This is a genomic window from Rahnella sp. 2050, from assembly GCF_040544515.1.
In the GTDB taxonomy this organism is placed as follows: Bacteria; Pseudomonadota; Gammaproteobacteria; order Enterobacterales; family Enterobacteriaceae; genus Rahnella; species Rahnella aceris.
In genome coordinates this window covers 1-922,746 of the sequence record NZ_JBEPKE010000002.1, presented here as the reverse complement: position 1 = coordinate 922,746, position 922,746 = coordinate 1, and the positions used below count along the sequence as shown (strand labels likewise).

At 51.8% G+C, this 922,746-nt stretch carries 844 protein-coding genes, 5 tRNA genes, 1 rRNA gene, 4 other RNA genes, 4 pseudogenes, 2 riboswitches and 1 other annotated feature (1 of these 861 only partly in view); of the genes and pseudogenes, 368 read left to right on the top strand and 490 right to left on the bottom strand.

Annotated elements, in window-relative coordinates:
• Together ABIC79_RS11525 and ABIC79_RS11520 are read left to right on the top strand one after the other, a co-directional pair.
• A protein-coding gene (locus tag ABIC79_RS11525) for an adenine deaminase (protein WP_121019776.1) crosses the window boundary here: on the top strand, positions 1–1,318 show its 3' portion. 470 nt of this gene lie to the left of the window's left edge; the window shows 1,318 of its 1,788 coding nt (coding positions 471–1,788); its start codon lies off the left edge, out of view; the stop codon is at positions 1,316–1,318.
• A 76-nt stretch (positions 1,319–1,394) separates the two neighbouring features.
• Positions 1,395–2,744 carry an NCS2 family permease gene (locus ABIC79_RS11520; RefSeq protein WP_354567182.1) on the top strand — a complete coding sequence of 450 codons (1,350 nt, stop codon included), beginning with the start codon at positions 1,395–1,397 and terminating at the stop codon, positions 2,742–2,744.
• Between the two features lie 127 nt (positions 2,745–2,871).
• Here the strand turns inward: ABIC79_RS11520 and ffs are convergent.
• An RNA gene (gene ffs, locus ABIC79_RS11515) (signal recognition particle sRNA small type) lies at positions 2,872–2,968 on the bottom strand.
• 192 nt (positions 2,969–3,160) lie between these two features.
• Here ffs and ABIC79_RS11510 point away from each other — a divergent pair.
• The gene (locus ABIC79_RS11510; protein ID WP_013576621.1) at positions 3,161–3,469 is read left to right on the top strand and encodes an MGMT family protein; all 309 of its coding nucleotides are present in this window, start codon (positions 3,161–3,163) and stop codon (positions 3,467–3,469) included.
• A gap of 68 nt (positions 3,470–3,537) precedes the next feature.
• Here the strand turns inward: ABIC79_RS11510 and ABIC79_RS11505 are convergent, their stop codons facing one another.
• The gene (locus ABIC79_RS11505) at positions 3,538–4,119 is read right to left on the bottom strand and encodes a YbaY family lipoprotein (RefSeq protein ID WP_037036825.1); all 582 of its coding nucleotides are present in this window, start codon (positions 4,117–4,119) and stop codon (positions 3,538–3,540) included.
• 271 nt (positions 4,120–4,390) lie between these two features.
• On the opposite strand from ABIC79_RS11505, the gene tesB reads away from it, so the two are divergent.
• Positions 4,391–5,257 carry an acyl-CoA thioesterase II gene (gene tesB, locus ABIC79_RS11500; protein WP_013576623.1) on the top strand — a complete coding sequence of 289 codons (867 nt, stop codon included), beginning with the start codon at positions 4,391–4,393 and terminating at the stop codon, positions 5,255–5,257.
• A gap of 140 nt (positions 5,258–5,397) precedes the next feature.
• On the opposite strand, the gene amtB is transcribed toward tesB, so the two are convergent.
• Positions 5,398–6,687 carry an ammonium transporter AmtB gene (gene amtB, locus ABIC79_RS11495; RefSeq protein ID WP_013576624.1) on the bottom strand — a complete coding sequence of 430 codons (1,290 nt, stop codon included), beginning with the start codon at positions 6,685–6,687 and terminating at the stop codon, positions 5,398–5,400.
• 85 nt (positions 6,688–6,772) lie between these two features.
• Positions 6,773–7,111, bottom strand: a complete 339-nt coding sequence (glnK, locus tag ABIC79_RS11490) for a P-II family nitrogen regulator (protein ID WP_009639071.1) — start codon at positions 7,109–7,111, stop codon at positions 6,773–6,775.
• Between the two features lies 1 nt (position 7,112).
• Here glnK and ABIC79_RS11485 point away from each other — a divergent pair, with 1 nt between their 5' ends.
• Positions 7,113–7,478, top strand: coding sequence for a hypothetical protein (locus tag ABIC79_RS11485; protein WP_354567177.1), 366 nt, complete (start codon positions 7,113–7,115; stop codon positions 7,476–7,478).
• Here ABIC79_RS11485 and ABIC79_RS11480 read toward each other — a convergent pair.
• The 3 genes from ABIC79_RS11480 to ABIC79_RS11470 form a co-directional block, all read right to left on the bottom strand.
• A complete protein-coding gene (locus ABIC79_RS11480; protein ID WP_370447488.1) occupies positions 7,453–9,285 on the bottom strand; it encodes a SmdB family multidrug efflux ABC transporter permease/ATP-binding protein in 1,833 nt (610 codons plus the stop codon). The genes ABIC79_RS11485 and ABIC79_RS11480 overlap by 26 nt on opposite strands.
• The gene (locus ABIC79_RS11475; protein ID WP_131638182.1) at positions 9,245–11,017 is read right to left on the bottom strand and encodes a SmdA family multidrug ABC transporter permease/ATP-binding protein; all 1,773 of its coding nucleotides are present in this window, start codon (positions 11,015–11,017) and stop codon (positions 9,245–9,247) included. The genes ABIC79_RS11480 and ABIC79_RS11475 overlap by 41 nt, the downstream gene beginning before the upstream one ends.
• Before the next feature lie 136 nt (positions 11,018–11,153).
• Positions 11,154–11,609 (bottom strand): Lrp/AsnC family transcriptional regulator, encoded by a 456-nt coding sequence (locus ABIC79_RS11470; RefSeq protein WP_134706541.1) that lies wholly within the window; start codon positions 11,607–11,609, stop codon positions 11,154–11,156.
• A gap of 120 nt (positions 11,610–11,729) precedes the next feature.
• Between ABIC79_RS11470 and ABIC79_RS11465 the strand changes: the two genes are divergently transcribed.
• Positions 11,730–12,773, top strand: a complete 1,044-nt coding sequence (locus tag ABIC79_RS11465) for a PLP-dependent cysteine synthase family protein (RefSeq protein ID WP_013576630.1) — start codon at positions 11,730–11,732, stop codon at positions 12,771–12,773.
• Between the two features lie 170 nt (positions 12,774–12,943).
• On the opposite strand, the gene cof is transcribed toward ABIC79_RS11465, so the two are convergent.
• On the bottom strand, positions 12,944–13,765 hold the full coding sequence (gene cof, locus ABIC79_RS11460) for an HMP-PP phosphatase (RefSeq protein WP_013576631.1): 822 nt from the start codon (positions 13,763–13,765) through the stop codon (positions 12,944–12,946).
• Positions 13,766–13,957: 192 nt separating this feature from the next.
• Between cof and ABIC79_RS11455 the strand changes: the two genes are divergently transcribed.
• Positions 13,958–15,670 (top strand): SgrR family transcriptional regulator, encoded by a 1,713-nt coding sequence (locus ABIC79_RS11455; protein WP_166860611.1) that lies wholly within the window; start codon positions 13,958–13,960, stop codon positions 15,668–15,670.
• Positions 15,671–15,780: 110 nt separating this feature from the next.
• The gene (queC, locus tag ABIC79_RS11450; RefSeq protein ID WP_013576633.1) at positions 15,781–16,479 is read left to right on the top strand and encodes a 7-cyano-7-deazaguanine synthase QueC; all 699 of its coding nucleotides are present in this window, start codon (positions 15,781–15,783) and stop codon (positions 16,477–16,479) included.
• Positions 16,480–16,576: 97 nt separating this feature from the next.
• On the opposite strand, the gene ABIC79_RS11445 is transcribed toward queC, so the two are convergent.
• The 9 genes from ABIC79_RS11445 to bolA form a co-directional block, all read right to left on the bottom strand.
• Positions 16,577–16,978 carry a YbgC/FadM family acyl-CoA thioesterase gene (locus ABIC79_RS11445; protein WP_013576634.1) on the bottom strand — a complete coding sequence of 134 codons (402 nt, stop codon included), beginning with the start codon at positions 16,976–16,978 and terminating at the stop codon, positions 16,577–16,579.
• Positions 16,979–17,096: 118 nt separating this feature from the next.
• A complete protein-coding gene (locus ABIC79_RS11440; protein ID WP_013576635.1) occupies positions 17,097–17,480 on the bottom strand; it encodes a ComEA family DNA-binding protein in 384 nt (127 codons plus the stop codon).
• Between the two features lie 139 nt (positions 17,481–17,619).
• Complete coding sequence (gene ppiD, locus ABIC79_RS11435; RefSeq protein WP_013576636.1) at positions 17,620–19,500, bottom strand: peptidylprolyl isomerase; 1,881 nt, start codon at positions 19,498–19,500, stop codon at positions 17,620–17,622.
• A 164-nt stretch (positions 19,501–19,664) separates the two neighbouring features.
• Positions 19,665–19,940, bottom strand: a complete 276-nt coding sequence (gene hupB, locus ABIC79_RS11430; protein WP_013576637.1) for a nucleoid-associated protein HU-beta — start codon at positions 19,938–19,940, stop codon at positions 19,665–19,667.
• 216 nt (positions 19,941–20,156) lie between these two features.
• Positions 20,157–22,511, bottom strand: a complete 2,355-nt coding sequence (gene lon, locus ABIC79_RS11425) for an endopeptidase La (protein ID WP_013576638.1) — start codon at positions 22,509–22,511, stop codon at positions 20,157–20,159.
• A 191-nt stretch (positions 22,512–22,702) separates the two neighbouring features.
• Positions 22,703–23,977: an ATP-dependent protease ATP-binding subunit ClpX gene (clpX, locus tag ABIC79_RS11420; RefSeq protein ID WP_013576639.1), complete on the bottom strand. Its 1,275-nt coding sequence runs from the start codon at positions 23,975–23,977 to the stop codon at positions 22,703–22,705.
• Positions 23,978–24,182: 205 nt separating this feature from the next.
• Positions 24,183–24,806 (bottom strand): ATP-dependent Clp endopeptidase proteolytic subunit ClpP, encoded by a 624-nt coding sequence (clpP, locus tag ABIC79_RS11415; protein WP_013576640.1) that lies wholly within the window; start codon positions 24,804–24,806, stop codon positions 24,183–24,185.
• A 413-nt stretch (positions 24,807–25,219) separates the two neighbouring features.
• A complete protein-coding gene (gene tig, locus ABIC79_RS11410; RefSeq protein ID WP_013576641.1) occupies positions 25,220–26,524 on the bottom strand; it encodes a trigger factor in 1,305 nt (434 codons plus the stop codon).
• A gap of 432 nt (positions 26,525–26,956) precedes the next feature.
• Complete coding sequence (bolA, locus tag ABIC79_RS11405; RefSeq protein ID WP_112151718.1) at positions 26,957–27,271, bottom strand: transcriptional regulator BolA; 315 nt, start codon at positions 27,269–27,271, stop codon at positions 26,957–26,959.
• A gap of 328 nt (positions 27,272–27,599) precedes the next feature.
• Between bolA and ABIC79_RS11400 the strand changes: the two genes are divergently transcribed.
• From ABIC79_RS11400 to ABIC79_RS11360, 9 genes are all read left to right on the top strand, one after another.
• The gene (locus tag ABIC79_RS11400) at positions 27,600–28,178 is read left to right on the top strand and encodes a lipoprotein (RefSeq protein ID WP_013576643.1); all 579 of its coding nucleotides are present in this window, start codon (positions 27,600–27,602) and stop codon (positions 28,176–28,178) included.
• Positions 28,179–28,326: 148 nt separating this feature from the next.
• A complete protein-coding gene (ampG, locus tag ABIC79_RS11395; RefSeq protein WP_354567169.1) occupies positions 28,327–29,805 on the top strand; it encodes a muropeptide MFS transporter AmpG in 1,479 nt (492 codons plus the stop codon).
• 433 nt (positions 29,806–30,238) lie between these two features.
• The gene (gene cyoA / locus ABIC79_RS11390) at positions 30,239–31,198 is read left to right on the top strand and encodes a cytochrome o ubiquinol oxidase subunit II (protein WP_013576645.1); all 960 of its coding nucleotides are present in this window, start codon (positions 30,239–30,241) and stop codon (positions 31,196–31,198) included.
• Positions 31,199–31,201: 3 nt separating this feature from the next.
• Positions 31,202–33,193, top strand: a complete 1,992-nt coding sequence (gene cyoB / locus ABIC79_RS11385; protein ID WP_013576646.1) for a cytochrome o ubiquinol oxidase subunit I — start codon at positions 31,202–31,204, stop codon at positions 33,191–33,193.
• Positions 33,183–33,797 (top strand): cytochrome o ubiquinol oxidase subunit III, encoded by a 615-nt coding sequence (locus tag ABIC79_RS11380; RefSeq protein ID WP_121019772.1) that lies wholly within the window; start codon positions 33,183–33,185, stop codon positions 33,795–33,797. The genes cyoB and ABIC79_RS11380 overlap by 11 nt, the downstream gene beginning before the upstream one ends.
• Positions 33,797–34,129: a cytochrome o ubiquinol oxidase subunit IV gene (locus tag ABIC79_RS11375; protein ID WP_013576648.1), complete on the top strand. Its 333-nt coding sequence runs from the start codon at positions 33,797–33,799 to the stop codon at positions 34,127–34,129. Before ABIC79_RS11380 ends, ABIC79_RS11375 begins: the two co-directional genes overlap by 1 nt.
• An 18-nt stretch (positions 34,130–34,147) precedes the next feature.
• A complete protein-coding gene (gene cyoE, locus ABIC79_RS11370) occupies positions 34,148–35,032 on the top strand; it encodes a heme o synthase (RefSeq protein WP_013576649.1) in 885 nt (294 codons plus the stop codon).
• Positions 35,033–35,204: 172 nt separating this feature from the next.
• Positions 35,205–36,569, top strand: a complete 1,365-nt coding sequence (locus tag ABIC79_RS11365) for an MFS transporter (RefSeq protein WP_119261888.1) — start codon at positions 35,205–35,207, stop codon at positions 36,567–36,569.
• Positions 36,570–36,738: 169 nt separating this feature from the next.
• Positions 36,739–38,037: a Gfo/Idh/MocA family protein gene (locus ABIC79_RS11360; protein WP_013576651.1), complete on the top strand. Its 1,299-nt coding sequence runs from the start codon at positions 36,739–36,741 to the stop codon at positions 38,035–38,037.
• A gap of 58 nt (positions 38,038–38,095) precedes the next feature.
• Here ABIC79_RS11360 and ABIC79_RS11355 read toward each other — a convergent pair whose 3' ends face one another.
• Complete coding sequence (locus tag ABIC79_RS11355; protein WP_013576652.1) at positions 38,096–38,587, bottom strand: YajQ family cyclic di-GMP-binding protein; 492 nt, start codon at positions 38,585–38,587, stop codon at positions 38,096–38,098.
• Between the two features lie 240 nt (positions 38,588–38,827).
• Between ABIC79_RS11355 and panE the strand changes: the two genes are divergently transcribed.
• Both panE and yajL read left to right on the top strand, forming a co-directional pair.
• Complete coding sequence (panE, locus tag ABIC79_RS11350; RefSeq protein WP_037036811.1) at positions 38,828–39,739, top strand: 2-dehydropantoate 2-reductase; 912 nt, start codon at positions 38,828–38,830, stop codon at positions 39,737–39,739.
• Positions 39,702–40,310 (top strand): protein deglycase YajL, encoded by a 609-nt coding sequence (yajL, locus tag ABIC79_RS11345; RefSeq protein ID WP_119261889.1) that lies wholly within the window; start codon positions 39,702–39,704, stop codon positions 40,308–40,310. The genes panE and yajL overlap by 38 nt, the downstream gene beginning before the upstream one ends.
• Before the next feature lie 66 nt (positions 40,311–40,376).
• On the opposite strand, the gene thiI is transcribed toward yajL, so the two are convergent.
• Entirely contained in the window at positions 40,377–41,825 is a 1,449-nt protein-coding gene (gene thiI / locus ABIC79_RS11340) for a tRNA uracil 4-sulfurtransferase ThiI (RefSeq protein ID WP_037036809.1), read from the bottom strand.
• Positions 41,826–42,101: 276 nt separating this feature from the next.
• On the opposite strand from thiI, the gene xseB reads away from it, so the two are divergent.
• The 4 genes from xseB (at position 42,102) to ABIC79_RS11320 (ending at position 46,287) form a co-directional block, all read left to right on the top strand.
• The gene (gene xseB, locus ABIC79_RS11335; protein WP_013576657.1) at positions 42,102–42,344 is read left to right on the top strand and encodes an exodeoxyribonuclease VII small subunit; all 243 of its coding nucleotides are present in this window, start codon (positions 42,102–42,104) and stop codon (positions 42,342–42,344) included.
• Between the two features lie 5 nt (positions 42,345–42,349).
• Positions 42,350–43,279: a (2E,6E)-farnesyl diphosphate synthase gene (gene ispA, locus ABIC79_RS11330; RefSeq protein WP_112151723.1), complete on the top strand. Its 930-nt coding sequence runs from the start codon at positions 42,350–42,352 to the stop codon at positions 43,277–43,279.
• Positions 43,280–43,297: 18 nt separating this feature from the next.
• Positions 43,298–45,160, top strand: coding sequence for a 1-deoxy-D-xylulose-5-phosphate synthase (gene dxs / locus ABIC79_RS11325; RefSeq protein WP_013576659.1), 1,863 nt, complete (start codon positions 43,298–43,300; stop codon positions 45,158–45,160).
• A 152-nt stretch (positions 45,161–45,312) separates the two neighbouring features.
• Positions 45,313–46,287: an aldo/keto reductase gene (locus ABIC79_RS11320; protein WP_013576660.1), complete on the top strand. Its 975-nt coding sequence runs from the start codon at positions 45,313–45,315 to the stop codon at positions 46,285–46,287.
• Between the two features lie 69 nt (positions 46,288–46,356).
• Here ABIC79_RS11320 and pgpA read toward each other — a convergent pair whose 3' ends face one another.
• From pgpA to nrdR, 6 genes are all read right to left on the bottom strand, one after another.
• The gene (gene pgpA / locus ABIC79_RS11315) at positions 46,357–46,851 is read right to left on the bottom strand and encodes a phosphatidylglycerophosphatase A (protein ID WP_015690311.1); all 495 of its coding nucleotides are present in this window, start codon (positions 46,849–46,851) and stop codon (positions 46,357–46,359) included.
• A gap of 62 nt (positions 46,852–46,913) precedes the next feature.
• The gene (thiL, locus tag ABIC79_RS11310; RefSeq protein WP_013576662.1) at positions 46,914–47,900 is read right to left on the bottom strand and encodes a thiamine-phosphate kinase; all 987 of its coding nucleotides are present in this window, start codon (positions 47,898–47,900) and stop codon (positions 46,914–46,916) included.
• A gap of 165 nt (positions 47,901–48,065) precedes the next feature.
• Positions 48,066–48,479, bottom strand: coding sequence for a transcription antitermination factor NusB (gene nusB / locus ABIC79_RS11305; protein WP_013576663.1), 414 nt, complete (start codon positions 48,477–48,479; stop codon positions 48,066–48,068).
• Positions 48,480–48,499: 20 nt separating this feature from the next.
• Positions 48,500–48,970, bottom strand: a complete 471-nt coding sequence (ribH, locus tag ABIC79_RS11300; RefSeq protein ID WP_013576664.1) for a 6,7-dimethyl-8-ribityllumazine synthase — start codon at positions 48,968–48,970, stop codon at positions 48,500–48,502.
• A 123-nt stretch (positions 48,971–49,093) separates the two neighbouring features.
• Entirely contained in the window at positions 49,094–50,230 is a 1,137-nt protein-coding gene (ribD, locus tag ABIC79_RS11295) for a bifunctional diaminohydroxyphosphoribosylaminopyrimidine deaminase/5-amino-6-(5-phosphoribosylamino)uracil reductase RibD (RefSeq protein WP_013576665.1), read from the bottom strand.
• A gap of 9 nt (positions 50,231–50,239) precedes the next feature.
• Positions 50,240–50,689 (bottom strand): transcriptional regulator NrdR, encoded by a 450-nt coding sequence (gene nrdR / locus ABIC79_RS11290; RefSeq protein WP_013576666.1) that lies wholly within the window; start codon positions 50,687–50,689, stop codon positions 50,240–50,242.
• A 160-nt stretch (positions 50,690–50,849) separates the two neighbouring features.
• Here nrdR and ABIC79_RS11285 point away from each other — a divergent pair, with 160 nt between their 5' ends.
• Entirely contained in the window at positions 50,850–51,413 is a 564-nt protein-coding gene (locus ABIC79_RS11285) for a DUF3251 domain-containing protein (protein WP_013576667.1), read from the top strand.
• Between the two features lie 81 nt (positions 51,414–51,494).
• Here the strand turns inward: ABIC79_RS11285 and secF are convergent, their stop codons facing one another.
• The 5 genes from secF to queA form a co-directional block, all read right to left on the bottom strand.
• Positions 51,495–52,406: a protein translocase subunit SecF gene (gene secF, locus ABIC79_RS11280; protein ID WP_049804364.1), complete on the bottom strand. Its 912-nt coding sequence runs from the start codon at positions 52,404–52,406 to the stop codon at positions 51,495–51,497.
• Positions 52,407–52,479: 73 nt separating this feature from the next.
• Positions 52,480–54,327, bottom strand: coding sequence for a protein translocase subunit SecD (secD, locus tag ABIC79_RS11275; protein WP_015690312.1), 1,848 nt, complete (start codon positions 54,325–54,327; stop codon positions 52,480–52,482).
• A 27-nt stretch (positions 54,328–54,354) separates the two neighbouring features.
• Positions 54,355–54,687 carry a preprotein translocase subunit YajC gene (yajC, locus tag ABIC79_RS11270; protein WP_013576670.1) on the bottom strand — a complete coding sequence of 111 codons (333 nt, stop codon included), beginning with the start codon at positions 54,685–54,687 and terminating at the stop codon, positions 54,355–54,357.
• Positions 54,688–54,848: 161 nt separating this feature from the next.
• Positions 54,849–55,973, bottom strand: coding sequence for a tRNA guanosine(34) transglycosylase Tgt (gene tgt, locus ABIC79_RS11265; protein ID WP_013576671.1), 1,125 nt, complete (start codon positions 55,971–55,973; stop codon positions 54,849–54,851).
• Between the two features lie 114 nt (positions 55,974–56,087).
• Positions 56,088–57,158 (bottom strand): tRNA preQ1(34) S-adenosylmethionine ribosyltransferase-isomerase QueA, encoded by a 1,071-nt coding sequence (queA, locus tag ABIC79_RS11260; RefSeq protein WP_112198140.1) that lies wholly within the window; start codon positions 57,156–57,158, stop codon positions 56,088–56,090.
• A gap of 134 nt (positions 57,159–57,292) precedes the next feature.
• On the opposite strand from queA, the gene ABIC79_RS11255 reads away from it, so the two are divergent.
• The 3 genes from ABIC79_RS11255 (at position 57,293) to ggt (ending at position 60,710) form a co-directional block, all read left to right on the top strand.
• Positions 57,293–57,874: an ACP phosphodiesterase gene (locus ABIC79_RS11255; RefSeq protein ID WP_013576673.1), complete on the top strand. Its 582-nt coding sequence runs from the start codon at positions 57,293–57,295 to the stop codon at positions 57,872–57,874.
• A gap of 224 nt (positions 57,875–58,098) precedes the next feature.
• Positions 58,099–58,701, top strand: coding sequence for a peroxiredoxin C (locus ABIC79_RS11250; RefSeq protein ID WP_013576674.1), 603 nt, complete (start codon positions 58,099–58,101; stop codon positions 58,699–58,701).
• A gap of 257 nt (positions 58,702–58,958) precedes the next feature.
• Positions 58,959–60,710: a gamma-glutamyltransferase gene (gene ggt / locus ABIC79_RS11245; RefSeq protein ID WP_354567157.1), complete on the top strand. Its 1,752-nt coding sequence runs from the start codon at positions 58,959–58,961 to the stop codon at positions 60,708–60,710.
• Between the two features lie 127 nt (positions 60,711–60,837).
• Here ggt and proY read toward each other — a convergent pair whose 3' ends face one another.
• The 3 genes from proY to ABIC79_RS11230 form a co-directional block, all read right to left on the bottom strand.
• Positions 60,838–62,262, bottom strand: a complete 1,425-nt coding sequence (gene proY / locus ABIC79_RS11240; protein WP_015690313.1) for a proline-specific permease ProY — start codon at positions 62,260–62,262, stop codon at positions 60,838–60,840.
• A 162-nt stretch (positions 62,263–62,424) separates the two neighbouring features.
• Entirely contained in the window at positions 62,425–63,744 is a 1,320-nt protein-coding gene (gene brnQ / locus ABIC79_RS11235) for a branched-chain amino acid transport system II carrier protein (RefSeq protein ID WP_013576677.1), read from the bottom strand.
• A 444-nt stretch (positions 63,745–64,188) separates the two neighbouring features.
• Positions 64,189–65,292, bottom strand: a complete 1,104-nt coding sequence (locus ABIC79_RS11230) for a cobalamin-independent methionine synthase II family protein (RefSeq protein ID WP_013576678.1) — start codon at positions 65,290–65,292, stop codon at positions 64,189–64,191.
• 270 nt (positions 65,293–65,562) lie between these two features.
• On the opposite strand from ABIC79_RS11230, the gene ABIC79_RS11225 reads away from it, so the two are divergent.
• Positions 65,563–65,958, top strand: coding sequence for a type II toxin-antitoxin system RelE/ParE family toxin (locus ABIC79_RS11225; RefSeq protein ID WP_037036797.1), 396 nt, complete (start codon positions 65,563–65,565; stop codon positions 65,956–65,958).
• Complete coding sequence (locus ABIC79_RS11220; protein ID WP_013576680.1) at positions 65,951–66,283, top strand: helix-turn-helix domain-containing protein; 333 nt, start codon at positions 65,951–65,953, stop codon at positions 66,281–66,283. The genes ABIC79_RS11225 and ABIC79_RS11220 overlap by 8 nt, the downstream gene beginning before the upstream one ends.
• Before the next feature lie 33 nt (positions 66,284–66,316).
• On the opposite strand, the gene phoR is transcribed toward ABIC79_RS11220, so the two are convergent.
• Positions 66,317–67,636 carry a phosphate regulon sensor histidine kinase PhoR gene (gene phoR, locus ABIC79_RS11215; protein ID WP_112151727.1) on the bottom strand — a complete coding sequence of 440 codons (1,320 nt, stop codon included), beginning with the start codon at positions 67,634–67,636 and terminating at the stop codon, positions 66,317–66,319.
• Between the two features lie 22 nt (positions 67,637–67,658).
• Complete coding sequence (gene phoB / locus ABIC79_RS11210) at positions 67,659–68,348, bottom strand: phosphate response regulator transcription factor PhoB (protein ID WP_013576682.1); 690 nt, start codon at positions 68,346–68,348, stop codon at positions 67,659–67,661.
• Positions 68,349–68,575: 227 nt separating this feature from the next.
• Here phoB and sbcD point away from each other — a divergent pair, with 227 nt between their 5' ends.
• From sbcD to ABIC79_RS11185, 5 genes are all read left to right on the top strand, one after another.
• Complete coding sequence (sbcD, locus tag ABIC79_RS11205; protein ID WP_112198142.1) at positions 68,576–69,814, top strand: exonuclease subunit SbcD; 1,239 nt, start codon at positions 68,576–68,578, stop codon at positions 69,812–69,814.
• A complete protein-coding gene (gene sbcC / locus ABIC79_RS11200) occupies positions 69,811–73,059 on the top strand; it encodes an exonuclease subunit SbcC (RefSeq protein ID WP_354567151.1) in 3,249 nt (1,082 codons plus the stop codon). Before sbcD ends, sbcC begins: the two co-directional genes overlap by 4 nt.
• A 239-nt stretch (positions 73,060–73,298) precedes the next feature.
• Complete coding sequence (locus ABIC79_RS11195; RefSeq protein WP_037036793.1) at positions 73,299–74,312, top strand: ABC transporter substrate-binding protein; 1,014 nt, start codon at positions 73,299–73,301, stop codon at positions 74,310–74,312.
• A gap of 11 nt (positions 74,313–74,323) precedes the next feature.
• On the top strand, positions 74,324–75,088 hold the full coding sequence (locus tag ABIC79_RS11190) for an ABC transporter permease (protein WP_037036792.1): 765 nt from the start codon (positions 74,324–74,326) through the stop codon (positions 75,086–75,088).
• Entirely contained in the window at positions 75,085–75,906 is an 822-nt protein-coding gene (locus ABIC79_RS11185; RefSeq protein ID WP_037036791.1) for an ABC transporter ATP-binding protein, read from the top strand. Before ABIC79_RS11190 ends, ABIC79_RS11185 begins: the two co-directional genes overlap by 4 nt.
• On the opposite strand, the gene qhpR is transcribed toward ABIC79_RS11185, so the two are convergent.
• Both qhpR and ABIC79_RS11175 read right to left on the bottom strand, forming a co-directional pair.
• Positions 75,903–76,988 carry an AraC-like transcriptional regulator QhpR gene (qhpR, locus tag ABIC79_RS11180; RefSeq protein WP_119261899.1) on the bottom strand — a complete coding sequence of 362 codons (1,086 nt, stop codon included), beginning with the start codon at positions 76,986–76,988 and terminating at the stop codon, positions 75,903–75,905. The two genes, ABIC79_RS11185 and qhpR, sit on opposite strands and share 4 nt — an antisense overlap.
• A 184-nt stretch (positions 76,989–77,172) precedes the next feature.
• A complete protein-coding gene (locus ABIC79_RS11175; RefSeq protein ID WP_354567148.1) occupies positions 77,173–78,183 on the bottom strand; it encodes a phosphotransferase enzyme family protein in 1,011 nt (336 codons plus the stop codon).
• A gap of 278 nt (positions 78,184–78,461) precedes the next feature.
• Between ABIC79_RS11175 and ABIC79_RS11170 the strand changes: the two genes are divergently transcribed.
• A complete protein-coding gene (locus tag ABIC79_RS11170) occupies positions 78,462–79,775 on the top strand; it encodes an aspartate aminotransferase family protein (protein ID WP_354567146.1) in 1,314 nt (437 codons plus the stop codon).
• Positions 79,776–79,842: 67 nt separating this feature from the next.
• Here the strand turns inward: ABIC79_RS11170 and mak are convergent, their stop codons facing one another.
• Positions 79,843–80,763: a fructokinase gene (mak, locus tag ABIC79_RS11165; RefSeq protein ID WP_013576686.1), complete on the bottom strand. Its 921-nt coding sequence runs from the start codon at positions 80,761–80,763 to the stop codon at positions 79,843–79,845.
• 209 nt (positions 80,764–80,972) lie between these two features.
• Here mak and rdgC point away from each other — a divergent pair, with 209 nt between their 5' ends.
• Positions 80,973–81,887, top strand: coding sequence for a recombination-associated protein RdgC (rdgC, locus tag ABIC79_RS11160; RefSeq protein ID WP_112151734.1), 915 nt, complete (start codon positions 80,973–80,975; stop codon positions 81,885–81,887).
• A gap of 58 nt (positions 81,888–81,945) precedes the next feature.
• Here the strand turns inward: rdgC and ppnP are convergent, their stop codons facing one another.
• The 8 genes from ppnP to ABIC79_RS11120 form a co-directional block, all read right to left on the bottom strand.
• On the bottom strand, positions 81,946–82,236 hold the full coding sequence (gene ppnP, locus ABIC79_RS11155; protein WP_013576688.1) for a pyrimidine/purine nucleoside phosphorylase: 291 nt from the start codon (positions 82,234–82,236) through the stop codon (positions 81,946–81,948).
• Between the two features lie 179 nt (positions 82,237–82,415).
• Complete coding sequence (locus ABIC79_RS11150; RefSeq protein ID WP_037036786.1) at positions 82,416–83,093, bottom strand: AroM family protein; 678 nt, start codon at positions 83,091–83,093, stop codon at positions 82,416–82,418.
• A 4-nt stretch (positions 83,094–83,097) separates the two neighbouring features.
• Positions 83,098–84,027: a DUF1177 domain-containing protein gene (locus ABIC79_RS11145; RefSeq protein ID WP_112151735.1), complete on the bottom strand. Its 930-nt coding sequence runs from the start codon at positions 84,025–84,027 to the stop codon at positions 83,098–83,100.
• A 135-nt stretch (positions 84,028–84,162) separates the two neighbouring features.
• Entirely contained in the window at positions 84,163–85,740 is a 1,578-nt protein-coding gene (locus ABIC79_RS11140) for an OPT/YSL family transporter (protein ID WP_241916988.1), read from the bottom strand.
• Positions 85,741–85,816: 76 nt separating this feature from the next.
• Positions 85,817–86,599 (bottom strand): IclR family transcriptional regulator, encoded by a 783-nt coding sequence (locus tag ABIC79_RS11135; protein ID WP_037036780.1) that lies wholly within the window; start codon positions 86,597–86,599, stop codon positions 85,817–85,819.
• Between the two features lie 548 nt (positions 86,600–87,147).
• Complete coding sequence (aroL, locus tag ABIC79_RS11130; protein WP_013576694.1) at positions 87,148–87,672, bottom strand: shikimate kinase AroL; 525 nt, start codon at positions 87,670–87,672, stop codon at positions 87,148–87,150.
• Positions 87,673–87,947: 275 nt separating this feature from the next.
• Complete coding sequence (locus ABIC79_RS11125; RefSeq protein ID WP_013576695.1) at positions 87,948–88,526, bottom strand: class I SAM-dependent methyltransferase; 579 nt, start codon at positions 88,524–88,526, stop codon at positions 87,948–87,950.
• 260 nt (positions 88,527–88,786) lie between these two features.
• Positions 88,787–89,062, bottom strand: a complete 276-nt coding sequence (locus tag ABIC79_RS11120) for a YdgH/BhsA/McbA family protein (RefSeq protein ID WP_013576696.1) — start codon at positions 89,060–89,062, stop codon at positions 88,787–88,789.
• Between the two features lie 394 nt (positions 89,063–89,456).
• Between ABIC79_RS11120 and ABIC79_RS11115 the strand changes: the two genes are divergently transcribed.
• Entirely contained in the window at positions 89,457–90,377 is a 921-nt protein-coding gene (locus tag ABIC79_RS11115) for a DUF808 domain-containing protein (RefSeq protein ID WP_013576697.1), read from the top strand.
• Positions 90,378–90,433: 56 nt separating this feature from the next.
• Here ABIC79_RS11115 and ABIC79_RS11110 read toward each other — a convergent pair whose 3' ends face one another.
• Positions 90,434–91,204 carry a class I SAM-dependent methyltransferase gene (locus ABIC79_RS11110; RefSeq protein ID WP_013576698.1) on the bottom strand — a complete coding sequence of 257 codons (771 nt, stop codon included), beginning with the start codon at positions 91,202–91,204 and terminating at the stop codon, positions 90,434–90,436.
• Between the two features lie 138 nt (positions 91,205–91,342).
• On the opposite strand from ABIC79_RS11110, the gene ABIC79_RS11105 reads away from it, so the two are divergent.
• From ABIC79_RS11105 to sseA, 3 genes are all read left to right on the top strand, one after another.
• Positions 91,343–92,134: a helix-turn-helix transcriptional regulator gene (locus ABIC79_RS11105; RefSeq protein ID WP_119261903.1), complete on the top strand. Its 792-nt coding sequence runs from the start codon at positions 91,343–91,345 to the stop codon at positions 92,132–92,134.
• A 138-nt stretch (positions 92,135–92,272) separates the two neighbouring features.
• Entirely contained in the window at positions 92,273–92,821 is a 549-nt protein-coding gene (locus ABIC79_RS11100; RefSeq protein ID WP_112151736.1) for a GNAT family N-acetyltransferase, read from the top strand.
• A 33-nt stretch (positions 92,822–92,854) separates the two neighbouring features.
• Entirely contained in the window at positions 92,855–93,700 is an 846-nt protein-coding gene (gene sseA, locus ABIC79_RS11095) for a 3-mercaptopyruvate sulfurtransferase (protein ID WP_119261904.1), read from the top strand.
• A gap of 46 nt (positions 93,701–93,746) precedes the next feature.
• On the opposite strand, the gene ABIC79_RS11090 is transcribed toward sseA, so the two are convergent.
• The 6 genes from ABIC79_RS11090 to purL all read right to left on the bottom strand — a co-directional run bounded on the left by ABIC79_RS11090 (position 93,747) and on the right by purL (position 102,755).
• A complete protein-coding gene (locus tag ABIC79_RS11090) occupies positions 93,747–94,553 on the bottom strand; it encodes a phosphate/phosphite/phosphonate ABC transporter substrate-binding protein (protein WP_223510300.1) in 807 nt (268 codons plus the stop codon).
• Positions 94,554–94,565: 12 nt separating this feature from the next.
• Complete coding sequence (locus ABIC79_RS11085; protein ID WP_354567140.1) at positions 94,566–95,573, bottom strand: fatty acid desaturase; 1,008 nt, start codon at positions 95,571–95,573, stop codon at positions 94,566–94,568.
• A gap of 100 nt (positions 95,574–95,673) precedes the next feature.
• Positions 95,674–96,975 carry a bifunctional glucose-1-phosphatase/inositol phosphatase gene (gene agp, locus ABIC79_RS11080; RefSeq protein WP_015690317.1) on the bottom strand — a complete coding sequence of 434 codons (1,302 nt, stop codon included), beginning with the start codon at positions 96,973–96,975 and terminating at the stop codon, positions 95,674–95,676.
• A 170-nt stretch (positions 96,976–97,145) separates the two neighbouring features.
• Complete coding sequence (gene pagP, locus ABIC79_RS11075) at positions 97,146–97,766, bottom strand: lipid IV(A) palmitoyltransferase PagP (protein WP_013576705.1); 621 nt, start codon at positions 97,764–97,766, stop codon at positions 97,146–97,148.
• A gap of 196 nt (positions 97,767–97,962) precedes the next feature.
• Entirely contained in the window at positions 97,963–98,586 is a 624-nt protein-coding gene (gene pagP / locus ABIC79_RS11070; RefSeq protein WP_037036764.1) for a lipid IV(A) palmitoyltransferase PagP, read from the bottom strand.
• A 275-nt stretch (positions 98,587–98,861) separates the two neighbouring features.
• Positions 98,862–102,755, bottom strand: coding sequence for a phosphoribosylformylglycinamidine synthase (purL, locus tag ABIC79_RS11065; RefSeq protein ID WP_183065365.1), 3,894 nt, complete (start codon positions 102,753–102,755; stop codon positions 98,862–98,864).
• A 275-nt stretch (positions 102,756–103,030) separates the two neighbouring features.
• On the opposite strand from purL, the gene mltF reads away from it, so the two are divergent.
• Positions 103,031–104,491, top strand: coding sequence for a membrane-bound lytic murein transglycosylase MltF (mltF, locus tag ABIC79_RS11060; protein WP_013576708.1), 1,461 nt, complete (start codon positions 103,031–103,033; stop codon positions 104,489–104,491).
• Positions 104,492–104,509: 18 nt separating this feature from the next.
• On the opposite strand, the gene tadA is transcribed toward mltF, so the two are convergent.
• The 4 genes from tadA to murQ are packed head-to-tail and all read right to left on the bottom strand — an operon-like array spanning position 104,510 to position 108,059.
• Positions 104,510–105,067, bottom strand: a complete 558-nt coding sequence (gene tadA / locus ABIC79_RS11055; RefSeq protein WP_112197066.1) for a tRNA adenosine(34) deaminase TadA — start codon at positions 105,065–105,067, stop codon at positions 104,510–104,512.
• 41 nt (positions 105,068–105,108) lie between these two features.
• The gene (gene yfhb, locus ABIC79_RS11050; protein WP_119261907.1) at positions 105,109–105,747 is read right to left on the bottom strand and encodes a phosphatidylglycerophosphatase C; all 639 of its coding nucleotides are present in this window, start codon (positions 105,745–105,747) and stop codon (positions 105,109–105,111) included.
• Positions 105,748–105,751: 4 nt separating this feature from the next.
• Positions 105,752–107,125 carry a PTS transporter subunit EIIC gene (locus ABIC79_RS11045; protein WP_121019804.1) on the bottom strand — a complete coding sequence of 458 codons (1,374 nt, stop codon included), beginning with the start codon at positions 107,123–107,125 and terminating at the stop codon, positions 105,752–105,754.
• Positions 107,126–107,153: 28 nt separating this feature from the next.
• Complete coding sequence (gene murQ / locus ABIC79_RS11040) at positions 107,154–108,059, bottom strand: N-acetylmuramic acid 6-phosphate etherase (protein WP_013576712.1); 906 nt, start codon at positions 108,057–108,059, stop codon at positions 107,154–107,156.
• Positions 108,060–108,202: 143 nt separating this feature from the next.
• Here murQ and ABIC79_RS11035 point away from each other — a divergent pair, with 143 nt between their 5' ends.
• A complete protein-coding gene (locus tag ABIC79_RS11035; RefSeq protein ID WP_037036757.1) occupies positions 108,203–109,051 on the top strand; it encodes a MurR/RpiR family transcriptional regulator in 849 nt (282 codons plus the stop codon).
• A 113-nt stretch (positions 109,052–109,164) separates the two neighbouring features.
• Positions 109,165–109,419, top strand: coding sequence for a YfhL family 4Fe-4S dicluster ferredoxin (locus ABIC79_RS11030; RefSeq protein ID WP_013576714.1), 255 nt, complete (start codon positions 109,165–109,167; stop codon positions 109,417–109,419).
• Between the two features lie 34 nt (positions 109,420–109,453).
• On the opposite strand, the gene acpS is transcribed toward ABIC79_RS11030, so the two are convergent.
• The 7 genes from acpS to lepA all read right to left on the bottom strand — a co-directional run bounded on the left by acpS (position 109,454) and on the right by lepA (position 116,017).
• Positions 109,454–109,834, bottom strand: coding sequence for a holo-ACP synthase (acpS, locus tag ABIC79_RS11025; protein ID WP_013576715.1), 381 nt, complete (start codon positions 109,832–109,834; stop codon positions 109,454–109,456).
• Complete coding sequence (gene pdxJ / locus ABIC79_RS11020) at positions 109,834–110,565, bottom strand: pyridoxine 5'-phosphate synthase (protein WP_013576716.1); 732 nt, start codon at positions 110,563–110,565, stop codon at positions 109,834–109,836. Before pdxJ ends, acpS begins: the two co-directional genes overlap by 1 nt.
• Positions 110,566–110,668: 103 nt before the next feature.
• A complete protein-coding gene (gene recO / locus ABIC79_RS11015; RefSeq protein ID WP_013576717.1) occupies positions 110,669–111,406 on the bottom strand; it encodes a DNA repair protein RecO in 738 nt (245 codons plus the stop codon).
• Positions 111,407–111,417: 11 nt separating this feature from the next.
• On the bottom strand, positions 111,418–112,323 hold the full coding sequence (era, locus tag ABIC79_RS11010; RefSeq protein WP_013576718.1) for a GTPase Era: 906 nt from the start codon (positions 112,321–112,323) through the stop codon (positions 111,418–111,420).
• Positions 112,320–113,000, bottom strand: coding sequence for a ribonuclease III (gene rnc, locus ABIC79_RS11005; RefSeq protein ID WP_015698392.1), 681 nt, complete (start codon positions 112,998–113,000; stop codon positions 112,320–112,322). Before rnc ends, era begins: the two co-directional genes overlap by 4 nt.
• Before the next feature lie 211 nt (positions 113,001–113,211).
• The gene (lepB, locus tag ABIC79_RS11000) at positions 113,212–114,189 is read right to left on the bottom strand and encodes a signal peptidase I (protein WP_354567133.1); all 978 of its coding nucleotides are present in this window, start codon (positions 114,187–114,189) and stop codon (positions 113,212–113,214) included.
• Positions 114,190–114,217: 28 nt separating this feature from the next.
• The gene (gene lepA / locus ABIC79_RS10995; RefSeq protein WP_037036754.1) at positions 114,218–116,017 is read right to left on the bottom strand and encodes a translation elongation factor 4; all 1,800 of its coding nucleotides are present in this window, start codon (positions 116,015–116,017) and stop codon (positions 114,218–114,220) included.
• Between the two features lie 424 nt (positions 116,018–116,441).
• Here lepA and ABIC79_RS10990 point away from each other — a divergent pair, with 424 nt between their 5' ends.
• Positions 116,442–117,260, top strand: a complete 819-nt coding sequence (locus ABIC79_RS10990; RefSeq protein ID WP_013576722.1) for a hypothetical protein — start codon at positions 116,442–116,444, stop codon at positions 117,258–117,260.
• A 60-nt stretch (positions 117,261–117,320) separates the two neighbouring features.
• Here the strand turns inward: ABIC79_RS10990 and rseC are convergent, their stop codons facing one another.
• From rseC to rpoE, 4 genes are read right to left on the bottom strand one after another with little or no spacing between them, the layout of a single operon-like run.
• Positions 117,321–117,797: a SoxR-reducing system protein RseC gene (rseC, locus tag ABIC79_RS10985; RefSeq protein ID WP_037036752.1), complete on the bottom strand. Its 477-nt coding sequence runs from the start codon at positions 117,795–117,797 to the stop codon at positions 117,321–117,323.
• Between the two features lie 48 nt (positions 117,798–117,845).
• Positions 117,846–118,796 carry a sigma-E factor regulatory protein RseB gene (gene rseB / locus ABIC79_RS10980; RefSeq protein WP_013576724.1) on the bottom strand — a complete coding sequence of 317 codons (951 nt, stop codon included), beginning with the start codon at positions 118,794–118,796 and terminating at the stop codon, positions 117,846–117,848.
• Complete coding sequence (rseA, locus tag ABIC79_RS10975) at positions 118,796–119,443, bottom strand: anti-sigma-E factor RseA (protein ID WP_013576725.1); 648 nt, start codon at positions 119,441–119,443, stop codon at positions 118,796–118,798. The genes rseB and rseA overlap by 1 nt, the downstream gene beginning before the upstream one ends.
• A gap of 30 nt (positions 119,444–119,473) precedes the next feature.
• Positions 119,474–120,049 carry an RNA polymerase sigma factor RpoE gene (rpoE, locus tag ABIC79_RS10970; RefSeq protein WP_013576726.1) on the bottom strand — a complete coding sequence of 192 codons (576 nt, stop codon included), beginning with the start codon at positions 120,047–120,049 and terminating at the stop codon, positions 119,474–119,476.
• 214 nt (positions 120,050–120,263) lie between these two features.
• On the opposite strand from rpoE, the gene nadB reads away from it, so the two are divergent.
• Positions 120,264–121,865, top strand: a complete 1,602-nt coding sequence (gene nadB, locus ABIC79_RS10965; protein ID WP_187514451.1) for an L-aspartate oxidase — start codon at positions 120,264–120,266, stop codon at positions 121,863–121,865.
• A 63-nt stretch (positions 121,866–121,928) separates the two neighbouring features.
• Here nadB and trmN read toward each other — a convergent pair whose 3' ends face one another.
• Positions 121,929–122,732 (bottom strand): tRNA(1)(Val) (adenine(37)-N(6))-methyltransferase TrmN, encoded by an 804-nt coding sequence (gene trmN / locus ABIC79_RS10960; RefSeq protein ID WP_411829829.1) that lies wholly within the window; start codon positions 122,730–122,732, stop codon positions 121,929–121,931.
• A gap of 99 nt (positions 122,733–122,831) precedes the next feature.
• On the opposite strand from trmN, the gene srmB reads away from it, so the two are divergent.
• A complete protein-coding gene (gene srmB / locus ABIC79_RS10955; protein ID WP_119261911.1) occupies positions 122,832–124,160 on the top strand; it encodes an ATP-dependent RNA helicase SrmB in 1,329 nt (442 codons plus the stop codon).
• 92 nt (positions 124,161–124,252) lie between these two features.
• On the opposite strand, the gene grcA is transcribed toward srmB, so the two are convergent.
• Positions 124,253–124,636 carry an autonomous glycyl radical cofactor GrcA gene (grcA, locus tag ABIC79_RS10950; protein ID WP_013576730.1) on the bottom strand — a complete coding sequence of 128 codons (384 nt, stop codon included), beginning with the start codon at positions 124,634–124,636 and terminating at the stop codon, positions 124,253–124,255.
• A 339-nt stretch (positions 124,637–124,975) separates the two neighbouring features.
• Here grcA and ung point away from each other — a divergent pair, with 339 nt between their 5' ends.
• Positions 124,976–125,656 carry a uracil-DNA glycosylase gene (ung, locus tag ABIC79_RS10945; RefSeq protein ID WP_037036748.1) on the top strand — a complete coding sequence of 227 codons (681 nt, stop codon included), beginning with the start codon at positions 124,976–124,978 and terminating at the stop codon, positions 125,654–125,656.
• Positions 125,657–125,716: 60 nt separating this feature from the next.
• Here ung and grpE read toward each other — a convergent pair whose 3' ends face one another.
• On the bottom strand, positions 125,717–126,304 hold the full coding sequence (gene grpE, locus ABIC79_RS10940) for a nucleotide exchange factor GrpE (protein ID WP_013576732.1): 588 nt from the start codon (positions 126,302–126,304) through the stop codon (positions 125,717–125,719).
• A gap of 137 nt (positions 126,305–126,441) precedes the next feature.
• Here grpE and nadK point away from each other — a divergent pair, with 137 nt between their 5' ends.
• From nadK to bamE, 3 genes are all read left to right on the top strand, one after another.
• Positions 126,442–127,320, top strand: coding sequence for an NAD(+) kinase (gene nadK, locus ABIC79_RS10935; RefSeq protein WP_013576733.1), 879 nt, complete (start codon positions 126,442–126,444; stop codon positions 127,318–127,320).
• 96 nt (positions 127,321–127,416) lie between these two features.
• Entirely contained in the window at positions 127,417–129,078 is a 1,662-nt protein-coding gene (gene recN / locus ABIC79_RS10930) for a DNA repair protein RecN (RefSeq protein WP_013576734.1), read from the top strand.
• A gap of 112 nt (positions 129,079–129,190) precedes the next feature.
• Positions 129,191–129,535: an outer membrane protein assembly factor BamE gene (gene bamE / locus ABIC79_RS10925; protein WP_015690323.1), complete on the top strand. Its 345-nt coding sequence runs from the start codon at positions 129,191–129,193 to the stop codon at positions 129,533–129,535.
• A gap of 76 nt (positions 129,536–129,611) precedes the next feature.
• Here the strand turns inward: bamE and ABIC79_RS10920 are convergent, their stop codons facing one another.
• The gene (locus ABIC79_RS10920) at positions 129,612–129,896 is read right to left on the bottom strand and encodes an RnfH family protein (RefSeq protein ID WP_013576737.1); all 285 of its coding nucleotides are present in this window, start codon (positions 129,894–129,896) and stop codon (positions 129,612–129,614) included.
• Entirely contained in the window at positions 129,889–130,323 is a 435-nt protein-coding gene (locus ABIC79_RS10915) for a type II toxin-antitoxin system RatA family toxin (protein ID WP_013576738.1), read from the bottom strand. Before ABIC79_RS10915 ends, ABIC79_RS10920 begins: the two co-directional genes overlap by 8 nt.
• A gap of 156 nt (positions 130,324–130,479) precedes the next feature.
• Between ABIC79_RS10915 and smpB the strand changes: the two genes are divergently transcribed.
• From smpB to ABIC79_RS10900, 3 genes are all read left to right on the top strand, one after another.
• Positions 130,480–130,962, top strand: coding sequence for an SsrA-binding protein SmpB (gene smpB, locus ABIC79_RS10910; RefSeq protein WP_013576739.1), 483 nt, complete (start codon positions 130,480–130,482; stop codon positions 130,960–130,962).
• Positions 130,963–131,011: 49 nt separating this feature from the next.
• Positions 131,012–131,375: a transfer-messenger RNA gene (gene ssrA / locus ABIC79_RS10905) on the top strand.
• Between the two features lie 82 nt (positions 131,376–131,457).
• A complete protein-coding gene (locus tag ABIC79_RS10900; protein ID WP_354567125.1) occupies positions 131,458–132,120 on the top strand; it encodes a hypothetical protein in 663 nt (220 codons plus the stop codon).
• An 18-nt stretch (positions 132,121–132,138) separates the two neighbouring features.
• Here the strand turns inward: ABIC79_RS10900 and ABIC79_RS10895 are convergent, their stop codons facing one another.
• The 25 genes from ABIC79_RS10895 to ABIC79_RS10785 form a co-directional block, all read right to left on the bottom strand.
• Positions 132,139–132,378: a hypothetical protein gene (locus ABIC79_RS10895; protein ID WP_354567123.1), complete on the bottom strand. Its 240-nt coding sequence runs from the start codon at positions 132,376–132,378 to the stop codon at positions 132,139–132,141.
• A gap of 971 nt (positions 132,379–133,349) precedes the next feature.
• Positions 133,350–135,005 (bottom strand): hypothetical protein, encoded by a 1,656-nt coding sequence (locus ABIC79_RS10890; RefSeq protein WP_354567121.1) that lies wholly within the window; start codon positions 135,003–135,005, stop codon positions 133,350–133,352.
• Positions 135,006–135,008: 3 nt separating this feature from the next.
• Positions 135,009–135,548 (bottom strand): baseplate complex protein, encoded by a 540-nt coding sequence (locus ABIC79_RS10885; RefSeq protein WP_013575826.1) that lies wholly within the window; start codon positions 135,546–135,548, stop codon positions 135,009–135,011.
• A complete protein-coding gene (locus ABIC79_RS10880; RefSeq protein WP_354567118.1) occupies positions 135,523–136,245 on the bottom strand; it encodes a hypothetical protein in 723 nt (240 codons plus the stop codon). The genes ABIC79_RS10885 and ABIC79_RS10880 overlap by 26 nt, the downstream gene beginning before the upstream one ends.
• A complete protein-coding gene (locus ABIC79_RS10875; RefSeq protein WP_354567116.1) occupies positions 136,235–136,669 on the bottom strand; it encodes a tail fiber assembly protein in 435 nt (144 codons plus the stop codon). The genes ABIC79_RS10880 and ABIC79_RS10875 overlap by 11 nt, the downstream gene beginning before the upstream one ends.
• 12 nt (positions 136,670–136,681) lie before the next feature.
• The gene (locus tag ABIC79_RS10870; RefSeq protein ID WP_354567114.1) at positions 136,682–139,354 is read right to left on the bottom strand and encodes a phage tail-collar fiber domain-containing protein; all 2,673 of its coding nucleotides are present in this window, start codon (positions 139,352–139,354) and stop codon (positions 136,682–136,684) included.
• Positions 139,355–139,363: 9 nt separating this feature from the next.
• On the bottom strand, positions 139,364–139,930 hold the full coding sequence (locus ABIC79_RS10865; RefSeq protein WP_502947773.1) for a hypothetical protein: 567 nt from the start codon (positions 139,928–139,930) through the stop codon (positions 139,364–139,366).
• 13 nt (positions 139,931–139,943) lie between these two features.
• On the bottom strand, positions 139,944–141,128 hold the full coding sequence (locus ABIC79_RS10860; protein WP_354567110.1) for a baseplate J/gp47 family protein: 1,185 nt from the start codon (positions 141,126–141,128) through the stop codon (positions 139,944–139,946).
• Complete coding sequence (locus ABIC79_RS10855) at positions 141,121–141,453, bottom strand: DUF2590 family protein (RefSeq protein WP_013575832.1); 333 nt, start codon at positions 141,451–141,453, stop codon at positions 141,121–141,123. Before ABIC79_RS10855 ends, ABIC79_RS10860 begins: the two co-directional genes overlap by 8 nt.
• The gene (locus ABIC79_RS10850) at positions 141,453–143,762 is read right to left on the bottom strand and encodes a phage tail tape measure protein (protein ID WP_354567108.1); all 2,310 of its coding nucleotides are present in this window, start codon (positions 143,760–143,762) and stop codon (positions 141,453–141,455) included. The genes ABIC79_RS10855 and ABIC79_RS10850 overlap by 1 nt, the downstream gene beginning before the upstream one ends.
• Positions 143,762–143,899 (bottom strand): DUF6890 family protein, encoded by a 138-nt coding sequence (locus ABIC79_RS25640; protein ID WP_414153064.1) that lies wholly within the window; start codon positions 143,897–143,899, stop codon positions 143,762–143,764. Before ABIC79_RS25640 ends, ABIC79_RS10850 begins: the two co-directional genes overlap by 1 nt.
• Positions 143,900–143,949: 50 nt before the next feature.
• Complete coding sequence (locus tag ABIC79_RS10845) at positions 143,950–144,207, bottom strand: putative phage tail assembly chaperone (RefSeq protein WP_112152093.1); 258 nt, start codon at positions 144,205–144,207, stop codon at positions 143,950–143,952.
• Positions 144,204–144,383 (bottom strand): hypothetical protein, encoded by a 180-nt coding sequence (locus tag ABIC79_RS25635; protein ID WP_112152092.1) that lies wholly within the window; start codon positions 144,381–144,383, stop codon positions 144,204–144,206. The genes ABIC79_RS10845 and ABIC79_RS25635 overlap by 4 nt, the downstream gene beginning before the upstream one ends.
• Positions 144,328–144,702 (bottom strand): hypothetical protein, encoded by a 375-nt coding sequence (locus tag ABIC79_RS10840; protein WP_354567106.1) that lies wholly within the window; start codon positions 144,700–144,702, stop codon positions 144,328–144,330. Before ABIC79_RS10840 ends, ABIC79_RS25635 begins: the two co-directional genes overlap by 56 nt.
• Entirely contained in the window at positions 144,699–145,040 is a 342-nt protein-coding gene (locus tag ABIC79_RS10835; RefSeq protein ID WP_112152090.1) for a M15 family metallopeptidase, read from the bottom strand. The genes ABIC79_RS10840 and ABIC79_RS10835 overlap by 4 nt, the downstream gene beginning before the upstream one ends.
• Positions 145,037–145,333, bottom strand: coding sequence for a phage holin family protein (locus tag ABIC79_RS10830; RefSeq protein ID WP_013575837.1), 297 nt, complete (start codon positions 145,331–145,333; stop codon positions 145,037–145,039). Before ABIC79_RS10830 ends, ABIC79_RS10835 begins: the two co-directional genes overlap by 4 nt.
• A 13-nt stretch (positions 145,334–145,346) precedes the next feature.
• Entirely contained in the window at positions 145,347–145,799 is a 453-nt protein-coding gene (locus tag ABIC79_RS10825; RefSeq protein ID WP_013575838.1) for a phage protein, read from the bottom strand.
• Between the two features lie 2 nt (positions 145,800–145,801).
• Positions 145,802–146,929: a DUF2586 domain-containing protein gene (locus ABIC79_RS10820; protein WP_354567103.1), complete on the bottom strand. Its 1,128-nt coding sequence runs from the start codon at positions 146,927–146,929 to the stop codon at positions 145,802–145,804.
• A 9-nt stretch (positions 146,930–146,938) separates the two neighbouring features.
• Complete coding sequence (locus ABIC79_RS10815) at positions 146,939–147,628, bottom strand: phage virion morphogenesis family protein (RefSeq protein WP_354567101.1); 690 nt, start codon at positions 147,626–147,628, stop codon at positions 146,939–146,941.
• Positions 147,625–148,131 (bottom strand): phage tail protein, encoded by a 507-nt coding sequence (locus ABIC79_RS10810; protein WP_354567099.1) that lies wholly within the window; start codon positions 148,129–148,131, stop codon positions 147,625–147,627. The genes ABIC79_RS10815 and ABIC79_RS10810 overlap by 4 nt, the downstream gene beginning before the upstream one ends.
• Entirely contained in the window at positions 148,128–148,580 is a 453-nt protein-coding gene (locus ABIC79_RS10805; RefSeq protein WP_354567097.1) for a head completion/stabilization protein, read from the bottom strand. Before ABIC79_RS10805 ends, ABIC79_RS10810 begins: the two co-directional genes overlap by 4 nt.
• Before the next feature lie 93 nt (positions 148,581–148,673).
• A complete protein-coding gene (locus ABIC79_RS10800; RefSeq protein WP_013575843.1) occupies positions 148,674–148,865 on the bottom strand; it encodes a hypothetical protein in 192 nt (63 codons plus the stop codon).
• Positions 148,862–149,575 (bottom strand): phage terminase small subunit, encoded by a 714-nt coding sequence (gene gpM / locus ABIC79_RS10795; protein ID WP_354567094.1) that lies wholly within the window; start codon positions 149,573–149,575, stop codon positions 148,862–148,864. The genes ABIC79_RS10800 and gpM (ABIC79_RS10795) overlap by 4 nt, the downstream gene beginning before the upstream one ends.
• A gap of 2 nt (positions 149,576–149,577) precedes the next feature.
• The gene (locus ABIC79_RS10790; RefSeq protein ID WP_354567092.1) at positions 149,578–150,615 is read right to left on the bottom strand and encodes a phage major capsid protein, P2 family; all 1,038 of its coding nucleotides are present in this window, start codon (positions 150,613–150,615) and stop codon (positions 149,578–149,580) included.
• 66 nt (positions 150,616–150,681) lie between these two features.
• Positions 150,682–151,521 (bottom strand): GPO family capsid scaffolding protein, encoded by an 840-nt coding sequence (locus ABIC79_RS10785; RefSeq protein ID WP_354567090.1) that lies wholly within the window; start codon positions 151,519–151,521, stop codon positions 150,682–150,684.
• Positions 151,522–151,661: 140 nt separating this feature from the next.
• Here ABIC79_RS10785 and ABIC79_RS10780 point away from each other — a divergent pair, with 140 nt between their 5' ends.
• The 3 genes from ABIC79_RS10780 to ABIC79_RS10770 are packed head-to-tail and all read left to right on the top strand — an operon-like array spanning position 151,662 to position 154,788.
• The gene (locus ABIC79_RS10780) at positions 151,662–153,449 is read left to right on the top strand and encodes a terminase large subunit domain-containing protein (protein ID WP_354567088.1); all 1,788 of its coding nucleotides are present in this window, start codon (positions 151,662–151,664) and stop codon (positions 153,447–153,449) included.
• Complete coding sequence (locus tag ABIC79_RS10775) at positions 153,446–154,477, top strand: phage portal protein (protein WP_217243857.1); 1,032 nt, start codon at positions 153,446–153,448, stop codon at positions 154,475–154,477. Before ABIC79_RS10780 ends, ABIC79_RS10775 begins: the two co-directional genes overlap by 4 nt.
• Complete coding sequence (locus ABIC79_RS10770; RefSeq protein ID WP_354567086.1) at positions 154,474–154,788, top strand: ogr/Delta-like zinc finger family protein; 315 nt, start codon at positions 154,474–154,476, stop codon at positions 154,786–154,788. Before ABIC79_RS10775 ends, ABIC79_RS10770 begins: the two co-directional genes overlap by 4 nt.
• Here ABIC79_RS10770 and ABIC79_RS10765 read toward each other — a convergent pair.
• The 9 genes from ABIC79_RS10765 to ABIC79_RS10725 all read right to left on the bottom strand — a co-directional run bounded on the left by ABIC79_RS10765 (position 154,771) and on the right by ABIC79_RS10725 (position 160,188).
• Positions 154,771–154,977 (bottom strand): hypothetical protein, encoded by a 207-nt coding sequence (locus ABIC79_RS10765; RefSeq protein ID WP_013575850.1) that lies wholly within the window; start codon positions 154,975–154,977, stop codon positions 154,771–154,773. The two genes, ABIC79_RS10770 and ABIC79_RS10765, sit on opposite strands and share 18 nt — an antisense overlap.
• Positions 154,978–155,079: 102 nt before the next feature.
• Entirely contained in the window at positions 155,080–157,233 is a 2,154-nt protein-coding gene (locus ABIC79_RS10760) for a replication endonuclease (RefSeq protein WP_354567083.1), read from the bottom strand.
• Entirely contained in the window at positions 157,234–158,037 is an 804-nt protein-coding gene (locus ABIC79_RS10755; RefSeq protein WP_354567081.1) for a Dam family site-specific DNA-(adenine-N6)-methyltransferase, read from the bottom strand.
• The gene (locus tag ABIC79_RS10750) at positions 158,034–158,300 is read right to left on the bottom strand and encodes a DUF2732 family protein (RefSeq protein ID WP_354567079.1); all 267 of its coding nucleotides are present in this window, start codon (positions 158,298–158,300) and stop codon (positions 158,034–158,036) included. Before ABIC79_RS10750 ends, ABIC79_RS10755 begins: the two co-directional genes overlap by 4 nt.
• A 74-nt stretch (positions 158,301–158,374) precedes the next feature.
• Positions 158,375–158,806: a hypothetical protein gene (locus ABIC79_RS10745; protein ID WP_354567077.1), complete on the bottom strand. Its 432-nt coding sequence runs from the start codon at positions 158,804–158,806 to the stop codon at positions 158,375–158,377.
• A gap of 7 nt (positions 158,807–158,813) precedes the next feature.
• A complete protein-coding gene (locus ABIC79_RS10740; protein WP_354567075.1) occupies positions 158,814–159,179 on the bottom strand; it encodes a hypothetical protein in 366 nt (121 codons plus the stop codon).
• Positions 159,180–159,181: 2 nt separating this feature from the next.
• Positions 159,182–159,385: a phage filamentation protein Fil family protein gene (locus ABIC79_RS10735; RefSeq protein ID WP_354567073.1), complete on the bottom strand. Its 204-nt coding sequence runs from the start codon at positions 159,383–159,385 to the stop codon at positions 159,182–159,184.
• Between the two features lie 9 nt (positions 159,386–159,394).
• Positions 159,395–159,904 (bottom strand): phage regulatory CII family protein, encoded by a 510-nt coding sequence (locus ABIC79_RS10730; RefSeq protein ID WP_129952949.1) that lies wholly within the window; start codon positions 159,902–159,904, stop codon positions 159,395–159,397.
• A 2-nt stretch (positions 159,905–159,906) separates the two neighbouring features.
• Positions 159,907–160,188 (bottom strand): hypothetical protein, encoded by a 282-nt coding sequence (locus ABIC79_RS10725; RefSeq protein WP_129952950.1) that lies wholly within the window; start codon positions 160,186–160,188, stop codon positions 159,907–159,909.
• 148 nt (positions 160,189–160,336) lie between these two features.
• Between ABIC79_RS10725 and ABIC79_RS10720 the strand changes: the two genes are divergently transcribed.
• From ABIC79_RS10720 to ABIC79_RS10710, 3 genes and pseudogenes are all read left to right on the top strand, one after another.
• The gene (locus ABIC79_RS10720; RefSeq protein WP_129952951.1) at positions 160,337–160,897 is read left to right on the top strand and encodes a phage repressor protein CI; all 561 of its coding nucleotides are present in this window, start codon (positions 160,337–160,339) and stop codon (positions 160,895–160,897) included.
• A gap of 3 nt (positions 160,898–160,900) precedes the next feature.
• Positions 160,901–161,992 (top strand): site-specific integrase, encoded by a 1,092-nt coding sequence (locus tag ABIC79_RS10715; RefSeq protein ID WP_129952952.1) that lies wholly within the window; start codon positions 160,901–160,903, stop codon positions 161,990–161,992.
• A gap of 191 nt (positions 161,993–162,183) precedes the next feature.
• A pseudogene (locus tag ABIC79_RS10710) lies at positions 162,184–162,588 on the top strand (phage integrase central domain-containing protein); the annotation flags it as partial.
• 332 nt (positions 162,589–162,920) lie between these two features.
• Here the strand turns inward: ABIC79_RS10710 and ABIC79_RS10705 are convergent.
• Positions 162,921–163,268 (bottom strand): DUF6404 family protein, encoded by a 348-nt coding sequence (locus ABIC79_RS10705; protein WP_013576740.1) that lies wholly within the window; start codon positions 163,266–163,268, stop codon positions 162,921–162,923.
• 352 nt (positions 163,269–163,620) lie between these two features.
• Between ABIC79_RS10705 and ABIC79_RS10700 the strand changes: the two genes are divergently transcribed.
• The 5 genes from ABIC79_RS10700 to ABIC79_RS10680 all read left to right on the top strand — a co-directional run bounded on the left by ABIC79_RS10700 (position 163,621) and on the right by ABIC79_RS10680 (position 169,289).
• Positions 163,621–163,938, top strand: a complete 318-nt coding sequence (locus ABIC79_RS10700) for an ArsR/SmtB family transcription factor (RefSeq protein ID WP_015690325.1) — start codon at positions 163,621–163,623, stop codon at positions 163,936–163,938.
• The gene (locus tag ABIC79_RS10695) at positions 163,935–164,465 is read left to right on the top strand and encodes a rhodanese family protein (protein ID WP_119261914.1); all 531 of its coding nucleotides are present in this window, start codon (positions 163,935–163,937) and stop codon (positions 164,463–164,465) included. The genes ABIC79_RS10700 and ABIC79_RS10695 overlap by 4 nt, the downstream gene beginning before the upstream one ends.
• A gap of 416 nt (positions 164,466–164,881) precedes the next feature.
• The gene (locus tag ABIC79_RS10690) at positions 164,882–165,019 is read left to right on the top strand and encodes an AlpA family phage regulatory protein (RefSeq protein ID WP_081481102.1); all 138 of its coding nucleotides are present in this window, start codon (positions 164,882–164,884) and stop codon (positions 165,017–165,019) included.
• Positions 165,020–165,286: 267 nt separating this feature from the next.
• Positions 165,287–168,154 carry a glycosyl hydrolase family 18 protein gene (locus tag ABIC79_RS10685; RefSeq protein ID WP_013576743.1) on the top strand — a complete coding sequence of 956 codons (2,868 nt, stop codon included), beginning with the start codon at positions 165,287–165,289 and terminating at the stop codon, positions 168,152–168,154.
• Between the two features lie 355 nt (positions 168,155–168,509).
• Positions 168,510–169,289, top strand: a complete 780-nt coding sequence (locus tag ABIC79_RS10680; protein WP_013576744.1) for an ABC transporter substrate-binding protein — start codon at positions 168,510–168,512, stop codon at positions 169,287–169,289.
• 190 nt (positions 169,290–169,479) lie between these two features.
• On the opposite strand, the gene ABIC79_RS10675 is transcribed toward ABIC79_RS10680, so the two are convergent.
• Positions 169,480–170,262, bottom strand: a complete 783-nt coding sequence (locus ABIC79_RS10675) for a DeoR/GlpR family DNA-binding transcription regulator (RefSeq protein ID WP_013576745.1) — start codon at positions 170,260–170,262, stop codon at positions 169,480–169,482.
• Positions 170,263–170,540: 278 nt separating this feature from the next.
• On the opposite strand from ABIC79_RS10675, the gene gatZ reads away from it, so the two are divergent.
• The 7 genes from gatZ to ABIC79_RS10640 all read left to right on the top strand — a co-directional run bounded on the left by gatZ (position 170,541) and on the right by ABIC79_RS10640 (position 176,823).
• Complete coding sequence (gene gatZ, locus ABIC79_RS10670) at positions 170,541–171,836, top strand: tagatose-bisphosphate aldolase subunit GatZ (protein ID WP_119261916.1); 1,296 nt, start codon at positions 170,541–170,543, stop codon at positions 171,834–171,836.
• Positions 171,829–172,311: a PTS galactitol transporter subunit IIA gene (gene gatA, locus ABIC79_RS10665; RefSeq protein WP_013576747.1), complete on the top strand. Its 483-nt coding sequence runs from the start codon at positions 171,829–171,831 to the stop codon at positions 172,309–172,311. Before gatZ ends, gatA begins: the two co-directional genes overlap by 8 nt.
• A gap of 75 nt (positions 172,312–172,386) precedes the next feature.
• Positions 172,387–172,671: a PTS galactitol transporter subunit IIB gene (gene gatB, locus ABIC79_RS10660; protein ID WP_013576748.1), complete on the top strand. Its 285-nt coding sequence runs from the start codon at positions 172,387–172,389 to the stop codon at positions 172,669–172,671.
• Positions 172,672–172,674: 3 nt separating this feature from the next.
• Complete coding sequence (locus tag ABIC79_RS10655; RefSeq protein WP_119261917.1) at positions 172,675–174,042, top strand: galactitol-specific PTS transporter subunit IIC; 1,368 nt, start codon at positions 172,675–172,677, stop codon at positions 174,040–174,042.
• Positions 174,043–174,088: 46 nt separating this feature from the next.
• Positions 174,089–175,138: an alcohol dehydrogenase catalytic domain-containing protein gene (locus ABIC79_RS10650; protein ID WP_013576750.1), complete on the top strand. Its 1,050-nt coding sequence runs from the start codon at positions 174,089–174,091 to the stop codon at positions 175,136–175,138.
• A gap of 4 nt (positions 175,139–175,142) precedes the next feature.
• Positions 175,143–175,997, top strand: a complete 855-nt coding sequence (locus ABIC79_RS10645; protein ID WP_119261918.1) for a tagatose bisphosphate family class II aldolase — start codon at positions 175,143–175,145, stop codon at positions 175,995–175,997.
• Positions 175,998–176,118: 121 nt separating this feature from the next.
• Complete coding sequence (locus ABIC79_RS10640) at positions 176,119–176,823, top strand: GNAT family N-acetyltransferase (RefSeq protein ID WP_112150852.1); 705 nt, start codon at positions 176,119–176,121, stop codon at positions 176,821–176,823.
• 53 nt (positions 176,824–176,876) lie between these two features.
• Here ABIC79_RS10640 and ABIC79_RS10635 read toward each other — a convergent pair whose 3' ends face one another.
• The 3 genes from ABIC79_RS10635 to ABIC79_RS10625 all read right to left on the bottom strand — a co-directional run bounded on the left by ABIC79_RS10635 (position 176,877) and on the right by ABIC79_RS10625 (position 179,179).
• Positions 176,877–177,410, bottom strand: coding sequence for a GNAT family N-acetyltransferase (locus tag ABIC79_RS10635; protein ID WP_013576753.1), 534 nt, complete (start codon positions 177,408–177,410; stop codon positions 176,877–176,879).
• Positions 177,411–177,463: 53 nt separating this feature from the next.
• Positions 177,464–178,561 (bottom strand): bifunctional DNA-binding transcriptional regulator/O6-methylguanine-DNA methyltransferase Ada, encoded by a 1,098-nt coding sequence (gene ada, locus ABIC79_RS10630; protein ID WP_013576754.1) that lies wholly within the window; start codon positions 178,559–178,561, stop codon positions 177,464–177,466.
• 96 nt (positions 178,562–178,657) lie between these two features.
• Entirely contained in the window at positions 178,658–179,179 is a 522-nt protein-coding gene (locus ABIC79_RS10625; RefSeq protein ID WP_013576755.1) for a GNAT family N-acetyltransferase, read from the bottom strand.
• Positions 179,180–179,265: 86 nt separating this feature from the next.
• Here ABIC79_RS10625 and ABIC79_RS10620 point away from each other — a divergent pair, with 86 nt between their 5' ends.
• Positions 179,266–179,820, top strand: a complete 555-nt coding sequence (locus ABIC79_RS10620; protein WP_013576756.1) for a helix-turn-helix domain-containing protein — start codon at positions 179,266–179,268, stop codon at positions 179,818–179,820.
• Here ABIC79_RS10620 and ABIC79_RS10615 read toward each other — a convergent pair.
• Genes ABIC79_RS10615 through ABIC79_RS10605 form a run of 3 tightly spaced genes read right to left on the bottom strand, consistent with a single transcriptional unit; the run spans position 179,804 to position 183,531 of the window.
• On the bottom strand, positions 179,804–181,489 hold the full coding sequence (locus ABIC79_RS10615; RefSeq protein WP_314520769.1) for a M28 family peptidase: 1,686 nt from the start codon (positions 181,487–181,489) through the stop codon (positions 179,804–179,806). The genes ABIC79_RS10620 and ABIC79_RS10615 overlap by 17 nt on opposite strands.
• A gap of 2 nt (positions 181,490–181,491) precedes the next feature.
• Positions 181,492–182,286: a transporter substrate-binding domain-containing protein gene (locus ABIC79_RS10610; RefSeq protein WP_013576758.1), complete on the bottom strand. Its 795-nt coding sequence runs from the start codon at positions 182,284–182,286 to the stop codon at positions 181,492–181,494.
• A gap of 42 nt (positions 182,287–182,328) precedes the next feature.
• Entirely contained in the window at positions 182,329–183,531 is a 1,203-nt protein-coding gene (locus tag ABIC79_RS10605) for a M20 family metallopeptidase (protein ID WP_134706653.1), read from the bottom strand.
• 196 nt (positions 183,532–183,727) lie between these two features.
• On the opposite strand from ABIC79_RS10605, the gene ABIC79_RS10600 reads away from it, so the two are divergent.
• Positions 183,728–184,597, top strand: coding sequence for a LysR family transcriptional regulator (locus ABIC79_RS10600; protein WP_112151093.1), 870 nt, complete (start codon positions 183,728–183,730; stop codon positions 184,595–184,597).
• Here the strand turns inward: ABIC79_RS10600 and ABIC79_RS10595 are convergent, their stop codons facing one another.
• Positions 184,598–185,479 (bottom strand): PhzF family phenazine biosynthesis protein, encoded by an 882-nt coding sequence (locus ABIC79_RS10595; protein ID WP_354567062.1) that lies wholly within the window; start codon positions 185,477–185,479, stop codon positions 184,598–184,600.
• Positions 185,480–185,634: 155 nt separating this feature from the next.
• Between ABIC79_RS10595 and ABIC79_RS10590 the strand changes: the two genes are divergently transcribed.
• Positions 185,635–186,927, top strand: a complete 1,293-nt coding sequence (locus ABIC79_RS10590; protein ID WP_013576762.1) for a lysine N(6)-hydroxylase/L-ornithine N(5)-oxygenase family protein — start codon at positions 185,635–185,637, stop codon at positions 186,925–186,927.
• Positions 186,928–186,988: 61 nt separating this feature from the next.
• Here the strand turns inward: ABIC79_RS10590 and trhA are convergent, their stop codons facing one another.
• Positions 186,989–187,639 carry a PAQR family membrane homeostasis protein TrhA gene (trhA, locus tag ABIC79_RS10585; RefSeq protein WP_354567060.1) on the bottom strand — a complete coding sequence of 217 codons (651 nt, stop codon included), beginning with the start codon at positions 187,637–187,639 and terminating at the stop codon, positions 186,989–186,991.
• Positions 187,640–187,977: 338 nt separating this feature from the next.
• Here trhA and ABIC79_RS10580 point away from each other — a divergent pair, with 338 nt between their 5' ends.
• The gene (locus tag ABIC79_RS10580; protein ID WP_013576764.1) at positions 187,978–188,586 is read left to right on the top strand and encodes an HD domain-containing protein; all 609 of its coding nucleotides are present in this window, start codon (positions 187,978–187,980) and stop codon (positions 188,584–188,586) included.
• A gap of 44 nt (positions 188,587–188,630) precedes the next feature.
• On the opposite strand, the gene ABIC79_RS10575 is transcribed toward ABIC79_RS10580, so the two are convergent.
• The 23 genes from ABIC79_RS10575 to ABIC79_RS10465 all read right to left on the bottom strand — a co-directional run bounded on the left by ABIC79_RS10575 (position 188,631) and on the right by ABIC79_RS10465 (position 214,026).
• Positions 188,631–189,938 (bottom strand): ABC transporter substrate-binding protein, encoded by a 1,308-nt coding sequence (locus tag ABIC79_RS10575; RefSeq protein WP_112150857.1) that lies wholly within the window; start codon positions 189,936–189,938, stop codon positions 188,631–188,633.
• The gene (locus ABIC79_RS10570) at positions 189,931–191,037 is read right to left on the bottom strand and encodes an ABC transporter ATP-binding protein (protein ID WP_015690330.1); all 1,107 of its coding nucleotides are present in this window, start codon (positions 191,035–191,037) and stop codon (positions 189,931–189,933) included. The genes ABIC79_RS10575 and ABIC79_RS10570 overlap by 8 nt, the downstream gene beginning before the upstream one ends.
• Entirely contained in the window at positions 191,037–191,864 is an 828-nt protein-coding gene (gene gpdQ, locus ABIC79_RS10565; RefSeq protein WP_013576767.1) for a glycerophosphodiester phosphodiesterase GpdQ, read from the bottom strand. The genes ABIC79_RS10570 and gpdQ overlap by 1 nt, the downstream gene beginning before the upstream one ends.
• A gap of 11 nt (positions 191,865–191,875) precedes the next feature.
• A complete protein-coding gene (locus ABIC79_RS10560; protein ID WP_013576768.1) occupies positions 191,876–192,775 on the bottom strand; it encodes a carbohydrate ABC transporter permease in 900 nt (299 codons plus the stop codon).
• Positions 192,765–193,637, bottom strand: coding sequence for a carbohydrate ABC transporter permease (locus tag ABIC79_RS10555; protein WP_013576769.1), 873 nt, complete (start codon positions 193,635–193,637; stop codon positions 192,765–192,767). Before ABIC79_RS10555 ends, ABIC79_RS10560 begins: the two co-directional genes overlap by 11 nt.
• Positions 193,638–193,799: 162 nt before the next feature.
• Positions 193,800–194,201 (bottom strand): hypothetical protein, encoded by a 402-nt coding sequence (locus tag ABIC79_RS10550; protein ID WP_112150859.1) that lies wholly within the window; start codon positions 194,199–194,201, stop codon positions 193,800–193,802.
• Positions 194,202–194,464: 263 nt separating this feature from the next.
• Complete coding sequence (locus ABIC79_RS10545; RefSeq protein ID WP_121019756.1) at positions 194,465–194,785, bottom strand: hypothetical protein; 321 nt, start codon at positions 194,783–194,785, stop codon at positions 194,465–194,467.
• Between the two features lie 506 nt (positions 194,786–195,291).
• Positions 195,292–196,224 (bottom strand): ribokinase, encoded by a 933-nt coding sequence (gene rbsK / locus ABIC79_RS10540; RefSeq protein ID WP_112198228.1) that lies wholly within the window; start codon positions 196,222–196,224, stop codon positions 195,292–195,294.
• Positions 196,221–197,165, bottom strand: coding sequence for an allose kinase (alsK, locus tag ABIC79_RS10535; protein ID WP_013576773.1), 945 nt, complete (start codon positions 197,163–197,165; stop codon positions 196,221–196,223). Before alsK ends, rbsK (ABIC79_RS10540) begins: the two co-directional genes overlap by 4 nt.
• Before the next feature lie 15 nt (positions 197,166–197,180).
• Positions 197,181–197,861, bottom strand: a complete 681-nt coding sequence (gene alsE, locus ABIC79_RS10530; RefSeq protein WP_013576774.1) for a D-allulose 6-phosphate 3-epimerase — start codon at positions 197,859–197,861, stop codon at positions 197,181–197,183.
• Positions 197,862–197,899: 38 nt separating this feature from the next.
• A complete protein-coding gene (locus ABIC79_RS10525; RefSeq protein ID WP_013576775.1) occupies positions 197,900–198,985 on the bottom strand; it encodes an ABC transporter permease in 1,086 nt (361 codons plus the stop codon).
• 11 nt (positions 198,986–198,996) lie between these two features.
• On the bottom strand, positions 198,997–199,986 hold the full coding sequence (locus ABIC79_RS10520; RefSeq protein WP_112150866.1) for an ABC transporter permease: 990 nt from the start codon (positions 199,984–199,986) through the stop codon (positions 198,997–198,999).
• Positions 199,979–201,511 carry a sugar ABC transporter ATP-binding protein gene (locus ABIC79_RS10515; protein ID WP_013576777.1) on the bottom strand — a complete coding sequence of 511 codons (1,533 nt, stop codon included), beginning with the start codon at positions 201,509–201,511 and terminating at the stop codon, positions 199,979–199,981. The genes ABIC79_RS10520 and ABIC79_RS10515 overlap by 8 nt, the downstream gene beginning before the upstream one ends.
• A gap of 2 nt (positions 201,512–201,513) precedes the next feature.
• Positions 201,514–202,500, bottom strand: coding sequence for a substrate-binding domain-containing protein (locus ABIC79_RS10510; protein ID WP_013576778.1), 987 nt, complete (start codon positions 202,498–202,500; stop codon positions 201,514–201,516).
• Between the two features lie 18 nt (positions 202,501–202,518).
• Positions 202,519–203,376, bottom strand: a complete 858-nt coding sequence (locus ABIC79_RS10505) for a DeoR/GlpR family DNA-binding transcription regulator (RefSeq protein WP_013576779.1) — start codon at positions 203,374–203,376, stop codon at positions 202,519–202,521.
• Between the two features lie 331 nt (positions 203,377–203,707).
• Entirely contained in the window at positions 203,708–204,451 is a 744-nt protein-coding gene (locus ABIC79_RS10500; protein ID WP_119261921.1) for an SDR family oxidoreductase, read from the bottom strand.
• A gap of 220 nt (positions 204,452–204,671) precedes the next feature.
• The gene (gene gcvP / locus ABIC79_RS10495; RefSeq protein WP_013576781.1) at positions 204,672–207,545 is read right to left on the bottom strand and encodes an aminomethyl-transferring glycine dehydrogenase; all 2,874 of its coding nucleotides are present in this window, start codon (positions 207,543–207,545) and stop codon (positions 204,672–204,674) included.
• A 109-nt stretch (positions 207,546–207,654) separates the two neighbouring features.
• Positions 207,655–208,041: a glycine cleavage system protein GcvH gene (gene gcvH / locus ABIC79_RS10490; protein ID WP_112150869.1), complete on the bottom strand. Its 387-nt coding sequence runs from the start codon at positions 208,039–208,041 to the stop codon at positions 207,655–207,657.
• 63 nt (positions 208,042–208,104) lie between these two features.
• Positions 208,105–209,202, bottom strand: coding sequence for a glycine cleavage system aminomethyltransferase GcvT (gcvT, locus tag ABIC79_RS10485; RefSeq protein ID WP_119261922.1), 1,098 nt, complete (start codon positions 209,200–209,202; stop codon positions 208,105–208,107).
• Positions 209,203–209,654: 452 nt separating this feature from the next.
• Positions 209,655–210,881: an FAD-dependent 2-octaprenylphenol hydroxylase gene (gene ubiI / locus ABIC79_RS10480; protein WP_112150871.1), complete on the bottom strand. Its 1,227-nt coding sequence runs from the start codon at positions 210,879–210,881 to the stop codon at positions 209,655–209,657.
• Between the two features lie 17 nt (positions 210,882–210,898).
• Positions 210,899–212,077, bottom strand: a complete 1,179-nt coding sequence (ubiH, locus tag ABIC79_RS10475; protein WP_013576785.1) for a 2-octaprenyl-6-methoxyphenyl hydroxylase — start codon at positions 212,075–212,077, stop codon at positions 210,899–210,901.
• 1 nt (position 212,078) lies between these two features.
• The gene (gene pepP, locus ABIC79_RS10470; protein ID WP_013576786.1) at positions 212,079–213,395 is read right to left on the bottom strand and encodes a Xaa-Pro aminopeptidase; all 1,317 of its coding nucleotides are present in this window, start codon (positions 213,393–213,395) and stop codon (positions 212,079–212,081) included.
• Positions 213,396–213,453: 58 nt separating this feature from the next.
• The gene (locus tag ABIC79_RS10465) at positions 213,454–214,026 is read right to left on the bottom strand and encodes a YecA/YgfB family protein (protein WP_354567051.1); all 573 of its coding nucleotides are present in this window, start codon (positions 214,024–214,026) and stop codon (positions 213,454–213,456) included.
• Positions 214,027–214,279: 253 nt separating this feature from the next.
• On the opposite strand from ABIC79_RS10465, the gene zapA reads away from it, so the two are divergent.
• From zapA to ydgU, 5 genes are all read left to right on the top strand, one after another.
• Positions 214,280–214,609 carry a cell division protein ZapA gene (gene zapA, locus ABIC79_RS10460; RefSeq protein WP_013576788.1) on the top strand — a complete coding sequence of 110 codons (330 nt, stop codon included), beginning with the start codon at positions 214,280–214,282 and terminating at the stop codon, positions 214,607–214,609.
• 47 nt (positions 214,610–214,656) lie between these two features.
• A non-coding RNA gene (gene ssrS, locus ABIC79_RS10455) (6S RNA) lies at positions 214,657–214,840 on the top strand.
• Between the two features lie 39 nt (positions 214,841–214,879).
• Entirely contained in the window at positions 214,880–215,476 is a 597-nt protein-coding gene (locus tag ABIC79_RS10450) for a 5-formyltetrahydrofolate cyclo-ligase (RefSeq protein ID WP_119261923.1), read from the top strand.
• Positions 215,477–215,747: 271 nt separating this feature from the next.
• The gene (gene asr, locus ABIC79_RS10445; RefSeq protein ID WP_013576790.1) at positions 215,748–216,158 is read left to right on the top strand and encodes an acid resistance repetitive basic protein Asr; all 411 of its coding nucleotides are present in this window, start codon (positions 215,748–215,750) and stop codon (positions 216,156–216,158) included.
• 116 nt (positions 216,159–216,274) lie between these two features.
• On the top strand, positions 216,275–216,358 hold the full coding sequence (gene ydgU / locus ABIC79_RS25630; protein WP_455567026.1) for a small membrane protein YdgU: 84 nt from the start codon (positions 216,275–216,277) through the stop codon (positions 216,356–216,358).
• Positions 216,359–216,469: 111 nt separating this feature from the next.
• On the opposite strand, the gene serA is transcribed toward ydgU, so the two are convergent.
• Positions 216,470–217,708: a phosphoglycerate dehydrogenase gene (serA, locus tag ABIC79_RS10440; protein ID WP_013576791.1), complete on the bottom strand. Its 1,239-nt coding sequence runs from the start codon at positions 217,706–217,708 to the stop codon at positions 216,470–216,472.
• Positions 217,709–218,058: 350 nt separating this feature from the next.
• Positions 218,059–218,721, bottom strand: coding sequence for a ribose-5-phosphate isomerase RpiA (gene rpiA / locus ABIC79_RS10435; RefSeq protein ID WP_013576792.1), 663 nt, complete (start codon positions 218,719–218,721; stop codon positions 218,059–218,061).
• Positions 218,722–218,948: 227 nt separating this feature from the next.
• Between rpiA and ABIC79_RS10430 the strand changes: the two genes are divergently transcribed.
• Positions 218,949–219,851, top strand: a complete 903-nt coding sequence (locus ABIC79_RS10430; protein ID WP_013576793.1) for a LysR family transcriptional regulator ArgP — start codon at positions 218,949–218,951, stop codon at positions 219,849–219,851.
• 28 nt (positions 219,852–219,879) lie between these two features.
• On the opposite strand, the gene ABIC79_RS10425 is transcribed toward ABIC79_RS10430, so the two are convergent.
• Positions 219,880–220,788 (bottom strand): LysR family transcriptional regulator, encoded by a 909-nt coding sequence (locus tag ABIC79_RS10425; RefSeq protein WP_015690335.1) that lies wholly within the window; start codon positions 220,786–220,788, stop codon positions 219,880–219,882.
• Between the two features lie 106 nt (positions 220,789–220,894).
• Here ABIC79_RS10425 and ABIC79_RS10420 point away from each other — a divergent pair, with 106 nt between their 5' ends.
• A complete protein-coding gene (locus tag ABIC79_RS10420) occupies positions 220,895–221,737 on the top strand; it encodes an SDR family oxidoreductase (RefSeq protein ID WP_015690336.1) in 843 nt (280 codons plus the stop codon).
• Between the two features lie 57 nt (positions 221,738–221,794).
• Here the strand turns inward: ABIC79_RS10420 and ABIC79_RS10415 are convergent, their stop codons facing one another.
• The 10 genes from ABIC79_RS10415 to tkt all read right to left on the bottom strand — a co-directional run bounded on the left by ABIC79_RS10415 (position 221,795) and on the right by tkt (position 236,217).
• A complete protein-coding gene (locus ABIC79_RS10415; protein ID WP_112150874.1) occupies positions 221,795–222,553 on the bottom strand; it encodes an oxidative stress defense protein in 759 nt (252 codons plus the stop codon).
• A 103-nt stretch (positions 222,554–222,656) separates the two neighbouring features.
• Positions 222,657–223,274: an arginine exporter ArgO gene (gene argO / locus ABIC79_RS10410; RefSeq protein ID WP_015690338.1), complete on the bottom strand. Its 618-nt coding sequence runs from the start codon at positions 223,272–223,274 to the stop codon at positions 222,657–222,659.
• Between the two features lie 181 nt (positions 223,275–223,455).
• On the bottom strand, positions 223,456–224,343 hold the full coding sequence (gene mscS, locus ABIC79_RS10405) for a small-conductance mechanosensitive channel MscS (RefSeq protein ID WP_013576798.1): 888 nt from the start codon (positions 224,341–224,343) through the stop codon (positions 223,456–223,458).
• A gap of 136 nt (positions 224,344–224,479) precedes the next feature.
• On the bottom strand, positions 224,480–225,748 hold the full coding sequence (locus tag ABIC79_RS10400) for an MFS transporter (protein ID WP_013576799.1): 1,269 nt from the start codon (positions 225,746–225,748) through the stop codon (positions 224,480–224,482).
• Positions 225,749–225,808: 60 nt separating this feature from the next.
• Positions 225,809–228,907 carry a beta-galactosidase gene (locus ABIC79_RS10395; protein ID WP_126125101.1) on the bottom strand — a complete coding sequence of 1,033 codons (3,099 nt, stop codon included), beginning with the start codon at positions 228,905–228,907 and terminating at the stop codon, positions 225,809–225,811.
• A gap of 134 nt (positions 228,908–229,041) precedes the next feature.
• Complete coding sequence (locus ABIC79_RS10390) at positions 229,042–230,124, bottom strand: LacI family DNA-binding transcriptional regulator (RefSeq protein ID WP_037036665.1); 1,083 nt, start codon at positions 230,122–230,124, stop codon at positions 229,042–229,044.
• A gap of 136 nt (positions 230,125–230,260) precedes the next feature.
• Positions 230,261–231,340 (bottom strand): class II fructose-bisphosphate aldolase, encoded by a 1,080-nt coding sequence (gene fbaA, locus ABIC79_RS10385; protein WP_013576802.1) that lies wholly within the window; start codon positions 231,338–231,340, stop codon positions 230,261–230,263.
• Between the two features lie 129 nt (positions 231,341–231,469).
• The gene (pgk, locus tag ABIC79_RS10380) at positions 231,470–232,633 is read right to left on the bottom strand and encodes a phosphoglycerate kinase (protein WP_013576803.1); all 1,164 of its coding nucleotides are present in this window, start codon (positions 232,631–232,633) and stop codon (positions 231,470–231,472) included.
• A 72-nt stretch (positions 232,634–232,705) separates the two neighbouring features.
• Positions 232,706–233,722 (bottom strand): erythrose-4-phosphate dehydrogenase, encoded by a 1,017-nt coding sequence (epd, locus tag ABIC79_RS10375; RefSeq protein WP_013576804.1) that lies wholly within the window; start codon positions 233,720–233,722, stop codon positions 232,706–232,708.
• Between the two features lie 500 nt (positions 233,723–234,222).
• Positions 234,223–236,217 carry a transketolase gene (tkt, locus tag ABIC79_RS10370; protein WP_013576805.1) on the bottom strand — a complete coding sequence of 665 codons (1,995 nt, stop codon included), beginning with the start codon at positions 236,215–236,217 and terminating at the stop codon, positions 234,223–234,225.
• Between the two features lie 248 nt (positions 236,218–236,465).
• Between tkt and loiP the strand changes: the two genes are divergently transcribed.
• The 8 genes from loiP to ABIC79_RS10330 all read left to right on the top strand — a co-directional run bounded on the left by loiP (position 236,466) and on the right by ABIC79_RS10330 (position 244,830).
• Positions 236,466–237,218, top strand: a complete 753-nt coding sequence (gene loiP / locus ABIC79_RS10365; protein ID WP_013576806.1) for a metalloprotease LoiP — start codon at positions 236,466–236,468, stop codon at positions 237,216–237,218.
• 554 nt (positions 237,219–237,772) lie between these two features.
• Positions 237,773–238,360, top strand: coding sequence for a fimbrial protein (locus ABIC79_RS10360; protein ID WP_013576807.1), 588 nt, complete (start codon positions 237,773–237,775; stop codon positions 238,358–238,360).
• 80 nt (positions 238,361–238,440) lie between these two features.
• A complete protein-coding gene (locus ABIC79_RS10355) occupies positions 238,441–239,175 on the top strand; it encodes a fimbrial chaperone (protein WP_013576808.1) in 735 nt (244 codons plus the stop codon).
• 41 nt (positions 239,176–239,216) lie between these two features.
• Positions 239,217–241,853: an outer membrane usher protein gene (locus ABIC79_RS10350; protein WP_354567040.1), complete on the top strand. Its 2,637-nt coding sequence runs from the start codon at positions 239,217–239,219 to the stop codon at positions 241,851–241,853.
• Positions 241,854–241,887: 34 nt separating this feature from the next.
• On the top strand, positions 241,888–242,466 hold the full coding sequence (locus ABIC79_RS10345) for a fimbrial protein (protein ID WP_013576810.1): 579 nt from the start codon (positions 241,888–241,890) through the stop codon (positions 242,464–242,466).
• A 30-nt stretch (positions 242,467–242,496) separates the two neighbouring features.
• Positions 242,497–243,081, top strand: coding sequence for a fimbrial protein (locus ABIC79_RS10340; RefSeq protein WP_112150881.1), 585 nt, complete (start codon positions 242,497–242,499; stop codon positions 243,079–243,081).
• 29 nt (positions 243,082–243,110) lie between these two features.
• Positions 243,111–243,713 (top strand): fimbrial-like protein, encoded by a 603-nt coding sequence (locus ABIC79_RS10335; RefSeq protein ID WP_013576812.1) that lies wholly within the window; start codon positions 243,111–243,113, stop codon positions 243,711–243,713.
• Positions 243,706–244,830, top strand: coding sequence for a fimbrial protein (locus tag ABIC79_RS10330; RefSeq protein ID WP_013576813.1), 1,125 nt, complete (start codon positions 243,706–243,708; stop codon positions 244,828–244,830). The genes ABIC79_RS10335 and ABIC79_RS10330 overlap by 8 nt, the downstream gene beginning before the upstream one ends.
• Positions 244,831–244,901: 71 nt before the next feature.
• Here the strand turns inward: ABIC79_RS10330 and speA are convergent, their stop codons facing one another.
• On the bottom strand, positions 244,902–246,884 hold the full coding sequence (gene speA / locus ABIC79_RS10325; protein WP_013576814.1) for a biosynthetic arginine decarboxylase: 1,983 nt from the start codon (positions 246,882–246,884) through the stop codon (positions 244,902–244,904).
• A gap of 880 nt (positions 246,885–247,764) precedes the next feature.
• On the opposite strand from speA, the gene metK reads away from it, so the two are divergent.
• The 15 genes from metK to ruvX all read left to right on the top strand — a co-directional run bounded on the left by metK (position 247,765) and on the right by ruvX (position 262,617).
• The gene (metK, locus tag ABIC79_RS10320; RefSeq protein ID WP_112150883.1) at positions 247,765–248,916 is read left to right on the top strand and encodes a methionine adenosyltransferase; all 1,152 of its coding nucleotides are present in this window, start codon (positions 247,765–247,767) and stop codon (positions 248,914–248,916) included.
• 623 nt (positions 248,917–249,539) lie between these two features.
• Positions 249,540–250,175 carry a fimbria/pilus periplasmic chaperone gene (locus ABIC79_RS10315; protein ID WP_223509085.1) on the top strand — a complete coding sequence of 212 codons (636 nt, stop codon included), beginning with the start codon at positions 249,540–249,542 and terminating at the stop codon, positions 250,173–250,175.
• 80 nt (positions 250,176–250,255) lie between these two features.
• Positions 250,256–250,759, top strand: coding sequence for a fimbrial protein (locus ABIC79_RS10310; protein ID WP_013576817.1), 504 nt, complete (start codon positions 250,256–250,258; stop codon positions 250,757–250,759).
• Between the two features lie 88 nt (positions 250,760–250,847).
• Positions 250,848–253,541 (top strand): TcfC E-set like domain-containing protein, encoded by a 2,694-nt coding sequence (locus ABIC79_RS10305; RefSeq protein WP_013576818.1) that lies wholly within the window; start codon positions 250,848–250,850, stop codon positions 253,539–253,541.
• On the top strand, positions 253,538–254,116 hold the full coding sequence (locus tag ABIC79_RS25625) for a hypothetical protein (RefSeq protein ID WP_502947768.1): 579 nt from the start codon (positions 253,538–253,540) through the stop codon (positions 254,114–254,116). Before ABIC79_RS10305 ends, ABIC79_RS25625 begins: the two co-directional genes overlap by 4 nt.
• Positions 254,117–254,125: 9 nt before the next feature.
• Positions 254,126–254,662 carry a CblD like pilus biogenesis initiator family protein gene (locus ABIC79_RS25620; RefSeq protein ID WP_502947772.1) on the top strand — a complete coding sequence of 179 codons (537 nt, stop codon included), beginning with the start codon at positions 254,126–254,128 and terminating at the stop codon, positions 254,660–254,662.
• An 11-nt stretch (positions 254,663–254,673) separates the two neighbouring features.
• Complete coding sequence (locus ABIC79_RS10295) at positions 254,674–255,789, top strand: CblD like pilus biogenesis initiator family protein (protein WP_112197168.1); 1,116 nt, start codon at positions 254,674–254,676, stop codon at positions 255,787–255,789.
• 55 nt (positions 255,790–255,844) lie between these two features.
• The gene (locus ABIC79_RS10290; protein ID WP_354567035.1) at positions 255,845–256,594 is read left to right on the top strand and encodes a fimbrial protein; all 750 of its coding nucleotides are present in this window, start codon (positions 255,845–255,847) and stop codon (positions 256,592–256,594) included.
• A 308-nt stretch (positions 256,595–256,902) separates the two neighbouring features.
• Positions 256,903–258,297, top strand: a complete 1,395-nt coding sequence (locus ABIC79_RS10285) for a sugar porter family MFS transporter (RefSeq protein ID WP_013576822.1) — start codon at positions 256,903–256,905, stop codon at positions 258,295–258,297.
• 90 nt (positions 258,298–258,387) lie between these two features.
• Positions 258,388–258,909: a SprT family zinc-dependent metalloprotease gene (locus ABIC79_RS10280; RefSeq protein WP_037033267.1), complete on the top strand. Its 522-nt coding sequence runs from the start codon at positions 258,388–258,390 to the stop codon at positions 258,907–258,909.
• Positions 258,910–259,002: 93 nt separating this feature from the next.
• On the top strand, positions 259,003–259,716 hold the full coding sequence (gene endA, locus ABIC79_RS10275) for a deoxyribonuclease I (RefSeq protein ID WP_241916957.1): 714 nt from the start codon (positions 259,003–259,005) through the stop codon (positions 259,714–259,716).
• An 87-nt stretch (positions 259,717–259,803) separates the two neighbouring features.
• A complete protein-coding gene (gene rsmE / locus ABIC79_RS10270; protein ID WP_112150887.1) occupies positions 259,804–260,535 on the top strand; it encodes a 16S rRNA (uracil(1498)-N(3))-methyltransferase in 732 nt (243 codons plus the stop codon).
• A gap of 11 nt (positions 260,536–260,546) precedes the next feature.
• On the top strand, positions 260,547–261,497 hold the full coding sequence (gene gshB / locus ABIC79_RS10265; protein ID WP_354567032.1) for a glutathione synthase: 951 nt from the start codon (positions 260,547–260,549) through the stop codon (positions 261,495–261,497).
• A 128-nt stretch (positions 261,498–261,625) separates the two neighbouring features.
• On the top strand, positions 261,626–262,189 hold the full coding sequence (locus ABIC79_RS10260) for a YqgE/AlgH family protein (protein ID WP_013576827.1): 564 nt from the start codon (positions 261,626–261,628) through the stop codon (positions 262,187–262,189).
• Positions 262,189–262,617: a Holliday junction resolvase RuvX gene (ruvX, locus tag ABIC79_RS10255; protein WP_354567029.1), complete on the top strand. Its 429-nt coding sequence runs from the start codon at positions 262,189–262,191 to the stop codon at positions 262,615–262,617. The genes ABIC79_RS10260 and ruvX overlap by 1 nt, the downstream gene beginning before the upstream one ends.
• Here ruvX and ABIC79_RS10250 read toward each other — a convergent pair.
• On the bottom strand, positions 262,608–263,630 hold the full coding sequence (locus tag ABIC79_RS10250; protein ID WP_354567027.1) for a type IV pilus twitching motility protein PilT: 1,023 nt from the start codon (positions 263,628–263,630) through the stop codon (positions 262,608–262,610). The genes ruvX and ABIC79_RS10250 overlap by 10 nt on opposite strands.
• 22 nt (positions 263,631–263,652) lie before the next feature.
• On the opposite strand from ABIC79_RS10250, the gene ABIC79_RS10245 reads away from it, so the two are divergent.
• The 6 genes from ABIC79_RS10245 (at position 263,653) to hemW (ending at position 267,956) form a co-directional block, all read left to right on the top strand.
• Positions 263,653–264,372 carry a YggS family pyridoxal phosphate-dependent enzyme gene (locus ABIC79_RS10245; protein WP_013576830.1) on the top strand — a complete coding sequence of 240 codons (720 nt, stop codon included), beginning with the start codon at positions 263,653–263,655 and terminating at the stop codon, positions 264,370–264,372.
• 72 nt (positions 264,373–264,444) lie between these two features.
• A complete protein-coding gene (gene proC / locus ABIC79_RS10240) occupies positions 264,445–265,266 on the top strand; it encodes a pyrroline-5-carboxylate reductase (protein ID WP_013576831.1) in 822 nt (273 codons plus the stop codon).
• A gap of 86 nt (positions 265,267–265,352) precedes the next feature.
• The gene (locus ABIC79_RS10235; RefSeq protein ID WP_013576832.1) at positions 265,353–265,907 is read left to right on the top strand and encodes a YggT family protein; all 555 of its coding nucleotides are present in this window, start codon (positions 265,353–265,355) and stop codon (positions 265,905–265,907) included.
• The gene (yggU, locus tag ABIC79_RS10230) at positions 265,892–266,197 is read left to right on the top strand and encodes a DUF167 family protein YggU (protein WP_013576833.1); all 306 of its coding nucleotides are present in this window, start codon (positions 265,892–265,894) and stop codon (positions 266,195–266,197) included. Before ABIC79_RS10235 ends, yggU begins: the two co-directional genes overlap by 16 nt.
• A gap of 21 nt (positions 266,198–266,218) precedes the next feature.
• On the top strand, positions 266,219–266,827 hold the full coding sequence (locus ABIC79_RS10225) for an XTP/dITP diphosphatase (protein ID WP_013576834.1): 609 nt from the start codon (positions 266,219–266,221) through the stop codon (positions 266,825–266,827).
• Positions 266,820–267,956: a radical SAM family heme chaperone HemW gene (hemW, locus tag ABIC79_RS10220; RefSeq protein ID WP_013576835.1), complete on the top strand. Its 1,137-nt coding sequence runs from the start codon at positions 266,820–266,822 to the stop codon at positions 267,954–267,956. The genes ABIC79_RS10225 and hemW overlap by 8 nt, the downstream gene beginning before the upstream one ends.
• An 81-nt stretch (positions 267,957–268,037) precedes the next feature.
• Here the strand turns inward: hemW and ABIC79_RS10215 are convergent, their stop codons facing one another.
• From ABIC79_RS10215 to trmB, 4 genes are all read right to left on the bottom strand, one after another.
• Positions 268,038–268,772: a YggN family protein gene (locus tag ABIC79_RS10215; RefSeq protein WP_013576836.1), complete on the bottom strand. Its 735-nt coding sequence runs from the start codon at positions 268,770–268,772 to the stop codon at positions 268,038–268,040.
• A 24-nt stretch (positions 268,773–268,796) separates the two neighbouring features.
• A complete protein-coding gene (gene glsB / locus ABIC79_RS10210) occupies positions 268,797–269,723 on the bottom strand; it encodes a glutaminase B (protein WP_013576837.1) in 927 nt (308 codons plus the stop codon).
• A gap of 192 nt (positions 269,724–269,915) precedes the next feature.
• Positions 269,916–270,242, bottom strand: a complete 327-nt coding sequence (locus ABIC79_RS10205; protein ID WP_013576838.1) for a YggL family protein — start codon at positions 270,240–270,242, stop codon at positions 269,916–269,918.
• A complete protein-coding gene (gene trmB / locus ABIC79_RS10200; RefSeq protein ID WP_013576839.1) occupies positions 270,242–270,961 on the bottom strand; it encodes a tRNA (guanosine(46)-N7)-methyltransferase TrmB in 720 nt (239 codons plus the stop codon). Before trmB ends, ABIC79_RS10205 begins: the two co-directional genes overlap by 1 nt.
• 223 nt (positions 270,962–271,184) lie before the next feature.
• Here trmB and mutY point away from each other — a divergent pair, with 223 nt between their 5' ends.
• From mutY to mltC, 3 genes are all read left to right on the top strand, one after another.
• Positions 271,185–272,261 (top strand): A/G-specific adenine glycosylase, encoded by a 1,077-nt coding sequence (gene mutY, locus ABIC79_RS10195; RefSeq protein WP_013576840.1) that lies wholly within the window; start codon positions 271,185–271,187, stop codon positions 272,259–272,261.
• A gap of 33 nt (positions 272,262–272,294) precedes the next feature.
• Positions 272,295–272,567 carry an oxidative damage protection protein gene (locus ABIC79_RS10190; RefSeq protein WP_013576841.1) on the top strand — a complete coding sequence of 91 codons (273 nt, stop codon included), beginning with the start codon at positions 272,295–272,297 and terminating at the stop codon, positions 272,565–272,567.
• A gap of 76 nt (positions 272,568–272,643) precedes the next feature.
• Positions 272,644–273,723 (top strand): membrane-bound lytic murein transglycosylase MltC, encoded by a 1,080-nt coding sequence (mltC, locus tag ABIC79_RS10185; protein ID WP_013576842.1) that lies wholly within the window; start codon positions 272,644–272,646, stop codon positions 273,721–273,723.
• Positions 273,724–273,771: 48 nt separating this feature from the next.
• Here the strand turns inward: mltC and ABIC79_RS10180 are convergent, their stop codons facing one another.
• The 12 genes from ABIC79_RS10180 to speF all read right to left on the bottom strand — a co-directional run bounded on the left by ABIC79_RS10180 (position 273,772) and on the right by speF (position 288,972).
• A complete protein-coding gene (locus tag ABIC79_RS10180; RefSeq protein WP_013576843.1) occupies positions 273,772–274,905 on the bottom strand; it encodes a glycosyltransferase family 4 protein in 1,134 nt (377 codons plus the stop codon).
• Positions 274,906–274,946: 41 nt separating this feature from the next.
• Positions 274,947–275,906: a right-handed parallel beta-helix repeat-containing protein gene (locus tag ABIC79_RS10175; protein ID WP_285427234.1), complete on the bottom strand. Its 960-nt coding sequence runs from the start codon at positions 275,904–275,906 to the stop codon at positions 274,947–274,949.
• A 46-nt stretch (positions 275,907–275,952) separates the two neighbouring features.
• Complete coding sequence (locus ABIC79_RS10170) at positions 275,953–277,137, bottom strand: glycosyltransferase (RefSeq protein ID WP_354567019.1); 1,185 nt, start codon at positions 277,135–277,137, stop codon at positions 275,953–275,955.
• Positions 277,134–277,715, bottom strand: a complete 582-nt coding sequence (locus ABIC79_RS10165) for an acyltransferase (protein ID WP_013576846.1) — start codon at positions 277,713–277,715, stop codon at positions 277,134–277,136. The genes ABIC79_RS10170 and ABIC79_RS10165 overlap by 4 nt, the downstream gene beginning before the upstream one ends.
• Entirely contained in the window at positions 277,708–278,793 is a 1,086-nt protein-coding gene (locus tag ABIC79_RS10160) for a glycosyltransferase (protein WP_354567016.1), read from the bottom strand. The genes ABIC79_RS10165 and ABIC79_RS10160 overlap by 8 nt, the downstream gene beginning before the upstream one ends.
• Positions 278,780–280,003 carry a hypothetical protein gene (locus tag ABIC79_RS10155; RefSeq protein WP_013576848.1) on the bottom strand — a complete coding sequence of 408 codons (1,224 nt, stop codon included), beginning with the start codon at positions 280,001–280,003 and terminating at the stop codon, positions 278,780–278,782. The genes ABIC79_RS10160 and ABIC79_RS10155 overlap by 14 nt, the downstream gene beginning before the upstream one ends.
• 108 nt (positions 280,004–280,111) lie before the next feature.
• Positions 280,112–281,227, bottom strand: coding sequence for an oligosaccharide flippase family protein (locus ABIC79_RS10150; RefSeq protein WP_354567014.1), 1,116 nt, complete (start codon positions 281,225–281,227; stop codon positions 280,112–280,114).
• Between the two features lie 103 nt (positions 281,228–281,330).
• Positions 281,331–283,481, bottom strand: coding sequence for a polysaccharide biosynthesis tyrosine autokinase (locus tag ABIC79_RS10145; RefSeq protein ID WP_015690352.1), 2,151 nt, complete (start codon positions 283,479–283,481; stop codon positions 281,331–281,333).
• Positions 283,478–283,927, bottom strand: a complete 450-nt coding sequence (locus tag ABIC79_RS10140) for a low molecular weight protein-tyrosine-phosphatase (protein ID WP_081481103.1) — start codon at positions 283,925–283,927, stop codon at positions 283,478–283,480. Before ABIC79_RS10140 ends, ABIC79_RS10145 begins: the two co-directional genes overlap by 4 nt.
• A gap of 6 nt (positions 283,928–283,933) precedes the next feature.
• The gene (locus tag ABIC79_RS10135; protein WP_354567011.1) at positions 283,934–285,064 is read right to left on the bottom strand and encodes a polysaccharide export protein; all 1,131 of its coding nucleotides are present in this window, start codon (positions 285,062–285,064) and stop codon (positions 283,934–283,936) included.
• Between the two features lie 310 nt (positions 285,065–285,374).
• The gene (gene wecA, locus ABIC79_RS10130; protein ID WP_223509105.1) at positions 285,375–286,469 is read right to left on the bottom strand and encodes a UDP-N-acetylglucosamine--undecaprenyl-phosphate N-acetylglucosaminephosphotransferase; all 1,095 of its coding nucleotides are present in this window, start codon (positions 286,467–286,469) and stop codon (positions 285,375–285,377) included.
• Between the two features lie 340 nt (positions 286,470–286,809).
• The gene (gene speF, locus ABIC79_RS10125) at positions 286,810–288,972 is read right to left on the bottom strand and encodes an ornithine decarboxylase SpeF (protein ID WP_037033294.1); all 2,163 of its coding nucleotides are present in this window, start codon (positions 288,970–288,972) and stop codon (positions 286,810–286,812) included.
• A gap of 706 nt (positions 288,973–289,678) precedes the next feature.
• Here speF and ABIC79_RS10120 point away from each other — a divergent pair.
• Positions 289,679–289,754: transfer RNA gene (locus tag ABIC79_RS10120), tRNA-Phe, on the top strand.
• A 286-nt stretch (positions 289,755–290,040) separates the two neighbouring features.
• Here ABIC79_RS10120 and ABIC79_RS10115 read toward each other — a convergent pair.
• The 4 genes from ABIC79_RS10115 to rbsK (ABIC79_RS10100) form a co-directional block, all read right to left on the bottom strand.
• Positions 290,041–291,354 carry an MFS transporter gene (locus ABIC79_RS10115; protein ID WP_173362116.1) on the bottom strand — a complete coding sequence of 438 codons (1,314 nt, stop codon included), beginning with the start codon at positions 291,352–291,354 and terminating at the stop codon, positions 290,041–290,043.
• A 15-nt stretch (positions 291,355–291,369) separates the two neighbouring features.
• Positions 291,370–291,867, bottom strand: a complete 498-nt coding sequence (locus ABIC79_RS10110) for a NanQ anomerase/TabA/YiaL family protein (RefSeq protein WP_183065363.1) — start codon at positions 291,865–291,867, stop codon at positions 291,370–291,372.
• A 172-nt stretch (positions 291,868–292,039) separates the two neighbouring features.
• On the bottom strand, positions 292,040–292,969 hold the full coding sequence (locus ABIC79_RS10105) for a dihydrodipicolinate synthase family protein (protein ID WP_112150903.1): 930 nt from the start codon (positions 292,967–292,969) through the stop codon (positions 292,040–292,042).
• Between the two features lie 94 nt (positions 292,970–293,063).
• Entirely contained in the window at positions 293,064–294,278 is a 1,215-nt protein-coding gene (gene rbsK / locus ABIC79_RS10100; protein ID WP_112197496.1) for a ribokinase, read from the bottom strand.
• A 285-nt stretch (positions 294,279–294,563) separates the two neighbouring features.
• Here rbsK (ABIC79_RS10100) and ABIC79_RS10095 point away from each other — a divergent pair, with 285 nt between their 5' ends.
• From ABIC79_RS10095 to ABIC79_RS10085, 3 genes are read left to right on the top strand one after another with little or no spacing between them, the layout of a single operon-like run.
• The gene (locus ABIC79_RS10095; protein WP_013576859.1) at positions 294,564–295,325 is read left to right on the top strand and encodes an endonuclease/exonuclease/phosphatase family protein; all 762 of its coding nucleotides are present in this window, start codon (positions 294,564–294,566) and stop codon (positions 295,323–295,325) included.
• Positions 295,322–296,569, top strand: a complete 1,248-nt coding sequence (clsB, locus tag ABIC79_RS10090) for a cardiolipin synthase ClsB (RefSeq protein ID WP_015690357.1) — start codon at positions 295,322–295,324, stop codon at positions 296,567–296,569. Before ABIC79_RS10095 ends, clsB begins: the two co-directional genes overlap by 4 nt.
• Positions 296,569–297,531: a lysylphosphatidylglycerol synthase domain-containing protein gene (locus tag ABIC79_RS10085; protein WP_015690358.1), complete on the top strand. Its 963-nt coding sequence runs from the start codon at positions 296,569–296,571 to the stop codon at positions 297,529–297,531. Before clsB ends, ABIC79_RS10085 begins: the two co-directional genes overlap by 1 nt.
• An 11-nt stretch (positions 297,532–297,542) precedes the next feature.
• Here the strand turns inward: ABIC79_RS10085 and ABIC79_RS10080 are convergent, their stop codons facing one another.
• Entirely contained in the window at positions 297,543–298,847 is a 1,305-nt protein-coding gene (locus ABIC79_RS10080; RefSeq protein WP_013576862.1) for an Nramp family divalent metal transporter, read from the bottom strand.
• 542 nt (positions 298,848–299,389) lie between these two features.
• Between ABIC79_RS10080 and ABIC79_RS10075 the strand changes: the two genes are divergently transcribed.
• Entirely contained in the window at positions 299,390–300,997 is a 1,608-nt protein-coding gene (locus tag ABIC79_RS10075) for a methyl-accepting chemotaxis protein (protein WP_013576863.1), read from the top strand.
• Positions 300,998–301,006: 9 nt separating this feature from the next.
• Complete coding sequence (locus ABIC79_RS10070; RefSeq protein WP_354567006.1) at positions 301,007–302,020, top strand: substrate-binding domain-containing protein; 1,014 nt, start codon at positions 301,007–301,009, stop codon at positions 302,018–302,020.
• 87 nt (positions 302,021–302,107) lie between these two features.
• Here ABIC79_RS10070 and ABIC79_RS10065 read toward each other — a convergent pair whose 3' ends face one another.
• The 21 genes from ABIC79_RS10065 to ABIC79_RS09965 form a co-directional block, all read right to left on the bottom strand.
• Positions 302,108–303,178 carry a GDP-mannose 4,6-dehydratase gene (locus ABIC79_RS10065; RefSeq protein ID WP_015690360.1) on the bottom strand — a complete coding sequence of 357 codons (1,071 nt, stop codon included), beginning with the start codon at positions 303,176–303,178 and terminating at the stop codon, positions 302,108–302,110.
• A gap of 138 nt (positions 303,179–303,316) precedes the next feature.
• Positions 303,317–304,471, bottom strand: coding sequence for a glycosyltransferase family 4 protein (locus tag ABIC79_RS10060; RefSeq protein WP_015690361.1), 1,155 nt, complete (start codon positions 304,469–304,471; stop codon positions 303,317–303,319).
• Positions 304,472–304,556: 85 nt separating this feature from the next.
• Complete coding sequence (gene cpsG, locus ABIC79_RS10055) at positions 304,557–305,936, bottom strand: phosphomannomutase CpsG (protein WP_015690362.1); 1,380 nt, start codon at positions 305,934–305,936, stop codon at positions 304,557–304,559.
• Positions 305,937–305,950: 14 nt separating this feature from the next.
• Positions 305,951–307,372: a mannose-1-phosphate guanylyltransferase/mannose-6-phosphate isomerase gene (locus tag ABIC79_RS10050; RefSeq protein WP_015690363.1), complete on the bottom strand. Its 1,422-nt coding sequence runs from the start codon at positions 307,370–307,372 to the stop codon at positions 305,951–305,953.
• An 85-nt stretch (positions 307,373–307,457) separates the two neighbouring features.
• On the bottom strand, positions 307,458–308,999 hold the full coding sequence (locus tag ABIC79_RS10045; RefSeq protein ID WP_166860740.1) for a right-handed parallel beta-helix repeat-containing protein: 1,542 nt from the start codon (positions 308,997–308,999) through the stop codon (positions 307,458–307,460).
• 62 nt (positions 309,000–309,061) lie between these two features.
• A complete protein-coding gene (locus ABIC79_RS10040) occupies positions 309,062–310,225 on the bottom strand; it encodes a glycosyltransferase (protein WP_166860742.1) in 1,164 nt (387 codons plus the stop codon).
• Entirely contained in the window at positions 310,215–310,700 is a 486-nt protein-coding gene (locus ABIC79_RS10035) for an acyltransferase (protein ID WP_166860744.1), read from the bottom strand. The genes ABIC79_RS10040 and ABIC79_RS10035 overlap by 11 nt, the downstream gene beginning before the upstream one ends.
• Positions 310,701–310,783: 83 nt before the next feature.
• Entirely contained in the window at positions 310,784–312,259 is a 1,476-nt protein-coding gene (gene murJ, locus ABIC79_RS10030; protein WP_166860746.1) for a murein biosynthesis integral membrane protein MurJ, read from the bottom strand.
• A 16-nt stretch (positions 312,260–312,275) separates the two neighbouring features.
• Positions 312,276–313,436, bottom strand: a complete 1,161-nt coding sequence (locus ABIC79_RS10025) for a glycosyltransferase (protein WP_225444935.1) — start codon at positions 313,434–313,436, stop codon at positions 312,276–312,278.
• A 45-nt stretch (positions 313,437–313,481) separates the two neighbouring features.
• A complete protein-coding gene (locus ABIC79_RS10020) occupies positions 313,482–314,750 on the bottom strand; it encodes an O-antigen polymerase (RefSeq protein ID WP_166860748.1) in 1,269 nt (422 codons plus the stop codon).
• A gap of 210 nt (positions 314,751–314,960) precedes the next feature.
• Positions 314,961–317,123, bottom strand: a complete 2,163-nt coding sequence (locus ABIC79_RS10015) for a polysaccharide biosynthesis tyrosine autokinase (protein WP_166860750.1) — start codon at positions 317,121–317,123, stop codon at positions 314,961–314,963.
• A 19-nt stretch (positions 317,124–317,142) separates the two neighbouring features.
• Positions 317,143–317,577 carry an arsenate reductase/protein-tyrosine-phosphatase family protein gene (locus ABIC79_RS10010; protein WP_318645249.1) on the bottom strand — a complete coding sequence of 145 codons (435 nt, stop codon included), beginning with the start codon at positions 317,575–317,577 and terminating at the stop codon, positions 317,143–317,145.
• Positions 317,577–318,713, bottom strand: coding sequence for a polysaccharide export protein (locus ABIC79_RS10005; protein ID WP_166860755.1), 1,137 nt, complete (start codon positions 318,711–318,713; stop codon positions 317,577–317,579). Before ABIC79_RS10005 ends, ABIC79_RS10010 begins: the two co-directional genes overlap by 1 nt.
• Before the next feature lie 97 nt (positions 318,714–318,810).
• On the bottom strand, positions 318,811–320,241 hold the full coding sequence (gene wbaP / locus ABIC79_RS10000) for an undecaprenyl-phosphate galactose phosphotransferase WbaP (protein ID WP_223509119.1): 1,431 nt from the start codon (positions 320,239–320,241) through the stop codon (positions 318,811–318,813).
• Positions 320,242–320,412: 171 nt separating this feature from the next.
• On the bottom strand, positions 320,413–322,503 hold the full coding sequence (locus tag ABIC79_RS09995; protein ID WP_250981396.1) for a YjbH domain-containing protein: 2,091 nt from the start codon (positions 322,501–322,503) through the stop codon (positions 320,413–320,415).
• Complete coding sequence (locus ABIC79_RS09990) at positions 322,503–323,246, bottom strand: capsule biosynthesis GfcC family protein (RefSeq protein WP_166860757.1); 744 nt, start codon at positions 323,244–323,246, stop codon at positions 322,503–322,505. The genes ABIC79_RS09995 and ABIC79_RS09990 overlap by 1 nt, the downstream gene beginning before the upstream one ends.
• Complete coding sequence (locus ABIC79_RS09985) at positions 323,243–323,899, bottom strand: YjbF family lipoprotein (protein ID WP_126125123.1); 657 nt, start codon at positions 323,897–323,899, stop codon at positions 323,243–323,245. Before ABIC79_RS09985 ends, ABIC79_RS09990 begins: the two co-directional genes overlap by 4 nt.
• 74 nt (positions 323,900–323,973) lie before the next feature.
• Positions 323,974–324,189, bottom strand: a complete 216-nt coding sequence (locus ABIC79_RS09980; protein WP_126124277.1) for a hypothetical protein — start codon at positions 324,187–324,189, stop codon at positions 323,974–323,976.
• A gap of 287 nt (positions 324,190–324,476) precedes the next feature.
• Entirely contained in the window at positions 324,477–325,163 is a 687-nt protein-coding gene (locus ABIC79_RS09975; protein ID WP_166860759.1) for an EAL domain-containing protein, read from the bottom strand.
• A gap of 74 nt (positions 325,164–325,237) precedes the next feature.
• Positions 325,238–325,711: a helix-turn-helix transcriptional regulator gene (locus ABIC79_RS09970; protein WP_241916936.1), complete on the bottom strand. Its 474-nt coding sequence runs from the start codon at positions 325,709–325,711 to the stop codon at positions 325,238–325,240.
• 1,112 nt (positions 325,712–326,823) lie between these two features.
• Positions 326,824–329,535, bottom strand: coding sequence for a cation-transporting P-type ATPase (locus ABIC79_RS09965; protein ID WP_354566998.1), 2,712 nt, complete (start codon positions 329,533–329,535; stop codon positions 326,824–326,826).
• 290 nt (positions 329,536–329,825) lie between these two features.
• Between ABIC79_RS09965 and ABIC79_RS09960 the strand changes: the two genes are divergently transcribed.
• The 3 genes from ABIC79_RS09960 to ABIC79_RS09950 are packed head-to-tail and all read left to right on the top strand — an operon-like array spanning position 329,826 to position 334,938.
• Positions 329,826–330,911: an efflux RND transporter periplasmic adaptor subunit gene (locus ABIC79_RS09960; RefSeq protein ID WP_354566996.1), complete on the top strand. Its 1,086-nt coding sequence runs from the start codon at positions 329,826–329,828 to the stop codon at positions 330,909–330,911.
• Positions 330,911–333,976: an efflux RND transporter permease subunit gene (locus ABIC79_RS09955; RefSeq protein WP_013576890.1), complete on the top strand. Its 3,066-nt coding sequence runs from the start codon at positions 330,911–330,913 to the stop codon at positions 333,974–333,976. The genes ABIC79_RS09960 and ABIC79_RS09955 overlap by 1 nt, the downstream gene beginning before the upstream one ends.
• On the top strand, positions 333,973–334,938 hold the full coding sequence (locus ABIC79_RS09950) for an acyltransferase (RefSeq protein WP_013576891.1): 966 nt from the start codon (positions 333,973–333,975) through the stop codon (positions 334,936–334,938). The genes ABIC79_RS09955 and ABIC79_RS09950 overlap by 4 nt, the downstream gene beginning before the upstream one ends.
• A 64-nt stretch (positions 334,939–335,002) precedes the next feature.
• Here the strand turns inward: ABIC79_RS09950 and ABIC79_RS09945 are convergent, their stop codons facing one another.
• The 4 genes from ABIC79_RS09945 to ABIC79_RS09930 all read right to left on the bottom strand — a co-directional run bounded on the left by ABIC79_RS09945 (position 335,003) and on the right by ABIC79_RS09930 (position 336,960).
• On the bottom strand, positions 335,003–335,257 hold the full coding sequence (locus tag ABIC79_RS09945; RefSeq protein ID WP_354566993.1) for a hypothetical protein: 255 nt from the start codon (positions 335,255–335,257) through the stop codon (positions 335,003–335,005).
• A 105-nt stretch (positions 335,258–335,362) separates the two neighbouring features.
• Positions 335,363–335,635 (bottom strand): hypothetical protein, encoded by a 273-nt coding sequence (locus ABIC79_RS09940; protein ID WP_354566991.1) that lies wholly within the window; start codon positions 335,633–335,635, stop codon positions 335,363–335,365.
• Complete coding sequence (locus ABIC79_RS09935) at positions 335,625–336,281, bottom strand: Ssp6 family T6SS pore-forming effector (RefSeq protein WP_354566989.1); 657 nt, start codon at positions 336,279–336,281, stop codon at positions 335,625–335,627. The genes ABIC79_RS09940 and ABIC79_RS09935 overlap by 11 nt, the downstream gene beginning before the upstream one ends.
• A 130-nt stretch (positions 336,282–336,411) precedes the next feature.
• Positions 336,412–336,960, bottom strand: coding sequence for a helix-turn-helix domain-containing protein (locus ABIC79_RS09930; protein WP_013576895.1), 549 nt, complete (start codon positions 336,958–336,960; stop codon positions 336,412–336,414).
• A gap of 98 nt (positions 336,961–337,058) precedes the next feature.
• Here ABIC79_RS09930 and ABIC79_RS09925 point away from each other — a divergent pair, with 98 nt between their 5' ends.
• Together ABIC79_RS09925 and ABIC79_RS09920 are read left to right on the top strand one after the other, a co-directional pair.
• The gene (locus ABIC79_RS09925; RefSeq protein ID WP_013576896.1) at positions 337,059–337,727 is read left to right on the top strand and encodes an AzlC family ABC transporter permease; all 669 of its coding nucleotides are present in this window, start codon (positions 337,059–337,061) and stop codon (positions 337,725–337,727) included.
• Positions 337,724–338,047, top strand: coding sequence for an AzlD domain-containing protein (locus ABIC79_RS09920; protein ID WP_013576897.1), 324 nt, complete (start codon positions 337,724–337,726; stop codon positions 338,045–338,047). The genes ABIC79_RS09925 and ABIC79_RS09920 overlap by 4 nt, the downstream gene beginning before the upstream one ends.
• 50 nt (positions 338,048–338,097) lie before the next feature.
• On the opposite strand, the gene ABIC79_RS09915 is transcribed toward ABIC79_RS09920, so the two are convergent.
• Positions 338,098–339,459, bottom strand: a complete 1,362-nt coding sequence (locus ABIC79_RS09915; protein WP_013576898.1) for an APC family permease — start codon at positions 339,457–339,459, stop codon at positions 338,098–338,100.
• A gap of 607 nt (positions 339,460–340,066) precedes the next feature.
• Between ABIC79_RS09915 and ABIC79_RS09910 the strand changes: the two genes are divergently transcribed.
• Positions 340,067–340,873 carry a helix-turn-helix transcriptional regulator gene (locus ABIC79_RS09910; protein WP_013576899.1) on the top strand — a complete coding sequence of 269 codons (807 nt, stop codon included), beginning with the start codon at positions 340,067–340,069 and terminating at the stop codon, positions 340,871–340,873.
• On the opposite strand, the gene ABIC79_RS09905 is transcribed toward ABIC79_RS09910, so the two are convergent.
• Positions 340,860–341,498: a LysE family translocator gene (locus ABIC79_RS09905; RefSeq protein WP_013576900.1), complete on the bottom strand. Its 639-nt coding sequence runs from the start codon at positions 341,496–341,498 to the stop codon at positions 340,860–340,862. The genes ABIC79_RS09910 and ABIC79_RS09905 overlap by 14 nt on opposite strands.
• A complete protein-coding gene (locus ABIC79_RS09900; protein ID WP_119262076.1) occupies positions 341,495–342,787 on the bottom strand; it encodes a DUF8614 domain-containing protein in 1,293 nt (430 codons plus the stop codon). The genes ABIC79_RS09905 and ABIC79_RS09900 overlap by 4 nt, the downstream gene beginning before the upstream one ends.
• A gap of 155 nt (positions 342,788–342,942) precedes the next feature.
• Between ABIC79_RS09900 and ABIC79_RS09895 the strand changes: the two genes are divergently transcribed.
• The 4 genes from ABIC79_RS09895 to ABIC79_RS09880 all read left to right on the top strand — a co-directional run bounded on the left by ABIC79_RS09895 (position 342,943) and on the right by ABIC79_RS09880 (position 346,586).
• Positions 342,943–343,602, top strand: a complete 660-nt coding sequence (locus ABIC79_RS09895; RefSeq protein ID WP_013576902.1) for a DUF1345 domain-containing protein — start codon at positions 342,943–342,945, stop codon at positions 343,600–343,602.
• 154 nt (positions 343,603–343,756) lie between these two features.
• Complete coding sequence (locus ABIC79_RS09890) at positions 343,757–344,575, top strand: transporter substrate-binding domain-containing protein (protein WP_013576903.1); 819 nt, start codon at positions 343,757–343,759, stop codon at positions 344,573–344,575.
• Positions 344,575–345,399, top strand: a complete 825-nt coding sequence (locus ABIC79_RS09885) for an amino acid ABC transporter permease (protein ID WP_354566984.1) — start codon at positions 344,575–344,577, stop codon at positions 345,397–345,399. The genes ABIC79_RS09890 and ABIC79_RS09885 overlap by 1 nt, the downstream gene beginning before the upstream one ends.
• Before the next feature lie 44 nt (positions 345,400–345,443).
• A complete protein-coding gene (locus ABIC79_RS09880) occupies positions 345,444–346,586 on the top strand; it encodes an aminotransferase class I/II-fold pyridoxal phosphate-dependent enzyme (protein WP_013576905.1) in 1,143 nt (380 codons plus the stop codon).
• An 88-nt stretch (positions 346,587–346,674) separates the two neighbouring features.
• Here ABIC79_RS09880 and ABIC79_RS09875 read toward each other — a convergent pair whose 3' ends face one another.
• The 5 genes from ABIC79_RS09875 to ABIC79_RS09855 form a co-directional block, all read right to left on the bottom strand.
• Entirely contained in the window at positions 346,675–348,459 is a 1,785-nt protein-coding gene (locus tag ABIC79_RS09875) for a chitinase (protein ID WP_013576906.1), read from the bottom strand.
• A 289-nt stretch (positions 348,460–348,748) separates the two neighbouring features.
• Positions 348,749–349,015, bottom strand: a complete 267-nt coding sequence (locus ABIC79_RS09870; RefSeq protein WP_013576907.1) for a phage holin family protein — start codon at positions 349,013–349,015, stop codon at positions 348,749–348,751.
• Between the two features lie 265 nt (positions 349,016–349,280).
• Complete coding sequence (locus tag ABIC79_RS09865; RefSeq protein WP_013576908.1) at positions 349,281–350,222, bottom strand: LysR family transcriptional regulator; 942 nt, start codon at positions 350,220–350,222, stop codon at positions 349,281–349,283.
• 142 nt (positions 350,223–350,364) lie between these two features.
• Positions 350,365–350,907, bottom strand: coding sequence for a glycoside hydrolase family 108 protein (locus ABIC79_RS09860; protein ID WP_015690389.1), 543 nt, complete (start codon positions 350,905–350,907; stop codon positions 350,365–350,367).
• Between the two features lie 22 nt (positions 350,908–350,929).
• Positions 350,930–351,277, bottom strand: a complete 348-nt coding sequence (locus ABIC79_RS09855) for a winged helix-turn-helix domain-containing protein (protein WP_354566980.1) — start codon at positions 351,275–351,277, stop codon at positions 350,930–350,932.
• A 545-nt stretch (positions 351,278–351,822) separates the two neighbouring features.
• Here ABIC79_RS09855 and ABIC79_RS09850 point away from each other — a divergent pair.
• Entirely contained in the window at positions 351,823–353,916 is a 2,094-nt protein-coding gene (locus tag ABIC79_RS09850) for a glycoside hydrolase family 18 protein (RefSeq protein WP_354566978.1), read from the top strand.
• A 62-nt stretch (positions 353,917–353,978) separates the two neighbouring features.
• Here ABIC79_RS09850 and ABIC79_RS09845 read toward each other — a convergent pair whose 3' ends face one another.
• Positions 353,979–354,875: a LysR substrate-binding domain-containing protein gene (locus tag ABIC79_RS09845; protein ID WP_112150928.1), complete on the bottom strand. Its 897-nt coding sequence runs from the start codon at positions 354,873–354,875 to the stop codon at positions 353,979–353,981.
• A gap of 117 nt (positions 354,876–354,992) precedes the next feature.
• Here ABIC79_RS09845 and ABIC79_RS09840 point away from each other — a divergent pair, with 117 nt between their 5' ends.
• The 7 genes from ABIC79_RS09840 (at position 354,993) to ABIC79_RS09810 (ending at position 362,832) form a co-directional block, all read left to right on the top strand.
• Positions 354,993–356,489, top strand: a complete 1,497-nt coding sequence (locus ABIC79_RS09840; protein ID WP_015690393.1) for an MFS transporter — start codon at positions 354,993–354,995, stop codon at positions 356,487–356,489.
• A 414-nt stretch (positions 356,490–356,903) separates the two neighbouring features.
• Positions 356,904–357,449, top strand: coding sequence for a Csu type fimbrial protein (locus tag ABIC79_RS09835; RefSeq protein WP_119262079.1), 546 nt, complete (start codon positions 356,904–356,906; stop codon positions 357,447–357,449).
• Between the two features lie 62 nt (positions 357,450–357,511).
• Positions 357,512–358,030, top strand: a complete 519-nt coding sequence (locus ABIC79_RS09830; RefSeq protein WP_013576915.1) for a Csu type fimbrial protein — start codon at positions 357,512–357,514, stop codon at positions 358,028–358,030.
• Between the two features lie 8 nt (positions 358,031–358,038).
• Positions 358,039–358,584, top strand: coding sequence for a Csu type fimbrial protein (locus tag ABIC79_RS09825; protein WP_013576916.1), 546 nt, complete (start codon positions 358,039–358,041; stop codon positions 358,582–358,584).
• A gap of 19 nt (positions 358,585–358,603) precedes the next feature.
• The gene (locus ABIC79_RS09820; RefSeq protein ID WP_013576917.1) at positions 358,604–359,401 is read left to right on the top strand and encodes a fimbrial biogenesis chaperone; all 798 of its coding nucleotides are present in this window, start codon (positions 358,604–358,606) and stop codon (positions 359,399–359,401) included.
• 18 nt (positions 359,402–359,419) lie between these two features.
• A complete protein-coding gene (locus ABIC79_RS09815; protein WP_121019722.1) occupies positions 359,420–361,867 on the top strand; it encodes a fimbria/pilus outer membrane usher protein in 2,448 nt (815 codons plus the stop codon).
• Positions 361,864–362,832 carry a Csu type fimbrial protein gene (locus ABIC79_RS09810; protein WP_013576919.1) on the top strand — a complete coding sequence of 323 codons (969 nt, stop codon included), beginning with the start codon at positions 361,864–361,866 and terminating at the stop codon, positions 362,830–362,832. The genes ABIC79_RS09815 and ABIC79_RS09810 overlap by 4 nt, the downstream gene beginning before the upstream one ends.
• A gap of 56 nt (positions 362,833–362,888) precedes the next feature.
• Here the strand turns inward: ABIC79_RS09810 and ABIC79_RS09805 are convergent, their stop codons facing one another.
• Together ABIC79_RS09805 and alkB are read right to left on the bottom strand one after the other, a co-directional pair.
• On the bottom strand, positions 362,889–363,368 hold the full coding sequence (locus ABIC79_RS09805; RefSeq protein ID WP_013576920.1) for a cold-shock protein: 480 nt from the start codon (positions 363,366–363,368) through the stop codon (positions 362,889–362,891).
• A gap of 109 nt (positions 363,369–363,477) precedes the next feature.
• Positions 363,478–364,131 carry a DNA oxidative demethylase AlkB gene (gene alkB, locus ABIC79_RS09800; protein ID WP_119262082.1) on the bottom strand — a complete coding sequence of 218 codons (654 nt, stop codon included), beginning with the start codon at positions 364,129–364,131 and terminating at the stop codon, positions 363,478–363,480.
• Between the two features lie 137 nt (positions 364,132–364,268).
• Here alkB and ABIC79_RS09795 point away from each other — a divergent pair, with 137 nt between their 5' ends.
• A complete protein-coding gene (locus ABIC79_RS09795; protein WP_013576922.1) occupies positions 364,269–365,087 on the top strand; it encodes a shikimate 5-dehydrogenase in 819 nt (272 codons plus the stop codon).
• Between the two features lie 61 nt (positions 365,088–365,148).
• Here the strand turns inward: ABIC79_RS09795 and gudD are convergent, their stop codons facing one another.
• From gudD to dgt, 6 genes are all read right to left on the bottom strand, one after another.
• Positions 365,149–366,486 carry a glucarate dehydratase gene (gudD, locus tag ABIC79_RS09790; RefSeq protein WP_013576923.1) on the bottom strand — a complete coding sequence of 446 codons (1,338 nt, stop codon included), beginning with the start codon at positions 366,484–366,486 and terminating at the stop codon, positions 365,149–365,151.
• Between the two features lie 28 nt (positions 366,487–366,514).
• On the bottom strand, positions 366,515–367,858 hold the full coding sequence (locus ABIC79_RS09785; RefSeq protein ID WP_013576924.1) for an enolase C-terminal domain-like protein: 1,344 nt from the start codon (positions 367,856–367,858) through the stop codon (positions 366,515–366,517).
• Entirely contained in the window at positions 367,855–369,228 is a 1,374-nt protein-coding gene (locus ABIC79_RS09780; protein ID WP_013576925.1) for an MFS transporter, read from the bottom strand. Before ABIC79_RS09780 ends, ABIC79_RS09785 begins: the two co-directional genes overlap by 4 nt.
• A gap of 226 nt (positions 369,229–369,454) precedes the next feature.
• On the bottom strand, positions 369,455–370,615 hold the full coding sequence (locus tag ABIC79_RS09775; protein ID WP_013576926.1) for a CdaR family transcriptional regulator: 1,161 nt from the start codon (positions 370,613–370,615) through the stop codon (positions 369,455–369,457).
• A 238-nt stretch (positions 370,616–370,853) separates the two neighbouring features.
• Positions 370,854–372,305, bottom strand: a complete 1,452-nt coding sequence (gene degP / locus ABIC79_RS09770; RefSeq protein ID WP_013576927.1) for a serine endoprotease DegP — start codon at positions 372,303–372,305, stop codon at positions 370,854–370,856.
• Between the two features lie 207 nt (positions 372,306–372,512).
• Positions 372,513–374,027 carry a dGTPase gene (dgt, locus tag ABIC79_RS09765; protein WP_015690399.1) on the bottom strand — a complete coding sequence of 505 codons (1,515 nt, stop codon included), beginning with the start codon at positions 374,025–374,027 and terminating at the stop codon, positions 372,513–372,515.
• Between the two features lie 183 nt (positions 374,028–374,210).
• Between dgt and mtnN the strand changes: the two genes are divergently transcribed.
• From mtnN to ABIC79_RS09750, 3 genes are all read left to right on the top strand, one after another.
• A complete protein-coding gene (gene mtnN, locus ABIC79_RS09760; RefSeq protein ID WP_013576929.1) occupies positions 374,211–374,915 on the top strand; it encodes a 5'-methylthioadenosine/S-adenosylhomocysteine nucleosidase in 705 nt (234 codons plus the stop codon).
• Positions 374,915–375,727 carry a vitamin B12 ABC transporter substrate-binding protein BtuF gene (gene btuF, locus ABIC79_RS09755; RefSeq protein ID WP_131638344.1) on the top strand — a complete coding sequence of 271 codons (813 nt, stop codon included), beginning with the start codon at positions 374,915–374,917 and terminating at the stop codon, positions 375,725–375,727. Before mtnN ends, btuF begins: the two co-directional genes overlap by 1 nt.
• A 325-nt stretch (positions 375,728–376,052) precedes the next feature.
• Positions 376,053–376,298, top strand: a complete 246-nt coding sequence (locus ABIC79_RS09750; RefSeq protein ID WP_015690401.1) for a hypothetical protein — start codon at positions 376,053–376,055, stop codon at positions 376,296–376,298.
• 107 nt (positions 376,299–376,405) lie between these two features.
• On the opposite strand, the gene erpA is transcribed toward ABIC79_RS09750, so the two are convergent.
• Both erpA and clcA read right to left on the bottom strand, forming a co-directional pair.
• Entirely contained in the window at positions 376,406–376,765 is a 360-nt protein-coding gene (gene erpA / locus ABIC79_RS09745) for an iron-sulfur cluster insertion protein ErpA (protein WP_013576932.1), read from the bottom strand.
• A gap of 88 nt (positions 376,766–376,853) precedes the next feature.
• Positions 376,854–378,317 carry a H(+)/Cl(-) exchange transporter ClcA gene (clcA, locus tag ABIC79_RS09740; protein WP_041673167.1) on the bottom strand — a complete coding sequence of 488 codons (1,464 nt, stop codon included), beginning with the start codon at positions 378,315–378,317 and terminating at the stop codon, positions 376,854–376,856.
• A 186-nt stretch (positions 378,318–378,503) separates the two neighbouring features.
• Here clcA and hemL point away from each other — a divergent pair, with 186 nt between their 5' ends.
• Positions 378,504–379,784: a glutamate-1-semialdehyde 2,1-aminomutase gene (gene hemL / locus ABIC79_RS09735; RefSeq protein WP_013576934.1), complete on the top strand. Its 1,281-nt coding sequence runs from the start codon at positions 378,504–378,506 to the stop codon at positions 379,782–379,784.
• Positions 379,785–379,887: 103 nt separating this feature from the next.
• Here the strand turns inward: hemL and fhuB are convergent, their stop codons facing one another.
• From fhuB to hrpB, 6 genes are all read right to left on the bottom strand, one after another.
• Positions 379,888–381,876: a Fe(3+)-hydroxamate ABC transporter permease FhuB gene (gene fhuB / locus ABIC79_RS09730; RefSeq protein ID WP_126124281.1), complete on the bottom strand. Its 1,989-nt coding sequence runs from the start codon at positions 381,874–381,876 to the stop codon at positions 379,888–379,890.
• A complete protein-coding gene (gene fhuD / locus ABIC79_RS09725; RefSeq protein ID WP_013576936.1) occupies positions 381,873–382,775 on the bottom strand; it encodes a Fe(3+)-hydroxamate ABC transporter substrate-binding protein FhuD in 903 nt (300 codons plus the stop codon). Before fhuD ends, fhuB begins: the two co-directional genes overlap by 4 nt.
• A gap of 1 nt (position 382,776) precedes the next feature.
• A complete protein-coding gene (fhuC, locus tag ABIC79_RS09720; protein ID WP_119262085.1) occupies positions 382,777–383,589 on the bottom strand; it encodes a Fe3+-hydroxamate ABC transporter ATP-binding protein FhuC in 813 nt (270 codons plus the stop codon).
• A 95-nt stretch (positions 383,590–383,684) separates the two neighbouring features.
• Positions 383,685–385,907, bottom strand: coding sequence for a ferrichrome porin FhuA (gene fhuA / locus ABIC79_RS09715; RefSeq protein ID WP_121019719.1), 2,223 nt, complete (start codon positions 385,905–385,907; stop codon positions 383,685–383,687).
• A gap of 296 nt (positions 385,908–386,203) precedes the next feature.
• On the bottom strand, positions 386,204–388,843 hold the full coding sequence (mrcB, locus tag ABIC79_RS09710; protein ID WP_126125135.1) for a bifunctional glycosyl transferase/transpeptidase: 2,640 nt from the start codon (positions 388,841–388,843) through the stop codon (positions 386,204–386,206).
• Between the two features lie 190 nt (positions 388,844–389,033).
• Positions 389,034–391,478 carry an ATP-dependent helicase HrpB gene (hrpB, locus tag ABIC79_RS09705; RefSeq protein ID WP_217244617.1) on the bottom strand — a complete coding sequence of 815 codons (2,445 nt, stop codon included), beginning with the start codon at positions 391,476–391,478 and terminating at the stop codon, positions 389,034–389,036.
• Between the two features lie 96 nt (positions 391,479–391,574).
• Between hrpB and thpR the strand changes: the two genes are divergently transcribed.
• From thpR to folK, 6 genes are all read left to right on the top strand, one after another.
• A complete protein-coding gene (thpR, locus tag ABIC79_RS09700) occupies positions 391,575–392,117 on the top strand; it encodes an RNA 2',3'-cyclic phosphodiesterase (RefSeq protein WP_112150941.1) in 543 nt (180 codons plus the stop codon).
• A 48-nt stretch (positions 392,118–392,165) separates the two neighbouring features.
• On the top strand, positions 392,166–392,900 hold the full coding sequence (gene sfsA, locus ABIC79_RS09695; protein WP_013576942.1) for a DNA/RNA nuclease SfsA: 735 nt from the start codon (positions 392,166–392,168) through the stop codon (positions 392,898–392,900).
• 230 nt (positions 392,901–393,130) lie between these two features.
• Positions 393,131–393,586, top strand: a complete 456-nt coding sequence (gene dksA / locus ABIC79_RS09690; RefSeq protein WP_013576943.1) for an RNA polymerase-binding protein DksA — start codon at positions 393,131–393,133, stop codon at positions 393,584–393,586.
• Between the two features lie 62 nt (positions 393,587–393,648).
• The gene (gene gluQRS, locus ABIC79_RS09685; RefSeq protein WP_112197467.1) at positions 393,649–394,524 is read left to right on the top strand and encodes a tRNA glutamyl-Q(34) synthetase GluQRS; all 876 of its coding nucleotides are present in this window, start codon (positions 393,649–393,651) and stop codon (positions 394,522–394,524) included.
• 513 nt (positions 394,525–395,037) lie between these two features.
• A complete protein-coding gene (pcnB, locus tag ABIC79_RS09680) occupies positions 395,038–396,363 on the top strand; it encodes a polynucleotide adenylyltransferase PcnB (RefSeq protein ID WP_037033568.1) in 1,326 nt (441 codons plus the stop codon).
• Positions 396,360–396,839: a 2-amino-4-hydroxy-6-hydroxymethyldihydropteridine diphosphokinase gene (gene folK, locus ABIC79_RS09675; RefSeq protein WP_037033383.1), complete on the top strand. Its 480-nt coding sequence runs from the start codon at positions 396,360–396,362 to the stop codon at positions 396,837–396,839. The genes pcnB and folK overlap by 4 nt, the downstream gene beginning before the upstream one ends.
• A gap of 5 nt (positions 396,840–396,844) precedes the next feature.
• On the opposite strand, the gene qseC is transcribed toward folK, so the two are convergent.
• Positions 396,845–398,203, bottom strand: a complete 1,359-nt coding sequence (gene qseC, locus ABIC79_RS09670) for a quorum sensing histidine kinase QseC (protein ID WP_153375660.1) — start codon at positions 398,201–398,203, stop codon at positions 396,845–396,847.
• A gap of 23 nt (positions 398,204–398,226) precedes the next feature.
• Complete coding sequence (gene qseB / locus ABIC79_RS09665; RefSeq protein ID WP_121019716.1) at positions 398,227–398,913, bottom strand: quorum sensing response regulator transcription factor QseB; 687 nt, start codon at positions 398,911–398,913, stop codon at positions 398,227–398,229.
• A gap of 158 nt (positions 398,914–399,071) precedes the next feature.
• On the opposite strand from qseB, the gene panB reads away from it, so the two are divergent.
• The 3 genes from panB to panD all read left to right on the top strand — a co-directional run bounded on the left by panB (position 399,072) and on the right by panD (position 401,224).
• A complete protein-coding gene (panB, locus tag ABIC79_RS09660; RefSeq protein ID WP_013576949.1) occupies positions 399,072–399,866 on the top strand; it encodes a 3-methyl-2-oxobutanoate hydroxymethyltransferase in 795 nt (264 codons plus the stop codon).
• 14 nt (positions 399,867–399,880) lie between these two features.
• Entirely contained in the window at positions 399,881–400,735 is an 855-nt protein-coding gene (panC, locus tag ABIC79_RS09655) for a pantoate--beta-alanine ligase (protein ID WP_119262089.1), read from the top strand.
• Positions 400,736–400,843: 108 nt separating this feature from the next.
• On the top strand, positions 400,844–401,224 hold the full coding sequence (gene panD, locus ABIC79_RS09650; RefSeq protein ID WP_013576951.1) for an aspartate 1-decarboxylase: 381 nt from the start codon (positions 400,844–400,846) through the stop codon (positions 401,222–401,224).
• A gap of 143 nt (positions 401,225–401,367) precedes the next feature.
• On the opposite strand, the gene ABIC79_RS09645 is transcribed toward panD, so the two are convergent.
• Complete coding sequence (locus tag ABIC79_RS09645) at positions 401,368–402,138, bottom strand: ABC transporter permease (protein WP_013576952.1); 771 nt, start codon at positions 402,136–402,138, stop codon at positions 401,368–401,370.
• Entirely contained in the window at positions 402,138–403,061 is a 924-nt protein-coding gene (locus ABIC79_RS09640; RefSeq protein WP_013576953.1) for an ABC transporter ATP-binding protein, read from the bottom strand. The genes ABIC79_RS09645 and ABIC79_RS09640 overlap by 1 nt, the downstream gene beginning before the upstream one ends.
• 135 nt (positions 403,062–403,196) lie before the next feature.
• Here ABIC79_RS09640 and can point away from each other — a divergent pair, with 135 nt between their 5' ends.
• A complete protein-coding gene (gene can / locus ABIC79_RS09635) occupies positions 403,197–403,853 on the top strand; it encodes a carbonate dehydratase (RefSeq protein WP_013576954.1) in 657 nt (218 codons plus the stop codon).
• A 148-nt stretch (positions 403,854–404,001) separates the two neighbouring features.
• Here the strand turns inward: can and ABIC79_RS09630 are convergent, their stop codons facing one another.
• Both ABIC79_RS09630 and ABIC79_RS09625 read right to left on the bottom strand, forming a co-directional pair.
• On the bottom strand, positions 404,002–405,009 hold the full coding sequence (locus tag ABIC79_RS09630) for a phage integrase (RefSeq protein ID WP_015690409.1): 1,008 nt from the start codon (positions 405,007–405,009) through the stop codon (positions 404,002–404,004).
• Between the two features lie 75 nt (positions 405,010–405,084).
• Positions 405,085–405,384 (bottom strand): helix-turn-helix domain-containing protein, encoded by a 300-nt coding sequence (locus ABIC79_RS09625; RefSeq protein ID WP_354566961.1) that lies wholly within the window; start codon positions 405,382–405,384, stop codon positions 405,085–405,087.
• Between the two features lie 114 nt (positions 405,385–405,498).
• On the opposite strand from ABIC79_RS09625, the gene ABIC79_RS09620 reads away from it, so the two are divergent.
• Genes ABIC79_RS09620 through ABIC79_RS09600 form a run of 5 tightly spaced genes read left to right on the top strand, consistent with a single transcriptional unit; the run spans position 405,499 to position 406,751 of the window.
• A complete protein-coding gene (locus ABIC79_RS09620; protein ID WP_217217634.1) occupies positions 405,499–405,771 on the top strand; it encodes a Cox family DNA-binding protein in 273 nt (90 codons plus the stop codon).
• A gap of 11 nt (positions 405,772–405,782) precedes the next feature.
• The gene (locus ABIC79_RS09615; RefSeq protein ID WP_354566958.1) at positions 405,783–405,947 is read left to right on the top strand and encodes a phage filamentation protein Fil family protein; all 165 of its coding nucleotides are present in this window, start codon (positions 405,783–405,785) and stop codon (positions 405,945–405,947) included.
• A 7-nt stretch (positions 405,948–405,954) separates the two neighbouring features.
• Positions 405,955–406,281 (top strand): phage replication protein B, encoded by a 327-nt coding sequence (gene repB, locus ABIC79_RS09610; RefSeq protein WP_354566956.1) that lies wholly within the window; start codon positions 405,955–405,957, stop codon positions 406,279–406,281.
• 15 nt (positions 406,282–406,296) lie between these two features.
• A complete protein-coding gene (locus tag ABIC79_RS09605) occupies positions 406,297–406,530 on the top strand; it encodes a DUF2732 family protein (protein WP_502947771.1) in 234 nt (77 codons plus the stop codon).
• Positions 406,530–406,751, top strand: a complete 222-nt coding sequence (locus ABIC79_RS09600; protein ID WP_354566953.1) for a TraR/DksA C4-type zinc finger protein — start codon at positions 406,530–406,532, stop codon at positions 406,749–406,751. The genes ABIC79_RS09605 and ABIC79_RS09600 overlap by 1 nt, the downstream gene beginning before the upstream one ends.
• A 118-nt stretch (positions 406,752–406,869) precedes the next feature.
• Here the strand turns inward: ABIC79_RS09600 and ABIC79_RS09595 are convergent, their stop codons facing one another.
• Positions 406,870–407,556 (bottom strand): hypothetical protein, encoded by a 687-nt coding sequence (locus ABIC79_RS09595; protein WP_354567425.1) that lies wholly within the window; start codon positions 407,554–407,556, stop codon positions 406,870–406,872.
• Here ABIC79_RS09595 and ABIC79_RS09590 point away from each other — a divergent pair.
• The 6 genes and pseudogenes from ABIC79_RS09590 (at position 407,499) to ABIC79_RS09565 (ending at position 414,978) form a co-directional block, all read left to right on the top strand.
• A pseudogene (locus tag ABIC79_RS09590) lies at positions 407,499–409,747 on the top strand (replication endonuclease). The gene ABIC79_RS09595 and the pseudogene ABIC79_RS09590 overlap by 58 nt on opposite strands.
• A gap of 378 nt (positions 409,748–410,125) precedes the next feature.
• Positions 410,126–411,700: a hypothetical protein gene (locus ABIC79_RS09585; RefSeq protein ID WP_354566951.1), complete on the top strand. Its 1,575-nt coding sequence runs from the start codon at positions 410,126–410,128 to the stop codon at positions 411,698–411,700.
• Between the two features lie 1,015 nt (positions 411,701–412,715).
• Positions 412,716–412,871, top strand: a complete 156-nt coding sequence (locus tag ABIC79_RS09580; RefSeq protein WP_354566949.1) for a hypothetical protein — start codon at positions 412,716–412,718, stop codon at positions 412,869–412,871.
• Between the two features lie 37 nt (positions 412,872–412,908).
• Positions 412,909–413,217 carry a helix-turn-helix domain-containing protein gene (locus ABIC79_RS09575; RefSeq protein ID WP_354566947.1) on the top strand — a complete coding sequence of 103 codons (309 nt, stop codon included), beginning with the start codon at positions 412,909–412,911 and terminating at the stop codon, positions 413,215–413,217.
• Positions 413,195–414,145, top strand: a complete 951-nt coding sequence (locus ABIC79_RS09570; RefSeq protein WP_354566945.1) for a reverse transcriptase family protein — start codon at positions 413,195–413,197, stop codon at positions 414,143–414,145. Before ABIC79_RS09575 ends, ABIC79_RS09570 begins: the two co-directional genes overlap by 23 nt.
• 191 nt (positions 414,146–414,336) lie before the next feature.
• Complete coding sequence (locus tag ABIC79_RS09565) at positions 414,337–414,978, top strand: DUF2971 domain-containing protein (protein ID WP_354566943.1); 642 nt, start codon at positions 414,337–414,339, stop codon at positions 414,976–414,978.
• A 200-nt stretch (positions 414,979–415,178) separates the two neighbouring features.
• Here ABIC79_RS09565 and ABIC79_RS09560 read toward each other — a convergent pair whose 3' ends face one another.
• On the bottom strand, positions 415,179–416,210 hold the full coding sequence (locus ABIC79_RS09560; RefSeq protein ID WP_354566941.1) for a phage portal protein: 1,032 nt from the start codon (positions 416,208–416,210) through the stop codon (positions 415,179–415,181).
• Position 416,211: 1 nt separating this feature from the next.
• A complete protein-coding gene (locus ABIC79_RS09555) occupies positions 416,212–417,978 on the bottom strand; it encodes a terminase ATPase subunit family protein (protein WP_354566939.1) in 1,767 nt (588 codons plus the stop codon).
• Between the two features lie 149 nt (positions 417,979–418,127).
• On the opposite strand from ABIC79_RS09555, the gene ABIC79_RS09550 reads away from it, so the two are divergent.
• The 11 genes from ABIC79_RS09550 (at position 418,128) to ABIC79_RS09500 (ending at position 423,670) form a co-directional block, all read left to right on the top strand.
• Positions 418,128–418,979, top strand: a complete 852-nt coding sequence (locus tag ABIC79_RS09550) for a GPO family capsid scaffolding protein (RefSeq protein ID WP_354567400.1) — start codon at positions 418,128–418,130, stop codon at positions 418,977–418,979.
• Between the two features lie 45 nt (positions 418,980–419,024).
• A complete protein-coding gene (locus ABIC79_RS09545) occupies positions 419,025–420,089 on the top strand; it encodes a phage major capsid protein, P2 family (protein ID WP_354566937.1) in 1,065 nt (354 codons plus the stop codon).
• Between the two features lie 11 nt (positions 420,090–420,100).
• Positions 420,101–420,757 (top strand): phage terminase small subunit, encoded by a 657-nt coding sequence (gpM, locus tag ABIC79_RS09540; RefSeq protein WP_354566935.1) that lies wholly within the window; start codon positions 420,101–420,103, stop codon positions 420,755–420,757.
• 95 nt (positions 420,758–420,852) lie between these two features.
• Complete coding sequence (locus ABIC79_RS09535; RefSeq protein WP_354566933.1) at positions 420,853–421,323, top strand: head completion/stabilization protein; 471 nt, start codon at positions 420,853–420,855, stop codon at positions 421,321–421,323.
• On the top strand, positions 421,323–421,526 hold the full coding sequence (locus ABIC79_RS09530) for a tail protein X (protein ID WP_354566931.1): 204 nt from the start codon (positions 421,323–421,325) through the stop codon (positions 421,524–421,526). Before ABIC79_RS09535 ends, ABIC79_RS09530 begins: the two co-directional genes overlap by 1 nt.
• 5 nt (positions 421,527–421,531) lie before the next feature.
• On the top strand, positions 421,532–421,741 hold the full coding sequence (locus tag ABIC79_RS09525; protein WP_354566929.1) for a phage holin: 210 nt from the start codon (positions 421,532–421,534) through the stop codon (positions 421,739–421,741).
• On the top strand, positions 421,722–422,231 hold the full coding sequence (locus ABIC79_RS09520; protein ID WP_354566927.1) for a lysozyme: 510 nt from the start codon (positions 421,722–421,724) through the stop codon (positions 422,229–422,231). Before ABIC79_RS09525 ends, ABIC79_RS09520 begins: the two co-directional genes overlap by 20 nt.
• Positions 422,231–422,656 carry an Rz-like lysis system protein LysB gene (lysB, locus tag ABIC79_RS09515; RefSeq protein WP_354566925.1) on the top strand — a complete coding sequence of 142 codons (426 nt, stop codon included), beginning with the start codon at positions 422,231–422,233 and terminating at the stop codon, positions 422,654–422,656. Before ABIC79_RS09520 ends, lysB begins: the two co-directional genes overlap by 1 nt.
• Positions 422,550–422,789 carry an Rz1-like lysis system protein LysC gene (gene lysC, locus ABIC79_RS09510; RefSeq protein WP_354566923.1) on the top strand — a complete coding sequence of 80 codons (240 nt, stop codon included), beginning with the start codon at positions 422,550–422,552 and terminating at the stop codon, positions 422,787–422,789. Before lysB ends, lysC (ABIC79_RS09510) begins: the two co-directional genes overlap by 107 nt.
• Positions 422,752–423,219: a phage tail protein gene (locus tag ABIC79_RS09505; protein WP_119826385.1), complete on the top strand. Its 468-nt coding sequence runs from the start codon at positions 422,752–422,754 to the stop codon at positions 423,217–423,219. Before lysC (ABIC79_RS09510) ends, ABIC79_RS09505 begins: the two co-directional genes overlap by 38 nt.
• Positions 423,212–423,670, top strand: coding sequence for a phage virion morphogenesis protein (locus tag ABIC79_RS09500; RefSeq protein ID WP_354566920.1), 459 nt, complete (start codon positions 423,212–423,214; stop codon positions 423,668–423,670). The genes ABIC79_RS09505 and ABIC79_RS09500 overlap by 8 nt, the downstream gene beginning before the upstream one ends.
• 276 nt (positions 423,671–423,946) lie before the next feature.
• Here the strand turns inward: ABIC79_RS09500 and ABIC79_RS09495 are convergent, their stop codons facing one another.
• From ABIC79_RS09495 to ABIC79_RS09480, 4 genes are all read right to left on the bottom strand, one after another.
• Entirely contained in the window at positions 423,947–424,258 is a 312-nt protein-coding gene (locus ABIC79_RS09495) for a hypothetical protein (RefSeq protein WP_354566918.1), read from the bottom strand.
• Between the two features lie 8 nt (positions 424,259–424,266).
• Complete coding sequence (locus ABIC79_RS09490) at positions 424,267–424,872, bottom strand: hypothetical protein (protein WP_354566916.1); 606 nt, start codon at positions 424,870–424,872, stop codon at positions 424,267–424,269.
• 24 nt (positions 424,873–424,896) lie between these two features.
• On the bottom strand, positions 424,897–425,160 hold the full coding sequence (locus ABIC79_RS09485; RefSeq protein WP_354566914.1) for a protein L: 264 nt from the start codon (positions 425,158–425,160) through the stop codon (positions 424,897–424,899).
• A gap of 337 nt (positions 425,161–425,497) precedes the next feature.
• Positions 425,498–425,686, bottom strand: a complete 189-nt coding sequence (locus ABIC79_RS09480) for a hypothetical protein (RefSeq protein WP_187514411.1) — start codon at positions 425,684–425,686, stop codon at positions 425,498–425,500.
• Positions 425,687–425,829: 143 nt separating this feature from the next.
• Between ABIC79_RS09480 and ABIC79_RS09475 the strand changes: the two genes are divergently transcribed.
• From ABIC79_RS09475 to ABIC79_RS09405, 15 genes are all read left to right on the top strand, one after another.
• A complete protein-coding gene (locus ABIC79_RS09475) occupies positions 425,830–426,069 on the top strand; it encodes a hypothetical protein (RefSeq protein WP_354566912.1) in 240 nt (79 codons plus the stop codon).
• A gap of 295 nt (positions 426,070–426,364) precedes the next feature.
• Positions 426,365–427,006 carry a phage baseplate assembly protein V gene (locus ABIC79_RS09470; RefSeq protein WP_354566910.1) on the top strand — a complete coding sequence of 214 codons (642 nt, stop codon included), beginning with the start codon at positions 426,365–426,367 and terminating at the stop codon, positions 427,004–427,006.
• Positions 427,003–427,353 (top strand): GPW/gp25 family protein, encoded by a 351-nt coding sequence (locus tag ABIC79_RS09465; protein ID WP_354566908.1) that lies wholly within the window; start codon positions 427,003–427,005, stop codon positions 427,351–427,353. Before ABIC79_RS09470 ends, ABIC79_RS09465 begins: the two co-directional genes overlap by 4 nt.
• A 3-nt stretch (positions 427,354–427,356) precedes the next feature.
• Positions 427,357–428,265 carry a baseplate assembly protein gene (locus ABIC79_RS09460; RefSeq protein ID WP_354566906.1) on the top strand — a complete coding sequence of 303 codons (909 nt, stop codon included), beginning with the start codon at positions 427,357–427,359 and terminating at the stop codon, positions 428,263–428,265.
• Positions 428,258–428,785: a phage tail protein I gene (locus ABIC79_RS09455; protein ID WP_354566904.1), complete on the top strand. Its 528-nt coding sequence runs from the start codon at positions 428,258–428,260 to the stop codon at positions 428,783–428,785. Before ABIC79_RS09460 ends, ABIC79_RS09455 begins: the two co-directional genes overlap by 8 nt.
• A 9-nt stretch (positions 428,786–428,794) precedes the next feature.
• Positions 428,795–431,290, top strand: coding sequence for a phage tail-collar fiber domain-containing protein (locus ABIC79_RS09450; protein WP_354566902.1), 2,496 nt, complete (start codon positions 428,795–428,797; stop codon positions 431,288–431,290).
• Positions 431,291–431,299: 9 nt separating this feature from the next.
• On the top strand, positions 431,300–431,755 hold the full coding sequence (locus tag ABIC79_RS09445; protein ID WP_354566900.1) for a tail fiber assembly protein: 456 nt from the start codon (positions 431,300–431,302) through the stop codon (positions 431,753–431,755).
• A gap of 130 nt (positions 431,756–431,885) precedes the next feature.
• The gene (locus ABIC79_RS09440) at positions 431,886–433,055 is read left to right on the top strand and encodes a phage tail sheath protein (protein WP_354566898.1); all 1,170 of its coding nucleotides are present in this window, start codon (positions 431,886–431,888) and stop codon (positions 433,053–433,055) included.
• Positions 433,056–433,068: 13 nt separating this feature from the next.
• Positions 433,069–433,578 (top strand): phage major tail tube protein, encoded by a 510-nt coding sequence (locus tag ABIC79_RS09435; RefSeq protein WP_223509149.1) that lies wholly within the window; start codon positions 433,069–433,071, stop codon positions 433,576–433,578.
• A 59-nt stretch (positions 433,579–433,637) separates the two neighbouring features.
• Positions 433,638–433,919 (top strand): phage tail assembly protein, encoded by a 282-nt coding sequence (locus ABIC79_RS09430; protein ID WP_354566895.1) that lies wholly within the window; start codon positions 433,638–433,640, stop codon positions 433,917–433,919.
• A 32-nt stretch (positions 433,920–433,951) separates the two neighbouring features.
• Positions 433,952–434,071, top strand: a complete 120-nt coding sequence (locus ABIC79_RS09425) for a GpE family phage tail protein (RefSeq protein WP_112197894.1) — start codon at positions 433,952–433,954, stop codon at positions 434,069–434,071.
• Entirely contained in the window at positions 434,064–436,538 is a 2,475-nt protein-coding gene (locus tag ABIC79_RS09420) for a phage tail tape measure protein (protein ID WP_354566893.1), read from the top strand. The genes ABIC79_RS09425 and ABIC79_RS09420 overlap by 8 nt, the downstream gene beginning before the upstream one ends.
• Before the next feature lie 12 nt (positions 436,539–436,550).
• Positions 436,551–437,021, top strand: a complete 471-nt coding sequence (locus ABIC79_RS09415) for a phage tail protein (protein WP_112150976.1) — start codon at positions 436,551–436,553, stop codon at positions 437,019–437,021.
• An 8-nt stretch (positions 437,022–437,029) separates the two neighbouring features.
• Complete coding sequence (locus ABIC79_RS09410) at positions 437,030–438,178, top strand: phage late control D family protein (RefSeq protein ID WP_502947770.1); 1,149 nt, start codon at positions 437,030–437,032, stop codon at positions 438,176–438,178.
• Between the two features lie 319 nt (positions 438,179–438,497).
• Complete coding sequence (locus ABIC79_RS09405; RefSeq protein ID WP_112151099.1) at positions 438,498–438,719, top strand: DNA-binding transcriptional regulator; 222 nt, start codon at positions 438,498–438,500, stop codon at positions 438,717–438,719.
• Positions 438,720–440,389: 1,670 nt separating this feature from the next.
• On the opposite strand, the gene tssD is transcribed toward ABIC79_RS09405, so the two are convergent.
• The 13 genes from tssD to cueO form a co-directional block, all read right to left on the bottom strand.
• Complete coding sequence (gene tssD / locus ABIC79_RS09400; protein WP_013576956.1) at positions 440,390–440,881, bottom strand: type VI secretion system tube protein TssD; 492 nt, start codon at positions 440,879–440,881, stop codon at positions 440,390–440,392.
• Position 440,882: 1 nt separating this feature from the next.
• A complete protein-coding gene (locus ABIC79_RS09395) occupies positions 440,883–441,383 on the bottom strand; it encodes a hypothetical protein (protein ID WP_013576957.1) in 501 nt (166 codons plus the stop codon).
• Positions 441,380–441,739: a tlde1 domain-containing protein gene (locus ABIC79_RS09390; RefSeq protein WP_013576958.1), complete on the bottom strand. Its 360-nt coding sequence runs from the start codon at positions 441,737–441,739 to the stop codon at positions 441,380–441,382. Before ABIC79_RS09390 ends, ABIC79_RS09395 begins: the two co-directional genes overlap by 4 nt.
• 411 nt (positions 441,740–442,150) lie before the next feature.
• Positions 442,151–442,687: a hypoxanthine phosphoribosyltransferase gene (gene hpt, locus ABIC79_RS09385; protein ID WP_013576959.1), complete on the bottom strand. Its 537-nt coding sequence runs from the start codon at positions 442,685–442,687 to the stop codon at positions 442,151–442,153.
• 142 nt (positions 442,688–442,829) lie between these two features.
• On the bottom strand, positions 442,830–443,429 hold the full coding sequence (locus ABIC79_RS09380) for a hypothetical protein (RefSeq protein WP_112197887.1): 600 nt from the start codon (positions 443,427–443,429) through the stop codon (positions 442,830–442,832).
• Positions 443,430–443,433: 4 nt separating this feature from the next.
• Positions 443,434–443,586 (bottom strand): hypothetical protein, encoded by a 153-nt coding sequence (locus ABIC79_RS09375; protein WP_157962109.1) that lies wholly within the window; start codon positions 443,584–443,586, stop codon positions 443,434–443,436.
• The gene (gene srlR / locus ABIC79_RS09370; RefSeq protein ID WP_013576960.1) at positions 443,579–444,352 is read right to left on the bottom strand and encodes a glucitol operon DNA-binding transcriptional repressor SrlR; all 774 of its coding nucleotides are present in this window, start codon (positions 444,350–444,352) and stop codon (positions 443,579–443,581) included. Before srlR ends, ABIC79_RS09375 begins: the two co-directional genes overlap by 8 nt.
• Positions 444,353–444,431: 79 nt before the next feature.
• Positions 444,432–444,794, bottom strand: a complete 363-nt coding sequence (gene gutM, locus ABIC79_RS09365; RefSeq protein ID WP_013576961.1) for a transcriptional regulator GutM — start codon at positions 444,792–444,794, stop codon at positions 444,432–444,434.
• Between the two features lie 86 nt (positions 444,795–444,880).
• On the bottom strand, positions 444,881–445,660 hold the full coding sequence (srlD, locus tag ABIC79_RS09360; RefSeq protein ID WP_013576962.1) for a sorbitol-6-phosphate dehydrogenase: 780 nt from the start codon (positions 445,658–445,660) through the stop codon (positions 444,881–444,883).
• A gap of 22 nt (positions 445,661–445,682) precedes the next feature.
• On the bottom strand, positions 445,683–446,045 hold the full coding sequence (gene srlB / locus ABIC79_RS09355) for a PTS glucitol/sorbitol transporter subunit IIA (RefSeq protein ID WP_013576963.1): 363 nt from the start codon (positions 446,043–446,045) through the stop codon (positions 445,683–445,685).
• Between the two features lie 9 nt (positions 446,046–446,054).
• Positions 446,055–447,020 (bottom strand): PTS glucitol/sorbitol transporter subunit IIB, encoded by a 966-nt coding sequence (gene srlE, locus ABIC79_RS09350; protein ID WP_354566885.1) that lies wholly within the window; start codon positions 447,018–447,020, stop codon positions 446,055–446,057.
• 47 nt (positions 447,021–447,067) lie between these two features.
• Positions 447,068–447,616: a PTS glucitol/sorbitol transporter subunit IIC gene (srlA, locus tag ABIC79_RS09345; protein WP_013576965.1), complete on the bottom strand. Its 549-nt coding sequence runs from the start codon at positions 447,614–447,616 to the stop codon at positions 447,068–447,070.
• Between the two features lie 258 nt (positions 447,617–447,874).
• The gene (cueO, locus tag ABIC79_RS09340) at positions 447,875–449,479 is read right to left on the bottom strand and encodes a multicopper oxidase CueO (protein WP_121019712.1); all 1,605 of its coding nucleotides are present in this window, start codon (positions 449,477–449,479) and stop codon (positions 447,875–447,877) included.
• A 210-nt stretch (positions 449,480–449,689) separates the two neighbouring features.
• Here cueO and ABIC79_RS09335 point away from each other — a divergent pair, with 210 nt between their 5' ends.
• The 5 genes from ABIC79_RS09335 to yddG all read left to right on the top strand — a co-directional run bounded on the left by ABIC79_RS09335 (position 449,690) and on the right by yddG (position 454,250).
• On the top strand, positions 449,690–450,037 hold the full coding sequence (locus ABIC79_RS09335; RefSeq protein WP_013576967.1) for a YacC family pilotin-like protein: 348 nt from the start codon (positions 449,690–449,692) through the stop codon (positions 450,035–450,037).
• A gap of 214 nt (positions 450,038–450,251) precedes the next feature.
• A complete protein-coding gene (speE, locus tag ABIC79_RS09330) occupies positions 450,252–451,127 on the top strand; it encodes a polyamine aminopropyltransferase (protein ID WP_013576968.1) in 876 nt (291 codons plus the stop codon).
• Positions 451,128–451,155: 28 nt separating this feature from the next.
• Complete coding sequence (gene speD, locus ABIC79_RS09325; RefSeq protein ID WP_013576969.1) at positions 451,156–451,950, top strand: adenosylmethionine decarboxylase; 795 nt, start codon at positions 451,156–451,158, stop codon at positions 451,948–451,950.
• Between the two features lie 430 nt (positions 451,951–452,380).
• Positions 452,381–453,256, top strand: coding sequence for a hypothetical protein (locus ABIC79_RS09320; RefSeq protein ID WP_015690452.1), 876 nt, complete (start codon positions 452,381–452,383; stop codon positions 453,254–453,256).
• Positions 453,257–453,359: 103 nt separating this feature from the next.
• Complete coding sequence (yddG, locus tag ABIC79_RS09315; protein ID WP_013576971.1) at positions 453,360–454,250, top strand: aromatic amino acid DMT transporter YddG; 891 nt, start codon at positions 453,360–453,362, stop codon at positions 454,248–454,250.
• Here yddG and yacL read toward each other — a convergent pair.
• Both yacL and acnB read right to left on the bottom strand, forming a co-directional pair.
• Entirely contained in the window at positions 454,240–454,605 is a 366-nt protein-coding gene (yacL, locus tag ABIC79_RS09310; protein WP_013576972.1) for a protein YacL, read from the bottom strand. The genes yddG and yacL overlap by 11 nt on opposite strands.
• Before the next feature lie 75 nt (positions 454,606–454,680).
• Entirely contained in the window at positions 454,681–457,278 is a 2,598-nt protein-coding gene (gene acnB, locus ABIC79_RS09305; protein WP_013576973.1) for a bifunctional aconitate hydratase 2/2-methylisocitrate dehydratase, read from the bottom strand.
• Positions 457,279–457,934: 656 nt separating this feature from the next.
• Here acnB and ABIC79_RS09300 point away from each other — a divergent pair.
• Both ABIC79_RS09300 and ABIC79_RS09295 read left to right on the top strand, forming a co-directional pair.
• On the top strand, positions 457,935–458,261 hold the full coding sequence (locus ABIC79_RS09300) for a hypothetical protein (RefSeq protein WP_112150979.1): 327 nt from the start codon (positions 457,935–457,937) through the stop codon (positions 458,259–458,261).
• Between the two features lie 15 nt (positions 458,262–458,276).
• Positions 458,277–458,792: a hypothetical protein gene (locus ABIC79_RS09295; RefSeq protein WP_013576974.1), complete on the top strand. Its 516-nt coding sequence runs from the start codon at positions 458,277–458,279 to the stop codon at positions 458,790–458,792.
• Between the two features lie 105 nt (positions 458,793–458,897).
• Here the strand turns inward: ABIC79_RS09295 and ABIC79_RS09290 are convergent, their stop codons facing one another.
• The 8 genes from ABIC79_RS09290 to ABIC79_RS09255 form a co-directional block, all read right to left on the bottom strand.
• A complete protein-coding gene (locus ABIC79_RS09290) occupies positions 458,898–459,881 on the bottom strand; it encodes a fimbrial protein (RefSeq protein ID WP_228388992.1) in 984 nt (327 codons plus the stop codon).
• A 7-nt stretch (positions 459,882–459,888) separates the two neighbouring features.
• Entirely contained in the window at positions 459,889–462,330 is a 2,442-nt protein-coding gene (locus ABIC79_RS09285; RefSeq protein WP_168444242.1) for a fimbria/pilus outer membrane usher protein, read from the bottom strand.
• Positions 462,331–462,410: 80 nt separating this feature from the next.
• Positions 462,411–463,052, bottom strand: coding sequence for a fimbrial biogenesis chaperone (locus ABIC79_RS09280; RefSeq protein WP_321195013.1), 642 nt, complete (start codon positions 463,050–463,052; stop codon positions 462,411–462,413).
• 166 nt (positions 463,053–463,218) lie between these two features.
• Positions 463,219–463,743 (bottom strand): fimbrial protein, encoded by a 525-nt coding sequence (locus tag ABIC79_RS09275; protein WP_354566878.1) that lies wholly within the window; start codon positions 463,741–463,743, stop codon positions 463,219–463,221.
• Between the two features lie 262 nt (positions 463,744–464,005).
• Positions 464,006–465,061 carry an extracellular solute-binding protein gene (locus ABIC79_RS09270; protein ID WP_369794759.1) on the bottom strand — a complete coding sequence of 352 codons (1,056 nt, stop codon included), beginning with the start codon at positions 465,059–465,061 and terminating at the stop codon, positions 464,006–464,008.
• A 57-nt stretch (positions 465,062–465,118) separates the two neighbouring features.
• Positions 465,119–465,955: an ABC transporter permease gene (locus tag ABIC79_RS09265; protein WP_013576978.1), complete on the bottom strand. Its 837-nt coding sequence runs from the start codon at positions 465,953–465,955 to the stop codon at positions 465,119–465,121.
• Positions 465,952–466,815 carry an ABC transporter permease gene (locus ABIC79_RS09260; RefSeq protein ID WP_013576979.1) on the bottom strand — a complete coding sequence of 288 codons (864 nt, stop codon included), beginning with the start codon at positions 466,813–466,815 and terminating at the stop codon, positions 465,952–465,954. The genes ABIC79_RS09265 and ABIC79_RS09260 overlap by 4 nt, the downstream gene beginning before the upstream one ends.
• Positions 466,802–467,893, bottom strand: a complete 1,092-nt coding sequence (locus ABIC79_RS09255) for an ABC transporter ATP-binding protein (RefSeq protein ID WP_013576980.1) — start codon at positions 467,891–467,893, stop codon at positions 466,802–466,804. Before ABIC79_RS09255 ends, ABIC79_RS09260 begins: the two co-directional genes overlap by 14 nt.
• 228 nt (positions 467,894–468,121) lie before the next feature.
• Here ABIC79_RS09255 and ABIC79_RS09250 point away from each other — a divergent pair, with 228 nt between their 5' ends.
• Complete coding sequence (locus ABIC79_RS09250; protein WP_013576981.1) at positions 468,122–468,952, top strand: glycerophosphodiester phosphodiesterase; 831 nt, start codon at positions 468,122–468,124, stop codon at positions 468,950–468,952.
• A 22-nt stretch (positions 468,953–468,974) separates the two neighbouring features.
• Positions 468,975–470,087, top strand: a complete 1,113-nt coding sequence (locus tag ABIC79_RS09245; protein WP_354566875.1) for an ROK family transcriptional regulator — start codon at positions 468,975–468,977, stop codon at positions 470,085–470,087.
• A gap of 24 nt (positions 470,088–470,111) precedes the next feature.
• Here the strand turns inward: ABIC79_RS09245 and ABIC79_RS09240 are convergent, their stop codons facing one another.
• From ABIC79_RS09240 to pdhR, 5 genes are all read right to left on the bottom strand, one after another.
• Positions 470,112–472,523 carry a glycerophosphodiester phosphodiesterase family protein gene (locus tag ABIC79_RS09240; protein ID WP_354566873.1) on the bottom strand — a complete coding sequence of 804 codons (2,412 nt, stop codon included), beginning with the start codon at positions 472,521–472,523 and terminating at the stop codon, positions 470,112–470,114.
• A 249-nt stretch (positions 472,524–472,772) separates the two neighbouring features.
• Positions 472,773–474,197, bottom strand: coding sequence for a dihydrolipoyl dehydrogenase (gene lpdA, locus ABIC79_RS09235; protein WP_013576983.1), 1,425 nt, complete (start codon positions 474,195–474,197; stop codon positions 472,773–472,775).
• A gap of 211 nt (positions 474,198–474,408) precedes the next feature.
• A complete protein-coding gene (aceF, locus tag ABIC79_RS09230; RefSeq protein ID WP_015690459.1) occupies positions 474,409–476,307 on the bottom strand; it encodes a pyruvate dehydrogenase complex dihydrolipoyllysine-residue acetyltransferase in 1,899 nt (632 codons plus the stop codon).
• 13 nt (positions 476,308–476,320) lie between these two features.
• Positions 476,321–478,984 carry a pyruvate dehydrogenase (acetyl-transferring), homodimeric type gene (aceE, locus tag ABIC79_RS09225; protein WP_013576985.1) on the bottom strand — a complete coding sequence of 888 codons (2,664 nt, stop codon included), beginning with the start codon at positions 478,982–478,984 and terminating at the stop codon, positions 476,321–476,323.
• 163 nt (positions 478,985–479,147) lie between these two features.
• Positions 479,148–479,918 carry a pyruvate dehydrogenase complex transcriptional repressor PdhR gene (pdhR, locus tag ABIC79_RS09220; RefSeq protein WP_013576986.1) on the bottom strand — a complete coding sequence of 257 codons (771 nt, stop codon included), beginning with the start codon at positions 479,916–479,918 and terminating at the stop codon, positions 479,148–479,150.
• A gap of 429 nt (positions 479,919–480,347) precedes the next feature.
• Here pdhR and aroP point away from each other — a divergent pair, with 429 nt between their 5' ends.
• The 3 genes from aroP (at position 480,348) to ABIC79_RS09205 (ending at position 484,344) form a co-directional block, all read left to right on the top strand.
• Entirely contained in the window at positions 480,348–481,718 is a 1,371-nt protein-coding gene (gene aroP, locus ABIC79_RS09215; RefSeq protein ID WP_015690460.1) for an aromatic amino acid transporter AroP, read from the top strand.
• A 216-nt stretch (positions 481,719–481,934) separates the two neighbouring features.
• The gene (locus ABIC79_RS09210; RefSeq protein WP_013576988.1) at positions 481,935–483,377 is read left to right on the top strand and encodes a glycoside-pentoside-hexuronide (GPH):cation symporter; all 1,443 of its coding nucleotides are present in this window, start codon (positions 481,935–481,937) and stop codon (positions 483,375–483,377) included.
• Entirely contained in the window at positions 483,370–484,344 is a 975-nt protein-coding gene (locus ABIC79_RS09205) for a glycoside hydrolase family 43 protein (RefSeq protein WP_354566868.1), read from the top strand. The genes ABIC79_RS09210 and ABIC79_RS09205 overlap by 8 nt, the downstream gene beginning before the upstream one ends.
• A 71-nt stretch (positions 484,345–484,415) precedes the next feature.
• Here ABIC79_RS09205 and ampE read toward each other — a convergent pair whose 3' ends face one another.
• Together ampE and ampD are read right to left on the bottom strand one after the other, a co-directional pair.
• Positions 484,416–485,270, bottom strand: a complete 855-nt coding sequence (ampE, locus tag ABIC79_RS09200) for a beta-lactamase regulator AmpE (protein ID WP_013576990.1) — start codon at positions 485,268–485,270, stop codon at positions 484,416–484,418.
• Positions 485,271–485,329: 59 nt separating this feature from the next.
• Positions 485,330–485,902 (bottom strand): 1,6-anhydro-N-acetylmuramyl-L-alanine amidase AmpD, encoded by a 573-nt coding sequence (ampD, locus tag ABIC79_RS09195; RefSeq protein ID WP_015690461.1) that lies wholly within the window; start codon positions 485,900–485,902, stop codon positions 485,330–485,332.
• Positions 485,903–485,996: 94 nt separating this feature from the next.
• On the opposite strand from ampD, the gene nadC reads away from it, so the two are divergent.
• The 4 genes from nadC to hofC all read left to right on the top strand — a co-directional run bounded on the left by nadC (position 485,997) and on the right by hofC (position 490,341).
• Positions 485,997–486,890, top strand: a complete 894-nt coding sequence (gene nadC / locus ABIC79_RS09190; RefSeq protein WP_013576992.1) for a carboxylating nicotinate-nucleotide diphosphorylase — start codon at positions 485,997–485,999, stop codon at positions 486,888–486,890.
• A 291-nt stretch (positions 486,891–487,181) separates the two neighbouring features.
• A complete protein-coding gene (gene ppdD / locus ABIC79_RS09185; RefSeq protein WP_112150986.1) occupies positions 487,182–487,628 on the top strand; it encodes a prepilin peptidase-dependent pilin in 447 nt (148 codons plus the stop codon).
• Positions 487,628–489,124, top strand: coding sequence for a type II secretion system protein GspE (gene gspE / locus ABIC79_RS09180; protein WP_112150987.1), 1,497 nt, complete (start codon positions 487,628–487,630; stop codon positions 489,122–489,124). The genes ppdD and gspE overlap by 1 nt, the downstream gene beginning before the upstream one ends.
• Complete coding sequence (hofC, locus tag ABIC79_RS09175) at positions 489,121–490,341, top strand: protein transport protein HofC (RefSeq protein WP_354566864.1); 1,221 nt, start codon at positions 489,121–489,123, stop codon at positions 490,339–490,341. Before gspE ends, hofC begins: the two co-directional genes overlap by 4 nt.
• A 53-nt stretch (positions 490,342–490,394) precedes the next feature.
• Here hofC and ABIC79_RS09170 read toward each other — a convergent pair whose 3' ends face one another.
• The gene (locus ABIC79_RS09170) at positions 490,395–491,438 is read right to left on the bottom strand and encodes a GMP reductase (RefSeq protein ID WP_126125175.1); all 1,044 of its coding nucleotides are present in this window, start codon (positions 491,436–491,438) and stop codon (positions 490,395–490,397) included.
• A gap of 242 nt (positions 491,439–491,680) precedes the next feature.
• Between ABIC79_RS09170 and coaE the strand changes: the two genes are divergently transcribed.
• The 3 genes from coaE to yacG are packed head-to-tail and all read left to right on the top strand — an operon-like array spanning position 491,681 to position 493,262.
• On the top strand, positions 491,681–492,277 hold the full coding sequence (coaE, locus tag ABIC79_RS09165; protein WP_354566862.1) for a dephospho-CoA kinase: 597 nt from the start codon (positions 491,681–491,683) through the stop codon (positions 492,275–492,277).
• 25 nt (positions 492,278–492,302) lie between these two features.
• Positions 492,303–493,055: a cell division protein ZapD gene (gene zapD / locus ABIC79_RS09160; protein WP_013576998.1), complete on the top strand. Its 753-nt coding sequence runs from the start codon at positions 492,303–492,305 to the stop codon at positions 493,053–493,055.
• A 9-nt stretch (positions 493,056–493,064) separates the two neighbouring features.
• A complete protein-coding gene (yacG, locus tag ABIC79_RS09155) occupies positions 493,065–493,262 on the top strand; it encodes a DNA gyrase inhibitor YacG (protein ID WP_013576999.1) in 198 nt (65 codons plus the stop codon).
• Positions 493,263–493,348: 86 nt separating this feature from the next.
• Here the strand turns inward: yacG and mutT are convergent, their stop codons facing one another.
• The 3 genes from mutT to secM all read right to left on the bottom strand — a co-directional run bounded on the left by mutT (position 493,349) and on the right by secM (position 497,189).
• A complete protein-coding gene (gene mutT / locus ABIC79_RS09150; protein ID WP_217217340.1) occupies positions 493,349–493,750 on the bottom strand; it encodes an 8-oxo-dGTP diphosphatase MutT in 402 nt (133 codons plus the stop codon).
• Positions 493,751–493,863: 113 nt separating this feature from the next.
• Positions 493,864–496,581, bottom strand: a complete 2,718-nt coding sequence (gene secA, locus ABIC79_RS09145; RefSeq protein ID WP_119262102.1) for a preprotein translocase subunit SecA — start codon at positions 496,579–496,581, stop codon at positions 493,864–493,866.
• Positions 496,582–496,661: 80 nt separating this feature from the next.
• A complete protein-coding gene (gene secM, locus ABIC79_RS09140) occupies positions 496,662–497,189 on the bottom strand; it encodes a secA translation cis-regulator SecM (RefSeq protein WP_037033422.1) in 528 nt (175 codons plus the stop codon).
• Positions 497,190–497,215: 26 nt separating this feature from the next.
• On the opposite strand from secM, the gene ABIC79_RS09135 reads away from it, so the two are divergent.
• Positions 497,216–497,740 (top strand): DUF721 domain-containing protein, encoded by a 525-nt coding sequence (locus tag ABIC79_RS09135; RefSeq protein ID WP_119262103.1) that lies wholly within the window; start codon positions 497,216–497,218, stop codon positions 497,738–497,740.
• A gap of 15 nt (positions 497,741–497,755) precedes the next feature.
• On the opposite strand, the gene lpxC is transcribed toward ABIC79_RS09135, so the two are convergent.
• The 21 genes from lpxC to leuO all read right to left on the bottom strand — a co-directional run bounded on the left by lpxC (position 497,756) and on the right by leuO (position 523,113).
• The gene (gene lpxC, locus ABIC79_RS09130) at positions 497,756–498,673 is read right to left on the bottom strand and encodes a UDP-3-O-acyl-N-acetylglucosamine deacetylase (RefSeq protein ID WP_015690467.1); all 918 of its coding nucleotides are present in this window, start codon (positions 498,671–498,673) and stop codon (positions 497,756–497,758) included.
• A 99-nt stretch (positions 498,674–498,772) separates the two neighbouring features.
• Positions 498,773–499,927, bottom strand: a complete 1,155-nt coding sequence (gene ftsZ, locus ABIC79_RS09125; RefSeq protein WP_013577005.1) for a cell division protein FtsZ — start codon at positions 499,925–499,927, stop codon at positions 498,773–498,775.
• 71 nt (positions 499,928–499,998) lie between these two features.
• Positions 499,999–501,255 carry a cell division protein FtsA gene (ftsA, locus tag ABIC79_RS09120; RefSeq protein ID WP_009634688.1) on the bottom strand — a complete coding sequence of 419 codons (1,257 nt, stop codon included), beginning with the start codon at positions 501,253–501,255 and terminating at the stop codon, positions 499,999–500,001.
• The gene (gene ftsQ, locus ABIC79_RS09115) at positions 501,252–502,088 is read right to left on the bottom strand and encodes a cell division protein FtsQ (RefSeq protein WP_013577006.1); all 837 of its coding nucleotides are present in this window, start codon (positions 502,086–502,088) and stop codon (positions 501,252–501,254) included. The genes ftsA and ftsQ overlap by 4 nt, the downstream gene beginning before the upstream one ends.
• Before the next feature lies 1 nt (position 502,089).
• A complete protein-coding gene (locus ABIC79_RS09110; protein ID WP_153375623.1) occupies positions 502,090–503,010 on the bottom strand; it encodes a D-alanine--D-alanine ligase in 921 nt (306 codons plus the stop codon).
• Entirely contained in the window at positions 503,003–504,478 is a 1,476-nt protein-coding gene (murC, locus tag ABIC79_RS09105) for a UDP-N-acetylmuramate--L-alanine ligase (protein ID WP_015690468.1), read from the bottom strand. The genes ABIC79_RS09110 and murC overlap by 8 nt, the downstream gene beginning before the upstream one ends.
• Positions 504,479–504,556: 78 nt before the next feature.
• Positions 504,557–505,624, bottom strand: coding sequence for an undecaprenyldiphospho-muramoylpentapeptide beta-N-acetylglucosaminyltransferase (murG, locus tag ABIC79_RS09100; protein WP_013577009.1), 1,068 nt, complete (start codon positions 505,622–505,624; stop codon positions 504,557–504,559).
• Positions 505,621–506,823 carry a cell division protein FtsW gene (gene ftsW, locus ABIC79_RS09095; protein ID WP_013577010.1) on the bottom strand — a complete coding sequence of 401 codons (1,203 nt, stop codon included), beginning with the start codon at positions 506,821–506,823 and terminating at the stop codon, positions 505,621–505,623. Before ftsW ends, murG begins: the two co-directional genes overlap by 4 nt.
• Entirely contained in the window at positions 506,823–508,139 is a 1,317-nt protein-coding gene (murD, locus tag ABIC79_RS09090) for a UDP-N-acetylmuramoyl-L-alanine--D-glutamate ligase (RefSeq protein WP_354566855.1), read from the bottom strand. Before murD ends, ftsW begins: the two co-directional genes overlap by 1 nt.
• A 2-nt stretch (positions 508,140–508,141) precedes the next feature.
• Complete coding sequence (gene mraY / locus ABIC79_RS09085) at positions 508,142–509,224, bottom strand: phospho-N-acetylmuramoyl-pentapeptide-transferase (protein WP_013577012.1); 1,083 nt, start codon at positions 509,222–509,224, stop codon at positions 508,142–508,144.
• Positions 509,218–510,579 carry a UDP-N-acetylmuramoyl-tripeptide--D-alanyl-D-alanine ligase gene (murF, locus tag ABIC79_RS09080; protein WP_112150992.1) on the bottom strand — a complete coding sequence of 454 codons (1,362 nt, stop codon included), beginning with the start codon at positions 510,577–510,579 and terminating at the stop codon, positions 509,218–509,220. The genes mraY and murF overlap by 7 nt, the downstream gene beginning before the upstream one ends.
• A complete protein-coding gene (murE, locus tag ABIC79_RS09075; RefSeq protein WP_013577014.1) occupies positions 510,576–512,063 on the bottom strand; it encodes a UDP-N-acetylmuramoyl-L-alanyl-D-glutamate--2,6-diaminopimelate ligase in 1,488 nt (495 codons plus the stop codon). Before murE ends, murF begins: the two co-directional genes overlap by 4 nt.
• Positions 512,050–513,813 (bottom strand): peptidoglycan DD-transpeptidase PBP3, encoded by a 1,764-nt coding sequence (gene ftsI / locus ABIC79_RS09070; protein WP_119262108.1) that lies wholly within the window; start codon positions 513,811–513,813, stop codon positions 512,050–512,052. The genes murE and ftsI overlap by 14 nt, the downstream gene beginning before the upstream one ends.
• 27 nt (positions 513,814–513,840) lie before the next feature.
• The gene (gene ftsL, locus ABIC79_RS09065) at positions 513,841–514,161 is read right to left on the bottom strand and encodes a cell division protein FtsL (RefSeq protein ID WP_013577016.1); all 321 of its coding nucleotides are present in this window, start codon (positions 514,159–514,161) and stop codon (positions 513,841–513,843) included.
• Entirely contained in the window at positions 514,158–515,099 is a 942-nt protein-coding gene (gene rsmH / locus ABIC79_RS09060; protein ID WP_037033435.1) for a 16S rRNA (cytosine(1402)-N(4))-methyltransferase RsmH, read from the bottom strand. The genes ftsL and rsmH overlap by 4 nt, the downstream gene beginning before the upstream one ends.
• A gap of 2 nt (positions 515,100–515,101) precedes the next feature.
• Positions 515,102–515,560 (bottom strand): division/cell wall cluster transcriptional repressor MraZ, encoded by a 459-nt coding sequence (mraZ, locus tag ABIC79_RS09055; RefSeq protein ID WP_013577018.1) that lies wholly within the window; start codon positions 515,558–515,560, stop codon positions 515,102–515,104.
• A gap of 708 nt (positions 515,561–516,268) precedes the next feature.
• Positions 516,269–517,273 carry a catabolite repressor/activator gene (cra, locus tag ABIC79_RS09050; protein ID WP_119262109.1) on the bottom strand — a complete coding sequence of 335 codons (1,005 nt, stop codon included), beginning with the start codon at positions 517,271–517,273 and terminating at the stop codon, positions 516,269–516,271.
• A 166-nt stretch (positions 517,274–517,439) separates the two neighbouring features.
• Entirely contained in the window at positions 517,440–517,931 is a 492-nt protein-coding gene (ilvN, locus tag ABIC79_RS09045; RefSeq protein ID WP_013577020.1) for an acetolactate synthase small subunit, read from the bottom strand.
• 2 nt (positions 517,932–517,933) lie between these two features.
• Positions 517,934–519,652: an acetolactate synthase 3 large subunit gene (gene ilvI, locus ABIC79_RS09040; RefSeq protein ID WP_013577021.1), complete on the bottom strand. Its 1,719-nt coding sequence runs from the start codon at positions 519,650–519,652 to the stop codon at positions 517,934–517,936.
• Positions 519,653–520,079: 427 nt separating this feature from the next.
• Positions 520,080–521,876: an AMP-dependent synthetase/ligase gene (locus tag ABIC79_RS09035; RefSeq protein WP_119262110.1), complete on the bottom strand. Its 1,797-nt coding sequence runs from the start codon at positions 521,874–521,876 to the stop codon at positions 520,080–520,082.
• 289 nt (positions 521,877–522,165) lie between these two features.
• Entirely contained in the window at positions 522,166–523,113 is a 948-nt protein-coding gene (leuO, locus tag ABIC79_RS09030; RefSeq protein WP_112197244.1) for a transcriptional regulator LeuO, read from the bottom strand.
• Positions 523,114–523,852: 739 nt separating this feature from the next.
• On the opposite strand from leuO, the gene leuA reads away from it, so the two are divergent.
• From leuA to leuD, 4 genes are read left to right on the top strand one after another with little or no spacing between them, the layout of a single operon-like run.
• On the top strand, positions 523,853–525,442 hold the full coding sequence (gene leuA, locus ABIC79_RS09025) for a 2-isopropylmalate synthase (protein ID WP_119262111.1): 1,590 nt from the start codon (positions 523,853–523,855) through the stop codon (positions 525,440–525,442).
• A 2-nt stretch (positions 525,443–525,444) separates the two neighbouring features.
• Entirely contained in the window at positions 525,445–526,536 is a 1,092-nt protein-coding gene (leuB, locus tag ABIC79_RS09020; protein WP_013577025.1) for a 3-isopropylmalate dehydrogenase, read from the top strand.
• 1 nt (position 526,537) lies between these two features.
• Positions 526,538–527,938, top strand: a complete 1,401-nt coding sequence (leuC, locus tag ABIC79_RS09015) for a 3-isopropylmalate dehydratase large subunit (protein WP_013577026.1) — start codon at positions 526,538–526,540, stop codon at positions 527,936–527,938.
• A gap of 10 nt (positions 527,939–527,948) precedes the next feature.
• Complete coding sequence (gene leuD, locus ABIC79_RS09010) at positions 527,949–528,551, top strand: 3-isopropylmalate dehydratase small subunit (protein WP_013577027.1); 603 nt, start codon at positions 527,949–527,951, stop codon at positions 528,549–528,551.
• Between the two features lie 283 nt (positions 528,552–528,834).
• Here the strand turns inward: leuD and ABIC79_RS09005 are convergent, their stop codons facing one another.
• The 3 genes from ABIC79_RS09005 to sgrT form a co-directional block, all read right to left on the bottom strand.
• Positions 528,835–529,527, bottom strand: a complete 693-nt coding sequence (locus tag ABIC79_RS09005; RefSeq protein ID WP_013577028.1) for a hypothetical protein — start codon at positions 529,525–529,527, stop codon at positions 528,835–528,837.
• Positions 529,528–529,754: 227 nt separating this feature from the next.
• Positions 529,755–530,918, bottom strand: a complete 1,164-nt coding sequence (locus ABIC79_RS09000; protein WP_037033441.1) for an MFS transporter — start codon at positions 530,916–530,918, stop codon at positions 529,755–529,757.
• A gap of 160 nt (positions 530,919–531,078) precedes the next feature.
• Entirely contained in the window at positions 531,079–531,264 is a 186-nt protein-coding gene (sgrT, locus tag ABIC79_RS08995) for a glucose uptake inhibitor SgrT (RefSeq protein WP_037033442.1), read from the bottom strand.
• A gap of 102 nt (positions 531,265–531,366) precedes the next feature.
• Here sgrT and sgrR point away from each other — a divergent pair, with 102 nt between their 5' ends.
• From sgrR to thiQ, 4 genes are all read left to right on the top strand, one after another.
• Positions 531,367–533,028 (top strand): HTH-type transcriptional regulator SgrR, encoded by a 1,662-nt coding sequence (gene sgrR, locus ABIC79_RS08990; RefSeq protein ID WP_112197245.1) that lies wholly within the window; start codon positions 531,367–531,369, stop codon positions 533,026–533,028.
• Between the two features lie 40 nt (positions 533,029–533,068).
• Positions 533,069–533,198: riboswitch (TPP riboswitch) on the top strand.
• Between the two features lie 43 nt (positions 533,199–533,241).
• A complete protein-coding gene (gene thiB, locus ABIC79_RS08985) occupies positions 533,242–534,225 on the top strand; it encodes a thiamine ABC transporter substrate binding subunit (protein WP_013577032.1) in 984 nt (327 codons plus the stop codon).
• Positions 534,201–535,811, top strand: a complete 1,611-nt coding sequence (thiP, locus tag ABIC79_RS08980; protein WP_015690472.1) for a thiamine/thiamine pyrophosphate ABC transporter permease ThiP — start codon at positions 534,201–534,203, stop codon at positions 535,809–535,811. Before thiB ends, thiP begins: the two co-directional genes overlap by 25 nt.
• Positions 535,795–536,505 carry a thiamine ABC transporter ATP-binding protein ThiQ gene (thiQ, locus tag ABIC79_RS08975; protein ID WP_013577034.1) on the top strand — a complete coding sequence of 237 codons (711 nt, stop codon included), beginning with the start codon at positions 535,795–535,797 and terminating at the stop codon, positions 536,503–536,505. The genes thiP and thiQ overlap by 17 nt, the downstream gene beginning before the upstream one ends.
• Here the strand turns inward: thiQ and ABIC79_RS08970 are convergent.
• On the bottom strand, positions 536,495–537,262 hold the full coding sequence (locus ABIC79_RS08970) for a DedA family protein (RefSeq protein WP_112150996.1): 768 nt from the start codon (positions 537,260–537,262) through the stop codon (positions 536,495–536,497). The genes thiQ and ABIC79_RS08970 overlap by 11 nt on opposite strands.
• Positions 537,263–537,500: 238 nt before the next feature.
• On the opposite strand from ABIC79_RS08970, the gene ABIC79_RS08965 reads away from it, so the two are divergent.
• The 4 genes from ABIC79_RS08965 to ABIC79_RS08950 all read left to right on the top strand — a co-directional run bounded on the left by ABIC79_RS08965 (position 537,501) and on the right by ABIC79_RS08950 (position 547,764).
• Positions 537,501–539,906: a DNA polymerase II gene (locus ABIC79_RS08965; RefSeq protein ID WP_277351353.1), complete on the top strand. Its 2,406-nt coding sequence runs from the start codon at positions 537,501–537,503 to the stop codon at positions 539,904–539,906.
• 209 nt (positions 539,907–540,115) lie between these two features.
• Entirely contained in the window at positions 540,116–543,013 is a 2,898-nt protein-coding gene (gene rapA / locus ABIC79_RS08960; protein WP_354566845.1) for an RNA polymerase-associated protein RapA, read from the top strand.
• Positions 543,014–543,079: 66 nt separating this feature from the next.
• Positions 543,080–543,781: a bifunctional tRNA pseudouridine(32) synthase/23S rRNA pseudouridine(746) synthase RluA gene (gene rluA / locus ABIC79_RS08955; RefSeq protein WP_015690474.1), complete on the top strand. Its 702-nt coding sequence runs from the start codon at positions 543,080–543,082 to the stop codon at positions 543,779–543,781.
• Between the two features lie 206 nt (positions 543,782–543,987).
• On the top strand, positions 543,988–547,764 hold the full coding sequence (locus tag ABIC79_RS08950; protein WP_013577039.1) for a S6 family peptidase: 3,777 nt from the start codon (positions 543,988–543,990) through the stop codon (positions 547,762–547,764).
• A 69-nt stretch (positions 547,765–547,833) separates the two neighbouring features.
• Here the strand turns inward: ABIC79_RS08950 and djlA are convergent, their stop codons facing one another.
• The gene (gene djlA, locus ABIC79_RS08945) at positions 547,834–548,655 is read right to left on the bottom strand and encodes a co-chaperone DjlA (protein ID WP_013577040.1); all 822 of its coding nucleotides are present in this window, start codon (positions 548,653–548,655) and stop codon (positions 547,834–547,836) included.
• A 181-nt stretch (positions 548,656–548,836) separates the two neighbouring features.
• Between djlA and lptD the strand changes: the two genes are divergently transcribed.
• The 6 genes from lptD (at position 548,837) to apaH (ending at position 555,666) form a co-directional block, all read left to right on the top strand.
• The gene (lptD, locus tag ABIC79_RS08940; protein ID WP_013577041.1) at positions 548,837–551,212 is read left to right on the top strand and encodes an LPS assembly protein LptD; all 2,376 of its coding nucleotides are present in this window, start codon (positions 548,837–548,839) and stop codon (positions 551,210–551,212) included.
• Between the two features lie 86 nt (positions 551,213–551,298).
• Positions 551,299–552,594 carry a peptidylprolyl isomerase SurA gene (surA, locus tag ABIC79_RS08935; protein ID WP_013577042.1) on the top strand — a complete coding sequence of 432 codons (1,296 nt, stop codon included), beginning with the start codon at positions 551,299–551,301 and terminating at the stop codon, positions 552,592–552,594.
• Complete coding sequence (pdxA, locus tag ABIC79_RS08930) at positions 552,584–553,591, top strand: 4-hydroxythreonine-4-phosphate dehydrogenase PdxA (protein WP_119262258.1); 1,008 nt, start codon at positions 552,584–552,586, stop codon at positions 553,589–553,591. Before surA ends, pdxA begins: the two co-directional genes overlap by 11 nt.
• Positions 553,592–553,596: 5 nt before the next feature.
• The gene (gene rsmA, locus ABIC79_RS08925; protein ID WP_112197249.1) at positions 553,597–554,424 is read left to right on the top strand and encodes a 16S rRNA (adenine(1518)-N(6)/adenine(1519)-N(6))-dimethyltransferase RsmA; all 828 of its coding nucleotides are present in this window, start codon (positions 553,597–553,599) and stop codon (positions 554,422–554,424) included.
• A gap of 4 nt (positions 554,425–554,428) precedes the next feature.
• Entirely contained in the window at positions 554,429–554,806 is a 378-nt protein-coding gene (apaG, locus tag ABIC79_RS08920) for a Co2+/Mg2+ efflux facilitator ApaG/CorD (RefSeq protein ID WP_013577045.1), read from the top strand.
• 5 nt (positions 554,807–554,811) lie between these two features.
• Complete coding sequence (apaH, locus tag ABIC79_RS08915; protein WP_013577046.1) at positions 554,812–555,666, top strand: bis(5'-nucleosyl)-tetraphosphatase (symmetrical) ApaH; 855 nt, start codon at positions 554,812–554,814, stop codon at positions 555,664–555,666.
• 82 nt (positions 555,667–555,748) lie between these two features.
• On the opposite strand, the gene folA is transcribed toward apaH, so the two are convergent.
• The 3 genes from folA to ABIC79_RS08900 form a co-directional block, all read right to left on the bottom strand.
• Positions 555,749–556,234: a type 3 dihydrofolate reductase gene (gene folA / locus ABIC79_RS08910; RefSeq protein WP_013577047.1), complete on the bottom strand. Its 486-nt coding sequence runs from the start codon at positions 556,232–556,234 to the stop codon at positions 555,749–555,751.
• 269 nt (positions 556,235–556,503) lie between these two features.
• Entirely contained in the window at positions 556,504–556,968 is a 465-nt protein-coding gene (locus tag ABIC79_RS08905) for a threonine/serine exporter (protein WP_037033453.1), read from the bottom strand.
• Positions 556,965–557,774, bottom strand: a complete 810-nt coding sequence (locus tag ABIC79_RS08900; RefSeq protein ID WP_037033454.1) for a threonine/serine exporter family protein — start codon at positions 557,772–557,774, stop codon at positions 556,965–556,967. The genes ABIC79_RS08905 and ABIC79_RS08900 overlap by 4 nt, the downstream gene beginning before the upstream one ends.
• A 104-nt stretch (positions 557,775–557,878) precedes the next feature.
• Here ABIC79_RS08900 and ABIC79_RS08895 point away from each other — a divergent pair, with 104 nt between their 5' ends.
• Positions 557,879–558,493, top strand: a complete 615-nt coding sequence (locus tag ABIC79_RS08895; protein WP_013577050.1) for a LysE family translocator — start codon at positions 557,879–557,881, stop codon at positions 558,491–558,493.
• Positions 558,494–558,548: 55 nt separating this feature from the next.
• Here ABIC79_RS08895 and kefC read toward each other — a convergent pair whose 3' ends face one another.
• The 6 genes and pseudogenes from kefC to dapB all read right to left on the bottom strand — a co-directional run bounded on the left by kefC (position 558,549) and on the right by dapB (position 569,685).
• Entirely contained in the window at positions 558,549–560,402 is a 1,854-nt protein-coding gene (kefC, locus tag ABIC79_RS08890) for a glutathione-regulated potassium-efflux system protein KefC (RefSeq protein ID WP_037033455.1), read from the bottom strand.
• Complete coding sequence (gene kefF / locus ABIC79_RS08885; RefSeq protein ID WP_013577052.1) at positions 560,395–560,949, bottom strand: glutathione-regulated potassium-efflux system oxidoreductase KefF; 555 nt, start codon at positions 560,947–560,949, stop codon at positions 560,395–560,397. Before kefF ends, kefC begins: the two co-directional genes overlap by 8 nt.
• Before the next feature lie 118 nt (positions 560,950–561,067).
• A pseudogene (locus ABIC79_RS08880) lies at positions 561,068–563,658 on the bottom strand (glycosyl hydrolase family 18 protein).
• Between the two features lie 335 nt (positions 563,659–563,993).
• Positions 563,994–567,218: a carbamoyl-phosphate synthase large subunit gene (gene carB, locus ABIC79_RS08875; RefSeq protein ID WP_037033457.1), complete on the bottom strand. Its 3,225-nt coding sequence runs from the start codon at positions 567,216–567,218 to the stop codon at positions 563,994–563,996.
• A 16-nt stretch (positions 567,219–567,234) separates the two neighbouring features.
• A complete protein-coding gene (gene carA, locus ABIC79_RS08870) occupies positions 567,235–568,386 on the bottom strand; it encodes a glutamine-hydrolyzing carbamoyl-phosphate synthase small subunit (protein ID WP_013577055.1) in 1,152 nt (383 codons plus the stop codon).
• Between the two features lie 477 nt (positions 568,387–568,863).
• Entirely contained in the window at positions 568,864–569,685 is an 822-nt protein-coding gene (gene dapB, locus ABIC79_RS08865) for a 4-hydroxy-tetrahydrodipicolinate reductase (RefSeq protein ID WP_112151003.1), read from the bottom strand.
• A 689-nt stretch (positions 569,686–570,374) separates the two neighbouring features.
• Between dapB and ABIC79_RS08860 the strand changes: the two genes are divergently transcribed.
• Together ABIC79_RS08860 and ABIC79_RS08855 are read left to right on the top strand one after the other, a co-directional pair.
• Complete coding sequence (locus tag ABIC79_RS08860) at positions 570,375–571,520, top strand: porin (RefSeq protein WP_112151004.1); 1,146 nt, start codon at positions 570,375–570,377, stop codon at positions 571,518–571,520.
• A 160-nt stretch (positions 571,521–571,680) separates the two neighbouring features.
• On the top strand, positions 571,681–572,556 hold the full coding sequence (locus tag ABIC79_RS08855) for an SMP-30/gluconolactonase/LRE family protein (RefSeq protein ID WP_013577058.1): 876 nt from the start codon (positions 571,681–571,683) through the stop codon (positions 572,554–572,556).
• 65 nt (positions 572,557–572,621) lie between these two features.
• On the opposite strand, the gene ispH is transcribed toward ABIC79_RS08855, so the two are convergent.
• The 5 genes from ispH to ribF all read right to left on the bottom strand — a co-directional run bounded on the left by ispH (position 572,622) and on the right by ribF (position 578,354).
• Complete coding sequence (gene ispH, locus ABIC79_RS08850; RefSeq protein ID WP_013577059.1) at positions 572,622–573,575, bottom strand: 4-hydroxy-3-methylbut-2-enyl diphosphate reductase; 954 nt, start codon at positions 573,573–573,575, stop codon at positions 572,622–572,624.
• Entirely contained in the window at positions 573,556–574,026 is a 471-nt protein-coding gene (gene fkpB / locus ABIC79_RS08845) for an FKBP-type peptidyl-prolyl cis-trans isomerase (protein ID WP_013577060.1), read from the bottom strand. Before fkpB ends, ispH begins: the two co-directional genes overlap by 20 nt.
• Positions 574,027–574,031: 5 nt before the next feature.
• A complete protein-coding gene (lspA, locus tag ABIC79_RS08840; protein WP_013577061.1) occupies positions 574,032–574,538 on the bottom strand; it encodes a signal peptidase II in 507 nt (168 codons plus the stop codon).
• Positions 574,538–577,354 carry an isoleucine--tRNA ligase gene (gene ileS / locus ABIC79_RS08835; protein ID WP_112197251.1) on the bottom strand — a complete coding sequence of 939 codons (2,817 nt, stop codon included), beginning with the start codon at positions 577,352–577,354 and terminating at the stop codon, positions 574,538–574,540. The genes lspA and ileS overlap by 1 nt, the downstream gene beginning before the upstream one ends.
• A gap of 61 nt (positions 577,355–577,415) precedes the next feature.
• Positions 577,416–578,354, bottom strand: a complete 939-nt coding sequence (gene ribF / locus ABIC79_RS08830; RefSeq protein WP_013577063.1) for a bifunctional riboflavin kinase/FAD synthetase — start codon at positions 578,352–578,354, stop codon at positions 577,416–577,418.
• A gap of 178 nt (positions 578,355–578,532) precedes the next feature.
• Between ribF and ABIC79_RS08825 the strand changes: the two genes are divergently transcribed.
• Positions 578,533–578,676: a hypothetical protein gene (locus ABIC79_RS08825; RefSeq protein WP_197063140.1), complete on the top strand. Its 144-nt coding sequence runs from the start codon at positions 578,533–578,535 to the stop codon at positions 578,674–578,676.
• Positions 578,677–578,793: 117 nt separating this feature from the next.
• Positions 578,794–579,057 carry a 30S ribosomal protein S20 gene (rpsT, locus tag ABIC79_RS08820; RefSeq protein ID WP_013577064.1) on the top strand — a complete coding sequence of 88 codons (264 nt, stop codon included), beginning with the start codon at positions 578,794–578,796 and terminating at the stop codon, positions 579,055–579,057.
• 82 nt (positions 579,058–579,139) lie between these two features.
• Here the strand turns inward: rpsT and nhaR are convergent, their stop codons facing one another.
• The 4 genes from nhaR to dnaK form a co-directional block, all read right to left on the bottom strand.
• Positions 579,140–580,027 carry a transcriptional activator NhaR gene (gene nhaR / locus ABIC79_RS08815; protein ID WP_354566833.1) on the bottom strand — a complete coding sequence of 296 codons (888 nt, stop codon included), beginning with the start codon at positions 580,025–580,027 and terminating at the stop codon, positions 579,140–579,142.
• A gap of 39 nt (positions 580,028–580,066) precedes the next feature.
• A complete protein-coding gene (gene nhaA, locus ABIC79_RS08810) occupies positions 580,067–581,242 on the bottom strand; it encodes a Na+/H+ antiporter NhaA (RefSeq protein WP_121019692.1) in 1,176 nt (391 codons plus the stop codon).
• A 229-nt stretch (positions 581,243–581,471) separates the two neighbouring features.
• Complete coding sequence (gene dnaJ / locus ABIC79_RS08805; RefSeq protein ID WP_013577067.1) at positions 581,472–582,605, bottom strand: molecular chaperone DnaJ; 1,134 nt, start codon at positions 582,603–582,605, stop codon at positions 581,472–581,474.
• Positions 582,606–582,704: 99 nt separating this feature from the next.
• A complete protein-coding gene (dnaK, locus tag ABIC79_RS08800) occupies positions 582,705–584,606 on the bottom strand; it encodes a molecular chaperone DnaK (protein ID WP_013577068.1) in 1,902 nt (633 codons plus the stop codon).
• Positions 584,607–584,925: 319 nt separating this feature from the next.
• Between dnaK and satP the strand changes: the two genes are divergently transcribed.
• Positions 584,926–585,525 carry an acetate uptake transporter gene (gene satP, locus ABIC79_RS08795; RefSeq protein ID WP_013577069.1) on the top strand — a complete coding sequence of 200 codons (600 nt, stop codon included), beginning with the start codon at positions 584,926–584,928 and terminating at the stop codon, positions 585,523–585,525.
• Positions 585,526–585,586: 61 nt separating this feature from the next.
• On the opposite strand, the gene ABIC79_RS08790 is transcribed toward satP, so the two are convergent.
• The 3 genes from ABIC79_RS08790 to tal all read right to left on the bottom strand — a co-directional run bounded on the left by ABIC79_RS08790 (position 585,587) and on the right by tal (position 588,719).
• The gene (locus ABIC79_RS08790; RefSeq protein WP_112151005.1) at positions 585,587–586,909 is read right to left on the bottom strand and encodes an MFS transporter; all 1,323 of its coding nucleotides are present in this window, start codon (positions 586,907–586,909) and stop codon (positions 585,587–585,589) included.
• A gap of 142 nt (positions 586,910–587,051) precedes the next feature.
• A complete protein-coding gene (gene mog / locus ABIC79_RS08785; RefSeq protein WP_112197253.1) occupies positions 587,052–587,639 on the bottom strand; it encodes a molybdopterin adenylyltransferase in 588 nt (195 codons plus the stop codon).
• Between the two features lie 126 nt (positions 587,640–587,765).
• Positions 587,766–588,719 (bottom strand): transaldolase, encoded by a 954-nt coding sequence (tal, locus tag ABIC79_RS08780; protein WP_037033577.1) that lies wholly within the window; start codon positions 588,717–588,719, stop codon positions 587,766–587,768.
• Between the two features lie 275 nt (positions 588,720–588,994).
• On the opposite strand from tal, the gene ABIC79_RS08775 reads away from it, so the two are divergent.
• Positions 588,995–590,422 carry an alanine/glycine:cation symporter family protein gene (locus ABIC79_RS08775; protein ID WP_354566829.1) on the top strand — a complete coding sequence of 476 codons (1,428 nt, stop codon included), beginning with the start codon at positions 588,995–588,997 and terminating at the stop codon, positions 590,420–590,422.
• A gap of 111 nt (positions 590,423–590,533) precedes the next feature.
• Positions 590,534–591,307, top strand: coding sequence for a peroxide stress protein YaaA (gene yaaA / locus ABIC79_RS08770; RefSeq protein WP_037033470.1), 774 nt, complete (start codon positions 590,534–590,536; stop codon positions 591,305–591,307).
• A gap of 67 nt (positions 591,308–591,374) precedes the next feature.
• On the opposite strand, the gene thrC is transcribed toward yaaA, so the two are convergent.
• The 5 genes from thrC to ABIC79_RS08745 all read right to left on the bottom strand — a co-directional run bounded on the left by thrC (position 591,375) and on the right by ABIC79_RS08745 (position 597,140).
• Positions 591,375–592,664: a threonine synthase gene (gene thrC, locus ABIC79_RS08765; protein WP_119262119.1), complete on the bottom strand. Its 1,290-nt coding sequence runs from the start codon at positions 592,662–592,664 to the stop codon at positions 591,375–591,377.
• Positions 592,665–592,688: 24 nt separating this feature from the next.
• Positions 592,689–593,618 carry a homoserine kinase gene (gene thrB / locus ABIC79_RS08760; protein WP_354566826.1) on the bottom strand — a complete coding sequence of 310 codons (930 nt, stop codon included), beginning with the start codon at positions 593,616–593,618 and terminating at the stop codon, positions 592,689–592,691.
• Between the two features lies 1 nt (position 593,619).
• On the bottom strand, positions 593,620–596,079 hold the full coding sequence (thrA, locus tag ABIC79_RS08755) for a bifunctional aspartate kinase/homoserine dehydrogenase I (RefSeq protein WP_013577077.1): 2,460 nt from the start codon (positions 596,077–596,079) through the stop codon (positions 593,620–593,622).
• A gap of 34 nt (positions 596,080–596,113) precedes the next feature.
• Positions 596,114–596,230: a sequence feature (Thr leader region), on the bottom strand.
• Complete coding sequence (gene thrL / locus ABIC79_RS08750; RefSeq protein ID WP_071823645.1) at positions 596,169–596,237, bottom strand: thr operon leader peptide; 69 nt, start codon at positions 596,235–596,237, stop codon at positions 596,169–596,171. (Overlaps the previous feature by 62 nt.)
• Before the next feature lie 216 nt (positions 596,238–596,453).
• Positions 596,454–597,140 carry a tRNA/rRNA methyltransferase gene (locus ABIC79_RS08745; RefSeq protein ID WP_314520540.1) on the bottom strand — a complete coding sequence of 229 codons (687 nt, stop codon included), beginning with the start codon at positions 597,138–597,140 and terminating at the stop codon, positions 596,454–596,456.
• A 666-nt stretch (positions 597,141–597,806) separates the two neighbouring features.
• Here ABIC79_RS08745 and arcA (ABIC79_RS08735) point away from each other — a divergent pair.
• Complete coding sequence (arcA, locus tag ABIC79_RS08735) at positions 597,807–598,523, top strand: two-component system response regulator ArcA (RefSeq protein WP_013577079.1); 717 nt, start codon at positions 597,807–597,809, stop codon at positions 598,521–598,523.
• A gap of 91 nt (positions 598,524–598,614) precedes the next feature.
• On the opposite strand, the gene creA is transcribed toward arcA (ABIC79_RS08735), so the two are convergent.
• Positions 598,615–599,097: a protein CreA gene (gene creA / locus ABIC79_RS08730; RefSeq protein WP_013577080.1), complete on the bottom strand. Its 483-nt coding sequence runs from the start codon at positions 599,095–599,097 to the stop codon at positions 598,615–598,617.
• 208 nt (positions 599,098–599,305) lie between these two features.
• Here creA and robA point away from each other — a divergent pair, with 208 nt between their 5' ends.
• Complete coding sequence (robA, locus tag ABIC79_RS08725; protein WP_013577081.1) at positions 599,306–600,169, top strand: MDR efflux pump AcrAB transcriptional activator RobA; 864 nt, start codon at positions 599,306–599,308, stop codon at positions 600,167–600,169.
• Positions 600,170–600,181: 12 nt separating this feature from the next.
• On the opposite strand, the gene gpmB is transcribed toward robA, so the two are convergent.
• Complete coding sequence (gpmB, locus tag ABIC79_RS08720; protein ID WP_013577082.1) at positions 600,182–600,829, bottom strand: 2,3-diphosphoglycerate-dependent phosphoglycerate mutase GpmB; 648 nt, start codon at positions 600,827–600,829, stop codon at positions 600,182–600,184.
• A gap of 51 nt (positions 600,830–600,880) precedes the next feature.
• Between gpmB and yjjX the strand changes: the two genes are divergently transcribed.
• A complete protein-coding gene (yjjX, locus tag ABIC79_RS08715; protein ID WP_013577083.1) occupies positions 600,881–601,414 on the top strand; it encodes an inosine/xanthosine triphosphatase in 534 nt (177 codons plus the stop codon).
• A gap of 23 nt (positions 601,415–601,437) precedes the next feature.
• Here yjjX and trpR read toward each other — a convergent pair whose 3' ends face one another.
• Together trpR and sltY are read right to left on the bottom strand one after the other, a co-directional pair.
• Positions 601,438–601,773, bottom strand: a complete 336-nt coding sequence (trpR, locus tag ABIC79_RS08710; protein ID WP_013577084.1) for a trp operon repressor — start codon at positions 601,771–601,773, stop codon at positions 601,438–601,440.
• A 56-nt stretch (positions 601,774–601,829) separates the two neighbouring features.
• On the bottom strand, positions 601,830–603,749 hold the full coding sequence (gene sltY / locus ABIC79_RS08705; protein ID WP_173362118.1) for a murein transglycosylase: 1,920 nt from the start codon (positions 603,747–603,749) through the stop codon (positions 601,830–601,832).
• Between the two features lie 597 nt (positions 603,750–604,346).
• Here sltY and ABIC79_RS08700 point away from each other — a divergent pair.
• The 3 genes from ABIC79_RS08700 (at position 604,347) to ettA (ending at position 609,960) form a co-directional block, all read left to right on the top strand.
• Positions 604,347–607,085, top strand: a complete 2,739-nt coding sequence (locus ABIC79_RS08700; protein ID WP_126125181.1) for a cation-transporting P-type ATPase — start codon at positions 604,347–604,349, stop codon at positions 607,083–607,085.
• Between the two features lie 323 nt (positions 607,086–607,408).
• Positions 607,409–608,089 (top strand): transcriptional regulator RcsA, encoded by a 681-nt coding sequence (rcsA, locus tag ABIC79_RS08695; RefSeq protein ID WP_013577087.1) that lies wholly within the window; start codon positions 607,409–607,411, stop codon positions 608,087–608,089.
• Positions 608,090–608,292: 203 nt separating this feature from the next.
• Positions 608,293–609,960 carry an energy-dependent translational throttle protein EttA gene (gene ettA, locus ABIC79_RS08690; RefSeq protein WP_015690481.1) on the top strand — a complete coding sequence of 556 codons (1,668 nt, stop codon included), beginning with the start codon at positions 608,293–608,295 and terminating at the stop codon, positions 609,958–609,960.
• Between the two features lie 64 nt (positions 609,961–610,024).
• Here ettA and ABIC79_RS08685 read toward each other — a convergent pair whose 3' ends face one another.
• Positions 610,025–610,933, bottom strand: a complete 909-nt coding sequence (locus tag ABIC79_RS08685; RefSeq protein ID WP_354566819.1) for a LysR family transcriptional regulator — start codon at positions 610,931–610,933, stop codon at positions 610,025–610,027.
• Positions 610,934–611,033: 100 nt separating this feature from the next.
• Between ABIC79_RS08685 and ABIC79_RS08680 the strand changes: the two genes are divergently transcribed.
• Positions 611,034–612,035 carry a zinc-binding alcohol dehydrogenase family protein gene (locus ABIC79_RS08680; RefSeq protein WP_013577090.1) on the top strand — a complete coding sequence of 334 codons (1,002 nt, stop codon included), beginning with the start codon at positions 611,034–611,036 and terminating at the stop codon, positions 612,033–612,035.
• Positions 612,036–612,104: 69 nt separating this feature from the next.
• Here the strand turns inward: ABIC79_RS08680 and ABIC79_RS08675 are convergent, their stop codons facing one another.
• The 5 genes from ABIC79_RS08675 to serB all read right to left on the bottom strand — a co-directional run bounded on the left by ABIC79_RS08675 (position 612,105) and on the right by serB (position 618,565).
• Positions 612,105–612,962, bottom strand: coding sequence for a DUF2950 domain-containing protein (locus tag ABIC79_RS08675; RefSeq protein ID WP_013577091.1), 858 nt, complete (start codon positions 612,960–612,962; stop codon positions 612,105–612,107).
• Between the two features lie 17 nt (positions 612,963–612,979).
• Complete coding sequence (locus ABIC79_RS08670; RefSeq protein WP_015690482.1) at positions 612,980–614,518, bottom strand: DUF3300 domain-containing protein; 1,539 nt, start codon at positions 614,516–614,518, stop codon at positions 612,980–612,982.
• A 346-nt stretch (positions 614,519–614,864) separates the two neighbouring features.
• Complete coding sequence (nadR, locus tag ABIC79_RS08665; protein ID WP_013577093.1) at positions 614,865–616,124, bottom strand: multifunctional transcriptional regulator/nicotinamide-nucleotide adenylyltransferase/ribosylnicotinamide kinase NadR; 1,260 nt, start codon at positions 616,122–616,124, stop codon at positions 614,865–614,867.
• Between the two features lie 72 nt (positions 616,125–616,196).
• The gene (gene radA / locus ABIC79_RS08660; RefSeq protein ID WP_013577094.1) at positions 616,197–617,579 is read right to left on the bottom strand and encodes a DNA repair protein RadA; all 1,383 of its coding nucleotides are present in this window, start codon (positions 617,577–617,579) and stop codon (positions 616,197–616,199) included.
• Positions 617,580–617,599: 20 nt separating this feature from the next.
• On the bottom strand, positions 617,600–618,565 hold the full coding sequence (gene serB / locus ABIC79_RS08655) for a phosphoserine phosphatase (protein ID WP_013577095.1): 966 nt from the start codon (positions 618,563–618,565) through the stop codon (positions 617,600–617,602).
• 234 nt (positions 618,566–618,799) lie between these two features.
• Here serB and ABIC79_RS08650 point away from each other — a divergent pair, with 234 nt between their 5' ends.
• Positions 618,800–619,588, top strand: a complete 789-nt coding sequence (locus tag ABIC79_RS08650; RefSeq protein ID WP_013577096.1) for a YtjB family periplasmic protein — start codon at positions 618,800–618,802, stop codon at positions 619,586–619,588.
• Position 619,589: 1 nt separating this feature from the next.
• Here ABIC79_RS08650 and yjjJ read toward each other — a convergent pair whose 3' ends face one another.
• The 15 genes from yjjJ to ABIC79_RS08575 form a co-directional block, all read right to left on the bottom strand.
• Positions 619,590–620,936, bottom strand: coding sequence for a type II toxin-antitoxin system HipA family toxin YjjJ (yjjJ, locus tag ABIC79_RS08645; protein ID WP_013577097.1), 1,347 nt, complete (start codon positions 620,934–620,936; stop codon positions 619,590–619,592).
• 173 nt (positions 620,937–621,109) lie between these two features.
• The gene (deoD, locus tag ABIC79_RS08640) at positions 621,110–621,829 is read right to left on the bottom strand and encodes a purine-nucleoside phosphorylase (protein WP_013577098.1); all 720 of its coding nucleotides are present in this window, start codon (positions 621,827–621,829) and stop codon (positions 621,110–621,112) included.
• An 83-nt stretch (positions 621,830–621,912) separates the two neighbouring features.
• Entirely contained in the window at positions 621,913–623,136 is a 1,224-nt protein-coding gene (gene deoB, locus ABIC79_RS08635; protein WP_013577099.1) for a phosphopentomutase, read from the bottom strand.
• An 88-nt stretch (positions 623,137–623,224) separates the two neighbouring features.
• Positions 623,225–624,553 (bottom strand): thymidine phosphorylase, encoded by a 1,329-nt coding sequence (gene deoA / locus ABIC79_RS08630; RefSeq protein WP_013577100.1) that lies wholly within the window; start codon positions 624,551–624,553, stop codon positions 623,225–623,227.
• Positions 624,554–624,643: 90 nt separating this feature from the next.
• Entirely contained in the window at positions 624,644–625,423 is a 780-nt protein-coding gene (deoC, locus tag ABIC79_RS08625; RefSeq protein ID WP_013577101.1) for a deoxyribose-phosphate aldolase, read from the bottom strand.
• Between the two features lie 548 nt (positions 625,424–625,971).
• Positions 625,972–626,757: a metal-dependent hydrolase gene (locus ABIC79_RS08620; protein ID WP_013577103.1), complete on the bottom strand. Its 786-nt coding sequence runs from the start codon at positions 626,755–626,757 to the stop codon at positions 625,972–625,974.
• The gene (locus ABIC79_RS08615) at positions 626,754–627,926 is read right to left on the bottom strand and encodes a patatin-like phospholipase family protein (protein WP_379670700.1); all 1,173 of its coding nucleotides are present in this window, start codon (positions 627,924–627,926) and stop codon (positions 626,754–626,756) included. The genes ABIC79_RS08620 and ABIC79_RS08615 overlap by 4 nt, the downstream gene beginning before the upstream one ends.
• A gap of 273 nt (positions 627,927–628,199) precedes the next feature.
• Positions 628,200–628,361: a DUF1328 domain-containing protein gene (locus ABIC79_RS08610; protein ID WP_013577105.1), complete on the bottom strand. Its 162-nt coding sequence runs from the start codon at positions 628,359–628,361 to the stop codon at positions 628,200–628,202.
• A gap of 319 nt (positions 628,362–628,680) precedes the next feature.
• Entirely contained in the window at positions 628,681–629,274 is a 594-nt protein-coding gene (gene osmY, locus ABIC79_RS08605) for a molecular chaperone OsmY (RefSeq protein WP_013577106.1), read from the bottom strand.
• Positions 629,275–629,697: 423 nt separating this feature from the next.
• Complete coding sequence (locus ABIC79_RS08600; protein WP_013577107.1) at positions 629,698–632,253, bottom strand: PKD domain-containing protein; 2,556 nt, start codon at positions 632,251–632,253, stop codon at positions 629,698–629,700.
• 412 nt (positions 632,254–632,665) lie between these two features.
• Complete coding sequence (gene prfC / locus ABIC79_RS08595; RefSeq protein WP_013577108.1) at positions 632,666–634,255, bottom strand: peptide chain release factor 3; 1,590 nt, start codon at positions 634,253–634,255, stop codon at positions 632,666–632,668.
• A 164-nt stretch (positions 634,256–634,419) separates the two neighbouring features.
• A complete protein-coding gene (locus ABIC79_RS08590; protein ID WP_013577109.1) occupies positions 634,420–635,679 on the bottom strand; it encodes a type II toxin-antitoxin system HipA family toxin in 1,260 nt (419 codons plus the stop codon).
• 2 nt (positions 635,680–635,681) lie between these two features.
• Complete coding sequence (locus ABIC79_RS08585) at positions 635,682–636,005, bottom strand: helix-turn-helix domain-containing protein (protein WP_013577110.1); 324 nt, start codon at positions 636,003–636,005, stop codon at positions 635,682–635,684.
• 231 nt (positions 636,006–636,236) lie between these two features.
• Positions 636,237–636,680, bottom strand: coding sequence for a ribosomal protein S18-alanine N-acetyltransferase (gene rimI, locus ABIC79_RS08580; RefSeq protein ID WP_013577111.1), 444 nt, complete (start codon positions 636,678–636,680; stop codon positions 636,237–636,239).
• Positions 636,649–637,062, bottom strand: a complete 414-nt coding sequence (locus ABIC79_RS08575) for a DNA polymerase III subunit psi (RefSeq protein WP_013577112.1) — start codon at positions 637,060–637,062, stop codon at positions 636,649–636,651. The genes rimI and ABIC79_RS08575 overlap by 32 nt, the downstream gene beginning before the upstream one ends.
• A gap of 139 nt (positions 637,063–637,201) precedes the next feature.
• On the opposite strand from ABIC79_RS08575, the gene rsmC reads away from it, so the two are divergent.
• Positions 637,202–638,248: a 16S rRNA (guanine(1207)-N(2))-methyltransferase RsmC gene (gene rsmC / locus ABIC79_RS08570; protein WP_013577113.1), complete on the top strand. Its 1,047-nt coding sequence runs from the start codon at positions 637,202–637,204 to the stop codon at positions 638,246–638,248.
• A gap of 4 nt (positions 638,249–638,252) precedes the next feature.
• Here rsmC and ABIC79_RS08565 read toward each other — a convergent pair whose 3' ends face one another.
• Positions 638,253–639,245, bottom strand: coding sequence for an aldo/keto reductase (locus tag ABIC79_RS08565; protein ID WP_013577114.1), 993 nt, complete (start codon positions 639,243–639,245; stop codon positions 638,253–638,255).
• Positions 639,246–639,370: 125 nt separating this feature from the next.
• Here ABIC79_RS08565 and ABIC79_RS08560 point away from each other — a divergent pair, with 125 nt between their 5' ends.
• The 4 genes from ABIC79_RS08560 to ABIC79_RS08545 all read left to right on the top strand — a co-directional run bounded on the left by ABIC79_RS08560 (position 639,371) and on the right by ABIC79_RS08545 (position 640,844).
• Complete coding sequence (locus tag ABIC79_RS08560; RefSeq protein ID WP_013577115.1) at positions 639,371–640,309, top strand: LysR family transcriptional regulator; 939 nt, start codon at positions 639,371–639,373, stop codon at positions 640,307–640,309.
• A gap of 194 nt (positions 640,310–640,503) precedes the next feature.
• Positions 640,504–640,589 (top strand) — tRNA-Leu (locus tag ABIC79_RS08555).
• A gap of 36 nt (positions 640,590–640,625) precedes the next feature.
• Positions 640,626–640,711 (top strand) — tRNA-Leu (locus ABIC79_RS08550).
• Positions 640,712–640,757: 46 nt separating this feature from the next.
• Positions 640,758–640,844 (top strand) — tRNA-Leu (locus ABIC79_RS08545).
• A 114-nt stretch (positions 640,845–640,958) separates the two neighbouring features.
• Here the strand turns inward: ABIC79_RS08545 and ABIC79_RS08540 are convergent.
• Positions 640,959–641,243 carry a DUF1435 domain-containing protein gene (locus ABIC79_RS08540; protein WP_013577116.1) on the bottom strand — a complete coding sequence of 95 codons (285 nt, stop codon included), beginning with the start codon at positions 641,241–641,243 and terminating at the stop codon, positions 640,959–640,961.
• Between the two features lie 303 nt (positions 641,244–641,546).
• On the opposite strand from ABIC79_RS08540, the gene ABIC79_RS08535 reads away from it, so the two are divergent.
• Both ABIC79_RS08535 and rhaT read left to right on the top strand, forming a co-directional pair.
• Positions 641,547–642,641, top strand: a complete 1,095-nt coding sequence (locus ABIC79_RS08535) for a GGDEF domain-containing protein (RefSeq protein WP_013577117.1) — start codon at positions 641,547–641,549, stop codon at positions 642,639–642,641.
• 600 nt (positions 642,642–643,241) lie between these two features.
• Entirely contained in the window at positions 643,242–644,276 is a 1,035-nt protein-coding gene (gene rhaT / locus ABIC79_RS08530) for an L-rhamnose/proton symporter RhaT (RefSeq protein WP_013577118.1), read from the top strand.
• A gap of 28 nt (positions 644,277–644,304) precedes the next feature.
• Here rhaT and rhaR read toward each other — a convergent pair whose 3' ends face one another.
• Together rhaR and rhaS are read right to left on the bottom strand one after the other, a co-directional pair.
• Entirely contained in the window at positions 644,305–645,177 is an 873-nt protein-coding gene (gene rhaR / locus ABIC79_RS08525) for an HTH-type transcriptional activator RhaR (protein ID WP_013577119.1), read from the bottom strand.
• Positions 645,178–645,261: 84 nt separating this feature from the next.
• Positions 645,262–646,089 carry an HTH-type transcriptional activator RhaS gene (gene rhaS / locus ABIC79_RS08520; RefSeq protein WP_013577120.1) on the bottom strand — a complete coding sequence of 276 codons (828 nt, stop codon included), beginning with the start codon at positions 646,087–646,089 and terminating at the stop codon, positions 645,262–645,264.
• Between the two features lie 340 nt (positions 646,090–646,429).
• Between rhaS and rhaB the strand changes: the two genes are divergently transcribed.
• The 5 genes from rhaB (at position 646,430) to rhaM (ending at position 651,867) form a co-directional block, all read left to right on the top strand.
• A complete protein-coding gene (rhaB, locus tag ABIC79_RS08515) occupies positions 646,430–647,914 on the top strand; it encodes a rhamnulokinase (RefSeq protein WP_013577121.1) in 1,485 nt (494 codons plus the stop codon).
• A complete protein-coding gene (locus ABIC79_RS08510; protein ID WP_013577122.1) occupies positions 647,911–649,167 on the top strand; it encodes an L-rhamnose isomerase in 1,257 nt (418 codons plus the stop codon). The genes rhaB and ABIC79_RS08510 overlap by 4 nt, the downstream gene beginning before the upstream one ends.
• A 52-nt stretch (positions 649,168–649,219) precedes the next feature.
• The gene (rhaD, locus tag ABIC79_RS08505; RefSeq protein ID WP_013577123.1) at positions 649,220–650,044 is read left to right on the top strand and encodes a rhamnulose-1-phosphate aldolase; all 825 of its coding nucleotides are present in this window, start codon (positions 649,220–649,222) and stop codon (positions 650,042–650,044) included.
• A 136-nt stretch (positions 650,045–650,180) separates the two neighbouring features.
• Positions 650,181–651,329, top strand: a complete 1,149-nt coding sequence (fucO, locus tag ABIC79_RS08500; protein WP_013577124.1) for a lactaldehyde reductase — start codon at positions 650,181–650,183, stop codon at positions 651,327–651,329.
• A 223-nt stretch (positions 651,330–651,552) separates the two neighbouring features.
• Positions 651,553–651,867: an L-rhamnose mutarotase gene (rhaM, locus tag ABIC79_RS08495; RefSeq protein ID WP_013577125.1), complete on the top strand. Its 315-nt coding sequence runs from the start codon at positions 651,553–651,555 to the stop codon at positions 651,865–651,867.
• Here rhaM and ABIC79_RS08490 read toward each other — a convergent pair.
• Positions 651,842–654,016, bottom strand: a complete 2,175-nt coding sequence (locus ABIC79_RS08490; RefSeq protein WP_013577126.1) for a YgiQ family radical SAM protein — start codon at positions 654,014–654,016, stop codon at positions 651,842–651,844. The two genes, rhaM and ABIC79_RS08490, sit on opposite strands and share 26 nt — an antisense overlap.
• A 259-nt stretch (positions 654,017–654,275) precedes the next feature.
• On the opposite strand from ABIC79_RS08490, the gene ABIC79_RS08485 reads away from it, so the two are divergent.
• Positions 654,276–655,007, top strand: coding sequence for a hypothetical protein (locus ABIC79_RS08485; protein WP_354566805.1), 732 nt, complete (start codon positions 654,276–654,278; stop codon positions 655,005–655,007).
• 67 nt (positions 655,008–655,074) lie between these two features.
• On the opposite strand, the gene ABIC79_RS08480 is transcribed toward ABIC79_RS08485, so the two are convergent.
• From ABIC79_RS08480 to ABIC79_RS08470, 3 genes are all read right to left on the bottom strand, one after another.
• Positions 655,075–656,727: a dihydroxyacetone kinase subunit DhaK gene (locus tag ABIC79_RS08480; protein WP_112197406.1), complete on the bottom strand. Its 1,653-nt coding sequence runs from the start codon at positions 656,725–656,727 to the stop codon at positions 655,075–655,077.
• A gap of 145 nt (positions 656,728–656,872) precedes the next feature.
• A complete protein-coding gene (locus tag ABIC79_RS08475; protein WP_013577129.1) occupies positions 656,873–658,240 on the bottom strand; it encodes an L-serine ammonia-lyase in 1,368 nt (455 codons plus the stop codon).
• 103 nt (positions 658,241–658,343) lie between these two features.
• A complete protein-coding gene (locus tag ABIC79_RS08470) occupies positions 658,344–659,627 on the bottom strand; it encodes an HAAAP family serine/threonine permease (protein ID WP_013577130.1) in 1,284 nt (427 codons plus the stop codon).
• Between the two features lie 587 nt (positions 659,628–660,214).
• Here ABIC79_RS08470 and yfiR point away from each other — a divergent pair.
• Genes yfiR through yfiB form a run of 3 tightly spaced genes read left to right on the top strand, consistent with a single transcriptional unit; the run spans position 660,215 to position 662,598 of the window.
• Complete coding sequence (gene yfiR, locus ABIC79_RS08465) at positions 660,215–660,802, top strand: regulatory sequestration protein YfiR (protein WP_013577131.1); 588 nt, start codon at positions 660,215–660,217, stop codon at positions 660,800–660,802.
• 2 nt (positions 660,803–660,804) lie between these two features.
• Entirely contained in the window at positions 660,805–662,085 is a 1,281-nt protein-coding gene (gene dgcN / locus ABIC79_RS08460; protein WP_013577132.1) for a diguanylate cyclase DgcN/YfiN, read from the top strand.
• Between the two features lie 15 nt (positions 662,086–662,100).
• Positions 662,101–662,598: an outer membrane lipoprotein YfiB gene (gene yfiB / locus ABIC79_RS08455; RefSeq protein ID WP_013577133.1), complete on the top strand. Its 498-nt coding sequence runs from the start codon at positions 662,101–662,103 to the stop codon at positions 662,596–662,598.
• 1 nt (position 662,599) lies between these two features.
• Here the strand turns inward: yfiB and ABIC79_RS08450 are convergent, their stop codons facing one another.
• Positions 662,600–663,472 carry a LysR family transcriptional regulator gene (locus ABIC79_RS08450; protein WP_013577134.1) on the bottom strand — a complete coding sequence of 291 codons (873 nt, stop codon included), beginning with the start codon at positions 663,470–663,472 and terminating at the stop codon, positions 662,600–662,602.
• Between the two features lie 104 nt (positions 663,473–663,576).
• On the opposite strand from ABIC79_RS08450, the gene budA reads away from it, so the two are divergent.
• The 5 genes from budA (at position 663,577) to ABIC79_RS08425 (ending at position 669,595) form a co-directional block, all read left to right on the top strand.
• Entirely contained in the window at positions 663,577–664,359 is a 783-nt protein-coding gene (budA, locus tag ABIC79_RS08445; RefSeq protein ID WP_013577135.1) for an acetolactate decarboxylase, read from the top strand.
• Between the two features lie 27 nt (positions 664,360–664,386).
• The gene (gene alsS / locus ABIC79_RS08440; protein WP_013577136.1) at positions 664,387–666,063 is read left to right on the top strand and encodes an acetolactate synthase AlsS; all 1,677 of its coding nucleotides are present in this window, start codon (positions 664,387–664,389) and stop codon (positions 666,061–666,063) included.
• 130 nt (positions 666,064–666,193) lie between these two features.
• The gene (locus ABIC79_RS08435; protein ID WP_013577137.1) at positions 666,194–667,765 is read left to right on the top strand and encodes an MrcB family domain-containing protein; all 1,572 of its coding nucleotides are present in this window, start codon (positions 666,194–666,196) and stop codon (positions 667,763–667,765) included.
• Positions 667,765–669,039 carry an McrC family protein gene (locus tag ABIC79_RS08430; protein ID WP_126125188.1) on the top strand — a complete coding sequence of 425 codons (1,275 nt, stop codon included), beginning with the start codon at positions 667,765–667,767 and terminating at the stop codon, positions 669,037–669,039. The genes ABIC79_RS08435 and ABIC79_RS08430 overlap by 1 nt, the downstream gene beginning before the upstream one ends.
• A gap of 334 nt (positions 669,040–669,373) precedes the next feature.
• Complete coding sequence (locus ABIC79_RS08425; RefSeq protein WP_013577139.1) at positions 669,374–669,595, top strand: hypothetical protein; 222 nt, start codon at positions 669,374–669,376, stop codon at positions 669,593–669,595.
• A gap of 66 nt (positions 669,596–669,661) precedes the next feature.
• Here the strand turns inward: ABIC79_RS08425 and ABIC79_RS08420 are convergent, their stop codons facing one another.
• Positions 669,662–670,798, bottom strand: coding sequence for a porin (locus ABIC79_RS08420; protein ID WP_013577140.1), 1,137 nt, complete (start codon positions 670,796–670,798; stop codon positions 669,662–669,664).
• A gap of 628 nt (positions 670,799–671,426) precedes the next feature.
• Here ABIC79_RS08420 and ABIC79_RS08415 point away from each other — a divergent pair.
• Positions 671,427–671,762: a hypothetical protein gene (locus ABIC79_RS08415; protein WP_013577141.1), complete on the top strand. Its 336-nt coding sequence runs from the start codon at positions 671,427–671,429 to the stop codon at positions 671,760–671,762.
• Here ABIC79_RS08415 and ABIC79_RS08410 read toward each other — a convergent pair.
• Both ABIC79_RS08410 and ABIC79_RS08405 read right to left on the bottom strand, forming a co-directional pair.
• Positions 671,740–672,660 (bottom strand): alpha/beta hydrolase, encoded by a 921-nt coding sequence (locus ABIC79_RS08410; RefSeq protein WP_013577142.1) that lies wholly within the window; start codon positions 672,658–672,660, stop codon positions 671,740–671,742. The genes ABIC79_RS08415 and ABIC79_RS08410 overlap by 23 nt on opposite strands.
• A 145-nt stretch (positions 672,661–672,805) precedes the next feature.
• Positions 672,806–672,890, bottom strand: a tRNA-Leu gene (locus ABIC79_RS08405).
• A 219-nt stretch (positions 672,891–673,109) separates the two neighbouring features.
• Between ABIC79_RS08405 and ampH the strand changes: the two genes are divergently transcribed.
• Entirely contained in the window at positions 673,110–674,249 is a 1,140-nt protein-coding gene (gene ampH / locus ABIC79_RS08400; RefSeq protein WP_013577143.1) for a D-alanyl-D-alanine-carboxypeptidase/endopeptidase AmpH, read from the top strand.
• Between the two features lie 93 nt (positions 674,250–674,342).
• Here ampH and lptG read toward each other — a convergent pair whose 3' ends face one another.
• Positions 674,343–675,413, bottom strand: a complete 1,071-nt coding sequence (lptG, locus tag ABIC79_RS08395) for an LPS export ABC transporter permease LptG (protein WP_013577144.1) — start codon at positions 675,411–675,413, stop codon at positions 674,343–674,345.
• Positions 675,413–676,507, bottom strand: a complete 1,095-nt coding sequence (gene lptF / locus ABIC79_RS08390; protein WP_013577145.1) for an LPS export ABC transporter permease LptF — start codon at positions 676,505–676,507, stop codon at positions 675,413–675,415. Before lptF ends, lptG begins: the two co-directional genes overlap by 1 nt.
• Positions 676,508–676,785: 278 nt before the next feature.
• Here lptF and pepA point away from each other — a divergent pair, with 278 nt between their 5' ends.
• The 3 genes from pepA to ABIC79_RS08375 all read left to right on the top strand — a co-directional run bounded on the left by pepA (position 676,786) and on the right by ABIC79_RS08375 (position 681,746).
• Positions 676,786–678,297: a leucyl aminopeptidase gene (pepA, locus tag ABIC79_RS08385; RefSeq protein WP_013577146.1), complete on the top strand. Its 1,512-nt coding sequence runs from the start codon at positions 676,786–676,788 to the stop codon at positions 678,295–678,297.
• A gap of 115 nt (positions 678,298–678,412) precedes the next feature.
• Positions 678,413–678,898 carry a DNA polymerase III subunit chi gene (locus ABIC79_RS08380; protein WP_013577147.1) on the top strand — a complete coding sequence of 162 codons (486 nt, stop codon included), beginning with the start codon at positions 678,413–678,415 and terminating at the stop codon, positions 678,896–678,898.
• A complete protein-coding gene (locus tag ABIC79_RS08375) occupies positions 678,891–681,746 on the top strand; it encodes a valine--tRNA ligase (protein WP_013577148.1) in 2,856 nt (951 codons plus the stop codon). The genes ABIC79_RS08380 and ABIC79_RS08375 overlap by 8 nt, the downstream gene beginning before the upstream one ends.
• Before the next feature lie 89 nt (positions 681,747–681,835).
• Here the strand turns inward: ABIC79_RS08375 and ABIC79_RS08370 are convergent, their stop codons facing one another.
• From ABIC79_RS08370 to ABIC79_RS08335, 8 genes are all read right to left on the bottom strand, one after another.
• Entirely contained in the window at positions 681,836–682,867 is a 1,032-nt protein-coding gene (locus tag ABIC79_RS08370; protein ID WP_205569701.1) for a LysR family transcriptional regulator, read from the bottom strand.
• A 495-nt stretch (positions 682,868–683,362) separates the two neighbouring features.
• A complete protein-coding gene (locus ABIC79_RS08365; RefSeq protein WP_013577150.1) occupies positions 683,363–684,319 on the bottom strand; it encodes a fimbrial protein in 957 nt (318 codons plus the stop codon).
• 14 nt (positions 684,320–684,333) lie between these two features.
• The gene (locus tag ABIC79_RS08360; RefSeq protein WP_013577151.1) at positions 684,334–686,949 is read right to left on the bottom strand and encodes a fimbria/pilus outer membrane usher protein; all 2,616 of its coding nucleotides are present in this window, start codon (positions 686,947–686,949) and stop codon (positions 684,334–684,336) included.
• A 47-nt stretch (positions 686,950–686,996) separates the two neighbouring features.
• Positions 686,997–687,686, bottom strand: coding sequence for a fimbrial biogenesis chaperone (locus tag ABIC79_RS08355; protein ID WP_013577152.1), 690 nt, complete (start codon positions 687,684–687,686; stop codon positions 686,997–686,999).
• A gap of 62 nt (positions 687,687–687,748) precedes the next feature.
• Positions 687,749–688,258, bottom strand: coding sequence for a fimbrial protein (locus ABIC79_RS08350; protein WP_013577153.1), 510 nt, complete (start codon positions 688,256–688,258; stop codon positions 687,749–687,751).
• A gap of 54 nt (positions 688,259–688,312) precedes the next feature.
• Positions 688,313–688,828 carry a fimbrial protein gene (locus ABIC79_RS08345; RefSeq protein ID WP_015690498.1) on the bottom strand — a complete coding sequence of 172 codons (516 nt, stop codon included), beginning with the start codon at positions 688,826–688,828 and terminating at the stop codon, positions 688,313–688,315.
• Positions 688,829–689,582: 754 nt separating this feature from the next.
• Positions 689,583–690,608 (bottom strand): M48 family metallopeptidase, encoded by a 1,026-nt coding sequence (locus ABIC79_RS08340; RefSeq protein WP_013577155.1) that lies wholly within the window; start codon positions 690,606–690,608, stop codon positions 689,583–689,585.
• A 3-nt stretch (positions 690,609–690,611) separates the two neighbouring features.
• A complete protein-coding gene (locus tag ABIC79_RS08335) occupies positions 690,612–691,802 on the bottom strand; it encodes a YjgN family protein (RefSeq protein ID WP_013577156.1) in 1,191 nt (396 codons plus the stop codon).
• Positions 691,803–692,062: 260 nt separating this feature from the next.
• Here ABIC79_RS08335 and ABIC79_RS08330 point away from each other — a divergent pair, with 260 nt between their 5' ends.
• The 4 genes from ABIC79_RS08330 (at position 692,063) to ABIC79_RS08315 (ending at position 696,529) form a co-directional block, all read left to right on the top strand.
• Positions 692,063–692,566, top strand: a complete 504-nt coding sequence (locus ABIC79_RS08330) for a GNAT family N-acetyltransferase (RefSeq protein WP_013577157.1) — start codon at positions 692,063–692,065, stop codon at positions 692,564–692,566.
• 44 nt (positions 692,567–692,610) lie between these two features.
• Positions 692,611–693,351: a MurR/RpiR family transcriptional regulator gene (locus tag ABIC79_RS08325; RefSeq protein WP_013577158.1), complete on the top strand. Its 741-nt coding sequence runs from the start codon at positions 692,611–692,613 to the stop codon at positions 693,349–693,351.
• Between the two features lie 147 nt (positions 693,352–693,498).
• Complete coding sequence (locus ABIC79_RS08320; RefSeq protein ID WP_013577159.1) at positions 693,499–695,031, top strand: PTS transporter subunit EIIC; 1,533 nt, start codon at positions 693,499–693,501, stop codon at positions 695,029–695,031.
• A gap of 64 nt (positions 695,032–695,095) precedes the next feature.
• Complete coding sequence (locus ABIC79_RS08315) at positions 695,096–696,529, top strand: 6-phospho-beta-glucosidase (protein ID WP_013577160.1); 1,434 nt, start codon at positions 695,096–695,098, stop codon at positions 696,527–696,529.
• Positions 696,530–696,565: 36 nt separating this feature from the next.
• On the opposite strand, the gene rraB is transcribed toward ABIC79_RS08315, so the two are convergent.
• A complete protein-coding gene (gene rraB, locus ABIC79_RS08310; protein ID WP_013577161.1) occupies positions 696,566–696,991 on the bottom strand; it encodes a ribonuclease E inhibitor RraB in 426 nt (141 codons plus the stop codon).
• Positions 696,992–697,159: 168 nt separating this feature from the next.
• Here rraB and argF (ABIC79_RS08305) point away from each other — a divergent pair, with 168 nt between their 5' ends.
• Both argF (ABIC79_RS08305) and ABIC79_RS08300 read left to right on the top strand, forming a co-directional pair.
• Positions 697,160–698,167, top strand: a complete 1,008-nt coding sequence (argF, locus tag ABIC79_RS08305; protein WP_354566791.1) for an ornithine carbamoyltransferase — start codon at positions 697,160–697,162, stop codon at positions 698,165–698,167.
• A 160-nt stretch (positions 698,168–698,327) separates the two neighbouring features.
• The gene (locus tag ABIC79_RS08300) at positions 698,328–700,130 is read left to right on the top strand and encodes a sugar phosphorylase (RefSeq protein ID WP_013577163.1); all 1,803 of its coding nucleotides are present in this window, start codon (positions 698,328–698,330) and stop codon (positions 700,128–700,130) included.
• On the opposite strand, the gene ABIC79_RS08295 is transcribed toward ABIC79_RS08300, so the two are convergent.
• Positions 700,111–700,581, bottom strand: coding sequence for a NanQ anomerase/TabA/YiaL family protein (locus ABIC79_RS08295; protein ID WP_013577164.1), 471 nt, complete (start codon positions 700,579–700,581; stop codon positions 700,111–700,113). The two genes, ABIC79_RS08300 and ABIC79_RS08295, sit on opposite strands and share 20 nt — an antisense overlap.
• Before the next feature lie 688 nt (positions 700,582–701,269).
• Here ABIC79_RS08295 and arcA (ABIC79_RS08290) point away from each other — a divergent pair.
• The 13 genes from arcA (ABIC79_RS08290) to ABIC79_RS08230 all read left to right on the top strand — a co-directional run bounded on the left by arcA (ABIC79_RS08290) (position 701,270) and on the right by ABIC79_RS08230 (position 713,878).
• On the top strand, positions 701,270–702,490 hold the full coding sequence (arcA, locus tag ABIC79_RS08290) for an arginine deiminase (RefSeq protein WP_013577165.1): 1,221 nt from the start codon (positions 701,270–701,272) through the stop codon (positions 702,488–702,490).
• Between the two features lie 22 nt (positions 702,491–702,512).
• Positions 702,513–703,424 (top strand): carbamate kinase, encoded by a 912-nt coding sequence (gene arcC, locus ABIC79_RS08285; RefSeq protein WP_013577166.1) that lies wholly within the window; start codon positions 702,513–702,515, stop codon positions 703,422–703,424.
• Between the two features lie 33 nt (positions 703,425–703,457).
• Positions 703,458–704,465 carry an ornithine carbamoyltransferase gene (argF, locus tag ABIC79_RS08280; RefSeq protein WP_112151034.1) on the top strand — a complete coding sequence of 336 codons (1,008 nt, stop codon included), beginning with the start codon at positions 703,458–703,460 and terminating at the stop codon, positions 704,463–704,465.
• 52 nt (positions 704,466–704,517) lie between these two features.
• Complete coding sequence (locus tag ABIC79_RS08275) at positions 704,518–705,921, top strand: YfcC family protein (protein WP_013577168.1); 1,404 nt, start codon at positions 704,518–704,520, stop codon at positions 705,919–705,921.
• A gap of 61 nt (positions 705,922–705,982) precedes the next feature.
• A complete protein-coding gene (locus tag ABIC79_RS08270; RefSeq protein ID WP_013577169.1) occupies positions 705,983–706,489 on the top strand; it encodes an arginine repressor in 507 nt (168 codons plus the stop codon).
• A 249-nt stretch (positions 706,490–706,738) separates the two neighbouring features.
• Positions 706,739–707,674: an aspartate carbamoyltransferase gene (gene pyrB / locus ABIC79_RS08265; protein WP_013577171.1), complete on the top strand. Its 936-nt coding sequence runs from the start codon at positions 706,739–706,741 to the stop codon at positions 707,672–707,674.
• 19 nt (positions 707,675–707,693) lie between these two features.
• Entirely contained in the window at positions 707,694–708,158 is a 465-nt protein-coding gene (pyrI, locus tag ABIC79_RS08260; protein WP_013577172.1) for an aspartate carbamoyltransferase regulatory subunit, read from the top strand.
• A 55-nt stretch (positions 708,159–708,213) separates the two neighbouring features.
• Positions 708,214–708,600 carry a 2-iminobutanoate/2-iminopropanoate deaminase gene (ridA, locus tag ABIC79_RS08255; protein WP_126125223.1) on the top strand — a complete coding sequence of 129 codons (387 nt, stop codon included), beginning with the start codon at positions 708,214–708,216 and terminating at the stop codon, positions 708,598–708,600.
• A 208-nt stretch (positions 708,601–708,808) separates the two neighbouring features.
• Positions 708,809–710,260: a circularly permuted type 2 ATP-grasp protein gene (locus ABIC79_RS08250; RefSeq protein ID WP_013577183.1), complete on the top strand. Its 1,452-nt coding sequence runs from the start codon at positions 708,809–708,811 to the stop codon at positions 710,258–710,260.
• Positions 710,254–711,195, top strand: coding sequence for an alpha-E domain-containing protein (locus ABIC79_RS08245; protein WP_013577184.1), 942 nt, complete (start codon positions 710,254–710,256; stop codon positions 711,193–711,195). The genes ABIC79_RS08250 and ABIC79_RS08245 overlap by 7 nt, the downstream gene beginning before the upstream one ends.
• The gene (locus tag ABIC79_RS08240; protein ID WP_013577185.1) at positions 711,195–711,989 is read left to right on the top strand and encodes a transglutaminase family protein; all 795 of its coding nucleotides are present in this window, start codon (positions 711,195–711,197) and stop codon (positions 711,987–711,989) included. The genes ABIC79_RS08245 and ABIC79_RS08240 overlap by 1 nt, the downstream gene beginning before the upstream one ends.
• A gap of 26 nt (positions 711,990–712,015) precedes the next feature.
• Positions 712,016–712,747: a proteasome-type protease gene (locus ABIC79_RS08235; protein ID WP_013577186.1), complete on the top strand. Its 732-nt coding sequence runs from the start codon at positions 712,016–712,018 to the stop codon at positions 712,745–712,747.
• A 99-nt stretch (positions 712,748–712,846) separates the two neighbouring features.
• Entirely contained in the window at positions 712,847–713,878 is a 1,032-nt protein-coding gene (locus tag ABIC79_RS08230) for a LacI family DNA-binding transcriptional regulator (protein WP_013577187.1), read from the top strand.
• 45 nt (positions 713,879–713,923) lie between these two features.
• On the opposite strand, the gene ABIC79_RS08225 is transcribed toward ABIC79_RS08230, so the two are convergent.
• From ABIC79_RS08225 to uxaC, 15 genes are all read right to left on the bottom strand, one after another.
• Positions 713,924–714,934 (bottom strand): OmpG family monomeric porin, encoded by a 1,011-nt coding sequence (locus tag ABIC79_RS08225; RefSeq protein ID WP_013577188.1) that lies wholly within the window; start codon positions 714,932–714,934, stop codon positions 713,924–713,926.
• Positions 714,935–715,033: 99 nt separating this feature from the next.
• The gene (locus ABIC79_RS08220) at positions 715,034–716,122 is read right to left on the bottom strand and encodes an ABC transporter ATP-binding protein (protein WP_037035089.1); all 1,089 of its coding nucleotides are present in this window, start codon (positions 716,120–716,122) and stop codon (positions 715,034–715,036) included.
• A gap of 9 nt (positions 716,123–716,131) precedes the next feature.
• Positions 716,132–716,815, bottom strand: a complete 684-nt coding sequence (gene pgmB / locus ABIC79_RS08215; protein WP_119262128.1) for a beta-phosphoglucomutase — start codon at positions 716,813–716,815, stop codon at positions 716,132–716,134.
• Complete coding sequence (locus ABIC79_RS08210) at positions 716,805–719,051, bottom strand: glycoside hydrolase family 65 protein (protein WP_166860875.1); 2,247 nt, start codon at positions 719,049–719,051, stop codon at positions 716,805–716,807. Before ABIC79_RS08210 ends, pgmB begins: the two co-directional genes overlap by 11 nt.
• Positions 719,048–720,106 carry a Gfo/Idh/MocA family protein gene (locus ABIC79_RS08205; protein ID WP_119262130.1) on the bottom strand — a complete coding sequence of 353 codons (1,059 nt, stop codon included), beginning with the start codon at positions 720,104–720,106 and terminating at the stop codon, positions 719,048–719,050. Before ABIC79_RS08205 ends, ABIC79_RS08210 begins: the two co-directional genes overlap by 4 nt.
• A gap of 15 nt (positions 720,107–720,121) precedes the next feature.
• The gene (locus ABIC79_RS08200; RefSeq protein WP_121019674.1) at positions 720,122–720,913 is read right to left on the bottom strand and encodes a sugar phosphate isomerase/epimerase family protein; all 792 of its coding nucleotides are present in this window, start codon (positions 720,911–720,913) and stop codon (positions 720,122–720,124) included.
• 12 nt (positions 720,914–720,925) lie between these two features.
• Complete coding sequence (ycjQ, locus tag ABIC79_RS08195; protein WP_013577194.1) at positions 720,926–721,978, bottom strand: D-guloside 3-dehydrogenase; 1,053 nt, start codon at positions 721,976–721,978, stop codon at positions 720,926–720,928.
• A gap of 43 nt (positions 721,979–722,021) precedes the next feature.
• Positions 722,022–722,867 carry a carbohydrate ABC transporter permease gene (locus ABIC79_RS08190; RefSeq protein WP_013577195.1) on the bottom strand — a complete coding sequence of 282 codons (846 nt, stop codon included), beginning with the start codon at positions 722,865–722,867 and terminating at the stop codon, positions 722,022–722,024.
• Positions 722,854–723,735: a carbohydrate ABC transporter permease gene (locus tag ABIC79_RS08185; RefSeq protein ID WP_013577196.1), complete on the bottom strand. Its 882-nt coding sequence runs from the start codon at positions 723,733–723,735 to the stop codon at positions 722,854–722,856. The genes ABIC79_RS08190 and ABIC79_RS08185 overlap by 14 nt, the downstream gene beginning before the upstream one ends.
• Positions 723,736–723,765: 30 nt before the next feature.
• Positions 723,766–725,058 carry an ABC transporter substrate-binding protein gene (locus tag ABIC79_RS08180; RefSeq protein WP_194286520.1) on the bottom strand — a complete coding sequence of 431 codons (1,293 nt, stop codon included), beginning with the start codon at positions 725,056–725,058 and terminating at the stop codon, positions 723,766–723,768.
• A gap of 105 nt (positions 725,059–725,163) precedes the next feature.
• Positions 725,164–726,843: an alpha-amylase family glycosyl hydrolase gene (locus ABIC79_RS08175; RefSeq protein ID WP_121019672.1), complete on the bottom strand. Its 1,680-nt coding sequence runs from the start codon at positions 726,841–726,843 to the stop codon at positions 725,164–725,166.
• Between the two features lie 194 nt (positions 726,844–727,037).
• Complete coding sequence (locus tag ABIC79_RS08170) at positions 727,038–727,592, bottom strand: YgjV family protein (RefSeq protein ID WP_013577199.1); 555 nt, start codon at positions 727,590–727,592, stop codon at positions 727,038–727,040.
• 96 nt (positions 727,593–727,688) lie between these two features.
• Complete coding sequence (locus tag ABIC79_RS08165; RefSeq protein ID WP_037035079.1) at positions 727,689–729,179, bottom strand: UxaA family hydrolase; 1,491 nt, start codon at positions 729,177–729,179, stop codon at positions 727,689–727,691.
• Between the two features lie 10 nt (positions 729,180–729,189).
• On the bottom strand, positions 729,190–730,641 hold the full coding sequence (locus ABIC79_RS08160; RefSeq protein WP_354566781.1) for a tagaturonate reductase: 1,452 nt from the start codon (positions 730,639–730,641) through the stop codon (positions 729,190–729,192).
• Between the two features lie 156 nt (positions 730,642–730,797).
• Complete coding sequence (gene uxaC, locus ABIC79_RS08155; RefSeq protein ID WP_112197450.1) at positions 730,798–732,210, bottom strand: glucuronate isomerase; 1,413 nt, start codon at positions 732,208–732,210, stop codon at positions 730,798–730,800.
• A gap of 969 nt (positions 732,211–733,179) precedes the next feature.
• On the opposite strand from uxaC, the gene ABIC79_RS08150 reads away from it, so the two are divergent.
• From ABIC79_RS08150 to ABIC79_RS08105, 10 genes are all read left to right on the top strand, one after another.
• Positions 733,180–734,472, top strand: a complete 1,293-nt coding sequence (locus ABIC79_RS08150) for an MFS transporter (RefSeq protein WP_013577203.1) — start codon at positions 733,180–733,182, stop codon at positions 734,470–734,472.
• A 190-nt stretch (positions 734,473–734,662) separates the two neighbouring features.
• Complete coding sequence (gene exuR / locus ABIC79_RS08145; protein WP_013577204.1) at positions 734,663–735,439, top strand: transcriptional regulator ExuR; 777 nt, start codon at positions 734,663–734,665, stop codon at positions 735,437–735,439.
• A 383-nt stretch (positions 735,440–735,822) separates the two neighbouring features.
• Complete coding sequence (locus tag ABIC79_RS08140; protein WP_013577205.1) at positions 735,823–736,503, top strand: DedA family protein; 681 nt, start codon at positions 735,823–735,825, stop codon at positions 736,501–736,503.
• Positions 736,503–736,886: an EnvZ/OmpR regulon moderator MzrA gene (gene mzrA / locus ABIC79_RS08135; RefSeq protein ID WP_015690506.1), complete on the top strand. Its 384-nt coding sequence runs from the start codon at positions 736,503–736,505 to the stop codon at positions 736,884–736,886. The genes ABIC79_RS08140 and mzrA overlap by 1 nt, the downstream gene beginning before the upstream one ends.
• A gap of 132 nt (positions 736,887–737,018) precedes the next feature.
• Positions 737,019–737,396, top strand: coding sequence for a DUF1090 domain-containing protein (locus ABIC79_RS08130; protein WP_015690507.1), 378 nt, complete (start codon positions 737,019–737,021; stop codon positions 737,394–737,396).
• Positions 737,397–737,543: 147 nt separating this feature from the next.
• Positions 737,544–737,846, top strand: coding sequence for an ElaB/YgaM/YqjD family protein (locus tag ABIC79_RS08125; protein WP_013577208.1), 303 nt, complete (start codon positions 737,544–737,546; stop codon positions 737,844–737,846).
• Between the two features lie 2 nt (positions 737,847–737,848).
• Positions 737,849–738,256 (top strand): phage holin family protein, encoded by a 408-nt coding sequence (locus ABIC79_RS08120; RefSeq protein ID WP_013577209.1) that lies wholly within the window; start codon positions 737,849–737,851, stop codon positions 738,254–738,256.
• Entirely contained in the window at positions 738,253–738,537 is a 285-nt protein-coding gene (locus tag ABIC79_RS08115; RefSeq protein ID WP_015690508.1) for a YqjK-like family protein, read from the top strand. Before ABIC79_RS08120 ends, ABIC79_RS08115 begins: the two co-directional genes overlap by 4 nt.
• 239 nt (positions 738,538–738,776) lie before the next feature.
• Positions 738,777–739,169, top strand: coding sequence for a DoxX family protein (locus ABIC79_RS08110; RefSeq protein WP_013577211.1), 393 nt, complete (start codon positions 738,777–738,779; stop codon positions 739,167–739,169).
• A gap of 174 nt (positions 739,170–739,343) precedes the next feature.
• Positions 739,344–740,327 carry a glutathione S-transferase family protein gene (locus tag ABIC79_RS08105; protein WP_013577212.1) on the top strand — a complete coding sequence of 328 codons (984 nt, stop codon included), beginning with the start codon at positions 739,344–739,346 and terminating at the stop codon, positions 740,325–740,327.
• Between the two features lie 41 nt (positions 740,328–740,368).
• Here ABIC79_RS08105 and ABIC79_RS08100 read toward each other — a convergent pair whose 3' ends face one another.
• Positions 740,369–741,274, bottom strand: coding sequence for a LysR family transcriptional regulator (locus ABIC79_RS08100; protein ID WP_013577213.1), 906 nt, complete (start codon positions 741,272–741,274; stop codon positions 740,369–740,371).
• Between the two features lie 110 nt (positions 741,275–741,384).
• Between ABIC79_RS08100 and ABIC79_RS08095 the strand changes: the two genes are divergently transcribed.
• Positions 741,385–742,089, top strand: a complete 705-nt coding sequence (locus ABIC79_RS08095) for a pirin family protein (RefSeq protein ID WP_166860884.1) — start codon at positions 741,385–741,387, stop codon at positions 742,087–742,089.
• Positions 742,090–742,262: 173 nt separating this feature from the next.
• Here the strand turns inward: ABIC79_RS08095 and rnpB are convergent.
• Positions 742,263–742,641, bottom strand: an RNA gene (rnpB, locus tag ABIC79_RS08090) — RNase P RNA component class A.
• A gap of 25 nt (positions 742,642–742,666) precedes the next feature.
• On the bottom strand, positions 742,667–743,536 hold the full coding sequence (gene rsmI / locus ABIC79_RS08085; protein WP_013577227.1) for a 16S rRNA (cytidine(1402)-2'-O)-methyltransferase: 870 nt from the start codon (positions 743,534–743,536) through the stop codon (positions 742,667–742,669).
• Between the two features lie 61 nt (positions 743,537–743,597).
• On the opposite strand from rsmI, the gene ABIC79_RS08080 reads away from it, so the two are divergent.
• The 4 genes from ABIC79_RS08080 (at position 743,598) to dolP (ending at position 747,274) form a co-directional block, all read left to right on the top strand.
• A complete protein-coding gene (locus ABIC79_RS08080; protein WP_354566774.1) occupies positions 743,598–745,634 on the top strand; it encodes a penicillin-binding protein activator in 2,037 nt (678 codons plus the stop codon).
• Positions 745,635–745,699: 65 nt separating this feature from the next.
• Positions 745,700–746,068, top strand: coding sequence for a YraN family protein (locus ABIC79_RS08075; RefSeq protein WP_013577229.1), 369 nt, complete (start codon positions 745,700–745,702; stop codon positions 746,066–746,068).
• A 30-nt stretch (positions 746,069–746,098) separates the two neighbouring features.
• Positions 746,099–746,689: a DnaA initiator-associating protein DiaA gene (gene diaA / locus ABIC79_RS08070; protein WP_013577230.1), complete on the top strand. Its 591-nt coding sequence runs from the start codon at positions 746,099–746,101 to the stop codon at positions 746,687–746,689.
• Between the two features lie 9 nt (positions 746,690–746,698).
• Positions 746,699–747,274, top strand: a complete 576-nt coding sequence (gene dolP, locus ABIC79_RS08065; protein WP_013577231.1) for a division/outer membrane stress-associated lipid-binding lipoprotein — start codon at positions 746,699–746,701, stop codon at positions 747,272–747,274.
• A gap of 80 nt (positions 747,275–747,354) precedes the next feature.
• On the opposite strand, the gene mtgA is transcribed toward dolP, so the two are convergent.
• Both mtgA and arcB read right to left on the bottom strand, forming a co-directional pair.
• The gene (mtgA, locus tag ABIC79_RS08060; protein ID WP_013577232.1) at positions 747,355–748,077 is read right to left on the bottom strand and encodes a monofunctional biosynthetic peptidoglycan transglycosylase; all 723 of its coding nucleotides are present in this window, start codon (positions 748,075–748,077) and stop codon (positions 747,355–747,357) included.
• Between the two features lie 896 nt (positions 748,078–748,973).
• Positions 748,974–751,313 carry an aerobic respiration two-component sensor histidine kinase ArcB gene (arcB, locus tag ABIC79_RS08055; RefSeq protein WP_112198094.1) on the bottom strand — a complete coding sequence of 780 codons (2,340 nt, stop codon included), beginning with the start codon at positions 751,311–751,313 and terminating at the stop codon, positions 748,974–748,976.
• Positions 751,314–752,185: 872 nt separating this feature from the next.
• Between arcB and gltB the strand changes: the two genes are divergently transcribed.
• Both gltB and ABIC79_RS08045 read left to right on the top strand, forming a co-directional pair.
• The gene (gene gltB, locus ABIC79_RS08050; RefSeq protein ID WP_112151045.1) at positions 752,186–756,643 is read left to right on the top strand and encodes a glutamate synthase large subunit; all 4,458 of its coding nucleotides are present in this window, start codon (positions 752,186–752,188) and stop codon (positions 756,641–756,643) included.
• A 9-nt stretch (positions 756,644–756,652) separates the two neighbouring features.
• Entirely contained in the window at positions 756,653–758,071 is a 1,419-nt protein-coding gene (locus ABIC79_RS08045) for a glutamate synthase small subunit (RefSeq protein WP_013577235.1), read from the top strand.
• A 163-nt stretch (positions 758,072–758,234) separates the two neighbouring features.
• On the opposite strand, the gene sspB is transcribed toward ABIC79_RS08045, so the two are convergent.
• From sspB to zapE, 5 genes are all read right to left on the bottom strand, one after another.
• Positions 758,235–758,729: a ClpXP protease specificity-enhancing factor gene (gene sspB / locus ABIC79_RS08040; protein WP_013577236.1), complete on the bottom strand. Its 495-nt coding sequence runs from the start codon at positions 758,727–758,729 to the stop codon at positions 758,235–758,237.
• Between the two features lie 3 nt (positions 758,730–758,732).
• On the bottom strand, positions 758,733–759,374 hold the full coding sequence (sspA, locus tag ABIC79_RS08035) for a stringent starvation protein SspA (RefSeq protein WP_013577237.1): 642 nt from the start codon (positions 759,372–759,374) through the stop codon (positions 758,733–758,735).
• A gap of 334 nt (positions 759,375–759,708) precedes the next feature.
• Positions 759,709–760,101, bottom strand: coding sequence for a 30S ribosomal protein S9 (gene rpsI, locus ABIC79_RS08030; protein ID WP_013577238.1), 393 nt, complete (start codon positions 760,099–760,101; stop codon positions 759,709–759,711).
• A gap of 16 nt (positions 760,102–760,117) precedes the next feature.
• A complete protein-coding gene (rplM, locus tag ABIC79_RS08025; protein ID WP_013577239.1) occupies positions 760,118–760,546 on the bottom strand; it encodes a 50S ribosomal protein L13 in 429 nt (142 codons plus the stop codon).
• Positions 760,547–760,864: 318 nt separating this feature from the next.
• A complete protein-coding gene (gene zapE, locus ABIC79_RS08020) occupies positions 760,865–762,004 on the bottom strand; it encodes a cell division protein ZapE (RefSeq protein WP_013577241.1) in 1,140 nt (379 codons plus the stop codon).
• Between the two features lie 285 nt (positions 762,005–762,289).
• On the opposite strand from zapE, the gene zapG reads away from it, so the two are divergent.
• The 3 genes from zapG (at position 762,290) to degS (ending at position 765,368) form a co-directional block, all read left to right on the top strand.
• Complete coding sequence (gene zapG / locus ABIC79_RS08015) at positions 762,290–762,691, top strand: Z-ring associated protein ZapG (RefSeq protein ID WP_013577242.1); 402 nt, start codon at positions 762,290–762,292, stop codon at positions 762,689–762,691.
• A 154-nt stretch (positions 762,692–762,845) separates the two neighbouring features.
• On the top strand, positions 762,846–764,213 hold the full coding sequence (gene degQ, locus ABIC79_RS08010; RefSeq protein WP_013577243.1) for a serine endoprotease DegQ: 1,368 nt from the start codon (positions 762,846–762,848) through the stop codon (positions 764,211–764,213).
• 87 nt (positions 764,214–764,300) lie between these two features.
• A complete protein-coding gene (gene degS, locus ABIC79_RS08005) occupies positions 764,301–765,368 on the top strand; it encodes an outer membrane-stress sensor serine endopeptidase DegS (RefSeq protein WP_037035040.1) in 1,068 nt (355 codons plus the stop codon).
• Positions 765,369–765,444: 76 nt separating this feature from the next.
• On the opposite strand, the gene murA is transcribed toward degS, so the two are convergent.
• The 7 genes from murA to mlaF form a co-directional block, all read right to left on the bottom strand.
• The gene (murA, locus tag ABIC79_RS08000; RefSeq protein WP_013577245.1) at positions 765,445–766,704 is read right to left on the bottom strand and encodes a UDP-N-acetylglucosamine 1-carboxyvinyltransferase; all 1,260 of its coding nucleotides are present in this window, start codon (positions 766,702–766,704) and stop codon (positions 765,445–765,447) included.
• A gap of 67 nt (positions 766,705–766,771) precedes the next feature.
• Positions 766,772–767,026: a BolA family iron metabolism protein IbaG gene (gene ibaG / locus ABIC79_RS07995; RefSeq protein WP_013577246.1), complete on the bottom strand. Its 255-nt coding sequence runs from the start codon at positions 767,024–767,026 to the stop codon at positions 766,772–766,774.
• 168 nt (positions 767,027–767,194) lie between these two features.
• Complete coding sequence (gene mlaB / locus ABIC79_RS07990; RefSeq protein ID WP_013577247.1) at positions 767,195–767,509, bottom strand: lipid asymmetry maintenance protein MlaB; 315 nt, start codon at positions 767,507–767,509, stop codon at positions 767,195–767,197.
• Complete coding sequence (gene mlaC, locus ABIC79_RS07985) at positions 767,506–768,141, bottom strand: phospholipid-binding protein MlaC (RefSeq protein WP_013577248.1); 636 nt, start codon at positions 768,139–768,141, stop codon at positions 767,506–767,508. Before mlaC ends, mlaB begins: the two co-directional genes overlap by 4 nt.
• Positions 768,142–768,182: 41 nt before the next feature.
• A complete protein-coding gene (gene mlaD, locus ABIC79_RS07980; protein ID WP_314522898.1) occupies positions 768,183–768,743 on the bottom strand; it encodes an outer membrane lipid asymmetry maintenance protein MlaD in 561 nt (186 codons plus the stop codon).
• A 3-nt stretch (positions 768,744–768,746) separates the two neighbouring features.
• Positions 768,747–769,529, bottom strand: coding sequence for a lipid asymmetry maintenance ABC transporter permease subunit MlaE (mlaE, locus tag ABIC79_RS07975; RefSeq protein WP_013577250.1), 783 nt, complete (start codon positions 769,527–769,529; stop codon positions 768,747–768,749).
• A 15-nt stretch (positions 769,530–769,544) separates the two neighbouring features.
• A complete protein-coding gene (gene mlaF / locus ABIC79_RS07970; RefSeq protein ID WP_013577251.1) occupies positions 769,545–770,348 on the bottom strand; it encodes a phospholipid ABC transporter ATP-binding protein MlaF in 804 nt (267 codons plus the stop codon).
• 307 nt (positions 770,349–770,655) lie between these two features.
• On the opposite strand from mlaF, the gene ABIC79_RS07965 reads away from it, so the two are divergent.
• The 11 genes from ABIC79_RS07965 to npr all read left to right on the top strand — a co-directional run bounded on the left by ABIC79_RS07965 (position 770,656) and on the right by npr (position 778,673).
• Positions 770,656–771,633 (top strand): calcium/sodium antiporter, encoded by a 978-nt coding sequence (locus ABIC79_RS07965; protein ID WP_015690523.1) that lies wholly within the window; start codon positions 770,656–770,658, stop codon positions 771,631–771,633.
• A 19-nt stretch (positions 771,634–771,652) separates the two neighbouring features.
• Entirely contained in the window at positions 771,653–772,639 is a 987-nt protein-coding gene (gene kdsD / locus ABIC79_RS07960; protein ID WP_037035037.1) for an arabinose-5-phosphate isomerase KdsD, read from the top strand.
• Between the two features lie 16 nt (positions 772,640–772,655).
• On the top strand, positions 772,656–773,222 hold the full coding sequence (gene kdsC / locus ABIC79_RS07955; protein WP_013577254.1) for a 3-deoxy-manno-octulosonate-8-phosphatase KdsC: 567 nt from the start codon (positions 772,656–772,658) through the stop codon (positions 773,220–773,222).
• On the top strand, positions 773,219–773,788 hold the full coding sequence (gene lptC / locus ABIC79_RS07950; RefSeq protein WP_013577255.1) for an LPS export ABC transporter periplasmic protein LptC: 570 nt from the start codon (positions 773,219–773,221) through the stop codon (positions 773,786–773,788). The genes kdsC and lptC overlap by 4 nt, the downstream gene beginning before the upstream one ends.
• Positions 773,766–774,323: a lipopolysaccharide ABC transporter substrate-binding protein LptA gene (lptA, locus tag ABIC79_RS07945; protein ID WP_013577256.1), complete on the top strand. Its 558-nt coding sequence runs from the start codon at positions 773,766–773,768 to the stop codon at positions 774,321–774,323. The genes lptC and lptA overlap by 23 nt, the downstream gene beginning before the upstream one ends.
• A gap of 6 nt (positions 774,324–774,329) precedes the next feature.
• Positions 774,330–775,055: an LPS export ABC transporter ATP-binding protein gene (lptB, locus tag ABIC79_RS07940; protein WP_013577257.1), complete on the top strand. Its 726-nt coding sequence runs from the start codon at positions 774,330–774,332 to the stop codon at positions 775,053–775,055.
• Positions 775,056–775,156: 101 nt separating this feature from the next.
• Complete coding sequence (gene rpoN, locus ABIC79_RS07935) at positions 775,157–776,590, top strand: RNA polymerase factor sigma-54 (protein WP_013577258.1); 1,434 nt, start codon at positions 775,157–775,159, stop codon at positions 776,588–776,590.
• A gap of 23 nt (positions 776,591–776,613) precedes the next feature.
• Complete coding sequence (hpf, locus tag ABIC79_RS07930) at positions 776,614–776,901, top strand: ribosome hibernation promoting factor (RefSeq protein ID WP_013577259.1); 288 nt, start codon at positions 776,614–776,616, stop codon at positions 776,899–776,901.
• A 98-nt stretch (positions 776,902–776,999) separates the two neighbouring features.
• On the top strand, positions 777,000–777,482 hold the full coding sequence (gene ptsN / locus ABIC79_RS07925) for a PTS IIA-like nitrogen regulatory protein PtsN (RefSeq protein ID WP_173362074.1): 483 nt from the start codon (positions 777,000–777,002) through the stop codon (positions 777,480–777,482).
• 67 nt (positions 777,483–777,549) lie between these two features.
• Positions 777,550–778,404, top strand: coding sequence for an RNase adapter RapZ (gene rapZ / locus ABIC79_RS07920; protein ID WP_013577261.1), 855 nt, complete (start codon positions 777,550–777,552; stop codon positions 778,402–778,404).
• On the top strand, positions 778,401–778,673 hold the full coding sequence (gene npr, locus ABIC79_RS07915; protein WP_013577262.1) for a PTS phosphocarrier protein NPr: 273 nt from the start codon (positions 778,401–778,403) through the stop codon (positions 778,671–778,673). The genes rapZ and npr overlap by 4 nt, the downstream gene beginning before the upstream one ends.
• A 25-nt stretch (positions 778,674–778,698) precedes the next feature.
• Here the strand turns inward: npr and ABIC79_RS07910 are convergent, their stop codons facing one another.
• The 9 genes from ABIC79_RS07910 to ABIC79_RS07870 form a co-directional block, all read right to left on the bottom strand.
• The gene (locus tag ABIC79_RS07910) at positions 778,699–780,618 is read right to left on the bottom strand and encodes a BglG family transcription antiterminator (RefSeq protein ID WP_013577263.1); all 1,920 of its coding nucleotides are present in this window, start codon (positions 780,616–780,618) and stop codon (positions 778,699–778,701) included.
• A 216-nt stretch (positions 780,619–780,834) separates the two neighbouring features.
• Entirely contained in the window at positions 780,835–781,575 is a 741-nt protein-coding gene (dagF, locus tag ABIC79_RS07905; protein ID WP_013577264.1) for a 2-dehydro-3-deoxy-phosphogluconate aldolase, read from the bottom strand.
• Positions 781,572–782,699 (bottom strand): DgaE family pyridoxal phosphate-dependent ammonia lyase, encoded by a 1,128-nt coding sequence (locus tag ABIC79_RS07900; protein WP_013577265.1) that lies wholly within the window; start codon positions 782,697–782,699, stop codon positions 781,572–781,574. Before ABIC79_RS07900 ends, dagF begins: the two co-directional genes overlap by 4 nt.
• Positions 782,689–783,822 carry an amidohydrolase/deacetylase family metallohydrolase gene (locus tag ABIC79_RS07895; protein WP_354566764.1) on the bottom strand — a complete coding sequence of 378 codons (1,134 nt, stop codon included), beginning with the start codon at positions 783,820–783,822 and terminating at the stop codon, positions 782,689–782,691. Before ABIC79_RS07895 ends, ABIC79_RS07900 begins: the two co-directional genes overlap by 11 nt.
• A gap of 69 nt (positions 783,823–783,891) precedes the next feature.
• Positions 783,892–784,539, bottom strand: coding sequence for a DUF4310 family protein (locus ABIC79_RS07890; RefSeq protein WP_047605604.1), 648 nt, complete (start codon positions 784,537–784,539; stop codon positions 783,892–783,894).
• Between the two features lie 13 nt (positions 784,540–784,552).
• Positions 784,553–785,329 (bottom strand): DUF4311 domain-containing protein, encoded by a 777-nt coding sequence (locus ABIC79_RS07885; protein WP_013577268.1) that lies wholly within the window; start codon positions 785,327–785,329, stop codon positions 784,553–784,555.
• Positions 785,330–785,361: 32 nt separating this feature from the next.
• Entirely contained in the window at positions 785,362–785,661 is a 300-nt protein-coding gene (locus tag ABIC79_RS07880; protein WP_037035025.1) for a DUF4312 family protein, read from the bottom strand.
• Positions 785,661–786,026, bottom strand: a complete 366-nt coding sequence (locus ABIC79_RS07875; protein ID WP_013577270.1) for an SFCGS family glycine-rich protein — start codon at positions 786,024–786,026, stop codon at positions 785,661–785,663. Before ABIC79_RS07875 ends, ABIC79_RS07880 begins: the two co-directional genes overlap by 1 nt.
• A 46-nt stretch (positions 786,027–786,072) precedes the next feature.
• Complete coding sequence (locus tag ABIC79_RS07870; RefSeq protein ID WP_013577271.1) at positions 786,073–786,423, bottom strand: PRD domain-containing protein; 351 nt, start codon at positions 786,421–786,423, stop codon at positions 786,073–786,075.
• Positions 786,424–786,822: 399 nt separating this feature from the next.
• On the opposite strand from ABIC79_RS07870, the gene rnk reads away from it, so the two are divergent.
• Entirely contained in the window at positions 786,823–787,233 is a 411-nt protein-coding gene (gene rnk / locus ABIC79_RS07865) for a nucleoside diphosphate kinase regulator (RefSeq protein ID WP_013577272.1), read from the top strand.
• A gap of 695 nt (positions 787,234–787,928) precedes the next feature.
• Here the strand turns inward: rnk and cybC are convergent.
• Both cybC and pmbA read right to left on the bottom strand, forming a co-directional pair.
• A complete protein-coding gene (gene cybC / locus ABIC79_RS07860) occupies positions 787,929–788,315 on the bottom strand; it encodes a cytochrome b562 (RefSeq protein WP_013577274.1) in 387 nt (128 codons plus the stop codon).
• Between the two features lie 147 nt (positions 788,316–788,462).
• Positions 788,463–789,803 carry a metalloprotease PmbA gene (pmbA, locus tag ABIC79_RS07855; protein ID WP_015690526.1) on the bottom strand — a complete coding sequence of 447 codons (1,341 nt, stop codon included), beginning with the start codon at positions 789,801–789,803 and terminating at the stop codon, positions 788,463–788,465.
• 227 nt (positions 789,804–790,030) lie between these two features.
• Between pmbA and yjgA the strand changes: the two genes are divergently transcribed.
• Positions 790,031–790,582, top strand: coding sequence for a ribosome biogenesis factor YjgA (yjgA, locus tag ABIC79_RS07850; protein ID WP_013577276.1), 552 nt, complete (start codon positions 790,031–790,033; stop codon positions 790,580–790,582).
• A 52-nt stretch (positions 790,583–790,634) separates the two neighbouring features.
• Here the strand turns inward: yjgA and ABIC79_RS07845 are convergent, their stop codons facing one another.
• The 3 genes from ABIC79_RS07845 to ABIC79_RS07835 form a co-directional block, all read right to left on the bottom strand.
• A complete protein-coding gene (locus ABIC79_RS07845) occupies positions 790,635–790,928 on the bottom strand; it encodes a barstar family protein (protein ID WP_013577277.1) in 294 nt (97 codons plus the stop codon).
• Positions 790,929–790,933: 5 nt separating this feature from the next.
• Positions 790,934–791,380: a ribonuclease domain-containing protein gene (locus ABIC79_RS07840; protein ID WP_013577278.1), complete on the bottom strand. Its 447-nt coding sequence runs from the start codon at positions 791,378–791,380 to the stop codon at positions 790,934–790,936.
• Positions 791,381–791,457: 77 nt separating this feature from the next.
• Positions 791,458–792,918 (bottom strand): NAD-dependent succinate-semialdehyde dehydrogenase, encoded by a 1,461-nt coding sequence (locus ABIC79_RS07835; RefSeq protein WP_013577279.1) that lies wholly within the window; start codon positions 792,916–792,918, stop codon positions 791,458–791,460.
• A gap of 185 nt (positions 792,919–793,103) precedes the next feature.
• On the opposite strand from ABIC79_RS07835, the gene ABIC79_RS07830 reads away from it, so the two are divergent.
• Positions 793,104–793,685, top strand: coding sequence for a maltose acetyltransferase domain-containing protein (locus ABIC79_RS07830; RefSeq protein WP_354566758.1), 582 nt, complete (start codon positions 793,104–793,106; stop codon positions 793,683–793,685).
• 7 nt (positions 793,686–793,692) lie between these two features.
• Here the strand turns inward: ABIC79_RS07830 and aaeB are convergent, their stop codons facing one another.
• The 3 genes from aaeB to aaeX are packed head-to-tail and all read right to left on the bottom strand — an operon-like array spanning position 793,693 to position 796,808.
• Positions 793,693–795,651 (bottom strand): p-hydroxybenzoic acid efflux pump subunit AaeB, encoded by a 1,959-nt coding sequence (gene aaeB, locus ABIC79_RS07825; protein ID WP_354566756.1) that lies wholly within the window; start codon positions 795,649–795,651, stop codon positions 793,693–793,695.
• A 10-nt stretch (positions 795,652–795,661) separates the two neighbouring features.
• Positions 795,662–796,597 carry a p-hydroxybenzoic acid efflux pump subunit AaeA gene (gene aaeA / locus ABIC79_RS07820; protein ID WP_013577282.1) on the bottom strand — a complete coding sequence of 312 codons (936 nt, stop codon included), beginning with the start codon at positions 796,595–796,597 and terminating at the stop codon, positions 795,662–795,664.
• A gap of 7 nt (positions 796,598–796,604) precedes the next feature.
• Complete coding sequence (gene aaeX / locus ABIC79_RS07815) at positions 796,605–796,808, bottom strand: p-hydroxybenzoic acid efflux pump operon protein AaeX (protein ID WP_013577283.1); 204 nt, start codon at positions 796,806–796,808, stop codon at positions 796,605–796,607.
• 273 nt (positions 796,809–797,081) lie between these two features.
• On the opposite strand from aaeX, the gene aaeR reads away from it, so the two are divergent.
• Positions 797,082–798,020: an HTH-type transcriptional activator AaeR gene (gene aaeR, locus ABIC79_RS07810; RefSeq protein ID WP_013577284.1), complete on the top strand. Its 939-nt coding sequence runs from the start codon at positions 797,082–797,084 to the stop codon at positions 798,018–798,020.
• A 73-nt stretch (positions 798,021–798,093) separates the two neighbouring features.
• On the opposite strand, the gene tldD is transcribed toward aaeR, so the two are convergent.
• From tldD to csrD, 8 genes are all read right to left on the bottom strand, one after another.
• The gene (gene tldD, locus ABIC79_RS07805) at positions 798,094–799,539 is read right to left on the bottom strand and encodes a metalloprotease TldD (RefSeq protein WP_013577285.1); all 1,446 of its coding nucleotides are present in this window, start codon (positions 799,537–799,539) and stop codon (positions 798,094–798,096) included.
• A 141-nt stretch (positions 799,540–799,680) separates the two neighbouring features.
• Positions 799,681–803,508 carry an AsmA2 domain-containing protein YhdP gene (gene yhdP, locus ABIC79_RS07800; protein ID WP_354566753.1) on the bottom strand — a complete coding sequence of 1,276 codons (3,828 nt, stop codon included), beginning with the start codon at positions 803,506–803,508 and terminating at the stop codon, positions 799,681–799,683.
• Between the two features lie 98 nt (positions 803,509–803,606).
• Positions 803,607–805,076 (bottom strand): ribonuclease G, encoded by a 1,470-nt coding sequence (rng, locus tag ABIC79_RS07795; RefSeq protein ID WP_013577287.1) that lies wholly within the window; start codon positions 805,074–805,076, stop codon positions 803,607–803,609.
• The gene (locus ABIC79_RS07790; protein WP_013577288.1) at positions 805,066–805,659 is read right to left on the bottom strand and encodes a Maf family protein; all 594 of its coding nucleotides are present in this window, start codon (positions 805,657–805,659) and stop codon (positions 805,066–805,068) included. Before ABIC79_RS07790 ends, rng begins: the two co-directional genes overlap by 11 nt.
• Before the next feature lie 7 nt (positions 805,660–805,666).
• Positions 805,667–806,155 (bottom strand): rod shape-determining protein MreD, encoded by a 489-nt coding sequence (gene mreD / locus ABIC79_RS07785; protein ID WP_013577289.1) that lies wholly within the window; start codon positions 806,153–806,155, stop codon positions 805,667–805,669.
• Complete coding sequence (mreC, locus tag ABIC79_RS07780; protein WP_013577290.1) at positions 806,152–807,159, bottom strand: rod shape-determining protein MreC; 1,008 nt, start codon at positions 807,157–807,159, stop codon at positions 806,152–806,154. Before mreC ends, mreD begins: the two co-directional genes overlap by 4 nt.
• A gap of 255 nt (positions 807,160–807,414) precedes the next feature.
• Positions 807,415–808,458: a rod shape-determining protein MreB gene (mreB, locus tag ABIC79_RS07775; RefSeq protein ID WP_013577291.1), complete on the bottom strand. Its 1,044-nt coding sequence runs from the start codon at positions 808,456–808,458 to the stop codon at positions 807,415–807,417.
• A gap of 355 nt (positions 808,459–808,813) precedes the next feature.
• Positions 808,814–810,748: an RNase E specificity factor CsrD gene (csrD, locus tag ABIC79_RS07770; protein WP_112151056.1), complete on the bottom strand. Its 1,935-nt coding sequence runs from the start codon at positions 810,746–810,748 to the stop codon at positions 808,814–808,816.
• A 316-nt stretch (positions 810,749–811,064) separates the two neighbouring features.
• Here csrD and msrP point away from each other — a divergent pair, with 316 nt between their 5' ends.
• The 18 genes from msrP to ABIC79_RS07680 all read left to right on the top strand — a co-directional run bounded on the left by msrP (position 811,065) and on the right by ABIC79_RS07680 (position 827,356).
• Positions 811,065–812,066: a protein-methionine-sulfoxide reductase catalytic subunit MsrP gene (msrP, locus tag ABIC79_RS07765; RefSeq protein ID WP_013577293.1), complete on the top strand. Its 1,002-nt coding sequence runs from the start codon at positions 811,065–811,067 to the stop codon at positions 812,064–812,066.
• An 18-nt stretch (positions 812,067–812,084) separates the two neighbouring features.
• Positions 812,085–812,687, top strand: coding sequence for a protein-methionine-sulfoxide reductase heme-binding subunit MsrQ (gene msrQ, locus ABIC79_RS07760; protein ID WP_126125232.1), 603 nt, complete (start codon positions 812,085–812,087; stop codon positions 812,685–812,687).
• Between the two features lie 241 nt (positions 812,688–812,928).
• Positions 812,929–813,381 (top strand): type II 3-dehydroquinate dehydratase, encoded by a 453-nt coding sequence (gene aroQ, locus ABIC79_RS07755; protein ID WP_013577295.1) that lies wholly within the window; start codon positions 812,929–812,931, stop codon positions 813,379–813,381.
• 32 nt (positions 813,382–813,413) lie between these two features.
• Positions 813,414–813,878 (top strand): acetyl-CoA carboxylase biotin carboxyl carrier protein, encoded by a 465-nt coding sequence (accB, locus tag ABIC79_RS07750; protein ID WP_013577296.1) that lies wholly within the window; start codon positions 813,414–813,416, stop codon positions 813,876–813,878.
• An 11-nt stretch (positions 813,879–813,889) separates the two neighbouring features.
• Positions 813,890–815,239 carry an acetyl-CoA carboxylase biotin carboxylase subunit gene (gene accC / locus ABIC79_RS07745; protein ID WP_013577297.1) on the top strand — a complete coding sequence of 450 codons (1,350 nt, stop codon included), beginning with the start codon at positions 813,890–813,892 and terminating at the stop codon, positions 815,237–815,239.
• Positions 815,240–815,324: 85 nt separating this feature from the next.
• Positions 815,325–815,567: a YhdT family protein gene (locus tag ABIC79_RS07740; protein WP_015690529.1), complete on the top strand. Its 243-nt coding sequence runs from the start codon at positions 815,325–815,327 to the stop codon at positions 815,565–815,567.
• Positions 815,557–817,002: a sodium/pantothenate symporter gene (panF, locus tag ABIC79_RS07735; RefSeq protein WP_015690530.1), complete on the top strand. Its 1,446-nt coding sequence runs from the start codon at positions 815,557–815,559 to the stop codon at positions 817,000–817,002. Before ABIC79_RS07740 ends, panF begins: the two co-directional genes overlap by 11 nt.
• Before the next feature lie 43 nt (positions 817,003–817,045).
• Positions 817,046–817,930: a 50S ribosomal protein L11 methyltransferase gene (prmA, locus tag ABIC79_RS07730; protein WP_013577300.1), complete on the top strand. Its 885-nt coding sequence runs from the start codon at positions 817,046–817,048 to the stop codon at positions 817,928–817,930.
• Positions 817,931–818,075: 145 nt separating this feature from the next.
• The gene (locus ABIC79_RS07725) at positions 818,076–818,828 is read left to right on the top strand and encodes a carbonic anhydrase (RefSeq protein ID WP_223510135.1); all 753 of its coding nucleotides are present in this window, start codon (positions 818,076–818,078) and stop codon (positions 818,826–818,828) included.
• 389 nt (positions 818,829–819,217) lie between these two features.
• Positions 819,218–820,183, top strand: a complete 966-nt coding sequence (gene dusB, locus ABIC79_RS07720) for a tRNA dihydrouridine synthase DusB (protein WP_013577302.1) — start codon at positions 819,218–819,220, stop codon at positions 820,181–820,183.
• A gap of 21 nt (positions 820,184–820,204) precedes the next feature.
• Positions 820,205–820,501: a DNA-binding transcriptional regulator Fis gene (gene fis / locus ABIC79_RS07715; protein ID WP_004097144.1), complete on the top strand. Its 297-nt coding sequence runs from the start codon at positions 820,205–820,207 to the stop codon at positions 820,499–820,501.
• A 197-nt stretch (positions 820,502–820,698) separates the two neighbouring features.
• Positions 820,699–821,130, top strand: coding sequence for a DoxX family protein (locus ABIC79_RS07710; RefSeq protein ID WP_370447499.1), 432 nt, complete (start codon positions 820,699–820,701; stop codon positions 821,128–821,130).
• A gap of 420 nt (positions 821,131–821,550) precedes the next feature.
• On the top strand, positions 821,551–822,471 hold the full coding sequence (gene lpxP, locus ABIC79_RS07705) for a kdo(2)-lipid IV(A) palmitoleoyltransferase (RefSeq protein ID WP_013577304.1): 921 nt from the start codon (positions 821,551–821,553) through the stop codon (positions 822,469–822,471).
• An 86-nt stretch (positions 822,472–822,557) separates the two neighbouring features.
• Positions 822,558–822,743, top strand: coding sequence for a hypothetical protein (locus ABIC79_RS07700; RefSeq protein WP_013577305.1), 186 nt, complete (start codon positions 822,558–822,560; stop codon positions 822,741–822,743).
• Positions 822,744–823,159: 416 nt separating this feature from the next.
• Positions 823,160–824,185 carry an amino acid ABC transporter substrate-binding protein gene (locus ABIC79_RS07695; protein WP_013577306.1) on the top strand — a complete coding sequence of 342 codons (1,026 nt, stop codon included), beginning with the start codon at positions 823,160–823,162 and terminating at the stop codon, positions 824,183–824,185.
• Between the two features lie 103 nt (positions 824,186–824,288).
• On the top strand, positions 824,289–825,467 hold the full coding sequence (locus ABIC79_RS07690) for an amino acid ABC transporter permease (protein WP_013577307.1): 1,179 nt from the start codon (positions 824,289–824,291) through the stop codon (positions 825,465–825,467).
• Positions 825,468–825,476: 9 nt separating this feature from the next.
• Positions 825,477–826,586 carry an amino acid ABC transporter permease gene (locus tag ABIC79_RS07685; RefSeq protein ID WP_041673173.1) on the top strand — a complete coding sequence of 370 codons (1,110 nt, stop codon included), beginning with the start codon at positions 825,477–825,479 and terminating at the stop codon, positions 826,584–826,586.
• Between the two features lie 8 nt (positions 826,587–826,594).
• On the top strand, positions 826,595–827,356 hold the full coding sequence (locus tag ABIC79_RS07680; RefSeq protein WP_013577309.1) for an amino acid ABC transporter ATP-binding protein: 762 nt from the start codon (positions 826,595–826,597) through the stop codon (positions 827,354–827,356).
• A gap of 590 nt (positions 827,357–827,946) precedes the next feature.
• Here ABIC79_RS07680 and ABIC79_RS07675 read toward each other — a convergent pair.
• Positions 827,947–828,636, bottom strand: coding sequence for an LrgB family protein (locus tag ABIC79_RS07675; protein WP_112151062.1), 690 nt, complete (start codon positions 828,634–828,636; stop codon positions 827,947–827,949).
• Positions 828,629–829,051 (bottom strand): CidA/LrgA family protein, encoded by a 423-nt coding sequence (locus ABIC79_RS07670; protein ID WP_013577311.1) that lies wholly within the window; start codon positions 829,049–829,051, stop codon positions 828,629–828,631. The genes ABIC79_RS07675 and ABIC79_RS07670 overlap by 8 nt, the downstream gene beginning before the upstream one ends.
• A gap of 144 nt (positions 829,052–829,195) precedes the next feature.
• On the opposite strand from ABIC79_RS07670, the gene ABIC79_RS07665 reads away from it, so the two are divergent.
• On the top strand, positions 829,196–830,074 hold the full coding sequence (locus ABIC79_RS07665) for a LysR family transcriptional regulator (RefSeq protein ID WP_013577312.1): 879 nt from the start codon (positions 829,196–829,198) through the stop codon (positions 830,072–830,074).
• Positions 830,075–830,132: 58 nt separating this feature from the next.
• Here ABIC79_RS07665 and ABIC79_RS07660 read toward each other — a convergent pair whose 3' ends face one another.
• From ABIC79_RS07660 to ABIC79_RS07650, 3 genes are all read right to left on the bottom strand, one after another.
• Positions 830,133–831,782 carry a Na+/H+ antiporter gene (locus ABIC79_RS07660; protein ID WP_013577313.1) on the bottom strand — a complete coding sequence of 550 codons (1,650 nt, stop codon included), beginning with the start codon at positions 831,780–831,782 and terminating at the stop codon, positions 830,133–830,135.
• A 268-nt stretch (positions 831,783–832,050) separates the two neighbouring features.
• Positions 832,051–833,418, bottom strand: coding sequence for an NCS2 family permease (locus ABIC79_RS07655; protein ID WP_354566739.1), 1,368 nt, complete (start codon positions 833,416–833,418; stop codon positions 832,051–832,053).
• A gap of 409 nt (positions 833,419–833,827) precedes the next feature.
• Positions 833,828–834,496, bottom strand: a complete 669-nt coding sequence (locus ABIC79_RS07650) for a glutathione S-transferase family protein (RefSeq protein ID WP_037034997.1) — start codon at positions 834,494–834,496, stop codon at positions 833,828–833,830.
• Between the two features lie 268 nt (positions 834,497–834,764).
• Here ABIC79_RS07650 and ABIC79_RS07645 point away from each other — a divergent pair, with 268 nt between their 5' ends.
• On the top strand, positions 834,765–836,858 hold the full coding sequence (locus ABIC79_RS07645; RefSeq protein WP_015690534.1) for a putative bifunctional diguanylate cyclase/phosphodiesterase: 2,094 nt from the start codon (positions 834,765–834,767) through the stop codon (positions 836,856–836,858).
• A 10-nt stretch (positions 836,859–836,868) separates the two neighbouring features.
• On the opposite strand, the gene ABIC79_RS07640 is transcribed toward ABIC79_RS07645, so the two are convergent.
• A complete protein-coding gene (locus ABIC79_RS07640) occupies positions 836,869–838,431 on the bottom strand; it encodes a methyl-accepting chemotaxis protein (protein WP_013577317.1) in 1,563 nt (520 codons plus the stop codon).
• Between the two features lie 237 nt (positions 838,432–838,668).
• Positions 838,669–839,472 (bottom strand): inositol monophosphatase family protein, encoded by an 804-nt coding sequence (locus tag ABIC79_RS07635; protein ID WP_037034993.1) that lies wholly within the window; start codon positions 839,470–839,472, stop codon positions 838,669–838,671.
• A 157-nt stretch (positions 839,473–839,629) separates the two neighbouring features.
• On the opposite strand from ABIC79_RS07635, the gene ABIC79_RS07630 reads away from it, so the two are divergent.
• The 3 genes from ABIC79_RS07630 to ABIC79_RS07620 all read left to right on the top strand — a co-directional run bounded on the left by ABIC79_RS07630 (position 839,630) and on the right by ABIC79_RS07620 (position 842,220).
• On the top strand, positions 839,630–840,262 hold the full coding sequence (locus ABIC79_RS07630; RefSeq protein ID WP_013577319.1) for a LysE family translocator: 633 nt from the start codon (positions 839,630–839,632) through the stop codon (positions 840,260–840,262).
• 81 nt (positions 840,263–840,343) lie between these two features.
• The gene (locus ABIC79_RS07625) at positions 840,344–841,432 is read left to right on the top strand and encodes an ABC transporter substrate-binding protein (RefSeq protein WP_112151065.1); all 1,089 of its coding nucleotides are present in this window, start codon (positions 840,344–840,346) and stop codon (positions 841,430–841,432) included.
• Positions 841,433–841,479: 47 nt separating this feature from the next.
• Positions 841,480–842,220 (top strand): substrate-binding domain-containing protein, encoded by a 741-nt coding sequence (locus tag ABIC79_RS07620; RefSeq protein WP_112197667.1) that lies wholly within the window; start codon positions 841,480–841,482, stop codon positions 842,218–842,220.
• 28 nt (positions 842,221–842,248) lie between these two features.
• Here the strand turns inward: ABIC79_RS07620 and ABIC79_RS07615 are convergent, their stop codons facing one another.
• Positions 842,249–843,106: a PA4780 family RIO1-like protein kinase gene (locus ABIC79_RS07615; RefSeq protein ID WP_013577322.1), complete on the bottom strand. Its 858-nt coding sequence runs from the start codon at positions 843,104–843,106 to the stop codon at positions 842,249–842,251.
• Positions 843,107–843,553: 447 nt separating this feature from the next.
• Between ABIC79_RS07615 and ABIC79_RS07610 the strand changes: the two genes are divergently transcribed.
• A complete protein-coding gene (locus ABIC79_RS07610) occupies positions 843,554–844,669 on the top strand; it encodes an SDR family oxidoreductase (RefSeq protein ID WP_013577323.1) in 1,116 nt (371 codons plus the stop codon).
• 225 nt (positions 844,670–844,894) lie between these two features.
• Here the strand turns inward: ABIC79_RS07610 and ABIC79_RS07605 are convergent, their stop codons facing one another.
• The 3 genes from ABIC79_RS07605 to ABIC79_RS07595 all read right to left on the bottom strand — a co-directional run bounded on the left by ABIC79_RS07605 (position 844,895) and on the right by ABIC79_RS07595 (position 847,051).
• Entirely contained in the window at positions 844,895–845,518 is a 624-nt protein-coding gene (locus ABIC79_RS07605) for a glutathione S-transferase family protein (RefSeq protein ID WP_354566733.1), read from the bottom strand.
• 35 nt (positions 845,519–845,553) lie between these two features.
• Complete coding sequence (locus tag ABIC79_RS07600; protein ID WP_013577325.1) at positions 845,554–846,087, bottom strand: GNAT family N-acetyltransferase; 534 nt, start codon at positions 846,085–846,087, stop codon at positions 845,554–845,556.
• 85 nt (positions 846,088–846,172) lie between these two features.
• Positions 846,173–847,051 (bottom strand): AraC family transcriptional regulator, encoded by an 879-nt coding sequence (locus ABIC79_RS07595; RefSeq protein ID WP_162906083.1) that lies wholly within the window; start codon positions 847,049–847,051, stop codon positions 846,173–846,175.
• Positions 847,052–847,239: 188 nt separating this feature from the next.
• Here ABIC79_RS07595 and ABIC79_RS07590 point away from each other — a divergent pair, with 188 nt between their 5' ends.
• Both ABIC79_RS07590 and ABIC79_RS07585 read left to right on the top strand, forming a co-directional pair.
• Positions 847,240–848,145 carry a DMT family transporter gene (locus tag ABIC79_RS07590; RefSeq protein ID WP_013577327.1) on the top strand — a complete coding sequence of 302 codons (906 nt, stop codon included), beginning with the start codon at positions 847,240–847,242 and terminating at the stop codon, positions 848,143–848,145.
• 116 nt (positions 848,146–848,261) lie between these two features.
• Positions 848,262–848,642 (top strand): tautomerase family protein, encoded by a 381-nt coding sequence (locus ABIC79_RS07585; protein ID WP_013577328.1) that lies wholly within the window; start codon positions 848,262–848,264, stop codon positions 848,640–848,642.
• A gap of 21 nt (positions 848,643–848,663) precedes the next feature.
• Here the strand turns inward: ABIC79_RS07585 and ABIC79_RS07580 are convergent, their stop codons facing one another.
• The 3 genes from ABIC79_RS07580 to ABIC79_RS07570 all read right to left on the bottom strand — a co-directional run bounded on the left by ABIC79_RS07580 (position 848,664) and on the right by ABIC79_RS07570 (position 850,120).
• On the bottom strand, positions 848,664–849,008 hold the full coding sequence (locus tag ABIC79_RS07580; protein ID WP_013577329.1) for a type II toxin-antitoxin system PemK/MazF family toxin: 345 nt from the start codon (positions 849,006–849,008) through the stop codon (positions 848,664–848,666).
• Positions 849,008–849,262 carry an AbrB/MazE/SpoVT family DNA-binding domain-containing protein gene (locus tag ABIC79_RS07575; RefSeq protein ID WP_223510138.1) on the bottom strand — a complete coding sequence of 85 codons (255 nt, stop codon included), beginning with the start codon at positions 849,260–849,262 and terminating at the stop codon, positions 849,008–849,010. The genes ABIC79_RS07580 and ABIC79_RS07575 overlap by 1 nt, the downstream gene beginning before the upstream one ends.
• 117 nt (positions 849,263–849,379) lie before the next feature.
• Positions 849,380–850,120, bottom strand: a complete 741-nt coding sequence (locus ABIC79_RS07570) for an SDR family oxidoreductase (RefSeq protein ID WP_112151070.1) — start codon at positions 850,118–850,120, stop codon at positions 849,380–849,382.
• A gap of 121 nt (positions 850,121–850,241) precedes the next feature.
• Between ABIC79_RS07570 and ABIC79_RS07565 the strand changes: the two genes are divergently transcribed.
• Both ABIC79_RS07565 and ABIC79_RS07560 read left to right on the top strand, forming a co-directional pair.
• Positions 850,242–851,144, top strand: a complete 903-nt coding sequence (locus ABIC79_RS07565; RefSeq protein WP_013577332.1) for a LysR family transcriptional regulator — start codon at positions 850,242–850,244, stop codon at positions 851,142–851,144.
• A gap of 54 nt (positions 851,145–851,198) precedes the next feature.
• Entirely contained in the window at positions 851,199–851,684 is a 486-nt protein-coding gene (locus ABIC79_RS07560; RefSeq protein ID WP_354566728.1) for a hypothetical protein, read from the top strand.
• A gap of 37 nt (positions 851,685–851,721) precedes the next feature.
• On the opposite strand, the gene ABIC79_RS07555 is transcribed toward ABIC79_RS07560, so the two are convergent.
• The 5 genes from ABIC79_RS07555 to ABIC79_RS07535 form a co-directional block, all read right to left on the bottom strand.
• Positions 851,722–853,308 carry a hypothetical protein gene (locus ABIC79_RS07555; protein ID WP_354566726.1) on the bottom strand — a complete coding sequence of 529 codons (1,587 nt, stop codon included), beginning with the start codon at positions 853,306–853,308 and terminating at the stop codon, positions 851,722–851,724.
• Positions 853,309–853,433: 125 nt separating this feature from the next.
• Positions 853,434–854,591: an FAD-dependent urate hydroxylase HpxO gene (hpxO, locus tag ABIC79_RS07550; RefSeq protein WP_013577335.1), complete on the bottom strand. Its 1,158-nt coding sequence runs from the start codon at positions 854,589–854,591 to the stop codon at positions 853,434–853,436.
• A 300-nt stretch (positions 854,592–854,891) separates the two neighbouring features.
• Positions 854,892–855,452 (bottom strand): hypothetical protein, encoded by a 561-nt coding sequence (locus ABIC79_RS07545; protein WP_354566723.1) that lies wholly within the window; start codon positions 855,450–855,452, stop codon positions 854,892–854,894.
• A gap of 39 nt (positions 855,453–855,491) precedes the next feature.
• Positions 855,492–856,829 (bottom strand): metallophosphoesterase, encoded by a 1,338-nt coding sequence (locus ABIC79_RS07540; protein WP_354566721.1) that lies wholly within the window; start codon positions 856,827–856,829, stop codon positions 855,492–855,494.
• A 255-nt stretch (positions 856,830–857,084) separates the two neighbouring features.
• Positions 857,085–857,774 (bottom strand): YopT-type cysteine protease domain-containing protein, encoded by a 690-nt coding sequence (locus tag ABIC79_RS07535; RefSeq protein WP_354566719.1) that lies wholly within the window; start codon positions 857,772–857,774, stop codon positions 857,085–857,087.
• Positions 857,775–857,980: 206 nt separating this feature from the next.
• Between ABIC79_RS07535 and ABIC79_RS07530 the strand changes: the two genes are divergently transcribed.
• Positions 857,981–858,835 (top strand): LysR family transcriptional regulator, encoded by an 855-nt coding sequence (locus ABIC79_RS07530; RefSeq protein ID WP_013577338.1) that lies wholly within the window; start codon positions 857,981–857,983, stop codon positions 858,833–858,835.
• A gap of 95 nt (positions 858,836–858,930) precedes the next feature.
• On the top strand, positions 858,931–860,349 hold the full coding sequence (locus ABIC79_RS07525) for an amidohydrolase family protein (RefSeq protein WP_013577339.1): 1,419 nt from the start codon (positions 858,931–858,933) through the stop codon (positions 860,347–860,349).
• 87 nt (positions 860,350–860,436) lie between these two features.
• On the opposite strand, the gene ABIC79_RS07520 is transcribed toward ABIC79_RS07525, so the two are convergent.
• A complete protein-coding gene (locus tag ABIC79_RS07520; RefSeq protein WP_013577340.1) occupies positions 860,437–860,979 on the bottom strand; it encodes a single-stranded DNA-binding protein in 543 nt (180 codons plus the stop codon).
• 326 nt (positions 860,980–861,305) lie between these two features.
• Between ABIC79_RS07520 and uvrA the strand changes: the two genes are divergently transcribed.
• Positions 861,306–864,161 (top strand): excinuclease ABC subunit UvrA, encoded by a 2,856-nt coding sequence (gene uvrA / locus ABIC79_RS07515; protein WP_013577341.1) that lies wholly within the window; start codon positions 861,306–861,308, stop codon positions 864,159–864,161.
• A gap of 49 nt (positions 864,162–864,210) precedes the next feature.
• On the opposite strand, the gene ABIC79_RS07510 is transcribed toward uvrA, so the two are convergent.
• From ABIC79_RS07510 to ABIC79_RS07495, 4 genes are all read right to left on the bottom strand, one after another.
• Complete coding sequence (locus tag ABIC79_RS07510; protein ID WP_013577342.1) at positions 864,211–864,966, bottom strand: hypothetical protein; 756 nt, start codon at positions 864,964–864,966, stop codon at positions 864,211–864,213.
• Positions 864,945–865,985, bottom strand: coding sequence for a hypothetical protein (locus ABIC79_RS07505; protein ID WP_013577343.1), 1,041 nt, complete (start codon positions 865,983–865,985; stop codon positions 864,945–864,947). The genes ABIC79_RS07510 and ABIC79_RS07505 overlap by 22 nt, the downstream gene beginning before the upstream one ends.
• Positions 865,986–866,066: 81 nt before the next feature.
• A complete protein-coding gene (locus tag ABIC79_RS07500) occupies positions 866,067–867,248 on the bottom strand; it encodes an esterase (RefSeq protein ID WP_013577344.1) in 1,182 nt (393 codons plus the stop codon).
• A gap of 115 nt (positions 867,249–867,363) precedes the next feature.
• Complete coding sequence (locus ABIC79_RS07495; protein WP_013577345.1) at positions 867,364–868,281, bottom strand: LysR family transcriptional regulator; 918 nt, start codon at positions 868,279–868,281, stop codon at positions 867,364–867,366.
• Between the two features lie 101 nt (positions 868,282–868,382).
• On the opposite strand from ABIC79_RS07495, the gene ABIC79_RS07490 reads away from it, so the two are divergent.
• On the top strand, positions 868,383–869,003 hold the full coding sequence (locus ABIC79_RS07490; protein WP_354566714.1) for a glutathione S-transferase: 621 nt from the start codon (positions 868,383–868,385) through the stop codon (positions 869,001–869,003).
• A gap of 6 nt (positions 869,004–869,009) precedes the next feature.
• Complete coding sequence (locus ABIC79_RS07485) at positions 869,010–869,930, top strand: pyridoxamine 5'-phosphate oxidase family protein (protein WP_119262154.1); 921 nt, start codon at positions 869,010–869,012, stop codon at positions 869,928–869,930.
• Here the strand turns inward: ABIC79_RS07485 and ABIC79_RS07480 are convergent.
• The 7 genes from ABIC79_RS07480 to yihU all read right to left on the bottom strand — a co-directional run bounded on the left by ABIC79_RS07480 (position 869,912) and on the right by yihU (position 878,354).
• On the bottom strand, positions 869,912–870,265 hold the full coding sequence (locus ABIC79_RS07480; RefSeq protein ID WP_013577348.1) for an MmcQ/YjbR family DNA-binding protein: 354 nt from the start codon (positions 870,263–870,265) through the stop codon (positions 869,912–869,914). The two genes, ABIC79_RS07485 and ABIC79_RS07480, sit on opposite strands and share 19 nt — an antisense overlap.
• 77 nt (positions 870,266–870,342) lie before the next feature.
• On the bottom strand, positions 870,343–871,758 hold the full coding sequence (locus ABIC79_RS07475) for an MFS transporter (protein ID WP_223510382.1): 1,416 nt from the start codon (positions 871,756–871,758) through the stop codon (positions 870,343–870,345).
• A gap of 46 nt (positions 871,759–871,804) precedes the next feature.
• Positions 871,805–873,190: an MFS transporter gene (locus tag ABIC79_RS07470; RefSeq protein WP_119262155.1), complete on the bottom strand. Its 1,386-nt coding sequence runs from the start codon at positions 873,188–873,190 to the stop codon at positions 871,805–871,807.
• Positions 873,191–873,245: 55 nt separating this feature from the next.
• Positions 873,246–875,282, bottom strand: a complete 2,037-nt coding sequence (locus ABIC79_RS07465; protein WP_119262156.1) for an alpha-glucosidase — start codon at positions 875,280–875,282, stop codon at positions 873,246–873,248.
• A gap of 17 nt (positions 875,283–875,299) precedes the next feature.
• Positions 875,300–876,541: a sulfoquinovose isomerase gene (yihS, locus tag ABIC79_RS07460; RefSeq protein WP_119262157.1), complete on the bottom strand. Its 1,242-nt coding sequence runs from the start codon at positions 876,539–876,541 to the stop codon at positions 875,300–875,302.
• Positions 876,542–876,556: 15 nt separating this feature from the next.
• A complete protein-coding gene (yihT, locus tag ABIC79_RS07455) occupies positions 876,557–877,435 on the bottom strand; it encodes a sulfofructosephosphate aldolase (RefSeq protein WP_112151080.1) in 879 nt (292 codons plus the stop codon).
• 22 nt (positions 877,436–877,457) lie between these two features.
• Positions 877,458–878,354, bottom strand: coding sequence for a sulfolactaldehyde 3-reductase (gene yihU, locus ABIC79_RS07450; protein WP_013577354.1), 897 nt, complete (start codon positions 878,352–878,354; stop codon positions 877,458–877,460).
• A gap of 172 nt (positions 878,355–878,526) precedes the next feature.
• On the opposite strand from yihU, the gene ABIC79_RS07445 reads away from it, so the two are divergent.
• Complete coding sequence (locus ABIC79_RS07445; RefSeq protein WP_126125246.1) at positions 878,527–879,423, top strand: sugar kinase; 897 nt, start codon at positions 878,527–878,529, stop codon at positions 879,421–879,423.
• 36 nt (positions 879,424–879,459) lie between these two features.
• A complete protein-coding gene (locus tag ABIC79_RS07440) occupies positions 879,460–880,245 on the top strand; it encodes a DeoR/GlpR family DNA-binding transcription regulator (protein ID WP_112197680.1) in 786 nt (261 codons plus the stop codon).
• A gap of 103 nt (positions 880,246–880,348) precedes the next feature.
• On the opposite strand, the gene ABIC79_RS07435 is transcribed toward ABIC79_RS07440, so the two are convergent.
• Positions 880,349–881,542: an amino acid aminotransferase gene (locus ABIC79_RS07435; RefSeq protein ID WP_112151104.1), complete on the bottom strand. Its 1,194-nt coding sequence runs from the start codon at positions 881,540–881,542 to the stop codon at positions 880,349–880,351.
• Between the two features lie 225 nt (positions 881,543–881,767).
• On the opposite strand from ABIC79_RS07435, the pseudogene ABIC79_RS07430 reads away from it, so the two are divergent.
• Positions 881,768–881,938, top strand: a pseudogene (locus tag ABIC79_RS07430) (SDR family NAD(P)-dependent oxidoreductase); the annotation flags it as partial.
• A gap of 94 nt (positions 881,939–882,032) precedes the next feature.
• On the opposite strand, the gene ABIC79_RS07425 reads toward ABIC79_RS07430, so the two are convergent.
• Positions 882,033–882,665, bottom strand: coding sequence for a YitT family protein (locus ABIC79_RS07425; RefSeq protein ID WP_013577359.1), 633 nt, complete (start codon positions 882,663–882,665; stop codon positions 882,033–882,035).
• 245 nt (positions 882,666–882,910) lie between these two features.
• Complete coding sequence (locus ABIC79_RS07420; RefSeq protein ID WP_013577360.1) at positions 882,911–883,375, bottom strand: Lrp/AsnC family transcriptional regulator; 465 nt, start codon at positions 883,373–883,375, stop codon at positions 882,911–882,913.
• 134 nt (positions 883,376–883,509) lie between these two features.
• Here ABIC79_RS07420 and ABIC79_RS07415 point away from each other — a divergent pair, with 134 nt between their 5' ends.
• The gene (locus ABIC79_RS07415) at positions 883,510–884,289 is read left to right on the top strand and encodes a transporter substrate-binding domain-containing protein (RefSeq protein ID WP_013577361.1); all 780 of its coding nucleotides are present in this window, start codon (positions 883,510–883,512) and stop codon (positions 884,287–884,289) included.
• A gap of 3 nt (positions 884,290–884,292) precedes the next feature.
• On the opposite strand, the gene alr is transcribed toward ABIC79_RS07415, so the two are convergent.
• Positions 884,293–885,372, bottom strand: coding sequence for an alanine racemase (alr, locus tag ABIC79_RS07410; RefSeq protein ID WP_126125247.1), 1,080 nt, complete (start codon positions 885,370–885,372; stop codon positions 884,293–884,295).
• A 108-nt stretch (positions 885,373–885,480) separates the two neighbouring features.
• Positions 885,481–886,887 (bottom strand): replicative DNA helicase, encoded by a 1,407-nt coding sequence (gene dnaB, locus ABIC79_RS07405; RefSeq protein ID WP_013577363.1) that lies wholly within the window; start codon positions 886,885–886,887, stop codon positions 885,481–885,483.
• Positions 886,888–887,069: 182 nt separating this feature from the next.
• Between dnaB and ABIC79_RS07400 the strand changes: the two genes are divergently transcribed.
• Positions 887,070–888,053, top strand: a complete 984-nt coding sequence (locus ABIC79_RS07400) for a quinone oxidoreductase (RefSeq protein ID WP_126125248.1) — start codon at positions 887,070–887,072, stop codon at positions 888,051–888,053.
• 396 nt (positions 888,054–888,449) lie between these two features.
• On the opposite strand, the gene pspG is transcribed toward ABIC79_RS07400, so the two are convergent.
• Together pspG and dusA are read right to left on the bottom strand one after the other, a co-directional pair.
• Positions 888,450–888,686: an envelope stress response protein PspG gene (gene pspG / locus ABIC79_RS07395; protein WP_013577365.1), complete on the bottom strand. Its 237-nt coding sequence runs from the start codon at positions 888,684–888,686 to the stop codon at positions 888,450–888,452.
• A gap of 192 nt (positions 888,687–888,878) precedes the next feature.
• On the bottom strand, positions 888,879–889,886 hold the full coding sequence (gene dusA, locus ABIC79_RS07390; protein ID WP_119262159.1) for a tRNA dihydrouridine(20/20a) synthase DusA: 1,008 nt from the start codon (positions 889,884–889,886) through the stop codon (positions 888,879–888,881).
• A gap of 262 nt (positions 889,887–890,148) precedes the next feature.
• Here dusA and zur point away from each other — a divergent pair, with 262 nt between their 5' ends.
• Complete coding sequence (gene zur, locus ABIC79_RS07385) at positions 890,149–890,658, top strand: zinc uptake transcriptional repressor Zur (protein WP_037035116.1); 510 nt, start codon at positions 890,149–890,151, stop codon at positions 890,656–890,658.
• Positions 890,659–890,816: 158 nt separating this feature from the next.
• Here zur and ABIC79_RS07380 read toward each other — a convergent pair whose 3' ends face one another.
• From ABIC79_RS07380 to ABIC79_RS07365, 4 genes are all read right to left on the bottom strand, one after another.
• Positions 890,817–891,026 carry a CsbD family protein gene (locus ABIC79_RS07380; RefSeq protein ID WP_013577368.1) on the bottom strand — a complete coding sequence of 70 codons (210 nt, stop codon included), beginning with the start codon at positions 891,024–891,026 and terminating at the stop codon, positions 890,817–890,819.
• A gap of 189 nt (positions 891,027–891,215) precedes the next feature.
• Positions 891,216–892,580 (bottom strand): MATE family efflux transporter DinF, encoded by a 1,365-nt coding sequence (gene dinF / locus ABIC79_RS07375; RefSeq protein WP_119262160.1) that lies wholly within the window; start codon positions 892,578–892,580, stop codon positions 891,216–891,218.
• 298 nt (positions 892,581–892,878) lie between these two features.
• The gene (gene lexA / locus ABIC79_RS07370) at positions 892,879–893,487 is read right to left on the bottom strand and encodes a transcriptional repressor LexA (RefSeq protein ID WP_013577370.1); all 609 of its coding nucleotides are present in this window, start codon (positions 893,485–893,487) and stop codon (positions 892,879–892,881) included.
• Positions 893,488–893,606: 119 nt separating this feature from the next.
• Complete coding sequence (locus tag ABIC79_RS07365; RefSeq protein WP_013577371.1) at positions 893,607–893,975, bottom strand: diacylglycerol kinase; 369 nt, start codon at positions 893,973–893,975, stop codon at positions 893,607–893,609.
• Between the two features lie 117 nt (positions 893,976–894,092).
• Here ABIC79_RS07365 and plsB point away from each other — a divergent pair, with 117 nt between their 5' ends.
• Positions 894,093–896,576 carry a glycerol-3-phosphate 1-O-acyltransferase PlsB gene (gene plsB, locus ABIC79_RS07360; protein WP_126125249.1) on the top strand — a complete coding sequence of 828 codons (2,484 nt, stop codon included), beginning with the start codon at positions 894,093–894,095 and terminating at the stop codon, positions 896,574–896,576.
• A gap of 97 nt (positions 896,577–896,673) precedes the next feature.
• Here plsB and ubiA read toward each other — a convergent pair whose 3' ends face one another.
• The 4 genes from ubiA to pgi all read right to left on the bottom strand — a co-directional run bounded on the left by ubiA (position 896,674) and on the right by pgi (position 900,516).
• Positions 896,674–897,540: a 4-hydroxybenzoate octaprenyltransferase gene (ubiA, locus tag ABIC79_RS07355; protein WP_041673175.1), complete on the bottom strand. Its 867-nt coding sequence runs from the start codon at positions 897,538–897,540 to the stop codon at positions 896,674–896,676.
• Between the two features lie 41 nt (positions 897,541–897,581).
• Positions 897,582–898,121, bottom strand: coding sequence for a chorismate lyase (gene ubiC, locus ABIC79_RS07350; RefSeq protein ID WP_121019641.1), 540 nt, complete (start codon positions 898,119–898,121; stop codon positions 897,582–897,584).
• Positions 898,122–898,210: 89 nt separating this feature from the next.
• A complete protein-coding gene (gene psiE / locus ABIC79_RS07345) occupies positions 898,211–898,618 on the bottom strand; it encodes a phosphate-starvation-inducible protein PsiE (protein ID WP_013577375.1) in 408 nt (135 codons plus the stop codon).
• Between the two features lie 251 nt (positions 898,619–898,869).
• On the bottom strand, positions 898,870–900,516 hold the full coding sequence (gene pgi, locus ABIC79_RS07340; RefSeq protein ID WP_013577376.1) for a glucose-6-phosphate isomerase: 1,647 nt from the start codon (positions 900,514–900,516) through the stop codon (positions 898,870–898,872).
• Positions 900,517–900,744: 228 nt separating this feature from the next.
• Positions 900,745–900,934: riboswitch (Lysine riboswitch) on the top strand.
• A gap of 106 nt (positions 900,935–901,040) precedes the next feature.
• On the opposite strand from pgi, the gene lysC (ABIC79_RS07335) reads away from it, so the two are divergent.
• Together lysC (ABIC79_RS07335) and panS are read left to right on the top strand one after the other, a co-directional pair.
• Positions 901,041–902,429, top strand: coding sequence for a lysine-sensitive aspartokinase 3 (gene lysC / locus ABIC79_RS07335; RefSeq protein WP_013577377.1), 1,389 nt, complete (start codon positions 901,041–901,043; stop codon positions 902,427–902,429).
• Positions 902,430–902,519: 90 nt separating this feature from the next.
• Positions 902,520–903,437, top strand: a complete 918-nt coding sequence (gene panS, locus ABIC79_RS07330) for a ketopantoate/pantoate/pantothenate transporter PanS (protein ID WP_037034948.1) — start codon at positions 902,520–902,522, stop codon at positions 903,435–903,437.
• A 64-nt stretch (positions 903,438–903,501) separates the two neighbouring features.
• On the opposite strand, the gene ABIC79_RS07325 is transcribed toward panS, so the two are convergent.
• The 7 genes from ABIC79_RS07325 to ABIC79_RS07295 form a co-directional block, all read right to left on the bottom strand.
• Complete coding sequence (locus tag ABIC79_RS07325; RefSeq protein WP_013577379.1) at positions 903,502–905,154, bottom strand: Na/Pi cotransporter family protein; 1,653 nt, start codon at positions 905,152–905,154, stop codon at positions 903,502–903,504.
• 15 nt (positions 905,155–905,169) lie between these two features.
• Complete coding sequence (locus ABIC79_RS07320) at positions 905,170–905,826, bottom strand: HAD family hydrolase (protein ID WP_112197686.1); 657 nt, start codon at positions 905,824–905,826, stop codon at positions 905,170–905,172.
• Positions 905,823–906,815 carry an ABC transporter ATP-binding protein gene (locus tag ABIC79_RS07315; protein WP_013577381.1) on the bottom strand — a complete coding sequence of 331 codons (993 nt, stop codon included), beginning with the start codon at positions 906,813–906,815 and terminating at the stop codon, positions 905,823–905,825. Before ABIC79_RS07315 ends, ABIC79_RS07320 begins: the two co-directional genes overlap by 4 nt.
• 2 nt (positions 906,816–906,817) lie before the next feature.
• Entirely contained in the window at positions 906,818–907,603 is a 786-nt protein-coding gene (locus tag ABIC79_RS07310) for an ABC transporter permease (protein ID WP_013577382.1), read from the bottom strand.
• 22 nt (positions 907,604–907,625) lie between these two features.
• Complete coding sequence (locus ABIC79_RS07305) at positions 907,626–908,468, bottom strand: ABC transporter permease (protein WP_037034946.1); 843 nt, start codon at positions 908,466–908,468, stop codon at positions 907,626–907,628.
• A 26-nt stretch (positions 908,469–908,494) separates the two neighbouring features.
• Complete coding sequence (locus ABIC79_RS07300) at positions 908,495–909,292, bottom strand: alkaline phosphatase family protein (protein WP_013577384.1); 798 nt, start codon at positions 909,290–909,292, stop codon at positions 908,495–908,497.
• A gap of 81 nt (positions 909,293–909,373) precedes the next feature.
• Positions 909,374–910,432, bottom strand: coding sequence for an ABC transporter substrate-binding protein (locus ABIC79_RS07295; RefSeq protein WP_013577385.1), 1,059 nt, complete (start codon positions 910,430–910,432; stop codon positions 909,374–909,376).
• Between the two features lie 204 nt (positions 910,433–910,636).
• On the opposite strand from ABIC79_RS07295, the gene ABIC79_RS07290 reads away from it, so the two are divergent.
• A complete protein-coding gene (locus tag ABIC79_RS07290; protein ID WP_153376136.1) occupies positions 910,637–911,347 on the top strand; it encodes a UTRA domain-containing protein in 711 nt (236 codons plus the stop codon).
• 149 nt (positions 911,348–911,496) lie between these two features.
• On the opposite strand, the gene metH is transcribed toward ABIC79_RS07290, so the two are convergent.
• The gene (gene metH / locus ABIC79_RS07285) at positions 911,497–915,198 is read right to left on the bottom strand and encodes a methionine synthase (protein WP_354566696.1); all 3,702 of its coding nucleotides are present in this window, start codon (positions 915,196–915,198) and stop codon (positions 911,497–911,499) included.
• A 247-nt stretch (positions 915,199–915,445) separates the two neighbouring features.
• On the opposite strand from metH, the gene iclR reads away from it, so the two are divergent.
• On the top strand, positions 915,446–916,288 hold the full coding sequence (gene iclR / locus ABIC79_RS07280; protein WP_013577388.1) for a glyoxylate bypass operon transcriptional repressor IclR: 843 nt from the start codon (positions 915,446–915,448) through the stop codon (positions 916,286–916,288).
• A gap of 45 nt (positions 916,289–916,333) precedes the next feature.
• Here iclR and aceK read toward each other — a convergent pair whose 3' ends face one another.
• The 5 genes from aceK to rrf form a co-directional block, all read right to left on the bottom strand.
• Entirely contained in the window at positions 916,334–918,046 is a 1,713-nt protein-coding gene (gene aceK / locus ABIC79_RS07275; RefSeq protein ID WP_126125251.1) for a bifunctional isocitrate dehydrogenase kinase/phosphatase, read from the bottom strand.
• 52 nt (positions 918,047–918,098) lie between these two features.
• On the bottom strand, positions 918,099–919,421 hold the full coding sequence (gene aceA / locus ABIC79_RS07270) for an isocitrate lyase (protein WP_013577390.1): 1,323 nt from the start codon (positions 919,419–919,421) through the stop codon (positions 918,099–918,101).
• Positions 919,422–919,461: 40 nt separating this feature from the next.
• Entirely contained in the window at positions 919,462–921,060 is a 1,599-nt protein-coding gene (aceB, locus tag ABIC79_RS07265) for a malate synthase A (protein WP_119262163.1), read from the bottom strand.
• A 374-nt stretch (positions 921,061–921,434) separates the two neighbouring features.
• Positions 921,435–922,364, bottom strand: coding sequence for a homoserine O-acetyltransferase MetA (metA, locus tag ABIC79_RS07260; RefSeq protein ID WP_013577392.1), 930 nt, complete (start codon positions 922,362–922,364; stop codon positions 921,435–921,437).
• 292 nt (positions 922,365–922,656) lie between these two features.
• Positions 922,657–922,746, bottom strand: a 5S ribosomal RNA gene (rrf, locus tag ABIC79_RS07255); the annotation flags it as partial.

The following is a 922,746-nucleotide window of genomic DNA, read 5'->3' as shown; positions in this document are numbered from 1 at the left end:
TGCGGATTTCACAGGCCAGGAAATGCAGACAATGCTTAGCTGGCCGGAAATTGCAGGTGTCGCCGAAGTGATGGATATGCATGGCGTGCTCAATGGCAGCGGGCGAATGCTGGAAATCCTCGAAGCCGGACTAAACAGCGGAAAGCTGATTGAAGGCCACGCACGCGGCCTCAAAGATGAACAATTGCAGGCGTATCTTGCCGCAGGTGTGACATCAGATCACGAACTGACCTCGGCTGATGATGCCCTGGAAAAGCTGCGTGCCGGTCTGACGCTGCAAATTCGCGGCTCACATCCTTATCTTCTGCCCGATATCGCAGCCGCTTTGCTCGCACTTCCCCATCTTTCATCACAAATAACATTGTGTACTGACGACGTACCGCCCGATCATCTGCTGGAAAAAGGCGGGCTGATCGCCTTAATCAAACTCCTGATTTCCTACGGATTACGTGCAGAAGATGTACTACGCATGGCGACGTTGAATGCCGCTATTCGCATGCAACGTTCTGATTTAGGGCTGATTGCCGCAGGCCGCACGGCTGATCTTATCGCGTTTGACTCGCTGGAAAATCTTCTTCCGCGTGCAGTATATGTCGGCGGAACCTGTGTAGCTCAGCAAGGCAAGCTCCTATTTACACCTGCCGCCGCGCGCGGAGTGGTTCCACCACGAGACACCATGCGCTTAACGCCGCTTAATGCCACTGATTTCAGGCTAAAAATTCCGGGGCTGAACAACGGCAAAGCGCGTCTGCGCAATATTAAAGGCGCACGCTTTACACAATGGAGTGAAGTAACCGTGAATGTGCGGGATGGCGCCGTACAGATACCCGACGGCTTCAGCCTGATTTGGGTTCAGCATCGCCATGGCCGCCACGACGCCACACCGAAAATGGCATTACTTGAAGGCTGGGGAGCATTGCGCGGTGCCATCGCGACCTCTTACTCTCACGACGCCCATAATCTGGTGATTATCGGCCGGGATCCTGTCGACATGATGATAGCGGCCAATCAGCTGATCGCCAGCGGCGGCGGTATGGCGTTGAGCCAGCATGGCAAGTTGCTGGCCAATATCGATATGCCGATTGCCGGAATGCTGTCTGATTTACCGGCCACGGAACTGGCGAAGCAGTTTAAAAACCTGCGCGACCTCAGTGCACAGGTCGCAGACTGGGAACCGCCTTATCGCGTTTTCAAAGCTATCGAAGGAACGTGCTTAGCCTGTAATGCAGGCCCACATCTGACTGATTTAGGGCTGACAGATGGCGGTTCACGGGAAATCGTCAACCCGGTTCTGGAAATCTGGCCAGAAGAAATCTGAAGCATTCTCAAAACCACCAGACGTAAAAAGATAGCAAACACAACATTATAAAAATTATTTTCAGGGGAATTTAAGCATGTCCGAAAGTTCTGTGAAAAATGTTACCGTCTCAGCAGACGAAAGCTGGTTACAACGCCGCTTCCATCTGCACCAGCGCCAGACCAAGATTAAAACGGAATGTCTGGCTGGCATCACCGGGTTTCTGGCGGCAGCGTATTTACTGGTGGTGATCCCGGGCTTACTGGCCGTCAGTGGTATAGATAAAGGCGCAGCCACCACCGGCGTGATCCTGGTGTTTGTACTGGGCTCTCTGCTGATGGCTTTTTACGCCAACCTGCCCTTTATGGTCGGGCCTGGCATTGGCGGCTCGGTACTGGTCGGTATTACGCTGGCGGGCGACGGAGTTACCTGGCCCGTCGCGCTGGGGATTGCATGCTGGTCGGGGATTTTATTTTTCGTGATGACAGTGTTTGGCTTACGCGAAGTAGTCACCCGTTCTGTTCCGCAGTCGATCAAGCTTGGGCTGACCGCTTCTATTGGCATTTTTGTCGCCCTGCTCGGCTTCCGCAATGCCGGGCTGGTAATGGCAAATACCAAAACACATGCGCTGGCTCTGGGAGATTTTACTGCGCCGGGTGCGTTAATTGCGCTTCTTGGTCTGCTGGTCGCCGTGGGGTTACAGGCTCGTAAAGTACCGGGTGCCATTTTATGGGCCATTTTGCTGGCGACGGTGGCGGGTATACCGTTTGGCGTAACGCATTTACCTGAGCAATGGATCTCGCTGCCTCACTCGGTTGCTCCGTTATTGGGCAAAGTCGATCTTATCGGTGCTATCAACATCGCCTTTCTGCCATTCCTGTTTATCTTCTTCGCCTCGGAGTTCTTCTCTACGATGGGCACCACACTGGCTGTCGGTGGTGAGGCTGGATTGCTCGATGAACACGGCGATATGAAAAACATCAACCGGCCTTTCATGGTGGATTCCATTGCAGCAGCGCTGGGCCCGATCGTCGGTATCCCTGCCGCCACTGCGCTGATAGAATCCTCCGCGGCTGCCGAAGCAGGTGGGAAAACTGGCCTGACGGCGCTGGCTGCGGCCATAATGTTTCTGCTGATGCTATTATTTACCCCGATTGCGCTGATGATCCCGAAAGAGGCGACCGCGCCGGCACTGATTCTGATTGGCCTGAACATGTTCAGTAATTTGCGAAAAGTGGACTTAGCGAATTTTACCGACGCGCTGCCGGTACTGATGATGGTAATGATTACGCTGATTTCCAACAGCTTCGGCACCGGTATCGCCGGCGGGCTGCTGTTTTACGTCATCATTAAAGTGGTCGCAGGAAAAGCACGTGAAGTGCCTGTAGGCCTTTATATTCTGGCAATCCCGCTGGTGTATTATTTTGCGACGCTGGTTCATCACTGAAACTTTCGGGTTAACAGAGGGCGCGTGAAAACGTGCCCTTTTTTATGGGCGCAGCCTGGCTTTGAAGATATTTTTTAGGGGGAAATCAAAGAGAAGAGATAATTCCGGAGGCCTGAAATGGTGGAGGCCCTGCCAGCTACATCCCGGCACACACGACACCTGCCATGGCTGCTTCCTTCCGGACCTGACCAAGTTGACAAGTTAGCGTTGCGGGAGAACCAACAGGGCCCCCATTGACGTTGTCGGCTTCATTTCTCTGCTAAGAGAATCGAAGCGGTGGGCATTATCTGTGATGGCCGAAACAAAAGCAAGTTAACTGCCGACAACCGTTGTTTTCTTAAACAATACGCCTGAATCAGAGCCTACAAAACCTTAATTTTTGCGTCATACTGGCGCAAATCACTGAGGAGGATGTCATGTCGGAACCCGATAACTTTCGCCAGCGCGTATTTCAGATTATCGCCGCCATCCCGGTCGGGCAGGTCACAACTTACGGTAACGTCGCGCAACTGGCCGGTTCACCCCGCGCGGCACGCCAGGTCGGTGGCGTACTCAAGAAATTGCCGGAAGGCAGCACCCTTCCCTGGCACCGGGTGATAAACCGGCACGGTGAAATCTCTTTGCAGGGCGAAGACTTTAAACGTCAGCGTCAGGCACTGCTGGCAGAGGGCATCACGTTTAAGAAAGGCAAAGTCGATTTGGAGAAATACGGCTGGAAATGGTGAGTGCCTGCCTTCAAAACGCCCATAAAAAAGCACCGCGAGAGCGGTGCTTAGCCATCATAAGTGATGAATTAATAGGTCGTTGGTTGTGCAGGTACCATACTAACCGGTGCAGGCGAAGTGCCCAGTCCTGGATTTGACGGGTTAGTCATTGGTCCCAGGGCACTGGGTTTGGTCGCTACAGGGACGGCGACAACCGGGACAAGTTGCAGATCGGCACGTGTACCCTGACCGTGATTAATCACTTCTTTAATGGAGTCAGTGATGAAGGTCATCTGACCATTGATGGTTACCGCCGCACTCAGCAGAATACGCGCGTTAGGAGCAATTTCCTGCGGGTTATACGGCAGGATGAAGGTAAACGGTGCCTGTTTACCCTGAGTTCTCGCCACTTTTTGCGAAATCACGCGGGATGGCGCATCCGCCACCGAAGCATCAGACAATGTCACCGTCAGGACAGCATCCGGTGGCAAGGCTACACGCTGATTGATAAACACGCTACCCGATACATTCGGGCCGGTGATCGCAGGTCCGGTGTCCGGGCTAGCCGCCGTATTCACAGGAGGTTGCTGCGCTGGTGCCTCATGATGCTGTGCGCACCCGGCAAGAGTCAGAGACAGCGCGGTTCCACCTACTATCTGCCAAAGTTTCATTGATCGTACTCCCTTTTTTATTAGTCGCTTGTCGACAAGCTGTAATAAACGCCGACGATGAATTTAGTGACTTTAACCAGCTTACCTACTAATCATGGCACAAAAGTCTGAGGTTTTCCTGTCAGCGGCCAAACAGATCTTCTGACAAAACGTAAGATCCACTATGATTAACAGGTTAGACCTGTCGGTTAAGGCGTATTTCAGAAAATTCCTGCCTGCATTACCCCGAACAACTTAGGTCGATTTCTCCGGTAACTTTCATGAGGCCACTATGAGTCAGGCATTAAAAAATCTGCTGGATCTGCTTGATCTGGAAAAAATTGAAGAAGGGCTGTTTCGTGGTCAAAGTGAAGACTTGGGTTTACGTCAGGTCTTTGGCGGTCAGGTCGTAGGCCAGGCATTATATGCCGCCAAACAGACTGTCCCGGCGGAACGTGGTATCCATTCTTTCCACAGCTACTTTTTGCGCCCGGGTGACAGCAGCAAGCCGATTATCTATGACGTGGAAATCCTGCGCGATGGCAACAGTTTCAGCGCCCGCCGCGTAAAAGCGGTGCAGCATGGCAAGCCGATTTTCTATATGACGGCGTCGTTCCAAAGCCAGGAAAGTGGTTTTGAGCATCAGAACACCATGCCGGATGTGCCGCCGCCGGAAACACTGGTATCAGAATCAGATATTGCTAAAAATCTGGCGCATCTGATACCGGAAAAATTCCGCGAAAAATTTATTGGTCATAAGCCTATTGAAATGCGTCCGGTGAAGTTTCATAACCCGATGAAAGGGAGTGTCGAAGAGCCTAACCGTGCAGTGTGGTTCAGGGCCAACGGTGAAATGCCAGATGATTTGCGAATTCATCAGTATTTACTGGGCTATGCGTCTGACTTCAATTTCCTGCCTACGGCGCTGCAACCCCATGGCATTGGCTTCCTTGAACCGGGAATGCAGGTCGCGACCATCGACCATTCGATGTGGTTCCACCGCCCGTTCCGCATGGATGACTGGTTGCTGTATGCCGTCGAAAGTACCTCTGCATCCGGTGCGCGTGGTTTTGTGCGTGGACAGTTTTATACCCGCGATGGCGTGCTGGTCGCCTCCACGGTACAGGAAGGGGTTATTCGTCAGCGAAAGCCTGAATAATCATCATTAAAGAGCGCCCTGTAAAAATGGCGCATTAAAAAGGGGCGATAACATTATCGCCCCTTTTGCATATCATCATTATTTTATTATTTTTAACTCATTAATGAGAGAGTTAGCGCACTACTTTCTCTGAAATCTCATTATTGGTTGTAAGCGTTTTCGCCGTGGCTATTAACATCCAGCCCTTCGCGTTCTTGTTCTTCAGGAACACGCAGACCTACGATCATGTCCGCCACTTTGTAACCGATGAAAGCAACAACACCAGACCAGACCAATGTCACGCACACGCTGAAGAACTGAACCCAAACCTGATGGCCCATGGTCACACCTTCTGCATAACCTACGCCGCCGAGTGAGCTGGAAGTGAATACGCCAGTCAGCAGACAACCTACGATACCGCACACACCATGAACACCGAACACGTCACAGGTGTCATCAACACGCAGCCATTTTTTCAGGGTAACCACACCCCACAGGCCAGTGATACCGCCTACGAGACCGATGATGAGAGCACCACCCACGCCGACCGTACCACATGCAGGTGTGATAGCGACCAGACCTGCGATAGCACCGGAGCTTGCGCCCAGCAGTGAAGGTTTACCACGCACCATCCATTCAACCAGTGTCCAGGACAGGATTGCACCAGCCGTTGCAATCACCGTGTTCAGGAAAGCCAACGCGGCAACAGGGCTTGCTGCACTTGCAGAACCTGCGTTGAAGCCGAACCAACCCACATACAGGATTGATGCACCAGTGAAGACCATTGGCAGGTTGTGTGGTTTGAAAGCTTCTTTACCGAAACCGGCACGTTTACCCAGCAGATAAGCCCCCACCAGACCTGCGATAGCGGCGTTGATGTGAACAACGGTACCACCGGCAAAGTCCAGCGCACCATCAGCAGCCAGGAAACCGCCTGCCCACACCATGTGAGCCATCGGGATGTAAGAGAAAGTCAGCCAGATCACAGTGAAAATCAGAACCGCTGAGAAACGTACACGTTCAGCGATACCGCCCACGATCAGCGCCACAGTGATACAGGCAAATGAGCACTGGAAGGCAACGTGGATCATCTGGGAGAAGGTGCCTGTCACGGAGTCCAGGCCGATGCCTTTCATCATGACGTTACTGAAACCACCGAAGAACGCGTTACCTTCGCTGAAGGCCAGACTGTAGCCGTAGAGGATCCACAACACGCAGACCAGAGCAAAGGTGACAATAACCTGAGTCAGCATGGACAAAACGTTTTTAGAACGCAGTAAGCCACCGTAGAACAACGCCACGCCCGGTACGGTCATGAACAATACCAGCGCGGTACAAATCATCATAAAGGCGTTATCAGCACCGTTTGCCGCTGCTGGCGCTGCTGCCATGGCAAGCGAAGGCAGCAAAGCCACGGCACCAAGCCCCATCATGGATAAAAGTTTTTTCATTATTAACCCACCCCTGTTTCTCAAAACTGTTTTTTCTAATCTGATTTATCTCAAACCGATTGGTATGAGAGATAAAAGCCTGAAATTACAGTGCTGCTTCGTCGGTTTCACCAGTACGAATACGGATAACACGTTGCAATTCAGCAACGAAAATTTTGCCATCACCGATCTTGCCGGTATAGGCCGCTTTGCTGATCACATCGATCACTTCATCAAGCTGATCGTCTGCAATAGCAATGTCGATTTTTACTTTTGGCAGAAAGTTCACGCTGTATTCCGCGCCACGGTAAAGTTCGGCATGACCTTTCTGACGGCCAAAACCTTTAACTTCCGTTACGGTCAGCCCCTGAATTCCAACAGCAGACAGCGCTTCACGCACGTCTTCCAGCTTAAAAGGTTTGATCACCACAGTAACCAGCTTCATTATGCCACTCCTCGAATTAAGGGCTTGCCGCGAGAGGATTCGCGCCCGATACGGATTGGATAAAGCAAAGGATGTGCCAGAGTTGAAATTGGGCGCAGATTCATGCAATTCCCGCGTAATACGGCATTTTCAGAATAATCGTGACCAGGCGCACAGTTGTCATGCCATATGCAGCACAGCAGCACACGCACCATTTAAGTGCTCACCGCTGCTTTTTAGTGCACCCGAATTGAAAAAGGGTTCTGCCTGCATGAATACAGTGCGGGGAAAAGAAAAACAGGAAATGAAAAACGGAGAAAGAAGAAAGCCGGTGCCGCAGGGATACGGCACCGATGCAAAGATTATGCGTTTTCTGTTGCAGGCATAATCTGTCCGGCAGAAGCCAATTGCTGTCCGGCAAGTTGCAACTGATACATCTGATAATACCGGCCTTTTTCTGCCAGCAGTTGCAAGTGATTACCCTGCTCAACAGCCTGGCCACGGTGCAATACCAAAATATTATCGGCATCCACAATCGTCGAAAGCCGATGTGCGATAACCACAAGCGTAGTCTGCTGCCTGATAGCCCGTAATGCACGCTGAATAGCCTGCTCGGTGCCGGAATCAATATTGGCCGTTGCCTCGTCAAGGATCAGAATTTCCGGTGCCTGCACCAAAACGCGCGCCATCGCCAGTAATTGTTTCTGCCCGACAGAAAGATTATTGCCCTGCTCTCCCAGACGCGTATTCAAACCTTCGGGCATTTCGCGTACCAGCGGTGAGAGCTGCACAATGTCCAGCGCGTGCCACACCTGCGCTTCATCAATATCACGGCCTAACGTGACATTAGCGAACACGGATTCTGCCAGAACCACCGGATCCTGCTGAACCATTGCAATACCTTTGCGCAGGCTGGTGTGCGATAAGTCGGCGAGGTTACGTCCGTCAACCCTGACCTCACCTTTGTTTAACGGGTAATAACCCATCAGCAGATTTGCCAGCGTACTTTTACCACTGCCGGTATGTCCAACCAACGCCACAAAACCGCGCGAAGGCACGTGCAGGGAAATGTTTTCCAGCACCCATTTATCCGGGAGGTAAGCAAAGCTGACGTCTTTGATGTCAATCTCGCCGCTGGTGAGCAACTTTTCGTCTGGCCCGTATTGCTGTTGCGTCCTGTCCATCAAATCAAAGATACGTTCACCGGCAACGACTGCCTGCTGCATAATCGATTGTTGTGAGGTCAGTTCAATCAGAGGCTCGTTGAGCCGTCCGAGATAATTGATGAAGGCGTACAGAACCCCAACGCCCACAGAACCTTCGGCACTGAATCCAAAGAGAATGAGCAGACCGCATAAAATCAACGACGAGAATAAGCTGAGCAAAGGACGCAACAGAAATCCTTCCAGTCGCAGCGTTTGCATGCGGGCCAGGTAGTGCGACTGGCTGGCGCGGGCAAGCCGTTCGCCAAACCTTTTCTGCTGACGGAATTGCTGAATCACATTCATACCGTTGATGACTTCATTGAAGCCATCATTAATATCCGCCAGATAAGCGCGTACTTTGCGCACCACCGGCGTACTGTAAATCTGGTACAGCCCCATCACGACAAATACGGCCGGGAAGATACAAATTGCCACCGATGCCAGTCGCCAGTCGAGGCTGAACATCGCCACCAGCATCGCACCAATCAGGGCGATGCTGCGTAAGACTGTCGATACCACGGTCACATACAGATCACGGATAACTTCCGTGTCATTAGTCACGCGGGAAATCAGCTGACCTACAGGCTGTGTATCAAATGCGCTCAACGGTTGCCGTAATGCCGCATCCATGACTTCGGTGCGCAGGCATTGGACGACCCCCACCGCAGCACGGTTGAACAACAGTGCCTGAAAATAGTGCAGGCTTGCTGCCAGGAATTGCAGGAAGATAAAACTCAGCGCGAGCAAACTGACTTTCCCCCAAGGCATTTCACCTTTAGCCACGTAGTGATCGATAAAGAAGCTGATTAATATAGGGCCGGTCACTTCCGCTGCCGCTGCAATCCACAACATCAGAACCGCATAAGACAACGGCTTGCGGTAAGGTTTCCCGTATTTCAACAGGCGCTTTAGCGTTGGCCAAAGCTTCTGAATTTTAATTTTTTTGGGTTCAGCCACGGTGTTCCGGCTCCTTTTCCTGTGACACATCATCCAGCGCAGCTTCTAATTGCTGATAACGGAACATATCGCGGTACCAGCCGGCTTCGGCAGCAAGCTGGTCATGATTGCCACGCTGCGAAATACTCCCCTGGCTGAAGACCAGAATCTCACTGGCTTCGGTCAGTGCAGAGAGACGATGTGCGCTGATGATCACCGTACGGTCATTTCCCCACTGACGCAGATTGTGCAGAATCTGGTGCTCCGTCCGGCCATCAACGGCGGATAAAGCATCATCCAGGATCAGAATTTCGGCTTTGAGGAGCAATGCGCGCGCAATCGAAATACGCTGCTTCTGACCACCCGATAACATGACGCCGCGCTCGCCGACTTCAGTTTCATATCCCTGAGGCAATCGCAGAATGTCATCATGAACGCTGGCGAGACGCGCGGCTTCTTCAATCTCTTCCTGCGTGGCATCAGGCCTTCCGAGCGCAATGTTCTGCGCGACAGTGTCTGAGAACAAGAAAGGCGTCTGACTGACAACTGCCAGCCGGGCACGCCAGTCATCAAGCTGGATTTCTTTAAGGGATAACCCGTGATAGCACACGTCACCGTCAGTGACATCGAACTGGCGCTGAAGGAGTGAAAGCAGCGTACTTTTGCCGGAACCTGTCGGACCGCATAACCCCAGCATTTGCCCTGGTTGCAGGGAAAAAGTAACGGTCGTTAAAGCAGCGTGGCTATTTTCCGGATAATGGAAATCGTTGATGTGAGCCTCAAGCGTCGCGCGGCCTGCCGGTAACGGTGTTGTGCCATCAACAACAGCCGGGGCTTCCTGTAACAGGCTACGGATACGGCTGTAAGCCGCGCTGCCACGTTCGACAATGTTAAACATCCAGGCGAGCGCGAGCATCGGCCAGATCATCAGGCCAAGGTACATCACAAAGCTGGTGAGTTCACCCAGCGTCAGGTGGCCATTGACTACCATCCAGCTACCGCCGCCGATGGCCAGCAGGTTCGCCATGCCGATAGAGACATAGATGGTCGGATCAAAGCGGGCATCAACACGGGCGACACGCATATTTTTTGCACCGGTATCCGCAGCCACATCAGCAAACTGCGATGACTGATGATTCTCCAGGCCAAAAGCTTTGATCATACGGATACTGGTCAGGCTTTCCTGCGCCTGATCGTTAAGCGAGGAAAACGCCGCCTGTGCGGTTTTGAAACGGGAATGAAGTTGATCACCATATCGCTTGATAATGATCGCCATTACCGGCATCGGCACCAGCGACAATAACGTCAGTTCCCAGCTGATCTGCGTTGCCATAACGATGAGTACCGCCAGCCCCATGACCAGCGAATCGACCAGCGTCAGCACGCCCTCTCCCGCAGCGAACACCACCCGGTCGACGTCATTAGTCGCACGGGCAATCAAATCACCGGTGCGATGGCGCAGATAAAAAGCGGGATGCTGGCGGCTCAGCTGACGGAAAAAATCCTGTCGTAGTTCAACAGCAAGCTGATAAGACGCACCGAACAGCAGCACGCGCCAGACATAACGCAGCAGATACACCACAACAGCCGTGCCGAGCATCAGGCCAAGCCACGCAAAAAGCACGCCGTAAGACATTTGTTTTGACGTAACACCATCGATAATTACGCCCACCAGTTTTGGCGGCAGTAATTGCAGAACGGCGATAATGACCAGTAAGGCGACGGCACCCAAATACCGGCGCCATTCACGTCGGAAGTACCAGCCTAATTGTGCAAACAATCTCACGCAGTGTTTTCCATACAAATAATAATAATTTTATTGAGTTAAACCGGCGACAGAAAGACCAATTTTCTCTTCAGGCCGACAAGGATACCAGAGTTAACAGGGGTTTCTGATGAAACTTTTTACTGCAACTTTTGCATTAAATCGGCAATGCGGTGGTCGATTTTATGCGCTCCATCGCAAAACTTGAGGTCACGTCGTTCAGTCCTGGAATGCCATTCACAAGTCGCTTGTAAAAGTTATCGTAGCTTTTCATATCGGAGACCTGAACTTGCAGCAAATAATCGTACTCGCCCGCCATCCGGTAAAAACCCAGCACCTCTGGAAACGCTTCGACTTGCTGAACAAATCGCTGATACCACTCACTGTTGTGATGCTGGGTCTTAATCAGCACAAATGCTGTCAGGCTAAGTCCCAGTTTCTCAGCGTCAAGTAACGCCACTTTTCCGCAAATAATCCCGTCATCTTCAAGGCGCTTTATTCTTTTCCAGCAGGGGGTGGTGGTGAGGTTGACGGCCTCAGCCAGCTCGTTCAGAGAAAGGGTGCAATCCCGCTGTAGCAGCGATAAAAGCGTGAGGTCAATTTTATCTACCATACCGCACTCCAGGAGAAAATATTTCTCCAAATAAGATGATCTATGGGTCAAAGAGTAACTTATTTCTCTGGTGATTACGTTATTCTTTATCTCATCAAAACACTTAAATGAGCCTGCAACATGCGCAATTCCTGGGTCACTCACGCCATTAAAGAAATCGACGCCGATTATCAACGTTCAGCCGACACACATTTAATTCGTCTCACGCTGAACGACTTTCCTGGAATTTCGTTGTATCTCAAAGATGAAAGCACGCATCCTTCCGGCAGCCTGAAACATCGTCTGGCACGCTCATTGTTTTTATATGGCCTGTGCAATGGCTGGATCCGCGAAAATACGCCGATTATTGAGGCGTCTTCGGGCAGTACCGCTGTCTCCGAAGCCTATTTCGCGCGTCTGCTGGGCCTGCCCTTTATTGCCGTAATGCCCGCCTGTACAGCCCCGCGCAAAATTCAGCAAATTGAGTTTTATGGTGGTCGCTGCCACTTTGTCGAAAACTCAGGTCAGATTTATGCTGCCTCAGAGCAGCTCGCTAAAGAGCTGAACGGCCATTATATGGATCAGTTCACCTACGCAGAACGGGCCACCGACTGGCGCGGAAACAACAACATTGCAGACAGCATTTTCCGTCAGATGTCCCGCGAACCGTATCCGGTGCCGCGTTATCTGGTGATGAGTGCGGGTACCGGCGGAACGTCCGCAACGCTTGGCCGCTACATCCGCTATCAGGGGCACGATACCGAACTGGTCGTGGTGGATCCGGAAAACTCTGTCTTTTACGATTACTTTCAGCAACGTGATGCCAGCGTTACCGCTCAATGCAGCAGCCGCATTGAAGGCATTGGCCGCCCGCGCGCCGAACCCTCATTTATCCCCGACGTCATTGACAGCATGATGCAAGTACCTGATGCTGCAAGCATTGCTACCGTTCGCTGGCTTGAACAGGTACTGGGGAGAAAAGTCGGCGGCTCGACGGGAACCAATATGTGGGGGGCATTGCAACTGGCAAAACAAATGCGCGAGAAAGGTGAAACCGGCTCGATCGTTACCCTGCTTTGCGACAGCGGTGAACGTTATCTGAATACCTACTTTGATGACAACTGGGTAGCGAAGAATATCGGGGATATTTCCGTTTACGCTGCACAACTGGAAGGTCTCAACTGAATATCCTCGAAATCATTCGAACTACAACAAGGCAGCAAATGAATGAATCCCGATGAGCTTACAAGAGTAAGTGATTCGGGTGAAAGAATGCAGCTAACGCAGTTGCAGTTCGAAGGATGAAGGGGAAAAAAGCCGGGACAGTTAAAGTGAACCCGGCTTGCTGCAATACCTTAATATTCGGGGGAATAGGTGAGGTGTGGAGTGTGCAGCCAGTGTTGCAAAAAGTGAGACACAGCCTGATTACGGCAATGTCCGATGATTTGTAAATGAGAGGCCTGTTCTTTCAGCACCGGCAAAGCGTTGCCCATAATCAGCCCCATCCCGACACTTTCCAGCATTTCCTTGTCGTTCATGGCATCGCCGAATGCCATGCATTCAGACATATCGATCCCCAGACCTGCAGTGAGAAGCGCCAGAGCACTGCCTTTATTACTGCCTGCGGGCTGCACATCCAGACAATCTGCCGCTGAAAAACACAGGTCAAGACGCGGGCCGAAATGCGCTTCCAGTTGGGGTACCAGCGCCAGCAAGGTTTCATGCGGTGCGCAGAAACACACTTTGCTGTTACCAGAATCAGGCAATAAACGCAGATCCTGTAACTGATAGCGGAAGCCGCTGAACTGATGCGGGATCAGCAAATCCGGATCGTCCAGAGACGTAAACCAGCCATCATCACGGAATACATGCTGGCTGGCAGGTGTATCCCATTGTGTGTGCAAAAGCTCGTGTGCACAATCTTCGGACAAGTCACTGGCATGCAACCGGTGCCCGGACAAGTCATGAATTCGCGTGCCGTTTCCGGTGATCAGAAAACCGTCCAGTCCGATGTTCGCCAGAATATCTTTCATTTCGAGATAATGACGGCCGGTGGCAAACGTCAGTTTTACCGGCTTTTCAGCCAGCTGACGCAATGTTGCCAGTGTTTTTTCGCCCAGCGTGTGATCGGGTAAAAGCAGAGTGCCATCCATATCAAATGCAGCTAAACGGAACATATTTTCTCTCAGAAAAGGAATGATTTTCACCCTCAAAGTATGGACTGCGATTTGCGGAACTAATAGTGAACAGTTTGTGAATACTGTTCCGGTTTTAGCTCACACTCTGGCTCTTCGCTGCAAGCCAGCGCACCATACGCACGATATGATGAACAGGTTAATTCACAGCAAAAATAAGGTTCCGTATTTACCGTGCGCCTGCAAAACCGGCTTAATCAATTTCAGCGTTTATACCTGAAGACCGGACAAGTTCCGGTTCAATTTACCGTGGCCGAACTGGCTGAGATTTTCTGTTGCAGTGAACGTCATACCCGAACGTTGCTGAAACACTTTCAGGATGCGGGCTGGATTGACTGGCAATCCCAAGCAGGTCGCGGGAAGCGTGCGTCACTTTGCTGCCTGAAAACCCCCGAAGAATTGCGGGGAGCCTGTTTGCAGGAGTTGCTGAAAAATGGCGAACATTCGGCCGCGTTGCAGCTAAGCCAGCTGGATCCGAGCCATCTCAATGCACTGCTGGCGCCGCATTTGGGCGGGCAATGGCAGGAAGATGCGCCCACGCTGCGTATACCCTATTATCGCCCTCTCCAGCCTTTAGATCCGCTGACGTTGACCGGCCGTGCCGAGCAACATCTTGCCCATACTATTCATGCAGGACTGACGCGTTTTATTCCGGGAAATTCAGCCCCCCAGCCCGATCTGGCCCATCACTGGCAAATCAGTAATAACGGCAAAACCTGGCAATTTTTCCTGCGTAGTCAGTTGTTCTGGCATAACGGAGAACCACTGAAGACCGCGCAATTAATGGCGCGCTTTGAACAACTGCAAAACTCACCGCGCAGTAAACATAATCTGGCTTGCGTGAGCAGATTGTCTCAGCCGCACGCACTTTGTCTGCAGTTTGATCTCGATAAACCCGATTACTGGCTGGCGCACCGGTTTGCCGACCTTAACTGCCTGTTATCCCATCCCGATAATCCACATATCGGCGCGGGTCCTTTTCGCCTGACTACCTTTTCACCTGAACTGATCAGGCTTGAACAACATACGTTGTACGCCTTACAGCATCCTTATCTGGCGGCTATTGAATTTTGGATCACACCGCAACTCTTTGCACAAAAAAGCAATGTCAGTTGCCAGCATCCGGTCAGGATCATTTTGGGTGAACAGGATGAATTATCGCGCGTGAAACCGGTCAGACGCAGCACCAGCTTGGGATTTTGCTACATCGCCGCCAATCTGAAACGTGGCGTATTGAATGAGGCTCAGGCGCGTAAAATCGTCCGTCTGATCCAGCGCAGCGGCATGCTGGATAATTTGCCTATCGATCATGATCTGGTGAAAGCCAGCAAAGAAATGCTGCCTGGCTGGCCAATACCTTTGCATGACGATGCTGATGTTCCATTGCCTGAAAAGCTGACATTGCTGTTTCACCCGCCGGTTGAATTTGAGCTGGTGGCGCAGGCACTAAAGGAAAAGCTGGCGGAAGAAGATTGTGCACTGGAGGTTAAATATCATGCCGGGCGACTTTGGGAAGATGATGCGCTGCTGGGCTGGGCCGATCTGCTTCTCGGTGATCGTTTGATTGGCGAATCTCCCGATGCCTCCCTGGAGAACTGGTTACAGCAAGATCCGCTCTGGCCGGGGATCCTGCGCGAAAAAGATTATGTTTGCCAGCAACAGCGCCTGGCCGCTATTCAGCAAATCCCGCTGGAGAACCATCGCTCGGACGAACTGCGCGATCATTTATTTCAGTGGATGCAGTCGGCCATCGTCACACCGTTGTTTAATTATCAGTATCAGGTCAGCGCACCACCACGCATCAGCGGTGTGCAACTCACCGCATGGGGCTGGTTCGATTTCTGTCAGGCATGGGTTCCGCCGCCGCTGCCAACGGAAAGTGCCTGAAGGAGCTGTTTCACTACACTCCGGGGGTAAAGGAAAGTAACATTAGGGCACTTTTACTGCCCGATGCGCAGTGAATTTCAGATAATGGTTTCAAACAACAGGTAATCAGAATGAAAAGAGCAGTGGTAGTTTTTAGCGGCGGACAAGATTCAACAACCTGTCTGATTCAGGCTCTGAAGCAATATGACGAAGTCCACTGCGTTACTTTCGATTATGGTCAGCGTCATCGTGCAGAAATCGAGATTGCACAAAAACTGTCTGTGGAACTGGGCGCACGTGCCCATAAAGTGCTGGATGTCGGGTTGTTAAACGAACTGGCTGTCAGCAGCCTGACCCGCGATAACATTCCGGTGCCTAATTTTGGTGATGAAAACAACGGGGGCTTGCCGAGTACGTTCGTTCCCGGTCGTAATATTCTTTTCCTGACGCTGGCGGCCATTTATGCCTATCAGATCCAGGCAGAAGCCGTCATCACCGGCGTGTGTGAAACTGACTTCTCCGGTTATCCGGATTGCCGTGATGAATTCGTCAAGGCGCTGAATACGGCTGTGTCGCTGGGTCTGGCGCGAGATGTGCGTTTCGAAACGCCGCTGATGTGGCTCAATAAAGCCGAAACCTGGGCGCTGGCCGATTATTACCAGCAGTTGGATCTGGTTCGTCATAAAACGCTGACCTGCTACAACGGCATTGCTGGTGATGGTTGTGGTGAATGTGCCGCCTGTCATTTACGCGCTAATGGTTTGCAGCAATACCAGCAGGATAAAGCGGGCGTGATGACCAGCCTGAAGAACAAAACCGGACTGCGTTAATTTTTCAGTTTTAATGTTTTGCCGGTAACGGGCGGCTTTCAACCGCCCGTTGGCGTATTCTTTTGACGGGAAAGTGATCTTGCGTAAGGGGAAACGATTAATCGTTTTCCAGTTCCAGTTCACGTAACCGCTCGAGCAATTCCCCTTCCAGCGGCAGCGCTTTTTGCGTACGCAAATCGATACACACGAACGTCAGCGTCGCATCCGCAACCACATCACCTTCACACGTGACAACCTGCTCGAGAACACCACTGCGCCCGTTCAGTTGCTGCAAACTGCTGTCAATGCGCAATACATCCCCCAATACCGCAGGCTTGCGGTAATTGATGTTGATATTCACCACGATGAAGGCAATCTTGTTCTGGCTCATCCACTGGAAACCTGACTGATTGTCGAGCCATTCCCAGCGCGCTGTTTCAAGAAATTCCAGATAACGCGCGTTGTTTACGTGCTGATAAACGTCAATGTGGAAACCGCGAACTTTAATGAACGTATGCATAATCGTTAAGAAACTCCTGATAGTCGTCTGAGGCTTACAACCAAACTGGTCAGATGTCTCTAGAGATTAGCAGAAGAAAACGGCGGCAACCGTTAAGGGATCACCGCCGCGACATCCGTCACAATTTCAGACGGTCCTTGTTACGTTCAAACAATGCAGCACCAATTCCCGGAACTTCACGCAATTGTTCGATATCCGTAAATTGCCCAAGATCTTCGCGGTAACTGACGATGGCTTGCGCTTTTTTCATCCCTACTCCGTTCATCACATTGGCAAATTCTTCCGCAGTCGCCGTGTTGATGCTTACGGTACTTTCATCGGTCACTGCCACTTGTTCCTTTTTCACTTGCGGGCCAGTGACTTTGCTGGCTGCCGTCGCTGGCGCCGCCGTCGTGGTCGCCACGCTGCTGGCCGCATTGGGCGCGGCCTGCAACATGACCGGTAGTGTGGAAAGTCCCAGAGCGAGAGCTAACGAAAGTGAGGTGATGCCTAATTTTTTCATGCTGTATCCTCCATGTGTTTGACAGCACGGAGAGAATGCATCAGGCAGAGAAAGCGGACAACGGGCAACATTCAAATGTGGAAAAGGCCGCGGAAGCGGCCTTTTGTTTGTTGCAACGCGTTGCAAAACTTTGCGGCGTTTACTGGTTTTGTGCAGCAGAACCGTATTTGATTTTCGCTTCCTGACGCAGGTTGGTCAGCAGCGAATCAAAGGCCACATTCGAGGACGTCTGTTGCATTTCCTGATTGAAACGTGCTGTATCAGCGGCAGGAATGGTACCCGGCGTCACCGCATTCAGTTTGACCAGTACACTGTTGCCTTTATCGTCCTGAGTCAGCCCATAAACCGGTTGGTCTTTCTGAGGATGAGGCAGTGCGTAAACGTTTTCTTCGAATGCAGAAGGCTGCTGGCTACGCTGTACTTTCTGGACGGCACCAAATGTCAGGCCGGCAGCTTTCATGGCGTCATCGCCTTTGCCTTCTTTCAACGCGGTCAGCAGTTTCTCACCTTCCATACGCGCCTGATCCTGTGCTTTCTGCCGTTTCACCAGCGTCGTCACCTGATCTTTCACGTCAGCGAAAGGTTTAACCCCTTCAGCTTTGTGCGCATCCACGCGAACTACAAAGGCGCGGTCACCATCAACGGTAATAATGTCTGAGTTACTGCCAGGAGAACCGTCCTGACCAATCAGGCCACCGTCGAAAATCGCCTGTACGACAGGTTTGAAATTGATACCTGCCGGGATTTGATTCTGAGTGAACCAATCTGTGTGAACCGCTTTCGTACCGGCAACATCTTCAGCTGAAGCCAGAGATTCGTTGTCATTGGTTGCCGCTTCGCTGACTTTCTGTTGCAGCGCGTAGTAGGCATCCAATGATTTCTCTTGTTTAAGCTTGTCGGCAATCGTGTTGCGAACGTCAGCTAACGGTTTGACCTGCTCAGGCGTCACGTCATCAAGGCGCAAAATGAAGAAACCGCTGTCCGATTTAATCACACCAGACACCTGACCTTTGGTGGTCAGATTGGCATTTTTAAATTCTGGTAACGTCGTTTCAGGCTCCATCCAGCCGAGGTCACCACCTTGTCTGGCACTCAGCGCATCGGTCGATTTGGTCTTAGCCAGTTCCGCGAAATCGGTGCCTTTTTTCAGCTCGGCAGCCACTGCGTCAGCATCGGCCTGAGATTTCAGAACAATGACACTGTAGCGACGGCGTTCAGGCTGACCAAATTCGCTTTTATGCTGGTCGTAATAGGCGCTGATATCCGCATCCGTCACGTTAGTTTTCCCCTGCATGGCCGCTGCATCCATTTCGATGTAGCTGACTTTCACCTGTTCAGGCGAGAGGAAACTGTTTTTATTCTGGTCGTAGAATGCCTGCAATTCAGCGTCAGTGACCTGCTGTTTAGCTGCCAGCGCATCGGTATCCAATGTGGCAGTCTGCACATCACGACTTTGCAGAATCAACCCACCTAGAGATTTACTTTCCACTGGCAAAACGAAATCGGACTGACCGTAGGCTTGCTCAAGTTGCTGACTGATTAACTGTTGTTTCATCAACTGCGCAAAGTTATCCGCGGTGTATCCCATACCCTGGATGCTTTGCAGATATTTAGCATTGTCGAAACGGCCATCAGTCTGGAATTGCGGGGTCGCAAAAATCGCATCTTTGATCTGCTGATCGCTGACGGTAATGCCTAATTTTTTGGAATACTGATCCAGCAACGTGACGTCAATCAGGTTGCTCAGGGATTCCTGGCGTAATTGCTGCATATAACCGTCGCTGCCCGCAAGCGCAGAGAATTGATCTCCAAGCTGCTGTTGCAAGCGGCTACGCTGGTTTTGAACTGCCTGTTCCAGCTGAGCACGTCCTATTTCCTGACCATTCACTTTCGCTGCATAGTCGCCTGAACCGCCGATCAGGTAGTTGCCTACCCCTGTCAAAATAAAGGACAGAATAATCAGGGCCAGAATGATTTTGAGCACGACGTGATTGGCGGCCGCGCGTAAATTGTCCATCATAGTGTGGCAACACTCCGCTGTAATAAAAAAAGCGCACCGTTTTCGATGCGCCTTGTATCTTACCTTACCAGCCCGATGACGTCAGGTTATTGTTTAACAACCAGACCTGAATGAAAAGCATCAGTGATGCGCCTCACACAGTTTCAACGTCAGTCTGCGGGTAATTAACCGTTAACGGCATCTTTCAGCGCTTTACCTGCACGGAAGCCCGGCACTTTAGCGGCTGCAATGCTGATTTCTTTACCGGTCTGTGGGTTACGACCAGTACGTGCTGAACGCTCGCGAACGGAGAAAGTACCAAAACCAACCAGAGCTACTTCATCCCCAGCTTTCAGGGTGTCAGTGACAGATGCAAGAACAGCATCTAAAACACGTCCCGCTGCGGCTTTAGAAATATCAGCACCGGCAGCAATTTTGTCGATCAATTGTGACTTATTCACTCTTATCATCCCCTCTTAAAATTCGTTCATCACGGCGCATTTTCCCTGCAGACGTGACCGCGCTGCTGTTATATCAATCTTGTCAGAGTGATGCAAGCGACTGAAAGCAGCCTGAAACCCTTTGACCGTTCACTAAGTTAACGGCACAAAAAAAAGCTGGCAAGTGAGATTTCACCTGCCAGCCTGAGTTTTATTCAACTGTGTAAGCTGAGGTCACTATTTTGCTGCCACCGGCAATGCTCCGTAAGCCGGATTTTGCAGTGCGATGTTGAGAACATCATCAATGCGTTTTACCGGATGGATCTCAAGATCTGCCAGCACGTTCGCCGGAATTTCTTCCAGATCACGTTTGTTGTCGTCCGGGATCAGAACCACTTTGATGCCACCACGATGGGCCGCCAGCAGCTTTTCTTTCAGACCACCGATTGGCAGAACCAGACCACGCAGTGTGATCTCACCGGTCATCGCAACATCCGCACGAACCGGGTTACCCGTCAGACAAGACACCAGCGCGGTACACATGGCAATACCGGCACTCGGGCCATCTTTCGGCGTTGCCCCTTCGGGTACGTGAACGTGAATATCACGTTTTTCGTAGAAGTCAGGGTTGATACCCAGTTTGTCTGCGCGTGAACGGACAACCGTCAGTGCAGCCTGAATGGATTCCTGCATGACTTCACCGAGAGAACCGGTGTAAGTCAGCTTACCTTTGCCCGGTACGCAGGCCGTTTCGATGGTCAGCAATTCACCGCCCACTTCGGTCCACGCCAGACCAGTAACCTGGCCCACCCGGTTTTCGGTATCAGCACGGCCATAATCGACCTTCTGCACGCCGAGGAAATCTTTCAGGTTGTCGCCGTTAATTTCAATGTGCTTGATGTCTTTATCCATCAGCAATTGCTTAACCGCTTTACGGCACAGTTTCGACAACTCACGTTCCAGACTACGTACACCCGCTTCACGGGTATAGAAACGGATGATGCCAGTTATTGCGCTGTCATCCACAGTCAGTTCGTTCTTCTTAAGCGCATTACGTTCAAGCTGTTTCGGCAACAGGTGCTGTTTGGCGATGTTCAGTTTTTCGTCTTCGGTATAACCGGAAAGACGGATCACTTCCATACGGTCCAGCAGCGGAGCCGGGATGTTCATCGAGTTCGAGGTCGCCACAAACATCACATCTGACAGGTCGTAATCGACTTCCAGATAGTGATCGTTGAACGCCACGTTCTGTTCCGGATCCAATACTTCCAGCAAGGCAGAAGCCGGATCGCCACGCATATCCGATGACATCTTGTCGATTTCATCAAGCAGGAACAGCGGGTTTTTAACCCCCACTTTCGCCATTTTCTGGATCAGTTTGCCCGGCATGGAACCGATATAGGTACGACGGTGACCACGGATTTCCGCTTCATCACGTACGCCACCCAACGCCATACGAACATACTGACGGCCAGTCGCGCGTGCGATTGACTGACCCAGTGAGGTTTTACCCACACCCGGAGGCCCGACCAGACACAGGATTGGGCCTTTGATTTTGCTGACGCGACTCTGCACGGCGAGGTATTCCAGAATGCGGTCTTTGACACGCTCCAGACCATAATGGTCAGTATCCAGAACTTCCTGTGCTTTGATCAGGTCCTTTTTCACTTTGCTGCGGGCATTCCATGGCACCTGAAGCATCCAGTCGATATATCCACGGACAACCGTAGCTTCGGCGGACATCGGCGACATCATTTTCAGTTTTTGCAGCTCAGCTTCGGTTTTCTCACGCGCATCTTTCGGCATTTTGGCCGCTTCGATTTTGCGTTTCAGCGCCTCGTGCTCGTCAGGCGTGTCATCCATTTCGCCCAGTTCTTTCTGAATCGCTTTCATTTGCTCATTCAGATAGTACTCGCGCTGACTTTTCTCCATCTGTTTTTTGACACGATTGCGAATGCGTTTCTCAACCTGCAACAGGTCAATTTCCGATTCCATCATCGCCATCAAATATTCCAGACGCTCGGTGATATCAAACATTTCCAGTACAGATTGTTTGTCAGCGAGTTTCAGTGGCATATGTGCCGCGATGGTGTCAGCCAGACGTGCAGCATCTTCAATGCTGTTCAGCGAAGTCAGCACTTCCGGCGGGATCTTTTTGTTCAGCTTGATGTAGCCTTCAAACTGATTAATCGCAGTACGCACCAGAACTTCCTGCTCGCGTTCATCCACGGCCGGAGATTCCAGGTACTCCGCCTGGGCAGCAAAATGCTCGCCACTGTCAGAAAGTGTCGTAATACGCGCGCGTTGTAACCCTTCCACCAGCACTTTTACCGTGCCATCCGGGAGCTTCAGCATTTGTAATATTGAGGCAACCGTACCCACGGAGAAGAGATCATTAACGCCCGGCTCATCTGTTGAGGCTTCTTTCTGCGCCACCAGCATGATTTTTTTGTCGTGATCCATCGCAGCTTCGAGGCATCGAATCGATTTTTCCCTGCCAACAAACAACGGGATCACCATGTGCGGATAAACCACCACATCGCGCAGAGGCAATACGGGGATTTCTATGCGTTCAGAACGCTCAGGGTTCATAGAGCTCTCTCTTAGTTTAGCTTCCGCCAGGTTAAGGAAATCTCGTGAAACACGAGTCAGACGGGTTTCAGCAAGTCGTTAACTGAGTATATGGGGATGAATGTCCGACATTCAACGATAAGAATGTGCGAAAAAAAAATGGGGGACAAAATCCCCCATTTCGTGGCTAACTCTCTGGATAGATTGGCTAATTATTCGCCAGATGCTTGTTGTGCTTCCGGCTTGCCATAAATCATCAGAGGCTCTGACTGACCCGCAATCACGGATTCATCAATAACCACTTTCTCGACATCTTCGAGAGACGGCAGATCATACATGGTATCCAGCAATGCCGCTTCCACAATGGAACGCAGGCCACGCGCACCGGTTTTACGGATCATGGCTTTTTTGGCAATGGCCGTCAGCGCTTCATCCCGGAATTCCAGTTCAACGCCTTCGAGATTAAACAATGCCTGATATTGCTTAGTCAGGGCATTTTTCGGCTCTTTCAGGATTTGAATCAGGGCTTCTTCATTGAGCTCACTCAGAGTCGCCACCACTGGCAGACGACCTATGAACTCTGGGATCAGACCAAATTTAATCAAATCTTCGGGTTCAGCCTGAGCCAGTAACTGACCTTCAGTCGCTTTCTGCTCTTTGCCTTTCACTTCAGCGCCGAAACCGATACCGGTATTCGTATTGATACGCTGTCCAATCACTTTATCCAGGCCGGCAAAAGCACCGCCACAGATAAACAGGATTTTCGAAGTATCAACCTGCAAGAATTCCTGCTGCGGATGCTTACGTCCGCCTTGCGGTGGAACAGCAGCCACGGTGCCTTCAATAAGTTTCAGCAGTGCCTGCTGTACACCTTCACCGGACACATCACGCGTGATCGATGGGTTGTCAGACTTGCGAGAAATCTTGTCAATTTCATCAATGTAAACAATGCCGCGTTGCGCTTTCTGTACGTCGTAGTCACATTTCTGCAGCAGTTTCTGAATGATATTTTCGACGTCCTCACCCACATAACCGGCCTCGGTCAGCGTGGTGGCATCGGCCATGGTAAATGGCACATCCAGGAAACGCGCCAGGGTTTCAGCCAGCAGCGTTTTGCCGCTACCGGTCGGCCCGATCAGCAGGATGTTACTCTTGCCTAATTCTATACCGTTGCTGGTATCGCCATTACGCAGGCGCTTATAGTGGTTGTAGACCGCCACTGCCAGCACTTTTTTTGCAGGTTCCTGGCCGATAACATAATCGTCAAGGTGCTGACGGATTTCATGCGGCGTCGGTAATGCACTGCGTTCACGGTGTGGCGCGACTTCTTTGATCTCTTCGCGAATAATGTCATTACATAAATCGACACATTCATCGCAGATATACACTGACGGCCCGGCAATCAGCTTACGAACTTCATGCTGGCTTTTGCCGCAAAAAGAGCAGTACAGCAGCTTTCCTGAACCGTCTTTGCGCTTATCTGTCATCAGTAAACCTCTTCTCTGGTATCAGTCCCGCAGCGTAACAATAACACCACGACACGACTATATTACACAACAGCCGCATGATTGGCTGATGTCTGTTCATTCCTGTTATGACTCATTGCTTGCAGAACTTCAGTAACTCAAGCCCTGCCTTTGAGACGTCCGTATGAGTATAACTATAGACCATCAGCCCGGCAGAAATAAGCCGTCAGGCGCGATGGGTAAATACGGAGTCTACTAACCCGTACTGTACAGCCTCATCAGCGGACAGGAAACGGTCACGCTCAGTGTCACGCTCTATTTCTTCAAGAGATTTGCCCGTATGTTTCGCCATCAGCTCATTCATACGAGATTTCACTTTCAGAATTTCTTTAGCGTGGATCTCAATATCCGTCGCCTGGCCCTGGAAACCGCCCAGTGGCTGGTGGATCATCACACGGGAATTTGGCAGGCAGAAGCGTTTGCCTTCGGCACCGGCTGTTAACAGGAATGCGCCCATTGAACAGGCTTGTCCCATACAAATCGTGCTGACATCCGGTTTGATGAACTGCATGGTGTCATAAATCGACATACCGGCAGTGATCACGCCGCCCGGTGAGTTGATATACAAATAAATGTCTTTTTCCGGACTTTCTGCTTCCAGGAACAGCATCTGGGCAACAATCAGGTTAGCCATATGGTCTTCAACCTGACCGGTCAGGAAGATGATACGTTCCTTAAGCAGACGGGAGAAAATATCGTATGAACGCTCGCCCCGTGAAGTTTGCTCAACCACCATGGGTACCAACGCCATGTTTGGTGCAAATTGCTCTCTTTCACCACTGTATGACATAACCGTCTCCTAATAGATTCTGTTTGGCGCTATTTAAAATCGATTCTACTTGAGATAGGCACACATGACTATGCTCAAGCGGCCAAGTCGCCATTTACACGCCTGACGGTGTTTATCAGTCAGATTTTAACTACAAATTTACCTGGGTTAGCTCTTATCAATTGGGGGAATTGCCCCCTTTTTCAAGCCTGCAGTGATATTTCTTTTTTGGCGTGCCCCCTGAGCCAGTAAAAAGCCATCCTGAGGGTGTCAGTCAACAGTTTCTACGTGGGCTGTGCTTTATATTGATAAATATAGTGCAAAAACAACAGCCAAAACAAAAATACCTGATTTTCAGGAAATAAAAAGCCCGCAGTAAAAACCGCGGGCTTTGGAAGCAAACCTGTAAACAGGTTCAGCAACGTGCATTACAATTATGCAGGTTGAGTCTGGTTCATCAGTTCAGTAAAGGTAGTGGCTTTTTCAGTCACTTTCGCTTTAGACAACAGAGTTTCGACCGCTTGTTCTTCCAGTGCGACGTTACGCATGTTGTTCATCAGCTCTTTGTTTTTGCTGTAGAACTCAACAACTTCCTGTGGATCTTCGTACGCAGAAGCCATTTCTTCGATCAGTGCTTTAACGCGATCTTCATCAGCTTTCAGTTCGTGCTGGCTGATGACCTCGCCCAGCAACAAACCAACAACGACGCGACGTTTAGCTTGCTCTTCAAACAATTCGCGTGGCAGTTCCAGCGCTTGTTTTTCGTTGCCGCCAAAACGTTGTGCAGCCTGACGACGCAGAACATCCACTTCGCCGTCGATCAGTGCAGATGGCACGTCGATTTCGTTAGCGCTGACCAGACCGTCGATTGCCTGAGTTTTGATGCGGTTACGAACAGCACCTTTCAGCTCGCGTTCCATGTTTTTACGCACTTCAGCACGCAGACCTTCAACAGAACCATCAGCCACGCCGAAACGTTTGATGAATTCAGGGGTCAGTTCTGGCAACTCACGCTCTTCTACTTTCTTCAAAGTAATCGCGAACTTAGCCGCTTTACCTTTCAGGTTTTCAGCATGGTAATCTTCCGGGAAGTTCACGTCGATGGTGAATTCTTCACCGGCTTTGTGACCCACCAGACCGTCTTCGAAGCCTGGGATCATGCGGCCCTGGCCCATAGCCAGTACGAAATCAGAAGCTTTGCCGCCTTCGAATTCTTCACCGTCGATGGAACCGGAGAAATCTACAGTCACGCGGTCTTCAGCAGTGGCCGCAGCATCAGTTTCCTTCCAGTCCGCTTGTTGCTTACGCAGAGTTTCCAGCATGGTATCAACATCAGCGTCGTTAACTTCAACAACCGGTTTTTCAACTTCGATGTTTTCCAGATCTTTCAGCTCAACTTCCGGGTACACTTCAAATTCTACGGAGAAGTTAAAGTCTTCACCCTGCTTGTACTCACCCGGGATGTAGTTAGGTGCGCCAGCTGGATTGATTTTTTCTTTGATGATCGCATCAACGAAATTGCGTTGCATCAGATCACCCAGTACGTCCTGACGTACTGACGCGCCGTAACGCTGTTCAATGATGTGGCTTGGTACTTTGCCTTTACGGAAGCCGTCAATACGTACTTTTTTAGAGACGTTGATCAGTTCACTGCTCACTGCTTTTTCAATGCTTTCAGCAGGAACAGTAATCGTTACGCGGCGCCCAAGGCCTTGAGTGGTTTCAACAGAAACTTGCATCTTGTTACCTCAAAAAAAAATCACAGTGCTCGGTCAACTCCAGAAGTCGTTCTCAAGATGAGCGCAAACTTACCTTGAAAACGACTTCTAAGAACCGGGACAGTTCTGTATCAGAACGTAGCCCTGTATTCGAGAGCGTCCGAAACCATTCCGGAAAAATTAGACGCGACATTATAGCGGCGCATACGCATTGAGTCGAGGACGGTCTCTGTTGCGCGGGAGGGAAACTCACACGGGACTCGATCCTTCGAAAAATGCGGTCATTCAGAGGCATAAACCTCGTGCCGTCAGTCCGTCAGAAGAAAAACAAAAACGGCCCGCAGGCCGTTTCTTGAAATTCGCATCTACTAATACCGCATCTGGCAAGGAAAGTTCCAGTGTTACCGCGTCAAATGCCGATATTTATGCCTTTTGTGAATCAGATCGCGACTGTCAGGCCATGGTGCCCGCGCCGCGACACGGCGGTGAAGCTGGCACCGTATCCTGTAAGCCTTCCCATTCTTTCAGGGTATACGTGTGCAAAGCCAGCGCATGCACGCTGCCTGCCAGCTCCTCCGTTAATTTCCCATAGATGGCACGATGACGCGCCAGGAAACGCTCCCCGATAAACTTATCCGACACCATGACCACTTTAAAATGGCTCTCGGAGCCTGCCGGGACATTATGACGATAGCTTTCGTCAGTCACTTCCAGAAACGCAGGTTCAAATGCTTCAACTAATTTTGCTTCTATTTGCTCACGAATCATAGCAATCTCCTTACACCGCATCAGCAGAGAACTGCGCCTGTCTGGTACACCTATCTCTTTATAATGATAGGCGGCTTTCCAGATTCTACGCACGCCAGAACAATAAATTTCTGCTGCAGATTGATAAAAATGGCGCTCAGTCTGTCAAAGAAACTGCCGCTTCGCTACGGATGGCGTCAGCAGCCCGCAGCTTTACTGCGACTTTGCTGAAAAAAAACGCGAAAAACACGCTTTTCCGGATTGTTGGGACTTCCCCCGGCAAATGGCAATGTTATGATGTCGGCAAATTTTTGAGCACTATTCCCTTATTAATATTGAGAAAATACACATGCTAAAGAAAATTATTTTCCCTGTTCTGGCACTGTTCATGCTGGCCGGTTGCGCCACCAGCACTAACACCCTGGACGTTTCACCGAAAATTGTTCTGCCTTCACAAGATCCAACGCTTCAGGGCATCACTATCAGCATCAACGGTGCTGACCAGCGTCAGGATCAGGCACTGGCAAAAGTGAACCGCGATGGGCAGTTGATTTCCCTGACACCGTCACGCGATCTGCGTTTCCTGTTGCAGGAATCACTGGAGAAACAAATGACCGCCAGAGGTTACATGGTCGGGGCTGACGGCGCGGTTGATTTGCAAATTGTAGTGAACAACCTGTATGCAGATGTTCAGGAAGGTAACCTGCGTTATAACATCACCACTAAAGCCGACATCTCCATCATCGCGACGGCGAAGAACGGCAGCAAGCAGGTGAAAAACTACCGCTCGACATATAACGTTCAGGGCGCACTGTCTGCGACTAACGCAAAAATTACCAACGCAGTTAACACCACACTGGGCGATGTCATCAGTGACATGGCGTCAGACACCAGCATCAGTGACTTCATCAAAGCGAATGCCCGTTAAGTTCAGCTGAAGTTTGCGTGATGAATTCTGCCCGGCTCGTCCGGGCAGAATGCTTTTTAAGGCCAGTGATTATCTTTCCTGAAATGCATCCCTTCCTTTATTATGCGTATGCGCCACTCTCTCAACGGTTCGCAGGAACACAATTTTCATGATCAGTCAGTACTTTAAAATTTTCACGCAACGCAATACGGTCATTTTACTGCTTCTGGGCTTCGCTTCCGGTTTACCCCTGGCGCTGACGTCCGGCACGTTGCAGGCGTGGATGACGGTCGAAAATGTTGACCTGAAAACCATCGGCATTTTTTCGCTGGTAGGTCAGGCCTACGTGTTCAAGTTCTTATGGTCACCGATGATGGACCGTTACACGCCTTCTTTTCTCGGGCGCAGACGCGGATGGCTGATCCTGACGCAGTTGTTGCTGGTCGTGGCGATTTTCGCGATGGGTTTTATGGACCCTTCAAAAGATTTATTCTGGCTCGCCGCGCTGGCCGTACTGATTGCATTCGCCTCGGCGTCGCAGGACATCGTTTTCGACGCGTATAAAACCGATTTACTGCCACCGGAAGAACGCGGAAATGGTGCCGCCGTGTCAGTTCTGGGTTACCGCCTGGCAATGCTGGTCTCCGGCGGACTGGCATTATGGCTGGCTGATCGGTATCTCGGCTGGCAGCATATGTACTGGCTGATGGCAGGTATGATGCTCATCGGCGTTCTCGCCACCCTGTTGTCGCCGGAGCCTGAAAACACCCAACCAGCTCCGCGTACCATGGAGATGGCCGTCGTCGCACCGCTGAAAGACTTTTTTGGCCGCAACAATGCCTGGCTGATTTTGCTGCTCATCGTGATGTACAAGATGGGCGATGCGTTTGCAGGAAGCCTGAGTACAACATTTTTGATCCGTGGCGTCGGTTTTGATGCGGGGGAGGTCGGGCTGGTAAATAAAACGCTCGGGCTAATGGCAACCATCATCGGTGCATTGTTGGGCGGAATGTTAATGCAGCGTCTGAGCTTGTTCCGCGCCCTGATGTTATTCGGGATTTTGCAGGCTGTTTCTAATGCCGGTTACTGGATCCTCGCCATCACCGATAAAGATTTAACCACTATGGGCGCGGCGATTTTCTTTGAAAACCTGTGTGGCGGTATGGGGACGGCAGCGTTCGTGGCACTCCTGATGACGCTGTGTAATCGCTCATTCTCTGCCACCCAGTTTGCGCTGCTTTCAGCATTGTCTGCCGTGGGCCGCGTGTATGTCGGGCCGATTGCCGGATGGTTCGTTGAAGCTTATGGCTGGCCGTGGTTTTATCTTTTCTCGATTGTAGCAGCGCTGCCCGGTTTACTGCTGCTGGCAGTTTGCCGGCAGACCCTCGAATACACCCAAAATACAGACAGTTTCCTGCCGCGCATTCACTTTGCCGCCCCGTATCGCTGGGCATTACGTTGCATGCTGACGGGAAGCTTGTTATTGATACTCTGGCTGATCACGCTGATTGTCGACAGTATGGGCTGGGCATCCTGGCAAAGGCTGGCGACAACCTTGTTAGAAACGGGAGCAGTTATTTGCCTGACTGGCGTTATTTTAGGCAGTCTGCTCGATTTTTTATCTCTGCGCCGTACTGCACGTTCCTGATTTACCGCCATTCATTCGAAATGAATGGCGCGTTTCATTTAACAAATGATCTATAAATAGGACGCAATAAATTAAATTCAGAAAAAATAATATTTTCCGGGATAGTTTTTCTTTCGGGCTTTTCATGCATTTTATTTCACCTGCTTTATACATTAATTTAACATTAATTAAACGTATCGATGAGATATCGCACGACAATTATAATGTCAAAATCTGTCACCCCTTGTTTTTCATCACTATAGAAAAAAATCCATACGCAACATATTGTTGCCCACTGTAAATTGTCACGATCCGTGACATGTGTGACTGCGTTAACATAAAGTGTCAACAGCGCTTTGACACTTGTTTAAGCGTGTTTACAGTCCTGCAACCTTCCCGTAAAATGCCCGCACACCTGAAGCGACAATAGAGCCCTAGTTATTGAGGTCGTTAGATGAGACTTAAGAAATACAATAAAAGTATTGGGATGTTGTCCTTATTTGCCTCCGCGGTAATGTTGAGCGGTTGCAATACGGCATTGATGGATCCCAAGGGAGCAATTGGACTTGAGCAGAGAACGCTGATTTTAACCGCTATCGGTTTAATGCTGATCGTTGTTATACCAGTTATTATCATGGCGTTTGCCTTTGCCTGGAAGTATCGCGCTTCCAATACAAAAGCAAAATACAGTCCTGATTGGTCCCACTCCAACAAAATTGAAGCCGTCGTCTGGACAGTTCCAATTATTATCATTGCCATCCTGGCAACGATTACCTGGAAAACCACCCACTCGCTTGATCCGTTCAAGCCAATCGTGACTGACCAAAAACCGATGACGGTTGAAGTCGTTTCTCTGGACTGGAAATGGTTGTTCATTTATCCAGAACAAGGCATCGCGACCGTTAACGAACTGGTTATTCCTAAAGATGTGCCTGTTCAGTTCAAAGTCACTTCAGACTCTGTGATGAACTCGTTCTTCATTCCTCAGTTAGGCGGGCAGATTTATGCGATGGCCGGTATGCAAACTCAGCTGCATTTGATTGCAAATGAAGCGGGTACGTATAAAGGCATTTCAGCAAGCTTCAGCGGCCGCGGCTTCTCAGGTATGAAGTTCAACACAATTGCGACTCCAACCCGTGCCGATTTCGACACCTGGGTAGCAAAAGTGAAAAGTGCACCGAACCAGCTGGCTACCACTGATGACTTCAACAAACTGGCTGCACAGAGCATCGACAACCCGGTCGAATACTTCTCTGTTGCAAAACCTGGTTTGTTTAAAGAAATCATTGGCAAATACTCCATGCATGACATGAAGGCAGCGCCAGAAGGTCACACCATGCCAATGCCGGCAGGCGCTGACATGAAAGGCATGGATATGGGTGGACAGTCTCACGCAGCCGGAGCCGAGGAATAAACGATGTTCGGAAAATTAACGCTTGATTCGGTTCCGTATCATGAACCGATTATCATGGTCACAGTTGCCGCGATTATTATCGGTGGCCTGGCAGTAGTTGCCGGCATCACCTATTTCGGTAAGTGGAAATATCTGTGGACCGAGTGGCTGACCTCCGTCGACCACAAAAAATTAGGTATCATGTATATCATTCTGGCCTTCGTCATGCTTCTGCGTGGCTTTGCCGATGCCATCATGATGCGTAGCCAGCAGGTGCTTGCCTCTGCGGGCGAGCCGGGCTTCCTTCCTCCTCATCACTACGACCAAATCTTTACCGCGCACGGCGTGATCATGATCTTCTTCATGGCGATGCCTTTCGTAATCGGTCTGATGAACGTGGTTGTTCCTTTGCAAATCGGTGCGCGCGACGTTGCGTTCCCGTTCCTGAACAACGTGAGCTTCTGGTTTACCGCCGCGGCTGTTGTGCTGATCAACATCTCTTTGGGTGTGGGTGAGTTCGCACAGACCGGCTGGTTAGCTTATCCGCCACTGTCAGGTAAGGAATACAGTCCGGGGGTCGGGGTAGATTACTGGATCTGGAGTCTCCAGATATCCGGTGTCGGGACCTTGCTGACCGGTGTTAACTTCTTTGCGACCATCCTGAAGATGCGCGCACCCGGTATGCCGCTGATGAAAATGCCGGTATTTACCTGGGCCGCACTGTGCACCAACGTGTTGATTATCGTGTCCTTCCCGATTCTGACCGTGACTGTTGCACTGCTGACTTTAGACCGTTATCTGGGCACCCATTTCTTCACGAATGATATGGGCGGCAACATGATGATGTACATCAACCTGATTTGGGCCTGGGGCCATCCGGAAGTGTACATTTTGGTTCTGCCAGTATTCGGTGTGTTCTCAGAAGTTACCGCAACCTTCTCCAAAAAACGTCTGTTCGGTTACACCTCGCTGGTATGGGCAACCATCGCCATCACGGTGCTGTCGTTCATCGTTTGGTTGCACCACTTCTTCACCATGGGTTCTGGCGCCAACGTCAATGCCTTCTTCGGCATCATGACGATGATCATTTCTATCCCGACCGGGGTAAAAATCTTCAACTGGCTGTTCACCATGTATCAGGGCCGTATCACGCTCAACGCAGCGATGCTGTGGACTGTTGGCTTCATCATCACCTTCTCTGTGGGTGGTATGACCGGTGTTCTGCTGGCGGTTCCGGGTGCTGACTTCGTGCTGCACAACAGCCTGTTCCTGATTGCCCACTTCCATAACGTTATTATCGGTGGTGTGGTCTTCGGTTGCTTCGCAGGTCTGACTTACTGGTTCCCTAAATCCTTCGGCTTCACGCTGAACGAAAAATGGGGTGTGCGTTCATTCTGGTTCTGGATCATCGGCTTCTTCGTTGCGTTCATGCCACTGTACGTCCTGGGCTTCATGGGTATGACCCGTCGTGTCAGCCAGAACATCGATCCTGAGTTCCACCCGCTGCTGGTTGTTGCAGCGTGCGGTGCTGCACTGATTGCCTGCGGTATCCTCTGCCAGCTGATCATGATCTTCGTTTCCGTTCGCGACCGCGACCAGAACCGTGATCTGACCGGTGACCCATGGGGCGCACGTACTCTGGAGTGGTCAACCTCTTCTCCTCCTCCGTTCTACAACTTCGCTATCGTGCCGCAAATTCACGACCGTGATGAGTTCTGGGACATGAAAGAGAAAGGCACCGCTTACAAGCAGCCTGCTAAATATGAACCGATTCATATGCCACGTAACAGCGGCGCCGGTTTCATCATCGCTATGCTGAGTCTGGTTTGTGGTTTCGCGTTAATCTGGGATATCTGGTGGCTGGCCGCGGTGAGCTTCATTGCACTGGCTGCGACCTGGATTGCGAAAAGCTTCGACGAAGATGTTGATTACTACGTGCCAGTTGAAGAAGTGGAACGTATTGAAAACCAACATTATGAACAAATCCGTAAAGCAGGTGTGAAACATGGCAACTGATACTCTGACTCACTACGATGAGGCCCATGCTGAGCATGGGCACCACGATGCAGGTGCAACCAAAGTCTTCGGCTTCTGGATCTACCTGATGAGTGACTGCATATTGTTTGCGAGCCTGTTCGCAACTTATGCAGTACTGGTAAACGGGACCGCTGGCGGTCCCTCTGGTAAAGACATTTTTGAACTGCCGTTCGTACTGGTAGAAACCTTCTGCCTGTTGTTCAGTAGTATCACTTACGGCTTTGCGATGCTGGGCATGAACAAAGGTAACAAAGCAGCGGTTAACGGCTGGTTGTTCCTGACTTTCCTGTTCGGTTTAGGCTTCATCGGGATGGAACTCTATGAATTCCATCACCTGATTGCTGAAGGCTATGGTCCGCAGCGCAGTGGTTTCCTGTCTGGCTTCTTTGCGCTGGTCGCCACCCACGGTCTGCACGTGACCTGTGGTCTGATTTGGATCCTGACCATGATGGTTCAGGTTTCACGTCGCGGTCTGACTGAAGTCAACAAAACCCGTCTGATGTGTCTGAGCCTGTTCTGGCACTTCCTGGACGTGGTGTGGATCTGCGTGTTTACCGTTGTTTATCTGATGGGAGCAATGTAATGAGTCATTCTGCTACTTCCCATGGTGGCGCAAGCCACGGCAGCCTGAAGTCATACGCTATTGGCTTCATCTTGTCGGTTATCCTGACGGTGATCCCGTTTGCCATGGTCATGACCGACACGGCGTCACATTCACTGATTCTGGGTACTGTGGTTGCTTCCGCGATCATCCAGATCGTTGTCCATCTGGTGTTCTTCCTGCACATGAATACGTCGTCGGAAGAGCGCTGGAACCTGGTGGCACTTCTGTTCACCGCTGTGATTATCTTTATCGTCGTTGTGGGCTCATTGTGGATTATGTATAACCTCAACCTCAATATGATGGTCAGTTAAAGAGCCGAGCTGCACGTGATGATTAAGCAATACCTGCAAGTAACGAAACCAGGAATTATTTTCGGCAACTTAATTTCTGTCATCGGGGGATTTCTCCTTGCTGCCAAAGGCAGCATCGACTTCCCACTCTTTCTCGCCACACTGGTGGGTGTTTCGCTGGTTGTCGCATCGGGTTGTGTCTTTAACAACTTTATCGACCGCGACATCGACCGGATCATGGAAAGAACGAAGAACCGGGTCCTGGTGAAAGGGCTTATTCCGCCGAAAACAAGCCTGGTTTACGCGACCATTCTGGGTATTGCGGGCTTTGCGTTGTTGTATATCGGAGCAAATCCGCTGGCCATGTGGCTGGCAGTGATGGGCTTTGTGGTTTATGTCGGCGTTTACAGCCTGTACATGAAACGCAACTCGGTATACGGCACGTTGATCGGCAGCTTGTCTGGCGCAGCGCCACCGGTTATCGGTTACTGTGCCGTTTCTGGCCAGTTTGATACCGGTGCCCTGATCCTGCTTCTGATTTTCAGCCTGTGGCAGATGCCGCATTCGTACGCGATTGCCATCTTCCGCTTCAAAGATTATCAGGCAGCAGGTATCCCGGTTCTGCCAGTAGTGAAAGGCATCTCCGTCGCCAAGCATCATATTATCGTCTACATTCTGGCGTTTATGATTGCGACGCTGATGCTGACCCTGAGCGGTTATGCAGGTTATAAATACCTGATTGTCGCCGCCGCTGTCAGTATCTGGTGGCTGGGCATGGCACTGAAGGGGTATAAAACGGAAAATGACGTGGTGTGGGCGAGAAAACTGTTTGGTTTCTCCATCATCACCATCATGTCGCTGAGCTTCATGATGTCCGTGGATTTTAATTCTGCACCGACATCCTTGCTGACCTACGTTTGGTAACACGCACCTTCAGTGTAACCCGCTGAAATCACAGCTAAAGGCCAGTAGCAATACTGGCCTTTTCTTTTTCTCAGTCTGACAGGCAAACATCGTAATATCTGCTAAAGATCCATCGTTTTACCCAGGCCGGCTTAATCATTAAAATGTCGGATTGTTATTTTGAGGTAGTAATGTGAACGATAACCAGATGACCCCGCAGGAAAGTCGGGCTACATGGGGACTAGGGACAGTATTTTCTTTGCGCATGCTCGGCATGTTCATGGTTCTGCCGGTGCTGACCACCTACGGCATGAAATTATCCGGCGCCAGCGAAACACTGATCGGCATCGCCATCGGCATTTACGGCCTGGCACAGGCTGTTTTCCAGATCCCATTCGGACTGCTTTCTGACCGCGTTGGCCGCAAGCCACTGATCGTCTTTGGTCTGGTCATCTTCTGCATCGGCAGCATTGTGGCTGCTTCCACCGAATCTATCTGGGGCGTGATCATTGGTCGTGCCCTGCAAGGCTCTGGCGCGATTGCTGCCGCCGTGATGGCCCTGCTGTCTGACCTGACCCGTGAGCAAAACCGCACCAAAGCGATGGCGTTTATCGGCATCAGTTTCGGTATTACCTTTGCTATTGCGATGGTGCTCGGCCCGATCATCACCCACGCCTGGGGTTTACACGCCCTGTTCTGGGCGATCGCAGTACTGACCGTTCTCGGCATCATCATTACCGTGGCCGTGGTGCCCTCCACTGCTACGCACATTCTTAATCGCGAATCGAGCATGGTAAAAGGCAGCTTCGGCAAAGTGATGGGCAACGCCAAACTGCTGAAACTGAACTTCGGCATTCTGTGTCTTCACGTGTTACTGATGTCGAGCTTCGTGGTGTTGCCGCAAGTGATGGAACATGCGGGCTTCCCGCCAAGTGAACACTGGCGGGTGTATCTGATCACCATGCTGACGTCTTTCGTCGCTGTCATTCCGGTGATTGTCTACGCTGAGAAAAAGCGCCACATGAAACAGGTGTTCATGGGTTGCGTGGTTGTGTTGCTGCTGGCTGAAATCGTACTGTGGGCAGCGGGGCTACATTTATGGGCGGTCATCGCCGGTATCCAACTGTTCTTCCTGGCCTTCAACGTGATGGAAGCGATTCTGCCTTCGCTTATCAGTAAAGAATCACCCGCGGGCTACAAAGGCACGGCGATGGGGCTTTATTCCACCAGCCAGTTCATCGGCGTGGCGATTGGCGGCAGCTTAGGCGGTTATGTTTACGGACACGTCGGGGCCGGTGCCGTATTCCTGGTTTGTGCGGCCATTGCCGTCGTCTGGTTGCTGGTCAGTTCTACCATGACCGAACCCCCGTATGTCAGCAGCCTGCGTATTACGCTGTCTGAACTGGCGGTGAAAGATTCCGCCCTGCAGGCACGGATCCTCGCACAACCGGGCGTGGCCGAAGCCGTTGTCGTTCCGGAAGAATTCAGCGCCTACGTAAAAGTCGACACCAAACAGACCAACCGTAAAGCGCTCGAACAACTGGTCAGCGCTGCCTGACGCCTTCTGACATAAGTAATCAGCTGTGTCTGGAAACTGGCACAGCGTTTCATTTTTATCCCCACTGCGTGACACCCTTCACTTAAAAAATTCCCTCAATCGTTATCCTCAAGAATTCCTTAACAAAATTTTGTCAGTGATGACGGCTCTCGGGCCTTTTGGGGATCTCATGAAAACATATGCTCTCGTTGGCACCGGCGGACGCTCAGGTTTATACATTGAAGCGATCACCGGTAAATACCGCCACAACGCAAAATTTGTGGCCTTCTGTGATACAAATCAGACGCGAATGGATTATGCGAACCGCCAGCTTGAGCAGAGCGGCATCGCACGGGTATCTACCTGGAAATCTGCTGATTTCAATACGATGCTCGACGAAACCAAACCGGATATCGTGATTGTCACCAGCATGGATCGCACACATGACGATTATATCGTCCGCGCCCTGCATGCCGGTTGTGACGTCATTACTGAAAAGCCGATGACCATCGATGAACAGCGCGCGCTGCGCATTCTGGATGCCGTCGATGCAACTGGCTATCAGGTGCGTGTGGCGTTCAATTACCGCTACGCGCCGCATCACAGCAAAATGCGTGAACTGCTGATGCAGGAAACCATCGGTGAAGTACTTTCGGTACACTTTGAATGGCTGCTGAATACCGAACACGGGGCTGATTATTTTCGTCGCTGGCACCGTGAAAAACGCAATTCCGGCGGCCTGCTGGTGCACAAATCGACCCACCATTTTGACCTGATGAACTTCTGGCTCAACAGCACGCCGGAGAAAGTTTATGCGCAGGGCGACCTGCGTTTTTACGGTAAAGAGAATGCAGAAAAGCGTGGCGTGACAGAGTTTTATCCGCGTACACATGGCTATCCGCAGGCACAGAATGATCCGTTTGCACTGCATATGGGCGATAACGCCCAGCTCAAAGCGCTGTATCTGGATGCGGAACATGAAGATAACTATTTCCGTGACCAGAGTGTCTTCAGTGACGGCATCAGCATTGAAGATACGTTGTCGGTGCTGGTGAAATATCAAAACAAAGTACAGCTAACCTATTCGCTCAATGCGTATCTGCCGTGGGAGGGTTTGAACGTGGTGTTCAACGGCACCAAAGGCCGCATTGAAATGAAAATCGTCGAGATGTCGTACGTCAACGCAGGCGGAAAACGCGAGAACGAAGGCAGCATTGAGAAAGCAGAAATTACTGTTTATCCGTTATTTGCCGAACCCTGGAAGGCGGAGTTCCAGATGGGAGAAGGCGGCCATGGCGGCGGTGATAATGCCATGCTGGAAGACCTGTTCGGCGAGCGCAAAGACGACCCGTTAAAACGCGCCGCCGATCACCGCGCCGGCGCGATGTCGATCCTGACAGGAATTGCCGGAAATCTCTCGATGCAGTACGACAAACCGATTTACTTTAAAGACTTCGAACTGGTGAAAAGGCTGCGCCAGCGGAAGTAATCGCCATAAAAAAGGGGACGCAATGCGTCCCTTTAAAATAACCGTAGTACGAAGGCTATCAGTCGCGGAAATTCTTAAACTGGAACGGCTGTCCCAGATCACCGTTGCGGATCAATGCCATTACGGCCTGCAAATCATCACGCGCTTTGCCGGTAACACGGACTTCGTCGCCCTGAACCTGTGCCTGCACTTTAATTTTACTGTCTTTGATCAGCTTGACGATTTTCTTCGCCAGGGCGGATTCAATGCCGGAATGCAGTTTGGCATCAACGCTGTAGGTTTTACCGCTGTGCTCCATCTGCTCAGGAATTTCCAGCGCCCCGCCTTCAATGCCACGTTTGGCTAACTTCTCACGCAGAATATCGACCAGCTGATTTACCTGAAAATCTGATTCGCTGGCCACTTTGATACTCTCGTTTTTTTCATTGAGATCGAAGCTGGCAGGAATGTTGCGGAAATCCCAGCGGGTTTGCAGTTCACGGCTGGCATTTTCCACGGCATTGCGCACTTCCTGCATGTCGATTTCGGAAACAATGTCAAAAGACGGCATAATCGCTTCTCCCTGTAGTTTTTGTGTTGCACGTTATATGGCGTGCATAATACCGCCTTCAACCCCCGATGCCAAACGACAGCAAAGTACCGGACATAAAATGCTCAGAGGGTCAAAAAGTGCAGGTGAAAATGTGATCTACAGCACAAATGTCTATACTAATAAGATAACCGGACAGCAGAATATTCTTTCAACAAACTATTTCATGGCCCTGTTTCGCCACAATTCCCGGGAGGCACAATGAAAATAACAGTATTGGGTTGCGGTGCGCTGGGACAACTTTGGCTTTCGGCCCTCTATCAGCAAGGCCACGACGTTCAGGGCTGGATCCGCATTGCGCAGCCATTTTGTGCCGTTAACGTTATTTCGCCGGAAGGCATTGCTTTTAATCGCAATATGCCTACTAACGACCCGGAACATCTGGCACAAAGCGAATTACTGCTGGTCACGTTGAAAGCGTGGCAGGTTTCCGGCGCAATAAGCACGCTGATGCCGATGCTTAATGATAATTGCGCGATATTACTGCTGCATAATGGCATGGGCACTGTTGATGAATTACCCCCTAACCGTCTGGCGATTTTGCAGGGCGCAACGACCCATGCGGCGCGTCATGAAGGCAACGCAATTGTCCATGTGGCTGCCGGAGCGACGCACATCGGTCCGGTGACTCCGCGCGGTGCGGCGCTGAGTTCACTGGCGGATACGCTGCATAATGCCTTACCGGACGTGGCTTGGCATGACAACATCAAGCCGTCGCTGTGGAATAAGCTGGCGGTGAACTGCGTGATTAATCCGCTGACAGCTTTGTATGATTGCACCAACGGCGACCTGCTGGCGTATGCCGATCAGATTGAGCAAATCAGTCAGGAGGTCGCGCAGGTGATGGCGATTGAAGGCGTCGAAATTCACAGAGAATCTTTGCTCAGCTTCGTCTATCAGGTGATTGAATCCACCTCCGCTAACCATTCGTCGATGCTGCAGGATATCCGCAATCAACGTCATACCGAAATCGATTACATTACCGGCTATGTCCTGCGCCGCGGGCGTAAGTTCGGCCTGACCCTGCCGGTTAATAACCGCTTATTTGAACAGATTAAGAGAAAGGAAAACGATTATGAGCGCGTCAGTTCTGGTCTGCCTGGCACCTGGTAGCGAAGAAATAGAAGCCGTTACCGCAATTGACTTGCTGGTACGGGCGGGCATTAACGTCACGACAGCCAGTGTCGCAGGCGATGGCAACCTGGAAATCCGCTGCTCGCGCGGCGTGCGTATTCTGGCCGATGTCGCACTGGTAGATGTTGCAGATGATGAGCATGACGTGATCGTTCTGCCCGGTGGCCTCGGTGGCGCAACCTGTTTCAGCGAAAGCCCGCTGCTGGTAGAGAAAGTGCGCCAGATGCATGTCAGCGGTAAAATTGTTGCGGCTATCTGCGCCGCACCTGCGCTGGTGCTGGAGTATCACGATTTATTCCCGGTCGGGAATATGACCGGTTTTCCGGGCTTAAAGGATAAGATTGACCCGAATAAATGGTCCGATCGTCGGGTGATTTTCGATCCGCGTGTTAATCTTCTGACCAGTCAGGGGCCGGGCACGTCAATGGAATTTGCCCTGAAAATTATCGATCTGTTGCTGGGCAAAGCCAAAGCAGCGGAAATTGCCGCGCAACTGGTTCTGGCTCCGGGGATTTATAACTACACCGATGAAGGTACCCGGGAGTCGTGATCCGATTACCGCCAGTAAAAAGGGGCTCAGCGATGCTGAACCCCTTTTTTACATCCGGAATATCGTTTACGGACGATAGACTTTCACGTTGTTAAAGCCCTGTTCTTTCAGATACAGCGCCTGTAAACGACTCATCACGCCACGGTCGCAATACAACAGATAGGTTTTGTTCTGATCCAGATCGCCAAACTGAGTGGCCAGTTTGTAGAACGCCAGCGGCTTCACTTCAACGTTTTCCAGTGCCAGCGGCTGGGCTTCCACTTCATCCGGTGCCCGGACATCCAGAACGACGTCTGTTGACACGAACTCAGCCACAGTTTCCACTTCCGGTACCACTTCCGCCGCCTGTGTAGCAATTTCGCGAATATCGACATTGCGCGCTTCGCTGACTACTTTATCCAGCACCTCAAAATCGAACATCGCTTCTTCGGCTTCGATTTTTGCTTTCACCGCTTTCACCGTCGGGCTTTTCGAAATCACACCGCAGTATTCCGGCATGGTTTTCGCAAAATCTTCCGTACCGATTTCACGGGCAATCTTGATGATGTGCTCTTTATCGTGAGAAATCAGCGGACGCAAAATAAGCGTGTCAGAAACATTGTCGATTAAACGCAAATTGGTCAGCGTCTGGCTGGAAACCTGCCCCAGCGCTTCACCGGTGACCAGTGCCTGCACGCCATAGCGCTCAGCAATGGAAGACGCCGCACGCACCATCATACGTTTCAGGACAACGCCCATCTGGCCGTCTTCAACTTTTTCGAGGATTTCACCGACGACCGGTTCGAAATCAACCGCGATAAAACGCACCCGGTGCGAGCTGCCGAAACGGTTCCACAAATAATGCGCCACCTGTTTCACACCGATTTCATGCGCTGCGCCGCCGAGATTAAAGAAGCAATAATGCACACGACAGCCGCGACGCATCAGCATATAACTGGATACACCGGAGTCGAAACCACCAGAAATCAGTGACAGCACATCTTCCTGCGTGCCAATCGGGTAACCGCCCTGACCCTCGAGGCGGCTTTTCACCAGCACCAGCTTATCGTCGTTAATTTCCAGTTTCACCGTGACCTGCGGATCTTTCAGGCTGACCTTCGCTGATTCAATGTGCTGATTCAGGCCACCGCCGACATAGCGTTCAACCTCGGTAGACGTAAAATCATGTTTACCACGACGTTTAACACGCACACAGAAAGTTTTGCCTGCCACTTCATCACGGTAAGCTTCCAGCGCTTGCTCGAAGATGTTGTGGACATCGGTGTAAGGACGGTCTTCAACTTCTTCAACATAACGGATACCTGGAATGCGGCAGAGCAATTCCTGAATCAGGTCGTGTTTGCTTTCGTCTTTGCTGCGAACTTCGATATGATCCCAGTGGCGGACCACCGCCAGCGTCTCATCATGCGGTCGCACGATATTGCGAATGCTGCTCGAGAGGATCTTAATGAAGCGCAAACGCACAGATTGGCTCTTGATGGTGATTTCAGGGAACAATTTAATGATAAACTTCATGGCAGTCTTTTGTTAGCAGGTGAAAAAACGGGGTAGTAAGTCGCTGAATAAGGATCTAGGATCCTATTATTGCTAAGCCAAATGTTCATTTTGTGTCACATTGGGCTTAGCAATAATATCTGCGGCGCAGAGTATATCACTTAAAATGGGTACTCTGTGCACAAAACCCTGCAGCAGATGTCATGCTGGACAGGAATGTCTCTTGAGGCTGAGCGCTGACTCTGCCGCCTCAGTACTTCGATCATCCATTCTGATCAACGATATTAAAAGAGAATTATGCCAAAAAAATCTGCACCACCTGCCAATTTTGAAACGGCTCTGGCCGAACTGGAACAGATCGTTTCCCGCCTCGAATCAGGCGAGTTGCCTTTAGAAGACGCACTCAACGAATTTGAGCAAGGCGTCCAGCTGGCGCGTCAGGGGCAGCAAAAGCTGCAACAGGCAGAACAGCGCGTTCAAATCCTGCTCGACAGCGACAACGACGCTCCGCTGACCCCGTTCACCCCGGAAGCCGAGTAACTGTCATGTCTGAAGCGATCTCCCTTTCCAGCGCTGACGGATTTACGCATGAACTGCGCGCAATGCAACAGCGAGTCGATGAGGTATTAACAGCCTATATCAGCGCACTGCCGCTGGCCGACTTACCGCTGGTTGAAGCCATGCGTTACGGTGCGTTGCTGGGCGGTAAACGTCTGCGTCCGTATCTGGTTTACGCCAGCGGCCAGTTGTTCAGTCTGGATCTGAAAAATCTCGATGCGCCTGCGGCTGCCGTGGAATGCATCCATGCATATTCGCTGATACACGATGATTTACCGGCCATGGACGACGACGATTTGCGCCGTGGTCAGCCGACCTGCCACATTAAATTTGGCGAAGCCAATGCGATTCTGGCGGGCGATGCTCTGCAAACACTGGCATTCTCGATTCTGGCTGACAGTGAAATGCCGGATGTTGCGGTAAAAGATCGTCTGGCGATGATTTCCGAACTGGCCCTCGCCAGCGGATCCAGCGGGATGTGTGGCGGTCAGGCCCTGGATTTAGCCGCTGAAGGTCAGCAGGTTGGCCTCGACGCACTGGAACAAATTCATCGCCATAAAACCGGTGCGCTGATCCGCGCCGCCGTACGCATGGGCGCGCTGGCTGCCGGTGAAACCGGACGTGCTGTTTTACCGATACTGGATAACTACGCGCAGGCTATTGGTTTAGCATTTCAGGTTCAGGACGATATCCTGGACGTGGTTGGCGATACCGCTACGCTCGGCAAACGCCAGGGCGCTGACCAGCAACTCGGAAAAAGTACCTATCCTGCCCTGTTGGGGCTGGACGGCGCAAAGGCTAAGGCCATGGACCTGTATCAGGAAGCCGTTTCCGCACTGGATCAGTTGGCGGCACTTTCTTACAACACAGCGCCACTTCTCGCGTTAGCCAGCTTTATCATTGAACGCGATAATTAAACTTACTATGAGCAACTGATGAGCCTTGAATTAGCCAAATACCCGACACTGGCGCTGGCGGAGAATCCTGAAGATCTCCGTTCACTTCCTAAAGAGAGCTTGCCTAAGCTCTGCGATGAGCTGCGCCAATATTTATTGGCCAGCGTCAGTCAGTCCAGCGGACACTTTGCGTCCGGTCTGGGGACGGTTGAACTGACCGTGGCGATGCATTATGTCTATAACACGCCGTTCGACCACGTTGTCTGGGATGTCGGCCATCAGGCCTATCCGCACAAAATTCTGACCGGTCGTCGTGATCGTATTTCCACCATTCGTCAGAAAGGCGGTCTGCACCCATTCCCCTGGCGTGGTGAAAGCGAATACGACACCTTATCCGTTGGTCACTCATCGACCTCCATCAGCGCAGGCCTCGGCATGGCGGTGGCTGCTGAACGTGAAGGTAAAGGTCGTCGTACCGTTTGTGTAATTGGCGATGGCGCGATCACCGCAGGTATGGCGTTTGAAGCGATGAACCACGCAGGCGACATCAAACCTGACATGCTGGTTATCCTCAACGACAATGAGATGTCGATTTCCGAAAACGTCGGCGCGCTGAATAATCATCTGGCACAGTTGCTCTCCGGCAAGCTGTATTCGCGTCTGCGTGAAGGCGGCAAGAAAGTCCTGTCTGGCCTGCCACCGATTAAAGAACTGGTGCGCCGTACCGAAGAACATCTGAAAGGCATGATGGTGCCGGGCACGCTGTTTGAAGAGCTGGGCTTTAACTATATCGGGCCGGTCGATGGTCACGACGTGGTGGCGCTGGCGCAAACGCTGAAAAACATGCGTGACCTGAAAGGCCCGCAGCTACTGCATATCATGACGAAAAAAGGCAAAGGCTACGCCCCAGCCGAAAAAGATCCGATCAGCTTCCATGCCGTGCCTAAATTCGATCCGGCTTCCGGCACGTTGCCGAAAAGCAAAGAAGGTCTGCCAACCTATTCGAAGATTTTCGGCGACTGGTTGTGCGAAACCGCGGCCAAAGACAGCAAGCTGATGGCTGTCACGCCAGCGATGCGTGAAGGATCCGGTATGGTGCGTTTCTCGCGTGAATACCCGCAGCAGTATTTCGACGTGGCCATTGCCGAACAGCATGCGGTCACCTTTGCGGCAGGCCTTGCGATTGGCGGATACAAGCCGATTGTGGCGATCTACTCGACGTTTCTGCAACGCGCCTATGATCAGGTGATCCACGATGTGGCGATCCAGAATCTTCCGGTACTGTTTGCTATCGACCGCGGTGGTATCGTCGGAGCGGATGGTCAGACACATCAGGGCGCGTTCGATCTCTCCTTCCTGCGCTGCATCCCAAACATGACCATCATGACGCCGAGCGACGAAAACGAATGTCGTCAGATGCTGCACACCGGTTATCACCATAACAGCGGGCCGGTTGCCGTGCGTTATCCACGTGGTAATGGTACCGGCGCCACCAGTGAACCGCTGGCTTCACTGCCAATCGGTAAAGGCGTCGTGCGTCGTGAAGGCGAGAAAGTTGCGATTCTTAACTTCGGTACATTGTTGCCTGAAGCGCTGGCCGCAGCGGAAAAACGCAACGCGACCGTCGTGGATATGCGCTTTGTGAAACCACTCGATGAAGCACTGATTCAGGAACTGGCGTCAAGCCATGAAGTGCTGGTCACACTGGAAGAAAACGCCATCATGGGGGGGGCGGGCAGTGGCGTGAATGAACTGCTGATGTCCAGACGTATTCTGGTGCCGGTGCTGAATATCGGTCTGGCGGACAGTTTTGTGCCACAAGGCACGCAGGACGAAATTCGTCACGATTTAGGACTGGATGCCGAAGGCATTGACCGTCAGATAACCGACTGGCTGGCCTGATTCCCCTCCCCTCTTTCTACCTGAAAGAGGGGATTTTCCTCTCCATTTTCCCCTTCAGTCACACGAGCTCCCCCTGCTTTAAGCTACAGTTATAGCGTGCTAATCATTTTCAATGATTTTCTGTTATCACTTCATGATTACCAGGAGATGTCATGCAATACACCACATTAGGAAAAACCGGACTAAAAGTATCGAAACTGTGTCTCGGTTGTATGACTTTTGGCGAACCAGATCGCGGCACTCATGCGTGGACGTTACCGGAAGAGAGCAGTCGCCCGATCATCCAGCAGGCCTTGGATGCCGGCATTAACTTCTTTGACACCGCCAACAGCTATTCCGACGGTAGCAGCGAGGAAATCGTTGGCCGCGCCCTGAAGGATTTCGCCAGACGCGATGAGATTGTCGTGGCGACCAAAGTGTACAACGCCGTCACCGGCTTAAAACCGGGGCTTTCACGGGCTTCGATTATGCAATCCATCGATGACAGCCTGCGCCGTCTCGGCATGGAGTATGTCGACCTGCTGCAAATCCATCGCTGGGATTACGAAACACCCATTGAAGAAACCCTTGAAGCGCTGAATGACGTCGTCAAAGCCGGTAAGGCGCGATTTATCGGCGCGTCATCGATGCATGCGCATCAATTCAAACACGCGCTGGATGTCTCTGCGCAAAACGGCTGGGCGAGTTTTGTGTCGATGCAGGATCAGTACAATCTGATCCAGCGTGAAGAAGAAAACGAGATGTACCCGCTGTGTCTGGAAAAGAACATTGCAGTATTGCCGTGGAGTCCGCTGGCTCGCGGCAAACTGACGCGTCCGTGGGGAGAAACCACCGTACGTTCAGTTTCCGATAATTTTGCCAAAACGCTGTATGACGCCACCGATGAAGCTGATGGTAAAATTGCTGAACGTGTCGGGAAAATAGCGGAAGATCACGGCGTGCCACGCGCACAGATCGCACTGGCGTGGATCCTGAGTAAACACGTCGTGACCGCGCCAATTATCGGCGCTTCGCGCCCCGCTCATCTGGAAGATGCCATTGCCGCGCTGGAGGTGAAACTTTCGATTGAAGAGATCGCCGAGCTGGAAATGGCTTATGTGCCGCATCAGGCGACCGGCTTTCAGTAATATAAACGTGTAAAAAAAGCGTTGTCAGGGAAAACCCGGCAACGCTTTTTTATTACTATCTGAAACGGATCAAAACAGGCCCAGCGGCCAGTGATGCCCGACCAGATAGATAATGGCCGCGCCAAGCACACCGGCGACCACATCATCGATCATGATACCCATTCCGCCCTGCACGTTGCGGTCAAACCAGCGGATCGGCCACGGCTTCCAGATATCCAGCACGCGGAAAACGATAAAGCCAATCAATACCCAGCGCCAGTCGTTGACCGGGATCGCCATCAGGGTGATCCACATGCCAACAAATTCATCCCATACAATACTGCCGTGGTCATGAACCCGCATGTCGCGCGCGGTCTGTCGGCAAAGATAAACCCCGATACAAATACTGAACATGACGATCATGGAATACACCTGCCACGGCAGGTAGGTCATGACAATCCAAAACGGGATCGCAGCGATGGAGCCCGCAGTGCCCGGACCAACAGGGAATAAACCGCTGCCAAAACCGGTCGCCAGTAAATGCCACGGATTACGCAAATCAAGACGCTTTTTAGCCGCAGCCATGTCCTGAACCGGATCACCGGTTTTTCCCTTGTACCCCGCCGGGCGTTTTTTACGGCCAATATTCACAACAATTCCTCTCCGGCAAAGTGGTCAAAACCTTGCCATTCAAGTTCTACCGGTACGCCAGAACGCATAAACTTAATACCTTCTGAAAGCGGCGCAATCTGGCCAACACAGGTAAAGTTGACACCCAGATGGCTCAGTGCCACATCCAGCGCACCGCGGTTAATTTCCGGCACAGTGAAGCAAAGTTCATAATCTTCGCCTCCGGTCAGCGCCCATTTCAGCGCCTGCTCAGGATCGGCAACTTTATTCAATGCAACCGATAATGGGATCGCATCAAGATCGAGCCGCGCGCCACATTCACTGGCAGTCAGTATATGTTTAAGATCCGACATCAACCCGTCAGAAAGATCGATAGCAGATGTTGCTAAATCGCGCAGCGCCTGCCCTTGCAGAACGCGTGGCGAAGGCCGCAGATGGCGTTTGAGCAGAAATTCGCGGTTATCGGTATCAGTCACATTCAGCTGTTCCAGCAGAATAGCGAGCCCCGCAGCACTGTCACCGAGGGTACCGGTGACGAAGATCCAGTCACCAATGCCTGCACCGGAACGGGTTAATGCACGCCCCACAGGCACCAGCCCCTGAATGGTTAACGTCATGCTCAGCGGGCCACGCGTGGTGTCGCCGCCAATCAACTGCATACCGTAATAATTGAGTTGTTCAAACAGACTGTCGCTGAATGCCTGCAACCAGTCGGTGTTCACTTCCGGCAGCGTCAGGGCCAGCGAAACCCAGGCAGGATCGGCGCCCATCGCGGCCAGATCGCTCAGGTTGACCGCCAGCGCTTTATAGCCCAGGTCGGAAGGTGAAATAGTTTTTAGAAAATGGATACCTTCGACCAGCGTATCGGTACTGACTGCTAATAGCTGCTTCTCGCCAACCGTCAGTAAGGCACAATCATCACCAATGCCTAAATGCACATCCTGCCGGGCAGTTCTGAACCGGTTAAAGTAGCGAGTGATGACATCAAATTCGCCGCATGCCATAGTACATTTCCAAATCGTTAGAATGACTTAAGGCCGGAAATCCGGCCTTAAGAAGGGTGTCACACAAAGGATAAACGCAGTGACATCACCAGATTATCAACAGAGCCAGAAATCAACCGAAAATGACTGTCGCCATTTGTGAACGAGGCTGACCCTTTTTGACGATCACTTTTTACGAATATGTGGGCCTGCTTTATCCAGCACACCATTGACGAACTTATGACTGTCTTCAGCCCCAAAAGTTTTGGCCAGTTCGATAGCTTCGTTGATCGCCACTTTATAAGGAACGTCCTGGCGTTTGCTCAGCTCAAACAGAGCCAGACGCAAAATAGCTCTTTCCACCTGGCCCAGTTCATCCAACTGGCGGGACAGGTATGGCGCCATCAGTGCATCGAGTTTCTCAGCACTGTTTGCTACACCAGCCAGCAGTTCGCGGAAATAGGCAATGTCTACGTCTTTGACATCCTGCTCGGTCAGGAATTCTAATTCAACATCGGCGATGTCATTTTTCGACAACTGCCAGGAGTAAAGCGCCTGAACGGCACATTCACGGGCGCGGCGACGAGCAGCAGGTTTCACGGATTTCCCCTTAACTAGATTCAGGCCTTAATAGCCTTGATAACATTAATCATTTCAAGCGCGGTCAGTGCAGCTTCTGCACCCTTGTTACCGGCTTTTGTCCCTGCGCGTTCGATGGCTTGTTCAATGCTTTCTGTCGTCAGCACACCAAAGGCCACCGGGATTTCGCTGTTCATGGCAACGCTGGACAGGCCAGAGCTGCATTCGCCCGCTACAAATTCAAAGTGGGCAGTGCCCCCGCGGATCACGGTGCCAAGTGCAACAACCGCATCATACTTACCGCTTTCAGCCAGTGCGCGGGTTGCCAGAGGCAATTCGTATGCGCCCGGGACCCAGACTACGGTGATGTTGTCATCGCTGACCTGACCAATACGTTTCAACGCATCAACAGCGCCAGAGAGCAGGCTGTCGTTGATAAAATTGTTAAAACGAGCAATCGCGATCGCTACGCGCGCGTTAGGCGTGGCTACAACACCTTCGATAACGTTCATAGTTTTCCTTAAAGTGGGTTCAGGAGTTTCTCAACCCCAGCCGCAGGGGGGCGGATTCTATCATAAAATTACCCTGTCTGGACATGCGCTTTTAAAGTCATTCCGCAGGGAGGAGTAAAATTCTCAATACACCGGTTTCAGGCGCAAACGTAAGTCAGAGCCGACCTGACGGATATCATTGAAAACAAATTCAGGGGCATCCGCCAAATGCTGCAATCCTGGCAGTTCACACAGTGCGCGGCCATTATCGCCCAATAACTTAGGCGCCATATAAACGATTAATTCATCAACCAGACCGGCTTGTAATAAGGCACCGGCCAGTTGTGCACCGGCTTCCACCCAGATGGAATTTATCTGCCGTTTCGCCAGTTGCATCATCAGCAGAACCAGATCAATACGGTTGTCGCGCCCGGCCACACGCCATTGCTCGACGGATCCCGGCCAGACTTGCGTGTCAGCTTCCAGCCGCGCCAGCCAGACTTCACCGGGTAAATTCACCACCTGATGCTGTGGCGTCACGCGATTCTGACTGTCGAGAATAACCCGCAGCGGTTGACGCAGATTTTCCTCGGGATAAATCGCCTGCACCTCACTGCCCAGTTCGCTCCAGCGTACATTCAGCGAGGGATTATCCGCGAGAACAGTGGCACTGGTGCTCAGAATCGCCGAGCTTTCAGCGCGAAAACGCTGAACATCAGCACGGGCGGCAGCCGAGGTGATCCACTGGCTTTCGCCCGAGGCCATCGCAGTTCTGCCATCTAAAGACGCGCCCATTTTGAGCTGAACATACGGGAAACCGGTCCGCATTCGTTTCAGGAACCCCAGATTCACGGCTTCAGCCTGCGGATGCATCAGCCCGTGACTGACATCCACGCCGTTTTGTTTGAGGCGGTATAAACCACGCCCCGCGACTTCTGGGTTAGGATCCTGCATCGCGGCGACAACACGGGCAACACCTGCTGCCAGTAATGCATCGGCACACGGCGGCGTGCGACCATGATGACTGCACGGCTCCAGCGTCACGTAGGCTGTCGCCCCTTTCGCTTTCTCACCTGCCATGCGTAATGCGTGGACTTCAGCATGCGGTTCACCGGCACGCAAATGATAGCCCTCACCGACGATTTCGCCATTTAATACAATGACACAACCGACGTTGGGATTAGGTGTCGTGGTGAAACGCCCGCGACGCGCCAGCTCGAAAGCCCGCGCCATGTAGTGTTCATCGGTAGGGTTTTCGGCAACTTGTTGGTCAGGCGACATCAGCTTTCCTTAATCCTGAAGACGGGCGATTTCTTCACCAAACTCACGAATATCTTCGAAACTGCGATACACCGATGCAAAGCGGATATAGGCGACTTTATCCAGCCCTTTCAGGGCGTCCATTACCAGATTGCCGATCATTTTGGCCGGAATTTCACGCTCACCGGTCGCGCGCAATTGCGACTTAATGTGGCTGATGGCCGTTTCGACGTCATCGGAACTGACCGGGCGTTTTTCCAGTGCTTTCAGAAAGCCACTGCGAAGTTTGTCTTCGTTGAACGGTTCACGAACTTCATTGCTTTTAATGACGCGAGGCATCACCAGTTCCGCCACTTCAAACGTGGTGAAACGTTCATGGCACACCAGACACTGACGGCGACGGCGAACCTGCGATCCATCGCCTACCAGACGGGAATCGATGACTTTAGTATCAACAGCGGCACAAAATGGGCAATGCATAGCACTTCCTGATCGCGAACTCAATTGGACATTAGTTTAACCCGAAGTTTGCCGACAACAAAGGCTGTCGCTACTTTCATCGACATCGGGTTAAACTTAACTATCAATATTGGTGCCCGGACGGAATGTTTCAACGGGCAGATGAAAGGAAGTCTCTGATATGACAAAACACCCACGCCTTTTGCTGGTCTGCGCCGCATTGTTCAGCCTGACGGGTTGCGCGACGCAAAATTCACAAATCCCGGAGCTGAAAACAGAAGTCGGTCAGCTCAATCAAAAACTGCAACACCTGACGGATCTGGCCATCGCGCTGGAGCAGCAAACCACGCTCAACCGCCAGTCAAATAATGGTGTCTATTTGTTACCTGCAGCCAAAAGTGCCGCCTTGCTGAAAAGTAATATTGGTGAATTAAGTGTTCAGTTGATCCGCGTCGCCCCGGATGCCAGCGGCGTACAGGCCGTGCTGGAAATCAAAAACACTGCGGGCCAGCCATTGCCGCCGTTTACGGCTTCCCTGAGCTGGGGGCAGCTCGACCCGGTCACGGGCAAACCGCTGACTGTTGATATGCAAACCCAGACCATTAGCGTCGAGCCAGATCTCTTGCCAGGCCCGGTGAAAACGGTCGATGTGAAATTTAATCAGGTCACTGTCGAAACTCTGGGATTTGTTCACCTGCATAATATTGTGGCGACACCGCAGGCACAGCCCGTCGTTACCAGGTAAAGACAACGAGTTGCAGATGAAAAAAAACCCCGCATTGCGGGGTTTTTGTTTTCTTTTCCGAACGGGACAACCATCGGCAACTTACGGAAGAATGGAAGGCTGATCAGCGCCCTCTTTTTCCACTTTCTGCTGCAGCATGTGTTCACGCTTCATGCCCAGTTTCAGAGCCAGCGCGGACGCCACGTAGATGGACGAAACCGTACCAATCGACACACCAATCAGCATGGTCAGTGAGAAGCCTTCCAGCAACGCACCGCCAAAGATATAGAGCATCAGTACCACCATCAGCGTGGTCGCTGAAGTCATAATGGTACGGCTTAACGTCTGGGTCAGGGACACGTTCATGATTTCGTAAGAGTTCCCGCGACGAATTTTGCGGAAGTTTTCACGAATACGGTCCGATACCACGATGGAGTCATTCAGCGAGTAGCCGATAACTGACATCAGGGACGCGATGATGGTCAGATCAATTTCGATCCTGAACAGTGACAATACGCCCATGGTGATGATCACGTCGTGCGCCAGTGCGATTACCGCCCCCAGCGCCAGTCGCCATTCAAAACGGAAACCGACGTAAATCAGGATACAGATCAACGCCATCAGCAGGGCCATGCCACCAGCCTGCGCCAGATCACTCCCCACGCTCGGGCCGACAAACTCGACACGTTTCACGGTCGCGTCTTTATCGATATCCGCGTTCACCAGGCTAAGGACTTTATTTCCCAGTTCCTGACCGGCATTACCCGATACAGGTGGAAGACGAACCATCACATCACGGCTGCTACCGAAGTTCTGAACCACAGGATCCTTGAATCCTGCTTTTTCCAGATCGGCACGCATTACGTCCAGGTTAGCGGGCTGGCTAAGGCTGATTTCAATGACGGTACCGCCGGTGAAATCCAGACCCCAGTTGAACCCGCGAACACCCATAATCGCAACGGATGCGATAAACAACAGGCCTGAAATACAGAAGGCCACGTTGTCCCAGCGCATAAAGTCGATGACTTTACGGCCGTAGTTCAGTTGTTCAACAGTATATGGTTGTTGCTGTGCCACAACGCACTCCTCAGATAGACAGCTTTTTAATGCGTTTGCCGCCGTAAACCAGGTTCACGATGGCACGGGTCCCCACGATCGACGTAAACATCGAGGTTGCCACACCGATAGCGGTGGTGATAGCAAAGCCTTTAATCGAACCGGTACCCACTGCATAAAGAATAATTGCCGTGATCAGGGTCGTAATGTTGGCATCAACGATACTTGAGAACGCGCCTTTATAGCCTTCATGAATCGCCTGCTGAACGGAACGTCCGTTCTTCAGCTCTTCCTTGATACGTTCGTTTATCAGTACGTTGGCGTCGACGGCCACCGCCAGCGTCAGGACGATACCGGCAATACCCGGCATGGTCAGCGTCGCACCAGGCAGCAGAGACATGATCCCGACAATCAGGATCAGGTTAGCAACCAGCGCTGTCGTAGCGATAATGCCGAACTTACGGTACCAAACCACCATGAACAGAATGGATGCCACCAGACCCCACAAGCACGCTTCCAGACCCTGAGTGATGTTTTGCATCCCTAAGGTCGGGCCGATAGTACGCTCTTCAACTATCTGAATTGGCGCGATCAACGCACCGGCGCGCAACAGAAGGGACAACTGGCGGGCTTCATTCGGATCGTTCACCCCGGTGATACGGAAGCTGTTACCCAGGCGTGACTGAATGGTCGCCACGTTGATAACTTCTTCCTGCTTCGCCAGAATCGCACGGCCATTGGCATCTTTCTTACCGCTGTCTTTGTACTCCACGAACAAGGTTGCCATCGGTTTACCGATGTTATCCTTAGTGAAGTTAGACATGGCGTTACCACCAGCGCTGTCGAGAGAGATGTTAACCTGCGGCTGATTGTACTCATCCATGCTGGATGTGGAATCAGTGATGTGGTCACCGGTCAGGATCACGCGTTTGTACAGAACAACCGGACGGCCATCACGCATGTTTTTGACTTCGCTGTCGCCCGGCACACGACCGGTTGAAGCAGCAGAAGCATCTACATTGGTGTTAACCAGACGGAATTCCAGTGTCGCGGTCGCGCCCAAAATTTCTTTAGCGCGCGCAGTATCCTGAATACCCGGTAACTCAACCACGATACGGTCAGCACCCTGGCGCTGTACCAGCGGCTCGGCGACACCCAATTGGTTTACACGGTTACGCAGGATGGTGATGTTTTGCTGAACGGCATACTCGCGGGCTTCACTCAGGCGAGCATCAGTCATCACTACACGGATAGCATTGTCGCCACTGTTAGTGATCACTAAATCGCGGTGACGTGGGCTCAGGTAGCTGACCGCAGAATCACGGGTAGCAGCATCGCGGAAACGCACTTCAACGCCATAGTTGTCGAGCTTACGCACCGTGGCATAAGGAATATTCTTGTCGCGCAGGTCGCTGCGCATATTGTCCATCGTCTGCTCTTGCAGCTTACTCAGCGCGGTATCCATATCCACTTCCATCAGGAAGTGAACACCCCCACGCAAGTCGAGGCCCAGCTTCATCGGCTCAGCGCCCAGCATGCTCAACCAGCGCGGCGTTGCCGGCGCGAGGTTCAGTGCAATAACAAACTTGTCGCCCAACGCTTCAGTCAGCGCTTCACGTGCACGAAGCTGTACATCCGTGTCGTTAAAACGGGCAAGAATAGCGCCATTCTCCAGAGCAACTGATTTGATCTGGATTTTGCTTTGATCTAATACGTTACGGACTTGGTCCAGCGTTGCTTCACTGGCGTCGGAACCCCGAGCACCAGTGATTTGAACAGCCGGATCCTCACCATAAAGGTTGGGAAGTGCATAAAGCAGCCCGACGATGACCACAACGATCAACATCAGATACTTCCACGCAGGATAACGGTTTAACACGGCAGTTCCCTTCGGGAAAATCGAAAATTAGATAGACTTCATCGTGCCTTTTGGCAGAACTGCTGCCACGAAGTCACGTTTGATCATCACTTCGTTAGTGTCGTTCAGTGCGATAACCACATAACCGGTTTCGGCTACTTTGGTTACGCGACCAATCAGGCCACCCGTGGTCATGACTTCGTCACCTTTACCGATAGAGTCCATCAGTTTTTTGTGTTCTTTAGAACGTTTCTGCTGCGGGCGCAGGATCATGAAATAGAAAATCAGACCAAAAACCACCAGCATGATAACCAGAGAGTAAGGACTTCCCTGTGACGGTGCGCCGGTCGCTGCGACTGCATCGGAAATGAAAAGACTCATTTAAATTCCCTCATTGTTGTTGTGAAGCAAATTGATGTAAAACAAACCGAGAATCCGACCCGGAGTCTGCGATGAAACGTCTCGCACAATACCCCATAATGCCGGTCCAAGAAATTATAAAATCGGCACCCTCTTTCGAAGATGCCGACACGAGAAAGAAATCAGAAGTTTAAAGGCGGAACAGGCTTGCCTTTACGCTCGTAGAAGTCTGTCACAAACGCTTCTAATTTACCCTCTTCGATAGCCTGGCGTAAACCGGCCATCAGACGCTGGTAATAGCGCAGATTATGGATCGTGTTTAGCCGCGCACCGAGAATTTCGTTGCAACGGTCAAGATGATGCAAGTAGGCACGGCTATAATTGCGACATGTGTAACAATCACAATGTTCATCCAGCGTCGACGTATCATCTTTATGCTTGGCATTACGGATTTTTACGATGCCGTCAGTGACAAACAGGTGACCGTTACGCGCGTTACGCGTTGGCATCACGCAGTCAAACATATCGATACCGCGACGCACGCCTTCAACCAGATCTTCCGGTTTACCGACACCCATCAGATAGCGAGGTTTGTCTTCCGGAATTTGCGGACAAACGTGCTCCAGAATACGGTGCATGTCTTCCTTCGGCTCGCCCACTGCCAGGCCGCCCACAGCGTAACCATCAAAGCCGATATCTACCAGCCCTTTTAATGATACATCTCGTAAATCTTCGTAAACGCTGCCCTGAATAATCCCGAACAAAGCATTCTTATTATTCAACTCGTTGAAGCGATCGCGACTGCGTTTTGCCCAACGCAAAGACATCTCCATCGAGCGTTTTGCATAATCCCAGTCAGCAGGATATGGCGTACATTCATCGAAGATCATTACGATGTCGGAACCCAGATCGTTTTGGATTTCCATGGATTTTTCCGGACTAAGGAACACCGGGTCACCGTTGATCGGGTTACGGAAATGCACACCCTCTTCTTTGATTTTACGCATCGCGCCCAGGCTGAACACCTGGAAGCCACCTGAATCGGTGAGGATCGGGCCATGCCAGTTCATAAAATCATGCAGATCGCCATGCAGTTTCATGATTTCCTGCCCCGGACGCAGCCACAGGTGGAAAGTGTTGCCCAGCAAAATCTGTGCACCGGTGTCTTTGACTTCTTCCGGGGTCATGCCTTTTACGGTGCCGTAAGTGCCCACTGGCATAAATGCCGGGGTTTCGACCACGCCACGTTCAAAGATCAGACGCCCGCGACGTGCGCGGCCATCGGTCGTGCTTAATTCGTACTTCACATTGCCTCCAGCATCAGAGAAACAGTCTGATGAGGTTAAATCCGTGGCATGACGCCCGGAAGAGAAAGCCCGGATGCACCGGGTGCGACCAGGCCGGTAATTATTAACTCAAGGTTACTGGCCGACCACTTCCTGCGGCGCCAGCGGGTTACGGTTGATGAACATCGCATCACCATAACTGAAGAAACGGTACTGCTCAGCCACCGCCTGATGGTAAGCATTCATGGTATTTTTATACCCGGCAAACGCCGACACCAGCATGATCAGCGTCGATTCCGGCAGATGGAAATTCGTGATCAGGGAATCAATTACCTGATAGTGATAGCCCGGATAAATGAAAATCTTGGTATCGCCGAAGAATGGCGCAATCAGTGCATCTTCACTGGCCTTCGCTGCACTTTCCAGCGAACGCACAGAGGTTGTTCCCACGGCCACCACGTTATTGCCACGCGCTTTGCAGGCCAGCACCGCATCCACAACGTCCTGAGGCACTTCGGCATACTCAGCATGCATGATGTGGTCTTCAATGGTGTCCACACGAACCGGCTGGAAGGTGCCTGCCCCCACATGCAGCGTCACAAAAGCGAACTCCACGCCTTTGGCTTTCAACGCATCCATCAGCGGCTCATCGAAATGCAAGCCAGCGGTGGGCGCAGCTACCGCACCCGGGCGTTCGCTGTAGACGGTCTGATACAGTTCACGGTCGGCATCTTCATCAGGACGGTCAATATACGGCGGCAGCGGCATATGGCCGATTTCGTTGAGCAGAGTAAAGACATCACGATCTTCATTAAATTCCAGCTCAAACAGCGTATCGTGGCGCGCCACCATCGTCGCTTTAATATCTTCTTTATCACCGAGCAGCAGTTCTGCGCCCGGTTTTGGCGATTTGGACGCACGCACATGGGCCAGAACGCGGTGTGAATCCAGCACGCGCTCAACCAGCACTTCAATTTTACCGCCGCTGACCTTGCGGCCAAACACACGAGCCGGGATCACGCGGGTATTGTTAAATACCAGCAAATCGCCGGGATGAATTTTATCGAGAATATCAGTGAACACGCCGTGCGTTAACTCACCGCTTGGCCCGTCCAGAGACAACAAACGACAGCCGCTGCGCTGGGTCTGCGGATAGCGGGCAATCAGGGATTCAGGGAGTTCAAAAGAAAAATCGGCAACACGCATGGTTTTTCACTTCACTTAACGACAAAAACAGGCGGCTTAGTCTAGTGGGACGGGGCATCCCCTGCAAGCTTCTGCGCGAATAAAGGCATCCGCTGCCCTGTCGGAGATCAACTTTCCTGCGTTATACTTCGCGAATGAATTTTTTAGCCCACCTCCATCTGGCCTCACTGGCCAAAAGTTCACTGACCGGAAATCTGCTGGCAGACTTCGTTCGCGGCAATCCTGACGGTCAGTTCTCTGATGAGATCGTCAGCGGCATCCGCATGCACCGCCGCGTGGATGTCATGACCGATTCACTGCCGGAAGTGAAAATTGCCCGCAGTTATTTCCGTGAAGATTTTCGCCGCGTCGCACCGATAACGCTCGATGTCGTCTGGGATCACTTCCTTTCCCGTCACTGGGCCAGCATTCATCCGCAGCAATCACTGGAAGATTTTCTTGACGGCTGTCAGCAGGAAATTGAACCTCAGTTACCTGAAATGCCGGAACGTTTCCAAAATCTGAACGCTTATCTCTGGCCTGAACGCTGGATGGAACGTTACGCGGTGCTGCCTTTTATTGGCGACGTATTGCGCGGTATGGCTAACCGGCGGCCAAAACTTGCCGCCCTGACCGGCTCTTTCCATGATATCGAACTCAATTACGACGCCCTCGAGCAACTGTTCTGGCAGTTTTATCCGGTGATGATGCAACAGGCGAGAGACCGGCAAATCTGACAAATACCCTTCATTTTGTGGATTACCCCGCAATTCTCTGCAAGACAAGAAGTAGTTGTTAAAAAGTTTGAGACTTACTTCAAAGACTGATAGCCGGATGCTATCTGATTGATTGGTGCGATGGGGTTTATTCACCCGAAGGTTGCCCCTATACTGGCAGTCGTTTTGTTCACCCTTTCCTTCTCACCTACGACGCCCGGAAGGGTTTCATAAGGAGTAATAATATGGTTCTGGTAACTCGTCCAGCCCCTGACTTCACCGCAGCAGCAGTACTGGGCAGCGGCGAAGTAGTTGAAAACTTCAACTTCAAAAAACACACTGCAGGCAAACCTACTGTTATCTTCTTCTGGCCAATGGACTTCACTTTCGTCTGTCCTTCTGAACTGATCGCTTTCGATCACCGTTACGAAGAATTCCAGAATCGTGGCGTAGAAGTGGTAGGCGTCTCCTTCGATTCCGAGTTCGTTCACAACGCATGGCGTAACACCCCTGTAGAGAAAGGCGGCATCGGTCCTGTTAAGTACGCGATGGTTGCTGACATCAAACGCGAAATCCAGAAAGCCTACGGTATCGAACATCCGGACGCTGGCGTTGCACTGCGCGGCTCTTTCCTGATCGACAAAGAAGGCGTTGTTCGTCACCAGGTCGTTAACGATCTGCCACTGGGTCGTAACATCGACGAAATGCTGCGTATGGTTGACGCGCTGCAATTCCACGAAGAGCACGGCGAAGTGTGCCCGGCTCAGTGGGAAAAAGGCAAAAAAGGCATGGGCGCATCCCCGGATGGCGTGGCTAAGTATTTGTCTGAAAACGCATCAAACCTGTAATCCTTCAGCGGATTTCACGGTCAATAACGGTCAGCCTCGCTGGCCGTTTTTTTTTGCCTGCTATCCGGCACGATCACATTTTCCCGCCTTCCCTTCCCGCTCCCGGTCATTTACGTCTACGCTGAAAAATAGTCTGACCGTCTCATTATGGCGTGCCGTTTGCATAAAGAGTGTCAGACTGAAAAAACAAAAAAGCGTTATCACACAATAACCTGAAGGTTATGACTCAAAAGACAGGGTAATAGACAGGAGCCCCTATGTTACGGAAATCACTCATCGCGCTGGCCATGCTGACCAGCCTGCCGTTGTACGCCGCATCGAATCCCGCGGTGGAAGCCAAAAATGGCATGGTCGTCACCTCGCAATATCTGGCGTCTCAGGTCGGCGTCGATATTCTGAAAATGGGCGGCAACGCCATCGATGCTGCCGTGGCTGTCGGCTACGCGCAGGCCGTCGTCAACCCATGCTGTGGCAATATCGGTGGCGGAGGCTTCATGACGGTGCATCTTGCCGACGGTAAAGACACCTTCATCAACTTCCGCGAAACCGCCCCGGCCGCCGCCAGTGCCAATATGTATCTGGATGCCGACGGCAACGTGAAGAAAGGGACCAGTCTGTATGGCTATCTCGCCGCAGGCGTGCCAGGTACGGTATTGGGCATGGATACCGTGCAGAAAGAATACGGCAAACTGACGCGCCAGCAGGTAATGGCGCCGGCGATTAAACTCGCCCGTCAGGGATTTGTACTGACCCGTGCTGATACCGATATTCTTGATACCACCGTCAAACGCTTCAAAGAAGATCCCGAAGCCGCGCGCATTTTCCTGCGCAAAGACAGCAGCCCGCTGCAACCCGGCGACAAACTGGTACAAACCGATTTAGCCAACACGCTGGAGTCCATATCGAAACATGGCCCGGATGCGTTCTACAAAGGCAAAATCCCGGCAGCGGTCGAAGCGGCCTCTAAAAAAGGTGGCGGCATCCTGACCGCAGCGGATTTCGCGAATTATAAAGTCACCGAAGACGCCCCGATCACCTGCAGCTATCGCGGTTATAAATTTGTCTCAGCGCCACCGCCAAGCTCCGGCGGTGTCACGATGTGTGAAATCCTTAACATCGTTGAAGGCTATGACCTGAAGAGCATGGGCTTCAATTCAGCGGCATCGATTCACATCCTCACCGAAGCCATGCGCCATGCGTATATGGACCGCAATACCTATCTCGGCGATCCGGAATTCGTGAAAAATCCGATCGACCGGCTGGTCAGTAAAAGCTATGCCGAAGAAATCCGTAAGAAAATAGAAGCGGACAAAGCCACGCCGTCCACTGCCGTTCAGCCGGGTATGGAACCGCACGAGAAACCGGAAACCACGCATTATTCCATCGTCGATAAAATGGGTAACGCGGTGTCCACCACCTACACAGTGAATGGCCGCTTTGGTTCTGTCGTGATTGCACCGGGCACCGGCTTCTTCCTGAATGACGAAATGGATGACTTCACCACCAAAGTCGGCGAGAAAAACCTGTACGGTCTGGTACAGGGAACCAAAAATGCCATCGCCCCCGGTAAGCGCCCACTATCCTCTATGAGCCCGAGTCTGGTGACCAAAGACGGTAAAATCTTCATGGTTCTGGGATCGCCTGGCGGTTCGCGCATCATCACCATTACCCTGCAGGCGGCGCTGAATGTCATCGATTACGGCATGGCACCACAGGAAGCCGTGGATGCGCCACGTATTCATCATCAGTGGTTGCCGGATGAAGTGTATTACGAGCAGCGCGGCGTTTCTCAGGACAGCCTGAATATCCTGCAGAAGATGGGTTACAAAATGGTGGAACAGACGCCATGGGGTGCGACGGAGCTGATTATGGTGGGGTTACCGGGTGCGGCCGGTGTGACATCGGCGAACTCAGGTAATGACTCGGCGGTGTCAGGCAAGGTTCGCGAAGGTTATCTGTATGGCGCGAATGATGTGCGACGTCCCGCAGGAGCCGCCATCGGTTATTAACTGGCATCCTTCAAGCTATCTCTGCATTGGCTGCCTTCATTCACCCCGATCACTTACCTGTAGTAAAAAGCCCCCGATATCATCTGATATCGGGGGCGTTAAAATTTACCGAAAGGTAAGTGCTTGCTTACGCTTTATTGCTCAGCGCCAGTGCTTCTTTCTTACGGTCGTTGCGGCGTTTAAAGGCATAACCGACCAGTAGCGCCACCACCCAAACCATCCCCACATACAACGAAATACGGGTATCCGGGAAGTAACCAATCAGGCCGATGATGAACACCAGGAAAATAATACCGAACACCGAGGTATAAACGCCGCCACGCAGCGGAAACTCCAGCTCTTTCACCTGTTGTTTGCTCAGTTTGCGACGGAAACCAATCTGCGAGAACAGGATCATAATCCACACCCAGACCGTTGCGAAGGTCGCCAGAGACGCAATCACCAGAAACACAGCCGATGGCATGACGTAGTTCAGATAAACCGCCACCAGCAGTGCCGCCATCATCACCAGAACGGTGACCCACGGCGTGCCCAGACGCGACACCTTGCTGAACATTTTCGGTGCCTGCCCCTGCTCTGCCATTCCGTGCAGCATACGGCCCACGCCGAACACATCACTGTTAATGGCAGAAAGCGACGCGGTAATCACCACAAAATTCAGGATCGTCGCCGCAGCAGTAATGCCCATGTGCTGGAAAGTCAGCACGAACGGACTGCCCTGCGTCCCCACCTGATTCCACGGGAAAATAGACATGATCACAAACAGCGTACCCACATAAAATACCAGAATACGCAGCGGTACTGAGTTGATGGCTTTCGGAATAGATTTCTTTGGGTCTTCCGCTTCACCGGCCGTGATCCCGATGATCTCGATGCCGCCGTAAGCAAACATCACCAGTTGTAAGGACAAAATCGTCCCCATGATGCCCTGACTGAAGAAGCCACCATGACTCCACAGATTGTGGATACCGGTCGCCTGCCCGCCATTGCCGATACCCCAGAAGATAATCCCAAAGCCTGCCACGATCATGATGATGATGGTCAGCACTTTAAAGAAAGAGAACCAGAACTCCAGCTCGCCGAAGACTTTCACGCTGACCAGATTGATCGCGCCGATGATCAACACCACGCTGAGCACCCAGGTCCATTGCGGCACATCAGGGAACCAGACACCCATATAAATGCCGAACGCGGTTACATCAGCGATGGCGACGATCAGGATTTCGAAACAGTACGTCCAGCCGGTGATGTAACCCGCCATCGGCCCGAGGTAATCTTGCGCATAACGCGAAAATGAACCGCTCTGCGGGTTGTTAACCGACATCTCACCGAGAGCACGCATGATGATAAACGCGATAATCCCACCGACCAGATACGCCAGCAATACGCTCGGTCCGGCCATTTTAATCGCATCTGCCGAGCCATAAAACAGACCAGTTCCGATGGCTGAGCCCAGTGCCATAAAGCGGATATGGCGCGTTGTCAGGCCACGTTTTAACTTCGTGCCCGGCGCTTCGTTCTGCGCTATTGGTTGTTCAGCTTCTTGCTGCATGTGCATTAACCCGTGTTGTTTTTTTAAATATCAAAAATCGTATTCTAAAAAATGACTTTTAGCCTGCCAATGAAAAAGCCACGGAAAGGGTTTCCGTGGCCTGATTGGCGAAACATTCGTCAGACGATCATGCTTTTATGTCTTCGGACATTCACCCGATGATCATTGGTGCGCGGTTACGCTGCGCGGGCCGCTGATTTTGTCATAAATCCCGACCAGTACCAGCATTAATAATGACGGGGGTAACCAGGCAAGACCTTGTGCAGCCAGGGGCAGGTTTGCGGTCCAGGCTGGCATCAGGTCAACAAAAGCAGACGCCTTGATACCATCAACAATGCCGAACACCAGGCTTACCAGCATGACCGGCGCCACGATACGCGTGGTGCTGTTCCACCAGCGCAGGGTGAAACTCAGCACAACCAGCGCGATACAAGGCGGATAAATCGCCGTCAGTACCGGTACTGAAATCGCAATCAGATGGCTCAGACCCAGGTTGGACACCAGCATGGAGAACAGACCCAGAATGAAGACCAGTGTTTTGTAAGACAGTGGCAGATACTGAGCAAAGAATTCCGCACAGGCACAGGTCAGGCCAACCGCCGTCACCATGCAGGCGATGAAAATCAGCGCACCGAGGAAGAAGCTGCCCACACCGCCGAAGGTATGTGCCACATAGGCATGCAGAATAATCGCACCATTGGTCGCATCAGGCACCAGTGAAGCGCTGTTTTCGCCGAGCTTGAACAGGCTCAGGTAAACCAGCATCAGACCCAGACCGGCAATCAGCCCTGCCAGCACGGTATAACGGGTCAGCAGTTTGGCATCAGATACACCACGGGAACGCGCGGCATTGACGATAACAATACCGAACACCAGCGCGCCCAGCGTATCCATGGTCAGATAGCCGTTAACGAAACCGCTGGAGAACGGCACTGTCTGGTAAGCATCCACCGCTGGCATCGGAGAACCGGCTGGCCAAAGTACGGCAGCAATACCCAGTGCAGCCAGCGCCACCATTTTCAGCGGCGCGAGGAAATGGCCGACAGTATCAAGCAAACGTCCCGGATACAGGGAAATGCCGATGACCAGGGAGAAATAGATCACGCTATAAATCAGCAGAGGCAGCGGGCCGTCACCGGTCATCGGTGCGATACCCACCTCAAAAGAAACGGTTGCCGTGCGTGGCGTGGCAAACAGCGGGCCAACAGCCAGATAACACACAGTGGCCAGAAGAATACCGGCACCACGACCAATTGGCGTACTCAGGGCATCCACACCGCCGCCAACGCGTGCGAGTGCAATTACCGTCATCACCGGAAGTCCGACTGCGGTGATCATAAAGCCGGCAGCAGCCCACCAGACGTCATGACCTGCCTGCAAACCAACCATTGGCGGGAAAATAATATTCCCCGCCCCGACGAATAAGGCGAAGGTCATGAAACCCAGCGCCAGAATATCTTTATTTGTTAAACGAGTACTCATGATGGGTGTCGTGTTGCCTGTTCAAATGAATAAAGTGTCCGATGCTGCCGTCGTGCCACGTCGTCAGAAAGATGAATGGCATATAACAGCCAGAGAGCACCCATGTGAGGAGCGAAGTGAGCAAAAACGCCTGATGATATGCAGATGATTACGTTGTTATGCAGGGAGTATCGAGCGACAGCGGGGGCTAAGGTAATCTTTTATAGCGTATAAAGGCAAGCCGGGATCCAAAAAGCAGAGTGTTTAACCAAATTAATGTTACAAGGCAGGTATATTCACTAAATACTGCGATAAACACACCATATGATATGTATGATTTTTGAACTAATGAAGCACAAGATATGCTCCGATAAGATTAAAAATGCGTGAAATCACCACTTTCAGGTTATTTCACGCACAGTTTACAGCATATTTACAAGGTCATCATTTGACCTCTTTCAGGGGTTACCAGACGCGGGCAGCAATATCGACCACCAGTTTTAGTTTTTCCCACTGCTGCGCTTCGGTCAGGCTGTTGCCCTCTTCCGTTGACGCAAAACCACATTGCGGGCTGAGGCAAATCTGGTTGATATCCAGATATTCCGCCGCCTCGGCCAGACGTGATTCCACGGTTTTTGCCAGTTCAAGCTCACCGGACTTGGTGGTGATCAATCCCAGAACCGCCTGCTGATGGCCTTTCTTAATGAAACGCAGCGGTTCGAAGCCACCGGAGCGCTCGTTGTCATATTCCAGGAAGAAGGCATCGATGTTCACGCCACCAAACAGGATCTCCGCGACAGGTTCATAGCCGCCTTCAGAAATCCAGGTGGAACGGAAGTTCCCGCGACAAACATGCAGACCAATCACCAGATCGTCAGGTTTACCTGCAATCGCTTTATTCAGCACGTCAGCGTAAGTACGTGCTAACTCTTCCGGAGAATCGCCACGCTCGCGGATCTGCTTCTTCTGATCTTCAGAACACAGATAAGCCCAGACGGTGTCATCGAGTTGCAGATAACGGCAACCGGCATCGTAAAACGCTTTAATCGCATCCCGGTAAACCTGCGCCAGATCGTCAAAATACGCTTTCAGATCCGGATACACTTCTTTGCTGATGGCGTTACGGCCACCGCGGAAATGCATCACACTCGGGCTTGGAATGGTCATTTTCGGCACAGCACTTCCGCTGATGCTTTTCAGGAAACGGAAATCTTCCAGCATTGGGTGCGAGCCGAAACCGAGCTTGCTGACCACTTTAATGCTGCGCGCTTTAGTCTGTACGCCGTTGAACTGGATCCCCTGCACCGCATCGTAACCTTCCACACCTTCCAGACCTTCGAAGAAATCGAAGTGCCACCATGCACGGCGGAATTCACCGTCAGTGACCACTTGCAGACCCGCTTCGCGCTGCAAGTCCACCACGCGGCGAATTTCGGTGTCTTCCACGGCTCGCAGTTGCGCGGCATCAATCTCACCGGCCTGAAACTGCTTACGGGCTTCTTTAATCGCCGCCGGACGCAGGAAACTGCCAACGACGTCTGCACGGAATGGAGGGGTTGTACGTTGCATGAAGAACTCCTTAATAACATCCCGCCGGTGGCGAAATGCGAATGATTCACAAAGTAAATAATTACGCTGCGTTATATTTAGACATCTGGATGTCTAAACGTCTTTAAGAAGATACTGTCATGCAGGGTGTTAACGGGCAACAGAGGAATTTTCATGGGACATGAATAAAGTTCATGATCGCTTCATCATTTTTCATGATGCTGGACAATATTCGCCCCATTGCGATCTGTAGTAATAAATACTATAGTTTATTTTACCAGGGACGATGACATGAACTGTTTACGTATTTTTGTTACAGAGGATTTTCACGACTTCATGACCGCCAGCAAACTGTCGGAAAAGGATATCCTCAAGTCAGCACATGAACTGGCAAACGGACTTTTTGATGCGGATTTGTCCGGCAACGTTTACAAGAAGAGAATTGCACCGTCAGGGAGATCGAAGTCAGGGTTTGGCCGGGCAGTCATCGCTTTTCGTTTTGAAGATAAGATCTTTTATATCGACGGGTGGCTGAAAAATAGTGTCCGCAAGAAAGGCAATGAAATTCCCGACAAACTTCTGTCTTTATATAAAGCAATTGCTAAAGATTTGCTCAACTTCACAGAGCTTCAACTCGAAACAGAACTTCGAAATGGATTAATTAAAGAGGTGATTTCTAATGGTTGATGAACGTTTGCTAAAAATGCAGCGGATGGCTCAACGCTTCCATGATTCATCTGGCGTGGTAACACAAACCACGATGCGTGAAATTAACAAAATAGTTGATGAAGCCGTTCAGGAGGAAAGACTGAAAGCCTTCGCAGAAAGCTCTGCTGAACGCATTCGCGCTTTGCGTGAGAAAGAAAAAATCAGTCAGGGCGTACTGGCAAGACTCATCAATATGTCCGCCAACAGCATTCAAAAATGGGAGCGGGATGAAACCAAACCCACCGGAGCGGCGCTGATCTTACTGATGCTAATTGAAGAAAAAGGTTTACAGATCATCTGCTAAAAGAAGCCACAGCTTGTTGCTGTGGCTTGATTTTTATCCCTTTACGCCGCTTTGGCTGGCCTGTTCCTGAGGAACAATCAACTTCGGCGCCAGCATAAACATAAACCGGGTACCGACGCCGACTTCACTCATGACTTCAAGTTTCGTGTGGTGATGGCTGAGCGCATGTTTGACGATTGCCAGTCCCAGTCCGCTGCCGCCGGTCTGACGTGAACGGGCTTTATCGACGCGGTAGAAACGTTCGGTCAGGCGCGGCAGGTGCTGCGGCGCAATGCCCGGTCCGTTGTCGCTGATCTGGAACTGTGCGCCATGCGGCGTTTGTTGCCAGCTGACTTCAATCCGTGTCCCCGCTGGCGTGTGGTTAACCGCGTTATACACCAGGTTCGACACCGCGCTGCGCAGTTGATCTTCATTACCAAAGACCTTCAGCTTGTCGTTTACGCGAAACACCACTTCATGCCTGCCGTTGCTTAACGTTTGCACTTCACGTTCGAGCATGCCGAGCATCACCGGAATATCCACTTTTTCGTGCAAATCAATATTCGCTGAGGCTTCGATTTTCGACAGCGTCAGCAGCTGTTTCACCAGCCCGTCCATCCGCCGCGTCTGTTCCTGCATGGTATCCAGCGCTTTAGTGCGGAAAGGCTCTTCCAGCTTGGCGTCTTCCATCATTTCCAGATACCCCTGCAATACCGTCAATGGGGTTCTCAGTTCATGACTGACGTTAGCGAAGAAGTTACGCCGTGCGCCTTCAAGCTGACGCATCTGGGTCACGTCGCGTGCCACCATCAGCAGTTGTCCTTCGGAATAAGGCATGACGCGAAATTCGACATAATGCTCATTATTGAGTTGTAAATTCAGCGCCCGGCTGAAATCGCGGGTCTGGATCCACAGCCGGAATTCCGGATAACGCAGCAGGTTGAAGATATGTTGCCCGTTATCTTCCGGCCAGCGGAAACCGAGCAAATCCTGCGCCAGTCCGTTACACCAGAAAATATTGCCATCTTCAGTGGTCAGCACCACGGCATCCGGCAGCGATTCGGCACCGCTGCGAAAACGTTTGATGAGCTGACCTAATTCCCGACGGCGACGCCGGTTGCGTATCTGCATCTGGTTCAGCCCGTAAAACAGCGGCTCCCAGCTCCAGCGCCCATTCGGTGGCGTAATGCTGCGGTCGAGCCACAGCCAGTGAGAGAGTTTAAGCTGGTTGTAATAATTCCAGCCCAGTGCCGCCATCAGCGACACCAGGAGGAGCCAGCCGAAATGGCCGACGAAGATACCGAGAATTAACGCTGGCAGGCAAAAGAGAAACAATTCACCCGCCAGTCGTTTCCATGACAAACGTTCTAGCACACAGATTCTCCGCTGTGAGGGCTCAATAACGCGTTGAAAAACGGTATCCGGTACCACGAACAGTCTGGATCATTCTGTCATGTCCACTGGTTTCCAGCGCCTTACGTAAACGACGAATATGCACGTCAACCGTGCGATCTTCCACATAAACGTTAGTGCCCCAGACGTTATTGAGCAACTGTTCGCGGCTGTATACACGTTCGGAATGGGTCATAAAGAAGTGTAATAACTTAAATTCGGTCGGCCCCATATCGAGCGCCTGCTCGTTGGCCATTACCCGGTGAGACGACGGATCCAGGCTTAAACCCTGCATGTCGATCACTTCTTCCACCGCCATTGGCGAGATGCGACGCATCACGGCTTTAATGCGGGCAACCAGTTCTTTCGGAGAAAACGGTTTAGTGATGTAATCATCGGCACCCACTTCAAGGCCGCGCACCCGATCTTCTTCTTCACCGCGTGCGGTCAGCATCATCACCGGAATTTCGCGGGTCAGTGCCTCACGTTTAAGATGCTTAATAAACTGAATACCGGAACCGCCAGGTAACATCCAGTCAAGCAGGATCAGTTCAGGGTAAGGTTCAACAAGCTGCCCAATCGCTGAATCAAAATCCTCAGCTTCTACGGCCTGATAGCCATTTTGTTCCAGTACAAAACACACCATTTCACGGATTGGAGCTTCGTCTTCAACCACCAATATACGTCTAGCCATCGTAGGTCCTGCCAATAGGTTAGCGATCTTTTATTTGATTGCGGGCGCCATTATGCGTCAGTTTTGTGACAGATTTATGAATGAAAAGAATGGTTCATTACAGTCAACTATGACAGATAATTTCCGGCCATCTTGCTGAAATTGGTCTGATTTATCGGGGACAGCTTCCCCTGCCGACGTTTATACTTTACCCCATTGTCGTCATCCAGGGTTCATACGGGAGTCTCATGCGCCTGATCCACACCTCAGACTGGCACCTCGGCCAGTACTTTTTCACTAAAAGCCGTGCAGCCGAACATCAGGCATTTTTGCGCTGGCTGACCGGTCAGGTGCAACAACATCAGGTCGACGCCGTGATTGTCGCGGGCGATATTTTCGACACGGGATCCCCACCCAGTTATGCCCGCGAATTGTATAACCGCTTCGTGGTGGAATTACAGCAAACCGGCTGCCAGCTGGTGGTGCTGGCTGGTAACCACGATTCTGTCGCCACGCTCAATGAATCGCGCGAGCTCCTTTCCTGCCTGAATACGCGGGTGATTGCCACCGTCGGTGAAAACCTTTCTGAACAGATTTTAGTGCTCAGTCAGCGTGACGGGAAACCCGGCGCGATACTGTGCGCTATCCCGTTTTTACGCCCGCGTGATCTGCTCGCCAGCCAGGCGGGACAGTCCGGCAGCGACAAGCAACTGGCATTGCAGGAAGCCATCGCCGCGCATTATGACGCGCTCTGGCAGGCTGCGCAGGCCAGACGTGACGAACTGGGCATGCCGCTGCCTATTATTGCGACCGGCCATCTGACGACTGTCGGCGTCAGTACCTCTGATTCCGTGCGCGACATCTATATAGGTACGCTCGATGCGTTTCCGGCGCAGGCCTTTCCGCCGGTCGATTATGTGGCACTGGGTCATATTCACCGTGCACAATGCGTCGCCAAAACCGAACATATCCGTTACAGCGGTTCGCCGATTGCCCTGAGTTTTGACGAACTGAGCAAAGCTAAAAGTGTGTACTTACTTGATTTTGATGGTGCGACGCTCAACGCCATCGACACACTGGAAATCCCGGTTTTCCAGCCGATGCAGGTAATCAAAGGCTCGCTGGTGGAGATTGAACACCAACTGGCACAGTTCGAAGGCGGTGATCCGGCCAAACCGGTGTGGCTCGATATTGAAGTCTCCACCCAGGATTATCTCAGCGACATCCAGCGACGCATTCAGGCGCTGACGGAAGATCTCCCGGTAGAAGTCGTGCTGTTACGCCGCAGCAAAGAACAGCGAATCAACAGTATTGAGCAGCAGGAAAAAGAAACCCTCAGCGAACTGAGCGTCAGCGACGTGTTTGAACGACGGCTGGCGCTGGAACCGGACCCTGACGAGCCGCGTCAGGCACGGATGCGCACGTTGTTTGCGCAGGTGGTTGAACAGGTTACCAACGGTCAGAACGCGGAGGACAGCGCACAATGAAAATTCTCAGCCTGCGTTTAAAAAACCTGAACTCGCTGGAAGGCGAATGGAAAATTGATTTCACCGCCGAGCCGTTTGCCAGCAACGGATTATTCGCCATCACCGGCCCGACCGGTGCGGGGAAAACCACCCTGCTCGATGCCATTTGTCTGGCGCTTTATCATCAGACGCCACGGCTGAACATTACACCAAGCCAGAATGAACTGATGACCCGCCACACCGCAGAATCGCTGGCCGAAGTGGAGTTTGAAGTCAAAGGTGTGGGTTACCGCGCTTTCTGGAGCCAGCGCCGCGCCAAAAATTCCCCTGACGGCAATCTGCAGGCACCGAAAGTCGAGCTGGCGTTACTGGCCGACGGCAAAATTCTGGCGGATAAAGTGCGCGATAAACTCGATGCCATCGCCACACTGACCGGGCTGGATTTCGGCCGTTTCACCAAATCCATGATGCTTTCACAGGGGCAGTTCGCCGCGTTTCTGAATGCCGATGCCAACGACCGCGCCGAATTGCTGGAAGAACTGACCGGCACCGAGATTTACGGTCTGCTTTCTCAACGCGTGTTTGAGCAACATAAAGAAGCGCGCATTGCGCTGGACGGTCTGCATCAGCGCATGGCCGGAATCGAACTGCTCAGCGAAGAACAGCGCCAGACGCTGGAAGCACAACGTGCTGAACTGAACACGCAGGAAATCAGCCTCAGTCAGCAGGCGCAGCAGCGCCAGCAGGATCTGAACTGGCTGCAACAGTGGCAGCAGGTGCAGCAAAAACAGCAGCAGTCTCAGCAACAACTGACCGCCGCAGAGCAGGAAAATCTGGCCGCCGCGCCGCAGTTACAGCAACTGGCGCGCAGCGAACCGGCAGAAAAACTGCGTCCGTTACTCAATGATCGCCAGCGCTGTCAGGATGACGCGCAGCGCCTTCAGCAATTACTGATACAACTGACGCAGCAGCAGGAGCAGCAGATTGCACAGATGACGCCGCTGAGTCTGGCGGTGGAACAGGCGCACACTGCACGGCAGAAACAGGCGGAAGAACAGCGTCAGATGCAGACGCTGATCGAAGAAAAAATCCTGCCACTGGATAGCGAAATCGCGCAATGGCGCAAATCGCTGGTGGAAACACAACAGGCGGTCAGCGAGTCGCAGAAACAGGCTGGTGAACATAGCGCGACGCTGCAGCAAATCACGGCGGAACGTCAGAAACTGGATGAGGAAAGCCGCCAGCATCACACCCGTCAGGCCGCGCTGACTGAAGCCCTTAACGTTGCACAACAACGTCAGGCTGAACTGGAAAAACAGTACCCGCAGGTAGTGTTACAAAAACGTCAAACCGAACTCATGCAGCTCCGGCCGGTGCGGCAGCAGCTGTTTTCACTCTCGCAAATCTTCCCGCAACTGAACCAGCGCGTGCAGCAACAACATAAAGATTTTGCGCAGTACCAGATGCTGCTGGCCGAAGAAGAACTGCGTCTGGGCGCGATCCGTCTGCAATGTCAGAAACAACTGGAACATCTGAACGACGTCAAGGCGCTGCATAAACAGGAAATGCTGATCGTCAGCCTTGAAGCCGAACGTGCGAATTTGCAAAGCGGCAAAGCCTGTCCGCTGTGCGGCTCAACATCACATCCGGCGATTGAACATTATCAGGAGGTTAAACCTTCTGAAACCGCGCAGCGCGTCGAGAAAATGCAACTGGAATTCGATGCAGCAAAAGCCAGCGGTATCGAACTGGCGGCGAAAATTAAAGGCCTGAAAGAGCAACAAACACGGCTGCAAACTCAGCTTGAGCAGGATCAGCAACAACTGAATGCGCATACCCTGAACTGGCAACAACTCAGTGCGCCGCTGAATCTGACGTTTACGCTGCATGATACCGCCGACATCACGCAATGGCTGACCGCCCGCGATGAGGAAGAGCAGCAGTCGCAGGCGCGACTGAGCCAGCACGAACAGCTGGCGCGGGCCCTGCAACAGGCCAAAGATGCCCTGAACGACGCACTGAATGCACAGCAGAAAGTGCAGCAGCAAAGCGCCTTGCTGACAGAGCGCGTTACCCGGCTGGAAGAGATGCAGGCAAAATCTCAGCAAGACCTCGTGCGGTTGCAAAAGCAACTGGCGGAAGGTGAAAAATCCCTTTCTGAGCTGAATGCCCGACGCCTCGAACTGTTCGGAGAGCGTCAGGTTGCTCAGGTTCGCGAGCACTTACATCAGCAACAACAGGCGACAGAACAAGCGCTGAGTGATGTCCAGACCGCGCTGCATAAGGCGCAGGAACAGCGCGACCAGTTGGCCGGTCAGTTGGCCAGTACTCAGCAGCAACAGTTACAGACCGCCGCACAACTGACGCAGGTGGAACAGGCGTGGCAGCAGGCATTGAGCGCCAGTGGATTTTCGGATGAAGCCGCAGTGAAACTGGCGCTGCTCGACGACGCGTTGCGCCAGCAGCTTCAGCAACGCAAAGAACATCTGCAACAACAACTGGCACAGGCGCAGGCATTACTGGCGGATGCCCGTCAGCAGCTCGAAAAACATCAGCTTGCCCGTCCTGCACATCTGAGTGAAACCGACAGTGATCTTAACGCCCTGACGGTGCAACAGGCGGAGCTGGCACAACAACTGAAAGTCCTGCAACAACGTCTGGGCGAAGTGAAAAATCAGCTGGAAAGCGACAAGCAACGCCACCATGGTCAGCAGACGCTGATTGCGCAGATTGCGCAGGCGCAGCGGACCTGTGATGACTGGGGTTATCTCAACCAGATGATTGGCTCCAGCGACGGTGCGAAATTCCGTAAATTCGCGCAGGGTCTGACGCTCGATCATCTGGTGTATCTGGCCAACCGCCAGCTGGAAAAATTGCACGGACGTTATCTGTTGCAGCGCAAAACCAGCGATGCGCTGGAACTGCAGGTGGTCGATACCTGGCAGGCCGATGCCGTGCGCGATACCCGCACGCTATCCGGCGGCGAAAGCTTCCTGGTCAGCCTGGCACTGGCCCTGGCGCTGTCCGATCTGGTCAGCGATAAAACCCGCATCGACTCGCTGTTCCTTGACGAAGGTTTCGGTACGCTCGATGCCGACACGCTGGATACCGCGCTGGATGCGCTCGACAGCCTGAATGCCTCGGGTAAAACCATCGGCGTGATCAGCCATGTCGAGGCGATGAAAGACCGTATTCCGGTGCAGATCAAAGTCACCAAAGTGAACGGTCTGGGCGTCAGCCGCCTGAGCAGTGAATTTAAAGTCTGATCCCTCGCCACTGCCGGGCAGGTTGCTAGATAAATTGCTAGCCACATGCCCTGCGGTGGATCCTTTTTGTGAAAGCGTGCACAAAAATCGCACCAGTTCAGTGCGCGCTTTTTCCTCAACCTGCTGAATTTACGTTTATTCCCGCTGCCGGAACGAACTGGCACGCCCTGTGCTTAACGTTATGTATACAAGTTGCAGTACAAGTTGCAACGTCCTCATAACCGCTTAGGGAACCGCCAATGAAAAACATCAAACCTGAAGTTGATAAAAAACGTCGCCAGCTGATGAAATGGCTCGCCATTACCGGCGGAGTGTCCACCCTTGGCGGAATGATCCCGACGTCAGTTTTTGCAGCCGACGACGATGAAATTCGTATTGGTTACTGGCCGATTGTCGGTGGTTTGCCGCTGTATGTGGCACTGGAGCAGGGCTTTTTTAAACAAGCCGGGCTGAATGTGAAAGGCGTTAAATTCGCCAGCGCCCAGCAAATTGTCGAAGGGATGATCACCGGCAGGATCCACGGCTGCGCCAACGGCACGGCAACCGGCGCGCTGGGACTCGGGGCGATCACCTCGCCGGGTCTGTTCAAAATTATCTGTTCTAACCCGTCAAACCATACGCTGGTGTTAGATGAATTTCTGGTGCCGCTCAACAGCCCGGCAAAAGCTATCAGTGACCTGAAAGGCAAGAAAATCGCCTGCGGTCCGGGGATCCAGAACGTCACGATGGCGAAAATTATTCTGGAGAAAAATGGCTTCACTAATCCGTCAGTCATTGAACTGCCGGTCGGACAACACGCGCCTGCTCTGGCCGCCGGGCAAATTGACGGCGTATATACGCTCGAACCGACCGGCACTGTCGGACGCATGAAAAACCTTTCGCGCACACTCGAAACCGGCGTTATTTCTAAATACGTGCTTGGCAACGCCGACGCCCCGTGGTTCGGCGGCGCAGCGGCACTGAACGCCAGTTTTATCGCCAGCAAGCCGGAAGAAACCAAAAAGTTTATTGCCGCTTATCAGAAAGCGGTGGAATTCATTGCGGCTCACCCTGATAAAGCGCGCGAAAACGTCGCCGGTTACACCAGCATTGAACCGGCGCTGGTCAAAGAAGTGCCGCTGCCGGGCTTCGTGATGTATCCCGATTTGAAAGGCGACAACCTGCAATGGTTCCAGAAGTTTTATGACGTCTTTACGGAAAGAAAAATCTTCAGCAAGCCGGTGGATGTCGCTTCGCTGATCTATCAGGGATAAGGAGAAACAGGATGACTTCACGCTGGTCTTCAAGGTTACTGCCGCTGGTCGGCCCGGTACTGCTGTTTTTATTCTGGCAACTGGCCGTCAGCGCAAAATGGCTGAATCCCGTGCTTCTGCCCTCGCCGGTCGAGACAATCGGCTACATGTTCCAGTCATTTTCCGACGCGTCCATGCGCACCGACATCGGCGCAACCCTTTACCGCACGCTGGTGTCTTTTGCCTTTGCCGCCGTAATTGGCGTGCCGCTGGGCGTAATTTTGGGCAGCAATGAAAAGGTTTACCGCAGCCTGGAATTTTTGATCGACTTCTTCCGCTCCACACCGTCGTCAGCGCTGATCCCGCTGTTTATGCTGATTTTCGGGATTACTGACGCCAACAAAATCGCCATTGCTGCCTTTGCCGCCGTGCTGGTCATCCTGTTCAACAGCGCATACGGCGTGATGAATGCCAAAAAAACGCGCCTGATGGCCGCCAAAGTAATGGGAATTTCCCGCTGGCATATTTTCAAAGACATCATGCTGATGGAAAGCCTGGCACAAACCTTTGTCGGCCTGCGCACCGGCGTGTCGATCGCGCTGGTGATCGTGATCGTCGCCGAAATGTTTATCGGATCAGAAACCGGCCTCGGCCACCGGATCATCGATGCCCAGCAGGTGTTTAACATCAAAGACATGTACGCCTCGATCCTGATCACCGGCGCGCTGGGTTATCTGCTCAATCTGGCTTTTTTGCTGATCGAGAAAAAAACCGTCCACTGGAGTAGCAAAGCATGACGCACCCTCTCTCGCTGAACCCTGATTATAAAGGCCCGCAGTTGCCGCAATATGCCACGCGCCCGGACACCCATGTGACGATCCGCGGACTGAGCAAGGCGTTTGCCGGACAGCCGCTGTATACCGACCTGAATCTCGACTTACCGCGTGGAAAAATCGTGTCGATCTTCGGGCCGAACGGCTGTGGTAAATCGACCTTAATGAACATGATCGCCGGTCTGATCCCGGTAGATAAAGGCGACATTCTGTTCGACGGCAAAACGCTGGCGCAAACCACCATCGGCTATGTGTTTCAGAACTACCGCGACGCGCTGTTTCCATGGATGAGCGCCCGCGCCAACATCGCCTATCCGCTGATACGCCACGGCATGAGCAAAGCGGATGTGAATGCGCGGGTCGAAGAACTGACGCAGATGTTTGATATCCGTTTCGACCTGAAACGCTATCCGTATGAGCTTTCCGGCGGACAACAGCAAACTGTGTGCATCATGCGGGCGCTGGCGACGCGTCCGGAAGTGATGTTCCTCGATGAGCCTTTCTCGGCGCTGGATTTCGAGATGACGCTGTTTATCCGCGATAAATTACAGGAAGTGCAACTGGCGACCGGCGTCACTATGCTGATTGTTTCGCATGACCTGGAAGATGCGGTATTTCTGGCGGATGAGATTTTACTGCTGACGCGGCGGCCGACGCAGATTGCGGAAATCGTGCCGTTCGACCTGCCGCGCCCGCGAGGGTCGGAAATCATGAGCCACCCGGAATTTATCCGCGTGAAGGCGCACACGCTGGAAGTCTTTAAACGGGAGATGGCGCTTTAGCTGGCGGCAGTCTGCCGCCACTGACGCGGGCTGACGCCAAACCAGCGGCGGAAAGCCCGCGAAAAGGCACTGACTTCGGAATACCCTAGCAGCAACGCCATTTCGGAAATCGGCAGTTGTTGCTGTTGCAGATAATGCGTCGCCAGTTCGCAACGGACGTTATCCACCAGTTGGGTAAACGTCAGGTTCTGTTCGCGCAGGCGGCGTTGCAGCGAACTCGGCGACATACCCATTTTTTCGGCCACTTCATCAAGCACCGGCTCGCCGCGTAATAACGCCTGACGTACCCGCGATCGCACGCTGTCGGTGAGCGACTGCTGCGACGGCGCATCCGCATTCAGACGGCGGATCGCATCCTGCATGACCAGCAACAGCGTCTGATCCCGTTCCGGCATCGCCCGCTGTAAATCGCGTTTGACGATCAGCAGGGAATTGTACGGCTGATCGAAATACACCGGCGCATCAAATACTTTGCAGTGTTCATGCCATTGCTGCGGACGCGGATGCTCAAAATGCACCTCACGCGGCGCCCAGTTTTTCCCCAGCCCGTGACGCAATAAATTGAGGATCATCCCCAGCGTCAGTTCCGCATCCTGCCGTCTGCACAGAATGCTGCCGTGCCGCACCTGATAATCGAACCGGTAATGATCCCCCTTATCCACCAGCCGCGTCAGCGTATTGTGCTGATGAAAGGGAAAGGCATTCACTACGTTTTGCAGCGCGGTTTCTGCCGAAGAAGAACATAAACCGATGTAGCCAATCAGCCCTAATGACTGCGGTTTGAACTGTTTCCCGTAATGCAAACCGAAGTTATCACAACCTGACTGCGCCGCCGCTTCTTCCAGAACCTGACAGTAATTAGTCAGCCCGAGACTCAGCGTAGGTTGTTGCAGCAATTCAGGATTGATGTGGCAGATGCCTAGCACACGATCGACATCTGCCCCTTTGGCCTGAATAAAATCGCTCAGGCCGCTGGCGGCTGCGGCCAGCACCCCCCGGTGGCTGTCATTGCTGCGCGTCAGCGCGTTCAGCGCATTGCTGAAACCGGCTCCGGAAGCCGTTGAAGAAAGGCCTGTCTGCATCGTCTTTTACTCCCTTTATGTCGGCAATAAAAAGTGTCGGTGATAAAAGAGAATTGCAAGTTCCGTACCAGCACCTTGCTTCACATCTCCGGGTGATAAACCAATGCAATACAATGAGATAAATTTTCGGCAGTTTTGCCAGCCGCGCCTGCGCCCTGCTACGGCGCCCGCTTTTCGTGCAGCTTCATCCGATCACAAAGGGATGATGCGCCTTCGCCAGATACTCACGGCACAGGCGCAGGCTCTCTTGTTCCCATTCATTGCCAAGGCTTTGCGCCATTTCCGTGGTGGCATGCGATCCGCGCCAGGCCAGCAACTGAATCCGCCGCTGAATAATCAGTGTCGGGATCACCGCCAGATCGGCATCACTCACGTGACAAATACGTGCGTAACCTTCCAGCCAGTGGCGGACCCACGCCTGCGCCCGCGGATGATGTTCAACAAAACTGATCGCCGCCGCCGCATCATGCAGATACCAGCCCATACCGCAGTCATCAAAATCGATCACCCGGGTTTCACCTTTGTGCAACAGTAAATTCGTCAGGCGCAGATCGGCGTGGATCAGCCCGTAGCGCTGTGCACTCTTGCCGTAACTTTTCAGCACGCTGCCGGTGTGCGCCAGCGTCTCTTCAATCAGCGGGATCCCGGCCGCCGTCATGCCCGGCGCATCCTGCCAGCGGCCCCAGTGACCGTGCGGGCCGACCATGGTATCGCTGTCCCAGATAATACGGCGAAACCCGGCCGGATGCGGCCACTGACGGCTGTGCTGATGCAGGCGCGCAGTCACTTCCCCCAACTGAGCAAACGCCTGCGGATCCACATCCGTGGTTGGCATTTCGCCCTCAATCCAGCGAAAAATCACCACATTGCGGTTTTCAGTTTCGCTCACCGCGACAGTTTGCACAGCGGTACCATCCCGCCCTTTTACTGCCTCAGGCACCTGAATCTCGCTTTCACGCAGCGCATCCAGCCACGCCAGTTCACTCTCTATTTCATCCCGCTGGTGATAGCCCCCGCGGTGAACACGCAGTGCATAACGTTCGCCGTCGGGGCAGCGCAGTAAAAAAGTGGCATTTTCCGACCGGCAGATCAGCGAAAGATGCCCTTGCAGATCAGGGGAATAGCGGCGCAATGCTTCTGTTGCCAGCAGATTCAGGCTGGTGTCATCGAGCGTGTCAGATTGTTTTGCAGTCATCAGGTTCCACTCCGTACCGGTTAAATCAAATCGATATTGCGGATAGCCAGAATGGAAGGGGCGCGTTTTCGTCGCTTGACTCAGGAACAGCAAATGTTGACCGCAAAACACGCGTGACGCGCTGACGGCGAAAAGTTGACTGCAACGCACAGCAGTCAGCGCGCTGAGGTCAAGTTTTACCGCTTTCCCCGGCGCATTATCAAATCACCTTCCGCCGTCATGGCATTTTTTTGCACACCGGCAGTGACGTTGAAACCGCCTGTCAGGAGATGACTCTCATGTTGAAAACCAATGCGTTTGATGCCGCCAGCAGCGGCAATATTTCAGCCGACAATATGGCGATGATAGAACGCCGCCGTCGTTTGCTGGGCCCGGCTTACCAGTTGTTCTACAAGAATCCAGTGCATCTGGTGCGCGGCGAAGGCGTGTGGGTGTATGACGCTGATGGCCGCCGTTATCTCGACGTCTACAACAACGTGCCTTCCGTTGGCCATTGCCATCCTCATGTGCTGGAAGCGCTGGTGCGTCAGGCATCCACGCTGAACACGCACACCCGTTATCTGCATGAAAATGTCCTGAACTTCGCCGAAAAACTGGTGGGCACCATGCCCGCTGAGCTGAGCCAGGTAATGTTCACCTGCACGGGCAGCGAATCTAACGATCTGGCGCTGCGTATCGCCGAAGATTTTACCGGCGGCACCGGCGTTATCGTCACCGAATTCAGTTATCACGGCATGACCAAAGCGATTGCCGGGCTATCGGCCTCGATGGGGCCATACGTTAAAGTGAACGGTGATGCGCGGGTGATTCCGGCACCGGTTCACCACCCGGCTAACCCGGCTGAAGTTGGCAAGCGCTTTGCCAACGACATCCGTGCCGCACTGGCGGATATGGATCGCCATGGCATCAAACCGGCTGCCCTGATGATCGACACCTTCTTCACCAGCGACGGCGGTTTCTTCGATCCGGCCGGTTTTCTGAAAGAAGCCATCGACGTTATTCACGAAGCCGGGGCGTTGTATATCGCCGACGAAGTCCAGCCGGGCTATGGCCGTTCCGGCGAACATATGTGGGGCTTCCAGCGCCACGGCGTGTTGCCAGATATCGTGACGCTCGGCAAACCGATGGGTAACGGACACCCGATGGCGGGCATCACTATTCAGCCGCACATCCTGGAACGCTTCGGCAGTGAATCGAGCTATTTCAATACCTTCGGCGGCAATACCGTGTCTTCTGCGGTCGGGCTGGCGGTGCTGGAAGTCATCGAGCAGGAAAATCTGATTGCCAGTGTCGGGCTGGCGGGTAAAGCCATTCTTGACGGCATCAACGCACTCTCTCAACGCTTCCCGGCGATTGGCAGCGTGCGTGGCGCAGGACTGTTCGTCAGCGTCGATTTCGTCAACGAAAACGGCGGGCCGGATTCCGTTACCGCGCTGGCGGTGGTCAACGCACTGCGCGAAGAAGGCGTGCTGATTGGCGCCTCCGGCCCGCATGCCAACATTTTGAAGATCCGCCCGCCGCTGGTCTTTACCGCAGAACACAGCCAGATCCTGGTCAATGCACTGGAAAACGTTCTGAGCAAGATGTTCTGACTGAAGCGGGTTACAAACGGAAAGGGCGCAAAATCTGCGCCCTTGAAGTTGATAAACGGATAATGGCTTACAACGCGAAACGTGATTGCGGCCAAAGCCAGGCAGCGCCGCGTACGCCGCTCGAATCACCGTGTACGGCTTTGAGGATCGGCGTTTCACATTCCCCGCCAAACACCCATTGTTTAATCAGCAGCGGCACCGTCTGATACAAACGATCCACGTTACTCATGCCGCCCCCAAAAACAATCACGTCCGGGTCGAGGATATTCACCACGTTCGCCAGCGCCTTGGCCAGACGACGCTCATAACGCCCGAGCGCCTGTTCTGCAGTTTCATCGCCCTGCTCCACCAGCGCAATAATCTCTGCGCCTTTGAGCCGCTGACCGGACAAACGAAAATAGTCTTCTGCAAAACCGGTGCCGGAAACAAAGGTCTCGACGCAGCCTGATTTCCCGCAGTAACACGGGACTTCACGGGCAAACTGCATTTCTTCTTCATCCTGCCACGGCAGCGGGTTATGCCCCCATTCCCCCGCATTGCCGTTGCCGCCCGCATGCGCCGCACCGTGAAGCGCCACACCGGAACCGCAACCGGTACCGATTATCACGGCAAATACGGTGTGACGGCCCGCGCCCGCGCCGTCAGTGGCTTCTGACACCGCCAGGCAATTGGCATCGTTGGCAATATGCACTTCGCGTTTTAACAGCAGCGCCAGATCCTCATCCAGCTGTTGTCCGTTCAGCCAGACCGAGTTGGAATTTTTCACCTTACCGGTAAATGGCGACAAGGTGCCGGGGATCCCCAGCCCCACGCTGCCACGTTGACCTGTGGCTTTTTCGGCGTCCAGCACCAGCCCTTCAATCGCTTTGAGCGTACGTTCGTAGTCATTTCTCGGCGTATCGACCCGTTTGCGAAACAGCTCTTTACCTTCATCAGATAACGCAATGACTTCTATTTTTGTGCCGCCTAAATCAATGCCAATTCGCACGTGTTGCTCTCCTTTTACACTTTGCAGGGTCAGTTTTTTTGAGTTTATTCAGTTTAGAAGCCAGACGCGACTGTCACCAGAATAAGCTGTTATGCAATGTTACAGGGTGCGGCGATTTCTTAACGACGGCTGACGCTCAATTGGTTATCATGCCGCCCTGCATTCATTTATTCAGCGTACCACGAGTGCGCCGGGACAGGGATAACGCCATGTTATGGTTTAAAAATTTGTTAGTTTACCGTTTGAGCCGTGAAGTTTCGTTATCTGCTGACGAAATGGAAAAACAGCTCAGTGCTTTCACCTTTACCCCGTGCGGCAGCCAGGACATGTCGAAAACCGGCTGGGTCTCACCGATGGGTTCCCACGGCGGCGACGCGCTGACGCATGTCAACGGTGGTCAGATCCTGATCTGCGCCCGTAAAGAAGAAAAAATCCTGCCTTCTCCGGTGATTAAACAGGAGTTACAGGCCAAAATTGAGCAGCTCGAAGGTGAACAACACCGCAAGCTGAAAAAGACTGAAAAAGATTCCCTGAAAGATGAAGTGCTGCACAGCCTGATGCCACGCGCCTTCAGCCGGTTCAGCCAGACATTCATGTGGATTGATACCGTTAACGGCCTGATCATGGTTGACGCCGCCAGCGCCAAGAAAGCCGAAGACATGCTGGCGCTGCTGCGTAAAAGCCTCGGTTCGCTGCCAGTGGTGCCGCTGACCATGGAAAGCCCGATCGAACTGACGCTGACCGAATGGGTGCGTTCCGGCGATACCCCCGCCGGTTTTACGCTGCAGGACGAAGCCGAGCTGAAAGCGATCCTGGAGGAAGGCGGCGTGATCCGCTGTAAGAAACAGGTGCTGGTCAGCGATGAAATCGCCACGCATATCGAGAACGGCAAACTGGTGACTAAGCTGGCGGTTGACTGGCAGGAACGTATCGCCGTGGTGCTGGCGGACGACGGCAGCATTAAGCGCCTGAAATTCAGCGACGTCATTCGTGATCAAAACGAAGATATCGACCGCGAAGACTTCGCTGGGCGTTTCGATGCAGATTTCGTGCTGATGACCGGTGAACTGGCAGCGCTGATCCAGAACCTGATCGAGGCATTAGGCGGCGAAGCGCAACGCTAAGACCGGATGCAAAACGTAAAAAAGGCGCTCATGAGCGCCTTTTCTGTGTCTGAAGAAGTTATTTAGTCAGATACTTACAGAGGTATGAGGTGGTTTCGCCGACCTGTAAGTTGAATTCACTTTTACCCGGAATGTAGAACGTCTCGCCTGGCTTAAATACCTGCCAGTCCGGTGATCCCGGGATCAACACTTTCAGTGAACCGCTGATCACCGTCATTTCTTCCGGCTTTGCAGTGCCGAAAGTATATTCACCGACGGCCATCACGCCAACACTGGCTGAACCCGTGCTTTCGCTGTCAAAACCAATCGACTTTACTTTCCCGTCAAAATACTCATTATTTTTCAACATAGATTGGCCCTTTGCGATAAATTTCAGAGCCTTCATATTAGGGGCAGAAAGCGCCTTCTGTCACTGATTATTACCGCTTTATCCGCACGAGACGACACCGCCCGCAAAGCGGTAGCGCTGATTTGATTTTACGGCCGCACAGTGCCATTGTGGGTAGCTGTTCGCCCCTCAGTCATACCTCAAACCACCAGTTCCGCCGCCAGTTTTGCCATCAGTACATTCGGTAACAGCACCGGAATATTCAGATATTTTTTCAGCACATCGAGGTGATGGCGGTTAAAACCGATGCAATCAAGCACCACGACTTCCGCACCCTGTTCAGCCAGATGCATCGCCGCGTCCGTCAGCGCCTGATCGTCAGAAAGATAAGGGCTGGCAACAGCAAAACAGGGCGCTTTGGCTAATTTTCGCCATTTGTTCGCCTGCTCAACCACCTGTGATTCAACCGGCACCACAATCCCCGCACGATGCTGACCGACTATTGAGGCGATCAACGGTGGAATAATGCGGTCAGGCTCCAGCAGCAGCGCATTGTTAGCATGCAGATGATGAAATTCGCCGGTGCAAAGCAGCAGAATGGTCATGCAACCCAGGGCTTCCAGTACGTCGATTTTTTCCTGTAATCCGCTTTCCACGCGGTGCGCAGCCATCGTAACCTGCGAACCATCCAGCAGGCGGGTGACCAGTACAGCGTCGCCCTCAGCAGCCGCATAACGCTGCTCTATTTGCTCCCTGCTTAACCCGTCGAGTAAGCCCACATGGGTGACTGACCCGGCCGGCAGATGTTCCATCAGCAGCGGCATAATGTCGCTGCGTGGTGCCTGTCCGATTGTTAACGTCGCAAGGGATGTCATCATCGTGTTACTTCCGGTTTTGCAGGTGACGCAAGCTTCCGTACAGCGACAACAGGAGTTGATATTCATCGGCATCAAAGAACTGACAAGTGCCGCGGCCAAACTCTTTCGCCACTTCAACAGCAAATTTTGCCGCCAGTGCGATATCCACTTCATGACTTGCCCCGGTGCCACAGCCCGGCACAACAGATTCCGCCGTAATAGCCACACCGACCACCGGCACGGTCGTCGCCGTTGACGGTTGCAGAATACTGTTCAGATGATGCACACCGTTGCCGTAAGGCGTGATGTCCTGCGTGGTAATCGGAAAAGTGACCGCCGGTTTGCCGCTGGTCATTTCCATGATGCGCAGCAAATCTTCAGAAACACGCAGGATGTAACCCTCTTTCACCGTCGGTGAAATGGCATAACCCTTGTGATTGATGATGCGGTTGCCTTTGGTGGTGTCGATAGACAGGATCGCGTCCACGCCGTCCACCACTTCGTTGTCGTTCATGGTCACGTCATCAATCGGCGAATCCATAAAATCGACCGGATCATGCGGACGGGTCGGTGCGTTCGGGCAAATGTGGGTGGTGATAATCACATCACCGTCGAGCACATCGCCCTTGCGCTGCATATCAGCCAGTTTAAGTGCGCTGGTGACAGCGGCAATCGCACCATCGCCATCAGAGACCAGACCGATACGCGTCGGACGCGCGCCAATCCCGCCCAGACGACCGATAATCCCAAGCGTGGGTGCCGTGCCACCACTGCTTTTACCCTGACTGCCCGGCACAGTGATACGCACAAAATCAGTGCCACCTTTCGGGCCGTCAGCGCGGTGTGTGCTGGCGGTAATCCCCGGATAACGGGCGAACAAGTCCACAATGTCCTGACCGCTGACGTGGGCGCTGTCAATCAGTTCGAATACCGTTAATGTCTGTTGCAAACTCATCACTCAGTCCTCTTAAAACATCGCGACCGGCGTATTTCACGCAGTAGCCAAAACGGTCGCGGGTGCTGTTCATCGTGGAACAGTCAGGTGTTTAATGCTGGCTGAACATCAGCCCTGGTGTTGGTGCGGTACTCACTACTTTTTGGCACTGAAGATCGACGTGAAGAAACTGTAAAGCGCGTCACCGGCAATAAAACCTGCCGCCAGCACTTCCATTGGCGTACGCCCTTTTTCACCCCAGATCCGGATAATGATAATGCGCAGCACGATGCCGCAGACCACGGCCCATCCGGCCATCACGCTGTTGATCAGCAAACCGGTCGCCAGCAGTACGCCAAGCTGGCGTTTCGGTCCGCCAATCAGCTGAATCAATGCGCCCGGAATCGCCCAGATCAGCAGGCTGTGTGCAATGCCCGGCTGAGCACCGGCCTGAATGGTTTTGGCATAAACCCGCGCCACCGGCGGCACTAAATCCTGGGAGAAGTAACCGTAATGGGCGTACCACACCACCGGAATGGCGATGACAAATGCCAGCAATGCGGCGAATAACTGGATGCGGCGGCCGTAAAGTTCAGCCTGCAAATCTTTGCCATAACCGCGCAAAATAAATCCGGCTTTCAGATCAAAACCCATATCAGCAAATGCCGGACCGGTAGCGGCGGTAAAGCCCGTCAGGACGCATAACGCCAGGGGTGGGAAACCAATCAGAATACCGATAATTAAGGTAATCAGCGCCACGGCAAAGGCAGGGAACCAGCCGGAGTGCATCGCGGCAATCCCGACAATCAGCTCGTGAAAGAAGGCGGCAAAGGCGGCGTAAATCACGAACGCAATCAGCATGCTGACTGACATTTCACTGTACAGGCCGCCCGCCAGCGCCAGCAGTGCCGCGATGGCGATATAACCGAATGCGCCCAGCCCGAGTGCTTTACGCACCTCTTTCGCCGGTTGGGTAAAGGTCGTTTTGGCGTCGGCATGTTTAGCACGCACCACCTGAATCACCTGCAGCAGCGACACCAGCCCCGCGCCGACCATCATGCCGTGAGGAATATACAGCGCGTTGAGGTCCAGCCCGGCGACCGGCTGCGCATAAGCGCGGATCAGCAAGCCAATACCAAACATGCTGAGCGCCCAGATATTGCCGATAAACGCCGTGCCGAAAGCCGCCATCGGGATTTTCAGCATCGCTCCAGCCACACCAACAACTACACCCGCGACCAGCAGCCAGGCCTGACGCCCGCCGTTATCACCGGCTTTAATCGCTTCAGCCGCCGCAACACCGGGTGGCCAGGCATTGCTGGCAGGAAACACTTTGGTGTCGAACAGGCGATAAAGCAGGTAGGCATCGAGCAACATCGCTGCGGCCACACCGGTAAACATCGGCATGATCAGTTGCGGCTGGCCCATGACATAAGGAATAGCGATCGGCATCAGCAAACTGTTTGCCGCACCAAAGGTCGCAGATGAAATGACGGTTTGCGCCAGATTCTGCGTATGAACAGAACGGTAGCGGTAAAAAGCCTGCATCGGAATGCGTGCCAGTAACATGGCAAACAGCGCGCCTATAATCGAGGTATTCGGCGTAACGCCTAAAGTAGTAATCAGCTGGACACCGATGATTGCGCCTAAAACAGACAACAGAATCATCACGATGAGAGTGCCAATATCCTTTAGCGGATTCTCCTTATTATTCTTTGCAGGTTGATCTGACATAAGGCCCCTGGTGTTGAGCAAGTATTTCACATAGCAAATAATCCGGGTCCGTTATTCGTCATTATCCTGACGGCTGCTACATGGCCGTTTTAGATAAATGCCAATACTCATCACCCAATTTTTCGGCAATTTGCCGGGTTACGGCAATCAGCCCTTCTTTTATTCCTTCCGGAATTTCTTTCCCCTGCGCCGGCGAAGGGAAAGATAAACATAATCCAACGGTTTCATTACGGTGCTTATTAAAAATACTGGTGGCTAAGGTACTTATTCCCAGCAACGTTTCGTTGTTGGCAAATGACACCCCCGTCAGGCGGACATCGGCCAGCCTGGCTAACAAAACCTCCTTGCTCTCAGGCGAATTAGCAGAATTCGCCTGATATTTTCCGCTAAACCGCGCCAGAACCTGATCATCGGTATAGCGCGAAAGGATCGCGCGCCCGATAGCCGTTTCGTGCGCGGGCAAAAGGCTTCCGGCCGGAGTAACCACTTGCAGATACGTTCTGCCGGGAAACATGCGCATCACCATAATGTCGCGCCCTTCCAGCATCGAGATATAACCCGTGCATTGCGTCAGCTGACTGAGTTGCGTCATATACGGCGACGCTAAATCCACCAGCGGGGCCGACAAATAATGGCTGGAGACGGCCAGTAATAATTTTCCGATGCGGTACAGACGGCTGTCCGGGTCACGTTCCAGCAGCCCTTGCGTTTCCATCGTCATCAGCAGACGGGACACCGTACTTTTCGGTAATTTTAAATTTTCGACCACATCACTGAATGACAAACCGGGATGCCCCTGACTAATCCCCTGTTTTGAAAATAATTTCAGTACCGCAGCCGCATTTTCTAATGTGGTCATAAAGGAGTGAGTTCCGGTATATGGAACAAGGTTCCTGTTAAGTTAAATAAAAACTAAAGCTGATACGTGTCAGCGTCAAGTCGTTTATTTTTCACGCACAACACGTCAGGCAAATGAATATGCTTAAAGGAATTCTTAAATAGATGAAATTAAGAGTCAGGCAAGTTAAATGCCGAGTATTAATGAGGTGACGGACGTAAAACTCAGCAGATTATCGTGATTAAATATTGCGCAAAATATACAGGGCGATGGAGGCTTCAATGAGGATGATGGTGATCGACAGGAGGGCAGGCATCACCTTGGCATGCTGATTAAAAAACGACATCAGGGACTTCATCATGGGTTCCATTGTTAGAGGTTAAAGTAATCACCTGAGTTATTATGTTACGCCCACATATACATCAGTACAATACTTAAGCATACGTGATCCCCCTCACATGACATGGCCCGTTTTGTTTACACCGGTTCCTGATTCAAGCTTGAGTCACAACGTGCTGACATAAAAAAACGAGCCACCCGGGCTCGTTTTGTCAGGAGATGAGCGGAATTCAGCGCGCCATCGGCAACGCCAGTGCATCCAAAATCAGATTCACGACAGTCTGCGGCTCCTGAGTTCCGTCGACCACATGATGGGCGGACTCCTGATAAAGCGCTTCGCGCTCATTCAGGACTTCTGTCATTTCTTCAGCGATCGGCTTGCCCGTCAGCGTCGGGCGCTGATCTTCCAGTGGTGCATCTTCCAGACGGTTTGCCAGGGTAGATGCAGGGGAACGCAGATAAATGACCGTACCATTTTCACCCATAAAATCGCGATTTTCCTGGGACAGCACCACGCCTCCCCCTGTGGCAACCACGGTCAGTGGCGAGGAAATGGCTTTTAGTGTCTCAGTTTCACGACGGCGGAAACCTTCCCAGCCTTCGCGCTCAACAATATCTGCCACGCTGAGACCAGAAGCGCACAGTAACGCCAGATCGGTATCGACAAATTTGTAGCCCAGTGCTTTCGCCAGAGCGCTGCCAACCGTCGTTTTACCTGCACCGCGTGCGCCGACCATGAAAATGGTTTGTGTCATTACCGCTATCCTTTATTCCCCGGGAGCCGTTAGCCCGCCTGATGAAAATCCATCATCAATATGAAGTGTGAGTGTCAGAAGTGGGTCATTGCACTGCCCTGCCGATGTACTCGCCAGATAGTACAACAAAAAAGCCTCACTGGCAGATTTTTGTCACCTGCCGGTGAAGCTTCTGTAGCGTTTTATTTACGCCGTTCAGGGCATCATACTGAAAAATCCTTGCTGCGCAATGGCCTGCAATAAGCTTTGCGAGCTCTATCCCCTAAGTGGCTGTATCAGCGAGGTTTACAGATATACACGAGTGCGGGCGGAAAATTCTTCACTACCCGGATTTTTTTCCAGGTGAAGTAACGTGATAACAATTTCTCTGACAGCTGGCTGTACTGGAATAAAACCAGCACGCCGTCTTTATCTTTCAGCTGTTGCCGTGTGGTCTGCAGAATCCTGATGCTGGTACGCAAAGGCATCGACAGCAGCGGCAGGCAGGAAAACACGGCGTCATACTGCGTGCTCATGTGCTCGGCAGAATGCGCCATCACCTGCAAACGACTATCTTTCATCTGATTAAGCTTACGCACAAACGCGGGCTGTATTTCAAAAGCCTCAAGCCTGGCATCTGCCCGCATACGGCTCAGGATGCGGCGGGTCAGAACACCGTCGGCCGCGCCCAGTTCGGCGATAGCCAGCGATGTTGTCCAGTCAATCTGGCTGAGCATCGCATGGCACAACCACGGCGACGAGGGCATCAGCGTCCCCATCGTGCGTGGTGAACTAATAAAATTCTGCAAATAAAAAAACTGATTCTGAATCGAAATCCCGGTGTTCTTAATCGTCATTCTTGCGGCATTTAACATTCAAACGTCCTCCTGGGGATATAGACCCTTATATCATCTTTAAATTCTTAAGAAATGATTAATAAGGGAATAAATCGCCTGAAAGGTTCATATAAAATAAATTACATGGGATGATTCTCAAAATAAATGTGATAAGAAGCGTGATACAGGGAATAGAAAAGGCCAATGTCAGGTGACATTGGCCTTCTCAACTTCATATAACGTCATTGAAACTAATAAGAATCAGACGAATTAAACGACTCGTTTAAAACACCAGATTTTTATTTATACAATTCAACGCTTGCCCGGGTCAGACTTGAATCCCCCGGTGTGTCTGCACCGATCACACGGTAGTGATTTGCACCTTTATCTGAGGCAATCTGGTTCAGCTGGTCATGCAAGCTGCCCGGAACCGTATTCGGCGCGCTCACAGACACAGTGCCCAATGACTGGTAATTACCACTTTGCGCCTGCATTTCTGTAATAGGCGTTGCAGCCAGGGCTGAGAATGAAGCAACAGTAATAGCAACAGCTGTAATTGCAGGTAACAGTTTCATATTACGCACCTTTCTTTCGTTAGTTTCGTTAATTAATGGGGCGGAAGCAATCCGTTGAATTAATTATCGGCGAATCAATGAAAGCGGACGTAATCGAATGTAAAGAAATTCAACCATTGTGGTAAAAATAAGGAGACAACGAAAGTAATCTTTTCAGTCACTCTAACTGCCGCAGAAATAGAGATATTTAATGGAGAAAGTATGGAGAGTTTTCAAAGTTATTTATAACCCGCACAACTTTTGCACAAATCGACGCCGGCATGCAATCACTGTTATGATTATTTTGTATGAATTTTCTGTTGCTGTGATCGCCTGCACTGTCAGGGCTACAGAGTTCGGTTTCCCGCGCGCGCGGAGAACCTTTGCATAATCATAATGATGAAAGGGAGTATTTATGGCGGGTGGTAGTCTTCTGGCCTTAATCGATGATATCGCATCGATTCTTGATGATGTGGCGGCAATGAGTAAAGTCGCTGCAAAAAAAACAGCCAGCGTGCTGGGTGATGATCTGGCGCTGAATGCACAACAGGTCACGGGAGTGAAAGCCGATCGCGAATTGCCGATCGTCTGGGCCGTTGCCAAAGGCTCGATGATCAACAAAGCCATTCTGGTTCCGCTGGCCTTACTGATCAGTGCGTTTATTCCCTGGGCCATCACCCCGTTGCTGATGATTGGCGGTGCCTATCTGTGCTACGAGGGTTTCGAAAAAATCGCCCATAAACTGATGCCGGGCGGGCATCATGAAGAAGAAAAACCGGCAGCCGCCGAAATAAAAAATGAAACAGAGGCTAAAACGCACGAAAAAGATAAGGTCAAAGGCGCGGTGCGCACCGACTTTATTCTTTCGGCTGAAATCATCGTAATCTCGCTGGGTATTGTTTCATCGGCGCCGTTCCTTAATCAGGTTACCGTGATGGTGCTGATTGCGGTGGCAATGACTATCGGGGTTTACGGGCTGGTCGGTGCGATAGTCAAAATTGACGACGCAGGTTTGTACCTGAGCAAGCTTGCCGGTGAAAGCAGCATCATGAAAGGTGTACGCGCCTTTGGCCGCGGCATCGTGAATCTCGCCCCCTGGCTGATGAAAATGCTTTCTGTCGTCGGCACCATCGCCATGTTCCTGGTCGGCGGCAGTATCATCAGCCACGGTCTGCCATTTATGCACAGCCTGATTGAGCCTCTGACGCACGGGCACGAAAGCTGGGTGAATACACTGATTACCGGTGCCACTGATTTAGTGGTGGGCCTGATTGTCGGTGCCGCCGTGCTGGCGCTGGTGATGACTGGACAGAAGGTGTTCGGTAAAAAATCATAATGCAGAAACATTGCGCCCTTCCTTATGCCGGAGGGCGCAATTCACCGCTATTCCCTTCAGTTCTTCGACGCCACCAGCATCATGATATCGCTGGTGAATGTGCCGTCAGGCTGGATCTCAAAATGTTTTACCACGTCGTCAGACATCTTTTTTTGCAGCTCGCGGATAGCGACGGCGAAATGTTCAGGCGTGCGCATGCGGGCGATCCAACTGGTGAACTCCAGCGGCAAACGATCTGTCGTCACTTCACGCGCAACCAGCCCGGCTTCAGCCACCATGTTCAGCCATTCGCCTGGTGAATAGTTGCAAACATGCGAGGTGTCGCGCAGCACTTCCACGGTTTGCAGATAAATATTCAGCAACGGATGCCCCGGCGACACCACATCCATCATGATAAATTTCCCGCCCGGCTTCAGCACACGCGCCACTTCACGCAGCGCCTGCCCGACATCATGCCAGTGGTGCGCGGAATAGCGGCTGATAATCACATCCGCGCTGCGGTCGTCGAACGGCAGCGATTCCGCCACGCCCTGTTGCACGGTGATATTCGTCAGTTGCTTATCCCGCGCAGCCTGTGCAACCACGTCCAGCATCTGTGACGACAAATCGTAAGCAATCACATTTTTAACCACACCTGCTGCGACAAAGCTGGCGTGCCCTGCCCCACAACCCAGATCAATGACCCGCGCCTCGTTATAGGGTGCCAGCAACCCCGCCAGACGGTGTAAATCAGCGCCCTGCGAGTGAACCGCACTGGTCAGATAATCCTGAGCCTGTGAACCAAACTGCTTATCTACGGCCTGACTGTGAGTATTTTTTGTGTTCATCATTGCTCCTGTCTGTCTTGTTTTTGTAATAAGAATGCGGGTTTCAAATGACCTCAAAATCACTATAGGCATTGTTCTATACGGGTACAATATGAGCGTTTATACTGGTATCAATTACACCCTGTTTAAGTGAATATTATGATTGATAACGCAGAGTCGCTCAGCGGACCGAAAGCGCTGGGCACGTTTTTACGGACTCACCGCGAACGCGTGACGCCGGAAATGGTCGGGCTTCCCGGTTCACCACGCCGCAGAACCAGCGGTTTGCGCCGCGAAGAACTGGCACAAATCAGCGGGATCAGCGCAACGTGGTATACGTGGATTGAACAGGGGCGCGATGTGTCCATTTCCGCTGCGACCCTTGACAGCCTGGCCAAAGCGCTGCGCATGGAACCTGCGGCACGAGAGTATTTATTCAGTCTGGCGTCGGTGAAAGATCCGCAGGTATTACCCTCTTCCGGCGCACCGGACGCCAGCCTGAAAGAGTGTGTCAGTCAGTTCGCCTGCCCCGGTTATCTGCTCGACAGTAGCTGGAATGTACTGGCGTGGAATCCGCAAGCGGAGGCGTTGTTCAGTGGCTGGCTGGGGGTTGATGAACACCCTAATTTGCTGGATTTTATGTTCCTGCATCCGCTGGCACGCCAGTTGGTCACAAACTGGCCGGAACGCGCCAAACGTGTAGTGGCGGAGTTTCGTGCCGAGACCAGCCATTACGCCCATTCTGAAACAGTCCGTCAGTCGGTAATCAGCCTGCGCGATCGCAGTCACGAGTTCAATCAGTGGTGGTCGCAGCAGGAAGTGCTGGCGCGTGAAGGCGGTGAACGCCGTTTTCATCATCCGCTTCAGGGCGAAATCTGTTACCGGCAACAGACATTTTTCCCTGCCGGATATGCAGAATGTAAGCTGGTGATTCTGGTGCCGGAAGCGTAAAAAACGAGGGTGGCCAGCTTGCTGTTTTTTCTCGTTTAACTGGCGTTTTCACCAATTGACATACAGATGCCGGATATGTGAGGCTGATTTTTTTGGTTTCCTAAAATAATTGGTTTCCTCCATGACAGGATAATGCCCATGATGACTCGCCAGATCTATCAGGATGAAGAATTCGAAATTCGTGTAGCGACCGAACTTGAGGCCGTCACGCATTTAGCGGCGGTTAAAGCCTCCGTGAAGGAAATTGGCGCATGGGAATCCTGGTGTACGGATAAATATTCGCTTGAAGACAGCCGGAAATATCTGGCCGACAGCGAGCAGAAACGCCATCGCGGCGCAGAATTCAATTTCTGTGTATTTGAGCGCTCAGGCGGTAATCTGATTGGCAGTGTGGGCATCAACCGCATCACGCCGGAGTATAAATTCGCCAATCTCGGTTACTGGATCCGCACCGGTTATACCGGCCGCGGACTGGCGACGCTGGCAGCCAGATCGGCGGCGCGCTTTGCGTTTACCGAGCTGGAGCTGACCCGTCTGGAAATCGTGGTAATGGAAGGCAATGACCACAGCCGACGGGTGGCGGAAAAAACGGGCGCGATATCAGAAGGTCTGCACCGCAACCGGCTTTATTATCACGGCCAGCCGCGTGACGCCTGGATGTATTCCCTGATCCCGGGCGATCTCTGAGACTGGTTTCACAAAAAGATAAGGCAACAGAACATGACTTTTTCTACCCATACCGTATCTACCGACTGGCTGGCGAAGAATCTGAACTCACCGGACGTGGTCATTATCGATTGTCGTAAATCCAAACCGGGCATTACACCGCCCCTAGATTTCCACGCAAAATATCTCGAAGCGCATATTCCCAATGCGATTTATGTGGAAGTCGACAGCATCTCTGATTGCACGACCGGCCTGCCACACATGATGCCGACAGCGGAAGAATTCGCTGCGTCGATGAGCCGTTTAGGCGTGGCCGATACGCAAACCATCGTCCTTTATGACGAAGGCGATTTATTCTCCGCGCCACGCGTGTGGTGGATGCTGACCAGTTTCGGAGCCAAAAGCGTACGCGTGCTGGATGGCGGTCTGAACGCATGGATTGCCGAAGGTAAGCCGGCGCAAAGTGGCGAGCACACCCGCGTGCCCACGACGTTCAACGCCGGACTGGTGCGTCCGGTGGTCGTGAGCGCAGAACAGGTCAAAGATGCCATCGGTAACGTGCAGATTATCGACGCCCGTTCACTGGCGCGTTTCAAAGCCGAGGCACCGGAACCGCGTCCCGGGCTGCACGGCGGTCATATTCCCGGCAGCCTGAGTGTTCCGTTTACCGAATTGACGCAGGACGGACACCTGAAATCGCCGCAGGATCTGAAGGCAACGTTTGAGCGTCTGGGTGTGGATCTGAATAAACCGGTGATCACCAGTTGCGGATCCGGCGTGACGGCCGCCGCACTGGCATTTGGGCTGGATTCTCTGGGTGTTAAAGACGTGCTGCTGTATGACGGTTCGTGGGCTGAATGGGGCGATATTAACGAAGATTTTCCGATCGAAACGCACTGATCCCATGATGCAGGAAAACGACAACCGGGCACCGTGCCCGGTTTTTTTATGTCGTTTTTTGCAATGCAGGCATCAGCTCACTGACGCCAAACGCCTGAGCTAATGCTTTCATCTGGCTGATGACGCGGTAAGCCTGCCGCGGCACTTCGGTAAATCCTTCAATAAGTAAGGGATGACTGATCGGTTCATCCACGATGTCATGTAACGCCTGCCGCAAAATTGCCAGATCCTCCGCAGAGGTCTCCCGAGAAGTAATCAACGGTAAACCCGGTACAGCGGCCGTTTGTCCGATCACCGCCAGCCCGCTGAGGGAGCGGGGTTCGCTACGGCGCAGGAGTTCCAGCGTCACGCAGTCAATTGCCGCGAGGTCGGCGAGATTCTGCTGAACGTAATGAAGCGATTCACGGTGGCTGCCGGTCGCCGTCGCCCGCGAGAAAAATGCTCCGTCTTGGGCCAGCGGCGCGACCAGTGCACGCAGGCTGTTATAACCTGACTGGGAGTCGGTGCTGTTAAACGCCAGCCGCCGGTGACGGAAACCGGCCAGATGCAATCCGGCATCCTCCTCACGCGCCAGCAAAAAACTACGGTAACGGAAACCGTCGCAACCGGGGGCGTGATAACTGAATGTGCCTACCAGCTGAACCTGCGGCAAGCTTTCCATCAGCGGGAAACCGCAGGTCTGGCTGAGCAGTAAATCCGGCGCCTGCCAGTGTGAGAATAAATCCTGCGGCCAGTTAAGCCTGTCCGGCGTGGAGGCGAGGCCAAGTTGCCTGAGTTTTTGGCGTAACACTCCGGCGAACGCTTCCACATCAGCGGGAGAAACCGCGTACATCGGCAAAGACATCAGCATCATCTGGCCACTCCGTCAGGGGGTATCCTGCTGATAATCATAGTCGCCTGGCACGGATTGCGCCGGAGATTTCCCGGCGGCAAAAGGATGAGCTTCGACGTCAACGGGTGTCTGCGTATGGTCACGGAACCACTGGCGATAGCCGTGCACCACAAAACCCCCGCTGCGCTGAATATAGGCTTCGCGGTCAGAGACATAGATCTGGCGCAGCGCATACCATGGCACGCCGGGTAAATCGTGATGCACCAGATGATAATTCAGATTCAGAAACAGTAAACGCCACAAAAAACCGGCTTCATTCAGCGTTGATCTGGCCTGCGGCGCATGCTCTGCGCGATGCTCAAAGAAAGAACGAACTTTGGTCAGACTGAGTGCCGGATAACTTACTGCGAAAATAAAATACAGCGGCGACAGCCCGCATTGCGCCATCCCGCTGAACACAACCACCAGCAATGCGCCATGTATCAGCCACATCCCCACTGTGCGCCACTCACCGCGCAACACGGCTATCAGCGCACCGGTCAGCGTACTGACGATATCCAGTAACGGGCCAATGAGCATTCTTCCCGGCAAGGTATTGCGCAGACGGACAACGGCCTTCATGGCGGGCGACAGACTTTCCCAACTGGCGCGGCTGAAATAATAGGCTTCAGGATCATCGCCGGGCAGCGTCAGATGTTCATTGCGGTGATGTTGCAGATGCGTGTCGCGATACAGGCCATAGGGATACCAGACCGCCAGCGGCAGCGTGCCAATCAGCTGATTCAGCCAGGGTTTGCGGGTCGGATGCCCGTGGATGAGTTCATGTTGCAGCGACATATACCAGGTCGTGAACCAGATAAGCACAGGCGTTGCGAGCCATGGCCCGAGATTATTCCAGAAATACACTGCCGCAAACCAGCCGCTGTAAACCGAGACAATCAGTAGCCAGGTGGGGATTTCCCGCCGCCACCAGAAATGGTGCGAACGGAGGGTGATTTTGGCCCGCTGACGGGCGCTGAGGTAAAACGAAGAGGATGCCATAATGTGCCAGAGTCAGGGAACCTGACACATTATCGGGTAACGAATGGATGCCGCTAACTAACTTAAATCACTATCTATTGCCAGCTAGCGGCTAACAGACTCAGCCCTTCATATCTTTTTGCAGTGCCTGAGTAAATTGTTCCATCGGGCAGAAGCCCTGTTTGTCGGCGGTACATCCTTCAATGTGCAGCGTCACACGTTCCGGCGGATTTTTCAGACTCAGCGCCACATTGTTGCGGATCTGACGGGCGGTCGGATAAACGTATTCAATTTTCATCAGATCCTTATCCGCTTTCTTGTCATGCCAGCGCTGGAAGACCACCGTGCCGCTGATAGGCGTCCGCTCGTACTGCCCCGGCAACTGATAATCCTGCGTTTTCAGTGCGGCCAGCAAGGAAGCGATATTCGAATCGTGCCCGACCAGCACCGCCAGTTTTGCCTGTTGCGCGGCTTTCTGATCGGCGGTTGACGCCAGTTTCGGGTCCAGCGCACCGGCAATAAAGGTCAGCAATGGTTTAGCCGCGTTGGCAGCAATCGCCGGCGAGCCGAAAAGTGTTTCGTGATACAGATTTTTGATGGTTTCCAGCTTTGTCCATTGGTCTGGCGTATCAATTTTACCCCAGGCAACATCTTTCATCGGGAAACCTTCGTAGTACTGCAACATGAACGCATCGGTCGCCCCGGTGGCCATACGCAGCGGCCCGGTAATGCCCGGTTCTTTGCCCTGTGTCAGCACCACGTCTGACGGCTGCGAAGCCAGATCGCACTGCTGTTTCTCTTTACAGATTTTACTGTTTTTATAATCGAGGATGCTTTCCAGCAACTGATAGTTCGGCTTGAGACGCTGATTCAATCCCGTCAGACCGCCCTCACCCGCGTGCTGATTAATGGAATTCAGGGCGCTGGTTTTGAAGGTATCGTTCACTTCTGCGGTAATAATCGGGTTAAACACCGGATCCATCTTGCCGATTTCTACGCGGTTAAGCACCGCGACATCGCAGCCGGGAAAAGCGCCGGTGGTGAAGTGTTTCGCGGTATCAATGGTGCGCGGCAAACTGTTGGCGTAGGTAAAGACCTGCGCATTTTCAGGGCATCCGGCGGCAGGCAGCAGTTTGTCTTTCGCCAGCCAGGCACGGAAATAATGCCCCATATGTTCGGAAACCTGACCGCCTTTCGGTGTCAGCAAACCGCCTTCGGTTTTCCATACCGGCCAGGTGTGTGTTGTCGATTCGGCCAGCACATCGCCATAATTGACCAACGGGGCGCGGATACCGTGCCGGCTAAGCACCAGAACCTGTTGCAGTTCTAAATTATCGGACTGGGCGGCCTGAGCGACGGGCAACGTGAGAGGTAAAACGCAGGCAAGTGCAGACAATGCAAAATAACGGGATGCTTTTTTCACGAGTGATCCTCTTGATGAAGTGTTTTGTAGATTCCCTGAAAACAAAAAACACCGCAGAAGCCAACAGATTGATTCCTGCGGTGAATTTTTAGCATAGTGGAATATTCATCAGAAGTGGGGGATCAGGTTCACAACCTGTGTCCGGGCTTTGTACAGTCACAAAAAACGCATCAGAACTGATAACGCAGCCACGCAAAGAACACATTGCCGTTATTGTAGGTTCCCGGAATATACGTCGCCTGGAAGGTCAGTTTGTTATAGCCGACAGAAGCCAGCGGTAAAACAATCGGGATAGGAATATATTCATAATCGTCACGCGCCGTCACCGCCGCGGTATACCCCAGCCCTAAGCGAAAGTTTTTATCTTCTGCTGGCGTCCATATTTTTTCCCAGCCGTAACCGCCGATGGGTTCCCATTTATTGTGGGAATCTTTAAACGCCATAAAATAAATGCCATTCCAGTTACCCTTTTCATCATATCTGGAAATACCATAGCCTCCCCCCCACGGACGTTCGTTGTATTTATCGGTTTTCTCTTTATCGTAGGTCAGACGGTTATGCCAGGTGATTACCGGCAGATACAAATCCTGTGCATCAGAATCATTCCAGGTCGTTGATACTTTATCGGTGAAGTCTGACCACACGTTCGCAGCCAGCGATTTGTACTGAATGGTATCGGGATCGCTGACGGGGTTAGTACCACTATTATTAGCTGATGCTGACGCACTCACACTGATGGCGCCAAAAAAAATGATTTCCCTGATAACGTTTCTAATATTAACGATATGCATTTATTGTTTTAACTCCATGTTGAAGCTCTATCATAACTCCATCATGAATGAAGAATATAAACACGGATAAAACAAAAATACTGTAAATCGTTAATCATCTGAATTTTAAGAAAATGGTTTTCCAATTATCAGATTTTTCCTGAAACCAATACAACATTTCTTACACTCACAAACATTACTTTAAAGACTATTCCTATTAAATTTGCAAACGCAGCCAGCCAAAAAGTACATTCCCCTTAGAATTTGTACCGGGAATATAGGTAGCCTGGAAAGTCAGTCTCGAGTACCCGACAGACACCAGCGGCAGGACTAACGGGAAGGGGACGTAATCATAATTATCCCGCGCCGAAACAGCGGTTATATACCCTGCCCCCAGACGAAATTCTTTATCATCCAGTGGCTGCCATATTTTTTCATAAGCGTAACCGGCCACAGGCTCCCATTTATTAAAGGAGTCTTTAAAGGCCATTGCATAAATCCCGTGCCAGTTTCCTTTTTCATCATAACGTGAAATACCATAACCGCCGCCCCACGGATGTTCATTATACCCATCAATTTGTTTTTGACTGTGTGTATGTCGGTTATGACGCGTTAATACAGGCAGAAAGAGATCCTGCTGCTGAGGTGCCATCCATGTTTCAGCAACATTATTTTTATAGGAATCCCATAAGCCTTTATCATTTTCTTGCGAGGAAACATTCTGCTGCTGAGAATTAATAACATTATCTTGCGCCTTAACATTAATTGAAAGCAATAATGAAAAGGTTAAAAATGCAAAAGCGAATGCTGCGCGATAATTCACGGAATATAAATTTTTCATTGGCGTTAAAGCCCTGTTGAGTTGACCGGGGCAGTATATAACGACAAACACATATAAATAGTTAATCATTAATTAAGCAATGATAAACCACATGAATATAATAAAGTTATTTCATTATAAAACAATGCATTAGAAATTTATGGTCGCGTGTAAACTGAAATTTTCTTTTACACAGAGCCGCTTTGGCTGAAGTTTACTTCTTTGCCGGATACCCGGATACAAAAAATCCGCAGGCTTTCGCACTGCGGATTTTTATTACTGAGGCTTATTAAGCATCAACCAAGCTGTTTACGCGCATTACGGAACATGCGCATCCACGGGCTGTCTTCGCCCCACTCTTCCGGATGCCAGGAGTTGCTGACCGTGCGGAAAACACGCTCCGGGTGCGGCATCATTACAGTGACGCGGCCTGACAGGTTAGTGACCGCGGTTATCCCGTTCGGGGAGCCGTTAGGGTTCGCCGGATAGTTTTCGGTCGCATGACCGTTATTATCCACAAAGCGCAGCGCCACCAGATTGCTGTGCTCGATTTGCGCCAGATGCGCGGCGTCACGGACTTCCACGTGTCCTTCGCCGTGGGAAACCGCGATTGGCATACGTGAACCGGCCATGCCCTGCATAAACATCGACGGGCTGGCCGTCACTTCCACCAGGCTGAAACGCGCTTCGAAGCGGTCAGACAGGTTACGCACGAAGCGTGGCCAATGCTCTGCGCCCGGGATCAGCTCTTTGAGGTTAGACATCATCTGACAACCGTTACACACGCCCAGTGCCAGCGTCTGCGGACGGTGGAAGAATTCTTCAAACTCTTCGCGCACGCGGTCGTTGAACAGGACGGATTTCGCCCAGCCTTCACCCGCACCCAGCACGTCACCGTAAGAGAATCCACCGCACGCTACCAGCGTGTGGAAATCCTGTAAATCACGGCGACCGGCCAGCAGGTCACTCATATGCACGTCAACCGCATCGAAACCGGCACGGTGGAAAGCAGCAGCCATTTCAACGTGTGAGTTCACACCCTGCTCGCGAAGAACGGCGACTTTCGGACGCGCACCTTTGGCGATGTATGGCGCGGCTACGTCTTCATCCGGAGCGAAAGTCAGTTTGACGTTCAGACCCGGATCGAGATCGTTGGTTTTCGCCTGATGTTCCTGATCGGCACATTCAGGGTTATCGCGCAGGCGCTGCATCTGCCAGGTGGTTTCTGCCCACCAGGTGCGCAGCGTGGTACGGCTTTCGCTGTACACCGGCTTACTGCCGGAAGTGATGATGAAGCGATCGCCGGTTTCCACGGTACCGAGGTAATGCGTGCAATCCGCCAGACCAAAATCAGCCAGGGTTTTTTCCACCGCTTCACGGTCTGATGCACGAACCTGGATCACGGCGCCCAGTTCTTCGTTGAACAACGCAGCCAGCACATCGTTGCCCAGCGCAGCAATATCTGCAGTCAGGCCGCAATGCCCGGCAAAGGCCATTTCAGCCAGCGTCACCAGCAAACCACCGTCGGAACGGTCATGGTAGGCCAGCAATTTCTGTTCAGATACCAGCGCCTGCATGGCGTTGAAGAAGCCACCCAGTTGCTCTGCGCTGCGAACGTCAGCAGGCGTGTTACCGAGCTGGCGGTAAACCTGTGCCAGCGCTGTCGCGCCCAGTGCGTTATGACCTGCCCCCAGATCCACCAACAGCAATGCGGTGTCACCCTGGTCGGTGCGCAGTTGCGGCGTCACGGTATGGCGGACGTCTTCGACACGGGCAAACGCGGTGATTACCAGCGACAGCGGAGACGTCATCTCGCGTTGTTCGTTACCTTCCTGCCAGCGGGTTTTCATCGACATGGAGTCTTTGCCCACCGGAATAGTAATACCCAGCGCCGGACACAGTTCTTCGCCCACCGCTTTTACAGCCGCGTATAAACCGGCATCTTCGCCCGGGTGACCGGCCGCAGACATCCAGTTAGCAGAAAGCTTAACGCGTTTCAGGCTGCCGATTTCCACCGCAGCAATATTCGTGAGCGCTTCACCAACGGCCATGCGACCAGAGGCAGCGAAGTCCAGCAAGGCAACCGGAGCGCGTTCGCCCAGTGACATCGCTTCGCCGTGGTAGCTGTCGAGGCTGGCGGTGGTGACTGCGCAGTCGGCTACCGGGATCTGCCACGGGCCGACCATCTGGTCGCGCGCGACCATGCCGGTGACGGTGCGGTCGCCGATGGTGATCAGGAAGGTTTTCTCAGCAACAGCTGGCAAATGCAGAACGCGATTTACCGCTTCCGCAATCTGGATGTTTTCCGCATTCAGGTCGTCACCTTTCGCTTTCAATGTGGTGACGTCGCGGGTCATTTTTGGCGTTTTACCCAGCAGGACATCCAGCGGCATATCAATTGGCTGGTTGTCGAAATGGCTGTCTTTCAGAGAAAGATGCATTTCTTCGGTGGCTTCACCGATGACCGCGTAAGGTGCTCGTTCACGCTGGCAAATCGCATCGAACTGTTCAAGCTGCGCCGGAGACACCGCCAGCACATAACGTTCCTGTGATTCGTTACACCAGACTTCCAGCGGGCTCATGCCCGGTTCGTCGTTCAGGATGTCACGAAGCTGGAAACGCCCGCCACGGTTGCCATCGCTGACCAGTTCCGGCATGGCGTTAGATAAACCGCCGGCACCGACATCATGGATAAATAAAATCGGGTTGGCTTCGCCCAGTTGCCAGCAGCGGTCGATCACTTCCTGACAACGGCGTTCCATTTCCGGGTTGTCGCGCTGTACGGAAGCAAAATCCAGATCGGCATCAGACTGGCCGGAAGCCATAGAAGACGCCGCGCCGCCACCCAGACCGATATTCATCGCCGGGCCGCCAAGTACAATCAGTTTCGCGCCAACCGTGATTTCACCTTTCTGCACGTGATCGGCACGGATGTTGCCGATACCGCCCGCCAGCATGATCGGTTTGTGATAACCGCGCAGTTCAGGGCCGTTGTGACTATTGACGTTTTCTTCGTAAGTACGGAAGTAGCCCAGCAACGCCGGACGACCGAATTCGTTGTTAAATGCTGCGCCGCCCAGCGGGCCATCGGTCATGATATCCAGCGCGGTAACGATACGATCCGGCTTACCAAAATCTTCTTCCCACGGCTGTTCAAAACCAGGAATACGCAGGTTTGACACGGAGAAACCGACCAGACCGGCTTTCGGTTTCGCGCCGCGACCGGTTGCACCTTCGTCACGGATTTCACCGCCGGAACCTGTGGCCGCACCTGGCCACGGAGAGATCGCCGTCGGGTGGTTATGGGTTTCGACCTTCATCAGGATATGCGCCTGCTCCTGATGGAAATCGTACAGACCGTCTTTCGCATCGGCGTAGAAGCGACCGACCTGCGAACCTTCCATCACGGCGGCGTTATCTTTATACGCGGACAGCACGTGATCGGGAGTGTGTTCGAACGTGTTCTTGATCATCTTAAACAGGGATTTCGGCTGCGTTTCGCCGTCGATAATCCAGTCTGCGTTGAAGATTTTGTGACGGCAGTGTTCTGAGTTTGCCTGTGCGAACATATACAGTTCGATGTCCGTCGGGTTGCGCCCCAACGACGTAAAGGCATCCATCAGATAATCAATTTCGTCCTGAGCCAGTGCCAGACCTAATTTGGTGTTGGCGGCTTCCAGAGCGCCACGGCCAACGCCCAGGATATCCACATGCTGCACCGGGGCCGGCTGATGCTGCGCAAACAGCGCGCTGGCGTCTTCCAGATGACCAAAGACAGTTTCCATCATGCGGTCATGCAGTAATGCGCCCAGTTCATTCCACTGTGGTTCGGTCAGTTGCGGCGCCTGTACATAAAATGCCAGACCGCGTTCCAGACGCACAACCTGCGACAAGCCGCAATTGTGTGCAATATCGGTAGCTTTGGAAGACCACGGAGAAATGGTGCCAGGGCGCGGGGTAACCAGCAGTAAACGACCAGAAGGAGCGTGTTCAGCGAGAGAAGGACCGTATTTCAGGAGGCGTTGTAACTTGGTTTGTTCGTCCGAACTCAGCGGCGCGCTGACATCGGCAAAATGTACATATTCGGCGTAGATATCGCTGACCGGAAGACGGGCTTCCTGACAACGGGACAACAATTTGTTAATGCGAAAAGCCGACAAAGCGGGCGAACCACGCAGTATTTCCATAATCACAGATCTCTCGTCTTCGAAGACACTGACCACAGTGCTTCTTTGGGCGCAACAGGGGGAAAACGCGGGCTATTATAAAGAAAGCTGACGCCCGACGAAACCGTTTGCGCAGGGAAACTTGATATTCATTTATAGCCCCACATATTTTACGGATATCATGAATAAAGTTGCAGACTGCCGTTTTGTTGAGCAAAATGCGTCAGCACTGGGGATATAGCCATACTAACTGCACAGCATAGCGTAAAAAAACAAGAGCGCCGCAGCGAGATAACTATTTGACGCGACTAAAAATTAATTATGTTCTGATGGGGATCGCCGCCCTGTTACTGGCGCTGGCTTTATGGCCGGCAGTCCCGTGGCACAGAGGTGAAGGCGACCAACTGGATCAAATAAAATCCCGTGGAGAATTGCGCGTAAGCACGCTCAATTCTCCACTGACTTTTATGAACTCCCCGGAAGGCAATCTCGGTTTCGATTACGAACTGGCTAAACGCTTTGCAGATTATCTGGGCGTGCAGCTGGTCGTGACACAGCACACCACGATTGAGAGCATGTTCGACGATCTGGATCATGATAATACTGACATGCTGGCTTCCGGTCTGGTGTACAACAATGAGCGGCTGAAAAACTACCGTGCTGGCCCGGAATACTATTCCGTTTCCCAGCAACTGGTTTACCGGCAGGGATCAGTGCGCCCGAAAAGCTTCGCAGACATCAAAGGCTCGCTGGTGGTGTCTGCTGGCAGCGCGCATATCGCCACACTGGAAGCCGCCAGCAAAAAGTATCCCGACCTCGCATGGACCACGACCGATAAGATGTCACCACGCGATCTGTTGCAGCAAGTCGAGAACGGTAAACTTGATTATACGCTGGGCGATTCGGTGACCATCGCCCTGATGCAGCGTGTTTATCCGCGTCTTGCGGTGGCTTTTGATGCGACTGACGACGAACCTGTGACCTGGTACTACCGCAAACAACCTGATGACGATAGCCTTTCTGCCGCCATGCTGGACTTTTTCAGCCAGATTTCAGAAGACGGCACCCTGGAAAAGCTGGAAGAGAAATATCTCGGGCACGTGGGCGATTTTGATTACGTTGATACCCGGACTTTCCTCAATGCCATCGACAGTACGCTGCCGGATTTACAGCCGCTGTTCGAAAAGTATGCCGGGAATATTGACTGGCGTTTACTGGCGGCTATCGCCTATCAGGAGTCCCACTGGGATCCGCAGGCAAAATCCCCGACCGGTGTACGGGGTGTGATGATGCTGACCCGCGCTACCGCTGGCGGATTGAATGTCGACGACCGCACGGATGCCGAACAAAGCATCCGTGGCGGTGCCCAGTATCTGTCGCATCTGATGGATAAAATGCCGGAATCTGTTCCGCAGGATGAACGGATCTGGTTTGCGCTGGCAGCCTATAACATGGGTTACGGCCATATGCTGGATGCCCGCAAACTGACGGCGCAACAGAAAGCCAATCCGGACAGCTGGGCAGATGTGAAACAGCGTCTGCCGATGCTGAATCAGAAACGCTTCTTTAGCCGGACGACTTACGGTTATGCACGCGGTACACAGGCATATAACTATGTGGAGAATATCCGTCGTTATCAGCTGAGTCTGGTGGGATATCTGATGGAAAAGGAAAAACAGCAGGCACAGAAAGCGGCCTTGCAGGCTCAGTTAGGTCAGGGATATCCGGTGGTGAATGCGCAGGAAGCGCTGGCACCGTAAGACTGGCAGGCCTGTTTCTCAGGCCTGATCATCTGCCGCATCACCGGCCTGCGCGGCACGCTCTGCCAGTCGCAGCGCTTTTTTCTGGCTGCGGCGAAAACGAAAAAATGCACTCAGTTGTTCCGAACACGCTTCTGCCAGCACACCCGCCGTAATCTCCACCTGATGATTCATGCCCGGATGGCGCAATACATCGAGCAAAGAGCCCGCTGCGCCGGTTTTGGCATCAGCGGCACCATACACCACGCGACGGATCCGGCTGTGGATCATCGCCCCCGCGCACATAACACAAGGTTCCAGCGTAACGTACAATGTGGCATTGAGCAGACGATAATTTTGCACGGCGTTGCCGCCCTGACGTAATGCCATGATTTCGGCATGCGCTGTCGGATCATGATGGCCGATAGACCGGTTCCAGCCTTCACCAATCACCTGATTGTCTAAAACCAGTACCGCCCCCACAGGCACTTCACCCTCATCCTGCGCTTTCAGCGCCAGATTCATAGCATGTCGCATCCAGTGTTCATCATCATTTATTACTGCCAACTCTGCGTCTGCCACTTCAACCTCAATCATTTTTTACCGGCAGACATTTTATCTGAATTTTGCGCTGGCGGTTATTCCAGTTGCTGTAACTCGCCCTGTTTACTGACGCGAAAACGATGCTCACAAAAGAACAACAACGGATTGTCCTGTTTGCTGTCGCTGTATCCGCTGTAAAGTTTAAGCGGTGAGCCAATGCGGCTTTCGAGTTGCACGACTTTCTCTTCACCCAGACAACGCAAGGGCAGCACCCATCCGCCTTTGCCACGGGCGATCCGGCTGCCGACCAGACGAACCTGCGGCAAAAACAGGGACGTATTATAGACCTGCTGCACCAGATTTTCCGGCGACCCGGTGATCAGCCAAACTTCGGTATCCTCGCTGTCGAGATATTCACGCAGCCTGCGCTGCACCACCGGAAACTCCACCACTTTCTCGCGAAACGCAGCGACAAATTGCAGCTCCAGTGCTTTCAGACGCGCTTCACCGTGGCCGAAAGTAATCGACCACAGTAACAGGCTCATGGGCCAGCGCGCGGCGCGCCCGTGAATAAACAGTCCGATTCCCACCAGCGGCAGAACCGGCACGACTAAAATCAGATTCTGCGGCATCCGCCTGAGCAAAAACCGCAGAAAGCTACCGAACATATCCTGCTGGTGCAGGGTGCCATCAAGATCAAAAAAGACCACCCGCCGATCAGGCTTCTTACTCAATCCGCTACTCCTCGGGATCGTTGAACCCCATCAACCAGGTAAAAATAAAACCAGCCAATACCGTAATGACTAAACCCGTCAGATACAACATCACTTTGCCGGAAATAATGGTCAGCGCCAGCGGCAGCCCGGAAATACCAAACGTGATAACTGTCGCGACTTTCCAGTAACAGATTAGCGCACCACCGACGGCTCCGCCCAGACACGCACCAATAAAAGGGCGGCCGAGCGGCAGCGTAACACCGAATATCAGCGGTTCACCGATGCCGAGAATGCCCACCGGTAGCGCCCCTTTAATCACTTTTTTCAGCCGCGGGTTTCGGGTTTTAATATAAACTGCGATTGCCGCTCCCACCTGCCCCACACCGGCCATGGCTAAAATCGGCAGCAGCGGATTAGAACCATGTGCCTGGATCAGCTCAACGTGGATCGGCACCAGCCCCTGATGCAGACCGGATAACACCAGCGGCAGAAATGTCCCTGCCAGCACCGCGCCCACCAGTAATCCGCCTTTATCAATAGCGATATTAACGCCATGCGCGATGCCGTCAGAGATATAGCCACCGATCGGCTGAAGGATGACAATCGCCAGTGTCGCAGTGATAAGTGTAGTAATCAGTGGATTGAGGATCAGTTCGACCGACTCCGGCAGCCACTGACGCAACCTTTTCTCCAGCCAGCACATCAGCGCAACGACCAGCAATACTGCGATCACACCGCCGCGACCGGGCTGTAAAGCTTCACCAAACAGGGTAATTTGCGCCAGTGCAGGGCTGGAGAGAATCCCCGCCATTACGCCGCCCATGGCCTGAGAACCGCCGAAAACGCGCGCCGCATTCACGCCAACTAAAATATTCATGATGGCAAACACAGCGCCACCAAAAATCGCCAGCAAGCCAAGCACATTAGGATAATCAAGGGCAATGGAACCGGCGATATCCGGCCGCTTGAGCAGATTGATAATGCCCATAATCAACCCCGAGGCGATAAATGCCGGGATCAGCGGGATAAATACATCAGCCAGTTTGCGCAGCGCCTCACTCATCGGCGCAGAGTATTTTGTTTTGGCGCTGGCTTTATTGCGGGCAATCTCGCTTTCATCACCTGGCGAACTCACCGTCCCGGCAGGATTAAGCAACAGACGCATCGCATCCACCACTTTTGCCGCCGCGCCAGGGCCGACAATGAACTGATGCTGGTCACCCTGCTTCAGGTAACCTTTGATACCTTCAAGCGTTTTCAGGCTGGTCAGATCCAGCCGATTATCGTCGTGCACTTCCACACGCACGCGGGTCATGCAGTTTTCCAGTTTGCTGATATTCCGTTCGCCGCCGACACCCTGCAGAATCTGGGAAGCCAGCCGCTGCGTTTTATCCATTGCCATCGCCATGCTCAACTCCTTGAGGTTAATCAGCCAGTGCGGCGCGCAGGAATCCGTTATGTTGCACCAGTCGTGCTTTCGCCTGTGATGCATCAATACCAGCCAGTAGCATGAGAATAGCCGGTTTAACGTCAAAATCAGTCTGAGACAGCGCCAGCTCAGCATCATGGCGTGCCGCGCCCGTGGCCTCGACAACGATCCGGCAGGCACGATCGACCAGTTTGACGTTGGTCGCTTTCACGTCGACCATCAGGTTCTGATAAACCTTGCCACTTTTGACCATCGCCCCGGTTGAAATCATATTCAGCACCAGCTTCTGCGCCGTGCCGGATTTCAAACGCGTTGAACCGGTCAGTGCTTCCGGCCCTACAACCGGAGAAATCGCGATGCTGGCTTCGCGCGCAATCGGAGAATCCGGGTTACAGGAAATCGCTACTGTGGCGCAGCCCATTTCTGTGGCATAGCGCAAAGCGCCAATGACATAAGGCGTACGTCCGCTCGCAGCTAATCCGACAACGGTGTCCTGAGCCTTCAGATTCAGATTCTTTAAATCTTCAACACCCAGCGCTTCGCTGTCTTCTGCCCCTTCCACCGCTTTAAGCAGCGCGCCCGGCCCACCGGCAATTAACCCGACAACCATGCCGTGCGGAACGCCAAACGTCGGCGGGCATTCAGACGCATCAAGAACGCCGAGGCGGCCACTGGTACCGGCACCGAGATAAATCAGACGCCCGCCAGCCTGAAATGACGCAGCGGCTTTATCGATAGCCAAGGCAATCTGCGGCAGAACCTTGTTGATGGCTTCCGGCACTTTGCGGTCTTCCTGATTAAAACAGGCCACCAGTTCCAGCGTAGACATCTCATCTAAATTCATCGTATCCGGATTTCGGCTTTCTGAAACCAGTGCCCCTAAATTAAGATCTGTGTTCATGCTTCTCTCCTGAATTTTTAATTCAAATTTATTACTCAATATTTGAATATATTATTCATCAATGCGAGGAATATTTGCTATTTTAGATAACATAATCCGTAAAATGTGATGCAAGTATTCAGACACACCGGGATAAATCCTCCATGAGTTGTATGATCCGTATCCGCCAGCTTTATCCGACGCTGGCGCAAAATGACCGAAAACTGGCTGATTTTCTACTGGCTCAGCCGGAGAAAGCGCGTCATATGAGTTCGCAGAAACTGGCTGAAATAGCGGGTGTCAGCCAGTCTGGCGTGGTGAAATTTGCCCAAAAACTTGGCTATAAAGGCTTCCCCGCGCTGAAACTCGCAATGAGTGAATCCCTGGCATCACCGGAAAACAGTGAGCCGGTGACGGTGCATAATCAGATTTTAAGCACCGACAGCCTGCATGTTGTGGGGGAGAAATTACTGGCAGAGAAACAGTCGGCGCTTCGCGCAACACTGGATATTAACAGCGAACCGCGTCTGCAAATTGCGTTGTCGATGCTCACCGGTGCCCGAAAAATTGTGCTGAGCGGTATTGGCGCATCCGGATTAGTGGCGAAGGATCTGGCGTATAAGTTGCTGAAAATCGGGGTCACGGCCATTGCCGAATCCGATACTCATGTCCTGGTTGCTACCGTGCAGGCGCTGTCGAAAGAAGATTTATTGCTGGCGATTTCCTTCAGCGGTGAACGGAACGAAATCAATCTCGCGGCAAAAGTCGCCCGCGAGAGTGGTGCAAAGGTCCTGGCCATTACCGGTTTTTCACCCAATACCCTGCAACAACAGGCAGACCATTGTTTGTATACAGTGGCAGAATTACCTGCGACCCGCGGCGCAGCGCTCTCGGCCACCACGGCGCAATATTCCCTGACTGATTTGCTGTTTGTCGCGCTGGTTCAACAGGATACAGCGCACGCGCCGGAGAGGATCCGCCACAGCGAAGAACTGGTGAAAAAGCTGATTTGATCAGGATCATTGGGGGCGTGGAAAGGCATGAATGCAGAACCTACACCAGCGCAATTCTGCTATACTGCGCGCCCTGATTATTGACCTGTTTATTGAACATAAGAGAAAACGTCATGGCCCTGCTGATCACACACAAATGCATTAATTGCGATATGTGCGAACCGGAGTGCCCGAATCAGGCGATCTCGATGGGCAATGAGATTTACGAAATTGACAGCGATCGGTGTACGGAATGCGTCGGACATTATGATAAACCAACCTGTCAGAGCGTCTGCCCGATCGACAATACCATCATCATCAATCCGCAACACACCGAAACCAACGAACAGCTTTGGGATAAATTTGTGGCATTGCATCACACGCTGTAATCACGCCGTGATGCAATGCCAAAAATAAGTAGTATTAGTTTTCTATGATTACAGTGGCACAGGCATAACGCCTTTCATCCGCCAGGGTAACATGAACCGATTTCACACCCATCTCGGCCGCCATTTCCGCCGCGCGGGCATGGAAAACCAGACCTGGTTTCCCCAGCACATCATTGACGACTTCAAATTGCTCAAACGCCAGACCGTTGCGGATACCGGTTCCCAGCGCTTTAGCCGCGGCTTCCTTGACAGCAAACCGCTTCGCCAGAAATCGGACCGGTTGCTGATGTTGCTCATAAACCGCCCATTCATTCGCGCACAAAATACGCTTCGCCAGACGGTCGCCACTGCGTTCAATCACCGCTTCGATACGGGAAATTTCAACGATATCCGTACCTAAACCTAAAATACTCATTACCGGCGCGCTTCCCGCATCAGGTTTTTCATTTCACGTACTGCACAAGATAATCCGTCGATAACAGCCTGACCGATAATCGCATGGCCGATATTCAGCTCATGCATTTCAGGCAATGCGGCGATCGGCTGCACGTTGTGGTATGTCAGACCGTGGCCGGCATTCACTTTCAGACCTTTACCGGCTGCATATGCCGCGCCCTGTTTAATGCGCTCCAGCTCGGCCTGACGTTCAAGGTCAGTTTTCGCTTCAGCATAAGCACCGGTATGAATTTCGATATAAGGCGCCCCCACAGCAACAGCAGCATCAATCTGGCGCATATCCGGGTCGATAAACAGGGAAACCAGTATGCCCGCTTCGCTGAGACGGCTGACTGCAACGGTCATTTTATCCAACTGACCAGCCACATCCAGCCCCCCTTCGGTCGTCACTTCTTCGCGTTTTTCCGGCACCAGACAGCAGAAATGCGGTAAAACTTCACAGGCAATACCGACCATTTCATCGGTGACAGCCATTTCGAGGTTCATGCGGGTTTGGATAGTCTGACGCAGGAGGCGTACGTCGCGATCGGTGATATGACGGCGATCTTCACGCAGGTGGACGGTGATCCCATCAGCACCAGCCTGCTCAGCGATAAATGCCGCCTGAACCGGATCAGGGTAAGCCGTACCGCGTGCATTACGCAGTGTCGCAATGTGATCAATATTAACGCCCAACAGCAACTCAGCCATAACAGCTCCAGATTTAAGAATGAATTGATTTATGAATGGAACAAAAAGCTAATTTCTGCAGTTTACACCCTTGAGAGTGGCGGCGTGTAGCCCGGAGTCCGAATTAGCTGGAAGAATTGTCAGAAGGTGAGACAGGTTTTTTGACCTGAAACTGGCGGAAGAGCTCGCGGCTTTTCAGGGGTTTGCCGCCAAGATAAGGTTTCAGCGCCATACGGGTAAAACGCTTGGCAGCCCGCAGCGTTGAGACATCCGGGAATTCACGGCTGGCCAGTGCTTTCAAATCTCTGCCGGTGAAACTGGAATTATCAATCACCAGACTGGCGATAAAACCTTTTTCTTCACGGTAACGGTACGTCATGGTGTCACTGACTTCTTCACCGCTGCCTGCGCAATGCAGGAAATCCACGCCGTAACCCAGATGATGTAAAAGAGAGAGTTCGAACTGACGCAACGCATACTCAGGAGAACCGCTGGCACTGGCGAGATTTTGCAGACAATTGAGATAATCGAAGAACAACGAAGAGTAATTAGCTTCCTGCTCAAGCACCCGAGAAACGAGTTCATTGACGTACAGACCGCTGTAAAGCATCAGACCAGAAAGGGGAAGTGCCAGGGAGACCGGTTCAGCATTACGCAAGGTTTTCACTTCGCCCCGCCCGCTCCAGCGAACCAGTAAAGGCGTAAAAGGCTGCAGGCAGCCTTTTAAATTGGACCGGCGACCACGCGCACCTTTAGCCAGTATGCGAACCCGCCCTTGTCCCTCAGTGAACAGATCCAGCATTAAGCTGGTTTCACTGTAAGGTCGCCCATGCAAAACAAATGCGCGTTGCCAGCCTTCCATAGGCGCGGACCTTATAAGTCGTCTACATAACCCAGACTGCGCAACGCACGTTCGTCGTCTGCCCAGCCGGATTTGACCTTAACCCACAACTCAAGATGGACTTTCGCTTCAAACATGTTTTCCATGTCATGGCGGGCTTCAATACCAATCGTCTTGATTTTAGAGCCTTTATTGCCGATAACCATTTTCTTCTGGCCTTCACGTTCTACCAGAATCAGGCCATTGATGTCGTACCCACCCCGTTCATTGCTGACAAAGCGTTCGATTTCAACGGTCACAGAATACGGCAGCTCTTCGCCCAGGAAACGCATCAGTTTTTCACGGATGATTTCAGAAGCCATAAAGCGCTGTGAACGATCAGTAATGTAATCTTCCGGGAAGTGATGAACCGCTTCCGGCAGACGTTTACGCACCAGAGCCGCGATAGTATCAACATTCGTTCCTTTCTCTGCAGAGATAGGCACGATATCGACGAAGTTCATCTGCTCACTAAGGAATTGCAAATGTGGCAACAGCTTAGATTTGTCGGTGACGTTATCAATCTTGTTGATCGCCAGCAGAACCGGTGATTTCAAATCACGCAGTTTGTTAACCACCATTTCGTCATCCGGAGTCCAGTGAGTGCCTTCAACAACGAAGATCACCAGTTCAACATCACCGATTGAGCTGCTTGCAGCACGGTTCATCAGACGGTTGATGGCCCGTTTTTCTTCAATATGCAGCCCCGGGGTATCCACGTAAATGGCCTGATAGGGCCCTTCGGTATGGATACCCATGATACGGTGACGCGTGGTTTGCGGTTTGCGGGAAGTAATGGAGATTTTTTGCCCCAATAATTCATTCAGCAAGGTAGATTTGCCGACGTTAGGACGGCCTACGATTGCAACAAAACCACAGTAATTCTTTTCTTCGCTCATTCAAGCTCCAGCTGTATCAGCGCTTGTTCCGCTGCCGCCTGCTCGGCTTTACGGCGACTTGAACCGGTTCCTACAACCGGCTGGCTCAAGCCACTGACCTGGCAGTGGATGGTAAACTCCTGATCGTGCGCTTCACCGCGAACCTGCACAACCAGATAAGAAGGCAACGGCAGATGGCGACCTTGCAAAAACTCCTGTAAACGGGTTTTTGGGTCTTTCTGCTTATCACCGGGACTGATTTCGTCTAAACGACTACGGTACCAATCGAGAATCAGCTTTTCGACGGTCTGGATATCACTGTCCAGAAACACGCCGCCAATGAGTGCCTCCACCGTATCCGCAAGAATCGACTCGCGGCGGAAACCACCACTTTTCAATTCGCCCGGCCCTAAGCGTAAGCATTCGCCGAGATCGAATTCACGCGCCATTTCCGCCAGCGTATTTCCACGTACTAACGTGGCACGCATGCGACTCATATCGCCCTCGTCTACGCGAGGAAAACGATGATACAGCGCGTTAGCAATGACATAACTAAGAATTGAGTCACCCAGGAACTCTAAACGCTCATTGTGTTTACTGCTTGCGCTGCGGTGAGTCAGTGCCTGCAATAAAAGCTCCTGCTGTTGAAAAGTGTAGCCCAGCTTCCGCTGAAGCCTGTTTATTACGATGGGATTCATGAGTTACCAATAGACTAAGAATGCGTCAAAAACTTCAGCATACGGAACAGGCCTGCTTCGCCCTAAGCCAATCCAAAGCTGTTTCGTTTGCAGTGGCTCCCTCTGTTCGTCTTAAATTAAAATTTAAAATCAGGGGAGCCAACTTTTATCGCCCGAAAGGATATTCTACAACGAGTGGAAATATAATGCTGCGCTAATAGGCATCATTAAATTAATGAATTCCACCAATACGGCTTAAACGAACACCGGTAGGCCATTCACCTTCCTGTTTTTTAAAGCTCATCCAAATTGCAGAAGCTCTACCCACTAAATTCTGTTCCGGCACAAAACCCCAATAACGGCTGTCAGCGCTATTATCACGGTTATCACCCATCATGAAATAATGGCCAGCCGGCACCACCCATGTCCCCAGTGGCTGACCCGGTTGCTGATAATAAGCCCCCAGTTGGTCACGTGCACCTGGCACGGTCAGAATACGATGCGTCACATTGCCCAGCGTTTCATTGCGCTGTACAAGACGGATACCGTCTTGTGGCACGTTAGCGGACGGCGGCGTTTCAAAGAAACCACTGCTCGCTTCGCCGCCCGAAGACTGACCAAAAGTCTGCACGAAATCACTGGCAACACCGGAATCATATGTCACAGCCAGCGCGGTGCTGCAATTTTTGCCCGTTTCGCAAGCAGGCTGCACGGTCACCTGCTTGCTGAACAGATCGTAAGTCACCCGGTCACCGGGCAAGCCTACCAGGCGTTTAATATAGTCCACGCTCGGGTTTTGCGGATATTTAAATACCACCACATCACCACGTTTCGGTTCACCGGTTGAGATCAGCTTGGTTTGAGTAATGGGATCTTTCAGGCCGTAGGCATATTTCTCAACCACGATGAAATCACCAATAAGCAGCGTCGGCATCATCGAGCCAGACGGGATCTGGAAAGGTTCATAAATAAATGAACGCACCACAAACACAACTAACAAGACAGGGAATACCGAAGCACAGGTTTCCACCCAGCCCGGTTGCTTCGCCACTTTGTTCAGCGTTGAATCGTCAACAGCACCACCCGTTTCAGCCTTAATTTTAGCAACTTTAGCCCGGCGTGCGGGTGCCAGCTTGAAACGATCAAGGCACCAGATAATCCCTGACACCAGCGTTGCAACCGCCAGAATCAGGGCAAACATGTTAGCCATGCATACTCCCTACGACTCAATAAAGGATTTACTTGCTGTCTTTGCCCACGTGAAGAATGGCCAGGAACGCTTCTTGTGGTAACTCAACATTACCCACTTGTTTCATGCGTTTCTTACCATCTTTCTGTTTCTGCAAGAGTTTCTTCTTACGGCTGACGTCGCCGCCATAACATTTGGCGAGAACGTTTTTACGTAATTGCTTCACGGTTGAACGGGCAATGATGTGAGCACCAATCGCCGCCTGGATAGCAATATCGAACTGCTGACGCGGGATCAGTTCCTGCATCTTCTCAACCAGCTGGCGTCCACGGAACTGGGAATTGCCACGGTGAGTAATCAGCGCCAGTGCATCCACACGGTCGCCGTTGATTAGAACATCAACACGTACCATGTCAGAAGTCTGAAAACGTTTGAAATTGTAATCAAGCGACGCATAACCGCGTGACGTTGACTTCAGACGGTCGAAGAAATCGAGTACCACTTCCGCCATCGGGATTTCATAAGTCAGTGCGACCTGATTACCGTGGTAAACCATGTTGGTCTGGACACCACGTTTCTCAATACACAAAGTAATCACGCTACCCAGATATTCCTGTGGCATCAGCATGTGACACTCAGCGATAGGCTCACGCAGTTCCAGAATGTTATTCAGTGCAGGCAGTTTAGACGGACTGTCCACATAGACAGTTTCATTGCCGGTCGTCAGAACTTCATAAACAACAGTCGGTGCTGTGGTGATCAGATCCAGATCGTATTCACGTTCCAGACGTTCCTGAATGATTTCCATGTGCAGCAGCCCCAGGAAGCCACAACGGAAACCGAAGCCCAGCGCGGTAGAACTTTCTGGTTCGTAGAACAGGGATGCATCGTTAAGGCTAAGCTTGCCTAACGCATCACGGAAGTTTTCATAATCATCGGAGCTGACCGGGAACAGGCCGGCGTAAACCTGAGGTTTCACTTTCTTGAAACCCGGCAGCGCTTTGTCAGCAGGCTGACGAGCCAGAGTCAGGGTGTCCCCCACTGGTGCGCCGAGGATATCTTTAATCGCGCATACCAGCCAGCCGACCTCACCGCAGTTCAGAATGTCTTTATCGACACGTTTAGGCGTGAAAATACCCAGGCGATCGGCGTTATAAACCTGCCCGGTACTCATCACTTTAATTTTGTCGCCCTTTCTCATGGTGCCATTTTTGATACGCACCAGAGAAACAACGCCGAGATAGTTATCGAACCATGAATCGATGATCAACGCCTGAAGTGGCGCCTCAGGATCACCTTCCGGCGGTGGTACATCACGCACCAGACGCTCCAGCACTTCTGGCACACCGACACCGGTTTTCGCTGAACAACGAACAGCATCCGTGGCATCGATACCCACGATGTCTTCGATTTCCTGCGCTGCACGATCAGGATCGGCGGCCGGTAAGTCGATTTTGTTCAGAACCGGCACGACCTCCAGATCCATTTCCATCGCGGTATAGCAGTTTGCCAGCGTCTGGGCTTCAACACCCTGACCAGCATCCACCACTAATAATGCGCCTTCGCAGGCAGCGAGAGAGCGGGATACTTCATAGGAAAAGTCAACGTGCCCCGGCGTGTCGATAAAGTTCAGGTGATAAACCTGACCATCTTTTGCTTTGTAGTCGAGCGTCACGCTTTGCGCTTTGATGGTAATGCCGCGTTCACGCTCAAGATCCATTGAGTCGAGGACCTGAGCTTCCATTTCACGGTCGGCTAAGCCACCGCAAATTTGAATAATACGGTCTGACAGCGTCGACTTACCGTGGTCAATGTGGGCAATAATGGAGAAATTTCGTATATGCTTCATTATAAAAGTTTTTCTACCTTGGTATTTCTGAATCATTCGCCATGAACATACAGCGACGGTTTGTAGGTTGGCTGTCTTTCGCCTAAGTCGCAGCATTCTACATGCCAGCACCATGAAAACCTAGTCTCCGCACACCCTAACTCCAGATTATGCGAGCTTTCTCAGGATGAAATCCCCACATTTTCATTTGTTTTCATTACCGGAGCGTCTGTGTGCTTCATAGGTTTGTCTCAGTCCGGTATTCCACGTATGGGCTTCCTGCCTTTCGGTTTTAGGAAAATCCCCATATACAGAAATGCGTATTGAAACTTAATATGTTGTTATAAAAGAAATTACATAATTTCTAACTCATAAAGTTCTCATTCAACTTCTTCCACAAATATCTTTTTTATTTTTAATTCAATCCGATCACAAGGTTATCAATATGATCAATGAAGGGCGGCTGCTCAGTCAGCATGGCTTTGCCAAAGCCAACTCTTGGATCACTCTGGTCCTGTCTGTGTTGTTGTTGATCGGCGGCGCAGTGCAAATTGCATTTTTGCTGGCCTTTGGCCACACCGCTGAGGGGCTGCATACCGTAATTTTGTCCGCTCTCCTCAGTATTGCCCTGGGGGTGGTGCTCATTCTGCTGCGACGTCTGATACGACCCAATCAATTCTATCAGCTTCATGAAAATGGAATTTTAGTTATAAGCCAAACGGATAAAAAAAATCGTTTTATTCCTTTTGACCGCATCATGGATATATATCGATTCAGAACCGGAAAATACACCCGTCGTATTTTAAATACGATGATCTTCCGTGAGGGAAATAGCAAAACCTGGCATCGTATTACGCCAAACATTGCCAATTCTGAAAGATTAATTGAAGTCATTAAAAACGAACACCTGATGTATCGCGGCCCATGGGCCCTAAACAGGCTGGCTCAGGGGGGAGATATTCTTTTTACATATCTGGTGAATCCACATTGCGGGTGGAAAAGATTTATCGGCGCTAACCTTCTGGCGCTGAACGAAAAAAAGATACATCTGAGCGCGTTGGTGTTAACCACCGACGAAGGGAAAATAGTGCCTGTTGAGGATATTCAGTTTATCAGTGGCGGCAGCAACAGCCCGTTAATACGTCTGCTCGATAAACACGGCCGCATCCTTTTCTCTGTAGAGTATACATCGCTTTCTAGCGCAGATCTTTTCATCGCATTGATCGAGCATATGATCCAAAACCGTATACCGGTCAGAAACTAAAAAAATGCCACAGGGTTAGCGAACACTGTGGCATTTTTAAGCACTGTAGGATGCAGAAAGTTAAGAAGGGAGTTTGCTTTCAACCGAATAACGGAAAGCATCAGGAGGCAAACCCACCTGCAAGATGACTGGCTGGTAACCTGCTTTTCCATCGACTTTCGCAGCCAGTGCTTTAGCAATCAGGAAACCTAATCCACCACCCAACACCGCACCAATAACCGCGTATACATCTGCTTTCAGCAAGGCCTGCAACGCACCACCACCCGCAATCACACCAAAGAGCGGCGTCATATAAACCAGCAACGCCGAGCGCAACAGGCTTCCTTCCGGTATCCCCAGTTCAACTTTCTGACCAGGTGCAAGAGGCTCGTTAACGCTGACCTGAAGATTATGTTCAGTCTGCGGCCCTAACTCATTCAATACGCGAGCGCCACACCCTGAACGTGAATGGCAACTACTGCAACCCGCCTGTGTTTCACAACGCAACGTCGCAATACCGTCTTTCCACGACACCACCGTGGCCCATTCTTTCATCATGTAATCACCCTGTATTTCTATTGCGAAGGCAGTTTTTCTGATTAAAAGCTACTTTTCTGAGAAAACGATGCTATCGGCAACACGTTTGGCAGTCGAAGGAGGAAGCTCACCGACGACCGTAATTTCATTGCCATTGCGTATTTCAGTCTGCACAGTTCTGCGCCCTTGCCTGATCAACTGCTCAGAAGGGCCATTAGTTGTTGCACTGACATTGACAGAGAAACTGAACAATCCGTCAGTGTACAGCCGCGATTCTATCGATACGGGCATATTGGGCAAGTTTCGGCGGCTACTTGCCACCTCTGTCACGCCAGCTGGCAGCCATTTTATTTGCCAGTCAAACTTCACCTGCTCAGACGCAGGTAAAGACAGCACAGGCGGTAAACTGGCTTTTTCGAGATCAGAAAGCGTTCCAACAACTTGTTCTCCCTCATCAAAACTGATCACACGGAACTGCTCAAGCGTTTCACCGTCACGATCCAGTAAATCGACACGCATCGGCAATTTCGTCTGCTCATCGATCCATATGACATAACTGAATCGGGTACCATCGCGGGATACAACTCTGATCACCTGACTCAGGCGATCCGCTGTGCGTGCGCGGCCTACGGCGATAAAATCGTAGTATTTGGTCAGAAGAGAAAAATCGCTGAACACGATGGAAGGCAGGGAATCAACGATATGATCGCCATCCAACGTAAAGGGCTGTAAACCGGTCTCAAAGTAGCTGACGTCTTTTCCACGCTGGACAATTTCACGGCGCGGACCATCCATCAGAACCAGTTGAGCGAGGGAAGTTTGATGAGAGACAGCATGACGATAGCGAAAGGAATCAATCCCTTGCTTCGTAATGTTGATAAAACCCATTTCATAATTCAGCGTCTGGGAAGCTTTGCCCATCTCTTGCAGTAACGCCTCGGAAGAAGAATCTGCCGAGGCGATACTTGGAGTAAGCAGGCTGCCCGCAGCTAAACAAACGGCAAACCAAATTTGCTTCATTACTGCGTTTGCGTTCCTAAAGACTGAGTTCCTGGGACCTGAACAGCGGCTTGCTGAGGAGTAACTGGTTCGAGTTGAAGCTGCTCTGAATGCAAGCGACGCTGCAATTCGTAATCCTGCAACATCGCATTAATGCGCTTACGTTGCTCCTGAACATTCTGTTGCCCGCTGGTGGTATTGCCTTCATTTGGCACGCCGAAGCTCACCGGGGAGGCTTTACCCATCATAGGCAACGTATTGAACGCTGGGGTTTCCGGAGAAGCACCCGATGCGTCAGGCTGGTTATAATGCTGAACGCCAACAATCACAGCAAGTGATACACAAGCAGCCACGCCGACCTGAGTCAACTGACTCGCCCAAGGGCGCACCTTCTGCCAGAATGGCATTTTTTGCCAGGTATGAGGCTGAGGTTGTGATTCGGTTGCTGAACCCGGCACCAGTTTTACCGGCTCATTAGCCAGCGCTGCGGCCACACGGTCTGCGATATCCAGATGCACAACGTTCCCAATATCACCACGTAAGGTATCGCGGATCAAATGATAACTCTGCCAGTCTTGCTGAAGCCTGGTATCTGTTGATAACGAACTTAACAGTTCGGTATCAATGGCTTCACCATCCATCAGAGCGGAAAGCTTTTCTTTCTGCATGCCTAAGTATCCTTCCTGTGTCCGTCATCTCTAACGCTGGATGAGCGGTTGAACTTTGTTATCAATTGCTTCCCGGGCACGGAATATACGGGATCTCACCGTACCCACCGGACAATCCATGATGGCGGCTATTTCTTCGTAGCTCAATCCATCCAACTCCCTCAAGGTAATCGCCATACGAAGATCTTCAGGAAGTGCTTCAATAGTACGGAAAACAATCTTCCGTAACTCTTCAGACAACATCAAGTTCTCAGGGTTCGAAATTTCTTTCAGTGCACCGCCACTTTCGAAATTTTCGGCTTCATTCGCGTCGACATCACTGGATGGCGGGCGTCGCCCCTGAGCAACTAAATAGTTTTTCGCTGTGTTGACTGCAATACGATACAGCCAGGTATAAAAAGCACTGTCGCCGCGGAAAGATTCCAGCGCACGATATGCTTTGATAAAAGATTCCTGAACCACATCAGGCACATCACCTTGTGGCACATAGCGGGATACAAGGCTCGCTACCTTATGCTGGTAACGAATAACCAGTAAATTGAACGATTTTTGATCACCCTTCTGGACCCGCTCAACCAGAACCTGATCGGCTAACTGCTCGCTCATCCGAGGTAAAATCTCCCCAAAATCTTCTCCGCGCTTAAAGTCGTACTGCCAGCTTTCATCATTATATTCCTGAGCAAGTACTGCTTGGAGTTCACATGAAACATTAAGTTCCACATCGCCGTTGTTTTTTCTATTGAAGTCTCAAGCCCGTGGCTTTTGCACGGGAGTTTAGGCTAACATGAATTTCCCTCTTCTTCTGCAAACATCATACGTTATGCAACCTTCATCTGAATTTCTTAGCGATGTATTGATAATCGGAAGTGGCGCTGCAGGCCTTTCTTTGGCTTTGCGACTTGCAGACCACTGTCATGTCACTGTTCTCAGTAAAGGCCCGCTCAACGAAGGCTCAACATTTTACGCCCAGGGCGGGATTGCCGCCGTTTTCGACGAAGCAGACAGCATTGCCTCACATGTTGATGACACATTAATTGCCGGTGCGGGCTTATGCGATAAAGAAGCTGTTGAATTTATCGCGAGCAACGCACGTCATTGTGTCCAGTGGTTGATCGACCAGGGCGTACTGTTTGATACCGAAACCAACACAAGCTCAGAAGAGCGTTATCATCTGACACGTGAAGGCGGCCACAGCCACCGTAGGATCCTGCATGCTGCTGATGCTACAGGTAAAGAAGTAGAGACTACGCTGGTTGGGAAAGCAAGGGCGCACGCCAATATTTGCGTGAAAGAACGCTATAATGCCGTTGATTTAATTACCTCAAGCAAGCTTGGATTGCCGGGGACACAACGCGTCGTTGGCGCGTATGTCTGGAACCGCGATAAAGAGCACGTTGAAACGCTCCGTGCCAAGGCCGTTGTACTGGCCACAGGGGGCGCAGCCAAGGTCTATCAGTACACGACCAATCCGGATATCTCTTCCGGCGATGGCGTCGCCATGGCGTGGCGCGCAGGCTGCCGTGTTGCCAATCTTGAATTCAACCAGTTTCACCCGACGTGCCTCTATCACCCTCAGGCACGTAACTTTCTGCTGACGGAAGCACTGCGCGGCGAAGGTGCCCTGCTCAAACGCCCGGATGGCACCCGTTTTATGCCGGATTTCGATGAACGTGGAGAACTGGCACCGCGCGATGTGGTGGCACGGGCCATCGACCATGAAATGAAGCGTCTTGGCGCCGACTGCATGTATCTCGATATCAGCCATCGCCCGCCGGAATTCATTAAGCATCATTTCCCGATGATTGATGAAAAGCTGCAATCACTGGGTATTGATCTGACCAAAGAGGCCATCCCGATTGTTCCGGCTGCGCATTACACCTGCGGCGGCGTAATGGTTGATCAGCACGGGCGCACCGATCTCGATGGTTTGTATGCGATTGGCGAAGTCAGTTATACCGGCCTGCATGGCGCTAACCGTCTGGCCTCTAACTCACTGCTGGAATGCGTGGTTTATGGCTGGTCGGCAGCAGAAGATATAATTAAACGTCTGCCGCATGCAAAACTGGCGACAAATATTCCGCAATGGGATGAAAGCCGGGTGGATAATTCCGATGAGCAGGTGGTCATTCAGCATAACTGGCATGAATTGCGGCTGTTTATGTGGGATTACGTAGGGATTGTACGCACGACAAAACGTCTTGAGCGTGCGTTGCGCCGCATCATGACGCTGCAACAGGAAATTGACGAGTATTATGCCAACTTCCGTATTTCCAATAATTTGCTGGAATTGAGAAATCTGGTGCTGGTTGCCGAGTTGATCGTCCGCAGTGCCCTGGAACGCAAAGAGAGTCGAGGACTGCATTTCACGCTGGACTATCCTGATCTACAGGAAAATCCGCAGCCGACCATTTTGCAGCCGTAATATTTGCAGCAATGGTATCGGGAAAGTGCGAAGGAACGCACTTTTTGAAAGCCCAGCCATCCGCTAATAATTCAGATAAAAATCAGTAATCAGCGCACAGAATGCTTCGCTGTAAACGCCTTCCGATTTCCGCAGTGCCAGTTCCTCGTCAACCCTTTCAACTGATTGCCTTGATAAGGTCAGCACTAGCCGGTTAAGCGGTTTTCCCGGTCGGTCGCGTACGGCCATCCGCCGTGCACTGAACCAGCCTTTTCGATGAGCCAGAGTTTCAAACGCCAGCCCGATGTCGTACGGCAAGACAACACTAAACAATCCCTCTGGCGTAAGCAGCTTATTTGCGCATTCAAGCAATGCATCGTGCGTCAGAGTTTCGGTGTAACGGGCGGCATTTCGGGCTTCATCGCGACAGGCAACAGCCGATTCAAAGTAAGGCGGATTACTCACAATCAGATCGTATTCAGCCTGATGTTCGCCGGCATAAACATTAATGTCCTGCGCATACACCGCCAGCCTTTGCGCCCAAACTGAGTTGCGGAAATTCTCCTCAGCCTGCGCCGCTGCGGAAGGTTCGAGTTCGACGGCATCAATAACAGTTTGAGCATTACTGCGTTGCGCCAGCATCATGGCAATCAGGCCGCTGCCGCAGCCAATATCAAGAACACGTCGTGCATGGCTAACCGGCGCCGTGGCACCGAGCAGGACACCATCGGTACCGACTTTCATCGCGCATCGGTCATGCGCAACGAAAAACTGCTTAAAGGTAAATCCATTACGCCGTAAAGGGTTTGCGGAACTGACTACTTTTGTCACTAATTTCACCGTAATTACGCCAGCCAACAGGCCTGTAAACGAAAACTGTCGTAGCATAGGGCAAAGAGAAGCAGAGTAAAAGCCACGCAAACCGCTTAAATAGGTGAAGATCGCGTCTAACACGTCTATAATCGGCGCCCCAAGTAGAGGTAGACCATGACTGTAACCACTTTTTCCGAACTCGAACTCGATGAACGCCTGATTGAAGCCCTTGGCGACAAAGGCTATAGCCGTCCTACTGTCATTCAGGCAGAGGCCATTCCGCCAGCAATGGACGGACGCGATGTGTTGGGTTCGGCTCCTACCGGCACCGGCAAAACAGCGGCATTCCTGCTGCCTGCATTGCAGCATTTGCTGGATTTCCCGCGTAAGAAATCTGGTCCGCCACGAATTCTGATCCTCACGCCAACCCGTGAACTTGCTATGCAGGTTGCTGAGCAGGCGCGTGAGTTAGCCAAACATACCGAACTGGATATCGCCACCATCACCGGCGGTGTGGCTTATATGAACCACGCCGAAGTGTTCAGCGAAAACCAGGACATCGTTGTTGCGACCACCGGTCGTTTGCTGCAATACATTAAAGAAGAAAACTTTGACTGCCGCGCAATCGAAACGCTGATCCTCGACGAAGCCGACCGCATGCTGGACATGGGTTTTGCTCAGGACATCGAAACGATTTCCGCCGAAGCACGCTGGCGCAAACAGACGTTGCTGTTCTCCGCAACGCTGGAAGGGGAAGCCATCCGTGAATTCGCAGAACGCATCCTGACTGAGCCGGTGGAAATCGAAGCTGACCCGTCACGCCGCGAACGCAAAAAAATCCTGCAATGGTATTATCGTGCCGACGATCTGGCGCATAAAGCCCGGATGCTCATCCATTTGCTGAAACAGGAAGATGTCACTAAATCCGTGATCTTTGTGCGTAAACGCGAGCGTGTGCATGAGCTGGTTGCGTGGTTGCGCGAAGCAGGGATTAACTCCTGTTATCTTGAAGGCGAAATGGTGCAGGTGAAACGTACCGAAGCCGTCAAACGTATGGTTGAAGACCGCGTTAACGTCCTCGTTGCGACCGACATTGCTGCCCGTGGCCTGGATATCAACGACATCAGCCATGTCTTCAACTTTGACCTGCCGCTGACCGCTGATATCTATCTGCACCGTATCGGCCGTACCGGTCGTGCTGGTCGTAAAGGGACCGCGATTTCTTTCGTGGAAGCGCATGACCATCTGCTGCTCGGTAAGATCGGCCGTTACCTTAACGAGCCGTTGAAAGCACGCGTATTGGACGAGTTCCGTCCAAAAACGAAAGCACCGAGCGAGAAAGTCACCGGTAAGCCGTCGAAGAAAGTGCTGGCGAAACGCAAAGAGAAGCAGAAAGCGGATCAGGAAAAATCGAAGGTGAAAGTTAAAGTTCGCCATCGTGACAGCAAAAACGTCGGCAAACGCCGTGTTAAACCTGACGCTGTAAAAGACGCTGCTAAATAAACATCAGCCTGATTTGGTGCAAAGAAAAACCGCCCTGAAGGCGGTTTTTTTATATCCATGAAACTGCTGGAATCTTAAAAGCTCGGAAGCGATTACAGACTTTCGGTGAAAGTACGGGTAATCACGTCACGCTGCTGCTCAGCAGTCAGTGAGTTAAAGCGCACCGCATAACCAGACACACGAATGGTCAGCTGCGGGTATTTTTCAGGATGCTTAACCGCATCTTCCAGAGTTTCACGGCGCAATACGTTAACGTTCAGGTGCTGACCCCCTTCCACACGTACAGTCGGTTGAATTTCCATTGGTACTTCACGGTATTCAAACTGGCCAAGCTCGCTGACAGCAACGATCTGGTCTTCCGCAAAACCCGCTTTTGCACACACGCAGCGCGCTTCCGCTTTTTCATCATCCAGCAGCCAGAAAGAGTTTTTCAGCGCTTCGTTGTTGCTTTTAGTAATTTGGATCCCGGTGATCATATGTTGCCTCCATTGTTGGCTACGATACTGTTAATTGATTGGTGTAAGGTTGAACGACAACCTGTTTTCCTGTTGTCAGATATAACAGCAGAACACCCCGCATTCTTTGATAAATATCAATCTTTTCCTTGTGGGTATTTCTTACCCTCAGCATATTTATGTTTTATATCAATTTTTCCAAGGCACTGGATTAAATTATTTTTGTAAATTATCAACAAATTTTTGCATAGAACGTTAAGTCGCAGATAAACATCAGCAAAAGCGCGTGCGGGTTTCACTCATCGGAATGAGCAGGTAAGCTACTGCCAGTTTAAAATTATCATCAAAAGGAGAGCGTCAATGTCCACCACTCTCACCTGGCATGACGTCATTGGTCAGGAAAAAGAACAACCTTACTTCGTTGATACGCTGAAGTTTGTCGCGGCTGAACGCGCTGCGGGCAAAACAATTTATCCACCGCAGCAGGATGTGTTTAATGCATTCCGCTCTACCGAACTGGCAGACGTCAAAGTCGTGATTTTGGGGCAGGACCCTTATCATGGCCCCAATCAGGCTCATGGATTATCGTTCTCCGTTCGCCCGGGCATTCCGGCACCACCTTCATTAGTGAATATGTATAAAGAGCTGGCCGCCGATATTCCAGGCTTCGAACGACCCACTCACGGCTATTTGCAGAGTTGGGCAGATCAGGGTGTCCTGTTGCTCAATACCGTGCTGACTGTCGAAGGTGGTCAGGCGCATTCACATGCCAAACTGGGCTGGGAGACGTTTACTGATAAGGTCATCGCAGCGTTGAATGAAAATCGTGAAGGGATCGTCTTTTTACTCTGGGGCTCCCATGCGCAGAAAAAAGGCAATATTATCGATCGTAATCGTCATCATGTATTGAAAGCACCGCACCCTTCTCCGCTTTCCGCCCACCGGGGTTTCCTGGGGTGTAAGCACTTCTCGCAGGCGAATGCCTTACTGGTGCAGCAAGGTCTGGCACCGATTGACTGGGTGCCCAGATTGCCGGAATAACAAAAAAAGAGGCACCCGCAAAGGTGCCTCTTCCATTATGTCAGTCTGCTTAAAACAGAATCAGGCTTTGGCTTTAGAAACCGCAACCATTGCCGGGCGCAAAAGACGGCCGTTCAGCGTATAACCCTTCTGCATCACCATCATTACGTGATTAGGTTCCAGCTCGTCGGATTCCATCATAGTCATCGCCTGGTGCAGTTCAGGGTTGAATGGCACGTGGATATCAGCCACCACTTCCATACCGAACTTGCGAACAGCATCCAGCAGGGATTTCAGGGTCAGCTCGACGCCTTCAATCAGACCCGCCAGTTCTGAATTCGATTTATCAGCCAGATCCAGCGCACGTTCCAGATTATCGATTACCGGCAACAATTCGCCAGAGAATTTCTCCAGAGCGAATTTATGCGCTTTCTCTATATCCTGCTCGGTACGACGGCGGATATTTTCCACTTCCGCTTTCGCACGCAGCAAGCTGTCACGCTCACGCTGCTGGAGTTCTTTCAGCTGCGCTTCCAGTTCAGCAATACGTTCATCGCGCGGGTCAACGACATCTGCCGCCTGAGTTTCCGCTTCCGTATGCAGCTCTTGTTCCTGATTCAGTTCTTCAGAGACTTGCTCGTCAGGTGTCTTATGTTCTTTACTACTCATGAATCTCTCCGCGTTTTAGCATTAATCTTGCTAGTTGGCTTATTATGGGGATCAAAACCGGGGTTTCAAGGTTTGGTTTTTAATGAAACCGGTCATAATGCAGGAGTCATCACACCCTGCTGAGGATAACCACAGCGATGAATAAAAAATTTGAGTGCATTGGGATTGTCGGACACCCTCGCCATCCTTCCGCACTTGCCACCCATGAAATGCTTTACCACTGGTTAATCTCAAAAGGTTATCAGGTGATCGTCGAACGTCAGGTGGCACAAGATTTAGCCCTGGAAGGCGCACAAACGGGCAGTCTGGCTGAGATCGGCAAGCTGGCGGATTTAGCCGTGGTCGTCGGCGGTGACGGCAATATGCTGGGTGCGGCGCGCGTTCTGGCCCGCTATGACATAAAAGTCATCGGCATCAACCGGGGTAATCTTGGCTTTCTTACCGATCTGGATCCGGATAACGCTTTGCAGCAACTCGATGACGTTCTGCAGGGTGAATACATCAGCGAGCAACGCTTCCTGCTGGAAGCCATGGTGCGCTGCAAGGACCAGCAATGTCGCGTCAGTACCGCCATCAATGAAGTCGTCCTTCATCCGGGAAAAGTCGCGCACATGATTGAATTTGAAGTCTATATTGATGACAAATTCGCTTTTTCCCAGCGCTCCGATGGTCTGATTATTTCGACACCAACCGGTTCTACCGCATATTCACTCTCAGGCGGCGGTCCGATCCTGACGCCGACGTTAGAAGCTATCGCACTGGTGCCGATGTTCCCACATACCCTTTCGGCGCGCCCGCTGGTTATCAACAGTAGCAGCACGATTTGTCTGCGGTTTTCGCATATGAGCAATGACCTTGAAATCAGCTGCGACAGCCAGATCGCCCTGCCGATTCAGCCGGGCGAAGAAGTGGTTATCCGTCGCAGTGAGTTTCATCTGAATCTGATCCATCCGAAAGACTACAGTTATTTCAATACATTAAGCACAAAACTTGGATGGTCAAAAAAACTCTTCTGATCTGATAAAAATAATTCGCCAGCCCCTTTACTGTATATAAAACCAGTTTATACTGTATGTAATTACAGGTCTGTTGTTATGTACAGGAAGGTGATCATGCTGGCGCAATTAACTATCAGTAACTTTGCCATTGTCCGTGAATTAGAAATCGATTTTCATGCAGGTATGACGGCCATCACCGGTGAAACCGGTGCCGGTAAGTCCATCGCGATTGATGCGCTTGGGCTTTGTCTGGGCAATCGTGCCGATGGCAGCATGGTGCGTCTCGGTGCCAGCCGTGCAGATATCTGCGCGCGATTCACCTTAGCGGATACCCCTTCGGCGAAACACTGGCTGGCTGAAAATCAGCTTGATGAAGGGCTGGATTGCCTGTTGCGCCGGACGATCAGCAACGATGGCCGTTCGCGTGGCTTTATAAACGGCACGCCCGTTCCCCTGTCACAGCTCCGTGAACTGGGCCAGCATTTGATCCAAATTCACGGACAACACGCCCATCAGCTTCTGCTCAAACCTGAGCATCAGAAAGCTTTACTCGATGCTTATTCGGATCAGCCCTTACTGCTGTCTGAAATGCGCAAAGCTTACCAAAACTGGCATCAGAGCTGCCGCCAGCTGGCACAATATCAACAGCAGATGAGTGAGCGAGAATCACGCCGCCAGTTGTTACAATACCAGTTGAAAGAGCTGAATGAATTTGCTCCTCAGGCAGGTGAGTACGAGCAAATTGATGAAGAATACAAACGTCTGGCTAACAGCGGACAACTGCTTTCACTGAGCCAAAATGCGCTCTATTTGCTGGCTGATGGTGAAGAACAGAATATTGTCAGTCTGCTTTATAGCGCCCGCAATCAGCTAACTGAACTCGCAGAACTCGACAGCAAAATGAATGATCTTATCGTCATGCTTGATGACGCGTCCATTCAGGTCAGCGAGGCCAGCGATGAATTACGCCATTACAGCGAACGCCTGGACATGGATCCAAACCGTCTGTTCGAGCTGGAGCAGCGTTTGTCGCGCCAGATGAATCTGGCCCGTAAACATCACGTCAGCGCTGAAGATCTTCCTGAACTGCATCGTCAGTTGCTTGAGGAACAGCAGGAACTGGATGATCAGGAAACCAATCAGGCAGAGCTGAGTGAAGCGGTGCAACGCCATTACCAACAAGCCGTCGCGGTTGCTGAACAACTGCACGAAAAACGTCAGTATTTTGCTGATGAGCTAACGCATCTGATCACCCAAAGTATGCAGGCACTTTCCATGCCACACGGTAAATTTAAAATTCAGGTTCAGTTCGAACCAGAACATTTAAATATGGAAGGCGCAGACCGTCTCGAATTCCAGGTCACCACCAACCCGGGGCAGCCGCTTCAGGCTCTCGCAAAAGTAGCTTCCGGTGGCGAATTATCGCGTATTGCGCTGGCTATCCAGGTTATCACGGCACAGAAAATGGAAACTCCGGCGCTGATCTTTGATGAAGTGGATGTCGGTATCAGTGGCCCGACGGCTGCGATCGTTGGCCGCCTGTTGCGTCAGTTAGGCGAATCAACGCAAGTTATGTGCGTCACTCACTTACCTCAGGTTGCAGGTTGTGGTCATCAGCATTATTTTGTCAGCAAAGAAACTGATGGTGAAGTGACTGAAACCCAAATGAATCGCCTTGATAAAAAGGCGCGTTTGCAGGAACTGGCACGTCTGCTGGGCGGAAGTGAAGTGACCCGAAACACGCTGGCCAACGCAAAAGAGTTACTCGCAGCGTAAAAAGCTCAACTTTTTTACAGTTCAGCGGTCATACAGGTGCCCCGCAAAGGTTTCAAACTGATGAAAGGTCTATTATCATCGGCATCTTATGCCCTAAAGGAATGTAATGACTATGCGCTGTAAAACGCTAACTGCCGCCGCTGTAGCTCTTGTAATGCTTACTGCGGGCTGTTCCACTCTGGAAAAGGTGGTTTATCGGCCTGACATCAATCAGGGGAACTACTTGTCTCCTGCTGATGTTCAAAAAATTCATACCGGTATGACTAAACAACAAGTTGCTTATGTTCTCGGCACGCCGATGCTACACGACCCGTTTGGCAGTAATGTTTGGTATTACGTGTTCCGTCAGGAACCAGGCCATGAAGGTATCACTCAGCAGACTTTAACGCTGACCTTCAACGAGTCTGATACGCTGACCAACATCGACAACAAACCTAAGTTGAGCGATCAAAAGTAAATCGCCCGGTGTGATGGTCTCTGGTTACCGCCAAAAATCATCTTTCAGGGTAAAAAAATAAGGCGCCTGAGGCGCCTTATTTTTTAGAACGTTCGGCGCGTATACGCCGTAACTCTTTCGGATCTGCAATCAGGGGCCGGTAGATTTCAATGCGATCACCGTCGCTGACCACGTCGGCAAGCTTCACCGGCCGGCTATAGATACCTAATTTATTCTGTTTTAAATCGATATCCTGACGCAACTCAAGTAAACCGGAAGCCTTCACTGCCTGTTCGACACTGCTCCCCTCCGCCAGTTTTACCGTTCGCAGATACTGACGTTCCGGCAACGCGTAGACCACTTCAACGCGGATCTCAGACACTGTAGACCTCTTTCGCGCGTAGAGTGAATGCCTGAACCATGCTGCCAGCCAGTTCTTTGAAGATTTTACCGAATGCTAATTCAATCAATTTATTTGTAAATTCAAAATCAAGACTGAGCTGAACTTTACAGGCATCCGGGCTAAGTTCGATGAAATCCCATCCTCCGGTCAGCTTACGGAACGGACCATCCACCAGCTGCATATCAATGCGTTTGTTGCTGATTAACGTATTTTTGGTGGTAAAAGTTTTACTGATGCCCGCTTTGGAAACATCAACCGCTGCGGTCATCGACGTATCGCTGTTTTCCAGGATACGGCTGCCGGTACAACCAGGCAGAAATTGCGGGTAGGCGTCGACATCATTCACTAAGGTGTACATCTGCTCCACGCTGAACGGCACAAGCGCAGAACGACTTATCTGTGGCATATCATTTTCCAGGTGTCATAAAACGTACAGATAATACCATTTATCCGCGCGGTAATAAAAACAACGAAGCACAGGCTGCCACAAACAGGAAAAACTCCCGACTCTCACTGCGTGGGGATTTCAATCGGCATCGCTTACAGTATAATAAGTATCACTATGACAAAGAAAAAAGCACATAAACCCGGTTCCGCGACTATCGCGATGAACAAACGCGCTCGCCACGAATATATCATCGAAGATGAATTTGAGGCGGGGCTTGCTTTGCAGGGATGGGAAGTCAAATCGATGCGCGCTGGTAAAGCAAACATCACTGACAGCTACGTCACATTCCGCGACGGTGAAGCCTTTTTGTTTGGCGCAACCATTCAACCTCTTAACGTGGCGTCCACTCATATTGTGTGTGATCCGACCCGTACAAGAAAATTACTGCTCAACAAGCGTGAGTTAGAAACGCTGTTCGGTAAAGTCAGTCGCGATGGTTACACCGTCGTCGCGCTTTCCATGTACTGGAAAAATGCCTGGTCAAAAGTGAAGATCGGTCTGGCTAAAGGTAAGAAAGAGCACGACAAGCGCGATGACATTAAAGATCGCGAATGGAAAGTAGACAAGGCACGTATCATGAAGCACGCAAATCGCTAAGCCTCTGGCGTAGCTTGGTGTTTTGCTGGTATACTACGAAATAGTACTTGGGGCTGATTCTGGATTCGACAGGATTTGCGAAGCCCAAGGAGCATGCCGAGGGGCGGTTGGCCTCGTAAAAAGCCGCAAAAAAATAGTCGCAAACGACGAAAACTACGCCCTAGCAGCTTAATACCCTGCTTAGAGCCCTCTCTCCCTAGCCTCCGCTCTTAGGACGGGGATCAAGAGAGGTCAAACCCAAAAGAGATCGCGTGGACACCTTGCCTGGGGTGAAAGCGTTAAACCCAATCAGGATAGTTTGTTAGTGGCGTGTCCATCCGCAGCTAACCGGCGAATGTAAAGATTGGACTAAGCATGTAGTGCCGACGGTGTAGTAATTCTGGACGGGGGTTCAAATCCCCCCAGCTCCACCAATTAAATCAAGGGGTTACGTGAAAGCGTGACCCCTTTTTTCTTTCAGTGGCGACAAAATGGCGACAGCCAAAGATGGTGTACATGGAAGATATCAAAGCAGCTAGCACACGATTATTCATCTGCTCTCTCTCCGTTCTGTTTTTCTTTGGCGGCTGGGCAAGTTTTGTTGATAGTTTTTCTATTGGTAACTTCGGCCTTAAAATCACGGCTATCTACATTCTGCCTTACTTGTTGATCGGCTTATGGCTGTATAGCTGGCAACGTTTTTATGTATTGTCCCGCCAATCCAACAAACCAATCATTGACGCCCTAATCCTTGAAAGAATCAATTCTACAAATTTTATTTCCAAGGTATTCCCTCACAAGGAATATGGGTTATCGGGTGCTGTAACTTTAGGGAAATGGGGCTGGCCTGACGAAAGAATTCCACGCAACTCAGCGCCAAGTTTCGTGTTTTATGGTCGTGATACCTTGAAGCGCCTTTTTATGTTCAATTACTTAGGGAGTGACCTCAATGGAGACGCTCTTTATGTACATTTTGGAGATTCGGCCACCAACATTAAAAACGGGTGTCTCACCCCATTCAAAAAAGGCTATTGGAAATGCCTTTGGTTCGAATTCAAGTTTATGTTAAGGAAATTCTTTGACACCCCAACCGTTGGGGCACACTACACTCCTCATTTAGTCTCATGGGCAGTGTTAATATTCCTTTTTGTTAAACTAGTGGTAAGCAACGCGCTTTAACCTTTTAGCTACATGGTTTTAAAAATGGCGGTAGTAATGGCCAGTGACATAATCGTAAGCATCACTCTCAGAACGCACAGGTAACGAGGTTAATAAATCCCATCTCTCACCATTGTGATATGCCGCGCACCATGCCCGGCCAAATGGCCAGATCGCGTAAACCGGATTATCTTGATTCCCGAAAACCTGTTCCCTGGTTAACTTTTCCCCCTTCGCCATGAAATAAATCACCGCGCTGCAAATTTTCAACGAACGCATAAAATCCACCTTTTGCCGCTTTTGCTCTGTCGTCTGAGATTTATTTTTACTGTATATATTCACAGTATATCAATTTCACAAATTTCAGTTTTACAAAATGTCTGTAAATCTCTTACAGGCAGCGCCCCGTCTGGACTCCCTGCCTTTCTACGGCTCACAGATTTGATCTTCCTAACGATCCGCCAATCTGACAAAAAGCAGATAAAACCCTTTATTTACAATCAGATATGATTTTTCTTCGTTCCTTGGGAGATCCAGAAAACTGAAATTTACTGAAATTCTTTTCAATCTTTTCAGTTTGGGAATGACGGCAGAACCCCAGACACGGCGCGGCCTGGCGGTGTGGTTTGTAGAATTTCAAAACTGAAAAAAAATACTGACGCAAAAAGCGCAGGCGGGTGCGGTGTAGTGCAATTTCCGTCTGGTCTTGCTTTGTTTTGTGGGCACACGGCCGCGCGGGTAAACTCAGGCGGCTTGATCGTCTTGAAAGGGTTCAGGGCATTGAATGCGCTACTGCACGGCACTGCGTGCGATTGAGGCGGGTTATCTGCGAGCAATAAAAAACCCGCACGCGGCGGGCTTTGCTAACTATCTGGAGGCACTTAGGTATTGGTAACTTAACTCCCCTCTACCGTCTATAGCATCAATCGAGAATTCCCCGCTATTGCTATAAGAACCTTTGACTTCGCCTCTCAATAGCATGTCGTGCATCATGCGATTCAACTCTGAAGCATCTTCAGTGCTAAATATATGGGGTAAAAGAGGCTTCGGAATTTGGGAGTCCTGTAAAAGTGATAAGCATCTGAATAAAGCCTGTTTTGCACTTTCAGTATCTAAAGTTTCGGCCAAACACATAGAAGTTCTTACTTTAGTATTCATTTTGAAACCTCGATAAGTTAGAGGCTCAATTTTAACACACCTGAATTTTTCGCGTTGGAACGCAGACCATTGAAAATTATGCGCTTGTTAAATTAACCAATAACCGGATCGTATTTCTCTTTTAGCGTGGTGGCCTTGGTGCCGGTGTCGGTAATCGCCAGGGCATTCAGTGGTGTGCCGGTATTGTTGTGAGTGTGCGCGGCCGTCAGCTGTGCCAGCTGCTTCACCACATCCAGGGTATCAAGCATCAGTTGGCAGACGTTGACAGACTGGCTACCAATCCACACCACCGGCGCAATCATTTCCTGACGCACACCGGCTACGCTGCTGCGTAACATACCGACCTTTTCAATCAGTTGGCCGATCACGTTGGTTTCCGCATTGCCCTGGATACTGGCCACATAATTGGCCTGCGTGGCCAGGCTGTAATCCCCCTGGGCAATCTGCACAATTGCACCGGCCAGCAAGGTGGCTTTGCCCAATACAGTGGTTTTGTCCGTGGCCTGCACGGTTGTTTCCCTGGCCACCAACGTGCGCGTTTCATCATCGGCTGTGACAACCCGGCTCATGGACGTTTCACGGATAACCTGATCCGTCTGGCGTTCCCAATCGCCCGCCACCGTCACCCGCTGCGATACGCCATCCCGTTGCTGTTGCAGCTGTTCGCCATACTTCACGGCGGGCAGGCTGTTGCCCTGGGCAAGGGTTTGACGCACAAACGGCTTATCGGCGCGACCACCATTAAACCCGACTTCTACCAGCGTGCCGGGCGGTGGGAATTGGAACATCCCGGACTCACCGCCCGCCATCGGCAATGGCAGCGGCACGGCCGGATAAAGCGGCGTGTCTTTTGCCGGATTGCCGTCTGCGTCTAACAGTTGCAAGTCCACGGCATAACGCGGCCTGAAAGGATCGGCAATGTTGCCGTTGCTGACGTCTTCGCTGGGCGCTTCCACCCTGGCGAACTGCGGCAGGTGCAAGCCGCTGGCCAGCTCTGGATAATTGCTTTCAACCTGACGTTGAAACGGCGTTTTCTGCAATGCCTGGCCGGTGGCTTTGTTGCGCGGCGTCCAGGTGATTTCCATATCATCATTATGCAATCTGACCTTAGTCAAACGCTGACCGTTCACCTCTACACCGGGGCGCAAAGACTGGATCAGCGGCACGGTCATAGCATTGCCACCGGCCACGCTTTGGTTAAATTCGGCGGGAATTTCCACCGGCTTACCGGCAAACAGCGCATCAGCGGCCGCCCCGACAAAAACGCCACCGTCGGGCAGCTGATACCACACGTAATCGGTAATGCTGAACGCTTTCCCCAGGTTGGCTAACAGCTGATAGCCGGTGCCGGAATGGGTGAAATGGGGGATCGGCGTGTCGTTATACGCGGCACTTTCAGCCAGGGAAAACTCTAATCCGCTTTCCTCGGTCAGCCAGCCGGTGATTTGTCGCAGCGTGGGATGCTGAAAAGAGCACGGCCATAGACGCTCAAACACCCCGACCAGTTCCCGCACAAAAAGCCGCTGATAGCCATTTTCCGCAGGCTGCGAACGCTCCACAAAACCGGTAAACCAGCGCAACACCAGATCGTGATAACCCACGTCCAGGCGCACCAGTTTGCCGGTGTAATCTTCATCCGTCTGCGCGGTGATAAATCCCCGACCGCAGGCGCTTAACTCTAACGCCAGATTGGCGTCCACCAGGTGCGTGGCCGCGTTCGATAAATACAACCGCTTAATGGGTTTCATCCCTTACCCCAATGCATCATTGACCGGTTTCAGCACTTTGCGCTCAAACCATGTCAGTTTTTCGTCACTCTCGGCCGCCGCGTTGCCACTTCCATTGGCACCGCCCGCCCCCTGTTTTGTTGCCGCCGTTTTGCTGCCTGCGCGGGCTTCTTTTTTCTCTGCCACGCTGATTTTTTCACGCAGGGTGAACGTGACCAGCCAGGCCATTTTATTATCCTGTTGCGGCGCATCAATCGCCCCGGTGAACGTCCCTTCACGAAAGTTGATCGCCTGGGCGGTCAGATTGGCAACCCGGTAAACCTGCAACGAACCGCTGGCAGATTTGGCCTCCGCTAGCTCAAACAGCCGCTTTAACGTGGCCACATTACGAAAGGATACCGTCCCGGATACGCGCAGTTCTTTGGCCTTAATCCCCTGTTCTGCATTGGCCGTGCTCGATGACTGCCCGGACTGATCTTTTTCCGCAAACTGCATGGTTGGCGTGACTTTCAGATTCATCAGCGGGATGGCTTCGCCATTAAGTGCCAGTGTGGTTATCGTCATGGATCATCGCCTCCAACGTAGATAAATCCGCCCCGCTAAATAACGTAGCCAGCGTATACACCGAATCCTGGTTCGGAATGTTTTTGCGCAGCTCTCCGGCCAGATACGCACCGTTTCCTTTGGCCGTAAACACCCACGCCGGGGACGTTTTGCCTTTCAGGGCGGATAACGCATCGGCCGCCGCCGTCAGGGCAGATCCCCGCGCCGCGGTGAAGTCTTTCAGCGCAGACAACAATCCGGCAGCACTGGCACCGGCCGCCGCTTCCACCTTAGCGGCCGCAATACGCTGGGCATTCACCGCCAGGCGATGGGTGGCCGTGGAAAGCGGCAGCGCCGCAGGCAAACCGCCAGATAACTTGGCGGGAATTTGCATTTTAGTGATGGCCAGTGCGGCCGCTTCCTCTGCCCGGCGTTTTACCTGGGCAATCACCGGCAGCGGCAGCACGCTGGAATAATCAGACAGCAATCCCATAAATTCCGTGTGCGTGGGGGCATTGAGCATATGCACCACAATGCTGGTTTCGTCATTGACGTTTTCCAGCTTTTTGGCCAGGTATTCCGTGGCGTTAACCGGGCTTAAATAACTGCTATCCCCCGCCTCCTGGCCAACGCCGTAAACCCACGGATGAACCGGCAGCACCGAACAGGTTAATGCGCGCATATCTGCCGGGATGCTTAACGTTGCCTTACGCCACATTTTCCGGCACCTCCGGCCAGGTGATTTCCGGCGCAGCCGTTGTATCAACCCGGTTCAGTAAAACCCTGTATGTCTTCCATGCCGTCAGACTGGCGGTTTCCGCCTCGGTGGCAATGCCCAGATCAACAGCATCCTGCATAACAGAAAGCGTATTAACCGCAACCTGCATCCGCCTTTGCTTTTCACTTAACGCCAAATCTTGCAATTCGGCGGCCGTCGCTTCTGGAGCGTTCGCCCAATAAGGCATCCCTGCCTTATTGGGCATTCTGATTTTTCCATCGGGGATCGGGTTAACACCAAATTTTTGATAGGTTGCATCCGTGACGGCTTTTGCATCCTCCGGCCATGTTCCTGCCTCCTCATAAACCGCTTTCAGAGGTTCCGGGTAAAACGCATTAGTGACTGCACTGTAGAAATAATTCATCTTGATAGTCCCTTACCAGCCGGTGGCTTCCCAGTAACTGCCGCCGCTGTCCTGGCCGCAGGTGAAACCGATGTTATTAATAATTTGCGCCGTACCAAAGTTGTCATTGAACGTCCCGCCGCCGCCATTGATGGCGGTCACCTGAACGTTGACGCAGGCGCTCGGGAAGGGAATGGGAAAATTCACCGTTGACCATCCACGACTCCCTTTGTTGACAACGCCCCACTGCTTAATCATTCCCGTGTCACCACACCGCCACCAGCCGCCGCCGAGATTGGCGGTATTGGAATTGACCGGCTGCCGGTTATTGGGGCTGAAAACGCGCTGCCCCATCTCACTCACGGTGCCGGACGTATTGCTGTCGCCGTTGCCGGACAGGGTCATCTCGCCGGTTTGTACCGTATTGTCCTGGTTGACGATGCGGAATTTGAACCCACCTACGCCGCCGCCCCGGTTATTCACAAAGTTAGATTCGCCCTGGCCGCCGCTTTCGTTCCAGCCTAAATAGGTCCCTTGCCCGTCGCCAGGGTGCGGGATGGTTATCGCCCGGAGATAATTCGCCGTGACGCGACCGTTCACATCACCGCCCACGCGGGGAAACGCACCCACATTATCGGCATTCAGCCCGATATCCTGGGAGCCATCAAACGCCACACCGGCAATCTTGCGGGCGGTGGCGAGTTTGGTCGCGGCAACGGCGGTGCCACCTGCGGGTAATGCGCCCACGTCTGCCGGTGTCGGTTTGTTCGCCTGGCAGTAAATTTCATTCCAGGCCGTCCAGGGACCATCGACGCCGTTCCACGCCCCCGACGCGCCACGGGTAAACTGTCGTCCGTTGTTGTTAAAGGCAATCTGCTGCGTCGCATTCGGCCCCCAGGTCACGAAAATCACGCCAACAAATCCGTTCATCGGATAGCCTTTGTCCGTGGTCGCGGCAGCGGCACCGGGCACGCCGTAATGCCCGAACATGGCCGTACCATGTAGCGCGTTTGGCGAGTCCGTCGCGGTTAAATTGGCGCGAATTTTAAACGCCGTCGCAATTTCATCAGACAGCGCCTTTTCACTGGCGGCGCTTTGCGCGGCCGTCCATGCGCCCACGTCGGCGGCGGTGGGTTTGTTATTCGCGCTGTACGTCGGCACCCACTCTTTCCAGGGACCATCCACGCCGTTCCAGTCACTGGACAACCCGCGATTCCAGATATTGCCCGTGAACGTGATGTACATCTGCTGGCACCCGTAGGCGCTCGGCGTGACATACAACGTGCCTGCGATGCCCTGCGGATAGTGCAACGCCGCCGTGGCGTTGGCATTTTTAGGCTGCGCGTACAAGGCTGCATTTCCGGTTCCGCTGGCAAAGCCCAGGGTATTGATATCCGTGGTGGTCAGGATGGCCGACGGCACCGTGACGGAATTCACCGCGCTGGCCTGCACCCAGTCACGCCACGGACCATCGGTGCCATTCCAGGACGCATTGAGCGCACGCGTCCACACCATGCCGGTGTTTTGCACGGTGTAACGCTGCAACACGCCGCCCGTCCAGGACGCGGGGATAACCTCAAGCACGCCCGCCGCCTGTGAACCGGCGGGATAGCCATTGGCTACCGTGGCATTCGCGCCGGTGCTCTGCACGTAAACCCCGATTTTTGCCAGATTCAGCGTGTTGATATTGATTGTGCCGAGCACGCCAGGAATAACGGGTAAAGCCCCCACGTCTGCGGCTGTCAGGTCGAAATCATCAGACAAGGCTTTTTTGTTGATTTTGCGTGTTTTCGGCACACCGTTCAGCGTGTTGAGCGCGGCCTCTGGATCAGAAATATCGGTGAGATTTTTATCTCTGCGCAGATACAGGCTACTGCCCTGCGGGCGTAAATCCGTGATCACGCCGTTCGCGTCAATGCTGGCCAGGGCAAATACGTAGTGCGTAATCCCGCTCTGGACGTAGTCTTTCAGCGTCGTGGCCAGGGTAAATTTGATATCCGTTTTATATTCGCTGGTCAGCGTGCCGTGATAGCTCACGTCTGCCCACACCTTCATTGGCTTGGTGGTCACGGTGATATTGGTTTTCGCCGCGAGGTTGGCACGCAGCCCGCCCACGTAGCCCAGCCCCGCCGTCACGTAATATTGCGTGCCGGTTTTTGCCACTAAAAAGCCGTTATCGAAAAATGCCCCGGTGCCGTAAATATCCAGATTAGCCAGGCGCAGAGATTCATCCATGCCCGCCAGGCGTGCCGTGAAATCAATCTGCCAGGTTTCGGCCGGTGTGCTGATCAACGTCTGGGCTTCCGCGCCGTTGTACTCCATCAGGAAAGAACGGGTTAACACGTTGCCCTGCTGACCGTTGGCATTCTTCACTTTGCTCTGTAGCGGCGCATGTACCACCATGGCCAACTTGCCGGTGGCCTTATTGATAAGCCCGATCCAGTTAAACGCGAAATCGCCCACATCTGCGCCCAGCGTCACCGAATACACCACGGCGTTCTGATTGACCAGACCGGTTTTTTCAACCGCCTGGCGATACACAATCTGCGCCGCTGGCGGGACAACTTCGGCGCGGTTAATCGGCGCGTTGACGTCCAGCCCTGGCACGTTGGCAAAAACAAATTCATCCAGGACAACCGCCTGGCCATTGGCGGCCTGTGCGGCTTTCCATTGCTCAAAGGCTGTCGTAATCACGGTTTGTGACATGTTATTTCCTTATAACGTTGCGCCAAAAGTGGCGGTTCCTGTTTCACTCACGCCCAGGGTGGCGGGATAGCACACGTATTCGCCCTGGTTCCATCCGGCGCGGATACGCATCCCGGACGTGGTGATCACTTCAAACTGATAACGGCGGCAGGTGCGGCCGTACTGACGGATAATCTGCAACAGTAAATCTGCGTTGTCTGAAATCTGGCTATCGGACACACGGACAATGATCACATCCCAATCAATGCCCGCCTGGCGTTCCAGCAATTCAACGTAGCCAATCCCCAGGCGATCAAAGATGGCAATAAACCCGGAAACTGAACCCGCGTCCTGCGCATTCACGAATGCATAAGCCACGCGCTTGCGAAACAGTGACAGCGGTTCACCGTTAAACCGGGCAATGTCACGGTCATAGGCCAGAAGATTTAACAGCGGCTCGGCACAAGTCAGTGGATCAAACTGCTGTAGTGGCCAGGTCACCCACGCCACAATCCCCGTCCAGAACCTGACCGCAGCTTTCAGTAATTTGGCCGGTTCGCCCCGGTTCATCCAGGACGGCAATTTCAGGCTTTTCATTTTTGAAGCGAAATCAGGCACCTTTCACCTCCACTTTCAGGCTGGCCAGACGCGGCACACTCAGTTCGCTGACGATATCGCCTGAGGAAAACACCAGGGATTCGACCGCATCAAACTGTTTATGCAGCTCCCTGGCCAGGTTCGAAAATGAGAAACGCGAATATGGCCAGGTGCGCTTTACGTCGTATTCTGCGTTTTGCCGGAAGGCGCTGCGGATCAGATTGCTGACGCCGGAAATCAGCGCGGCTTTTTCCTCCGCCGTCATGTTGTCCGGGTTATTCACATACAGCGTGACCGTTAAATTGTGCTGCGTCTCCGGCATGGCCATGCACTGCAAATCATCGCCGTGGCCGTGATGCCCCTGCGTACTGATGTAGTCATTCACCGCATCAATAAACGGCTGGGACGTTTCGCCACTGTCTAACAGCAAATAGGCATTGGCCGTACCGGCACCACGCGGGGCGTCATGCACAAAGAAAATGCGATCAACGCTTAACCCCACCACGCCCGCAATCATGCTGCGATACACCGCATCGGTGTGGTAGTTACCTACCAGGTTGAACTGATTGCGGCACCTGTCCCGTAAATCATCGTCGGATTCTTCATCCGCGCCGGGCGTTAACAGCCAGTCATCCTCGTTAACGGCTTTACTGATGCCCGTCACCGCTACCGGCAAAATGCGGTAATAACCCGGTGCCAGGTTGTAGGCGTTCCCGGCCGCCATCGCCGTGACCGGGATCAGCGCACTGGCCGCGCCCGCCGCCAGCGTCGTATCTACATCCACCACCACCGCATACGTCACGCCGTTAATGCGTTCCGTCTGGATAACAGTTCCGGCCGGGACGGTCACCGGCTGACTGGCGTTCTCCTTGTAAAAACGGATCACCCCTTTTGCCGCGCTGGCCGGTTTCGCCGTGAGGTTCACCCCCCAGGCCAGCATCCGCAGCATGGCACCGCTGGCCGTGGCCAGGTACATATTGGCCAGCACCGTATTGATCAGCACGTCTTTGATCCACAGCACCGGCGTGGTCACAATGGCGGTAATGAGCCGCCAGAACGGTGACATGCGGGAAGTGTTTGTGATCATCCCTTCCGCTTTCACAATCGCCGTAAACTGCTGACCGATTTCCTCTTGAGTGACCGGCATCCCGCTTTCTTTGAGTACCGCCTCAAAATCAATGGTAGGTTTTTCACTCATAATTCACCCCGGCGTCAATCTTGCCGAAATCATAGGTTTCCGCCGTTGCCCACAGGCGTTTTGCGGATTCCTCCGTAATATTCACCGTGCCAGGAATAATGCGTTCATCACTTTCAATTAATAAAACCATTTGGGTGATCACATCGGCGCGTAATGTCGGGCTGCGCTCTGCCACTAATAACGTGGTTAACCCGCTTTCAATAATGGCGTGGACAATATCCTGTGCAATGCTGATACGGTTATTACACAAGCCCGGTTCATTACCTGTGTTCAGCGTGAAATCACGCCCGGTAATAAGGAGATCGACATACAGCAAATCCGTCATTAATTTAATTCCTGCCATTCCATTAGCTCGGCCGGTGTTAATCCTTTCGAAGGATGAATATTCACGGTGCCGATTTTTTTACTGTTATCAATTGTGGTTTCCGTATTGGTATTGATTTCCTTTTTCAATCCGCCACGCTCCACGCCTTTTACCGTTCCCCCCGTCAGAATATCGCTACCGATTGGCTGCGGCGGTTGCAGCACCGGGTTTTTATTTCCCGCCCCACTGATTTGATTCGTCACGCCGTTGAAACCTGGCGGCATGGCCGCAGAGGCATTGGCCACAGAATTTGGCATCGTATTCGTGGGTGGCATACCTTTAGGCGTAACCGTCACGGGGACTTCTTTCAGCTCAATATTGACGCCGGGAATGTTATTTAACTTCTCAACAATCCAGTTGTACGTCCCGGTAAACGAGGCTTTCAGCGAATCCCACAGCTTACCGAATACGTTTCCGATCACGCTGGCAATCTTTTCAAAAGACTCCACCGGCGAATTGATATCAAAGGATTTCACGACATCAATCCAACCGTCACGCACGATCTTGAACATATCCACCATCCCGCCGATCGCCCGAAACACCAGCTCAAGCGGGATCAGGATGATGTTGATAGCCGCTGCCACCAGCCGCCCGAACGTTTCGCCCGCGCTGGTGACGTTCGTCAGTTGCCCCTGCGTCATTTGGATCGGGGTCAGCAGGTCACCGAACCAGCCCACTAACGTTTTTACGCCGTCCCACACCCAGCCAATTGCCGTGCCAATCCCGGAAAACAGCCCGCTGAAAGGGGTCAGCGCACCGGCCGCCTGGCCGAACCCGCTGATAAATCCACTCACAAAGGCTTTGATAGGCTGCCAGAACTTGATCACCGCAATGACCACCGCCGCAATAGCGAGCGCAATCGCCGCCACCGGTGCAATCATCAGCAAGAATGACGCGGAACCTATGCGGGCGGCCATACCGGCGGCCAGCAAGGTGACGCGCAAGCCACGTAACCCGGCGCTAAACAACTGCGTCACAGCATTACTGGCCACCATCGCCACGCGGTTAAGCCCTAACAGCCTGGCCATCGGTGCCAGCAGGCGCGTGACGCCCATCATCACGAACCCGTGAACGCCCATCACAATATTGGCGATAGCCCCCACGGCCGCAAAACTCAGCAACGCTACGGTGGCATAACCGATCACGCGGGCAATATTGGGGAATAACCGCATCCAGCGCGTCAGCTGTTCGCCACCGTCCGCGATTTTATTGACCAGTGGATACAACACCGGCAACAGCGTGGAACCGATCGCGGCACGCATGGCAAACCAGATCGCCGTCAGCCTGTCCCAGGGGCGCGTCATTTTCTCGGCCATCTCCGTGGCGCGTTTCATGCCGTCATTGCTGCCCAGCTCGGTGATATTGCGTTTCAGCAGATCAACGTTACCGTACAGCTGTTTAATCACCGCCGCGCTGTCACCAAAGGCAGCGTCTAATTCTCCCTGTGCCTTGAGATTGCCCTCGATGCTCTGACCGTATTTACCCTGGAGTTTTTCCAGCATGGCGGGCATGGACAGCATTTTTCCCTGGGCATCCTGAAAACTTAGCCCCAACTTTTGCGCACCGGCGGCGGCACCGCTTAAGAACCCTTCATAAGAGCCGCTCGCTTCCGTGCCTAATGAGCGTTGCAGCTCACCCAATACGGCCAGCTGTTCATCCATCCCCACGCCATAGTTGGAACCGACACCCCGCGCCCCTTCCATCAGGTCTTTAATGGTGGCCATGTCCGTGCCGAACTGGTTTTTCATGTAGGCCATTTTGCCCGCCAGTTCTTCCGCGAACTGCACTTTGCCCACCTCGGCCGCATAGCCGCTGAACTGGGTAAACATCTGCCCCATGAATTCCGACGCTTCCCCGGCCGTGCTTTTCAGCGCCTTGGCGGCGGTATTGGCCACCACCGTGACGCGGGGCAGTTCGGCGTTTGTCAGCCCGGCCACGGCAGCGTTGATATCGGCGGAGGATTTGACAAACTCCACCGCCGATTCCCCGTATCGCACGCTGAATTTCAGGGCGTCATCCGTGACTTTGGCCAGCGCATCATCATTAATGCCGCGTGCGCTGGCTTCCTGCATGGCGTCAAACATCTGAATGGCCGGATCCAATGCAGCTGTAATTGACGCGCCCACGCCCCACAACGCAGCCGCACCGATGGCCACTTTGCCAAAGGCGGCCGCACTTTCCTGGGCGAACCCGCTCACAGAGGATTGCACCTGGCGAAGGGGGCGCGTCATGTTGTCAATTAAACTGAGTGTAAAATCTAAATCAGCCATTATTCGCCTTTAAATGCCAGGGCAATGCCATTTGCTACAGCTATGCGTTGATTCTCCCAATGCCGGTTATCCAGCCACACGGCACGGGCTAAGTTTTCGGGGTCGTCATTTTCATGCGGTAAATAATGGCGGCGCAAAATCAGATATTGTTCCAGCCCATTATTTTCAATTGCGCGTACCCGCGCCGTTAGTTTTTTAGTTCAATCTCTAATTTCGGCGCGAACTGATCATTCACGAAGCTGCAAATTTGCAGGGCAGAACCGGGAATATCTAAAATGGTATCCAGCGCTTCTTTGCACTCAACGTGAACAATACGACGCAAATAGTTATTTGCCGGTGCCACTTTATTATCCATCGACATTTCGTTAATGAATTTATTGTAGGCGGTGGCGTTAGGTTCAAAGGTCAGTGCGGTGCCGTTTACAGCCATCGTAATTTTGCTCATTGTTTTATTTCCTTCCGTTGGTTTATTTCATCGACTAATTGATTATGACGTGCCGCACAGTCTGAATATTGCGGCGTCAGTATTAATAAAGGTTCGGTAATGTCTTTGCCCGTTATCCCATTAATGCGCGGGAGTTTTACCGGGCATTTGGTTAACAGATTTTCCTGATAAGGCACGTTCGGCTTTGTCGGCAGCGGCGTTGTACATGCTGACAAGCTCAGGAGACAAACACTCGTTAGTAAAAACCGGTTTAAGTATTTCCGTGCGGATTTCCACAGGTTGCGCATTTCGCAGTGCCTCCAATGTATTTTCCAGCTTGCGGCCGGATTCACTGGCCACCTTCTCACCGGCCACGCGGGAGGCTTCCCCCGCCGCGTGTGCGGCATTGGTGATCATCAATTCCACGCTATCGCTGTACCAGGCATTAACCTTCCAGCCCGCTGCGAACGCAGCCAACAACGCCAGGACGGCAATCACCAGCGGCTTGCCCATCATTTCACCCCGTTGTGTTCCAGGCTGAAATGGTTGCCGTCCGGGCGGGTTTTGAATCGCCCGCCCCACACGCCGCCCAGGGATTCCCAATATTCCCCGAGCGGTTTATAGGCTTCGGTCTGGGTCTGGTATTGGCCGTTGATGAACAAATTAAAATCCATCGCCAGACGCTGCGTGTGTAAGCTATTGGCAATGCCCGCGCCGCTTTTGGCATTGAGTTTGGCCTGTTCCGGCGTGCGGTAGGCTTCACCAAAGGTCAGCCGGTAACCATGATTGCCTGCCCACTCGATCAGCTGGCCAATCAGCTGCACAAACAATTGCTGCTTTTCGCTTAATGTCATTTCAGTTTTCCTTTCCCTGATAAATAACGACTTCCCTTTTTGCGTAGCCAGATTTCAACGGCCTGGTGGCCAATAATCCCCAGCGCGGCGCCCAATCCGGCAATGGCCACCGGCGAAATATCCGGGATCCAAATCAGCGCCGCCGCTGCCACCATTGAGGTGGCCGAACCCAGGATAATGCGGCCAAAAAACAGCTTTCCGGTCATGGGTTCACTGCTCACTAACATCTGTCCCAGGGCGATAAGTGCGCCCAGCAGGATCAGGCTTAAAATACTTTTTTCGTGCTCTTGCATCCGTGCAATGTCCTTATCCGATCAGGTTGCGCGTATCTTCATCTTCCAGATACGGCACGCCGTTAATGCGCACAAACTGCGGGCTTGTGACCATGTACTTAATTTTATGGCTCAGCGTGCTGCCACCCTTCGGATCGTTATCCAGCAGGTTGCTTACTACTAACTTGCAGCCAAAGGCTTCAATCTTCAGTTCTTCATTACCGGCCTTGGCATAGAACATCAGATCCACCGGGTCGATACCGCGCCACGAACCGGCACGGCGTGCAATGGCGGTCAGTTGCGTGAGCACTTTTGTAGAGATTTCAATCTCACCCTCGGCCGCCACATCCCCGGACACATGGCCATCAGGCACGCCCTGAGTGGACGCCGCCGCCGTGTTATCCGTGATATCCAAACTGACCTTTTCAATGTGGATCAGGTCACCGTCAATGCGCACATCGGTGGACTGGCCTGAAATACGTTTCATCGTTAATTACTCCCTGTCAGGCTGGTATCCAGCAACAAGCTCACCGTGATGCCTTTCGGGCATTCATACGGACGGATCACGATGTAAATCGCCACTTTGGTGGCTGACTGCCAGGTGATCGTCACATCATCATCCTTCGGCGGCTTCACTTCGCCGGGGAAGGTGATGCCGTTAATCTGACTGGCCACCGACATTTCACGCAGCACCTTGGCAAAAAGTGCCTGGTGGGCGGCAATGCTGGACGGCGTACTGTTTAACGAGCGGTCTGCGATTTTGGCAATCGCCTGCAAACGCACGCGGCGGGCGGCCTTATCGGCAATACGCAGGTACTCAATCGCCTGGTAATCACCGCCTTCCGCGTCCAGCGTCAGCCCATCCGCCCAGTAATACCCGTCATAATCGGGATACCACATCGGCACGCTGAAACGCTGCGCCTGCAAGGCTTGCAGGGTGGCCAGATCCAGCGCCGCCCCGGTGCCATCTACCGGCATTTCATCCCTGCCCAGGGAGACCAGCGCACCGGTTTTCACCCGCGCCGGGCTGTCAGCCACGGTCACCGCACGACTGCACAGGCGGCCAGCCAGCACGCCAGGCTCATTGCCAAACAAACGCGGCACCAACTGCACGGACGGGGCAGAAATCTGCGCCTGTAAGGCCACCATGCGAACCAAATATTCCGCCCAATCTTCCTCGGCCTGCGGTGCCTGCACGGAAAGAATGAACCAGTTCCAGCGTGAGAAGCTGGCCAGCAATTTGGCGCGCAGCTCCGCCGCCTTGTTGATAGGCGTTTTCGTGGCGATATCATCCAGTAACACCACACCTTCAACAGAGCAAAGGGACTGTGCGGCCAGCACCGCATCCGCCCAGGCATTTTCCCCGGCATCATCCGCCAGCACATGCACGTAACCGCTCCAGTTGGATCCGGCGTTGAGCATGGCGGCAAGAACATTACTTTTTAAAACGCTGTCTTCTGCGCCCAGCAGCGCATCAAAATTACTTTGGGTATTCACCGCCAGCGTTTTACCGGCGTTGATTGTCCCCGTACCGACATAGAGCACCACGCGCTCAATCTCGTTTGTTTCACCCTGTAGCTGATTGACCTGATTTACATCGACCGTTGGCCACCCCATAACTTCCCCTTAGTGTCCTGCGTCTGCGCCAAATCCGATGCCCTGGAGTTGCCGCGCTAACGCTTTATTAAAATCGTCTTCCGTGATACCCAGGAAAGGACGTGATGGAACATCGACCGACCAGGACGCTTTTGCCGCTTTCCCCGATAATTTCCGGATCAACAGTCCGGCTTTGGCCATCGTCATTCCTTCCTGAATTTCTTTAAACGGCGGCTTTCGCCAGCGCTTACCCTTTTTGACTTTGTACCCCAGCGCCCGCAGGCGTTTGGCCTGCCGCTGAGTGGCGGGCAAACTTTCCGCCCTCCCTTTTCGCTCCACCTGGCGACGACTGATCGTGACACTCATGCCGTTTTGATGGGCATAACCCACCGTTCCGGCAGTCACAGCCTTTTTTCCGTTATGGTATCCGCCGCCGCTCAGGTAAATACGTACCCCGTCGATTTCCGGCATTTCCCGGATATGCAGCAGCTTTGGCATGTTGCGCAGCATCTTGCCTTTGCGCTTCGTCTGGCGTCCCTGCCATTTCTGGCCATCCGGGCTGGCTTGGTTTCGAATGTTGCGTTTAGCCGCAGGTATTAATCCATATTTTCCCAGCCGCCACAGCAGCCGCTTTCGTTTCGCCGGGGGCAACTCCAGGCTGGCCAGCTTTTTGCGCACCGCCTTAAGCTGCGCCCGGTCTAACTCACCCCGGATAATCATTTTTCACTGCCAAGCTTTGCACCCTGTTCATCAACGCCATACACCACGGCCTCACTGGCAAACCAGATGGTGGGATCAGCAAGCCGCCATCGCGCCCCGTCCAGGGGAATATTGCCCTTGTCGTCCTTTACCAGGTTTAACGCTTCGACCATCGGTAACGTGATCACCACCACGGCGGTTTCCTCATCCACCAGATCAATATCAAAATCAGGCAACTCGGTGTCTATGCCGAATTCTTCAAACAGTTCCCGGTCAGATTCCATCAACCACACCAGCAGCAGCGCCGCCAGGTTGCGCGGGTCATACAGCCGGTACGGGAATCTGTCCCAGGCCAATACGGCGTTGTAACGGATCACCGCCAGGCGGTACTGTTCCAGCCCTAAATCCCGTTGCGCGGGGATAAAACTCAGTTCATCCATATAGCTGGAAAAACCCGCCCCCTTGAACGTCCTGGCGGGCATACTTTGGGTGACGAACGTACTCAGCGCATCTAACTGGCTCATATCTTCCTTACCGTCACGCGGCGCAATCCCTTGATTGCCCGGATGATGATCGAACCCTCAGCCAATAACCCGGCGCGGGTTTCTTCACTTTCCTGCCCTGGGTGCGACTCCCTGCGCCCCTGGCTTGCGAACTCTGCGATCAAATCGGCCTTTGCGCGGGCAAACACTGCTTTTTTATAACGAGCACAAAGCAGGTTTTCGCCAGGGCGACCGATACCCGGCACCACGCTGGCCTGGCCAAATCCCTTGGCCAAGTAACCATCCTTGACGGTCTGCAACAGGTCATTCACTTCCCCGGCCGCCGTCAGCAGCGCCGTGGCTACTGTCCCGGCGTCTACATCGGCGGGGATGCTGCGCTGTTCCTGGAAATCCGCCAGATTCAAATCTGGCCAAAATCCGTCATTCGTTAACGGTTCATCCTGGTAATCAATCGGCGTTCCGCTAAACATAAAATTCTCCGTAAGAAACGGGCAGACCGGGATCCACGGTACATAACCCAAGGGTATTACCTTCCCCGCGCCCGTTCCGGCTTGCGGTAGTCTTTACTGAACCGGCGTTACAGGCTGAACTTCAGATTCATCAAACCAGCGATCAACGGCGCGGCCGTCAGCTGCCTGGTAATGAATCAAATAAGCAGGGCAATTGTTAAGGTATTCGGCACGGCCTTTAACGTGCCCCGTTTCACCGCTGACAGAAATCTTTACCGCCTGGCCTAAACCGTGTTTAAAACTCATTTTTTAGCTCCTGATTGCTTTTCCAAATAGCGGACGCGGGCGGCAATTTGTTTACGCATCGTTCCCACGCCACACTGTGAATGCAGCTTTTCAGCTCTGGCCAGCAGGGCGTCCACGCTCTGCAACAGCTCCACATCCTCGGTGGCCGTGGCACGCGGTACGCCGTGTTCGTCAAACAGCTGACGCATACCGGCGAACTTGAACCACTTGGCCTGGATCACTTCATACAGCTCCCACTTTTCCGCCACATCGGTAAACGTGCGGGAAAAATAAGGCTCAATAGGGTGGCCTTCCCTGGCCTGTACTTCCGCCCATTTCAGGACGGTATCCGCCACAAAGGTGGGGAAATTGCTTTTCAACTCTGGCGGGGTTTCCTGTCCCTGCTCGATGGCGATATCCGCCAAGTTAAGCGCGGCGTCCATGTCGCCCACGTCAAAAAGCCAAATCACACACCATGCCAGGATCGGATTGCGGTACACCTCGCCGCCATTCAGGTACTTTTCAACGGTGGGCATCCATTTAGGTAATAATTCATCCCGCTTTAACGCCACCTTTTGTGCCAATGTCAGCCCGTGCAACATGTCCACATCGTTGGCCAGCGCCGCGCTCAGAACGTGCAAACTCTCTGCCCCTTCAAGTGCCTGGCGTTGCTTTAACTTCGTTTGCGCCGCAATGCGGGCACTGTGTCGCTGCGCGGGTGACAGGCTCATGTTTACTCTCCGCCTACGGGTTCGGATGGTTCGGCTACGGTGCCGATGGTCACGGCGGATTCATCAATCGCCGCATACAGCTCCATTTCTTCCACGGCGTAACCTTCATTGCGCAGGTACTTGTTTTCGTACTGCTTACGGTCTTCAACAAACTCCGCTTTGCGCTGACGGGTATTGCGCTGTGTATAGATATGCAGGTTTGAGAGCGTAGTCACCACCATGCGTTTGCCCGGCATAAATGGCGGGATAATGGCCTGACGCCCGGCAATGGAGTCCTGCAACATCTGCGCGGCGATTTTCTCGCTTGGACGGTCAGCGGCCTGATACAGGCGATACTGCTCGGCCGCGACCAGATCAGAACCGACCAAGACAACCAGACGCGGGTCATTACGGAATTGCTGCGGAATCTTGGTGTTGATAAGGTCTGACGCCATCGCATCCAGTGACTTGTAATCACCGTTCTGATCGAGCGTGACCGCATCGGTCATGATTTGTTTGCCTTCCTCGTACTTGCGAACAATTTCATGCCAGCCAATATTCACATCTTCGCCGTTCGGGTTCTTTTCGTAGTCGGTATCTTTCGCCACGCTTTTACCGTTAAAGCCGATACGCAGCATATCCAGCGCAAAAGTCTGCGTGGTAAACGCTGTCACCATCTGAAAGAATTCTTCCTCGGATCCAGCATTTGCCCACATTGAAAGCAAATCCCAACGCAGCGCCGCGCATGAATCTGTTTCGACCAGCTTGTACTCATTACCTGAAACGCCGACGTTACGACGGAAACGCCCGTCAGCAATACGGCCGGTATGCAGACCAGACGCGCCTACGCTCACCACCTGGCCAGAAAGCTGGTCAACATCAGCCACGGTGATCCAGTTCAGGAAATCCGAACTTTCCAGCAGCGCTTCACGTAGCTGCGTTTCCTTCGGATCAGACAGCGAGAAGTAATTTTTTTCCTCGCCACCGTCCAGACCGTTAGCCGCCGCAAGTCCCGCGCCGAATTGCTTTAAAAAGCCGCGCGCTTTTGCATTTAAAATCATTATTTACTCATCCTTAATCGCTACTCAGCGGTTAATGTTTTTCCCTGGCGAAAGCCTGATAAATGCTTATAAGAACTGGAACGGTTTACGTGAACCTTTCGGATTCTTATTCGGCAACGTGGTTACCTTTTTATCCAGCTTGCTAAATTTGCTGACGATATTCGGCAACTCTTCACGCAGGCGGGCGAATTCTTCCGTATCCACCACGTCTTTCACGGTTTCAACATCGGTCTGAATATCTTCAACGGTTGAATCCGTTGCTTCCGTTTTTGTTTCCAGCGCAGCAATGCGACTTTCCAACGAAGCTACAACCTCGGCCAGCGCCTGTAATTTATCGCCGTCCTGGGGAGTTTCTTCCTGTGCCGGTGTTTCGTCTTCAATACTGAAAAGGCTGCGCCATTTCGATTTACTTTTGTCCTTCCCTGCCATGTTAATTTCCTTAACTTCGTTAATTACCAGCGGATTACTATTTCCGATAAAGTAATTGTCTTTCCGCTTATTAAATCGCATTCGCGTAGTGCCTACGCTTGCGGGTTCATCTGTAACGCCCAGCCCTTCAAGATAATAACGGCCAGTTCCGCGAAAGTTGCCATCAGGCGTTAACTCCACTGACGTGAATAAAAGCTTTCCGTTCCGATTCGCCTGTACCAGTTCAGTGGAAGGACACAACCGTGCATAGAGCTTTACTAATCCTGAGTCATCTTCACTTGCCGCAACTTCCAGAACTTCACCGGCATTACCGCACCAGCGCTCATGCTCTGGCCAAAGCAGTGCGGTATACATATTTTTTGGGTCATATGTTTCCGCCGCGTCAATTAACATATCCCTGGTTAAAAAACGCTTATCAACCGTTTCCCCTTCGGTTGCGATACAAAGCCAATTCGTCATTAAATGTGAATCTGACATACCGGAATTAACCTCCGTTTTTTCCGTGGAATGCAGTATCGCTAATTTATAATGAATTCGCAGCAAGTGAGATTCGGATATAACTCGATATCCGAATGTACTAGAAAGAAATATCACCCCATGCCACGCATAATGATTGCATGGCTAAATACACAGACGAACTAAAAGACGTTGCCCGCGCATTATATTTGCGCCGTGCCACGCCAAAGGAAATTGCCCAAGATTTAAATCTGCCAAATGCGCGGATAATTTACTATTGGGCGCAAAAAGGGAATTGGGCTGATTTACTCAGCCACGAATCAACAGAGGAAGCCATTGAACGCCGTTACCAATTATTAGTTGGCCGGGATAAAAAAACAGAGCTGGAATTAAAAGAAATAGATGTGCTGATTGCTCACGCCGTGAAACTGCGTGCGCAGACAAATAAGCATAAAGAGAAAATGGCCGCCGCCAAATCTGGCAACCAGGGAGGATATGACAGCCAGGGCGGGAACGGTGACGGCGCAGAGCCGGTGAAGAAACGCAAATATAAGAAAAACGATATCTCCGGCATGACGCAGGATGATTTTGACGCTTTCGCAGAGGAACATTTATTCGGCTATCAGAAGCACCTGCGTAATAACCTGGCACAGCAGATCAGGAACATCCTGAAAAGCCGCCAGATTGGTGCCACCTGGTACTTTGCGATTGAGGCATTCGAAAATGCGGTCATGACCGGCGACCCGCAAATTTTCCTTTCCGCCTCCAAAGCCCAGGCGGAAGTATTCCGCTCTTATATCGTCAACATCGCAGAGCAGTATTTCGGCATCACGCTGACCGGCAACCCGATCAGACTAAGCAACGGCGCAGAGCTGCGCTTTCTGTCCACCAACAAAAACACCGCGCAGTCATACAGCGGCCATTTGTACTGCGACGAATATTTTTGGGTGCCGAACTTCGCCAAGCTTAACGAGGTGGCCAGCGCAATGGCCACGCATGACCATTGGCGAACCACCTACTTTTCAACGCCCAGCGCCAAAACGCACCAGGCTTATCCCTTCTGGACGGGGGAAGAATGGAAACAGGGAGACAAAGAACGTCAAAACGCCGTTTTCCCAACCTTTGATGAAATGCGCGACGGCGGCCGACTCTGCCCGGATGGACAGTGGCGGTATGTCATCACGATGGAGGACGCAGTTAAAGGCGGGTTTAACCGTGCCAGCATCGACAAGCTGCGCAACCGCTACAACCGTGACACGTTCAACATGCTGTATATGTGCGTGTTTGTGGACAGTAAAGACAGCGTTTTCAAATTCAGTGATCTGGAAATCTGCGGCGTGGACGTGGCCGACTGGCAAGACCATGACCCCAACGCCGAGCGGCCGTTTGGTAACCGTGAGGTATGGGGAGGCTTTGACCCGGCGCGTTCTGGCGATACCTCCACATTTGCCATCGTTGCCCCGCCGCTTTATGCCGTGGAGAAATTCCGCGTGCTCTGCCTTTTTCACTGGAAAGGGATGAATTTTGCCTATCAGGCAGCGCAGATCAAAAAGCTGTTCGGGAAGTACAACATGACTTACATCGGCGTAGACGTCACCGGCATTGGCCGGGGCGTATTTGAGCTGATTGAACATTTTGCCCTACGTGAAGCGGTGGCCATTCACTACGGCATGGAAACCAAAACCAGGCTGGTGTTGAAGATGATCGACGTAATCGGCGCAAAACGCCTGGAATGGAACAAAGACAACCGTGAAATTGCCGCGTCTTTCCTGTCCATCCGACACACCAGCACGGCCAGCGGCAACGCCATGACGTTCAAAGCCGATCGCACGGTGGAAACCGGCCACGCCGATGCCTTTTGGGCAATCGCGCACGCCGTTATTAACGAGCCGATCAACTTTGAGCACAAGCGTAAATCTAAATGGAAATTAGGAAAAAAAGCAGCATGAGCAAACGCAAACCATCCCGCCAGGCTAAGAAGGAACAGCCTGACCGTAGCAAAAAAATGAGCATCATCAGCATGGGACGCCCGGAACCCATCCTGACCACCGGCACAAATTACCGGGATATCTGGTATGACAATGAATTCGATCACTACACCCTGCCGATTGACCGCCTGGCACTGGTTCAACTGACGAACTTAAACAGTCAGCACGGCGGCGTGATTTATGCCCGTCACAACATGGTGGCATCGGATTATCTGGGCGGCGGTTTAACGCATGAGCAGCTGCGCGGCGGCGTCTTTGATTACTTATCCTGCGGCGACCTGGCCATTCTGAAAGTGCGTTCGGGTTGGGGTGACGTGGTGGATTTGCTGCCGCTGCCGTCGCTGTATCTGCGCGTGCGTAAAACCGGGGAATTTGTAGTTCTGCAGGACGGCGAACCGTTGGTATACAGCCCGGATGATGTGATTTTCCTCAAACAGTACGACCCGCAGCAACAGATTTACGGCCTGCCGGATTACATCAGCGGCATTCACTCGGCATTACTCAACAGTGAAGCCACCATTTTCCGCCGCCGCTACTATCACAACGGGGCGCACACCGGGGGGATCATCTACACCAATGACGCGAATCTGACGGATGAAGTAGAGGATGAAATCACCGAACGCCTGGAAAGCAGCAAAGGGATCGGGAACTTCTCCACCATCTTTGTGAACATTCCAGGCGGGAACGAAAAAGCGATCCAGTTCATTCCTGTGGGAGATATCGGCGCGAACGACGAATTCAACAACGTGAAGAACATCAGCGCGCAGGATGTGCTGAACGCCCACCGTTTCCCGGCTGGCCTGGCGGGTATTATTCCGCAAAATACGGCGGGTTTACCTGATCCGGAAAAGTCACGCGCTACGTATCGAAAGGATGAAGTGATTCCGTTGCAGCGCATGATCATGAATGCGGTCAACAGTGACCCTGAAATTCCGATTCATCTGCGGCTTAACTTCGCCTTTGACACAACATCAGAGGGTGAAAAATGAGCCGCAAAAGGCTAAAATCACGGGGTAATCAATTCCCTGGAGCCTACAATATGCGCGTGTCGAAAGTGATTTGTACCGCATGTAATTCAAACGCCGTGATTAAGAAAACGGTACGCAAGCATAGGGAACTTTCAGACCTGTATTGCAGTTGCACAAATATTGAATGCGGCCATACGTTTAAAATGCATCTGTCATTTGCCAGCACCATCAGCCCAAGCGCGATATCTCAGGAAGAGATGGTTAAAAGCGTCGCCAATGCACTTACTGACGATGGCCGCCAAATGATGCTTTCGCTACTGCAACAAGCCTGAATCACTGCCCCCGTTTTGGGGGTTTTTCTTTTCTGTCTGTCGCAGATTTTCCAGCAATTGTGCATTCAACTCAGCTAACCAGCCCAAAGCTAACGTTTTTTCTTCCTGGTCACAGTCCCCAATAGCTACCAACCGAGAAAATAAAGCCATCCGTTGCACAGCGATTTCCTCAAAAAATAAATCCCGCATTCCCCAACCTCCTTAACTTATTCACTGTATGAATATACAGTATCTCAAATTGTTACAGAATAAAAGCAAACTGAACGTGCTTTTGCGAGTTTTTACCTTGCATTAAATGCCTAACACCTCAAACGCACGGTTAACCGCATCCACCTGATTGGACTGGAATTCATGTCCATCCGCGCACCCCCAGCAGTTGCCGGGTGAATCAAATGACTCATTTTCGGGCGTGATAACCTCCCCACACTCCTTGCAATATGCTTTCCGTCGCCTGACCACCAGCCGGTTGCCCTCTAATTGCATTTCGGTTTCCCGATCCAGCGGCACGATATTGCCCCTGGCCAACGCTTTGGCCATCTGGCCAGCATCCTGGGACTGAATACCGATGCCTTTTTTCAACTCGCTGATCGTACTTTGAGTACAGTTATTGACAGAACTCCAAGGGGCGGCGATGCCGCCAGAAAAAGCAGCCTCCGCTGCGCTGTCGGCCAACTTCGGAACAATCGCCCACTTAACCAGGCGCGTTAATACCTCTGATTCCTGACCCGATAACGGCGAATAAACCCCCTGAATACGCTGAACGGCTTCCCCGTATTCATTGCCGCATTCAGTGATTTCATACATCAGGCGCACAACCAGATCACGACGCGCCACCAACGCACCGCCCTGCGCCTGGGTGTAGGATGCCCAACACCCCACATCCGCAGCAGCCAGCACAGCATCCATAGATTTGTTTTCCAGGGTGATATCACGCATACGGCGCAGCTCACGCCAGACCGTTACCGGCGCGCCACCGATTTGCTGAAACTGACGGATCCGCCAGCGGCTTGCCCAGGCAGATACCGCCTTGGACATGTCTTTCAGGTTTTCGCCGGTTTCTTCATCCGTTTCACCATCCAGGGCGTAACCGTCGATATTTTTAGAAATGTATTTAGCGATATAGCCCGTAGCACTGCCCTTTTCTTCATCGATAGGCTCAACGTGAAAACGCGCCTTAAGCGCGTGTGCGGATTGCAGTTCTTCGGAATCTTCACGACGGGCGTAATAACAGAGAATATCCCGCACCTCGGCCACATCAGACGGGCGCATAAACAGCAACATATGCCAGTGCGGCGTCCCGTCGTGGTGCGGTTCGACTACGCGAAAACCAAAGACATGGATCCCGGCTCGAGAAAACGCAGCGCGGGCTTTTGCCCATACTCCGCAAAGGTATTTTTGTGTTTGCTGCGGGCTGGCCGCGTTCCACTGAGACACGAACCCGCCCTTGCTGTGCACGGCGTGATATTTTGACGGCGCAGTGATCGTATAAAACTCTCCGGCCATGCCCATTTCAGTGGCCAAATCTTCAAACCCGCGCATACGAACCATCAGTTCGCAGCGACGTTTTGCCGGGTTAGCGTTGCTGCCGTCTACCATGTCGGCCAGGGAAAGACGCTCACCCGTCTCCTGATTCTGCAGATCACACGATTTAAAAAACTCCCGGTTACGTTTCTTTTGCTCCACCCATTCCCCTTGCGTGGAACGACTAACGTAAGCCGATGCCGCCTTTTGCACCTGGCCAACGGCAATGGCCATATGTTCACGCAGCAGATCACGGCTTCGTTTCAACTTACCGCGCCACCATTCCGGTGCCATCATCCGCAACAAACCCGACTCAGCATTACGCGCCGTGAAATTGTTGCCCGCTTTGAAGGTATGCCAATAAGGCGGCGTGATACTGAACTGGTTCACCAGCTCAGCCAAATGACGGTAAGCAGCTGTTGCACGCCATTCTAATTCTTCGGGTGATTTGGAATCTTCCAGGAAAACCGTGCGAATGAAATCATTGAAGCATTCGGCCATAAAATCTGCGATACGGTGCGCCAGGTTGCGCACGTCGTCACGATCATAACCTGGGAGTTTTTCCATATCCTTGGCAAACGGGATATGCACCCCGCCCGCGCCCTGGAAATTCGTTGAATATTGTTGGCGAACTTTGCGCAGACGTGGCAATACATTTTTGCCCAATGTTGTGCGTAAAAATGTATTGGCACGGCGGCGGCCATTCTGGCCACCCTCCATTAATTTGCTGTAACGATCGCCAAAATAACGCGCTAAGAAATTTGGCATTTCTGCCAAATACTCAGCACGCCATGCGTGATCGTCTTTGTTGATATGCCATAACTGGCGTTCGGTCAGACTAATCCCAGAAGGGGCACCAGGGGCAAATTGCTCTTGCTGCCACTGGCGGGTTTCATGATGCTGCCCGTTAACGAAAGATGCCATTTAGCAATCCCACGCCACGGTTGCAATCACCTCCTGGGCAGATTTGATGCTGCCGGCCGCCGCTCCTATACTGCGCGGCGCGGTGATTTTATTGATGGCAAAATCTTTATAGAGATAACGCACCATATCTGTATCACTGTTAGAAATGACCACCGGCACGCCACGGCCAGCCAAACGGCGTGCGCTCCTGGCTAACCTGCCATGTTCTTCGTGCCCGAATCCGTCAGAGTGATAAGCGGTGAAATTAGCTGTTTCTGTGAGGTACGGCGGATCACAATAAACCACGTCCCCAGATTGCGCGGCTTTCAATGCCTCGCTGTAGTTCCCACAAAGGAACGTGGCCAGCTTGGCTTTTTCAGCGAATGCCAGAATTTCAGCTCTTGGAAAGTACGGCTTTTTGTATTTGCCGAAAGGAACGTTGAATTCGCCCCTTTTGTTGTACCGGCATAACCCGTTAAAACAGTGACGGTTGAGGTAGAGAAAAAGCGGGGCGCGGTCTTTATCACCGGCCGGTTTTGAATTGAATGCAAAGCGTAAACGGTAATATTCCGCCTCAGTATTTCCCGTTTTAAAAAGCGCCTCAGCCGCCTGGATAAACGCGGCCGGTTGCCCTGCAATCAGCTTGTACATATCGATCAGATCGCGGTTTGCATCAGCAATAAAGTAAGCCGGGTAATCCGTATTCATCATCACTGCGCAGGAACCTGCAAACGGCTCAACGAGTCGCTGACCAGCGGGTAAATGACGCTTCAATACTTCTATGATGCGAACCTTGGATCCCGCCCATTTCAAGACAGTTTTCATAAAGCACCGCCCTGGCCAGCACGGGCAAATTGTTCTGACTCCTGGCGTAACAGTTCAACGATTTCAGCAGCACTGAACCCTTCATTCACAATATGAGACGCCAGCCGATCCAGACGGCCGGAATATTTCACGGCGGCATCAGCCATTGCCTCAGCGCGTGCGCCTTTAATCAATATTACGGTTTGGTCACCGGCAGCTTTTGCGGCATCCCATCCACACCAAAGGGCTGGAAGTTGGTTGCGATCATTACGTTTCATCTGCATGGCATAACTCCAAATTTAGGCAGCAAGAAACCCCGGCAACCAGATGGAAGCCGTGGGTGTTCGATGTGTTTTATTTAGTGAAAATTGGCCGGGCGGTACTCTGTGGCCGTCTTTTTATGAAGAGGCGCTAATGGAGAAATATTCAGAGCGCCGATGCAATGCACTTCTTTGGTTTGATTAAACCAGGTGCGGATCATTTCGTGGATTTGGCCTTGACCAAGTGAACCAGACAAAAAATACAGAGCGCGGATACTGGCCATTGTCTCGACTTGTTCAACTAAGCTTTCAGACTCACGATAAGCCCGAACCCAAAACGCAGCATTGGCCGCAAACCATTGGTGTGGGTTATCAAGGTGAACAGTGTCATTAAACATAAAAGGAGTCAGTGCAACACGTCCGCCAGTCACATGGCATTTACCCAGGAAAAAGCGGCTGTAGTTGTACTTCACGCCGAAAGTGGCGAACGATTCCATTAAACCTTTTTCGTCTACGGTGATAATTTTCATACGTCCCTCAGTGCATTGAATTTTGTGTTTCACTGTCAATTCTTTGGGCAAGTAGTTCCGCCCGTTCTGCAAGCTTGATAGCCCGATCACTCAGATTGAAAACTGCCACCCCCTTAAATTCGTGCGGCATAAAGAGGCTGGTTTGCTGATGCAACTCCCTGACAGCTAAGATGCCTCGCCACAAAGCTATCTTGTCTTTCTCTTTTAATTGCGCCCAAGAAAGTGAGAGATGTTGCTTCGTGAGATTGGCAAAAAGACACAAACGGCGCTTTTGCGTTTCCGGCAAACTATCCCAAAAATCTTTAACCCTATCTTCACTGCCTGAAATCATCTTCCGGGCTTCGTGAATCCATTTTGGTACTTGCTGATCCACGTTTACCCCCTTAACCACATCAGGCGGAACCACCAAGGGCGGCGCTTAATCTTCACCATCGGGTGACGGCAACCACTTAGAAACGCTACTTTGCTTGCGGCCGGTTGCCAGCGCTGGCCGTTTGGCAGTTCAAGCCAACCGTGGCCATAGCTTTGCAGCTGGATGGTTGGCGATTGCTGCTTTAATAGTTGTGCGAAAACTTTCATCGAATAGCCTCAGTTCAGGCCAGGCATGACGCCGCATGAACTGATTACGTCCATTGCAGATGCCAGCACAGGCGTGGTGTGAAAACGCGACTCAACAGACACAACGAGCAAGGACAGATCGCGGATCGCCTGATTGGCTCGGTCTAAAATGGCGTTTCTACGTGATTGCGTCATAGGCGCGGGGGAAATGGCCTCACCGGCAATAACACCGATTGCGGCCGTAGCACTCAGAGCGTGCATCGGTAAATTATTTGGTTTCGCTTCATTCACTGGCACAGCAGGTAAACATTTCAGTTGTGCCAACAAACCATCCAGAACCGCCGAATCATCAGTGATATCCGTCAGCATGATCAGCTCGTTTACTGTTAAACGGTGCGGCTGGTCTGGATTCAGTTTGTTGCGTAACACCTGGGCAGAAATACCCATAACGGCAGCAACCTCGGTTAGGTTGTGCGCCAGTGAGAAGCGGCGGCAAGCTGTATCCAAATGGGGATGTATGGATGTTTGATAATCAAACATAGTTATGCCTCTTTTTTGGCGGCAAACTTGTCCCATCCAACAACATTGACAACGATGTCGGAGAATCCCATCGCCTTAAGTTGCTGATATTTATATTCGTAATATTTGATTTGAATCTTTCCGCCTGCCTTGGTTTTACCTTTGGCGATTTTTTTAGGGATGATTTTCAGCTTCCCAAATTCTTTCCACTTATAAACAGTATGTTTTGACATGTTTTCTAAAGCGGCAAATTGGTCTGGATAAACCCAAAGGCTCGGAATCTCGATTGAAATAGATTCATTCATCGTGCAATATCCCTTGTTTTCTTCGTATCAGTTCGTATCTGTTCGCGTTTCTTGGCATAGATTCGCATTTACTCGTATCTGAGAGCATTCACTTTATAATGTTTCAAATACGAACAGTCAATCATTTTATTCGTATATGAGAGCAATTATGTTTGAAACAGGTGGAGTAGAAGCCATTGACCGAATGATGGATGCTTATGGATTTCGCTTCAAAAATGACCTTTGTCGGCATGTTGAAATTGCATCTAGCACATTGGCAACCTGGTTGAAGCGGGATTATTTCCCTGCACATCTAGTTATTCGATGCGCCCTTGAAACAGGTGTTTCTTTGCAATGGCTAGCAACAGGTGAAGGCGTCAAATACGAACACTCAAAATCCGATATCGTTCGGCTGGAGAGTTACGTACTGGAAGGGGGGGAGTTAAAACAATCAGGTTACATGATGTTTGATAAGGTTTTTCTTCCCAACAATCTTGCCGCGCCTCATGTAATTAGAAGCGAAACGAAAACCTACATTGTTGATAAAAAGGAATCAGAATTTTCAGACGGTGAATGGTTAGTCAACATTGAAGGGAAATATAGTATTCGGGAATTGGCTTTCATCCCTGTGAAAAAGGTGCGCGTCCAAGGTGGTGGAGTTCCCTTTGACTGCAATTTAGACGAAATAAAAATCATTGCCAAAGTGGCAGGCACGTTTAGTAAGGCTTAAGTTATGGCGATCAGAAAGCAACCAGATGGGCAATGGCTGTGTGAATGCTATCCCAACGGACGTAAAGGGAAGCGCGTTAGGAGATTATTTGCTACTAAAGGCGAGGCGGCCGCTTTCGAAACCTTCACAATGGAAGAAGCGAGTAGTAAACCGTGGATGGGAGAAAAAGCGGATAGAAGAAAGCTTTCTGATCTGATCAAACTCTGGGATTCACTTTACGGGCAAACCCTTGCCGCCCCTAAGAAGATGAACGCTAAGCTTAAAGTCATATGTGACGGACTCGGTGACCCCTTGGCCACAGAAGTAACGGCGGCTGATTTCTCAAAGTACCGTGAAAAAAGGTTAAATGGAGAACTTGTAACAAGTGAAGGAAAGCTACTGCCAAAAGTAAAACCGCGGACGGTTAACCTTGAGCAGTTAAACCTATCTGCGGTTTTTGGCACTCTGCGTAAACTCGGCCACTGGACTGCGCCGAACCCGTTAACCGGGCTACCGCTTTTCCGAATTCATGAGACAGAGCTTACTTTTCTGGAAGACCTTGAAATAAAGCGTTTGTTAGATGCCTGTGAGGAGTCTTTGAATCCAGACCTTATAAAGGTGGCGAAGATATGCCTATCAACTGGGGCACGATGGAGTGAAGCGGAAAAGTTAGAAGGGCAGCAGATTTCAAAGTATCGGATCACCTTCATCAAAACCAAAGGCAAAAAAAACCGAACTGTTCCCATTACCAAAGAGCTATACGACGAAATACCTAAAAAACGTGGTGCAATTTTCTCACCCTGCCGGAAAGCGTTTGAGAGAGCCGTTAGGAGAGCAGGCATCATTCTGCCGGAAGGGCAATGTACTCATGTGCTGCGTCACACCTTTGCGAGCCACTTTATGATGAATGGCGGAAACATCTTAGTCCTTAGAGATATCTTAGGGCATGCGGACATTAAAATGACCATGGTATACGCACATTTCGCCCTGGAACACCTGGAAGACGCAACAACAAAAAACCCTCTTGCAAACCTAAATTGGCACAGCAAAAATGGCGACAAAATGGCGGCAGAGGATACAAAAAGCAACCAAGAGATACTAACAGATACTAACTAAATCAATGAATAATAAAGAATTATGTTATATATCAAAAGCAGATTAAAAATGTAGTAATTCTGGACGGGGGTTCAAATCCCCCCAGCTCCACCAAATAATGATCCGGTTATTACCAGATAAGTCCGGAGAAGTCCTGAAAGCCCGCATCCCTTCTAGGTTTGCGGGCTTTTTTGTGTCTGTAGAAGTCCGAGATCGAGAACATTCCTGTTCAGGAGCTGAAAGCATGCACACTTATTCAGGTGTTAGAGCCAATCAAAGCGCGTGGAGCGTTAGAAGCTGTCGGAAGGTTAGTTCAGCGCATCAATGAGATAATGATTTATGCGGTGAATGTGGGATTGATTGAGGCGAATCCAGCTTCAGGTATAGATAATGCTTTCGAACGCCCGAAGAAGCAGCACATGCCTACAATACGCCCTGCAGAAGCCTCAGCAACAGCTTGGTCAGAGACCGATATCAAGAACAAGCAGTAGTGTATTCCGGCAGAACGTATGAAGGCAAAACGTGATCATATAGTCCCTCTCTCAGAACAAGCTTTAGAACTATTGGAAATCATGCCTCCAATTAGCGGGAATCGTCAGCACGTTTTCCCTAGCCGAAAGGTCGGGCTGTGCCGCAAACGTTGAAAGAGTATGAGATTGAATTCTTGAAGAAAAAGACCAATCCGGGTCTGCAAACCAATCTGATCTTAAGTGAAGACTGCGAGACAGACTGGTTGCCAATGTGCGACATCAAGAATGCTTAAAAAGAAACCGGCTCAGGCCGGTTTTTTTCATTGAGAAGTAGTAACTGGTCACTTGAAGTGATGAGTTATAGACAGTTCAGGGCAAACCAATTACCACATAACATAAATGAAATTAAACAAAAAAAAGTGAAAGCTGTGAACAGTTTTTATATAAATCTTTTTTCTGATGTTCAAATTGTTGCCTTCTTAGAGGCTCTTCCAGTCAGGCAACTTGTTGGACCGCTTGCGCCAATAGTGGAATAACGCCATGAATAAACCAAACAGCAAACCGGCAAAGAGGGCGATGAATACCGCATGCAATACGCTGAAGCCTTGATTTTTCCAGATAGTGAACCACATGAAAATGCCCCATATAGGGCTGTACCAGGCGGCGAAGAACATCGTATTAAGCCAGAAAGGGGCAAACGGAGGCGGTGGCATTTTACTCCCCATTTTCCAAAACAAGCGTAAGATGGGGGGCGCATAATTGCTCCGCCACATCTTTTTATTTTCCATCAGGTCTATTGCCTTTTTCTTCTTTTCTTCAAATACCATCATCCGACTCCTTTCATTAGATACCAATAAAGACTTTCTAATAATATGCCTTATTCAACGTAAGCCATTAGAGTGAAATAAACTAAACACTCAGCCTCCTATATCAGAATCAGAGCAGCCGACATCATCGTGAAAAGCACCTCAATAATCGGTTCAAACCGGAATTTTGCATTTTTTGGCCAACGGTTCATTGTAAGTGACCAGTTAGGGCAATCTCATCACCATTTAACCATTTGAAAAATAAAGTAAACACATAGTGGACAGTTTGAGCATTTTATTCATAAATCTTTTTTTGCTCTACGCCTGCATTTGATTTAGACTTTACTTAAATTAGATAAACCTGAAATAACATATGAAAAATACTGACCTTGAATTTTTGCAAGATAGCGCGGCTCAGGCGACCAGGCTTCTCAAGTCCATGAGTAACGTTAACCGACTATTGATTCTTTGTACTCTCATTGACTCACCGGGAACTTCAGCAGGTAATCTAAGTAAACTGACAGGATTAAGTCCTTCAGCCACATCGCAGCACCTGGCGAGAATGAAGGAAGAGGATTTGATTGAATGTTCCATAGATGAGCAACGAAGAAATTATTTCATTAAAAATGAATCGATTAGAAAAGTTATCGCAACGTTAAAGGACATTTACTGCCCTGAGGATTTGAAATGAGCACAAGAACTGTAAGTCCTGCAGAAGCACATGAACTCATGAAAAATGGCAGCACTCTGATCGACATTCGGGAGCCTGCTGAATTTCTTCGAGAGCACGTTCCTGGAGCTATCTCTTTTCCACTATCCGATATTTTGTTGGGGAAAAAAATCAAGGACCTGCCTGTAAATCATCCTGTTATTTTTCACTGTTTGGCGGGTTCACGCACAGCTCAAAATGAAGATGCACTGGTCAGAACAGCAGACCCGGCAACGGTTTTATTGTTGTCTGGCGGCATTAATGCCTGGAAAAGTGCAAATCTTCCGACGATTAAAGACAAGAAGTATCCTCTTCCAATCATGAGGCAAGTTCAGATTGTAGCTGGAATACTTATCCTCGCAGGGGTATTGATGGGATACGCAATAGATGAAAGCTTCTTTCTATTGTCGGGATTCGTCGGTGCAGGCCTGCTTTTTGCTGGTGTAAGTGGTTGGTGCGGAATGGCAGTTTTGCTTTCCAAAATGCCATGGAACAAGCTTAAAAATTAAAGATTGGGTATACGTTTAGGTATACAAACAAAAATTGAATTCAATTTTTTACGGAAACCCGGCAATGACTGGACAAGCTGGAGTGAATGAAAGTTACACGCTGAAAAAAGGTCCGTCGGGGTGAATTCATCAGTGAGCTGTTCTGATAAAAGCTGAATATCAGTATTTTCATAGTCCAACATGGACCTCACTGATTCCCATGGCGTATTTTGTACCCAATCTGGTATGATCCCACGTACATCGTCGAAGCTTTTAATCAAAAAACCGTAAGTTCCTTTGAAATTAATTTTCATTAAAATAAAAAATTAAGTACTTGCGGCTTTCAATAAAAAAATGAGAAAGCAAAAATATTTTTAAAAACCACCACATCCCTAATCTTCCTGCATCCAAACCAATATGATTCAGGAGAATAAGCCATGACATCATCTAATGTTAAGGTTCTCCGCTTACCCGCTGTCGCGCTCAAAATGGGTCTTTCCAGATCCACAATTTATGACCGGATGAACCCAAAACCTCCCCGCTTTGGCCCAACGTTTCCAAAAACAAGGTCTTGAGGGAGTCAGTTGGTGGGATGGCGAGAGGCTGATCGTGAGTTCAGCCCCCCCCCAATAATCACATTTATTTATAATTGGCAGCCAAAACATTTATTTAAATGATGCGAGTACCTTTATTATTTAAATACACATGATTAAGGGTAAGTTTAATTTACTCATTCTTAATATATAATTAAATACTATGCAAATAATGCAAATGATATAAAGGCGCGTATTTCTTGTATCCTTGTTAATAAACGAGTTTATAGACAAATTAGGAAGTCACCTATGCGCTTAAATAAATTAACTAAAGCAATCCTGTTTTCTGCTATTGGATTCCCAATAATTTCGTCTGCCGCCACTGTGACGGCAAGCGATCAGACTAACACCTTCTCCGGCCTCGATTACTCAATGATGATCACCAAAGATGGTGGTCACACCTGGACTGCGTATACCAACGCATCGCAAAACAACTTCCCAGGTACTGTCTTAGCGCAAGTCGCGCCAAAACAGGAACTGGCTATTATTTCTGAGGATTACGATCCAAACCGCACCTATAAAGGCGGCGATACCGTTCGCTTCCTGGGATACTACTGGACTGCACAATGGTGGGTTGACCAGGGTATTAGCCCGGGAACCGATCCAGTATGGGTATCCGGTGATGCTATTAACATCAAGCCTTACATCAGCTTCCAGTTCACGCCGTATACCGGCCAGGACGCTATCGATCTGCAGAACCGTGAAAAAGCCAACGTAGCTGCACAGCGTAAAGTGATTGGTTACTTCCCGGAATGGGGCGTGTATGAAGCCCATAACTTCTTTACCCCTGATAAAGTGGACTACTCTGGTCTGACCCACCTGAACTACGGTTTTGCGGTGGTGAAAAACGGTGTGGTGACCATGCATGACACCGATAAAGCCCCAGGACTGATTAAAGACCTGGATAAACGGACTGAAGCGGCCAACGTGGCGCATATGATTTCTGTCGGTGGCTGGAATAACTCCCAGGAAGGTGTCTTCGAAGCGGCAACCGCCACGGATGCAGGTATTGAGAAACTGGCCAACAGCATGGTCAGCTACATGGCACAATGGCATTTCGACGGCCTCGACATTGACTGGGAATATCCGAATACCGAAGCTGAGAAAAACCAGTTCACTAAACTAATCCAGTCGCTGCGTACCAAACTGGATGCGCAAGGTCTGAAAGATGATAAGTATTATCAACTTTCTGCGGCGGTCACCACTAATCACAACAACATTCAGTTCATCAACCCGGCGGTAACCACGCCATTGCTGGATAGCGTGAACGTGATGGCGTATGACATCCACGGTGCCTTCGATCCGCTAACCGGTCATAACGCACCGCTGTATGAAAACAGCCATGATGAAGATAAAGATCTGAACGTGGCTGACACCATGACGGCCTATGTCGAAACCTGGAATGTGCCGAAAACCAAGCTGATGATGGGAATCCCATATTATGGTCGTGGCTGGGGCCATGTGCCGGGTACAGAACTCATTCCTGGTTTGCCGGGCATGTTTAACACCGGCGCGGCAACCGTAAAAGGTGCATGGGATGATGCGGATCAGTTTACAGGTACCAACCCGTGGTATGTGCTCAAGCAAAAACTGGCCAGTGGCGAATACACGCGCTATTGGGACCCAGAGTCACACGTTCCGTATCTCTACAGCAAAACCAAGCAAGAATTCCTGACCTATGACGATCCGCAGTCCATTGATGAAAAAGTAGATTACATTCTCGATCAGGGCTTCGGTGGTGCGATCCTGTGGGATATCAGTGGCGATACTCCGGAACACGAACTGGGTAATATCGTTAAAGAAGTGAAAAACACGCCGCTTCCGGATGATTCCGATGTCCCAGTACCAGATGAAGATCCGGTTATCGATAAGACCGATCTGAAAGCTATTCTGGTCAGCGTGGATGATGGTCAAACACGTGTTTACATGAATCTCGATTCCAGCAAAATTACGAGTGGCACGGCATATACAGCCTATGTTGACGGGAAATATCTTTTCGGCACAGAAGGCACTCACTATTACTACAGCAACAAGAAAAGTTTAGGTAAAGAAGCTTCATTCCGTACAGGGGATGTTGAAAGCCGCCTGGCAGTAGGTTCTGTCATTTCGGTCAAACGTGAGTACCCGAATCAGGCTGTTCTTGGTCAGATTACGGTCACGCAGGATATGCTCGACGGTAATAACCCGGTGATCTCTGATGGCAGCGTGAAGTCGATGAGTGTGTCGAAAATCAATAACGTGCCGTATATTTTCGTTGATTTTGATAAAGAAAAACTCCACAGCGCAGATGGTTCTTCTTATGTTGCTAAAATCGTTAATGATAGCAAGAGAGGCAACTATATTTTCAACTGCGATAATGGCAAATGTGATTACAGTACCGAGACTGTAGATGGCGCTATTTCACACGTTAAGTCGGATGAAAAAGACATTTCTATCGGTGAAACCATTGTCATTCAGCGTGTGTCACCTAATCCGGCAGTTGTGGCCCAAATGGTGGTCACCAGCTTTGAGCCAGAACCGCAGCCAGAACCGCAGCCAGAGCCTGTGACCGGTCTTAAAGTCACCCTGTTCCAGAACGCTGGTTATACTGGCGATAGCCTGGAAGTCACTGGGGACATCGATTGCTTAAACGGTGTTAAGATGAAAAACGGTACTGACGCCAATGATCAAGTGTCGTCCTTTACGATACCAGAAAGTTCGTTGGGGGTGCGTTTATTCACAGAATGTCAATTCAAAGGAACTTCGAACCTATTTCCATCTTCATCTCAATATGATCTGACCAGGTATCTCAGCGAAATGAACAAAGCAGTCTCCTCTGTTCAGGTCGTTAAAGCAGAAGCTCGTGAAGCAAGCTATGATCGTGGCGGGTTCTTACAGATTTACGGGGATATTCCACGGCTCAGCGCCGAAAAAAGGGGCGATTATAGAGATACTTACGATAATGTCATCTCCCAAATAGAGGTTGCTGAGGGTTATACCGTCCGCCTGTATTCTGAGCGTGACTATCAAGGGTCTTATGTTGATGTGAAATCAGGTCAAAAGATTCCCGACCTTAGCGCAGTGTCATTTGATAACAAAGCCTCTTCATTAAAAGTCTTCATCGATAAAGCCAAGTAATCTTCCATGAACGGTCTTTGACAATGTCATCTTAAGTCAAATGCAGACCTTCAATCGCCTTTACTCCTGTGGGTAAAGGCGATTTTTTTGCCTGATATCTTCAGACATTGGAATATTTATCCTGTTGTTTTTAAGAATAAACGCAGCCCCTCTGCCGCTATAGACCCGGTAAAACCCTCACTTACTCTGCCCAAAAACCAATACCCCCTATGTCACGCTAATGACCATTTTGACGATAAGATTGGCGCTTGACCCTAGATATCGCAATCGTCATATTCAAAATATGAATAATTCCTTTACCCTCGCCGCAGCCGGGCGGGGGTTTGTTTTTATTGGGCACCACCGGAGAACAATTGTGAATAAAATCCCCTTGCTGATCATCGCGGCATTATCGGCCACCAGCGGGCTGGCACATGCGGAGACGACATTGCGTTTCGGTGTGGATCCGTCATTTCCACCTTTTGAATCAAAAGCGCCAGATGGCAAGCTGGTCGGTTTTGATATCGATTTAGGTAACGCCATTTGTCAGCAGGCAAAAGTGAAATGTGAGTGGGTCGAAACCGCCTATGACGGCATTATCCCAGCGCTGAATGCTAAAAAGTTTGATGCGGTACTTTCTGCAATGTCCATGACACCAAAACGTAAAACGCAGGTCACTTTCTCCGACATGCTTTACCACGTGCCAAGTGTGCTGATCGCGAAGAAAGGGAGCGGCCTGCAACCCACAGCCGATTCACTGAAAGGAAAAACGGTGGGTGTTGCTCAGGGCACTACACAGGAAGCCTACGCCCAGGGCGAATGGCAGAAAAAAGGCGTGGATGTGGTTTCCTATCAGAATCAGGATTTCGTGAATCAGGATCTGGCATCAGGTCGCATAGACGTGACGCTGACCAATGCCGCCGCCGCAGAAACGGGCTTCCTGAAAACCCCGGAAGGCACAGGTTATGCCTTCGCCGGGGAGCCATTAAACGACACCCGTTATTTGGGTGAAGGCACGGCCATCGGACTGCGTAAGGATGATCAGGCACATCTGACACTGATCAATAATGCACTGGCAGAAATACACAAAAACGGCACTTATAAGACGCTGGAAAAGAAATACTTCACCTTTGAAGTTTATAACAAAAAATCCTGATTACTTTTCCGTCGCCGCAGGGATCTTGCTCTGCGGCCTTTTTTGAATACCGCTTCCACTTATCAATAGCTGTTACTGAAACAGATAAAAATTTTCTTGCGCGTCTGCGCAACCCTCTGTTCTGCCAGTATCTTTTAATCATCATCGGCCATAAAGTCAGCACAGGTTGAAGCCAGAAACCGGATAAAGATTAAACAACAATAATCTCTGTCGATGTTTGTTGGAGCGCCTGCTGCACATCATCGCTGATAGCGGAGTCAGTAATGATGGTGTCGATTTTTTCCATAGGCAGCACCAGGTTATATCCGCGTCGGCCAAATTTAGTGGAATCAGTCACCACGACAACACGCTGAGCGGCATCAGCCATAATACCGCTGATACTATAGCCTTCATTAAATGTGGTGATCCCTGTGGCCGCGTCGAGGCCATCAGCGCCGACAAACATGAGGTTAGCGACGATGCCCTGCAACGCATATTCCGTGATGTTGCCATGTAGCGAGCGCGTTTTGTGGCGTAGTGTTCCGCCGCAAACGACCAGAGTGATATCCGGGTTTTCTGATAATACAAACGCAGCCGGTAAGTTGTTAGTAATGACAGTGATATCACCCGCTTTCACTAACTCCTCAGCCAGCAGCATGGTCGTGCTGCCACTGTCGAGGATCACGGTATCCCCCGGTTTAACCAACCCCGCGGCGGTCTGAGCAATGCGTTTTTTCGGGTCGCTGGCGTGAAGATAACGCTCTTCCAGAACCATTTCATCCAGTGGTTTTTCGTGACCAGGCGTTTCCTTTGCGATCCACTTTGCCGCCCCTCCGTGAAAACGACTGAGCGCACCTTTTTGTTCCAGCAAACTCAAGTCTGACCGAATTGTCACCTCTGAAACTTCGAAAGCAGTCGAAAGGTCAGTGACCAGAACACTGCCATTTTCATTCACTAAATCAATGATTTTATTGCGACGTTCATAAGTATTCATTATGAGTAATCCGAAAGGTCATATTCCTCACAGTGTAAACAAAAGGCACCTTAATGAGGAGTAAAAATTCCCTGCGCTGTGAAGCATAGCAACTCCGCATGTGCCTTTGCTGCATTCTCAGACGTTATCTTTTCAATCCCCGAGACGCCCCTAAAACGAAAGAAAACGAATGCAATAAACTTACGAAACATTTCGATCGCCATCACATAATGCAGAAAACGCTATTGTTTGCCTTTCGGAAAGGTATGATCCTCTTCGGAAATAAACGGAGGCATAAAATGAAAGACATTATTGCTAAACACAAGACAGGCGAAAGGATCGGGATCTGCTCAGTATGCTCTGCGCACCCGCTGGTGATTGAAGCTGCATTACGGGAAGACTTACACACTGGCCGAAAAGTGCTCATCGAGGCAACCTCCAACCAGGTAAATCAGTTTGGCGGCTATACCGGCATGCTGCCAATTGATTTTCGGGATTTCGTTCTCGCCATTGCCGAGAAAATCGGATTTCCATTACAACGTCTGATCTTAGGGGGCGATCATCTGGGGCCAAACTGCTGGCAGCACGAAAACGCCGAAACAGCGATGGCAAAAGCACAAGAGCTTATCGCGCGTTATGTCGAAGCCGGATTCAGCAAAATTCATCTGGATGCATCCATGTCCTGTGCAGACGATCCTGTTCCTCTGGATCCTTTCGTCGTGGCTCAGCGCGCGGCGCGTTTATGTCAGGTCGCAGAAGAAGTGGCAACTGCACAGCAGAAAGCGTTGCTGACCTATGTGATCGGTACTGAAGTTCCGGTTCCAGGCGGTGAGTCATCGGCGATTCAGCACGTTCATGTCACTGAAGCCAAAGATGCAAAAGCGACTCTGGATATGCACCATCAGGCATTTCGTGAACTCGGGCTCAATGATGCCATAGATCGGATCGTCGCCATCGTGGTTCAGCCCGGCGTTGAATTCGATCACAGCCGCGTGATTCACTATCAGTCTGATCTTGCTCAGGATCTGTCAGCTTATATTGCGACTACACCGCTGGTTTATGAGGCACATTCCACCGATTACCAGACCCGTGATTCCTACCGCAACCTGGTGAAAGATCACTTCGCTATCCTGAAAGTGGGTCCCGCGCTGACTTTCGCTTTGCGGGAAGCCGTCTTTGCCCTGGCCAACATTGAACAGGTATTGATTGCGCCAGAATGCCGCAGCCAGATCCTGACGGTCATTGATGGCGTCATGCTGGATGAACCCGGTTACTGGAAAAAGTATTACAACCCAACATTCAGCCTTTCGCTTATCGATCTGCATTTCAGCTTATCCGATCGAATTCGCTACTACTGGCCTCATACACGCATCAACCGGGCGATGGACGTTTTAATGGCCAACCTGCGTTCAACAGATATCCCGCTTGGTCTGCTGAGCCAATATCTTCCTGCTCAGTTTGAACGGGTGATGAACGGCGAACTCGCCAGCGATCCGCATGAACTTATCATCGATAAAATTCAGGACGTTTTACGCGCATATCACTTCGGCTGCACGCCGTTGCAAACGACATGCGAAGGAGCCTGCCATGCATAATTGCGAAATCTTCGTCAAAACAGGTATCAGCTTTGCGGATTATCACGAAGCACTCATGCATATCGGTGAGCGCATGGTGCAGGAGGGCGTGGTGGAATCGACGTATCCGCAGGCGCTGGTCAATCGCGAGGCTGAATATCCCACCGGCATTCAGCTTGAACACCACGCCGTCGCCATTCCTCATTGCGAAGCCACCCATGCCCGCAGCCCGGCCATTTATCTGATCAGGCCAGATACAGCGGTGGAATTCTTTCAGGCTGATGATGAGGGAACGATTCCCGCGACACTCATTATTGCCCTGATTGTCACTCATCCTTCTGAACAGCTGATGTTGTTACGTCAGTTATTCAGCCAGCTACAGGATCCTGTTTTTTTCGAAAGCTTACTGACAGCGCCTGAAGAACAGTTATCCGCGCTTTTTGAACGGCACATTTTTATCCCGGCACCTGAGAAACGATCCGCCGTTTGTACCTGAAAATGTTCTCAGCAATAAACCCGACGTCTTACCTAAAAAAATAATATTTAAAACAATCTGTTAAGGAGCCTTACCGTGAAGCGAAAAATTATAGTCGCCTGTGGCGGAGCCGTTGCCACCTCTACGCTGGCAGCGGAGGAAATCAAAGAATTGTGTGAGGCGCATGGCATACATGTGGATCTCGTTCAGTGCCGGGTAACGGAAATCGAAACCTATATGGACGGTGCCCATCTGATTTGTACCACCGCCAAAGTTGACCGGACATTTGGCAACATTCCGGTGGTGCACGGCATGCCGTTTATCTCCGGCGTGGGTATGGATACGTTACGTCAGCAAATACTGACCCTGTTACAGGAGTAAGTCATGTTTACCGACATCATGCGCTACATCCTCGATCTCGGCCCGACAGTCATGCTGCCTGGGGTGATCATCGTTTTCTCTCTGATATTAGGGATGAAACTGGGGGATTCATTTAAATCTGCGATTCATATTGGTATTGGCTTTGTCGGGATCGGTCTGGTCATTGGCCTGATGCTCGACTCCATCGGCCCTGCGGCAAAAGCCATGGCAGAGCATTTCGAAATTAACCTGCAGGTCGTCGATATTGGCTGGCCGGGCTCGTCGCCAATGACCTGGGCATCACAAATCGCGCTGGTCGCTATTCCGATTGCGATCGGTGTGAACATCGTCATGTTGCTGACGCGTATGACACGTGTCGTCAATGTGGATATCTGGAATATCTGGCACATGACTTTCACCGGTGCCATGTTGCACCTCGCCACCGGTTCTTACTGGCTGGGGATCATGGGGGTCGTTTTGCATGCGGCATTCATCTACAAGCTGGGCGACTGGTTTGCAAAGGATACGCGTGACTTCTTTAATCTGGACGGTATTGCCATCCCCCATGGTTCCTCGGCGTATCTCGGCCCGATTGCGGTACTGGTTGATACCCTCATTGAGAAGATTCCAGGGCTGAACAAAATTCACTTCAGCGCTGATGATGTGCAAAAGCGTTTCGGTCCGTTCGGTGAACCCGTCACCGTCGGTTTCGTGATGGGGCTGATTATTGGTTACCTCGCGGGATACGACGTCAAAGGCGTATTGCAGCTGGCCGTTAAAACCGCTGCGGTTATGCTTCTGATGCCACGAGTCATCAAACCGATAATGGACGGTTTAACGCCCATTGCCCGCCATGCCCGTACACGTCTGCAAGCCCGCTTTGGTGGACAGGAGTTCCTGATTGGTCTGGATCCGGCTTTATTACTCGGTCATACCGCCGTTGTTTCAGCCAGCCTGATTTTTATTCCTCTGACAATCCTTATCGCCGTGCTTGTCCCGGGAAATCAGGTCTTGCCATTTGGTGACCTCGCCACTATCGGCTTCTTCGTTGCCATCGCGGTGGCCGTGCATCAGGGCAACCTGTTCCGCACGCTGATTTCGGGTTGCATCATCATGAGCATCACACTGTGGATAGCGACGCAGACCATTGATTTACATACCCAACTGGCTGCAAATGCGGGTGCACTCACGGCTGGAGGAAGAGTAGCTTCAATGGATCAGGGCGGCTCGCCGATCACGTATTTACTCATCCAACTTTGCACGCTCAAAAACATCGCCGGGCTCAGCATCATCGGCATTATTTACGCCATCGGTGTATTCCTGACATGGCGTCGCGCCCGTCAATTCACACAAACAGAAAAGCGGGCAGCCGCTTCACTGGCTAACTCTTAACTTTTCATCCCGGCGGGGGGAAATCCCCCGCTTAAGGAATCTGACTATGAAATCAGTTGTTGTACATGCTGACAGCAGAATAACTATTGAAGAGCAACCGGCTCCCACGCTGAGTGCACCCGATGAGGTTCTGGTTCGCATTGCCTACTCCGGGCTTTGCGGATCCGATATCCCGCGTATTTTCGCCAGCAGTTCACATTTTTATCCCATCACATTAGGCCACGAATTCAGTGGTCACGTCGTTAGCACCGGAGAAGAAGTCAGCGATTTATATGAGGGGGATGCCGTGGCCTGCGTACCTTTATTGCCATGCTTTCAGTGCGAAGAGTGCCGCAAAACAGCGTATTCCCAATGTAAGCATTATCAATTTATTGGCTCCCGACGGAGTGGCGGCCATGCTGAATTTATCGTGGTTTCGCGTAAAAACTTATTTAAATTGCCGGAGAATTTTTCACTTCTGCAAGGCGCTTTTTTGGAACCGCTCACCGTTGGCTTGCATGCCCTGAAGCTGGCAGGAGGCTGTGAGGGTAAAGAAGTGATAGTCATTGGAGCCGGCACCATCGGGCAGTTGCTTATTCAGGCAGCCAGCGCCCTGGGGGCTAAATCGGTGACAGCGATCGATATCAATCCGCAGCGCCTTTCCCTGGCGCAGGAAACAGGTGCCAGCCACGTTTATAACAGCGCAATATGCAACGCCGATGAAATCCGCCAGCAAACTCATGAACGGCGCTTTAATCAGCTGATTATTGAAACAGCAGGCACAGCGCAAACCGTGGCCTTGTCTCTCAATATCGCAGGCCCCAAAGCGCAAATCGCGCTGGTCGGCACCTTACACAAAGACCTGACTTTAGACGTCACTACTTTCGGCCATATCCTGCGCAAAGAGCTGACCTTGCTCGGCAGTTGGATGAACTATTCCTCTCCGTGGCCGGGCAGTGAGTGGCGACTTGCCATACAGCTTTTTGCTGAGAATAAACTAAACCTGGCCCCCCTGATCGCCAGTGTTGCCCGTCCCGCAGAGTTTGTCAGGGACGTCACGGCACTGGCTGGCAAGCCGATGACGGGAAAGATTTTGCTGGATATGACGGGAGGCTAAGAAAATGTATCTGATTTCAAACAGGGAAATGCTGCTCGCAGCTCAGCGCGGAGGTTACGCCGTCCCGGCTTTCAACGTTCACAACCTCGAGACGGTACAAGTCGTGGCAGAAACGGCGGCAGCCATGAGTTCTCCGGTGATCCTTGCCGGAACGCCGGGGACATTCAGTTATGCAGGTACAGACTACCTGATCTCGATATGCCATGAGGCTGCGCGGAAGTATCGCATTCCACTGGCGCTGCATCTGGACCACCATGAAGATCAGGGCGATATCGAAAACAAAGTCCGGTCGGGGATCCGCTCCGTAATGATTGATGCTTCACATTTCCCGCTGGCAGAAAACATCCAACACGTGTGTGAAACTGTACGGTTGTGTCATGCCTTTGATGCCAGTGTCGAAGCAGAACTCGGCCGTCTTGGCGGGCAGGAAGACGATCTGGTGGTAGACGAAAGCGACAGTTTTTTCACCGATCCCGTTGTGGCCAGGCACTTTGTTGAATCCACACGCATTGACTCGCTGGCCGTTGCGATTGGCTCCGCGCATGGTCTGTATCAGGGCGAACCGAAACTGGACTTCTGCCGCCTTGGGCAAATCCGTCAGCAGGTCGATGTCCCGCTGGTCCTGCATGGTGCGTCCGGTATTCCTGAAAGCATGATCCGTGAGGCAATAGAACTTGGGATTTGCAAAGTCAATATTGCGACCGAGCTGAAAATCGCATTTGCTGGCGCGGTAAAAGAGTATTTTGCACAACATCCGGATGCTAATGATCCCCGCAAATACATCGTGCCTGGAAAACTGGCGATGCAAAAAGTTGTTGAGGAAAAAATCAGGATCTGTGGTAGTGCCGGATGCTTATAACTGGCCTGTATTAACGAAGCGGGCTAAGCGCCCGCTTTCCGGATTTTTATTAAAGCGCCGGTTGCAGGCGTCATTCCATTCTGATTTTATGGAAGTTCATTGAGAGTAAAATGGAAACGCTATGACCACCCTTAACCACTTCGGCCAACCCATTGGTGATGCCCTTCCCGACTGGCAACCCCGCGAACGACCTTCTCATGTTCAGCTTGACGGCCTCTGGTGTCGTCTGGAGCCTCTGAACGCTGAACGCCATAGTCAGGATCTCTTCAGGGCCTGGCACAGCATTGATGATAATCGCGACTGGACATATCTCTCCGTCGATCGTCCTGCGACCCAGGCTGATTGCGATCTGTTTATTTCTCAACAGGCCAGAAGTGAGGATCCCCTGTTCTTTGCGGTTGTCGATATGCAGACACAACGCGCAGTCGGCAGTGTTTCTCTGATGCGCATTGATGCGGTGAATGGCGTTGCCGAAATTGGCTGGGTGAACTGGTCTCCGCTGATGAAACGCACGCGTTTTGGCACTGAAGCAATTTATCTGCTGCAACGCTATCTGTTCGATACGCTGAAATATCGCCGCTGCGAATGGAAATGCCACAGCCTGAATGAGCCATCAAAACTGGCCGCACAGCGTTTTGGTTTCCACTATGAAGGTATGTTCCGTCAGGCCATCATCAATAAAGGCCACAACCGTGACACCTGCTGGTATTCCGTTCTCGACTATGAATGGCCAGCGTCGAAAGCCGCGTTTGAACGCTGGTTAAGCGCAGATAATTTCACGCCGGAAGGTCAGCAAAAACAACGGCTGGAAACACTGCGTGGGTGAATATTGCCTGCGCTATTCACTGACGCAGGCGGGGGTTTGACCGCCAGGGGGATTTACAGTGCAGTCAGCACGGTAATATCAGGCCACGCATAGATTATGTTAGGCGAGCGCCAGAGTGGCCCGGCATCGGTATATCGTCCGGCTTCGCGGCCACCTAAAGCCTGGTAAAAACGAATGGCCGGTTCGTTTCCTTCGACAACGCCCAACCCTGCGCTGCGAAAACCTTCAGCGGAAAGATGCTTTGCGGCTTTGGCGATCAACAGTCGGCCAATTCCCCGACGTTTAAATGCCGGAGAAACATACAGAAATTTGATTTCTGCCATGTCGCCAAATTCCGGGTTTGAGGAAGCCGAAGCCAGACAAAATCCGGCGAATGCTCCATCAGTTTCCGCAATAAAAATGCCCTGACCGTCAGCAGGATGTGCAAATTTATCCTGCCAGAACGCTTGCCGACGCGGTACATCGAGAGCCACAAAAGCCTCCGGAGGAGCAAGCTCACGATAAGTATCACGCCAGATGGCAACATGTAATTGAGCAAGAGCATCGATATCTTTGGGTTCAGCAATCCGTAAAGTGCAGGCTGGCACGGCATCCCTCGTTATAAAAAAGTTCATGAGATCATAAAGTCTGCTCAGTATAGTCAGCCCTTCTCTTCCCGCGCCAGCAAACTGCGTTTTCGTTCTACCCCCCAGCGGTAACCGGAAATATTGCCACCGGTTTTCACCACCCGATGGCAGGGGATGGCGACCGCCAGCAGGTTCGCGGCGCAGGCCCCGGCCACTGCGCGGACGGATTTCGGCGAGCCAATTTTGTTGGCGATCTCGGCATAGCTGGCTGTTGTTCCCGGCGGAATATCACGCAATGCCTGCCAGACACGCTGCTGGAAAGCCGTGCCGCGAATATCCAGCGGCAAATCCAGACCAATATCTGGCGCTTCCACAAAGCCGACGACCAGGGCAATACGCTGCTCGAAAGCCGGATCACCGCCCAGTAATTCTGCCTGCGGAAAACTGTTTTGCAGTTCGTTAATCAGCTTTTCAGGGTCATCTCCCAGCAAAATGGCGCAGATCCCCCGCTGACTTTCGGCGACCAGTATATCGCCGAGAGAAGATTTACCGATGGCAAACCAGACGCGTACATCACGGCCGCCGGAGCGGAAATTTTGCGGCGTCATACCCAGTGTCGCCACGGAGGTTTCGTAAAACCGGCCATCAGAAGGATAGCCCGCCGCGTGGATCGCCTCGGTGACCGTCGCAGAATCTGCCAGTTTTTCACGTACCCGGCGTGCTCGCTGCGCCTGTTGGTACTCTTTAGGTGTCACGCCGGTTTGTGCTTTAAACAGGCGATGAAAATGATATGCACTGATGCCCACTTTGGCAGCCAGCTGATTCAGCGTCAGCATGTCGGCTGATTGTTCCAGCAACCGGCAGGCCTGAGCCACACGCTGAGCATGGAACTGCGCCAGTGAAATCAGCCCCTGACGGCAACGCTTGCAGGGACGGAATCCTGCCTGTTCTGCGGCTTCGGCATCATCAAAGTAGATAACATTTTCCGGATTAGGCTGCCGCGACGGACACGACGGTGCGCAGTAAATTCCGGTGGTTTTTACCGCATAAACAAATTTACCATCCGCATTCGCATCACAGTTGACGACCGCCTGCCAGCGAGGATCCTGGCTCTGCACACAGGCAATATTTCCCCATGCCTTATCTTTGATGACTTCTGTTTTACCTGACATTTTATGCCTCACGTTTGCGACTGGATAACTGCCAGCATAAATCGCCGTGAACACCCGCGCCCTCCGGCTCTTGCTTTCTCATTCAGCGCGGCGCCCTCAGCCTGCAACCGGTTTTAAGGGCGTTTCGAGGATCATCTGATAAAAAGCCAGATCCAGCCAGCGATCAAATTTGAAAGCCGCCTGTTTAATTGTGCCGGTATGGATGAATCCATTTTTTTCGTGCAGGGCAATACTGCCACTGTTAGCCGCATCAATGGCGCCAATCAGCGTGTGCACGCCCCGTTCACGGGCAGCTTCCACCAGTGCGCTTAGCAGGATTTTGCCCAACCCTTTTCCACGATGATCTTTATGGATATAAATCGAATGCTCGACCGAATATTTATACGCAGGCCAGGCGCGGAACGTGCCATAACTGGCAAAACCCAGTAACGTCCCCTGCGCGTCTTCCAGCCCAATCACCGGAAAGTTATGGGTCAGTTTAGTGGCAAACCACGATGTCATGCTGTCGATATGGCGTGGCTTATAATCATAAAGCGCCGTAGATGTCAGAATCGCATCATTAAAGATATCCAAAATTGCGACAGCATGCTGGCGTTCAGTGCAGGTAATCATTTTCATCAGTCGTTCCCCGGTGGCTTCCGTTATGCGTTCAATTCCACTATAGTAGAATTATTTCCACAAAAGTAAACAACGGAACTTACCTCATGTCAATCGACCAATTGATCGCCACGCGCCTGCAGGCTTTGCGAAAATCTCAGGGTTTAAGCCTCGAACAACTGGCCAGCAGTTCGGGCGTCAGTAAGGCAATGATTTCGAAAATTGAGCGGCAGGACAGCAGCCCGAGCGCCAGTCTGTTAGGCCGCCTCGCGGCCAGTCTGGGCGTGTCGCTGGCGCAGTTGCTGTCAGAAGATAACGAGCAGCCTGCACCCTTGCGCCCGCTGGCGCAGCAGGAAGTCTGGCAGGATCCGGATATCGGTTATCTGCGCCGTCAGGTGACGGCGCATGAGGAAAACGGCGGCGCGGAACTGGTCGAAATTACGCTGCCAGCGGCGGCTCGCGTCAGTTATCCGGGCTGGAGCCATCAGGCCTATAAACAACGTTTATGGATGGTGGAGGGGTCGCTGACGATTGATTATGGTGATGAAAAATATGCGTTAACCGCGGGTGATGCGCTGACGTTCGGCGTTGATTTGCCCATCACATTCAGTAATCCCGGCACCAAGCCCTGCCGGTATCTGCTGGTCATGAGCGACAAATAGCCTCCACGCTGTCCAGCAGCGCCAGCGCACGGTCACGCTGACGGCGAAAGCGCGTTGCCATCATCAGCCACATTTCCGGCGAGGTATCTTCCCGCCGTGCAGCCAGTTCCTGAAAACCGGGGAACGCACCGCCGCGATAACTCAGATCGTAATGGAAGTCATCCACGGAGCTGTAACGCAGGCGATGTAAACCGGCGATCGCCTGTTTCAGTTGCCGCTGCCAGGTCTGCGGATCCGCCTGCCAGTTCGTGGTCAGTTCGCTCAAAACAGGCTGTAATTGTTGTAATTTTTCAGCCACGGTAAAGAGATCAAATTCAGGTGAAATTGTGGCGGCGAGTTCTGCCAGCGATTGCTGCAAACCGTTCAGGTAAGCCAGCGGATCAAGCGGCAGCGCGGGTTGTGTCAGCAGGCCTTCCAGCCAGTGCGCGTGGATTTGCGTATCGCGCCAGAGAATATTCAGATCCACTTTATCGTAAGTGTCGTCTTGCGTGTGCCACCACCAGCCGCCGCCGCTGCCCGGCGACTGACTGTTTTTTTCCAGCGGGACTTCACGAAAGGCAAAATGCAGTGGCAGACCGCACCCCCAGAATGACTGATCGCCGCCTTTGCCCAGGGGGGTAATGCGCTGCGCCGGTTCACCGGTCACGGCTTTCACCGCCGCATTTAAAAAGGTCTGTGATTCCGCACCACTGGCATTGAGCACAACATTCACCGCATCCTTACACCCCGGTGAATCGACGTTAATATGTGCCACGCAATGCTGTTTCAGTTGCTGGCGGTAGTTGTCAGCGTACCAGGTCGAGCCACCATAACGGGCATTGGAATGCCCGGGCCACCAGATAATCCGCAGTCCGCGCAGCAACGTTTGTGGTTGCTGATGAATATGAATTGCCATCGCCAGACAAAGCGCATTACCGGTCGCGTTATCCGTGACGCCTTCGTGCCAGGAATCATAATGTGAGGAAAGGAGAACGAACTCCGGCGAACGGCCGGGAATTTCCACCACCGGCATGCTGCATTCAGCAACGTGAAAATTCAGTTCCGTGGCGATTTCCAGCGTCATCAGCGGGTGTTGCTGATACTGCGCCAGCAAACGCTGACCATCCTGATGATTAACGGAAATCACCGGCAAGCGCGGATAACGCAGAAAATCATCCGGTTCCGGCGTCCCCCAGACCGGCCCGACGGTTTCTTCATGCAGTGCGGTTTCAGCCGACCCCCAGATATGGATAAGTCCGGCGGCACCTGCAGCGCACAGGCGTTGCACGTAATCTTCAAAGCCCTGCCCCGCAATCACAATTTTGCCTTTTACGTCCTGCGCCCAACGTTGCCATTCAAGATCGGTACGCGGCTGACAGGCGCCGTCATCGTGATAACCCTGTGCTTCCACGCCCTGCGGAAAATGGGCCGAGAACGAACGGGTTTTGGCGTCGCACTGCCATTGCGGAAATTCAGGCAGCCGCAATCTTCCGGCCAGGGGATCGCTGAGATACAGCGGGCACTGCATCAGCCGCGCATCCAGTCCGTGATCCTGCAACACAGACACCATGTGCTGCGCCGCCCGTTGTGCATCATCGCAGCCGGAAAGCCGGTGCAACCCGGAAAACTCGCGCAACAGGTCATCCATCAGCGGTAACAAATGCTCACGAACAGGCGGGCGCAAACTCATGATTATTTAGCCTTTTCCTGATGAACGGATATATCCAGCGGACCGAAGTATTGCGTTTTAATCTTTTCCCAGGTGCCGTCGGCAATGATTTTCGCCAGCCCGTCATTGAGCAGTTTTTTGATATGGTCGTCGCCTTTACGCAGACCGTACGACGAACCGATACTGAACAGTTTGTCGTCGCGCACTTCCGGGCCGGTCAGGGTAAAATTCTTGCCTTCCGGTTTGTTGAGGAAACCAAAGGTCACCGCCACCGCCGGGCTGAGCGCGCCGTCTAAACGACCGGCCACCAGATCCTGATAAATGGTGTCCTGATCGGCATATGCCACCACATCCACCCCTTTCGGCTGCCAGAAAGTATTGGCATACATTTCCTGAATCGACCCCTGCTGAACTGCGATACGTTTGCCCTGCAACGATTCCGGCGTCGGCAACAGCGGACTGCCTTTTTGCACCACCAGTTTGGTCGGAATGTGATACACAAAATCGCTGAAGTCGATCACTTTGCGACGTTTTTCGGTCGCACCCTGCGGCGAAATGAAATCCACTTTTTTGGCGATCAGCGAAGGAATTTCAGCGTCAAAGCTGCTGACCACATAGTCACATTTCACTTTCATCTCTTTGCAGATGGCATTGGTGACGTCAATTTCAAAGCCGGTCGGCGTGCCCGCCGCATCACGGAACTGGAATGGCGGATAACTTAAATCTGCGCCGACACGCAAAGTTTCGCCTTCGGCATGTGCCAGCGCACTGCCAAACGTCAGGGCCATAACGGCAGCCGCCAGTGTTTTTTTCATCATTATCCTGTCCTCTTACCCAAGGTTATTATTTTGATTGTTAAGTTAAAAATGAGACTTCCAGTTTAAAAACTCTTCCCGCACGGCCTGAAGTTTTGCGCCGTCCTGACATAAATCCACTGTCGTCATCGCCAGCGCTTTTGCCGCCTGCAACATGGCCTGCAAACCGGCCCCGGAACCGGCCGCTTTGGCAAATTCCGGTGTATGCGGCAGCACATCACCGATACGGATATACGGGTGGATCGCCGCTGTTATCTGACTGACATTGCCGATATCCGAAGAACCGATCCCGCCACTGAGCGGCGGCGGAACCACTTCCACACCCAGAATGTCCAGATTCTGTTTAAAGTATTCCGCCAGCGTCAGATTGTTATTGCGCTCGGCGTAGGTCAGCCCTTCTTCAATTTCCAGCCGCGCACCGGCCATCAGCGCCGCGCCCTGTGCCGCATCAAACACTTTTTGTTTAACAATGCTCAGCCCTCTGACCGTACTGGCCCGCATCAGGAACTTCGCCTCCGCATAAGCCGGAACAATATTGGTCGCGCTGCCGCCGTCGGAAATGATGCCGTGCACGCGCACATCGTCGGTGAACATCTGACGCAGGGCGTTAATGCCGTTGAAAGTGTGGATCACCGCATCGAGTGCGCTGATGCCGTTTTGGGGTGCCGACGCCGCATGCGCCGCTTTGCCATAGAACTTAAACACCGCATCGACACACGCCAGCCCGCCGCGCACCACCATGGTTTTGTCGCGCGGATGGAACATCATTACGGCGTCCACATGGTCGAAAATGCCTTTCTCGCTGAGAATAATTTTGCCGCCGCCCTCTTCTTCTGCCGGTGTGCCGATCACTTCCAGCCTGCCGGTCAGCAGATGCGATTGCTGTTTCAGCGCCAGCGCGGCCGTCACGGATGCCGTGCCAATCAGGTTATGTCCGCAGGCATGCCCCAGATCCTTCAGCGCATCGTATTCCGCCAGCAACGCGACCACCGGACCCGGCTTGCCACTGTCATAGGTTGCGCGAAACGCCGTCGCCAGGCCGCCAGGTTGTTCCTCAATCTCAAACCCCGCCGCGCGCAGTGGTGCAATCAGTGCCGCTGCGGATTCGACTTCCTCAAAGCTGAGTTCAGGGTTGGCATGAATATTCATCGCCAGCGCGCTGGCCTGCGCGGCGAGTGAATCCACAGCCGCAATAATCTGAGTTTTCTGTTCCCCGGCGTGATGAACTGATGTAGTGCAATTCGACATGTTTATTCCCTGCGATGGTGCAAAAAACCAAAAATTATTTTCGGATGAATACAATCTGACACTGCGATAAGTCGTCTCTGTGCCTTACAGAAATAGGGCTTTTGACGTTTTCGGTCAAATTGAGCCTTTTTATCTGTTGCGTCTTTTACGCAAAAATTATTTTATGGATGAGGGATTTTACTGGCGGCGGAGAACGATGAACGAGAAAGACTGGCTGATATTGCGGGCGGTATATCAGCATAAAAACATTACCCGGGCGGCAGAGCAGCTTTATACCTCTCAGCCCGCACTCAGTTACCGTTTGCGCCAGATTGAACGCAAGCTGGCGATCCGTCTGTTTGAAGAAGGACAAAAAGGACTGGTTTTCAGCGCGCAAGGGGAATATCTCGCGCAACACGCGTTGACCGTGCTCAACGATTTACAGCAACTGAAACTCAATCTGCACAGTCTGGATCAGGAACAGCAGGGAGAGATTTCGCTGGGCGTGTCGAGCAACTATGCAGCGTACCGTCTGCCACCATTACTCAGCCAGTTCCGGCAGACGCATCCGGGGATCCGCGTGAATCTGATGAGTGGTTTTAGCGAGGAAATCATTCAGAAACTGTTGCGCGGGGAAATTGATATGGCGCTGGTCAAGGACGATTTTAACTGGAAGGAAGGCAAGCATCTGATTGAGGAAGATGATTACGTGCTGATCAACAGTCAGGATTTTGATTTCGCCCTGCTGCCGCACATGCCGCAGATAAAAATTCATCACGGCCCGCACGTGACACAACTGATTGAGCGCTGGTGGAATGCCAACTTTTCCCATGCGCCGACTGTCACGATGGAAGTCGACAAACTGGAAGTGTGCATGGCGATGGTGGAACACGGGCTGGGTTACGCGATTGTCGCCACTTATTTACCGCTGCCGGAGCATTTTTACCGCCGCCCGATTAACGTGGACGGCGCGACGGTAAAAAACCGCACCTGGCTGCTGCACCGCCATAACCTGAACGCCACGCCGTACATGCAGGCATTTATTCATCTGTTACAGACAGCACAGCACGGGCTGACGCCCCGCTGATCAGAGATCTAACGTGCCGTCGATCAGCGTACAGGTATCGCCACCGATCCAGGGTTCGCCATCCACGAACGTGACCGTCACGCGGCCATCGCGCTGGAGTTTGGTGCCCTGCCGCACGCGGTAAGTTTGTGCCATCTGAGCGCCATCCGGGAAATTCGCCGCTTTCAGCACCCGGGCCAGACAGGCATTGGCGCTGCCAGTGACCGGATCTTCTTTCAGCACACCGTCCTCATCGATAATCGCCCGCACTTCATAATCCGCCGAGCCATTTTTATCGTGTAAACCGTACACCGCGATACCGTTAATCCCGAGTTGTTTTTGTAGCTGGCTGACTGCCGCGGCATCGGCGGTGATGTTCAGGCAATCCTGCGCACTTTCCATCCGTACGACCAGCCAGATGATGCCCATATCAACCGCAACCGGCATGACATCAGCCTGAATATTACCGCCGCGCAGCGCGGTTTCCAGCAAGGTGTGATGTTCAGCCGCCAGCGGTTTCATCTGCGCAGGCGGCGCGGAAAATGCCTGACCGCCATCTGCCAGTTGCTTCACCTGCACCAGCCCGACACCGCATTCCTGCACCAGATATCCCGCGTTTTTTGGCTTCAGCCCGCTTTGCAACAGCGCGTACGCCGTGCCCAGCGTCGGATGTCCGGCGAACGGCAGCTCTTTGTCGGTCGTAAAAATCCGCACACGGTAATCCGCTTCGGGTGAAACCGGTTTGAGCACAAACGCCGTTTCCGCCAGATTGGTCCAGCGGGCCATCGCAAACATTTCGGCATCCGTCAGTCCTTCCGAATCCAATATCACGGCCAATGCATTGCCTTTGAGTGGCTCAGCGGTGAACACATCAACTTGTTTAAAACGGCGCAGGCGGGTCATAGCAAATCCTTTTAAATCATTAAGAAAGAGAGGGCGAACTGACTGAGTTTAGGAATATTTCGATAAGTTATCGAGAAAAATGTCAGCCGCTGTCGGCTGACCTATGCTTAATAACGTCGTTTCCAAAATATCCTAAAAACATAAGGAACAGAAAGATGCCCGTGAAGGATTTAATTGGTATTGGTATCGGCCCTTTTAATTTAAGTCTCGCCGCCATGGCAAAAGACACAGAAAAACTCAACGCCGCTTTCTTTGATGCTAACCCGGAATTCAGCTGGCATCCCGGTATGTTATTACCCACGGCGACCATGCAGACCTACGTCCTGCAGGATCTGGTCACTACCGTTGCGCCGCGCAGCGAATTTTCGTTTATTAATTATCTGGTTGATCAGAAGAAGATTTACCGTTTTCTGGCCACGGAACAGCTGATCATCAGCCGCGATGAGTTTTCCGACTATCTGCGCTGGGCGTGTGACCGCATTGCGGGTTTGCATTTTTCCGAACCGGTTGAGCGTATTGATTTCGACGATAAGCGACAGGAATTTATCGTACAGAGTGAAAAAGGCGAGCACCGCGCGCGCAATATTTGCCTCGGCACCGGCCATGCGCCGTGGATCCCAAAACCGGCACGGGCGGCGCTGGGTGATAACTGTTTTCACGCCGCAGAAATAGAACTACGTGAGCCAGATTTCACCGGTAAACGTGTGGTCGTTGTCGGCGGCGGACAAAGCGGTGCCGACATCGTTCTCAACGCGCTGAGCGGCCACTGGGGCGAGTTCACCGAACTGAGCTGGATATCACGCCGCCCTAATTTTCAGCCGCTGGATGAATCCATTTTCACCAATGAGTATTTCACGCCGGAGTATGTGAATTACTTTTATACGCTGCCGGAAGAGGTGCGCGAGCAGGAAATCGAAACACAAAAACTGCCCTCTGATGGCATCAGTTATCACACGCTCGAAGACATCTACAAGCAGCTTTATCACCGTTTCGACGTGCTGCATCAGCGGCGTAATGTACGTTTGTTGCCGCACCGTGCACTGGATCATATCGTGCGTAATGCGGCTGGCGATTTCAGTTTGCAGGCAAAACACGGGCTGGAAAAATGCGAGGAACATTTCAGTGCCGATATTGTGATCCTGGCAACCGGCTACCGTCCCGGTTTGCCGGATTATCTCGAGCCATTGCTGGATCGTATTCCTTATGACCGCGAGCAGCATCTGCCGCTGCAGCCGAATTTCAATCTGCGCTGGGACGGCCCGGAGCAGAACCGCATTTACGCGGTGAATGCCGGTATTCACAGCCACGGCAGCGCCGAGGGGCAACTGACACTGACTGCGTGGCGATCGGCGAAAATTCTCAATCATCTGCTGGGCGAAGCGCATTACGATCTGCGGCCGGTGCCTTCACTGGTGCAATGGTGGTCGGACGACGCGGGTAAGAAATAGCAGGCACAAAAAAGCGGAGCATCAGGCTCCGCTTTTCCTTTACTGAATTGAATTAAGCACATCAGACGTAAAAATAGATGGCTAAAAAGTGGCAGGCACTGCCGCCGAGCACAAATCCGTGCCAGATCGCGTGGCCGAACCGAAAGCGTTTCGAGGCGTAGAAAATAACGCCCAGCGTGTATATCACGCCGCCCAGCGCCAGCAATATCACACCGCCAAGAGAAAGTGTGGTCGCAAGCTGGTAAATCACAATCAGTGACAGCCAGCCCATCGTCAGATAGGTGACCAGCGAAAGCACCTCAAAACGGTGCGCGAATGCCAGTTTAAAAATCACGCCGAACAGTGCCAGCCCCCAGATCACCGCCATTAATCCTTTTGCCAGCGGGGAGTTAAGCCCGATCAGCAGGAACGGCGTGTAGGTTCCGGCGATCAGCAAATAAATCGCGCAGTGATCAAGTTTTTTCAGCCAGTATTTGGCTTTCTGATGCGGTATCGCGTGATACAGCGTGGAGGCCAGATACAGCAAAATCATGCTGCCGCCGTACAAACTATAACTGGTGATCGCCATGGCGCTGGCGTTATCGCCAACTGCCTGAACCAGCAACAGCACCAGCCCGACAATCCCGAAAACCAGACCAACGCCGTGACTCAGGCTGTTGGCAATTTCTTCGGCCCACGGATATCCCTGTGGGGATGGAGACAACTTACCCATACGTTGAGAATCCTCAAGACAAAAAAGGGAAAATGATTGTTAATAAAACGGTCCAGCAGAATCAGATTAACTGAGAACCATTCCAGTGTACATCTGTAAGCTTAAAATGAGTATTATCTGATGTAACAGTCTCTTAGGCAGATCATCATTTCATTCACCCCGTTGTGTGAAGCCCTTCAATTCATTCAATTTGTTTATAATTTATTCAGATTACATTTTTGAGACACATGCATTTTCCGCACCCAAAAACATGATTTTTTTATATCAAGCGACTAAGGTGTAGCGGAAAAGTGAAATAACGCCGTTTACCATGCCGTCAATATGACTAAGGTTTTAGTATGTCTGCAGCCACTACCCCGCTGAATTTCGGCGCAATGACCGAAGTTTTTCAGTTCCTGATGGAAATCGACAAACTGAAAAGCGTGCAACGTCGCACCAAAGTGTTAGGCACTGAGCGTCAGGAAAACTCCGCAGAACATAGCTGGCATTTCGCCGTGGCAGCAATGTCCCTGGCCCCTTTCGCACCGGAAGGCGTTGATATCAATAAAGTCATCCGTATGGCTTTGATCCACGACATCGTCGAAATCGATGCCGGTGATGTGCTGGTTTACGATCTCGCTGCCCGCGCAGCAGTTCACGATCAGGAAATCATTGCCGCGAAACGCCTGTTCGGCCTGCTGCCTGCACCGCTGAACACACAATTCCTGGATTTGTGGAATGAATACGAAGCGGGTGAAACCCCGGAAGCGCGCTTTGCGCTGGTGATCGACCGCGTGATGCCGATGATCATGAACCTGAATAATCAGGGGCAGAGCTGGGTGGAGAACAATATCCGTCTGGAGCAGGTGTTAGCCCGTAATGCCTTTATCGCCGATATCCATCCTGAACTGTGGCTGCATATCCGCAGCCATCTGGACAACGCCCACCAGCAGGGCTGGCTGAAGTAATTTTTTTGCTCCTTCCCCTCGTAAAGGGGAAGGAGCGAGATCACCTACTTTGGAACAGTCAGTGCCGTTGATTCCACATAAGGTTTCATGATGGTGTCGGCGTCTTTCTGTGCCTGTGCCGCCGCCGCTTCCGGCGTGACTTTCTCATCATTAACCAGCGCCGCCAGCTGATTTTCCATCGCCTGACGCACCGCCACGGTTTCATACGTCGCATACCACGGATAGGCGTACTTCAGCTGCTCCAGCGCAATCGCCGCACGCGGATCTTTCGCCAGATATTCTTTCATTTCCGGTGTGTCATAAGACGCCATACGCGGTGAAAAATAGCCGGTAAAGCGGCTCCAGGCACCGTTCACTTTCGGGCTGACCAGATATTGCAGGAAGGTGTAAGCCGCTTTTTTCTGGTCATCGGAAATGCCTTTAAAACTCACCAGACTCGCCCCGCCGATGGTGACACCGTTACGCACTTTGGCAGGCATCATCGCCACGCCCAGCTCAAAATCTTTGGTATTTTCACGCATAAAGCCCAGTGCACCGGTGCTCAGCATCGCCATGCCGAGTTTGCCGGAAAAGAACGCCGCGCTGATTTGCTTGGAGTTCAGCACACCCGACGGCATCACTTTGTCGCGGTACACCAGATTCTGCCAGAAGCGCAGCGCGCCCAGGGTGGATGGTTTGTCGTAATACACTTCACCCGGATAATCGGCGTTGTAATACTGGCCGCCATTGGCGCGGGTCAGTGCCGACAAAATCCAGCCGCCGTAGTCATCGTTGGTCGATGGCAACATGATCCCCCACTGACCTTTCGCCGAATCCGTCAGCTTTTTCGAGTCTTCCAGCAATTCATCCCAGTCTTTCGGCGGCGCGGTAATGCCCGCTTTGGCGAACATGTCTTTGTTGTAATAGAGAATAGGCGTCGAATTATGGAATGGGATCGCGTAAGTGACGCCGTTAAGCTGAGCGTTCTGGCGCATGGCGGGCCAGAAGTTTTGCGTCAGGAACGGCGTGGCTTTCTGGTCGCCGAATTTGAACAGTTCGTCCATCGGCAGAATTTCGTTTTTGATCGCCAGATCCGCCGTGAAGTTAGCGGACATGATCACCAGCGCCGGTGGCTGGCCAGATTTCGCTGCCGCTTCAGCTTTCACTTTGGTGGTGTCATAGCTGCCGGTAAATATCCCGCGCACTTCCACATCATTTTGTGACTGGTTGAACTCTTTGATAACGCGGGTCATTTCCATGGTCAGCTTGCCGTCAACCGGTGCAGGGAACATGAAATCGATATTTCCTTTGGCGGACGCCGTGCCTGCGGCAATAAAGCCGATGGCGAGCGCCAGCACAGATACTTTACGCATGATGGTGATTCTCCCGGTGCAGATTCTGCTGGTTTTGGCCTGAAAAAAGATGAAGGTCGTGCAAAGAGAAATACAAAGTAATGCGGTCGCCGGGTTGTGGAATGTCCCCGCTGTTTTCCCGCAGCTGGTTTTTACGTACGTAACGGATTTTCCCGAGCGGCGTGTCGGCATGGCACAGATACTCCGCGCCGAGCAGCTCGCGATAGGTCAGCGTCGCCTGCAATTGCAGGCTTTCGCCTTCCACCGGCCGGTCGCTGATGTGTTCGGGTCTGATGCCCAGATACACCTCATCGAGCGCCTGCGCATGTTCAGTTTGCGGCAGACGGACCGGCTGGTTTTCGACTGTCAGCACGCCAGCGGCGCACGGCAGCAGAAACAGATTCATCGACGGGGTGCCGATAAATCCGGCGACAAACAGGTTGGCCGGGTGCGCGTACAGCGTTTCCGGCGCGCCGATTTGTTGCAAATGGCCTTTATCCAGCACGGCGATCCGATCCGCCATGGTCATGGCTTCCATCTGATCGTGAGTGACATAAACGGTGCTGGTTTTCAGTTGCTGATGCAGTTGCATGATGCCGTCACGCACTTCCGTGCGCAGCCGTGCATCGAGATTCGACAGCGGTTCATCCATCAGAAACAGCTTCGGATCGCGCACAATGGCGCGCGCCATCGCAACACGCTGACGCTGGCCGCCGGATAACTTACCGGGTTTACGTTTGAGCAACGGCTCCAGTTGTAATAATCCGGCGACACGATCCACCCGCGCCTGGTGCTGATCTTTCGGCTCATTGCGCATACGCATGCCAAAGGTGATGTTCTGTTCCACGGTCATGTGCGGGAACAGCGCGTAGTTCTGGAAGATCATTGAGAAATTTCGTTCGCGCGGCGACAGCCCGGAGATGTCATTGCCGTCGAGCATAATGCGCCCGTCGCTGACCTCTTCAAGACCCGCCAGCAGGCGCAACAGGGTACTTTTGCCACACCCCGACGGCCCGACCAGCACCAGAAATTCGCCGTCGGCAATCTCCAGCGACAGCTTATTCACCGCCGTGCTGCCTTCAAACTGTTTGGTAATATTTTCCAGACGAATGCCAGACATCATTGCTCATCCGCCGGGCAACTGATTTGCGCGTCATACAGATACGGCCCCGGATATTGCGACAGCGGATGCAGATAGCTGACCAGCCCGGTGTTATCCACCAGACGGTGCATCACGCAGGCCGCCGGTTCGAGGTTATAAAACGGTGCCGGATTGTGATGATAATACGGCACCTGATGCACCGTACCGGGAATGGTGGTGATGATCGCCTGTTTGTACTGGGTGAAAATCAGGCGGTGCGTGTGGCCGCAGAACACGCGAACCAGCGACGGGAAACGGTCGATCAGCGCCAGCAGCTGATCGCCGTTTTCGCAGGAAATCGCGTCCATCTGCGCCGAACCCACTTTCACCGGCGGATGGTGCATAAACACCGCCGTCGGTTTATCGCCGCCCTGCTCCAGCTGACCTTCCAGCCACGCCAGCGTTTCGAGCGTCAGGTACCCTTTCGATTCTCCGGCCAGGCTGGAATCGACAAACAGCAGACGCATCGGGAAATCATCGATGGCGTAACGCATATTTTGCGGGTCAGTACCGAGCTGCGGACACAACGGATGCAGCGCTTCCAGAAACTGCGCTTTGTCGTCGTGGTTGCCGGGAATGATAAACAACGGATAGCGCAGGTTGCCCAGCGTGCGGCGCGCCACCTCATATTCCTGCGGCAAACCGCAGTTAACGATATCGCCGGTGATCACCACCGCATCCGGTTGTTCTTCCAGCGCGTTAAGCTGGCTGACCACTTCGGCGTTACAGCCGTTCACATCGATAAAGTCATACAGTTTGCGGCCGTGGCTGCGAAAGTGCATGTCAGAAATCTGAGCTAAAAACATGGATGACTCCTTTATTTGATGCCCGAGAAGCCGAAGCTTTTCAGGAACTGTTTCTGAAAAATAATGAACGCCAGCATCAGCGGCAGGCACACCATCAGCGTTCCGGCAGTAATTAAGCCCCACTGCCCGCCCGATTCCGCACCCATCGCGAAAGACACCAGCCCGACGGTCAGCACCTGTTTGTCCGGATCGTTAAGCACCATCAGCGGCCACAGGTATTCATTCCAGTGATAGGTAATGCTGACAGTGGCAAAGGCGAGGATGGCGGGCCACGACATCGGGATCAGCACGCGGAACACCACCTGCCACCAGCGGCAGCCCTCCATCAGCGCGGCTTCTTCGATTTCACGGGGAATGCTGAGAAACGCCTGACGCATCAGGAATACGCCAAACGCTGAGGCGAAATACGGCATCATCACGCCGGTCAATGTATTGAGCAGCCCGAACTGTTTGAGGATCATCATGTTCGGCACCATCATAATCACCGGCATGATCATCAGCTGGATCAGCAGCAGGTAGAACAGTGTCTGTTTGCCGCGAAATTCGTGATATGCGAACACGTAACCGGCAGTGGTGATCGTCACCAGCTGAACCAGAAAGGTGCCGAAGGAGAAGAAAATGGTATTGGTGTAAAGCCGCAGCCAGTCGGCGCTGTCCCACGCATCACGGAAGTTTTGCAACGTCAGCGGGAAGCGCGGCAACAGCGAGGCCATATCCGGCGAAAAACTGCTTTCACTGAATGCTGACGACAGCATCCACAGGAAAGGCGCCATCCATAAAAAGGCCGCGCACAGCAGTAAAACCGGCAGTGTCGAACGGCGCGCACCGCGCAATAACATCGATGGCGAACGCACGCCCGCCCGCAATTTTTTACCGGTCATCACCGGCGCTTCAGACGTTTCAACGCTCATAGTGAGCTCCTCTTTCCAGCACACGCAGATTCAGCATCGAAAAACCAAACAGCAACACCAGCGTCAGGAATGTCGCCGCCGAAGCTTTGCCTAAATCATGGGTGTCATTCGCCAGACTCTGGATGTAATACAGCAAGACGGTAGTGGCGTTATTCGGCCCGCCCTGTGTCATCACTGCGACGTGATCTATCTGGGTAATCGAATAAATCAGCGCGATAGTGACCACAAAACTGATGGTCGGGCGCAGCAGCGGCAGCGTGATATAGAAGAAAACCTGCGGGCGCGACGCCCCTTCCATCAGCGCCGCTTCGCGTGCCGAGGCGGGGATCGACTGCAATCCGGCGAGGAAAAACAGCATGTAATAACCGGCGAATTTCCACACGCCGATCACGCTCAGCGCAATCAGCGCACTGTTGCTCATACCGAGATAATTGTTATTCATCGGCCCGAATGCTTTCGCCAGGTAGTAATCCAGCAGCCCCATACCGGGCATGAAAATGAACAACCACAAGGTGGCGGCACTGACCAGCGGGATAATCATCGGGAAGAAAAACGCGGTACGCAGCCAGCGGTTCAGCGAGGTGTTTTCCCACAGCGCAACCGCCAGCAGCAGCGCAAGAATAATGCCGGGCACCACGGTCATCAGGATGTACGCCAGATTATTGAGCAGCGCGCGCCAGAAGACTGAATCCTGGATCAGGCGCAGATAGTTTTGCAGACCGACAAACGGCGGCGCGTCTGACGACAGACGACTGTCAAACAGGCTGTCCGTCGCTGACTGAAATAAGGGGTAATAGGTGAATAAAAACAGAAAAATCAGCGTCGGCAGCAAAATCAGATAAGGGAACAACGTGCGGCGCATTACAGGGTACCGGTCAGCGAAATAAGGTGCCTATCCTGTCCTGCATTTGTGTCAGCCACATGGCGGGAATGTGATGGTTATTTGAATGAAACATGAGCATTGTTACTGAACAAAATAGAGGTCGGGTTTAAGATTGAACGGTAACATGCGGATAAAACCCCACTAAAATGGGGTTGAGTTGAGGTATATAAAGACAGAATCAGATTGGTTGGTAAAACTATAAATAGTTCCTTTAACTGTAAAATAGAGATATCTGCCCTTCAATTGCATTTGGACATTTGAATCTGAAGTAAAAAGAACAGAAGGATAATCTCTGACATCCGCCAGAAACTCTTTCTCTGTTTTTACAGATGGATAAAGATAATATTTATACGTATTTTGGGTCGTTGCACCCGCACTACCTTCAGTCACATAAAGGGTATTAAACTCGCCTATACTTTCCTTTCGTATAATCGTTTGTTCATAAGGTGAAAAATCTAATACCACCTTAATTAAATATCCCAGGAAAGCTATAACCAACACGATGAAAATATATATTTTCCTAAAAACCCGTTCTTTTGGCATAATCAATTCCTGCTCTTATCCATGTCTGATCTTTAGGATCATCCCAATGGGAGTTTGGTCCCTCATAACTACATTTTAAACCACGCAGATATTAATCACTTTGATATTAAAAACAAACCTTTTAAATATAAACACATTAACTTCAACCATACAAAAAACATATTAACCCACGTGGGGTATATTTTATATTTATCTTAAGATCTACACGAAACCAACACCCGGCCTCCCAGCCTTCCCCTCGTGAGAGGGGAAGGAGAAAAAGATTAAACCCGTATTTTTGCTATCCCGAGCGCAATCCCCGCCTTCTCTGACAACTCAAACAGCGCCGGAAGCAGATGCGCAGAGGCTTTCAGATAGGCGCTCACCTGCGAAACGCCTTCCGGCGGCAACAGTTCGCTATTCTCCAGCCCTTCACTCAGGCACAGCAAACCCTGGCAAAGCCCTTCGGCGGATTCAGACGCGACAGCACCCAGATCGTAAAGCTGGGGATCGGTGAAATGGCTCAGATCCAAATCGGCAATCAGGGCGCGGAAAACGGTGAGGGAATTTTCGGAATGAGTGGTTTCAGTATTCATGTCAGTCATGATGATTATTCCAGTACTAGATTTTGAATTTCATCACGCCTTCAGGTTCCAAACTAAAGGTGTGACTCAGGCAGGTTTGGAACTCCGGATCTAGCGACCGGCCAACCATTAAGATTGCCCTGCCTGAGCCACGAATTGAGTGTGCACGTAGCCCCTGAAAAAAAACAAGTTTTTTCAGTTCCAGATATTCGGAGTTCCAAGTCCGGCTACGGATTTTGCCGCAGCGAAGCGACTATATTCCTGCCATTTTGCGAATGAAATGGGCTGAATGGATTTACAGGGAGTTACTTTGAAATCTGGAAGATGTCTCGCAGGAATAACGCCGGTCAGCCCCCCTCCCCTGCAAAGGTGAGGGTTGGGGTGGGGTATTAAAGCAAAATCAAAAAGTTGAAGCGTGCTTTGACAGAAAGTATGAGCCCTTAAAACCCCCCTCCCAACCTCCCCCTTCGCAGGGGGAGGAGTAAAGAAAAACCTGCAGCTTTCGCAGGAGCAAAAGAAAACCCGCTTCAAACCACCACAACTCCCATCCTCTCACGCGCTTCTTCGTATGTCGGCATCGATGCCGCCGCGCCTGCTCTTTCCACACAAACCGAGGCGTAGGCGGATGCGAACTGCGCGGCTTCACGGAGTGTGGCGCCGGCGGCGAGTTGGGAGGCCAGCGCGCCGTTAAAGGCGTCACCTGCACCAGTGGTATCCACCGGGATCGCCGGACAGGCATGGATAATCTGCGTTTCGCCGTTGACTGAAAGCAATGCGCCCTGCGTGCCTAACGTGATGATCAGTGCCTGGATCCCTTTAGCGTGCAGCGCGTGGGCGGCGCGTTGGGCAGAGGGAATATCGCGGACTTCAATACCGGTCAGCAGCGTGCATTCCGTGGCGTTCGGCGTCAGTAAATCAACCTGCGACAGCAGATGGTCGGACACCGGCTGGAACGGCGCGGGGTTGAGGATAATGTAGGTGTCATTTTCCTTCGCGATGCCGATCAGTTTTTCAATCGCAGGTAGATTGTTTTCGAGCTGCGTCAGCAGGATATCAGCGGCGGCGACGGCAGGACGGCATTGTTCGACTTCTTCGTCGGTGACCGTCAGGTTGGCGCCCGGATCAACGGCAATCATGTTTTCAGCATCGGCTCCGGCGACATAAATCAGCGCGTTGCCGGTCGGGCATTCGCTGGTGGAAAACAACGTGACGGCGTCGAAACCGGCGCTGTCGAGATGGCGGCGGGCAAACATGCCGAAATCATCGCGACCAACTTTACCGATGTAATGCACCCGCGCACCGGCACGCAGTGCGGCGACCGCCTGGTTGGCGCCCTTGCCGCCCGCGCCCATCATGCTGTTGCGGGCAATCAGGGATTCCCCCGGTTTGGGGAAACGCGCCATGCCTGCGACGATATCGAGGTTGAAAGACCCAAATACGCATACCTTGCCTTTGTTCATGCCTCTCTCCTGAAGGAAAATGTTCCGGCGGCCAGAGCTGGCTGCGACGGAAAAACGCGCTGTGCGGCTAAACAAGCGCCACGACAACCAGTCTCGTCGGTGACGGCGCTGAAATGAATGGTCAGACCGTTCGCCGGATACGGGCTGCGTAAATGGCTGCGTAACTGTTGTTCCAGTTCGGCCAGCGGGAAGTTTTCCATCGCCAGCACGCCACCGCCCAGCACCAGATATTCGGGATCCAGAATGTTCATTTCGCTGGCGACGGTGCGCGCCAGTCGTGCCACAAATTCGGTTAAATCCACATGCCCCGCATGACGTACAAACAGGTCGGCGAACGGCGTTTGCGGCGCATGTTGCCGCGCCCAGCCGGTCAGCCAGTTGCCGGACGTCAGCGTTTCGACGCAGCCGGTTTTGCCGCACGGACAAAGCAACGGATTCCCCGCCAGCGGGATGTGCCCCAGTTCGCCCGCACCGCCGTGCGCGCCGTGGTAAAAATCACCGTGGATCCACAAACTGTTGCCCAGCCCGGTGCCGAGATACAGCCCGACGGCGACGTCCGGCAGTGCGCTGTGCTGGGTTAAATCCCACCACATCAGATGGTTAACGTCTTTGTCCATCGCCACCGGCAGGTGTAAACGTTGCGAGAGCAGCGCCGCCACCGGCTGATTATCCAGCGCGGAGATAAACGGCAGCGACAGCACGGTCTGGCGGTCGCGGGACAATATGCCCGGCAGCCCGAGCATCACCTGCGCCACCTGATTATGCGGGTCCTGTTCCTGCAAATACGCCGTGATCAGGTTTTCCAGCCCCTGTAACGGATCGGACTGCCCCGCCCAGCTTTGGGTCGGGGTTTTGTGGTAGCCGCGAAAATTTTGCTGGCTGTCCATCAGCATTAAACGGGTATTGGTGCCCCCGACATCCACTCCAAGAAAGTGCGGCATACGGCTCTCCTGCCCTCAGGCTGCGTGACGCGCCTGACGCATCTGATCGAGCATTTTGTCCCAGGCAACATCCAGATCGTTGTCCAGCGTGAACAGGCCGGAACTGCCGACGATCAGCACTTCCGCGCCCGCGCCCATCAGATCCTGATAGGTGCGCAGGTTGCAGGATCCGTCGATTTCGATCAGATAGCGGTAGCCTTTCTGCTGTTTGAGATCGCGCAGTTGCGCGATTTTCCCCAGCATTTCAGGGATAAACGGCTGACCGGCATAGCCCGGATCGACGGTCATCACGGTGATTTTATCCAGCAGATGAATGTAGTGCTGGATGTATTCCACCGGTGTCGCGGGGTTGAGCACCACGCCGACTTTTTTGCCCAGCGAGCGGATCTGATTAATGATGCGGAACGCGTCGCGGTTAATGGTTTCGGCGTGCGGACAGATAAAATCGGCACCGGCAAGGGCTATTGGCTCGATAAAGTCAGCCGGGTTTTCCACCATCATATGCACGTCCAGAACCAGCGGCGTATGCGGGCGGATCTGCTCAATAAAGAACGGCGACAGCGTGATATTTTTGACGTAATGCCCGTCCATGATGTCAATGTGCAGCATGTCGGCGCGACGGTTCAGCACCTCGAGTTGCTGTTTAATGTCGATCAGGCTCATGCACATCAGCGACGGAGAAATTTTGTATTCCATGATGTTTTCCTAAGTCAGAGGCAATTTTAAAAAACTGTTTAAGGTTGAGCCGCCCGCGCTTTGGCAGCGCTCATTCGCCCCGCCCTTTTTTGCAGATAACGGCTGCGGAAGAATTTCAGCGCCAGCACCACGATCAGTACCGCGCCCCACATCGCCAGGCTGAAATGCGGGCTGACGTTCATCAGATTCAGGCCGGTGGAAATCACCTGCAGGACAATCAGCGAGAGCACCACGCCCGCGACTTTGCCGAAGCCACCGTTGGGATCGGTACCGCCGAGGATGATGGCCAGCACCGTCAGCAGCAGATACGAGTCGCCGTAGCCCATGCGCGCCGAGTTGAAACGCGCCATCATAATCAGCCCGGCAATCACGCATAACATGCTGGAAATCACGTAGATGGCGATCAGCACGCGGTGGGTATTCACGCCGCTGAAATGGGTGGCGTTGATGTTGCTGCCGCTCATGTAGATGTATTTACCGAGGCGGGTGCGTTCTAAAAACACCGCGATTAAGGCTGCAGTCAGCAGGAAGATAATCAGCGGAACCGGCACGCCGAGCAGGGTTTCCGCGCCGATAAAGCGCACGATGTCCGGCATACCGCTGATCGCCGCACCGCGTGAAAGGTAGATGCCGACGCCGTTCACCATGGTCATGGTCGCCAGCGTCACCAGAATCGGATGGGCGCCGACATACGCCACCAGCGCGCCGGTCAGCATGCCAATCACCAGCGCCAGAATCATTGCGCCAACCAGCGCCAGCGTCAGCCACACCGCCTGCATCGCCATGCTGGCATCCGGCGGCAACCAGGTGAGAAACACCCATGCCATCAGTAAACTGGTCAGGTTAGCGGTGGCGATAATGCACAGGTTCAGACCACCGCTGAGGATCGGGATAAACATCGCCAGCGTCAGTAAACCGAGTTCCGGCAACTGGAAGGCGACGCTCATAAAGGTGGCATCACTGAAAAACCGCCCCGGCATCGCCAGGCTGAAACCGATGATCACCACCAGCAATAACAGCGATAATCCCAGCGTGGTGTTATCTATTTTCAGGGAAGCGATTTTCAGGCGAGGCCGCGTATCGGGCTTCGCTTTAAGACTCACATTTCTGCTTTTTGCGAACATAGCGGTTTTCCTCAGGCGAAGCCGACTTCGGTTTCTTTGCGTTTCTTGTAATGGGTGACGGTGATGGCCGCGACGATCACCACGCCGATAACGATATTCATGAAGTAACTGGAAACGCCGATCAGGTTGAGGCCGTTTTTCAGCACGCCAATCAGGAACACGCCCATCAGGGTGCCGACCACGCTGCCTTTGCCGCCGTTGAGACTGGCACCGCCGAGCACTGCCGCCGCCAGTACATCCAGCTCGCCGCCGACCAGTGCATTCGGCACCACTTCACCGACGCGATACACCTGCACCAGCCCGCCAATCGCCGCCATCGCGCCGAGATATCCGTAGGCAAAAAGATGCAGCAAACCGACGCGAATACCGATACGGCGTGCGGATTCCTGGTCACCGCCGACCGCAAATAACTGGCGTCCGAGATGGGTTTTGTTAAGCAGGATCCAGCTCAGTCCGGCGACCACTAACATCACCACCACCGGCAATCCAATCTGATAATGCTGCTCGCCGACGCTGAACGGCAGCACACGGATTGGCGTCGTCAGCCAGTCCGGCAGGTCGTACAAACTGGTGCCGTTGGTCAGCCACATCAGCATGCCGAACAGCAGCGACTGCATACTGATGGTGACGATGATCGACACGATGCGCAGGCAGTAGATCAGAATCGCGTTGATCATCCCGAGCACCGTGCCGATGGCGACCGCCAGTAAAATGCTGCCGGTCGGGCTGCTCAGGCCGTAGTGAATCGCCAGCGTGGCGATGAGGTACTGCACGACAGAAGCCACGGCGGCGAACGAAATATCGATTCCGCCGGTGACCAGCACCACGAACAGACCGAGGGCAAAGATGCCGCTGACGGCGTAGCTTTCGGTCAGATCCAGCAGGTTCTGTAAAGTCAGAAACTGGTTGGTGAGTAAGGAAAAGGTGACGATCACCACCAGCAATACCCAGGCTAAATAACCTTCGTTGCTGGACGGGCGTAACCGGCTGAGCTTAAGCATTGACCGCCTCCGCAAGTTGTTGCTGGGTAATCGCGCCCGGCAGATATTCGCCAACCACCGTGCCTTCACTGAAATGCAGCACGCGGTCACAGTTGAAATAGACTTCCGGCACTTCGTCGGAAATCAGCAGGATGGAAATCCCCTCTTCCGCCAGTTGGTGGATCAACTGATAAATGCTGGCTTTCGCGCCGACATCGACGCCGACCGTTGGCGAATCGAGGATCAGGATTTTCGGCTGTGTCAGCACCCATTTCGCGAGGACGATCTTTTGCTGATTGCCACCGGAAAGGGTGGAAATCGCCTGTTCGGGACTGGCGACTTTGACGCCGAGTTTTTCGATCCACTGCTGAATGATCTTGTTTTTGCGGTATTCGTCGATCAGATGAAAACGGCTGCGCAGCTGATCCATGATCGCCAGCACGGTGTTGTCGCCCACCGATTGTTGCTGGATCAGGCCGAGCGTCAGGCGATCTTCCGACACATAACCGACGCCGGATTTGATCGCGTCTTCATGGCTGCGAAAACGCACCGGCTTGCTGTCGAGGTAGATTTTGCCGCTGTCGGGTTTGGTCATGCCGAACAGACTGAGTGCCAGTTCGGTGCGGCCGGAACCGAGCAGACCGCATAAACCGAGCACTTCTCCGGCATGCAGTTTGAAACTGACGTCGTGATACTGGCCTGCGCGGCTGAGTTTGTCGGTTTCCAGCATGATGCGTTCGTCATTCATGTTGGCGGCTTTCAGGCGGTAATCGAGTTTCAGGCCGGTCATCAGTTCGGTCAGGCGTTCGCTGCTGACTTCAGAGGCCGGGAATGTGCCGACCTTTTTGCCGTCACGGATCACCGTGACGCTGTCGGAAATCTCCAGCACTTCATCGAGGCGATGGCTGACGAACACCACGCTGATGCCTTTGCTTTTCAGATAATGCACGGTGCGCAGCAACTGATTCACTTCGGTGCGGGTCAGCGAGGCCGTCGGCTCATCCATAATCACTAACCGCGCATCGGCGACCAGTGCACGGCAAATCGCCACCTGCTGGCGCTGGGCAATCGGCAGCGCCGAGACTTTGCTGTCGAGATCCAGCGTGTAATTCAGTTCAGTCAGAATGCGCTGCGCGGTTTCCCGCAGGCGCGACGGGCGATACCAGCCCATCAGCCCTTGTAAGTTGTGGTCGAAGGCGATGTTCTCGAACACGCTGAGGTTCGGGAACAGCGACAAGTCCTGATAAATCACCTGCACGCCAAACTGACGTGCCTGATCCGGAGAGAGTTTGCTGAAACTCTGGCTGCCCTGCGACGGCGAGCTGAGCGTGATCTGGCAACCGTTGTCCGGCTGATAAACCCCCGAGATCACTTTGATCAACGTACTTTTCCCGCAGCCGTTGGTGCCCGCCAGGCAGTGAACTTCGCCCTGCATCAGCCGCAGGGAAATGTCGTTGAGTGCACGCTGCCCGCCAAACGTCACCGACAGGTTTTGCACATCAATCAGCGGCGCGTTCTCTGTTTGAATGATCTCGGAGATTGCCATGATTACAGCCCCATTTTGACCAGTTTCGGCAGGTTCGCTTTGTCCAGGCTTTCGGTTTCGTTGCCCAGAATGGTGTGCGTTGCTTCATCGACTTTCACTTTGCCCATGCCTTCAATGGTCATGCCGTCAGTGATTTTTTCGCCTTTCTCCAGCTTCTCGGCGATGCGCACAAAGACTTCACCCGCGACCATCGGGTTCCAGATAAAGCCGCCTTTGATGGCCCCGGCTTTCACCAGACTGGCGCCCTGACCCGGACTGAATGGCCCGAACACACAGATGTCGTCAGTTTTGCCACGGTTAAGCACCGCGCGGCCTGCGCCAATCGGGCCTTGCGAGCCGATCGCCAGAATGCCTTTCAGGTTGGCATCTTTGGACATCAGGTCGTTGGTGGTACGGATGCTGTCATCAAGGGATTCGCCGACGCCAAATTTGTCGCCGACCAGATGCATATCCGGATAATGTTCTTTCTGGTAATTGATGGCGGCATCAGCCCATTTCTGATGGAGCGGCACGGTAAGACTTCCGACATACACCGCATAGTCGCCTTTCTCTTTCATACACTGCGCCAGCGCGATCATGTGATTAATGCCGTGCTGCGTGGCATCGACCATTTCGAAATCCCAGTCGGCATATTTCTGATCCGGCGATTCATGCACGATGACTTTGATCCCGGCGTCGTGAGCACGTTTCAGTACCGGCTCAAGCACGCGGGCGTCGTTGGGCACCACGCCGATCACATCCACTTTCTGGGCGATCAAATCTTCAATCGCACGCACCTGTAACGCCGGATCCGCACTGGTCGGCCCGACCTGCCACGCGTCAATCCCGCGTTTGGCCGCTTCGCTTTTGATCCCGGCTTCCATCGCGTTGAACCAGGCGTTACCGCCGACTTTCACCACCACGCCCATGCGAATTTTGTCGGCGGCGTGCGCAGACAGGGACAACATGGCTGTGGCGAACAGGCAGGCAAGAACGGATTTCTTGATCATGTTTACTCTCCTGGGAGGTCAGTTATGTGCCGCAGCTAACGGGCCGTTGCGGCTGTTTTTAGTTTTTTTCTGTAGGGGTGACGGAGAAACTTCAATCACGTTAACGTTGCTCCAGGCCAGTTCCTGGCGGAATTCTTCATCCTCCAGATGGTCTGTTATCAGTGTGTCGATTTCCCGGTAGTGGCAGATCCGCGCAAAAGAGCGGCGGCCGAATTTGCTGGAGTCAGCCAGCAAAATTTTGTGCTCGGAGGAAAGCAGCATTTGCTGTTTCAGCCGTGCGTGATGCTCGTTACTTTCACGGATACCGCCTTCGTGGCTGATGCCGTGACAGGAGAAAAACAGTTTGTTGATGACGAACTCTTTCAGCATTTGTTCAGCCAGCACGCCGACAAAATCTTCATACTTCGCCGAGTATTCGCCGCCCAGTCCGATCACCCGCACGTTAGCTTTCACCGCCAGCGTCTGAATGATGTGCACCGAGTTGGTCAGCACCACCAGCTGAATGTCAGGCAACTGGCGCGCCAGAAACCAGCTGCTGGAACTGCTGTCGAGCAGCAGGCAATCGCCGGGATTGATCAGCTGTAACGCCCGTTTGGCGATACGCGTTTTGCTGTCCGGCGACTGATTGCTGCGGTCACGAAAGGATTCACCCTGTTCAATCTGCGACGGCACATAGGTTTTTTCTGCCGCCGAATGTTCTTTAAACACCGCGCCGCCATGGCTGCGTAACAGCACGCCACGCTTTTCCAGCAGCGCCAGATCCCGCCGCGCGGTTTCCAGCGAGATGCGGCATAACTGCGCCACTTCCTGCACAAGAATGCGTCCGCGCTGGCTGAGAATTTCGGTGATATATCGATGTCGCTCTACTGGCAGCATGTGGTGATTCCTCTTTCCCGATGTCAAATAGGATACGCAGCCGGATGTTTATGGAATGCGCAGTGCCTCAAAGGCGACTGTGCGCATTTTTTGCCACAATCGTCCTGTGATAGTTGTCACGAAAAGGTGAGAAAAGATGAAATGTTAAAGTTTGGATCTGTGGTGGGAACGGCATTAAATCGTCATTTGCGTTGCAACAGAACAGCAACAGATTTGCAAACGGTCACAATTCCTCGTGCAATTTAATGACCGTTAATGACCGGTTGTGTGGATTTGACCGTTTTGGGGGAGTGAACGGGGAGCGAACCCCGCTATCAATGATTTACGCTGACTATCTGCCGCCAGCCAGATCGAGAAAGCTGCCGGTGGCGTAAGAGGCGGAATCCGACAGCAACCAGGCAATCGCCTGTGCGACTTCTTCCGGCTGACCGCCGCGCTGCATCGGCAGATTGGCTTTCACGCGATCGACCCGCCCCGGCTCACCGCCACTGGCGTGCATTTCGGTGTAGATCAGACCCGGACGCACACAGTTAACGCGGATACCGTACGCCGCCACTTCCAGCGCCAGACCGGTTGTCAGGGTATCCACCGCACCTTTCGATGCCGCGTAATCGACATATTCACCCGGCGCACCTAAACGGGAAGCCGCCGAGGACACATTCACAATCGCCCCGCCTTTTCCGCCATGCCGGTGCGACATGATTTTCACCGCCTCGCGGCAGCACAGAAAATACCCGGTCACGTTAGTCGTCAGCACTTTGTTGATACGTGCAGCAGAGAGATTTTCAATGGTCGTCTGCTGGAACAAAATCCCGGCATTATTCACCAGCGCGGTGACCGGGCCGAGTTCGTTGCTCAGCTGTTTGAACATCGTGACAACCTGCGCTTCATCGGAAATATCAGCCTTCAGCGCGATGGCTTTGCCACCGGACTGATGGATTTCATTGATGACAGATTGCGCTGCGGTTTCGTTATTCACGTAATTCACACCGACGGCGTAACCCTGCTGCGCAAGAAGAAGAGCCGTTGCACGGCCGATACCGCGACTGCCGCCGGTGACGAGAGCGATTTTCATGAGTGTAAGATTCCATTGGGGGAAATGAGGAAAGTGCTTACTCCTCCCCCTGCGAAGGGGGAGGCCGGGAGGGGGTTTTAAGGACTAACACTTTGACAAAGCTAACTTTAATTTTTGGATTCTGACCTTAATACCCCACCCCAACCCTCCCCTTCGCAGGGGAGGGAGCAGCCCGAGTTTTTTACTCCTCACCCTTCTCAGCGAGGAGCAGATCGGCGTCTTACTCGTAATCTGACATCGGTACACACGAACAGAACAAATTCCTGTCCCCGTACACGTCATCCAGACGTTTCACCGTCGGCCAGTACTTGTTGTCGTAACCGGCCGGGAATACCGCCACTTCGCGGGTGTACGGATGGTTCCAGTCGCTGACCAGCTCGTTCTGCACGTGCGGTGCATTCACCAGCGGGTTGTCTGCCAGCGGCCATTCGCCTTGCGCCACGCGGTCGATTTCACTGCGGATTGCCAGCAGCGCATCAATGAAGCGATCCAGTTCCACTTTGCTTTCTGATTCGGTTGGTTCAACCATCAGCGTACCGGCCACCGGGAAGGACATGGTCGGGGCATGGAATCCGTAGTCGATCAGACGCTTGGCGATATCCATTTCACTGATACCGGTCGTCTCTTTCAGCGGACGAATATCCAGAATGCATTCGTGCGCCACACGACCATCACGGCCGGTATACAGCACCGGATACGCGTCTTTCAGACGGGTCGCGATGTAGTTCGCATTCAGAATTGCCACCTGGCTGGCTTGTTTCAGACCTTCCGCGCCCATCATGCGGATATACATCCAGCTGATTGGCAGGATGGAAGCACTGCCGAACGGTGCCGCAGAAACCGCGCCGTTTTGCGTCAGCACGCCGTCAATCTGCACCACGCTGTGACCCGGAACGAACGGCGCCAGATGCGCTTTCACCCCAATCGGACCCATGCCAGGACCGCCGCCGCCGTGCGGGATACAGAAGGTTTTATGCAGGTTAAGGTGCGAGACGTCCGCGCCGATGTAACCCGGCGTGGTAATGCCGACCTGTGCGTTCATATTCGCGCCGTCGAGGTAAACCTGACCGCCGTACTGATGCACAATCTGGCAAACTTCGCGGATAGTTTCTTCGTAAACGCCGTGCGTTGAAGGGTACGTCACCATGATACAAGACAGCTCATCGCCCGCTTTCGCCGCTTTCTCACGCAGGTCGCTCAGGTCGATGTTGCCCTGTTTATCACACGCAACCACTACGACGGTCATGCTCGCCATCTGCGCGGAAGCCGGGTTGGTGCCGTGCGCTGAACTTGGGATCAGGCAGATGTGACGACCGCTTTCGTTACGGCTTTCGTGGTAACGACGGATGGCCAGCAGACCCGCGTATTCGCCCTGCGCGCCGGAGTTTGGCTGCATGCAAACTGCGTCGTAACCGGTAAGCTGAACCAGCCATTGTGACAACTGACCAATCATCTGCTGATAACCGCCAGCCTGTTCTGTCGGACAGAACGGGTGCAGATCGGCAAATTCCGGCCAGGTTATCGGGATCATTTCTGCCGCAGCGTTCAGTTTCATGGTGCAGGAACCCAGCGGGATCATGGCCTGATTCAGCGCCAGATCTTTTTTCTCCAGACGGTGCATATAACGCATCATCTCGGTTTCGCTGTGGTACTGGTTGAATACCGGATGGGTCAGGATCGGATCCACACGCAGCATAGCAGCAGGAATGGAGTTGCTGTCGGTCGATGCCGCCTTGTCCAGTTTGTCGATATCCAGACCGTTGTCGTCACCCAGCAGGGCAGCGAACAGAACCTGAACGTCTTCGCGGGACGTGGCTTCGTCGAGGGTGATACCGACTGCGCCGTGAATGTCAGTACGCAGGTTCAGACCGAAACTCAGCGCGCGTTCCAGCACGGCGGCTTTGTCTTTGACTTCAACAGTCAGCGTGTCAAACCAGGTGTTATGACGCAGCGTCAGGCCACCCTGTTTCAGGCCAGCGGCCAGAATGTCGGTCAGACGGTGAATACGTGACGCAATGCGTTTCAGGCCTTCAGGACCGTGGAATACCGCATACAGACTGGCAATATTCGCCAGTAAAACCTGCGAGGTACAAATGTTGGAGTTGGCTTTTTCGCGGCGGATATGTTGCTCGCGGGTCTGCATCGCCATACGCAGTGCAGTTTTGCCTGCGGCATCACGGGAAACCCCGATGATACGGCCCGGCATGGAACGTTTGAATTCGTCTACACAGGCGAAGAATGCCGCGTGCGGACCACCGTAGCCCATCGGCACGCCAAAGCGTTGCGCGGAACCGAAGACCACGTCTGCGCCCTGCTTGCCCGGTGCAGCCAGCAGCACCAGCGCCATAATATCAGCGGCAACGCTGGTAATAATTTTGCGGGATTTCAGTTCGCCCAGCAGCGCGGTGTAATCGTGAACTTCACCGGTGGTGCCAACCTGCTGCAGCAGCACGCCGAACACGCCTTCCAGCTCGAGCACTTTTTCGGCTTTATCAACGATGATGTCAAAACCGAAGGTTTCCGCGCGGGTGCGTACCACATCCAGCGTTTGCGGATGCACGTCGTCTGCCACGAAGAAACGGTTGGCATCTTTGAGTTTGCTGGCACGTTTTGCCAGCGCCATCGCTTCGGCTGCAGCAGTCGCTTCATCAAGCAAAGAAGCAGAAGCCAGATCCAGCCCCGTTAAGTCTAAAGTCAGTTGCTGGAAGTTCAGCAGCGCTTCAAGACGGCCCTGTGATACTTCCGGCTGATACGGCGTGTACGCGGTGTACCAGCCCGGATTTTCCAGCATATTGCGCTGGATAACCGGCGGTGTCAGCACCGCGCTGTAACCCATACCGATGTAGGATTTATAGCGTTGATTCTGGCTGGCAATGGCTTTCAGCTCAGCCAGCGCCTGATGTTCCGTGACGGCATCACCGACAGCCGGCGGGCCAGGTAACTGGATATCGACCGGAACGATCTGCTGGATCAGCGCATTTAAAGAATCCGCACCGACCGTCTCCAGCATCTGTTGCTGCTGCTGAGAAGACGGACCGATGTGGCGGCCGATAAAGGCTTCGCTGTGTTCGAGTTGGCTGAGAGTCTGAGTCATTTGCTACGCATTCCTGAAATCTGCTGGAGGTGTCTTGGGATACTGACAAAAGCTACGGGTCTGGAACTGCCCCGCAAGCGGGTTGCGGGGCGGGTAATGCAATGTGTAATTACTCGTCGATGGACGCTGAGTAGGCTTGTGCATCAAGCAGCTTGGCCAGTTCGCTTTCGTCTGACGCTTTAATCTGGAACAGGAAACCGGTGCCGTATGGCTCGCTGTTGACCAGCTCCGGAGAACCTTCCAGTTCGCTGTTAACTGCAACGATTTCGCCGCTAATTGGAGAGTAAATATCTGACGCCGCTTTGACGGATTCAGCCACGGCGCAATCTTCACCGGCGGCAACTTCACGGCCGACTTCTGGCAGATCAACGAAAACCATATCGCCCAGTAACTCCTGTGCGTGTTCGGTGATGCCTACGGTATAAACGCCGTTGCCTTCTGAACGTATCCACTCGTGGGAGGATGCGTATTTCAAATCTGCTGGAACATTGCTCATGTTACTTTCTCCAAAAAAAGTGCTTAATTCAGCGTTAACCGGATAATTTTTATCACGAATTCGTTACTGCACCAGCGGTTTGCCGTTACGGACAAAACCGGGTTTGGTGACTTTTACCGGCATTTCACGGTTGCGGATCTGCACAATGGCATTTTCGCCAATGCCTGCCGGAACGCGTGCCAGTGCAATACTGTAGCCCAGCGTCGGAGAGAATGACCCGCTGGTGATCACGCCTTCCAGCGTGTTGCCCGCGCTGTCGGTGAATCGCACCGGCAGTTCGTTACGCAATACACCTTTCTCGGTCATCACCAGGCCGACCAGCTGTTCGGTGCCCTGCTCGCGCTGTCTTTCCAGTGCGTCACGGCCAATAAAGTGACGGTCTTCCGGTGTCCAGGCGATGGTCCAGCCCATGTTGGCCGCCAGCGGCGAAACGCCTTCGTCCATTTCCTGACCGTAGAGATTCATACCGGCTTCCAGACGCAGCGTGTCGCGCGCGCCCAGACCGGCGGGCTTCACGTCTGCTGCCAGCAATTTCTGCCAGAAATCCGCCACCTGCTCTTGCGGCAGCGCGATTTCATAACCCGCTTCGCCGGTATAACCGGTTGTCGCGATAAACAGGTCGCCGGACTGCACGCCAAAGAACGGCTTCATGCCCGCGACAGCTTGTTTTTGCCCGGCGGTAAACAAGGTTTCCGCTTTTTCTTTCGCCTGCGGCCCCTGTACAGCGACCAGCGCCAGATCATCACGCACCGTCAGTTCAACAGCGTACGGTTCTGCATGCTGCGAAATCCATGCCAGATCTTTCTCGCGGGTAGCGGAGTTAACCACCAGACGGAAATAATTTTCGTTGAGGAAGTAAACAATCAGGTCGTCGATCACGCCGCCGGACGCATTGAGCATACCGGTATAGAGCGCTTTGCCGGGAACGGTGAGTTTGGCGACATCGTTCGCCAGCAGGTAACGGAGGAATTCACGGGTACGGGCACCGTGGAGATCGACAATGGTCATGTGCGAGACGTCAAACATACCGGCATCCTGACGCACGATGTGGTGTTCATCCAGTTGGGAGCCGTAATGCAGAGGCATCATCCAGCCGTGGAAATCGACCATACGCGCACCGCACGCAACATGTTGTTCATAAAGCTGAGTCTGCTTAACCATCTTATTCCTCATTTGAATACAAATGCATAAACGGCACACCACGTAAAAACCCAAAATCATTCGTGTTAGATCAAGGCGGCAACTGAGTGAATCCCCGGGAGCATACATAAGTATGTGACCGGGGTTCGCGAAGGAAGCCAACGCGGAGATAGCTCGAATGATGACGGGATTTTGCGTGGTGGCGCAAACGATACCCTTGCTCGAACTTACCACTGAATCTCCCTGCTAACCATAAGTTAAAATATGCAGAGCAGAATGAATGTCAGTGATCTCACAAGGGCATTGTGCAGAGTTTTTGACTGGTAAACTGGGGTTTGTGGCGCAAAATCTACAAATAAACATCAAAAGTATCGATGTTATATAACGACAAGGCCGGATTTCTCACCATTTGCAGAATGAGAAATCCGGCCCCGGATTAGAAAATGTAATGGAAAAATTGAGCTAAAATTAGATTATTTCAATCGAAGCGAATCGTCCCGTAACCATTCCGGTAAATCATTCAGCCCCATTGCCTGGCGGACCAGTTTCGGCTTCACGCCCGGCAGGGAATCCGCCAGCGTCAGGCCAATATCACGCAGCAGTTTTTTGGCCGGATTGTCACCGGCAAACAGTTCGCGGAAGCCCTGCATCCCGGCAAGCATCAGCGCAGCGCTGTGTTTACGACGACGCTCGTAACGACGCAGGTACATGTGCTGGCCGAAATCTTTGCCTTCTTTTTGCAGGCGTTTGATTTCGGAGGCCAGTTCTGCGGCATCCATAAAACCTAAGTTGACACCCTGCCCGGCCAGCGGATGCACGGTGTGTGCCGCATCGCCCACCAGCGCCAGACGTTGTCCGGCAAAACTGCGGGCATAACGGCCGGTCAGCGGAAAGGTCACGCGATCGCTTTCTACGGTACAAATACCCAGACGCAGGTCAAAGGTACTGGCAAGGATTTTGTTGAACTCTTCCGGCTCAAGCGCACTCAGGCGCTGCGCTTCATCCGGTGACACTGACCAGACGATAGAAGACAGATGTGCATCCGCCAGCGGCAGAAATGCCAGAATACCTTCGCCGTGGAATACCTGCCTTGCGACAGACTGGTGCGGTTCTTCAGTGCGTATGGTCGCCACCAGTGCATGATGGCGATAATCCCAGAAGGTCAGCGGAATATCGGCGTGCTTACGCAGCCACGACTGTGCGCCATCCGCGCCGACCACTAAACGCGCGCTGAGCTGACGTTCATCACTCAGGGTAATGAAGGCTTCATTTTCTCCCCACGCCACATTTTTCAGTGTTGCCGGTGTGAGCAATGTGATGTCGGAAGATTTTTCCGCACGTTGCCACAAGGCGCGGTGGATCACCTGATTTTCAATAATATGGCCCAGATGGCTGAAACCGTATTCTTCGCCGCGGAACGCGATTTTGCCGAAGCTGTCGCGATCCCAGACTTCCATCCCCTGATAGGCATTGGCACGCTGCGCAATAATGTTGTCCCAGACGCCGATATATTTCAGCAGACGTTCACTGGCAGCATTGATCGCTGAAACCCGCAAGCCAGGCTGTTCCGGCAAGGGCGTATCAAGATCCGGCTGCTGATTTTCCAGTACGGCAACACGCAGACCGCTGCCCTGTAATCCGCACGCCAGCGCCAGACCAACCATTCCGCCACCGGCGATAACCACATCAAAAGATTGCATAATTTTTCCTGTAGGGATTAACGGTCAACCCAACCTAACGTTCTGCGAGTGAAAGCATCGCGTAATGGCGTAATGCCTTCCATCGCCAGTAAACCGAGATTGCGCCCGACCATTAACGGCAGCCAGCGGTTGGCAAAGAGGTGGATCAAGCCATCGGTAACGCCGACGGTTGCCTGCTGATCGGGCTGACGGCGCTGCTGATATTCACTCAGCACGCGGTAACTGCCGACATCGGCACCTTGTGCAGCAGCATTAGCCAGTGTTTCCGCCAGCGTCATGACGTCACGCAGACCGAGGTTAAAACCCTGTCCGGCAATCGGATGCAGCGTTTGCGCCGCGTTGCCAACCAGCGCCAGACGGTGGCTGATGTGACTATTGGCTTGCTGTAATTGCAGCGGATAACTGAACCGTTTACCGGCCTGCCGGAAGGTGCCCAGTCGCCAGCCGAAAGCTTTTTGCAACTCACTGAGGAACTGCGCTTCGCTCCAGTGATCAATCTTGCCTTTCGCTTCGCGCGGATGACACCAGACCAGTGAACTGCGGCCATCGGACATCGGCAGCAGTGCCAGCGGACCGTGTTGGGTGAAACGCTCGAAAGCACGATTGTGGTGCGGCTCGCTGGTCGCCACGTTGGCGATGACGGCAATCTGGCCATAATCTTCACGCTGCCAGCCAATATTGCAGGCTTTTGCCAGCGAAGAATGCGAACCGTCAGCGGCCACCAAAAGCTGTGCTGTCAGCGTTTGACCGCTGTCGAGCGTCACGCTGGCGGAATCTTGTGAACGCGCGACATCCATAACTTTCGCCGGACAATGCAGCGTGACGCCGGGTGCATTTTTCAGCATCGCAAACAGGCGCTTACCGACTTCATGCAACTCAACCACCTGCCCCAGCGCCTCGACGCCATAATGCGCGGCATTGAGATTCACAAAGGCCGCGTGACCACGATCGCTGACATGGATATCACGGATTGGCGTGGCGATTGCCGCCAGGGCAGACCAGATCCCCACCCGCGATAATTGCTGGCAGGTTCCCTGTGCCAGCGCAATCGAGCGGGCATCAAAGCCCGGGTGTCCGTGATGTTCCGGCGCAGTGGCTTCCACCAGATGCACCGCCAAACGTCCCTGCGTCAGCGAGGAAATCGCCAGCGCCAGCGTGGCACCGGTCATGCCGCCGCCAACAATTACGATGCTCATATTATTTCTTTGCCGCCGCCATTAACGCTTCAATATCATCGGCTTCTTTCACCACATCGCCGGTCAGAATTTCAATACCGGTGGTGGTGATCAGAATGTCGTCTTCAATACGGATACCGATGCCGCGGTACGCTTCCGGTACGTCGGCATCCGGCGCGATATACAGACCCGGTTCAACGGTCAGCACCATGCCCGGCTCCAGCGTACGGCTGCGATCCACTGAGCCATAATGGCCGACATCATGAACGTCCAGCCCCAGCCAGTGGGAAAGACCGTGCATGAAGAACTGGCGGTGTGCCTGCTCCGCGTAAAGGGTTTCAACATCACCTTTCATCACGCCCAGTTTGACCAGACCTTCAATCATCACGCGAACTGCGGCTTCGGTCGCGGCCTGAATGCTGCTGCCCGGCCCGAACACTTCCAGCGCTTTATATTCTGACGCCAGCACGATGTCGTAGATTTCGCGCTGCGCTTTGCTGAATTTGCCGTTCACCGGGAACGTGCGGGTGATATCACCGGCATAACCCTGATATTCACAACCAGCGTCAATCAGCACTAAATCGCCGTCACGCAGTTCACATTCGTTTTCGGTGTAATGCAGGATGCAGCCGTTTTCGCCGCCGCCCACAATGGTGTTATAGGAAGGATAACGTGCACCGTGACGGGTGAATTCGTGATGAATCTCGCCTTCAAGCTGATATTCGAACATGCCCGGACGGCATTTTTCCATCGCACGGGTATGGGCCAGCGCGGTGATGTGTCCGGCGCGGCGCATAACGGCAATCTCTTCAGCCGATTTGAACAGGCGCATGTCATGCACCCACGGACGCCAGTCGGTGACAGTGGCCGGGGCCGAGAGATTCTGACGGAAGCCTTTGCGCAGTTTTTCCATGGCACGGTTAACGATTTCATCCGCATAGGCGTAATCGCCCTGTGCGTGATACAGCACGTCGAGACCGTTAAGCAGCAGATGAAGCTGATCGTTGATATCATCAAAAGGCAGCGCTTTGGTCACGCCAAGCCTGGCGGGCGCGGCTTCCTGACCTAAACGACGACCAAACCAGATTTCAGCGGTGAGATCACGGACGCGGTTAAACAGGACGCTGTGGTTATGATTTTCATCACTTTTCACCAGGATCAATACCGCTTCCGGCTCATTGAAACCGGTGAAATACCAGAAATCACTGCTCTGACGATACGGGTATTCACTGTCGGCACTGCGTGGTGCTTCGGGCGCAGAAAAAATTACCGCAGCACTTCCCGGGGCCATCTTCGCTAACAGCGCCTGACGACGATTCTCGTACTCTTGCTGAGTCATCACCTTCTCCTGAAATCGTTTTAATGAGTGCAATCAGTTTATGTAATGCAATGTACCATCAATGCAAAGTACGGTGATTTTCCGCAGCCGTCGGGCGGCTGTGGCCAAATTCACCAAAGCACAGAATGGCGGCAACACGGACGTACTCCACCACTTCCTCTAAAGATTGCACCAGTTGTTCCTGATCTTCATCTTCGTCGTAGCCCAGTTGCGCGATGCTGCGCAAATCGTCGATCGCTTCACCGACTTCGCCTTTCACTTTGGCGAGTTTTGGCTGCATCATGCCCAGGCCAAGCAGGAAATGGTTAACCCATCCGGCCAGCGCATCGGCACGCTCAAAGATGTGTTTTTCATCGTCGGGCATCAACATTTTGAATTCGAAGCTGTCATCTTCGAGAGTGTCTGACGTCACTTTGCGCAATTGTTGCAGCAAATCTGCCAGCGTGTGCGGGAAGGCCATACCTTCGTTAGTCAGATCATGCACCATCGTCAGCCAGCTGCCGTCGCGATTGCCACCGCACAGCAAACCACTGATCAAACCGTGCATTTCTGCTGCGGTCAAAGCAACCGATTGTTGTTTCAGGTTTTGATCCAACGAATCGTAAGTAGGGTAAGTATTCTCTATAGACATGCGCATTCGCCATCGTTGGCAGGTTAAGTTCGTGTTATGCTACCACCAAGGTCTGTCGTAGTACCAGATTAGCAGCCCGTGATGAGGTGGTCTTAAACATGAATGGCACGCTCTGAACAATCGGGCAGCAGTCAGCCGGTCATGGGGTTGTAACCTGGTATTGAGATAGTTATAGTGGCGCCCGCTTCCAACATCCTGCGCCAGGTCGTAGTGGTCACGTTGGGGCGGACGAATAAATCAGCAGGAAGGTGGCATGTCTGCACAACCGGTAGATATTCAAATTTTTGGTCGCTCTTTACGGGTGAATTGTCCGCCAGAACAACAGGAAGCACTGAATCTGGCAGCTGAAGATCTTAATCAGCGGTTGCAAGATCTGAAAGTTCGCACTAGAGTCACCAATACGGAGCAACTGGTATTCATCGCGGCATTGAACGTATGTCACGAACTTGCTCAGGAAAGGTTGAAAACGCGCGACTACGCATCCAATATGGAACAACGTATACGGATGTTGCAACAAACCATCGAGCAGGCATTGCTCGAACAAGGCCGGATCTCTGAACGTGAAGGGGCGCCTTTCGAATAACACACGTTGCTGACTGACTGGTCACAGGTCGTCAGAAACGGTAAAAAATTTCTCTGAGATGTTCGCCAGCGGGCCCGTCCCCTGAGCCGATAATTAGTACCAACAGAATGTGATGATCCGTAATCGGTGCGCATGCTCGGTCCGTCCGAGAAGCCTAAAGATTGCGACAGCACGTTCACCTTGAACCATGGGTTCAAGGGTTACAGCCTGCGACGGCATCTCGGAGATTCCCCTTTCTTTTTGGTACATCCCTTTCTGGTGTTTGTATCTATGCCCTACACGCCGCTTTTTGCTTCTGCCCGACAAACCATCCGCAGTGAAATACGCCAACGCAGAAATACGCTGACCGCTGAACAGCAAACTCATTTTGCGCTGCAGGCTGCAGAACGCGTTGCAACCCATCCGAAAATTCAGTCCGCCAGTTCAGTCTCCCTGTTTCTGTCCTTTGATGGTGAGCTGGATACCGCACCGTTGATCGCCCGTTTGTGGAACGAAGGCAAACAGCTTTGTCTGCCAGTGCTGCACCCTTTCTCGCCGGGTAATCTGCTTTTTCTGCGTTATACGCCCGATACGACGCTGGTGCGCAACCGGCTCAACATTCTTGAGCCACAACTGGATGTCACGCAGGTGATCCCACTGGCGCAGCTTGATATCATCCTGACACCGCTGGTGGCGTTCGACAGTGCGGGGCAACGTTTAGGTATGGGTGGTGGCTTTTATGACCGCACACTTGAGCGCTGGAAAGAAGGCGGGCCGTATCCGATCGGATTAGCGCACGATTGTCAGCATGTCGATGCTTTACCGGTGGAACACTGGGATGTGCCTTTACCTGAGGTCATCACGCCTGGAAAAGTGTGGAGATGGTGATGCCAGACGATATAAATCCACGGTAAGCAGAGTGCCAGCCAGAAATAGAAAGCACACCTCATAAGTATGTTGTAACTAAGCTTGAAATCCGCACGTCTCCCTCGCTTTTTAAAAACCCAACCAATTGAAATTAATAATACTTTCTCTTTATACATACCGTTACATGCCGAAACCAATCACTCACGGACAGCAAGGTTTGTCACGCCTATTATTCTCACATCGGCCCCGCAGTGGGGTAGACACACAAACCAAGATCCCTGAGGAATTAAAGATGAAAAAAGTATTAGCTCTGGTTGTAGCCGCTGCAATGGGCCTGTCTTCTGTCGCTTTCGCTGCTGAAACTACCGCAACGCCGGCACCTGCTGCTACCACAACCACCGCAGCTCCGGCTCATGCCACTAAGCATAAAGCACACAAGAAACCTGTTCAGAAAGCGCAAGCTGCCAAGAAACACAAAAAAGCCGCTAAAAAAGCGCCAGTCGCTCAGAAGGCGCAGGCGGCTAAGAAACACGTGAAACACGCTAAAAAAGCGGCTCCTGTTGCTCAGAAAGCGCAGGCGGCTAAGAAGCACGTGAAACACGCTAAGAAAGCTGCTCCTGTTGCTCAGAAGGCGCAGGCGGCTAAAAAGCACGTGAAACATGCTAAGAAAGCTGCTCCGGCTAAAGCAACTCCGGCAGCATAAGAAGTCACTAAGAAGTCTTTGTGAACGAATCTGTTCACTCTTATCAAGACTGAAAAATTTAACACCCGGTTCGCCGGGTGTTTTTTTCTCCGTTTTCTGCCCTGAGGTACTGACAGATGATGCTGCGCCGCTACCTGTTCGAAATCACTTTTTCATCAATGATCCTCTGCGGTCTGATTACCCTGTCCTTTTACTTCTGACGTTTTGATCCCCCCTTTATTCCCTCTGCAGACATTTTTTAACGCCCTGATGCCATAAAACAAAAAACCGCCTTTCGGCGGTTGGTATTTTGTCTGTTTCAGAAAGGCTTATCAGTAAAGCAAACGGGCACGAATGGTTCCCGGAATCGCCTTCATCAGTTGCAGCGCGGTAGTCAGCGTATTGATATCCGTTTCCGCATCAATCACCACATAACCGATTTCTGGGCTGGTTTGCAGGTACTGCGCAGCAATGTTGATACCCTGTTCCGCAAAAATCTGGTTGATGCTGGTCAGCACACCCGGACGATTTTCGTGGATATGCAGCAGACGGCTGGCTTTCTCGGTGTGCGCTGGCAGAGACGCTTCCGGGAAGTTGACCGCTGACAGTGTAGAACCGTTGTCAGAGTATTTCGCCAGTTTGCCTGCCACTTCGAGGCCGATACCTTCCTGCGCTTCCATCGTTGAACCGCCGATATGCGGCGTCAGCAGCACGTTGTCAAATTCACACAGCGGAGAATTGAACGGGTCACTGTTAGTCGCCGGTTCTTCCGGGAAAACGTCGATAGCCGCACCGGAAAGATGTTTGTTACGCAGCGCATTGCACAGAGCAGGAATGTCGATGACCGTACCGCGTGAGGCGTTGATTAACAACGCGCCCGGCTTCATCTGCGCCAGTTGCAACTCGGAGATCATGTCTTTGGTTCCGGCTGTTTCCGGCACATGCAGCGTGACCACGTCGCTGGTATTGAGCAATTCTTCCAGTGTGGCAATCGGCTGCGCGTTGCCCAAAGGCAGTTTGCTTTCGATGTCATAATAGAAGACGCGCATCCCCAGGCTTTCCGCCAGGATCCCCAGTTGCGTACCAATGTGGCCGTAACCGATAATGCCCAGACGCTTGCCGCGCGCTTCGAACGAGCCGACGGCTAATTTGTTCCAGACACCACGGTGCGCCTTGGCGTTAGCTTCAGGAATGCCACGCATCATCAGCAGCATTTCGCCCAGCACCATTTCGGCAACCGAACGGGTGTTGGAGAAGGGTGCGTTAAAGACCGGAATACCGCGACGGGTCGCAGCTTTCAGATCTACCTGATTGGTGCCGATACAGAAACACCCAACAGCCACCAGTTTTTCTGCTGCCTGGAACACTTCTTCAGTCAGCTGAGTACGCGATCGGAGTCCAACAAAGTGCGCATCACGGATCGATTCTTTCAGCGATTGCGTGTCTAAAGCACCTTTGTGAAATTCAATATTGGTGTAACCCGCGGCACGGAGTGTATCAACCGCACTTTGGTGGACGCCTTCCACTAACAAAAATTTAATCTTGTCTTTCTCAAGTGATACTTTTGCCATTTCCCGACCCTATATTTTTCTGGCTGAATTCGAACTGCAAGATGACTGCTCACAGTCAACATAACAAAAAATCCGCCATCATCAATACAAACGATTGCCTGCCCCCCAGCAGAAGGCTCAGCACGCCTGCCGGTTTTTAGCATTTCATGCTGGTTCAATTTTACTGTGCCAGACGTTCAGGAGGAGAAATACAGAAATGTGACATAAGTCACCAAATTAAAGCCTTTGAAGAAAAGATGATTCAGTCAGAAAATTATCATCTTCATAACATTGCGTTATGACAGCGCAATGACGAGGCTTAGGCTGGCTGCCTTGCCCTAAAGCAGCCAGATCTTCTGCTTATATTCTGATTACTTCAGTTTGACGGTTTTGACACCTTCAGAAGTCCCGACCAGCGCCACGTCAGCACCCCGGTTGGCGAACAGGCCGACAGTCACAACACCGGCAATACTGTTGATCTTATTTTCCATCGCGACGGCATCAAGAATGTTCAGGTTATGCACATCAAGGATCACATTGCCATTGTCTGTCAGCACATTCTGGCGGTATTCCGGCAGGCCGCCGAGTTTAACCAGTTCACGCGCAACATAAGAGCGCGCCATTGGGATCACTTCCACCGGCAGCGGGAATTTACCCAGCACATCAACCTGCTTGGAAGCATCCACGATACAGATGAATTTTTTGGCAATCGCGGCAATGATTTTTTCGCGGGTCAGCGCAGCGCCCCCCCCTTTGATCATCTGCATCGAGCCGTTGATTTCATCCGCGCCATCGACATACACATCCAGCGAATCCACTTCATTGCTGTCGAAAACATGAATACCCAGACTCTTCAGTTTTGCGGTAGAGGCATCGGAGCTTGAAACCGCACCTTCAATCTGGCCTTTGATGGAACCCAGTGCATCAATGAAATGTGCGGCGGTGGATCCGGTACCGACACCGACAATGGTGCCCGGCGTGACGTAATCCAGTGCGGCCCAGCCGACTGCTTTTTTCAATTCTTCCTGCGTCATAATGGCTTCTCTGTCTGATAACACGTAAGTGGCGTGAATAGTTCGGTGGAACGAAGAGTGCCGGTGATTATAAAGCATGTCCCGGCAATTTGGATAAACAACACCGCAGCCAGATCACACTTATTAAGTGCAATTGTGCTGCAAACACAAAGATTTTCCTCACCACAAATCCTGACAATCTGTGGCATAGTGTTCGGATAAAATTAAATCTAAGGGACAGAACTCCGATGAAACGCCCGGACTATAGAACGCTGCAGGCACTGGACGCGGTGATCCGTGAGCGCGGTTTTGAGCGCGCAGCGCAGAAGCTTTGCATCACACAATCGGCCGTCTCTCAGCGCATTAAGCAACTGGAAAATTTGTTCGGCCAGCCGCTGCTGGTTCGTACCGTTCCACCCCGGCCGACTGAACAGGGACAGAAATTACTGGCCTTGTTACATCAGGTGGAATTACTGGAAGAAGAGTGGCTTGGCAGTGACAGCAACAATGAAAGCAATGATACACCTCTGCTGCTTTCACTGGCGGTCAACGCCGACAGTCTGGCAACCTGGCTGTTACCGGCGCTGAAATCAGTGCTGGTTGATTCCCCTATCCGCCTGAATTTACAGGTGGAAGACGAAACGCGCACGCAGGAACGTCTGCGTCGTGGTGAAGTGGTGGGCGCGGTAAGTATTCAACCCCAGCCACTGCCGAGCTGTCTGGTGGATCAGCTTGGTGCGCTGGACTATTTGTTTGTGGGTTCGAAACCTTTTGCTGATCGCTATTTCCCGAACGGCGTTACCCGCTCCGCCTTGCTGAAAGCGCCTGCGGTAGCGTTTGACCATCTGGACGATATGCATCAGGCCTTCCTGCAACAGAACTTCGATTTATCGCCGGGCAGCGTGCCGTGCCACATCGTTAACTCGTCGGAAGCCTTTGTGCAACTGGCCCGTCAGGGCACCACCTGCTGCATGATCCCGCATCTGCAAATCGAGAAAGAGTTGGAAAGCGGCGAGCTGATCGACCTGACGCCCGGCCTGTTCCAGCGCCGTATGCTTTACTGGCACCGTTTTGCGCCCGAAAGCCGCATGATGCGTAAAGTCACCGATGCACTGATCGCCCACGGACATCAGGTGTTGCGTCAGGACTGACAGAATTATCCGGCGTGAAAAGCGGCGTTTAACCGCTTTTCTCCCGGACCATCTCGATCAATGCCCGCAGGCTCGCGGGCACATGCCGGTTGCCCGCGAAGTAGAGAAACAAACCGGGGATTGGCGGGCACCAGTCTTCCAGCACTGCAATCAGCCGCCCTTCTTTCAGCGCAACCTGCGCATAATCTTCAGGAACATACGCGATCCCCAGCCCGTCCTGTGCGGCCTCAATCATCAGCTGCGTATTATCCAGCGTCAGATTTCCCGGCACATCCACCGCCACTTCCTGTCCGCGTTTGTGGAACTCCCAGCGATAGCGTTTTCCGCTGGGCAGGCGCTGACGCAGACACTGATGGCGGGCGAGATCATCCGGCGTTTCAGGGGCGGGATGCGCCGCAAGATAATCCGGCGAAGCCACGGTCAGAAAGCGCATGTCGGGGCTGAGCCGCACAGCGATCATGTCCCGTGGAACCGCTTCTCCCAGCCGGATCCCTGCGTCAAACCCTTCCCCGACAATATCCACCAGCTTTCCTTCCGCCACCAGATCCAGCGCCACACCGGGATAACGTGCCATGAATTGCGGCACAATATTGCGCAACAACAAGCGGATAGCGCCCTCGCTGCCGTTGATACGTAATTCACCCGTCAGCCTCCCCGGCTCGCCTGCTACGTCTTCCAGCGCCGCATCAAGCCCGTTCATCAGCGGATTAATCCGTTTCAGCAGGCGTTCACCCGTTTCGGTCAGTGACACACTGCGCGTCGTGCGGTGCAAAAGGCGTGCGCCAAGACGATCTTCAAGCCCGCGCATAATATGGCTGAGCGAGGATCGGGTAATGCCTAAAAGATCGGCGGCACGGCGGAAACTGCGGTGTTCAGCAACAGCCATAAAGGCCCTGAGTTCTGCCAGGGTCGGTTTGCTCAATAATGGTTTGCTCATTGGTGGGGAATATTCACCTGTTCATGCGGGTTATTGGGTATTAACGCAACAATAGTATTGCCCTACCCTGAATGTCTGGCAACTTCTGCAACAGAGGCATTTGATAATGGCAAAGACATGGTTTATTACCGGCACATCGACCGGCCTTGGACGCCTGCTCACTGAACAGCTACTTGAGCGCGGTGACCGGGTGATCGCCACCGTACGCAAGCCGGGTGCGCTTGACGCCTTACAGGCGATCTATGGCGATCAGTTGCATAGCATCACGCTCGACGTCACAGACACTCCGGCAATCAGAGCAGCCGTTGCCGGAGCATTCGCTAAGATGGGACGTATTGATGTCGTGGTCAGCAATGCCGGTTATGGCCTGTTCGGCGCAGGCGAAGAAACCAGTGACGAACAAATCGACAGGCAGATCGCCACTAACCTGGTGGGTTCGATCCAGCTTATCCGCGCCGTTTTACCCTACCTGCGCGGACAAGGTGGCGGCCGGATTGTGCAGGTTTCATCGGAAGGCGGACAGATCGCTTATCCCAACTTCAGTCTTTATCATGCGACCAAATGGGGGATTGAAGGGTTTGTCGAATCCGTTGCGCAGGAAGTGGCACCGTTTGGCATTGATTTCCTGATCGTGGAACCCGGCCCGACCAGCACAGAATTTGGCGCCGGGCTGGATCATGCCACGCCCTTGCCGTGCTATGAAAAGACACCCGCCGGTGAGGTACGCCGGGCGATTGCATCCGGTGATTTCGCCATTAAAGGTGACGCGGTAAATACTGTCCGGGCGATGATCACCGCTGCCGATGCCGTCAGTCCGCCACTACGTCTGGCGCTGGGCAGTACCGCTTATGCCTCGATCAGCCAGGCGCTGACAGAAAGATTGCGGGTGCTGGAAGCACAGAAACAGGTGACGTTTTCAGCCGATAAAGAAGTCCGACAGGCAACATAAAAGGTCAGAAACAAAAAACCCGCCGGAGCGGGTTTTTTCATTTTTACAGATTCATTCTTACTGAGCCGGAGCCGGGGCTGGTGCAGGTGCAGGTGCCTGAGGCTGCAATTCGAATACCACATCGACCTGATCGTCGAAATGAATACTTTGCTGCTCGTAGGTTTGCGCGACATCGCTCTGCCCTGCGGCTTCGGCGGTTTTATACATACGCGCCACCGGCATCGGCTGGTAGTTAGCAACGTGATAACGAATGCTGTAAACCGGCCCCAGTTTGGTATGGAAACCTTCGGCCAGCGATTTTGCCTGCTGCGTGGCGTTTTCAATCGCTTTCTGACGCGCTTCATCACGGAATTTATCCGGATTGGCGACGCCCAGTTCAACCGCACGCACTTCATTCAGGCCGGATTTCAGCGCGCCATCCAGCAGTTCATTCAGCTTGTCGAGCTGACGCAAAGTTACCTGAACCTGACGCACGGCGCGGTAGCCCTTGAGCTGTGACGTGCCATCTTTCAGGTAGTTATATTCCGGCTGAGTACGCAGGTTCGCCGCATTGATATCTTTTTTCTCAATGCCGTTTTTCTGCAGGAAAGCAAAGTACTCTGCCACGCGTTCATCAGCCTGCTTCTTGGCGCTGGCTGAATCGTTCGCCGACACGCTGACTTCAATCGCCAGCGTCGCGATATCCGGCGTGGCATCCACGCTTGCGGTGCCTGACGTCACGACGTGCGGCCCGGCAGGTAATTCTGCCGCCTGTAACGCCAGCGGTAATGTCCCTAATCCCAACATCGCTGCTACAGCCAATGCTTTCAGTTTCACAGTGCCTCCATTAATCATCAAAGATCTGGCAATAGATAGGTCAAACAATCTGCGAAACCGTAGCATAATCCGTTACAACAGAAACTAAGATTAGTGACAAAACTCAAAATACCCCGGTCTGACGCGCCAGTTGTATTGCAATCCCCCACATGATCACGCCGACGATAACGTTGATCACCCTCTGCACTTTGCCGGTATTAAGCCAGGGCGCGAGCATGGCGGCGAGGATCGCCAGCCCGAAGAACCACATCACTGACGCACTGACCGCGCCGAGCGCAAACCACGAACGCTCATCATGGCTCAGGCTGCCGCCCAGACTGCCGAGCACCACGAAAGTATCGAGATAAACGTGCGGATTCAGCCAGGTGACCGCCAGCATGCTGACCACGATTTTCCAGCGACTTTGCTTCGCCACTTCAGCCTGCGCCAGTTCGGGGTTTTTGCTGAATGCCGTGCGAAATGCGCCCCAGCCATACCACAGTAAAAATGCCACGCCCCCCCAGCTCACCAGCAACAGCAACGTCGGAGATTTGCTCAGCAACGCGCTTCCGCCAAAGATGCCGCCGCAAATCAGCGCGATGTCACTCAGGGCGCACAAACCGGCGATCATCAGATGATACTGACGACGGATGCCCTGATTCATCACAAATGCATTCTGCGGGCCAATGGGTAAAATCATCGCGGCGCTCATCGCCAGTCCTTGCAGGAAAATAGCCAGCATGGGATATCCTTCAGAGAGTGAATAACAGAGATTGCGCGCAGTGTAAGGGCTTAGCCGGTATAAGAGGAAATGGATATTTCTAATCGCTCATTAGACTGGCTTATCAGTGGCAGGATGATTTTTCAGGCATGAAAAAGGCGCCCGCAGGCGCCTGTGAAAATCTGAATCCGGGAAGCATACTTTATTCGAAAGTGCGTCGTTCTTCCTGCTGGTTGCCCGCCGCATTCGCCACCTGATACAGGTGAACATCCATCTGCGGATACGCAATATTGATATTATTTTTATCCAGCGCGCGTTTGAACGATTCCAGCAGATCCCATTTCACGTTCTGTGCATCACCGTTGCTGGTCCAGGCGTACACAATGAAATTCAGGGTTGAAGCTGCCATTTCGTTGAGGCGAACCACGACGTCTTTATCTTTCAAAACACGCTGATCGGCCGTGATGATGTCGGTCAGGATCGTTTTCACCAGATCGATGTCTGAGTCATAACCCACGCCCACCGTCAGCTCGATACGGCTGGTCGGTTCGCGTGAATTATTGATGATGTTACCGGCGATGATTTTACCATTCGGCACCACAATGATTTTGTTGTCCGGCGTACGCAGGGTAGTGGAAAAAATTTGTACCTGAGTGACGGTACCGGCCACGCCGCCGAGATCGACATATTCACCGGCACGGAACGGACGGAAGATCACCAGCAAAACGCCGGCCGCAAAGTTGGACAGCGACCCCTGTAATGCCAGACCGACGGCCAGACCGGCGGCACCGATGACGGCAATCACGGACGTGGTTTGCACGCCAATCCGCCCCAGAACCGCAATCAGCGTGAACGCGATAATCGCGTAACGCACCATGGCGGAAAGGAAGTCGGAAACGGTGATGTCAATACCACGAACTTTTAAGACCCGGCTGACGGCACCGGAAACGACACGGGCGATAATCATCCCCACAATCAGAATGAAGATCGCTGCCACAATATTCACCGCGTAATGAAGCAGTAACGCCTGGTTTCTCACCAACCAGTTGCCAGCATTATTGATGCTGCCCACAACGTTTAAATCATCCATTTAAAGTACCCCAAAATTACACCCTCACGGGCTGCAAGAAACCAAAGCTGCCCCGTTTAACGAGGCAGCAAGTGTCCTGTAAGGTTAACTAACAATGCGATGAAGTGCCAATTTCGCAGCAAAGAGTTCAGATAAATTAAGAATTTGCGTGGCTGTTTTTTAACGGTTCAGGGGTTTTGAATGCCTGAAGGGGGCCGCGGCCGCTCAGCGTAAAGGCAGCAATCACCGTGAAGGTCAGCGCGATGACTCCGAGGATCAGATAGGTGCCGTGGAAACCGATTCGGTCATACATGTTGCCCGCGAAAACGGACATAAAGATGATCGCCACCTGTTTGAAGAAGCAAAAAGTCACCAGATAAATCGTCGCCGAGAAACGCACTTCAAATACTGAGGTGATGTACTTGAAGCAACCGACAATCAGGAACGGCACCTCAAACATGTGCAAGGTTTTCAGCACCACCACTTCCAGCGGCGATGACGCGAAAGACGAGCCGATGATGCGCACTGACATGATGGTACCGGCCAGCAGCAAAGCATTCTTGCCACCAATGCGGTTCACTATCAGCGGTGCGAAAAACATGATGCTGGCGTTGAGTAGCTCACCCATCGTGGTCACATAGCCAAAGACGCGCGTCCCTTCAGAAGATGACGTGAAGAAGGAGGTAAAGAAGTTGGCAAACTGCTGATCGAACACGTCGTACGTACAGGAAACACCGATGACGTACAGCGCCAGGAACCACAGCTTCTTGTCTTTCAGCAGTTCGAGGGCGAGTTTGAGATTGAACGGTTTGCTGTTCGCCCCCAGTTCGTTGGCCACGCGCGCGCTGGACGTGACTTCCGGTTTGGCGATCAGCAACAGGATGGCGAGGATCACCGCACAGCCGGAGCCGAGCCAGAACACAAATTCATTGTTGATGGTAAACATGATGCCGACCACCGATGCGCAAAGCGCCCAGCCGACACAACCGAACATACGTGCACGGCCAAATTCAAAGCTGCTGCGACGGCTGACTTTCTCGATATAGGCTTCAATCGCAGGCGCACCGGCGTTGTAAATCAGGCCAAGGTAAATCCCGCCCACCACCGAACCGAGATAGATATTAATTTTCAGTAACGGCCCAAACACGTAGATAAAGAATGGCGCAAACAGGATCAACATGCCGGTGATGATCCACAGCAAATGCTTTTTCAGCCCCAGTTTATCGGCGAGTAAACCAAACACCGGCTGGAACAACAGTGAGAACAGCGAAATGCTGGCGAAGATAATGCCGGTGTCGCTTTTGCTGATCTGATTAATATCATGCAGCCAGATCGGGAAGAACGGGAAATAAGCACCCATGATGAAAAAGTAAAAGAAGAAGAACAGCCCGAACATCCAAAAGTTAGTATTTTTCAGGTAATACATAAGCATTTTCCTTACGTCTGAATATCGCGCCGCCGGGGATTAACATGGCGGCGCAGGCTGTCAGGCACGTTTCCAGGTGAACGAATAATGGTACTGACCGGCTGTCAGCAGGAAATCAGGGCTGACGCTCGGGCTCCACGAATCATCACCGCCGACGCCCATATGGAAGCCGTCGATGTTCAGCCAGGTGCCCTCTTCTTCACGCAACAGGTGACGATGGCTGGTGTCCATCAACTGTTGCAGGCTGTAGCGGCTCAGGCCAAAGTGGAAATTGCCACGCAGCGTCCATCCGGCGTAATCCAGCTCACGGGTCTCTCCGCGCAGACCGTTTTCGGTCGGGAAAACGTAAGGCGTGTACATCTCGGTCAACGGCAAATTCCAGCGCCCGTGCTGCGCAGCCAGACGGCGATCCGGGTAGTTTTCATGCGGTCCCAGGCCCAGCCAGCTAACGTTTTTTGCGGTTTCAGCCAACTGACAGGTCAGGCCAATGCGCCCCGGTGACGGCACGTTTGATGCCACGCGAACCTCCGCGCTGATATGCAGTTCGCCCTGATTATCAATGCGGAAAATCTTGCGGCTCAGCAGGCGCGTTTCTTCCTCCGCCATAAACGCGTGAGTGGTCGTGATCACTACCCCGTCCTGTAACTGATCGGCGGAGATGTTTAATAAACGCGATTCCAGGTGGTACATACCCGCTGCTTTCCAGCGCTCAACCCAGGCATTCGGGTCAATACGGGTGACTTCGCTGACACCGATATCGTTATCTACCGGCGCACGGACAAACTGGTCGCGCAAGGCGGAAAGCAGGCGCGGCGTTTTACCATCGAACCACTGTTCCAGCAATCCGCTTTGCTGACTGAACTGCCAGCACTGCGCGCCGTGCAGTACGGAAATCACATCACCTTGCTGATCGAGAACCGGCGTGGCGGCAGAGATTTTTTCCGGCACCGGCAATATCAGCGGTTGCGGCAACTGCCATTGATCCCAGGCACTGCGGTGTCCGGCTTCTGACCACGCGGTCGCCTGTGGCTGGTGTACCGCAACATTCAGCCACAAATCGCCTTCTGCCTGCGGTATATCCCCCAGATTCAGGGTTTGTTTGCCGTTGGGCGCGATATTCAGTACCGCCTCGCCCTGCGAAATGACTTCGCCGTCACGTTCGATGCGCCAGACTAACTGCTCATTATCACTGTGCCGGAACAGGTATTCGCTTTGTATTTCAATCGTCAAAGGCGAAGTGCCTGTGAGCGAGAACTGGAAAAATTGCTGGGCGCGCTGGGCTTCAAATAAGGACGGATGCGGAGTGCGGTCAGCGAATACCAGACCGTTCATGCAGAACTGCCGGTCATTTGGCGTATCACCAAAATCGCCGCCGTAGGCCATATAACGCTCACCGTTTTCGCTGGTGCGCAGCAGACTCTGATCAACCCAGTCCCAGACAAAACCGCCCTGCAGACGCGGGAACTGACGGAACGCTTTCCAGTATTTATCAAAGCCGCCAAAGCTGTTGCCCATCGCATGGGCGTATTCGCAGAGGATCAGCGGACGCGTTTCGTCCGGCATGCTGATCCACTTTTTAATCGACCATTTCGGTACCGCCGGGAACGGCTGATCCTGCTCAACGCGGGAATACATCGGGCAGATAATGTCGGTCGCCGCGCTGTTGGCGCCGCCGCCTTCGTACTGCACCGGACGGGTCGGATCGACAGATTTGATCCAGCGGTACAGCGCGTCATGAGTGGCGCCATGACCGGACTCATTGCCCAGTGACCAGATGATGATGCACGGATGATTGCGGTCGCGCTGAACCATGCGCGTCACGCGTTCGCTGAAGGCGCTGAACCACACCGGATCATCCGACAGACGGTTCATCGGCTGCATGCCGTGGGTTTCGATATTGGCTTCATCCACGACGTACAGACCGTATTCGTCACAGAGCCGGTACCACAGCGGATGGTTCGGATAATGCGAGCAGCGCACGGCGTTGAAGTTGTGTTGCTTCATCAGCACAATGTCCCGGCGCATGGTGGCCTCATCCATCACCTGACCGTTTTCAGGATGATGTTCGTGGCGGTTGGTGCCGCGGATCAATACCGGCTGGCCGTTCACTTTCAGCAGCCCGTTGCTGATTTCCACCTGACGGAAACCGACGTCACAGGCCTCGGCTTCAATAAGCTGGCCCTGCGGAGAAATCAGGGAAATGACAGCACGGTATAAAGCGGGCTGTTCAGCGCTCCATAATGCGGGCCGGCTGACCGGCAGACGCAGCGTGGTGCGGTCAAATGCCGTCCCGCGTTCATCAATGATTTCACTGCCGAGCGGTTGCTGATGTTCTGCGACCGGTTTATCGCCCTGCCACAACTGGACGCGCACCTGATAATCAGCTGCGGTGTCCTGCGGCACCGCGGCGCTGACTTGTACTTCCAGCTCGGCCTGCGTGAAGCCGTGGAACAGATGCGTGCGCACCTGCAAATCGGTGATCTGCTCTGCCGGTTTATGCAGCAAGGTGACATCACGGAAGATGCCGCTCATGCGCCACATATCCTGATCTTCCAGATAACTGCCGTCGCTCCAGCGCAGCACCATCACCGCCAGACGGTTTTCACCCGCGTGCAGCACATGACTGAGATCGAATTCCGCCGGTAAACGGCTGTCCTGGGAATAGCCGACCCACTGACCGTTGCACCATAAATAGAACGCAGAATTGACGCCGTTAAACACGATGCGCGTCTGCCCGCTGCTCAGCCAGTCATTATCCACAGAAACTGTGAGCGAGTAACAACCGGTAGGGTTTTCTTCCGGCACAAACGGCGGATTGACCGGGATCGGATACTGAACGTTGGTATAAATCGGCGCGTCGTATCCCGCCAGTTGCCAGTTAGAGGGCACCTGCACAGCATCGGCCTCAGCCAGATCCTGTTGCAGCCATTGCTCCGGCACGGCTTCAGGACGGTTAAAATAGCTGAACGTCCACTCGCCATTCAGGTTACGAATTTTTCCTGAAGCCTTGTTGCTTCTCGCTTCCTCTGCATTTCGCCAGCTGTTGAACGGCGGGTGTGCGGGTAATCGGTTGCACTGCGTCGAGGCCGGTTTTTCCCAGTCACGGCGGGCCAGAACAGTGGCCAGCGATGATAATTTATCTTCCGCTGATGGATTCATAATATCTCCCCGGTAAATTGTTATGCGCTCACAATAATATAAACATGCGTAACCGGAGAGAGTAAGTAAAGTGCGGGGATGCGGGAAAGGGACGCGGATCACAAATTCCGCGTCAGTCAGTTCTTAAAAAAGATTTACAGCGCGCTGAGCTGACGTGCGATGCGGATCAGTTCCTGCGATAAAGTTTCCTGCGACACAGTGTCTGTACCCGGTCTGGCGGTTGTATGGCGTTCAACTAAAGAAGTGGGCAGTAACAATGAGGACTGCGGGTGATCGCCATGCGTATGCAGATGCTCTACCAGCCGGTTAATGCTCTCGTGACCGAGCAGGCGGAAATCCTGTTTGATGGTGGTCAGCGGCGGGAAGAAAAATGCGCTGTCTTCAGTATCGTCATAGCCCATCACCGAGATTTGCTCCGGCACCCTCAGGCCAAACTCATGGACCGCGCGCAGTACGCCCAGCGCCATCTGATCATTGGCGACCAGAATCGCCGTAGGGCGTGCGGGCTGATTGAGCAACAATAATGCCTGCTGATAACCCGAAGCCGCGCTCCAGTCGCCATGCTGAACCGTGCACGGCGTAATATCGTGCAATGCCAGCGTATTCAGCCAGCCTTCATAACGTAAGCGTGCAGATATGGATTCGAGCGGGCCGGTCAGTACGGCGATCTGCTGATGTCCGAGCGCCAGCAAATGTTCGACGCCCTGCTCTGCCCCGCAGTGAGGATCGAACAGAATTTTAAACACATCGGCCTGCGGATCGACATCCAGAAACAGCGCCGGTAAATTGCCACAAAGCTGTGCGATCGCGTCTGCGTCCTCATTCGACAGCGGCACGTTAATCAGCACGCCATCGACACGCTGTGACATCAGTTCATTCACCGCCGTACGACACGCGGCAAGGCTCAGGTTATCAATCATCGATATCACGACGTTGAAACCTAGCTGATTTGCACGGGTTTTCATTGCCGACGCGATTTGTGAAGGGGCGTGTAGCGCCAGCTCGGTGGTCGCCAGCCCAAGGGTGTAACTTTGTTTGCCCGCCAGTTGCTGGGCGACACGGTTCGGGACGTAATTCAGCGCAGCCATTGCCTGTTCGACTTTGTTGCGCGTTCTGACCGAGACGTGTGCAGCCTGATTCAGGACGCGCGAAACGGTCTGATAAGACACACCGGCGTGGCGCGCGACATCATCGAGGGTGACAGATTTTGGCTTCATGGCTCTCTCTTCGGGGATTCTGGCGAAACACGGATAACGGGCTATTGTGGCCGGAAAGCAGGCAATAAAAAAGGGGCCGAAGCCCCTTTGACGATTATCCTCACATTCCGGTGGTCAAGCACCGGAAGCGTAAGAATTACAGTACGTCGATTGCGTTCAGTTCTTTGAATGCCAGTTCCAGGCGAGTCACCATGGAAGACTGTGCAGAACGCAGCCATACGCGCGGGTCATAGAATTTCTTGTTAGGTTTGTCCGCGCCTTCCGGGTTACCCAACTGACCTTGCAGGTAAGCTTCGTTTTTCTTGTAGAACTGCAGGATACCGTCCCAGTTAGCCCACTGAGTGTCGGTATCGATGTTCATTTTGATAACACCGTAACCTACAGATTCTTTGATTTCTGCTGCAGTAGAACCGGAACCGCCGTGGAATACGAAGTTCAGGCTGTTGTGTGGCAGGTTATGTTTCTTGCACACGTATTCCTGAGAATCACGCAGGATCGTTGGAGTCAGTTTAACGTTACCTGGTTTGTAAACACCGTGTACGTTACCGAATGACGCAGCGATAGTGAAACGCGGGCTGATGGCGTTCAGTTTTTCGTATGCATAATCAACGTCTTGCGGTTGAGTGTACAGTGCAGATGCGTCCATATGGCTGTTGTCTACGCCATCTTCTTCACCGCCGGTACAACCCAGTTCGATTTCCAGAGTCATGTCGATTTTTGCCATGCGAGCTAAATACTTGCTGCAAATTTCGATGTTTTCTTCCAGAGACTCTTCAGACAGGTCGATCATGTGAGAAGAGAACAGTGGTTTACCGGTTTTCGCGTAGTGAGCTTCACCCGCGTCCAGCAGTCCGTCGATCCATGGCAGCAGTTTTTTCGCGCAGTGGTCGGTGTGCAGGATAACTGGCACGCCGTAATGTTCTGCCATCTGATGCACGTGGTGTGCGCCAGAGATTGCACCCAGGATTGCCGCGCCTTGTGGCACGTCAGTTTTCAGGCCTTTACCGGCGATAAACGCAGCGCCACCGTTAGAGAACTGAACGATAACCGGTGAACGGACTTTCGCAGCAGCTTCGAGAACGGCGTTGATAGAGTCGGTGCCTACGCAGTTAACCGCTGGCAGAGCAAATTTGTTTTCTTTAGCAATAGCGAAAACTTTCTGTACATCATCACCAGTGATAACGCCTGGTTTTACGAAATCAAAAATTTTAGACATAGTTCTTTGTCCTGTATTCGTCGGCCGTAGATGGATTGAATCGGTTTGCTATGTCGCGCGGGCTCCACTGTGCAGCCCCCCGCGCGGCAAAGAAGAACGGACAGCATTATGCTCCCCGTTCAGGGTTCATTACTTCTTAGCACGCTCTTCCAGCATCACAACCGCTGGCAGTGCTTTCCCTTCAACGAATTCCAGGAATGCGCCACCGCCAGTGGAGATATAGGAAATTTTGTCAGCGATACCGAACAAATCGATAGCTGCCAGTGTGTCGCCGCCGCCTGCGATAGAGAATGCATCGCTGTCAGCAATAGCCTGCGCCACAATTTCGGTCCCTTTACGGAAGTTAGGGAACTCGAACACGCCTACAGGACCATTCCACAGAATGGTTTTAGCGTTTTTAATGATCTCAGCCAGGCGGTATGCAGACTCATCGCCCATGTCGAGAATTTGTTCGTCATCTTTGATGTCTTTAACAGACTTCACCGTTGCAACGGCTGTTTCAGAGAACTCAGTCGCCACGCGAACATCGGTAGGAACAGGAATGTCGCAGGTTTCCAGCAATTTGCTTGCGGTGCCGACCAGGTCTGCTTCGTACAGGGATTTACCGACGTTGTTGCCTTGAGCAGCCACGAAGGTGTTCGCGATACCACCGCCAACGATCAGCTGGTCAGCGATTTTAGACAGGGAATCCAGAACGGTCAGTTTGGTAGAAACTTTAGAACCGCCAACGATAGCCACCATCGGACGTGCCGGGTTACCCAGCGCTTTACCCAGTGCTTCCAGCTCTGCAGACAGCAGCGGACCGGCACAGGCGATCGGAGCAAATTTGCCCACGCCGTGAGTAGAAGCTTGCGCGCGGTGCGCGGTACCAAATGCGTCCATCACATAGATGTCACACAGGGCAGCATATTTTTTGGACAGGGCTTCGTCGTCTTTCTTTTCGCCTTTGTTAAAGCGAACGTTTTCCAGAACCACCAGCTCACCTTCGGCAACTTCAACACCATCAAGGTAATCTTTCGCCAGACGTACTGGGGATTTCAGATGCTCTTTCAGGTAATTAACAACCGGCAGCAGAGAAAACTCTTCGTTATATTCGCCTTCAGTCGGACGACCCAGATGCGAGGTAACCATCACGCGTGCGCCTTGTTTCAGGGCAATTTCGATGGTTGGTAAAGAAGCGCGGATACGTGCATCTGACGTTACTTTGCCATCTTTAACTGGCACGTTCAGATCGGCACGGATTAGTACGCGTTTACCCGCTAAATCCAGATCGCTCATCTTAATAACAGACATGGTGAATCCTCTCGTTGATTCTCTTTAAAGTTGCTTGAAGGCCGTTTCGGTCGGGAGACCGGAACAGCCGTACTAGAAACCGCTAGCGGACATTGCCAATGTTGTATCCAACATTCGGTTGGCAAAACCCCACTCGTTATCGCACCAGACCAGTGTCTTAATCAGGTGCTGTCCACTTACCCGCGTCTGCGTTCCATCTACGATGGCGCTATGGGGATCATGGTTAAAATCTGTCGAGACTAATGGTAGTTCGGTATAGTCAACAATACCACGAAAAGCACCTGTTGCAGCCTTTTGCAGCAACTGGTTAACCTCGCCTACCGTCACAGAACCCTCGACAAATACACTCAGATCAATGGCTGTGACATTGATTGTCGGCACACGCACCGAGATCGCTTCAAAGCGATCGCAGAATTTGGGCATGATGCGTGTGATCCCTGCGGCCAGCTTGGTATCGACCGGGATAATGGACTGGCTGGCGGCGCGCGTACGGCGTAAATCCGCATGGTACGCATCGATAACCGGTTGGTCATTCATTGAGGAATGGATGGTCGTTACCGTGCCGGACTCAATGCCAAAAGCATCGTCGAGCAGTTTGATCACAGGGATAATACAGTTGGTGGTGCAGGACGCATTGGACACAATGCGGTGCTGACGTTCGAGCAACTGGTGGTTCACACCGTAAACCACCGTGGCGTCAAGATCATGAGCGCCCGGATGCGCGAACAGAATTTTTTTGGCGCCAGCCGCAAGCTGGGCTTCACCGTCTGCACGGCTGCCATAAACGCCAGTGCAATCAAGCACGACGTCAATGCTCAGTTCGCCCCACGGCAACTGGCTGGCATCAGACTGATGAAGTAAACGGATGGAGTCATCGCCGACGTAAAGGTTTTCACCTTCCTGGCGGACATCCCAGGCAAAGCGCCCGTGGCTGGAGTCGTATTTAAGCAGATGTGCCATGCCTTCAGGACTGGCGATTTCATTGATGGCAATGACGGAGATTTCCGCCCGACGCCCGGATTCGTATAACGCGCGCAATACGCTACGGCCAATGCGACCAAAGCCATTAATTGCAATACGTATTGGCATACATCTCCCTGTTACACGGTTGTTACTCAATATCAGTAACACCTATAGTAATGCAGCGTGCGTTTACGGTGAATCACCATCATCATCTGTCCGCACAATGCATGCGGCAGAAAAGTTTCAGTTTCAGGCACGATAACAACCTGGTGACGATGTTAAGCTCAAATAGCCTGACTGAAACGGTTCAGCTGAGAATAAACCAAACGATGAATAAAAGGAATAATTCGTAGAACAACCCCGCATTAATCGCGCCGATCGCTGAAAAAAACACCAGTCAATTCTGTGTATTCACAGTGATTTTACTTTTTCGTCACCTTTTCGACAGTGATTTTTCGCAAAAAATGACCGAATGAAACATTTTCAGAATGCAGGCAGTGTAACCGAGTCCGCATCAGAAGGGTTTGACCTGCGTCATTTCGTACGAAACTGAGAACCGGCGCATGAAAATGCAGGCGAAAAAAAAGCACCCGAAGGTGCTTTTAAGCGGCTCTAAGAATGCGGGATTACTTCAGTAACGCCTGTGCCTGAGCAACAACGTTATCAACAGTGAAACCGAATTCTTTGAACAACAGTTCTGCTGGCGCAGATTCGCCGAAGCTGTGCATTCCGACGATAGCACCATTCAGGCCAACGTATTTGAACCAGTAATCAGCAATACCGGCTTCAACCGCAACGCGCGCAGAAACGGCTTTCGGCAGGACAGATTCACGGTAAGCCGCGTCCTGTTTGTCGAAGGCATCCGTGGACGGCATAGAAACCACGCGCACTTTAGTGCCCGCTGCAGCCAGTTTGTCTGCCGCTTCTACCGTGATACCGACTTCAGAGCCGGTCGCGATCAGGATCACTTCCGGCGTACCGTCGCAATCTTTCAGCACGTAACCCCCGCGCGCCACGTTGGCCAGCTGTTCAGCGGTACGTGGTTGCTGGGTCAGGTTTTGACGGGAGAAGATCAGGGTAACCGGACCGTCATTACGCTCGATGGCGTATTTCCATGCCACGGCAGATTCAACCTGATCCGCAGGACGCCAGGTGCTCATGTTTGGCGTAACGCGCAGGCTGGCGATTTGCTCAACCGGCTGGTGTGTCGGGCCATCTTCGCCCAGACCGATGGAGTCATGGGTGTACACGAACACGTTGCGGATCTTCATCAGTGCGGCCATACGCACGGCATTACGCGCATATTCCACGAACATCAGGAAAGTCGCAGAGTACGGCAGGAAACCGCCGTGCAGCGCGATACCGTTGGTGATCGCGGTCATACCGAATTCACGTACGCCATAATGGATGTAGTTACCTGCCTGATCGTCGCCGATAGACTTCGAACCAGACCACATGGTCAGGTTGCTTGGTGCCAGGTCAGCAGAGCCGCCCAGGAATTCAGGCAACACTTTACCGAACGCTTCCAGCGCATTCTGGGAGGCTTTACGGCTGGCGATGTTCGCAGGGTTCGCCTGCAATTGTTCGATGAATTTCTGTGCTTCGGTTTCCCAGTTTGCTGGCAGCTCGCCGTTCACACGACGTTTGAACTCTTTTGCCAGTTCAGGGTGCGCTTTAGCGTAAGCGTCAAACTTGTCGTTCCACGCCGCTTCTTTGGCTTTACCGGCTTCTTTCGCGTCCCACTGCGCATAGATATCTTGCGGGATTTCAAACGCCGCGTATTTCCAGCCCAGTGCTTCGCGGGTAGCGGCCACTTCGGCTGCGCCCAGTGCGGCACCGTGTACATCGTGAGTACCGGCCTTGTTCGGCGAACCGAAACCGATCACAGTTTTACACATCAGCAGGGAAGGTTTGTCGGTAACTTTGTGCGCTTCTTCAATAGCCGCTTTGATAGAGTCAGGATTGTGACCATCAACACCACGTACAACATGCCAGCCGTAAGCTTCGAAACGTGCCGCAGTGTCATCGGTGAACCAGCCTTCTACGTGGCCGTCGATGGAGATGCCGTTATCATCATAAAACGCGGTCAGTTTACCAAGTTTCATGGTACCGGCCAGAGAACACACTTCGTGAGAAATGCCTTCCATCATGCAGCCGTCGCCCAGGAATGCATAAGTCTGGTGATCGACAATGTCATGGCCTGGTTTGTTGAACTGTGCTGCCAGCGTACGTTCTGCGATAGCAAAACCGACGGCGTTCGCGATGCCCTGACCCAGCGGGCCAGTGGTGGTTTCAACGCCAGGCGTATAACCGTATTCCGGGTGGCCCGGGGTTTTCGAGTGCAACTGACGGAAGTTAGCCAGTTCGCTCATCGGCAGATCATAGCCAGTGAGGTGCAGCAGGCTATAAATCAGCATAGAGCCATGACCATTGGACAGCACGAAGCGGTCACGGTCAGCCCAGTGCGGGTTAGTCGGGTTGTGATTCAGGTAATCGCGCCACAGCACTTCGGCAATGTCTGCCATGCCCATAGGGGCGCCAGGGTGGCCGGAATTCGCTTTCTGCACGGCATCCATACTAAGTGCGCGAATAGCGTTCGCAAGCTCTTTACGAGAGGACATGTTCTACTCCAGGTCGGATTAAAAAAGCAGTCAAGAAAGTCATTTTCTCAGACTCGGCATTAAAACGGCAATCTCTAATCACTCTCGTGATTAAGTTCACAAAATCCGCTTTTAAATCAGGGCGTTTTTTCGGACTTACACTATAGATCGTGCACTGCGAAAAACCTACCTTAACGCTATCCTTACAACCAGAGCCTTTTTCAGGCTACATTTTCTGTTTTGTTAACTTTTTCTGGGAACACAAATTGATGAAATTTCACCCTCTTCTGTTAAGCCTTTTTACCGCGTCACTGGTCAGCGGTTGTGCGACCGTCAATACCGACACTTTAATGCAGTCCGGCGCGCAGGCTTATCAGGCGTATACCCTGAGCGATGCCGACGTCAAAACGCTGAGCGTGCAGTCTTGTGAAGAAATGGATAAAAAGGCGCAAATAGCACCCGACAGCAGCGAATACGCACAGCGCCTGAAAAAAATCTCCGCAGCACTGGGCGATAACATTAACGGCACGCCCGCCAACTATAAGGTTTACCTGACCAAAGACGTCAATGCCTGGGCAATGGCCAACGGCTGTATCCGCGTTTACAGCGGCCTGATGGACATAATGAACGACAATGAAGTGGAAGGCGTGCTCGGCCATGAAATGGGCCACGTCGCACTCGGCCACACCCGTAAAGCCATGCAGGTCGCCTACAGCGCCACGGCGGCACGTTCTGCGATTTCGTCACTCGGCGGCGTCAGCGCAACATTGTCACAATCGCAGCTGGCGGATCTGGGCGAGAAATACGTCAATGCGCAGTTCTCGCAGAAACAGGAATCCGAAGCGGATGATTACTCGTTTGATTTGCTGAAAAAACGCGGTATCGACCCGACAGGTCTGGCAACCAGTTTTGAGAAACTGGCAAAACTGGATCAGGGCAGCAGCATCGGCTGGTTTGATGATCACCCGTCTTCAGAAGCACGTGCTAAACATATTCGCGAGCGTATTGCTGCCGGGAAATAATAAAGAGATGCATAACAAGTCATCCTGCGGTTCGTCACTAAAAGCGTCGGGCCTCTGACTTTTAATTTCCGTGCTAATCATCCAGGCACCTTCGGGTGCCTTAATATTTTTCCTTTCTGCCTCCCCTCCTCTTCAGCATGTCATTACACCTGTATGTTATGTAAGCAAACAAAACCTGATTACCTTATCCACCTTCAATAGCACAATTTGTTTATCATTTTCACGGATTTTAAAACTAAATCCATCATATATTTTGATATATATTTCTATGCAGTTTTCCATTTCAATTAGAAAAATCGATCCTTAAGATCTCTTTATCTGATAATTAATAACCTCCCTAAAAATAAAATTCAATACTTAAAAAATAATTCTGGGGTTCATTACAGATCCCACAATGAAATATTTAGTTACATTCATATTGCAGTGTGTAAAACTTGATATAAACAACAACGTAATTATAATTCCTCCTTAGTAAGTCTTTGAAAAAAGCTTATTTAATTCACTACTACTTTTACTTTACTATTTTGTTATTTTCATAATGAAAAGGACATTTCATGAAAAAAATTAAGACGCTCTTCCCTTTATCCGTCTTTTGTCTGGCATTCGGCAGCTTATCTGCCCAGGCAGCGGATTTGGGATTAATTACCTTTGATGGTGCGGTCTCTGACACGACCTGTGAAATCACCACTAACAACGGTATTGCAGCGAATAATGTCACTATCTCAATGCCTGTGGTGACGAAAGCGGCAGTGGATGTCACCACTCGCGCTGCTGGCGGTGTCGGTGCCAAAGAGTTCGAGTTAATGCTGAATGATTGCGCCGAATCAGTGAAAAAAGCCTCCGTCAGCTTCTCTTCACAGCAATTTGCTGAATTGTCCAGCGGTACGCTGAAACCTGATGCTACCGTCTCTGGTAGTGCGCAAAACGTCAGTGTTGCGCTTTACAACAACACAGCAACCAACGTTAGCCAGGTTCTGATCGGCGACCCGACTGATGTGGCACAAAGCGTGGCTCTGGTCGAAGGTCGTGGTGTGTTTGCCTATAAGGCAGCCTATGTACCCAGTGCTGACTGGTCTGCAACAAATAGTGTTCAGTCGGGTAAAGTGAATACTAACGTCACCTTTACTATGAACTACGAATAATATTCAACTTTAATTAATGATTAAGCGTACCCAATGAACAAACAGGTGCGCTTTTATTATAAAATTTAATAGAGGGAAATATGAATTTTATACCGACACCAAAAATTGTTTCATTCTGCCTTGCCGTTCTGGGATTTATTGCTTGTGATGTCTGCGCAGATGTTGTCATTTCTGGTACCCGGATTATTTATCCGGCTCAGGCGAAAGAGATTACGGTGAAACTGGATAACCGCGGTGAAAAAGCCTTGCTGGTTCAATCCTGGCTGGATGATGGCCGCGAGGATGTGAATCCGCAGGAGATGAAAATTCCTTTCCTTGTGACCCCCCCTATTTCACGAATGAACGCCAAACAAGGCCAGACAGTGAAAATTGCCAGCCTTGGGGGCGAATTACCCAAAGATAAAGAAACTGTATTTTGGTTTAACGTTCTTGAAATTCCGCCTAAAGCCAAAAATAGTACCGATGAAAATTTGCTTCAGTTGGCTTTTCGTACCCGCATAAAGTTGTTTTATCGTCCTGAGGGGCTGAAGGGTTCAGCTTCTGAAGCAGCGACGGCATTGACATGGAAAATAGTGAAAAATGGTCAACAGGTTTTTGCAGAAGCGAAAAATGCCACCCCTTACTTTGTCACGGTGAATGAAGCTTTTCTGAATACGAATGGCCGCAAGTACGAACTGGAAACAAAAATGATCGCCCCCGATTCCACTCAGTTGATGAAAGTCGACGGGCTGACGACGACGGTAAACACAGGGAAGATAAATTATACCGCAATTAATGATTATGGCGGAAATATAAAATACGAAGCATCCCTTTAAATAAACCCTGACGCCATCTGATTCATAAAAAAAGCAATATTATGAAAAAAAATAAAATCACAACGGGATTATTACTGCTTCCATTGACTATAGGCGTCAGCGCTGTGTGGTCACCCAGGTCCGTGGCGGAAACTGCGGTTACCAATGATAAATCCGATGAGCAAGTTGGAAATGATGATGAAAATGTAGAGTTTGATAGTCAGTTTCTTTACAGCACAGCAAACAGTGAAAAAATAGACACCCGCCGTTTTAGCAAGGGCAATCCTGTTGTGCCAGGCGTTTACAGCGTCGGTATTTTTATTAACGGTTCATTAAAACTAAACTCTAAAGTCAATTTCGTTGATAACGGGACGAATATTGCCAGCCCGTGTCTCACGCAAAAATTGCTTGAGCAGTTAGATATCCTCATCGATATCGATAAAGAAGATACTGCAGATATTTCGCCGGAAGGCGGGGAAACAACGTGCATTAATCTGACCGAAAAACTCAGTCATTCAAAGGTCAAATTCAATTCATCGGAACAACGCCTGGATATTACTATTCCGCAGATTTATCTCGCAAAACGTCCTTCTGGTTATGTCAATCCGGCTCTGTGGGAAGAAGGCATTCCAGCGTTCATGCTGTCTTACGACATGAATGCCTACCGTTCAAGCGCTGACGGAGATTCTCGCGACAGCGCCTATGCAGGGCTGAATTATGGCGCGAACTTATCTGGCTGGCGTTTTCGTGCCAGAGGTTCAACCAACTGGGATCAGGAAAATGGCCTGTCCTATACCAGTCAGGATGCTTATGTTCAGCACGATATCACCGGATTAAAAGCCCAGTTCGTTTTGGGTGATACTTACACTCAGGGCGATGCCTTTGATTCCATCAATCTGAGAGGATTCAGGGTGTTCAGTGACAGCCGCATGCAACCGGGTTCATCTAACAACTATGCGCCAGTGATCCGCGGCACCGCAAACAGTAATGCGAAAGTGACTGTCCGCCAGAGCGGTACGGTGATTTATGAAACCACCGTACCGCCGGGACCTTTTGCTCTTGATGACATTAACCCAACGGGTTATGGCAACAGTATAGACGTGACAGTAGAAGAATCAGATGGCACCCGGCGTTCTTTCTCAGTGCCCTTCTCCTCGGTCACACAGATGTTACGCCCCGGTAATAGCCGCTGGGATGTAGGCTTCGGCAAACTCAATGAGAGTTCATCCAGCAACTCCCCCGAGGTGGCGGTGCTGACTGGCTATTATGGGATCAATAATACCTTCACCGGCTATGCCGGTGCTGAAGCGATGTCATCGGACTACCTTGCCCTGCTGACAGGGGTTGCGATGAATACCCCGGCGGGTGCATTTGCCTTCGACATTACCCACTCCCGTGCCGATATCGACGACGACCGGTCACTCGACGGTCAGAGCTATCGAATCTCTTACAATAAGCTGTTGACTGAAACCAATACGTCGCTGAATGTTGCGGCTTACCGATTTTCGACACAGGACTATCTGAGCTTACGCGATGCCGCTTCACTTCAGGATGAACTCAGCCGGGATCCAATGAATGAAGAGGAAACTTTTAAAAATTACGACAGAATGAAAAACCAGATACAAATTAATGTTAACCAGCCTCTGGAATATCGTGAACAAAGTTATGGTTCTCTTTATATGACGGGCAGTTGGGAAACTTACTGGAATCAAAATAAGAAAACGTCTCAGTTTTCTCTCGGATATAACAATAGCTATCGTTGGGCAAACTATAGTATTTCCCTTCAGCGTGAGTATAACGAGAATGGCGACCAGGATAATCGACTGTATGTTAATCTGAGTATTCCTCTGGAAAAAATTTTCACGCAGGGTAAACGTCCCGGTGGATTTACCAACCTAAATGCCGGCATAAGCACTGACTTTAAAGGCTCCTCGCAAATGGACATGAGTGCTGGCGGTTATAGCGAGGATAATCGCTACAACTACAGCGTTAATACGTCATCTTCACTCGCCGACTCAGAGAATTTAAATCAAATTGGCGGATACGGAAGCTATAACAGCGCTTACGGCCCCGTGAGTCTTTCCGCCTCTTTAACCGATGACGGAGGACGGCAGGCTTCCTTCGGCTCCAGCGGAGGTATGGTTATTCATGCTGACGGGATTACATTTGCTCCCGGAAACATCAATGACTCCGATACGCTGGCACTGGTCAGCGCCAAAGGGGCGAAGGGCACAAAAATGAGTACGGGTGAAGGTCGGATTGACAGTAACGGATATGCAATCACACCTTATCTTTCACCCTATCAGGAAAATACGGTGGGTCTGGACATCAGCACACTGGAGGCAGACGTTAATATTGTTAATACCAGCACGATTACCTACCCGCGCAGTGGTTCAGTGGTATTAGTTAATTTCGAAACCGATGAAGGCCGCTCAGTTATTATGGAGTTGCAACGTTCCGATAACGGATTCATTCCTTTAGGTGCTGATGTTTTTAATGATAAAAACATCCTCGTGGGAAATATGGGCCAGGGCGGAATGGCTTTCATTCGCGGTATCGATGATAAAGGGATACTGCATGTTGTCTGGGGAAGTCAGTCTGACCAATCCTGTCAGATTAATTATTCCATCCCGGAAACCCCGGAAAAAGTGAACATGACAATCATGTTAAAAAATATCCTTTGCACAATCACCCATTGATTTCCGGGTAAATAGAATAAACAGGAGAAAAAGAATGAGAAAGGGATACAGAATATCATTCTCGATATTTTCAGCTTTATTTATCAATATGAACATGACACCGACTTTCGCACAAAATGTTAACGTTACTTTTAGCGCTAATATTATTGAAACGACGTGTGAAATGAGACTGGAAGGCGGTTCAGGAAATGGCATTAACAATACCATTCCTGTTGGTTCGGGCGGAAAGGTGGGGTTAGATAAAATTATTGCCGGTGATAATGCTGCTACGGCAACCTTCAAAATAAAAATTGTGGAATGCCCGGCGGGAGTCACATCGATTAAAACCACCATAAGGGGCACGCAGTCAAATTATGCTGACACATTGATTACTAGTGGAATTACAGGTGAAGGGGCATCCTCCTTTTTGGGCGTTTCTATTGCACGTGCCTCGGCGTCAAACCAGCCTTTTGTGATTAATTCCACCAATGACAGCCAGCGGCTCAACTGGAGCAGCGCAGAAATCAATGCAAAAGAGGTCACCCTGATTTCACGCCTGCAAGAAACGCAAGCAAATAAAGGAACAACGGGGAATTTCAGCGCCGTTGCCACCTTTAACTTTAACTATGAATAAAATAGAAAAAACAGGTTATGAAAGATCTGCATGGAGAAAAATAACGTGAAACCCAAACAAATTTTACTGCTTTCAGCAGCATTCATCATGACGTGTTCAGCACATGCCGTTGAGCTCACGCCGACTGAAAATTTAACCGCTACTTTTACTTCTACTATTGAAGCAGGGACTTGTGCTGCCCAGATTCAAAACTCATCAGGGACACCGACATCCGCCATTAACTTTAATGATGTCTATAAATCAGAACTGAAACAGAAAAGTAAAATTCAGCCTTTTAAACTGGTTTTCAGCGATTGCTCCGGCGTTAAATCCGCCGAGATCACCGCCAACCCAACAGCAGGAGCCTGTTCCGGTACCGGAGCCAGTGGTGATTCATTTGCCAACAATGGCGGCACTGCAGCGGCGACTGCGGTTGAACTCTGGCGGAATGCACCTGACAGCGGCACTCAGTTCAGTTGTGTCGACAGAGCCACACCGCAAACGGTCACACTCACCACTGCGGGCACAACCCTGAATATGAATGCCCGAATGGTGATTGCAGCAGGCAGTACACTATCAAATGTTACCTCAGGGAACTTTATTGCACCGATCACGTTTGTGATTATCTATCAATAAATCGCCGAGCAAAGACTAATGGAAGGAATATGATAAATCACCCGGTGAATATGAATAATACATTATTACGTTTGTTAACGGTATTAGCCGTGGGGTTTCCTTTCGTCACCAGTGCGGAAAGTGATCTCAACCTGAATATACAAGCTAATATTCTCGAGACGACCTGCCAGTTAACCGTACAAAATGGCGGCGCCATTCATTTACCTACCGTTAGCGTCAATTATTTTGATGATCGCGGTTCCCCGCCTGCGCCAATATTACCCACCGATCAGCTGGGCGGTTATCCGTTCACTGTTAGCCTGAGCGAATGCACGGATGTGATAGAGAATGTTCATTTCAGTTTTGCCCCGCAATCAGGAAATTTCGCACCTGGCTCTAAACAGGTATTTATCAGCGAAACAGACGGTGCAGCAGATGGCGCCGATAACGTGGGCCTGGTGATATTTTCCCAGAAATACAACACCAATGTGCTGGAGGCAGACGGTTCTTCCGATGTGAATTTCCCGATAAACGCCGCAACACCCGTTGCTGAAATAACGGACTATCACTTCTATACACGTTATCAGAATACAGGCGCTGTCTCAGCAGGCCGGGTTACATCAAAAGTATTAGTGAGTGTTAGCTATGAATAATCATTTACCTTTTAATACAGTGTATATACGGTCGTCTCGTTTCATCCGTACATTCATTTTTACCGCTTTATTAGTACTAACGGGGGATTTAACCGTTAAACCGGCTGAGGCGGCAGTAGAATGTTATTTCAGGGATGCCCCCTACACCGCAACATTAAGCTTTTCCGGCTCTGTGGTTTCCCTGTTACCGCATGTGACCAGGACGCAAATGATTACGGACTTAAATCAAAAAGCAGCCACAACTAAGAATGCGCGTACCGATTGTAGCCCGGGTGATTCTGGTGAGATTTTATATGGGATCGCCGGCGCCATTCCTCAGGTTGACGATTACGCGGGTGCTTCCCCCAGTGCGGGGTTATATGCCACCAATATCCCGGGGATCCTCTATTCAGTTCAAATCAGAGGCACCGGGGCCAGTTACAGAATTCAAGCTTTTATGCCTTATTTTTACCTTGAAAATGAAACCACGGCACAGTATACCAACAATATGGAAAGCTCAATGGATGGGGGTCAGTGGTATGATTACTATATTGTGCTTTTTCAGACCCCCCAGTTCACCGGTATACCCGCAGGTGTAACCTCCATTCGACCGGCTTCGGCGGGTTATATTGGTGGATTCAGGGTGGGTAAGGAGGACATTAACAACCATCATATTAGTCTGAATATGAGTACTTTCTCCTTCCCCGTGCAAACGCCAACCTGTACTGCGCTGGTCAGCAGTGCGGGCGGCGGTACTATCCCGCTGGGGGATTACAGTGCAGCAAAAGTCAATTCAGGGGCTACCAGCGTGACGAAATTCAGCCTGAATGCTTCCGGCTGTACGAATGTGAACATGTTTAAAACCCGGATGACGACGAATATTGTCGCGCCGGGGAACAATATGTTGTTGGGTAATTCAGTGACATCAAATGCGGCAACGGGTGTGGGTGTGAAAATTACCACAGGTTCTGGCAGCCAGTTGAAACCTAACGACACCAATTCCGTTTACTCAGTGACTGATTTGAATATGCCTTCATCTAAACAATTACAGTTCAACGCGCAACTGGTCGGCGATTCCAGGAGTATTTCGGTAGGACGCTTCTCTGCCACTGGTACTTTTGTTGTCAATTATGAATAGTAAAAAAATGGCGAAGGAGGACCCCTTCGCCATATTATTGTGACGGTAATACGACGTATTATTTCAACGAATTACTCATCTTCTTCCAGATACGTATAACCGTATAATCCGGATTCAAACTCTTCAACAAACTGCGCCTGCAATTCCGCATCCAGATCAGTTTCTTTTACCTGATCGCGGAAACGGGCCAGCAACACATTCGGGTCCAGTTGCACGTATTCCAGCATGTCCGCCACGGTATCGCCTTCGTCGGACTGCTGCACTTCAATGCTGCCGTCAGGGAAGACAAAGACATCTACTGCTGCAGTATCGCCGAACAGGTTATGCATGTTGCCGAGAATTTCCTGATACGCACCGACCATAAAGAAGCCCAGCACCGGCGGATTCTCAGGGTCGTACGGCGGCATCGGCATGGTTGTGGCTACGCCGTCACCGTCGATGTAGTGATCAATAGTGCCGTCGGAATCACAGGTGATGTCCAGCAGCACAGCACGACCTACCGGTGGCTTATCCAGACCTTCCAGCGGCAGCACCGGGAACAACTGATCAATACCCCACGCATCCGGCATAGACTGGAACAGCGAGAAGTTGACGTACAGTTTGTCCGCCATACGTTCCTGCAATTCGTCAATGATCGGACGGTGTGCACGGTTGCTCGGATCCAGCTGATCCTGAATTTTGTTGCAGATATTCAGGTAGATATCTTCCGCCCAGGCGCGCTGCGTCAGATCCAGAATACCGTGTGCGTATTGCGAATGGACATCATGCAAATCCATCTGGCTGTCGTGCAGCCATTCACGCAATGAGCGACGGTTTTCCGGATCGTGCATTTCGTTCCAGGTATCCCACATGCTGCCCAGCGCGCGCGGTGCATCATCTTCAGGCGCAACCGGCTCTTTGAACTCGTTACGTTCAACACCAATCACATTGGAGACCAGCACGGTATGGTGCGCGGTCACGGCGCGGCCAGACTCGGTGATCACCGTCGGGTGTGGCAGGCCATGTTCGTTACAGGCATCGCCGATACCCCAGATGACGTTGTTAGCGTATTCATTCAGGCCATAGTTCACCGAGCAGTCAGACTGCGAACGGGTGCCTTCGTAATCCACGCCCAACCCCCCACCCACGTCGAAGCACTGAATGTTGACGCCCAGCTTGTGCAGTTCAACGTAGAAACGCGCAGACTCACGCACGCCGGTCGAGATATCACGGATATTCGCCAGCTGTGAACCCAGATGGAAATGCAGCAGTTGCAGGCTTTCCAGACGCCCTGCTTCACGCAGCATTTCGACCAGTTGCAGAACCTGAGAGGCCGCCAGACCGAATTTGGATTTCTCGCCGCCGCTGGACTGCCATTTACCGGAGCCCTGCGAGGAAAGACGTGCACGCACACCCAGACGTGGGATCACGTTCAGACGTTCGGCTTCTTCCAGCACCAGTTTAATCTCAGTCATCTTCTCGATAACCAGATATACCTTGTGACCGAGCTTCTCACCGATCAGCGCCAGACGAATATATTCGCGGTCTTTATAGCCGTTACACACGATCACGGAACGGGTCATCCCGGCGTGCGCCAGAACGGCCATCAGTTCAGCTTTCGAGCCGGCTTCCAGACCCAGCGGTTCACCGGATTCCACCAGCGATTCGATCACGCGGCGATGCTGGTTAACCTTAATCGGATAAACCAGGAAGTAGTCACCCTCATAACCGAACGATTCACGCGCACGTTTGAACGCAGCGTTAATCGAACGCAGACGGTGCTGCAAAATTTGTGGGAAACAGAACAGTGCCGGCAGACGCTGACCGTCCTGCTCACGCATGTCTTTCACCAGTTGTGCCAGATCAACACGGGCAGAAGGCTCGTCAGGATCCGGGCAGACACTGATGTGGCCCAGTTCGTTGACGTCAAAATAGTTGTTACCCCAATAGGCAACGTTGTAAGTGCGCAGCATCTTGCTGGCATCACGATCGTTCACGGCAACCTCCTGCATGGAGCGCAAAGAAACAGTATCGCCCGCGTGTGACGGACGGTGGGACTGGATGTCATCAGACATAGGTAAATCCTCTTTCTATACTGACAACATGGCCAGCCACTATCGCAGTAACAACAGGTGAGAACAACCCGCAAGGCTGGCTTTCAGACAGGATAAAACCCTGCGAGCCACAGCCACGGGACTGTTTTCTACTCATATCATTGTAAAACACGTTTTTAGACTCCGTGTAACGAGTCGGGAGAAATCAGGGGTGGATGCCCCGGGAGATTGCAGGCTACATCAGTTATATGTCGGGAATGCGATGTTCACGCAGATCTGAGCTTACTGAGTAGCGTACCGATGTCGGTGACTGACCTGTCTGTAATCAGGCTGTCTGAAACATCGCAGAGATGACAGACGCTTTTCTGAATGAAGGTCTGAAAGAAGTGCTGCAGAACGCAATAAAGGCTGCAGGGGATGCTGTTGAAATGTTACAAACGGTAAAAAGTGGGTCATTAAACTAACCACCTCCACACGTGCCACGCATCACCCGCGGGCATTCGAGCTGAGAAAACAGTAATTACTGGAATACGCTGCTTCTGCAGGGCCTGCAGAAATGTGCATAGCGCGCGCCGTTTATACCGATAACACGCTGTAAATGCAAAATGAAAATGCAGTACAAATAGTTTCAGACCGTGAATATCACTGCAAACCCGCACAATAACACCCACTCCGTCACAAAAATGACTGGCATTCAGAACGCCTGCTATCCTAAAATAGCCATCCAGATGTTAATCCGTCCACACGCTTGGGTGGTTTAACGCGCAAACTGCTTCAAGGCTTTGCCTAATGGGGACATGCAGGACGCATTGCGACAATGGCGAGCTCTGCTCCTCATCTGCCAGTCTCCCCAGTGCTATGCAGTGATATCTAACCCGTCGTATGTAAGGTAAAGAACATAATGGCTAAACATCTCTTCACGTCCGAATCCGTTTCGGAAGGACATCCAGATAAAATCGCTGACCAGATTTCCGACGCGGTACTGGACGCAATTTTAGAGCAAGACCCAAAAGCACGTGTTGCATGTGAAACTTATGTCAAAACCGGCATGGTCCTGGTTGGCGGTGAAATCACCACCAGCGCATGGGTCGACGTTGAAGAAATCACACGCCAGACTGTTCGTGAAATTGGTTATATCCATTCCGACATGGGTTTCGACGCCAATTCCTGCGCAGTGCTGAGCGCTATTGGTAAGCAATCTCCGGATATCAATCAGGGCGTTGACCGTACTGATCCGCTGGAACAAGGTGCGGGCGACCAGGGTCTGATGTTTGGTTATGCGACCAACGAAACCAGCGTACTGATGCCAGCACCTATTACTTATGCCCACCGTCTGGTGCAGCGTCAGGCTGAAGTGCGCAAATCAGGCACCCTGTCATGGCTGCGTCCGGATGCGAAAAGCCAGGTCACTTTCCAGTATGACGAAGGCAAAATCGTCGGTATCGATGCAGTGGTATTGTCTACTCAGCACTCTGAAGACATCTCGCTGAAAGATTTGCAGGAAGCGGTGATGGAAGAAATCATCAAACCTGTCCTGCCAGCAGAATGGCTGAACGCCGGTACCAAATACCACATTAACCCGACTGGCCGTTTCGTTATCGGTGGCCCGATGGGTGACTGCGGTCTGACCGGTCGTAAAATCATCGTGGATACCTACGGCGGCATGGCCCGTCACGGTGGCGGTGCGTTCTCTGGTAAAGATCCGTCGAAAGTTGACCGCTCAGCGGCCTACGCGGCACGTTATGTGGCGAAAAACATCGTGGCTGCCGGTCTGGCAGATCGTTGCGAAATCCAGGTGTCTTACGCTATCGGCGTGGCAGAACCGACTTCCATCATGGTGGAAACCTTCGGTACCGGTAAAGTCTCCAACGAACAACTGACCCTGCTGGTGCGCGAGTTCTTCGACCTGCGTCCGTACGGTTTGATCCAGATGATGGATCTGTTGCACCCTATCTATAAAGAAACCGCCGCATACGGTCACTTTGGTCGTGAACATTTCCCTTGGGAAAAAACCGACAAAGCCGCTCAGTTGCGTGAAGCCGCAGGTTTATAAGAAACCCACGCGTCATAAAATCTCTCAAACCCCGCCCCAGGCGGGGTTTTTTATTGCCCCTTATTCCCCTTTCGTTTCTTATTCCTTTCTTTTTCGCCATTTAAATACCCAAACAGCTTACAACAACCGTTAACCGAAGATGTTATATCTAAATGATTTTAATGGATAATTTCAAAATCACGTTTATATTCATTTAACTTAATACATCATGTAGATGTGCGCCAGTTTGAAATTAGCCGTCTTCATTTAGTTAACATTCACGATTATAAAAACAAAATAACGAATAAAATCCCTTCATAATCATGAAAGTGAAAATCATGCCAAATGTTATATTTATGTTGAATATCATTTATAGCCAAATAAATAACAAAAATAGCTAATTTGCATGCCATTGACCTGAACATTCATTGAATCTATTATTCACCCCATCGAAAGCAACCAAACAAATATCAAGTAAAAGGAATTAACGAAATCTTCTTCAGGATAGCGACTTATTAAACATTGAGAAAATGACAATGCCATTAACAAAATTGAAATCATGGGTAATGATTTTAGCGGCTTCCCCATTACTTTTATCAGCATCATCATTTGCAGGAATAAGCGTCTACCCTATTTCGGTTCCTATGCAGAAAAGCGGTGGTGCACAAATTAGCGTAACAACAAACTCCGCCACCACGGAATATGTAAAAACGACGGTAAAGAAAATAAATAACCCGGCAACGCCGCAGGAAAATGAAACAACAATAACTCAGTCATCTGGTAACGGTATTGTTGTGACACCGGAGAAATTCGGACTGGCACCCGGCACCACCCGAATTATACGTCTGATTAATATTCAGCAACCGCAAACAGAAGAAGCCTATCGCGTTTACTTTGAAGGTGTTCCGGGGCTGAATAATAACGGTGGGAAAAGTGACCAGAAGAATCAGACCAAACTCGGCATCAGCATGATCTGGGGCGTACTGGTTACCGTCCCGCCTGCCGCACCGCGACTAGACTTCACGCTGGATCCGGCGACTCGCGTGGTGAGCAACACCGGCAATATTCATCTTAAAATTAACAGTATCGGTTTATGTCCTCAGCAACTCACTGATGACGGATGTAAATGGAGTAAACCGGTAAAAAATAGCATTTACCCTAATCAGCGCGCAACGTTATCTCCGGAATTATTTAAAGGAAATAATTACCGTGTGGTGAAAGTGAAATACTTCAACTGGACAGATAAAACCGTTGGCGTAAAAGAATTCAGCGCAAAATAGATCTCATTATTTTACGTAAAGAATAACTCTTGTTATAAACCCCGCATAGCAATATGCATCTTCTTAATTAGGAATTAAAAATGAAATCAATTATCAAACCACTGCTGGTCACTGCAATCATGGGCTTCGCTATTAACGCTTCTGCTGTACAGAAAGATATTACTGTGACTGCAAACGTTGACGCCACTCTGGATATGACCACTGACACTGGCGAAGTATTACCTTCTACGATGGAAATGACTTATATGCCTGGCGTAGGTCTGGAACCTGTTACACAGATGACCAAGATCTATTCTAACGATGCTGAAAAAGATGTGAACATCAACCTGGCAGGTACCCCGCAATTAATGGATACCGTGGGTACCAACCCAAATATCCCACTGACTGTTAAATACGGCGAACTGACCCTGACTCAGGCTCAGCAGACCATGGCTGCAACTACCCTGTTCCCGAACGGCGATACCACTAACGGTTCCATCATTCAGCCTCTGAAAGTCAGCCAGACCACTCAGGCACCTGTTGCTTCCGGTAACTACAGCGGCGTTGTCAGCGTGGTACTGACTCAGGCAACTGAAACGCCATAAGCGTTCATTCCACCTGAATCACTCCTCATCGGCCTGTTAATCAGGCCGATTCTTTTCACCTCTCAGATTTTTGAATAAAGGAAAAATAATGAAACCTAACTTGAAAGTGTCACTTTGCTTTCTGGCAATTCATTTTGCTTTATTCAGCAATCTTGCTTTAGCTGGCTCTGACGTTCCTCCGGGTTTCGAAGAGCTGGTCTCAGGTCAGAACGTCTGGCTGAACGTCAATCTGCTCGGCCAGTCTGCCGGCTTATTTGAAGCCAACGTCACACTGGAAACCATACAGTTTAAAGACCCGCAGGCGGTACTTACCGCACTGAATCTGCCGCTGAAAACTGGCACGCCGGATTACCAGAAAATGCTGGCGACCTTGTCTGCGCCGCTTCCCCGCCATGGCAACCTGGCCTGCAGCAGCAATGCCGACGCCAGGGGCTGTGGTTATCTGGAAACCGACTCGCTGGCGCTGATTTACGATGAAAACAACAGCGCCGCCGACGTCTTTGTCAGCAAAGCACTGGTGCCTGATGCTGATAAAAAAGCCCTTTATTACACCCCGACCGCGCAGACTGAAAATGCCTTAATTCATCAGCAAACCCTGAACGTGGCAGCGCAGGATCAATACCAGAGTCTGTCACTACAAGGCGCCGGCGCACTGGGCGTGCTGACCAGCGGCTATGTGGGTTTCGACTGGTCGCTTGATTCTTACAAAAGTGACGACAGTGACAGCCAGACAGTATCTGTCGATGATCTCTATTTCCGCCAGAGCTTAGGCAAGCGCCACTACGTGCAGGCCGGACGCATGGACTCACGCGACCTTTCCAGCAATCTGGGCGGTAATATCAGTTTCTCGCTGTTACCGCTGAATGCGATCGATGGCGTCCGTGCCGGGAGTTCCCTGAGCTACCTGAATCTTGATGAAGCCAGCAAAGGTTCACCGCTGGTGGTACTGCTTTCCAGCAAATCCCGCGTCGATGCTTATCGCGGCAATCAGTTGCTCGGCACGTTTTATCTCAATAACGGTTCAAATACGCTGGATACCGGCAACTTCCCGAGCGGCAGTTATGCCGTCACCCTGCGAATTTATGAGAATAACCAGCTCGTGCGCACCGAAACCCAGCCGTTTACCAAAACGGGCGGGATCAGTGACGGGCATATGCAATGGTTTGTACAGGCCGGTGAAACGGCAGATAACAAAGTCGTCAGCTCAACAGATGACGAAGAAAATGACAGCACATCACGCAAACCAGTGATGCAAGCCGGTGCGCGTCTGCCGGTGTTTGCCGAGCTGACAGCGACGGCAGGTATTGCCAATACCGATAATGAAAATTATGGCGAAGCGGGCCTGCAATGGACACACGGTTTTAACGGCAAAGTGATCGACGGCGTGCTGGATATGCAGACCAGCGTGTTTAGCGGCACCGACGGTTCCAAAGGTAACGTTGAGCAAATCAGCTACAACGACGGTTTTTCCATGAGCGTCTATCGCAATGCCGCATACGGTAAAAGCTGCACCAGTGCCGATGTCGGGGAAAATGATTATGCGGATATTGGCTGCTACGAATCAATTAACGCCACACTTTCCGTGCCGGTTAAGGGCTGGTCTGCCTCTCTGGGCTACACTTACAATAAAAATACCAGTCTCTCACCGGACTCTGCGACGTACGATCCTTCAAAACCTTTTGAAGACAACATGATCAACAATACCGAATCGCAGAGTACATCCAAAACCTTGCAACTGAGCCTGAATAAAAGCTTCAACTGGAAACAGATGACGATCACCACGCGTTTTGGTGGCTACCGTCGTCAGAGCAGCAGTGACAGCGATAGTGACAAAGGTGTCTACGTCGGCTTCTCCCTGTCACGTAATACGCCAAAAGATGCGCTGCTTCGCAGCAGCAACACTTCATTCAGCACCGATTATCAGGGCAGCCAGAACGGCGATGCGCAGATGACGTATAACGCCAGTCAGAACTGGGACTGGGGCAGCAATAACGACCGCGAACTGGGTATTGACGTGGGCGGCACAGATACCGATAACGCTAACGCCTCGGTTCATGGCCGTCTCAATGGCCAGTATGGCGAAGGCGAACTGACCGTTTCCGACAGCTATGACAATGAGCAAAAAACCCATCAGGGCGCAGTGACCGGCAGCTACAGTTCTTCCGTTGCGGTATCTAAATCCGGCTTCTTCTGGGGGCCAGGCGGTACAGGCTCACCGGGTGCTGCGGTAGCTGTGAAGGTGAAAGGCAGTAATGAAGAAGAGGCGGATGCCGCAGATGACGCACTGATCGACGTTTCAGTTCAGGGCGGCGGCGCGGCCCACATGAAACAGAACAGCAAAGCGTTATTCCCGGTGACCGGTTTTGAAGAAGGCAAGGTGTCCGTTGATGAAAGCCGTGATGTCAGTTCAGGTAGCCAGGCCAGCATTACACAGGGCGCAGGCAGCCAGAAATTGTTCCTCCTGCCGGGGAAAATGAAAGTACGCGAAGTGACGATGGAATCGCATTATACCTATGTCGGACAACTGGTTACCGCCACGGGTGCCCCCCTCAATGGCGGCAACATGCTCAATGCCAATGCTTTCAGCAGTTCGGAAGATGGCGGCTTTACCGCAGAAATGACGTCATTAGCAAAAACGCTATATGTCAAAAACGGTGAGCAGAATTACCAGTGCGCAGTCACCGTGCAATCAAGCCGCGATGTCGTGCGTTATGTCGGTAAAACATTGTGTAAACCGGTTCAGCCTGCGGATTTACCTGCTGCGATTCGAGAAAAAAAATGAAACATAAACAACTTCTGACTGCTTTATTTATTTCACTGAGCACCCTGTTAGCCACGTTGTCCGATGCGCAGGCTGACACGGTTGCTCCGTTGGATCACAGCATCAATACAGAACTGAACATCGCGAAGGGTACCGCATCAACGGTAAATATCTGGACACAAGAAAGCGGCGGATACGACTCGACTAATTCCGGTCGCTGGGGCCTTAACTACTGGGCCTGCACGTCAAGCACCAGCGATGAAAATGGTAAATGCCCAACGGGTAAAGGCGGATATGCCGCCTATCTGCCGGTTTATCTTAAATTTACGGAAAAGCGCAGTGGCGCAACGCAGACTCTCGAATTGCAGGGAACACGCGAAGCCTACTGGTATAACGGAAATTGCGCGATGTATGGCGATCCTAAGCCCATGAATCAAAGCGCACAAAACTCCTGCAGCGGTGATTCAACAGATGGTGTTAACTTAACCCTGAAAATCCCTGCCGCCGAACTCAATAAGTTACCGGTTGGCGGCATCTGGACTGCTCAGCTAAAAATTCTTCTCCATAACAGCAGCGAAACCGAGGTTTATCACTAGGATTCCAACATCACAGTCAATCTCACCGACAACAATAACCAGCAAATCTATTTACCCGAATTTGGCGAAGCCGCACCGCGCGTTGACCTTAACCTGCGCCCGCTGCCCGGCACTAAAGGTAATCAAACGCAAATGAACGGCTCGGCTACTATAGATATGTGTTTGTACGATGGGTATGGCTCGAACAGTACCAGTTTCACCCTGAAATTTGACGATCAGCAGCAGGGGACAACCGAGCGCAATAACGGATACTTCTCTATTTATTCTGATCACGGCGACACTAATTTGGATTCAGGACGCATTGATTATTATGTGCGAATGCAGGCACCCGACGGCAAATACGTCAGCGTAATACGCGGTGATGATCTGGTGATTTCTAATATTCAGACCGCTCATATCCGGCCTGTACATCTGCCAGGGATCCCACAGGCAGTATTGTGTGTTCCTGCGCCACTGGAACTCAGCACCAAGACAATGGATATCAACAGTAAACAAGCTGGGAATTATACCGGACATCTGATTGTGAATTTTACACCGCAGCTTTAAGGAAAGTGGATATGTCCGTTAAAAGAGCATGTTTTTTTGCACTGTTTGCCACTCTGGCACCTGTGCTGACAATACTGCCAGCACTTGCAGAAAGCGTGCCTCCTGCCGGACGAGATACGCCTGTAAGCGCAACTTTTGACAGAGGAACACCGCCCAGTACACTCGGCATCTGGACGCATGAAAGTGGAGGTTATGACACCGAAGACCCGAGGTTATGGGGGAGAAATAACTGGCGGTGTTTATCAAATACGTCTCCGGAGACCGGGCAATGTAAAAGTGGCGAAGCCAAAAATGCGAATGGAGACTGGGGAGCAACAGGGGATACGCTTATTCCTACTCTCTTTACTGAGAAGAAGAGCGGCCTGCAAGCCGTTATTAATCTCAAAGGCTACCATTCGAGTTCGGCAGATGGCACGCATTTTTTAGTCACTGCGGGGGCTGACAACGGTGCCAAAGAAACCTTTCTCTATATGTTTATCAACGGGGATGAATTGAAAAAACTTCCGGTTGGCGGAGTCTGGGAAGGTACACTGGCGCTGGATCTGTGGCAGTGGTCCCCGGGTAAAAATCTGGCCAGATGGACAGCGCACATCACCCTCAACGTCACTGACAATAACAACCAGCAAATCTACTTACCCGAATTTGGCGAAGCCGCACCGCGCGTTGACCTTAACCTGCGCCCGTTGCCCGGCACTAAAGGTAATCAAACGCAAATGAACGGCTCGGCTACTATAGATATGTGTTTGTACGATGGGTATGGCTCGAACAGTACCAGTTTCACCCTGAAATTTGACGATCAGCAGCAGGGGACAACCCAGCGCAATAACGGATACTTCTCTATTTATTCTGATCACGGCGACACTAATTTGGATTCAGGACGCATTGATTATTATGTGCGAATGCAGGCACCCGACGGTAAATACGTCAGCGTAATACGCGGTGATGATCTGGTAATTTCTGATATTCAGACCGCTCATACCCGGCCAGTGCATCTGCCCGGGATCCCACAGGCAGTATTGTGTGTTCCTGCACCTCTGGAACTTAGCACCAAGACAATGGATATCAACAGTAAACAAGCCGGGCATTATACCGGACATCTGATTGTGAATTTTACACCGCAGCTTTAGGAGATTCTCCTGGCAACGGATTGCACTTCATCACCGCATTCACGTAAGGATTTTTATGCGCAGATCACAAATACAAAGGCGGCTCTCAGACCTGAAACTGCTCCCGGTACTGATGCTGGCGATGCCTGCCCTGTGCTTAGCCAACATCACCGTTTCACCGATGAAAGTAACGCTTAACGAACAACATGCTGCTGCACTGGTCATCAGTTCTAAAAGCGAAACTACCCAGTATATTCAGGGAAAAATCACCGAGGTTCATAACCCCGGCACACCACAGGAAAGTGAAACGCCTGCACCACAGGGCGCACAAAACAGTCTGGTGGTCTCGCCGCTAAAATTTGGTTTGCCCGCCGGTAACAGCCAGCCGGTGAGGATCGTCGGCCTCGGTGAAAGCAACGAAGAAAAAATCTACCGCGTGCATTTTCAGTCAATGACTCCGGAAGAATTCAAAAACCCTGCCAGCAACAAAAATTTCACCAGCGAACTGAACCTGACCATTGTCTGGGGGGTCGTCGTCATGGTGCCGCCAGCAAAACCGGTCGCCAGACTGGGTTGGGATCCATCCACTCAGCAAATTACCAATACCGGCAATATCCATCTGCTGGTACAGCGTATTGGCCTGTGTGACAGCGATAAAAAGGAAGCCCGGTGCCAGTGGAAAGAGCTGAAGAAAAACGTCTATCCGGGCAAGCCATACACCCCATCGTTACCATTTTCGGCTTCAGCATCGTCTGAAAAAGTCCGAATTGAGTATTTCAACGATTACACTCAAAAGCAGGAAGCGGGAAGTTTTATGGCCAGATGATGGCTAAAATGAAAACGGTTACAGAAAATAATTTGTTATAAATTAATAAGTTATTTGTATATGTAAAAGTTTGAAACACTGTATTGATTGATATAAATCAATTTATGGGCTATTACTCTCAGGCACATCTCCTTCCTGTTACGCTATCCGTTTGAAACCCTTCAGAAACAAGATACCCAGCCACACCTATTAGTGTAAACGATTACAACACTGTGACCGGGTTCACGTTAAGCTGTGTGCAGGGTTAATAACATAACAGCCTAAGCATTATTACAAACTCAAAACGATTGCATTATTTTGGAGACCGGATGAACAACTCAACTTCGACCAAAGGAAAACGCTCGAACAAAAGCGTCACTTTCTTTGTCTGTTTTCTTGCTGCACTTGCCGGACTGCTGTTCGGCTTAGATATCGGCGTCATCGCGGGCGCCCTGCCCTTTATCAGCCATGACTTCCAGATTACTAACCACCAACAGGAATGGGTTGTCAGCTCCATGATGTTTGGTGCCGCCGTCGGTGCTGTCGGCAGTGGCTGGCTGAACTTCCGTCTGGGACGTAAATTCAGCCTGATGATCGGCGCAGTTCTGTTCGTTGTCGGCTCCCTGTGTTCCGCCTTTGCGCCCAACACAGAAGTGCTGATTGTTGCCCGTGTTCTGCTGGGTCTGGCAGTGGGTATTGCGTCTTACACGGCGCCTATTTACCTCTCCGAAATCGCACCGGAGAAAATCCGCGGCAGCATGATTTCCATGTACCAGCTGATGATCACCATCGGTATTCTGGCCGCATACCTGTCGGATACCGCGTTCAGCTATACCGGCGCATGGCGCTGGATGCTGGGCATCATCACCATTCCGGCATTGCTGTTGCTGGTTGGCGTCTTCTTTCTGCCGGACAGCCCGCGCTGGCTGGCCGCCCGTGGCGATGACGGTAAAGCACGCCGCGTACTGGAAAAACTGCGTGATTCCAGTGAGCAGGCAAAACATGAACTGGATGAAATCCGTGAAAGTCTGAAAGTAAAACAAAGCGGCTGGGGTTTGTTCGTTAATAACAAAAACTTCCGTCGTGCGGTTTACCTCGGCGTTCTTTTGCAGGTCATGCAGCAGTTCACCGGTATGAACGTCATCATGTACTACGCACCAAAAATCTTCGGCATCGCCGGTTTCGCCAGCACCTCTCAACAGATGTGGGGCACGGTGATCGTCGGGCTGGTTAACGTTCTGGCGACGTTCATCGCCATCGGTCTGGTTGACCGCTGGGGCCGTAAACCTACGCTGAAACTGGGCTTCCTGGTGATGGCAGTCGGTATGGGTGTGCTGGGTACTATGCTGCATATCGGTGTCGAATCCGATGCGGCGAAATACTTCTCCATTGCCATGCTGCTGATGTTCATCGTTGGTTTTGCGATGAGTGCTGGTCCGCTGATTTGGGTACTGTGTTCTGAAATTCAGCCGCTGAAAGGCCGCGATTTTGGTATCACCGTGTCTACTGCGACCAACTGGATCGCCAACATGATTGTCGGCGCAACCTTCCTGACCATGCTCGACAGCCTCGGCAATGCCAATACCTTCTGGGTGTACGCCGCGCTGAACGTGGTCTTCATCTTCATCACTATTGCGCTGATCCCTGAGACCAAAAACGTCTCACTGGAACACATCGAACGCAACCTGATGAAAGGTGAAGCCCTGCGCGACATCGGTAAGTAAGTTAGCAATAAATAAGCCTGCCATTCCTCCCCTGCAAAGGGGAGGAATTCCATATTGCATCTCTCCCCCGCCAGATTTATCCTTCGCCAGATGAAAACCTCACGTCTCCCCATCGCCCTGCAACAAGCCGTTATGCGCTGCCTGCGGGAAAAACTCCAGATGGCAAATCAGTTTTTTGGCACCGATTACACGGAGCCGGAAATCAGCTATCAGCAACGCGGCACCAGCGCGGGAAGCGCGTATCTGCAACACTGGCAAATCCGCCTTAATCCGGTATTACTGCTGGAAAATCAGCAACCGTTTATCGATGAAGTGGTGCCACACGAGCTGGCCCATTTGCTGGTATACCGCCGTTTTGGTCGCGCTCCTGCACCGCACGGCAAAGAGTGGCGCTGGATGATGGAACACGTGCTGGGTGTCTCAGCGAGCAGAACGCACAAGTTCGAAGTGGCATCCGTGCAAAGTAAAACCTATCCGTATTTATGCGCCTGCCGCGACCACCAGTTGACCGTGCGACGCCACAATAAGGTGATGCGCAAGGAGTCGGAATACCGCTGCCGCCATTGCGGCGAACTGTTACGTTTTAACGCTAACGGCATCACTAATTGCTGATTTTTCAATCACTCATTAGCAGCAAAGTCCCATTGTCACATCGCGCCGCATCCGTTACCCTTCCGGCCTTTTAGTCTTGGGTCTTTCAGAAACATGTTTCATAAAACGTTCTTATCTTTTCTGTTTATCAGTGCGCTGACACCGCTGAGCGCCTTCAGCCAGTCCGGCAACGCCATCAATAACTTCAGTCAGGCCAAAGCCGCTGCCGTGAAAATCAATCAGGGCGCGCCAACATTTTACTGCGGCTGCGATATCAGCTGGCAGGGGAAAAAAGGCACGCCGGATCTGCAATCCTGCGGTTACGCGGTACGTAAAAGTGAACAGCGCGCCAGCCGGATCGAATGGGAACATGTGGTTCCCGCGTGGCAGTTCGGCCACCAGATGCAATGCTGGCAGGATGGCGGGCGCAAAAATTGCGCGAAAAGCGCCGGCTATCGTAAGGTTGAAACTGACCTGCACAACCTTGAACCGGCCATCGGTGAAGTGAACGGCGACCGCAATAATTTCATGTACAGCCAGTGGAACGGTGGCGAAGGTCAGTATGGCCGCTGTGAAATGAAAATCGACTTCAAAGCCAAAGCCGCCGAGCCGCCAGCCCGCGCCCGTGGGGCCATTGCGCGCACTTACTTCTACATGCGTGACCAGTACAAACTGAATTTATCCCGCCAGCAGACACAGTTGTTTACCGCCTGGGATCGCCAGTATCCGGTCACTTCATGGGAATGTGAACGCGATAACCGCATTGCCAGGGTACAGGGGAATCACAACCCTTACGTTCAGCAGGCTTGCGTGCAAAGAAAAAGCTAACCTACTATAGGGCACAATAGTCAGCGACAGGGCTGGCAACCGTTGCCAAAATAGCCCACTTCACCACTTTAAGGACAGCAGTCACACATGCGCATACCCCGCATTTATCATCCGGAAATCCTGACCGCTCACAGCGAGATTGCGCTGAGCGAAGATGCCGCCAATCACGTCGGGCGCGTTCTGCGTATGCAGCCGGGTCAGGCGATTCAGTTATTTGACGGCAGCAACCAGGTCTTCGAAGCCAGCATCACGCAGGTTGATAAGAAAAGTGTGCGTGTCAGCCTGAATCAGGGCGTGCTGGCGGATAATGAATCCCCGCTGAATCTGCATCTTGGTCAGGTGATCTCGCGTGGCGAGAAGATGGAATTCACCATTCAGAAATCTATTGAGCTGGGCGTGAATACGATTACTCCGCTGTTTTCCGAGCGCTGTGGAGTCAAACTTGACGGCGAACGTCTGGAGAAAAAATTGCAGCAGTGGCAGAAAATCGCCATTGCCGCCTGCGAACAGTGCGGACGTAACCGTATCCCTGAAATTCGTCCGGCGATGCAGCTCGAAGCCTGGTGCAACGAGCAGGACGACAGCCTGAAGCTGAACCTGCACCCGCGCGCCAGCCACAGCATTAACACCCTGCCGCTGCCGGTAAGCCATGTCCGCCTGCTGATCGGTCCGGAAGGCGGTTTATCCGCTGAAGAAATTGCAATGACCTCCGGCTACGGATTTACTGATATCCTGCTGGGACCCCGTGTTCTGCGTACAGAAACCACAGCACTCACCGCGATTACAGCCTTACAGGTTCGTTTCGGCGATCTGGGTTAAGAGGAAACCAAATGATTAAGCTTGGCATCGTGATGGATCCGATCTCTTCCATCAACATTAAAAAAGACACCAGTTTCGCTATGTTGCTGGAAGCGCAGAGTCGTGGTTACGAACTGCATTACATGGAAATGAATTCCCTGTATCTGCGCGGCGGCGAAGGCCGTGCGACCACCAAAAAACTCAGCGTGAAGCAGGATTACGATGGCTGGTATGAGTTTGGCACAGAGCAGGATATCGCCCTGCAGGAACTGGACGTGATCCTGATGCGTAAGGATCCGCCGTTCGATACCGAATTCATTTATGCCACTTACATCCTCGAACGTGCCGAAGAAAAAGGCACGCTGATCGTCAATAAACCGCAGAGCCTGCGCGACTGTAACGAGAAGCTGTTCACCGCGTGGTTCCCTGAACTGACGCCAGATACGCTGGTTACCCGCAATGCAGCGCAGTTGAAAGCGTTCCATAAAGAACACACTGACGTGATCCTCAAGCCACTCGATGGCATGGGTGGCGCTTCCATTTTCCGTCTGAAACCTGAAGATGCCAACGTCTCCGTCGTTATCGAAACACTGACCGAACACGGCAGCCGTTTCTGTATGGCACAAAACTACCTGCCAGCCATCAAGGACGGTGACAAACGCGTTCTGGTGGTCGACGGCGAACCGGTGCCTTACTGCCTGGCGCGTATTCCGGCGCTGGGTGAAACCCGCGGTAATCTGGCTGCCGGAGGCCGTGGCGAAGCCCGTCCGCTGAGCGAAAGTGACTGGGCAATTGCCCGTACCGTCGCGCCAATCCTCAAGCAGAAAGGCCTGATTTTTGTCGGTCTGGATATTATCGGCGATCGCCTGACGGAAATTAACGTCACCAGCCCGACCTGTGCACGTGAAATCGAAGCCGCCTTCCCGATTTCCATCACCGGCATGCTGATGGACGCCATCGAGAAACGTCTGGCTTCACGATAAGCACAGATTAAAATCGATAAACGGGTTGTTCAGCATTGCTGGATAACCCGCTTTTTTTGGCGAGCCTGACGTAATAAACTGGCCTGCCTGCACTGATTTCAATTCTGAGGTTAAACATCCTGCATACCATGAATCTACAACATCACTTTCTAATTGCGATGCCTGGCCTGGATGAACCCCAGTTCAAACGTTCGGTCGTGTACATCTGCGAACACAATGAAGACGGCGCCATGGGGCTGGTGATTAACAAACTGGTCGACGATTTCACCATTGAAAGCGTACTCGACAAACTCGACATCACCCCCGAACCCCGTGACCTGAGTATTCGTCTTGATCGCCCGGTTTTTTCCGGGGGGCCGCTGGCAGACGATCGCGGTTTCATTTTGCATACGCCGCGCGAAGGTTTTGGCTCCAGCATCCGCATCTCTGACTGCACGATGATCACCACCTCGAAAGACGTGCTGGAAACGCTGGGCACGCCCGATCAGCCAAAAGATGTGCTGGTGGCACTGGGTTATGCCGCATGGGAACAGGGCCAGCTTGAAAAAGAATTACTGGAAAACTCGTGGCTGACCATTGAAGCCAGCAGCGATATTTTGTTCCGCACACCCATTGCTGACCGCTGGCGCGAAGCAGCGAAAATGATCGGCGTTGACGTCGGACAGCTCGCCACCCATGCGGGGCATGCATAATGGCAAACCGCACGGTTTTTGCTTTCGACTTCGGCACCAAAAGTATCGGTCTGGCTATTGGTCAGGAAGTCACCGGCACCGCCCGTCCGCTGACCTCGTTTAAAGCGCAGGACGGCACACCGGACTGGCAGAAAATTGAAAAACTGCTGAAAGAATGGCTGCCGGATCTGGTGGTTGTCGGTTTGCCGCTGAACATGGACGGCACAGAACAACCTCTGACCGCCCGTGCGCGCAAATTTGCCAACCGTCTGCATGGCCGTTTTGGCGTTCAGGTTGAACTGCACGACGAACGCCTGAGTACCGTAGAAGCCCGCGCTGATTTGTTCGATCGCGGCGGTTTCCGTGCGCTGGATAAAGGCAGCGTGGATGCCGCTTCCGCCGTCATTATTCTGGAAAGCTGGTTCCAGAAACAGTGGAGTCAGTCCTGATCTTCCGCCAGTAATCCCGCACGTTGCCGCTGCTGACGGCTTTGTGCGAACGTCTGCATGCCGGCCTGCGCGCCGGTTTGCAGGATATCCGCCAGCTGATGCGTTTTCCCTTCACGGATTAAATTGCACACCGCCGGTGTGGAAGTCAGCACTTCAAAAAGCGCTACCCTTCCCGCTTTTCTACCGTCCTTTTCTTCAGTCACCGCCAGTTTTTGCGCGATCACGGCCCGCAGGCTACCCGCCAGTTGCGCGCGGACAAACGCCTTTTCTTCTGCCGGAAACACATCAACCAGCCGGTCAATGGCCTGTGTGGCGTTGCGCGTATGCAGTGTCGCGAGAACCAGATGGCCGGTTTCTGCCGCCGTCAGCGCCAGCCGGATACTGTCAATGTCACGCAGTTCGCCCAGTAACAATACATCCGGATCTTCACGCAGAGCACCGCGCACCGCTTCACCAAATGAACGCGTATGCAGCCCGAGTTCGCGCTGCTGAATCAGACATTGCCTGCCAGTATGGATAAGCTCGATGGGGTCTTCCAGCGTAATAATATGGCGCTTCGCATGGCGGTTGAGATGATCAATCAGCGCCGCCAGCGTGGTGGATTTCCCGCTGCCCGTCGCACCGGTGACCAAAATCAGGCCGTCTTCCTGCATAATGACATGCTGCAAGATATCCGGCACCCTCAACGCAGCCAGCTCGGGACAACGGGCAGGCACCGGTCTCAGCGCCGCAGACAACCCGTGCAGTTGCTGAAAGATATTGAGCCGCATCCGCACGCCATCACCCAATGTCAGCGCTTTATCCACCTGTCCGGCCAGCTGCAAAGTATGTTGTTCAGTGGCATCCAGCCACGCATGGATCAGCCCCAGCATCTGCGAAGCCTCCACCACCGGCAGATCTTCACAGCGACATAATTCCCCGTCAATGCGCAACACAGGCGGATAGCCGGTACAAAGGTGCAGATCGGAGGCATTTTGCTTTACACTACGTCCCACTAATCCATCAATATCCATGTTGAAATCCTCCTGAGTCCCTATGAGCCTTAGTCAGCAAAACGCTATTGAGCAGAACTTACAGAATGTCCGCGAGAAAATCGCAGCCGCTGCACAACATTGCGGCAGGTCTCCAGAAGAAATTACCTTGCTTGCAGTCAGCAAAACAAAACCTGCGAGCGCTGTCGAAGAAGCGATTGCCGCCGGGCAGTTAGCGTTCGGCGAAAACTACGTGCAGGAAGGCGTGGATAAGATTGCCCACTTTGCCGGACATCAGCCTGCGCTGACCTGGCATTTCATCGGGCCATTGCAGTCGAATAAAAGCCGCCTGGTGGCGGAGAACTTTGACTGGTGCCATACCATTGACCGCCTGAAAATCGCCCAGCGGCTGAACGAACAACGTCCGGCCGGTTTAGCGCCTTTACAGGTGCTGATTCAGGTCAACATCAGCGATGAGGCCAGTAAATCCGGCATTGCAGTGGGCGATATCGCAGAACTGGCCCGACAGATTATGGCGATGCCCCGCCTGATACTGCGCGGCCTGATGGCGATTCCGGCAGTGGAAACGGATCACGCGCGACAGCTTGAGGTCTTCGGCAAGATGCGGGATGCGCTGAAAGATTTACAAAATATTTGTCCGCAGGCCGATACGCTGTCGATGGGTATGACCGATGATATGCCTGCGGCAATTGCGGCTGGCAGCACGATGGTTCGCATCGGGACCGCCATTTTCGGTGCCCGTGATTACAGCATAAAACAGTAACCTTTATCTTTGGGTTTACTGCTTTACTCTTGATAGGCTCAATTCAGCCCCCATTAAAAGCAAGGAGCATGAATGCAACATCGCAAAATCAGTTTTATCGGCGCCGGTAATATGGCGGGCGCAATTATTTCCGGCCTGGTCGAAAGCGGCTATCCGGCAAATCTCATCAGCGTTTGTGCCCCTTCCACCACGCATCGCGATGCGCTGGCTGATAAATATGGCGTGCAAAGCAGCAGCGATAACAGCGGCTGTGCAAAGGAGGCGGATGTCGTTGTTTTGTCGGTAAAACCGCAAATGATGGCCGATGTGTGTAAAGCACTGCAAAAAGACGTGGATTTTAGCGACAAGCTGGTACTGTCGATTGCCGCAGGCGTCAGTGTGGCGCGCTTCTGCGAGTTGCTGGGCGATAATCTGAACATCGTGCGTATCATGCCGAACACGCCATCCCTGGTCGGGAAAGGCATGAGTGGCCTGTACGCACCTTCTCAGGTTTCTCAGGCAGACCGTGATTACAGCGGCGAACTGATGACCGCCGTCGGGAAAATTTGCTGGGTCGATACCGAAGAAGGTATCAACCACGTAATTGCCGCCGCAGGCAGCGCCCCGGCGTATTTCTTCCTGTTTATGGAAGCAATGCAGGCTGAAGCGCAACGTCTGGGTTTCAGCGCTGAAACCGCACGGATGCTGGTTGAGCAAGCCGCCAGCGGCGCCAGTGCTTTAGTCGCCGCCAGTCCGGACACGCCATTGTCACAACTTCGTGAGAATGTGACGTCCAAAGGCGGCACGACGTTTGAAGCTCTGAAGGTTTTCACCGACCGTAAATTACCGGAGATTGTCTCCGAGGCCATGCAGGCCGCCATTACCCGCGCGCAGGAAATGGAAAAACTGTTCTAATAAGAGCAAATAATAAAATAACACTGCCCAAAATCATTCGTGTTGCGTCAAGGCGACACGCGAAGGATGAAGGGCATAGGAGAATTATGTTAACGCTGACGTTTCTGGTTAAAACCCTCATAGATCTCTACGTGATGGTTCTGCTACTGCGCATCTGGATGCAATGGGCACGTACAGATTTTTATAACCCGTTTTCACAGTTCGTGGTGAAAATTACTCAGCCCATTATCGGACCACTTCGCCGGATTATTCCGCCGCTGGGCCCGATTGACAGCGCGAGTTTGCTGCTGGCGTTTATCCTTTGCACCATCAAATTCCCGCTGCTGTTGCTTATTCAAAGCGGCGCTATTTTCTTTGGTCTGAGCAGCCTGCTGATTGGCCTGATAGGGCTGGTTAAAGCAGCCGGTTATCTGGTGTTCTGGCTGGTGATTATCCGCTCGCTGATGAGCTGGGTGAGCCAGGGCCGCGGGCCGATGGATTATCTGCTGATGCAGCTGACTGAGCCGCTGATGGCGCCAATTCGTCGTATTCTTCCGGCGATGGGCGGCATCGATTTCTCGGCGATGGTGGTGATCCTTATCCTCTATATGCTGAATTATCTGGGGATGGATCTGCTGGGTGCGTTGTGGTTCCAGCTTTAAGCCCGGCGTTCTGGCAATCTGATGCGCTGGTTTTGCGGCTGGTTATCCAGCCCAAAGCCAGCCGCGACAGCCTGGTGGGTTTGCATGGCGACGAACTGAAAGTCGCCATCACCGCCCCGCCGGTTGATGGTCAGGCGAACACACATCTGGTGAAATTTCTCGCAAAACAGTTTAAAGTCGCCAAAAGTCAGGTCAGCATTGAAAAGGGCGAACTGGGCCGCCATAAACAAGTCCGCATTACACATCCGCAAAATATCCCGACTGAGGTCGCGGTACTGCTCGCAGAATAACGTTTACGTCAGGACTCTCCCATGCAGAAAGTCGTATTAGCTACCGGCAACGCCGGTAAAGTGCGTGAGCTCGCACATCTTCTGGCCAGTTTCGGGCTGGACGTGGTCGCACAAACGGAACTCGGTGTTGAATCTGCCGAAGAAACCGGACTGACGTTCATTGAGAACGCCATCCTGAAGGCCCGCCATGCGGCAGCGGTCACCGGTTTGCCAGCCATTGCTGATGATTCAGGTCTGGCGGTGGATTTTCTCGGCGGCGCGCCGGGGATTTACTCCGCACGCTACGCAGGCGTTGATGCCAGCGATCAGCAAAACCTCGATAAACTGCTGGTGGCGCTGAAAGACGTGCCACAGGGTCAGCGCGATGCGCAGTTCCATTGTGTGCTGGTGTATATGCGCCACGCTGAAGACCCGACGCCGCTGGTGTGTCACGGCAGTTGGGCTGGTGAGATTATCTTTGCCGAAGCAGGCGAAGGCGGCTTCGGTTATGACCCGATTTTTTATGTTCCTGAGCTGGGCAAGACCGCCGCAGAACTGACCCGTGAAGAAAAAAGTGCGGTCTCGCACCGTGGACAGGCACTGAAACTATTGCTTGCCGCGATGAAAGAGGCTGTACAGAAGAATGCGTAAGTTACCGCCGCTGAGTCTCTACATCCATATTCCGTGGTGCGTGCAAAAATGCCCTTACTGCGATTTCAACTCGCACGCGTTAAAGGGTGAAGTGCCGCATGACGATTATGTCGCGCATCTGCTGGCTGATCTGGATGCAGACCTGCATCTGGTGGGCGGACGCAGTGTGGGGACGATTTTTATCGGCGGCGGAACCCCAAGTCTGCTGAGCAGCGAAGCGATGCAGAATCTGCTCGACGGCGTGCGTGCGCGGTTGCCGCTCGATGCTAATGCTGAAATCACCATGGAAGCTAATCCGGGTACCGTCGAAGCAGACCGCTTCAGCGGCTATCAGCGCGCCGGTGTGAACCGTATCTCCATTGGCGTGCAAAGTTTTGATGCGCAGAAACTGGAGCGTCTGGGGCGTATTCATGGCCCTGACGAAGCCACACGCGCGGCGCATCTGGCGACCGGCCTGAACCTGCGCAGCTTCAATCTGGATCTGATGCACGGCTTGCCGGATCAGACGCTGGAAGAAGCGCTGGACGATTTGCGTCAGGCTATTGCACTCAACCCGCCGCATTTGTCGTGGTATCAGCTGACTATTGAGCCGAACACAATGTACGCCTCGCGTCCGCCGACCCTGCCGGATGACGATGCACTGTGGGATATTTTCGAGCAAGGCGATCAGTTGCTGACTGCCGCCGGTTATCAGCAGTATGAAACCTCGGCGTATGCCAAACCGGGCTACCAGTGTCAGCACAATCTGAACTACTGGCGCTTCGGGGATTATCTCGGCATCGGTTGTGGCGCGCATGGCAAACTGACGCAGCCCGACGGGCAAATCCTGCGTACCGTAAAAACCAAACATCCTCGCGGCTATATGCAGGGACGTTATATGGACAAACAGCATCCGGTCGAAACCGAAGATTTGCCGTTTGAATTCTTCATGAACCGCTTCCGCCTGCTGGAAGCCGCGCCGCGTGAAGAGTTTGGTCTGTATACCGGGCTGGATGAGTCGGTGATACGCGCACAGCTTGACGAAGCGATCACCAAAGAATATCTGGTGGAAACCGCCACGCACTGGCAGATCACCGGCAAAGGAAAATTATTCCTCAACTCACTGCTGGAGCTGTTTTTGGGGGAGTAAGGTGCAGTTCACAAAGGACGGTTCGTTTTCCAACAAAAAAACCGCGTAATCGCGGTTTTTTTGTGTCCGTCATTTAGCCGGTTACTTTTTCAAATCCGCCAGCAAGGCTTTGTGCTGAGTATCCAGATTCGTCACACGCTTACAGACGTCATCGCCAAAGGCTTTGAATTCTTTTTCCTGCTTGTTCCACTCTTCCTGAATGGCTTGCTGCAGCCCGCCAAGATTACCCATCATCGCCTGCAACGGATTCCCACCGCTGGTAGCCTGTTTGAGGCCCATTTCGTTGATGCTGTCCTGCATCACGCCGCCCATGGTTTGTTCCATCAGCTTCTGACCGTTTTGCTTAACCTGATCCACCGCTTTATGGTGGAAGGTCAGACCGTCGGCGCGGTGCTCAATGATCAGGTTCATTTGTTGCTTCAGTTGCTTGTCGAGCGTGACCAGACGGTTACGCACGTTGCTGTCGGTGCCCAGTTTCTCGACGATCACCCGATCTACCGCCACGCGGCCTTTTTCGAGATGCGCCGTCGCACCCTGATCAATCCACGGCAGGTCGCGGCGCAAACCGGCCTGATAATCGATCGCTTCCTGACGCTGTCTGGCGCTCAGGGTCATGTCTTTACCGTTGAGGGTCACGTTACCATTTGGCGTGATCAGCAAATCACCGCTGTTGCCGACCACCTGAACGGTCTGCGGCTTGATGATCACATCATCTTTAGGCTGTACGGCACACTGATAGTCCGCCTGTGCGCTCCACGCACTGAGGGCCAGCAACGCAGCAAGTCCGGTTTTTACCACTCCACTTTTTACTAACATGTACTCTCCCTTAAGACAGCAAACTCAAAAAATTGAACGGCCAATACGTTGCGCCAGTAGTTCTAAGGCAGCAATACCTGCCAAAGAGTTCCCTGCCGCGTCAAGTTCCGGCGACCATACCGCGATACACATCTCCCCCGGCACCACGGCAATAATACCGCCGCCGACACCGGATTTGCCCGGCATCCCGACGCGATAGGCGAACTCACCCGCACCATCGTACATACCGCTGGTCACCATCATCGCATTAATCTGCCGTGCCTGACGGGCATCAATGAGCGGTGTCTCGCTACCCAGCGGATGCCCTTTATTGGCCAGATATACAAAGGTGCGCGCCAGTTCTTCACAGCTCATGCGCAATGCGCAGTAGTGAAAATAGGTGTGCAAAACGGTGATGACGTCGTTGTCGAAATTACCGAAAGACTTCATCAGATACGCAATCGCCGCATTGCGGTCGGAGTGCTCAAACTCGGAACGCGCAACGTGCCGATCGTAGTTGAGATCTGCCGATCCGGCCAGCTGACGCACCACTTCCAGCATTCTCTGCTTTGGTGCCGAAAGCCGGGTTTGCAGCATATCGCAGACCACCAGTGCGCCCGGATTGATGAACGGGTTACGCGGTTTACCCTGTTCCAGCTCAAGCTGTACCAGAGAATTGAATGGCTGACCGGACGGCTCTTTGCCGACACGCTGCCAGATTTCGCTTTCCTGATAACGGGTCAGCGCCAGCGTCAGGCTGAGAACTTTTGAGATCGACTGGATCGAGAAACGAATATCGGCATCACCGGCACGAAAGATCTCCCCTTTCGTGGTACACACGGCGATCCCTAAATGATCGGGGCTGACTTCCGCCAGAGCAGGAATGTAACCGGCCACTTTACCCCGACCTATCAGCGGCCTGACCTGCGCAAGAATATCTTCCAGCAAACTGTTATCAAGTTCGGTACCCAACGTCCTGCCTCCAGATGTAACAAAGGTGCCGGAAGGCACCTTTATGAGATTCAGAGATCCTCAGGATCTGCCTAAATCATTCGAGTTGTATCAAGGCGACAACTGAACTTATCCCCGGGAGCTTACAAAAGTAAGTGACCGGGGTAAGTGAAGGCAGTCAACGCAGAGACAATTCGAAGGATGACGGCAGAATCAGTCCCACCAGATATCGAATAACTCAGAAACTTCCACGTCTTCCATTTTATGGTCTTCTAACCATTTTTTGACCAGCGCACGTTGTTCATCAGTGCAATGGCCGATGTCCTGACGGCAAACCAGACCTTCCCATTGCAGATAGCCACTGCCGTCGAAGGCCAGCTTGTTTGGCTCGATCACACCGTCAATGAATTTATCCAGTGATTCGTCAATGGTTTCTACCGCGGTACCTTCCGGGAAACGCCATTTTACAGAGAAGCCCAGTTCCTGGAACTCGGCAATGTGTAACTTCTTACGTAAACGACGACTGCGATTTGTAGCCATTATTGCTTCCTCTCAAACATCAGATCCCATACGCCGTGGCCTAAACGCTGGCCACGCATTTCGAACTTGGTCACCGGGCGGGATTCCGGACGCGGGACATAATTGCCCTCCTGCGACAGGTTCACCCAGTTTTCTAAACTGGTCATGACGTCAAGCATGTGCTCCGCATAAGGCTCCCAGTCGGTTGCCATGTGGAATACACCGCCCACTTTCAATTTTTTGCGCAGCTTCTCAACGAACTCCGGCTGCACGATACGGCGCTTATTATGACGCGCTTTGTGCCACGGGTCAGGAAAGAATAGCTGCACCATGTCAAGCGAGCCATCCGGAATCATTTTTTCCAACACTTCGACCGCATCGTGACACATTACGCGCAGGTTACTGACACCCTCTTCATGCGCGGTCGCAAGACAGGCACCGACGCCAGGCGAGTGAACTTCAATGCCGATGAAATTCTGGTCCGGGTTCTGTTTCGCCATCGTGACCAGCGAGGTGCCCATCCCGAAACCGATTTCCAGCACAACCGGTGCCGGGCGACCAAACAAGGCATCAATTGCCAGAGGTTCTGCCTGAAACTCCACGCCCATCACCGGCCAGAAATTGTCCAGCGCGAATTGCTGACCTTTGGTCAGACGGCCCTGACGGCGGACAAAACTACGGATACGGCGCATCGCGCGACCGTTCTCGTCGAACTCCGGTGAAATGACGTCGTTTTTCATGGTGTTTCCACTCCGATTGGCAAGACGCGGTACCCGCGCGCGGATGCCTGTGCTTTGGTCACTGAATATAAGGAAAGGCGCATTATCCAAACTTACTCCCGATTAGCAAGGTTTGGCGGCAGGAAATCCGTCAATACAGTGCGGAAAGTTCCGGTTTACAGCCAGACGGGAACTGTGATGTGATCAGCCCCGTCTTTTAACCCTGCCGGACTGTAATTCACCCATGATGGAAACCCCTGGTTTTATGGAAGCAAAAAGTTTTTCGCCGCTGGTGCTCGACTGGTATCAGCGCTATGGCCGCAAAACGCTGCCCTGGCAAATCGCAAAAACCCCCTATAAAGTCTGGCTTTCTGAAGTGATGTTGCAGCAAACGCAGGTAGCGACTGTCATCCCGTATTTTGAACGCTTTATGGAACGTTTCCCGACGGTGTCTGATCTCGCCGCCGCGCCACTCGATGAAGTACTGCATCTGTGGACCGGGCTGGGTTACTACGCCCGCGCACGAAACCTGCATAAAGCAGCGCAAACTATCGTCAGCCAGCACAGCGGCGTATTTCCAACAACCTTTGATGAAATTCTTGCGCTGCCCGGCATTGGCCGTTCCACAGCGGGTGCCGTTTTGTCGCTGGCACTGAATCAGCATTACCCCATTTTGGACGGCAATGTGAAACGCGTGCTGGCCCGCTGCTACGCCGTTGACGGCTGGCCGGGCGAGAAGAAAACCGAAAATAAACTGTGGGCGATCAGTGAGGACGTCACACCTGCCGAAGGGGTCGCGCAGTTTAATCAGGCAATGATGGATCTGGGTGCGATGGTGTGTACCCGCAGTAAGCCGAAATGCGAGCTATGTCCGGTGAAGTCAGGCTGTGAAGCCTATGCACATCACAGCTGGGCAAAATATCCGGGGAAAAAACCCAAGACGACGTTACCGGAAAAAACGGCCTTTATGCTGATGATCCAGCAGGAGGATAAAGTCTGGCTGGAGCAGCGTCCGTCCGTCGGCCTGTGGGGCGGATTGTTCTGCTTCCCGCAATATTCGACCGAAGACGAACTCACGCTGGGGCTGCAAAAATACGGTGTTACGCAAAATGCGTTGCAGCAGCAGACCGCCTTTCGTCACACTTTCAGCCATTTCCATCTGGATATCGTCCCGATGTGGTTAAATCTGCGTTCTCCGGCAGGTTGCATGGATGAAGGTGCGGGTCTCTGGTATAACTTAGCGCAACCACAATCCGTCGGGCTGGCTGCGCCGGTTGAACGTTTGCTGATGCAATTAGCAAAGCAGACCGCTGGCAAATAACCGCCCCAAAAGAACGATCGATAAGGAATTAGCATGAGCAGAACGATTTTTTGCACCTTTCTCAAGCGCGATGCCGAAGGGCAAGACTTCCAGCTGTACCCTGGCGAGATTGGCAAACGTATTTTCAATGAAATTTCCAAAGAAGCCTGGTCACAGTGGATGGCCAAACAGACCATGCTGATCAACGAAAAGAAACTCAGCATGATGAACCCGGATGACCGTAAATTGCTGGAACAGGAAATGGTGAATTTTCTGTTTGAAGGTCAGGACGTTCATATCGAAGGCTACACCCCGCCATCAAAATAATCATTTGTAACAATGGTTGAAACATTAAGGCAGGCGCTCCGGGCGCCTGCTTCTTTCAGCAGAAACGGCTTGTAAGATGAAGAAAATTTTAGCTTTGCTGATTATCGCGCCAATGTTGATCTCCTGCTCCGGCAGTAAGAAAAACCAGTTCAACGAAGCTTATGTGAAAGATACCAACGGATTCGATATTTTGATGGGGCAGTTTGCCCATAACATCGAAAACATCTGGGGCATAAATGAAGTGCTGATCGCGGGTCCGAAAGACTACGTGAAATATAGCGATCAGTATTACACCCGCAGCCACATCAACTTTGATGCGGGTACCATCACCCTCGAAACCATTTCAGGCACCGATCCGGCCGCCAGCCTGCGTAAGGCAATTATCAGCACCTTACTGGTGGGCGATGACCCGGGTAACGTTGATCTCTATTCAGACGTCAACGATATCCAGATCAGCCGTGAACCGATGTTGTACGGTCAGGTTCTCGACAACACCGGTCAGCCAATCCGCTGGGAAGGCCGCGCAGCCAGCTTTGCCGACTATCTGATCCAGAACAAGCTGATGCGTCGTCAGTCCGGTCTGCACGTGATTTATTCCGTGACGATTCAGATGGTGCCAAACCACCTGAATCAGCGTGCGCATAAATACCTGCCGATGATCCGGGAAGCGTCCGCGAAATATGGTGTCGATCAGTCGCTGATACTGGCGATCATGCAAACAGAATCGGCCTTTAACCCGTATGCGGTCAGTAATGCTGATGCGCTGGGTCTGATGCAGGTTGTGCAGCACACCGCAGGCGTAGATGTGTTCAAATCCGAAGGGAAATGGGGCAAGCCGAGTCGCAGCTATCTGTTTGATCCGCAGAATAATATTAATACCGGCACCGCGTATCTGGCGATGTTGCAAAACGTGTATCTGGGGAATATCAGCAACCCGACATCGCGTCGTTATGCGGTGATTACTGCTTATAATGGTGGGGCGGGCAGCGTGTTGCGCGTGTTCTCAAGTAATAAAACTCAGGCGTTTAACATCATCAACAATATGTCACCGGGCGATGTCTACACCACCCTGACGACCAAACATCCGTCCGGGGAATCGCGCCGCTATCTGTATAAAGTGAACAATACTCAGCGCAGCTATCGCCGCGTGGATTAACATTTTGTCAGCAAATAGCCCTGAAGCGGAGGCAGAATAGCCGCCGTTTCAGGGCAAGACTTGTTCGATCGCCTTCAGATAACGGGAAATAACGATCTTTTCATCGAACTCCCTGACCATCTTTTTCCTGCTCTCATTACCCATTTCCAGGCGTTGCACATGAGTCATATTAATGAGCCGCTCCATCGCCCGCGTTAAGCAGTCCGTATCTTGCGGCTCACACAGAAAGCCATTTATCCCGTCATCTACCGTATCCTGACAGCCAATATTACGGGTGGTAATCAGCGGCTTTCCCATCGCTCCGGCTTCAAGTAATGATTTCGGCACGCCTTCACGATAAAAAGAAGGCAGCACAATACAATCAACCTGCGCGATTTCCTGCTCAACATTATCGGATGTCCCCAGATATAGAATATTACCTTCCTCAATCCAGGCGGCCATACGCTCAGTCTTCACCGCTGCCGGATTGCTAACATCCAGAAATCCCAACAAGCGAAATTCGCAGCGTTGACCATGACGCTTCTTGAGTTTACGTGCGGCTTCAACATAATGCTCAACCCCTTTGGAATAAAGCATGCGTGCAATCAGGGTGAAACGCACGACATCATCGTCGGGTGCCGGTGTCACATTAAAACGAACCAGATCAACCCCAGAACCCGGTAACCGTTCGGTATGTAAGTAATCAGGTAGCATTTCAGTCAGGAATAATTCGCGGTCATCCTCATTTTGGAAAAATATTTTGGCCGCGTAGCGCTGGCTGAACCGATACAGATGCTGACAGATTACCCTTACCATCCCTTTGCTCATGAAAACACTGCCCAGTCCGGCGATATTATTAATGGCTGGAATATTCAATACCTTTGCTGCGAGCGTAAAGTAGATATTATTTTTAGGTGTAAAATTCAGAATGACATCTACTTTTTCTTTACGTAATACATACCAGGACGAAAGCAGAGTAATAGAATCTTTAATAATGCTAGTCCCACCAGAGTCTATTTTCACTGAAACAGTTTTACATCCCAGTTCAGCAAGCCGGTGAGTATATTCATCCACAGGTGAGATGGCTATAACCTGATAGCCACTCTCTAACAGCGCAAGAATAGTGTTTTTACGGAAATTATAAAGATACCAACTGGTGTTGGCGGTGATTGCGATGGTGTTTTTCTTATCGATTCCATTCAAAATTATAGTTCCTTTTTGTGGCAGAAAATAACTTTCAACTCTTATTGCAATACATCCTGATTTATCCTTAAAGATTTCCAGCATGAATCAGAATACTTTTCTATTGCAGGAAGATTGTTACCTGTCGCAGCATTGACATTACAAATGCTGTAATCTCCTTTACTTGCAGATGAACTCCGATTATCAAAAATGTGAAAATTATTATTAACATGAATTTTAGGAATTGCCGATTTGATGAGAATACCTCTGACAACCTTGTCGAAGATATTACCTTTGATCGTGACGTTATCAGGAACAGTCCCTCCCGCATGCCTCAGGCTTATCACAATAGCAGCCATTCCATGCACATCAGTGAAATGATTACGACTGATCATAATGTTATAAATGCGCTGAAGCGAAGTGTTAGGTTCCAGATCAATGCTGCCTGGCATTCCTTTACGTGAAATACGGGTAAAGCGATTTCCATCAATAAGGATATCATGCCCGTCAATAATACTAATGCCATTACGGTTACTGAAGTTAACGCCGTCAAAGATGACGTTTCTTATCACAATATGGTGGTTTGAAACAACATTCCCCTGCCCGACATAAACTCCATCGCCACGAAACCCTGTGAGGTTTAAATTTGAAAGCGTAACATCGTGCGCATTGAATATACTGATCAGAGGATTATGTTCTGCAAAGCCGTTTTTTTCTGCGCCGCCAATAAAAGAAACCCCCGAAATTTGCACATTACTGACAGCCCTTGTGCTATCGCCCGAAGAAATATTTATCACGCCAACAGTATCCGGTAAGGTAAAAGTCTGTTGAATTTGCGCACCTTTTTCACCGGAAAGCGAGGTATTGCTGTCAATGAAGAGAGGATGACTGAGGAAACAGCCAGGGTGAATTATTTTAATCTGCGTATTTTTTATTTTCCTCTCTTTAAAAAAGTGATAAATGTCAGGCGTAATCAGGCAGTCAATGATGACTGTTTCAGCCCGACATAAAGAGCCGCTCATCAGCAATATCAGTACAACGCAAAAAAAACAGAGAGGATGTTGCACCCTAAGCACGCCTGCGGGAAAGCAAATAATCTTTATAGTGGCTGAAGAAATCAAAGCGAATTCTTTCTAAGAACTCAGGTTGATAAAAACGCGCCTTATTAAACGAGTAGTGCGCCATCATTAACATTTCCTGACGGTTATTCAGTAATTTCTCAATGTTTTTTGCCAACCCATTGGCATCATCGGGCTTATGCAAATATTCGCTTTGACATAACTCAGGCATTCCTCCGGCAGAACTGGTGATCACGGGGCAGGCTCGCGACATGGCCTCTATCACAGCCCGTGGCAACCCTTCCTGATTACTCGGCTGCACATAGAGATCGACAGTATCAAGAAATGAAAAAATGTCTTTCCCCGGCATCCTTGGTCCGGAGAAAATAATATTGTCACGCAGGGATAATTCATCAATCATTTTAATATTCTTGAATTTACTTCCCGCACCCGTGATTTCAAGAACGATCGAAAAGCCTCTGTTTTTTAGCCGATAAATTGCTTGATAAAGGGTATTAAAACCTTTGTGTGGACTGTCAAGAGAAGCAATCATACCTATTTTGAAAGGCCCGCTGGAAGACGCAGTGATTTTATGCAGCCTTTGATTAAGAACATAAGCCGAAGTCGGCAATAATTCTACGTTAGAAGCAGAGACTACATGATGTCTGTTGGGATAGCGTTTTTGCAAAAAACTGCCTGTCACATAAATAGCACCCCAGGCTTTTTTAATCGCCTGCTTCACTCGCCAGGTTAATACCGGGGCATAGAGTAATCCTTTCAATGAGCCGTATCCGACCATCGCATCCCAGGGGCATGCGACCACCTCAACGACATAAGGAATATTCATCTGCCGCGCAAGCTTTGCGGTAATAAGACCTGTTTCGCTGGGTAACCTGATCACAACGCCATCACAGCCCCTGAGAGCCTCTTTAATTGCGATGACATTTTTACGGGAGGGTAATAACACAGACTTCAAAGAGGAATGATTTTCTATTTTTTTGAAAACCATTCCGTTGCCGCTGGCCAGAGTCCAGTGCGGCGAAAATGAGGAATCACTTTTATAACGGGATAAAACTATTATTTCATCAAAATGATGCAAATACCGGGCAAAAGCAGAATAAGGAAGTTTACCAGGAGAATATACTTTCTCATCGTGATGAATAAAATAGTGGTCATGCGCAAAAACCATTTTCATGGTAATTCCTTAACTTTCATTGCAGGAGATCCAGCATACACCCCCGCAGTCAGGTGTTTTTTGGTAACAGAATTCGCCGCTACCACGACGTCAGAATCAATGACCGAACCTGCCAGGATCCTTACTCCGCATCCCACCCATACATTTGAAGCAATACAAACATTTCTCAGGTCGAGCGACTGATATTTAAAGGGCTGTCCGCACAATTCGTAACGATGTTCAAAGGAGATGATCGAAACAGAATGTGCAAACGATACATCACTGCCCACAGAAATATTTCCGGCAGCATCAACATAAGCGCGTTCATGAAAACTGATATTACTACCCAGTGAGAGGTTTTGCGGATTTTTGAATACGCACCATCGTCCGATATAGACATTCTCTCCGCACGTTTTTACCAGCGTACGAATAAGAATATAACGGATCCCTACCCCGATTCCTCCGGGAAAACCGGAGAAGACATCCAGAAGATAAGCGCGGAAAATTTGCGGTAAAAGAGACGTTATGGCACATAAAACGAGAATAACTCCCCGCCAGCGACGAAAAGACGCACGGCCAGTTTTAATATTTTCAGGCATATAACCTCAATATTTCTGTCGCATTCTGCCCGATTGAAAAACGGCCTGTTATAACATCAGTATTAATTTTTCTCGTTGCTGACTGAGTCATCAATACATCAATCTCTGACGTCCATGCGCAGAGATCGCTGAGTGACTGATGGGAAATACGCTCAGTCACATCAATAAGCCGCGGAACGTGCAAGGACGCGATGACCGGCAATCCGGCAGCCTGAGCTTCAATAGCCGCAAGCCCGAGACCTTCGTGCAGCGACGGGAACAGGAACACATCCATAACATCGCGTAAAATTAACAATGCATCGTTTCTTGCGCCGGTCAGGATAACTTTGTCAGCAAGACCCCGCTCAACGGCTCTTTTGTGTAAGTCTTTTCGCAAACTTCCTTCACCGACAATCAGTAAACACACATCTTGATCCCGGTATTGCGACAGTATTTCAAGCAGGAATTTGTGATTTTTGACGGATTCCATTCGCCCGACGGTTCCCAATACGAACGTGCTTTCAGCAATGCCCAGATCATGTTTAAGGCTGGTGGGAGCAGTAGACACAAGACGATGGAAATCTTTACCACAGGGAATAATATTGACCACAGGCGCCCCTGTTTTATAGTGGCAACGCGCTGAATCTTCACTTACCGCGACGCAACAGGTTGAATAACGCTTAGCCAGGAAAATTTTGAAACTGATTTCAACGCGTTTTATCGGACCAGCATTTTGGTAGTGCAGCGTTCGATCTGAATGAGCATGGGAAATAATCCGTGCTATTCCACACCTTTTAGCAATGTACGCCACGAGACCATTATTGAAGCTGACATGACTATGACAGACGTCATATTTGTTCTTCCTGAAAACGGAGAATAAGGCAGCCAGGTATTTCAGCGGTTTTTTATAAGAAGGAATATGTATTATTTTGCAATCCATAGCTAATAAAGCATCTTCGTAAAACCCTTTATGGGGCTTATCGACGATAAAGGTGTGTTGAATACTTCCTGAGGTTTCTATCGCAAAATCAAAAAGCCAGCTTTCAATCCCACCGATATCCAATTGACCTAACAGGTGTACAACTTTAATTTTCTTCATCTGATGTCCCTGAGGCATAGGTTCTTAAATAAAGGAGTATGGAGAAAATAACCAGTGGCATAATTAGCAATTGTTTTCTGAAAACGGCATCCCCCACGCTTCCAAAAGTATAATCGGTACGGATAGCGTAGAACCCAACCAACGTCATTACGGCAGAATAAATCAGGACACACATAATCGATGACATCAGTCTGGAGTCCAAAATGAGTGTGGTATATTTTATTGTTCTGATAAGCACAAAAACTATAGTCACAATGACACAGAGCGCAGGTAGTAATGTAAACCCTTCATAATTCATCCACTGCGCAGGGTTAGGGGCCATATACATAAAAGCAAAAATCATTGGCCAGTTAATAATCAGCAGAATAGATTTGAAAAATGCGGCCAGCATGAGAATAAAAAAAGCTCCTAACGTGATGAACTTCATTGCCCGGTAATATTCCAGAGTAAAAACCACATACAGAAGTGCCGTTACGGGAGAATAAGGTCGGAGCAGGAAACAATAGCCAGCCAGCATCAGTATCACAACGGCCTTGAATAATCGCATCACTTTCCCCTGCGTCTTACAAAAATCGACTAACGCCAAAGCCAGAAGGATTGTCAGAAAGAGAATGAATATATCTTTACCAAAAACTGAAGAGAAATAATTAAACGTCGGAGAAACAATAATCAGGGATATCAGAACACAGCGAAAATCAACTGAACTCACATTAGAAAACAATCGACTCATTGCCGCGATGCTCATCAATTTAAACATAAAATTGAAAATAACAATATAAAATGGATCTTTGGCAGGCATCAAACTATAAAATATATGAACTGGCACCCCGAAAATAAAGAAAGATCCCGGCCCTTCAGTCATGCCGTTCTCATGCATTGCGGCCATTCTCGCCACAGCACCGGATAAAATTTCACTCAGCGAATTATTTGACAGTAAAAAATTATAATATCGTACGGCATCTATTCCGGGGAAAATATTAAAAACATTAATACAATAAAAAGTATAGATAGCAGAAAATAATAATGCCGCAATGATCAAATAATTATACCGGGCCCCAGGAATGGTAATCGCGGGAATGCTCAACGCGGTCAAAGTAAAAATCACCCCGCCTGCAGCATCACGGGCATCAAAAATAAGATGTGTTATACACACAGAAGTGAGCATCATCAAACAAAGGTAAATAACACCACGTTTAAAATCAATATTCACTGTTACCTCACTGGTCGCTTTCTGTCACAGGCCTGAACACAGTTATATACATCAGCAAAGCAACAAAACTATTTGAGAAAAACAATACCCATGGTACAGAAAACACATTCATAAACTTACAGACCAAGAATAATATGACACAGTGAATAACCCCACCTGTAAAAGTACAATAAGAAATTGCTTTACTCTTCCCATAAAAAAACAAGTCGATGCCATAATCAGATAGAACCCCTGCGATAAAAATGCAGGAACCATAATGACTACAAATCGTTTAACGTCCTTATACTCCTCACCCGCCACCAGATTGTATATTCCCTCGGGAATTAACTGTGCCAAAATGGTTACCAGTGTGCTCAGAAAAAAATACCCAACGAAGATCAGCGTAAAGTGTTTACGGCTGATTTTATTATTTTTCAACTGACTGTACAGGTGAGGTGTTAATGCTTTATTCAGGGCCATCAGCACCACAGTAATAATTACGCTTAACTGAAATGATGCAGAGTAATTTCCCAGCGTGGAACTGGAAAAATAGTTACTGATCATAATCCTGTCCAGTCCTGACCGGGCCAGGAAGCTCATATTATGAATAATGAGTGGAATACCAAAAAGTAGCAATTGTGATGATGTTTTTTTAACGGTATCAAAACAAAAATCAGCCTGCTTCAGCCAGTTTCTGTTGGACCATGAAGAAATAAATATTGAAATCAGGAAACCAAGAATAATCGCGTAAACCCTGATTTCATAGCTTACCTTAAAACAGTACAGGAACAATAATGTGATAACGAATGACATTGCTGCATTAAGGACTTGAGCAGTCATGTATTTCTTCGCTTCTTTCCTGGACTGATTAATCGATACGAGGTTTGTATAAATACATTGAAAATATCCCGCAATCGCGGCAAGAATAATTATATCACTCGGATAAAAAGCATATACCCCAGCAACGCAAAGGATAAAGGCAACGGATGATATAATGACAGAGGAGAAGAAATAGTCTGCCGAGTTGTAATCTTCTTGCGTATATTCGTACTTAATTATTGCGGCAGATGCGTTTAGTCCAATGAAGACAAAGAAGACCGCAACATAGGCATTAAATAAGGATATTTTCCCATACTGCTCAGGGCCTAAAGCACGTGAGAGAACAGGGAGAAGAAGGAAGGGGAAGATTTTTACAATCAGTTCCCCTCCGACATAAATAATACTATCACTGAATATCTTTCTCATTATTTTTCACTAACTGGCATGATAAGCATCGTGATTCAGTCTTGATTGTCAAAAATAAGAATCTCTGTTAACCCCTGCAATATCAAAACTCAGTGGTAAACTCTCATGTTTCAGGCGAATGATATTCATAAATTTCTTTTTTCCCATAGTTATAAAAACCAGAAGGTTTATTAACTACTGCGTTGAGTATCACTCCATTAATATCAATGTTATTTCTGTTAAATACTCTGATTGCGGATTCTATTTCACGCACTGTGCTCTGCTCAAATTTAGCGACCAGCATAGAAATACCTGCGTACCTACCTATAATAACGGCATCGCTTACCGCAAGGACTGGTGGCGCATCAAGTATGACGAAATCATAATTGTCTGAGGCCCAATGAATAAGATCGTGATACTGCTTACGCAGCAAAAGCTCTGAAGGGTTTTTTGACCACTTCCCGCGAGTGATAATATCCAGTCCGGGGATTTTAGTACTCTGAACAGCTTCCTGACACGTGATTGAACCCGTAATCGCATCGGTTAACCCGACGTTCTTAACATCGAAGATCCGATGCGCATATCCTTTTCGCATATCACAGTCAATATATAAGACCCGCTTGTCAGCCTGACTCACCACCACTGCAAGGTTGGAGCTGATGAATGTTTTCCCTACCTCCGGAGTGGCACCGGAGATCATCAACACATTTGAACGAGCTTCCATCATCGAGAAATACAAACTGGTTCTTAAATTCCTCAGAGCTTCTATCGCAATATCTGATGCTTTTTCAAGTGCTAACAAACTAACAGGCCGAGTATCACTCATAGAATGAGAATAGTGATCATTCCTCCACTCTGACAGAGGCACATTTGAAACGACATTAAGACCGATATCTTCAAGTATTTCTGCGGAGTCGATACCCTGCTGTAATGAGACCTGTGCCAGTATAAATCCAACTGATGAAATCAATCCCAGGCAAGCAAAGATAAATATTACCAGGACTTTATCAGGCTTAACCGGTTTTAATCCTGTGACGGCACTGTCGATAATTCTGACAGAGCCAATAGTACTTGCCTGGCTGATTTTAAGTTCTTGCTGCTTATTCAACAACTGCATATAAACGAGCTGACCCGATTGGACATCACGCGTCAATCTGACGACTTCCTGTTGCGTCAGAGGTAAGGTGCTGACTTTTTCATTCAGATTTTTCTTTTCATCTTTCAGAACCTGGATTTTTTCAATCAATGCTAAATAAGCCGGATGTTGTGTTGTATATAACTTTGAAATTTCGGTTTCTTTAAGGATAAGCTGATTAATCTGACCATCGAGTTGCACCATGCTATCGAGAGTTGATTTTGCTTCCATCGGTAAATCTACGGAATTGTTACGGCTTCTGAAGGCGTTTAATTTCGTTTCCGCGATTCCGAGATTGTTTTTTACCTGCGGAAGCTGACTCTTAATAAATCCCAGACTTTTCTCCGCTTCTTCCGCTTTTCGGTGAATACTTTGACGAGCATAGCAATCAATGATTGTCTGAAGGATGCTCTTAATTTGTTTACGATCCCTGCCATTGTAGCTAATAGTCAAAATACCGGTATCTTTGCCCTGATCGATGACGTTGACATTGGCTCGTAACTCCTCAATGACCTTGAGTGTTTCAACTTTGGTAACAGAAAACTTATCTCCCTTAAGAGCATGTATTTCGTTCACTTCAATACGAAATTCAGGAGTTTCCAGCATCTTCCCTGCCGTTCCAGATACGGTAGTACCGGACGGTGACGTTATCTGATACTCAGCATCATTGAGAATTTCAAGCGTATAAGAACCTCCGATAACACCTCTGCGTGGCTCAAAGATATCCACCGCGATCCGCGGTACTCCAGGCTGTGAGTAACGTCGTATCGCCTCTCCAATGATGGGGAAACTGATAAAACGAACTTCAGTATCCAGATTCAGTTTAGCAACCGTTTCTCCAAGGATTGCCCGGGAGGTAACCAGTTGCATTTCTGTTGCAGAAACAGGCGATTTCGCCGGCAATAATTGCGAGATATTACTCATCATGTCGATTTCACCTGAGTGATCGACCTGAACTAAAGCGTCAGCATGATAAACCGGAGATGATAAAAAGGCATATAACAAACCGATAAAGACAAAAATAAAGGTAATCACAATAATAATGTATCTTTTATCAATGATAGCGCCCATATTTTTACGTAAATCAAACTCGTCCGGGATACATTTATTTCCTGACTGACCCGTCATTTTTCCAATCATTTTAAACCCTGATAATTTAAAGCAGCCTTCCAGCCAGATACTGACTCTTTTATAAGAGAGAATATATAATCAAATGCTTCCATATCTTTTCCATAAGGATCGGGAATTTCTTTCCGCTGATTCCAGTGGCCCAGCAGCATAATTTTCCCTCTGATTTCGGGTAAAGAATGAGTGATGGCACTGATATGTGTCCGCTCCATCACCAGAATAAGATCAAACTCCTTACCCCTTTCTGGTGTGAACGGCTTCGCCTTATGATTTTCCAGTGATATCCCGTGGCGTTCTGCCACCATTTTTGCCATGTGATCAGCCCTTTGTCCGTTAAGCGCAGATAAGCCTGCTGACTGTATATTTTTTTCAGGCAGACATTGTTTCATCAAGGCTTCGGCAATCGGTGAGCGACATATATTCCCCACGCACACCACCAGGATAGAATTAAATATCACCTTTTCTTACCAGTTTCGAATATAACGGGCAGCTTCGGTCAGATCATGAACCCCGGTAATGGTTGGCAATAATTGTCCGATAATACGGTTCCATTTAGCCAGCGGAGCTGTCGTCACATAAACAATATCGTAAGGCTCAAGCTGGAATTCGGTTCCCAGCACCAGTGCCGTAGCATCGCTTGCATTCAACTGGTAGATGTTCGCTATTTTCTTTTTAGCATCCCCTTTCAGGGTTCTGATGACAAATACCCCTGTGGCATCCGACGTTAACGGATCCATGCCTTCGGCATTAGAGAGGGCTTCGGTCAGTGTCATGCCGCTACGATCCATGCGAAGTGTCGTTTGCTTTTTCACTTCGCCCATCACGAACACTTTCAGCTCGTCGTTTCTCGGGACATACAGGATATCTCCCGGCTCAAGCAAACGGTTCTGCCGCATATCTCCATGCTTCATTAAAGACTGCAGTGAAATGAGAGATTTCTCGCCATTATGCGACAACACGATATTATTCCAGTCCGCATTTTCACTTAATCCCCCCGCCAGATTAATTGCGTCCATGATGGTCATGGGAACGTTAGTGACAGGTAACTGACCGGATTTTTCCACCTCACCGGTGACATAGACTTTCTGCGAGCGGAACGTCGCAACATTGACATCGACCTGCGGCGATTGAATATATTGGGTGAGCCTGGCGGTAATATCACGACGAATTTCAGAGGTCGTTTTGCCTGCCACGTTGACCATCCCTATGTAAGGGTAAAATATGGCACCTTCGGCGTTAACCCAGTTCCCGGCATCGCCGGCACTTCGATACTGACCGGCAGGTGTCGTCAGTTCAGGATGATCCCATACCGTAATTGTTAATATATCGCCGATGCCAACATAGTACTGGTACTTGTTAACACGTGAATCAAGGTCGCTGTTGACTGTCGCAATGGCAGGGTGGCGAACAAGTGACTCCACCAGTTTAGGCGTGATGGGATAAATATCGACCATTGCATTAATATCCTGATAAGGGCCGTTTTCTTTCACGACATTTTTACCCGAAGTACTTATACCGATACCAGGCGATAACGAACATCCACAAAGCGATACTACAAATATGATGAGTGGAATAGTAACAATCTTAACTTTCATAACGTTTTAACCGTTTATTTTCATGGGGAGTAGATTTAATGGTGTTGTTTTTAGCAAAATCTTCACAAGGAGTCTGGAGGGAATATTGTTACTCAATTTAGGGATCGATAAATATTGCGATAGCATTGAGTATTTTTTCACGCTACCGCCCATGGATGTTGTAGACATCCATTAGAATAATAAAATCACCAATAAGTCCTTTACAAAAAATTTAATATTAGCCAGTCTCCGCTTAAAAAAAGCAGAATTTAAACATATCTATAAATTAGTATAAATGCCGACGACAATAACAGATCGTTTATCGTCGTGTTTATTGTACTGATATTTCTATGGTTTCATTATTATTCTCATCTCCCGGGGAGACTTCTGAATATTTTGTATGAATCGCCAGCCAGTGACGAACAAAACAATAGATGACAAAAATCAGGCAGAATAAAAATAAAGACAGCAGTTCATTTACTTTAAGAATATTTAATCCGATACCAAATGCATTCATCAAAAAAGAGCCAAGAAGAATAATACTGAGAGTTTTTTTATTGGAGAAACCATAATTTATGAGCAAGTGGTGCAGATGCGTTCTGTCTGGCTTGAAAGGAGAATGTCTTCGGATGAGACGCCCAAACATCACCGCAACCAGATCCATCAGTGGGACAGCGATCAACCAGATTGCGGTTGCAGGTGCCATCACGGCGTTATATTCCCCGGTGGCCAGCATGATAGCCCAGATAACCGTAAACCCAAGGAATGTACTCCCCGCATCTCCCATAAAAACTTTCAACCTGGAACAGCTGACATTCAGGATAATGAAAGGAACAATTGCCGCAATAAAAAGCTGACAGTACAGCGCCATAGGTATTTTCCCTGCCACAGCAAAGCAGATTGCCAATCCCGTAAATGACAGAATACTTAACCCGCCTAACAGCCCGTCAATTCCGTCTATCATATTGAAAGCATTAACTGATGCCCAGACAGCCAGCAATGAGACGGGGAAACTTAAGATCCCCAACCTAAGCTCGTAATTGTTCCACAAATTGCCGAAAGAGCTAATATATACGCCGTCAGACATAATGATAATTGCACCTGCCGCCTGAACAATCACGCGAAGAAATACTGAAAGAGCATAGCGATCGTCAAGAACACCGATACAAACCAGAAGGAAGCTACTCATCAGAAAAGCATTATTGTGCGCAACGGAAGGAAAAAAAAGTAAATTTATTACTACCACCGTGAGATAGATAGCAATGCCGCCTACCAGCGGAATATTACTGCTGTGTTTTTTTCTGTAATCAGGCTTGTCGACCAGTTTTAATTTAATACTTACAGCCCTGGCCGCCAGTAAAAAAATAAAACAAATGATAGGGGTGACAAATAAAAATCCGTACATCCCGTTAACATCCTTTTCCATGGAGTTTTTATTTTAACAGTTGAAGTAAGCTTGGCAATTCATAGGAACGGAAAGTAAAAAGCAACATCTGGAAACAAGTTTGATTTGAAAGTTGAGAGGAAGAACATGAAAATAACACGTACAATTAATATCACACAAAGCATACAAAAAACGAATTATTCTCTGTAATTAATAACACAAACAAATAATCAAACGAACTAACACAGACTATTTATATTAATGGCAATACTTGAAACAATAAAACATTCACAAAGCATATCAATATCATAAATAATGGAGAGGTTATTGCCTCCCCATTATTTGAAAACCAGCAAGCGGATAATTTATTTTTTACAGCAAATTACGCAGAAACCACATACCCCATCACGCGCTTCCAGCCGACCGTTTTTTTCTCAATATACACACCCTGCAATTCTGGGGAGAAACCCGGCAGCAGATTGATACCTTCTTCCAGCGCCATAAAATAGCGCTGAACCGCCCCGCCCCACAGTTCGCCCGGCACGACACATAGCACGCCAGGAGGATATGGCAGCGCGCCTTCCGCAGCGATACGGCCTTCGGCATCACCAATTGCCACCAGCTCGATGTTATCGCGGATAAACTCGTTATGCGCATCCTGCGCATTCATCACTACCTTCGGGAAACTCCTCTCACGGAACATCTCTTTCTGTAACTCTTTCACATCAAAGCTGACGTAGAGATTATGCATTTCCTGGCACAGCTGGCGGATGGTGTAATTCCGGTAGCGATCTTCGTTTTTGCGATACACCGTCGGCAGCACTTCGCTGAGCGGCGCATCTTCTTCGATGTATTGCTCAAACCGCACCAACTCTTCCACCAGCAACTGCATTTTGGCCGGTGTTTCCGCCGGGGTAAGCAGAAACAAAATCGAGTTCAGGTCACATTTCTCCGGCACGATGCCATTCTCGCGCAGATAGTTCGCCAGAATGGTCGCCGGTATGCCGAACTCCGTGTATTTACCGCTGGAAGCATCAATGCCCGGCGTGGTCAGCAGCAGCTTGCACGGATCAACGAAATACTGTTTCTCGGCATAACCGTCGAAGGCGTGCCAGCGTTCACCCGGCACAAAATCAAAGAAACGCACATCGTTGGCCATTTCATTGGTTTCATGATCCTGCCAGCGTTTGCCGCCGACGGTTGGAGGAACGAACGGTAAAATCATCGAGCACTGATCAAGCAGCATTTTGCGGGTTTCGATGCCAAGCTTCACGCACTCCATCCACATGTGTTTTCCGCTGCCACCGGCATGAATGCGCGCATTGACGTCAAGCGCGGCAAACAACGGATAAAACGGACTGGTCGAGGCATGCATCATAAACGCATTGTTGAGCTTTTTATGGCTGCAATGACGCTTCTGGCCTTTGATGTGATTGTCTTTTTTGTGGATCTGCGAGGTCTGCGAGAATCCGGCCTGCTGCTTATGTACCGACTGCGTAACGATAATGCCAGGGTCATTTTCGTTCAGCTCCAGCAGCAGCGGCGAGCATTCTTTCATCATCGGGATGAATTGCTCGTAACCGACCCACGCGGAATCAAACAGGATGTAATCACACAGATGACCGATTTTATCGACCACCTGACGCGCGTTGTACACGGTACCGTCATAAGTACCAAGCTGGATAATCGCCAGGCGGAACGGACGTTTTTCAGTCGCGCGATGTGGCGCCACTTCTTTGATTTGTGCTCGCAGATAAGTTTCATCGAAACAAGCCGCATCAATGCCGCCGATAAAACCGAACGGATTACGCGCTGTTTCGAGATAAACCGGCGTAGCGCCCGCCTGCAACAGCGCACCGTGATGGTTTGACTTGTGGTTATTACGGTCGAACAGCACCAGATCGTCGCGGGTCAGCAGCGCGTTGGTGACGACTTTATTGGCCGCAGACGTGCCGTTGAGCACGAAATACGTTTTATCCGCGCTGAAGACTTTAGCCGCATACTTTTGGGCATCTTTCGCTGAACCTTCGTGGATCAGTAAATCGCCCAGTTTGACGTCCGCATTACACATGTCGGAGCGAAAAATATTCGGGCCATAGAAATCATAAAACTGGCGCCCTGCCGGATGACGACGGAAAAACTCGCCGCCCTGATGCCCCGGACAAGCGAAAGTGGCGTTCTCCATCTCGACATACTTTTTCAGCGTATCGAAAAACGGCGGGAATAAGGCTTCTTCATAAACCTGTGCGGCAGACTCAATCTGCGCGGCATAAAATGCCTGATTGGCGTCCGATAGCGTGATTACGCCTTTCAGCAACGGCAGAAACTCAGGTGAAACCTGCTCCGTCCCCTGCACCGCAACAAACGCGGGAATACCAAATCCCAGCGTTTCAATATCCGCCAGCCTGCCGTGGTTCAGGTCACCGACAGAAATAATGATGGCCGCAACGTCCGCGTAATCGGCGCGACGCAGGTCAACGACCAGACGTGCTGTCTGGAGATAAGGGGCGACGGAAGCGCTTGCTGCAAGTTTTAAGTGTTTCATTCAGGCTCTCAAACGGTTAAGTAAGAGGGTGTGCCAGGTGGCACGGCAATGAGCTGGCGCATACGTCATTAAAGGTATAGAGCGCAGAGTCCAGCCCGGCAAATGACGTTGGCTAAAGCGAGATATCGAGTGCAACAGAACAATGCCGGTATGGCAAAGTGGTGACAAATCGGGTTTCAGGCCAGGCCACGTCTGATAGACAACATTAAAATCAGAGAACTGCTCTGTTTTATTCTCTGTTTTTAATAATGCCTGACAGCGAGCAAACGGTAGCCTTACCGCATGAAAGAGACTACAAGTGGAGGAAAACTGAAATCGTGGTGTTTACAGCACCCGGAGATCATCATCAGATTGTTTGTGCACTGACGAACAGTGCGATGTGATAAACCAGCCATGCCGCAACCCTCTTGAGCTGTCGCGTGAAAACGGGATCAGAGTTGTTTAATAAATCGGCGCAATAATGGCATCTTTTACCCCCCTGTTCAACCCTGAACATTGCGCGAATTTCTTACAGAATGCGACATAGATTACGCCCGGAATTTCCGCGCTTTTCGGGATTATTGCCGGGTACGAACGGGGTAAGCGGCCTGAACCCTAAGTTAAATCGTCAAATTGTCGTAAAAAGCATCAGTCGGTTGACGAACCCCGCGGTTGTCACAAAAAGCCGTTGACGGCACATGCCCGATACGGTTTAATGCGCCCCGTTGCCCGGATAGCTCAGTCGGTAGAGCAAGGGATTGAAAATCCCTGTGTCCTTGGTTCGATTCCGAGTCCGGGCACCATATTTAAAGAAACCCGCCTATGGCGGGTTTTTTGCTTTCAGAGATACGGACTCTCCATCGAACTCCGTTCGATGACTCGCCTTGACAGGCTCGCCCTGCGGGCCAACGGCAAAGCCGTTGTTCAAACGCCTGCGGCGTTAGTCCGAGTCCGGGCGCCCTATTTAAAGAAACCCGCCTATGGCGGGTTTTTTGCTTTCAGAGATACGGACTTCTTCAGTGTGTCAGGGAAACCCGTACTCATTAAACGCCCCGATAGCCAGGCGTTTAATGAAGTTTACGATTGTCGCTATTTCGACATTGTCACCAAAATAGGCTTTTTCACAAACAACCCGTAGCTTAACGCGCCCAGCATCAGTAAACCGGCGCCGAGAAAGAAGACGTTGGTGAACTGCCCGGTTGCATCCAGAATAAGTCCGGTGACAATCGGCGCACAGGCCGCCCCCAGGAAACCACCAAAGTTCTGAATGGCGCCCATCGATGCCACCTGCTCTTTCGGCGCAATGTCTGAGGCCAGCGTCCAGATGACACCCTGCGGCAGTTGCGAGAAGAAGTAGCCAACTGACAGCAGCGCGATACTCAGTGTTGTGTTGTGCACAAAAGGAATCGGCGCCACAAAGCAGGCCGCCAGCGCTGCCCCGGCCACAATCGGCACCTTACGCGCGGTAATCGTCTTCACACCGCGACGGATAAGACGGTCAGAGATAGCCCCGCCGCACAGCACACCTAAAATCCCCGCCAGGAACGGAATGGCCGCCAGCCAGCCTGTTTGTTTCAGGCTAAAACCCAGCGATTTTTCCAGGTAGCCCGGCAGCCAGGTCAGGTAAACCCAGATAGTGAACATGATAGAAAAGTTGCCGATCACCATAAACCAGGTGGTTTTATGCCTGAACAACGCTCCCCAACTCGCCTTGTTATTGCCGTTAACTTCGGTCACCGACTTCTGCACCAGCTGAGAATTGGCGTGGATCACCTTTTCTTCGCGCTCGGTCGGATTGCGGTAAAATTTCAGCCATACCAGCAGCAGCGGAATCCCCGCCAGGCCAATGGCAATAAACATGCCGCGCCAGCCGAGCGTTAACAGCAGCACGGTCAGGATTGGCGGTGCAATGGCATTGGCAATCTGCGAACCGGTATTGATGATGGAGGTCGGCAGCGCGCGCTCTTTATCAGAGAACCAGCGGTGAGTAATCTTGATGCCGGAGGTAAAGAACGGTGATTCGGAAATACCCAGCAGCATGCGCAGGGCATAGAACATGGAATAACCATTAACGAAACCTGCCATCACCGTGAAGGTGGACCACAGCCCCACGCCCCACGAGAACATTTTTTTAGGACCGAAACGGTCAACCAACCAGCCCGCAGGCAGGTTTGCCAGCGCATATGGCCACAGGAAAGCAGACAGCAGCAGGCCCATTTCCGTCTGGCTGAAACCAAACTCTTTCGCAATGGTGGTATTAGCAATACTTAAATTGGCACGGTCGAGATAATTAATGACCGCCGCCATTAACAAAATAAAAATAATGCCCCAGCGCAAGCGTGAAACAACAGGAGCAGCCGTTTTAACCAAAGATGTATCGGGAGGAGAGGTAGCGTCTTTCATCATTTTAATTATCCACTATTGGTTATTCATAAATAAGTCATCATTGAACAGACTCAGGTGAATTTTAATCACAGCTTTACGAATAAAAGACTGACTTCGGGTATTACAGCAAGGGCGATGTAAATCTTGCGGAAAGAAAACGGCAAACATGCCGGGTTCCAAACGAATCAGCGATTCATTATTCGTTTCCTGATAAAACACGATGTCATGCTTCTCCGCCCGGTCTTCTGCCACCTCGTGCTCCGCCGCACCGCGCGCCACGCCGATGGTTTCTTCTCCCTGCAAGAGAAATTGAATATCTGCAAACTTGAAATGTGACTCAGCCCGCATTTCATGAGCAGGAACGGTATTCATTTCCTGCAGAAGGCAAAACATCTTGTCCGGAATAATATCGAATTTCCCTGGTGTCAGCGTGGTAAAATCAGTTTGAGTAATATACTCAATACCTTTATTAATAATCGGATGGAAAGCGAATTTTTCACGTTCCCAGTCTCTCAGGCAACATACGATCATGTTGAATAATCCTTTTATATTTATATTCAGGGTCGGATTACGGCTAAAAAGGTTATAGATTTGAAACTGACGGCCTGGCAGCATCATCATGTACATTGAATATCCGACCAGGCCATTAATCAGCGGATAAGATGGCAACTCATCCGCATCACTCACTCATGGCTATCTCACCTTATACGGCGGCGATTTTTTTCTGCCACAGCGCCGTGCCGCTGTGAATTTGATCCAGCAATACGGTCAGCCCCCAGAACTTTTCCAGCACATTGTCTTTATTCACACGGCAGAACTCGCTGTCGAAAGTACCCAGACGCTGATGATAAATCTTGGCATTCTTCGGATACCCCAGTGTTTCAGTCACCGCGCCCAGCGACAGGAAAATGGCTAACTCGTCGGCGAGTTGTGGCTGGGTTGCCGCCTTGTGATACAGCCAGCTGTAAAGCTCGGGGTGGAAATTGGTGAACACGCCGCTGAATCCTTTAGACCCCGCCTGCATCGCCGGATAAGCAATCGCGGCATTAGCATTAATGATGTTCAACGGCGTATTTGCCACCAGCTTCACACGGCGGGTAACGGTTGCCAGGTCACAGCTCACGTCTTTCAGTACAACGAAGCGGCCGGTGTTGGCGCAGTAAGTGAGCTCTTCGTCGGTCAGCAGACGGCGATACGGTGCAGGACACTCATACAAACCCAGCGGCATGGATTCAGGCAAGGCACTCAGCAACTTATCCAGCGTGGCAAAGAAGGTCTCACTGCCCTGATTTTTCGGATCGAGATGGTTGGTGACCAGCACCAGTGCGTCGGCTCCGGTTTTCGCCATCGCACTCAGCTCACTGATTTGGTCATTGATATCATCACTGATATGGCCCGAGGCAATCACCGGCACGCGCCCCGCGACGTGCTTCACCACAAACCCGGCCAGCGCAACGCGCTCTTCGAGGGTCAGAAACTGCATTTCGCTCGACTGACACACGGCGAACAACGCATCTACACCTTTCTCAAGATACCAGTCGATCAAACGGGTCAGGCCCGGATAGTCAATCTGGTTGTCTTCGGTGAAAGGGGTCAACATCACCGGCACGATGCCTTCAATACTTTTAGTCATGGCTGCTCCTTAAGACGGAATCGATTACGTGGCCGCTAAACTCAATGCATCAAGGCAGCGACCGTCACAAGAAACTAAAGAATTACCGCAGCATTTATCGCTGCGCCAGACGTGCTGAAACCTGAGCCTTATCAGGCATGTTTGATGCACCTTCACGCTCGACGGCCAGCGAGGCAAACGCCGCGGCATAGGTCGCCGCCTGAACCAGACTTTGTCCATTGGCAATACCTGAGGCCAGCGCGCCGTTGAAAGCATCGCCTGCACCGGTGGTATCAACGCTCAGCGCCGGGAAGGCCGGAATGTGCTGGAACTGATTACCGTCAAACAGCAACGCGCCGCGCGATCCCATGGTAATAATCACCCGCCTCGCCCCCTGGCTGACGATACGCTGTGCAGCCTCTTTGGCGCTGGCTAAATCCTTCACGTCAATGCCGGAAAGCTGCGATGCCTCAGTTTCATTAGGTGTAATAACGTCAACATATTCAAGACACTCAAGCGCATGGCTCGAGAAAGGGGCCGGGTTGAGTATCACCTTCACGCCCAGCGCTTTGGCCAATTTCATCGCGCTCAGGGTAGCGGCAAAATTGTTTTCGAGCTGTACGAGCAGCACGTCCGAATCTTCCAGTTCGGGGGCGATCGCTGCCACTTCGTCTTCACTGATGGTTTTATTGGCACCGGAATAAATGGCAATCATGTTCTCGCCGTTTTCCTGCGAGACATAAATGATGGCGTTGCCGGTCGGCTCAGTGTCCGACTGATAAAGGGTAAAGGAGTGGATCTCCGAGGAGGTCAGGTGATCATAAGCAAACTGGCTGAACTGATCCTTACCCACCTTGGAAACGAAATGCACTCTGGCACCCGCACGACTGACCGCCGTGGCCTGATTCGCCCCTTTGCCGCCCGGGCCGAGCGTGCTGCCCAGCGCCAACAGGGATTCTCCGCCTTTTGGAAAACGTTCAACCTTCGCCACGATATCGACGTTAAATGAACCCAGAATGCAAACCTTACCTTTCATGTTCTTTCCTTTCCCCTGTTGTACGCTCTGCTTTCTTTTCTGACTCTGCAGCCGTTGCAGCAACACTTCAAAGTTGCCTCCGGTGTCAGCAATTAGCTTTGACTGCAAACTCCGCCGTATCACCATTGCACCGCCATGACATCGCTGAACCAATTTTTCAGCCGCCAGGGCATTCAGATCACTGCGAATGGTCTCTCTGGTCACCGCAAACAGGGACGCCAAAACCTCCACTTTTACCCGCTCGTTTTTATCCAGATATTCCAGGATTTGCTGCCGACGTTCTTCAAGAAACATATCCACCCGCCTTCTCTGTATTCAGAATAAGTGCACGAAACTGATTAAAGAGTGATGATGCTCATAGCTTAACCAGCAAAACGGAAGTAAACAAAAATGGGAATTTTTGATTTGGCGAAGTGAGAAGAAAGGAGCAGAAAAGAGCCATCGAAAGTGAGGGGCTGTCACAAGAGGGCGCGCATCACCCTGATGCTCGTTTCACCCGGACACACATGACGCCGCCTCTTTTCGTAACAGAAACTATACTTTATTTTCATCAGGATAGTGACGCTGGCAGGATAAAGAATGACCCAACAAAGACCGCAATTTTCATTGAAAGTACTGACGATTAATACTCACAAGGGCTTCACCGCGTTTAATAAACGCTTCATTTTACCCGAGCTGCGCGACGCGGTACGCACCGTCGGTGCCGATATCGTCTGCCTGCAGGAAGTGACGGGCGCACATGATGTGCATTCATTGCACGTGGAAAGCTGGCCGGACACCCCCCATTACGAGTTTCTTGCTGACACCATGTGGAGCGACTTCGCCTACGGGCGCAACGCGGTCTACCCGGAAGGTCATCACGGCAATGCCGTCCTTTCACGCTATCCCATTGAACATTACGAGAATCGCGACGTGTCGGTCGCGGGTAGCGAGAATCGCGGCCTGTTGTACTGCCGTATCGTGCCCCCGCAGCTTGGGTCTCCTGTCCACGTGATTTGCGTACATCTGGGTCTGCGCGAAGCGCACCGCCAGGCACAGCTCAAGATGCTGGCCGACTGGGTTAACGCTTTCCCGCAGGGAGAACCGGTGCTGGTGGCGGGTGATTTCAACGACTGGCGGCAAAAAGCCAATCGCCCGCTTAAAGTACAGGCGGGACTCGATGAGATTTTCACCCGCGCAAAAGGCCGCCCGGCGCGCACTTTCCCGGTCAGGATGCCGCTTCTGCGTCTTGACAGGATCTATGTGAAAAATGCCAATGCCAGCGCGCCTGCGGTGCTGCCGCTGCGTAACTGGCGTCATCTGTCCGATCATGCCCCGTTAAGCGCGGAGATCCATCTATGAAAACCGCATGGCGGGAAGGCAACCGCATCCAGCTTCTGGAAAATGGCGACGAATATTACCCGGCGGTATTTGACGCTATCGATAACGCTCAGCGTAAAGTGATTCTCGAAACTTTTATCTGGTTTGAAGATGACGTGGGTCGCCAGTTACACGCGGTGCTCCTGCGCGCCGCACAGCGCGGTATCGGGGTTGAAGTGCTGCTCGACGGCTACGGATCGCCTGATTTGAGCGATGATTTCGTCGGCGAACTGACTTCAGCAGGCGTGGTGTTTCGCTATTACGACCCGCGCCCGCCGCTGTTCGGTATGCGAACCAATCTCTTCCGCCGTATGCACCGTAAAATTGTTGTCATCGACAATACAGTGGCGTTTGTCGGCGGGATTAATTACTCCGCCGAGCACATGTCCGATTACGGTCCCGAGGCCAAGCAGGACTACGCCGTACGGGTGGAAGGCCCGGTGGTGGATGACATTTTGCAGTTTGAGCTGGAAAATCTGCCTGATCATGCGCATACCCACCGATGGTGGCAGCAACGTCGCCGCTATCATGCGGCGGAAAATCGCAATCCCGGCGAGGCGCAGGCGCTGTTTGTCTGGCGCGATAATGACGATCACCGGGATGATATTGAGCGTCACTATCTGAAAATGCTGGCCAGCGCCAGGCGCGAAGTGATTATCGCCAACGCCTATTTCTTTCCTGGTTACCGTCTGCTTCACGCCATGCGCAATGCAGCCCGCCGCGGCGTGCAGGTAAAACTCATCGTGCAGGGCGAGCCGGATATGCCGATTGTAAAAGTCGGTGCAGAGCTGCTGTACAACTATCTGCTGAAAGGCGGTGTGCAGGTGTATGAATATCGCCGTCGTCCGCTGCACGGCAAGGTCGCGCTGATGGATGCTCACTGGGCGACTATCGGCTCCAGTAATCTCGATCCGCTGAGCCTGTCGCTCAATCTTGAAGCCAATCTGATTATCCACGACCGGACGTTTAACCAGACGCTGCGCGAGAACCTGCACGGTATTATCGCCAGAGACTGCCAGCGCGTAGATCAAACTATGGCCCCGAAACGCACCTGGTGGAACCTGGCGAAAAGCGTGGTGGCGTTTCACTTCCTGCGTAAATTTCCGGCCATGGTCGGCTGGCTACCGGCGCACACGCCAAGGCTTGCCCAGGTAAAGCCGCCCGTACAACCCGAAATTGAAACGCAGGATCGGGTGACGTCAGAGAATTCAGAGGTGAAATCATAATGTCTGCATCACATCCGAAGTGGCGTCTGGCGAAAAAAATACTCACCTGGATTTTCTTTATCGCCGTGGCTGTGCTGCTGGTGGTTTACGCCCGCACGGTCAACTGGGAAGACGTGTGGAAGGTCATTCGCAATTACAACCGCACGCCACTGCTGATATCAGTGGTGCTGGTGATCATCAGCTATCTGCTGTACGGCTGTTACGATCTGCTGGCGCGCGCTTATTGCGGGCACAAACTCGCGGCCCGTCAGGTGATGCTGGTGTCATTTATCTGCTACGCCTTTAACCTCACGCTCAGCACCTGGGTTGGCGGCATCGGCATGCGTTACCGGCTCTACTCCCGCCTGGGTCTGCCCGGCGCCACGATCACCCGCATTTTCTCACTGAGCATTACCACCAACTGGCTTGGCTATATTTTGCTCGGCGGAATTATCTTCACCTTCGGCGTCGTGGAGCTGCCTTCGCACTGGTACATCGACGAAGGCACACTGCGCATTATGGGCATTGTGCTGCTGGCGATGGTGGCCACTTACGTCTGGTTCTGCGCCTATGCTAAACGCCGCCATATGACGGTGAAAGGGCAAAAACTGGTGCTACCGTCGTTTAAATTTGCCGTGGCGCAGATGGTAATTTCCAGCGCCAACTGGATGGCCATGGGGGCGATTATCTGGCTGCTGTTAGGCGAGGATGTGAACTATTTCTTTGTGCTGGGCGTGCTGTTAGTCAGCAGTATCGCCGGGGTTATTGTGCATATTCCGGCGGGGATCGGCGTGCTGGAAGCGGTGTTTATCGCCCTGCTGGCCGGAGAACATACGTCGCAGGGCACGATTATCGCCGCCCTGCTGGCCTACCGTATGCTCTACTACTTCCTGCCGCTGCTGCTGGCGCTGGTGTGCTATTTGATGCTGGAGAGCCGGGCGAAGAAATTGCGGGCGAAGAACCAGAAGGCGATGGCGAAGTAAGCCTTCTGGCTTTATTCCAGACCGGGGATATTCACGCCAAATGTTTGCAGCAGCAGGATGATATTGAGCGCCACAATCACCACGGTGCCGATGATGGAAGTCACGACAGTCAGGCGGCTGTTAACAAACTCCCCCATGATGTCGCGACGGCTGGTGAATATCACCAATGCAATCATCGGCGCAGGCAACGCCAGGCTGAGCACCACCTGGCTGTATACCAGCGCGTCGGTGGCATTAACGCCCATCGCCACCACGATAAACGCAGGGATCATGGTGACCAGACGGCGCAACCAGACGGGAATGCGAAAACCGACGAAGCCCTGCATGATCATCTGGCCTGCCATAGTGCCTACCACTGAACTGGAAATACCGGAAGCAATCAATGACAGCAGGAAGAAACCTGCCGCCCCCGCCCCTAACAGCGGAGTCAGGGTGTGGTAAGCCGTTTCGATTTCCGCCACATCGCTGTGGCCGGCATGGAAGGCACTGGCGGCCATAATCACCATCGCGATATTCACCAATCCGGCGAGGGTCAGCGCGATCACCACTTCAATATTAGAAAAACGCAGCAGTGTACGACGTTCGCCCGGATTCCTGGCATGGGTACGGTGCTGAGTCAGCCCCGAGTGCAGGAAGATCGCATGTGGCATCACGGTGGCTCCGATGATCCCCACGGCAATGGTCAGCGCCTGCGCGTCGGGCAGTTGCGGTGTCACCATGCCCAGACCGGCTGCGGCCCAGTCAACCTGCGCAATAAACATTTCAACCAGATAACACAGCGCAATCACCGCCACTAACCCGCCGATCATCAGCTCAACAGGGCGGAAACCACGCTTTTCCACCATCAAAAGACCGTAGGTAACCAGCGCCGTGATACCCATCCCGGCCAGTAACGGCATATGGAACAGTAACGACAGGGCTAAAGCCCCCCCGAGGAATTCGGCCAGATCGGTCGCCATTGCGGCGATTTCGCTGCCCACCCACATCCCCCAAACCACGGGTCTGGAGAACTGGTCGCGACACATTTCCGCCAGATTTCTGTTGGTGACGATCCCCAGTCTGGCGGAGAGCGCCTGAAACAGCATGGCGATCATATTGGCCATGACGACCACCCACAGGAGCGCGTAGCCATAGCGCGAGCCAGCCTGAATATTGGTCGCAAAATTACCCGGATCCATATAGGCGATCGAGGCGATCACCGCAGGCCCCGCAAACAACAGCGGTGTCATCAGGCCGCGTTTGCGGCCGGACATGGCGTTAGCAATCGCCGCATTGGTTCTGTCGGTTAGAGAAGAAGTCTGGCCTGTTCCACGCATACTGCCCGCCCTGTTCTTGCTTGTTATTTTTGTGTGAATTTTATCCGGCAAAGACGAATATAGCACTGGCTATACTCTATAGTGCAAGCTTAGTTTGAGGGTTATTAAGGGCTTTATGTTTCAAAATATGAAACTTGAATCATTGCCTGAGATTATAAAAATGGAATGATTTTTCTGATGATGAATCCGGCGTGACGGCCACACTGACGGCCCTGTGCCCGCGCCTTTCGTTCAGAGGTTATGCGCAACAGCGCGTGAAAACATTGCCGGCATGAAAACCTGACAGACATCACACTTTCCTGACAAACAAACCGGCTGTCCGCCCCCTGCTATCAAGTTTCCTCGCCAGTGTGCCGTTAACTTAATCACTAAAACTCATTCGGTTCACGTGACCAACTTCAGTTTCTTCCCGACAGATTTCTATCCTGTGTTTCCTGACAGGCTACTCCGGTAACGACATTTTACGCACGAGACTGATTGAAATGTTGTCATAACTTAAGGTGCCCGCACCTTTTTAATCGCAATTTCAGGGAGTTACCACTATGTCTTTTAAACACACTACTGTACGCACCCAGCTTACGCTGGGATTTGGCGTTTTAGTCGTCATTGTTCTCGCAGTAGTCCTGCTCTCTATCAACGCGTTAAGCCAGGCCAACAACAGATTCAAAACTCACGTACAGCAGGTTTCCGCCCGTGAGGCAGCTGTGAATTTAATTCTCAGCGGCGTAAAAGACAGTTCATTGAATATTTACGGGCTGGTGCTGGTCAGTGAGGCTGCTGATATCGAAGCAGGTAAAAGACAAGTCGCTGCTGCAGAAGAGAAAACCGCAGCCGCGCTGAACCGGCTTCAGGCGGCAATCAAAGAACACTCAGATGTCACAGATAAGGATCGGCAATTCGTGACCGCGATTTCTAATGCGGAAGAAGGATACCGTCCGGTGGCTAAACATATTGTTGATCTGGCCCTTGAAGAGAAGAAAGCTGAAGCGATTGACCGCATGAATCGCGAGCTACGACCTCAGTTGGCGCTGCTGCTGAATACGACCAATGACTATCTCCAGTACAGTAACGTACGGGCTAAAGAGAGCCTGAATACCGCACAAGATGCGTATCAACAAACCCGCCTCATTTTCATCGTTATCAGCCTGGTCGCACTGAGTCTGGCGGTTATTCTGGGGGGCATTATTATCCGTTCCCTGTTCCGTGCACTGGGTGAAGAACCGCTTGTTTTAGGTCAGGTGGTACAACGTATTGCTGCGGGTGATCTCAGTGAAGTGAAAGGCGCGGAAAATGCACCACAAAACAGCGTCCTGGCAGAGCTTGGCGGAATGCAGGCGAAACTGCACCAGTTAATCAACCAGGTGGCTAATTCCGCTGAAAGCATTGTCAGTGCATCCACCGAAATTACGTTGGGCAATGAGGATCTGAGTCGCCGGACCGAAGCCCAGGCTTCCTCGCTGGAACAGACATCAGCAAGCATGGAGGAACTGACCGCGACAGTGAAACACAACGCCGACAATGCCCATCAGGGGAATCTGATGGCCACAAGTGCGTCACAAGTGGCGCAACGCGGCGGCAACGTCGTTGAACGCGTCGTCAGCACCATGCATGAAATCGCCGAAAGCTCAGGCAAAGTGACACAAATCATCACGGTCATTGAAGGCATTGCTTTCCAGACCAATATTCTGGCGCTTAACGCCGCCGTTGAAGCAGCCCGTGCCGGTGAGCAAGGACGTGGTTTTGCGGTAGTTGCCGGTGAAGTGCGAACGCTGGCACAGCGCAGCGCCAATGCCGCCAAGGAAATTAAAAACCTGATTAGCGAGTCTGTTGAAAGGATTAACGTCGGTTCTAAGCTGGTGGATGAAGCGGGCACCACCATGATGGAAGTGGTGAATGCGGTCAAAGGCGTCAACAGCCTGATGGCTGAGATTACCCTTGCCTCAAGCGAACAACATACTGGCATCGATCAGGTCAATAAAGCCGTGGTCAACATGGACGAGGCGACGCAACAGAATGCCGCGTTAGTAGAACAAAGTGCGGCAGCAGCGGACAGTTTAAAACAACAGGCCCATATCTTGCTGGAGGGGATTTCTGCATTTGATATTTCACGTGCGGGAAATCTTAATGTCACTGCAACAGCCACCCGCTAAGGTATTTACATGAAAATTTCCTGCGTTTTTGCCGTGGCGACGACCCTGCTGACATCGGCAGCTCTTGCCAGCAGCAATGAGAACATCACGATAGGCCTGATTACTAAAACAGACACCAACCCGTTCTTTTTGAAAATGAAAGAAGGTGCCATGCTGGGGGCCACCGTACACGGGGTCAAACTGCTTACCGCAGCCGGTAAAGAAGACAGCGATTATCCTTCACAGATCATCGCGATTCAGTCCATGGTGGCCTCTGGTGCGACTACGTTGCTCATTACGCCGAGCGATGCTAAGGCCATTGTGCCCGCACTCGATGAGGTCCGGGCGAAAGGCGTGCAGGTTATCGCCCTCGATTCCCCGACGGATCCGATCAGTGCCGTCGATGCCCTCTTCGCCACCGATAACTATAAAGCTGGCGAATTGATTGGCCAGTATGCTCAGGCGGCCATGCCGCTGACGTTCGCGGGACAACCCCTCAAAATAGCGATGCTGGATTTATCGCCAGGACATCTGGTAGGGGCAAGAAGACACAACGGATTTATGAAAGGATTGGGGTTAACTGCGGCAGGTGCCGAATCCAGTGAACTGTCAGCCGCACCCGAAATTGTGTGTGCAGGCTATAGCGAAGGGGCAGAGAAACAAGGCTACGAGGTCATGACAAATTGCCTGAAAGCCCATCCGGACATTAATCTGGTTTACACCGTCAATGAACCGGCCGCAGCCGGAGCCTACAAAGCCTTGCAGGAAGCAGGTAAACAAAAGAATGCCATGATTCTCTCTGTTGATGGCGGGTGTGCGGGGGTAAATTACGTACGTGAGGGCAAGATTGCCGCCACGGCCCAGCAGTATCCTTTAACGATGGCGGCGATGGGTGTTGATGCTGCCGTTGCCTATGCCAGACACGGCAAAAAGATTTCCGGGTATGTCGATACCGGCGTCACGCTTATCGCCGATAAACCTATGCCAGGTCTGGCAAGCAAAGATACTCAGGCAGGGCTGGATGCCTGTTTTGGCGCTAAATAAACAGCTTTCCTGAAGACAAAAAAAAGCCGGAGAATGTCAGCGCATTCTCCGGCTTTTTTCGTACATCTTCAGAAACAGCGACTGGCGTTAGCCGTACAGCTTCAGACGCGCCGCCTTTTTGGCGAAGGCCAGATCCGCCTGCACCATCTCAATCACCAGATCCTGTAAGGAGGTTTCAGGTGCCCAGCCTAACTGACGCCGTGCTTTTGACGGATTAACCGAAACCTTGCTGACCTCCGACGGGCGCATATAGCGCGGATCGACGGCGACAATCACGTCCCCGACTTTCAGCGCTGCCGCGACCGGGCTGATAATCGCCGCAATCACGCCTTTTTCCTCCACGCCTTTGCCGACAAACCGCAGTTTGATCCCCAGTTCAAGGGCCGCAAAAGTCACGAACTGACGCACCGTAAACTGCACGCCCGTTGCAATGACGAAGTCCTCCGGTTTGTCCTGCTGCAGCATCAGCCACTGCATTTTGACGTAATCTCTGGCATGCCCCCAGTCACGTAAGGCATTCAGATTGCCCAGATAAAGGCACTTCTCCAGCCCCTGAGTAATGTTCGCCAGCCCGCGTGTGATTTTACGCGTGACAAAACTTTCGCTGCGCCGCGGCGACTCATGGTTAAACAGAATGCCGTTACAGGCATACATACCGAATGTTTCCCGGTAATTCACGGCTGTCCAGAAATCACTGACTCTGGCGACGGTCTCCGAAGGTGGAAGATTAAACGTCACCATTTCATTGATGGTCATCCCGTTAACCAGCCCGCACAACGCGGAAGATGAGGCATGATAATAACGGGTTGTGCGCTCCAGCCCCTCAGAACGGATAGCCTCCAGCATTCTCAGCGCACTGATCCCGGTGACAGGAAATGTAGAATGCGCGGTAGTTTCACTGGTGATATCCAGATTATAAATTTCATCCGGGCGAATTAACGCCAGCAAACTCCTCAGATCTAAGATTTCACCCCAGCCATAATGATGAATATGGAAATCAGGATTGTTTGCATGTAAATCATCAGTGACAAATTCAGTATCGGGTACCGGGCTGTGCAGGATAATCCCATGGACTGTATAGCCTTTTTTAAGCAAAAGCTCAGTCAGATAAGATCCGTCCTGCCCGGAGATATTGGTAATAAGAGCGACCTTAGACATAGTAAACCCTTAGATTACAATTTAAAAAACGCATCCGGACAGATGCACGATTATAATTGCAAGGTTATGTTGAGTAAGATGAATCGCAGAATAAACAGTCAACGACAGAAAAAAGAACAATATTAAAAAGGATAAAAATTAATAAACGATGCGTTTACGTTCATTGAAGTCATGCCATTTTGTTTTGATATACTCATCCAGCTCATCATGAAATCTTTGTGCAGAGAACTTTAAAGCGTTTTCGCGGCAGTCCTTCGGCAGGATAGAGTCTTTAATCGTATCAAAGTGACGCACGGCGTTAATCAGTGATTCCGCCGTTTGCTCTGAGAAAAAAACCCCGGTGGCATTACGTTCGCCATAAGGTCTGATGGTCTCCAGAACACCGCCTTTGCCAAAGGCAATAACCGGCGTCCCGCTGGCCTGTGCTTCGACCGGCGTAATGCCAAAATCTTCTTCAGCAGCAAAAACAAACGCCCGGGTGCGCCGCATGTAATCTTGCATCACATCGTCAGGCTGATAACCCAGAATTTCGATATTGCTGCCAGCCCGGGATTTTATTTTCGCCATTTCAGAACCGTCACCGATCACCACCAGTTTCTTATCCGGCATCTGACTGAATGCTTCAACAATCAGGTCGATACGCTTATAAGGCACCATGCGGGAGGCGGTAAAATAGAAGTCTTCTTTATTCTCCTGCAAAGTAAAACGTTCTACATCGACAGGAGGATAAATAACATCCGCATCCCGGCCATAGACCTTCTTGATTCGCCGGGCAATAAACTGGGAATTAGCGATAAAGTGATCCACGCCATTGGCTGTCCGGTAATCCCAAATCCTGATTTTATGCAGGAACCAGCGGGCCAGTTTCCCTTTCAGGCCTTTGTTCAGCCCCGCCTCACGCAAATACTGGTGCTGAAAATCCCAGGCATAGCGGATCGGCGAATGCACATAACTGATGTGCAACTGATCAGGGCCGGTCAATACGCCTTTAGCCACCGCATGACTGCTGGAAAGCACAATGTCATGCCCCGTCACATCAAGCTGCTCGATAGCCAGCGGCATTAAAGGCAGATACTGCTGATATTTCTTCTTCGCAAAAGGTAACCGCTGTATAAAAGAGGTCGTCGCTTCTTTTCCATAGAATTTCTTCCGGGATTCATCAGAAAGAAAATCGACAACAGAATAAATATCAGCATTTGGGTATAATTTAATAAACTCTGCAATAACTTTTTCTGACCCTGCAAATGTCACCAACCAGTCAGCAACAATCCCAACACTCACATCATGTGACATAATTTAAACCTTATAAAATGAAAAGTGAGTAATACAAACCCACAGCGAGTTATCATTACTCACTTAAATAAGATATTTTTAATAATTACATACTGCGGAGGATAGAAAGAATTCTTCTGGTTTGTTCCTGCATGAGTTTTGTATTTGCGCGGGATTCAACATTCAACCTTACAACAGGTTCTGTATTAGAACTGCGGAGATTGAAACGCCATTCGTCAAACTCAAGACTGATCCCGTCAGTATGATCGACATTAACCGCCTCACCTTCATACATGGCTAATACACGGGCAATGGATTCTTTAGGCTGCTGCAAATAGCTGTTAATTTCGCCGGACGCAGGATAGGCCGTGATCCGGTCATTAATCAGTTGCCGCAGAGACTTGCCTTTCAGATGCAATAATTCAGCGACCAGCAGCCAGGGGATCATCCCACTGTCGCAATAATAGAAATCGCGGAAGTAATGATGGGCGCTCATCTCACCGCCATAGACCGCATCTTCCTGACGCATACGCTCTTTAATAAAAGCATGGCCGGTTTTCGACATAACAGGCACGCCACCCGCACCGGTGACAATATCAATGGTATTCCAGCTCAGACGCGGGTCATGGATAATTCTTGAGTTGGGATATTTTTCGAGGAAGGCATCGGCAAGCAGACCGACGATGTAATACCCTTCGATAAAATTACCGGCATCATCAAAGAGAAAACATCTGTCAAAATCACCGTCAAAAGCGATCCCCATATCTGCGTTGTGCTTAATGATGGCATCCGTCGTGTCCTGACGGCACTCCGGCAATAACGGGTTAGGAATACCGTTCGGGAATGTGCCGTCTGCCTCATGGTGAACTTTGATAAATTCAACCGGCACACCCGCTGCAATAAACCGTTGTTCGATGGCATCAACAACATGGCCCGCTGCCCCATTACCGGAGTTAAACACCAGCTTTAAAGGGCGGGTAAAGTTCTCTACATTGATAAAGCTGAGCAGCTTATCAACATACTCATCCAGCACAGAGGCTTTCTCGTAACTGCCGCGCTTAGCCTGATCGACCGGTGGAAAATTATTAGCTTCCGCCAGCGCCTGAATATCACGTAAGCCGGTATCGCCGCTGATCGGACGGGAATCTTCACGCACCAGTTTCATGCCGTTGTAGTTCATCGGATTGTGGCTGGCTGTCACTTCAATGCCGCCATCAAGGCACAAAAAAGACGTCGCAAAATAGATTTCTTCTGTACCGGTCACGCCGATATCAACAACGTCGGTTCCCGCATCCTGCAAACCTTTCGCCAGCGCAAGTTTTAATGCTTCGCTGGTTAAGCGGACATCGCCCCCCAATACCATTTTATTGGGTTTTAAATATTCCCCGTAAGCACGCCCTATGCGATAGGCAATATCTTCATTTAATTCGACGCCTAATTCACCGCGGATATCGTAAGCTTTAAAGCAAGTTAATGTACCTGACATATTTCATCCCCAAATTAACAGCGACCATAGTGATCTTTTATACGGATAATATCGTCATCTTCCAGATAGGATCCCGACTGTATTTCCAGAAGTTCCAGAGGAATTTTTCCCGGGTTCTCTAACATATGCTGAGCCCCAATAGGGATAAACGTTGATTCATTTTCACTGAGCAGATAATTTTTATCTTCGAGAATAACTCTGGCGGTGCCCGAAAGAATAACCCAGTGCTCCGCGCGGTGATGATGCATCTGTAATGAGAACTGTCCGCCCGGTTTAACGGTGATGCGGTTCACATGATAACGGGGTGCAGTCACGACATTATCGTTACGGCCCCACGGGCGATAGGATTCGCGGTGCAAACGATATTCCCGTCGTTTATTATTTTTTAAATATTCGACGACTTTTTTAACGTCCTGCACCTGGTTTTTATCAATGACTAAAACGGCATCTTTCGTATTTACGATGACCAGATTATCCACACCAATGGCGGCCACCAATTTCTCATCGGTGTTGATATAACAATTGTTCGCATTATGGGTAAATACATCGCCATTGATGGCATTCCCTTCAGCGTTTTTATCATTCACTTCCCAAAGCGCCGACCAGGAACCCACATCATTCCAGCCCGCATCTAACGGAACAACAATCGCATCCGTGGTTTTTTCCATTACGGCATAATCAACCGATTCATCCGGGCAGGAAATAAATGCCGCTTTATCTACACGAATAAAATCTTGCTGCTCATCAGTATGCGAAGTTTCAATCGCTTTCTGACAGGCTTCGAGTATGTCCGGCCTGAATTTCGCCATCTCTTCAAGAAAACGTCTGGCGCGGAACAAAAACATACCGCTGTTCCAGTAATACTCGCCGCTTTCCAGATATTGCAATGCGGTCTCAAGATTCGGTTTCTCGACAAAACGCTGCACCCGAAAAACAGGATCGGCATCACTGCTGAATTCTGTTCCCCGCTGGATATAACCGTAACCGGTTTCAGGGCCTGTTGGCACGATACCGAACGTGACCAGTTTCCCCTGCTCAGCGAACGGAATAGCATTCTGCACGGCCTGATGGAAGGCATCCGGAGACTCGATCACATGGTCGGCAGCAAGCACCAACAGTAACGGATCAGAACCGTTGTCGATGGCACTGAGCGCAGCCAGCGTAATAGCAGGCGCCGTATTGCGCCCGACAGGCTCAAGAATAATATTGTCGGAGAGCTGGTCTATTTGTCGTAATTGTTCGGCAACAAGAAAACGATGCTCTTCATTACAAATAACCAGCGGTGCAGAAACGTCCAGCCCTTTTAAACGGGTGACCGTTTCCTGCAACATGGAATTATCGCCATGCAGACGAAGAAATTGTTTTGGATAAAGCTCACGAGACATTGGCCACAAACGGCTACCGGTGCCGCCAGCCATGATTACTGGAAGGATCATGATTACCCTCTATATTAATTCAACTACAGAATAATGAGATGGCAAGCTGCAGTGGAAATAAAAAAACACTTTATGAAAAAAGTTATTAGTGATTATCTATACTATTATCTTTAAATTTCATCTCGGCAGTTGATGACCACTTAAGATTATCCGATTGATAATCTTTGGCTACAGGAAGTATTTCTTTTGAAGATTGGAAATTATTACGTTCAATAATTAATTTCTCATCACACTGAACAACTCTAATATAATATCCTTTAATCTTTCCAACATGATTTTTGTCTACAGAGAAATTATTCCCAACAATAAATAAATTGGATAATCGCTTAGACCTATCATAAGCCAGTGTTGAGACCCCAAGAAGACAATTGACTATAGTGTTATTTTCAAAGACAACATTATCTATTCTTGAAGATGTGTTTGGTTTTGGCCAAAAACGAATTCTTAAAGCACCCGATTCATTTGATTCACCTAATACACCGATGAAAGAAAATTGATTATTTTTAATAACCACATTCGCTATATATGAATCTTCAGGGGAATTTTTATCGTCAGTAAGGTAAACACCACCTTCTCTAGAACCTACTATGATATTTCTATTGATGAAAATATCATTAGCATAAGAGTAAACTTTTATTCCACCTTTACAAGAGACTATACGATTATCATTGAAAGTTATATTTTGCGCTTTATTTCCCTTGTCAAACGAGCCCGCGGACAAAGCGTCATCACCAACATCATGAACGAAATTACGTTCTGCAGTTACATTTTTAGAACGATAAAAATGGATTCCATCTGTCCCAGAAAGGCCTGCTATTAGCCCCTTATGGTCATGTACGTAGCAATTTTTGACTATTACATTATTCGAAAAGTCAACATGTATCCCATATCCGAGACCATAGCATTCTTCAACATCATCGATCAGTAATGGATCAGCGTTACTTACATACAATCCCTTAGGTCCGGCTCTGCCCGTATACAGAGAAGAATTAAGTCTTTTCAAGGTATAACCGGAAAGTAAGACTTTAGACTTTGTTGATTGAAACAATGGTTTACTGTAGACAATTCCATTTAAAAAATGATTTAAAAGAAAAACTGTCTTCCCCTTACCAAAACCTGAAAAGCTTAGAAAACCATCCCTAAGGGTCAAAGTTCTCGTTAAAAGATATTTATTAGGTCGACTCTCTTTGATTGGGATGCCAGAATTTAATGCTAATTCGATGGAATCTGAACTATCAGTTTTACCATCACCAACAGCTCCAAAATCGGTTAATTCAAGCTCTATATCGTAAGGTTTCCAAACGCTGCCATCCAATGAGGTTATCAGACCTTGTCCAACAGAGCGTAGCCCCTCATATATAAAAACAACCACCTTATCCTGATGAGAGTTAGCTGATGAAACAAAAAAATAATCGAAACTTGAAGATGGTGATTTATTTTTTAGCTCCTGCTCAGTGAGAATTTTTTTCAATTTTAGCTTCAAGATTTCTTTGTTAGATCTTATTTTTTTACTAAAATTTTCATGAGGTTCGGAGGCTATCGCAGTTGAAGTAATACCTTTTGTTAGGTAATAATAAAAAAAACCGGATACTCCATATTTTATAAGATTCCTTTTAGTAACAGCCATTCTACCTCCCCTCGATTCAACCAGGAAATGAAAGCGACTTCTAAGTATATCAAAAGGTACATCTAAATAAGCATTTTAAGCATCTTATCTGTTCTTGTTTCGTAAGTATATTCTTTAGCCAAAGCGAGGCGTTCATTCAAAGGGACGACATCACCAGATATGACGGCATCAACAGCCATAACAAACTCGAATTTATCTTTACCAATCTTAACAACATTATGAAACTCCTGAATTGAAGAAAGATCTACACTGACGATAGGCTTTCCAGCAGCCAAATATTCAAAAAACTTCATAGGAAACATGTTATCTGTATACTCGTTAAGATTATTCGGTAACAGTGCAACGTCAAAATATTTAAGATATTGAGGAAGGACATTATAAGGCTTAGGCCCAAGCAAGTGTATGTTTTTATGTGCTCTAAGAATATCAATTTTTGTAGATGGATCACCTTCCCCCACCTCACCTATAATCACAATACTATATTGTGGTCTTTGGGCTGCAAGATAACTTATAAGATCCAAGTTTATTTTATATGAACTAACTGCACCAATAAAACCCAAGACAGGAGAGCTTATATTTTTCAAATCTTCTGGAATAACATAATCCTTTGTTACAGCTGTATTGAAATGGACATAATCTGCAACATTAGAAAAATAGTGTATATTATCATTCCATTTAACTCTATTTTCTTTCAACTGTAAGGCTGTCACAAATATTATGCTTGCCTGTTGAATTAATGTTTTTTCCTCACGTTCTAGAACATCAATTGGCATTCCAGGTTGAGCTTTAATTTCATCGACACAGTGATAAATTGTTTTAGAAAAATCATTCGGATTTAAAAATTCTGTAGTTAATGGATTATATGTCCACAACCATGGATTTCTGAAACCAAGTAACTTACTCCACATTTTGACAAAAAAGCTCAAGTAGAATTTATTGAAACTCCTAACGGCACGATATTCGTTCCAAGGTAAAGTTATTGGTGACCATACCCATATATTCTCTTGGACTTTCTTCGGTGGTCTTAGTGCCTTAAACAATTTTTTTAAAATACGGCTAAAATCCTTCTTATTTAAACTTGGCTTTCGCAACCCCAAAGAATCTATGTAAAGGACCTTGTATCCTCTACGAGCAAACTCAACGGCAACATGCTGCTTATTAGTCCAAAATGGATTATCCCAGTCAGCAGTCGAAAGCAAAACAATTTCTTTATTATCATTTTTCATTAACTTTCCTCAAATATCTCACTGGATTACCTGCATAAATACTATATGAGTCTAAATTTCCTCTAACAACAGAATTTGCACCTATAACCGTATGAGTGCCAATAGACGTCCCCTTCGTCACTACAGAACCGGCGCCAATCCATACATCTTTAGAAATAGAAACTTCAGCTTTTGTATACCCTTGATCCCTTATTTTTTTATTATTATCTCTGAACTCGTGATCAGAATCATAAAAACATACGTTTTGTCCAAAAAGGCAATCATCGCCAATAGTCAGCTTCTTATGACAAATGACGTGATTATTTTCATTAAAAAAAACACCATTACCTATAGTTAACTCTCCTCCAGAACAATGTAACACAGTGTTTTTTGATAAAAAGACCCTATCACTGTTACCTTTGATATAAATTCTACCACCATTTGTTATTTTTATTTTTGCACCAGGTGAAATGTATAATCTCAATGGATTTATCATTGCTCTATTTCCGTATCTGATTTTTATCAAGATACATTTGATGAATGAGATAAGAAATCTCAACCTGACTTTTCTGAACACAATCACCCCCGTTTATGTCTTATCATTCCAGCAAAACTCCCGCGTAAAGAAGGTATCAGAGTAATTACTGCAGACCAGAAAATTAAAAACAACACTCCATTAATTAAAAAATTTAAGTACAAATTTGAAATAGGAATTTCATAAGAGCTAATAAGCATATAGATACAAGAACTCAAGATAATAATGTAAAACTTCTTACTGGTTTCACCCCATATCCCAAGTGAATAAATACATCCAGCTAGAGTTATTATTCCATATAGGGAATACCCCAACCCAAGCGTCATTTCCTTAAAAAATTGATAGAATAAAATATTAAACGAAGCATTAACAATTAAACCTAGCGTCATTATTAACATTACTTTTTTATTATTGAATTGTGCATTCAAAGCCTTTATTAAAACGTAACTTATGACATTTGCCCATAGTCCGAGAGACATCCCCTGAAGAATATGTGTTGTGACCTCTATTGAAGTCGAATCAAATTTTCCCCGTGCAAATAATATCGTGACAACCAGATTTGCATGAACACCCAAAAATAATGAGACGGGCACAGCAAACAAAATCAATAAACTAAAGGTCTCAATGAGTCTTGCCTTGATATGTTCAGGTTGCAATCCTCCCCAACTAGCAAGTCCTGCCAAGGCAACAGGTGTCGAAACTACTAATAGAAGTGTTTCAGTGATAAATTTTGCATAGTCCAGCGCTGACACAGCAGTAATACTTATCAATGTTGCTACTGCACGTTCAACAGCAATATTTCCCTGATATAGAAATGGCAAAAAAATAAGTGGCCTCAACGTTCTCCAAAAATTTAAAATAACACTTTTTAGTGTTTTACTATCAATTTTTTCCGGTAAATTCAAAATACCTTTGTTTAGCCCTCTAATTAAAACCCATATAAAGAAGACTAAATAACTGAATGTGAACCCCCATGCAAGATAGATTGGATTACCAATTATATAAGCGAACAGTGCCCCAAGCAGCATGCCAAAATTCTGTATCGAAGGTCGCATGGACATAGGAAGAAAGTCATCATGGGCCATTTCTACATAATTTATCAATGCTGAACTAAGATAAAGTGTAATACCCAGACTCATTATGATTAGCATTGACCTGGACAGATCTCTTGTCCTTTCATCTAGCCCAGGCGCAATTACATTAAGCCAAAAATCTACAAATAGAATAGCGCAGGAAGTTAAAATTACGGAGAATATAAGAAAGATTACCTGCATAGACCAAAAAAAAAGTTGTCCTTTATTTACACTTTCCGAATGAAATTTTTTATAAAGCGGAATAAAAGCCGTCAGGCTATCACTCACCAAGAAATTTACCGGAACCAGAGTCCCAGTTTGCGCTACTCGATACGCTCCGTTAATATACCCAGTGCCAAATAGTGCAGCAACAATAACTTCTCTGATAAGCCCTAAAGCTTTGGAAAGTAAATTTCCACTAATTAATGAAACTATTGCTTTCCTCACAAGTTAGGTCCTTCATCTAAAAAGATTTTTCAATGAGTTTTTTATATTTATCAGCCGCATATTTTAAAGTGTATTCATCGGGTAGATAGCTATTTTTATTTTGCAAATCCTTAGCTAATAAACTTTCTATCTTGCTTGCAGCAACCTGATAGTTCAAGGGATCAACAAGATGAATATTCCCTGATTTAAATAGCTTAACTTGATTTGATAATACTATTGGCACCCCTACAGCAGAGGCTTCTAAAATATTTAAAGGAAGCCCTTCTATCCGGTTTGTTAAAAATAAAAAAACATCACTTATTGATTCAACTTTTGCCAGATCTTCTCTTTTTAGAGACCCCAGAAACTTAATATAATCATTAGCTCCAAGAGAATTAACCAAACTCTTCAGTTTCTGTTCTTCTGGTCCACTACCAACAATAATGTAAACAAATTCATTTTTATCGTTTAATAATTCAATTGTTTTAATGCAATTATACACCCCTTTTTGTGAATGTAATCGGCAAGCCGTTAAGATAACTTTTTTTTCGTAAGGGATGTTATAATAATCTTTTATTTTATTATCATCACAACAGTCACTTTTAAACAATTCGGAATCTATGCCATTACTAATTAGAGATATTTTATTCTTATCAATAAAACTTTCGTAAGGCCATCGATTAAAGTCTCCATAAACTTGTTCACCTATACCAACAATGTAATCAAATTTGTTGTAATTAATAAAATCGCGACATAACCAAAAAATATTTTTTGGTGATGTCAAAAATCCTTTTGGAGTTTTTGTTTTCAATTTTGAGATGAACTCCCCCCAAGCTGTGCCATGCACTTGGATCAAAAATTTTATATGTGGATTCTTATGTTTTAGATCTATCACACCATAGGCACCAGTACTGACACTAAAAACAGTATCGCAATCTTTTATATAATTTTCCTCAAAAGCTTCTCTAGAGGATTTCCACCATCCGTGGGAGTATTTGCCGCTTTTAACGTTATCGATAAATAAAACTTCAATTCCATCGATATGATGTAACCCTACATAATCTGGCGTTTTAGTGGTAATAATTCTCACATTACTCCCCAGACGATGCAACCCTTTAGCAATATCCCAGGCCACAACCTCCATACCACCAAGTCCGTGCATAGGTAATGATCTTGTAAACATTACAACATTATTCATATTTACATCTCAATTATGATTAATTAAAAAATCACCCTATAGGGATTAGGATTTTCTACTAAGCTTGTTTATAAATAGCAATAATAGTGATGAACATAGACCAAGCATAATAGGGGGGGCAATAGCGCCAAATGATCCCCTAAAAATTATAAATGAAAATGATGACAACCATAAACCGATGAAGTAATAATATGAAACTTTAGCCTTACTGAGGAATGAATCAGCACGACCTGTAATAACACCTATAATCAAAGCGCCTAATATAACAAAGATCATATCACCAGCATAATATAGCTCTCCGACCAAAGGAGCACTTAAATTTGTATAAAAATACCCTTGATGCTCCGCCGCAAGCATACCTAAGTTAGTCGGTTTGGATTCCCAAAGACTTCTTGGTATAAAAAAACTTATCCCGGCGATAAAATTAACACCCCATGAATAACCGGTGTCACTTACAAACCTGACGATATTCACTAATTGTTGAAACGAATCGAAATCTAATCCTTTGACAACATAATCTGATAGATCATAGGTATTATAATTATTCGAACTTTCCCCCAAATGTTTTACTAGAGGGAACAATATAAATAAAAATATCGGTGACGCAATAAACAACACAGCTAAAGATAACCGACTTTTCATCTTATTAAATACCACAGCTATTGCTATAGCCATACTTAAAAAGTGAAACCTTGGACTTGAAAGAGGGCTATTTATTATTAGATTGATAACAATGCATATGATAAAAATGCAATATGAAAACTTGCCAAAACTTTTATCTACATTTTGAACCCTATTCACCCAAAAACATAAGTACACTACCAGTATTCCAAATGCACAAAATTTAGAAAGTGCATATAGCATGGGTAAAAAACCATCTGAGTAGACTAAATCGCTAATAACAGATCTTCCCATGAAAAATGAAGAAATACCGACGATACTTATGAATAACATAGATGGAATCATTAATAGAAAAGCAACAACATTAGTTTTTGCATCTATCCTTAGATCGAATTTATTATTTTCATTGCAATCACTTATACTGTTTTTCTTATACGAAATAGAATACCCTAAGAATAAAAAAATGCTAAACAAACACGTAATATAATTTACGAAGGATATTTCTTTATGCAACGGGTAATTATTCCATGGGAAAATATTATTCACATATTGTAAGTAAGAAGGAAACACAAAAAACCAAACTAAAAAAATAACCCACTGCGAGATGAAAAGGCCTACTTTATTCCTTATAAGTAATAAGACAAATAGTATTAAATTCAGTGAAATTAAAATGAAATATGATATTTCAGGCATTAGTAACTCTCTCACTGCTTGTGATAATCATCTATCTCATTTCCCTATATAGTATTGGCTGCATTAATTTAATTTGTACATCGAGATATCAATTAGTCACTTAAATTTAAGCCCACTCAAGGCATATCACTTAATTCATATTCATATTCATATTCATATTCATATTCATAGCGAATTAAATGACGCCTTGTGTTTCATTTATATATAATTTTACTTACTATTATCCGATGAATATGTATAACCATAGTTATTGTATCCATATTCATGATAATTCGCGGCTTTTTTTATCACACGGTTAAGGATACAACCTTTTACTATTATTCCGCTTTGTGCTAATCGATTAATACTAACTTCAACTTCTTTAGCCGTATTGATCTCAAAACCAACAACCAGCAGCGTCGTCCCTACATAACGCCCAATAATGGCAGCCTCTGTAACAGCTAAAATAGGAGGTGTGTCAATGATAACTAGGTCGTAATTTTCAGAAGCCCATGTCAAAAGATTTTCAAATCTTGAATTTGTAAGTAACTCCGCTGGGTTTGGAGGAACTTTTCCTCTTGAAATATAATCAAAACTTATTCCAGATATTTTCTTGACTACCTGATCAATTGATGAAGAACCAGATAGTATATCGGATAGTCCAATATCATTATCTACGCCCAAAGCCCTATGTGAGTCTCCCCGCCTCATATCTGCATCGATAAGAATAACCTTCTTACCAACTTTCGATATCACTTCAGCTAAATTACTACTAATAAATGTTTTTCCCGCTTCAGGGCTAGCACCTGATATCATAAGAAGATTATTTTTGGCATCCAGCATCGCAAAATGAAGACTAGTTCGTAGACTTCTGATAGCCTCAATAGCCAGGTCAGCTGGATTCTCGCACGCTAACAATGTTGGATTGTTAGCGGTTCTATTTTTATCTTTTATATTATTCCTCTTAAATGACCATTCCGAAACTGGCACACTTGCATATACAGTGATCCCTAGCTCTTCAAGCTGCTCTGGGGAATATAAGCCTCTACGAAGCATAAATATTGTGAAAACGACACTAAATGATAGTAAACCACCTAAGACCAGCCCCATCAATATTACTAATACTTTCCTTGGTTTTACTGGTTTAGGCTCTGTAACAGCATCATCAATTATTCTAACATTGCCAATTGCACTCGATTTAGCAATATTTAATTCTTGCTGTCTATTCAGTAATTGCATATAGACTGCTCTTCCTGACTCAACATCACGACTGAGGCGAAGAACTTCCTGCTGTGTGGCTGGCATACTCGAAACATTTTCACTTAGACGATCTTTCTCTTGTTTAAGAGTTTGTCTTTTTTCAAGTAACGATTTATAAATGGGATGATCTTTAGTATATAGCTGGGATATTTCAGCTTCCCGGAATGTTAACTCATTTAACTGATTATCCACATTTACAATTTGATCGAGTACAGCTTTAGCTTCCATTGGCAAATCGATTGTGTTCTTTTGTTGCCTATAGTTATTGAGTCTATCCTCAGCTACGTCTAATTCACTTCTAACTTTTGGAAGTTGTAATTTCAGGAAGTCTAAACTTTTTTCATCCTGTGCAGCCTGCCTGTCTATGTTTTGTGACAGATAATTTTGAGTAATACTATTTAATATCTTTTTGATCAATATTGGGTCTGTACCAGTGACAGTTAGTGCAAGCATCCCACTATCCTTTCCTTGTTCGGAAACGGTATAGTTATCTTGTAAGCTATTAATTGCCTCAAGCTTTGTGACTAATTTTATCTCGAACTTATCATCCACTTTCGCATCAATGCTATCAACTTTAATCGATATTCCATGTCCATCTAACAGTTTCCCTACTTCGCCTTTTATCTCGAAATCATCTCCAGTGACAAGGTAATTATTTGCATCGATTACTGTCAGTCTCACTTTAGGATCTTTGTCTCCATCTCGCGGTAAATAGAGCCGACTTACCTCAAGATGTCCTGACTTCTGACCTGTTAATCGTGCCCACCCTCTGCCAAAAATGGGGAAATACTCTTGCTTAACAACAGTCTGTAAGTTTAAATCACTTACTGTTTTTCCCAGTATCATTCTTGACTGTAATAGCGTTATTTCAGGAGCAGACTGAGGAACTGCATCTGGTAGAACTTGATTCAAACTTTCCAGTATGGCATTACCAGCTTTCTGTTCTACTTGAACGAGCGAATCCGCTTGAAATACTGGAGTCGCAAATAATGCATAAATGACAGTTAGAAGAGTAATAAAAGCGGTAATCGCAATTATTAATTTTCGATGATCAATTACTTCACCTATAATACGGCGCATTGTAATTTCATCGGATTCAGTTAGATTTTTTTTGGTTAAAATATCTTGAGGCATATATTATTTCCCTGATCAATTATCCATTCAACTTTTGTAGCCAAGCCTGGCAGGCTTGGTCAATTAGTCGATAAACAGATTCGAAGGCTTCCTGACTCTTACGATAGGGATCTGAAATTTCCCTACGACCATTCCAATGTCCAAGCAACATGATTTTTCCGTGCGCTTCTGGTGCAACACGACTTATCTGTTCTTGATGGGATTTCTCCATGACTAAAATGAGGTCGTATTGTCGGCCTAACGCAGATGTAAACTGAGTCGCATGATGTCCATCAAGCTGTAATTGATGCTTTTGAGCCACCTCAACGGCAGAGGGGTCTGCAGGCTTGCCTACCAATGCAGCCGTTCCAGCCGAGTCTATTTTCTTGTCCGGTAATAATCGCCTCAGCAGTCTCTCCGCAATCGGAGAGCGACATATATTTCCGGTACAGACAATTAATATTGAGTCAAACATTATGGATTCCATTGCCGTACAAAACGTCCCGCTTCAATCATGTCATGCACTCCCGTAATGGTCGGGACAATCTGCGAAATGACACGATTCCAGCGAACAATCGGCGCAGTGGTGACATAAACAATATCGTAAGGCTGAAGCTGGAATTCCGTACTCATCACCATAGAAGAGGCATCTTTGGCATTCAGCTGATAAATGTTGGCGATTTTGCCTTTCTGGCTTCCCTTCAGCGGGCGAATAACAAATATCCCGGAAGCATCCGCCATACTTTGGGCAATCCCATCTGAGTTGCCTAATGCCTCGGCGAGAGTCATCCCGCTACGGTCCATTTTCAACGTGCTCTGTTTGGTGACTTCGCCCATCACAAACACTTTCAGGTCATCATTTCGTGGTACAAACAAAATATCGCCAGGGTAAAGCAAGCGGTTCTGTGTGAGGTCACCTTTCTGCATCAGGGCCTGAAGAGAAATCTGTGTATCCTGACCGTTGTGATTGAGCACCACGTTACGCCAGTCAGCATCAGGCGCTAAACCCCCTGCGGCATTAATGGCATCAATCACGGTAAGCGGAATATTGGTAATAGGCTGTTGTCCGGACTTGATGACTTCACCGGTGGTATAAATTTTCTGCGAACGGAATGCCGCAATACTGACGTCAACCTGCGGACTTTCAATGTACGTCGCCAGACGGTTACTTATCTCCTGACGTACTTCACTGACAGTTTTTCCGGTGACCTTCAGTTTCCCGATATAAGGATAGAAAATTGTCCCGTCGGCGTTAACCCAGTTACCCGTGTCACTGGCACTGCGGTACTGACCTGCCGGGGTGGTCAGTTCCGGGTGATCCCAGACGGTAACCATCAGCACATCACCAACCCCAATACGGTATTGGTAGTTTTGCAGTTGTATATCCAGCTGAGGATTTGGCCGTGCCTGAACGCTGTCAGGGCGCAGCTGATCGATCAGGCCGGGCGTCATCGGGTACACGTTAACTAATTTATCAATGTCATAATTGCTATCAGTAGGTTGAACAACGTCTTTGTCCATGGTACTTAACGACTGCCCTGGAATAACCGTACATCCGCTCAGTAACAAAGCCCCGAATAATGCAGAAATCTTAAACGTTTTATTTTTCATAAAATCCATATCATGTGGTTCAACAGAAATTGATGTTGGCCATGACGCTAATAACTAGCAGCCAATACATGAGGGTGATGCATTATTTAAATGACTGTTAATAAGCACCGTCTTTTCTAAGCACAACACTTACTGTTTTAAATAAGATGGCAATGTCATTCCACATCGACCAGTTTTTTACATACCAGGCGTCAAGATAGACGCGAGTTTCGTAATCCACATCACTGCGACCACTCACCTGCCATAATCCGGTCATTCCCGGTTTGCTCAGCAAGTAATAATCTACCTCATCACTGTAACGCTCCAGTTCAGCGTTAATAATAGGCCTCGGACCAACAAGGCTCATCTCTCCTTTTAATACATTAAATAACTGCGGCAATTCATCCATGCTGGTTTTACGCAATAAATGTCCGATACGCGTAATACGTGGATCGTTTTTCAGCTTAAATGTCTCATCCCACTCAGCGCGTGCTTCGGGGTTATTTGCCAGCAATTCCTCAAGCACTTCCTTGGAATTGATTACCATTGAGCGGAATTTAAGACATTTGAAAGGACGGCCGCCTTTACCAATACGCTCATGACCATAAATTGCCGGGCCGCCATCTTTCCTCACTTTGAAGCTGATATACAGCAGCAGCGGAGACAATATGGCAATAATCCCCAGTGAAGCCACAATATCGAAAGCACGTTTCAGGAAGCGTGATGACCATTTCGCCAGGTTCTGATGAACACGTAAGATCATCACTTCGTGGCTGAAAATAAACGACATATCCGTACTGTCGAGCGGCATGCCGCGCAGTGTCGGGATCACTGAGACATAACGGTAACCGTGGATCATAAACACCCGCAGCCAGTAGTTACGGATATCGCTCTGGTGTGCTTCCACGGCGACAATAAACTGGGTTTTCTTGTCGCACGGGGTTAATAACCACAGGTCATCGCAGAATATGATCGGAATGCCATCAATGCTGTCCCCCGGCTTGTCAGTCAGTTCGCTGGAAATAAATCCGGTGACGTTCAGCCCGAGATTCTTTTCGCTTTGAATCGCTTTGTAAGCCTCGTGAGCATTTTTACCGGTACCAATAATAATGGCATCGCGTTGCCAGATACCCAGAACCGTTAATACACGCTTAGTCATCATGCGGGCACAAGGTACAAATATCAGCACCAACAGCCAGGTGAGGATCCACATATAACGGGAAAAATTCCACTCCGCGAAAGCCATCACCGCGATCTCAATAACGGCAAAAATGACCAGCGTGCGTAAAATTTCTTTCAGTTCAAACCAGAAGGTTTTGCGGTAGTAATAATGCCGCAAGCGAATCGAGAACCAGCCAACACAACAAAATGCCAGCGTCCAGTGTAATAAAACCAGGGCAGTAACATGTTGAGCGGGAATATAGTCATCAAACTCTTTGAGCATAAAGCTCAGTAATATTTTAGCGACATAAATCGACAGGGTGAAACTGACGAAATCCGAAAGAGCAAGAAACAGGCTTGAGTAAAAATTTCTGGTGAGAAATGTCATATTTCCCTCACAACAAGTATCAAAAAATAATTATTACCTGAGGACATCAGGTTAATAGGCTTATAATAATGGACTTCATTAACGGTCTCCTGACATGCTGACATATCAGAAAAATAATAAATAAGTCATTTTGTAAGTGCCTGACTGTTGCAGTCAGGCACAACCTTTTCATTAAGGCAACTGCGGCGTATCTCTGTCTGAAGTAATACCGTACAAGCCGTACTGTCTGCCCAGCATCTGGCCACCATCACGCGTCAGTGGTGTCCAGCTGACCGCTGGCGTGCTGCGTGTCGGTTTGACCGTCAGCAAGTCCAGCGGAACAGAGATGTAGAAGCCTTTAGTAAAGGAGCCTTCACCGTATTCCTGTTTAGAGACATTCGTCAGCGTCGCATAGGCTCCCACGGTGACACCGCTGTCAAAGCGTTTGGAGAGATCCAACGTGCCGCCTTTGTCTTTAGCCAGATATTGCCCGACACTCATTTTCACCAGCACATCATCCATAAATGCTGGCCGCCAGTAGGCTGTCAGGTTGCCGGTTGCGGCCTTGTAGTTAGTGAAGCGCATCATGTCGTCCCAGTCGCGCTGTTTGACATAGTTAGCATCAATACCCAGTGCCCAGTCAGAATCCAGTGGCCGGTAGAGCACTTCGCCCCCGACGCCGCCGTACATCATCTCCAGATAACCGCCATAAAGCTGTCCGTAGAAACCGTTGCCCAGATAACGGAAGTAGTTGGCTTGCAGGTTATTCACATAGACATCGTTCTGAACGTATTCGCGGATATGCGTTCGTACGCGTGGCAGAGAAGAGTCATTACTGACGCCGTCATAGCGGAACTTATCGTAGTTATTGGCAACGTTGCCAAACACGCCGCCATCGACAAGCAGATGATCTGTCAGCCAGTAGTTGGCATCCGCCAGCACCCCGATCTGATACATATAAAAGTTTTCAGGGCCGCCGACAGATTGTCTTAATACCGGCGACAGGCTGTAATTAAACCGGTCCTTGCCGATAAAGAATCCCTGACCGACGTCTGTGACCGGTTCAATCCGTTGCTGGTTCAGGGACTGTTCCTGCCCCAGCGGATAACCCTGTTGCTGCTGACGCAGGCTCGCCACGCGGGTACGTGTGGTGACCATCGGCATACCAAAGCGGTTTTGGGTAACATCCAGGGTGTCAACATTCTCCGGCAGATTATTCAGCATGATGAGATTGGCACGCTCTACGCCTTTGGACGTATTGCGATATTTATCCTGCTGACCCGTAACGTTGAGGGTGTCGTCACGGATGTCGATACGCGGTTCGCTAAACCCGGCATTGCCTTTCAGCTGAGCCAGTTGCCCGGTCGCGACGCTGTAATTAACCATTCCCGCACTTTGCGGCTGCGGCTGATAGGCAGGAACCGGATCATCAATCTGATGAGGAACCCAATCGTTCATGTTACTGCGCAGGGTAAACCCGAACATAAAGGTATTGCCACGCTCGTAGCTGGCGTTGACATCCATCCAGCTTGCCAGGCGATAAACAGCACCGAAGTTAAACTTACTGTTCTGTTTTAGTGCCCCGGCGAAATCATCGCGGTAATTATTCCCATCGTATTCCATCTTCAGGCGCAACGGCTGCCAGGGGGTCTGATACTCCACGCCGCCGAATACCCCCGCAGGGCCGCGGAACATATCATTGAGTGAAATATCGCCGGTGGAATGGCTTTGCGCGCGGGTACAATATTTATCGCTGGCTTTGCAGAAAGGGTTCGTGATATTGCCGCTGTTGCCGATATAACCCCAGCCTATCCCCAGCGTGAAATCTAGCGGTCCGGCCGCTTTGCTGGCGACCAGATATTCACTGTCAAACAACCCCGTGCCGCCGATATCGCGCTTGCCCAACGCAACCTGCGGAAGATAGTAGCCCTCTTCCCACAGTCTTAATTTCACATCGAAAGACTTGTCTTTATAGGTTTGATTGCCGCTGAAGTTTGGATCACTACTGTAAAGCCGGTCACGCACGTCGGTATAACGCAACGTGGTCTCCAGCCAGGGAAACAACGCCATCGAGACCGAATAAAAACGGTAGGCATCATTATCGCGGTAGTTGGCACTGAACTCCCCTTCTTTCGGAACCCGCGCCGTCGGTGTTTGTAAAAGTCCCGCGCCACCGAAATCGGACTGTGAAGGACCAAGGGGTTCATCATACGTTTGCGCCCGGACGGAATTAGCGTAAACCACGGACACAGCAAGCAGGCTGAGAAGATATTTTGGTTTCATCATTCAGGGATCCGGTGCGCCAAAACAGAGACGATGTGCTGATTAAGGTTTTTAAACTGGCGCGGCAGCGTCCAGTCAGAAAAACCGACCCAAATGATACTGCCCGGCTGGGCTTCAGCGTGGCGATAATTCCAGTACGCGACCGGCGCGCCCCGGATGGTTCCATTGGGATCAATCACCACGGCTTCATTCAGATTGGCACCAGAAAGAAATTGATGGTCTGCGAGATATTCACGAATCGTACGACCTGCAACCCACGGCTGTTTTCCCGCACCACTCACCGCACCCAGCAACAACACGCTGTTGGGACGCGTTGCGGTATAGACGCGATAATCCCCCTGTAACTGGCGGTTAGCGGCATTGTTGTTGAGGATCAAATCCGCATCCATCGGGGTAAACTGACGACCGGTAACCTGCAACCCCTGCAACTGCTGAATGACACGGTTAATGGTCTGCTGCGTATCGCCACTCTCCGTGGCACGCCAGGCCTTGAGCTGGTTCTGCATGGACAGATACTGTTGCTGCGCCTCAGGCGTAGCGGCAGGCACAGCAATCACGGTGCCGGGCGACCAGGATTGGCGGATCAGATCGGACTCCGCCATCATCTGGCGCATATCTTTAATATGGCTGAGTACCTGGGCAGGCTGCCCCTGAGAAGCGCTGGTGTAAACGGCCACGTTGCCCTCGGAAAATGCCATCCCCGGCAAGGCGCTAAAAATGAATAAAAGCGTTTTTATTTTCATGCTGGTGGGATCCCCGCATTGGCAGGTTTGAGCAATGTCATACTCACCGGCATATCTGCTCCCAACCTCTGATTGCTCTTGAGCACCAATCCGCTGTGCGGATCTACCCAGAAAGTGTTTTGCCAGCGGTCACCCGTGGCCTCAAGCGTCACATCCTCGCGCCACACCTGACAGGCGACGACTCTCCCGGGAAGTGTCAGGGTTTCGTCGTCCTGACGGCTGAAACGGGATGTTACAACGGATGACAATGGCTGCCGGTTCTCCGTCCAGCGCATCAGACGTGTCCAGCCCGCCCCTTCACGCAAATTTGCTGCATGCAACAGCGGGTCTTGTTGCAGATTGGTGACTTCCAGCAGATCCCCTTGCGAATAACCGGCCGACCGGACCAGGCGACCATTTTGGGTAATAAATACGACCTGGTCGCCGGTACTCCATTTTTCAAAGCCATCCTGGAGATAACCGACCACAAAGATTTGTGCAGATGTGGGCAGTTTTAGATAAATGCTGCCGTAAGGAATAGCGGCAATTCTTTGGGGTGGTACCACAACATCCTGTGTCCCTTTAACGGCAACTTTAAAAGTATCAACCAGACTGTTTTGCGAGGGGGTACATGCTTGTAACAAGAGGCAGAGGAACAATAAGGAATAGCGCACAAGTGATTCCCTATATCATTATTATCATGTGGGAAAATAACCACACGGATGTGTGGTTATAATTAAGTGAATTATTAGCGTGAGGTTGTGGTGGTAGTTGAGGTATTGGTGTTGCTGTTACCATCACTATCATCGTTACCTACAGCAATCAGACCAGCGGCTAATATTGCGCCGCTGGTACCGACCACTGCCGCCACTGTTGCCCCTGAGCTGAGTTCAGCAGCAGATGTTGTCTGCGAATATAGCGGCAGCAGCATCAGGGCAATAACAGAAAACATGAGTTTTCTCATAATTACTCCTCTTCAATTGACAAACGAATTGTTCACCCAATAACCAATGGGCCCTTTGAGTATATCAATAGAAAATAATTATTGTACAATTTAAGACCGGTATATATTTTAGCTATGCTACCGCCCCTGGTTTACGGCCACCAATTTGCCAAACGATAATTCCGGTAATAATTCGCACAGGTTCCCCTCGCCAAAAATAAGTCAGGCGATAGGTTCCCGTACATTTAAAATAACCGCAGTAATTAGCTATTTGTGCTTATTACAGCGTTATTTTAAAAGTCATTTTTTCAAAAAAATGACTGTATTAATTCATCCTGACTATAAGGCAGCCATAACGCACCTTGCATAGCAAGAATATCACTGCCGCTTAAGTACTCAATATGCTGCGAATTCTCGACACCATTGATAATAATGCCACGGCAATAGGGCCTGAGATGGGCGATCACTTTTCTTAGAGATTGAGTTCCCTGGTGTTGCCAAAAAAAGGTCTTACTGATTTTTATATATTCAAACTTTTCGCTCATCACCAGCGTAAGACTGGTGTTACCTGCGCCAAAATTATCCAGCCATAAAGGGCAGCATGCAGCTAAAGACTGAAGCACAGGACGTTCCTGCCCGGCATTGAATTCGTGAAAATCCTCACTCACCTCCAGTCTTATATATTTGTGCTGCTGTAAAACCTTTTGTATCGCCTGATTGCTGGCAATATGCACCGCAATCTCATAGTCAATATTGATCGACAATAAAAAGCCGTTAGCGATAAAGATACTTTCATTCACACACGCTGTGGTGACCTGCTCAAAGAAGTCCTTCACCTTCTCTTCAGCAGAAAGAGGTAATGCGTAATCCTCTGAATACTCGTTGCTTTCCTTTGTATTCTTTTTCTTAACCAGCTCAAAACCAAGTATCACTCCCGAGACGGACACAATGGGTTCATACAGGAAGCCAGGATGACTTCTTTTGAGTGATCGCATTTCATACCCCTGAAAAAATAGCAACGTCTGGCGCGTACCTGCACTGTGCAAGGTCAGCTTAAAAAATATTTTTGTTATCTGACAATTCTGTTACCCACGGCGTGTTTGTGCAAAAAGAACAAAGCTGAACTGCTGCTGGCATCAACGCCTATTTTTCTTAATGAGTTGCATTTATGAACACTAATCGTTTTAACACTGAGCTTTAAAATATTTGAAATGCTGGTGACAGACAGACCAGACATCATCATCACCAAAACTTTTTCTTCCATTTTGGTAATATTATAATTGAATTCTTCCTTGTTAATTGCACTGCCCAGAAGTTGTATGAATTGCTCGACCGCTCTCTCGAAATCTGCCAGACCACTCTTCTTCTTAAGGAATTTAAACTCCTTTTTCAGTAAAAGTTCGAGCATTAACATATCAACCGCTGAAGACACAATCAAAATTCTCTCCGGGTCCAATATATTCAGATTTTCTCTTAAAAACTCATAACACCTGTGGAAGCCACCGCCTGAAGGATCGATGATCAAGTAATCTTTCGCAAACAAGTTCATCCCTTCGTTCTGGTCAAATGGGATGACATTGTCTACGTAAGGCAGCTTCTTGGAGATTATTTCTTTCAACGCCAACTTAGTAAATTGGCACTCACTCCAGATTATTACCCGAGGCATTGGGCCGCCTAATTATGTGGTTTTAAAAACGCTCAAATTCTGCCTCGTTAATCCGGGGAAGAATAAAGCACTCTCAGAAAGAGATAAGAAAAAAGAATGTTTAGATCCGCTCTAAATCATATTTAAAACTTTTCAGTATCTGTACGTAGAGTAATACGCAGCCGAAACTCTTCAAATCGTTTTTCTCGCTCATAATAACACCTAACAATAGGTTTGACCGATCGATTTACACTTTCTTATCGTTAAATGCATGCCTGTTTTCTAGGCGCATTCTTACAGTTATTCCCAATTAATAATCAAAATGTGACGTATACGACGCTTTTAAGGTTAAGCGCCCCCAAAATCTAAGAACTATCTCAGTGGGAATCTCTCTCATTTAAACAACTCCACCAACGCACTTAATTATCTGAATTTTTGTTTTAAAACAGGATTTTTCACTTTTTTAAGTATGATTTCAGATTTAGCTTTTTACGAAAGCTAAACATTTGTATTTCATTATTGAGACATTTTCTGAAAAATCGCTCATAAAAACTAAACTATTGCTCTTTTATACACAGCTATGCATAGCGATTAACCTGCAAAGTAAACCATATTTTTACCAAGAATATTCCTAACAAAGGACATAAGCAGCATTAAGTCTTTATTTTCAGTTAAATAATAATAATTATCTGATTTTTTATGATAGCAAATACCAAGATCATTCTTAAATGAATGCCTTTTTGGCGATTAATCCTTGTATGGAAAATAGGCTTTTTAACATTTACCAATCTACGGCTATCAGATAACTCGGATAAATATCAAAAAACCAGACTTTTCAATATGATGAGTTTATAGACAATAATGTGAGACGTATGGTCAATAAAAAACCAGCCTTTCGGCTGGTTGATGTTTTTTGTGCGGGCTACTGAAGCGCGGGAAGGTGAGCGGGTGAGTATTTTCTCTGCGGTAATATACAGGCCCCTGAGAGGAAAATATCCCAGGGGCTTGCCTTAACTCGCTTTGCGCCAGCGGCGGGTCAGCACTTTTTCTATTTCAACAATCACAAACAGCGCCACACCGATCATCAGGCCGATGATCCAATAGATGAACGGCAGCGGACGCGTACCGAACAGCGTGTTCATCAGCGGCACATAGATAATGATCGCCTGCAACGTAAACAGCACCAGGGTGACAATCCAGATGCCTTTATTGTGCAGCAGACCGCGGCTGAGCGAGAAGTTATCCGAATCGCGGCAGTTGATCATGTACACCCACTGCGCGGTAACCAGCGTCTGCAACAGCACGGTGCGGATGAATTCAGGTTCATAACCGCGCGGCTGCAGCCAGGCTTCCAGCAGGAAGGCGCTGATGGAAATCAGCAGCCCGACAAAGGCCACGCGCCAGATGGCGTATTTATCCATGACGTGTGCGCTGACGTTACGCGGCGGACGGCGCATCACGCGGCTTTCAGCCTTCTCAAATGCCAGCCCGAAGGACAACGTGGCGGAAGTCGCCATGTTCATCCAGAGGATTTGCACGGGTGTTAACGGCAGCAGATTGCCCATCAGAATGGCGATAATGATCAGCAGCCCCTGCGCCAGGTTGGTCGGCATAATAAACAGGATGGTTTTTTTCAGGTTGTCGTAAACCCGCCGCCCTTCCCTGACCGCGTTGGCGATGGTGGCAAAGTTGTCGTCCACCAGGATCATGTCGGCAGATTCTTTGGTTACTTCCGTACCCTTAATCCCCATCGCAATGCCGACGTTGGCCTGTTTCAGCGCCGGTGCATCATTCACGCCGTCGCCGGTCATGCCGACAATTTCTCCGGTATCCTGCAACGCTTTGACCAGACGCAGTTTATGTTCCGGACTGGTGCGGGCGAAAATATCAAACTGCTTCGCCGCCGTTCTCAGTTGCGCGTCATCCATATGCTCCAGCTCATAGCCGGTGATGGAATTCTCGCTGTTACCGATGCCGAGCATTTTACCGATCGCCATCGCGGTTTCCTGATGGTCACCGGTGATCATCTTGACGCGGATCCCTGCCTGCTGACATTCGCCAATCGCCACAATCGCTTCCGGACGCGGCGGATCCATCATGCCGGCAATGCCGATCAGCACCATGCCGTGACTGAGTTCCGGATGATCGAGTGAAGCAACCGGCTGATCGACCGGCTTCCAGGCCGCGGCCACCATGCGCAGCCCTTCGCTGGCATATTGCGTGATCGCCGATTCCCAGTAGGCGTGATCCAGCGGCACCGCCCCTTCCGGCGTCTGCTGGAACTGACACAGTTTGAGCAGCACGTCCGGTGCGCCGGTCAGCATGATCTGCGACTGGCCATTTTTCTCACCGGCCACCGCCATATATTTATAGAGAGAATCGAACGGGATTTTACTGCTGAGGTTAAACGGCAATTCTGGCAAATGTGCCTTGGCTGCCAGCACTTTCAGCGCCCCTTCCGTCGGGCCGCCGGTAATGCCCCAGTGCCCCTGCGCATCCTGCGACAGTGTGCTGTCGTTACAGATATCTACCGACCGCAGGAACTGGGTCAGCAAAGGCGAAGAATCCGCAGGCAGCGGCGACGCCGAACCGGCAATGGAAAAGCTGCCCATCGGCTCGTAACTGTTGCCTTCTACCGTCCAGACATTATCCGCCAGAATCACTGCCTTGACGGTCATTTCGTTCATGGTCAGCGTGCCGGTTTTATCCGAGCAAATCACTGACATCGCACCCAGTGTTTCCACCGTGGGCAGCTTGCGGATAATGGCTTTGGAACGCGCCATCGCCTGTACGCCGAGCGAAAGAATAATCGAAATGATCGCCGGTAACCCTTCCGGCACCGCCGCCACCGCCAGGCTGATCACTGACAGCAACAGCTCGGCAAACGGAATGTCGCGCAGCAGATAACCAAAAATCAGCAATGCCACCATCATGAACAGAATGATGACAAAAATGGATTTCCCCAGTTTATCTATCTGCACCAATAGCGGCGTTTTGTTGTCTTCAATGGAGGACAACATTTCATTGATATGGCCGAGTTCAGTCTGGCCACCGGTGGCAAATACCACGCCGCTGGCGGTACCGGAACTGACGGTGGTGCCTGAAAATGCGAGATTTTTACGGTCGCCAATCGACTTCTCACCTTCCAGCGCCCCGGTCTTTTTCGAAACCACGGTCGATTCGCCGGTCAGAATGGCTTCTTCGACACGTAAGTTATGCACGTCAATCAGACGTAAATCGGCAGGGATTTTGTCACCGGGGCGCAGCAGAACAATATCTCCCGGCACGATTTCATCGGTACCGACGGTGACCTGTTGTCCGCCGCGTAATACCAGCGCTTCACTGGAAAGCATATTCTGAATGCTTTTCAATGATTTCTCAGCATTATTTTCCTGGATGAAACCAATTAAAGCATTAATAACCGCCACACCTAATATCACCAGTGTATCAACCCAGTGCCCCATAATGGCCGTGACGACAGCGGCCGCTAATAATATATAGATAAGAATATCTTTAAAGTGCGAGATAAACTTAATAAACAGAGATTTACCTTCTTTTTGCGGCAGGACGTTAGGACCGTAATGGTGGAGTTTATTTTTCGCGTCTTCGGGTGAGAGCCCGTCAGGCCCGGACTGTAGCCCGGTAAGGCTTTCTTCTACGCTTTGCTGATACCACAGTGTTTCTGTTGTTTTATTCACGGAATATGGCGCTGGATTATTCATGATGCCTGACTCCTTGATCCCTGAAAGGGTTCATGAATGATGCGGGTAATGCAAGAATTGTGATGTTAATTTCTGGCAAGATACGTAAAGCTGTATAAACTATAATATACCGTGTTAAATAGTGTTAATTCCCGGCTTTGAAAAAACAATTAGATTAACAAAAACAACAGATAACCTGAGTCTCAATAAGAATAGGTCAGAGATATAATATATTGGCACAGCACATTAAATGTCCTTATATATTCTGTCTTAATTTATTATTTCGTGTGTTGTTTATGAGGGGAAGTATTATGGACATTCGTTTCTCTCCCACTCTGCTCATCCTATTTCTGATAAGCGCCTGTGACCAGAAAGCCCCGGATACACCCTCCCCGCCCCGACAGGTTAAAATTGCGACGGCAGAAGCCGCCAGCCCGCTCAGCACCCGCGTTTTTCCGGCGCGCATTTTAGCCGGTGATAACACCGACATTGCTTTCAAACGTGCAGGCCAGTTGCAAACGCTGGACGTCCGCGAAGGCGAAGCGGTAAAACAAGGACAAATTCTCGCCCGGCTGACCAACAACGATGCCCGTCAGCGCCTTAACGATCGTCAGAGCGCCGCCACGCTGGCGCAGCGCCAGTTTGAACGTTATCAGACGCTGGCACGGCGCAACGTGGTGTCGCAGGCCGAACTCGAGGTGCATAAAGCCAGCCGGGATTCCGCCGCTGCCGCACTGAAAATTGCGCAGGAAGAACTTAACGATCTGAACCTCACTGCGCCGTTCAGCGGCGTCATTGCGCGGCTGTCTGTGCGCAATCATCAGGTTGTTGCCGCCGGTCAGCCGGTGGCAACCATAAGCCGTTCCGACGTGCTGGATGTGGTGTTCAGCGTGCCGGAAAATCTGTTTACCAGCCTGGACGTACGCAATGTCGATTACCGCCCGCGGGTGCGTATCAACAACCTTCCCGACCGGGAATTCACCGCAACCTATAAAGAACACACCGCCAGCAGCGAAGCCAATACGCTGACCTGGCAGGTGACGCTGGTCATGCCGCGTCCGGAAAACTTCCCGGCGGTGGCCGGATTAAGCGGCACCGTCACGGTGAATCCGGCCAATCTCGCCACGGCAACGCCGGTCAGTACGCTGGTTATCCCGGTCGAAGCCGTTTTTAATCCGGACAGCAGCCAGCGTAATGACGCGCACGTCTGGGTGGTGGCCGGTGAAGGCGATACCCTGCACGTCGAAGACCGTAAAGTCACTGTCGGTGAGCTGACGTCTCAGGGCATTGAAATCACCGCCGGACTGCAAAAAGGCGACAGAGTGGTGGCGGCGGGCGTCGGGGAATTACACGCTCAGCAGCCGGTTCGCATCTGGACCAGAGAGCGGGGTCTGTGATGGGAATTAACGAAAGCTTCATTAATAATCCGACGCGCATCTGGCTGGTGATCCTGCTGCTCGGCGTGGGCGGGCTGATTGCGTTGTTCAATATCGGGCGGCTGGAAGACCCGGCGTTTACCATTAAAACCGCGGTGGTTGCCGTGCAATATCCCGGCGCGTCATCCCAGCAGGTTGAGGAAGAAGTCACGCTGCCGCTGGAAAATGCCCTGCAACGCCTGCCTTACGTCGATAATATTTCCTCGATTTCTGCCGTCGGCTTATCGCAAATTACCGTCAATATCGATTCCCGTTATCACTCCTCCGAACTGCCGCAAATCTGGGATGAACTGCGCCGCCGCGTCAACGACGCCACGTTGCAGTTTCCGCCCGGTGTCAGCCCGCCGTTTGTGAACGATGATTTCGGTGATGTATACGGCTATTTTTTCTCGATTTATGGCGACAACTTTAGCAACCCGGAACTGCGTAAATATGCCGAACAACTGCGCCGTGAACTGGTGCTGGTGCCCGGCGTGGGTAAAGTCGCGATTGGCGGCATCCTTCCTGAACAGGTCAACATTGAGATTTCACGGGCAAAAATGGCTGCTTATGGCGTCACATTGCCGCGCCTTGCCGACGTGCTGAATCGCCAGAATATGGTGTCAGATGCGGGCAGCATGACGGTCGGCAGCGAGTCGATCCGTTTGCATCCGACCGGTGGCTTTGAAAATATTGACGAGCTGAATAATGTGCTGATCAGCCCCGCCGGTTCGACGCACAGCATTTATCTGCGTGATATCGCCACCATCTCGCAGGGGATCACCGATCATCCGGGCAATATTTATCACGCCAATGGCCGTAATGCGCTGACCATTGGTGTCTCTTATATTCCCGGCGTGAATGTCATGAACATTGGCCGGGCGATAGAAGCCAGAATGCATCAGCTTGAAGCCGATAAACCGGCCGGGATCCAGCTGAAAGTGTTTTACGATCAGGCTGCTGAAGTGAAGAAATCTGTCGACGGCTTTATCATTAACTTCCTGATGGCGCTGGCGATTGTGGTCGGCGTGTTGCTGATTTTCATGGGATTACGCAGCGGGATTATTATTGCCGTGTCGCTGGCGCTGAACGTGCTCGGCACGCTGCTGATCATGTATTTGTCCGGCATCGAACTGCAGCGCATTTCGCTCGGGGCGCTGATAATCGCGCTCAGTATGCTGGTGGATAACGCGATTGTGGTGGTGGAAGGCGTGCTGATTTCGCGCCAGCAGGGTAACCCGCTGATGAACGCCATCTCGCAAATCATTAAGCGTTCCGCGCTGCCGCTGCTCGGCGCGACGGTGATTGCCATTCTGGCGTTTGCGCCCATCGGGCTGTCACAAGATTCGACCGGTGAATACTGTAAATCGCTGTTCCAGGTGCTGCTGATTTCGCTGATGCTCAGTTGGGTGACCGCGCTGACGCTGACGCCGGTCCTGGTGAAATGGGCCTTCGCCAATATGAAAGTGGCGGATAAAAAACCGGACGAACAGATTGACCCTTACGGTGGCAGGATATTTCGCGTCTACCGGCGGATGCTTTCCGCACTGCTTGCACACCAGGCTCTCACGCTCAGCGTGCTGGCTGCGCTGCTGGTAGCTTCGGTATGGGGTTTCGGTGCCGTGCGGCAGAACTTTTTCCCTTCCTCTAATACACCGATTTTCTTCGTCGATTTGTGGCTGCCCTACGGCACAGACATTAATTACACTGCGCGCATCGCCGGTGAAATCGAAAAAGATATTAACAAGCAGGAAGGCGTGGAAAACACTGTCACCACCGTCGGTCAGGGCGGGATGCGTTTTATCCTCACCTACAACGGCCAGCGGCAATATTCCAACTATGCGCAAATTATGGTGCGCATGGATGACCAGCGGAAAATCGCTGCGCTGGCCCACAGCACCGAACAGAACATCCGCAATCATTATCCTGAAGTCAACGCCAGCCTGAAACGCATCATGTTCGGGCCGTCCGGTGACAGTGCGATTGAAGTGCGAATCAAAGGTTCCGATCCCGACCAGTTGCGTAATATCGCCAGTCAGGTGGATAAGATTATCCTCGATGACGGCGCGGCCGACGGGGTGCGTAACGACTGGCAGGATCGCAGCAAAATGGTTCGCCCGGTATTTTCGCCGTATCTGGGACGTGAACTCGGCGTGGACAAAGGCGAAACCGACAGCGCATTACAGATGAATTTCAGCGGCAGCACCGTGGGGATTTTCCGCGATGGCTCGACGCTGATGCCGATTGTTTTACGCCCGCCATCATCGGAACGACTGGATGTCGATCATATGGCCAATATCATGGTCTGGAGCCAGACGCGTCAGCAATTTATTCCGCTGAGTAACGTGGTCAGTGATTTTAAAGTTGAATGGGAAGATCCGCTGATCATGCGGCGCGACCGCTCGCGGGTGCTCACCGTACAGACCGATCCGGATCCGGCCCGCGGTGAAACCTCCGGCGATATGCTGGCGCGTATTAAACCGCAGGTTGAGGCGCTGAAATTACCGCACGGTTACAGCATCGAATGGGGTGGCGACGCGGAGAACTCCGCCGAGGCGCAGCAGGGGCTGTTTACCACCCTGCCGGTTGGTTTCCTGATGATGTTTATCATTACCGTCCTGATGTTCAGCTCGGTGAAAAACGCCATCGCCATCTGGCTGACCGTGCCGCTGGCCCTGATTGGCGTCACCTTTGGCTTCCTGCTGACCGGTATTCCGTTTGGCTTTATGGCGCTGATCGGCCTGCTCAGCCTGAGCGGGATGTTAATCCGTAACGGCATCGTGCTGGTGGAAGAAATTGGTCAGCAGAAAAAAGAGAAAAACCAGACCGACGCGATTATCTACGCGGCCACTTCGCGTCTGCGCCCGATCCTGCTGACGGCGTTTACCACCGTGCTCGGCCTCGCGCCGTTGTTGCTTGATGTCTTTTTCCAGAGCATGGCGGTTGTTATCATGTTCGGGCTGGGATTTGCCACCGTGCTGACGCTGCTGGCGCTGCCGGTGATTTACAACTGTTTCCATCGTGAAGGGCAACGACGTACACAATGAACACCACGGGACTGAATATTATTAAAACGCTCGGCTGCCTGACCGCCGTGACCTTTTTCACCGTTTATAACACTTACGACAATTACAATTATAACTACGACACTATTCTGGCTTTCCTGACCTTTATTTCCACCATTGCCACACCGCTGTTTTTTGTGGTCACCGGTTATATGGATGCCGGTTCACAGCACACGGCAGAATGGCAACTGAAGAAAATACGCAGCATCTTAACCCTCTTCATTTTCTGGTTTTCGATTTATTATTTATGGGAGCCTTACCAGAAAGGTTATCTGATTCAGCCGTGGTTTATCTTTACGCTGGTAATTATTTACACCTTTCATCCGCTGGTGGAATGGCTGGCTAAAAGACGGGTTATTCTTGCGGCACTGGTCGCCAGCCTGCTGATTTTTTCCTTTGCGTATGATCTGCTGGCGATCTATTTCACTGACCATAAATCTTTTTCAACCCCCGCGCAGTTCCGCATCTGGACCTGGGTACTTTATTATCTGACTGGACAGTTGTTATATGACCCGGTGGTTTCCGCCCTGTACGGTCGCCCGCGGGTAGCGAAAATCGCCGCCATCGCCATTCCTTTTGTCTATATTTTCACCTGGTATTATGAAAAACACTTCTTCTTTTCCATCTTCAACCTTGAGCGCAACAGCTTTATTCTGACCGGATCGCAGGTCTATATTCTGGTGGTATTGATCATTATCGCGGCCAATGGCGTGAAACAGGACGCCACGCGGTTGCCGGTCAGTGAAATGGTCAGTTCGCTGGGGAAAACCATGACCGGCGTTTATATTCTCCACTACACCTTTTTCAATTTATTAATCCAGTGGATCCCGATCAACTCCCTGACCGCCAAACTGTTCGTCATCCTGCTGACTTTCCTGCTTTCAGTGTTGTCTTCAATGCTGCTGCTGAAGAATAGCGTGACGAAGAAGCTGATTACGTTTTGAGAAGGCGGTCTGAGGCAGGGATCAAATATGAGCCCTGCAAATGGAGGGGCCTTATCAAGGATAATTAATTATCACGTTTATCTCTGCCAGTGATTTTATCAATCGCCTTAGACAGAAAATAGAGGAACACCAGCCATACTCCGATACTGACAAACTTCATCGGCCAGGGTTCGACAAACATAATGCAAAGTATTGGGCCAAAAATAACTAACGGGGCAAATGCAAAGCCAAACGAATGATAGACTATAAAAGCCACCATGTTTTTTACTTTGATAATCAGAAAATTAATAAATTCCAATAAGCGGCTATTGGTTGACATTTATTTTACGCCTCATTGTTTCCCTGAATACATGATCCCTACATATGACCTTGATAGATATAATGCCAATGGGAATAGGAACCGCCATATCATGTCCTTATCAAGTTAATTATCACGTTTATCTCTGCCAGTGATTTTATCAATCGCCTTAGACAGAAAATAGAGAAACACCAGCCATACTCCGATGCTGACAAACTTCACCGGCCAGGGTTCGACAAACATAATGCAAAGTATTGGGCCAATAACGATCAGTGGGCCAATAAGTGCTTCAAAAGCATGATGAATAGTGAAGGTGATAATCTTAGAGGCAATATTAAGTAAGGAGCGGATAAAGCGGATAAAGCGGATAAAGCGGATAAAAATATTATTATGCTGCATTAATCTTCTTCTCCACGCTATCCATAATTTTTATGAATGTGGGTTCACCTTGCGTCATTCTGACATGTATCGCGTCCACAAAGGGTTGGACTGAAGGCTTAAACAAAAAATATAGAAGGTCGTAATCCCTCGGTCTGAGGAGTTTATAGACTTCAGGATCCTCAGTTTCAAGAGCTTCTGATGTTCGTATTGAACGCTCTGTCATGCCTCCTATTAGCAAAACGCCGGTTAATGCAGATATCGGCTGATAGCGAAAACTGGCAGAGATGAAAGAGACTCGTTCTAATACTGAGGCAGTTATCAGCGCAATTATTATGTTGGTTCCCATTCGTCCAATGAATGAAGTAAAAACCGCCCTGTAAATTTTGTCTTGCTCAGTTTCTGAAACATATTTATTAAACTCGGTAAAAACCAGCTTAACGGCTTCAGAGATATGGTGATGATTCAGAATATCGTTTCTGATGGCATCCGCCATACGTATTCGCATCGTTTCATGTATGTAACGTGAACCGGTATCAAATATCCCATACACCATGTATCCAAAATCAACCGGAACGGTCAGTGCACCGTTTATCAGGCCATATACGGAATCAGGGGAAAGAATAATCCCGGCAATGCGCGTTGCAATATCATCAATGTCAGCCATGTCATCCCTTAGCCATTAATAATTCCCGCGCAAATTGTAGGGCATTAATAACTCAGCAACCAGACTCTTTATTGTATATATCTGCCGCGCAGTACCTCCGGGATCACAGATTGCTCATCAACACAAAATCTTAACTCTGCTCCGATACCAGCACCGCCATGGTGTCCGGTTCCAGCGCGCGAAAGATATGTTCGACGTCGGCAGGATAGGAAATATAATCTCCGGCATTCAGTTCCACTGGTGAGTCAACCAGCCCGACGAGGGCGCGTCCCTGGGTGATGATGATGTGCTCGACCGAGCCCTGCGGATGCGGGCTGGAGATACGGTCAGCGCCCGGTTGCGTGGTCAGCAGATAAATATCCCGGCGCGCAGCGGGCGGACAGGTCGCGAGTAATACCGCTTTATAATCCGCCAGTTCCGCCACTACCGCCGGACCTTCACCCCGGCGGATCACCTGCATTTTATTCACTTCCGGCTCCATCAGTCGCGCAAAAGGAATGTTCAGCGCCACACACAGCGCCCACAGGGTTTCCAGACTCGGATTCCCGTTGCCCGCTTCAAGCTGGGAAAGCGTCGATTTGGCGATACCGGCACGGCGGGCGACTTCCGCCAGTGACAGGCCAGCCCGCTGGCGTTCACGAACCAGTCCCTTCGAAATAACGCTAATAGGTTGTGACATAACCGCCTCATGATCAGTATAACGAACGATCGTTCGACTTGAAGAACGATGCAGATACGTTCATTATAATGGATACTTGTTCGTTATGGGATGAAATTATGTCTGCGCGTTTCTTTTCACCGTTGGGGAATGATGTGCTTAAAGCCATCTTTCTGGTGTGTCTGGCCGATGGTCTGGTCGGCATTTCTTATGGCTCGCTGGCGGTCGCAGGCGGTTTCCCGCTGTGGGTGCCGCTGATGCTTTCGCTGCTGGTGCTGGCAGGGGCGTCGGAGTTTCTATTTATCGCCATCGTCGGCGGGGGTGGCAGCCCGTTTGCGGCGGCGGCGGCCGGATTGCTGGTCAATGCGCGCCATTTACCGTTCGGGATTGCGGTGAAGGATCTGGTCGGCAGCAAAGCCATGAGCTGGCTGGGTTGTCACATCATGAACGATGAAAGCGTGGTGTTTGGCATCTCGCAATCTACCCATGAAAAACGCAAAACCGCCTACTGGTTATGCGGTGCAGGTATCGCCTTATTCTGGCCGGTCAGTGTGATGGCCGGGGCGTACATCGGCCAGTTCATTCCGGATATCAAAGCCATCGGCCTTGATGCCGTGTTCCCGGCCATTTTGCTGGGGTTGATTTTCCCGGCGCTGCGCAGCCGCAGAACGCGCATACCCGCTACCTCCGGTGCGCTGATTTCGCTGGCTGCGGTGCCTTTCGTTCCGGCCGGTATGCCGGTGCTGTTTTCCCTGCTCGGATTGCTGGCGTGGAGGAACCGAAAATGACCTCACACAGCCTGATGATCGCGGGAATTGCGGTGCTCGCCGCCGGAACATTTCTGATGCGCGTGGCCGGTTACCGGCTGGGTTCACGCCTGAATTTCTCCCCTGCAACTCAGACAATGTTATCGGATGCGGCGACCACCTTATTGCTGGCGGTGGCCGCTACGTCGGCGCTGTTCGAAGGTCAGCATTTCGCCGGATACGCGCGGGTCACCGGCGTCAGCGTGGCGTTGTTTTTAGCCTGGAGAAAAGCGCCGCTGATGGTGATTATTATTGCGGCAGCAGCAGTGACGGCGCTGCTGCGCGGGTTCGGCATTCAGTAGGCAGAAACAAGAATGGCTCCCGCAGGAGCCATTTTCACACCAGTGATGAGTTACGCTACGTCTTCGTATTGCGGTACCGGATTGCGGAAGCTTTTGGTCATGCAGGCCAGATAGATAAAGCCGATTGCGCCCCAGATCAGGCCGAGCACCATCGAGCCTTCTTCCAGATTCACCCACAACGCACCAACGGTCAGCGCACCGCACAGCGGCAACAGCAAATACTGAATATGATCCACAACGGTTTTGTTGCGCTGCTCGCGGATCCAGAATTGCGAAATCACCGACAGGTTCACAAACGTGAATGCCACCAGCGCACCAAAGTTAATCAGCGCCGTGGCGGTGACCAGATCGAAATTAATCGCCAGCAAGGCAATGGCGCCGACCAGCAGCACGTTGAAAGACGGGGTGCGCCATGTCGGATGGATATAGCCGAAGAAGCGTTTCGGGAACACGCCATCACGGCCCATCACATACATCAGGCGGGAAACGCCCGCGTGCGCTGCCATACCGGAAGCCAGCACGGTGATGCTGGAGAAAATCAGCGCGCCAAACTGGAACGCCCGGCCTGCCACCTGCAGCATGATTTCCGGCTGTGAGGCGTCCGGGTCTTTAAAGCTGGAGATATCCGGGAAATAGAGTTGCAGGAAATAGGTCGCCGCAATAAAGATCACGCCACCAATTAAAGCGGTCAGGAATATCGCCCGCGGGATCACCCGTTCTGCGTCTTTGGTTTCTTCCGACAAATTACTGATGCCGTCAAAACCGGTGAAGGAGAAACACAAAATGGTCGCGCCGGTAATCATCGGCACGGTATGCGCATTTTCACCCCAGAACGGTTGGGTGCTGGCGAGCGTGCCATAGCCGGTGCCGTGATTCACGCCATAAATCACCATGCCGGTGATCACCGTGATCAGCACAATCTGCAAGACAACAACCAGCGTATTAATGTTGGCGACCGTTTTGATACTGCGCAAATTCGACAGCGTCATAAAGCTGACCAGTACGACGACAAATATCCACGACGGCACTGACGGTACCAGCGCTTCAAAATAGATTTTTGCCAGCAGAATATTGATCATTGGCGCGAATAAGTAATCAAGCAGCGACGACCAGCCGACCATAAAACCGACCACAGGATGAATGGCTTTTTGCGCGTAGGTATACGCAGAACCGGCGGAAGGATAGCGGCGCACCAGCTTGCCGTAACTCAGCGCGGTGAACAGCACGGCGATCAGCGCAAAAGCATACGCCGTCGGCACATGGCCGTCCGTCAGGCCGGAGACAATACCGAACGTATCGAACAGTGTCATGGGTTGCATATAGGCCAGACCTATCATGACAACCGGAATCAGCGTAAGACTTTTACGTAATTCCACGCGGGAAGGGGACCCTGTGACGAGGTTATCCGACATGATGTTGATTTCCCATGACGGAGAACGCTGCATATAAAGAGTGCTGCACCATTTATGATTCCTTGCGACAAGACTGTCGGTATCTGAAAGTAAATATCTATCCGGTACTTAGCCCGGCCTCTGGTATTTGAAGGTTTGCTTAATGAAAAATGCGTAGTTCAATGAACGAAAAATGAGTCATCCCCGTTTTGCGGGGCGCATATTTTGCCTTATTAAGTATTGAATTTACAAGCCGGATAAGAATAAACACGGTCAATAAATAAAACAGGCAGTCAAAACGAGCACGTATTGTCAAAGTCGTTTGCCGGTGGTTTTGCTAATTGTTTTTATCCTGTAAAACAAAAATGAATTCCCCGTTATTGCCGTTATCAAATATCGGCAGCGCGTGGGTGAAAATAACGACTGCGGCTATTAATCAACATTCATACAACATTCCGCCGGGTCCCGCTGCCCGGATTGGCGAATGGGCAAAATCTGAAAATTTGTCCTGTTGCGATGAGAGATGAATTTTCCTCGCTTTTGTGGTTAACAATTTGTGCTATAAATTTCATATAAGAAAAACCAATGTAGCCTCTTTTCCGCACAGCAAAGATTTTCGGAGTGCAACGTGTCTCTTTCTATTTCTGAATGGACGATGGCTAATGAGATTGAATGCTCGCACCTGACAGCGAGCAATTCTTCATTTCCGCGTCATACTCACGACGAATATGTCATCAGTGCCAATCTGACTGGTACGGAAGAAATCTGGCTGCACGGCAAAACCGAACTTGTGCGCGGCGGCGATATCACGATTTACAACCCGGCCACCGTTCAGTCGTCGCTGTTCGGTAACGACAAGGTCGAATTTCTCAGCGTGCATATTCCGCAGGCTTTACTGCGTCAGGTGTCGGTCGATCACAATCTGCGTTCCGATCACTGCGCGCCGGTGTTAACCGAAGGCGTGCTGAGTAATCCCGCGCTGTTTTCGGCACTGTGCCATTACAAACGCACGCTGAACGACGACGATCAGGAACAAAATTTGTTGTGGCTGCTGGGGGCATTGCTGGAAGAACCCGCCAGAGAGCAGGAACAGTCTTTGCGGCCGATTACGCTGGCGCTCGATTTTATGCGTGACCATCTGACCCGCAAAATCCATCTCGATACGCTGGCGCAAATCAGCGGACTGAGCAAGTTTCACTTTGTCCGCCTGTTCCGTCAGCACATCGGCATGCCGCCGCTGCAATACCATATGCAACTGCGTTTGCTCGAGGCCAGAAATCAGCTGCGTAAAAATAATAATGCGCTGGATGTGGCGATAGGGCTGGGCTTTTATGATCAAAGCCATTTCATCAATACGTTCCGTAAGATGATGGGGATCACTCCCCATCTTTATTCGCAGTCACTTCACGCGTCGCAGGTACTTATACCAAGATGAACTCCCGATAACCGCTGATCACCACATACAGCGCAAAGTAAGAGAAGATCGCCGCTGAGGCCACATACGAATATTTCAGCATTTTGGTGCCCAGCATTTTTCCGCCAAGGCTGCCGACGGAACAGATCACCATCGTCCAGAACACACCTGCAATAAAGAAGCCGCCCAGGAACCACGAGGCATTCGCCGTGCTTCCCTGCCCCATGCGGGAGATCAGTGCCCCGCCGACGGCGGCAAACCACAAAATAGCGGTGGGTGAAGACATCGCCAGTACGATGCCGCGACCAAAATTCCGAATAACAGAACGTGGCTGCGCGCTGTCACCGGCGCTCAGATCCTCCGCAGGCGCGAGCGCGGCGCGGATCATTTTGTAGGTAAACCACATCAGCATCAGTGAACCGCCGACCCACAGCACCCAGCGCACACTCTGGTATTGCAGCAAAATGGTCATCCCGGCCAGCGCCAGCACCGCGTAAATTAAGTCGCCGATGCAGGTGCCGATGCCCAGCCAGAATCCATGAAAATACCCCCGCTGCATCGCCAGTGTCATCATGGCGATATTAGCAATCCCAATGTCCAGACACAGCGACAGGCTGAGTAAAAATCCATTTGAAAACGGCATCATAACGGGACTCTCTTAATTAACTGGTTGTATTCAATCATGTCATTGGTTGTACCGAGGCGTGCCATCAGGATTTCGACATCTTCCGGATTAGTGTGCGGACAATGTTGCAGCATGAACGCCTGCGCACGCTCCGCATCGCCCCCCAGCAGCGCTTCGCTCATCAGGCGGGTCAGATCGGCCATTTGCGGGTAAAACAGCGCCGGATAGAAATCAAGCGTCTCCGCCGACAGCTCAATGCAACCGTGTTCGCGCAGATAGTTGAACTGGATCCAGGCCGCACCAGCATCCGGATAACTTGACGGGCCGCGGCGCAGATAGCGCAACATTTCGAGGAAATAGATCCGCGCCAGCACGGTCCGGTCGAGCTGCAAACCGGTGGCCACCTGCGGCGTGAGGCACATCAGCAAACCAAACTGATCGGCCAGCGCTTCCTGCACTATCATTGATCCCCAGCGATCAATTTTGCTGAGTTTCGGAAAGACGTTCTCGTTACGCACCAGAGAATGCCCGAGGTCGTGCCCGCGGAACCAGGCAATCAGATAACGCTGGCACACATCACTGTCTGGCAGCATGTCTTCGGCCCAGCCCATTTTGGCGGCTTCGGTACGTGAAAACAGCTCGAACAATTGCTGATACGTATTGGCAAACACCACCGTGCGTTTGACCGGCGAATACTTCAGCCCCTCGTCTTCCGGGAAGAAATAGGCAAAATGTTTGGGATAGGTATTGGCTTCACCGGCAATGCCAAAGAGGTTGATAATTTTGTATGCGCAGCCTGGCATCGCCAGTAAATCGGCGGCGATTTCCTTTTGCAGATACAGTAAGCTTTCCGGAAACAGGCTGTCCATCACGTCGGAAACTTCCTGCAAAACCGGGGCAGGTTCACCAAACCACGACGAATAAAAACTCTGTTTGGATTTTCCCACCCAGGTGGACGTGTTACCGATGCCCAGCACCAGTTGCTGTTCCTTCAGGCCAGCAATTTGCGGTAATACCGTTTTTCCGCAACTGTCATCTGCCAGCATTTCCGCCCGTAAAAACAGTCCGCGCCGGGTATCGGGATCATCAAACAGCGGCGCTAAACGGAAACACTGAATCGACATCTCTTCACGCAGGGCATCCAGCAAACGGCTTTCACAGGCCGCTTCCAGCTGGTTGATGGCTTCGGTCAGACGCAGGCAATAATGAATCGTTTGCAAAGCTTTAGGACTTAAATTTTCCGGGGCATCCAGATCCATCATGGATACCTGATATGCCGGGGCGGCTGGCCAAAATGATGTCGTAAACATAGTTTCAAACCCTTGAGCGCAATGGAGAGAAACTACTTAAACACTCCCCTGCGGCGGGGTATTGGAAGAAATTGCGCATAAGTCTGCACGCCGGATATTGCCCCCGGCGACTACAGTTAATCTATCCCCGTCTCTTTTACCAGGTGCCTGACATCATGAGTTTCTCTCTGCGCCATTATCTGCACGTTCGTGGCCGTTTACTGATTTCTATTGTTGCTGGTCTGATTTGCTTCTTCGCGCTTCCCCCGCATCTGGGAATTTTGCAGCGGCTGATGATTGGCTGGAATGTGCTGGCATGGATGTATCTGTTTTTTCTGTGGTTTCGCATGCTGCGCACTGAAGCGAAGGATATCCCGCACATCGCTAAAACGCAGGATGAAAGCGCCAGTCTGGTGCTGACGCTGGTCACGCTCACCTGCCTGGTGAGCATTCTGGCGATCCTGATGGAACTCGGCTCCCTTAAAGCGCTGACGGGAAGCGCAAAAACCCTGCATATCTTGCTGACCGCGACTACGCTGATTGCCTCGTGGGCGCTGCTGCCGACCTCTTTCGCCATGCATTACGCGCATCATCACTATCTGCGGCAGACAAAAGACATCACGCCGATGATCTTCCCGGAAAAGCCTGAGCAGCCCGGCTACTGGGATTTTCTCTATTTCTCCTTCACCATCGCCGTCGCCTCACAAACTGCCGACGTCGCGACCGGCACCACCGATATGCGCCAGATTGCCCTGTTGCAGTCGGTCATTTCCTTTGTCTTTAATCTGGCGATTCTAGGGTTGTCCATTAACGTCGGGGCGGGATTACTGAGTTAACCCCGGGTTGAAGTAATGCGCTGTCATTGTGAGGATTTCCCGCAGAGTTCACTGTAAGTCAGAAAAGGTTTAATTTAGACTTCTATACGTCTAAAAGTTAGTGTAGGTTTTCACAATAAATTCCCATTCTGGTTACGTTTAAGGAACTCCATTTATGCGCACTCCGTTTGTAGTTGTGACTCTCCTTGCCGCCACACTGTTTTCTGCTGCCTCATTTGCCGGTGCGACGCTGGATCGCGTGACCCAAACCGGTGTGCTGCGCAATGCGATCGTTAACGATTACCCGCCGTTTGGTTTTATTGATGATAATAACCAACTGGCCGGTTTTGACGTGGATGTGGCGAAAGCGGTGGCGCAGCGCATGGGCGTAAAACTTGAAATCATCGCACCGGGCTGGGAAACGATTGTCGGCGGTAAATGGCAGGGTCGCTGGGATACCTGTATCTGCTCGATGACGCCAAACACCGAGCGCGCCAAAGTACTGGATTTTCCGACGCCGTATTACAACTCTCCGGCGGTCTTAGTGGTCAATAAGAAAGACGACCGCATTAAATCGGCGGCCGATCTGAGCAATAAAAAGATTGGCGTCGGCATTGGTTCAACCTACGAAACCTATCTGCAAAAAACGCTGGTGATCCCGGGCAGCAAGCCCATCACATTCCCGTTCGATAACGTACACGTGATCCCAAGCGACGAAGAAGTGGCGTTCCAGAATCTGGCGCTCGGGCCGGGTGTGCGCCTCGACGGCGTGGTGTCAGATTTAGCCACCGCGAATGCCCGCATCAAACGTGCGCCGGTGTTTAAAATTGTCACCGAGCTTTATGCTGAACCGAACTGGGTAGCCACCGACAAAGGTGACGCCGAATGGGACAAGAAAGTGGCCGATACCATCAAATCGCTGCGCGACGATGGCACGCTGGCGAAAATCTCTCAGCACTGGCTGGGTGAAGATATTACCCACGAGGTACCGTAATGCCACAAATCCCGGACAGCCAGCCGAAAGTGGAAACGCAGGAGCGCTGGCACCACGCACATGCGTTTAAATTTAAAACCGGGCTGACGTGGCTGATTTTGCTCAGCCTGCTGCTCGGCACGTTCAGCAAAATGGGGCTGGACTGGAGCCTGATTGGGCAGAAATTGCCGTTCCTGCTTGGCCTGCGCCTGTCGCCGGACGGCTTTATTCAGGGCGCGGCGCTGACCATAATGATCACCGCCTGCTCGATGTTTTTCTGTCTGCTGATTGGCCTGATTACCGCGCTCGGCCGGATGTCTGAAAATGCGCTGGCATTTGGTTGCGCGACGTTTTACGCCTCGCTGTTTCGCGGCACGCCGCTGCTGGTGCAGGTGCTGATTATCTATCTGGCGCTGCCGCAGGTGGGAATTGTGCTCGGGGCGCTCAGCTCGGGCATTATCGCTCTGTCGATGAACTACGGCGCGTATCTGGCGGAAACTATCCGCAGCGGCGTGCTCTCGGTGCCGCGCGGTCAGCAGGAAGCCGCGCTGGCGCTCGGCGTGTCACGCTGGACGGTGGCCGTTCACGTCACCGCGCCGCAGGCACTGCGCATCATTATCCCGCCCGCCGGGTCGATGTTTATTTCGATGCTGAAAGATTCGTCTCTGGTGTCACTGATGGGTCTGTGGGAGCTGAATTTTCTGGCGCAATCCTACGGGCGCAGCACCTACCGTTATATGGAAATGCTGGCGACCGCTGCTGCGATCTACTGGATTATGTCGATCGTGCTGGAACTGCTGCAAAGCCGCCTTGAGCGCCGCTTTGCGCAAGGCCACCGCCGCTAAACTTTTTATTTTCAAATGCTCTGACTTCTTATCGCAGGTATATCATGGCTTTTCCTGAAGATTTCCGTTTAATCAGCTATCTCTCGCGCCTCGAACACGCTGTACGTTTTCCGCTGTCCTCTTCCTATCCTGAATCGATGAGCCTGGATACGTTATTTGAACTGGCAGGGAAAGAACACCGCGCGCCGTTCATGCAGACCATGCTGGATTATCCGCCACTGCGCGGAACGCCGGAACTGCTCGACGCCATCGCCTCGACCTATAAAAATGTCACCGCGCAGGACGTCATCAGTTTTGCCGGTGCCGACGAAGCGATTTACGCCAGTTTTCAGATGTTGCTCAAATCCGGCGATCACGCCGTGGTGATCACCCCAAATTATCAGTCGCTGGAAAGCGTGCCGTTATCGCTGTGTGACGTCACCGGCGTGGCGCTTGATGAAAATAACGACTGGGCGCTGGATACTAATCAAGTCCGCGACGCGCTGCGCGCCAATACCAAAGTGCTGGTGATTAACTTTCCGCACAATCCGACCGGCGCGCTGATTAGCCGTCAGCAACTCGACGAACTGATCGGGTTATGCCGCGATCGCGGGATCTGGATTTTCTCGGACGAAGTGTACCGGCTGACAGAGTTTGATCCGGCAGACCGGCTGCCGCAACTGGCGGATATTTACGAACGTGGCATTTCGCTGAACGTGACCTCCAAAGCTTACGGATTACCGGGGCTGCGCATCGGCTGGGTGGCCTGCCAGGATAAAGCGTGGATGCGGGAACTCGAGCGCATGAAGCAGTATCTGTCGATCTGTAATTCCATGCCCGGCGAGTTTCTCACCACGGTGGCACTCAATGCCCGCGCACCGATCCTTGAACGGGTGATGGAACGCTCGCGCCGCCAGCTCGTAACACTGACTCAATTTCTGGCGCAATACCCGCACCTGTTCAGGCTCAGCGTGCCGAAAGCCGGTGTGCTGGCGTTCCCACGTTTTACCGGTGAGCAAGGCGCAGAAGCCTTTGCCACACAACTGGTGGAAGAAGCCGGTGTGATGGTGATCCCTTCTGTCGCCTACGCATCAGAACTGAACAGGGTGTCGGAAGATTTCCTGCGTATCGGTTTTGGTCGCGAAAATCTTGATGAAGCACTGGGTGAAACGGGGAGATGGCTGGACAAACGCGGCCAGCAGGGATGAAAAAAATGGGCGCGGAAATCGCACCCATTTTAGTTTTCCCCAATGAACGGAAACCGGACTTGCCATTGATTTGTTAATGACTTACATGTTACTTACAGGCTTTGATCTCTTTCCACTGTGACCATTCGCCAGTGAACGACGGGTTACCTGGCTCATTGTTCTGAGTCCAGTAATTCGCGAGATACTCCTTACCTTTCCAGTTAACACTTTCTCCGCCGTTATACACTTTACCGGCATCCCAGTTGTCAGCGCAGCCGGTGCTGGTGCCTTCATCAGGGATCGGCAATACCTTCGGTGTGACCGTCAGCACGTAGGTGGCCACACTGCTTTTCTTCCCGTCGGACACGGTGAGGGTAAAGTTGAAGCTTTGCTTAGCGGTGACCACGGGTGCGACAAAACTCAGCGATTCACGATCGTTACCGGCGAGGGTGGACCCGTTCGGCAGCAACCAGCTGTAGGTCAGTTTATCGCCGTCAGCGTCGGTAGATTCTGCTGCATTGAGCGTCACATTCGCCTGGCTTTCCACATCACCAATCGGACCGGAGAGTTTTGCCACCGGCGCTGAATTGCCGTCAGCCGGGGCTGGTGTCGGTTCCGGTGTTGGTGCTGGCGTCGGTTCAGGAGCAGGTGTCACCGCTTCTTCTTTACCGGCATCATCGACCACTTTCACGTTAAAGAAGTGCTGGACGCAGCGTTTGTAATCGCCCTCTTTGAACGCGGAGAACGGCGTCTGATAACCGACCAGCTGACAGGAATACGTCAGGCCAGTTGGCGTTTCTGATGACCATCCCCAGTCCTGTTCCCAGTACTGCGGCAGCGCACCGGCGCCACCTTCATCAAACTGTTTCATGTTTTTACAGCCCAGCACTTCATTAGCCGGAACCGGCACTTTCAGGTATTCCGCTTCGCTTTTGTAGTAGGAGATACGGTTCAGGCCCTGCGCGATTTCCTGCGAGCCACCGCACTCAACACCGCCATTGATGATCTGAATAGTCACGCCGAATCCCGGCACCAGACCGTTGGCTTTGTCACGATCGTTCGGCTGCCAGGTGCCGTCGATCACATGCAGCATGCTCGGCTTCGGTGCCTGCGGCGTGACGTAGAAGAATACCGCACTGGCAAGGTTCAGCCAGGTATCCGCCACCAGTTCCGGTTTATCCAGCAGGGTTCTGACCGTGCCGAACATCGCATCGGAGAACGGGCCGTAGTTATAGTTATAAGAAAGTTGTTTGGCACCGCGACCGAAGTAGCTGACAAAATCGCCGTCGGCATCTTTGCCGCAAGGCCAGGTTTGTCCCTGCCAGACATTCGGATTACATTCGCCGTTATAGCCGCCTTTCTGCCCTTCTTTCCAGCCCATTTCTCGCAGATAGACCAGCCCCTGACGCCATTCGGCTTCCGGGCGCCAGCTCTCGTGGCCGCCGGTTTCCTGTGCGAAGTGTGCAAACATGGTGGCAAGGCCTTTACGGCAAATGGCATCCGAATCACGTCCGTCGGTATACGTTCCGCACACGGCCGGGAACTTGCCGATGGCCTGCAGGAATTTGGTGTAGGTATAGCTCGGGTCACGCAGCGGGAAAATGTGTTCCCACTTATCACTGCCCAGAATGCTGTCCACCCGCTTCACGTTAGCCGGGTTATCGCTGCGGCCGGGAGCGATTTTATCGACGGAAGCATTATCCAGTGTGCGGATAGACGCCTTAACCTCCTGCATCAGCGGGTTTTGAGTCAGGCTGTTTTCTTTTTTAATCAGATCACTTTCTTTGATGACATAGGGGTCCGACGTATCGGCTGCCATTGCCGGAGCAACACAGGCCATCAGACAGGAAAGTGTAATAAGATTCAAAAGGTATTTATCTTTAGTTCTGCGCATAAGGACAACCTTATATAAATAGTCGAAGTTAAATGCTGAAAATTATTTCTGCATAACATTAACCGGTCAGAGTTTCTGTACTGCCCCCTGCCCTGTCAGTCAAAAGGCTAATCGCATAAGCGCATACAGGCTAATAAAAACAAAGCCATAAACATCATAAAAAACGGATGATATTTATTAAAAACCACTTATAAATTTATTCGAAGAACAATAAAAAATGCGGACTGATCACCCGGAATCAGTCCACATACTTATGAACAAACTTTGAATACTTAGTGAATAAAGTTGTTTACCGTTGGGCCAGTGTAAAAGTTCCCGCCAATTTCTTCACCCGGTCCCCTGCCAGAATTAATAGTGGCCCGCCTAACACACCGCCTATACCGGAGGTCATCAGGATCATATTAAAACCCATATCCCTTTCGATGAAAACGATGCTTAGCAGGAAACCTGTGAAACACGACACAACGATTTGCGTAAAACATTTATAAACATCCTCCACAGTGGGCTTACTTTTGCAGCGCATGATAAATCGCACCAGGCCACCCCAGGATGACATAACTAATATAGAAACTAATAACTCAAATTATATAAACACAACTTCGTTAGCATGAAGACTGATCATGACGAAAAACCTCATAGATTAACTAATAAAGATTGAGATAACTGCGACAATGATAATCCGGCCATCATCAAAGCCATAATCACTTCAGTTCAATAATTAATTTTGATAATCCGGCGCTGATTTTTTATTAAAAAAAAATCATTAAAAAATAAACAAACACTCTCTTAAATCACGTTAACCGCATTTCTTGCCACATCCTTCATATTGATTCCGCGCTTTTCAGCTGTGACATCACCAGATGAACATAGCGTCGCTTACTGCTGTTTGAAAGATAATTCATGTAGACCGGAGAGTCCTTTATTGAAATTTCTTTAGGTAGATCAAAGCACTTTAACTTGCAATGCCGCTCCCTGATAAAGTAATCCGCCAGCACCCTGGGTAACACAGTGAGCATATCACTGCGTTCGAGCGCGCTGATGATACCGTTGATGGAAGAAGAGCGGTAAATGACTTTAACCAGACCCGCGTAAGGTGCATTAATCGTCAACGTCGTGCCGAGAAGACCGGTAAAATCATTATAAATACCGTCGTTATAGACAGCGTGAGGTAATGCGTAGTAATGCATTAACGCCAGTTCTCTCTGGTTGGACAATAAACTGCTGGCACCGCACAGGATAACAAACTCATCCATGGCATCAATTTTTATTGAGGTGATTTTCTCATGATTCAGAGCATGATGCGAAATAACAACATCGATATTTGCCTGTAACAAACTCCTTACCATTTCATCACTCTTAATATTCGTTGAATTAGAAAATTCGACCTTTACTGACTTTCCACTTTCGTTCTTATACATCCGGTTAAAATAATAGTCCTCCAGAACATCCGGACACATTACCCGCAATATGGCACCCGATGGCCCTTCGGTTCTTGAGGACTGTAAAACATCTTCAATAATCGTAATGGCGTTGACAAAAGAATCATGGATATCCAGCGCAGTGGCGGTGGGTTTCAGACCCGTGGCCGTGCGGTAAAACAGTTCTTCACCCAGATGTCGTCTGAGCTTATTTATCGATAAGCTTACTGCAGAAGGTGTAAGATTCAGATTTTCTGCTGCTTTTGAAATATTCCCAGAAACAATCACTTCATTCATTATCTTGATAAGATTGTAATCAAAGTTAATTGTACTTGACTCGTTCATTATTTACTCTCCAGATAAAGGGGGCGTTTGCTTCGAAATAAATAATACAGCTCTTTATGCATTCAGTTTTCATAAAAATCCACCTTTAATATTGTGAAGCGTTTTGAGTTGCGTACGTATTAATCACATATCCCGAGCATATTTAAAGCGTTATCCGCCCCTTCATCCAGCCGTAAACAAACGACTCATTCGCACTACGCCCTTCTGCCAACTCCAGGTAACGTTGCCCCTGACTGCAATTAATAGAAGTGATTAACACGCCCGCTCCCTCGGTGCCACGCTTCTCAATGAACTGTGTTAACGCCTTTAGCGTACCGGGGCCGATTTTGCCGTCCACGACGATATCACCATAATATGCTTCACCGTGATTAAATACATTCAGCCAGCGCTGCAACCATCGGATACCCACTGCCGGTCCCATGTTGGTGCCGGTGTCGCACAGTTCCAGCGCCAGACCTGGCGCAATGGCATACACTTTGTCGAATCCCGGCTGATACCAGTAATTCTTTTCAAGGATCAGATAAGCATCTTCTTTCGTGAAATCGGTCATTTTTCCGGTATAGCCATAACTGCGGGCCGTTTTTTCGGTGATACCCCAATGCGTCGGGCCACCGGTATCATTCGGGTGGTCTACATAGCCACCTTCGTTTTTCAGTACGGAATTAATCACAGGGTTAGTAAACATAAGGTCTTCCTCCGGACAACAGTTAAAGTTGAAACGTCAGAAACAACGCGGTACCGATTAACAGTACCGACACCAAAAAACCAAACATCAGTATCCACGGTCTGAGGTTCTTAACCGGTGATACCTTCTCTTCCATGACTTCCACAGTGGCCGAGGTACTGACACGAATGCCTGATTTCGGCACAGTAATGAAGAATTCATCCAGCCCGGCAAATTTAAGATCGCGGCGGATTAAATAAAGGGTCTGGGTCAAACTGGCATCGCTGGTGAATTTACTGCGGCTTCCCCATAACGCGACAGAGATGGCCTCTTTTTCGATCACTTCATCTTTTGCATGTTCAATAATATAACTCAGGCAACGTGATCTCATTGAAGTCAGTTTAATATTCACATCACTGTGAAGTTTTTTAAACTCCTTGGTTTTTCATTAAAGACATATTCGCCATTTATAAGATATACAGCCATCATCCTCTCTCCTCCATTATTTCAGCCATTTGTACCTACCCCTTAATCTTTGCTGATGATTAAGCGTATCTGTTTTTATTATTTTCACCACAGGCAATAGGATTAATATTAAGTATTTTAGTTAAGATGTGACTGAATCAAAAAAAACGGGGGGATATTAAGTAAAACTCAAAAACCACTTAATTCTCACTCAACATGCAGAAAGCATTCAACAAGCTGAAAATCAATGCTTTTTATGATTAATTTGTGATATGTCTTTTTATCATCAACGTGATTATTGATGACGATAAAACCCGCTAAATTTCGCCATTCAAAAAACAACCATAAATTTTATATTAGTCAATTTTATTTATATCTCAATATGATTTGTCGGTTTTTATTTCCGGATCGAATATATCCACCAGCAGCAACCGGCTGTTTATGTACTCATTCAAAATTTAGGAAAATACTATGTCTACCAGCAAAATCATTAAGACCGACGAGTTAACCCAGTCCTCTTATACTCTGGACGGTTTTAATCCAGCCACAGAAACTGAAAATTACAGCTATACGTCGGCACGTGTGACGAAACCGGTTTATAACAAATACAATACGGCGAATAAGCCAAAAGTATTTGGCTATTACACCGACTGGTCACAATATGATGGCCGTCTGCAGAATTCGCAGGCAGGCAAAGAAGCCCGCGGCCGTGGTTTTGACCTCGCAAACATTCCACCGACTGCTTACGACAAAATCATCTTTGGTTTCGTTGGGATTGTTGGCGACCAGGGTGAAAAAGCCAATACCGTGGCCAATGCCGCACAACAACTGGGTAAAACCACCCATCAGGCGACGTTCCTGGATCCGTGGGGTGACTTTGGCTCCTCCGTCAATAACAACCTGGACAATCCGGGCTGGGTGGAACTTTCTCCGGCCACCGCGACGCAAGCCAATGTAAAAGGTCTGGTCGGTGGCTTACGTGACCTGCAAAAACGCGCCAAAGCAGTGGGTCATGATCTGGTGCTTTCGATGAGTATTGGTGGCTGGACGTTAAGTAACGGCTTCCACAATATGGCAAAAACCGCAGAAAGTCGTACCATCTTCGCGAAAAGTATTGCCAGTCTGTTCACCCGTTTCCCGATGTTCAGCGAAGTGGATATCGACTGGGAATACCCGGGCAACACCGGGAATAACAACCCGTATGATGATAATGATGGCGCGAACTATGCGCTGCTGATTGCTGAAATCACCAAACAGATGGCCGCCATCAAACGTTCTGATGTAAAAATCAGTATTGCCAGCTCCGCCGTGGTCACTATTTTGGAAAAATCCAACGTTCCGGCCCTGCTTGAAGCCGGTCTGTACGGCGTTAACCTGATGACCTATGACTTTTTCGGTACGCCGTGGGCAGAAAAATTGTCGCATCACACCAATTTACATGCATTGGTTGAAGGCGGCTGGGGCATTGACACCATCATTAACTATCTGCTGTCGAAAGGGTTCCCGGCTGACCGCATGAATGTCGGCTATGCGGCCTATTCCCGTAACGCGCAAAATGCGGTACTGGAAAGCTATTCTCCTTTAGAAGGTACCTATACTCCTGTTGAAGGTAAAACCACCGTCGGTACATTCGAAAGCGGTACCACCGAATGGTACGACATGGTGAATAACTACCTGGATCTGGAAAATCAGTCAGGACGCAATGGCTTCCAGGTGTATACCGATCAGGTCGCTGATGCTGATTATCTTTATAACAAAGACACCGGCATTTTCATGTCCATTGATACCCCACGTACCGTGCGTGAAAAAGGCCGTTATGTGGTTGAAAAAGGACTCGGCGCACTGTTCACCTGGACTATCGATCAGGACAACGGTCTGCTGGTCAATGCGGCACGCGAAGGTCTGGGTTGTACTATCCAGAATCAGGTTATCGATATGGCGCCTTTCTACTTTGAAGGTGTCAATATCGACGGTCAGGTTCCGGAAGATGAAGTCCCTTCAGAAACCAATACTGCGCCTACCGGTGATATTGCCCTGCAGGTGTTCAGCGGTGCCAAAGTGCGTCTGAGCGCGGCAGGTTCTGCCGATAAAGACAACGATAAACTCACCTACAAATGGACTGCACCAGCCGCCATCGCACTGTCCTCGTACGATGCGGTCTCCGCAGACTTCACCGCACCAGAGCTGGTCAGTAAATCTGACTTCAACTTCACACTGGTAGTCACCGATGAACACGGTGAAAAATCGGTATCGAAAAGCATCGTGGTAACAGTGCTGGGTAACGCAGCCGTTGAGCCAGAACCAACACCGGAGCCGACACCGGTGCCGACCCCGGAACCAACGCCTGTGCCAACGCCTGTGCCAACGCCTGTGCCAACGCCAGAACCTACACCAACGCCTTCTCCGGCAGGCAAATATGCCACCTGGGATGCCAGCAAAGTGTACAACACCGGCGACAAAGTCAGCCTGAACGGTAAAGACTACCAGGCCAACTACTGGACGCACGGCAATCAGCCGGGCAAAGCCGAATTTACCGGCGAATGGTCACAGTGGAAGCAAATCTGATCTCTTGGTGACATGTTCTGATGCGCGTTAAAACATCTCACGGGGCCTTGTGCCCCGTTTTTTTATGCGGATGTGATATCTCCCAGGACCTGTTTTTCGGTCAGAAAATCAATAAACACCCGCACTTTTGGCAGCATATGGCGGCTGCTTGGCCAGACCACCGAAAACTTCCCGCCTTCTTTTAAATACGCAGGCAGTACCGAAATAAGCTCACCGGATTCAAGATATGGCCGCACGATGAATTCCGGCACATACGCCAGTCCCAGTCCCTGTATCGTCGCCTGTAAAATCGACTCCAGATTATTACTGCTCAGTGCCAGCGGCAGTTCCGGCGGCGTCACGCTGGTCATCTCCCATTCCTGCCATTGTCCGTTGCCCGGAAAGCGGTAGCGCAGACAAGCGTGCTGATAAAGGTCGTCAGGCGTAAGCGGCGCAGGATGCCTGGCGAAATAATGTGGCGCGCCGACAATCGCAAAACGAAACGGCCCGAGGCGGCGCGACATCATCTGCGAACTGTTCAGTTCGCCGCTGCGGATGGCGATATCAAATCCTTCATCAATGACATCCACCATGCGATCACTGAAATCCAGATCCAGCTCAACATCGGGATAACGCTGACGGAATTCCGGCAAATGCGGCAGCAGTATGCGATAGCCGATAGCCGGCGCGGTGATACGTAATTTGCCGCGCGGCACAGCGGAGATCCGTACCAGTTCCTGTTCTGCCTCTTCCAGTTGCGAAACAATATGCTGGCAGCGTTCAAAAAATAGCTGGCCCTCATCGGTCAGGCTGATACGCCGCGTACTGCGGTTGAAGAGTCGCACACTGAGTTTTTCCTCAAGGCGCGCCACGCTTTTCCCCACCGCCGAGGCCGAAATGCCCATGCGCTCCGCTGCTGCGGCAAAACTCTGACTTTGGGCAGCGCGAACAAAGGCCAGCAGGCCGTTGAGATTTTCCATTTTCACTCCTGTTTATTCGAGCTATTTAGTCCGCAATCCTCGGACTTACAACCTGTTTCCGCCATATTCAAGACAATTTATCATCACTGTTATACCCCAATATCAGGAAAGCGAACAATGACCTCATCTTCATCAGGCAGCCTGCAGGTGCTATTTACCGTGTGTCTGGCGGCGGTAATTTTGCCGCTCAATTTTGTCAGCGGTGCGGTGGCAACACCCGCCATTGCCCGTGAACTCGGCGGCAGCGCGCAGGCACTGAGCTGGATCACCAATTCGTTCATGCTCACATTCGGCTGTTTTCTGATGGCGGCCGGGGCGCTGGCCGATGAACTGGGGCGCAAAAAAGTGTTCGTCAGCGGCGTTTCTCTGTTTGCGCTGTTGTCGTTACTCCAGGCTTTCAGCAGCAGTTTGCTGTGGATTGATTTACTGCGCGCCGCGCAGGGTATTGCTGCTGCCGGTGCGCTGGCCGGTGGTGCGGCTGCTCTGGCGCAGGAATTCGATGGCGCAGCGCGTACCCGGGCTTTCAGCCTGATGGGCAGCAGTTTTGGCGTCGGACTGGCCTTCGGCCCCTTTCTCGCGGGCGTGCTTATCGCAAACTTCGGCTGGCGTTCGGTGTTTTTCTCCGCGACGGTGATTGCCGTTCTTTCCCTGATAACGGGCGCCGGAAAAATGCGTGAAACGCGGAATCCGCAGGCATCCGGCATCGACTGGCCGGGGACGCTGTCCTTTACCGCCATGCTGGCATTGCTGACCTGGGCGCTGATGGAAATTCCACAGTCTGGTCTGCACAGTACACGGGTACTTTCCCTGCTGGGAGGCGCGGCACTGTTGCTGGCGGTATTTGTGGTTGTTGAGCTGCGGGTGAAAAACCCGATGCTGGATTTATCCCTGTTCCGTTATATCCGTTTTATCGGTGTGCAGGCACTTCCGCTGGCGACGGGTTTCTGTTTCGTGGTGCTGCTGGTGGTGTTGCCGATGCTGTTTATCGGGGTCTCCGGACTGAGCGAAGAACGCGCCGGGCTGATGATGATGGCACTTTCTGTCCCGATGCTGATTGTGCCACTGCTGGCCGCGTGGCTGACGCGCTGGATTTCGGCAGGCGTGTTGTGCACATCAGGTTTGGTGATTGCCGCCGCCGGTTTGGGCTGGCTCAGTCAGGCGGTGCTGGCGCAGGATGTCACAGGCATGATTGCGCCGATGGTGGTTGTCGGCATCGGTACCGGTTTGCCATGGGGGCTGATGGATGGACTGTCGGTGAGCGTCGTGCCGAAAGAACGGGCGGGCATGGCAACCGGCATTTTCAGCACCACACGCGTGGCCGGAGAAGGCATCTCGCTGGCGATTGTCGGCGCTATTCTGTCGATGTTAACGCACAACGCACTGGCGGCTCGCTTTACCGGCGATGCGATCAGTCCGGAGGCCATCAGCCAGGCGGCGCAACGGCTGGCGACCGGTAATCTTACCGTGGCACAGCAGCTTATTACACAAGCCAGTACGGCACAGCTTCAGCAGCTTTATGCCGTCTCATTGCATCCCTTACTGTTGTGTCTGATGGCGATTACGCTGTTCTCTGCGCTGCTGGTGTTGCTGGCGCTGCGCGGTAAACATCAGTAGCACTGTTAACCAATCGCGGAAAGAAACCCATGTCCATACAAAAGTAAATGTTAAACACCTTCATCTTTTTGTTTAGGTAACACAATAATTAACCAATAAAAATCAATATAAACAGGATTAAAATTTTATAATTTGTAATTTATAGAATTTTTATCCTTATTGACAAAAATAATGAAAAGAGTCCCTTAAGGTAAATTTATTAACTTATATTTAACCATGACTGCGTTTTTCATCATGCACATAAGGTCAGGGCTCCGCTCCGTTGTGAAGGGAAAACATAATACCCGGCCTGCACGCTGTTTATTACCGGCTTTTCTTGCCGTTTTTTTGCGTTAACTATTAACCACCAGAGGATTTCCACATGCAACGCCGTTGCATGAATACACATCCGTGTAAGTTATTTTGGGAGTCATCATGGGCGAAAAAAAATCATTATTACTGGCCGTGCTTTCTGCGGCGACGCTGACTTTAGTCGCAGGTGCACAGGCCGCCGGTACCTTAACAGGCCAGGTAGGCGTTCAGCTCACCATCAGCACAGGTTGTACTGTCGGTAACGGCACATCAACGGGGGGAACCAACCAGTGGGGTACGCTGAATTTTGGTAACTACGCGGATCTGACCAGCGTTATTAACGGGACCGTATTCGGCGCTGACGGCACCGGTGCCGTCACCATCGCCTGTAGCACAGGACTGACCCCGACGCTGTCACTGAACGGCGGACTGGCGGCAACCGGCGGGCTGCGTGCCATGACATCCAGCGGCAACAGTATTCCTTACCGCCTCTATTCCGATACCGCACGTACCACCGAAATCGCGATTAATACGCCAATTACGCTCACCACAGGGACCACGGCGCAAAATATCCCGATTTACGGTCGAGTACTGCCTGCTGACCAGACCAGCACCACGCCGGCTGCAGGAACCTATAACGATACCGTTGTTGCCACTCTTTCCTGGTAAGCGTTTTTCCCTCAGCGCCGGTTCCGGCTCTGACTGGCTTTCGGTTCAAGGAAGGAAAAATCATGGACATCAAGGTACTGCGGCTACTGCCTGCCACCCTGCTGGTGTCGGTGCAGTTGCACATTCCGCTGAGTCAGGCGGCAACAATAGGCATCAGTGCCACGTTGCTGCCCGCCTGTGAAGCGGGAACCACGACGTCCGGCAGCACCCGTTTCGGTACGCTGAATTTTGGCAATTATGCGTCGCTCAGCAGCGCGGTGAATGCTACCAGCACACAACTGGCGGGTTCGATCCGCGTAAAATGTGTGAGCGGGCTGACCTACAAAATTGTCATGGATGGCGGCAGCAGCGGTGTGGTTACCGCCCGCAGAATGGTCAATACCACCAACAGCGCCGAGACGCTGCAGTACAACCTTTACACCTCGGCGGCACGCACCACCGTGTGGGACAACACCACCGGCGTCAGCGGCACCGGTAACGGCGCGGATCAGTGGAGCACGGTCTATGGCCGCGTTCCGGCACAGACCACCCCTGCCGCCGGTGTTTATCAGGATACGGTGAATGTCACCGTATCCTGGTAGAGGTGACGATGCCTGCCAGACTGCGTTTTCCGCCCGTGTTATTACCGATGATGTTATTGCTGCTGATATTGTGCAGTTCAGCGCGTGCCGCCACGGCAACCACGACGTTTACCGTTTCGGCGACCCTCACCAATGGCTGCGTATTTGGCAGCTCGCTTGCCAGCCCGATCTCCAGTCTCGGCACCCTCAACTTCGGCTCCCTGTCGGACATCACCAGCAACGTCGATATTGTCAGCAGCACGGGCGCAGGTTCCGTGGTCGTCACCTGCACGCCGGGTACCTCCGTCAGTATTGCCATGGATTACGGCACTCACGGTGGCACCGCCACACGCCGCTATATGCAAAACACCACCAATACCGATCTGCTGGGCTACCAGCTTTTCCGCGATGCCGCCCGCAGTCTGGTCTGGGGCAATGGCGCGCTGGTGATGTCCATCCCCAGTTTTCCGGATACCTCGCAAACCTACCCGGTTTATGCACGTTTATACGCTGTGACCCCTCTGCCTTCCGCCGGGACGTATACCGACACCGTCACTGTCACGTTAACTTATTGAATCATCAGGATATAAAAATATGAAGACACTGTTTCTACGCCTTTTCACTACCGCCGCATTGCTCGGTGCCTTTCTGTCTTGCGTGAACGCACAGGCTGCCAGTTCGGTGCTGGTCTGGCCGGTCTATCAGATTATTGAATCTGATCAGAACGGATCTGCCCTGTGGCTGGAAAACCGTGGCGCAGAACCGGTGTCCTTGCAGGTGCGCGTACTGGCCTGGAAGCAGGAGAATTTTAACGAGAAGTATGCCGATCAGACCAACGTGGTCGCCAGCCCGCCATTTGCTACCGTGCCACCGGGGCAGCGTCAGTTGATCAGGCTTATCCGCAACACGCCGGTGCCGGCCAATACCGAGCAGGCGTATCGCATCATTATTGATGAAATCCCTTCTCCGCTGAACGACTCCGCGCAGGGGAAGGACAAAGCGGTCGTCGGTCTGCAATTGCAGATGCGTTATTTACTGCCGCTGTTTATGGATGGCGGCAATTTGTGGACCAACGATCGCGCGGATATCAAACGCGACCCTTCCACGGCGACGCGTCCGATCCTCAACTGGCGTACGGTGTCCGAGGGCGGGAAAACCTATTTGCAGGTGGGTAATACCGGCCTCGTCCATGCACGCCTGAGTAACGTTTTCTGGTCGGCGACGGGTAACCAGAAACAAGGCGTAAAAACCATGGTGGGCGGCTTTATGGGTTATGTATTGCCGGGACAACAAATGCGCTGGCCAGTGCCCGCAGGTGTGACGCCAGGGGCGCAACTCAATGCGCAGATTGCCGATAACACCCAACCGATTGTCATTCCACGCGGCCAGTAACAGCAGGAGCCGCAACGAATGACAATCAGACGTCTTCTCCGGGAAGGTCATCAGCGACCGCTTTATTTCCGGAGAAGCCTGTGCCTGATATGCCTGAGTACGTTCAGTGCACAGGCGCAGGAATATTCTTCACTGCCTGATGCCCCGCGTGCGGCACCAGTGGTCACGGACGCCATGTTTTATCTGTCGGTTGTGGTCAATGGTCAGACGGATAATCAGGTCGTGCCGGTGACGTATCGCAATAACGCCTACTTCGTCGAAGCCGGTGTTCTGGCGAAGAATCACATCCACATTAATGGCCGGCAGGGGCTGATCAATGTCGGCGAATTGCCGGACGTAAAAGCCAGATACGATTCGGCCACCCAGCAACTGGTGTTAACGGTGCCAGATGCCTGGCTGCCGAACCAGAATGTCAGCGGCGATCCGCTGATGAATTACACGCCGTCGCAAAGCAGCACCGGCCTGTTGTTTAACTATGATTCGTACTACACCGATCCGCCCGGCGGTGCGAAGTCTGTCGCCACCTGGATGGAGCAACGGTTATTCAGCAGCCTCGGACTGGTCACCAATACCGGCACTTACCGCTACAACATTGATAACGCCGACAACAGCAACGGCGGCCAGACCACGCAGGACGGTTATCTGCGTTACGACACCTTCTGGCGTTTCACCGACGAGAAAAATCTGATCAGCTATCAGGTCGGGGATTTCGTCAGCGATTCCCTGACGTGGAGTAATTCGGCGCGGATGGGCGGCCTGCGTATCAGCCGTAACTTTGGCGTGCGTCCGGATCTGGTGACCTACCCGTTGCTGCAATACAGCGGCACGGCGGCGGTACCGACCACGGTTGATTTGTTTCTGAACGGCTACAAGGCCAGCAGTAATAACCTCAATTCCGGGCCTTTTACCCTGACCAACGTGCCGTATATCAATGGCGCCGGTGAAGCGACGATCGTGACCACCGATGCGGTCGGACGTCAGGTCTCGACCAGCGTGCCGTTTTACGTTTCCAACACGTTGCTGCGCAAAAGCCTCAGCGATTTCGATTTCTCGCTCGGGGCTGTACGTAACAATTATGGCGTCACCAACGGCGACTACTCAGATGCCGCATTCAGCGGGATTTACCGATACGGGCTGAGCGATTACCTGACGCTGTCCGGCCATTCCGAAATCGTACAGGGTCTGGCGCTGGGCGGATTGGGCACCGATATCGCGGTCAGCACCTGGGGCACTCTGAGTGTTTCAGGCAGCCAGAGTAAAGCCGACCGTGCGCGGGGCGAGAACGTGACCGATAAAAAAGACGGCAGCCAATACACGCTGGGCTATTCCTACTATTCGACGGTATTCAGCCTGTCTGCTCTGCGCTCAAAACGCACGGCGGGTTATCAGGACATCACGTCTTACACCAGCGACACGCGGTTAAGCCGTCAGGCAGATCAGGTGACGTTCAGCACGTCGCCGTTCGGGAACGCTAACGGCACGATGGGCATCGGGTATTACGATGTCGAAGCCTATGACAATTCGCATACGCGGCTGGTGAATTTTTCTTACAGCCGCTCGCTGTGGGGACAAAGCAGCATGTTTTTATCCCTCAATAAAACGCTGGGCGATACCGGCTACAGCGCGCAGTTGCAGTTCATCATTCCGATTGGCACCAACATCAATATGAATGCGGGCGTACAGCGCGACAGTGCGGGTAATTATCAGGAGCAAACCGGCGCCAGCAAGGCGACGCCCACCGACGGCGGTCTGGGCTGGAATCTGGCTTACAGCGGCGGCAACAATCCGTATCAGCAGGCCGACGCCACCTGGAAATCCCGCTACGCGACCCTGCAGGGTGGGTTCTACGGCAATCGGGGCGATTACACCCACTGGGCAGATCTGAGCGGATCCGTGGTGTTTATGGCGAACGACTGGTTCCTGTCGGATAAGATCAATGATGCCTTTATCGTGGTGGATACCGATCATTACGCGGATGTTCCCGTGCTGTTCGAGAATCAGAAAATGGGCAAAACCGATAAAAACGGCCACCTGCTGATCCCGACCGTCAGTTCGTATTATCCGGCCAAAGTGGAAATCGACACCCTGCCGCTGCCCGCCGACGTGGTCACCAGTAACGTCAATGACCGCATCGCGGTGAAACAAGGCAGCGGCGTGGTGGTGAAATTCAGCGTCGAGAAAGTGCTGTCCGCCAATATCACCCTGCATGACGCCGCCGGACAGCCGCTGAAACCCGGCACGCTGGTCACGGAACAAAACACAGAACAGACCACCGTCACCGGTTACGACGGGCTGGTGTACTTCTCGCACTTACAGGAAAACAACGTGCTGAATATCCAGACGGAAGATCATTCGCTTTGCCGGGTCAGTTTCACCCTGAACCCTGCCCGTCACAGCATTGAGCAGGTCGGCCCGCTGACATGCCCCGGCGGCACAGCGAAAACAACGGCAGGAGATAAATCATGAGAATTTTCAGGCAGCAGATGCATCGCGGATTATTGCTGATGCTGTTGCTGGGTACAACGTGGTGGGCAAAAGCGGGATGCACGACGGCGCCCGGGAGCATTACGCTGGGCACACAAAACTCGTTTGCAGTCAGTTCATCGCCGCTGATCACCTCAGGGGGCAGCGGATTAAGTTGTACTGGCGGGCTGCTTAACATCGCAGGCACCAATACCATCACCGCGTTTATCGGCGTGACTCAGCATCCCAGCAATTCGCAGCCCAGACTTTACAGCGGGACAACGGGGCAGTATTTACCCTACAGCCTGTGCAAGGATGCCAGCTGCAGTGCCGTTTATAATCAGGGCGATACCATCAGCTGGAGCAGCACCACGGCGCTGGGATTACTCGGCTTGTTTTCCGGCCCCAACAGCACCTTACCTCTCTACGTCCGGCCGGTCGCCATTTCCAATCTGGCCGCAGGCACTTATACCGATGTCATTCCCATCTCATGGACATGGAATATGTGTTCAGTGGCTATCGGCACCTTACTGTGTCTCGCAGACTCCGGTAACGTGTCGGGCAATGTCGCCCTGACGCTCAATGTCACCAATTTCTGTTATATCGACAGCGCGCCCAATGTGGGTTTCGGCAGTGCTGCACTGCCTTCCGGCCTGACCACAGTGGTGGCAAATACTATCAGCGTACGCTGCACCCTGAACGCCAGCTATTCCGTCAACCTGACCAGCAGCGTGCCGGTGTCCGGACAATACCGGCAGATGGCCTCCACCGTCGGCGGCACCACCCGTTATCTGCAATATCAGATATTTAAAGGTGACAGCACGGTATGGACGGCTTCCACCGACAGCAGCGCGACCGGCACCGGCACTTCACAATCGTTTCCGTATACCGCATCCGTAAATCTGGCGCAAAGCAATCAGCCCGCAGGTAACTACAGCGATATGGTGACGGTCACGGTGACGTATTAAGAAAGAAGGGAAAGCAGAACCGGTGCCACGGATGTGCACCGGTTTGAGAAGGGATGTTACAGCGCTTTCAGCGTCTTGACGGTGGCATCCACGTCAATTTCATCTTCAGTGAACACATAGGTGCTGTTCTGGAAAGTGGTGATCAGCAACTTTTTCATGGTGCGCATCTCCGCTTTTTTTTCTTCTTCCTGCGGGCGGATACGGTTCATCAACAATCCGACGGAAAGCACAGCGTTTTCTTTGTCGATTTTGGTTTCAGCAGGAACCTCTTCGTTAAACGCCAGGAAGGATTTGATGCTGGTGATTTTGATACGCTCACCGGCAATAAAGATGTATTTGCTCTCCGGCTCGACTTTCACCGCAAAGGCGGAAAGGCCTTTGTTGTTGGTGGTCGGCTCAAAGGTGACTGCCGCATCTTTTTTAATCAGCTCAGGGTTTGCAACTTTAATCACGTGGAAATAACGGTTATCGCCGTTTTCATCTTTGATAAAACCGAAACCTTTATCTTCAAACCAGGTTGTGATTACGCCGTTCATCGCTTACCGCCTAAGTAATTATTTATTCAACATGTCATTTTTTGCAGGGCGGCAGTGTAAAGCAGAATGCGGACAAAGTCCTGTGCTTTACGGCCTGATGCCCACGGAATTACGTCGCTTTACGGAACGTAAGATTAAACCGGTACGATCCGGTCAGCGGATGCTCGCCCGCTTTCAGTGGCAATACGCCGTGATAACGCAGCCGCGACGGGCCGCCCCACACCACAATATCGCCATGCATCAGCGGCACACGCTGGGTTTTATCACTGCGCTCCATGCCGCCAAACTGGAAAACCGCCGGTAAGCCCAGAGAGACAGAGACGATCGGCTGGCCGAAATCGTGCTCGTCTTTGTCCTGATGCAGGCTCATTTTCGCCCCCGGCTGATAGCGGTTGATCAGACAGGCATCCGGCTCGAAGCCTGCAAAACCCGCCTGGTCCGCCGCGCTCACGGCAAGCGAACGAAACAATTCCGGCATCGGCGGCCATTGCTGATGACTTTCCGGCGAGGTGGCCTGGTAGCGATAACCCGCCCTGTCCGTCACCCAACCGACATCACCGCAATTGGTCATTGCCACCGACATCGCATAACCGCCCGGCGTGGCGCGATACTGAAAAGGCACCAGCCCGGCGATCCGGTCGATTTCCGCCAGCAATGCGACATCCTCTGCCAGCGCCGCACCGCGCAATACCACCGCGCCCGGGCACAGTTCTTCGCGCCAGTTGGGGTGAAAATCGGGGTGATCAAACAAGTCCAAATTCATATCAGCCTCCGTGTTCACGCATCTGTTAAGTATAACAGCCGATTTGAGACAGAGGCAGATTGTCGGGGCGGATCGTTTCAGCTAAGGTTCATTAAGAGGCCGTAAGGTCATAAAGAACATCTTAAAAGGAGAATGAAATGAGTCGGGAAATTAACAAAGACACGCAGTTGTGTATGTCCCTTTCCGGTCGTCCGGGCAATTTCGGTACCCGTTTTCATAACAGCCTTTATCAGGCATTAGACCTGAACTTCGTCTACAAAGCATTTTCCACCCAAGACATCGAAGCCGCGGTGAAAGGCGTACGCGCACTGGGTATTCGCGGCTGCGCGGTCTCGATGCCGTTCAAGGAAGCCTGCATTCCTTTCCTCGATGAGTTGGATCCTTCCGCGACAGCCATTCAGTCGGTGAATACCATCGTCAATGACGACGGCTTCCTGCGCGCCTACAACACGGATTACATCGCGGTCGCCAAACTGCTCGACAGCCATCAGGTGCCGCGTGATGCCGTTTTCGCCCTGCGCGGCAGCGGCGGCATGGGCAAAGCCGTGGTCGCGGCCATTCGTGATGCCGGTTTCAAAAAGGGCTACATCATTGCCCGCAACGAAGCTAACGGCCGTGCGCTGGCGGAAGAATACGGTTATGAATGGAAAGCAGAAGTCGGCGATGTTGCCGTGGATATGGTGGTGAATGTCACGCCAATCGGCATGGCGGGCGGGCCGGAAGTGGATTCACTGGCCTTTGAACCGGCGGTGATTGACCGCGCCAGCATCGTCTTTGACGTCGTCGCGCTGCCGGTAGAAACCCCGCTGATCCGCTACGGCCGCGAACACGGCAAGAAAGTGATTACCGGTGCGGAAGTCGCCACACTTCAGGCCGTCGAGCAGTTCGTGCTGTATACCGGTGTACGCCCTTCGGATGAACAGATAGAAAAGGCCGCGGCACACGCACGGGGCTGAGTTTCCTGTCAGAACGTAAAAAGCCTCTCACCGGAGAGGCTTTTTTATAGTTGCATATCACTTACCGCACCAGACACGGTTTTTTCGGATCAAACTTCCAGTCCGGCACCAGGAACTGCATGCCCTGCGCATCGTCACGGGCACCCAGTCCCATGCCTTTGTACAGCTCGTGCGCCTTCATCACCTGATCCATATCCAGCTCAACGCCCAGACCCGGTTGTTCTGGCACGCGCACCTTACCGCCTTTGATCTGCAACGGTTCTTTGGTCAGGCGCTGATTGCCTTCCTGCCAGATCCAGTGCGTATCGATGGCAGTGATTTTACCCGGCGCAGCGGCGGCCACCTGGGTAAACATCGCCAGTGAAATATCAAAGTGATTGTTAGAGTGCGAACCCCAGGTCAGCCCCCATTCGTGGCACATCTGCGCGACGCGAACTGACCCCTGCATCGTCCAGAAGTGCGGATCCGCCAGCGGAATATCCACGGATTTCAGCTGGATGGTATGCCCCATCTGACGCCAGTCGGTGGCGATCATATTAGTGGCCGTCGGCAGGCCGGTTGCCTGACGGAATTCGGCCATCACTTCGCGCCCGGAGAAGCCCTGCTCGGCACCGCATGGATCTTCCGCATACGCCAGCACACCGCGCAGTTGTTTGCCGAGCGCAATCGCTTCATTCAGCGACCAGGCACCGTTAGGATCAAGTGTGATCCGCGCCTGCGGGAAGCGTTGCGCCAGCGCCGTCACGGCTTCGGCCTCTTCGCTGCCAGCCAGTACGCCGCCTTTCAGTTTGAAATCATTAAAGCCGTATTTTTCATACGCCGCTTCCGCCAGACGCACCACCGCCGCCGGTGTCAGCGCCTCTTCATGGCGCAGGCGATACCAGTCGCAACTGTCGCCCGGCTGGCTCTGATAGCCCAGTGAGGTTTTGTTGCGGTCGCCGACGTAGAACAGATAGCCGAGCATTTCGACTTCATCACGTTGCTGCCCGTCGCCCAGCAATGATGCCACGGTGACGCCCAGATGTTTGCCGAGCAAGTCCAGCATCGCGGCTTCGATCGCCGTCACGACGTGGATAGTGGTACGCAAATCAAAAGTCTGCAAACCGCGGCCAGAGGCATCACGGTCGGCGAATTTTTCCCGCACGGCGGTCATCACATTTTTGTATTCACCCAGCGTTTTGCCAATCACCAGCAACGCCGAATCATCCAGCGTCTGACGAATTTTCTCGCCGCCCGGCACTTCACCGACGCCGGTGTTACCGCTGCTGTCCTTGAGGATCAGGATGTTGCGGGTGAAGAAAGGGGCATGTGCGCCGCTGAGATTAAGCAACATGCTGTCGTGCCCGGCCACCGGGATCACCTGCATGGAGACAATTTTAGGTGTAGATGAAGAGGTCATGCTTACTCCTTAGTGAATTCAGATTCCGTTAACCACGCCCCAGTGCCGGGCGCTTGCGATCGAATGTCCAGCCGGGGATCAGATACTGCATCGCGGCGGCATCGTTGCGCGCACCGGTCGGCAGTTTCCGGTGCAGCTCGTGGGCGCGATGGATTTGATCCATGTCGATCTCCACGCCCAGCCCCGGTTTTTCAGGCACTTTGATTTTCCCGTTCACAATTTGCAGCGGCTCTTTGGTCAGGCGCTGGTTGCCTTCCTGCCAGATCCAGTGCGTATCTATCGCCGTCGGCTTACCCGGTACGGCCGCACCGACATGGGTAAACATCGCCAGCGAAATGTCGAAATGGTTATTCGAATGGCAGCCCCACGTCAGACCCCACTCATCGCAAAGTTGTGCGACCCGCACCGCGCCATGCATGGTCCAGAAATGCGGATCCGCCAGCGGAATATCCACCGACTGCAACATCACCGCGTGCTGCATCTCGCGCCAGTTAGTGGCAATCATGTTTGTGGCGACCGGCAAACCGGTGGCACGGCGGAATTCCGCCATCACTTCGCGGCCGGAAAAACCTTGCTCCGCACCGCACGGATCTTCGGCATAGCTGAGGATACCGTGCAGGTCTTTGCACAGGTCGATTGCTTCATCCAGCAGCCACGCGCCGTTCGGATCAACCGTGATCCGCGCATCCGGGAAGCGTTTTGCCAGTGCTTTAACCGCCTCGATCTCCTGCTCGCCCGGCAGCACGCCGCCTTTGAGTTTGAAATCTTTGAAGCCATAGCGATCCTGCGCCGCTTCGGCCAGCCGCACCACCGCCTCACTGTTCATCGCTTCCTGATGACGCAGGTGATACCAGTCGTGATGGCTGCGTTCCCCTTCCTGATACGGCAAATCGGTTTTCTGCCGGTCACCGATATAAAACAGATAACCGAGCACCGTGACTTCGTCGCGCTGTTTGCCCGGCCCGAGCAGTTCACACACCGGCACGCCGAGGAATTTGCCCATCAGATCCAGCAGCGCGGCTTCCAGTGCGGCGACGGCGTTAACGCGCAGTTCGAACGTCCACGCACCTTTACCGAAAGAGTCAAAATCCGATGACTGATTGCCGACGTGGATCTGATGCACCAGCCGGTTCATGCGCGCCACTTCCTGGCCTTTCACCTGAGCAATGGCCTCCACCAGCGTGTTGTAAATCACCTCCCCGCCCGGCGCTTCGCCGACACCGGTGTTCCCGGCACTGTCCTTGAGGATAACGATATTGCGGGTGAAGTAAGCACCGTGCGCGCCACCAATATTCATCAGCATGCTGTCATGCCCTGCCACAGGAATGACCTGCATATCCGTGATAACCGGTGAGGATTGCGTACTCATCATCTTTCCCCTTTTACTGTGCCTGTACCGTGGTACGGGCGAAGCTGAATACGTTCGATTTTTCCGACAATAAACACGTAACTGACGACGGCGAGCAGTGCGTGGATGCCGACATAAATCAGCGCGCCGTTGAAGGAACCGGTGGTCCCGATAATGTAGCCGATAGCGATCGGCGTGATGATGCCGGAGACGTTACCGAACATGTTGAACAATCCGCCGCTCAGCCCGCTGATTTCTTTCGGTGCGGTATCGGCCATTACCGCCCAGCCCAGCGCACCCAGACCTTTACCGAAGAAGGCGAATGCCATAATGCCAACCACCATCCATTCGGTATCAACGTAGTTGCAGAAAATCATCGACATCGACAACAGCATACCGATCACAATCGGAGCCTTGCGCGACAGTGTCAGGTTGCTGGTTCTGCGCATCAGCCAGTCGGAGATAATTCCACCCAGTACGCCGCCGAGGAATCCGCAAATCGCCGGTACTGAGGCCACCATGCCCGCTTTAAGTATCGACATACCGCGCGCCTGAACCAGATACACCGGGAACCAGGTGATGAAGAAATAGGTCAGCGCGTTGATGCAGTACTGGCCGATGTAAATGCCAATCATCATGCGGGATTTCAGTAACTGTTTCATCTGGAAGGTTTTTTCGCCTTTTACGACGGCTTTTTTGGTGATTTTCTGATCCATATTGATCAGCGCACCACCGGCTTCCATGTAATCAAGTTCGGCCTGATTTACGCCCGGATGATCTTTCGGATCGTGGATCACTTTCAGCCAGATGAAACTCAGCACGATCCCCAGACCGCCCATGAAGAAGAAGACGTGTGACCAGCCCACTTCGTGCGTCAGCCAGCCCATGATCGGGGCGAAAATAACCGTGGCGAAGTACTGCGCTGAGTTAAAAATAGAGACTGCGGTGCCACGTTCCTGAGCCGGGAACCAGGCTGCGACGATACGGCTGTTGCCGGGGAAGGACGGCGCTTCGGCCAGGCCAACCAGAAAACGTAAAGCAAACAGCGATACCACAATGCCGAAGCCGCTGAAGACATCGACAAAGCCTTGCAGCAGGGTGAATAACGACCAGATGAAAATGCTGTAGAAATAAACTTTTTTCGAACCGAATTTATCGAGCAGCCAGCCACCGGGTATTTGCCCGATGACATATGCCCAGGAAAATGCCGAGAAGATATAACCCATCCCGACGGAATCCAGCCCGATATCTTTGGCCATCGCCGAACCGGCAATGGATAACGTGGCACGATCGCCGTAATTAAATGAGGTGACAATAAATAACATCACCACTATCCAGTAGCGCGCGTTAGTTCTTTTTTTGACGGCACTGGCTGCTGAAACGGTAGTTTCCATGGTGTTCTCCGGAATTAATGACAACGCCTCTAAACAGAGATAAAAGTCATTCCATTCACAGAACTGTAGGGTTCAGAGAGGAAGGAACGCAGCCAGTATATGAACAACATTCCCTTTACTCATTGGGCAATCAACCAAGCATAAATAGCCCTTTGCATTTATCCTGAGGCAAATGCCCAGCGACGTGCGAGTTGTTTCACAAAAAATGAAACGGCTGTGATGGCGGTCACAGATGGTTGTTATCTAATTGCAGGGCCACGTACAGCAATAAACGATCGTCGAAGTTCCCCAGATCCAGGCCGGTTAATTCCGAGATACGGTTGAGGCGATATTCCAGCGTATTACGATGAATATACAGTGCCTTAGACGTAGCGGTCGGCTGAACATTATGGTGGAACCACGACGTCAGTGTGCGGCGCAGTAATCCGTTGCCATCCGTCGCTTTCAGACGCGCCAGCGGACGCACCAGTTCATCGGCCTGCCAGCCGCCACGCAGGCTGTCGAGCAGCACGGGTAAGATCAGATCCTGATAGAAGTAACACCGCTGTTCCGGCATCCGCTGTTTGCCCACACTCATGGTGGTACGTGCGGTGCGATAAGAACGGGCGATGCTGCCAGGGCCGGTAAAAAAGTTGCCAAGGGAAATGCGCACGCGCAGACGACCAGTTTCGGTCATGCGCGACAGCAGATGATCAATGCGCTGGCGGTGGCCCTCTGGATCCCAGCGATCGTAGCTGTTCAGGGCCGGTTTCAGCACCACCATTTCGGTGAGGGAAACGATAGCGATCAGGTTGTCACGCTCCGGCGTGGTCAGTAAAGTTTGCAGTTGTTGCAGTTCTGCCATGGCAGAGTCCACACCGAGCTGTCCGCTGTCGACTTCCACCACCGCCGCGACACGTGGCCGGTTGAGGTCGATGCCCAGACGCTGCGCCCACTCCATCAGCGCCGGAGAGAGTTCATCCACACGAATCAGGTTAAGCACCAGTTCTTCCCGCAGACGGCTGTCCTGCGCCAGCATGTGCAGCAGACGCGCCTGTTCGAGCATCATTTCGGCGGTCATACACACCAGCTCGCCATACTGACGCAACTGGGACGGATTGCCCGTCAGGCCGATAACGCCCACGATCTGACCGTCAATACGCAACGGCAGGTTGATGCCCGGACGTACACCGTGCAAATGCCGTGCAACGCCCTCGTCGATGTCGACAATGCGCTCCTGCGAAATCGCCAGCAGTGCGCCTTCGTGCAATTCACCAAGACGCTGATCATCGCCGCTGCCGATAATCCGTCCGCGACCATCCATGACATTCACATTACTATCAATAATTTGCATTGTGCGGGCAACAATTTGTTGCGCCAGCTTTGCATCGAGATGATATGCCGACATGGAACCCCTGCCTTGCTGTTTTATCGTTGTTAAAACAGCATACTCAGGCCGCGATGCCCATACATTATGCAAATGCCCAAAGAGCGAAAGCACCTATTGAAGTTGCGGGGAATATCACATTTTTAAGCAAATGCCCAACCGGCCCGGCAAAATCCACATGATTGATGAGAGTCCCTGAAAGACAGGCAAAAAAAAAGCACGCCGGAGCGTGCTTTGTGTGAGGTATAGCAGGCGGAAATTACTGCGCCAGCAGGTAAATTGAGGTATCACCACGCTGAATATCCAGCGCCAGAACGTTTGGTTTGGTGTCGAGAATTTTACGCAGCTCGCCCAGATTGGTCACTTTCTGCTGGTTCACACCCAAAATGACGTCGCCTTTTTTCAGGCCGATGCGCGCGGCCGTTGAACCCGGCTTCACTTCATCGACTTTCACACCTTTCTGATCACCTGCCGCACCGTTACTCAGTTCAGCCCCTTCGATGCCGGTATAAATGTTGCCGGATTCGATTTTCGATGTCTGAGTGCTTTGCTCAATGGTCACGTCAACGTTCATCGGTTTGCCTTCACGCAGCAGGCCGAGCGTCACTTTGGTGCCGATTGGCAGGGTGCCGATATCAGCACGGAACGAGGCGAAGCTGCTGATCGGTTTACCGTTCATGCTCAGGATCACGTCACCGGCTTTAATGCCCGCTTTCTCTGCGGCAGATTTCGGCATGACCTGACTGATGAATGCACCGCGCTGTGCGTCAACTTTCATGGCTTTCGCCAGTTCGGAGTTCAGCTCGGTCCCCATGATGCCCAGCTCGCCGCGTTTCACCTGACCGAATTCGATCATTTGTTTGGACAGGTTTTTCACCATGTTACTTGGGATCGCAAAACCGATACCGATGTTGCCGCCGTCCGGTGCCAGGATCGCCGTGTTAAGGCCAATCAGTTCACCATTCAGGTTCACCAGCGCACCACCGGAGTTACCGCGGTTGATCGCGGCATCCGTCTGGATGAAGTTTTCGTAGTTCTCAATATTCAGGCCGGAACGACCCAGTGCAGAAACGATACCGGAAGTCACGGTTTCGCCCAGACCATACGGGTTACCGATAGCCACGGTGTAATCGCCCACACGCAGTTGTTCGGAATCCGCCATCTTAATGGCCGTCAGGTTTTTCGCATTCTGTAACTGAATCACCGCGATATCAGAACGCGGGTCCTTGCCGATGACTTTGGCGTCGAACTTACGGCCATCGTTCAGCTGTACGCTGATTTTGGTTGCGTTATCAACAACGTGGTTGTTGGTAACCACATAACCTTTGTCGGCATCAATGATGACGCCGGAACCCAGCGCGCGGAAATCTTCTTTCTGTTCAGGCGCAGGCTGACCGTCAGGCCCCTGACCGCCGCCCTGACACACCGGAGAACCCTGGAACGGCGAACCGTCCTGGCACAGCGGCGAATTCTGACCAAAGAATTGCTGGAACTGCTGACCCATGCGTGGTGTTTTTACCGGCGCACTGCCTTCAACGTTGACGCTCACCACCGATGGCATCACTTTTTCAAGCATAGGTGCCAGGCTAGGAAGCTGAGTGGTGCTGGTGCTGGAAGACGCAGTTTCAGCAGCCAGTGCAGAAGAAACCGGGGCCATTGCCATACCGATGCTTAACGCTAATGCGCTGAGGAATAAACTCGATTTTTTCATTTTTCAGGATCTCTTAAAATTATTGTGGCAACCAAAATAGTCGCATTGCTTGGTAGTCGTGATACTGAGATGGTATTAATAGCGTGAAGTTCATCAGGGTCGAAATGACAATGGTAAAAAATTATTGTCAGCATTTACAAATGGCGTTTTTTCAAACAGTTCCGTAAAGAAAATTAAAGAGAGTTCAATTTGTCTTTTTAAAACAAATTACTCAGCCGCCATGAGTCTTCTGTATTCATCGTATGCATAAAGGTCAGTCATTCCGCTGATATAATCCTGAATCATTCGCGCACGGTAATAAAACTCCTGCGCGGCATGTTCCGCGACCGGTAATCCTTCCAGCGCCGCCACGGCATTGTTGTAAGCCAGACGATGTTTGGCTGAAATCTTATGCAGCAGACGGGTTTCAATCGGATATTTCCTGTGCGTATCCTCCTGAACTAGCTGGTTAAAATCGGTCAAAGGCATATCCAGCAACGGGCTATAAATATCAAGTAATCCGCTGATCACCCGATAGCCTTGTAATTCCAGCTCCTCCACTTCGTGATGATTGAATACCTGTTTGAAGGCCACCGCTTTATAAATCTCTAACAACCGGTTGGCCTGGCTGTCATCTTCCAGCAACGCATGATTAAAGGTACCCTGATAAATATCTTCTATATTATCAATGAACCGGCGGGCAGCATGCGGCACCAGTTGTTTCACTGTCTGAACGCGCAGTTCCATAAAGAAGTAATCCACCGGATTACGGAACGTTTTCGCTTTATCCATTTTCTCGTAAGCAGTGCGAACCACTTTATCGAAGAAGTCATTTTTCTCTATCGCGCCCCACTCACGGCACAGATAATTATAAAGCTGTTCCACGCTGAAAATACTTTTCTCAACCGCATCTTCCAGATCGGCAATGCAGTAAGAAATATCATCGGCCGCTTCCATAATGTAGGTAAGCGGAAAGCGGTTAAATTCACCCAGCCCGAGTTCAGTGCGCAGTTTTTTGATGAACGGCTCTTCCGCCAGATAAAAACCCGGTTTTTTCATCAGGTAATCATGCGAAGGAAGTTTAGTCATTGAATACGCAGGGCGGGTATATTTCAGAATGCAGGCGGTCTGGCTGTAAGTCAGATTGAGTTTCAGCAAGGTGAAGACCAGCCGGATGGCCTGCGCATTGCCTTCAAAATTAGACAGGTCGTAGCGGATTTTACTGCGCAGCTGGTTCAGTTCAGCATCGTCTGGCGTCAGGCGCAAACACGTCACCAGACAGGCATCCGTTTCCTGTGGTGTTTCGCCGCAACCGGCGGTGTCCATCCGCTTAGCAAACCAGTTGTTAATGGCGGATTCACCAAAATGCCCAAATGGCGGATTACCGATGTCGTGCATCAGGCACGCCATTTCTACCACGCTTTCAAAGGGATCGGTCACCTCGTCCAGCCCGTAAGCCTCAAGCTTGTTCTGCCTGCGCAAACGGTGGAGGATCTCTTTGGCGATGTGACGGCCAACCTGCTGAACTTCAAGGGAATGGGTCAGACGACTGCGGACGGCAGCATTTTTCTCCAGCGGAAAAACCTGAGTCTTTTGTTGCAGACGGCGGATGGCAGCCGAGTTGATAATGCGCCCGCGATCGCTTTCGAACTGACGGACGACATCATAGTCATCGCGTGCCTCGATCGGGGCGCTGAAAGGACGCTGAAAATTGAATTTCGTTTTAAAATCGATCCCGGACATGATTTCCCACCTTTTCAGCCACTCACACATCAAACCGACGCGCTTTTTGCAGTAGCAACCTGCACCCCAAACGGATTATTTCTTACCTTTAGCCATGATAGACTATCGCACATTGTTTTCGTGATTAAACCGTCAATTCCGCACACGCTGCGGCTCATTCCAACCACATCTGCGAGTATTCATATGAAAGTAGGCATTATCGGTGCAATGGAGCAGGAAGTGACCCTGCTGCGCGACAAGATTATCAACCGTCAGACTATCGAACGCGCAGGCTGCGAAATCTATACTGGCCAGTTAAACGGTGTGGACGTGGCGCTGCTTAAATCCGGCATTGGTAAAGTGTCTGCCGCCATGGGCACCACATTGCTGCTGGAACATTGCCGTCCTGACGTGGTGATCAATACCGGTTCCGCAGGCGGGCTGGCGAAAACCCTGAAAGTCGGTGATATCGTCGTGTCTGATGAAGTGCGTTATCACGATGCTGACGTCACCGCGTTTGGCTATGAACCGGGCCAGATGGCCGGTTGCCCGCCTGCGTTCACTGCTGATCCGGCGCTGATTGAACTGGCAGAAAACTGTATCCGTGAACTCAACCTGAACGCCGTACGCGGTCTGGTTTGCAGTGGCGATGCGTTCATCAATGGCGCAGCGCCTCTGGCACGTATCCGCGCAACCTTCCCGAATGTTGCTGCTGTCGAAATGGAAGCCGCGGCTATCGGTCACGTTTGCCACCTGTTCGGTACCCCGTTCGTGGTCGTTCGCGCAATTTCTGATGTTGCTGATGGTGAATCCCACCTGAGCTTTGAAGAATTCCTGGTGGTTGCCGCACAGCAATCCACCCTGATGGTAGATGCGATGCTGACAGCGCTGGCGGCTGGCGAAGAATAATGATGCGCCGGTTCGGCCTCATACTGAGTTGCCTGCTGCTGCCTGTGGCAGCAACTGCGGCGCCGGCCCAACGGGTGATCAGTCTGGCACCCAATCTGACAGAACTGGCATTTGCCGCCGGTCTGGGCGATCAGGTAATCGGAGTTAGTGCTTACTCCGATTACCCGCCACAGGCCAGCAAGCTTGAGCAGGTGGCGAACTGGCAGGGAATCAACGTCGAACGTATTGTGACGCTGAAACCTGATGTAGTTCTCGCCTGGCGTGGCGGTAACCCGCAACGTCCGCTGGATCAGCTGATTTCGCTGGGTATCCACGTTATCTATCTTGATCCGCAAAATGCGGAACAGGTGGCACAAGCGCTGGAACAACTTGCGGCGTACAGCCCTTCTCCGGAAAGCGCAAAACGCGCCGCTGCTGATTTTCGCCAGCAATGGCAGGCGCTGAAGCTGAAATATCATCGCCAAAAGCCGGTTTCTGCCTTTATTCAGTTCGGCACCCAGCCGCTGTTTACTGCCGCCGCGACCACAATGCAAAGTGAAGTGCTTAACGTCTGTGGTGCAAAAAATATTTTCGCCGACAGTCGTGTGCCCTGGCCTCAGGTCAGCCGGGAACAGGTTTTAAGCCGTCATCCTCAGGTTATTGTTATATCGGGCGGAAAATCACAAAAACAGGTGATCGAGGATTACTGGCGTTCCATGCTCAGCGCGCAGGTTATCGCACTGGATCCTGACTGGTTCAGCCGCGCCGGGCCGCGTATTCTTCTTGCCGCACAACAACTTTGCCCGCAGCTTGCAGCCTTGCCTCAGGGGTGAATGCTTACTAACTATTTAGCCATGCCCCCGCGAAATACCGGCATGGCGCTTTTCCGAATTGTTGCTTTATTAACCGAAATCAATAATTCTGCCCTGTCATCTGGTAACATGTCCGGCGTAAAATCCTACGTACGTTGCCAGCCCTCGATTTAACATTATCTCTTTGTATTACAGACGAAATAATAAGAATAACGGCGCGATACACGATAAAAACGTGACTTATTTCCCGATCATAAGAAATCTGGATTAAAGGCCGTAAAATTTAGACCGATAACCTTTTCAGCCAGGCTGATTTTGTTGAACTACACCAGCAGGAATAACAATAATGAAAGCTCTTTTACTCAGTGCGCTGCTCGCACTGATCCCGCTGTCGGCTGTTGCGGGCATGGCGGGCGGTCAGATTGGCGTCAGCCTGACCATCCTGCCGGGTTGCAAGATTGATGCTGCGCGCACAGGCACTTCCGTCATCTGCGCCAGCCACACGATGATGCAACCGCATATCAGCGAAATCATGCTTAATGCCGTGCCGGGAATTAGCATCGGTTCGAAGCTGGTGACTGTCGAATGGTAACCCCCTTGTGAATGCTCACTTACCTGAGCACCCTGTTCACACCGACGGTTTCAACATAAAAAAAGCCCGTCTGCATAGCAAACGGGCTTTTTCTTTAAGACGGATATTTAGATACTAAAGGAAGAACCGCAACCGCATGTCGTTTTTGCATTCGGGTTGGTCACCACAAAACGTGAACCTTCCAGACCTTCGGTATAATCCACCGAACCGCCAACCAGATATTGCAGGCTCATCGGGTCAACCACCAGCGCCACACCGGCTTTTTCGATGGTCATGTCGCCGTCATTAATTTTGTCGTCAAAGGTGAAACCGTACTGGAATCCGCTGCAACCCCCACCGGTGATGTACACGCGCAGTTTCAGGTTCGGGTTTTCTTCGTCGGAAATCAGGTTTTTCACCTTACGCGCCGCGGCCTCAGTAAACTGTAACGGCAACGCGGTTGTTTCATTCAACAATGCTTCACTCATAATTTCTCACTCCCAATCCGCATTTGTTCAGGCCGCCGGATTGACTGTCTGAATAATATACTCATTATCTTATACCTGAGTTAATGCTTCAAGTATGGGCATTTTTGGCTGCGCTGTCCTGCTTATTGATGCCTTCAGCGGCGATCTCACCCTGCGCTTTTTCCGCGTTCTCACGTTCCTGCCTCTGTAAGGTGCGGGTCAATATGGCGGAATACAAGGGCTTACCCCCCAGAAATTGCGCCAGCAGGGTCGCGCCCAGGCAGGTAATGATCATCGGTAAAATCAGCTGATAATTATCGGTCATCTCCAGTACCAGCACGATACCCGTCAGCGGTGCACGCACGCTGGCGGCAAATAACGCGCCCATCCCGGCGATGGCAAAGGTGGCAGGCTGAATATCATATTGCGGAAACCAAGCCAGCGCGGCGGTGCCGAATGCGGTGCCGAGCAAAGTGCCCAGCGCCAGCATCGGAGCGAAAATCCCGCCCGGTGCGCCGGAGGCAAAGCACAGCAGCGTAGTCACCACCCGGACAACAAAGATCACCAGCAACATCATCAGGCTGTATTTTCCTGCCGCCGCCAGCGGGATCAACGCAAATCCGCCACCGGTGACTTCCTGATGCACCAGCCCGAGCAGGCCGCAGAATCCGCCCAACATGCCGCCGATGATCAGGATTTTTCGCAGATTTCCGCCATGCACACGGGCAAACATATCCTGTGTGCGGAAAATCAGCGCATTGAAACTGACGCCGACCACACCAAAGACCATGCCCAGCACCAGATACAACCACAGCGTATTGAGCGGCGCACTCGCCAGCCTGCCGACTTCAATCACCGCGCCGTCGCCGTTAAAAATACGGAAAACGATACTCGACATGATCACGCCGATAAACACCGCTTTTATCGAGATCAGGCTGTAACGGAACTGCAGGCGCATCTCTTCGAGAATGAACAGGATACCGGCGAGCGGTGCGTTAAATGCCGCAGAAAGCCCGGCCGCCGCGCCGGTAGCCAGCAACGAATGCCGCGCCTCCGCGCTGCGCAGCCGGAAAATATCGACCATCATTTTCCCGACATTCGCGCCCATCTGCACGGTTGGCCCTTCCCTTCCCAGCACCATACCCGCACCCAGCGTGCCCATGCCGCCAAAGAATTTCACCGGGATCACCCGCCACCAGCGCACCGGCCGTAATTCCTCCAGTGCGCCTTCGATTTCAGGGATCCCCGAACCGCCCGCTTCAGGCGCATAACACCGGACCAGATAATAGCCGACCATCGCCAGCGCGGCAGAAAACACAAATGTCAGCGGCCACAGCAGGATCCAGTAATCATTGAAGACGCCCAGCCCGGCAAGCCGGACCGCCATCACCCAGTTCACTGCTTTCTCAAAAGCCACGCCGAGTAAGCCGGCAACCGTACCGACCACTGCGGCGACCAGCAAAATGGTGACCGGCGTTTTATCACGACGCAGTAAAAGGCGCAGGATTTCGCTGCGTTTGCGCGGGCCGCGCACGGGCGCATCCGCTAAAATTTCAGTGTCTGATTCATTCATCTCAGAAAGGGAAATATAAAAAATGTTATGGAAGATGGATGGATTTAATCATACAAATTGCCGTCCTGACAGGATCTGCAACAAAATGCCGCACGGTTAGCGGTTTGATAACGCCGCTCAGTTCACTAGAATGGGCGCATAAATCTTTCCGTGACATATTGAACCCAGCAATTCAGGAGCCGAATAATGAGTAAGTCAGAAAGTCTGTTCACGCAGGCGCAAGCGCTAATCCCGGGCGGTGTTAACTCGCCGGTACGTGCCTTCTCCGGCGTTGGCGGCGTCCCCTTATTCATCGCGCGCGCTGACGGCGCTTTCCTGTTTGATGCCGATGGTAAAGCCTACATTGACTACGTGGGTTCATGGGGACCGATGGTGCTTGGCCATAACAACGCCGAAATCCGCAATGCGGTGATTGAGGCGGCTGAGCGCGGCCTGAGCTTTGGTGCACCGACCGAGATGGAAGTGAAAATGGCCGAGCTGGTGACCGGCCTGGTGCCTAGCATGGACATGGTGCGTATGGTGAACTCCGGCACCGAAGCGACGATGAGCGCGATCCGTCTGGCGCGTGGTTTCACCCATCGCGATAAAATCGTTAAATTCGAAGGCTGCTATCACGGCCACGCCGACTGCCTGCTGGTGAAAGCCGGTTCCGGCGCGCTGACCCTCGGCCAGCCGAACTCGCCGGGTGTCCCGGCTGATTTCGCCAAACATACGCTGACCTGTACCTATAACGATCTCGATTCCGTCCGTGCTGCATTCGAGCAATTCCCTGACGACATCGCCTGCATCATCGTGGAGCCGGTCGCAGGCAACATGAACTGCGTGCCGCCATTACCGGAATTCCTGCCGGGTCTGCGCGCAATTTGTGATGAATTTGGCGCACTGTTGATCATCGACGAAGTGATGACCGGTTTCCGCGTCGCACTGGGCGGTGCTCAGGAGTATTACGATGTGATGCCTGACCTGACCTGTCTGGGTAAAATCATCGGCGGCGGCATGCCGGTGGGCGCATTTGGCGGACGCCGCGACGTGATGGAAGCGCTGGCACCGACCGGTCCGGTTTATCAGGCAGGCACGCTTTCCGGTAACCCGATTGCCATGGCGGCCGGTATTGCCTGCCTGACGCAGGTCGCGCAACCGGGCGTACATCAGACCCTGACCGAACGCACCACCCAACTGGCCGAAGGCTTGCTGGACGCGGCGCAGAAAGAAAATATTCCGTTCGTGGTGAACCACGTCGGCGGCATGTTCGGGCTGTTCTTCACCGATGCAGAAACCGTGACCTGCTATCAGGACGTGATGAAATGCGACGTTGAGCGTTTCAAAAAGTTCTTCCATCTGATGCTGGAAGAAGGCGTTTACCTGGCCCCTTCCGCCTTCGAAGCAGGCTTTATGTCTCTCGCGCATACGCCGGAAGATATTCAGCGCACGATTGATGCCGCACGACGTTGTTTCGCTAAGCTTTAAGCGCCAGTCAAGTCCGCTCCCTCCCCTGCGAAGGGGAGGAACTAAGGCCGCGTCCAAAGAAAAATCTGCTCTAACATCCCTATTTTCTATTGGCTGAAATTCTCTATCCCGCCTGCTTTCTCAGCAGATAAATAAAGTACGGCGCACCGATAAAGGTGGCGAGCAGACCAGCCGGGATCTGATCCGGGAAAATGATCATCCGTCCGCACCAGTCCGCAAAGACCATCAGCAACCCGCCGAGAATACTGGCGACCATCCACTGCGGAACCGCCCGGCGAAAGCCCATCATGCGCGCCATATGGGGTGCCATCAGCCCGACAAAACTCAGCGGCCCGACAGTCAGCGTTGCCGCCGCTGTCATCACCGCCGCCAGCAGTAAAATCGCCAGACGGGTGGGCGTCAGCGCCAGTCCGACTGATTTTGCGGTCACGCTCCCCAGCGGTAAAATATTTATCCAGCGGCGGCAGAATGGCACAAGAACCATCAGCACCCCGGCCAGAATCAGCGTTCGCCAGGCGGCTTCAGCGGATACGGAATAGGTTGAACCTGAAAGCCAGGTCAGCAGGCCACCCATTCGCGGATCGCCGCTCGCCAGCAGCAGCGTCATCAGCGTGGTGAAAGCGGTACTGAGCGCGATACCGGTCAGTAACATACGTTCGGCCGAAAAACTTCGCAGCCCCGAGGCCACCATAATCACCAGCAACGTCAGCGCCGCACCCGCACTGCCCGCAGGCAGCAGCCAGACAAAGGCATCGCCCGGGACGATAAACATCATCACCACCACGCCGGTCGCCGCACCGGAACTGATCCCCAGCACTTCCGGGCTGGCCATCGCATTACCGGTCAGTTTTTGGATCAGCACACCGGATGACGCCAGCATAATACCCGCAGCCAGCGCCGCCATCACGCGTGGCAAACGCCACGGCAGCAGCGCCTGTAAATCTGCACCGGTGGACCAGCTCCAGCCAGTGGCGTTGCGTCCGGCCATCAGTGCAACCATCAACCCGAGTAACAGCACGGCGAGCGCCAGTGACATCCAGCGCACCAGATGCTGACGTTCAACCGGTACGTGATCGCCCTGATCCATTGGCGGCGGTGTCATGTTATTGCGCAAACGCGGCAGCAGCCATAACAGCAGCGGCGCGCCCACCAGCGCTGTCGCGGCACCGGTCGGAATCTCCATCCAAAATGTGGTAATGGTTTGCATCACCTGATCGGTAAGCCAAAGCAGCAGCGCACCGATAACCGGCGCAATGATCAGCCGTGCAGCCAGACGACGTGCACCGAGCATTTTCGCCAGAAGCGGTGCAAACAGGCCGATAAAACCGATGATCCCGACCGCATTGACCAGTTGCGCACTCATTAAAATCGCCAGCGTCAGCACAGCAAGACGCGCCGCTGACAGGCCGAGGCCAAGATTTTTGGCGACGCCATCATCCAGCCCCAGGAGCGTCATCGGACGCTGCAACAGAAACGCCAGCAGCCAGACGATAATCACCCGCGGCAGCAGGAAGTTCGCGATATCCCAGTCCTGCTGGTTCAGCGCCCCGCTGCTCCACATGTACAGACTTTGCAGGTTCTGGTAGTTGAAGATGCCAATCAGGCCATTCACCGCTCCGCAATACAAGCCCAGCACCAGACCGGCGAGGATCAGCGTGACCGGTGACATGCGTTTGCCCCAGGCGATGCCGAACACCAGTGCACCAATCACCACCGCGCCAGCCATGGCGGCAAACTGCTGGGTGATCATCCCGCCCGGCAGTGCCCACAACGTGGCGACCGTCAGGCCGAGCTGCGCGCCTGCCGAAACACCCAGCGTCGCGGGCTCTGCCAGCGGATTACGTAATACCTGCTGGAACAGCAAACCAACCAGCCCCAGCCCGGCACCGGCCAGCAAGGCCACAGCGACGCGCGGCAGCAGGCTGTAATGGAAAAGCATCTGCTGGACATTATCGATATCAGGCTGCCACAACGCCCCGCGCCACTGCGCATAAGGCAGTTGCTGATTCAGGTTGTAGAGACTGAGCGCACCGGCGGCCAGCGCCAGCAGAATCAGGAGAGTCAGCGAAACGCTGAATGAACGGCGGTTCATACCGGTTTCCCCAGAGTGCTGGTGAGAATTTTGCAGAAATTCATCGCGCTGAAGGTTGCACCGTAATACCAGACGGCGGGCACGATGCTGAACTGGTTCGCGCGCACAAACGGCATGGATTTCCACAGCGGCGTTTTTGCTACTGCCTCCATCATGTCGGCGTTGTCGTGTTCGAAACACAACACGCGGGCGTTTTTAATACGGGTCAGGCGCTCGACGCCGACCGATACGCTGCCCCAGAAACTGCCTTCCCCGGCCCAGGCGTTGGTCAGCCCGAGCTCACCCATCACTTCATGGAACATGCTGCCCATGCCAAACACCAGAACGTGGCGCGTATCAATAAAGGTGATTAACAGCAGCGGCTGCTGCGCGACCGGCTTCAGTTGTTCGCGGGTTTGCAACAGCGTGTCACGGTACAGCTGCAAATGCGTTTCGGCGCGATCCTGTAAACCGAGACGATCCGCCAGTTTATGCAGGGAACTGATGGCCAGATTGAGCGGTTTTGCCGAACCGTCATTGGCTTTGACACCCAGAACCGGCGCGATGGATTCGAGCTGACTGGTCGTCGGACCATAACCGGCGGTGATCAGCAGCAGCGAAGGTTTTAGCTGCTGGATAAGTTCCATATTGGGTTCGGTACGCTGACCGACATCAATCACGCCCGGTGCCAGCGGTGGTTCAACCACCCAGGTGTTGTAATTACGGATATCGGCAATCGCCAGCGGCATCACGCCGAGTGCGATCAGCAGTTCAGCCGGTAACCATTCGAGAGCAATAATGCGGCTGAGATCGGGACGCGATGCCGACAGCGCAGGCACCGAGGTCAGCAACGGAGAAAGCGCCATCATCTGCAACAGACGACGACGGGTGATTCCGGAAAAATTTGAAATATCAGACATATCAGTATACGAAGCTCACCGGCGCGCCACCCGCAGGATGCGGCAGAATACCCATCGGAATGCCATAAATCTGTTCCAGTACATCGCCGCGCATCATCTCTTCCGGCGCGCCCTGGGCAATCATTTCACCACCGCGCAGCGCCATCAGTTGATCGCAATAGCGGGCAGCCATGTTCAGATCATGCAGCACGGCGATCACGGTTAAGCCCTTCTCACGGCTCAGACGCTGGATCAAGGCCAGCACATCTTTCTGATGGGCGATATCCAGCGCAGAGGTCGGTTCATCGAGCAGCAGGCAACGGCTGTCCTGCGCCACCATCATCGCCAGCCAGGCACGCTGACGTTCGCCGCCGGAGAGGCTGTCCACCAGACGCCGGGCGAACGGTTTGAGGCCGACCAGCGCAATGGCTTCTTCGACCTTTTCTTTATCCTGATGTTTGAAACGACCCAGTGCGCCGTGCCACGGATAGCGGCCAATCGCCACCAGTTCCTGCACGGTCATGCCTTCTGCGGCGGGGAGTTGCTGCGGCAAATAGGCAACCTGACGCGCAAAAGCTTTGCTGTCCCACTGCGCCAGCGGCGTGTCATTGAGGTAAATCGTTCCAGATGTCGCAGACTGATGCCGCCCGAGCATTTTTAATAACGTCGACTTTCCTGACCCGTTGTGACCAATCAGGCCACACACTTTCCCCTGCGCAAAGGTCAGGGATAATGGCGCGAGAAGCGTGCGTCCCGGGACGCTGAAACTCACGTCCTGCAGGCGGAAGACGCTGTCTGGCAGCGGGGAAGACGGATGTACGTTGTTATCAGGCATAAGATTTTCTACGTCGACATCGGGTTGAGAACAGGAAACGGGCACGACCTGCGTGCCCGGATTTTAGTGCTTACATACTGACTATTCGAAGACTCTTAAAAACGGAAGGTTGCGGTGGCAACCACCTGACGCTCCGCGCCCCAGTAACAGGCGTAATCGCGGTAGCAGCTTGCCACATACTCGCGATCCAGCAGGTTATTGACGTTCACGCCAACGGAAGAGCCCGGCAGACCAAAGCGTGCGAGATCGTATTTGATCGTCGCATCAACCAGTGTGTAACCGGCAACATTAAAGGCTTCGTTAGTCTTATCGCCCGTCGTGTAGAAGCTGGAGGTTGAACCGAAGTAACGAACGCCGGAACCCACAGTCAGACCGCTCAGTGCAGTTTCGTGGAAGGTGTAATCCGCCCACAGTGATGCCATGTTCGCAGGCACTTCAGCAGGACGCTTGCCTTCATAAGCAAGGTCGTGCGTGTACTTCGCATCGGTATAGGTGTAAGACGCCGTCATGTTGATGTTGGCGTTGAGTGCGGCTTTCGCTTCCAGTTCCAGACCACGGGAACGAATTTCACCTGACTGAACGCTGAAGGTATTCGTCTGATCGGTAGGATCGTTGGTCAGGTTTTTGGTTTTCGTCAGCTGATATACGGCCGCCGTCAGACTGATCGGACGATCGTTCGGAATGTATTTCACACCCGCTTCGTACTGTTTACCGATTGATGGATCAAACGGCTTCCCATCCTTGTTAGAACCCGCTGTCGGTTCAAAGGATTCGCTGTAGCTGAAGTACGGGGAGATGCCGTTATCAAACAGATAATTCAGACCGCCGCGCCAGGTAAACTGTTGGTCATTAATTTGCGTAGCGCTGTTGCTTGAACGGGTAAACGTCGAGCTTTTTGCGAAATCGTAACGACCGCCGACGGTCAGGATCCACTTGTTCCATTCCGCCTGATCCTGTGCGTACAGACCGGTTTGCTCCTGACGGTTGAGAACTTCATACGGGAAGTACAAGGACACATTACTGTTGCCGTACTGCGGGTTGCTCATGTTCAGATTACTGGCGGAACCATAATCGGCATCAATGTCGTTACGCATACGCATGTAATCCACACCCATCAGCAAGGTGTGATCGACATCTGCGGTGGCAAATTTAGCCTGCGCCTGGGTATCCACATCGAAGTTAGCCAGTTTCTCTTTTGACTGAACGTACGCGCGGCTCATCACGCCATTCCCGACATAACCGGTGCCGTAAACGCCTTTGTATTGGGTATCGAGTTTGGTGTAACGCAGGTTCTGACGCACGGTCCAGGTGTCGTTAAAGCCGTGTTCGAAGCTGTAACCGACCATTTTCTGGTTGCGGGACATCTTGTTGCTTTCTTCGCCTTCGTTGAAGTCGGTCGGCAACTTGTGTGCTTTTCCGTTGGCGTCGTAATACGGCACCACGGTGCCCTGACGCGGTAACCAGCCGTAGAAACCGGCATCCGGATCGTTCTGGAAGTTGCTCAGGAAAGTGAAGCTGGTTTTATCATCAGGACGCCAGGTGAAAGACGGCGCGATACCGTAGCGTTTCTCTTTCGCCATCTCCTGCTGAGTATCCTGGCTGTGCGCCACGCCGGTCAGACGGTAGGAATACACGCCCGCGTCGTCGATGGCGTCGCTGAAATCAAAGCCGGTCTGGTACAGGTTGTCTGTACCCATTTTGAACTGCACTTCTTTCAGCGGTTCAGTGGTCGGGCGTTTACTGACCATGCTGACTACACCGCCCGGATTACTCTTACCGTACAGAACGGAAGACGGCCCGCGCAGCACTTCAACACGCTCGAGCATGTACGGATCCATCGACACTTCAGAATAGTTGTCACCCTGAAGTTTGATGCCATCGAGATACTGGTTGGTGTTCACCGATGTGAAACCGCGGATAGCGATCGCATCATAGGTGGAGGAACTGCCACGGCTGGCGAAAACGCCCGGCGTGTAGCCTAAGGCTTCTTTTACTGAAGCAGGCTGTTTCATGTCCATTTCTTCACGGGTCACCACGGAAATAGATTGTGGCGTTTTCACCAGTGGCGTGTCGGTTTTTGTGCCGGTCGCGCTGTGTTTTGCCGCGATAGTGGCCGCCGGCCCCCACGCAGATTCGGGTGCCGCTTCGGCCATTGCCGAGCTGGTCACGTTTATAGTGTCTTCTTTTGCCGGGGCTTTGGTGGCTGCACTCGCATAAAACGCGGCAGAGCCCAGCGCAGCGGCGAGGGTTAAAGCTAACGTCCGGCGCTTAAATGCACCTTTTTGGACTGAAGTTGAAAGCGAGCATTGAGAAGCCATTGCATAATCTCTGGAAGAGTAATGGGAATGTAAACGATAATTATTATTATGAACGTTGCATATTATGCTCAATGCTTACGCGGCTGCAAGCCTATTTAATGCATGGTTTTTCCGAATGAATAAAAAGTATCCTCATGTTAAACGTGGGTAAAAACGCTTATAAATTAAACGGGAATGAATGTGACTTGCTTGCTGGAAATGTGAAATGGGGTGGGTAAATTTGGATTAAGAATGACAAATAAAAAAGGGCGCAATTTTCATTGCGCCCTTTTTAGGTTTACGGAATCAATTAATTATCAGTTGCCTGAACCAAACATATCCTTGATCCAGCCCGCCACGCCGTTGCTGTCTTTCTTCTCATCCTGAGATTGTGGCTGTTGCTGCTGTCCGGATTGCTGCTGCTGTTGTTGCTGTTGCTGTTGCTGTTGCTGCTGGATCTGTTGTTGCTGTTGCTGAACAGCGCTCACAGAAGCCTGACACATGGCGTCCGGCGAATCAGTCCAGACCGGGATTGAACGCACCGCGCCACTGCCGCCCAGCAAGCCACCGCTGTTGCCACAGACAAAGTTACCGCTGCCATCAATATTCATCGTACTGATGCCTTCCGGCATTTGCAGATCCAGGGGCTGAGGTGTGCCGTTTTCCAGATACCGTCCGTAAAGCACCAGCGCACCGGTAGAACCCCACAGTTTGGACGGGCCGTTGTTGTCGCGGCCTACCCAGGTGATCGCTACCTGATTGCCATCGATACCGGCAAACCAGCTGTCACGCAGTTCGTTCGACGTACCGGTTTTCGCCGCCAGATGCAGTTTCGGGAACTTGTTCGCCAGTGCGCGCGAGGTCCCTTCCTGCACGACCTGCTGCATGGCATACAACGTCAGATACGCTGCCTGAGAAGGGATCACGCGCACAGCCTGCGGGAAGCTCTGATAGAGCACGGTGCCGTCTTCCGCAATCACTGAGCGTACCGCTGACAGTGGCGCTTTGTTGCCGCCACTGGCAATGGTCTGGTATTCCTGCGCAACTTCCATTGGCGTTAACGCAATCGCACCCAGCAACATTGATGGCGTCTGGTTCAGCGACTCTTTAGGGATCCCCAGATCAATCAGCGTTTTGGTGATGTTGTCGAGACCAACGGCCATCCCCAGATTGACTGTCGGGACGTTCATCGAGCGCGCCAGGGCATCCACCAACAGAACCTGACCGCGGAACTGATGGTCATCGTTTTTCGGCGACCATGTCTGACCATTTGCCAGTTTCAACGTCAGCGGCTGATCGGCAAGGATGGTATTGAGCCGGTATTTATCCGGCTGAGACAACGCGGTCAGATAGGTCGCCGGTTTCGCCAGCGAGCCGACCTGACGTCGCGCCTGCATCGCACGGTTGAAGCCCGCGAACTGCGTTTCCGCGCCGCCGACCATCGCCCGCACTTCACCGGTATAACGGTCAACCACCACCATCGCCGTCTCGATATCATTCAAACCGCTTTTCTTGCGCAGTAACGGAATGCCTTCCTCGACCGCTTTTTCCGCCGCATCCTGAGAAATCGGATCCAGCGTGGTGAAGATTTTCACCCCGGACATATCCTGAACTTTATCGCCCAGTTTAGCCTGCAGTTCCTGACGCACCATCTGCATAAACGCAGGCTGCGGCGAAATCACCCCGCCTTTCGGCTGCACGCCCAGCGGACGCGCGCTGAGCATGTCATACAGTTCCTGATCGATAACTTTCTGATCAACCAGCAAACGCAGCACCAGATTACGACGCTGCAAGGCCATTTGCGGATTACGCCACGGGTTATACAGCGAGGCACCTTTCACCATACCCACCAGCAATGCCTGCTGATCCAGACTCAGTTCGTTCACCGGACGGCCAAAGTAATACAGGCTTGCCAGCGGGAAACCGCGGATTTGATCAGAACCGCTCTGGCCGAGATACACTTCGTTCAGATACAGCTCAAGAATGCGGTCTTTGCTGTAATCTGCATCCAGCAGGATCGCCATCACCGCTTCACGCGCTTTACGGCTCAGCGAACGTTCGTTGGTCAGGAACAGGTTTTTCACCAACTGTTGCGTCAGCGTTGACCCCCCCTGCACCGCATGACCGGCGGTGAGGTTAGCCACCACGGCACGACCGATGGAATAGAAGTTGATACCGTCATGCTCATAGAAATGACGGTCTTCCGTGGCCAGCAGCGTATCGACCAGCAAATCAGGGAAGCCGGAACGTGGCACGAACAGACGCTGTTCACCGTTGGCGTTGGACGCCTGCAACATAGTGATCAGACGCGGATCGAGGCGGAACAGACCGAAATCACGCTGGTTATCCAGGTTTTTAATCTCGGAAAGACTGTTGCCGTCAAACATCAGGCGGGCGTTGACCTGCCCTTCTTTTCCTTCCGGAAAATCAAACGGACGGCGCAGCAAATCAATGTAATTCGCGTGAACCGTAAACTCGCCCGGACGGGTGATGCGCGTCACTTCGCGATACTGCGTGCCTTCCAGCAATCCGACCATTTCAGCTTTGCTGATTTGCATGTCCGGCTCAAGATTGACCTGACGGCCATACACCGCCGCAGGTAACTGCCAGACTTTGCCGCCATCGATGCGGTCATGAATTTGCTTGTTGAGATAAACCGCGTAAATCCCCAGCAAAATCAGGAAGACGACAAACAGTTTGACTAATAACCAGAACAGACGGCGCCTGGCGCTTTTCTTCCCGCCTTTGTTCGCTTTACGCGGCGGGGCTTTACGGCTCATGCGTGACTCCCGTTCTTCTTCGTAGTCATCATCATCCTCATACTCGTCATCGATTTCCTCTTCGTATTCTTCGTAGTCGTCATCCCGGCGGCTACGGCGAACGGGACGAGCCCGCGCAGGCTTGCGCCCGGCAGGTTTACCTTTACGGCCAATCGGCTCGCGATCATCGCCAGACATCAGTCAATCTCCCAACGTGCTGCTGTGTTCGTCATAATGATTCTGCTTAGCTGAGTCATTTTCATTTTTGATTTCAAATGGATAGTCTATCTGGCCTGAAGTTCAGGCCGCAAGGCGCTTACTCTGTGCCCCGCTTTATGTTTCGCCCAGAAGAAATGTCTGAAAAATTGTTCTTTCCATGCACATTTCATCATGGCGCTGAAGACTTCTTGGTACGGCGCGTCGGCAATGCCTGCGCCGGATTGTCCGGCCACGGATGTTTCGGATAGCGCCCTTTCATTTCTTTCTGCACTTCGCGATAAGAACCCTGCCAGAATGCCGCCAGATCGGCGGTGATCTGCAACGGCCTCTGTGCCGGTGACAGCAGTTCCAGCACCACAGCAACACGCCCTTCCGCCAGTTGCGGGCTACGCTGCTCGCCGAACATCTCCTGCATTCTCACCGAGAGCGCCGGTGGCTGGTCTGCATGATAACGGATTGGCAGACGACTGCCAGTCGGCACGGTGTAATGAGTCGGCAACGCGCTGTCCAGACGCTGACGCTGTTGCCAGTCAAGCAGCCTTAGCAAGGCATCATGTAAATCAACCTGCTGCAACGATTTCAGCGAACGAACACCCTGTAAAGAAGGCTGTAACCAGCGTTCCAGACCGTCGAGCAAAGCCTGATCGTCAACCGAAGGCCAGTCGGCTTCCGGCAACCATTTTGCGGCGCAAAGAAGCCGCACGCGCAATTGCTCCGCGGCGACCGACCAGTTCAGCGCCTGCAAACCCTGCGTGCGGATCCAGTCGATCAGCGCCTGTTGCAGCTCTCCGTCGTCCGGCTTTGCCAGCGGATTGGCTTTCAGCACCAGACGCCCGATCTGCCAGCGGCGCCAGGCGCGCAGCGTGCCTTTTTCTTCATCCCATTCTACCGCCGTTTGTTCTTTGACGACATCCGGCAGGCGCGACGGAAGTTGCGAAATATCCAGCGTGATCGCCAGCAAAATACGGGCATCCGGGCTGTTGTTGCCCTGTAATAACTGCGGCGCGACAAGCCACGGTGCGCGGGTTAATCCGTCATCCTGCGGCAAGGACGCCCCCAGTCCGTTCGCCAGCAGATAACGGCCATCTTCGCCGCGACGCTGGGCAATACGATCGCTGAACGCCCGCGCCAGTAACCACGGCGCGAGCGAAGCATCAGGCTCACCGCTTTTCGCGCCGGTACGCTGCGCCAGTTGTTTTGCCCGCCGCTGCCAGTTTCCCTGCGGACGGCTGAACCAGTAATCCATATCCGGTAATCCGCCGCGTGGCGGTTCTTCAAGCATTGCCGCCAGCAGCGCCGACGTTGCCAGCGCATCGGGACTTTGTGCTGTGGCAGAAATCAGCATCGCCGCCAGCCGCGGCTCACAGCCAAGCCGGGCCATGCGTTGTCCGGCAGTGGTGAGTTTACCCTGCGCATCGGTTGCGCCAAGCTGCTGTAAAAGATTTTTTGCGGCAGACAGCGAAGCGGGGGGCGGCATATCCAGCCACTGAAGTTGCGCCGGATCCTGACAGCCCCACTGCAACAACTCGAGCCAGAAACTGCTCAGGTCACTTTGCAGAATTTCGGCTTCCGCCTGAGCACTGGCGCGTTCCGCCTGCTCTTTGCTGAAAAGATGCCAGCACAAGCCCGGCTCCAGACGACCTGCACGGCCCGCACGTTGGGTCATCGACGCCTGGCTGATACGTTGTGTTACCAGCCGCGTCAGGCCGCTGCGCGGGTCAAACTGCGCGCTGCGCTCCAGACCACTGTCGACCACCAGACGGATACCTTCGATGGTCAGACTGGTTTCAGCAATATTCGTCGCCAGCACCACTTTGCGGCGTCCGGCCGGTGAGGGCTGAATGGCTTTTTGCTGTTGTTCCAGCGACAGCGCACCGTACAACGGGCAGAGATCGACGTCGTCCGTCAGTCTGCCGGTCAGCAAATTCTGTACACGGGTGATTTCCGCCACACCGGGTAAAAACAGCAGCATCGAGCCGTGATTTTCACTCATCAGACGGCTGACTACCCGCGCCACGCCTTCATCCAGCCGTTCGTGTGTCGCGAGAGAAAGATACTGCCTGTCGACCGGAAAACTGCGGCCTGCGGATTCAATCACTGGCGCATCCGGCAGTAAAGAAGACAGGCGCAGGTTGTCGAGCGTGGCCGACATAATCAGAATTTTTAAATCATCGCGCAGCGCATTCTGCACATCGAGCAACAATGCCAGCGCCAGATCGGCCTGCAAACTGCGCTCATGGAATTCATCGAGGATCACCATCGACACGCCGGTCAGTTCGGGATCAGCCTGTACCATGCGGGTCAGAATGCCTTCGGTCACCACTTCAAGACGGGTCGCCGCGCTGGTTTTGCTTTCTGCACGCATGCGATACCCCACTGTCTGCCCCGGCGTTTCATTCAGTTGCTGCGCCAGACGGAAAGCGACATTTTTCGCCGCCAGACGGCGCGGCTCAAGCAGCAGGATCTTACCCGACAGGTTGGCCTGTTTCAGCAACTGCAACGGCAGCCAGGTTGATTTACCGGCACCGGTTGGCGCAAGCAACAGCACCTGCTGAGCCTGTTGCAGTGCAGCTAAAAGCGGTTCGAGTACGGCGCTGACCGGCAAAGAAGACAATGAATGCTCCATGAGAGTTAACTTTAAACGGCGGGCATTGTAGCATTTAGCCCCACATCCGGCATGTTGCCGTGATTTGTCTTCACAGGAATCTCTATGTCTGCCGAACGCCGCCTGTTTTTCGCCTTATCGCTGCCCGCAAAAATGCAAAAGCAGGTGATTAAGTGGCGCGCGGACCACTTCCCGGCGGACACTGGCCGCCCCGTCACAGCCGCTAATCTGCATATTACGCTGGCGTTTCTCGGTGAAGTCAGCGCCCTCAAAGAGGCCGCGCTGACCCGCGTCGCCGGGCGCATTCAGGGACAGAAATTCAGCGTAGTACTGGATGATATTGGCCACTGGCCGGGCTCCGGCGTGGTATGGATTGGCACAAAACGCGCGCCCAATGCCTTGTTGCAACTGGCGTCCGTATTGCGATCTCACGCTGCGCGCAACGGTTGTCATCAGAGTACACTGCCGTTTCATCCGCATGTGTCGCTGTACCGCAATGCGACCCGTCCGGTCGCGGTTCCTCCGGCCACACCTGGCTGGCAACTGGACGCCACAGAATTCAGTTTGTACGAATCCCTGTTTGAGCGGGGGCGCACCCGTTATCACTGCCTGCAAACCTGGCCGCTGGGCGATACGCAGGCAACCTGATCTCTTTTAGCCCTCTTTTTAACAAGAACATTTCACACGGAAACTTTCATGCACTTCGAGCCTGCGCTTCAATCGGCTACGCTGATCAAACGTTACAAACGGTTTCTCGCTGACGTGATTACGCCGGACGGCACGGAACTGACCTTGCACTGCGCCAACACCGGCGCGATGACCGGTTGCGCGACTCCCGGCGACACCGTCTGGTATTCCACCTCGGACAATCTCAAACGTAAATATCCACACAGCTGGGAACTGACCGAAACCCAACAAAAACACTGGATTTGCGTCAATACGCTGCGGGCCAATCAACTGGTCCGTGAGGCAATCAATGAACAGCAAATACCGGAATTATCCGGTTACAGTAAATTAACAACAGAAGTAAAATACGGCGCCGAAAACAGCCGTATAGACTTGATGTTACAGGCAGAAAATCAACCGGACTGCTATATTGAAGTGAAGTCTGTCACGTTGCTGCAGGAGGGGTTGGGATTCTTCCCCGACGCAGTCACACTGCGCGGTCAGAAGCATTTACGCGAGTTACAGTCGATGGCAGAGCAGGGGCAGCGGGCGGTACTTTTCTTCGCTGTTTTACATTCAGGTATTGAAAGCGTATCCGCTGCACACCATATTGATCCGCGTTATACCGATTTACTGAAGTATGTCCAAAACAAGGGTGTCGAAGTGATGTGCTACAGTGCTGAGCTTTCTGCTGAGGGTATGCGCCTCACAAAAAGGTTACCGCTGCTGGCAATATCAGCCAGTGAACATAAAGAGTTCGGATAACCCTGTAATAACCTGTCGGCGGCATAAAAAACAGGTCGCGAATACGCTTTTCCTCACAGGCTTGTCAAGCACCTGCGATGAATAATTGCCAACCTCGTTGCCTTCTGTTATTTATAGCGGCCTGATTTTTTCCCCCGTTGGGGATCGAAATGTTCGAAGCCTGTACGTTGCGGCTATGCCGGAACGGGAAAAGTGGATGAACATAGTGCGTGTTATGTAGGAGAAGCATCATGCAAGAAGGCCAAACCCGTAAGACGTCGTCCTTGAGCATTCTCGCTATCGCTGGGGTGCAGCCGTATCAAGAGAAGCCGGGCGAAGAGTATATGAACGACGCTCAGCTGGCTCACTTCAAAAAGATTCTTGAAGCATGGCGCAATCAGCTCAGGGATGAAGTCGATCGTACCGTTTCACACATGCAGGATGAAGCCGCAAACTTCCCTGATCCGGTAGACCGTGCCGCTCAGGAAGAAGAATTCAGCCTCGAACTGCGTAACCGTGACCGTGAACGTAAGCTGATCAAAAAGATTGAAAAAACACTGAAAAAAGTGGAAGACGAGGATTTCGGCTATTGCGATTCCTGTGGTGTTGAGATTGGCATCCGCCGTCTTGAAGCCCGTCCTACCGCTGATTTGTGTATCGACTGTAAGACTCTGGCAGAAATCCGCGAAAAGCAGATGGCTGGCTAAGTCCCCGGGTTCCACGCGGTGCGTCATGCACCGCGTTCCCTTTTAACGCTGTCCCCATTCGTATGCCGCAAGAACAACACTACACAGGCCGTTTCGCTCCCTCACCTTCCGGTGACCTTCATTTTGGTTCCCTGATCGCCGCTCTCGGCAGTTATCTGCATGCCCGCTCACAAAACGGTATCTGGTTAGTGCGCATTGACGATATCGATCCGCCGCGTGAAATCCCCGGTTCTGCTGACCGTATCCTGAGAACGCTGGAGCGTTACGGGCTGGAATGGGATGGCGATGTACTCTGGCAGTCAAAACGTCACGGCGCTTACCGCGACGTGCTGGACTGGCTGTATCAGCAGCAAAAAAGTTATTACTGCACCTGTACCCGCCAGCGTATTGCGCAAATCGGTGGCACCTATGACGGCCACTGCCGCAGCCTGCAACTCAGCCCGAAAAATGCGGCCATACGTCTGCATCAGACGTTGCCGGTGTACGGTTTTGACGATGATTTTCAGGGGCATTTACAGGCCAGTCCTAAACTGGCCGAAGAAGATTTTATTATCCGTCGCCGCGACGGGCTGTTTGCCTATAATCTGGCAGTAGTGATCGATGACCATTTTCAGGGCGTGAATCACATTGTGCGCGGCGCGGATCTGATTGAACCGACCGTGCGCCAGATTTCGCTGTACCGGCATCTGAGTTATCCGCAGCCGGGATATCTGCATTTGCCACTGGCGGTGAATGAAGAAGGCAACAAGCTTTCCAAGCAGAATCACGCGCCGGCACTGCCCGCAGGCGATCCGCGACCGGTTATCATTAAGGCGCTGAAATTTTTAGGGCAAACGTTGCCGGAAAACTGGCAGGATTATACTTTGCCTTTATTATTACGCTGGGCGACAACGCACTGGACACCATCAGCGATACCGCGTCAGAGCGCTAATGCATAGCAGATGTGACTTCGGCATTCTCAAAGCGCCTGTCGTGAGCTATGATTAGCCGCTGTTTTTGCGTCACGTCAATTTTTTCAGTCACTATCGAGGTGTACCATTTTTACCCGAGTAGCCAATTTTTGCCGTAAGGTGCTAGTTCGTGAAGATAAAGTCGTTCGTGAAGAAAAGGCTGTTCATGACGAAGCCGCGCTTCATGGAGAACCTAATCGCGAGGAGAATTCCCGTCGTGATCCGTCTCCTGTGGCCGAAGGCAATGTGAAGGCAAACAATCCTGAACGTCGTGAAAATCGCGGCCGTCGGGAAGACAACGCGAACAGAGGCGAACGCCGCAATAACAACAGCCGCCGCTCTTCTTCATCTTATCCGCCGCGTGGTGAACGCAGCGATAACCGTGGTGATCGTAATAACGAGCCGCGCGCCGACCGCAACGTACAGCGCGCTCCGCGCCCTTCTGTCGAACATGTACAGAAACCGCGCCCCTCATTCGATTACGCCGGTGAAACCCGTGCGATGACCATTATTCCCCGCGATGAGCACAATATTTCTCGTCGTGATATCAGCGAAAACGCCCTGAAAGTCTTGTACCGCCTGAACAAGTCTGGCTTTGAAGCCTTCCTGGTCGGCGGCGGTGTGCGTGATTTGCTGCTGGATAAAAAACCCAAAGATTTCGACATCACCACCAACGCAACGCCGGATCAGGTACGCAAGCTGTTCCGTAACTGCCGTCTGGTTGGTCGTCGTTTTCGTCTGGCTCACGTGATGTTTGGGCCGGAAATCATCGAAGTGGCGACGTTCCGCGGTCACCATGAACAGCACGAAGAAACCGAAGATAAAAACGTATCCCAGCAGGCTGTGAACGGCATGCTGCTGCGCGACAACATTTTCGGCACCATTGAAGACGACGCCCAGCGCCGTGACTTCACCATTAACAGCCTGTATTACGGCGTCGCGGACTTCACCGTACGTGATTACACCGGCGGTCTGCGCGACCTGGAAAACGGCATCATCCGTCTGATTGGTGATCCTGAAACCCGTTATCGTGAAGATCCGGTGCGTATGCTTCGCGCAGTTCGTTTCGCTGCCAAACTGGACATGAAAATCAGCCCGGAAACGGCCGAACCGATCCCACGTCTGGCGACGCTGTTACAGGAAATCCCGCCAGCGCGTCTGTTCGAAGAATCCCTGAAGCTGTTGCAGGCCGGTTACGGTTACGAGACGTATAAAAAGCTTTGTGAATACCAGCTGTTCCAGCCGTTGTTCCCGCTGATTGCCCGCCAGTTTACTGAGCAAGGCGACAGCCCGATGGAACACATTCTGATTCAGGTGCTGAAAAATACCGACCACCGTCTGCATAACGATCAGCGCGTCAATCCGGCGTTCCTGTTCGCCGCTATGCTGTGGTATCCGGTGATCGAGCATGCACAGAAGCTGGCGCAGGAAGGCGGTCTGACCTATTACGACGCCTTCGCGCTGGCAATGAACGATGTGCTCGACGAGCAATGCCGTACGCTGGCCATTCCAAAACGTATTACCACGCTGGTACGTGATATCTGGGCGCTGCAACTGCGCCTGTCACGTCGTCAGGGCAAACGTGCGCACAAGCTGATGGAGCATCCTAAGTTCCGCGCGGCGTATGATTTACTGGTACTGCGCGCTGAAGTCGAACAGCACCGCGAATTGCAGAGTCTGGCGCAGTGGTGGGGCGAGTTCCAGGAAGCGACACCGGCATCGCAGAAAAGCATGCTCGGTACGTTGGGTGACGACGCTGTACCTGCACGCCGTGCACGTACCCGCCGTCCGCGTAAACGGGCGCCGCGCAAGGATGGCGGTCAATGATCCGCGTTTACCTGGCTCTGGGCAGTAATCTTGCCCGTCCGCTTGACCAGGTAAACTGTGCGCTGGAGGCGCTGGCACATTTGCCGCGCACCCGCTTTGTGGCCGCATCCCCGTTTTACCGCAGTAAACCGCTGGGGCCACAGGATCAACCTGATTATCTGAATGCTGTGGTGGCGCTCGATACGCTGCTGCCGCCGGAAGAGTTGCTCGATTGCACACAAGGGATCGAGCAAAATCAGGGACGCGTCCGCAAAGCCGAACGCTGGGGGCCGCGGACGTTAGATCTTGATATGCTGATTTATGGCGATCAGGTGATCAACACCGAGCGTTTAACGGTGCCGCATTACGACATGAAAAACCGCGAATTCATGCTGTATCCGCTGGCCGATCTGGCACCAGAACTGGTGTTCCCTGACGGCGAAACCTTGCAAACTCTGCTCGCCCGCGTGCCGCTTAACGGTCTGACCCAATGGTAAGTCGCTCAGCGACTTATCCGCACTTCCAGCCCACCTTCTGCTCTATTTTGATAAACCACGTTCAGATGATGTAACTGCGCGATCCTTTGTACGATCGAAATCCCCAATCCGCTGCCAGTTTGTTCCTGTCCTGGTGGCCGGTAAAAACGCTCACCGAGCCTTGCCAGATGTTCATTGCTGATGCCCGGCCCCTGATCTTCAACCGTCATTCCCCACGGTTTCAGTCGCACCGTCACGCAGGTTCCGGCTGGCGAATAACGGATCGCGTTATCCAGCAGATTGCGCACCATCAGCGAAAGCAGCAGCGACTGACCACGCATTTCAGGCGGAACGCCCTGCTGTTCAAAACGTAATTCGATACCTTTGCCGTGCGCGCGGTAATCCTGTTCCGCCAGACTTTGAGTGACCAGCGAAGGCCAGTCGATACGTTCCAGCTCTTCAGGCGTGGAAAAACTTTCCAGCCGAGAAAGTGTCAGCAGTTGATCCACCAGCCGCGTAGCGCGATCGATACTGATCGTCAGATTTTCCAGCGCATGGTCGCGCATTTCAGCGTCATCGCCGGAAAGCTGTACGACTTCGGTTTGCACACGTAAAGCCGCCAGCGGACTGCGCAGCTCGTGAGCGGCATCAGACGTAAACCGCCGTTCACGCACCAGCATCTCACTCGTGCGGTCAAACAGAGAATTGAGCGCATTTGCCAGCGGCAACACCTCACCGGGTAACTGATGAGTCTCGATGGGCGCGGCATCTTCCGGCGAGCGCTGACGCAAACCTTCCGCCACGCGGCGCAGCGGCCGCAGTTCAAGCGTCACCATCACAATCAGCGCCAGTAACAAAATGGGCAACGAAGCCAGCCACGGCGTCAGCTGGCCACTCACCAGGCTCCAGGCCATATCATTGCGGTAATCCTGTTCCTGCCCGACCGCGACGCGATATTGTCCGTCCGGCGAAGTCAGCCAGACCATACGCCAGACATCGCTGTCCCCTCTCAGCTCGACATCGTTAAACCCCTGCGTGTCACCGTCAAAACGGATGCGTTTGCCGTTCTCGCCATCATTGAGCAGCATCTGCCCGTGACGATTGAAGATGGCAAACGTCAGCGCGTCGTCATCGGTATGGCCGCGTGAGCCCTTGCGGACCATTTTTTTAGTGTCCGGCAGCTCAGTGTCTTTTTGCAGATTGAGCCGGTCGCCTAAGCCGGTGGCAGCCAGACGTTTGGCGAACAGCATCTGCTGGGTATCGAAAACTTCGTTGATATGTTTGCGGGTCTGATGCCACGCCACACCGCTGGCAATCAGCCAGGTCAGCAGCGCCAGCAGGGAAAAAAGCAGGATAAGGCGCAGGCGCAGACTCAGATTGTTCAGCTTTTGCAGTTTCTTCAGCCGCCTCACGCTTCCCCTCCTTCACCCGGTTTTATCTCATCCCCCAGCGTGTACCCCACGCCATGCACGGTGCGAATAAAGCCTTTGCCAAGTTTGCTGCGCAGATGGTGAATATGGACTTCCACCGCGTTACTGCTGACCTCGTCTTCCCAGCTGTAGAGCTTTTCCTGAATAAGCGTACGCGCCAGCACACGACCTTTGTTGCGAAGAAACAACTCCAGCACAGTCACTTCACGCGGGGTCAGCGTCACGGCTTCTCCGCTGAGCGTCACACTGCGGGCTGCGGGATCAAATTCCACTGCGCCATGGGTGACCTTCGGCGTTATCACGCCGTGGCGACGGCGGATCAGCGCCTGCAACCGTGCTGCGACTTCCACCAGCGCAAACGGCTTACACAGATAATCATCGGCACCGGCCTGCAACCCGCCGACGCGCTGCTCCAGCGCATCGCGCGCGGTGAGGATAAGCACTGGCGTATCCCGGCCAGCCTTTCGCCATTCACGCAAAAGCTGCATACCATCCATACCCGGCAGGCTTAAATCGAGGATCACGGCATCGTACGGCGCACTGTCAAGCGCGGCCTTGCCGGTCAGCCCGTCGGTAAACCAGTCGAGCGTAAAACCCAGTTTCGCCAGCCCGGCTTTGATGCCGTCGCCAATCATCTTGTCGTCTTCAATCAATAGAATTCGCATGGTTCCCTCCGTTTTTGCCATTATAGCCGAGGCTTCTTAATCACTTCTTAAGACACAGATCATCCTGCCCGTTATCAAACAAGCTGTCTGACTTTCGGCTCATACAGTAGAATACTGGCATCGTATTCATCCGATGAATTATTCAAAGGAACGTGTTCATGAAACCAACCACGCTGAGCCAGCTTCGCCAATGGAAGCAGGAAAAACATAAATTTGCGACCATTACCGCGTATGACGCCAGTTTTGCGCAGCTGTTTGCGGAACAAGGGATCAGCGTCATGCTGATTGGCGATTCTCTGGGCATGGTCGTTCAGGGTCAGGATTCCACCCTGCCAGTGACGGTAGAAGAAATTGCTTACCATACGCGTTGTGTGCGTCGCGGCGCACCTCACGCGTTATTGCTCGCTGACCTGCCGTTCATGAGTTACGCCACGCCGGAGCAGGCGTTTGAAAGCGCCGCCGTGCTGATGCGCGCGGGCGGCAATATGGTCAAACTCGAAGGCGGAAGCTGGCTGTGTGATACGGTCAGAATGCTGACCGAACGCGCAGTGCCGGTGTGTGGCCATCTGGGGCTGACGCCACAGTCGGTGAATATTTTCGGCGGCTACAAAGTTCAGGGTCGCGATGAAGTCGCCGCCAATCAGCTGATCAAAGATGCGATGATGCTCGAAGAAGCGGGTGCGCAACTGCTGGTGCTGGAATGTGTGCCGGTCGATCTGGCACGCCGCGTCACCGAAGAACTCAGTATTCCGGTTATCGGCATCGGCGCAGGCAATGTGACCGACGGCCAGATTCTGGTGATGCACGACGCATTCGGCATTACCGGCGGCCATACGCCAAAATTCGCCAAAGACTTCCTCAGCGAAGCGGGCGATATTCGTGGCGCGGTGCGTTTGTATGTTGATCAGGTCGCGCAAGGCGTGTATCCGGGTGAAGAACATTCCTTTAAATAATCGGGAGAAGGCTGGTGTTGATAATTGACAGCGTGGCGCTGCTGCGTCGCGAAATCCGGGATTTTCGTAAGAATAACAAACGTATCGCGCTGGTGCCGACCATGGGCAATCTGCACGAAGGCCATATGACGCTGGTGGAAGAAGCCAAAGCCCGCGGCGATGTGGTCGTGGTGAGTATTTTCGTCAACCCGATGCAGTTCGAGCGCCCGGATGACCTCGAGCGTTATCCGCGCACCTTGCAGGAAGACTGTGAGAAGCTGAACAAACGCGGCGTGGATCTGGTATTTGCGCCGTCACCGGCAGAAGTCTATCCGAAAGGTCTGGCGATCCAAACACAGGTTGATGTGCCAGTGATTTCCACCATTCTGGAAGGTGCGAGCCGTCCGGGACATTTCCGTGGCGTCTCCACCATCGTCAGCAAACTGTTCAATCTGGTGCAGCCGCAGGTGGCCTGTTTCGGGCAAAAAGACTTCCAGCAACTGGCGCTGCTGCGCACCATGGTGGAAGACATGGGCTACGATATTGAGATAGTGGGCGTGCCAATTGTGCGCGCTAAAGACGGTCTGGCACTGAGTTCACGCAACGGCTATCTGACTGCCGAGGAACGTAAACTCGCACCCCAGCTTAACAAAATCATGAATGCGCTGGCTGAACGGCTGAGCCAGGGCGAGCGCCATGTCGATGAAATGTTGCAGGAAACCGCGCAGCAACTTCGCGAAGCGGGTTTCACGCCGGACGAACTGTTTATCCGTGATGCGAAAACCTTGCAGGAGTTGTCCGTCGACAGTACATCTGCGGTGATCCTGATGGCGGCCTGGCTGGGTAAAGCCAGACTGATTGATAATCAGGAGGTTGATCTGACGCAGTAGACAGCGCAGGTCAAATCGGCAACTATGTTGGCCGCCGGAAAACATCAGTATTTGGCTATGTCAGACCGGCGGGTTCCCAGACTATTTACGCACGAAGGGTCACACGCAATGGTACGTACAATGCTGCAAGGCAAACTGCACCGGGTTCACGTAACTCAGGCAGATTTGCATTACGAAGGCTCCTGCGCCATCGATCAGGACTTTCTCGATGCCTCAGGCATTCTGGAATACGAAGCAATTGATATTTATAACGTTGATAACGGTCAGCGTTTCTCGACATACGCCATCGCGGCAGAACGCGGTTCGCGTATTATTTCGGTCAACGGCGCGGCAGCGCGTTGTGCCTGTGTCGGCGATCTGCTGATCATCTGTTCTTACGTGCAGATGTCAGATGAACAAGCCCGCCAGCACAAACCGAAAGTGGCCTATTTCGAAGGTGAAAACCAACTGAAACGCACCGCCAAAGCCGTGCCTGTTCAGGTGGCTTGATAAAACGCCTTCCCCTGCGAAGGGGGAGGATGGGAGGGGGTTTTAAATACAAAGCAATGAGTTAAAGCACACTTTGAATTTAGTTTTTGACCTTGATACCCCACCCCAGCCCTCCCCTTCGCAGGGGAGGGAGCACAGAAAAATCAACTTCTCAGACCACGCCCGCGCTCGATCAAGTACCACGCCAGCCAATAAAACACCGCGATAAATGCCACCAGCACGCTCATGGTAAACACCAGCGGCACGTCAGAAATCCCCAGGAAACCGTAACGGAAACCGCTGATCATGTAGACGATCGGGTTCAGCTTAGAGATCGCCTGCCAGATTGGCGGCAACAGGGAAAGCGAGTAGAACACGCCACCCAGATAAGTCAGCGGGGTCAGCACAAAGGTCGGGATCAGGCTGATATCGTCAAACGTTGTTGCAAACACGGCGTTCAGCAGACCGCCCAGAGAAAACAGGATCGCGGTCAGTAACAGTGTCAGCGCAATGATCCACCAGGAATGGATCACCAGCGGCACGAAGAACAACGAGATCGCCGTGACCAGGATCCCCACGCAGATCCCGCGCGCCACGCCGCCGCCGACATAACCGGCAATAACGACATGCGTCGGCACCGGAGCCACCAGCAGTTCTTCAATATTGCGCTGGAATTTGGCGCTGAAGAACGACGAGGCCACGTTGGCGTAGGAGTTAGTGATCACCGCCATCATGATAAGCCCCGGCACGATAAACTGCATGTAGGTGAAACCGTGCATGTTGCCAATCTGTGCGCCGATCAGATTACCAAAGATGATGAAATATAAGGTCATGGTGATGACCGGCGGAACCAGCGTTTGGATCCAGATGCGACCAAACCGGTTGATCTCTTTCAGCCAGATACTTTTGAGTGCCACCCAATACAATTGCGACATTATTTCTTTTCCTCGCTGCCGTTCACCAGCGTGACAAACAGCTCTTCCAGACGGTTCGCCTTGTTACGCATACTCAATACCTGCACGCCCTGCTTGCTCAGCTGGCTGAACAGGGAGTTCAGTCCCTGCTCGCGCATGACTTCCACTTCCAGCGTTGACGTATCCGTCAGCTTACTGCGATAACCTTCCAGCACCGGCAGCGGGCTTTTCGCCCCTAAATCCAGAATGAAAGTTTCAGATTTAAGCTTAGAGAGCAGTTCCTTCATGCTGGTGTTTTCCACCAACTGGCCGCCCTGAATAATACCGATGTTACGGCACAGCATTTCCGCTTCTTCCAGATAGTGCGTGGTCAGAATGATGGTCGTGCCCTGTGCGTTCAGCTCTTTCAGGAAGCCCCACATTGAGCGACGTAATTCGATATCCACACCCGCCGTTGGCTCATCGAGGATCAGCAATTTTGGCTCGTGCATCAGCGCACGGGCGATCATCAGACGACGCTTCATCCCGCCGGACAGCATGCGCGAACGCTCGTTGCGTTTGCCCCAGAGATCCAACTGCGTCAGATATTTTTCAGCACGTTGCAATGCCAGCGGACGTGGCACGCCGTAATAACCGGCCTGATTAACCACCACCTGCATGACGGTTTCAAACGGGTTGAAGTTAAATTCCTGCGGCACCAGCCCGAGCTGACGTTTAGCGTTGACGATATCTTTATCGATGTCATAGCCAAACACCTGCACTTTGCCGGCGGTTTTGTTGACCAGTGAACTGATGATGCCAATGGTGGTGGATTTACCCGCACCGTTTGGCCCAAGCAGGGCATAAAAATCGCCAGCTTCGACGCGCAGATCGATTCCACGCAAAGCCTGTACACCACCGGCGTAAGTTTTGGTTAACTTTTCCAGTTCCAATGCATAATTCATAAAGGGAGCGTACCTTCTTGTGAAAACCCTGTTGTAAGAATGAGTAAACGGAGATGCCGAATCAGTTTGAAAAGTCGGGGCATTGCCCTATATTACTCCATCGCAGTCAGCTCGTAACACAGGCTATTAACATCAATGAATGACATAGAAAGACTCATCAGCAATAACGCAGCCTGGTCCAAAACCATGATTGATGAAGATCCTGGTTTCTTTGAGCGGCTTTCCCAATCTCAAAAACCCCGCTTTCTGTGGATTGGCTGTTCTGACAGCCGTGTTCCCGCCGAGCGCCTGACAGGGCTTGAGCCAGGCGAACTGTTCGTTCACCGTAACGTTGCCAACCTGGTCATCCACACCGACCTTAACTGCCTGTCCGTTGTGCAATATGCTATCGACGTGCTGGAAGTCGAACACGTGATTATCTGCGGTCACTACGGCTGTGGCGGTGTGCAGTCGGCGGTTGAAAACCCTGAACTGGGTTTGATTAATAACTGGTTGTTGCATATCCGGGACATCTGGTACAAACACAGTTCCCTGCTGGGCGAACTGTCGCCAGAGAAGCGCCTCGATAAGTTATGTGAACTGAACGTGGTTGAGCAAGTTTACAACCTCGGCCACTCCACCGTGATGCAATCGGCCTGGAAACGCGGCCAGAAAGTCACGCTGCACGGCTGGGTTTACGGCATTCTGGACGGACGTCTGCGCAACCTAGAAGTTGATGCCACCAGCCGCGAAACACTGGAACAGCGCTACCGTCAGGGCGTCTCCGCCTTGCTGAACGGCGACCCGCAATAACAAGCCGCCCTACTCTACAGAAATTCAAAAAACAAAAGGCACAAAAATGTGCCTTTTTTACCATTTATTTTTCCTGCACTTACAACGCGATCACTATAAATCAATGAGTTATATGCGGTGTAAGCAGCTACAAACCCTATAAAGATGCTCAGGTGTGGACACTATGTGGACACTCCAGCCCCGCTTTTCCCCTCAGTGGATTGAAGGAAATGGCATCCTGCAAGAAGTCTGGGGCGAAGTGAGCATAGACCATTGTCTGGTTAATATTCGCGTGTCCGAGAATCCTTTGTAGGGTGATTATGTTCCCGCCGTTCATCATGAAATGTGTCGCAAACGTATGCCGCAGCACATGCAATGATTGCCCTTTAGGTAAGTCTGGCTTCACCGATTTCAATAGCAGCCGGAAGGTCAAGTAATCGGCATCAGGAAAAAGTAATCCAGACTTCTGATTTTTGACTGCCTTACATACCTCATCTGAGATCGGGACTGTTCTGGGTTTGCCATTTTTGGTATTGAGAAAAGTCACTCGGTTATTAATGACGTTCTCAACCTTCAAACTGCTTATTTCTCCCCAGCGGCCTCCTGTACTCAGGCTCAGGATCGCAATCCTCTTATTGTCCCCTTCCAAAACAGACAGCAACTTCTCAATTTCATCAGCAGACATAAAAGTCATGGATGATAGCTGCCCTTTTAGCAACGTTACGCCATGCAACGGATTTTCAGCGTGGAATAAACCTGCTTCGTTCAGGTAAGTAAACAGACCACTCAGCAACATCAAATTGCGGTTTACCGTCGTTGCCTTAACGCCCTTCGCCAATCTCAAAGACTTAAATTTTGTAATAGCCAGGCTATCAATTTGGAAAGAACACGGGTCATCCATCAGGTTGCAGATGAATTCCAGTTTGGCTTTGTCGAGCTTGCCGTGTTTCACGTTCTGCCCGTGATAGAGCCACCACAGTTCTATCAACTCGGATAACGGCCGCTTGTCTGCCGGTTTAGATAGCCATTCTTTGTCGTGATAATTCACCGCTACATATTTTTCGTAGGCGGCTGCTTCATGTTTCTTGTCGAACCTACGCCGGAAGCGCTTTCCGTTGCGCCCCTGCGGTCTGATGTCCACTTCATAACGACCATCATCGAGCTTCTTAATCGACATATTGAAGCCCTCCGAAATCGTGGGTACTGCAAAGACTCTGTGATTCTATAAAACGTAAAAAATCGAAATGTAGCGTTAACCAGTCTTTTTGTCGGAGTGGGACGACGTTGTTTCGCCCTGCCCAAAGTGTGCGAGAACCGGCGCGATCTGTCCGGCTTCTGGTGCAATTTGATCAGTCATAAACCACATTGTGTATTTTGTGAACTTTGGATGCGCCAAAATTTTCATGGCAACATCTGTCGGCGGTGTCGATCTGCCGGTTTCATAGTAGGTAAGTGAACCATAAGGAATATCAATTAAATCAGACAGTTCCCTTCTATTAAGTCTCTCGGACTCTCTCATAACAATAAGCTTATCAGCGAGTGAACTTGACACTTCGTTTAGATCTCCATAATATTTGTTTAGATCTTAATAAAGATCACCTATATTGATATAAACAATTACAAGCAATACGTAGCAATTGATTAGATCCAAACAGGAGATTAGCAGATGAGTAAACAAATCGTAAGTGTGTCGGATGTCCTGCCATATGCGGAATTTGCCAAGGTAATCGGCAAAACGCCCGCAGCAGTCAAAGGAATGATTGAGGCGGGAAAATTGCCAGTTGTAGAAATGCGCAATCCCGAAAATCCTACAGCACGCTCTGAAAACTGGATTTACCTTCCCGCCTGGAATGCAGGGATGAAATTGGCGTTTGAAAAACGTCCTAAAGAGATCCGAGATGGTTGGCTGATGTGGTTAGGCTTGGGTGTACCGCGTTAAGGAGGGAGTAAATGGTTATCTCAGTTGCACCACTGCTGAAAAGACAAAGCCCTTCCCGCAGTTTTGGACACGGCTGGATTGAGCTACCAGGTGGCAAACGCTGGAATCCAGCTAAACCGCAAATGTGTTCAACCGTTTCGAGCCGGAAGCCCTTCTACAAACGCTTCTTTGGTTGAGGTGTCTATGCAATCGCAAACATTGAGCTATTCGGAAAGTATCCCGAAGGAAAAAAGAGAGGCCTGTTATCAGCATATTATCGGGATCCGAAAAATGCTGACCAGCCAGAAAAATATTGCGCAAGAAACGTTTGATGAAAGTACGCCGACCATGCGCAAATTGATCTGCTTCCATGCGGGATTGAAAAGTCGTCATATCAATATGCGTTTCTTTGAATTGGCACACAGTGAAAGAATAAAGGTCATTGAAGCACTTAATTCACTCATTGAGTTTGGTAACGCGCTTCCGGCCTTTATTAGTGAAACCGACTCAGTTCTCAACATAGAACATTAATACATCTGAAATTTAATTGGCGTTCAACCCGCCGGGCATTCTTTTGCCCAAAAACAGGATTGGATAATGGAAGAAATGATCAACGAAGCACGTTCTGACGAACGTTTAAATCGTGCAGCCGTATTCGCTGCACGTCTTGAAGCCCTCGCCTGCTTTATCAATAAGCATGATCTGAGCGGGAAAGAAGCCGCCGAAGCACTGCGTGTCGAGGCATCCCGTATTCAAAATGAAGCAGGAGACCTTCACTGATGGCTGATCTTATCGACACGGCGCAGGAGCGTGCTGAACAGATTTTAGAGTCACAGATCAAAGCGGCACGCCAACCTGTTGGCGGCGTATCAACATTATTTTGCATTGACTGTAATCACCCTATTCCTGAAGTACGGCGCGCAGCCCTTCCAGGCGTGGAACTTTGCCTAACGTGTAAATCTATCGCTGAACTAAAGGCAAGAAATTACAGAGGTCAGTGATGACCTCATTTATATGCGTGTTTTTCTTACTTGGCGCAATCAATGTCGCCTTCATTTATAACGATATTAAAGGAATATGAATATATGAAATCTAATAATCACAATATGAAAATATCATTTAAGGGAGAACATATCGGGGATGAACTCCGTTTAAACACGCAGGTGCTTTCGTTGAGTCTACCAAATCTACATTTGCTGGACGGATTTCGCCCGAAATCAATGAAGCGACAAACTCATTCCATTTCTGAGGCACCGCAAAAATTGAAGTCTTATGCAGCACATGAGGATTGTCATAACAAAACATCGCAATCGTTTGACGAGAACACTGAACCGAAATATGAATATCTGTCTCTTGCTCTTCCCAGCTCGCCCATTCATCAAATTCAAATCTTTGGTTCATCAGACGTTGTTGACGCACGCTTTCTAATGCGTTCTGAATTAGTACTTTCCATTCTCCGTAATCTTTCCACTCCGACGGCAGGTGCGGGATCAGAAACTTTGCAAGAACGTCTCGATGCTCTTTTAGTCGAGGCCAGCGCTCTGTTATCTGATTTTCTGTACAAGCCAAAATCACGTCGCAAGCAATAAGTAACTCTTGAGCTGATGCGAGACAAAATCTGTTGGCAGTAATGTCATATCCACTCTGGGCTGTGACATTTTCGATATAGCGTTTTTTGTTAACTGCCGCTATTTCCTTTTGAGACATCAATACCTCCCTAATCCTTGCAGCGAGAGCATTAATATACCATGCGCTTTTCACCTGATCATTGCGAAACCAGACCAAGCTTTGAATGGGCTTACCCATGGAATGCTCCGCGCCCTCCAGTTGAACCACACTTGAGACCGAAACCGCTTACCCGTGATGAATACGATCAGGGGCAAGCTGTTTTAATCAAAGTGAAAAACCTCTCGACAGATCTGCGCGAGATTTTCACTGGCCGCCATAAGTATCTGCTCAAAACTCAGGGTATTCACGCAGCCAATAAATACCTGGTTTATACCCTTGGGCGCAGCATCCTGCCGCGTGTCGATGCCGTTAATAAAGCCCATGCAATGAATTTCAATGCCTCAGTGAAATTCATGTCTGAGGCCGATACTTACCACCAATTGCCAAACATGGGCGACAAGCCACTGCGTCGTTTCACACAGAGTATTGCCGCACAGTTGAAGACGATTTATGAAGACCGCTGCGATCAGCTATTGGCTGAAAATGGTGGAGATTACGCGGTGCTTCTTCAGTCTGATACGCAATGCGCTCTGTATCGTGATATTGCAGGAATGTCGCGAGCCTTCAACGTTACCCCGATGTATTGGACAAAATTCAGTAAAAGCAAACTGGATGCAACGTCTGCCATCGCTGGCATGTCACGTCTGGTCAATCCTGACTGGTGGTTAAGTCAGTTGAAAGGCCAGCGTACCCGCTGGCGTGAGTCATTGCTGATCGCAATCGGCAAGGTTAACCGTGACGCGTCTCCCTATGCCAGTAAGCAGGCTATCCGTGAAGTTCGTTCCCGCCGCCTGTCGAATCTGGATTATCTAAAAAGTCGTGACCTGGAGAATGTCGAAACCGGCGAGCGCATCAGTTTGATCGACAAAGTCATGGCGAGTATTTCAAACCCTGAAATCCGCCGTATGGAGCTGATGAGCACTATCGCCGGCACCGAAAAATATGCTGCAGAGAATGGTGACGTTGGGATGTTTCTGACCATCACCACCCCTTCTAAATTTCACCCGACCCGCATGGTTGGTAAAGGTGATAACAAGCGCGTTCAACGAAATCATTCCTGGGACAAAGAGGCCTACACGCCGAAAGATGCACAGCGTTATCTTTGTGGGATCTGGAGCAAAATGCGCACCGCGTTTAAAGACAGTGGCCTATCAGTTTATGGGATGCGCGTAGTTGAGCCTCACCACGACGCGACTCCGCACTGGCATATGATGTTATTCACCAAGCCTGTCATGCGTAAGTCGGTGATCGATATCATGCGCAAATACGCCATGAAAGAAGACGGTGACGAGCGCGGCGCAGCAAAGAACCGCTTTGACTGTAAGCACCTGAACCGAGGCGGTGCTGCTGGCTACATCGCTAAATACATCGCGAAGAATATCGACGGTTACGCACTGGAAGGCGAACGCGACCACGAGACCGGCGAGCTTCTGACGGATTCCGCTGCTGCTGTTACTGCCTGGGCTGCAACATGGCGTATCCCTCAATTCCATCCCATCGGCCTGCCTACTATGGGTTCATACCGTGAGTGCCGCCGCATCCGTTCCATCAGTCTGACTGAAACCTTTGACGAAGAAGTGGAAGCCGTTCGCGCTGCTGCTGATGCCGGTGACTTTATGGCGTACATGACTGCCCAGGGCGGCGCTAATGTACCGCGTGACAATCAGACGGTGCGCGTAGCACGTCGCGTTGCCAATGAGCTGAACGCCTACGATGAAGAAGTGAAAAAAGTTGTGGGCATTTTCGCGCCCCACCTCGGCGAATCACATGTATATGAAACGCGCACAACTCAATGGCGCATCGTTGCTTCTGCCGTTGATTCTGAGGTTTTGACCGCAAAAAGCGCCTCCGGCGCGCCTCGGAGTCCTGTCAATAACTGTGGGTTAGGTGAAAAGAAACAAGCCGCAAATAGGCGCGATAGCCAGGTTGGGAAAGCGCCTACAGCGTCTAATTCTGACAACCTGCGAGTCATTGACTGGACAGACACTGCCGCCGTAAGGGCGATTGTGGCGAGAATACGTGAGGAAACGCCGATAGTCAGCAAAGGGCAGTGTAGTTTCGACCCGTCAAAAAGCCGTGATGTTGCCCCGTCGGCAAGTTTGACGGCAGAAGAACGGTCGAGTTTGCCGGAAATCGAACGCTAATTGATGAAACACAACATCACGGCGGCTCCTGGGAGCTGGAAGCGTTAAGCCGTGGGGTAAAAATCAGCTTTAGTGGTCTGGTTATGAGTTTTGAACCGGTGGCTGAGTGGGCTGAATTTGAATAATATATATTTGCTCAGACTTTTTCTGTCAGATTTCGTAGGTAGAACTTCATCACATCTGACAGTCTGGTTTGAGCGAGGAACGGAAGTTGGCGGGACATGAGTATCTACCTCAATGTGTTCATCCAAAGGAATTATGCTCAGGTTATACACGTATAATTCTTCGACTATCTACTCCCTCAACGAGGTGTCAACTATTGCCGAGTAAAATCAGTTTACCTGGACATTTTTCAGCAGTATTATTGCCACGTAAGGTTGCTTATTTCTGAGTTTATGCATTAAAAACTTAGCATTACAGAAAATAATATTTTCATTATTTTTGCAAGGCGCTAATTCTATCAAGCTCGCATGTCATTAAAAAATGCAAATGGATTACATACCATGAAAAGAGAAAAATCTATATTCACTAATTCTAGACTTTATCCTCAGGCATATGAAGCACACGAGTCTTTCTTAAAATACCTTTTACTTACAGTAGAAAAACCTTACAGGTTTCTTTTTAAGAAAAATGAAGAGAAGATAATCATTGAAAACATTCAAAATTTGAATGGAATGATTGAAAAAATTGACAGAAAATGCACGAGAATTAGTCTTGAACTTGAGTCATATAGTACTATCCCTAAACTTACCGAGATTATATCAAAATATTACTATTCTACAACTTACAGCCACTTGGGTTTGCCATACTTGGGAATGGGAGCCAAATCTGCGTTATGTTATTCATATGGCAATATAAGTACTGGGACAGGTTCCGCTAACATTAAGGTATTTCAGCTTATTGAATATTGCATGCTTAAAGAAAGTCTGAATGGCTTAAAAAATCTTATCATTATCTCCCCTGGAGAAACAATAGAATTAACTTGTGATGGCATGCTATTATCTGATAGGTTAAGAGCGAAAGCTATTGATATATCGAGTGTTAACAAGTCAGAGCATAAAGGTTTACGACTTGGAAAGTATGGTGCTGATTTGTTCCTGAATAAAAACTCAGAATTTTTACGAAGTGTAATTGATGTTATTAATAAAAGAAATAATTTAATTCCTGATATTTTTAAGAATACACCTTTTGAATACATTCCATTTAATGTTGAAACCAGAGATTTTTGGATAAAGAGTTATTTATACTTAAAACTATTAGTTTTTATAGCTTCAGTAAGGAAATCAGTTGCAGACTCAGATTATACAGGGGTAGTTATTTTAAATGACTGCGCCATGCTATTAAATGAACTAAATATGCCACTCATTGAAAAAGACTTGCAAAGATTAAATATGACATTCTTTTGGCAAAGGCCGTGGTTCAAAAAAAGAATTGGCAACTGGAATAGTAATATGATCAATGAAAGACCTATAGTTAGGATTGATAATAACTCGAAAGGTCTATATGCTACATCTGTAACTTTAATTTGTGATTCATTTAATTGGTTTTTGGAGTCATCCATTTTAAACTACTCAGAAAAATCGGCAGGTATAAATTTACCTCAGGAAATTTTCCAAAATGCAGTATCAAATAAATTTGAAGAAGATGTGATTTCATTTTTAAAAGAACATGGTTTTAGAGCTGGAAAAGTTAGTGAAAATGCCACATGGTTTGTTGAAACACCAACTAAGCTCATAAACATAAATAATGAAAGAATCCCTGGCGAGATTGATTGCTTAGCAGTCAAAAATAAAAGTGTATTATTAATTGAATGCAAGGTGCTTACAGATGGGGTCGATGAAAATAAAATCCGTAATTTATCGAACAAACTTAGTAATGATGATCAAGAATTATTTTTCTATAAGCAAGAATGTAAATTCAATTGGTTAATGAACACGGTTGAATTTAGAAATGACTATGAGATTACAAAAATAATCCTTCTTGATAAAAAACATTTAGCGAAATTAAGTGACACTCATATAGTATTAACGTTTGACGAACTAAAAGAAATAGTTAGCAAGCAAGACTCTGTGATGTAATTGAGTGCCTGTATCTTTAAGTATATTCAATCCAACTACTCCACAGCAGGAACACCTAATTTCCTGCTTTTCTGCTCTTTTGTAATGTTAAGATGTCTTGCCTGAAGGATGTCTATTTATCACTGTATTATTACATGGGTATAAACTAAGATATTCATTCCATTATCTAGGGAAAATGACTTTTATTTTGAACGGGGTATCAGATTAATTTTTTAACGGTAAATATCCAATATATAAAATGCCAGCGTTCCCTGTTCAGAGATTTTTTCCAACTGCACCAGAGCCGCAAATATGACTTTGCCCCCAATTGAAAAACGACCGCTCCTGGCACAGAGCAGCCTCTCAGCTTTGCTTAGGCTTTGTGCTGTTGTTGTGTCAGGTCAAGTCTGAGCTGACACAAGTGATGTGTATCGAACGCAGTTTTATGGATGAGCCATGCATGCATTGTGCGCATGGTTTTGCATGATCCCGAATGGATCAAAAAACATCTTATCACCCTTCTAGCCGTGCTTTGCGGCGATCTGGGTCGTGCATTAAAAACGGTGAGCTAAGTCAGAAGCGGGCAGGCGGGTAACATTGCGCGCGCAGAGGTGCATCGCTAAGACGATGATGAAGTCCGCGCTGCAGGGAAAATTTTTTATTCATAAAAATATATTTTCTATAATTTTTTTATAAAAAAAAGTATAAAAAAATTTAGTTAAGATAATCAGGAAAATTGCTAGTATTTGGTTGTTGGTTAGTTAGTGAGATATGTCGCCATCAATTGGGTTAGTAGCCCGAGGAAAGCTTAGTGCTTTCTACCATTTATCCCGCGCAACGCCCCTGTAGGCTATGGTGTCCTCGATAAGATGATGTCATCGTGAGTAGGTGGTATGGCGTATGGATATTCGAACCATTGGGCGACCAATGGTTCGTGGAGCTGGGAGCTAGTGCTGTTCAATCTCATCCTTATGAGGGCGAACCTCAGTGTTTAAGTGGGCAATCGTTCACACACTGAGGGCATAAGGAGCAAGTCATGCGTAATGATCAAGTAACCAACGAACAGCAGGCACAAAGCAAGTCAAACCGTAAAAAGTGGATCGGTTATCTTTGGGAGGCGCTCAAATGGGGTATTCGACTGTTTGACCTAATCACAAGATTAATCGATTACTTAGAAGGGGGTGATCTGTAATGTGCCCTCCCTCGTTTCAATTAGTAAGGAGTTACGGGTGTTACACAGAGCTCTGCGTCTTGTAAGGCAATACCATAGCGAATCCATCGCTGGGTTGTCTCATGCACTAAATATCCCGAAAGAAACAATCGCGCAATTTGAAAGCGGCGAGTCATCCCCTTCCGTGGATGTGCTCCAGCGCTACTCTTCTCATTTTGATATCCCCGTACCTTCATTTGTTTTCTTTTCTGAAACACTCGGTACTCAAGGGCGCTTATCTAAACGACTACGTTTAAATTTGGCTGGCAAAGTCTTGGATGTATTAGAATGGGCGAGCAAAAAAAATGAAAGTACGAAAGAAGCTTAAAATCACCACTAAAAATAAGAGTTACAGTCTTATCGATTCCCCTTTGTTTATGCTTAAAAGCAAAAAAAAATTAGCGACATTACTTGGCGTCACAATTGCTGATTTAGCTTTATTGAAAAAAGACGAAGGTAATTATTCTATTTTTGAACAGCTATCCAAGAAGGGAAAATCAAGGAAAATACAAAAACCTTTGGACCTTTTGGATTTTGTTCACACTAGAATAGCAAGCCTGTTATCAAGAATTACATTGCCAGAATATTTGCACTCTGGTAAAAAACATCGCTCGAACATCACAAATGCTCAAGCTCATTTAAATATATCAAAAACAATGACGAGCGATATCAAAGCATTTTTCCCATCGACGACGCGAAATATGATTTTTTCTTTTTATTTCTCTGTCATGAAAATGTCTTCCGATGTTGCTGATATTTTATCACATATATGTACATGTCATGGACAACTTCCAACAGGTAGTCGTATAAGTATGCCGTTAGCATTTTTTGCAAATTCTCGAATGTTTGACGAAATAAATATTCTATGCGATAAACTCAATGTGAAAATGACCGTTTATGTAGATGATTTAACCTTCTCAGGGGAGAATGTAAATCGTTTGTTTTGTGCGGTTGTAAAAAAAATAATCTCCAAACATGGACATGTAATGCATCCTACTAAGACGAAACTGTATAGTAGATGCATGCCTAAATTGGTGACGGGAATCATTATCACTGCTGGGCAGTTGAAGGTGAGGAATGAACAGCATCGCTTGATGGCTCGTGATATTGAGTTATGGATGTTGATTAAAGATGTAGATAGAGCAAGTGAAACATCGGTGGTGAAAACATTATTTGGTCGACTGTACTCGATGGGAGTGATTGAGCAACGTTACAGATCAAAAGTATTAACTTTGAAAATGAATACGGCATTATAATAACTGATATTTGAAAGAGGTCACTTTTCCCCTTACATACGCAGATACTGATAGTAACCGATATTGAACGTCGACTGAATGCCTAAGTAAGGTTGAGAATTCTTATAGATGGAAGTTGCCAGTATGTTGTTTTGTAAAAATGCAGATTACTCTTATAATGAATTAGAATACTAAGTACTAGAGAGGATTAAGTGAGAGTTTACCATTTTCTGAATGAGCACTACGGTTTAGAAGCGATTGAAAAAAAAAGGCTAAAAGTTTCAAGATTAAAATCGCTCAATGACCCATTTGAATATTATCATATTGACACTGATAACTCCGGCACTCGCTCTATATTAAAGGATAGATTGAATCGAACAAATAGGGAGTTGGGGATTATATGCTTCAGTAAAGATTTCACAAATCCAGTGCAGTGGGCGCATTATGGTGATTCACATCAAGGAATTTGCCTTGGTTTCGATATACCTGATAAAGAATTATTTGGAATAGATTATGTAAAGAGTCGTACAGCAGGTACTGAATTTAAAAATTCATTAGACCTTAAAGGGCGAGACTATATTAAGTATATGCTCTCAAAAAAACACGAGCACTGGCAATATGAAAAAGAAGTAAGAATGATTGTTCCTTTTTCTGAAAAAGTAATGGATAGACGATTGATATTTACTCCATTCAATGACTATTTATCTTTAAAGGAGGTGATTTTAGGGTTTCGTTGTGTGGTGAAAACAAAAAGAATAAAGTCAATTCTTGGGAGTAAATACCACTCATGTCAAATACATAAGCTTGAAATGTCTTCAACAGAATATGCAATGCGCCTGCAAGAGATATATTAATGGTGTGGATTTGACTAGCACTAGCATTAATATTGTGTTGTATTTATATTCGTTTCCTTAGATGCTGGGTGCTCTTGTTTCCCTTCATTAAATGTCAAAGTTAGTGAGCCTCTTCCTATATAAAATCATCAGCTCAGGCATGAAGATAATAATTGAGTAATATAATGTGGTTAAGCCCCGTTGTAGGGGCCTTCAATTTTTTAATCTGGTGTAAGTTCGTAAGAGGTAAATCTGATCACCTCATCCCCAAACCACGCATTTAATTCTTTAAACCGCTCCTGCAATGGCGTCAGTTCATTCCTCACAAACACCTGCGACGCCTTAACCGAATCCCCAAACCCGCCGCTGTTCTCCGGAATAATACCCATCATCTGCGGCGGCACACGGTGCGCGCACAGCAAATCGTTCTGGCTGGCTTTCTTAATGTTGAAGAAATCGTCTTTCGTCGCGACTTCACTTAACGGCAGAATCTTGATCCCGTCTGGCTTGCCGTTTGGCGCGTACATGAAAAGATTGCGGAAGTTGCCCAGCCCTTTAGTGCCCCGCATCGCTTTACGCATCTGATCGATGTCGGAGCTGCTTTGTGCCGCGTCGGTCATGTACAGGATATATCCGGCGTGTGCGCCGTTCTGGTAATACTTGCGGCGGAAAAGCGTGGCCGCCTCGTTGAGCCAGGCAGAATTCAGCGCGCTGAGATATTCCGGCAGGCCGTACAATTCCTGATTAATGTCCGGTTCAATCAGATGAAACACGCTGCCGGCTTCGAACTGATGCGCGTCCTTCCATTGCTGCACAAACCAGTAAGTATCTGGCTCAACGCCGCGCCGTGCATATTTGGCGGGCACGGTTTTCATGACCACGGCGTCGCCGAGCTGGTTGCGGATCACCTCTAAAAACGCATTCCCGAATACCAGGTAATCCAGGGCAAACCGGCTGAACTCCTGCTGTGATAGCAGTGAATGCGGGATAAAGGTCGAGGCCAGAATATTACGTTTCACATACAGCGATGAACTGTGGTGAACAGCAGCCCGCAGTGTACGTGCCAGGCCATCAAAGCTGACCGGCGGCTCATACCACTGACCGTTCCCCGTACATTCGATGTAATCTAGGATTTCACGGCGGTCTAATACCGGCGTCGGGTCGCCAAAGCTGAACGCCTCCGCGCCGCCGGTCTGCTGCGCCGTTGCTGTGACTGTTGTCTGTGCCGCCTTGCGGAATTTGCGCTTACTCATATTAATAAAACTCCAGAATGTTAGGGCTTTGGCCGCCGCTGGCGGCGGTCAGCGGTTCGTTAAGCAGTGCGTGCATAATTGCCCAGGCGACATCTGCGTGACTGGCTTCCTCGCTGCGGCTGGCCTCATAGGTTGAACGGCTTCCGCTGGCGGTCATGGTTTTGCGGATCGCCATGAATGACGACGTGATGTCTTTGTGGTTGGTGTCGTACTCCAGGCGTCCGGACGTGATGGTGTCCTTTGCTTTCAGCACCATTTTCGTTTTGGTTTCCGGGCTATACCTGATTTCCATCGCGGCGGGGAAGAACTGCCGGACAAGTTGGAAAACACCCTGGCCGATGCCGGTGGCATCAATGCCGATATATTCCACGCAGTAGCGTTTTGTGAGTTCTTCAATACTTTTCGCCTGGGCGGCAAAGTCCATGCCCTTCCACTGGTGGCGTTCCAGCACGCGGAACTTGCCCCCGTCCACCAGCGGCGGAGCCACGACGGCGCAGCCCGCGCTGTCGCCGGTGTGTGACGGGTCGTAACCAATCCAGACGGCGCGATAGCCAAACGGACGCACGGCGAACGGGCTGAAATCCTGCCATTCCTCGGCGCTTTCCACCATGCAGCGCTGTAGCTCTGCGAACGGGAACACCGACGCCTGATCGTCTACAAATTCGCACATGAACAGGTTGCGGAAGTCTTCCGCGCTGTTTTCCCGTTTCAGCGTGTCGATATTGAACAGGGTACAGCCACCGGCTAACGCGTCCTCAATGGTGACGATTTGCCGCCACTGGCCATCCTCACAAACCCGACCTTTTGCCAGGGCGTGATGGCCGATATCCAGTTCAATCCGGTCACGGGGATTTTCCCGCCCCTTGTTGAACAGCTCCCCCGACCAGAACGGATAAGCGCCGTGCGTCAGCGCTGACGGCGTGGAGAAATAGGTGGTGCGCAGATGTTCCTGCGACGCCATGCCGCTGGCAACCTTGCGCAGCTTCTGGAAGTTCGGGATCCAAAAGATTTCATCCACGTATAAATCGCCGTTGTGGCTTTGGGCGGTATTGGAGTTGGTGCCTAAGAAAATCAACTTTGCACCGTTGTTACCGAGCACAATCGGGTCGCCGGTCAGTTCGACATCGACCAGCCGCGCAAACTGAATGATGTACTCACGAAAGACGTAAGCCTGGGTTTTACTGGCCGACAGAAAAATCTGGTTGTGGCCGGTTGCCAGGGCGCGCAATAGCGCTTCGCGGGCAAAGAAGAACGTCGCGCCAATCTGGCGGGATTTGAGGATGTCGCGGATACGATGTTTAAGCCCCGCGTCGTACCAGATACGCTGATACTGGAAGCACTGGGCAAGGAAAATATCTTCCAGTTTTTCCAGCGCCTCGTCACTGAAATAGTTCTTAGTCGGCTTCTTACGTTCCCCTTTGTTCCGGTTGGCAACGTTGGGATTTAAATCCACCTCGTTTCCGCTCTGGCTGTAGCGGTTCACCCGTGCCAGGCGTTCAATCATCCGGCCTAACGCATCAATCTCTTTGTAATCCGCATTCCCTTTCACTTCTTTGGTCACAAGCTGGATCAGGCGCGCTTCCAGGCTCGATTCCACGCGGGCAATGGGCGCGGCGTTATCCCAGGCGTCGCGTGTTTTCCAGCTCTGCACCGTCGGTATTTTTTGGGTCAGCAGTTCCGCAATCTGACGCACAGAAAACCCCTGCCAGTAAAGCAGTGCCGCCTGTCGCCGTGGGTCGCTGATGATGGTTGAGTTTGTCATTTTCATGACTGCCACGTTAACGAGCGGCCTGCTGATTTTCCTGCTGTCCACGTTGTGCCATCGAGCATCAACCCGCCTCGGCTGGCGGTGTCGGGCGTGTGTCTGGAAACTTGAACCCCTCAGAAGCACACACCGACTGGAGTCAGAAAATGGCAATGGCAACAAAAGCAAAGCGCTTTCGTATCTGCACCGAAGGGGCAACCACCGACGGGCGCGAAATCACCCGCGAGTGGATTGAACAGATGGCGGCGACCTATGACCCGAAGGTCTACGGCGCACGCATCAACATGGAGCACATCAAGGGGTATTTCCCTGACAGTGCGTTTCGTATGTACGGCGATGTCACCGCCGTTTACGCCGAAGAAGTGGCGGACGGTGCCCTGAAAGGCAAGCTGGCACTGTATGCCGATATCGACCCGACCCCTGATTTAGTGTCAATGGTGAAAGCCCGCCAGAAGGTTTACACCTCCATCGAAGTGAATCCCTCATTTTCCGACACCGGCAAAGCCTATCTGATCGGCCTGGCCGTGACCGACAGCCCTGCCAGCCTCGGCACCGAGTACCTGCAATTCAGCGCGAAGGCACAGCAGAACCCGCTGGCAGGCCGTAAGCAAAGTGCAGACAACCTGTTTACCGCCGCCGAAGAAACGGCGTTTGAGTTTGTGGAAGAAACACCGGCTGCGCCGTCGCTGTTCTCCCGCGTGAAACAACTGCTGTCCAGCAAATCCACTTCGGATGATGCCCGTTTTAAAGACGTGCATGACGCCGTGGAAGTGGTGGTGGAGCACGTCGAAACCGGCCTGCAAGCCACTGATGAAAAGCTGTCCGTGCTGGAGTCCTCGCTGACGGAACGCCTGAACGCGCTGGAACAAACCGCGAAAGATGACCGCGAACAGTTCAGCACGCTGAAAGGCAAGCTGGAGAAGTCCGCGCCGCAGAGCTACACGCAGCGCCCCGTTTCCAGCGGCGGCGGCAAGGGTGATGCAGTCAATTTCACTGACTGCTAAGTACAACTTTCGCGATTAACCCGTTAACCCATTTGGAAAAAACGCATGAAACAAACTACCCGCTTTAAATTTAACGCCTTCCTGTCCCGCATTGCTGAGCTGAACTCGGTGGACACCGGTGACCTGAATAAAAAATTCAGCGTTGAGCCGTCGGTGACGCAGACGCTGATGACCCGCGTGCAGGAATCCTCTGCCTTCCTCCAGATGATTAACATCGTGCCCGTGGATGAAATGAAGGGTGAAAAGGTCGGCGTCGGCGTGTCCGGCTCCATTGCCAGCACGGCAGACACCAGCGGCACCGGTGAACGCCAGACGGCTGACTTCAACATCCTGACCGCTGAGGGCTACGAGTGCCGCCAGACGAACTACGATTTCCATTTCCGTTACGCCACGCTCGATCTCTGGGCACGCTATCAGGATTTCCAGGCGCGTTTACGCGACGCCATCGTGAAACGTCAGGCGCTGGATCGCATCACCATCGGCTTTAACGGCGTGAAGCGTGCGGCAACCTCAGACCGCGCTAAATACCCGCTGTTGCAAGACGTGAACGTGGGCTGGCTGCAAAAGTACCGCGAGAATGCGCCGGAGCGCGTGATGAGCAAAATTCTCGGTGAGGATAACGCCGTGATTTCCGCGACCGTCCGCGTCGGTGCCGGGGGCGACTTTGAGAACCTGGACGCGCTGGTGATGGATGCCACCAACAACATGGTTGACCCGATTTATCAGGACGATACCGGCCTGGTGGTGATCTGCGGTCGTCAGTTGTTGGCAGACAAGTATTTCCCGTTGGTGAACAAGGCGCAGGAGAACTCGGAAAGCCTGGCGGCGGACATGATTATCAGTCAGAAGCGCATCGGTAACTTACCGGCGGTGCGCGTACCTGGCTTCCCTGCCAATGCGTTCATGATCACCCGCCTGGATAACCTGTCCATCTACTGGCAGGACGGCACGCACCGCCGCCACATCGAAGAAGTGCCGAAGCGTGACCGTATCGAAAACTACGAATCCATTAATGAGGATTTCGTGGTGGAAGACTATCGCGGCGGCTGCCTGGTCGAAAACATCCAGCTCGGCACCTTCAAAGCTGCCGCGCCTGTATCAGCGGAATAAAGGGGGACGTCATGATTAGCCCTTGCCGCCGTCACATGTTGCGACAGTCCGCCATCATCGCCGCACAGCAGGCCGCCGGTCAGTTGACCCATGCCACCGGCTACGAACTGCAAATGCAAAAGCTCAATGCGGATAAGCAGGCACTGCATAAGCTCCAGTCCTTCCAGACGAAAGCGGAATTGAAACGCAAGCTGCTTCCTGAATATGCCCCGTGGGTGTCGGGCGTGCTGGCCGAAGGGAACGGCGCACAGGACGCCATCCTGATGACCGTCATGGTCTGGCGTATTGACGCCGGTGATATTGCCGGTGCGCTAAACATTGCCCGCTACGCCTTTAAACACCGGCTCGCGATGCCGTTCGGCACCCGCACGGCAGGATGCGCTTTCACTGAGGAAGTGATCGACCAGGCTGTACGTGCCCGCACCGCCGGTGAGCCGGTCAGCATCGAGCTGATGTTGGAAGTGCTGGAACTGACCGACGCTGAGGATATGCCCGATAAAGTCCGTGCCCAGTTGCACAAAATTATCGGCTATCTCTACCGCGACGGCGGCAAGGACACGTTAGCCCTGGAGCGTCTGAAAAGTGCCTTAATTCTCGACGGCAAATCAGGCGTAAAAAAAGACATTGAGCGCCTGGAGTCTGCCATCAAAAAGGCATCCGGCAGCTAAAAAGCATGCGCCCCGCGCAGGGCGGCACGCCAGCCGAGACCGGTCTTTGACCGTATTCAACGCTGGCGTCCACCGCCCCCCATTCAGAGGTCATTATGTCTCTTGTTGTACCTGCACCGAAACCGGACGCCGCGACGGAACCCGCGATTAAAAATACCCACTTTTGGCCTGATGTGGATCCGGTTGAACTGCGCGACACGCTGCGACTGGAGGGCACCGTCACCGCGAAACGCCTGCGCACTGCCGCAAAGTTCGCCATGACCGAAGTGAACGCCGAGCTGTTCAGCTTTCGCGATGCGCAGATTGCCCAGGGCTTTACACACCTGGCGGATGTTCCCGCCGATCGGATTGATGATGAAAGCGTGAAGGTCTGCGCCTATCAGCGCGCCGTGGCGTCTATCGCAGCGGCCTTCCTGGCCGAGCGTTTCCCGAATAACGACACCACCGACAAGGGCAGCCAAAAGGCCGCGATCGTGGAAAGCACGGTGGATGATTTATGGCGTGACGGCCGCAACGCGATCAGCGACGTCGCCGGTGTGTCTCACTGCATCATCGGGCTGCTCTGATGAAAGTCACTGCCGAACAGGGCGACACCGTAGATTCGCTTTGCTGGCGGTACTACGGGCGCACGGCATCGGTGGTTGAACACGTTTACGTGGCTAACGTGGGGTTAGCCGCACAGGGGGCAATTCTGCCCCATGGCTACGCGGTGGAACTGCCGGATATTGCCCAGGCCGCAGTCAGTGAAACCGTCTCACTTTGGGACTGATGACCATGGAGCGCATCACCTCGTTTATCTGTTACTGCGTCGCGGCCTTTCTGGCCTGGCTCGGCGCAATGTCGCCGCAGGATATTGCCTTTCTGGTGGGGGCAGGCGTCGGCGTCGCCACCTTCCTGGTGAACTGGTACTACCGGCGCAAAACGTACCGCCTGCTGAAAACCATGGGCATCAGGGGGGACATTAATGCCGCCATCAATCGTTAGACGCTGCGCCGTCGCCGCTGTACTGGCGATTGCCGCGCTGCTGCCGCAAACGCCAACGTTGAAAACCTCTGTCCCCGGTCTGGCACTGATTGCCGATTTTGAAGGCTGCCGCCTGTCTGCCTATCAGTGCAGCGCGGGCGTCTGGACAAACGGCATCGGGCACACGGCAGGCGTGAAACCGCAGACGCACATCAGCGAACGTCAGGCCGCCGTTAACCTGGTGGAAGACGTGATGCGGGTGGAGAAAGGCATTGCCCGATGTATGCCGGTTGCCATGCCGCAGCCGGTGTATGACGCCGTGGTGTCCTTTGCGTTTAACGTCGGCGTGACGGCGGCGTGCAAGTCCACGCTGGCGTTTTTCATCAACAAAGGTCGATGGCGTGACGCCTGCGAGCAGTTGCCGCGCTGGGTGTTTGTGAAGGGCGAGCGCGTCACCGGCCTGGAGCGCCGCCGCGCGAATGAGCTGGCCTACTGCCTGCGGGGTGTCTGATGCGCATTTTAATTTTGTTACTGCTGGCGGCGCTTGCCCTGGCCGGACTGCAAACCTGGCGCATCGGTGGCCTGCATGATGAAGCCGACCAGGCGCAGCGCATTATCGGCACGCTGTCCGCCGGTATTGAAAGCCGCGACAACGCCATTAATCGCCTGAACGATGAGGCAGTGATGCGGGAACGCCAGGAACAAAGCCTGCGCACCCAGCTCGCACGGGCAAGTCAGGAGGCGCGGGATCGTGAAATTCACATCCAAAGGTTACTTAATGAAAATCAGGAAATGCGTGACTGGTATAGCGCTCGTCTGCCTGACGGCATTGGCCGGATGCACGCGCGTCCCGCCTTTGCCAGCACCGCAGATTATTTACATTGGCTGTCCGGCGGTGACGAGCTGCCCGATACCGGCAAGCGCACCGCTCACTAACGGCGATTTAAGCAGTGACGTCAGAAACCTGGAGGCCGCGCTGACCGCCTGCGGCCTCCAGGTGGAAGCGGTCAAACAATGCCAGGAGGAACACCGTGTTAAAACCCGCACAGCTGCGAAAAGCCTTAACTGACGCCGTGCCGGTGCTGCAAACCAGCCCAGACACATTACGGATGTTTGTGGATAATGGTCGCATCGTTTCCACGTTAGCCAGCTCGCTGTCGTTTGAATACCAGTATCAGACCGAGCTGCTGATCACCAACTTTGCCCAGGACTGCGATCTGATCATTGTCCCAATCCTGGCCTGGCTGCGTGAGAACCAGCCGGACATTATGGCGACACCGGAAAAGCAGCAGACCGGCTTTAAATTCAAAGCCGATATGCTGGATGATGGCTCCTACGATATCGCGATTGACGTGCAACTCACCGAGCGCGTGATTGTGAAACAGATTGATGCCGGTCTGTATGTGGAACATTTTCCGGAACCTCCGCTGCCTGAACCGGTAGAAAGGCCGCGTGAACTGTATCTGCACGGCGAGTTAGTGAGTCAGTGGCATGAGTGAGCTGTCAGCCTTTGATACTCGCCTGGCGGGATTGATTGCCGCGTTGTCACCGCAAAGCCGGAAGGCGATGGCGGCGACCATTGCGAAGCGTCTGCGCAAACATCAGCAGCAGCGCATTAAGCAGCAGGTCACGCCGGAGGGGCAGCCGTTCACCCCGCGACGTCCACAGCCCTTGCGGGCAAAGAAAGGCCGCATTAAGCGGGAAATGTTCGCCAAGCTGCGCACGGCCAAATACATGAAAGCCAAAGGCACCGCTGACGACGCCGTGGTGGAATTTACCGGACAGGTGCAACGGATGGCTAAAGTGCATCAGTACGGGCTGCGGGATCGCCCGTCCGTCCGTGCAAAAGAAATGCAGTATCCGGCGCGCCCGTTGTTAGGGCTGGGCGCGGAGGATATGAAGATTGTGGAAGATGAATTGCTAATACTTATTAGCTCAGGCTTGACCTGACACAACTGCGGCACAGAGCCAAACCTAATCTGAAAGGCAGCTCTGTGCCAAAAGCAGATGTTGCCAACATCGGCATGTACTAATCTGCGGGGGAACTGATCACATTGCATTGCCATGCAATCGTACCGAAATCAATAGAACCGTTTTTTCACAATACATACAGGAAAAGATGCCAGAAACGGCCATCCTGCCGCAGAATCGCGCTGAGGACACCTGCAGCAGGGGTGCCGCTAACATACAACATGTTAAATAGGGCTGGATTCAGCCCTTTTTCACTCACTCGTACCAGTTGTGATAGTCGCTGCGGCAATCATCACACAGGAGGGCATCGTAGTAGCCCTCATCATCCAGGGCCTGTAATAATTCTCGCCCTTCTAACTGCTTGATGCATTCATTGTGATATCCGCCTGGGTCTTCAACACCATCGCAGGGTAGCAACATATAAGGTTCCAGAACGTGCTGCTGAGCGGGGCTTAACGTAGCGTAGCCTTTATCAATGCCTTGCTGAGCTATTCCGTCCGCTTTGTCGTTCTCCGCAAAAGCGTCTCTTTCTCGCAGTTTTTTTAGTACTTCATCTTCAATAGCCATAGGCTTCCTTACTTTTGGACTTCGCTATACATGGGGAAAAATTTTTCCGAAGCTTTGTTCATCCACTCTATATAGAATTCCATAGCTAAAATTGCGGCTACTACAGGTTCTGGCTCATTTTTATATTGCGCCCTATAAAATGACATAGGTTTGCCTAAGTGCATTTGTGGCGGCGGATATTTCTGCCCCCTGTTAATGACTGTTAATAAATGGCGGTCAAATGGATCCCAACGGAGATGAACTCCTCCGTTTAGAGATGTTGCTTTAAGGTTAGCCTTCCAATCCTTAACTACAGGAGAAATAGTATGCTCTGTCACGTTTCTGGCCTGGGATAGATAGTTAAGTAGCTGATCTTTCTTTCTTTTTTGAACTATTTTTGATTCGAAGGTTTGCCATCCCTTTTTATCATAAAAACATGCTTTAAACTTATTCCAGAATCGGTCAATGGATTGTAAGAACTTTTGCCACTCTATTTCAAAAAGTTGAAAGTTTCCTACGCTGATTTCAGACATCTTGTGAATAGCATCACTCGCAGCTCTGAGTTCAACGACTAATGGGTATACAGGGAGGTTTGAATATTGAGTAATGTCATCGGTATTTATATTAATGTTCATCAGCTACCTTTTAACCAATAATTATTATTTCAATCCAAATCTATCGCCTTTAGTGTCTGTTCGGATGATTAATTGCCATGAGATTTTCAAATCAAAACTATGCTGATGATGATTCTGAGGTGGAAAAGGATCGTCTTCGTTACTGGTGATTTCTTTGCCACACACTTTGCAGCGATAAATCCCAGAAACTGGAACCTTATCACCAGGACTATAGTCTGTGGTCCAGTGTTTAGCAGTAGTACCAACTTCTTGTAAAAAATCTTTTGATTTGCTTGAAAATGCAGCCATTTCTCACCTCAAAAAATCAGTTTTAACAATGAAATAGGGTTTCTTTGTTTTGATTTTAAATTGGAATGCTTTGCAAAATATAGCTTGGGCATTATTGATGAGCCACAGGGAATTACATTAGGGGTGTTATGTTTAATGTGGAACTACCCTGTTGTCATGATTTTGACGTCCGCTTCTCGCTCACAGCGTACCTTCAGCTCAGTTAACTCATCCGCTTCGAGTCAGAAGCGGATGAGTTAATACTGTCCACGTTCAGATTTCAGTAATGTTAAAAAGACCGCCATGAAAATCTAATCCTTTAGCGGCCTCTTTAGCAAAACATTATTATGAGAACAGATTATTTTTTCTCTAATCCTTTGATACTGTGTATTAACTTAGCAACATCACCGTGTTTAGTGTTTGCTGGTAGATTATCTTTAATTAACTTTCTGTTAGCTGCCGTTTCTCTGTAACCGTGCTTGCTTAGAAGGTCGTTAAGTTCATAATCTTGTGAGGTATTTACATAGTCCCAATCTGACTTAGGCATTTATTTTCTTCCTCTCTTGTTGTACATAGATGAACAGTAATCCTTGGATAAAAACAAGCAAGCAGTCCTTGATGATTTTGTTAATTATTTGATTTTGATCAACTAAATATGCGTTGTTAATGTGAGAATTGGCGCTATATATTGTGAGTTATGATTTGCTTAAAAATAAAGATTATTCAAAAATTTTTGATGAACTAAAAAGACTTGGTGCTCGGCGCATGCTCGAGTCTAACTGGTGTTTAACTCGATCTTCTTCCGGTGAATCAAAAAATTTACGAGGTAACTTTCAAAAATTTATTGATAGTGACGATCGCCTAGTGGTATCAGAGGTAACTGATTGGGCGGGTTTGAGAATGATGGATAATCCGAATAATCTATGCTAATCAAATATATGGTTGGTAGATACCATTCACATGAAGTAAAAATCTGACTTGATATTTACTTCATGCGGGACATGCCCTCAGCCATTAGTAACCCAACAACTTTTTCTATGAAGACAAGCAGCAACATCCGCTCCTCGTTCAAACCAGGCTGTCAGATTTAATGATGTTCTACCTACGAAATGTGTCAACTCAAGTATGAACTAATACTCCGCAGTCAGTAATCTCCACGTTGTGCCACCCGCTATCAACCCGCCTCAAATTGTATGCCGCCTGACAGGGCGGCATTCTTTTATTCATGAATACATCCATTCCGAAACATGACATTCCGCGCCTGCTGCGCAATCTGATCCGCATTGGCACCGTTGCCGAGGTGGATTTAGTTGCGGGCACCTGTCGCGTGAACACCGGCGGCAACGTCACCGACTGGCTGCACTGGATAACTTCCCGCGCGGGGCGTTCCCGTTCCTGGTGGGCGCCGTCCGCCGGTGAACAGGTTCTGCTGTTCTGCCTGGGCGGCGAGCTGGACACCGCCTTTGTGATGCCCGGCGTTTTCTCTGATGAATTTCCCGCCCCGTCCGCCTCGGCGGATGCCGTACACGTTACTTTTCCTGACGGCGCGGTGATCGAGTACGAACCCAAAACCGGCGCGCTGCTGGCAACCGGCATTAAATCAGCCACGGTGAACGCTGCCGATAAGGTGGCTGTCACCGCCCCACTAATCACCTGCACGGCGAAAACCCGCATCACGCTCGACACGCCGGAGGTGGTCTGCACGAAAAAACTCACCACAGGCAGTCTGGAGGTGAAACAAGGCGGCACCCTAACCGGCAACCTCACCCATTCCGGCGGCAGCCTCACGTCAAACGGCGTGGTTGTGCATACCCATAAACACGGCGGCGTCCAGACGGGCAGCGGCCAGACGCAGGTGCCTTCATGACGAATGCAAAATATATCGGCCTGGCTCGCGATACGGGGCGCAGCGTCGAAGACCTGGCACACATTCAGCAGTCGGTCAGCGACATTTTGCGCACGCCCGTCGGTTCCCGCGTCATGCGCCGTGACTATGGTTCACTGCTATCGATACTGACTGACCGCCCGCAGAATGCCGCGCTGCGGCTACAAATCATGGCGGCCTGTTACAGCGCGATCCTCAAGTGGGAGCCGCGTGTCAGCCTCACCGGCATCACCTTTGAAACGACGTTCGACGGGAAAGCCGTGGTTGAACTCACCGGCATCCGCAAAGACACGTCCGCAGCCATCTCTTTAACCCTTCCAGTGAGCTGAATTATGGCAACGATTGATCTCAGCCAGTTACCCGCCCCCGACGTGGTGGAGGTGCTGGATTATGAAATTCTGCTGGCGGAGCGCAAAGCCACGCTGGTGTCGCTTTACCCCGAAGACCAGCAGGCCGCCATCGCCCGCACGCTGACGCTGGAGTCCGAGCCGATTGTGAAACTGCTGGAGGAGAACGCCTACCGCGAAGTGATCCTGCGTCAGCGGATTAACGAGGCGGCGCAGGCCGTGATGCTGGCCTATGCCACCGGCGCAGACCTGGACAACATCGCGGCGACGTTCAGCGTGGAACGTCTGACTATCACGCCTGCGGATATGGTCAGCGTGCCCGCCGTCGCGGCGGTGATGGAAAGCGACGCCGATTTTCGCATCCGCGCGCAGCAGGCGTTTGAAGGGCTTAGCGTGGCCGGTCCGGTCGGTTCCTATGAGTATCACGGGCGCTCGGCTGACGGGCGGGTGGCGGATATTTCAGTGATCAGTCCGTCGCCTGCCTGCGTGACGATTTCCGTATTAGCACAAACCGGCAACGGCACCGCCCCCGCTGACCTGCTGGCGGTGGTTCAGGCCGCGCTCAATGATGAAAACGTGCGCCCCGTGGCTGACCGCGTGACCGTCCAGTCGGCTATGGTGGTGAATTACACCATTGATGCCTTGCTGTATCTGTTCCCTGGTCCGGAAGCGGAACCCATCCGCGAAGCCGCCGAGGCAAAGCTGATTGCTTACACCACCGCGCAGCACCGTTTAGGCCGCGACATCCGGCTGTCCGCCATTTATGCCGCGCTGCACGTTGAAGGCGTGCAACGGGTGGAGCTGAAAAGCCCTGCCGTTGACATCGAGCTGGATAAAACGCAGGCGTCATTCTGCACCGCGTACACCCTGAAAGTAGGCGGCTACGATGAGTGATCGCCTGCTGCCCGTCGGTTCCTCGGCTCTTGAGGTTGCCGCCGCCGAGGCCTGCGCGGAGCTTGAAAACGTGCCGGTGCCGCTGCGGCAGCTTTGGGATCCGCTGACCTGTCCGGCCAGGTTTTTGCCGTACCTGGCGTGGGCGCTGTCGGTTGACCGCTGGGATGAAAACTGGCCTGTCGTCACCAAGCGCCGCGTCATTCAGTCGGCCTGGTTCATTCACTGCCATAAGGGAACCATCGGCGCTATCCGGCGCGTGGTGGAGCCGCTCGGCTACCTGATTAACGTGACCGAGTGGTGGGAAACCAATGACGAGCCTGGGACGTTTCGCCTGGACATCGGCGTGCTGGAAACCGGCATCACCGAGGAAATGTATTTAGAAATGGAAAGGCTGATAGCTGATGCCAAACCGGCCAGCCGTCATCTGATTGGCCTGACCATCACCCAGGATATTAAAGGCGATGTTTACACCGGCGCGGCGCACTACCTGGGCGAGCTGCTGACCGTTTACCCCGCATAAGAGGACGATATGAGCACATTTAAATCCGTTGTCACCACGCTCGGCCAGGCGCGCATCGCGGCGGCCATTGCGGCGGGGACTGACATCAACATTACGCAGCTTGCCGTAGGTGACGGTAACGGCAAGGCGACCACGCCGGTCGCTACGCAGACAAAACTGGTTAAAGAGGTGTACCGCACGCCGCTCAATTCCTTAAAGCTCGACCCGACTCACGGCAACTGGGTCATTGCCGAGGCGGTGATTTCTGCGAGCGTCGGCGGCTTCTGGATCCGCGAAATGGGGCTGTTTGCTGACGACGGCACGCTGATTGCCGTCTGTAATATGGCGGACACCTACAAGCCGACTCTGGCGGAAGGTTCAGGCCGCACGCAGACGTTGCGTATGGTGATTGCGGTCAGCAATACCGAGGCCATCAGCCTGCTGATTGACGACTCGGTGATTATGGCAACGGAACAGTATGTGAATGACCTGCTGGCCGCACATGAAAAATCCCGCAACCACCCCGACGGTACGCTGACGGCAAAGGGTTTTGTCCAGCTCAGCAGCGCGGTCAGCAGTACCAGTGAGGCGCTGGCGGCCACGCCGAAAGCGGTGAAGACCGCCAACGACAATGCCAACACCCGCGTACCGTCCACCCGCAAGGTGAACAATAAAGCGCTGAGCGCTGACATTACCCTGGCGGCGGCAGACGTGGGGGCGCTGCCTGTTGCGTCCGCCGTTCTCGGCGCCGCGAATATCAATACATTTAATCTGGCAAAAATCGGGGTTTACGTGCAGAGCACCGGTGCGAATGCCACCGTCGCCAATGGCTATCCCGCAGGTTCACAGGCGGCGGGCGTGCTGGAGGTTATCCCCGCGTCCTGGACGGGCGGTGTATTGCAGCGTTACACCGTGCAAAACACCGGCATGGTGTGGACACGTGCGCTGAATGCGGCCTGGAATGGCACGGACGGACCCTGGCGTGACTGGGTGCAGGCCAGCGCGGTGAACTCCGTCACGGTGCCGTCGGCCATCCTGACCACCACGGATATTAATACCCTGGGCTTTGCCAGCGGAGCCGGAAGTGCCACCCTGTACGCGCAGCCTAAAAATGCCAACGCCACGGCGGCGTTGCACTATCCGCAAGGCATTGCGGGCACGCTGTATGTCACGCCGAGCGCCTACGGGTGCCAGCAGATGTACGTCACGTTCACCGGCAATATCTGGAATCGCGGATTGTCCGCTGACTGGAACGGCGTAGATGGTCCCTGGAAAGAGTGGGTGCCGACGTACAGCGCGAATAACAAACCCACCGCCGCCGACGTGGGCGCGTGGACTGCTGCGCAAAGCGCCGCCAGTGAAAAGGCGCTGGCGGATGAGGTGGCGACGGCCTTTAAAATCCGCACGAACCTAACCGCGACGGACTCCCCCAACGCGCTGCACGGTACGGCCATGTTCGGGCATTACGGCGTGCCCGGTGCTGCCGCCGCGACCACGGACAAAGGCTATCCGATGAACGGTTTTGTCGGCGTGATTTTCGTGACCTGGGGACCGAATGCGACGCAGCAGATTGCCTTTAACAACAACGGACGACAGTTTACCCGTGGCGCGTCGGGGGCATGGAACGGCGTTGATGGTCCGTGGACTAACTGGAATGAAATTTACTGCCAGGCCAACAAACCGACACCGGCAGACGTCGGCGCGTTACCGGCGGGCGGGACGGCAGTCGCGGCGACCAAACTCGCCACCGCCCGCAAAATTGCCGGTGTGGCGTTTGATGGCACGCAGGATATCAACCTTAGCGCGGCAAACGTGGGCGCACTTCCTGCAAATGGCACCGCCGTTGCCGCGACCAAACTCGCCACTGCCCGCAAGATTGCCGGTGTGGCGTTCGATGGCACCCAGGATATCGGGCTGAATGCGGATAATGTGGGCGCATTTCCCCGCGCGGGCGGTGATGTCAACGGTCGCGTCACGGCGAATTATCTCCGGGCGATAACCATCCCACAGCCCGGCGACGGACAGGGGACGTATTTAGGCTGGAACGAAAGCGGCGGCCAGGGCGAATCCAACTTTGTGAACAACAAAGGCGGCGGCGTGGGCGGGTTCAAATTCCGCATCGTCAACCAGGGCAATACGGTACAAACCGGCGAGATGACCCTGTCCGGCAACGGCGACAGTAATACGTCCGGCACCGTGAATGAGATGGGGCAGCGCGTTTTCAGCCCCAATAACCGGCAGCCGGTCAATTCCAATACCGCCAATCTCGGCGGCGGCTGGTGGCGCTGCGGTGACACAGGAATGATTAAGCAGTGGGGCGTCGTCAACAAAGGGAGTCGCGGCTGGTCAACGGTGAATTTCCCCATTCCCTTCCCGAGCACCTGCGTCAACGTTCAGGTGACCGCCATCAATGGCGGCGGCGGGACGTTCAATGACAACTTTGGTACGGCGCAAATTATTAATAACATTGGTTTCACCTGCGGCCAGGACAGCGGCGGCAGTTACTGGGAAGCCACCGGCTGGTAAGGGAAAATAATGAGCAACTATTACAGCGCAGTCACCTCAAGTCTTTATGTTTACAGCCCGCTCACCAACGGTTTTTATCCGCGTGCGTTGCGGGACGTGTACGACGATGCCGGAAGCTGGCCGGATGACGGCATTGCGGTCAGTGATCTTGTTTACCGTGAATACCAAACCCTCCCGCCGCCGGAGGGTAAAATGCGGGTTGCGGGCACTGACGGTCTGCCCGCCTGGGGGGATATTCCGCCGCCGACGGTTGAAGAACGCAAGGCCGAAGCCGTCGCGGCCTTGTCCGCGCTGATGGCAAAAGCAAACGCGGCTATCGCACCTTTACAGGATGCCATCGATATTGACGATGCCACGGAGGCGGAACGGGCAAGCCTGACCGCCTGGAAAAAATACCGCGTCGCCCTTAACCGGCTGGATTTGTCTGCCGCGCCGGATATTGCCTGGCCTGAAATCCCCGCCTAACCGAAGCCCCGAAGAGGGGCTTTGTTTTTTTTCCTTCCCCGTTGTGCTATTCCCCACACACCGCGCCCGCCGTGCCTGCGCCGATACAACCAGCGATGATTGACCTCACCCCAATCACAGGAAAAACACCATGGCTGATTATCATCACGGTGTGCGCGTTGTTGAAATCAATGACGGCACCCGCGTTATCTCCACCGTTTCCACCGCCATCATCGGGATGGTCTGCACCGGCGACGATGCCGACGCGGCGACCTTCCCGCTGGATACGCCGGTACTCATTACCAACGTGCTGACCGCCGCAGGCAAGGCCGGTAAAACCGGCACACTGCGTGCCTCCCTGATGGCCATCGCCAACCAGGCGAAACCGGTTGTTGTCGTGGTGCGTGTAGCCCAAGGCGAAACCGAAGCGGAAACCACCTCCAACATCATCGGCGGTTCGGATGACACCGGCATGTATACCGGCATGAAAGCCCTGCTGTCTGCGCAAACGGAACTCGGCGTTAAGCCGCGCATTCTCGGCGTGCCGGGTCTGGATAACCAGGAAGTCGCCGCCGCGCTTGCCGCCGTCTGTCAGCAGCTCCGCGCCTTTGGCTACGTCAGCGCCTACGGCTGCAAAACTGTCTCTGATGCTATCAAGTACCGCGATAATTTCAGCCAGCGTGAGCTGATGGTGATCTGGCCGGATTTTGTGGCCTGGAACACCACCACCAACGCCAGCGACATCGCCCACGCCGTTGCTTACGCCCTCGGCCTGCGTGCCAAAATTGATGCCGAAACCGGCTGGCATAAAACGCTTTCGAATGTCGGCATCAACGGCGTCACCGGCCTGTCGGCGAGCGTGTACTGGGATTTGCAGACCCCCGGCACCGATGCCGACCTGCTGAACCAGGCGTGTGTGACCACCCTTATCCGCAAAGACGGCTTTAAGTTCTGGGGGCAGCGCACCTGCTCGGATGATCCGCTGTTCCTGTTTGAGAACTACACCCGCACCGCGCAGGTGCTGGCGGACACGATGGCGGAAGCGCACCTGTGGGCGATGGACCGGCCAATGACGCCGACGCTTATCAAGGACATGATTGCGGGCATTAACGCCAAGCTGCGCGAAATGAAAACCGCCGGTCTGATCATTGACGGCACCTGCTGGTATGACGCGGAAGCGAACACCGTTGAGACCCTTAAGGCGGGCAAGCTGTTTATTGATTACGACTATACGCCGGTGCCGCCGCTGGAAGATTTAACCCTGCGTCAGCGCATCACCGACCAATACCTGGCGACGTTTGCCACGGCCATCAACAGCTAAGAGGCGCTAAAACATGGCACTGCCTAAGAAACTGAAATACCTGAACCTGTTTAACGACGGGAACAGCTACCTCGGCACGGTCAGCGCGCTGACGCTGCCGAAACTGACCCGCAAACTGGAGAACTATCGAGGCGGCGGCATGACCGGATCGGCCTCGATTGATTTCGGGCTGGACGACGACGCGCTGAGCTTTGAGTGGACGGTGGGCGGGATGGATGAACTGGTGCTGAAACAGTGGGGTGCAGTCGATGCCGTGCCGCTGCGCTTTGCCGGTTCCTTCCAGCGCGACGACTCCGGTGACACCTCCGCCGTGGAAGTCACCCTGCGCGGACGTCACAAAGAAATGGATTTTGGTGAGTACAAACAGGGTGAAGACACCGAAACCAAGATCACCACCCAGTGCACCTATTTCAAGCTCACGATTGACGGCAGAGACGTGATTGAAGTCGATACCGTGAACATGGTGGAAATCGTCGGCGGCGTTGACCGCGTGGCACAGCACCGCAAAAACATCGGCCTGTAACCCGTAACCCGCGCCGGATAGCGGCGCGAAACATCCCCTTTTGAAGAAGAGACACCGCTATGTCAGAACACAATGAAAACATCGTTACCCTGGAAGAACCGATCAAACGCGGCGACACCCTGATCGACCAGGTTGAAATCATCAAGCCGAACGCCGGACACCTGCGCGGGATTGGCCTGGCGGCGCTGGCGAATGCCGACGTTGACGCGCTGACCGTCATTCTGCCGCGCATTACCGTGCCGAACCTGACCGCGCAGGACTGTAAAAGCCTGAACCTGCCCGACCTGATTGCGCTGGCCGGTAAGGTGATCGGTTTTTTATCGCCGAAGTCGGAACAGTAAAGCTTCCCCCTACCCTGACAGTTGATGATCTGATGGCAGATATCGCGGTGATTTTTCACTGGCCGCCGTCAGAGCTGAACCCGATGACGCTGACCGAGCTTTGCGGCTGGCGTCATAAGGCCATGCAGCGCAGCGGAGCCGACAGTGAGTAACTTAAAATTAGAGGTGTTGTTAAAGGCGGTTGACCAGGCGACCCGCCCGTTTAAATCGGTGCAAAACGCCAGTAAGGCGCTGGCCGGAGAGATTAAAAATTCGCAGACCACCCTCAAAGACCTGAACGCCCAGGCCGGGAAGATTGACGGCTTCCGTAAATCCAGCGCACAGCTTGCCGTCACCGGTCAGAAACTCAACGCCGCCAAAGCGGAAGCGGCGGCGCTGGCGATCCAGTTCAGAAATACCGCCAGCCCGACCCGTGCACAGGCGCAGGCCATGGAGTCCGCGAAGCGTACCGCCGCGCAGTTGCAGACCCAGTTCAACGGGCTGCGGCTGTCGGTGCAGCGTCAGCGCACGGAACTTACCCAGGCGGGCATCAGCACGCGCACGCTGTCTGACTCTGAGCGCCGCCTGAGAACGTCCATCAGTGAAACCACCGCCCAGCTCAACCGTCAGCGTGAATCACTGGCACGGGTGAGCGCGCAGCAGGCCAAACTCAACGCGGTGAAAGGCCGGTATCAGGCGGGCAAACAGTTCGCCGGTAGCGTGACTGGCGCAGGGGCGGCGGGTGTCGGCATTGCGACGGCGGGCACGGCGGCGGGTGTCGGGCTGCTGATGCCCGGATATAACTTTGCGCAGAAAAACTCAGAATTGCAGGCGACGTTAGGGCTGGAGAAAGATTCCGCCGATATGACCGCCCTGCGCACCCAGGCGCGGCAGCTCGGCGACAACACCGCCGCCTCTGCCGATGATGCCGCCGCCGCGCAAATCATCGTCGCCAAATCCGGCGCGGACAAGGACGGCATTCTGGCGGCGACGCCGACCATCCTGAATTTGTCCCTGGCAAACAAGCGCACCATGGAGGAGAACGCCATGCTGCTGATGGGCGTGAAGTCCGCGTTTGGCATGACCAATGACACCGTGTCACACATTGGCGACGTGCTTTCATCGGCCATGAACAAGTCTGCCGCCACCTTTGAGGGGCTGTCTGACACCATGACCTATGCCGCGCCGGTGGCAAAGCAGGCCGGTATCAGCGTCGAAGAAACGGCGGCCATGGCCGCTGCCCTGGCGGACGCCAAAATCACCGGCTCGATGGCGGGCACCGGTGCGCGTGCGGTCATTACCCGCCTGCAGGCACCGACGGGCACCGCCGCTGCCGCGCTCGGTGAGCTGAAGGTGAAAACGGCGGACAGCAAAGGCAACATGCGCCCGCTGTTTGTCATCCTGAAAGAGATGCAAAAGAGCTTTGCGAAAAACAAGCTCGGCGATTCGCAGCGTGCGCAGTACATGAAGGCCATCTTTGGTGAAGAGGCCAGCTCGTCGGCGATGGTGCTGATGGACGGCGCAACGTCGGGCAAGCTCGACAAGCTTACCCAGGCGTTCAAAACCTCGGACGGCAAAACCGAGGCGCTGGTGGCGATCATGCAGAACAACCTCGGCGGCGACTTTAAGGAATTTCAGTCCGCCTATGAGGCGGTCGGCACAGACCTGTTTGACCAGCAGGATTCGTCCCTGCGCAAACTGGTGCAAACCGCCACCGGCTACGTGCTGAAACTGGATAAGTGGGTGGTGAACAATAAAGCCCTGGCGGACACGCTCGGCAAGGTGGCAGGCGGTGCGCTGCTGATTATCGGTGCGCTGGGCGTGTTTGGCCTGGTGGCGGGTCCGGTTATCAGCGGGATTAATCTGATTGTCGCCGCTGCGGGGATGCTCTGGACAATTCTCGGCACGGTGGGCGGCGCGATTGCGACGGTGATCGGCGGCCTGACGTGGCCGATTGTTGCCGTCGGTGTCGCCATTGTCGCCGGTGCGCTGCTTATCCGTAAATACTGGGAGCCGATCAGCGCCTTCTTTGCGGGCGTCATTGAAGGGCTGGGCATTGCGTTCGCGCCGGTAAAAGAGATGTTTGCGCCGCTTAAGCCGGTGTTTGACTGGCTTGGGGACAGGCTCAAAGTCTTGTGGCAGTGGTTTAAAGACCTGATCCAACCGGTGAAATCCACACAGGAAACGCTGAACAGTTGTAAAGATGCGGGGGTGTCGTTTGGCCATTTGGTCGCTAACGCACTGACCGCACCGCTGCAGGTGGCTAATAAGCTGCGTAGCAGTGTGGTCTGGCTGCTGGAGAAACTCGGCATCATCAAGGATGAATCGGCAGACATTGATAAAACGGCGGATAAGGCTGACCGGCGTTCTAAGCAATCCGGCAACGGGGATCCGCAAGCGCATCCGCTGGATAATCCCGCTCCCATTGTCCCGCCGTCGGGCGGCCTGCTGGGTGGCGGTTATACGCCGGTGTCCGTCGGCGGCGGGCGCAGCTATATCGACCGTAGCACGCACCATTACACCATTGCCGCCGGTGCCGGTTTAGGCGTCCAGGATACCAGCCGCCAGATCCGCGCCGAGCTGGAAGCCCGTGACCGCGCCCGCGCCGTCCAGCAACGTTCCCGCATGGATAACGATTAAGGAGAGAGTCGCATGATGTTAACCCTCGGACTGTTTGTTTTTCAGTTGCAGACCGTCCCCTATCAAAGCCTGCAGCGCGACGTTGATTACCGCTGGCCTGCGAATAACCGCGTCGGCCTGCGCCCGCTGCCGCAGTTCCTCGGTGTGAATGAGGAGAAAATTACCCTGTCCGGCGTGCTGATGCCGGAAATCACCGGCGGAAAGTTGTCACTGATGGCACTGAATCTGATGGCCGACGAGGGTAAGGCGTGGCCGCTGCTGGAAGGCAGCGGCACCATTTACGGGATGTTCGTGGTAAACAGCGTCAGCGAAACCCACACGGAACATTTTTCTAACGGTGCCGCCCGCCGGATTGAGTTCACGCTGACGCTGACCCGCGTGGATGAATCCCTGGCGGCCATGTTCGGCGACATGAAAGCCCAGGCCGACGGACTGCTCAACCAGGCCGGAGGTTTAACCGGCCAACTGGGAGGCTTGTTGTGATTACGGATATGACCATCGGTGCCGGTGCGCAGTTTGCGCCGGATTTTACGGTGACCGTCGGCGGTCAGGACATCACTCAGAACGTCAGCAACCGGCTGATTTCGCTGACGCTCACGGATAACCGCGGCTTTGAGGCTGACCAGCTCGACATCGAACTGAGCGACAGCGACGGCCTGCTGGAGATGCCGCCACGCGGCGCGGTGATCAATATCGCGCTCGGCTGGAAAGGCCAGGCGCTGACGAACAAAGGCGACTTTACCGTGGATGAGGTGGAGCATCGCGGCACGCCGGACACGCTGACCATTCGCGCCCGTAGCGCGGACTATCGCGGCAGCCTGAATTCCCGCCGCGACAACTCGTATCACGACACGACGCTGGAGGCGGTGGTGTCGGCAGTCGCGACGCGCAACAACCTCAAGCCCGCCGTTGCCGAGCCGTTCAGGGGCGTGCCGGTGTCGCACATCGACCAGACGCAGGAAACCGACGCGAAATTTATCACGCGCCTGGCGGAGCTGAACGGCGCGGTTGTCGCCATCAAGGCGGGCAGCCTGCTGTTTATCAAGCCAGGCGCGGCAAAGACGGCCAGCGGCAAGCCGATTCCGCAGATGACGATTATCCGCAGCGACGGCGACGGGCACACATTCAATATTGCTGACCGTGGAGCCTACACCGGCGTTTCGGCAAGCTGGCTGCATACCAAAGACCCGAAGCCGAAAAAGGTGAAGGTGCAGCGGAAACCGAAAGTGCAGTATCTGCGCGCCCTGCAACATCCCAAGGCAAAGAAGACCAGCGCGAAACCACAGAAAACGCCGGAGGCGAAGGAAGGGGATTATCTGGCGGGCAGTGATGAAAATGTGTTTACCCTCACCACCATCTACGCCACGCAGAAGGCCGCCATGCGGGCAGCCCAGGCGAAATGGGACAAACTCCAGCGCGGTGTCGCGGAGTTCTCGATTTCCCTGGCTCGCGGGCGGGCGGATTTATTTCCTGAGACGCCGGTGGCTGTGTCCGGCTTTAAATCCGTGATCGACGCGCAGCCCTGGATAATCAGCAAGGTGACACACAGCCTGGGTGGCAGTGGATTTGTGACGACGTTGAATCTGGAGGTCTTGCTGTCGGATGTGAGTTATGAGGCGATCGGGGACGATAGGTTGTGAATGGTTGAGGCTAAGCTTCATGATGAGCGTATAAAACATGCCTAAAAACAGTAGTATATCCAAAACACCACTGGGAAGAGTGCGTATATAAGAAGGCAAACCCAAACGGCCTTCATAAACCAACGGGCATGACGCCAGATGTAACGCTCCCTTTCGTTAGCGTCACGGATCGCGCTTTGTATATCGTCCTGATTTGTCATCTCGTCTGCCTTGGGGATTTTGTCACCTGTTATGTAAAACACTGTAATCCCGGATGTATGTTTTGAGCAATAACATACAATGATTGTATCTGATTAAAAATGATTACATGGTGATTATTATGATGCATTGCCCCAAATGCCAGCACGCAGCACACGCCCGTTCCAGCCGTTATCTGAGCATCAACACCAAAGAACGCTATCATCAATGTCAGAACATCAATTGCAGTTGCACATTCAAAACTCATGAGTCGATCGCTGACATCATTGTTGAGCCAGGAACAGTTCATGCCGTTCAATTGCATCCAGACAAACACAGCCAGCAATCCCTACAGATGCACTAAAGAAAAAGCCCCGAATAAACGGGGCTTAGTTGTCGATGTGGTCAATACGTGGACACTTAAATGAATAAATCCTTTTAATTCATATACTTAACATCATTTTCTAAGGCACAAAAATGTGCCTTTTTTAGTGCCTTTTTATTACTCAGCGCCGTTCAACAGTATCTGAACCTGTCAGTCCGATGTTCTCAATTGTCGACGGAGATATAAGCACGCACCAGAATAGCGCATCGTTGCTTCTGCCCCTGACCCGGAGGTTTTGACCGCAAAAAGCCTCTCCGGCGCGCCCCGGCGTTCTGCCAATAACTGCAGGTTGATTAAAAGCTCAGTCACGGAGAATCGACGCCTGTCGGTGTTCAACGCAGGGAGAGGAGATTAGTATCACTTGTATCTGTCCAGAAAATCTAATCATAAACAAAGCCCTGAGTAAGTATTACGAAACAAAAATGAGTTTAAATGACACCGGATGCCAGACAAGCGACCAAATAATGTGTAAATAAGAACAATGTCTTGTTCTCTCAGCACATGGGGAGTCAGAAACATTAGCGTATGAGCTTTTTCCAATTCCTGGCCTGTTCTTTTCGCTACCCCTGCCGATTTTTATTTCAGCCGCATCAAGAAGCAGTCAGCAAGGTATTCAATAAAAATTCATATGGCATGCTTACTAGGAAATGTCTTAGCCATAATTTATATTATAAAACCCATCCCCTGTTCAGATAAGGGTTGTATATAGAAATTCAAAATAAGAACAATCTTGGTAAAAGGAGTCATTACTAAAAACTAACAGAACCCCCACATATTCACTTACGGTTTGCAAGAAAAATCCCCTTGCTAATTTCAAAAGAAATTATGTAAAGTACACTCGAGATAAAGAGTAGTAATTAAGATAATAAAATCAAATAAATAACATTAAGCAAGAATTCATACACAGCAAAAGTCAGTCCGAGAGGTTTACGTGAAAAGTAATCATGTTGATGAGCATGCTACATGCGGATTCTGTGATAGTAAATTAAAGGAAAACAGTACCCTATGTCCTTATTGTGGTGCTGAAATAATCATGGCCTATATTGACAGACCTACGAGGAAGTTAATTTTATATTTGCGGATCATCTTGATTTTTATTTCAGCTCTTTTAATCCTGTTACTCTACCAAAACTATAACTTTGTTAATCTATCTGTCATTTTAGCGATACCTTTATTCTTACTTGCCTGGGTTATGCCATGGTTATTTTTCAGAATAAAAAATAAGGATAACTATATTTGGAGGAAAAAGAACCCGCTGATTTAGTTTAAAATATTTTTTTGTAATATAAGGCACTGAGGTTATAGCACTATGATTTAGTTACCTCCTCTTTCTACCCTCTTACTTTATTCAACCAGGCAACATTTTTGCAGACGCAGAGGTCGCTTTGAGCCTGAAATCGTAACGACGGTAAATGAGGAGGTTACTTGAAGTTATTTTCCTGGGAAAACCGCTGCATTCCAACCCCGGCTTTATGGAGGAGTACTGCATGCAGTACCCGCAAGGATTTTTTACATCGAAGGATAATGTCGATGTGGTCAATGCATGGATACTGAAATAAAAACCATTTAATTCATGTCATTAATATCGTTCCCTGAGACAAAGAATAGGTGTTTTTTAGCGAGATTTTACGTCGTCATCTGCGTACTAACTATACCGTCGCCCTTTCGTTCCAGGCATCAGTGTGTTGAATATTTCCATCAAGATAAAGCCAGGTAATTTTCTGATAACGAAATTCTACGATTTCCATATGATTAAATTTTTCTTTTGCGGGATCTTTGATATCGAACATCACGGGCATTAGGTTAACGACTTTCACGTTTTCCAGCAGAATAGTAAAATACTCCGCCTCTTGTCCTGCATCGTTGATCCGATAATATTTCAGTTCTACGCGCTTCAGCGCTTGCCCCATAGAAAGGGCTTTATAGAGATAAGGTGAAGACGAATCGATTTCTTTTTCTATCAGAAATGGGAGATGCCGGCGGGTGCCGGTGAATTTACCGTTATGGTTATCGGTCGGAATATGTACACTGTGATGCAGCCCTAACACTTCCACGCTGTATTCACGGCCTTGAATGTCAATACCTCCCTTAATAATATTACCGCTATCATCATACAAAAACATATAAACAGGAATGCCCATATTAGTTATCCTCAACAAATCCGTTTGATTGACCAATAGTCTTAACAATAGTATCGATACACGCTTTGCTGTTCGAAACCTTATAAAGAGCCTGAATAGCATTAACGATATATTGATTAAATTCCGGTTCTTTGATGCTATAAAAGGGTAAAGCGCATACGTTATCGGTACTGAAGGGTAAAACCTCGCCTTTAAGAAGGGAGAGCACACCCGCTGGGTTATGTGGAATGGCCGTGGCAGCTGCAGTAGCAAGAGACTCCGCCGAATCAGCATCACTACCGGGCGCTAATAATGCGGCCACGTCCAGCCAGTTTTGTTCACCACTGCCTATTTTAGTCAGCACATACTGCCATTGGGATTCATCATCTTTGTATAAATCAGCGATAACTGCCTGAGCCCCCCGATTTTTTATCTGCTGAGTTAACTGCATGGAAGTTATTTGCATCGTGGCGACTGCCGAAAATGAAAACGTTAATAAAAAAGACAGTAAAATTTTCATCATCTGACCACCAGAATCGTGTCACCGCTATTCATGATTTGTTCGCGATTACGTACGCCATCAATAATGATGCAACCATTCGATGCATTGCGTCCGCCACTCCTTGAACCGCCATGGATTCTGAACAGGTCTCGCCCATACGTATTAGTCCCCAAAATAGGTTCCAAAATAATGGTGACAGGCGTAACAGTATTATGCGCTCCTGTTATACGATAATAACCTTTTGGGATTGGACCCTGGCTGCTCACAGACTCCATAGCTGGATTATTTATTCCTGCACCATGTCCGCTATAGCCCTGTTGGAATAGTTGTCCGTTATGCTTCAATTCACCGCTGCTTTGATTATATTCCCACGTCATAATATCCATCCTTGTTTAGTTAATCATGGTGACTTTGTGTGAGACTTTATGAATCAATCATAGATATCATGAATATAAGCCATCGACATCACCCATGAAATAGTGTCATGCATCATTCATATTGATTTCGTTAATCTTCCTGAAGGTTTTCATTTTTTATAATTTCATCCCTGGTGAGTATTCTTTAGTTATTCGCTCAGTTAACAACTTGAACTTATACAAAACTATAATAATAAAAGCTATGATTAAAAATAACCTATACCTAAAAAGCATAATTTTCAATTTTATTTTTACCGGGCATACAACAGATAAGTTGAATAGATTATTTATTATTTGAAATGAATATAAAAAAACGGCCTCCAAATCTGAAGGCCGTTTTTAATTAACTGCTGTGCGGGGCGCAGCCGAACTTTACTCGTCCAGCATCACAACCTTACCAACATACGGCAGATGGCGATAACGCTGGGCGTAGTCGATGCCGTAGCCGACAACGAATTCGTCGGGGATCGGGAAACCGACGTATTCGACTTTTACGTCCACTTCGCGGCGCTCGGGTTTATCCAGCAGGGTACAAATGGCCAGAGATTTCGGGCCACGCAGTTGCAGGATTTCACGCACTTTGCTCAGCGTATTGCCGGAGTCGATAATGTCTTCGACGATCAGCACATCTTTACCGCGAATGTCTTCGTCGAGATCTTTGAGAATCTTAACGTCGCGGGTGGTAGACATGCCGTTGCCATAACTGGAGGCAGTCATGAAATCCACTTCGTGCGGCACGTCCACGGCGCGACACAGGTCAGCCATAAACATGAAAGAACCGCGCAGCAATCCAACCAGCACCATTTCGCTGCCGCTGTCGCGGTAGTGTTCGGTGATTTCACGGCCCAACTCGGCAATTCGGGTTTTGACTTCCTCTTCGGAAATCATGACGTCAACACGATGTTTCATATAAAGACTAACCACCTGATTTAAGAATACTTATCGCTGTTTTTCAGAAAAACAGCGACCATATAGTGGAAAGGATTATATCAAAGAACCCGCCGATGAGTAACGCTGGTGTCAGCTTCCTGTGTAACCGGGTCAGCTAAACTTAATCATTAGATACCGCGATATTTTTTATCCCAAAAGCACCATTTTTCAGATACATAACCAGTGCATTCCGCCATTGAGCAGGCATCTGGGCACCCGTAGGGGAAAAGGCAGAGGTTTTAAAGGCCGTTGCCCGAGAAAAACTATGGTTAACAAGAAAACCAGGCTTATCGCCATTTAAAGAGGTCGACGTTGTTTTCATCTGAGCAAAATTGTTATTGATTTTAATGAGAACAAAACCTAATGAACTTTCTTTAGAAAAACCTGATTCCAAAGCAACCGCCATATGATGTGTCATTCCTGCGGGCCTGCTCTTTAAAAAATCAGGCATGCTTGAGCGCCCCCATTTTTCTCCCGCTGCCCCGGAAGCATAACGGTTCATTCCTTGCTGAGACTGGTTCGTAAGTGTTTGCTCATTTAGATGTCCCATTGAACGATCGAAAACATTCACCGGAACGAGTGAAATCATTTTTTTGCACGTATCAAGTACCCCGATAAACCATTGGCCTGGGCTGGCTGATTTCCAGTCAATCAAACTCCTGTCGATATAACCCAGACACGAGGTACTACAGGAAAAATACTGCGGATTAATTGTTTGCATGTGTTTATCTGGTCTGAAAAATACGGTTAATGATGTCGACAGCATATGTCACCGTTTCCCGGACGCTGCGGAAATTATCATCCGGCCGCGTCCGTAACCGGCGGGTTTCTTCAATTTCCAGCGTTTTACATGCGTAATTCAGTAATGCGTCACTCATCGTCTTCCCCGACCAGAATAATGCGGATCCCCAATTTTTCGATGGCATCGCGGTATTGGCTGCTAAGCCCGCTGTCGGTGATCAGCGTATCGACCTTGCCTAAGTGGCACACCACATTCGGGCTTTTGCGGCCAAATTTTGACGAATCCACCAGCAGGAAAATACGCTCAGCCGCTTTACACATCGCCTGACTGACGCCGTGAACTTCGTTGAATGTGGTAACACCGCCGTCGAGATCGACGCCATCTGCGCCGATAAACAGTTTGTCGAAATTGAATTTATCAAACGCGCTTTCGGCCAGACTGCCGTGGAAGGAGGAGGATTTTTTGCGATAGGTGCCGCCCGGCATCAGGATGGTCTGGTCATTATCCAGTTCCACCAGCGCATTGACGATATGCAGGCTGTTGGTCATGACGGTGATGTTATTAAACTGACTGAGGAAAGGCACCATCTGCATCACGGTGCTGCCCGCATCAAAAATCAGCGAGTCGCCGTCCTGAATTTCCTGAATAGCTGCGCGGGCAATGCGCAATTTTTTTCCGGTATTAATGTGGGTTTTACGGTCGATAGGCTGGTCGCCTTCTTCACGGCTGAGCACCACACCGCCGTAAGTGCGGATTACTGCACCCTCTTCTTCCAGCAGGGTGAGATCTTTGCGGATAGTGGTGCCGGTTGTGGCGAAATGCGCGGCGAGATCGTCCACCGCCGTCTTTCCAAATTGCTGTAAATGCTCCAGTATCGCCGCCTGCCGTTGCTTAGGTTTCATCACGATTTTCGCTCAAATTTTAAGATAAATTCACAGCCATCATTCTTTTTGAAAGATAATAGCTTTTAAAGTGAAAATATCATGATTTCGGTTCAATCGCTAATGATAGTGCAGTTTGAATATTCGGATCTTTCGGGAAGATCACACCTGTCATCAATTGTTCCCGGCTCATGCCATTAAGCGACGTTACCGGCCGGGGGCGGGCGAAAATCGTCAGGCCGCGCAGTAAAAAGCCGTCACAGACTTTTTCTTGTTTATCGAAAGCCAGCGCCAGTACCACTCTCGGTTTGAAACGTCCGCCGGAACGCCCGACGCCCACATTTCCCTGTAAACACAATCTGTCGAATGCCCGGTTAAAGCGCTGTAACTGCCACCAGCCGAGCGCGATTTGTGCCACCCAGGCCAGCACCGCACAGAATATTAATGCCGCAGTCGGGGTCATTATTTTCTCCTTAACATGATGTTGTTAATAACATGATGTTGTTAATGACAGAGTAATCCGCCCCTGCATAACAGAGGCGGAACACATCAGAACATCACCTGACCGCCGGTGATATTGATCGACTGACCAGTACAATACGAGGCTTTATCGCTGGCATAAAACAGCAGCATATCCAGCACATCCTGATAGTCGCACCCGCGTTTCAGCGGCACTTTATCGATGTAATACTGCTCGACTTCATCGGCCTGAATGCCCAGTTTTTTGGCGTATTGCGGTAATAATGACTGGAACATCGGCGATTTGAGTAAATTGCCCAGCATCAGCGAATGCACGGTAATACCGTACTCTGCCAGATCCAGCGCCAGAGACTGTGTCAGCCCCACGCCGCCGAATTTGGCCGCGCTGTAACCGGCATTATGTTTGCTGCCCACTTTGCCGGATTTGGAGTTGATCTGAATAATGCGTCCCGGAATACGGTCGCGGATCATCAGGCGCGAAAACTCACGGGCGCAAAGGAAATATCCCACCAGATTGACCTGCAACGAGAGATCAAAGTCGTTGAGGGCAAAATCCGTGATTGGCGATGCCTTCGCCATCCCTGCGCTGTATACCAGTAAACTGACCCTGCCGAACGTCTGATCCACCGCTTTCGCCAGTTGTTCTACGCTGGCTTCATTGGTGGCATCGACTGCAAATCCGAACGCCCTTTCCTCGCCAAACTGCCGGTTAATCTGCTCTGCCACCGATGCGGCATTCTTCTCATTCAAATCCGCCACCGCCACGCGATAGCCGGATTCAGCCAGCCCCTGACAGAGAAATGCGCCCAGCGTCTGCCCCCCGCCGATCACGACTGCAACCTGTTCCATAACTGACTCCTGACTCTGATAGTTAATCGATAAATTTCAATACGCTGCCCAGCGGAATATCGTCGGGCGTGGTGCCTTTTACATGTACGCTGCCGGGAAACTCAGCCTCGGCACTGCCGTCAAAACGCAGGGTGATATGCCCCAGCTCGCGCAGATTTTGCATCGCCACCTCTCCCACGGCGGTCACCGGATAACGCACATCAGCCAGTTCCATATACGCGCCACGATGCAATTCCCCTTCCATTTTCCCGGGCTGGTGAATGAAGCAATAATCCTGAATATCCGCTGGCGCCCCTTCACGGAAGGTGATCAGCATCTGGTCGGTTAAGGCTTCACGGGCGAAATCGCCGATTTGCGTAATAGTGGTTTGATAAATGGTTTGCACAGTGACTCCTTACTGGTAAATGAAAGCGGAAGCGGCCCAGGCGATAAGTACCGTCGGTGCGCCGGTCAGAAAACGGCTGACCAGCACCGAAGGCACGCCGACGCGCACGGTGTCCTGTTTGGCTTCGGCGAGCGAAAGTCCGACAGGAATGAAATCGCACGCCGCCTGAGCGTTGATGGCGAAAAGTGCAGGCAGCGCCAGATGTGGCGGGATATTGCCCAGCCCGATCTGCACCCCCACCAGCACGCCGATAACCTGCGCGATCACCGCGCCCGGGCCGAGGAAAGGAGAAAGCAACGGGAAGGAACAGATCAGCGCCAGCATCACCAACCCGACGGGGCTTTTCGCCAACGGCGTCAGCCCGTGCGCCACCAGATCACCCAGCCCGGAGGCCATAATGATGCCGATCAGCGCCGCCACGAACGCCATAAATGGCAGGATGGTTTTGAGCACGGTGTCGATGGTGTCGCGCCCGGCCTGGAATAAAACGGCTACGCCGGAGCCCATCCCCATCCCGACTTTCGCCAGCAGGCCGTCGCTTTGTTCGGTAATTTTTTTAGTGGTGTCGTAGTCGCGTCCTGCCGCAGCCGGTGCGGGTTTAGCCGCTGCGCTTTCCAGCACGATGTCATGCTCACGGACACCGGAAACATAAATGTCTTCGGTAATAAATTGTGCCAGCGGGCCGGATTTACCGGTCGAATGGATATTAACCGTCGGGATGCGTCGCTTTGGGTAGATGCCGCAGCGCAGCGTGCCGCCACAGTCGATTACCGCCACACCGATTTCCTCTGCCGGTGGCTCACCTTCTTTAAAGCCGTCTACCGTTCCCCAGCCGGTCAGTTCTGCCAGCTTGTCGACAATCGCCGGGCGGGTGCCCGCCGTGATATACATCACTTTTTTGCCGGGTACCGCCTCAATCAGCAACGGACCACCCCAGCCACCTTCACCCCGGTTAATGCGAATCGTAACGCTCATTTTCTGCTCCGCTTTTTAGAATTTGACCTGATTAGAATTGAACCTGATTACAACTGAACCTCACGATCAAGCTGAATGCCCATCTTGCGTTCAAAGATGCGGGTGGTGAGATCCGTTACCCAGCCGCGGAAGAAGTTAGTCACCATACCGACCAGGAAATAACTGACGGCCAGCGGCCCGAGCGGTAATCCCAGCGTGGTCAGTCCGCTGGCAACGCCGAGATACACAAACAGTTCGCCGGGGTTAATATGCGGGAAGAGTCCGTTCATGGAATGGCAGCTGTAGGAGCCTGCGGCGTAATAGCTGGGTTTGTAGATTTCAGGCATAAAACGCCCGAGGCTGAGGGTCATCGGATTGCAGAAAACAAAGGTGCCAATCACCGGTAACAGCAGATAACGTGAAACCGGATTTCCGGCACAACGCTGCGCCAGACGTTCGATCCGCCGCTGTCCGACAAACACGATCAGCGCGTTCATGACGACCAGCAAACTAATTAAGAGAGGCAGAATGCCGGTGACCATGCCGACAAACACCTCTCCCCCTTTTTGAAACAGGCCGATAAACCACTCGGCACCGTGCGTTATTACATCGATCATCATCTTCTCCTGTAGGGATACGTGGGTTTAAGCTTTCATGTTTTGTTACTCCACGCTGAAAATATAATCATATTGAATTTATATTAATTATATATTGATCACATTTTGAAAGTTTAATCTTTCAAATTGAAAGATAGATATTCGAAGGAGTAGCACAGGCAAAGAAAGAAACGGGAGGGAAAGGAAAGACGCGGGCCGGAGGATCGCCCCCGGCCGCTGATTTTTAAGAAATTACAGAAAGGAAAGCAGTAAACCGGATCACGCGGATACCGTAAAGCCGAGCATCATGCCGGTGTCTTCGTGTTCCAGCAGATGACAGTGCGCCATGTAAGCATGTTGTTTATCCGCCAGATGATTAAAGCGCACCAGCACTTCGCTGCGGGCGCCTTCAACGCGCACGATGTCCTTCCAGCCCTGACGATGGGGCGCGACCGGCTGACCGTTTTCAGAAAGAATACGGAACTGTGTGCCGTGGATATGGAAAGGATGCAGCATCATGTCGCCTTCGCCCGAAAGGGTCCATTTCTCATACTGGCCTTGTTTCACATCGAAAGCGGGCAGGTTCATGTCGTAGGCTTTGCCGTTAATTTTGTTGCCCTGCATGAAATCATAACCACCGGACGATTGACTCATGTCCATTCCTGCCATACCGCCATGACCGTCGTGACCGGAACCGGACATACCCGGCATTGCGGCCATCCCGCCCCCGCCGTGATCCATGCTCATGCCGGCCATCGCCTTGTGGCCATAACGTTTCATCAGCGCCGCCATACCCTGCTGATCAAGCTGCGGATCCATCATCAGTTGCAGCCAACGGGTCGGCAGATTATCCACTGACACCAGCGCCGGAAGCGGCACCAGCGTGTCCGGCAATGAACTGCCGCTTTGGGTCAGCGTCGGCTGAATGCGTAACACCGGCAACGGTTTGTCGAACGGTGCCAGCGTCATGCCCATTTGCTTCACCGGCAGCGTGACCAGATCAAAAGCTTTGCCGTCGCTGCAATCAATCAGCACTTCAAAACGCTCGCCCATCAGCAGCGGCAAATCGCTGACTTTCACCGGCTCAGGCAGGAAACCGCCGTCACTGGCGATGACATACATCGGCCGCTGATCGCTGGTGGCGATGTGCAGCGAGCGTGCATTACAGCCATTGAGTAAACGAAAACGTACCCAGCCACGGGAAATTCCGTGCTGCGGATACACCGCGCCGTTGGTCAGTATGTGTTGCCCGAACCAGCCGACGGCGGCGGTCATGACGTCCATCTGATAATCGATTTTACCGGCGTCGTTCAGGCGCTTATCCTGCAAAATGACCGGAATATCATCCACGCCCCAGCGTTTTGGGATCTGCAACAGGTCACTGCTTTCATCTTCGATCAGCACCAGCCCGGCGAGCCCCATCGCCACCTGATAACCGCTGGTCTGATGCGGATGCGGGTGGAACCAGCAGGTCGATGCGGGTTGATCAAGTTGCAAACTGACTTTGCGATTCTGGCCGGGTTCGATTAATCCCTGCGGCCCGCCATCCACGTCACCGGGAATTTCCAGCCCGTGCCAGTGAACGGTGCTGGCCACATCCAGCCGGTTATTGATGGTGACGCTGACCGGTTTCCCACGACGGATACGCAGCGCGGGGCCGAGAAGATTACCGTTTACGCCCCAGGTTTCAGTGTTCACGCCAGGCAGAAACTGGCTCTGCCCGCGCTGTAATGTGAGCGTAATGGCGCTGCGGATATCCGGTTCGAGCAATGCCGGGATGGGCAATGCCGGGCGGTCAGCGGCGAGCGCGAAGCGGCTCCAGCCGGGCAGCATACTGGCGGCGCCCATCAGGGTCGTCCACTTCACGAAATCGCGTCGGTTCATTTTTCGGTCCTTTTGAAGGGTGATAACCAGACAGATGGCGCAGGCGTGCCATAATAGTACGACAGCCTATTCCTTCCCCTAAGGGGAAGGTCAAGCGGTTCAGCGGTAAAAGAAATTTGGTGCCGCTCAGTGCAAATATGGTAACGTCCTTTTAACTGCCTGTGAGCCAAGTCCTTCTGACTTTCAATCTACAAGAACAAGAACACACCCATGAAAAAAACAACACTGTGTTTGTTATTACTGTCGCTGCTCGGTTTCTCCTCCGCCAGTCAGGCGCTGAGTGAATCAGAAGCGGAAGATCTGGCGGATCTGACGGCAGTCTTCGTTTATCTGAAAAATAACTGCGGTTACGAACAACTGCCGAACACCCAAATCAAACGGGCTATCGTGTTTTTCGCCCAGCAAAACCGCTGGGACCTGAGCAATTACAACAGCTTTAACATGCAGTCGATGGGCGAAGAAAGCTACCGTGATCTGAGTGGGATCGCCGTGCCTAAACCGACAAAATGTAAGTCTCTGGCCCGCGACTCGCTGAGTTTACTGGCCTACACCAACTGAATCCTGTCAGCCGTTTTTCAGCCGTGTGCTCCGTCATTCTGATGCCGGAGCCTGTTTGCTTTCCTCCCTGTCCCCCGATTTTTCGCACCACGCCTGCCTCGTCTACACTTAATCTACATTTACCTGTCTGAAATTCAACCGTGCATGGACAGGCAGAGTTAGCTATCATGTGCGCCCATTTTTATGGCTGCGATTGATCAGGAGAAACAACGACATGTCCCGGAACTCGTCATCCAAAGAAATATGGTATGAGACGCTGCACGCCCATTTTGGCCAGTACTTCAGCGTCGATAAAGAGTTATACCGAGAGAAAACCGATCATCAGGATCTGGTGATTTTCGAGAACGCGGCGCTGGGTCGCGTCATGGCGCTCGACGGCGTGGTGCAAACCACCGAGCGTGATGAATTCATTTACCACGAAATGCTGACCCACGTCCCGTTGTTCGCCCACGGCAGTGCCCGCAAGGTGCTGATCATTGGTGGCGGCGACGGCGCAATGCTGCGCGAAGTGTCTCGCCACAAAGGCGTGGAGTCGATCACGATGGTGGAAATTGATGCCGGCGTGGTGGAGTTTTGCCGCCAGTATCTGCCCAACCATAATGCCGGTTCTTATGACGATCCGCGTTTCAAACTGGTGATCGACGACGGCGTGAACTTCGTTAATCAGACCACTGAAACCTTCGACGTGATCATCTCCGACTGCACCGATCCCATCGGTCCCGGAGAAAGCCTGTTTACGTCGGCATTCTACGAAGGTTGTGCCCGTTGCCTCAATCCGGGCGGCATTTTCGTGGCACAAAATGGCGTGTGCTTCCTCCAGCAGGATGAAGCGGTGAACAGCCACACCAAACTGAGCCACTATTTCAGTGATGTCAGTTTCTATCAGGCCGCGATCCCGACCTATTACGGCGGCATCATGACCTTTGCCTGGGCGACCAACAGCCCGGAATATCGCCAGATTGACAGCAAAACCTTGCAGGCGCGTTTCGACGCCGCAGACATAACTTGCCGTTATTACAATCCGGCGATTCATCACGGCAGCTTTGCCCTGCCGCAATATTTACTGAATGCCCTGTCAGCCGCACGCTGATACAGCATCCATAAGGGGGTGAACTAAATTGCAAAAGCTGAAACTGCATGGCTTCAACAACCTGACCAAAAGCCTGAGTTTTTGTATCTACGATATCTGCTACGCCAAAACCGCAGACGATCGTGATGGCTACATTGCCTACATTGACAAAGAATATAACGCCAACCGTTTGACGGAAATTCTCACCGAAACCTGCTCCATTATCGGTGCCAATATCCTCAACGTGGCGCGACAGGATTACGAACCACAGGGCGCCAGCGTGACGATTTTAGTGAGCGAAGAGCCGATGGACCCGCGTGATGTCGATACCACCGAGCATCCGGGCCCGTTGCCGAATTCCGTGGTCGCGCATCTGGATAAAAGCCATATCTGTGTGCATACCTATCCGGAAAGCCATCCCGAAGGCGGGCTGTGTACCTTCCGCGCTGACATTGAAGTCTCGACCTGTGGCGTGATTTCGCCGCTGAAAGCGCTGAACTATCTGATTCATCAGCTTGAATCCGACATCGTCACCATCGATTACCGTGTCCGGGGTTTCACCCGCGACGTGAACGGTGTTAAACACTACATCGACCATTCCATCAATTCGATTCAGAACTTCATGTCGCAGGATATGAAAGCACTGTACGACATGATGGACGTCAACGTGTATCAGGAAAACATCTTCCATACCAAGATGTTACTGAAAGAGTTCGATCTCAAACATTACTTGTTTAATGCCAAACCGGATGAACTGAGCGCGCAAGAGCGTAAAGAAATCACCGATTTGCTCTACAAGGAAATGCAGGAAATCTATTACGGCCGCAATCTGCCGTCAGTCTGATCAGAGCTGAATAAAGGAAAGGCCGGGCATTTTTGAAATGTCCGGCCTTTCTTTTGTATAGACAAATTCTGATATTGAATATTCCCCCGCCTGAAACTCAATAAGCATTACTTAAGTAAAATATATTTACATGGATGAATACCCGCTATACTCCTTAAGACAAATTAATATCAAAACAGTCATTAAATCTTTATTTAAGCTAAATTTAACGATGAATGATCTGTTATTTAAGCCAAATTAAAGAAATAATATACAGATATTAAGTCAAACAAAATTGTTATATAACCAATAATTTAGCTTATGGCAGATCAAAAGATCGCTTTTTTGCTAAAAACAGATAAATAACTTTAATTATCCCCCTCCGGCCATTAGCATCCCCTTATTGCTTACTAAGCAACCAGATCCATCCACCCGTAAGTAGAAATAAAACATGAAAATGATTAAATTAAAGACCGTATCCAGCTTGCTGGTCGCGAGTTCTTTATTGGTTTCCGGGGTTTCCCGGGCCGGGGAAAGTTTGTTGAGCAGCAATACCGAAGGGATGCGGCACTATGTGAGTTATGGTGCCGAATATTACAAGTGGGACGAATCCGTCAGTAATATGGACGGTAAATATGTTGCTGAACATGGCCCGCGCCTGCGCGTTAATTTCGGATCCAATAACTATCTCGATACCCAAAGCGGCTTATTAAAAGCCTGGGACATGAGCGTGATGTTCGGGATCGTCCGTTATAAAGGCAGTACGCTGGACGATCAGGCCAACGTGCCGAACGGCTCGCTGAAGGGCAAAACCTATTACACCGGCTACAGCGCGGACATGACCCGTGGCTACCGTTACCGGGCATCCGACAGTGTGTCTTTCGATATGAAAGGTGCTGTCGGCGGCCAGGCGTGGGTGCGAAATATCCGCTCTGACGATGTGTATATTGCCTCACAAAACACCACCCGGCAGTACACCGCCGTTGAAGTGTCTTTGCAGCCTTACGCCAAAGCGTCACTGGGGGCGAACTGGCAAATGACCGCAGATTCACGTCTGAGTCTGGAAGGCGGTGCGCTGTATCCGATTAAAACCTGGACGCACAGCAATCAGGGAGGGGTCTGGCTGGAGCCGAAATCCAGGCTTTCGCCATTTACCAGCCTGACCTGGAATATCAACAAAGATGTTTTTGTGAAAGCCAGTTATGTGCATCAGAAATACGGCAAGTCGGACGAGAAACAGGGTGATCTGAACGGACGCACCGTTGGCTATTATCAGCCCGCGACCACCACTTCCACCGTGGGTCTGGAAGCCGGTTTCTACTTCTGATGATTTCAGACAATAAGCGCCTCTCAAGCGGATTGTTCCGGTGTAAATAACCGGAACAATCGCTTATCTTAAAAGTCTCCTTTTCCAGAGGCTTACCTTTCTTATGGATCGTTTTGCAACACTGTCTGGCGTTCTCGCCATTTTATTGTGGAGCATGAGCGTGGCGCTCACCCGCAGTTTGTCCGAATCTCTGGGGCCTTTTGGTGCGGCCGCCTCTATTTATACTGTCAGCGGAATTTTAGTCTGGATGGTCGGCGGCAAACCGTCGCTGCGTGGTGAATCTGCAGCTTATCTGATCATCTGCGGTCTGTTGTTTATCTTTTATATGGTGGCATTTTCACTGGCGATCGGTCTGGCGCATACCCGCCAGCAAACGCTGGAACTCGGGCTGGTGAATTATCTCTGGCCCAGTCTGACATTGCTGTTTGCGGTTCCGCTGCTGAAATTACGCGTTCGCTGGTGGATCTGGCCGGGCGCTGTGCTGGCATTTGCGGGAGTGCTGTGGGCAATCAGCGGCGGTCACGGGCTGGATATTCACCAGATGATGCGCAATGTGCGCGGCAACCCGGTGGCCTACGGTCTGGCGCTGGGCGCGGCCGTGTCGTGGGCACTGTATTCCAATCTGGTCCGCGTATTGTGTAAAGGCAAAGGCGTGCTGCCGTTGTTTCTGCTGGCAACCGGCGGCGTATTGTGGGCGCTTTACTTCACGTATTCCTCCAGCCGTATCAGCCTGACATTACCTGCCATTCTCGAATTACTGGCGATGGGCGCGGTGACCGCAGTGTCGTATCAGTGCTGGGATATTGCGATGAAAAAAGGCAATGCGACACTGGTGGCCGCGCTGTCATATTTCACGCCGCTGTCATCGATTCTGATTGCCGGATTGTGGCTGCATACGTTGCCGGGTGCCAGTTTCTGGCCGGGCGTGCTGATGGTGGTCGGCGGTTCGCTGCTGTGCTGGACCGCCTCGCGGGGCAAGTCACTCAGCGGTTAGTCATCACGAAAGAACGGTATTTGGCGAGGACTTGCAAAAAGTCCTCGACGCCGCAAAACGCCAGACTCTCCTCGTCGTAATAACTCATCCCTTCTTCAATCTCATCGCCGTCGAAATCCAGCTGATTGGCACGGATCATCACTTCATCGTCGGCTAACAGCAGCGTGTATTCATGGCCGGCCATCTGCGTCTGGCGTTCGCTGCCCTTCAGATCGCTCAATGCCGCTTCGACGTTATCGAGCACGCTCAGGTCGCCCTTCACTTCTTCATTCAGCCAGTGACCAAGCACTTCATGGCCCATTGAAAAACGCACTTTGACCTCACCGGTGATGTCGCGCAAAAAATCGTAATCCATGGTGCAGTCCTCTGAAAAAATCACAATAAAAAAGGGAGCCGAAGCTCCCTTTCACACTGGCGCAAATATAGCGACTTAGACTGCGGTTTGGAAGATCACGCCGTCAGCTTTATCGGTATATTCACTCAGCTTGTCGAAGTTCAGATAACGGTAAGTATCCACTGCGGTCTTATCCACTTCCGCCATATAACCCAGATATTCTTCCGGCGTTGGCAGACGGCCCAGCAGTGAGGCGATCGCCGCCAGTTCCGCCGAAGCCAGATAGACGTTAGCGCCGTTGCCCAAACGGTTCGGGAAGTTACGGGTAGAGGTGGAAACGACGGTAGAGCCGTCCGCCACACGCGCCTGGTTGCCCATGCACAGTGAACAGCCCGGAATCTCAACACGCGCACCGCTCTTACCAAAGACGCTGTAATAGCCCTCTTCCGTCAGCTGAGCCGCATCCATTTTGGTCGGTGGCGCAACCCACAAGCGGGTTGGCAACGCGCCTTTATGGCTGTCGAGCAGTTTACCCGCCGCACGGAAGTGACCGATGTTGGTCATGCACGAACCGATAAAGACTTCATCGATTTTGCTGTTCTGTACGGAAGACAGCAGACGCGCATCATCCGGATCGTTTGGCGCACAAAGAATTGGCTCTTTGATCTCGGCCAGATCGATTTCGATCACTGCCGCGTATTCAGCATCCGCATCGGCTTCGAGCAGGGTCGGATTCGCCAGCCACTCTTCCATGCCTTTGATACGACGCTCGATGGTACGACGATCGCCGTAACCTTCAGAGATCATCCACTTCAGCAGAACGATGTTAGAGCTGAGGTATTCTTTGATCGGCGCCTGATCCAGTTTGATCGTACAACCTGCCGCTGAACGTTCTGCGGACGCATCCGCCAGTTCAAACGCCTGTTCGACTTTCAGTTCCGGCAAGCCTTCGATTTCCAGAATACGGCCAGAGAAGAGGTTTTTCTTGCCCTTCTTCTCGACGGTCAGATGACCTTCTTTGATCGCGTAGTAAGGGATCGCATGCACCAGGTCACGCAAAGTGATGCCCGGTTGCATTTTGCCTTTGAAACGCACCAGAACGGATTCCGGCATATCAAGAGGCATCACGCCGGTCGCTGCCGCAAAGGCCACCAGACCGGAACCCGCCGGGAACGAAATCCCGATCGGGAAACGGGTATGGGAGTCACCGCCGGTGCCGACAGTGTCAGGCAGCAGCATACGGTTCAGCCAGGAGTGAATGATGCCATCGCCAGGGCGCAGTGAAACACCGCCACGGTTCATGATGAAATCAGGCAGCGTATGGTGGGTGGTCACGTCAACCGGCTTAGGATAAGCAGCGGTATGACAGAATGACTGCATCACCAGATCGGCAGAGAAGCCCAGACACGCGAGGTCTTTCAGTTCATCACGGGTCATCGGACCGGTGGTGTCCTGAGAACCCACGGACGTCATTTTGGGTTCACAATATTCGTTCGGACGAACACCGGCAACGCCACAGGCGCGCCCCACCATTTTCTGCGCCAGCGAGAAACCTTTGTTGCTTGCAGCAACAGGTTTCGCAATGCGGAACACTTCGCTCTGCGGCAATTTCAGGGATTCACGGGCTTTGGTGGTTAAACCACGGCCGATGATCAATGGAATACGGCCGCCTGCGCGCACTTCGTCGAGCAGGACATCGGTTTTCAGTTCGAAAGTCGCGAGCACTTCGTCGGTTTCGTGATTCCGCACTTCACCTTTATACGGATAGATGTCGATAACATCGCCCATATTCAGGTTGGACACGTCCACTTCGATCGGTAAGGCACCGGCATCTTCCATGGTGTTGAAGAAGATTGGCGCGATTTTACCGCCGAGCACCACACCGCCGCCGCGTTTGTTTGGCACATGAGGAATGTCATCACCCATGAACCACAGCACGGAGTTAGTGGCCGATTTACGCGAAGAACCGGTACCGACAACGTCACCCACGTAAGCCAGCGGGAAACCTTTTTTGTTCAGTTCTTCGATTTGTTTGATCGGACCGACGCTGCCCGGTTGATCCGGATGAATGCCTTCGCGTTCATTTTTCAGCATTGCCAGCGCATGCAGAGGAATATCTGGACGGGACCAGGCATCCGGAGCTGGTGACAAATCATCGGTATTGGTTTCACCAGTCACTTTAAACACCGTGACGGTGATTTTCTCAGCCAGTTGCGGACGTGACAGATACCATTCGGCATCCGCCCATGACTGGAGGATTTTTTTCGCGTGTTCGTTGCCCGCGTGTGCTTTTTCTTCCACATCGTAGAAGTTATCAAACATCAGCAGCGTGTGAGACAGCGCTTTCGCGGCAATGGGTGCCAGCGTTTCGTTATCCAGTGCGTCGATCAGCGGGTGAATGTTATAACCGCCCTGCATGGTGCCCAGCAGTTCAACGGCTTTTTCAGGAGTGACCAACGGAGAGGTAGTTTCGCCTTTGGCGACTGCAGCCAGGAATCCGGCTTTAACATAGGCGGCTTCGTCGACGCCCGGTGGAACACGGTTAATCAGCAGGTCTAACAGAGTGTCTTCTTCGCCTTGTGGCGGATTCTTCAGGGACTCAACCAACGCTGCCATCTGTGAAGCATCAAGTGGCTTAGGGACGATGCCCTCTGCAGCACGCTCGGCTACGTGCTTACGGTATTCTTCTAGCACGACTTTCTCCTCGCTCTCATTGTCATTTATTATGCCTGGCTTCCATCATCAGCCTCGCGTCATGCCTGTAGGGACAGGGGAATTCAAACGGTCTGATGACTCGGGGACACTGCGGGTATGATTGTTTCTTTGTCGGTTTACGACACATCCTGAACCTGAGCACAGTGCCCTTTAGCGCCCGGGCAGCATAGCAGGATTTTGCCCGCTTGTTAATTCGTTCACATAAAAGCAACATTAAATCTTTGCTGAATCGTTGAGCACAGACGGATCGGCTGTTCATCCCAATTCGCCTTCTAGATCATCACAACAACCCTGATCACACAAGGGAATAAACGGTGGGAAATGCAGAAAAAAGACACAAAAAAACCGCCCCAAAGGACAGCCGGTTTGTATCTTCGAAGTGCTGGCAGGTCAGTGCTTCCTGAACAGAAAGTGAGTGAAAAGCAATCTTATAACCCCCGGACTCATCTTGGGATCGCAAAACACAACATTGGCAGGAAATACTTATTGCTCGGGAAAACAACTTCGCTATATGTTTTTGAATATTGATTTATTACTGATTACTCAGGAAGAAAATTACCGGTTTATTTAATGCACCAAATTTATGATGGCAGTTTAACTATTGATATTTAATATGAAAGTTAAGGAGTGTTGAAATGATGGGATGCAATGGTAATGTGGCATTTGGAAATGAAAGCCGGAAAACTATTCAAGTTATAAGGAAACAATTTGAACTGTACAATTTAGGAAGATACTTGCTCACATCGGGCGTTATGTATTCTATTTTTGTTAAAAACGGAGCATTAGCAAGCAGTTATTATATAAACCAAACAGACTTTGTCAGTTTCTTTCATTCAGCAGAAGCATTTGACCAATATGCGAAAAACCAAATTTACCTTTCAATAAACAGACAACTGATATTTTCGACAACGCATGGTACAGAACATGCCTTCTGGAAATGCATGGAAAAAACGTTTAAATAACAGGGATCGTTAAAAATGAAAAAAAACCTTCTGATGCTTATGCTCACGATGACATTCTCTTGCTTTGCGCATATCAATGAAGACATCGAATATAGCCGTGATAAGTATCTTTTAGCCTACAATAATCTCAACACTAAACTGGAGGAATGTATGGCAGAAATGAAATCCCGGCCTTTTATTACTTCAGCCGATATAGCAGATTATGACAAAAGAACGGTAAGCATCGCCGTTTTATACCTTGGCACCGCTCAAATCGATCAATGTGCCGGGAATGAACATCATCAGTTTATGATCAGGGCATTTGACTACTACGATGCACTAACAGAAGTTAGCGTCTACAGCCAACAAGTTAAAACACTTCATAATGATCTTTTTGCTCTTTTACCTGCCGGAAATATACGGTTAGAAAGAGAATATGAGAGCTTTCCCTTAAAAACCAGGACTGAGTTAGAAGCACGCTTAAAAAATAAAAACCTCAGATCCTACCCCTCATTCCAAAGCAGCCCGCAGTATGATTTTGATGATAAATAGCCGGAAACCGACACTCAGTGCGGACACGCCGGGAGGTTATCGTACATATCTGGCTGTTTTATCAGAACAAACTTCACTTCATGTCGTCTGCAAAGGCGACCTTTCTCAATAATAAATCATCGTAAACGTGGCCGTGCCATTCGCACTCCCGCTGCTGAGTGTTTGCCCGTTGAGATAGTAGCGGGCAAAAAAGGGAATACTCAGGCTTCCTTCGCTGGCCGAAGGGGTGATTGCCCATTGTTGTCCGAGGCTCACAGGCGAGGTATCGCCTTTCAGGATCTGAATTCCCACTCCGGATGCCTGCCCTTCCGCACCATTGCTGATTTTGATCACACCGGCGACCAGCGAATCGTCAGCAGTGCCATCGATACGGATATTCACATTCGCCCCGGCATCACAATTGAGTTCGATGCTAAATGGGACATCGGGCGTGACGCCGCCAGCGGAGGCACTGGAAAAAAGCCCCGGCCAGACCGTGCCCAGAGAAACATTAATGGTGTTATTCAGCACATCGCAGCTTTCCGTTCTGATATTGATATTGCCTGTGTAGGAGAGCGTGTTGGCTCCCCCGCCCCCGAGGCCGGATTTGCCATACACCCCCAGCCCGAAACGGGTCTGGCTTTGCGCCAGTGCCGTATCCGAAATGTCATTGGCGGTTTTGACTAACGATAACGTGACAGCTATCTGATAGCTGAGACTGCTGTCCAGGTTACCCAGCGATGTGTTGCGCGTATCGCAGCCTACACCACCGCCAACCACACGTTGTCCGCTGGAGTTAGTCAGGGCAATACCGATGCCCTCGACACCGGTAGAGTAAACGCCGGGGAAACCCGCGATTTCTGTACCGTTTCCGTAGTAACAGGCGATGATCGGGTCGCCGGAGAGTTCGTTGCTGCCGTTTGTACCGCAAGTACCGCTGATGCTGAAAGTATGCTGACTTCCGGGAATATCCGCCCCAACAGGCAAAGAGGATGTTACCGCAACCGAACTTAAATCCCAGGACTGCGGCATTACCGGTGCGGTAGAACAGGCTGCCCATAATTTGCCAGAAAATAGGGTCAGACAAACCAGCAGTATCATCATTTTCATAAATACCTCATCGACATACGCTGCTGGCCTGAGAGACCGCCGCTTTTTGCGCACCAGATAATGTAAACGGTGCTTCGCACTGTCCCCCTTGCCATGTCACTCTGACTGCGCCCTGATCCGACAAGCCACTGAGATACACCTGCCCCTGGTCGCCGACGATGGCGCGGTTTCGTTCGTCGCCCACCACAAACGCCTCTGCGCCGAAGGGCACAGGCTGCCCGTTATAGGTAAGGTTGAGCAATAATCTGCTACCGGCCCGCGTGGTAAAGGACGCCATAACCACGGCACCGGCAGTGGGAACAACGGAAAGGATGTTGTCGTCAATATCGACGTTTTCGTCCAGTGATGTGGTATCCAGCGCCACACGGGTTCGCTTGTACGGGCTGAGATAATTCACCACCGCGTAGCCGCGCCAGTCGGTATACACGCCGGTATTATTTTGCAATTTCACGCCCGCCGCCCCCGGGGCGCGGACAATGGCAATGGCAGAGAGATCGCTGGCAAGAGGCTGCGCGAAAGTGACACCGAAGGGATGGCCCACAATGGCGCCCTGCCATCCGTAATTGACCTGATGAGTGTCCTGATTGTAGTTGTAGCCCCCGCTGAGCTGCGCGGCGCTGCCCAGATAATTCAGGCTGGCGCTACCGCTGTTTCCCTGCCCGTGAGTGCCATAACCTTCACTGACGGCATAAGAGAGGTTGTTATCCTCAAGCAGCATGCCGTTGATACCGGTCTGATAAAGCGTCCGCCCGTGACTGGCGCTGTTCACGTTAGCCGTGGCCCAGGCGTTTGACAGCCAGCGACCCAGGGGGATACTGACATTAAAGGCGATCTGTTTATCGCTCTCAGTGCCGTAAGTACGGTTATCCGATACCGATAAGGCGTAATCGATACTGGCAATATTGACGTTGTAACTGATCCCCAGACTGCGCTGATTAATTTGCGACTGTCGGTAGTTTTGCTGATACCACGAAAGCGAAAGCGATCCCCACTGCCCGTTGTTGATCATCTGGGTCAGGTTAAGGCGATACTGTTCCCGTGGCTGACCATAGTAATTTCCGTTGCTTTCGTCCTCACGCCAGTTACTGGCATCACTGAAATGATAAAAATCCCCGGCAAAGCGGATCCCTGCCAGCGACAGCGTTGAGCCTGTTGCAGTCACACTTTTGGCATATTGCAGCCGGTATGCCTGACCGCGTTCTGTGTGATTGTCTGTCAGTTCGCTGTTGGCCAGCGTGGTATCAAATGACAAGGATCCCCAATCCCCGACCATACTGCCGATACCGGCATTCGCCGCTTTATAGTTCTGCGCCAGCTGACTGCCGCCAAACAGCGTCACGCCATAACCCAGACCATAAATCAGTGATCCCTGAAGAAATTCAGGTTCATCACCCCCGGACTGATAGGTGCGGTATTTCCCCAGTGTCAGGGCATATTTCAACCGGCCTTCGCGCTGCATGATCGGGATAGCAGAAAATGCCTGGGTAAAATGTCGCTCTTCGCCATTACTTTCCCTGACCGTTATCTCCAGATCCCCGGAAGCGGAAGTCGGGTATAAGTCGTCGATGCTGAAAGCGCCGGGCGGCACATAGGTCTGGTAGATCACCATGCCGTTTTGCTTAATCGTCACCTGCGCGTTGCTTCGGGCAATACCGCGGATCACGGGGGCGAAGCTGCGTAAGCTGTCAGGCAACATATTGTCATCGGAAGACAACTGCACGCCGCGAAAGGTAAAACTGTCAAAAATATCCGCAGGTGTCGTGCTTTCTCCCGCGATAAATTGCCCTTTGAGCACCGGCACATCGCGCTGGAGAAAGCTGTACGCCGAATCCCAGTCCTGCTGCGATTGCCCGTCAATGTTGCGGCTGTAACGCCAGGTGCTGTAGTTGCGCAGCCGCCAGCCGCCCCAGTTGGCACCACTTCTCAGGCTCAGAAACTGGCTCTGATCACTGCCGCCTGAATTTTGCCAGGTACGGGCACCGCTGAGGTTGTAATTAAGCAGTAAGGCCGGCGTTCCCTCATCCCATAACTCCGGGCTGACCGCGCCCCTTGCCAGCGTGTCGAGCAATCCCTGAGGGATGGTGATCAGGAGTTTCTGGCGGGAAAAGTCAAACTGGCTCACAACACCGGGCATCAGCGGCGTGAAATCCTCAACCGGCTTTTGTACAGGCCAGTCGCGTAATGCCGGAATGCTGCGGGTTCTGAGTCCCAGATTTTGCCATTGTGCCGGAGTAAAAAGCGGGGAGAGTGTCAGATCCCTCAAGGCGATAAACGTCACATCCTGCCGCCCTTTCGGCACATTGTTCACCAGCACATCCACGCGGTAAACACCCGGCGTCTGCCCGCCAGCCCGGGAAAATTGCGATATATCCACCGGCGCGCCCGGATGTTCTATTTCCAGTGCCTGAACGTTAAAACGGTCATCCGCGCGTGTTTCAGATGTTCCCAAAGCGATTCCCGCCAGAAGCCATGACCGCAAAAGGGAAGATGAAAGATGCGTAACGACATGATTTTTATTCATAACATGCCTCAGCGCATCCGGTTTTTTTCCACTGAACTGGTACCGCCATAATCATTGACGACCTGCCAGCTGACCTCGCCAGTGACCGCTCCCTGAGGCCAGGGATAACGGGCTTCCCCAAAGGGCGGAACCATGGTGTTACCTGTCGCCACACGGTTGCTGCCAAGGTTTAACCTGAAAAATGTGAAGTAATAAGGTGTCGGATTGGTCACCCGCAGCGTTGAGTCCTGACGGGAGAACTGCAACTGCCGCCAGGCGCTTTGCGCGGCGGGGGCGAGCAACGCTGCGGGCCGGTAAAAAAGCTTCAGGCGCGTCTTCACCACGATTTGCAATAAACCGGCGGGGGCATTTTCAGGCAAACGGGGGATGGATTTGATATTCAGCCAGAACAGGGATTCGCGATCTTCAGGCAGCACGCCGCCTGTACGGATAATTCGCAGACTGTTATCTTGACCGGCATTCAGCCGAAATAAAGGGGGAGTCACGATAAAAGGCGCAGGAACGGAGGATTTTTGTGTCCCGTCAGGTCCGTTATTATCCACCCATGACTGGATCAGAAAGGGCTCTGACTGTGCACCCTGATTACTGACGGTCAGCGAGGTTTCTTTTTTATTACCCGGATATATCACCCGCGTGGCTTCTGTAATCACACCCGCATAAACCGGAGGCACAGAAAAGAGAACAAATAACATCCCTGATAAAATAATAAAAAGACGCCGCATATATTCCTCTCATATTTCCGTCAATAAAAAAAGACATCCGCGTCTGAAGCTCTGGCATCCCTGCCAGTTTAAAGAGATTATTTGTTGATTATTATTATTGATAATTAATGGTGAACTGAGAGGTCCCATTTGCTGCGCCTTCGCCTACGGTTGCCCCGGTACTTTTGTAGCGGGCGATAAAGTTCATATCCACCCCTTCGGCGGTCGCATCAATGGGATAAAAACGTGAGGCCGTGTAAAGAGGAATTGGTGTCCCCTGACTATCCGCAATTTCAATGCCTATACCGGTTGCGCCACCGCTAACTTCCAGCAGCTGATTATCCACTGCATCGGCGGTACCATCAAATTTGACGGCCGCAGCGGTGAAGGTTGTCGGGCAGTTGGTGAGTGAAATCGTGAACGCGGTCGGCGAAGAGGTATCACCGGCTGCCGTAAATGAGGTCGCGGCGACAGTGCCTAAATCCACATTAATGGATGCGTTATTTCCGCCATTCACATCACACGTCGTGGCAACAATTTGTCCGATGAAATTAATGGTGCCATCGGCTGCCTGTACGACGGTCTGACTGAAACACAAAACCGTACCAAGAAGTAAAATAAAAGGATTACGCTTATTCATGGAATAATACCTGAGATTAAAATTAAATAAATCCCACCAGATTCATTTATCAAAGCTGGCGATATACATTCACTTTAAACAAGCAGGTATATTTGAGGTAATCACATCCCCTCACATTATTTTATCGATAACATTGAGCTGAAGAAAATAAATGAATGAGGATGTAATGAGATAAATGAGAACAGGCACAGTGTATGCCACGGGTGAAAAAAGGCAAAAAAACCGGAAATGAGAAATATTTCCGGTTTCAGACATGGACGACTTATTGCATAGAAACCTGGCGCACAAACTCTTTTCTGAGCTGCATGCTGTATTCCTTGCCGTAAAACTGCGTGGCAATGTCTGGCTGCACCACGTCTGTTTTCACTTGTTTGTTCATCGGCACCGCGCCGAAAGCGACATTCAACGCACGCTGGGTTTCAGCTTGCGTTAACCAGTTCAGGAACACCGCCGACGCCGCCGGATGTGTGCTGTTTGCGGCAATAGCCGCAATATTGCCCCCTCCCGGCATACCAAAAGCCGGAATATAAAATTTCAGGCGCCCGGTAATCGCCCCGGATTTTTGCAAACCTGCCAGATGATCTTCCCAGGCGGGTACCAGCAATAATTCGCCATCATTCAGACGGGTCAGGCTATCCGCACCCGATGCGGTCTGGGTGATTTTTTCTTTATTACCGACGAACCATTCCCAACCCTTTTTCCAGTTTTTAATAATGTCAGGATCGACTTGCGTGGCATCGGCATCAAATGTGCCTGAGGAGAGGGTGACCACGCGCTGAATAAAGGCTTCGCCTGCCCCGCCGTTATTCGGATCGTTGTAACCAAACTTCTTCGGATTCGCATCGATAAAGTGTTGTAAATCATCGAGTGATTGCGGCAAAGGTTGATTGCCCATCTGTTGCGGATCGTAGGCCATACCGGTTTGGTTGCCCCAAAAGGCAACCGCATATCCTTCGGTATTCACGCTTTGCAACTGATGCACCGCATCCCCGTAACCCGGCAGCCAGTCTACCTGCGCCAGGGCATTTGCTTTACGGATGATCGGTAATTGCGCCACCGACAAGGCCACCACGTCCATTTTGCCTTTCTCGCGGCGAGCTTCCGCCAGCAGTTTATTCATGTTGCCATCAATCGACCCTTCCGGAATACGCACTTTAATTCCGTACTGTTTCTCAAAATCAGCAACGAAACTGCGCCATTGCGGTTGTAAATACCAGACGTTGAAGGTGACTGAGCCTTCTTTTTTGGCCTGTGCGACGACAAGATCCCAATCTTGTTGTGCCAGTGGCGTGGCGGTCGCTGCCCCGCTCAATAACATGCCACTGAGAAATAAAACCGTGCCTGTTTTCATGTTGAATGACTCCCTTATCAAGGATCACGCCTTGCCGGTTGACTGTGACAGATAATTCCCTTTCAACAGCTTCTCAATAATGACCATCAGGACTACATTCGGGATCACCAGGATCATTGAGACTACCGCCGCATCCGGGCGCACAAAGGAATAGCCGAGAAAAGAATAAAGAATGGTCGGCACGGTAATAAAATCTGGCGCGCCAAGAACGTATGAAATGCTGAACTCTTCTAAACTGCGCACCAGACAAAAAATCAACGCGGCCAGGAAACTGGGCTTGAGCATCGGTAAAAAAGCATTGCAGAACGTTCCCCAATGGCTGGCACCGAGATCGCGACTGGCATCAATTAAATCCTGCGGCACCGCTTTAAACCCTGCGGACATAATGCGGATCGAGTAAGGCAGTGTCAGCACAGTGTGCCCTAACACGATGCTGATAAACGGGTTGCTGATATTCAGATTCATCAGCATGGCGCTGAAGAAAATCCCGATGATCATACCTGGCATGACCAGTGGGATCAGCGTGAGCATTTCCGCAACGGCTTTGCCCCGAAAAGTCATGCGCCCAAACGCATAAGCGGTGGGTAACGACAGCAGTAAACTCAGCATCGCCACGGCGGGCGCAATGGTGTAGCTGTTAAAGAGGGCTTCTGACAGCGAAGTTTGCTGCCACACCTGTATCCAGCGGTTAATCGACAACACTTGCGGGAATAAGTCCGGGTAGCTCCACGGGTGTTGCGGGTCAACCAGCGACCATAAGATAGCCATTGAAAATGGCAGTCCAAGCCAGACCAGATTGACCAGAATAAAGAACAACAGTGAAATCGTGACGATCAGGCGTCCATTCGCCGTGCGGTTCATTTGACCTCTCCTTTGCGGGTGGCGAGCGGTGTCAGGAGGATGGCGATAAGCAAGGTACCCAATGCTGCCGTCAGCATGATAATCACGGCAATAACCGCAGAGTTATTCCATTCGCCGTATTCCATGGCCGTGGCCTGCATCAGGCGAGCCAGCGAGTAGGTATTGCGCGGACCAGCGACGGAGAAGAAGGCAAAGTCGCCCAGCGCACCGATAAAAATAAGGATCAGGGACACTTGCACTGCGGGTAACGTCAGGGGAAAGATAACGTCCCGAAAACAGCGCCAGCGGCTGGCACCCAGGTTACTCGCCGCGTCCAGTACATCGGTACGGATTGCGTTAACTGAGCCACCGACCAGAATCAGCGCGAACGGCAGATTCTTCCAGATTTGTAAGATAACGACGCCCCAGCCAAAGTCATCGTTCTGCATACGCAGCGGTTGATCAATAACGCCCAGCGCCAGCAATAGCTCATTGATCACGCCGTGATAAGCAATAATATTGATGAACAGAAATGCCGCCACGAGGCCGGGAATAAACATCGGCGCACGCAAAACAGCAACGATACCTTCTTTCGCCACCAGCGGCTGACGGAGCCACAACGCCAGCGGGTAAGAGAGCAGCACCGCACCGAAAGCCCCCAATATTGAGACTTTAACCGAATAGATCAGCGCGCTGTGCAGCACCGGATCTTGTAATACGTTTTGCCAGTATTCGAGCGAAAACTGGCTGTCGCCGGAAAGATTGAAATAGCCGATGCTTTGTACCAGCACCACGTAAAAGGTCGATCCCATCAGCAACACAATGGTGCCTAGTCCACTGATCATCAGCAGCCAGGCGGTCAGCTCATTACGCCATTTCATCGTGCCCCTCCACTACTGGCTCGAGGAAGTGAATCGCATCCTCGGGTAAACGGAAGCAAACCCGCGCCCCGCTTTCGGCCTGCGGTTTTTTGACCAGTTGCAGACGTACCGACAATTTACCGTCATCGTTATCGCCCCATGCTTCGGTCAGGTTGCCCATAAACGCCATTTTGCGCAGCGTGAGGAAGAAATGGTTATCGCCGGTTTGTGGTTGCGGCACAAAGCGCGCATCTTCAGGCCGCCAGCAGATATAGCAATGCTCAGCGAGCGGAGGACGCGGAGAACGTACGTAAAACTCACCTAACTGGCAGCGAACCCGATAAAAACCAGGCTGTTCCGCAGGAGTGATGTGGGCGATATCGATATTGGCCGCACCAATAAAATCAGCGACGAAACGGTTAGCAGGACGGTAATAAATCTCTTCTGGCGGCCCAATTTGCTCCACGTTGCCCGCATTGAGCACCACGATCTTATCGGACATGGTCAACGCTTCGGCCTGATCATGGGTGACATAAATGGACGTGAGTTGATATTGCCGCTGTAACTCTTTGATTTCAAAACGCACACTTTCACGCAGTTTCGCATCCAGATTGGACAGCGGCTCGTCAAACAACACCACATCCGGACGCGTGACCATCGCTCTGGCCAGTGCCACGCGTTGCTGCTGCCCGCCAGAAAGTTGCACCGGCATTTTCAGGTGCTGATCCTGCAAGCCAACCTGCTTCAACGCCTCCGCCAGCCGCAGTTGCTGCTCGGCAAGAGGTAAGCGTTTTTGCTTCAAACCAAAACAGATGTTATGCGCCACATTCAGGTGCGGAAACAGCGCGTACGACTGAAAACACATTGCGGTGTTGCGCTTTTCCGGCGGCAAATTATTAACGGATTGCCCGTTAATCAGAATGCGTCCGCTGTCTGGCTGATGAAACCCGCCGATCATTTTGAGCAGCGTGGTTTTGCCACAGCCGCTCGGGCCAAGCAGGGTGACAAATTCACCTTCCTCGGCGGTGAAGGAGATCTCGCGGGCGGCGTAAAACGCGCCAAATTGCTTTGTAACCTGTTCCAGTGAAAGCGTCGACATAGTGTACAAATCCTGTGTTAATACTCCGGCAATTAAATTTACACACTAAATATAAAATTTATGTGACAAAGATCCTCAAAATCAAAACCAAGCCATAAAAACACAAAAACTAATTATTTATCATAATGTTGAATAATAAAAATAATCACTATAATTATTTTATTTCCATAATTAAATTTAAAGAGTAAATTTAATGGCCATATGTTCACACCATAAAAGGAACAGGCAATGGCGTTTAACTTTCATCAGGCCGCACAAGGCATCGTGCTGGCAAACAGTCACCGCGGCTACTCCAGCCGTTATCCGGAAAACACTCTGCCCGCGTTTATCGGGGCAAAAGAGGCAGGGACTCATTGCATTGAGTTAGATATTCATCTGACCGCAGATAATCATCTGGTGGTCACACACGATCACCGCATTGATCGCGTGTCGACCGGCACAGGTTTTGTCGAGCAAATGACGCTCGCGCAGTTACGGCAATTTGATTTCGGCGTTAAATACCATGCGCAATTTGCGGGCACGCCGATCCCTTTATTGCAGGATATTCTGCGTTGGGCGGTAGAGAATGGCATGGGCCTGATCGTGGAAGTGAAGCAACGTCGTCGACATGACGAATTTGTGTATCATCTGGTTGCCTTGTTGCAGTCAATGCCAGAGGCGCTGTCACATATTCAGTTGCTGGGGTTTAATCATGTGTTGATTAACCGCGTCAAAGCCCTGATCCCAGATTTAGCATTGCAGGTCGTGACGCTGGAGCGTTACAACAATCAACTGGCCGCCGTGCAGCATTCCCATGCCAGTTGCGTCTGTTTTGAATATGAGTTCGCCCATGTTGACGATCTTCGGGCCTATAAACAGGCGGGACTGGGGGTACGCATGTACCTGCATGAAGTGAAAAATGGCATGACACCACTGGAGCAGTACCAGCACAAATTCGGGTATGATAGTCACCCCGAGATCATGGGCTGGCTGCGTGAAGGTCTGATCGATATGCTCAGCCATGATGATCTTCCGTACCTGCAGGCGCTGATTGAAGAAGCGGGACTGCGCTGGGCCTGATAACAAAAACGATAGCCATATTATGAATGTAAAACCTGACCGTCTGGAACTGCGTCCTACCCAACGTTTGCTGCTGGAGCTGATTCGTCGCCATGCACCGGTGACACGCGCCGAACTGGCGCGCTATTCAAATCTCACTGCAGGGGCAATCACCCAACAATGCCGGGAGCTTTTATTTTCGGGTCTGGTTATCGAAGGCGAACGCAATATGGGGCAGCGCGGACAACCGTCGCTGCCCCTGCGGCTCAATCCTGGCGGCGCGTGTGCGGTCGGGCTGGCTTTCAGCCCTGGCTTTATCGACATGACGCTGGTCGATCTCAGTGGCCGCAAACTGTTCAGTATTTCTGAGCCTCATCAGGAAAATCAGCCGCTTGCCACCACACTAAAACAGATTAAAAACCTGGTGGAGCAGACGTTAAAAAAACGCCAGCTTAAACATGCGCGCATCCTCGGCATGGGGTATGCCGTGCCGGGTTTTCTCAAGCCCGATGGCAAAAAGCGTCACTGTGTGGCCTGGCTTTCAAGCTGGCGCGATGTCGACCTGCAACAGGCGTTTGAGGACAATTTGCCCTGGCCGACATGGGTTGAAAACAACGCCAATGCCTCGGCGATTGGCGAGCTGTATTCAGGTACGTGGAATTCCTATCGTGACATAACCTTTATCGATCTCGGCTACGGGATCGGTGCCGGGATTATCGCCGATGGCAAACTCCTGCGCGGCGGGTTTCTGAATGCCGGTGAAGTCGGTATGGCATTTCCCGGCGATAAACCGCGTCCATCCTATAAAGATCTGGTCGCGACGCTCACACAAGCAGGGTTAAGCGAAGCGCAACTACCGGCACTCACCGCAGAACAGCATCCCTTGCTGGAAGTCTGGTTTTCACGCTGTTGCGATCAGGTCGAGCAGAGCATCATGGGATGTCTGCAATGGCTGGATCCACAGTTGATTATTTTAGGGGGTGCCATGCCAAAAACCATCACCGAAAGGCTGACTGAGGTTTTAACGCAAAGGCTCGATGCCAGGCTTGATCCAGACCGCCCGAAAGTCCGGCTGGAGAACTCCCCGATGGGTGCCGAAAGCGCCTCGTGGGGCGCGGCGATGATCCCGTTGTATCAGGTGATTAATCAGGCATAGCGCACTATGCCTGACGACCGCGTGTTATATTGCTGTGCCGAATGACCAGTAATAAGGATCCGATAGCGTTGACGGTTTATCGACGTAGACATAGCCATAGGAATAGGCGTAATACAGTTTGCCCGAGTATGCCCAACCCAGGCTCATATGATGGGCATCAATTAGCGAAAACCAATCCTCACTGCCGCTTTTAGGTTGCATCTCCCACAATGTATTCTCCGAGGTGCAATCCTTTTTCCAGCCAACATAATCCCACGAATGGTTGCTCAACGCTGAGCGCAAGCATTGCTCCTTATTATATGCGGGTGAAATACGTACCCGTCCATCGGGTTGTCGTTTAACTGACATCCATGCGTAATAGCCGGCTCGCATCACCGCAATAGGTGGGTCGGGACGATAGGTCCATGCATAGGAATCATTGTTATTATAGAGAGCATAAGCATCTTTCTCGGAAGCCAGACTCTTGCCTTCCATGACTGCACTACCCAATTGCCAGGACAGAATCGATTGCATATAAAAAGAAGGTGTCCAGACATGTGGCGTTAATTTTCTATCAAGCACTCCAGTGCCAGAAAAATAAGTATTAATTGAATCCGTGTCGTCAGCCGTAATGACATTTGCGCCGATATCCCGCAGCCAGCCGAGGTTCATGCGATAATCATTTTTTTCTGCCGCTATTGTTGACGGACTGAGCTTATCCAGCACGCGGTAACAGCATGATGAGTCGTTATTATAAAATGCTTCTCTGACCGAGATATCCTGCGGGATATTTTTGTCATAGACCGTTTCGGTGTAGAAATTTAAATTTTTCCATAACATGTAATCTGGTACGGGTGAGAATATCTCCAGCGCTTTCCCTGCCCCTTTAATTACCGCCACCATTTCAGCCACCGTACCACTCACCGTATTTGATAACTGGAAATTGGCTGGCGCGTCATAGCTGCCCTGTTCATTTTGTTTGGTGCTCACTTCCTCAAAATCGGCGGAATCTTTAATTAACACAGAGACCATCGGGGCCTGTGTCGCTGGCGCGTTTGCCCATGCGCGAACGGCACAAACCGCCTTGCTATCGGAGATCCCGGCAGGACAGGCAAAGGTGGTGTCAGGCAAGTCATTTATTTTACTGGCATCATTAGGTGTAATCACCGGATCGATCATGATGGTGACCCCCGCCGGGATACCGGCGTTAATCAGTGCATTATTCCAAAGGTCTGGCGAGGGATATTCCGCCATATTCACTTTCATAATGATCCGCTGTAACAGGTTGCTGCCCGAATACGTAACCGATTTATTATACAGGGCCAGTGCAGTGGGCATGATGACGGAAGATGACTTGGTTTCGAGATAAATGAGTGACTGGCCATTATAGGCAATGTAATCATCTATCAGTTGATTGACCGTCGGTACCGTATACGTTGTCGGTTGTCGCGTGGCAACATTGACGAGGTACTTTTGCTGCAATTCTGCCAGTGTCAAACTACTCAGCGCCACATTCGGCCCGGAGTTCGCGATAGGATCATAAGTTGGCTCAAGCATCTTACCGATGTTGAGATCATGAAACACAACCAGTTCACCGTCTGACGTCGCGCGGACATCCGTTTCCACGTTAGCGCGGCAACGATCATAGGACAGATGAAAAGCACCGAGGCTGTTTTCTGGCTGCGTGTCATTAAAATCCCCTCGATGCTGGGCCGTGACTATTTGGTTATTCTTCGCAAGGTTGTTTTGTAATTCATTCAACAATGTCGCCGACGTTGGACATTCCGTGGCATTCTTCCTTAATTCAGCGACAAACTGCACCGTTTCAACCGTTGCCTTCCCTTGCGCATCATCACCATCCGTACCGGAAAGTTTGAAATTGCCGTGTTCCTGTATCGGGATATTTTGAATCGCGATGGTATCTTCCCGCGGCTGGTAATCTGAATTCATAAAGAAAGCCAGGTCAAAATAATAAGGCTCATCACTTTTCAAACACGATTTTTCATCGTCATCGCCAACATCATAGAGAAACGTCCAGTCTTTACTCGGGGGAACATAGCCCCCCATTTCCGGGCATTTTTTGCTATACATTTTTACCGCATAAAATATGCCGGGAATAGACGTGCCATAAAGTTGCACGTTTTTACCCTTTATGGCGGTAAAAATATCTAATGACCCCTGATATCCGGCAACACTGCCTGAAAAAGCTTGCCCATCCTGACCTGCATTACAGGTTGAATGAATCTCGGTTGAAGGAATATATTGCGTACTGGTTTGCGTGGTGAGTTGCTTAAAACCATTGGCAGGCGGTGCTTCATCAGTAATTACAATCGTATCGCTGTAGGTGATATTTACGTTTGATTGTGAGGTAAACATACATTCGGTTGCGGCCTTAGCCGACGGACATAATGACAATAAACATAATACGCTGAGCGTAGTCCTTAACTTAACGTCCATTGTTGCTCCATTTATATATCTAATGTAATTAAAACAATTAACCCCCTCCGTTTTAACATTGAATTTAAAATAAAATGCTACCAAGCTCACGAATAAAGCAATCAGACACCAAATATTAAACAATCAACGCATTAAACATATTCAATTTATATTTATCATTAACAACCTATTTGATATATAAATAACTAGCACCTAATATCAGGCAAAAAAAAACGCCTCCGGAGAGGCGTTTATCAGCAAAGGAGAAAATTACTTTTTCTTCGCTTTCGGGTTTGGCAGGTCGGTAATGCTGCCTTCGTAGATTTCTGCTGCCAGACCCACGGACTCGTGCAGAGTCGGGTGAGCATGGATGGTCAGCGCGATATCTTCTGCATCACAACCCATTTCGATCGCCAGACCGATTTCGCCCAGCAGCTCGCCGCCGTTGGTGCCGACAATCGCACCACCGATAACACGGTGAGATTCTTTGTCGAAGATCAGTTTGGTCATGCCGTCTGCGCAGTCGGAAGCGATAGCACGGCCGGAAGCTGCCCACGGGAAGGTGGCGGTTTCGTAGCTGATGCCTTTTTCTTTCGCTTCTTTCTCAGTCAGACCCACCCAGGCAACTTCTGGCTCAGTGTAGGCAATGGATGGAATGACTTTCGGATCGAAGTAGTGTTTCTTGCCGGAGATAACTTCGGCAGCCACGTGGCCTTCGTGAACACCTTTGTGCGCCAGCATTGGCTGACCGACGATATCGCCGATAGCAAAGATGTGTGGCACGTTGGTGCGCATTTGTTTGTCGACGTGGATGAAACCACGGTCGTCCACTTCAATGCCTGCAGCGCCCGCTTCCAGCAGTTTACCGTTAGGCACACGACCGATAGCCACCAGCACGGCGTCATAACGCTGTGGTTCAGCTGGGGCTTTTTTGCCTTCCATCGTGACGTAAATGCCATCTTCTTTGGCTTCTACGGCTGTCACTTTGGTTTCCAGCATCAGATTGAATTGCTTGCTGATTTTCTTGGTGAAGACTTTCACCACGTCTTTATCAGCCGCAGGGATCACCTGATCAAACATTTCTACCACGTCAATCTGAGAACCCAGCGCGTGATAAACGGTGCCCATTTCCAGACCGATAATGCCGCCGCCCATGACCAGCAGACGCTCAGGGACGCTTTTCAGCTCCAGTGCATCAGTAGAATCCCAGACACGCGGGTCATCATGTGGAATGAATGGCAGTTTGATTGGACGGGAACCCGCCGCAATGATGGCATTGTCGAAAGTGATGGTCGTCGGACCATTTTCGCCTTCAACAACCAGAGTATTCGCGCCAGTAAATTTGCCCAAGCCGTTAACGACTTTGACTTTACGGCCTTTCGCCATACCGGACAGACCGCCGGTCAGCTGGTTGATGACTTTTTCTTTCCAGACGCGGACTTTATCGATGTCCGTTTTCGGCTCACCGAAAACAATACCGTGTTCAGCCAGTGCTTTTGCCTCAGAGATCACTTTCGCGACGTGCAGCAGAGCTTTAGAAGGGATACAGCCAACGTTCAGACACACGCCGCCAAGCGTGGAATAACGTTCAACCAGAACAGTTTCAAGACCTAAATCAGCGCAACGGAAAGCAGCAGAATAGCCCGCAGGACCCGCCCCAAGTACCACGACCTGAGTTTTAATTTCAGTACTCATCATGACCTCTTAATTTATGTCCGGCGGGTCTGACGTCATTTTATATCGTAACGCCCATCATCCACCGGGTCGTTCTATCCGCCCGCAGTTTACAAAATTGTTAACAAATTTGAAACAACAAACGGCATCCGATTTGTGCTTTGCCCTGGAAAATCTCAAACAGCATGAAGAGATTATCAGAAAAAAGCCGGCCGTCTGGCCGGCTTTTCACTTACATCACCAGGCGGCGAATGTCTGACAACACGTTGTTGATGATGGTGATGAAGCGCGCACCATCGGCACCGTCAATGACACGGTGGTCGAAGGAGAGCGACATTGGCATCATCAGACGCGGTGTGAACTCTTTGCCGTTCCAGACTGGCTCAATGGCAGACTTGGAAACACCGAGGATAGCCACTTCCGGCGCATTAACGATTGGCGCGAAGTGGGTCGTCCCGATACCCCCGAGGCTGGAGATAGTGAAGCAACCGCCCTGCATTTCGCCAGCAGTCAGCTTACCGTCACGGGCTTTCTTGGAGATAGCCATCAGCTCACGGGACAACTCGGCGATGCCTTTCTTGTTCACGTCTTTGAAGACCGGAACAACCAGACCGTTTGGCGTATCAACCGCCACACCGATGTTGATGTATTTTTTCAGCGTCAGTTTCTGACCATCTTCGGACAGGGAACTGTTGAAGCGTGGCATCTGCTCAAGGGCAGCGGCAACGGCTTTCATGATGAAGACCACCGGAGTGAATTTCACGTCCAGTTTGCGTTTAGCGGCTTCATCGTTCTGCTGTTTACGGAACGCTTCCAGCTCAGTGATATCAGTTTTGTCGAAGTGCGTAACGTGCGGGATCATCACCCAGTTACGGCTCAGGTTCGCACCAGAGATTTTCTGGATACGGCCCAGTTCAACTTCTTCAATCTCACCGAACTTGCTGAAGTCCACTTTCGGCCAAGGCAACATGCCCGGCAGACCGCCACCCGTTGCTGCTGCCGGCGCGGCTTCAGCACGTTTGACCGCGTCTTTCACGTAAGTCTGTACGTCTTCACGCAGGATGCGACCTTTACGGCCAGTGCCTTTGACTTTCGCCAGGTTAACGCCGAATTCACGGGCCAGACGGCGGATAACCGGCGTGGCGTGAACGTAAGCATCGTTCTCTGCGAATTCGCCTTTGCTTTCTGCTTTAACAGCAGGAGCAGCGGCTTTTTGTTCCTGTTTCGCCGGGGCAGCCGCTTCTTCTTTCTTAGCCGCCGGAGCAGCAGGCGCAGCGCCTTCTACTTCGAAGACCATGATCAGAGAGCCGGTGCTGACTTTGTCGCCCGCAGCAATTTTGATTTCTTTCACGGTACCCGCGAACGGAGCCGGGACTTCCATTGAGGCTTTGTCGCCTTCAACGGTAATCAGTGACTGTTCTGCACTGATTTTGTCGCCCACTTTCACCATGATTTCAGTGACTTCAACTTCGTCGCCACCGATATCAGGCACGTTCACTTCTTTGCTGCCGGACTGAGCCGGTGCAGCAGGTGCCGCGTCTGATTGGGTTTCTGCTGCTGCGGCAGGTGCGGCTGCACCAGAACCTGCAACTTCGAAGACCATGATCAGGGAACCGGTGCTGACTTTGTCGCCCGCAGCGATTTTGATTTCTTTCACTTTGCCCGCGAACGGCGCAGGGACTTCCATAGAGGCTTTGTCGCCTTCTACGGTGATCAGCGATTGTTCCGCTTCTACTGTGTCGCCTACTTTTACCATAATTTCAGTGACTTCAACTTCGTCGCCACCGATATCAGGTACGTTCACTTCTTTGCTTTCGCTGGAAGCAGGTGCGGCAGCAGCAGCAGGTTTCTCTTCTGCTTTGGCTTCCTGTTTCGCAGGTGCTGCATCAGCAGCACCGTCAGCGGCGTCAAAGATCATGATCAGTTTGCCGGTTTCGACGGTATCGCCGACCGCAACTTTAATTTCTTTGACCACGCCAGCTTGTGGAGAAGGCACTTCCATAGAAGCTTTATCGCCTTCAACGGTGATCAGCGATTGTTCTGCTTCAACTTTATCGCCCACCTTCACCATAATTTCGGTGACTTCCACTGCATCTGCACCGATGTCCGGTACGTTAATTTCAATAGCCATCTGTCTTTACCTCTTATGCCAGACGCGGGTTAACTTTTTCTGGATTGATATCGAATTTCTTAATGGCTTCAGCCACTACAGACGTTTCGATTTCGCCGCGTTTAGCCAATTCACCCAGCGCAGCAACCACAACGTAAGACGCATCCACTTCGAAGTGGTGACGCAGGTTTTCGCGGCTGTCTGAACGACCGAAGCCATCCGTACCCAGTACGCGATAATCGCTGGCCGGAACGTATGTACGAACCTGTTCAGCAAACAGTTTCATGTAGTCAGTAGACGCCACCGCTGGCGCATCGCTCATCACCTGGGCGATGTACGGAACGCGTGGGGTTTCAGTCGGGTGCAGCATGTTCCAGCGCTCACAGTCCTGACCATCGCGGGCCAGTTCAGTGAAGGAGGTCACGCTGTAAACGTCAGAACCTACGCCGTAGTCTTTGGACAAGATCTCTGCCGCTTCACGTACGTGACGCAGGATGGAACCGGAGCCCAGCAACTGCACTTTCCCTTTGCTGCCTTCCAGCGTATCCAGCTTGTAGATACCCTTACGGATGCCTTCTTCCGCGCCTTCCGGCATGGCTGGCATGTGGTAGTTTTCGTTCAGCGTGGTGATGTAGTAATAAATGTTTTCCTGCGCTTCACCGTACATACGCACCAGACCGTCATGCATGATGACAGCCACTTCGTAGGCGTAAGACGGGTCGTAAGAAATACAGTTAGGGATAGTCAGAGACTGAATATGGCTGTGACCATCTTCGTGCTGCAGACCTTCGCCGTTCAGGGTAGTACGACCTGACGTACCACCGATCAGGAAGCCACGCGCCTGTTGGTCACCCGCTGCCCAGCACAGGTCGCCGATACGCTGGAAACCGAACATGGAGTAGTAGATGTAGAACGGGATCATTGGCAGATCGTTGGTGCTGTAAGACGTTGCTGCGGCCAGCCATGAAGATGCGGCACCCAGTTCGTTGATACCTTCCTGCAGGATCTGACCTTTCTCGTCTTCTTTATAGTAAGCAACCTGCTCACGGTCCTGCGGGGTGTACTGCTGGCCGTTCGGGCTGTAAATACCAATCTGACGGAACAGACCTTCCATACCGAATGTACGCGCTTCATCGGCGATGATCGGCACCAGACGGTCTTTAATGGAGTCGTTTTTCAGCATCACGTTCAGTGCACGGACGAAAGCGATAGTGGTAGAGATCTCTTTCTTCTGCTCTTCCAGCAGTTGTGAGAAGTCTTCCAGTTTCGGCATTTCCAGCTTCTGCGTGAAGTTTGGCAGACGGGTCGGCAGGTAGCCTTTCAGCGCAGCGCGACGTTCGTGCAGGTATTTGTATTCTGCAGAGTCTTTTTCCAGCGTGATGTACGGCAGTTTTTCCAGATTTTCATCGGTTACTGGCACGCTAAAACGATCACGGATATAGCGCACGCCATCCATGTTCATTTTCTTCACCTGGTGAGCAATGTTTTTACCTTCGGCAGCGTCGCCCATGCCATAACCTTTAATGGTATGCGCAAGGATAACGGTCGGCTGACCTTTGGTGTTCTGTGCTTTGTTCAGTGCAGCGAAGACTTTCTTCGGATCATGGCCGCCACGGTTCAGCGCCCAGATTTCGTCGTCGGTCATATCTTTGACCAGAGCGGCGGTTTCAGGGTATTTGCCGAAGAAGTGGTCACGAACGTATTTACCGTCGCGGGACTTGAAGGTCTGATAGTCGCCATCCACGGTTTCGTTCATCAGCTGGATCAGTTTACCGCTGGTGTCTTTACGCAGCAGTTCATCCCAGCGGTTGCCCCAGATCACTTTGATCACGTTCCAGCCAGCGCCTGCAAAGATGCCGTCGAGTTCGTTGATGATTTTGCCGTTACCGGTTACCGGGCCATCAAGACGCTGCAGGTTACAGTTGATGATGAAGCACAGGTTGTCCAGTTTCTCACGGGTCGCGATGGTGATCGCCCCTTTGGATTCTGGTTCGTCCATTTCACCGTCGCCCAGGAATGCGTAAACGCGCTGTGCGGAGGTGTCTTTCAGACCACGGTGTTCCAGATATTTCAGGAATTTAGCCTGATAGATGGCACCGATCGGGCCCAGACCCATGGATACGGTCGGGAACTGCCAGAACTCAGGCATCAGTTTAGGGTGCGGATAAGACGACAGACCTTTTCCGTGAACTTCCTGACGGAAATTGTTCATCTGGTCTTCAGTCAGACGGCCTTCAAGGAAAGCACGCGCGTACACGCCCGGAGAGATGTGGCCCTGGAAGTACACCAGATCGCCGCCGTCTTTTTCGTTGCGCGCACGGAAGAAGTGGTTGAAGCACACTTCGTACACGGTCGCAGAAGACTGGAAGGAAGCCATGTGGCCGCCGAGTTCCAGGTCTTTCTTGGACGCACGCAGAACGGTCATGATGGCGTTCCAGCGGATAGCAGTACGAATGTTACGTTCCAGCTCCAGGTTACCCGGGTATTCAGGTTCGTCTTCAACAGCGATGGTATTGACGTAGTTACGGCTGGCTGCGCCAGCAGCGACGCTTACGCCGCCCTTGCGCGCTTCACTGAGAACCTGATCGATCAGGAACTGTGCACGCTCAACACCTTCTTCACGGATGACCGATTCGATCGCTTGTAGCCAGTCGCGAGTTTCGATCGGATCCACGTCATTATTTACACGTTCTGACATGGTGCTTTTCCTTATCTGTCTCTAATACGTTGGTTTATCTGGAGCCTGTCTTCCTGCGCTCTTTCTGAAACGCGCTTCGCCGCTAAGAGAACGCACGAAGACAGGCCCGTCATGTAGTTGCCGTGAGCCCTCAAATGAAGGCTCTAAAAATTAACCCTGATGGTTAACTTTCATCTTTTCGTTGCTGGAGCCGTCGTAAAGACCGATCCCGCCGGGTGTGTTCCCTGCTGAGATCCAGCAAAACTTCTTCAATGAACGCCAGGTGACGGTGAGATGCGGCACGCGCTATTTCTGGTTCCCGTGCAACAATCGCCTCGAAAATACTGGCGCGGTGGTTGCTTACCGTCGCCAGCATTTCCCGGCGTGAGTAAAGCAATTCAAAGTTCTGTCGAACGTTCTTCTCGAGCATCGGCCCCATACAGCGAACCAGATGCAGCAGCACCACATTATGGGCTGCTTCTGTTACAGCGACCTGATACTGCATAACCGCGTCGGCTTCTGCGTCCAGATCTCCGCTGTCTTGTGCGGTCTGAATGACCACGTGACAATCGCGAATGCGCTGCAGATCTTCCTCTGTGCCACGAAGCGCCGCGTAATACGCAGCGATACCTTCAAGGGCGTGTCGTGTTTCAAGGAGATCGAATTGTGATTCAGGATGGTCGGCCAGTAACTCAGCCAGCGGATCACTCACGCTTTGCCACAGGTTACTTTGTACGAAAGTACCACCACCCTGACGGCGCAGGAGTAGCCCCTTCCCTTCCAGGCTTTGGATTGCCTCTCTGAGAGAAGGTCGCGATACATCAAACTGTTTGGCAAGTTCGCGCTCTGGCGGAAGCTTTTCCCCGGGTCTCAAGGTGCCTTCGAGGATCAGAAACTCAAGTTGCTGCTCGATCACATCGGATAACTTAGGCTGTCGGATTTTGCTGTAAGCCATATATGTGCGGTTCTCTGCGAGTAGCGACTCTGTTAAGTTGCCGGAGTCAATTGGTAATACCAATTTAAAAAACGTGGCCGTAAAGTAACAAAGTATTCACCTTGTGTCCATATGGCTACCCAGTAAATGCGTCGACCCCGCACATTTTAACAAATTTTTATCATTTATCTTTTTTACCCGGCCTCAGATCACATTTTATGGATCCTGAACAAATTTACAGTCAATTTGGCTATTTGTTATGCAGATGATGCATAAACCCCGTGCAAACTTTTCCGCATAACATTATTCTTGCCCGAACGGTAGATGATCCTGATTTTTAGGCACAATCCAGCCGTAAATAATTAGATACAAAAAGTGTAATTATCGCCTTACATTCTCTCTAACACACAGAATGTTATGGGTTTTGCCCCAATGACAGAGGACAGGTAAATGGTTGATCAACAACAAGGCGATGAGCTGAAGCGCGGTCTCAAAAACCGGCATATCCAGTTGATTGCATTAGGTGGGGCCGTCGGTACAGGGCTGTTTCTGGGCAGTGCTTCCGTCATTCAGTCCGCAGGGCCGGGGATTATTCTCGGTTATGCCATTGCGGGTTTTATCGCATTCTTAATTATGCGTCAGTTGGGTGAAATGGTGGTTGAAGAACCGGTTGCCGGTTCATTCAGTCATTTTGCCTATAAATACTGGGGCGGATTTGCGGGTTTTGCTTCCGGCTGGAATTACTGGGTGCTGTACGTTCTGGTCGCGATGGCCGAACTGACTGCCGTCGGTAAATATATTCAATTCTGGTGGCCGGAAATCCCGACATGGGCTTCTGCTGCGGTTTTCTTCGTGCTGATCAACGCTATCAACCTGACTAACGTTAAAGTGTTTGGCGAGATGGAGTTCTGGTTTGCGATCATCAAAGTGGTTGCCGTGGTGGCGATGATTCTGTTCGGTGGCTGGCTGCTGTTCAGCGACACGGCAGGCCCTCAGGCAACAGTTCGCAACCTGTGGGAGCAAGGCGGTTTCCTGCCCCATGGCATGACCGGGCTGGTGATGATGATGGCGATCATCATGTTCTCTTTCGGTGGCCTGGAACTGGTCGGGATTACTGCTGCTGAAGCGGATAATCCGGAAACCAGCATTCCTAAAGCAACCAATCAGGTTATCTACCGTATTCTGATTTTCTATGTGGGCTCACTTGCCGTCCTGCTTTCCCTGATGCCATGGACCCGTGTCGGGCCGGATACCAGCCCGTTTGTGCTGATCTTCCATGACCTGGGTGATGCACTGGTAGCGAATGCTCTGAACGTGGTGATCCTGACGGCAGCGCTGTCGGTTTATAACAGCTGTGTTTACTGCAACAGCCGCATGTTGTTTGGTCTGGCTCAGCAAGGCAACGCGCCTAAAGCATTGCTCAACGTCGACAAGCGCGGCGTGCCGGTGGCTTCTATCCTCGTTTCTGCTGCCACCACAGCGCTGTGTGTTCTGATTAACTACCTGATGCCGGGTGAAGCGTTTGGTCTGCTGATGGCTCTGGTGGTGTCTGCACTGGTGATCAACTGGGCGATGATCAGCCTGGCGCACATCAAATTCCGTCAGGCGAAACGTCGTGAAGGCGTGGAACCTAAGTTCAAAGCGCTGCTGTATCCGCTGGGTAACTACATCTGCCTGCTGTTTATGGCGGCAATTCTGGTGATCATGGCTATCACCCCGGGCATGGCGATCTCCGTATGGCTGATCCCGGTGTGGCTGGTAGTTCTGGCCATCGGTTACTGGGTCAAAAATCAGCAAAGCGGGAAATCCGTTAACGCTTAAGTATTCGTTTTAAAATTGAAACGAAAAAGCGCCCCGGTTAAGTGAAGACTTACCGGGGCGCTTTGTTAGGTACGTCACATTTCCTCCCGTATGACCAAAATGTCCATCTTCATGACTCTTACCTCCTGACCCCTCTTCCCTTCTCCGGCCAATACTCAGGGCTAACAAACAGTTTTTTAACAAAATCCTTTTATCCACAATCCGGAGAGAACATCCATGAAGGAAGGCGCACTGTCGTTCAAAGAGAAAGTGGCGTACGGAATGGGGGATGCGGGCTGCAATATGATTGGCGGCGCCATCATGCTGTTTCTTAATTATTTTTACACAGATATCTTCGGTTTAGCCCCGGCACTGGTTGGCGTATTGCTGCTATCAGTGCGTGTTATCGACGCCGTCACCGACCCGATCATGGGCGCGATTGCTGACCGTACCACCACCCGCTGGGGACGATTCCGCCCGTATTTGTTATGGGTTTCGGTGCCATACGTACTGTTCAGTGTGCTGATGTTCACCACACCAGAATGGAGTTACAACAGCAAAGTTATCTATGCGTTTGTAACCTACTTCCTGATGTCCCTGACTTACACCGCCATCAACATTCCCTACTGCTCGCTGGGCGGCGTCATTACAGCCGATCCGCATGAGCGTGTTGCCTGCCAGTCTTACCGCTTCTTTATGGTAGGGATCGCGACGCTGATCCTGTCTTCCACCTTACTGCCGATGGCCGACTTTTTCGGTGGCGCAGACAAAGCCAAGGGCTATCAGATGTCGATGGGGGTGATGGCAATCATCGCGCTGTTCATGTTCCTGTTCTGCTTCAGCTCGGTAAAAGAACGTATTCAGCCTGCGGTACCGTCAAAACATGCCTTAAAATCTGACCTGAAAGATGTGTGGAAAAACGACCAGTGGGTACGCATCCTGCTGCTGACATTCTGCAACGTGTGCCCGGGCTTTATCCGTATGGCAGCCACTATGTATTACGTCACCTGGGTAATGGAAAAATCCACATCCTTTGCCAGCATGTTTATCAGCCTCGGCGTGGTGGGCATGATGATCGGCAGTGCACTGGCAAAACCGCTGACCGATAAATACTGCAAACTGAAAGTGTTCTTCTGGGCCAATATCATCCTGACCATTTTCTCCTGCGGATTCTATTTCCTCGACCCGCACGCCACCACGCTTATTCTGGTGGCGTACTTCATCCTCAACATCATGCACCAGCTCCCTTCCCCGCTACACTGGTCGCTGATGGCCGACGTTGACGATTACGGCGAATGGAAAACCGGCAAACGTGTTACCGGCATCAGCTTCTCCGGTAACCTGTTCTTCCTGAAATGCGGACTGGCGGTAGCGGGCGCGATGGTCGGCTTCCTGCTCTCCGCGTATGGCTACAATGCCAGCGCAACGCAGCAAAGCGACCATGCCATCAACGGCATCATGTTGTTGTTCACCGTCATTCCTGGCGTGGGCTACCTCATCACTGCCGGTGTTGTACGCTTACTGAAAGTTGATCGCGAAACCATGCGTACCATTCAGGCAGATCTGGAGATTCGCCGCCGTAATTACCGCGAGCTGAATGAATATCACGACGAGAAAAATGCACAGGACGCAGAAGCACTCAGCGTCCCACTGACCAGCAAGGAGCTGAAACATGAGTAATTATCCCAACCCGCTGATTGAGCAACGTGCAGATCCGCATATCTGGCTGCACAACGACGGAAACTATTACTTTATCGCATCAGTGCCTGAATATGACCGGCTGGAGATCCGCCGCTCGCCAACGCTGACAGGGCTTGCCGACGCGCCAGCCACCATTGTCTGGCATAAACCTGATACCGGCCCGATGAGCGCACTTATCTGGGCACCGGAGTTGCATTTTATCGACGGACAATGGGTGATCTATTACGCGGCCGCCCCCTCACAGGAGATTGTTGACGGCTTATTCCAGCACAGAATGTATGCGCTGGTGTGTGAAGAGGCGGATCCGCTCACAGGGAAATGGCAGGAGAAAGGCCGGATCCAGACGCCGATCGACAGCTTCTCGCTCGATGCCACGCACTTTGAGCATCAGGGCAAAAGCTATTATCTGTGGGCGCAGAAAGACCCGGAAATTCGCGGAAACTCCAATTTGTATCTGGCCGAAATGGAAAACCCGTGGACGCTGAAATCACCGCCCGTCATGCTCAGCAAGCCGGAGCTGGACTGGGAAATCATCGGTTTTTGGGTTAATGAGGGACCGGCGGTGATCAAACACGGTGATAAAATTTTCATCACCTATTCCGCCAGCGCCACCGACGAAAATTACTGTATCGGCCTCCTCACTGCAGACATCAACAGCAATCTGATGGATCCGGTGAGCTGGCATAAATCCCAGCGTCCGGTATTCACCACGCAGGCCCAGAACCGGCAGTTCGGGCCGGGACATAACAGCTTCACGCGCAACGAACAGGGCGCAGACGTGCTGGTATATCATGCCCGAAACTACACTGAAATTGAGGGTGATCCGCTGTACGACCCGAACCGGCATACGCGCATTAAAACCTTCCGCTGGGACGAGAATGGCATGCCCGATTTCGGAGAACCCGCCGCCGATAACCGTCCGCTGACGTTACAAAAACAGCACTGACAAAAAACAAAAAGCCCGGACACTAAAAATGTACCGGGCTTTTTTATGCAATATCGGATGATAAAAGAGAATTAAATCAAGGTGCCGTAAATCGTCAGCAGCGCTACAACCACCAGGATTATCATCGTCACTTTACGCGCGAGGCTCACAGCAGCGCGAGGTGTCTGTACCGGATCGGTATGCGGATCGCGCGCCAGAGAGAACTGCGCCAGCCGCGTTAATACATGGTATTGCGAAGAGTGAATATCGCCCAGCGAAGCAAACCAGGCCGGTAAGGCTTTCTCGCCATGACCAAGCAATGCATAAGCCACGCCAGCCAGACGAACAGGGATCCAGTCGAGAATATGTAACAGGGCATCCACGCCGGACTGCGAACGTTTCAACGGCGGCATATGGCGCGCCAGCCAGGTCTGGTAACCGCGCAATACGGCATAACCGCCCAGCGCTATCGGTCCGTAAGGCCCACAAACCACGAACCAGAACAACGGCCCGAGATAGTAACGGTAGTTAATCCAAAGCAGCGCATTTTGCAGCTCTCTCAGCCGGGCTTCTTCGCTGCAATCTGTCGGCAACCCGTGGATCAAGGCCAGCTCTTCTGCCATTTCCTTACAGGCATCAGCATCGCCCTGACGGGCGGACTTAAGGTAGGCACGGTAATGCTTGCGTTTGATGCCAGCGCCAATACACAGCAGACATAAAATCACCCAGAAAATCAGGGTTGGCACCCCGAAGAAGATCCCCTGCACTGCGCGCAATACTGCCCAGATGATCACCATCCAGACAATCGTAATGACCAGCGTTTTAGCCAGAGAAGCCTGCCGGCCGCGGCGGAAAATCACCTCAAACCGATGATCCAACTGCCAGTGTTCACCCAGTTTGAACAAGCGTTCCCAAGCCAGCACCAGGAGCAAAGTAAATAACGTCATCGATTGTCACTCTCTCTAAACACATCACACCCGTAAAAACGAAACCGAAAACCGGTTAATTACAGGTCAGAAAGGTCATTCTGCCCTACCGGCAGCGCTAACAGCTTGCGATAAAATGCCCAGTCGAATTCAGGGCCGGGATCGGTCTTACGCCCGGGAGCAATATCACTGTGTCCGGTAATCGCTTCAAGACTAATGGGATAATGCTTCATTAACAACTCAGTAACGGCAACCAGGTTGCGATATTGCGCATCAGTAAAAGGCTCAAAATCCGTCCCTTCCAGCTCAATACCAATCGAAAAATCATTACAGCGCTCACGCCCCCGCCAGCTGGATACACCCGCATGCCAGGCGCGTTTGTTAAAGGGCACATATTGCACAATCTCGCCATCACGACGAATTAAACAATGCGCAGCAACGCGTAAGTGACTGATCCCTTCAAAATAAGGATCATCCTGCGGATTCAGCGTACCGGTAAACAATTGATCAATATAAGGACCGCCGAATTTTCCAGGCGGCAAACTGATGTTATGGATCACCAGCAATGAGGGAATTTCATCTTCAGGACGGAGATCAAAATGAGGGGAAACGACCTGCCGGGCTTCTGTTATCCAGCCTTGTTTTAAGTGCATCAAAGACCTCAATGATGTGCTCAGGTGGTACTTATCACAGCAACAGGGTAGCATGTTTTTTTGTCCTTCTTATCCGCCATTTCGGAGTATTTGTATGTCTACCCGCAGCTACAGCCGTGAAAGTCGCCGCGCACAGTTACTCGAACGTATCCAGAATGATATTCCTTCTCTTGTTACTCAGGCTCTCGGTGAGGATCTTGGGGGCGAAGCCAATGCCAACAATGACTTAACTGCTCAACTGTTGCCGCAAGACAAAAATGCTAACGCCACCATCATTACCCGCGAAGCCGGTATTTTCTGCGGCCAGCGCTGGCTGGACGAAGTCTTTCTCCAACTGGCAGGCGATAAAATCACCGTCAAATGGCATGTCAAAGACGGCGACCACGTTTCTGAAAACCAGACCTTATGTGAACTCTCAGGCTCCGCACGCATGCTGCTGACCGGTGAGCGCACCGCTCTTAACTTCGTGCAAACCCTGTCCGGTGTGGCAACCGAAGTGAATCACTATGTGAAAATCCTTGAGGGCACAAAAACTCAGTTGCTCGATACCCGGAAAACCTTGCCTGGCCTGCGTACGGCACTGAAATATGCCGTGTTATGCGGTGGCGGAAGCAATCACCGCCTTGGTCTTGCCGATGCATTTCTGATTAAAGAAAACCACATCATTGCCTGTGGCTCGATAAAAGCCGCCGTAGAACGCGCCTTATGGATCCACGCCGACGTGCCCGTCGAGGTAGAAGTCGAATCCATGGATGAACTTCAGCAGGCGCTGGATGCGGGTGCTGACATTATCATGCTGGATAACTTCACCGTGCCGATGATGCGTGAAGGCGTTGCCCTCACCGCAGGCCGTGCGCTACTTGAAGTCTCCGGTAACGTGACGGAAAAAACGCTACGCGAATTCGCGGAAACCGGCGTGGATTATATTTCTGTCGGCGCGCTGACCAAGCATGTCAGGGCCATGGATCTTTCCATGCGCTTCAGCTAATCGCTGCGCTGTTGCCCCTGAATTCCTTTCGAGGGGCAACACGAATTCTTGCGATCTATTTCATCTTGCCGTACTACCCTCGCATTCACCCCTTTTGAACACCACCCCCTTTTTCATTTCATCTTTATTGTTGCGAGACATCGCACATATGTTTTTCCTGCCTTGCTGGCATACATATTTATCCTGGCAGATGTCGTGGAAAAGTCAGCAATAGCGCTGGAGTCAGGCTTTTTCTCCGTTTAGTTTGCTGCCTGAGAAACAACCACGCAGTCTTACGAAACGGAGAACGCCATGAAACGGCAACAAGGATTTACCCTCATTGAACTGATGGTAGTGATCGCGATTATTGCGATCCTGAGTGCCATCGGCATACCCGCTTACCAGAGTTATATCCAGAAAGCAGCCATGACTGACATGCTGCAAATTATGGTGCCCTACAAAACCGGCGTCGAACTGTGCGTCATCGATACGGGGGCGCTGACGAATTGCAGCGCCGGCAGTCAGGGAATTCCGGCGGCAGCTACCAGTCGTTATGTCAGCCAGATTCAGGTTAATGCGGGCGTAATTTCACTGACAGGTCAGCAGGCACTGGACGGTCTCAGCGTTGTGATGACACCGGTCCGGGATAATCAGGCGGGCGGTATCACATGGAGCAGAATCTGCACCAATGCCAGTAATACTTCGATGGTTGAAGCTTGCGAAAGCGTTTTTCGGTTTGACACCACAGGAGCGCCATAATGAGTGATATGCCACGGCGCCCCGAGTCTCTACCCGATAATGATCGCCTGCAAAGCGAAGCGTCACTTGAAGCACTGTGTCAGCGCTATAAAGCCGTTGTATTGCATCGCGACAACCAGACTCTTCATGTTGCATGCCATGAAACAGAAGCAGACACGGATGCCTTAAGTAATGTATTGCGCTTTACCACCGGCTTAAAAGTGCAGCTTGAACGCTGGCCACAAACGCGGCTTGAACAAGTCATGGAGCAAGGAAATTCAGAAATAAAGAAAAAAACGGCCGCAGACGAATCGTGGTCATCCGCGCAAAGCGATGAAAACAATGAACTGAATAATCAGAGTGATGCGCCGGTCATTAATGCTCTCAACCAGATACTCAGGCAGGCCATCACCCGCAGGGCTTCAGATATCCACTTTGAGCCGTACGAGCACAGTTTCCGGGTTCGTATGCGAATTGACGGAGTATTGCAGGAAGTCCCCGGACCTGAATTTTCGATGGCAGCGGGCGTGTGCGCACGACTAAAGATTATGGGGCAGCTGAATGTCGCTGAGCGACGGTTACCCCAAGATGGCCAGCTCTCAGTCATGCTGCAAAATCAGAGATATTCCATGAGAGTATCTTCTCTGCCGACCTTACACGGCGAAAAGATCGTGCTGCGCATTCTGCATATGACTCAGCAGGATCTCTCTATGCCTCAACTGGGCTTCACACCACGGGATCTGGACTATTTCAAAGCTGCGCTTAAACATCCGCAAGGGCTAATTCTGGTCACCGGCCCGACAGGCAGCGGAAAAACGGTCACGCTTTACAGTGGTCTTCGTCATCTTAATGCCATCTCCCGCAATATTTGCAGCGTAGAAGACCCGATTGAGATCCCGGTCAGTGGCATCAATCAGACCCAGATTAACAGCAAAACAGACCTCAGTTTTGCCAGTGTCCTGCGTGCGTTATTACGTCAGGATCCTGATGTGATTATGGTCGGAGAGATCCGCGATAAAGAAACGGCCGAAATCGCGGTAAAAGCCGCTCAGACCGGACATCTGGTGCTCTCAACACTGCATACCAATTCCACTTGCGAAACACTGACCCGCCTGCGACAGATGGGGATTGAAGGTTTTCATATTGCTGCCAGCTTACGTTTGGTTATTGCCCAGCGGCTGGTACGAAAACTCTGCCCGCATTGCCGTAAACCGCATGTATCACTGGTCGAAAAAGGTGCTGATGGCAGCAGCGGACACATGCAGTTGTGGCTACCTGCAGGATGCCATCAATGCTTTTCGGGCTATTACGGACGCACCGGTATTTATGAAACGCTGAACATAACACCCGGTTTACAACAGGCGCTGGTGGCAGAGGCAAGTGTCAATGAGTTGAGTAAGATTGCCCGCGAACAAGGGCAAAAAACGTTGCAGGAAGCCGGTATGGCGCTGGTCGAACAAGGGATCACCTCACTTGAAGAACTTTATCGTGTTACCGGTGAAGGCGCGGATACATGAAAACTGACGGCGGCGCACCTCAGTCCTGGCGGTTATATCACTGGCAGGCTATCGACACTCTGGGAAGCCTTCAGCAAGATCACTGCATTGAGGTGGGTAAGGACGGCATTTACCAGCAGCTTTTTGCTGCTGGATTGCAACCGCTGAAAATCAGAATGAAGCAGCGATTGGGACGACGTTTCTGGAAAAATCAGGAACGTGTTGCATTCGTCAGGCAACTTGCAACGCTGCTACAAGCCGGGCTACCGCTGGTCAATAGCCTGACGTTGCTGGCCAACGAGCACCCGAAACCCGCGTGGCATTGTGTACTGTCAAATGTTGCGAAAGGCGTTCGCGAAGGAAAACCGCTGTCGGTAACACTGAATCATTATCCCGATGTATTTCCTGATATTTACAGACAGATAATTTCTATTGGTGAGCTAACGGGACAACTGGACAAATGCTGCCTGCAACTGGCGACTCAACAGGAACAACAGGCTGAATTAAGAAGCAAAGTAAAAAAGGCGTTGCGGTATCCGCTGATTGTCAGCGTTATCGCTATCGTGGTCACTCTGCTAATGCTGACTTTAGTATTGCCTGAGTTTGCCAAAATCTATGCTTCCTTTGATGCCGAACTCCCCTGGTTTACACGCATGCTGGTCATTGCTTCTGGTGCCCTCATCAGCACCGGCCCCTGGCTGGTGGGTATTTTTTCGCTTTGTTGTTTCGGCTATCTGCAGAAGTTACACCCGCTTAAGCACTGGCAACTGCGTGAGCAGATGTTACTGCTCAGGTTACCCCTGACGTCACGACTGGTGACAGACAGTTGCCTCAGCCAGATATTTCAAACGCTGGCAATGACACAACAGGCGGGCATGACGTTAATTGCCGGGCTGGCAGCAGCGTCTGCATCAATGTCCAATCTGCATTTTCAGGCCGCACTGAACCAGATACGTGAGCAAATCATGCAAGGAACACCGTTACACAAAGCTTTTGTACAGTCGCCACTGTTCCCGACCTTATGTCATCAGCTGATAAAAATCGGTGAAGAATCAGGGTCTCTGGACGAGTTACTGCTGAAACTCGCATATCTGCATCATGACAAAGCTAACTCGCTGGCAGAAACGTTGTCACAAACGATTGAGCCGGTACTCATGGCCGTAATGGGGGTGATTGTCGGTGGGCTGGTGATTGCGATGTATCTGCCAATTTTCCAGCTAGGTTCGGTTATGGGATAAATCAAAGAGGAAAAAGCGGCGAAAAATGTTTCGCCGCCATTGTGGTCATATCCTTACTTACTGCCGAACAGACGGTTTTCCTGTTCCGCAACGCGGATGAAGGTTGTACGTTTGGTCAGTTCTTTCAGGCGCTCTGCACCGACGTAAGTACAGGCAGAACGCAGCCCACCGAGAATGTCACGCACGGTGTTTTCAACCGGGCCACGCAGAGGCAATTTGACTGTTTTACCTTCCGCTGCGCGGTATTCAGCAACACCGCCGACGTGGCGTTTCATCGCAGATTCTGAACTCATACCGTAGAAAAGCATGAATTTTTCGCCATTCTCTTCAACGACCGTGCCTTCACACTCGTCATGCGCAGCCAGCATCCCGCCAAGCATAACGAAATCAGCACCGCCGCCGAACGCTTTTGCCACGTCACCCGGAACAGCACAGCCGCCATCGCTGACAATCTGTCCGCCCAGACCGTGAGCAGCATCAGCACATTCGATAACAGCAGAAAGCTGCGGATATCCCACGCCGGTTTTTACGCGAGTCGTACATACCGATCCCGGGCCGATGCCGACTTTTACAATATCCGCGCCAGAAAGAATAAGTTCTTCCACCATTTCACCGGTCACCACGTTGCCTGCACAAATGACTTTATCGGGGCAAGCTTCGCGTACACGTTGCAGGAAACCCACAAAGTGCTCGGAATAACCATTAGCGACATCCAGGCAAACAAACTTCAGCAGAGGCGACAAAGCAAGAATTTGCAGGGTTTTAACGAAATCAGCTTCTGACGTCCCGGTCGATACCATGATATTACGCAGCACGGATTCATCGGAGGAAGTCACGAATGCCTGCCACTGTTCTACGGTGTAATGTTTGTGCACGGCCGTAAGCAAACCAAAAGACGCCAGTACGGTCGCCATACGGAATGTGCCGACGGTATCCATGTTCGCAGCAATAATCGGGGTGCCGGACCAGTTAAAACCTGAGTGTTTGAATGTGAATGTGCGCTCCAGTTCAACTTCGGAACGACTTTTGAGAGTGGAACGCTTAGGGCGGATGAGTACGTCTTTAAAACCTAACTTTAAATCTTCTTCAATGCGCATGGCGGGTTAGTCCTGGTTTGGCGACGGGTCGCTAGGGTGCACGAAAAATTTTTACACACCCTTTCCAGTGGTTTTATCATACACAGGAAAATGACAACGGCAAGATGGCTTTTACAACCTTCATCACAGACTTTTGATTGTGCAGATTAATAATTTTTCGCATCAAAACCGAGAACACCACGGCTTGCACTTACTCATAATCTCTTTATCATTTACCTAACTAATTTTATCAGAGCACCAGCATGAGCTATATCGTTGCATTGACCGGGGGTATCGGTAGTGGCAAAAGTACCGTTTCCGAAAGCTTCGCCCGTCATGGCGTAAGCATTGTCGATGCAGATGTGATTGCCCGCCAGGTCGTTGCTCAAGGTGAGCCAGCGCTGGAAGAATTAAGACAGCGATTTGGTGAAAGCATTATTTCCACTGATGGCTCACTGAACCGCCCGGCCCTTCGGGCGCGGATTTTTAGCAATCCTGATGAAAAAGAATGGGTTAATAAATTATTACACCCCATTATTCATGCCAGAACACAATGTTTGATTGCTGAGGCGCAGACGCCGTACGTGCTCTGGGTCGTACCGCTGCTGATTGAAAATGGATTACAGACGCAAGCAAATCGCGTTCTGGTGGTGGATGTTGAGCCACATATTCAACTTTCCCGGACGATGTCGCGCGATGGCATCAGCCGCCAGCAGGCTGAAAGTATTATTGCTGCACAGGTCAGTCGTGAAAAACGTCGGGCCTGTGCGGATGACATTATTGATAACAGCGGTGATCCGAAATTAATTGAACCGCGTGTTGCCCAACTACATCACCGCTATTTGCAACTTGCGGTGTGAGTAAACAGACAGGATATTGCCAAGCATGACTGATGTAGCTGCAACCGTTCTCTTTGAACATCCACTGAATGAGAAAATGCGCACCTGGCTTCGCATCGAATTTTTGTTGCAACAGATGCATTCCAACGCACAACTCACTGATATTGCTTCTGCTCTGCTATTTTTTCGCACCGCTTCAGATTTACTGGATGTACTGGAACGTGGTGAAGTCCGTACCGATTTACTGAAAGAGCTTGAGCGCCAGCAGCAAAAATTGTCTCAATGGAAAGATGTCCCGGGCGTTGATTTAGCAAGGATCGAGGGGCTGCGCGCTGAGCTTAAGCAATGTGCATCTGTGTTAATGAAAGCACCACGCATAGGGCAAGCGCTGAAGGAAGATCGCCTGATGGCCCTGGTTCGCCAGCGTCTGAGTATCCCCGGCGGGTGTTGCAGCTTTGATTTGCCGACACTGCATATCTGGCTGCATCTGGCACAATCACAACGTGATCGTGAAGTGCAAAACTGGCTCGAAACACTGGCTCCGCTGAATAATTCGCTCATGATGGTACTGGATCTGATCCGCCAGTCAGGCGCGTTTCGCAATCAAATCAGTCTGAATGGTTTTTTCCAGGACAACGCTGAAGGCGCAGATCTGTTACGATTGCGACTCTCGATGGAAAATCAGCTTTACCCGCAAGTATCCGGGCATAAAACCCGTTATGCCATTCGCTTTTTACCCCTCGACAGCGAACATGGCGTGGTTCCCGCGCGACTGAATTTTGAACTTGCCTGCTGCTAGGAGTTGCAAATGGACCCTGAAATCATTGAAGTAAATTGCCCGACCTGTCAGAAAATCGTGGTTTGGGGTGAACAAAGCCCTTACCGCCCTTTTTGTTCCAAGCGTTGCCAGCTTATTGATCTCGGCGAATGGGCCGATGAAGAGAAACGCATCCCAAGTAAGGGTGACGTGAATGATCTGGACGACTGGAGTGAAGAAGAGATTTAATCCAGACAACGGGTATAGAAAAAGGGGCTTCGACCCCTTTTTCTATATGCCATCAAATTCTGCATGTCATCAAATTCTACACGTAATCAGTACTGATTGTTTTTGAGGGCTGTAACAACCACTTCGTTGGCGGGAGGGAATTCCTCCTCTTTCAAATCGGCCTGCGCAACCCAGCGCTTCGGCTGCCCTTCTTTGCCATACGGCTCGCCCTGCCAGTCTTCCACCAGGAAAAAATAGAGTGTAATGATGCGATCCGGGAATTGGTGCTCCAATGTTTTCAGCAGCACAGGAGATTTAGCATCAATGCCGACCTCTTCCTGTAATTCGCGAATAACAGCCTGTTCAGGTGTTTCACCCGCTTCAATCTTACCGCCCGGAAACTCCCAGAACCCCGCCATATGTGATGATGCATCGCGTTGAGTGATAAAGATTTCTTTGCTGGCATTCCGGATAATGCCCGCTGCGATATTAAGTTGTTTAAGCGCCACAGTTTCCACCTATCCGCTGACTGCAATGACTGTCTTTATGGGGACTTTTAGACAAAAATAAAGGCGGCAATTACGCCGCCTTCAAGATTAACACGATGACTTAGCCGGAGATCTTACTTTTGCAGACGGCCATGGCATTGTTTGTATTTTTTACCAGAACCGCACGGGCAGAGATCATTACGACCCACTTTGCGATCACCAGAAGAAGCAAGACGTGCAGCTTCGGCTACTTCGATTTCTTGCTGATCCTGATGGCTAAGCTGCTGCTGACGAGCCAGACGTTCAGCTTCTTCACGACGCTGAATTTCCATCGCTTCCACTTCTTCAGGCATACGAACCTGAACTTTGCTTAGTACGCTGACCACTTCATATTTCAGAGATTCCAGCATGGCAGCAAACATCGCGAAGGATTCGCGTTTGTATTCCTGCTTAGGATCCTTTTGAGCGTAACCACGTAAATGGATGCCCTGACGCAGGTAATCCATTGCCGCCAGATGTTCTTTCCACAGAGAATCCAGCGTTTGTAACATCACGCCTTTCTCAAAATTGCGCATCATTTCAGCGCCAACCACTTCTTCTTTACGGGCGTAAGATTCTTTCGCGATTTCCATGATACGTTCGCGCAGGGTTTCTTCATGCAATTCCGGCTCTTTGTCCAGCCATTCTGCAATCGGCATTTCCAGCTCGAAGTCTTTTTTCAGACGTTCTTCCAAACCCTGTACATCCCACATTTCTTCCAGAGACTGTGGCGGAATGTAGCTGTCGATGGTCGCCTTGAACACGTCTTCACGGATGCTGGCGATGGTTTCGCTCACATCAGACACGTCCAGCAATTCGTTACGCTGGCTGTAGATCGCACGACGCTGATCGCTTGCCACATCATCGTATTCCAGCAGTTGCTTACGGATATCGAAGTTACGGCTTTCGACTTTACGCTGCGCATTGGCAATCGCTTTGGTCACCCATGGATGCTCAATCGCTTCGCCCGGTTTCATACCCAGTTTACGCATCATGCTTGATACACGGTCAGAGGCGAAAATACGCATCAGTGCATCTTCCATAGACAGGTAGAAGCGGGATGAACCGGCATCACCCTGACGACCCGCACGGCCGCGCAGCTGGTTATCAATACGACGGGATTCATGACGCTCGGTACCAATAATATGCAAACCGCCGGAAGCCAGAACCGCGTCGTGGCGAATCTGCCAGGCAGCTTTGATTTCTGCAATTTTCTCATCGGTGGCTTCTTCACCCAGGTTTTCAACTTCAACCTGCCAGCTGCCGCCCAGCACGATATCGGTACCACGACCCGCCATGTTAGTAGCGATGGTCACTGCGCTTGGCTGGCCTGCCTGCGCGACGATATCCGCTTCTTTAGCGTGGAATTTGGCGTTCAGAACGCTGTGCGCAATGCCTGCTTTGGTCAGTTCGTTAGAAACAACTTCTGATTTTTCGATGGAAATAGTACCGACCAGAACCGGCTGGCCTTTGGCAGTACACTGACGGATATCTTCGATAATCGCGCCAATCTTTTCCATTTCAGTCATGTACACCAGGTCGGCCATATCTTTACGCACCATAGGGCGGTTAGTTGGCACAACAATGGTATCCAGCTTGTAGATAGAGCTGAATTCGAACGCTTCGGTGTCCGCAGTACCGGTCATGCCGGCCAGTTTTTCGTACAAACGGAAGTAGTTCTGGAAAGTAATGGAGGCCAGTGTCTGGTTTTCGTTCTGAATGTCCACGCCTTCTTTGGCTTCAACCGCCTGATGCAGACCGTCTGACCAGCGACGACCTTGCATGGTACGACCGGTGTGTTCGTCAACGATGATAACTTCGCCGTCTTTGACGATGTAATCGACATCGCGGGTGAACAGGACGTGCGCGCGCAGTGCTGCGGTCACGTGATGCATCAGCATGATGTTAGTCGGGGAATACAGAGATTCACCTTCTTCCATAATACCGGCTTCAACCAACAATTCCTCGATCAGGACCAGACCACGTTCAGTCAGGTGAACCTGACGTGATTTCTCATCAACAGAGAAGTGGCCTTCCCCCTGGAAGGAATCGGAATCTTCTTTTTCCTGGCGGATCAGTTTAGGGATCAGTTTATCCACACGGGTATACATTTCTGAGCTGTCTTCGGCCGGACCGGAGATAATCAGCGGTGTACGTGCTTCATCGATCAGGATGGAGTCAACCTCATCCACCAGCGCGTAGTGAAGTTTACGTTGCACGCGTTCTTCAGGGCTGAATGCCATGTTGTCACGCAGATAGTCAAAACCGTATTCGTTGTTTGTGCCGTAAGTGATATCAGCAGCGTAAGCAGCACGTTTAGCCGGAGAAGGCATGCCTGGCAAGTTAATTCCGATGCTCAAGCCAAGGAATTCAAACAGCGGACGGTTATTTTCGGCGTCACGCTGTGCCAGGTAATCGTTGACAGTGACGACGTGAACGCCCTTTCCGCTCAATGCGTTCAGGTAAGCGGGCAGGGTTGCAGTTAACGTTTTACCTTCACCGGTACGCATTTCTGCGATGCAACGCTCGTTCAGTACCATACCGCCGAGTAACTGCACGTCAAAGTGACGCATCCCGAAGACACGTTTACTGGATTCACGCACCACAGCAAAAGCTTCCGGGATCAGGTTTTCCAGCACTTCACCTTTCGCCAGACGCTCACGGAACTCGCTGGTTTTCGCCTGCAGTTGCTCATCAGTCAGCTTTTGGATTTCAGGTTCCATGCGGTTGATCAGGTCAACCACTTTACGCATGCGGCGCAATGTGCGGTCGTTACGGCTACCAAAAACTTTGGTCAATAATTTGATTAACATAGTGCTTAATATCTCTTGGAGGCCACCAAATGCAGCCAATAATTTGTTGATTTATAAATAGAGTTTAGAATTACAGTCTGTTAAATCAGAGAGAACGGGCCGGCACGAATGCCTTGCACCTGTGCTAACCACAGGCCGGTTTGATGCGATGAAGCAAGAGGAAGGAATGGCTGTTGCGTCTGACGGATGATAACCGGAGGTTTTGGCTCATGGGTCAGTAAAGCATTAAGGGTAACCAGCAACGCGAGTTGCTGAACATGCAACGGCTCAGCGGCCTGCATTTCTGCTTCCGGCTGCGCTACGGTGTAAACCACCTGCGGGGCCAAAGCAAAAGAAAGATGACGGATGACCGTGCGTAATGCATGCTGTTGCCAGTAATCAACACCAAAAGCCGGGCGGCGATTCGCCTGGAGTAACGCAAGATTACTCAGCCCTGTACTGGCGATGTTAAGACGATTTAGACTTGAGGACGTATTAGGAACCGCTGGCAGTTCCGTTTGCGACAGGCTCGTGGACACGCCAAGGCTTGCCGCGACCATCCCCAACAGGAGATGCGGCCAAAAATACCTTCTGCCAAATTGTCGCCAACGATTTAGAATGCCAATCACAAGTTTACAATCCGCCGGAGCCCATCATGCGCGATAGTCGCCCACAATTATTAGATATCCTGTTCGATGATGCCTCTTCGACTGAACAAAGCCCGCTGCGTATTGTTCAACAGCGTGCTGCGGCGTTATTGAAACTCAACCGCGCAGTGAAAGGTCTGTTACCGACGCCCATGCAACCATGGTGTCGTGTCGGTAATTATCGACAGGGAGTTTTAGTACTTGAAATAGCTAATGCCAGCTGGATGATGCGATTACGCTATGAACAACCCGCATTACTCTCTGCACTTCGAGCGCAAATTCTACCATCATTGTCATCAATCGACATCAGGATTAATCCTTCGCTCATGGCGAAAATGGAAAATGCTTCGCAGATCGCGATTAAAAATAAAGCGATCGCTGCAGAATCTATGCCCGTCAGGCATTTAAGCGCGCAGAGTGCAGAAGAATTAAGGGGACTTGCGAGCCGTAGCCCGGAGAAACTCAGAAAGGCTTTAGAACGACTGGCTGGCCTGGCCGGAGAGAGTGCCAAATCAACCAGTCGTAATAAGTAATACCAAAAGTACCGATTACGCCAATACTGTAGACGGTGCTTTAAAAGCCAGTGGCATTTCAGCTTCATCCTGGAATGTGACTAATTCCCAGGCTTCCTGCTTAGCCAGTACCGCTTGCAATAACTTGTTGTTCAACGCGTGACCCGATTTGTATGCGGTAAACGCACCAATGATGTTATGGCCACACATGAACAAGTCACCGATAGCATCCAGCATTTTGTGACGAACGAATTCATCTTCAAAACGCAAGCCATCTTCGTTAAGCACGCGATAATCATCCACAACAATTGCGCAATCAAAGCTGCCACCCAGGCACAAACCGCGTGACTGCAGGTACTCGATATCACGCATAAAACCAAAAGTACGTGCGCGGCTGATTTGGCGAACAAATGCTTCTGCGGAGAAGTTCATTTTGTAGCGCTGTGAGCTGGAATCAATCGCCGGGTGATTGAAGTCGATAGTGAAGTCCAGAGAGAAACCATTAAATGGTTTGAACTCAGCCCACTTATCACCGTCTTCAACACGCACGGTATCTTTGATGCGCAAGAATTTCTTCGCGCTGTTCAGCTCTTCAATCCCTGCATCCATCAACAGATAGACGAAAGGTGCAGCACTGCCGTCCATAATCGGCACTTCAGGCGCATCGACTTCGATAACGATATTATCGATGCCCAGGCCAGCTAATGCCGCATTAAGGTGCTCTACCGTAGAAATACGTACGTCATGCTCATTAACCAGGCAAGTACAGAGCATGGTATCACGCACGGATTTTGCATCTGCCGGGAAATCAACCGGTGGATTCAAGTCAGTGCGACGATAGATGACCCCGGTATTTGCCGGTGCAGGACGCAGAGTCAGGGTGACTTTCTTGCCGGTATGCAAACCGACGCCCGTCGCCTGAACGATACGTTTTAATGTACGTTGTTTGATCATCGTTTTTATCTCGCAATGTTTATCCATCCAACCGACCTAAGCATACCTTAAGGTCGGCGGGACAGTTTAGCACAAAGAGCGGAGATCCTACAATTCGGACTAGTCTGCCTGCTTACGCAGGAAGGCCGGGATGTCCAGATAGTCGGGCTCTTTATTAGATTGCGCGCTTTGATCATTGACCACTTTCGCCGCGGGTTTCGTTTCCTGCGGCAACGGAGACATCCCGTGCTGCTGGTAACGATGATCCATGACTGGCTGGCTGGCCGGTTTGTTGGTCACCAGAGTGATCTCAGGACGTTTGTCCATGCCGATACCGGTTGCAACAACGGTCACACGCAATTCGTCGTTCATTTCCGGATCAAGAGACGTACCGATAACGACGGTTGCGTTGTCTGATGCGAAAGCACGAATGGTGTTACCCACGGTTTCGAACTCATCCAGACGCAGGTCGAAGCCCGCAGTAATGTTGACCAGAACGCCGCGCGCGCCGGACAAATCGATGTCTTCCAGCAGCGGGCTGGAAATCGCCATTTCAGCGGCTTCTTCAGCACGGTCTTCGCCACATGCCACACCGGAGCCCATCATGGCATAACCCATTTCGGACATAACTGTGCGCACGTCAGCGAAGTCGACGTTCATCAGACCTGGACGGGTGATCAGTTCAGCGATACCCTGCACCGCACCTTTCAGCACGTCGTTGGCCGCACCGAAGGCGTCCAGCAGAGAGATACCACGGCCCAGAACTTTTAAAAGCTTGTCGTTCGGGATAGTGATCAGGGAGTCCACATGTTTGGACAATTCAGCAATACCCTGCTCCGCGAATGCCATGCGCTTTTTGCCTTCGAAGTTGAAAGGCTTAGTCACAACAGCAACGGTCAGAATACCTAAATCTTTTGCTACTTCAGCAACCACTGGCGCTGCACCGGTCCCGGTACCGCCACCCATGCCCGCTGCGATAAAGACCATGTCAGCACCTTCAAGCGCAGCGCGCAGGGCTTCACGATCTTCTTCTGCAGAATTGCGACCCACTTCCGGGTTCGCACCAGCTCCCAGACCTTTGGTAATACCGCTACCGATCTGAATCGTCTGGCCTACTGCCGTTTTACGTAACGCCTGAGCGTCTGTGTTAACGGCAAAGAATTCAACACCTTCGATGCGCTCACGCACCATGTGTTCGACAGCATTACCGCCGCCACCACCGACGCCGATGACTTTAATCACCGCGTCATTGGTCAGTTCCATAGGTTCAAACATAGTTTCTCTCCGTTTTGTGCCTGTCGCGTCGGGATCAAAAACCTTAACAGCATGATCCCGTTGTTAAAACATTAGAACTCTTTTCTCAGCCAGCTGTTGATTCGTTTGAACCAGTTGCCCACTGAGGCACGTTTTTCTACTTCGGCCTCACCGCTCAGGTGAGACTCCTTCCCGTAGTGCAGCAGCCCTACAGCCGTTGAGTAGTAAGGTTCCTGCGCATAATCCGTCAGCCCGGTGATGTTCAGGGGTTGCCCGATACGCACCTGGGTATGGAATACCCGCTGCGCACAAGCTGCCAGACCATCAATTTGTGCTGCACCGCCTGTCAGAACAATGCCGGCGGCCAGATGATGTTTTACGCCTTGCTGACGTAACTGCTCCTGCAATTGCAAAATTTCATCGTTCACTAAATTCAGCAATTCTGTGTAACGAGGCTCGATAACTTCAGCCAGTGTCTGACGCTGCAGACTGCGTGGTGGACGCCCACCGACGCTCGGCACTTCGACGTTTTCGTCTTTGCCGACAATTGAACCTAATGCACAACCGTGGCGAACCTTGATCGCTTCGGCATCGGTCGGTGGCGTTCCAAACGCATAAGCGATGTCGCTGGTGACCACATTCCCTGCATAAGGGATTACCTTAGTATGACGTAGTGCGCCGCCGGTATAAACCGCGATATCCATGGTTCCACCACCAATATCAACGACACAAACACCTAATTCACGTTCATCTTCCGTCAGAACGGCATAACTGGCTGCCAGACCGGCAAAAATAAGCTGGTCGACTTTTAAGCCACAGCGTTCTACCGCTTTCACAATGTTCTTCGCCATATCGTTATGGCAGGTAATCAGGTGAACTTTAGCCTGCATACGCACGCCGGAAAGTCCGACCGGGTTTTTAATCCCTTCCTGATAATCAATGGCATATTCCTGAGGGATCACATGCAGAACCCGATGCTCATCACGTACGCGTACCGACTTAGCGGTATGCACCACGTTCTCTACATCTTCCTGCGTGACTTCCTCTTCTGAAATAGGAACCATCCCTATTTCATTCTGACAACTGATATGTTTACCAGACAAAGCAAGGTAAACAGAGGAAATTTGGCAATCCGCCATCAATTCAGCCTGATCGATGGCGCGCTGTACGCATTTCACCACCGATTCCAGGTCATTCACGCCACCCTTGTCCATGCCACGGGATGGGCAACTGCCCACGCCAATAATATTGACCATGCCATCGGGCAGAACTTCCCCCACCAATGCGGCGACCTTTGCCGTACCGATCTCCAGCCCAACTACCAGTTTTCTGTCCGTCGACTTGATCATTGTTGTTTAGCCTGTGCCTGATTCTGTTGCTGATTACTGTTTTGCTGGTCAATAAACTCTGGTGCCCAACCTACTGACGCACCGCTGTCATAACGTAAATCGACATAAGTGATGCGTTTTTTATCGGCTTCAGCCTGTTGCTGGAATCGCGGGTAAAGCTCGATAAAACGTTGTAAACGCCCCATCCGGTCATCTCTCCCCAATTCCAGCCGGACGTCATTATCCAGAGTTAACTGCCACGAGTGACGTGCACTCATTGCCACTGCTTTCAACGTGAACTTGCCGGCGGCCAGCGCCTGACTCATCGTTTGAAAGCCCTGCAAAACATCCTGTTCGCTGCCTTCCGGACCGTAAAGCAACGGCATTTTTTGTTTGACCACACGCTCGGCGGGTATGCTGAAAGATTTGCCATCGGCATCAACCATATGCAGATCATTCCAGTGTGCGACCGGCACATACTCCACGAGATGTATCTTCAGTTCATTCGGCCATTGCTTACGTACGCTGACCTGTTTTATCCAGGGTAAACGCTCAATCTGCTGCTGAATGACGTTCACATCCTGCGTCATGAACGTTCCCGGTGCCCCTAAGGACAGAATCGCCTGACGAATATCATCGTTGGTCGTGTAATGCCGCTCCCCGGTGACAACTAACTGGGACAACGGCAATCGGTTTGCATCCTGCATCCAGCCGACAACGGCCCACGCACTCCATAAAATCGTTCCTACCACCAACAGCAGAAACACGATCCCTGCCAGCTGGCCACCGTTACTGCGACGGCCGTTGCTCTCGGCCGTCTCACGCTCTCGGGTATTCAGGGCGGCTTGAGACATATCAGTCTGCCAGTTCCAGAATACGGAAAACGAGTTGCGGGAAACTCAACCCGGCGTGTTTAGCCGCCATCGGCACCAGACTGTGGCTGGTCATTCCCGGCGACGTATTCACTTCCAGTAAGTTGAAGTTGCCGTCACCGCCCTGCATGACGTCGACACGTCCCCAGCCACTGCAATCGAGCGCCTGATAAGCCTGCAAAGCCAGTGAAGTCAACTGCTGCTCCTGCGCTTCGCTTAAACCGCTCGGGCAAAAATATTGTGTTTCATCAGACAGATATTTTGCCTGATAGTCATAAAACGTACCGGCTGGCTGGATGCGAATCGAGGGCATCACCTGGTTGCCCACGATAGCCACGGTATATTCCGGGCCACTCAGCCATTTTTCGATCAGTACGTTATCGTCATGCCTGAAGCCTTCCTGCAGGGCGGGTAACAACTCTTTTTCCGTTGTCACTTTGCTCATCCCGACGCTGGAACCTTCACGGCTTGGTTTGACGATCACCGGCAGGCCTAATTCAGCGATTTTTGCCGCCAGAGCGCCCTGCCCTGCTTCCTCAATTTGTGAACGATGCAGTGCGACAAACGGCGTGACCGGTAACCCTAAAGCCTGCCACACCAGTTTGGTGCGGAACTTGTCCATAGTGAGCGCCGACGCCATCACGCCGCTGCCGGTATAAGGCAAACCGATTTGCTCCAGCAACCCCTGCAACGTTCCATCTTCGCCACCGCGACCGTGAAGTGCGATAAAGACTTTGCTGTACCCTTCTTCTTTGAGAAGCGCCACATTAAACGTTTTGGTATCGATGCCGTGGGCATCAACACCGGATTCGCGTAAACCAGCCAGCACTGCGGCGCCTGACTGTAATGACACATCGCGTTCTGCGGAAGTACCACCCAACAATACCGCTACTTTCTCAGACATGATGTTCTTCACCTTTCTTTACTGGTTGCAGCTTTTGATCTGCCAATTTACGGGCCACTCTGCCGACATTACCGGCGCCCTGAACCAGAACTAAATCGTCGCCTTCGAGGATTTGCGCCAGACTTTCCGGCACCGCCTCAATATCAGAAACCAAAATCGGATCAAGCTTGCCGCGTGCGCGAATAGTGCGGCACAACGAGCGGCTGTCTGCGCCAGGGATCGGCGCTTCACCGGCCGGATACACATCCAGCATGATCAGCACATCAACCTGCGAAAGCACATTTGCGAAATCGTCGTACAGATCGCGAGTACGGGTATAACGGTGCGGCTGGAAGATCATCACCAGGCGCTTGTTTGCCCAGCCCGCACGCGCGGCTTTGATCGTCGCATCCACTTCTGTCGGATGGTGGCCGTAGTCATCGACCAGCATCGCGCTACCTGTTTTACCGTTCACATTTTCCAGCGCGTATTCGCCCAGAAAATCGAAACGACGGCCGGTACCCTGAAAACCTGCCAGCGCGCGCAAAATAGCATCGTCGCTGATATTTTCGTCCGTCGCGACGGCAACTGCGGCCGCGGCGTTCAGCGCATTGTGACGACCCGGCGCATTGAGCGTAACGCTTATCAGCGGCAAGTCCTGACGGCGCAGCGTAAAGTGACCTTGCGCGCCCACCTGACGGTAATTTTCGATAATCACATCGGCGTCTTCGCTGAAACCGTACGTCGTCATATGACGTCCTACGCGTGGGATCAGCTCACGGATAACCGGATCATCAATACACATCACTGCGCGCCCGTAGAACGGCAGGTTGTGCAGGAAATTGATGAACGTCTGCTTCAGGATTTCAAAGTCACCCTGATACGTGTCCATGTGATCCGCTTCAATGTTGGTCACGATGGCCACCATCGGTTGCAGATGCAGGAAAGACGCGTCGCTTTCGTCTGCTTCAGCGATCAGAAAGCGGCTTGACCCCAGACGCGCATGCGTACCTGCCGCTTTCACCAGTCCACCGTTTACAAAGGTCGGGTCTAGTCCGGCCTCGGCATAAATACTGGTCACCATCGCCGTGGTCGTTGTTTTACCGTGCGTACCTGCCACGGCAATACCGTGGCGAAAACGCATCAGTTCAGCGAGCATTTCTGCACGGCGGATCACCGGAATACGGGCTTCACGCGCCGCAACAATTTCCGGGTTATCGGATGAAATAGCGGTGGAAACTACCACCACACTGGCATCCAGCACGTTCTCCGGGCGGTGATTGAAATAAATCGTCGCGCCCAGCGCGGTCAGTTGCTGAGTCACCGCGTTAGGTGCTAAATCAGAACCGCTGATCTGATAGCCTTCATTGGCCAACACTTCGGCGATACCACCCATGCCGGCACCACCGATGCCAACAAAGTGAATGTGCCGGACACGATGCATCTCGGGCACGAAGGTACGCAGTTTCGCCAATTGTTGTGTATTCACGTTTTTATTCACTATTTCAGGTTACTGATTAATCCGTTTCTTACGGCTGGGACCCCACACTGCGTGGCCCGTTCATTTTCATTTTTTGCTTGCGGCAACCACTTCAGCGGCTACACGCTCTGTCGCATCAGGGATGGCGGCGGCACGTGCTGCCATCGCCATTTCCATCAGATGGGTTCTGTCCCATCCGGCCATCAGATCAGCGACGGCGGCGGCACTAAAATCTTTCTGTTCGATAATCTTCGCGGCACCGGCTTTTTCCAGCGGTAGCGCATTCCAGTACTGTTGACGGTCTTTATGCTGGAAAGGCACAAAAATCGCGGGTAAACCTGCGGCGGCAATTTCACTGACCGTTAACGCACCGGAGCGGCAAACCACCACATCGGCCCAGGCATAAGCCTCTGCCATGTCATCAATGAATTCGGTCACTTTATGCTGCGTCTGACCGGCTTTTTCATAAGCCTGATTCACTGACGCCAGAGCACCTTTACCGACCTGGTGCCACAACGTAATCTTATCGCCCATCAGCGCTGCCACTTCCGGCATGCTCTGATTAAGGACTCGCGCGCCCTGACTGCCACCAATCACTAATACACGGATTGGACCTTCGCGGCCGGCCAGTCGGGTTGCCGGTAATTCCAGCGCCAGCACGTCAGTACGCACCGGATTGCCAACTACGTCAGCATTAGGAAATGCCCCCGGAAATGCCTGCAATACTTTTTTGGCAATGTGCGACAACCCTTTATTGGTCATGCCGGCAATGCCATTTTGTTCGTGTAACACCACCGGAATGCCCAGTGACCAGGCAGCCAGGCCTCCGGGACCGGACACATATCCACCCATGCCCAATACCACATCAGGCTGGAAGCGCTTCATGATGGCCTTCGCCTGACGCCACGCATGATATATGCGAACCGGTGCCGTTAGTTGCGCTTTCAGACCTTTCCCACGCAATCCGGCAATTTTAATGAAATCAATCTCGATACCATGTTTTGGAACCAAATCCGCTTCCATTCGGTCTGCTGTACCCAGCCAGCGAACTTCCCAACCTTGCGCGATAAGATGATGGGCTACTGCCAGTCCCGGGAAAACATGTCCCCCGGTACCACCTGCCATCACCATTAAACGCCGGGTATTGCCACTCATCGGGCACTCCTTACAAACGCCTGGGCTTTTGCCAGCCGCGTTTCAAAATCCACTCGCAGCAATAACACGATTGCCGTCGACATAATTAACAGGCTCGACCCACCGTAACTGATGAGCGGCAATGTCAGGCCTTTAGTTGGCAACATGCCCGCCGCAGCCCCGACGTTAACCAACGCCTGGAAGCTAAACCACACGCCAATTGAACAGGCTAAAAACCCTGAAAAACGCTGGTCGGTCTCTAACGCGCGACGCCCGATGGACATGGCGCGAAAAGCGACGAAGAATACCATTAACAGGGCGAGAACCACACCGAAATACCCCAATTCCTCGCCTAAAATGGAGAAGATAAAGTCGGTGTGTGCTTCAGGTAAATACTCCAGTTTCTGGACTGAATTACCTAAACCTTGTCCCCAGAATTCGCCACGACCAAATGCCATCAGTGACTGAGTTAACTGGTAGCCACTACCAAACGGATCCGCCCACGGATTCCAGAACGATGTCACACGGCGCATACGGTATGGCTCGGCAAGAACCAGCAGTACCACTGCGAATACGCCCGAACCGATAATGGCCAGGAACTGCCACATTTTTGCCCCTGCCAGGAATAACATCGCCAGCGTGGTGATGAACAGTACAACCACCGTACCAAGGTCCGGCTGAGCCAACAGCAATACTGCCAGCACGACCATCACACCCATCGGTTTGCAGAAGCCCCAAAAGTTACTGCGCACTTCATCCACTTTTCGCACCAGATAGCTGGCGAGGTAGCAGAACAGTGACAACTTGGAGAACTCTGCCGGCTGAATACGCAGCGGCCCGAGAGAAATCCAGCGAGATGCCCCGTTAACCGAGCTGCCCACCACCAGCACCACCAGCAACATGATGACCGACAGCAGCAGCAGGACATTGCTGTACTTCTGCCAGACCGCCATCGGCACACGCAATGTCACCAGTGATAAACCAAAGGCCAGACCGAGATAAATAGCATCACGTTTAGCAAACAAAAACGGATCGTCTGCCAGACGCTGACCAATCGGCATCGACGCTGATGTCACCATCACGAAGCCGACGATAGCCAGCCCGAAGGTCAGCCACAGCAAAGTCCGGTCATACAACACCAGTGTGACGGACTCGCTTTCTTTGGCGCCCATCACCCAATCATTAAATTTGCCGACGAGGCTCAGCCCGGGTATCCGCATCAACCCAACTCCTTCGCCAGCGCGGTAAAGATATCGCCGCGTTGTTCAAAACTGCGGAACTGATCCAGGCTGGCGCAGGCTGGCGACAGTAAAACCATATCGCCGGAAACCACACGCGTGCTGATATCACGCATCGCCAGTTCCATCGTCTCAAACAAGGAAGAAACGTCAGGGCGCAAATCCGCCAGCTCTGCGCCATCACGGCCAAAGCAGTAAATACGCAGATTGTCGCCCTGCAAATAACGCGTCAGTGGCGAGAAATCAGCAGATTTACCGTCCCCGCCTAATAACAGATGCAGCGTGCCTTCGACGTGCAGACCGTTCAATGCGGCTTCGGTACTGCCGACATTGGTCGCTTTAGAGTCGTTAATCCAGCGAACGCCGTTATGTTGCCATGCCACCTGAAAACGATGAGCCAGACCGGTAAAGGTCGTCAGGGCTTTCAGGCTGGACGCATGAGGAATACCGACTGCATCCGCCAGCGCCAGCGCCGCCAGGGCATTGGTGTAGTTATGGCGTCCTGTCAGTGGCATCTCACGGGTATTCAGGACTTTCTCGCCACGCACACGTAACCAGATATCATCCTGCTGACGGGTCAGATGGTAATCACCCACATCAACACCAAAACTCACGCAGCGTTTATCCGCGCCACGTACCGGCATGGTCAGCGCATCGTCGGCATTGACGACGCATAATGCTGCGTTCTCATAAACTTTCAGTTTGGCTGCACGGTATTGCTGCAAACCAAACGGATAGCGGTCCATGTGGTCTTCAGTTACGTTGAGAATGGTCGCCGCCGCCGCGTGAAGACTGTGTGTGGTTTCAAGCTGGAAGCTGGAAAGCTCAAGCACAAACAGATCGTATTCGTGATCCAGCATGGTCAGCACAGGCAAACCGATATTGCCGCCCACGCCCACGCGCCATCCGGCCGCTTTCGCCATCTCGCCGACCAGCGTGGTGACAGTGCTTTTACCGTTCGAACCGGTGATAGCCACAATTGGGGTTTGCGTTTCGCGGCAGAACAATTCGATATCGCCAATGATTTCCACGCCAGCCTCTGCAGCTGCGCTCAGTGCTGGCGTTGCCAGCGCAACACCCGGACTTGAAATGATCAAATCAGCGTCCAGCAGCCAGTCTTCATTGAGTGAACCGAGATGACACTCAATGTTATCCGCCAGTTTAGCGAGTCCTGGCGGGCTGACGCGGGTATCAATGACACGCGGCGTGACGCCACGTGCAACAAAGAAATCAACACAAGACAGGCCGGTAAGACCCAGCCCGATGATGACCACTTTTTTACCCTGATAGTCAGCCATAATTACCGTACCTTCAGCGTCGCCAGGCCAATCAGCACCAGCATCAGCGAAATAATCCAGAAGCGCACAATAACGCGCGGTTCCGGCCAGCCTTTAAGTTCGTAGTGATGATGGATAGGCGCCATACGGAAAATGCGCTGCCCACGTAACTTAAAGGACCCAACTTGTAAGATTACCGACAGGGTTTCGACAACAAACACACCGCCCATAATCACCAGCAAAAACTCCTGACGCAGCAGCACAGCGATAGTGCCCAGCGCGCCACCCAGCGCCAGAGAACCGACATCGCCCATGAAAACTTGTGCCGGATAGGTGTTGAACCACAGGAACCCAAGCCCGGCACCGACAATTGCGGTACACACGATCACCAGTTCACCTGCATGACGCAGATAAGGGATGTGCAGGTAGCTGGCGAAATTCATGTTACCGGTCGCCCACGCCACCAGCGCAAAGCCCGCCGCGACGAAAACCGTTGGCATAATCGCCAGCCCGTCCAGACCATCCGTCAGATTGACGGCGTTACTGGTACCGACAATCACAAAGTAGCTCAGCAGGATGTACATCAAACCCAGCTGCGGCATGATGTCTTTAAAGAACGGCACCACCAGCTCGGTCGCTGGCGTATCTTTACCAATGGCATACATCGTGAAAGCGGCGGCCAGCGCAATGACTGACTGCCAGAAGTATTTCCAGCGGGCGATCAGCCCCTTGGTGTCTTTACGCACGACTTTGCGATAGTCATCGATAAAGCCCACCACACCGTAACCCAGCAATACGAACAGCACACACCACACGTACGGATTGGACGGATAGGCCCACATCAATACGGAAATCGTGATAGACGCCAGAATCATCAGGCCGCCCATCGTTGGTGTACCACGTTTACTGAAATGTGATTCCGGGCCGTCGTTACGGACAATCTGGCCGAAAGACATTTTCTGCAGACGGGCAATCATGCGAGGCCCAATCCACAGCGACAGGAACAAAGCGGTCAGCAGGCTGACAATGGCGCGAAACGTCAGATAAGAAAAGACGTTGAAGCCGGAATAATATTTGACCAAATGTTCGGCCAGCCAAACTAACATGTTGCATTCTCCTGTAACGCGCGTACTACCTGCTCCATTGCGGCACTACGTGAACCTTTAATCAAAACGGTAATTACCGCATGTTCAGACAGTAAGCTCGTTAAACGGGCCGTCAGGGCTGCCTTATCTTCCAGATGTTCACCACACCCGCTGACATCACTGATGATGCGGCTGTCATGACCAATGCTGAATACTTTGTCGATACCGGCGTCGCGGATAGCTTCACCGACCTGACGATGGCAATGTTCGCTTTCAGCGCCCAGTTCAGCCATATCGCCCACTGCCATCACGCGGTAGCCCGGCATTTCCGCCAGCACCTGTGCGGCAGCGGTCATTGAACCCACATTCGCGTTGTAGCTGTCATCAAGCAAGGTTTTGCCCTCGCTGATAACGATCGGGAATAAGCGCCCTTTCACGGATTGCAGCGTCGCCAGCCCGGCGCGCACGTTCTCCGGCGATGCACCGACAGACATTGCCAGCGCAGCCGCAGCGAGTGCGTTAGCGATATTGTGACGACCCGGAACCGGCAGCGAGACATCAATGCTGCCCTGAGGAGAATGCAGTGTGAACGCGGTATTCAGCGGGCTGATGTTGACATCAGTGGCACTGAAATCGATGCCTTCACCGAAAGCGGGAGAAAAACGCCAGACGGTTTTACCGTTCAGCTTATGCTGCCAGTTCGCCCAATCGTTGTTATCCGCATTGATCACGGCAATGCCGTTTTCCGGCAGACCATCGAAAATCTCGCCTTTCGCACGGGCCACGCCTGCGAGGGAACCGAAACCCTCCAGATGTGCGGCGGACAAGTTATTCACCAGCGCCGTTTCAGGTCGTGCCAGGGCAGTGGTGTAGGCGATTTCACCCGCATGATTCGCACCCATTTCGATGACAGCAAAATCATGTTCTGCCGTTAAGCGCAGCAACGTCAGAGGAACGCCAATGTCGTTATTGAAGTTGCCTGCGGTATACAGCACATTGCCGCACTCGCGCAAAATCGCCGCGGTCATCTCTTTCACAGACGTCTTGCCGGAAGAACCGGTCAGGCCGACGACACGCGCCGGAACCTGCTGACGCACCCAGCCGCCCAGTTGCCCGAGCGCAATACGGGTGTCAGCAACCACTAACTGAGGAACATCTACCGGTAAGCGCTTACTTACCAGTAAAGCCCCTGAACCGGCTTTTACGGCATCAGCGGCAAAGTCGTGGGCATCGAATTTTTCGCCTTTCAGGGCGACAAACAAACAGCCTTCAGTGATCTGACGGGTGTCCGTCGTCACGCTGTCAATTTGAGTATCAGTGCCGATGAGCTCAGCGTTGAGCGCATCAGCCAGCGTTTGCAGGGAAACACGGATCATGCGATCACCCCCAGCAAACGTGCAACCGTCACACGGTCGGAATAGTCGAGACGCTGGTTTCCGACGAGCTGGTAATCCTCATGCCCTTTACCGGCAATCAACACAACGTCGTCTTCTTTCGCCTGCATGATCGCGCTGGTGACTGCTTCTGCGCGGCCATGGATTTCCTGCACACGTCCTGCATCAAGCAGACCGGCAAGGATATCTGCAACGATAGCGCGAGGCTCTTCGCTGCGAGGATTATCATCGGTAACAATCACGCGGTCAGCGTATTGCTCAGCAATAGCGCCCATCAGCGGACGCTTGCCTTTATCGCGATCTCCACCGCAACCAAAAACGCACCACAACGTGCCACGACAATGTAGCCGCGCTGCCGCCAGCGCTTTTTCCAGTGCGTCAGGAGTGTGCGCATAATCAACCACTGCCGTAGGTTTACCCGGCGCATTGAAAACTTCCATACGGCCACAAACCGGTTGCAGCTGAGAGGCGGTCGCCAGTAATTGCGCCAGCGGATAATCCAGAGAAAGCAGCGTGGCCAGCGCAACCAGCAGATTGCTGACGTTGAAGGCCCCCATCAGGCGGCTCTCCAGCTTGCCTTCACCCCAGCTTGAATCGATGTTTACGGTGGCACCGTTATCGTGATAATTCACGCTACGTGCCACCAGCCAGCGGCCACTCCAGCCTGCCGGAATTTTGTCTTCCATGCTGACCGCAATAGCATTTGGCGTTTTCGCCAGCCAGCGTGCACCGACTTCATCGTCAGCATTGATAATTTTTTGACCGACCTGATGTGAGGCGAAAAGCTGCCATTTGGCATCTTCATAGCTTTGCATATCACCGTGGTAATCAAGGTGATCACGGCTCAGGTTGGTAAATGCGGCAGCGGCAAACGGCAGTGCGGCAACACGGTGCTGAACCAGCCCGTGTGAAGAAACTTCCATTGCGGCAAAGGTTGCACCCAGTTTCACCAGGTCAGCCAGAATGTGCTGAACCTGTACGGCAGAACCGGTGGTGTTTTCCGCTGGTATCACGTTATCCAGCAGGCCATTGCCCACAGTGCCCATCACGGCACTGGTTTCGCCCAGCAACTGGCTCCATTGCGCCAGCAGTTGCGTGGTCGTGGTTTTGCCGTTGGTGCCAGTTACGCCAACCAGACGTAATTCTTTGCCCGGTTGCTGGTAAAAACGTCCCGCCAGCTCTGACAGCAGAATATTGAGATCCTCAAGATAAACCACCGGTACGCCATGCATCTGGCAGACCGTTCCGTGCTGTTGCTCACCCTTTGCCTCGGCCACAACGGCGGCGACGCCCTGGGCAATTGCCTGGGGAATAAAACGACGCCCGTCACTGGTATGGCCTGAAACCGCGACAAACAGATCGCCAGCAGCCGCAACGCGGCTGTCCAGAATCATGTCTTTTAGCGCTACCGCCGGGGCATCACTCACCCAGGGCGCTAAGATGTCGCGCAAATTACGATCTGCCACCTGAAGCCTCTTTTTGATTATTCACTATGTCTGCGTTTTCATCGGCAGTCAGCGCATCCGGTTCAACGTTCATGGTGCGCAATACGCCGCCCATGATGGCGCCAAACACCGGTGCGGAAACGGCCCCACCGTAATATTTCCCTGCCTGTGGATCGTTGATAACCACCACAAGGGCAAATCTTGGATTGCTTGCTGGCGCAACGCCGGCGGTATAGGCAATGTATTTGTTAACGTACTTCCCATCCGGGCCGACTTTTTTTGCGGTACCGGTTTTAATCGCAATGCGATAGCCCTTGATTGCCGCTTTCACGCCACCGCCGCCAGGCAGTGCCACGCTTTCCATCATATGCACAACGGTACGTACCAGCGGTTCAGGGAAGACGCGCTCGCCGGACACCGGCGGATCAACTCGTGTGATCGACAATGGGCGATAAACGCCCATGCTGCCGATTGTTGCGTAGACTCGCGCTAGCTGGAGAGGTGTCACCATTAGCCCGTAGCCGAAAGAGAAGGTGGCCCTCTCTATGTCAGACCACCGTTGTTTTTTAGGGTATAAGCCACTGCTTTCTCCGACCAGCCCCAAATTGGTCGGTTTTCCCAATCCGAATCGCGAGTAAGTATCTACCAGCTCAGCGGATGGCATCGATAACGCCAGTCGTGAAACACCGACGTTACTCGACTTCTGCAAGATACCCGTAACGGAAAGCTCCGCGTAACGGGCCACATCTTTAATCTCATGACCGTTAATCCGGTACGGCAAAGTATTCAGTACGCTGTTCTCGCGCACCACACCGTTTTTCAATGCCGTCATCACCACCATCGGTTTCACTGTGGAACCCGGTTCGAAGATGTCGGTGATGGCACGGTTACGCATCACGTCTTTTGGCGTATCCGGCATGTTATTCGGGTTGTAGGACGGGCTGTTAGCCATCGCCAGCACTTCACCGGTTTGCACGTCAACCAGCACCGCAGTGCCCGACTCGGCTTTGTTGAATGCCACGGCGTTGTTAAGCTCGCGGTAAACCAGCGCCTGCAAACGCTCATCGATGCTGAGCGCCAGATTGTGTGCTGCCTGGCTGTCTACAGTAGAAATATCCTCGATGACGCGCCCGAAGCGGTCTTTACGAATGGTACGTTCACCCGGTTTACCGGTCAGCCAGCGGTCAAAACTCTTCTCGACGCCTTCAATACCTTCGCCGTCGATATTGGTGACGCCAATAACATGCGACGTCACCTGCCCGGCCGGGTAATAGCGGCGGGATTCCTGACGCAGGGAAATCCCCGGCAGTTTGAGTTTACGGATATATTCCCCGACCGCAGGATTGACCTGACGCGCCAGATACACGAAGCGCCCATTTGGATTGGCAGTAATGCGGGAAGAAAGTTGGGTAAGAGGCATATTCAGTGCATCGGCCAGCGCTTTCCATTTGGTATCGGAGGTGATACCGCCGCGATCGCTAATTTCTTTTGGGTCAGCCCAGATGGCATTAACCGGTACACTGACCGCCAGCGGGCGACCAGAGCGATCGGTAATCATGCCACGGGAGGTTGGAATGGTTTGTACGCGAAGGGAACGCAGGTCACCTTCCTTCACCAGCTTATCCGGATTAATCACCTGCAGATACGCCACACGCAACATCAGGCCAACCAATGCCAGCAGGATACAAGCGCACAACAACGCAAAACGCCAGCTGATAAAGCTGGCTTGATTTTCGGGACGCTTTAACTTCGCAGTGCGTGTTGCTTTCATTCGCTGCCTGTATTCTCCGTGCGCATTTTAAGGCTGAACCACAATAATTTCTTGAGATGGATCAACGTGTTGCATTTGCAATTTCTCCGTTGCGATGCGTTCTACCCGGCTGTGATCACCGAGGGCGTTCTCTTCAAGGATCAGGTTGCGCCATTCAATGTCCAGCGCATCCCTTTCCAGGACTAATTGTTCGCGCTGAGCCGTCAGCAAACGCGTACGGTGAGCGGTAGTGACCACTAAAATTGCGCTGACCAAAACGGCGATCATCAGAATTAACGGGATCTTGCCGTTGCGAAGGATATCGCTGGCGATCACTCCTACTAATCCGTGGCGTTCGTTGCCTATCACGCGGTTGTTCTCTCAGCAAAACGCAGAACAGAACTGCGTGCCCGCGGGTTTTCTGCCACTTCGGCTTCAGAGGGCATCATTTTCCCGACTGATTTCAGAGAACGTCCACCAAGTTCCGCGATTTGCGCTTCCGTCATCGGGATACCGGCTGGCACCTGCGCGCCACGGCTATGCTGACGGATGAAGCGTTTCACAATCCGGTCTTCCAGAGAGTGGAAGCTGATCACGGATAAACGTCCTTCAGGTGCCAAAATTTCCAGTGCGCCATCCAGCGCACGTTCAATCTCTTCCAGCTCACTGTTGATGTAGATACGGATCGCCTGGAAGCTGCGCGTGGCCGGATGCTTGTGCTTCTCACGAACTGGCGAGGCATTAGCGATCAGATCCGCCAGCTCTTTAGTCCGGGTCATCGGCAATTCGCGGTTACGCTCAACGATCGCGCGTGCAATGCGTTTGGCAAAACGCTCTTCACCAAAAGTTTTCAACACCCAGGCAATATCTTCGGCTTCGGCTTTCATCAGCCATTCAGCTGCTGAATAACCACGGGTAGGATCCATACGCATATCCAGAGGCCCGTCACGCATAAATGAGAATCCACGTTCAGGATCATCAAGCTGAGGAGAAGAAACGCCTAAATCCAGCAGTACGCCGTCGATCTTGCCTTCGAGACCCCGATCCCGCACATAGTCGGCCAGATCAGAAAAAGGTCCGTGAACGATAGAGAAACGCGGATCATCAATAGATTCTGCGGCTTTGATCGCCTGTGGATCACGGTCAATCGCCAGCAAGCGTCCGTCCGGCCCAAGCTGGGACAGAATCAGACGTGAATGGCCACCACGGCCAAAAGTTCCGTCTATGTAAATGCCGTCCTGTCGAATGTTGAGGCCGTTAACGGCTTCATCCAGCAAAACGGAAGTGTGTTTGTAGTTTTCAACCATGCTTATAATGACAAGTCCTGTAATCGGTCAGAAAGTGGCTCCTGAGACGATTGTTCAGCGTCGATGTCTTCCTTAACTTGTTGATACCAGGTCTGTTCATCCCACAATTCAAACTTATTGAACTGCCCAACCAGCATCACTTCTTTTGCGAGCCCGGCATGCTGACGCAATGTTGTTGCAATCAGCAGACGCCCGGCGTTATCCATCTGACATTCACTGGCATGCCCCAGTAAAAGGCGCTGAATACGGCGCTCAATGGGGTTCATACTCGACAGACGGGACAATTTTTGTTCGATAACTTCCCACTCAGGGAGGGGGTAAAGGAGGAGACATGGGTGATGGAGGTCTATGGTGCACACCATTTGACCTTGCGATTCTTCGCTCAGTAAATCCCGATAACGGGTGGGTACGGCAAGTCGCCCTTTACTGTCGAGGTTAACCATCGTCGCGCCACGAAACATGACCGCTCTACCCCTCTGTGACCCTTTTCACCACTTTCCCCCACAAATTCCCACAGAAAAGAGTTTACGGATGGTTTTAAAACCTTGTCAAGCCAGAGCGGAGACGGTTTGGCAATATTTACGCAGCCACACAAATGCTTAGCGCAATGTGATGAGGTTTTTTAGAGGGGGTATAGAAAATAACGTCATGATTAGTTGAAGAAATTTCGGAGGGTTAATAATTTCGTTTAAAAAAAAGCCAAACTGAACATTATTTAACTATTTATATTCTTCTGCTATCCAACTCTCATTTCCTGACCGTTTTGCCTTAACAAAAATCATTTTCAATTTTTTTCTGGCTGTCACGTCTAAATCAACATCATTTTACATGCCAACCCGCATGGCATAAGCCTTCGGGCAGATTTAAAAGCCATCAGTACCGCAGCAAACTCACACCGCTGGAATTTAAGCGGGGAATTCTACAGCACTTTTGCGGCGAGCATTAACGTATTTTAGAAATTGATTGGAAGGTTTATATCAGCGGAAGGAAAGCAAAAACATTTGTTAATAATTCAGCAGTCTGGGAATGCTCCTAAATTGCCCATTAAAGTCATATGGGAATTCTCGTATTTTGATTATCAGAAACGGCAACGCAAATTACCGGAATGTTTTAACGCGATTCAGCAACGGTGAAAAAGACGGGCAGTCAGGTGAATACCCGTCCGGGGTTTATTTGCGGCTCAGGCGACCACGGCGGAACAAATTACGGCGGATACGGGTCAGCCCTGCTTTCGGCTTCTTCGGCTCATCCAGGCAGGCCAGAACCAGCTCCAGTACACGTTCAGCCACATCGCGGTGACGCTGCGCCACGGCCAGAACCGGGCATTCGAGGAAATCGAGCAGCTCGTTATCGCCGAATGTGGCAATAGCGAGATTGGCCGGTAAACGCCCTTCCATTTTCAGCGTAACGTCCATCACACCCTGTAACAGCTGGAATGACGTCGTAAATAACGCCTGCGGCATCGGGTGCGTTTTTAGCCATTCGGCAAACACTATGGCCGCTGATTCACGATCATAAGCATTGGCATAAAGGTATTCCGGCTGGCGTGGATCTTCAGCCCATGCCTGGCGGAATCCCTGCTCGCGCAGAAAACTCACGGAAAGCTCAGGCAGCGCGCCGAGATACAATACCGATTCAGCAGGAAAGGTGCGCAACTCCTGCGCCAGCATCAGTGCGTCATCCTGATCGGCACCCACAACACTGATGAAGTGTTCGGGATCCAGAGCGCGATCAAGCGCAATGATCGGGAAATCATCGTTGGCCCAGCGCTGATAGAAAGGATGTTCCGGCGGCAATGACGTGGAGATAATGATCGCATCTACCTGACGTTGCAGCAGATGTTCGATGCAGCGCATTTCGTTGTCAGGCTGATCTTCTGAACAGGCGATTAGCAGTTGATAACCCCGCTGACGGGCCTGACGCTCGAGGAAGTTGGCGATTTTGGTGTAACTGGTATTTTCCAGATCGGGGATCACCAGGCCAATAGAACGGGTGCGACCGGCGCGTAAACCCGCTGCCACCGCATTCGGGTGATAGTTATGTTCCTTCACGACAGCCATAACTTTTTCGACTGTCTTATCGCTGACACGATACTGTTTCGCTTTGCCATTAATCACATAACTGGCCGTTGTACGCGAAACGCCCGCTAACCTCGCGATCTCATCCAGCTTCACTGAGAAACCCCTTAATAAAGATAATGCTTTATCTAACCGCAGAAGCCTCCGGCGGGCAAGGTGTTTTACCGAATCGCTTCACCTGTCTCGCAAAAAATAAAGCCCAACTCAAGAGCCGGGCTTTTAAATATCAGATAAGTTTCACATCTTGCTGATTATTTACGCTTTAGCGCATGATTTTGTCGCCACGGGAGACACCCACTACGCCGGAGCGCGCAACTTCGACGATTTCAGCCACATCACGGATACTGGCTAAAAACGCGTCCAGTTTGTCACTGGTACCCGCCAGCTGAACGGTGTAAAGCGTTGCTGTGACATCCACAATCTGACCGCGGAAAATCTCGGTAGAGCGTTTAACTTCTTCCCGGCCATAACCGGAAGCCTGCACCTTCACCAGCATGATTTCACGCTCAACGTGAGCACCCTGCACCAGCTCAGTGACTCGTAATACGTCTACCAGCTTATGCAGCTGTTTTTCGATTTGCTCGAGCACCTTGGCATCACCCACGGTCTGAATCGTCATGCGCGACAAGGTAGGATCATCCGTCGGTGCAACGGTCAGGCTTTCAATGTTATAGCCACGCTGAGAGAACAGGCCAACCACGCGGGACAACGCGCCCGATTCGTTTTCCAGTAATACTGATAAAATCCGGCGCATGATCAGGTCCTCTCCGTTTTGCTTAACCACATTTCGTCCATCGCACCGCCACGGATGTGCATAGGGTAAACGTGTTCTGTTTCATCCACGCTGATATCAACAAATACCAGACGATTTTTCTGTTCCAGCGCCAGCGCCAGCTTGCTTTCCAGCTCATCCGGCGTGCGGATAGCAATACCCACATGCCCGTAAGCTTCCGCCAGTTTCACGAAATCAGGCAGCGATTGCATGTAAGACTGAGAATGACGGCCGGAGTAAATCATGTCCTGCCACTGCTTCACCATGCCCAGATAGCCATTGTTCAGGTTCACGACGATCACTGGCAAATCGTATTGCAGCGCGGTCGACAGCTCCTGAATGTTCATCTGGATACTGCCGTCACCGGTCACACAAATTACCGTCTCATCCGGCAGGCCGAGTTTCACACCCAGCGCAGCAGGCAGGCCAAAGCCCATCGTGCCGAGGCCACCGGAGTTGATCCAGCGACGCGGTTTATCGAACTTATAATACAATGCGGCAAACATCTGATGCTGCCCGACGTCCGACGTGACATAGGCATCGCCTTTGGTCAGACGGTGCAGCGTTTCGATAACCGCCTGTGGCTTGATGGTACCGGTATTTTTGTCGTAGCTCAGGCACTCACGCCCGCGCCAGTTCTCAATATTTTGCCACCAGTCGCGCAGCGCATCGAATTCCTGCTTTTCGTCGCTTTGTGCCAGCAATTCCAGCATCTGAATCAGCGTCTGCTTCGCATCACCCACAATCGGAATATCCGCATTCACGGTTTTGGAAATGGACGTCGGGTCGATATCAATGTGCATAACCGTCGCATTCGGGCAGTACTTCGCCAGATTATTGGTGGTACGGTCGTCGAAACGCACACCTACACCGAAGATTAAATCCGCGTTGTGCATCGCCATATTGGCTTCGTAAGTACCGTGCATGCCGAGCATACCAAGGCTCTGGCGATGGGTACCGGGAAATGCGCCCAACCCCATCAGGGAACTGGTGACGGGCAGATTCAGTTTCTCCGCCAGTTGCAGCAGTTCAGCATCACACTCAGAATTAATCGCACCGCCGCCGACGTACAACACCGGTTTCTTCGCCGCCAGTAAAGTCTGGACTGCGCGCTTGATTTGCCCGCGATGGCCTTGCACCGTCGGGTTATAGGAGCGCATCGCAACCTGATCAGGATAGGCGTAAGGCAGTTTAATCTGCGGGTTCACCACATCTTTTGGCAGGTCGACAACCACCGGGCCAGGACGGCCGGTAGAGGCAAGATAAAACGCTTTTTTCAGCACAGTCGGAATATCTTCCGCACGTTTTACCAGAAAACTGTGTTTCACCACCGGGCGGGAAATCCCCACCATGTCGCATTCCTGGAATGCGTCATAACCGATGAGTGAACTGTGTACCTGGCCGGATAGCACCACTAGCGGAATGGAATCCATATAAGCCGTGGCAATGCCGGTGATCGCATTGGTTGCGCCGGGACCGGAAGTCACCAGCACGACGCCCACGTCACCCGTGGCACGCGCATAACCGTCAGCCATATGAACAGCACCCTGTTCATGTCTCACCAGCACATGATCTATCCCACCGACCGTATGCAGGGCATCATAGATATCCAACACCGCACCGCCGGGATAACCGAATACGTGCTTAACGCCCTGGTCGATTAACGACCGGACGACCATCTCGGCTCCTGACAACATCTCCATGGTTTTGCCTCCAGGCTTTTTGCTTCTTTTATAGGATGACTTGTGTTTCAGCTAGCTGTTCTATCAGCAGCAATTTAAAGATAAATTGCTGAATTTTAGGACTTTCTATCGGGCTCACAAAACCCTGCTGTTCTTATTGGCGTTCAAGAATCTAACTCAGTACCTTAGCGTCAGAACCGGAGTCAGGCAAACGCCAAAAATTCTGCACAGACATGATTTTATCGCCTCGCACTGCCTTCATTCTCCCGCTCGGGACAAAACACTGCCTGTGAGCACTAACCAGTCAGAAATATCAGGAAGGCTGGAAAAATTACAGTATTAAATTATGTCCATAGCGGACCTGAAACTAAAACGAGGGAAGAAAACCGGCGAAGTGACATACGCCGGTGATTCAGAAAGGAAAGTGATGAAACGGGCAGATGAAGCATTACTCCTGATAAAGCTGATCGATTTCCTTCTGATAACGGCTGAAAATATTTTTGCGGCGCAGTTTAAGGGTCGGGGTCAGTTCACCCGCTTCCATCGTGAAAGGTTTGGTCAGCAACACAAACTTTTTCACCTGCTCAAAACCAGCAAGATCATGCTGAATCTCGCGTAGCTGGTGGGCAAACAGCGAGAGGATCTGCTCGTTTTTCACCAGTCCGGCGCGATTGAAATAATCAATACGGTGCGCCTGGGCATAGACGTTCAGCACATCAAAATCAGGCACGATCAGCGCAGAAACAAAGTGCCTTTCATCGGCGATGACTGCCGCCTGCTCGATATAACGATCCTGCACCAGCGTGCCTTCGATACGCTGCGGAGCAATGTATTTTCCGCCCGACGTTTTCATCAGATCTTTGAGTCGTTCGGTAATAAACACATTCCCTTGTGCATCCATTTTCCCGGCATCACCGGTTTTAAACCAGCCGTCGGCAGTGAAACTGGCCGCCGTCTCTTCCGGTTTATTGAAGTAACCCCGCAGGAGTGTTGGGCCGCGAACCTGAATCTCATTCTCCTCGCCGATCCGCACTTCAATCTCTGGTAACGCCGTTCCGACAGAACCAAAGCGGAAATCATTTTCTTCCCAGCAGGTCACCGTCGCGCACGTTTCCGTCAGGCCGTAGCCGTATTTGATTTTCAGACCGAGTGATTCGAAAAACAGAATGACATTGTCGTCCAGACTTGCACCGGCGGCAGGCAGAAAACGCAGATTGCCACCCAGCAAATCACGCAGCTTTTTTAGCACCAGTTTATCGGCGAGAAAATGCGCAGGCGCCAGCCAGAACGGATAACGTTCGCCACGGCGCTCGATCAAAAACTTCTCTTTGCCCTGCCCGACGGCCCAGTGGAAAAGCCGCTTTTTGAGGGTTCCCGCGCGAGAGACTTTGTCGTGGATCGCGCTGAACACTTTTTCATAGAAGCGCGGTACCGCACACATTACTGTCGGTTTAATGGCCTGCAAAGCATCACGCACCAGATCAGTTTCGCGCAGGAAGACGTTTTGCGCACCGCAATGCATCACGAAGAAACTCCATGCGCGTTCAAAAACGTGCGCCAGCGGCAGAAAACAAAGGGAAACATCATGCTCCGAAATGCTCAGACGCCTTTCATGCTGCATCAGTTGCGTCGCCATGCTGCGGTAATCCAGCATCACGCCTTTTGCTTCTCCGGTGGTGCCCGAGGTATAGATGAGCGTGAACAGATCACTCAGGTCACGGGCATTCACCCGCACTTCACGCTCAGCAGCTAGAGCAGCATCCCGGGGAACAACGCCTGAAACATGCCGGGCAATGGGTACGCCACGTAAATCGACATCATTGTCCAGCACCAGTATGTGTTTCAGCTGCGGGCAGAGATCACGCACAGCCACCGCCGCGTCATATTGTTTCTGACCGACGACAAACAAAATACGGACATCCGCATCATTGAGTACATATGCGGACTGCGCGGGTGTATTGGTGGCATAAACCGGCACGGTGACAGCACGCAATTGCAGGATCGCAAGATCTGCTGTCGCCCAGGCCATCGAATTATTCCCGCAAATGGCGATCCGTTCCTGAACGCCCACTTGCTCCTGCAATAACACGTCGGATAAGGCATCCACTTTCTCGCCCAGCTCACGCCAGGTCAGGGCAGATTCTGCCGCTGGCGACCACTCGCGAAATGCAGTCTGTTCAGCGCGGGCAACGACTTGCTGACGAAAACGGGAAATCAGATGGTAATTATTTAAGGTTGGATTCATTGAGCGTTTATACCGGCGTCCAGCGTAGTCAGTAAAAGGAGGGAGCTGACTGCATTGCTCTGTTACAAAGATTTAACGCAGTCTACCGACAAAGATTGCAAGGCGAAATGAAATTGTAGGAGCTGCAGCAGGGTTTTGGAAATATAACGCGGAATTTCTAAGACAAAAAAAACCTGCAGGACTCTAACGAGGAGAAAAAAACCTGCAGGATAAAAAACTATCTGATAAAGAACAGGCAGCCGCTTTCGCTGCGATCACCTCTGCCAAAAAAGTCGTAATGACTGACTGATTACAGAGAAACAACACACTGGCTCAATAATGTTTTCATCCACATATTACCTTTGTCTTTGCTGGATGATTCGTGCCAGGAAAGATAACAAGTCAGCGTATTTTTCATCCACGGCAATGGAATGACGGATAAATTAAGTATTCCTGCATTTGCCTGTGCCAGCCAGCGCGGCACCAGTGCAACCATCTCGGATTTGGAGACAATTTCCATAACGCTGAACAGATCGGTTCCTTGATAGGAAATCAGCGAAACTAACTCAGAGTCGTCGTAATAAGGTGAACTGAAAGAATAGAAGCGGTCCATCATCATGACAGCATGTTTTTCTTTCAGATACTTTTCATCAGACATATGCGGACTGATACGGGGATGATTTTGCGCCGCGACCAGAACCAGCTCATCATTAAATAAGGCATGATTGCAAAAATCAGCACGCTCAAATTTACGATAACTGATCACAAATTCTATATTCTGGTAACGCAGCTGATGTTCAATATCATCGTTAACAATCGTTTGCAGTTTAACACTGACACCCGGCGATAATTCTTCGGCGGCCTTCAGCACCAGGCTGGTGAAGCGTTTATCGAGCGGGCTGCAAATAGCGACATTAAACTGGCGTGTGCTGAGATAAGGGTCAAAACCTGCCCCCGGCAGTTCGTTCATCACCAGTTGCAAAGCCTGTCTGATCGGGCCAAACAGTTGACGTGCGCGCATCGTCGGTTGGATCCCGCGCCCGAAACGCACAAACAAGTCATCATTAAACATCACTTTCAAACGGGCAACGGCATTACTGACCGCTGGCTGGGACATCCCCAACATATTGGCTGCACGTGTAATATTTTGTAATTGCATGACGGCATCAAAAACCGTTAATAAATTTAAATCAACATTGCGAAGGTGCGTTTCTGCCTCAGCGGTTTTAGGTTGTATTTCTGTATCGGCGTCAGACATGATATCCCTCATAATAGACATTCGAATCCAAATAAAATGATTATCTTCAATAATCTATTTCGTAAAGCGCAGCATTGAGATGGTATTGGGGAACATAAATATTGGCAGAGAAAACGCAGCAAATTCTCATCAATTTATTTTCAGAAAAATATGAATTTTTGTTTCCAATAATCAGAAACAGAAATACAAATTTTATTTCCCACAAAGAAACTGATGATATCAAACAGCAAAATATTTCCGTAAACAACATTCTAAAAATGAATAATAAGTTAAGCCATACTAAATCATTTTTAATTCACTGTATTAAATAGAGTATTTATCCAGGTGCCCCCGGGCGGGTGCATTTTTTTTGTTCTTATTTTTCCGCCCCCCTTTAAAACCTTCATCCCGAGTACCTCCGCGACGCCAGTGTTTTATGCTAAATGAGATTCAATATCATTTTGGCGATTTTCTGGAATTTCCACACAGTGAAGGTTGACATACCGCACACATTCCCGTATCACTTTAGTCACTGTTTGAACGATATCCGTTCTGACCACCCGATGATGAGAAGCTGAAACACATGTTCATGATGACCCGTCTCCTAGGCCTACTACTCAACGCAGAATATTTGCGCGGTAAGCCAGTGGGCGAAAATCAGAACTGATTCAACTTCCACAGACAATAAACCCGCGCCGATGCGCGGGTTTTTTTTTATCTCCCGCAGGGCGCGAAAGTAAAAGCAGACAAGGAATAACCCATGAGCGAGCAAGTCATTATTTTCGATACCACGCTGCGTGACGGTGAACAGGCGTTACAAGCCAGCCTGAGTGTTAAAGAGAAGATTCAAATTGCAATGGCGCTGGAAAGAATGGGCGTTGACGTGATGGAAGTCGGCTTCCCGGTCTCCTCTCCCGGCGATTTCGAGTCCGTACAAACTATCGCACGCCAGATTAAAAATAGCCGTGTTTGCGGTCTGGCCCGCTGTGTGGACGGTGACATCGACGCCGCTGCCGAAGCATTACGCGTCGCAGAAGCTTTCCGTATCCACGTCTTCCTGGCCACTTCTACCCTGCACATTGAATCCAAACTGAAGCGCTCGTTTGATCAGGTGCTGGAAATGGCCACGCATTCCGTGAAACGCGCCCGTAATTACACTGACGACGTCGAATTCTCCTGCGAAGATGCCGGCCGTACCCCGCTGGATAATCTGTGCCGCGTGGTCGAAGCTGCAATCAAAGCCGGGGCGACCACCATCAACATTCCTGACACCGTGGGTTACACGACGCCGGTTCAGTTCGGTGGAATCATCACCAATTTGTATGAGCGTGTTCCAAACATTGATAAAGCGATTATTTCCGTTCACTGCCACGATGATCTGGGCATGGCTGTCGGTAACTCCATCGCCGCGATACAGGCCGGTGCGCGCCAGGTTGAAGGCACATTGAACGGTATCGGTGAACGCGCCGGTAACACTGCGCTGGAAGAAGTGATCATGGCGATCCGCACCCGCAGCGACTACATGAACGTTCACACCAACATTAATCACAAAGAAATCTACCGCACCAGCCAGATTGTCAGCCAGATAACCAACATGCCGATCCCGGGCAACAAAGCCATTGTCGGCTCTAACGCCTTCGCACACTCCTCCGGGATCCATCAGGACGGCGTGCTGAAAAACCGTGAAAACTACGAAATCATGACCCCGGAATCCATCGGTCTGAATCAGGTTCAGTTGAACCTGACTTCCCGTTCCGGTCGTGCTGCCGTTAAGCATCGCATGGAAGAAATGGGCTACAAAGAAGCTGATTACAATCTGGATCATCTGTATGCCGCGTTCCTGAAGCTGGCCGACAAAAAAGGTCAGGTTTTCGACTACGATTTAGAAGCACTGGTCTTCATTAACAAGCAGCAGGAAGAACCTGAATTCTATCGTCTGGATAACTTCAGCGTGCAGTCCGGCTCAAAAATTACCGCCACTGCGTCAGTCAATCTGGCCTGTGGCGAAGAAATCATTACCGAAGCCGCTACCGGCAACGGTCCGGTAGATGCCGTGTATCAGGCTATCAACCGCATCACCGGTTATCAGATTGAACTGGTGAAATACCAGCTGAGCGCCAAAGGTCAGGGCCGCGATGCCCTGGGTCAGGTTGACGTGGTCGTCTCCTTCAATGGCCGCCGTTTCCACGGTGTCGGGCTGGCGACAGACATTGTCGAATCCTCCGCAAAAGCGATGGTACACGTACTGAATAACATCTGGCGCAGCAAACAAGTTGAGATCGAAAAACAACGTTTGCAGCAGACAAGTCAGCAACACAACAACATTCAAAATAATCAGGAAACGGTGTGAACATGAGCAAGACCCATCATATTGCCGTCTTACCCGGAGACGGAATTGGCCCGGAAGTCATGGCCCAGGCATATAAAGTTCTGGACGCAGTACGTCAGCGTTTTGGCCTGAAGATCACCACCAGCGAATACGATGTGGGTGGCGCAGCCATCGACAAACATGGCAGCCCGTTGCCGCCAGCGACCGTTGCCGGTTGTGAACAAGCTGATGCGATTCTTTTCGGCTCCGTGGGTGGCCCGAAATGGGAACATCTGCCCCCAAACGATCAGCCTGAGCGTGGCGCATTATTGCCACTGCGCAAACATTTCAAGTTGTTTAGTAATCTGCGCCCTGCCCGCCTGTATCAGGGGCTGGAAGAGTTTTGTCCGTTGCGTGCCGATATCGCCGCAAAAGGCTTCGACATTCTGTGTGTTCGTGAACTGACGGGCGGTATTTACTTCGGTCAGCCTAAAGGTCGCGAAGGTCAGGGCATGCACGAGAAAGCATTTGATACCGAAGTGTATTACCGTTTTGAGATTGAACGCATCGCCCGCATCGCCTTTGAATCAGCGCGCAAACGCCGCAGCAAAGTGACCTCCATCGATAAAGCGAACGTGTTGCAGACTTCCATTATGTGGCGTGAAGTGGTTAACGAAATCGCTAAAGATTACCCGGATGTCAGCCTGAGCCACATGTACATCGATAACGCGACCATGCAGCTGATTAAAGATCCGTCGCAGTTTGACGTGTTGCTGTGTTCAAACTTATTCGGCGACATCCTGTCGGACGAATGCGCGATGATCACCGGTTCGATGGGGATGTTGCCTTCTGCCAGCATGAACGAGCAGGCGTTTGGTCTGTTCGAGCCTGCGGGGGGGTCAGCCCCGGATATCGCCGGTAAAAACATTGCCAACCCGATTGCACAAATTTTGTCCGCCGCACTGTTACTGCGTTACAGTCTGGGTGCTGATGATGCAGCCAATGCTATCGAGCAGGCGGTTAATAAAGCACTGGAAGCAGGCCACCGCACCGGCGATTTAGCTAACGGTCAGCAGGCGCTGGGTACCAATGAAATGGGCGATATCATTGCCCGCTTTGTGAAAGAAGGGGCATAACATGGCCAAAACTCTGTATCAGAAATTGTTTGATGCGCATGTGGTTTACGAAGCGCAAAACGAAACGCCATTGTTATACATTGACCGCCATCTGGTTCACGAAGTGACCTCTCCGCAGGCGTTTGACGGCTTGCGTGCGATGGGCCGTCAGGTTCGCCAGCCAGGTAAAACCTTTGCGACCATGGATCACAACGTGTCCACGCAAACTAAAGACATCAATGCGAGCGGCGAAATGGCGCGCATCCAGATGCAGGAATTAATCAAGAACTGTGCTGAATTCGGCGTGCAGTTGTATGACCTGAATCACCCGTATCAGGGCATCGTTCACGTTATCGGCCCTGAACAGGGCATGACGTTGCCGGGCATGACGATTGTCTGCGGTGATTCCCATACCGCCACGCACGGCGCATTTGGCTCACTGGCTTTCGGTATCGGGACTTCGGAAGTTGAACACGTTCTGGCGACACAAACCCTGAAACAGGGTCGCGCCAAAACCATGAAAATTGAAGTGACCGGCGAAGCTCCTGTCGGTATCACAGCGAAAGATATCGTTCTGGCGATTATCGGGAAAACCGGCAGCGCAGGCGGCACCGGTCACGTGGTGGAATTCTGCGGTAAAGCGATTGAAGCGTTAAGCATGGAAGGTCGTATGACCCTGTGCAACATGGCGATCGAAATGGGGGCGAAAGCCGGTCTGGTTGCACCGGATGAAACTACGTTTGCTTATCTGAAGGGCCGTCAGTTTGCGCCGAAAGATCAGAACTGGGACGCGGCGGTCGAATACTGGAAAACCCTGAAAACCGAAGATGGGGCGAAGTTCGACAGCGTTGTTACGCTGGATGCGTCTGAAATCGCACCACAGGTCACCTGGGGTACCAACCCGGGTCAGGTGATGGCCGTGAATCAGACCATCCCTGACCCGGCATCCTTTGCCGATCCGGTAGAACGTGCCTCAGCGGAAAAAGCGCTGGCGTATATGGATTTGCAGCCGGGCATTAAACTGACCGACGTGGCGATTGATAAAGTGTTCATCGGCTCCTGCACCAATTCCCGTATCGAAGATTTACGCGCTGCGGCAGCGGTGGCCAAAGGCCGTAAAGTGGCGAACGGCGTACAGGCCATTGTGGTACCGGGATCCGGCCCGGTAAAAGCGCAGGCGGAAGAAGAAGGGCTGGATAAGATCTTCATCGAAGCGGGCTTTGAATGGCGTCTGCCAGGCTGTTCTATGTGTCTGGCGATGAACAATGACCGTCTGGAACCGGGCGAACGTTGCGCGTCTACCAGCAACCGTAACTTCGAAGGCCGTCAGGGTCGTGGCGGTCGCACGCATCTGGTCAGCCCGGCAATGGCGGCAGCGGCGGCGGTCACCGGCCGTTTCGCTGATATCCGTGAACTGAACTGAGGAAAACACCATGGCTAAATTTACCCAACACATCGGTCTGGTGGTTCCGCTGGATGCAGCTAACGTCGATACCGATGCCATCATTCCTAAACAGTTTTTACAGAAAGTCACCCGTACCGGTTTTGGCCAGCATCTGTTTAATGACTGGCGTTTTCTGGACGATGCCGGTCAGGTGCCAAATCCTGATTTCGTGCTGAACAAACCGCGCTACAAAGGCGCGAGCATTTTGCTGGCACGTGAAAACTTTGGCTGCGGTTCTTCCCGCGAACATGCGCCATGGGCACTGACCGATTACGGTTTCCATGCTGTGATCGCGCCAAGCTTTGCCGATATCTTTTACGGTAACTCATTCAACAACCAGTTGCTGCCAATCACGCTGAGCGACGCCGAAGTGGATGAACTGTTTGAGCTGGTGAAAGCTAACGAAGGCATTCAGTTCGAAGTGGATCTGGAAGCGCAGACTGTTAAAGCGGGCGATAAAAGCTATCCGTTTGTCATCGACAGCTTCCGTCGTCACTGCATGATCAACGGTCTGGACAGCATCGGTCTGACCTTGCAGCACGAAGAAAATATCTCCGGCTACGAGAAGAATCAGCCTGCGTTTATGCAATGATCATTATCTGTAAACGATGAAGAAGGCGGGCCCAGCCCCGCTTTCTTCATCAGCCTTCAGGCATCCCCGAAAGCCTCTGCAAAGTTACCCCTGCATAGTCATCCTGTCTTCAGTTTCTTTGTCACGATTATTTCACTTACAGCGATGGGATCCTGGTACTTGCCTGATAAAAAATCGACTGAACCATAATTTTTTTCGATGGAAATAACATTAATCATATTCAAAACACTTCTAATATTTTTACTCAACAACGGCGAATGCACAAATATCGGCCACCATTTAATTAGCTTTTCTTAGAAACTATAAACTCCATTAATGGAACAGCCTCTCTATATACTTTTTTAATATATTTAGTAATATCTAACATAGGATAAGAAGAGGATGTTTTAAATAATCCTAAATTGGGATCGAGAAAAAAACATTCCGAAGCACTGTAGCGAAACGCCGCAACGGCATGATAGCCAACCTCACCCGGTACCTCAGAAAACCGGAAAGCAATGATCGCCCCGGTGAGAGGGTGAGCCTGACCAAAACTGTTTACCCCGTTAAATAACATGAAATCATTACGTGTTATCAGACGATACTGTAAACCGGGAACGCCAGTTATTCTTTCCTTTTCTGCCTGACGGAAATTTTTATAATTAACAAAGACCTGATGGCGTCCTGTCTGACGTTTCGGATCCTGCTGACTCTCCTTGCAGCTCCTCAGATAGCTCTCGTGCCGCCGGTATGAACGTTCAAGCAATAGCCTCAGCTTCGCAGTATCAGAGGGGATTAAGGCTTTCTTGTCAGGTGTCAGTGGCGTGGAGAACCAACCGGAAAGCCAGCCGGAAAACCAGCCCCCCCTTTGTTGTACCGGCCTTTCTTTTAATATATCGCCCAGCCACGTCAGGCATAACCCAATACAGCAGCCCTCAGATTTTTTCTCATCAATAAATGAATTATATGTTTTCCTGATAAGTACAACTGGAATCATATTTAATACCCTGCATTAGAATTTTAAGAAAGACGATATTATAGAAAATACTTTTCATTAGCCATACAGGTAAAGAGGATGCGAAGTACTTAAAACATTAATCTTTGCAGGATAAAAACAGATATTTCAAAATTATTAAGACGTTGCCGGAACAAGCAAAAAACGGAATATATTATTCAGTTGAATAGGTTAAAGAGCGAATAAATCGCTCATTAACCTTACGTCATTTAAACATCTTTGACTTTATACATCAGCCCGAGCGCCACCACCGCCAGCACAGTTGCTGCCCAGTAGACCGGATAATGGCCGAAGTTTTCCACGATAAAGCCCTGCAGCAACCCCGCGCAAATCACACCGGTGGAAATGCTGTTGGTGAATAGCGTAGTCGCTGAACCTGCCCTTCCCGGCATCAGATCCTGAAAATACAGCATGCCGATCCCCGCCACGATGCCGATGAAAATCGCATTGAACAGTTGCAGGATCATCAGCGCCGCCTTGAACTGAAACGCCACCAGTCCGGCATAGAAAATCACACCACTCGCCACGGCATACAGCATCAGCTTGCGTTTGCCGGTACGTTTCACCAGATACCCGGCCAGCAACATGGCAGGAATTTCCAGCCCGGCCGCCGTCCCCATCAGCAAGCCTGCCAGCCCTTCCGGCAGGCCCAAATCGCTGGTGATGTACAGCGGCATATCAATGACATACATGATATTGCAGGTCCACATCAGCAAAGAAGAAAAGAACAGCAGACGAACATCTTTGTTACGCCAGGCGCTGGCATGCACTACTTTTTCGTCCACTGGCAGTTCAAGGCGTGGTACTGAGGGCAGGAAAAACAGGATCATCAGTATGCTGCCGACAAACACCGCTGCCGCACTCAGGTACATTGGCGTAAAGCCGTAGTTCAACGCCACCATGAACGACAGCGGCGGGCCAAGCACCCAGGCCAGCGAGAGCATCGCACGCATCATCGAGCTGAACATCACCACTTCACTGGCGGAGCGATCCGCATGTTCCCGCGCCAGTGCAAAGAGCTGGGGCATCGACGCGTTACCTATCGCTGCCAGCAACACACCGACAGTGATCAGCACCAGATAATCGCGGCTGAAGGCAAAGACCAGACTGTTGCCGATCGCCATCAGGCAGCAGAACATCAGCAATTTCCGCCGGTCGCCTTTGTTATCGGAACGGTTAGCCAGCAGAAAGCTGATCGCGATCCCCGCGATGGCGTTAACGGTATAAAAGAAGCCGACCCACAGCGGACGGACCTTCACTTCGTTGGTCAGAAACAGACTCAGCGTCGGCGCCTGTAATGCACCCGCCACGCCGCACAGCAAGGAGACCACCAGAAAGGTGACATAAATACGATTAAAACGAGGTTTTGACATGACGTCGTCCCTGAGAAATGAATGCAGATAAAGCAAGACAGACAGTGTAGCGAAGTTTCAGTCGGTTCTGGAAAATGAGCATAAAAAAACCAGTGAGTTTCCTCACTGGCTGGTGACAATACACCATTACTCAGAAAATCGAATTTAGTCAGACCTGAAGTCACAGTCGCCGGCGGTATTGCTCGTCGTCCATCGTTTCCATATCCCACTGCGTGAGACGGGACAGAATATCCAGACGGTACTGCACCGGAACCCAGGACAGCCAGTCTGCATGATTTTTAGAGGCGTTTTTTTTGATGGCTTCAAAATAACGCTGATAGAAACGGGCGTTCAGACTGCGTTTCATGATGATCTCCGGTTGTTCACAACAGGCTTTCGTTGAGAAACAGTATCGGCGTAATATGAGGAAAGATAAATTGATGAAGATCGGCCACGGAGTTCCTCTTTTATGTCCTCATCCCGTTTGCAACAACAGTTCATCCGCTTATGGCAAAGCTGTCACGGTGAAGAAACTGAAACGACATTACAGGCACTGTCAGAAGTCCTGAACTGTTCACGCAGACACATGCGCTCGTTGCTCAGCACCATGCAGGGACAGGGCTGGCTGACGTGGGATGCAGAGGCCGGACGCGGCAAACGATCCACGCTGAAATTTCTTTATACCGGGCTGGCACTCCAGCAACAGCGCGCTGAAGAGCTGCTGGAACAGGACAGCATTGATCAGCTGGTACAACTGGTCGGCGACAAAACCCTGGTGCGCCAGATGCTGCTGTCCCAGCTCGGTCGCAGTTTCCGTCAGGGCAAACATATTCTGCGCGTACTGTATTATCGCCCGCTGATGAATCTGCTGCCCGGCACCATGTTGCGCCGTTCAGAAACCCACATTGCCAGACAAATCTTTAGCGGCCTGACACGCATAAATGAGGAAAATGGGGAAGCGGAAGGCGATTTAGCCCATCACTGGCAGGAAGTTTCGCCGCTGCACTGGCGGTTTTATCTGCGCCCCGCCATTCATTTTCATCATGGTCGCGAACTCGAGATGGCAGATATTATCGCCACGTTTATTCGCCTGAAAACGCATCCGCTGTTCAGCAACCTGAAATCAGTCACGACGCCCACGGCGAATGTCATAGATATCCACCTGAATGAACCCGACCGCTGGCTGCCGTGGTTGTTTGGCAATATCCACGCGATGATCCTGCCGCAGGAATGGCAGTCACTGCCTGATTTTGCCCGCCATCCGGTCGGCACCGGCCCTTACGCCGTGGTGCGTAATCTGAAAACACAGCTGCGCATCCGCGCCTTTGACGATTATTTTGGCTTCCGGGCACTGATCGACGAGGTGAATATCTGGGTATTACCGGAACTGAGTGAAGAGCTGGTGCATTCCGGCGTACAGCTTCAGGCCGATGAATCAGGCAAAAGCGAGCTGGAAAGTCGCCTTGAAGAAGGCTGCTATTTCCTGTTATTTGACCAGCGTTCGCCGGTCGGACAATCTGAAGAAACACGCCAGTGGTTGTGCGATTTACTCAATCCCATCGCCTTACTGAATAATGCCGAACCGATTTACCAGCGCTACTGGTCTCCGGCGTATGGCCTGCTGCCGCGATGGCATCACAAAGCGCCCCGGCCACGTCCGCCCAAACCGCAAAACCTGACGCAGGTAACGCTGACATTTTACGGCGAGCATTCCGAACATCAGGCGATCTGCAACGCCCTGCGCCCGTTGCTGGCGGAAGAAGGTATCGAACTGATTATTCAGATAGTGGATTACGCAGTCTGGCACCGCGGCGATGCCAAAAGTGATCTGTGGCTCGGCAGTGCCAACTTCACCCTGCCGCTGGAGTTTTCACTGTTCGCGCATTTCTACGAATTGCCGCTGGCAAAGCATTGCTTTAGCGAAGAGATGAACGACGATGCCGCCCTGTGGCACGCCGGGAATTTATCGATGGCGAAATGGAGCCAGAAACAGACGGTCAGCCATCAGATCCATCCCCTGTTCCATCACTGGCTGGTGCTACAGGGGCAACGCAGTATGCGCGGTGTGCGTATGAACACCCTCGGCTGGTTCGACTTTAAATCCGCCTGGTTTGCCCCACCGGACAGTTAATCGGACTATCGCATCGCGCCGTTAATCTCTAGAATGACATCCGTTCTCAACGGGGTGCCCGACTTGTTAAAGCTGCGATGTAAACGCCGTGAGCAAGTTTGGCTGAGATTTGAAACCCGTCGAACCTGATCCGGTTAATCCCGGCGGAGGGATTTGAGACTGCGCGATGCTTACTCAAAATCCTTTGCCCTTTCATTTTTTTGGAGCGCAAAGTTGAAAAAATTACTGTCCTGCCTGCTGTTACTTTCTGCACCTGCATTTGCGTCAAAACCTGTTTTGACGGTTTATACCTACGATTCTTTCTCTGCTGACTGGGGCCCCGGTCCCGCCATTAAAAAAGCCTTTGAAGCCCAATGCGGCTGCGAACTGAAATACGTGGCGCTGGAAGATGGCGTGTCTTTGCTCAACCGTCTGCGGATGGAAGGTAAAAACAGCAAAGCCGACATCGTGCTGGGGCTGGATAACAACCTGTTGCAGGCCGCTGAACAAACCGGTTTATTCGCCAAAGCACCGAAAACCAACGCCAGACTGACGGTGCCAGGCGGCTGGAATGACAGCACTTTCGTGCCTTACGATTACGGTTATTTCGCCTTCGTCTACGACAAAAATAAACTGAAGAATCCGCCAAAAAGCCTCGATGAGCTGATCAACAGCGACCAGAAATGGAAAGTGATTTATGAAGATCCACGCACCAGTACACCGGGTCTGGGCCTGATGCTGTGGATGCAAAAAGTCTACGGCGATAAAGCGCCGCAAGCGTGGGAAAAACTGGCGAAGAAAACTGTCACCGTCACTAAAGGCTGGAGCGAGGCTTACGGTTTATTCCTCAAAGGTGAAAGCGACCTGGTGCTGAGCTACACCACCTCTCCGGCATACCATATTGTCGAAGAGAAGAAAGATAACTACGCCGCAGCCGATTTTACCGAAGGGCATTACATGCAGGTCGAAGTGGCGGGCCAGCTGGCAAACAGCAAGCAACCGAAACTTGCTGAACAGTTCATGAAGTTCGTCACCACGGAAGATTTCCAGAAAGTGATCCCGACCGGCAACTGGATGTATCCGGTGGTGAATACCCCGCTGCCTGACGCTTTTAAACAACTGACGATTCCGGCCAAATCTCTGCAATACAGCGCACAGGATGTCGCTACTCATCGTTCACAATGGATCCAGGCATGGCAGAACGCCGTCAGCCATTGATCCCTCGCTGGCTGTTGCCGGGCGTCATCGCGTCACTGGCTATGTTGCTGGTGGCAGTACTGGCCTTAGGCTCTCTGTGGCGTCATGCGCCACAGATAAGCGGCGCATCGCTCTGGCACGATCCTTATCTCTGGCATGTGATCTGCTTTACTTTCTGGCAGGCGCTGCTTTCAGCGCTTTGCTCGGTGCTGCCCGCAATTTTGCTGGCACGCACCTTGTTCCGCCGCCGTTTCCCCGGCCGTCAGCTGTTATTACGTTTATGTGCGATGACGCTGGTCTTGCCGGTTTTGGTGGCGGTGTTTGGCATTCTCAGTGTCTACGGAAGACAGGGCTGGCTGGCGCAAATTTGCGGCTGGCTGGGCATGGATTACCGTTTCTCGCCGTATGGTTTACAGGGCATTTTGCTGGCGCACGTCTTTTTCAATCTGCCGCTGGCAGCGCGGCTCTTAGTGCAGGCACTGGAAAATATCGCCGTTGAGCAGCGCCAGCTCGCCGCACAACTCGGCATGAATATCTGGCAGCAATTCCGCTTTGTGGAATGGCCTGCCATTCGCCGGCAGATATTCCCCGCCGCCGCCTTAATCTTTATGCTGTGTTTCGCCAGCTTCGCCACGGTGCTTTCACTGGGTGGCGGTCCGCAGGCAACGACCATTGAACTCGCCATTTATCAGGCGCTAAGTTACGACTACGATTTAAGCCGCGCCGCCACGCTGGCCCTGATCCAGCTGTTTTGTTGCCTGGCGCTGGTGTTGCTCAGTCAGAAACTCAGTCAGGCGTTGCCGGTGGGCCAAACGCATTCTCAGCGCTGGCGTAATCCTGATGATTCCTGGCTGCGGCGCATCGCCGATGCCGTACTGATTGGCCTGGCGTTGTTGCTGATCCTGCCGCCGTTACTCGCCGTCATTACCGATGGCATAAACCGGGCAGCGGTCGGTGTTTTGCAACAACCCGCGCTCTGGCAGGCATTATGGACATCCGTGCGTATCGCGCTCGGCAGCGGATTATTGTGTGTGCTGCTGACCATGATGCTGCTGTGGAGCAGCCGCGAACTGCGGTTACGCAAGAGAAATAGCTGGGCGCAGGCGATGGATCTGAGCGGCATGCTGATCCTCGCGATGCCGGGTATTGTGCTGGCGACCGGTTTCTTCCTGTTGCTCGGCGATACCACCGGTTTACCACAATCGCCGTGGCCGCTGGTGATCCTCACGAATGCGCTGATGGCCGTACCTTATGCATTAAAAGTGCTGGATAACCCGATGCGCGACGTGGCAGAACGCTACACGCTGCTGTGTCTTTCGCTGGATATGCATGGCTGGCAGCGGCTGCGCCGGGTTGAACTCAGCGCACTGAAACGCCCGATTGCACAGGCACTGGCTTTCGCCTGTGTACTTTCGCTGGGGGATTTCGGTGTGATTGCCTTGTTCGGCAACGAGAATTTCCGCACCCTGCCGTTTTATCTGTATCAGCAGATTGGTTCCTACCGCAGCCAGGACGGCGCGGTGACGGCGCTGTTATTACTGCTGCTATGCTTCCTGTTATTCACCCTGATTGAGAAACTGCCGGGCCGCCATGCTGACGCTGAATAAACTGACGTATTTGTACGAACATCTGCCGATGCGCTTCGATTTACAGATCGACGCCGGTGAACGTGTGGCAATCCTCGGCCCGAGCGGCGCCGGGAAAAGTACCCTGCTGAGTCTGGTCGCCGGTTTTCTGGCACCGGTCAGCGGGCAGATCCTGCTCAACGGCGCAGATCACAGCGTGACGCCACCGGCAAAACGTCCGGTGTCGATGTTGTTTCAGGAAAATAATCTGTTCTCGCATCTGACGGTGCGTCAGAACATGGGGCTGGGATTGCATCCGGGGCTGAAACTTACCGCGCAGCAGAAGCAGGAACTGGAAGAAATTGCCCGACAGGTCGGGCTGACTGAATGTCTGGACCGGCTGCCATCGCAACTTTCCGGTGGCCAGCGTCAGCGTGTCGCGCTCGCCCGTTGCCTGCTGCGCAGTCAGCCGGTTTTATTGCTCGATGAGCCCTTTTCAGCACTCGATCCGGCACTGCGCAGTGAGATGCTGACGTTGCTGGATAAGGTATGTGAGCAACGCCATCTCACGCTGCTGATGGTGTCGCACAATCTGGATGATGCGGCACGGATCGCGCCGCGCACGTTGCTGATCGTCGATGGCCGGATTTTTTACGACGGGCCGACGCAGGCACTGACCGACGGCAGTGCGCCGCAGGCCAGCGTGTTGGGGATAATGCCGGGGATCAGCGGGTGATCACTTGCCACAGCAAATGACCATAAACCGGCATCATCGGCTGTTCGCTTAACATCACCAGACTCACTGCGGTTGCGACCAGACTTAGCACACAGACGATGCGCAGACGCGCTAAGGGCAACCATTTTGTCATCGCATCAGGTGAAGCTTTGCCCGAACGGAACCAGCGCCACAGCAACCAGGCACTCAGCCAGATCAGCACCACGGCGGCAAACAGCATCCATTTGAAGACCGAGCTGTTGTGACTGGCCGGAATATCAATGGCCACGCCCGCCAGAATGCCCGGCAGGAAATACACCGGTGGCCAGGTGATGCAGCCAATAATATTCGGCGGTGCAAATTTGTAAGGCGGAAGGTTCAGCATACCGGCAACCATCGGCACCAGCGGGCGTGTTGGTCCGATGAAACGCCCGATAATCACCGTCGCAAAACTATGGCGATCCAGCGCATAACCGGTTTTATCCAGTAATAACTGGTAACGTTTGAGGAAGCGCCAGCGATGCAGCGGCTCCTTGAAACCGCGGCCAATGAAATACGAGGCCCAGTCGCCGAAGAAACATCCCAGCCCCGCCGCCAGCCAGGCTTCGTACAACCCCACCTGACCGCTGCCGATCAACGTCCCGAGCGTCGCCATCATGACGGTACCCGGCAGGATCAGGCCCACCAGCGCCAGCGACTCGAAGAAAGCCACCACCGCGACGATAATTAATGCCAAGCCCACCGACTGAGCGACCAGATGTTGTAGATAGGCTTCCATATCTTCCCAGAATTCAGTTGCGCCAATTGCGCAGATAAATGAGACAAGTGTGAGTTTTCTGCATTCTCATTGTAGTAAATACATCAATCGGCTGAATTGTCAGCGCATGAACTATCACAGTCAACCGGGTAATTGTATGCGTATTTGGCAGAAACCTGAGCCATAGACAAAGACTGTATAAATAACCATACTCTGTTCTGATTCCTTATCTGTTCATCTTTACCGTTCCGAGGCGCTTATCACTTCCACCTTTGTCCGTCCCGCTTCTGCTGCCACTGACACCCCGCCGCGTCAGGGATTTGTGCTGACCCGCCACTGGCGCGACGCGCCGCGCGGTACCGAGGTGGAATTGTGGCTGGCGACCGACGAAGGTCCGCAGAAAGTGCGCCTGCCTTTACAGGAATCGGTGGCGTTTATTCCGGCCGAACAACGCGCGGCGGCGGAGCGCATTCTCATTGATGAAAAAAATATCAGTCTGCGTCCGTTGCCGTTGCAGGATTTCCATTCCCGCGCCGTTCTTGGGCTTTACTGCCCGCAACACCGGCAGTTAATGCGGATTGAAAAATTGCTGAAAGAAAATGGCGTCAGTGTTTTCGAAGCGGATATCCGCCCGCCGGAACGCTTCCTGATGGAACGCTATATCACCGCACCGGTGTGGTTCAGCGGTAAACCGGGGCCGGACAAGCTGCTGATGGACACCAAAATGAAACCGGCGGAGGACTACCGCCCGCCGCTGAAACTGTGTTCTCTGGATATCGAAACCAGCGGCAACGGCGAGTTGTACTGCATCGGGCTGGAAGGCTGCGGGCAGCGCCACGTGTATATGCTCGGCCCGCCGAACGGCGATCCTAATGCTCAATTTGATTTCAACATGGTTTACGTCGACAGCCGCCCGCAGTTGCTGGAAAAACTCAATGAGTGGCTGGAAATCTATGATCCCGACGCCATTATCGGCTGGAGCGTAGTGCAGTTTGACCTGCGGGTTTTACAAAAACACGCTGACCGCTACAAAATCCCGCTGAAATTCGGGCGCGGCGGCGGTGAACTGGAATGGCGTGAACACGGTTTCAAACAGGGGCACTTTTTTGCTGCCGCTGCGGGTCGTCTGATCATCGACGGCATTGAAGCACTGAAATCGGCGTTCTGGAACTTCAACTCGTTCAGCCTGGAATTCGTCTCGCAAAGTTTATTAGGCGAAGGCAAAGCCAGCGATAATCCTTATCAGCGGCTGGCCGAAATCGAACAACGTTTTCGGGAAGATAAACCGGCGCTGGCACGCTATAACCTGAAAGACTGCGAACTGGTGACGCGTATTTTTGCCAAAACTGAACTGATGCCGTTTTTGCTGGAACGCGCCTCGGTCACCGGTCTGGCCGTGGATCGCAGCGGCGGTTCAGTGGCGGCCTTTACCCATCTTTATTTACCGCGCATGCACCGCGCCGGTTACGTCGCGCCCAATATGGGCGAATTGCAGGGCGAAATGAGCCCGGGTGGCTTTGTGATGGATTCGCGCCCCGGCCTGTATGATTCGGTGCTGGTGCTCGATTATAAAAGCCTGTACCCGTCGATTATCCGCACCTTTCTGATTGACCCGGTCGGGCTGGTCGCCGGACTGCAACAACCGGATGACGAACATTCCGTGCCCGGCTACCGTAACGCCCGTTTCTCGCGGGAAAAACATTGTCTGCCGGAAATTGTCCGCCAGATCTGGATGGGACGCGAAGACGCTAAAAAGCAAAAAAACAAACCGCTGTCTCAGGCACTGAAAATCATCATGAACGCCTTTTATGGCGTGCTCGGCTCCAGCGGCTGCCGCTTCTTTGATCCGCGCCTTGCGTCCTCCATTACCCTGCGCGGGCACGACATCATGCGCCAGACCCGCGAGCTGATTGAAGCCGAAGGCTTTCAGGTGATTTACGGCGACACCGATTCTACCTTTGTCTGGCTGAACAAAGCCCATTCGCAGGAAGAGGCCGACGCGATTGGCCGCCGTCTGGTTGAACAGGTGAATGCGTGGTGGAAAGGCCATCTGCAACAGGAATACGGGCTGGAAAGCGCCCTGGAACTGGAATTCGAAACGCATTATCAGCGTTTCCTGATGCCGACCATTCGCGGCTCGGAAACCGGCAGCAAAAAGCGTTATGCCGGTCTGGTGAAAGACGCCGACGGCGAGCACATCGTGTATAAAGGGCTGGAAACGGTGCGCACCGACTGGACACCGCTGGCGCAGGAGTTTCAGCAGGCGCTGTATGAGCGGGTGTTTCACCGCCAGCCGTATCAGGATTACGTGCGCGATTACGTGGCGCGCACGCTCAGCGGCGAGTTTGATGACAAACTGGTGTACCGCAAACGCCTGCGCCGCAAGCTGAGCGATTATGAGAAAAACGTCCCGCCGCATGTCCGCGCGGCGCGGCTGGCGGATGACTATAATGTGCTGCACGGTCGCGCCAAACAGTATCAGAATGGCGGCTGGATCAGCTACGTGATGACCACGTCCGGCCCTGAACCGCTGGAAAACCGTCAGTCGCCCATCGACTACGACCATTATATCGAGCGTCAGCTGGAGCCGGTCGCCGATGGCATTTTACCTTTCCTTCACGACGATTTTGCTACACTCATTACAGGGCAGATGGGATTATTCTGAGCAAAAAACGGGGCACTTTGGGATTCACAGGTGACGAAACGCTTACCTTCCATTACCATAGCGCCCTTTCCCATTTCTGAATCATCCTCACACAGTGAACAACTCCGCGCCATCTGGCGGGGAAAGAAAACTATTGCCCGTGAAACATCGCGGGCTGAGCAAGCATTGCGCAGTCGCCGTATACAGAGCACACAACACAGAGAGAGATTATGCCGTTTACATTGGGTCAACGCTGGATAAGCGATACGGAAAGCGAATTAGGATTAGGAACCGTAGTCGCGCTGGATGTGCGCATGGTCACCCTGCTTTTCCCCGCCACCGGTGAAAACCGTTTGTATGCCCGAAATGATTCCCCGATCACCCGCGTGATGTTCAACCCCGGTGATACCATCAGCTGTCACGAAGGCTGGCAGTTGCAGGTCGAAGAAGTTGTTGAAGACAAAGGTCTGTTGACCTATATCGGCACCCGTCTGGACACAGAAGAAACCGGCGTTGCCATGCGCGAAGTGCTGCTCGACAGCAAACTGACCTTCAGCAAACCGCAGGATCGTCTGTTCGCCGGTCAGATTGACCGTATGGACCGTTTTGCCCTGCGTTTCCGCGCCCGTAAATATCAGCGTGAACAGTTCCGTCTGGAATTCGGCGGTCTGCGCGGTATGCGTGCCAGCCTGATCCCACATCAGTTGCACATCGCTTATGAAGTCGGTCAGCGCCATGCGCCGCGCGTTTTACTCGCCGATGAAGTGGGTCTGGGCAAAACTATCGAAGCGGGCATGATTATTCATCAGCAACTGTTGTCCGGCCGTGCCGAACGCATACTGATCGTGGTGCCAGAAACCCTGCAACACCAGTGGCTGGTAGAAATGCTGCGCCGCTTCAATCTGCGCTTCTCTTTGTTTGACGACGATCGCTACGCTGAATCCATCCACGAAGCAACGAACCCGTTTGAAACTGAACAACTGGTGATCTGTTCCCTTGATTTCGTGCGCCGCAATAAATCCCGTCTTGAGCAGTTATCCGATGCGGCCTGGGATATGCTGGTGGTCGACGAGGCCCACCATCTGGTGTGGAGCGAAGACGCGCCGAGCCGCGAATATCAGGTTATCGAACAGCTTTCCCAGCAAATCCCGAGTGTTCTGCTGCTGACCGCTACGCCGGAGCAACTGGGCCAGGAAAGCCACTTTGCGCGTCTGCGTCTGCTGGATCCGGACCGTTTCCACGATTACGAAGAATTCATCGAAGAACAACAGCAATATCAGCCGGTGGCTGATGCCGTGACGCTGTTACTCAACAAAGAACCGCTGACGCCGGAAGCGCTGGCGTTGCTGGGTGAAAGTGTCGGCAATGCCGATACCGATGCCCTGCTGACCGCCGCCAATAAAGGCGACGAAGCCGCAGCGAAACAGCTGGTTTCCATGCTGATGGACCGTCACGGTACCAGCCGCGTACTCTTCCGTAACACCCGTAATGGCGTGAAAGGTTTCCCTGAACGTCATCTGCATGCAGTGAAACTGCCGCTGCCGACGCAGTATCAGACCGCGATAAAAGTCTTGGGCATTATGGGCGCGAAGAAAACCGCCGAAGCCCGTGCGCACGACATGCTGTATCCGGAACAGATTTATCAGGAATTTGAAGGCGAGAACGCCACCTGGTGGAACTTTGATCCGCGCGTCGAATGGCTGCTCGGTTATCTGACCGCCAACCGCGACGAAAAAGTACTGGTGATCTGCGCTAAAGCCGCCACTGCATTGCAACTGGAACAGGTTCTGCGGGAGCGTGAAGCGATCCGTGCTGCTGTGTTCCACGAAGGTTTGTCGATCATCGAACGTGACCGCGCCGCCGCTTACTTTGCTTCCCAGGAAGAAGGCGCGCAGGTTCTGCTGTGTTCTGAAATCGGCTCCGAAGGCCGTAACTTCCAGTTTGCCAGCAAGATGGTGATGTTCGACCTGCCGTTCAACCCGGATCTGCTGGAACAGCGTATCGGGCGTCTGGATCGTATCGGCCAGCAAAACAATATCGACATCATGGTGCCATACCTCGAGCAGACCGCGCAGTCGGTACTGGTTCGCTGGTTCCATGAAGGTCTGGACGCATTCGAACATACCTGTCCGACTGGCCGCACCATTTACGACAGCGCTTATGAGCAACTGATTGCGTTCCTGGCGGCACCTGCCGCGCAGGAAGGTCTGGACGAGTTCATTCTTACATGTCGCGCCGAACATGACGCGCTGAAAGAGAAGCTGGAAAATGGCCGTGACCGCCTGCTGGAGATGCATTCCAACGGTGGCGAACGTGCTCAACAACTGGCGAAGGAAATCGGCGAGCAGGATAACGACGTTAACCTGGTCAACTTTGCGCTGAACCTGTTCGATATCGTCGGCATCAATCAGGAAGATCGCAGCGATAACCTGATCGTCCTGACACCGTCTGATCACATGCTGGTGCCGGATTTCCCGGGTCTGCCGGAAGACGGTTGCACCGTGACCTTCGATCGTGAACAGGCGCTCTCGCGTGAAGATGCACAGTTTATCAGCTGGGAACATCCGATCGTGCGTAACGGTCTGGATCTGATCCTTTCCGGTGATACCGGCAGTTGTGCGGTATCGATCCTGAAAAACAAAGCGCTGCCGGTCGGTACCTTGCTGGCGGAACTGGTTTACGTGGTGGAATGTCAGGCGCCGAAGCATCTGCAACTGACCCGTTTCCTGCCACCGACACCGGTGCGTATGCTGATGGATCGTAAAGGCACCAATCTGGCGGCTCAGGTTGAATTTGAGAGTTTTAACCGTCAGCTGAATGCCATCAACCGTCACAACTCCAGTAAACTGGTGAATGCCGTGCAGCAGGATGTTCACGCCATGCTGCAACAGGCAGAAGCGGAAATTGCCGATCAGGCGCGCGCCCTGATTGAAGCAGCGAAAGTGGAAGCTGACGAGCAACTGACCAAAGAACTGGATCGTCTGAAAGCGCTGAAAGAAGTGAACCCGAACATTCGCGATGACGAACTGGAATCGGTAGACTCTAACCGTAAGCAGGTGCTGGCGAATCTGAACGATGCCAGCTGGCGTCTGGATGCGATCCGCCTGGTGGTGGTCAGCCATCAGTAAGCCCGACGGGATGCAGCCGGTCTGCATCCCTTATTTATTTCAACCTGAATGCAGACTGAAACCGCTATGAGCGAACATCAACCGACTATCCCTGAACCGTCGAAAACCCGGCCGCTGGAGAATTACAATCCGCCGACCGATCCCTGGTTACAGGTGATTTTTCAGGATGAACACATCATGGTGGTCAATAAGCCGAGCGGGCTGCTTTCCGTGCCGGGCAAGCTGGCCGAGCATCAGGACAGCCTGATGACGCGTATTCAGCAGGAATTTCCTGAGGCTGAGTCCGTCCATCGTCTGGATATGTCCACCAGCGGCGTGATCGTGGTGGCGCTGACCAAAGACGCTGAGCGTGAACTTAAACGCCAGTTCCGCGAACGCGAAACCAAGAAAGTGTATATCGCGCGGGTCTGGGGACGGGTTGAAGAAGATTACGGCATTATCGATTTGCCGCTGATTTGCGATTATCCTAACCGGCCGAAACAGAAGGTCTGTCACGAGACCGGCAAGAAAGCGCTGACGCAGTATGAAGTGATGTCATGGGATGATGACGGCACAACGCGGGTGAAACTGCGGCCGATCACCGGACGTTCGCACCAGTTGCGCGTGCACCTTCTGGCGCTCGGGCATCCGATTCTGGGCGATAAATTCTATGCCCATCCGCAGGCGCTGGCAGCGGCCGGTCGTTTGCAACTGCACGCACAGGAATTATCGTTTTATCATCCGATAACCGATGCGCCGCTGGTATTTAACTGCGAGCCGGATTTTTAACCATTCAAATAATACATTTTTCTTCAATCACTATTAAGTAATATGTATTACATTACCATCGTGTTGTTTTATCAGAATTTACCTTGCCAAAAAATATAATATCGGCTTCCTCACCTATTCCCTTCCCTGTTAATTCGCCCCGCACGCCTGATAACATCCCGCCCTATTTATTCAAATTTAATTATTCACCCTTCAGGGAAGACGACATGAAATGGAAACCAAGGCTGCTCAGCAGCCTGATTGCATTGGCGCTTTTTGATGCCGATGCCGGTATCATGCGTGAAGATGTTGCGGTTCAGGACTACCGCGACTTCGCAGAGAATCTGGGCAAATACACCGTCGGTGAAGAAAACATCGAAGTCTTTAAGATGGATGGTACGTCCGCAGGCATCCTGAATTTCCCTATGCCCGATTTCGGCGCAATTAACAGCTTAGGTTTTGCGACAGTCATCGCCCCCTCTTATGTCGTCAGCGTTGCTCACAATGGCGGTTATACCGCTGTCGATTTCGGTAATAAAGCAAAATATAAAACTTCCTATAAATTAATTAACCGAAATATTGACCCTCAATATCTCACCTGGAATAAAGATTTCCATGTTCCACGTTTAAATAAAGTCGTGACCGATGCCGCGCCGGTACCCACCGTGGATACTCAGGATGTGCGTAAGAACCGAGAACGCTATGTTTATTTCGCGCGAGCCGGTGCCGGAACACAATATCAGGTCGACCCCGTCACTAAAAAACCCGTTTATATTACCGGCGCTTACGAATGGAAAAGCGGCGGCACCGTGGTCAACCCAATCTTTGAACCGTCAAGATTACGCTGGGTTAACTACGGGCCGCCTGATGCACGTGCTCAGCCATTCAGTTCAGCGATACAAGCAGGCGACAGCGGAAGTCCGTTGTATGTTTATGATAACGTAGATAAAGAATGGAAAATCTTCGGTGTTTCCCCATGGGGAGGCACAGGAAAAACAGGATATGAATACACCAGTTATACGCTGGATATGCAGCTCAATTTTATGAACAAAGTGATTGCTGCTAATACCGATCCTGATGTGACCGACGTGGCAGCAGATGGCGATATTCATTGGACTGCGGCCAATATTACGCAAGGCGAAAACAGCTGGCAGTGGCACGGTGTTGATAAGCAACTCCCTTCGCAGGCCAGCAATGAAGAACTCGATGCCTCAAAAGATCTGCGCTTTGCCGGTGATGGCGGCCTGATCGTACTTGATAGCGCCGTCAATCATGGTGCCGCAAAACTGCAATTCTCGAACGATTACCGGGTGGTGTCGGCTGAAGGTGCGAACAGCACCTGGGTGGGCGGCGGGATCGAAGTCGATGCGGATAAAACCGTTGACTGGGAAGTGAACGGTTTAGCCGGAGATACTTTACATAAAATCGGCGAAGGTACGCTGTACGTCAATGCCGTGGGGAATAATGGCGGCGCGCTGAATGTCGGCGACGGGCTGGTGGTGTTAGCCCAGCAGGCCAATGAAGCCGGGGAGCAAAAAGCCTTCTCCAAAGTCACCATTGTCAGCGGTCGACCGACCGTGCAGATCGGCGGCGAAAACCAGATTACCGGCAGCGACATTTACTTTGGTTATCGCGGCGGCAATCTTGATCTCAATGGCTATGACATGGCTTTCAGCAGCATCAATCACAGTGATTCCGGTGCGGCCATTATTAACGGCAATGCAGACCAGCTCAGCACCCTGACGCTGAACAACAGCAGTAACCAGACCTTCGTCGGCCATCTCGGCAGTCAGGAAACGGCGTCGAATTTAAACGTCGATTATGCAGCGGACTCTTCCGCAGGCTTCTGGGAACTGGCGGGCGGTGCTGACCTGAATCAGCTCTCCGTGCAAAATGGCATTCTGAGACTGGCGGGTCGCCCGACTCCGCACGCCGGTAATGTAGTGTTCAGTGACGACTGGATTGATGAAACCTATACGATAAACAATGTGGATGTGGCCAGCCGTGCCACCCTGCGCGTTAACGAGCACGCCACACTGGATGCCAACGTGAAGCTCAACGAGCTGGCAAACATGATGCTGAACAGTAAATCGCATCTGAGCGGCAAGGTGGAACTGGCTTCCGGCAGTATGATTTCTGTTGATCAGACAGACAGTAAAACCACCAGCACCGACGGCAATAATGACGTGGTGATTGACGCCACTATTTCCGGTAACGGAACCCTGAAGAAAATGGCGCCGGGCGCGCTGTACATCAACAGCGAGAATACGTTCACCGGTGCCACCAATATTTACAGCGGCGCGCTGATCCTCAACGGCTCCCTTGCGTCCACCGTCACGATGGAGAAAAACACGGTGCTGGCCGGTAACAACACCGTCGCCGATCTGATCCTGAAAGATGATGTGCAGCTTCTGCCACACTGGCCAGCCGAAAACGAAAGCGAGAGCGATACATTTGTCGCGGCCACGCAAACCGTTAACGGCACAATGGCGGCGGGCAGCAATAATCTGCTCAGCCTGCGCACGCATTTCGATCCGGCTTTCACACAAACCGACAAGCTGCTGATCAACGGCGACATGGTTTCCTCTGCACCGGTGAGTGTTCAAGTCACACCGTCAGGGGCGGGTTTCTTCACCGATACGGATAATGATGGCGCAGCGGATAATCAGGAAGGCGTGTCGCTGATCCAGGTGGCCGGTAAGGCAACCAAAGACAGCTTCAGACTGGCGGGGGAATACGTGGCGCGCGGCGCTTACGCCTATAACCTGTATGCCTTCGCACCGGGCCGCAGCTCTGAAGAACAGCGTGAAGTGGCAGGCAGCGGCGATCAGTTCTGGGATTACCGTCTGCAAAACAACATGCTGACCGAAGGCGACAATACGGTACCGGTCGATAACACGCCGGTTCCGCCAGAACCGACGCCGGATGATGAAGACGATGGCGAGGACGACGATACACCGGTTCCTGAACCAACGCCGGATGAAGGTGATGACACGCCGGTCCCGCCGGCACCGACGCCAGATGACGATGACAGCGGAAAAAATGCGCGTCCGGCCGTTACGCCGCAGGTGCCTTCTTATCTGTCTTTACCTTCCGCCCTGCTGAGCTACAACAGTCGCGTGAGTGAAACCTTCCGCAATCAGGTTCTGGCACAGGATGATAAGAAACAGAATCTCTTCTTCCAGTATCTCAACGGAGAAGACAACTATCATTCAGCACTCGGCTTTATGGATTATGGCTACGACTACACGCAGAAAGAAGAAGGCTGGCTATTGGGTGCCAAAGTGATGCAACTGGGTAACGACACCCACTCGCTGGCACTCAGCCTTGGCCTTTCCAGCGCTAATCTGGATGTCACGCCGGATGCCGCCGACGGCAACAGCAAAACGCAATACACCACCTGGGGACTCTCTTCACTGCTGTCGTATCAGTATGTCAGCGGTTTAACGGTGGATGTAGCTTCGGACGTCGCCATCTATGACGGCAATGTATCGACTGACCTGCGCGGCAGTGACGTGGCGGATATCAGTGCGACCTCCTTCGGTGGCTCTGTGGATGTGGGATATAAAATCCAGGCGGGCAATCATGTGCTGACGCCATTAGTTGGATTTGGCATTCAGCGCCTGCAAGTCGATGATTTTACGGATATTGATAATACGAAGGTTCATTATGACGATATCACCCGTCAGACTGCCCGCTTAGGGATGCGTTACCGCTACGACTGGGATACCGCAAATGCTGGTAAATGGGCGATTACGGCGAATACATTGTTCATTACAGATCTCAGAGACGATGCGTCAGTGGACATCGGAGTCACCTACAGCGACGTCAGCAACAGCTTCCACAGCGGTGCTGCAGGCAGTTCCGGGATGCTAGACCTGGGGATTATCAGCAATCCGATGCCGAATGTGTCACTGAATACCGGTGTACAGTATCAGCACAGGCTGGAAGATGAAGGGGTAGATTATTGGCAGGCTGTGGCAGGGGTGACGTTTAAGTTCTGACACCTGACACAAGGCTGTGTCCCACAAAGCAAAAGGCGCTCTGAAAAGAGCGCCTTTTTAATGATGACGTTATTTAAAGCCTTTTTCACGTTTGATCAGGTCATACGCCGCCTGAATCGCCTGTGCTTTTTCCTTCGCCATTTCCATCATTTCAGGCGGTAAACCTTTCGCCACCAGTTTGTCAGGATGATGCTCGCCCATCAGTTTGCGGTAGGCACGTTTAATGGTCGTTGCGTCGTCGGTGGCATTCACGCCCAGCACTTTGCAGGCATCTGCCAGCGTCGGGCCTTGCTGCGTCTGGTGATAACCGCCGCCATACGAGCGTCCCCCCTGCTGGTGACCGCCAAACTGCTGGCCGCCTTCCATCATGCGCAGGAACTGATCGAACTGCATCCGTGAAATCCCAAGCTCTTCAGCAATCACGTACAACACTTCGCGTTCATTGGGATGCAATGAACCGTCGGCGTACGCGGCCTGGATCTGGATTTCCAGAAAAGTCCGTATCAGGTCAAAACGACCAAAACACGCAGTGCGCAGTTCGCGCATTTTCTCACGCAAGGGATAGTCAGCTTCTTTCCCGTCGCGAAAAGCGCGTTGTGCGGCTTCGCGCTGCTCGCCGTGCAACTGCATACGTTCCATGTAAAGACTGGCGATCTGAATATCCGCCTCGGTAACTCTGCCTTTTGATTTAGTCAGATTTCCCATCACCTCAAACGTGGTGCGGAAAAAGATGGTTTGACGTGTCTGCTGATCGGCAAAATACCCTCTGCGTTTCGCTGAACGCGCGGTATCAAACATATGCCCTATCAGCAGCCCTGCTACAATTCCCCAGAAGCCTAAACCGGACCATAAGCCCAGGATAAGTCCGAGCAGTTTTCCCCAATACTGCATATACTCCTCAATTCGCCATGCCGTCGCTTAAAAATTGCTTTATCATAACCGGCATTTATCGTTGTGCCTAACGGCAGCAACGTAACAGGTGGGATTTAACACTAGCGCAACCATGATGAGTGAGATAGTCTCTGACCGTTTGCCGGCATGATGCCTCTGATGACGGAACACCATTTTACGTATGAAAAACAGACGTCTGAAAACACGCTTACCGACAATGCTGGCCGCCACAATCTGGTCAGTATTGTACAGTCACGGCGCAATGGCCGATCTCGCAGCACAATGTATGCTCGGCGTTCCGACCTATGACAAACCTTTGGTGCAGGGTGATCCTAATTCACTGCCTGTGACCATCAACGCCGATAAGGCGACCGGCAATTATCCTGACAGTGCGCTGTTTAGCGGCAACGTTAACGTTGTTCAGGGCAACAGCACACTGGATGCTGATCAGGTTCAGCTTAATCAAATCGCCAATCCCAATCAGCCGACCCCGACCCGAACCGCTACTGCGACCGGCAACGTGCGTTATAACGATAACCAAATCAAGCTGAATGGCCCGAAAGGCTTTGCGAACCTGACCACCAAAGATACTGATGTTCAGGATGGCGACTACCAGATGGTCGGCCGTCAGGGACGTGGTCAGGCTGACAAAATGAAGCAGCGTGACAACAACCGTTACACCATCATGGATAACGGTACATTTACCACCTGTCTGCCTGGCGATAACAGCTGGAGCGTCGTCGGTTCCGAAGTGATTCAGGATCGTCAGGAAGAAGTGGCTGAAATCTGGAATGCCCGCTTCCATATCGGTCCGGTGCCGGTGTTCTACAGTCCGTACATGCAGTTGCCGATTGGCAATAAGCGTCGTTCCGGTTTCCTTATCCCTAATGCTAACTACAGCAGCAATAATGGCGTTGGTGTCACCGTTCCTTACTACTGGAACATTGCGCCAAACTACGATGCCACGATTACGCCCAATTACATGAGCAACCGTGGTCTGCAACTGCAAAATGAATTCCGCTACCTGACCGTTGCCGGTGCGGGTCTGATGGAATTCGATTATCTGGGTAACGATAAGAAAATCGATCAGCAGTATGTCGAAGATGAAAACCGTACCAGCGATAAAACCAAGCGCTGGATGTATTACTGGCGTCATGCCGGTGTATACGATCAGGTTTGGCGCTTCAACGTCGACTATACCAAGGTCAGTGACCCTTATTACTTCACCGATTTCGATTCGAAATACGGTTCCAGTACTGACGGCTATTCCACGCAGAAATTCAGCGTAGGTTACGCGAACCAAAACTGGGATGTCACACTGGCCAGTAAGCAGTTCCAGGTGTTCTCAGATTTCGGGAACGCCAACGCTTACCGTGCACAGCCACAGCTGGATATTAACTATTACAAAAATGATGTGGGCCCGTTTGACCTGCATCTGTACGGTCAGGCGGTGAAATTCACCAGCGTAAACCCTGACAACCCGGAAGCCGTGCGTACACACTTCGAACCGACTATCAGCCTGCCACTCAGTAATGGCTGGGGAAGTCTGGATAACGAAGTGAAGCTGATGACAACCCACTATCAGCAGGATATTCCGGACGCGTATTACGATAGCAATCCGAACACCAAACTGCGTTCATCCGTGAACCGTACGATGCCTGAGTTTAAAAGCGACGGCAAAATGGTGTTCGACCGCACGATGGACTGGAACAGTGACTACACCCAGACCCTCGAACCGCGCGTGCAGTACCTGTATATCCCTTACCGCAATCAGAGCTCGATCAATACCTATGACTCGACGCTGTTACAGTCCGACTACACCGGCCTGTTCCGCGATAAAAGCTACAGTGGTCTGGACCGTATTGCCTCTGCAAACCAGGTGGCTAGCGGTTTAACGACCCGTATCTATGACGAAAATCTGGAAGAGCGCTTTAATGCCTCTGCCGGTCAGATTTATTACTTCCAGCCGCCACGTACCGGTGACGTTGATAGCGTCCTGGATAAAAATGATGATACGGGCAGCCTGGTGTGGGCCGGTGACAGCTACTACAAAATCAACAATTTCTGGGGTATCCGTGGCGGCGTGCAGTATGACACCCGTCTGGATGCGCTGGCTTTAGGCGATGCCGTGCTTGAGTACCGCGCAGACTCAGAAAGAATGATTCAGCTGAGTTACCGTTACGCCAGCCCGGAATATATTCAGGCAACGTTACCTAACGTTACCAACCCGGGTTATCAGGACGGTATTTCGCAGGTTGGCGGCATCGCCAGTTGGCCGATTGCTGACCGTTGGGCGATTGTGGGGGCGTACTATTACGACACCAAAGCACAGCAGCCAGCCGATCAGCTTATTGGTTTGCAATACAACACATGCTGCTGGGCTATCAATGTTGGTTATGAACGTAAGATCACCAGCTACGATACGGTTAAGTCAGAAAGTAAATATGACAATAAGATTGGTTTCAATATTGAACTTAGAGGCCTGGGTAACAATCAAACCCTCGGAACGAAAGAAATGTTGGCCAGCGGCATACTGCCTTATCAACGCGCTTTCTAAGCCCGAAACACGATTCATTTCGTGAAGACACGACGAATTCAGTGAACTTGAAACCCGCGCTTGCGGATTAGACAAATGGAAAAAGTATGAAGAACTGGAGAACACTTCTCCTCGGCGTGACGCTTTGTGCCAGCACTGCGTTTGCTGCCCCTCAGGAAGTTGATAAAGTTGCCGCCGTCGTTAACAACGGCGTGGTATTGCAAAGTGACGTTGATAGCTTGTTTAATTCTGTAAAACAGCAGGCACAGCAGGCTAAACAGCAGTTGCCGGATGATGCGACTCTGCGTCACCAGATCCTCGACCGTTTGATCATGGATCAGATCCAGTTACAAATGGCGACCCGAATGGGCATCACGCCAACCGATCAGGACGTGGATAAAGCCATTGCAGGTATTGCACAGCAAAACAACATTTCTGTTGATCAACTGCGCAGCCGTCTGGCTTATGACGGAATGAACTACAGCACTTACCGTACGCAGATTCGCAAGGAAATGATCATCAGCGAAGTACGTAACAGTGAAGTGCGTCGCCGTGTCACCATACTGCCTCAGGAAGTGGATCAGCTTGCCAAACAGGTTGCGGCGCAAAACGGCAGCGGTGCTGAATTCAACCTCAGCCATATTCTGTTGCCACTGCCAGAAAACCCAACTCAGGATCAGGTTGATTCTGCAGAACAGCTGGCGAAGAAAATTGTTGCTGATCTGAACAATGGTGCGGACTTTGGCAAACTGGCTATCACCTACTCGGCTGATTCCCAGGCACTGAAAGGCGGCAACATGGGCTGGGGCAAATTGCAGGAACTGCCTTCCCTGTTTGCTCAGGCGTTAAGCACCGCTCAGAAAGGCCAGGTCATTGGCCCGATTCGTTCTGGTGTTGGTTTCCACATTCTGAAAGTGAACGATATCCGTGGCGACAATAAAACGGTTTCTGTCACCGAGGTTCACGCCCGTCACATCCTGCTGAAACCTTCTGTCGTAATGACGGATGCGCAGGCGCGGGCGAAACTGGAACAGGTTGCGGCTGATATTAAGAGCGGTAAAGCCACATTCGCTGATGAAGCCAAACAGCTTTCTCAGGATCCTGGCTCTGCTAATCAGGGCGGCGATTTAGGTTGGGCGTCACCAGATATGTACGATCCTGCATTCCGTGATGCGTTGATGAACCTGAAAAAAGGCGAAATCAGTGCACCGGTTCACTCTTCGTTTGGCTGGCACTTGATCCAACTTATCGACACCCGTCAGGTCGATAAAACAGATGCGGCACAGAAAGAACGTGCTTACCGCATGCTGTTCAACCGCAAATTTGCGGAAGAAGCCCAGACATGGATGCAGGAACAACGTGCTGAAGCGTATGTGAAAATTATGGATGGGAATGGAAAATAATACTTCCGTGACAAAATCTGTGGTCATTACCCCCGGCGAACCGGCCGGGGTTGGGCCGGATCTGGTACTGGCGCTGGCTCAGCAGGCATGGCCTGTTGAGTTAGTGGTCTGTGCCGATCCGGCCTTACTGCTTGAACGTGCTGAGAAACTCGGCCTGAATATCCGCTTACGCGATTATCAGAGAGCGCGTCCGCCAGAGCCTCAGGCTGCGGGCACATTGACCGTTTTGCCTGTTAAACTCGCCGTCCCGGTGACCGCAGGTAAACTTGATGTGGCTAATGCGCCCTACGTGGTGGAAACGCTGGCACGTGCCTGCGACGGTGCTATCAGCGGTGAATTCGCTGCACTGATCACCGGCCCGGTTCAAAAAAGCATTATCAACGATGCCGGAATTCCCTTCATCGGCCATACCGAATTCTTTGCTGACCGCAGCCATTGCGACCGTGTTGTGATGATGCTGGCAACCGAAGAGTTGCGCGTTGCGCTGGCGACCACGCATTTGCCTTTGCTGGCAGTGCCTGGCGCGATTACCCGCCAGTGTCTGCATGAAGTCATCACCATTTTGCATCATGATCTGAAAACCAAATTTGGTATTACCGAGCCGCAAATTTATGTGTGTGGCCTGAATCCACATGCCGGCGAAGGTGGCCACATGGGGCACGAAGAGATCGACATTATCATTCCTGCACTGGACGAACTGCGCCAGCAAGGGATGAATCTCATCGGCCCGCTGCCCGCTGATACGTTATTCCAGCCTAAATATCTGCAACATGCCGATGCTGTTTTATCGATGTATCACGATCAGGGCCTTCCGGTGCTAAAATATCAGGGATTTGGTCGCGCAGTGAATATCACACTCGGCCTGCCTTTTATCCGGACTTCCGTTGATCACGGTACCGCCCTTGAACTCGCCGCCACCGGCACCGCCGATGCGGGCAGTTTCAAGACAGCAATAAATCTCGCCATTCACATGGCAAATAACAGCAACGATAAATAACAACAATGAATAGTAGAGTCCACCAAGGTCACTTTGCCCGTAAACGTTTTGGGCAAAACTTCTTAACCGATCAGTTTGTTATCGATAGCATCGTGTCGGCCATTCACCCTATGCCGGGCGAGGCTGTCGTTGAAATCGGTCCCGGTCTGGCGGCGTTAACTGAGCCTGTTGCTTCGCGCCTGGACAGCATGACGGTCATCGAACTCGACCGCGATCTGGCAACGCGTCTGGAAAATAACCCTAAGTTTCAGGGCAAACTGCGGGTCATCCAGTCTGATGCGATGAAAATCAATTTCGGCGAACTGTCTGAAGAGCTCGGTCAGCCGCTGCGTGTCTTTGGTAACCTGCCGTACAACATTTCTACGCCGCTGATGTTCCATTTGTTCACTTATACCAACGCCATCAAAGACATGCATTTTATGTTGCAGAAGGAAGTGGTAAACCGTCTGGTTGCAGGCCCGAACAGCAAAGCGTATGGTCGTTTAACGGTGATGGCGCAATATTACTGCAATGTGATCCCGGTTCTGGAAGTTCCACCAGAATCCTTCACACCGGCGCCTAAAGTGGAATCCGCTGTGGTACGTTTAGTGCCGCATGAAGTGATCCCATATCCGGTGCCTGATATTCGCATTCTGAGCCGTCTGACCACGGATGCTTTCAACCAGCGTCGTAAAACAGTGCGTAACAGCCTCGGCCACCTGTTCACTTCTGAACAAATGACCGAACTGGGTTTAGATCTCAGCATGCGTGCTGAAAATATTTCTGTAGAGCAATTCTGTAAACTGGCTAACTGGTTGTCCACACGACCTAAAACCCCGGAACTTCAGGAGTAGCGTTATGCTTAATTCGCCCCGCGTTTGTGTTCAGGTGCAAAGTATCTACGTTGAGTCACAGTCGATACCCGAAGAAGAACGTTTTGTCTTCGCTTACACCATCACCATCCGCAATCTGGGGCGTTTTAATGTGCAACTGCTTCGCCGTTACTGGCTGATAACCAACAGTAACGGTCGCCAGACTGAAGTCCAGGGTGAAGGGGTCATCGGTGAACAACCGCTGATCCTGCCAGGCAATGAATTTTACTATACCAGCGGCGCCATTTTAGAAACGCCACTGGGCACGATGGAAGGCCATTATGAAATGGTCGCACAAGACGGTGAAACCTTCCGTGTGCCTGTTCCGGTCTTCCGCCTCGCCATCCCTACGCTGATAAATTAATCCTCATGTCGACATATCTTATTGGTGATGTTCACGGCTGCATCGATGAACTCAAGGCGCTATTGGCGCAGGTGGATTTTAATCCGCAAAACGATGTCCTGTGGCTGACGGGTGATTTAGTCGCCCGCGGTCCGTCCTCGCTCGAAGTGCTGCGTTTTGTCAGCGGTTTGGGGGATTGTGTCCGGATGGTGCTCGGTAACCACGATCTGCATCTGCTGGCGGTTTACGCGGGGATCAGTTTCAACAAACCGAAAGACCGCATCACGCCCTTGCTTGAAGCCGAAGACGCTGACGAACTGATCAACTGGTTGCGCCGCCAGCCGGTACTGCAGGTTGATGAAGATCTGAAGCTGGTCATGGCCCACGCAGGGATCACGCCGCAATGGGATCTCGACACCGCTCAAATGTGCGCCCGTGAAGTGGAAGCCGTCCTGAGCAGCGATACTTATCCGCTGTTTCTGGATGCGATGTATGGCGATATGCCGAACAACTGGCATCCTGAACTGACGGGTCTGGCGCGTTTGCGTTTCAGCACCAATGCTTTCACCCGCATGCGTTATTGCTTCCCGAACGGACAACTGGATATGATCTGCAAAGATATCCCGGAAAACGCGCCGAAGCCGCTGAAACCCTGGTTTGATATTCCGGGGCCTTTACAGGAAGCAGGCTACAGTATTGCGTTCGGACACTGGGCATCACTGGAAGGGAAAGGCACGCCGGAAGGCATTTATGCGCTGGATACCGGCTGCTGCTGGGGCGGTGACCTGACCATGCTGCGCTGGGAAGACAAAACCTACTTCGCCCAGCCTTCAAACCGCCAGAGCGAAAAACAGCACTCTGAAATCCCGAAAGCCGTTTGATCAAACAGCGGACATTCAGACAGCAAAAAGGCACCTGCAAAGGGTGCCTTTTTATTGTCACACGGCTCGCGCAGCCGTAGGATCAGGCGCGGCGATCAAGGATTTCGAAGCAATAACCATGAGAGTTCTGCTCATCCGCATCGTGGAATTCGCTGAATGTGCTTTCCCAGTCATCCGGCTCATAATCAGGGAAATGTGTATCCCCTTCGACTTCGGCATCAATGTGAGTCAGATATAAACGATTGGCCTTCGGCAGCAGTTGCTCATACACGCGGCCGCCCCCCATCACCATCACTTCTTCCACATCGCCGGCAGCCGCCAGCGCAGCGTCAACAGACGTTACCCAGGTCACACCTTCATGCTCGCCCGGTTTAGAGCTGATGACAATATTCAGCCGGCCAGGCAACGGGCGTCCGATTGACTCAAACGTCTTTCGCCCCATGATGACGGGTTTGTTGAGCGTATTACGCTTAAACCAGGCCAGATCACCAGGTAAATGCCAAGGCATAGCGTTTTCCATGCCAATAACGCGATCGGTCGCCAGTGCGGCGATCAGGCTAATAATCATTGTGAAGCCCTGTGTAGAAAAAGGATTTGTGCGTGACCCCAAAAAAGAGCTGCCACTATACGGAAAGCCCCATCAGCCGTCGATAGGGAGACCCACGCTTTACAAAGATATAAGAGAGCTCTTACCCTGCCGGGATATTCCCCGCCAAAAGTAGCGGTTCCGGCGGTAAAGGACGCTCAAAAGCAGGAAGGTACCGCCGTAATCCAGTCGAAAATGCTGAAGCGCTCACCTGTTTTTTTGCATGGTAGCTCCACGTTGTACAACAACGCTTACACACCGGGGCGTTTACGGTACAGCCACAATCCCGGTAACGATAATCCGATAGATAATGCCCCGACGATAAAACTGGCTTTCAGAAAATTGGTGAGTGCCGTCGATAGCAATGCTTCGCTGTAGCCCAGATGCGAAATCTCCACGACTGAGATCATCGCCGTGTAGGCAGAAATGCCGGGGAACATCGGTATAACAGCGGCAACGGTGAAAACTTTAGGATGCGCCAGTAACCAGCGTGACCATCGAATGCCCATAATGCCAATCAGTATAGCTGCCAGCAGGGAGGCCCATTCGATGTTTATCCCGCCGTGGATCAGCAACATCCTCGTGCCATGGCCAACTGCGCCGAGCAGTGCGCAATAACGTAATGCCCGCGGCGGCACATTAAACACCATCGCAAAGCCCAGTGCGGGCACGGCAGCGAAAAGCATATCCTGAATCAGTGCCCATAAAAGGCTCATGACCACCCCCGTAAACCCCACAATGCCATTGCCATGACCACACCAATGCAGGTCGCCAGTGTCAGCAGGCTGGCCATAGTCCAGCGCGCCAGTCCGGTATTCACATGCCCTTTGAACATATCCGCCACGGCATTAATCAGCGGAAACCCCGGCACCAGCAATAACACGCTGGCAGCCATTGCGACGTTTGATGACTGCTGAAAAATGCCCAGCCGCAACAGCAACCCTGAAATGGAAGTCGCCACGAATGCCGTGCAGCAAAAGTTGATGAGCGGATTCATATGCCGTGCAGTAAGGCTCTGGCGTACGGCCATGGCGACGCCGCTGGCAAAAAAAGTGACAATGAATGCATCCCAGCCGCCACCATTAAGTTTGCTGAAACACCCGCAGGAGAGCGCCACCATCAGGATCATCAGCCAGCGCGGATACCGCAGCGGTTTGATTTTTTGCAGGCGTTTTGCCACCAGCTGACTGTCGAGCAGTTTATGCTCGGCCAGGATCACCGTATGTTGGACTTGTGTCACAACCTGCATGTTGATCCCGCGGTCAACATTTTTACGCGTCGAGGTCAGACAATAACCGCCGCTTAAGGTGCTGAGCACAATGGCATTGGCGGAGATCGAGCTTTCCACCCGGTCCATTCCCAGCGCGACGCCAAGCCTCGCCGACAGCTGTTCGACCAGCATACTTTCGGCACCATGCTGCAACAGCATCAGGGCACATTCGATGCACAAACGGGTAATTTCACGTTGATGATGCGCCTCGGGGCTTTCACGCACCGGGTATTCTATGACCGGATCCTGCATACCATTCACCGCCCGCAAAAAAGCAATAAGAGTGATTTAACTTACTGAGGATTGGCGTATCATGCCGCCTTCTTTTGTTCCGAACATTGACGACGGTTATTTTCATGCTTGAAACCACCCTTTTTGTTGCCAGTATCGCCTTCCTCGGCATGCTTTCTCCCGGTCCCGATTTCTTTCTGGTCATCAAAAATGCGGCCCGCTATCCGCGCATCGCGGCACTCATGACGTCACTGGGTGTTATTTGTGGTGTGATTACGCATATGTCTTACTGCGTGGCCGGTCTGGCAGTGGTGATCACCACCACGCCGTGGTTATTTGATTTACTGAAATACGTCGGTGCGGCTTATCTGATCTGGGTCGGTATTCAGGCGTTGTTTTCGCGCAGCAACAGCAAAATGAACCTCGACGGACTGGAGCCACAGCAGGTAAAACTACGCACCGCGTTCGTGCAGGGTTATCTGTGTAACCTGCTCAATCCAAAAGCGACACTTTTCTTCCTGGCGATGTTTACGCAGGTCTTGCAGATTAACTCCACCTTCGGTGAAAAGCTGTGGTACGCCTCTATAATCGTCGGTTTGTCGGCCATTTGGTGGCCTTCGCTGGCGTTACTTATCCAGAGCCCGCCGGTGCGTCGTGGTCTGGCGAAAGCGCAGAAACTTATCGATAAACTGCTGGGCGGTGTACTGATCGGTTTGGGCATTAAAGTCGCACTGAGCTGAGTTCAGAAAGAAAAAACCGGTGCATCAGGCACCGGTTTTCTGTTTTAACGGCGGCTTAGCCCTTCGCTTCAATCACCTCTTTCTCAGGCGCTTTTCCGTCAATACTGCCACGCCAGCCCTGTTGCTGACCAGAAGCCAGACGCTCCTGATCCTGCTCGATAGCGGCTGTCAGCATATCTTTCGCACGCTGCATGCTGGCGATACGGAACTCAGTATCTTCGTAATTCTCGATAGTAGCCTCCAGCATTTTCAGGTTATAGCGGCGGAACAGATCTGCCTTCTCGCGGGCTTCATACGCATCCAGCCCCAGCGCCTCCAGCACATCGCGGCCGACGCGCAAGGAGCCTTCAAACAGTTCACGTTCCGGCGCTTCGACACCCAACTGACGCAACTGATACCAGTGATCGACATCACGGGCGCGGGCAATTACTTTCAGATTCGGGAAATGCTCTTTCGCCAGCGCCGTCAGCTGAAGGTTGGCTTCCACATCGTCGATGGCATTAATCAGAACCTTCGCCTGCGCGGCACCGGCGGACTCCAGCAAATCAACGCGTGTGGCGTCGCCGTAAAACACTTTGGTGCCAAATTTACGCAGCGTTTCGATGTGATCCGGATCGTGATCCAGGACCACCGTGTGGACGTTATTTGCCAGCAGCAAACGACCGGCAATCTGACCAAAGCGCCCGAAACCGGCAATAATTACCTGCGCGTTCTCATCATCAATGGTGTCATGCGGACGGTCATCTTTCGGCGCATTGCGCTCAAGGCGCGCGGACAGTACCAGCAGCAATGGCGTCACCGCCATGGAAAGCGCCACGGCCAGCGTCAGAGCTTTCGACCATTCTACCGGCAACACACCTGCCATTTGAGCGGTGCTGAAAATCACAAACGCGAACTCACTGCCCTGCCCGATTAAGATGGCAAACAGGCCGCGCTGCTTTTTCGGCACACCCAGCCACGGCGCAACCAGCCACAACAAGGCGGCTTTCAGCGCCATAAAACCGACCAGCAATGTGGCAATAAGCAGCGGCTGATGGACCAGCGTGCCGAAGTCAATAGACATGCCGACGCCGATAAAGAACAAGCCGAGCAGCAGACCTTTGAACGGCTGGATATCGCTTTCCAGCGCGTGACGGTATTCAGAACTTGCCAGCAAGACACCCGCCAGAAATGCGCCCATCGCCATCGACATACCGGCCATTTCCAGCAGAATACCGAAGCCGAATACCAGAAACAGCGCAACGGCACTGAACACTTCACGCATGCCGGAGCGCGCCACGAAGTGCAGCAAGGGCCGCGTAACATAGCGCCCGAGCAACACCACCAGCACCAACGCACCGGCTACTTTTGCCGCTGACAAACCAAAACTCATCAGCGTTGTGGCTTCGCCGGTGCTCGCCAGTAAGGGGATCATCGCCACCAGCGGGATGGCGGCGATATCCTGGAACAGCAACACCGCAAAGGCGCTACGGCCAATGGGTGAAGCCGTCAGGCTGCGCTCACTCATCGCCTGCATGGCAATGGCCGTTGAAGAAAGCGCCAGCGTCAGGCCGATCAACAGGGCGATTTTCCAGTCCAGTCCGAGGAAATAACAGAATGCGCTGAGCACTGCGCCGCAGCCCACCATCTGAATGCTGCCGCCGCCGAAAACCGAGGCACGCATCGTCCACAACCGTTTGGGATCCAGCTCAAGTCCGATGACAAACAGCATCAGCACCACGCCGATCTCCGCAAAGGTCAGAATTGATTCGGCATCAGAGACCAGTTTCAGCCCCCACGGGCCGATAATGCAGCCCGCAATCAGGTAACCGAGCACAGAACCCAGACCCAGACGTACCGCAATCGGCACAAACAGCGCCGCCGAGCCGAGATAAATCAGGCCTTCAATCATCAGGTTATGGTTATCCAAGGCTCACCTCCGGCGGGCAGCCTTCTTTCAGACTCAGGCAGGCGGTTAAACGACGGCGGTATTCTTCTCCCGCCGCTTTCAGCGCCACTTCATCGCAAATGAAGGTGTTGTGCACGGCGAAATACGGCAGCCAGTGCATGCCGCAATAAATGGCTGTCGCCTGTAACGGCTGCGCCAGCACGTCAAAATCGGGGTGATCACCCAGCTCGAAATGGTGCTCGTTACCGCCGGTCGTTACCGCCCACAAGCAATGTTTGCCATTTAAGGCATTGCCTTCATGGCCGTACGCCCAGCCGTGCTCGAGCACTTTGTCGATCCACAGTTTCATCAGTGGCGGCAAGCTGTACCATTGGAGCGGATGCTGGAAGACCACCAGATCTGCACGTTCAACGGCTTTCTGTTCAGCGGCAATGTCGATATTGAAATCAGGATAGAGGTCGTAGAGCGAACGCACTTCGACGTTGGGCAAATCACTGACTGCCGACAGCAGCCCCTGATTGGCTCTTGAATGGCGCGGATAGGGATGGGCGTAAATTATTAAAATCATCTGTGAACTCATATCGACAAAATATGCATTCATCATAAAGTATTTTTAACATTTATTAACTGCCGTAAATACGATGAAAAACAGGGCCCTCAGGCCCTGTCGATTTACATGAAAGGATTCACGGACAACTGACTGCCCCGAGATCCAGCCAGTTGTCACCTGCAACCGGCGTGACACCCCGAGTCCAGACCTTCGCTTTCCAGTTATGGCCGCCGTAAGTGGCCATTTCCCCCTGAACATAGGTGGCCGCATTGTCGTAAGGCAATGTGATATTGCTGACGAGTTGCCACTGATCGCTGCTGCGCGATGGCGGGTTGTTTTGTGTCCAGTATTTCGCCTTCCATATCAGCTGGTTGTAGCTGACGGCATCGCCGGTATTGTAGATTTTGCTGCTGTCCCAGGCAGGCACTTGCGCCGCCGCAGGATCCGTTGTCACACCACACCCGCCCGTGCTCGCCGGGTTAACCGTCAGTTGTAAGCTGGCAGACGTGGATGATTTTCCATCGCTGACCATCACACTGACCGGATACACTGTGCTGCTGGTGACCGCCGGAGCGGTAACGTTGATGGAGCTGGTGGTCAGCGAGCTGGCGCTCAGACCGGCGGGCAACGTCCACTGATACGTGAGCGGATCGTTATTGGCATCCGTCGCCTGTGCCACCAGCGCGAAGGTATTACCTGCCGTTACAGCCATGGTCGCTGGCAACGTCACCACCGGCGGCTGGTTCGCCTGAACCGCCGAGTTTGTCACCTGAACCTGCGCCGTGGCGCTCAGCCCTTGCGGATCGGTCACTTTCAGCTGGAATACCCACACCTGATCTTGCGCGGTAGTAAGGACGTTAAACTGCGCTTTGGCTTTGTCTGCATTGGTCAGCGTCACCGCAGGCCCGGAGACTTTAGTCCACAAATACGTCAGGGCTGCATTTTCCGGATCACGGGAAGCAGAACCATCGAGCGTCACGGTCAACGGACCGGTCACGTTCTGATTTGTCCCGGCACTGGCCAGCGGCGCAAGGTTCGTCGTGCCGCCGCCGGTGCCATTCCCTAAGCCTTCATGCATGGCATTTAAAATATCGCCATTATCCGCATCAATTTCCCATGCAAACAGGCCACCCAGCTGATTAGCCAAAACATATTTACCTTTCGCGACCACTGAACGGTTGTCGTCGTAAGTGATCAAATCGCCGGTGGAAGGCTTCCACAAATACGGTGCTTCAGCTGCGACATCATACTTGTACTGCCAGTCACTGTTGGCTTTAAGTTTCGCCACCTGACGGTAATCAAGAATGCCATTTTCCCAGGTACCGGCGGTCGGGCCGGTCGCGGTCCCGGTGAAAGGATCGTTATTCTGGAAATTCTTCACCCCCGTCCAGCCGCGCCCATACATGGCCGCACCCACTACAATTTTGCCTGGCGTCACACCCTGTGAAAGCAACGCCTGCACGCCATGATCGGTGGTGTAATCGGTATCGGGTTTCGAGGCGGAGCCGTACAACGCAGTTTGGTGTCCCAGCGTCGTCAGTGAGAAAGCACCATAGAAGTCATAGCTCATCAGGAAAATATGATCCATATACTGCTGCGCGGCGCTGTAATCCACGTTATCAATTTTGTCCCGGCCTGCACTGATCGCCGAACTCAGTTCATAGGTTTTTCCGGTTTGGGCGGATAATTCATTGAGCATAGTCCGCAGCTCTTTCATCAGCTGCACATAGGTATCTCCATCCGCCGTGCTGCCCAGTGCAGGATTTTCACCGCCACCGCCCGGAAATTCCCAGTCGATATCCACACCGTCGCAGAATTTCCAGGTTTGCAGAAACTCCTTCACCGAGGCCACAAAAACATCCCGCTTCGCTTTGTCTTTCATGAAATAGAACGGGTCGGATAGCGTCCAGCCACCGATGGAAGGGACAATTTTCAGATTCGGGTAGGCTTTCTTCAGCGCCATCAGCTGGCCGAAATTGCCTTTGAAAGCGCAGAATATTCACTGACACCTTGCTGAGGCATTTGCACTGCAGCCCAGGGATCATGGATCGCGACTTTAAAATCCTGACGCCCTGCACAGGCGCGTTGCAAGGCCTGAAAACTGCCCTCAATGCTTTTTAAGCTGTCGTTAATCCCATCCCCGCCGCAAATCGGCGTAAAGCCGTACAGGATATGAGTCAGGTTCTGCGCAGGGATTTTATCCACCGGGAACCCGCGACCGTACACGCCCCACTCGACAAAATAAGCGCCTACGACCTTGCCGGATTTATTGTTATAAGGCTGGTTGTTTTCCTTCAGCGTGCTGGTCAATGGTAGCAAATGGCTGCCATCGGTATCCGCCACTACAATTTGTTTGGCGTCACTGGTGGTACAGCCTTCGCTGTTACATAACGCAACCTGCAACTGATAGCGCCCGCCTTTATTGACAGCAAACGTGGCGCTGCCCGTTGCGCCGGAAGGGCCGCTCCAGACCTGCGCACCGTTCAGTAACACTTTGGCCGTCTGCCCCGCATCGCCGGTCCACAAATTCCAGGTGACGGTGACATCCGCCGCATTCTTTACAGTGACCAGTTGATTGTAGGCCGAGGCGGACTGATTGATATCAATGATGGCAAAGGTGGTTTCATCCGCACCGAGTGTCGGCTTTCCGGGAAGTGCCGCCTGTGAGACCGGCGCAAGAACCGCGCCGATGAGTAAAGCCAGAAGGGTGACAGGTGTTTTGTACATGTGAAATTCCTCATTTTGACTGAAAGCGCTGCAAGAAGGGTTAATTCTCGATGTGAACTAACCCAAGCTCCGAGTATAAAATCAGGAACAAAAACATAACAATAATTAAACATTAAAACATCATGACACCCATCACATTAACACAAAATATCGATCTAAAATAATAACTTATGATAAATTCACTTTCATATGAAGACTTTCATACATAAAAAATATAATTTTAATTATAAACATATTTAATGATTATATTTAACATTTTAGCCAAACACATATAAAAAAAAGCCCGCCCCTTTCGGGAACGGGCGTCTTAACGACCGGATGGAAACAGAAGATACTTATTTGCTGATTTTGGCGTGCATTTCCTGCACCGAAATTACCTGTTCAGTCGGGTCAGAAGATAATGCCATTGCCGTCGCGAAACCACCGTTCAGCGTAGTGTCGTAATGCACTTTGTATTGCAGCGCACTGCGACGGATAAGCTTGGAGTCTTCAATCGCCTGACGACCCGCCGTGGTGTTCACGATATACACATATTCGCCGTTCTTGATACGGTCCTGAATATGCGGACGGCCTTCATGCACCTTGTTGACCAGACGCGGGTTAATCCCGGCTTCGCCCAGCACTACCGCAGTACCGTGAGTCGCATCCAGCTCGAAACCGCGTTTCAGCAGTTTCGCGGCCAGATCCACCACACGGCCTTTGTCGCCTTCACGAACCGACAACAGTGCGCGTCCGGCTTTCTTCATGCCGGAGTTGCTTCCCAGTTGCGCTTTGGCAAAGGCTTCGGCGAAGGTACGGCCAACGCCCATCACTTCACCGGTAGAACGCATTTCCGGCCCAAGAATCGGGTCAACGCCAGGGAATTTGTTGAACGGCAACACCACTTCTTTCACGGAGTAGTAAGGCGGGATGACTTCTTCGGTAATGCCCTGCTCTGCCAGAGTCTGACCTGCCATCACGCGAGCCGCCACTTTCGCCAGTGGTACACCGGTCGCTTTAGAGACGAACGGAACGGTACGGGCTGCACGCGGGTTGACTTCAATCAGGTAGACTTCGTTGTTCTTCACGGCGAACTGGACGTTCATCAGGCCGCGAACGCTCAGCTCGAAGGCCAGTTTCTCGACCTGCTGACGCATCACATCCTGAATCTCTTTGCTCAGCGTGTAGCACGGCAGTGAACATGCAGAGTCACCGGAGTGAACGCCCGCCTGTTCGATGTGCTCCATGATACCGCCAATCAGCACGCGCTCACCGTCGCAGATAGCATCAACGTCAACTTCTACGGCGTCGTCAAGGAAACGGTCCAGCAGAACCGGTGCGTCGTTCGACACGCTGACGGCGTTCTGGAAGTAACGGCGCAGGTCGATTTCGTCGTATACGATTTCCATCGCGCGGCCACCCAGAACATAAGACGGACGTACCACCAGCGGATAACCGATACCCGCAGCTTTCTCAACAGCCTGTTCGATAGTCGCGACTGTGGCGTTTGCCGGTTGTTTCAGGCCCAGACGGTTAACCGCCTGCTGGAAACGTTCACGGTCTTCGGCGCGGTCGATGGCATCCGGGCTGGTGCCGATAATTGGCACGCCAGCGGCTTCCAGTTCACGCGCCAGTTTCAGCGGAGTCTGGCCGCCGTACTGAACAATCACGCCTTTCGGCTGTTCGATACGCACGATTTCCAGCACGTCTTCCAGAGTGACGGATTCGAAGTACAGGCGGTCAGAGGTATCATAATCGGTAGACACAGTTTCCGGGTTACAGTTAACCATGATGGTTTCGTAACCGTCTTCACGCAGCGCCAGCGAGGCGTGTACGCAGCAATAATCGAACTCGATACCCTGACCGATACGGTTTGGACCACCGCCCAGCACCATGATTTTTGGCTTATCATTGGTCGGGTTAGATTCACACTCTTCTTCATACGTGGAGTACATGTAGGCGGTATCGGTAGAGAATTCCGCCGCACAGGTATCAACACGTTTGTAGACCGGGTGCAGGTTGTATTTGTGACGCAGTTTGCGCACTTCGCTTTCTGACACGCCGACCAGTTTAGCCAGACGCAGATCCGCAAAGCCTTTACGCTTGAGCATGCGCAGGTAGTCGTGGGTCAGAATGTTGAAGCCGCCCTCGGCCACTTCATTTTCCAGTTTTACCAGCTCTTCAATCTGCACCAGGAACCAGCGGTCCACGTTGGTCAGGTTGAAGATGCCGTCAACAGACATCCCGGCACGGAAAGCATCAGCGATATACCAGATACGCTCGGCACCGGCTTCTTTCAGTTCACGACGAATTTTGGTCAGCGCTTCCGGATCATCCAGACTCACTTTCGGGTCGAAACCGCTCGCGCCGACTTCCAGGCCGCGCAAGGCTTTTTGCAGAGATTCCTGCTGTGTACGACCAATCGCCATCACTTCGCCGACAGATTTCATCTGCGTGGTCAGACGGTCGTTGGCACCGGCAAATTTCTCGAAGTTGAAGCGAGGGATTTTAGTCACAACGTAGTCGATAGAAGGTTCAAACGACGCTGGCGTTTTGCCGCCGGTGATATCGTTCATCAACTCATCGAGGGTGTAACCCACCGCCAGTTTCGCCGCCACTTTAGCAATCGGGAAACCGGTCGCTTTGGAGGCCAGGGCTGAGGAACGGGAGACACGCGGGTTCATTTCGATAACAATCAGACGACCATTTTTCGGGTTCACCGAGAACTGAACGTTGGAGCCACCGGTTTCTACGCCGATTTCACGCAGCACCGCCATCGAGGCGTTACGCATGATTTGGTATTCTTTGTCGGTCAGGGTCTGCGCTGGCGCCACGGTAATGGAGTCACCGGTGTGGATGCCCATCGCATCGAAGTTTTCAATGGAGCAGACGATGATGCAGTTGTCGTTTTTATCACGCACCACTTCCATCTCGTACTCTTTCCAGCCAATCAGCGACTCATCAATCAGCAGCTCTTTGGTCGGGGAAAGATCCAGCCCGCGTTCGCAAATCTCTTCGAACTCTTCACGGTTGTACGCAATACCGCCACCGGTGCCGCCCATAGTGAATGACGGACGGATGATGCACGGAAAGCCAACGTCAGCGGCAACCGCCAGCGCTTCTTCCATCGTGTGTGCAATACCGGAACGTGCGGTGTCGAGGCCGATTTTTTTCATCGCCACGTCGAAACGGCGACGATCTTCAGCTTTATCAATGGCGTCTGCGGTCGCGCCAATCATGGTCACACCGAATTCTTCCAGCACGCCCTGACGTTCCAGTTCCAGTGCACAGTTCAGTGCGGTCTGGCCGCCCATCGTTGGCAGCACGGCATCGGGACGTTCTTTTTCGATAATTTTGCGCACAACTTCCCAGTGGATCGGCTCGATGTAAGTCGCATCCGCCATTTCAGGGTCAGTCATGATCGTTGCCGGGTTGGAGTTCACCAGAATGACGCGGTAACCCTCTTCACGCAGCGCTTTACACGCCTGTGCGCCGGAGTAGTCAAATTCACAAGCCTGGCCGATAACAATCGGGCCGGCGCCCAGAATCAGGATGCTTTTTATGTCTGTACGTTTTGGCATTTTTTATTCGCTCCTGTTATCTGGCGTTGTTTGTGCGAAAAGCTTCAATCAGTTCGATAAAGTGGTCAAACAGCGGTGCCGCATCGTGCGGGCCTGGGCTCGCTTCAGGGTGGCCCTGGAAGCTGAACGCCGCTTTATCGGTACGGTGGATACCCTGCACCGTATGGTCAAACAATGATTTGTGCGTCACGCGCAGATTGGCTGGCAGGCCGGATTCATCAACCGCAAAGCCGTGGTTCTGTGCGGTGATCATCACGATATTTTTATCGAGATCTTTTACCGGATGGTTACCGCCGTGGTGGCCGAGTTTCATTTTCACGGTCTTCGCGCCGCTGGCGAGTGCCAGTAACTGATGGCCGAGGCAGATGCCGAAGACCGGTATGTCGGTTTCCAGGAAGGTTTTGATGGCGGCGATGGCGTAATCACAAGGCTCCGGATCGCCCGGGCCATTGGACAGGAAGATGCCGTCCGGATTCATTTTCAGGACGTCTTCTGCCGGAGTCTGTGCAGGAACGACCGTCAGGCGGCATCCGCGATCCACCAGCATGCGCAGGATATTGCGTTTCGCGCCGTAGTCATAAGCCACCACGTGGAATGGCAAGTCTTCGGCTTTTTTTGCTTCAGGCAGTTCGCCTTCCAGAGTCCAGCTACCTTGTTGCCAGCGGTAAGATTCCGTCGTGGTCACTTCTTTCGCCAGATCCATGCCTTTCAGGCCCGGGAATGCTTTGGCTTTTTGCAGCGCCAGTTCAGCATCCGGTGAATCGCCCGCGATAATACAGCCGTTCTGTGCGCCTTTTTCGCGTAACAGACGGGTCAGTTTGCGGGTATCAATATCGGCGATGGCAACGATATTGTTGCGCTTGAGGTAATCAGAAAGATTTTCTTCACTGCGGTAGTTGCTGGCTATCAGGGGTAAATCGCGGATGACCAGGCCTTGAGCATGTACTGCGGAGGATTCTTCATCAGCGGCATTGGTGCCGACATTACCGATATGGGGATAAGTGAGAGTGACAATCTGGCGGGAATAGGAAGGATCAGTGAGGATTTCTTGATAACCGGTCATCGACGTATTGAAGACCACTTCCCCCACTGCCGACCCTTCTGCCCCGATGGCCCGACCGTGGAATTGGGTTCCGTCTTCCAGAACCAATAGCGCTGACTTTATCAAAGCATCCTCCAAGAATAATAAATCACAATATCTGCATATTAATTCAGATAACCCGATCTAAATCAATGCAAAAATCGCTCCCGAAGCCAATTTTTGGCAAATTGCGCGCATTCTAATGATGGCAGTTCGGTTTGTCTACCAAAAGCGCCAATATTTCTCTGTTTTTCGCACAACTCAGTGAAAACAGACTCTCACTGCCATAAAAACACAGCCTAAGTCAGTATAGTAACCGTTTGCGGAAGAGGATGTCTGAAAAATGACGAAGAAAGGAGTTTTGTTACAGCTCAGGGAAACAAGGGAGTACAAAAAACAAACAATACAGCAAGAGAAATCGGGATAAAGTCAGTAAAACACAGGATTCAAAATTAAAACAAACCCAAATAGCCATTTTAAATAAAAAAGAGAAGGGCAATCAAGGAACTGCCCTTTTATCAAAAGATTATGACCAAAACAACCACATCACATCTAAAACGTTGACTACAAATCTTCTAAACCAAGGACATCCCGCATGTCATAAAAACCACTTTTATGCGAGAAAAGCCATTTTCCTGCACGAACTGCGCCATTTGCGAAGGTCATACGGCTGGAAGCCTTATGGGTAATCTCAACACGCTCCCCGATATCGGCAAACATCGCGGTATGTTCACCGACGATATCGCCGGCACGAATGGTGGCAAAACCAATACTTTTTGGATCACGTTCACCGGTATGACCTTCACGGGCATACACCGCACAATCTTTCAGATCACGCCCTAACGCATCAGCAATCGCTTCACCCATTGCCAGTGCTGTACCTGATGGTGCATCAACTTTATGACGGTGGTGCGCTTCTACGATTTCAATATCCGTGTAATCGCCCATGACTTTGGCCGCTTTTTCCAGCAGCTTGAGGACAACATTCACGCCCACGCTGAAGTTGGCCGCAAAAACCACCGGAATGACCTCAGAAGCCTGCTTAATTGCAGCCTTACCGGCATCGTCAAAGCCCGTAGTGCCGATAATCATACCTTTATGGTGTTTCTGGCAAAATTCCAGATGAGCCAGGGTGCCTTCCGGACGGGTGAAGTCGATCAAAATATCGAAGTCATTCTTCACGGCATCCAGATTGTCATGCACTTTAATGCCAGCAGTACCCACGCCAGCCAGTTCACCCGCATCGGTGCCCACTAAGGAAGAACCGGTACGTTCCAGCGCTGCGCCCAACACCACGCCTTCGGCGTCAGAGATGGCCTGAATCAGCTGCCGGCCCATACGGCCACCCGCGCCAACAACAGCCATGCGAATATCAGCGTTACTCATAATTACTCTCTTCTTTTTGTGGTTCTGCCGTGAAACAGAATCAGGTTATCGACCCCGCGATCTGGGAGCCAGCAAAATTGCCTCATAATTAGAAAATTATGATACAGCCCCGTTAATATCAGTAAAAGCCATCTGGTTTCAGGTTACGCAATCTGTGATTTTGTGTTAAACGACTGGCAAAACTGGAACTAACGGACAAAAAAACACCAAAAAGCCCGCCTTAACGCGGCTCGCATAACCATGCAATGTAGTGCATAAGTTTCAGCTTTCGTCCGCCCTTCTCCCTGCATCTTTCGCGACACTGATTTTATCACTCTCCCCCAGGGCACCGTCTGACAATATGTATTAAAGGAGAAAGAAGAATATGACGGTGATTTCTGAAAACGCGTATTCACATCCTTGCGTGAGACAGATAAGCAGCAAACAAAACATTTCTTAGATCTGAAACATTAAATTTTTATTATATATGGCGAAATAATATTGATAAAATCAATGATTATGATAATAAATAGCAACCTAATTTTAACTGCCGAAATTTGATTTAAACGACAGTCAAAATAAGTAGCCTGGCTTCATAAGGCGCGTCTTCACCCTTACCAGACAGTCATCAGTAAGGGGAATATAAAAAATACACACTGCCAATTTTGTTGCTGATTTTTCAGATCAGTATATTGGCACAGGGACTTAACATGAAATTCAAACTGAACAAAGTCACACAAGTGGCGACTGCAGGTCTTTTATTTGGTTTAGCTTCTTTTGCTGCACACGCAGAAATCACTCTAATTAAACAAGACCCACAGCCGAACGATCCGCTGAGCCGCCTGAACTTCCAGGTTGGCGGCAGTATTCGTCCGCAGTTCCAGTTCCAGAACGGGGTGAAAAACTACAAGACCAATGGTTTTGATGGCGGTACACGTTTCCGTTTTTCTGCTGATTATTATCTGTTTGATGACATCAGCTGGATTAACTACTACGAGCTGGGTGTGAATATTCCTGCCCTGACTGGCTGGGATAATCACCACGCAGATGGCGCGCATAACACCAGCCGTCGCATGCTCTACACCGGTCTGAAAAGCAAAACTTACGGCCAGTTGACCTTCGGTCAGCAAAACAGCGTTTATTACGATGTGGTCGGTGCGAAAACCGATATCTGGGATTACGACATGCTCGCCCAGGCACCGGGTAATGGTGTGAACGGCGATTACGATGGTTCTTACCGTTCCCGTAAGATGCTGAAATACAAAAACACCTTCGGCGATGCAGATGTGTATGCCTCTTACCTGTTCGAAGACAATGAGTTGCTCACCGGCAAAAACGGGCTGCGTTACAAACGTAACGGCGGCGGTTCTGTCGGTGTGGATTACCACATCACCAAAGATCTGACCTGGGGTACGGCGTACAACTACACCGACGCAGAAATGAGAAACCCGGGCGACAACACCTCTAAAGATTACAACCAGAGCATTGTTGGTACTGCGCTGAGCTGGAAACCCGGCAACTGGACAGCGTCCTTCGGTGGCGGTTACTACCATGACTTCCTGACGACTGGTGTGAAAACTGAAGATCGCTTCTTCGCGGGCGATGCTTATGGTCTGGAATACTTCCTGGGGTATGCTTTCCCAATCAATCAGCTGGCGGTCAAAACCATTCAGCCGTACTTCATGGGTGACCGTCTGACCTATGTAACCGGCCGTAATTACCAGCGTATTGATAACGGGTTGGGTGTGTCCTTCCAGCTCGATTACGGCTTCCGTGTTGATTACGAGCACGTGTTCACGTCCTCTACCGATAATCTCGGTGATATGAATCTGATCCGTCTGCGTTACGATTTCTAAATCTTAACGACTGAACTTTTGGGGCCAGCTTTACGTCTTATTGACGGGCTGGCCCTTTCTTTTTACACCATTTCATCTATCCCACGTACGCAAAGCCAGACTAAACTCATAGAGACAGCTGTCGCTATATCCACTATGTAACCTGCAGGAGAGCTTTGCGATGTCAGCATTTTTCCGGTCCGACGTGACTGCCATTGGCGACTACCGAGCCGAATTGGGTGAAACTCCCGTCTGGTGCCAGCGTACACAATCTTTGCTTTGGGTCGATATTCTGGCTCAGTGTGTTTTGCGCTACTGGCCCGACAACGGGCAAACTGAAATTCATGAACTCCCCTCGCTGACCAGCGCCGTGTTGCTGACCGAAAAAAGAAATCAATTTTTGCTGGTTTCCGTCGACGGGATCCATCTTTACGAGTACGAACAGAAAACCCGCCAGAAGCTTTGTGATTATCCCGGCGCGGAAGGCACCCGTCCGAATGAAGCAGCCATCGCGCCCGATGGTTCTCTGTGGTTTGGTACGCTGGATATAAAGGAAGAAAAAGATAACGGCGAATGGTTCCGCTATGAAGCGGGCGCAGAAAAGCCGGAAATGATGCTCGATGGCGTCGGTTGTACCAACACACTGGTCTGGTATGAAGGCAAAGTCTGGTTTGCAGACAGTAAGAAAAAACGCTTTTTCTCCGCCAACGCCCGCCGCATCAATCCACTGAAAATATCCTGTTTTTCTTCGGGCGATAAGATCCCCGATGGCTCTGCGCTGGCACAGAATGGCTGGCTGATCACTGCCTGCTGGGGTTCAAAATGCCTGCTGCGCCAGCAGATCAATCAGGGCGAATTACTGACACTGGATACCCAGCCAGTGCCGGTCACACAACCGAGTTGTTGCACGTTTGGCGGGCCGGATATGACTGAGCTGTTTATCACCTCGGCGCGAAAAAACCTCGATGCGCCACATGCGCTGGAGGGTGCGTTGCTGCACGTTGAAACCACCACCGTGGGTGCACCGCAGAATTTGTTTAAACTCCCGCCTCATTGATGCCGCAGGAGTGCAGACATAAAAAAACCGGCCACTTTGAGCCGGTTTTCATTTAGGGTCTGAGATCAGTCGATCTGACGCACATCAACACGCAGCTCTTTTGGCACTTCGAACACGATATTTTCCTCGCGCCCTTCGATGTTGATCACATCAAGCCCGCCAAAGGTTTTCAGCTTGCTGATCACGTCCTGCACCAGAATATCCGGTGCGGATGCGCCTGCCGTAACGCCAATGCTTTTCGCATCTTTCAGCCAGTTTTCCTGAATATCTGCCGCAGAGTCGATCAGATAAGAAGGTACACCGACACGTTGCGCCAGTTCGGCCAGACGGTTGGAGTTCGACGAGTTCTTTGAACCCACCACCAGCACAACATCTGCTCCGTCAGCCAGCGTACGCACGGCTTCCTGACGGTTAGTTGTGGCATAGCAAATATCATCTTTACGCGGCCCGATGATTTTCGGGAAGCGATCGCGAAGCGCATCAATCACCGCAGAAGTGTCGTCAACCGACAGCGTGGTTTGCGTCATAAAGCACAGGTTGTTTTCGTCTTTCACCTGCAATTTATAAACATCTTCCGGCGCCTCGACCAGATACATTCCCCCGTTCGGATTGCTGTACTGCCCCATGGTGCCTTCCACTTCCGGATGCCCGGCGTGACCAATCAAAATGGCTTCAGTGCCTTTACGGCTGGCGCGCGCAACTTCCATATGAACTTTGGTCACCAGCGGACAAGTCGCGTCAAACAGCATCGTCAGATCACGCGCTTTCGCTTCTGCACGTACCGCCTGAGAAACACCGTGGGCAGAGAAAATCAGAATAGACCCATCAGGTACTTCGCTGATTTGCTCGATAAAAACAGCACCGCGCTGACGCAGGCTGTCGACCACGTAGCGGTTATGCACCACTTCATGGCGGACATAGATAGGTGCGCCGTAAATTTCCAGCGCACGTTCTACAATACTGATTGCGCGGTCAACACCCGCACAAAATCCTCGCGGATTAGCCAGCAATATCTGCATGTTTCCCCTCAAGCTCCGGGTCAATTTCCAGCACTTCAATATCGAAATCGATATGTTGCCCTGCCAGCGGATGGTTGAAATCTACAGTGATTGAATCTTCTGTCACTTCACGGACAACGCCCGGCATTTCGCTGCCATCACGACCACTGAACAACATGATGGTGCCGACATCCGGCACCCCAGTTTCCTGAAAGTCACGGCGGGAGAAGAACTGAACCAGATCCGGACTTTTGCTACCGAATGCCGATTCAGGGGCTAACGTGAACGCCCGTTTATCCCCTACGTTCAACCCTAACAGCTGATTTTCCAGCGCGTCAGACAAGCTGCTGTCGCCAAGGCGAAACAGTGCAGGTTTGCCATTGGCGCGGGTTGATTCCGCCGTAGAGCCATCTTCCAGCTTCAACGTAAAATGCACCAGTACAGCGCTGTCATGTTTCACCTGTTGAGACATAGACCTTATCCTTTACTCTTTGTAGCTTCTGATGGCTTTGCCAGAAAACCTTCCAGCACCACCATGGCTGCGCCGACACAGATAAAGCTGTCAGCCAGATTGAACGTAGCAAAATGCCAGTTACCGACGTAAAAATCGATAAAATCGACCACAAAGCCGTGATACAGGCGATCAAACAAGTTGCCCAGCGCCCCGCCGATAATCATCGCAAAAGCGATATTGTTCAGCTTTTGCTTCGCGGTGCCGCGGTACATCAGCACGACCAGCGCCACGACAATCACCAGCGCGATTAACGCAAAGAACCAGCGCTGCCAGCCGCCTTTATCAGCCAGGAAGCTGAACGCAGCGCCATGATTTTGCGCGTAGAACAGATTTAAATACGGGATCAACGGCATGGATTCACCGAGCTGGAAGTTTCCCATAATGAGAAACTTACTGCCCAGATCCACGATGATGACCACGACCGCCAGCCAGAGCCAGCGGAGTCCGGTGGAACAAATCGATTTACTCATTATGCAAACTTACGCTCTTCGCCGTCACCGGCGATGTTAGTGACACAACGGCCACAGATGTCGCTGTGTTCCGCGTTCTGACCAACGTCAGTTGTGTAATGCCAGCAACGCGGACATTTGTCACCTTCCGCTTTCGCCAGACCGATTTTCAGGCCTTTGAGCAATTCACTCGGCACAGCGGCATCGTCAGCTTCAGACAAAGCGGCGACTTTCGCGCCTGACGTCAGCAGGACAAAGCGCAGTTCGTTGCCCAGAGAACGCAGGTCCGTTGCCAGCGCATCATCAGCAAACAGCGTGACCGCCGCTTCCAGAGAACCGCCCAGACGTTTATCAGCACGCGCCTGTTCGATCACTTTGTTCACTTCGCCACGGACTTTCAGCAGTTCATCCCAGAACGCATCGTTCATGGATTCGTTGCCCGCCAGACCGAACAAACCGTCATACCATTCTTCGGTAAAGACGAATTTCTCACGACTTCCCGGCAGTTCTGCCCAAATTTCATCGGCAGTGAACGACATGATCGGTGCCATCCAGCGGACCAGTGCTTCGCTGATGTGATACAGCGCGGTCTGACAGCTGCGACGTGCAACGCTGTCGCTTTTCGCGGTGTACTGGCGATCTTTGATGATATCCAGGTAGAAGGATCCCATTTCGATCGAGCAGAACTGCATCAGGCGTTGAACGACGCCATGGAAATCATAGGCTTCGTACGCGGCAATGATTTCGTCCTGTGCGGCTTTCGCACGGCCAACAGCCCAGCGATCCAGAACAACCATGTCTTCCGGTGCCACGCTGTGCAGCGCCGGATCGAAACCGTTAAGGTTCGCCAGCAGGAAGCGCGCGGTGTTACGGATGCGGCGATAAGAATCCGCAGCACGTTTAAGGATTTCGTCGGACACGGCGATTTCGCCGGTGTAATCCGTAGATGCCACCCACAGACGCAGGATGTCGCCACCCAGCTTGTTCATCACGTCTTGCGGCGCGATAGTGTTGCCGATGGATTTAGACATTTTGCGGCCCTGACCATCCACAGTGAAACCGTGCGTCAGCACTTGCTTGTAAGGCGCTTTGCCTTTCATGGCCGTCGAAATCATCAGGGAAGACATAAACCAGCCGCGATGCTGGTCAGACCCTTCCAGATACAGATCCGGTGAATGACCGTTAAACTCAGGACGCACATCCACCACGGAAGAATGGGTTGAACCGGAGTCAAACCACACGTCCAGCGTATCCGGCACTTTGACGTAATCGGCAGCGTCCGCACCCAGAATGTCTTCCGGATTCAGATCCCACCACGCCTGAATGCCATCCACTTCAACACGTTTCGCCACTTCTTCCATCAGCTCAAGGCTGCGCGGATGCAGTTGCTCAGTGTCTTTGTGAACGAACAGAGACATCGGCACGCCCCAGGTACGCTGACGGGAGATACACCAGTCAGGACGGTTAGCGACCATGTTTTCGATGCGCGCCTGGCCCCAGTCCGGGATCCACTGCACGCCTTTGATCTCTTCCAGAGACTGCTGACGCAGACCTTTCTGATCCATGCTGATGAACCATTGTGGCGTCGCGCGGAAGATGATTGGCGTTTTATGACGCCAGCAGCACGGATAGCTGTGCGTTATTTTCTCAACGTGCAGCAATGCGCCTTTTTCGCGCAGCAACTCAACGATCAGATCGTTGGCTTTAAAGACGAATTTACCGTCCAGCGTCGGGTAAGTGCCTGGCAGATAGCAGCCGTTCGGCCCTACCGGGTTCGCCACTTCCAGACCGTATTTCTGGCCGATAACAAAGTCGTCCGGGCCATGACCCGGTGCGGTATGCACGGCACCAGTACCGGCATCGAGCGTTACGTGGTCGCCCATGATCGCCGGAACGTCGAAACCAAGGAACGGGTGTTTGAAGCGCAGCAGTTCGAGGTCCGCGCCTTTACATTCGCCCAGTACAGTCCATTCTGCGATACCGGCGCGTTTCATGACGCTTTCAACCAGATCGGTTGCCAGGATCAGACACTGACCTTCTGCCTGAATCAGCTGATAAGAAAACTCAGGGTTCAGTGAAATAGCGCGGTTTGCTGGCATGGTCCACGGCGTGGTGGTCCAGATCACCAGAGAAATCGGGCCGTTAAAGGAAGACACGCCAAATTTCGCGGCAACGGCGGCAGCGTCAGTCGCGTTGAACGCCACATCAATAGAAGGAGACGCTTTGTCGTAATACTCAACTTCGGCTTCTGCCAGGGATGAACCGCAATCTGTACACCAGTGAACCGGCTTAGCCCCTTTGTGCAGATGGCCGTTACCGATGATTTTACCCAGCGCACGAATGATGTTGGCTTCAGTTTTGAAGTCCATGGTCAGGTACGGATGATCCCAGTCGCCCAACACGCCCAGACGGATGAAGTCTTTCTTCTGGCCTTCAACCTGCTCTGCTGCGTATTTACGGCAGGCTTCACGGAATTCTGCTGCCGTGACTTTCTCGCCCGGCTTGCCGATCAGTTGTTCGACTTTAAGCTCGATTGGCAGACCATGACAGTCCCAGCCCGGCACATACGGCGCATCAAAGCCCGCCAGTCCTTTGGACTTAACGATCATGTCTTTAAGAATTTTGTTTACTGAGTGACCAATATGAATGCTGCCGTTCGCATACGGAGGGCCGTCATGCAAAATAAAGGTTTTCTTGCCTTTCTTGGCAGCACGAATAATCCCGTACAGATCCTGTTCATACCAATTTTTCAGCATGTCAGGTTCACGCTTGGCCAGATCGCCACGCATCGGGAACCCTGTTTCCGGCAAATTCAGGGTGTTCTTGTAGTCACTCATAGATTCTCGGTTCCGTTTTCGGCTGGATTCCAGGCTTTGTTACACGCCTGTCAGTACATGTTTAGCGCAGTGTCTTTAACCCAAAGAATTCACGGGCCGTCACTTCATCGTTCGCAATTTGTTGCTTTAAAGCATCAAGCGAGGAGAAACGCTGTTCGTTGCGCAATTTCGCGCGGAGCACCACATCAATGTGGCGCCCGTATAAATCTAATGTGGTGTCAAGAAGGTGCACTTCCAACTGCTTGCGCACGCCTCCGACTGTAGGACGTATTCCAATGTTCGCCACGCCCGGCAGAGGTTCAGGCCCGAGGCCTAAGACTTCAACCGCATACACGCCGCGCACCGGAGACACGACCCGCTTCAACGGCACGTTTGCCGTCGGGAAGCCAATGGTGCGTCCCAGTTTATCGCCGTGTACGACCCGGCCCGAGATACTGAACGGATGGCCCAGTAAATTCTCGGCCAGGGCCAGATCATCGTCGCGCAACGCATTACGGATCGCCGTGCTGCTGATGCGGTTCTCGCCTTCACGGAACGTTTGCGTGCTGATCACTTCAAAGCCGTATTCTTCACCGGCTTTCTGCAATAGCTCAAAATCCCCCAGACGGCTGGCACCAAAGCGGAAATCATCCCCGACAGTCAGGAATTTAACACCCAGCTTCTCTACCAGCAGTTGTGAGATAAAGGCCTGCGCCATATGTGCGGCAAACCGGGGTTCGAAACGCACACATAAAAGGTAATCAACCCCGCACTCCGCCAGATACTTGGCTTTGTCACGCAAACTGGTCAGGCGTGCAGGTGCTTTATCACCGGCAAACAATTCCAGAGGCTGTGGCTCGAAAATCATTACCATCACCGGCAACCCCAGACGTTGACCTTCCAGCTTAAGCTGTTCAATCAGGGCCTGATGACCACGGTGTACACCATCAAAATTGCCAATAGTCAGCACACATCCATGATGACGTGCTCGAATATTGTGTATTCCACGAATTAGCTCCATAGCTGGCTCAAATCCAATGCTGACTCATAACGATGGAAATCGGCGGATTATACCTTGTACAGCCTCCAAGGTTAACCAGCGATTAGCAGGATCACACCATTCTCTCTTGCATACGGCAGATATTGCGGTTCAAATGGCGGCGTGGCGATGAAAATCTTTCGTTGCATACAGGGAATGCGTGACTTTTCGCATAAACAAAGCGTTAATGGCCGTAGTGGGCAGTTTGTACACTCTCCTGTCGATTTTTCTCGCGAAAGACTGTATTCCGATGCCGGAAGCTGTTAAAATCCTGCGCCATCACAACGTAACAAGCGACGAGTAAAGTTCACTCTTTAAAACGCCGCTTATTTGCACAAATCCGTTGACAAAAGAAGACCGAAAAGGCATATTCCTCGGCCTTTGAATTGTTCATCAATAGAAAAATATTTGGGAGTTGGCCTTGGCTAATATCAAATCAGCTAAGAAACGCGCCGTACAGTCAGAAAAACGCCGTAAGCACAACGCGAGCCGTCGTTCTATGATGCGTACCTTTATCAAGAAGGTATACGCGGCTATTGCAGCAGGCGACAAAGCTGCTGCACAAAACGCATTTAACGAAATGCAACCAATCGTGGACCGTCAGTCTTGCAAAGGCCTGATCCACAAAAACAAAGCAGCGCGTCATAAGTCAAACCTGACTGCGCAAATCAACGCAATGCAATAATCGCATTACGCTGAAATGCTTGATAAAAAAACCGGCTCACGCCGGTTTTTTTATATCTGAAATTTGAGTTCAACACTAAAAGCTATTCAAACAACGCTGAAAAGTCCGTATGGCAAATCCGCTGTACCGAAGGATGCTGAATCATTCTTTCGGCAAATATCACGTAGTACTCTTCCATAATCCCTTCCACCCGTCCGACTTCCTCTATTTTTTCATCCTGAAATTCAGTTGATGAATAAATAGCCGGAGCGACAAATATCGCGTTGTTGTTCATTCCAAACGCTTTCATCAGCGCGGCATCATCAAACTCACCGAGAATATTGACCTTCAGCCCCTGCGTATTAAACCAGTTCAGCAGTTTGCGCCCCAGCATTGAACGCCTGCCGGGGATGAGTAATGAACGACGCTTCAGACAAGCCGGGAAATTCATGCCTGCCGGTGGATTACAACAAAAGAAGCTGATCGGACTTTCACCCAGTTTGACCGAGAACAGCCCTGCCTGCTGCGTGGAGTCCACCGGGCAATCAGACAAAATCATGTCCAGTTTATGCTGGCTCAGTTGTTCGAGCAGCATTTCGTGAGTCGATTCAAAACAGCGCAGGTGAATTTGCGCGTTGTCCGGCACGGCAGCTTCCAATACGCGGCTGACCAGTCGTTTGGATAACGCATCCGCCACACCCACATCAAACAACAGGCTCGCCTCTTTGCGGTAATTCACGATATCCAGCATTTCCTGACTAAGGGTGAACATTTTATCCGCATAGCGGTAAACCAGTTGCCCTAACTCAGAAGGCACCAGCCCACGCCCCTGCCGTTTGAAGAGTTTCCCATCCAATCTTTCTTCCAGGGATTTAATCTGCCCGGTGATCGTTTGCGGAGTAAGGTGCAACACTTCAGCAGCTCCCACAACAGAACCTGATTTACACACGTGCCAAAAATAATACAAGTGGTTGTAATTGATATGAGGCATGGTTTCACCCTTTCCGAAAGTATGAAGTCAGCGTCATTATTAATTTGCACGTTTCTTAGGCAAGGCCCGGCTCAGGAGCAGGTATCCCAGAACCGCTGATGCGGCTGATCCCATCAGGATGCCCATTTTGGCGTACGTCAGCAACGCAGGCTCCAGCGTCGCAAAGGCCAGAGAACCAATGAAAATCGACATCGTAAAACCGATACCGCACAGCACGGAGACTGCCGAAATTTGGCTAAAAGTTATGCCGGATGACAGCCGTGTAATCCCTGATTTCAAGGCGATCCCGCCGAACAGAATGATACCCAGCGGCTTACCGAGAAGAAGCCCGGCAGCAATACCCATGGGTAATGTCGAGAATGAACCCGCAACTGTCACGCCCTGCAAAGAGATACCCGCATTGGCGAACGCAAACAGCGGCAAAATAAACCAGGAAACATAGGGGTGGATCCCATGCTCCAGGCGGCGAGCAGGTGACCTTTTATTCTCTTTGGTTCTCAGCGGAATTAAGAAGCCAAGAATGACACCCGCCAGCGTCGCGTGGATACCTGATTTCAGCACACACACCCAGAACACAGCACCAATCAGCAGGTACGGCGTCAGCTTCGTTACCCCCCGCCAGTTCAGTAGAGCCAGTACAGCGATGCACACCGCCGATAACCCCAGTGCCATCATCGACACATCGTGACTATAAAACAGTGCGATGATCACGATGGCACCCAAGTCATCAATAATGGCCAGTGCCAGCAGGAACACTTTTAACCCGGTCGGCACTCGTGACCCCAGCAGTGCCATCACCCCCAGCGCAAACGCAATGTCCGTTGCCGCCGGAATAGCCCAACCCTGACGGGCTATTTCATCGCTGCCGTTAAACAGTAAATAGATTAATGCCGGAACAACCATACCCCCGAGCGCGGCAATAGCAGGAAACATCGCCTGCTCGCGGTTGGCCAGCGCGCCTTCGCACATCTCACGCTTTACTTCCAGACCAATCATCAGGAAAAACACTGCCATCAGGCCATCGTTAATCCACAGCAAAAGTGGCTTGTCGATCAACAGCTCGGAAAAACGCAGGGTGACGGGAATATCCAGAAATGCCTGATAAATCCCCTGCAACGGACTATTCGCCATGATTAATGCCACAATGGCTGCGATGATTAATATCACACCACCGGCGGCTTCCATCCGTAAAAACTGACGAATGATATTTGACATTCTGACTCTCCTGTAGAAAAACGTGGCAAGAAAAAGCTCACCACAAGGGTATGTCTGAATTGTACGCAAACTATCACTTCGTAAAAAGTCGATTATTTCTGGATTATACTTCGCTTTTTACGAATCATTGGTTTTCACATTGTTGAATAAAAATCCATAAAAAATCCCCGGCGCGTCAACCGCTGCCGGGGATGTTATCTGGCTTTCCGTCGCTCGATTTAGCGAAAGCTTAGCGGGTCAGATCATCAAAGAACTTTTTCACGCCGTCCAGGAAGCTTTTAGAGCGCGGGCTATTTTTCTCACCCGAAACGCCACCAAAGCTTTCTTCCAGATCACGCAGCAACTGCTTCTGCTTCTCGTTCAGGCTGACCGGAGTTTCCACTACCACCCGGCACATCAGGTCGCCCTGAACGCCACCACGGACAGATTTCACACCGCGCCCGCGCATACGGAACATTTTGCCCGTTTGCGTTTCAGCAGGAATTTTCAGGCTCACGCGGCCATCAAGCGTTGGCACTTCAATTTCGCCACCCAGTGCTGCCATGGCAAAATTGATTGGCACTTCGCAGTACAGGTTATTACCTTCGCGCTCAAAGATTTTATGCGCTTTAACCTGAACCTGAACGTACAGATCACCTGACGGAGCACCATGCTCACCGGCTTCGCCTTCACCCTCCAGACGAATACGGTCTCCGGTATCCACACCCGCAGGAATCTTCACTGACAGCGTTTTTGAACGTTCTACGCGACCATGACCATGACATTTGGTGCACGGATCTTTAATCACTTTACCGCGACCCTGACAGGTCGGACACGCCTGCTGGACTGTGAAGAAGCCCTGACGCATCTGAACCTGACCTGCACCATGACAGGTCGGACAGGTGGTCGGAGAGCTACCCGCTTTCGCGCCGCTGCCGTGGCAAACGTCACATTCATCCAGTGTCGGGATGCGGATTTCTTTGGTGACACCACGAACGGCCTCTTCCAGAGTCAGATCCATGTTGTAACGCAGGTCTGAGCCCCGGCTGGCACGCTGACGGCGCCCGCCGCCAAAGATGTCGCCAAAGACGTCACCAAAGATGTCGCTGAAATCTGCACCGCCGCCGCCGTAGCCACCACCACCGCCCATGCCACCTTGTTCAAAGGCTGCATGACCATACTGGTCGTAGGCCGCACGCTTTTGCGCATCGGTCAGAATTTCATAAGCTTCTTTAATTTCTTTGAATTTGCTTTCAGATTCTTTATCGCCCTGATTTCGGTCAGGGTGATGTTTCATCGCCAGACGCTTATAAGCCTTTTTGATTTCACGCTCATCCGCTGTTTTGGATACGCCTAAAATCTCATAATAATCTTGCTTCGCCATGCTTTAACCTACCCTCAACATGCGTGCACGGGCGTAGAGTTTCCTCGACGCCCGTGCTGGTTATCAGTAAAGCTTCTTACTGTGCCCGCTTAAGGGCGATTATTTTTTGTCTTTAACTTCTTCGAATTCAGCGTCAACAACGTCGTCATCTTTCTGCGCGCTGGTATCGCCGCCTTCAGCCTGACCTTGTTGCTGAGCCATTTCCATCAGTTTGCCGGAAACCTGTACCAGCGCCTGGATTTTCGCTTCGATATCAGCCTTATCTTCACCTTTAGCAGACACTTCCAGTGCTTTCAGGGCTTCTTCTACTGCGGTTTTGTCTTCAGCTGGCAGTTTGTCGCCGGCTTCTTCCAGTTGCTTACGGGTACCGTGGATCAGATGGTCCGCCTGATTGCGGGTCTGAACCAGTTCTTCAAACTTACGGTCAGATTCAGCATTGGCTTCAGCATCGTTGACCATTTTCTGGATTTCTTCTTCGCTCAGACCAGAAGATGCCTTGATGGTGATCTTCTGCTCACGGCCGGTATTTTTGTCTTTCGCAGACACGTGCAGGATACCATCGGCATCAAGGTCGAAGGTGACTTCGATCTGAGCCTGACCGCGTGGTGCTGCCTGAATACCGTCCAGGTTGAACTGACCCAGAGATTTGTTATCACTTGAACGCTTACGTTCACCCTGCAACACATGGATGGTTACTGCAGACTGGTTGTCTTCCGCAGTAGAGAACACCTGACTGTGTTTGGTCGGGATGGTGGTGTTTTTAGTGATAAGCGGAGTCATCACGCTGCCCATGGTTTCGATACCCAGAGACAACGGAGTCACATCCAGCAGCAGAACGTCTTTCACGTCACCTGCCAGGACACCACCTTGAACTGCTGCACCGATTGCCACAGCTTCATCCGGGTTCACGTCTTTACGTGGTTCTTTACCGAAGAAATCAGCAACTTTCTTCTGAACCATTGGCATACGGGTCTGACCACCCACCAGGATAACGTCCTGAATGTCAGAAACTGACAGGCCTGCGTCTTTCAGCGCCACTTTCAGTGGTTCGATAGAACGGTTAACCAGGTCCTCAACCAAAGATTCCAGTTTTGCACGGGTCACTTTGATGTTCATGTGTTTTGGACCTGACGCATCAGCAGTGATGTACGGCAGGTTCACGTCAGTTTGCTGAGCAGAAGACAATTCGATCTTCGCTTTTTCAGCGGCTTCTTTCAGACGTTGCATCGCCAGTGGATCGTTACGCAGATCCATGCCTTGCTCTTTCTTAAATTCTTCAACCAGATAGTTGATCATACGGCTGTCGAAGTCTTCACCACCAAGGTGAGTGTCACCGTTGGTCGCCAGTACTTCAAAGGTTTTTTCGCCGTCAACTTCATCAATTTCGATAATAGAGATATCGAAAGTACCACCACCGAGGTCGTATACCGCGATAGTACGGTTGCCGATTTCACGATCCAGACCATAAGCCAGTGCCGCAGCAGTCGGTTCGTTGATGATACGTTTGACTTCCAGACCTGCGATACGGCCAGCGTCTTTCGTTGCCTGACGCTGAGCATCGTTGAAGTAAGCAGGTACGGTGATAACAGCTTCAGTTACAGGTTCACCCAGATAATCTTCAGCGGTTTTCTTCATTTTCTTCAACACTTCTGCAGAGATCTGCGGAGGTGCGATTTTCTGACCTTTAACGTCGATCCAGGCGTCGCCATTGTCAGCGCTTACGATCTGGTAAGGCATGATGCCTTTATCACGTTGTACTTCTTCATCCTGGAAGCGACGGCCAATCAGGCGCTTGATCGCGAACAGGGTGTTCTGCGGGTTAGTCACAGCCTGACGTTTAGCCGGAGAACCTACCAGAGTCTCGCCATCTGCCGCATAAGCGATGATGGAAGGAGTGGTGCGGTCGCCTTCAGCATTCTCCAGTACACGAGCAGTCGTGCCATCCATGATAGCTACACAAGAGTTGGTGGTGCCCAGGTCGATCCCAATAATTTTACCCATCTAAAACGTCTCCACTTAAATTCATATTCGTTCAGGTTGCTACTGTATATGTGGCCGATCTTTTCGATTTCAACAGCCCCATTTAACGGATTTCCCGACGGTAACAACTGCGGTTGGGAATAAGATGGGGCCATGCAGCTCAGCATCAAGGGGCAAAGTGAAAAAAAATCTTCAATTGCTGTTACGCCAGATCAATGTTTGCTGACGCAACCCTCCTTATGATGCCGCGCGCTTCTAAAGATATGTGGGTTTTTTACTCATTTCCCAAGCGTTTCTTCCCCCGATTATCAATTAATAATAATTCCGATACAGAGGATCTATGCACAGCAAAACGTTGGCAAATCCAGGCCCGCTCGGGTTGATGGGATTTGGTATGACCACTATCTTATTGAATTTACACAATGCAGGCTTTTTTCCCCTGACAGCAGTGATTGTCAGTATGGGGATTTTTTATGGTGGTTTGATTCAGATTCTTGCCGGGATGATGGAATTTAAAAAAGGGAATACGTTCGGCACGACCGCATTCACTTCTTATGGCGCATTCTGGTTAAGCCTGGTCGGCATCCTGATGCTGCCGCGCATGGGCATGGCTGAAGCCAGCAGCGAAAGCTTCCTTGGCGCTTACCTCGGCATCTGGGGCGTGTTCACCTTATTCATGTTCTTTGGCACCCTGAAAGCAAACCGTGGTTTACAGATCGTTTTCGGCAGTCTGGTTATTCTGTTCGCGCTGTTGTGCTTCGGTAATATGACCGGAAACACGGCGGTACTGCATTTTGCCGGTTTCGAAGGGATCTTCTGTGGCGCCAGCGCGATTTATCTGGCGATGGCCGAAGTGCTGAACGAGCAATATGGCCGTACCGTTTTGCCGGTCGGTGAGCCGAAAAACCACGCTCCCCAGGTTGACGCGGTTGTGGCATAAGCCCCCTCAGCCAGACGCAAAAAGCCCTGCGATGCAGGGTTTTTTTATGCATAAAACGAAATCACTGGCCGGAAGTTGCGCCTTCGGCAAATTTCTCTGTACGGATCGTTTCGCTGTTCAAATCGCGGCTGAGGTAAATACCGGTCAGCAAGCCAATCACCGACAAGGCCAGCACATAATAAGCCGGAGCCATCGGCGTCAGACGCATAATCAGCGTGACGAAGACCGGAGTCAGGCCGCCGAAAATCGCGTAGGCCATGTTGTATGAGAAAGAGATGCCGGTAAAACGCACTTCCGCCGGGAAGGCCCGCACCATCACATAAGGTACTGCGCCGACCACACCTACGCTCAACCCCGCCAGCGCATACATGCCCATCAGCACCGAGGCATCAGCCGCGACCATATGATAGAAAGACCAGCTGCAAATCCCGAGGAAGAGGCTGCCGAAAATAAAGGTTTTGCTGGCACCGAGGCGATCAACAATGCTTCCCGAGATAATGCATCCAAACATCAGCGCTACTGTAGCCAGACAGTTGGCTTGTAATGCGGCTGCCGCCGGAATGCCGAATTGCTTCTGCAACCAGGTTGGCGTCATCAGGATCACCACCACGATACCGGCGGATAACAGCCAGGTCATCAGCATCGATACCACGATTTCTTTTTTATGATTGGCCACGACAGATTTCAACGGCAATTCTTCCGCCAGCGCCTTATGCGCTTTCATTTCCATAAAGACAGGCGTTTCCTGTAACCATCGGCGCAGATACATCGCGATCAGACCAAAAATGCCGCCGATGAAAAACGGAATACGCCAGCCGTACTGACTGATGGTCGCTGGCGTCAAGCTGGTGTTCAGTAAAGTTGCCACCAGAGAACCCAGCAGAATCCCCAACGTTAAACCGGCGGTGAGGGTGCCGCAGGCGAAACCGATGCGATTACGTGGCACATGTTCAGCGACAAACACCCACGCGCCCGGCACTTCGCCGCCGATCGCCGCGCCCTGTAACAGACGCATCAGCAGCAGCAACAGCGGTGCTGCCATGCCAATCGAGGTGTAGGTTGGCAACAGCCCCATTGCCAGTGTCGGTAAAGCCATTAATAAAATACTCAGGCTGAACATGCGCTTACGGCCAACCAAATCACCGAAGTGCGCCATGATGATACCGCCCAACGGGCGCGCCAGATAACCGGCAGCGAAAATACCAAAAGTCTGAACCTGACGCAGCCAGTCGGGCATATTGGCCGGGAAGAAGAGATCGCCAATTACCGCAGCGAAAAAGACGAAAATGATGAAATCGTAGAATTCGAGGGCGCCACCCAGTGCCGCCAGGGAAAGCGTTTTGAAGTCCTGCCGGTTCAACCGGCGCGATTGTGTGTGTTGCATAGGATACCGTCAGACACCAGAGTAAAAAATGGAAAAAGGTTTTGCCACCTTATGTAAAGTAATCCTTACTATAGCGGCAAATATTTTTCACACCAGTGGTGTCTGACGCTTAACGTCGCTAAATTTCAAAAAGGAACTGTATTCAGTTTTTTATCTCGCGGCGGGCACTTTTCGGACGGAAAGCTGCTACCACCTCATCATGCGTTTCAACGTAAGGTCCGTCGAGCAACTGGATGCAATAGGGCACACTGGCAAAAATGCCGGAAACAATCACTTTACCGTCGGCATCTTTCAGTCCTTCCAGCGTTTCCTGAATAGATTTCGGCTGGCCAGGTAAATTCAGGATTAAAGCCTGTTTGCGGATCACCCCAACCTGACGTGACAAAATTGCCGTCGGTACAAAGTGCAGGCTGATCTGACGCATCTGTTCGCCGAAACCGGGCATTTCACGATCGGCAACAGCCAACGTGGCATCCGGTGTGACATCCCGGCGCGCAGGCCCGGTTCCCCCGGTGGTTAACACCAGATGGCAGCCGCTTTCATCAACCAGTTCACTGATAGCCTGTTCAATCAAAGGCTGCTCGTCCGGGATCAGCTTTTTCTCCAGCTTAAAAGGCGTAATAAGCGCTCTTTCCAGCCATTCTTCCAGTGCCGGAATACCTTTGTCCTGATAAACACCGCTTGAGGCGCGGTCCGACACTGATACCAGACCAATCCGTAATGTATCCATGCTATTTCTCCACAGCATTTTTCTTCGTAGTCACAGCACTCAGTATATCGGTAACCGGCCGGTGGTTTTATCGCAGGCACAAAAAAAGCGGCTGATTAGCCGCTTTATGCTGGAACTGAATGCTGATTACAGCAGGTCAGAAATCATTTTTTCCAGTTTACCCTGGTCGATTGCAAACTTACGGATGCCATCAGCCAGTTTATCGATCGCCATTGGATCCTGGTTGTGCTCCCAGTAGAACTGAGATTCAGTCAGTGGCGCAGGACGTGGCTTGGTTTCGCCGGAGAATGACAGTTTACGTTCCAGCGGACCTTCGCTTTCTGCCAGTTCTTTCAGCAGTGCAGGGGCGATGGTCAGACGGTCACAGCCAGCCAGTTCGATGATTTCACCGATGTTACGGAAGCTTGCGCCCATCACGACAGTTTCGTAGCCGTGTTGTTTGTAGTATTCGTAGATTTCGGTTACGGACACAACGCCCGGATCTTCATGTGGTGCGAACTCTTTTTTGTCACCATTGGCTTTGTACCAGTCAAGGATACGACCAACGAACGGAGAAATCAGGAACACGCCCGCTTCAGCACAAGCACGCGCCTGTGCGAAGGAGAACAGCAGCGTCAGGTTACAGTTGATGCCTTCTTTTTCCAGTTTCTCTGCAGCGCGGATGCCCTGCCAGGTAGAAGCCAGTTTGATCAAAATACGGTCGTTGCTGATACCCGCATCGTTATACAGTTTGATCAGGCGTTTGGCTTTGGCCACGCTTGCGTCAGTGTCGTAAGACAGACGTGCATCAACTTCTGTTGAAATGCGGCCCGGTACCAGTTTCAGAATTTCCAGACCGATGTTCACTGCCAGTTTGTCAGCTGCATCAGTAATCTGCTGATCGTGATCGCTGCTCTGGTCACGTGCCCAGGCGATTGCTTCGTCGATCAGTTTACGGTATTCAGGAATTTGCGCAGCGCTGAGGATCAGTGACGGGTTCGTGGTCGCATCCTGCGGCTGGTACAACTTCATTGCCGCGATATCTCCGGTGTCAGCAACAACCTGAGTCATTTGGCGTAGGGAAGTCAGTTTATCGGTCATTTTGGCATATCTCATCGTTTGGACGTTTTCGTATAGGCATTTTCATGCCTTGCCTTTGGCTGATGATAACATGCAAAAAGCCAGGCGCAAGGCGCATATCACGGCATGCTCGGCTACGAACATCTATGGATTTCTCACCTTCCAAAACACACAAAATTAGCCAAAATGCACATGTTACCCGTTCGATAAAACAGGTATGTTAGCCACCCAAAGTGGTCATTGCCCGCAAGCAAACAAATAAAAATGATGAAGGGCAAATCAACCAAGGACAATTTATGAACGACCTGCTGGATTTTTTCGATACTATTCTCTGGAGTTCAATCCTGATTTACCTGCTATGCGGCACCGGCATTTACCTTACGTTCCGTCTTGGTTTCATTCAGTTTCGTCACTTTGGCCACCTTTTCTCCCCCACTCTTTATAAGCGAAAACACATCACACGAGGTATTTCCCCGTGGCGGGCGCTGTGTCTCAGCCTTGCATCGCGTATTGGTACCGGGAATCTCACCGGTGTCGCCATCGCCATTACGCTCGGCGGCCCTGGCGCTATTTTCTGGATGTGGATTATTGCAGTTTTCAACATGGCGACGGCAATGATAGAAAACACGCTGGCGCAGATTTACAAAGGCAATGTAGCCCATGAAAAATTTCGCGGCGGACCGGCTGATTACATGGAAAAAGGGCTTGGAATGCGCTGGATGGGTATCTTGTTTTCCTTGCTGATGGTGATTTCCTGCGGCTTTATTTTCAGCGCCTTACAGGCCAATTCCATTGCTCAGGCTTCTTTCCATCTTCTGCATGTACCGGCGCTGTCCACCGCCTGCATTTTATCCGTGCTGGTCGCGATACTGATTTTTGGCGGTATACGCGCAATCACCTGGCTTTCGAAATGGCTTGTACCGCTGATGGCCTTCGCCTACTTGTTGCTGGCCATCTGGGTTATTGGTCATCACATTGAAAAGTTGCCACAGGTGCTGGCGCTGGTATTCAAAAGCGCCTTCGGCTTACAGCAGGCCGCTTACGGCGCACTGGCGTATGGCGTGACACAGGCCATTACGCAGGGCATGCAACGCGGCGCCTTTGCCAGCGAAGCCGGTGTCGGCTCTTCACCCAATGCAGCGGCGATGGCGGGCGTAAGCCACCCGGCCATGGTGGGGTTCAGTCAGATGTTTGCCGTCTTCATCGATACCATGGTGATTTGTACCGCAACCGCGCTGATCATCCTGACGTCAGGAGCCCTTGATCAACCTGACGCCCCGGTTGGCATCCGGCTGATACAGCAATCGATTATGCCGGTGACCGCAGGCTGGAGCCATGTGGTTCTGGCCATTCTGGTCTTCTCTTTTGCGTTCACGTCGATTGCCGGAAACTATGCCTATGCCGAAAACAATCTGAATTTCTTTCACGGTTCTTCGCCCGTTAAATTACTGATTTTCCGGTTGATGGTCATCAGCATGGTGTTCTGCGGATGCCTGATGGAATTACAAGTCCTGTGGAAACTGGCCGATATCGTCATGGCGCTGATGGCAATACTCAATCTCACCGCACTGTTGCTGCTTTCGGGCATCGCGGTCAGCGTGGTGAAAGATTATGAACGCCAGCGACGGATGGGGAAAACGCCGGTGTTTAATCCTGATCACTACCCTGAATTACGCGGTCAGCTCCAGCCCGGCGTCTGGGATAAAAAAATGCCTCCGCGCTGATTTCCTGCGCTTTTACCTATCGATATCATGCCTCCATCGCAGTGACTTTTTTGCTACAGTAAGGCAACAAAAATCCTGAATGTGAACCGTCACTGACCAACGGACGAGACTATGCTGACCATTATTTCACCTGCCAAAACGCTCGATTACGAAAGCCCGCTTGCGACAACGCGCTATACCCAACCGGAGCTGCTGGATAAATCCAGCCAGCTGATTACCGTGGCACGTAAAATGTCTCCTGCGCAGATTTCTTCACTGATGGGGATCAGCGACAAACTGGCCCATCTGAACGCCGAACGTTTTAATGACTGGCAGCCGGATTTCACGCCGGATAACGCCCGTCAGGCCTTGCTGGCCTTTAAAGGCGATGTGTATACCGGTCTGCAGGCAGAAGATTTCAGTGAGAAGGATTTTGATTTTGCACAGAAACATCTGCGGATGTTGTCAGGTTTATACGGCCTGCTGCGTCCGCTGGATCTGATGATGCCTTACCGTCTGGAAATGGGTATCCGTCTGGAAAATCCCCAGGGCGCGAATCTGTATGCCTTCTGGGGAAATTTGCTGACCGAAAAACTCAACCAACTGCTCAGTGAACAAAAAAGCAAAGTGCTGGTGAATCTGGCGTCTGATGAATACTTCAAAGCGGTGAAACCCAAACTGCTGGATGGCGAAATCATCAAGCCGGTATTCCTCGACGAGAAGAACGGCAAATACAAAGTCATCAGCTTCTACGCCAAAAAAGCGCGCGGCCTGATGAGCCGCTTTATTATTAAAGAGCGTCTGGATAAGCCGAAACAGCTTCAGGATTTCAATCTGGAAGGTTATGAATTTGATGAATCACGTTCGCAGGGCAATGAACTGGTGTTTACCCGTCCTGAGCGCTGATTGACCTGATCTGCGGATACAAAAAAGCCCTCACGAAGAGGGCTTTTGCCTGTCTGAAACACAATATTTATTCAGGCAGCGCCATCAGGAATGCACGCATCTCGCTGAAATCAGCCGGAAGATTATGCGACAACAATGGCAGGTCAGCGCGATCCGCCAGTTCTTTCGGTAAACCGATGTCCTGATCCAGAATCGCTTCCACGCTTTCCTTGAATTTTGCCGGATGCGCCGTCCCGATGAACAGACCGAACTCGCCCGGTTGCAGCTGGTCACGCAGCACACGGTAAGCAATTGCCGCGTGAGGTTCAGAGATATAACCGATATTGGCCAGCTCGCGCATCGCGTCTTCGGTGGTGTCATCGCTGACCGCACCGAAGCCCAGATCTTTCAGCTGCCAGGTTTTACGACGATACAACTCTTCCACACGCGGCCAGTTGTTTGGCTGGCTGACATCCATAGCGTTCGACAGAGTGGCAACGGTTTTCTTCGGTTCCCACTCGCCGTTAGACAGGAAACGCGGCACCGTATCATTGGCGTTGGTCGCCGCAATAAAGCGTTTCACCGGCAGGCCGAGGGATTTCGCCAGCAGACCAGCGGTCAGATCACCGAAGTTACCGCTTGGTACGGAAACCACCAGCTGATTGCGCGCTTCCTGAGGCAGTTGGGCAACCGCTTCAAAGTAGTAGCAAATCTGCGCCAGCAGTCGGCTGATATTGATGGAGTTAGCTGAGTTCAGTTTCAGCGCGTGTTTCAGTTCTTCATCATCAAACGCCTGTTTCACCAGCGCCTGACAGGCATCAAAGTCGCCGTCGATAGCGACGGTATGAATATTTCCGCCAAGCGTACAGAACAGTTTTTCCTGCAACGGGCTGATTTTGCCGCGCGGATACAGAATCACCACACGAACATTTTTCAGACCGTGGAACGCATGTGCCACTGCCGCACCGGTATCACCGGAGGTCGCGGTCAGAATAGTCACCGGCTGATCGCCAGATACCTGAGTCAGGATCTGCGCCATGAAGCGGCCACCGAAATCTTTAAAGGCCAGGGTCGGGCCGTGGAACAGTTCCAGACAGGCAATGTCTTCTTCCACTTTGGCAACGGGTGCCGGGAAGGCAAACGCATTTTTTACACGCTGATATAATTCTTCTTCCGGAATTTCATCGCCGATGAAAGCAGAAAGAATTCGGCTGCTGCGGGTGACGAAATCCAGTTCCAGCAAGCGATCAATTTCGGTCAGTTCAAACTCAGGCAATTCCAGCGGGAAGAATAATCCCTGCTGTTTTCCAAGACCTTGTTTGACGGCCTGAGCAAAGCTGACCTGCTCGTTGTGATCCTTCAGGTTGTACAGTTTCATTAGTTATCCCAATAAATTATCGAGTTATCCCAATACCCGCGCGCCCGCGGTATCAAGACGACAAATATGAACAAAGCCTTCGTCATTTTGCAGATAATGCGTCTGCAACCAGTCAGCCATACGTTTCGCTGTCGCACTGTCGTTGCACACCGCGAACAACGTCGGGCCGGAACCGGAAATCCCGCAAGCCAGCGCACCAATTTCTTCTGCGGCGCTGCGGGCTTCGGCAAAGCCCGGCAGCAGACGGGTGCGGTAAGGTTCAGCAATCACATCTTTCATCAGTTTTGCGGCCAGCGCAGGTTGCTGAGTGTGGCAGGCATGAATAAAGCCCGCCAGATAACGTCCGTGGCTGATGCAATCCTGACGGCGATACTGCGCAGGTAAAATGGCACGCGCCTCGGCCGTCGAGACTTTAATCCCCGGATACGCCATCACCCACAGCCAGTCATCAAAGCCTGGCACGTCCTGGCTGATGATATCGAGTTCTTCCAGCATCAGTTGAATGCCGCCTAAATAGCATGGCGCCACATTATCGAAATGTACGCTACCGGAAATCCGCCCTTCCAGCTCGCCCATCAGCAACAGCATCTGGTTTTCATTCAGCGGCTTACCGCAAAACTCATTCATCGCCATCAGACCGGCGACCACCGAACAGGCGCTGGAGCCCAGACCTGAGCCGATCGGCATGTTTTTTTCCAGCGTCATCGCCACCGGCACTTCTTTGCCGATTTCCTGACAGAAACGCTGCCAGCACTGATAAACGATGTTGTCTTCCATGCGATCCGGCAGTTTAGACACAAACTTGCCTTCGTTTTTCAGACTGAACACTGTGGCCGCCTCAACGGAAACACAGTCGCCCAGCAGCGTGCCATCCAGCGGAGACACGGCCGCGCCCAGAACATCGAAGCCTACGCTGACGTTCCCGATTGAAGCCGGGGCATACACCTTAACCATATTAAACTCCTAACTTCCATGACAGCGTTCTCAAAAGATCGGCAAACACACCTGCCGCCGTCACATCATTACCGGCACCGTAGCCACGCAGAACCAACGGTAACGGCTGATAATAGCGGCTGTAAAACGCCAGCGCATTCTCCCCATTTTTTACTTTATAAAGCGGGTCATTACCATCGACGGCATCGATTTTTACTTTGCATTGTCCGTCTTCGATAGCACCGACATAACGCAATACTTTACCTGCGGCGGTGGCATCCGCAACACGCCTGGCAAATTCGGCATCCAGTTCCGGCAGACGCGCCACAAATTCATTCACAGTGCCTTCGCTATTGAAGGACGGCGGCAGAACGGATTCCACATCAATATCCGTCAGCTCCAGTTTGTAACCGGCTTCACGCGCCAGGATCAGCAATTTACGGGCAACGTCCATACCGGACAGATCATCACGTGGATCCGGTTCGGTATAGCCCATCTCTTTCGCCTGCAATGTTGCAGCAGATAACGACATACCTTCATCCAGCTTACCGAAGATGAAGGACAGCGAGCCGGAGAGGATGCCGGAGAAACGCATCAGCTCATCACCGGCATTCAGCAGGTTTTGCAGGTTTTCGATGACCGGTAAACCCGCACCGACGTTGGTGTCGTAGAGGAATTTACGGCGTGAACCATCCGCCGCTTTACGCAACTGATGGTAGTAATTCATGGAAGAAGTATTGGCCTTTTTGTTCGGCGTTACGACGTGGAAACCGTCGGCAAGGAAATCGGCGTATTGATCAGCCACTTCCTGACTGGAAGTACAGTCAACAATCACCGGATTCAGCAGGTGGTATTCTTTCACCAGACGGATCAGACGTCCCAGATTCAGCGGCTCTTTCGCGGCACCCAGTTCATCACGCCAGGTTTCCAGCGCAATGCCGTGAACGTTAGTCAGCAATGCGCGGGAGTTGGCGATGCCGCAAACGCGCAGATCAATATGTTTGGTTTTCAGCCACGCTTGTTGACGGCGGATCTGTTCAATCAACGCCCCGCCCACGCCGCCTACGCCGATCAGGAAGACTTCGATAACCTGATCAGTGTTGAACAGCATCTGGTGGCTTACGCGCACACCGGTGGTCGCATCGTCGTTATTGACGACCACCGAGATAGAACGTTCAGACGACCCCTGCGCAATCGCCACGATATTGATATTGGCGCGCGCCAGTGCCGAGAAGAATTTCGCCGAGATACCGCGCAGGGTACGCATGCCGTCGCCGACGACAGAAATAACCGCCAGCTTCTCCATCACATCCAGCGGCTCAAGCAGACCGTCTTTCAGCTCCAGATAGAACTCGTCTTCCAGCGCTTTACGGGCGCGTTCCAGTTCGCTTTGCGGCACACAGAAACTGATGCTGTATTCAGAAGAAGACTGGGTGATCAGCACCACCGAAATGCCTGAACGGGACATCACCGCAAACACGCGCGCCGCCATGCCGATCATCCCTTTCATTCCCGGACCGGAAACGTTGATCATCGCCATGTTGTTCAGATTAGTGATGCCTTTCACCGGCGTATTATCGCCGAGGCTTTCGCTGCCAATCAGCGTGCCTGGCGCCTGCGGGTTGGTGGTGTTTTTGATCAGGCAAGGGATCTGGAACTGGGCAATCGGCAGGATGGTACGCGGATGAAGCACTTTCGCACCAAAGTACGACAGCTCCATCGCTTCCTGATATGACATGGATTTCAGTAAGCGGGCGTCCGGCACGATGCGCGGATCGCAAGTATACACACCGTCGACGTCAGTCCAGATCTCACAACAGTCGGCACGTAAACAGGCAGCCAGCACGGCGGCTGAATAATCGGAACCATTACGTCCGAGCACCACCAGTTCGCCCTGTTCGTTACCGGCAGTGAAACCGGCCATCAGCACAATGTGATCGGCTGGAATAGCGCTGGCGGCGATACGCCGGGTGGATTCGTTGATGTCCACGGTCGATTCAAGGTAATGCCCCTGCGCGAGCAGTTTTTCGACCGGGTTAATGACGGTGACGCCAAAACCTTTGGCAAGGAACACCGCTTCCATAATAGCGATAGAGAGCTTTTCACCACGACAGATGATGGAGGCATTTACGCTGTCCGGGCATTGTCCCAGCAGGGCAATACCGTGCATCAGTTGTTTAAGCTGAGCGAATTCGTGATCGACAAACGCTTTCACTTTCGGCAAATCAAAACCCGGTTGCGCGGCCGCCAGGCCGGTTATCAGCTGACCAAAAATGTTTTCCGCATCACTCATGATGGTCTGAATGTCCTGCCCTGCGACAGTTCGTTCAATCATAGCAACCAGATAGTTGGTGATTTTGGCAGGCGCGGATAATACCGTCGCGACCTGTCCCTGACGTGCATTGCTTTCCATAATGTCCGCAACCCGCAAGAAGCGTTCTGCGTTTGCTACCGAGGTCCCGCCAAATTTCAACACTCGCATTTCTGGTTCTCTCCTGAAGCTCTCGTTTAAATGTAAAAAAAAAGCCCGCACTGGTTAGGTGCGGGCTTTTTTTCTTTTTCCTGTACGCGTCAGCCCGCCCCGTTACCTGTGGTATCGGTGGTGGTAATAATTGTTGTGTTCAGGCTGATGATTCGCATTTTTATTTTCTGTCTGTCTTTAGGTTTGTACTCTGTCTGCCTCTATTAGCTAAAGCATAAGGCACAATAAGTCAATTTTTTTCTATTTTCGGCAGGTTAATCACGGACAGAATGAAATGGATAATTATCTGCCTTTAAAAGCATTTCCAGTACGATCGATAACTCTGCTATCACCGCACCGGATATCGAACTGTAGCGGTAAGGATTCCCCTCACATCATTGGGTCAGTTTTTTTTCGATGTCATGTAGCAAAGTATGCAGCATTGCCGCATCGCGCTGCTGCAAAAGACCGAGACGCTGATGCAGCCAGTCGGACAATTTCTGGTCATCTTCTGCCCCGACATTTTCCAGTAATCGCCCGACCCGTGCACGCAATGCCGACAACTGTCCCGCTTCGGCATTTTCAGGTTTCACTGAGGTCACCTGATTGAGAGACGATAACTGATAACAGAATACCATCACGGCCTGCCCCAGATTCAGCGACGGGTAATCCGCCACCATCGGAACGCCGGTCAGCACATCAGCCAGTGCCAGCTCTTCATTGGTCAGCCCGGAATCCTCACGGCCAAATACCAGCGCAGCGTGATTCACCCACTGGCTTTTCTCTTCAAGCTGCACCTGCAACTCCTGAGGCGTGCAGTAATAGTGAAATTTAGCCCGGCTGCGGGCCGTCGTCGCGACAGTAAAATCAATATCAGCCAGAGCTTCTGCCAGTGTGCTGAAATGCAGAGCATTTTGCAGGATGTCCTGCGAACCATGTGCCACCCAACCGGCTTCCGGCTTGAGATGTGCCTCGCTGTCCACAATACGCAAGGAAGCAAAGCCCATGGTTTTCATTGCGCGGGCTGCCGCACCGACATTTTCCGGGCGAGCCGGTGACACTAAAATAATATGAAGTTGCATATGACGCCTTTGCAGGAAGGAAAAAGAATTTGCCGCCTGTATTTCAGCGATGAAATTTTATCCTGTTTCAGACCTATTCATCGTTTATATTCTTCACAAGAACTTAACAGTCGACTTGATATATTCCTTTATTTTATCGGAAAAGCTTAACCGGGAGGTAAAAAAGCTGCTGGCAGGGTTAAGCACGTTCCCTTAAAAAATTAGTCATTATTTTTCATATGGATATATAATAATGATACATACAGATTTTGCATTTATCTTGGGTTTCCTGAGGATTAGCTGAATCGTGTACAATAAAGGCCGAAATGTGACTCAAACGTGCATTCTTGTAAGTGTTTTTCACTGTTCTGTTACCGTGCTACAATTGAACTTGATATATGTCAACAAACCGTAATTTTGTTGGGTGGTAATTTCGACACTCGCTGTTATATTGCTGTTAATAGGGTTAGGATATGCGCCGCTTTAGGACCCCGTGGAACTGCAGAAAGTGGAATCCCTGACCGAGCTTGCGATGTTGTTGCCGTTGATGGAAATTGCATCGAGAACGCATTTACGTACTTTAGTCATGTAACGAGTGAGATGGCCAATAAGGCATCGAAATTCATTGGGATATCAAGGACTTCTGTACTCCTATTTTCTATTTGTTGGCAATCTTAGGTAGCAATCATGCAGACCCCTCACATTCTGATCGTCGAAGACGAGTTAGTGACACGTAATACGTTAAAGAGCATTTTTGAAGCAGAAGGCTACATGGTGCATGAAGCCAATGATGGCGCTGAAATGCACCACATTCTGTCCGAAAATGATATCAATCTGGTTATCATGGACATCAACCTGCCAGGCAAAAATGGCCTGCTGCTGGCACGCGAACTGCGTGAACAAGCCAGCGTTGCTTTGATGTTCCTGACCGGCCGCGACAACGAAGTTGATAAAATTTTGGGTCTGGAAATCGGCGCTGATGACTATATCACCAAGCCATTCAACCCGCGCGAACTGACCATCCGCGCACGCAATCTGCTGTCCCGCACGATGAACCTGGGTACTACCGGTGAAGAACGTCGTCTGGTTGAAAGCTACAAATTCAATGGCTGGGAACTCGATATCAACAGCCGTTCGCTGATAAGCCCGCAGGGCGAACAGTATAAGTTACCGCGCAGTGAATTCCGCGCCATGCTGCATTTTTGTGAAAACCCGGGCAAAATCCAAACCCGTGGCGATTTGCTGAAGAAAATGACCGGCCGTGAGCTGAAACCTCATGACCGTACTGTTGACGTGACTATCCGTCGCATCCGTAAGCATTTCGAAGCGACTCCGGATACGCCGGAAATCATCGCCACTATCCATGGTGAAGGTTACCGTTTCTGCGGTGATCTGGAAGACTGATACAGAAGGTTGCCAACCGCTCTGCAGTCGATGTGATAAAACGTAAAGGCCAGCGAAAGCTGGCCTTTTGATTTGGATCCCTTGGTGAAACTCAAGGCTCAGCATGTCCCCACGGAATGATCGGCACCGCGCTGAGGGCATTTTTAGGTGAACCGTCCACGACTTTATCGGAATAACTCAGGTAGATAAGCGCATTACGTTTTTCATCATAAAAACGCACCACCTGCAGCTTTTTAAACACCAGAGAGGTACGTTTCTGGAAAACTACAGTGCCTTTGTCTTTGCCCTGCTTAATCTTATCGCTGAGCTCGATAGGTCCTACCTGCTGACAGGAAATCGCCGCATCCGATGTATCTTCGGCCAGACCTAATCCGCCCTTGATGCCGCCGGTTTTTGCACGACTGATATAACAAGTTACATTTTTAATATCAGGATCATCAAAGGCCTCGACCACAATTTTATGGTCCGGACCGAATAATTTGAAGACGGTATCCACTGATCCCACTTGCTCTGCACGCGCTGCTCCAGAACAAAAAATAAACATCCCAAATACAAAAATCCAACATTTATTCATTAAGTTACTCCACGTCATCAGCATGACGTTGTTTTCTAAAGAAACCACAATCAGAAAGCGTGCATTCACACTTTCGGAATGAAATACTCTGTAACACCTGTAAATAGCACAGATAGCCAAAAAAATCTTAAGCAGTCTTATCGGGAAAAAGTTGCTATTATGCCGCCCATCATTCTGTGCATTTATCTTAGTTCAACGAGGACGATCTATGGATCAAGCAGGAATCATTCGTGACCTTCTTAGCTGGTTAGAAACCCATTTAGACCAGCCCTTGTCACTCGACAATGTCGCAGCCAAGGCCGGCTATTCCAAGTGGCACCTGCAGCGCATGTTTAAAGACGTCACGAATAATGCCATTGGTGCTTATATTCGTGCCCGCCGCCTGTCGAAAGCGGCTGTCGCTTTGCGTCTCACCAGTCGCCCGATATTAGATATCGCCCTTCAGTACCGTTTTGACTCCCAACAAACGTTTACCCGGGCTTTCAAAAAACAATTCGCACAAACGCCGGCATTGTATCGTCGTGCTGAAGACTGGCATTCGTTTGGTATTTGCCCGCCTATCCGACTGGGTGCATTCATTCTGCCGCAACCGGAGTATGTCTCATTACCAGAACAGCATCTGATCGGCATGACGCAAAGCTATTCATGTACGCTGGAGCAAATCACCACGTACCGCAACGAGATGCGTCGTCACTTCTGGCGTCAATATATTGGGGAAGCGAAAACGCTGCCGCCCATTCTTTATGGCCTGCACCATTCACGTCCAAGCCAGGAGAAAGATGACGAGCAGGAAGTATTGTACACGACAGCGCTGGAAGCTCAGCACCTGCCGGAAAACGTTGAAGGTCAGCCTATTGTGTTGCAGCACGGTGAATATGCCATGTTCCACTACAATGGCACGCCGGAACGTTTGCAGGAATTTATTCTGACGTTGTACAGCACCTGTCTGCCAACATTGAAACTGACCCGCAGAAAGGGACAGGATATCGAACGCTTTTACACGAATGGCCATGCCCCCGGCACTGCGCCAACCGAAATACAGTGTGATTACCTGATCCCAATCCGCCGCTAACGCCTTCTGGCGTTAGCGTTGCAACTCGTCTAACGCGGGCAGATCAAGATGTGAGACATCGCCCGCCGTTTCCACAATCCATCCATTTGCCAGCCAGGCGCTTTGCTGGTGATCAACACGCGACAGCGAACAGTTACGCAGACGCAGACGGCGTTCCGCATAGGCAGGCAAGCCAAGGATCGTACTGATCAGACAGCCCAGCGCAATACCGTGGCTGACCAGCAGCGGCTTGCTTCCCGCCGGTAAATCCAGACAGCTGTCGAGCGCGGCACGCATACGCACGGCCAGTTCAGTCATCGTTTCACCTTCGGGGATGCGCCCTTTGGGTGAACCATCAACCATCTGCTTACGCCATATTTCTTCCTGCTCCGTCAGACCATCCAGAATACGTTCTTCCAGCACGCCCATGTGCAGTTCGCGCAAACGTGGCTCATTGATCACTTCACACCCGCAGGCATCAGCGATAATCTGCGCCGTGTGGCGGGTACGTCCTAAATCACTGGTGATAACGTGAGTGATCCCTTCTTTACGCACGCGCTCAGCAACCTGACGGGCCTGGTAAAGACCTTTAGCCGTCAGCGGGCTGTCTGACTGCCCCTGAATACGGCGGGCGGCGTTCCATTCTGTTTCGCCATGACGGACGAGATATACCTGTAACATGAGTGTTTTCCGTTATACTGCGTGAAATTTGCTAAAGGATGCTAAAACTCTATGTATCATGTTGTCGCTGCAACCACTAACCCGGCAAAAATCAAAGCTATCGCCATGGCTTTTGAAGACATTTTCGGCGCTGAGGCATTTCGCATTGAAGGCGTTGATGTCGACAGTGGTGTTCCAAATCAACCTATTGGCAGTAATGAAACCCGTACCGGGGCACGCCATCGTGTAATCGGTGCGCGTCAGGTTCGTCCCGAAGCAGACTTCTGGGTCGGCGTGGAAGCGGGTATCGAAGACAATATGACATTCGCCTGGATGGTGATTGAGAATATGCACCAGCGCGGCGAATCACGTTCAGCCAGTTTAATGTTACCTGAAATCATTTTACAGGGGATCAACCAGGGCAGTGAATTGGGGGATGAGATGGAAAAACTGACGGGTATCGCAGAGGTGAAGCGTAAAGGCGGCGCCATCGGCATTTTTACCGCCGGGAAACTGAACCGCACCAGCGTTTATCATCAGGCACTGGTGCTGGCTTTAGCGCCTTTTCATAACCCGGTTTATCAAACCCGCGCCCAGACCCATTAAAATTTCAGACTGAAACGGGCACTTCATTCGCCCGTTTTGTCTGCCAGCAGTTGCCCGCTCAACCAATCCTTTAGCGCTGCCGGAGCCGTTTTCAGGCCATTCGATCCCCGGGTTATCGTAGCGATACCGGCACCCAGCTGGCTTTTCAGTTCGCGCTGACTCATCTCTCCCCGCATCAGCTCCTGAATAATGCGTACCCGCGTTCCCAGCGCCGCACGTTCGTCGGGCGTCAGAAGCAGTTGCAGCAGATCCTGATGCAGATTTTCAGCAAAAGATTGCTGTAGCAGTGCCAGAAAGCACTGCCAGTCCTCATTGCCTTGTTGGGAAAGAGCAGGGTCAGTGATGGGTCGTTGATTCATGATTGGGCTGCCATACTATTAAACTAGTACAACAGCTTATCATAAACGATACGGGATCAGTAACGCCTCTGCCATTCGGCATCCGTCAAAATCTTGGCCGGTTGATGTAAAAAATAGCGATAAAATGCATCATATGCCAACACATTTTTAACATATCGGCGAGTTTCGGAGAAAGGGATACTCTCAATGAACGCGACCGAATCCACCCTGCCCGCGCTGTTGCCCAGCCAGGTATTCACACGGGAAGGCCCGGCGTTGTAAGCAGCGCTGGATAAAATACGGTTGCGGCCAAACATCTGATAGACATATTCCAGATAGCTGGTACCGATGGTGATGTTCATTTGCGGATCCAGCAGCTGAGCCGGATTGCTGTAACCCTGCAAACCAAACATATCCACGGTATGCTGCGCTGTCGCAGGCATCACCTGCATCAGACCAGAGGCTCCTACCGGCGAACGGGCTTTCGGGTTCCATGCGCTTTCCTGACGGGCAATCGCCATCGCGTAGCTTTGCGTGATGCCTTTGTCATTGGTCGCACGGCGGAATTCATCCGGCCACGCCAGCGGGAAACGTTCTTCAAGATAATCCCAAAGCTTGCCGGTAATGGTCGCCTGCACGCTGAGATCGGGCCATTTCTGCTCGAAAGCGTAACGCGCCAGTGCCGACTGCTGAGATTCAGAACGACTGCTGACCAGATAGCTCCATTCAGTGCGTGCAAGATTGTCCATCTGCCAGTACATCAGTTCACGAACGCGGGCGACTTCCGGCAATTTCGCAATGCTGGCATCAGGCTTTGCAGCCACAGAAATTTGCATCGGATAAGCAACATTCAGCTTTTGCGCGGCGGCCATCGGATAGAATCCCCGCCCCTTCATCAATGTGCGCAGCATCGCTTCACCTTGTGAGCGCTGACCGTTGTCGATCATCACTGACGCACGCCAGTACTGCCATTCATCTTCCTGCAGGGCATCCGAAGGTAAACGATCCAGCCACTGTCTCAGTCCCTGACGATCACCGGCGGCCAGCGCCATACGAATCCGACGCTCCACCAGCGTGGTGGAATGGCTGCGCAGAATAACGTTATCGCGCCATGCCGCCTGTTCCGGTGTGGCGTCGCTGCCCATATAGCGCCAGGCGACAGCTTCTTCCAGATCCAGACGTTCGCTGTCGCTCATCTTCTGCAGACGCACGAGAACGGGGATCATCGAACGGGCATTTTCCGCATCATCACGGGCGATACGCGCAAACGTAATGCTGGTGGCATTGCGGGTAAAATCAGTCGGCCCGACACTGCGCGCAAAGCTTTCAATGGTATTCGGGTTATTTTGTAAATCCAGCAGCGCATCGCGCATGGTCTGGTAATCCGGCGGTAACTGCTTCGCCAGGAAGTTCACCAGATTCGTATTGCCGGTTTTCATCGCCAGGCCGATGCGTTGCAGCGTAGTCAATGCAGTCTGATTGCCTGCGCCCTGCCAGACGGAGAACAGCTTGTCGCAGGTATTCGGCAGTGACGTGCCGGTCAGCCAGATATCTTTCGCGCCATCAAACGCGGTTTTCTGATCGCCGGTCGCCCATTTGGCGTAATAGTAGTTGCAACGCGCAGCGACCGGTTTCGGCGGCTGCGGGCTGAAAGAGAGCAAACTGTTCCAGTCCTGACGACGCGCCAGCTCATTCACAAAGCGGGCCGGGAGGGAACGCGCAGGCGGCAATGTCGGGTTGGCTTTAACAAAGGCATTCACCTGCGCGGGCGTGGCATCGCCCAGTTCCTGCGTCAGTTGCCGGTATTCCAGATAAGGGTAAAGCGGATAATCTTCCAGCGTGGGCATCAGCTGACTGACGACGTCCAACTGATTGTTATCCCACGCCTGTTTAATCTGCATATAGTGCTGGCGTTGCGAGTCCAGCGAGTCAGCTTTCGCCACGCCCGATACTGTTACCAGCAACACGCTCATTGCCAGAGAGTGCCATTTGTCCACCTTGACCATACTTACCTTTATCCTCACGGGTTGTGCCGAAACTGTTTTGCATTCTGTAGACAGCCACTACGCTAATCGATTCATTTTTAAAATTGAAGCGATGTGCGGACAGCATCACAAACTTTACACAGTGTGGTGCAAGCGACGGACAGTTACCAGACAGCGGCAGATCTATTTTCTGTCACAGAACGTGGCGGCGGGAATAATTTCTCAGGATTCAATATCCGCAATTAATTAGCGGGTATTGCCCGGTAAAACGCCAATAGATAGCACCCTTACCATTTCAACCAAAATAACCACGCTGACAAAACTGAGATTTACTTACTTCAATTTACTTAGATATTTAATTCCTAAACAAACCCTAAATGAAGTGTAATTAATACCGAAATTCCTAAAGTACTTATCAATCTGTTTTTAAAGAAATTTATCCATTAACGTTGATACAAAAAAAAGTATTTATTGGCTCAGATCAAATTTATTCCCAGATAATTAATTATGATCACACCCTATTGTAAAATTGATTTTTTGATATTCACTATTTCGCCGTCAGGATTGAAATATTAATAGCAGCGCAGTTCATGGCTTATGGAAAAGTATATGACTCACTCAACTTCATCTGTAAAAACGAATGCCAGCCCCTCTTCTTCTGTCGCGACAGAAAACAAAAACTGGTATCAGATTAGTGGTAACGACGCCATGCAGCGTCTGGGAACTGGCGAGAATGGCCTGACCCGGCACGATGCCAGCGAGCGTCTGAAAGAATATGGCCCGAACGCCTTACCGGAAAAAGCCGCCAAAAGCGCCCTGATGCGTTTTCTGGCGCACTTCAATGATGTCCTGATTTATATCCTGCTCGCGGCTGCCATCGTCACCGGAGCCATGGGACACTGGGTCGACACGCTGGTGATTTTGGGCGTGGCCGTCATCAATGCGCTGATCGGTTTTTTGCAGGAAAACAGCGCTGAGAAATCACTGAAAAGCATTCAGAATATGCTGTCAAGTCAGGCAGTTGTCATGCGTGACGGACAGATACAAACCATCAATGCCGACCAGCTGGTGCCCGGTGATATCGTGCAGTTGCGCCCGGGAGATAAAATCCCGGCGGACTTGCGCATTGTCAGCGCGCATAACCTGCAGGTCGAAGAAGCCATTCTGACCGGTGAATCCACCGTGGTGGTGAAAAACGCACAGGTCATTGACGATGAAGTCATGATCGGCGACCGCCACAACCTGCTGTTCTCCGGCACCATGATCAGTGGCGGCACCGCAACCGGTGTGGTTTATGCCACAGGTAAAGACACCGAACTGGGTCACATCAACCAGATGATGTCGTCGATTACGCCGCAGCGCACCCCGCTGTTGCAGCAAATCGACAAACTGGGCAAAGGCATTTTCGCCCTGATTCTGCTGATGATGGCGTTCCTGTTTGTCTTCGCCTTTATCCTGCGCGATATGCCATTGGGCGAACTGCTGTTGTCGCTGATTAGCCTGGCCGTGGCTTCGGTTCCCGAAGGTTTACCGGCGATTATCTCGATTATTCTCTCCCTTGGCGTGCAGTCGATGGCGCGTAATCACGCCATTATCCGCAAGCTGCCGACAGTCGAAACACTCGGCTCCATGACGGTTATCTGCTCGGATAAAACCGGCACGCTGACCATGAATGAAATGACTGTGAAAGCCGTCATTCTGGCAGACCGCGCTTATCAGGTTGAAGGCGAAAGCTATCAGCCTAAAGGCCGGATTGTTGACGCACAAACCCGGCAACAGATTGATGTCACTCATACACCGGTGCTCAATACCTTCATCACTGCAGTTGATTTATGCAACGACAGCCAACTGATGCAGGACGATAAAGGCCACTGGGGCATTACCGGCGGGCCGACTTCCGGCGCACTGAAAGTGCTGGCGGCGAAATCAAACCTGAATACCGGCAAAGTCGAGCCGCTGGATAAAATCCCGTTCGATTCCAAACACAAATACATGTCGACACTGCAACGCATCAACGGCAAAACCCGGTTGTTCGTGACCGGCGCACCGGACGTACTGTTCTCTTTAGCCTCGTTTGAACTGACCGAAAACGGCGTGCAGCCTTTCCGCCGGGAATACTGGGAAGAAGAGATGGCGCGCTATGCCCGTCAGGGTCTGCGCATGGTCGCTGCGGCATTGAAAGATGAGCCGGAAATCGGTGGCGACCTGAACCATAGCCATCTGCAACAGGGTCTGATTTTTGTCGGTATCGCTGGCATGATGGATCCCCCTCGCCCGGAAGCCATTGATGCGATTGCCCAGTGTCAGCAGGCCGGGATCCGCGTGAAGATGATCACCGGCGACCATCAGGAAACCGCGATGGCCATCGGCAAAATGTTAGGGATTGGCAACAGCAGTGATTCCATCACCGGTTACCAGCTCGAGCATATGGATGATGCAGAACTGGCCGCTGCCGCCAGCCAGTATGATATTTTCGCCCGTACCAGTCCCGAGCATAAATTACGGCTGGTAAAAGCGTTACAGGATGACGGTGAAGTGGTCGGAATGACCGGTGACGGTGTCAACGATGCGCCCGCGTTGAAACAGGCTGACGTCGGTATCGCGATGGGGATCAAAGGCACCGAAGTTACCAAAGAAGCCGCTGACATGGTGCTGACCGATGACAACTTCGCGACCATCGCCAGCGCGGTCAGGGAAGGTCGTCGCGTTTACGACAACCTGAAGAAAACCATTCTGTTTATTCTGCCGACTAACCTCGCGCAGGGACTACTGATTATCCTGGCCATTCTGGCCGGGGCAGTCATCCCGCTAACGCCGGTTCAGATCTTGTGGATGAACATGGCGACGTCGACCACGCTGTCCTTCGGTCTGGCCTTTGAGCCGGGTGAGAAAGGCATGATGAGGCGCCGTCCGCGCGCGCCGGGTCAGCACGTCCTCGACCTGCATGCTGTCTGGCGTATCGCCTTCGTGGGTATTCTGATTGCCTGCAGTGCCTTTGTGCTGGAAGCCTGGATGCAACCGCGTGGTTACAGCAGCGATTTGATCCGCACCGTGCTGTTACAGACGCTGGTCACCGCGCAGTGGGTGTATATGTTTAACTGCCGCGTAATGGACCGTTTCCCGCTGACGCGCGAAGTGTTCGTCAACAAAGGGTTATGGATTGTTTCCGGTGTCTTACTGCTCCTGCAACTGGCGTTGATTTATCTGCCAGTCATGAACCAGTTGTTTGGCACCGTGCCGATGCCCCTGAAATTCTGGGGTATCACGCTGGTGGTTGGCGCGATGATCTTCGTGATCGTCGAAATCGAGAAATGGCTGGTTAACCGCTTCATCCGCAAGAAAGTCTGACGATTTATGCTTATGCCGGGTTACCTTGTGTAACCTGGCTTTTTCACATAAAAAACGTCACAATTCTGAAACTTTAGTCTTTTCCCCGCTCAATTCGTCTCAAAGATCTCACAAAACGTCCCAAAGCCCATTCTGCTGATTTACATCAATTCTTTAGCGCCTTATTACTCTCTCCAGGGGCATCCCTTCTCACAGCAATGTTAGTTTGGCCAGCGTCCGGCAACTTTTACGGGAATGCCCCATCGCTATACGATCAGTTTTATAAAAACGAGCTCTCTGGCTGTACCGCAGTCAAACAAAGGCCAACAAACAGGTAACACACAATGTCATCGCTCATTGTAGATAAGTGCTATTACACACAGCTGGCATTGCATTCGCTATTGCAATTAAACGGACAACATCCGAAAGATATTCTTTCGCTTAAGGACATCGACGAACTGCAAGCGACGTGCAATTCCCTGACGCCTGAAATCATCTTCGTGAATGAAGATTGCTTTACGTCTGATGCGCAATCAGGTCACGTTCTGCGGGAGGTGATCGACGCGCATCCCGGTACGCTTTTTTTTGTTTTCATTTCCAAGGAAAACCTGAATTATCAGAACTATGTGCCGATCCGTAAAAACATCATTATTTTGTCAAAATCCATCCGGACAGCCACTATTTATCAGTTGATTGCCCATAACCTGCTGCTGGCGCGCTCGGCAGAAACGGAACAACCGCTGGATCTCACGCCGGTCAGCCTGAGCCGGACTGAATCCAGTATTCTGAAAATGTGGATGTCGGGGCTGAACACGCAAAACATTTCTCAGCACCTGAATATCAAGCAAAAAACGGTGGCGTCACACAAAGGCAATATCAAGCGTAAAGTAAAAACTCAGAATAAACAGGCTATTTATCATGTTGTTAAACTCACCGATATTCTGACATCCGGGATGTTTGTCGGGCGTACTCAGCCACTGCGCCCGGACCGCGAAACGGATGAATTCACCATTCCATTCGGCTGATTTCTCCGCCACCTGCCGCCTGCCAGCAACATTCTTGCCTTACTGTGAACCTGATGGTTGGGAACCCGACTGAAACACGCTAAACTTCGCAGTCGGAACCCTTATCAGTCATGCCGCAATCAGGCGGGGCTGGCTTTAATTTGCCGCAGCGCCTGCCCTTCGCAGACAGCGCGCGGCCCGCAGAGAAAGAGGCTCAAAACAACGTGGCTCAATACGTATATTCCATGCATCGCCTCGGCAAAGTTGTTCCGCCGAAGCGTCATATTCTTAAGAACATCTCCCTGAGTTTCTTCCCTGGCGCCAAAATCGGTGTTCTGGGTCTGAACGGTTCAGGTAAATCCACGCTGCTGCGCATCATGGCCGGTATCGATACTGACATCGAAGGTGAAGCACGTCCGCAGCCAGATCTGAAAATCGGTTATCTGCCGCAGGAACCGCAACTGAACATGGAACACACCGTGCGTGAGTCCGTGGAAGAAGCCGTTTCTGAAGTCGTTGGCGCGTTAAAACGTCTCGATGAAGTGTATGCGCTGTACGCCGAACCGGACGCTGATTTCGACAAACTGGCGGCCGAACAGGGCAAGCTGGAAGAAATCATTCAGGCACATGATGGCCATAACCTGAACAGCCAGCTCGAACGTGCCGCCGATGCGCTGCGTCTGCCGGACTGGGATGCGAAAGTGGCAAACCTGTCCGGTGGTGAACGCCGCCGTGTGGCACTTTGCCGCCTGCTGCTCGAAAAGCCGGACATGCTGCTGCTCGACGAACCGACCAACCACCTGGATGCCGAATCCGTGGCATGGCTGGAACGCTTCCTGCATGACTTCGAAGGCACCGTTGTGGCGATTACCCATGACCGTTACTTCCTCGATAACGTGGCAGGCTGGATCCTGGAACTTGACCGCGGTGAAGGTATTCCGTGGGAAGGTAACTACTCCACCTGGCTGGAACAAAAAGATGCACGTCTGGCGCAGGAAGCGTCTTCTGAAGCGGCCCGTCGTAAGTCTATTGAGAAAGAGCTGGAGTGGGTTCGTCAGGGCGCGAAAGGCCGTCAGTCTAAAGGCAAGGCACGTCTGGCACGCTTTGAAGAGCTGAACAACACCGAATACCAGAAACGTAACGAAACCAACGAACTGTTCATTCCACCGGGTCCGCGCCTGGGCGACAAAGTTGTCGACGTGAAAAACCTGAGCAAGTCTTACGGTGATCGCGTTCTGATCGACGACCTGTCCTTCTCCGTGCCGAAAGGCGCAATCGTCGGCATTATCGGCCCGAATGGTGCCGGTAAATCCACGCTGTTCCGTATGATGTCAGGTCAGGAAGAAGCGAACGGCGGCACCATCGAGCTGGGTGACACCGTGAAACTGGCCTCTGTGGATCAGTTCCGTGATTCCATGGATAACAGCAAAACCGTATGGGAAGAAGTGTCCGGTGGTCAGGACATCATGCGCATCGGCACCACTGAAATGCCAAGCCGCGCCTATGTGGGCCGCTTCAACTTCAAAGGTGTTGATCAGGGCAAACGCGTTGGCGAGTTGTCCGGTGGTGAACGTGGTCGTCTGCATCTGGCAAAACTGCTGCAGGTTGGCGGTAACATGTTGCTGCTCGATGAACCGACCAATGACCTCGACATCGAAACCCTGCGCGCGCTGGAAAACGCCTTGCTGGAGTTCCCTGGCTGCGCGATGGTCATTTCCCATGACCGCTGGTTCCTCGACCGTATCGCGACGCACATCCTCGATTATCAGGATGAAGGTAAAGTCGAATTCTTCGAAGGTAACTTCACCGAATACGAAGAATACAAAAAACGTACTTTAGGTGCTGAAGCGTTAGAACCGAAGCGCATCAAGTACAAAAAGATGATCAAGTAATCATCTTTCGCCTGAATATAAGGCCCGGAAACGGGCCTTTTTTATGCCTTCAATTCACTGAAATCTAGCCTGCCAGCGCCTCGCTGTAACTCTTCGCAAAGCCGTATTCTTCCAGCATAAACTCAATAAAACAGGCCAGTGCCGGAGAATTCAGTTTTCGTCCCGGATAGACCAGATACAGATCATTCCCTTCCGCTTCCCATTCCGGTAACACGCGCACCAGTGTGCCTTTCGCCACTTCGTCATGGCATAAAAATGCCGGTAACAGCGTGATACCTGCGCCTGCCAGCGCGCATTCCCGCGCATACAACAAATTGTCGGTGGTATGCGCCGCAGGCAGCAGCCAGCGGTGCCAGGTGTCGCCGCGATGTAGCACCCATTCCGACCACGCCCGGTGCGCGATACAGTGATGCGACGCCAGTTGCTGCGGCGAATCCAGAGACGGATGCTGCGCCAGATACGCCGGCGAAGCCAGCAGGTAACGCGGGCTGTGCCCCAGTTCGCGGCCAATCAGCGAGGAATCCTGTGGTTTACCCGTACGCAGCGCGATATCAAACCCTTCCTGCACCAGATCGACCAGCGCATCGGAAACGGAGACTTCCAGCGACACATCGGGATAACGCTTCTGAAACTCAACGTTCATGCGCGCCAGCAACGTCGCGCCGAGTCCCGCCGGACTGGTGATCCGCAGCCGTCCGCTCGGGTTATCGCGTAAACGGCGGATGGCCAGTTCTGCCCGTTCGCTGGCCTGCATCATCTCCTGACAGTGGATCAGGTAGCGTTCACCGGCGAACGTCAGATTAAGCTGTCGCGTCGTGCGGTTCAGCAACCGCAGGCCGATGGACTTCTCCAGCTGGCTGATGCGATGACTGACACTCGATTTGGGCAATCCTGCGCGGCTTGCGGCCTGTGTGAAGCTGCCACACTCCGCCACCAGCGCAAACAATGCCATATCCTGCAACTGTTTAAACATGATTGTTCACCTCAGACGAACACTTTGTTAGTTATTGTCCATCTTATCAGCTTCCCGCCGGAGGACTAGACTGTCTCTATACCTAACGGAGAGAGAGAACATGACAATCAAAGCTATTGCCGTAAACCCGAAAGATCCGGCCCATTTTATTGCTGTTGAATTGCCACAACCCGTCGCGAAGGATTACGACCTGCTGGTGGAAGTGAAAGCCGTGTCGATCAATCCGGTCGATACCAAAGTGCATAAAGGCGTGCAAAAAAGCGGTCTGGACGCGCCAAAAGTGCTGGGCTGGGATGCCAGCGGCATCGTCAAATCCGTCGGCAGCGCAGTGAAAAACTTCAAAGCCGGTGATGAAGTCTGGTACGCCGGGGATATCACCCGCTCCGGCAGCAACGCGACAGAACAACTGATCGACTCACGTATTGTGTCCGTCAAACCGCAAAGCCTGAACTGGGCTGAAGCCGCTGCCATGCCGTTAACCACGCTGACCGCCTGGGAAGCACTGTTCGAGCACCTTAAAATTCAGGACGCGTCTGCCGATAAAACCCTGCTGATCATCGGCGGGGCCGGTGGCGTGGGTTCGCTTGCGATCCCGTTCGCGTCACTGCGCAGCAAAGTGAAAGTTATTGCCACTGCTTCGCGTCCGGAATCCGCACAATGGTGTCTGGATCGCGGTGCGGATCTGACCGTGAACTATAAAGATCTGAAAGGTGAACTGGCCAAACACGACATCAGACAGGTGGATTTCATTCTGTGCCTGAATGACACCGACGGTCACTGGGAAGCGATCTCTGATCTGATCGCACCGATGGGCCACATCTGTACCATCGTTGAAAATGAACATCCGCTGGATATGAATAAACTGAAGCTGAAAAGTGCCGCACTGCACTGGGAACTGATGTACACCCGCAGCATGTTTACCACGCCGGATATTGCCGAACAGGGCGAAATTCTTAAGCAGGTCGCGGCGCTGGTTGATGGAGGCAAAGTACAAACCACACTGAGTGAAACCCTTTCTGGCCTGACAGTGGAAAGCATCGAAGCCGCCCATGCCAAAGTGCTCGACGGCCATATGCAAGGTAAAGTCGTCGTCGCCTTCTAAGCACGATGCCGCTTTAAAAGAAAAGCCCCGTCACTTTCATGGCGGGGCTTTTTCATTCACGTATGTCCCCTATTCGCCATCGTCCACTTTTTGCCATTTGGCATCGGGGTCAAACGCCGTGATCGCTTTTGCCGCAGCGTCGGTATGCTCGCCTAAATCCTGCTGATATACCTCGCCCTGCTGATTGATCATAAAACTGGTCACGCCGGTATGGCCGTAAACCGCCGGCCAGGCGATCAGCGCAAAACCTTTGGTCATCTTGCCATTTTCGATGTAACTGTACGCTCCGCCGCTGGCGTTTGCGCCCTGCGCGGTGAGGATGCGGTAAAAGTAGCCGTGATAATCCGATCCCGGCTGATCATTGCCAAAGGCCGGACCTAACGGGCTGGGCGCTTCGCCCTGTTTCACCGGCCAGTACAGGCCGTCATGCTGGCCTTCCGTGCTGATAAAGCGCTGAGCATATTGCCCGGCAATCTGCTGATATTCGTGCTGCGCATCGGCGTAAGCGGAAACCGCCTGAATGGCGGAAAGCTCATTGCGGCCAATAGCACGGGTTTCGATTTCGGCGGCACTGGCGGCCATATCAAATGACCAGCCCTGCGCCGTGTGTTTCATCGGGATCGGCAACTGCCAGTTTTCCGGCCCGACATTCAGGTGTGCGGTGTCGCCGTGTTCTGCGATTTTATGGCTGATATGCCAGTCACGCAGAAAACGCGCCACCTCATCCGGATCCACCTCTTTTGGCGGCAGATACTCCTGCCAGTTATTCCCGAGAAGCTTTTGCATAGACGCATCATCGTGCGCTTCAATGGCTTTTACCAGTGCCTGCGCGGCAAGTTCCGGGGTGGTGAACGTCTGCTGTGCGAAACCGGTTAAAGGCAGCAACATCAGACCTGTGGAAATTAAAAAATTACGCAATCTCTTCATGACTTTTCCTCGTCAGTCTAGCGACGGTGCAAATGAGCTGGCTCAGTATTGGCAGGGCGTGACTGCTGGAAGTTCCGCATATGCTCGCGGCTCTGATTACCCCGCGATTGCTGCTGTTGCCACGACGGCCCGCGGCTGGAGTTACCGCTGAATGCCGTGCTGCGTGATGCATTAAGATTCTGCCGCTGATGCTGGTTGATTTGCTGTACTGGCTGGCGCTTAGCATTGTGTTGAGACAGTGGCTGGTGCTGCGGCACCTGACGACTGGCCGGATTATGCATACCGGCAGCCGGTGCTGAATGCGGCAGGTTTCGCTGCTGGGTATGCCCCTGTGTCTGCAGCGTATTCTGATGCTGATTCATCACCGATGCCGCCTGTTGACGGCGCTGATCCACATTTTGATTCTGCACACCGCCGTTGTTACGCCCGACCGCGTTGTTGTCGAAACCACGATAGTTATTACGCTGCGCCGCCTTGCTCAGCACCTGGTTTTGTGTCGCACCGTTCAGGTTTGCGCCGTGATTTGGCAGCCCTGCGTTGTAGGTCGGATTGTGCTGCCAGCCCGTGGTATTCGCATTTCCAGCAGGGTTGATCCCATTATTGTTGCCCGAGATACGGTTGTAATTGTTGACGTTCACATTGACATAATTGTTCTGCGAACCACCGTGATGATCATAATCATCGTGATGATGATCATCATCGTCCCAGTCAATACTACCGAAAATGGCATAAGTCGCTGCCACACCGACACCAAACCCGATGCCAGACGCCACACCGTTAACAAACTGCTGTCCCGGAGGAGGTGGCAGATACACCGGCGGATAGGCTGGTGTCGGCCATGCGCCATACACCACATTCGGGTTGTAGCTCGGTACGTAAACAACCTGAGGATCCGCTGGCTCAATCACGATGGTTTGCTGCGCAGGCGCACTTTTCACCACAGTGGTTGAGCTGCTTTGTGCCGCCGGTTTAGGTTTGACTGTCACGGTCTGCTGCGGCGTGCTTTTCAGTGCCCCGCTGCTTTGTGCCACCTGACGGAATTTCTGCACGGTATTCATCACGTCGTCCGGTTGTGCCAGAAACGCGTTACCCAGATTCTGCACCCATGCCGGATCTTCTCCCATCAGCGCCAGCAATTGCGGGAAAGCCACCAGCGATTTCACACTCGGATCCCACGGCTCATTCGCCACCTGAGCGACGGCAGCGTCGCCCTGGTTTTGCGGATGGTCGCGTGACCATTGTACTGCCTGAATCACGTTAGTGGGATAAGTCGATGCCATGAGTACCTGTGAAAGCAGGCTGTCAGGATAAAGCGCAACAGGAGCCACCCACTGGTCGAGCTGAGCTTGTGTAAATGCCGCAGGTGCAACGGGTGCAGGAACCGGGGCTGCTGGCGGAGGAACGGCGGCTGATGCAGGCGGAGGCGCAGTCTGCGCCGTGGTTTCGGCCTGACTGCTGACCGGAAGCCAGCCTTGTATAAACATCACACTGGCCAGAGCAAATGCCCCTGCGCCGCACAATACTGCGATACCCCAGGGCTTGAATGATAAATTCATTCGGATCACCTTAGAAAGCCTCAGCGGGAATGAGAGGCAGATTGAATGAGTATAATCGGATAAATAAAACTCAACGGCCGCCACTGTATTTTTATTTCATGTCAGGGATTTACGCATAAAATGCGCAATAAAAAGCCTTAAAAAAAGCACACACACAATCCAATGAATAATAAGGATATTTAATTTTACAGTGTTACAAACTGAATTAATAAAATGACCAGAAAAGATAATCAGATCAATTAATTAATAATTGTGAGAGATAAATAATATATAAAATATTCATAGTGTGAATAATAAAAAAGCGCGTATTCCGGAGAACACACGCTTTCTTATTGCTGCTTGTTGATCAGCTCACAGGCGGCTCATTCAGCCGGCTGGTATCTGCTGCCAGCATATTCTGCACCAGCTCCACACATTCGAGAAAACGCTGGTCATAATCCGATGATTCAACGTGAACATAATCGACGTTGTTCTGTTTCAGCATGTCGATCAGCAGGTTCTGGAAAGACATCCGGTCAGACGTACTTCCCAGACTACGCAGGCCATCAGCGACCCACGGTGTATTGTTTTCAAGCAAGATAACCAGATCAAACCGGTATTCATCCATCAGCGCCTGCACGAACGGATGCTCACGCCCTTCATATTTTTTGCAGAAGGCCTGCGTGGTCAGAAAATCGGTATCAATAAACGCCACTTTATTGGCATATTTCACCGCGAAATCAATGTACTGCGCCTGACCGAGCGCGATTTTATCGTAATCTGAATATTGCAGCGCCATTTCGTCGCCACCAAGATGCGAGAAAACATAATCGCGGCCATATTCCCAGGCGCTGGTAGTGTTGAAGATATTGGCTAACTTGTTGACCAGCGTGGATTTTCCGCTGGATTCGCCACCTAAAATCGCCACGGTACGCACGAAGAACGGCTTCACTTCTGTCGGAATATAATCCCAGTAACGGAACGGATCCTGACGGATCTGGCGGCCACTGATATTCATAAAGGAGCGTTTCGGGTCAATCAGCACCGTTTCAATACCCAGATGTTCACGGTACTGCGGCGCATCAGCTTCTTCGCTGGAATAAATGGTATTGGGTTCAATGCCTTTCTGGCTCATGAACTCTTTAATGCCACGGCCCCAGACGTCCCAGCCGTGCGGATACGGCTCCATCCCCTCTTCGTTAAAGGCATGAATGCGGATGTTTTTCTGGTATTTGAAGGTCTGTAATAACCAGCGCAGGCGGTCGCTGACTGTAGGCTGCTGAGACATCGAACTGTTCTCAAACAGCTCGCGATCACGCGGCTCGTCATAGCCCATGATGATATGCAGTTCATCAACCTGACTGCAGGCGCGCTGGATCAGATAGATATGGCCGGTGTGCAGCGGATAAAACTTACCGAACACCACGCCGATATTCTTCTCGCGACGGGGAAACTCAAGATCCAGAAAGCGGTGCAACGCCTCGAGCTTTTGGGCGCTGGGACTTTTTATCTTTGCATTCAACAACTGGCTGAGATAACCCTTGGTCATCCCGCTGGCTTCGGCCACCTGTTGCAGCGTGCGTCCCTGTTGTTTTATCGCGGTTTTTAGATAGTCGAACTGTGACATGCCTTGTCCTCAGGTTTTTTTTACTAAACAAAAAATAGCACAAAGGCACTGAGCTGCGACAGCGGTTAACCGTTACAAATCGTCGAGGATCGCCAGCGCATCAGCCAGTTTTTTGACGCCAAACACCTGCATACCGGCGGGCACTTTTTTTGGCACGTTGGCGTGCGGCACAATGGCGCGTTTAAAACCGTGCTTCGCCGCTTCGGTGATCCGCTCCTGACCGCTCGGTACCGGGCGAATTTCCCCCGCCAGCCCGACTTCGCCGAACACCACTAAATCCTGCGGCAGCGGACGGTCACGCAGGCTGGACACCAGCGACATCAGCAGCGCCAGGTCAGCACTGGTTTCGGTGACTTTCACGCCGCCGACCACGTTAACAAACACATCCTGATCCGCCATCTGCAAGCCGCCATGACGGTGCAGCACGGCCAGTAATATCGCCAGACGATTTTGCTCAAGACCGACCGCCACACGACGCGGATTGCCCATCATCGACTGATCGACCAGCGCCTGAACCTCAACCAGCAACGGACGCGTCCCTTCCCACAACACCATCACGGAACTGCCGGAGGTGATTTCATCGCCACGGCTGAGGAAAATCGCCGACGGGTTGCTGACTTCACGCAATCCCTGCTCGGTCATGGCAAATACGCCCAGTTCGTTCACGGCACCAAAGCGGTTTTTGTGGCTGCGCAGCGTACGGAAACGCGAATCAGCATCGCCGTCGAGCAGCACGGAACAGTCGATACAGTGCTCGAGCACTTTCGGCCCCGCCAGTGAACCGTCTTTAGTGACATGGCCGACCATGACGATCGCCACGCCGCGCGTTTTAGCGAAACGGGTGAGGTAAGCCGCCGTTTCACGCACCTGCGCAACCGTCCCCGGCGACGACTGGATATCCGCCATGTGCATCACCTGAATGGAGTCGATCACCATCAGTTTCGGCTGTTCTTTATCCGCTATTTCGCAAATTTGCTCGATGCTGGTTTCCGACAACATATTCATGTTAGCCGTCGGCAGACCCAGACGGTGTGCACGCATCGCCACCTGCTGCAAAGATTCTTCCCCGGTGACGTACAGGGTTTTCATGTTTTCGCTGAGATGACACAGAATTTGCAGCAGCAGCGTACTTTTACCTGCGCCGGGGTTACCACCAATCAGAATCGCACTGCCCGGCACTACGCCGCCGCCTAATACACGGTCAAACTCTTTAAAACCGGTGCTGAAACGCGGAAGTTCATCAAGGCTGATATCAGAAAGTTTCTGTACGCGGCTGACGCCCGCATCACCGGCGTAACCGGTGAGACGTTCATTACGCGCTACAGTCGGAGAAGCGGCCAAACGGATTTCAGTAATGCTGTTCCAGGCCTGACAGGCACTACACTGCCCTTGCCAGCGCGGATAGTCTGCGCCACATTCATTACACACAAATGCACGTTTTGCTGCTTTTGCCACAACTTACCTCTTTGTATTGATTAAGACTGACTACCACTTAAAATGCAGAGAACGCCAAGAAGATCGGCATGACGGATGCATACTGCGGCCTGTTCGTAGACTTTCGGTTTGGCGTGATAAGCAATGCCCATGCCCGCTACCGCCATCATTTTCAGGTCATTCGCGCCGTCACCGATGGCGACGGTTTGCTCATGGGAAATACCCAGTTTTTCCGCCAGTTTCAGCAGGGTATCTGCTTTATATTGCGCATCGACGATTGGCCCGATCACACGGCCGGTCAGTTTACCTTCACGGATTTCCAGCTCGTTCGCGGCCACGTCGACCAGATTCAGCTGATCACGCAGGTATTCGGCATAATACGTAAAACCACCGGAAGCAATCGCCACATGCCAGCCCGCTTCCTGCAGACGCTGAACCATGACGGTCAGGCCCGGCATCAGCGGCAGGGTTTCACGCACCTGCTGGAGAATGCTGGCATCCGCATCTTTCAGTGTCGCGACGCGCTGACGCAGACTCGCGGCGAAATCCAGTTCGCCGCGCATGGCGCGCTCAGTGACTTCAGCCACCTGCTCACCGACGCCAGCCAGTTTGGCAATTTCATCGATGCATTCAATCTCAATCGCGGTAGAATCCATGTCCATAACCAGCAGACCCGGTGCACGCAGATACGGCACTTTCCCCAGCTGAGCAACATCAAATTCAAAGGATTCGGCGAGAAGCTGTACATCAGCGGTGAGTGAACCGGCCAGACGCACAACTTGATAACCTTCGACTGCCCAGGCGCTCACAATCACCAACGCGCGGCCTAACCGGCGCTGGAACAGCGTAATACTCTTCTTATCGAGTTTTCTTCCATAAAGGAGCCATCCGGTATGCCCCGCCCGGTAATCCAGCGGCATGACTTCGTCACCGCTCAGTGAAAGGGGAAGTCCCGGCCATTGGTGGATCTCCGCAGGAAGATCGCAATAGGTCAGACTGTTTGGCATGATGGCTCCTGTAGGGCGTTATGGCATTAAGAAAAACAAATATCACGATTTACCCAAAATCATTCAGTTGACTCAAGGCAGCAACTGAATGCACCTCCGGGAACTGACACGGGTCAGTGACCGGTATAAATGAAAGCAGCAGCTTGAAGGATGCCGGGTAAAAACTGGCATCAAGCTACCTTATCGTAGCGGCTTCTGGCAACATAAAGTCATCGAAATACGCAAGGAAACAGAATGGCCAAGGCCAAACTTAAATTTCGCCTGCACAGAGCAGCTATCGTATTGATAAGTCTGGCATTATTAGTCATCCTGATGCAAGGCGCATCCTATTTCAGTCTGGGACACCAACTGGCCCGTTCAACGCAGGTGGAACAGCTTGCTCAGACGCTCGCCAGACAGGTGGCGTTTTCCCTCGCGCCACTGATGGACAGCGACAATGATGGCGCTGATATCGCACAAATTTCCACTATTTTGAGTCAGCTTACCGATAGCAGTCGCATTCTTGACGCCAGTGTTTATGAGTCCGACGGTTCTCTGGTGGCGCATGCCGGTGAACAGGTGCCGGTTCGCGACCGTTTGTCGCTGGATGGCAAACGTGCGGGCAGCTACTTCAATCATCAGATTGTGGTGCCGATCGAAGATAAAAACGGTCCGAGCGGATTTTTACGCATTACGCTGGATACGCACGTGCTGGCGACAGAATCCAAACAGGTGGATAACACCACCAACCTGCTGCGTCTGATGATGCTCGCCGCGCTGGGCGTCGGTATTATTCTGGCCCGCACCCTGTTGCAAGGCCGCCGTTCGCGCTGGCAGCAATCTCCGTTCCTGCTGACCGCCAGCAAACCGGTGAAAGAAGATGATGAACAGGAAGAAGAGCCGGATGAATTCGGCCCGCCGCCGGTGCTGAACATTCCCGAGCCGGAATCTGAGGTCGCGCCGGCAAAACCTGCCACCGAAGCGCAAACGAAAGAAGCCGCACAAGCCGCTTACCGCAGCCTGAAACGCAGCAGACCGAAGTGATTCAGGCCAGCCGCTGAATAATTGATGTTAACCCTTCCACCTGCGCCAGCATACCGCTGGCCAGTTGGCGGAATTCAGGACTGATTGCCATATCGCTTTCTACCTTCCGCCAGAACTCACCCGCCCAATCCTGTGCATTCAACCACTTTTCTTTAGACACTAAAGGGTCGGGCGTTAAGGGTAAGGTTTCACGACGCATGGTACCGGCGTTGGTCGGTGCAAAAGCCATCGGCAGCATGTCATACACAGGCGATATCGAAAGAGCCTGCTTTAAAGGGTCAATGGCAGGATCGATAAATGACAGATTTCCCTGGTGCATATCGCTGTTGGCGATCAGTTTTCCGAAGGCATAAATCTGCTCAATTTTGTCGACTGTAGCGGCTGTAATGACCTTACTTTGGCGTAACCGCTGCGCGGTCAAAAACCAGTTGCTGTTTCCTCCGCCAAACTCAGCAGAGACGGCCTCAAGGGAAACCAGCCCGCGACGCCCGCACTCACCTGTCCGGTCAAATCTTTCGACCTCAAGGAAAACCTCGCCCTTTCTGCCGGTAAAAATTTCGGCTGTTGCCGCCGGAATGCCAGCCTCCTGCAAAACGCTTAACGCATGAGCTTCAGAGCGCAGTAAATCGCCCCAGCGGGAGGCGTTTTCATTGACAGCCGGAGGCGAAAATTTAACTAGAACCTGAGAGGCGTCCCGGCCTGCATGTTCTGCATAGCAGCTGAATTTAGGCTGCTCGCCTCCCGCAGATGATCCGACTTCCTCCCCTGCCAGACTTCTCTGTGCCAGCCGTTCATACACCTGAATTTTGTCTTCACGGGGAACGGGAATATCTTCAGGTTTATGAAACCATCGCTGATAGGCCATTTCTCCAATGACAAAATTCCCGACCGTTTCATCCCCCGCTCTTGCGAGAGCCACCAGCGTCTGGGATTCGGTCCACCTTTTAATGTCATCCGGAAAATGCAGGGCAGCGTTAATATCACGTCCCCACGCCCGACCTAAAAAGCCCTGAGGCCGCATATCGGTGATAAACCACGGCAGACCGTCGTAAATCAGCGACTGGCCGCTGACAACTTCCACTGCACAACTTTCACCCGGCCAGATGGAATATAGCGTCCCGACCTTTTCGGCATTTCCTGCCTCATTAATTTGGTAAAGCGGGAAGCTCCATTGGCCTTCCAGCGGACGCGGCAGAATATAACGGGTCGAGCGGCTTTGCCCGATTTTGACGATCTCAGGAATTTTAGTCAGCCGCCTTGAGAGCGTTGACTGGGTGATGTGCAGTTGCTCCGTGATCTCTTTTGCCGTCAGACTGCCCTGACGCAGTAAATCTACAAGTTCAGACATGAGCGGCTCAGTGATGAATAGGAAAATGCATAGCTAATAGCATAGATAAAAAATTAAAATAAATCGATATATCCTGAAGATATAAATTTGAATACGCAAAAAAACACGAAAAAACGCATAGCAAAACGGGCGCCATCCGGCGCCCGTTTTAGTGACTGCAATATTTGCAGAATTTATTCTTTGTCGCCCAGAAGAACGGATTCCAGCGCGATTTCGATCATGTCGTTGAAGGTCGTCTGACGTTCAGCGGCGGTGGTTTGCTCATGCGTACGGATATGGTCGGAAACGGTACAGATGGTCAGTGCTTTCGCGCCGAATTCTGCGGCCACGCCGTAAATACCGGCGGCTTCCATTTCCACACCCAGAATGCCGTATTTTTCCATCACGTCAAACATTTGCGGGTCCGGCGTGTAGAACAGGTCAGCGGAGAAGATGTTGCCTACGCGCGCGTTGATGCCTTTGGCTTTCGCCGCGTCAGCCGCGTTACGCACCATGTCGTAATCGGCAATAGCCGCGTAATCGTGATCTTTGAAACGCATGCGGTTCACTTTGGAATCGGTACAGGCACCCATGCCGATCACGATGTCGCGCAGTTTGATGTCGGCACGCACAGCACCACAAGAACCCACGCGGATGATTTTTTTCACGCCGAATTCAGTGATCAGCTCTTTGGCATAAATTGAGCAGGAAGGAATGCCCATGCCGTGGCCCATCACGGAGATTTTGCGGCCTTTGTAAGTGCCGGTGAAACCCAACATGCCACGCACGTCGTTCACCTGCTTAACATCCTGAAGGAAAGTTTCCGCGATGTGCTTGGCGCGAAGCGGATCGCCCGGCATCAGCACGACGTCAGCGAAGTCGCCCATTTCAGCATTAATGTGTGGAGTTGCCATCTTCTTATTCCTTAATCAGCGAGGTGTCATATTCATTATAAAAAACGCGGCCAGTATAAGAGACTGGCCGCGTAAGAAAAGTATCAGAGCATGGATTTGCCGTAATCCATCGGTGACAGGTCGAAGTATTTAGCGACTGTCTGGCCGATGTCCGCGAAGGTTTCACGGTGACCTAATGAACCTGGTTTTACTTTCGGGCCATAGATTAAGACCGGAATGTGCTCACGGGTATGGTCGGTGCCGCGCCAGGTCGGGTCACAACCGTGGTCAGCGGTGAAGATGATGATGTCATCTTCTTTCACCAGTTCCAGCAATTCCGGCATACGGCGGTCAAACAGTTCCAGCGCGGCAGCGTAGCCTGGTACGTCACGGCGGTGGCCGTAAGAGGAGTCGAAATCAACAAAGTTGGTGAAGACGATGGTCTTGTCACCCGCTTCTTTCATCTCTTTGATCGTCGCGTCAAACAACGCATCCAGGCCGGTAGCTTTCACTTTTTTAGTGATACCAACCTGCGCGTAGATGTCAGCGATTTTACCGACAGACACCACATGGCCGTCTTTCTCATCCACCAGCTTTTTCAGGATGGTCGGAGCCGGTGGTTCAACCGCTAAATCATGACGGTTACCGGTACGTTCGAAGTGACCGGCTTTGTCACCGATGAACGGACGGGCAATCACGCGACCAATATTGTAGCCACCTTCAGTCAGCTCTTCACGGGCGATTTCACACAGTTCATACAGGCGATCCAGCCCGAAGGTTTCTTCGTGACAGGCAATCTGGAAGACGGAGTCGGCTGAGGTGTAGAAAATCGGCTTGCCGGTTTTCATGTGCTCTTCGCCCAAATCATCCAGTACCACGGTACCGGAAGAATGGCAGTTACCGAGATAACCCGGCAGATTAGCGCGCTCAACCAGTTTATCCAGCAGTTCCTGCGGGAAGCTGTTGGTCGTGTCACTAAAGTAGCCCCAGTCAAACAGAACCGGCACACCGGCGATTTCCCAGTGGCCTGATGGGGTGTCCTTACCGGAAGACAGTTCGCTGGCATAAGCATACGCCCCGGTAATTTCAGCATTACCGTCCATGCCGTCAGGAATTTTACCGGTAGATTCTTCCGCAGCTTTCGCCAGCCCCAGACGGGTCAGGTTAGGCAGATTCAGAGGGCCTTTGCGGCCTTTGTCCGCATCGCCACGCGCACAGGCAGCTGCGATATGGCCCAGCGTGTCAGAACCGGCATCGCCAAAGCGCTCGGCATCTTCACTGGCACCGATACCGAATGAGTCTAACACCATGATAAATGTACGTTTCATTTTGCTCTCCTGCGAATGGTTACGCATTGGGTCACGCGGAACTGCCGCGCACCTGATCAATCTTAAATGGGGGCGATTTGGCCTGAAATCAAGCGTTACCACCGATCCGGCGGTAAACCACCGACGTGCTTTCCGGCGCTTTGTCGCTCAGGACAATGGCCGCACGCACTTCCTGCGCCGCCTGCTGCCAGGCCGCTTCACTGTTCGCGTGGATCATCGCCAGTGGCTGACGGGTATCCACTTGCTGGCCAAGCTGCGCCATATGGGTCAGACCGACGCTGTAGTCGATAGCATCGCTGGCGCGGCGACGTCCGCCACCCAGTGAAACGACGGCCATGCCCAGCGCACGGGTGTCCATCGCGCTGACAATCCCGTTGCCTTCGGCGTAAACCGGTTTGCTCAGCGTGGCCTGTTGCAGATAACGATCGTAATTCTCGATGAAATCGGTTGGGCCTTTCTGGGCGGCAATCATGCGGCCAAAGACTTCTGCGGCTTTGCCGTTATCCAGCACGGCCTGCAACTGACTGCGGGCGTCGGCGTCATCTTTTGCCAGCCCGCCGGACAGCAGCATTTCAACACAGAGCGCCATTGTCACTTCCAGCAGACGCGGATTCCGGTATTCACCCGTCAGGAAGCGCACGGCTTCGCGCACTTCCACCGCATTCCCTGCGCTGGATGCCAGCACCTGATTCATGTCGGTCAGCAGCGCCGTGGTTTTACAACCTGCGCCATTGGCCACATCGACAATCGCCTGCGCCAGATCTTCGGATAGCTGGTAAGTCGGCATGAAGGCCCCGGAGCCGACTTTGACGTCCATCACTAACGCATCCAGCCCTTCGGCCAGTTTTTTGGCGAGAATCGAAGCAGTGATCAGCGGGATAGAATCGACAGTTGCGGTGATATCACGTGTCGCATAGAAACGCTTATCCGCCGGAGCCAGCGAGCTGGTCTGGCCGATAATTGCCACGCCGACATCCTGAATGATGCTGCGAAAACGGCTGTCATCCGGGAAAATATCGAAGCCCGGGATGGCTTCAAGTTTATCCAGCGTACCGCCGGTATGACCGAGGCCGCGGCCGGAAATCATCGGCACATAACCGCCGCATGCCGCTACCATCGGCCCCAGCATCAGGGACGTCACGTCACCCACACCGCCGGTCGAATGTTTATCAACGATCGGGCCGTTGAGGTTGAGCGATTTCCAGTCCAGGACGGTACCGGAGTCGCGCATTGCCATGGTCAGCGACACACGCTCATTCATGGTCATATCATTGAAATAGATAGTCATTGCCAGCGCGGCAATCTGGCCTTCTGAAACCTGACTGTCGCGAATACCATTAACAAAGAAACGAATTTCTTCATCGCTTAAAGGCTGACCGTCACGTTTTTTACGAATAATTTCTTGTGCGAGAAACAAGGTATCCCCCTGCCTGAGCTGAACGCTAAATGTAGATGCGAATACCGGACGCTGTAAAACAGCGCCACGGTATTGGCATAACAACAGTGATTAGTAGCTGCTGGTGGCTTTCTGGCCAGCGTGACCGAGAGTGGTGAGCAGGCTTGCCAGCAGACTGGATGCGCCGAAACGGAAGTGACGTGCGTCAGCCCATTCGCGGCCCAGCAGGCGATCAGCCAGTGCCAGATATTGCGCAGCGTCTTCAGCGGTTTTCACGCCACCGGCCGGTTTAAAACCGACAGCTTTGCCCACGCCCATCTCAGCAATCACGCTCATCATCAACTCAGCGCTGTGCAGCGTGGCGTTTTCTGGCACTTTACCGGTAGAGGTTTTGATGAAGTCAGCGCCTGCGTTGATGGCGATTTCAGAGGCTTTGCGGATCAGCGCATCCTGCTTCAGCTCACCGGTTTCGATGATCACTTTCAGCAGCACATTGGCAGCCGCACAGGCTTCTTTGCACTGTTTCACCATCTCAAAACCAATCTGCTCGTTACCGGCGATCAGCGCGCGGTACGGGAAGACCACGTCAACCTCATCGGCACCGTAAGCAATTGCCGCGCGGGTTTCTGCCAGCGCAATCTCAAGATCATCATTACCGTGCGGGAAGTTGGTGACGGTGGCAATACGGATGTCCGGCGTGCCTTGCTCGCGCAGGGTTTTACGGGCAACAGGAATAAAACGAGGATAAATACAGACAGCAGCGGTGTTACCTGCCGGGCTTTTCGCCTGATGACAAAGCGCGATCACTTTTGCATCAGTGTCGTCTTCGTTCAGGGTGGTTAAATCCATCAGGTTCAGCGCACGTTGCGCTGCGGCGGTTAAATCGGTCATATAACTCTCCAACAATTTTCAATTCCAGCGACCGGCCGGGACTGAGCATACAGTCATGAATTCGTTCCGGCGTTTAACGTCGGCAAGAGAATTCTGCACGTTGGCGAGCGGACTTGGTTCCTTGAAGATAGCGTGCGTAAGCGGCGTGGAACGGCTTACGTGGCAACTGAGATCCTTCTCACCGCGCTTGGACTGGCTGACGCCAGTTCGTTGTGACTATTTGAACACGTCACATCAGGTTCCTGTGTGCATTATTTCACACAAAATGAAAACCGATTGCAACGTTGCTTGGCTAAATGAGACCTTGGTCACAATTCTTAGCCCTTATGCTCAGTATTCGACCCTTAATAAGAGTGTATACCCGAATCATGACAAACGGAGTTCGGGTGGCCACACCGCGATCACCAACCGGCGATCTTACGAGCAATGTTATAATAATAACATTTTAAAGAGAAATGAAATCGCAATACGCCAGAAACCCTTTCTGGAAAGGTTTCTATACGTCAGGGTAAATGTTATTTAAATCACAAAATTAAAATTTCGACGGTTTACCGGGAAGGGAGATTAAAGATGCGGCGGGTATTGTCGAGCAGTGCAAGAGCAATCTGTTCCGGCGTTTCACTGCGCAGGCTGCACAGAATGTCGAACACGATTGCCGCCCGTTCCGGGCGATTAGGCTGCCCCTGAAACCCCTGCAACGGCATATCCGGCGCATCGGTTTCCAGCAACAATGACGAAAGCGGTAATTCTGCCATCACATGACGGGTTTTCTGCGCGCGTTCGTAGCTGATAGTGCCACCCACGCCTATCGCAAAACCCAGTTTGATAAACGCCTGCGCCTGAGAAAGACTGCCTGCAAATCCGTGCACTACCCCGGTTGCCGGCAGTTTTGCCTGACGCAGCAGCGCCGCCAGCTGATCGTGGCTGCGACGGGAGTGCAGGATCACCGGCAACATCTCACGCTTTGCCAGCGCGAACTGCGCTTTCAGCAACCGCTGTTGTTGCTCAAACTTCGGCGCTTCCATGTATAAATCCAGGCCGATTTCCCCGACTGCCACCAGGCGTGGATCCCGCTGGCTGAGCAGTGAATCCAGTAAATCCAGACAACTGTCTTTATGTTCGGCGATATAAAGCGGATGCAAGCCCAGCGCGGCGTGCAATTGCGGGAATTTTTCGGCCAGTGTGAGAATGCCGCTGAAACGGTCAGACGTGACCGCCGGAACAATAATCTGCCCTACACCAGCTTCTGCAGCGAGGCGCAGGCTTTCCGTTTCCGCGCCGGTAAACGGCGGAAAATCGAAATGACAATGCGTATCGACGAAGGTGAAACTCACAGATTTTCGCCCTCACTGGACGGATAATTTTCTGATGACGCCGGACTTTCCGGTGGCGGCATGTCTGAGGATGCGTGCTGCGGTTGCGGCGCACTGACCACGTTGTCTTTAAATGCTGCCGGACGCACCACACCGCCGTCGGCGACCATATCCGTCAACACGGCTGGATCCAGAATGATTTGCTCAACCGTACTGACCGAAGCAGCCAGCGGGATCACATTTTCCGGTTCATCCTGCGGCACGATAACCTGTTTTGGCTGGCGGAATATCCGTGGTTCGATTTGCGGATGAGGGCGCTCGTTTTCACGCGGTAACAGCCAGTGTGCCGCAGCAGAAAGGAAGTACCGTCCGCAGCGACGGCCAAGATGGTAATCCTGATTAAGCGCAGGCAGACGACTGCCAAGCGCGTGGCTGGCCAGCGGTTTTGGCGGGAAGATTTCGAAAATACGCACATCGTCCGGCGGATTCTCAATAAATTGCTGAATGCGGTGATAACTTTCTTCGTGGTGCTGCATCATGCGCACCAGTTGTTGCAGGCTGCTTTCACTCAGCCATTGTTCCATGCGCTTCATCCATTGCGGCGTATAGAACATCGCCGAAGGCACGGTACGGATGACCACAATGGTATCCGCGCCACGGCGGTACGCTTCTTCAACCGGGATCGCGTCACTGATGCCTCCGTCCTGATAGCTGACACCATCCAGATCCACCCCCATGCGGTAAAAGCCCGGAATAGCACTTGAGGCTTTGATCACGGGTAGCCAGTTTTCCCGCGTCGGCGAGAAATAATTGGCCGCATAATCATCACTGCGACAGGCGCACATCAGGAATTCCCGGCCGTCGATCAACAGCTTTTCAGCACTGTCCATCGCCAGCGGCATGTTTTTAGCCGTTTCTTCAACCAGCCAGTCGAGATCGATAAGATGTCCGCCGCGCACAAAACGCAGCGGGTTGAAAAAGTCAGGGCTGGTGGTGTAGCGGGTGATCACCCTTCTGGCATAGCCGGGCTGCCCGCAGACGAAAGCAGAGAGATTTTGTGCACCCGCAGAGGTGCCCAGATATAAATCAAAGGGATTGAAACGCGCGCGCTGAAACTCATCCAGCACGCCTGCCGTAAAAATGCCTCTCTGCCCGCCGCCTTCGCACACCAGGGCAATCTTCCCCGGCATATAGGGTTTGTACGCCAGCGGTTCTATATTCCCCAGCGTGACAGGTATTCTGTATCCCAACGCATCGTCCTCACGCAAATGGCCCCACTCAGTTGGCCTTCATTTCAGAGCATACCTCGTCTTCCTGCTTTGCGTAGATTTCTTGCCAAAATCGGGCGACAAAATCGTTACGTCCTGTTAACGGCCAGATTGTACACATAAAAGAATCGCCCCCTTCAGTGAAGGGGGCGATGTCATTAATTAACACATTTTGGCATCACTGGAATGATGCGGTCAGAGTCGTTTACGACCGGTAAACAGGCTGACAAGAAACAGAATGATACCGACTACGAAGACGATTTTTGCAGCCCAGGCCGCTGTACCCGCCAAACCACCGAAACCGAGAGCCGCCGCGATCAACGCGATGATTAGAAAAATAATGCCCCAACGAAACATAAGCTTCTCCTTTACCCTATTTTCACTTTGCCATTTCAAAAGGTTGTGCCCCGCTTCGGGCCGGACTCATTGTGAAACATTTGCCTTATGACGCTTTATCAACCGACAGCATGCCGGTAACAAAAAAATGCTTACCTAATAAAGGTAGTCGAAAAATGAAAGTCTTAGCGTTTCCGACACAATATTTTTCTGACAGCAGGCAAATCTCGTCCAACACAAATCTTCAGCGGGCAACGTAAATGTAATTATGTGTTATTCAAAAAATGAAGCGCCCTGCCCGTGGGAAGGCGCTTCGTACTACAGACAGAGCACGTGATCGTTATGGTGCGACTTTCAGGTCATTTTTGACGCTTTTCACGCCATCAACGGTTTTCGCAACGCTTTCAGCACGGTCAGACTGTGCCTGATCTTTCACTGCGCCTGAGAGCTGTACCACGCCGTCGGTCGTTTCGACTTTCACGTTACGTGACGGGACAATGTCATCCGCCAGCAATTTGGCTTTTACAGAAGCCGTGGTCGCGCTGTCACCGGCATAGGCTTTAACGCTTTGATCTTTGCTGTCTTTGGTATGCAGTTTGTCGCTGACGGATTTAACACCTTCAACTTTGGTTGCCGCAGCAACAGCCTGCTCGGCTTCAGCCTGCGAACCGACAAAACCACTCAGCGTAACAACACCGGAATTCGTCGTGACGGAAATATCGCTACTTTTAATGGCTTTATCATCTACCAGAGCACTTTTCACTTTCGCGGTGATAGCGCTGTCGCCCATGTAGTTATCAACTTTCTTCATGGAACTATCGATTTTTGCACCTGCGCTATCTGTAGTCGTCGTTGCTGCCAGAGCGCTACCGCTCATCAGTGCGGTACCCAGAACTACGGCCATCATTGAATAGGCAAATTTAGAATTTTTCATCGATTTCTTCCTTTTGGTTTATGAGCCTTGTTGCGACTCTGCACGCCACATTCTTGGTGACGCCTTATAACAAATTGTATTGCTGCTGTTTTTACTTCCGTTGTAGCAGAGTACATCGTTTTATTCTGGCTTTTAATCGCCATTCGATATAACTCTCTATTGAGTGACTTTAAAGTAGTGCTTTAAGCCACCCTGTCCTGAACACACATTTAATATAGTCAAGAATGTTCAGATTAGTAGGGAGATCGTCGAATATGGCCTCTAATGCAGACAAGTCCGAAGGTTTACGCCAAAATTTGCGCAAAATATCGGCATATTGATAACAAAGCGTAAGATCCGGAAGGGTATCAGATAAAAAAATGGCTCCCTTTACAGGAGCCATTGAAAAATTATTGCGTTATAAATCAGTCTTCGGTAGTGAAATTACTGTTTATCCCACGCATCCTGCCAGTTAGTGCCGGTCGCAGGAGCATACGCCCAGGCCGCCTGACTACACCAACCGGAGTATGGGAAAGGCTTACATTGATAGATGCCACCGTCACTGCCTAATACCCGGGTTCCCGCGACGTATTTCTCACTACTTTGCGGATAAACATACTCATAATCCCCTGCCGCTGTTTTGGCTTTCACCAGAATCGTGGTCGTTGCGGTATCGGTTAAACCGGTGTTATCGGTCACGGTCACGTCAACAGTAAAGCGCGTATCAACTGTTACTTGTGGTGCATTGATCACTTCAGTGTTGGATGCTGCCCCCTGAGCCGGTGCGACTGGCAATCCAGCCGGATTAGTCCACTGATAATGTAAATCAGCAGCCTGCGTATCCGGATCTGTCACTTTTGCTGTCAGCGTCAGCGATTCACCTGAAGTCACGGTATACGTGGATTCAAGGGTAACGGACGGTGCAACAGGCTTAGACGCATCAATCACATTCACGCTGGTTTGCGCTGTGGTGCTGCCTTCGCCGTCACTCACGGTCAGCGAGAAGGTATACACCGCATTGGTCACCGGTTGCGCCACGCTGAATGTCGCTTTTGCCGCGTCGCTGTTTTGCAGCGTCACTGCTGGCCCGGAAACTTGCTTCCACTGATACGTCAGGGTGTCGCCTTCTTTATCGGTGCTGGCTGAACCGTCAAGCGTGATAACAGCGGTTCCATTAACCTGCTGAGCAATACCGGCATTAGCGACCGGCGGCGTATTGGTTTCTACCGGTGCCGGTGAACCGCTGGTGATTGGCGCAAAGATTTCGCTGTAAGCGTACATCGGAGCCTGTTCCGGCGTCATACCACTGTGTTCCGCAGAAACTTGTCCTGAAACACCCGGCTGATCACGCGCCACAGACCACGCACCGATCATACCCAGGCCATAATCTTTTGCCTGCTGATAAACCAGACGCGCATCGGAAAGATAGAACACTTCTCCCTGCACATCGTTATAGCCAATCATCGGCGTTGTCCCCAGCATGGCGTAAACCTGTGCGGCGCTCTTCTCAGGGTATAAACCTTTCACCTGAGTGAACAGATTATCGATGGCAGAAGTGGCACATTTACCGTGAATATTCTGACCTTCAGTGTTGGCTGACTGACATTGTACGTTGCCGTAATCCATCGCCATCACGTTAATCCCGGTCAGCACGACGCCCTGATCTTTGGCATCCTGCAACACTTCCATCCCTTCATGGGTTAAACCGGTTGGCAGAACAGGCAGGGTATACCAGACACCGATGTGACGGCCTTCGGCAGCCCAGCGATCCTGTACTAATTTGACGGCGGCATTGCGGCGCTGAATAGATTCTTTATCAGCCAGCCAGTTTCCTTCGATATCGAAGTCAAGCACCTGCAGGTTCAGGTTTTCGACAATGTCATAATAATGCTGTTGCAGATCATTCACGTTATTACAGGCTGCGGCCAGAGGCGCATTGTTCGCGCCGCCGATCGACACCATGATATCGCCGCCTGCTTCACGCAATGCTTTGATTTTGCTGTATTGCGCGTAGTTGGTAACACTGTAAGCGGTGCCCCACGTCGGTACACAGGTGTTAGCATCTTTAGCGACCATAAAGGCCATGGTGAAGTGGTTAACGTTCTGGTTTTTCGCCAGACCGACAAGGTCAGGCTGCATATTTAAGGTGAAATCGACATAAGGCGCATAGAACTGAGCAGGCCACGGATTTTTCGGCGTACCCACGCGCTCTTTCGTGCCGCTCCAGTCCATATACACAGCCCACGGTGAAACATCGTCAGGTTTAACTTTCTGAACTATTACAGAAGACTGATAATTTTTGCCGTTATATTTCACTAATGAATTAGCAGGATATAAGGTATCGATATTCAGCGTTGGCGCGTTATCAATTTGATCCTGAGAGTAGATTTGAACCGGACCTAGAGGTTTCCACGGATGGCCATTATTTCCGTCCGGGTTCTGATTAGCCGTCAGCGACGGATCATTATTAATGGTGTAAAACAGAGCTTCATACATAACTCCGTCTTTCTGAACTTTATCGCCCTGATTATAGGTTGCACTGCTGCTCCAGACCGGCGTCGGTGCATACACTACCCACGGGTTATTTTCTGCTGGTGCGAAACTGTGAGCCGGCGTTGGTTTAGACGTTTTGTATGTCATGCCATTTGCCAGAACAATATCACCGGCTAAATAATCACGGCTGCTGTCATAATCGACATAATTATTCTGCGTGCCGTCACCGGCAATCTCACAAACGGTCGGGTTGCCATATTGGCTCATTTCAGTCGCAGATGCGTCGCGCACCTTACGCCAAGGGTTGGCACCTTGATCTTGTTCCGCTGTGCCCGGGCAATTTGTCGCACCGACCCACCAGGCATTTGAGTAAACACTGCCGTCAAAGATGACTTCAAAGGTGTCACCCCCTTCCTGTCCGTTCCAGGCTTCAAGGGCAAAAGCGCTGGCTGAAGCCATCGTCAAACCGGCAACACAGAGCATCTGTGTGATTTTATTCATTCTCATAACTACATTCCTTATATATATATCATTGCCATGGCGGGATATTCATAGAATACATATATGTTTCGCGAGAAAACCTATTGTAATTCCTGTGAAATTAAGACTTTTGTTACTATTTCATAAACAAAAAATATTAATTACCCCCAAAACATATTAAATAAATATGAGGTAACTTATTCACCGCACATAATGGCATATCTATTAAGGAATGGACTCATCTAAACATAACTAATCGCACTAATAATTAAAATTAAGATTATTTAATAAGTCAGGTATATTTTTCATCAAAAGGCATACAAATATATAATAAGTACTCTGCCTTAACAAAATAAATTAATATATGTTTTATTAATGCAAAATTAAGAAACAATAAAAAAGGCGACATCAAAGTCGCCTTTTCAGAAACAGGAATGAATTAATGTTCGCGTGTTTTACGGAATTTCACTTCAGGATAACGTTCTGAAGCCAGATTCAGGTTCACCATAGTGGGTGCGATATATGCTAAGTTATCGCCGCCATCCAGTGCGAGGTTGGTTTCGTTCTTGCGTTTAAATTCTTCGAATTTCTTCACGTCGCTACACTCCACCCAGCGGGCGGTCGAGACATTCACCGATTCGTAAATCGCTTCCACGTTGTATTCGCTTTTCAGACGCGCCACGACCACTTCAAACTGCAGCACGCCGACCGCTCCGACAATCAAATCGTTGTTGGCGATTGGGCGGAAGACCTGTACCGCGCCTTCTTCTGAAAGCTGTACCAGCCCTTTCAGCAACTGTTTCTGTTTCAGCGGGTCACGCAGGCGGATACGACGGAACAGTTCAGGGGCAAAGTTAGGAATGCCAGTGAACTTCATGTTCTCACCCTGAGTAAAGGTGTCGCCAATCTGAATTGTGCCGTGGTTGTGCAGACCGATGATGTCGCCCGGATAGGCTTCTTCAACGTGTGAACGGTCACCGGCCATAAAGGTCAGGGCATCGGAAATCACGACGTCTTTACCCGTACGCACCTGACGCAGCTTCATGCCTTTTTCATATTTGCCGGATACCACACGCATGAACGCCACGCGGTCACGGTGTTTCGGGTCCATGTTGGCCTGAATTTTAAACACAAAACCTGTGAATTTCTCATCATCAGCTTTCACTTCGCGCAGGTCAGTTTTACGTGGCATCGGCGCAGGAGCCCAGTCCACCAGACCATCAAGCATATGGTCGACACCAAAGTTACCGAGCGCGGTACCGAAGAATACCGGCGTCAGCTCACCTTGCAGGAAAGCTTCGTGATCGAATTCATGTGATGCACCCTGCACCAGTTCCAGCTCATCACGAAGTTGCGCAGCCAGATCTTCGCCGACGGCAACATCCAGCTCTGGATTGTTCAGGCCTTTGACCACGCGAACTTCCTGGATGGTGTGACCTTTACCGGTCTGATACAGATACACTTCGTCTTTATAAAGGTGGTAAACCCCTTTGAACAATTTACCGCAGCCGATCGGCCAGGTAATCGGAGAACAAGCGATCTTCAGCTCGCGCTCCACTTCGTCCATTACTTCCATCGGATCGCGGATATCGCGGTCGAGTTTGTTCATAAAAGTCAGGATCGGCGTATCGCGCAGACGGGTCACTTCCATCAGCTTACGGGTACGATCCTCGACACCTTTTGCGGCGTCGATAACCATCAGACAGCAGTCAACGGCAGTCAGGGTACGGTAGGTATCTTCGGAGAAGTCTTCGTGCCCCGGGGTGTCGAGCAGATTAACCAGACACTGTTTGTACGGGAACTGCATCACGGACGTGGTGATGGAAATACCACGTTGTTTTTCCATTTCCATCCAGTCGGATTTGGCGTGATGGCTGGAGCCACGGCCTTTTACAGTCCCGGCTGTTTGAATGGCCTGTCCGAATAACAGAACCTTTTCGGTAATGGTCGTTTTACCGGCATCGGGGTGAGAGATGATGGCAAATGTGCGGCGCTTAGCCACTTCAAGGGCGTATTCACTTGGAGACATGTTTTTCACGTTTCTGCGGTTGGTCCGCCCTGCATAGGATTCACATCACGTCAGAAGGTGACGTCAGGCAAAGCGGTAATAAAAGTTATAGCCGGCTATTTTCACTGATTTAGACGGGATGGGCAATCAATGGTTTTTTTGTGTGGTGTGACTAAGAGAGCGCTTTAGAAACGGAAGTCGGTTGAAAGTGCGGCCCAGTGTTCTTGCAGAACTATTTTATGTTCTTCAAGCATCGGTAACTCCGTAAGCAAATCTGGCCAGCATTTACGCGCAATTTCAATGGCTTCATCAAGATGCACTTCAACGGCAGACCATGGTACACCAATTCTTTCAGCCCAGCGCTTGAAGGTCTGCATATTAATCACACTCCATCGTTTTTCTTTTGCCATATTCAAAGCCACACCATCTTCCCTCTTAACGTAGGGTTTGGTAGAAACAATGTCATAGGCAGGTGAAAGGACAGCGTCCACTCGATTGGGGTAGATCACCGTCCAGTTTTTTAGATGGGCATCCCCATTCGCCACTAAAATGTTCGCCAACATCCGGCGCGCCATCTGCTGAATATCGATGATTCCTCCTGCACCGACTCTATAAAGAGCACGACCAATATCGTCGTAGCTATAGCCCTTATATTTATTCCGCGCATAAACCTGAAAAATCTGTGCAAAATCCTCAGTATGCACGCGCCCTTCGTCCGTGCGGTCAAAGCGACGAATCGCGTAAGCATAAGGCTCATCAGGTAAAGGGATATCAGGTAAATTGACCAAATTTCGGAGCTCGACAAGCTTAATCTCAGGGATATTGACACCGATTACCTGCGCTAATTTCATCGCACTAAATTCATTCTCAGGCACTGCACGATGTGCCGTTGACGGAGTTTTGATAATCCAACTGTCTCCCCCGACAGCCGTACTCACGTTGAAACGGCCATCTTGTCGTAATGCAGAGAACTTCATCTGAACACCTGCCAGAGAAAATTTGTCGGTGCTATGCAAAACATCAATTTGAACGGCTTCCAGTTTGTCGCCACGAGATGTCAGCGCCCAGCCAGGTATTTCGCCCCCCTTAAGTGGCACGGCGGTTATCCCACCGGGCAGGTTATTACCGGCATAGGCCAGTAATGGGAACTCATCGTCATGATGGACTTTCAACGTCAACGCCATCCATTCTCGCAATGCGCCTTCTGACAACAAATTTGAAAGAACCGGGGGAAGCTTGTGAAAACTGATAAGCGGCTTATTGAGATATTCTGCCCGCACTTTTTGCGTCAATGTAAAAACGGGACGCTGACTGATGGGTAGTTCAAGATACTCCGGGGCAAAAGATAGGATATTTCGGCTGCCCGCATAATGTGCTAAAACCCCTACACACTGCTCATCAAGATACAGTGCTAAAGCCTCGACTGACTCCACCAGCTTCTCCATGTTTACTCCTTTAAATCACTTAAGATGTCATCCCAATCATTGTTAAGACTCTCTGGCTCCGGCTCAGATGGGCGGTTACCGTTACTAATTGTCGAATCAAGCAGCTCTTTAATCTCTTGTACACGCTGACGCGGCACCAACATGAGTTCCAGCTCCATGCCTTCCAGGATCCTCAGTAACGTTGAAAGACGGGGATCCGCACCCGCTTCAATTTTCTGATACTGCTGCTGAGTCATACCCGTTCTCATACGCATATCTTGTTGGCTCAGCCCTAACTGCCGGCGCCTTTGTTTTAATAAGGTCGGCAATTCATTGAGAGTTCTCATTAGCTATCTCCTGACAGACTACTTACAACAAAATAGCTGTTTTTCGGGTTATTTAACAACACATTAATTGTAATAATTAAAATTTACACTTAATTTGCTGTAAATAATTTTAATTACAACTCTTTAACTGTAAATATAATGAATTACACCTTTTTAATTGTAATTTTGGCGGAATACAACTAATTGGATGTAAATAGTATAAATTACAGTAAATGAGATGTTGTTACGGTATCACCCCAGCGGCAGCGCCATCATGATGGCATCTTCGCGGCCTTGTGCGGCGGGATAGTAATTACGGCGAATGGAAAGTTCATTAAAACCGAGGCTTTCATAGAGCGCGATCGCTTTGGCGTTGGAGGCACGAACTTCAAGCCATAATGTAAAAACATCTTTCTGTTCAAGTTGTTGTATCACTTCTTCCAGCAACGTACGGCCTAAGCCCTGACGCTGAAAAGCCGGATCGATAGCGATATTAAACAGTGTGGCTTCGTCGAGAACAATTTGAGTGATCGCAAAACCAGCCATCACTTCGCCCTGCATGATTTTGAGATTCAGATAGCGTTCGCCCTGATTGCTGGCAAGCGTATTTTCAGTCCACGGAAAGGCATGACTGGCTTGTTCGATGGCGAATGCGCGGGGAAGATCAGCGGGCGTCAGGATAGAAATGTTGTTCATTTTCACAGATCTGCTGCCAGAGCGCGCGTTTGGCGCCGGCGTCTTGATAGAGTTCGGCCAGGGCCGGAGTGGAGAGCTGCGGGCCAGTGAGAGTCAGCGGTTCGCTTACCCCCAGTCGCCAGATATTGCAGCGGGTATCTTCAGGTAACATAGTGACCTGTTCAGGCGTCAGGCGGTAAACTTCTGATTCTTTTAGCGTCAGGCTGCGCAAAACATCGCTGACCAGCGGATCATCTTCTGCTGGCGGAACGGCGGCGACGATCAGCAATTTAGTTCCCGCGGGCAGACTGACTGCCACTTCGCCTTGTAATACAGCAGGCCGGCGCAGCGTCCACTGGGTAATGCCCAGCTGTTGTAATAATGTATCTCGTCTGGATGCCATGCCTGATCCCTGCCGGTTGAAGTGCGAAAAGCCCGGCTATGCTAGCAAACACATCGAACATGCGCCAATAAAGCTCGATTACTCAATCAGAGACGAAGAGTATATAATCCCGCGTTCATTCCTGAGGAGCCTCACCCTGATGTCTGCATTAACTCCGGCCAGTGAAGTCATACTGCGCCATAGCGAAGAATTTGAAGGCCGCCGCGTCCTGTTCGCCGGTGACTTACAAGACAGCCTGCCAGCTGAAATTGACGCCGAAGAAGTTCGCGTCCACACCAATATGTATCACCACTGGCAGATGCTCAGCAAAGCGCTGGGAGATAACGTTCAGTTTGGCTTAGTTGCTGATGCTGAATTCATCGCGCCGTGTGATGTGCTCGTCTATTACTGGCCAAAGAGCAAACTGGAAGCGAAATTCCAGCTGTTCAACTTACTGTCACACTTACCGGTCGGCATTGATGTGTTTGTCATCGGTGAAAACCGCAGTGGCGTTCGCAGCGGGGAAACCACGCTGGAAGGCCTGTGCGAACTGAGTAAAGTCGACAGTGCACGTCGTTGCGGTTTGTACCATGGCCGTCTGGAAAAGCAGCCTGAGTTTGATGCTGACGGCTGGTGGGATCAGTACATGGTCGAAGAAGTGACCATAAAAACCCTGCCAGGCGTATTCAGCCGTGAAGGTCTGGACAGCGGAAGCCTGTTGCTGATCAACAGTTTCGAAGAGCCGGTTAAAGGTAAAGTGCTGGATGTTGCCTGTGGTGCCGGGGTACTGGCCTCGGTACTGGCCATGTACTCGCCGAAGATGAAAATCACGCTAAGTGATGTGAGTGCGGCCGCTATCGAAGCCAGCCGCGCCACACTGGCGGCAAACGATCTGCCGGGCGAAGTCATTGCCAGCAATGTCTATTCCGACATTGCCGGGCGTTTCGATATGATCATCTCCAACCCGCCATTCCATGAAGGTCTGCAAACCAGTCTGACAGCGGCGGAGCAGTTGATCCGTGGTGCGGTAAGCCATCTGAACATCGGCGGCGAACTGCGCATTGTGGCGAACGCCTTCCTGCCTTATGCCGCCCTGCTTGATGACGCCTTTGGCAGCCACGAAGTGCTGGCACAAAACGGCCGCTTCAAAGTGTACCGGGCCGTACGTGGACGTCCGCCGCGCGATCTGAAAAAGAAAAAACGTTAATCAGTCAGACGTTGAGGAAACGCATCAGTTCCGCGTTGTAGCGATCACCCGCTGCCACGCGGAAAGGAAACACTGCTTCGATCGCCGCGATTTCGGCTTCACTCAGGGAGACATCAAGCGCGGCGATGTTTTCCTCAAGATAATGACGATGTTTGGTGCCAGGGATCGGCACTATGTTATCGCTTTGCGATAATACCCACGCCAGCGCCAGCTGCGAGGGTTTCACCCCTTTCTCCTGCGCCAGTTCACTGATTTTCTCCGCCAGTTGCAGATTTTTCGCGAAGTTGTCCCCCTGAAAACGCGGGCTGTCGCGGCGGTAATCATCCAAATCCAGATCGTCCACTGAACGGATTTGTCCGGTCAGAAAACCCCGACCCAGCGGGCTGTAAGGCACAAAACCAATCCCCAGACGCTCACACGCCGGTAAAATATCGGCTTCCACATCACGTGACCAGAGCGAATATTCGGTTTGCAGCGCGGTGACCGGATGCACTTTATGCGCCCGTTCCAGAATGCTCACAGGCACTTCGCTCAGCCCGATATAACGGATCTTGCCTTCCCGCACCAGATCGGAGAGCGCGCCGATGGTTTCTTCGACCGGCACCGTCGGATCCGGACGGTGCTGATAATAGAGGTCGATAACGTCGGTCCCCAGACGCTTCAGGCTGCCTTCTACCGATTTGCGGACATAGTCCGGATGGCCGTTTGTACCCCGCACCTGCGGATGGGACGGATCACGCACAATACCGAATTTGGTGGCTAAAAAAACCTGATTGCGACGCCCTTTCAGGAAACGCCCCAGCAGTTCTTCATTGGTATGCGGGCCATACATGTCGGCGGTATCCAGCATCGTGACGCCCAGTTCCAGCGCACGCTCCAGCGTTGCCATCGATTCTTTATCATCCAGACCGGTGGTATAGAAGTCGCTCATGCCCATGCAACCTAGCCCCAGCGCTGACACCATCGGACCCTTTTTACCCAGCTGACGTTGTTTCATCGGATTTTCCTTATGACACAGAGAGGAGAAGTAACGGGATAAAGTTTGGTTGTTCTTTCAGGAAAGATAAATCAGCGAAAACGTGCAACACTGTTCATAAATCGCAAACAATCATTGAGAACAGTATGGATCAAATTCAGGCGATGAAAATCTTCATCCGCATTGCCGAACTGGAAAGTTTCAGCCGGGCTGCGGAAGACCTTAATGTGCCACGCGCCACGGTCAGTACGACCCTGAAACGTCTGGAACAGCGACTGGGTGTCCGCTTGTTTCTGCGCACGACACGGCAGGTCAAAATCACCGATGAAGGCAAAATCTATTATCAACGCTGCCTGCAATTGATCTCAGCGCTGGAAGAATCTGACGCCCTTTTTGCGCATCACAAAAACCAGCCAGCTGGCATTGTCCGCATCGACATGCCGCATTCTCTGGCGCGCGTGATGGTGATCCCCGCGCTGCCGACGTTTTACCAGCGCTATCCGCAGATAACCCTGAGTGTCAGTGCCAATGACAACGCCATCAATCTGCTCGATCAGGGGGTGGATTGCGTGGTGCGTGCATGGCCTTCGGAAGATGACAATCTGCAGTCGCGCCATCTGACAGACCTGAAACAAATCACCTGCGCATCGCCGGAATATTTAGCCAAATTTGGTACGCCGCAGACACCGGAAGATCTCACCGCACATCACGCCGTGGGCTATTTTTTTGCCCATCAGCGGGCAGATTCACATCTGGAATTCGTGACAGACGGAAAGATCGAAAAGCGACAACTTGCCAGCACGCTGACCGTCAGCGGCGCCGACGCGTACGTCGCCGCCGCAAAAGCGGGTTTTGGGCTGATTCAGGCCTCGGAACTGGCGATGACGCAGGAACTGGCACAGGGCGAACTGGTGGAAGTACTGCATCAGCATCTTCCGCCGCCAATGCCGCTGTACATTATGTATCCGCCCGGCCGCTTCCTGGCCCCGAGGATCCGCGTGCTGCTGGACTGGCTGATCGCGCTGTTTTCCAGCCCTGCTGACCCGGTGTGTAAGAACCTCATTATGGGAAAAATCGTTGATTAAACCATCGATTAACCTGACGACGTTCTGAGACATTGAACCATTCACCACGAATATGCTGTTTTTTACATCAAACGTCCGAAATGGGGGAAATAACTATTGACGCCTGTGGGAAAATCTCTAGAATTCGCCCCCGTGGTTGTGTTACTTGCTGATGACATTCCGATGAATGCGTCAACACAGTAATCAATTGGAACGCGATGGTGGCGGAATTGGTAGACGCGCTAGCTTCAGGTGTTAGTGTCCTTTGGATGTGAGGGTTCGAGTCCCTCCCTTCGCACCAATACAATCACAAGATTTATATTGCACGGCACGGTACGCGATGGTGGCGGAATTGGTAGACGCGCTAGCTTCAGGTGTTAGTGTCCTTTGGATGTGAGGGTTCGAGTCCCTCCCTTCGCACCACTCCGGTGATATAAATCGAATCCAGCAGTAAGCAGAAATCATCTGTGCGAAGGTGGCGGAATTGGTAGACGCGCTAGCTTCAGGTGTTAGTGTCCTTACGGACGTGAGGGTTCAAGTCCCTCTCTTCGCACCACGTGATTCTGTTCCTCAGTTTTTCCTTCCTGCAATACTTCTTTCAGTTTCAAAAAATAGAAAAGACCCGCAGCTTTACTGTGTTTCCTGTTTTTCATCTTAAAAAATCCTTTTATTACAACAAACTAAAATTCAACGTTACCGCAGCCAGACTTCCTGCCAGCGCCATAAATGATGGCAGCAACATATAGTGTCGCAACGTACGGTGGAACAGCATGCCCAGCGTGATCAGCATTGCAACGACTATCAGCACACGTAACTGATCGAGCGACATATGCGTCAGGGCAAGCAGCGGCATCAGTGCACAAGGCAACAATACGCCCCAACCGCTGGTAAGACGTTTGCCAAACATCCACACAACCGCCCAGATGCCACATGCAATGGCCATTGCTGGTATCATAACCTTGCTCCAAATAATGGTAATGAGAACTAATATCATATAGGATTTTTTCTCATTTACCACCTATTTACAGTCCCCCCCTTCGTTTGGGTGACACCTGACCGCAAAAGTGTTAGTTTTGTGGCAGTTAAACCACATTAGTACAGCCTCAATTAAGACAGTCACTATAAAAACAACATTTTATTGCGTTCTAATAATTACATATTAGAACTATTAGCCTTCCTGCATGGAATAATTACGCGGTATAGGGCGATAAGACACTTTATCTATTCAGAACAACACACGCTAAATAGAGTAAATTTGATGATATCTCATTCCTATGATGAGCTGCTTAAAAGCAAACATCGGCTGGCGATGTTGCTATTCTTTTTTTTAAATAGTGCAACTGCATTATTTTCTATGGCTTACCCGCCAGAGAATGCAGTTTCTACGCCATTTCCGTTGGTGCTGATTTTTGTGCTTTGTTTTTCAGGGCTGATATTTTCTTTTTTCAGTAAGAAAAATTACTCTGCCCATCTTAATATGTGTTCAGTCGCCGTCGGGCTGTTATGGGCCTGGCAAATAACCTTACGCTTTGAAGAAATCGGCCATCTGGATAAAAATTATCTTTTAGTCAGCTTGCTCAGTATATTCTTTATCAGTGCCATCGCTTTATCAGATAATTTTCTGGCTTTTTGCCTGCATGCAGTACCTTCTACTCTTTGCGTCATCTTCTTAGACGATTTCCAACATGTCGAGCGCATCTTATTTACCGTCTCATTGCCGCTGATTGGCCTTTGGCTGCATCATCTGATGCTCAAACGCAGCGATGAATTTACGCGCAGAATGGTGTCCAATCTCTACAGCGAACGGGAAAAATTCAGCGACCTGAGTATGCTCGATCCGCTGACCGGTCTTTACAACCGCCGGGGTTTGCAGAATAAGCTGGAAACACTGTTTAATCAGGATTCAGGGCACTACGTTATGCTGCTCGATATCGACCATTTCAAAGCCTATAACGACAACTATGGCCACACGATGGGCGATCAGGCATTGGTGCGTGTCTCTGCCGCTATCCGCGATGCAGTGCGCTCGCGGGATGTGGTTGTCCGTTATGGTGGAGAAGAGTTCCTGGTACTGATGTCCAACGTTAAACAGGAACACGCGGTTCGCATGGCAGAGCGTATCCAGAATAAAGTCCTCGGGCTGAATATCCCGCATTTGTTTAATGTTGAGGTCTCCACCCACGTCACGGTAAGTGCCGGGCTGGCTGCGCTGGAGGACGGTGACTTTATTAAGGCTTTAGGTAAAGCCGATGCCTCACTCTATAACGCAAAAAACAGCGGCCGTAATAAAATATTTTATGCCTGGGAAGAGACCCAGGAGATACAGCAAGCCGTGGAAGAAAAAATAGCCTGACGATGATTTATATATAGTATTAATAACAACACACTTATTGTTATTAATTTTTGCGAACAATGTTCAGCGTTTTACCGGTTCGTCATAAAGAAAGCCGTCATTCATTTTCACTGCATAATCATTCAACTTTCAGCCAGATTAATGGTTCTGGCTGAAAGTAAAGAAACTTGTTTACTATAATGAATGTTACTAATCCCTGTTACTTTTCAACTTTTTAAATCTACTTAAATATGCCTGCACGCGTCCGCTTCACCACGAAATAAGCACAGATAAAAATAATCCTAAAAGACGTCTTGAGTCCATTTCCCACCCGCTATCGACCTCTTCTGCAACCACAATCCCTTTGTCTCTAAAAAGTCTCTAAAAATGTCCTAGTTTGTTGATTTAATGTAATTATTAATTCTCTTACTGGATTTGTGAACTGACTCATGTTCATCTTCCGGCGAGTGCCAGCGCTGATTTCTCTGTGGCACTGACCGGAAGGCTCCACTACCGGACACTTCTTACACTACCGCCACCCGCTGCTCATGTTTCTGAAGGATCAGTTAACAGCAGCGCTTTTGTTTATCTCATCACTCTACATAATAAAAGGTCCAGTGTATGAACAGTTCGATAGTGTTAGGGATTATCTGGCATCTGATAGGAGCAGCCAGCGCAGCTTGCTTCTATGCGCCATTCAAACAAGTTAAACATTGGTCATGGGAAACCATGTGGTCGCTTGGCGGCTTCTTTTCCTGGATCATTTTGCCGTGGGCGGTCAGCTACGTGCTGTTGCCTGATTTCTGGGCCTATTACGGTTCATTCAGTTTTGCGACCCTGCTGCCCATTTTCCTGTTTGGCGCCATGTGGGGCATCGGTAACATCAACTACGGCCTGACCATGCGCTACCTCGGTATGTCGATGGGGATAGGCATCGCCATCGGCATTACCCTGATTATCGGGACGCTGATGACGCCTGTTTTGCAGGGCAAAATTGGCATGCTGTTTGGCACAACAGGTGGCCAGCTTACCCTGCTCGGCGTATTTGTTGCGGTCATCGGTGTGGCAATTGTCAGCTATGCGGGTTTCCTGAAAGAAAAAGCATTGGGCATTAAAGCTGAAGAGTTCAATCTGCGAAAAGGGCTGATTCTGGCTGTAATGTGCGGGATTTTCTCCGCAGGGATGTCTTTCGCCATGAGCGCTGCGGTGCCAATGCACGAAGCAGCACGCGAACTCGGGATTGATCCGTTGTACGTTGCCCTGCCAAGTTATGTGGTGATTATGGGCGGCGGTGCGGTCGTTAACCTCGGTTTCTGCTTTATCCGTCTGGCAACACGTAAAACCATCTCTTTGCGCGCCGATATGTCGGTGGCGAAATCCCTGCTGCTCACCAATGCGGTCTTTTCCATTATTGGCGGCGTGATGTGGTATCTGCAGTTCTTCTTCTACGCCTGGGGCCATGCCAGCATCCCTGCAGAATATGATTACATGAGCTGGATGCTGCATATGAGTTTCTACGTATTGTGCGGAGGCATCGTCGGTCTGGTGCTGAAAGAATGGCTCGGGGTAGGCAAAAAACCAGTACGCGTTCTTTGTATCGGTGCGCTGGTGATTATTCTGGCGGCGAATATTGTCGGTCTGGGTATGGCACTGTAAGCGTTACGTTTCTCAACGACAGCAGAACTTATTCTGCTGTCGTTGAGGATAAAAGGATTTTGCCGGTCTGCTGTGTAAAACGCTGCCGGTAGTCCCGCGGCGAAACACCACTTGCACGACTGAACACCACAGAAAAATAGTTACTGTCATCAAAGCCGCATTCAGCGGCCACGTCACTGATCGTCATGTTGCCGTAGCGCAGCAAACTCATCGCCCGGCAAAGCCTCAACTGACGTAAATAATGGGTCACGCTCATGCCGGTGTACTGCTTGAACAGCGAACGTAAAGCACGCGGATTGAGCTGATGTTGCAGACAAAACGTTTCAAGATGGAAGGGAGCGGAGATATTTGCCCGCAGAGCCATCAGCAATAGATCCAGCTGATGCGCATCCGGTAACGCGCCACTGTCCGGCCGCTGACGAAAACGCAGTAACAACAGTGCCAGTTGCATCAACAGGGCTTCACTCAGCTGGATCGAAAGCGGCTCCGATTTCATACACTCTTTAGCAAGCTCATCCACTTTATCGCGCAAAACCGCCATGCCAAGCGTACTTAAACGCCAGTAACGTTGTTCCTGGCTGACATTTTCACCCGGTAATAATTGCGACCAGTCGGCTGCCAGCCCGAAACGCTCACGGCAAAACAGCACATTATCCAGTGCCAGTTCATTGACTGACTCATAGCTATGCCGGTCCCGCGAATTAATATAAAACAAGTCACCACAGGTGATGGGATAAGGGATGTCGTTCCAGACATGCAGACCATTACCGCGCCAGACAATGACCAGTTCATCAAAATCATGGTCATGACTCGGAAAGTCGGCCTGCGGGTGACGTTCAGCCACCACGACCGAATTCATTTTGGTCAGGAAGAAGTCATTTTTATTCAATTTCAATGACATAGATGCAATCTCAAACCCGTTTGACGACAAAATAAACGAGGCAGTTCTCAGGTAAGAATACCGGAAACCGCGAGAGGGTGCCGTTTAACGCAACTGATCACGCATGAGTTTTGGCGACACCGAAAACTCCCGACGAAACTGTGTCGAGAAGTGGTTACTGTCACTGAAGCCGCAGGCATAGGCGATGTCGGTAATACTTTGATCGCTATGATGTAAACGACGGCGCGCCTCCAGCAACCTCAGTCGGTTGAGATACCGCTGTGGCGTCATGCCGGTGTAATGCTTCATCTGACGATGTAATGTTCTCAGCGCCAGCGAAAAACGTTCTGCAGCCTCGGTCCAGTTGACGTCCTCACTGTAATGCGACTGGAGCCATTGCAAAAGTTGATTGACCCTGTTTTCCGAGGTATCTCGCAATTGTGACTGGAAACAGTCCTGATAAAGCAGGATCAGCAGTTGTAAAAACAGACTTTCACGGGTCGCGATGTGTTCCATTTCAACACTGTCAGGCAACGCTGCAAGCTGGGTGATGCAGTTCAGTACCTGCTGAAGCACGCACGGACTGAGCTGCCAGTGGACCTGTGACTGATAGTGATGTTCCTGAGGAAGGAAGTGGCCGACGTCCTGAATGAACCGGAACGCCTTCGGCGAGCGGAACAGCACATTGGTCAGCCGCAGGTTATCCACATTTTCAAACAGATGATGATCGCTGGCGCGCACAAAACAGACCGTACCGGCCGTCAGTGTATAAGGGTTGTCATTGAAGATATGCACACCCGATCCGCTTTCCACCAGCATAATTTCGTGGAAATCATGGTAGTGCTCCGGGAATACATCTTGCGGAAGCCGCCGCTCAACCGTCACAGTCAGCTCAGGTGCCGCAAAATAATCATCACCTCTCAGTAACGTCATGTATCACCTCCGGTTCAAAATCCTTGTGCTTCGGGAACCAACCCTACCCTGCGCCCTGCGTTTTTGCCTTCAAACCACGGCAGCAAAAGCGCCATAAACGGTCATATTTCAAAGATTCAGCCTGTCGTGATGCAGATCTGCGGTAAAGATCACAATCGCGTATTCCGGTTTACTCCGGCGCGGCAAAACCCTGTTTCAGCCAGCTTTGAACCGTTATGTGATCTGCCTCGCATCTACCTTTTTAATGCTGCCATCCCGCCAAAACCGGTGGCAATCACCGGAAGGTGTCCCTCAGGCGCCTCCCCTACACTGGCCACATATTCAATAAGGAATGGCCGCTATGAGAACACACCATCTTGCCGCTATTGACCTCGGCGCTTCCAGCGGCCGGGTGATGCTGGCGACGTTTACCCGTCAGGATCCCGATCCGGCAGCGACGCTGACACTGAAAGAAATCCACCGTTTTCCTAATAACCTGATCCGCGTTGATGGCCACGATACCTGGGACCTTGATGCGCTGGAGAAACACATACTTGAAGGGCTGAATCGCCTCGACGCGTCCGGCGTTCAGCTTGACGGTATCGGGATTGATACCTGGGGAGTGGATTATGTCCTGCTTGATGCACAGGGGCAGCGGGTCGGCTTGCCGGTTGCTTATCGTGACAACCGCACGGAAGGCGTGATGGCGCGGATGGAACAGCAGTTTGGCCGCGAGAATTTGTACCAGAAAACCGGCATTCAATTCATGCCGTTTAACACACTTTACCAGTTGCGCGCGCTGAGCGAACAACAGCCTGAAATCGTCAGTAAAGCAGCCCACATGCTGATGATCCCGGATTATTTCCTTTACCGCCTCACCGGAAAACTGAACTGGGAATACACCAACGCCAGCACCACACAGATGCTCAATCTCGCCACCGGTGACTGGGATGAAGATTTGCTGAAACTTGCAGGTGTGCCGCGCCGCTGGTTGCAAAAACCTACACAGCCGGGTAACTCCCCGGGACTGTGGAAAAGCCCTCGCGGACGCAGCGTACCGGTATTCAGCGTCGCAACGCACGATACCGCCAGCGCGGTGGTTGCCGCCCCGCTGACCAGTTCACACAGCGCCTATCTCAGTTCCGGCACCTGGTCGCTGATGGGCATTGAAAGCCCGCACGCTTTTAACCATGCCCAGGCACTCCACGACAATATCACCAACGAAGGCGGTATCGACGGCAGCTATCGGGTGTTGCGCAATATCATGGGCTTATGGCTGTTCCAGCGGGTTTGCCGCGAACTGAACATCCAGGATTTACCGTCATTAATCACGCTGGCTAAAAACGTCACGCCGTTCACTTATCTGATTAACCCGAACGAAGATCGTTTTATCAATCCCCCCTCTATGGTGGATGCCATTCGCGATGCCTGTCGTCAGGCGGGTGATCCGGTGCCAGAGTCGCCAGCTGAACTGGCGCGTTGTATTTTCGACAGCCTTGCCATGTTGTATCGCAAAATCGCCTTGCAACTTGCTGATTTACAAGGGACACCGCTGGAAGATATCCACATCGTTGGCGGCGGCAGTCAGAACCAGTTCCTGAATCAGCTTTGTGCTGATGTCTGTCAGGTCAGCGTCAGCGCAGGCCCGGTGGAAGCTTCAACGCTTGGCAATATCGGCTGCCAGCTGATGGCGTTAAACGCCGTCAAAGATACCGCTGAATTTCGTCGCATTGTTGCCACGAATTTTGAGCAACACCACTACATTCCACGTATTCACGCGGATTTCGCTATTCACTGGCGCCGTTTTCAGGCGCTCTGTCACGTCAATGAGGAACTCGCAGTATGACTTCATCTATCGATCAAGCATGGACACTTGCCAAAGAACGCTTTGCACAGTTGGGTATTGATGCCGAAGCTGCAATCAAACAACTTGATACCCTGCCCGTTTCTATCCATTGCTGGCAGGGGGATGATGTCGCTGGCTTCGAAAACCCTGAGGGCAACCTGACCGGCGGTATTCAGGCGACCGGTAATTATCCCGGCAAAGCGCGCAACGCTCAGCAGCTTCGTGCTGACTTAGAACTGGCGATCTCCATGATCCCTGGCCCTAACCGGCTGAATCTGCATGCGATTTATCTGGAGTCCGATAAGCCCGTTGCCCGTAATGAGATTGAACCTAAGCACTTCACCGGCTGGGTTGACTGGGCGAAGAAAAACAAGCTGGGTCTGGACTTCAACCCGTCTTGTTTCTCACACCCGCTGAGCGCCGACGGCTTCACGCTGTCACACGCAAACCCGGAAATTCGCCAGTTCTGGATTGAACATTGTCAGGCCAGCCGCCGTGTCTCTGCCTCATTTGGCCGCGCACTGGGCACGCCGTCAGTGATGAATATCTGGGTGCCGGATGGCATGAAAGACATCACCGTCGATCGTCTGGCACCGCGCCAGCGCCTGATGAGCGCACTTGATGAAGTGATTTCTGAGAAGTTTGATATCACCGAACACATCGATGCCGTTGAAAGCAAACTGTTCGGCATCGGTTCTGAAAGCTACACCGTCGGCTCAAACGAATTCTATCTCGGTTACGCTGCCAGCCGCGGCACTGCGCTGTGCCTCGATGCCGGCCACTTCCACCCGACTGAAGTGATCTCCGACAAAATTTCTGCTGCGATGCTGTATGTGCCGCGCCTGCTGCTGCACGTCAGCCGTCCGGTACGCTGGGACAGTGACCACGTAGTTCTGCTGGACGACGAAACGCAGGCCATCGCCAGCGAAATCGTGCGCCATGACCTGTTCAACCGCGTTCATATCGGTCTGGATTTCTTCGATGCCTCGATCAACCGCATCGCTGCCTGGGTTATCGGCACCCGCAACATGAAAAAAGCCCTGCTGAAAGCCCTGCTCGAACCGACCGATTTACTGAAAAAACTGGAAGCCGAAGGCGATTACACCGCACGCCTGGCTCTGCTGGAAGAGCAAAAATCCCTGCCATGGCAGGCCGTGTGGGACATGTATTGTCAGCGTCACGATGTACCGGTTGGCGGTCAGTGGCTGGATACCGTCCGTCATTACGAAACCAGCGTGCTGGCAAAACGTTAATTGCCGCCGAAAGCAACAGAAACGCATTCACCTTATTCGCAGGAAAGAACCGATGAAAACATTATTTAGCTCGTGGTTTGTGCAAGGCATGGTCAAAGCGACCACCGATATGTGGTTGAAAGGCTGGGATGAACGTAACGGCGGCAACGTCAGCATGCGCCTGTTACCGGAAGACGTCGCACCTTATAAAAATGATTTTTACGACCAGCCGCGCCAGGTTGAACTGACTCAGCATGCGCCTGATCTGGCCAACGAATACTTCATCGTGACCGGTTCCGGTAAGTTTTTCCGTAACGTGCAATTAGCCCCGTCAGAAGCGCTGACCGTTATTCAGCTTGATGACAAAGGCGCCAGCTACAAAATCCTGTGGGGTCTGACCGCCGGCGGTCTGCCAACCTCTGAACTGGCCTCACATCTGCAATCTCACGCTGTGCGTAAACGTGTCACCAACGGTCAGGATCGCGTGATCATGCATTGCCATGCGACCAACCTGATCGCACTGACGTACGTGCTTGAGCTCGACAGCGCCAAGATCACCCGCAAGTTGTGGGAATGCAGCACCGAATGTCTGGTGGTCTTCCCCGACGGCGTGGGGATTGTGCCGTGGATGGTGCCGGGTACCGATGGTATCGGCGCAGCCACTTCCGACCGGATGCAACATCACAGCCTGGTGTTGTGGGCATTCCACGGTATCTTCGGTTGCGGCCCGACGCTGGATGACGCTTTTGGCCTGATCGACACCGCTGAAAAATCGGCGGAGATCCTGGTGAAAGTGATTTCTATGGGTGGAATGAAACAAACCATCCAGACCGATGAACTGATTGCGCTTGGCAAACGTTTTGACGTCACGCCTTTTGAGGCCGCACTGAAAGCCTGATCAGGCACTTTATGCTCCAGACTTCATAAATCCTGCACGGGGAACAGTGGATGTTTCCCGTAGCAGGAAATGGCAAAGACCGCGGAGCAGCGCACAACAGGACACCTATTTTACTTACTCTATAGAGGGAATTTTTATGAGTTTCATGTTGGCACTTCCTAAAATCAGCCTCCACGGTCAGGGCGCAATCGAAGATATGGTTGCGATGCTGGCGACTAAGCAACACGGCAAAGCGCTTATCGTTACCGATGGCCAGTTAATCGAACTGGGTCTGCTCGACAGTTTATTCTCCGCACTTAAACAGGCCGGACTGCCTTACGCTATTTACGGCGGCGTGGTACCCAATCCAACCTCTGCTCACGTTGATGAAGGTTTCCGTTTGTATCAGGAAAACCAGTGCGATTACCTGATCGCTTTCGGCGGCGGCAGCCCGATTGATACCGCAAAAGGCATCAAAATTCTGACCGCCAATCCGGGGCCCGCCACAATGTATTCCGGTGTCGGCAAAGTTACCAAACCGGGTGTCTTCCTGGTGGCGATTAATACCACAGCGGGCACAGCCGCAGAACTCACCAGCAATGCGGTGATCATCGACAGCCAGCGTCAGGTGAAAGAAGTGATCATCGACGCCAATCTGATCCCGGATATTGCAGTGGACGACCCGGCGGTTATGCTCAAAATCCCGGCCAGTGTCACCGCTGCGACCGGCATGGATGCGCTGACCCACGCCATCGAAGCCTATGTTTCTGTCGGCGCACATCCTCTGACCGATCCGACCGCGCTCGCCGCGATTTCAACTATCACGCAATGGCTGCCAAAAGCAGTCGATCACGGCGATGATATTGAAGCCCGCGAGAAAATGGCGCAGGGACAATATCTGGCCGGTATGGCATTTAACAGCGCAGGCTTGGGGCTGGTTCACGCACTGGCGCATCAGCCGGGCGCGACACATAATCTGCCGCACGGCGTCTGTAATGCCATCTTGCTGCCGGTTGTCGAAGAGTTTAACCGCGCCAGTGCACCTCACCGCTTTGCCGATATTGCCCGCGCGATGGGCGTGCATACGCAAGGTATCAGCGAAACACAGGCCAGTATTGCGGCCATTGACGCTATCCGAAAATTGTCCAACCGCGTGGGTATTCCTTCCGGTTTCAAAGAGCTGGGGATTAAGGAAACCGATATCGAAGGCTGGCTGGACAAAGCCCTCGCTGACCCGTGCGCACCGTGCAATCCGCGCACCGCAACTCGTGAAGAAGTGCGCGAGTTGTATCTGAAAGCAATGTAGTTTCTTTGCTCCCTCCTAAGGGGAGAGCGAAAGCAAACACGAAAACAGCTCGGTCTGCTCCCTCCCCTGCGAAGGGGAGGGTTGGGGTGGGGTATTAAATAAAAGCTAATGTGTTGAAGTGTACTTTGACGAGGCGTTTATCTTTAAAACCCCCTCCCAGCCTCCCCCTTCGCAGGGGGAGGAGCTTTCCCTCTACCCCCCGATAATCTAACCGGAGAAAAACATGATCCGTAAATCCTTCGTGATGCAGGTTAATGCGAATGCACACGATGAATATCAGCGCCGTCATTCGCCAATCTGGCCAGAACTGGCGGAAACCCTGAAAGCTCACGGCGCGCATCACTACAGCATTTTTCTCGATGAAAAACGTAATCTGCTGTTTGGCTATGTGGAAATAGAATCAGAAGAAAGATGGAACGCGGTAGCAAAAACGGAAATCTGCCAGAAATGGTGGAAGCATATGGCAGACGTAATGCCTGCCAATGCCGATAACAGCCCGGTCAGTAACGATCTTAAACCGGTCTTTTACCTCGATTAACCCTCTGCCCGGAGGGTTTTCCTTTTCCGGCAGACGGATTCTGCGCTTTTGAGGCGGTAAAACGCGTGGTGGCCGGTTTCGCTTTGCCTGAAACTGACGCCGCAAACTTCGGATCAAAACCGTCCGGCGGCACCAGACAATCAGGCCGGATGCCAATCAGACGGCGCATGCCCATCGCGGTCAGCGCCTCGCGGATCACCGGCCAGTTCACCGGATCGTGATAGCGCAGCAAGGCTTTATGCAACCGCCGCTGACGATCGCCTTTCGGCACCACGACGTCTTCACTTTTATAATCCACTTTACCGAGCGGATTCTTGCCGCTGTAATACATGGTGGTGGCGCTGGCGAGCGGCGACGGATAAAAGTTCTGCACCTGATCCAGCCGGAAGCGATTTTTCTTCAGCCACAGCGCCAGGTTGATCATGTCTTCGGTACGTGTCCCCGGATGTGCGGAGATAAAGTACGGGATCAGATATTGCTCTTTTCCGGCCTGTTTGGAATAGCTGTCGAAAAGCTCCTTGAAGCGGTAATAGCTACCCATTCCAGGCTTCATCATTTTGGACAGCGGTCCGGCTTCCGTATGTTCCGGCGCGATCTTCAGATATCCCCCCACGTGATGTTCGGCCAGCTCTTTGATATAACGCGGATCTTCTACCGCCAGATCGTAACGTACGCCCGAGGCGATCAGTATTTTCTTGATGCCCTTCAGGCTGCGCGTACGGCGGTAAAGGTTGATCGTCGGTTCATGGTTAGTGTCCATGTGCGTACAGATTTCCGGATACACACAGGACGCACGGCGGCAACTTTGTTCCGCTTTCGGCGACTGACAGCGCAGCATATACATGTTGGCGGTCGGGCCACCCAGATCGGAAATCACACCGGTGAATCCCGGTACATTGTCGCGGATCTCTTCTATTTCGCGGACGATCGACGCTTCCGAGCGGCTCTGAATGATCCGCCCTTCATGCTCGGTGATCGAACAAAACGCACAACCGCCGTAACAGCCACGCATAATATTGATCGAGAAACGGATCATGTCATATGCCGGAATTGTCGCTTTGCCGTAAGACGGGTGCGGTACGCGCTGGAACGGCAGGCCAAACACTTCGTCCATTTCTTCGGTCGACAGCGGGATCGCCGGTGGGTTGATCCACACATAGCGGTCACCGTGTTTTTGCATCAGGGCACGCGCACAGCCAGGATTGGTTTCGTGATGCAAAATGCGCGAGGTATGCGCGTAAAGCACTTTATCGGCCTTCACTTTTTCAAATGATGGCAACAGAACGTAGGTTTTCTCCCACGGTTTCGGCTTTGGCGCGCGCACCGTTACCGGTTGCGGGGCATCCGGCGCAGGCAACTCTCCTTCCGAGCACGGCAAATCCTCACCGTACGGATTCATGATCGGCTCAATCCGCCCCGGCTTATCGAGCCGCGTGGAATCCACACCGCTCCAGCCGATAAGCGCCGTTTTGCGCATCACGGCAGTGTTACGCACATCGTGAATATCAGTGATAGATTCGCCCGCCGCCAGACGGTGCGCCACTTCCACCAGCGGCCTTTCGCCGTTGCCATAAATCAGCATGTCAGCTTTGGAATCCACCAGTACCGAGCGCCGCACGGTATCGGACCAGTAATCGTAATGTGCAATACGTCGCAGGCTGGCTTCGATACCGCCGAGCAAAACCGGTACATCGCTGTAGGCTTCTTTACAGCGCTGCGTGTAGACCAGCGTCGCGCGATCTGGACGTTTTCCACCCACGTTACCCGGCGTATAGGCATCGTCATGACGCAGCTTCCGGTCGGCGGTATAACGGTTGATCATCGAATCCATATTGCCGGCGGTCACGCCGTAAAACAGATTCGGCTTCCCGAGCCGCATGAAATCTTCTTTGCTGGTCCAGTCCGGCTGCGCGATGATCCCGACGCGGAATCCCTGCGCTTCCAGCATGCGGCCGATGATCGCCATGCCGAAACTCGGATGATCGACATAGGCATCGCCGGTCACCACGATCACATCACAACTGTCCCAGCCAAGCTGTTCCATTTCCTCCCGGGTCATCGGGAAAAACGGCGCAGTGCCGTAGCATTCGGCCCAGTAACGTGGGTAAGAAAACAGGGTGCGATCGGGTTGGATCAAACTGACTGGCATAGTAAGGTCTTCGTTCGGCGGCAAATAATTGGCCGCAAATTATACGGGGACGGAAACTGCGGCGGGTGAGCAAATCGCTTAAAATTGTTTTAGATCAAATTATGTTTTCTGACTGAGCGCCGTATTATATCCAGGCTGCTCCGGCGCGGAGGGTCTCAGCAGATCCAGTATTTCTTAAGAAGTCATTTCCTTTATACCGGCAATAAAGAGTGCTCAAATAGTCCATTGCTGAATCAGGTTTTAAAGGAAAAATAGCGTTATGGATAATAAACGTTTCCAGAAATTACTCTTACCCAAGCTTACCGAAGCCATGCTGTTTACGCGTTCACGACTGTCGCTGAAATCTGCCAATAAGTTTTATCCGGATAAAAGAATGATTGATGGTCTGATGATGTCGGATCCTAAAAAATACCGGCTGCATTCACTGGGCGGCGACAGGGATCGGGGTGCCATGGTGCGGGGTCTGCGAAAGCTCAATCTTTCCTCCCAGCAGCTTTACCGGAAAGTTGAAGAAGATTATCGCAACGGGAAAGAAAATGCGGGCAACTGCGGCGAAAATGCCCGCGTCGCATTTTGTTATATCAGTGAAAACATTCAAAAATGGGAAAGGCTCGCCGGTACGCCATTAAAAGTGATCAGCATCTTCATTACGCGTCCGGTCGACCATTGCCTGGTATTAGTCGGCACCCAGCCTGTACATAACAACGGCAAAATCCTTGAGAACGCACTGATTTGCGATCCGTGGGCAAAGATCGTCTGCCCTCTGGCGCATTATTCTCTTGAGTGGAAAATGAAAATGAATAAATGGTCTAACCGTGGCCTGAAGGGGAAATATCCCGGCGGTGTTTACGACCATTTTGCTAACAGGGATTCCCGTGAAGCGATCCGTATCGGCAAGTGCGTTATTTATGAACAAAATCAGTACAAAATTTCACAGCGGATCCATGATAAAAAGCTTTATTCGCTGATTGATCCCAATGCGATTACCTGACGTTTTCATTGCCATAAAAAAGGCCTGCCGGTTTCCCGCAGGCCTTTCTTTTTTGCTGAGCTCAATCTTATTTTTTCGCCAGCGCCTCAAACACTTTTTCAACGGCCACTGCGCCGGGATCTTTCACCCCTTTCAGGCTGTTGCTGCTGAGATAAGAAGAGCGCCCCGCATTGGCTTTCTTCATGCTGGCCGTGTCTTTGGCCCCTTTGGCTGCCGCTTTAGCCGCCCCTTTCAGCGCATCTTTTTTGCCAAGGGCTTCCAGCGCCGGTTGCAGTGCGTCGATCATCGTGCGATCCCCGAGATCTGCCCCGCCGTAATGCTTCATGCGTTCGAGACCGGACAGCAACGCTTTCGGCAACTTCTCACCCTCACCGACTTTCTTACCGGCGGCGGTAAAGAAGATCGACATCAGCACGCCGCTGGATCCGCCCATGACGGTCGCCAGACGATCGCCGACAACGCCCAGAAGATCGGCCACATTATTCAGCGGTAATCTTTTGCCTTTGTTTTCTTTCTGGATATCGCGCGCGCCGGTGGCAAACGTCGAACCGGTATCGCCGTCACCGACTTTGGCATCGAGTTTATTCAGCTCATCTTCCAGATCAGAAAGTGTCTGAGTAATGGTTTCAACGATTTTGCCAACCTGCGCATTGGACGAGGCTTTTACCGTTTTCTTATCGCTGATTTTCTTGCCTTTTTTGATCGCCAGTTTCTCAAGCTTCACCAGAGGCTGCCAGCCGGAGGCTTCCACTTCTGCCAGCAAGGCTTCCTCAATGCCGCCTTTAAGGGCAATCACCGAGAGCGAGAACCCTTTCATATCCAGCGCACTGACCAGCGATGCCGGGCCAATCAGATAACGGATCGAACTGCCGAGCGCAGAATGCACCAGTTCTTTGGTGATCTGATTCATTTCGAGCGGAGAGACGCCGCCGAGGTTATTGATCAGCACCGCCAGCTTGTCGCTTTTCTTCACATGTTCCGCAAGCTTGCCGACCAGCGTATCCACCACTTTTTTGCTGTTCTGGGTTTTCATGGTCGACACACCCGGTTCGCCGTGAATACCTAATCCCAGCTCAACGTGGCCCGATTCGATACGTTGCTCTTCTTCATCTTCACCGCCTCCTGGCAGGCTGCACCCCGCCGCCGCGACACCAATACTGGCGGTCGCATTAATCGCCTGCTGGGCGATTTTGGTGACATCTTTCAGGGATTTGCCCTGCTCAGCCGCGTAACCGGCAATTTTATGCACCAGCGCCGTACCGGCGATGCCGCGCGGCTGCTTGTTTTCCGGCAGGGAAATGTCGTCGGAGACCATCACCAGCTCGACGTTATAGCCCATACCTTTTGCTTTCTCAGCGGCCAGACCAAAGTTCAGACGGTCGCCGGTGTAGTTTTTGACGATCAGCAGACAGCCCGCTTTGCCGGTAACCGCCACAATCGCGTTCAGCACGGCGTCCACGCTCGGAGAAGCAAACACTTCGCCACACACCGCCGCCGTGAGCATGCCTTTGCCGACAAACCCCACGTGCGCCGGTTCATGACCCGAGCCACCGCCTGAAATCAGCGCAACTTTTTTCTTATCCCAGTCACGCCGCACGACAACGCGGATTGCCGGATCGATGTCCAGTTTTGCCAGGTTTTTGTAGGGAGAGGTCAGGATCACCCCTTCAATAACATCGTTAATCAGAGTCTTGCGGTCATTCATAAAGAATTTAGACATACCGGACCTTTCCTTTTAACTGTTTTCCAGGTGAAAAAAAGAGCTTCTACGCAGTATAGATAACCCAAAACATAACACAGGGAAAAGTAACGAAGGGGGCGGGAAAGGCGGTTTCCCGCCTTTTAGGAAATGATGAGAAAAGAAATCAATTGCAGGCGAGAACCTTGATAGCCAAACCGCCTGTCGAGGTTTCACGGTATTTCGAGTTCATGTCCTTGCCGGTTTCGTACATGGTTTCGATGACTTTATCGAGGCACACACGCGGTTCGCTGGTGCGGCGTAATGCCATACGCGACGCATTAACGGCTTTCACAGCCGAAATGGCGTTACGCTCGATGCATGGCACCTGAACCTGTCCGGCCAGCGGATCACAGGTCAGCCCGAGGTGATGTTCCATCGCGATTTCTGCCGCCATAAACACCTGCGCGGTGCTGCCGCCCAGCAGTTCGGTCAGACCTGCCGCCGCCATAGAACAGGCCACGCCCACTTCGCCCTGACACCCCACTTCCGCACCGGAAATCGAAGCGTTCATTTTGAACAGAATACCGACCGCGCCGGAAGCCAGGAAGAAGCGGCTGTACGAATCAGGGCTGATCGGGCGGATAAACTGATCGTAATACGTCAGCACGGCAGGAATGATGCCACACGCGCCGTTGGTCGGTGCAGTGACCACACGCCCGCCTGCCGCATTTTCTTCATTAACCGCCATCGCGTACATATTGATCCAGTCAACAACACCCATCGGATCGACATTGTTCTTATCCTGCGTCACCAGAATGCGGCGCAGTGCGGCGGCACGGCGGTTGATTTTCATCGGTCCCGGCAGCAAGCCTTCGGTATGAATGCCGCGCGTAATGCCTTCGCTCATCACATTCCAGATGGCCGCAAAGTGATCGCTGATTTCTGTGCGTGTGTGTCCCGCCAGTTCGTTTTGCAGCATCAGTGCCGACAACGACAGGCCGGTGTCCGTACAGTGTTTTTGCAAATCGCTGGCTGAATGGAACGGATACGGGCGCACCACCGGATTTTCATCCTGCATACCAAATTTGCTGGCTTCGACAATAAAGCCACCGCCGATAGAGTAATAAGTTTGGGTATAGAGCAGTTCATCGCCGCTGAACGCACTGATTGTCATGCCGTTTTCATGCAACGGCAGATTACCGGAATGGAAATTCATGCCTGAACTGGCCGGGAAATCCACTTCTTTTGCGCCCTTGCCCAGCATCAGACGTCCGGTATTTTCTACCTCACGGATAAACGCCGGGATCGCATCGATATCCACATCATCCGGCATATTCCCCGCCAGCCCCATGATAATAGCCAGATCAGTGTGGTGACCTTTACCGGTTAATGATAATGATCCGTAAACATCAACCGCCACGCGGGTCGTTTGGGTTATATGGCCTGAAGAGATAAGTTCATCAGTGAATATTTTCCCGGCTTTCATCGGGCCAACAGTATGCGAACTGGAAGGACCAATACCAATTTTGAAAATATCGAAGACGCTGATCACGGTGGGTACTCCAAGTGAAATTATTTACGGGCGGAATAAACAGAAAAACGGGAGAGAAAGGAGCGGGATATTCCCGCTCACTTTATTTCAGAAGCTTTAATCATTAACCCATCAGGCTGAATACAATGGCTGACATCGCAATCAGACCCATTACAGCAACGAAGACATTACTGATATGGCCGCTGTATTTTTTCATCGCCGGGACTTTACGGATGGCATACATTGGCATCAGGAATAACAGCATCGCAATAATCGGACCGCCCAGCGTTTCGATCATACCCAGAATACTTGGATTCAGGGTTGCCACTAACCAGGTGGTTAATAACATGAAGATACCGGTATAACGGTTCAGCGTTGGCAGGGCAATTTTCTTGCCTTTACTGCGCAAAGATTTAATCACCATGCCGTTAAAACCTTCGCGTGCACCCAGATAATGGCCGAGGAAAGATTTAGTAATGGCAATAAAGGCAATAAATGGCGCGATATATTCAATGACCGGGTTAGAGAAGTGGTTCGCTAAATAAGACAGAATAGACACGTTTTGCGATTTGGCTTCCATCAGGTCGGCCGGAGACAGGCTCAGGACGCAGCTGAAGACAAAGAACATCACCGTGATCACCATCATGATGTGGCTAAATGCCAGAATGCGCGAACATTTTTTCTCAGCGCCATCACCGTATTCTTTGCGTTTTGCCACTGCAAAAGAGGAGATAATAGGCGAGTGGTTGAACGAGAACACCATCACCGGGATCACCAGCCACAGCGTCATCAGCATACCGTGACCTACGCCGTTACCGGAAAGCGAGGCGTTTGTAAACACTGACATATTCCAGTTAGGAATAAGGTAAAGCGCCAGCGCCATCAGCACCGTCACAAACGGGAATACCAGAATACTCATCGCTTTCACGATCATATCCTGACCAAAATGCACCAGTGTCATTAATCCGAGGATCAGGATCAGTGACAGCAACGCACGCGGTGGCGCATTCATATGCATCTGGTGAGTAATAAAACTCTCAACCGTATTAGTGATCGCCACGCTGTAAACCAGCAAAATAGGATAAATGGCGAAGAAATACAGCAGTGTAATTAATTTACCGGCCGTAATACCAAAATGTTCTTCCACGACTTCCGTAATATCTTCACCGGCATTTTTACCCGATAAAACAAAACGGGTTAATCCGCGGTGAGCGAAGAAAGTCATTGGGAAGGCGAGAATCGCCATAATAATTAACGGAATTAATCCGCCAATACCGGCATTAATAGGAAGAAAAAGAACACCCGCACCAATTGCCGTTCCATATAAACCTAACATCCACATGGTGTCAGTTTTACGCCAGGAACTTATTGATTTTTCAGACAGCGTCCCGATTGTTGTATTATCCATGATTCCTCAGCACCTAATTATAAAAATACTTCCGTTTTCCCCAGGAATGGTTGATGTTTTTTTACTGCACCCGTCATCGAAAAAACCACCCTGACGGTTAAAACATACCATTAATGCGGGCATGATACCTATCAGCAGCATAAAAATCTGACTAACGGTGTGGCTTTGAGATCATGGTCACGAATATAGCTAAAATGCCGTCTATTATTCCTTTAAATTCCAATCTATTAACATTTCCTGCAATTTAAATTCATCAAACGGTGATTACGGTAACATTTATTTTTTGTCATATTTTGTTATGACCGTGACTATTATTTTAATAACGGTTGAAATAACACCAATGTGTATTATTTATCGACGCCGCCCCTCTTATCGCTGCTCAAAAATCAACCACGCTCATTAACCTAAACATTCATTAGATTCTCTTCAGTATTCGCTGTTTTCCTGGTTTCTGTAAAAAATTCTACACAAGATGCGTGTTGTTTCAGGGTGAAAAACTTTTTATTGACGCTTTCAGAAATCATGCCGATAAAGTTATTCTTATTCCGGTGAAACAATTTCAACCGGAAGAAACACAGAGTGACGCTATGGAAAAAGCCCGATCACCTTTTTACCTGTTAGTGAAGATACGTGTCGGCCATTTTTTTAAGGCTGCGTATGGCTTCGCCCTGCTGATGGTGCTTCTGATCGCTCCGTTAAAACCGGTTATCGCAGAAACCAGCGAGACGTCACCCGACGCCGCCGTCGCCCAGACCGTTAACGGTATCCTCAGTTATTCGCGCTGGCCCGACAAAACGACCTCGTCTTCTTTAACACTTTGCATCATTCAGCCAGTTAAATACGCGGCGCTACTCACGCCCGATGGCAGCGCTTTTGCTGGCAGACCGCTCAAAGTGATGACGTTGCCTTTTGACAGCCCGCTGCTGACCGCGCAGTGCGATGCCATTTATTCCGGCAGAATAACGGCTGAACAGCAGAACGATTTGCATCAGCGCCTGGAAGGCCATGCCATTTTAACGATCAGCGAAGAAGACGAGACCTGCGGATTACTGAACGCTTTCTGTCTGGTGATCACGCCCCTTCACACCGGATTCAAACTGAATCTGGACACGCTGTCCCGCAGCGGTGTGCGGGTTAATCCCGCCGTATTACAACTTGCCAGGGAAAAGGAGTAACCATGGAAAATAAAATTCCTGTTCCTGACACAGAACAGCCGCGCCAGCGCCCGACGCTGAGCGCCGCACTGAACAGAATCCATGTGATTGTGATTTTGACCGCGATTGGCCTTGCCGGTTTTTTACTGATCTTGCTGGCCCTGATCGCCCTGCGTTCGCATGCCGAAAATAATCTGCAACTGACCGCACGCGCTATCAGCTACACCACCGAAGCGGCGCTGGTGTTTAATGATCCTGCCGCCGCGCACGAGTCGCTGGAGTTCATCGCTAAACGCGGCGATTTCACGCAGGCTAAAATTCTGACCCCCGCCGGTGCAACGTTCACGGAATGGCAGCGGCCGGTGAACAGCAACTGGGACAAGCTCGGGCAGTTCGTCGGCCACCTGGCTTTCCCGGAGCCTGTCACGATGCCGGTGAACCATTCCGGTTCGCTCATCGGTACCGTCTGGCTCGCCGGTAATGGCGGAACCCTGGCGGGTTTCCTGCTGGAAACGGTGCTTAGCCTGATCGGCTGTCTGGTACTGACGGCGCTGGTGGCGCTGTATTTTTCCCGCCGGATGCAAAAAGGTATTGTCGATGCTCTCGGCCACATTACGCGCGTCACTCATGACGTCAGCGCTAACCGTTCGTTCAGCCTGCGTGTCCCTTCTGCGCCGATTGCCGAGCTGCACACGCTGAGCCAGGACTTCAACAGCCTGCTGACGGAGCTGGAAGCCTGGGAAAACCATATGCGCAACGAGAACGTCTCACTGACCCAAAAAGCATTGCATGATGGATTGACCGGCCTGCATAATCGCGCGTTTTTCATTGATACGCTTAATCAATGCTTTAACCCGATGCGCCCGGCGCTTTCACTGGCGTTGCTGTTTATTGATGTCGATAACTTTAAAGAGATCAATGACTCACTCGGTCATGCTGCCGGGGACCGCGTGCTGATGGTGATTGGTGAACGGCTGGCGAAAACACTGCGAAAAGGCGATGTGCTGGCGCGTCTGGGCGGTGATGAATTTGCCATCTTGCTTGAACCGATGGTTTCCACCGCAGAGGCCGTGGCTTTTGCCGAACGCATTGTTGAAATCATGAAAACCCCTGTCATCCTGCTCAATAACAAGACGCTGGATGTTTCTCTCAGTATCGGTATCGCGCTGTCGCCTTCTCAGGCCACTAACGCGAAAGAGTTACTGGATAAGGCCGATGAGGCCATGTACCGCTCGAAAAAAATTTCCGGCAGTTGCTGGCATGTTTCTTCAGGCATGCCGCTTCCTGTCGTGATGAAAGACTAAAAGGAATTAATGACAATGAATACCTGCAACACTTTCAAGACCTGGTTTCAGTTCGCCGCAATGGGGCTGTGCATTCTGCTGCTGGCCGCCTGTCAGACCAAACCGGCGGGATTAACGCCGGAACAGATCGCCGTACTGCAAAAAAACGGCTTCTCACAGACAGCCGAAGGCTGGGAACTCGGGCTGGATGCCAAAGTGCTGTTTGGCAATAATCAGGCGACGCTTTCGACAGAAAGTAAGCAGTCGGTGGAAAAACTGGCCAGTGAACTGCTGCATGTCGGGCTGAATAAAGTCAATCTCGACGGCCATACCGACAACTACGGCGACGCCGGTTACAACAACGATCTGTCTCTGCGCCGCGCCAACACGGTTGCCGCCGCCTTTGCCGATGCCGGAATGCCACGCGCCAATATCCATACCCGCGGATTAGGGCAGAGCCAGCCGGTCGCCAGCAATAAAACCCAGGCCGGACGCGCCCAGAACCGTCGCGTGTCTGTGATTATTGTGGTGTAACTTACAACAACCCCACCATATGCAGCGCCGCCTTGCAGTTATCCGTTCTGCGCCAGGCGAGCGCGATCTGCGTCGTTAATGTCTGCCCTGCCAGGGGCAGACAGCGCACATTGGTTTCATCAATTTTACTTAGCGACGCCGGCACCAGCGCGTAACCAAATCCTGTCGCCACCATACTCAGCGCCGAGGTAATTTGCGGACACTGCTGCCCGTAGCGCGGCGAAAATCCCGCCTCTTTACACGCCTGTGTCACGGCATCATAAAGCCCCGGCGATAAATCGCGGGGAAAGGTGATCAGCGTGTCGTGGCGCAGCGCTGCCAGCCGGACTTCTTTCCCCTGACTGAGCGGATGCTTCTTCGGCAACGCCACCATCATTTCCTCAATATCCAGCACCTTATAACTGAACTCCTTGCTGCGCTCGCAAGGCAGACGGATAAACGCCGCATCCAGCGCGCCCTCGCTCATCGCGGTCATCAGCCCCGCCATATCTTTTTCCTGCGGCTCCAGCACCATGCCCGGGTACTTGTCACGGAAGCGATGCAGCAGCTCAAACACCTGCGGATTGAAGGCCGTTGAGGTGGCAAAACCGATGCGCAGCGTACCGTTCAGGCCGCGTGCCACCGCACGGGTACGTTCAAAGGCGGCATCGGTCAGTTTGATGATGGTTTGTGCGTCGTCATACAGCACTTTTCCGGCTTCGGTCAGCTCAACGCCACGGGTCAGACGCTTGAGTAAAGGGGTTCCGATTTCATGTTCGAGCCGCTGGATTTGCTGGCTCAGGGGAGGCTGGGATATTCCCAGGAGTTCGGCAGCACGGGTGAAATGGCCCGCCTCGGCTACCGCGACAAAATAACGCAGATGACGAAGTTCCATATCAAAAACGTCTCAAAGTAAACACCTCCTTATATTGGAACTCAGGACGGAATGGGGTCAACCTTTTAGTTAGCAAAGTTAATTATTCGACGGAGACCCCCTGCATGAAAAGCCATTCTGAGTCCTGTTCCTGCGTCGCCGATATTGCCCGCACGGCGACAGCGTTTAAACATCAGCATCCTGACCGCGTGCTTTATCAGTCGTCACTGATGAGCGCCTTGCTGAGCGGCGTCTATGAAGGCGACACCACGATGGCAGACCTGCTGAAACACGGCGATTTTGGCCTCGGCACCTTTAACCATCTCGACGGCGAACTGATCGCATTCAACAGTAATATCTTCCAGTTGCGTGGCGACGGCAGCGCCCGGCGCGCCCTTCCTGAACAAAAAACGCCCTTCGCCGTCATGACATTCTTTAACCCGACTAATGAATACGTGATTGACCGCCCGCACAGCCGTGAACAAATCCACGCCGTAATTGATAACGCCGTCGCCAGCCAGAACACCTTCTGCGCATTGCGCATTGATGGTGAGTTCAGCCGCGTCGAGACTCGCACCGTACCGGAACAGCACCGCCCTTATAAACCGATGCTCGAAGCCATCGAAGCGCAGCCAACATTTCATATTGAAAACAGCCAGGGCGTGCTGATTGGCTTTCTGACACCTGCGTATATGCAGGGCATCAACGTGGCGGGCTATCACGAACATTTCATCAATCAGACACGCAGCAGCGGCGGCCATGTGCTGGATTACCAGGTTGAGCGCGGCGTGCTGACTTTCGGCACGGTCGAGAAGCTGTTGATCGACTTTCCGCAGGACAGCGATTTCCTGCACGCCAACTTATGCCCTGACGATTTAAATGATGCGATTCAGTCCGTTGAAAGTTAACAGTCCGCAGACAAAAGGAATAAAGCCATGAAAAATTCAGACAGCCAAAGCGAATGGAAATGCGGTGCGGATCTGGTCGTCGCGCAGCTTGAAGCACAGGGTGTCAAACACGTGTTCGGCATTCCCGGCGCAAAAATCGATCGTGTTTTCGATTCGCTGGTCGATTCCCGCATCAAAACCATTCCGGTGCGTCACGAAGCCAACGCCGCCTTTATGGCCGGTGCCGTCGGCCGCCTGACCGGGAAAGCGGGCGTCGCGCTGGTCACCTCCGGCCCCGGTTGTTCGAACCTGATCACTGGCGTTGCCACCGCGACCTCCGAAGGCGATCCGCTGGTGGCTTTAGGGGGCGCGGTGAAACGCGCCGACCACGTTAAACAGGTGCACCAGACCATGGACACCGTCGCGATGTTCCGCCCGGTCACCAAGTATTCCGCCGAAGTCACCTCGTCCTCAGCCCTGGCCGAAGTGCTGGCGAATGGTTTTCGCGCCGCCGAGTTCGGGCGTCCGGGTGCAGCATTTATCAGCCTGCCGATGGATATCGTCAATGAACCGGCCAGCGGCAAACTCCTGACCTCGCAACCGCCGGTACTGGGCAGCGCGCCGCACGACGCGATATTGCAGGTCGCACAATTACTGAAACAGGCCAAAAATCCGGTCCTGCTGCTCGGCCTGATGGCCAGCCAGCCGCGCAATGCCGAGGCGATCCGTCGTCTGCTGCATAAAAGCGATCTGCCGGTCACCAGCACCTATCAGGCGGCAGGCGTTATCGATCAGGCTTCGTTCCATCGCTTCGCCGGTCGCGTCGGTCTGTTCAACAATCAGGCCGGTGACCGCCTGCTGCGTAACGCAGATCTGGTCATCACCATCGGTTACAGCCCGGTCGAGTATGAACCGGTGCAATGGAGCAACGGCAGCGCCGAACTGGTCCACATCGACGTGATGCCCGCCGAAACCGACAGCGACTATCTGCCGGACGTCGAACTGGTGGGCGATATCGCCGACACACTGGATCTGCTGACAGAGCAGATCCCGCAGCGCATCGATCTGAGTGCTTCTGCTATTGCTATCCTCGACGATCGCCGACAGCAGCGCGAACTGCTGGCCCAGAAAGGCCGCAGCCTGAACAAGTTTGCCATCCATCCGCTGCGTCTGGTGCGCGCGATGCAGGACATCGTCAACAGCGACGTCACCCTGTGCGTTGATATGGGCAGTTTTCACATCTGGATCGCCCGTTACCTTTACAGCTTCCGTGCGCGTCAGGTGCTGATTTCCAACGGCCAACAAACCATGGGTGTCGCGCTGCCGTGGGCGATTGGCGCTGCGCTGGTCGATCCCAGCCGCAAAGTGGTTTCCGTATCCGGCGACGGCGGCTTTATGCAATCAAGCATGGAACTGGAAACCGCCGTACGCCTCGGCGTCAACCTGCTGCACATCATCTGGGTCGATGAGGCCTACAACATGGTGGCGATTCAGGAAGAGAAAAAATACCATCGCACCTCCGGCATACAGTTCGGCCCGATTGATTTCAAAGCCTACGCCGACGCCTTCGGCGCCAAAGGGTTTGCCGTCACCTCCGCCGAAACGCTGGAAAGCACCCTGCGCGCCGCCATGGACGTACAAGGCCCCGCCGTCGTCGCCGTCCCGGTGGATTACAGCGATAACGCGCTGCTGATGGGGCAACTGGAGATGGGGAGGATTTTTTAGAGGGTGGGGTTTACTAGATAAGGCGCAGAAATGCGCCTTAAAGATTGAAAAAACGTAACCGGAACATGTAAATTGGTGGCATTACTATAAATTACTGGTCTAAATTTTGACTTAACAGTGGTGCCAACAAATGAGCACAGATTTCGAAAATTTATTAAAAGAAACTGGATTCGCTGACGAAGTTCGAAGATTTATTAAACAAGCGCAAACAGATGAGCTAAAAACTAAGGGTCTGTACTCCGATAAAGTTTGCTCTTATAAATTAAAGGTAAGCTTCGGACAAGGTAATATTGCCCAGGTTCCTTGGATAGCTTTCTTGGGTGAGGGTCAGGAGGTTTCAGACGGAATTTATCCAGTATTCCTTTATTATAAAACTGACGACCATTTAGTGTTGAGTTATGGAATAAGCGAAACCAAACCACCGAAAAATAAATGGCAAAATTCTATACTGCAAAATAAAACGGTATCTTTACATATGCAAGAAAAGGGTTTTCCTTTTAAACGCTATGGTTCCTCTTATGTCGCGACAGTCTATGAAAATGCCTCCAAGATAGTTAACTCTCCATCTTTTGATACAATTCTTTATCATGACTTAGGTAAAGTCCTACAAGACTACCAAGTGATATTAGAAAGTGAAGGAGCAGTTGAAAGTACTCCCATTACCACCGTTTCAGAGGACAATATAATGTTAAATCAGATTCTCTATGGTCCTCCTGGAACGGGTAAAACTTACGCAACCGTGAACACTGCACTCAGTATTTTAGACAAAGATTACTATGAAACTAATCAGTTCAATAGAACAGTACTTAAAAAACGGTTTGAGAAACTTTGTGAGGACGGATTTATTAATTTTGTAACCTTCCATCAAAGTTTTTCTTATGAAGATTTTGTGGAAGGCTTACGTCCTTCGATTGGCGTAAGCAAACAACTTGAATACCATGTTGAACCGGGGATATTCAAGAAAATATGCACCGATGCTATGACGTCTCCTTCTAAAAAATTTGTATTAATCATTGATGAGATTAATCGAGGGAATGTTTCACGTATTTTTGGAGAGCTTATTACTCTCATTGAAACATCAAAGCGCAAAGGAGAGGATGAAGAATTGGTAACAAAACTTCCATACTCAAAAGAAACCTTTAGTGTACCTAACAATGTTTATATCATCGGTACAATGAATACCGCTGATCGTTCTCTTTCAGGACTTGATATCGCATTACGTCGTCGTTTTATTTTTCGTGAAACACCCCCACAGCCTGAATTACTTGCAGATATCCGTATCGAAGGCCTTAATGTTGGGGAAATGCTTGCTGTTATTAATAATCGTATAGAAATATTACTTAACGCAGACCATTGTTTGGGACATGCGTATTTCCTTCCTCTGAAGAAAAATCCAACTCTTGAACAGCTGTCTTCTATTTTTAAAGACCAAGTAATACCTCTTTTGCAAGAGTACTTTTTCGAAGACTGGCAAAAAATTCGCTGGATCCTCAATGATCATCGAAAAAATGATGATATTTGTTTTATTTCACCTACTCAGTGGGATCAATCCCTCTTTGGCTCCGAGGTGACAGAACCTCTGAAAGGGAATACATACAAAGTTAATGATAATAATTTCTCAAAAATTGAAGCCTATCTCGGTATCATCGATACTAGATTAATTTCCGCATTGGAAAAAATAGCTGATGAGAAGAATGTGTAATGTTAGCCATCACGGTTAGAGAATTTGCCAGGTTAACGACATCAAGCATCGAGCCTACCTTGGATCGTGCTCAAATTTCTGTTAGCGCATTTGATTATCTCTGCAGACTGGCCTCATCCTTCAATGGCGGAACAGGTTTATTACAAGTTGAAGATCGAGCATGGTTAAAACTCGATAACCACGTGGGCGTTATTGAAACGCCCTGCGGTACGCGTATTGAGATTCTGCCTAAAAGCTTTATGGATGAAGATTGCGTCATTAAAGCAAGAAGACTTCTTCGAAAAATGATTGAAGCATCATTCGATCTCCCCACTCGTCATGTTGGGGAAGCATCGCTTGAACTTTTTAATGCACCTCTTAGCGAATGGGTAATGGAGAGATTTGTTGATTCCTTCAGCTCTTTGATTAAAAGAGGATTGCGTGCTCATTATCAACGCCTAGATGAAGAGCAGTTTTATCTTAAAGGGCAAATTAACTTTTCAGCGCAGATGAGACAATCGCCTAGCCAACAACATAAATTCCAAATCCGCCATGACATTTTTACTTTTGATCGTGCAGAAAATCGCCTTTTGAAATTAGCCTTGTTGCGGGTATCGAAAACTACGCAACAGCCTAGAACATTGCGTCTAAGCCAAGAATTACTTTCCCTACTGAATGAAGTCACTGTCAGCACAGCAATTAGTCGAGATTTTAGTGCTTGGCGAAGCGATCGTTTAATGAGTGACTATCAAGATATTAAACCATGGTGTGAACTGGTATTAGGTGAGCATATGCCTACCTCAATTCTTGGTGAATGGCGCGGCGTCAGCCTCCTTTTTCCTATGGAAAAGCTCTTTGAACGTTACGTTGTGAAATGGCTTAGAAGAAATCTTCCAAATAATGCCATACTTCATGCCCCTGCCAGAAGTAGATACCTTTGTGCTCATCTAGAATCTTCATTTTTTCGATTAGAACCCGATATTTTAATCGAACATGAAGGAAAAACATGGCTGCTTGATACAAAGTGGAAGCGCTTAAATTCTAGTGATAGAGCAAGTAAATATGGCCTTAGCCAGAGCGACTTTTATCAGCTTTTTGCTTATGGGAATAAGTACTTAGGCGGGCAAGGTCACATGTTTTTGATCTACCCCCTCACCTCTACTTTTAATCGGCCGCTTGCCGATTTCTCATTTAGTGAAACACTCAAACTCAGCGCAATTCCATTCGATATCGAAAATGAAGAGCTCATAGTTGAGCACGAACTTTTACAATTATTTGATAAGTCATGCAATTAGGCAGTCTTACACTATCTTTTCCAAGACATCCCGCAAAAACCAAAACTGCCTAAAAATTCCGCTTACTGTACAAATCCCCACGTATTAAACTCTCTTCACTGCGGCAAAATCCGCAGTCAGAATTAGCGTTCTGTCATTTTCTGGTACCGACAACCCTATGAAAAAATGGGGAATGTGGTACGGTCTGTTCTCACCCAAATTATGGTGGCTCAGACAGTGGCTTCTCATGAAGCACCGGATCCAGAAAACCGGTAACGCTAACGCTGTTTGAGCTACCACCACGAGGTTAGCGTCTCAAGTGGTAGTAAATTCACTATTTTCTGGAGTACTCAACATGCCTAACCTTTACGACAATACCCCGCTGGAACTGGAAGAGATCGTCGATCACTGCCGTGCGTTGTCTTATGCCATTGTGTCGCTGGATAATCCGCAGGCGAAAGATCTGCTGAGCTATATTCTGTGTGAACGGCTTGAAGTGCTGTATCAGACACTGGAAATGCCGATTAGCGAGGATGATGTGGTGAGCATCGACGTCGCGGAAGCACTGGCGCATTAAGCAGATTTGCAGACGTAAAAAAGCCAGCGCAAATGCGCTGGCCTGATGATCCACGAGGCATGTGAATTAGAAATCGTAGAAAACGGTAACCCAGGTGGCGTCAGCTTCGTCGTCTGTGGTGTGCGCTAATGTGCGCTCCACGTAAACAGACAAACCGTAACCGATGGTGGTACCCGCGCCCAGATAAACGTGGTTCGCGTGATATTCTTCGCCGCCTTTCAGTTGCAGGGAATCGGCTGCAACGTATGGCTGGATAGATTTCAGGAACGGCTTGTCGATATTAAAGGTATAACCGACGAAACCTTCCACACCGTAACCGCTGCCTGCGAAGTAATGATCGACAGGATTTTCACGTGTGCTCGGCACGAAATCTTTGTAATAGCTGCCGGTCCCGACGATGTACCAGTTATTTGGTTGCCAGGTTAAAGCCGTACCAGATAACTGTTGATGATAATCTTTTTCGTTATATTGATTATCTTTAACCGTGGCATCAGTCAGGCTATAAGCCGCACTCCAGACTAAATCTTTGGTGAGTTTATAATCGAAACCTAAACCGCCACCATTATTGCGGCGATAATGCTGATTCTCGCCCGCCTGAATTTCGTCTTCCGGCAATAAATAGTTGGCATATAACGTCACAGGGCCAAAGTCGTTGGTATATTTCAGGCTACTTTTCGGCTTATTCGCGCCATCGTAGCTGCCGTTAATACCAATACCCGTACCGCCCGCATGACCATCGTTATCCCAGACGTCACTTTTAATCCCGACAACGGAATAATAAATACCGTACTGGTGGCCGTAGGTTAATGTCCCGTAACGATCGTCTTTAAAGCCCGCATATAACTGACGCTGAGTATCACGCTGACCGCCTTCCGGATAATGATCATTCATACCCAGAAGGTTCGCCATGTCCACACCCAGCTCGTAGTAAGCGATGACGGAGGTGTCTTGCGTCAGTTTATAATCACCACGGAAGCGGAAACGGGTGCCGCCATCGTGACCATTTTTATAATAACCCGGTTCCGGGCCGTTATTGAAAATCCACTCTGGGCGGATGCTCCCGCCGACCTGCAAGCTTAATGGCGCCAGCAAAGCATTACTTTGAGGATTTTTATCTAAAACAGTAATCTCGGCTTGCGCACTGGCAGATAATGCCGACAGCACGACGCCTCCAATTAAGATTGACGCTTTTAAATTTCTCATTATTACCCTGTCTTTATTATTTATGTGATGTGTGTGCGGTCTTGCGCCGCGTATAAATAATTAACATAGGTATGACGGGGGACAAAGTGAAAATTCAGAAAGTTCCCTATAAGAGAAAAATATGTTTAGATGAATTATTAAACAAACAGGTTTTTAAATGTAACTCACAGAAACATTATTTGTATTATTGATTAAACAGGTATCAATACGATGAGTAATCCATCAATCGTAAACGATAAGAATACAAGAATTGAAATATTTAATAACAATTACATCGGAAAAATAGCATCAATAAGTAAATCATGCCAGCGTGATAATAACATTACGTGACAACCCCCGCGTTCATTATTTTAATTTGAGTGGTTTTCAACATCGCCAGAATAATATCCGGTAAACACTGTTATTTATTCACCCATTTCAATTTTTATCTCATGAATAGCGTTCTGGTGGTGAATATCCCCAATTCCCGGGACGGATTTTGCGAGACACATTCCAGATCTGACAACAAAATACTGTAAATATAAACAGGTTATTTCTTTGGCGTACGAACAGGCATAGAGTTCTCTGGCAGCGGCAATCACCTCGCCAGTACCGGGGGCCTCGACTCACTGACAATGGAATGACTTGTATGACTGATTCTGATAACCACACCGCGTTCACTACTAACTCTATCTCCGTCTTTCGCTCGCTTATCGCCGGGCTGGATTTCAGTCACTTTGATGATGCTCAGCTGTATGACCTCAATGCGCTGGCGTCAGAATCCGCCGGCGGGTTATGTCAGGGGCTGTTGTGCTTAAGCGAAGGACTGGAGAACAGCGAGATATTACTCCCGGAAGGGATTTCGCAGGTCAGCGATTATCTGAAAGCTTCCGCTCACCTGATCCCTGTGCTCTTTGAATTATGCGAGCAGGCCAACAGCGGGCTCGCAAGAAGCAAAAAGCTTACGGTGTATCCGATGAACTGACACGCGCGGCGATATCCTGCATCACATTACGCGCTGTCTGGCTGATTCCACCGAGTTGGAAAAAACCGTGGATCACCCCCAGATAGCGCTGTGCGGTGCAATTCACGCCCTGCTCTGTCAGCCGGGAGAACAGCGCTTCACCTTCATCGCATAGCGGATCGTATTCCGCCGTGATGATGTGAACCGGCGGCAACCCAGAAAAATCATCACGCCATAACGGGCTGACTTCTGGATGCATGAAATCCGTTTGCGGATAATAAGCTTCGAACCCGCTGAGCAGCGTGTCGCTGGTCAGCACGTAATCATCGCCATTGCGCTTGTGGCTGTCAGATGCTGCCGTCGCGTCCAGCATCGGGTAAATCAGTACCAGCAGATGCGGCAGCCACTGCCCGGTATTTCGCAGGCGCAGCGCGGTGATCAGAGCCAGATGTCCGCCTGCGCTGTCGCCCATGAGTGTTATCCGGCTGCGTTCAACGCCAAGCCTTTCCGCGTTCTGCCAGATAAAATTTGCCGCCAGCTCTGCGTCGTCATGCGCCGCAGGATAAGTATGTTCAGGCGCTAAACGATACTGAACCGCAATCACCCGGCAGCCACTGTAATAAGCAAGCTGACGCAGCTGATTTTCATGTGTGGCAAATCCACCGCTGACAAAGCATCCACCGTGATAATAGATAACGGCAGGCAGTGCGCCTTCTGCATTCAGCGGAGAGAAGATGCGTAACGAGATGCCGTCGATAACCACATCCTCAACTTCTGCACGTGGCTCAATATCACCCGCTAAAACCGTGCTGGCGATATATCCGGCGCGGCGCTGTGCAAAAGTCTGACTGCGCGACGACGGGCGACCTGCAGCGATGAAGTCATTAACAAGCCCGGCGATTGCGGGTTCCAGTGCCATGAAGAATTTTCCTGATTTGGGGGGCGGGTAATTATTACATCAGTGTAAATCGCATGAGAGGGGGTGGAAAGTGCACAAAAAGCCCAAATGAACTGATTTTAGACATAAAAAAAGCCACCCGCAGGTGACTTAATTTACATACTAATGGTGCCGAAGGCCGGACTCGAACCGGCACACCTTGCGGCGGTTGATTTTGAATCAACTGCGTCTACCGATTTCGCCACTTCGGCACTGAAAGTAGTATGCGGAAAACGTGGGCATTATACCCAGCCCAGCCGGTCACGCAATAGTTATCCCGCCTTGTTCGGTTTAAGTGTTGAAAAAACAGTCATACACCGCAGCTCAGTGAGGATTTGCTGACAAAAATCTTCTGTTTACCCACGTTTTTCCAATGCCGTTTCTCAAACTTCGCATTAGTATACAAATCACGAATAGATCTTGCCCTGTTGATGGATACCAGCTTGTTGAAAAAACTCTCACTTTCGCTCCTCGCGCTGGCCTTCGCCAGTACGCCTTTATGGAGCCACGCGCAGCAGAATGCGCGTCTGGCGTCGCAGGTCGTGGATGACCATGCAGAACACATCTTTTACGGCAGCGGCGCGATGGGAATGGCGCTGGTTGTCGTTGATAACAATCAGCAGGTTTTCCGCAGCTTCGGGGAAACCCGTCCCGGTTCCGATGTGCGACCGCGTGAAGACTCTGTGGTGCGTATCGCCTCGCTGACCAAACTTATTACCAGTGAAGTGCTGGTAAAAATGGCGCAGCAGGGCAAAGTCAGTATTAACGATCCGTTGCGTAAATACGCCCCGGCCGGTGCCCGCGTTCCTGCTTACAGCGGCACAAATCCGATCACCCTGTTGAATCTCGCCACCCACACCAGCGGTCTGCCGCGCGAGCAGCCGGGCGGTGTCGCACATCGTGCCGTCTTCACCTGGCCGACTAAAAGTGATCGCTGGAGCTGGCTGAGTGTCGCCAAACTGACTGTGCCGCCGGGTGCACGCGCCTCTTACTCAAATCTGGCGTTTGACCTGCTGTCCGATGCATTATCGAAAGCCGCTAATCAGCCTTATACCCAGTTACTGCGCGAGCAAATCACTCAGCCGCTCGGCATGGTCGATACCACGCTGACGCCAAACGCCAGCCAGTGTTCACGCCTGATGGAAGGTCTGCGTCCGAGCCCGTGTATCAACACTATTGCGGCAGCAGGCAGCGGGGGGCTTTATTCCACGCCTGCCGATATGGGCCGCTGGATGCGTCAGTTCCTCGGGCAACGCACTACAACCGCCGATATGGCGCAGAAGATGTACTACAAGCGTACGGATCTGGTCTCGCTCAAAGGAATGGATGTACCGGGAATGGCGGACTCGCTGGGAATGGGCTGGGTAACGATGGCGCCGACGCCGTTGCTGCCACGTATCATTCAGAAAACCGGCGGCGGTGGTGGCTTTATCACGTATGTCGCGATGGTGCCGCAGCGCGGTGTAGGCGTGTTCGTGGTTGTGACCCGCAGCGAACTGACCAAGTTTAAAAATATGAGCGATGGCGTGAACAATCTGGTGGCCGATCTGGTGCGTAATAACGAGATCTGACGGCTCAGTTCTCAATATTCAGAATTCAGAATTCAGATGTAAAAAGCAGGCCTCTGAAAAGAGCCTGCTTTTTGTTTATCTGTACTGCCGGATTTAGCGTTTTTTCAGCAGTAAGAACATGCTGATGACGAAGAAAAGCCCGCTCGGCAGCAATGCGCCCAGAATCGGCGGAATGCTGTAAACCAGGCTTAACGGGCCGAATATCTGGTCAAGCACGTAGAACAGAAAACCGAAGCAAATACCGGTCACCACGCGCACCCCCATCGGTACGCTGCGTAAAGGCCCGAAGATGAACGACAGCGCCATCAGCATCATCACCGCAACCGACAGTGGCGAGAAGATTTTACTCCACATATTCAGCTGGTAACGTTTTGCTTCCTGCCCGCTCTGCTTCAGGTATTTCACATAGTTGTGCAGGCCGCTGATCGACAATGCATCTGGGTCGAGCGCAACCACACCGAGTTTGTCCGGCGTCAGGTTGGTTTTCCATACGCCGGTCAGCGTCTGCGAACCGGTGATTTGCAGTTGATCCGTCAGATCAGATTCATCCACCTGAGAGAGTTTCCACTCACCATTATCAAAGGTCGCGGATGACGCGTAACGGACTGACTGCAGTTTATTCTCTTCATTGAAATGATAGATGTTGACGCCGGTCAGCTCTTTTTCACCCGCCACGCGTTCGATGTAGATAAAATCGTGACCGTCTTTTGCCCACACTCCGTTTTGCGTGGAAAGCAGTGAGCCACCGTACATCTGTTGCGCACGGTAGTTACGCGCCATTTGTTCGCCCTGCGGCGCAACCCATTCACCAATCGCCATGGTCAGCAACACCAGCGGAATCGCCGTTTTCATCACGGAGGCGGCAATCTGCATGCGGGTGAAACCGGATGCCTGCATCACTACCAGCTCGCTGCGTGTTGCCAGCGTGCCGAGGCCCAGCAATGCGCCCAGCAGCGCTGCCATCGGGAAGAAGATTTCGATATCCTTCGGTACGCTCAGCAGGGTGTATAAACCGGCGCCAGCGGCGGAATATCCGCCCTGCCCGACTTTACGCAACTGATCGACAAACTTGATGATGCCGGAGAGTGACACCAGCATGAACAACGTCATCATGATGGTGTTGAAAATAGTGCGACCAATGTAACGGTCTAATACGCCAAACATCAGGCAGCTCCTCTCAGACGCGCGCGGATCTTGCGAACCGGCAAGGTGTCCCATGCATTAAGCACCAATGCCAGTGCAAAGTAGAGCAGGTTGGTTCCCCACATCCAGAGCATCGGATCCAGCTTACCTTTGGCACCGTTGGAGCGCAGCGAGGTTTGCAGCAGGAAGAAAATCAGATACAGCAGGATCGCCGGCAGCATACTGAGTACACGCCCCTGACGAGGATTCACCACGCTGAGCGGAACCACCAGCAACGCCATAATAAAGACTGAAACGATCAGCGTTAAACGCCAGTTCAGCTCTGCCCGCGCTTCCGGTTCGTTGGAATTCCAGAGTTGCGTCATGGTCATCTGATCCGACTGATTAGGGTCAAGCTGTACAGCCTGATGCCCGATAACCGCCAGATAATCGGTGAAATCCGTCACGCGAAAATCACGCAACAGCGCAGTGCCTTCATAACGGGTGCCTTTATCCAGCATCACCTGCTGGGAGCCGTCCGCACGCTGCAACATATGTCCTTTATCAGCGACCACAACGGAAGGCCGCTGGTTGCCGTTCGGCCGCAGTTGAGCCAGGAAGACGTTATGGAATTCCTTCCCTTTAACACTGCCAACGAACAGCACCGCATTGCCGTTCTGGGCTTGCTGGAACTGGCCTTCGACCATCGCGGCCATGCTCGGGTTGGCTTTCGCCTCCGCCAGCACTTCATCCTGATGTTTCGACGACCACGGGCTGAGCCAGATCGCATTCACGCCGGCAAAAACTGACGTAAATAGCGCCAGAACCAGCGCGGCGATGACCAGTGACCGTTTTCCAAGACCACAGGCGTGCATGACCGTGATTTCACTGTCGGTATAAAGTTTACCGAGCGTCATCAGCAGGCCGAGAAACAGACTGAGCGGCAGAATAAGCTGCGCCATCTCCGGAACGCCAAGGCCCAGAAGTGAGAGAACTAAATTTGTTGGGATATCGCCATCGACCGCTGCTCCGAGCACTCTGACCAGCTTCTGACAGAAGAAGATGAGAAGCAAAATGAACAGAATGGCAAATTGGCTCTTGAAGGTTTCCCTAACCAGATATCTAATGATGATCACGCTTAATACGCCTGTGAAAACTTGTCTTTTTGAAGGAAAATCGCTAGTTTCATCGCTAATCCGTCATTTATTCTCATCATATGGCAACCTTCGCAGCTAAAATAGTATTACAACACCGAGAATTGGGGTGTCCTATAGGAACTTGCTTATAGCCGCCAAAATAAAAACTAACGCCGTTTAAGGTTAACACAGGTCGTTAACACAATGACGGGAGAGTGTCTCCGGCGACTCATTCTAGCCGTACCTCCCGCCCTTGTCTTTAAGATTCAGGAGAGTGCATGGAGTTCAGCGTAAAAAGCGGTAGCCCGGAAAAACAACGCAGTGCCTGTATTGTAGTCGGCGTTTTCGAACCTCGCCGCCTGTCACCGATTGCCGAACAACTCGATAAAATCAGTGATGGCTACATCAGCGCCCTGCTTCGCCGTGGCGAACTTGAAGGCAAAGTGGGCCAGACCCTCTTACTGCATCATGTACCGAATATTCTTTCAGAACGCATTTTGCTGATTGGGTGCGGCAAAGAACGCGAGCTGGATGAGCGCCAGTACAAGCAGGTTATCCAGAAAACCATTAACACCCTGAACGACACCGGTTCTATGGAAGCCGTTTGCTTCCTCACCGAGCTGCACGTAAAAGGCCGTAATACTTACTGGAAAGTGCGTCAGGCGGTCGAAACCTCCAAAGAGTCGCTTTACACTTTCGATCAGTTGAAAAGCAACAAAACCGAGCCGCGCCGTCCGCTGCGTAAAATGGTGTTCAACGTGCCGACCCGCCGTGAACTGACCAGCGGTGAGCGCGCCATTCAACACGGTCTGGCGGTGTCAGCCGGTATTAAAGCCGCGAAAGATCTCGGCAATATGCCCCCGAACATCTGTAACGCCGCATATCTGGCGTCACAGGCCCGTCAGCTGGCAGATGCATTCAGCACCAACATCACGACCCGCGTTATCGGCGAGCAGCAGATGAAAGAGCTGGGAATGAATGCGTATCTGGCGGTGGGTCAGGGTTCGAAAAACGAATCGCTGATGTCGGTGATGGAATATAAAGGAAATCCTAACCCGGACGCTAAGCCTATCGTGCTCGTGGGTAAAGGTCTGACCTTCGATTCCGGCGGTATTTCCATTAAGCCCGCCGCGGATATGGATGAAATGAAGTACGACATGTGTGGCGCCGCAGCCGTTTACGGTGCGATGCGTGTGGTGGCTGAACTCAATCTGCCACTGAACGTCATTGGCGTGCTGGCAGGCTGTGAAAACATGCCTGGCGGCCAGGCATTCCGTCCGGGCGACATTCTGACCACCATGTCCGGCCAGACTGTCGAAGTGCTGAATACGGACGCCGAAGGCCGCCTGGTGCTGTGCGATGCACTGACCTACGTTGAGCGTTTCGATCCTGAGCTGGTGATTGACGTCGCTACGCTGACCGGTGCCTGCGTGATTGCGCTTGGCCATCACATCACCGGTTTGCTGTCGAATCACAATCCGCTGGCGCATGAACTGATCGGCGCGTCCGAACAGGCGGGTGACCGTGCATGGCGTTTGCCGCTGGCTGATGAATATCAGGAACAGCTGGATTCTAACTTTGCGGATATGGCAAACATCGGTGGCCGTCCGGGTGGTGCGATCACCGCCGGTTGCTTCCTGTCGCGTTTCACCCGCAAATACAGTTGGGCACATCTGGATATCGCCGGTACCGCATGGCGTTCAGGCAAGAACAAAGGCGCAACCGGTCGTCCGGTTGCGCTGTTGTCACAGTTCCTGCTCAACCGTGCAGGGCTGGATGGCGATGAGTGATTCCTCTGCTAAATAAGATATAATCTCCACTATCAGGGGCTGGTTCGCCAGCCCCTCCACAGGCGGGCGCACCAGTTGCGCCCCTGTTTTTTCTCAGCAGCACAGTGAACTCATCATGAAACAGGCAACCTTCTTTCTTCTCGATGCGCCGGACGCCAGTGGCGAGCTCAGCTCGCACGAAGCACTGGCCTGTCTGGTCGCCGCTGAACGTTACCGGATGGGCAAACGTGTTCTGCTGGCCTGTGAAGATCAGAAACAAGCTGAGCGCCTGGATGAAGCGCTCTGGCAACGCGAGCCGAACCACTTTGTGCCCCATAATCTGGCCGGTGAAGGCCCGCGTTTTGGCGCGCCGGTAGAATTATGCTGGCCGGGAAAACGCGGCAATGCGCCACGCGACTTGCTCATCAGCCTGCTGCCTGAGTTTGCAGATTTTGCTACTGCTTTCCATGAAGTGGTAGACTTCGTTCCTTACGAAGATTCCCTTAAACAACTTGCGCGCGAACGCTACAAAGCCTATCGCAGCGTGGGTTTCTCTTTGACGACGGCCACGCCGCCCTCAGTCACCACATTGACCGACGAAAATACGAAGCGAAATGGATAAGACATATAACCCGCAAGACATCGAGCAGCCGCTTTACGAGCACTGGGAACAACAGGGCTATTTCAAGCCACATGGTGACACCAGTAAAGAAAGCTTTGCCATCATGATCCCGCCGCCGAACGTCACCGGCAGCTTGCACATGGGTCATGCTTTCCAGCAAACCATCATGGACGCCATGATCCGCTATCAGCGCATGCAGGGGAAAAATACTCTGTGGCAGGCGGGGACTGACCATGCGGGTATCGCAACGCAGATGGTGGTTGAACGTAAAATCGCCGCTGAAGAAGGCAAAACCCGTCACGATTACGGCCGTGAAGCGTTTATCAACAAAATCTGGGACTGGAAAGCAGAATCCGGCGGCACCATTACCCGCCAGATGCGCCGCCTGGGTGATTCCGTGGACTGGGAGCGTGAACGCTTCACGATGGACGAAGGCCTGTCTGACGCCGTGCGCGAAGTGTTCGTTCGTCTGTACAAAGAAGACCTGATTTACCGCGGAAAACGTCTGGTGAACTGGGATCCGAAACTGCGTACCGCGATTTCAGATCTTGAAGTGGAAAACCGCGAATCCAAAGGTTCCATGTGGCACCTGCGTTATCCGCTGGCTGACGGCGCGAAAACCGCTGAAGGCAAAGATTACCTGGTGGTCGCCACCACGCGTCCGGAAACCGTGCTCGGTGATACCGGCGTTGCCGTTAACCCGGAAGATCCGCGTTACCGCGATCTGATCGGCAAAGAGATCATTCTCCCGCTGGTAGGCCGTCGTATTCCGATTGTTGCCGATGAACACGCCGATATGCAAAAAGGTACGGGTTGCGTGAAGATCACCCCGGCGCATGACTTTAACGACTATGAAGTCGGTAAACGTCACGGCCTGCCGATGATCAATATCCTGACTTTCGATGGTGACATCCGCCAGACCGCTGAAATCTTCGATACTAACGGCGAAGAAAGCGATGCATGCGCCAACGATATCCCTGAGCAGTTCCGTGGCCTTGAGCGTTTTGCCGCACGTAAAGCCGTGGTCGCCGCCTTCGACGAAGCCGGTTTGCTGGAAGAAATCAAACCTCACGATCTGACCGTACCTTACGGTGACCGTGGCGGCGTAGTTATCGAACCAATGCTGACTGACCAGTGGTACGTGCGCACTGCACCGCTGGCGAAAGTTGCGGTGGAAGCCGTTGAGCAAGGCGACATTCAGTTCGTGCCGAAGCAATACGAAAACATGTACTTCAGCTGGATGCGTGACATTCAGGACTGGTGTATTTCCCGTCAGCTTTGGTGGGGACATCGCATTCCGGCGTGGTATGACGCCGAAGGCAACGTGTTTGTTGGTCGTGACGAAGCGGAAGTGCGCAGCGAGAACAACCTGGGCGCAGACGTCGTGCTGACTCAGGACGAAGACGTGCTCGACACCTGGTTCTCTTCCGGTCTGTGGACCTTCTCCACACTGGGCTGGCCAGAACAGACGCCTGACCTGAAAGCTTTCCACCCTTCAAGCGTGGTCGTCAGCGGCTTCGATATCATCTTCTTCTGGATCGCGCGCATGATCATGATGACCATGCATTTCGTGAAAGACGAAAACGGTAAGCCACAGGTTCCGTTCCACACCGTGTATATGACCGGCCTGATCCGTGACGACGAAGGGCAGAAAATGTCCAAGTCCAAAGGTAACGTTATCGATCCGCTGGATATGATTGACGGTATCTCGCTGGAAGATCTGCTGGAAAAACGTACCGGCAACATGATGCAGCCACAACTGGCAGAGAAAATCCGCAAGCGCACCGAGAAGCAATTCCCGAACGGCATCGAACCGCACGGTACTGATGCCCTGCGCTTCACGCTGGCGGCACTGGCGTCTACCGGCCGTGACATCAACTGGGATATGAAGCGTCTTGAAGGCTACCGCAACTTCTGTAACAAGCTGTGGAACGCCAGCCGCTTCGTGCTGATGAACACCGAAGATCAGGATTGTGGCCTGAACGGCGGCGAACTTGAGCTGTCACTGGCTGACCGCTGGATCCTGGCGGAATATAACCGCACGGTGAAATCTTACCGTGAAGCGATGGATAACTACCGCTTCGATCTGGCTGCCAGCATTCTGTATGAATTCACCTGGAACCAGTTCTGCGACTGGTATCTTGAGCTGACCAAACCGGTCATGAACGGTGGCAACGAAGCGCAACTGCGTGGCACCCGTCATACGCTGGTGGAAGTGCTGGAAGGTCTGCTGCGTCTTGCGCACCCGATTATTCCGTTCATCACCGAAACCATCTGGCAGCGCGTGAAATCGCTGAAAGGCATCACAGCAGAAACCATTATGCTGCAGCCTTTCCCTGAGTTTGATGCAGCAAAAGCGGACGAACTGGCGCTGGCCGATCTCGAGTGGATCAAGCAGGCGATCATCGCTATCCGTAACGTGCGTGCCGAGATGAACCTGTCTCCGGCTAAGCCGCTGGAACTGCTGCTGCGTGGCGCGAGTGCGGATGCACAACGTCGTGTGGAACAGAACCTGAGCTTTATTCAGTCTCTGGCGCGTCTGGAGTCCATTACCATTCTGCCTGCTGGCGACAAAGGCCCGGTCTCTGTTACTAAGCTGGTGGAAGGTGCGGAACTGCTGATCCCAATGGCCGGTCTGATTGATAAAGATGCCGAGCTGGCACGTCTGGACAAAGAGATGGCGAAACTGGACGGCGAGATTGCTTCCATCGAAGGCAAGCTGTCTAACGAAGGTTTTGTGGCGCGTGCGCCGGAAGCGGTTGTCGCCAAAGAGCGCGAACGTCTGACGGCCTGTGGTGAAGCGAAAGTGAAACTGGCGGAACAGAAAGCCACGATTGCTGCGCTGTAATCTCAGCCAGATGTAAATGTTAAAATCTATAAAAACAGATGCCAGTCAGGGAAACCTGACTGGCATTTTTTATTCCTGCTACACCCTGATTAACGCGGGGAATTATTCTGAAATTCCTGCAAAAAAGTATCTGTCATTTTTCTCACCAGCGTTGAGAAAAACTGGTTATTAAGTGCTGCTTTATTGTAAACCATATAGACCGGTTGAGAAGGCAACGTCATATCCGTCGACAACTTCTGGATATCAAAAGCATTTTTCATTTTTTCATAGAAACGTTCTGTGATAAAAGCCAGCATGTCGGATGTTTCTACCATCGAGATAATGGAGAGAAATGAAGGGCTGATAAACCGACATTTCCTGTCAACTTGCAGCAAAGTATTAACATCCAACCTGTTAGATAAAAGACTAGTACTCTCGGAATCAACGAAAATATGGCTCTCTTGCGCAGCCTGCTCCCTTGACAGGCTCCCTCTAAGGCGAGGATGCGATCGGCGGCAAATCATCACCGGCACTTCGCTGGAAATATGCTGGCTAACCCGGGAATGGCTAACGTGCGGATGAACGTCAAAAATGATGTCAGCCTTACGGAAAATCAGAGCATCTTCAGTTTCAGCAATCGAATTGCCGCTCGTGCTGTGCACTATTTCACAGTCGGGTGCAATTTCATCCAGTACCTTGCGCATCACGTTTATCGTAAACATTGAAATGTAAGGTGAGCAGTGAACAACAAGTCGGGTCGGCAGAGAATCAAACGAGATATTCTGCAATTTCGCCACTAAATTGTCGTAAGCCTCCGCCAGGCCTTCGTGTATCCCGATCGCAACGGTGGTCGGTGCCAGTGCCTTACCATCCCTGATGAACAATGCATCATTATAATGAACACGTAAGCGCCCCAGTGCCTGACTGACAGCAGAAGGCGTGATGCCAAGGGCATCTGCGGCTTTGGTTCCGCTACGATGAATAAAAACAGCCTCAAACGTAGTCAATAAATTGAGATCAAAATTTTTCACCATTTTAAAACGATCGGTGAGTGTGTTCTCTTTCATCCTGTCCAGTCCCCTGACCTCTGGTGAAATACGAGAGTTCGTATTCTCAACATCAATCATAGTCAAGATACTCAATTTTGGTCTCCTTACCAGCAATTAAATTTCATGTATCACTCTGTAAAAATAAGGTTTTTGTCTAAAAAAACAAATAATGCCTTTCATTAACACCACGGTATATAAAGTAAATAGCAGGCTGCAAGACAGTTTTAGTTAAACCTTACTTAACTATACCTTTAACAAAGTTAAAGTAAAATCCACTTTTTTTTTATAAAATATATTTTTTTCTTATAAATTTTCTATGATTCAAAAAGATATAACCATAATTAACTTTTCTGAAAAATATATTCAGCAAATAACACGGATTGAACCTCATTTTAAGCATTGTCGTTTTCGCCAATACGACTCGTCTCCTGTCCATCCCGATAAATGGAAAAATAAGGCGTGTTATCGGGACGAGTGTGATTTACTCATCTGCCATTTGGGGCGGGTGGTGGTGTGTACGAATCTTCACATTGAAAAAGAAACAACGAAGCCCCCAGTTTTCACCAGGGGCTTCGTTGTTTACCGCAATTAATTATACTGGATAACAAATGCTGCAGTGGCTTTCAGTTCGCCCCCCGTGATCTGCTCGTCAGTTTGTACATAACGTGCCTGCAACGGAATAGTGACATCCATTTCCTGGGTTGTGTTAACAATATTATAAGAAGTATTAAAATCCAGATCCTGACCATTCATTGCCAGACGGATCCCAAGTCCTTTTGCTTCACTATCTGAAGAAACAGGAATGATATTATTGCGACCTTCATTATTGAATACGCGGAAATAGACCGGTGTATTGGCACCGCAGGTAAGACGGATATTTGCATTAGCCGTTTTACTCGATTCACTGCCGATACCATCAAAGTCCTGATTACTCACCGGCGGCATAGGAACCGAGATGGATGAGGAATCGATAAAATCACAGCCAATTTCACTAATTGTCGCAAAAAAATTGTATGACCCTACTTTGTATTGGTTGCCACTATCATCATGTAAATACACGCTAAACAAAACGCCAATTATCCAACCCGGCGTAACCGTGCCGGTTTTCAGAAATTCAATATTGACCTGAGGTGACATGAGAGGTGAAACCGCGCTCGTTCTGAGAACGGTTGAATCATTGTTGACCACCTCTCCGTCTATTTTAACTCTGAAACCGATTCCTTCGGCACTACCTTCACCGGTCCCGCTTCCGAAAATATTATTTCCCATAGGCGTACGTGTGGCTTGCGTTTTAATAGTATAGAAGTAGGTACCAGTGCAAGAATCGGCAAATTTCTTCCCCCCTGCCGGATTGGCATTGGTATAGAAAACACTGCCTATGGGTGTTTCACGAGTTATTGGCAAAGTGCCTACACTCGTACTGAACCTATTTTCAGATTGCACATTCTGACACCCCGCGCTTGCGGCAAAACAGGTCAAAGCAATGGCAATGAATAACCCCAGATTACATATCGATTTCAATAAAGGAATATTCTGTCTGTTCATTATCTTTCTCATCATTATTTGCATTGTGCAGAGGCTTGCTTGATCAAATCTTCAGCAGTTTCCGGGGTGCTCGCGAGTTGATAACTGGCATAGCATTGCTTCTCTGTGCCATTACCCCATTTCGCCAACAAGCGCCCTTGTGCTGCCAGCCCGGTCAGATAGACCTCGCCGTTCTCACCAACAATGCCTGTATTGTCTGTTTCGCTGTCCATGACAGAAACTACAGTACCGAACGGCAATGGTGCACCTGCGTAAGTCATCGTAATTAACGCACGATCGCCTACTTTGGCATTATATTTCGCCAATACGACTGCGCCCTTGGTCGGTATAACGGTTAATGAAGGTTCTGCAATATCCAGTTTCGAACCCATACTTTCGGTTCTTAGCCTCACTTCATTTTTCTTGTACGGCTGAGCGTAAGGTACGACAGCATAACCACGCCAGTCGGTACTCACACCCGTACTGTTTTCAATGTAAACATCAGATGCCCCAGGTGCTTTAACAAGCGTCACACTGTCGCCCATATATTGAGAAAGCGTTACACCATTTTCATGTACTAATACGCCACCTGACAGGCCATAGGTCATTTGTTTATTTTGATCGGTATAGCTATACCCCACCAGCGCTTCACCGGATGAACCTTTATAATCTAATGAGGAAGACCCTGAGGCACCGCCGCCTTTATTTTCATAACCTTGTTGAACGCTATAACTAAGGTTATTATTTTCAAGTAATGTTCCATTAACACCCGCTTGCTGTGTTGTTGAACCATCTTTACGCGAAGTCATATTATAACTTGCCCAGGCCTGAGATGAATTCATGAATGCGCTGAACGGAATAGACATATTAAATGCCAGAACCTGATCGGATTCATCAATACCCGGGTTTTTGGTATAACTATAATTCAGGCCGTAAGTCATACCTTTAAATGAGCTGGTTAATCCGGTTTGTAATGACAGTTCTTTGCCATCGCCTCCCCAATAATCTTGTTCACTGGCGCTAAAATAAATCGTAGCAAGGTCGGCGATATTCTGATTAATGCTGGCCTGAATTTTACTGCGAGCATTATGGGTACGATTAAACTCGTCCAGCCCGTCTTCCGTTTCTGCGCTAAATTTCTGCACATCGTCAAAGGAATAATATCCTTTGGTGGAATAACGATAACCAGCAAGTTGCAAGTTGGTATCGGTTTGATCGATATTTTTCGCATACATGAGGCGGTAGGATTGCCCGGTCTTATCACCGATACCCTCAAGGGTACTGACTGCATGGGTGACGTCTAAAGACAACGCACCAATTCGGCCCATATCCATACCCAGGCCCGCCGATGCGGCCTTATAATTATCGGCAAACTGTGTGCCACCATAGGCGGTGATGTTTGACGAAAGACCATAAATTGCGGTCAACTGGCCAAAATAAGGCTCTTCTACATCTTCCACGCCAGAACGATAGCGACCTGCCGTGGCGCTGTATTTCAGACGCCCTTCACGTTGCAGGATTGGCACTGAACTGGTGGCCTGAGTGTATTGCGTTGTCGACCCATCGGCCTCTTTGATTGTTACTTTCATATCCCCACCGTTACTGGAGGGATAGAGGTCAGTAATCGAAAACGGTCCAGGTGCCACGTTCGTTTGATAGATGGTGTAGCCATCCTGCTCGATAGTCACCTGAGCGTTACTGCGCGCGATACCGCGAATTATCGGCGCATACTGGCGTAAACGGTCCGGCAGCATATTGTCATCAGAAGATAATTGCGCACCAGTGAACTGGACACTGTCGAAAACTTCACCCGGCGAGGAGTATTCACCGAGCGTCAGTTGCCCGCCCTGCAGGAAACGCACATCGCGTTGCAAGTAGGTTTGAATTGAATCCCATGATTGCGTTTTATCGCCATCATCATTGGTATTATCAGCATAGGTTGAATAATTACGTAAACGCCATGCACCAAGGTTAATTCCGCTACGCAGGTTCAAATAGTTAGATTGCGAGTCACCGCTGATCTCATCGTCAGTATCGGAGCCGGAATAGTTATAGTTCACCATTAACGCAGGGATACCGTCATCCCAAAGAGAGGGATCTACAGCATTTCGGATATGTGGCCGAACGCCGATTTGAGGGACAGTAATGTAATACTTCCCCCCTGCCAGATCGAGTTTTTCTGTGGCGTCTGGTATATAGGTTACCAGCGGTTTTTCCAGCGTCTGACCTGGAGATTGCGTTTTTAATGCCGGGAAAACGTCGTCTTTTACACCATACTCATAGAGTTGCGCAGGCGTCACTTTACCGAAAATCTTCCCCGGTGAATCAGGAACATCAACGAAGATAACAGAGCGTCTTTCAATTAACTCATTATTCAGGAAGACATCCACAGAATAAGTGCCAGGTGCTTGCCCACCTTCATTGGCAAAATAATTAAGATCGACGCCATCCATGTTACCGCCGTTGCCGACAGCTTTGAGCATTTCCGCACTAAATTCTTCTGCTGCAAAAGAATTATAATTAAATGCCAATAAAATTAATAAGGGCAGACTTTTTAGTTTGAATATCTGCTGTACTCCGCAATGATTAACAGTCCCGAAAAAAAAAGAGTGTTGTTTTTTCCTTGCAGAAAATCCTTTTTCGTCCTGCATTATTCTTCCTTATTAAAAATGGTGTTGAGCGATCTTATTTTTCAAATTTAAATTTTGGCATGACTTAGTTTTGAGATTCCGCCGTAATCATCAATAACCGTCCAGGAGACGTCATTACCCATAGGCGCTTTTTTTATTTTCGTACTTGCCAAAGGCGGAACCATAACACTTTCAGTTACTGGTGAGTTGTTTACAGTAATTTTACCGAATGAGACGTAATATGGCGTAGGGTTAGTCACAGTTAGACCTTCGCCCGAGCGGCTGAATTTAACCTTTGAATATATATCTTTTAAATCTTGATTGTTTAACGCGGCAGGACGATAAATCAATTTCAATCGGTTATTCACTGAGAACTGTAAGCTACCGCCTTCATCACTTTTCTTTTGTGATGGTGGTATCACCAGAACATTCATCCAGTAAATTGATTCCCGATCTTGTGGCAAACCAGCGGCAGATTTCAGCGCAATACGAATAATGCTATTTTGGTTCTTTTCAATTCTGAAAAGTGGCGGGGTAGCGATAAAGGGTATGCTTGCTTTACTTTCATCCTCAAAATTGCTGACCCAGGAGCGGACCAAAAAAACTGAGTCGATGCCTGTATTATTAACAGAAAGCGATGTTTCTTTCATATCACTGGAGAAAACAACTCGCGTAGCACCCACTGTTACACCAGCGGTAGCCTGAAAAATAAAACATAACCCTAACAGGCCACATATAAAAATGGCTGCACGTTTCATACAATACCTCGAAAAAAAACGGAATAAGTCACCTTATTCCGTATATTTATTAAGATTCAAAATTATTGATAAGTAATTTCGAACGGAAGATTAAGAGTCCAGGAGCCGGTGCCAACATTACTAGTCTTGGTACGAGTCAGAGCAGCAACATAGTTAAGGGTGTTATCCCCTTCAACCAGGGCAGCCGGCATATCAGTATTTGGAACCTGAAGAGTACCATCGGCTGCTTTGATGATAGTACCTACAGCACTAGGAGTTGCATCAGTAAACTGGTTAGAGGTACTTGAGTTGCCTTTAAACTTCACGTTTGCGCTCGTCACGGATGCAGGGCAACCACGCAATACCAGACTAAATGGCTCTGATGCACCCGGAGTAGTTTCACCAACAGCTAATGCATTAAGGGTAGATGCTGCTACTTTCTCAATAGTTACAGTCAAATCTTTTGACTCCAGAGAACAAGCAGTAGATTTAACGGTACCGGTAAAATTAAGTGTACCATCAATAGCGAATGCAGCCTGAGAACTCAGTGCAGCAAATACAAATACAGCTGCTGAAACCATTTTCATTTTCATGAGATAATCCTTTATATATTCAAATATCAGCGAATTAAAAATTCACTTATTTTATTAATTGTAAGACAGAGTGAAACTGGTCGTTGCATCAAATGCGCCACCAGTTACAGATTCGCCCACTTTAACCGGAGCTGCTTTCAGGTTAATTACTGCGGTACCCAGTTCTGGATTTACAGCCACTGGGTTCGATTCTGTCTGAACTGCCAATTCGCTGCCATCTTCGTTATACAGACCAATACCAAAGCCCGTTGCTAAAGAAGAATCAGATAATTTCAGTAATTTATTGTTGGTGACGTCTTTATCACCGTTGGTGGTCAACTTCACATTCGCTACGGCCGGGCAACCGGTCAGGTTAATCGTGATGTCTTGTTTTGCAACGGAGCCATCAACAATTGCACTGCCTGAAACATCACCAAATGCGATCGGTGCAAGTTCACCATCAACCGTACATGCACCGGCAATAATTTCACCTTTGAATTTCAGGCTACCAGACTCATCTGCCGCATGAACACTTGCAGCAGCCAGGCCTGCAGCTAACAGACCCACTTTAAAATAGGTATTCATTTTCATCAACATATCCCTTTGCTTTTTGAGTTTACATTTCATAGACAGTACTGTCCGATTTAATAAAGCAGTAAGTTCTGTAAAATAATTACGCGCCCTTACTTCTGGGGCAGATAATAGTGCATCACAGGGATAACAATACAGCCGATCTCCTTAATTAATATTTTAGTAAAGTTAACGAACAATGTTTTAACCTTGAATTACATGCAAAAACCTATATATTCGCAAACAAAAATACTAGTAATTAAATAACTTTAGAACATACACCACATTAAATGTACAGACTAAACAATACCAGTACCTCGCATTATCCAGTTGAAATATAATGGGATATTTCATAACAGCGCGGGAGGCAATCCGACGAAAAAGTATCAACGGGCATGACAGTAAAAAAATTAGCGGAGTGCCTAAAAAACAATATGTTATTAAAGCTGGCCAATCAAAACCGGAAATAAATGTTTATTATAAATAATAATAATTATAAAAATCATCAGAGGAAATAGAAAATAGGATAAAAAGATAATAAAAACAAAAGCACAGTTCTGGAAGTAACGCTGATACCCGCAAGTCTTATTAACGACCTGATCAGTTTTTCCAAATTGTTATCTTCGCCCGACTTTGCTTTTTCATCTGAAGTCGTTGAGTTGAAGATACTTAATGCTATCGGCGAATGCAGTCGCGAATTTTACGGTGACCTACGAGTAAGACTTCACGTTCTGACGGGTTCTTTCGCGGACCCGTCAGAGGTTTTAGATCATCACTACTCCTTTGCCGCATCCCTGATATGCCCGATACGTGACTGCATCGCAGGATGTGTGCTGAGCCAGTCAGGTAACACGCCGTCCGCTTTCTCCTTCTGCGATTCTGCGGATACCCTGCTGTATATTTCCGCCATTTGCTCAAGCGAGCGCCCTTCCCGCTTCATTTCTGCTATCGCCCAGTTATCCGCTTCACGCTCCATACCGCGGGAAAATTGCAGTTCATTCGCCAGCGATGCCGTTTGTAATAAGGTATCGCCAATGCCGCTGACATCGCCGGTCATCCATAACAGCGTGAGGGACACCAGCGAGGAACGCACCAGCATGCGCATGGGATGCCGGTAAGCGTGATGTCCCATCTCATGCAGCATTACCCCTGCCAGCGCGTCATCACCCGGGCTAAGCGCCACCAGTTTATCGCTGAGGATCAGCGTGCCGTCCGTCAGCATGAAAGCGTTAGCCACATCGGGAATATTCATCAGCTTCAGCCGGACCGGCGTACGGTCGGTGCGTAATGACGGCGGGATCACCTGCTGGAAAAGCTGCTGAAGTGCTTTCTGTTTATCGGCAGGCAACGCCGAATCCCGGAAATCACTGGCGCTGAGCAGTGTCAGCGTATGACGCCCGAGGTTTTGCTCAACAGTGGTGGGAATTCGCTGCGCAATCACATTGCTGGCCCACGGCAATAAACCGTAGATATAAAAGAAAATCAGCAGGCAGGTCGCCAGTAAGGTGAGGAGCACCCCGCGCTTATGGCTTTCCATGCGGTATACCCAGCCGGGCCGGCGATGCTGCCGTAACCAGTGACGAAATGCACCGTCATCGGCAGGCACAAAACGGCCACCATCGGGAAAAGTGAGAAACAGCGGGATCGTGCCCAGCGCATCAGAAACCTCGATCTCGCTGAGAGAAAAAGTCGGGTTCAGGTTTTCAGCTTCCAGCGTCAGACACGGGTCGCCGCCCAAAAAAAGGCGGGCAGCCTTGCGAGCTGCCCGTCCAGGAGGCTGATAAAAGCCTTCAATGATCATGCATTACATTCCGACGCCAAGGTCGAACGCCTGAGTCACTTCTTCTGCCACTGCCGTGTTGGCGGTGTCAGCATGCGCCTGAACTTCCAGCAGGGATAAATCACCGGTCACCGCCGTGCAGGCTGCCATATAGCGGGCGGAACGGACATGGGCGACAGGCGTTGCCAGCCCCAGCGAGCAGACCACAATCAGCGCATTGGTGAACAGCAGACCCAGATAAGACATCGTTTTCATGGATGAACGCAGTTTCACGCGGTCACCGATTTGCGTCTGGTTAAAGACGTAATTGCGCACAGCCACCACCTGATAGCTCGCCACCACCAGCGCGCCGACAAACATGATGATGAAGGCCAGAATGAAGCTGAATAAATTGCTCATCAGCATCATGCCCGCCATGTCTTCAGACATGCCCCCCATATAAGCCATCTGTAACAGCGTAGTGAAGAAGGAACCCATCAGCCACAGGGCGATGATCAGGAAAGGCAGGAATAACACAATGCCCAGCAGGCTATATTTAATAAATGCGGCTTTTTTCAGATCAGCGCGGAAAGCGGTATTGCCGAAAAAGAGATTATTCACATACAGATCGTGTGTCATGGCGCTGATAATACCCTGCACCGCTGCCACACCCGGTACCAATGCCACCGCCACTAATACCACGCTGATCAGAATCGCGCTGATACTGGCCATCTGAACGGCAATTAATACCACCGCAGTGATCGGAATATACAGCGCCAGCATTAACAGAATCGGACACAGATACATTGTCCAGTACGCACGGCCTGTTTTGCAGTGATAGTTAAAACGCACACCACGGTAACTGGTCATGATCGCGTTATAACGCCAGCTGCGGATAATCACCCAGGGCAATAGCGCGAGGAAAACCAGCGCAATCAACAGAGCCAGCTGAGGCAGCAGTGCGGCCAGAATATAAAAGACGATAATGCCGCCAATCACCAGCAAACGTCCTTTCAATATCTGAACGGGTTTTGCGTGGTAATCAAAACGGTCGCCATTAATTTCGGTATTACCGAGGAAATAACGACGACGGCGAACGGTCGCCCATGCCGAATAAATCCCCAGAGTGATGATGGTTAATAATGCATTAACCAGCCATATTGCGAAATACTCTCCGCCCTTGCCATGAAAACGTACCTGATGCAGGTTATCGTTATATTGATTATTATCTGACATTTTTATCTTTCGTCCTGAAAGGAATGGGAAGCCGCCCTTCTTAAAATAAAGAAAGGTGGCAGAGCACATTGTGTAACGATGAAGATTTAATCATGTCTCTGACCTTTCAGGCAACGAATTATTCCCTCTGCCAATGAAAAAAATTCGCATTTGGGATAAGTAAAATCATCGGGAAACGCCTGCGGCGTTGCATCAGCACGCCCTAAAATGGTATTAAAACGGTCTGTTTGTTTGCCTGTTATTGAAACTGAGTGAGTAACATGACGACCTCCCTTCCTGTCAGCGTGCGGGTGCGCCCGATACGCCATGAAGATAACGCTGCCATCGCTAACGTGATCCGCCACGTTTCTGCCGAATTTGGCCTGACCGCCGATAAAGGCTATACCGTCGCTGACCCGAATCTGGATCACCTGTTTGAAACCTACAGCCAGCCCCGTTGTGCCTACTGGGTGGTAGAACTGGACGGGGTGGTCGCGGGCGGTGGCGGCGTCGCACCCTTATCCGGTGCAGATAACGATCTGTGTGAATTGCAGAAGATGTATTTTATGCCAGCACTGCGCGGTCAGGGGCTGGCAAAACGACTGGCCTTACAGGCCATTGAACATGCACGCCAGCAGGGCTTTGCCCGCTGCTATCTGGAAACCACCGCCAGTCTGACCCAGGCGATTGCGCTGTATGAACGTCTGGGTTTCCATCACATTGACTGCGCCCTCGGCAACACCGGCCATGTCGATTGTGAAGTGACGATGTTAAAACACCTCTGACACCGTTGACGTTCTTTATTCGCGCTTTGCAAACAGGCATCTGAATGTTCACACATAAAGCCATTTCAGCGTTAAACGAACTGGAACTGACGGTCTACAACTACATCGTCAAAAACGGCGATAAAGTCATGTACATGACCATTCGTGAACTGGCGGATGCCGCAGGTGTCTCGACCACGACAGTTTTGCGCTTCTGCAAGAAAATGGATTGCGACGGTTATTCCGAATTTCGTATCCGTTTCAAGTTGTTTTTAGAGCATGAAGAAAAGCCGCCGGTGTCGTTTGGCATCAGTGAGATCATCAGTTATTTCAAAAGTATTAATAACAGTGATTTTGATGAATTATTAGAAAAGGCCGCCCGCCAGATTGCCAATGCGCAGCGTATTATATTTGTCGGCGTCGGGACATCAGGTTCATTAGGAAAATACAGCGCACGCTTTTTCTCTAATGTCGGAAAATTCAGTACCTTTATTGATGATCCTTATTTCCCGATCAACAGTGATATGTATAAAGACGCTATCGCTATTATTCTTTCTGTCTCGGGTGAAACGGAAGAAGTACTGCGTTTTGCTACGCAGTTCAGCCAGCATAATTGCAAAATCATCAGCCTCACTAACAGCGAGAACTCAACACTGGCGCGGCTTGCAGACCTCAACATCTCTTATCACATGCCGCAAATAGTCCTCGAAGGACAATATAATATTACCACGCAGATCCCGGTACTTTATATTATTGAGACCATCGGCAAGAAATTACCGTTAATAAAACGTGACTCAGCGCAATGAAAAAACAGGGTGTTTTTAATAAGTAACAAATCACCCGATTTGATTTTTGTTATATCGTGACAATACCTTTTCTTTTGCTACACTCCTGCCGACGAGTAAAAAAACAAAAAAGCTCACCTCTGTATTCCCGCAGGAGAATAATAAACAATGGCTATTGATTACGCTCAGACCGCTCAGGATATTGTTAAATATATTGGCGGTGATAATAATGTGATTAGCATCACGCATTGCGCCACACGTTTACGTTTTGTTCTGAAAGATAATAAAGCCGTCGATAAAGAAGAATTAAAACGAGTGAAAGGCGTTATCACCGTTATCGAGGCCGGCGGACAAATGCAGGTAGTGATCGGCAATCACGTGAGCGACGCGTACAAGCAGGTGCTGAAACTGATCCAGATTGACGAAAATGCACCGGTTTCTGCACCGAATGTGGGTATTGTCAGCCGCGTCATGGACGTGATATCCAGCATCTTTACGCCTTTCCTTTATCAGCTTGCCGCCTGCGGTATTTTGCAGGGGATTATTTCCTTCCTGGCTGCCATCGGCATTATGGACGCCAGCAGCGGTACCTACCGTATTCTTAATTTTGTGTCGTGGACGGCCTTTACCTTCCTGCCGGTGATGATTGCTTTCACCGCCGCGAAAAAATTCAACGTCAATCCTTTCACCGCAGTCATTACAGCCTGCGCGCTAATCAGCCCCGATTACATGAATATGCTGACGGCCTTTAAGATCACGTCGATCAACTCCGCCGATCCGGCCATGCAGCAACTGATGCGTGAAGCGGTCAGTAATCCTGATATTGCGAATATCCTGCAGAACGTGGTCGGTATTCCGGTTTCCGCACCAACGCTCGATTTCCTCGGTATTCCGGTGAAATACCTGAGCTATACCGCGTCCGTTATCCCGATCATTCTGATGGTCTGGGCAATGTCTTACATCGAGCACTTCTTCAATAAAGTGCTGCCGGTGGTGATCCGCAACCTGTTCACGCCTATGTTCTGTATCGCCATTATGGTGCCGATGACCCTGCTGGTGTTTGGCCCGGTCGGAAACCTGATTGGTGGTGCAATTGGCGGCGTTTATAACACTCTCTACCACCTGAGCCCGACCATTGCAGGTTTCGTGGTGGGCGCATTCTGGCAGCCGCTGGTCACACTTGGCGTTCACTGGGGCATTACGCCGGTCACCGTCGGCAACTACGCGACGCTGGGTTACGACACTTTTACCGGCCTGCAGGCTTCTGCCGTCTTCGCGATGACCGGCAGCATGTTTGGCGTGTATCTGAAAACCCGCAGCCGCGAAATGAAAGGGATCTCATTGTCTGCGGGCGTCACCGGCCTGTTCGGTATCACTGAACCCGCTATTTATGGTGTGGCGCTGCGCCTGAAAAAACCGTTCCTGTGCAGTTGTGTCGCAGGAGGGATTGGCGGTGCGATTGCCGGTTCCTTTAATGCAGTTTCATGGAGCTACTGCCTGCCGGGGATTGCCGTACTGCCGGTGTTCTTCAAAGAAGGTCATATGCCACAGTTCCTCGGTTTCCTGTTGTCCATTAGCGTCGCCTTTGTGCTCGGTGCGTTGTTCACCTGGCTGGTCGGTTTCAAAGATGAACCCGATGTTACCGCGACCCAAAAAGTACCGGCAGAAACCCGTCGGGCTGCGCAGGCGGAAATGAATTAAATCTGACATTACGATCTACAGGGCAGAAGCAATCTGCCCTCATCAAGTATCCAGGGAAAATCAAATGAACCATCAGTTACCGAAAGATTTCTTGTGGGGCGGCGCGGTAGCGGCGCATCAGGTGGAAGGCGGCTGGAACCAGGGCGGCAAAGGCATCAGCATTTGCGACGTCCTGTCCGGCGGCGCGCACGGCGTTGACCGGGTGATGACCGACGGCGTGCTTGACGGCTACAGCTATCCGAACCACGAAGCGGTTGATTTCTACTCGCACTACAAAGAAGACATCGCGTTGTTCGCCGAAATGGGTTTCAAATGCTTCCGCACCTCGATTGCCTGGACGCGCATCTTCCCGAACGGTGACGAATTACAGCCAAACGAAGCCGGTCTGCAATTTTATGACGATATGTTTGATGAGCTGCTCAAACACAATATTGAGCCGGTGATCACCCTCTCCCACTTCGAAATGCCGTGGCATCTGGTGAAGGAATACGGCGGCTGGAAAAACCGTCAGGTCGTCGATTTCTTTGTGCGTTTCAGCCAGGTGGTGATGGAGCGTTACAAAGGCAAAGTGAAATACTGGATGACCTTCAACGAGATCAATAACCAGCGTAACTGGAAATATCCGCTGTTCGGTTATTGCTGCTCCGGCGTGGTATTTACCGAGGAGGAAAATCCGGAAGAAACGATGTATCAGGTGTTGCATCACCAGTTCGTTGCCAGCGCTAAAGTGGTGAAACTTGGCCATGACATCAACCCTGATTTTCAGATTGGCTGCATGATCGCCATGGTGCCGCTCTATCCGTTCTCCTGTCATCCTGACGACGTGATGTATTCCGTTGAAGCAATGCACGAACGCTTCCTGTTCAGCGACGTCCATATGCGCGGTTATTACCCGGCGTATGCGCTGAAAGAGTGGGAACGTCGCGGCTTCAACATCAAAATGGAAGATGGCGATTTACAGGCACTTCGCGATGGCTGTGCGGATTACATCGGCCTGAGCTATTACATGAGCAACGCGATTTCAGCGCACAATCCGAGTGATGATAATGGCTTGTCAGGTTTTGCGGGCAGCGTGCCGAATCCGCATGTGAAAGCGTCTGACTGGGGCTGGCAGATTGATCCCGTCGGGCTACGTTACACCCTGAATATTTTGTACGAGCGTTATCAGAAGCCGCTGTTTATTGTCGAGAATGGCTTTGGTGCGATCGACAAAGCGGGTGATGACGGCGTCATTCACGATGATTACCGCATTGCGTATCTGAAAGCACACATCGCGCAGATGAAAAAAGCCGTGCTGGAAGACGGCGTGGATCTGATGGGTTATACGCCGTGGGGCTGCATCGACTGCGTGTCGTTTACCACCGGGCAGTACAGCAAACGTTATGGCTTCATTCACGTCGATAAAAACGATGATGGCAGCGGCACAATGGCACGCTCGAAAAAGGAGAGTTTCGGCTGGTATCAGAAAGTGATTGAGAGTAACGGGGACGTGCTTTAATTAACGCCTCCCCCTGCGAAGGGGGAGGCATTCAGATTAATGACGTTTTCCGTCATCATCTTCATCAACGAAATCGTCGTCTTCGCCTTCTTCACCTTCTTCGTCGTCATCGCCTTCGAAGTAAGTGCCCCAGCCGTCATAGTTGACGCCGTTGGCCTCGGCCAGATTCATCAGTTGCTCAACCTGGATGTCGATCAACTCCGCTTTCAGCGCGATTTCACTGATCACGTCGCAGCACATCACGGTTGAACCATCTTCCACTTCCAGTTCTTCAGCGTCAGTGACTTCATAACCCAGTTTGAATGCTTCAACTGCTGCTTTCTCCAGAACTTCAAACTTCTCTGAAGATAAGTGGTGTTCGATAGTGTAAAGCGCGTCAGGATCACTGCCATCATCCAGCAGTTCTTCGATGATTAAGCGAGTCTCTTCACGTTGTTCTTCCAGCAATTCACGGTTTGCCATATCTCTGTCCTCAATCAATGTGACGTTTGTACGCTATTTTCACACACCGCAGGGCGCGTCTCCACTATAAACGACAAAGTTTTTGCTGCGGGGTTGTATTTGCATATTCATCCAGTTAAATTGAATTTAAATTCAATCCGAAATGCTTACGCGCTATGGAGCGACATCATGAGTTTGTTGAGTAAACGTCATTTTCTCAGGTTACTGGATTTTACCCCGTCAGAGATTTCGTCACTGCTGAAACTCTCCGCAGAATTAAAAGCGGCTAAGAAAAACGACACCGAAAAAGCCCGCCTGCAAGGCAAAAACATCGCGCTCATCTTCGAAAAAGACTCAACCCGCACCCGATGCTCTTTCGAAGTTGCCGCATACGATCAGGGGGCGAAAGTCACCTATCTCGGCCCAAGCGGCAGCCAGATCGGCCACAAAGAATCGATGAAAGATACCGCCCGCGTCCTTGGCCGCATGTACGACGGTATTCAGTATCGCGGTTACGGTCAGGATAAAGTGGAAATTCTGGCGCAATATGCCGGTGTTCCCGTGTGGAATGGCTTAACCAACGAATTCCACCCGACGCAGTTGCTGGCTGACCTGCTGACCATGCAGGAACACCTGCCGGGCCAGCCACTGAAAGGCATGCGTCTGGCCTATCTGGGCGACACCCGTAACAATATGGGCAATTCGCTGCTGGAAGCCGCCGCATTATGCGGTCTGGATTTGCGCCTTGTCGCACCGTCGGCCTGCTGGCCGGAAGCCGAACTGGTCGCCACCTGTGAGCACCTGGCGAAAGAAAATGGCGGCAGCATTACCCTGACCGAAGATATTGCGACCGGCGTGAAAGATGCTGATTTCCTGTATACCGACGTGTGGGTTTCCATGGGCGAGCCGAAAGAAGTCTGGAAAGAGCGTATTAATTTGCTACGCCCTTATCAGGTCAACAGCGCGATGCTGGCGCTGACCGGCAATCCGCAGGTGAAATTCCTGCACTGTCTGCCAGCCTTCCATGACGACCAGACCACGCTGGGCAAACAAATGGCGGAAGAGTATGGCCTGCACGGCGGCATGGAAGTCACCGATGAAGTCTTTGAATCCAGCCACAGCGTAGTATTTGATCAGGCTGAAAACCGTCTGCATACCATCAAAGCGGTGATGGTTGCCACCCTCGGTAACGACTGATTTCCCCCGGGCGTGCAGCAAGGATACACTTCCTGCACGCTGCAATCTTTACATCGTTTTGCACTTTATCCCGCCCGTTCCCGCCAGAAGACTGCATTTTCAGCTAACCTTTTTAAAGCGCTTTGGTCAAAAAAACAAAAATGCAGAAGAAGGAACCGATATGAGCTCAGTCAATCTTGAGTATGTTCTGCGGCTGGAAAGCCTGTTAAGCAGGATTTACCCCCGGGAACACATCGCCGACCTGCTGAAAAAAATCCTGCATCTCGCCGACAAATGGAATTACGGCAAACATCGCACCACCCGCTGGGTGGATGGGACCAATATTTATCTGATTACTTATGGCGATAATATCCGTCACGGCGAGCAACCGCCGCTGGCGACGCTCAATCATTTCGCTAACACTTATCTGCGCGACATTATCAGCGACATCCATATTCTGCCGATGTATCCGTACAGTTCAGACGACGGCTTCAGCGTCATTGACTACCGGCGGATCGATGAACATCTTGGTGGCTGGTCAGATATTCATCACCTTTCGGCCAATTTCAACCTGATGTTTGATTGCGTGATCAACCATATTTCCCGCTCAAGCGAATGGATGAAAGGCTATCTGCATGACGATCCGTATTACAAAGATTACTTTATTGCCGCTAATCCCGAGCTGGATTACAGCCGCGTCGTGCGCCCGCGCGCTTCGCCGCTGCTCTCGCCATTTATCAAAACCGACGGCACCGAACTGTATCTGTGGACGACGTTCAGTGAAGATCAGATCGATATTAATTTCAAGAATCCTCAGGTCTTGCTGGAAAGCATTGATGTGCTGTTGCAATACGCCGCCAGCGGCGGACAGTCGATCCGCCTTGATGCGATTGGCTATATCTGGAAAGAAGCCGGGACGCGCTGCATTCACATGCCACAGGCGCATAACATCATTAAAGTCTGGCGCACTATTCTCGATGAAGTGATCCCCGGCACGCGGATCATCACTGAAACCAACGTCCCGCATCACGAAAATATCAGTTATTTCGGCGAAGGTGACGAGGCACACATGGTGTATCAGTTCCCGCTGCCACCGCTGACCTTGCACGCTTTTTTGCGTCAGGACACCACCACGCTCACCCAATGGGCGCAAAGCCTGAATGCGGAAGCCCGTTACCCTGACACCACCTATTTCAACTTCCTTGCCAGCCACGACGGCATCGGTTTACGTCCGACCGAAACCTTCCTGACCGATGACGAACGTAAATACATGGCGCAGGAAACGCTGCGCAAGGAAGGCCGCGTGTCCTATAAAGACAACGGCGACGGCACCCATTCGCCTTACGAACTGAACATTAATTACCTGAGCGCGCTGACCGAACCGGAAGATAATACCGAGATGAAAGCCCGCAAGTTTCTGGCGGCACAGGCGCTGTTATTGTCGTTTATCGGCGTCCCGGCGATTTATATTCACAGCCTGCTGGGCAGCGAGAACGATCTCGACGGCATGCATCAGTCCGGGATCAACCGCCGCATCAACCGTAAAAAGCTGGATCTGATGGATATTGAAGCTGAACTGGAAAAAAAAGACGGCTTACGCGCCCGCATTTTTTACGGATTACAGGCACTCATCAGGCACCGCCGCGAGCACCCGGCATTTTCACCGCAGGCTGGCCAGCGCGTGTTTGATCTGGGCAAATCGCTGTTTGCGATGGAACGCTATGATCCGAAAACCGAAGACCGGATCAGCTGCATATTCAATATCAGCGATCATTCGCAGATGCTGAAGCTGGCGGTCGAAGGGAAGGATCTGATTAGCGGAGAAGTATTTAACGGCCAGATGCGTCTCCAGCCGTGGCAGGTGGTGTGGATCAAACACAAACTCAAAGCGCCGGAACGTCTCGGCAGGCTGCGTCGCTGGCGGATGAAGCTGATCAAGCGCACAAAGCGCTACACAATAAGCATTAAGCGGACAATGCGCTGACGTTCATTTTCACCACGGCTTTACGCACATTGGCCGGTTCGCCGACGGCGCACAGCGGTTTATGCACTTCGCCCGGATAAAACACCACGAAATCGCCGGTCTGCATGATCATGGTTTTTTCCTGCTCACCGGCAGCCAGGAACGCGATGTCTTTCTCTTCCAGCCAGTCGGTATCGACATATCCTGCCGGTAAGTTGCTGAACGTCATGCCTTCGGTGCCGTTGAGGATAATCTGGATATCCAGATTACGTGCGTGGAACTCGGCACGGCGTTCAGCCTGTGGCGCAGTGGAATCATTGGAAACCAGCACAAAAACGTCGTTGCCGCGGATATCGTGTTTACCCAACGGGGTGTCCGGCGTGATGTGTTGTTTAACGTATTCAATGGCCTCGCGCAGCTCAGCGGGCAGATAAGGGACGAGATGCAGTGCGTGGATGTTTCCTGTGATCATCATAACCTCGGGTTTGTAATGCATGAGTGAAACAGCGTTTCATAAATACTAATCCTGTTTGCTGTCTGCTTGCCAGAGCGGGATCAAAATTTTGACTTTCTGGGGGATATTTTTGTGGCTGAACATCACCCGTAGCCGGTAAACAATGGTTATGCAGTCAGATTGCATAAACCCTGAAAACGTATTCAGTGTGGCCCTTTCATCCTGTTGGTATTACGGATTTTTTATAAAAACTCACTCACAGATCACAAAGTTAATTAAACCGAAAACACCCCAAATAAATCATAGTTATTTAAGGTTTCAGAGTATTTATAAATATTTAATCATGAAAAAAGACATTCTATGCAGACGAGAAATAAACCCCTTATTTTTTAGCGGATTATAACTGAGTAAACATTATCTCAATCGGTCATTTACTGTCAGGATAAATAATTACGCTGATATTTCGTTTATTATTCACTTTACTGCGCCCGCTAATAAATAAAACAATGACGCTTATCAATCAACATATAACCTCTTTCATCCGTTTATTCTGATGCGATCTGAATCACATATTAAATGCCTGAGCGGAATATTATTCACTCCGTTGCGGGCACATTCCATTTCAGGTTGAATATATTATTTATTCTCCGCGTAATTCATTTGCCCAAAACATTATTTGGTCTTCTTTTTATAAAAAGGGATAAATATGAAACGGCATTATGTAGGATCCGAAATAGGCCAACTTCGCAGCGTGATGCTTCACCGGCCAAATTTAAGTTTACAGCGACTCACCCCGTCGAATTGTCAGGAATTATTATTCGATGACGTACTTTCCGTTGAGCGCGCCGGAAAAGAGCATGACGTCTTCAGTCAGACCTTGCGCCAGCAAGGTGTGGAAGTCTTATTGCTCACTGACCTGCTGACGGAAACCCTCGATAACCGCGAGGCCAAAGACTGGCTGCTCAGCCGGCAAATCTCGGATTACCGGCTTGGGCCACAATTTGCCGAAGAGATTCGTGGCTGGCTGGCCGATCTTCCTCACCGGCAAACGGCCCGGTTTATGAGCGGCGGATTAACATACAGTGAAATTCCCGATACATTCCATAATATGGTCACAGATACGCATCAGTTAAATGACTTCGTGATTAAGCCTTTACCCAATCATTTATTTACCCGTGATACCTCCTGCTGGATATATAACGGCGTATCAGTTAATCCGATGGCAAAGGAAGCACGTAAACGGGAAACCAATAATTTACGGGCCATATATCGCTGGCACCCGCACTTTACCGATAACGAATTTATTACTTACTTTGGCGACGACGAATTTAATTACGACCACGCCACGCTGGAAGGTGGCGATGTTTTAGTCATTGGCCGTGGCGCAGTATTAATTGGTTTATCAGAACGCACGACACCGCAGGGTGTGGAGTTCCTCGCGCGTTCACTGTTCAAACATCAGCAAGCCACCAAAGTGATTGTGCTGCAATTACCGAAACACCGTTCCTGTATGCACCTTGATACCGTCATGACACATATCGATCTGGACACTTTCTCGGTGTATCCGGAAGTGGTGCGCGACACCACGTTGTGCTGGACGCTGACCGACAATGGTCACGGTGGCCTGCGTCGCACCGAAGAACCACAGTTCGTGCGGGCAATCGGTAAAGCGCTGGGCATTGACGACATCAGACTCATCACCACCGGTGGCGACAGTTTTGAAGCCGAACGCGAACAGTGGAATGACGCCAATAACGTCCTGACCGTGCGTCCCGGCGTGGTCATCGGCTACGAACGTAACACCCGGACTAACGAAAAATACGACAAAGCCGGAATCACCGTTCTCCCCATTCCGGGTGATGAACTGGGAAGAGGTCGCGGCGGCGCACGTTGCATGAGCTGCCCGCTTGAACGCGACGACATCTGATCACCTATACCGGGAAAATTTCATGAACAAACCTGTTCTGGTTGTCGCCCTCGGCGGCAACGCATTGTTGCGCCGTGGCGAACCGCTCGAAGCCGAACTGCAGCGCAAAAACATCCGTCTGGCGGCCGAAACGCTGGCTGCGCTATGCCAGAAATGGCGCGTCGTGCTGGTGCACGGCAACGGCCCGCAGGTCGGATTGCTGGCGCTGCAAAACAGCGCTTATCCGGCAGTCGCGCCCTACCCGCTCGATATTCTGGTGGCACAAACACAGGGGATGATCGGCTATCTGTTGCAACAGGCGTTGAAAAATTGTCTGCCTGAGAGTCGCGTCTGCACCCTGCTGACGCAGGTGGAAGTCAGCCTACTCGATCCGGCATTTGATAAGCCGACGAAATACATCGGTCCGGTTTATACGCAGGCGCAGTCGGAAAATCTGGCCGCCGAAAAAGGCTGGGCGATGAAAGCCGACGGGCAGCATTTCCGCCGCGTGGTCGCCTCTCCTCAACCGCAGCGCATCCTCGAGATTGATGCCATCCGTGACTTGCTGGAAAAGCACTATCTGGTCATCTGTAACGGCGGCGGCGGTGTGCCGGTTCATCAGACCGCCGACGGGCTGGCAGGCGCAGAGGCCGTCATCGACAAAGACCTTTCGGCGGCGCTGCTGGCGCGTCAGTTACAGGCCGACGCGCTGCTGATCCTGACCGATGCCGATGCGGTGTACCTCGGCTGGGGCACGCCGGAGCAGCGTCCGCTGCATCAAATCACTACACGGGATCTCGCCGGTATGACCTTCGACGCCGGATCCATGGGGCCGAAAGTCAGTGCCGCCTGCCAGTTTGTCGACGCCTGCCACGGGCTGGCGGGGATCGGCGCACTGGAAGAGGGTGAAGCCATTCTGGCCGGTCTGAAAGGCACCTGTATCCGCGCGGAATAACCCGCCCTCACTTGATTATTTCAGGATGATGTTATGACTACCACATTGAAAAACCGTCATTTTCTTAAACTTCTTGATTTCACACCGGAAGAAATTCAGCAACTGATCACCCTGGCGCTGACGCTTAAAGACGATAAGCAAACGGGTCAGGAACGCCCTTGTCTGCGCGGAAAAAATATCGCGCTGATTTTTGAGAAAACCTCTACCCGCACCCGCTGTGCGTTTGAAGTCGCCGCGTTTGATCAGGGCGCACACGTGACTTATCTCGGCCCTGGCGGCAGCCAGATCGGACACAAGGAATCCATGAAAGACACCGCCCGCGTGCTGGGGCGAATGTATGACGGCATCGAATACCGGGGTTTTGCACAAAAGACGGTGGAAGAACTGGCGGAATTCTCCGGCGTACCGGTGTGGAACGGGCTGACCGACGAGTTTCATCCGACCCAAATCCTTGCCGACCTGATGACCATGCTTGAACACTCGCCGGGTAAAAAACTCAGTCAGATCAGCTTCGCTTATCTGGGCGATGCCCGAAACAATATGGGTAATTCCCTGATGGTCGGGGCAGCAAAAATGGGAATGGATATCCGTCTGATCGCGCCAAAATCCTTCTGGCCGGAAGAGACACTGGTCGCGACCTGCCGCGATATCGCCCGCACTACCGGCGCAAGGATCCTGCTGACAGAGCACGTTGATGAAGGCGTACAGGGCGTCGATTTTCTTTACACCGATGTCTGGGTGTCAATGGGCGAAGCCAAAACCGCCTGGGCAGAACGTATCAGTCTGATGACCCCGTATCAGGTTAATGCGGCGGTGCTTAACGCTACCGGCAATCCTGACGTCAAATTCATGCACTGCCTGCCCGCCTTCCATAACGAAGAAACCACCCTCGGCAAAGAACTGGAAATCGCTTACGGCATGAAAGGGCTGGAAGTGACGGATGACGTTTTTGAGTCCCCGCATTCCATCGTTTTTGATGAAGCCGAAAACCGTATGCACACCATAAAAGCGGTCATGGTCGCCACCCTTGGCGATGACTAAGCCCCTTGCGTGAAGGCGTTTTGCCTTCACGCTTTTTTTAAGGATTACGTTTATGCGTACATTCAAATTCCCTTCTGCCTACACCATTTTGTTTGTGCTTATCGCGCTGGTTGCGGGCCTGAGCTGGATTATCCCCGCCGGTCAGTACGACATGGCGATGAATGTCGGGCTGGGTAAAGAAGTTCCCGTCTCAGGCACCTATCACGCCGTTACCGGCAATCCGCAGGGGCTGGTGGATATTTTCCTCGCGCCCATTGATGGCCTGTACAACCACACCACCGGCCAGGCTGGCGCAATTGATGTCGCTTTATTTATTCTGATCATCGGCGGTTTTCTGGGCATCGTCACCAAAACCGGGGCAATCGACGCCGGAATTGAGCGGGTGACTGTCCGGCTTAAGGGCAAAGAAGAATGGATGATCCCGATCCTGATGGCACTGTTCGCCGCCGGTGGCACCATTTACGGCATGGCCGAAGAGTCATTGCCATTTTACACCCTTCTGGTACCGGTGATGATGGCGGCCCGTTTCGACCCGCTGGTCGCGGCGGCTACCGTACTGCTGGGCGCCGGGATTGGCACGCTCGGCTCAACGATCAATCCTTTCGCGACAGTGATTGCCGCCAATGCTGCCGGGATCCCCTTCACCCACGGGATCGGCCTGCGCGTGGCGATTCTGATCGTCGGCTGGCTGATCTGCGTGATCTGGGTGATGCGCTATGCCCGTAAAGTGCGCCGCGATCCCTCGCTTTCTGTTGTGGCTGATCAGTGGGACAGCAACCGCGCCCACTTTCTCGGTAACCGCAGCGATGAACTGCTGCCCTTTACCGGCGTACGTAAAATCATTCTGCTGATCTTCGCGCTGGCTTTTGTGGTGATGATTTATGGCGTATCGGTAAAAGGCTGGTGGATGGGGGAAATCTCCGGCGTTTTCCTGGCTGCGGCGATCCTGGTGGGGCTGATTGCCCGCATGAGTGAGGAAGAACTGACCTCGACATTCATTGATGGCGCACGCGACCTGCTCGGCGTGGCACTGATCATCGGCATTGCCCGTGGCATCGTGGTGATCATGGACAACGGCATGATCACCCACACCATTTTGCACAGCGCAGAAGGCATCGTTTCCGGATTATCCAGCGTGATTTTCATTAACGTCATGTTCCTGCTCGAAGTGGTGCTGTCGTTTCTGGTGCCCTCTTCATCCGGTCTGGCGGTGATGACCATGCCGATTATGGCGCCTCTCGCCGATTTCGCCCACGTCGGGCGTGAACTGGTGGTGACCGCTTATCAGTCGGCATCGGGGCTGGTGAATCTGGTCACGCCGACCTCCGCCGTCGTCATGGGCGGTCTGGCCATCGCGCGGGTGCCCTATGTCCGCTGGCTGAAATGGGTCGCACCTTTGATGGGAATTTTACTGGTATTGCTGATGTTCGCGCTAAGTCTCGGTTCTTTGGTTTAACTCTTTGTAGAAAATGATTTTTTTGCCATGTTGACGTCCTTTATTTACCGGGAACATAACCATGAAAAGAACGTTGTCTACACTTGAAAAAGAACACCAGCAACTGATCCTCTGCCATCAGCTTATTGCCAGCCGGAGTTTTTCATCACAGGAAGAACTGCGTGTGGAATTCCAGCGGGCGGGATACCGCAACATCGGCCAGTCCACCATTTCTCAATTGCTGAAAATACTGGGCGTCGTGAAGGTACAGAATGCTAAAGGCAAAAAGATTTACGCCCTGAATGAGCAATCTCAGCTTATCCCTGATGCCCTGAGGCCAGTGAGTGAAATGGTCACCGATGTGGATCACAACCCTCAATTTGTCGTGGTACATGTCATGCCGGGCTATGGCCGCGCCGTGGGGCGGATTATCGATCAACACCGGTTGCCGGAGGTGCTCGGCGTGATCGCATCGAGTACTTCCGTGCTGGTTGCGCCACGGGAAATGACAGAGCTGGACAGAGTTTGCAGGATAATCAGGCGAATACTGGCGATAAAGGAAAACCACGGCAGCAACCGTTTGCCTTAGGCCATTTTTCCGCTTGATGTCGTCAATGACCCGCGTATAATGCGCCACAATTTGTCGGGAGAACCCATGAACAATCGCCAGGTTTTGTGCTCAGATGATCGACCAAACACCGTGCCATCAGGCAGCCCGCTGCCGTTGTTCTTCCGTGGTATTACCGTTTTACTGAAAGCCCCTCATTGAGGGGCTTTTTTTTGTCCGGAATTTGAGCGCCACACTTTTTTACGCGTAAAGAACAGGAGAATGACGACTATGGCCAATCCGCTGTATCAGAAAGACATCATTTCTATCAACGATCTCAGCCGCGAAGAGCTGGAACTGGTACTGGATACCGCTGCCAGCCTGAAAGCCAACCCGCAGCCTGAATTGCTGAAACACAAAGTGATCGCCAGTTGTTTCTTCGAAGCCTCAACCCGCACACGTCTGTCATTTGAAACGTCGATGCATCGTCTGGGCGCCTCGGTGGTGGGTTTCTCCGACAGCAGCAACACCTCGCTCGGCAAAAAAGGCGAAACGCTGGCCGATACCATTTCGGTCATCAGCACCTACGTTGATGCGATTGTGATGCGCCATCCGCAGGAAGGCGCGGCGCGTCTGGCGACCGAATTCTCCGGCGGTATTCCGGTGCTCAACGCAGGCGACGGAGCGAACCAGCATCCGACGCAAACCCTGCTGGATTTGTTCACCATTCAGGAAACTCAGGGCCGTCTCGACAACATTAAAATCGCCATGGTCGGCGACCTGAAATATGGCCGCACGGTACATTCCCTGGCACAGGCACTGGCGAAATTTAACGGCAACCGCTTCTACTTTATCGCGCCGGACGCGCTGGCGATGCCGGGGTATATCCTGACGTTGCTGGAAGAGAAAGGCATCGAATACAGCCTGCACAGCAGCATTGATGAAGTGGTGTCTGAAATCGACATTCTGTACATGACCCGCGTGCAAAAAGAGCGTCTGGATCCATCGGAATACGCCAACGTGAAAGCACAGTTTGTCCTGCGGGCTGCCGATCTGACCCATGCTCAGCCGCACCTGAAAGTGCTTCACCCGCTGCCGCGTATCGATGAAATCACGCCGGATGTGGATAAAACGCCTTATGCCTGGTATTTCCAGCAGGCCGGTAACGGAATTTTTGCGCGTCAGGCTTTGCTGGCGCTGGTTCTGAACGCAGACACTGCACAGTAAACTTGAGGAGAAAACGATTATGACGCACGACAACAAACTTCAGGTTGAAGCGATCAAATGCGGTACGGTCATCGACCATATTCCGGCCCAGGTCGGATTTAAATTACTGTCGCTGTTCAAGTTTACCCAGACGGAACAACGTGTGACGGTCGGCCTGAACCTGCCTTCCGGCGAGCTGGGCCGCAAAGACATCATCAAAATTGAAAACACCTTTCTGACCGACGAACAGGTCAATCAGCTGGCGGTGTATGCCCCGCGCGCGACGGTGAACCGCATCGACAATTACGACGTGGTGAAAAAGCTGATGCCGACGCTGCCGGACCGGATTGTCGGCGTACTGCGCTGCCCGAACGGCAACTGCATCAGCCGTTTTGAACCGGTGGACTCCAGCTTTGCGGTGAAACAACGCGCAGACGGCGTGCACCTGAAATGCAAATACTGCGAGAAAGAGTTTGAGCATCAGGTGGTGCTCAATAACGACTGAGCCTTTATACTGGGGAACAATTTCTTGTTCCCCTTAACGCAAATCAGGAGACATTATGTCCCGCGAAATCAGCACTGAAAACGCCCCTGCCGCTATCGGTCCTTATGTTCAGGGCGTGGATCTGGGCAGTATGATCATCACTTCCGGCCAGATCCCAGTGGATCCTAAAACCGGCTCTGTGGCTGACGACATTTCTGCACAAACGCGCCAGTCACTGGAAAACGTACAGGCGATCGTTGAAGCCGCTGGCCTGAAAGTGTCAGATATTGTGAAAACCACCGTTTTCGTGAAAGATCTGAATGACTTCGCCACCGTTAACGCCACGTATGAAACCTTCTTCACCGAGCACAACGCGCCATTCCCGGCCCGTTCTTGCGTTGAAGTCGCCCGTCTGCCAAAAGACGTAAAAATCGAAATCGAAGCCATCGCCGTCCGCCGTTAATTCGCGTCAGTGATGCACCAGACCAGCCTGCGGGCTGGTTTTTTTTGCCCCATTTTCAGGCAAACAAACTTCTCCTCGCCCTATAATTAAGCAGACCGGCCCCTTTTCCCCTGATTTTCAGCCCGTTTTGCACGCTGGCACACTTTATGCCTGATCTTCATTGTTATTGAACGATTCAATTGCAGCCTGTCCAGTTTGTGAGGTGATGATGATCAAGATTGACCTTTCCGATTCACCCTTTTTTGATGAAATGTTGATGGCTGAAGGCAAACACCGCAGCCATTATCAGGCCTACTGGCAGTGGTTGCAGCAAGCCGATCAACAGGCAGTCCAGCGCAAAAAAGAGGAAGCTGCGCTGTTGTTTCACCGGGTGGGGATTACCTTTAATGTTTATGGCGAAGATGATGGCGCGGAACGGCTGATCCCGTTTGACAGCGTGCCACGCATTATTCCGGCCAGCGAATGGCAGATGCTTGATCGCGGGATCCGTCAGCGGGTTCAGGCGCTTAATGCTTTTCTGCATGATATTTATCATGACCAGAAGATCCTCAAGGCAGGGATCGTGCCCGCCGAACAAGTGCTGGCCAACGATCAGTATCAGCCCTGCATGCAGGGCATCGATCTTCATCGTGATACCTACGCCCACATTGCCGGAACCGACATGGTGCGGGGAGGCGATGGCGAATACTACGTGCTGGAAGACAACCTGCGCACGCCGTCCGGTGTGTCTTACATGATGGAAAACCGCAAAATGATGATGCGGTTATATCCCGAATTGTTTGCCGAGCAGCGTATCGCGCCGGTTTCCCGCTACCCTTCCCACTTACTGCAAACCCTGCGCGAAAGCACCACCGTCAACGATCCGACCGTCGTGGTACTGACGCCCGGCCGCTTTAACAGTGCCTATTTCGAGCACAGTTTCCTCGCACAACAAATGGGTGTTGAACTGGTAGAAAGTGTCGATCTGTTCGTGAAAGACGGCGCGGTGTTTATGCGCACCACCGCCGGACCGTGCAAGATTGACGTGATCTACCGGCGTATTGACGACGCCTTCCTCGATCCGCTGGCGTTCCGCGCCGATTCCATGCTCGGGGTTCCCGGCCTGCTGTCGGTGTATCGATCCGGTGGTGTGGTGCTGGCGAATGCGATCGGTACCGGCGTGGCGGATGATAAATCGATCTACCCGTATGTACCGGAGATGATCCGTTACTACCTGGCGGAAGATCCGATCCTCAATAACGTGCCGACGTGGCAATGCCGCAAGGAAAGCGATCTGTCTTTCGTGCTGGCAAACCTGGAAAAAATGGTGGTGAAAGAGGTTCATGGCGCAGGCGGTTACGGCATGCTGATTGGGCCGACGGCCAGCAAGGCAGAAATTGAACGCTTCCGCGAATTACTGCGCATCCGCCCGGAAAACTACATCGCGCAGGAAACGCTGGCGCTTTCCACCTGCCCGACCTTTGTCGGTAACGGGCTGGCACCGCGTCATATCGACCTGCGGCCATTTGCGCTGACCGGTGCCGAAATTCGTCTGGTACCGGGCGGATTAACCCGCGTAGCGCTGGAAGAAGGCTCGCTGGTAGTGAATTCATCTCAGGGCGGCGGGACCAAAGATACCTGGGTGCTGGAAGAAAATCCGACGGAGGATGACGCATGCTAAGCAGAACAGCCAGCGAACTGTACTGGATGGCGCGTTATCTGGAACGCGCCGAGAATATTGCACGCCTGCTGGACGTGACCAATAAGCTGTCGATGATGTCGATCCGTGACGTCAACGCACGCGATGAAAACAATGATTTACTGGTACCGCTGACCATGACCGGTACGCGGACACTGTTCAACGAGCACTATCCGCAGGAGTCGATGGGTAATCTGCTCAACTTCTTCGCTCTGGACAGCTTCAACCACAGCAGCATTTTCAGTTGCCTGCAAATGGCCTGGAACAATGCGCATGCGGTGCGCGGCAGTCTTTCTTCTGAAGTCTGGGAAAGCATCAATGCCACCTGGATAGAGATGAAACTGATCCGCCGTCAGGGCGTCGGTTCTGCCGGTGCAGACGCTTTCTTCGACTGGGTCAAGGAGCGCTCACATCTGTTCCGCGGTGCGATGTTCGGCACATTACTGCGCAGTGATGCACTGAACTTTATCCGCCTCGGCACCATGCTTGAGCGTGCGGACAGCACCGCCCGCCTGCTGGATGCCAAAAATCAGTTACTGAATGCCGATGAAGATCCGGTGCGCGAGTACTACCGGATGGACACGCTGCTGCGTGCGGTCAGCGCCCGCGAAGCGTTCCACACGCTTTATAAGCAGCAACTTAGCCAGAAACGTATTGCCGAGCTGCTGATACTGCGCCGCGAGTTACCGCGTTCTCTGCTTTCCTGTGTCGAAATCATGGCCGAACAGCTGGAGGAAATCGGCGGCAGCGCAGGCAATTTGCCACGCCGCCGTGTCCATACCCTTCATGCTCAGCTTCGCTTCACCGAAATGGACGAGATTGTTGAGATGGGTCTCAGCCCCTGGTTGATGCAGTTTCTGGATCAGACCAATGCCATCGCTGAGAGCATTCATCAAACCTATCTGGAGGCCCAATAATGAAACTGAATGTCACACATCAGACGCATTACAGCTATGCGCAACAGGTTAAACACAGCACGCAATATCTGCGCCTCACACCGCAGGATTCCAGCCATCAGAAGATTTTGTCGTGGGATCTGACCTTGCCGGAATATGCCACCCGCACGCTGGATGCCTATGGCAATGTGCTGCATGTCCTGACGCTCGATCAACCCCATCAGGCGATCACCATTGAAGCCAACGGCGTGGTCGAGATTGAAGACAATACGGAAGACGATAATTGCGGGCATCTCTCGCCGCTGGTGTTTTTGCGCACCAGCCCGCTGACCCTGGCCGATGGCGCGATCCGCGATTTCGCCAGCCGTTATTACCGGCCGCAGGCACAGCATGAAAGTCTGTGCAGCCTGATGGGCGAACTGCTGCTGAAAATGCCTTACAACCCCGGCAGCACCACGGTGAAAGACAGCGCCTCACAAGCCTTTTCAGCACAAACCGGCGTATGTCAGGATCACACACACGTTTTCCTGGCCTGCTGCCGCAGCCTGGGCATCCCGGCGCGTTACGTCAGCGGCTATCTTTACTCGGAAGACTCAGCGCATGTGGCCATGCATGCGTGGGCGGAAGCCTGGCTGGATGACCGCTGGCAGAGCTTCGATGTCACCAATAACACCTGTAAACCGAATCAGCATTTGAAACTGGCTATCGGCATAGATTATCTTGATGCATGCCCGGTCCGCGGTATCCGGTTAGGGGGAGGAAGCGAAGACATGCGCACTGTCGCGGCCGTTGCCATACTCGACGTTCCGCAATGATCCTGAATACCTGAGGAAACCTTTTTATGACTTACTGTGTGGCCATGCGCTTGTCCTCTGGCCTGGTGTTTGTTTCAGATTCACGCACCAATGCCGGAGTGGACCATATTTCCACCTTCCGTAAACTGCATGTTTTTCATCAAAGCGATGAACGCGTGCTGGTGATCCAGAGTGCCGGAAATCTGGCGACCACACAGAGCATTATCAGTCTGCTGCATCGTCGCTGCGCAGACGATGAGCGGGAAAACCTGCTGAACGTGAAGTCGCTTTACGATGCCGCCAGCCTGCTGGGTGAAACGGTGCGTGAAGTGATTGCACGGGACAGCGGCGCAAATCAGGGGGGCAATACAGATTTCAGCTGCAATCTGTTGCTCGGCGGACAGATTAAAGGTGAGGGCCAGCGGCTGTTCCACATTTATCCGCAGGGGAATTTCATCGAAGCCACGCACGACACGCCGTATTTCCAGATTGGTGAGAGTAAGTACGGTAAGCCGATTATCGATCGCGTACTGAGCTACGACACCGCGCTGGATCAGGCGATGCAATGTGCGCTGATTTCGATGGACTCCACACTGCGCAGTAATCTTTCCGTCGGCCTGCCGCTGGATGTGATGACCTATCCGACAGACAGCTTCAGCGCCGCGCAACAGCACCGGATCACCGAAACACACCCGTATTTCGACATGATCCGCAAAGGCTGGGGCGAAGGCCTGCTGAGCATTTTTGCGCAGTTGCCGCCGCTGAAATTAGACGAGTAATAATCCGCCACATCAGGTCTGGGGAAAATGGACAACCTCAGACCTGCCCCGTATTATCAATATCCCGTCCTTAATACGGATATTTGAGGTGCATATATTGTGGCAGTCACTATTTATGATATTGCCCGTCTGGCAAAAGTGTCCAAATCTACCGTTTCCAGAGTTATTACCAACCAAACCAATATTTCGCCAGATGCCCGTGAGCGCGTGCTGGATGCTATCCGCACGCTGAATTATCAGCCAAGCAAACTGGCGCGGGCGCTGACATCCAAAGGTTTTGATGCGATTTTAGTGATATCCACCCGTTCGACCAAAACAACCGCCGGGAACCCTTTCTTCTCCGAAATATTGCAATCCATTGCGCTGAGAGCGGAAGAAGAGGGTTTTGACGTTATTTTGCAGACGTCCAAAAATAGCGAAGAAGATCTGCAAAAGTGTGTCGCTAAAATAACGGAAAAAATGGTGAAAGGCGTGATAATGCTCAGTTCACCCGCCGATGAATATATTCTGGAACAGTTAGATAATTATCAGGTTCCTGTGGTGGTGATTGGCAATATTGAAGGAACATATCAGCACGTCTTTTCCGTCGATACCGATAATTTTCAGGACAGTTACCGGCTGACAGAACATCTTATTTCGCTCGGTCACCAGGATATTGCCTGCCTGCACGCGCCGCTGGATTATCACGTTTCCATTGACCGCCTTGCCGGTTATAAACGCGCCATGCAGGATGCCGGTCTGACTGCGCAACCGGGCCTGATGATTGACGGCGGTTATACCACCGAAAGCGCTTATCTGGCGGCGACGACATTGCTGCAAAAGGCGCATCCGCCGACGGCCGTTTTCGCCACGGATGCCGTGAAAGTCATGAGCATTTACCGCGCGGCCCATGAACAGAAAAAGATCATTCCCGATGAAATTTCCATCACCGGTTACAGCAGCGACAATATTTCGCCGATCCTGTCTCCGGGGCTGACCGGCATTGAAATTCCTATCCGCGAATTAGGCTGGCAGGGTTGCGGTGTGCTGTTCGATAAAATTTTCGATCGTCCCGGCGCGCATTCCCGCACGCTGGTGCCGACACAGCTGGTGGTGAATCATTCCGCCATAGAAATCACTGCCGGAAAATAAGAAAACCCAACCGGAAAACAGCTTCCGGTTGGGTGATGAGAGGCATCAGAAAGAATAGGTGACACCGACACCGGTATAATGGAATTTGGTCTTCGCATTGGCGCTGGCATCGGTATTATCGTGCAACTGCAATTCGTAGGCATATTCCAGTGAGATGGCAAAACCGTTGGGTAAAGGCTGATTGATTAACAACCCGAATCGCGTATCGGTTTCTCCTTCGCGTTCTCCGCGATCATCATTGTAATAATAGGTATCCAGCGTCCGGCGGGCATAAGGCGTCAGCACAGTTTTCCCGCTGGAGAAAAGATCGAAGCTCACCGGCAAATAGATACGCGCTTCCTGTTTAGCGAATTCCCCGCGCTGGCTGTCACCGGTATTCCATCCGCGATCTAAATAATAACTGACCTGCATCGCGATATCATCGGTGAAACTGTATTTCAAACCGGTTTCACCTTCAAACTCTTTATTCAGATAACCGTTATCGTCCATACTGTTATAATAATTATACAACGCCATCCAGCCGTTATATTTCAACGCAGGACTAAGCGACACCGACCAGTCTGGCTGAATGGTATAACGCTGGGTATTATAAGAATTGCCCTCTTTCTTTTTATCTTCATTATATTGCCACTGATAGTTCCTGAAACCGAGCATCAGCCCCAGCGCATAATCTGCGTTATCCACAAACTGATAATGCATATCGAATTCGACCTGATTAAACCAGTCACTTCGGGTATCTTCGGAGTAATCGACGTTATGGTCTTCCTGATAAAATGCGCCGTAGAAGTTCCACTTTCCTTTGCTGAAGTTAACAAATACCGTCGGTTCATAAGCGCCGTCTTTATCGCCCTGACCTTCTGTGTTCTCTGTTTCCTGCATGGCGCCGATCTGCACCTTCCAGGGTTCAGCAGGTAACGCAACGTTACCGATCGGTACCGGCGTCAGCATTGCCGGTGAATTATGATCTTCATTTTTATTTACGCTTTCGCTCTCAGCGGAAAAAGCCGACGAGCAGACTGTGCCGCATAATAATGCGGCAGCCACTTTCATTTTCATTATAATAATTCCTTTTACAGTAGGGACAGATGGATATTAAAACAACGGATAACCTCTTTTAAAATTCGTGTTATTTATACACGTTAGTGACATAACTTATTAATGCGCGGTAATGACTTCCTCAGTTTCACAATCAAAGAAATGACATTTATTCATATCAAAGCACAGGGATAATAATTGTCCGGCCTGATAATCAGTATTAGCGTTTGAACGGCAGACAAATTCATGACCGCCAATCGAGCAATACAACATAAATTCTGCTCCGGTCAGTTCAGCTACCGTAATTCGCGCGTCAAAATGTGCGTTCTGCTGCTCTGCACCGGCGATATCTTCAGGACGGATCCCGAGTATCAGCGGTTTACGTTGATAACCCCGTGCATTCAATATCGCCAGTTTGTCTTCAGGCACCGGAATATGCAGACTTTCCGTCACGAAAAAGTTGCCATCCAGCGCACCACGGATAAAGTTCATCGCCGGTGATCCAATAAAACCGGCCACAAACATATTTTGTGGATGGTTATAGACCGTTTTAGGCGCGCCAACCTGCTGGATAATGCCGTCTTTCATCACCACAATCCGCGTTGCCATGGTCATGGCTTCGGTCTGATCATGGGTGACATAAATCATCGTCGTATTGAGTTTATGGTGCAGCTTGCTGATTTCGGCCCGCATCTGTACCCGCAGTTTGGCATCGAGGTTCGACAGCGGTTCGTCCATCAGAAAGACTTTGGCATCACGCACAATCGCGCGCCCGAGCGCGACGCGCTGACGCTGGCCGCCGGATAACGCCCCCGGACGTCGCGCCAGATACTCATTCAGCCCGAGGATCTGGGCCGCATACTCCACGCGCTGACTGATTTCCTCCGGCGCAATCTTTCTCAGTTTCAGGCCAAACGCCATGTTGTCGTACACGGACATATGCGGGTAAAGCGCATAGTTCTGAAATACCATCGCTATCTCGCGATCTTTCGGTGCGACGTCGTTCATGCGCACGCCGTCGATCAGCAGGTCGCCGGAAGAAATTTCCTCCAGCCCGGCGATCATACGCAGGGTGGTAGATTTTCCGCAGCCGGATGGCCCGACAAACACGATAAATTCTTTATCCGCGATCTCCAGATTGAAATCCTTCACCACGTGAACCTGTTTGTCGTAAATTTTCTGAATGTGTTGCAGTGAAATCTGAGCCATAATTTTTCCTTAAATATCAGCCTGATGATGCAACCATAGTTGCCTGATAACCGCCCACGACAGCCCGTCGGTAGAATCCAGACGGTGATTTGCCCCTTCCAGCGTGGCGCCAATGCCAATCGAGAAAATGCCTCCGGCACGTAATGCATCAATCCCCGCCTGCGCATCCTCTATCCCTGCGGCATGCTGCGGCGCGATATTCAGCGCCTCGCAAACCTTGAGGAAAATTTCCGGATGCGGTTTGGAATGCGTGATCCGGCGGGCGTCCGCGACATAATCGAAAGCCTGCTCCAGTCCTAACGCCCTGAGCACCTGCGGGGCATTTTGTGAAACGGAAGCCAGACCGGTGAGCACGCCCTGTTCACGCAACGTATGCAGCAATTCACTGATCCCCGGCAAAATGTCCGCCGTGGTCAGCCCGGCGAGTAATGCGACATAATCGGCATTTTTCTCCGCCGCCATTGCGTCACATTCTGCCTGCGTAAAAGTTCCGGTTTTTCCGCCCACAGCGAGGATCTTCAACAGCGATTCCTGACGACTGACGCCCTTCAGTTGCTCATTAAACGCAGCATCGATGGGGATCCCGATACGCTGCGCCAGTCGTTGCCAGGCCATAAAATGCAGGTGTGCGGTATCGACCACCACACCATCGAGGTCAAAAATAACGGCACGCGGCAGGGGTTCAGTTTTCATCATGAGATCCTTTCAGAATGAGGCTTTCCGTAAATGTGTGAGAGATGCCGTTGATCCAGACCTTCAGCGGCTGAGCATCCGTTTTGCTGAGGGTAAATTGCCGGGGTTCAAGCGACACCGTCAGGCGCGTTCCACGCCAGCAAAGGGGAAACTGTAACCGCGTCCAGCCCTGCGGCAGCGAGGGCCGGAAATGCAGTTCGCCTGACTGATAATCCAGCCCCGCAAACCCCATCAGCGCCCCCGTCCAGATAGCGGCCGTGGCGGCCGCATGAATACCGTCGTCCGAAGAGTGAGGTTCCTCGCCCAAATCGATGCGGCACGCCTCGCGGTAAAACTGCAATGCCTGTGCGACCTGCCCGGTCCGGGCGGCAACAATCGCATGCACCGATTTACTCAGCGAAGAGTCGTGAATCGTACGCGGTTCATAAAAACTGAGACTGGCAGCCTGACATTGTGGCGTGAACTGTGCGGGCAGCAGTTGCATGAGCATGACCACATCGGCCTGTTTCAGAATCTGCATCTCGTTGATTTCCGCACGGGAATAATCCAGCAAAATGGCCTGTGTGCCCTGCCGGGATTTATAGGCTGTCAGGTCGCATTGCGGTTTGCTGAGGAAGGAATCATCCTGCGCGATCACACCCTGCACATCGGGCTGCGGCAGATACAGGTGCGTCAGAAAATCTTCCGCCTGCGCAAAGAATGCGGCGTCCTCATGATTAAATTCATGCAGATACCGGCAGGCCTCCCGGACGTTGTACTGCGCCATATAATTGGTAAACGCATTATTATCAACATGTTCGGTGTATTCATCCGGCCCGATGACGTTGAGAATTGCCAGCCGGTCGTCACGCCATTCAGCGCGGCTCATCCAGAACCGCGCGGTTTCTTTCAGCAGCGCCAGTCCCATTTGTTGCATAAATTCCGTGTCGAGCGTGGCCTGGAAATAGCCCACCGTGGCATAGGCGATATCTGCCACCAGATGATGTTCTGCCAGCGCCGATGCCACCCGTTGCCGCTGACCGGTACGGATATTGATCGCGGCAAATTCAGGCGTTTCCTCTTCGCCGCTGAACGCGCTTTCCCACGGAAACAGTGCGCCCTGATAACCATTCTGCCGGGCTTTGTCCTGCGCCTGCGCCAGATGCAGATAGCGGTATTCCAGCAGTTTTCGCGCCTGTTCAGACGCATTCAGCAGGGCAAAAGGCAGGATAAATATTTCGGTATCCCAGAAAACATGCCCTTTATAGCCTTCGCCGGTCAGCCCTTTCGCCGCCACACTGGCGCGCGCGTCATGCGCCGGGATCATCAGCTTCAGGTGATACAGCGCAAAATCCAGCGCACGTTGATCCTGGGGATCATCTGACGCCACACAGACCCGTGATGCCTGCCAGTAATGCTGCCAGTGGCGGGTATTTTCCATCAGCAGGTGTCCGTAACCTTGCTGCGCGTGTGCCAGCAGGGCCTTCAGGCAGCGTGCTGCGAAGGTGTTTTCTGGCAGGAAATCTGCGTCGAGCGACGTGGCAATCCAGCTGAATTTCTCCAGCGTCACCGCTTCACCGGCAGATAACGGCAGGCTGATATGTTGCAGTAACTGGCGGTTTTTCGACGAAAAACTGCTGCTGGCGCGGGCAGGAAACAGGCACTGGCTGGTGATGATCGCCTGCTGCTGGCCGTCTGTGGTCTGATAACCGCCTTGTAAAACGTTTTGATCGAAAACCCGTACTGAACATTCATTCAGATGCTGTCTGCCGCTGTTGGTGAGCGTTGCATCAATGCCGGTGCTCACGCACAAATGTGCATCCGCATCCAGCGCGGTGACAGTTAAACGGCTCGCCACCAGCGTCAGCGGAGAAAGCGCCACAAAACGACGGGTTTCGATTTTGAACCGCTGACCGGCGGGCGACTGCCAGACCAGTTCGCGATACAGCTCACCGTTCATGGTGCGCAGTTCACGCTGATAGGACAGCAGCGTGCCGGAAAGCAGCGATAAACTTTCGCCGTCCAGCTCAATGCGCATACCAATAATATCCGGCAGATTCACCAGTTCGGTGACTTCGGTCGTATTCGCACGGTGATAAAAACCCGCGACAAACATGCCCCGCTGTTGATCGGTATAGGCTTCTTCGTGACAGCCACGGATACCAATCCGGCCATTGCCGCAGGTATGCAGGCTGCCGTACTTATTCAGGCGATGTGGTGAAAACGGGGCTTCGGGCAGGATCTGAGGCTGAATCATAGATACACGCTCTCCCCCGACTCTGCCGACTGATAGACAGCCGCCACCAGTTGCTGGATCCGGTATCCCTGTTCCGCGTCTGCCAGACTCACCGTTTCCCCGCGAACCGCCGCCACAAACGCCTGAACGCTGCGAACATGGCGCTGATCGTCGGCAACCTCCCGGTGGAATAACCTCACCAGTTCACCCTTTTCATCGGTATACACCTGGGCAGGAAACAGTGTGGCACCGGCCTTATCACCGCAAAACTCAACATTCATCACCGATTGCGGCTGAATATTCAGCGCAAACGCCGTTTCCAGACGCAGCAACCCGCCGTTGCAAAACTCAATCGCGGCAAATACTGAATCTTCCACGCTGTATTTCTGCGGATCCCAGCTTCCGAATTGCCCTTCACTTTTGCGGTTACCGATTTTCTGAAACATCTGCGCGGTGACTTTGCGCACTGCCGGAAAGCCGAGCACGTACATGGCGGCATCCAGCATATGAATGCCGATGTCGATCAGCGGTCCGCCGCCGGACTGCGTTTTATCCGTGAAATTGCCCCAGCCGGGCACGCCGCAGCGGCGCAGGGCGCGCGCGGTGGTGACATAAACCTCACCCAGTTCACCCGCTGCGACTTTCTGGCGTAAAATGCGCGCATCTTCGGCGAAACGGTGATGAAAGTCATAGGCCAGAATCCGGCCAGCCTGTTCCGCCGCCTGCCACATTTCCAGCGCCTGCGCGGCGGTCATGGCAGGCGGTTTTTCACAGAACACATGACAGCCGTGCTGCAATGCCGTGATCACTTGCTGATGATGGAAAAGGTTGGGCGTACAGATGCTGACGATGTCGGGCCGTTCAGCCTCCAGCATCTCTTCCAGTGAGGTAAAGGCACGGGCGATACCGTTGCGCCCGGCAAATGCCTGAGCGCGCGCCGTATCGCAATCCACCACCGCGACCAGTTCAAGCCCCGGAAGCTGGCGGTAACAGGCCACATGGACCTTTTCCGCCACCTGACCCGCCCCCACCAGCGCCACTTTCAGCGTTCCTGCCGGTTTCGTTATAAATTCCATTTCGCGGCCTGTCAGTCAGAGTAAATTGCGAAGATAAGTCAGTGAATCCTGATAAGCCTGGGTCGGATTTTCTGCCCGCACGCGGCATTCGTAGACGATATAGCCGTCGTAGCCATCTTCTTTCAGTTGCTCAAACGCAGAGCCAAAATCAATGCTTCCGCTGCCCGGCTGGTAACGATGATTGTCAGCAATATGTACATGGCCGAGCAGATCGCGTTGCTGATGGAACGCAGCGCTGAGGCAATCCTCCTCAATACTCATATGGTAAAAATCACCGATGATTTTGACGTGCTCAAGCGCGCCCTCTTCGATATAACGGCGTGCCTCCGCCAGCGTGTTTATCATGTGATCCTGATAACGGTTCAGCGGCTCCAGATACACCGTGGTGCCGGTGCGTCTGGCGACATTTTCCAGCTCCCGCAAGGATGCGCTGACCGCCAGACGGTCGCCCGCCTGACTGCGCGGTGAGGTCATCGGCGGCAGACGGTAGGTAAACATTCCCCAGGCGGCGGGCACGATAATCCCTTTACCGCCGACCTGCGAAAGGGCTTCCAGAATCGCAGTGATTTGCTGCAATCCATTCAGACGACGCTCTTCGATGAAATCACCGATCCAACCCTCATAGCCGCCGCAGGCGGTAATCACTGGCAGGCCGGTTTGGGCGATAGCGGCTTTCACTTCGTCGAGATGATTTACCAGCAATTTGCCGTCAATTTCAAAACCGTCGAAACCCATTGCCTTGATAAATTTGAATTTCTCCAGAATATTTTCCGGGAAGAATGCCTGATTTTGTGTACCGATTTTCATGTCTAAGTCCTTTTAGAAAGTGATGCCGAGCTTGATGCTCTGATCAGGATGTTGATCGACGTATTTCATGTAGCTCTCCGCGCTGTTGCTGAACGTGACCACCGGATCGATCAGGTCTTCGCAGTTCAGGTAGCCGTTCATCAGCAGTTCCCAGCAGGAGTCTTCGATGCGTTTACGGCTCCAGCGGGGATAATCGGGATTGGGTTCGCTGCATGCGCGGGAAAAGACGATTTTGGCATTGTTAAAGTGGGCTTCCCGCCCGAGGTTAAAGCCTTCGGCAAAGGGTTTGGCAAAGGCGACATAAGAAATTGTGCCGCCGTAAGCGATACCCCGCAGCGCCGCCTGCAGTGCCTGGGCATTGCCGCTGGTTTCGATGATGACGTCCGCACCCTGTTTGCCGGTGAGTTTTTTGATCTCCAGCCCGATGTCAGTGCCGATCGGGTTAAACACGGCATCCGCGCCGTTTTTCAGCGCAATTTCCCCGCGTTTTTCCAGCGGATCGACGCCAATCACGATGCTGGCACCGGCCTTTTTCGCCAGTTGCACAGCGATTTGACCGATCGCCCCCAGCCCGACAATCACCACGAAATCGCCGACACGGACATTGCCGTCACGCACACCACTCATGGCGAACTGCGCCGGGTCATAACAGACGGCGTTTTTCCATGAGGCACCGGCGGGCATTTTGCGCAATTTGTAATTGTTCACGGCGTTGACGATCACCGTTTCGCTCAGCGGTCCGTAAGTACAGACATCATCGCCCAGCGCGTAATCCGTCACCTCGCAGCCCTTTTCGCAAACGGTGCCCACCACCATGTTGCCGAGCTGGAATTCGCCGAACACGATACCGCGCGGCGCATCCGCCGGACGGGGGACAAACATGCCCCATTCAGCCGAAAACTCCTCGTCGATAAACGGGCTGACGCCGCGAAAATCTACCACTTCGGTACCGTGTTTCGGTGCGCCAAATTTCACGCGAATTTTGACTTCATATGCCGCGACCGGGCGGTCCTCATAATCCATCAGTTCAGCCACACGCGGCTGGGTTGCGACCAGTTTTTTCATCGGATATTCCTTCATCTTTAATCAGTCAATATGCGTTTTAACGTCAGCCTTTTACGCCGCCGTCAGTAAGATTGCCTTTGATAAACCGCTCCGAAAGCGCGTACATCAGGACAACCGGCAGCGCGGTCACCAGTGAGGCGGCCATCATTCTTCCCCAGACATAATCCGGTGTGCTGAACAACGTGTTCAGGCCGACAGGCAGGGTGAAATTGGCAGAGCTGGAGAGGAAAATGGAGGCGAAGAGATAGTCATTCCACGCCACCATAAAGCAGTACACAAACACCGAAATGATGCCGGAGATCGCCAGCGGCACGGTGATGTAGAAAATGATTTGCAGCCGGTTAAGCCCGTCCATCATCGCCGCTTCTTCAATGTCGTGAGGAATGGTGTCGAAGTAACTTTTCAGCATAAACACGGCCGTCGGCAAGGTCTGAACCACCATGGTGATCACCAGCGCGGTAGTGGTGTCATACAGGCCCAGCGCCGAAATAATCTTGAACAGCGGCACCACCAGCAAAATGCCGGAAAACATGTAGACGGTATAAAAGCTGGCGTTGATGGTGACGCGCCCTTTAAAACGCAGCCGTGACAACGCATAAGCGCCCAGGATGCCGAAAAACACAGCGATCACGGACGCCAGTACCGACACGGTCAGGCTGTTTTTGAAGTAACTGAGGAACGGGAAAATCTGCGGATTGAAAATATCCACGTAATGATGGAAATCCCACTCCTGCGGAAACAGCGTCGGATGGCGGGAAATCGCCTCTTTACTGCTTTTGAACGAGGTCATCAGCATGATGAAAAAAGGAAATAACATCGCGCCAAGGAAAATCAGCAGGCTGGCATAAAAGCCCGCTTTGCGCAGGATCTTGCGGTTAGTTGCTGCCATTGATATTCACCCGTTTTCTGGCAAGAAGGATCACGATAAAGATCAGGGCAAACAGCACCATGGATATGGCGGCGGCTTTACCTAAATCGTTAAAGGCGAAGGCGGTTTTATAGAGATACACACCCAGAATATTGACCTTGTTGGTCAGCAGGTAGACGTCGGCAAACATGTAGAACATCCAGATCGCACGCAGCGTGACCACCGTTGCCAGTACCGGCATGATGGCGGGCAGCGTGACGATGCGGAATTTCTGCCAGGCATTGGCGCCATCCATGCCTGCGGCTTCGTACAGGGATTTATCGACGGTCTGCAAAATCGCCAGAAACGAAATAAAGGCGTAGGGGAAATAACGCCAGATGGCGAACAACACCACCAGCACGAAGCTGCTGACCGGATTGTCGAACCACAGCGGGGCATCGCTGAACAGGTGCAGCATGTCAGCACCGATCACATTCACAATGCCGTAGCCGTTGTTGAACATGTATTTCCAGGCAAATACCAGCGAAATGGAAGGCGTGACATAGGACAAAATCACCAGCGAACGCGCCGTTTTGCGAAAGCGGAACTCACGGTTAAAAAACAACGCGACGCCCAGCCCCAGACCGGTACTGCCCGCGACGACCAGTGCGGTGTACCAGAACGTCACCCACAACGAGTGATAAAAGCCCGGATCGCTGAGAATGCTGATGTAGTTATCCAGCCCGACAAACCGGTTATCAAGACGCGGATTCAGCGGGATTTGCAGAAAGCTGATCTGGATATTCGACAACATCGGATACGCCACCAGCAGCCCCAGCAAAAAGATGCTGGGGGCGAGCAGAAGCAGCGCAAAACGACCGTCAGAATGGTTAAATTTACGTGATTTCATGATCTTCCCTGACAATTCAGGCTCCTCCGTTTAGCGTTTTTGCATCAGTGCTTCGATACGCTTTTGCCCTTCCGCCAGTGACTGCTGCGGATCCTTCTTCCCGACGGTCACGCCATTGAGCATTTCGCTGAGCACGGCAGAGCCTGTGATATCGCCCATTGCTGCGAAGTTTTTCTCCCCGACGGAACCGAACACCTGCACGTTGGCAAACTCGTTCACCAGCATTTGCGGCAGCGTGCCAAATGCCTTGATCACCGGATTGTTTTGCCAGGTGGCATTACCGGTCACGCCTTGGGTTACCGGCAATGCGGCACCCGGCGACATCAGCACCCAGGCTGTCGCGTTATCCGGTTTTTCGAGGAAGCTCACCCACCGTTCGGCGGCCTCACGTTCAGGCGTATCCAGCCCGTTGGAGATGGTCAGTGAGGTGATGGTGCCGTAAACGGCTTTGGATTTTTCAGTCGGCACGGCAAAACCAAGGTCACCGGCTTTGCCTTCGCTGTACACCGCAGGAAGAATATAAGTGGAGTAAATCGCCATCGGCACCGTGCCGTTCATAAAGGCGTCTTTGATTTCCATGACATCATTGGAACCGGGCATCGAGAAGGTGGCGAGCTGACGGTAATAATCCAGCGCCTGCTGCATTTCCGGCGTGTTAACCGTGATTTGCCCCTGAGCATTAAATACGTTGGCATCGTTGGAAAGCGCAAACTGCGAGAAAGCCTGTTCGGTCAAAACACTTTCGGCGGTCGGTAACGCAATGCCATATTTTTTCCGCGCGGGCTGATTAAATGCCGTGGCAATGCGGGTGACATCCTGCCAGTTTTGCGGCGCAGAGAATCCGGCGTCAGCCAGTTGTGATTTGTTGTACCAGATCCCCTGTATCCAGCCATGGATCGGTACGCCGGTGTAATTCTCGCCTTCTTCCGTGCGCACGATGCGCAATACGCCGGGATAAAACTGATCAGCACCTATGCCGTCGATCACCTGCCTGATGGCATCGCGGTCGATCAGCTGTTCCTGATCCATCACTTTGGCGTAATCGTGACTGACTTCAATCACGGCTGGCAGTGCGCCGGTACGGGCCAGCGTAATCACTTTGGTGTTGTAGGCATCTTCTTCCACCGGCACCGGTTTAATGGTGATCTGCGGATTTTCCTGTTCAAATTTCGCAATCAGCTGATTAATGACCACCTGACGTTCCTGCTCGACCGAAGAATGCATAAACTCAATGGTGACCTGTCTCTCTTTGGCGTCCTCACAGGCCGATAAACATAATGCGGATAATAATAACGGGGTTATAAGGATATATTTTCTTTTCATTTTTATATTCATGAACATCTCCTTTGCTAATTTATAGCCAGCCGAAATCACTGGCCTGTGAAATATCACACCCTTTAAATACAAAAAAATAACGGAACATCTTAATTAATGGCGTAACCAGATATACTGATAAGGCTTTAATGTTATTTCCCCGTCACATTTCAGTGAATGATTATAAGGTAAGACCTGATAATCCCCCGAAGGGAGCGTTACCTGAATATTGTTAGCGGAAAGGTTAAACAGACACACTATTTCCTGGTTTCCCTGCCCCCGGATAAAGGCAAACACGCTGTCATGACATTCAATGACCCGCATCGGCGCGGAAGGATGAAATGCCGCCTGTTCAGTTCGGCAGATAATTAATTTCTTCAGTTCACCAAATACCCGCGCACGTAATGAATCAGGTTCAGATAATATCTGTCCAATTTCCGTGACATCATATTTCTGCCGGTTAATTGCCCGGTTATGCCCGGCGTTCTCAACCCCCTGAATATCGTTACGCGAACCCAGAATACTTTGGATATACACCGCAGGAACACCGGGGAATGCCAGCAAAATAGCGTGCGCCAGCATGAAGCGTTGCAGACGGATATCGTCGTCGTCCGACTGCCGGTTCAGCGCATCCATATAGGTGACGTTGATTTCATACGGGCTGGTGCTGCCATCCGGATTATTTTTATACGACACCCTCGCGCCTTCCTGTTGCAGCGCATCCACCAGCCTGAGGATCTCTGATTCCGGCAGTAATCCGCGCAACGGGTTCAGGCCAATGCCATCATGCGAAGCAAGAAAATTAAAGAAGGTGGTGGCGGGTGTGCAGGCATCCAGACCGGCGGCCCAGCGTTTCAGCGTTTCCCCGTTTTCACTGTGAATGGCATGCAGAACAAGCGGCGGCAGCGGGAACTGATAGACCATCTGCGCCTCATCAAACCCGTTACCAAAGTAACTGATGTTGTCCTGATGCGGCACATTGGTTTCGGTAATAATCACAGTACCGGGTGAAACATACTCCACCACGGCGCGGAATAGCTTCACCAGTAAATGTGTTTTGGGCAGATGAATACAGGAGGTGCCGGGTTCCTTCCACATGTAGCCCACAGCATCAAGACGCACATATTCAGCGCCTTCCGACAGGTATTTCAGTAACACGTCCAGCATGTCGCGCAGTACGTCAGGATGCGCAAAATTCAGGTCGATCTGATCCGCGCTGAAGGTGGTCCAGACATGACGGGTTTCGCCATTTTCAAAGCGGAAAGGCGTTAACAGCGGCGATCTGCGGGGACGGGTCACGGCAGATAAATCACTATTTTCGTTCAGGCTAATAAAATAGTTTTCATATTTCGAATTGCCCGCCAGATATTGTTTAAACCATTCACTGCTCGCGGAAATATGATTACAGACATAATCAAACATCAGCCTTGAAGACTGGCCAAGCTTACGGATATCTTTCCAGTCCCCCGCCAGTGGATTGACCTGCTGATAATCAATCACCGAGAAACCATCATCCGACGAATAAGGATAAAACGGCAGAAGGTGAATAATATTAAAAACATCCGCCAGATGCTGCTGATAAAAACCATCAAATACTGAAAGTGTTTTTTCTGCTTTGTTCGTGAACTGATCTGCATAGGTGATCAATACCACATCTTTTTCATCCCATCCCTGTTTGGCCGTATAGGTAATCTGATTTCTGGCAACCTCAATGCGTGTAATCAGATCATCTAAGAATACCGCTGACAATTTCCCTGCATATATCTGTTTCAGTAATCCCTGAATAGCGTCCATGATTTTCCTTTTTCCCTTTCCCTTTTTGTGGGACCGCTCCCACGGAATCGGAAATTACTCCTGCGTCCGGAGGTTGTCAACGAGGCAAACAGGCGGAAGGAATCAATAGAGGGGGAAACGCGGAATTATTATTGCAATCTGTGAGCAGATTCAAAATAAGCGGGGTACGCGAATGAAGGACAAAAAAGCAGGGACTATCCCTGCTCATCCATCTTCTGCACTAGCTTCTTCTCGACCTCAAACGGATCGATGCCACGCAATTGCAGGCGGCGGAAGCGAATGATATTAAAACCGTTCATGACCAGAAAACTGCCTTCGATAAGTGAACCGCCAATCGAGCCAAGCCAGATGTTGTGTGCCACCCAGCAGCAGGTTGAGCACCACATAATGCACCGGGTTGTCAGCCCGCTGGTGCGGAACAGCGCCCAGGTACTGACAACTGTCGCGCCGACCGGTAAGAGTTCCATCCAGTGATGGGCGCGGCTTAGCCCCAGTACCAGGGTCAGGACGATGAAAATTACCATAATCAACTGGTTACGGGTACGCAGGGAAATCAGTGTGCGCAGAGAATTCAGTAAGGCGCTCATGCCAGCGGGCGCGGCACCCATCATCAGAAAATGCACGCCGATAATGGCGCTGTAGGCAGAAAGCTGTTGTTTGAAACGGCGGTCGCTGCGGTTGAAAAACATCGTGATGCCGACCATGAAGGCCACAACACCAACTGACTGGGCAAACCAGTAATACGTCATTTGTCAGGAGTCTCATACGTGGGGGTCTTGCGCTGCAAAAGCAAACGGCGTTCCATAACTGAAACGCCGTTTCATCCTAACGATAAACCTGACCGGTTACAATGTGACACCGCTTTTAAAAATGGCTAATTCGCGGAAATCATTGAGTTCGTTTTTGGCTTTGCGGCCATCGGCGATCGCCACGATCAGATCCACAAATTCACCCAGCAACTGATCCATACTGACATCGTGGATCAGGCGTCCGGCATCGAAATCGATCCAGTGCGGTTTTTTCGTGGCCAGTTCACTGTTGGTTGCCAGTTTCACCGTCGGCACAAAACCGCCGTAAGGCGTGCCGCGTCCGGTACTGAACAGCACCATATGACAGCCCGCACCTGCCAGCGCACTGGTGGCGACGGCGTCGTTACCCGGCGCACTCAGCAGGTTCAGCCCCGGCGTAGTCAGGCGTTCGCCGTATTTCAGCACGTCCATTACCGGGCTTTGGCCAGCTTTTTGTGTACAGCCCAGCGATTTTTCTTCCAGCGTAGTGATGCCACCGGCTTTGTTACCCGGAGACGGGTTCTCGTAAATCGGCTGATTATGTTCGATGAAGTACTGTTTGAAATCATTCACCATGTGAACGGTTTTTTCAAACGTACTTTCATCGCGACAACGGCTCATCAGAATACGTTCTGCGCCAAACATTTCAGGCACTTCGGTCAGCACGGAAGTGCCGCCGTTGGCGATCACGTAGTCGGAGAAACGCCCCAGCAGCGGGTTAGCGGTGATACCCGATAAACCATCAGAGCCACCACATTCCAGACCGAATTTCAGTTCGCTGAGTTTACCGGCAACGCGTTTATCGTCACGCATTACAGCATACAGTTCGCGCAGGCGTTCCAGACCGGCTTCCACTTCGTCGTCGAACTTTTGCAGCGTCATGAAACGCACGCGCTCTTCGTCCACTTCGCCCAGCGTTTCACGGAACACGTCCACCTGATTGTTTTCACAACCAAGGCCGATCACCAGCACCGCACCCGCATTCGGATGGCGTACCATATTTTGCAGCATAGTACGGGTGTTCACATGGTCGTCACCCAGTTGCGAACAACCGAACGGATGCGTGAACAGGTAAACGCCGTCGGTACCCTCCGCGTCATTGGTTTCTTTCAGGAAACGTGTCTGGATCTGGCGGGCTATCCCGTTGACGCAACCAACGGTCGGGATCAACCACAGCTCGTTACGGATCCCCACCTGACCATTTTTACGACGGAAGATCTGCACATCGCGATCCGCCATCTGTTCCGGCAGGCTGGCGAAATCCGGCTGATACTGGTATTCGTCCAGATCACTCAGGTTAGTTTTGCCGTTTTGCGAATGAATATGCACACCCGGCTCAATCGCCGTCAGCGCATGCCCGATCGGCAGGCCGTATTTAACAATGTTCTCCCCCGCCGCAATCTGGCGAAGGGCAAACTTGTGGCCACGGGCAACCGGCTGAGCCAACACGACGGTGTGACCGCCTGCTTCGACCTGCTCGCCCGCGTCGATATCCCGCAACGCGACGGCGACGTTATCAGCGGTATGAATTTGAATGATACTTTGCATAGTTGTTCTCTTAGCTGTAAGCCGCCAACGCGTCACGCATGCCAAGGTCTTCAATCGACTGCAATTGTTCGGTCACTTTTGCAGTCAGACCCGGCACGGTATTCAGGTCACGTCCCCAGTGTTCTTCATCTGCCAGCACGGTTTCGACCAGCCCGGCCAACGGCAGGCTGCCATTACGCACGTTACCCCACAGTTCGGAGAAACGGCTCAACCAGTGTGCATCGTCCTGCAGCGGATAAATTTCACCGTTACGTTCACCACGGTAAAACGCCAGCAAGGCTGCCAGTGCAAAGGTCAGGCGCGGAGGCAGAAGCTGATTCTTTTCCTGGCTCGCCAGCAGTTGCGGCAGAATGCGGGTGCGGTATTTGGTCATGCCGTTCAGGGCAATCGACAGCAGCTGATGCTGAATGAACGGGTTGCGGAAACGGCTGAGTACCGCCTGGGCAAAGGACGTCAGTTCATCCTGTGGCAAATCCAGCACCGGCGAGATTTCCTCAGCGATCGCCAGTTCGACAAAGCGGCTGATTTGCGCATCATTCATGGATTCGCCAACGGTGTTCAGCCCTGACAGGAAGGCCACCGGCACCAGCGCGGTGTGTGCGCCGTTAAGGATCGCCACTTTGCGTTCTTTATACGGTTTGATGTCGTCAACCAGACGGATATTCAGCGGCAGCTTGTCCAGACGCAGTTCCTGCGCGAGACTTTTTGGCCCCTGAATGACGAATAAATAGAAGTGTTCGGCACTGTCGAAGAAGCTGTCCTGATAACCCAGTTCTTCCTGCAGGCTGTCGACTTCACTGCGCGGATAACCGGTAACGATGCGGTCAACCAGCGTTGAGCAGAAGGTGTTGCTGTTTTTCAGCCACTGGATGAATGCCGCTGGCAATGCCCAAAGTTGTGCGTAACGCAGCACCAGTTCCTGCAACGCTTCACCGTTGTAGTCGATCAGTTCGCATGGCAGCAGAACCCAGCCTTTATCGGCCGCGCCGGAGAAATGGTTGAAACGCTCGAACAGCAACCGGGTCAGTTTAGCCGGGAAGCTGGCCGGAGGCGTATCGTCCGGACGGTCGCTTTCGACATAGCTGATACCGGCTTCGGTCGTGTTAGAAAACACGAAGCGGATATTCGGGTCACGGGCCAGCGCCAGATACTCATCAAACTGGTGATAGATATTAATTTCGCGGTTAACGGAGCGGATGATCCGGGTATCACGCACCGTTTCCCCCTGCTCGTTCAGACCGCTGATGATGGTGGTGTACAGACCATCCTGCGTGCTGAGTGAAGGCGGAAAGTCAGTGTCAATCGGACGAACAACCACGATCCCGGCATCCAGATCGGTATGTTCATTCAGCAGGTCGATTTGCCAGTCGACAAACGCCCGCAGGAAATTACCTTCACCGAATTGAATAATTTTGTCCGGATGTTGACGGCCAGGGAAGTCACGGCGATTTAACCTTTGCATCTCACATTCACCTTAATTTGCTCAGACTCCGGTCTTTGAGGGCGGGAAAATTGCCCTATGGCCGTCGTTATCTGTTGGGATAGTTGTTTGTTATTTCAATGTTTATTTCAGGAGCGCAGGAACCTGCGCTCCGTCGTGCTACTCAGTTCAAGCCGATCAGTTCAGTTCAATCTGGAAATACTGTTTCGCGTTATCGAAGCAGATGTTTTTCACCATGCTGCCCAGCAGTTCGATATCTGCCGGTGCTTCGCCCTCTTCCACCCAGCGACCAATCATCTGGCACAGAATGCGACGGAAATATTCATGACGCGTATAGGACAGGAAACTGCGGCTGTCAGTCAGCATGCCGACGAAACGGCTGAGTAAGCCGAGGTTGGCGAGCTGTGTCATCTGACGTTGCATGCCGTCTTTCTGGTCGTTAAACCACCAGCCGGAACCGAACTGCATTTTGCCCGGCATCCCTTCACCCTGGAAGTTACCGACCATGGTACCGATCACTTCGTTATCACGCGGGTTCAGGCAGTACAGAATGGTTTTTGGCAGGCCACCGGCCAGACCTTGCGCGCCCAGCAATTTGGACAGCGGCTCGGCCAGTGGCTGGTCGTTAATGGAGTCGAAACCAACGTCTGCGCCAATCAGCTGGAACATACGGGTGTTGTTATTACGCAGCGCGCCAATGTGATACTGCTGTACCCATTCACGACGTTGATATTCAGAAGCCAGATACAGCAGAACGCCGGTTTTGAACTGAGCAATTTCTTGCGCAGTTGGCGTTTCACCGCTCAGACGACGGGACAGAATGCCGTCCAGCGTCGCATCATCCGCTTCGCCGTAAACCACTACATCCAGCGCGTGGTCTGACACTTTGCAGCCGTGCGCCGCAAAGTGATCCATACGTTTTTTCAGGGCATCACGCAGATCGCTGAAACGGGTAATGGAGACATCCGCCGCGGCTTCGAGTTTCTTCATGTAATCGACGAAGGTTGCCGCTTCAATGTTGAAGGCTTTATCCGGGCGCCAGCTTGGCAGCACTTTGACATCAAAGCCGGAGTCTTGTGCCACCGCTTTATGATGTTCCAGAGAATCAATCGGGTCATCGGTAGTGCCGACCATTTTCACGTTCATCTGTTTCATGATGCCGCGGGCAGAGAATGCATCCTGCGCCAGCAATTCATTACCGCGCTCCCAGATTTCGCCCGCGGTAGACGGGGAAAGCAGTTTACCGGTGATGCCAAACGGACGGCGCAGCTCAAGGTGCGTCCAGTGGTACAGCGGGTTACCGATCGTGTGGGGAACCGTTGCAGCCCAGGCGTCAAATTTCTCGCGGTCGCTGGCATCGCCGGTACACATCCGCTCAGGCACACCGTTGGTACGCATTGCGCGCCATTTGTAGTGATCGCCTTTCAGCCAAATGTCATACAGGTTTTTGAATTTATAGTCCTGCGCAATCAGCTCAGGTGGCAAATGGCAGTGGTAGTCAAAAATTGGCTCATCTTTCGCGTAGTCGTGATACAGGCGACGTGCGAATTCTGTGTCGAGAAGGAAGTCTTCCGTTAAAAACTGCGCCATCTTAGGTTCCTCATCATGAATTCTGTAGAGTTGTCACTCAATGGTGCGAAGTTATCACACCAATTTAAGCTATCGTCCAGTACTTTTTAATGCACCAAAGCCATTAAAATGACTGATTTCATTCCAAAAAAACAAACTAATTCTCTGTAAAATAATGACTTTAGCGTCATCAGCTGCTGGTGCTTATTATCCTCACAATTAGAGTGTCATTTTGTGATGTCACTCAAACTTTAAATCTGTATGACAAGTTATTTCGTACCAAATGTGACAAAACCTAAAAAGTGCGCGCCGGCTTGCGGACATTCAACCGGGCTTCGGCCTCATTATCCTCTTCCCACGCCAGCAGGGCTTATGTAATCCATTTGCCCTTCAGGCGGCCTGCATCGGTCAATTTTTACCAGATAACAGTGTTCATTAACTGTTCACGATAAATGTGATCATTTCGTGAAGTTGTCACACCAATTACGTTTCATTTTTCAGGCTGTCATTGTTAAGCATTGACAGAAAAGTGTGAATCGGATCAATCAAAATACAGTTTTCATTGTAAAATCAAGTAAATAACCGTGAAGTTAAAAAAGTTAAGTAACCACACAATATAAATGTGGTTTTGTGATGTCATTCAAATTTTAAATCTGTATGACAAGTTATCTTTGCATCGCCCGGACAAGAGCGTCAGAGATTACCTGCCACGTCCTTTCGCTGTTTCCGGGCAAAACACTTCCCGGGTGCAGTCAGCCCCATGGCGAAGCAGTAATTCTGGTGTTCAGGACGTTCATCGGACCCTTACGCACAGATAACAATAACGCAGTGCGTAATAACACGGGCAGCTCCCAGTGAAATCATCTGGCGGCAACGTTCCCGAAAACACTTTAAGGAAAGCCAGAACCCCCACGCTTGTTCAGGTGGTGCGAAATACGCCCTGACAGCCTGATGTTGTCATCGCCGGATTATTTACTGGGAGAGAGTTAAATGGGTAAGATTAAAGGGTTACGCTGGTACATGATCGCACTCGTCACCTGCGGCACTGTATTAGGTTATTTGACACGTAACGCCATTGCGGCTGCAGCGCCAACGCTGATGAGCCAGTTAAACATCACCACACAGCAATATTCCTATATTATCGCCGCCTATTCCGCCTGCTACACCCTGATGCAGCCGGTCGCCGGTTACGTTCTCGACGTCATGGGCACCAAAGTCGGTTACGCGATGTTCGCTATTATGTGGGCCATCTTCTGTATGGCGACAGCGCTGGCAAGTAGCTGGGGTGGCCTGGCCATCGCCCGCGGTGCGGTCGGTATGGCAGAAGCGGCCATGATCCCTGCCGGCCTCAAAGCCAGCAGCGAATGGTTTCCGGCAAAAGAACGTTCTATTGCCGTCGGTTACTTCAACGTGGGTTCATCTATTGGCGGCATGATTGCGCCTCCGCTGGTCGTCTGGTGCATCGTGATGCATAGCTGGCAACTGGCCTTCATCATTACCGGCGTACTGAGCCTGATCTGGGCACTGAGCTGGCTGGTGTTCTATAAGCACCCTAAAGATCAGAAGAAACTCAGCGCTGAAGAACGCACCTACATTCTGGAAGGTCAGGAAGCACAGCATCAGACCAACAACGGCAAGAAAATGTCTGCCTGGCAGATCCTGCGTAACCGTCAGTTCTGGGGCATCGCGCTGCCACGTTTCCTGGCTGAACCCGCCTGGGGAACATTCAACGCCTGGATCCCGCTGTTCATGTTCAAAGTGTATGGTTTCAATCTGAAAGAAATCGCGATGTTTGCCTGGATGCCGATGCTGTTTGCCGACCTCGGCTGTATCCTGGGCGGCTATCTGCCACCGTTATTCCAGAAGTACTTCAAAGTTAATCTGATCGTTTCCCGTAAAATGGTTGTCACCATGGGGGCGGTTCTGATGATTGGCCCTGGCATGATCGGTTTGTTCACCAGCCCTTACGCCGCTATTGCTTTGTTATGTGTCGGTGGTTTTGCTCACCAGTCACTGTCCGGAGCGCTGATCACTCTGTCATCTGATGTGTTCGGTCGTAACGAAGTGGCTACCGCCAACGGTCTGACCGGTATGGCGGCCTGGATGGCAAGTACCATGTTTGCACTGGTGGTCGGGGCGCTGGCCGATACCATCGGTTTCAGCCCGCTGTTCGCCGCCCTTGCCGTGTTCGATCTGCTCGGCGCCATCATTATCTGGACAGTCCTGCAGAACCGTTCTGCAGTAGAACCTGTCCCGGCTCCGCTGAAAACCGCAAAAGCCTAAACGTCTGTTCGTCAGCCCGGTAACTCTCTTTACCGGGCTTTGCATTTTTCTGACATTTCTCCCATGCCTTTCTGTCCGATGCACGGTGCATCAAACTTTCGTAAAACGTATACTGGCACTTGTATAATAAGTTCACAGGTCTGTCCGACACTCATTTCTTACAGGTTTCACTACTTTAAAGAGCACTCATATGGAATCCACAGACACCAGACGCCTATATCAACAACTGGCTGCCACGCTCAAGGAACGCATCGAAACAGGCTTGTATCCGGTTGGCGAAAAGCTGCCCGCTGAACGTCTGATTTCAGATGAAATGGATGTCAGTCGCACGGTCGTGCGTGAAGCGATTATCATGCTGGAAGTTGAAGGTTATGTGGAAGTCCGTAAAGGGTCGGGAATTCATGTGATGTCAAATCAGCAGCGCCACCTTGTTGTGCCCGATTGTGGCAGCGAGTTTGGCACTGCCGGTCCGTTTGAGCTGTTACAGGCACGTCAGCTGATTGAAAGTAACATCGCTGAATTCGCCGCCACACAAGTCACCAAGCAGGACATCATGCGTCTGATGGAAATTCAGGAGCATGCCCGCCAGGAAGACCGCTTCCGCGATTCAGAATGGGATTTAAAATTCCATGTGCAGGTCGCACAGGCCACGCAAAACAGTGCGCTGGCGACCATCGTTGAGAAGATGTGGAGCCAGCGCTTGCATAACCCTTACTGGCGCAAACTGCATGAGCACATTGATGAGAAGTCCATTGAGAGCTGGTGTGAAGAACACGATCTGATTTTAAAAGCGCTGATCCGCCGTGATCCCCACGCCGCCAAACTGGCAATGTGGCAGCATCTGGAAAACACCAAACAAATGCTTTTCCGCGCGACCAGCGATGATTTCGAGTTTAACGTAGACCGTTATCTTTATTCAGAAAACCCGGTAGTTCATCTCGACCCGCCGGTACTCAATTCTAAATAAATTCCCCTTAAGGCAGGTTTATTCTCCCAACCTGCCTTTTTCGTGCCTCTGCTTTGCCCCCGCCAATCCTGTCAGGCACTGTCGAGTAGTGTCAGCCAATGTAAAACCCTTTTCCATAACGTGCTTCAGACTTAAATGATCAGTCTCAACGCGCTATATTTACCTGTCTGAGTTATTGTTATTTTGTTACAGTTAGACCACTTTTTTTACCCGTCCATGCCGAGTGAAACAGGCCCGGAGACGCGTAAATCCCCGAAAAACTCATGACCAGAAAGCCCGCCAGGGAAGAGGCGACCTTATCAGCAAAACAGGCAGCGTCGAGACAAATTCTCCGCTGATGTCTTTCGCTGACCCACTGAAAATGATGGAGTTTTACAACACCGATGGAAATTATCAGTTCGCTTATCGATGCCCTCTGGCAACAAGATTATAAAACCCTGGCTAATCCCCAATTAGTCTGGGCGTTGTATCTGATTTTATTCATGATTATTTTTCTGGAAAACGGTTTGTTGCCTGCGGCTTTTTTGCCGGGCGACAGCCTGCTGATCCTTGTTGGCGTTTTGATCGCCAAAGATGCCATGAATTTCCCTTTAACCATTTTCCTGCTGACCACCGCAGCCAGCCTCGGTTGCTGGCTGAGTTACGCCCAGGGAAAATGGCTGGGCAACACCCGGATAGTACAAAGCTGGCTGGCGCATTTACCCGTGCATTATCATGAACGTGCACACGCGCTTTTCCATAAGCACGGTCTTTCCGCCTTGTTAGTCGGCCGTTTTCTGGCCTTTGTCCGCACCCTGCTGCCAACAATTGCCGGACTTTCAGGCCTGAACAATAGCCGTTTCCAGTTTTTCAACTGGGTGAGCGGATTGTTGTGGATCCTGATCCTGACCTCGCTGGGGTATTTTCTCGGTAAAACCCCGCTGTTCCTGAAATATGAAGATCAGGTGATGAACTGCCTGATGCTGCTCCCTGTTTTGCTGCTGGTCGGCGGCCTGATCGGTTCGATTGTGGTGCTGTGGCGCAAAAAACACGCTGACCGTCAAAATAAAGGCAAGAATGCATAATGAACCGAAGATTACTCAAACGTTCATTTATCTGGCCTCTGCTGCTCATGCTGCTGGCGGCGGCGACTATGATCGGGCTGGCGGTATCCCGTCTTCCGGCACCGACCAGTGCGCTGCAAATCCGTCCTGCCAGAGCGGGCGTCGCGTTACCCGATGGTTTTTATGTCTATCAGGGGCTGAGCCAGCGCGGTATTCACATCAAAAGCATTACGCCGCTCAATGATGCTTTGGTGGTACAACTCGACACCGCCTCACAACGCAAACTGGCGGAGACCGTATTGCAGGACATTTTGCCTGCCGGATTCGTTATCCAGTACTACGAACCTCAACATGCCACGACCTGGGGGTCGAAACTGGATCGTGAGCGTCTTAAGTTCGGATAAGACCATGCGCAGGATTTGTCTCATATCACCACATATTCAGCGGTAATATAATTTAGACGCTAGCATTCATAAAACTCATCAACAAATGGAATTAAGTGCACATTCGCTTAAACGTCAAAAGGAAAACCGATGATGAAAATCACTTTATCTGCCCTCACTCTTGTTCCTGCATTGCTGTTTACCACTGCCGCTTTTGCCGCACCTCAGCCGGAAAGTTGCGTGACTAAGCAACAGGAAATCCAGAAACAAATCGACGAAGCCCGGGCGCATAAAAACCAGAACCGCGTTGACGGTCTGGAGAAAGCGTTACGTGAAAATAAAGCGCACTGTACCGATGCAGGTCTGAAAGCAGAAAATCAGAAACGTGTTGAAGAGAAACGTGAAAAAGTTGCCGAACGTGAGCAAGAGTTGAAAGAGGTTCAGGCTAAAGGCGACCACGAAAAAATCATCAAGAAACAGCAAAAACTGGAAGAAGCGAAGTCTGAACTGAAAGAGGCTGAAGGCCATTAATCGCTTTTCAGACTGACAGATTTTGCCTCACGCCATAGCGGGTTTACAACGATCTTGCCTTTTGAAACAGACAATTCGCATTTGCGATAACCCGAATATCCGCTATGTTAAAAGTTCGAATCAGTTAACGTATGGAGTGACTTACACATGGCTAGTAATACATCAGAACAACTGCGCGCTGAACTCAAGTCATTGGCGGATACTCTGGAAGAAGTTCTCCAGACCTCTACCGATAAGCCGAAAGCTGAACTCGATAAACTGCGTGGTAAAGCAGAATCCCTGCTCAAAGATACCCGCGAGCGTCTGAGTGATACAGGTGACAAGATTGCCTATCAGACCAAAGAAATCGCCGGTAAAGCTGACGATTACGTGCATGAAAAACCCTGGACGGGCGTCGGTATTGGTGCCGCGGTCGGTGTTGTGATTGGCGTTCTGTTAGCCCGCCGCTGATTATGGCTGAATCGATCAAACCTTCGCCACAAGGGCCGGGTAAGGGCCTGTTTGACATCGTTTCCCGCATTGCCACCGTGGTGGTGAGCATTGTGGAAACGCGTGTCCGGCTGGCTGTGGTTGAGCTGGAAGAGGAAAAGGCCAATATTTTCCAATTACTGCTTATGGCCGGTATTACCCTGATCTTTACTGCCTTTGGTCTTATGAGTTTGCTGGTTGTTTTATTCTGGGCCATTGACCCGGCCTATCGTCTTACGGCGATAGCAACAACGACCGGCGTGTTGCTGCTTCTGGCAGTGATCCTTGGCGCGATGACACTGGCGAAAGCCAAACGATCAACACTGCTTAGCCTCACCCGTAAGCAACTGGACGTCGATCGCGCTCTGCTGGAAAAGGATGACGAGCTATGAGCATTCCGAACCGTGCTATCGAAAAAGTCAGGTTGCTGCGCAAAATTGAGCGTCAGCGCGGCGAGCTTTCTCAGGCCGGTTCTGACTGGCTGGATGCCACCGCGAAAGTGGATCACTACTGGATAAAACTGGTGGATATGCGTAAATATCTGGTCGTAGGCTCAAGCCTGCTGGCTGTTTACGGTATCCGTCATCCCAGTGCAGTGGTTCGCTGGTCCCGGCGCGCTTTCGGTATCTGGGGAACGGTACGTCTGTTTCGCAAGACCATCGGCAACAAATAGCGTGATACCCATCCTGCAAAAAGGGCTGATTGAAAACAATCAGCCCTTTTCTTTTTGAATAACAATACGGTGGCTGTTCAATTTATTTGAACCATTCAGACAGATTTACTTGCTAACATAACTTATTCATCCGACTTATTATCTCGTCATCAACTGATGCGGTAACGGCAGGAAATATTTTCCGACCGGACCGGTAACACTTTTAGCTCAATTTGGGCGCACCACTTTCGGAGTCGAAGATGAACAAGTTACACGACACAGCTTTACTGGTTGCACGTATTCTGATGCCTATTCTGTTTATTGTTGCAGGTTGGGGCAAAATTAACGGTTACACCGCGACTGCGGGTTACATGGCTTCCATGGGCGTGCCAAGCTTCTTCCTGCCACTGACTATCTTGTTAGAGTTTGGCGGCGGTCTGGCAATCTTGTTCGGCTTCTTTACCCGTACCACCGCGCTGATCACCGCCATCTTCACTATCCTGACGGCGCTGATCTTCCACACTGATTTTGCACAGGGCGTGAACCAGATGATGTTCATGAAAAACCTGTCTATCGCGGGTGGATTCTTCGTCCTGTTTGCTTCCGGCCCTGGCGCATTCAGCATCGACCGCCTGATCAAGAAAAACTGGTAATTGCCCCGGCACCAGGGAGCAGCAACCACGCTATAATTAAATAAGACAATAAGTCAGACCTGCAGGGCGATGTGATTTATCACCTCGCCCTTTTTTATTACTTATCTGTAAATCTCCCCTAAATCATTCGGGTTGCATCAAGGCGGCTCGGAGGATGAGGGGGAAGGAGGAAAAATGGGACAACTAGTGAATGGCGTTTGGCAGGACACCTGGTACGACACCAAGTCGACCGGCGGTCATTTCAAACGTTCAGCAGCGCAGTTTCGTAACTGGATAACGCGTGATGGGACGCCGGGCGAACACGGCGTTGGCGGCTTTACCGCAGAACGCGACCGTTATCATCTGTATGTTTCGCTGGCCTGCCCGTGGGCGCACCGCACCTTACTGATGCGTACGCTGAAAGGGCTGGAAGACATTATCCCGGTGTCTGTCGTGCACCCGCTGATGCTGGAACACGGCTGGACGTTCGGCACCGATTTCCCGGCTGCGACGGGCGACGATTTGTATCATCTGAATTACGCTTATGAAATCTATCTGCGCGCGCAGAACGATTACACCGGCCGCGTCACCGTGCCAATCCTGTGGGATAAAAAGCAGCAGACCATCGTCAGCAATGAATCCGCCGATATCATCCGCATGTTCAACAGCGCGTTTGATGCCGTGGGTGCCAAAGCCGGGGATTATTATCCCGAGGCGTTGCGTTCAGAGATTGATGAGATTAATGAGTGGGTGTATCCGCAAATCAATAATGGGGTGTATAAGGCGGGTTTTGCGACATCTCAGGAAGCCTACGATGAAGCGGTTGACGGTGTTTTTGCGGCACTGGAACGTGCCGAGGAATTACTGGGCAAACATCGCTATCTGACCGGCAATCAGCTGACCGAGGCGGATCTGCGTTTGTGGACCACGCTGGTGCGTTTTGATCCCGTCTACGTCACACACTTTAAATGCGATCGCTACCGCATCAGCGACTACCCGAATCTGTACGGTTTCCTGCGTGATATCTACCAGATGCCGGGGATTCGCGACACGGTGAATTTCGCGCACATCCGTAATCACTATTTCCGCAGCCACGCGACCATCAATCCTTACGGGATTATTTCCACCGGACCGGCGCAGGATTTAGACTCTGAACACGGCCGCGATAGCCGTTTTTGATTTCGTTCGGCTCCTTCCCCTTTCACACGGGGAAGGACACATTACTTCACGTCCCGCGTAGCCAGCAGCTTAGGGATTTCGCGCAGGAACCAGGCTTTTGCCTCGCCCATGCTGTCGCGGCGCCACGCCATAATAATGTCGATTTCACGGTTATATTCCGCGCTCACCACCCGCAATCGCCCTTCCTCGATATCTTTCTCGACCATCGGATAAGGCATCGTCGCCACGCCTAATCCCGCCAGCAAGGCTTTACGCTTCTCTTCGATGGTACTGACCGTCAGACGCTGCTGTTTATCCAGCAACTGAACGGTTAATACCGGGCGCTCACGGGCGGTATCCGCCACGGCAATCCCGCGGTATTTAACCCGGCTAACGTCAGACAGCGGCTCCGCTTCAAGATGGATCGGGTGATCCGGCGCGGCCACGTATATGCTGGCCAGCTTATACAGCTTGCGGCTGTTAATTTCGGTGGAAGAGCGGAAATGCATATCCGGCGCGATCACAATATCCGCCCGGCCTTGCTCGAGACGTTCCCACGCACCGGCCAGCACTTCGGTTAACAGGGACACCTGCGTATTGGCTTTCAGCGCCAGCTTTTCAATCAGCGGGAACAACTGCGCAGCGGGCGATAACGCTTCACACACGATGGTGATGTGCGTTTCCCAACCGCGGGCCAGTGCTTCGGCATCCACTGTCAGTTTATCTGCGGCTTCCAGCAATACTCGTCCACGTTCGAGCAACATCCGGCCAACATTGGTGAATTTTGTCCGATGACCTGAACGGTCAAATAACACCACATCCAGCTCTTCTTCAAGTTTCTGCATGGTGTAGCTCAATGCCGACGGGACGCGGCCCAGCTCATCGGCGGCAGCGGCGAAACTCCCCCTGCGGTCAATCGCATCCATGACCCGTAATGCTTCCAGTGTGAGTGCGCGATCCTTAGCCATTCTCTTCTCTTTCAGGAAATTTGAATATAGCGACCAGATTAACTGGCTAACAATCACACGTCCAGACGCTTACCATTTATACATCGAAATTTTTAAGAGAGGCGACCGCCATGATTACCAGCAGAACGGCAAAAGAGTGCGGTAGCGCTGACTTTGGCTGGCTCCAGGCACGGTATACATTTTCCTTCGGCCATTACTTTGATCCCAAGCTGATGGGCTACGCTTCCCTGCGCGTCCTGAATCAGGAAGTGCTGTCACCCGGCGCCAGTTTCCAGCCGCGCACGTATCCGCGCGTGGATGTGCTGAATCTGGTGTTGCAGGGTTCGGCGGAATACCGCGACAGCGAAGGCAACAGCATGCAGGTCAGCGCCGGTGAAGCAGCGTTGCTGTCGACGCAGGCGAATGTCAGTTACAGCGAACTGAACACCAGCACCACCCAGCCACTGACGCGAATGCAACTGTGGCTGGATGCCTGTCCTGAACACGAGAATCCGTTAACGCAGAAAATGGTACTGCCGGAGGCGACGCATTTCCTGCTGGCCTCACCAGACGGGGAAAAGGGCAGCCTGCAACTGCGGCAAAACGTGTGGATCCATCAACTGACACTGGCGGCGGGTGAAGCAATAACATTGCCGGTTCGCGGACCACGCGCCTATTTGCAGTCCATCCACGGGCAGATTAATGCACAGGGCGCGGTCACCCACGAATCACAAAAACTGGCCTGCGGTGACGGTGCATTTATCCATCAGGAAAACAGCCTGACCGTTTCTGCCAGCACGCCATTACGGGCGCTGCTGATTGATATGCCGGTGTAGAACGTCCACTAAATCATGCAAATTGCAGGAAGGCGGCGAACGCATGAATCCCGATGAGCTTACTGAAGTAAGCGATTCGGATGAGTAAGAGCAGCCAACGCGTCGGCAGTTTGAATGGTGACGGGGAAAAGGCGAAAGCCCGCGTAGTTAACACTACGCGGGCTTTCTGTTGACGAGGGAGTTGACCGTTAAGCCGGGTTCTGTCGTGGACAGTCATTCGTCTAGGCCAGCAATCGCTCACTGGCTCAAGCAGCCTACCCGGGTTCAGTACGGGCCGTACCATGTGAACCCCTATTTGGCCTTGCTCCGGGTGGAGTTTACCTTGCCACGAACTGTTGCCAGCCGCGCGGTGCGCTCTTACCGCACCCTTTCACCCTTACCTGATCCCGCTTGCGCGGGCCATCGGCGGTTTGCTCTCTGTTGCACTTGTCGTAAGCTCGCGCTTCCCAGGCGTTACCTGGCACCCTGCCCTATGGAGCCCGGACTTTCCTCCCCTCCTTCTGTCTCCCCCGAAAGGGACGGCAAAGAAGCGGCGACTGTCTGGTCAACTCCGCGGCGGATAATAGGGTATTACGCCCTATTTGTCACCCTCTTGCTCATCAAGCGCGTATTTATACAACGCATTCTTCTTCACACCGTGGATTTCGGCGGCCAGCGCGGCCGCTTTTTTGAGCGGCAGTTCTTTTTGCAGCAATGCCAGTGTGCGCAGGGCTTCCGCCGGTAAGGCTTCGGTATCGACCTTATGGCCTTCAACGATCAGCACCATTTCACCGCGCCGGCGCGTTTCGACTTCCTGCACCCATGCCAGCAGTTCACCCACCGGCGCACCGTGAATATTTTCCCAGGTTTTGGTCAGTTCACGCGCCAGTACGACATAACGATCTGGCCCCCAGACTTCGACCATATCCTGCAAACTGTCCAACAGGCGGTGCGTGGATTCATAGAAAATCAGCGTGCGGGGTTCTTCAATCAATGCCTGCAACGTATCTTTACGGGATTTGGTTTTGGCGGGCAGAAACCCTTCGTAACAGAAACGATCAGAGGGCAAACCGGCGGCACAAAGCGCGGTGATCGCCGCACAGGCACCGGGTAACGGTACCACGCGGATACCGGCTTCGCGGCAGCGACGCACAAGGTGATAGCCAGGATCATTGATCAGCGGCGTACCGGCATCCGAGACCAGCGCTATCGTCTGGCCTGCCTGCAATTTCGCCAGTAAATGCTCAGCTTTCTGCTGTTCATTATGATCATGCAGCGGGTACATTTTTGCCGTGATCGCGAAATGTTGCAGCAGCAATCCGGTATGGCGGGTATCTTCTGCAGCAATCAAATCTACACTGTTCAGTACGGCCAGCGCGCGTTGGGTTATATCTCCTAAATTGCCAATTGGCGTCGGTACGATATACAGCGTTGAGGCAGAAATATCTGCTTGATCGTCTTGATTCATTGTTTCATCCGGATTGCCGATTTAATATTGAGCATCTTAAAAAAACATCACTGGAAACTGAATGCCTTCCTCAATGACCTTTCGTACCCGTTCGGGACGTTTACTCCCTGCCATCATCGTGGCCATGCTTCTTGCCAGCTGTTCAGGTCAGGCGCCGCAGGCACCGACAGAAAGTGTCCAGGGTGCAGCGTCCGGCAGCTCTGACTATTATTTGCAGCAGGCGCAGCAAAGCGGTGATGATAACAAGGCTGACTGGCAATTGCTTGCAGTGCGTGCCCTGATACGCGAAGGCAAAGCGCCTCAGGCGGCGGAACAGCTGGCTAAAGTGCCGCAAAATCTGACGGCTGCCCAAACCGTCGAACAGCAACTGACCAGTGCAGAAGTGCAGGTTGCGCTGAAAAATTATCCGGCAGCAGCCACCAGTCTGAGCCAGTTGGATCCCCACGATCTGACTAACGATCAGAAAGCCCGTTATTATCAGGCGCAAATCGATGCCAGTCAGGGGCGCACCAGCCTTGGCGTGATCCGCGCCTATATCGCGCAGGAGCCGCTGGTACAAGGTCAGCCGCATCAGGACAACATTGACCGCACCTGGATGGCGCTGACGCAGATGTCCGCACAGGACGTCAACAGCATCGTGATCAATGCGGATGAAAATACGCTGCAGGGATGGCTGGATTTACTCAGCGTCTGGCAAAGCAACAAGCAGGATCCTGATTTACTGAAAGCCGGGATTAAAGACTGGCAGCGCCGTTATCCGGTGAATCCGGCAGCGAAAAGCCTGCCGACTCAGCTCAATAATGTGCTGACTTTCCAGCCTGCTTCAACCGGCAAAATTGCGCTGTTTCTGCCAATGAGCGGCCCGGCACAGGTTTACGGGAATGCCATTCAGCAGGGTTTTAATGCGGCAATGAGCGGTCAGGTCAGCCAGCCAGCGGCACAAACGGCACCGACCGATCCAAACGCACAATCTCAGACGCCGGCAGACCCGAACGCAGCCGTCAGTACATCTGCACCGGACGCCAACGCGCAAAATACCGCGTCTCAAACCGATCCTTCCCAGGCTCAGCCTGCCGCAACCCCAGCCGCTGCGCCCGTGGCCAGCAGCAACGGGCAGGTGAAAGTGTATGATACCAATGGTCAGCCTCTGGCCGCGCTTCTGACGCAGGCTCAGCAGGATGGCGCAACGCTGGTTGTCGGCCCGCTGCTGAAAGATCAGGTGAACGCACTCGCTTCTGACCAGACGCCTCTGAATGTTTTAGCGCTCAATCAGCCAGAAACTGAGAAAAACAGCCCGAATATCTGTTACTTTGCGCTCTCGCCGGAAGACGAGGCACAGGATGCTGCGCGCCACATGTGGTCTGAGCAGAAACGTATGCCGCTGTTACTGGTGCCGCGTGGCAGCTTCGGCGACCGTATCGCGCAGGCTTTTGCTAACGAATGGCAGAAACTGGGCGGGCAAACCGTACTGAAACAAGGTCTCGGTTCCGCCGGTGAATTGCGTTCTTCTATTGGCAGCGGTATCCGCCTGACCGGTACGCCGGTCACCACCAGTGATGCAGCCGCGCCAGCACAAGCGCAGGGTGTCACAATTGGTGGCATTACCATCCCGGCGCCGCCGACAGATGCACAGATTACGCAAGGCAGTACCGGTGGCGCAGTGGATTCCGTCTACGTTGTTGCGACACAAAGTGAACTGACGCTGATTAAACCGATGCTGGATCTGGCCGTGAATGGCCGCGTGCATCCTTCAGTGTACGCCAGTTCGCGCAGCTATCAGGCAGGTGCCGGTCCGGATTACCGTCTCGAAATGGAAGGCGTGCAGTTTAGCGATATTCCCTTACTGGCAGGCGGTAACCCTGCGCTGATGCAGCAGGCAGCCGCGAAGTTTGGTAACGACTATTCGCTGGTTCGTCTCTATGCGATGGGGATCGATGCCTGGAATCTGGCAAATCATTTCTCCCAGATGCGCACATTGCCTGGCTTCCAGGTTTCCGGCAGCACCGGAGAATTGAGCGCCAATAGCAACTGCGTGATCCACCGTAAATTGCCATGGCTGCAATACCGTCAGGGTTCGCTGGTGCCAGTTTCTTCTTAAGAGAAAACTGAAACAGCTCAACAGAGATCGGAATTCTCAGCCATTACAGGTACAAGGACGTACTGATGAAGTCTTTTTTGTCAAAAACGCGGGCGTGCGGTGATAAATACGAAGCATTTGCACGACGCTATCTCGAAAAAGCCGGGTTAACCTTCGTGGCGGCCAATGTGGCCTGCCGTGCCGGTGAAATTGACATGATCATGCGTGACCAGCAAACCTGGGTGTTTGTTGAAGTCCGTTACCGGCGCAACGCCAGTTTTGGTGGTGCGGCGGCCAGCGTGACGATTCAAAAACAGCAGCGCCTGTTACGCGCTGCCTCTTTCTGGCTTGCAGGAAAGAACGCAAGCTTTGACACATCATCTTGCCGTTTTGATGTTTTTGCCATCACCGGCAGCCAGATAGAATGGCTGCGTGATGCCTTCAATGCGGAATAAATATTACGACGACTGACTGGACGAAAACCCGTGCTGGATAGAATCAAAGTCTGCTTTACAGAAAGTATCCAAACTCAGATTGCGGCGGCAGAAGCCTTGCCTGACGCGATTTCCCGCGCCGCGATGACGCTGGTGCAATCGCTGCTTAACGGCAATAAAATTCTGTGCTGCGGCAATGGCACCTCTGCGGCAAATGCGCAGCATTTTTCCGCCAGTCTGATTAATCGTTTTGAAACTGAACGTCCTAGCCTTCCTGCAATCTCATTATGTGCAGATAACATTGTGCTCACTGCGATTGCCAACGATCGACTGCATGAAGAAATTTATGCTAAACAGGTCCGCGCCTTAGGTCAGGCGGGTGATGTTCTGCTGGCCATTTCTACCCGCGGCAACAGCCGTGATATTGTCAAAGCCGTTGAAGCAGCGGTAACCCGTGATATGACCATTGTCGCATTAACAGGTTATGACGGCGGCGAGCTGGCGGGTTTACTGGGGCCTCATGATGTTGAGATCCGTATTCCCTCTCATCGCAGCGCCCGCATTCAGGAAATGCATATGCTCACAGTTAACTGTCTCTGTGACCTGATAGATAACACGCTGTTCCCACACCAGGACGATTAAGGAGATCCCATGAAGGCGAGTCCTCTCTTTGCTGTATTGTTAAGCGCCCTTCTGTTACAAGGCTGTGTCGCCGCTGCGGTAGTTGGTGCGGCTGGCGTCGCAACAAAAACAACGACTGACCCACGTACGGTCGGCACTCAGGTTGATGACAGCACGCTGGAAGCCCGTGTCTCTAATGCGGTGAGTAAAGATAAACAACTGAAAGACGAAGCCCGCATCGTGGCGACTGCGTATCAGGGTAAAGTCCTGTTAACCGGTCAGGCGCCGACGGCGGATATGGCTTCTCGCGCAAAACAAATTGCGATGGGTGTTGAAGGCGCAACGGAAGTGTACAACGAAATCCGTACCGGTAAGCCGGTCAGCATGGGCACAGCGTCAATGGATACGTGGATCACCACCAAAGTCCGTTCTCAGTTGCTGACCAGTGATTCGGTTAAATCATCTAACGTCAAAGTCACCACCGAAAACGGCGAAGTGTTCCTGCTGGGTCTGGTGACGCAGGAAGAAGGTAAGTCAGCGGCTGGGATAGCGGCTGGCGTGAGCGGCGTTAAACACGTCACCACGGCCTTTACTTACGTTAAATAGCTACGTGAAATAATTCAGTACGTTATAACCAAAAAGGACAGCTCAGGCTGTCCTTTTTTTTACTGTAAACATCATCCGCTCTAATGCAGTTTATGCTCTTGCAGGAAAGACTCACCACCGAGCTGGCTCATCTGACGCAGGATCCATTGCTGACGGCGTATGACATACGCAGAAGGCGCATTCACCTTAAACAGATGCGGATTCGGCAACACTGCGGCCAGTAACGCGGCCTGAGACGCAGTCAGGCGGCTGGCCGGTTTATGGAAGAAATGCTGCGCAGCCTGCTCGACGCCAAAGACGCCATCACCAAACTCCGCGATATTCAGGTACACCGTCAGAATGCGACGTTTTGTCCATACGGTTTCAATACCCACGGTCAGCCCAGCCTCAAGCCCTTTACGCACCCAACTGCGCCCATCCCACAGAAACAGGTTTTTAGCGGTTTGCTGGGATAATGTCGAAGCACCACGCATTTTTCCGCCGTCTTTATCCAGCACCGACTGAATAGCATCGACATCAAATCCCCAATGAGTCGGGAATTTCTGATCTTCCGCCGCCATCACCGCGAGCGCCATTGGTGAGGAAATCTCACTCATTGGCACCCAGTCCGAATGTGCAACATAACCAAAATCACCGGTCAGCCACGCGGAAATCTGGCGCTCCACCATCACGGCAGAAAAAGGCACGGGTAAAAAAGAAAAAAGAAGAATGCCCGCTACCCATAAGCAGAGTAACAGTATCACTGCGCGTTTTAGCCATAACAGCGGCGTACGCAACAGGCCTTTTCGAGTAATTTTATTCATTTGGCGCTTTCCACAACACATCCGACCATCTAATCAATCTCAATAATAACCTGCAAGATCAGGCTAGCGAAATGCTGCACAATATTGCTAACAATTGAGCAATAACAATGAAACTTTTGCTTACATTCAGAACGAAAAATTCCGATTAAACCACTACCATCAAGGAGTTCCGTCAAACAGTCAGGAACTCTTGCTTTTTTCACTGCGACTGATTTTTAAGCAAAAAAGTAAAATTTTTGTAAACTAATCAACAAAAGATACGTAAGATTAATTTATGATTCCGATCAGTGAAAGTGAATAAATTCTCATCAATTATTCCGTAATGCGTTAACGCACTAAGTCAAATACAACACCTGTGATACCTATAAAATCAGCAGGGTGTGCACCTTTTTATCAGATAAAAAACGCATAAACCTAAGTGAAATTTTTTCATTTAAAATAAATTTCAGATCTCTTTTGGCTCCGGAGAGATCATTTCGCTGAAATTCACACTTAAACCATATATTACAACAAGTTGGCATAAATTTTTCAATTTATAGAACCGGTTTCATAGACGGGCATGTCGCAAATTCACCTGCAAAACCGCCTGCTATTGTTCACTTCCATAAGCAAAATTGCATGTCGCCAATACAACATCAACATGCTTCATTTGTATTCTGTCAAAAATCCTGCGATAAAGACTTGATGTTTTGTATAGACAAAGACTAATCTACATCACAGTTTTTAATGAATGTTGTAACAGTTCTGCTTATATTTGTTATGTTGATTGCTACAGGATGTATTAGACTTTAAACCTGAATTCCAAGACCTGCGAAAACCGAACCCTAAAAACTATCGTGGGTTACCTCTTTCCCTGGTGTTGGCGCAGTATTCGCGCACCCCGGCCTCGGCCGGGGTTATTTTTTTTCAGCGTTTGCCGTCCAGTCACGTAATACTTTGATGTCATTGCGCCATTCGGCCTTCAGCTCATCAATCCATTCCTGAACGTTATCCCACCAGGCTGGCAATGTCGGCGTCTGAATTTGTTGTGCCAGTTGCTGTAAATGTTTCAGGCCAACAGAACCCGCCGCGCCTTTGATTTTGTGGCCTTCCTCGGCAATCCCTTTTTGATCGCGTGCCGTCATGTTGGAATCAAGCACAGCCAGATAGCCCGGCATCATTTTTTCAAACATATCCGCACTCTGATAAATCAGTTTCGCCCCAACCAGGTCGATGTACTGCTCAAGCATGGCGGTATCAAGCAACGATTCGCTGTCTTTCATCACTACGGGCTCCTTTTCCACTACGGAAACGTCAGGCTGATGATCCCAGAACTGCTGAATCATCGCGGTCAGCGCGGAAACAGACAGCGGCTTGCTCAGCACGTCATCCATTCCCGCATCGAGATACTCTTTTTTGTCTTTCAGCACGTTTGCTGTCAGGGCAATCAGTGGCGGCAGACGTTGTCCGGCGTAATCGGTGCGCAGCTTGCGGGCAATATCCAGCCCTGTCATGTCAGGCAACTGGATATCCAGCAGTACCAGATCGAATTCGTCAGGATCGAACATCTCCAGCGCATCATGGCCATTCATCGCCACTTCCACGCTGTTACCTAACTTCTCCAGCACTGAACGCGCCACAATGACGTTCAGCTCAATGTCTTCGACCAGCAGCACGTGCAGCGCCGGTAAGGGCATGTCTTCTTCGTCACTGGCCAGGTCAGCCGGTGAATCCAGCGTTGGTGCGCGTACGACGAGCGTAAAGCAGGAACCCTGACCCGGCACGCTGCTGACGGTGATATCGCCGCCCATTGCCTGTGCCAGACGTTTTGAGACCGCCAGCCCAATCCCTGTGCCGGTCGCCGGTTTACCGCCGTTCTGATCTTTCACCTGATAATACATGGCAAAGATTTTGTCCTGCTCATCCTGCGGGATCCCCAGACCGGAATCGCGCACGACAAATCGCAGCATATCGTTCGGTTCATAATGCACGCTCAGCACAATCTCACCTTCGCGGGTGAATTTGACGGCGTTGCCGATCAGATTCCACAGAATCTGGCGCAGACGCGTGCCGTCCGTCGTAATACTGCGCGGCAACGGCAGGTCAGGCTCCATGATAAATTTCAGCCCTTTCGGCTGGGCCAGCAGTCCGGAGAGATTTTCCAGATCGGAGAGGAATTCGGTGAAATCAACCGGCTGGTTATCAAGCTGCACTTTGCGGCGCTCAATTTTGTCCATTTCAATAATATCGTTGAAGATATTGCCGAGGGTGATCGCGCTGACATGAATGGTTTTCAGGTAGCTGTGCTGTTCTTTGTCCAGCTCGGTGTCGAGCAAAATGCGGCTCAGCCCGACGATGCCGTTAAGCGGCGTACGCAGCTCGTGGCTGATCGTTGAGATAAAAGTGGTCTTCTCACGGCTGGCGTTCTCTAACGCGTCCTGATAGCGCTTACGCTCGGTAATATCGCGTCCGAAGCCCATCAGCCCGTGTCGCTTACCGATACGGTCATAAAACGGCACTTTACGCAATTCGAAGCAGGCTTTGCGCCCGTCCGGATAGACCAGCCATTGTTCGTAGGTCAGGGAAACGTTGTGACGGAAAACCTTCTCGTCGGTTTCGACCACTTTCTCGGCGATATCCGGAGTATAAACGTCGTTGGGAGTCAGGCCGATCAGTTGCTTTTCACTTTTGCCGGTCAGCAGTTCCATCGCCCGGTTACAGCCGGAGAATTCTTTGTCTTCGTTGCGGTAATACACCAGGTCCGGCGAGGCATCGAGGAAAGAGCGTAATAATGCAGATTGCTGGCTCAGTTCGATCTGCGCCTGTTCGCGGTGCTGCATTTCGAGTTTCAGCTTATCGACCACTGCCAGACGCGCTTCTTCCGCTTTCACACGGTCGGCGATTTCCTGATTCAGTTGGGTGATGTTGTCTTTGAGTTGCTGATTCAGTTCGAGGTCGCGGTGGCGCATTTCTTCCAGTTTATCGACCAGACGCGCTAAACGCTGACGCGACTCTTCAAGTTGTTCAACCACCACCGACAGGAAGTAAACCGCCCAGGGCGTGATCAGCAAACCAAAGAAGATGGAACGAACGACGTCGATACTCTCAACCTGCCCGCGCAGGAGCATCGTGACCGCCATCTGGACAATCATTGCCAGTACCACCAGCGCAGACGCCAGCAGCAGTGAGAATCTCACCAGCCCCAGCTTGACCATCAGATCGACATAATACTGCGCTAAAACCCGGATTTGCTTCATAACGTTTCCCTTAAAACGAAGTCGTCTGAATCATACCGCAAAACCTCACCGGCGTGATGGCAGGGGATAAATTGAGCGTGAAGTTTGTGAGATGCACCTTGCAGGGGCTTGTCATGGTGCAATGCAGGAAATAAGGGCAGAGTTATTGACTATTATCTGCGGTGATATTATTAATATCGGCCGGCTTTATCAGGCTGCACGCGTTGCCAACTGCCGTCCAGCTAACATTTTTTCCTTTTATCCTCCGAATATTTTCTCTCCCGGTGCGTTTCGCACAGGCATAACTATTCATTATTACTGCAAATAAAGTCATTCGTGGCAGTATGAATAATTCTTATTACAAACACCGGACTAACACATTATTACTGTCAGGTTAAAAACAGTGACAAACCGCATGGGTACAGTATTTTCCAGTATAAAATACTGGTAATTACGCCCCTGCCAGCACGGTGCGGAGATCTTACGCTTTCCCCATAGTGAGTCAGCTCACACTTTACGTGCATGCCCCCATCGGAAATATGCCAGCAAAAACCCCATAAAACATATATATTTCAAATAATTAAATCTCTTTATATCACTTTTAATATAACTTAAATCGCCATTTGACCTGTCTGTGCTTTCTCGCTAAGTTGGGAGTCCGCTGGAAGCAATCTCGACGGGTGAGCAACTCGTCATATTTATGCAGTAATTGAAGACTCCCTCATTAAAACAAGTCAACCACCACTTGTGAGAACCATCACGAGAGGCCTTTGACGGAGATGTCCGGGCAATCAACGCACCGCAAGAGTGCGCGAAATTGCGGACAAACCTCTGTGTATAAGCCCGCTCGCGATTGGTGTGAGAGTCTCGCAGAGCCTGGGGAGGTTCACGTAATGTTGTACGATAAATCCCAAGAGAGGGACAACTGTGGTTTCGGCCTGATCGCCCATATAGAAGGCGAACCTAGCCATAAGGTCGTGCGTACTGCGATCCACGCGCTGGCCCGTATGCAACACCGTGGCGCGATCCTTGCTGACGGCAAGACCGGCGACGGCTGTGGCCTTCATTTACAGAAACCTGACCGCTTCTTCCGCATGATTGCTGAAGAACGTGGCTGGCGTCTGGCGAAAAACTATGCCGTTGGCATGCTGTTCCTCAGCAAAGATGAAAAAGAAGCTGAGGCAAGCCGCCGCATTGTTGAAGAAGAGTTGCAAAACGAGACGCTGTCCGTGGTGGGCTGGCGTGACGTTCCGACCAATCCGGACGTACTCGGTGAAATCGCGCTTTCCTCCCTGCCCCGCATCGAACAAATTTTTGTCAACGCGCCTGCCGGCTGGCGTCCGCGTGACATGGAACGCCGCCTTTATATGGCGCGCCGCCGTATTGAGAAACGCATTCAGGATAAAGACTTCTATGTGTGCAGTTTCTCCAACGTGGTCACGATCTATAAAGGCCTGTGTATGCCTGCGGATCTGCCACGCTTCTATTTAGACCTGGCCGACCTGCGTCTGGAATCGGCCATCTGCCTGTTCCACCAGCGTTTCTCGACTAACACCGTCCCGCGCTGGCAACTGGCTCAGCCTTTCCGCTATCTGGCGCACAACGGCGAAATCAACACCATCACCGGTAACCGCCAGTGGGCGCGTGCCCGTGCGTATAAATTCAAAACGCCGCTGATCCCCGATCTGCAAGACGCCTCACCGTTCGTGAATGAAACCGGTTCGGACTCCAGCTCGCTGGACAACATGCTGGAACTGTTCCTGGCAGGCGGGATGGATTTACTGCGCGCCATGCGTTTGCTGGTGCCGCCAGCCTGGCAGCAAAACCCGGATATGGACGACGATCTGCGCGCATTCTTCGACTTTAACTCCATGCACATGGAGCCGTGGGATGGCCCGGCCGGTATCGTGATGTCAGATGGCCGTTATGCCGCCTGTAACCTTGACCGTAACGGTCTGCGTCCTGCGCGCTATGTCATCACCAAAGATAAGCTGATCACCTGTGCGTCCGAAGTTGGCATCTGGGATTATCAGCCGGACGAAGTGGTCGAAAAAGGCCGCGTCGGACCGGGCGAGCTGATGGTGATCGACACCCGCAGCGGCAAAATCCACCATTCTGCAGAAACTGACAACGATCTGAAGGGCCGCCATCCTTATAAGCAATGGATGGAGAAAAACGTTCAGCGTCTGGTGCCGTTCGAAGACTTGCCGGAAGATCAGGTGGGCAGCCGTGAGCTGGAAGACACCTTACTGGAAACTTTCCAGAAGCAATTCGGCTACAGCAGCGAAGAACTCGATCAGATCATCCGCGTACTGGGTGAAAACGGTCAGGAAGCCGTCGGCTCCATGGGTGACGACACGCCATTTGCCGTGCTCTCCAGCCGTCCGCGTATCGTGTATGACTACTTCCGCCAGCAATTTGCGCAGGTCACTAACCCGCCAATCGATCCGCTGCGCGAAGCCCACGTGATGTCTCTGGCGACCAGCATCGGCCGCGAGATGAACGTGTTCTGCGAAGCCGAAGGTCAGGCTCACCGTCTGAGCTTCAAATCGCCAATCCTGCTGTGGTCTGACTTTAAACAGCTGACCACACTCGACAGCAAACACTATCGCGCGGAAACGCTGGATATTACGTACGATCCGACCGAACAAAATATGGAGCAGTTCGTCCAGAAACTCTGTGACGAAGGCGAACAGAAAGTGCGTAACGGCGCGGTTCTGCTGGTGCTGTCTGACCGCAATATCGCCCCGAACCGCCTGCCGCTGCCTGCACCCATGGCCGTCGGTGCGTTGCAGTTGCGTCTGGTTGAAAAAAGCCTGCGATGCGATGCCAACATCATTGTTGAAACCGCCAGCGCCCGTGACCCGCACCATTTCGCCGTGCTGATTGGCTTCGGTGCCACTGCGGTTTACCCGTATCTGGCCTACGAAACCCTGGCAAAACTGGTCGACTCCCAGGTCATCGAGAAGAAATACCGTGAAGTGATGCTGAACTACCGTAACGGCATCAACAAAGGCCTGTACAAGATCATGTCCAAAATGGGCATATCAACCGTCGCCTCTTACCGTTGCTCGAAACTGTTTGAAGCAGTCGGTCTGGCGAAGGATCTGTGCAACACCTGCTTTAACGGCGTCGTCAGCCGTATCGGCGGTGCCGGTTACAGCGACTTCGAACAGGACTTACTGAACCTGTCCAAGCGCGCGTGGCTGAAACGCAAAACGCTGGATCAGGGCGGCCTGCTGAAATTTGTCCACGGTGGCGAATACCATTCCTATAACCCGGACGTGGTCACTACCCTGCAAGCCGCTGTCAACAGCGGTGATTACGACGATTATAAGAAATACGCCAAACTGGTAAACGAGCGTCCGGTGGCCACACTGCGTGACTTGCTGAAAGTCACGCCAAAAGGCCAGCCGATCCCTGTTGATCAGGTTGAACCGGCGGAAGGTTTATTTACCCGTTTCGATACCGCAGCGATGTCTATCGGCGCACTGAGCCCGGAAGCGCATGAATCTCTGGCCGAAGCGATGAACAGCATCGGCGGACGTTCTAACTCCGGCGAAGGTGGCGAAGACCCGGCGCGTTACGGCACCAATAAAGTGTCCCGTATCAAACAGGTGGCTTCAGGTCGTTTCGGTGTAACCCCGGCGTATCTGGTCAATGCTGACGTTATCCAGATCAAAGTGGCGCAGGGTGCAAAACCAGGCGAAGGCGGCCAGTTACCGGGTGACAAAGTGACGCCGTACATCGCGAAACTGCGCTATTCCGTACCGGGCGTGACCCTGATTTCTCCACCGCCGCACCACGATATTTATTCCATTGAAGATCTGGCGCAGCTGATTTTCGACCTGAAACAGGTCAACCCGAAAGCGATGATTTCGGTGAAACTGGTGTCTGAACCGGGCGTCGGCACTATCGCCGTTGGCGTGGCAAAAGCTTACGCGGATCTCATCACTATCGCTGGCTACGATGGCGGCACCGGCGCAAGCCCGCTGTCTTCGGTGAAGTATGCCGGTTGTCCGTGGGAACTGGGCCTGGTAGAAACACAACAGGCACTGGTGGCCAACGGCCTGCGTCATAAGATCCGTCTGCAGGTTGATGGCGGCCTGAAAACCGGCCTCGACATCATCAAGGCAGCGATTCTTGGTGCAGAAAGCTTCGGTTTTGGTACCGGCCCGATGGTGGCGCTGGGTTGTAAATACCTGCGTATTTGCCACCTGAACAACTGTGCAACGGGCGTGGCAACTCAGGATGAAAAACTGCGTCGCAACCATTATCACGGACTGCCGGAACGTGTAGTGAACTACTTCAGGTTCATCACGCAGGAAACCCGTGAAATCATGGCCGAGTTGGGTGTCAGCCAGCTGGTAGATCTGATTGGTCGTACCGATCTGCTGACTGAGCTGGACGGTTTCACCGCCAAGCAAAACAATCTCGACCTTTCTGCGATACTGGCAACGGCCACGCCGCATGAAGGCAAAGCGGTGTACTGCACCGAAAGCAACCCGGCGTTCGACAAGGGTCAGCTGAATAAAGACATCCTGGAACAGGCCGCGCCGCATATCGATTCAAAACAGAGCAAAGCGTTCTACTTTGATATCCGCAACACTGACCGTTCCGTTGGCGCTATGTTGTCCGGTGCGATTGCAGAGAAACATGGCGATCAGGGCATGGCGGCTGATCCGGTGCGTATTAACTTCAACGGCACCGCAGGCCAGAGCTTCGGCGTCTGGAACGCAGGCGGCGTAGATTTAATGCTGACCGGCGACGCGAACGACTATGTGGGCAAAGGTATGGCGGGTGGCCGCATTGCCATTCGTCCGCCAATTGGTTCTGCGTTCCGCAGTCACGAAGCCAGCATCATCGGTAACACCTGTTTATATGGCGCAACCGGCGGCAAAATGTTTGCTGCAGGCCGCGCGGGTGAGCGTTTCGCGGTACGTAACTCCGGTGCCATCACCGTGGTGGAAGGCATCGGCGATAACGGTTGTGAATATATGACCGGCGGCATTGTTTGTGTGCTGGGCCGTACCGGCGTCAACTTCGGCGCAGGCATGACCGGTGGTTTCGCTTATGTTCTTGATGAAGATGGCGAATTCCGCAAACGTGTTAACCCGGAACTGGTTGAAGTCCTGGAAGTAGCCGATCTGGCTATCCATGAAGAGCATCTGCGCGGTTTGATCATCGAACACGTACAGCTGACCGCATCGACCCGTGGTGAAGAGATTTTGGCGAACTGGCCGGAATGGGCGCCTAAATTTGCCCTGGTAAAACCGAAGTCCAGTGATGTCAAAGCATTGTTGGGTCACCGTAGTCGTTCCGCAGCTGAGCTGCGGGTACAAGCGCAGTAAGAGGTTAAGATGAGTCAAAACGTTTATCAATTTGTCGACCTGCAGCGTGTTGATCCGCCTAAGAAAGCGCTGAAGATCCGCAAAATTGAGTTTGTGGAAATTTACGAGCCGTTCTCAGCAACGCAGGCCGCATCACAGGCTGACCGCTGCCTGTCCTGCGGTAACCCTTACTGCGAATGGAAATGCCCGGTTCACAACTACATTCCGAACTGGCTGAAGCTGGCGAACGAAGGTCGCATCATGGAAGCAGCCGACCTCGCGCATCAGACTAACAGCCTGCCGGAAGTCTGCGGGCGCGTTTGTCCGCAGGACAGACTGTGCGAAGGCTCCTGTACCCTGAACGATGAGTTCGGTGCAGTGACCATCGGTAACATCGAACGCTACATCAACGATAAAGCGATCGAGATGGGCTGGCGTCCGGATATGTCTCACGTGCAGCCAACCGGCAAACGCGTGGCGATCATCGGCGCAGGCCCGGCAGGTCTGGCTTGTGCAGACGTCCTGACCCGTAACGGTGTGAAAGCGGTGGTTTACGATCGCCATCCGGAAATCGGCGGCCTGCTGACTTTCGGTATTCCGGCCTTCAAGCTGGAAAAATCAGTGATGACCAAGCGTCGCGAAATCTTCACTGAGATGGGTATCGAATTCCAGCTCAATACCGAAGTCGGCAAAGATATCACTATTGATGCGCTGCTGGCGGAATACGATTCTGTATTCCTCGGCGTTGGCACCTATCAGTCCATGCGCGGTGGCCTGGCGAACGAAGATGCGCCGGGCGTGTACGATGCCCTGCCGTTCCTCATCGCTAACACCAAGCAGCTGATGGGCTACGATGACAGCCAGGAAGAACCTTACGTGACGATGGATAAGAAACGCGTCGTGGTGCTGGGCGGTGGTGATACCGCAATGGACTGCGTGCGTACCTCGATTCGTCAGGGCGCAACGCATGTAACCTGTGCGTACCGTCGTGATGAAGAGAACATGCCGGGCTCGCGTCGTGAAGTGAAGAATGCGCGTGAAGAAGGTGTGGATTTCAAATTCAACCTGCAACCGCTGAGCATCGAGCTGAATGATTCAGGCCGCGTATGCGGCGTGCGTATGGCGCGTACCGAACTGGGCGCTCCGGATGCCCATGGCCGCCGTCGTGCAGAAATCGTCGCCGGTTCCGAACATGTGATGGAAGCTGATGCCGTGGTGATGGCATTTGGTTTCCGCCCTCACAAAATGGAATGGCTGGCAGCCCATGACGTTGAGCTGGACTCTCAGGGACGCATCGTTGCCCCTGAAGGCAGCGACAACGCCTTCCAGACCAGCAATCCGAAAATCTTCGCGGGTGGCGATGCAGTTCGCGGTTCTGATCTGGTGGTGACAGCGATTGCTGAAGGCCGCAAGGCCGCAGAAGGCATCATGAACTTCCTCGAAGTCTGATCCGGCGGGGCATCAAAACGGGGCTGCCAGCGATGGCAGCCCCGTTGTTTTTTTAATCGTATGCAATCTGCACTGGCGAAAAGAGGCGGCGGCGTATTTAAGGCAATAAAAAACCCCACGTAACAACGAAGGGTTTAAGCATGAAGCCGGATTGAGCGGGTTGTTATTTCACAACACGCAATGCCGGGCGACCACCGCGAGGCGGTGTCGGCGGCTCATCATCCGGATCTTCTTCAGCCACATCCGGCAAATCACCATCAATGACTGACATGGTCGGTTCTGTCGGCTCATCAGCGCTCAGGTCACCGTCAAAGGCACCTTCGGCTTCATAAGCAGGTTCAGGTTCGAACATGGTACCGGCACCGTTTTCACGGGCATAAATTGCCAGAACAGCAGCAATCGGTACAAACACGTTACGCGGTACGCCACCAAAACGGGCGTTAAAGCGTACGTCATCATTACCCAGTTCGAGATTGCCGACAGCACGCGGCGCAACGTTCAGAACAATTTGTCCGTCACGCGCAAACTCCATCGGCACCATCACGCCAGGCATCGTCACGTCAACCACCAGATGCGGGGTTAACTGGTTGTCCAGCAACCAGTCATAAAAAGCCCGCAGCAGATAGGGGCGACGCGGAGACATGTCGGTCATCTCCATACCTTAACCTCGGGTATGCAAACGCATTTCGCGCTCTGCTTCGGTCAGGGAAGCCAGGAAAGCATCACGTTCGAAGACGCGGGTCATGTAGCCTTTCAGCTCTTTCGAACCGGTACCTGACAATTCAATGCCCAGCTCTGGCAAACGCCACAACAGCGGAGCCAGGTAGCAATCGACCAGACTGAACTCTTCGCTTTTGAAATAAGGCATGTACGAGAAGATTGGCGCAATCGCCAGCAGCTCTTCACGCAGTTGCTTACGTGCAGCGTCCGCTTCAGTCGCAGAACCTTGCTCGATTTGACGCATCAGCGAATACCAGTCATTTTCGATGCGGTGCATCATCAGACGGCTCTCACCACGGGCAACCGGATAAACCGGCATCAGCGGCGGATGCGGGAAGCGCTCATCAAGATATTCCATGATGATGCGGGATTCAAACAGGGTCAGCTCACGATCAACCAGTGTCGGTACAGTGCGGTAAGGGTTGAGGTCAATAAGATCCTGCGGCAGGTGATCCATCTCAACCTGCTCGATCTCGACACTGACACCTTTCTCCGCCAGTACGATACGTACCTGATGGCTAAAAATGTCGGTCGGGCCGGAAAACAGCGTCATTACCGAACGTTTGTTGGCAGCGACAGCCATGAAAACCTCCAAGTTTATCTAGAATATTACAGCGAGTTATCGCCAGCCTGCAGTTTTTGTCCCGTAGTTTCATAGACAACCATCGGCAAGGCGAACCCAGCCAGGAAGCGCGGCAACGTCAACTGCTCGGCGAACAGGCACAAAAGTGTGTGATAGTTTACCAGATTTTACGCAGGCTGTGGGGGACGGTGAGACGATTTCATGGGGAATTGTGTGTCAGGAGATCATTTCCCCTGCAATTACGGAACAAAAGGCATAAAAAAACCCGGTGAAACACCGGGTTTTTGACGCTGATTTTCGTGCCGAAGCACTGTGCTGCAATAGCAGCAGAAAATTAACGCTTGGAGAACTGAGGACGACGACGTGCTTTACGCAGACCGACTTTCTTACGTTCAACCTGACGAGCATCACGAGTAACGAAGCCAGCTTTACGCAGTTCGCCACGAAGATTTTCGTCATATTCCATCAGTGCACGGGTAATACCGTGACGGATAGCACCAGCTTGACCGGAGATACCACCACCTTTAACGGTGATGTACAGGTCGAATTTCTCAACCATGTCGACCAGTTCCAGTGGTTGACGAACTACCATGCGGGCAGTTTCACGACCAAAGTACTGTTCCAGGCTACGCTGGTTAATTACGATGTTACCACTACCCGGTTTGATGAAAACACGAGCGGCGGAGCTTTTGCGGCGACCAGTGCCGTAGTATTGATTTTCAGCCATTGCCTATAATCCCGAATTAAATGTCAAGAACTTGCGGTTGTTGCGCCGCATGAGTGTGCTCGTTACCCGCGTAAACTTTCATTTTACGGTACATTGCACGACCCAACGGGCCCTTTGGCAACATGCCTTTAACCGCGAGCTCGATCACGCGTTCAGGACGGCGAGCGATCATCTCTTCAAAGGTCGCTTGCTTGATACCACCGATGTGGCCGGTGTGATGGTAATAAATCTTGTCGTTACGCTTGTTGCCAGTAACAGCAACTTTTTCTGCGTTCAGAACGATGATGTAATCACCAGTATCAACGTGCGGAGTGTATTCCGCTTTATGTTTGCCACGCAGACGGCGAGCCAGTTCAGTGGCCAGGCGACCTAAGGTCTTGCCGGTAGCGTCAACTACGAACCAGTCACGTTGTACGGTTTCCGGTTTAGCTGTAAAAGTTTTCATTAAAAGCTTACCCAATTAAAGTTACACGTTGGCGAACACCCGAACGCTTACTTGTTTATAAAATAAGTATTTGAGGTTCACACGACCATCGTCCAGCAAACCTACCCCTTCGAATAGCCAATGCTGGCACTTATAAAGTTTCGGGAAAAAAACTTTGTAGTAACGTGGGGTCGCAAGATTATAGAGAAGTCTCCCGCAAAGATCGAACCCTTTTTCGACAAAAAGGAAGATTTACCTCAACGTCTTCTGAGGGTTCGCCATGCAGGCTTTACTGCGCCTTTTTATACCACAGGCTGAGCAAATAATAATCAATTAAAATCACGGCAGATGCGGCCGCCTGAGGTATTCCTCACTCTGCATCTCCTGCAGACGCGAGAGACAACGCTGATATTCGAATTTCAGCCGTTCCCCCTGATAAATCTCAAACATCGGCACCGCTGCGGAAATCACCAGTTTTACATGGCGCTCATAGAATTCATCGACCAGCGCCAGAAAACGCCGCGCAGCGTTCTCACTGTCTGCGCCCATCACCGGCACATTATGCAGCAGTACACTGTGATAGATTTTCGACAGCGCAATATAATCGAGCTGGCTGCGCGCCTCTTCACATAAGGTATGAAATTCCACCGCCAGCACGCCGTCAACGGCAGCAATGGCTTGCAGCGGACGATGATTCACTTCCAGTACGGGTCTTTCGCCTGCCTCCGCGCCACTGTGATTGCCGGTCAGTTTGCCCAGCATGGAATGCATCGCGTCACTCGTATCAGGGCCAACAGGCGATAACCACAAATTGGCTTGTGTCAGCGTACGCAGACGGTAATCAATGCCGGCATCCACATTCAGCACATCGCAATATTCTTTAATCAGATCAATGGCCGGCAGGAACCGCGCGCGTTGCAGACCGTTGCGGTACAGCAAATCAGGCGGAATGTTCGATGTCGCAATCAGGGTGATACCGCGGGCAAACAGCGCCTGCAGCAACGTCGCCAGCAACATCGCATCGGTAATATCCGAAACAAAAAACTCGTCGAAACAGAGTACGTCCGTTTCCGCTTTGAAGCGGTCAGCAATCACTTCCAGCGGATCTTCCTGCCCCTGAAGCTCCGTCAGTTCTTCATGGACACGCAACATAAAGCGGTGAAAATGCAGGCGGAGCTTACGTTCACCGGGCAGGCTGTGGAAAAACAAATCCATCAGCCAGGTTTTACCGCGCCCCACGCCGCCCCACATATACAGTCCCTGTACTGGTCGCGAAGGGGTTTTCGGCGGAGATTTTGCAAACAAACGGCCCAGCAACCCTCCACGACCGGTGGTCTGAGGCATTGTTGCGGGCTGCGCGGAAAGTGCCTGATAAATCACATCAAGCTGTGCGACAGCCTGTTTCTGAACAGCATCCGCCTGGAATTCACCGGCATCCACAGCGTTCTGATAAAGGAAAAGGGGTGATTGAGATTGCATCTTTGTTAACGTCCCTGAGAAAAAATTTTTATGTTTTTCACGTCGTTTAGCCGCTTTTTTGCCGTGGGTTCGCCGCTTTTCCCGGCTGTCTGTGTATGAAAAAACCAACAGATAGCAGTGATTTTCCCCGCAGGATTCCACTCTGGCAAGGTTAACGGTTATAGTGGAGATATTGCATGACAAATGCGTGTAACAATTACGTTAAAACCATTGTGTAAAGAAGTTAAGTCATAAAAGTTACGTGAAAAAGCCCTGCGGGACAACGAAGTCAAAATAGGAGTCATTATGACCTGGGAGTATGCACTCATTGGATTAGTGGTCGGTATCGCGATTGGTGCGGTAGCGATGCGCTTTGGTAATCGTAAATTACGTGATCAACAAGTCATGAAAAACGAACTGGAGAAAAGCAAAGCCGAACTCGACGAATACCGTCAGGAACTGGTGGGCCATTTTGCCCGCAGCGCAGAGTTGCTGGATAACATGGCGACTGATTACCGTCAGCTGTATCAGCACATGGCTAAAAGCTCCAACAATTTGCTGCCCGATATGCCCGAGCAAGATAATCCGTTCAACTACCGCCTGACCGGCTCCGAGGCCGATAACGATCAGGTACCGGTGCAAATGCCACGCGATTATTCTGATGGCGCGTCCGGTCTGCTGCGTGGTGAGCGTCCGGTTCGTAAATAACAGACGCCCCTGACCTGCATAACAATCGTTATGCAGGCGTATTTACGGCATATGTCCCGTGCATGTGCCGTTCTCCAGACCCTTCCCGTGCTGTGAATCACTGTTCTATTGTCCATAACTGACGTCCATTACAGAAAGCGAGAGAGTTATCGTGATGAAGAAAAAGTCATTTTTGCTCAGTGTGTTAGCTGTTAGCCTTGGATTAACTTTCGCTTCTGCGCCTATGGCGAATGCCGCTTTACCTACGGAAGTTCAGGGACAACCTTTGCCAAGTCTGGCACCTATGCTGGAAAAAGTATTGCCCGCAGTCGTGGGCGTTCAGGTTTCAGGTACCCAGCCACCCAGTGCGGATGTCCCACCGGAATACAAATTCTTCTTCGGTCAGCAGGACCCTGAACCCAATCAGGGGCCACAGCCTTTTGAAGGGCTCGGTTCAGGCGTTATTATTGATGCCGCCAAAGGCTATGTGCTCACCAACAACCACGTGGTGAATAATGCGGATAAAATCAACGTTCAGCTCAACGATGGCCGTGAATATAAAGCCAGGCTCATCGGCAAAGACGATCAGTCTGATATTGCGGTGATCCAGCTGATTGATGCTAAAAATCTGACACAAATTACGATGGCGGATTCCGACAACCTGCGTGTCGGTGATTTTGCCGTCGCCGTTGGCAATCCGTTTGGGCTTGGCCAGACGGTGACATCCGGCATTGTTTCTGCGCTTGGTCGCAGCGGCCTGAATCTTGAGGGGCTGGAAAACTTTATTCAGACCGATGCGTCGATTAACCGCGGTAACTCCGGGGGCGCATTGCTCGATCTGAAAGGTGAACTGATTGGTATTAACACCGCCATCATTTCCTCTCAGGGTGGCAGCGTCGGTATCGGTTTTGCTATCCCGGCGAACATGGCGAAGAACCTCAGCCATCAGTTGATTGAGTTCGGTGAAGTGAAACGCGGCCTGCTGGGGATCCGCGGCAGTGAAATGACGCCGGAACTGGCGCAGGCATTCAAACTTGACAGCCAGCGCGGCGCTTTCGTCAATGAAGTATTGCCGGATTCTGCAGCGGCGAAAGCCGGTATTAAACCGGGCGACGTACTGATTACCCTGCAGGGGAAAACGCTGAGCAGCTTTGCTGAGTTACGCGCGAAAGTGGGCACCGCAGGTCCGGGCGTCACCATGCAGATTGGTTTGCTGCGCGATGGTAAACCGATGACTGTGAACGTCACGCTGGATAAAAGCCCGGCCGTGGAAGTCAGCATTGAGAAACTCAATCCTGCCTTGCAGGGTGTGACGCTCAGCGATCCGGCGGATAAAAACGCCAAAGGCGTGCATGTCGATGACGTGAAAAAAGGGACGCCCGCTGACCAAATCGGTCTGGAAAAAGACGATGTGATTATCGGTGTAAACCGCGAACCGCTCGAAAATCTGGCCGCTTTCCGCAAAATACTGGAAAGCAAACCTGACCTGATCGCGCTGAGCATCTTGCGTAAAGGGCAAAATATCTACTTATTCATGCCGTAAAGCGTTGAAAATCGGACGCAGGTGCTGCTGCGTCCGATTAACTCATGCTATTCTTCCCTCACTTTTTATCTCGCATCCCATATACCCATGTTTGTTAAGCTATTGAGATCCGCTGTTATCGGCCTGATTGTTGCTGGCATTTTGCTGGCGGCGGTACCTATGTTGCGTAAAAACATCACAGAACCGCTGTTTGACCGAAACTTCACCCAAAACAGCGAAGAACCGGTCAGCTATAACTCAGGCGTCCGCCACGCTGCTCCGGCAGTGGTGAACGTTTATAACCGCAACATGGGTAACAGTTCACAGAACGAACTGGCCATCCGCACACTGGGTTCCGGTGTGATCATGAACGACAATGGTTATATCCTCACCAACAAGCACGTAATCAATAATGCCGATCAGATCATCGTCGCATTGCAGGATGGCCGCGTATTTGAAGCCTTGCTGGTCGGCTCTGACAGCCTGACTGACCTGGCCGTACTGAAAATCAACGCCGGAAATCTGCCGGTGATCCCGATTAATCCACATCGCGCCCCGCATGTCGGTGATGTCGTGATGGCAATTGGTAACCCATATAACCTCGGTCAGACAGTCACGCAGGGTATTATCAGCGCCACTGGTCGTATTGGCCTCAGCCCGTCAGGCCGCCAGAACTTTCTGCAAACCGATGCATCGATTAACCAGGGTAACTCCGGCGGTGCACTGGTGAATTCGCTGGGTGAGCTGATGGGGATTAATACACTGTCCTTTGACCAAAGTAATGACGGCGCCACACCGGAAGGTATCGGCTTTGCCATCCCGACCGCACTGGCGACAAAAGTCATGGGCAAGCTGATTCGCGATGGCCGGGTTATTCGCGGGTATATCGGAATCAGCGGGCGCGAGGTTTCCCCTCTGCACGGGCCGAATAGCGGACTGGATCATATTCAGGGGATTGTGGTGAATGAAGTCACACCCAATGGCCCGGCGGCTAATGCAGGCATGCAGGTCAGAGACGTGATCGTTAACGTCAACAACAAACCGGCTGTTTCCGCTATCGAGACAATGGATCAGGTCGCAGAGGTTCGTCCGGGTACGGTCATTCCGGTGGAGATTATGCGTGACGGTCAGAAGCTGACCTTGCAGGTGACCGTGCAGGAATATCCTGATCACTGACGATCGCTGAAGACAGCAACGAAAAAGCCGGAAAGGTTTCCCCTTCCGGCTTTTTTATTGCATCAAGAGCTACGAATCATTCGCCGTTGAAGCGCTCAATTTTCGCACCCAGCTGACGCAATTTATCTTCGATACGCTCATAGCCACGATCGATGTGATAAATACGGTCAACCACGGTCACACCCTCGGCAATACAACCCGCCAGAACCAGACTCGCAGACGCACGTAAATCGGTCGCCATCACCTGAGCGCCAGACAGTTTTTCAACGCCATGGCAAATCAGGGTGCTGCCTTCGATTTCAGCATGTGCGCCCATACGGATCAGTTCAGGAATGTGCATGAAACGGTTTTCGAAGATGGTTTCGGTGATCACACCGGTACCCTCTGCCACCAGATTCAGCAAGCTGAACTGCGCCTGCATGTCAGTCGGGAAGCCCGGATGCGGTGCGGTGCGGAAGGTGACGGCTTTAGCCCGTTTACCATGCATGTCGAGACTGATCCAGTCTTCGCCCACTTCGATATCGGCACCGGCTTCACGCAGTTTTGCCAGTACAGCATCCAGCGTATCAGGACGGGCTTCGCGACAGGTAATCTTGCCACCGGAAATCGCGGCCGCCACCAGGAAGGTGCCGGTTTCGATACGATCGGGGACCACACGGTAAACACCGCCACCCAGACGTGCAACGCCTTCGATGGTGATTTTATCCGTACCCGCACCGGTAATTTTCGCACCCAGCGTATTCAGGAAATTCGCAGTATCGACGATTTCCGGCTCACGCGCGGCGTTTTCAATAATGGTGGTGCCTTCAGCCAATGTCGCTGCGCTCATGATGGTAACGGTCGCACCCACGCTGACTTTATCCATCACGATGTGCGCACCTTTCAGGCGGCCATCGACAGAGGCTTTCACATAACCTTCTTCCAGCACAATGGTCGCGCCCAGCTGTTCCAGACCGGTAATATGCAGGTCAACAGGACGTGCGCCGATAGCACAGCCGCCCGGCAGGGAGACTTCACCGCGACCAAAACGCGCCACCAGCGGGCCAAGAGCCCAGATAGAAGCGCGCATGGTTTTCACCAGGTCATACGGCGCACAAAACTCATTCACCGCACTGGCGTCAACGAAAACAGAACCGTTGCGTTCTATTTTGGTGCCCAGCTGGCTCAGCAGTTTGATGGTGGTATCGATATCTTTCAGATGAGGAACGTTCTGGAGTTCAACAGGTTCTTCAGCAAGCAGTGCGGCAAACAAAATAGGAAGTGCTGCATTTTTTGCACCAGAGATAGTGACTTCACCGCTCAGGCGAGTCCCACCCTGTACACGAAATTTATCCATTATGACTGCTCTCTATTCATTAAAACGACAGGTCAAATACGAGGAAGCTGCCGGAACTCCGGCAGTCTTATAAACCGCTCAGTTTACGGTCACGCGCCCATTCTTCAGGGGTATAAGCCTTAATAGACAGTGCGTGAATTCGATTGTCGGCGATGTATTCCATCAGCGGTGCGTAAACGGTCTGCTGTTTTTTCACGCGGCTCATGCCATCAAACATCGCACCAACGACAATGGCCTGAAAATGACTGCCATCGCCAGTAATGTGGGCTTCGTCCAGTGCCAATGCGTTCATCAGCACGTCTTTAATTTCACTCGTTTCCATAGGGATCTATTCTTCTGAAGAATCATAACAGCCCGATATCTTATAGGGATCGGCGCAATTCTTAAACCACGAAAAAGCCCCTGACGAAGAGTTTCGCACAGGGGCTTTACGGACATTCAGTCAACTATTCACATCCCGCAGCCTAACTCACGGGAACTGCTCATATATTTATTCAACAGAGCAGCCCGTAGTGTCCGACGGAATAATGTCCTGAAGGTTATACAAGGTAATCAGTGTTCTCAGCCTGTCGGTGATGCCCGCAATCGTCAGCGTAATCCCCTGCTGACGGGCTTCCTCGCGTAAATGCACCAGGAAAGCCAGACCGGAAGAATCCACACGCTCCAGCCCGGAAACATCCAGACAGGTCACGCCGGACATCAGCTTTCTGCGCATATCCCAGAATGCCACCAGCGTTTCGCGATCTAACTCACCGTGCAACATCAGTCGCGGCGGCTGCGATTCCCAGCGCAGGGCTTCACTCATTGTTGTTTATCCAGCGTGATCGGCTGAGCAGCGGCTTGTTTCAGACGCGCTGTCAGACCCTCGATACCTTTCTGGCGCAAGATATCTGCCCACTCGTTCTGTTTGGTCGAAATCATGCTGACGCCTTCGGCGATCATGTCATATGCCTGCCATTCGCCTGTGCGGCTGTTTTTACGCCACTGGAAATCCAGACGAACCGGAGGACGACCATTCGGATCGGTAATGGTGACACGGATAGCAATGATATCTTTATCCGCGTAGGACTGCTCTGGTTGCACCGTGTAGCTCTGGCCGTTGTACATCGCCAGCGCCTGACCGTAAGCCTGTTGCAGATAGTCAGAGAACGCCGCGAAATAAGCCTCGCGCTGTGCAGGTGTCGCCTGTTGATAATAGCGGCCTAATACCAGCGCGCCGGCGTATTTGACCTGCACATACGGCAGCAATTCTTCACGAACGATCTGGCGCAGATAGTTAGGATCCTGCTTGATTTTCGGCTGTTCGGTTTTGAGGCGGGTGAAGGTTTTGTTCGCTGCTTCATTCATCACGCTGTAAGGATTGGTCTTGTCCACAGCAGCATTCGCCAGCGGAGCCATAACCACCAACAGTGCAGCGATCACTAAACGTTTAAACATACTTATTTCCTCTTTTATGGAGAATCCGTAATGGCAAATTCTTAATGGGCAGCCGGCTGTGGCGCCGTATTAGCGTCAGGTGCAGCATTCCCTTCAGGCGCAGCAGGAGCCGCCGTTGCGTCAGGGTCAGCCTTGCCGTCGCCACTCTTATAAAGGAACTGGCCAATCAGGTCTTCGAGAACCATCGCTGATTTAGTGTCCTGAATAACGCCGCCGTTTTTAAGGATAGTCGTTCCCATTTCAGGGTCTTCAAAACCAATATTCAACGCCAGGAATTGTTCGCCCAGCAAACCAGACGTGCGGATCGCCAGCGTACTGGTGCTCGGGATCTGGTTGTATTTCTGGTCGATATCCATTTCGACACGTGGGGAATAGTTTTTATCAAGCGTTATGCTGCTGACGCGGCCGATAACCACGCCACCGACTTTGACCGGCGAACCGCTTTTCAGGCCGCCTATATTGTCGAAGTCCGCAGAAATACGGTAAGTCGGGTCGGAGCCGATGGAACGGATGTCGGCCACTTTAAGACACAGGAAGATCACCGCAATCAATGCGATGATTAAAAACGCGCCTACCCAGATTTCACTCTTTTTCGTTTGCATGGTTTAATTTCCAAACATCAGTGCTGTCAGCACAAAATCCAATCCCAGCACCGCCAGTGACGAATGCACCACAGTACGTGTCGTTGCCCGGCTAATCCCTTCGGACGTCGGTATCGCATCATAGCCATTGAACAACGCAATCCAGGTCACAGTGATAGCGAAAACAAGGCTTTTAATCAGGCAGTTAAGTAAATCAGTCCGCCAGTCTACCGCGGTTTGCATCGCTGACCAGAAGAAACCGCTGTCGATGCCTTTCCAGTCCACACCCACCAGCGAACCTCCCCAAACCCCCACGGCAACGAAAATCGCCGTCAACAAAGGCATGGAAATCAGACCGGCCCAGAAACGCGGTGCAACAACGCGGCGCAGCGGATCGATAGCCATCATCTCCAGGCTGGAAATTTGCTCAGTGGCTTTCATCAACCCCAGTTCGGCGGTCAGCGCGGAACCCGCTCGGCCGGCGAACAGCAGAGCAGTCACCACCGGTCCAAGTTCGCGCAGTAAAGAGAGCGCCACCATCATGCCGAGGCTGGCCTCAGCGCTGTAGGTGGTTAAAATCAGATATCCCTGCAAACCAAGCACCATGCCGATAAACAAGCCGGAAACGAGGATAATCAGCAGGGAAAGTACACCAACGCTGTAAAGCTGCTTGATCAACAGCGGCCATTGCTTGGCAAATTGCGGCTTACCGACCAATGCCCGAAAGAGCATCAGACCGGCGCGGCCAAAAGACGCACAGGTGTTTATCCCGCGGCGCCCGACTGAGGCTAACGCCTTAATTAACATGAATAGGGAACTCCATCATCCGAGCAGCTCGGTTTTGTAATCACCGGCAGGGAAACGGAAAGGCACCGGTCCATCGGCAATACCGTCAAGGAACTGACGAACACGCGGATCAGGATTATTTTGCAGCTCCTCAGGTGTGCCTTCGGCAATCACATGCTGCGCGGCCACAATATAAGCGTAATCAGCAATACTTAGCACTTCAGGAACGTCATGAGAAACCACGATGCACGTCACACCCAGCGCATGGTTCAGTTCATCAATGAGTTTAACCAGGACGCCCATGGTGATCGGATCCTGCCCCACAAAAGGCTCATCGAACATGATCAGTTCAGGGTCGAGGGCAATCGCACGAGCCAGTGCGACACGTCTTGCCATACCGCCAGACAATTCAGCAGGCATCAGGTCACCGGCACCGCGTAACCCGACCGCTTCCAGTTTCATGGTCACCGTACTGCGCAGTAATTCTTCCGGTAATTTGCTGTGTTCACGCAGCGGGAACGCCACATTTTCGAACACAGTCAGGTCAGTAAACAATGCACCGGACTGAAACAACATACTCATTTTCTTGCGCGATTCGTACAATTTGCGACGGGACAACGTCGGAATGTTATCGCCGTCGAACCAGATTTCGCCGCTGTCGGGCGCAAGTTGTCCGCCAATCAGACGCAGCAAGGTGGTTTTACCGATCCCCGAAGGCCCCATGATTGCAGTGACTTTGCCACGCGGCACGGTCATATTTATCTCTTCGAAAATGGGACGATCGCCGCGCACAAAACTCATGCCTTTGATCTCAACCAGATTCGATTCGCTTTGACTCATTCAGTTTTTCCCTTCGGAATGCTTTCGCTAAGAATACGTCTGACACGCACAAGGTATCGTATAACTTTGGTATTTTTACAAAAACTTACCCCGGTTTCGTTACCAAAGTTGCCATCGATTTACTTTTCTGCCACAGACGGTCAAAATCAACGAATTACCATTTTAAAATAAAAGCCTTCATCGTCTAACATACAGGAACCCGCAGGCGTCATTTTCAGACAAAATGTCGCCTTAGCTCATGTTGACGAAGGAATCGCCTGCCCGCCAGGGCAACGAACCTCGCATTATACCCAATAAAGGATGTTTCATGCTTCTCGCTATCGTACTGATGATTGTCGGCTTGTTACTGTTAGTTTACGCCGCTGATCGTCTGGTGTACGGAGCCGCAGTGCTGGCACGCTCGATGGGCATCTCCCCGCTGGTGATTGGTATGACTGTCGTCGGCGTCGGAATATCCCTTCCTGAACTGGTGGTTTCCACCACCGCCGCCATCAACGATCAGATGGATTTGGCCGTCGGAAACGCAATTGGTTCGAATATCATTAATATTCTTCTGATTTTGGGCGGTGCCGCCCTGATTCATCCACTTTCCGTTCGTTCTGATATATTACGCCGCGAGCTCCCATTATTGTTACTGGTCACCGCGCTGTGTGGTTTTCTGTTAAGCGACGGCGAACTCAGCCGGTTTGATGGCATTTTGCTACTGGCCAGCGCAGGCGTGTTCATGATGCTGATGATAAAAATCGCCCGCGCCGCCGAAAAAGAGGGGCTGGATACGCTGACCTACGAGCAAATGTCCGAACTTCCGCAAGACAGTAGCAATACGGTCGCATTTTTGTGGCTGGCACTGGGCTTTATCATCATGCCGCTGGCGTCGGGCATGATCGTTGATAACAGCACTGTCATCGCGCGTTATCTGGGTGTCAGTGAACTGGTGATTGGCCTGACGGTGATTGCTATCGGTACCAGTCTGCCAGAACTGGCGACCTTTATCGCCGGCGCTATCAAAGGCGAAGATGACATCGCGCTGGGTAATATTATCGGCGCAAACATTTTTAATACCTGCCTGGTGCTGGGATTACCCGCGCTGGTAGCACCAGGTTCGTTCAACCCAGACGCGTTTCATCGCGATTATTGGGTCATGCTCGCGGTCAGCGTGGTGCTTTCCGGACTATGCCTGATGCGTAAACACCGTATCGGACATTTAGCCGGTGCATTACTGCTGTGTGGATTTATCGCTTATATGGCCGTGCTGTTTCTATTACCGGACAGCATTGCCTTCTGAACTCTGTCAGGAACCCACTATGGCTAACGATACCTTCGCCCCCGGTTTTGATTTTCAGGCCGTCGGACATGATGTGCTGAAAACAGAACGTGAAGGACTTGAGCAGTTAGATCAATACATTAACGGTGATTTTACCCGCGCCTGCGAAAAAATCTTCGCCTGCAATGGCAAAGTCGTCGTCATGGGCATGGGCAAATCTGGTCATATCGGCCGTAAGATGGCCGCCACCTTTGCCAGTACGGGCACACCGGCATTCTTTGTGCATCCCGGCGAAGCCAGCCACGGTGATCTGGGCATGGTATCGAAGCAGGATGTCGTCATTCTGATTTCCAACTCCGGCGAAGCCCATGAAATTCTGGGGCTGATACCGGTACTCAAACGCCTGAGCATTACGCTTATCTGCATGACGTCTAACCCCGAAAGCACGATGGGGAAAGCGGCAGATGTTCACCTTTGTGTAAAAGTGCCCAAAGAAGCCTGCCCGCTGGGCCTGGCACCGACCAGCAGCACCACGGCAGTGCTGGTGATGGGCGATGCACTGGCCGTCGCACTGCTTGAAGCACGCGGCTTCACACCGGAAGATTTCGCCCTGTCACATCCTGGCGGAGCACTGGGTCGCAAGCTGTTACTGCGCGTCAGCGATATCATGCACACCGGGGATGAAATTCCGCACGTCAGCCGTGAAGCTTCGTTGCGGGATGCGTTGCTGGAAATCACCCGAAAAAATCTGGGCATGACGGTTATCTGCAACGATTTGATGAAAATCGAAGGGATCTTTACCGATGGGGATTTACGACGCATCTTTGATATGGGCGTCAACATCAATACGGCATCGATTGCGGATGTGATGACGACAGGCGGTATCCGCGTGCGTCCTTCACTGCTGGCGGTTGATGCGCTGAATTTAATGCAGGATAAACACATCACTTGCGTGATGGTTGCTGATGGTGACCAGTTGCTGGGTGTGTTACATATGCACGATATGCTGCGCGCTGGCGTAGTTTAATTGAGGAATTCCCTGAATGAGTAATAGCGCAGCCCTGGTGGAAACCTGCTACGGTCCGGTCAGTGCGCAAGTGCTTGAACGGGCAAAAGCAATCCGCCTGCTGATTTGCGATGTCGATGGCGTTATGTCTGATGGCCTGATCTATATGGGAAATCAGGGAGAAGAGCTGAAAAGTTTCAACGTTCGCGACGGTTACGGTATCCGCTGCCTGCTGACATCCGATATCGAAGTCGCGATTATTACAGGCCGCAATGCGAAATTACTGGAAGATCGCGCTAAAACTCTGGGCATACGCCACTTGTATCAGGGGCAATCTGATAAGCTTTTGGCCTTCCGCGAACTGTTAGATACACTGTCTCTGCGGGCCGAAGAAGTGGCGTACATTGGTGATGACCTGATTGACTGGCCGGTGATGGCCGAAGTGGGTCTCTCTGTCGCGGTTCAGGATGCACATCCTGTTCTGTTACCGAAAGCGCATTATGTTACCCGTATAGCGGGTGGACGTGGTGCAGTACGCGAACTGTGTGATTTGATTCTGCTGGCGCAGGGTAAGCTGGAGGACGCCAAAGGGCTGTCGATATGAGTAAAGCAAAACTTTGGATTATTCTGGCGCTGACTGCCATCGTTCTGGTGCTGATTGGCTGGTCATTATCTGACAACAGCGATGATGTTCCGCAAGCGGTCAATGATCAGGATCCGACTTACCAGACGTCCCACACCGTTACGATGGTGTATGACCCGATGGGCAGCCTGACGTATAAACTGGTTTCAGACCAGGTAAAATATTACACCGCTGATCAGGTGTCATGGTTTACCAATCCGGTCGCGACCATGTATGACAAGAACAAAGTAGCCACCTGGGTATTGCGTTCTGATAAAGCGAAACTGACTCAGGATAAAATGCTCTATCTTTATGGGCATGTGCAGGCAGACAGCCTGACACCTGAGACATCACAGCTGCAAAGAATCAAAACGGACAATGCACGGGTTAACCTGACGACACAGGACGTTGCCTCAGACGATGAAGTGACGTTGTATGGTACAGGTTTTACATCTAACGGCATGAAAATGCGTGGTAATCTGCGTGACAAAACAGCAGAGCTGATCGAAAAGGTAACGACCTCTTATGAAATTCAAAGCAAAAAATAAAATCCGTGATCTCCTGATCGTCAGCTCATTGTTAGCCGTCAGCGTTCCGGCATTTGCCTTAAAAGACGATACAACGAAACCGATCACCATTGATTCAGCAAACCAGGCGCTCGACGTCAATACCAATACCGCGACCTTTACCGGCAATGTGGTCGTCAATCAGGGTACGATCCAGGTTAAAGCCGACAAAGTGGTCGTCATCCGCCCGCAGGGGGTTTCCGGTAAAGAAGTGGTAGAAGGTTACGGCAACCCGGTGACGTTCTACCAGATGCAGGATAACGGTAAGCCGATTAAAGGCCATGCACAGAAAGTCCGCTACGAAGTGGAAAATGACCTCGTCACGCTGACCGGCAACGCTTACCTTGAGCAACTGGACAGCAATGTGAAAGGCGACCGTATTACCTATCTGGTACAGAAACAGCAAATGGAAGCCTTTAGTGATAAAGGTAACCGTGTGACGACCGTTCTGGTACCTTCGCAGCTGCAACAAAAAACGCCTGCAGCGGGCGGCCAGCCGACCAAAAAGAGTAACTGATATTTTATGGCTAAATTAATCGCAGAGAATCTGGCAAAGGCATACAAAGGCCGTAAGGTCGTTGAAGATGTCAGTCTGATGGTCAACTCGGGTGAAATCGTCGGGTTATTAGGGCCAAACGGTGCGGGTAAAACCACCACCTTTTACATGGTCGTGGGCATCGTCCAGCGCGATGCGGGCCGCATTATCGTTGATGATGAAGACATCAGCCTGCTGCCGCTGCATACCCGCGCCCGTCGCGGTATTGGCTATCTTCCGCAGGAAGCCTCCATTTTCCGTCGTCTGAGCGTATTTGATAACCTGATGGCGGTGCTGCAGATCCGTGACGATCTGACCAAAGAACAGCGTAATGACCGCGCTAATGAATTAATGGAAGAGTTCCATATTTCTCATTTGCGCGATAACCTCGGTCAGTCACTGTCTGGTGGTGAACGCCGTCGTGTTGAAATTGCCCGTGCACTGGCAGCGAACCCTAAATTCATCCTGCTGGATGAACCGTTCGCCGGGGTTGACCCGATTTCCGTTATCGACATCAAAAAAATCATTGAGCATTTACGTGACAGCGGCCTCGGCGTACTGATCACTGACCATAACGTTCGCGAAACACTCGACGTTTGTGAACGCGCGTATATCGTCAGTCAGGGGAAATTGATCGCCCACGGCACGCCAGCCGACATTCTTGCTGATGAACAAGTTAAACGTGTTTATCTTGGTGAAGAATTCCGTCTGTGATCTGTGCCGCCGGAACCGTGCCTGTTTCAACCTACACTGAAACAGGCCGTCTCTGACAGAAGTGTTGCCGTTTTCACTCATCAACGGAATTAAGCCAAGATATGAAGCAAGGTTTGCAACTCAGACTCAGCCAACAACTGGCAATGACTCCTCAGTTACAACAGGCCATCCGCTTGTTGCAACTATCCACGCTTGAGCTCCAGCAGGAGATCCAACTCGCGCTGGAGAGCAACCCTCTGTTGGAACAAACCGACCTTCATGAAGAAATCGACTCGGTAGAAACCACCGACAGCGAAGGGTTAGACACCCGCGAGGCACTCGAGCAGAAAGACATGCCGGAAGAGTTGCCGCTGGACGCCACCTGGGATGAGATTTACACCGCAGGCACGCCGTCAGGCACCGGCAATGATTACAGCGACGATGAGCTACCGATTTACCAGGGCGAAACCACGCAGACACTTCAGGATTACCTGATGTGGCAGGTCGAGCTGACGCCGTTCTCTGATACCGATGCCGCGATTGCCACGTCAATCGTCGATGCAGTGGATGACACCGGTTACCTGACCGTCTCCCTTGACGACATTCTTGAAAGCGTCGGTGATGAAAATGTCACCATGGACGAAGTCGAAGCCGTACTTAAGCGCGTTCAGCGTTTTGATCCGGTGGGTGTCGCCGCCCGTGACCTGCGCGACTGCCTGCTGATCCAGCTTTCTCAATATGCGACTGACACGCCTTTCATCACTGAAGCCCGTCTTATCATCAGCGAACATCTCGATTTGCTGGCGAACCATGATTTCCGCGCACTTATGCGATCAACCCGGTTAAAAGAAGATACACTGAAAGGAGCGATGCTCCTGATCCAGTCTCTTGATCCGCGTCCGGGCCAGTCTATCAACACCGGTGAATCCGAATACGTGATCCCGGATGTGCTGGTGCGTAAAGTGTCAGGTGTCTGGGCGGTAGAACTCAATTCCGACAGCATTCCGCGTCTGAAGATTAACCAGCAGTACGCCGCGATGGGGAATTCCGCACGCAGCGACAGCGACGGGCAATTTATCCGCAGCAATCTGCAGGAAGCCAAGTGGTTAATCAAAAGCCTGGAAAGCCGTAACGACACGCTGTTGAAAGTGACGCGCTGCATCGTTGAGCAGCAGCAGGCGTTCTTTGAACTGGGTGAAGAATTTATGAAACCTATGGTGCTGGCAGATATTGCCAGTGCCGTGGAAATGCACGAATCGACGATTTCACGTGTGACGACGCAGAAGTTCCTGCACAGCCCGCGTGGCATTTTCGAACTGAAGTATTTCTTCTCCAGCCATGTCAGTACAGACAGCGGTGGCGAGGCATCGTCAACCGCGATCCGGGCGCTGGTGAAGAAATTAATCGCAGCGGAGAATCCTGTAAAACCGCTCAGTGACAGTAAGTTAGCGACCCTGCTTTCCGATCAGGGAATTATGGTTGCGCGTCGGACTGTCGCCAAATACCGAGAGTCTTTGTCCATCCCGCCCTCAAACCAACGTAAACAGTTAGTTTGACCTCAACAGAGAAGGAAGACATTATGCAGCTCAACATTACCGGACATCACATTGAGATCACGGATCCCCTGAGAGAGTTCATCACGTCGAAGCTGGCTAAGCTTGAGCAGTATTTCGACAGGATTAATCAGGTGTATGTGGTGTTGAGCGTGGAAAAGGTGCAGAAAGTAGCGGAAGCCACTTTGCATGTGAACGGAGGCGAATTACATGCCACCTCGGAACATCAGGATATGTACGCAGCGATTGACGGACTGGTTGATAAACTGGCCCGACAGTTGAATAAACATAAAGACAAACTGAAACAGCACTGACATTCATGTAGCCAACCCTGTGCTACAAACCTTCGGGCATCGGCTTGTGACCTTCGGGAAACGAGCCGATATAGCTTTAAGGGTGAAACAGCGCAAAAGTGAAAGATGACATGATTAACGATACTGCAATGCAATTAACGTCGGTGCTTAATGCCGAATGCACCAAAAGCGGCGTTCATTGCGCCAGCAAAAAACGCGCACTGGAAATCATCAGTGAGTTGGCCGCCAAACAATTAAATTTGTCGCCGCAGGTGATTTTTGACGCCATTTTGACCCGTGAACGTATGGGGAGCACCGGGATCGGTGCCGGGATCGCCATCCCGCACGGTAAGCTGGAAGAAGACACTTTACGTGCCGTCGGCGTATTCATTCAGCTTGAACAACCGATTGCTTTTGACGCCATCGATAATCAGCCGGTAGATTTGCTTTTTGCCTTGCTGGTACCGGCAGATCAATGTAAAACCCATTTACATACATTATCTTTAGTCGCTAAGAAATTAGCTGATAAAACAGTGTGTCGCCGTCTGCGTGGCGCGCAAAGTGACGAAGAACTGTTCCAGATAATGACTGAAAACGAATAAATTGCTGATTCCCGGTACAGTGCCGGGAAAATGAATTCTGCACACTGAATGCCAGGGGAGTGACACCATGGTGCTGATGATTGTCAGCGGCCGTTCCGGTTCCGGGAAGTCGGTTGCCCTACGGGCACTAGAAGACATGGGTTTTTACTGCGTGGATAACCTGCCGGTGGTGTTATTGCCGCAGCTTGCCCAGACCCTTGTTGAACGTAATACATCAGCGGCCGTCAGCATTGACGTCCGTAACATGCCGGAAACACCGGAAGTTTATGAGTATGCGATGTCACAACTGCCGGAGAGCTTCTCACCGCAGTTGTTATTCCTTGATGCCGACCGCAATACTCTGATCCGCCGCTACAGCGACACCCGTCGACTGCACCCGCTTTCCAGCAAAAATCTGTCCCTCGAAAGTGCCATTGATGAAGAAGCCGATCTGCTCGAACCACTGCGTTCGTCTGCGGATCTGATCATCGACACCTCCGAAATGTCCGTGCATGAACTGGCAGAAATGCTGCGTACCCGTCTGCTGGGTAAACGCGAGCGCGAACTGACGATGGTGTTCGAATCCTTCGGTTTCAAACACGGCATTCCGATTGATGCGGATTACGTTTTCGATGTGCGTTTTCTGCCAAACCCGCACTGGGATCCGAAACTGCGTCCGATGACAGGCCTTGATAAGCCGGTCGCGGCGTTTCTTGACCGTCATACTGAAGTGCACAACTTTATTTACCAGACCCGCAGCTACCTCGAACAATGGCTGCCGATGCTGGAAACGAACAACCGCAGCTATCTGACCGTCGCCATTGGCTGTACCGGCGGTAAACACCGTTCGGTCTATATCGCAGAGCAACTGGCCGACTATTTCCGTTCCCGCGGGAAAAATGTGCAATCCCGCCATCGCACGCTGGAAAAACGCAAATCATGACGGTGAAACAAACGGTAGAAATCAAAAACCGGTTGGGTATGCATGCCCGCCCGGCAATGAAGTTGTTTGAACTGGTGCAGAGCTTTGAATCAGAAGTGATGCTGCGCAACGACACGGGCATTGAAGCGGAAGCCAGCAGTGTCATCGCGTTGCTGATGCTCGATTCCCCGAAAGGTCAGAAAATCGAAATCGAAGCCACCGGCCCCGATGAAGAACAGGCATTGACGGCAGTGGTAAATCTGATTAATTCAGGTTTTGATGAAGACTGATAATTAACGCACTCTTTGAGCCGTATTAAATGCGGCTTAAACAGTCGATTGCAATGGCCTTGAAACTCTCAAAGTTTTCGCTGCTCAGCAAACGGCTCATTGAGCGTTCCCGCACAAACGTCACGAACAAATCGTAAATCGCCATCGCCTCTTCATAATCTGCCTTGCTGATTGCCAGCAGGAAAATCACGTGTGCGGTCTCCCCTTCTCCCCACGCAATGCCCTGCGGAGAGAGCAACGTTATCACCACGGTTTTCTTCGCCAGCAGCCCCAGCGAGTGCGGCAGCGCAATCCCTTCCCCCAGCATGGTCGAGACAATTTCCTCGCGCTCAACCACCGACGGATAAAACGCCTGATCGACATAGCCTTCGGCTTCCAGCTGAGAGCACACATGGCGGAACAACTCCGCCTGCGTCATCGGTTCATCGATGATCATGAAGTGTTTTTCGTCGAAGAATTTTTCCAGCATATAAGGCCGGGTGCGATCAACCAGTACCAGCTTGCCAAGCTGCTCCATCTGGTATTCGGTCGGGAATGGCGACAGCACCACCACCGGTTTATTCTTCTCGCTGATGCGGGCGTTGGAGATGATGAAATCTTCGTCGATGTGTTCCAGTTGTTCGTAATCCCGCAACGTCACCACCTGTTTCATCACCAGCTGCGGATATTTGCGGCTAATCTGCGCCTGAATCATACGGATGGTCGAATTGCCGGTGTCGCATACCAGCATCACCTGCGGATGTCGCTGATAACCGATGTTGTAATGCCGCTCCAGCCCGACGCCGATATGCAGCACAAGAAACCCAATCTCGTTTTCACTCAGGGTGTACGGCGTGTATTTCCCCCAGCTCGACACCGCCGCCAGCGTGACGTCATACGCCATCGGGTAATGCTGTTTGATGTTGTTCAGCAGCGGGTTGGGGATATTAATCTGGTATTTCACCCGCGTAATCATGGTTTTGATATGCGTCAGCAGATCAGCGCGCAGCTGTTTATCACCTTGTAAATCATAACTATAGTGCGAATTGATATACGACAGGATGTAATCGACCAGCGATTCGTCATCGTCAGCATTAATGTCCGTTGGCAGGATTTGCTGGACGCGACGCGCGGCGATATTCACCCGCAGATAAGCTTCTTCAGAGGCCGGAATTTCCTTGCCCACCAGACTTTTCAGCTCCGCAGCCAGCCGCACAGAAACGTGTTTGACCGCCGGGTCACCGTCTTCAGCATCAAAATCAGTCAGCGGATAACCGCCGGCAATGCGTTTAATGGCCACCGCGCAATAGAGAATCAGATATTGTTCACCTTCGTCGGTCAGTTGAATAGAAGACTGCGTCAGAAGCTGATGCATAAAGCGCGTCAGCGGCACCAGCGCTTCCGACTCCAGGCTTTCCGCCTTCAGCAGCGGATTGGCCTGTTCTTCGGCATCGAGCTGGAACAACAAGTCGGTCAGGCAGGCGCGGATTGCCAGCTCCGCACCAAACAGCTTCATGCCGTAGCGCGGCTTGGTTTCAATATTCAGATGATAGCGGGCCAGATGCTCCCTTACCTCAGCCATATCATTTTGCAGGGTTCCCCGGCTGACAAACCATTCATCAGCCAGATCTTCCAGCTTTAATGAAAAAGCTGAGGTCAAAAAGCGGATCAGCAGCGTCTTCACCCGCTCTGCGGCCGTACGCGGCGTCGGATTCGGTTTACGTTGTGTCGACTGCTGTAACGACGAGAACAGGCTCTGATCATCAACGCGCAGCTGATACCCGCTGCCACGGTTGTGTACGAAGGTCGCGCCATAGTCCGCGATGATTTCATTAAGCGCAGTGATATCCGCACGGACCGTCCGCGTCGACACCGACAGGCGTTTTGCCAGTTCATCCTGAGGCAGCGTTTCGGTTTGCAGCGCATCAAACAGTTGCGCCAGACGTTGATTGGGAAATCTCACCATTGTTCTTCCATATTATTCCGGCTACGGCGCGATCACCCTTTACGACGAACTGCCGACCGCCACAGAGTCATCGATAAACGCAGTTTGCCGTTTTCGGCAGATACCTTGAATCAGGTGATGTTATCGCTTCGTTGATTGATTGCGTAAATATATTTGCCATCCGGTAACAACATCAGTGTGCCCGGACGGCTTACCGCGCAGGAAAGGTCAGAACCTTCAGCCCACCAGCTTTTTGACGCTGACCAGCAGGGTTTTCACATCGTCAGGACGTGTGTTACCGGTGGCGCTGTCGATAATCGAGCTGTAGATATGCGGGATGATTTTAGTGACGCCCGCCGCCAGCGCGATTTCCATAATCGGCTCGAAGTTTTCTAAATCGATACCGCCGGTCGGTTCCAGCCAGAAATCCTGTTCCGCACAGGCACGGGCCACGGCAGCGAATTCATCACGGGTTTTCAGGCCACCCATCGGGAAATATTTCACCGAGCTGCCGCCCATATCTTTCAGCAGCGCAATGGCGGTTTCCACCGGCACTATGGCGTCCGCAGAAGCAGAACTCAGCGGTCCGGTATTGATCTTCACAAAGCCGGGTTTACCGGTGGGTGAAATCAGACCGTTGACCACGCTGTCGTTTTGCCCAAGCATTCCACGGCTGGTACCGACGCCGGTAAAGACCTGATTGACGTGCTGCGGCTGAACCTGCGCTGAAATCTGGCTGACCATCAGAGACTGACGCGGATCGCCCGCGCCTAAACCGACAGACAACGCGTTTTCAATCAATGCGGCATACTCTTTCATGTCCGCCACCGCACTCGCGACGTCTGGATAATTTTTGGAAAGCACACCGACCAGTACATGACCTTCTGCCGCTTCATAGATATCACGGGCATTGTCTTTCGAGCCCGCCAGCACATTCAGGCACACGCGGTCACGATAGAAATTTGGGGTCAGCTTCATGCTTTGTCTCCGCTGAAAAGTTGTTTAAAACGTTGTGCGACGATGGTGAGCTGCGGCGGCGTCACGCTGCGCACATCGACTTCGATCTTGCCTTCGTTGGCGCGGTAGCCACGGAAATAAATCGCGATATCGCCGTTTTTCATGGCGTCCACAATGGCTTTGGTTTTCCAGCCCAGTACCGCTTCATCGAAAGTGATTTCCGTACGGGCGATATCACGTCCGGCGCTGTCCCAGACCACGCGTCCGGTGACACCGCTGATTTCATTCAGGCTGGCGATAAATGGCGTCATCTTGTCGACCATTTCCTGCCCGGTGGTTTTCGGCAAGGTGAGATAGCTTTCGATGGCCTGCGTCAGGCCAAGAATGCCTTCTTTGCCGACTTTCATCGCACGACCAATCCCGCCCGATTGCAGTTTTACCCATTCGACATACTGTTTTTTGCCGAGCACCAGCCCGCTGGTCGGCCCTTCGATGGCCTTCGCGCCACTGTAAATCACCAGATCTGCACCCATCTCGTAATAACAGGTCAGATCTTCTTCCGCGGCGGCATCGACGATCAGCGGCACATTGTGCTTACGCGCCACTTCAGCGGCTTCCGCAACCGACAAAATGCTTTTCTGCACTGAGTGGTGCGATTTTATGTACATGATTGCAGCGGTACGCGGGGTGATGCAGGCCGCGAGTTGTGCGGCAGAACATTCGTTGGCATAACCGGCTTCTACCACCTTGCCACCGCCCATCGTCACCATCGTCGCGACCGGTGCACCGAAATTCACGTTATGGCCTTTTGGCAGAACGATATCGTGCGGGATTTCCAGTGGCGCGGCGTGCAGGTTTTCCAGCAGCCAGGCGTCATCTTTGACGATCACCGCCGCCACAGATTGCGCGATCCCGGCAGAAGCGCAGGAAACCACCACCGCGTTTTCGACGTTTAGCAGTTTCGCGATGTAAGCGCCGGTTTTGTTCACCAGATCTTTCATCTCAAAGTAATGATTCAGACCGGTATTCACCACTGCTGCGACTTCTTCACGCGGCGTGGAAACGCCCAGCGCTGTCATACGACCGGAAGCATTAATGACTTGTTTTAACTGGTACTTTTCATACAGCGATTGTTCAGAAGACATGAGCAGATTTCCCTTCTTCGGTTAACAGAGTGACGCCCGCGACCACAGCGGCCAGAGGCACCAGCAAACTTTCGCCCTTCACGGACTGTCCTTCGGAATCGATAAACACCTGCGGCGCCTGACGGAGTTCGAACAGGGTCAGATCGGCGTCGGCACCGATTTGCAGACGACCTTTGGCAGGAAGACGCAGCGCATCAGCGGCATGCGATGTAACGCAATCAATCACCTGCGGCAATGTCATGCCGACGCTGAAGAATTTCGACATCACGGTCGCCAGGCTGTACACCGGCCCGTTCATGCGGTTGCGGCAATAAATATCGGAGCTGATGGTGTGCGGCAAAATGCCCTGCTTAATCGCCCGTTCCGCCACGTCGAAGCTAAAACTCGCGGTGCCGTGACCGACATCCAGCAACACGCCGCGGCTCAGCGCACGTTTGATGGCATCGCGCAGCACGCCTTCCGGCGAAAGAATGCGGTTCGGTTTACCGTTATAGCAGTGAGTAATAATGTCGCCGGAGGTCAGTAAATCCGCGATTTCATCGAGGTTCGGCGGATTATTGCCGATATGCACCATCAGCGGCAGGTCGTTGTTTTCGTGCTGAATTTCTTTGGCGCGCACCAGCGGTTTGATGCCGTTCTGGCCGACCACGCTGCTGCTCATCCGCGCCTTGATACCGATGATAAAACCGGGATTTCGCGCGATGGCGTCACGCACGCCGACCTTGTCGATCTGCGTCATGTCCGCCAGTTCGTTCTGCGTGACAATGCCGGTACGCGCGATATTCAGAAACGCGTAAACGTTGGTTTTCGCGGCACGGGTGAGCTGATAAAAATCGTCGACATCATTGGCACCGGTGCTGCCGGCATCCGCCACGGTGGTGACACCGCAGGCGACGCCAATCAGGTCGGCATCGTCATGATAAATCGGCGATTTGGGATAACAGTGAACATGGGAGTCGATCCAGCCTGCGCTGGCGTAAACCTTGCCCTGAAGATTGAGGGTCTGGCGGGCGGTGGCATCGGAAGTCAGCGTGCCAATGGCGGCGAATTTGCCGTCGCGAATTGCAATATCAGTCAGGCTGCCGTCTGCGCGTAATGCCTGGCGGATGATTAAGTCATACATACGACGTTCTCCATAATCTCGGGCGTCAGGAGTGTTCCTGACGCCCGTTTACTGCTTATGTACTGCTTCTTACAGTGAAACCGGGAAGATGGCGCCCAGCACCATCGCACCGAGAATGGCACCACCGGTAATCGGCTTCTGCCACAGATAGAAACCCAGTGCGCCAATCAGCGAGCCAAGACCGATTGGAATCGATGCGGCCATTGCGGAGAGGATAATCAACGGCCCGAGGAAGCGGCCGGAGGCATTACCCGCGCCCATCATCACGTCAGCGCCGTAGGTGGAGTTGCTCTGATTGATGGTGAATTTACGCGCCAGAATGATGATGTAACCGACGGCTAACCCGAGGATCAGGCCGGTCACCAGCGAGGCGGCAAAGTTCGCCACCGGGAAGATAATCCCGGCGCCCAGCAGCATTGCAGGAACGCCCAGGCCGATACCGGTCTGGATCGCGCCGCCGATATCGAGAATACCAACCAGCGAACCTTCGATGATGCGGGCAAACAGGAAGCTGGCACCAAAGGCCGCCACTGCGCCGTACACGCCGGTATCCATGCCGGAACGCAGCATCGACACAAAGGCCACTTCGTTAAATGCACCGATGCCGTACAGGTAATACATGTGTGTCCCGGCGAAAACGCCGGAAGACAGCAGTCCGACAAAAATCGGGAACGACCACTCGGCGTACCAGAAACCACGTTTGGCTTGTTCTTCCATTGTCATGTTCCCCTTACTTACCGCTGAGTGAGTTGTGAATGCCGTTCAGCCATGTCGGGACGTCCAGCATGAAGGATTGCAACAGCTTGACGTCGAAACCACGGAAGAAACCGCTAAGAACGAACAGCGCGATAATCGCCGCCATCATCACTTTGGTGACGTGGTTCCAGCCGCTCTCTTCGACGCCTTTACCGATCAGGATACCCAGTACCAGACCCGGCACGGCGTTCCCCATGATCATCTGCGCCAGACCGCCAAAAATGGTGGCCCAGAAACCGGAACGACGTCCTGCATCGATCGCCGCCAGCCAGAAAATCACCGGCATGACGGTGTTCACCAGCAGGTTCGCCGCAGGCACCAGCACTTTAATGGCCGTGACCTGCAACGCCGCAGGCACGGCAGACGCGGTGGTGTTGAGGAAGGCCACCACAATCATGCCGATGATGCCGCCCGCAATCGCCATCTTGCGCGGGTCGTGCAGGGTTTCAGTGACATTGCGGTTTTTGAACATCAGGGCAGCGGTGGCCCAGTGAGGAATGATGCGGTGGTCAACGTCCTGAGTGAAAGAACCTGCCGCCACGGAAGATGCCCAGGCGTTAAAGAAGAAGCCCAGACCGAATGAGAAATGCGAAGCCGGATCGCCTTCACAGGAGTTTAATTCCCCAAGCGTACGAAAAGCCCCCATTCCTTGCACGGTTGGCGCATGGAACATACGTGCGGCACCCGCACCTACGCCCACCCCAACCAGTCCGCCGATAATAAGCGACTTAAATAAAATAATTAAAAACATCAGTATATCCTTGTCATTTATAGCTAACGTTTTTATTTCGTGACAAAAACTACCTGTTCCGTATTAATAACAGTCAGGTTGACGGTAATGTCTAACGCCACGTAATAACTCTTTCTTTCCCTGGCCAGAAAAAAGAACAGAAACTTTTCTCTTTTGACTGACTCTTCTGCCTTTATTATCCTGACGTCCTGCGGTTCTATACGCAGTAAGACATTATTGGCAGACGATTTGAGAACCGTTCTCTGAACCTGACTCAGTGCGGAAGAAAAGGCGGCAGCCTTATTTTCGCCCTTTCCTTCAACCCGAACTGTCGTGGTTAATTGTTGCTTCATTACGCCTGACCATACTTCTTGTTATAAGCTTCAACCAGACGCTGACCCAGTTCTTCTTTATCCATAAATCCGAACCCTAATACTAAACAGCCTTCGTTAATTGCCGTGACACCTTCATCCACTGAACGCATCCCGTACTTAGCTTTATATCCGTATTTGTTTTGTGCGGTAATCGCACCGGCACCGCCACTGCCGCAGAAAGAAATACCAAAGGTCGCACCTTCTGCTTTCATCACGTCACCGAGTTTCATATCTGCTGCCATACCCGGGACAACGATGGCTTTCCCGCCAGCCGCTTCCACGCCGGCTGCCACTTTCTGGCCTTTTCCTAAACGGTCACCGATCACCACTAATACTTGTCCCATCATTCACATCTCCGGATAATTAATTCGTTAAATTTTCAATAAAAGGTTATTTAGGTTCGTTATCTCTTGCGACTTCGAAATGTACCGAGAGTAAATACGCTTCCTCAATCGGTAAGTTTCCAAACCAGCTGACCACGTCCTCTGCCATTTGCATGGAGTCGGCAGAGATTTCATCAAATAAATCTTTTTCGACTTCAGGCAACGGCTCGCCGGTAATTGAGCGTAATACCATGGCTTTAACGTGTGACGTTAACATCTGCAACTGAACATCGGTGGTATAGATATTCTTCGCACTTTGCATCGCCTGAATATCCTTTAATACTTGCTCTGTTATCGCCGCAGCATCTTTCAATTCAATCCGCCCGGTCCCATTCACAGATGCGCTTGCGTTATTCACTCGCGATTACCTCTCTCCTTGCCTGACTCACTATTTTCAGCCATTTATTTCGTCTGTCTTTACCCTAACCCCGCGCAGATTTCCTGTGTAGAGGATCTTTTTCCAGTTCGAAGTGGAAATACGGTGCGCTGAGCAGATCCAATTCGCAAAACGAAAAGTTAAGTCGTTATATCACTGAATATTTCGGTTTGTAGCAGCGTATTTCACTGGTAATCGGAATTTTCGCAATGCGGATTAATTACCTCGCAATGCTTTCATTTCTGCTTAAGAATGCCTAGTATCAAAGAACACACGCAAATTCCCGACACCCCCGCGCTTACCCGCGGGGGTGTTATTTTTTGCCGACCGGCACCCCACCCGCATGAAGCGGGTGATGCAAAAGGAACCACGGAGAATGTTATGAGTAAACCGATACTGATCATCAACGAACTTGACGCAGAACGCCTGGATACACTGCTGGCACAACCGGCCTTTGCCAACACCCCGGTCGCCGATGCACTGAACGAAGAGTTAGATCGCGCAGAGATTTTGCCGCCCGAGCAAATCCCCGCCGACGTGGTCACGATGAACAGCAAGGTGCGCTTTACAGAAGGTAAAGACGGCGAAGAACATATCCGCACGCTGGTGTATCCCGCAGCGCTAAAAGACAGTAAAGAACAGCTGTCCGTGATGGCCCCGCTGGGAGCTGCCTTGCTGGGGCTGCGCACAGGCGGAAGTATCACGTGGGAAATGCCGAATGGCGAGAACAGCCGGATTGAAGTGCTGGAACTGTTGTATCAGCCGGAGGCGGCGGGGGAATTGCGTCGTTAAGGGTTTTCTTTTGCAGAGGCCGCTGCACTGCTTTACTAAAGACCGAGAACATTTCGGTTTCTCACGTGCGGTGATCGCTTAACGCGCAGCGCCGAAACCGCCCAAGAGGGAGAAGTGCTTTCTCCCTCTTGGATCTCCCTCCGCTTTTTTACTGCGCGCTGTCGCTGGCGGCTATGTTTCAGATAACGCGGAGACAGGCTGGAAATCTTGCCGCTTTGCGGTGCCTTCTCTCGGTCTTCGAGCCATAGGTCTCGAAGCCGCTCCGTTCAGCAAGATTTCTGAATCGCCCGCAAGTTCCTAAATTCAACAGCGGTTTCTGTATCGCCCGTGGGATCGTGAATTCAACAGCAGAAGGATTTTATCTTTTATTAAAGTCGATTGGCGTGCTCAAAAATGGCACCGAATGAACGGTTCGAGACCTGAGGCTCGAAACCTGAAATGAGGGAATCGCGCAGCGATGACATTTTGCGCCACCTGCCAATGTCCCGGAACATGTCCGTCGTGATTGCAATAGCGCGCAGTTTAAGACGTGGAGATTCCAAAGAGGGCTCGTCTTAGCCCTCTTTGGTCGGTTTCGGCGCGAGAGGCCGTCTGATCACCGCGTTTGAGAAACCGAAATTTTCACCGCTTTCAGCGCTCTCAGCGCCCTCAGCGCCCTCAGCATTGAGAATGCCGCTCAGACACCGGTCATCTGCCTACTTAAACTTCTTATGATTCTCGTTACGCGTAGCCTTAAACCCTTCGGCTTCTTTCTTCGCTTCATCCACTTTGCCTGCTTTGGCTAAAGCGGAAGCTTTATCAATCTGGCCGATCAGCGTATCCAGCCCTTTGTGGTAATCCTGCATTTCAGGGCTGTCCGGCGCTTTGCCTTTCAGTTTCGGTGGTGTGGCTTTTTTCGCGTCCTCGGCAGCCGCTTTCATGTTTGCCAGACCGGTGGTCAGTTCGGCCTGATCGCTGGTTTTCAACACCTTGCCGTAGTTATCAGCAATTGTATCCATGTCCGTTTCTAAATCTGCTGCCAGTGCTGCCGTGCTGCTGCCGAGCATGGCTATCACCGCTAACGCCATCAGTTGTTTACGCATGAACTATCTCTCTATTGTTATTTGTTTATTAGATAAAACGACATTGCTTGTAAGGCTTTATAAAAATAGGCTGAGAGAGAGAAAAACGGGATGAATTTTTTGTAAAGAATTAAAGCAGCGATCGGGCGACCGCTGCTTTAAGGAGGGTTATTCGCCAGCGATTTTCATTGCCGGTAACAGCACGGAACCGCACTGGATATTGCTGCGGGTTTCGATGTCGCTGCCAATGGCGACCATATTGCGCCACATGTCTTTCAGATTACCGGCAATAGTGATTTCGCTTACCGGATACTGGATCTCGCCATTCTCGACCCAGAAACCTGCCGCGCCACGGGAGTAATCGCCGGTAACGCCACTGACGCCCTGCCCCATCAGTTCGGTGACGACCAGGCCTTTATCGAGCTTACGCAGCATTCCGGCGAAATCATCGCCCTGACCGGCGATGCGCCAGTTGTGAATGCCGCCCGCGTGACCGGTGGTTTGCAGACCGAGCTTACGCGCGGAATAGCAGGTCATCAGCCAGTTTTGCAGCACGCCGTCTTTGACGATATCACGACGCTCGGTGCGCACACCTTCGCTGTCGAATGGCGTGGAAGCCAGCCCCTGCAACAGGTGCGGATGTTCTTCAATGGTCAGCCACTCCGGCAAAATTTGCTTGCCGAGGCTGTCGAGCAGGAAAGACGATTTACGGTAAATGCTGCCACCGCTGATCGCCCCCACCAGATGCCCGAACAGACCGGTCGCCACTTCAGAAGCGAACAATACCGGAGCCTGCATGGTCGGTAATTTGCGCGGCGCCAGACGTGACAAGGTGCGGCGGGCGCACTCTGCGCCGACCCATTCGGGGTCTTTCAGATCGCTCATTTTACGGGCGATGGAGTAGGCGTAATCGCGCTCCATGTCGCCTTCGTGTTCGGCAATCACTGAGGCGGAAATCGAATGACGCGTCGAGCAATAGCTTTGCAACATGCCGTGGCTGTTACCGAAAACGCGGATACCGTAATGGCTGTTGAAACTGCCACCTTCGGTGTTGGTGATACGCTTGTCAGCCTGCAACGCCGCCTGTTCAGCACGTGCGGCCAGTTCGATGCTGCGATCCGGATCCAGCTCTTCCGGGTGGAATAAATCCAGGTCCGGTGCATCGAACGCCAGCATCTCTTTATCGGCCACGCCCGCGAACGGATCCGGCGACGTGTAACGGGCAATATCCAGCGCCGCCTGCACGGTGCGGGAAATAGCGTCCGGGCTTAAATCGGTGGAAGACGCACTGCCTTTACGGTTCTGATAATAAACGGTGATGCCCAGTGCGCCGTCGCTGTTGAATTCCACATTCTCGACTTCGCCAAAACGGGTGCTGACGCCGATACCGGTGGTTTTGCTGACCGCCACTTCTGCAGCATCTGAACCGGCTTTCGCCAGTTCCAGTGCCTGAGATACGGCCTGTTCCAGAGTCTTACGCTGCTGCGCTACTTGATTCACTACGTTCATCGGCATGCCATCGCTTATGAGATAAAAGGGATTGTTCTACACTGATATACAGAAAGTCTTATCTTTGAGTCTAACAGAGACTCGCCACAATTTCGCATTCACTCCGGCGTTGTTATGCCCAAAGTTGCAACAGAACATGGATGTATGCGGCATAACCCTGCATAATGCCGCCAAAGCAATAAAGCACAATCAAACTGACAGGATTACCTCGTTAAGAGGAAGCGCCCATGACAAAGAAAATTGACGACTGGCACGACGACGTTCCCGAAACCAACGAGAACGAAGATGATGAAGAAATCATCTGGGTCAGTAAAAGTGAAATTAAACGTGACGCCGAGGCGCTGAAAGATCTCGGTGCAGAAATGGTTGAACTGGGTAAAAACTCGCTGGACAAACTGCCGCTGGACGACGATCTGCGCGCAGCGATCGACTTAGCGCAGAAGATCAAGAAAGAAGGCCGCCGCCGCCAGTTACAGCTGATCGGTAAAATGCTGCGTTCCCGCGATGTTGAACCGATCCAGACCGCGCTGGATAAGCTGAAAAACCGCCATAACCAGCAGATTTCGCTGTTCCATAAACTGGAAATGCTGCGTGACCGTCTGGTTGAAGAAGGTGATGATGCGATCCCGCCGGTACTGGAGTTGTATCCTGAAGCCGATCGCCAGCAACTGCGCGCACTGATCCGTAACGCACAGAAAGAGAAAGCCACTAACAAGCCGCCGAAATCTTACCGCCAGATTTTTCAGTATCTGCGCGAACTGGCTGAAGGTCAGGAATAAAAAAACAAAAACCCGCCTTTTTACTTAACAGAAAATGGCGGGTTTTTTCTTTTCAGCCTTTAGCCTTTACTGCGGGTTTCTCCAGCAGATTCAGCCGCAACTCGCCTTCCAGTTCTTCCTCCGCTTCTTCAAACAACAGAATCAGCGCGCCGAAACGGCGTTTACGGCTGGCATTCAGATTAATGAAATCTATCTCAACCGGCAGTGCAATCCCGCCCGTTACCTCATCCCAGAGTGCGTCCAGATTCGCGCCGAAGCTGTCAGTCAGTGCAAACTGACGGACAAACTCGCGGTAGAATGCGGGTAAATCCGGGATGTGATTAAAATCGAAGCTCACTTTATTCATCGACATCACTCCACCCGAACGAAGTTCTGATAATGGTCTTTACTGACATAAATCAGCCCGTCGCTGGCAAACAACACGCGGTCAGCACCGCGACGCCCGCAGCGATAGTTAATATCCGCTTCGCGCCACACCCTTTTGTACGCCGAAGGCAAACGTCCTTCCCGGTTTGAGAAGCGGTCACCACCTATGGCTTTGCCCGGCAATACATCACATAAATTCCCGGAACGGGCATCCCAACCGGCTTCCCGCGCCTTTTTCTTGGTGATGTAATTTTCAGGCAATTTATGGTTCTGGCGTAAATAGCCGATCACCGTTTGTTCATCGGTGCCCGGAACTATTGTGCCCTGATTATATGTCGTTTTCGCGACAACCTGCCCCGCGACACCGCACAGCCCGAAAAACACGGCGGCCATCATCAGATTGCGCACACACCGCCCGTTAAATGCCTTCATTGACGTCCTTTGTGTTGAGCCGGAATGAAACTGTTTCTGTTTATTGTTTCTTAAAAAGTAACTTCTGGAAAGCTGACTTAAAGATTCCCTAAATGCAGCGTTTTCACCTGCAAATATTCTTCCAGCCCCAGCACCGAACCTTCACGTCCAAGGCCGGATTCTTTTACGCCGCCAAATGGCGCGGCTTCGTTGGAAATCGCACATTCATTAATGCCAATCATCCCGCTCTCAATAGCATCCGCGACCCGGAAAATACGTTGAAGATTCTGGCTATAGAAATACGCTGCCAGCCCGAAAGGTGTGTCGTTGGCGCGTTTAATCACTTCCTCTTCCGTTTTGAAACGGAAACAGGCCGCCAGCGGACCGAAGGTTTCTTCATGCGCCACTTTCATGTCATCAGTGGCATCAATAATGACCGTCGGCTGGAAGAAGTTGCCACCGAGTTTGTGGCGCTGTCCGCCCTCCATCAGGCGTCCACCTTTCTCCAGCGCGTCCTTGACGTGCTCTTCAACTTTCTCCAGTCCTTTGATATCAATCAGCGGCCCGACAATGACGCCTTCATCCATGCCGTTGCCGACTTTCAGCTTGCGTACTTCTTCCACCAGCCGCGAGGTAAACGCCTCGTACACGCCCTCCTGCACATAAATACGATTGATGCACACGCAGACCTGGCCGGTATTGCGGAATTTACAAGTGATCGCGCCCTTCACCGCCGCCTCAATGTCGGCATCGTCAAACACGATATACGGCGCATTGCCACCCAGTTCCATCGACACCTTTTTCATGGTGTCGGCGCTGTTACGCACCAGCGTTTTGCCGATTTCCGTCGAGCCGGTAAAGGAGACTTTACGTACCGCATTGCTGGTCATAATCACGTCGCTGATGGCACCGGTGTCACCGGCCACGCCATTGATCACACCGTCTGGAACCCCGGCATCCTGCGCCAGTTGCAACAAGGCGAACGCCGACAGCGGCGTGTTACTGGCCGGTTTGATGAGACCGGTACACCCTGCCGCCAGCGCCGGACCCAGTTTACGGGTGAGCATCGCCAGCGGGAAATTCCACGGCGTGATGGCCGCCACCACGCCGACCGGTTCGCGGGTCGCCAGAATGCGTGAGCCGGATTTGGCCGGAGGAATGATTTCTCCGTTAGCGCGTTTGGCTTCTTCGCTGAACCATTGCAGGTAGCTGGCGGCGTAATCGACTTCGCCCAGAGCCTCTTTCAGCGGTTTGCCCTGCTCGGCAACCATCAGCTCACCCAGAAACTGTTTATTTTCCAGCATCAGTTCATACCAGCGATGCAAGATTTCAGAACGCGCTTTCGCAGTGGTTTTGCGCCATTCGGGGAATGCGTCACTGGCTGCCTTCACCGCGGCTTCTGTTTCTGCTTTACCGGCTTTGGCGACTTTGGCGACCACATCGCCGGTTGCCGGATCCAGCACATCAAAGGTTTCTTTGGCTTTAAGCCATTTACCACCGGCAAAATAGCCGGTCTTAAATAATGGATGCGTGGAGAGTTTATGAGGTTGGGCTGACATGAGGATCCTCCTGATTTATGCCGTTTTAAGCGATCTATCAGGTAAGTATAGCGGCTTGAGCAGAAGCGTCTGTCAGACAGCACTGAGAGACACAGATCGCAAAGTGAATTGTCATACGTTCACAGTTTCCGCATCCCTCAGTAAACTGCGGTGAACCCCACCCCATTTTTACAAAGGAAGAAGGCATGTCGACGCGCGAAAAAATGAATATCGGTGAACTTTATACAGACATGGACGAAGGATTGCCGGAGGAACGCGGTGCCGGAAAAGAGCGGGTGTATGATTTCAATCTCACGCGCCCTTCTGAAGAGGCAAAGCGCCTACAATTGCTCAGAAGTATTATGGGCAGTCTGGGGGAGTCCTGCTGGATTGAGCCGCCGCTGCGCGTCGCGTATGGCACCCATATTCATATCGGCAACCACTTTTACGCTAACTTCAATCTCACGGTGGTGGATGACGCCACCGTGACCATTGGCAATAACGTGATGATCGCACCGAACGTCACGCTCGCCACCGCCGGACATCCCATCGATCCTGACATCCGCATCACCGGACAGCAATTCTCGCTGCCGATTGTCATTGAAGATAATGTCTGGCTGGGCACCGGCGTGATAGTCAATCCGGGTGTGACGATTGGACGTAACAGCGTGATTGGGGCTGGCAGTGTGGTGACCAAATCCATTCCCCCGGATGTGGTCGCGGCAGGTGTACCCTGCCGCGTATTACGTCCGATCACCGCCAGCGACCGTGAGGCTTTCCTGAGATAGCCGCCGGTCAGGCCAGGAACGCGTGCTGATAACGTTGCAGCATGTCAGTGAGGCGCCTTACCGGCTCGGTCACTTTCAGTGGTGCGTCGTACTCGACCAGTTTCTCCTGATACTCACCCAGCTCTTTCAGTAACCGCTGATAATAATAGGTGCGCTTGCCTTCACCTGAAGCAGAGACCACGTGATCGGCCGTATTACGGATTTTCTTGTGGAATGCCGACAGCTCATCATTCACCGGCACTTCTGCCAGTTTCATGCGCTGGTGCGCGATAATCAGCATCAGCGCCAGACGGTATTTACCAATATCGTTCGGGAACATCACCAGCAACTGGTTCAGCTGATGATAAAGCGCCGGAAGATGGTTTTCACGACGCCGGTACGCTTTGGTGGTCAGCGCCGATACCGCGCTGCTCATAAAGCGGTTAAGCAGCGTACGCCCGGTTTTCTCGCGAGACTTGTCGCGCACAATCAGCAACACCGCCATCGCGATCACCGTACCGATCGCCTGCCCCATCGCGTTATCCAGAAACGACGTGACGTTAAAAACCATCGGATTGCTGAGCACCAGAATATTAATGGTGCCCGCCAGCAACCCGAGCATACCGAGACGACGCTTGGTCACTTCGATACCGATAAAGAAGGTGAAGATCCCCAGCATCAGACACAGCAGGAACAGGCTCTGCTGCGTTGCGGGCATGATCAGCATAAACATCATCGAGCCGACCGGAATCGCCAGCAACATGCCGATAATGAAATCCATCGCCATGCCTTTCGGGTTCGGCGTACGCATCGCCAGCGAAGTCACCACTGCGATGATAATCACGCAACCACTGGCTGACGTCCAGCCGGTCCACAGCCACATCAGGCAGCCGATGGTTGTCGCCGTGAAGGTTCTCAGGCCGTTGACCAGCGCATGGTGACGTTCTGCTGAAACAGGCCGCACCACCACTTCGCCATCGAGCACCCCGCTTTCAATGGTGCTGATACTGCTGTTGGTCTGGATGCCTTTCATCAGCAACAGCGCACGGGTTCCGGCGCCGGTCCAGGCGCTGACCGTCATCAGTACGTTGTCGCTGTGCATGCCGGTAATCATCTGGCGTAATTGTTTCAGTCTGCGATGCACATCCGCCACGTTTTCAGCGGGTTCAGCAAACAATGCTTTCAGTTCAGGCGAGCCCCGTTCCGGAGAGCTTTGCATAATCAGATAGGTTTCGCACGCCTGGGTGATCATGCTCAGCGAGGTGCTGTGCAGCGCTTTCAGGCGCCGATTACACCGCTGCCAGCGCGACGACTCCATCATCAGACTGCCGCGCATCCCGTTCAGCGCGGTCGTGCTTTTCACCAGGTTGTTCCAGGACTTATCGATGTCTTCCTTCGTCCCGCTATTCACGCAAATCCGCATCAGCGCAAACTGATCCAACATCAGCTGACTGACGGCACGGTCAATATCTTTTTTGATGGAACGGGGAGAGAACAACAGGTCAGCGACGATAGCGCAGCAAATCCCGATAACGATTTCACTGCAACGCTCAACCGCAAACTGCGGAGTTTGCAAAGGCGAGCTGGCGGAAGTCACTACGATAATCAGCGCGGTATAACCAGCCAGACCCAGCGCATACGAGTTCTCGATACGAACCAGCGACGACCACCAGGTGCACACGCCCGCCCAGATGCAGCATAACAGCAGCATAACGACCGGTGCGCGGGCGGTAGCAATCACGATCACCAGCGCCGCGATACAGCCGATAAAGGTGCCGATAACCCGCAGAAAACCACGATGACGAATAGCACCGGCAAAGGGTTCACCACCCGCCGCCAGCGCAGGTCCCGACGTTACGATCGCGGCAGTCATGGCCGACCAGCGCGGGGTTTCGAGTTGCAGATAGAACCCGAGAACCAGTGCGCCGAGGATCGCGAACGTCAGCTTGCAGGCAAAACGCACGCGCGGGATAAGTACGCTATTCATCTTTCCGGCCTTAACCAAACTCTCTCAGACGGTGCAGGAGGCGAAGGAACGGGGATCCTTCATCTTGTTTACGGTCATGGCTGCCGGTAATCACGACCGTCGCCGTGGTACCTGCCGGATAAGGATGTTGCTGGTCTTTGTCATCAAGCAGGATTTTCACTGGCACACGCTGTGCCAGACGCACCCATTCAAGGTTGCTGTCGATGGTCGCCAGACCGTTGGTCGCCGCAGAAGAGGAGCTGTTCGTCACCGCCGCCGCTACGCTGTCGACCGTACCGTGCATAATACGGTTGCTGCCGAGCGGCGTGATTTCCGCACGATCCCCTTTTTTCAGCCCCGGCAGTTTGGTTTCTTCCAGATACGCCAGAATGTAGAAGGAATTTTTCTTCACCAGCGCCACGGCAGTCGAACCCCGGTTAATGTAGTTGCCCGGATGAACGGTCAGGTTAGTCACCCAGCCATCAGCAGGTGCGACAACCACGGTACGTTCCAGATCCAGCACCGCCAGATCCCGTGCAGCCTGCGCTTTCGCCAGCTGATGTTCAGCGGTTTGCAGCACGTTATTGGCCTGATCGATTTCTTCCTGCGACATGGCCTGTACGCCCAGTTTCACACGACGTCCGGCCTCGCGCTTTTTCTCAGAAGCCAGCGCCTGGTAATACGCGACGTCAGCACTCGCTTCGTCCAGCGCCTGCTGGTAGCGCGGCTGGTCAATTTTGAACAGTACCTGGCCTTTTTTCACCAGTTGGTTATCCGTTACTGGCACATCGGTAATCAGACCGGTGACATCGGGCGCGATGGACACAACGTCAGCGGTAAACTTGGCATCACGGGTCCATGGAGATTCTGTATAGAACGCCCAGGCTTTGAAGATTGCGATGACAGCCAGCACGACAAGAATCAACGTTATTGTGTAACGTATTATTTTTATGGAGAAATTTTTCACAACGCCCTCAGACGAACATGCAGGAGATCAGGTAGAAAAGACAGCAGTACAACGCTGTGTTGAACAATGCCGGGTGCCAGACAAAATCATAAATTCCGGTGGGTTGCAATATGCGCCGCAGCAGGAAAAACACCACCAGCGCCAACAATATTTCAAAAAACACCGGAGGAAACGACAATCCGAAAATCACCATTACCGGAAGCAAACTCATCAAAAATTCCTTACATTATTACGACGGACAAACACATATCGTCCCGCGCACGCATTATTCGTTATTTTAGGCAACGGCACGCGACCCCGGAGAAAATAATTCAACGGGAGCAGAGCAATGAAGCTGCAGAGTTGCCAGGGAAGTGTGCGAAGGTAAGCATGATGTCAGGAAAACTGAAACCTGAGCTTTATCGCCCGGAAGGGTATATTAGCGTGCTTATTATCAACAGATCAACGTTCTGTGATCTAAATCACTTTTAAGCCAGAGTTAACAATGGACCGATTAAAACGCATGTCGATCTTTGCTCAGGTCGTGGAAAGCGGCTCCTTCACGGCGGCCGCACGACGCCTCGACATGAGCGTTTCTGCCATCAGCCAGACGATTTCAAAGCTGGAAAATGACTTACAAATCAAATTACTAAACCGTAGCACCCGCAGCATCGGCCTGACAGAAGCCGGTAAACTTTATTATCAGGGTTGCCGGAAAATGTTGCACGACGTACGTGAAGTGCATGAACAATTGTATGCCTTCAACAACACCCCGACCGGAACATTACGCATCGGCAGTTCATCGACGATGGCACAAAATGTTCTTGCCGCGATGACTGCGGAAATGCTCACCGAATACCCCGGTCTGACGGTGAATCTGGTGACTGGCATTCCGGCACCGGACCTGATCGCTGACGGACTGGACGTGGTGATCCGCGTCGGCGCGTTGCAGGATTCCAGCCTGTTCTGCACCCGCTTAGGCTCAATGCCGATGGTGGTGTGTGCGGCGCGCAGTTATCTGGCACAACACGGCACGCCGGAGAAACCCGCCGATATGGTGAATTTCTCCTGGCTGGAATACAGCGTCCGCCCGGACAGTGAATTCGAACTGATCGCCCCCGAAGGTGTTTCAACCCGTATTACACCGCAAGGCCGCTTCGTGACTAACGATTCGCAGACCATGATCCGCTGGCTGAAAGCCGGTGTCGGTATCGCGTATGTTCCGCTGATGTGGGTGATTGAGGAGATTAATGCCGGTGAGGTGGAGATTCTGTTCAGGCGCTATCAGTCCGATCCGCGCCCGGTTTACGCGCTGTATACTGAAAAGGACAAACTGCCGCTGAAAGTGCAGGTCTGTATTGATTATCTGACGGATTATTTCAAACGGGTAAGCAAGGTGTATCAGGGATACCGGCAGGGCAAGAAAGTGACTCAGTGGAATTGAGTTCGTATCAAACCAAAAACCCACCTGACCTCCCCTTGTGAAAGGGGAGGGATAACACCGAAATAATCTTCTGCTACGCAGTGCCGCCGACGGTGAGATTATCCAGTTTCAGGGTAGGCTGACCGACCCCGACCGGCAGGCTCTGGCCTTCTTTACCACACACACCGACGCCTTTATCGAGCGCCAGATCGTTGCCGACCATGGAAATCTGTTGCATCGCTTCAATGCCCGAGCCGATCAGCGTCGCGCCTTTCACCGGTTTGGTGATACGGCCTTTTTCGATCAGATAAGCTTCGGAGGTAGAGAACACGAATTTACCCGAGGTGATATCCACCTGACCGCCGCCGAAGTTTGGCGCATACAGGCCAAATTCTACGCTACTGATAATGTCTTCCGGCGTTGATTTCCCGGCCAGCATATAGGTGTTGGTCATACGCGGCATCGGCAGATGTGCGTAAGATTCGCGGCGGCCGTTACCGGTCGGCGCAACGCCCATCAGGCGCGCATTCAGTTTGTCTTGCATGTAGCCTTTCAGCACGCCGTTTTCGATCAGCACGTTGTACTGCCCCGGCACACCTTCGTCGTCAATCGCCAGTGAACCGCGCAGACCCGGCAGGGTGCCGTCGTCCACTACGGTACACAGTTCAGAAGCCACCCGTTTGCCCATCTGACCGCTAAATACAGAGGTTCCGCGACGGTTGAAGTCACCTTCCAGACCGTGGCCTACCGCCTCATGTAACAGCACACCCGGCCAGCCTGCGCCCAGCACCACCGGCATGCCACCTGCCGGGGCGGCGACTGCCGTCAGATTCAGCAACGCCATACGCACGGCATCACGGGCAAAAGCTTCCGCACGCACTTCACCGTTAACGGTTTCGAGGAAGTAGTCATAACCAACACGACCGCCGCCGCCACTTGAGCCACGCTCACGACGTCCATCCTGTTCAACCAGAACGCTCACGGACAGACGCACCAGCGGGCGAATGTCTGCCGCCAGCGTGCCGTCGGTGGCTGCCACCAGGATGTTTTCATACACGCCGGTGATGCTGGCACTGACTTCCTGCACGCGCTTATCGGCCGCACGGGCAATTTTGTCGACGCGGTGTAGCAGTTCGATTTTTGCTTCGCGTGACAGGCTTTGCAGCGGATCCAGCGGAGAATAAAGAGATTTATAGGCAATTTCGCCCAGCGTATGCGCTTTGCCATTGCCCTGGTCGCGGACAATGCTGCGGGCAGCTGTTGCACTCAGGTTCAGGGCATTCAGCGTGATTTGGTCAGCATAAGCAAAACCGGTTTTTTCACCGCTTACCGCACGAACACCGACGCCCTGATCGATATTGTAAGAACCGTCTTTGATGATGCTGTCTTCGATCACCCAGCTTTCATGGAAACTGGACTGGAAAAAGAGATCGGCATAATCAAGACGACGTTCAGACAACTGGCCCAAAATGGAAAACAGATCCTGATGACTCAGATTATTAGCAGTTAGTAACTGCTCACTGACTAAGGCCAGACTCATAGATGTTCACTCTCTTTTAGACGACAATCCGGCGTGCAGACTGTGGTCTACACAGTCTGCACGCCAGACAATCCATTGTTACAAGGTTATTAACAGCCTAACACAGCATGAACGAGGTTTCCTGCCACCTTCACGGTGGCGTTACTGTGCGGCGGCGGCTTTTGGATGTTCAACCGGTTTACGCAGAATTTCGTTGATACGGGGTTCTGCGATAGTGCCGTCAATCTGATAGCGGATAAGCGAGATTTTATTCCACAGCGGGGCCAGCACTTTACTGGCAGCGAAGACTGCAACGCCGACTACCGGGTTGATGACGAACGCCGTCGCCACACCTACTGTGGCGGAAATTTCCGGCGCAATGACCGCTTCGAGATCCAATTGCTGATTCACGAAATTGACCTTCCCGGTGATGGCGATATCTGCTTCCAGTCCGTCAACCAGCAGATCGTCGGTATGAAGTACGCCGTCTTTAATCCAGGCCGTGGATTTGATGGAGTCAAAATAGAAGCCCTGCCCAAAGGTATCGCTGAAATCAAGACGCAGTTTGCGCAGCAGCGCATCGAAGCTGACCAGTCGCAGCAATTGTCCGGCGCGGCCCGTGCCGACATCCGCAATTTCGCCTTTGCCCAGCGTGTTTTTCAGGGTGCCGTTCAGTGTGCTGATATCCGGCTTCCACGGCACGGATTTCCAGTGCAAATCAAAGTTAACGTCAAACGGCGCGCCTTTCAGTGGTGTAGTCACGCCAAAGAATGACATGGCCTGCTCAATATTCTTACCGGTCAGCTTGCCTTTCAGGCCGGTGTTTTCGCCCTGCCCGTTCTGCCTCCAGTCGCCCTGCACGTCGAGACTTGCCACGCCGGTATCTATCAGACCGTTACGCAGCATCAGTTGATCGCCTTGCGGTGTCAGGTCAGCATTCACTTTGCGGAAGTTCTGGCCGAGGAACCAGCAGGCTTCACAACGCAGTTGCAATGCCGGCCAGCTGGCAAACGAAATCTTTTCAGTAGCAAACGGATTACCGCCCGGCTGACCGCTGCTGGCCACATCCGCAACCGTCCATTGCGGATTGAAATAGACGTATTTCAGATTAGCCAGCCACGGACCGTTGTCATTCATATTCAGCCTGCCATCGATTTCCTTACCTTTGGCAGTGACCTCCATGCCCTGATGCCCTTGTACCGAGGTGAGGGTCAGGTCATTCCAGACCTGTCCGCCCAGTGTCAGCGCAGGCGTTGTCAGGATAATCTGGTGCGGGAAGCTGAAACCGGCCAGTTTAGTAGTAGTGTCCTGCGTCGCTTTATCCGGTGACAGCAAACCCAGCCAGCTTTCACCATCAAGTGCGGGCAGATGGAGCGTCAGACTGCTGTCATCCGGCAATGGAGGCGTTTTTTTGCTGTTTGCCTGCCACGATGCACGATCGAGTTTCAGTTGTTTACCCAGCAGCCAGCGGCTGTTGAAATGATCTTTGCCCGCCAGCACACCTTGCAGATTAAAACTGTGCAGGTCGCCTTTGACATTCACCACCAGCGGCAGCGGATGACCGGCTTTCTTGCTCAACGGATCGGGTAAGTGACTGCTCACATCTTTCAGATCGGCGTTTACATCGACGGTATAGGTCGGGGTACCTTTGTGCGGCAGCGTAATATTGACGTCGCCTTTCCACGGAGTACCACCCGAAATTTTACTGGCGGCTGCCGCTGGCAAGCCGGGGATTTTAGACAGTTGCCAGTTGGCATCCAGCCCGACCTGAACCTTGAAATCATCCGGCAGTTCCTGCGTGCTGAACATCACGTTGACCGGTTGCCCGAACCAGTTACCGGTAAGCCGGTTACTTTGCAGGTTGCCATTGTCATAACTGAACTGGCCACTGAGCTGACTGATTTTGCTGTTCAGCGGTTTAATAAACAGACTGTTGTTATTGAGCGTGACGCCACCGGATGCACGCACAAGTTCGCCATCAAGCGGAATATCCAGATGTAAGCGACCATTCACTTCGCCGCCAATCTGCAATTCCTGTAGCGCCGAGCCCAGCGAGTCATGCAACGGCGTATCCATGAAATAATCGCCGATATCTTTCCCCTGCCCGCGCAGGTCCGCATCAATAAACAGTTTTTCTTTCAGGTAGTCAGGAATATTGGCAACGACATTGTTACCGTCCACATTGCCCAGTTTGGTGTGCGCGGCTTTCATAAACAGGCCGTCATTAAGGAAATCGAGATCGATATCCAGATCAGTCAGCGCTGGCCAACCTGGCTGGAACTCAAAGGTCGAGTGGCGTAGCGGAACCCACACTTCAAACTGCCCTTCGTTCTTTTTGAACGGGAAATGATGTGGATTGCCGTTGAAGGTCAGGGTGGCGTTATCCACCTGACCGGCCTTTATGGCACCACTGAGATAATTTACCAGATGTTTGCCCATCAGCGGTTCAGGGAAATAGCGCCAGGCCTGACCGGCGTCATACAGGCGAATACCGGCCAGGATATTCAGCCACGGGTCACCTTTGACAGGCTGGTTGTAGCGGAAATCGCCCTTCGCCCACAGCGCGTTGGCTTTGACATCTACGTCTTTACCCGACAATGACCAGCCATCTTTGCCGTTCTTCCAGTTAAAGGTACCGGTCGCCGCACTGATATCCAGAGGTGCGCGGAACATTTCGCCGTACGGCAGCAGGCTGTCTTGTAATTTCACCGTCATCTGCCCGCCCGCCACGCTACCTTTCAGGCCACCACTGAAATGATTGACACCCGGCAGCAGTTTCCAGCGCTGCCAGCTGACATCGCGCCAGTTCACATCAAAACGGGTCTGATCAGGCTGCTTTAGCGGGATATCCAGCGCGAGCCGATCAACGTTACCGGCGGGTTTTAAATCCTGCCAGCGCTCCAGTAAAGCCGGAGTCAGGAATGAGAAAGTCGGGATCACCGGGCCTAAACGTTCCAGTTGCAGATTGGTGCCACGGATGCGCAGCTCTTCACCCTGCGAAGGCCCGAGGAACTGGTTATTTTCAGGCAGATAAAGTACTTCAAGGCGGCCTTTCGGCCACGCCACACCATCGGTTTTCAGATTCAGCTGCTTCGTGCCAACCTGCCAGCCATTACCCTGACGGTTACCGTGTAATGTCAGATTATCGACATCGAGCTGGTGTTCCTCAGTGCCATTTTTCCAGGTGGCAGAGCCATTTTTCAGCAATGCGTCAGCGGCATAAATATCGCCACTACGCACCGTCAGCCACGCCGCGAGGCTGAAGTTAGCACTTTCCAGACCGGTATTATTGCGCAACCACCGGCTGAACCAAGGTTTCATGTCGATATCATCGGCCTGAAGATAAATTTTCCCGTTATTGAGCAAACCATTGGTGTCGTTCAGATCCATACGCAACTGCACAATGCCGTGCTGCCCGTTAAAACTCGACAGGCTAAGCTGCCCTTCGGCGCGATGGCGGTTGTGGCTGTTCAGCCAGGTCATCTGAGGAATGTCGAATTCCGCCCGTGGACCGGAAGGCGTCAGGAAGGAAATGCGGCTGTTGCGCAGATCGAAATGGTCGACCTGTCTGAGGAAAATATCACTGACGCGGTTTGGCTGGATGCCGTTGCCTTTATTGCTTTCGCCACCCAGCGTGCTGTTTAAATCCAGCTGCAAATTGTAAAAAGTAAGGTCGCGGAACTGCCAGCGGAAATGCAGCAAGGATTGCCAGACGTCCAGCGCCAGGGTAATGCGCTGAACCTGCCACTTTGAGTCCGGTAATGTCACCTGTAGGCCTCGGATCTCCATGATCGGGCCAAAGGTTTTCCAGCTGGCGCTGACTTGCGATAACTCGATCGGTACGCCCGTGACCGCCTCGACTTTCCCGACCAGTTGATCCTGGAAGCGGGTCAACTGAGGCAATGCCAGACGTAAGCCACTGATCACCAAAGCCACTATCACGACAAGGGTTGCGCTGGTGGTTAATAAAATACCGGGCAGTCGCCTCAAACTTCTCTCCTTGTTTTCCATTCCATGCTGGTTTTCACCCGCACAGACGGCAATGGAAACCTTTAACTTCTTGATGCTTCAGACGAATAGCCATCGGATCACATCATGACGACGTCAAACTGTTCCTGACTGTAGAGCGGCTCGATCTGCACTTTCACCTGCTTGCCGACGAAGATTTCTACTTCGGCCAGTGCATGGGATTCTTCTCCCTTGAGCGCTTCCCCTACTGCGGCAGACGCGTAAACCAGGAAACGGTCAGAATCGTAGGCATGATGCACACGCACAATTTCACGCAGAATTTCATAGCAGACGGTTTCAACGGTTTTCACCGTGCCGCGTGCATGACAGGTCGGACAATCGCTGCACAGCACATGTTCGACGCTTTCGCGGGTACGTTTGCGGGTCATCTCCACCAAACCAAGGGCGGAGAAACCGTGAATACCGGTTTTCACGCGGTCTTTCGACAGCGCCTGCTCGAGGCTGTGCAGCACGCGACGGCGGTGATCTTCATTCGACATATCAATGAAGTCGATAATGATAATGCCGCCGAGATTGCGCAGCCGTAGCTGACGGGCAATGGCCTGCGTCGCTTCGGTGTTAGTGTTAAATATCGTGTCTTCCAGATTACGATGGCCGACAAACGCACCGGTATTAATATCCACGGTGGTCATGGCTTCGGTCTGATCGATAATCAGATAGCCGCCGGACTTGAGTTCCACCTTGCGCTCGAGCGCACGCTGGATTTCGTTCTCCACATCGAATAGATCGAAAATAGGCTGCTTGCCGCTGTAATGCTCCAGCTTGCTGGTCATTTCAGGCATGTATTCGCTGGTGAATTCGACCAGCAATTCATACGTCAGGCGGGAGTCAACGCGGATGCGGTCCAGTGCTTCACCGGCAAAATCACGCAGCACACGGTGCGCCAGTGCCAGCTCACCATACAGCTTGCATTTGGTTTTGTTGCGACGCTTGCGCTCCATCACCTTGGTCCACAAGCGTTTCAGGTAGGCCGCATCTTGTTTAAGTTCTTCTTCACCCACGCCTTCAGCTGCGGTACGAATAATATAGCCGCCGTGCTCATCACAATATTCTGAGACGATACGTTTGAGGCGATCACGCTCGGCTTCGCTTTCAATACGCTGCGACACGCCAACGTGTGACGCACCAGGCATGAACACCAGATAGCGGGAAGGCAAGGTAATGTCGGTCGTCAGACGCGCACCTTTGGTGCCCAGCGGATCTTTCACCACCTGCACCATCAGATCCTGGCCCTGATGCACCAGTTCTGCGATGTCACGCACGTGGAAATTTTTCTGCTCGTCACGCGCCACACATTCGGTGTGCGGCATGATGTCTGAAGCATGTAAAAATGCGGCTTTTTCAAGGCCGATATCGACAAATGCTGCCTGCATACCCGGCAGAACACGGCTGATACGCCCTTTATAAATATTGCCGGCAATCCCGCGCTTGGTCTCGCGCTCAATATGGATCTCCTGCAGAATGCCACCGTCAATGTAAGCCACGCGGGTTTCAGACGGGGTGACATTGACCAGTAATTCAGCTGTCATGTTTTCTCCTAAGCTCGCGTAAGGCAGAAAATTCATTGAGCAGTTCCTGAGTTTCCACCAGAGGAAGGCCCACAACTGCATAGTAACTGCCGCGAATTTCACGGACGAAACAACCGCCCTTTCCCTGAATACCATAAGCGCCCGCTTTATCCATGGGCTCACCGCTCAGAATATAATGTGCAATATCGTCGGAGGATAGTGAACGGAAAGTGACATCGGTCACAACCAACGTATTGAGGCATTCCTGCCTGTCGGCAAACGCAATGGCGGTCATCACCTGATGCTGTCTGCCAGACAATGCCTTAAGCATAACAGCGGCTTGCGCTTCGTCACGTGGCTTTTCCAACACTTTACCGTCGAGGACTACAATCGTATCTGCGCCAAGCACCGGCAAATCCTCTGCCGCGACCGTCACACCGGCCTGTGCTTTATCTTTCGCCAGCCGTAAAACATAATCTTGCGGGGCTTCGTCAGGCTGACGCTCTTCTGCAACCTCAGTCACCAGACGCTCAAAAGGCAGTTCCAGCAAGGCCAGTAATTCACGGCGACGTGGTGACCCGGAAGCCAGATAAAGTGCGGTCATAACATCCTCATTGCACAGCAAACTGACGACGAATTTTACGCATCAGCAGGAACAGCCATGGCCACAGCACACCGTCGACCACACTGCTCCAGAAAACTTCAGGCCGGAACGACACATTGACTACCAGGAATTCTCCCCAGAACACCATGACGTCCACAGCCAGCGAAAGCACCATAACAATCAGCGCTTGTTGCCACAGAGCCAGGTTACGGAATAACTGGAATTTGAACGCGACCAGGTAGGCGGTAATGGCAAAAGCCAGCGCGCGAATACCCAGGGTCGATCCCAGGATCAGATCCATAATAAACCCGACAACAAAACCGGTACCCACGTTGACGCGATGCGGTAATGCCATCACCCAGTAAATCAGGATCAGCATCAGCCATGACGGCCTGAACATATAAATCTGTTCAGGCCACGGCATCACCTGCAATAACATGGCTATTAAGAAGGATAGCCAAATAATCCAGCGTCCGTGGCTCCGGTAGCTGTTCATTGCGTCGCTCCCTGCACAGCAGGCGTGCTAACCGGTGTCGTTACCGTACCCGTTGCCGGTGGAGGAACAGGAGCTGGCGGCCCCATATCTCCCGGAGGTGGCAACACTTGCGGCATCATTTGCATCAGGCGTTCATTGGCCACGCGATGAACTTCATCCGGCGGTAAAGGATGCTCGCCATTACGGTCAGAGCCCCATAGTAACAGCAGGTAACGCAGACGTTGCAGACCGGCGGTCGGACGCGCCTGAATGACGGTATACGCACGCTGATTATCAACTTTAACCGAAGATACAACGCCGACCGGATACCCTTCAGGGAAACGTCCACCCAGACCTGAGGTGACCAGCACATCACCGACACGAATATCGGTGTTGCTTGGTAAGTGTTCAAGTTGTAAGTCATCAGCACAGCCGCTACCGGCAGCGATAACGCGGATGTCGTTACGCAGCACCTGAATCGGCAACGCATGTGAAGCATCACAAATCAGCAGCACACGGCTGGTCAGCGCGGCAACAGCGATGACCTGGCCAACAACGCCTTTATCGCTGATGACGGGTTGCCCGATATACACACCGTTGTTGCTGCCTTTGTCGATGACGATCTGATCGCTGTAAGGATCATTGCTGGTGGAGAGAACCTGCGTCACCATTTTGTGCTCGTCCTGACGCAACGGCGATCCCAGCAGCTCGCGCAAGCGAGCATTTTCTTGTTTGTATTGGCCAAGCAGCATCAGGTCGCTGTTTTTCAGCAACAATTCCTGACGCAAAGCGCGGTTTTCAAGTTCCAGCTGGCCACGGGTGGCAAACGTAGAAGAGACCTGATCTAAGAATTCACGCGGGGCATTGGACAAAAAATAGAAGGGACTGACGGCAGTATCCATATAGGTGCGGATTTTAACAAACGTACCTATTTTACTGTCGGCAACAATCAGGACAATGGCCGTGAGAATAGCCAAAAAAAGTCGCAGTTGCAGGGAAGGTCCCCTGCTAAAAATTGGCTTCATAAAATATGCGAGTTCCTCGGCAACAGAAAGTTTCAGCCAGTCGAAGTAAAGACCTCACCTGACAGAAACGGCGGCAATCTCATGGGATAGCCAAAACACTGGCAGAGCTTTATCGCTCAGCCAGTGTTTGCACGGATCCACATTGAACACTGCACACTTCGCGTTGCAGGTTTTACCTGACGGACAACCACCTTCCCGGGCAGACTATTCTTGCTTGCAACAAGACTTGTTTGAATCAGCAAGTCTTCGCAGAGATTACTCTTCGCTGAATAAGTCGCCGCCGTGCATGTCGATCATTTCTAATGCTTTACCACCGCCACGGGCGACGCAGGTCAGTGGATCTTCTGCGACAACAACAGGAATACCCGTTTCTTCCATCAGCAGGCGATCAAGGTTACGCAGTAATGCGCCACCGCCGGTCAGCACCATGCCGCGCTCGGAGATGTCGGAAGCCAGTTCTGGCGGACACTGTTCCAGTGCAACCATCACCGCGCTGACGATACCGGTTAGCGGCTCTTGCAATGCTTCGAGAATTTCGTTGGAGTTCAGCGTGAAACCACGTGGAACACCTTCAGCCAGGTTACGACCGCGCACTTCGATTTCGTGCACTTCATCACCCGGATAGGCAGAACCGATGCTGTGCTTGATACGCTCAGCCGTTGCTTCACCGATCAGTGAACCATAATTACGGCGTACGTAATTAATGATAGCTTCGTCGAAACGATCGCCACCGATACGTACAGAAGAGGAATACACCACGCCGTTCAGGGAGATCACGGCAACTTCTGTGGTACCACCACCGATATCCACCACCATTGAACCGGTCGCTTCGGATACCGGCAGGCCTGCACCGATTGCCGCAGCCATCGGTTCTTCAATCAGGAACACTTCACGCGCGCCTGCACCTTGTGCAGATTCACGGATAGCACGGCGTTCAACCTGAGTTGCGCCGACTGGCACACACACCAGTACACGCGGGCTTGGGCGCATGAAGCTGTTGCTGTGAACTTGCTTGATGAAGTGTTGCAGCATTTTCTCAGTCACGAAAAAGTCAGCGATAACGCCGTCTTTCATTGGACGAATAGCGGCAATATTGCCAGGAGTACGACCCAGCATCTGTTTCGCGTCGTGACCAACAGCAGCAACGCTTTTAGGTGAACCAGCACGATCCTGACGAATAGCCACAACTGATGGCTCATTCAGCACGATGCCTTGTCCTTTTACATAAATGAGGGTATTGGCGGTACCCAGGTCGATGGACAAGTCGTTGGAAAACATGCCACGAAATTTCTTAAACATAACGAAGGGATAATCCTGCTAGCTGGGGGCGAAAAATAAAATCCGCCTACTTTACCAACCACGCGAAGCAGCGACAAGGCGCAAAAACGTCCTGCTTCCGTGAAAATTGTCCGTGATGTCGCCATTCACTTGCGGTGACTTTTTGAGGCTGATGGCACTGCGAAATAATTCTGTCTCGCAGGCTCGGTTTACCTCGGGCAGGCACCCAGGCGAAGTAGCAACACCACACATAAATTCTTACACTTTTACCAACATCTTCCATCCATCTGCGGTCTGAGTACAAACACCGGAAACCAGACAAGGGCGTAGGTCAAAAGCTGGCTCATTCTACGTTAAATAATGCATTAACGGTCACTTAAACATCGCGGTTGTGTGAATATTTTTTACCGACCGGTTCAACAGGCTCCGGACCGGCAAAAAAATCGCCCTGCCCGCCGTGGATCCCGCTTTTCAGCAGGACAGCCCACTCCTCTTTTGTGCGCACGCCAGAGGCAAATACCAGCGCCTGAGTCCCTTCGCACGCACTGAGTAAGCTTTGTACAAAGAGCTGATTTTCAACCCTTTTATCAATATCACGCACTAACCCCGGGTGAAGCTTAACTCTCTCCACCGGGAAAGTTTTCAGATAGGAGGTGCTGACCACCGTCAGTCCGGCTTGCGAAACGGCCAGACGACAGCCCAAACCCTGTAACAATCTGATCGCAGGACGCAGGCGGTCGGTATGTTGACAGAGATCCGCCTCAGCAAGTTCAATCAAAATTCGATTTCGTTGTGTTCTTTCGCACTGCAGCAAGGTATCGCGCAGCCAGCGAACAAATGAGCGCTGCAATAATGAATCAACCGTCAGGTGAAATGCTAACGTTTCATCCGGCCAACGGTTAAGTAACGGAATAATCTGACTTAACATGACCCGGTCAAAGCTTTGCGACAACCCGAACTGAACCACCAGCGGGATAAACTCCGCAGCCAGCAGTTCCTGCTCGCCGTCGAAGACACGCCGCTGCACCTCACGGTGATCCGGTTTGTTGTCCCGGGTGAAAGCGGGCTTCTGATAAAGACGCGGGCCGCCGCGCGCCAGCGTATTTTCCAGCAGGGTCCGCCAGCGCACACTGCCGCGACCTTTTTCCGGCACATTTTTATCATAGATAAACCAGCTGTTACTGCCCTGGAACGCCGCATGTCGCGTCGCCTGCTCGGCCATGTCCATCACCTGATCCGGCGTCTGACCGAAACGGTAGGCGCTGATACCGATGTACATCAGCGCATCGCGGTCAATTAGCGACGAGGTCGGCAGGACGCCGAGCGCATTGACTAATTGTGAGGCCATCACTTCCGCTTCCTTTAAGGTGCGGTGTGGCAACAGCACGGCAAAATCACTGTGGAAATAACGTGCCAGCAGCGCATCAACATGGCGCATCACGAACGTCGATAACAAATTCACCATCGCCGAACGCAGTTCTTCGACCACTGCCTGACCGTGCGTTTCGCGCATGGTGTCGAAATCCGGCAAGCGCAGTAACATCAGCACACCGTGCGCACCCTTTTCTTCCAGCTGCGTCGCAAGCTGATTATCAAAGAACAAGCGGTTACTGAGGCCGGTTTGCGCGTCCTGCTGAGCATAAGCACGGATCAAGGTATCCACGCGGCTGCGCTGCTCACGTGCTTCATTCAGATCCCCCAGCAGACGATCTATCGCACTGCTGGCAGAATGCGGCCATTCGCCCACATGACCGGACAGCCCTTCCCGTTCGCCGCGTAATATTCTGACCGCGCGGTCTTCCAGCTTTTCCACACCGTCCGTTTCCTGACGTAACCAGCGAAAACTGAGCAGCAGCATAGCGAGCATGACCAGAATGGCGATCCCAATCGTGAACGTAGAACGCAGGGAGCGGATGTAACTGCTGACAGGATCAACATAGGAAATGTGCAGCGACATGGCGTGGTTGTGCATCAGCGGGATAATGGCAGTGTCATATTCCGGCATCACGCTGTCCCACGAGCGGTGTACATCCGGACGCTCGTGGTATTCAAAAACGGTGGTGTTATCAAGTTTGACTTCGATATCCGTGACATCAAGCATACGCATAGCCTGAGGCATCCAGCGTTGGGCATCTGCGGGGGGATGCGTCAGCAATGCCTGATCATAAGTCGTGGCAAGTGCCTGAAGATGTTGTTCGGTATCTTGTTTGTTCAGATAGATAAAGCTGAAAGTGACGCCAAGCAACATCAGTAACATTGCCAGCGCAACTAACATCGTCATCAGTGCCGATAGTCTGGTAGTAAATCGCATCCCTGTGCCTTACTCGCTACGGTGAGGGGGAAACAAACCCTTTCTCTGAGCTTGCCACGAAAAAACGCCGCTACTATAAAACAGAAAAATGCGATGAAAGGAGAAATTTTCGAAAGAGTCATTCGCATACATTCATAGCATAGCAACACAAAAACCAATCAATTCGTAATTCTTATATAAATGGTAAGCGCCTCCTCAATGTCTGCGGCAAAATGCGCTTTTTTAGCGTGATATCTCGCAAAGCGTCCGGTTTCACGCCATGCTTTGTTTATAACCATAAAAATGAATCACGAAAATGAGAATGCCGGAGAAGGCTATGTTCAAACCCCGCAAACTAACCGAAGCAGACGTCACACCCGAAAGTATTTTTTATGACCGGCGCAAAGTTTTACAGGCACTGGGGATCAGTGCCGCGGCACTCGCTGTTCCCCAAAATGCACGCGCAGATATCCTTTCCTGGTTCAAAGGCCATGACCGCCCTGCCGCGCCCGCCGGTAAACCGCTGGATTTCACCAAACCCGCTGCTTATCAAAATGACCTGACACTGACCCCCGAGGACAAAGTTTCCGGCTACAACAATTTCTATGAATTCGGGCTGGATAAAGCTGATCCGGCCGCCAACGCCGGGCAACTGGTTACCTCGCCGTGGAAATTAACAATAGAAGGCGAAGTTGCTAAACCGATGACGCTGGATATGGATGACATCATGAAGCGCTTCCCGCTTGAGCAACGTATTTACCGGATGCGTTGCGTCGAAGCCTGGTCGATGGTGGTGCCGTGGATCGGTTTTCAGCTGAGTGAGATTCTCAAACTTGCCGAACCGACCAGCAAAGCGCGTTATGTCGCGTTTACTACCTTATATGACCCGGAACATATGCCGGGGCAGAAAGACCGGTTTATCGGCGGTGGACTGAATTACCCGTACGTTGAAGGATTGCGTATAGATGAAGCGATGAACCCGCTGGCGATGATGACGGTCGGCGTTTATGGCAAAGCACTTCCGCCGCAAAACGGCGCGCCCATCCGCCTGACCATTCCGTGGAAGTACGGTTTCAAAGGCATCAAATCCATCGTGAACATCAAATTTACTCAAGATGAGCCGCCGACAACCTGGAACCAGATTGCCTCCAACGAATACGGGTTTTACGCCAACGTGAACCCGCATGTGGATCACCCGCGCTGGTCGCAGGCAACGGAACGGTTTATCGGTTCCGGCGGCTTACTCGACGTGCAACGCCAGCCGACATTGCTGTTCAATGGTTATGCCGGGCAGGTAGCATCGATGTATCACGGTATGGATTTACGTAAGTTCTATTAAGGAAGAGGCGGTTCAGTTATGCGTCGTTTAAGCCCTGCCAATATTACCGGGTTGAAAGTGATCATCTATCTTTGCGCCATTTTGCCTTTTTTCTGGATTGTGCTTTCGATTAATCAGGGCGGGTTCAGTGCCGATCCCGCCAAAGATATTCAGCATTTTACCGGTAGGATGACTCTGAAATTTTTGCTGGTGACATTACTGGTCACGCCCGTCGCACGCTATGGCAAACAGCCATTACTGATCCGCACGCGCCGTTTGCTGGGGTTGTGGTGTTTTGCGTGGGGAACCTTGCATCTTCTCAGCTATTCATTCCTGGAGCTTGGGATCAACAATATCCGCCTGCTGGGAAGTGAACTGATATCGCGCCCGTATCTCACCCTCGGTATCATCTGCTGGATCCTGCTGCAGGCACTGGCCTGCACCTCCACCGTGTGGGCACAACGCAAAATGGGATCAACCTGGCAAAAGTTGCACAACTTCATTTATCTCATCGCCATACTTGCGCCGATCCACTACCTTTGGTCGGTAAAAGTGCTGTCGCCACAACCGGTGATTTACGCAATACTTGCCGTCATCTTGCTGGCATTCCGTTATAAAAAATTCCGCCAGTGGCTGCGATAAGCCGTGGAACTTTTGGCCCGGTTGCCCCTCATAATTTCGACAATTGCACCCACGTTGACCGGCCGAGGGTTGATTATCTTCGCTGATAAGACCAGTATTTAGCTGCGAATTGCCACGATATCATTATAATGCCCGACCTCATGCCGAAGAGACGGGCCGATTTGCCGCGAAATAGGTGACAAACCGGTGACATCAGGGTATTTTCTACAATCTTTGTCTAATTGCCGGAGATAGGCTCACAATGGCGCATAAGTTTGACATTTTGCTACTGAACGGTCCTAACCTGAATTTGTTAGGCACCCGTGAGCCTGAAACGTACGGACACACCACGCTCAACGATATTGTTAAAGGTTTGGAAGTGCAGGCTGCTGCTGCTGATGTAGCACTGAGCCATCTGCAATCCAATGCAGAACATGTCCTGATTGAACGTATTCATCAGGCACGCGGAAATGTCGATTTCATCCTGATCAATCCCGCGGCCTTTACCCATACCAGCGTGGCGCTGCGCGATGCATTACTGGGGGTGTCGATTCCGTTTATCGAGATCCATCTGTCGAATGTACATGCCCGCGAAGCGTTCCGGCACCATTCCTATCTTTCCGACATCGCAGTGGGCGTTATTTGCGGACTTGGCGCAGATGGCTACCACTTTGCATTACAGGCAGCGGTTAACCGCTTGTCAAAAACCCACTAATTTCTACGCAAAAAGAGTACGGAATCACACCCATGGATATTCGTAAAATTAAAAAACTGATCGAACTGGTTGAAGAATCAGGCATTTCTGAACTGGAAATTTCTGAAGGCGAAGAATCAGTACGTATCAGCCGTGCTGCACCTGCGCAGGCTTATCCTATGATGCAACAGGCTTACGCTATGCCTGTACAACAACAGCCAGGTCTGGCTGCTGCGGTTGCGCCAGCAGCTGCGCCTGCAGAAGCAGCTCCGGCTGCAATCAGTGGCCATATCGTTCGCTCACCGATGGTAGGCACCTTCTACCGTACGCCAAGCCCGGACGCTAAAGCCTTCATCGAAGTGGGTCAGAAAGTGAACGCCGGCGATACCCTGTGTATCGTTGAAGCGATGAAAATGATGAACCAAATCGAAGCAGACAAATCCGGTGTTGTTAAAGCAATTCTGGTAGAAAGCGGCCAACCGGTTGAATTCGACGAGCCGCTGGTCGTCATCGAATAACGAGGCGTACCATGGTAGATAAAATTGTTATCGCGAACCGCGGCGAGATTGCTCTGCGTATTTTGCGTGCCTGTAAAGAAATGGGCATCAAAACCGTTGCTGTGCACTCTACCGCTGACCGTGACCTGAAACACGTGCTGCTGGCAGACGAAACCGTCTGTATCGGTCCTGCACCTTCAGTAAAAAGCTATCTGAACATCCCTGCCATCATCGCTGCGGCGGAAATCACTGGCGCGGTGGCTATCCACCCGGGCTACGGTTTCCTGTCCGAGAATGCTGATTTTGCAGAGCAGGTTGAGCGTTCTGGTTTTATCTTCATCGGCCCGAAAGCTGAAACTATCCGCCTGATGGGTGACAAAGTTTCTGCGATCCAGGCGATGAAAGCGGCTGGCGTACCTTGTGTACCTGGCTCTGACGGCCCGCTGGGCGATGACATGGATCAAAACCGTGCCTTCGCAAAACGTATCGGCTATCCGGTCATCATCAAAGCTTCTGGCGGCGGCGGTGGTCGTGGTATGCGTGTTGTACGCGGCGACAAAGACCTCGAACAGTCCATCAACATGACCCGTGCGGAAGCTAAAGCAGCTTTCAACAACGACATGGTTTACATGGAAAAATACCTGGAAAATCCACGTCACGTGGAAATTCAGGTACTGGCTGATGGTCAGGGCAACGCCGTTTATCTGGCTGAACGTGACTGCTCCATGCAGCGTCGTCACCAGAAAGTCGTTGAAGAAGCGCCAGCACCGGGCATCACGGAAGATCTTCGTCGTTTCATCGGCGAACGTTGTGCCAAAGCCTGTGTGGATATTGGCTACCGTGGCGCAGGTACTTTCGAGTTCCTGTATGAAAACGGCGAGTTCTTCTTCATCGAAATGAACACCCGTATCCAGGTTGAGCATCCGGTTACCGAGATGATCACCGGTGTGGATTTGATCAAAGAGCAGCTGCGCATTGCGTCCGGCCAGCCACTGTCGATCAAACAAAGCGAAGTGAAAGTCAAAGGCCATGCGGTGGAATGCCGCATTAACGCGGAAGACCCTAACACCTTCCTGCCAAGCCCAGGCAAAATCACCCGTTTCCACGCACCTGGCGGCTTCGGTGTTCGTTGGGAATCGCACATTTACGCAGGCTACACAGTGCCTCCGTACTACGATTCCATGATCGGTAAACTGATCACTTACGGTGAAACCCGTGAAGTGGCCATTGCCCGCATGAAAAATGCGCTGGCAGAACTGATCATCGACGGCATCAAAACCAACATTGAACTGCAAATGCGCATTATGGACGACGAGAATTTCCAGCATGGTGGCACTAACATCCACTATCTTGAGAAAAAACTCGGTTTGCAGGAAAAATAAAAAAGACCGTACCGTTGCGTACTCTCTTATCAAGGCCGGATATTCCGGCCTTTTTTACGTTTTGAGGGGAGACAAGTAAATGGCGTTGGACAAACGTTTCTTACAAGCCAACCGTGAAGCCCGATGGGCTTTTGGGCTGACGATTGCTTATCTGCTGGCATGGAGTTTTGCCGCCTATATTCCTGACGATAAACAGGGCATCACCGGCCTGCCGCACTGGTTCGAAATGGCCTGTCTGCTGGTACCGCTGATATTCGTTCTTTTAAGCTGGCTGATGGTTCGCGTGATTTACCGCGATATTCCGCTGGAGGACAGTCATGCAGACTGAAGTCTTATTGCCACTGATTGCCTATTTGCTGCTGGTTTTCGGGTTGTCTGTTTATGCATATACCCGCCGCGAGCAGGGCAACTTCCTGACTGAATATTTCCTCGGCAACCGCTCCATGGGCGGCTTCGTGCTGGCCATGACCCTGACCGCCACCTACATCAGTGCCAGTTCCTTTATCGGCGGCCCCGGTGCCGCCTACAAATTTGGCCTTGGCTGGGTATTGCTGGCAATGATTCAGTTGCCTGCCGTCTGGCTTTCACTCGGCGTACTGGGTAAAAAATTCGCCATTCTGGCGCGCCGCTATAATGCGGTCACGCTGAACGACATGCTGTTTGCCCGCTACCAGAGCCGTCTGCTGGTCTGGCTGGCAAGCCTGAGTCTGCTGGTGGCATTTCTGGGCGCGATGACCGTTCAGTTCATCGGTGGTGCACGCCTGCTGGAAACAGCAGCCGGTATTCCTTACGACACCGGACTGCTGATTTTCGGCATCAGCATCGCGCTGTATACCGCGTTTGGCGGCTTTCGTGCCAGCGTGCTCAATGACGCCATGCAGGGACTGGTGATGCTGCTCGGCACCATTTTACTCCTGATCGCTGTCATTCACGCGGCGGGTGGCCTGCACAGTGCGGTGGATAAGCTCCAGCAAATCGACCCGAAACTGGTATCCGTGCATGGCGGGGATGACGTCCTTTCACTGCCGTTTATGGCTTCTTTCTGGGTTTTGGTGTGCTTTGGCGTGATTGGCCTGCCGCATACCGCCGTGCGCTGTATTTCCTACAAAGACAGCAAAGCGGTACACCGTGGCATTGTGCTCGGCACTATCGTGGTCGCCATTTTGATGCTTGGTATGCATCTGGCGGGTGCGCTGGGGCGTGCCATTTTACCTGATCTGAAAATTCCCGATCAGGTGATCCCGACGCTGATGATCACCGTGCTGCCGCCCTACGCCGCCGGGATTTTCCTCGCGGCACCGATGGCCGCCATTATGTCGACCATCAACGCGCAGCTTTTGCAATCATCTGCGACTATCGTTAAAGACTTGTACCTCGGTATTAAACCGGAACAACTGGCTAACGAGCGCAAGTTAAAACGCTTCTCAAGCTGGGCCACCTTTATACTGGGATTACTGGTCTTACTGGCCGCATGGCGTCCGCCGGAAATGATTATCTGGCTGAACCTGCTGGCGTTTGGCGGGCTGGAAGCGGTGTTCCTGTGGCCGCTGGTGCTCGGTTTGTACTGGGAGCGGGCGAACGCCACGGGCGCACTGAGCTCAATGATTGTTGGCGCGGTTTGTTATACCCTGCTCGCCAGTATTGACCTGCATATTGCCGGTCTGCATCCGATTGTGCCGTCGCTGTTGCTGAGCCTGCTGGCGTTTTATACCGGCAATAAGTTTGGTAAACAGCCACGCGAAAACGTACTCAAGCCGTCCTGAACAGGCGGCACTGATTTTACAGATTGTTAAGAAGAGAATGGCTATGCCTTGGATCCAACTGAAAATTAATACCACCGGTAACGACGCGGAAACGCTGAGCGACGCGCTTATCGAAAGTGGCGCCGTGTCCGTAACGTTCCAGGACACCCACGATAATCCGGTCTTCGAACCGCTGCCGGGCGAAACCCTGCTGTGGGGTGATACCGACGCCATCGGCCTGTACGATGCGGAAACCGACATGGACGAAGTGATCGTCATGCTGGAGAACGAACCTCTGCTGGGCAAAGGTTTCGTGCACAAAATCGAACAACTGGAAGACAAAGACTGGGAACGCGAATGGATGGATAACTTCCACCCGATGCGTTTTGGCGAACGTCTGTGGATTTGCCCGAGCTGGCGCGATGTGCCGGATCCGAATGCCGTGAACGTGATGCTGGATCCGGGACTGGCGTTTGGTACCGGCACCCACCCGACCACCGCGATGTGTCTGCAATGGCTCGACAGTCTGGATCTGACCGATAAAACCGTGATCGACTTCGGTTGCGGTTCCGGCATTCTGGCGATCGCCGCGCTGAAGCTGGGTGCAAAACACGTGGTTGGGATCGACATCGATCCGCAGGCAATTCAGGCCAGCCGCGATAACGCCGAACGTAACGGCGTATCAGAGCGTCTGTCGCTTTATCTGCCGAAAGACCAGCCTGATAACCTGTCAGCCGACGTGGTGGTCGCCAATATTCTCGCAGGCCCTCTGCGCGAACTGGCGCCACTGATCAGCGTGCTGCCGGTAGCAGGTGGCCATCTGGGGCTTTCCGGCGTACTGGCCAGCCAGGCGCAAAGCGTAGCGGATGCCTATAAAGACCAATTCGAACTGGATCCGGTGGCCGAGAAAGAAGAATGGTGCCGTATAACCGGTGTTAAAAAAGCCTGATGTCAGCCTTCCGCTTTTTCTGTTTGTGCAGAAAGAGCGGGTTTTCCCCCAAAATCCTTTTCCGGCCTTTTCCCGTATTTCTCCTGCCGCCTAAACCCCTTACACTTCGCAAGGTTTATTACTCAGCAAATGAAAGGGATAACTCTTGAAAGGAACAATATTGTCTGCCGCGCTGGCTGCACTTACGCTGTCAGTTTCTGCACAACCCGCCTTCGCAAACGAAACGCCACATTGGTCATATGATGGCGACGCCGCCCCGCAAAACTGGTCAAAACTCAGCCCTGACTTCCATCTGTGCGAGCAGGGCAAAGCACAGTCGCCTATCGATATCAAAGAGGCGTTAGAGGTGCACCCTCGCCCGCTTAAACTCAGCTATCAGTTACCGCCGGTGAATGTCATTAATAACGGCCACAGCGTGCAGGTGAATGTTCAGCAGGGTGATTTTGCCACGCTGGACGGGGATAAATTCGTCCTCCAGCAATTCCACTTCCACTCTCCGAGCGAAAATACCCTCAACGGTAAATCTTTCCCGATGGAGGCGCATTTTGTTCATATGGATGCTGACGGTGAAATTGCGGTGATTGCCGTAATGTTTGAAACCGGCAAAGCTAATGCCGAGCTGGAAAAAATCTGGCAACAGATGCCGGAAAAAGCGGGCGAATCTGTCACGCTGAAAGAGAAAGTCAGTCTTGATGGCCTGCTGCCCACCGATCTGACGCATTATCGTTTCAGCGGATCGCTGACTACGCCACCTTGTACAGAAGGCGTTCGCTGGCTGGTCGTTAAACAACCTCAGACGCTGTCTGAGGCGCAGTTGAAGAAATTCCAGCATGCGATGCATCATGCGAACAATCGCCCGGTACAAGGACTGCATGGCCGCGTGGTAGTGGCAGAGTAATTCCGTACTGCAGATTAAGGTGCAGAATCTGTTTCTGCATCTATTTGTCTTGTTTGTTCACCTTTCTGAAAATGAGTCACTTTTTAACCAAAAGACGATCTGCATCACAGAATTTTGTGGTTGTTGCTGCTTAAAACGTCAGATCTCCCCTTAGAATCAACTGTTATAACCGGATGATTCAGAGAGTTATTAGGAATTTGCCCAAGCGCACAATTTGACCGAAGTCACATAACTCAATGTAAAACCACGATAAAAAAACAAATTGTCATGAACTTCAGCGCTGACAAGGCATTTTCTTATCAAATTGCTCAAAGTTTGGCCTTTCATATCGCAGCGAAAATGCGTAATATACGCGCCCTTGCGGACATCAGTATGGTCATTCCTAGTTCATGCGCATCGGACACCACCAGCTTACAAATTGCCTGATTGCGGCCCCGATGGCCGGTATCACTGACCGACCATTTCGTGCCTTATGTCATGCGATGGGGGCTGGAATGGCAGTATCTGAAATGCTCTCCTCCAATCCGGAGGTGTGGCGGACGGATAAGTCACGTTTGCGCATGGTACATAACGATGAACCGGGGATCCGCGCCGTGCAAATTGCCGGTTGCGACCCCGAAGATATGGCGGCTGCTGCACGAATTAACGTGGAAAGCGGTGCGCAAATCATTGATATCAATATGGGCTGCCCGGCCAAGAAAGTGAACCGCAAACTGGCAGGTTCTGCATTGTTGCAGTATCCGGATTTGGTGAAACAAATCCTGACTGCCGTTGTTAAGGCGGTAGATGTGCCAGTCACGTTGAAAATTCGTACTGGTTGGGCACCGGAACACCGTAACTGTGTACAAATTGCCCAATTGGCTGAAGACTGTGGAATTCAGGCCCTGACTATTCATGGCCGAACCCGTGCCTGTCTCTTCAATGGAGAAGCAGAGTACGACAGTATTCGGACAGTTAAGCAGAGTGTTTCCATTCCGATTATCGCGAATGGCGACATAACTGACCCGCATAAAGCCAGAGCGGTGCTCGACTACACCGGAGCTGATGCTCTGATGATAGGACGTGCCGCTCAGGGGAGACCCTGGATCTTCCGGGAAATCCAGCATTATCTGGACACAGGGGAGCTGTTACCTCCACCTCCTATGGGTGAGGTTCAGCGCTTGTTAATAGGGCACGTACGGGAATTGCACGACTTTTACGGTCAAGGCAAGGGATTCCGTATCGCCCGTAAGCACGTTTCCTGGTATCTCCAGGAGCATGCCCCAAATGACCAGTTTCGGCGCTCCTTCAACGCCATAGAGGATGCCAGCGAACAGCTGGAGGCGTTGGAAGCATATTTCGAAAATCTTGCGTAACAAAAAAGAGCTGACAGAACTATGTTCGAACAACGCGTGAATTCTGACGTACTGACCGTTTCTACCGTTAATTCTCAGGATCAGGTAACCCAAAAACCCCTGCGTGACTCGGTAAAACAAGCACTTAAGGGCTATTTTGCTCAATTGAATGGTCAGGACGTGAATGACCTGTATGAGTTGGTATTGGCTGAAGTTGAACAGCCACTGTTAGACATGGTGATGCAGTATACCCGTGGCAACCAGACTCGTGCGGCCCTGATGATGGGTATCAACCGCGGTACGCTGCGTAAGAAATTGAAAAAATACGGCATGAACTGATACTAATCAGTCGATGTCTTAAAAAGGCGCTTTTCCGCAAGGGGAGCGCCTTTTTGTTTTCTGCTTTGCCCGTAGACCTTTACCCCAAAATCTGCGCAAAACCTAACCCAGATCAACCCAAATGAGAATAATTATCTCCTGCATTCAGCGATTAAGCACTACCTTAGACGGACAATAAAACGTCTCCGGGAGTCACTCTGATGAAGCAACTTTATCTTCGTTTTACCGCAGCACTGAACAAACCTGATCTGGCGATTTTGCTGTTACGGATCACCTATGGACTGCTGATTTTTCACGGCTGGCATAAGCTGCATGACGGTCTGGGCGGTATTCAGGGCATGCTGGCAGGCTATGGTATTCCGGCATTTGTCGCCTACGGCGTGATCATCGGCGAAGTGATCGCCCCGATTATGATGATGCTGGGGATTTTCACCCGACTCGCCGCGCTGTCTGCCGCAGCGACAATGATTGTTGCGTGGATGATGGTCGGTATCCATCACACCTTTGCACTCACCCCGGTCGGTGCCTGGGCGATTGAAGATATCGTCTATTACTTCATGGCAGCCGTCGTGATCGCGCTGTATGGCAGTGGACGGTACTCTGTAATGAGCAACCCGCTGTATCGCTGATATTCCCTTTCAGCATGTTTCGCCAGCGGAGCATGCTGAAATATCATGTGGTGGATATCGCGACGTCTGAATGCTAATGCCTTCTTTCCGTAGTGTTTTCATTTTATTGTCTAAACCCACACGTAAATAAACAGTAAAGAGTGCGTTTATCGGACAATTACCCTCTGCGGTTAGATCACACGACATGTTATACTCACGGCAAGAGTCGAATTCGCCCCGCTCAACGCCTACGGACAGCCCTTCAGCTTCGCGATCCCGCCTTTTAATTGTGTCTTGATAAAGTAAAAGTGAGTCAATATATGTGCTTTCGGAAACGTTTACACCCGCACGTTGTCCCACTCTTTAACAGACAATTCGTATCGCGACTGAGCTAACCCCTGACGCGTTACCCCGGTTTTTTATGCAGATGATTGGGCTTTTATGAATTCTCCTCGCTTTCGCGCATCATTTTTACATCCACGTTACTGGCTGACCTGGTTTGGCCTTGGCGTATTGTTCCTGCTGGTTCAGCTTCCTTATCCGGTGTTAAACCGTCTCGGCATCTGGCTGGGCCGGACGTCCATGCGTTTCCTGAAACGTCGTGTGTCGATAACGCGCCGTAACCTGCAATTGTGCTTCCCGGATCTCCCCGCTGATCAGGTCGAAGCGCGCATCATCAGCAACTTTGAATCCCTTGGCATGGGCCTGCTGGAAACCGGCATGGCCTGGTTCTGGTCGGATGCCCGTGTTAAACGCTGGTTTGACGTCAGCGGCCTGCACAACCTGAAAAAGGCGCAGGAAAACAAACAGGGCGTGCTGGTGATTGGCGTGCATTTTATGTCGCTGGAATTAGGCGGCCGCGCGATGGGCTTATGTCAGCCGATGATGGCGATGTATCGCCCGCACAATAATAAAGCGATGGAATTTGTGCAGACCTGGGGTCGTATGCGGTCTAACAAGGCGATGCTCGATCGCAAAGATTTACGCGGTATGGTTCACGCGCTTAAAAAAGGCGAAGCTGTCTGGTTTGCGCCGGATCAGGATTACGGCCCGCGTGGCAGCGTATTTGCGCCACTGTTTGCTGTCGATCAGGCCGCAACTACCAGCGGAACCTTTATGCTGGCGCGTCTGGCAAAACCTGCGCTGGTGACCGTTGTGCTGGTACGTAAAGCAGGCGGTACGGGTTATGAACTGGTTATCCAGCCCCAGTTGCAGGATTACCCGATCGACGATGAAATGGCGGCAGCAGCCTACATGAATCGCGTGATCGAAAAAGAAATTATGCGTGCGCCGGATCAGTATCTCTGGCTGCATCGCCGCTTTAAAACCCGCCCGGCGGGTGCGCCTTCGCTTTATCGATAAGCGCCAGAGGCCATAAAACAGTAGCCCGATGCCACCGCGTCGGGCTTTTTTCATTCATTGCATCCAATAAGAGATCTGTAATCTTTATGGCTAAAAAACCCGACGCGACACCTTCTATCTTTGACCATCTCAAAGATGATGACAGCTTTGACCTTTGGGGGCGCTCAGGCCTCAGTTCTGCGCTCAACAAAGCCAAACCTAAAACGCCGGACAATGACCAGATTGCGGCGGCGCGTAAACTGATCAAAGGCAGTAAAGATCAGGCCAAATAAGTCACTCTATTTTCTCCGCTGCACTGATAATGTCCCCTGTTTTAAATCCCGTCATGCCAACATATCTCTCAGAACGCCTGGTCTGAGAGATTTACTCATCGTTTTGCCTCATTTTTTTTCCAAATATGAATGCACATTTCACTTCGCTGCAAACAGCGCGATCTGCACTCCAATATTGAAATATTCCGCACTCATTTAACGCAGCCACATTGACCGCGCACTGAAACGGGGCAATAAATTTTATACGCCTCGTCAATGTTACTGTGCAATTCCTCTACATGACTTGATTGATGGGGCGTTTTTCATGTTGGCACTCCCTTTGCAAAGACAGGTGCAGAGGGCGTTGCCCCATAAACAGACAGGGTGCTCCGGCACTTACACAATAATAATTTCAGTTTTGTCTCACAGGACGCTTTATGAAAAAAATATTGCTCTCAACACTGATTGCCGCAGCAAGCTTCGTGACACTGGCTGGTCAGGCTCATGCAGGTACCACTCTGGATGCCGTTAAAAAGAAAGGATTTGTTCAATGCGGTATCAGCGACGGCCTGCCAGGCTTCTCTTACGCTGACTCCAAAGGCAAATTCACCGGTATCGACGTTGACGTCTGCCGTGCGGTGGCTGCTGCCGTGTTTGGTGATGCTGAGAAAGTGAAATATACCCCGCTGACTGCCAAAGAGCGTTTCACCGCGCTGCAGTCTGGCGAAGTGGACATCCTGTCACGTAACACGACCTGGACCTCTTCCCGCGATGCGGGCATGGGCATGATTTTCGCCGGCGTAAACTACTACGACGGTATCGGCTTCCTGACTCACCAGAAAGCGGGCCTGAAAAGCGCGAAAGAACTCGATGGCGCAACGGTCTGTCTGCAGGCCGGTACGGATACTGAGCTGAACGTGGCTGACTACTTCAAAGCCAACAAAATGACTTACACCCCGGTCACCTTCGACCGCTCGGACGAAAGTGCGAAAGCGCTGGACTCAGGTCGTTGTGACACCCTGGCCTCTGACCAGTCTCAGTTGTACGCACTGCGTATCAAACTCGGCAAACCAGACGAATTCATCGTTCTGCCGGAAGTGATTTCTAAAGAACCTCTGGGTCCGGTAGTTCGTCGTGGTGACGAAGACTGGCTGGCGATCGTCCGCTGGTCACTGTTCGCGATGCTGAACGCTGAAGAAATGGGCGTAACCTCTCAGAACGTGGATAAGCTGGCGGCTAACCCGACGACACCTGATATGAGCAACCTGCTGGGCAAAACCGGGACTTACGGTGCTGACCTGAAAGTGCCTAATGACTGGGTAGTAAAAATCGTTAAACAGGTCGGCAACTACGGCGAAAGCTTTGAACGCAATGTCGGTCAGGGCAGCGAGCTGAAAATCAAACGTGGCCAGAACGCATTGTGGAATAAAGGCGGGATCCAATACGCGCCTCCAGTTCGCTAAATATCCTTTCTTCATGAAGTTGAAAAGTGTTTAAGGATGTTGATGCACCGGTCGTTCCCCGGTGCATCACTTCCCGGTGAAAGATTGCTAAAGGCCATTGACTATGTCGCAACGCCCAACCGAAAAAGGTTCGTTATCGCTGACCAACCCAGCCGTACGAGCCTGGATTTACCAAATTTTCGCGGTGGTGTTGCTGGTAGCCTGTTTGGGTTACCTGCTCCACAACACCATTACCAATCTGACTACACGAGGGATCACCTCGGGATTTGCGTTTCTTGAAAAAGGTGCCGGTTTCGGCATTGTTCAGCATCTTATTGATTACCAGGAAGGTGACACCTACGCCCGCGTATTTGTTATCGGTCTGCTGAATACGCTGCTGGTTTCCGCGCTGTGTATCGTTTTTGCCTCGATTCTCGGGTTCATTATCGGCTTAGGACGCCTTTCCGATAACTGGCTGATTCGCAAAGTCTCGACGGTATATATCGAGACGTTCCGTAACATTCCCCCGCTGCTGCAAATCTTCTTCTGGTATTTCGCCGTACTGCGTAACCTGCCGGGACCGCGTCAGAGTCTGAATGCTTTTGACCTGGCTTTCGTCAGTAACCGTGGCCTGTATCTGCCATCACCGGAACTGGCACCGGGTAGTCTGGCGGGCTTTATCGCCGTGCTGCTGGCGATTTTTGGCATCATCGCGCTGCAACGCTACAACCATTTCCGCCAGATCCACACCGGCCGGATCTGGCATATCTGGCCGTGGGCGATTGTGATGCTGGTTGTCTTTCCGGCGCTGGCGCACCTGATTTTCGGGCCTGCGCTGCACTGGGACGTGCCTGCGCTACGCGGGTTCAACTTCCGTGGCGGCATGGTGCTGATCCCGGAACTGGCGGCGTTAACGCTGGCATTATCGGTCTATACCTCAACGTTTATCGCCGAAGTGATCCGATCCGGCATTCAGTCTGTCTCACACGGTCAGCATGAAGCCGCCCGTTCGTTAGGATTGCCGAATCCTGTCACGTTGCGTCAGGTGATTTTGCCGCAGGCCATGCGGGTGATCATTCCACCGCTGACCAGCCAGTATCTCAATATCGTGAAAAACTCCTCTCTGGCGGCTGCAATTGGCTATCCGGATATGGTGTCGCTGTTCGCCGGTACCGTGCTCAATCAGACCGGTCAGGCAATTGAAACCATTGCTATTACGATGTCGGTGTACCTGATCATCAGCCTGGCAATTTCCTTCCTGATGAACATTTACAACCGGCGTATCGCGCTGGTCGAGCGTTAAGGGAATCCCATGACAATGACAACACTTCCTCCGGGAGTCAGAGCCGTGAAACCCGGAACGCCACTCGGAACGGCCGTGCTCTGGGCGCGTAAAAATTTGTTCTCCAGTTGGTTTAACAGCCTGCTGACGCTGTTCTGTTTATGGCTGATGTGGCTGCTGATCCCTCCGCTGTTGAACTGGGTGATTTTCCAGGCCAACTGGGTTGGCACGGCGCGCACTGACTGCACCAAAGCTGGCGCGTGCTGGGTGTTTATCCACGCACGTTTCGGCCAGTTCATGTACGGGCTGTATCCGTTCGATCAACGCTGGCGCATCAACGTCACACTGATCGTCGGTCTGCTGACCCTTGCACCGATCTTCTTTAAAGCCATGCCACGCCGCGGACGTTATATCGCCTGCTGGATGGTGCTCTTCCCGATTTTCACCTGGATCATGCTGTACGGCGGTTTCCTGGGGTTGAGTCGCGTCGAAACCCGTCAGTGGGGTGGCCTGACACTGACGCTGATCATTGCCGCTGTCGGCATTGCCGGTGCGTTACCGCTGGGCATTATGCTGGCGCTGGCACGGCGTTCAAGCCTGCCTGTCGTGCGTATTCTGTCGGTGATTTTCATCGAGTTCTGGCGCGGCGTGCCGCTTATCACCGTGCTGTTCATGTCCTCGGTGATGCTGCCGCTGTTTATGACCGAAGGGACGAGTATCGACAAACTGGTGCGTGCGCTGGTGGGTGTGGTGCTGTTCCAGTCGGCGTATGTCGCGGAAGTGGTGCGCGGCGGGTTACAGGCGCTGCCGAAAGGCCAGACGGAGGCCGCCGAATCACTGGCGCTCGGCTACTGGAAAACGCAAGGCTTAGTCATTCTGCCGCAGGCATTGAAAATGGTGATACCGGGTCTGGTCAACACTATTATCGCGCTGTTTAAGGACACCAGTCTGGTGATCATCATCGGCCTGTTTGATTTGTTCAGCAGCGTCCAGCAAGCCACCGTCGATCCTGAATGGCTGGGCATGTCAACCGAAGGCTACGTCTTCGCCGCCGCCGTCTACTGGATTTTCTGTTTTAGCATGTCGCGTTATAGCCAGCATTTGGAAAGACGCTTTCACACCGGACGTTCCGCACACTGAGGTAAACCATGAGCGACCATCAAGTCACTGAAAACCAAAATATGATGATCACGCTGGAAAACGTGAATAAGTGGTACGGACAGTTCCACGTATTGAAAGACATCAACCTGAGCGTGAAACCGCGTGAACGTATCGTGTTGTGCGGCCCTTCCGGCTCGGGGAAATCAACGACCATCCGTTGCATTAACCATCTGGAAGAGCACCAGCAAGGGCGCATCGTGGTGGACGGAACCGAACTGAACGACGACTTGCGCAATATCGAACGCGTGCGCACCGAAGTCGGCATGGTGTTCCAGCATTTCAACCTGTTCCCGCATCTGACCGTCTTGCAAAACTGCACCCTGGCACCCTGCTGGGTGCGTAAGATGCCAAAGAAAGAAGCCGAAGAACTGGCGATGCATTACCTGAAACGTGTCCGTATCGCCGAGCATGCGCATAAATTCCCCGGCCAGCTTTCCGGCGGTCAGCAACAGCGTGTGGCGATCGCCCGCTCGCTGTGTATGAAGCCCAAAATTATGCTGTTTGATGAACCGACTTCTGCGCTCGATCCGGAAATGGTGAAAGAGGTGCTGGACACCATGATCACGCTGGCGGAAGAAGGCATGACCATGTTGTGTGTAACGCATGAAATGGGCTTTGCAAGAACGGTCGCCGACCGGGTGATCTTTATGGATCGCGGGGAGATCGTGGAACAGGCCCCGCCGCTGGAGTTCTTTGCCAATCCGAAGTCAGCGAGGACGCGGGAGTTCTTGTCACAGGTGATTCACTGAGCTGAGGCCGCAGCTTGACCGGCATCTGAACGGAACGGTGAAAATTTCGGTTTCTCATTAGCGGTGATCACTTATCGCGCTGCGCCGAAACCGCCCAAAAGGGGAAAGTGCTTTTCCCCTTTTGGATTTCCCCTCGCTTTTTCAACCCGCGCTTCGCTCGCTGGCTATGTTTCAGCCACCACCGTGACAGGCTGGAAAGCTTGCCGCTTCGCGGTACCTTCACTCGGTCCTGGAGCCTCTGGTCTCCAGGCCGCTCCGTTCAGCAAGCTTTCTGAAACGCCCGCAGGCTTTTTTAAAAGAGGATGGTGAGGTTGTGAAGTTAAAGTTGAGGCCGGTTCCAAAATACCGCCGGAGGAGAGGTGGAAAACCGCGCGTCTTTTTGCGCGGGTTGTAACCCGAACGGAGGGCACCGCGCAGCGGCGGAATTTTGCGGCTATCGCTGCGGCACCTGAAACATAGCCAGCGAGCGAAGCGTGCAGTAAAAGAGCCCGGGATTCTTAAGGGCGGCGGCGATAAGCCGCCCTTAAGGCCAGTTTGGGTGGCAACCCAAGGTCTTGACCTTAATGTTTCAGATCTTTTTCAAAAGATCATCACCACATCACCCCGCCGATCACCGGCGCAATCACCACAGTGACAACCCCTGCCAGCATCATCACCAGGCTTGATACTACGCCTTCCTCCGCACCCAGTTCATAAGCTCTCGCCGTGCCCGCACCGTGTGACGCCGCACCGAAACCGGCACCTTTTGCGAGGCCGCTTTTTACCGCCAGACGCAGAAACAGCATATCCCCGATCGCCATGCCGAATACGCCGGTGATCACCACAAACAACGCGACCAGATCAGGCTGGCCACCCATTTGTTTCGCGGCTGCCAGCGCAAACGGCGTAGTGATAGAGCGTACCGCCAGACTACGCTGGATTTCTTCGGGCAGGGTCAGCATGCGCGCCAGCCAGACGGAACTGCCGACGGCAACGACTATCGCCGTCAGCACGCCCGCACTCAGCGACATCCAGTGACGGCGGATCACCGCCATATTCTCGTAAACCGGCACCGCAAACGCGATGGTTGACGGCCCGAGCAGCCATAACAACCAGTGCGTCTCACCGAGGTAATCCTGATACGACGTGTGCGTCACCACCAGCAAAATCACCAGTACAATCGGCGTGAACACCAGTGGCATCAGCAGCAGTGTGCGCTTCTGGCGGTACAGTTTTTTGTTGCCGTAATACAACCCGAGGGTGACCACAAAACACAACATGCTGATCAGTAAATCAGTCACGGCTCGCCTTCCTTGCCGCCAGACGCTGCTCCAGACGATACACTTTATCGACCACCACGGCGGTCGCCCCGAGCGTCAGCATCGTGCTGATCCCAATCACCAGAAAGATTTTCCAGCCTTCGATCATCAGCAACTGGGCGTAATTCACCACAGCCACCACGGCCGGTACGAAGAACAGCAGCATTTCCGCCAGCAACCAGCGGGAACCGGCTTTCACCCATTTCACAGGCAAAATACGCAACATAATCAGCAGTAAAAGCATCAGCATCCCGACAATATTGGCGGGTAACGGCAGATGTAACGCAGTGACCAGACGATCAGCGATAACGAATAACACCGCGTACAACACCACCTGAACAGGGATCTGACAACGGGTCAGCAGGGACGGCGCTTTAGTGCGCAACGCCAACAACATGGGGACGACCTCGAAAGAGGGAAAAGTGTGAAAATGAAGTATACGCTGGCAGGAAACCGGTAAAGAAATGAATTAAAATCATAAAAATGATTCCAGTTTGGAATACTTTGTAACTCGCCGATCTGACCGGGGAAACATCAGCCCATGGACGTCCGTACCTTACGCTATTTTGTCGAAGTGGTTCGCCAGCAGAGCTTTACCCGCGCGGCGGAAAAGTTGTTCGTCACCCAGCCAACGATCAGCAAAATGCTGCGTCATCTGGAAGAAGAACTGGAATGCACGCTGATTGTCCGCGAAGGACGCCGTTTACACCTGACCGACAGCGGTCAGGCGTTGTATCAGCGTGGCCTGAATATCCTTGAGGAATTCCGCCAGCTTGAAGCGGAACTGGAAGACATTAACTCGCTGAAATCCGGTCATCTGCGGCTGGGCATTCCGCCGATGGTCGGGACGCAAATCGCGCCGCTTATCGGCAGCTTCCGCCAGCAATATCCCGGCATTGAACTGATTATTTCCGAGTTTGGCGGGCTGACCGTGCAACAGGCTGTGATTTCCGGCGAGCTGGATCTGGCGCTGACTGCCCTGCCCGCTGACGCCGTGCCTTCTATCGCCTCACTGCTGCTGTTCAGTCATCCGCTGTGCGTTGTGGTGCCGCGCACGCCACACTGGCTGAACCGCACGCGCATCGGGTTCAGTGATCTGGCTGATGAAAGCATCCTGATTTATAACGAAGATTTTGCCCTGTACCGCCAGCTGATGGATGCCTTTACCTCACACGGCTTTACGCCAAAAATTGCGGCGCGCAGCGGGCAGTGGGATTTCCTGGCGGCGATGGTACAAACCGGTATGGGTGTGGCGATTTTGCCGGAACCGGTCTGTCAGCGGCTGGATAAGAATGCGCTGATGTGGCTGCCGCTGGATCCGCTGATGCCGTGGCAGCTCGGGCTGATCTGGCATCAGGGCAGCTATCTCTCGCACAGTGCACAGGCGTGGATCACGTTGTGCCGCGACTACTGGAAATAGCCAATAAAAAACCGCGTGAACCTGGCAGCGCACGCGGTTTTTTCATTTCTGACAGAAACTACACTTCTTTTTCGACAAGCAGCGCTTCAAGTAAATCGAGGTCATGCAGCAGTTTTTGCAGCGTCTCATTACTGATTTTCTGCGTGGCACGCAGGTGATACAGCTCACCACGTTCAGCGCGCAGCGCAGTCAGACGGAAGCGGCGCTCGAGGTTTTCCAGCTTCAGCGCGGTTTCCATATCATCGCGGTTGGCCGTACGTCGCCGTAACGTCCCGATAACCCGCGAACTGATTTCCTTCAGCGTCTGTTCATCAATATTTTCTTCGGTATCCGCCGCCAGACGCTCTTCCATCTTATGCAGGCTTTCAATCGCCACTTCCGCCGCGACCGATTTCGCCATGCGTTCTTCTTCGCGATAAGCCGTGCCGTCAGCCACCACCACGCCTTTGAGCAGGAACGGCAAGGCAATCACACCGGCAATCAGTGAGAACAGAATGACGCCGGTCGCCAGAAACACCAGCTGATAACGCGACGGAAACGCCGAACCATCGGCGAGGAATAACGGAATCGACAGCACACCGGCCAGCGTAATCGCCCCGCGCACACCGGCAAAAGACGCCACCCACAGTTCACGCGTACTGTAGCTGCCAAACAGCAGCGGTTTCTTTTTCAGGAAACGGTTGCTGAAATTCTTCATCACCCACAGCCAGACGAAACGCAGGATCAGCAGCGCAAAGTAGATAATCCCGACATCAGCAAACAGGTGCCACGTCACGATAGACGGGTCGTGTGTCGCCTGATCAATTGAGTTCTCAAGGATGCCCGGCAATTGCAGACCCAGCATGATGAACACCATGCCGTTGAACACGAACTCAAGCATCGCCCAGACGCTGTTCGCACGCAGACGCATCGCCAGCGGTGCATTACGAATAATGCCGGACTGGCTGATGGTCATCCCTGCAGCCACAGCGGCCAAAATGCCCGACACACCGATATGTTCGGCAATCAGATAAGACGCGAACGGCAACAGCAGCAGGAACACGATTTGTGTCGCCGGATCATCACCACTCCAGCGGCTCATAATGCGCAGCGATTTACTGTACAACCACGTCACCGCCACACCGGCCATCAGACCGCCAATCGCGACTTTCAGGAACTCAACACTGGCACCACCGACGGTAAAGATCATCGTGCCCATCGCCACGGCGATAGCGAATTTCAGCGACACCAGACCGGACGCGTCATTCATCAGCGCTTCACCTTCCAGCACGCTCATGATCGACTTAGGAATACGGCCCTTACCGACAATGCCGCCCAGTGCCACGGCATCGGTCGGCGACAGCACCGCAGCCAGCGCGAACGCGGCCACCAGCGGAATATCCGGCACCATCATATAAATCAGATAACCGATACCGACGACGGTGAGCAGCACCAGCACCAGCGCCAGCCCGAGAATTTCGCGCCCGTGGTGGAGGAATTCACGGGTCGGGGTTTTCCAGCCATCGGCGAACAGCAACGGCGGGATAAAGAGGACGAGAAACAGTTCCGGATCGAAGTCCACGTGCAGGCCAAAATTGGGCCACGCCAGCAAAGCACCGACGGCAATCTGCATTAATGGAAGAGGAACCTGAAACGGCAACATTCTGGTGACGACACCGGAGAGCGACACCACCAGAATCAAAATCAGAATGGTAAAGAAGATTTCCATGCTTTCCTTAGACTCTTGTTTTTATGAATTTCAGCCAGACGCAGGTGAGTGAGTCCGGAGCGAACTAAGGAATAGTAGATCAAAAGGGGATGTGATTTAAATCAGTGCGTGCGGTTACATCAGAGAGGGTTTGCTCCTCCCCCTGCGAAGGGGGAGGACGGGAGGGGGTTTTAATGACAAAACTCATGCCAAAGCACACTTCAACCTACTGATTCGTCATTAATACCCCACCCCAACCCTCCCCTTCGCAGGGGAGGGAGCAAACAGATCAAATCGCCCATCCGCCCGCATAAAACACCACTAACGCTACGGCGATAATCACCGTGCCGATGTTCAGTTTTCGCCATTCGCCGGAGAAGATGCGTCCAATCACCAGTGCGCTGAAACCGAGCATAATACCGGTGACGATGTTACAGGTCAGAACGATAAATACTGCGCACAGTAACCCTGACATCGCATCCACGAAATCATTGAAATCCAGTTTGGTGACATTGCTGAGCATCAGCAAACCCACGTACATCAGCGCGGGTGCGGTGGCGTAAGCCGGTACCAGATAAGACAGCGGAGAGAGGAACAGCATCAGCAGGAACAGCACACCGACGACGGTAGCCGTCAGACCGGTTTTGCCGCCCGCCGCCGTACCGGCTGCCGATTCGATATAAACCGCTGCCGGAGATGCGCCAACCAGGGAGGCGAAAATACTGCTCACGGAGTCAGCCGTCAGGGCTTTACCGCCGCTGATGATCTGGCCGTTTTCATCCAGTAAGTTTGCCTGTCCGGCGACAGCGCGGATGGTGCCGGTGGCATCAAACACCGCTGTCATCACCAGTGCCAGCACGCTGGGCAATACCGCAGCTTTCAGTGCACCCAGAATATCGAGATCGAAAATCACCGATTTACCGTCAGCCCCCGCCAGAGAAGGCATGGCGAATAAACCCTGATATTTCACTGTTGGATCGAAGATCAGGCCGATAATGGAAATCGCGATAATCACCAGCAAGATGCCGCCCGGAACGCGCAGTTTCTCCAGGCCAAAAATCACCGCCAGACCAAGCAACGTCATCACGACCGGGAATGAGGTAAATGCGCCGAGTGCCACCGGTAAGCCGTCCAGCGGGTTTTTCACCACCAGACCGACGCCACTGGCGGCGATCAGTAACAGGAACAGGCCGATACCAATACCGGTACCGTGCGCAACGCCGGTTGGCAGATTGCGCAAAATCCACGAACGGATGCCGGTCACCGAGATAATGGTGAACAACACACCCATCAGAAATACCGCGCCGAGCGCCACCGGTACGCTGATGTGCTGGCCGAGAACCAGACTAAACGCGGTAAAAGCAGTCAGAGAAATGGCGCAACCAATCGCCAGCGGCAAATTCGCCCACAGCCCCATCAGCAGGGAGCCGAAACCGGCGACCAGACAGGTCGCGACAAACACTGCGGTTGGCGAGAAGCCCGCTTTGCCGAGCATCGAGGGCACGACAATCACCGAATAGACCATCGCCAGAAAGGTGGTTAAGCCAGCGATAACTTCCTGGCGGACGTTACTGCCACGCGCACTGATTTTGAAAAAAGCATCAAGCGGGCCTTTTGGCGCAACTGCGCGGCCAGCTTGAGGTTGTTGACTCGACATGGAAAATCCTCTGAATGTCTTTACTGATTAGCCGGCGTGGTCATTATGAAACCGTTTCTGCACGTTCACTTCCTTATTTGTCGCCTGAAATCGCCGAAAATGGCGTCAGAACGGCAAGGCAAACGTTTAACTCGCATCGCGTGTGGCAGGACAAAAAATTACGCAAACGATTATCCTGCCTTTAACCGCCGTACATCAACCGTGAATGACAACAATTTACCGTTGTCTGGTCAATAAAAACGCGGTTGTGGTGGAAATTTATCCGGCGGCAGAAAAAGAGACAAACAAGGAGGGGAAAGAAGGGAAATAAATAACAGGGTATTTATTGTGGTTTATCTTTTATAAGACGTTTATTACGTAAAACTCCGCCCGCAATGAACGCCTTAAAATATAAAAAATGGATAAGAAATTAACGCAAAATATTAAACGAACCGCCGTTTTCCAGCACTTTCTGATATGCCGGACGCGCTGTGACATTCGATAACCAGGCCTTCAGCAGAGGATATTTTCCCAGTCCGGCGCGGGCATTGATCGCCTCTATCGGGAAACTCATCTGAATATCTGCCGCGCTGAACTGTTGACCGGCGAAATAAGGATGTGTACTCAGATGCTGTTCCAGATAATCCATATGCGTATAAATCTGCTTATCCAGATAATTCTTCTGCACGCCCTGTCCTATGGCGCCGGCAATCGGACGGATGAGCCACGGCATCGGCGGTTTACCCAGACGGCTAAAAATCAGCTTCATCACCAGCAAAGGCATCAGAGAACCTTCAGCGTAGTGCATCCAGTAACGATACTGCTGATGCTCAGCAAACGCCGTGGGTTTCAGCGTGCCCGCCTCATCGTACACTTCCTGCAGGTATTCAATGATGGCGCCAGATTCCGCAAGGATCAGCCCGTTGTCTTCCAGCACCGGCGACTTGCCCAGAGGATGGACTTTTTTCAGCGATGGCGGCGCCAGCATGGTTCCTTTATCCCGCTGATAACATTTGATTTCGTAAGGGACGCCCAATTCTTCGAGCATCCATAAGATTCGCTGTGAACGGGAATTATCCAAATGATGCACAGTTAGCATAAAAGTCTTCTGTCCTTTTTCAATTAATTATTTGTTAACTATAGACAACACTTTCAAAGCGCGTATCAGATTCGCTTTATTAACCCTGACTTTCTTCAGGGTTAATTTATCAAAAATCTTTTTATTTGATTAAAATCACTTACGGATTAATCTTAATTATGCCAAAAAAATTATCGCAACTTCGTTCGCCTTTAATAAGGCTTAATGCCATTATCGCCGGATAACAAATTAACCCGTCGCTTTCGACTCTCTGTTGGTGGAGCCTCACATGTTTTCCAGTAATTACAACAATGTGCTTGTGATGTTTTCGTTCATTGTTGCAATGCTTGCCTCTTATACCGCGCTTGATATGGCAGGCCGGGTTGCCACCACAGAGGGAAAGGCTTCCCGACTTTGGTTAACAGGTGGCGCCATTGCAATGGGTATCGGCATCTGGTCGATGCATTTTATCGGCATGCTGGCCTTTAATGCTTCGATGCCAATGGGTTACGACCCTTTAATTACCCTGCTTTCTATGCTGATTGCCATCATTTCCTCAGCTTTTGCGCTGTGGCTGGTATGCCTTGAGGAGTTACCCACCGGGCGGTTACTTGCCGGTGCCTTGCTGATGGGCGGCGGTATTGCCGCGATGCATTACACGGGTATGGCGGCGATGCAGATGATGCCGCCCATTGTCTACGATTACCGTTGGGTCGCGTTATCCGTGGGAGTGGCGATTGTCGCCTCCGGCGCGGCGCTGTGGATGGCGTTCAATCTGCGTCATCAGTCACCCAATGTCCGTCTGCTGCGCATCAGCGCTGCGGTGGTAATGGGCGCTGCTATTGTCGGTATGCATTACATCGGCATGGCTGCGGCACAATTCCCGATGGACAGCCACAGTATGGCGGCGTTCAGCGGCGTAGACAATAACTGGCTGGCACTGCTGGTGATTGTGGTCACGCTGGCGATTCTGGCGATCACCCTGATCATTTCTATTCTTGATGGCCGGATGCAGGCACGCACCTCGATTCTGGCATCTTCGCTGGCACAGGCGAACCGCGAGCTGACCCAACTGGCGCTGCACGACAATCTGACCCATTTGCCAAATCGTCTGTTGCTGGAAGACCGCCTGAGTCAGGCGTTTCAGAAAGCGTCACGTGGCGAATCACAGTTTGCGGTGCTGTTTTTCGATCTCGACGGATTCAAAGCCGTTAACGATGCCTTCGGCCATCACATCGGCGATCAGCTGTTAATTTCAGTCACCGAACGCCTGCAATCGCAGCTGAGGGCGACAGATACGCTGGCGCGGCTCGGCGGCGATGAGTTTGTACTGCTGGTTGAGATCACCGAACCCACCGATGCCTCGCAACTGGCCGATAAACTGGTGCATCTGATTGCGCGTCCGTTTTACGTTTCCCGCTACGAACTGCTGGTCTCTGCCAGCGTGGGGATCGCGGTGTATCCGGGCGATGGCGAGAATGAACGCGAGCTGATGCTCAATGCTGACGCCGCGATGTATCACACCAAAAATTCCGGCCGTAACGGCCACAGTTTCTTCCAGCCGTCGATGAATGCCAACGCCCAGAACCAGTTGCAAATGCTCAATGATTTGCGTCTGGCGGTTGCACACCATGAGCTGCGTTTGCACTATCAGCCGAAATTTATTGCGCCTTACGGGCCGGTGAGTGGCTTCGAAGCGCTGCTGCGCTGGGAGCGCGACGGTAACCTCCTCAGCCCGGATGTGTTTTTGCCGCTGGCGGAAAAAACCGGACTGATTATCCCGATTGGCGAATGGGTGCTCAATGAAGCCTGTCGCCAGTTGCGGGAATGGCATCTGGCCGGTCATACGCAATGGACGGTAGCGGTGAATCTTTCCACGCTGCAATTTGAGCAGGCGAATCTGGTCGAAATGGTGATTGAAACCATTGAACGCCATCAGATCCCGCCTGAAATGCTGACGCTGGAAGTGACAGAAACCACCGCGATGCGTAACCCGGATGCCAGCGTGGAAATTCTGGAGCGCCTGACACAGTACGGCGTAAAAGCCTCCATTGATGATTTCGGTACCGGCTATTCCAGCCTGCTCTATCTGAAACGTCTGCCGGCCAGTGAGCTGAAAATCGACGGTGCATTTATTAATGACCTGATTGCCGGTAGCGAAGACGCCAGTATCGTTTCTGCGATCATTGCCCTCGGCCAGACGCTGAACCTGAAAGTGGTGGCCGAAGGCGTTGAAACGATCCAACAGCAGGAATTTCTGACGCAACTGGGCTGCGACACCTTACAGGGTTATCTTCTGGGGCGTCCGATGACGCCACAGCAGATTGCCCAACACCCCGATACGGACTGGGAGTCGCAGATAACCCTCACAGATAAAGCCTGACGCCCCCGGCTCAGGCTGTCGCCGTGCGGAAAAACCGCACGGCGTTGCGTAGCTCAACGCTTTGTTCCGTCAGGGATTGCGCCGCTGCCGCTGCCTGTTCCACCAGCGCGGCGTTCTGCTGCGTCACCCTGTCCATCTGGTCAACGGCAATCCCCACTTCGTGAATACCGGTGTGCTGCTCAGAACTTGCTGTCGAGATTTCTCTGACAATTTCAGCCACCTTATTCACCGAGCTGACAATCTCATTCATGGCTTTACTGGCGCGATCAGCCTGCAATGACCCTTCGGCAATTTTGCTGACGGTGCCCTGAATCAGATCTTTAATTTCTTTCGCCGCCTGCCCGCTTTTTTGCGCCAGCACCCGCACCTCACTCGCCACCACCGCAAACCCTTTACCCTGCGTACCGGCACGCGCCGCTTCCACAGCGGCGTTCAGCGCCAGCAGGTTGGTCTGGAAGGCAATGCCTTCAATCACGCTGATGATATTGATAATTTCATTCGAACTGCCGGAAACATCACGCATATGTGCCTGCATCCCCGTAACAATCACGCCGCCCTGAGACGCTGTTTTCGAGGTTTCCAGCGCCAGCTGGCTGGCCTGCCGGGCGTTCTCAGCGTTCTGGCTGACGGTCGCGGTCAGGTTTTGCATATTGGAACTGGTCTGCACCAGCGAGGCCGCCTGTTCTTCGGTGCGCTGTGATAAATCCACATTACCCTGTTCAATTTCACTGGCGGCATGATTGATGGATTCACTGCCTTCCATAATCTGATGAATAGTTTTATTCAGTTGCTGGTTCATGCCGTTCAGCGAAGCCAGCAAACTGCCGTCATCACCCGGTTTCAGCGTGATTTTTGCCGCCAGATTACCGGCAGCGATTTCACGCATAATAGAGGCGGCATAAGCCGGTTCACCACCCAGTTGTTTCACCAGATGGTGCGCCAGCAGCAGCGCCATCGTCAGTGAAAGAATAAACGCCACGCCGACCAGCACTAAAAACATCGCGCTGGCCGTGTGATAGCTGCTGCGCGCATCCGCTGCCGCCTGCTCACTGTTGGTCAGCTCGTTTTTGACCAGCGTTGCCAGATCCGCCATTAACTGTGTGCGATATTTCCGTGAGTTATCGCCACTGATTTTCGTGGCCTGCGCAATGTCGTTGCGTTCAACCGCCGCAATCACATCATTATTCGCCAGCGAAAACTGCTCAAAATTAGCGACGATTTGCTTAAACAGGTCTGACTGACTGCCGCCGCTGTCCAGCTTCAGATACGCATTTTCCGCGTCTTTAAAAGTGGCAACCGCCTGAAGGATTTCGACCCGGTGGCCGTCGCGCGGCGCCCCCTCTGGCGAGGCGATATATTGCACCTGTTGCAGGCGTAATTCCGCCAGCGTGCCGCGCATCACCAGCGGATACTGCACGCCGGGAAGCCGGTAGGCACGGTAGTTTTCAATCTGCTGATTACTGCTGTTGAGCAGCCAGGCCGACATCGCCGCCAGAATCAACAGCAGGCTCAGGACGAGTGCGAATGCACCCAGCAAACGGGCAAGTATGGAAAGGTTGGTGATCTTTTTCATCTGGGCACATCGGAAAGTCAGTGACAGGAAACACTCATAACGGCCGGAATGAAGGGAACTTTAGGGAAAATGAAACTATATTTCATTTTGTTAAGCGCTGTCTTTCGTAATGTAATTTTAGGGTTACCGGACGAATTTTTCATGTTACCGGCCCGCCTTAAAAACATGATCTGCCACGCATTGCAAAGATGTGCTCTCTCATAAAGAGAGAGAGCACTCAGCGCGACTCACTTTGGCTCACTTCGGTTCAAAAGCGGGCCATAACGGGATGACTGCCGACAACAAATTCGCCGTACCGGCCGCCACCGACATGTGTCGGAAATTGTCGCTGCCGTCCGCTGTCTTCGCGAATTTCACCACCGTTTCCAGCCCGGCCTCCTGACACAGCACCGCGCCGCCAGCGATATCCCACAGCGTGGTGCGCCGTTGCAGATGGCCGTCGATAATGCCTTTTGCCGCAAACACCATGCCGACCGTGGTACAGCGATAACAATGTACTGACCAGTCAGCCGCGCGGATCCCCTGATAAAAGGCCGAGGCTTCGTCCAGCTTGTCGTCCGCACTGTCGCCCAGCGACACAATCTGTACATCTTCAAAACGATCATCGCGACGGAAGGGTTTGTCGTTGAGGAAAATCCCCTTTCCGGATTCTGCTGCAAACAGGTCGTTTAAAACCGGCAGCGCCACAATGCCGATCACCGGCTGTTTATTTTCCACCAGGCCGAGCGACACGCCCCACAGCGGCGAACCGCGCAGGAAATTCGAGGTGCCGTCGATAGGATCAATCACCCAGCACGGCGCGTCGGTCAGAATGCCGCCCATCTCTTCGCCGATCACCGCATCCTGCGGAAAATGCTCTGCCAGCCGGGTGCGGATAAACTGCTCAACCGCCAGATCGGCTTCTGAAACGAAATCCTGCGTACGCTTACTGCTGATTTCGATAGTGTCCCGGCGGTGAAAAAAGTCCAGCGCCAGTCTGGCGGCCTGCGCCGCAATCTGACTGGCAACCGCCAGACGCGGGGACATCATAGTGTTGGTCATGATAAATCCTGAGTTTTCAGTCGGAAGGAACAAAAGCTGTCTTCATAGAATGCATCGGAATCGATGAATAAAAAATGACAACCTGCCACTTGCTAAAATAGCGTAAAACACTCTAGATCTGTGTGCTTCAACTTTCTAAATTTTGCCGGAGATTTCCATGCCCGATGCCGCCCATTGGTTGCCCTTTCTGCTGATTTGCCTCGGGCTGGTATTAACGCCCGGCCCGAACATGATTTACCTGATTTCACGCTCACTCTGTCAGGGGCCGAAAGCCGGACTGATTTCCCTCGGCGGCGTAGTGCTGGGCTTCCTGTTTTACATGTTGTTTGCTGCGCTCGGCATTACCGCGCTGCTGATGGCGGTGCCCTTCGCTTATGACGCCCTGCGCATCGGCGGCGCTGCGTATTTGCTGTATATGGCGTGGCAGGCGGTGAAACCCGGCGGACGCTCGCCGTTTCAGGTCAGGGATTTACCCCGCGACAGCAATAAAAAACTGTTCACCATGGGGCTGGTCACTAATCTGCTGAACCCGAAAGCGGCGGTGTTATATCTGACGCTGTTACCGCAGTTTATCGTGCCTGAACAAGGGCATGTGCTGACGCAGTCGCTGATTCTGGGCAGCTCGCAAATTCTGATCAGTGCGACGGTCAACGCGCTCATTGCCCTTTCGGCCGGTTACATTGCCGTCTTCCTGGCCGGACGACCATTGTGGATGGTCATCCAGCGCTGGTTTATGGGTGCAGTGCTGGGCGGGCTGGCTATGCGTATGTTGCTCGACGGGCGTAAATAACCGGCCATTTGTCACGCGTCATATTCAGTTCCGCATCAACGCTATATAATCCTTTGCATAACGAAACCAGAGGATTTTTCCATGCGTCTATTTTCATCCCGATTTTTGCCTTCCGTTGCCTTGCTCGGGCTTGCCCTGAGCCTGGCTTCCCCTTGCGCTTTTGCCACACGCCAGATAACCGATCAGCTTGGCCGTCAGGTCACTATTCCCGATCAGGTGGATCGCGTCGTCGTTTTGCAACATCAGACCCTTAATCTGCTGGTTCAGCTGGATGCCACCAAAGATATTGTCGGCGTGCTGAACAACTGGCAGCGACAACTGGGCAGCGGTTATGTGCGTCTTGCGCCGGAACTGGCGAAAACGCCGGTGGTCGGCGACCTGACCAGCGTGAACCTGGAAAGCGTGGTGGCGCTTCATCCGCAAGTGGTGTTCGTCACCAACTATGCACCACAGGAAATGATCGACCAGATCAGCCAGGCCGGGATCGCCGTCGTGGCGGTTTCATTGCGGGATGATCCGAAAGGCGAAGAACATATGATGAACCCGGTGCTGCCGGATGAAGATGAGGCGTACACCGAAGGGCTGAAGAAAGGCATCGCGCTAATTGGCGACGTGGTCAATCACCAGAAACAGGCACAGGCGTTGATCGACTATACTTTTTCTCAGCGTCAGTTAACTGGCGAACGGCTGAAAGATATTCCGGCCAATCAGCGGATCCGCACGTATATGGCAAATCCCGATCTGACCACTTACGGTTCCGGCAAATATACCGGCCTGATGATGGCGCATGCCGGTGCGATGAACGTTGCGGCAGCCACAGTGAAAGGGTTTAAGCAGGTCGCGCTGGAACAGGTGATCGCCTGGAACCCGCAGGTGATCTTCGTGCAGGACCGGTATCCGGAAGTGGTCGGGCAGATCACCGGTGATCCGAAATGGCAGGGTATTGATGCGGTCAAAAATCACCGCGTTTATCTGATGCCGGAATACGCCAAAGCCTGGGGCTATCCGATGCCTGAAGCGATGGCGATCGGCGAACTGTGGATGGCGAAAAAACTCTACCCGCAAAAATTCGCTGACATCGATATGCAAAAACAGGCTGATGCCTGGTACCAGCGCTTCTACCGGACGGATTTTAAACCCGCGGCAGACGCGGCGCGCGCGGGGAAATAGCCTCGTCTCCGGCGCTTTACGTTGAGGCAATGTGACAAGGAGACCTGATGACAAATACGATTAAAGTGCTGGCGGCAGGGAGTTTACGCCGCGCATGGGCGCCGCTGTGCGATGCCTTTACGGAAGAAACCGACAGCAAAGTCGACGTGGAATTCGGCCCCGCCGGGCTGTTGCGCGAACGTATCGAACAAGGGGAAAAGGTCGATCTGTTTGCCTCGGCCAATACCGCGCATCCGCTGACGTTGCAGCAGCACGGTAAGGCGCTGAACGTGGAAGCATTTTGCGGCAACAGCCTGTGTGTCACCGCCCGAAAAGGGCCGGAACTGGATAAACTCAACTGGCTGAGCGTATTACTTGATCCCCGTTTTCGGCTGGCGACATCGACGCCGCAAAGCGATCCTTCCGGTGATTACACCTGGCAAATGTTTGAGCAGATCGAAAGGCGACATCCCGATGCCGGGGCTATTTTACGCAACAAGGCGCTGCGTCTGGTGGGCGGTGAGAAATCGGCCAAAATTCCGGCAGGCAAACTGGCGGCAGAATGGCTGATTTGCAGCGGTCAGGCCGATGTTTTTATCGGCTACACCAGTTATGCCGCGCTGTTGCGGGAAAATGATGCGCTGGAAGTCTACAACATTCCGGCGGATTACAACGTGCGGGCCAGATACGCGCTCGCGACCTGCACGGAGAAAGGGAAACCGCTGGCAGAATTTATTCTTTCAGAAACCGGCCAGCATATTTTGCAGAACGCCGGTTTTTGCGGGAGACATGCGGTGATGCCGGAATAGAAAAAATACAAACAGGTACAACGCGACCTTAGTGATCGAGGTCTCTTTCTTTCATTGCCCGCTGACGATCGTAATACTCATCTTCAGCGGCAGTGATTTCATCGAGCAGCGAATCCACATCGGCTTTGTGCGTATCTTCGGTGAACAATCCGGTCAGAATAGTTTCCGGTGTCAGTTTGCCGTCTTCGTACAATGCCCAGATTTCTTTGGCAAAGCGCGTTTCCAGCAACTGCGGTGCAAACTGCCCGTAGTACTCGGTCATGTTATTCACATCGCGCTCGAACATCGATTCAGCGTGGTTATTGGCAGCGGCGTCCACGGCCTGCGGCAGGTCGATAATCACCGGCCCTTCAGCGTCCATCAACACGTTAAACTCTGACAAGTCACCGTGAACGATACCGGCGCACAGCATGCGCACGATGTTGCGGATCATGGTGTCGAAATCGGCTACCGCTTCTTCTTCAGTCAGGATGACGTCACTCAGACGCGGCGCGACTACGCCGTCAGCGTCGGTGATAAGCTCCATCAGCAGCACGCCGTCCAGACAAATGTAAGGCTGCGGCACGCGCACACCGGCATTCGCCAGACGGAACAGTGCATCCACTTCGGCTGTCTGCCAGGATTCTTCCTGCTGTTTACGCCCGAACTTTGACCCCTTTTGCATCGCACGCGCGTTGCGGGTGTTACGGACTTTACGGCCTTCCTGATACTGCACAGCCTGCTTGAAGCTACGTTGTGTCGCTTCTTTATACACTTTGGCGCAGCGGATCTCTTCACCGCATAAAACGGTGTAAACATCGGCTTCTTTGCCACTTTTCAGTCGACGGACCACATCATCAATCAGGCCGTCATCCACCAGAGGTTGGATTCTATTTGGGATTTTCATGCAGCCTTGTACCTTATTTCAGCGCATGAGGGAATGACCTGCGCAATATTCCCTGCATTACACACCAGACACGCCGTTCGCGTCATCCTTTCTGATCCTTATCGCTTACTGTTCTCAAGGGTACAGTTTAACGTAGTGGCGATGGAGTGGATACTTTATGCACATACGTTATCACTTTTTACCGCTGCTTTTCACCGTCAATGCCCGCCGGGGTTTTATGGCACCCTGATTAAATTTAACTTAAATAATTAATTTATGTCCGCTAATTATTTCTTACTGTAAATAAAGCATGCCAGTTAATAAATTTTTATGTCTTCGGAACTTTTTCTTTAACTTAAGCTTTTCGTGCTGTTTACGCTTCGTTTATTCAAGGCAAAAAACGGTATACGTTCCGTTTAGAATAGAGGTGATACTGTGCCGGTAATTTCCCGTTGCAGGTCTTCTGATATGAATACTATTTTAATAACCGGTGCCACTGGTTTTGTTGGCGGAGCTGTCGTTGAATATTTTCTTCGCCAGCAACTCACCACCAATAATGCATTATTACTCTTAGTCAGGGCTGACGATAATGCGACGGGACTCGCCAGAATTATCGATAATTTGAAGAAGTTTGAATTACATGATACTCAGCTTTCTCCGCTAACTGAGCAATCAATATTGACCGGCGATCTGGCCGATCCGGAAAGTTTTATTCATGACGCGCGTTTAGATAATGTCACGCACGTTATTAACTGCGCCGCCATCGCCTCGTTTGGTCATAATCCGGCCATGTGGCGTGTGAATGTCGAAGGTTCACTGGCCTTCGCCAAACGTATGGTGCAGGTAAAAGGTTTGCAGCGATTTGTGCATGTTGGCACGGCGATGGCATCGATGCCGGATAAAGACAGCGTCTTCTACGAAGGCATGCCGGACAACGAGCAGAACGAAGATCTGGTGCAGTATACGGCTTCCAAGCGGGCGATTGAGAATCTTGTCCGCGCCGAATGCCCGTCGCTGCCGTTCGTGGTTGCACGACCGTCGATTATCGTCGGTCACACGCAGCATGGCTGCCAGCCTTCAAGCAGCATCTTCTGGGTGTTCATGATGGCGATTAAACTGAAGAAATTCACCTGTACGCTCGACGATCAGGTGGATGTTATTCCGGTGGACTATTGCGCGATGGTGCTGGTAAAACTGTGTCTCGCCAAAGACCTCAGCCATAATTTTTATCATATTTCTTCCGGCGAAGAGATGTGTACGCCATTCCATGAAATAGATACCTCGGTGGCAAAAGCCAATAATACTTCACGCATTATCAGTGAATATGAACAGACCAGTTATCAGGAATTTACCGGCATCCGCAAACAATTTAAAGATGTGCTCGGCCCGTGTAATGATAAAATTATTTTACGTGCCATTAAACTTTATGGCGGTTTTGCTCAGTTAAATGTGAAGTTTGATAATTCTCGTTTATTAGATATGGGCATTCCAAAACCTGCTGCCTTTAACAGTTATATTGATAAATGTGTTTCCTCAACCCGCGGACAATCTATCAGCGAACTGATGCAGGTTGATTTTAAATAAACCCGGTGTCTGTTAAATATTAAACACTCCCCTAAATCATTCAGTTGCTTCAAGACGGCAACTGAATGAATCCCCGGGAGCTTACATAAGTAAGTGACCGGGGTGAGTGACCAATCTGCAGGGAGCAGATTGGAACGCTGCTTGCAGCGGCTCCTTCAGGAGCGAGGTCCATGGATGGGCCGAGTAACGCAACCAACGCAGAAGCAGCGTGAAGGATGACGGGGATTAGACAAGGCCGTTTCGGCCATACAGCCTGAAACCTTCGCGCTGATTCAGGCGGTCATAATACGCCGTCACTGCCGGTAACGCCGGACGGGACATGGGTGTCATCGACCAGCGGTTCACCGCCAGCCCGAGCGGAATATCCGCCAGCGTAAAATTATCCCCCAGCACGTAATCGCCGCTGCGCTGAAGTTGTTCTTCCAGCATCTGCATATGACGGTTCCATTCGCTGACACCGGCATCAATCAGCGCCGGATCCTGATGCTGCGGACTGTTGCGCGCCAGCGCCGGAAACGCATAGCGCCAGGAATTATTCAGTTCACCGGATTGCCAGTCCATCCACTGTTCGGTCAGCGCACGACGTTTCGGGTCAGATGACAGCAAATCTTCGCGCCCTTCCCGCGCCGTCAGATACCGGCAAATCACGTTGGATTCCCACAGTACAAATTCGCCATCGAGCACTACCGGCACCATCGCATTCGGGTTCAGTGCTTTAAATTCCGCAGTCTGGACAGACTGAAAACCCGAACCGAATTGTTCCTGTTCGAAATCCAGCCCCAGTTCCTGACAGGTCCACAACACTTTACGCACATTGATCGACGGTGATTTACCCAAAATCTTTAGCATGATTTCCCCTGTTAACGTGGTACACGAATAGCCGGTCACGACGGACGAATAAAGATCCGCGTGGCTGAGCCGTGATAAGTGGTATCCGTTTTTGCCACGAAACCACATTTTTCCGCCAGACGAACCGAGGCCTGATGCTCCGGCGCAATAATGCAGCATAGCTGACGATCGACGTGTGTACCGGCCCATTTCAGCACTGCCTGCGCGGCTTCAAAGGCGTAGCCTTTGCCGTGAAACGCCGGAGAAACGACCCAGCCCATTTCCGCCATGCCTTTGAGCGAGGGTGTGATATCGCGCTGATAATCCGCCAGACCAATTTCGCCAACAAACGCGCCTTCTGCACCCGCCGTTTTTTCGAACACAATCCAGTAACCGAAACCGAGCATCTGCCAGTGGCCCGGATACCGCAGCAGACGACTCCAGCTGGCTTCGCGACCCGAAGGCGTGCCACCGATGTATTTCACAACCGCCGGATCGGCCCATTGCGCGGCAATATCTTCAAAATCATCAACATGATGGCCACGTAAAATCAGACGTTCGGTTTCGATAACGGGAGCACTGGTCTGCATGGTTTTTCCTGAATAAGGTGAATTACCATTAACTTAGCACCACAATTGTGCTGACCGGAAGAGAGGTTTTAGCGGGAAATAAAAATCAGACGATAATGCCGCCGCGCAGTGCCGTCGGCGTTATGCCACGCACGGATTTGAAACGGTTACTGAAATGGCTGGCGGAGCTGAATCCGCATTCCAGCGCAATGGACGTGATGTCCATCTGACTGGTTTTCAGCAAGTTTTCCGCGCGGATCAGCCGGGCATTCATCACGTACTGATGCGGTGCCAGCCCCATGCTTTGTTTAAACATGCGGGCGAAGTGGAATTCGCTGAGTTCTGCCAGCGCGGCAAGTTCCGGCAGTAATAAAGGCTGCCCGAGATGCGTGTGAATATAATCTTTTACGCGGTTGAGCATATGCGGTGCCAGCCCGCCGCGTACCGTTGGCAGCGCCCATTGCAGATGGGTGTAATGTTTCACCAGATGCGCCATCAGCAGATTGGCGGCGCTGCTGAGCATCAGTTGATTGCTGTTTTCCTGCCACTGGCTGCTGAGCAAAAAGTGGCGATACAACAGCGTAATTTGCGGATCCTCTCCGAATGTGCGTTCTTCCAGCTCAATCGCCGCCGGGCTGCGATCCCAGGTTTGTTCCACCAGATGTCGCAGGTGTTCGTCGGAGCAATACAGATGCACAAACGACAAATCGTCGCGCACATCCCAGCTCGACATACTGCCTTTCGGCATCAGACAAAAACGATCCGGCCCGCCGCCGTTACGCCAGCCGCTGCGGGTTTTATGGTAACACTCGTAGCCGTCGGCAACGTACAGGCTCAGCGTATGGTGATCAGCGCTTTCCTGATTCACGATGTCATTTTTGTTCGACCACGCCGCCAGCTGAATGCCGGAACCCAGTTCCACACTGTCATGCAGAACCGCTTTGTGCTGACGCAGCGTTTCGAAAGCCTGATAGACCTTAGTCATGGCGTACCCGTGTGGAGGAAAGATGACGCTCATTTTACGGTTTTCCCCCGCCCCGGTGCCAGATCTTGCTGTGCGGGTGACTGAAAAAATGCGCAAGAATATGCAACTCAGCGCAAAACGTTGAAAGCCAGCGGTCTGCCGTTACCGCAGAATGTCCTCAGTCATTACTGTCTGAGTGAGAGAATTCTATGAACGCACTGCTTTATATTTTGGTGATCCTGATCTGGGGTACCACCTGGTTTGCGATTTACCTGCAACAGGGCGACGTGCCAGTCACGGTGTCGGTTTTCTACCGTTTCCTGCTGGCTGCGGTGATCATGCTGGTGGCATTGCTGGCGACACGCCGGTTGCGTCGTCTGGCGCTGAAAGATCACCTTTTCTGCCTGGTTCAGGGTTGCTGCGTTTTTTGCTTCAATTTTTACTGCTTCTATCACGCCGCAGCCTACATCACCAGCGGGCTGGAATCGGTGATTTTCTCGATGGCCGTGCTGTTCAACGCGTTCAACGGCATGCTGTTTTTCCGTCAGAAACTGGCTCCGGCAGTGATCCCGGCGTCGGTTCTCGGGCTGGCAGGTATTATCACGCTTTTCTGGCATGACCTCAGCGCCGCGCATATCGCACCGGAATTGCTCAAAGGCATCGGCCTCAGCCTGCTCGGCACTTACGGTTTCTCACTCGGCAACATGATCAGCTCACGCCATCAGCGTCACGGGCTGGATGTGCTTTCCACCAATACCTACGCGATGTTTTACGGTACAGCCGTCATGGGCGCGCTGAGCCTGATGCAGGGCGCTTCCTTCGCCATCGACCTGACGCCGCAATATCTCGGCTCGCTGGTCTATCTTTCCGTGTTTGGTTCGGTACTGGCTTTCGGCATTTACTTCACGCTGGTCGGCCGCATCGGTGCCAGTCAGGCGGCCTACAGTACGCTGCTGTTCCCGCTGGTCGCACTGACGGTTTCCACATTTTATGAAAATTATCAATGGCATGCCAATGCGGTTATTGGGCTGGCGCTGATCCTGCTCGGTAATCTGGTGATGTTCTGCCGTCCGGCCTGGCTGGAGATGTTCAGGCGCAAAGCCGCTGCGGCGTAGGGCGGCTTACCGGCGGGTACAAAAAAACACTCGACAACTCTCCTCCTCGTGTTGCATACCTGAAAGGCCGCATCCTAAGAGATGCGCGCCCTACAGAAAATAATGAGGAGAATAAAATGCCTTTTGTACGTATTGATATGGTCGAAGGAAAACCCGAAACCTACCGCAAAACCGTCGGCGATGTGATCTATGACGCGCTGCGCTCAGCTCTTAATGCGCCGGAAAACGACAAGTTTATTGTCATCTCCGAACACTCTCCGGCAGAAATGATGATTTCCCCTGATTATCTGAATATACAGCGCAGCCCGAACTGCATTGTGATTCAGGTAACGCTCAACACCGGCCGTACACTGGAAATGAAAAAGGCGTTCTATCACGCCGTCGCTTACGGGCTGCATGAAAAAGTCGGATTACGTCTGGAAGATGTGTTCATCAGCCTGGTGGAAGTGCCGAAAGAAAACTGGTCCTTCGGCAACGGCGAAGCGCAATACGCGTGAGAAAAGGTCTGAAGGTAAACTTCAGGCCAACAAGTTCTCACCACCAATCAGCGGAATGATTCGGGCAAGCACGTCGTTAAAGACGCCACTTTCCGCAACAGCGATAAACTTTGCCTGACGGTGCCGCCAGTCCATTGTATGGATCAACGTGGTGGCAACCACACAAGGTGCGCTCAGATTGTTGACCGGCACTTCGGTCGGCGCGCCCCGGATGCTGCTGCTCACCGGCATACAAATCACCAGCCCGGTAACCTGATTATACGTTTCATGAGACAGGATCAGCGCCGGTCGATATTTGCCTATTTCCTTTCCTTTGGTGGGCTCAAAATCCAGCCAGCAAATATCCCCGCGCTTTGGTAAATACATTAATAATCAAGCTCCCTGTCAGTCGGTTCTGCCAATTCATCAGCGTGAGCATTATACGCGCTCAGCCCCGATAACAAGCTGGCCTCAGTGACCTTCTGCTTATCGGCTTTACGAATTTGCAGCCCGTCTTCAGAAATCTCGATATCAACGACATCACCTTCCTCGAATTGTGGAATTGACTTCAAATTTCCGGACAGCCGTAACGCGATGCTGTTACCCCATTTCTGTAATGTGGCCTGAGTGCGCATGTTCATTTCTCCACCGTTGTATCTACAAAGAGTATACAACCAAAAAACCCGTAACAGTATTCCTGATACGGGTTTTTGCGAGCTGCATTCCAGCTTTTTATTTTCCTGCGTTAAACGGAAGGATTAAATAATCCCGCCATTCGCCTTCAGTGTCTGGCCGTTGACCCACGCACCGTCGGGACCGGCGAGGAAGGCGACGACGGAGGCGATATCTTCCGGCTGACCGAGGCGCTCGAGCGGCGAGGTTTTGGCGATGGTTTCCACCAGTTGATCCGATTTACCGTTGAGGAATAAATCCGTTGCTGTCGGGCCGGGCGCGACGGTATTGACGGTTATCTGACGGCCGCGCATTTCCTTGGTGAGCACGCGGCTCAGCGCCTCGACAGCCGCTTTGGTCGCGGCATACACGCCATAAGTCGGCTGATATAACCCGACCACGGTTGATGAGAAATTGATGATACGTCCGCCGTCGTGCAGATGTTTCGCCGCTTCACGCAGCGTGTTGAAAGTGCCTTTCAGGTTGATATCGATAAGGCGGTCGAATGCTGCATCGTCGGTTTCGGCAATAGCGGAAAGCGTCATAATACCCGCATTATTCACCAGTACATCCACGCCGCCAAACGCCTGTTCCGCGCTGGCAAACATCCGGCCGACCGCCGCCGCGTCGCTGACATCCGCCTGCGCGCTGATAGCTTTTCCGCCTGCCTGTTCAATTTTTCTGACCACCGCGTCGGCTTCTGCCGCACCGCGTGAGTAGTTCACAATCACGGTAAAACCGTCGTGCGCCAGACGCTCTGCGATGGCGGCGCCAATACCCCGTGATGCGCCGGTGACCAGCGCGACTTTCTGTTTGGATGAAGTCATGATGCGTTTCCTTTTTTCAGTGATTCGGATCTGTTGTCAGTGAGGAAAGCGTAGCCGATTGACGCTGCCGGATAATTACCTGATATTCGTTATCACTATCCGGAAAAGGCGAACAATTATCATGGATAAACTCGACAGCATGCAGTTATTCACCCGCGTGGTGGAGCTGCGCAGTTTTACGCAGGCTGCACAAGCGCTGAATCTGAAACGTTCCACGGTGACCGATGCCATTAAACAACTGGAGTCGCGGCTGAACATCCGGCTTCTGCAGCGTACCACCCGACACGTCAGCGCGACGCTGGATGGCGAAGCCTATTACCAGCGCTGTCTGCGTATTCTGGCGGATGTGGAAGATGCTGAAATGGCGTTTGCCGGTGCGCAGCCGAAGGGGTTATTGCGGGTGGATGTACACGGTTCGATGGCGCGGCATTTTCTGCTGCCCGGCCTGGCGGATTTTCTGGCGCAGTATCCCGACATTGAGTTTTACATGAGCGAAGGCGACCGGCTGGTGGATCTGGTGCGGGAAGGCATTGATTGCGTGATCCGCGCCGGTGAACTGAAAGACAGCGATATGGTGGCGCGCCCGCTCGGTACGCTGCCGGAAATTACCTGCGCCAGCCCGGACTATCTGCAACGTTTTGGCATACCGGAAACGCCAGACGATCTCGCCGGTCACCGGATGATTGGTTTTCGTTCCAGCGCAACCGGCGGGCTGTTGCCGCTGATTTTTCAGGTGCAGGGCAAAAACCGTGAAATCCTGCTGCCAACCAGTTTGTCGGTCAGCGGCGCGGAAAGCATGAAAGAAGCGGCACGGCGCGGGATGGGGATTATTCAGGTGCCGCATTACGGCCTGCTGGAGGATCTGGCGCAGGGAAGTCTGGTACAAATCCTGGCGGATTTCCCGGCCGGTTCACTGCCGGTTTCCTTGCTTTACCCGCGTAACCGCCAGCTTTCACCGCGCGTACGGGTGTTTATCGACTGGATGGTGAAAGAGTTTGCGCGGCGCGATCCGCATCTGACATGATAGTTTTTCTGCTCTGAAAGCATGACGTCACAACGTTAACGACTGGAGATGCCGATGACCACACCTGCTGTATTGCTGCATATCGGCAGCGAAGAAACGCAAGTTATCGTCCGTAATGATGATAACGACGATAAAAGTTTGCTCCTGACACTGGGCTCACAACTCACCTCTGTCGGCTATTTTCGTCATTCACCGCCGACGCCGGATGAAATGGAAACTGCCATTATGGTGGTCGAGGACGAAGTGATGCGCATCCGGCACGACATTCCGCCGGGCGCTAAACTGTTCAGCACGGACAACGATATCCGTGCGCTGGCCCGCATTGCCGGTGAGGCGGAAAATGAAGTGATGACGTTGTCGCTCGACGCGGTGGAACGCACTTTCGACCGGCTGGCGCTGGTCATTAATGGCCGCCCGGCGCATTTCGAAGGTATCCCCGACGGCAATGATTTCGCCGCCACGCTGCTGATTTTGCGCGAATTTATGCATCATCTGCAATTTGATGAAATTGTGCTGAGAGGCATGAAATTTGAGATGTAATGATTAACAGCCCCGTCAGGGGCTGTTTTGGTTTTATCTACACTAATGAAGGACTGTTTTTCAACTGCGCAGCATCCGATTCCATCAGTACCATCCCGCTGAGATCCGGCAGGGTCTGATGATTCAGATAATCCCGGAACGACATGCGCGGGGCGTTATTTTCCCAGGCCGATTGCAGCGTGCCCAGCAGGTCAGTGGTTTTCGACGTGATTTCCGGCGTGGTGATGTCGGATTCCAGTGCGCCTTTCACATATTTCTGAATATGTGTTGAGTTGCTGGCGGACTGAGCCACGGTGGCACTCATCAGCGCACCTTTGTGATATTGCACGGACGTCGTGCTTTCTGCCGTGTCATCAATCTGATAGTAAAGGTAATTCTGCGAGTTGCGGTCGCTGGTCAGATTCAGTTTCAGCCCCGGTGTCAGCGATGCATGATAACTGGCGACCAGATGTGACTGTTGCTTCTGCGTGATATTGCGGTCCTGCGTACCCGTGCCGGTGATCGTGCTGGTTTGAGAAACCTGATAAGAGAACGTATCGGTTTCATCCGGGCGCATCGGATTGGTGGAATCGACCGGTGTCTGCGAGACTGACGCCGTGAAATCCGCCAGCCCGGTCATCATGTTTTTATCGGTTTTGGTCAGCGAGAAATAAACCGGCTCAGCACCCCCGCTTTTATAAGTCGTCGCGGTTTCGCCATAATTGCTGTTCAGCGCCGTAAAGGCATCTTTGAACATGTTCATCAGCGATTCGTCACCATTGCCACGATTACCCGCGCTGCTGATTTGTTTCAGATAGCTGTTCAGCGCCTGCTTCTGCTGGCTTTCTGTGCCCAGCAGTGCGCGCTTACTCATGTCGACGCTGATATCCACCGTGCCAGCAACACCGGTCGATTTCACTGAGCGGGTATTCGCATCAGCATGAAAATCCAGCGTCTGGGTATTGGTGGTGCCCAGCGTGGCGTGTAAGTCCACCGACGACAGCACCGAGGTATCAAACTTCGTCAGGCCACTCAGATCGAGCTTCGGCGGTTGCGCCGTCAGGCCATCAATCGCTTTCTGAAAACCTTCCGCAAGACCGGCCAGCGCTTTGCGATCGGCATCGCTGAGCGTGCCTTTGCTGACATTCACCTGCACGCCGAGTCCGTCATCATCACTGCCCAGCGTGATATCCACCAGTGCGCCGCTGGCAGTTTTAATGCTCAGGCTTATCTGGTTATCAGCTTTGGTATGAAGTTGGGTTTGGGCGGCAACGTTGGCCGCCGAACTGGTCGACTGAGCGGAAGTCTGCTTCATCACCGATTGCGAATAACTGCTGCTGTCGGTAGTGAAACGCTCAAGCAGCGCCGCACCGAGTCCGGTAAAACGCGCCGCATTGCCGGAATGGCTGAAGTTCGATGCAAGCTTTGAAGACATCAGATCACTGGAAGAACGTTCCCAGACCAGTGCCGGTTTGGTGATGTTGTAGACCGGCGAAGCGGTGTCCGCCTGGCCGATCATTACCGTGGTGGATTGCGCCGTCGAAGCCTGCTGCTGGCTGGCTGCAGTAGTGACTGCCGTCAGTGATTTTGTTGACGTAACCAGCGTGTTGAGCGCCTGATTACCTGTCGCAGAGATAACTGTCATCCCGATGAGTCCCTATGTTTTTGCGCCATAGCGCCAGTGGATACCTTGATCCTTCTGATGCTATTTTCGGCAAAAACACAGTAAGCTTTAAGGATATGTAAAAGTTGTTTCTTACGCCCCCGACGTTATTCCAGCGGACCGCCCAGAATGGTTTCGCACATGCCGGAAAGAATGCGTTCGCCGGTTTCGCTTTTCAGATCCTCATACCATTGTTCGGTCACGGCCATTTCTTTGCCGTGGGTGACATCGCAGCGTTTACGCGCCTTCAGCACCAGATCCTTCACGCGATATGCCCGTTTTTCCTGATAACGCAGCAATGCATCTTCAATGCCTAATGAATTGGTTTGCAGCATATTTGCCAGCACCACTGCATCTTCCATCGCCGCGCAACCGCCCTGCCCGATATCCGGCGTGGTGCTGTGGCCGGAATCACCGAGCAGCGCAATCCGTCCTTTGACCAGTTGCATAAAGGGTTCGATGTCGTGGATTTCAACGCGGTTGGTGGTTTCAGGATTGATCTGGCTGATCAGCTTCTGCACCGGTTCCGCCCAGCCCGCAAAGTAACCCTGTAAATCCTCGCGTACCGTAGTGCGATCCTGCGGCAAGCCTTTTGGCAGCGGCACATCAAAGAAAAAGTAGAAACGGTTGCCACTCACCGGCATCAGGGACACGCGTTTACCCTCGCCGACAAACGTCGTCCACTGGTCGGCAGGCGCGATGCTTTCATCGATTTCCACCAGGCCGTTCCAGTTAACATAACCGGCATAGCGGCGCTCCGTTGCATAACCCAGAACGTGCTGGCGGATAATGGAATGGGTGCCGTCAGCGGCAATCAGCAGATCGCCGGTCGCGGAAGTGCCGTCGTCAAACCAGGCGGTGACGCTGTCGGCAGATTCTTCAACGTGCGTCACGCGCTTGCCAAACTGCACCTGATCGCGTCCATAAGTCTCCAGCAGCATCGACTGAAGTTCCGCACGCGCCACCGGATACGGCTGTTCCCCCACGCTTTGGATCAGCGGATCCATACTGAAACGCGTCATGGTCTGGCCCTGCTGATATTCTTTGTAGGCCATAAAACGCATGTTGCCGCCGAGTTCGCGCAGCGCCTCTTTCATGCCGAGATAATTCAGGCACTTTACGCCGTTAGGCCAGATGGAAATCGCCGCGCCCACCGGTTTGATCTCTTTCACCGCCTCGTATACCGCCGTTTCGATACCAAAACGCTTCAGCGCAATCGCCGCACACGCACCGCCAATACCGCCACCAATCACGATCGCTTTCATATTTTTCTCCCCTGAGTCTCTTTAGGGAAAAGCAATTTCTGTACCAGAAAGACGATTTACCGCCAAAGCCTTGTAGTCAATCTTAAGTGAAATCATTAACTGCCGAAGCGCAGGTGAAATGCGCTAAAACGAGGCGTCGTTTTGGAGCAAGAGTGGCGTAATAGCCGCGAAGTGAATCAATCTGGTGCGAAAGGATGGGGCGGAGAGAAAGCCGGAGGAAGATTTACATCAGACAAATATTCGCAAATCACTCCCCCAGCAGAGGGAGTGATAATTTGGATCCACAAATGCCGCAGTGCGTTACTTGCACCAACCCCAGTGCAGGTTACGAGGTAGCGTTCCCCACGTTTCTATGCAGGTATTTTCCTGTTTGGTCAGTGACTGGGAATATAAAGCCCGTCCTGTTCCTGTTACGCCTTTAATTTTTACGTTCGTCGCTTCAGCAGGAATAATAACCTGCTGAGTATTACCCAGCGATAATTTATATTCTTTATTGAAATTGGCTTTAGTACTGCTGTTGGTATAAGTGAGTCTGTAATAACCTGTGTAACCGCCTTTATTACGCAGACTCAGGATGTAACTTTTCGGTACAGGTGCCATTTCCGGGACGTTGAAATTAAGTGTAAATTCCGTTCCCGGTGACATTTCATCAATTTTATCATTGCTTACCATATATGTTTTTCCTGTCTGCTTATTGTAATCAAGCTCAAGAATCAGCATATCGCCGTAATAAGCCGCCCCGCTGTTTGATGAAGAGATACCATGTGAATGGCCACCAAATCTTATCGAGCCGCCATACTCCCCCAGTATATCCCGCGTTGGAGTCTCATTTTCACTGTAACTTTCACCTCCATGCTCCAACGCTATTGTTGCTTTACCTTTTATGCCTGCATCGCGTAACTACTCACGGAACCAGCCCTCACCGTCCCTGACCTTAATATCATACCGGCGGGCAGCATCCGAATTAAACCCTGAAAATTCCTTCGTATAATGCAAATTATTATTAAGCTGAATGAAACGAATACCCGCAATATCAAAACTGTAACCGAAACTGCCAATATAGTTGGTACTGAGATGCGGGAATTTATAACCATTCATGACGTCGTAATCAACGGAAACGACATCTTTCAAACTATTAATATGATCAACTAAATTCCGGATACTACGAATTGCACAGCGATTTTCCCACAAACCACAGTCATTCACATTGCCGTCATAATCATGATTACCCAGCCCGTACCAGTAAGGTGCATTAAGTTTGCCAAAAGCTTTCTTGGCATCAGACCACTCGCCACCATGCCCCCAGTGGGTAATGTCGCCGTTAATAATCGTCCCCCTGAAGGCATCACCGTATTTGTCTTTCAGTGTGTTAATTGCATCAATCTTCTTAAAGTTACCTTTGCTGGGTACCGTGTTATATGGCGTAGATGTAGTCTCTGCCCCAAAATGCCAGTCAGACGTAATGGCATAATATTCTTTTGGATGAACAACACGCCACCAGGCATTATCTTTTTTATTTTCCGGGTAATACCAGTTTTTACTTTTCGCATTACCATTAAACTTTGCTTCAAAGAATTCAGTAGTCCCGTTAACCTGACGGCCATGTATTTCACCGACCGTCGTATCAGCGCTCCAGGCTTTTGGCGCAGCAATGGAACCATACACCGCAGAGGTTACCGCCGCGTCCGGGAAGACCTCCTGTCTCAGCTGTTCTTTCATATTTCTCAGTGCTTCGAATGTTTCTTCCGCACTGTCTGTTGAAACTTCGTAAGGACGGGAATGCTCCACCCCATTTACATCGGTGTAAACCATCTCCCCTTTTGCAACAACTGGAGAGATATTGTTATCACTGGAATCGACCGTTTTAGCTTCTAATAAACGCACGGCTTGTCCATCTGGCACAGTGATTGCTTTTATTTCATATGGACTTGAATTCTCTGAAACCTTATAGCCAGATATTTCGGTTGAGAGTTTCATCCGGGCATAGTCATTTTGATCATCAGGAATAGGTAACCCGTCCTGATGAGGGTCAGGTACCGGAACAGGTGCGGGAGGATTAGGAGAAGGAGAAGGACCCGGTGATATTTCCCGTTGCATAGAACTCATGTCGATCATCTTCATGCCATCAGGCACAGTGAGTACAACATCCGGTACATGGTAACCACCACTTTGCGTTGCCACATTGCTAATATTTATTTCTGCTGAGGTATAAAATGGCAAACAAGCAGCGATAGCCATAGCTATCCTGCCATATTTAATTTTATTTTTTGAGACGAACACACTTTCACCCTTGAGGTTAATCACTTTACTGTTAGTAAATTATCGCACCTCGATATTATAATTTGTAACAAACATTTGTTTTAAAATAAATAATTAAGTTGACTTATTTTACAACGACCATTAAACAATCGGAATACAGAAGTTAAATACATATCAACGCTAAGAATAAAACCTTAAAAGTGGTTTTTCACTGTTATCTGTGAGTCCGGAGATTCAGGAAAAAACGGAAGCTGAATAATGTTCAACCGTCAACATAAAGTACTGGCTGTAGTATTCAGAAAAAATATGTATCAGAAATTTTTCCATTTCATCGCTGATACCATTCTTAAAGGGAAAAACCGTCTCACCATAATTGGGGTCAAAGATTTTTATTTGATTGGATTCTGCCCTGAGACCTAATGAGTGTCCGCTGGAAGATTTTTTAATCGATATATGACAGCCATTGCCCTGACTGACACTTTTTAATATTGACTGCGCCATGGTAATTGCGGTATTTCCAGTCAATTTTATTTCCTCCCGAATAAAATCAACCTGATAAGATTTTAGAATGCCATGAAAAACACTTTTCATTTCTTTCATATTCCCGCTGGCACTCAGGTGTTCCTGAAAATTCATGATCCCCCGCACCACCGTCTTACCTTTTTCACTGGCAATATAGGCACTGAACCGGCTCCAGCTTTGACCTGATATCAGGTATGCGCCCACCAGCCCCTGACACACACCGTTTTCAAGACCATATTCAACCACCCGACCGGCGCGATCATAGACATTTCCGGTCCATGCGCCCTTACGTTTTTTCTCATCACAATGATCCCATTTGTTTTTCTTAATATATTCCCCCTGTCGGAATTTATTATATATCCCATTATAATTTTGTATCAGTCTAACTGAATCCATTCTCATAAAATCACTTCATTCCATTATTAAGAAAAACTTTGCAAATGATAAAGAAAAAAGACTTTCAATGTTGAACATGATTAATTCAGAAAACATAAAGGAAACCTTTTCTTCTAAGGGGTTCTCAGTCCCTGGTCTGGTGCGAGAGCGGGAAGATTGATACTCTGCTAAGTATTGATATTTCGAATGCCAAAAGCATAAACATTTAAAAAATGAATCGCTATCCGATGTTCAGCCCGCAGCAGTTGCTTAGTTTTGTCGCCGTCTGCGAAACCGGCAGTTTTACCCGTGCGGCCGACCGCGTGTACCTGTCGCAATCGACAGTCAGCCAGCAAATCCGCCGCCTGGAAGAAGCGCTGGGAAAACCTTTGCTGGAACGCACGTCTCATCAGGTGCAACTGACTGAAGAAGGTGAACGGTTGCTGGGTTATGCGCGGCGGATTATCGCCCTGAACGGTGAAGCGCACGATGCGCTGAGTGACCAGTGGCCGGACGGCGTAGTGCGTCTCGGCGTGCCTGAAGATTTTGCCGCGGCTACCACGTCCCTGCTGGCGCAATTCAGCCGCGCCCATCCGCATATTCGCCTCGATGTCACCAGCGGCCTGAGTCACGAACTGCGCCGCGCCTGGCAACAGGAGATGCTGGATATCATTCTGGTGAAACAACTCACCGGCGAAAAGGCCAACGCCTCGCGCCCCGAGCCGATGCTGTGGCTGGACAGCGCGGCGTTTCCGGCGTTTGAACGGGATCCCATCCCGCTGGTGCTGTTTCCGCTCAACGGGTTATACCGCGAAGAACTGTGTCAGGCACTGGATGCTCTCGGACGTAGCTGGCGTATCAGTTACAGCAGCGCCAGTCTCGCCGCGCTGGTCGCTGCCAGTGCGGCCGGATTGGGTGTCACCTTATTGCCCGCCGGTTGCCGCCAGCCGGAGCACCGGATTCTTGGGGCAGAAAGCGGATTGCCGCCGATTGATAACGTCGAGCTGGCGCTGTTTTACCGCCACGACGCGACGCCTGCGCAGATTGCACTGGCCGGAAAATTAAAGGATTTTTGTCAGCTTAGTTAGCCATTGCATTTTCCACTGGCAGGCAGTGGGAAAAATCGCAGCCGGAACCGGCGTCATCTTTTAAGGTGAAGGGAAAAGCAGCATCCTCCCGCATCATGATTAAGGAATTCGACGTGCAAAATCCTCAGCAACAAAGCCGCAGAAACTTTCTTTCGCATAGCGCCAAAATCACTGCCACCGGCGCGCTGTTAACCGCAGGTATGGCATCAGCCTCCCCGTTCAAACCGGGCGCGATGGACGAAAAATGTGACGATGCCAGCCAGATCAACGCAATTTCTGCGCCGCATTACCAGTTGCGCAATGTACGGCTGGAGGAGGGTTTTGAGCGCGAAGGCGATATCGTTGTTGCCACCAGAACCGGTTTGTACAATCTTGAAATCAACAACGGCAAAATCGTGGCGATCCAGCCGGCAAAAGACGCCCCGGCCAGCACCTTGCCTGCTTTTGATGCCAGAGGATTACTTCTGCTGCCCGCCACGCGCGACATGCATATTCACCTCGACAAAACCTTCTACGGTGGCAAATGGGAAGCGCCGCGCCCGCGTAAAGGCAAAACTATCATGGACATGATTGCCCGCGAACAGGTGCTGATCCCCAAACTGCTACCAACATCGGTGGAACATGCCGAAGCGATCATCGGGCTGCTGCATTCCAAAGGCACCACCGTGGCGCGCAGCCACTGCAATATCGACCCGGTCAGCGGCCTGAAAAGCCTTGAGCATCTGAAAATCGCACTGGAAAAACATCAGCAGGATTTCAGTTGTGAAATTGTGGCGTTCCCGCAACACGGCTTGCTGCATTCGAAAGTCGATGGCCTGATGCGTGAGGCGATGCAAATGGGCGCGCAATACGTCGGCGGACTGGATCCGACTAACGTGGATGACGCGATGGAAAAATCCCTCGACGCGATGTTTCAGATTGCACTGGATACGAATAAAGGCGTGGATATTCATCTGCATGAAACCACGCCGGCCGGTATCGCGGCAGTGAAATACATGATTCAGACCGTGGAGAAAAACCCGCAACTGAAAGGCAAAGTGACGCTCAGCCACGGTTTTGCGCTGGCGATGATGCAGGGCGCGGAACTCGACGACGTCATTGCAGGGCTTTCAGAGCAGCAGTTCACCGTCGCTTCCACCATTCCGCTCGGCAAACTGAATATGCCGCTGCCGCAGCTCAGCCAGAACGGCGTATTTGTCATGACCGGCACAGACAGCGTCATTGATCACTGGTCGCCGTTCGGCACCGGCAGCATGCTGGAAAAAGCCAGCCTCTACGCCCAGCTCTACGGTAACTCCGACGAATTTGGCCTGACGCGCTCCCTCGCTATCGCCACCGGCAACGTCCTGCCGCTCGACGACAGCGGCACACGCCAGTGGCCTGCGGTGAACGATAACGCCGAAATGATCCTGGTCGACGCCAGTTGCTCTGCCGAAGCGGTGGCGCGGGTGTCAGAGGTGAAAGCGACATTCCATCAGGGCAGATTAGTGTTTGGTGCGGTGGGGAAAGTGTGAGGCATTGAAAGTAGTCAACGCTGCAAAGCAAAAAGCCCCTTTCGGGGCTTTTTGTTGTTCTGAACGTTGATGCCCGAAGGCAATGAATCAGAACGGGATATCGTCGTCGAAATCCATTGGGGGTTCGTTGTTCTGTGCTGGCGCGTTGTTTTGCGCAGCCGGACGAGATTGCTGACCGCCACTGAACTGGTTGCCGCCTTGTGGCTGCTGAGGCTGACCCCAACCGCCCTGCTGGCCGCCTGCGGATGGCTGACCACCACCTGCTGGTGCGCCGCCGCTTGCACGGCCGCCGAGCATCTGCATGGTGCCGCCGACGTTAACAACGACTTCGGTGGTGTATTTTTCAACGCCAGCCTGATCGGTCCATTTACGGGTTTGCAGTGCGCCTTCGATATAAACCTGAGAACCTTTCTTCAGGTATTCGCCTGCGACTTCCGCTAATTTGCCGAACAACACTACACGGTGCCATTCGGTTTTTTCTTTCTGCTCGCCGGTGGCTTTGTCACGCCAGCTTTCAGACGTTGCCAGAGTGATGTTGGCAACCGCGCCGCCGTTAGGCATGTAGCGGACTTCCGGGTCTTGCCCCAGATTACCGACGAGAATAACTTTGTTTACGCCTCTGCTGGCCATGTGGATTCTCCTGATGATGTATGTCGTGGTTGAAACCACAGTTTGGGGTGTGAGGAAACTCACTTCGCGACATTATAACCACAAAACGTTGCCTCCGTACCACGGATGTCATGCACTGCGATTTTCTTTCCAGATTGTTCAGCAAACATTCCATTGTTACATTGAGTACTGGATATACATTCAGGTTTTGGGGTGGCACAGGCTGTGATTTGTGTCATAATTGCGCGTTACGTTCTTCTCTGTGCCCGATTCGATGGCTGGCGCGAAACTGGTTTTCACGGCGGTCACCGGCACGGTGAGCTATCAAGTTAATCCGGGAATGATGAATGGATAAGATCGAAGTTCGGGGCGCACGCACCCATAATCTCAAGAATATCAACCTGATTATCCCGCGCGACAAACTGATTGTTGTCACCGGCTTATCCGGTTCAGGCAAGTCCTCTCTGGCGTTCGATACGCTGTACGCCGAAGGCCAGCGCCGCTACGTCGAGTCGCTGTCGGCCTACGCACGCCAATTTTTATCCTTAATGGAAAAACCAGACGTCGACCATATTGAAGGTCTGTCTCCGGCGATTTCGATTGAGCAAAAATCAACGTCGCACAACCCGCGCTCTACCGTCGGGACCATCACCGAAATCCACGACTACCTGCGCCTGCTGTTTGCCCGCGTGGGCGAGCCGCGCTGCCCGGATCATAATATTCCGCTGTCAGCCCAGACCGTCAGCCAGATGGTGGATAACGTACTGGCACAGCCGGAAGGCCAGCGTCTGATGCTGCTGGCGACCATCATTAAAGATCGCAAAGGCGAGCATACCAAGACGCTGGAAAACCTGGCGTCGCAGGGCTATATCCGTGCGCGTATTGATGGTGAAGTGTGTGATTTGTCCGATCCGCCAAAATTAGAATTGCAGAAGAAACACACCATTGAAGTGGTCGTTGACCGCTTTAAAGTGCGTGACGATCTGGCGCAACGCCTGGCGGAATCGTTTGAAACCGCGCTCGAGCTTTCCGGTGGTACCGCCGTGGTCGCCGATATGGATGACCCGAAAGCCGAAGAAATGCTGTTCTCGGCCAACTTTGCCTGTCCGGTGTGCGGCTACAGCATGCGCGAGCTTGAACCGCGTATGTTCTCGTTCAACAACCCGGCGGGAGCCTGTCCGACCTGTGACGGGCTGGGTGTGCAGCAGTTCTTCGACCCTGATCGCGTGGTGCAAAACCCTGAGCTTTCACTGGCGGGTGGGGCTATCCGCGGCTGGGATCGTCGTAACTTCTATTATTTCCAGATGCTGCGCTCTCTTGGTGAGCATTATGATTTCGACGTGGAAGCGCCGTTTAACGAACTGAGCAGCGACGTGCAAAACGCCATCCTGCACGGTTCCGGCAAAACCACCATTGAATTCAAATACATTAACGATCGCGGTGATACTTCGATTCGTCGCCATCCGTTTGAAGGCGTACTGCACAATATGGAGCGCCGTTATAAAGAAACGGAATCCAGCGCAGTACGTGAAGAACTGTCGAAATACATCAGCAACCGTCCGTGTACTTCCTGCAGCGGCACCCGCCTGCGTGAAGAAGCCCGTAACGTATTTGTCGAAGAAACCACGCTGCCGGAAATCTCTGATTTCAGCATCGGCCATGCGATGGATTTCTTCCGCAATATGAAACTCAGCGGTCAGCGCGCCAAAATTGCTGAGAAAGTGCTGAAAGAGATTGGCGATCGCCTGAAATTCCTGGTGAACGTCGGCCTGAATTACCTCTCGCTGTCACGTTCTGCGGAAACGCTGTCCGGCGGCGAAGCCCAGCGTATCCGTCTGGCGAGCCAGATTGGTGCCGGTCTGGTGGGCGTGATGTACGTGCTGGATGAGCCGTCTATCGGCCTGCATCAGCGCGACAACGAGCGTCTGCTGGAAACCCTGATCCACCTGCGCGACCTCGGTAACACGGTGATTGTGGTCGAGCACGACGAAGACGCGATCCGCGCTGCCGACCATATTATTGATATTGGTCCGGGTGCAGGCGTACACGGTGGCGAAGTGGTGGCTGAAGGCACCGCTGAAGACATTATGGCGACCGAGAATTCACTGACCGGCCAGTTCCTGAGCGGTAAACGGGAAATCTCCGTACCGGCGCAGCGCGTCCCGGCGGATGCCACCAAAGTGCTGAAACTTTCCGGCGCTAAAGGCAACAACCTGAAAGATGTCACGCTGACGCTGCCGGTGGGCCTGTTTACCTGTATCACCGGCGTGTCCGGCTCCGGTAAATCGACGTTGATCAACGACACGCTGTTCCCGCTGGCACAGCGCGAGCTGAATGGCGCAACGATTGCTGAAGCTGCGCCGTACCGTGAAATCGAAGGTCTGGGCCATTTCGATAAAGTCATCGACATCGACCAGAGCCCGATTGGCCGTACGCCGCGCTCTAACCCGGCAACCTACACCGGTATTTTCACGCCGGTGCGTGAGCTGTTTGCCGGTGTGCCGGAATCACGTTCACGCGGCTACACGCCGGGGCGTTTCAGTTTCAACGTCAAAGGCGGCCGCTGCGAAGCCTGTCAGGGCGACGGCGTGATCAAAGTTGAAATGCACTTCCTGCCGGATATTTATGTGCCGTGCGATCAGTGCAAAGGCAAACGCTATAACCGCGAAACGCTGGAAATTAAATACAAAGGCAAGAGCATCCACGAAGTGCTGGAGATGACCATTGAAGAAGCGCGTGATTTCTTCGATGCCGTCCCTGCCCTTGCGCGTAAATTGCAGACGCTGATCGACGTCGGTCTGACCTACATCAGCCTCGGCCAGTCAGCGACCACGCTGTCCGGCGGTGAAGCACAGCGCGTCAAACTGGCGCGTGAGCTGTCCAAACGCGGCACCGGTCAGACGTTGTATATTCTCGACGAACCGACCACCGGCCTGCACTTTGCCGATATTCAGCAACTGTTGGAAGTGCTGCATCAGCTACGCGATCAGGGCAACACCATCGTGGTGATTGAACACAATCTGGACGTGATTAAAACCGCGGACTGGATTGTTGATCTCGGGCCAGAAGGCGGTGCGGGCGGCGGACAGATTCTGGTCGCCGGTACGCCGGAAACCGTCGCGGAATGCAAAGAATCGCATACTGCGCGCTTCCTGAAACCGTTGCTGGAACGCCACAGCCAGCAGGCGAAGAAAAGCGCTTAAGCCATAGCAAAAGGCCTTCCCAAACGGGAAGGCCTTTTGTTTGTCCTGATTACAGACCAAATCCTTCTCTGATCCTTTTAATGACATCTTCTACAGACCCCCGCTGATTCAGTGACCTGAGATCAATATTCTCATCTGACAGTTTTGTGAGAAAGCTCTCCATGTCAGCCCGAATGTTCTCGGGAATGGTGGCAGCCTTTCCTGTCAGTTGACCTGATAACCGGATCACATCATTTCTGTGCTTATTCACAACACGGGAATCCACAGGTTCTCCTGCCGCCTTGCGGGTTGACAGATCAAGCCACGCATTCATTTTTAAAGGGATTAACCTGTCTGCTCCGATATACGAGAATAATTCCGTGCGCAGGAGGCCATCCCTGAGGAAGGAATAATAATGTTCATCGAGGAGGATAGCTGAGAGGCTGGAAACACCTTCATCTTTGGGGATCGGGATAATCTGAGCATCTTCCGGAGGTTCCATTCCTTGTGGAGAACGCGAGAAAAGTTCAATCTGAAAGGGGTAACTCGTGTTTTCTGGTTTCAGAAACCGGTAAAAAATGGGCTTTCCCTCACCCGTCTGGCGGATTTCGTAGTTGCCTGACTTTATAAATTCCCAAAACAGACTGACAAAATCAGGGCTCAGCGCCTCAATAATGAGGACAATATCCAGATCTTTGGTGGCCCGAAATTCTTCCCCGGCTTCATCCATAGTGATCCAGGATGCGACACCACCGATGAGGACGTATTGATCCTGATATTTTTTGAAATACTCGCCAAACAGTTTTAGTCCCCGAATTTCATCCATGGGTATTGATCCTTAAGTTCACTGAGCGCCAGTTGGACCCGTTCATCCTGATTATCTTTCTGTGTCAGATACAGAGATATTTCATCAACGATATGTGTTGAAGCTTTGGGACTCCGGTAGCTCCAGATTTCAACTGTAGCTACAGCGCTGTCGATATGAGTCACTTCATCAAATTCCCCCCTTTTCAGGAGTGAAGTGAATACTTCCCGGGTCATCGCAAACACAGGCTTAGCGCCACGGGCCAGCATCGTGTATTCCGCTAAAGCGCTGTCTCCGGCATAACAGACCCCCTCATCTAAAGGAGGTAGCTTGTTAATCCAGACGATTTTCTTCACCGGATTACGCATCAGCAGAAGAGATTTTACGAAAGTCTCTGAGCGCGAAAATCTGAGTGAATAAAATCGGGTCGAAAAATCTTTCTCATGCGTTGAAGCAAGAAGCCCGGATTTTGTCAGCTCAGAAATGGCTTTTGAGAGCGTCACGCGACTGTAATTATATAAGCCCATCAACTGCTCAGCCGTACAGGTAATACCGGATTTAGAGAATGACTCATCCCATAAAAGCTGGATGAGCATAGCCTGAGTGGCCGGAGAAAAATCGTTTTGCACGTCTTTGCCGGCGCTTTTTTTACGAATTCTGAAGGCATCGCGCAAATCCATGGCCAGTTCAGGAATAAATAACTGCTTTTTAATCGCAATAAAATTTATGTGATGGTCAATCAAGCTGCGGCGTTCCGCCAGATTCATATTTTCGCAGACGTAGACAACCACCTTATCTGTCATCCTTTCAATGAGTGACAGACGTTTCCTTATCGTGACAATGCCCGGATAGGTGTCATCCCGCTGTAAAGCCGCCAGCAGAATCAGAGGAGCGTCACCCGGCACACCAACTTCCAGTTCGAAGAAACCAAACAACTCCTGAAGACTGAATGAAACTGAGAGTTTTACTTCGGTGGCTGTAGTGCGAAAGCCTAAAACCGTTTCAAGGTAGCTAACCAGTTGCGTTATCTTCTGTGTCATTTGCAGATCCGTGTAAAGTCATTTTTTAAAGTATAAAGCAAATCACTTTATACATCGAAAAAGACTTTACACGGTGTGACCCTACTTAAATATCTTCTGCACAAACTCCGCATAGGCCGGGCGCCAGACGTCCATTTCATGGCCGAGATTCGGGTATTCGTGGTAATCGAATTTAATCTTTTTCTCTTCCAGCTCGGTTTTCAATCCGGCAATGTCCTTCCCTGTTACCACATCTTTCTCGCCGACAACCACGGTGAAATTTTTCAGTTGTGCATTGATTTTTTCCGGTTCAGCTAAGCGTTTCGCCACATCCGCATTGGGTACGGTGGTGGTGCTGACACCGCTGAGTGTCGCCAGCCAGCCAAACTGGTCGAGATGCGTCATGCCACTGACCAGTGTCTGATAACCGCCTTGTGAAAGCCCGGCCAGCGCGCGTCCGGTTGCGTCATCACGCACACGGAAGGTTTTAGAAATCAGCGGGATAATATCACCGGTCAGCTCTTTATCTGCGGCAGCGGCATTGCGCGGATAAAACTCTTTGCGGCGATCTTTGGTGACGTAATCTTCCGGCACCACGCCTTTGGCGTCGGTTTCGGTATCCGGAATGACCACCAGCATCGGCACGATTTTTTTCTCCGCCAGCAGGTTATCCATGATTTGCGGAATGCGCCCCTGATCCAGCGCCGAGCGACCGGTGTCGCCAAAGCCGTGATAGAAATACAGCACCGGCAACGGCTGTGAAGCATCGGTGTAACCCGGTGGCGTCCACACCGCGACCTGACGTTCGGAATTCAGCGCGGCGGAATGATAGGTCAGCGTACGGACTTCGCCGTGCGGCACGTTTTTCACATCAAGAATACTGCCGGGCACCAGGATCAAACTGGTATTCACCTGACGCTGTGGCTTGGGCATTGCACTGCCCGGATCGGCAATCCTCAAGCCATCCACGTTGAAGAAATATTCATAGAGATCAGGCTTCTGTGCACCCGATGTCCAGCTCCAGACACCTTTATCGTCCTTGGTCATCTGATGCGGAATGTAGGTCACCGGCGTGGCACCGGTCACCACATCGACATGTTCGGCAGTCGGCGCATACAGCCGGTAAGTGATGGTTAAATCAGGATTCACCGCCGTGATGTAATTTTTCGCAGGCACCGACGCATCAGGATCCTGCGGCAAGCTTTGCGCAGAGACGGTCAGCGGGAACGGCGCGCTGAGCGCCAGAATCAAAAGCGTGGCAAGATTCAGCCGGTTACGGGTCATCATCCTTTCCTTCTGGGTTGGCGTGAGCAAACGGACAACCTGTCCTCAAGTAACTCACTGTTTTTGCACAACTCTCAGAGTAGGTTATTTTTACCGCCAGCGAGCGTGATCGGCGTCACTGTTCCGAAGATGCATCTAAAGCATGAAGCTGCGGCAGTGCACTCAGCCGCTGATAAGCAAAATCCCAGAAAGTCCGTACCTTGCGCGGCATTTGCTGTACCTGCTGCGCCACCAGTTGTACCGGCAACGGCAAAGGTTCGAAATCCTTCAGCAGCCGCACCATACGGCCTGCCTGCACATCATCCCTGACCTGATACGACAATAACCGTGCGATCCCCTGCCCGCTGCGCACCGCCAGCAGTTGCGATTCCACATCGTTGGAAAGTAAACGTGGCGACAGCCGCACGCGCAAATCGTCCTCATTCGGCCCGAAACGCCATTCACGGATTTGGGTGCGCAGCGTGCCCATCACCGTCTGATGAGAAGCGAGTTCCGACGGATGTTGCGGTTCACCATGCTGCGCCAGATACGCCGGACTGGCGACCAGAACGCGGGTGACTTGCGCAACCTTACGGGCGACTTTGCCTGAATCTTCCTGATGACCGATGCGCACCGCCAGATCTAACCCTTCGTCAATCAGATCCAGATTACGGTCATTTAACATCATTTCGATTTGCATATCAGGATGTTGCGCCAGAAATTCCATCACCAGCGGCGCGACGTGTTTACGACCAAACTGTACCGGTGCGGTGATGCGCAGCAGGCCGCTGAGCTGGGTTTCTGCGGTATCTTCTACCGCGTTCTGATACTGGCTGAGCAGCAGTCGCGCTTTTTCCGCCAGCCGTGCGCCTGCTTCTGTCGGCGCCAGACTGCGCGTGGTGCGCTCGACCAGCCTTGCGCCGAAACGGTGTTCCAGCGAGGCAATGGCGCGGGTGATCGCCGGAGGAGAACGGTGAAGTTTACGGGCAGCTTCCGCCAGGCTGCCATACTGAAGTACAGCGACAAAAATCGCCATTTCATCTAAACGGTCCATAGATTCTTCCACCAGGTGAAACGCTCAATTTCAATCTTCGTGGATCCCAATCATTTGATGCAAGAGTAATCTTGACGCCAGACCCATAAAGGAGACATTCCATGCCAGCCATTCAACTTTACAGCACACCGCTTTCCGGCCATTGCCACCGCGTAACTCTGTTGCTGAACATGCTCAGCCTGCCCTTTGAGAACAAAGACGGCGGCAAAGACATTCGTCAAACCGCCAAATTCGCGCAGTTAAATCCGCTGCAGCAGGTGCCGGTGCTGACCGACGGCGAACTCGTTGTCACCGACAGCAATGCGATTCTGGTGTATCTGGTGAAACGTTACGCGCCCGACAGCCACTGGTTGCCGGAAGATCCGGTGCAGGCCGCTGAGGTGCAAAAATGGTTGTCCCGCGCCGCCGGTGAAGTGCGTTACGGCCCGGCATCCGCCCGCATGGTGAAACAGTTCGCGGCACCGGAATCTTATGAAAGCGCGCTGGCCGTGACGGCAAAGTTTCTGCCACAGCTTGAACAGCATCTGGAAAGCCGCGAGTTTCTGGCGACGGAGCGGGCCACCATTGCCGATCTGGCCTGTTACAGCTATGTGGCGACGGCTCCGGAAGGCGGCGTTTCGCTGGCGGATTACCCGGCGATTCGCCGCTGGCTGAAACGGGTGCAAAACCTGCCGGGCTTTACGCCACTTCCGGCGTTGCCACTGCCTGAAATTGTGGGGTAAAACGCGATGAACCATCCTTTCCATGCAGACGAAATCCTGGCACAGGACATGGCAGGGTTTGATGTTTCCGCACACGGCATCCGCGATGCGATGCCGGAACAGCACCGGCTTTTTTTCGCCGCGCTGCCGTATCTGTTTATCTCAACACTGGACGAAAACGGCTGGCCGGTGGCAACCCTGCTGACCGGCCCCGCCGGGTTTATCAGTACGCCGGATGACATCCATTTGCGGATAAATGCGCCGCGACGGGCGGACGATCCGGCCCTGGCCGCTTTACAGCCGGGGAAACAGATTGGCGGGCTGGGGATCGATTTTTCCAACCGGCGGCGTAACCGCGTGAACGGCAGGATCGGGCGCATGGATAAAAACCGCATTGAGATCGTCGTCGATCAAAGTTTTGGTAATTGTCCGCAGTATATCCAGATACGCAAACTGGCCGATGTGCCCGTCAGTTTGCCGCTGGCTGCGCGGGAAGATATGACCGAACCGGATGCTGACGCCCGCGCACTGATTGCCCGCGCCGATACGTTTTTTATCGCCAGCCACGCGCACGGCGGTGCCGATGTGTCGCATCGCGGCGGCCAGCCGGGATTTGCGCATCTGGTGGGAAACCGCTTATGGGTGCCTGATTTTCGCGGCAACCGTTATATGAATACGCTGGGGAATTTGCTGGCAGAACCGCGTGCTGCACTGCTGTTTATCGATTTCGAAAACGGTGACCTGTTGCATCTTCAGGGACACACGCAAATCCACTGGCAGCCGGAGGATATTCCCGGGCCAGCAGGCGCAGAACGTTACTGGAGTCTGGACATCACCCGCGTGTGGCGCTTTCGCGGCGCACTGCCGTGGCGGGCAGAGGTGGCGGACTTCTCTCCTGCAACCCTCAGCAGTGGCAACTGGCCGGATAATCAGCGGCCAATTTCCTGACGCACCGCCTCCGGCAGACCGGATACCACCAACTGGTAGGAATCATCAATCAGATAATAAAACTGTGAATCGGGCAGCGAGCCGTCGAGGAACACGGTATTCCAGTGCGCTTTGTTGAGATGATCTCCCGGCACAATATCCGGATGTGCTGCCCGTAATTGCTCTGCCAGTTCAGGGCTGGTTTTCAGCGAAATAGCCTCGCGGCCATCAATTTCACACACCATGGCAAACATCGCGTCGCCCACTTTTACCTGATTTGCGCCGCGCTGATTTTCAACACTTTGCTCCGCACCGGGTTTTCCCATGCAATAGGTCAGCAATTCCGAACTGGTCATGTTTGGGTTTCTCCTTGTAACGTGATGGCTACGTAGCACGAAAGTGCCCTCGGTTAACCATAGCAAACCTGAACGATTTACAGGCTTAACACAGACGTCTTTTCTTTGCCGGTGACAGGATCTGGAATCTCCCCTTTTTTGCGCGCACCGATTTCCTCAATGATTCTGGCAAAGCGTTCCTCATTGAGTTTGTAAAATACGCCCATAATGATCGCCGCACTGATAGCCAGTGCACAGGGCCAGATAAAGATCAGCTGACGCAAACCGAGTAAGGTCGCGCTGCCCTGCACCACATTCGGGATATAACCGATTTGAGTCAGCATAATTCCCGGCAGGAACCCGGCAAGCGCGGCAGATATTTTTCGTGAAAAGGTATAACCGGTATACACCGAGCCTTCGGCACGAATACCGGTTTTCCATTCGCCATAATCCACGGTATCTGGCACCAGCGCCCAGTTCAGGCTGTTGACAAATGCGGTGCCAAAAAATGCCATGCAGGAAAACAGCACAAAGCTTAACGAGCTGTTTCCCCACAGGAAATTAAGCATATCGCCGGTTGCCCACAACAGTAATCCCCCCAGGTACACCTGTTTTTTGCCAAAGCGTTTCACGCAACCCGGCACCAGAAAGACACCGACCAGAATGCAGCCCATGCTGAAAAACCCCATCCACGACAACAGATGAATATCATTAAGCACGTACTGCGTGTAATACACCTGGATCGCCAGTTTGATGTTAAACGCCGCCAGCGTACACAGATTGGCGAGGCACAGTACCAGCAACGGCGGATTACGAAATATGGCGCGAAACGACCGCAGGATGCCGGATTTATGTCCCGCAGGCGTGAGTTCAACGTAACGTTCCCTGACGCCGCGATAGCACCAGCCCATACACAGAATGCCGCAGGTGGCGAAAATCAGGGCAGCGGAGAAATACCCCACCGAAGGGGAATTGCCGAACAACGCCTGTACCGGCATAAACCCGACGGTACACAACAATAATCCGAGCGTGGCACCGCCCTGGCGCCAGGCGGCAAGCTGCGCCCGTTCATGGGGATTTTTGGTGATAGCGGGCACCATCGCGCCGTATGAACAATTCATCAGGCTGTAGAACAAGCCGAACAACATAAACAGTACGGTGGCGAGCGCCGTTTTCACCGGCAGGCCGAAATCATTCGCCATAAACTGCGCCGTCGCGATCAGCCCTACCGGCACGGAGGCATACAAAATGAACGGTCTGAACTTACCCCGCGCACCAATATGACGGCGGGAATCAAGTAACACGCCGGTCAGCATATCGGTGAAAGCGGTGAAAAACTTCGCCACCAGGAAGATGATGCCGCCATAAAACGCCGGCATGCCCAGTTCATCGGTATAAAACTTCAGGAGATACAGCGTCCCGATACATAACATCAGGTTCGAGCCAAAATCGCCCATTCCATAGGCGCACTTCTCACGCAACGTCAGCGGATCAGGGTGATGACAATCCTTCATAGGCGATCCTCAAAGCGCCCCGCAGGGCGCTGTTACAGTGAATGCATTATGCCGTCTGCTTACGCTGCTCAATTTCCGCAACGATGCGCACGTACATTTTCTCGTTGAGGTTATAGAAACAGCCCATCGTCACGATGGTGATTGCCGCCAGCGCACAGGGATAAATGAAGATCAGCTGACGCAGCCCTTCCTGCGTGCCCGCCGACTGCACCACGTTAGGCACATAGCCGATTTGCGTCAGCATCAGGCCGGGGAAGAACCCCGCCAGTGCCTGTGAAACTTTGCGAAAGAAGGTGAAACCGGTGTAGACCGTGCCTTCCGAACGCACGCCGGTGCGCCACTCGCCGTATTCCACCGTGTCGGACACCAGCGCCCAGTTCAGGCTATTGACGAACGCCGATCCGAAGAACGCCAGACAGGAGAACGCGACAAAGCTGACCGAGCCGCTGCCATAGAAGTAGTTAAGGATGTCGCCGACAATCCACAGCGCCAGACCGCCGATATACACTTTTTTCTTACCGAATCGCCGGACGGCGGCAGGCATCAGGAACACGCCAATGAAAATGCATCCCATGCTGAAAAAACCCATATAAGAGAGCAGGATCGGGTCATTCAGCACGTACTGCGTGTAATACACCTGAATCGCCAGTTTGACGTTAAACGCCCCCAGCGTGCAGAGATTGGCGATGCACAGAATGAACAGCGGACGGTTACCGGCAATCGCCCGGAATGACAGCAACAGCCCCGGTTTTTGCGTATCACTGGCGGACTGCGCCTCGACATAACGCTCTTTCACGCCGGCATAACACAGCCACATAAACAGTAACCCGACCAGCGAGAACAGCGTCGCCGCAAAGATATAACTGCGCTGCGAACTGCCTTCGAGCAGATTCATCACCGGCACAAAACCGACAGTGCACAACAGCAGTCCCAGCGTGGCACCGCCCTGCCGCCATGCCGCGAGTGACGCCCGCTCGTCCGGGTTTTTGGTGATAGCAGGCACCATCGCGCCATACGAGCAATTCATCATGCTGAAAAACAGCCCGTACAACATAAACAACAGTGTTGCCACGACGGTTTTACCGGTGATCTCAAACGGTGTGCCGACGAAATTGGCGACGGCCAGCAACGTCACCGGAAACGCGGCGTACAATACGAAGGGGCGGAATTTGCCCTTTGGCCCGATCTTACGGCGCGAATCCAGCATGATGCCGGTGCCCATATCGGTAAATGCGGTAAAGAATTTGGCGATCAAAAAGATAATGCCGCCGTAAGTCCCCGGCAGGCCGAGCACGTCAGTGTAAAATTTCAGCAGGTACAGCGTGCCAATATCGAGCAGGATATTGGAGCCTAAATCCCCCATGCCGTAGGCCAGTTTTTCCCTGAAAGGCAGGCGCAGGGTCGCGGGGTTTTCCGATGTTGTCTGACTCATTATTATTCTCCTTCACCCGCCGGGGCGATGTATTCCCCCCGGCGGGCAAGCCTTATCAGAGGTGACGTAATGCACCGAACAGCGCTGCCCACTCGCTGTCTGCACGATAAAAGACCGGCGGCTGTCCTAACGGCGCGGCCACCGTAATATCGCCGCCGTGATGCGTTTCCCCGGTCCAGGCGTTGATCCACGTATCCTGCGGCAGATACAGCGACCAGTCGCTGCGCCCTTCTTCATGCACCGGTGCCACCAGCAGATCGCGGCCAAACAGGTACTGATATTTCAGGGTATAGGTGCGGGCATCGTCTTCGTAATGCAGGAACAACGGACGCATCACCGGTAAACCGCGCTGACTGTTTTGTTGCACGGCCTGCCGGATATACGGTTTGAGATGAGTGAACACGCCGGTCATGCGGGCGAAATGCGCGATGGTTTCCGCGTCGCCGTCAAACTGCCAGTTGTCGCCCGGACGGTTGCCTTCGTGAGTGCGCATCATCGGGGTGAAGGCGCTGAAATCGCACCAGCGCAGCAGCAGTTCCTTGCTGCGTTTCATCTCGAACAGCGTGGTGTAACCGCCAATATCGCTGTGATGCAGACCGTGGCCGCTCATTGCCAGCGACAAGGCCGCCGGGATCACCGAGGCCAGCCCGTCGTCCGGGCTCCAGTCAACGTTCTGATCACCCGCCCACATCATCGTCGAATATTTCTGACTGCCGGTGTAACCGGCGCGCATAAAGAACAGCACCTCGCCGAGCTTGCCGGTTTCCTGCAAGGCTTCGTAGTTACATTTCGCCCACAGTGCGGGCCAGGCGTTATGCATGATTTCCGCGCTGACGCCGTTGTGCAGGAAGGTATCGGTTGGCAGATATTCACCGAAATCCGCCATCCAGCCGCTACATCCCAGTTCAATCAGGTTCTTTTTGATGACGTTTTTGAACCAGTCATAGGCAGCAGGATTGGTCAGATCGACCACGCCTGCGTAAAACTCGCCGAACTCGACGTGATAATCGCCCCCCGTGGCATCTTTGGTCAGATAGCCTTTTTTTGAGGCTTCGGCACACAAATCCCGATCGCTGGCGACATACGGATTGATGTAAGAAAGGAACTGCACGCCCTCTTCTTTCCACTGAGGAATACGCTGGTCGAGTTGCGGATACAGCTCACTGTTCCACTTCCAGTTCCACATCACGCGTTTGCCGAATGAGGTCATGCGGATACCGGACCAGTCCTGCGCCCAGATGCCGTTGACCTTCACGCCGCCTTCGCGCATCACGTCGAGTTTCTGCTGGCAGACTTCCGTGCCGCCCTGAGTACCCAGCGTCACGCCGTCGTATACCCAGTCCGGTAATTCCGGCTGGCGGCCCAACAGCGCAGTGAGTTTTTCCAGCAGGCTGATATAGTCGTCGGCACATTCAAAACGCAGCGTGGCGCTATCTTCCCAGAAGGCCAGTTCGTGGTAGTCCGGCGCGCTGAAATCGAAATTCATATAACCGCTGTTTTCAACATGGCAGTAAACCTTCTGCGTGCTGACAAAGGTCGGCTGGGGGAAGAACGTCCAGTAATAGTCGCCGCCTGCGTTCTCTTTGCAGTCGGCCTGCCAGGTCACATAGGTTTGTTTGTTGCGCCCGACGCCCTGCTCGCTGGTCCACAGCGGGAAAGGTTTGCCGCGCAAATCAAAGTAAGAGAATTGTTCACCGCAGCCGTAAATATGATCTTGCGGTTGCGCTGCCAGCCGCAACCAGATGCGGTTATGTGCGCGGTTATCATTTTGCAGGTTGAGCTGTAAACGCCCGCTATCATCGGTGGTGATAACCAGCGTAGCGCTGAGCGTATTACCACGGCTGAAATGTAAGTGCCATCCCGCGGGTTGCGCAGTGATCTTAACGTCTGTCAGGGCGACCTTTTCATTCAGACGATCTTTAATACTGAAATTACCGCGAAACATATCGATATCCGCTTCGCCGCCGCCAATCCACAAACAAGGCGCTTGCGCGGTATGACGTAAAATCAGACGCTGTTGATAAATCAGCGAAAATTCGTTATTACCGGCGATAAATTCAATCTGAGTATTTTTATTTTGTAGGGTACTCATGATGGTCTCCGTGATTTTTATTTTGCATTAACGTCCAGCAGACCCGCAGCCACGGCAGGCGCCAGCCCAGGTGCCAGCGGCAGACGCGGGATCACCAGGCAGTGCAGCAGATGATAAATATCCTGTTTGCCGTCCCAGACTTTGGTGGTGACGTTGTTGTCAGTGTCCAGCTCCTGCCACCACGAACCATTTTCGTAGTCCATCAGGTATTTCACGCAGTAATCCCACCAGGTCTGATACCAGGTTTCGTATTGCGCCTCGCCGGTCACGCAGTGCAGTGCATACGCGGTGCCCATTGCCTCCACAACCGGCCAGCGCACGCGTTCACGCACGATGGGTTTCCCGTCCCAGTCAACGGAATAAACAAAACCGTCTGCGCCATCCGGTGCCCAGGCATCGCGGAGGGTGGCGTGGAACAGCCCTTTGGCATCCTCCAGCAACCAGGCTGGTGGCGTTTCAAAACGGGCTTCCAGCGCGGCATGCAGATGCAGCATCAGCCGTCCCCATTCGATCCAATGCCCCGGCGTGCCGCCGTAAGCGCGGAAACGGTGCGCCGGATTATCTTTGTTGTAATCGCGGATCGGGTTCCAGTGCGTATCGAAATGTTCATTAACGCGATACTCGCCGGGCCGGGCGACGTCATGAATAATGACCGAGGCAATCCTCAATGCGCGATCCAGCCATTTGCGTTCGTGCGTGATGTCATAAACAATCAGGAAAGCTTCGACGGCGTGCATATTCGCATTGCCGCCGCGATAGGCTTCGGTTTCGCTGAAGGCTTCATCCCACGACTCGAGACACATCTGTTCGTCTTCACTCCAGAAATACTTTTCGATCACGCCGATGGCCTGATCGAGTAACGCTCTGGCCTCAGGATGGCCGGTGGTGACCGCGCTGGCGGCGCCCAGCAAAACAAAGAAATGCTGATAACCTTGTTTCGAGGCATCCACCACGCCTTCATCATTTACGCAGGCGTACCAGCCGCCGTATTGTTTATCCGCCAGCGCGCCGTTGAGGGCACGGATGCCGTGATCCACCAGCGCATACGCACCGGGACGGCCCATGCCTGCGGCAACGGAATAGACGTGCAGCATGCGGGCAGTGATCCACAAATGGGTGCCCATCTCTGCCCGGACCTGGCCGTTATTGCCCAGCCAGCCAAAGCCGGTGGCCACAGCGGCATTTTTGCCAAAATCGAAGATCCGGTCGGTTTCCTGCTCAAGCCAGCGGTGGTGGCTCAACGTGTTAAACCATTTCATTTTCCACTCCTTTCGTTAGCGGCGGCGCGCCATCATCTCGTCCACAATGTCGCCCAGGCGCTGTAATTTCGGCGCGGAAACATCCCTGAGCATGAGTTCGGTATCAGGTAAACCGACCACGGATGACCAGACCGCACGGCCTGCGAGGAAACCGGACGCGCCCGCCGTCATGGCGACGCTGACCGCGCGCGGGAAGAGTTTTTCATCAACACCGGAGGAGAGGATCACCCACGGCATATGAATATGTTCATTGAGGTGTTGCGATGCACGTAGCAGTTCAGCCTGCGTACCGCGCCCGCTGAGTGGCATTTCGACTTTATAAAGATCAGCGCCGCTGTCGCCGAGTTCTTTTGCGGCATCGATAATCGCCTGTTCGCGGTCAAATTTGTCGCCACGACGCGGCGGCCTGACCACCGGCTCGATAATGCTCAGCAGCCCGTGTGCATGGCAGCGCTGATTAAATTCCTTCACCATCGCCAGACGTTGCTGCGGATCTTCATCGCTGCGCCACAGCACCAGTAATTTCAGCGCCTTACCGCCGTTTTCCCGGACCTGTTGCGGATCCACACTTTTATCGATCACCACGCTGTCCACCGGAATGCCGTTGCCCGGAATAAATTCGTCTGCCGCGACAATCATGGCGCAGCTTTTCGCGATGGCCTGTTGCTCAACAATCTGGCGGTAACAGAACTGCTGATCGACCAGAATCGCCGAGGCGTACGGCGATAAAATCCGCGCGGCATTGACTTTAAAATCAGTCAGCACCTGATCGGCGACCGGGGCTTTCGCGCCGGCTGCCGCGAACATTAAGCGCATCGCTTCACGCTGATCGACCGCCAGCATGGCGAAGCCGCCGGACGGACGGGTGATATCGTTAAGGCTGTAATGAGTCATTTAACTTTCCTTGGTTAATGCGTTACGGATGTGTTTTCTGAGCCAGACCGGCGCTGGTGCGCACCTGCTCAAGAATGGCGGTCCAGTCCTGACGCCCGCGCCCGGCGGCACGCGCCTGGTTGTACACTTCGCGGGAAGCCGCACCGAGCGGCATCGGCACATGCAACTGATTAGCGACGTCCAGCGCGATACCGAGGTCTTTATGGGCGAGGTCAATCATGAAGGCCGGTGACAAATCACCTTTCAGCACTTTGTTCGGCCATGAGGTGGTGAAGTGGCCTTTTCCGGCCGGGGTGCCGCTCATTACCTGCAGCGCCACATCAAAAGAGAGATCCAGCGCTTCGCACAGCACGGCGGCTTCGGCGGAGAGCGCATTCAGGGCGATACTCATGTAGTTATTGATCAGCTTGACGCGGATGCCTTTGCCCGGCCCGCCCGCGTTAATCAGCTCCGAGCCCATCGCCATCAACACTGGCCTCGCGCGCTCAACCTGTTCTGCCGTGCCGCCTGCCAGTAGCAGTAAGGTACCGGCCACTGCGTGATCAGAGGTTCTGCCCACCGGCACATCCATCATGCTGAAACCTTTTTCATGCATCTGCGCAATCAGCTTGTCGGTCTGTAACGGATGGATAGTCGACATATCAATAACCAGCGCGGACGGGCTCAGGGTTTCGCAAATACCATCACGGCCAAATAAAACCTCACTTACCAGATCGCCGTTGGGCAGCATAGTAATGACAAATTCTGCGCCCGCCGCCGCTTCTGCCGCGCTCTTGCTGCCCGTTGCCCCCTGTTGTATCAGTGAGTTAACCGTCTGCGGGTTGAGATCGAACACCGCTAACCGGTGTCCCTGTTTAATCAGATTGGCCGCCATCGGAGCGCCCATTTGCCCCAGACCAATAAATGCCACGTTTGCCATCCGTCTCTCCTTTGTGCTGATCAGCCATGTCACTTTTTGATAATCAGCGGTGTCTGTGTTTGTCGTTTTTTGATCGTATTTGTAATTTAAGGTCAAAAAATTGACAGCCATCACTTTTTTAACAATTCGCTAAATTAAAATAACCCCATCAAAACACGCTTAAGGAATAGCCATGATTCGTATCGCCTGTGTCGGAATTACCGTGATGGACCGGATCTATTACGTTGAAGAACTGCCTGCGGAAGGAGGGAAGTATGTCGCTGAAAAATATCATGAAGTGGGTGGCGGTCCGGCGGCCACGGCTGCGGTGGCGGCGGCCAGACTGGGCGCACAGGTGGACTTTATTGGTCGCGTGGGCGATGACGATACCGGCAACCGGCTGCTCGCGGAGCTGGAATCCCTGGGGGTAAATACCCGCTATGTCCGTCGCGTTGAGCAGGCCCGTTCTTCGCAATCCGCCATTCTGGTGGACAACAAAGGTGAGCGGATCATCATCAATTATCCCAGCCCGGATTTACCCGTTTCCGCCGAGTGGTTACAAGCCATCGACTTTTCCCAGTGGGATGTAGTGCTGGCTGATGTGCGCTGGCATGACGGCGCGAAGCAGGCGTTTACCCTGGCGCGCCAGTCCGGTGTGCTCACCGTGCTGGATGCCGATGTGACGCCACAGGATATCGCCGAACTGGTGGCGTTAAGCGACCACAGCGCCTTTTCCGCACCCGGTTTGCAGCGGCTGACCGGAAAAACGGACGCCGGTTCTGCGTTAGTTGACGCCCAAACGCTCACAAATGGTCATGTGTATGTCACGCAGGGCGGGCAAGGTTGTCTCTGGCTGGAAAATGACCGTTTGCATCATCAGCCGGGTTTTGCCGTCAACGTAGTGGACACCACCGGCGCAGGAGATGTTTTTCACGGCGCACTGGCGGTCAGTCTGGCCCAGGGAGCGTCGCCCGCCGAAGCCGTGCGCTTTGCCAGCGGTGTTGCTGCACTGAAATGTACCCGGCCGGGTGGCCGTGCGGGGATACCTGACTGTGATCAGGCCCGGTCTTTTTTGTCACTTTCTGTATAGAATACGACTCAGACGCTCATTTTAAAGGATGTATCCATGAGTCTTACTGAACTGACCGGTAATCCGCGCCACGATCAACTGCTCGCATTGATTGCCGAGCGTGGTTACATGAACATTGAAGAACTGGCGGCGTTACTGGATGTCTCGACCCAAACCGCCCGCCGCGATATCCGCAAGCTCAGCGATCAGGGGCTGATCACGCGCCATCACGGTGGCGCGGGGCGGGCCTCAAGTGTGGTCAATACCGCCTTTGAGCAGCGCGAGATTTCCTGGACGGAAGAGAAAAAAGCCATTGCGGAATCCATCGCCGATTACATCCCCGACGGCTCAACGGTGTTTATCACCATTGGCACCACAGTCGAGCAGGTCGCGCATTCGCTGCTCAATCATAACCGGCTGCGGATTATCACCAATTGTCTGCGCGTCGCGCATATTTTGTATAAGAACCCGCGCTTTGAGGTGATGGTGCCTGGCGGCACGCTGCGCCCGCATAATGGTGGCATTATCGGCCCGGCGGCCACGGCTTTTGTCGCCGGCTTTCGTGCCGACTATCTGGTGACCAGCGTCGGCGCAATTGAAAGCGACGGCGCCCTGCTGGAGTTCGATGTCAACGAGGCCAGCGTGGTGAAAACCATGATGGCGCATTCACGCCATATCCTGCTGGCTGCTGACCATACCAAATTTCATGCCTCAGCGGCGGTCGAAATCGGCAATGTCTCACAGGCCACGGCGCTGTTCACCGACGAACTTCCGCCCGCCGGATTGCTCAAGGTGCTGAAAAACCATCAGGTCGAAGTGATAAAAGTCAGTACCGCGGAATAAAAAAGGCCGACATTTCTGTCGGCCTTAATCAACATCTTATCCCCTAAATAATTCGGGTTGCGGGAAGGCGGTAAGCTCACGCAGCCCGAAGTATGACGGGGATTTACTGAACCGCGGCGAAAGCCTCAGCCACTTGCTTCACATTGTGGTGATTCAGACCGGCCATGCAGACGCGGCCGCTGAGTATCAGGTAAACGCCAAATTCTTCACGCAGACGGACAACCTGCGCTTCGCTGAAACCGGTGTAGCTGAACATCCCGCGCTGTTGCAGCAGGTAGTCAAAATTACGGCCCGGCAAGGCGGTTTTCAGACTGTCGACCAGCGTGTGGCGCATTTCGAGAATACGGGTACGCATTTGCTCGACTTCGGCTTTCCACTGGGCATTCAGCGCGCTGTCGCTCAGGACTTTCGCCACTACTTTCGCGCCGAAGCTTGGCGGGCTGGAGTAGTTACGGCGCACGGTGGCTTTCAGTTGCCCCAGTACACGTCCCGCCGCATCGCTGTCTTCACAGACCACAGACAGGCCGCCGACGCGTTCGCCGTACAGGGAGAAGATTTTTGAGAAGGAGTTGCTGACGAAGCAGTTAACACCTGCCGCAGCCATCGCGCGGATGGCGTAAGCGTCATCGTCAATGCCCGCACCAAAGCCCTGATAAGCGATGTCGAGGAACGGGATCAGCTCACGCTGTTTGGTGATTTCAATCACCTGATCCCACTGCGCTGGCGTCAGGTCAGAACCGGTCGGGTTGTGGCAGCAAGGGTGCAGCAGCACAATGCTTTGCGCTGGCAAGGTTTTCAGGCGGTCAATCATCGCCGGGAAATTTACCCCCAGCGTCTCCGGGTCAAAGTACGGATAGGTATGCACTTTGAAGCCTGCGCCTGCAAAGATAGCCACGTGGTTTTCCCAGGTCGGGTCGCTCACGTAAACTTCTGAATTCGGGAAATAAAACTTCAGGAAATCAGCACCGACTTTCAGTGCACCGGAACCGCCGACGGTCTGAATGGTCGCAATACGCTGTTGTTTCAGCGCCGGATGATCGGCACCAAACAGCAATTCCTGAATGCCTGCGCGGTATGCGGGCAGACCTTCCATTGGCAGATAGACTGACGCGGCCTGTGGCCCGGCGTTCAGTTGTTGCTCTGCATTTTCCACCGCCGCCAGTTGCGGAATAATACCCTGCTCGTCGTAATAAAGACCGATGCTCAGGTTTACCTTATCTTGTCTCGGATCGGTCTTGAAGCTTTCCATCAGCGACAAAATCGGGTCACCGGCATAGGCATCGACATGTTGGAACACGGTATACATCTCCTTGGTTTGGTTAAGTGGCGCTGCGATCCACATCCGGCAACCCGGCGCATCGCAACTGTTTCACAGACTATCAAAGTTCGTTAAAAAAGATGACAACTATGTTGTCGATTTTCGGGCACTCATTGCGTATCAAACCGTCCGTTCGCCTGAGATGCTGATCCGCTCACATCAACTACGATCAAATGGACATCTCATTCTTCCCGGAGAAAACCAATGACAACTCAACACTCACTGCAAGGTAAAGCCGCTTTCGTTCAGGGCGGTTCACGCGGCATCGGTGCCGCCATCGTTCAGCGTCTGGCCCGCGAAGGCGCCAGCGTGGCCTTCACCTACGTTTCTTCTGAAGAAATTTCCGGCCCTGAAGCGGGGTATATCACCGGCGCAAATCTGACGATTGACGGCGGTTTCGGCGCGTAACACTTGCCGGTTCATTCATAAAAATGGCGCAGTCCCCTGCGCCATTTTTTTATCCATTTCGTCAGACGCTGTAGCGCCCCGGACGGTGATTCATCGCAATGATCAGGTTGACGATCACCGCGCCCAGCACCGAAGCAATCAGCATTTCAAGGCTGACGACAAACAGCGATGCCAGCACGATGCAGCAGTCCACACCCATTTGCAGTTTACCGGCGCGAATACCGTATTTGTCCTGCAGGAACAGCGCCAGAATGTTCACGCCGCCCAGACTGGCTTTGTGGCGGAACAGCACAATGAAGCCGATGCCCATAATCACGTTGGCAAACAGCGTGGCGTAAAACGGCTGAAGATGATCGAAATGAACAAACAGCGGATGCAAATCAGAAAACACGGAAACCAGCGCGACTGCAGCAAAAGTTTTCAGTGTGAACTGCAAACCCATGCGACGAAAAGAGAGGTAATAAAAAGGTAAGTTGATGATAAAAAAGGCCGTACCGAATGATACCTGCGTCACGTAATGCGCCAGAAACGCCATTCCCGCCGTGCCGCCGGTCAGTGCGCCGACCTGACGCAACATCACCACACCAAAAGAGACCATCAGCGTACCGATAATGATCGCCAGCGCATCTTCAACCAGCGTGTGCCCGATGCGCGGCTGCTCAACCGGCTGTTTGATGTCGTCTACACTTGCCATAATTCCCTGTACCTCAAAATAATAATACTAAAGACTGATTTTGAGATAATTAATGAGATGGAGAGTTAAGGCAATATTCACGCATAGAATTTGCATTAAAAATCGAAAATAAGATTTTATGACGCGTTAATTATTCTTTACATGCACAGATCACGCATATTAATTCAAAATATTGCACCATTAAAGTGAGTCTGCACCAAAATAAATCACCCAAACAGTGCACCTGAAATACGCCCTTATTTTTCTCAGCTAAGCGTCAATAAGCCGTTTTCTTTTAAACGGTTAAGCACTACCGATGTTTTTACGTGGGCGACACTTTTATGGACTGACAGAATTTGGCTGATCAACATGCTTAAACCGGCTAAATCTTTCACCGCAACTTTCAGCAAATAATCCGCATCGCCAGTGGTTTTATAGGCATCAATAATGGAATCGACTTCGCCCAGCATGCTGTGAAATGCATCGACCTGTGCGGGCAAATGATTGATAAGCCTGACTTCAATCAGACCAATCATGCCTAAGTCGAGGGCTTCCGGTGCCAGACGGGCATGATAACCGAGAATGAGTTGTGCCTGTTCCAGACCAATCCGGCGGCGTGAACACTGTGATGCTGACAGTCCGACCAGCTCGCTTAATTCCTGGTTAGTCAGTCTTCCGTTGGTTTGTAATAAGGTCAGAATTTTCAGATCGTAATCATCAATGCTGTACATGGCAGTGTTCCTGTCGCTTTAATTTTTATATGTGGATTCTTATTGCAAAAAACATTCCCACTATAACCAGTTATAAATACTTTTCGGCCGTTTTTTCTTATACTTGCGCATGATTTAAACGCAAGGAAAAAATAATGAAAAAAGTATTCTACTCTCTCGTTTTGCTGTCAGTTTTGCCCGGTCTCGCAAAAGCAGAGCCGGCATCTTCACGCCTTGAACGCGTATTACAGAAAGGCTCGCTGAATGTCTGCACCACCGGCGACTATAAACCGTATACATTTTTGAAAGAAAACGGTGAGTATGAAGGCATTGATATTGCAATGGCGGAATCGCTGGCGGCGAGTCTGGATGTGAAAGTGAACTGGGTACCGGTCACCTGGAAATCTCTGCCGGACGAAATGAGCGCAGGGCATTGTGATATCGCGATGGGCGGGATTTCGGTCACGCTGAAACGCCAGCAAAAAGCCTGGTTTGCCAACGTACTGGATCAGGACGGCAAAATCCCCCTGGTGCGCTGCGAAAATGTGCGTCAGTACCAGACGGTTGAGCAGTTAAACCGTGCCTCCGTGCGCCTGATTGAACCGGCAGGCGGTACCAATGAAGCCTTCGTACACAGCCATCTGCCAAAAGGCACGCTGACCCTGAGCGATAACGTGACCATCTTCCAGAAGCTGGTGGATAAGAAAGCGGATGTAATGATTACGGATGCTTCGGAAGCGCTGTTTCAGCAGAAACATTACCCGAAACTCTGTGCGGTAAACCCGAAGAAGCCGCTGCAATATGGCGAAAAGGCTTACATGCTGCCGCGTGATGACGTGAGCTGGAAGATGTATGTCGACCAGTGGCTGCACCTGAGCAAAGCCACTGGTGAATATCAGAAGATCGTCAGCCAGTGGCTGGCCGTGAAAAAGTAAGACTTAGTCGCCAATATAAACGCGGGCGACGCGCTCGCTGAGCTGGGTAATCAGCTCATAAGCACTGATACCGGTTGCCTGCGCAATGCGCTCAACCGGTAATTTTCCGCCCCAGAAAATCACTTCATCGCCGACCTTATCGGTCGCATCTGGCCCTAAATCGACAGTGATCATATCCATCGACACACGCCCGGCAACCGGCACTTCCCGACCATTGACCAAAACCGGCGTACCGTTCGGCGCACTGCGCGGATAGCCGTCGCCATACCCCATCGCTACCACGCCCAGACGGGTATCACGGTTGCTGACCCAGGTACTGCCATAACCGACCGGTTCACCGGCAGCATGCTCACGCACGGCGATCAGGCTGGAAGTCAGTGTCATTGCCGGTTGCAGCCCAAAATCGCTGGCTGTACCGGTTTCCATTGGCGACACGCCGTACAAAATAATGCCGGGGCGGACCAGGTTCATATGCGATTCCGGCCACAACAAAATACCGCCGGAAGCCGCAATAGATTTTTGTCCCGGCTTGCCTTCGGCAAATTCATTAAAACAGTTCAGCTGTTTCGGTGTGGCGTTGCTTTCCGGTTCGTCCGCGCGGCAGAAATGGCTCATCATATTGACCGGCTGAACCACGTTTTTGCAGGCACTCAGACGCTGATAAAATGCATCGGCCTGTGCCGGATGAACGCCCAAACGGTGCATCCCGGTATCGATTTTCAGCCAGACATTCAGCGGACGCGCGAGGTCAGCACTTTCCAGCGCATCAAGCTGTTCGAGGCTGTGAACAGCGGTATCAAGCTGATGTTCAATCAGCAACGGTAATTCGCTGGCGGAGAAAAAACCTTCGAGCAGGAGGATGGGTTTTACCACACCGGCTTTACGCAGCATCAGCGCTTCGCTAAGCCGGGAAACGCCGTAATAATCGGCATCCTGCAAGCTATGCACGGTCTCCAGCAGACCGTGCCCATAAGCGTTTGCTTTCACTACCGCAACCAGACGACTTTGTGGCGCCAGATGACGCACCCGTTGCAGATTGTGTCGCAGAGCGCGGCGATCAATGACAGCCGTAGCCGCTTTCATTTTAAGTCCTTTGCATGAATTTGAGAGTTTCTGACAGCAAGGCTGAGAACCAAACCCCACCTAGCCTCCCCTTGTGAAAGGGGAGGGATAAATTCAAAACCCGGGAAGTTAATCCTCGTCGTATTGCGGGCCGCCATAGTTATCAAACCGCGACCACTGACCGTTAAAGGTCAGGCGGACGGTACCGATCGGGCCGTTACGTTGTTTACCGAGGATGATTTGCGCGATGCCTTTTTCTTCACTGTTATCGTGATAGACCTCATCACGATAGATGAACATGATTAAGTCGGCGTCCTGCTCGATGGAGCCGGATTCACGTAAGTCGGAGTTGACCGGGCGTTTATCCGCACGTTGCTCCAGGCTTCGGTTAAGCTGCGACAGCGCCACCACCGGCACCTGCAATTCTTTCGCCAGCGCTTTGAGCGAGCGGGAGATTTCGGCAATTTCCAGCGTACGGTTATCAGACAACGCCGGAACGCGCATCAGCTGGAGGTAGTCGATCATGATCAGGCTCAGGCCGCCGTGCTCACGGAAGATACGTCGCGCACGCGAACGAACTTCGGTTGGCGTCAGCCCGGACGAATCATCGATATACATGTTACGTTTTTCGAGCAGAATCCCCATGGTGCTGGAAATACGTGCCCAGTCTTCATCATCGAGCTGGCCGGTACGGATTTTGGTCTGGTCGACGCGCGAAAGCGACGCCAGCATACGCATCATGATCTGGTCGCCGGGCATCTCAAGGCTGAAGATTAAGACCGGTTTATCCTGCATCATCGCGGCATTTTCTGCGAGGTTCATCGCAAAAGTGGTTTTACCCATCGACGGACGCGCCGCCACAATGATCAGGTCAGATTTTTGCAAGCCTGCGGTTTTCTTGTCGAGGTCAGCATAGCCGGTTGAAACGCCGGTTACGCCGTCATGCGGGCGCTGGAACAGCTCTTCGATACGGGAGACCGTGCTTTCCAGAATACGGTCGATACTTTTTGGACCTTCGTCTTTACTGGCGCGGCTTTCGGCAATCTGGAATACGCGGGATTCGGCTAAGTCCAGCAGGTCTTCGCTGCTGCGGCCTTGCGGATCATAGCCCGCGTCGGCAATTTCATTGGCGACGGAGATCATTTCCCGGACAACAGCACGTTCGCGCACAATGTCAGCGTAAGCGCCGATGTTCGCCGCACTAGGGGTGTTTTTAGAGAGCTCTGCCAGATACGCAAAACCGCCGACGGAATCCAGATCGCCTTTCTGTTCCAGCGATTCGGAAAGCGTGATCAGGTCGATTGGTTTGCTCATTTCCAGCAAACGCTGCATTTCGGTAAAAATCAGGCGGTGCGGGCGGCTGAAGAAGTCATTGCTGACCACCCGTTCGGCCACATTATCCCAGCGTTCGTTATCCAGCATCAGCCCGCCCAGAACGGATTGTTCAGCTTCCAGCGAATGCGGCGGAAGTTTCAACCCTTCCATCTGGCGATCGCGGTTTTCGTTCTGTTGATTGGTCGGTTTTTTTGCTGCCATCTGTGGATTATTTCCTGCTCTAAGCGCCTGTTTTATGAGCGTCGGGTTTCCAAAAATCGGAGCCTGACTCGCGCGACAGTATAAACCATTTCAAAAGGGTATTAACCCTTAGTGCCGAAAATCTGGATTGTCCCTGACATTTAGCCTAGGGTTGAAATCAGACTCCATCACGAGGAAAAAACATGGCAAAGCGCATCCAGTTTTCTGAAACAGGCACCCCGGACGTTCTGCAATACGTTGATTATCAGCCACAAGATCCGCGGGCAGACGAAGTCCAGGTCGAGAATAAAGCCATCGGTATCAACTATATCGATACTTATGTGCGCAGCGGTCTGTACGCACCGGCCAGTTTTCCGGCGGGTTTAGGCACGGAAGCGGCAGGCATAGTCAGTAAAGTCGGTAGTGGCGTAACGGACATCAAACCTGGCGATCGTGTGGTTTACGCACAATCCGCGCCCGGCGCTTACAGCGAATTCCATAACGTACCACAGGAAAAAATCGCCCTTTTGCCGGACGCGATCAGCTTTGAGCAGGCCGCAGCCTCCTTCCTTAAAGGGCTGACAGTTTATTATTTACTGCGCAAAACCCATGAAGTACAGGCCGGTGAAACCATTCTTTTCCATGCCGCAGCCGGTGGCGTAGGCCTGATTGCCTGCCAGTGGGCGAAAGCGCTGGGCGTAAAACTGATTGGCACCGTGGGCTCTGATGAAAAAGCCGAACGCGCCAGACAGGCCGGTGCATGGGAAACCATTAACTACCAGAAAGAAGATATCGCGACCCGCGTGGCGGAACTGACGAACGGCGAAAAAGTCGGTGTGGTTTACGATTCCGTCGGCAAAGATACCTTTGAAAAATCGTTAAACAGCCTGAAACGTCGCGGTTTACTGGTCAGTTTCGGCAATGCGTCCGGCCCGGTAAAAGGTGTGGATCTGGCGATACTCAATCAAAAAGGTTCGCTGTTTGTGACGCGCCCTTCCCTGAATGGTTACGTGACTAACCGTGAAGAACTGCTGGAGGCGAGCAGCGAGCTGTTCTCAATGATCGCCAGTGGCGCGATAAAAGTGGATGTCAGTGACGCGCAGAAATTCCCACTGTCCGAGGCAAAACGCGCGCATGAAACGCTGGAAAGCCGCGTGACACAGGGTTCAAGTCTGCTCATCCCATAAAAGTTTCCCTGAACCAATGCAAAAAAGGCTTTCACAGTTGTGAAAGCCTTTTTTACTGCCTGACTCAGACGACCTCTGATTTCAGACGGGTACTGCTGTAGGGTACTGCCGGGTAAATCCACAGGGCGATGTCACTTAAGCGACTATTGTGTGCCTCAGCGGACTTGATGAATTCGGTTTACAGCCTGCTGGCTGCCAATGAATTCCATCCTAACAGTCACCCATGTTAAAAAATATGATTTATGCATTTTGACCGCACATTCTGACCCAGCTTGTGATCGCTAGCACATAAGCAAAAGTTATCACTGCAACGGTTACATTTTTTTGCGCTCAGAACACAGTCAGCAATCCCCATTATTTCATGCAGTTACGAAAACCGATAAAGTGAAGCTGTTATTACGGCAAGCGACGGCGACGGTATTTTGGCTCATCAGGCCGGAAAAATGTCCGGTAAATCCAGACCGCAAGCACGGCCAAAAGCAGCCACGGCAACATTTTTACAACAATCGCCAAAAACCCACCCAACATCATCAGAGCAAATGCCACGACCAGCGCCGCAACCATACCCAGTAAAGAAATGCCGGTCAGCATCAGCATAAAGAAAAAACCAAGCACGAAGAGAATTTCCAGCATCAGGTGCTCCTTAATAAGCCATGTGCGATAAGACGTAGCGTCCAAACACGCATTAACCATTACAAGAAACATGCCAGTGTGATGGGATAAATAATTGATTGAATGATAAGGAAAAAATAATTCGCAGGCACGAATGGCCTGCGAAAAGATAGTAAATTTGACTAACAGATAGCGATTTTACTCACCCTGTTTTTATGCCTGCGCCACCACTTCCTGCGGCTGAGCAACCATCTGCAACGCCTGTTCGACCACATCAATGCCCGCGCCGGCTTTATGCGCATTCTCACTCAGATGACGACGGAACTGACGCGCGCCCGGCACCCCCTGGAACAGACCAAGAATATGGCGGGTAATGTGGCCGAGGTAAGTACCTTTGCTCAGTTCCGCTTCGATATACGGATACAGCGCGCGGATAATATCCGGCCCGGTTTTCAGCGGCGCATCAGAGCCGAACAGCTCGCGATCCACATTCAGCAACAGGCCCGGATTCTGGTAAGCCTCACGCCCCACCATCACGCCATCCATATATTGCAGGTGCGTTTTGGCTTCTTCGAGGGTTTTGATACCGCCGTTAATTGCCAGGGTCAGGTGCGGGAAATCACGCTTGAGCTGATATACGCGCGGGTAATCCAGCGGCGGAATTTCACGATTTTCTTTCGGACTGAGGCCCGAAAGCCAGGCTTTACGCGCATGAATAATGAAGGTATCGCAACCGCCGTTTTCTGAAACCTGACGGATGAAATCACACAGAAATTCGTAGCTGTCCTGATTGTCAATACCGATTCGCGTTTTAACCGTGACCGGAATTGAGACTACGTCGCGCATGGCTTTGATGCAGTCAGCCACCAGCGACGCCTGACCCATCAGACAGGCACCAAACATGCCGTTCTGCACGCGATCTGACGGGCAACCGACGTTGAGGTTAATTTCGTCATAACCACGTTCTTCCGCCCGTTTTGCGCAATGCGCCAGATCAGCCGGATTGCTGCCACCAAGCTGCAAAGACACCGGATGTTCTGCATCGCCAAACCCGAGATAATCCCCTTTGCCGTGAATAATGGCGCCGGTCGTGACCATTTCGGTATACAGCAACGTCTGGCCGGTCATCAGCCGGTGAAAATGGCGGCAGTGGCGATCGGTCCAGTCGAGCATCGGCGCAACGGAAAAACGCTGGGCGGAAAAGGGAGTGGTCTGGGGCATTACGTGTTGAGTTTCTGACATCGGCCTGACATTCGCTGAAGGGGTTCGTGACGCTCCCCCCGCTTCGCGCCAGAGGGAAGGTAATCGCTGATTATACCACAGAACAAAGATTCGGCATCTTGTGCCGCTGAGCAGGCGGATGCCGACGTTGCATCACATCTGAATGGCGCATAATTCGTCGTTTTGGTGCAAGCATGATAAAATCATCGGTGGTCGCATGATGTGGCCTATTCATTCCAATCTGCGCTCAGAGACCGTTGCTATGACCCTGAATAATCCGGAAAAATTACTTTCACAAGCTGAAGAACTTTGCCAGCAGCGCAATGTTCGCCTGACGCCGCAGCGGCTGGAAGTACTGCGCCTGATGACGCAACAACCCGGTGCGATCAGCGCCTATGACTTGCTGGATCTATTGCGCGTAAGCGAACCTCAGGCGAAACCACCGACCGTTTACCGGGCGCTGGATTTTCTGCTGGAACAGGGATTTATTCACCGTGTTGAATCCGCAAACAGCTATGTTCTCTGCCATCATTTTGAAGAGCCGAGCCATACTTCTGCGCTGTTTATCTGCGACCGCTGCGGGTTAGTTACCGAAAAAACCACCGACGGCATTGAAGAGCGTCTGGCAAAACTGTCATTAGAATCCGGATTTGAGCTTCGCCATTCCGTCGTTGAAGCGCATGGCTTATGTGCAGAATGCAAAGTAGTAGAAACCTGCGACAGCCATGACCATTGCGATCACGACCACAGTATTGTGGTGAAAAAACGCTGAATGATCGGGTTTTAAGGTTTTGAAGGTGACTCGTAAGAGGAGGATGTTTTGTACAGAGAAGAGGTTGGGTACATCCGTGTACCCGTATCCTGAAGCGTTCCGGGTAGGAGCAGCTAAATCTCAGGATACGTCACTGGCACGCGAGGGGGAGTCGCGTCTTACCAGTGATATTTGTTTTTGGTTTCCCATTCATTGAGCTCTTTCTCGGCCTGATCTTTTTGATAGCCGTAACGCTCCTGAATTTTACCGACTAACTGATCACGTTTACCTTCAACCACTGTCAGGTCGTCATCAGTCAGTTTGCCCCATTGTTCTTTCACTTTCCCTTTGAACTGCTTCCAGTTACCGTCGGCTTGGTCCTTATTCATAAAATATCTCCTGTTACCTTGGGTTTTATGAACTGCATTTCGTCTTGCAGCTCGTCCTTAACACTTTAAAGGTTAGTAGAGAATCTCGATTAATCCTCCTTAAACAGGGATAAAAACCACTATTAGGATTAATCTAAAGCATGAAATAACGACAAAGCTGCGCTTATTTCTTTGAAAATAGCTGAAAAATCAGTGCGACGGAGACGAAAACCATGTGTCATGCCGCCAGTAACGACGCCATATCCAGCCCAGTGAAATCCCGCGTAACCCGAGGAATACCGTCAGCGCCAGCCACAACGCATGATTGCCCAGCAGCGGTAAAGTGAACAATGTCAGCCCGTACCCCAGCGCCGCCACCAGCATGCTGTTTCGCATATCCCGCCCACGCGTTGCGCCGATAAACATGCCATCAAGCAAATAGCACCAGACAGCCACCAGCGGCAGTATAATTTGCCAGCCAAGATATCGGTCCGCCAGCTCACGCAATTCCGGTAATGATGTCAGCGCATCAATGATCGCCCCACCCGCCAGCGCGTAAATCAGAGCAAAAAACAGCGCAACCAGCCCGGCCTGACGACACGCGGCATGCCAGACATTCAGCAGTTTTTCGCGGTTGCGGGCACCGAATGCCTCACCGGAATGCGCTTCGATAGCATAAGCAAAACCGTCAAGTGCAAACGCGGTAAATGTCAGCAGGTTCATCAACACGGCGTTGACCGCCACAATGTGGCTGCCCAGCCGCGCGCCCAGAACGGTCAGCGATGCAAAGCAAAGCTGCAACAGTAATGAGCGCAGCATGATGTCGCGGTTAAGCCCGAGAAGACGGCGCAAATTACCACGCCACGCGGAGGTGATTTCTGCGCCGGTGATACCGCGTCGTTTCATCACCCGCCAGACGAAATACAGCCCGATGAGTAGCGTGAAATACTCGGAGCTTGCCGTCGCCATGGCTGCGCCACGCACGTTCCAGCCCAGCCCGATCACCAGCCACAGATCCAGAATGATATTCAGCAAATTCCCGGCAATCAGCAAAATCACCGGCCCGCGAACGTACTGAATGCCGAGCAACCACCCGAGGATCACCAGATTCGCCAATGAAGCCGGGGCGCTGAACCAGCGGATTTCGATAAACAGCCTCGCCTGTTCAAGCACGGGCTGGCTGCCGCCGACAATGTGAAACGCCAGCTCCATCAGCGGATGACGGAATACCACAATAATGACGCCCGCCAGTACAGCCAGAAGGAAGGGTTGTACAAAAGCACGCGCCAGAAGCTGATTATCTTTCGCGCCCAGCGCCTGAGCGGTCATGCCGGTGGTACTCATCCGCAGAAACAGTAAGAGCATAAAAAGGAAAGTGGTGATCATCGAACCCACAGCCACGCCGCCGAGATAATCCGGGCTGTCGAGATGACCGATCACTGCGGTATCCACCAGGCCGAGGAGCGGCACCGTGATATTGGAAAAAATCATCGGCAATGCCAGCATCCAGAGCGCTTTATCGGCAGGGCTTAAAAAGGTGTTTTTGAGTGTGTGTCGCAGGGAATGATGTTGCATAGAGAATCTCATGCCGGAGGTTCAGGTTATGCCTGTAAATGACATCGCCCCGAAAGGGGCGATGATGAGAGAAACGCATTTCTCTTTGAATTCACATGGATGCCAGAGGCGGCCGCCATCCATATTCAATTAGTTTTAGTCTTGTCTATCTGACACAGCAATTTCTGACTTAGTCATATCTGACCGAGTAATTCGCGTTATATCAAGGCGGCAACTAAGCGAACGCCGGGAGCATACACAAGTATGTGACCGGGGTTCGCGAAGGCAGCCAACGCAGAGATAGCTCGAAGTACGAAGGTCAGATCCAGTCGCCGTTGCGGATAACACCTACGGCTAAGCCTTCAATGCTGAAATTCTGCTCGCGCAAATCCACCACGATCGGCTGAAACTCGCTGTTCTCAGGCAATAACTGCACCACACTGCCTTGTTTTTTCAGGCGTTTCACGGTGACCTCATCATCAATACGGGCCACCACAACCTGACCATTACGCACGTCTTGCGTTTTATGCACGGCCAGCAGATCGCCGTCAAGGATACCAATATCACGCATCGACATACCGCTGACACGCAGCAGGAAATCGGCGCTCGGCTTAAACATTGCCGGATCGATCTGATAGTGCCCTTCGATATGTTGCTGCGCCAGCAGCGGTTCACCGGCGGCAACGCGGCCAATCAGCGGTAAACCTTCTTCTTCTTCCATCAGCAGACGAATGCCGCGTGATGCACCGGAAACAATCTCAATAACACCTTTACGCGCCAGCGCTTTAAGATGCTCTTCCGCCGCATTGGGAGAACGGAACCCCAGACGTGATGCAATCTCTGCGCGGGTTGGTGGCATACCGGTGGTGGAGATATGATCGCGAATAAGGTCGTAGACCTCTTGTTGTCTGGTCGTTAAAGCTTTCATTCCGCCCCCTGGTTGTTTATACAGTCTTGCTGTGAGTATATACAGCTAAACGGTCAATGAAAACCTAAGATTGAATAAAAACAGGGCATAACGTTGATTCCTGGAATGCAGATTCCAAATCAGAACCATCGCGACCAAAAGATGCTGACCCAGACAAAAATCGCCAATATGATGGTCAGAAGTACGGCAGCAGAGCCGATATCTTTTGCGCGACCAGAAAGCACATGAAACTCAGGCCCGATGCGGTCTATTGCACATTCCACCGCGCTGTTGAGCAACTCCGTGACACAGACCAGCACGACGGATCCCACCAGCAGGATACGTTCAATGGTGCTGACATCAAGCCAGAAAGATAGCAAAATTAACGGGATAGCGACGCTGGCCTCCTGGCGAAATGCCGCTTCGTTTTGCCATGCCGCTTTGAATCCTTTCCAGGAATAGCCGGCCGCTTTATAAATTCGGGTAAATCCGGTGACTTGGTTCGCCATTTCGGGTACTGATCCTTAGAGTGTTTGCAGCATTTTAGCTTTTATATGACCACAGATCTCCACGGATCTTTCTGGTATCCTTGCGGCGAAATTGCTAACAAGAGGCTTCACGTTTTTATGTCAGGTTGGCGTAGACTTTATTACACATTATTGAATTTACCACTCTCATTGCTGGTAAAGAGCAAGGTCATACCTTCAGATCCGGTTACCGAGTTGCATTTAGACCCGACGCGGCCGATTTTGTACGTATTACCTTATAATTCCAAAGCCGATTTGCTGACGTTGCGTGCGCAATGTCTGGCGCAGAATCTGCCTGATCCTCTTATTCCGCTGGAAATTGACGGCACCCTGCTACCAAGCCATGTCTTTATAGCCGAAGGCCCGCGCGTATTCTCTTATTACACGCCGAAGCAGGAATCCGTAAAGCTGTTCCACGACTACCTTGATTTGCACCGCAATAATCCGGATTTAGACATTCAGATGTTGCCGGTGTCGGTAATGTTTGGTCGTGCACCGGGCCGTGAAGGTCAGGACGACACGCCGCATCTGCGCGTGCTGAACGGTATCCAGAAATTTTTCGCTGTGCTGTGGCTGGGGCGGGACAGTTTCGTCCGTTTCTCCAATACCGTTTCCCTGCGTTATATGGCGACGGAACACGGCACAGATAAGACGATTGCTCAAAAACTGGCACGTGTGGCGCGGATGCATTTCTCCCGTCAGCGTCTGGCTGCGGTTGGTCCGCGCCTTCCGGCACGTCAGGATTTGTTCAATAAATTGCTGGCCTCAAAAGCCATTGAGAAAGCGATTGAAGACGAAGCCCGCAGCAAGAAAATTTCCCACGAAAAAGCCCAACAAAACGCCATCGCCCTGATGGAAGAGATTGCCGCTGACTTCTCTTATGAAGCCGTGCGCCTCTCTGACCGTGTGCTGAGCTGGACGTGGAACCGTTTGTACAAAGGCATCAACGTTAATAATGCCGAGCGTGTACGCCAGTTAGCGCTGGACGGTCAGGAAATTGTGTATGTGCCTTGCCACCGCAGCCACATGGACTATCTGCTGCTGTCTTACGTGCTCTATCATCAGGGTCTGGTACCGCCGCATATTGCCGCCGGTATCAACCTGAATTTCTGGCCGGCTGGCCCGATTTTCCGCCGTCTGGGTGCGTTCTTTATTCGTCGAACCTTTAAAGGCAACAAGCTCTATTCGACGGTTTTCCGTGAATATCTGGGCGAACTGTTCAGCCGCGGTTATTCGGTGGAATACTTTGTGGAAGGGGGGCGTTCGCGAACCGGGCGTCTGCTGGAGCCGAAAACGGGCACGCTGGCCATGACCATTCAGGCCATGCTGCGCGGCGGTTCACGCCCGATTACGCTGGTACCGATTTACATCGGTTATGAGCACGTCATGGAAGTGGGTACGTACGCGAAAGAATTACGCGGTGCGACCAAAGAGAAAGAAAGCCTGACACAGATGCTGAACGGGCTGCGCAAGTTGCGTAATCTCGGCCAGGGTTACGTGAACTTCGGTGAGCCGCTGCATCTGACCACTTACCTGAACCAGAACGTGCCAACCTGGCGTGAAGCCATCGACCCGATCGAAGCACAACGTCCAAGCTGGCTGACGCCGACAGTGCAGGATTTGGCAGAACAGATCATGGTGCGCATCAACAATTCAGCGGCAGCCAATGCCATGAACTTGTGTTGTACCGCGCTGCTGGCCTCCCGTCAGCGTTCACTGACACGCGAACAGCTGACCGAGCAAATCGACTGTTATCTGCAATTGCTGCGTAACGTGCCTTACAACGCGGATTCGACGGTGCCTGATCTGACCGCTGACCAGTTGCTTGATCACGCGCTGAACATGAATAAGTTCCAGGTTGAGAAAGACAACATTGGCGACATCATCGTTCTGCCTCGCGAACAGGCCGTGCTGATGACGTATTACCGCAACAACATCCATCATATGCTGGTGTTGCCATCACTGATTTCAAGCATTGTGATGCACCACCGCCAGGTCAGCCGCGCGGAATTACTGCATCAGGTCGAACTGATTTATCCGATGCTCAAAGCCGAACTGTTTATGCATTTCGATACGCCTGAGCTGCCACAAGTGCTGGATGTTCTGACGCTGGAACTGGCGCGTCAGCAAATCATTCACCTTGAAGATGATGAGCTGACACTTAATCCGGCCCGTATCCGCACCCTCCAGTTGCTGGCGGCTGGCGTACGTGAAACGCTGCAACGTTACGCGATTACCTTCTCCCTGCTCACCAATAACCCAAGCATCAACCGCGGTGCACTGGAAAAAGAGAGCCGGATTATGGCGCAGCGTTTATCCGTGCTGCACGGTATCAATGCCCCTGAATTCTTCGATAAAGCTGTGTTCTCGACGCTGGTCGGCACACTGCGCGCAGAAGGCTATATCAGTGACACCGGCGATGCCATTCAGGAACAAACGCGTGAGATTTACATCATGCTCAGCGACCTGATGACACCGGATATCAAGCTAACTATCGAGAGTGCGGGAATGCCTTCTGAGCTGCCGCAAGCAACGGAGCCACCGGCTGAACCGAAGATGGATGTACGCGATACCGATCATTAACCCGTATTAGCGCCAGACATCAGATTAAAAAAACAAAACGCCCGGACTTTTTACAGAGTCCGGGCGTTTTTAATTGTTGTCGCGCAGGCTAACTTACTTAGAAATTGAAGCCTGACAGGCTCATCAGAATACCGAGGAACAACACCAGCCCGACATAATTGTTCTGGCGGAAAGCCAGGAAACAGGCATCACGTTCACGTTTAGCAATCAGCTTTTGCTGATGCACAAACAGCGCAGCAGCCAGCAGCAACGACCAGTAAAACGGTGCACTGAGCTGGGAAAGATAACCAACAATCCCCATCAGGATCAGCGTTGCCAGTTGCAGAAGGCCGATGATCAGCGTGTCAAAACGACCAAACAGAATCGCTGTCGATTTCACGCCGATCTTCAAATCATCGTCACGATCGACCATCGCGTATTGCGTATCGTAAGCCACCGTCCAGCAGATATTTGCCACGAACATTAACCAGCAGCTAAGCGGCACACTTTCGCTCACAGCGGCATACGCCATCGGAATTGCCCAGCCAAACGCCGCGCCCAAAACCACCTGCGGCAGATGGCTGACGCGCTTCATGAACGGATAAATCCATGCCAGCGCCAGTCCGGCCAGAGACAGCCAAATGGTCATGCGGTTAAGCAGCAGAACCAGCAGGAATGACACCAGCACCAGTCCGGCAAATAATATTTTCGCCTGCTTGCCGGTGATCGCCCCGCTCGGCAATGGCCGGTGAGCGGTGCGTTTTACGTGACCATCAAACTTACGGTCAGCGTAGTCATTCACCACGCAACCGGCGGCACGCATGAAGAACACGCCCAGCACGAAGACCAGCAAAATCTTCGCAGACGGCATTCCCCCCCCCGCGACCCACAATGCCCATAACGTTGGCCACAGCAGCAGCAGTGAGCCAATCGGCTTATCAATGCGCATCAGGCGGCAGTAATCACGCCATGTGCCCTGCGTCATACTTCCTGACACTCTCTGTTCTCCTTGTTGATTAGTCTGACTCATACCTTGCTCACTTTACCCTCAGGGCGGTGAACCGGCGAATCCGGGAGGAAAATTTCGGTCAGCAGCAACGGCTTATCAGACAAACGCAGGCGGGAACGGCGCGCCCATAATTCTCCCTGCTCACTGTGTAACTGGCCTAAATGAATGTAATCGCGGGACAAGTTGTTCCCGCTAAACAGATAGCGCCCCAGCGGCACCGTGCCTAAATCGACCAGCGCCAGATCCGGCCCGGTCAGCGTTTCTTCAGGAATGACCGTGCGCCCCAGCAGCCAGGGTTCGGCATCGCCAAACAGCACGATTTCGCGGATCCAGTAACGGGCACTTTCCGGCAACTGCTGTGCTTCGCTTTCACCCAGTTCTTCGCGACTGACAAAACATTCATTTTGCGGTTTCACGGTGACGGTAACACCCTGCTTTTCAAACCGGCGGGTCATGGACCCCATTTCCATCAGCCAGTCAGCCACATCCGCAGGCACCTGCGAAGGGTCGTCAAACCAGTGGATCGGGGATGGTTCGGGGGAATGGGGATCAGACATCAACGGCTCCGTAATGAAGGCATTCATACCTCCAATGAATTATCTGCCTCGCATTCTAGCGCATCAATGCGAGGCAGTAATTGCCTGATTTATTCGCGGCGCAGACGTTCGCTATTGGCCAGAAACAGTGTCACGACCAGCACAAGGATCGCGCAGGCGTAAACCAATGTGTCATAAGGACTTTTGTGGTCGACGATGATCAGACGGATAATCGCGGTGATGCCGATGTAAATAAAATAGCGTAACGGGAAATGATAGCCCGACGAAAAATATTTAATAATCAGGGCAATAAACTCAAAATAGAGGAAGTAAATTACAATCCCTTCGATGAGCAGATATGACGAAGACTGATCGTTATTCACGAACAACACCATTGCTAAATGATAGGTTTCGCGCCCGATAAAAATCATCAGGATCGCGGCCAGTCCTAATAAGAATACGTTCAAAATTCGCTGCATAATGACGGATATCATTAATGCCCGTTTTGATCCTGCCATGTGATCTACATCCCACTTTTGTTATTAATCCCCGCAGAATACCACAGAGTCAGCACAGGAAAAGCGCCATTAAAAAAGGGCCAGCCGGTGAAGGCTAACCCTTTTATTGAGAAATATTTCGACCTGTCCCTCTAAATCATTCGGGCTGGATCAAGGCGGCAAGGGAACGAAGCCCCGGGAGCTTACATAAGTAAGTGACCGGGGTGAGTTCACGCAGCCAACGCTGAAACAGTCTGAAGGATGACGAGGGATTAGCGCCAGTTTTTGAAGCGGTTAATTAAACCGTTCGTGGAACTGTCGTGGCCTGTCACTTCTGAGCTACCTTCCAGTTCTGGCAGGATACGGTTTGCCAGCTGTTTGCCCAGTTCTACGCCCCATTGGTCGAAGGTGTAGATGTTCAGGATCACGCCCTGGGTGAAGATTTTGTGTTCATACATTGCGATCAACGCACCCAGGCTGTAAGGCGTGATTTCACGCAGCAGGATGGAGTTGGTCGGACGGTTACCTTCGAACACTTTGAACGGCGCAACGTGTTTAACGTCTTCTGGTTTTTTACCCTGATCGGCGAATTCCTTCTCGACAACATCCAGAGATTTACCGAATGCCAGCGCTTCGGTCTGGGCGAAGAAGTTAGATAACAGTTTCGCGTGGTGATCGCTCAGCGGGTTATGGCTGATGGCCGGTGCGATGAAGTCACAAGGGATGATTTTAGTCCCCTGGTGAATCAGCTGATAGAACGCGTGCTGACCGTTAGTGCCCGGTTCGCCCCAGATGATCGGGCCAGTCTGGTAATCCACCGGGTTGCCGTTACGGTCAACGAACTTACCGTTAGATTCCATGTTGCCTTGCTGGAAGTAAGCGGCAAAACGGTGCATGTACTGGTCGTATGGCAGGATAGCTTCGGTTTCGGTGCCGTAGAAATCGTTGTACCAGATGCCGATCAGCGCCAGCAGTACCGGCAGGTTTTTCTCAGCCGGCGTATTCGCGAAGTGTTTATCCATCGCGTGCGCACCGCTCAGCAGTTGTTCGAAGTTATCGAAACCTACAGACAGCGCGATAGACAGACCGATTGCGGACCACAGAGAGTAACGGCCACCGACCCAGTCCCAGAATTCGAACATGTTGTCGGTGTCGATACCAAACTCGCTCACCGCTTTACCGTTGGTGGACAGCGCCGCGAAGTGTTTCGCCACGTGTTGGTTATCGCCAGCGGTTTTCAGGAACCAGTCACGCGCGCTGTGGGCGTTGGTCATGGTTTCCTGCGTGGTGAAGGTTTTTGATGCAACCAGGAACAGCGTGGTTTCCGGAGACAAATCCTTCAGCGTTTCAGCGATATGCGTGCCGTCAACGTTGGAGACGAAATGCATATTCAGGTGGTTTTTGTACGGACGCAGCGCTTCAGTGACCATGAACGGACCGAGGTCTGAACCGCCGATACCGATGTTCACCACGTCGGTGATGGCTTTGCCGGTATAACCTTTCCATTCGCCACCGATAACACGTTCGGTGAAGCCTTTGATTTTCGCCAGAACCGCATTCACTTCCGGCATCACATCTTTGCCGTCCACGACGATTGGCGTGTTGCTGCGGTTACGCAGTGCAACGTGCAGAACAGCACGGTCTTCGGTGCGGTTGATCTTCTCGCCAGAGAACATCGATTTGATTGCGCCCTGAAGGTCAGTCTCTTTCGCCAGCGCCTGCAGCTTATCCAGCGTCTCTGCGGTGATGCGGTTTTTGGAGAAATCGACCAGCATCTGGTCTTCAAACGTGGCAGAGAATTTGGAGAAACGATCACCATCTTCAGCAAACAGATGGCTAATCTGCACATCTTTCATCTTGTCGAAATGCTGCTGCAGGGCTTGCCAGGCAGCGGTCTGAGTTGGATTGATATTTTTCATAGCAATGCTCTTAGGCTGAGAATAAATATGAGGTAACTGTCCCGATTGTAGCCTGAAGTTCCCGGGAAGAGATGCCTTTTCTTGCGATAGGTTAGATCTGCTTAATCACAATGACAGAGAACAATATTAGATGAGAATCGCTCAAAATGTGGCGCATGCATTGCCTGACCGTTGACAGACGGGCGATAAACGGCTATTCCTAAGCGCCTAACTCGCGCGCTCGATGCGCGAGCCAGAAGAGGCGCGTCGCCCAGGCAGTGTATCGGAGGAGCCGAAATCCTACGAAGATACATCAGGGGGAGCGGCGCCGAGATCATAAGCCCGCGGCAGGCAAATGATCGACTACAGGGGCTGAATCCCCTGGGTTGTCACCGGAACACCCAACAGGGTGTCGGCTAGGTGGGGCGCTTCTGGGTGTATCGTAGTATCTCTACGCCTGCTCCCGTTTCCCGCTCTTCCCTTTGTGCCAATTCTTATGGAATCGATGGCCGTCATGATATGGCGACCCGGACACGAGGTTTTACATGAATCACGCAGTATCCCGCAACGCCAGCCAGCAGCCTTTGGGCAATGTCATCGTCGCCAAATTCGGCGGTACCAGCGTGGCGGATTTCGACGCAATGAACCGCAGCGCGGATATCGTGCTGTCGCGCCCTGAAGTGCGTCTGGTTGTTCTCTCCGCCTCTGCGGGCGTCACCAATTTATTAGTTGAGCTGGCAGAAGGTAAAGAAACCGAACGCCGGGTGTTCCTGCTTGATGAAATTCGCCGCATCCAGAGCGCCATTATCGATCGCCTCGATAATCCCACCGTGATCCGCGAAGAAATCGGCCGCATGCTGGAAAATATCGCCATGCTGTCAGAAGCGGCGAGCCTTGCGACCTCTACCGCGCTGACCGACGAACTGGTGAGCCATGGCGAACTGATGTCCACCCTGCTGTTTGTTGAAATCATCCGCCAGCGCAACGTGCCAGTGGAATGGTTCGACGTACGTAAAATCATGCGTACCAACGATCGCTTTGGGCGCGCGGAGCCGGATACGCAGGTATTAAGCGAGTTAACCGTTCAGCAGCTACAACCGCGCTTGCAGGACGCCCTGGTAATCACACAAGGTTTTATCGGCTCAGAAGGCAAAGGCCGCACCACGACGCTTGGCCGTGGCGGCAGCGATTACACCGCCGCATTGTTGGGTGAAGCGCTGAGCGTTTCCCGTGTGGATATCTGGACTGACGTCCCGGGGATTTATACCACCGACCCGCGTCTGGTGCCGGCGGCAAAACGTATTGACCGCATTGCGTTTGAAGAAGCCGCTGAAATGGCGACATTTGGTGCCAAAGTTCTGCATCCAGCCACTCTGCTGCCCGCGGTGCGTCGCGGTATCCCGGTGTTTGTAGGCTCGAGCAAAGACCCGTCAGGCGGCGGCACCTTAGTGTGTGATACCAGCGATAATCCGCCGCTGTTCCGCGCGATAGCCCTGCGCCGCAGACAAACGCTGGTCACGCTGCACAGCCTGAGCATGCTCCATTCACGCGGTTTCCTCGCCGAAGTGTTTGGTATTCTGGCACGCCACAGTATCTCTGTGGATCTGATCACCACATCCGAAGTCAGCGTCGCGCTGACGCTGGATACCACCGGTTCCACATCCTCAGGCGACAGCCTGCTGACCACCTCACTGCTGACAGAATTATCCTCACTGTGCCGCGTGGAAGTGGAAGAGAATCTGGCGCTGATTGCGATTATCGGCAACAAACTGTCCCAGGCCTGTGGCGTCGGCAAAGAAGTGTTCGGCGTGCTGGACCCGTTCAATATCCGCATGATTTGCTACGGCGCAAGCAGCTACAACCTGTGCTTCCTGGTGCCGGGCAACGATGCCGATCAGGTCGTTAAAACTCTACACCGCAACCTGTTCGAATAATGACGGGCGCGGTATGTGAGAAGACCGGGCCATGTGCCCGGTCTTTTTTTGTCTGTACTTTTGCAAACAACAAAGACAAGGATCACCTCAATGTTAGCCAAAATAACCCGCCTGTTCCCGTTGTGGGCCGTGCTGTTATCCGTCGCGGCCTATTACTCGCCCGGTACGTTCACGCCGATCGGCCCGCATGTTTCTACCCTGCTGATGCTGATTATGTTCGCGATGGGTGTCACTCTCGAATTCGGTGATTTCAAACGCGTGCTTTCCCGACCTGGCCCGGTTGCTGCCGCCACGTTCCTGCATTATCTGATCATGCCGCTGGCGGCGTGGGTGCTGGCAAAACTGTTCCATATGCCGGCAGATTTATCGGCGGGAATGATTCTGGTGGGCAGCGTTGCCAGCGGTACAGCCTCTAACGTGATGATTTATCTTGCGAAAGGAGATGTCGCGCTTTCCGTGACGATTTCAGCAGTTTCCACGCTGGTCGGCGTTTTCGCCACGCCACTGCTGACGCGTCTGTATGTCGATACGCATATCAAGGTAGATGTGGAAGGGATGCTGCTGAGCATTTTGCAGATCGTGGTGATCCCGATTCTGGCCGGTCTGATCATTCATCATCTGTTCACCAAAACCGTGAAACGTATCGAACCGCTGCTGCCGCTGTTCTCGATGGTCTGCATCGTGGCGATTATCAGCGCCGTGGTGGCGGGCAGTCAGGGCTTTATCGGTTCTGTGGGGCTGATCGTGATTGTGGCGGTGATCCTGCACAACGGCATCGGTCTGCTGAGCGGTTACTGGGGCGGGAAACTGTTTGGCTTTGATGAAACCACCTGCCGCACGCTGGCGATGGAAGTCGGGATGCAGAATTCAGGTTTAGCCGCGACGCTGGGGAAAATCTATTTCACCCCGCTGGCCGCACTGCCGGGCGCGTTGTTCTCGGTATGGCACAATCTGTCAGGTTCTTTGCTGGCCGGTTACTGGTCCGGTAAGCCGGTCAAAAAAGACTGATTTCCAGACTAAAAAGAAGATGAAAAGAAACGGGCGCCTTCCTCAGCGCCCGTTTTGATTCGTCCTACACCCGTTGCACATCATCATTCGGTTCGCGCTGCTCATCTTCCTGCTCATCCTGATCCAGCACGTTATAGGCCACTGCACAGAACAGTGAGTTCAGACGTTTCATATCCCCCAGCAACCCGAGGTGCAGCGAGCTGGTTTCGATACTCTGCACATTATGCTGATGCAGGCGATCGACGTGCGCATGCGCATAACGGCGGTCGAGAATGCGGAAACGGTGTTTGGAGCGGCGCAGACGGCGCGCACTGGTCAGATCGTTCGACAGGAAAACGCCCAGACTCAGGCGCAGGTTATCCTGCAATTTCTCATGTAAGGCATCCAGCTCCACCAGTCCTTCCGGCGAGAACGCGCGTCGGGTAGCGTGGGATTTGGCGGTGATATCGCCGGTCATGCGCTCGATAATGTCACCGGCCTGTTCGAGGTTCAGCGCCATTTCGATGATTTCAGCCCAGCGGCGGGAATCATCTTCGCCAAGTCCTTCCTTGTTGATTTGCGCCAGATACAGCTTGATGGCGGTATAGAGCACATCAACGTCATCGTCGAGACGCCGCACTTCGCGATCCTGTGCCAGTTTACCGTGCATCACTTCCCGGTTGAGGATCAGCATATGTTCGACCACGTCGCCCATGCGCAAGGTTTCACGGGCGGCATTGGCCAGCGCCAGCGTCGGGGTATCAATTGCGCTGACATCCAGATGGCGCGGACGCAGACGGGGATCATCTTCAGGCACATCGGCAATCATCATCTCGCAAACCTTCGCCATCGGCGCCGTCAGCGGCACCATCGCCAGACAACGGATCAGGTTGTAGAACATGTGGAAGTAGATCACCAGTTCTTCATCCGGAATGCCAAGCCGCGCCAGTTGCGTCGACAACAGTCCGACAAACGGCAGCACAATCACCAAACCAATCAGTTTAAACAGCGTACTGCCGAGCGCCACGCGGCGACCGGCGGCATTCATTTTACTGGCGTTAATCATCGCCAGCAGCCCGCTGCCGAGGTTGGCACCGATGACCAGACAAAGTGACACTTTAAGCGAAATCACGCCGGTCGCGGCAAGGGTTGCCGTCAGCAACACCGCCGCCAGACTGGAATAACTGATGATGGCAAACACTGCGCCGGTCAGGGCATCGAGCAGCACATCACCGGTCAGGGACGAGAATAAAACTTTAACGCCGGAGGCCTGCATGATCGGCGTCGCGGCGCCCACAATCAGCTCCAGCGCCAGTAAAATCAGCCCCAGCCCGATACCGACACGGCCCATTTGCCCCGCGCGGGTCTGTTTACGGCTGAGGAAGAACGCGACACCGACGAAAATCAGCAGCGGAGAAAGCCAGGAGAGATCGAAGGTCAGGATACGCGCCATCACGGCGGTCCCGACATCTGCACCGAGAATAATCACCAGTGCCGGAGCCAGGGCTACCAGCCCCTGCGATACAAACGACGTGACCAGCAGCGCGGTAGCATTACTGCTTTGCACCAGCGCAGTAACGCCAATGCCCGCCACAAACGCCAGCGGTTTTTTCTCGACACTGTTACTCAGAACACGGCGCAGATTGGCGCCAAAGACACGCATGATGCCGGTACGCACGATGTGCGTACCCCATACGAGCAGAGAAATAGCAGACAACAAATGCAAAAGGGTTAACACGAAAGAACAGCTCCATTAACGCCAGGCATAGACCGGCCATCCTGCCTGCCGGGCGTGCTGGAGCAGGATAGCGTCTGGATTCACCGCCACCGGCTGGCCCACGCGGGTCAGCAACGGCAGATCATTATGGGAATCAGAATAAAAACTGGCTGATTGCAAAAGGGATGCGTCCTGATTGATGAGCTCCAGCAACCGCGAGACTTTTCCCTCGCGATAGGTCATCGTCCCTCGTGTGGCGCCGGTAAAACGCCCGTCTTTCATTTCAACACCAATCGCCAGCGTTTCATCAACACCGAGAAAACGGGCAATCGGCTGCACCAGATGTTCACCGGACGCGGAAATAATTACCGTCCGGTCGCCCTGTGCACGGTGAGCAGCCAGACACTCACGCGCCTGCGTGTAAACACGCGGGGCAATCACATCCTGAATATAATTCGCGACCATCGCCGCGACATCACGTTGACTGCGGCCGGACAGCGGCACCAAAGTACAACGCATGTACTCCTGCATATCCATCTGACCGATAGCATATTGCTGCATCAGCGCGGCATCTTGTTGCAGAAAAGCCTGCTCATCGGCCACCCAGCCATTTGCCACCATGTAGGCTGACCACAAACTCGAACAGTCGCCGCTAATCAGGGTTTCATCGAGATCAAACAGCGCCAGTTTCATGCAACTTCCCGTAACGTAACAAGATCTAACTGTAGACCAATATCGCTGCCATCGGCGCGAAGTGAGGCCACAGAACGGTTTAAGACATCCACAGAAAGCTCAACTCCGTGTGCTAAAACGCGATAACGCACGACGTTGCCAAGCAGACTGTGGCTGATAATTTTAGCCGGAATACCTTCAATCAGCTCGCATATTGTGACCGACTCCGGACGGATGGCGACACGGCCCGTGTAAGTTATGCCGGTCAGCGCCATCGCCTGTTCAGGGCTTAGCAGGTTGTAGCTGCCGATAAAGCCCGCAGCAAACGCATCCACCGGTTCAGTATACAGGGTTTCGGCATCGGCATTTTGGACGATTTGCCCTTTGTTCATCAGCACAATCCGGTCGGACATGGTCAGCGCTTCTTCCTGATCGTGGGTCACGAAAATCGCCGTCAGATTCATTTCACGCTGAATACGGCGGATTTGCTCACGCAGATGCTTACGGATACGGGCATCGAGCGCGGAAAGGGGTTCGTCGAGCAGCAACAGGCGCGGCTGCGTAACCAGTGAACGCGCCAGTGCCACACGCTGACACTGACCACCGGAAAGCTGATGCGGATAACGTTTTGCGTAATCGTTCATTTCCACCAGTTCCAGTACTTCACCGACGCGCCGGTGCAGCTCTGACGCCGGTATCTTTTGCATTTTCAGGCCGAACGCGACATTGGCTTCAACCGTCATATTAGGAAACAGCGCATAGCTCTGGAAGACCATGCCGATGCCGCGCTGTTGTGGCGGCAGCGGCACAATATCCTGCCCCTGAATCAGAATTTTTCCGCTGTCGACGGAAGTCAGACCGGCCAGACAGCGCAGCAGCGTGGATTTTCCGCAGCCGCTTGGCCCCAGCAGTGTGACGAATTCTCCCTCTTCTGCTGAGAAATCGATGTTGTTGAAAATCTGCGTCGGACCGTAAGACTTGTTGAGTTGAGTAACCTGCAAATACGACATAATCAGCTCTTTCCTTTGTTCAGCATGTTCGCCACCCAGGTGAAAATCAGGACGACCATGAAATAGGAGATGACCAATGCGCTGGTAAAATGGCCGCTGCCATTACGCATGTTATAGAGGTAAACCTGAACCGTTTCATAACGGCTGCCCGCCAGCAGATTGGCGAACACAAACTCCCCGATCAGGAAGGAAAACGACAGCAGGACGGCAATCATTCCGCCTTTGCGTAAGTTAGGCAAAACCACCAGCAGCGCCGCTTTCCAGGTGCTGGCACCGAGCAGATGTGCAGCATCCATCAGGTCACGCAGGTTGATCGCCTGCATGTTGTTAGAAATAGCGCGATAGATAAACGGCAGCGCGATGGTGAAGTAACAGCCAATCAGGATCCACGGCGTACCGGTGAGCGCCAGCGGTTCAGCGGAATAGAGTTGCATCAGGCCCACCGATGACACCACCGGCGGCACGGCGAACGGCAGCAGGATCAGGATGTTCATCAGTGCATCGAGCTTAGGGAAATAGTAAGCAATCACAAACATTAGTGGCAGGATCAGCACCAGCGACAGAAAAAGTGTGCCGAAACACACCAGCAGCGAATGCCAGAGCGCAATCAGGAAGCGCGGATCGCTCCACAGTTCCACCAGCCATTTCAGCGTAAAGCCGCTCGGTAAAATGGTCGCCCCCCATTCCAGCACCAGCGCATAGACCAGCGTCGCCAGCAGCGGCAACATCAGGACAATCAGTAAAATCCAGATCACCACACGGTGGTAAATTGCTTCAGACCGCGACATCTTACGTTCCTTTTTCTGCCCGTCAGCTGCGCTGACTGAGATAACTTTTACGCAATAACCACTGATGGATCAGCGTGATAAAGGCCATCAGCACCACCAGCAACATCGCCAGCGCGCTGCCCATATTCGGATCGAGAGAAATATCCCCCGAGACCAACGCCGCGATACGCACCGGCACCACGTTAAAGTTACCGGTGGTCAGCGCATACACCGTGGCATACGCGCCAAGGGCATTGGCGAGCAAAATAACGAAGGTGCCGAGCAAGGCCGGGAACAGTACCGGAATACCGATATGACGCCAGTAACGCCAGCGTCCCGCGCCCAGCAAGGCCGCTGACTCGCGCCAGTCCTCCCGTAACGCATCAAATGCCGGATACATCAGCAACACGCCGAGCGGGATCTGGAAATAGGTATAGAGCACAATCAGGCCGTCTTTTGAATAGAGGTCGAAGTGTTCCATCAGGCCATATTTTTTCAGCAGCAGCGTCAGACAACCATTCAGGCCAAGCAGGATAACGAAGGCGAAGGCCAGCGGTACGCCCGCAAAGTTGCTGGTCATGTTAGTAAACGACATCACAAAGTCGTGCAGCTTTGTCGGGCCAAGCTGGCGAAGTGAGTAACTACCCACTAACGCAATAAGCAAACCGTATAAACTCGACCAGATGGAAATATCCAGTGAGAAACGCATAGCCTGTAAATAGAACGGTGATGTCAGAATGTCGGTGTAATTGCCCAGTCCCCAGGCTTCATAGGTTTCGCTGTAAAAGCTGCTCACCGCAATCCATGTCAGCGGCGCCAGCTGAAAAGCGATGAAAAACACCAGAAACGGCAGCATAAACAACGCCGCAATCCACTTAGCTTTCATCGGGTATCCTCTAAAAGTGACGGGATTCAGGCCAGTAATGCCGCGCAATGTGGCTTGTCGTGGGCAATATTGAGGATCTGACAAACAGTTCCGCATAACTCCGTCTGCAACGGTGCGGCCTCTTTGAAGCTGAACGCACTGCCGAAGACGAACAGCGGCACCTGACGCTCCTCCGGCAAAATACCGCCGTGGCTGCGGTCATCATTCATACCGTGATCCGCAGTCACGATCACCTGATAACCGGCGTCCAGCCAGTCGCCCAGATAGCGCGACAGGATGCCGTCTGCGGTGCGTGCTTTGTTGCGGTATTGGGGCGTCGACAGGCCAAATTTATGCCCGGCATCATCAATGTTCATCGGGTGGATCAGCAGGAAGTCGGGATCATGACGACGACGCAGGCTTTCGGCGTCATCGAACAGATGCGAATCAGGGTAACTATCATCGTAATAAAAATGGCCGTGCTGGATAGTCAGCGAGTCATCGCTGGTGTGGCGGTCACGCGGCGGGTCAAACGGCGTGCGGTTATACAGCTCGCTGACCCAGTGATAAGCCGCAGCAGCCGTCGTCAGGCCAGCGTCGCGGGCATAGTGGAAAATACTACGTTGAGTCGATAACCGGTCAACGTGGTTGTGAACAATGCCACTCACCACCGGCGTGATACCGGTGAGAATGCATTCATAAAGTGGCCGGGACAGCGAAGGCAATTCGCATTCCAGTTGATACAAGCGGCCGCGTCCTGCGGCACACTGGGCTTGCAGATAACCCATTGCGTCGCGGCCGACCTGATAATTCAGCCCGTCGAGTACTACCAGAATGCTCTTCATACCATGTATACCTTTCATTTCTTACAGGTGTTGTTATTAACCAATGCTTTCGCTGTCCGGTTTTTCTTATTTTTTAATCAATTACTGCTGCATGTTGATCATGACGTTTTCCTGCCACAGACGCGGCAAGGTTTTCGCGCTCTTATCCCAGGCAGCCGGATCTGCAATCGGGTGCGCATTTTTGTATTCGCTGGAAGGCAACAGTTTGGCTTTTGCATCGTCTGGCAGCGTGATGTGATCGGCACGGATTGGACGGGCATAGCCTTGTGCCAGATTGATCTGACCGGCATCAGAGAAGATGTATTCACGCGCCAGTTTGGCGGCGTTCGGATGTTTGGCGAATTTGTTGATGATCGTGGTGTAACCGGACGTGATAGTGCCATCAGATGGGATCACCACGTCGAAGCGGGTTTTGTCGATTTTGTCGCGATAGCTCAGACCGTTGAAGTCCCAGACTACGCCAACCTGCACTTCACCTTTTTCCAGAGACGCGATGACCGGGTTAGTCAGGCTCAGACGCCCTGCTTTCGCCAGTTTGCCAAAATATTCCAGACCTGGTTTCAGGTCCTTTTCATTGCCGCCCATCGCGTAAGTTGCCGCCAGCACGCCATTTGCGGCCTGCGCTGCGGTGCTCACGTCACCGATAGTCACTTTGTATTTGCTGTTTAGCAGATCAGCCCAGCTGTGTGGCTCATCTTTCACCTGCGATTTATCAATGATGAAGGCGATAGTGCCGGTATAAGCAAGTGCCCACATACCCTCTTTATCTTTTGCCCAGTCTGGTACCTGATCCCAGGTGGTCGGTTTATAGGGCTGAGTCACGCCTTTTTGCACGGCAACGGGTCCAAAAGCTGCACCCACGTCGCCAATATCAGCACTGGCATTGTCTTTTTCTGCCAGGAATTTCGCGATCTCCTGTGCCGAACTCATATCGGTATCGCTATGTTTCAGGCCATACTTGGTGCTCAGATCACTCCAGGTTCCTTTCCAGTTCGCCCAGTCATCAGGCATACCGACACTGTTTACCGTTCCTTCGGCTTGTGCCGCTTTCAGGAGTGCAGCAGGAGGTTCAGCGGCAAATGCCGATGAAGCGGAGAGGACAAGCGCGCTGGTTAACACAGAAGCGAACAACTGTTTCATAACGGATGCTCCGGATGGTAGTGTGTGTGAAGTGCTGGTCTAGTCCAGCAAGAACCAAGCCAATCTAACGCTCAATTGTGATAATTATATGTCAGCGCGAAAAAGCAGCAGTTTTAAGCTTATCGCTGTTAACAAGCGCACATTATTTACACGATGAAAGTTCAGATTGGTGCAAAAACGCACTGAAATGAGGCTTGCTGACCGATGAGTGAATCGCAGACTACCCTTGCCGTTATCTGCAAGGCATTAAGCGAAAGTATTGCGGCCGGGGCATTTTCTGCCGAGGGAAGGCTGCCTTCTGAGCGCACGTTGAGTGAACAGTTTTCCACTACCCGTATTACATTACGGGAAGCATTGAGCCAGCTTGAGGCCCAGGGTCTGATTTACCGGGAAGTACGCCGGGGCTGGTTTGTTTCCCCGCCACGCATTGTCTACAACCCGCTGCAAAGAAGTCACTTTCACGCAATGGCGAAAGATCAGGGGCGCAGCGCAAAGACCACAGTGATTAATGCGAAGCACTGTATTGCCAGCGATACGGTGTGTCAGAAGTTATTGTTGCCGTCAGAGAGTGAGGTCATTTGCATCCGGCGGTTGCGTTATATCGATAACCGCCCGGTTTTGTACGTCGAGCACTATCTTAATCCTCTGTATTTTCAGGGCATTCTTGACGCGGATCTCACGACATCGCTGACTGATTTGTACGCATCCCGCTATGACATCCATTACGGACGCGTGCGTTTCGACATGGTGCCGACATTGCTGCCTGAAGAGGCGTCACATGCACTGAAAGTGGCTCCCGGTAGCCCGGCGTTGTTTATTACGCGGACCAACCGTGACCAGCATGACCGGGTCATCGACTGCGATTTAGAATACTGGCGCTATGACGCGCTGCACATTGATGTGGAAGTGAGTTGATTTAAGTGGAAAAAAACACCGATGGGATACCCTAAATCATTCGAGATGAATTAAGGCGGCAACTGAATGAACCCCAGGAGCTTACTGAAGTAAGTGACTGGGGTTCGTGATGGCAGCCAACGCAGAGTCAACTTGAAGGATGACGGGTATTAGTCGGCGTCGTAACCTAAGTTCGGCGCCAGCCAGCGCTCCACTTCGGCGACTGGCATATTTTTACGTACCGCGTAATCTTCGACCTGATCACGCTGGATCTGTGCCACGGCGAAGTATTTGCTGTCAGGGTGGCTGAAATACCAGCCTGACACCGCAGCACCCGGCCACATCGCAAAGGATTCGGTCAGTTGCATACCGGTATTGGCTTCCACATCCAGCAGCTTCCAGATTTGCCCCTTTTCAGTGTGTTCAGGACAGGCCGGGTAACCGGGCGCCGGACGTATTCCCTGATAATTCTCGCGGATCAGCTCTTCGTTGCTCAGATTCTCGTTGGCGGCAAAACCCCAATACACCTTGCGCACTTTCTCATGCAGGTATTCCGCAAACGCTTCTGCCAGACGGTCAGCCAGCGCCTTGATCATGATTTTATTGTAATCATCATGCTGTTTGTCATACGCCTCGGCCAGCGCATCCTCCTCCAGCCCGCCGGTTACAGCAAATGCCCCCATGTAATCTTTCTTGCCGCTGGATTTCGGTGCGACAAAGTCAGCCAGGCAATAGTTGGCGAAATCGGTTTTTTCCGTTTGCTGACGCAGATGATGGCTGACCACCAGCACGTCTTCGCGGCGTTCATCGCTGTAGATTTCGATGTCATCGCCTTTGCGGTTTGCCGGGAAGAGGCCGACGACGCCGCGTGGGTTGAGCAATTTCTCAGCGCAAAGTTTATCGAGCAGGTCATTGGCATCTTTGAACAGGCGTTTCGCTTCTTCGCCGACAACTTCATCTTCAAGAATGCGCGGATATTTACCTGCCAGCGACCAGGTCATGAAGAACGGCGTCCAGTCGATGTAATTGCGCAGTGTTTCAATGCTGGCTTCGACTTTCTGGATGCCAAGACGATGGGCCACTGGTGGCGTGTAAGCTTCCCAATCGATAAAAGTAGCGTTGTCGCGGGCCACTTCAAGACTCACTGGCGGCGTGCGCGGCTTTTTACGACCATGCTGGATACGTACAGTGTCGTACTCTTTACGTGTACGTTCGATAAACGCGTCCCGCTGATCTTTTGACAGCAACGCAGACACCACGCCGACAGAACGCGAGGCGTTTTGCACGTAGCAGGTCACACCACTGTAATTTTTTTCGATTTTCACCGCAGTGTGCGCTTTCGATGTGGTTGCGCCGCCAATCAGCAACGGCATGGTAAAACCACGCCGCTCCATTTCTTTCGCGACGTTGACCATTTCATCGAGTGACGGCGTAATCAGCCCGGAAAGCCCGATGATATCGACGTTTTCTTCGATGGCGGTTTTCAGGATTTTGTCCGTCGGCACCATTACACCGAGATCGATAATCTCGTAGTTATTACATTGCAGCACCACGCCAACGATGTTTTTACCGATGTCATGGACATCGCCTTTGACCGTGGCCAGCAGGATTTTGCCGTTGGTCTGGCCCTTTTCCTTGCTGGCTTCAATGTATGGCTCCAGATAGGCCACGGCCTGTTTCATCACGCGCGCGGATTTCACCACTTGCGGCAGGAACATTTTACCGGCACCAAACAGGTCGCCGACGACGTTCATACCGTCCATCAGCGGGCCTTCGATCACTTCGATAGGACGCGCGGCCAGCTGACGGCACTCTTCGGTATCCAGTTCGATAAATTCGGTAATGCCTTTCACCAGCGAGTATTCGAGGCGTTTTTTCACGTCCCAACTGCGCCATTCCGCCTGCTGCTTATTCGCTTCTCCATCGTCCTTGCTGCCACGGTATTTTTCAGCCAGTTCAAGCAGGCGCTCAGTACCATCATCGCGGCGGTTGAGGATCACATCTTCGACGGCGTCGCGCAGTTCAGCCGGTAAATCATCATAAATCGCCAACTGACCGGCGTTGACGATGCCCATATCCATACCGTTGCGGATGGCGTGATACAGGAAGACGGCATGAATGGCTTCACGTACCGGTTCGTTACCGCGGAAAGAGAATGAAACATTGGAAACACCGCCGGAAATCAGCGCATGCGGCAGTTGTGCTTTGATATCGGCGCAGGCTTCGATGAAATCGACGGCGTAGTTGTTGTGTTCGTCAATGCCGGTCGCCACCGCAAAGATATTCGGGTCAAAAATGATGTCTTCCGGCGGGAAGCCGACTTTTTCAGTCAACAGCTTGTAGGCACGGCGGCAGATTTCAATTTTGCGGGCGCGGGTATCCGCCTGCCCGGTTTCATCGAATGCCATGACCACAACGGCCGCGCCGTACCGGCGTACCATACGGGCGTGGTGCAGGAAGGCTTCTTCGCCTTCTTTCATGGAAATGGAGTTAACAATCCCCTTGCCCTGAATGCATTTCAGGCCTTTTTCGATAACATCCCATTTGGAGGAGTCGATCATGATCGGCACACGGGCGATATCCGGTTCACCGGCAATCAGGCTGAGGAAACGCACCATTGCCGCTTCGGCGTCGAGCATCCCTTCATCCATGTTGATATCGATGATTTGCGCGCCACTTTCTACCTGCTGACGGGCTACAGCCAGCGCTTCCGCATACTTTTCTTCTTTAATCAGTCGCTTGAAACGAGCAGAACCGGTCACATTAGTACGTTCACCGACGTTCACAAACAGCGTCTGTGGATCGATGGTCAGCGGTTCCAGCCCTGCCAGACGACAGGCAACAGGAATGGTCGGTAAAGCGCGGGGCGGTACGCCTTCCACGGCTTTCACCATCGCCGCGATATGCGCAGGCGTGGTACCACAGCAGCCACCGACAATGTTCAGAAAGCCCGAGCGTGCCCATTCGGCAATATGCTCAGCCATTTCTTTGGCTTCGAGATCGTATTCACCGAAAGCATTAGGTAAACCGGCGTTCGGGTGCGCGGTAACATAACATTCTGCAATACGAGATAACTCAGCGACATACTGACGTAACTCATCCGGCCCCAGCGCGCAGTTAAGGCCAAAGGTGAGCGGTTTAACGTGACGCAGCGAGTTATAAAAAGCTTCGGTTGTCTGGCCAGATAAGGTGCGGCCGGAAGCATCAGTAATCGTGCCGGAAACCATGACAGGCAATACGATGCCCATTGCTTCGAATTCACTTTCTACTGCGAACGTCGCGGCTTTGGCGTTGAGAGTGTCAAATACGGTTTCGATCATGATCAGATCGGCACCGCCTTCGATCAGTGCCCGGGTGGATTCGCGGTAGGCTTCAACCAGCTGATCGAAAGATACGTTACGAAATGCGGGATCGTTAACATCCGGGGAAATCGACGCCGTCCGGTTGGTCGGGCCTAAAACCCCGGCAACATAACGCGGTTTATCCGGCGTACGGGCGGTCCACGCATCGGCACATTGACGCGCCAGCCGCGCAGCTTCATAGTTAATTTCAGCCGACAGCGATTCCATATGGTAGTCAGCCATTGCAATCGTGGTGGAGTTGAAGGTGTTGGTTTCGAGGATATCTGCACCAGCAGCAAGATAACCGTTATGGATCTCGACGATCACGTCGGGTTTGGAGAGCACCAGAAGATCATTATTGCCTTTAAGATCGCTTTCCCAGTCAGCAAAACGCTCACCACGGTAATCTTCTTCTTCCAGACGATAGCTTTGGATCATGGTGCCCATGCCGCCATCCAGAACCAAAATGCGCTGTGCCAGCTGCTTATGTAGCGCCTCAACTCGATTAGTCACTTTCACCTCATCACACATCACGCACACCCGGCAAATTGTTCATTCATGCGCCGGAAATCATGGTCAACATCCTAGCATACCTTCCTCAGCCAAAAGCCCGCACCGACGTGAGACTTTTTCAATTCGGGAAGACATCCCGCAAACGCAGTGCAACACATCGGATGAGCGTAAAGGCAGGTTGCGATCCATACTGTAAAAACGAAAACCAATTCCAAAAATGATTTTTCTTCGCCAGCTTTTGGCGCATCTTACAAGGAACAGGCTCATGGCAACGTCCGTAACGGCTCCGGCCAAACGTGCTAAGAAAACCAAAGCCGCGGCTGTAACCGGCAGCGCAGCGACCGGGCAGGTGCAGTCCCTGACACGTGGCCTTAAGTTGCTGGAATATATCGCTGAAGCCCAGGGCAGCGTGGCACTGACCGATCTCGCCCAGCAGGCGGGTTTACCCAATTCCACCACCCACCGCCTTCTGACCACCATGCAACAGCAGGGATTTGTCCGTCAGGTCGGCGATTTGGGCCTGTGGACCATTGGCTCACATGCTTTTATCGTAGGAAGCAGTTTCCTGCAAAGCCGGAATTTACTGGCAATGGTGCATCCGATGTTACGCCGCCTGATGGAAGAATCCGGCGAAACGGTGAATCTGGCGGTGCTGGATCACAGTGATTATCAGGCGATCATCATCGATCAGGTGCAGTGCAATGCCCTGATGAGGATGTCCGCGCCGATTGGTGGCAAATTACCGATGCATGCGTCGGGTGCCGGTAAAGCATTTCTTTCGACGTTGCCGGAAGAGCGTCTGGCAAAACTGCTGCATAAAATAGGCCTGCACAGCTATACGCCCCTGACAAAAACGTCTCCTGTGAATCTGAAGCAGGAGTTGGCGGATACCCGTAAACGCGGCTATGCCTTTGATGATGAAGAGCATGCGCTCGGACTGCGTTGTGTGGCAACCTGCATTTACGACGAACACAACGATGCCTATGCGGCGATTTCAATCTCGGGCCCGGTTTCACGAATCACCGATGACCGCGTGACGGAACTGGGTGCACTGGTGATTCATGCGGCGAAAGAAATCACGCAGGCCTACGGCGGTGGAAAACACTGAGAAAGATGCTGAAATCCCACCATTATCCGGGAGGATTTCAGCAAATTAACGCTGGCTAAAACGCCGGGAACGACGATACGCAAAAACATCTTCGACGTGCCCTTCACGGATACGCTGTTGCAAACCGCGCCAGTAACCGGCGCTAAACAAATCGTCGTGTAGCGTTTCAAAGATTTGACCAAGGCGTTTGTCGCTGCAAAGGAAATGCCGGAATTCTTCCGGGAAAACATCGCCCGGAGCAATGCTGTACCAGGGTTCGCTGGCCAGTTCATCCTCCGGGTAACGGGGTGCGGGAATATCGCGGAAATTAACTTCAGTCATGTAGCAGATTTCATCGTAGTCATAAAACACCACACGACCATGACGGGTCACGCCAAAATTCTTAAACAACATGTCGCCGGGGAAGATATTCGCCGCAGCCAGTTGTTTGATCGCATTGCCGTATTCTTCAATCACGTCATGAAGCTGCGTATCGCTGGCCTGTTCCAGATATAAATTCAGCGGCGTCATACGCCGTTCAATATACAGATGCCGGAGCGCAATGCTGTCCCCCAGATCTTCTATCTTGGCAGGTACTTCGCACTGTAGTTCAGCCATCAGTTCAGGGCTGATGTTTTTCTTCGGCAGAACAAAGTGCTCAAATTCCTGGGTATCGGCCATCCGCCCGACGCGGTCATGCTCTTTCACCAACTGATAGCAGGCTTTGACCTGTGCCTCAGTCACTTCTTTCTGCGGCGCAAAATTATCTTTTATCACCTTGAACACGCGGTCACTGCCAGGCAGGGTAAATACCAGCATGACCATGCCTTTGACCCCCGGCGCAATAATAAAAGACTCGTCGGTTTGCGCTATAAAGTGCAAATGCTCACGGTAACATTCTGTTTTTGCGTGTTTTTGACAACCGATAGCGCTGTACAGCTCAGCCGTGGTTTTGGCCGGTAAAATCTCACGTAACCATTCAACCAGCGCACCGGGCTGCGGGGCATACACCATAAAATATGAGCGGGCAAAGCCAAAGACTATGCTGGCATCGTTGCTTTCCGTCAGACAGGCATCAACAAATAACTCATTCTGATGACTGAGATGCACCGGCAATAACAGCGGGAATACCTGTGAAGCACATCTGATTTTGCCGATTATCCACGCGGCTTTATTGCGATAAAAAATCTCGGTAGCGATCTCAATATCAGCATCCGCAAGCCACTCTGCGGGGAAGCGTTGCTTTAATGCAGTGGCAATATAATCCACATCACGGTTCGCATCCTCCCACGGTAAGCGCACCGGCAGGTCATCAAGGACTTTTACCAGCGTGGCAAAGAAATTACCCTGAACCGGGTAGAGGCGTGACAAAGGACGGGCACAATGTTGCTGACGCCGGGAGGACTGCTCACTGAAAATAAAAAGTTTGTCCGCTGTCAGATCGCGATGTTTGAAAATCCGGCAATAGACTGAATTAAAAAAGCTTTCAGCGATTTCAGCCCTCGGATAATCAGGCAGTAATCCGGAGTAACATTCCTTTATGCGGATCAGAAACGCGGCATCATAAAAACGCTGGCCGGTAATGCATTTGAGCTGGGCGACAACCAGACCGACATGGTGGTCATACAAATGGATACGTTGCTTCATCGCTGCCTGTACCGCTGACCAGTCGGCATTTTCAAAGCGCTGCTGCGCCCCCGATGTCACTTCGAGAAAGCGGCCGTACTGGGCGTCGAACCCCTGTAAAATAGTCTGCGCAATCAACAGCTCTATACGCATAGTGGCGACTCCCTGAGGAAAGAGACCCGGCTTTCACCAGGTCTGATGAGCATCAGTGTGACGTCGGAGAAAACTGCTGTTCTTCGGTAGAGCCGGTGAGTGCGGTGACCGAGGAGCGACCGCCCTGAATAATGGTGGTGACTTTGTCGAAATAGCCGGTTCCGACTTCCTGCTGATGAGAAGCAAAGGTATAGCCGCGATCTATGGCCGCAAATTCCGGCTCCTGCACTTTATCCACGTAGTGCTTCATCCCCTCGCCCTGTGCATAAGCATGGGCAAGATCGAACATGTTGAACCACATGCTGTGAATGCCCGCCAGCGTAATGAACTGATACTGGTAACCCATCGCGGCCAACTGGTCCTGGAAACTGGCGATGGTTTTATCGTCGAGATTCTTCTTCCAGTTAAACGATGGCGAACAGTTATAGGCCAGCAATTTGCCCGGGAATTTAGCGTGGATGGCCTCAGCAAAACGCTGAGCCAGTTTCAGATCAGGCGTCGATGTCTCGCACCACACTACGTCGGCATAAGGTGCGTACGCCAGACCGCGACTGATGGCCTGCTCAATACCGGCGTTCGTCCGGTAGAAACCTTCATGTGTTCTTTCGCCGGTAATAAACTGGCTGTCATACGGGTCGCAGTCCGACGTCAGTAAATCTGCCGCATCGGCATCGGTACGTGCCACCAATAACGTCGGCACACCAAGAACATCGGCGGCAAGACGCGCGGAAATCAGCTTCTGTACGGCTTCCTGTGTCGGCACCAGAACTTTGCCGCCCATATGCCCGCACTTCTTCACCGCAGCAAGCTGATCTTCAAAATGAACGGCGGCAGCACCGGCTTCAATCATGGATTTCATCAGTTCAAAGGCATTGAGTACGCCACCAAAACCGGCTTCAGCGTCCGCCACAATCGGCAGGAAATAGTCGGTATAGCCAGGCTGCCCGGGCTCAATGTTATTGGCCCACTGGATCTGATCAGCGCGACGAAAAGTGTTGTTAATCCGCGCCACAACTTCAGGCACCGAATTCACAGGATACAAAGACTGGTCGGGATACATACTGGAAGCCGTATTGGCATCCGCGGCAACTTGCCATCCCGAGAGATAAATGGCTTCGATACCCGCTTTTGCCTGTTGTAAGGCCTGGCCACCTGTCAGCGCGCCGAGGCAATTCACATACCCTTTACGCGATGCGCCGTGGAGTAAATTCCACAGGCGGGCGGCTCCGTGCTGAGCCAGCGTACACTCCGGATTGACTGAACCTCGCAGGCTGATCACTTCTGCCGCCGTGTAAGGTCGGGTGATATTTTTCCAGCGTGGTTGGCTCCACGTTTCTTCAAGCTGCTGAATTTGCTGAGTACGGTTCGTTTTCATGGCAAATACTCCGGTCTTTTTATGTGTAGGGTAAGAAGGATCAGGCCAGCAGCTGATAGCCCGGCAGGGTCAGGAAGTCGATTAACTCATCTTGTGTGGTGATTTTTTCCATCAAGGCAGCCGCCTGCGTGAAACGACCGGCGCTGAAACGTTGTTCGCCCAACTCCTGCTGAATAACCAGCATTTCTTCGTTCAGCATGCGGCGGAATAACGGCTTGGTGACGGGTTGTCCGTCATTAAGCGTTTTGCCGTGGTGGATCCATTGCCAGATGGATGTGCGGGAGATTTCAGCCGTGGCAGCATCTTCCATCAACCCGTAAATCGGGACGCAGCCGTTGCCAGAAATCCAGGCTTCAATGTATTGCACTGCGACGCGAATATTGGCGCGCATTCCCTCTTCAGTACGCTCGCCGGAACAAGGTTCGAGTAATTGCTCTGCAGTAATTTCGGCATCTTCTTCACGTAGTACATCCAGCTGGTTTGAACGGTTGACCAGCGCTTTATCGAACACTTCAAGCACGGTGTCAGCCAGCCCAGGGTGTGCAATCCAGGTACCATCATGTCCGTTATTCGCTTCCAGCTCTTTATCTGTCCGGACTTTATTCAGCACCCACTCGTTACGCTTAACGTCTTTGCTGGGAATAAAGGCTGCCATTCCGCCCATCGCAAATGCTCCACGCCGGTGACAGGTTTTAATCAGCAGCCGGGAATAAGCATTTAGAAAAGGCTGAGTCATCGTTACGGACTGACGGTCAGGTAATATACGGTCAGAATGATTCTTCAACGTTTTGATATAACTGAAGATGTAATCCCAGCGACCACAGTTCAATCCGACAATGTGATCGCGCAAGTGGTAAAGGATTTCGTCCATCTGGAAAACCGCAGGCAGGGTTTCAATCAGCACCGTGGCTTTAATCGTGCCCCGCGCCAATCCCGCATAATCCTCGGCAAAACTGAAGACCTGGCTCCACCAGTCAGCCTCATGATAAGACTGCATTTTTGGCAGATAGAAATAGGGGCCACTGCCTTTTGCCAGTAATGCGCGATAGTTATGGAAAAAGTACAAAGCGAAATCGAACAACGAACCGGGAATAGCTTCACCCTGCCAGTTCACATGCTTTTCAGGTAAATGCAGGCCACGTACACGACAAATCAGAACGGCAGGATCAGGTTTGAGCTGATAAATTTTCCCGGATTCATTGGTGTAGCTGATACTCCCGTTCACCGCATCGCGTAAGTTAATCTGCCCTTCTATAACTTTCTGCCAGTCCGGTGCCAGAGAGTCCTCAAAATCCGCCATAAAGACTTTTACATTGGCGTTCAGCGCATTGATCACCATCTTGCGTTCGACAGGACCAGTGATTTCTACCCGGCGATCCAGTAAATCAGCCGGAATGCCCCGTACCTTCCAATCTGAATTTTTTATGGAATTCGTTTCCGAAATAAAATCAGGCAACACCCCCTGATCTATCTTCTGCTGTACGGCAATGCGATCGGCCAGTAATCGATTTCGCAGCGGGGTAAAACGGACAACCAGTTCGGATAAAAAATCCACGGCTTCTTCGGTCAGAATTTGCGCTTCGTTTTCACCAAAACGGCGCGTAAAACCAAGCTGACTGCGGGTAATTTGCTCAGACATCGTTTATCTCCTGATTTATCTGCTTAATCTGCCAGACCGCCTCACTGAACAGATGCTATTACGGTCGAAAACATACCCGAGATACGCTCATGATCCTGAGGTGGCTTTTCTCTGGTTATTTATTGCCCGATAGATTTAAGCGTAATCAGTAATTTCATAAAATCAAAAACGATTTCCATTTTATTTAAAAATTAAAAAAGTTCTGTTTTTAATCAATTAGATAGAATTAAATAAATTTTCCGTAAAATGGGAATGAATTTCGAATCTAAGAAAAATGTATGCAGAAGGAAGAAGATCAGAAAAAAGATCGCAGGGAGAAAAAGGGGAGAAAAACAGACGACCGATAAGATCGTCTGCTGGAAGCGGAAAGGGATTTACTCGAGTGTCGGATTCATCTGGCGCAGATCAAACGGCGTGATCTGATAAACATAGTAATTCAGCCAGTTAGTGAACAGCAGATGTCCATGGCTTCGCCAGGTCGCCTTCGGTGCCAGCTCGGCGTTATCCTGCGGGAAATAGTTGTAAGGCATTTCAGGTGATAACCCCGCCGCCACATCACGCAGATACTCTCCTGCCAACGTTCCCGCATCATATTCAGGGTGCCCGGTCACAAAAGCCATCCGCTTATCTTTTGTCGCAAAGAGATAGGCGCCGGCTTCGTCGGATTCAGCAAAGATCTCCAGATCCGTGTGCTGGCGGAGCACATCAGCCGGAAAATCTGCATAACGGGAATGGGGTGCCAGGAAGCTTTCATCAAAGCCACGGGTCAGTAATGCCAGCGGTTGCAGCGTCTGATGAGGATACACACCCGAAAGCTTCGCTTCGCGGGTCATTTTAGGTAGTCCATAAAGCACATTCAGAGCAGCCTGAACCGCCCAGCAAACAAAAAGTGTGGATGTTACATGCTTTTTCGCCCAGTGGATCACGCGCTCAATTTCCGGCCAGTATGCTACATCACAAAAATCGACCAATCCTAAAGGCGCACCGGTAACGATCAGGCCATCATAGTTGTCATGCTGAATGTCTTCAAAGTCACAATAGAAATTATTCAGATGCTCTGCAGGGGTGTTTTTAGATTCACGACTGTCAATGCGCAGCAGCTGCACATCTATCTGCAGAGGAGAGTTGGAAAGCAGCCGTAAAAACTGATTTTCGGTCTCAATTTTCTTCGGCATCAGGTTGAGAACCAGCACCTTAAGAGGACGGATCTCCTGCGTTTTCGCACGTGATGACGTCATGACAAAAACGTTCTCATTGCGCAGGAAATTCACGGCTGGTAATTCATCTGGAACCCGGATCGGCATAACAACTTCCTCACTACATCCATTTATACGTTTAGACTTCTAGATAGCCGAAGATAACGGGTTTTGATTGAGATGTCGAGCCTGCAAGCGGTAAGTGAAAATGTTTCAGCTTAAGCTACTAATTTAGACGGTCTGGTTATAAAGGAGAGCAGTTCAGGGCGCAGGAGAGATAAAAACGGCGAGTTAAGTTGTGGATCCTGACGGTTTTTAGGATAGATAATGTACAGAGCATTTCAAATTCCGCATAGCAAAAAGCCCCGTACTTTTGTACGGGGCTTTCCACTTATTTGATGCCTGGCAGTTCCCTACTCTCGCATGGGGAGACCCCACACTACCATCGGCGCTACGGCGTTTCACTTCTGAGTTCGGCATGGGGTCAGGT

Coding starts and splice junctions, on each gene's coding strand:
- ABIC79_RS11225 (WP_037036797.1), top strand. CDS start 65,563: ATGAACTGTTTACGTATTTTTGTTACAGAGGATTTTCACGACTTCATG.
- ABIC79_RS10465 (WP_354567051.1), bottom strand. CDS start 214,026: ATGTCTATAGAGAATACTTACCCTACTTACGATTCGTTGGATCAAAAC.
- ABIC79_RS07540 (WP_354566721.1), bottom strand. CDS start 856,829: ATGGCTATCGCTGCTTGTTTGCCATTTTATACCTCAGCAGAAATAAAT.
- ABIC79_RS08675 (WP_013577091.1), bottom strand. CDS start 612,962: ATGAAGAGATTGCGTAATTTTTTAATTTCCACAGGTCTGATGTTGCTG.
- mog (WP_112197253.1), bottom strand. CDS start 587,639: ATGGATACATTACGGATTGGTCTGGTATCAGTGTCGGACCGCGCCTCA.
- ABIC79_RS10765 (WP_013575850.1), bottom strand. CDS start 154,977: ATGCGGGATTTATTTTTTGAGGAAATCGCTGTGCAACGGATGGCTTTA.
- ABIC79_RS07835 (WP_013577279.1), bottom strand. CDS start 792,918: ATGTCAGCCCAACCTCATAAACTCTCCACGCATCCATTATTTAAGACC.
- ABIC79_RS08490 (WP_013577126.1), bottom strand. CDS start 654,016: ATGCCAGTCAGTTTGATCCAACCCGATCGCACCCTGTTTTCTTACCCA.
- lysC (WP_013577377.1), top strand. CDS start 901,041: ATGAATCACGCAGTATCCCGCAACGCCAGCCAGCAGCCTTTGGGCAAT.
- ABIC79_RS08240 (WP_013577185.1), top strand. CDS start 711,195: ATGAAACTGAATGTCACACATCAGACGCATTACAGCTATGCGCAACAG.
- ABIC79_RS08270 (WP_013577169.1), top strand. CDS start 705,983: ATGAAAAGAACGTTGTCTACACTTGAAAAAGAACACCAGCAACTGATC.
- ABIC79_RS09530 (WP_354566931.1), top strand. CDS start 421,323: ATGAAAGTCACTGCCGAACAGGGCGACACCGTAGATTCGCTTTGCTGG.
- ABIC79_RS10025 (WP_225444935.1), bottom strand. CDS start 313,436: ATGAATAATGTTGTAATGTTTACAAGATCATTACCTATGCACGGACTT.
- ABIC79_RS08130 (WP_015690507.1), top strand. CDS start 737,019: ATGAAAATCACTTTATCTGCCCTCACTCTTGTTCCTGCATTGCTGTTT.
- speE (WP_013576968.1), top strand. CDS start 450,252: ATGTCCCGGAACTCGTCATCCAAAGAAATATGGTATGAGACGCTGCAC.
- ABIC79_RS10570 (WP_015690330.1), bottom strand. CDS start 191,037: ATGTCTGGCATTCGTCTGGAAAATATTACCAAACAGTTTGAAGGCAGC.
- ABIC79_RS11470 (WP_134706541.1), bottom strand. CDS start 11,609: ATGGTAGATAAAATTGACCTCACGCTTTTATCGCTGCTACAGCGGGAT.
- ABIC79_RS10865 (WP_502947773.1), bottom strand. CDS start 139,930: ATGAAAAGCCTGAAATTGCCGTCCTGGATGAACCGGGGCGAACCGGCC.
- ampD (WP_015690461.1), bottom strand. CDS start 485,902: ATGCACTTAAAACAAGGCTGGATAACAGAAGCCCGGCAGGTCGTTTCC.
- ABIC79_RS08360 (WP_013577151.1), bottom strand. CDS start 686,949: ATGCAGGACGAAAAAGGATTTTCTGCAAGGAAAAAACAACACTCTTTT.
- sseA (WP_119261904.1), top strand. CDS start 92,855: ATGACTTTTTCTACCCATACCGTATCTACCGACTGGCTGGCGAAGAAT.
- ABIC79_RS10350 (WP_354567040.1), top strand. CDS start 239,217: ATGAAAAAAAATAAAATCACAACGGGATTATTACTGCTTCCATTGACT.
- ABIC79_RS09245 (WP_354566875.1), top strand. CDS start 468,975: ATGAATGTAAAACCTGACCGTCTGGAACTGCGTCCTACCCAACGTTTG.
- thrB (WP_354566826.1), bottom strand. CDS start 593,618: ATGGTTAAGGTGTATGCCCCGGCTTCAATCGGGAACGTCAGCGTAGGC.
- panE (WP_037036811.1), top strand. CDS start 38,828: ATGAAAATAACAGTATTGGGTTGCGGTGCGCTGGGACAACTTTGGCTT.
- accB (WP_013577296.1), top strand. CDS start 813,414: ATGGATATTCGTAAAATTAAAAAACTGATCGAACTGGTTGAAGAATCA.
- uxaC (WP_112197450.1), bottom strand. CDS start 732,210: ATGGCGCAGTTTTTAACGGAAGACTTCCTTCTCGACACAGAATTCGCA.
- gluQRS (WP_112197467.1), top strand. CDS start 393,649: ATGCCGCAAGAACAACACTACACAGGCCGTTTCGCTCCCTCACCTTCC.
- leuC (WP_013577026.1), top strand. CDS start 526,538: ATGGCCAAAACTCTGTATCAGAAATTGTTTGATGCGCATGTGGTTTAC.
- ABIC79_RS07490 (WP_354566714.1), top strand. CDS start 868,383: ATGCCAGCCATTCAACTTTACAGCACACCGCTTTCCGGCCATTGCCAC.
- pepP (WP_013576786.1), bottom strand. CDS start 213,395: ATGACTCAGCAAGAGTACGAGAATCGTCGTCAGGCGCTGTTAGCGAAG.
- ppnP (WP_013576688.1), bottom strand. CDS start 82,236: ATGTTGAAAAATAATGAGTATTTTGACGGGAAAGTAAAGTCGATTGGT.
- ABIC79_RS10760 (WP_354567083.1), bottom strand. CDS start 157,233: ATGGCATCTTTCGTTAACGGGCAGCATCATGAAACCCGCCAGTGGCAG.
- ABIC79_RS10840 (WP_354567106.1), bottom strand. CDS start 144,702: ATGATGGGCAAGCCGCTGGTGATTGCCGTCCTGGCGTTGTTGGCTGCG.
- aroQ (WP_013577295.1), top strand. CDS start 812,929: ATGGCGCATAAGTTTGACATTTTGCTACTGAACGGTCCTAACCTGAAT.
- hpf (WP_013577259.1), top strand. CDS start 776,614: ATGCAGCTCAACATTACCGGACATCACATTGAGATCACGGATCCCCTG.
- ABIC79_RS10685 (WP_013576743.1), top strand. CDS start 165,287: ATGCGCTTAAATAAATTAACTAAAGCAATCCTGTTTTCTGCTATTGGA.
- argF (WP_112151034.1), top strand. CDS start 703,458: ATGACTACCACATTGAAAAACCGTCATTTTCTTAAACTTCTTGATTTC.
- ABIC79_RS09795 (WP_013576922.1), top strand. CDS start 364,269: ATGAGTCGGGAAATTAACAAAGACACGCAGTTGTGTATGTCCCTTTCC.
- ABIC79_RS10060 (WP_015690361.1), bottom strand. CDS start 304,471: ATGTCACATGATGTGAGTGTTGGGATTGTTGCTGACTGGTTGGTGACA.
- ABIC79_RS10510 (WP_013576778.1), bottom strand. CDS start 202,500: ATGATCAAGAAATCCGTTCTTGCCTGCCTGTTCGCCACAGCCATGTTG.
- thiL (WP_013576662.1), bottom strand. CDS start 47,900: ATGGCATGCGGCGAATTTGATGTCATCACTCGCTACTTTAACCGGTTC.
- ABIC79_RS07470 (WP_119262155.1), bottom strand. CDS start 873,190: ATGAGTCAGACAACATCGGAAAACCCCGCGACCCTGCGCCTGCCTTTC.
- ibaG (WP_013577246.1), bottom strand. CDS start 767,026: ATGGAAACGAGTGAAATTAAAGACGTGCTGATGAACGCATTGGCACTG.
- ABIC79_RS08140 (WP_013577205.1), top strand. CDS start 735,823: ATGGAAATTATCAGTTCGCTTATCGATGCCCTCTGGCAACAAGATTAT.
- murA (WP_013577245.1), bottom strand. CDS start 766,704: ATGGATAAATTTCGTGTACAGGGTGGGACTCGCCTGAGCGGTGAAGTC.
- ABIC79_RS10800 (WP_013575843.1), bottom strand. CDS start 148,865: ATGAGTTTTAAACACGGTTTAGGCCAGGCGGTAAAGATTTCTGTCAGC.
- panF (WP_015690530.1), top strand. CDS start 815,557: ATGCAGACTGAAGTCTTATTGCCACTGATTGCCTATTTGCTGCTGGTT.
- ABIC79_RS09035 (WP_119262110.1), bottom strand. CDS start 521,876: ATGAATCCAACCTTAAATAATTACCATCTGATTTCCCGTTTTCGTCAG.
- ycjQ (WP_013577194.1), bottom strand. CDS start 721,978: ATGAAAAAACTGGTCGCAACCCAGCCGCGTGTGGCTGAACTGATGGAT.
- deoD (WP_013577098.1), bottom strand. CDS start 621,829: ATGGCAACTCCACACATTAATGCTGAAATGGGCGACTTCGCTGACGTC.
- gcvH (WP_112150869.1), bottom strand. CDS start 208,041: ATGAGCAATGTTCCAGCAGATTTGAAATACGCATCCTCCCACGAGTGG.
- clpX (WP_013576639.1), bottom strand. CDS start 23,977: ATGACAGATAAGCGCAAAGACGGTTCAGGAAAGCTGCTGTACTGCTCT.
- fhuD (WP_013576936.1), bottom strand. CDS start 382,775: ATGTCTGATATTTCAAATTTTTCCGGAATCACCCGTCGTCGTCTGTTG.
- ABIC79_RS07585 (WP_013577328.1), top strand. CDS start 848,262: ATGCCTTTTGTACGTATTGATATGGTCGAAGGAAAACCCGAAACCTAC.
- panD (WP_013576951.1), top strand. CDS start 400,844: ATGGTACGTACAATGCTGCAAGGCAAACTGCACCGGGTTCACGTAACT.
- lptD (WP_013577041.1), top strand. CDS start 548,837: ATGAAAAACAGACGTCTGAAAACACGCTTACCGACAATGCTGGCCGCC.
- ABIC79_RS09950 (WP_013576891.1), top strand. CDS start 333,973: ATGAACACCACGGGACTGAATATTATTAAAACGCTCGGCTGCCTGACC.
- ABIC79_RS09860 (WP_015690389.1), bottom strand. CDS start 350,907: ATGTTTACTAACCCTGTGATTAATTCCGTACTGAAAAACGAAGGTGGC.
- gpdQ (WP_013576767.1), bottom strand. CDS start 191,864: ATGTTTTTAGCTCAGATTTCTGACATGCACTTTCGCAGCCACGGCCGC.
- djlA (WP_013577040.1), bottom strand. CDS start 548,655: ATGCAGTATTGGGGAAAACTGCTCGGACTTATCCTGGGCTTATGGTCC.
- ABIC79_RS07315 (WP_013577381.1), bottom strand. CDS start 906,815: ATGTCGTATTTGCAGGTTACTCAACTCAACAAGTCTTACGGTCCGACG.
- asr (WP_013576790.1), top strand. CDS start 215,748: ATGAAAAAAGTATTAGCTCTGGTTGTAGCCGCTGCAATGGGCCTGTCT.
- ABIC79_RS10070 (WP_354567006.1), top strand. CDS start 301,007: ATGAAAATTTCCTGCGTTTTTGCCGTGGCGACGACCCTGCTGACATCG.
- ABIC79_RS09925 (WP_013576896.1), top strand. CDS start 337,059: ATGTCTGCGCGTTTCTTTTCACCGTTGGGGAATGATGTGCTTAAAGCC.
- wbaP (WP_223509119.1), bottom strand. CDS start 320,241: ATGACATTTCTCACCAGAAATTTTTACTCAAGCCTGTTTCTTGCTCTT.
- mlaB (WP_013577247.1), bottom strand. CDS start 767,509: ATGAGTGAAGCCCTGCGCTGGGAATCGCAGCCGCCGCGACTGATGTTG.
- ABIC79_RS07625 (WP_112151065.1), top strand. CDS start 840,344: ATGCGTCTATTTTCATCCCGATTTTTGCCTTCCGTTGCCTTGCTCGGG.
- ABIC79_RS09435 (WP_223509149.1), top strand. CDS start 433,069: ATGGCACTGCCTAAGAAACTGAAATACCTGAACCTGTTTAACGACGGG.
- ABIC79_RS10115 (WP_173362116.1), bottom strand. CDS start 291,354: ATGAAAGACGCTACCTCTCCTCCCGATACATCTTTGGTTAAAACGGCT.
- ABIC79_RS10505 (WP_013576779.1), bottom strand. CDS start 203,376: ATGCTGCCAGTAGAGCGACATCGATATATCACCGAAATTCTCAGCCAG.
- rhaR (WP_013577119.1), bottom strand. CDS start 645,177: ATGTCATTGAAATTGAATAAAAATGACTTCTTCCTGACCAAAATGAAT.
- ABIC79_RS10730 (WP_129952949.1), bottom strand. CDS start 159,904: ATGTTTGATTATCAAACATCCATACATCCCCATTTGGATACAGCTTGC.
- secF (WP_049804364.1), bottom strand. CDS start 52,406: ATGCGCTGGGACAACGTGGCCTTCTGTATTTCAGGCCTGTTGTTTATC.
- ABIC79_RS07610 (WP_013577323.1), top strand. CDS start 843,554: ATGAATACTATTTTAATAACCGGTGCCACTGGTTTTGTTGGCGGAGCT.
- rpoE (WP_013576726.1), bottom strand. CDS start 120,049: ATGAGCGAGCAGTTAGCCGATCAGGTTCTGGTTGAGCGGGTCCAGAAG.
- ABIC79_RS08180 (WP_194286520.1), bottom strand. CDS start 725,058: ATGAAAAGAAAATATATCCTTATAACCCCGTTATTATTATCCGCATTA.
- yfiB (WP_013577133.1), top strand. CDS start 662,101: ATGAATACCTGCAACACTTTCAAGACCTGGTTTCAGTTCGCCGCAATG.
- ABIC79_RS09005 (WP_013577028.1), bottom strand. CDS start 529,527: ATGATTCCAGTTGTACTTATCAGGAAAACATATAATTCATTTATTGAT.
- gshB (WP_354567032.1), top strand. CDS start 260,547: ATGATTAAGCTTGGCATCGTGATGGATCCGATCTCTTCCATCAACATT.
- tssD (WP_013576956.1), bottom strand. CDS start 440,881: ATGGGCATTCCTGTTTATATGTTTTTGTATGATGATAGCGGTAATATT.
- ABIC79_RS10550 (WP_112150859.1), bottom strand. CDS start 194,201: ATGCCAAAAGAACGGGTTTTTAGGAAAATATATATTTTCATCGTGTTG.
- ABIC79_RS07890 (WP_047605604.1), bottom strand. CDS start 784,539: ATGGAAGAACAAGCCAAACGTGGTTTCTGGTACGCCGAGTGGTCGTTC.
- ABIC79_RS09240 (WP_354566873.1), bottom strand. CDS start 472,523: ATGGACGTTAAGTTAAGGACTACGCTCAGCGTATTATGTTTATTGTCA.
- ABIC79_RS10915 (WP_013576738.1), bottom strand. CDS start 130,323: ATGCCACAGATAAGTCGTTCTGCGCTTGTGCCGTTCAGCGTGGAGCAG.
- ABIC79_RS08900 (WP_037033454.1), bottom strand. CDS start 557,774: ATGCAGGATCCGGTCATAGAATACCCGGTGCGTGAAAGCCCCGAGGCG.
- cyoE (WP_013576649.1), top strand. CDS start 34,148: ATGATTAAGCAATACCTGCAAGTAACGAAACCAGGAATTATTTTCGGC.
- srlD (WP_013576962.1), bottom strand. CDS start 445,660: ATGGAACAGGTTGCAGTCGTGATCGGCGGGGGGCAGACGCTGGGCGCA.
- ABIC79_RS10390 (WP_037036665.1), bottom strand. CDS start 230,124: ATGAAGCCAAAATCTGTCACCCTCGATGATGTCGCGCGCCACGCCGGT.
- ABIC79_RS09110 (WP_153375623.1), bottom strand. CDS start 503,010: ATGTCTGAGAAAGTAGCGGTATTGTTGGGTGGTACTTCCGCAGAACGC.
- gutM (WP_013576961.1), bottom strand. CDS start 444,794: ATGACCCCGACTGCGGCATTAATATTCTGTGCGGTGCTGGCCTGGGTG.
- nadC (WP_013576992.1), top strand. CDS start 485,997: ATGTCTACCCGCAGCTACAGCCGTGAAAGTCGCCGCGCACAGTTACTC.
- tadA (WP_112197066.1), bottom strand. CDS start 105,067: ATGATTGAGGTTGAAGTGGCAGACGCAGAGTTGGCAGTAATAAATGAT.
- ABIC79_RS10750 (WP_354567079.1), bottom strand. CDS start 158,300: ATGCAGATGAAACGTAATGATCGCAACCAACTTCCAGCCCTTTGGTGT.
- ABIC79_RS11035 (WP_037036757.1), top strand. CDS start 108,203: ATGAGTTGTATGATCCGTATCCGCCAGCTTTATCCGACGCTGGCGCAA.
- yjjX (WP_013577083.1), top strand. CDS start 600,881: ATGTATCATGTTGTCGCTGCAACCACTAACCCGGCAAAAATCAAAGCT.
- lexA (WP_013577370.1), bottom strand. CDS start 893,487: ATGAAAGCTTTAACGACCAGACAACAAGAGGTCTACGACCTTATTCGC.
- aroP (WP_015690460.1), top strand. CDS start 480,348: ATGGTTGATCAACAACAAGGCGATGAGCTGAAGCGCGGTCTCAAAAAC.
- arcA (WP_013577079.1), top strand. CDS start 597,807: ATGCAGACCCCTCACATTCTGATCGTCGAAGACGAGTTAGTGACACGT.
- ABIC79_RS08745 (WP_314520540.1), bottom strand. CDS start 597,140: ATGCAACTTCATATTATTTTAGTGTCACCGGCTCGCCCGGAAAATGTC.
- ABIC79_RS09810 (WP_013576919.1), top strand. CDS start 361,864: ATGAGAATTTTCAGGCAGCAGATGCATCGCGGATTATTGCTGATGCTG.
- leuD (WP_013577027.1), top strand. CDS start 527,949: ATGGCTAAATTTACCCAACACATCGGTCTGGTGGTTCCGCTGGATGCA.
- ABIC79_RS10560 (WP_013576768.1), bottom strand. CDS start 192,775: ATGAGCGTTGAAACGTCTGAAGCGCCGGTGATGACCGGTAAAAAATTG.
- zapD (WP_013576998.1), top strand. CDS start 492,303: ATGACTGATGTAGCTGCAACCGTTCTCTTTGAACATCCACTGAATGAG.
- dagF (WP_013577264.1), bottom strand. CDS start 781,575: ATGAAGCTGACCCCAAATTTCTATCGTGACCGCGTGTGCCTGAATGTG.
- lpxP (WP_013577304.1), top strand. CDS start 821,551: ATGAATTCTCCTCGCTTTCGCGCATCATTTTTACATCCACGTTACTGG.
- ABIC79_RS09980 (WP_126124277.1), bottom strand. CDS start 324,189: ATGAGAAAACTCATGTTTTCTGTTATTGCCCTGATGCTGCTGCCGCTA.
- dinF (WP_119262160.1), bottom strand. CDS start 892,580: ATGCAACATCATTCCCTGCGACACACACTCAAAAACACCTTTTTAAGC.
- fhuA (WP_121019719.1), bottom strand. CDS start 385,907: ATGGCTTCTCAATGCTCGCTTTCAACTTCAGTCCAAAAAGGTGCATTT.
- alsK (WP_013576773.1), bottom strand. CDS start 197,165: ATGCCGCACTTTCTTGGAGTGGATGTCGGGGGCACCAATACCCGTTTA.
- ABIC79_RS08295 (WP_013577164.1), bottom strand. CDS start 700,581: ATGATCACAGGAAACATCCACGCACTGCATCTCGTCCCTTATCTGCCC.
- msrQ (WP_126125232.1), top strand. CDS start 812,085: ATGCGTCGTTTAAGCCCTGCCAATATTACCGGGTTGAAAGTGATCATC.
- ppdD (WP_112150986.1), top strand. CDS start 487,182: ATGAAACGGCAACAAGGATTTACCCTCATTGAACTGATGGTAGTGATC.
- ABIC79_RS09920 (WP_013576897.1), top strand. CDS start 337,724: ATGACCTCACACAGCCTGATGATCGCGGGAATTGCGGTGCTCGCCGCC.
- srlA (WP_013576965.1), bottom strand. CDS start 447,616: ATGATCGATGTAATAACGCACGGTGCCGAGTGGTTTATCGGCCTGTTT.
- ABIC79_RS07640 (WP_013577317.1), bottom strand. CDS start 838,431: ATGAAAAAGATCACCAACCTTTCCATACTTGCCCGTTTGCTGGGTGCA.
- ABIC79_RS08220 (WP_037035089.1), bottom strand. CDS start 716,122: ATGGCTCAGATTTCACTGCAACACATTCAGAAAATTTACGACAAACAG.
- ubiI (WP_112150871.1), bottom strand. CDS start 210,881: ATGCAATCTTTTGATGTGGTTATCGCCGGTGGCGGAATGGTTGGTCTG.
- ABIC79_RS10770 (WP_354567086.1), top strand. CDS start 154,474: ATGAGCCGCAAAAGGCTAAAATCACGGGGTAATCAATTCCCTGGAGCC.
- budA (WP_013577135.1), top strand. CDS start 663,577: ATGAAAAGCCATTCTGAGTCCTGTTCCTGCGTCGCCGATATTGCCCGC.
- ABIC79_RS10295 (WP_112197168.1), top strand. CDS start 254,674: ATGTCCGTTAAAAGAGCATGTTTTTTTGCACTGTTTGCCACTCTGGCA.
- leuO (WP_112197244.1), bottom strand. CDS start 523,113: ATGTCTGACGCCGATACAGAAATACAACCTAAAACCGCTGAGGCAGAA.
- ABIC79_RS10850 (WP_354567108.1), bottom strand. CDS start 143,762: ATGGCTGATTTAGATTTTACACTCAGTTTAATTGACAACATGACGCGC.
- rhaB (WP_013577121.1), top strand. CDS start 646,430: ATGAGAACACACCATCTTGCCGCTATTGACCTCGGCGCTTCCAGCGGC.
- ABIC79_RS10285 (WP_013576822.1), top strand. CDS start 256,903: ATGAACAACTCAACTTCGACCAAAGGAAAACGCTCGAACAAAAGCGTC.
- ABIC79_RS09495 (WP_354566918.1), bottom strand. CDS start 424,258: ATGGCTATTGAAGATGAAGTACTAAAAAAACTGCGAGAAAGAGACGCT.
- ABIC79_RS09935 (WP_354566989.1), bottom strand. CDS start 336,281: ATGGCTGACATTGATGATATTGCAACGCGCATTGCCGGGATTATTCTT.
- ABIC79_RS10875 (WP_354567116.1), bottom strand. CDS start 136,669: ATGAATTATTTCTACAGTGCAGTCACTAATGCGTTTTACCCGGAACCT.
- tesB (WP_013576623.1), top strand. CDS start 4,391: ATGAGTCAGGCATTAAAAAATCTGCTGGATCTGCTTGATCTGGAAAAA.
- ABIC79_RS07415 (WP_013577361.1), top strand. CDS start 883,510: ATGAAAAAAGTATTCTACTCTCTCGTTTTGCTGTCAGTTTTGCCCGGT.
- ABIC79_RS09440 (WP_354566898.1), top strand. CDS start 431,886: ATGGCTGATTATCATCACGGTGTGCGCGTTGTTGAAATCAATGACGGC.
- ABIC79_RS10610 (WP_013576758.1), bottom strand. CDS start 182,286: ATGATGAAAAAAACACTGGCGGCTGCCGTTATGGCCCTGACGTTTGGC.
- yjgA (WP_013577276.1), top strand. CDS start 790,031: ATGACAAAGAAAATTGACGACTGGCACGACGACGTTCCCGAAACCAAC.
- degP (WP_013576927.1), bottom strand. CDS start 372,305: ATGAAAAAATCGAGTTTATTCCTCAGCGCATTAGCGTTAAGCATCGGT.
- ABIC79_RS11355 (WP_013576652.1), bottom strand. CDS start 38,587: ATGCCGTCTTTTGACATTGTTTCCGAAATCGACATGCAGGAAGTGCGC.
- ABIC79_RS10010 (WP_318645249.1), bottom strand. CDS start 317,577: ATGTTTGACTCAATATTAATTGTCTGTACCGGAAATATATGTCGCTCT.
- ABIC79_RS10015 (WP_166860750.1), bottom strand. CDS start 317,123: ATGCCTCAAGATATTTTAACCAAAAAAAATCTAACTGAATCCGATGAA.
- ABIC79_RS09640 (WP_013576953.1), bottom strand. CDS start 403,061: ATGAATTATGCATTGGAACTGGAAAAGTTAACCAAAACTTACGCCGGT.
- ABIC79_RS09995 (WP_250981396.1), bottom strand. CDS start 322,503: ATGAAACCAAAATATCTTCTCAGCCTGCTTGCTGTGTCCGTGGTTTAC.
- ABIC79_RS07305 (WP_037034946.1), bottom strand. CDS start 908,468: ATGAAAGCTAAGTGGATTGCGGCGTTGTTTATGCTGCCGTTTCTGGTG.
- rraB (WP_013577161.1), bottom strand. CDS start 696,991: ATGGCAAACCGTGAATTGCTGGAAGAACAACGTGAAGAGACTCGCTTA.
- ABIC79_RS11380 (WP_121019772.1), top strand. CDS start 33,183: ATGGCAACTGATACTCTGACTCACTACGATGAGGCCCATGCTGAGCAT.
- ABIC79_RS07600 (WP_013577325.1), bottom strand. CDS start 846,087: ATGCAGACCAGTGCTCCCGTTATCGAAACCGAACGTCTGATTTTACGT.
- ABIC79_RS10885 (WP_013575826.1), bottom strand. CDS start 135,548: ATGACGATAACCACACTGGCACTTAATGGCGAAGCCATCCCGCTGATG.
- mutY (WP_013576840.1), top strand. CDS start 271,185: ATGATGGAAACCCCTGGTTTTATGGAAGCAAAAAGTTTTTCGCCGCTG.
- ABIC79_RS08700 (WP_126125181.1), top strand. CDS start 604,347: ATGACTCACTCAACTTCATCTGTAAAAACGAATGCCAGCCCCTCTTCT.
- ABIC79_RS09615 (WP_354566958.1), top strand. CDS start 405,783: ATGGTTATCTCAGTTGCACCACTGCTGAAAAGACAAAGCCCTTCCCGC.
- ABIC79_RS10890 (WP_354567121.1), bottom strand. CDS start 135,005: ATGAAACCCATTAAGCGGTTGTATTTATCGAACGCGGCCACGCACCTG.
- fucO (WP_013577124.1), top strand. CDS start 650,181: ATGAGTTTCATGTTGGCACTTCCTAAAATCAGCCTCCACGGTCAGGGC.
- fhuC (WP_119262085.1), bottom strand. CDS start 383,589: ATGCCTGATAACAACGTACATCCGTCTTCCCCGCTGCCAGACAGCGTC.
- ABIC79_RS08210 (WP_166860875.1), bottom strand. CDS start 719,051: ATGATTCAGCCTCAGATCCTGCCCGAAGCCCCGTTTTCACCACATCGC.
- ABIC79_RS10150 (WP_354567014.1), bottom strand. CDS start 281,227: ATGAGAAAGATATTCAGTGATAGTATTATTTATGTCGGAGGGGAACTG.
- mreB (WP_013577291.1), bottom strand. CDS start 808,458: ATGTTTAAGAAATTTCGTGGCATGTTTTCCAACGACTTGTCCATCGAC.
- ABIC79_RS10080 (WP_013576862.1), bottom strand. CDS start 298,847: ATGCGTGGAACAGGCCAGACTTCTTCTCTAACCGACAGAACCAATGCG.
- osmY (WP_013577106.1), bottom strand. CDS start 629,274: ATGAAAAATTCTAAATTTGCCTATTCAATGATGGCCGTAGTTCTGGGT.
- ABIC79_RS11090 (WP_223510300.1), bottom strand. CDS start 94,553: ATGATGCTGATGTCTTTGCCGATGTACGCGGTTTCTCCCGCTGATGTG.
- ABIC79_RS10075 (WP_013576863.1), top strand. CDS start 299,390: ATGTCTTTTAAACACACTACTGTACGCACCCAGCTTACGCTGGGATTT.
- ABIC79_RS11170 (WP_354567146.1), top strand. CDS start 78,462: ATGTTGAAAACCAATGCGTTTGATGCCGCCAGCAGCGGCAATATTTCA.
- ABIC79_RS11445 (WP_013576634.1), bottom strand. CDS start 16,978: ATGCATACGTTCATTAAAGTTCGCGGTTTCCACATTGACGTTTATCAG.
- rnk (WP_013577272.1), top strand. CDS start 786,823: ATGAGTAAACCGATACTGATCATCAACGAACTTGACGCAGAACGCCTG.
- secA (WP_119262102.1), bottom strand. CDS start 496,581: ATGTTAATCAAATTATTGACCAAAGTTTTTGGTAGCCGTAACGACCGC.
- ABIC79_RS10330 (WP_013576813.1), top strand. CDS start 243,706: ATGAATAATCATTTACCTTTTAATACAGTGTATATACGGTCGTCTCGT.
- ABIC79_RS07535 (WP_354566719.1), bottom strand. CDS start 857,774: ATGAGAATGGATTCAGTTAGACTGATACAAAATTATAATGGGATATAT.
- ABIC79_RS09205 (WP_354566868.1), top strand. CDS start 483,370: ATGAGTAATTATCCCAACCCGCTGATTGAGCAACGTGCAGATCCGCAT.
- ABIC79_RS10650 (WP_013576750.1), top strand. CDS start 174,089: ATGAAATCAGTTGTTGTACATGCTGACAGCAGAATAACTATTGAAGAG.
- ABIC79_RS10360 (WP_013576807.1), top strand. CDS start 237,773: ATGAAAAAAATTAAGACGCTCTTCCCTTTATCCGTCTTTTGTCTGGCA.
- thiI (WP_037036809.1), bottom strand. CDS start 41,825: ATGAAGTTTATCATTAAATTGTTCCCTGAAATCACCATCAAGAGCCAA.
- ABIC79_RS07565 (WP_013577332.1), top strand. CDS start 850,242: ATGGATAAACTCGACAGCATGCAGTTATTCACCCGCGTGGTGGAGCTG.
- ABIC79_RS07695 (WP_013577306.1), top strand. CDS start 823,160: ATGAAAAAAATATTGCTCTCAACACTGATTGCCGCAGCAAGCTTCGTG.
- ABIC79_RS08165 (WP_037035079.1), bottom strand. CDS start 729,179: ATGCAAAGTATCATTCAAATTCATACCGCTGATAACGTCGCCGTCGCG.
- ABIC79_RS10790 (WP_354567092.1), bottom strand. CDS start 150,615: ATGATTTTAAATGCAAAAGCGCGCGGCTTTTTAAAGCAATTCGGCGCG.
- ABIC79_RS08205 (WP_119262130.1), bottom strand. CDS start 720,106: ATGGAATTTATAACGAAACCGGCAGGAACGCTGAAAGTGGCGCTGGTG.
- mlaF (WP_013577251.1), bottom strand. CDS start 770,348: ATGAGTCAAAGCGAATCGAATCTGGTTGAGATCAAAGGCATGAGTTTT.
- ABIC79_RS10420 (WP_015690336.1), top strand. CDS start 220,895: ATGGCAAAGACATGGTTTATTACCGGCACATCGACCGGCCTTGGACGC.
- ABIC79_RS11220 (WP_013576680.1), top strand. CDS start 65,951: ATGGTTGATGAACGTTTGCTAAAAATGCAGCGGATGGCTCAACGCTTC.
- ABIC79_RS10225 (WP_013576834.1), top strand. CDS start 266,219: ATGCAGAAAGTCGTATTAGCTACCGGCAACGCCGGTAAAGTGCGTGAG.
- yajL (WP_119261889.1), top strand. CDS start 39,702: ATGAGCGCGTCAGTTCTGGTCTGCCTGGCACCTGGTAGCGAAGAAATA.
- ABIC79_RS07480 (WP_013577348.1), bottom strand. CDS start 870,265: ATGACCAGTTCGGAATTGCTGACCTATTGCATGGGAAAACCCGGTGCG.
- mraY (WP_013577012.1), bottom strand. CDS start 509,224: ATGTTAGTTTGGCTGGCCGAACATTTGGTCAAATATTATTCCGGCTTC.
- ABIC79_RS09930 (WP_013576895.1), bottom strand. CDS start 336,960: ATGTCACAACCTATTAGCGTTATTTCGAAGGGACTGGTTCGTGAACGC.
- ampE (WP_013576990.1), bottom strand. CDS start 485,270: ATGACGTTATTTACTTTGCTCCTGGTGCTGGCTTGGGAACGCTTGTTC.
- aaeR (WP_013577284.1), top strand. CDS start 797,082: ATGGACCGATTAAAACGCATGTCGATCTTTGCTCAGGTCGTGGAAAGC.
- ABIC79_RS09890 (WP_013576903.1), top strand. CDS start 343,757: ATGCGCACTCCGTTTGTAGTTGTGACTCTCCTTGCCGCCACACTGTTT.
- kefF (WP_013577052.1), bottom strand. CDS start 560,949: ATGATTTTAATAATTTACGCCCATCCCTATCCGCGCCATTCAAGAGCC.
- ABIC79_RS09455 (WP_354566904.1), top strand. CDS start 428,258: ATGAGTGATCGCCTGCTGCCCGTCGGTTCCTCGGCTCTTGAGGTTGCC.
- ABIC79_RS07965 (WP_015690523.1), top strand. CDS start 770,656: ATGCTTCTCGCTATCGTACTGATGATTGTCGGCTTGTTACTGTTAGTT.
- ABIC79_RS07465 (WP_119262156.1), bottom strand. CDS start 875,282: ATGAGTACCCTACAAAATAAAAATACTCAGATTGAATTTATCGCCGGT.
- gatA (WP_013576747.1), top strand. CDS start 171,829: ATGCATAATTGCGAAATCTTCGTCAAAACAGGTATCAGCTTTGCGGAT.
- ABIC79_RS07495 (WP_013577345.1), bottom strand. CDS start 868,281: ATGGACCGTTTAGATGAAATGGCGATTTTTGTCGCTGTACTTCAGTAT.
- metK (WP_112150883.1), top strand. CDS start 247,765: ATGGCTAAACATCTCTTCACGTCCGAATCCGTTTCGGAAGGACATCCA.
- ABIC79_RS11140 (WP_241916988.1), bottom strand. CDS start 85,740: ATGTCAGATCAACCTGCAAAGAATAATAAGGAGAATCCGCTAAAGGAT.
- ABIC79_RS09470 (WP_354566910.1), top strand. CDS start 426,365: ATGAATACATCCATTCCGAAACATGACATTCCGCGCCTGCTGCGCAAT.
- ABIC79_RS11150 (WP_037036786.1), bottom strand. CDS start 83,093: ATGATGACATCCCTTGCGACGTTAACAATCGGACAGGCACCACGCAGC.
- ABIC79_RS10020 (WP_166860748.1), bottom strand. CDS start 314,750: ATGCCTGAAATATCATATTTCATTTTAATTTCACTGAATTTAATACTA.
- ABIC79_RS08160 (WP_354566781.1), bottom strand. CDS start 730,641: ATGCAAAGGTTAAATCGCCGTGACTTCCCTGGCCGTCAACATCCGGAC.
- ABIC79_RS10825 (WP_013575838.1), bottom strand. CDS start 145,799: ATGAAACGTATTTCAGGCCAGTCCACCGATGTGCGCATTGACGGTGAC.
- ABIC79_RS09840 (WP_015690393.1), top strand. CDS start 354,993: ATGACCTCATCTTCATCAGGCAGCCTGCAGGTGCTATTTACCGTGTGT.
- ABIC79_RS10085 (WP_015690358.1), top strand. CDS start 296,569: ATGTCTGCATCACATCCGAAGTGGCGTCTGGCGAAAAAAATACTCACC.
- hpt (WP_013576959.1), bottom strand. CDS start 442,687: ATGAAACATCGTGTTGACGTCATGATTTCCGAAGAGGAAGTCAAAACC.
- ABIC79_RS09940 (WP_354566991.1), bottom strand. CDS start 335,635: ATGCAGCATAATAATATTTTTATCCGCTTTATCCGCTTTATCCGCTTT.
- ABIC79_RS11520 (WP_354567182.1), top strand. CDS start 1,395: ATGTCCGAAAGTTCTGTGAAAAATGTTACCGTCTCAGCAGACGAAAGC.
- ABIC79_RS07560 (WP_354566728.1), top strand. CDS start 851,199: ATGACCACACCTGCTGTATTGCTGCATATCGGCAGCGAAGAAACGCAA.
- pagP (WP_037036764.1), bottom strand. CDS start 98,586: ATGAAAAATTTATATTCCGTGAATTATCGCGCAGCATTCGCTTTTGCA.
- ABIC79_RS10520 (WP_112150866.1), bottom strand. CDS start 199,986: ATGCTTAAGCTCAGCCGGTTACGCCCGTCCAGCAACGAAGGTTATTTA.
- mlaD (WP_314522898.1), bottom strand. CDS start 768,743: ATGCAAACGAAAAAGAGTGAAATCTGGGTAGGCGCGTTTTTAATCATC.
- arcA (WP_013577165.1), top strand. CDS start 701,270: ATGAAACGGCATTATGTAGGATCCGAAATAGGCCAACTTCGCAGCGTG.
- ABIC79_RS10860 (WP_354567110.1), bottom strand. CDS start 141,128: ATGAGTGAAAAACCTACCATTGATTTTGAGGCGGTACTCAAAGAAAGC.
- epd (WP_013576804.1), bottom strand. CDS start 233,722: ATGCCAATACGTATTGCAATTAATGGCTTTGGTCGCATTGGCCGTAGC.
- sbcC (WP_354567151.1), top strand. CDS start 69,811: ATGAAAATTCTCAGCCTGCGTTTAAAAAACCTGAACTCGCTGGAAGGC.
- ABIC79_RS08235 (WP_013577186.1), top strand. CDS start 712,016: ATGACTTACTGTGTGGCCATGCGCTTGTCCTCTGGCCTGGTGTTTGTT.
- ABIC79_RS11125 (WP_013576695.1), bottom strand. CDS start 88,526: ATGTTAAATGCCGCAAGAATGACGATTAAGAACACCGGGATTTCGATT.
- ABIC79_RS08245 (WP_013577184.1), top strand. CDS start 710,254: ATGCTAAGCAGAACAGCCAGCGAACTGTACTGGATGGCGCGTTATCTG.
- ABIC79_RS09855 (WP_354566980.1), bottom strand. CDS start 351,277: ATGAGATCACGTTGCCTGAGTTATATTATTGAACATGCAAAAGATGAA.
- metA (WP_013577392.1), bottom strand. CDS start 922,364: ATGCCGATCCGGGTTCCAGATGAATTACCAGCCGTGAATTTCCTGCGC.
- ABIC79_RS10580 (WP_013576764.1), top strand. CDS start 187,978: ATGTCTGCAGCCACTACCCCGCTGAATTTCGGCGCAATGACCGAAGTT.
- ABIC79_RS08075 (WP_013577229.1), top strand. CDS start 745,700: ATGAAGTCTTTTTTGTCAAAAACGCGGGCGTGCGGTGATAAATACGAA.
- ABIC79_RS07660 (WP_013577313.1), bottom strand. CDS start 831,782: ATGGAAATCTTCTTTACCATTCTGATTTTGATTCTGGTGGTGTCGCTC.
- ABIC79_RS11360 (WP_013576651.1), top strand. CDS start 36,739: ATGAAAACATATGCTCTCGTTGGCACCGGCGGACGCTCAGGTTTATAC.
- rdgC (WP_112151734.1), top strand. CDS start 80,973: ATGTTATGGTTTAAAAATTTGTTAGTTTACCGTTTGAGCCGTGAAGTT.
- ABIC79_RS08435 (WP_013577137.1), top strand. CDS start 666,194: ATGAGCACAGATTTCGAAAATTTATTAAAAGAAACTGGATTCGCTGAC.
- lepB (WP_354567133.1), bottom strand. CDS start 114,189: ATGGCTAACATGTTTGCCCTGATTCTGGCGGTTGCAACGCTGGTGTCA.
- lon (WP_013576638.1), bottom strand. CDS start 22,511: ATGAACCCTGAGCGTTCTGAACGCATAGAAATCCCCGTATTGCCTCTG.
- ABIC79_RS09000 (WP_037033441.1), bottom strand. CDS start 530,918: ATGTCAAAACCTCGTTTTAATCGTATTTATGTCACCTTTCTGGTGGTC.
- ridA (WP_126125223.1), top strand. CDS start 708,214: ATGTCCCGCGAAATCAGCACTGAAAACGCCCCTGCCGCTATCGGTCCT.
- nadB (WP_187514451.1), top strand. CDS start 120,264: ATGCAACCTTCATCTGAATTTCTTAGCGATGTATTGATAATCGGAAGT.
- ABIC79_RS11115 (WP_013576697.1), top strand. CDS start 89,457: ATGGCGGGTGGTAGTCTTCTGGCCTTAATCGATGATATCGCATCGATT.
- ABIC79_RS07580 (WP_013577329.1), bottom strand. CDS start 849,008: ATGTATTTACCAAAGCGCGGGGATATTTGCTGGCTGGATTTTGAGCCC.
- serA (WP_013576791.1), bottom strand. CDS start 217,708: ATGGCAAAAGTATCACTTGAGAAAGACAAGATTAAATTTTTGTTAGTG.
- ABIC79_RS10525 (WP_013576775.1), bottom strand. CDS start 198,985: ATGTTCGCAAAAAGCAGAAATGTGAGTCTTAAAGCGAAGCCCGATACG.
- mscS (WP_013576798.1), bottom strand. CDS start 224,343: ATGGATGATTTAAACGTTGTGGGCAGCATCAATAATGCTGGCAACTGG.
- ABIC79_RS09410 (WP_502947770.1), top strand. CDS start 437,030: ATGACCATCGGTGCCGGTGCGCAGTTTGCGCCGGATTTTACGGTGACC.
- ABIC79_RS10990 (WP_013576722.1), top strand. CDS start 116,442: ATGATCAATGAAGGGCGGCTGCTCAGTCAGCATGGCTTTGCCAAAGCC.
- zapG (WP_013577242.1), top strand. CDS start 762,290: ATGACCTGGGAGTATGCACTCATTGGATTAGTGGTCGGTATCGCGATT.
- fis (WP_004097144.1), top strand. CDS start 820,205: ATGTTCGAACAACGCGTGAATTCTGACGTACTGACCGTTTCTACCGTT.
- trmN (WP_411829829.1), bottom strand. CDS start 122,732: ATGCTACGACAGTTTTCGTTTACAGGCCTGTTGGCTGGCGTAATTACG.
- yihU (WP_013577354.1), bottom strand. CDS start 878,354: ATGGCAAACGTGGCATTTATTGGTCTGGGGCAAATGGGCGCTCCGATG.
- aceA (WP_013577390.1), bottom strand. CDS start 919,421: ATGAAAACGAACCGTACTCAGCAAATTCAGCAGCTTGAAGAAACGTGG.
- ABIC79_RS08110 (WP_013577211.1), top strand. CDS start 738,777: ATGAACAAGTTACACGACACAGCTTTACTGGTTGCACGTATTCTGATG.
- ABIC79_RS09300 (WP_112150979.1), top strand. CDS start 457,935: ATGATGGGATGCAATGGTAATGTGGCATTTGGAAATGAAAGCCGGAAA.
- ABIC79_RS08250 (WP_013577183.1), top strand. CDS start 708,809: ATGATCAAGATTGACCTTTCCGATTCACCCTTTTTTGATGAAATGTTG.
- rapZ (WP_013577261.1), top strand. CDS start 777,550: ATGGTGCTGATGATTGTCAGCGGCCGTTCCGGTTCCGGGAAGTCGGTT.
- leuB (WP_013577025.1), top strand. CDS start 525,445: ATGAGCAAGACCCATCATATTGCCGTCTTACCCGGAGACGGAATTGGC.
- ABIC79_RS07895 (WP_354566764.1), bottom strand. CDS start 783,822: ATGTATGACTTAATCATCCGCCAGGCATTACGCGCAGACGGCAGCCTG.
- sspA (WP_013577237.1), bottom strand. CDS start 759,374: ATGGCTGTCGCTGCCAACAAACGTTCGGTAATGACGCTGTTTTCCGGC.
- alsE (WP_013576774.1), bottom strand. CDS start 197,861: ATGGAATACAAAATTTCTCCGTCGCTGATGTGCATGAGCCTGATCGAC.
- ABIC79_RS09250 (WP_013576981.1), top strand. CDS start 468,122: ATGGCGTTTAACTTTCATCAGGCCGCACAAGGCATCGTGCTGGCAAAC.
- murF (WP_112150992.1), bottom strand. CDS start 510,579: ATGATCCGTGTTTCCCTGCAAACGCTGGCTGATGCGCTCAACGCTGAG.
- ABIC79_RS11465 (WP_013576630.1), top strand. CDS start 11,730: ATGCGCAATTCCTGGGTCACTCACGCCATTAAAGAAATCGACGCCGAT.
- ABIC79_RS09775 (WP_013576926.1), bottom strand. CDS start 370,615: ATGTCGGCATATCATCTCGATGCAAAGCTGGCGCAACAAATTGTTGCC.
- ABIC79_RS09480 (WP_187514411.1), bottom strand. CDS start 425,686: ATGCCTAAGTCAGATTGGGACTATGTAAATACCTCACAAGATTATGAA.
- ribD (WP_013576665.1), bottom strand. CDS start 50,230: ATGTCGCCTGACCAACAAGTTGCCGAAAACCCTACCGATGAACACTAC.
- ABIC79_RS10725 (WP_129952950.1), bottom strand. CDS start 160,188: ATGAATGAATCTATTTCAATCGAGATTCCGAGCCTTTGGGTTTATCCA.
- panS (WP_037034948.1), top strand. CDS start 902,520: ATGTTAGCCAAAATAACCCGCCTGTTCCCGTTGTGGGCCGTGCTGTTA.
- ABIC79_RS10430 (WP_013576793.1), top strand. CDS start 218,949: ATGAAACGCCCGGACTATAGAACGCTGCAGGCACTGGACGCGGTGATC.
- ABIC79_RS10575 (WP_112150857.1), bottom strand. CDS start 189,938: ATGCGTAAAGTATCTGTGCTGGCGCTCGCCATCGGCTTTATTGCCGCA.
- ABIC79_RS08350 (WP_013577153.1), bottom strand. CDS start 688,258: ATGAAAATGAAAATGGTTTCAGCAGCTGTATTTGTATTTGCTGCACTG.
- ABIC79_RS07320 (WP_112197686.1), bottom strand. CDS start 905,826: ATGAAACTGGCGCTGTTTGATCTCGATGAAACCCTGATTAGCGGCGAC.
- zur (WP_037035116.1), top strand. CDS start 890,149: ATGACCCTGAATAATCCGGAAAAATTACTTTCACAAGCTGAAGAACTT.
- aceF (WP_015690459.1), bottom strand. CDS start 476,307: ATGGCTATTGAAATTAACGTACCGGACATCGGTGCAGATGCAGTGGAA.
- ABIC79_RS07845 (WP_013577277.1), bottom strand. CDS start 790,928: ATGAATAAAGTGAGCTTCGATTTTAATCACATCCCGGATTTACCCGCA.
- ABIC79_RS08375 (WP_013577148.1), top strand. CDS start 678,891: ATGGATAAGACATATAACCCGCAAGACATCGAGCAGCCGCTTTACGAG.
- clpP (WP_013576640.1), bottom strand. CDS start 24,806: ATGTCATACAGTGGTGAAAGAGAGCAATTTGCACCAAACATGGCGTTG.
- ABIC79_RS08480 (WP_112197406.1), bottom strand. CDS start 656,727: ATGTCTAAATTCTTTATGAATGACCGCAAGACTCTGATTAACGATGTT.
- ABIC79_RS11440 (WP_013576635.1), bottom strand. CDS start 17,480: ATGAAAAAATTAGGCATCACCTCACTTTCGTTAGCTCTCGCTCTGGGA.
- ABIC79_RS10655 (WP_119261917.1), top strand. CDS start 172,675: ATGTTTACCGACATCATGCGCTACATCCTCGATCTCGGCCCGACAGTC.
- ABIC79_RS07790 (WP_013577288.1), bottom strand. CDS start 805,659: ATGACCGCACTTTATCTGGCTTCCGGGTCACCACGTCGCCGTGAATTA.
- sgrR (WP_112197245.1), top strand. CDS start 531,367: ATGTCCTCATCCCGTTTGCAACAACAGTTCATCCGCTTATGGCAAAGC.
- thiQ (WP_013577034.1), top strand. CDS start 535,795: ATGCTGACGCTGAATAAACTGACGTATTTGTACGAACATCTGCCGATG.
- degQ (WP_013577243.1), top strand. CDS start 762,846: ATGAAGAAAAAGTCATTTTTGCTCAGTGTGTTAGCTGTTAGCCTTGGA.
- degS (WP_037035040.1), top strand. CDS start 764,301: ATGTTTGTTAAGCTATTGAGATCCGCTGTTATCGGCCTGATTGTTGCT.
- ABIC79_RS10820 (WP_354567103.1), bottom strand. CDS start 146,929: ATGGGGTGGCCAACGGTCGATGTAAATCAGGTCAATCAGCTACAGGGT.
- dolP (WP_013577231.1), top strand. CDS start 746,699: ATGAAGGCGAGTCCTCTCTTTGCTGTATTGTTAAGCGCCCTTCTGTTA.
- argF (WP_354566791.1), top strand. CDS start 697,160: ATGAGTTTGTTGAGTAAACGTCATTTTCTCAGGTTACTGGATTTTACC.
- yihT (WP_112151080.1), bottom strand. CDS start 877,435: ATGACTCATTACAGCCTTAACGATATCACCCGTCCGTCCGGCGGCTTC.
- ABIC79_RS07880 (WP_037035025.1), bottom strand. CDS start 785,661: ATGAAGCAACAATTAACCACGACAGTTCGGGTTGAAGGAAAGGGCGAA.
- ABIC79_RS07875 (WP_013577270.1), bottom strand. CDS start 786,026: ATGGGACAAGTATTAGTGGTGATCGGTGACCGTTTAGGAAAAGGCCAG.
- ilvI (WP_013577021.1), bottom strand. CDS start 519,652: ATGGAGATGTTGTCAGGAGCCGAGATGGTCGTCCGGTCGTTAATCGAC.
- cyoB (WP_013576646.1), top strand. CDS start 31,202: ATGTTCGGAAAATTAACGCTTGATTCGGTTCCGTATCATGAACCGATT.
- gpmB (WP_013577082.1), bottom strand. CDS start 600,829: ATGTTACAGGTATATCTCGTCCGTCATGGCGAAACAGAATGGAACGCC.
- trhA (WP_354567060.1), bottom strand. CDS start 187,639: ATGGGTAAGTTGTCTCCATCCCCACAGGGATATCCGTGGGCCGAAGAA.
- accC (WP_013577297.1), top strand. CDS start 813,890: ATGGTAGATAAAATTGTTATCGCGAACCGCGGCGAGATTGCTCTGCGT.
- ABIC79_RS11105 (WP_119261903.1), top strand. CDS start 91,343: ATGATTGATAACGCAGAGTCGCTCAGCGGACCGAAAGCGCTGGGCACG.
- murG (WP_013577009.1), bottom strand. CDS start 505,624: ATGAGTGGCAATACCCGGCGTTTAATGGTGATGGCAGGTGGTACCGGG.
- ABIC79_RS10005 (WP_166860755.1), bottom strand. CDS start 318,713: ATGAAAAATAAAACGTTTAAGATTTCTGCATTATTCGGGGCTTTGTTA.
- pgmB (WP_119262128.1), bottom strand. CDS start 716,815: ATGAAAACTGAACCCCTGCCGCGTGCCGTTATTTTTGACCTCGATGGT.
- ABIC79_RS08600 (WP_013577107.1), bottom strand. CDS start 632,253: ATGAGAATGAATAAAATCACACAGATGCTCTGTGTTGCCGGTTTGACG.
- ABIC79_RS09645 (WP_013576952.1), bottom strand. CDS start 402,138: ATGTCGCAATTGTATTGGGTGGCACTCAAAAGTATCTGGCTGAAAGAG.
- ABIC79_RS07510 (WP_013577342.1), bottom strand. CDS start 864,966: ATGGATGAAATTCGGGGACTAAAACTGTTTGGCGAGTATTTCAAAAAA.
- ABIC79_RS07400 (WP_126125248.1), top strand. CDS start 887,070: ATGGCAAAGCGCATCCAGTTTTCTGAAACAGGCACCCCGGACGTTCTG.
- ABIC79_RS08330 (WP_013577157.1), top strand. CDS start 692,063: ATGACGACCTCCCTTCCTGTCAGCGTGCGGGTGCGCCCGATACGCCAT.
- ABIC79_RS08225 (WP_013577188.1), bottom strand. CDS start 714,934: ATGAAAATGAAAGTGGCTGCCGCATTATTATGCGGCACAGTCTGCTCG.
- ABIC79_RS07635 (WP_037034993.1), bottom strand. CDS start 839,472: ATGACCAACACTATGATGTCCCCGCGTCTGGCGGTTGCCAGTCAGATT.
- ABIC79_RS09520 (WP_354566927.1), top strand. CDS start 421,722: ATGCCGCCATCAATCGTTAGACGCTGCGCCGTCGCCGCTGTACTGGCG.
- mraZ (WP_013577018.1), bottom strand. CDS start 515,560: ATGTTTCGTGGCGCGACGATGGTTAACCTCGACAGTAAAGGGCGACTT.
- ABIC79_RS09830 (WP_013576915.1), top strand. CDS start 357,512: ATGGACATCAAGGTACTGCGGCTACTGCCTGCCACCCTGCTGGTGTCG.
- tig (WP_013576641.1), bottom strand. CDS start 26,524: ATGCAAGTTTCTGTTGAAACCACTCAAGGCCTTGGGCGCCGCGTAACG.
- mreD (WP_013577289.1), bottom strand. CDS start 806,155: ATGAACAGCTACCGGAGCCACGGACGCTGGATTATTTGGCTATCCTTC.
- creA (WP_013577080.1), bottom strand. CDS start 599,097: ATGAATAAATGTTGGATTTTTGTATTTGGGATGTTTATTTTTTGTTCT.
- ABIC79_RS07910 (WP_013577263.1), bottom strand. CDS start 780,618: ATGGTGAGATTTCCCAATCAACGTCTGGCGCAACTGTTTGATGCGCTG.
- ABIC79_RS09825 (WP_013576916.1), top strand. CDS start 358,039: ATGCCTGCCAGACTGCGTTTTCCGCCCGTGTTATTACCGATGATGTTA.
- loiP (WP_013576806.1), top strand. CDS start 236,466: ATGAAATTTCACCCTCTTCTGTTAAGCCTTTTTACCGCGTCACTGGTC.
- ABIC79_RS08275 (WP_013577168.1), top strand. CDS start 704,518: ATGCGTACATTCAAATTCCCTTCTGCCTACACCATTTTGTTTGTGCTT.
- ABIC79_RS09405 (WP_112151099.1), top strand. CDS start 438,498: ATGATGCATTGCCCCAAATGCCAGCACGCAGCACACGCCCGTTCCAGC.
- nhaA (WP_121019692.1), bottom strand. CDS start 581,242: ATGTCAAATATCATTCGTCAGTTTTTACGGATGGAAGCCGCCGGTGGT.
- ABIC79_RS08325 (WP_013577158.1), top strand. CDS start 692,611: ATGTTCACACATAAAGCCATTTCAGCGTTAAACGAACTGGAACTGACG.
- ABIC79_RS11135 (WP_037036780.1), bottom strand. CDS start 86,599: ATGACCACATTAGAAAATGCGGCTGCGGTACTGAAATTATTTTCAAAA.
- ABIC79_RS08335 (WP_013577156.1), bottom strand. CDS start 691,802: ATGTCAGATAATAATCAATATAACGATAACCTGCATCAGGTACGTTTT.
- ABIC79_RS09965 (WP_354566998.1), bottom strand. CDS start 329,535: ATGAATAATCCAGCGCCATATTCCGTGAATAAAACAACAGAAACACTG.
- smpB (WP_013576739.1), top strand. CDS start 130,480: ATGACAAAGAAAAAAGCACATAAACCCGGTTCCGCGACTATCGCGATG.
- rluA (WP_015690474.1), top strand. CDS start 543,080: ATGAGCGAACATCAACCGACTATCCCTGAACCGTCGAAAACCCGGCCG.
- ABIC79_RS07420 (WP_013577360.1), bottom strand. CDS start 883,375: ATGTACAGCATTGATGATTACGATCTGAAAATTCTGACCTTATTACAA.
- ABIC79_RS09850 (WP_354566978.1), top strand. CDS start 351,823: ATGTCTACCAGCAAAATCATTAAGACCGACGAGTTAACCCAGTCCTCT.
- ampH (WP_013577143.1), top strand. CDS start 673,110: ATGGATACCAGCTTGTTGAAAAAACTCTCACTTTCGCTCCTCGCGCTG.
- ABIC79_RS11100 (WP_112151736.1), top strand. CDS start 92,273: ATGATGACTCGCCAGATCTATCAGGATGAAGAATTCGAAATTCGTGTA.
- nrdR (WP_013576666.1), bottom strand. CDS start 50,689: ATGCATTGCCCATTTTGTGCCGCTGTTGATACTAAAGTCATCGATTCC.
- ABIC79_RS08345 (WP_015690498.1), bottom strand. CDS start 688,828: ATGAAAATGAATACCTATTTTAAAGTGGGTCTGTTAGCTGCAGGCCTG.
- qseB (WP_121019716.1), bottom strand. CDS start 398,913: ATGCGAATTCTATTGATTGAAGACGACAAGATGATTGGCGACGGCATC.
- ABIC79_RS09465 (WP_354566908.1), top strand. CDS start 427,003: ATGACGAATGCAAAATATATCGGCCTGGCTCGCGATACGGGGCGCAGC.
- yjjJ (WP_013577097.1), bottom strand. CDS start 620,936: ATGTCTGAACTTGTAGATTTACTGCGTCAGGGCAGTCTGACGGCAAAA.
- ABIC79_RS08950 (WP_013577039.1), top strand. CDS start 543,988: ATGAAATGGAAACCAAGGCTGCTCAGCAGCCTGATTGCATTGGCGCTT.
- ABIC79_RS11485 (WP_354567177.1), top strand. CDS start 7,113: ATGCCACTCCTCGAATTAAGGGCTTGCCGCGAGAGGATTCGCGCCCGA.
- ABIC79_RS10065 (WP_015690360.1), bottom strand. CDS start 303,178: ATGTCTAAGGTCGCTCTTATTACCAATATCTCCGGGCAGGACGGATCT.
- ABIC79_RS10290 (WP_354567035.1), top strand. CDS start 255,845: ATGCGCAGATCACAAATACAAAGGCGGCTCTCAGACCTGAAACTGCTC.
- zapE (WP_013577241.1), bottom strand. CDS start 762,004: ATGCAATCTCAATCACCCCTTTTCCTTTATCAGAACGCTGTGGATGCC.
- pgpA (WP_015690311.1), bottom strand. CDS start 46,851: ATGGCTGCGGCTAAAAAGCGTCTTGATTTGCGTAATCCGTGGCATTTA.
- ABIC79_RS09295 (WP_013576974.1), top strand. CDS start 458,277: ATGAAAAAAAACCTTCTGATGCTTATGCTCACGATGACATTCTCTTGC.
- ABIC79_RS09975 (WP_166860759.1), bottom strand. CDS start 325,163: ATGCGATCACTCAAAAGAAGTCATCCTGGCTTCCTGTATGAACCCATT.
- ABIC79_RS08425 (WP_013577139.1), top strand. CDS start 669,374: ATGCCTAACCTTTACGACAATACCCCGCTGGAACTGGAAGAGATCGTC.
- ABIC79_RS10305 (WP_013576818.1), top strand. CDS start 250,848: ATGAAACCTAACTTGAAAGTGTCACTTTGCTTTCTGGCAATTCATTTT.
- folK (WP_037033383.1), top strand. CDS start 396,360: ATGATCCGCGTTTACCTGGCTCTGGGCAGTAATCTTGCCCGTCCGCTT.
- ABIC79_RS10135 (WP_354567011.1), bottom strand. CDS start 285,064: ATGAAAGTTAAGATTGTTACTATTCCACTCATCATATTTGTAGTATCG.
- alkB (WP_119262082.1), bottom strand. CDS start 364,131: ATGAATTTGGACTTGTTTGATCACCCCGATTTTCACCCCAACTGGCGC.
- ABIC79_RS07555 (WP_354566726.1), bottom strand. CDS start 853,308: ATGACAGTTATCTCTGCGACAGGTAATCAGGCGCTCAACACGCTGGTT.
- pyrI (WP_013577172.1), top strand. CDS start 707,694: ATGACGCACGACAACAAACTTCAGGTTGAAGCGATCAAATGCGGTACG.
- dnaJ (WP_013577067.1), bottom strand. CDS start 582,605: ATGGCGAAGCAAGATTATTATGAGATTTTAGGCGTATCCAAAACAGCG.
- pyrB (WP_013577171.1), top strand. CDS start 706,739: ATGGCCAATCCGCTGTATCAGAAAGACATCATTTCTATCAACGATCTC.
- gspE (WP_112150987.1), top strand. CDS start 487,628: ATGAGTGATATGCCACGGCGCCCCGAGTCTCTACCCGATAATGATCGC.
- ABIC79_RS09170 (WP_126125175.1), bottom strand. CDS start 491,438: ATGCGCATTGAAGAAGATTTAAAGTTAGGTTTTAAAGACGTACTCATC.
- ABIC79_RS09545 (WP_354566937.1), top strand. CDS start 419,025: ATGAAACAAACTACCCGCTTTAAATTTAACGCCTTCCTGTCCCGCATT.
- ABIC79_RS11185 (WP_037036791.1), top strand. CDS start 75,085: ATGACGCACCCTCTCTCGCTGAACCCTGATTATAAAGGCCCGCAGTTG.
- ABIC79_RS11255 (WP_013576673.1), top strand. CDS start 57,293: ATGAATTTTTTAGCCCACCTCCATCTGGCCTCACTGGCCAAAAGTTCA.
- aaeX (WP_013577283.1), bottom strand. CDS start 796,808: ATGAGTTTGCTTCCGGTAATGGTGATTTTCGGATTGTCGTTTCCTCCG.
- rapA (WP_354566845.1), top strand. CDS start 540,116: ATGCCGTTTACATTGGGTCAACGCTGGATAAGCGATACGGAAAGCGAA.
- tkt (WP_013576805.1), bottom strand. CDS start 236,217: ATGTCCTCTCGTAAAGAGCTTGCGAACGCTATTCGCGCACTTAGTATG.
- ABIC79_RS08575 (WP_013577112.1), bottom strand. CDS start 637,062: ATGGCATCCAGACGAGATACATTATTACAACAGCTGGGCATTACCCAG.
- ABIC79_RS07290 (WP_153376136.1), top strand. CDS start 910,637: ATGAGTGAATCGCAGACTACCCTTGCCGTTATCTGCAAGGCATTAAGC.
- ABIC79_RS09270 (WP_369794759.1), bottom strand. CDS start 465,061: ATGTTATTGAGCGGGGCAGCGACCGCCACGCCACTGGCACAACAAGAT.
- glnK (WP_009639071.1), bottom strand. CDS start 7,111: ATGAAGCTGGTTACTGTGGTGATCAAACCTTTTAAGCTGGAAGACGTG.
- psiE (WP_013577375.1), bottom strand. CDS start 898,618: ATGGCAGGATCAAAACGGGCATTAATGATATCCGTCATTATGCAGCGA.
- ABIC79_RS10400 (WP_013576799.1), bottom strand. CDS start 225,748: ATGTATTACCTGAAAAATACTAACTTTTGGATGTTCGGGCTGTTCTTC.
- ABIC79_RS08365 (WP_013577150.1), bottom strand. CDS start 684,319: ATGAACAGACAGAATATTCCTTTATTGAAATCGATATGTAATCTGGGG.
- rhaS (WP_013577120.1), bottom strand. CDS start 646,089: ATGACGTTACTGAGAGGTGATGATTATTTTGCGGCACCTGAGCTGACT.
- mlaC (WP_013577248.1), bottom strand. CDS start 768,141: ATGTTTAAACGTTTAGTGATCGCTGCACTGTTGGTGGTTATGGCTCCG.
- ABIC79_RS09865 (WP_013576908.1), bottom strand. CDS start 350,222: ATGAACGAGTCAAGTACAATTAACTTTGATTACAATCTTATCAAGATA.
- pdxA (WP_119262258.1), top strand. CDS start 552,584: ATGGAAAATAATACTTCCGTGACAAAATCTGTGGTCATTACCCCCGGC.
- cyoA (WP_013576645.1), top strand. CDS start 30,239: ATGAGACTTAAGAAATACAATAAAAGTATTGGGATGTTGTCCTTATTT.
- ABIC79_RS11110 (WP_013576698.1), bottom strand. CDS start 91,204: ATGAACACAAAAAATACTCACAGTCAGGCCGTAGATAAGCAGTTTGGT.
- ABIC79_RS25625 (WP_502947768.1), top strand. CDS start 253,538: ATGAAACATAAACAACTTCTGACTGCTTTATTTATTTCACTGAGCACC.
- ABIC79_RS10190 (WP_013576841.1), top strand. CDS start 272,295: ATGAGCAGAACGATTTTTTGCACCTTTCTCAAGCGCGATGCCGAAGGG.
- murQ (WP_013576712.1), bottom strand. CDS start 108,059: ATGAACACAGATCTTAATTTAGGGGCACTGGTTTCAGAAAGCCGAAAT.
- ABIC79_RS10700 (WP_015690325.1), top strand. CDS start 163,621: ATGAAAAATACTGACCTTGAATTTTTGCAAGATAGCGCGGCTCAGGCG.
- ABIC79_RS09390 (WP_013576958.1), bottom strand. CDS start 441,739: ATGACGTGGGAATATAATCAAAGCAGCGGTGAATTGAAGCATAACGGA.
- ABIC79_RS08355 (WP_013577152.1), bottom strand. CDS start 687,686: ATGAAACGTGCAGCCATTTTTATATGTGGCCTGTTAGGGTTATGTTTT.
- ABIC79_RS10260 (WP_013576827.1), top strand. CDS start 261,626: ATGAATCTACAACATCACTTTCTAATTGCGATGCCTGGCCTGGATGAA.
- ABIC79_RS08105 (WP_013577212.1), top strand. CDS start 739,344: ATGGGACAACTAGTGAATGGCGTTTGGCAGGACACCTGGTACGACACC.
- pagP (WP_013576705.1), bottom strand. CDS start 97,766: ATGCATATCGTTAATATTAGAAACGTTATCAGGGAAATCATTTTTTTT.
- ABIC79_RS09835 (WP_119262079.1), top strand. CDS start 356,904: ATGGGCGAAAAAAAATCATTATTACTGGCCGTGCTTTCTGCGGCGACG.
- cybC (WP_013577274.1), bottom strand. CDS start 788,315: ATGCGTAAACAACTGATGGCGTTAGCGGTGATAGCCATGCTCGGCAGC.
- srmB (WP_119261911.1), top strand. CDS start 122,832: ATGACTGTAACCACTTTTTCCGAACTCGAACTCGATGAACGCCTGATT.
- ABIC79_RS09260 (WP_013576979.1), bottom strand. CDS start 466,815: ATGAAATGGCGTAATGAGCTGACCGCCTGGCTGCTGATGATCAGTGGA.
- ABIC79_RS11045 (WP_121019804.1), bottom strand. CDS start 107,125: ATGGATAAAACGCAGCGGCTGGCTTCCCAGATTCTGCAGGGTGTCGGC.
- folA (WP_013577047.1), bottom strand. CDS start 556,234: ATGATTATTAGCCTGATCGCCGCACTGGCGACCGATCGCGTTATTGGC.
- satP (WP_013577069.1), top strand. CDS start 584,926: ATGCACAGCAAAACGTTGGCAAATCCAGGCCCGCTCGGGTTGATGGGA.
- ABIC79_RS10450 (WP_119261923.1), top strand. CDS start 214,880: ATGCCCTACACGCCGCTTTTTGCTTCTGCCCGACAAACCATCCGCAGT.
- lptB (WP_013577257.1), top strand. CDS start 774,330: ATGGCTAAATTAATCGCAGAGAATCTGGCAAAGGCATACAAAGGCCGT.
- nadR (WP_013577093.1), bottom strand. CDS start 616,124: ATGTCACAGTTCGACTATCTAAAAACCGCGATAAAACAACAGGGACGC.
- ABIC79_RS08120 (WP_013577209.1), top strand. CDS start 737,849: ATGGCTGAATCGATCAAACCTTCGCCACAAGGGCCGGGTAAGGGCCTG.
- ABIC79_RS09580 (WP_354566949.1), top strand. CDS start 412,716: ATGCGTAATGATCAAGTAACCAACGAACAGCAGGCACAAAGCAAGTCA.
- ABIC79_RS09630 (WP_015690409.1), bottom strand. CDS start 405,009: ATGTCGATTAAGAAGCTCGATGATGGTCGTTATGAAGTGGACATCAGA.
- qhpR (WP_119261899.1), bottom strand. CDS start 76,988: ATGCAGACAGGCCTTTCTTCAACGGCTTCCGGAGCCGGTTTCAGCAAT.
- bamE (WP_015690323.1), top strand. CDS start 129,191: ATGCGCTGTAAAACGCTAACTGCCGCCGCTGTAGCTCTTGTAATGCTT.
- ABIC79_RS07310 (WP_013577382.1), bottom strand. CDS start 907,603: ATGTCGCGGTCTGAAGCAATTTACCACCGTGTGGTGATCTGGATTTTA.
- lptC (WP_013577255.1), top strand. CDS start 773,219: ATGAGTAAAGCAAAACTTTGGATTATTCTGGCGCTGACTGCCATCGTT.
- ABIC79_RS07530 (WP_013577338.1), top strand. CDS start 857,981: ATGAATCGCTATCCGATGTTCAGCCCGCAGCAGTTGCTTAGTTTTGTC.
- ftsA (WP_009634688.1), bottom strand. CDS start 501,255: ATGATCAAGTCGACGGACAGAAAACTGGTAGTTGGGCTGGAGATCGGT.
- ABIC79_RS10845 (WP_112152093.1), bottom strand. CDS start 144,207: ATGAGCAAAATTACGATGGCTGTAAACGGCACCGCACTGACCTTTGAA.
- robA (WP_013577081.1), top strand. CDS start 599,306: ATGGATCAAGCAGGAATCATTCGTGACCTTCTTAGCTGGTTAGAAACC.
- ABIC79_RS07830 (WP_354566758.1), top strand. CDS start 793,104: ATGTCGACGCGCGAAAAAATGAATATCGGTGAACTTTATACAGACATG.
- ABIC79_RS07590 (WP_013577327.1), top strand. CDS start 847,240: ATGAACGCACTGCTTTATATTTTGGTGATCCTGATCTGGGGTACCACC.
- era (WP_013576718.1), bottom strand. CDS start 112,323: ATGAGCGAAGAAAAGAATTACTGTGGTTTTGTTGCAATCGTAGGCCGT.
- grcA (WP_013576730.1), bottom strand. CDS start 124,636: ATGATCACCGGGATCCAAATTACTAAAAGCAACAACGAAGCGCTGAAA.
- ABIC79_RS10675 (WP_013576745.1), bottom strand. CDS start 170,262: ATGAATACTTATGAACGTCGCAATAAAATCATTGATTTAGTGAATGAA.
- yacL (WP_013576972.1), bottom strand. CDS start 454,605: ATGGATTACGATTTTTTGCGCGACATCACCGGTGAGGTCAAAGTGCGT.
- ABIC79_RS09375 (WP_157962109.1), bottom strand. CDS start 443,586: ATGAGTGACGCATTACTGAATTACGCATGTAAAACGCTGGAAATTGAA.
- npr (WP_013577262.1), top strand. CDS start 778,401: ATGACGGTGAAACAAACGGTAGAAATCAAAAACCGGTTGGGTATGCAT.
- ABIC79_RS09450 (WP_354566902.1), top strand. CDS start 428,795: ATGAGCACATTTAAATCCGTTGTCACCACGCTCGGCCAGGCGCGCATC.
- rhaM (WP_013577125.1), top strand. CDS start 651,553: ATGATCCGTAAATCCTTCGTGATGCAGGTTAATGCGAATGCACACGAT.
- phoB (WP_013576682.1), bottom strand. CDS start 68,348: ATGGCTAGACGTATATTGGTGGTTGAAGACGAAGCTCCAATCCGTGAA.
- gcvP (WP_013576781.1), bottom strand. CDS start 207,545: ATGACTCAGACTCTCAGCCAACTCGAACACAGCGAAGCCTTTATCGGC.
- ABIC79_RS07885 (WP_013577268.1), bottom strand. CDS start 785,329: ATGTTTTTAATTATTTTATTTAAGTCGCTTATTATCGGCGGACTGGTT.
- ABIC79_RS10720 (WP_129952951.1), top strand. CDS start 160,337: ATGTTTGAAACAGGTGGAGTAGAAGCCATTGACCGAATGATGGATGCT.
- ABIC79_RS11230 (WP_013576678.1), bottom strand. CDS start 65,292: ATGCAACGTACAACCCCTCCATTCCGTGCAGACGTCGTTGGCAGTTTC.
- ABIC79_RS09880 (WP_013576905.1), top strand. CDS start 345,444: ATGGCTTTTCCTGAAGATTTCCGTTTAATCAGCTATCTCTCGCGCCTC.
- ABIC79_RS11505 (WP_037036825.1), bottom strand. CDS start 4,119: ATGAAACTTTGGCAGATAGTAGGTGGAACCGCGCTGTCTCTGACTCTT.
- ggt (WP_354567157.1), top strand. CDS start 58,959: ATGTTACGGAAATCACTCATCGCGCTGGCCATGCTGACCAGCCTGCCG.
- exuR (WP_013577204.1), top strand. CDS start 734,663: ATGGAATCCACAGACACCAGACGCCTATATCAACAACTGGCTGCCACG.
- ABIC79_RS07650 (WP_037034997.1), bottom strand. CDS start 834,496: ATGCTAACTGTGCATCATTTGGATAATTCCCGTTCACAGCGAATCTTA.
- apaH (WP_013577046.1), top strand. CDS start 554,812: ATGTCGACATATCTTATTGGTGATGTTCACGGCTGCATCGATGAACTC.
- deoC (WP_013577101.1), bottom strand. CDS start 625,423: ATGACCGATTTAACCGCCGCAGCGCAACGTGCGCTGAACCTGATGGAT.
- wecA (WP_223509105.1), bottom strand. CDS start 286,469: ATGGAAAAGGATGTTAACGGGATGTACGGATTTTTATTTGTCACCCCT.
- ruvX (WP_354567029.1), top strand. CDS start 262,189: ATGGCAAACCGCACGGTTTTTGCTTTCGACTTCGGCACCAAAAGTATC.
- ABIC79_RS08450 (WP_013577134.1), bottom strand. CDS start 663,472: ATGGAACTTCGTCATCTGCGTTATTTTGTCGCGGTAGCCGAGGCGGGC.
- zapA (WP_013576788.1), top strand. CDS start 214,280: ATGTCTGCACAACCGGTAGATATTCAAATTTTTGGTCGCTCTTTACGG.
- ABIC79_RS10695 (WP_119261914.1), top strand. CDS start 163,935: ATGAGCACAAGAACTGTAAGTCCTGCAGAAGCACATGAACTCATGAAA.
- ABIC79_RS09210 (WP_013576988.1), top strand. CDS start 481,935: ATGAAGGAAGGCGCACTGTCGTTCAAAGAGAAAGTGGCGTACGGAATG.
- ABIC79_RS10105 (WP_112150903.1), bottom strand. CDS start 292,969: ATGACTAAAAGTATTGAAGGCATCGTGCCGGTGATGTTGACCCCTTTC.
- ABIC79_RS09335 (WP_013576967.1), top strand. CDS start 449,690: ATGAAAAAAACAACACTGTGTTTGTTATTACTGTCGCTGCTCGGTTTC.
- pdhR (WP_013576986.1), bottom strand. CDS start 479,918: ATGGCTTACAGCAAAATCCGACAGCCTAAGTTATCCGATGTGATCGAG.
- ABIC79_RS07525 (WP_013577339.1), top strand. CDS start 858,931: ATGATTAAGGAATTCGACGTGCAAAATCCTCAGCAACAAAGCCGCAGA.
- ABIC79_RS08415 (WP_013577141.1), top strand. CDS start 671,427: ATGACTGATTCTGATAACCACACCGCGTTCACTACTAACTCTATCTCC.
- ABIC79_RS08560 (WP_013577115.1), top strand. CDS start 639,371: ATGGATCAAATTCAGGCGATGAAAATCTTCATCCGCATTGCCGAACTG.
- pgi (WP_013577376.1), bottom strand. CDS start 900,516: ATGAAAAATATCAATCCAACTCAGACCGCTGCCTGGCAAGCCCTGCAG.
- rsmH (WP_037033435.1), bottom strand. CDS start 515,099: ATGGTTGAAAACTACAAACACACTTCCGTTTTGCTGGATGAAGCCGTT.
- ABIC79_RS07840 (WP_013577278.1), bottom strand. CDS start 791,380: ATGAAGGCATTTAACGGGCGGTGTGTGCGCAATCTGATGATGGCCGCC.
- thpR (WP_112150941.1), top strand. CDS start 391,575: ATGTCTGCCGAACGCCGCCTGTTTTTCGCCTTATCGCTGCCCGCAAAA.
- ABIC79_RS10050 (WP_015690363.1), bottom strand. CDS start 307,372: ATGATCCTTCCAGTAATCATGGCTGGCGGCACCGGTAGCCGTTTGTGG.
- yfiR (WP_013577131.1), top strand. CDS start 660,215: ATGGAAAAAGCCCGATCACCTTTTTACCTGTTAGTGAAGATACGTGTC.
- ABIC79_RS09460 (WP_354566906.1), top strand. CDS start 427,357: ATGGCAACGATTGATCTCAGCCAGTTACCCGCCCCCGACGTGGTGGAG.
- ABIC79_RS10620 (WP_013576756.1), top strand. CDS start 179,266: ATGTCAATCGACCAATTGATCGCCACGCGCCTGCAGGCTTTGCGAAAA.
- gudD (WP_013576923.1), bottom strand. CDS start 366,486: ATGACCTCTTCATCTACACCTAAAATTGTCTCCATGCAGGTGATCCCG.
- ABIC79_RS09750 (WP_015690401.1), top strand. CDS start 376,053: ATGAAAGCTCTTTTACTCAGTGCGCTGCTCGCACTGATCCCGCTGTCG.
- ABIC79_RS08855 (WP_013577058.1), top strand. CDS start 571,681: ATGTCAGCATTTTTCCGGTCCGACGTGACTGCCATTGGCGACTACCGA.
- ABIC79_RS08970 (WP_112150996.1), bottom strand. CDS start 537,262: ATGGAAGCCTATCTACAACATCTGGTCGCTCAGTCGGTGGGCTTGGCA.
- ada (WP_013576754.1), bottom strand. CDS start 178,561: ATGTCAGGTAAAACAGAAGTCATCAAAGATAAGGCATGGGGAAATATT.
- prmA (WP_013577300.1), top strand. CDS start 817,046: ATGCCTTGGATCCAACTGAAAATTAATACCACCGGTAACGACGCGGAA.
- ABIC79_RS09485 (WP_354566914.1), bottom strand. CDS start 425,160: ATGGCTGCATTTTCAAGCAAATCAAAAGATTTTTTACAAGAAGTTGGT.
- fbaA (WP_013576802.1), bottom strand. CDS start 231,340: ATGTCTAAAATTTTTGATTTCGTAAAACCAGGCGTTATCACTGGTGAT.
- ung (WP_037036748.1), top strand. CDS start 124,976: ATGTCCACCACTCTCACCTGGCATGACGTCATTGGTCAGGAAAAAGAA.
- rhaT (WP_013577118.1), top strand. CDS start 643,242: ATGAACAGTTCGATAGTGTTAGGGATTATCTGGCATCTGATAGGAGCA.
- deoB (WP_013577099.1), bottom strand. CDS start 623,136: ATGAAACGTACATTTATCATGGTGTTAGACTCATTCGGTATCGGTGCC.
- ampG (WP_354567169.1), top strand. CDS start 28,327: ATGATCAGTCAGTACTTTAAAATTTTCACGCAACGCAATACGGTCATT.
- ABIC79_RS10175 (WP_285427234.1), bottom strand. CDS start 275,906: ATGAGCGGCTCTTTATGTCGGGCTGAAACAGTCATCATTGACTGCCTG.
- ABIC79_RS08680 (WP_013577090.1), top strand. CDS start 611,034: ATGACAATCAAAGCTATTGCCGTAAACCCGAAAGATCCGGCCCATTTT.
- clsB (WP_015690357.1), top strand. CDS start 295,322: ATGAAAACCGCATGGCGGGAAGGCAACCGCATCCAGCTTCTGGAAAAT.
- ABIC79_RS08430 (WP_126125188.1), top strand. CDS start 667,765: ATGTTAGCCATCACGGTTAGAGAATTTGCCAGGTTAACGACATCAAGC.
- ABIC79_RS09585 (WP_354566951.1), top strand. CDS start 410,126: ATGAAAAGAGAAAAATCTATATTCACTAATTCTAGACTTTATCCTCAG.
- mltC (WP_013576842.1), top strand. CDS start 272,644: ATGAAGAAAATTTTAGCTTTGCTGATTATCGCGCCAATGTTGATCTCC.
- kdsC (WP_013577254.1), top strand. CDS start 772,656: ATGAGTAATAGCGCAGCCCTGGTGGAAACCTGCTACGGTCCGGTCAGT.
- ABIC79_RS10545 (WP_121019756.1), bottom strand. CDS start 194,785: ATGACTGACATGAATACTGAAACCACTCATTCCGAAAATTCCCTCACC.
- ABIC79_RS08565 (WP_013577114.1), bottom strand. CDS start 639,245: ATGAAACAACGTCAGCTGGGTAAAAAGGGTCCGATGGTGTCAGCGCTG.
- ABIC79_RS08420 (WP_013577140.1), bottom strand. CDS start 670,798: ATGAGAAATTTAAAAGCGTCAATCTTAATTGGAGGCGTCGTGCTGTCG.
- thrC (WP_119262119.1), bottom strand. CDS start 592,664: ATGAAACTGTACAACCTGAAGGATCACAACGAGCAGGTCAGCTTTGCT.
- serB (WP_013577095.1), bottom strand. CDS start 618,565: ATGCCAAACAGTCTGACCTATTGCGATCTTCCTGCGGAGATCCACCAA.
- ABIC79_RS10900 (WP_354567125.1), top strand. CDS start 131,458: ATGGAAGATATCAAAGCAGCTAGCACACGATTATTCATCTGCTCTCTC.
- ABIC79_RS11510 (WP_013576621.1), top strand. CDS start 3,161: ATGTCGGAACCCGATAACTTTCGCCAGCGCGTATTTCAGATTATCGCC.
- ABIC79_RS07900 (WP_013577265.1), bottom strand. CDS start 782,699: ATGTCTTCTGAACAATCGCTGTATGAAAAGTACCAGTTAAAACAAGTC.
- recN (WP_013576734.1), top strand. CDS start 127,417: ATGCTGGCGCAATTAACTATCAGTAACTTTGCCATTGTCCGTGAATTA.
- ABIC79_RS08510 (WP_013577122.1), top strand. CDS start 647,911: ATGACTTCATCTATCGATCAAGCATGGACACTTGCCAAAGAACGCTTT.
- ABIC79_RS09895 (WP_013576902.1), top strand. CDS start 342,943: ATGAGTTTCTCTCTGCGCCATTATCTGCACGTTCGTGGCCGTTTACTG.
- bolA (WP_112151718.1), bottom strand. CDS start 27,271: ATGATTCGTGAGCAAATAGAAGCAAAATTAGTTGAAGCATTTGAACCT.
- ABIC79_RS09430 (WP_354566895.1), top strand. CDS start 433,638: ATGTCAGAACACAATGAAAACATCGTTACCCTGGAAGAACCGATCAAA.
- ABIC79_RS09500 (WP_354566920.1), top strand. CDS start 423,212: ATGAGTGAGCTGTCAGCCTTTGATACTCGCCTGGCGGGATTGATTGCC.
- ftsW (WP_013577010.1), bottom strand. CDS start 506,823: ATGCGGATACCCGGGCTGAGCCTCGTCGGCAAATTTAATGATTGGGTG.
- ABIC79_RS08300 (WP_013577163.1), top strand. CDS start 698,328: ATGAGCTCAGTCAATCTTGAGTATGTTCTGCGGCTGGAAAGCCTGTTA.
- ABIC79_RS07665 (WP_013577312.1), top strand. CDS start 829,196: ATGGACGTCCGTACCTTACGCTATTTTGTCGAAGTGGTTCGCCAGCAG.
- pspG (WP_013577365.1), bottom strand. CDS start 888,686: ATGCTGGAAATTCTCTTCGTGCTTGGTTTTTTCTTTATGCTGATGCTG.
- ABIC79_RS09255 (WP_013576980.1), bottom strand. CDS start 467,893: ATGTCGACGCTTTCACTGGAACAGGTTACAAAGCAATTTGGCGCGTTT.
- ABIC79_RS09600 (WP_354566953.1), top strand. CDS start 406,530: ATGGCTGATCTTATCGACACGGCGCAGGAGCGTGCTGAACAGATTTTA.
- rplM (WP_013577239.1), bottom strand. CDS start 760,546: ATGAAAACTTTTACAGCTAAACCGGAAACCGTACAACGTGACTGGTTC.
- kdsD (WP_037035037.1), top strand. CDS start 771,653: ATGGCTAACGATACCTTCGCCCCCGGTTTTGATTTTCAGGCCGTCGGA.
- nadK (WP_013576733.1), top strand. CDS start 126,442: ATGAATAAAAAATTTGAGTGCATTGGGATTGTCGGACACCCTCGCCAT.
- brnQ (WP_013576677.1), bottom strand. CDS start 63,744: ATGAGTACTCGTTTAACAAATAAAGATATTCTGGCGCTGGGTTTCATG.
- ABIC79_RS07570 (WP_112151070.1), bottom strand. CDS start 850,120: ATGACTTCATCCAAACAGAAAGTCGCGCTGGTCACCGGCGCATCACGG.
- ABIC79_RS10310 (WP_013576817.1), top strand. CDS start 250,256: ATGAAATCAATTATCAAACCACTGCTGGTCACTGCAATCATGGGCTTC.
- hofC (WP_354566864.1), top strand. CDS start 489,121: ATGAAAACTGACGGCGGCGCACCTCAGTCCTGGCGGTTATATCACTGG.
- ABIC79_RS10805 (WP_354567097.1), bottom strand. CDS start 148,580: ATGTTTAGCGGAACGCCGATTGATTACCAGGATGAACCGTTAACGAAT.
- ABIC79_RS09780 (WP_013576925.1), bottom strand. CDS start 369,228: ATGGAAACTACCGTTTCAGCAGCCAGTGCCGTCAAAAAAAGAACTAAC.
- ftsI (WP_119262108.1), bottom strand. CDS start 513,813: ATGAAAGCAACACGCACTGCGAAGTTAAAGCGTCCCGAAAATCAAGCC.
- sgrT (WP_037033442.1), bottom strand. CDS start 531,264: ATGAAACGCAGTCTGAACGCCCGTTTCTATCAGCGTTATTTTGAAGCC.
- lptG (WP_013577144.1), bottom strand. CDS start 675,413: ATGTTTGGCGTATTAGACCGTTACATTGGTCGCACTATTTTCAACACC.
- ABIC79_RS09290 (WP_228388992.1), bottom strand. CDS start 459,881: ATGAAAATGATGATACTGCTGGTTTGTCTGACCCTATTTTCTGGCAAA.
- dgcN (WP_013577132.1), top strand. CDS start 660,805: ATGGAAAATAAAATTCCTGTTCCTGACACAGAACAGCCGCGCCAGCGC.
- ABIC79_RS10555 (WP_013576769.1), bottom strand. CDS start 193,637: ATGCGCCGCACGTTGTTCCCTTATCTGATTTTGCTGCCGACGCTGATT.
- rseB (WP_013576724.1), bottom strand. CDS start 118,796: ATGAAGCAAATTTGGTTTGCCGTTTGTTTAGCTGCGGGCAGCCTGCTT.
- ABIC79_RS10245 (WP_013576830.1), top strand. CDS start 263,653: ATGAGCCTTAGTCAGCAAAACGCTATTGAGCAGAACTTACAGAATGTC.
- mreC (WP_013577290.1), bottom strand. CDS start 807,159: ATGAAGCCAATTTTTAGCAGGGGACCTTCCCTGCAACTGCGACTTTTT.
- ABIC79_RS08790 (WP_112151005.1), bottom strand. CDS start 586,909: ATGCAACACACACAATCGCGCCGGTTGAACCGGCAGGACTTCAAAACG.
- ABIC79_RS07615 (WP_013577322.1), bottom strand. CDS start 843,106: ATGAAAATCCCAAATAGAATCCAACCTCTGGTGGATGACGGCCTGATT.
- ABIC79_RS10215 (WP_013576836.1), bottom strand. CDS start 268,772: ATGTTAGTAAAAAGTGGAGTGGTAAAAACCGGACTTGCTGCGTTGCTG.
- ABIC79_RS11030 (WP_013576714.1), top strand. CDS start 109,165: ATGGCCCTGCTGATCACACACAAATGCATTAATTGCGATATGTGCGAA.
- cueO (WP_121019712.1), bottom strand. CDS start 449,479: ATGAACCGACGCGATTTCGTGAAGTGGACGACCCTGATGGGCGCCGCC.
- ABIC79_RS10625 (WP_013576755.1), bottom strand. CDS start 179,179: ATGAAAATGATTACCTGCACTGAACGCCAGCATGCTGTCGCAATTTTG.
- ABIC79_RS10755 (WP_354567081.1), bottom strand. CDS start 158,037: ATGAAAACTGTCTTGAAATGGGCGGGATCCAAGGTTCGCATCATAGAA.
- can (WP_013576954.1), top strand. CDS start 403,197: ATGAATGACATAGAAAGACTCATCAGCAATAACGCAGCCTGGTCCAAA.
- ubiA (WP_041673175.1), bottom strand. CDS start 897,540: ATGACGCAGGGCACATGGCGTGATTACTGCCGCCTGATGCGCATTGAT.
- ABIC79_RS08895 (WP_013577050.1), top strand. CDS start 557,879: ATGCTTGAAACCACCCTTTTTGTTGCCAGTATCGCCTTCCTCGGCATG.
- ABIC79_RS10815 (WP_354567101.1), bottom strand. CDS start 147,628: ATGATTATCCGGGGTGAGTTAGACCGGGCGCAGCTTAAGGCGGTGCGC.
- ABIC79_RS07645 (WP_015690534.1), top strand. CDS start 834,765: ATGTTTTCCAGTAATTACAACAATGTGCTTGTGATGTTTTCGTTCATT.
- coaE (WP_354566862.1), top strand. CDS start 491,681: ATGAGCTATATCGTTGCATTGACCGGGGGTATCGGTAGTGGCAAAAGT.
- queA (WP_112198140.1), bottom strand. CDS start 57,158: ATGCGTGTTGCCGATTTTTCTTTTGAACTCCCTGAATCCCTGATTGCC.
- hemW (WP_013576835.1), top strand. CDS start 266,820: ATGCGTAAGTTACCGCCGCTGAGTCTCTACATCCATATTCCGTGGTGC.
- ABIC79_RS09560 (WP_354566941.1), bottom strand. CDS start 416,210: ATGAGTAAGCGCAAATTCCGCAAGGCGGCACAGACAACAGTCACAGCA.
- mtgA (WP_013577232.1), bottom strand. CDS start 748,077: ATGAATAAAATTACTCGAAAAGGCCTGTTGCGTACGCCGCTGTTATGG.
- ABIC79_RS09990 (WP_166860757.1), bottom strand. CDS start 323,246: ATGAAAATAAAAACGCTTTTATTCATTTTTAGCGCCTTGCCGGGGATG.
- gcvT (WP_119261922.1), bottom strand. CDS start 209,202: ATGGTTAAGCAGACTCAGCTTTATGAACAACATGTTGCGTGCGGTGCG.
- ABIC79_RS09525 (WP_354566929.1), top strand. CDS start 421,532: ATGGAGCGCATCACCTCGTTTATCTGTTACTGCGTCGCGGCCTTTCTG.
- ABIC79_RS08125 (WP_013577208.1), top strand. CDS start 737,544: ATGGCTAGTAATACATCAGAACAACTGCGCGCTGAACTCAAGTCATTG.
- ABIC79_RS10095 (WP_013576859.1), top strand. CDS start 294,564: ATGACCCAACAAAGACCGCAATTTTCATTGAAAGTACTGACGATTAAT.
- ABIC79_RS08045 (WP_013577235.1), top strand. CDS start 756,653: ATGAGTCAAAACGTTTATCAATTTGTCGACCTGCAGCGTGTTGATCCG.
- ABIC79_RS10395 (WP_126125101.1), bottom strand. CDS start 228,907: ATGAATCCATCAGCGGAAGATAAATTATCATCGCTGGCCACTGTTCTG.
- thrA (WP_013577077.1), bottom strand. CDS start 596,079: ATGCGAGTGTTGAAATTTGGCGGGACCTCGGTAGCAAACGCAGAACGC.
- surA (WP_013577042.1), top strand. CDS start 551,299: ATGAAGAACTGGAGAACACTTCTCCTCGGCGTGACGCTTTGTGCCAGC.
- ABIC79_RS09555 (WP_354566939.1), bottom strand. CDS start 417,978: ATGAAAATGACAAACTCAACCATCATCAGCGACCCACGGCGACAGGCG.
- sbcD (WP_112198142.1), top strand. CDS start 68,576: ATGCGCCTGATCCACACCTCAGACTGGCACCTCGGCCAGTACTTTTTC.
- ABIC79_RS08685 (WP_354566819.1), bottom strand. CDS start 610,933: ATGTTTAAACAGTTGCAGGATATGGCATTGTTTGCGCTGGTGGCGGAG.
- ABIC79_RS08860 (WP_112151004.1), top strand. CDS start 570,375: ATGAAATTCAAACTGAACAAAGTCACACAAGTGGCGACTGCAGGTCTT.
- ABIC79_RS10785 (WP_354567090.1), bottom strand. CDS start 151,521: ATGTCAGATTCACATTTAATGACGAATTGGCTTTGTATCGCAACCGAA.
- speA (WP_013576814.1), bottom strand. CDS start 246,884: ATGTCTGATGACATCCAGTCCCACCGTCCGTCACACGCGGGCGATACT.
- ABIC79_RS10835 (WP_112152090.1), bottom strand. CDS start 145,040: ATGACATTAAGCGAAAAGCAGCAATTGTTTGTGCAGCTGATTGGCCAG.
- ABIC79_RS09275 (WP_354566878.1), bottom strand. CDS start 463,743: ATGAATAAGCGTAATCCTTTTATTTTACTTCTTGGTACGGTTTTGTGT.
- rimI (WP_013577111.1), bottom strand. CDS start 636,680: ATGAACAACATTTCTATCCTGACGCCCGCTGATCTTCCCCGCGCATTC.
- speF (WP_037033294.1), bottom strand. CDS start 288,972: ATGAAACACTTAAAACTTGCAGCAAGCGCTTCCGTCGCCCCTTATCTC.
- ABIC79_RS09845 (WP_112150928.1), bottom strand. CDS start 354,875: ATGGAAAATCTCAACGGCCTGCTGGCCTTTGTTCGCGCTGCCCAAAGT.
- ABIC79_RS08340 (WP_013577155.1), bottom strand. CDS start 690,608: ATGATCATTGAAGGCTTTTATCAGCCTCCTGGACGGGCAGCTCGCAAG.
- ABIC79_RS08380 (WP_013577147.1), top strand. CDS start 678,413: ATGAAACAGGCAACCTTCTTTCTTCTCGATGCGCCGGACGCCAGTGGC.
- ABIC79_RS10280 (WP_037033267.1), top strand. CDS start 258,388: ATGAAAACCTCACGTCTCCCCATCGCCCTGCAACAAGCCGTTATGCGC.
- ABIC79_RS10250 (WP_354567027.1), bottom strand. CDS start 263,630: ATGGATATTGATGGATTAGTGGGACGTAGTGTAAAGCAAAATGCCTCC.
- lepA (WP_037036754.1), bottom strand. CDS start 116,017: ATGAAGCATATACGAAATTTCTCCATTATTGCCCACATTGACCACGGT.
- ubiH (WP_013576785.1), bottom strand. CDS start 212,077: ATGAGCATCGTAATTGTTGGCGGCGGCATGACCGGTGCCACGCTGGCG.
- ABIC79_RS09595 (WP_354567425.1), bottom strand. CDS start 407,556: ATGGGTAAGCCCATTCAAAGCTTGGTCTGGTTTCGCAATGATCAGGTG.
- rhaD (WP_013577123.1), top strand. CDS start 649,220: ATGAAAACATTATTTAGCTCGTGGTTTGTGCAAGGCATGGTCAAAGCG.
- ABIC79_RS09265 (WP_013576978.1), bottom strand. CDS start 465,955: ATGAACCGCACGGCGAATGGACGCCTGATCGTCACGATTTCACTGTTG.
- ABIC79_RS07445 (WP_126125246.1), top strand. CDS start 878,527: ATGATTCGTATCGCCTGTGTCGGAATTACCGTGATGGACCGGATCTAT.
- ABIC79_RS10145 (WP_015690352.1), bottom strand. CDS start 283,481: ATGATTGGAAAAATGACGGGTCAGTCAGGAAATAAATGTATCCCGGAC.
- cof (WP_013576631.1), bottom strand. CDS start 13,765: ATGTTCCGTTTAGCTGCATTTGATATGGATGGCACTCTGCTTTTACCC.
- ABIC79_RS11285 (WP_013576667.1), top strand. CDS start 50,850: ATGACAAAACACCCACGCCTTTTGCTGGTCTGCGCCGCATTGTTCAGC.
- recO (WP_013576717.1), bottom strand. CDS start 111,406: ATGGAAGGCTGGCAACGCGCATTTGTTTTGCATGGGCGACCTTACAGT.
- rseC (WP_037036752.1), bottom strand. CDS start 117,797: ATGATGAAAGAATGGGCCACGGTGGTGTCGTGGAAAGACGGTATTGCG.
- ABIC79_RS07295 (WP_013577385.1), bottom strand. CDS start 910,432: ATGAAACAGTTGTTCGCTTCTGTGTTAACCAGCGCGCTTGTCCTCTCC.
- thiP (WP_015690472.1), top strand. CDS start 534,201: ATGGCAGAACGCCGTCAGCCATTGATCCCTCGCTGGCTGTTGCCGGGC.
- prfC (WP_013577108.1), bottom strand. CDS start 634,255: ATGTCTCCAAGTGAATACGCCCTTGAAGTGGCTAAGCGCCGCACATTT.
- pmbA (WP_015690526.1), bottom strand. CDS start 789,803: ATGAACGTAGTGAATCAAGTAGCGCAGCAGCGTAAGACTCTGGAACAG.
- ABIC79_RS07475 (WP_223510382.1), bottom strand. CDS start 871,758: ATGAAGGATTGTCATCACCCTGATCCGCTGACGTTGCGTGAGAAGTGC.
- aceK (WP_126125251.1), bottom strand. CDS start 918,046: ATGCGTATAGAGCTGTTGATTGCGCAGACTATTTTACAGGGGTTCGAC.
- ABIC79_RS08320 (WP_013577159.1), top strand. CDS start 693,499: ATGGCTATTGATTACGCTCAGACCGCTCAGGATATTGTTAAATATATT.
- ABIC79_RS09445 (WP_354566900.1), top strand. CDS start 431,300: ATGAGCAACTATTACAGCGCAGTCACCTCAAGTCTTTATGTTTACAGC.
- nhaR (WP_354566833.1), bottom strand. CDS start 580,027: ATGCCTCATATCAATTACAACCACTTGTATTATTTTTGGCACGTGTGT.
- lspA (WP_013577061.1), bottom strand. CDS start 574,538: ATGAGTAAATCGATTTGTTCCACCGGACTCCGCTGGCTCTGGCTGGCG.
- ABIC79_RS10810 (WP_354567099.1), bottom strand. CDS start 148,131: ATGAGCCAGTTAGATGCGCTGAGTACGTTCGTCACCCAAAGTATGCCC.
- trmB (WP_013576839.1), bottom strand. CDS start 270,961: ATGAAAAACGACGTCATTTCACCGGAGTTCGACGAGAACGGTCGCGCG.
- ABIC79_RS09395 (WP_013576957.1), bottom strand. CDS start 441,383: ATGATGAAAATTTTACTGTCTTTTTTATTAACGTTTTCATTTTCGGCA.
- dnaB (WP_013577363.1), bottom strand. CDS start 886,887: ATGGCAGCAAAAAAACCGACCAATCAACAGAACGAAAACCGCGATCGC.
- ABIC79_RS10600 (WP_112151093.1), top strand. CDS start 183,728: ATGAACGAGAAAGACTGGCTGATATTGCGGGCGGTATATCAGCATAAA.
- ABIC79_RS08470 (WP_013577130.1), bottom strand. CDS start 659,627: ATGGATAATACAACAATCGGGACGCTGTCTGAAAAATCAATAAGTTCC.
- ABIC79_RS07485 (WP_119262154.1), top strand. CDS start 869,010: ATGAACCATCCTTTCCATGCAGACGAAATCCTGGCACAGGACATGGCA.
- fkpB (WP_013577060.1), bottom strand. CDS start 574,026: ATGTCTCAACAGGTGAAACATGACAGCGCTGTACTGGTGCATTTTACG.
- ABIC79_RS11190 (WP_037036792.1), top strand. CDS start 74,324: ATGACTTCACGCTGGTCTTCAAGGTTACTGCCGCTGGTCGGCCCGGTA.
- csrD (WP_112151056.1), bottom strand. CDS start 810,748: ATGCGATTTACTACCAGACTATCGGCACTGATGACGATGTTAGTTGCG.
- ABIC79_RS09550 (WP_354567400.1), top strand. CDS start 418,128: ATGGCAACAAAAGCAAAGCGCTTTCGTATCTGCACCGAAGGGGCAACC.
- rpsI (WP_013577238.1), bottom strand. CDS start 760,101: ATGGCTGAAAATCAATACTACGGCACTGGTCGCCGCAAAAGCTCCGCC.
- ABIC79_RS11195 (WP_037036793.1), top strand. CDS start 73,299: ATGAAAAACATCAAACCTGAAGTTGATAAAAAACGTCGCCAGCTGATG.
- ABIC79_RS10735 (WP_354567073.1), bottom strand. CDS start 159,385: ATGAAAGTTTTCGCACAACTATTAAAGCAGCAATCGCCAACCATCCAG.
- dksA (WP_013576943.1), top strand. CDS start 393,131: ATGCAAGAAGGCCAAACCCGTAAGACGTCGTCCTTGAGCATTCTCGCT.
- ABIC79_RS10615 (WP_314520769.1), bottom strand. CDS start 181,489: ATGAGTTTGCGCCCGCCTGTTCGTGAGCATTTGTTACCGCTGATGGAT.
- gltB (WP_112151045.1), top strand. CDS start 752,186: ATGTTGTACGATAAATCCCAAGAGAGGGACAACTGTGGTTTCGGCCTG.
- proC (WP_013576831.1), top strand. CDS start 264,445: ATGCAACATCGCAAAATCAGTTTTATCGGCGCCGGTAATATGGCGGGC.
- ABIC79_RS10205 (WP_013576838.1), bottom strand. CDS start 270,242: ATGGCTACAAATCGCAGTCGTCGTTTACGTAAGAAGTTACACATTGCC.
- hemL (WP_013576934.1), top strand. CDS start 378,504: ATGAGTAAGTCAGAAAGTCTGTTCACGCAGGCGCAAGCGCTAATCCCG.
- ydgU (WP_455567026.1), top strand. CDS start 216,275: ATGATGCTGCGCCGCTACCTGTTCGAAATCACTTTTTCATCAATGATC.
- plsB (WP_126125249.1), top strand. CDS start 894,093: ATGTCAGGTTGGCGTAGACTTTATTACACATTATTGAATTTACCACTC.
- ABIC79_RS11085 (WP_354567140.1), bottom strand. CDS start 95,573: ATGGCATCCTCTTCGTTTTACCTCAGCGCCCGTCAGCGGGCCAAAATC.
- uvrA (WP_013577341.1), top strand. CDS start 861,306: ATGGATAAGATCGAAGTTCGGGGCGCACGCACCCATAATCTCAAGAAT.
- ABIC79_RS08175 (WP_121019672.1), bottom strand. CDS start 726,843: ATGGACGCTATTCAGGGATTACTGAAACAGATATATGCAGGGAAATTG.
- amtB (WP_013576624.1), bottom strand. CDS start 6,687: ATGAAAAAACTTTTATCCATGATGGGGCTTGGTGCCGTGGCTTTGCTG.
- ABIC79_RS10715 (WP_129952952.1), top strand. CDS start 160,901: ATGGCGATCAGAAAGCAACCAGATGGGCAATGGCTGTGTGAATGCTAT.
- ABIC79_RS09875 (WP_013576906.1), bottom strand. CDS start 348,459: ATGCGCAGAACTAAAGATAAATACCTTTTGAATCTTATTACACTTTCC.
- ABIC79_RS08670 (WP_015690482.1), bottom strand. CDS start 614,518: ATGAATTTATCATTCAAGCCCTGGGGTATCGCAGTATTGTGCGGCGCA.
- ABIC79_RS07300 (WP_013577384.1), bottom strand. CDS start 909,292: ATGAAGAGCATTCTGGTAGTACTCGACGGGCTGAATTATCAGGTCGGC.
- ABIC79_RS07690 (WP_013577307.1), top strand. CDS start 824,289: ATGTCGCAACGCCCAACCGAAAAAGGTTCGTTATCGCTGACCAACCCA.
- xseB (WP_013576657.1), top strand. CDS start 42,102: ATGCCAAAAAAATCTGCACCACCTGCCAATTTTGAAACGGCTCTGGCC.
- ABIC79_RS09415 (WP_112150976.1), top strand. CDS start 436,551: ATGATGTTAACCCTCGGACTGTTTGTTTTTCAGTTGCAGACCGTCCCC.
- ABIC79_RS07680 (WP_013577309.1), top strand. CDS start 826,595: ATGAGCGACCATCAAGTCACTGAAAACCAAAATATGATGATCACGCTG.
- lpdA (WP_013576983.1), bottom strand. CDS start 474,197: ATGAGTACTGAAATTAAAACTCAGGTCGTGGTACTTGGGGCGGGTCCT.
- ABIC79_RS10705 (WP_013576740.1), bottom strand. CDS start 163,268: ATGGTATTTGAAGAAAAGAAGAAAAAGGCAATAGACCTGATGGAAAAT.
- aaeB (WP_354566756.1), bottom strand. CDS start 795,651: ATGAATAGCGTACTTATCCCGCGCGTGCGTTTTGCCTGCAAGCTGACG.
- mlaE (WP_013577250.1), bottom strand. CDS start 769,529: ATGTTAATTAAGGCGTTAGCCTCAGTCGGGCGCCGCGGGATAAACACC.
- erpA (WP_013576932.1), bottom strand. CDS start 376,765: ATGAGTGAAGCATTGTTGAATGAAACAACCGCGTTGCCGTTACAGTTT.
- ABIC79_RS09885 (WP_354566984.1), top strand. CDS start 344,575: ATGCCACAAATCCCGGACAGCCAGCCGAAAGTGGAAACGCAGGAGCGC.
- ileS (WP_112197251.1), bottom strand. CDS start 577,354: ATGAGTGACTACAAGAACACCCTGAATTTGCCGGAAACAGGGTTCCCG.
- ABIC79_RS09620 (WP_217217634.1), top strand. CDS start 405,499: ATGAGTAAACAAATCGTAAGTGTGTCGGATGTCCTGCCATATGCGGAA.
- rbsK (WP_112197496.1), bottom strand. CDS start 294,278: ATGTTTCTTGAAGAACGTCGGCAGCAAATCCTGGAATATCTGGATAAA.
- tal (WP_037033577.1), bottom strand. CDS start 588,719: ATGACCGATAAACTGACTTCCCTACGCCAAATGACTCAGGTTGTTGCT.
- ABIC79_RS10690 (WP_081481102.1), top strand. CDS start 164,882: ATGACATCATCTAATGTTAAGGTTCTCCGCTTACCCGCTGTCGCGCTC.
- ABIC79_RS10315 (WP_223509085.1), top strand. CDS start 249,540: ATGCAGAAAAGCGGTGGTGCACAAATTAGCGTAACAACAAACTCCGCC.
- ABIC79_RS08100 (WP_013577213.1), bottom strand. CDS start 741,274: ATGGCTAAGGATCGCGCACTCACACTGGAAGCATTACGGGTCATGGAT.
- ftsQ (WP_013577006.1), bottom strand. CDS start 502,088: ATGTCTCAAGCCGCCCTGAATACCCGAGAGCGTGAGACGGCCGAGAGC.
- acpS (WP_013576715.1), bottom strand. CDS start 109,834: ATGAGTATTTTAGGTTTAGGTACGGATATCGTTGAAATTTCCCGTATC.
- rbsK (WP_112198228.1), bottom strand. CDS start 196,224: ATGAACAAAGGCAAGGTATGCGTATTTGGGTCTTTCAACCTCGATATC.
- ABIC79_RS09535 (WP_354566933.1), top strand. CDS start 420,853: ATGTCTCTTGTTGTACCTGCACCGAAACCGGACGCCGCGACGGAACCC.
- yihS (WP_119262157.1), bottom strand. CDS start 876,541: ATGAAATGGTTTAACACGTTGAGCCACCACCGCTGGCTTGAGCAGGAA.
- ABIC79_RS11480 (WP_370447488.1), bottom strand. CDS start 9,285: ATGATGTGTCACAGGAAAAGGAGCCGGAACACCGTGGCTGAACCCAAA.
- arcC (WP_013577166.1), top strand. CDS start 702,513: ATGAACAAACCTGTTCTGGTTGTCGCCCTCGGCGGCAACGCATTGTTG.
- mrcB (WP_126125135.1), bottom strand. CDS start 388,843: ATGTCTGGCGATGATCGCGAGCCGATTGGCCGTAAAGGTAAACCTGCC.
- rsmC (WP_013577113.1), top strand. CDS start 637,202: ATGTCTGCATTAACTCCGGCCAGTGAAGTCATACTGCGCCATAGCGAA.
- ABIC79_RS09320 (WP_015690452.1), top strand. CDS start 452,381: ATGAAAATGATTAAATTAAAGACCGTATCCAGCTTGCTGGTCGCGAGT.
- ABIC79_RS10500 (WP_119261921.1), bottom strand. CDS start 204,451: ATGAAAATCGCTCTCGTCACCGGCGGCAGTCGCGGTATCGGCCGTGCA.
- ABIC79_RS09135 (WP_119262103.1), top strand. CDS start 497,216: ATGCGCGATAGTCGCCCACAATTATTAGATATCCTGTTCGATGATGCC.
- ABIC79_RS10895 (WP_354567123.1), bottom strand. CDS start 132,378: ATGCGTTCGTTGAAAATTTGCAGCGCGGTGATTTATTTCATGGCGAAG.
- ABIC79_RS10590 (WP_013576762.1), top strand. CDS start 185,635: ATGCCCGTGAAGGATTTAATTGGTATTGGTATCGGCCCTTTTAATTTA.
- ABIC79_RS08200 (WP_121019674.1), bottom strand. CDS start 720,913: ATGAAAATCGGTACACAAAATCAGGCATTCTTCCCGGAAAATATTCTG.
- ABIC79_RS07380 (WP_013577368.1), bottom strand. CDS start 891,026: ATGAATAAGGACCAAGCCGACGGTAACTGGAAGCAGTTCAAAGGGAAA.
- ABIC79_RS11400 (WP_013576643.1), top strand. CDS start 27,600: ATGCTAAAGAAAATTATTTTCCCTGTTCTGGCACTGTTCATGCTGGCC.
- srlR (WP_013576960.1), bottom strand. CDS start 444,352: ATGAAACCTAAGCAACGGCAGGCGGCGATACTGGAGCATTTACAGCAA.
- ABIC79_RS07630 (WP_013577319.1), top strand. CDS start 839,630: ATGCCCGATGCCGCCCATTGGTTGCCCTTTCTGCTGATTTGCCTCGGG.
- proY (WP_015690313.1), bottom strand. CDS start 62,262: ATGCAGCAAGAAGCTGAACAACCAATAGCGCAGAACGAAGCGCCGGGC.
- ABIC79_RS09900 (WP_119262076.1), bottom strand. CDS start 342,787: ATGTTTACGACATCATTTTGGCCAGCCGCCCCGGCATATCAGGTATCC.
- fhuB (WP_126124281.1), bottom strand. CDS start 381,876: ATGAACCGCCGTTCATTCAGCGTTTCGCTGACTCTCCTGATTCTGCTG.
- ABIC79_RS08190 (WP_013577195.1), bottom strand. CDS start 722,867: ATGGCAGCAACTAACCGCAAGATCCTGCGCAAAGCGGGCTTTTATGCC.
- ABIC79_RS10335 (WP_013576812.1), top strand. CDS start 243,111: ATGATAAATCACCCGGTGAATATGAATAATACATTATTACGTTTGTTA.
- ABIC79_RS08170 (WP_013577199.1), bottom strand. CDS start 727,592: ATGACGTATTACTGGTTTGCCCAGTCAGTTGGTGTTGTGGCCTTCATG.
- ABIC79_RS08080 (WP_354566774.1), top strand. CDS start 743,598: ATGCCTTCCTCAATGACCTTTCGTACCCGTTCGGGACGTTTACTCCCT.
- rseA (WP_013576725.1), bottom strand. CDS start 119,443: ATGCAGAAAGAAAAGCTTTCCGCTCTGATGGATGGTGAAGCCATTGAT.
- repB (WP_354566956.1), top strand. CDS start 405,955: ATGCAATCGCAAACATTGAGCTATTCGGAAAGTATCCCGAAGGAAAAA.
- ABIC79_RS08905 (WP_037033453.1), bottom strand. CDS start 556,968: ATGAGCCTTTTATGGGCACTGATTCAGGATATGCTTTTCGCTGCCGTG.
- msrP (WP_013577293.1), top strand. CDS start 811,065: ATGTTCAAACCCCGCAAACTAACCGAAGCAGACGTCACACCCGAAAGT.
- ABIC79_RS07605 (WP_354566733.1), bottom strand. CDS start 845,518: ATGCTAAAGATTTTGGGTAAATCACCGTCGATCAATGTGCGTAAAGTG.
- ABIC79_RS09425 (WP_112197894.1), top strand. CDS start 433,952: ATGGCAGATATCGCGGTGATTTTTCACTGGCCGCCGTCAGAGCTGAAC.
- ABIC79_RS10340 (WP_112150881.1), top strand. CDS start 242,497: ATGGAGAAAAATAACGTGAAACCCAAACAAATTTTACTGCTTTCAGCA.
- dxs (WP_013576659.1), top strand. CDS start 43,298: ATGAGCCTTGAATTAGCCAAATACCCGACACTGGCGCTGGCGGAGAAT.
- ABIC79_RS07700 (WP_013577305.1), top strand. CDS start 822,558: ATGGCTAAAAAACCCGACGCGACACCTTCTATCTTTGACCATCTCAAA.
- ABIC79_RS10170 (WP_354567019.1), bottom strand. CDS start 277,137: ATGAAAATGGTTTTTGCGCATGACCACTATTTTATTCATCACGATGAG.
- ABIC79_RS10165 (WP_013576846.1), bottom strand. CDS start 277,715: ATGCCTGAAAATATTAAAACTGGCCGTGCGTCTTTTCGTCGCTGGCGG.
- dapB (WP_112151003.1), bottom strand. CDS start 569,685: ATGAGTAACGCTGATATTCGCATGGCTGTTGTTGGCGCGGGTGGCCGT.
- ABIC79_RS10640 (WP_112150852.1), top strand. CDS start 176,119: ATGACCACCCTTAACCACTTCGGCCAACCCATTGGTGATGCCCTTCCC.
- mzrA (WP_015690506.1), top strand. CDS start 736,503: ATGAACCGAAGATTACTCAAACGTTCATTTATCTGGCCTCTGCTGCTC.
- dgt (WP_015690399.1), bottom strand. CDS start 374,027: ATGTCCGGGATCGATTTTAAAACGAAATTCAATTTTCAGCGTCCTTTC.
- ABIC79_RS08485 (WP_354566805.1), top strand. CDS start 654,276: ATGGATAATAAACGTTTCCAGAAATTACTCTTACCCAAGCTTACCGAA.
- apaG (WP_013577045.1), top strand. CDS start 554,429: ATGCTTAATTCGCCCCGCGTTTGTGTTCAGGTGCAAAGTATCTACGTT.
- alsS (WP_013577136.1), top strand. CDS start 664,387: ATGAAAAATTCAGACAGCCAAAGCGAATGGAAATGCGGTGCGGATCTG.
- ABIC79_RS10605 (WP_134706653.1), bottom strand. CDS start 183,531: ATGTCGAATTGCACTACATCAGTTCATCACGCCGGGGAACAGAAAACT.
- pcnB (WP_037033568.1), top strand. CDS start 395,038: ATGACCATTATTCCCCGCGATGAGCACAATATTTCTCGTCGTGATATC.
- murD (WP_354566855.1), bottom strand. CDS start 508,139: ATGGCTGACTATCAGGGTAAAAAAGTGGTCATCATCGGGCTGGGTCTT.
- ABIC79_RS09905 (WP_013576900.1), bottom strand. CDS start 341,498: ATGATGCCGTTTTCAAATGGATTTTTACTCAGCCTGTCGCTGTGTCTG.
- panB (WP_013576949.1), top strand. CDS start 399,072: ATGAAACCAACCACGCTGAGCCAGCTTCGCCAATGGAAGCAGGAAAAA.
- ABIC79_RS09945 (WP_354566993.1), bottom strand. CDS start 335,257: ATGTCAACCAATAGCCGCTTATTGGAATTTATTAATTTTCTGATTATC.
- ABIC79_RS07670 (WP_013577311.1), bottom strand. CDS start 829,051: ATGTTGTTGGCGTTGCGCACTAAAGCGCCGTCCCTGCTGACCCGTTGT.
- ABIC79_RS09785 (WP_013576924.1), bottom strand. CDS start 367,858: ATGATGAGTACGCAATCCTCACCGGTTATCACGGATATGCAGGTCATT.
- ABIC79_RS10775 (WP_217243857.1), top strand. CDS start 153,446: ATGAGCAAACGCAAACCATCCCGCCAGGCTAAGAAGGAACAGCCTGAC.
- lysB (WP_354566925.1), top strand. CDS start 422,231: ATGCGCATTTTAATTTTGTTACTGCTGGCGGCGCTTGCCCTGGCCGGA.
- dusA (WP_119262159.1), bottom strand. CDS start 889,886: ATGCCCCAGACCACTCCCTTTTCCGCCCAGCGTTTTTCCGTTGCGCCG.
- ABIC79_RS10235 (WP_013576832.1), top strand. CDS start 265,353: ATGTTAACGCTGACGTTTCTGGTTAAAACCCTCATAGATCTCTACGTG.
- ABIC79_RS07655 (WP_354566739.1), bottom strand. CDS start 833,418: ATGTCGAGTCAACAACCTCAAGCTGGCCGCGCAGTTGCGCCAAAAGGC.
- ABIC79_RS08095 (WP_166860884.1), top strand. CDS start 741,385: ATGATTACCAGCAGAACGGCAAAAGAGTGCGGTAGCGCTGACTTTGGC.
- ABIC79_RS10040 (WP_166860742.1), bottom strand. CDS start 310,225: ATGAAAAATGATAATAAAGAAATTGTTTTGCTTTCGACTGCTGACTGG.
- pdxJ (WP_013576716.1), bottom strand. CDS start 110,565: ATGGCTGAGTTGCTGTTGGGCGTTAATATTGATCACATTGCGACACTG.
- pgk (WP_013576803.1), bottom strand. CDS start 232,633: ATGTCTGTTATTAAGATGAGCGATCTGGATTTAGCGGGTAAACGCGTA.
- ABIC79_RS08315 (WP_013577160.1), top strand. CDS start 695,096: ATGAACCATCAGTTACCGAAAGATTTCTTGTGGGGCGGCGCGGTAGCG.
- ABIC79_RS08410 (WP_013577142.1), bottom strand. CDS start 672,660: ATGGCACTGGAACCCGCAATCGCCGGGCTTGTTAATGACTTCATCGCT.
- ABIC79_RS07500 (WP_013577344.1), bottom strand. CDS start 867,248: ATGACCCGTAACCGGCTGAATCTTGCCACGCTTTTGATTCTGGCGCTC.
- ABIC79_RS09380 (WP_112197887.1), bottom strand. CDS start 443,429: ATGCAAACAATTAATCCGCAGTATTTTTCCTGTAGTACCTCGTGTCTG.
- ispA (WP_112151723.1), top strand. CDS start 42,350: ATGTCTGAAGCGATCTCCCTTTCCAGCGCTGACGGATTTACGCATGAA.
- ABIC79_RS09915 (WP_013576898.1), bottom strand. CDS start 339,459: ATGTCGGATAACCTCGTCACAGGGTCCCCTTCCCGCGTGGAATTACGT.
- ABIC79_RS10855 (WP_013575832.1), bottom strand. CDS start 141,453: ATGACGGATTTGCTGTATGTCGATCTCCTTATTACCGGGCGTGATTTC.
- aceB (WP_119262163.1), bottom strand. CDS start 921,060: ATGTCTGAGCAAATTACCCGCAGTCAGCTTGGTTTTACGCGCCGTTTT.
- ispH (WP_013577059.1), bottom strand. CDS start 573,575: ATGCAGATATTGCTGGCTAATCCGCGAGGATTTTGTGCGGGTGTTGAC.
- ABIC79_RS10110 (WP_183065363.1), bottom strand. CDS start 291,867: ATGATCGTATGTTGCCTGAGAGACTGGGAACGTGAAAAATTCGCTTTC.
- ABIC79_RS10745 (WP_354567077.1), bottom strand. CDS start 158,806: ATGAAAATTATCACCGTAGACGAAAAAGGTTTAATGGAATCGTTCGCC.
- aceE (WP_013576985.1), bottom strand. CDS start 478,984: ATGTCAGAACGTGTAAATAATGACGTGGATCCGATCGAAACTCGCGAC.
- sfsA (WP_013576942.1), top strand. CDS start 392,166: ATGCACTTCGAGCCTGCGCTTCAATCGGCTACGCTGATCAAACGTTAC.
- tldD (WP_013577285.1), bottom strand. CDS start 799,539: ATGAGTCTGGCCTTAGTCAGTGAGCAGTTACTAACTGCTAATAATCTG.
- ABIC79_RS09815 (WP_121019722.1), top strand. CDS start 359,420: ATGACAATCAGACGTCTTCTCCGGGAAGGTCATCAGCGACCGCTTTAT.
- argO (WP_015690338.1), bottom strand. CDS start 223,274: ATGCTGGCTATTTTCCTGCAAGGACTGGCGATGAGCGCCGCGATGATT.
- ABIC79_RS10345 (WP_013576810.1), top strand. CDS start 241,888: ATGAGAAAGGGATACAGAATATCATTCTCGATATTTTCAGCTTTATTT.
- ABIC79_RS10645 (WP_119261918.1), top strand. CDS start 175,143: ATGTATCTGATTTCAAACAGGGAAATGCTGCTCGCAGCTCAGCGCGGA.
- clcA (WP_041673167.1), bottom strand. CDS start 378,317: ATGAATGAATCAGACACTGAAATTTTAGCGGATGCGCCCGTGCGCGGC.
- ABIC79_RS07505 (WP_013577343.1), bottom strand. CDS start 865,985: ATGACACAGAAGATAACGCAACTGGTTAGCTACCTTGAAACGGTTTTA.
- ABIC79_RS08585 (WP_013577110.1), bottom strand. CDS start 636,005: ATGAGAACTCTCAATGAATTGCCGACCTTATTAAAACAAAGGCGCCGG.
- ABIC79_RS08650 (WP_013577096.1), top strand. CDS start 618,800: ATGGCCAAGGCCAAACTTAAATTTCGCCTGCACAGAGCAGCTATCGTA.
- ilvN (WP_013577020.1), bottom strand. CDS start 517,931: ATGCGCCGGATTTTATCAGTATTACTGGAAAACGAATCGGGCGCGTTG.
- iclR (WP_013577388.1), top strand. CDS start 915,446: ATGGCAACGTCCGTAACGGCTCCGGCCAAACGTGCTAAGAAAACCAAA.
- ABIC79_RS10870 (WP_354567114.1), bottom strand. CDS start 139,354: ATGTCACAAACCGTGATTACGACAGCCTTTGAGCAATGGAAAGCCGCA.
- alr (WP_126125247.1), bottom strand. CDS start 885,372: ATGAAAGCGGCTACGGCTGTCATTGATCGCCGCGCTCTGCGACACAAT.
- ABIC79_RS09820 (WP_013576917.1), top strand. CDS start 358,604: ATGAAGACACTGTTTCTACGCCTTTTCACTACCGCCGCATTGCTCGGT.
- ABIC79_RS10045 (WP_166860740.1), bottom strand. CDS start 308,999: ATGGCTGTTACTAAAAGGAATCTTATAAAATATGGAGTATCCGGTTTT.
- ABIC79_RS10780 (WP_354567088.1), top strand. CDS start 151,662: ATGGCTAAATACACAGACGAACTAAAAGACGTTGCCCGCGCATTATAT.
- ABIC79_RS08115 (WP_015690508.1), top strand. CDS start 738,253: ATGAGCATTCCGAACCGTGCTATCGAAAAAGTCAGGTTGCTGCGCAAA.
- ABIC79_RS10515 (WP_013576777.1), bottom strand. CDS start 201,511: ATGGCAATCTCCGAGATCATTCAAACAGAGAACGCGCCGCTGATTGAT.
- dusB (WP_013577302.1), top strand. CDS start 819,218: ATGCGCATCGGACACCACCAGCTTACAAATTGCCTGATTGCGGCCCCG.
- ABIC79_RS07440 (WP_112197680.1), top strand. CDS start 879,460: ATGAGTCTTACTGAACTGACCGGTAATCCGCGCCACGATCAACTGCTC.
- gpM (WP_354567094.1), bottom strand. CDS start 149,575: ATGAGCCTGTCACCCGCGCAGCGACACAGTGCCCGCATTGCGGCGCAA.
- ABIC79_RS08150 (WP_013577203.1), top strand. CDS start 733,180: ATGGGTAAGATTAAAGGGTTACGCTGGTACATGATCGCACTCGTCACC.
- ftsZ (WP_013577005.1), bottom strand. CDS start 499,927: ATGTTTGAACCTATGGAACTGACCAATGACGCGGTGATTAAAGTCATC.
- ABIC79_RS11250 (WP_013576674.1), top strand. CDS start 58,099: ATGGTTCTGGTAACTCGTCCAGCCCCTGACTTCACCGCAGCAGCAGTA.
- ABIC79_RS08775 (WP_354566829.1), top strand. CDS start 588,995: ATGAACGACCTGCTGGATTTTTTCGATACTATTCTCTGGAGTTCAATC.
- aroL (WP_013576694.1), bottom strand. CDS start 87,672: ATGACACAAACCATTTTCATGGTCGGCGCACGCGGTGCAGGTAAAACG.
- ABIC79_RS10880 (WP_354567118.1), bottom strand. CDS start 136,245: ATGTGGCGTAAGGCAACGTTAAGCATCCCGGCAGATATGCGCGCATTA.
- pepA (WP_013577146.1), top strand. CDS start 676,786: ATGGAGTTCAGCGTAAAAAGCGGTAGCCCGGAAAAACAACGCAGTGCC.
- ABIC79_RS10035 (WP_166860744.1), bottom strand. CDS start 310,700: ATGATAAATCCATTGAGATTATACATTTCACCTGGTGCAAAAATAAAA.
- ABIC79_RS11145 (WP_112151735.1), bottom strand. CDS start 84,027: ATGAGTTTGCAACAGACATTAACGGTATTCGAACTGATTGACAGCGCC.
- ABIC79_RS07520 (WP_013577340.1), bottom strand. CDS start 860,979: ATGGCCAGCAGAGGCGTAAACAAAGTTATTCTCGTCGGTAATCTGGGG.
- cpsG (WP_015690362.1), bottom strand. CDS start 305,936: ATGTCAGGTACATTAACTTGCTTTAAAGCTTACGATATCCGCGGTGAA.
- endA (WP_241916957.1), top strand. CDS start 259,003: ATGTTTCATAAAACGTTCTTATCTTTTCTGTTTATCAGTGCGCTGACA.
- ubiC (WP_121019641.1), bottom strand. CDS start 898,121: ATGTCTGATCCCCATTCCCCCGAACCATCCCCGATCCACTGGTTTGAC.
- ABIC79_RS09870 (WP_013576907.1), bottom strand. CDS start 349,015: ATGTCATCCTGGGGTGGCCTGGTGCGATTTATCATGCGCTGCAAAAGT.
- ABIC79_RS11120 (WP_013576696.1), bottom strand. CDS start 89,062: ATGAAACTGTTACCTGCAATTACAGCTGTTGCTATTACTGTTGCTTCA.
- sspB (WP_013577236.1), bottom strand. CDS start 758,729: ATGGAGATGACCGACATGTCTCCGCGTCGCCCCTATCTGCTGCGGGCT.
- ABIC79_RS07575 (WP_223510138.1), bottom strand. CDS start 849,262: ATGAACATGCGCACTCAGGCCACATTACAGAAATGGGGTAACAGCATC.
- trpR (WP_013577084.1), bottom strand. CDS start 601,773: ATGAATCAACGACCCATCACTGACCCTGCTCTTTCCCAACAAGGCAAT.
- ABIC79_RS09960 (WP_354566996.1), top strand. CDS start 329,826: ATGGACATTCGTTTCTCTCCCACTCTGCTCATCCTATTTCTGATAAGC.
- ABIC79_RS08185 (WP_013577196.1), bottom strand. CDS start 723,735: ATGAAATCACGTAAATTTAACCATTCTGACGGTCGTTTTGCGCTGCTT.
- ABIC79_RS09955 (WP_013576890.1), top strand. CDS start 330,911: ATGGGAATTAACGAAAGCTTCATTAATAATCCGACGCGCATCTGGCTG.
- leuA (WP_119262111.1), top strand. CDS start 523,853: ATGAGCGAGCAAGTCATTATTTTCGATACCACGCTGCGTGACGGTGAA.
- grpE (WP_013576732.1), bottom strand. CDS start 126,304: ATGAGTAGTAAAGAACATAAGACACCTGACGAGCAAGTCTCTGAAGAA.
- ribH (WP_013576664.1), bottom strand. CDS start 48,970: ATGAACGTTATCGAAGGTGTTGTAGCCACGCCTAACGCGCGCGTAGCG.
- mtnN (WP_013576929.1), top strand. CDS start 374,211: ATGAAAGTAGGCATTATCGGTGCAATGGAGCAGGAAGTGACCCTGCTG.
- rng (WP_013577287.1), bottom strand. CDS start 805,076: ATGACAGCTGAATTACTGGTCAATGTCACCCCGTCTGAAACCCGCGTG.
- rsmA (WP_112197249.1), top strand. CDS start 553,597: ATGAATAGTAGAGTCCACCAAGGTCACTTTGCCCGTAAACGTTTTGGG.
- rpoN (WP_013577258.1), top strand. CDS start 775,157: ATGAAGCAAGGTTTGCAACTCAGACTCAGCCAACAACTGGCAATGACT.
- metH (WP_354566696.1), bottom strand. CDS start 915,198: ATGTGTGATGAGGTGAAAGTGACTAATCGAGTTGAGGCGCTACATAAG.
- yajC (WP_013576670.1), bottom strand. CDS start 54,687: ATGAGTCTTTTCATTTCCGATGCAGTCGCAGCGACCGGCGCACCGTCA.
- ABIC79_RS10830 (WP_013575837.1), bottom strand. CDS start 145,333: ATGCAAGAGCACGAAAAAAGTATTTTAAGCCTGATCCTGCTGGGCGCA.
- gpM (WP_354566935.1), top strand. CDS start 420,101: ATGATTAGCCCTTGCCGCCGTCACATGTTGCGACAGTCCGCCATCATC.
- srlE (WP_354566885.1), bottom strand. CDS start 447,020: ATGAGCGTTACGATTCGCATTAACCGGGGTGAAGGTGGCTGGGGTGGT.
- rpiA (WP_013576792.1), bottom strand. CDS start 218,721: ATGACGCAGGAAGAATTGAAAAAAGCAGTCGGCTGGGCCGCACTGGAT.
- lpxC (WP_015690467.1), bottom strand. CDS start 498,673: ATGATCAAACAACGTACATTAAAACGTATCGTTCAGGCGACGGGCGTC.
- hpxO (WP_013577335.1), bottom strand. CDS start 854,591: ATGAAAGCGATCGTGATTGGTGGCGGTATTGGCGGTGCGTGTGCGGCG.
- ABIC79_RS09805 (WP_013576920.1), bottom strand. CDS start 363,368: ATGAACGGCGTAATCACAACCTGGTTTGAAGATAAAGGTTTCGGTTTT.
- yddG (WP_013576971.1), top strand. CDS start 453,360: ATGGATCGTTTTGCAACACTGTCTGGCGTTCTCGCCATTTTATTGTGG.
- ABIC79_RS08615 (WP_379670700.1), bottom strand. CDS start 627,926: ATGCCGGGGAAGATTGCCCTGGTGTGCGAAGGCGGCGGGCAGAGAGGC.
- ABIC79_RS08590 (WP_013577109.1), bottom strand. CDS start 635,679: ATGGAGAAGCTGGTGGAGTCAGTCGAGGCTTTAGCACTGTATCTTGAT.
- ABIC79_RS11375 (WP_013576648.1), top strand. CDS start 33,797: ATGAGTCATTCTGCTACTTCCCATGGTGGCGCAAGCCACGGCAGCCTG.
- lptA (WP_013577256.1), top strand. CDS start 773,766: ATGAAATTCAAAGCAAAAAATAAAATCCGTGATCTCCTGATCGTCAGC.
- ABIC79_RS09570 (WP_354566945.1), top strand. CDS start 413,195: ATGAAAGTACGAAAGAAGCTTAAAATCACCACTAAAAATAAGAGTTAC.
- ABIC79_RS08535 (WP_013577117.1), top strand. CDS start 641,547: ATGATATCTCATTCCTATGATGAGCTGCTTAAAAGCAAACATCGGCTG.
- ABIC79_RS10425 (WP_015690335.1), bottom strand. CDS start 220,788: ATGAGCAAACCATTATTGAGCAAACCGACCCTGGCAGAACTCAGGGCC.
- ABIC79_RS07620 (WP_112197667.1), top strand. CDS start 841,480: ATGACAAATACGATTAAAGTGCTGGCGGCAGGGAGTTTACGCCGCGCA.
- ppiD (WP_013576636.1), bottom strand. CDS start 19,500: ATGATGGACAATTTACGCGCGGCCGCCAATCACGTCGTGCTCAAAATC.
- ABIC79_RS07425 (WP_013577359.1), bottom strand. CDS start 882,665: ATGGCAAGTGTAGACGACATCAAACAGCCGGTTGAGCAGCCGCGCATC.
- ribF (WP_013577063.1), bottom strand. CDS start 578,354: ATGGAGCTAATTCGTGGAATACACAATATTCGAGCACGTCATCATGGA.
- ABIC79_RS10595 (WP_354567062.1), bottom strand. CDS start 185,479: ATGACCCGCCTGCGCCGTTTTAAACAAGTTGATGTGTTCACCGCTGAG.
- ABIC79_RS10160 (WP_354567016.1), bottom strand. CDS start 278,793: ATGAAGAAAATTAAAGTTGTACACCTGTTAGGTCAATTGGATATCGGT.
- rsmE (WP_112150887.1), top strand. CDS start 259,804: ATGCGCATACCCCGCATTTATCATCCGGAAATCCTGACCGCTCACAGC.
- dnaK (WP_013577068.1), bottom strand. CDS start 584,606: ATGGGTAAAATTATTGGGATCGACCTGGGCACCACCAACTCTTGTGTA.
- ABIC79_RS09490 (WP_354566916.1), bottom strand. CDS start 424,872: ATGAACATTAATATAAATACCGATGACATTACTCAATATTCAAACCTC.
- yaaA (WP_037033470.1), top strand. CDS start 590,534: ATGCTGACCATTATTTCACCTGCCAAAACGCTCGATTACGAAAGCCCG.
- ABIC79_RS11320 (WP_013576660.1), top strand. CDS start 45,313: ATGCAATACACCACATTAGGAAAAACCGGACTAAAAGTATCGAAACTG.
- yacG (WP_013576999.1), top strand. CDS start 493,065: ATGGACCCTGAAATCATTGAAGTAAATTGCCCGACCTGTCAGAAAATC.
- ABIC79_RS11175 (WP_354567148.1), bottom strand. CDS start 78,183: ATGACTGCAAAACAATCTGACACGCTCGATGACACCAGCCTGAATCTG.
- arcB (WP_112198094.1), bottom strand. CDS start 751,313: ATGAAGCAAATCCGGGTTTTAGCGCAGTATTATGTCGATCTGATGGTC.
- btuF (WP_131638344.1), top strand. CDS start 374,915: ATGATGCGCCGGTTCGGCCTCATACTGAGTTGCCTGCTGCTGCCTGTG.
- rcsA (WP_013577087.1), top strand. CDS start 607,409: ATGTCATCGCTCATTGTAGATAAGTGCTATTACACACAGCTGGCATTG.
- ABIC79_RS07595 (WP_162906083.1), bottom strand. CDS start 847,051: ATGACTAAGGTCTATCAGGCTTTCGAAACGCTGCGTCAGCACAAAGCG.
- ABIC79_RS10355 (WP_013576808.1), top strand. CDS start 238,441: ATGAATTTTATACCGACACCAAAAATTGTTTCATTCTGCCTTGCCGTT.
- rnc (WP_015698392.1), bottom strand. CDS start 113,000: ATGAATCCCATCGTAATAAACAGGCTTCAGCGGAAGCTGGGCTACACT.
- ABIC79_RS07365 (WP_013577371.1), bottom strand. CDS start 893,975: ATGGCGAACCAAGTCACCGGATTTACCCGAATTTATAAAGCGGCCGGC.
- ABIC79_RS07685 (WP_041673173.1), top strand. CDS start 825,477: ATGACAATGACAACACTTCCTCCGGGAGTCAGAGCCGTGAAACCCGGA.
- ABIC79_RS08610 (WP_013577105.1), bottom strand. CDS start 628,361: ATGTTTCGTTGGGGCATTATTTTTCTAATCATCGCGTTGATCGCGGCG.
- queC (WP_013576633.1), top strand. CDS start 15,781: ATGAAAAGAGCAGTGGTAGTTTTTAGCGGCGGACAAGATTCAACAACC.
- rsmI (WP_013577227.1), bottom strand. CDS start 743,536: ATGAATCAAGACGATCAAGCAGATATTTCTGCCTCAACGCTGTATATC.
- carB (WP_037033457.1), bottom strand. CDS start 567,218: ATGCCAAAACGTACAGACATAAAAAGCATCCTGATTCTGGGCGCCGGC.
- ABIC79_RS08540 (WP_013577116.1), bottom strand. CDS start 641,243: ATGATACCAGCAATGGCCATTGCATGTGGCATCTGGGCGGTTGTGTGG.
- gatZ (WP_119261916.1), top strand. CDS start 170,541: ATGAAAGACATTATTGCTAAACACAAGACAGGCGAAAGGATCGGGATC.